The organism is Luteibacter sp. SG786, from assembly GCF_011759605.1.
GTDB lineage: Bacteria > Pseudomonadota > Gammaproteobacteria > Xanthomonadales > Rhodanobacteraceae > Luteibacter.
On sequence record NZ_JAAOYX010000001.1, the window covers coordinates 573525 to 1496270 of the forward strand.

Genomic DNA, 922746 nt, shown 5'->3' on the forward strand with positions numbered 1-922746 from the left:
GCCCGGAAGGAAGCCCAGCTTCTCGCCGGCCTCCACCGCGGGGCGAACCAGCAGTACGCGTTGCACGCGGTTGGCTTCCAGCGCTTCGACGGCGCTGGCCACGGCGAGGTAGGTTTTGCCGGTGCCGGCCGGGCCCACGCCGAAATTGATGTCGTGCGTGGTGATGGCGTGCAGGTAGCGGGCCTGGTTGGGGCCACGGCCCTTGATGACGCCGCGCTTCACCTTGATCACCACGTCCTGCGCGGACTCGGCGGCCTGTTCGTTCAGCGCGTCGATGCCCGATTCGGCCAGACGTACGTTGATCGTCTGGCCGTTGAGGGTTTCATTCTCGGTGGCGTCGTAGAGCGCGCGCAGCACCTGCTCGCCGGCCTTCGCCGAAGCCTCTTCGCCGATCACGCGGAACAAGCTGCCGCGGTGGTCGATCTCGATGCCCAGGCGGAGTTCGATCTGGCGGATGTGCTCGTCGAGCGGGCCGCAGAGATTGGCGAGGCGGGTGTTGTCTTCCGGGTCGAGGGCGAAGTCGCGCTGGGAGAGTTGGGTCATGGCGTTGATGGGAGTGCCCCTAGGCGAGCGCGACCGCTTGGTCGAGGTGGACGCGGCCGCGCAACGAGTTGGACATCGCCTCGGTGATGGTCACGTCGACGAACTGTCCGATCATCCGGGGATGGCCGGGAAAGTTCACGTAACGCATGTTTTCCGTGCGTCCGGTCATTTCGTTCGGATTCTTCCGGCTGGGCTTTTCGACCAGCACGCGCTGCGCGGTGCCCACCATGGCCTCGTTGATCTTGCGCGCGTTCTCGTTCAACACGGCCTGCAGGCGAGCCAGGCGGGCGTGCTTCACCTCGGCCGGCGTGTCGTCGGGAAGGTTCGCGGCAGGCGTGCCAGGGCGGGAAGAGAAGATGAAGGAGAAGCTCTGGTCGAAGCCGACGTCGTCGATCAGCTTCATGGTCTTTTCGAAATCGTCTTCGGTTTCGCCGGGGAAGCCGACGATGAAGTCGGAGGAAATGCAGATGTCCGGGCGCACGGCGCGCAGCTTGCGAATGCGCTGCTTGAATTCCAGCGCCGTGTAACCGCGCTTCATGGCCGCGAGGATGCGATCGGAGCCGGCCTGCACCGGCAGGTGCAGGAAGTTCGCCAGCTGCGGCACGTTGGCGTAAGCCTCGATCAGCGAGTCGGAGAACTCCAGCGGATGCGAGGTGGTGAAGCGGATGCGGCCGATGCCGTCGATCTGCGCGATGGCGTGGATCAGCACCGCCAGGTCCGCCGTGCCGCCATCGTGCATGGGGCCGCGGTAGGCGTTCACGTTCTGGCCAAGCAGGTTCACCTCGCGCACGCCTTGCTCGGCGAGCTGGGCCACCTCGACGATCACGTCGTCGAACGGGCGGCTGATCTCCTCGCCGCGGGTGTAAGGCACCACGCAGTAGGAGCAGTACTTGGAGCAGCCTTCCATGATGGAGACGAAGGCGGTGGGGCCTTCGGCGCGCGGCTCGGGAAGGCGGTCGAACTTCTCGATCTCCGGGAAGCTGATGTCCACCTGCGCCTTGCCGCTGGCACGCTGGGCCTCGATCATCTCCGGCAGGCGATGCAGGGTTTGCGGGCCGAACACCAGGTCGACGAACGGCGCGCGCTTGATGATGGCGTCGCCTTCCTGCGAAGCCACGCAGCCACCCACGCCGATGAGTACCGGCTTGCCGTTCTGCTTGTGCGCCTTCCAGCGGCCAAGCTGGCTGAAGACCTTTTCCTGGGCCTTTTCGCGGATGGAGCATGTGTTGACCAGGATAACGTCGGCTTCCGCCTCGTCCTGGGTCAATTCCAGCCCGTGCGACGCACGCAGTACGTCGGCCATCTTGGCCGAGTCGTACTCGTTCATCTGGCAGCCGTGGGTCTTGATGAAAAGCTTGCCGCTCATGGGCATGGGTACCGTGGTTTCGTGGGGTTCGACCGAACCGCGCAGTTTACGCCGCCCCCCGCGGGGTTGCCACAGGGTCGCTGTGGATCAATGACTTGCGTGAAGAAGGTCACGTAACCGGCCCTTGGCACGGGAAAGGGGCTGGGGCACACTCGCGCCATGGTGAACGACGCGACGCCAGGGGAAAGCGCCGGCCATCGCGCCTGCCGTTTCCTGCCCATACGCACGGCCCTCCGCAGGGCCGCGATCGGCTGCGTGTTGATCCTGGGGCTGGGCGCCGCACCCGCGTTCGCAGGCTCGCTTTACCGCTGCGTCGGCACCACGGGCGAAACCGTGTTTTCCGGCAGCACCGCAGGCTACAAGGACTGCAAGCGCATCGGCAGCACGCCGGGCGCAAGGCCGGCGCGGTCGGCGGTTGCGAAGGAATCGTCGCAGGGGAGGGGGCGGAGCGGGGCAGCCCGGGAGCCGCAATCGGGTGGTCCGGATGCGGCGGCTCCGGCTTCCCAGGCAGCGCAGCCGGGCTCCTTCCGTGGCGTGCTGGGGTCGGTGGTTTCCGCGCCATCGACCGCTGCCTTCGCCGGCGTAAGCGGCGATGTGGTCGGGGAAGGGGAGGGCCAGACACTGCCGCCGGTCACCGCGCCCAGGGGCAGCTGGGACTACCGGGAGTCGGCCACGCAGGACCTGACGGCCTCGCTCGCGCCTGCTGCACCGAAGGGCTCGCGCGTGCTGCGCGGTGCGGTCTATCGGATCACGCGGCCCGACGGCGGCGTCGAATACACGAATATCCCGCCCGGTGGCGCTGCCAAGGGTCAGAGCATCAAGATGCTCTTTACCTATATCGCCACCTGTGCGGCCTGCGACGTCCATTCCAGGATCGACTGGAACAACGTGGCGCTCAACCTCACCTCGTTTGGCGACGCCATCCGGTCGGCCAGCGGCGAGTTCGGGGTGGACGAAGCCCTGCTGCGCGCGGTCATCCACGCCGAGAGCGCCTTCAATCCGCGGGCGCTGTCGGTGGCGGGGGCGCAGGGCCTGATGCAGTTGATCCCGGGTACCGCGCGCGACATGGGCGTGCTCGACGCCTTCGACGTGAACCAGAACATCCGCGGTGGCGCACGATACCTGGCCCTGCTGCTGCGGAACTTCAACGGCAACGAGCGCCTGGCCGCGGCGGCGTACAACGCCGGCCCCGGCGCCGTGCAGAAATACAACGGCGTGCCGCCTTACGACGAAACGCAGGTGTATGTGGAACGCGTGGGGGTGCTGCGCAAGCGGTATGCGGAAACGTTGAAGCGGCACGCGGCTGCCGGTGTGCCGCTGGCCGATCGCGGCGCGTAATGCGCGTTCCTACTGCCGCAGTGCCTGCATCGGTGCGCTTGGCGGCCTTTGCGCCGGCGTGACGGTCGCGGTGAACGGCGCGCCGTAGCGCAGCCCTGAGATCTGCACGGGTACCCCGGGCTTCAGCGAGGCTTCGTGCCGGCGCAGGTCAGACGGGTCGAGGATGTCCTCGTCGCCCAGGCGCAGCAGCACGTCGCGCTGCTGGATGCCCGCCAGGGCCGCCGGGCCACCGGGCGACACGTCGTTGACAACTACGCCGCGTGCCGCCGAGGGCAGGCCGCTGTTGGCCGACACGGGCACCGCGCCGTAGTCGGCACCGATCCAGCCTCGCACCACGTGCCCCGTCTGCACGATCTGGTCGAGCACGTTTCGCGCGCTCTGCACGGGAATGGCGAAGCCGATGCCTTCGGCGCCCACGGCCTGTCCGATCAGGGAGGTGTTGATGCCCACCAGTTCGCCGTGCGCGTTGACCAGCGCGCCACCCGAATTGCCGAAGTTGATGGCCGCGTCCGTCTGGATGAAGTTCTCCAGGCTGGAGAGGTTGAGCTGGCGCCCGATGGCGCTCACGATGCCCATCGTCACTGTCTGTCCGATGCCGAAGGGGTTGCCGATGGCCAGCACCACGTCGCCCACCCGGGGGCGGCTGTCGGCGTCGGTCATCTGGATGGCGGGCAGGTTGCCCGCGTCCACCTTCAGCACGGCAAGGTCGGTTTCGTCATCGGAACCTACCACCCTGGCGCTCGCCACGCGCCCGTCGTAGAGGAGCAACTGGATGTCGTCGGCGTTGGCGATGACATGGTTGTTGGTCAATACGTAACCATCGTCGCTGACGATCACCCCGGAGCCGAGGTTCTGCTGGCGCCGCGTGCGCGCAGGCCCGGTGGGCACGCTGAAGATGCGTTGCAGCACCGGGTCCGAATAGAGTTCCCGCGGTTGCTCGGTCACGAGCTTGTTGGCGTAGATATTTACGACCGATGGCGCGGCCTTGGCGACGGCATCGGCATAGGAGACGGGCCCGGCGCCGGCGCCCGAGGCGGGTGCGGAGGTTTCCCGAGGCGCGGGCGTGCCGACGAAGCGCTGGCGAAGGAATGCGCCGCTACCCGGCCAGAACAGGCCGACGACGAAGGCCACGGCCAGGCCGAGCACGACGAAGCGGGCGACGAAGGCAAGCGTGCGAGCGGCGTCTTTCATGGAAAGGGCTAGGGATCCTGCGAACCAATACCGCATCCGGGCGGTTCCGTGGCAGCCCTGTCCCTCATCAGGCACAAGGTGGCGTCCAGTTGATTGTACGTGGCTGGTGCTGACGTTACACTGACGCGATTTGCGGAAGCCGATTTCCGAAAAGAGCCGGCGTTGGGGTCCGCATTCTCAATGGCATAAGTTCCGGAGAGCCTGATGGCGAACGAAGTCGTCGATCACGGGCGCCGTCGCTTCCTAACCGTTACGACAGCAGTTGTCGGCGGGGCGGGAGTGGTCGCGGCGGTCGTGCCCTTCATCAAGTCGTGGGAACCGAGCGCAAGGGCAAAGGCAGCGGGGGCGCCTGTCACGGTCGACATCAGTGCCATCGAGGCGGGCCAGAAGGTAACCTTCGCGTGGCGCAGCCTGCCGGTGTTCGTCGTCAATCGCACGAAGGACCAGCTGGCGCAGCTGAAGGGCCTGGAGCCCCGCTTGCTCGACCCGTCGTCCTCGGATTCGGCGCAGCAGCCCAAGTACGCCACCAACGAAACCCGCTCCATCAAGCCGGAATGGCTCGTCGTCATCGGCCTCTGCACCCACCTGGGCTGCGTGCCGGACTTCGTGCCCGACATCAAGCCCGAGCCGTTCGATGCGAACTGGAAGGGCGGCTTCTACTGCCCCTGCCATAAGTCGCGGTACGACCTGTCCGGCCGTGTCTTCAGCGGCGTGCCCGCCCCGAAGAACCTGCCCGTGCCGCCGTACCACTTCATCGACGACACGCACATCCAGATCGGCGTCGATCCGAAGGAGGCAGGCTGATGGCTAACGTCTTTTCCCGCATCGGCGACTGGGTGAACGAACGGGCACCGAACCTCGCGCCCACGTACCGCAAGCACATGACGGAGTACTTCGCGCCGAAGAACTTCAACCTCTGGTACTACTTCGGCTCGCTGGCGCTCCTGGTCCTGGTCAATCAGATCGTGACCGGCATCTTCCTCACCATGAACTACAAGACGAGTGCGCTGGAAGCGTTCAACTCCGTCGAGTACATCATGCGCGACGTCGAGTGGGGCTGGCTGATCCGCTACATGCACTCCACGGGCGCCTCGCTGTTCTTCGTGGTCGTGTTCCTGCACATGTTCCGCGGCATCATGTACGGCTCGTTCAAGCGTCCGCGCGAGCTGGTCTGGATCCTCGGCATGCTGATCTTCCTCGTGCTGATGGCCGAGGCGTTCATGGGCTACGTGCTGCCGTGGGGCAACATGTCGTTCTGGGGCGCGAAGGTCATCATCTCGCTGTTCGGCACCATTCCCTACATCGGCGGTTCGCTGGTGGAGTGGATCATGGGCGACTTCCTGCCGGCCGACGCCACGCTCAACCGCTTCTTCGCGCTGCACGTGATCGCTCTGCCCCTGGTGCTGCTGCTCCTGGTGGTGCTGCACCTTGCCGCGCTGCATGAGGTGGGCTCCAACAACCCCGACGGCGTGGACGTGAAGCACGGGCCGAAGGGCAACAAGTGGAACCCCGAGAAGCCCATCGATGCCATCCCGTTCCATCCGTACTACACGGTGAAGGACCTGGTGGGCGTCGGCTTCTTCCTCACCATCGCCGCGTTCATCATCTTCTTCGCGCCCACGTTCGGCGGCTGGTTCCTCGAGCACGACAACTTCACCCCGGCGAACAACCTCGTTACGCCGAGCCACATCAAGCCGTCGTGGTACTTCACGCCGTTCTACGCCATCCTGCGCATGATCCCGTCCTTCTTCGGCACGGCGATCTGGGGCGTCATCGGCATGTTCGGCGCCATCCTGCTGCTGGCGTTGCTGCCGTGGATCGACAAGGGCGAGGTCCGCTCGGTGCGCTACCGCGGGCTTGGCTTCCGCATCGCCCTGGGCGTGCTGGTCTTCAGCTTCCTGGCCCTGGGCCTGGTCGGCGCCGGCGTCACCGCCGAGGTCATTCCGGAGTGGTTCCCGGGTGCCGACGTCACCACCTGGGAGAACGCCTTCGGCCGCCTCATGGTGCTGGGCTATTTCGGTTTCTTCGTATTCGTGTGGGTTTACACACGCTTCGGCTTCGAGAAGACCAAGCCGGTTCCGGAACGGGTGACGATGCATGATTAAGCGCACTATCTCCTCCATCGCCCTGGCGCTGGGCCTTGCGGTCGCCACCATCCCGGCCCTTGCGTCCGAGGGCGAAGGCCTGGCCCCCGCGGGTACCAACATCCGCGACCAGGCCTCGCTGCAGCGCGGTGCCAAGTTGTTCTTCAACTACTGCGTCGGCTGCCACTCGCTGAAGTACGTGCGCTATTCGCGCCTCGCCTCCGACCTCGGCCTGTCCGAGGAAGAGGTGATGACGAACCTCAACTTCACGGGTGCGAAGTTCGGCGAGCCGGTCATCTCGCACATGCCGGCGGACGACGCGAAAACCTGGTTCGGCAAGGATCCGCCGGACCTGTCGCTGGAAGCCCGCGCCAAGGGTGTGGACTTCATCTTCAACTACCTGAACTCGTTCTACCTCGATCCCACCCGGCCGGTGGGCTGGAACAACACGGTCTTCCCGAACGCGTCGATGCCCAACCCGCTGTGGGAGCTCCAGGGCCTGCAGACGGCGGTCCACGGCGAAGCCGCGCCGGGGCAGGAAGCGGTGGTGGAGAAGCTGCAGATCTCCACGCCGGGCCGCATGAGCCCCGAGGAGTTCCGGGGCGCCACCCGCGACCTGACCGCCTTCCTCGAGTACGCGGCGGAGCCCGCCGCGCTGGAGCGCCAGTCGATCGGCGTCTGGGTCATCCTGTTTCTGGCCGGCCTGACCTTCCTCCTGTACCTTCTGAAGCATGAGTACTGGAAAGACGTCCACGAAAGTCACTGACTGACGTCCCCGCGGGGCGGCCGCTGGCCGCCCCGTCATCGATTGATGCAGCAGGGAGGGAGATCGAAAGCATGGTCCAGAACGCACGTTCGCGCTCGGCACTGACGCTTTACACCAGCGCCGACGACATCCACTGCCACCGCACGCGTCTCGTGTTGGCCGCCAAGGGCGTCGCCTACGACCGGATCATCCTCAAAGCCGATCAGCCCACGCCGGACCTGCTGGAACTGAACCCGTACGGCACGCTGCCCACCCTGGTCGACCGCGACCTCACGCTTTACGATCCCGCGGTAGTCGTTGAGTACCTCGACGAACGCTACCCCCATCCGCCCCTCATGCCCATCGATCCTCTGTCGCGCGCGCGCCTGCGCCTGGCCACGTGGCGGATCGAGAACGACTGGCTGCCCGAAATCGAGGCCATCGGGGAGGGCGGCAAGGCGGCCGACGCGGCCCGGAAACGGCTCCGCGAGCACCTGCTGATGACCGTGCCGCTGTTCCGTGCGTCGCGGTTCTTCCTGAACCCCGAAATGAGCCTCATCGACTGCCTGGTGGCCCCGGTGGTCTGGCGTCTGCCGCATCTGGGCGTGGATCTTGGCAAGGACGGCAAACCCATCGTGGATTACGGCGAGCGTCTGTTCCACAGCCAGGGCTTTGCCCGTAGCCTCACGCAGGAAGAGCGTGACATACGGCCGGACTTCAATTTCGGGCAGGGTTAACCCCCAGCCGGCCGTATCCCGTAAACTCTTCTCTGGCCTTGCCCTGCCGGGCATCTGGTGATTCCCGACCCATACCGGCGGGTACGACGAGGAAGGTTCCATGGATACGAACGAAAGCGCGGGCATGACTTCCAATCGCCCCTACCTGCTGCGGGCCATCTACGACTGGATCAGCGACAACGGCCTTACCCCGTATGTGCTCGTCGACGCAGGCCAGCCCGGCGTCCGCGTGCCGGCGCACGTGGTGAAGAACGGCCAGGTGGTCTTGAACCTGGCCATGCGCGCGGTGGCCAACCTAGACCTCGGCAACGACAGGATCTCCTTCCAGGCGCGGTTCTCCGGCGTCAGCCAGTCCATCGTGATTCCCGTGCAGGCCGTGCTGGCGCTGTACGCGCAGGAAAACGGGCAGGGCATGATGTTCCCGGCCGACGAGAACGATTCCCCGGCGGCGAACGCGGCCGAGCCGTTGGACGAAGCCGGTGAAGCCCCCGAGTCCACGGGCGGCGACGACGACCGCCCGAAACGCGGCGCGCCGCATCTTCGCGTGGTGAAGTAAGGCAGCGCCTGTCGAAGTCCTATCGCCATCCCTCGATGGCCTTGGCTTTATCTGAGAGCTCTATGTGGAAGCTCTATGTGGGAGCCGCTTCAGCGGCGATGGGTGCTCGTGGGACCGTTGCCCGCTGCCGCGGGATCGCCGCTGAAGCGGCTCCCACAAGGGCTTCAGGAAGGTCCAGTCACTGCAGCCGCCGCCGATCGGCGAGCGACACCACATTCCCCGTGTGCACGAAGGCGTCGGTGGCGACGACGGTTTCCAGTTCCGGCGCGCCGGACATCGGCAGTGAGAAGCTGGCGACATCGTTCCCGGCCATCCATAGCCGCGCCGCCTGCCTCGATTGGCCGTCTTCGCTTACCTCGAACGCATAACAGCGTTCCAGTCGACGCACACCGTCCACGCCCTGCCAGCGAACGGCGCGAAGGCCCACGCTCTGGTCCAGCAGTTGCAATCCGTGGCGCTTGCACAGGGCCATAGCGGCGCGCACCGCGATTTCCCGCGCCCGGGTAAGGCGATACCAGGCGGCGACGCCGGCGGCGAGCAGGAGCAACCAGAAAAGATCGGTGAAGGATGACATGGGAGCAGTGTGTGGCCGCGTGCGCCTCGCCACAAGTCCCTTGCCTGTCCTCCTGTAACGGCAGCTGTCTTGTGTGGGAGCCGGCTATGCCGGCGATCCCGCGGCAGCGGGCAAGCTTGCCGCAAGCGACCATGGCCGCTATAGCGGCTCCTACAGATCGAGGCGGAGCGAGAGGTCGATGGCCTTCACATTCTTGGTCAGCGCACCGCTGGAGATGAAGTCCACGCCGGTCTCGGCGATCGCGCGGATCGTGTCGATTTCGACATTGCCGGACACTTCCAGCGGAATTCGGCCGGCCGTGTAGGCCACGGCCTCGGTCAGCATGGCCGGTGTGAAGTTGTCGAGCAGGGCGCGATCGGCACCGGCGGATATGGCTTCCGCTAGTTCGTCCAGCGTTTCCACCTCCACGATGAGTGGCAGGTTCGGATGGATGCTGCGCGCGGCACGCACCGCCGCCGGAATGCCGCCCGCTGCGATGATGTGGTTTTCCTTGAGCATCATCGCGTCGAACAGGCCGATGCGGTGATTGGTGCCGCCACCGCAACGGACGGCGTACTTCTGCGCGCGGCGCAGGCCCGGAAGAGTCTTGCGCGTGTCCAGCACGCGAGTACCCGTGCCTGCGATGGCGTCGACATAGCGCGCCGTCACGGTGGCCGTGGCCGACAGCAGCTGCAGGAAATTCAATGCCGACCGCTCGGCCGTGACGAGCGCGCGGGCCTTGCCGGCGAGGCGACAGATCGCCGTGCCCGGCGCGACGCGGTCGCCATCGTGCACGAGCCATTCGATGCGCACATCGGGATCCAGCTTGCGGAAGCAGGCATCGAACCAGGCCGAACCGCAAAGCACGGCCTCCTCGCGACAGGTCAGCACCGCCGTGGCGGTGGCGTTAGGATCCAGCAGGTCGGCCGTCGCGTCGCCGGGACCGATATCCTCGGCAAAAGCGCGTTCCACATCGGCAAGAATGTCGCCGGCCGGCGGAAGCGCTTCGGCCAGGTGACGCGGATCGGAAAGACTCATCGTGCGAGTGCCCAGGGAAGAGGGCGCTACCTTACCTCAACCCTCGGGCTGACGAAGCTTCTCCACGATGGCGTCCATCGCGCGGTCGAACAGCAGGGTGGAATCGAGCACGCGCGCCGTGCCGCTGGCGAACGCCTGGGCAAGGCCGGCGAGGCTGTGGTCGGCCACCTTGAGGCCGCGGCGGTTCACGAAGAGGTAGCGACCGCTGATCGGGCTGATCCACGACAGCTTTGCGCGATCGGTGGTGCCGTCGGGCGCCGTGAATTCCAGCCACTGGCCGACCTTGAGCTCACGCGCCTGTGCCAGGTAGCGCTCGTCGAAGGCCTCGTCGGCCAGGGCCTCCACTTCCTCGTCCGGCTCCGGCGCGGCCAGCGGTTCCTCGATGGCCTGGATGGCTTCCGGCAACGGCATGACGCTGGACACGATGGTGCCCGAAGCAGTGTCGGGTGCGGCTTCGCCCAGCTGCTGGCGATAGAACGCATGCAGCTGCCCGAGCAGTTGCTCGGTGTCCGCCTCCTGGAAGGCCACCGCAGCGAGACCGCGGCGCAGGGTGCGCTCGATGCCGGGCAACGTGGCACGAAGGTCGCGGCGGCCGTTGAGGTCGTGCACCGGCCGGGCACTGGCGATGAAGTCGTCGATGAAGCGCAGCGATTCGCGGAACTCGGGCGATTCCTCACCCTGGCGCAGCAGGGTGAGCACGATGTAGTTGGCCCACGCGCGCGTCAGCACGCCATAGACGAGCGGCGGCAGCGAGGCGCCGCCGATGCGACCGACGATTTCCTGTGCGGCGCGGCGGCGGGCCTGCTCGAGCTTTTCGCGGCCGCGGGTGGATTCCGCCACGCGCTGCTCGGCCAGTTCCGCGCGCTTGCGGCTCACGTCCAGGAAGTCCTGCAACTCGGCGGCGAGCTTCGTGAAGATGCCTACGTCGTCGTCGAAGTCGTGCAGCAGGCGTTCGACGATGGACTTCACCTTGTCGAACAGGCGTCCGTCGCGATCCGCTTCGACCGACCAGCCCTTTGCGGCATCGGCCAGCGCATCCAGCAGTTGGCGCGCCGGATGCGTCTTGTGCGCAAACATGCGCCGGTCGAGGAGGGCGACCTTGAGATAGGGGATCTGCAGGCGCGCGAGCATCACCTGCATCTCGGTGGGGAGGTTGTGATCCTCGAGGATGAACTCGAAGAGCATGCCCACCAGATCGATGGTGTCTTCGTCCATGCCGGACACGTGCGCGGTCTGCTGGCCACGCAACTGACCGATCTGGGCGAGCAGTTGTTCTTTCAGTTGCGCCACGTCGCGCGTGACATCGGCCTGCGTGGCCAGCTGTGCCGCCTGATTGGGCAACACCGCGATCTGGCTTTGCAGGAGGGTGAGCGCGCCGAGCAACTCGGTGGGGCTGGGCAGCGGCCCCGTGGCGAGCGGCGCGCCAGGGGCGCCCGCCCCGCCATCGCTGCGACGCGCGGAGAAGAGGGCATGCAGCGATTGCATGAACTCCGCGGCCGCGGCGTCCGTGACCGGTGCAGCGGCGTGTACCGGCGCCGCGGCGGACACCGGGCCGATGGGCGCGGGCGCGTCGCTGCGGCGCGCGGGAATCTCGTGGCGCAGTTGCGGCAGCACGCCCGCGGCGGCCAGCTCATTGTTGATGTCGTCGTAGAGTTCGTCGATGCCGGCGAGCACGTAGCGGTCGAACAGCTTGTAGATGATCAGCTTGACGCGGACCTCCACCACCAGCTCGCGCATCGCCTGCCGAAACGCCGCGGCGAGCGAGGCCGGCCCGACGGGGTTGCTGGCGTCGTCCATCCGGGTGCCGCCGCAGATCACCGAAAGGCGCTGGTTCACCGCGAAGAGCGCGCGGGCAAGGCGCTGCTCGTTCTTGCCGATCATGCTGGTGATCGCAAGCGATTCTTCCAGCTCGTTCTCGCCGACGAGGCTGAGTTCGATATTGGCGAGCGGACGTGCGCCGACGTCGGTGTCGGGCGCGCGCGTGCGGCCCGAGGAGAAGTCGGCCAGATCGCGGGCGACCTGGCCGAGGAAGGTGCGCTCGACGATCGCGCGTTTCTTGCGCACCTCGCGCATGCCGTCGAAGAACTGCGTCTGCGCGGCGTTGTTCTCGGCTTTCTCGGCCAGGTCGAACAGCGCGTCGTCGATGTTCTCGAACATGTTCGAGGCAAGCGCGTGCAGCCGCTTGGTGGCGAGGCCGCGCACCGTGACCAGCAGCGCACCCACGCGCTCGCTGCGCGGGTCGAGGCGCTGACTCAGGTCGACGACGTTGGACGGCTCGCTCGCGTTATTCATCGCGCATCCTGGATGTGTTTCTGGCCCCCGCCCGAGGGGTCATTGTGCGGGAACGAATGCTTTATAGCGTGACCCGCGTCACGGATTTTGTGCGCGACCGCTTTCCTGAGTAAAGCCCGCCAGCTGGAGGGTGCCGATGCCGGCCTCGGGCAGCATGACGGGAATGCCGTCTTCCACCCGGTAGACGACCTGGCCGTCGGTGGTGATCAGGCCTTCGGAGACGGGGTCGGCCACCTTTTCGCCAGCCACGGTGTCGACCGAGCCGGCGCGGATGGCGTCGTTCAGCTGATCGCGCTCCTTCGCCGAGAGCGGACGGAGGGGGCGCTTGCTGACCGGGCAGCAAAGGATGTCGAGAAGACGCTTGTCCATGGAATTGGCCGCCGCAAGGGGCCACCTGATGAAAGGAATGCCTTTACAATAGCGACTTTTGGGTGCTCCGGCCATGACTTCCAACGGCGGTAACGAAGCGGACGCGCCACGCGTAGGCGTGGTGATGGGCTCGCGTTCGGACTGGGAAACGATGGAGCATGCCTCCTCCACGCTGGCCCGTCTCGGCATCGTGCATGAGGTTCGGGTGGTTTCGGCCCACCGCACGCCCGACCTCCTGTTCGACTACGCCGCTACGGCGCGCGACCGGGGCATCCAGGTCATCGTCGCCGGGGCCGGCGGTGCCGCCCATCTGCCGGGCATGCTCGCCGCAAAGACACCGTTGCCGGTGCTGGGGGTGCCCGTGCAGTCCAAGGCCTTGAATGGCATGGATTCCCTCCTTTCCATCGCGCAGATGCCCGCCGGCATCCCCGTGGGCACGCTCGCCATCGGGCGCGCGGGCGCCGTCAACGCGGCCTTGCTGGCCGCGTCGGTCCTGGCGCTGCACGACGCGGACGTGGCTGCTGCGCTGGACGAGTTCCGCGCGGCACAGACCCGCACCGTGCTCGACGACCCGGACCCACGCACGTGAGCCGCACGCTTCCCACCGTAGGCATCCTCGGGGGCGGCCAGCTGGCCCGCATGCTGGCGCTGGCGGCGTCCCCGCTCGGCTTGCGCACCCTCGTGGTCGACCCCTCGGCCGACGCCTGCGCCGGCCAGGTGGCCGACCTCGTCGCCGCCGACTGGAGCGATACCGCCGCCCTCGCGGATTTCGCCGGCCGGGTGGATGCGGTCACCTTCGATTTCGAGAACGTGCCCGCCGCCACGGCCGAACGGTTGGCGGCGCAGGTCGCCGTCCATCCCAACCCGCGGGCGCTGGCCGTGGCCCAGGATCGGCTTTCTGAGAAAACCCTGTTCCGGGAGTCGGGTCTGAACACCCCCGAATTCGCCGCCGTGGACAGCCGGGACGATCTGGCCGCCGCGGTCGGGCGCATCGGCCTGCCAGCCATACTGAAGACTCGCCGCCTCGGCTATGACGGCAAGGGCCAGTTTCGCCTGAAGACGCCCGACGACATCGATGCCGCCTGGGCGGCCCTCGGGGAGGCCGGGACAAAGCATGGCCTCATCCTGGAGGCCTTCGTGCCTTTCGACCGCGAGCTTTCGGTACTGGCCGTGCGCGGGCGCGACGGTGAATTCCGCACCTGGCCGCTTACCCGCAACTGGCACGTCGACGGCGTGCTGTCGCTCAGCCTTGCGCCAGCGCCGGGCACGTCGGACGAACTCGAACAGGCCGCCGTTGCGCAGGCGAGGGCGATCGCCGAACGGCTCGATTACGTCGGCGTGTTCGCCCTGGAACTCTTCGTTCGCAATGGCGAGCTGCTGGGCAACGAAATGGCGCCGCGCGTGCACAACTCCGGCCACTGGACCATCGAAGGGGCGCACACCAGCCAGTTCGAAAACCACGTGCGGGCGGTGCTCGGCCTGCCGTTGGGCGATACGGGCGTGCGTGGGGCGAGCGCCATGCTGAACTGGATCGGCGAGCTGCCCGATCCGGCGCCCGTCCTCGCCACGGCCGACGGCCACTGGCACGACTACGGGAAGGAAGCCCGCCCTGGCCGCAAGGTTGGCCACGCCACCATCTGCGCCAGCGACGCCGGCAGCCTGCGGGCGAAGCTGGTATCGGTCGGCGAGGCGCTGGGCCGCAAGGAGCAAGTGGCTCCGGCGATCGAGGTGCTCGGCTGAAAACTGTGGGAGCCGGCTTTGCCGGCGATCCCGCGGCAGCGGGCAAGCAGGCCGCAAGCACCCCATCGCCGCTGAAGCGGCTCCCACAGAAAGCAAAAGGCCGGGTCTCGCGACCCGGCCTTTTCTTCCTTCCGGAAAGGAAACTCAGGCGAGATTCTTCGCTGCGAATTCCCAGTTCACGATGCTCCAGAAGTTCTCGAGGTACTTCGGGCGGGCGTTGCGGTAATCGATGTAGTACGCGTGCTCCCACACGTCGGCCGTGAACAGCGGCTTGTCGCTGCCGGTGATCGGGGTGGCGGCGTTCGAGGTATTCACGATGGCAAGCGAACCGTCGGGGCGCTGCACCAGCCAGGTCCAGCCGGAGCCGAAATTGGCGGCGGCCTGCTTGTTGAACTCTTCCTTGAACTTGTCGACCGAGCCGAAGGCCTTGGTCAGCGCGTCGGCGAGCTTTGCCGGCGGCTCGGCCTGCTGGGATGCCGGGCGCATGGAATGCCAGTAGAACGTGTGGTTCCAGGTTTGCGCGGCGTTGTTGAAGATACCGCCGGAGGACGTCTTGACGATGTCTTCCAGGGACTTGCCCTCGAACTCCGTTCCCTTGATCAGGTTGTTGAGGTTCGTGACGTAGGTCTGATGGTGCTTGCCGTGGTGGAACTCCAGGGTCTCGGCGGAGATATGCGGCTCCAGGGCATTCTTTTCGTAGGGGAGCGGCGGCAGTTCGAACGCCATAGCGGGACTCCTTAGCGGTGGCTGGGGGAAAGAGGGTAGGCAGGGGAGGCAGGGTGCCGGCACTGCTACACTATGCAACTAGTCGCATTCTAATGATGAAAACCGAGCTATGGACGTCGTAGACGAGATCAAGGCCATCGTGGCGGCCCATCCGATCGTGCTTTTCATGAAGGGCACGCCGGAATATCCCACCTGCGGCTTCTCCGACCGCGCGGTAAAGGCCTTGCAGGCGGCGGGCGCGACGTTCCACGACGTGAACGTGCTGGCCGACCCGCGCATTCGCGCAGGCCTGCCGCACTACTCGAACTGGCCGACGTTCCCGCAACTGTTCCTCCTCGGCGAATTCATCGGGGGCTGCGACATTGTCGAAGACCTGCACGCCGCGGGCGAGCTCAAGCGCATGGCCGCCGACGTCGCGGGGACCGCGTCGTGAGTGCATTGCCGTCCGTGCGCCTGCCTGAGGGCTGGGCGCCGGCGCCCGGCGCGCTTGCCGGGCGTGTCGTCATCGTCACGGGGGCCACGGGTGGCCTGGGTGGCGAAACGGCGAAAGCCGCGACGCGGGCCGGTGCCACGGTGGTGATCACCGGGCGCAAGGTGCGCGCGCTGGAGAAGGTATACGACGAACTCGTGTCCCTGGGCGGCGGCGAGCCCGTCATCCACCCGCTCGATCTCGAAAGCGCCACGCCGGCCGACTACGCCGCGCTCGCCGAGGGCATCGAGAAAGAGTTCGGCCGCCTCGACGGCATCGTGCATGCGGCGGCGCATTTCAACGAACTCACGCCCATCGCCATGCACAAGCCGGACGACTGGCTGCGAGCGATGCAGGTGAACGTGTCTGCACCCTTCGCGCTCACCCAGGCCTGCATGCCCCTGCTCACCCGGGCGGACGACAGTGCGGTGGTTTTCGTGCTCGACGATCCCGACCTGGTGTCGCGCGCGCACTGGGGCGGCTACGGCGTTTCCAAGGCCGCCGTGGAACGCATGGCCGCCGTGCTGCACGCCGAGAACGGCCGCGGACCGATGCGCGTGCACGCGCTCCTTCCCCCACCCATGCGCACGGCCCTGCGCCGCGCGGCGTACTACGGCGAGAACACCCTTGAGAAGCCGCTGCCCACCGCTTCGGCCGATGCCATCGTCTATCTGCTTTCCGGCGCCGCGGCGGACGCGCGTGGCGCCGTGCTCGACACCCGCAATTAAGGAGCTCCACCCATGGAAACGCAGATGACGACCTTGTCAGCGGGCATCCTGCTGTTCCTGATCATGGATCCGCTGGGCAACATTCCGCTGTTCCTGGCCTTGTTGAAGGATGTGCCGCCGCAGCGCCGGCGCAAGGTCATGGTGCGCGAACTGCTCATCGCCCTGGCCGTGCTCGTGGCCTTCCTGCTCGGCGGTCAGTACATCCTCAAGGTGCTGCAGCTGCGCCAGGAATCGGTGAGCATCGCCGGCGGCATCGTGCTCTTCCTCATAGGCATACGCATGGTGTTCCCGCCGGTGGAAGGCGGGGTGTTCGGTAAGCCCGGCGAAGGCGAGCCGTTCATCGTGCCCATGGCCATCCCCGGTGTGGCCGGCCCCTCGGCCATGGCCGCATTGCTGCTGCTCACCAATTCCCAGCCCGGGCGCACGGCGGAGTGGGGTATCGCCCTGTTCCTCGCCTGGCTCGCGACGGCGATCATCCTCCTCAGCTCCACGTTCCTGTTCCGTTGGCTGGGGGAAAGCGTGCTCACCGCCATGGAGCGGCTGATGGGCATGCTGCTGATTGCGCTGTCGGTACAGATGTTTCTCAGTGGTCTTTCCGCATACCTGCATATCGCCGTCTGATCGACGTTCGGCACATTGCCGCAAGAACATACGCGGCGGTAGGGTTACTGTCATAATTGCCCGCGAGCATGTGGACGTCTAAGGGAGCCCAAGCCATGCTGAGCATCGATCAGACCTTGCTGGAACGCATGCCGTGGTTGGCGCAGCATCCGCGCCTGCGCAAGCCGCTGGTCGGCATGCTGGAAAGCCTCGCGCACGAAGACCGTTTCAATCGCACGCTGGCCCTGGCCGGTCCGGCCCAGGGCTTCGAGTTCTGTGAGAAAACACTTGAAAACCTAGGCGTCAGCTGCCGTGTGACGGAGCGCGAGCGGGAGAACATTCCGGTCGAGGGTCCGCTCATCGTTGTCGCCAACCATCCGCTGGGCATGGTCGACGCCATCGCCCTCATCCAGCTCATCGGATCGGTGCGCCGCGACGTGCGCATCCTGGGCAACGACGTGCTCGCCGCCGTGCCGCAACTCGGCTCGCTCCTGCTCCCCGTCGATGTGTTCGGCAAGGGGGCAACGTCCAAGATGCGCGCGGTGTTCCGTGCCATCGAGGCCGGCGAGGTGCTCATCATGTTCCCCGCGGGCGAGGTCTCTCGGATGCGCGCCGGCGGCGTGCGCGACGGCAAGTGGTCCGACGGCTTTGCGCGCATCGCCATGCGGGCCGGCGTGCCCGTGCTGCCCGTGCATATCGCTGCACGGAATTCCGTGGCGTTCTACGGCCTTTCGATGCTGGCCAAGCCGCTCAGCACCGCCATGCTTCCGCGCGAAGCCACCTCGGGCCGCCAGCGCGTGGGTTTCCGCATCGGCAAACTGGTGGACGCCGAAGAACTGAAGCAGGCCAGCGGCGGTTCGTCCGAACAGGCCGCCAAGCTCATGCGCCGCCACGTGTACCGCGTGGCGCGCCAGCGCGGGTTGGTGTTCGGTGGGCAGACGCCGCTCGCGCATCCGGAACCGGTGGAGCGCGTGGTGGCGGAGCTGGACCAGGCCGAGTGCCTGGCCGAGCTTGCGGACGGCAAGAAGATCCTGCTCATGCGCGGCTCGTCCGACAGCTACACGATGCGCGAGATCGGCCGCCTTCGCGAACTCACCTTCCGCCGGGTGGGCGAGGGCACCGGCAAGCGGCGCGACCTCGACGCCTACGATCCGCTTTACGAACACCTGGTGCTGTGGGACGCGAAGGCATTGCGCATCGTGGGCGCCTATCGCTTCGGCCACGGCGGCCGCCTCATCGCCGAGCACGGCATGAGCGCGCTGTACACCTCGAGCCTGTTCGACTATTCGCCGGCGCTGGAGTCCCGCCTCGCGCAGGGTCTCGAACTCGGCCGCAGCTTCATCGCGCCGGCGTACTGGCGGTCGCGTGCCCTCGATCAGCTCTGGCAGGGCATTGGCCTGTACCTGCAGCGTCACTGTGAGCTGCGCTACCTGTTCGGGCCCGTAAGCATGTCGGTCACGATGCCGCGCGAGGCCCGCGAGTGGATCGCCGCCGCGCACCAGCATTTCTTTGGCGCACCCGGACTGGCCGCCGCCCGTCTTCCGTTCGTGATCCCCGAGACCACCATCGAATCGGTGCGCCGCGAACTGGAAGGTCTCGACCCCGCAGCCGGCCTGGGCAAGCTCAAACACCGGCTCGACGCGCTGGGCGTCACCCTCCCGGTGCTCTACCGGCAGTACGTGGACCTCGTGGAGCCCGAAGGCGTGCAGTTCCTCGCCTTCGGCGAAGACCCGGAATTCTCCGGGTGCGTCGACGGCCTGGTCATGCTCGATCTGGCCTCGCTGAAGCCGGCCAAGCGCTCGCGCTACCTCGGCAAGAACTGACGCTCCGAGCCCTGGGGGTCTGTGGGAGTCGCCACCTCGGCACGGCCCGGGCTCGCACGGCTGACGCCCCGAAAATGTGTAAGGTGGTTCTTACACCGCCCAGCACTCACATCCGTGACGAACAAAAAATATATTTCAAAACAATGACTTGAATAGCATTGATGCCCATGTAGGAAAAAGTGGTATTTATCAAATGGGCGTGAAAACGTTACAAATCTGTCATACAATGCCGTTAAAGTTGGCTTAACAACTGTCGCCACCGCGTCCATGGATCGGGCCGGCCCATACGAGACGACACAGCCAGAGATTGGGGAAACCACACGGGTAGCGCATTGCCGGGCTCAACGCCAGGTCGCCGTCCGTTTGGCCGAAAAATTTTTCGTTGCAAGCCACAGGGTCGACCATTAATGAATAGCCGAGTCCGCGCCAAACTTCTGCCGTTTGCGATCGCATCGCTGCTCGCGGCACCTGCCTTCGCGCAGGAGACGTCCTCCACGATCAGCGGCCGCGTCCTGGACGCCAGCGGCCAGCCGGTCGCCAACGCCACCGTGGTGATCGTGCACGAGCCGTCGGGCACCTCGAAGACCACCACCACCGATGCCAGCGGTCGTTATTCGGCGCAGGGCCTGCGCGTGGGCGGTCCGTTCGACGTGACGGCCACCAAGGACGGCATGCCGTCCGTCCGCCAGGACAACGTCTACCTGCAGCTGGGCAGCGACACGGCCGTGAACCTCACGGCGTCGGCCGCCAGTGCCGCCGATGCCACCGCGCTGGGCGCGGTCACTGTGTCGGCTGTCTCGGGCCAGTTCACTTCGGAGAACAAGGGCCTCGGCACCAACATCTCGCAGCGCGAACTGAAGGCCGCGCCGTCGCCGAGCCGCAACATCGCCGATATCGCACGCCGCGACCCGCGCGTGAACGTCGACCACGGCACGGGCGCCATCTCGGCCAATGGCCAGAACACGCGCATGAACAGCATCAAGGTCGACGGCCTTGGTGTGGGCGACCCGTTCGGTCTCAATTCCACCGGCATGCCCACCGTCGGCTCGCCGGTGTCGCTCGACACGATCGACTCGTTCAACATTTCCACTGCCAACTACGACGTCGCTTCCGACACCGTGGGCGCGGAAATCAATGCGGTCACCAAGTCGGGCACGAACGAGTTCCACGGTTCGGTGTATTACGGCTTCAAGAACGCCAGCAGCATGGTCGGCAAGGCCGGCTGGCTCGACAACAATCGCGACTACACCGAGTTCGACCGCAACTGGACGGCCGGTGCGACCGTCGGCGGCCCGATCATCAAGGACAAGCTGTTCTTCTTCGCGGGCTACGAGAAGGAAGAAGTCACCGGCTTGAGCTCCGGCGCTGTCAACGGTCTGGATCCTTCGCTCAGCCGTTCGACCATCAACAAGGTGTCGCCTGGCGACCTGCAGAGCATCATCAATGCCGCGAACGGCCTCGGCCTCCAGCCGGGCTCGCTGGGCGCGAACGCCGGCACGCTCACCGACAAGCGTTACATCGCGAAGATCGACTGGAACATCACCGACGGCCACCGCATGAACCTTGCGTACTCGCGTACCAAGGAAGTGAAGCCCAACCCGCAGGGTAACGGTGCGTCCACCATCGGCCTTTCGAGCTACTGGTACACCGTCAACTCCGACATCAAGAACTACACGCTTCAGTCGTTCGACGACTGGACCGACAATTTCTCGTCGGAAACCAAGATCGGCTACAGCGACTACCAGCTGAACCGCTCGGTGCCTTACCAGCAGCCGCAGATCACCGTGCGCCTGAACAACACCGGTTTCGGTAGCAGCGCCACCGGCCCGACGATCAACCTCGGCGAAGACCAGTTCAGCCACTACAACTCCGCATCGGTGAAGAGCCTCAACGCGATGTGGGCGGGCACGCTGTATCTCGACGAGCACACCATCAAGGGTGGTTTCGAGTGGGAGCGTAACCGCATCTACAACCTGTTCGGCCGCACCGAGTTCGGCGCGTATACCTTCGGCAACAACGGCCTCACCAACTTCGGTCCCGGCCTGTACAGCAACTACTCGCTGTACCAGCCCGCGCCGGGTTTCTCGCTCAACGACATCGCCGCCCAGTGGGAGCTGCGTCGTCAGACCTTCTTCCTGCAGGACACCTGGCAGCCCACGGATAACCTCTCCGTGCAGTACGGCTTCCGCGTCAACAAGTACCTGACCGACGACAAGCCGCTGTACAACGCCGACTTCCAGCGCTCGTTCGGCTTCAGCAACGCCAACACGATCAACGGCAGCAAGCTGGTCGAGCCGCGCCTGTCGTTCAACTACACCTTCGACAGCGAGTACAAGACCCAGCTGCGCGGCGGCGTGGGCCTGTTCCAGTCCGATCCGCCGACCGTGTGGATGACGAACCCGTACCAGAACAACGGTATCAACATCGTCACCTATTCCTACGATCGTCAGGCGAACGGCCTGTGCAACCTGGGCTCGCAGAAGAACATTCCTTGCCCGGCGTTCAGCGCCAACCCGTTCGAGCAGCCCACCAGCGGTCCGGGCACCGTCCCGCAGCAGGCCGTCGACACCGTCGACAAGAACTTCAAACTGCCGAGCGTGTGGAAGTCGTCGCTGGCCTTCGATCGTGAGCTGCCGTGGCAGGGCATCATCGCCAGCATCGAGTGGCAGCACCTCGACGTGCAGGATGGCATCCTCTACCAGAACCTCAACCTCGGTGCGCCGACGGGCATCATGCCGGACGGCCGCTACACCTACGCCGGCTGCATCGGCGGCTCCACGCCGCTCGGTGGCCCGACGGGCGCGGCTTGCGGTGGTGCGAACGCCAACGGCTCGAACACCGGCGGTGCCAACGCTCGCTACCGCCAGAACGGTCGCTTCGCCCAGGGCGTGACGTACCTGACCAACACCCACAAGGGTGGTGCCGACACGGTCACCCTGTCGTTCACCAAGCCGATGGAGAACGGCTGGTCGTGGAGCGTCGCGGCGACGGGTGGTCACTCGACCGAAGTGAACCCGGGTACCTCGAGCCAGGCGACGTCGAACTACTCGAACAGCGCCTGGTACAACCCGAACGAAGACGTGGCCTCGACGGCCAACACGAACATCGCCAAGCGCCTCAACGCTTCGCTGACGTGGCAGCACAATTTCTTCGGCGACTACGCGACGACGATCAGCGCGTTCTACGACGGCCATACCGGTGTGCCGTACAGCTGGATCTTCGGCAACGACTCGAACGGCGACAGCTACTCGAAGGACCTGGCGTACATCCCGACCCGCGGCGATGGCACCCTCTTCCGCAATTCGGGCGGTACGGCCGCGGCCTCGCAGCAGCTGGTCGACCAGTTCTACAGCTACATCCAGAGCGACGACTACCTGCGCAAGCACCAGGGCAAGGTCGCCCGTCGCAACGGCGCCACCTCGGCGTGGGTCAATCAGATCGACCTGAGCCTGAGCCAGGAAGTGCCCGGCATCTTCAAGGGCAACAAGGGCGAGATCCGTCTCGACATCTACAACTTCCTGAACCTGGTGAACAAGGACTGGGGCCAGCAGTCGTACATCGGCTTCCCGTACACCCGTAACCTCGCCAACTTCGGTGGCGTGGATCCGACCACGGGCAAGTACATCTACAACCTGCCGACCGACGCCAACGGCAACTACCAGCCGGGCCAGAAGGCCGTCTACGACGCCCCGACGGACAACAGCGCGACCAAGGTGAACCCGGTCTCGCGTTGGTCGGCCATGCTGACCCTGCGTTACACGTTCTAAGCGAAGGATTCGCGGAGCGATCCAGGCCGGCACCCGCAAGGGTGCCGGCCTTTTTTCGGGCTTGACCCCCGCCGACCACTCGCGTGATCCTAGGCGGTCCGCTCCCACCCCGGGGCGGGGTTCGCCGCTAATTCGCGGTCAGAAGGACAGGTAACACCATGAATGCCATTCAGTTCGGGGAGCCCGTCAGCGGCAAAACCGTCAGCGCCCGCGTCTCGCCGGCCGGCGGCCTCGACATCCTTTCCCGTAACGAGGTGGCCCGCCTGCGCGACGCCAGTGGGTCGGGCCTGCACCAGTTGCTGCGCCGCTGCGCGCTGGCGGTGCTGACTTCCGGCAACCTCTCCGACGATCCGGGCAGCATCTTCGAGCAGTACCCGGATTTCGACATCCAGGTGCTGCAGGAAGACCGCGGCATCAAGATCGAGTTGAAAAATGCGCCGGAGCAGGCCTTCGTCGATGGCCGCATCATTCGCGGCATCAATGAACTGCTCGTGGCCGTCGTGCGCGACATCGTGTACGTGTCCACACAGCTCGAAGCCGGTGCCTTCGATCTCGACGACACCGTGGGCATCACCCATGCGGTGTTCGAGATCCTGCGCAACTCGCGCATCCTGCGTCCCCAGGTGGATCCGAACCTCGTGGTCTGCTGGGGCGGCCACTCGATCTCGCGCGACGAATACGAGTACACCAAGCGCGTCGGCTACCAGCTGGGTCTGCGCGGCATGGATATCTGCACCGGGTGCGGTCCCGGCGCGATGAAAGGCCCCATGAAGGGCGCCACCATCGCGCATGCAAAGCAGCGCCGGAAGGGCAATCGGTACATCGGTATCACCGAGCCGGGCATCATCGCGGCGGAATCGCCCAACCCGATCGTGAACAACCTCGTGATCATGCCGGACATCGAGAAACGCCTCGAGGCGTTCGTTCGTCTCGGCCACGGCATCATCGTGTTTCCGGGCGGCGTGGGCACGGCCGAAGAAATCCTCTACATGCTCGGCATCCTGCTGCTGCCGCAGAACAAGGATATTCCGTTCCCGCTGATCTTCACCGGCCCGCAGAAATCCGCCGCGTATTTCGAGCAGATCGACCGCTTCCTGCGCCTGTCGCTGGGTGACGAGGTCGCCCGTCATTACAAGATCGTCATCGACGATCCCGCCGCCGTGGCCCATGCGATGGTTTCCGGCATCGAAAAGGTGCGCAACCACCGCCTGGACAACAAGGACGCGTTCTTCTTCAACTGGGCGCTCGACATTCCGTTGTCGTTCCAGCAGCCGTTCCGCCCGACGCACCAGGCCATGGCCTCGCTGGCGCTGCACCGTGGCCGGCAGCGTCACGAGCTGGCGGCAGACTTGCGGCGTGCCTTCTCAGGCATCGTCGCGGGCAACGTGAAGGAAGAGGGCGTCAAGGCGATCGAGCAATACGGCCCGTTCGTGATCGACGGCGAGACGGAGATCATGCGAGCGCTCGACGACCTGCTGAAGGCGTTCGTGGAGCAGCACCGCATGAAGCTTCCGGGCGGCACCGCCTATGAGCCTTGCTACGTCGTTCGCACCTGAGTCAACGGCCGGGTTCGGCTCTTGCCGTTCCCGGCCATCCTGTCGCTGAACGGATACGCGAAAAGCGCCCTTGCGTCACGCGTTCTAGACGGTATGACGCGCGAGGATGCGGCCACCGGACCCAAGGCGGAGACTCGCAATGCTTTTTACCATCCTCATCATCGTCCTGATCATTGCCCTCATCGGCGGCCTGCCCACTTGGGGCTATTCGAGCGGCTGGGGCTACGGTCCGAGCGGCGGCATTGGCGTGATCCTCGCCATCGTGCTGATCTGCTGGCTGCTTGGCGTGTTTTGATGCGTGAACAGTGAACAGTGAACCGTAGGGCTGCCACTTACGGTTCACTGCTTCACGGTTTACTCTCCCAGCCATGCCACGACCCTTCCGTCCTGTACCCGATACAGAGAAACCCCATCCCGGCACCGCGCCGCCGCCGCTGGAGCATGAGCCCGTGGAGCGGCCCGGGCCTGACCCGGACACCGACGGCGAGCCTGTGGAGCCCTGATGTCCTCGCGTCGACCTCGCTGGCCCGGCGCCGTGCTTCCCCGCTCCTTCTTCCATCGCGACGCGCGCGTCGTCGCTCCCGAGCTTCTGAACAAAGTGCTGGCATGTGCCGATGGGCGGGCAGGGCGCATCGTGGAAGTGGAGGCGTATGTTGGAGCCATCGATCCGGCTGCGCATACGTTTCGCGGTAAGACCAAACGGAACGCGGTGATGTTCGGGCCGCCCGGCCATATGTATGTGTACTTCACCTATGGCATGCACTGGTGCTGCAACACCGTCTGTGGCGACGAGGGTGAAGGTTCGGGTGTGCTCATCCGGGCGCTCGAACCCCTCTCGGGCATCGAACGGATGCGCGAGGCGCGGCCCAAGGTCCGGCGCGATCGCGAACTGTGCAGCGGCCCGGCCCGCCTGACCCAGGCACTGGGCATCACGGGGGAGCAGAACGGCATCGACCTCGTGCGGGCGCGGGATGGTTATACCGTGCTCGACGACGGCACGCCGCCACCGGAAAACGTGCCCGGTTCGGCCCGCATCGGCATCCGCGAAGGGACCGACCTGCTCTGGCGATGGCTTGTCGCGGGCAATCCCCACGTGTCCCGGGCCTGACGAAGCACCGCGCCGGCCGCCAGCCGCTTGGATGGGCGTGGGAAGCGATATACCCTCCGCACATCCCCAGCCAGACAAGGAGCCGCCCATGAAGCGCGCCGTCGTCGCACTCGTCCTCGCCTCGTTCGCCGTCACCGCCGCCGCGGCCGACACGTATCGTTTCGGCTCCCAGGTCATCTCCACAGGCGACAGCGAAGGCCGCCTGCGCCAGGTGGCCGGTAAACCCGACCGCGAAACGCCCATCGAAACCCGCCGCGGCGGGCTCGAAGGCTATCGTCTGGAGTATTACCGCCGCGGCAAGTCGGTGCAGATCGAAGTGATCGACGGCAGGGTGGCTTCGATCACGCAGTTGGAGAACTGACGGACGCCTTGGCTGCCAGGCAAGAACGGAGCAGCTCGTCAGAATTCGTTCCACACCGCTTCTTCCAGGACCCGCTCTTGCCGGGGAGCGGCAGGCGGCGGCACCGGAGTGGGGCGCCGTACTTCGGAGGCGACGTCAGCCTCCATGCCCGTGATTCGGAAGAACGCGACTTGCCGCATCAGTTCTTCGGCCAGGTCCGACATCTGTTTGCTGGCCGCACTGGCTTCTTCGACGAGCGCGGCGTTCTGCTGGGTGACTTCGTCCAGGGCCGTTACGGCGTCGTTGACCTGCTCGATGCCGGCCGATTGCTGGAGCGATGCGGCGGCAATGTTGTTGACGATGCCACTCACCCGGGTGGCACTGCTGCCGATCTCGGCCAGGACCTGTCCGGTGCGCCCGACCAGGACGGAGCCGCCGTCCACGCGATCCGCCGCCTCGGCGATCAACCGCTTGATGTCGCGTGCCGCCGTGGCACTGCGCTGGGCCAGGGAGCGTACTTCCGAGGCAACGACAGCGAAGCCCCGTCCTTGTTCGCCCGCGCGGGCCGCTTCCACCGCCGCATTGAGTGCAAGCAGGTTCGTCTGGAACGCGATCTCGTCGATGAGGACCGCGATGTCGGCAACGTTACGGCTGGTACGGGTGATCTCGCTCATGGCAGCCACGGCCTCGTCCGCCACGCCCTTTCCGAGCAGTGCCTCGTCCTGGAGCGTCGACGTGAGAGCACGCGCGGTAGCGGCTCCCTCCGAGTTCTCGCGCACGGTCGCGGTCATTTCCTCCATCGACGCCGCCGTCTCTTCCAGAGAAGAGGCCTGTTCCTGCGTTCGACTGGATAGATCGTCCGTACCGGCCGACACGTCGCGAGCGGCGTAGGCGACCTGCTGGGCATTGCTGCGCACCTGGCTCACGATGCTGGTCAACTGTTCGTCCATGGCCGTCAGGGCACGCAGCGTGTGGCTCAGTTCGTCGCTGCCGGTCACCTCGAGCCTGTGATTCAGTTCGCCCTGACTGATACGGTGGGCCAGATCCCGCGCGCGCAGCAGCGGACGCATGACGGCTCGCGCGAGCGCCCAGCCCAAGGCGATCACGAAAAGTCCGGCGACCAGCAACACGGCAAGAGTGACCCAGACAGTGCGCCGCTCACGGACACCTGCCTCGTCGAATCCTGCCTTGGCCTGTCCCTTGTTCAGCGACACAAGCGCGGCGATTTGCCCGGCGGCCTGTTCCAGGACGGGAGCGACATGCTGAATGTGATAGGCGACGCCGTCCTTGTCGCCGTGACCGAGCTTCTCAAGCAGCAATCCGATCTGCTCTTCCGCCGCGCCACGCGAGGCAATGAACGCTTTTGCCTGAGCACGCTCGTCTTCGCTCGTGACAAGGGCGGGGTAATATGCTCCCCAGTCCTTGTCCAGCCTGTCATGCGCTGCCGCGACCCGCTGCTTGGCGCTCGCCACCGACTCCGGGGTGCCGACGATCATCGCCCGGTTCACGGCGTTACGTTGTTCCGCAAGGTCGTCGCGTACGTCCGTGACATGGACGATGGGCATCAGGTTTGTGTTGTACATCGCCTCCAAGCCGGCCTGGGTCCGATTGAGGGCAGCCAGCCCGGTGACACCTATGACGATGGCGGCAAGAAGGGCCGCAGCCATGGTGATCACGATTCGCCATTTGATGGTCATGCTTTTGCCTGCACTGAGTGTGTAAGTGCTAACGGCAGGCAGACCGTGGTCTTTAGGTGAAAATGCCTCGTAAGTGGCTGATGCGGCGCCCGAATCTTTACATTGCTTAGGTGCCGCTTACGTCCGGGTTGCGGCCACGTAAGCTCCCCCGAAGCCGACGCGTCTAAGTGTCCATCGGTCCGTTCCTGGACGCGGCCCCCTCGACGCTCCCATGGAAGTCACACGGCCTGGCGCGAGCAGGATGAATCCGAATGGCTGCCTGCAACGTATCAGGAAGGCGGGCTGATATACCAAACGGCGGCCCTCTCCTTTAGGCGTCACGAATGGAAACTTTGCGTATGATCGGCTTGGTCACAACTGTTTCCGGGGTGGTGCCTTTCGGGGCGAGGCGATCCGTGACTCATGCGATCAACAATACCCCGCTCGACGCACACTACTGGTCGGCGCAGATGTCGGCCGTCTCGGCGCAGCGCGACCGCGCCAGTTTCATGCGCATCTACGACCATTTCGCGCCACTCCTGAAGCGTTACCTGCGCAACCTTGGCGTGCCCGAGCCGGAGGCGGACGAGCTGGTTCAGGAAGCACTGCTGACATTGTGGCGAAAGGCGGGCATGTTCGATCCGACACGCGCCAGCCTGTCCACGTGGCTGTTCCGCGTGGCGCGCAATCTTTACATCGACCACGTGCGACGAGAGCCGCACTGGTTGCCGGTCCAGGAAGGCCTGGACCGCCTCGATCACGCCGAATCGGCACGAATCGACTCAGAGCCGGAGTCGTCCCTCGATCAGGACTTCCTTCTGCAGGCGATCGATCGTCTTCCGGCCATACAGGCGAAGCTGGTCCGCATGTGTTATCTCGAAAGCAAAAGCCACAGCGAGATCTCCTCTGAACTGGACATGCCGCTGGGTTCGGTGAAGTCATCGTTGCGGCGCGCTTTTGCGAAATTGCAGCGCAGCATGAGGGCTCCGTGATGAAGCCGACGCATCACCTGGACGACGCGACCGTGATCAGCTACTCCTCTGGAGCGTTGCCCGCGGCACTCGCCGTGGTCGCCTCCGCGCATCTGGAGCGCTGCGCCACATGTCGCGACAGGCTGCTCGACGCCGACCGGATCGGCGGCGTGCTGATGCAGCAGCAGCGCGTCGAACCCCCGACGGAAGAGGCACGGTCCGCCATGCTGGCCCGGCTCGACATCGAGCCAGCCATCGCGCCGGAGCCACCGGCTGGAGACATGGGGGAGGATCACGACCCCGACCGACTCCCACATGCGCTGCACCCCTGGTTCGGCCATTCCATGCGTGCGTTGCGCTGGCGCCGCGTGGCCCCGGGCGTGCAGCGCATCCGTGCCACCGGCATTGGCGGTGGCGACCTGATGCTGCTGCGCATCGCACCGGGAAGCAAGTTACCGCTGCACAGTCACGGTGGCAGCGAGCTGACCATGATTCTCGATGGCGCCTACGATGACATGCTCGGTCATTTCGGCCCGGGCGACGTGGCTGATCTAGACGGCGAGATCCTTCATCAGCCGGTGACGTCGCCGGGCGTGCCGTGCATCTGCGTGGCGGCCACGGACGCGCCGCTCAAGTTCTCCGGCTGGGTTGCCCGCACGCTGCAACCTCTGTTCGGATTCTGAGCCGCCAGCGGCACAGTTTTATTAGCCAGCTGCCGCGCGCCGAAGGGGAGGGCTGGTAGGCACACAAGGTCGGGTGCATCCAATCGCCGCCGCCACGCGTATCTGTCATGAGCGCACAGGAATCGCGATGGACACTGCTCCGAAAACCCCAAGCCCCATGCCGTCGCTACGGCGGTTGCGCCAGTGGTTCGACGCCGGCGCGGTCGCGCTGCCGGCGGACGATCCGCGTGCCGACCGCGTCGACTGGCTGCGAGCGGCTCCTTTTCTGGCGATGCACCTCGCCTGTGCCGGTGTCATCTGGGTGGGTGCGTCGCCCGTTGCCCTGATCGTCGCGGCGCTGCTTTACGCGGTTCGGATGTTCGCCATCACCGGGTTCTACCATCGTTATTTTTCGCATCGCACGTTCCAGACGTCGCGAGGCGTGCAGTTCGCGTTCGCCTTGATAGGCGCCTCCTGCGTGCAGCGCGGGCCGCTTTGGTGGGCGGCGCATCACCGCCACCACCATCGGCACGCCGATACCGCGCTCGATCCCCATTCGCCTGGCGTGCACGGCTTCGTGTGGAGCCATGTGGCTTGGTTCCTTACGCCGCGAAACTTCCGCACCGATCTGTCTCGCGTGCCCGACCTGGCGAAATATCCGGAGCTGCGTTGGCTGGACCGATTCGACATCGCCGTTCCCGTCGGGCTGGCCGTGGGTCTCTACGCGCTCGGCGTCCTGCTCCATCGCGTCGCTCCGCAGCTCGGGACCAGCGGGGGGCAGATGCTCGTCTGGGGGTTTTTCATTTCCACGGTTGTGCTTTTCCACGCCACCGTGACGATCAACTCCCTGGCGCATCGCTTCGGCAAGCGTCGCTTCGAAACGAGGGACGACAGCCGCAATAACCTTTGGCTGGCGCTGCTGACCTTTGGCGAGGGTTGGCACAACAACCATCACTTTTTTCCCGGATCCTGCCGCCAGGGCTTCCGCTGGTGGGAAGTGGATCTCACGTGGTACGGCCTGAAGTTGATGTCGGCCCTTGGGTTGGTGCGCGGACTCAAGCCGGTACCGGCCTGGGTTCTGGCCAGGGCGGGGAGCTGAATCATGCGTATCGCCGTGGTGGGATCGGGCATCGCCGGGCTGGCCTCGGCATGGTTGCTGTCGCGCAGGCACGACGTGACGCTGTTCGAGGCCGGCAGCTATCTCGGTGGTCATACGCATACGCATGACGTTGAGCAGAACGGCCGCCGTTACCGGGTCGACAGCGGCTTCATCGTGCATAACCCGGATCATTATCCGTTGTTGACACGCATGTTTGCCGAGCTGGGCGTGGCGTCGCAGCCGACCACGATGAGTTTCTCGGTGCATAGCGAGGCCAGTGGTCTGGAATACAACGCAAGCACGCTGGACTCGCTATTCTGCCAACGGCGGAATCTGCTCTCGCCGCGCTTCCTGGGAATGGTTCGTGACCTGATGCGGTTCTACCGCGAGGCACCGGCGCTTCTGTCGCAACAGGACGACACGGTCACGCTGGGTGCCTACCTGGAGCAGGATCGGTACGGCACGGCGTTTCGCGATGAGCATCTGATTCCGATGGCGTCCGCGCTGTGGTCATCGCCGGCGACGCAGATTCTCCAGTTCCCGGCACGCTACCTCGTGCAGTTCATGGCCAACCACCAGATGCTGCAGGTCAGCGGGCGCCCGCCATGGCGCGTTGTGCAGGGTGGATCTTCGACCTACGTGGCGGCGCTGCGGGCGCGCTGGTCTGTTCACGAACGACTGAACTGCCGGGTGTTCTCGGTCCGTCGCGACCACGGCCGCGTTTGCATTCAGAGCGCCGCCGGCGACGAGCATTTCGACCAGGTGGTGCTGGCCTGCCACAGCGACCAGGCGCTGCGCGTGCTGTCCGACGCGAGCGAGCTTGAGCAATCGATCCTGGGCGCGATGACCTATCAGGCGAACGACACGGTGCTGCATACCGACACCCGCGTTTTGCCTCGTCGGCGCAAGGCTTGGGCGGCGTGGAATGCCTGGGTGCCGCGCGATGCCGGAGCCGCCTGCAAGGTGAGCTATTGCATGAACCTTCTGCAGGGGATCGACTCGACGGAACCGTTCATCGTCACGCTGAACCGAAGCGAGGCCATAGCGCCTGACAAGGTACTGGCACGCATGCGCTACCACCACCCGGTATACACGCGTGCCTCGGTACATGCGCAGTCGCGCAAAGCTGAGATCCAGGGCAAAAGTGGTACCTGGTTTGCCGGCGCTTACTGGGGCTGGGGATTCCACGAGGACGGTATGCGCAGCGCGGTCGAGGTGGCGGCTGCGTTGGGCGTCCGCTGGCCGTCCGGCACGACGGCCGGCGCCGTGAGGGAAGCACACGGGCTGGAGGCGGCGGCGTGACAGCGAAGCCCGCCAGTATGAAGCTCCCATGGGCGAGCGCCCTTTATGAGGGCGTCGTGCGACATCGTCGCCATGCGCCGCATCCGCACGCTTTCACCTATCGCATGGCGCAGCTCTATCTGGATCTCGACGAGGTCGAGCACGTCTTCCGCGGACGCTGGTTGTGGTCGGCCACGCACGCCAACGTGGCACAGTTCCGTCGCAGCGATTACCTCGGCCCCGATGATCTGCCACTGGCCGAGGCCGTGCGCCGTCGCGTCGAACAGGCCACCGGTCGGCGACCGATGGGGCCGATTCGTCTGCTGACTCACCTGCGCTACTTCGGGTTGGTCTTCAATCCGGTCAGCTTTTACTACTGCTTCGCCGAGGATGGCCAGACCCTGGTCGCGGTGCTGGCCGAGATTACGAATACCCCCTGGAAGGAACGCCACGCGTATGTACTGCCGGTCGACGGCGCCATCGATCGGGATGGCGCACTGCACTGGCATTTTTCCAAGACGTTTCACGTCTCGCCTTTCATGGCAATGGACTGCGAGTACGACTGGCGGCTCAACATGCCGGACGAGCACTTGCGGGTGCACATGAATGTGCTGCGCGAAGGACGCCGAGAGTTCGATGCCACATTGAGCCTCGAACGGCGCGCACTCTCCCGCGGATCGCTGGCGCGCGTGCTCTGGCGCTACCCCTTGATGACCGCGCAGGTGGTCGGGGCGATCCACTGGCAGGCGCTTCGGCTCTGGGTGAAACGGAATCCGGTCCACGATCACCCCGCGCTGCATGCGCGTGGTCCCGAATGACATTGCTTTCCCGAGGTTTGCCATGAACGAGATTGCCACGCCCGTTGCGCAGGAAGCCGCCCCGTTCGGCGCCCTTGACCGCTTCCTGCGCCGGCAGTTGCTCGGCCGCATGCGCGGGCTGCGCCATGGCCGTCTCGTGCTTCACGACGCCTGCGGTTCGGTGGAGTTTGGCGACCCCGCGGGTGTCCAAACCGATCTGCAGATCCGTCTTCAAGTGAAGGACCCCGCCTTCTATCGCGCCGTTGCCCGTCGTGGCAGCGTCGGTGCTGGCGAGTCCTATATGGACGGGCAATGGAGTTGCGACAACCTGGTGGGCCTGATTCAGCTGCTTGTCCGCAATCGCGATCTCCTCGACGGCATGGAAGGCGGGCTGGCGCAACTGGGCGCCGTGGCCCTGCGCGCCTGGCATGCGCTTCGCCGCAACACGCGCAACGGCAGTCGGCGCAATATCTCTGCGCACTACGATCTGGGCAACGATTTCTTCGCCTTGTTCCTCTCGCAGGATCTGATGTACAGCTCGGCTATCTGGGACGATCCCGCCGATACGCTGGACACGGCCTCGGCACGCAAGCTCGAACAGATCTGCCGCAAGCTCGACCTGAAGCCCACCGATCGGGTGATCGAAATTGGCACCGGCTGGGGCGGCTTCGCGCTGTATGCCGCCAGGCACTATGGATGCCATGTCACCACGACGACGATCTCTCGCGAGCAGTTTGCGTTTGCCAGTAAGCGCGTCGCGGAGGCGGGCGTGGAGGCGCATGTCCAATTGTTGCTCCAGGACTATCGGGACCTCGAGGGCCAGTACGACAAGCTCGTCTCGATCGAGATGGTGGAGGCGATCGGTGCGCAGTATCTGGATACCTATTTCGAGAAGCTCGGTCACTTGCTCAAGCCCGATGGGCTGGCGCTGGTGCAGGCGATCACGATCGAGGACCACCGCTACGAGCAGGCCCTGACGTCGGTCGACTTCATCAAGCGCCACGTGTTCCCCGGCAGCTTCATTCCGTCGATCAGTGCGTTGATGGCGGCGAAGACCCGTGCCAGCGACCTGGCGCTGATCCGGATGGAGGACTTCGGCGGTTCTTACGCACTCACCCTGAAGGCATGGCGAGAGCGCTTCATGGCGAAGCTGACGCAGGTTCGGTCGCAAGGGTTCGACGAAAGGTTCATCCGCCTCTGGGAGTTCTATCTGTCCTATTGCGAAGGCGGGTTCCGGGAGCGCTCGATCGGCGTGGCCCATCTGCTGTTGGCCAAGCACGGCCACCGTCCGGCCGCGCGCGACCTCGGATAAGGGGCGTTCCCATGAGCATCGGGTGGCAATGTCTGATTCTGTGGCTGTCGGCGGCGACGGTCATGACCCTCGGTTGGCAGTGGCAGCGCAGTCGCTCCAATGCCGGTATCGTCGACGTGCTCTGGGCAGCAGGCGTAGGTGCCGGCGCCGTGTTCATGGCGCTCTCCGGCAGCGGTGCGCCGGTGACCCGGGCAGTGCTGGCGATCCTCGGCGGCGCGTGGGGTATGCGCCTGGCCCGCCATCTGTGGAAGCGCGTGCGTGGTGAACCGGAGGACGGTCGCTACAAGCACCTCCGTACGCACTGGAATGGCGTGCAATGGAAGTTCTTCGCCTTCTTCCAGTTCCAGGCGTTGCTGATCGTGCTCTTCGCGCTGCCTTTCGCCGCGGTGGCAGGGAACCCGCAGACGTCCCTCCCATGGCTGGCGGCAGGTGCTGCCGTCTGGGTGCTCAGTGTGGTCGGCGAGTCGGTAGCCGATGGGCAGCTGGCACGTTTTCGCGCGGACCCGGCGAACAAGGGGCGTACCTGCCGTCGGGGCCTGTGGCGGTACTCACGCCACCCGAACTATTTTTTCGAGTGGCTGCACTGGTTCGCCTACGTCTTCCTTGCGGTCGGCTCGCCTTTCTTCTGGCTGGCGTGGTCCGGCCCGTTGGTGATGTATGTCTTCCTGCGCTGGATCAGTGGGGTGCCGTACACCGAAGCGCAGGCGTTGCGCAGTCGTGGCGACGAGTACCGCGACTACCAGCGCAGCACACCGATGCTGATTCCCTGGTTTCCCAAGAGGTCGGAACAATGAACGTCGCCAACCCCGCTTCCCACGAACAGCCGAACGAGCGACCGGCCACCGGCCTGCTCGGCATGGCCGAACGCGGCCATCTTCCGGATGCCCTCCTGCGCCAGGGGATTCGACGTCTCTGCGCGCAACGGCTGCGCGACGAGCGGTCAGGCGGGGTGGACGGGCAGGCGGCTCGCTATGCCGAGCGGATCTCGATGTTGCGGAACAGTCCGCTGGCGATCCATACCGACGAGGCCAATGCGCAGCATTACGAGTTGCCGCCCGCATTCTTCGAGCTTTGTCTGGGCAAGCGCCTGAAATACTCGGGGTGCTATTACCCGCACGGCGACGAAACGCTGGATGAGGCGGAGGAGGCCATGCTTGATCTGTACGGCGAGCGCGCCGAGCTCGCGGATGGCCAGTCCATCCTGGAACTGGGTTGCGGCTGGGGTTCCCTGACGTTGTGGATGGCACAGCGCTATCCCCATGCCCGGATCACGGCGGTGTCCAACTCGAGTTCGCAACGTGAACACATCGAAGGGCAGTGTCGCGCGCGGGGTCTGGCGAATGTGCGGGTCGTCACCTGCGACGTGAATACCCTGGAGCTCGATCCCGCCCAGTTCGACCGCTGCGTGTCCGTCGAGATGTTCGAGCACATGCGCAACTACGACACGCTCATGAAACGCATCGCCTTATGGCTGCGGCCTGGCGGAAAACTGTTCGTGCACATCTTTGCGCACAGGACCCTGATGTACCCGTTCGAGACCCAGGGCGACGACAACTGGATGGGCCGCCACTTCTTCACCGGTGGCTTGATGCCGGCATCGGACACGCTGCTGTGGTTCCAGTCTGCCTTGCACATCGAGCAGCGTTGGCATGTCGACGGTACGCATTACCAACGCACCGCCAACCATTGGCTCGCGAATCAGGACGCCCGGCGCGAGCAGGTCATGCATGTGCTGAGCCAGGCCTACGGTGCGAAGTCGGCATCGCTGTGGTTTCAGCGCTGGCGCATGTTCTGGATGTCGTGCGCCGAGTTGTTCGGATACGCCGACGGCCAGGAGTGGCTGGTTGCGCATTACCGCTTCGTGCGGCCCTGAGTCCATTCCCACCCCATAGGAATCCGCCATGAAACTGCCCCAGGCCCTGCTGCTGGCGTGCGCCGTGATGATCAACACCAGTGCGTGCGCGACCAAATTGCCGCCGATCGACCCGGTGGCCCACGTCGACCTGCATCGTTACATGGGTAGCTGGTACGTGATCGCCGCCATTCCCACGCGTTTCGAGAAAGACGCATACGATGCCGTCGAAACCTACACGCTGAAGCCTAATGGCGAGGTCGCGACCTTGTTCCATTTCCGCAAGGGCAGCTTCGATGGCAAGTTGAAAGAGTTCCGCACCACCGGGATCGTGAAGCCGGGCACCGATAACGCGGTGTGGGGAGTGCGGGTGTTCTGGCCCCTGAAAGCACAATATGTCGTTGCCTACCTCAAGGACGACTACAGCCAGGTGATCGTGGCCCGGGACGCGCGCGATTACGTCTGGGTGATGGCGCGTACGCCAACGATTTCCGAGGCGGACTATGCCGCACTGCTGGGCAAGGTGAAGGCCCTGGGCTATCCGATGGACAAGATCCGCAAGGTGCCGCAGAGGCCGCGTGGGACCGATCTCGGAACGGGCGCCCGGTGAGAGGGGTGGCCGAAAACAAAAAAACCAGCAATCGCTTGCTGGTTTTTCCGAATTTGGCGCCCGAAGTTGGACTCGAACCAACGACCCCCTGATTAACAGTCAAGTGCTCTAACCGGCTGAGCTATTCGGGCGGGGAGCCACGTATTTTGTGGAACTGGCAGGGGGCTGTCAAGCGTCGTTAACGCCGCCGCAGGGAGGCCGCGGCGCACACGGCTGCTTCGTCCGGCCGAACGGGGTCCCTATGGACCAGGCCGGCATTGCCGACGACCACGGCACGGGCCGTGGCGGGACGCGACGCCACGCAGAGCACGATGCGCTGGTTCGTGCCGTACGCCGCGCCGTGGCGGGTGAAATGGAACTCATGCCGTCCGGGCGACCGGATGACACGCAGATTTCCCGGCAGGGGTTGCGCCGACACGAGGATGCTCCCCGTTTTACCCTCGTCGAACTCGCGAGCCGTCCAGCCCGCGGCCCAATCGGCCGCCGGAGCGCATTCGAGACCGCCGCGGCCGGGGCACACGCGGACGCCGGTATCCCGCCACAGTGCGGCCGACCGGGCGTGGCGCAGGGTGTCGAGCAGGTGGTCCGTGGCCGCTCCGAGGCGATAGCGGGCAATGGCCTCGTTCATGGCGGGCAGAGCGAGTGCCGCGGCGGTCGCGGCAATCGCCAGCACCGCCATGAGTTCCGTGAAGGTGAAGCCGGGCGAAGGGCGTGAACGCATGGGCCAAGAGGGCAGCGACAGGGCCACCAACCATGTCTGGGACGAATACGATCGGCCTGTCGGTGCCCTACATCACAGCACGTAGGCGCCAGCGCTTTAAACTCGACCTCCGAACCAGCATATCGTCAGCCATGACCGATCGCTTCCAGCTCGTTTCCCCGTACAAGCCCTCCGGCGACCAGCCCGAGGCCATCACCCGCCTCGCCGAGGGCTTCGAGGCCGGCCTGGCCGCGCAGACCCTGCTCGGCGTGACCGGCTCCGGCAAGACCTTCACGATCGCGAACGTGATCGAGAAGATCCAGAAGCCCACCATCGTCCTGGCGCCGAACAAGACCCTCGCGGCGCAGCTCTATGGCGAGTTCAAGGAATTCTTCCCGCACAACGCGGTGGAGTACTTCGTCAGCTACTACGACTATTACCAGCCGGAAGCCTACGTGGTTGCCTCGGATACCTTCATCGAAAAGGATTCGAGCATCAACGACCACATCGAGCAGATGCGGCTGGCCGCCACGAAGGCGCTGCTGTCCCGGCGCGACTCGCTGATCGTCGCCACGGTCTCGGCCATCTATGGCCTGGGCGATCCTGAGGACTACATGAGCCTTCGCCTCATCCTCTCGCGAGGCGAGCATATCGAGCAGCGCGCGCTGATCCGCCAGCTCACCGAATTGCAGTACGTGCGCAACGAGATGGAACTGCGGCGCGGTACCTATCGCGTGCGCGGTGAAGTGATCGATGTGTTCCCCGCCGAGTCGGAGTCCGAGGCGCTTCGCATCGAGCTGTTCGACGGCGACGTGGAGAACCTGTCGCTGTTCGATCCGCTCACCGGCGAGGTGCTGCGCAAGGTGCCGCGCTACACCGTGTATCCGAAGACGCATTACGCGAGCACGCGCCAGAGCGTGTTGAACGCGATGGAGACGATCAAGATCGAGCTGTCCGAACGCCTGGAGCAGCTGTACCGCGACAACAAGCTGGTGGAGGCGCAGCGTCTGGAGCAGCGCACCCGCTTCGATCTGGAAATGATGGCCGAAGTGGGCTTCTGCCAGGGTATCGAGAACTACTCGCGCCACATGACCCGCCGCGGCCCGGGCGAACCGCCGCCGACACTGTTCGACTACCTACCACCGGACGCCCTGATGGTGGTGGACGAATCGCACGTGACCGTTCCGCAGCTGGGTGCCATGTACAAGGGCGACCGCTCGCGCAAGGAAACGCTGGTGGAATTCGGTTTCCGTCTGCCCTCCGCGATGGACAATCGGCCCCTGCGCTTCGAGGAATGGGAGCGCCGCGCGCCGCGCGCCATCTACGTGTCCGCCACCCCGGCGAAGTACGAGCTGGAGCGCTCGGACGACAACGTGGTGGAACTCGTCGTGCGTCCCACGGGGCTCATCGATCCCGAGGTGGAAGTGCGCCCGGTGCGCACCCAGGTGGACGACCTGCTTGGCGAGATACACAAGCGTGTGGCCATGGGCGACCGCGTGCTGGTTACGACGCTGACGAAGCGCATGGCGGAAAACCTCACCGATTACCTCTCCGAGCACGACGTGAAGGTGCGCTACCTGCACGCCGACATCGACACGGTCGAGCGCACGGAGATCATTCGCGACCTGCGCCTGGGTGAGTTCGACGTGCTGGTGGGCATCAACCTCCTGCGCGAAGGCCTCGACATGCCCGAGGTGTCGCTCGTGGCGGTGCTCGACGCCGACAAGGAAGGCTTCCTGCGTTCCACCCGGTCGCTCATCCAGACGATCGGCCGTGCGGCCCGCAACGTGCGCGGCAAGGCCATTCTTTACGCCGACGAGATCACGGGCTCGATGAAAGAAGCCATGGACGAGACGGCCCGCCGCCGCGAGAAGCAGGTGGAGTACAACGCGGCGCACGGCATCACCCCGAAGACAGTGGTCCGCCGCATCGCCGACATCATGGAAGGCGCACGCGCCGACGTGGGTTCGCGGGGTGGCAAGGGCAGGAAGGGCAAGGAGACGAAGAAGGTTGCCGAGGAGGCCACGGACTACGGCGCGCTGAGTCCGGAGCAGGTTGGCTCGACGATCAAGAAACTCGAGGCCCGCATGTACAAGCATGCCCAGAACCTGGAGTTCGAGGAGGCCGGCAAGCTCCGCGACGAAATCCACCGCCTGCGCGAAAGGGCCCTGCGCTGAGGCAGTCGCCCCTGCGAAGGCAGGGGCCCAGCGACTCGGGCCCACCCGTCGCTCCTGCGGAGGCAGGGGCCCAGTGACTCAAGCTTCCGGCGGTCGCCAGCCATCTGCGCCCCCTTGCGCCCCCCGCCGACGCCCGCTAAACTGCGCAGCTCTTCGGGCGGTTAGCTCAGCGGTAGAGCACTACCTTGACATGGTAGGGGTCACAAGTTCGATCCTTGTACCGCCCACCACTTTCCTTTTAAGGGAGTGGCACGAAGACCGCAAAAAAGGAGCCCCGGGCTCCTTTTTTTGTGCCCGTCGCACCGTGGGCTAAACTCGGCGTTTCCCTGACGGAGCGCTGCCGGTGGCCTACCTTGTGACCAAGTCCCTGCACATCGTGTTCGTCATCGCCTGGATGGCCACGGTGTTCTACCTGCCCCGCATCCTGGTGAATATCGTCGAAGCGGGTGCCGAGCCGGCGGTGAAGGCGCGCCTTGAACTCATGGGGCGACGCCTCTACAAGTTCGGCCACAACATGTTCGGCCTCGCTTTCATCTTCGGCCTCGTGCTGTGGCTCTACTTCCACGTGACCGGTGGCTGGCTGCACGCCAAGATCGCGCTGGTGGTCCTCATGCTCGCTTATTTCATCTGGACCGGGCGCCTGCTGAAGCGGAGCATCGCCGGCGGCGCGCTGCCCCGGGCGAAGACCCTGCGCATCCTCAACGAGCTGCCGGTTCTGGTGCTGATTGCCATCGTGTTCCTGGTCATCGCAAAGCCGTTCTGAATTCTCACCGCGTCGTCGCGTGGCCGAAAATGGGTCAATGCAACTACAACCATTGAAATACTTGTAGTCCCTCGCACGCAGGAATAACTTCCTATCGTCCCAGCCATCGATGTTTCGACCAGGCATTCGCCATAGCCGGTTTAGGATCAACCGGCGCTCATTCGAATGGAGGCAATATGAGCAATTCAGGGCGTTGGTCTCGTAGATCTGCGGGAGATCTGGATCTCACTTTTGGCGATTCTGGGCTGGTTCGGGTCATGGACCCCGAAGGCACCGCCCTCGTTGTCTCAGGTATTGCCATCGACCTGGAGGGCAGGATCATTGGGTATGGAATGTCTCCGCCTACGGGCCACTCGTTTGTTTTCAGGCTGCTTTTCAATGGGGAGCCTGACGACACGTTTGGGGATGGGGGCCTATGTCAGCTCCCAACCATATCCGACGAGGGTTCGGATTTTCCGGCCGCCGGCGTTTTCATTTCCAGCAGTGGGATCATCGTAGTGGGAAATGCCCTCGTGGACGAAGGAGGTAGTGGGCTGCGCTACTACATGCCAGCGGCTACTCGCATCCTGGCCAACGGATCGCTAGATCTGGATTTTGGCGGGAGTGGCAACGGCGTGGCGATTTATCTCTTACCAATTGGAGCTATCCGACCTCCTTATGGAGGGTGGCCTCCTGCCACTGGCCGGAATCTGGCCTTCAATCACCCCTCCGGAGGTGCGTACTTTGCCACTGATATCTGGGATTCTCGAAAGATATCCCGACACTCAAGCTACTTGATCAAAATCGATGACAGCGGAAGTCTCGACGCGAACTTTGGAGACGGCGGATATGTTGAGATAGCAACGCAAGGGATAAACATATTAGGACTCGAAGTCGACAGGGAGAGCCAGATACTCGCCTCGGGTCATAGTGGAGCTCAGATAGGTGTTGTAGATCGATTCCTTCCTCGCGGTGGGAAGGACGGCGCATTTATCGGCTGGATCCTTGCCGGCAATTCAAAGGCTAATTGTAAGCAGATCAAACGCCTGTACGACGACAAGTACCTCGCGCTGGTTCAGTTGGCTTTCTTTATTGCGGATAGTAAGACCGAGTCGGCACTCATGAGGTTTGACTACTGGGGAAGGCCGGACCCAGAATTCAATGGAGGGCAACTCCTCAAATCAGAGCTTCTTCCCCAAGTGTGTACCACATTGGCGGTCGACGCTGGCAGCCGATCCGTGGTTGCCGGGTCCCGAATCCTTGAACAGGTACCCCCCGCCCTGGTAATCGCGAGGCTTCTACCCAACGGGATCTTCGACGAAGCGTTCGGAGAACAGGGACGGGTTGTAAACGAAGATTACTTCGGGTGCCCGGCTGCCGTGATTCAGGGTGATGTAAACATCGTTTTCGTCGCCGAGGATTTCTCAGGCAGCGTAATCGGCCGTCTCGTGGGATAAGGCGAAATCTAACCCAGGGAGGCACGGATCGGCGATGATTTGACCCCGCCCTTCCATCCTGGAGCCATCGGTTGAGCGACGTGGACACCATCGTGCCGGGCCTGATGGTCCTGCACGGCAACCGCCTCGAAGAACTGCGCGACGTGCTGGTCGGCTGGCTGGCGCGCACGCCTTTGCGTCCGCTGGAAGACGAGCGCGTGCTCGTGCAGTCCAACGGCATTGCGCAGTGGTTCCGCATGGCGCTCGCCCGGGGGCGCGACGAGGGCGGGTTGGGCATCGCCGCGGCAGTGGATGTGGAGTTGCCGGGCCGTTTTCTCTGGGAAGCCTATCGCGCGGTGCTGGGGCGCGACGCGGTGCCGCAGGAATCGCCCTTCGACAAGTCGCGGCTGGTGTGGCGCCTGATGCGGCTGCTGCCTGCCGTTTCGCATGAGCCCGGGTTCGAGCCCCTGGCGGCGTTCCTCGGCGACGGGTCCGATGCGCGCAAGCGCCACCAACTGGCCGAGCGCCTTGCCGATCTGTACGACCAGTACCAGGTCTATCGCGCCGACTGGCTCGACGACTGGGCGGCATCGCGCAACGTGATGCGCGACGCGCGCGGTGGCGCGCCGGCCCTCTCCGAGGCCGATCTCTGGCAGGCCGAGTTGTGGCGGCGCCTCCTGGCTGATGTGGGCGACGAGGATGCCCATGGCCACCGGGCGGCTGTGCACGAGCGCTTCCTCGCCGCCGTGGCCGGTGCCACCGAGCGTCCGAAGGCGCTTCCCAGGCGCATCGTGGTTTTCGGCATGTCCTCGTTGCCGCGGCAGACGCTGGAAGCCCTTTCCGCGCTCGGCCGCTGGGCGCAGGTGCTGCTGGTGGTGATGAATCCGTGCCGGCACTACTGGGCGGACATCGTCGACGATCGCGAACTGCTGCGTGCCGAGCGTCGGCGCCAGCAGGCCAAGCCCGGCATGCCCGCGCTGCCCTCGGAAGAGGACATGCACATGTACGCCCATCCGCTGCTGGCGGCGTGGGGCAAGCAGGGCCGCGACTACATCCGCCTGCTCGACGAATTCGACAACCCGGACACTTACCGCGAGCGCTTCACCGCGTGGGATCAGCGTATCGACCTGTTCGCGGAGCCGCGCACCGATACGCTGCTTGGGCAGGTGCAAGGGGCCATCCTCGATCTGGAGCCGCTCTCCGCGACGCCACACGAGTTGAAAGAGGGCGATACGTCCATCGCCTTCCATGTCACCCACGGCCCGCAGCGCGAAGTGGAAGTACTGCACGACCAGTTGCTGGCGCGCTTCGAAGAGTCCTCGCGCAAGGGTGATCCTATCCTTCCCCGCGACGTCATCGTGATGGTGCCTGACATCGAAACCTACGGGCCACACATCGATGCCGTGTTCGGCCGTGTGCCGCGCGACGACGCACGCTTCATTCCATACAGCATCGCCGACCGCACGGCGCGTGGCACGGCACCGATGGTCATGGCGCTGGACATGCTGCTGGCACTGCCCGAGTCGCGTTTCGGTGTGGGCGACATGGCCGACCTGCTCGACGTGCCGGCCGTGCGCGAACGCTTCGGCCTGGGCGAAGACGATCTTCCGCTCCTGCATCGCTGGATCGAAGGCGCCGGCGTGCGCTGGGGACTGGATGCGGCGCAGCGCGCTTCGCTCGGCCTGCCCGCCCTGGAACAGAACACCTGGATCTTCGGCCTGCGGCGCATGTTGCTCGGGTACGCCGCGGGGCAGGGCGAGGCCTGGGGCGATATCGAGCCTTATGGCGAAGTGGGCGGTCTGGATGCGCGTCTGGTCGGGCCATTGGCCGACCTGCTGGACGCGCTCGGCACGCACTGGCGTCGACTGGCGGAACCTGCGTCGCCTGGGCCGTGGGGCGAGCGCTTGCGCGCGCTCCTGCGCGACCTGTTCGCGCCGTCGAGCCCGGACGACCGCATGCTCCAGGAGCGTCTGCTGGATGCGCTGGAAACGTGGGATGGTGCCTGTGCCGAGGCCGCGTTCGCCGAGCCGCTGCCGGTGGAGGTTGTGCGCGAAGCCTGGCTGGCGCCGTTCGACGAGGGCGGCCTTTCGAAGCGATTCCTCGCCGGTGCGGTGAGCTTCGGCACGCTGATGCCGATGCGCGCGATCCCGTTCCGCCTCGTCTGCCTGCTCGGCATGAACGACGGCGACTACCCTCGTGCGCGGCCGCCGATGGACTTCGACTTGATGGCGCGATCGGGTGCGTGGCGTCCGGGCGATCGCTCGCGCCGCGAGGACGATCGCTACCTGTTCCTGGAGGCGCTTCTCTCGGCGCGCGACGCCTTGCATGTGGGTTGGGTAGGGCGGAGCGCGCGCGACAACGCGGAACTCGCGCCGTCGGTACTGGTGGGCCAGCTGCGCGACTATCTTGCCGCCGGGTGGCGGACCGAAGGCGGCGACGACGTGCTGCCAACCCTCACGGTGACCCACCCGCTGCAGCCGTTCAGCCGGGCGTATTTCCAGGAAGGCGATCCGCGCCTCTTCACCTATGCGGGCGAGTGGCGGGTGGCGCACGACGCGCGCGACGAGCACAGTGACGCGGTCCTCGATCCGCTGCTCGTCGAGGGGCCGGTACCCATCGCCACATTCCGCCGTTTCCTGCGTCATCCCGTGCGCGAGTTCTTCAATACCCGGCTTGGTGTGCGCTTCGATGCGGCGGAGGCGGCGAGCGAAGACAACGAGCCCTTCTCCCTGGGTGGTCTCGACCGCTACGGAATGACCGACACGCTGCTGCGGGCGGCGTTGCGTGAAGAGGGCGACGATCCCGTGCAGGCCATCGAAAGGGCAAGCGCAAGGCTGCAACGCAGCGGTGCGCTCCCCATGGGCGGCTTCGCAGGCATGGCGAGGCGCACACTGGAAGAGGGTGCAATAGCCGTGCATGCGCGGTACGCGGCCGAGCGCGCGCGCTGGCCGGTGGATGCGGGCAAACGCGAATTGGCCGTCTCTATCGATGGCCTGGTCATCGAGGACTGGCTGGCCGGCTTGCGCATGGATGGCGGCGGGCGCCTGGTGTCGTTGCGTGCGTCGCCCACCGCCGTCATCGACAAGGAAGGGCGCCCCGCGGCACATCGTCTGGTCGAGGCATGGGTCGAGCATCTCGTCGCGCAGGCTGCGGGGATCGCCGTGGAAACGCGCTATGTCGGCCCGGACAGCACCATCGTCATGTCCCCGCTGGACAGTGAAGCTGCACGCGGTTTCCTGCTCCGCGTGGTGCGGATGTGGCGCGAGGGCATGCGTCGTCCGTTACCCGTCGCCGTGCGCACGGCGCTTGCGTGGCTCGGAGCAGACGAGGACAAGGCCGAAACGGCCGCGCGTGTCGCCTATGGCCCCGCGGCGCCCGGTACGCGCGTTCCGGGCGAGGTCGACCAGGATGCATACCTGCGTCGTGCCTTCCCGCAGTTCGGAGCCCTGCTGGCAAGCAGCTTCGTGGATTGGCTGCCCGCCTACGCGGATTTCCTCGGCGCGCTGCGCGTGGAGGCGGCATGAGCGCCGCCGTCGTACCGCTGCAGCCGGTATCCATGCCGTTGCACGGCGTGCGCCTCATCGAAGCGAGCGCAGGCACCGGCAAGACCTGGACTATCGCCGCGCTCTACGTGCGCGCCGTGCTTGGCCACGGTTTGCCACAGCCGTTGCTGCCGCCACAGTTGCTCGTGGTCACGTTTACCGAAGCGGCAACGCAGGAGCTGCGCGAGCGCATCCGCGCGCGGCTTGTCGAGGCCTCCACGGCCTTCCGCAACTCGGCATCCGTGGAACCGTTCCTCGCGGAGCTGATCGCGGCCTACCCGGCGGACGCGCATGCGAACTGCGCGCGGCGGCTTGAACTGGCGGCACAGTGGATGGACGAAGCCGCCATCTTCACCATCCATGGCTGGAGCCAGCGCATGCTCACGCAGCATGCCTTCGGCAGCGGCCATGCCTTCGCGCTCACGCTGGAGCCCGACGAAAGCGAGCTGCTGGCCGATTGCGTGCGCGATTACTGGCGCCAGGCTTTCTATCCCTTGTCGCCGCGCCAGGCGGAAGCCGTCCTCCAGGAATGGCGTTCGCCCGACGATCTGCTGCGCTCGCTCAAGCCGCTCTTTCACGGCGGCGACGTGACCCTGCGCGTCGACGGGCAGATCCTCGACGCCGTCACCGATCCGCAGGCATTGCTTGCGGCACGCGAAGCATGGGAAGCGCAGAACGAGCGCCTGCTGGCGGAGGCCGCCTCGGCGTGGCGCGCCGATGTCGACCGCATCGAAGCGCTGCTGACGGATGCCTCCGCGTCCAAGGTACTCAACAACAACCGATATCGCCCCGACCGCATGTCGGGTTACCTCGCGCCCTTGCGCCGCTGGGCGTTCGGTGGCGAAGCGAGCGAAGAAGAACTCCAGCGCTTCACGGCCACACGCCTGGGCGATGCCACCGGCAAGGGCAAGGCGCGTCCCGAACATCCGGCCTTTGCCGCCCTGGATGCCTGGCAAGCGGGAACCGAAGGCAAGGTGGAAATCCGCCATGCGTTGCTGGTCGATGCGCTGGCCCGCGTGCGCGAGCGCTTCGCCATGCTGAAGCACAGGCGCGCGCAGATCGGTTTCGACGACCTGCTGCGACGCCTGGATGCCGCACTGGGCGGCCCCGCAGGCGACGTGCTGGCTGAAACCATCCGCAGGCAGTTCCCGCTGGCGCTGATCGACGAGTTCCAGGACACCGACCCTGTCCAGTACCGCATTTTCAGTCGCGTCTATGCCGGCGGGGCCGATGTGGGATTGCTGTTGATCGGCGATCCGAAGCAGGCGATCTACGCCTTCCGCGGTGCCGATATCCACACCTATCTTTCGGCGCGGGCGCAGGCAAGTGCCCCGCATTACAGCCTCGACACCAACTTCCGCTCCACGCAGGCCATGGTGGAGGCAGTGAATGCGGTATTCCTGCACGGGGAGCGGCACCCCCACGGCGCGTTCCATTTTCCGCAGCGTGGCCTGCCGTTCGTGCCCGTCGAGGCCAAGGGGCGGGCGGAGCGCTTCGTGGCCGGTGGCGCGGACCAGCCCGCCTTGCGCCTCTGGCTGCTCGACGACGAGGCGCCTGTCGGCGTGCGGCACTATCGCGAGCAGATGGCGGATGCCTGCGCCAGCGAGATCGTGCGATTGCTGGAGGGCGCCGCGCGCGGGGATACCGGGTTCGCGGAGGAACCGCACAGCGTCGTTCCTCTGAAGCCTGCCGATATCGCCGTGCTGGTGCGCAGCCGCGCCGAAGCGGCGCAGGTGCGTGCGTCACTGGCTGCACGGCACGTGCGCAGCGTTTTCCTTTCCGACCGCGATTCCGTGCTGGAGAGCGTCGAGGCCGGTGACGTGCTGGCATGGCTTCGTGCGGTGGCCTCGCCTGCATCCGATGTCGCGATGCGCGCCGCGCTTGCCACGCGCACGCTCGATCTCGGGTATGCGGAGCTGGAACGGTTGAATACCGACGAAACCCATTGGGAGCGGCGTGGCGAGCTGTTCGTCGCCCTGCGCCAGGTATGGCAACAGGCCGGCGTGCTCGCGATGCTGCATTCCCTGCTGCATCGCTTCGACCTGCCGGCGCGTCTGCTGGGCCGCACCGGGGGCGAGCGAGCGCTCACCAATGTGCTCCACCTCGCCGAACTGTTGCAGCACGCCGCGTCCACCCTCGACGGCGAGCAGGCGCTCATCCGCCATCTCGCCGAACGCATCGCGGACACCGCCGGCCACCACGGCGACGACCAGCTCGTGCGGCTGGAAAGCGATGACGACGTCGTCAAGGTCGTGACCATCCACAAGTCCAAGGGTCTCGAATATCCGCTGGTGTTCCTGCCCTTCGTGTGTGCCAGCGGCGGCACCCATCCCGGGCAGGCCACCTATCGTTACCACGACGGCACGGGTAGCCAGCTGGAGCTGGTGAGCAAGTCGAAAGGTGGCGAGGCGTCCGAGCGCGCCAAGGAAGCGGCCGACCTGGCCGAACTCCAGGAAGACCTGCGCCTGCTCTACGTGGCCATGACTCGCGCCCGGCATGCCTGCTATGTCGGCGTGGCGCCGGTGTGCCACAACAACTCGCGCACCCCGCAGGTGCACCGCAGCGCGTTCGGCCACCTGCTGGGCGGCGGCAAGGAGATCGGCAACGGTGCGATCGCGGGCCTGCTTCGCGAACTCGCGAACGATGTTCCGTCGATTCGCGTGGAGTACATGCCCACGCCGGACGAGCATCGTTACGTCCCGGCCGGGCGGGAAGAGGCGCCGCGGGCGGCACGCGAACCGTCCATTGGTCGCGCCGAGCCATGGCGCATCGCCAGCTACAGCGGTCTGCGCTATGCGGAAGACATCGCAGCGCCGGAGACGGCAACCGACGACGTCATCGTCGAGTATGCGACCGAGCCCGTCGACCCAGCGCCGGCTGTCACGGGCATCCACGCCTTCGAGCGTGGCGCCGAAGCCGGCACGTTCCTGCACGATCTACTCGAATGGATCGCCGGGGAAGGGTTCGCCGCCATCGCTTCCGATCGCGACCGCCTGCGCGACACGGTGGCGCGCCGATGCGAGCGGCGGGGCTGGTCCCGCTACATCGACCTGCTGACCGATTGGCTGATCATGCTGCTGCGCACGCCGATGCCCTTGCCGGAAGGAAGTGCCGTCGCGCTCGCGGACCTCGACGAACCCACACGTTATCGCGCGGAACTGGAATTTCTCTTCGAATCCCGCAAGGTGGACACGCTGGCGCTGGATCGCATCGTGCGCCAACACACGCTGGGTTCCGAGGCGAGGCCACACCTCGCGGCGGATACGATCAACGGCATGCTCAAGGGCTTCATCGACCTGATCGTCGAGTATGACGGACGCTGGTATGTCGTCGACTACAAGTCGAACTGGCTCGGCGCGGACGAACGCGCGTACACCGCGGCCGCCATGCGGCGATCGATCCTCGAGGCGCGTTACGAGCTTCAGTACGCGTTGTATCTCCTGGCGCTGCACCGGCAATTGCGCAGCCGGCTCGGCGATGCCTACGACTACGACACCCATGTAGGCGGCGCGGTTTACCTCTACCTGCGCGGTGTGGACGGCCGTGGCCACGGCGTGCACGTGGAGCGGCCGCCAAAAGCGATGATCGACGCCATGGACGCCCTGTTCGAAGGAGCGGCCGCATGATCGCCGACAGTGCCGTCTGGCTCGACCAGGCCCTCGCCGATGGCCGCATCGCGGCGGTCGATCGCGCTTTCGCCCGTTTCCTGCGCGAACTGGACCCGGTGGTCGATCCGCGCGTGCAGGTCGCTGCCGCATTGCTGAGCCATGAGCTGGGCGAAGGGCATATCTGCATGCCGCTGGAGACCTTGCGCGAGCGGGAGCCGGACCTCGGCGATCCGATCGCCTTCCTTTCCGCGTCGAAGGTGGTAGCGGACCCTTCGGGCGACCCCGCCGCGCCGCTTGTCATGGAGCACGGCATGCTCTACATGCGCCGCTTCTGGCGCGATGAGGCCCGCGTAGCGCAAGCCATCCAGGAGCGCATGGGCGTTCGCGAAGCCGACGCAGGCCTCGGCGCGGAACTCGCCCGCCTTTTCCCCGCGGACGCGTTGCGCCCGGATTGGCAGAAGATCGCGTGCGCCCTCGCGGCGCGCTCCGGCTTCGCCGTCATCACGGGCGGGCCCGGTACCGGCAAGACGACCACGGTCGTGCGCCTGCTCGGTCTCTTGCAAACACTGGCGTTGCGCGACGGCGGCAGTCGCCTGCGTATCCGCCTCGCTGCGCCAACGGGTAAGGCCGCTGCGCGCCTCAACGCGTCCATCGCGGGGCAGGTGGCCCAGTTGCAGGTGGATCCATCGGTGAAGCAGGCCATCCCCGCGGAGGTGACCACGCTCCATCGCTTGCTCGGCTCACGCCCGGACTCGCGCGCCTTCCGGCACAACGCGGAGAATCCGCTCCACCTCGACGTGCTCGTGATCGACGAAGCGTCGATGATCGATCTGGAATTGATGGCCGCGACGCTCGACGCGCTGCCACCCGATGCGCGCCTCGTGTTGCTGGGCGACAAGGACCAGCTGTCGTCGGTGGAAGCGGGCGCGGTGCTCGGCGATCTCTGCGCCCGCGCCGACGCCGGTCACTACGATCCGTCCACCCGCGATTGGGTGCATGCGGTTTGCGGCGAGGACGTCACGCCATGGACGAACGGCGACGATGCCGCAGCACTGGACCAGCACGTGGCGATGCTGCGCTTCAGTCGCCGTTTCGGCAGCGATAGCGGCATCGGCGCGCTTGCCGCTGCGATCAACGAGGGCGATGCCGCCCGAGCGCGTTCGGCGTTCGACACGTTCGACGACGTGGTGCTCGGCACGCCGACGCCGGCGGCGATCGCCACGCTCGCCATCGAGGGTCGTGACGACGCACCGGGATATCGGCGCTATCTCGACTGGATCGAACGCGAGCGTCCACCGGTCGGCGCCGACGACACAGCGATCGCGGCGTGGGGCCGTGGCGCCCTGCGCGCCTACGCGGGTTTTCAGCTCCTCTGCGCCACGCGCTTTGGCGACCACGGCGTGCTGGCGCAGAACACCCGCATCGCACAAGGACTGCTCGATCGGGGTCTTATCGAGGCGACGGGCGGCTGGTACGAAGGCCGTCCTGTCATGCTCACGCGTAACGACTACGCCCTGGGCCTCATGAACGGCGACGTGGGCGTGACCCTGTGGGTGCCGGACGGGCAGGGTGGCATGGCGCTGCGCGTCGCCTTCGCCGTGATGGACGAGCATGGCGGCGAACGCATCCGCTTCGTCGTGCCGAGCCGTCTTGCGGCCGTGGAAACGGTGTACGCGATGACCGTGCACAAGTCGCAAGGCTCCGAGTTCGAGCACACGGCGTTGGCGCTTCCGCCGGAGCCGTCGCCGGTGCTCACGCGCGAACTGGTCTACACGGGCGTGACGCGCGCGCGGCGGTGGTTCACGCTGTTGGCCGGCACCGACATCCTGGGTTACTCAGTGCAGCGGAAGACCCAACGCGCCTCCGGCCTGCTGCGCCGGTTGCTGTGACGGCTAGAAGGATTGTGGGAGCCGGCTTCGCCGGCGATCCCGCGGCAGCGGGCAAGCTTGCGGCAAGCAGCCATCGCCGCTGAAGCGGCTCCCACATCGAGCGCAAGCGGTCAGGCGTGGGAATAGAACGCCTTGAACCACGCCGCAAACTTCGCCAGCCCCTCGTCGATCGACGTCGAGGGCGCATAGCCGACGTCTCGCCGCAGCGCCGACACATCCGCCCATGTATCCGGCACATCGCCGGGCTGCATGGGAAGCAGGCGTTTCTCCACCGTGCGGCCGAGGTGCTTTTCCAGCGTCGCGATGAAATCGAGCAGCTGCACCGGCTCGTCGTTACCGATGTTGTAGACACGGTAGGGCGCGGCGGACGATCCCGGGTTCGGTGCGACCGGATCGTAGGAAGGGTCCGGTGTGGCGGGGTGGTCCAGCGCGCGGAGCACGCCTTCGACGATGTCGTCGATATAGGTGAAGTCTCGGCTGTGCTGGCCGTGGTTGTACACGTCGATCGGCTCGCCACGCATGATCCGGCTCGCGAACAGGATCGGCGACATGTCCGGACGTCCCCAGGGGCCGTAGACGGTGAAGAAGCGCAGACCGGTCGTCGGCAGCCCGAAGAGATGGCTGTAGGTATGGGCCATCAGCTCGTTCGATTTCTTGGTGGCCGCGTAGAGGCTGACGGGATGGTCCACGGCGTCTTCCACCGCGAAGGGCATCTTGCGATTGGCGCCGTACACGGAACTGGACGACGCGTACACGAGGTGCCCCACCTCATGCCGGCGACAGGCCTCGAGCACGTTCACGAAACCCACCAGGTTGCTCTGCACGTAGACGCGCGGGTGGGTGATCGAATAACGGACACCGGCCTGCGCGGCAAGGTTGACCACGCGCTCGGGCTCGAAGTCGGCGAACGCGCCATCCACCGCCGCCTGCTCGGCGAGGTCGGCGCGCACGTGCGTGTACGCCGGGTGTGTGGCGAAACGCGCCAGGCGGGCTTCCTTCAGGGCGGGATCGTAGTAATCGTTGTGGTTGTCGAAACCGAGCACGGTATCGCCGCGGGCGAGCAGGCGCTCGGTCAGGGCCGAACCGATGAAACCGGCGGTGCCGGTGACCAGGATGCGCATGGGAATGACCGGGGGATGTGAGCGGTGCTCCCTATTGTAATGGACGTGCCGATTGACACGGCAGCGCCCCTGATCTAGTTTTCGCGGAATATATACGTTACGGACGAGGTGGCCCGCGGCAACGCCGGCCGAGTGTGCGACATGCGGACTACGCGCTTCCCAACCTGATCCCCCGCCACGTCTTCGTCACCCGAAGGGCGCCTGGCGCCCTTTTTGTTTGTCCGGACTACCGCCCATGATCCAGATCACGCTCCCCGACGGCAGCCAGCGCCCGTTCGACCACCCCGTTACCGTGCAGGATGTCGCCGCCTCGATCGGCGCCGGCCTCGCCAAGGCCACCCTGGCCGGCAAGGTGGACGGCAAGCTGGTGGATGCCAGCTACACCATCGATCGTGACGCCGCGCTGGAGATCGTCACCGAGAAGAGCCCCGAGGCGCTGGACATCCTGCGCCACTCCACGGCCCACCTGCTGGGCCAGGCCGTGCAGCGCCTGTTCCCCGGCGCGCAGGTCACCATCGGCCCCGTCGTGGAAAACGGCTTCTATTACGACTTCGCGTACGAGCGCCCGTTTACGCCGGACGACCTCCAGGCCATTCAGGCCGAGATGGAGAAGATCGTAAAGGAGCAGATCCCCGTCACGCGCTCGGTGAAGACCCGCGACGAGGCCATCCGCTTCTTCCGCGACATGGGCGAGGAATACAAGGCGCAGATCATCGAGTCCATTCCGGCCAACGAGGAGCTGTCGCTCTACACGCAGGGCGAGTTCACCGACCTCTGCCGCGGCCCGCACGTGTCCAACACGGGCAAGCTGCGCGCGTTTAAGCTGATGAAGGTGGCCGGGGCCTATTGGCGCGGCGATTCCAACAACGAGATGCTCACGCGTATCTACGGCACCGCCTGGCTCAACGACAAGGACCTGAAGGCGTACCTGCTCCAGCTGGAAGAGGCCGAGAAGCGCGACCATCGCCGCATCGGCAAGCAGCTCGACCTGTTCCACCAGCAGGAAGAAGCCCCGGGCATGGTGTTCTGGCATCCGAAGGGCTGGGCCATCTGGCAGGCCGTGGAACAGTACGTGCGCGGTGTGTACCGCAGGAGCGGCTATCAGGAAGTGCGCGGCCCGCAGATCATGGACGTGAGCCTGTGGAAGAAGTCCGGCCATTGGGACAACTACCAGGAAAACATGTTCTTCACCGAATCGGAGAAGCGCACCTATGCGCTGAAGCCGATGAACTGCCCGGGCCACGTGCAGATCTTCAACACCAGCCTGCACAGTTACCGCGACCTGCCCATCCGCTACGGCGAGTTCGGTGGCTGCCACCGGAACGAGCCGTCGGGTGCCCTGCACGGCATCATGCGCGTGCGCGCCTTCACCCAGGACGACGGCCACATCTTCTGCACCCCCGCCCAGATCGAAGGGGAGGTCGCGGCGTTCCACGCTCAGGCCATGAAGGTGTACGAGGACTTCGGGTTCAACGACATCGCCATGAAGATCGCCCTGCGCCCGGAGAAGCGCATCGGTTCGGACGAGGTCTGGGACAAGGCCGAGCACGCCCTGCGGGCCGCCCTGTCGGCTGCCGGGGTGGCCTGGGAGGAACTGCCGGGCGAGGGCGCCTTCTACGGCCCGAAGATCGAATACCACATGAAGGATTCCATCGGCCGCGCCTGGCAGGTGGGCACCATGCAGGTGGACTTCATGATGCCCGAGCGCCTGGGCGCCGAGTACGTGGACGAACACAGCCAGCGCCAGCATCCGGTGATGCTGCACCGGGCCATCGTGGGTTCCATGGAGCGCTTCATCGGCATCCTGATCGAGCACCATGCGGGCTTGCTTCCCACCTGGCTTGCCCCCATTCAGGCCGTGGCGTTCAGCATCACCGACGCCCAGGCCGATTATGTGCGTGAAATCGTGCAAACCCTTGTCGGACAAGGCTTCAGGGTGGAAGCCGATTTGCGCAACGAAAAGGTCGGATATAAAATCCGCGAGCATACGTTGCAGAAGGTCCCCTATCTCATCGTGGTCGGCGACCGCGAGCGGGAGACCGGTACCATTTCCGTACGTACCCGCGGTGGCGAAGACCTCGGCAGCATGCCGGTGGCCGACTTCGTCCAACGTTTGGAAGCCGAGACCCGCCGCTAGGCCGCGGGCTCGGTATTGGGATCATTCTTCTGGAGGATAGCGGTATCGCTACGACCGATAACAAGGGCAATCGCAAGAACAACGAGATCCGCGTCCCGCGGGTCCGCGTGCTGGGCGCCGAAGGCGAGCAGATGGGCATCATGGACACTCGTGATGCCATCCGTGCCGCCGAGGACCTCGGCATGGACCTCGTCGAGATCCAGCCGAACGGCGATCCGCCGGTCTGCAAGATCATGGATTACGGCAAGTTCAAGTTCGAAGCCCAGAAGAAGGCCTCCGCTGCCAAGAAGAAGCAGAAGCAGGTCGAGATCAAGGAAGTGAAGTTCCGCCCCGTCACCGATGAGGGCGACTACCAGATCAAGCTGCGCAAGATGCGCGAGTTCCTCGAAGAGGGCGACAAGGTCAAGGTCACGATCCGCTTCCGCGGTCGCGAAATGTCCCACCAGGACCTCGGCCAGAACCTGGCCCGCCGCGTCCAGACGGACATCGGCGAAGACGGCGTGGTCGAGTCGTTCCCGCGCCTTGAAGGCCGCCAGATGGTCATGATGATCGGGCCCAAGAAGAAAGCCTGAGCGCGCCTTTGGCGTGAGCCGTGAGCGCGCCTCTGACGCTTGTAAGTCGGCCGCTGCGCGGCCTGTAAACCGTAAGCTGCCACACGAAGGCTCTTACTTACGGTTCGCAGGCCGCGCAGCGGCCGACTTACAAGCAGGCGCTCCGCGCCGCGGACTCACGCACCCCCGGCGCACCCTCTGGCGCGCCTCTCACGCTTCCGTTACAATCGCTGGCTCGGTCCGTATGGATGGGCCGAATCACCGTACCCGGCAGGATGGAAAGTGCAGGCCCTTCAAGGCCTTGCCGCCGGATCAGTCAGCAACCGAATACGGAGCATTCCGATGCCCAAGATCAAGACCAACCGGGCGGCGGCGAAGCGTTTTCGCAAGACCGCTTCCGGCAAGTTCAAGGCCGGTCACGCCTTCAAGTCGCACATCCTGACCAAGAAGTCGACCAAGCGTAAGCGCGGCCTGCGCGCTCCCAACCACGTCAAGGCGTGCGACACCAAGGGTGTGGCTCGCATGTTGCCGTATCTCTAAGGGAGGCTTGAACCATGGCTCGTGTTAAGCGTGGCGTTACCGCCCGTCGTCGTCACAAGAAGATCATCGGCCGTGCCAAGGGCTACTACAACGCCCGCCGCAAGGTATTCCGCGTAGCCAACCAGGCCGTCATCAAGGCCGGTCAGTACGCCTACATCGGCCGCAAGCAGCGCAAGCGCCAGTTCCGCGCGCTGTGGATCGTCCGTATCAACGCCGCCGCCCGTCAGTTCGGTCTGTCCTACAGCCGCCTGATCAACGGTCTGGCCAAGGCCAACATCTCGGTCGACCGCAAGGTCCTCGCCGACCTGGCCGTGCATGACATCAAGGCGTTTGGCGCGATCGCAGAGAAGGCCAAGGCCAGTCTGGCTGCGTAATCCGCTTTACCACGCGCGGTAGTTTTATCGCGCGATGATGGATGACGTGGGGAGAAGGCCTTGCCTTCTCCCCATTTTATTTTCCACGTCAGGAAAACCGATGGAATCGATCGAGCATATCGACGCGTCCCTGCGGGACATCGAAGCCGCCCCGTCGCTCGAGGCGCTGGATGCCGTGCGCGTGGCCCTGCTGGGCAAGAACGGCGCCGTCACCGCGGCGCTCAAGGCGTTGGGCCAGCTTTCCGGCGACGAGCGCAAGGCGCGCGGCGCCGAGGTGAACCGGGCCAAGGAGCGTCTCGCCGACGCCATCGCGCTGCGCAAGCAGGCGTTGGAGCAGGCCGAGCTGGACCGCCGCCTCGCCTCCGAGCGTATCGACGTCACCCTGCCGGGGCGCAACGGCGAATACGGCGGCATCCACCCGATCACACGCGCCCTCGAGCGCATCGCCTACATCTTCGGCCGCCTGGGTTACCAGCGCGCCGACGGTCCGGAGATCGAAGACGACTGGCACAACTTCGAGGCGCTGAACTTCCCGCCGCACCATCCCGCGCGCGCCATGCACGACACCTTCTACTTTGGTGATGGCCGGCTGCTGCGCACGCACACCTCACCGGTACAGATCCGCTCGATGCAGGGCCGGCAGCCACCGATCCGCATCATCGCGCCGGGCAAGGTCTATCGCAGCGATTCCGATCAGACCCACTCGCCGATGTTCCACCAGATCGAGGGCCTGCTGGTCGACGAGACCTCGAGCTTCGCCGACCTGAAGGGCACGCTGGCCGAGTTCGTGCGTGCGTTCTTCGAGCGCGATTTCGAAATGCGCTTCCGCCCCAGCTACTTCCCCTTTACCGAGCCCTCTGCCGAAGTGGACATCCGCTGGGACGCAGAGGACGGCAGCACGCGCTGGCTGGAAGTCCTGGGCTGCGGCATGGTGCATCCGACGGTGCTGGCGAACTGCGGCATCGATCCGGAGCGCTATACCGGTTTCGCCTTCGGCCTGGGTGTGGAGCGCTTCGCCATGCTTCGCTATGGCGTGGGCGACCTGCGCGCCTTCTTCGAGAACGACCTGCGCTTCCTGCGTCAGTTCGCCTGATCGATCCCAAGTTCAACGAGTCGCTCCCATGAAATTCTCCGAAAACTGGCTACGCGAACTGGTGGCCGTCGATGCAGATCGGGCCGCGCTGGTGCACGCGCTGACGATGTCGGGCCTGGAAGTCGAAGAGGTCACGCCGCTGGGCGAGGGGCTCGACGGCGTCGTCGTGGCCGAGATCGTCGAGGCGGCGAAGCATCCCGAGGCCGATCGCCTGCAGGTCTGCAAGGTGGACACGGGGCAGGGCGAACTGCTGCAGATCGTCTGCGGCGCGCCGAACGCGCGCGTGGGCATTCGCGTGCCGCTGGCGAAAGTCGGGGCCACGCTTCCCGGCGGCATCCAGATCAAGGCGGCGAAGCTGCGCGGTGTCGAGTCGTTCGGCATGCTCTGCTCGGCGAAGGAACTCGGCATCGACGCCGACGCTTCCGGGCTGCTCGAGCTGCCGGCGGATGCGCCGGTGGGCACGCCGCTCGCCGATTACCTGGGGCTGCCCGACGCCACCATCGAACTGAAGATCACGCCGAACCGCCCCGATGTGCTCGGCCTGAACGGTCTCGCCCATGACGTGGCCGCCCTGTTCGCCAGCCGGGTGAAAGCCGCCGGCGGTGCCGAGGCAGCGGTCGGTTCCAGCCTGTCGCGTCCGGTGCGGCTCGAAGCCGGCGCCGACGCCCCGCGTTACCTCGGCCGCGTGATTGAAGGTGTGGACGCCACGGCGCGTTCGCCGCTCTGGCTGGCGGAGCGCCTGCGCCGCTCGGGTATCCGCCCGATCAGCGCCATCGTCGACATCACTCAGTACGTGATGCTCGAACTCGGGCATCCGCTGCATGCCTTCGACAACGACACGCTTTCCGGTGCCATCCGCGTGCGGCATGCCGGCGAGGGCGAGACGCTGAAGCTTCTGGACGGCAACGACGCCAGGCTCGATCCGTCCTTCGTGGTGATCGCCGACGAAGCGCGGCCGCTTGCCGTCGCCGGCATCATGGGCGGCTTCGACTCGCGCGTGACCGACAGCACCCGCAACGTGTTCCTCGAAGCCGCGCATTTCGCACCGTCCGCGATCATGGGTCGTGCCCGCAAGCTGGGCCTGCACACCGACGCCTCGCACCGTTATGAGCGCGGCGTGGATCCCGCCCTGCCGAAGCGCGCCATGGAGCGCGCCACGGAACTGCTGCTGCAGATCGCCGGCGGCAAGGCGGGCCCGGTCACCGTGGCCGAACGGCCGGAAGATCTGCGCGAGCATGCGCCGGTATTCCTCCGCCATGCGCGCCTGCGTCGCGTGCTGGGCATCGAGGTGGCAGCCGGCGAAGTGACCCGTATCTTCACCGCCCTCGGCATGGCGGTGGAAGAAGTGGCGGACGGCTGGCGAATCACCCCGCCCAGCAGCCGCTTCGACATCGAGCGCGAGGAAGACCTCATCGAGGAAGTCGCGCGCATCCATGGCTACGAGCGCATTCCCACCCACGTGCCGGCGGGCGAGATCGCCCTGCGCGCCGAGCCCGAGGCCCGGCTGAGCGACATGGCGCTGCGCGACCAGCTCGCCGCACGCGGCTATTTCGAAGCGGTGACGCTCTCGTTCGTCAGTGCCGAACTGCTCGCTACCTGGCAGCTCGCCAGCGACGCCGTGCCGCTGGCGAATCCGCTGTCCGCCGATCTGGCGGTCATGCGTACCTCGCTGCTGCCCGGCCTGGTCGAGGCCTTGCGCCACAACCGCGCCCGTCAGCAGGACCGCGTGCGCCTGTTCGAAGTGGCACGCAGCTTCCACGCCACGGGTGGTGCGCCGGACGAGGTGGGCCGCGTTGCGGTCGTCGCTTCCGGCGGCGCGCGCCCGGAGCAGTGGGGCGAAGCCAGCCGCACCGTCGATTTCTACGATCTCAAGGGCGACCTCGACGCCCTGATCGCCCATACCGGCGAGCCGCAGCGCTGGTCGGTGGACGCCGAGGGCCTGCCGTCCTGGCTGCATCCGGGACGCGGTGCGCGCGTCCTGCGCGACGGGCAGCCGGTAGGCTTCCTGGGCGCATTGCATCCGGCGCTCGCGAAGGCGCTCGACCTGGGCGCGGACGTCCACGTGATGGAACTGGCGCTGGAACCCATCCTGGCCCGCAGGTTGCCGAGCGCGGCACGCGTGCCGCGCTTCCCGGCCGTGCGCCGCGACATCGCGGTGGAACTGCCCGAGGAGGTGTCCTGGGCCGCGGTGGAGGCGGCCGTGCGCGGCGCGCTGGGCGACGTCCTGAAGGAGGTTCGCCTGTTCGATCGCTATGCCGGCAAGGGGATCGATGAAGGGCGAAAGAGTCTCGCTATGGGCTTGATTTTACAGGACGCTTCACGCACCCTTACCGACGACGATGCCGACGCTCGCGTGGCAGATGCGGTGGGGGCATTGGAGAAATCATGCAAGGCGAGACTGCGAGGATAAGATGGCGCTGACCAAGGCGGAAATGGCCGAGCGGCTTTTCCTCGACGTGGGCCTCAACAAGCGTGAGGCCAAGGAGTTCGTGGACGCGTACTTCGAAGTCGTGCGCGAGGCACTGGAGCGAGGCGAACAGGTGAAGCTGTCGGGTTTCGGCAATTTCGACCTGAGGCAGAAGAATCAGCGGCCCGGTCGCAATCCGAAGACCGGCGAGGAAATTCCGATCTCTGCCCGGCGGGTGGTCACCTTCCGTCCCGGCCAGAAACTCAAGGTAAGAGTCGAGGGCTATGCTGGATCCAGGGAATAACACCGAACTTCCCGCCATTCCGGCGAAGCGCTACTTCACCATCGGTGAGGTCAGCGAGCTTTGCGGCGTCAAGCCGCATGTCCTTCGCTACTGGGAGCAGGAGTTTCCGGCACTGAAGCCCGTCAAGCGCCGCGGCAACCGCCGCTATTACCAGCGCCACGACGTGCTCATGATCCGCCAGATCCGCTCCCTGCTGTACGACGAGGGCTTCACCATCACGGGCGCCCGTGCCCGGCTGGAAGGCTCGCAGGCGCGCATGGAGGCCAGCATGTCGCACCAGATCGTTCGCCAGGTACGCCTGGAGCTCGAAGAAGTCCTGACCCTCCTTCGTCGCTGATCGGCCTTCCGCAGATCGCGGCGATGCTGTTACAATCGTTAGCTCGTCGGGGTGTAGCGCAGCCTGGTAGCGCACTACGCTGGGGGTGTAGTGGTCGCGAGTTCGAATCTCGCCACCCCGACCATTATTCTAAAAAGCGTCCTTCGGGGCGCTTTTTTTTGTGCTCGGGAGCAAGGCGAGCCCGGCAAGCGCCAGCAAGAACGTCACATCGATCCAGGCGAACCAGTTGCCCCAGCGCGCGTAGGGTGTTCGCGTCTCGCGCAGTGCAAGGTTTCCGACCAGTTCCGCGTCGTCATGTTCGCTGGACGCTTCCGCCATCACGCGGCCGCGGTCGTCGCTAAGGGTAAGGCGGCCGGAGCGGGCGGCACGAGCGACCGCGAAACCGCCTTCGACGCCGCGCATGACTGCCATGCGGCTGTGCAGCCAGCCGTCCTCCACGAAGTCCCAGGCAGGCACAAGTAGGAGTTGCGCGCTCCGTTGGCCGTACGCGGTCGAGAAATCCTGGAAGTCCATGTCCTTGCAGATCGCGAGGCCGATACGCGGGCTGCCCGGGAGCATCCGGAACGAGGTGCCCGGGGTGAACCTGTCCTCGAAGCCGGGAATCAGGTGGTGCTTGTGGTACGTGGCGGGCGAAACCGCGCCCGGTTGGAAGACCATCGCCATGTTGCGTTCCGCACTGTTCTCCTCTTGGAAATCAACGCCGACATCGACGACAACGCCGCGTTCCTGCGCGAAGCTGGCAAAGGCAGGGACAGGGGCGGTGGCGGCGAACGTGTCTTCCGGAATAACGATCACCTGGGCTCCCTTGCCGGCGGCGCGATCCATGGCCACGAGGTAACGATCTTGGCGCGACCGGCCTTCCGGCGAATCCGCAGGGACGAGTTTTCCAGTCTGGTCGAGCGAGAGGAGTGCCACGCGAACCTGGGACGTGGGCGGGGTGGCGAGGCGCCAGAAGCCATAGGTGAGGGCAGCTGCCAGGATCAGCAACGCGCTTCCCGCTATGGCGATCCGGACCCTGGTTGCGACATGTGCCGCGCCCAGCAGGGCCACCGCAGTCGCGACGAGGAAGAGCAGCGCACCGATGCCCCAGATACCCGTCAGCGTGGCCAACTGGATCACCGGCAGCGCATCCATCTGGGTATAGGCGATGTCGAAGAAGGTGCCGTGGGGAGAGAGCAGGTTGTTGATGAAAGCCAATGCCACCCAGGTGACCGGCACGGCGAGCGTCGCCGCTATGGGCCGGCCGCGCAGCAGCAGGCGCTTATGAATCAGGACGCAAAGCGCGAGCATGGCGCCGGGCAACGTCATGGCGTAGATGACGACAGGCAGCGGCAGGCGGATGTGGCTGTACATGTACGACCAGAGGTTGCCCGAGCCGATCGCCATCGCCAGGAAAGCGGCGGCGACGGCCCACGGTGTCCGTACCCTCGATGCCAGCCACAGCACGGGAAGAGGCGCCAGCCAGGTGGCCCACCACACCGGGTGGGTGCCGCTCCCGAACCACCAGCCGATGGCCGTCAGGGCGGTCGCCAACACCCAGGCCGGCATGGCGGAACGCTCAGATTGCGAAGGCATCGATCAGTCTTCCCACGGACGCGAGGTAGAAGGCCCGGAATCGCTTTTCGTCGTAGCTGAAGCGGCCCGCCCGGTACAACGCGATGAGCCCATGGGCATGCGCCCACAGATCCATCGCCAGATCCCATTCGTCGAGCTTTCGCAGCGTGCCTTGCGCCATGCCCTCGACGATGGCATCGGCGATGAGGTTCAGCGTGGGCGAACGACGCGCGCGGAAGTCCTCGGGGAAGCGCCTGGCATCGTCACGGGGCAGCCCGAAGGCGTGGTCGAACAGGTGCGGATGTGCCACGGCGTAGTCGAGGTAGGACGCCAGCATGGCCAGGAGTCGCCGGCGTGGATCGCGCTGCCGCGCGTGGCTTGCCCATGTCCGTGCTGCCTCCTCGAAGCTGTCGTTGGAAAGGCGCTCCAACAGCGCTTCCCGGTTGGGGAAATGGCGGTAGATCGCCATGGCCGACAAGCCAAGCTCGCCCGCCACGCGGCGCATGGTCACGGCCTCGGCGCCATGAGCGTCGAACAGGGCATGAGCGGCGGCGAGGATTCGGTCGGCGGTCTTGGCGGTCGGCATGTTTACACTGTAAACGAGGGCGTTCGGGTGACGCAACGCCCCCTCATGGTTCAAGCTTCGCGAAGCCCGACCGATAACGGGAGGGGCGAATATTCACGGCTGCGGCCGCCACGGGGAAAAACAGCCATGAGCGTTGACGACTCGCTTCTTCGCGAGGATCCAGGGGTCTACAAGACCTTGCTGGAGTCGACCCGCGCCATTCCCTGGAAAATCGACTGGGCTACCCTGCGCTTCGCCTACATTGGTCCGCAGATCGAGGAACTGCTCGGGTGGACGCCCGATTCCTGGGCGACGGTGCAGGACTGGGCCGACCGCATGCATCCCGAAGACCGCGAGCGGGTCTTCAATTTCTGTGTGGCGCAATCGCAGGCGGGCGTGGACCATGAGGCCGATTACCGTGCCTTGCGCAAGGACGGGGAATTCGTCTGGATTCGCGACGTCGTGCACGTGGTGCGCAATCCTGACGGCACGCCACATGCGCTGATCGGGTTCATGTTCGACATCAGCGAGCGCAAGCGCACCGAAGAGCGGCTGCTCGACATGCAGCGCGAACTGGAGGAGCTGTCGTACAAGGACGGCCTCACAGGCCTGGCCAACCGGCGCCGCTTCGACAAGATGATGGACGCGGAATGGCGCAACGCCCAGAGCCTGCGCCAGCCGGTGTCGGTCGTCGTGCTCGATATCGATTACTTCAAGCAGTACAACGACCACTACGGCCACCTCGAGGGCGACGAATGCTTGAAGCGCGTGGCGAGGGCGCTGGAAGGCATCCTGCGCGGGCCACGCGACATGCTCTGCCGCTTCGGTGGGGAAGAGTTCGTGCTGTTGCTGCCGGACACCGACGAGGGAACAGCCATGGCCCTGGCATGGCGCTGTCTCGACCTCGTGGACAAGGCCCTCATCGCTCACGCCGGGCACGGTTCCGGCAGGCGGCTCACGTTGAGCGCGGGTGTGAACACCGTGGTGCCCAAAGAGCGCGACGAGGTCACTCCGTTCCTTGCCACGGCCGACCGGCGGCTCTATCTGGCGAAGGAACGTGGCCGCGCGCGGGTGGTGTGCGACGACGGCGTGCTTTAGCGCCGCTCCGTGACCAGCGTGCACCCGCGAGCCCTGGCGCTAGTAGAGCGCGCGCGCCTTCAGCGTGCCTTCGATGGCCGCAAGCTCGTTGCGCAGCGCGGCCGCATGTTCCTCGGTGGTGGTCACGTCGATCACCACGTAACCCACTTGCGCCGAGGTTTGCAGGTACTGGCCGTCGATGTTCACGGCGGCACGGGAGAACACCTCGTTCACCCGTGACAGCACGCCGGGAATGTTCCGGTGGATGTGCAGCAGGCGGCGGCTGGTGGGGTGGCCCGGCAGGGAAACCTCGGGGAAATTCACCGCCGAGAGCGTGCTGCCGTTGTCGCTGTAGCGAACCAGTTTCGAGGCCACCTCGATGCCGATGTTCTCCTGCGCCTCGGCGGTGCTGCCGCCCACGTGCGGCGTGAGGATGACATTGTCCATGCCCACCAGCGGCGAGACGAAGGGATCATCGTTGCCCTTGGGTTCCACCGGGAAAACGTCGATGGCCGCGCCCGCGAGGTGCTTTGAGTGCAGCGCGGCGGCCAGGGCGTCGATGTCGACGACGGTACCGCGGGACGCGTTCACGAGCATGGCGCCGGGACGCATGCGGGCGATCTCGGCGGCACCGACCAGGTTCTTCGTCTGCGGCGTTTCGGGCACGTGCAGGGTGACCACGTCCGCGCGTTCGAGCAGGTCGTCGAGGCTGGCGGCGGCGCGGGCATTGCCGAGCGAAAGCTTCGGCTCGATGTCGTGGAAGATCACGCGCATGCCCAGCGCCTCGGCCAGCACGCCCACCTGCGTGCCGATGTGGCCGTAGCCCACGATGCCCAGCACCTTGTCGCGAACCTCGTAGCTTCCTGCGGCGGATTTCGACCACCCACCCCGGTGACACAGCGCGTTCTTCTCGGGGATGCGGCGCACGAGCAGGATGGTTTCGGCGATGACCAGTTCCGCCACGCTGCGGGTGTTCGAATAGGGCGCGTTGAACACAGGCACCCCGAGGCGCTCCGCCTCGCCCGTGTCGACCTGGTTCGTGCCGATGCAGAAGCAACCCACCGCGATCAGACGGCGGGCTTCCGCCAGGACCGGGGCGGTGAGCTGGGTGCGCGAACGGATGCCCACGATATGGGCATCGGCGATGCGCTCCAGCAGTTCGTCCTCGGGGAGGGACTTCTCATGGAACTCGATCTGCGAATAACCGGCCTGGCGGAAGGTGTCCAGCGCGCTTCGGCTCACGCCTTCCAGCAGCAGGATCTTGATGTCTTCCTTTGGATACGAGGTGCGCGTCATGGCCGGTACGTTCTGTTCCACGGGAGGAAGGGTCACTATGCCAGATCGCGGCACGCATGTTGCGGCGCATCCAAAGGGCTGGCACGCTCGGCAGAGCATCCCAGGTATCCCTACCGAGCTTTCCATGACCGACCCGCGCCTGGCCGAGCTGATCCGCCTGATTCCCACCCTCAAGCTGTCCGTGGAGGCCGGCGACCTGGAGCACCACGGCCGGGATTGGACCCGGCGCTGGACGCCCGCGCCGCTGGCGGTCGCGTGGCCAGCGTCCGTCGACGAGGTGCAAGGCGTCGTCCGCTGGGCGAACGCGCACGGCGTCGGCATCGTGCCCTCGGGAGGACGCACCGGCCTCTCCGGGGGCGCCGTGGCCGCGCAGGGCGAACTGGTGCTCAGTCTCGATCGTATGAACCGCGTGCTCGGCTTCGACCCCATCGACCGCACGCTCACGGTCGAACCCGGCATCGCCCTGGAGGCGGTGCAGAATGCCGCACGCGAGCATGCGCTGCTTTATCCGGTGAACTTCGCCGCGCGCGGCTCCTGCCAGATCGGCGGAAACATCGCGACCAACGCCGGGGGCATACGGGTCATTCGTTACGGCAACACGCGGCAGTGGGTGGCCGGCCTCAAGGTGGTCACCGGTACGGGCGAACTGCTCGACCTCAACCGCGGGCTGGTGAAGAACGCTTCCGGCTACGATTTGCGCCACTTGGTCATCGGCTCCGAAGGCACGCTGGGCATCGTGGTGGAAGCGACCCTTACGCTCACTTCGCCACCGCCACCATCCCAGGTCATGCTGCTGGCGGTTCCGGCGATGGATGCGTTGATGAAGGTGTTCGCGGAAGCGCGCCACCGTCTCGCGCTCGAAGCGTTCGAGTTCTTTACGGAAAGGGCGTTGCACCACGTGCTTGCGCACGGCGCCCAACGGCCCTTCGCCGAAGACCACCCCTTCTATGTCGTGACCGAGTTCGATGCGGGCGACGAGAAGGCGGAGGCCGAGGCGCTGGATTTCTTCGAATTCTGCCTCGGCGAAGGCTGGGTGACCGATGGCGTGATCGCATCCAGCGAAGCACAGGCGGCGTCGCTGTGGCGCCTGCGCGAAGGCATCACTGAGAGCCTCGCCCCGCACAAGCCGTACAAGAACGACGTCTCCGTGCGCATTTCCGCCGTGCCGGCCTTCATGGAAGAGATGCACGCTCTCCTTTCAGCCGAGTACCCGGCATTCGACGTGGTGTGGTTCGGACACATCGGCGACGGCAACCTGCACATCAACGTGCTGAAGCCCGCGGAGCTCGACAACGGCGTGTTCGTCGAGCAATGCGAGCACGTCACCTCGCTGCTCGTGGAGACGCTGGCACGCCACGGCGGCAGCATCTCGGCCGAGCACGGCATCGGGCTCGTCAAGAAACCCTGGCTAGGCAGTGTGCGCAGTGAGGCCGAGATCGCCCTGATGCGCGGCATCAAGGCGGTGTGGGATCCGAACGGCATCATGAATCCCGGGAAGCTCCTGTAGGAGCGCGCCCTGTGGGAGCCGCTTCAGCGGCGATCCCGCGGCAGCGGGCGACCTGCCGCGAGCACCCATCGCCGCTGAAGCGGCTCCCACACAAAGCCCGGTGGTCGCAAGACAAGCAGGTGCTGGTGTCGCAAGGCTCCGCTCGTTAGCCTTGAGGTTTCCACGCCTCACAGGACCCCCGCCATGGCCCAGGAACTCCCCGACCTCTACCCGCCGATCGAGCCCTATAACAGCGGCATGCTGAAGGTCTCGCCGCTGCATACCCTCTACTTCGAGGAGAGCGGCAACCCGAAGGGCAAGCCCGTGGTCTTCCTCCACGGCGGTCCCGGCGCCGGCACCAGCCCGCGCGGCCGCTGCTTTTTCGATCCAGCCAAATACCGCATCGTGCTTTTCGACCAGCGCGGTTGCGGCAAGTCCACGCCGCACGCGGAACTGACCGACAACACCACCTGGGACCTCGTCGCCGATATCGAGCGCCTGCGCGAGCACCTTGGCATCGAGCGCTGGCAGGTATTCGGCGGCTCATGGGGTTCCACGCTGGCCCTGTCCTACGCCGAAACCCATCCGGAACGCGTTACCGAACTGGTGCTGCGCGGCATCTTCATGCTTCGCCGCTCCGAGTTGGAATGGTTCTACCAGTCGGGCTGCGACGCGCTGTTTCCCGACGCATGGGAGCATTACCTCGCCGCCATTCCGTCCGCGGAGCATGGCGACCTCATCAGCGCGTATCACCGCCGGCTCACCAGCGACGACCCGGCCGTGCGCCTCGCCGCGGCGCGTGCCTGGTCCGTATGGGAGGCGGCCACCAGCCACCTCTACCAGGACGAGAGCCACATGGCGTCGAACGGCGAGGACGAGTTCGCGCTCGCCTTCGCGCGCATCGAGTGCCACTACTTCGTCAATGCGGGTTTCTTCGAGGTTGATGGCCAGCTGCTGCGCGACGTGCACAAGATCAGGCACATTCCCACAGTGATCGTGCAGGGCCGTTATGACGTCGTGTGTCCCGCGCGCAGCGCGTGGGATCTGCATCGCGCGTTTCCGGAAGCGGACCTGCGCATCGTGCCGGACGCCGGGCATTCGGCGTTCGAACCCGGTATCGCGAAGGAACTGGTGAAAGCCACCGACCGCTTCGCCATGTAGGAGCGCCCTGTGGGAGCCGCTTCAGCGGCGATCCCGCGGCAGCGGGCAAGCCTGAGGCGAGCACCCATCGCCGCTGAAGCGGCTCCCACACGCAAGAAGGGGTGCCCCGCGGGGCACCCCGGTTACATCAGAACAACCCCAGCGGCAGCGCCAGCATGTCGACCACGAAGCCGTCATGGTCCGACGAGCCGATGGCCTTCTGCACACCCGTGGCGGACGCCGAATCGTCGATCGTCTGCACGGGTGCGTCGAGGTTGCCGCGGCCGTACTGCATCTGCAGGAAGAGGCCACGTGCCACGGTGTTCAGCAACGCATGGTCCAGCACCTGGTGGGTGGGCACCTTGCGGGGGCCTTCGCCCTGGATGTTGCCGAAGTTCTCGGTGAACAGGAACGAGTAGCGGTCCTGCGCCAGTACCGAGTCCACGGCATTCCAGAGCGTCGGCTTCACGAGGTTCTTGCCGAGTTTCAGCAGGTTCTGGCTATCGTCGTACTTGCCCGAGATGAGGCCCACCACGTCGGTGAAGCCGTCGCTGAACTGGTAGGCGTTGAAGTCGCCTACCACCAGCAGCGGTGCGAGCAGGTTCTTCCTGTCCGTCTGGATCGCCTGCACCTGCGTAGCCAGCGATTTAGCCTGGAGGAAGCGCTTCTCGCGGTCGCGCTCAGCGGTCGGGCCGGTCTTGTCCACGTTCTGCCGTGCCTTCGGATGCACCGAGATCACGTTGATCCGCATGCGTCCCACGATCGACGGCACGTCGGCGGTAAGCAGCAGGGGCGGGTGGTCGTGCACGAACGCGGTCTGGTCGCCGTCCTGCCAGGTTTCGTCGGCACCGAGCTGGCGCACGGAGAGCACACGAACGCGATCGGTGCGAACGAGGAAGCCCACGTTGATGCCGCTGGGATCGTGGCCCGGCTGGAGGAACGCCTCGTACTGCGCCGGATAGTCGTCACCCAGCTGCTTCGCGAGGCCTTGCAGCACCTGCAGGCTCTTCACCTCTTCCACGGAGAGGATGTCCGGCAGCTTCAGCACGCTACCGATATAGGCCGACAGCCGCTGGGTCTTGAGCTTCACCTCGTCGGCGGTCGGCTCGGTGTCGCCACCGCTGCAGGTATAGGTGGTGTTGAACTCCGTATCGCAGAAGCGCTCGGTGTTGAACGCGCCGACGCGAACCGCGTAGAACGGCCGCGAATCCACCACGCGCGGTAGTGTCGCTGCCTTCTTGATCGCGATGGAGGTCGGGATGAAGGTGTATGCGCCGAACGCATACGACATCACGCCTTCCGCGCGGAAGGTGGTGCCGGCGTTGAACGGCGTATTCGGAGCCACGGCGCCGAAGTCCGCGGTGTTCATCTTGAATACCTGCGGGTTGCCCGACCAGTTGGGCAGGTTCACGCCCTCCGGTACCGGAACGGTATAGCGCACGCCCGGTTCGCGCAGCGACCGCTTGCCATTGGCGGTGATGTACACCTCGGCGAAGGGTTCGTTGCTGAAGCGCAGGTTGCCGGTGGTGATCATGCCGTTGTCGATCGAGACGCGCATGCCCACGTAGCACTGGAAGTTCGTCTCGCCGCAGGACAGCGCATTCGGGTCCGACGAAGGCACCTTGTCGCCAAAAACGACGGCCTTGGGCAGACGCACACCGCGCTGCGTGGTCGTGATCTGGGCGTTCTTCAGTTCCGGCAGGTTGAAATAGTTGTCGACGGTGGCTTCCACGTCGACCATGTCGCCAGCCTTCACCGTCGGCGCGCTGCTGGTGAACACGTAGATGCCGTTGGACGTAAGGCGATCGTCGTCGGCGCGGCTGTCCGGCGTCTGCATGGTGAAGCCCGCGGGTCCCACGGCGGTGACGATGTTTCCGTGTGTGGCCACGCGCTTGCCGAGCAGCGGCGATACCTGGCCGCGCCCCGTGACCTGCCAGATCTCGGCGGCAACGGGAATCTCGTTGAGGATGGCACCGACGGCCGAACCCTTGGCGATCGTGACATCGCCGCCGGTGGCGTCGCTCAGGTTGACGCGGAAGGCCTTGTCGGGACCGGCGGCTTTCGCACCGTGCACGTTGACGTTGAACGTCGTGCTCGTGCTGCCGGCCGGAATGGTGACGGTCGTGTTGACGGCGTCGTAATCTCCGGCGGCCACGGTCGCGGTGTCGTCGGCGGTCGCGGCATGCACGGAGATGTCGGTGGAGGCCGCTTCGCTCAGCGACACCGTGAACGGCATGGGCTGGTCGTCGCCATTGCGCACGCTGACCGTGGCGTCGGCGATCGAAAGGCTCAGGCCCTGGACCGTGCACGGCGACGTGCTGGCGCGCGGCGAGGTCGGTGCCACCTTTACCCAGTCGGCCGAGTTGTCGCCGCTGTTTTGCGGCAGGCCTGCACCGTTGACCTTGCGCCCGTAGCCCTGGTCCGCGTTCGCACTGCCCAGACTGACGAGCGGCGTGCCTTGCTTGTACGCCGAGCCGGCGCTCAAACCCACCTGATCGACGATCGTCCCGGCGGCGTTCAAAAGGGCAAGGCCGCCGTCGTCGGTGATGCCAGTGGAATACTTCAGGTCGGGAGTCACGGCGCCCGAGTAACCGGACGAGCCGCCGTTCGCCAACAGCAGGAAACATCCCGGAGCTACGGATGTGCCGGCGGGGAAGGTGAAGCGGGTGCCGGTGGTGCCGCTGGCGTTGGAAGCGTTTAACTTATAGCCGGAAACGTCCAGTGCGGCCGTACCGGTGTTCTGTACTTCCACGAATTCGTCGTTGCCGCCGCTGGGGCCGCGAACGCGGAATTGCGTGATGGAAAGGTCCGCCGCCTGCAGCGGCAGAACGGTCAGAAGGCCCGCCAGCGCCGCCCATGAGGCACGCCGTGAAGTCGTGGAACGCATTCGATGTCCCCTCGAGTCGTTGGTTGCGTGCGACCCGAAAGCGCCTCGCATCCCCTGCGCGGCGTTCCCCCTGACGAGCCCACCCGCCGAGTGTGCCCCGAATTTGTGACAGCGGGATGTGACGGAGCCGACGAAGTTCGGGCCGGTCAGCTCGCTTTCTGCTTCGTGCCGAAGATCTTGTCGCCCGCATCGCCCAGGCCGGGGAGGATGTAGCCCAGTTCATTGAGGCGGTCGTCGATGGAGGCCACGTAGATCTCAATGTCGGGGTGCGCGGCCTCGATACGCTTCAGGCCCTCCGGTGCGGCCACGAGGAACAGGCCCTTGATCTTCCTGGCCCCCGCCGCCTTGAGCATGTCCACCGTGGCGACGAGCGTACCGGCCGTGGCCAGCATCGGATCCACGATGAGTGCCGTGCGCTCGGCCATGCCGCCGCTCAGTTTTTCGTAATACGCCACCGGCTCCAGGGTTTCCTCGTCGCGTTGGATGCCCACGACGCTGACCTTGGCCGAGGGGATCAGCTCCAGCACGCCCGAGAGCATGCCCAGGCCGGCGCGGAGGATCGGTACGATGGTGACCTTCTTGCCCTTGATGTGGGTGACCTCGACGGGGCCCGCCCAACCCTCGATGGTCTTGCACTCCGTCTCCATGTCGGCCGTTGCTTCGTAGGTGAGCAAGGCGGCGACTTCGGACGCCAGTTCGCGAAATTCCTTCGTGCTTATCCCGGCCCGGCGCATCAGGCCGAGCTTGTGCTGGATAAGGGGATGACGAACTTCGACGATTTTCATGGGGGCGGGTTTCGCATGGCGATGACCCGCGTATTGTCGCACCTGCCTTGGGACGGGGACACCTGTGGGAGCCGCTTCAGCGGCGATTCCGCGGCAGCGGGCATGCTGGCCGCAAGCACCCATCGCCGCTGAAGCGGCTCCCACACAAAGCCGGCTGTGTACGGGCGAGGTATGCCTCCGGCCGCATTCGCGCCTTTGGCGCCCGGCGAATCAGTGCTTCAGACAACTGCTCATGAAGCTCTTCCGCTCGTCGCCCTTCAGGCCCTTCGCGGACGCGTCGGCATTGCACGACTTCATCCTTTCCTGCGGCGACGACTTTGCCGGCTGCTCGCCCTTGAGGCAGCTGCTCATGAAGGCTTTTCGTTCGTCGCCCACCTTCCCCGAGGCCTGCGAGTTGCAGGTGCTCATCCGCTGTTGCTGCGGGGTCAGGTCTTTCTTTGCGGGCATCTGCTGCGCGGCAACGGTGCCGGCGGCGAAAAGGAACAGGGAAGCGACGGCAAGGACACGGAGTTGCGTACGCATGGCAAACCCTCGACGTGAAGCCGGGCGAATCCGGCCGGTGGAGCTTACCGCGACTGCGTCATCGCCGCTTTTCCACTCCCGGCAGACGAGAGTGGCTTTGTGTGGGAGCCGCTTCAGCGGCGATGGGTGCTCGCGGCAGGGTTGCCCGCTGCCGCGGGATCGCCGGCAAAGCCGGCTCCCACAAAGGTTCCTGGCCCCAAGAGACTGGCGATCACGCCGCCTTGGTCGAAGCCCGGCGGGGGCCTTCCTTCAGCGCGTGGCGGATCTCTTCCACGATCAGGTCCACTTCCGCGCTGGTAACGCGGAAGTGCGGCGTGAAGCGCAGCGAGTTGGCACCCCCGTGAATCACGCCGATGCCACGCTCGCGCATGTATTCCTCGGTGGAACCTTCGCCGTAACACTTGAATTCGGGCGCCAGCTCGCAGGAGAACAGCAGGCCGGTGCCCTGCACCTTGGTGATGAGCCCGCCGAGTTCGCTCTTGAGGGCTTCGAGCTTCCTCAGGAATTCCTGGCCCTTCTCGCGAATGTTCGTGCGGACGTCGTCGGTCAGTTCATTCAGCGTGGCCACGGCGACGTCGAGCGCGCGCGGGTTAGCGGTCATCGTGTTGCCGTAGATACCCTTGCGGTACAGTCCCGCCACGCGCTCGGTCACGGCCAGCACCGACAGCGGATACTGCCCGGCGTTGAGCGCCTTCGAGAAGGTTTCCATGTCCGGTGCTTCCATCGATTCGAAGCCCGGGTAGTCCACGATGGACAGCACGCCGTGCGCGCGCAGGCCGGCCTGGATCGAATCGACAAGCAGCAGCGTGCCGTGCTCGCGGGTGAGCTCGCGCGCCGCCGCGTAGAACTCCGGCGTGACCGCGCGGCCCGGATCGCCTTCGCCCATCACCGGCTCGAGGAACATCGCCTCGATGAACCAGCCCTGGCGATCGGCCTCGGCAAACGCGGCCTTCAACTGGGCCACGTTGTACGGTTCCACCGTGATCAGCGTGTCCTCGTTGCGGAAGCTGGCGAGGTGCTGCTGGTAGTTGCGGCGGGAGGAATCCGAATAGAGCGCGGGACGCTCGGTGCGGCCGTGGAACGCGCCCTTGACGGCCAGACGCTTGATGGTTTGACCGGCATGCCGCGCGCCCGGGTCGGTCATGAGACGTGCGTTCACGTCGGCGATGCGTCCCGCCAGCGTGACCGATTCGGAGCCTGAATTCAGACAAAGGAAGTGCGAGTAGGGGCTGCCGCCGCGGTTGCGGCCGAGTTCCTTGCGCAGCGCTTCCGAAAGGCGCAACTGCGAGACGTTGGCCGTCATGACGTTGGCCATGACCTGCGGCCGGGACATCGCTTCGAGCACGTGCTTCGGGTTGTGCCCGAAGCCGAGCATGCCGTAGCCACCGTCGTCGTGCAGCACGGCGCCCTTCAGCGTGACGATCCACGGACCGCGCGCCGCAGCCGGCATGTAAGGATTCACGCCGTCGTCGGGATAGAAATTGACGAGGCCCGACTGCGCGCGATGGATCTGCTCCGCTTCGTCGAGGCGGAGGAAATCGGCCATGTCGTTGCGCAGGGCACGGTGGTAGGCCACGGCGTCCTCGATGGCCTCGACGAGCGAAGCGTCGGTGGCCGCGAAGCGTGTGATGGTGGCGTCCGGCAGGCCGCGCGTACGCGGCGCACCGCCGAAGTCGCGCAACTCACGCAAAAGACCGATGACGTCCATAAACCACTCCTCTCACTGGTGACGCGGCACTGATGGCAACGATCCCTTAAGAGGCCGCTAAGTATCTATATGTAAAGGGATTATCAACCCAGCATAGCACGCGCATTTTGGCGGCGTAACCCCCGGGTGACGCTTGTCACATGCGCACAATGACGCAAGCGACTGCCGCCAATGGCTTGCGTAGGAATATGTTGCGCTGCAAGGAGGGGACCATGAACGACACCCGCATTGCACGCCTCGTCAAAGCCCGCAAGAGCTACGGCGCCATTACCGCACTGGACGGCATCGACCTCGACGTCCACCGCGGGGAAATCCTGGCTTTGCTCGGCCCCAACGGCGCGGGCAAGAGCACCAGCATCGCTCTGCTTCTGGGGCTCCACCGCCCGGACGGCGGCACTGCCACCCTGTTCGACAAGGATCCCCAGGACATCGACGCCCGCCGCCGTATTGGCGTGATGCTGCAGGCGGCCAACCTGCCGGCCACGCTGAAGGTGGGCGAGCTGCTCCGCTTGACCGCGAGCTACTACCCCGAGCCGCGACCCGTGACGGAGTGCGCGGCGCTGGCGGGTATCACGGACCTGCTGTCGCGCCGGTACGGCGCGCTGTCGGGCGGTCAGCAGCGCCGGGTGCAGTTCGCCCTGGCGATGGCCGGCCGGCCCGACATCCTCTTTCTCGACGAACCGACCGTCGGCATGGACATCGATGCACGGCAGTCGCTTTGGGTGTCCATTCGCCAGCTGGTTTCCGAAGGTTGTGCGGTGGTGCTCACCACTCACTACCTCGAAGAGGCAGAGGCATTGGCGGATCGCGTCTGCGTGATCGCGAAGGGGCGCGTGGTGTCCGAGGGAAGCGTGGACGCCTTGCGCGCGCACGTTTCGTTGCGCCGGATTCGCTGCGTTACCTCCCTGGCAATCGAGGCGTTGCAGGCATGGCCGGACGTGGTTTCGGTGGACACGAAGCAGGGCCGGACGGTTATCGCCACCGCGCAGGCGGAAGCCGTGGTGCGGCGGCTCCTCGATGCCGATCCCGGTCTTTCCGAACTGGAGGTGCAGCGCGCCGGACTTGCCGAGGCCTTCCAGGAAATCACGCGCGACACCGAAGCCCTTCAGGAGGCCGCATGAGCACGATCGAGAGCACAGCCACACCCGCCATGACCGCGGCACGCGTGATTGCTGCCTACGTGGAGGAAGCGAGGGCAGAGTGTCTTCGCTACCTGCGCAATCCCGGCTTCCTGTTGCCGACGCTACTGTTCCCGTCGGTGTTCTATGTGATGTTCGGGATCTTCCTCGCCCATGCGAACAGCGCCGATGCGCCCCGGTACCTCCTGGCCTCGTACGGTACATTCGGGGTCATGGCGCCCGGCTTGTTCGGTTTTGGCGTCTCTTTGGCGCTGGAGCGCGATACGGGCCTGCTTACACTGAAACGCGCGCTCCCCATGCCGCCCGGCGCCTACCTGCTCGGCAAGATGTGCATGGCCTTGCTGGTCGCGGCGATCGTGTCGGTCATCTTGTTGTGCCTTGCGATCTTCGTCGCGGGCGTGCAGTTGCCGGCGTGGCGCATCGGCGGATTTTTCCTGCTCGAAGTGCTCGGCGTGCTTCCGTTCGCCGCCCTTGGGCTGCTGGTGGGAACGCTGGTGAAGGGACAGGGCGCCCCGGGTGTGATCAACCTCATCTATCTGCCGATGGCATTCCTCTCTGGTCTGTGGTTTCCGCTGCCCGTGATGCCGGCCTTCCTGCAAGCGATCGCACCGCTCTGGCCGGCTTACCATCTAAACCAGCTGGCGCTCTCCGCGGTGGGCCTCGGCCAGGGTGGCGAGGCGCTCCACGTGGCCGTGCTCGCCGGCTTCACGGTGGCCTTCGTGGCCATTGCCACGCGTCGCCTGCGCCGCCACGGTTGAAGTAGCATGACCGCACGCCTTTTCTCGGATACACCCATGTCGCCCTCGTGGTTCAAGCCGACCCCGGACTCGCTCTGGAACCGCTTCCGCGAGCGGCCGAGACTGCGCTTCGCCAGCCTGGTGAACCTCGTATGGGCGGTATACGTGTTCGGCGACGTCATCTTCGCCAACGAACTCGGCCCCTGGTGGGGTCTGGCCACGGGTCTTTCGTTTCCCATCTTCCTGCTGCTGTATGCCGCGGCGTATACGCGGCCCTTGCGGCACGTGTCCTGGTACGCCGGCGGCGTGGCGCTGCTTGCGTACGCCACCCTGAATTTCAACCACAGCGCTGGCGGCACCTATGTGATCTACGCCTGCGCCATGCTCGGATTCGAAGGTGCACCGAAGAAGTGCATCGCCGGCATGGTCGCGGTCATCGGCGGCTTCGTGGGCGTGGCGTATTTTCTGGTGGGCTGGCCCATTCCCGTCATCGCCACCCTCTCGTTCATCGCCCTGTCGGTGGGCACGATCAACGTGGTCTACCGGTTCAACGCGCAGCGCGACGTGGAATTGAAGCTTTCGCACGACGAAGTGAGGCGCCTGGCGGCCACCGCGGAACGCGAGCGTATCGGCCGGGACTTGCACGACCTCCTGGGGCACACACTCTCGCTGATCACGTTGAAGCTGGAACTTTCCCGGCGCCTGTTCGACCGCGATGCCGATGCGGCCCGCCGCGAGATCGAAGAAGCCGAGCAGGTCGCGCGGCATGCGCTGGCCGAGGTGCGCTCTGCCGTGACCGGCATCCGTGCTTCCGGTGTCGTGGCCGAACTCGCTTCCGCCCGTCTCCTCCTGAACACCTCGATGATCGACTTCGTCTATCGCGCGGACGTGCCCGAACTGCCGCCACGCATGGACAACGAACTCGCCCTGGTCTTGCGTGAGGCCGTGACGAACATCCACCGCCATGCGGGAGCGTCGTTCGCGGAGGTGACCGTGAGCATGGACGACCGTGCCTGCACGATGACCATCGTGGACAACGGGCGGGGACTCGCAGGCAGCGAGGGGAACGGCATCTGCGGCATGCGCGAGCGGGTGCGCGCCCTTGGCGGCACGCTTGCCTTCGCCTCGGGCGCGGCGAAGGGAACGGTGGTGAACATTCAGGTGCCCCTGCTGCCTGCCGACCGGCGCCCGGCGTTGGTGGACATTCGGGCAGACGAAGGCCTGCCGTTCGGCGGCGACAACAGACTCGCCTCATGATGCGCATCCCGCCGCCGCACAAGGACTCGCTTCTCGGCGTACTGCGCTCGCCCGTGTATCTGCGCTGGCAGGCCGGCCTGCAGGTGTTCTGGCTGATCGCGCTTATCCAGGCGCCGCTCGCCGTGAAGGGATTCGACTGGGAGTGGATGGCGCCGACGCTCGCGTCCATTCCGGTGTACCTCGTCTGCTATACGGCGGTTTACACGGCGCCCGTGGCACGCCTGCCGTTCCACGCCGGCGCCATCTCCGCCCTGGGTTTCGTGCTGTGGCCCGTGAATCCGCTGGCCCTGGGTTATGTGGTGATCGGCGAGGTGCTGCTGGCCTACTCGAATCGTCTGCGCGTCTGGCTGGGCGGCGTTGCCGTCGCGACACTCGTGACGCTTGCCTGGGTCCCCGCGTTTCACGTGCCGCCGGTGCATGTGCTGGTGGTGTTCGGGGTGGGCCTCGCCGCCGGATTCAGCAACTATCTGTATGTACGCAGTGGCCGCCGCGACGCGGAGCTTCGCCTTTCGCAGTCGGAAGTGCGGCGGCTGGCCACGCTGGCGGAACGCGAGCGCATCGGCCGTGACCTGCACGATCTACTCGGCCATACGCTGTCGCTCATCACGCTGAAGTCCGAGCTCGCCAAACGGCTTGCCCTGGCCGATCCGCCGCGAGCGCAGCAGGAGATGGAAGAAGTGGAGCGCGTCGCCCGGCATACGCTGGCGGAAGTACGCAGCGCCGTCACCGGCCTTCGTGCGGGCGATCTTTCCAGCGAGCTGATATCGGCCCGTTTGATGCTGGAATCGTCCGGCATCGCCTTTGTTCACGAACTTCCGGCGGACTTCAGCCTTCCGGAAAAGATCGAGGCGACGCTTTGCCTCGTGCTCCGCGAAGCCGTCACCAATATCCACCGTCATTCGCGCGCCTCCGAGGCGCGCGTGGTCATCGCCCGGAGCGGGCAGGAGTTTTCGATGCGAATCACGGACAACGGCTGCGGCGGACTCGCGGCGCACGGCAATGGCGTCTCGGGCATGCGCGAACGTGTGCGTCAGATCGGCGGGCGCCTTGCCATCGATTCCCCCCTCCGGCACGGCACGGCGCTGGAGATAGGCGTGCCTATCGGGGCACCTCGCATGGAGAGCCTCGCATGATCCGCGTGTTGCTGGCCGAAGACCAGGCGATGGTGCGCGGTGCACTGTCGGCGCTGCTGAATCTGGAGCCCGACATCGAGGTGCTGGGCTCGGCCGCCGATGGCGAAAGTGCCTGGCGCGAGCTTCAGCGCCTGAAGCCGGATGTGCTGGTGACCGATATCGAGATGCCGGGCCTCACCGGCCTGGAGATCGCCCAGCGGGTGCGCCGGCACGAGTTGCCGGTGAAGGTGGTCATCGTTACCACCTTCGCCCGTCCGGGGTTCCTGCGCCGCGCGCTCGATGCCGGCGTTGGCGGGTACCTTTTGAAAGATGCCCCCGCCGAAAATCTGGCCGACGCATTGCGCACGGTGCATCGCGGCGGCAGGGCCATCGATCCGCAGCTGGCGCTTGAGGCGTGGTCTGACGCGGACCCGCTCAACGACCGCGAACGGCAGGTGCTGCGGCTGGCCGGGGAGGGGCATTCGGCGAGCGACATCGGCACCCAGCTGAACCTCTCGCACGGCACCGTGCGCAATTACCTATCGGAGGCCATCGGCAAGCTCGGTGCAGCCAATCGCATCGAGGCGTATCGCCTGGCACGGCAGAAAGGCTGGCTCTGAGCGCGAACCGGAGGACGGTATCAGGCTCGACGGTCGAGGATGGGCGATAATCCCCCCATCGCTCCATCTCCGGCCGTACCCGTGAAGAAATCCGACTTCGACTTCGACCTTCCCAACGAGCTCATCGCGCAGGCGCCGCTGGCCCGCCGCTCGGGCAGCCGCCTGCTCGTCGTGGACGTCGCGGCGCACACCAAGAAGGACCGCAAGTTCCACGAGCTGCCGGAGATGCTCCTTCCGGGCGACCTGCTCGTGTTCAACGACACCCGCGTGCTGCCCGCGCGCCTGTACGGACGCAAGGAGTCCGGTGGGGCGGTGGAGATCCTGATCGAGCGCGTCACCGGCGCCCATGAGGCCAGAGCGCAGCTGGGTGTCAGCAAGAAGCCGAAGGAGGGTGGCCGCATCGAGTTGGCCGACGGCAGCATGATCACCGTGCTGGGGCGCGACGGCGAGTTCTTCATGCTCCGCTTCGACACGGACGAGCCGCTGGAGCGGCTGCTGTCCCGTCTGGGCGAGATGCCGCTGCCGCCGTACATCGAGCGCAGCGCCGACAGCACGGACACCGAGCGTTACCAGACAGTGTTCGCCCGCGAACCCGGCGCGGTCGCCGCCCCCACCGCGGGGCTGCACTTCGACGAGGAACTGCTCGACCGCCTGCGGGAACGGGGCGTGGAGATGGGCTACGTCACCCTGCACGTGGGGGCCGGCACCTTCCAGCCGATGCGTGCCGACGACGTGCGCGATCACGTGATGCACCGCGAATGGCTGAATGTCGGCGCCGGGCTCGTGGAAAAGATCCGCGCCACGCGCGCGGCCGGCGGTCGCGTCGTCGCCGTGGGCACCACCGTGGTCCGTGCCCTGGAAAGCGCCACTGTCGAGGGCGTCCTGCGCCCCTTCGCAGGCGAAACACAGATCTTCATCTTCCCCGGCTACAAGATCACCAGCATCGACGCCCTCATCACCAACTTCCACCTGCCGCAATCGACGCTGCTGATGCTGGTGTCGGCCCTGGCAGGCAAGGAAGCGATCCTGGATGCCTACCGCTATGCCGTGTTGCAGCGATATCGCTTCTTCTCGTATGGCGATGCGATGCTGATCATCCCCCCGAAGCAGAACACTCTTTTGGGCTAATAAAGTTCAGGGGCTGGGGCGAGTTGCCCCGAGCGACGCGAGGGAGTCTTCTGAATGCGTTTCCTCCTCTTCATCGCGCTGATGGCGGTGCTGTTCGTCGTGACGTCGCCGGCGCTGGCTTCCGGCGGCAGTTACCTCGTGGACGACGCTTCGGTGGTCGGTGCCGGTCAGTGCCAGGTCGAGTCGTGGCTGCGCGCGTGGTCGAAGGGTTCCGACGGTGTGTGGACCGTGCCGGCATGCGGCGTCGGGCCGGTCGAGCTGTCTCTCGGGTTGAGCCGGCAGCAAGGCTTGCCCGGTCTGAGTGCTTCGCCTGAGTTGAAGTGGCAACTGCGCAATGGGGACAGCAGCGGCGTCGGTGTGGCGGTGGCGGCTAGCACCACTTACCAGCGTGGTCGTCGGGTCGCATCGCAGGCCTATGCCTCGACATCGTTCGGCCTGGACGACGCGCGTCGCCTGATGGTGAATATCAACCTGGGCGTGGACCAGGATCGCGGCCGGGCCGCTCACGCTCTGGAAGGTGTGGGCATGGCGTATGCATTCGACGACCGCTGGTCGCTGCTGGCTGAGCGGCTATGGAGCCGCGGCGCGGTGAGCGATCAGGCAGGTGTCCGGTTGACGTTGGGAAACGCCAGCTTAGACCTGGTGGCGGGCCGCGAACGGATGGCGAGTCGTTCCCACTGGCTCAACCTCGGGTGGAACGTCGCATTCTGACGTTCCTGAAGGAGCGGCCCATGCCAGCGATTCCACGACAGCACCCCGGGACTACCCCATAACGAGATCACGGCTGACTCCCCGGATATCCGCGAAGAACCTAAAGTTTCCGCATCACCTGCCGATTATGGGCACTTGAAGAGCCGGGCCGCGGCGCTCGAGAGAGGCCCCGCGCGCCCTTGAACCAGGACGGTTTGGAGTAGCAGGACTGATGAGGGTTACAGGGGAAAGCCGTTGGCGCACAACGGCACACGGGCTGTTTTCCCTGCTTGCGATCGGGGCCGGAGGCACGGCCCTGGCGCAGCAGACCACGCTGGACAAGCAAGAGCAGTTGCGTCGCGCACAACAGCTCGAACAGAGGGAAACCGAGCGCAAAGAAGCGCCGTTCCAGCCAACGCCGCCGACGCAGGTCGAGCGGGCGGATGCGCCGTTGCCCAAGGAAGCCATCTGCTTCCCGCTGCAAAGCCTGAAACTCGAAGGCGATCGCCTGGCGGATTTCGCCTGGGCGCAGCGTTACCTCGACCATTTCGTGGGGCAATGCGTGGGCCGCGACGGTCTGGAGGCACTGCAGCGACGGCTTTCCAACCTGGTGATCGCGCGTGGCTTCGTCACCACCCGCGTGGGCGTGCCGGCGCAAGATATTTCGAAAGGGCATCTGCGCATGCTGCTCGTGCCGGGCACGCTGCGGCACATCCGTTTCGCGCCGGGCTCGCCTGAGTTGAACTGGCTCACGGCGTTCCCTATTCGCGAGGGCGATCTGCTCAACCTGCACGCGATCGAGCAAGGTCTGGAGCAACTCAAGCGCGTGCCTTCGCAGGACGTGACCATGGACATTGCCCCTGGCGAAAAGGTGGGCGAGTCGGATGTGGTGCTGACGGTGCATACCAGTCGCCGCTGGCATGTGGTGGTCGATGCCAGCGACTCGGGCCTCAAGGGTACGGGCAAGAATCAAGGCAACCTCAACGTCTCGTACGACAATCCGCTGGGCTTGAACGACCTGTTCTCGATTGGGGCGGGCCATGCCCTGTTCACCCACGCCGACGGCGGCAGCACCTTCAGCGAGAATGCCACTTACAGCATCCCCTGGGGCTGGTGGACTTTCAGCGGTTCGATCTCCACCTACCGTTACCGGCAGTGGATCGAGGGTTTCGAAACCCGCTTCCGTTCCACGGGCATCTCCACTTCGAGCGACATCACCGCGCAGCGCATGCTCACGCGCGGTACATCGAGCAAGACATCGCTGGAGATGCGCCTGGCCGCACGCAGCGCGCACAGTTATATCCAGGGAGTGGAGGTTGGCATCCAGCGGCAGCGTGTCGCGAGCGCGGAGCTTGCCCTGGTGCACCGCCATTACTTCGGCCAGGCCCAGCTCGATGCGCGCCTGGGTTACCAGCGTGGCACGCCCTGGTTCGGCAGCCAGTGGATCGGGTACGACCCCGAGGTGGGCTTTCCCACCAATCGCTACGGACTGACCACGCTCGATCTCTCGCTGAGCAAGCCGCTGAACCTCGGCAGCCGCCAGGCGATCTGGGATAGCAGCCTGCGGCTGCAACGGTCCACCGATCACTTGCCGGCGGCCGAACTCATCACCATCGGCGGCCGCTATTCGGTGCGCGGTTTTGACGGCGAACAGACGTTGGCGGGGGAGCGCGGCGCGTACTTGCGCAACACGTTCACCCTGCCGATGGGCGCGCTGGCGCCTTACCTGGGCGTGGACATCGGCCGCGTAGCGGGGCCATCCACGGTCGAAGGACACCGGCAACTCACAGGCGCGGTCATCGGGCTGCGCGGCAGCTACGCAGGCTTGAGCTGGGATCTCTTCGCGGGGCGGCGCATCCATGCGCCACGCGGCTTCGACACCGAACGGCCGACCACGGGCTTTCAGCTGATCTACCAGTACTGAACACGGGCAGGGATGCCGGAGCCGGCATCCGACAAGGGGCAAGGTCATGACGACGAACAAGGCAGTGATGGGGCGCCCGCAGGGCGATGTGGCGATCTCGGCGGTGCGCGCTCTCGCGCTCGCCATCGCGTTGGCGACGCTGGGCATTCCCATCGTGTCGTGGGCGCAGCAGGTGCCCGATGTCGCGGCGGGGGCGCATCGCCCGAAGATGGATTCGGCGGCGAACGGCGTGCCGGTCGTGGATATCGTCGCGCCTAACGCGCAGGGCGTTTCGCACAACAAATACCAGCGCTTCGACGTCGACCAGCGCGGCGTGATCCTCAATAACAGCCCCGGCATCGTCCAGACACAGCTCGGCGGCTATATCGCCGGCAACGACAACCTCAAGGGCGGCCCCGCCTCGCTGATCCTCAACGAGGTGACGTCAGGATTGCCGAGCAGCCTGCGGGGCTACGTCGAAGTGGGCGGCAAGGCCGCGCCCGTCGTCATCGCCAACCCTTACGGCATCACGTGCGACGGCTGCGGCGTGATCAACAGCCAGCGCTTCACGCTGACCACCGGCACGCCGGTGTTCGGTGGCAGCGGCAGCCTCGACGCCTTCCGCGTGACCGGCGGCGGCATTGCCGTCGGCAGCGGCGGTCTCGATGGTTCCACGGCCGACCGCACCGAGCTCATCGCCCGCGCCATACAGGTGAACGGCCAGCTCTGGGCGAAGGATCTCAGCGTTGTGGCCGGTACTAACGACGTGAACTACGCAGACGCAGGCGTACGCGCCATGGCGGCCGATGCGAATCGGCCCACCGTGGCAATCGACGTCGCGGCACTCGGCGGCATGTACGCGGAAAAGATCCGCCTCGTCGGTACCGAGGCGGGCGTGGGCGTAGTGAGCAGCGGCGCCATCGCGGCACAGGCAGGCGATCTCACCCTCAGCAGCGCGGGCGAAGTCCGCCTTGGCGGAACCACCGTGGCGCTGGGGAACGCGGCGCTCGATGCGAGCGGTCCGGTCACCGTCGACGGCACCTTCGGTACGCAGAACGGCAACGTGGCGCTTGCGACACGCGGCGCGCTCGGCGTCTCCGGCCGCGTGATCGCCGGCGGCTCGCTGGCGGTGGATGCCGCCGGCGACATCGCCATGGCCGGCCGCCTCAGCGCGGGCGGAAACCTCGCCGTGCATTCGGCCCAGGCCTTGTGCAACACCGGCCTGATCTACTCCGATCACGCGTTCGACATGCGGGCGGACAGCCTGCGCAACGAAGGCACGATCTACGGCCTCGGCGGCGGCAACGTCTTTGCAAGCGGGGCGCTGGTCGGCATCGCAGCGAGTACGCTGCATGCTGGCGGCGCGCTCGCGCTCGATGCGGCCTCGGTGAACAGCAGTGGCATCGTCGACGCCGGTGGCGCGCTCACCTTGTCCAGCCGCGGCGACGCCACCCTGGCGGGTGCCGTGCAGGGAGGTGGCGATGTCGCCGTGCGCGCGGTGGGCCAGCTCGACAACGCGGCAACCATCGTGTCGGGTGGCCGCATCGACGTGCAGTCGGCGCGTCTGACCAATGCCTCCTCGGCCATCGTGTCGTCGGGCGGCGACCTGGCCGTGAACACCGCGGGGGCAGTGATCAACCAGGGAACGCTCTACGCGGCCGGCGGTGTCGCCGTCAACGCGGCGTCGCTGGCGCAGGGTGTTGCCGGCCAGATCTACGGTGTGCGCAGCGCGAGCACGAACATCGGCGGTTCCCTGGACAACGACGGCAGCCTCGTGGGCGGCGGTGCGCTCGCGGTCCATGCCGATGACATCGTCAGCCACGGTGAACTCGGCACGCAGAGTGGCGATGCCTCCATCGTCGCAGGCGACGTCACGCTGGCAGGTACCACGGTGGTCGGTGGCACGCTGGATCTCCGCACGGCGGGGGCGTTTCGACAGCAAGGCCAGTTGACGGCAGGGAATCTCGCCGTCGACGTCGGCTCGATGGACAACGCCGGCGAGACGTATGCGCGCGGGAACGCGCAGGTCCACGCCGCGCAGGGTCTCACGAACGCTGGCAAGCTGTACGCGGACGGCCAACTCGCCGTGAGCACGGATGGCGACATGAACAATGCCGGCATCCTGCATGCCGGCACCGACCTTTCGCTGCACGGCGCTTCGGTGGACAGCACGGCCTCGATCGACGCCGGTCGCGATGTGTCGGTGGACGCGCAAGCGCTCCATCTCGCGGGGAATGTGCAGGGCGGCCGCGACGTTGCACTGACCGCTGTCGGCGCGTTCGACAACGCCGCGACCGTGGTCGCGGGGCGCGATGCGACAGTGCGTGCCGCAAGGCTCACGAATGCAGGTGCACTGTCCTCGAATCATGACCTGACGCTCACCGTCGACGGCAACGTCGATGGCGCGGGTCAGCTCTATGCCGGCCATGCCTTGAACGTGGACGCTGGCTCGCTGTCGATCGGCGCAGGCGGTTCGCTCAGTGCGGCGGACACGGCGACGCTGCGCCTGCGCGGTGCGCTGAACAACGCGGGGAGCGTCGTGGGTGCCCAGGCACTGAGCGTCGACGCGGGCAGTATCGACAGCACCGGCTCGCTGGGCAGCACGCTCGGCTCTGTCACGTTGACCTCGCTTGGCGACACGCACCTTGGCGGCGTAGTTTCCGCAGCAACGGGATTCACGGCACATGCCGGCGGCAACCTCCTGATCGACGGCACGCTCACGGGCGTGCGCCTCGGTCTGGCCGCAGACGGCTCCATGACGCTCGCCGGTTCCGTGCATGCGACGGGCGACGCCATCCTCGAGGCAGCGCAGGCCATCGCGCTCGGTGGCGACACGTTCGCCGACGGTGCACTTTCGGCGCAGGCGGTCAGCATCGACCAGTCGGGTACGACGCATGCGGGCGGGGACCTTGCCCTGAATGCTTCGAGCCTGACCACACACGGCACGCTCGATGCGGGCAACGACCTGATCGTTGCTGCGGGCACGGCGTCACTGGGCGGTCAGCTTCAGGCGGCGCGCGACGTCCGTGCGGACATTGCCGGCACGCTGTCGCAGTCCGCGACAGTTATCGCGGCGCGCGATGCCATTGTCGGTGCCGCGAACGTCGATGGCGCGAAAGGCTCCATCGTCAGCGCCGGTCGCGACCTGGCGTTGACGGTGTCCGGGGGCGTGACGAGCGCAGGCCTGCTCCACGCTGCCAACGTGCTGACGCTGGACGCCGGAAGCTTCGCGCAAACGGCCGACGGTCAGGTTGACGCGGGCAAGCATCTTGCTCTCAACGTATCCGGCGCTCTCGACAGTGCCGGCACCATCGTCGGCGGCGACGGACTCGCGATAAACGCCGGTAGCCTGCAGAGCACCGGCCAGATCGGTAGCACGGCAGGCGACGTTTCCCTGGTGACCACGCAGGGTGACCTTTCGCTGGCGGGTACGACGGTGTCGGCGGGCCGCCTGGATGCTACGTCGGCCGGTGCGCTCGCGCAGACCGGATCGCTGAGCGCGAACGGAGCGACGCTGACATCCACGGGCGATATGACGCTGGGCGGCGACACGTCGGTGAACGGCGCACTTGGCCTCGACGCTGGGCGCGATCTGAGCAATGCCGGCAGCGTGTACGCCACCGGCACCCTCGGCGTACGTGCAACGGGCAACCTGGACAATCGCGGCAGCATCGCTGCCGAGAACGATCTGTCGGTCGACGCCGCCGCCTTGACGCAGGACGCGAACGGCAAGCTGCAGACCAACGGCACCCTCGAGGTCATGGCGGGAAGCATCGACAGCAAGGGCACCGTGGCCGGCGCGAAGGACGTGTCGCTTTCGGCGCAAGGCGCTCTGAGCCTGAGCGGCCTCACGCAGGCCGGCGGCACGCTTGCCATCGACACGGCGGGAGCTTTCAACAACGCCGGTCAAATCGTCGCGTCCAGTGCGCTTTCGGTGACGGCGGGAAGCATCGGCAACACGGGTGCGATCTCGACGGAAGGCACGCTCGACCTCCATACGGCTGGGTTGCTCGACAATCGCGGCACGGCCTACGCGGGTGGAAAGGCGACAGTCGTTGCCGGCACCTACAATCAAGCGGCATCTGCCGAGCTGTCCGGTGCAGACGACCTGGACATTGATGTTGTCGGCGCGGTGGGCAATGCAGGAAAGATCGTTGCCGCGAAGTCGCTGACGCTGAAAGGCGGTAGCGTTTCCAGCAGCGGCACGCTCGGCACGCAGCAGGGCGATCTCCACCTCCAGGCCCGCACGGGCGACCTCGTGCTGGGAGGCACGGTGGCCTCGGCCGCCGGACTGGATGCGACCTCCGCGCAGGCGATCCGCCAGAGCGGCGAGCTTGTCGCTACCCACCTCAACCTTCACGCCGACGGCGATCTCGAAACCCAAGGCGACATCACGGCACAGGATGCCGCGATGACGAGTGCTGCCACCCTCACGCAGGGCGGCACGCTTTCGGCGCACGCGATCTCGCTCGATGGTGCCGTCGTTAAGAACGACGGCCGCACCTTGTCGTCGGGCGATCTTGTCGTGCATGGCGGCAGTGTGGATGTGTCCGGTGTGCTGGCGGCGGGTGTCAAGGACGACGGTTCCCTCGACACGACGGGCGACCTGCACGTATCGGCCGATACGACACTCGCCGCCCATGGCAGCCTCCTGGTCGGCCATGCGCTGGACGCGCAGGCGAACACCATCGACCTGTCGTACGGCACCCAACGTGCGGGTGGCGACGCCACCCTCGTCGCACGCGCTGGAAATATCGATCACACGGCCGGCGATCTTGCCGTCGGTGGCGCACTTTCTGTGCAGGCCGCTGGCACGTTGGTGAATCACGGCGTCGACGGCCACGACGCCCGCATGCAGGCGAACTCCCTGCTGCTTCGTGCCGCGTCCATCGACAACACGCGCGGCAACCTGCTGCAGACAGGCAACGCGGCGCTGGCGCTGACCACCGCGGGTACGCTCGATAACACCGGCGGCACCATCGCGACCAATGGCAACGACCTCACCGTGCACGGCGGTCGCGTGGTCAACCGGGGCGGCAACATCCAGTTGGCCGGCACCGGCTTGCTGGACGTGACGTCCGACCAGGACATCGACAACGGACAGGGCACGCTGGCAAGTAACGGCGCCACTCGCGTCACGGCCACCACGGCGCTCGCCAACGACGGCGGCCTGATCAATGCGCACGGCGGCAGCACGATCTCGGCGGCTTCGCTGAGCAACACCGCCAACGGCGCCATCTCGGGCGCGACCCTCGGCGTGACGGTTGCCAATGGCCTGAACAACGCCGGTGGCCTCATGCAGGCGACGGTGGGGGATCTTTCCCTCACGGCGGCCAACCTTTCCAACGCAGGGGGCACGATCCAGTCCGCACCGGGCGCTGTGACCTTGGGTGTGGCCGGTGCGCTCGACAACGGCAACGGAACGATCGCCGCCGGCACGCTCACCAGGCTGACCACGGCACGGCTGACCAACGCGGGCACGATCGCCGGCGGACAGCTCAATGTCCAGGCTACCGACACCGTGAACAACACGGGAGGCCACCTGCAGAGCCGTGGCGCGCTCGACCTGCGCGCCACGAACGGCCTGAACAACAATGGGGGAAGCATCGAGGCGAACGGCGCCACCACGCTGGCTTCCGCTTCGATCTCGAACATCGGCGGACGCATTGCCAACGCCAGTGGCGCGCTGACCCAGGTCACGTCCGGCGGTGGTATCGACAATCGCGGCGGCACGCTGGGCGGGCAGGGCGATGTCAGCCTGTCCGGTACGGCGATCTCGAACGCGCAGGGCGGCACCCTTGTGGCCGCGGGCAGCATGACGCTCGGCACCGGACAGCTGGATAACAGCAACGGCAGCGTCTACGCCGGCAATACCTTCAACTTCGTCAATGCCGGTGCCACGGCTAGCAATGCGGGCGGCAAAATCACGGCCGGCCGGCAGCTCAACCTTACGCTCGCCAGCCTCGACAACAGCGGCGGCACGGTGCAGGCGGGCATCGACGGCGTAGGCGGTGTCGGCAATGTGATGCTCGACATCCGCAACCTGGTCGGACAGGGCAGCATTGTCGCCAACAATACGCTGGGCATGCACCTGGTGGGCGACTACATCCAGGCCGCCGGTTCCAGCATCAAGGCCAACGGCGGCTTCAGCCTCGCCGTGGACGGCCAGTTCGTCAACAACGGCAGCATCCAGGCCGTGAACGGCCTGACGATCAGCGCCGCGAACATCACCAACAACGCTGGCGCGCTGCTCAACTCCGCCAACACGCAGCTCAACACTGGCGGCACGATCACCAACGCCGGCAGCATCCAGGGCAACACCGTAGGCATGAATGCCGGTGTGGTGAACAACACCGGCAGCATCATGGGCGGCAATGTCACCATCCAGGCCGGCACGGTGATCAACGGTGCCGACTTCGGTCAGGCAACGGGCAACGCGGCGTACCAGAGCGGCACCATCGCCGCGACGGGCAGTGTGGACATCTACACGAACTACCTGCTCAACCGCGACGCGCAGATTTTCAGCCTGGGCAACATCAACGTGGCGGGCGCGGGGCGCAACGGCCAGGGCCTGTTCGCCACCCGCGCCGGGCAGATCGATAACATCTCCGGATCGATCCAGGCGCAGGGCAGCATCCTGCTGGCGGCGAACCAGATCAACAACGTACGCCGCGTGTTGAACACGACCGATCGCGTGCTGTCGGCGGAAGAATCGGCTGCCTCGCAGCCGCTGCCGCGGTCGGATTACAAGTACACGATGAACAAGGTGCAGGAGTACGAGACCTACACCGAGTACCACACCATCCAGGAGACCGTGGTCAACGCCGCCAGCGCGCAGTCGCAGATCCTCGCGGGCGGCAACATCGCGCTTTATGGCTCGGTGAAGAACAATACGTCGACGATTGCGGCCAACGGTGCGTTCTGGGTAAACATCCAGGGCGCGGGCGGCGGCACGGGCATGGTCTTCGGCAATGAAAACGTTGCCAACGAGTCGCTCGCCGCCGGCCGCACCATCCAGCAGGTGGCGGTGACCCATCACATGGGCTGCGGTTGGCAGCAGAGCATGTGCGATATCGAAAACGAAAAGGAGTACTACACCTACCGCCCCAATACCGACCCCTCGACATACCTGCACGACAACTACACCGCTCTCGGCGCGGTGATGACCGGTGCGGGCGGTGTGAGCATCAGCGGGCAGAGCGTTTCGAACGGCGGTGTCACGCCGGATGGCCGTTCGGTCGGCAATACGCGCCTCGATCCAAATGCGCAGGCCATCGGCCTCGCCTCAGTGAACAAGGGCAACGCACAGGGTGCGGCTGGCCTTCCGGTGGGCGCGCAGGTCGATCCGGCGACGGGCCACGCGCCGCAGGTGCTTGGCGGCGCAGGGCAGCCCTTGGCGGGCGTGATCCTGCCCACGGGTGGTATCTACAGCGTTCGCGGCAGCGGCGGCGGCGAGAGCGTGTCCGTGGGTGGGCCTGGAGCCGGTGGCGAACTCACTGCCGCCTCGGGTGCCGAGCGCAGCGCGGTGGACGGCGCCGGCGCGGATTCGTTGTCGGCGCTGGCGAAGGGGGCTTCCGCGCGTGGCGTTGGCCTGATGGGTAATGCATACCTGACGGCCCTGCTCGGCCATCCGCCGAGCGGCAACTACCTGATCGAGACCAACTCCCGCTTCGTCGACTACAGCCAGTTCATCAGCAGCGATTACCTGCTCGACCAGCTCGGCCTCGACCCCGCGCGCACGATGATGCGTCTGGGCGACGGCTTCTACGAACAGCAGCTGGTGACCCAGCAGGTAACGCAGCTTACCGGCCGCACCTACCTCGCCGATTACTCCAGCGGTCTGGAGGAATACCAGGCGCTGATGAGCAACGCCACGCACGTGGCCCAGGCCATGAACCTGAGCGTGGGTGTGGCCCTCACGGCGGAGCAGGTCAGTGCACTCACCCAGGATATCGTCTGGATGGTGCAGCAGAACGTGGACGGCCACGAGGTGCTCGTGCCGGTGGTGTACCTGGCCAGCGGCAACCTCGGCCTCACGTCGCAGGGTGCGGTGATCGCAGGCTCGAGCGTGAGCATCGATGCCTCGGGCAAGCTGTTGAACGACGGCCTGATCCGCGGCGAGAACAGCACCCTGCTGACGGCGCAGGACCTGCTCAACAGCGGACGCATCTCCAGCGGCGGCCTCACCGCCATCAGCGCGACCGGCAATATCACCAACATCAACGGCCGCATCGACGGCGCGGGTGTCAGCCTGATCGCCGGCGGGGATATCCGCTCCGAGAACGTGGGCGGCCTCATCGGCCGTGGTATGGAGGGGGCAAGCATCACCGCCACCCAAGGCTTGCAGATCAGCGCCGGCAATAACCTGTCGCTCGACCACACCAAGGTCGCGGCGGGCGGCGATGCGCTGCTGACGGCAGGCCACGACCTGACCCTGAGCGGGCAGGGCGTGTCGGCAGGCGGCAGTCTGGCCCTCGCGGCCGGGAACAACCTGTCCATCACGTCCAGCGTCACCACGACGCACCCGTACGCCTGGAGCAAGACGCTGACGGGCACGCAGGTCGACGGTCTCACGCTCAGTGCGGGCAAGGATCTTTCCCTGGTCGCCGGCAACGACATGAGCCTGTCGGCCACCACACTGAAGGCCGGCGGAAACGCGGCGCTCCAGGCGGGCCACGACCTGACCCTGGGCGCGGTGCAGAGCGGCACGCGCTGGACGACGCAAACCACGGCCAGCGGGATCGACGCCGGCGGCTCGCTCTCGCTTCAGGCGGGGCACGACCTCGGCGTGCAGGCCGGCGCGCTCAAAGCGGGCGGCGACATGGCGCTGCTCGCGGGCCACGACCTGTCGCTGACCGCGACCACCAACGGGACGTCGAACAAGGTCACGCACGACGTGACCACCCTCGACGCCGGCGGCAACCTCGCCGTGGCGGCCGGAAACAATGCGCTGCTGGAAGGCACGCAGATCAAGGCTGGCGGTACGGCGGCACTGCAGGCGGGGAACGACCTCGACCTGACGACGGTGACGGATAGCGCTACCAGCACGAAGAGCTGGAAGGAAGGGAAGAAGCGCATTACGGAGACCACCACGGACGAGACCGTCCGAGGGGTGACGGTGGACGCCGGCACCGGTGTGCAGATCGCCGCCGGCCACGACGCGACGCTGGACGCGACCACGGTCGCGACCAAGACCGGCGACATCACCTTGGCGGCGGGGCACGACCTGACGCTGGCGGCCGAAGACGAGACGCATACGGTCGTCACGGATACGAAGAAAAAGAAGAGCGGCCTCTTCAGCAGTAAGACGACCACCACGCACGACACCAGCGAACAGACGCTGGCCGTGGGTACCTCGCTCAGTGGCGACAACATCCACATGGTGGCCGGAAACGACCTGACCGCCATGGGGGCGACCGTCCAGGCATCGGGCGGCATCGCTGTAGCGGCAGGCCACGACGTGAACCTGCTGGCCACGACAGATACCTATAACGAGACCCACGACAAGACCGTCAAGAAGTCCGGTTTCACGCTTAATCGGGGCGGCGGCATCGTCCAGGCGGGCAAGAAGACGGTAACGAATGACGACACCGCGCAGCACGTCGCCAATGGCACGCTGCTCAGTGGCGATTCGATCTCCGTCGCTGCGGGCCATGACGTGCTTGGCGAAGGCGCGAAGATCGCCGGCACGCACGATGTGGTGGTCGCAGCGGGTAACAACCTCAACCTGACCACGGCCGTCGACATCTATGACGACAGCCACAGCAAGACGGTCACGAAGACAGGTTATTCGAAGAGCGGCATGAACGAGCTTTACGGGCAGGCGAAGGACAGCCGCTCCGAGAGTTCGCACCAGGTGACCCACACGGGTAGCGTCGTCGGCTCCACCGACGGACAGGTGACGTTGACGGCGGGTGGCGACCTGCACCTGACGGGCACGGACGTCATCAGCAAGACGGGTACCACGATCGTCGGCAAGAACGTCACGATCGATGCCGGCCTGGATACGCTGGATACGACGCAGTCGCAGAAACACAGCGAAGGTGGCATTACCGGTGGTCTGGGCGGGGCCGCCTATGAGTTTGCCATGGGCGCTCGAGACTCGGTAAAGCAGGCCAGCAGCAGCGACGATGATCGGTTGAAGGCGCTCTATGCCGCGAAGGCCGCCTATCAGGTGCACGATGCCGTTGCTGCAACGGGCGACTTCAGCAGTGTGACCGACGCCCAGAGTGCAGCGGGAGCCGCGGGCATCAACATCCAGGTCGGGATTGGAGGAAGTAGCGCGAGCAGCAAGACCACGACGCATGACAGTACGTCGTACGGCGGCCACATCACCAGCGGTGGCAACGTCACCATCGGCGCAACGGGTGGCGACCTGACCATCATCGGCGGCGAGGTTACGGGCAAGAACGTTGCCCTGGCCGCGACGCATGACATCAACCTGCTCAGTCAGTCCGAGGAGCACAGTCTCAAGAACGACTCGAAGAATGCCGCAGGCAGCATCGGTGTTAGCTTCGGTTCCGATGGCTTCGGTATCTACGCGTCGGCCAGCGTCGGCAGCGGCAAGGCTCATGGCAACGGCAGCACCCACGCTGAAACCACCATCAACGCCGGCGACAAGCTGACCATCGTCAGCGGTAACGACACGACCATCGAAGGTGCCCAGCTGAAGGGCAATCAGGTTGTCGCCGATATCGGCAACAACCTGACCATTCGCAGCGAGCAGGACACCGACGACTACGCCAGCAAGACCATGCAGGCCGGTGGCAAGCTCATGGTCGGTATCACCCAAAGCGGCATGGTGAGCGGTAGTGCCTACTACGCGGCCAGCAAGGTCGACAGTCACTACAACAGCGTCAACGAGGTCAGCGGCATCAAGGCCGGCGATGGCGGCTTCCAGATCGACGTTGGGGGCACGACCCATCTGGTAGGTGGGCAGATTGCCAGCACGGCAGACGCGTCAAAGAACGTGCTCAGCACGGGCGACCTGGTCTGGGAGGACCTTCACAACGAGTCGAAGTACAACGCCAGCCAGGTGAGCTTCAGTGGCGGCAGCACCGTAGCGAGCAACGTGGCAGGTGCCATCGGTGCTGCGATCTCGATGGCTACCCCGCAGCATGGGAATAGTAGTAGCGACACCAAGTCTGGCATTGCGGCCGGGACGATCATCGTTCGGAACGATCCGGGGAAGGATCTGAGCGGGCTCGATCGAGACCCGACGCTTGACGATGCGGCGTTGAAGAACAGCTACGACGCGAAAAAGGTTTCGGAGAAGCAGGAGCTTGGGACGCAAGCCGGCTACGTCGGAATGCGCACGGTTGGCGCTATTGCCGAGTACATGCAATACAACGCAACCACGGACGAGGAGCGGGCCGCCTGGGCCGACGGAAGTCGAAACAAGGTGATCCTCCACGGTGTCGTTGGCGCGGCGATGGCCTCGCTCGGCGGAGGTAACGCCGTCCAGGGCGCACTAGGCGCGGGAGCTGCAGAAGCCGCGTCCAAGGCTATGGCCGATTACCTGGCCACTACTGACGCTACGCCCGAAGAGAAAAAGACCTACATGGAACTTGGCGCGGCCGTGATCGGTGGCGCCGTCGGCGGAGGACGTGGCGCCGCTGCTGCCCTGGACGGTGAAAGATATAACCGCCAGCTCCACCCAGACGAAACCGCCTGGATCAAGCAGCATGCGACCGACTTCGCGCGTCAACAGTGCAGCGGTTGCGACCCGTCGCAGGAGCAGATTGAGGCAGCGACGGCGCGACTTGGGCAGCAGGCGTCGAAGGATGTCGACTTCATCTGGAAGAGCGTTCTCGGCTCAGGTGACGATGCTGCCGCGCAGGCGTTCCTCTCATCGACGGATGCGACGTTCACGAACGATCTGGGCAAGCAGCAAACCATGTTTACTGCTGAGCGTGGTCAGTTCTTTGCTCCTGCGCAGAATGCACCGGACGCTGATCTCGACTTCATCGGCAAGTACGTTCGCCCAGCTGTAACTCGTGATCTAACCGTGGGAATGGCTGAGGAATCAGGGAGGTACGCCTCCGTCATTGGAGGGGCGATTAAGGAAGACCCCTTTGGGGTAGGAAAGAATGTAGTGATCGGCTTGGGTGCTGCAATCGGAGATGTCTTTGCACATCCCATGGACGCCTATCAAGGGTTTAAGGATGGCTTTGTTTCGGGCGCTCAAAATATGGGCGAAGGCGCAGCGGTCAGTTTCAATAAGTCGCTTCAAGACAGGATGCAACTGATTTATGGGCAAGACGTCAGTGGTGCGATTCAGACGGTAACAGCTATGCAGGTAACCGCAGCCATCGGCAATGCCGTTGGTGCCGGCAAGCTCGTTGGAGCGGGAGTAAAGGTCGCCGGTAAGGCGGCCGAAGCGACAGCGGAAAAGGTGGCTGCGTCGCTGGGGAAGGATGTCTCGAAGGAAACAATTGAAGATGCGTCGAAGCTCTTGGCATCAACAGGGGACGTCGTAACGGGTGCTGATGCTTCGGGAAGCCTTGGTGCAGGAAAGGGGACGCTAAAAGGAGAGCCCGAGCTTCCTCCGAAGAACGCGAGCCCTGACCAAGTGCGTGCAATCACGAGGCAAAACGAAGCGGCGCAGATGCTTGCTGATTCGGGATTTGACGTGGAGCAGATCCCGAACGCCCGCAAGAGCGTAAGTCCTGATCTGAAGATCAACGGCATCGAGGCAGATGTGGCGTCCCCCACCACTTCCAGCCCATTCTCGGTACGTCTGACCATCGAGGATAAAGTCGAAAGACAGGCAGACACCGTTGTAATTAATCTGGCAGATTCAGTCTTAGGTCCGGAGGACATTCAGAAGGTTGTAGAGGCCAACCCCGTTGAGGGGCTGAAGCGACTCTATGTTATAAAAGGTGGCAAGATCACAGTCATTGAGGGGTCATGATGTCTATTGATTTCTCGCTCGAGATAGAGGATGGAATCGACATTCCTTCATTGTTCCGGCTCGGCGAATCCTTGGGTGGTCAGATTTGCGACGCATGCGTATGGTTCGAGCAATCGGGACTGAGCCTGTTTATCGGTGACAATCGCGGCACCTCCTCTGTCGGAGCGGAGGGTCTTGCACTCACTTGGCAGGTGGGTGCGCGTTGTGTGGCTGCTATGCGTCCGAGTAGTTACGACGCCTGCTGGTACGAGCTGGAGCGATTCGTAAGATCACTTGCTGAACATTTCAGTCAAAGATTCGTTCTTTCATTCGAATATTCCTCAATATATGCAGTAAGGGATGAGAACGGTCTGCGTTTCCTAAAATCTGGAGTTGCGATCTAATTTTGTACCCTGGCCCTTTCCCGCTGCAGATAGCTCGGACGTCTATGTGTACGACGAGCGAGTCGGTCAGATGCGAGGTTACCCCAATTGGCCGCCGGTTTTTGAGAATCATAGCGTTATCTAGATGACCAAGCGTTGGCGAAGGGCTCAAAACAGTCGTTAAAAAAGATGGCGAAATCACGCCTGTTGAGGGATTTTGATCTCGCTTCACTTCACGCTTGAAATCGAAGAAGGGGTCGCCGTCAGTTCGCTATTTCGACTTGCGGAATGTTTAGGCGGGGTCACGTGCGATGACCGCGTATGGTTCGAGACATCGGGGTCTAATTTGTACATCGAAGATGCGAGGGGTAACCCTTTTGTCGGCGCGGAGGACCCTTCGCTTATGTGGACGGTAGGCGCGCGTTGTTACGCATTCATGAGGCCAAGCACTTACGATGACGGTTGGCGGGATGTCGAGCGCTTCGTGAATTTGCTCGCCGAGCATTTCAGTCAGCGATTCGTTCTGTCTTTCGAGTATTCGTCGATCTACGCGGTGCGAGACGAGCAGGGGTTGCGCTTCTTGAAGTCTGGCCTCGCCACCTGAATCCGGTTGAGGGAAGATTGCCCGAGTCCTTCGCATGGCGACGGTAGGGAAGTGACCTTCACCCAGAGGCCGTACCAGTGATCACTGTGAAAGTCCCGGGTTAAAGGGTTACCGGGTTGACGTCGTGTTGGACGCGGCGGTGGGCAGCGAATGGCCAAGCGCGTGAAACTGGGTGACATCGTTCAGATATTGACATCCGAAGGGGTTTCCTATGCCCAACTGTCACATATCAATCCGGACTACGGGTATCTCATTCGCGTATTCGAAGGGACATATGCGAAGCGGCCCAAGGACTGGGCAGAGGTTGTCGCTCGACCCGTGCAGTTCTCTGCGTTCTTTCCGTTACAGAGCGCTGTCAACCAAGCGCTCCTGGCTGTAGTCGGAAATTATCCTGTCCCTGAAGCGATAGCTAGATTTCCCACGTTCCGTTCGCGTAACGGAGTGCGCGGAGGCTCAATATGGTTGTGGGATGGCAATGCCTCGACCATGCTGGATAGGCCGCTCGAAGAGGAAGAGCAAAGCTTCCCGGTTCGAGGCATTATCAGTGCCCCGCTGCTCGTTGAACGTATAGAAAAGGGGTATCGCCCGGAAGCGCTTATCCCCATCGGTACCAGTGCGCTATATGCGCACCGGTATATACGTCGCACCCCGCACAGCCTGCCTCCAAACCCCAGGAAACGGCACCACCCGACTCCCCGCAAAATGCGCCGCAAGCGCACGACGCAAGAACAGGATCACGCGCTCGCCCTTCCCAGCGAACAGCAATTCGCACGCGGTCTGATCGCCTGAGCCAGGCAGCGGCGTGCTCATGAACCACTGCCATGTCGCCGACGGATCCGGTTCGATCAGGCTGGCGAGGGCGAAGATGCGGCGGGTGACGGTGCTCATGTTCAGAAGGTGTACGACAGGGCAATGAGATAGCTGTGGGTGCTGCTTCCTTCCACCATGGGGCTGTCTTTCACGGCATCCGGCAGGCGGCTCAGTCGCAGGGTCGCGAGCAGGTTCCATCGGGTGCCGAGCCTTGCGGTTGCCGTGACGCCGGCATAGGGCGCCGTTCCGGAGCCTGCACGGTAGCTTGGAAGGCCGCTCATGCGAGCCTCCTTTTCGCTGACGCCATAGTAGTAATCGTTGAGCGCGTCGCTGGTATACGTGGCGCCGACCATCGGCGTTAGGACGAGGCCGCGCGCGAATGGCAACGGATAACCGTAGTTCGCGTCGAACGCATGGCCCCCTCCATGCCCCGTCACTTCCTTCTGCGCGGCGACCTGCACCACGCCCCACTCGCCACTCGACCGCCACTGCACACCCAGTTGGCCCGAGATGTCGCGGTCGGACAGTCGGCGCAGCCTCGTGTCATCGGTGTCTTCGTGGCGGAACCGGTTGCCGATCGGCGAGACCATCAGCGACAGCTCATTGCCGTCGTTGCGCCACAAGCGCATGCCGACACCGATACCCCGCACGAAGAAGCGTTGGCCCTCGTAGCTGGCTACGGGAATGGGCCATGCCTTGTTGTCATACGAGCGGTAGGGGCTGGGGCTCCATGCGAACCCGACGCCGAGGCTGAGTCTCGGTGTGGATTGAGCAGCGAGGGCCGCAGACGGTGCCAACAAGGTGACCGCCATGGCAAGCCAGCGGAACGACATTTTCGCCATCGGGGAGTCCGTGTGAGATCGGGTCCCGCCATGGTGCGGCAGCGAAGTTGTCCGAACATTACGTTCGGCGCATCCATCGCTGCGTTGGTCGCACCAAGCTAGTCGATTTCCTTCAACAAATAGCCGACACCGCGGATCACGCTGATCTCCACGCCGGCGCTGGCTTCTTCCAGTGCACGGCGCAGCTTGGAGATATGCGCGTCCAGCGCATTGGACTGGATGGCGTCGTCGAAGCCATAGACCGCTTCGCGCAGGGCTTCGCGGCGCACGGTGCGGCCTTGCCGGTAGATCAGGGTTTCCAGAATGAGCAATTGGCGGCGCGGCAGGCGCAGCATGCGTCCGGCCACCGCGGCCTCGCGGGCGCCGAAGTCGAAGGTCAGCTCGCCCATGGCGGCCTGGGGCAGCGCGATGGTCGTGGGGCGGCGTGCCACGGCGCGTATCCGCGCAAGCAGTTCGTCCGTGGCTACGGGCTTCACCAGGTAATCGTCGGCGCCTTCGTCGAGGCCCTCGATACGCTCTGGCAGTTCGCCGCGGGCCGTCAGCACGATGATGGGCAGCCCCGTCCGCATCCTGCGTGCCAGGGCGATGAGGTCCACGCCGTCGCCGTCGGGCAGCGAGCGATCCAGCAGCAGCAGATCGTGCACGGCGGAGCGCAGCGCTTCGGTCGCTTCGGACAGTGAGCCGGCGATATCCACGACGAGGCCATGCCGCTGCAACGCGCTCCGCATCAGCTGCGCCAACGGTTCGTCGTCTTCGACCAGCAATATCCGCACGCGCGGCCTCCACCCAGGCAAGGCAGGCATGCTATCCGATCGATCGGGGCTTGCCGGCAACGTTGCGGCAATGTAGAGCCTGGGGGGGCTTCAGGACATCGATGGCGCCAGGGCAGTTTCAGCAGCGATTGGCAGCCGGGCTCGCGGCACCGGCTCGAAGGTGACGGCGAAGCACGCGCCACCCTCCGCCAGGTTGTCCACTGTGATGCGGCCGTTCTGCCTGCGCATGAGTTCCAGCGCGAGGTGGAGCCCGAGGCCGTGGCCCGGTTCTCCCGGCTGCGCGCGATAGAACGGCTCGAAAATGCGTTCGCGGTGTTGCTCGGCCACGCCCGGCCCCTGGTCGCACACTTGTAGCGTGTCGGGACGGACGACCCGGAGGCTGATGGTGCCCGTGCGCCCACCATGCACCATGGCGTTCTGCACGAGGTTGGTCACCACGCGACCAAGCGAAAGCGGTTCCGCCGATACCCACACGGGTTCGTCGGGCGCATCCACTTCCAGGCTGTAACCCTGCGCGGACGCCAGGGGCGCCACTTCCGATGCGACGTCCCTGGCCACCTCGCAGAGGTTTACCGGCATCCGCTGCACGCCTTGGGCCTGAATTCGCTGCAGGTCCAGCAGTTGCTCCGCCAGCGTGGCCAGCCGGCCGACATCGGCCCGGAGAAGCGCTTTGTCGGCACTCCTGGGCATGGTGTCGATCCGGGCCATCAGCACGGCAATGGGAAGGCGCAACTCATGTGCCGCGTCGCGCAGGAACTGATCGCGGGCAATGTATGTGGTGCGCAGGCGATCGATGGCCTCGTTGAAGGCGGCGACCAGCGGCCGGATCTCGCGCGGCACCGTATCCAGTTCCAGTTCCACGGCCTGGTGGGAAAGGTCGACGGCGGCGGCCGCCTGGGCGAGCTTGCGCACCCCGGCCATGCTGCGCCAAATCAGCAGTGGCGCGATCACGAGCGTCGACAGGATTAGCGGAATCGACACGATGGGGCTGATCACACCGCTGACCACGGCCGCCCATCGGCCGAGGTCGTCGCGAGAGGCGCCGCCTGTCATGATGTGGATGCGCCGGCCGTCCACCTTCTTCACGTCGATGCGTACGCCGTACGACGAGCGCTCTTCGTAGGAATGGATTTCCGAAGGGCCGATCCAGGCGAGCTGCTGCGCCAGTTCACGGTAGTACGAGGGCGGGGCGCCATAGCGCGCCGAGCGACCGCCGTCGTCCGATACCACGAGCCACAGCGAGGGGTATTGCCGCTGCAACGCTTCCAGCTCCGGGGTCTGCTCGATCGAGAGGCCGGACGGTCCGGTCCGTACCGCTTCTTTGGCGATCTTGATCACGCCGTCCGGGATGTAGGTGTTGCGGCCATCGATCAGGACGTAAAGCAGCCCGCCGAAGGCGAAGAACAGCACCACGGTCTGCACCACGGAGAGCGATACGAACAACTGCCAGAGCAGCGACTTGCTTTTCACCGGGAGGTCTCGCAGGGTTCGCAAGCGGGGTTGCCATGCGAACGGGGTCAGGGGGTGAGGGTCCGCGGCATGGTGGCATAGTTGCCCCCGAGGTCGCCGCGCCGCCCCTCGCTAAAGCTTTCCCCCACGACGCCGATAAGACCATCGAACGACCCCCGGGCGATGTGCGCCAAGGGTCCCAACGGTACGGACGATGGCGAAGAAATCCTCCAAAGACGCCCCCCGCGCCCCGCTGGCGCTGGAAGCGGACCTGCGTATCGGCGCGGCCCCCGCGCTCCGCGATACGCTGCTGGGTGTCCTGGCAGCCGGCAAGCCCGTCGAATTCGACGGCGCAGCGGTGGCCCAGGTCGACACGGCGGCCTTGCAGGTGCTCGCGGCATTTTCGCGCGACGCCCGCGCAGCGGGTCTCCCCGTCGCCTGGACCGGTGTCAGCGACCCCCTCCGGCGCGGCGTGTCCGTGCTGGGTCTTGAAGCTTTGATCGAACTGCCGGCCCACGCCGGCGTGAACTGAAGGTGCTCCGATGGCAAAGATTCTCGCGGTAGACGACTCGGCCTCCATGCGCAGCATGGTGGCCTTCACCCTGCGTGGCGCGGGCCACGACGTGGACGAGGCCGACAACGGTCAGGCCGCGCTGGATACGGCGCGCGGCACGAAGTTCGACCTGGTGCTGGCCGACGTGAACATGCCGGTGATGGACGGCATTTCCATGGTCCGCGAAATGCGCACGATGGCCGGTTACAGCGGCGTGCCCATCCTCATGCTCACCACCGAGTCCAACCCGGAAAAGAAGATGGAAGGCAAGGCCGCCGGCGCCACCGGCTGGCTGGTGAAGCCGTTCGATCCCGACCAGCTGCTGGCCACCGTGGCCCGCGTGCTCGGTTAATCCGTACCAAGACGTTCCGGCAATCCAGGGTCCACCCATGTCCAAAGTCGATCTGGCGCAATTCCACAAGGCGTTCCATGAAGAGAGCCTCGACGGCCTCGACGCCATGGAGCAGGCGCTCCTCGCCCTGGACGAGGGCGCCGACGATCCGGAACTCATCAATGTGGTGTTCCGTGCCGCCCACTCGATCAAGGGCGGCGCGGCCACGTTCGGTTTCACCGACGTGGCCGCCTTCACGCACGTGGCCGAGAACCTGATGGACGAGGTCCGCAGCGGCCGCCGTCCGATGGAAAAGGCCGTGGTGGAACTGCTGTTGCGCTCGGGCGATACCGTGCGCGACATGCTGGCCCTGTCGATGGCCGGCCAACCGGCGGCTACGGCGGAAAGCCAGGCGCTGCTGGCCGAGCTTTCCGCGATGGTGTCCGGCGGCGGCGCCGCCACGCCTGCTGCCGCGAAGGCGGCGGCCCCGGCCGAATCGATCGAAGGCTGGGACATCGCGTTCCGCCCCTTCGATTACCTGCTGAAGACCGGCAACGATCCGGCCCGCATGTTCCGCGAACTCGGCGCCCTGGGCCCGCTTCGCGTCGAGTGCGACGCCGGCAAGCTTCCAGCGCTCGCCGATATGGACGCATCGTCGTCCTATCTCGGCTGGACGCTTCATCTCGACGCGGGCGCCAAGCGCGCCGCGGTCGAAGGCGTTTTCGACTGGGTGGATGGCGATTGCGACCTCACCCTTACGCCGCGCATTGCCGCGCCGGTCGCGGCTGCGCCCGTCGCCGCACCCGCGGCGCCGGCCGCCCCGCGCGCGGTGCGCGACGTGGCCACGAACAGCGAAGCCAGTTCCGTCCGCGTCGGCATCGAGAAGATCGATACGCTGATCAACCTCGTCGGCGAATTGGTCATCACCCAGTCGATGCTCAGCCAGTTCCAGGACGGCGTGGATGCGTCGCAGCTGGAAATGCTCCGCCACGGCCTCGCCCAACTGGGCCGCCACACGCGCGAGCTGCAGGAAAGTGTCATGAGCATCCGCATGCTGCCCATCAGCACGGTGTTCAACCGCTTCCCGCGCCTGGTCCGCGACCTGGCGCAGAAGCTCGACAAGAAGGTGGTGCTCGACCTGCGGGGCGAGACCACCGAACTGGACAAGACCGTGCTCGAGAAGATCGGCGACCCGCTGGTCCATCTCGTGCGCAACGCCATCGATCACGGCCTGGAAGTTCCGGCCAAGCGGCTCGCCGCCGGCAAGGGCGATACGGGCACGCTGCGCATGGAGGCCTTCCATCGCGGTGGATCGATCGTGGTGGAAGTGGCCGATGACGGTGCGGGTCTCAACCGCGATGCCATCGTAGCCAAGGCCGTGCAGCGCGGCATCATCGCGTCGGGTGACGGCATGTCCGACGACGCGGTGGCCGACCTGATCTTCGAGGCCGGCTTCTCCACGGCGGCCGCCACCACCGACCTGTCGGGTCGTGGCGTCGGCATGGACGTGGTCCGCCGCAATGTCATGGATCTGGGCGGCACCGTCGGCATCCGCAGCACGCAGGGCAGCGGCACCACGTTCACCATCACACTGCCGCTCACGCTCGCCATCATCGACGGCCTCACGGCCGCGGTGGGCGAAGAAACCTACATCGTGCCGCTGGTTTCCATCGTGGAATCGGTGCAGGTGAAGCCAGACGCCGTGCGCAGTGTGGTCGGCGGCGGCGAGCTGTTCCGCTTCCGCGACCAGTGGCTGCCGATCGTGCGCCTGTTCGACGTATTCGGCTGCGATGGCCGCCGTCGCGCCATCGACGAGGGCATCGTCATCGTGGTGGAAGGCGAGGGCACCCGCATCGGCCTGTTCGTGGACGAACTGATCGGCCAGCAGCAGGCGGTGGTGAAGTCGCTGGAGGCTAACTACCGGCGTGTGGTGGGCATTTCCGGCGCCACCATCCTGGCCGACGGTTCGGTGGCGCTGATCGCCGACGTGACCGGCCTGGTGCGCATGCAGGGGCGTCGCAAGGCGGCCTGATAAGGCTCGCGGCAAGGTTGCCCGCTGCCGCGGGATCGCCGGCATAGCCGGCTCCCACAGGGGTCTTCCCACAGGAGTCCTCACCAAGCACTGAGGTTTCCTCACAAGCATGCGAGCTTTGTGTGGGAGCCGCTTCAGCGGCGATGGGTGCTTGCGGCAAGGTTGCCTGCTGCCTTGGGATCGCCGGCATAGCCGGCTCCCAGAAGGCCCCCGTAACCGCATCCTCCCAGGCTGCCGTGGCCAGCCTCTATTGGGCCGTTGCGGTGCCGGAAAGGCCCGTCCGGGGCGCATCGAATTCCCCCTCAAGTCCCCGCGGCCGCGGCCGATACCCCTTGAGAAGGGGTCCCGAACCGCCGATCCGATCCGCCGTGGGAACGACATGAACGAGCAAGCCAACACCGCCAGCACCGCGTCCGACGAGGCCGCGCAGTACCTCACCGTCAACCTCGGGAACGAGGAATACGGCGTCGATATCCTCGCCGTCCGTGAAATCCGCGGCTGGACGCCCGTCACACGCATCCCCCAGGCGCCGTCCTACGTCCTGGGCGTGCTGAACCTCCGCGGTGCCATCGTTCCCGTGCTGGACCTGCGTCTGCGCTTCGGGCTGGCCCGCGAGGAATACACCGCCACCACCGTATGCGTGATCGTCATGGTCGCCGGCCGCCAGTTCGGTGTGGTGGTGGATGCCGTGTCGGACGTGGTCGATGTCTCGCCGGGCGGCGTCCGTCCCGTGCCCGACATGGGTACCACCGTCGATACCGAATACCTGAAGGGCCTTACCTCCGTCGGCGAGCGCATGGTGCTGCTCCTCGACGTGGACCGCCTGCTCCAGCCGCAGGACGCCCAGATGCTGGAGGCCGCGCTGGCCTCCTCGGATGTGAAAGCCGTCGCGTGAGCCGCCAACGCCCAGGGGAGGGCATCGGCCCTTCCGGGCGCGACCGGTTCGCCCTTGCCGCACCTTTGCCGATTGGAATCGTGATGAAGAAGTTCAAGTTCAAGATGCCCGCCCTGACCGTCCGAGGCCGCCTCTACGGAGTGCTTGGCCTGCTCACGCTCATGCTCTTCGGCGGTGCCGCCGTCGGTCTCGGTGCCATGCATTTCCAGAACGAAGGTTTGCGCCAGGTGTACGAGGAAGAACTCGTACCGTCGGAAATGCTCACGCGCATCAACTCGCAATCGCTCATGTCGTTCGTCGTCCTTGGCGAGGCCGCGGCGAAGGTGGGAAGCCCCGACCAGGTGAAGCAGAAGGTCGCGGAGTTCCAGAAATACCAGGAAGACATGGGCGCGACGAAGGCGGCGTTCCTGAAGGTGCCGATGTCCGCCGACGTCAAGAAGCTCTACGACAAATGGCAGGCGACCAACGAGGATTACGACCAGGCGAAGACCGACATGGTCGATGCCCTGAACCAGGGCGACCAGGGCGCTTCCGACATTCTCGAGCTGCAAGTGCGGCCGCTGCTGATGGATCGCCAGAGCCAGCTCGGCAAGCTCATCGAAGCCAAGCGCGAGGAAGCCGAATCGATCTTCAACAGGGAAACCGCGCAGTACAAGACCATCCGCGCGCTGTGCATCGCCGCTCTTGCGATCGGCCTCATCATCAGCTTGTTCATCGCCGTGCTCGTGGTGCGCTCGATCCTGCGCACGCTGGCGCAGACGGTTTCCGTCGCCCACCTCATCGCCGAGGGCAAGCTCGGTCATGACGTGCAGGTGACCCGCAACGACGAACTCGGTCAGCTGCAGGCTGCCTTCCGCGCCATGGACGAGCGCCTGAGCAGCATTGTCTCGGAAGTGCGCCACGGCGCCGGCTCGGTCAGCACGGCCGCGCAGCAGATTTCGCGCGGCAACGACGACCTCTCGCAGCGCACGCAGGAACAGGCTTCCAGCCTCGAGGAAACCGCCTCGTCGATGGAGGAAATGACCTCCACGGTGAAGCAGAACGCCGAGAACGCCAGCCACGCGAACCAGCTGGCCCGCGGTGCACGCGAGCAGGCCGAGAAGGGCGGCGAAGTGGTCGCCCAGACGGTCGTGGCCATGCGCGAGATCAATTCGTCCAGCAAGAAGATTTCCGACATCGTCAGCCTCATCGACGAAATCGCCTTCCAGACCAACCTGCTGGCGCTCAACGCCGCGGTGGAAGCAGCGCGTGCCGGGGAGCAGGGCCGCGGCTTCGCGGTGGTGGCCACGGAGGTGCGTAACCTCGCCGGCCGGTCCGCCAATGCCGCGAAAGAGATCAAAGGCCTCATCAACGACAGCGCCGACAAGGTGCGCACGGGCTCCGAACTCGTCGACCAGTCCGGCAAGGCGCTGGCCGAGATCGTGGAGAGCGTGAAAAAGGTCACCGACATCGTCGCCGAGATCGCCGCCGCCAGCTCGGAGCAGTCGGCCGGCATCGACCAGGTGAACCACGCCGTGCTGCAGATGGACGAGATGACCCAGCAGAACGCCGCCCTGGTCGAGGAGTCGGCCGCTGCCGCGCGTGCGATGCACGAGCAGGCCACCGAACTGAGCCGTCAGGTCGCGTTCTTCCAGATCACGGGCAACGCGTCTGCCACGCCGGCCTCGAAGGCCAAGCGCAAGGACGCCGCGCAGGAAGAGATGGAAACCGTGTTCGCGGCCGTGCGCAGCGCGCCGGCCCCGCGTGCCCAGCGTCAGGCGGAGTCCGCCGACGCCGGTGTGTGGAAGGAGTTCTGATCCATGAATGCGCTCGTCGACAGCGGTGATGCCGTCGGCCCGACGGGCGCGGCGGGGCCGACCCTGGGGGAGGCCGAGTTCGCCTTCCTGCGTGATTTCGTGCTCCAGCATTGCGGCATCTCGCTGGGCGAGCACAAGCGGCAACTGGTGCAGGGAAGGCTCCTGCGCCGGTTGAGGGCGCTCGCGCTTCCTGGCTTCGCGGCCTATTGCGACCTGCTGAGGCGCGATCCCGAATCCGAACTGGGTGAGTTGGCCAGCTGCATCAGCACGAACGTCACTTCGTTCTTCCGCGAGATGCACCACTACGACATGCTCGTGGACGAGCTGCTGCCGCGCTGGCTGGAAGAGAAGCGCGGCGGTGGCCGGCTGCGCATCTGGTCGGCCGGCTGCTCCACCGGCGAAGAGCCCTACGCCATCGCCATGGTGCTGGCCGAGGCGCTGGAGCGTACGCGCGCCGACGTGGACGCGAAAATCCTCGCCACCGACCTTTCGCCGCAGGCCTTGGCCGCGGCGCGCAAGGGCGTGTATCCGGTCGATCGCCTGGGTGGGGTGAGCGACGAACGGCGCAAGCGCTGGTTCCTGCGCGGCGAGGGCAGCTACGACGGCTATGCCCAGATCCATCCGCGCCTGCGCGAACTGGTAACGATCCAGCCGCTCAACCTCTTGCACGAATGGCCCATGCAGGGTCGTTTCGATGCGATCTTCTGCCGCAACGTGGTCATTTATTTCGACAAGCCCACGAAGCAGCGCCTCTTTGCCCGTTACGCCGGCATGCTGGAAAGCCGCGGCTATCTGTTCCTCGGTCATTCGGAATCCATGTACGGGCTGTCCGAAGACTTCGACCTGATCGGCCGCACGGTCTACCGGAAGCGCACATGAGCGATGCGTACGTCCTGCAACCGCGAACCTTCGCCGGCTTCGATCCGAAGAGCGTGCTGCCCGGTTTCGAGCACGTGCGCCGCTTCTGGGATCCGGCTCAGGAAGTGGTTACGGTGAAGATCCTGCCCGGCGAGTTCTACGTGAGCGTGCAGGAAGAAATGATTTCGACGGTGCTGGGTTCGTGTGTGTCGGCGTGCGTGCGCGACGCCCGCCGCCGTATCGGCGGCATGAACCACTTCATGTTGCCCGAGCCCACTGGCGAGCGCGACGGGTGGAGTTCCACCGTGGGCCGCGCGGCGCGCTATGGCAACGACGCCATGGAACAGCTGATCAACGCCATCCTCAAGGCCGGCGGCAAGCGCGACGACCTCGAGGTGAAGATCTTCGGCGGCGGCCGCGTGCTGGCCACCATGACCGACATCGGCCAGCGCAACATCGCTTTCGTGCAGCGTTACATCGCCACGGAAAAGCTGAAGCTCTGCGCGGCCGACGTGGGCGATATCTACCCGCGCCAGGTGCAGTTCTTTCCGGTCAGCGGCAAGGTGCGCGTGCGCCAGATGCGCTCCATGCACGACCACAGCCTGGCCGATCGCGAGAAGCGATACCTCAAGCGATTGGCAGATGATCCGATAAAGGGAGAGGTGGAACTTTTCTGACGCCTCCGTCGGGAGTTCACCTCGTTACCGTATCCGGTCGGTCCGCCGACAGGGACGTCAAGTCACCCGAGTTGCCAGAACCCATGCAGAAAGTACGCGTTCTTATCGTCGACGATTCGGCCCTGGTGCGTAAGGTGCTGACCGCCATGCTCGAGTCCGATCCGGGCATCGAGGTGGTGGGCACCGCCGCGGACCCGCTGATCGCGCGCGACAAGATCAAGCAGCTCAATCCGGATGTCCTCACGCTCGACGTGGAGATGCCGCGGATGGATGGACTGACCTTCCTCGACAATCTCATGCGCCTGCGGCCGATGCCGGTGGTGATGGTGTCTACGCTGACCGAAAAGGGCGCCGACGTCACGCTTCGCGCGCTGGAACTGGGTGCGGTGGATTTCTTCACCAAACCGTCCGCGGATCTGGCCAACACCTTCATGGAGCACGCGCCGGAAATCTGCGCCAAGGTGCGCCTTGCCGCAGGTGCCAAGCCGCGGGAACGGGCCACGGTTACCCGGCTCGACGTGGCGCCGCGGCTTTCCGCCGACGCGGTGCTGCCGCGGGCACAGACCGCCGGCACACGCGGGGGCACGCGGATTATCGCCATCGGTGCGTCCACCGGCGGTACCGAGGCCATCCGTGTGGTGCTCGAATCCATGCCGCCCACGGCACCGCCCATCGTCATCACCCAACATATTCCCGCCGCCTTCAGCGGTCCGTTCGCCGCCCGCATGGATTCCTGCTCGGCCATGCGCGTGTGCGAAGCGCGCGACGGGCAGCCGATCCAGCCTGGCCACGCCTACATCGCGCCCGGCAGCCAGCATCTCCTGGTGATGTGGGACGGCGCGCGCCATGTCTGCCGACTCCACGACGGCCCGCCCGTGAACCGGCACAAGCCTTCCGTGGACGTGCTGTTCCGTTCCATGGCCGCCAGCGTCGGCGCCGCCACCATCGGCTGCCTGCTTACAGGCATGGGCGACGACGGCGCGCGCGGTCTCGGCGAACTGAAAGAAGCCGGTGCTCCCACGCTCGTCCAGGACGAGGCCAGCTCCGTCGTATGGGGCATGCCCGGCGCCGCCTGGAAGGCTGGGGCCGCCGGTGAAATGCTTCCGCTGGATGCCATCGCGGCGCGCCTGCTTGCGCTAGCCAACACCCCCGTGCCCGCCGCTGCCCGCGTCGGCACCTGATTATCGAGACGTCATCATGCTGATCCCCAAAAACGAACGCATCGTCGGCTTCGCTGCCAGCGCCATCGCGCTGGTGCTGGTGCTGGTGTTCCACTCGGCCTGGGTCGCCCCGGTCGTCGTGGCCCTGCTGACGGCGACCTGGATCGCGATCAGCCTGCGTCCTGCGCCGTTGCCCGAAGTGGAAGTGGTCGTCAACTCCACGACCAGCGACGAAGCGTCGGTGCGTGAGGCCATGGAAGACGTTCGCAGCGCGATCGTCGACGAGCTGGGACATGCCAGCCGCGAACTCAACCAGGCGCTCGACCTGCTTCGCGATGCCGTCGCCGAACTCGGCGGAGGCTTCAACGGCCTGTCGCACAAGACCGGCAAGCAGCAGAAGCTGCTGAGCGAGATCATCGAGGCCGGTGGCAAGGGCATTTCGGTTCAGGACTTCGCGGACCGCACCGCCAGCCTGCTGGAGCACTTCGTCGGCCTGATCGTGCAGCTCTCCCGCGAAAGCCTGCGCATCGTGTACCGCATCGACGGCATGGCGAAGGAAATGGATGCCGTGTTCGCACTCCTGAAGAACGTGAACACCATCGCCGAGGAAACCAACCTCCTGGCCCTCAACGCCGCGATCGAAGCGGCGCGAGCCGGCGAATCCGGCCGTGGCTTCGCGGTGGTGGCGGGCGAGATCCGCAACCTGGCCCAGCACAGCAACCAGTTCAACGAGAAGATCGGCACGCACGTGGAGCGCTCGCGCACCGCCATGGAGCAACTGCGCGAACTGGTCGGCCACATGGCTTCGCAGGACATGAACGTGGCGCTCTCCACCAAGGGCGGCATCGACGAGATGATGGCGACGATTACCGAATCGAACGCGCGTACCAGCGCGGCGGCGGATGAGGCGGCATCCATCAACCGCGGCCTGGGCAACGACGTGTCCACGACCATCCGGTCGCTGCAGTTCGAGGACATCCTGAGCCAGTTGCTGCACCAGACCCGTTCGCGTCTGGTCGAGCTTCAGGAAATCACCGCCGACTGCACGCGCGATATCGAAGAGCTGGCCTGCGTGCCCGCCGAGGCATCCGAACTGGGTGCCCGCGCCCAGCGCGTGCGCTCCCGTCTGGCCGAGCAGCGCGAGCGTGCCCGCCTGCGCTCGCGTGGTCCCGCCCTGCAGCAGTCGATGGCTGCCGGCGACATCGACCTGTTCTGAGGAAAACGTCCATGCCCATCAACGTCCACCACGATTCCGAGCAGGGTTGCCTCACGCTGCATCTGGGCGACCGCTTCGATTTCTCCATCCATCGCGCCTTCCACGATGCCTGCCTCGGTGACATTCCCCCGGCGCGCAGCTACGTGCTCGACCTCGAGCAGGTCGTGGGCATGGATAGTTCCGCGCTCGGCATGCTGATGCTGCTGCGCGAGCATGCCGGCGGCGACCGCGCGGAAATTCGCATCGTCAACGCCAGCGCCGACTTGCGCAACACCCTGCGCATCGCCGGCTTCGACAAGCTCTTCACCGTGCACTGATACGGCATTTCGACCGATACGGTTTCACGGAACGCCCCGGATTGTCGGGGCGTTTTTTTGTGCGGCGTCATCAGACTTCATGCGATGTCCCCGCACACGTGACACATCCTCGACATTCTGCCGAAACGGCATGTAGTCGGGGATTAATTGCCGGTTCCGCGTAACGCGAAACGCACTTGCCGCGTCTCATGAAGCCGTGGATGTGACTTGGGTCACATCCGAGGATTCGGCTCCCAGTGGCAGGGGGCTTTGCCCAGAGGGCATCGTCGGAGGAGTGTTCATCATGAGCGAACAGCAGTTCGGAAGAATCCTTACGCGCACGTTGCTTGCAACATGCATCGCTGCCGCGGCCGTGTCGGTTACGGCATGCAGTGGTCACGGATCCACCCGCTCGGGTGGCGGTTCGGGCGGCACGGTCCAGCCGGGTGGAGCCGGCGATACCGGCGGCGGGGGCGGAGCGGGCACCGGCACGGGCGGTACCGGCGGCACGGGCGGAGGTACCGGTGGCACCGGAGGTACGGGCGGTTCAGGTGGCACGGGTGGTAACGGAGGCGGTGGCACGGGTGGCGGCGACAACGGCGGGGGCGACAACGGCGGCGGAGGCACCGGCGGTGGTACGCCCGCGCCCAGCAACGCCGTGGGAGCCGTGACCACCGGTGCCGGCAACATCATCTCCGCCGTCGGCGGCGCGGTGTCCGGCGTGGGCGCGCAGCTGCCGGCCACGACGGTACTTGGCGGCACGAGCGGTCTCGCCGAAGGCGCAGGCAGTGCCGTCGACGGTCTGGGCAACGCCATCACGACGCTTGGCGACGGCATCAGTGACGGGCTCGGTCAAACGGGCAACATCGCCAACCCTGTGGGCACGACCACGGACAGCCTTGGCAACGTGGTGACGCAGGTTGGCGGGGCGGTGAACGATCTGGGTGGCGGAGTCAGCACGGTGGGTGCGGGAACGCCGATCACGCCCATCACGGCTGCCGTGGGAACGACCGTGTCGCTCGTAGGCAGCGGCGTGGAACAGATCGGCGCACGGCTCGACGGCGCCTTGGAATCCTCCGCCGCCGACAGCTTGACCCAGGCCGTAAGCGACGTCGTCTCGCCTCTGGCAGGCGCGCTCGGTGACAGCGCCTCGCCCATCGCGTCCGGCAACCTGGTGGCTGCTGCGGGCAACGCGGCAGGTAGCCTTGCGGGTGGCGGCAGCGCGGCGGTTGCCGGTCTCGGCGCCAACATTGCCGGTGCCTCGGTGCCGGGTGGGGCGGGCAATCTCACGGCGTCGCTGGGTACGACGGTGCAGAACGCGGGCAACGCGCTTGCCCCGTTGAGCACGGGCCTTCACAGCGGCCTTGGTAGCGCCGGGCCGGGTGCGGGAGATACCGTCGGTACCACCCTCGCCGGTGCGACGACGACCGTGGCAGCGCTCGGCAGCACCGTGACGGCGGTGGGATCCGGGCCTCTGGCACCGCTTTCACCGTTGACGTCCGCCGTGGGCAATACCGTGAGCGGCATCGGCAACGGCGCGACGGCGGCCGTCGGATCGGGTGGGGCACTGTCGGGCGTGACCGGCGCCGCCAGCACCGTGGTGAACGGCGTGGCCGGGGCTACCGGTACCGGCGGTACGGCCGGCAGCGGTGGCGCTGGTGGTGTGGCCGGTGTCGTTTCCGGCGTGACCAACACGGTGGGCGGCGTCGTCGGCGGGCTGGTCGGCGGCATCACGGGCGGCGCGACCGAAGCGGACAACCGGCCACTCAAGGGCCTGCTCGGTTCGCCCCGCTAAGGCGGCCAAGGCGAGGGCGGCGCATGCGCGCCGCCCTCACGATATCCGCGCCACCCCAAGGAGAGTTCATGAATCGATGGCTCGGTTGCCTTCTGGGCATGACCGTCGTGTGTTCCACCCCGGCGCAGGTTCGTGCGCCAGCCAACCCGCTACAGACCCTTCCCCGTACCGAGACTCCCCGGCAGGCACCGTCGGTGACGGTGCACGTCAAGGCGCCGAACCCCGCGCTGGAAGCGCTGCTGTCTACCCACCTGACACCTTCTCGCTTCGATGTGGTGGGAGTGAAGTCCATTCCCTTCGCCGATGTCGCGGCGATCTTCGCGCCCATGCGAGGCAAGGATTCCACGGTTCGCGACCTGGTTGCCGCGGCCGATCGCGTCACCGCCCTGTACAAGGCCCGCGGCTACGCGTTGTCGTTTGCGTTCGTGCCTAACCAGACGCTCGCCGGCGGCGTGGTGAAGATCCAGGTGGTGGAAGGCTACGTCGCCGACGTAGCGCTGCGCGGCGATGCGGGAAACCTCGAACCGCGCATCAAGGCGATGGCGGCACACATCGTCGGCGAACGTCCGTTGCGCCAGGACACGTTCGAGCGTTACACCCAACTGCTTGGGACGCTGCCCGGCCTCAAGGTGGCAGCGAACGTGCCCCCACCCACGACGACGGACGGCGCCACGCGGTTGGATCTCGACGTATCGCGGCAGCGCTACGACATGAGTTACGGCCTCGATTTCAATCATCCGGGAACGCAGGGCGTATTTTCCCTTATCGAGAACGGCGCCTCGCCGCTGGGCGAACAGTTGAGCGTGTCGACTCTGTATCCCAATGGCGCAGGGCAGCGCTTCTACTCCGCGGCCTATGTGCAGCCCATCGGTTCGCGTGGTTGGCAGGGCAAGGTGGATGCCAGCCGTTACTGGGGACAGCCGGACACCGACGAGCAGTTGCCGTCGTATCTCGAGCACAGGCTCGAGCAGGATCGCCTGGCATTGTCGGCGGTGTATCCGCTGGTACTCGCCAACACGCGCAGGGTGAACCTGGCGATGGGCGTCTATGCGTCCCGCCAGGACGACAGGTACAGGAACGTGGATACCGGGGCGACGATCGCGTTGCGCTCCAGTGTGCGCGTGCTCAACGCGGAACTGTCTTCGCTGAGCGTGGAGGCGGGGCGCACGCTCCAGTTCGCCTTCGCCGTGGCACATGGCTTCGCCGGACTGGGCGCGTACTCGCGCACCGTGAGCAACGTGGGCGCCGCCGGCATCGCGATGCCCGATGTGGCGTTCACGCGGTACACGGCAAACGCAAGCTGGTCGCGGCAGTGGGCGCACAAGCTCGGAACGGTGCTGCGGGCCACCGGCCAATACAGCCACGATGCCTTGCCGTCGACGGAACAGATCAACTTCGGCGGACAGAATTTCGCGCTGGCGTACGATCCCGGCGACGCGGCGGGGGACAGTGGCTGGGCGGCCTCGGCGGAACTGAATCGGGCCTTCGCTCCGGGCGCGGGATGGATCGACTCGGTGGCGCCTTACGTTGCCTATCAGGCGGCCAGGGTTTATCTGAACGGTGCGCGGCCGTTCATCGACCGGCTCGATTCGGCGGTGGTCGGCATACGTGCTTCGGACAAGAAGCATTATGCGATCGACTTCGCGCTGGCCTGGCCGACGGCCGACAAGCCGCCCGAGAACAAGGATCGCGACATTCGCTGGAACCTCACGTTCAGTTACAAGCTCATGTGACCCCTCCTTCACGGGCTCGGCGGCAACATCTTGCGACCGCAAGCGCCGAGCCCCGTCATGCCCCTGTCCCTGGTCCCCCCGCCGATCCGCTTCGACGAGTCCCTGGAGCATGTGGAGGCCGACGAGGCCGAAACGGCGGAGCAGCTGATCGAGACGCTCACGCGGATCAACCAGACCACCCTGGAACACGAGAAGCACGCCCATCGCTCGGTGCACGCGAAGAGTCATGCGTTGCTGACCGGCGAGTTGATCGTGCCGGGCGACTTGCCGCGGGAACTGGCGCAGGGGTTGTTCGCGCGCGAAGGGACTTATCAACTGGTGATGCGCTTGTCCACGGTCCCGGGCGACCTGCTCGACGACAGCGTGTCGACGCCGCGCGGCATGGCCCTGAAAATCATCGGCGTGGAGGGCGAGCGGCTGCCCGGCAGCGACGGCGACCTCACGCAGGACTTCGTGCTGGTGAACGGGCCGGTTTTCTCCGCGCCCAACGCGAAGCGCTTTTCGGCGTCACTGAAACTGGTGGCCGCGACGACGGATCGTGCGGAAGGCGCGAAGAAGGCTCTGTCGGCCGTGCTCCGCGGCACGGAGCGGGTCATCGAAGCGTTCGGCGGCAAGAGTGCGACGCTCCTCAGTCTTGGCGGACAACCCGAAACGCATCCGCTCGGCGACACCTATTACAGCCAGGCACCCATCCGCTTCGGCGAGTATGTGGTCAAGGTTTCGGTGGCACCGCGATCGCCGAACCTCACGGCGCTCACCGATGCCGAACTCAACGTCAACGGCAAACCGAACGGATTGCGCGAAGCGATGGTGAACCATTTCGCGGAGCAGAGCGGCGAGTGGGACCTGCGCGTGCAGTTCTGCACGGACCTGGACACGATGCCGATCGAGGACGCCTCGGTGCGCTGGCCGGAGGAGAAAAGCCCCTACATCGACGTTGCCCGCATCGTCGTACCGCCGCAGCCCGCGTGGAATGCCGCGCGCCGCGCCGCCATCGATGACGGCATGGCCTTCAGCCCCTGGCACGGCCTGGCGGCGCATCGACCGCTCGGATCGGTGATGCGCGCACGCCGTGTGGCCTACAAGGTGATGGCGAAGTTTCGCGCGCACCACAATGGCGTGACGATCCGCGAACCGCAATCGATAGACGAACTGGGCTTGGGGTAGGGGCGCACGCTCCTACCACCCCATGTAATGCCCGCCGTTGATGGCGAGGTTGGAGCCTGTGATCCAGCTGGAATCCTCGGAGGTGAGGAACGCAACGGCGTGCGCGATCTCCTCGGGCCTGCCGAGGCGGCCGACCGGGATCTGGGCGATGATCTTCGCGCGGATGTCCTCGGGGACGGCCATGACCAGATCGGTGCCGACGTAACCGGGCGACACGGTGTTCACCGTGATGCCGAAACGCGCGTTCTCCTGCGCCAGCGAGATGGTGAAGCCATGCACGCCGGCTTTCGCCGCGGCGTAGTTGGCCTGGCCGTACTGGCCCTTCTGGCCGTTGATCGAGCTGATCTGGACGATTCGGCCCCACTGCCGGGAGCGCATGCCCTCGATCACCGGACGGGTGACGTTGAAGCAGGCGTTGAGGTTGGTGTTCACCACCTCGGTCCACTGTTGGTAGTCCATCTTGTGGAAGGTGGTGTCGCGGGTGATGCCGGCGTTGTTCACCAGGATTTCGACGGGCCCGGCCAGGTCTTCCACCGCACGCACCATCGCCTCCGCCGAGACGGGGTCGGAGACGTCGCCCGGCACCATCACGACGTCGATGCCGTCGCGGATCATGTCTTCGCGCCATGCAGCCGCCCGGGGTTCGTCGCGGAAATTGGTGGCGACCCGGTGGCCCTGACGGGCAAGGTAGCGCACGATCGCCGTTCCGATGCCGCCCGTGCCGCCGGTCACCAGTGCCGTTCGCTGCGTCATGCCTTGCTTCATCCTCGCGCAATCCCGTGGTGGCCCGTCGCCGGGCAAACGATTCTTATAGCGTCGCCGTGGCGCCAAGACTACTGCGGCGAAGCGACGCAGGCGCGAACCCGAGCAGCGCGTCACGAAGGAGCCCATCGGGCGTGGTCGCGGCGGACCTCACCGCCACCCCCAACTGGCCGAGTGCCGCGCGCAGGGCAGGAAGGGGATCGCGGGCGTCGACAGGCAGGGCGGCCGTGGATTTCGAGAGCTTCCGCCCCTCGCCGTCGAGCACCAGCGGGAGGTGGAGGTATCCCGGGGTCGGCCATCCGAGCAGGTGCTGCAGGTGGATCTGCCTGGCGGTGGACTCGAGCAGGTCGGCCCCCCTCACGACGTGGGTGACGCCCTGGTCGGCGTCGTCGACCACGCAGGCCAGCTGGTAGGACCAGAGCCCTTCCACGCGCCGGATGACGAAGTCTCCCGCTGCCTCGCGCAGGTTCTCGGCCTGGGGGCCTTGCAGGTCGTCGATCCAGCGGATGGTGAGATCCGGTGTGAGGAGGCGCCATGCGGGCGGGCGGGCGGAATCGGGCGGCGCCACGCAGATGCCGTCGCGGTGGAAGCCGCCCGCGGCGGCCAGGTCGGTACGGCTGCACCAGCACGGGAAGAGCCGGCCCTCGTCCCGCAGGCGCTGGAACGCCGCGGCGTAAAGGGGTTGCCGCTGCGACTGGTAGACCGGCGGCGCGTCCGCCGACAAGCCGAAGGCGTCCAGGGTAGCCAGGATGGACGCCGCCGATCCGGGAACCTCCCGTGGCGGGTCGATGTCTTCGATGCGCACGAGCCATTCGCCTCCGGCGTGCCGCGCCACAAGCCAGCTTCCCACCGCGGCCACGAGGGATCCGAAGTGGAGGGCGCCGGTGGGCGAGGGCGCGAAACGTCCGCGGTAGCGTGGCTTGGTCGTCATGGGAGGAATTGAGACGTTTCTCATGCTTGCTGAAGCCGGAGGCGGACAAGTGTAGGCGAAGCCTTCGGCGCGGAGCCGCGCGGAACCTGCGCCCGCGCCCGGTAAGGGCTTCCGGCATTGAATCGTCAGCCCTTCGCCCCGAAAACTTGCACCAGGCGGCGCCATCGCCAGCCGCCATGAGAGAGACAGATCATGTTCAAACGCATTGCCCTGTTCGTCGCCACCAACCTTGCCGTCATCCTCCTGCTGACCTGCGTCTGCCACGTTCTCGGCATCGACCAGTGGGCCGCGCAGCGCGGCATGGGGATCGGGGGCCTCATCGTTTTCGCCTCGGTCTTCGGCATGGGCGGCGCCTTCATATCGCTGGTCATCTCGAAGTGGACCGCGAAGATGTCCACCGGCGCCAAGGTGATCACCGAGCCGCGCAACGAGTCCGAGCGCTGGCTGCTTGAGACCGTGCGACGCCATGCCGAGAAGGCGGGCATCGGCATGCCGGAGGTGGCCGTCTACGACGCGCCCGAGATGAACGCCTTCGCCACCGGCATGTCGCGCAACAACGCCCTGGTGGCGGTCAGCACGGGTCTGCTCCAGCAGATGGACAGGGAGCAGGTTTCCGCCGTGCTGGGCCATGAGATCGGCCACGTCGCCAACGGCGACATGGTCACCCTGACCCTGATCCAGGGCGTGCTCAACACGCTGGTGATCGTCCTGGCCCGTATCGTGGGCCGGGTGGTGGACAGCTGGCTGAGTGGCGGCCGCGAGCGCGACGGCGAGGGTGGCATCGGCTATTTCGTCGTGGTGATGGTGTTGCAGATCGTGTTCGGCCTGTTCGCCTCGATGATTGTCATGTGGTTCTCGCGCTGGCGCGAGTTCCGCGCCGATGCTGCGGGCGCCCAGCTGGCCGGCCGGGGCTCCATGATCTCGGCCCTGCAGCGCCTGTCCGGCAACCACGGCGACACGTCGCTGCCGCAGTCGATCCAGGCGTTCGGCATTTCCGGGCACCTGGCCTCCGGCGTGAAGCGCCTCTTCATGAGCCACCCGCCCATCGAAGAGCGCATCGCCGCCCTGCAGGCCGCGCGCTAACCCCGCGCGTCAAGCGAGAGGGGGCCTTTTTTCGGCCCCCTCCTATCCCCATACTCCCGTGCCTGTCCCACCCCTGAAGGAACGGCACCGTGAGCCAGGAAACCCGTAAGTTCGAAGCCGAGGTCGCCCAGGTACTCCACCTGGTGACCCATTCCCTCTACTCGCACAAGGAAATTTTCCTGCGCGAGCTGATCTCCAACGCCTCCGACGCCTGCGACAAGCTGCGTTTCGAAGCGCTGGCCGATCCCTCCCTGACCGACGGCGATGCGGATCTGCGCATCCAGGTCACGTGGGATCCGGAGGCGCGGACCATCAGCGTGCGCGACAACGGCATCGGCATGAGCCGGGAGGAAGTGGTCGCCAACATCGGCACCATCGCCAGCTCCGGGACGCGCCGCTACCTCGAGGCGCTTTCCGGCGAACAGAAGGCCGACGCCCGCCTTATCGGCCAGTTTGGCGTGGGCTTCTATTCGGCCTTCGTCGTCGCCGACAAGGTCACCGTGATCACCCGCCGGGCCGGTCAGCCCGCCGTGGCCGGCGTACGCTGGGAAAGCGACGGCAAGGGCGAATACACGCTGGAAGACACCAACGTCAGCGAGCGCGGCACCACGGTGGTGCTGCACCTGAAGGCCGACGAAGACGAGTTCCTCAAGCCGTGGACGCTGCGCGGCGCCATCACGAAGTACTCCGATCACGTGGCATTCCCGATCCGCATGCCCGCCGAAAAGGACGGCAAGCCGGATCCCACGGAGTGGACCACGGTCAATTCCGCATCGGCACTGTGGTCTCGCGCCAAGAGCGAGATCACCGACGAGGAATACCAGAACTTCTACAAGGCGCTGGGCCACGATTTCAACGACGCGCTGGCCTGGACGCACAACCGCGTCGAGGGCAACCAGAGCTTCACGACCTTGCTCTACGTGCCCGAGCAGCCTCCGTTCGACCTGATGATGGGCGGCCGTGACGAGCGCAAGGGCCTGAAGCTCTACATCAAGCGCGTCTTCATCATGGACGCCGCCGAAGAGCTGCTGCCGAACTACCTGCGCTTCGTGCGTGGCGTGGTGGATGCCGACGACCTGCCGCTGAACGTCAGCCGCGAAATCCTCCAGCACAACCGCCAACTGGAGCAGATCAAGGCGCGCTGCGTGAAGGGCGTGCTCGACCTGCTCGAGCGCATTGCACGCGACGAGCCGGAAAAGTTCGCGACCTTCCTCACCGGTTTCGGCAACACGCTGAAGGAAGGCATCGTCGAGGACACCGCCAATCGCGAGCGCATCGCCAAGCTTCTGCGCTTCGCCTCCACGAAGGGCGACGGCCCGGCGAAAACGGTCTCGCTCGACGACTATATCGGCCGCATGGCGGTGGGACAGGACACCATCTGGTACGTCACGGCCGACAGCTACGCCGCGGCCGCGGGCAGCCCGCAACTGGAAGCGCTGAAGGCCAAGGACATCGAAGTGCTGCTGATGTCCGACCGGGTGGACGAGTGGATGCTCGGTTACCTCACCGAATACGGCGGCAAGCGGTTGCGTAACGTCGCCAAGGGCGAATTCCCGCTGGACGAGGCCGACAAGGCGAAGCAGGAAGCGGCTGCCGAGGCGGCGAAGCCGCTGCTCGAGCGCACGAAGACGTTGCTCGGCGACCGCGTCAAGGAGGTTCGCGTTTCGGCGCGCCTCACCGACTCGCCGTCGTGCCTGGCGCTGGCCGACTTCGATCTGGCGCCGCATCTCGCCCGCCTGCTGCGTGAGGCAGGGCAGGACGTGCCGGATGCGAAGCCGGTGCTCGAACTCAACCCGGACCACGCACTGGTGAAACGTCTGGCGAACGAGACGGACGACGCGAAGGCGGCAGACCTGGCCGGCCTGCTGTTCGAACAGGCGGAAATCACCGCGGGCGCGCAACTGGCCGATCCGGCCGGGTTCGTGCAGCGGATGAACCGGGTGCTGCTGGGCTGAAGCACAAGGCGCTGGGTTCCCGCCTTCGCGGGAACGACGGTATGAGGCACCCGGTGCGTCCACCGTCGCCCCTGCGAAGGCAGGGCCCAGCGCCTTCTGCCCCCCAATGGGCGCGTGACGCTTCGTTACGCACGCTGCTATCGTCCTCGCAATGTCCGCGCTGCTCATCCTCTTCCTCTGCCTTGCCCTCGGCATTCTTTGCCGCCGTTACGCATCCCTTCCGGAAGGCATCGTTCCCGGAATCAACTGGTGGGTGCTGAACATCGCGCTGCCGGCGCTGGTGCTGGCGCTGGTACCACACGTGACGATCGATGCACGCCTGTGGTTTCCGGTAGCGGGCATGTATGTGACCTTCCTTGGCGCGTGGGCACTGTTCGCCGTCCTGGGCAAGGTGCTCGGATGGCCGCCACGGCGCATCGGCTGTCTCACGCTGGTCTGCGGCCTGGGCAACACGTCCTTCATGGGCTATCCGCTGGTAGAAGCGCTCCACGGAAAGCCCGGCCTTTCCGTGGCCGTGATCGCCGATCAACTGGGATGCTTTCCCATGCTCGCGGCCGGAGGCATCGTGGTGGCGTCCCTCTATTCGGGGCGGGGCGCGAGCGCCTCGACCATTGTGCGACGGCTCCTCACGTTTCCCGCTTTCATCGCCTTGTTGGTGGGTGTCGCCATCGGCCTGGCCGGCGGTCTGCCGGAGGCCCTCGAAAAGCCGCTGTTGCAGATCGGCCAGACACTCACGCCGCTGGCGCTCTTCTCGGTGGGGCTGCAGTTTCGCCTGCACTTGCGCCGCGAGCAGATGGGCGCGCTGGTGGCCGGGCTGGGCTGGAAGCTGCTCCTGGCGCCGCTGCTGGTGCTGGGGCTGGGCGTGGCGGCCGGCGTGTCGGGCCTGACGCTCACGGTGGGCGTGCTCCAAGCGGCCATGGCGCCCATGATCTCGGCGGCCATCCTCGCGGATCAATACGAACTCGAACCGCAGCTCGCCAATACCGTCCTCGGTGCGGGCATCCTGCTGTCGCTCGTGACGATTCCCGTAGGCAACCTGTTCCTGCCTGCCGGTTAGGGACGCTCAGGACACGTCATGACGTTCGCGATACCGTGTTCGGGGCTTCCCAGCCTTGGTATCCCCTGTGCCGACCTTATCCTTCATGCCATGACCGATGCATCGAACAACCCCGGCGTCCGTGCCGACGTATGGCTTTGGGCCGCCCGTTTCTTCAAGACCCGCAGCCTCGCGAAGCAGGCGATCGACGGCGGCAAGGTGGAGTTGAACGCCGCTGCCTGCAAACCGGCCAAGCCGGTGCACGTGGGCGATACGCTGCGGATCACGCGCGGCGAAGAGCGAATCGCCTGCATGGTGGTGGCGCTGTCGGAAAAACGCGGGCCGGCGCCGGAAGCGCAGAAGCTCTACAGTGAAACCGAAGAAAGCGCGGCCGAGCGCCAGCGTCGCCGCGAGGATCGCCGCCTTACGGGCGGGGCGCTGCTGCGTCCGGATACGCGGCCGGATAAACGCGACCGCCGGTTGATCCAGGACTTGAAGAAGACCTTGTAGGGTCCCTTTGTGTGGCCGCTTGCTGTGGGAGCCGGCTATGCCGGCGATACCGCGGCAGCGGGCACCTTGTCGCGAGCACCCATCGCCGCTGAAGCGGCTCCCACAGGATTGCGGTCAGCGAAGCATCTTCCGCAGCTTGTACAGCTGCTCCAGGGCCTCGCGCGGCGCCAGATCGTCGGGGTCGAGAGCACGCAACGCTTCTTCCACCGGCGACGGCAGCGGTGGTGCGAACAGGCCCATCTGTGGCGCGGCCGTTGGCGGTGCTGCCACTGCGGCCGTCACTTCGTGACCTTGTTCCAGCGCCGACAGGTAACGACGCGCATCGGCGATCACGCTCTTCGGCAAGCCGGCCAGGGCGGCGACCTGCAAACCGAAACTGCGGTTCGCGGGGCCATCCTTCACTGTGTGCATGAAGACCAGCTGGTCGCCGTACTCCACGGCGTCGAGATGCACGTTCGCGATGGTGCGGAACTCGCCCGCGAGCTCGGTCAGTTCGAAGTAGTGCGTGGCGAAAAGCGTGAACGCACAGCTCGTGGCGGCAAGGTGCACCGCGGCGGCGCGCGCCAGCGACAAGCCGTCGTAGGTGCTCGTGCCGCGACCCACCTCGTCCATGAGCACCAGGCTGCAATCCGTGGCGTTGTGCAGGATGTTGGCCGTTTCGCTCATCTCGACCATGAAGGTGGACTGGCCCCGCGAGAGGTCGTCCCCTGCACCGATGCGGGTGAAGATGCGATCGATCGGCCCGATGGTGGCGGAGGAGGCCGGCACGTAGCTGCCGATATGCGCCAGCAGGACGATCAGCGCGTTCTGCCGCATGTAGGTGGACTTACCGCCCATGTTCGGGCCGGTGATCACCAGCATCCGTCGGCCCTTGTCCAGCGCGAGGTCGTTCGGTTCGAAGGGTTCGTCGCGAACCTTCTCGACCACAGGATGGCGCCCGCGCTCGATGTGGATGCCCGGTACGTCGGTGAGCTGGGGCGCCGTCCAGTCCAGCGCTTCCGCACGGTCGGCCAGGTTCGCCAGCACGTCGAGTTCGGCCATGGCAGCCGCAGCGACCTTCAGTTCCGGCAGGCGCTCGATCAGTTTGTCCAGCAGCAGTTCGTACAGTGCGCGCTCGCGCATCAGCGAACGTTCCTTGGCGGAGAGCACCTTGTCTTCGAACTGCTTCAACTCTTCCGTGATGTAACGCTCGGCGTTCTTCGTTGTCTGCCGGCGCGTGTAGTGCTGCGGGGCCTTGTCGGCCTGGGCCTTGGTGATCTCGATGTAATAGCCGTGCACGCGGTTATAGCCGACCTTGAGCGTGGGAATGCCACTCGCGGCTTTCTCGCGTTCCTCCATGTCGACCAGGAACTGGTCCGCGTTCGTGGACAGGCGGCGCAGTTCATCCAATTCGTCGTCGTAGCCTTCGGCGAGCACGCCCCCGTCGCGGAGCAGCACGGGCGGCTGCGGAACGATGGCGGCGGCAAGCAGTGCCGCGGTTTCCGCGTGATCGCCGATGCGCTCCACGAGCGCATGGATCAGCGGGCTGTCGAGGCCGTCGATGTCCTGGCGCAGGCCCGGCGCGGCGGCCAGGCCGTCGCGCAGCGTGGAGAGGTCGCGCGGCCGTGCCGAGCGCAAGGCCACGCGTGCAAGGATGCGCTCCAGGTCGCCCACACCGCGCAGTCGCTCGCGCAGGCTCACATGGCGGCGCGCATCGATCAGGCTGCCGATCGCCTGGTGGCGCCCGCGCAACACCTGGCGATCGCGCAACGGCCGGTTCAGCCAGCGGCGCAGCAGGCGCGCGCCCATCGGCGTCACCGTTTCGTCGAGCACGCCAAGCAAGGTGTTCTCGACGTTGCCGCTCTGGTGCGTGTCGATCTCCAGGTTACGCCGCGTCGAAGCGTCCATCGCGATCGTCTCGCCCGCGTTCTCCACGGCGAGGCCGGTGAGATGGGGCAGGGCGCTTTTCTGGGTTTCTTCCACGTAGCCGAGCAGACAGCCGGCCGCGGCGATGGCCAGGGGCATGCCGTCCACGCCGAATCCCAAGAGGTCGCGCGTCTTGAAGAAGCGGCACAGCTCGCGAGTGGCGGCGTCGCCGTCGAAATGCCACGGCTGGCGCTTCCGCAGGCCGGGCAGCGACGAAACGAGTTTGGGCCAGGCCACGTCTTCCCCGACCAGGGTTTCCGCCGGCTGCAATCGCGCCAGTTCGGCGGCCAGCCCTTCGGCCGTGCTCACTTCGGTAAGGAGGAAGCGACCGGTGGAGAGATCGACCCAGGCCAGGCCATAGCCCTTCGGACCGGCCGCGATGGAAAGCAGCAGGTTGTCGCGGCGCTCTTCCATCAGTGCCGCGTCGGTCACCGTGCCGGGGGTGACGATGCGCACCACCTCACGCTTGACGGGACCTTTCGACGTGGCCGGATCGCCGATCTGCTCGCATAGCGCTACCGATTCGCCCAGCTTCACCAGGCGGGCCAGGTAGTTCTCCACCGCGTGGTACGGAACGCCCGCCATCGGGATCGGCGCCCCGGCGGACTGGCCGCGCTGGGTCAGCGTGATGTCGAGCAGGCGGGCGGCTTTGCGCGCGTCGTCATAGAACAACTCGTAGAAGTCGCCCATGCGGAAGAACAGAAGGATGTCCGGGTGCTCCGCCTTTGCCGCCAGGTACTGGCGCATGAAGGGCGTATGCCCCGCGGCGGCCGAGATGTCTTCTGCCAAAGCCATGATTTTCCGTGGGTTCCATGCCGAAGGCGTGCCACCCGCGGCACGCCGGTCGGACATGATAGCGGATGGGTCGGGCATCGCGCTGAAGGCCCCGCGGCCGGGACGCGATCAGTGCACGTTTTTTTCTCACGGAAGGCTGCTACCGTCCCGCAAGAGGGGATCCGGACCGATTCACAACCAGGAGTTCCAATGCTTGGCAGGCGAATGGATAGGGCGCGGGCGAGCGCCCGGGTGCGATGGCTGGCCGCGATGGCCGTGGGCTTGGCATTCACGGCAGGTGCCGCGGCGCAGGACGCCGGCTCGCACGACTACGACACGCAGGACGCGCGGCTGAACGCCGTCTACAAGAAGCTTTCGGGATCGCTCGACGACGCGGGCCGTAAGGCCCTGCGCGAGGAGGAGCGACAGTGGATCGCAGGTCGTGACAAGGTGTGTGGCGTCAAGCCCGGCACGATCGTCAAGAACGCTTGCACCACGACCCAGACCAGCTTTCGGGCCGACGAACTGGAGAAGCGTGTGCGAGGGGCGGGAGCCAGGCAAACGGGCGAGCCGGCAGTCGCGGGCGACTGGGGGTATCGGAGCGATTGCAATCTCGGACATGCGGTAGAGCTGCACATTCCGGAAGGTGCAGCGCCTGAAGGCACATGGGCGGACGGCACCCGGTCCATGGGGAGCTCGGGCCGCTTCAAGGGCGAATGGCGCGACGGCAAGCTCTACATGCGCTTTTGCGCCGAGGAAGCCGAGCGCGGCGGTTATCCCGTGTGCCCCGCTTTCGGGGACGTGAACGGATACGTCACGCCGGAAGGCAAACGGCTGGCCTGGTACCGGGCCGACGAGAAATACGTCTCGCTGGAACGCGTGGCGAAAGGCGGCAAGGCGCCGCTGGACACGACGTGCAAGGACGAGATGTAACAGCGCCCATCAACCAGGAGTTACAGCATGCCAGGATTGACTGATAACGAAGCACGTGCACTTTCCTATTTCGCCATCGGCGTGAGTTCGGAAGGCGGCGATGTGGCCTACCGGCTGAGTTTCGCGGGCAACATCCGCAACGACGCCCAGGGCCACCCCCGGATGGATCCCATCGGCAACAGTGGGTTCTCTATCGGCACGCTCCAGACCGACTTGGGGCAACATCCCGAAGTCGCGACAGAGCTGACCGACGCCTATCAGGCGTGGGCACGCACCGAGCACCCGGACTGGGCGCTTACCCCAGTGCAACGGACCCAGACGATCGCCGATCTAGGGCGCACCGGTCACCAGATCGAAGCCCAGCACGGCCGGCCGCTCGATGCCACGGTGAAGTCGCACCTAGACGCCTTCATGGCGAGTGAGGCGGGCGTGGATTTTGTGCACCGGCACGACACCGCGCAGGTGAACAAGCTGATGACGAACGCCATTGCGCCGTTGCAGCAGACCGATCTCTACCGACATGCGTCGGAAGCGGATCAGGCCCGCCTCATTACCATGACGGCCAAGCTCTATAACCAGAGCGAAACCTACGGAAATCGCCTTATCGGCGAACTCCAGCACGGACAGCACCACAGCGTGGACGATGTGCGGCACTCCATCGACCGCTATCCGAATTACGTGACCGACGGTCGCGATCACGCGTTGGCCGGCGCGGCCTTGTTCAACGACATGCGTGCCACCGGGCCCGATCATCCGCTGCGGCCAGCATGGGACAACGTGGTAAGCAATCCGCTGGTGAATCCGACCCAGCTTGGCAACGATCCCACGCATCCCAACCTGCCACACGAGTACGCCGCCATTCGCGATGCATTCACGGACCCGGCGCACTCGCGAGCGATGGTGCAGGCCTTGGGACAGGGCGGCTCCTATGCGCAGACGTCAAATCACCGAGGGTTCTATGCCGAAGGGCGCGACCTCGTCACCTGGGACCGTTCCGGGCACGGCGCGGCCCTCGTCAACGGACAGTGGCAGTCGGTGAACAGCCGCGACGTATCTACCCACGTCAACGCCGATCGCACGCTGGATGTAAACGTGCGCCGCAACGGTGTCGACGAGCGTCTTCTTCATGTGACGCATCCGGGGCACGTGCGGGCCCATGCGCCGAATCACGCCACCGGCGACCACGTGCAGCGGCCGGGCACGCTGCGGGAACACGATCACGCGCCCGCGGTGGGTGACTTGCAACGCCAGCTGGCGCAGCTTGGCTACAACGGAGCCGATGGCCGGCCGCTGCGTCCCGACAACGACTTCGGTGCAAATACAACCGCGGCATTGAAAGCCTTTCAGCGCGATCACGGCCTCGGCGACGACGGCATTGCGGGAGCCAAGACCATGGCGGCATTGAATCAGGCCTCGCAACGGCCGGCCACGGAACTCGACAGTCCCTCCCATCCTGGCAACGCCATGTATCGTCAGGCACTGGAAGGCGTACACGCCGTGGATGCGCAGCAGGGACGTACGCCGGACCAGCTGAGCAGCAACCTGGCCGCCTCGCTGGCGGTGGCCGCCCAAGCACAGGGGCTATCGCGTGTGGACCACGTGGTGCTCAGTGACGATGCACGCCGCGCCTATGCCGTACAGGGTGAACTGAACTCCCCGTTCAAGCAGATCGCGGAAGTGGACGTGGGCCAGTCGGTGGGTAAGACCATGGCGCAGAGCAGTGCAGAGTGGCAGCAGGCCCCGGCGCAAACGCAGCAGCCGGCGCCTTCGCATACGCAACAGCAGCAACAACAACCCGAGATGCATCGCTGATCCGTCGAGGGAGCGCATCGTCGTGCGCTCCCTCGACATTACAAGCGATCAGGGCGAAGGTATGCCATTTTTCTCGATGATGGGGTCGCTCTTCCATTTGAGCGTCGCGTCGATCAGCGCGTCTTCATCCGTATCGGTGACATTGCCCGCTTGGCAGGCGCTGTGCTTCACGGGCGTTGCCTGATCATCCTTCAAGACCACCAGTCCTCCCTCTTGCAAGTTGCTGGAGCCGGAGATGGAATAGACGATGTACTTGAAGCCGGCATTCGTGAAGCCATAAGCGTAGCCCCCGGTATTGCCGGCGAAGGTCAGGTGCGTGCGAGTGAACTCGCCCTCGTTGCCAGGCGCCGGGTACGTCAACTCGGGTTTCGCAGGGCGACCATAGGCGTAGTAAAAACGACCGGTCCCATGAGCAACGTCACCCGCGGCACACATGGAAACGGTCTTCGTGCTCCCGGCGAGTGGGCAGGAAAACACAACCTGGTCGCTTTTGCCGCACATGCTTTCCGGTGCGGTACCGGCCAAGGCGGTTGCCGGCATGACGGTAGTCGATGCAATGAGCAAGAGTGCTTTTGCAAAATGATTCATGGGCGACTCCATTCAAAGGAAGGAAGCAGGAGATGTGGCCAGCACCGTCGTCAGATGGAGAGCGGCTCGATCTTCACCTTCTCCATCAATCGTGACGTGAAGTATTTGTCCTGGTAGTAGCGGATCTTCTCGCACATCACCGGGTGGGGGATTCCCTCGTAGAGGAAAACTTCCTTTTCCGTACCCATGGCTTTCAGTTCTTGCGGAAGCATGAGCGCGCGCTTTTCTTCGGAGTGACTCTTCGACACGTCACCCTTCTTGCTCTTGGTAATGTTTTCGCGTCGCACCGTGGTGTAGCCCAGCATGTCGGAGTAGTCGTTCGCGTCCTGCTGTTCGCGCGGCGCGTAGACGATCTGCAGAGCATGGTTCGTGATGACCGTGCGCGAAATGTCCTTGCCGTACGTAGCGTCGAGCTGGGCCATGCTCTGGATGATGGGCAGAAGGCGGATGTTATAGCCGGCCATGTACGACACAGCCGAGGCGATGATTTCCACTTTGCCGATCGAGGTGAACTCGTCCATGAGCAGAAGGCACTGGTGCTTGAGGCTCGAATCGTTCTGCGGCAACACCTTGGTGTTGAGGTTGATGAGTTGGCTGAAGAACAGGTTCACGATCAGCTTGCTCTCGGCCAGCTTGTTCGGTTGGATGCCGATATAGATGGTCATCTTCTTCCTGCGCACGTCCGTGAGCAGGAAATCATCGTCGCTGGTGGCCGCATCCAGAACGGGATTGATCCAGGCGTTGAGGGGCTCCTTGAACGTGCCGAGGATCGACGCGAAGGTTTCGTTGGCCTGCGAGAGAAGATTGGCGAACGCGGACTGTGCGTTCGCGCTCAGGAAGGGTTCCTTCGAGAGCCGCGTGTACAGTTCGCGCAAGTCCGTGCCGTCGCCGGATGACAGGCGATAAATCATGCCGAGCGTGGGCTTGCTACGGATGATCTCCGGCCGGCCCTTCTTCTCGTCGTCCTCCCACTTCTCGCAGAGATACAGCGAGAATGCCATGAAGGCGTTACGCGCCTGGCTCACCCAGAACTTCTGGTCGTCGGATACGTCGGGGTAGAGCATCGAGGCGATGCTCATAAGGTCCGAAACACGGAATGCCGGGTCTTTGGACACGTAGCTCAGCGGGTTCCATCGATGCGTGCGGCGATCTTCGGCGAAGGGATTGAACAGGTAAATTTCCTGCCCCTGCGACTTGCGCCAGCCACTCGTCAGGTCGAAGTTCTCCTGCTTGATGTCCAGCACGACCACCGATTCCTGGTAGTCGAGCAGGTTGGGGATCACCACGCCGACACCCTTGCCTGACCGCGTCGGCGCGGCCAGGATCACGAACTGTTGGCCCGGAAGGCGCACCAGGTTGCCCTTGAACTTGCCCACCAGGATGCCGTTGGGCGCCGGCGAGAGCATGTTCTGCTTGCGCAAATCGGATGCGGTGGCGAAGCGGGCGTCGCCGTGCATGGATTTCTTTGTGCGCTTCAGCAGGAAATAGAGCGCGACAAGCCAAAGCAGCAACGGGAAGCCAAAGCCAATGCCGCCGGCTAGCTTGATCTTCCAGGCGTACGGCAAATACTCCTTTAGCCCGAGCGCAATGGCCCGCACATAATTGAAGTACGTGCCGACGCTTAACGGAACGTCCCTCAACCCGAGAAACAAAAGGGTGAGGTAACCCGCCAACACGTAGCCGGCGATCAAAGCCGCAATAAAAAGGCCACCTGCCCAATATCCCCTGGTTCTGGTCATGCCGCTCTGTCTTCCTCTGATCGTGAACTCGCACGCGTAGTGAAATCGGTGCCCTTATGGATGCCGGTCGCTTCGTTATAGGGACTGGTACGGCCGGTCGGTTTGGAGGACACGCTTCTTGCCGCACTCATGGGCCCGAACCGGGTGCCGAGCGACCGGGCTGCTGCTGCGTCTGTTGCTGTTGATGGTCAGCCAGCGCCTGAGCTCGCTGTGCTCCTTCTTGCCAGGCACGACTGCTGTCTTCGATAGACGTGCTCATGGCCCGCTGCGTATCCACTTCGACCACCTGCTTATGGGGGGAGTTGGTGCTGCCTTGCACAGCGTAAGCACGAGTGGCGTCCACGCTCACCTCAACGTGGTCGATGCGCTGTATGCCGCCTTGCCGGGCCGCGACAGTCAGGGAGGCGGCGAGGCGATCGCTGCGCTCGTCGGGTGTATGTTGGTGACGGGCGTCGAGGCGATGAACGCCGTCGCGGGCCTGCTCGAAGAGCGCGTGATCCGGATGAGACTTATCGTCCAGGCGCAGCGCCGGTTTGTCGTCGTCGAACCATGAACCGGGATGGCTCAGGGTGTTCCAGGCGCTGGATACCCGACTGCCGACAGCGCGAGCGATATCGCCCACGTCTTCGGCAACTTCGTGACTGGCCCGCTTTGCCGCGTCCGCTACCTCATGGGCAGCCTGCCCAATGGCCCGTCCCGCCGCTGCTATGTCTTGGGCCACCTCGCGACCAAGCGCCTCGGCATGTTCGCCGATCTCCTTAGGTATCTCCCAGGTGGCCGACAGCCCCTTGCGGATGTCCATGATGTCGTTGCGGTAACGATCGACCATGCCTTCGTGAGCGCGGTATCTAGCCAGGCTCTCGGGGTTGATGATTGATTGGCCGAGCAGCTTGCTGTCCGGCACGAAGTTGTCGATCGCATGGGCGTCGAAGTCCGTCGCCTTGATTGGATTGCGCGGCGAAAGGATGCCGCTGTCATCGCGGTAGCCGGCCTTCGAGAGAGTGTCTATGTCTTGCTGCGACGCGTAGATCCGGACCTCGCCAAAGTGATCGCTTGCGGCACTGACCAGATCGCCCGCCCGCACGTGGTCGATGACTTGATTGCCGCCGGCGGGAACGTTCTGCAGCAGACCTGCAGCGCCGTAAGCGTTGAAGGTTTCGCCATTCAAGCCGAATTTAGCCGCATTGATTTCGGCAAGTGTGCCGCCCAACGAATGCCCCGTGACGGTTACCTGCAATGGCTTATGGTGCAAGTCTGCGTCCAGCTTCGCTCGCTCCAGCACGCGTTCGGTAAATGCCACCGAATCCTGAGTCTGAGCATTCACGCCCGTCAACACCATGCCAGCGTCGACCCCGCCGTCGTGAACCGGCTCGCGATCAAACTCAGTGCCACGGTAGGCGATCACAATCTCGCCGGTGTCCATGCGGCGGTAGGCAGTCGCTTGAAAGCCCGTACGGGGGTTGTCCGCGACGTCGATGGCTTCATAGGTGGCATCGCCAAGTATCTTTGGCTTGTTCAGCACGGGATCCTGATAGGAATCCTGGGCTAGTAACGCATAGTCGGTGGAGGAAAGGGTCATTGACGCTTCTCCTCGGAACGGACAGTGATCGAAAAGGTGGCGTTCGCTTCGTCCTGATACTTGGCCCGATCGTCTTCGCCGACATCGACCCGATCGAGGTGCGTTGTGGCGTAAGAACGGTTCGAGTAATAGCGCGTGGTGGACTTGCCTTTCAGCAGGTCGTCATGAAAAAGGGGGGCGCTGAAGTCCACGCTCTTGACGAACAGGTTTGCGCTGGCGGCAACTACGGACCAATGACAGACGCCCTTACCGAAGTAATCTTCGTCCTGAAGAAGATCTGCGAAGATTTCGCCCTTATACGTGCCGTTGCCGATAGCAGTCAGCGAGATGGGCACGCGCTTCTCCGGCGGAACCGTTGCGCCGGTCACGGGCGTCAACGGCACGCAGGCTTCGTTGGCAACGCGATAGTCGACCACGCCCTCAACGCGGTCGAATGGACCAGGAGCCCCTTTCACTTCGACAGTGATCTCATAGCGCATGCGCGGATTGGGGTTGAGCTTGACGTCGGGTTGTTTCATGGCGGCACCGTATGCGTGAGTGGACAGGAGCATGAGAAGGGCAGAAGACGCGCTTTTGGCGATCCTCATGGGCCTGCTCCGGGTACGGGCCTGGCGGCCTGCTGTTGTTGAGCCTGCTGCTGTTGCTGCTCGGCCTGCGCATGACCTTGCTGCGCGACCTGATGCCATGCCTGACTGCTCTGCTCGATGGGTGTAGCCATCGCGCGCTGCGTGTCCACCTCAGCCACTTGCTTGAATGGCGACTGTGGTTCGCCCTGCATGGCATAGACACGGTCGGCATCCGCGCTCAGTTCCACACGATCGATGCGATGCAGTCCGCCTTGCCGCGCTGCGACTGTCAGCGAGGCAGCAAGACGCTCGCTTCCCTCGTCGGGGCTGCGTTGGTGTTGCGCGTCCAGGCGATGAACGCCTTCCCGCGCCTGCTTGTAGATTTCATGGCCGGGATGTGCGGGTGAATCGAGTCGCGGCACGTCCCGAGCCTGCTGGTGCTGGAGTGCCTCCGCGGTGTGACGGCCTACGATGCCGTCTGGCTTCAGACCGTGCGTTCGCTGGAAGTTCTCGACGGCTTCGCGAGTGTGTTCGCCGAAGTGGCCATCGGGCGAAAGCGGGCGACCTTTGGCGTCGTGGATTCCGAGCGCGTTGAGTCGTTCCTGTAGGGCCTGCACGTCGGTGCCCGTCGAACCATCGCGCAGGAGCGGCGCCTTCGCCTGGTGTGTGGACGAAGCAGGGGCGGAGTGAGCGCCCACCGACGGTGCCGGGCGGTTACGCCAGAAAGTCTCCGGATTCACCGGATGCCCGTGCGCGTCCTTCATCTGATAGTGCACGTGCTGCGCGTACTGGGTGGCTCCGTCCGGCCCACGGCCACCCATGCGGCCGATTTCGTCACCGACCTCGACGTGCTGACCGACCTTCACTGATTGCGACTGCGTATGAAGGATTTCGTGACTATTGCCTTCCGCGTCGCGGATCTTGATCGTGCCGTACTGCCCTCCAACGAAGGTGACCTCACCGGCGATGGGCGAGTGCACGGACGGGTGGGTGAGATTGACACCCGCTTGCCCGCCTTCGTAGTTGAAGTCGGAACCGCCGTGTGGGCCCTTGGCCCGGTGCTCGCCATAATGGCCTGTGATGTGTGCCGATTGATGGCCCTGCCGGGGCAGGATCACGTTCATGACGTCTTGGTATGGCATGTGTGTGACCTCCCTCAGAGCGAATCGTCTTTGACGCGATAGAGGTGCCAGCAGTCGTCCTTCCGGAAGAAGAACGTCATCTGGTAGTCGGTGTCCGGCTTGACGAGTTTCACGGAGATCTCAGTCGGACCGCCCGTGGTCTGGGTCGCGACCAAACCGTCTTTCGTCTGCTGCGCCTGGCTGGGCATCACGGGGAATGCCACTTCGGCCCTGGGTATGGACTTGGAGACGGGCTTCGGTTCGGGATCGGCGTTGGGGTCCACCGAGTCGCTTTGCAGCGGATCGGTGACGTATGCCTTTTGAACCGCCACGTCGTTTTCGAACAGCGGCAGGAAGCGGTCGAAGGCTTCGGCGGGGCAGCTGGGTGTACTCGTTGTCGCTGTCGCCGAGGAAGTAGCGGCGGCCGGTGTTGCCGTCGGCGTTGCTGACTTGTCGCAGCCTGTCAGGACGAGCATGGCGAGCAAGAGGGGCAGGGCCGTCATGCGTCCCAGGCGCCCCGATCGAACAAGGTTTGTGTTTGCGTCGTCGAATTTGCAGCGATTCATGGCGTTCTCCGCCGTAGCGTCCTGGAACACGCCACGCACCGGTTGTGAGTTCGCGCCCCCCCCCAAGGGAGGCGCATGGATCGAGGCCGTCTGGCGACGGCCCCGCGCGCGAACTACAGAGTCATGACGGGCGGGGGCGCCTCGGGTGACGAGGCCGTCTGGCGCTGAACATGCTGCGACGAAGGTTCCTGGGCTAGCGGCTTGGCCAGTGCCGACGCACTCTGCTCCACCGGAGTATTCACCGCCTGTGTGGTCGCCACATCTGCTACGCGCTTATGAGGCGAATTTGCGTCGCCTGCCACGGCGTAGGCGCGACTTGCATCATCGCTCAGCACCACGTGGTCGATCGACGTCAGCCCTTCGCGACGCGCTGCTACGGTCAAGGCGGCAGCAAGGTTGTCGCTTTGCTGGTCGGGCGTGCGCTGATGTTGTGCGTCGAGACGATGAACCGCCGCGCGCGCCTGTTCGTAAAGTGCGTGGTCGGGATGCGCCGGATCGTCGAGACGCAGCACGGCTGTGCGCGACTGATGGGCGGCCGCAATGGCTGCCATGGTGCTCGGTCCGGCGATTCCGTCCGGCTTCAGATGATGGTCGCGCTGGAACGCTTCGAGCGCCGAGCGAGTGCCGGGGCCAAAGTCGCCATCGGGGCGCAAGGGCCGGTGGTGCGAGTCGGTGTACCCGAGTTGTACGAGGGTCTTCTGAAGTTCACGCACATCTTCGCCGTGGGCGCCTTCCTTGAGATTGCGCTGATGGACATCCGTGTGGCGCGCAGCGGTTGGAGGCAAGGGCTGACCAACAGACCCGTCGCCAAGGCGTCGCATGACCTCGGGCGTGAGACGGCGCTGCCAGTCCTCGAAGCGATGCTCGCGATCTTCAAACCCGTTCAGCTTGCCGTTAACGGCGATGGTTGCAGCCCGAATGTCTTCGCGCGCGGCTTCCGGTACGCGGTTTTCCCAGTACCACACGGCGATGCGCGATGCGTTCTCGGGCTTGGCGGCCAGATCGGGATGGCCCACGAGGTCGAGGCCAAGTGCTTCGCCTGCTGCACGATAATTTTCTTTGCCAGTGAGCTGAATATATCCGCGTCCGCGATAGGTCCAGCCATCGCCGGGCTGGTCGTTACCGTTGCGTCCGCCGTACATCAGTTCTGCCAGCTTCTCGGGATGTCCCTGAAGTGCTTCGAGGCGAGCAGTTTCGAGTGCCTCAGCGCCTTCGCGCCACGCGGATTTGACGGGAATTTGGGAAATGTTCCGCGTATATCGGAAGCTTTCCTCCAGCCGGTTCAGCCCGTTGGATTCGTGGGTAACCTGGGCCATGAAGTTGGCCAGTTCCCTGGGGCTCCTGATGCCCGCTGCATAAGCGTCGGTCAGGACCTGTGTCTCGCGATCGGTCGCCATGTGTAGCTCCTGTTTGACTAGTCTGTCGTGGTGTCCTTACCAGTTACGCCTCGCCTCCGTGGCGAAGGATTGAAACTCATGGAAGGGTCACTTCCGGAATACTCGACGGATCGAAGTCTTGGAAGGACGTTTCGCCAAGGTCCTTGGCCGTGAGGTCTACCTGCTTTTCCTTGCCCGTCTCGCTATCGGTGGCCTGGCGAACCACGCGGCTTACCAGCCAGTCCTTTCGGGATGCGGACCATGTGAAGGTGTATTCGTCCGACCAGCGCTCGCGACTTCCACCGCCGGTCGCAATAAGGAACTGACCGGGGCCGATAATCCGCGTATAGCCAAAGGGGTCGCCAGACACACCCCCGCAGGTGGAGCAGGGCACGATGCGGTTATTGGACGCCACTTTCCGGAGCTGACCGGATCCGTCGCGCACCAGCAGGAGCACGTTGCGGTTTGGGCCTTCCCCCAGTTTTTCATGGCCGGTCTTGGGTGGATCGAGCACCAGGATGACGCCCTGGCTCCCCTCGCCAGCGAGAGCCCCCGATTTGGACTCGAGAACGCGTGCCCCATCCGTCGCAAACGATTTGAGGTCATCCATCTTCATTCCTTTACCCTGCATGGCGGACGTGTTGGACGGTGTTGGACGTGCATAGGGGTTTGCCGTCTGCGCGTGGACCCACCCGGATACAAGTAGGGCGGTGCCACATGCGAGGCCGAACTTAAGTCGCAGTTGCATCAGTTGGCTCCTGATCCGCTTATTTGGTCTTGGTTGCGACGGTGGCATCCAGCGGGTGGTCCGATGGCGCACACGTTTAGTTCCCGTATGCGATATCGGTACAGGTCGAATAATGCGGCTTGCATCCGGTAGAGCCGCTCGCCGCACATTTGGCGACTGCCTGTTTCTCTGCCGTCATCTGTGTGGGTCCCGCCGAGGTAGCGAATTGAGTCGTTCCAACGGCAACGGCTATACACTGATTTTTCACGACCCCAATAAACTTGCAGTCAGTTCCACCTTGACCGGCGCAGTCGGACATCGCTCCCGAAATCGCCTCCTCCTCGGAGGCTTTGTTAAGTCCTCCACCAAGAACTCCCTTTGCTGCGTCCGCTGCGAGCGCGGTCCAGCGCGCAACTCTGGATGGGCCGCGAAAGTTATCGGCCGGGCCTGGCGATTGCGACGAATTCCCCACAGGAACACACGCTCTCCAACCGTTTCCCTCTTGGGGTACCTGCCCAGGGGGACAGCCACCCTCGGCGAATGCGGGGCGGCAAAGTAAGATGAGCATTAGAACTGCGGCTATCTTGATGAGAGGCATGACTAAGTCCGATCCCGTGCAGGCTGTGGCTTAACGACATCTTGCTGCGGGAGGGTAGGCACAGCAGGCGCGGTCCACCGCCCTGGCGCGCCTATGGCACCCGAGGTTTCCCCCCGCGCCGCTACCTGACTATCTCCTCCGGAAAGCCTATGCGCCGACCAGGACCCAGGAGGCTGCCCACTCGGCCCGATGCTGCTGCCGGCGCCGCCAAACGCGGAATAAGTGAGGAAGTTGCCCAGCGTGCCCTGGAAGAACATGGCCGCCATGGGCGGTACGGAGACGATGAGAGCCGTGAGCAGCAGGCCGATGCCGCCTTGCTGCATGGCGATGCTGTTCAGGCCTTCCGTGCTGCTTCCGAGCAGCTTGTTCACGATCTTGGCGCCCCACATGGCTTCGTTGATCTTGATCGTAAGGCGAAGAACGATGCTGCATACCACGCTTAGCAGCGCCATGGAAAAGATGGTGCCGATGCCGTACATCAGCCAGCGGCGGAACAGATCCTTGGTCTGGTCGAAGATCAGGCAAAGGATGAACAGCGGGCCGAGACCAATGAACAGGGCCATGGCGAACTGGTAGAGGAGGAGCATGACGCCTGCCGCCATGGGAGGGCTGGCCGTTCCGAACGCCGCGATCCAGGACGCGCGCTGCTTATTGGCAAGCATCTCTGCATCGCTCGGGACGACCTGCACGGAATTGATCGTGCTCAGCGCGAGCTGTGTCCAGGCGAGGTTGCCGTCGATCGAGTCTGCCGTCGTCTCGTCGTCATTGCCGGTGAAGAGGCCATGCACCTCCTTGTCCAGATCGACCGTGAGGAAGTTATGCAGACCGGTACCTGCCACCGCCATGGTTGTGGCGGCGCCGACGATAACGGCAATGCGGCCCATGTTGAGTACCGTAGCCATCAGCGGCTCACGCGACTGGCCGGTAAGGATCCGGTAACCCTGAATGAGGATCCACAAAGTCACGAGCACGAGCGCCATGGCGCTCGCCCACGACATCATGCGGCCCATAAGCTCCATGCCGAACGTACTGATCTGCTTGTTGAGATAGTCGTAGACCAGTCGGAAGTATATGTAATCCGTAATATTTGGCATGTCGCCTTATTCCTGAATGTGTGTTGCCAATCCGCGCGGTCCTTGCGGTTCGGGTATCAGTTGAAAGCGGCTTTCAGCGCCGCCGTGTTGACGACCGTTCCCAAGACGCTGGGCGATCCGCTCATGGCCCGCCGGGAGAGGTTGGCCTGCATCGTGAGCAGCATGTCGATCTGCGCGTCGGCTTGTTTCTGGTTGGATTCCCACTGCGCGCGGGCCGTATCCAACGTCTGGCCAAACTCCGTCAGCTGGGCGGTGAAGTTCGCCGTGTTGCCGTTGGACTCGCCAATCTTGCTGATGAGCGTGCTCTGGGCCGTCGCCATCTCGGTCCCCTTCTGGGCTACGTAGTTGAGATAGCGAACGGTATCGTTGTACTTGAGGTTCTTGGCCTGAACGATCATGGCGCAGATATCTTGCTGCTGCTGTAGCACATCGCCATTCATGTCGGGAATCAACTTGTCGAGTGCCGTATCGAGAACACCGGCTAGTCCGCCCTTCGCAACCCGCCCAGGGCATTCGACATCCACACCGAAATCCTCAGCCACTTCCGTGAACTGATGCTTGAGGGTGAACAAGGTGAAGTTGAGATGCTGCAGTTTGTTCAGCTGTGTTTGCCAGAAGGTGGCTTGATCGGCGTAGTGCTGGATCACGCTCTGGTAATGCTGTGCTGTTTCTACCCATCGGCCATACTGGTCGTAGAAGTTCTTGAGCGAGTTGGCAATGGCCGTGTAGTCGATGACGGGCAGGCCTGCACGAGCGGGTTCGCTATGCATGCTGCAGGTCAGTGTCAAGGCCGTGGCAAGTGCAGCCCTGAGAAGATGGCTACGAACGGTCTTTGGCTGAGTGGTTGTGCTCATGATGGTCTCCTATCCTGAGTCGGCGATGGTTGTCAGTTACGCGACACGTTGTGACGAGGTGGGGGTGGGGCGGGGGGATGGCCGGCCTTTGCCGCTTCCCTTGCGATTCTCGTAGAACGTGTCCAGCCATTGCTCCGGACGAAGATCGTCCGGTGACACGCCTTCGGTCTCGGCGCGTGCATTAAGAATCTCGTGCATGATTTCTATGTTGTCCGTAGACGCGGAAATGACGGCAAGAGCGTCGTCCAGGCCGCGTAGATTCAACTGACAGACAGCGGATGCGTGGCCCTGCTTCACGAGGAAGCAGCGCGAGCGTTCGTCGAGGCTTACGACCACCTGGTACTCCGCGTCCGTCAGCTTCAGACCGTCCACATAATCTTCGCGGCTGGCGTTCGGGTTCGGGAGCAGGACCATCGTGGCCGTCTGCTCGATGAGTGCCGCCGAAATGTCGCTTGCCAGCGCATCCTCCGGACTCTGGGTCGCGAAGATGCCAAGGCCGTTCTGCTTTCGAATGGTCTTCTGCTTGTTCTTGGCGAACTCCTTGAGTCCACCCTTGCCGTCGAGGATCTTCCAGAACTCGTCCATGACATAGATCAGGCGGCGGCCATCGATGAGAGCCTCCAAGCGGTGCAGGAGGTAGTTGATGACGGGCGCGCGGACTTCAGGATTGTCGATGATGTCCGTGTAGTCGAAGCCGATGATGTTGGCCTTCGTCAGGTCCACGGTGTCGCGGGGATTGTCGAAAACCCACCCCAGCGAGTTGCCTGCCGTCCACTTGCGCATGCGAATGAAGAGACCGTCGTCACCGAGATTCGGCAAGCTCTTCTGGAAGTTGGTCATGTTGCGAAGATGCATGGGAGTGTCGAGCATGCTCTCCACGGCCCGGAAGATGTCTTCCTCTTCTCGCGAACTGTAGACGCTCTTGCCCGCCAGCACCTTGATCAGATCGGCGAGGAACTGGACGTTTGCCTCGTTTCGCTCGCACTGGAACGGGTTGAAGCCAGTCGGCTTGCCGTTCTCCAGGGCGAGATAGTTGCCGCCGCAGGCGCGCACGAAGATCTCCGCGCCACGATCCTTGTCGAAGAAGAAGATCGTGGGTGAGGGGGACAGCTTCTGAACCTGGCTCAAGAGGAAATTGATGAGCGCGGTCTTACCGGTACCGGACTTTCCGATCACCATGGTGTTGGCGATGGCTTTCTCGCCCAGCGAGTTTTCGGCCGGGTGCGTGGCGTGGAAATTGAAGTAGTAGGGCTGCCCATTCGTTGTCTGAAGGGTGGTAACGCAGTTGCCCCACGGATTGTTTTCCTTCTTGCCGGTAGCGAAATTGTGCAGCGGCGATAGACCGAGGAAATTGAGCGAGCTGACGTTGGCCAGGCGGGTTCTGTACTTCCAGTTGCCCGGGAATTGGGCGTAGAACGCGGCGGTGACGGCCAGGTCTTCCTTGACCGTGACAAAGCCCGCGTTGGACAGCTCGGCTCGCGTGGCAGCGATCTGCTGCGAGAGCAGATCCTGGCTAGGCGCGTATATCGCGATGGTGAAGTGATACTCACCAAGTACAAAGTTGCCGGATGCGAGCTGGTCCATCGCGTGATCCAGCTCCACGATCTGACTCACGGCCTTGTCGCCCGATGAGATCATCATGCCCTTAGTCCGCTCCAGCGCGGAAAGCGCGTTCTGCCGGCCCATGGGCGAGAAGGAATGAGTAATGACGTACTCGAAGTCGAGGTACTTGAGCCCGTTCAGAATGCCGGGGTAGGTGGCCTCGACATATTCCTTGAGGTTGAGTATCGCGCCGAAATGGTTCTGCCCATCCGGCGTCGTGAGCACGTAATCGCCGGTTTTGGCCGAGAAGCGTTGCCGGCTTACCGGGAGGTAATCATAGATGGGCGCCTGCAGCGACGGCACGGGTTCGTCGATACGGTTGAGGATGTATCCGTAGAGCTCGAGAACCTCCGAGAAGACCACGCCGTTAGGCGCCTCATAGAGGCCAAGTCGGTAAGGGGCATAGTCCTTGAGCACGGCCTCGACGTTGCCGGCGAGTTCGAGCACGGTGGCGATGGCCTGTGCCTGCTCTTGCTGGAGCCGTTCGACGTTGGCGCTCTTCTCCACCCAGCGCTTACCCTCGACCACCGGACGATAGATCATCGTCAGGTACAACTCATTCTGCATGAGCTTCTGCCCAGACAGTGAGCTGTAGTAGGCGTCGGAGAGTGCCTGGTTGAACGGCTGTTCGAACTTCGAGTTGTCCTTGATCGGCCTGCGACGGCGGATGTCGTGAACCCAGAAGGCCACGTTCGGGTAATCCGGCGCGCGCAGCGTCTGCAGCATGCGGTTGAACGTGTTGTGGCGGTGCTCGATCTCCCATTCCTCCCTGCCGACGAAGGGCAGGCCGTCCAGGCGCCACACCAATAGATAGTCCCCGCCCGTGGTCTTGACGACCGTCGGCGAGACATGGCTTGAGAGCGTGATATGTGTGGCTATGGGTGCGTCGGGCGTGAACATGGCGGTTTCACCGTATGGAGCACGAAAGGCCCTGGCAATGGATGCCAGGGCGGGATACCTACTTCTTGCGCTTGTTCTTTGGGTCGCGGTAGTTGTTGGGCGTGAACACCCACATGCCACCGTGTTCCTGCACGTTCCTTATCCGCGTCTTGAATTGCAGGCGCAGTCCAAGCAGACGGAAGATCATCTCGTCGCGTTTCGCCATCATGCGCATGATGAAGATCACGACAGGCATCAGGAGCAGGTACCAGTAATTGAAGTACATCGCCAGCAGCAGGCACGAGCCCGCACCCATGAAGAACGGGACGTAAGGCACGCCCATGAACATGGGGGGGCGCGTGCAACCCCTGAACAGTACGTTCTTATGCATGGAAATGCAGGAAGTGCATGGCCGTCTGGATCGCATCCATAAGCATGCCGACGTTACCCGCATCGGTGCACTGATTGTCAGCGCCGGCGTCGTTGCCCTGGACGACCGTCTTGGCAATCTGGGCGGCGGCGCCGATGAGCACGCCGCCAATGAGGGCCGGGGTCACATCCGAAATGCGCTTGTGGGCGAAAGCGATCTGATAGCCTGAGAAGATCACCGCGACAGTCACCACGACGATCGATGCCGCGTTGAGGATGCCCTTAATGTTCGTGAAGAACCCGCAAACCTTCTCTCGGGTGTCCTGCGCGAATGCAAGCTCGGGCATGACGAGCAAGGCGATCACGGCGAAGAGGGCAACCGTGTTGAGCAGGGGGTGCCTGGACTTGGCGATGGCGGTGCTGATGGTGGACAGGGACATCATTCGGTTCCTTCATTGCGGTTGGATCGGGAAGGGGTGGCACGCTTGGCCACCCGAGTTGGGAAGGCTGCTTTCCGCGCAGCCAGCGGTGCGGTGGCATCGCCCGGAATCCGTCCGGCACGCGCCTGCAAATCAGAAAACGAAGGCATCGTCCGTACCTCCGTTGCGCACATCCGCGTTGTCTACCGCCGGCCGGGCGGGTGCCGCCGCGGCAGGCGGCGTCGCACCCTGGACGGGATCGTTGGGCCCCCGCACCTGAGGCACGAAGACATCGTTGCCGGCCGGCGACGATGCTGATACGCCGATCTGGGACATCACCGCGGAAGTGGCGGGATCGGTGCGGATCATCCCCGGCTGCGTCGGGCCGCCAGGTGGAAGCTGCGCGCCAATTTGCCTCATGACCGCGGCAGTGGCCGGATCGGTGGGGATTGGCCCAGGAGGCGGGGCGGGCGTGTTGTTTAGCGCGGGGTTGGTGATGGGAACCGCTCCCGGCATGCCGTTATTCGCGCGCTGAAGTGCCTGCAAGGCTTGCAGCGTCTGCGGGTCCATGCCGGCAGGAAGCGCGGCATTGGAATCGGGGTAGCCGGCTGATTGGGGGGCTCCGCCGGTGCCGCTGGCTCCGGTGGCTCCAGCGATGGCAGGCCCCACGACGGCGGCGACCGCCGAGTCGACGACGCTTCGCATTGCTACCCTATAGGCGGGGCTATCCGGCTTGAGTCCTTCCGAATTTCCGGTGACGCGCGCAACCCTCACGGGCGTCTTCGTCATTAGCGGAATCGGTTGTGTGCCCGTGAAGGCGACATCGCGGGACATCGAGTCGAACACACGCTGGACATAGCCATGTTCGTAGCCAGTGGTGAAGTTGCCGGAGTAGTAACAGCTGAAGGCTTTGCCCCAGTCCTTGCCCGCGCTGGCGTAGCACTGCGCAAGAATGCGCGATCCAGCGACGAGGTTGGGGCAGTATTCGAAGGCCTTCTCGTAAGTGTCCAGGCCGTATTTGCCCAGGTTGGAGCGGTTGACCTGCGCGATACCGAGCGAATAGTTGTAGCCGCGCGACTCCAGCATGCGAACGGTCGCGACTGCCTCGGGAAGATTCTGCGGCTGGCGCACGAGCTGCCCGCCCACGACGCCGATGGCGAAAGGGTTCTTGCTCGATTCGACATTGACGACATGCTTCATCACCTCGGCCGGCACGGCAAGGTTCTGGCAGCTCATCATTTCCAATCCTGGTAGCACCTTTACAACTCCTGTCTAATGACCTGTTGTCGTGAAGCGTTACCCCCCGCCCGCGCCGCTCAGCGCGCGAGCCGGGTTGAAATCGATGCCGGTGATGTACCGCCGGCCAGCGTGTGCCTTGATGTGAACGACGATGTCGATCGTCAGCATCAAAAGGCGTTTGATCGTGGAGAACTCCAGGCCGGCTCCTTCCGTCGAGGCCTTCACCATCAGTCCCAACTGGTCCCAGGTCTGCTCCACGCTGCCGGCGTGGCAGCTCGTGATGGAGCCCGGATGGCCCGAGGCGCAGTTACGAATGAAGTAGAACGATTCGTCGCCGCGCAGCTCGGCAAGGATGATCCGGTCGGGCTTCATTCGAAGGCACGCTTCCATGCAGCTCTTGGCCGTGACGTTGCTCGTGCTCTGGCCACCCTTGGAGTAGAGCAGGTGCACGACGTTGGGCTGGTCGATGAAAAGTTCCCGGGCATCCTCGATCGTTACCAGCCGCTCGTCCGGCGGGATATGGTTAACCAGCGACTTCATGAAGGTGGTCTTGCCGCTGCCGGTGGCGCCGGCGACCACGATGTTCTTCTTGTTCAGAACCGCGTGACGGAAGAAGTCTGCGTAGCGCCGCTCCGAACGCAGTTCGAGCAGTTCCCGGTCAGCCTGGCTGATGGTGTGCTCGCCTTCCAGGATTTCCGAGAAGAATCCGTCCTGGTCGTACTGGGCGAGCGTCCGGGTCTGCTTGGAGGGCAGGCGGATGGTGATCGATACACGCCCGGCCTCGCAGGCCGGAGGAATCACGAACTGTGCACGCTGACCGGTTGGGAAGGTCAACGACACCACGGGGTCGGTATCCGTGATGCGCTGGCCTGTGTTGCTTTCATTGACCACGGCCGTGCAGAACTGACGGGCGCGCTCGAAGGTGAGCGACGGCACCTCCACGCGCTGCCAACCGTCCCGGCGTTCGAGATACAGCTCGCCGGGACGGTTGATGCAGATTTCCGTGACGTCCGGCTCGGCAAGGAAATCCTTCACCCCCAGTACCTCGTACTGGTAGTCAAGGAAGTCGTTGCTGACGCTGGCCAGTGCGCTCTCGCTCATGCCCGTCTCAATACCTCGCAACCACGCCGGCGAAGTCCACGTCCTTTGCGACATAGATGGCCAGAACGGTGCCTTGGTTGATTGTCACCGTGGCGGGCCGGTTGGCTGCGCGCTGCACGGCTTGGTTCGCCAACTGCTGAATGGTGGCTGCCGTATTGCTCTCGAACGGCGTTTGCGTGACCACGCCGTTACTGATGGTGGTCTGCCTTGGTCCATGTTCGGCGGCTTCATACTTGAACGCATCGCTGAGCATGCTGATCAGCAGGGCCGCGCCAATGCGGCTACCCCAGTGGGCGTTGTAATGGCCGGGGTGTCCGGCACCGCCCAGCGTATCGATGCCGGGGCTGGCCATGTTCACGTCTATACCCGTTGGCGTGACGATCCGGTCCCAGATGACCGCGACACGCGGACCGTCCGGTTCCATTTCGTACTTCCCGAGCACCTTCGAGCCCTTCGGCAGCAGCAGGCGCTTGCCGGTGAAGGAATAGACGGGTTCGGTGACCACGCACGACGTGAAGCCAGGTATGTCGGTGATGATGCGGGTCTCGAGGACGCAACGGATGAAGGTTCCGCGCAGCATCAACGTGTCCGGGTGCGTGAGCGGGGCCGCGCTGGAAACATCCGGGAGATTGGCAGCCGAGTAGGCCAGGTTGTTGTTGTTGCTCATTCGCGGAGCCTGACCCGGAACGCCCCCGTTGGGATCGGGGAGGATGTACCCCTGCATCGGATTGCCGCCGGCACCCATCCCCGATGCGCCGTTCGCGACACCGGTCGTGCCTTGGCTAGCCGCCGCAATGCGACGTTCCAGCAGGGACGGGCCGCGCGGGCGCTCCTGTCCTTCGGACGGGGGGGGCGTCTCGCGCGGCAACGGAGCCGCGGCAAGCCGGATAGGTTCTGCCGGTGGTGGCGTCGGCACCGGCGCAGGCGGCAGTGTTGGGGCAATGGGTGCGTCCGGTACGGTGACCGTTTCCTCGCGCTGCTTCGGTTTGGGTTTCTCCCCTCCCATGCCGCCGAATGCCCATACGGCGATGATGACCAGAAGCAACGCAATGCTGGCGAGCAGACCTAGCGCGCGGCGATTCATGCGGCGCATGTCGCTTGACGTCAAATGCGGCGCATTGCTGTCGAGGTCGGGCTGGGACTGCTGTCGCGCTTGTGACGCGTACGGGTTCCCCGCCAGCGGATCACGCTGGTTCTCGTAGTTGTCCCGCGGTGCCTCTTTGCCGGCACCGGCTTCATCTTCCGGGTGATGTGGCGTGTTGGGGCTCACTTCTTGGTGTTCCTTCGCAGACCCACGACGTTGTTGTCGTGACGAATAACCAGGTAGGGATACGTACCGTGGACGACGATGGTGTTGCCTTCCACGGTCGTGTTCACGACCGAGTCCTCGCCGTGCTCCTTTTCGCGCATGTAGACCGTCGGGAAGTTACCCGTCGGAAATTGCTTGAGGTCGGGCATCTTGATGTACGTGAACCGACCGTCGTCGTACACGTTGATGGGTACCAGCCATGGGGCAGTACGCCGCTTCTTCGCGTAGTCGTAGTCGAAGTTGTAGTCACGTCCCTTCACCAGCTCGGTGTCGAGCATGGGTGCTTCCTCGACCTTCTTCGTCTCGGCCATGAAGCTGGTGTCGGCGGGATAGCTGAAGACGATCTTGTACTGAACGCCAGCCCTGCGAGCCTGCTCCAAGGTCTTCCAATCCGTGGCGACCACTTTCAGTTCGAAGATGTAGGAATGCGTCGCCGTACGAATCATCATGTTCGTGTCGACGTCGACGTTTTTCGGCTTCACATAAAAGACGTTGTCGCGGCGGGTGAGGTCCCATCCGCTGCTGAAGCCGGTGCTGTAGTCGAGGATCTTCTCGCTGGGGCTCAACTCGATCTGGGTAGTAATGCCCAGACCGGTACGAACCTGATAGATGCGATCAGCCGAGTACTCGTACGTGGTCAGGGTGGAGACCGACGCCGAAGGCGGCATCGACGTCTGTGCTGTCTCTGCGAACGTGGCATGGGCGACGGTCAGGGCGGTCGCCCCGAGTAGCCATCGCAGCTTGGGCTTGCGGAATCGATTCATCAACGGCGCCCTCCATTGGCGGCGCTTCGGGCAGTTGAACGGACCGCTGGTGCGGCTGTGTTAGGTGCTGCAACTGGAATCCCCGTATCCGCGGCACCGGGATAAGCGGGCGGAATAGGAGAGGGCGGGATCGTGCCGTTTTGCAGCGACCCCTGTGCGCCTTGTGCCGGAGTTGCAGTGGGAGCCTGCCCCGCTGCTCCCGCCGACGGCATGTCGTCTGGGTCCATGCTCTGGCCGGGTGGTGCCGTTGCCGCGCCCGTCGTTGCGGGCTGCTGGGCGCTGGTGCTGGCCGCATCGCCGGTGGCAGGGGCCTGCGGCACCTCTACCGGCACGGCATCGCCATAGTCGTTGTCCACGCGATAGCTCGTTACCTGGAAACCGAGCGGGTTCTCGATGCGGCTCTGGTCGTCCATTTGCAGATTCGTCTTGTAGACGAACTCCATCGTTGCGATCTTGCTGTCGAGCGGGACGGTTCCACCATTGGCTTTATCGAACACGCTGCGTTGGAAGCGCACGGTCGCCCCCTTAGGGGTGCTGTTCACACCCCCGCCAACGAGGACGATGCTCAGGATCTTGACGCGGATGGCCTTGTTTGCCCCGTACATCTTGTACGGGCTGTACTGATTCGCGGGCGAATGCAACGCCCGGTATGGCCCGGAGACGTTCGGCGCGGCCATGGTCATGACCGTTGGCCAGTCGCGCATGTTGGTCAGGGCCAGATCGTATGATTCCCGAGCGAGTACGAAATGCGCGATGTTGCTCCGATTGACCGCCTCGCTCGACGTGATCCTGCGATTCACGAGGTCGTCGGTCAGGCGCGCGATGGAGCTGACGCCGGAATAGGGGTCGGCGAGCACAACGTAAGGCACTTTCTCTTTCAGAGGCAGCATGTAGAAATAGCCGCCGAGCAGGATCAGCGCACTGACGATCGCACAGCCCGCCACTATCCAGGCGCGCTTTTCGCTGCGTCTTGCCATGTCGGCGATCGTGACTTCGAAATCGACACCTCTTGAAACGGTTTCGTCGATCCGGGGTGAGTTCTTCTTCTTCAGCATGAGGGACGGCTGCCTGTTCGTCGGTGCGTATGCGGTCTGTTATTTGGCGACCGCGGTCGCGGCGACGGGCTCGTTAGCCGCCGCCCGATTCGTGGTGACAGGCGCTTGGGGAGCGGCCGGTGCGGCCGCGGGGGGCGTCGTGATGGCGCTTACTTCTTCAACGACCAGATCCGGTCCGGAGATCAGTACAGCCACGCCTTGAGGCCCGTAGATCGAACTCAGCTGCGATGCGGCGTCACGTAATTCGGAAGTGTGGATCGCCGAAGCGGCCTTCGTCAGGGTGAAATCCGAGCGCAGCTTGTACTTGAGCTTCATGCCGTTGTCCGCGGTCCACCGCGACAGCATTGTTTTCAATGTGCCGTCCATCGGCGCCGCGTAGTACGTGTAGGGGACTGCCAGCGGAATTTCGGTGGTTTTGTCCTCGAAGCGGTTTACAGGCTTCCACGAGCCGCCGAAGTCCTTGGGGGCAGGCGTGCCACAAGCGGAAAGCATCACGGCAAATGAGACCAGGACACAGATTGAGAGCTTCGAAGGCATGTGTGATTTCACGTAAGGCTGGGAAGTGGTCACGACGATCAAGCACGGACGACGGAGGGCGCAGGGATTCGCGCCCGGCGTCCTGTCGTCCAGCGTTTAAAACGCAGCGTTTGAAATTTGAGTCTTGGGGTCGAGGCTGGAACACCCCGATGGCAGAGCCGCTGCGGCATAACCGCCCGCGGGTGTCCTAATTGCGGCTGGAGCCCCGTACCGAAGACGGTGCGGGCCACATGCAAATCATCCATAAAACATCCTGTAAGAGCGCCATGGCGCCCCTGCATTTCATGCCAGCAAAAAATGGTCGTGCGTGGAGCGAGGCGACCAGAAATCGCCTACTCAGAGTTGCGTGAACTCAAGCCCTGGATTTCCCCACCCCTTAGCGGACCCCTGTCCGCGACGTAAAGATAACGCAACATCGGTTTTTTGACTACAGAGCGATATGATTGTTTTTGCGATTAATATCACACATTGTGGGCATGTAATATGCGTGAAACGCGTGAAAGCCTTGACGCCCGTCGCAGTAGGAGTGCGAACTGCGGCTGAGATTTGCCGCATATGTGTATGACTCGTGAAGGTTGCGATTGTAAGCATCGGTTTCTTTCCTTGTCCGGCGAACTTCTCACGCGACTGTGTCAGGCACGCGACGACAACCCTGCCGGCACTGCCAAGTACGGGCAGCCGACATTCCGTAAATGCTGACCGAACGGGAGTGGGGCTGGGCAGGGGCACGGGGCCACTGGTTACGTGCGCGCTTCCCGTTGGGCGGCACACGGAGCCGCCCAATGGCCGGTTACAGGCGCGGCGGCATTCCTGATCGGGTGCGCACCGATGGTGTGGCGGGCTGCCGCCGCCTTGCAGACTTGAATCATCCTTTTGTTCCCTTGGGGGTGCTACCCATGTCGTCGCGACAAGTGGCACCCATAACGAGTTCATGCGAGCAACCCAAGAGTGACATGGTATAGACGACCCGTCGCTTCTGCAATCATTCCGCCCATCGCTCGCTCCCCGGCTCATGGCAAAGCCATCGACATACCTGGATACCGGGAGTAGAACTCCTCCTTTTATCCAAGGAGCTTCCATGGCCGCTGTCCCCATGCCTACCGACACGGATCTGGACGAGCTTGCCCGGCAGGTTGCCGAGGTCGCGCAAGAGAAGCGGGTCATGGTGGCCACGGCTGAATCCTGCACTGGCGGCTGGATTGCCAAGACGCTCACGGATCTGCCCGGCAGCTCGGCCTGGTTCGAGGCGGGCGTGGTTTCCTATAGCTATAGCGCCAAGGAAGCGCTGCTCGGCGTCAACCCCCGCACGCTCGAGCGCACGGGCGCCGTCAGCGAGGAAACCGTGCTGGAAATGGTGTCGGGTGCACTGGCGAGGTACGGCGCGGGCGTCGCCGTCGCCGTCACCGGCATCGCGGGCCCCTCCGGCGGCACGCCCGAGAAACCCGTCGGTACCGTTTGGATCGGCTGGAAGCGGCGCGGGGGCTACGCCCACGCACAGCTCTATCATTTCGACGGCGATCGCGAGGCGGTGAGGCGGCAGACGGTCGCCGCGGCGCTTGCTGGAATGACCGCCGAACTGAAGGGCTGAACCCGGCAGGCTATGGCAAACTTGGGGATTGCGGATCGCAGTCCCTGAGACCACGGTCGGGCAAGATACTCACCTACACACGAGACCGGAATTCACGATGGACGACAACAAGCGCAAAGCGCTGGCGAGCGCGCTCGGCCAGATCGAAAAGCAGTTCGGCAAGGGTGCCGTCATGCGTCTGGGCGACCGTGTCGACGACCAGATCGACACCGTGTCCACCGGCTCGCTCGGCCTGGACATCGCTCTGGGCATCGGCGGCCTCCCGCGTGGTCGCATCGTGGAAATCTATGGTCCGGAATCGTCGGGCAAGACCACGCTCACCTTGCAGGCCATCGCCTCCTGCCAGCGCGACGGCGGCACGGCGGCATTCGTCGACGCCGAGCACGCCCTGGATCCCAGCTATGCCGAAAAGCTCGGCGTCAATGTCGCCGACCTCCTGGTCAGCCAGCCTGACACCGGCGAGCAGGCCTTGGAAATCGCCGACATGCTGGTGCGCTCGGGCGCGGTGGACATGGTGGTGGTCGACTCCGTGGCGGCGCTCACCCCGAAGGCCGAAATCGAAGGCGAGATGGGCGATTCCCACGTGGGTCTGCATGCCCGCCTCATGAGCCAGGCGCTGCGCAAGCTCACGGCCAACATCAAGAAGTCGAACTGCCTCGTCATCTTCATCAACCAGATCCGCATGAAGATCGGCGTGATGTTCGGCAGCCCGGAAACCACCACCGGCGGTAACGCACTGAAGTTCTACGCCTCGGTTCGCCTCGACATCCGCCGCATCGGTGCGGTGAAGAAGGGGGAGGAAGTCATCGGTTCGGAAACCCGCGTGAAGGTGGTGAAGAACAAGGTGGCGCCGCCGTTCCGCCAGACCGAATTCGAGATCCTCTACGGCGAAGGCACCTCGCGCGAGGGCGAGATCATCGAGCTCGGCGTGCGCGAGAACCTGATCGACAAGTCGGGTGCCTGGTACAGCTACAAGGGCGACCGCATCGGCCAGGGCAAGGAGAACGTCCGTCAGTTCCTCCGTGACAACCCGGCCATTGCCAACGAAATCGACGCGGAACTGCGTGCCCGCCTTCTTGTGAAACCGGGCAAGAGCGACACCGCGGGCAACGATACCGAGCAGGATGCGCTCGAGGAAGTCTGATCCAGGCACGGGGAAGGGCGACGGCAAGGCCGAGCGCCCTTCTCGCAGTGCTTACGACAAGGCGCTCGGGCTGCTGGCCCGGCGCGAACACTCCCGCCGCCAACTCGCGCAAAAGCTCGAGCGCGGCGGTTTCGCGCGTGACGAGTCCGCCGCCGCGGTCGAGCGGCTGGGTGATCAGGGCTACCAGGACGACACCCGTTTCGCCGAGGCTCTGTTTCGGAGTCGCGTGGGTCAGGGCTATGGGCCGGCTCGGATCAGGGCCGAGCTGCGCAGCCAGGGCGTGGGCGACGCCACCATCCGCCAATTGATCGAGGCTGCCGACGTCGATTGGGAGGATCTCGGCGCCCAACAGCTCCGCCGGCGGTACGGCGCACCGACCGCGGATCCCGCGGAAAGGGCGCGCAGGGCGCAATTCCTCTTGCGTCGTGGCTTCGCCGCCGCCACAGTACGTGTTCTTACCCACGCCGATGCGGAAGACGCCGACGACGACTGAAGGCAGCCAGCCTTGATTCTGGACGGAGCGTCCCCGCGACACGCCTCGCAGCTCCGAAGCCACGATCGCTCATGAAAACTGCCGACATCCGTTCGACCTTCCTCGATTTCTTCCGCTCCAAGGACCACACCATCGTGCCCTCGGCATCGCTGGTGCCGTCGAACGACCCCACGCTGCTGTTCACCAATTCGGGCATGGTGCCCTTCAAGAACGTGTTCCTGGGCAGCGAGAAGCCGGGGTACGTGCGGGCGGCCGACGTGCAGCGCTGCCTGCGCGCCGGCGGCAAGCATAACGATCTCGATGCCGTGGGCTATACGGCCCGCCACCATACGTTCTTCGAGATGCTGGGCAACTGGTCGTTCGGCGACTACTTCAAGCGCGACGCCATCCGCTATGCCTGGGAACTCCTCACGGCGGTCTACAAGCTGCCGGCCGAGCGCCTGTGGGTCACGGTATACCACACCGACGACGAGGCCTATGACATCTGGCGGAACGAGGTGGGCATACCCGCGGAGCGCATCGTGCGCATCGGCGACAACAAGGGCGCCCCCTTCGCGTCGGACAACTTCTGGCAGATGGCCGACACCGGCCCCTGCGGCCCGTGTACGGAGATTTTCTACGACCACGGCCCCGAGGTGGCGGGTGGTCCCCCCGGTTCGCCGGACGAGGACGGCGACCGCTACATCGAGATCTGGAACCTCGTGTTCATGCAGTTCGACCGTGCTCCGGACGGCACGCTTTCCCCGCTGCCGGCGCCGTGCGTCGATACCGGCATGGGCCTGGAGCGCCTCGCGGCCGTGCTGCAGCATGTGCACTCGAACTACGAGATCGACCTGTTCTCGCATCTGATCGCGGAGGCGTCGCGCCTCACGGGCACCGCCGATCTCGCGAACAAGTCGCTTCGCGTCATCGCGGACCATATCCGCGCCTGCTCCTTCCTTATCGTCGACGGCGTGCTGCCGTCCAACGAGGGACGTGGCTACGTGCTTCGCCGCATCATCCGCCGCGCGCTTCGCCACGGCTGGATGCTTGGCGTGCGCGGCGACTTCTTCTGGAAGATGGTGGCGCCACTGGTGGCCGAGATGGGCGACGCCTATCCGGAACTGGCCGCGAAGAAGGTGTTCGTGGAGCAGGCCCTGAAGGCGGAAGAGGAGCGTTTCGGCGAAACCCTGGAGACCGGCATGCGGTTGTTCGACGACATCGCCGCAAAATCGGGTCAGATCATTCCCGGCGCGGATGCCTTCCGCCTTTACGATACCTATGGCTTCCCGGTCGACCTCACCGCCGACATCGCTCGCGAGCGCGACATGACGGTGGATATGGAAGGCTTCGAGCGTGCCATGGGCGAGCAGCGGGCGCGCGCCCGCGCCGCCAGCAACTTCTCCAGCAAGGCGCAGCTTCCCGCCGAGGTCGCCAGCGCGCTGGCGCCTACCGTCTTCACCGGTTACGACGATCTGGAGCTGGCCGAGGCCAAGGTGCTGGCCATCGTCCGTGACGGCAAGGCGGTCGACCGTCTTGCGGATGGCGAGGACGCCTTCGTTCTGCTGGATCGCACGCCTTTCTACGCCGAGTCCGGCGGACAGGTCGGGGACACCGGCACGTTGGGCAATCCTTCGGGCACCTTCGCGGTGACCGATACGCAGAAGGTGGGTGGCGCCTTCTTTGCGCACTTCGGTACCTGGCAAGGCTCCGCGCCGCTGGAAAAGGGCGCTGCGGTGTCGGCTTCGGTCGATGCGGCACAGCGGCAGGCCACGGTCCTCAACCACTCCGCCACGCACCTGCTGCATGCTGCGCTTCGCCAGGTTCTGGGCGACCACGTGGCGCAGAAGGGCTCGCTGGTGGCGCCGGAGCGCCTGCGTTTCGATTTCTCGCACCTGAAGGCAGTGACTCCCGAGGAGCTTGCCCAGGTCGAGCGCATGGTCAATGAGGAGATCCGACGCAACGCGGAAGCGGAAGTGCACCACATGGGTTACGACGAGGCGATCGACTTCGGCGCCATTGCCCTGTTCGGCGAGAAGTACGGCGCCGAAGTGCGCGTGCTGAAGATGGGTGGCTTCTCCACGGAGCTCTGCGGCGGCACGCACGTGACCCGCACGGGCGACATCGGCCTGTTCAAGATCGTTTCGGAATCGGGCGTGGCCGCCGGCGTGCGTCGTATCGAAGCGGTTACAGGCGAGGGCGCCATGGCCCGTGTGGCCGACGAAGAACGCATCCTGGGTGAGGTATCCGGCCTTCTGGCCGCCACCGGCGATGACGTGGTCGAGAAACTGCGCCAGCTCTTCGACCGCCAGAAGAAGCTCGAACGCGAGATCGAATCGTTCAAGGCCAAGGCCGCCACGTCCGCCTCCGCCGACCTCGCGTCGAGCGCCGTCGACGTCGCCGGCATCAAGGTCGTCGCCGCCCGCCTCGAGGGCCTGGATGCGAAGTCGCTGCGCGACAGCATGGACGTTCTGAAACAGCGACTTGGCGACTGCGCCATCGTTCTGGCCGGTGCAGTGGATGGCCGCGTCTCGCTCGTCGCGGGCGTCGGTGGCGCTGCGCTGGGCAAGGTCAAGGCCGGCGATCTGGTGGCCGAAGTGGCGTCCCACATCGAAGGCAAGGGCGGCGGTCGCCCCGACATGGCCCAGGGCGGCGGCCTGGATACCCCGGCGCTACCGGGCATCCTTGCTGGCATTCCCGCCTGGGTGGAGGCGCGCCTGCGCTGAACGGCAGGTAGCCGAAGCGATCGCCAGGTGTCGCAACCGCGCCCTGGCGCACGTATTCACGGCTTCGTGCGTTGCGCACCCCTGTTTGGCTCGGCTAGTATCATCCGAATGTCGAAACGCATCCTTCGGCATCGGTCCCTTCGGATCGCGATGGCAGGACAGCTGGTCAGCGACACACACAACTAGAGCCGGGGAAGGCAATCGGCCTTCGATGGTCGAAACGTCGATCCATTGACGGCAAGCACTCGGGGTGAGGTTGTCGTTGGTGGGGAAGCCAATACCTGATTTTATGGAGTATCAATCATGCTGATTCTGACCCGCCGGGTCGGTGAAACCCTGATGATCGGCGACGAGGTGACCGTCACTGTTCTGGGTGTGAAGGGTAACCAGGTGCGCATCGGCATCAATGCGCCGAAGAACGTCGCGGTTCATCGCGAAGAAATTTACCAGCGCATCAAGAACGAGAACGATCCCACCGGCCACTCCGGGGACGACCAGTAAAGACTTTACGGCCGCTGCAAGGGCAAGTATCCTTGCTGGCTCGTTACACGGAGAGTTGCCCGAGAGGCCGAAGGGGCTCCCCTGCTAAGGGAGTATAGGGTCAAAAGCCTTATCGAGGGTTCGAATCCCTCACTCTCCGCCAGTTACGCAAAGCGCCCCGTCAGGGGCGTTTTGCGTTGTAAGACCCTCATCAGGAAGCGAGCTTCGGAAACGACGTGATCCGCAGCTTGGCTCCGGCATAGGGCACGAGCCTAAGCGTCGTGTAAGGCTCGTCCTCCGGCGCCGGCTTCGCGGGCACCGGATCGGCCGCGCCTTCTTCTGCCTTCCACGCAACGAGGCGCCCGCGCACGGAGAGCGTGACCGCCGGCGTCGCACCGGCGAAAGGCCGGGGCCCGATGGCGTGTTGCTCGACCTTGCCGGGCTCGGCCGCCGCATAGTTCCACTGCGACGTGGGATACACCTGCCAGTCGTTGGTGAGGCCGCGCTTGCGCCATTTCACCCAGGCCTCGCCGACGGGCAGGGAGAACACGAGTGCGCCGCGGTTGAAGCTGACGGAATCGTTGAAGCCGGTCTCGGTCACCACATCGGCGGGGAAGGAGAGTTCGATGCGGTCCCCGGCCGACCATTGCCGTTCCACGGTGACGAACCCGGCGCCGGCCAAGGCTTTCACGGATTCGCCGTTGACCTTCACCGACGGCGCACGGCACCAGCCGGGCAGGCGCAGGCGCAGCGGGAAGGCAACGGGCGATGCCGGCCGCAGAGTAATGGCGATGTTGTCGCGGAACGGATAGTCCGTTTCCTGCTCGATCTCGATCGGTACGCCGCGCGCCACCGTACTGACATGGCAGGGCGCATAGACGGCTGCGGCAAGACCGCCGTCCGCGCAGGCCATCCACAGGCTTGCCGTCAGCTTGGGCCAGCCCTGGTGGAAGTTGGCCGTGCAGCATCCGAAGTGCGGATCGAGGCCGAAGAGATTCGCTTCCGGCCCGTTCGTGGTCCATGGCCGGCGATGCAGACTGCACTCCACCTGGTTGGGCTGCTGGTCGTACTGATGGGCCCACATGTCGTCGGTAAAGGCGGCAGGCAGCGCGTTATAAGCGATGCGTTCGATGCGGTCGCCGAGTGCGGCATCGCCGGTGATCGCCAAGGCCATCTCCAGGGAATACATGGCTTCCACCACCGCGCACAGTTCGATGCCCTGCGAGGGGCTACGGCCCGCAAGGTGTTCGTCGCCGGAGAACATGCCGTTCGGAAGACCGTGATAACGATCCAGTTGCTCGAGCTGGTGGTGGATGGCGGCGCGGTCGTCCGCGCTGCGCGAGATCAGCGACCATACCGGCGACGCCTTCAGTGCCTGCGCGACGTTGACGCCATGTACCTGCAATCCATCATCTTCCATGAAGGCGTTCTTGTTCTTGGCCTCGACCAATTTGGCATCGGTCTTCTCCTTGAACGGATAGTTCACGTACATGGCCTGCCAGTCGTAGCCCTGCTTCTTCAGCAGCGCGGCGAGTTCGAGGAGTTTCGGATCCTGCGTGCGCGAATACAGCCAGAGGATCGAGGCCACTTCGTCCTGCCAGCGCATGCGGCCCCAGTCGCGCAAGGGACGGCCCGGCAGTGCACCGAGTTGATAGTGGAAATATCGCGTCATGAAGGGAACGACGCGCGCATCGCCCGTCAGCTCCTGGTACTGCGTCAGCACCTTGAGCATGACCATGCGTGGCCACCAGTCGTCGTTGCTCTTCGGGCCGAACATGCCGTTGGGCCACGGATTTTCGAGCGTCCATTCGATGAAGCGCTGCGCTTTTGCCTTCAATTCAGGCGAATCCAGCTGCCACGCCAGGGGCAGCAGGCCGTCCACGAAATAGGGCCCTCGCTCCCACGATTCGCCCTTGCCGCCGAGCCATCCGCTGTTCGGACCGAGGTCGGGCCATGTCTCGTCCACCCGGCCGCCGAGCCCTTCCGCTTGCACTTCCAACTGGCGCTTCAGCCAGCCGGTGGGGCGGATGGAGCCGGCTGGAAGCAACTGGAACGGTTGTGGTGCGAGAGCGGCGGGAGGGAATACGGCCGGAGAGACCGGCCTCGTCGTTGCACCGCCTTCCACGGGAATCCAGGATGCCAGCGCACCGAGAGCGGACGCCTGAAGAAAGCCCCGGCGCCCGGGACGGATCGGATCGTGCATTCGTCATTCCCCTCTCGCTGCCTACCTCAGCCTGAATATGTACTACTTTTCGCTCCGGGGAAAGTGAGAATCGGAGTGCCATGCGTTGCAGGCGTCGGCTTCTTCTCGATCGTTACGCACGAGGATGGCACGCAGCGAGCGCTGACACGCTGTCGAACACGGGCAAACGCACGCGTACGGTCAAGCCGCCTTCCGATCGGTTTTCCAGGACGATATCGCCGCCGTGGCCGCGCACCGCGGAACGGGCGGCGGCCAGGCCAAGACCGACTCCGCCGGTCTGCCGGTTGCGTGACGCCTCGATCCTGTAGAACGGACGAAAGACGGCTTCATGAAGCTTTTCGGGAATGCCCGGGCCATCGTCGTCGATGGTGACCTCGATACCGTCTTCGGTCTCTTGCATGGTCACGGCGGCACGCGTGCCGTACTTGACGGCATTCTCCACGAGGTTGGAAAAGGTGCGCCTGAGACTCAAGGGACGGCCGGTGTACGCGACGCTCCCGGCGTGGTGGAATGCCACGTCGCTCCCTGCGTCGCGGAAGTTGTCCACGACGGTATTCACCAGTTCGGAGAGGTTGAAGCGCGTGGCTTCCTCCTGCTCGCTGTCGTCGCGAAAGAAGGCGAGCGCCGAATCCACCATGGCCCGCATGTCGTCCACGTCGCGGAAGAGCCTGCGCTGTTGCTCCTCGTCTTCGATGAACTCGCCCCTGAGGCGCATGCGGGTCAACGGGGCCCTCAGGTCGTGCGAGATCGCCGCCAGCATGTATGTGCGATCGGCGACGTAACGTTTCACCCGCGCCTGCATGTCGTTGAAGGCGTGGGCGGCCATGCGGAATTCCAGCGGCCCGGCCGACTCCATGGGCGGCGCATGGACGTCGGCGCCGAAGCGTTGTGCCTGGCGCGCGAACTTCTCCATCGGGCGTGCGAGGCGGCGGCTGGCAAGCGCACCCACGGCCACGCTTCCGGCCAGCGCGAAGATGCCGGTGGGCACGTTGCGCACCCATGGATCGAGGCCCCAGCTGCGTTCGGGTGCAACGAACAGCAGCCACGAACCATCGGACAGGTCGATGGCCAATGCATATTTGGTGGTAGGTGTGCCGTCGATGCCCGGATCGCCCGGTTCGGAGCCGAGCACGCGGACGTTCGGCCGGCCGATCAGGTCGCGGAGCCTGGCCGTGACGCCGCGGTAGATATCGTCGTGGCGCATCGGCAAGGCATCGTCGCTCGGAAACCATTCCACGGAATAGACATCCCCTCGCGCGGCCTGCGCCAGCCGTGGGCGCATGTCGCGCGGGGCGCTGTCGATCAGGCGCACCACCGCCGCCGCCTGTTCCACGATGCCGATGTCCTTGATGCCGGGCTTTGCCCAGACGCCTGCGAACTGCACGAAGGCGGCGTTCATCGCCGCGGCGATGAGCAACGCCATCATGATGTTCATGGCGAACCAGCGGCTGAGGGTATCCGCTGCCCAGCGCCGGCGGATCATCACTGACGCTCCACGGCGGACGCGAAGATGTAGCCCACATTGCGCACGGTGCGGATGATCTCCGGATCGCCAGGATCCTCCTCGATCTTCCGTCGCAAGCGGCTCACCTGCACGTCGATACTGCGATCGAACGCATCGTGTGCGGGCCCGCGCGACAGGTCGATCAACTGCTCGCGCGTGAGGATGCGCTGCGGATGCTGCGCGAACGCGACCAGCAGGTCGAATTCGCCGCTGGACAAAGGCGTGAGCGTCATGTCCGACGACCGTAGTTCACGCCGGAGGATGTCCAGCCGCCACCCGCTGAAGCGCAGTACAGGGGTGGCATGCGCGTCGGACGTGGGGGAAGCTTCGCTGCGACGGAGCACGGCGCGCACGCGTGCCAGGAGTTCGCGTGCGTCGAAGGGTTTTGTTACGTAGTCGTCGGCGCCGAGTTCGAGGCCCACGATCCTGTCGGTGGGATCCGTGACGCCGGTAACCATGATGACCGGCAGCTTCCCGCTGCCACGCAGCCGCTTGCACACGCTGAAGCCGTCTTCGCCGGGAAGCATCACATCGAGGATCACCAGGTCGTAGGCCGTGCGGGCAAGCCGGGCGTCCATGGCGGTGCCGGAGCCGGCCGTGTCCGCCTCGAAGCCATGTTTCTCGAAAAAGCGCTGCAGGAGGGAACGAATTTCCTCGTCGTCGTCCACGATGAGAATTCGCTGCATGGAAGGGGCCATCCCGGTGCGGAAAGCACATATATAGGGCGGCCGGGGACGATTTGTCATTTATTTCTGCGCGGAAACAATATGTCCGCCCAGACGCAAACAGGAGAAACGACGTACGCAATCGAGGGGCAGGCTTGGACAAACCTTCGCCGGAGTCCTCCATGTCCCGCCTGCCCACCCCACCGTTTCCCTCGCTCACGAGCAGCCGCGCCCGGAGGGCCATACGCCGCCGCTCCGGCGCTCGTCGGATCGCCGTTATGGCGGCAGTGTCGGCGACGATCCTGAGCGGCTGCTCGCACCGTGTCAGGTCCGACGAACCGGTGCCGGGCCCGTCGGCGTCGACAAGGAACGACGAACCGGTCAACCGGGCCGTGTTCGCCTTCAACAAGGGCCTGGATCACGCGATCATCCGTCCGGTGGCCCGCGGGTATTCGCACTTGCCGGCGCCGGTGAAGGGTGGCGTGCACAATTTTTCGCAGAACCTGCGCGAGCCATTGGTGTTCGCCAACGATCTGTTGCAGGCGAATTTCCTTCGTTCCCTCAACACCGCCGGCCGGTTCCTGATCAACAGCACGATCGGTGTCGTGGGCATCTTCGACGTGGCCGGCCATTGGAACATGCCGCATCACAGTGCCGACCTGGGGCAGACCTTCGGAGTATGGGGTATGGGTCCGGGGCACACCGTGGAGTTGCCCGTGTTCGGATCGTCGAACGTTCGCGATGCGGTGGGGCGCATTCTCACCATGAGCCTGTACAACCTCGGCGACAACTCGGACACGGTCTCGACAGTGAATACCGTCGGTACCGTGGGAGGCATCGTGGACGGACGTGCGCGCGCGCTTCCCCTCACCGACAAGCTGGAGCGTTCCGAGGACTACTACGCCGCGCTGCGCGATGTTTCGGCGCAGCGTCGCGCACGTTTCGTGGAAGAGGGGCGCGACGGCGCCGTGCACCAGCCGGAGCAACGCGGCGATGGCCGCGCGGCGACCGGGCTACCTATGAATCCGTGAGGGCGTGCTTATGACATTGAAGGTTGCCCGTCCCCGGGCCGATGGGGTTCCTGGCTGCTGGACAGTGCCCTACGGACCCATGGTCCGGCAGGGACGCCGTTGGCAAATGGTTCTGCTCACCTGGTGGCGCCGGGCGCAACGCCGGTCTCCCAAGGTCGACATGCTCGCACGCGCACCCGTTCGCCTGCTGCGCGATACGTCGCTGGTGCTGGCTGCCGCACGCCGTGTGGAGCCGGACCGCGCACGCCGCTTGGCCTGGTACCGGGAGGACCCCATCGTTGCGCTGGGATCGCGCACGGCCGAGGAACTCGTCGCCGAAGGCGAGGCCGCGCGGCTTATCGCGTTGATACACGCGATCGATGCCGCGGAGCGTGGTGGGCATTGATCGCTTCCGGGGCGGCTGAGAAGCCGGCGCGCGACTACGTCCCGATGTGAAGCTAACGCCATCCAGGTCCTGCGGAACGAAAAAGGCCCGCTTTAGAGGCGGGCCTTTCATCGTCAAGCCAGATAGCGCTTGAAATATTGGTCGGGGAGACAGGATTCGAACCTGCGACTTCTACGTCCCGAACGTAGCGCTCTACCAGGCTGAGCTACACCCCGACGGGAGCCGCGTATATTAGCCGTGGGGCGGTGCCTTGGCAACAGGTCCTCGCACTTTTTTTACATGGCCGCCGGCGGCCGGACATGGCCCATCTGCTAATCTATGCGGCTGCCGCATGGCGGCGTCCGTACAGCCTGTCCGAAGAGGAATTGCATGGCACTCACCCCGGCCCGCACCATGCCCGGTGTCCTCGAGCTTCTGCCGCTCGACCAGATCGCGTTCCAGCGCATGCTGGACACGATTCGCCGCAATTACGAGCGCTTCGGTTTCCTGCCGATCGAAACGCCGGTCATCGAATACAGCGACGTGCTGCTGACGAAGACGGGTGGCGAAACCGAGCGTCAGGTCTACTTCGTTCAATCCACCGGGGCCCTTGGGGCGGCGGCGGAAAAGGGTGGGGTGCCGGAGCTGGCCCTGCGCTTCGACCTGACCGTGCCCCTGGCCCGGTACGTGGCCGAGCACGAGCACGATCTCAGCTTCCCGTTCCGCCGCTACCAGATGCAGCGCGTCTATCGCGGCGAACGCGCACAGCGCGGGCGCTTCCGCGAGTTCTACCAGTGCGACATCGACGTCATCGGCAAGGACTCCCTGTCGGTACGGTACGACGCCGAGATTCCGGCGGTGATCTACAGCGTCTTCCGCGACCTGAACATCGGCCCGTTCACCATCCAGCTCAACAACCGAAAGCTGATGCGCGGGTACTTCGAAAATCTGGGCATCGCCGACGCCGAGCAGCAGATGCTCGTGCTGCGCGAGGTGGACAAGCTCGACAAGCGCGGCCCCGATTACGTGCGCGACACCCTCACGGGTGAGGCGTTCGGGTTGTCGCCGGAAGTCGCGACCAAGATCCTCGACTTCGTCCAGGTGCGCTCCACCTCGGTGGTGGATGCATTCGCGAAGCTCGACGCCCTGGGCAACGGTTCGGACACGTTCGAGCAGGGCAGGGCCGAGCTCAAGGAAGTGCTCGCCATGATCCGTGACTTCGGCGTGCCGGAGACGCATTTCGCGCTCAACCTGTCGATCGCCCGCGGCCTGGACTACTACACGGGCACGGTCTACGAGACCACCCTCAACGACCATCCCGGCATCGGTTCCATCTGTTCGGGCGGGCGCTACGAGAACCTTGCCGGCCAGTACACCAAGTCGCACCTGCCGGGCGTAGGCATTTCCATCGGCCTCACGCGGCTGTACTGGCAGCTGCGCGACGCCGGACTCGTGGCCACCGCGCAGAGCACGGTCGACGTGCTCGTCACGCAGATGGACGCGGCTCAGTTGCCCACCTACCTCGCGGTGGCCGGTGAGCTGCGCAACGCGGGTATCGCCACCGAGGTGGTGCTCGAGGGCGGCAAGCTGGGCAAGCAGTTCAAGTATGCCGATCGTGCCGGCATCCGCTTCGTGCTCGTCATTGGCGAGGACGAGATCGCCAAGGGCTTGGTCACCGTGAAGGACCTGCGCCGCGAAGACCAGTTCGAAGTGTCGCGCGCCGATCTGGTGAAGACGCTGCGCGTCGAACTGGCCCAGGCCGAAATCGGCCGCTGACCATCCCTTTCATCGAAGTCCCACGGCCCAACCCATGACCAGCAGCATCCTTCTCGACGGCCGCAGCCTCACGCGCGCGCAGGTCGCCGCTATCGCGCGCCACGGCGCCACCATTCGCCTGGACGAGGCGCAGCTGACGAAGGTGAAGCGGGCCGCCGACTTCCTGGCCGAGAAGGTGGGCGGCGGCGAGCCGATCTATGGGGTCACCACCGGATTCGGCAGCAATGCCGACAAGCTGCTGGGCGCGCATCGCGTGCGCGACGAGCTGCCGGGCGGGAATCCGGAGCCGCGCGAAGGCACGTTGCTGGAAGAGTTGCAGCACAACCTGATCATTACCCACGCCGTCTGTGTGGGTAAGCCGTTCTCGGTGGACGTCGTGCGCGCCATGCTCGCCATCCGCGTGAACACCCTGATGAAGGGGCATTCCGGTATCCGCGTGGAAACGCTGCGCGCACTGGCCGAGCTGCTGAACCGGGACGTGATCCCCGTGGTGCCGGAGAAAGGTTCGGTCGGCGCCAGTGGCGACCTTGCGCCGCTCTCGCACCTGGCCATCGTGCTGCTCGGCGGGGGCGAAGCGTTCTACAAGGGCGAGCGGATGCCCGGCGCGAAGGCGCTGGCCGCGGCCGGCCTCGAGCCGGTGCGTCTTTCGTTCAAGGAAGGCCTGGCGCTGAACAACGGCACGACGCAGATGCTCGCCACGGGCGTGCTGGCGCTCGATACGATGGACATGCTCATCCGCACCGCCGATCTTGCCGCGGCCATGACCCTGGACGCCTTCGCGGGCCGTACCGGTGCCTATGCGGAAGAGGTGCACGCGCTGCGTCCACATCCCGGCCAGGTCGAGGCGGCGCGCAACATCCGGAGCCTGCTCGAAGGCTCCACGCTCGCCGACATTCCTTATCACCTCGTGCCGCGATTCCGCCCGTGGCTGTCCGATTCCTGGTCGGAACCGACCGAACAGGCCTACCGCTTCGACATCGGTTGGGACTGGGTGCCGGCGACGCAGCGCCACGGCAAGGAGGCGTTCTACTCGCGGTTCCTGCCGTTCAAGGGTGGCAAGAAACACCAGCCGCAGGACGCCTATTGCCTTCGATGCGCGCCGCAGGTGCACGGCGCGGTGCGCGACGCCTGGGAGCAGGCCTGCCGGGTATTCGATGTCGAACTCAATGCGGTCACCGACAACCCGCTTGTTTTCCCGGACGCGGAGAACGCGGAAGTCATCGAGGACCAGGTGATCTCCGCCGGTCATTTCCACGGCATGCCGCTCGCACTGGCCATGAGCTACGTGAAGGCGGCCATTCCCGTGCTCGCTTCGATTTCGGAGCGGCGCACGGCCAAGCTCGTGGACCCGGCCAACAATGACGGACTGCCCGCGTTCCTCATCGGCAACGAGGACGCCACGGACTCCGGCTTCATGATCGTGCAGTACACCGCGGCGGCGCTGGTCAACGATCTGGCCACGCGCGCGCATCCGGCCTCGGTGTACTCGGTGCCGACCAGTGCCAATGCGGAAGACCACGTTTCCATGGGGGCCAACGAAGCGCGCCACGTGCTGGAAATGACCGAAGACCTCGGCCACGTGCTGGCGATGGAGCTGTACACCGCGGCCCAGGCGCTCGAATACCGTCAGGACATGCTCAACGCGGCTCGCTCCCTCGCGCATCGCGGCGATCTGGCGGCGTTCGCCTCGAAGATCTCCGGCGCGCCGCGAGCGGATTCGCCGCATTACGCGCGTTTCGAGGCCGAGGTGCGTTCGCTGATGGAGGCGCTGGCGTCCGCCGACGACTTCCACGGAGGCAAGGCCGTGCGCGTGGCCTTGGCCGCGATGCGCGAGCACGTGGCGTTCATGCAGCGCGACCGGGCCATGGACGGCGACGTGCGCGCCGTGTGCGAACTGGTGGCGTCCGGACGCCTGGTAGCCTAGGGGCCCTTGCCTTCGGGCGGATGCCGCGTTCCCGCGCCCGATCTTCCGCCGGGCACCCAATCGTCGAGCATGCCGGCGCGCACGCCGGCAAGATACTGATAGAGCTGGGCGTCGTTCGCGAGGCCCAGCTTCGCCATGGCCGAGCGCTTTTGCCGGCTGATTGTCTTGAAGCTGCGGCCCATGAGCGCTGCGATGTCGGAAAGGCCGTGGCCTTCCGCGTAGGCGCGGAGCACCTCCACCTCGCGCGGCGACAGGCGCGTGGAGAGGTCTTCGTGCCCGGCCGCGCAGTCGGCCTCGTGGAACAAGCGCTGGATGGCCGGACTCAGATAGGAGCGGCCGACGTCGGCCGCGTGAACGGCCAACGGGATGTCGCGAAGGTTGGTGCGCTTGTCGAAAATGGCCGCCACGCCCATGTCCAGCAGCCCGCGTAGCAGGGCGGGGTTTGAAAGCATGGTGAGAACGACGATGCCGATGTCGGGGCGTGTGGCACGGATGCGCCGGACCATCGGCAGGCCATCCGGCTGGTTGCCCTCGGGCATGGAATAGTCGGTGATCACGACGTCGCAAGGGTGGTCGGCAAGGGCTTCGAACAGGGTATCGGTATCGTGGGCGCGGGCGATGACCTCGTATCGATGCGCCTTGAGAATGGTTTCGACCCCCGCAACGACGACCGGGTGATCGTCGGCGATGATCACGGTGCTCGGCATGGTCGGGCTCGCGGTATGGCAGGGCGCCATGGTGGCGAGCGACCGCCGCGAAATATATGGAAGAAAAGCGCAATTGCGTCCGGAGGCGCTTGCCACGGGCCGGTTGCACAGTTAGTATGAGTTATCGTATTAACGCGTTAGTACACTATGAAGCGTCGCTTCCTCGATCCGGAAACCCCCGCCGACTCCGCCGAAACCAGCCTGTGCGAGGCCCTGGCCGGGCTCACCACGGTGGAGGAGATGCGTGCCTTCCTGCACGACCTCTGCACGCCGGCGGAAATCGAAGTCATGGTCGACCGCTGGCGCGTGGTGCCGCACCTGCTCGAAGGCCGTTCCTATCGCGAGATCCATGAGCGGACCGCGGTCAGCATCACCACCATCGGCCGGGTCGCGCGTTACCTCAACCAGGGCAATGGCGGCTACATGGCCGCTGCTGCCCGGCGCAACATCGGGGGCGCCTCGTGAAGCCGCGCGACCGACTGCGCATCGCCATGCAGAAATCCGGCCGGCTCACCGAGCCGGCCCAGGAACTCCTCGCGCGCTGCGGCCTCAAGTTCCGGCAGAGCCGCGACAAGCTCTTCTGCTTCGGCGAAGGCGAACCGGTGGACCTGCTGCTGGTTCGCGACGACGACATCCCCAGCCTGATCGCGGAAGGTGTGTGCGACCTGGGCATCGTGGGCAGGAACGTGCTGCGCGAATTCCAGCTGTCGAACGAGGAAGCCGGCTCGGGCCTGGACGAACTGCGTTCGCTTGGCTTCGGCCATTGCCGGCTCTCCATCGCGGTTCCCCAGGAAGATGCCTACGAGGGGCCTGCGCAGCTGGCGGGACAGCGTATCGCCACGTCGTATCCCGGCCTTCTTGGCGAATGGCTGCGTGCGAACGGGGTGGACGCGAAGGTGGTGATGCTGGCCGGTTCGGTGGAGATCGCACCGCGCCTGGGCACCGCGGATGCCATCTGCGATCTGGTTTCCAGTGGCGCCACGCTTGTCGCGAACCAACTGCGCGAGGCTGCGGTCGTGGTCGAAAGCGAAGCGGTGCTCGCCGGGCGACGCGAGCTGCCCGCCGACGAGCGCGGCGAGATCGCCGAACTGCTTTTGCGCCGGCTCGACGGCGTGATCCAGGTGCGCGATTCGCGCCTCATCCTGATGCAGGCACCGCGCGACGCGCTGGCCGCCATCACGCGCCTGCTGCCGGGCGCACCCGTGCCCACGCTCACGCCGATCGACGGCGCTCCCGACCACGTGGTGCTCCAGGCACTTTGCGCCGGCTCCGTGAGCTGGCGCCAACTGGAAGACATGAAGCGCGCCGGTGCGCGCGACATGCTGGTGCTGCCCGTGGAGAAGATGCTGGCATGAAGCGGATCGATTGGAAGACCCTCGACGACGCTGCTCGCGACGCGGCGCTGGCGCGGCCCGCTCAGGCACGCGCCCCCGGCCTGCGCCAGGGTGTGGAAGGGATCATTGCCGAGGTGCGCGCCCGTGGCGACGCCGCGCTGTTCGAGCTCACCGCCCGCTACGACGGGGTGGCGATGGACGACCTCGCGGTATCGGAGCAAGAGTTCGCCGATGCCGAGTCGCGCCTGTCGGAGACACTGAAGGCGGCCATCCTCGAAGCGGCGGGCCGCATCGAAACATTCCATCGCGCCGCCGCTCCGGTGCCGGTCGCGGTCGACACGGCGCCCGGCGTGCGCGTGGAGCGCGTGCTGCGTCCCGTTCGCCGCGTGGGGTTGTACGTGCCCGCGGGCGGTGCGCCCCTTCCGTCGACCGCGATCATGCTCGGCGTGCCGGCGGCCATCGCCGGATGCCCGGAGGTGCTGCTGTGCACACCGGTGCAGGCGAACGGGCGCTGCGACGATGCCGTGCTGTTCGCGGCGCGTGCCGTCGGCGTGCACCGCGTGTTCAAGTTGGGCGGCGCGCAGGCCATGGCCGCCATGGCATACGGCACGGCCTCCGTGCCCCGCTGCGACAAGCTGTTCGGTCCCGGCAACGCATGGGTCACCGAGGCGAAGCTGCAAGTGGCCGGCGATCCGGCGGGTGCCGCCATCGACATGCCCGCCGGCCCATCCGAAGTGCTGGTGATCGCCGACGACACGGCCGATCCGCGCTTCGTCGCCGCCGACCTGCTGTCGCAGGCGGAGCATGGCCCCGATTCCCAGGTGCTGCTCGTCAGCCCGTCGCGCGAACTGCTGGACGCGGTAGAGGCCGAGGTGGAACGGCAGCGCGCGCAACTTCCGCGCGCCGAGGTCGCGGCGGCCGCGCTGAGCGAAAGCCGGCTGGTGCTGGTGGGCGATCTTGCCGAGGCGGTGGCGGTCAGCAATCTCTACGCACCGGAGCACCTGATCGTGCAGACGGCGGAACCGCGGGCATTGCTCGACGACATCGAATCGGCGGGGTCTGTCTTCCTCGGCGAATGGACGCCGGAATCCATCGGCGACTATTGCAGCGGCAGCAACCACGTGCTGCCGACGTATGGCTACGCGCGCAGCTTCAGCGGCGTGTCCGTCGGCAGCTTCCAGAAGCAGATCACGGTACAGCAGTTGTCTGCCGAAGGCCTGCGCGGCATCGGACCGTGCGCGGAAATACTTGCCGAGGCCGAACAGCTGGAAGCCCATCGCCGCGCGGTTTCGCTCCGCCTGGCCGCCCTGAGGGCCACCGCATGAGCGTGCTCGATCTGGCCCGCCCGGACATTCGCGCCCTGGCGCCTTACTCCAGCGCCCGCATGGAAGCGCAGGGAGGCACGGTGCTCCTCAACGCGAACGAATCGTCGCGGCCGCCGAACATCCCCGGCGGCGACGGATTGAACCGTTATCCGGACCCGCAGCCTCGCGCCCTCGTCGAAACGCTGGCGGAGCTGTACGGCTGCGACAGCGACCGCGTGCTCGTCACGCGCGGCAGCGACGAAGCCATCGATCTGTTGGTCAGGGCGTTCTGTCGCGCGGGACACGACGCCGTGATCGTCTCGCCACCCACGTTCGGCATGTACGCCGTATGCGCCAGGATCCAGGATGCCGCGGTGATCGAGTCGCCGCTCGACGCGTCGGGGGCGCTTCCGCCGGATGCGCTGCTCGCCGCGGTAACACCCGCGGTCAAGCTGGTTTTCGTGTGCACGCCGAACAATCCCACGGGTAATGTCGTGCCGCTGGACGTGTTGTCGCGGCTCGCCAGGGAACTTGCCGGCCGCGCCGTGCTGGTGGTGGACGAGGCATACGCGGAGTTCAGTGGCCTGCCGAGTGCCGCGACGCTGATCGACACCTACGACAATGTGGCCGTGCTACGCACGTTGTCCAAGGCCTGGTCGCTTGCGGGTGCGCGCGTCGGTGCGCTGATCGCGCGCCCGGAGGTCATCGGCCTCCTGCGTCGCATCATCCCGCCGTATCCTCTGCCGTCCCCCTGTGTGGATGCCGCGTTGGGCGCGCTTTCCTACGAGGGCCGGCGCGTGCAGCGACACCACGTGAACGAGATACTGACCGAGCGCGCTCGGATGCTGGCGGAGTTGCCTGGCGTACCCGGCGTACGCGAGGTGTTGCCTTCCCACGCCAATTTTCTCGCGGTGCGCTTCGACGATGCCGCCGGCACGTACCGCCGCCTCCTGGCTGCGGGCGTGGTGGTGCGAGACATCACGAGGTATCCCGGCTTGAGCGATGCGCTTCGCATCACCATCGGCACGGGTAACGAGAACGACCGCGTGCTGGCGGTGCTTCGCGCAGGTGAGGTCGCATGAACCGAAAGATCCTCTTCGTCGATCGCGACGGCTGCCTGATCGAGGAGCCGGCGGACGAGCAGATCGACAGCTACGAGAAGCTGGCGCTTATGCCCGGCGTGATCGGTGCATTGCAGCGCTGCATCGGCGCGGGCTACGAACTGGTGATGGTCACCAACCAGGATGGCCTGGGCACACCGTCGTTCCCGCAGCAGGCGTTCGACGGTCCGCACGCATTGCTGCTGCGCATCTTCGCGTCGCAGGGCATCGTGTTCCGCGAGCAGCTCATCGACCGCAGTTTCCCGCACGAGAACCTGGACACGCGCAAGCCCGGCACCGGTCTGGCCCGGCACTGGCTTGCCGACGACAGCTGGAGCCGTGCGCGGTCGGCCATGGTGGGCGATCGCGACACCGACCTGGCCTTCGCGGCCAACATGGGCGTGCGCGGTTTCCGGGTGGGCCAGGGCGGCATGGCCTGGAACGACTTCGCACACGTGCTGCTCGATGCGCCGCGCACGGCAGCGGTCCGCCGCGGTACCCGCGAAACGTCCATCCAGGTCTCCGTGGACCTCGACCGCGTGGCCGAGCCCGTGGTGCATACCGGCTTGGGGTTTTTCGACCACATGCTGGAGCAGATCGGCAAGCACGGCGGTTTCGCCCTCGAGTTGCGCTGCGACGGCGACACCCACGTCGACGAACACCACACCATCGAAGACGCTGCGCTGGCGCTGGGGCAAGCCTTGCGCCAGGCGCTTGGGGACAAGCGCGGTATCACCCGTTACGGCTTCGCGTTGCCCATGGACGAGAGCGCCGCGCGTGCGGAGCTCGACCTCTCGGGCCGTCCTTACTTCGTTTTCGAGGGTTCGTTCCCGCGCGAGCGCGTGGGCGACGTGCCGACGGAACTCGTGCCGCACTTTTTCCGGTCGCTGTGCGAGACGTTGGGCGCCAACCTGCACCTGACCGTACACGGCGACAATGCGCACCACATGGTGGAAGGTTGTTTCAAGGTCGTGGCACGCACCCTTCGCCAAGCCATGCGGCGGGAAGGAGCGGACCTTCCCAGCACCAAGGGTAGCCTCTGATGCGCGCGGTACTGGTCGATGCCGGCGGCACCAACATCGGCTCCGTTCGTTACGCGCTGCAGCGATTGGGGGCCGACGCCGAACTCACCTCGGATGCGGCGCGCATTCGTGCGGCGAGCCACGTGATCCTTCCCGGTGTCGGCGCGGCCGGTCCGGGCATGCGCATGCTGCGGGAGGCGGGCCTCGTCGACATCATCCGCGGGCTCACCCAGCCGGTGCTCGGCGTGTGTCTCGGCATGCAGCTCCTTTGCGAGTGGTCGGAAGAGGCCAACACCGAATGCCTCGGCGTCATTCCGGCGACGGTGCGGCGGTTCGCCGACATTCCGGGATTCCGTGTGCCGCACATGGGGTGGAACGGGTTGCGGCTGACCCGCTGCCATCCGTTGGTTGCGGGCGTGCGCGAAGGCGACGCTGCCTATTTCGTCCATAGCTATGCCGTGCCCGACGGCGACTATTCGCTCGCGGCCAGCGAGCATGGAACGCCTTTCGCTGCCGTGGTCGCCGCCGGCAATTTCATGGGCATGCAGTTCCACCCCGAGCGGTCGGGGGCACTGGGTGCCCAGCTTCTGCGGAATTTTCTTTCTTTATGACGCTTCCCATTCCCGCCATCGATCTGCGCGACGGCAAGGTCGTGCGCCTCTACAAGGGCGACTACGCCCGGCAGACCACCTTCGCCTTCGAGCCGGAAGCTCTGGCGGCCCGCTATGCGGACGAGGGTGCCGAGTGGCTGCATGTCGTCGATCTCGACGGTGCGCGCTCCGGGCGCTTCGAAAACCTGGCCACCGTTGCGGGCATCGCGTCGAGCGGACGGCTGCGCGTGCAGGCCGGCGGCGGCGTTCGCAACGAGGACGGCGTGCTCCGGTTGCTGGAAGCCGGCGTCCATCGCGTCGTGGTGGGCAGTGTGGCCATGCGCGATCCCAAGACCGTGGCCTCCTGGATCGCCCGCTACGGCGCGGAGCGGATCGTGCTGGCGCTGGACACGCGCTTCCTCGACGGCGAATGGCGCCTCCCCAGCGCGGGCTGGACGGCCTACGAGGTGCGCACTCTGGACGAGCTGCTTCCGCTGTACGAAGCGGCAGGGGCGCGGCACCTCCTGTGCACGGACATCGACCGCGACGGCACCATGAGCGGTCCGAACGTAGCGCTCTATCGGCACCTGGGCAGCCTCGCGCCGTCGATGGCGGTGCAGGCCTCCGGAGGCGTCCGCTCCCTCGACGATATCGCCGCCCTCGCGTTGCAGGGCACCGCAGGCGTGATCCTCGGTCGCGCACTGCTGGAAGGCGCCTTCTCCCTTTCCGATGCCTTCGCCGCGGCGGAGAAGGCGAACGCGTCATGCTGAGCCGGCGCATCGTTCCGTGCCTGGACGTGAGGGACGGGCAGGTCGTCAAGGGCGTCCGTTTCCGCGACCACGTGGTCGTGGGCGAGATCGTGGAGTTGGCTCTGCGTTACCGCGACGAAGGTGCCGACGAACTCGTGTTCTACGACATCACGGCAAGCCCGGAAGGGCGCCGTGTCGATCGCGACTGGGTGGAACGCGTGGCCCGCGAGATCGACATTCCCTTCTGCGTGGCGGGCGGCATCCGCAGCGTGGACGATGCGCGCGAAGTGCTGCACGCCGGCGCCGACAAGGTGTCGATCAACTCGCCCGCGCTGGAGCGGCCGGCGCTCGTGGGCGAACTGGCCGACGCCTTTGGGGTGCAGTGCGTCGTGGTGGGTGTGGACAGCCTGCGCGACGACGACGGCGAATGGCACGTGCGGCAATACACCGGCGATCCCTCGCGCACGCGCGCCTTGCGCAAACCCACGCTCGAATGGATCGACGAAGTGCAGCAGCTCGGAGCGGGCGAGATCGTGCTCAATTGCATGGGCACCGACGGCGTCCGCCGCGGCTACGATATCGAACAGTTGAAGGCCGCCCGCGCGCTGAGTCGCGTGCCGCTGGTGGCATCGGGAGGTGCGGGTACGCCGGCACATTTCGTCGAGGTGTTTCGCGAAGCGGACGTCGATGCGGCGCTCGCGGCCAGTGTGTTCCATTCCGGCGAGATAGGCATTCCCGCGCTGAAGAAAGAGCTGCGGGCGCAAGGTATCGAGGTGAGGCTATGAGCGGCGCGAACGCGGATTTCGCCAAGGGCGGCGGGTTGCTGCCGGCGATCGTGCAGCATGCGCGAACCGGCGAGGTACTGATGCTGGGATACATGGACGAGGCGGCCCTGCAGGCAACGCAGGAGCAGCGCTTCGTCACGTTCTTCAGCCGCAGCAAGCAACGGCTCTGGGCCAAGGGCGAAACGTCCGGCCATACGCTGGCGGTGGTGGACGTCCGGCTCGATTGCGACGCCGACACGATCCTCGTGCGCGCGCTTCCTGCCGGGCCTACCTGCCACAACGGCACGTCGAGTTGCTTCGGCGACGACGTGGCCCCTCCGCTGGCTTTCCTCGCCGAACTCGATGCGCTGGTGGCCTCGCGGCATGACGAGCGTCCGGCCGGCAGTTACACGACGAAGCTGTTCGAAGAAGGCCTTCGCCGCATGGCGCAGAAAGTGGGCGAGGAGGGCGTCGAAACGGCCCTGGCGGTCGTCGCCCAGGACGACGACGCGCTGGTCGGCGAGGCCGCCGACCTCGTGTTTCATCTCATGGTGGCATTGCGCGCACGCGGCATCGGTTTCGGCGCCGTGGCCGCGAAACTGGCCTCACGGCATCGCATGTAGGGTAGGGCGGCCGCCTTAGCGGTTGCCGCCGCGGTTGCCGCCGCCACCGCCCCGATTACCGCCACCGGGGCGCCCGCCACGATTGCCACCTGGACGCGGGCCGCCTGCGCGGTTGCCACCGGCACCCGGACCGCCACCGCCGGTGCGATTGCCGCCGCCCGGGCGACCACCGCGATTGCCGCCGCCTTCGAAGCGGCTACCGGGGGCACGGTTTCCTTCATTGCGTGCCGGGCCCTGGCCCGCCGCGCGGTTTCCGCCTGCATTACCCGGACGTCCGCCGGGACGCGGCCCACGGTTGCCGGCGGTGTTGCCGGCCGCATTGCCGCCACCGGTGCGGGTGTCGCCGGCGAACCAGGTCCGGATCGACGGCAGTTCCTGGCCGGGAGCGACGCGGCGCGACTTGCGCTGGCCACCGCCGCCGGCGCGTTCCGGACGTGCGACGTTGCCGTTCACCTCGCGGCGCTGACCGCCGCCGGCGCCCTGGCCACGGCCGCCGCGGCCGCCACGTGGGTTGTCGTCGCGAATGCGGTCGAAGGCGGTGAGTTCGCGCGCCTCGTCATGCCGTGCCGAACTCCACGCACCGGGGGTGCGGGTATCGGGACGATACTCGGTGACGTGGCGGGGGGCGCGGCGCTGGTGCACCACGGCGCTCAGGGTGAGCACGGGGGCAGGCGCGCCCAGGCCTGCGCGCTCGCGCAGTTCCTTGATCGCGGTTTCGTCGAGCGATTCGCAGTCGCCGCGGCGCAGCGCACGCGGCAATTCCACGGAGCCGTAACGGATGCGCTTCAGGCGGCTCACGAGAAAGCCCTGCGAATCCCACAGGCGGCGAACCTCGCGGTTGCGTCCCTCGCGAATGGTCACGCGGAACCAGCTATGGCTGCCGCCACGGCTGATCACGCCGATCTCGTCGAAGCGCGCCGGGCCGTCTTCCAGCTCCACGCCCGCCTTGAGACGTTCGATGACCTCGTCGGGCACTTCGCCGTGCACGCGGCAGAGGTACTCGCGTTCGAGCCCGCTCTTCGGATGCATCAGCGCGTTGGCGAGTTCGCCGTCGGTCGTCAGCAGCAGCAGGCCGGTGGTGTTGATGTCGAGACGGCCCACGGCGACCCAGCGCGCACCGCGAAGGCGCGGAAGCTGTTCGAACACGGTGGGGCGGCCTTCGGTGTCCTCGCGGGTGGTCACCACGCCTTCCGGCTTGTGGTAGACCAGCACTTCCGCGTCGGTGCGGTTGTCCGTGGCGACCACGAACTGCTTGCCGTCGAGAACCACGCGGTCGCCGGCGTGGACGCTGGCGCCGATGGTGGCGACGGTGCCGTTGACCTCGACCTCGCCAGCCTGGATGCGCTGTTCGAGCATCCGGCGCGAGCCGAGTCCGGCGTTGGCGAGAACCTTGTGCAGGCGCTCCTCGAGTTGCTGTGTGGTATCGGCGGCGTCATTGCCGCCGCGCTTCAAGGTGAGCAGGGAACGCTGTGGCGCATTCATGCGCGTGACTCCTCGGTATCTTTCTCGGCGTCGTCGTCTTCGACGTCGCTCGCTGGGTTCTCTGCCTCGTCGGCAGTGGGGGAAGCCGCGGCGACGTCGTCGCCGGCAGGCAGCTGGTTTGCGGCCTCGATCGCATCGCCTTCGTCGGGCGTGGTCTCGGCAGCACTTTCGACGGCCGGGGCGTCGGCCACGGCATCGTCGGTGTTCGGGGTGTTCTCGTTGTTCAGGGTGTCTTCGCCTTCAACGGCAGGTTCGCCAGCGGCGTCTTCCGGCAGCGCGGCACGCGCCGCCACGGGTTCCGCATCGCCTTCGAACCGCATCTGCGGATTGAGTTCCTCGAGGTCGCGGATTTCCGACAGCGGCGGCAGGGCGTCCAGCGACTTGAGGTTGAAGTAGTCGAGGAAGGCGCGGGTGGTGCCGAAAAGCGCCGGCTTGCCCGGTACGTCGCGGTGGCCCACCACGCGGATCCATTCGCGTTCTTCCAGGGTCTTGATGATGTTCGACGACACCACCACACCGCGGATCTGTTCGATCTCCGGCCGGGTGATCGGCTGGCGGTAGGCGATGAGGGCCAGGGTTTCCAGCAGGGCACGCGAGTACCGGCTGGGCTTTTCCGCCCACATGCGCGATACCCAGCCGTGAACTTCCCGTCTTACCTGGTAGCGCCAGCCGGAGGCCACTTCCACCAGTTCCACGCCTCGGCCCTCGCAGTCGGCGCCGAGCGCCGCCAGGACCTGCGTGAGTTCGTCGGTGCCGATCTCCTCGTCCTCGCCGAAGATCGCCTTGAGCTGTGCGATGGTCATCGGCTGGGTCGACGCCAGCAACGCCGCTTCCACGATGGGTTTGAGCTGTTCGGGATGCATAGGCCCTTGGGTGATGGTTGCTGGCCCCCGGGTGGGAGCCGTCAGGCGAGCGCTTCTTCCGGCTCGGCCTCGGTATGTGCCTTCGTCTTCAGGTAGATCGGCCCGAGGGCTTCTTCCTGCACGATCTCGATGAGCATTTCCTTGGCCAGTTCGAGCATGGCCAGGAAGGTGACCACCACGCCGAGGCGGCCTTCGCTCACGTCGAACAATGTTTCGAAGCGGTGGAAACCGCCGCCCTCGCTGAGCGTGCCGAGGAGGTCGCCCATGCGCTGGCGCACGCTGAGCGGTTCGCGCTGGATCGCATGGTGCGTGAACAGGTCGGCGCGGTTGAGCACGTCCTTGAGCGCGAGCAGGAGCTCCCTGAGGTCGAGCGGCGGTGGTACGCGCACCACGTTGTGCTCGCCCACGAAGGCGTGAACCACCGTGGTGTCTCGTTCCAGGCGCGGCAGTTCGTCGATATCCGCCGCAGCCCTCTTGAAGCGTTCGTACTCCTGGAGCCGCCGGACCAGCTCGGCGCGGGGATCTTCCTCCACGCCTTCCTCGGCCGGCGGCCGGGGAAGCAGCAACCTGGACTTGATCTCCGCCAGGATGGCGGCCATCAGCAGGTACTCCGCCGCCAGCTCCAGGCGCATCACCTCGCGCATCATCTCGATGTAGTCCATGTACTGCCGGGTGATTTCGGCCACAGGGATATCGAGAATGTCGAGGTTCTGCCGGCGGATCAGGTAAAGCAACAGGTCCAGCGGACCTTCGAACGATTCGAGGATGACTTCGAGCGCGTCCGGCGGGATGTACAGGTCCTGCGGCATCTGCAGCACCGGTTGCCCGCGCACCAGCGCGAGGGGCATTTCCTGCTGCTGCGGTATGCCCGCGAAGGCATCCTGGGCTTTTTCGACCACCTGGACTTCGGTTGTCTCGTTAGTCATCGGCACACGTCAGAAGGGTCGCTTGAGCGACCGGTAGCGCAACAATCGATGCCGTCCGGCGGCCGTACCGCCACCTCGCCCGGCATGCCACGCATCGTCGCCGACGAGCGATAGGCATGGCCGCTGGACACCCCAGGAGGGTCACCGTCTGTGAAGGAACGTCGGGAGCAGAGCGCGGCCGGTCTCAGCAACGGACCGGTGAAGGCGCGACGCCCGAATAAGTTCACCCGATTGCCGTACAGGGTATCGCCTGTGCCCATGCAAGTCCAGCGGTGGGCGCCAGCGTGGGCGGGGCTTGCGGCACAATAGGTCCATGCAGCCTGCCCAGCGCGCCATCATCCACGTCGACATGGACGCCTTCTACGCGTCCGTGGAGGAACTGGACGACCCCTCGCTGGTGGGAAAACCGGTGATCGTGGCCGGCCTGGGCCGCCGGGGCGTGGTTTCCACGGCGAATTACGAGGCGCGCAAGTACGGGGTGCGTTCCGCCATGGCTACCTCGGAGGCGCGCCGGCGCTGTCCCGAAGGCGTCTATATCTTCCCTCGCCATGCCCGCTACCAGGAGATCTCGAACGTGGTCTTTGGCGTCTTCGCCGAGGTCACGCCGATGATCGAGGGGCTTTCGCTGGACGAGGCCTTCCTGGACGTTACCGCCAGCCTGAGACTGTTCTCATCCATCGAGGCCATTGGGCACCGCGTGAAGGAGGAGATCCGGGCGAGGACCGGCCTCAACGCCTCCGTGGGCATGGCCCATAACAAGCTCTTGGCCAAGCTGGCCAGCGAACTGTCGAAGCCGAACGGTTTCCTGCGCATCGCGCCCGAGGAGATCCGGGGCTACCTCGATCCCCTGCCTGTGGGCCGCATGTGGACGGTGGGGAAAGTGGCCGAGGAGGCCCTGCATCGGGTCGGTATCCGCACTATCGGCGATATCGTTCGGGCGGATGCCTGGCGATTGAACAAGGCCGTGGGCGAACGCCATGCGACGCTCCTGCGCGAGCTCTGCCGGGGCGAGGATCGCCGGCCGGTGGTCACCGATGCGCCCGAGGTCTCGATCGGCGCCGAATGGACGTTCGAATATGACCTGGAGGAACTCTCCATCGCCGAGGCATGGCTGCTTCGGCAGTGCGAAAAGGTGGGTGCACGGGCCCGGTCCCGAGGCGTGAACGCCCGAACGGTATCGGTGAAGCTGCGCGAGCCGCCGTTCACCACCCACAGCCGGCAGGCACAGATGTCCGTTCCCGGCAATGCCACGCCCGAGATCTATGCCGTGGCACGGCGCTTGCTTCAGGTCTGGTGGAACCAGCATCCCCGGCCAAGGCTGCGTTTGCTGGGTGTGACGCTGTCGGGTTTCGATGCCAGGCATGGCGACGAGCAGCAGGACATGTTCGCCGCGCCGGTCTCGGACAAGCTGTCCGACGGTGTCCAGGACCTGATCAACAGCCGCTTCGGAGCAGGGGCGCTGGTTCGGGCCGGTGTGCTGAAAACGCGCGGAAACGAGTGACAGCAGTCATATGCATACGTCATCCAGGCTGCTCTAATGTGTCCGTTTGTGACACGGAAGGTAAGTAGCGAGGTGCGTCATGCCGATCACGACGGGCAAGGACGAGGTATCGGGATGGGTGGAGAAGCTGATGTCGAACGATAGGGACGATCCCAATACCCGCTATCGCCATGCGCGGATGCGGGTGCAGACCGCGGTTCTCATGAGCCGCGGCGGCGAGGCGCACCCGACCGACCTGGTAGACATCTCGGCCACTGGGGCACTGCTGCGTCGCCCCCTGGGCTGGCGGGGCGAACCAGGCCAGACCTGGATCCTCGACATGATCTTCGGGCACGACCTGCACATTCACCTCGAAGCTTCGGTGGCCCGGGTGTCCGCACGGCAGATCGGCATGGAATACACGCTCATCCCGGAAGACAAGCAGGCCTCGTTGTGGGAACTGCTTGGCGGGTACGCCGACACGCTGGAAACCTGGAAGGACGATTGACGTCTGCAGGAGTCGGCCGCGAGACGCGGCTGATATCTGTGGGAGCCGGCTTTGCCGGCGATCCCGCGGCAGCGGGCAACCTTGGCGCGAGCACCCATCGCCGCTGAAGCGGCTCCCACAGGAGGCCGCTCCAACAGGACAGGCCCCTCAGGCCGCCTGCTTCTTCTTCCGCTCTTCGTCGCGCAGTTCGCGACGCAGGATCTTGCCTACGTTCGTCTTCGGCAGGGCGTCGCGGAACTCGATCTGCTTCGGGCGCTTGTAGCCGGTGAGGTTTTCCCGGCAGTACTCCTTGAGCGCCTCGATCGTCAGCGACGGGTCCTTCCGCACCACGAAGAGCTTCACTACCTCGCCCGAGTGTTCGTCTTCTACGCCCACGGCCGCGACCTCGGCTACGCCGGGGTGGTGCATGACGACGTCTTCGATCTCGTTCGGGTACACGTTGAAACCGGAGACGAGGATCATGTCCTTCTTGCGGTCGACGATGTAGACATAGCCGTTGGCATCCATCTTTGCGATGTCGCCCGTGCGCAGCCACCCTTCGGCGTCGAGCACTTTCGCGGTTTCTTCCGGCTGGCCCCAGTAGCCCTTCATCACCTGCGGGCCCTTGATGCAGAGCTCGCCGGCTTCGCCAACCGGCAGCACGGTGCCGTCTTCAGCTCTGATCTGCACGTAGGTCGACGAAATAGGCAGGCCAATCGAACCGTTGTATTCCTTGAGGTCCAGCGGATTGATGCACGCGGCGGGCGAGGTCTCGGTGAGGCCATAGGCTTCGGCGAGCGTGACGCCGGTGGTCTTCTTCCAGCGCTCGGCGACACTGCGCTGCACCGCCATGCCGCCGCCCAGCGACAGATGCAGGCGCGAGAAGTCGAGGTCGGCGAAGCCGGGCGTGTTGAGCAGCCCGTTGAAGAGCGTGTTGACGCCCGTGATGGCCGTAAACTTCTCTTTCGAAAGCTCCTTCACGAAGCCCTTCATGTCGCGCGGATTGGTGATCAGCAGGTTCATCGCGCCCAAGCGCGTGAAGACGAGGCCGTTCGCCGTCAACGAGAAGATGTGGTACAGCGGCAGCGCCGTAACGATGATCTCTTCACCCGCCGTCGCGGAGCCGCTGATCCAGGCATCCGCCTGGAGCATGTTCGCGATCATGTTGCGGTGGGTGAGCATGGCGCCCTTGGCCACGCCCGTGGTGCCGCCGGTGTACTGCAGGAAGGCGATATCGTCGTGCCCGATGTTCACGGCCGGCATGGGATGCGCCTTGCCACGCTCCAGTGCGGTGCGGAAGCGCACGGCACCGGGCAGGTTGAAGGCCGGCACTTCCTTGCGGATGTTCTTCACCACGAAGTTGATGATGTTGCCCTTCGGGAAGCCAACCATGTCGCCGACGGCGGTGGTGATCACGTGCTGCACCTTGGTGCCGTCCAGTGCGTGCTGGGCGGTGGCCGCGAAATTGTCCAGCACCAGGAGTGCCTTCGCACCCGAATCTTCCAGTTGGTGATGCAGTTCGCGGGCGGTGTACAGCGGATTCGTGTTCACTACGGTCAGGCCGAGCCGCAGGGCGCCGAAAAGCGCGATGGGATACTGCAGCAGGTTCGGCAGCATGATCGCCAGGCGGTCGCCCTTCTTCAGGCCGAGTTCGCCGGACAGATAGCCTGCGAACGCTCGGGAAAGCTCATCGATCTGCCCGTAGGTGAGAACCTTGCCGAAGTTCGAGAACGCAGGGCGACCACGAAATTTCTGAAAGGATTCTTCGAGAACGGCCGCAATGGAGCGGAATGCGTTGACGTCGATGTCGGCGGGAACGCCGGCCGGGTAGTGGTCAAGCCACGGACGCTCGATGCTCATGAATCGGACGGACTCCAGAAAAGGGCGCTGGCACGGTCATTCGTGCGGTCGCGAGGCATTGGAGCATACGCGTGCGTATAGCGGCAAGCCGCGCCGCAGCGCGTCCAGCGAGGAGGAAACAACGCATGTGGAAGGTGGGAAGGGTGGTGCTGTGCCTGCTTTTCGCCGGCTTTGCCGGTTGCCGTCACACGCCCGACGAGGAGCAGGTGCGTCACGCGATCGCGGCGACGGCCGAGGCTGCCGAGCAAGGCAAGGCCGGCGACACGGTGGCGGCGTTGACGGAAGACTTCGACGGGAACGCCGGCGCGCTGGATCGCCGCGCGCTGAGCAACCTCGTGCGCGTATACGCGCTGCGCGGACAGAAGGTGCACGTTCTGATGGGCCCGACCGAGGTGGACAGGCGAGGAGACCGGATGGTGGCGACCTTTACCGTGACGCTCACCGCAGGGGCTGGCGTGCTCCCCGACGACGCGGGGGCCTACACGGTGGAAACCGGTTGGCGCAAGGACGATGGCGAGTGGCGCTGCTTCGCCGCCACATGGAAACGCGCGTTGTAGCGCAAAAAAAACGCCCCGGTTTCCCGGGGCGTTCTTCGGTGGCTTATCAGGCCGCCTTCGCCAGCTGGCGAAGCACGTACTGCAGGATGCCGCCGTGGCGGAAGAACTCGCGCTCCTTCGGCGTCAGCAGCAGCACCTTCACGGTGAAGCTCTTGACCGAGCCGTCGGGACGCTTGGCCGTAACCGTGGCGCGCTTCGACTCGCCGCCCTCGAGGCCGGTGATGTCGAATACTTCATCGCCCTTGAGGCCGAGCGTCTGTGCATTCTCGCCGTCCATGAACTGGCAGGGCAGCACGCCCATGCCGACCAGGTTGGAACGATGGATGCGTTCGAAGCTCTCGGCGATCACGGCCTTCACGCCCAGGAGCAGCGTGCCCTTGGCCGCCCAGTCGCGCGACGAGCCGGTGCCGTATTCCTTGCCGGCCAGAACCACCAGCGGCGTACCGTCGGCCTTGTACTTCATGGCGGCATCGTAGATGGCCATCTGCTCGCCGGTGGGGATGTACTTGGTGTAGCCGCCCTCGACACCGTCCAGCATCAGGTTCTTGATGCGGATGTTGGCGAAGGTGCCGCGCACCATCACGTCGTCGTTGCCGCGACGCGAACCGTAGGAGTTGAAGTCCTTCGGCTCGACGCCCTTGGAGATCAGGAAGCGGCCCGCCGGGCTGTCCTTCTTGATCGAGCCGGCCGGCGAGATGTGGTCGGTGGTGATCGAGTCGCCGAAGATGCCCATGGCGCGCGCACCGTGGATGTCCTCGATGGTGCCGGCCTCGGCGGTCATGCCGTCGAAGTAGGGCGGGTTCTTGATATAGGTGGAATCGTCCCACGCGTAGGTCTTGCCATCCGGCGAGGCGATGGCGTTCCAGCGGCTGTCGCCCTTGAAGACGTCGGCGTAGCTGTCCTTGAACATCTGCGGGCTGATGGCGCCGGCAATGGCGTCGGACACTTCCTGGTTGGTCGGCCAGATGTCCTTCAGGTACACCGGCTTGCCGTCACTGCCGTTGGCGATGGGATCCTTCGTCAGGTCGATGTTGAGCGTGCCGGCCAGCGCGTAGGCGACCACCAGCGGCGGCGAGGCCAGGTAGTTCATCTTCACTTCCGGATGCACGCGGCCTTCGAAGTTGCGGTTGCCGGAAAGCACCGAGGCAACGGCGAGATCGCCTTCGGCGATGCCCTTGCTGATCTCGGCCGGCAGCGGGCCGGAGTTGCCGATGCAGGTGGTGCAGCCGTAACCCACGACGTAGAAGTTCACCTTCTCGAGTTCCTCGAGCAGGCCCGTCTTCTTCAGGTATTCGGTGACCACGAGCGAGCCCGGGCCGAGCGAGGGCTTCACCCACGGCTTGGCGGTGAGGCCACGCGCCGCAGCCTTCTTCGCGACGAGGCCGGCGGCGAGCATCACGGCCGGGTTGGAGGTGTTGGTGCACGAGGTGATGGCAGCGATGACCACCGAGCCGTCGTTCAGGCGGAACGACTTGCCGTCCTTCTCCACCAGCACGCCTTCGTCGTCGACCTTGTTGGCCTCGTTGCCCACGGCCGTGGCGCCGCCTTCATTGTTGAAGCGCGACACATCGCCGTTACGCGGCTTGCGATTCGCGGTGAGCGGGCCCACGGCGTCGACGAAGCTCTGCCTCACGCCCTCGAGCAGCACGCGGTCCTGCGGACGCTTCGGGCCGGCCAGCGACGGCTTGACGTCGGCGAGGTCCAGTTCGAGCACGGTGGTGAATTCCGGCTCCGGCGTGTTGGCGTCGTGCCACAGGCCCTGTGCCTTGGCGTAGGTTTCCACCAGCGCGATCTGGCCTTCGTCGCGGCCGGAAAGGCGCATGTAGTTCAGCGCTTCCTGGTCGATGGGGAAGATGCCGCAGGTAGCGCCGTATTCCGGGGCCATGTTGGCGATGGTGGCGCGGTCGGCCAGCGGCAGGTTCTGCAGGCCGCTGCCGAAGAATTCGACGAACTTGCCCACGACACCGAGCTTGCGCAGCATCTGCGTGACGGTGAGCACGAGGTCGGTGGCGGTCACGCCTTCCGACAGCTTGCCGGTGAGACGGAAGCCGACCACCTGCGGAATCAGCATGGACGAGGGCTGGCCCAGCATGGCCGCCTCGGCCTCGATGCCGCCCACGCCCCAGCCCAGCACGCCGATGCCGTTGATCATCGTGGTGTGCGAGTCGGTGCCGAACACGGTGTCCGGATAGGCGAAGGATTCGCCGTTCACTTCGTTGGTGAACACCACGCGGGCGAGGTTTTCCAGGTTCACCTGGTGCACGATGCCCGTGCGCGGCGGCACGACCTTGAAGTTGTTGAAGGCCTTCTGGCCCCAGCGCAGGAACGAATAACGCTCCTGGTTGCGCTCGAACTCGATGGCGACGTTCTCTTCCAGCGCGTTTTCCGAACCGAAGGCGTCCACCTGCACCGAGTGGTCGATGACCAGTTCGGCCGGGGCCAGCGGGTTGATCTTGTTCGGGTCGCCGCCGAGGCGGGCCACGGCGTCGCGCATGGCGGCCAGGTCGACCACGCAGGGAACGCCGGTGAAGTCCTGCAGGACCACGCGGGCGGGCATGAAAGAGATTTCAGTGTCGGGCTCGGCCTTGGCGTCCCACTTGGCGACCGCCTCGATTTCCTTCGAGGTGACGTTCACGCCATCTTCCTGGCGGAGAAGGTTCTCCAGCAGGATCTTCATGGAGTAGGGCAGGCGCTTGATGTCGAACGTGTTGCCGAACTTGGCCAGGCTGGCGATGGTGTGGCGCTTGCCGTTGACTTCGATACTGTCTCGGACTGAGAACGAGTCTTTCATGCTGTACTCCTGGCGTGGTTCTTGAGCTGGGGAGGCCGGGGCCCTTGCGGGCCGCCAAAGGCGTCGATTATCGCGCAGTCTGCCGTTCGTGTGCGACCGCCATGAGACCGGCTGCGGCTAGAATGGCCGGTCCGCGGCGAATGTCGCGGGAATTCTGGGCGCGAAAAGGATGAGGGCGGCGGATCGTGGGCGCAAACGCATTTGATGGCACGCAGCGTTCGATGATTTCGATGGCCCTGTCGTCCGTTTCCCTTCGCGACCTCGCCCTGGTGCAGGCCGTGGCCCGGGAGGGCAGTTTCAACAGTGCGGCCCGGGCCATGTACATCAGCCCCTCCGGGCTGTCCCACCAGGTGCAGAAGGTAGAGCAAGCCCTGGGTGCGCCACTCTTCGAGCGGGGCGGCCGGCGTGTCGTCCCCACCGCCAGCGGGCAACGGCTGCTGGGCTACATCGAAGACGTGCTGGCATCCGCGGAGCACCTCGAGCATGCCGCAAGGGCCGGTGAGGTCGCCTTCGGCGGGGAGCTGAGGCTGGGCGTTCCCTCCACCTTGGGCCCCTACCTCCTTCCACACTTCATCGAGCCGTTCCCGCAGCGCTTTCCCGGGGCGCGGCTGACCATTTCCGAAGGCAAGCCCAGGGGGCTCCTGAGGCGGTTGCACGAGGGCGAGCTCGACGCCGTGCTGGCGCCACCGGCGGCGACGGTCACGGGCCTGGAGGCCACCGCGTTGTTCTTCGAGCCCTACGAGCTGATGCTCCACGCGGCTCATCCCCTGGCGGGTCGGGCGTCGGTCGCGCTCGGTGATCTGGATGCGGCGGAGGCCACGCTCATGGCCGAAAGCCACGGCAGCGGCGTGTCCGATCTGGGCATGACGGGCCCGGCGCGGCCGGAGCGCATCCAGGATCTCAGCATCGAAAGCCTCGCCACGCTGGTGGCCCTGCGCGGCGGCTACACGCTGGTGCCGATCCTGGCGCACGAGCGGCTTGGGTCCATTCCGAACGTGGTGCTCGCTGCGGTGGAGGGCGCCCGGCCCGGGCGGCACATCTCGCTGTATTGGCGCAGCGCCACGCCCTGGCGCGAAGATCTGGCCGGGTTCGGCGAGTTGCTGCGCGGGCTGGCGGAAACGATTCCCGGCCTCGAAGCAGCGCGCGCCTGACGGTTCCTCATGTGGGCGTCGCTTCATGTGGGAGCCGCTTCAGTGGCGATGGGGTGCTAGCGACAAGCTTGCCCGCTGTCGCGGGATCGCCGGCATAGCCGGCTCCCACACAAAAAGAACGCATCAACCCCCGTCGTCGAGGGTCGAACCGGTCAGCAGCCCGCGGGCCAGCATCGCGCACTGCTTGCGGTGAATGAGCAGCTGCCATTGACGGCCACCCAACTGGTGCCAAAGCACCGCCGAGCGCACCGACGCCAGTAACGCGGCGCGAACCCGATCCACGTTGCCCTTTTGCTGCAGGTAGGCAGGCGTACCGGTAACCATGACGCGCGGCTTCAGCGTCGAAAGAGTGGACGCGTACAGCTCGGCGAGCCGGGCCGTCACGTTCGGATGCGCGAGCCCGAAATGCTCCACCTGCCGCTGCGCGGACACGATACCTTCGCGCAGGCGGTCGAGCAGGGGCCGGTTGCGCGACAGCGATCGCTCGAGGCGCAGTACCGTGACCGCCATGCGCATCACGGCGACATCGCGCGTCTGGTCTTCGAATTGCGCCACCAGTGTTCGCAGCCCGCGACGCACGCCGGACACGCCGCCATACACGGAAGCCACCGAGTCCGCGTCGATGCGGAACACGCTGGCCAGGCTGCTTTCGAACGCCGCCTCGTCGCAGCGGCCATCGGTGGCCAGTTGCTGGGCCAGCGCGGCGCCCTGGAAAACGCCTGCCAGGGCGAGGACACGTTCTTCGTTCATGCGTAGGGCTCAGGGGGGAACAGGGGGAGGTGTGGAAGCAATGTCATGAGGCAAGGCCGCCGTAGGGCGCATCGGTGGCCGCGATGACCGCGCCGCCGAGGCAGGCCTCGCCGTCGTACAGCACCACCGACTGGCCGGGTGTCACGGCGCGCTGCGGTTCGTCGAACACGACGAGCAAGTGGTCGCCTCGGACCTCGACCGTGCACACCTGGTCGGACTGCCGGTAACGGGTCTTGGCGGTGCAACGAAAGGCCAGGGCGGGCGGTTCGCCTGCGACCCAGGTGACGTCCGTGGCTTCCAGGCGGGTGGATTGCAACCAGCGGTTCTCGCCACCCTGCGCCACGATCAGCGTATTCGTGGGGACGTCCTTACCCACCACGTACCACGGTTCGTTCGGCGCATCGGCGCGGCCGCCAATCCCGAGTCCGTTGCGCTGGCCCAGCGTGTAATACATCACGCCCTGGTGTTCGCCGATCGTGCGCCCTTCCGGATCGACCATGAGCCCCGCCTTCGCAGGCAGGTACTGCGCGAGGAACGCGCGGAAATCGCGCTCGCCGATGAAGCAGATGCCCGTGGAATCTTTCTTCGCGTGCGTGGGCAGGGCGGCTTCGCGTGCCATCTCCCGCACGCGGGGCTTTTCGATCTCCCCCACGGGAAACAAGGTGGCCGCGAGCTGTCGCTGGCCCAGTGCGTGAAGGAAGTAGCTCTGGTCCTTCGCGGCGTCGACGGCACGCAGCAGGCGGTAGCGGCCGTCGCAAAAATCCACGCGCGCGTAATGGCCGGTGGCGATCTTTTCCGCGCCGAGGGCCTGCGCGTGCTCAAGGAACGTCTTGAACTTGATTTCCCGGTTGCACAGCACGTCGGGGTTCGGCGTGCGCCCCGCCGCGTATTCGGCCAGGAAATAGGCGAACACGCCGTCCCAGTACTCCCCCGCAAAATTTCGCGCATGGAAGGGGATGCCCAGGCGGCCGCACACGGCGACGGCGTCCTTGCGATCCTGGTCGGTGGTGCAGGGGCCGGATCGGTCGTCTTCTTCCCAGTTCTGCATGAACATGCCTTCGACCTCGTGCCCGGCCTGCTGGAGCAGGAGGGCCGCGACCGAGGAATCGACGCCGCCGGAGACGCCGAGAACCACTTTCACGAGCGTGCCTCCGGAAGCAGGCTGGACACGGTATCCAGGGGCAGGCGGCGCCCGTCCAGCCAGGCATCGATGGCGTGCAGCACGAGCGGCGTGCGCAGGCGATCGCCCAGCGCCTCGATCTCGTCGCGGCGTAGCCACAGCGCGCGGTGAATGCCCTCGTCGAGGGGGAGGGACGGGTCGTGCGAAAGCACGTGTCCGGCAAAGGCAAAGCGAAGTACCTGTTCGCCATGCTCCGAACTGGTCCACTGCCAGACGCCGAGGAACGCGTCCAGGGCCACGTGGTGACCCGTTTCTTCCAGTGTTTCGCGCACGGCGGCGGCCTGAAGCGTCTCGCCCGGGTCGAGGTGCCCGGCGGGCTGGTTGTAGGCGAGGCGGCCCAGCGCTTCTTCCTCCACGATGAGGAACCGGTCGCCCTGGGCTATGACACAGGCCACCGTGACCCGGGGGCACCACACGGTTCCGTTGGGAATTGTCTGCGGCATCGGCTTAAGGGAATAGCGCTCTGGAAAAAGGCATATTGTGCCATCACTTGTGGTTGCGACCCGAAAGTGCGCCGGAATCCGGTGTATAAACGAATCGCGTATCGAAGGCTCCGAATTAATGTCCCAAGAACACGAACACGACCAGGAAAGCGACCGCGGCCATGGCCTTGCCATTGAAACCTCCCGTCCGGAGACGGCACGGCCGCCGCTGTTCCAGGTCGTCCTGCTGAACGACGACTTCACGCCGATGGATTTTGTGATCGAGGTGCTACGCAGTTTCTTCGGCATGGACCAGGAGCGGGCGGTGCAGGTGATGCTCCATGTCCATACGAGGGGAAAGGGCGTCTGCGGTGTGTTCACCCGGGAGGTGGCAGAAACGAAGGTGACCCAGGTCAACGAGTACTCACGGTCTCATCAGCACCCGCTGTTGTGCACTATGGAAAAGATGTAGCCGATCCCCCATCTGGAGTTCATGCGGCATTGACAAGGGGCTGGTCCCCGCCGCCCACAGCTATCGGAGACGGTCCGTATGTTCAGCAAGGATCTAGAAGTCACCATCGGGCACTGCTACAAGCAGGCCCGTGAGCAGCGCCACGAATTCATGACCGTGGAGCACCTGCTGCTCGCCCTCACGGAAAACACGTCCGCCCTGGCCGCCCTGCGTGCCTGCGGGGTGGATCTCCCGCGCCTGGCCGCGGACCTGCAGCGGATCATCGCCGAGACGGTGCCGGTGCTGCCGGCGGGCGACGAGCGCGACACCCAGCCCACGCTGGGCTTCCAGCGCGTGCTCCAGCGCGCCGTGTACCACGTACAGTCGTCGGGCCGTAAGGAAGTCACCGGCGCGAACGTGCTCGTGGCCATTTTCGGCGAGAAGGACTCCCACGCCGTGTATTTCCTGCACCAGCAGGAGATCACCCGCCTCGACGTCGTCAACTACATCTCGCACGGCATCGCCAAGATCGGCGACGAATCCGCCGCCGCGGCACCCAATGCCGAGCGCGACGGTGAAGACGGTGGCGAGGGCAAGGGCAATCCGCTCAGCGAATACGCCTCGAACCTGAACGAACTGGCCATCCAGGGCAAGATCGACCCGCTCATCGGGCGCCAGGACGAAGTGGAGCGCACCATTCAGGTGCTCTGCCGCCGCCGCAAGAACAACCCGCTTTACGTGGGCGAGGCTGGCGTGGGCAAGACGGCCCTGGCAGAGGGCCTGGCCAAGCGCATCGTGGAAGGCCAGGTGCCGGAAGTGCTGGAAGACTGCACGATCTGGTCGCTTGACCTTGGCGCGCTGGTCGCGGGCACCAAGTACCGCGGCGACTTCGAGAAGCGCCTGAAGGCCGTGATCGGCCAGCTCAAGAAGCAGCCGAACGCCATCCTCTTCATCGACGAGATTCACACCATCATCGGTGCGGGCTCGGCGTCGGGCGGCACCATGGACGCCTCTAACCTGATCAAGCCCATGCTGGCGTCGGGTGAGTTGCGCTGCATTGGTTCCACCACGTTCCAGGAATTCCGCGGCGTGTTCGAGAAGGACCGCGCGCTGGCCCGTCGTTTCCAGAAAATCGACGTCGTCGAGCCCACGGTGGCCGATTCCATCGAGATCCTGCGCGGCCTGAAGAGCCGGTTCGAAGAGCACCACTCGGTGGAATACACCGGTGAGGCCCTGCGTGCCGCCGTGGATCTCTCGGTGAAGCACATCCCCGACCGCCTGTTGCCGGACAAGGCCATCGACGTCATCGACGAGGCCGGTGCCCGCCAGCGCCTGCTTCCCGAGGACGAGCGCACCGGCAAGGTCGACGTCCCGGAGATCGAATACATCGTGGCCAAGATGGCGCGCATTCCGGCCAAGCAGGTTTCGGCGTCGGATCGCGACGTGCTGCGCAACCTGGAGCGCAACCTGAAAATGGTGGTGTTCGGTCAGGACGCGGCGATCGAGGCCCTGGCTTCGTCGATCAAGATGGCGCGCTCGGGCCTGGGCGATCCGTCCAAGCCGATCGGCAGCTTCCTGCTCGCCGGCCCCACGGGTGTCGGTAAGACGGAAGTGACCCGCCAGCTTGCCATGCAGCTGGGCATCGAGATGGTTCGCTTCGACATGTCCGAGTACATGGAGGCCCATTCGGTGTCGCGCCTGGTCGGTGCGCCTCCGGGGTATGTCGGGTTCGACCAGGGTGGGCTGCTCACCGAGCAGATCACCAAGCATCCGCATTGCGTGCTGCTGCTGGACGAGATCGAGAAGGCCCACCCGGACGTCTACAACATCCTGCTCCAGGTCATGGATCGGGGCGTGCTTACCGACACCAACGGACGCGAGGCGAACTTCAAGAACGTGATCATCGTGATGACCACGAATGCCGGCGCGCAGCTGGCGTCGCGTCGCGGCATCGGGTTCGTGAAGCAGAACCACTCGCTGGACGCGATGGAGACCATCCGCCGCATGTTCACGCCGGAGTTCCGCAACCGCCTCGACGCGATCATCCAGTTCAACGCCCTGGACTTCGACCACATCCTGCGCGTGGTGGACAAGTTCCTCATCGAGCTTGAGGCCCAGCTGGCCGAGAAGAAGGTGAGCGTGGACGTGACACCGGATGCCCGCCGCTGGTTGGCCGAGCACGGTTTCGACCCACAGATGGGTGCCCGTCCGATGGCCCGCGTGATCCAGGACAAGGTGAAGCGCGCGCTGGCCGACGAACTGCTGTTCGGCAAGCTGGCGGAGGGCGGCAAGGTCACCCTCTCGGTGGCCGACGACGAGCTGCACGTGGAAACGGAGTCGGCGGAGCCGGCGACGGCGGAGGCGTAGGAACTGTGGGAGCCGGCTATGCCTGCGATCCCGCGGCAGCGGGCAAGGGTGCCGCGAGCACCCATCGCCGCTGAAGCGGCTCCCACACAAAGCAAAAAGCCGCGGCGCGAGCCGCGGCTTTTTCATTGCCCACGAAGCGGCGCCAGGCGCCTTACTTCATGCGATACGTGATGCGTCCCTTGGTCAGGTCGTAAGGGGTCATTTCGACCTTCACCTTGTCGCCTGTGAGGATGCGGATGTAATGCTTGCGCATACGGCCGGAGATATGGGCGGTAATGACGTGCCCGTTCTCGAGCTGCACGCGGAACATGGTGTTGGGCAGGGTCTCCTGGACCGTGCCTTCCATTTCGATGACGTCGTCTTTTGCCATGTGTCCCGGGTCGGCATGAACGGCCGGAATGGCCGCATAAGTCCCTTAGTATGCCACAGAGGAGCGGAGCCGGCCACCAAGCCGCGTCCGTCCGTGCGGCGATCAGCCGAAGTGCTCGTCCAGTTTCTTCCGGATCTCGTCCTCGATGGTGCCCCGCAGCGGTGACAGGAGCATGCCAAGCTCGGCGGTGACGTGCACGTCGGTGGCCGACACGGCGATGGCACCCTTCACGCCTGAACGGGCGAACGTCAGGGTGTCGCCCTGCCAGGTGCCTTCGGTACCGAACTTCTCGCGCATGCGGGCGGCGACCTTCTCCACGACCGCGCGGGCATTCTCCACCGTCGTACCGTGGGGGCGGCGTATATCGATCTTCGCCATGGGCGGCTCCTGGTTCCAAAGCGGGGCAGTCTAGCAGCGCCCGGTTGCGGGCGGATGCGTCGACTCACGGTTTACGCTTCACTCTTCGCAGCCCCTTTCCGTTCAAATAGATACCGCACTCTGCTAAAGTCGCGTCGTCAACGTCCCGGTTCCTCCATGCGCATTGAATTCGTCAGCTCGGCTCGCGGTGATTTCCACTGGTCACGACCCGTGCTCACGATCGGTCGCGCGGAGGACAACGACCTCGTCGTGTCCGAAACCCAGGTGGCCGGCCGTCACGTCACGATCCATCGGGACCGCCGCGGCCTGGTGCTGGAGGTGGCGCCCGAGGCGGGCAGGGTGTATGTCAATGCGCGCCCGGTCCGGGAACGCGCCTTGCTGCGCGCCGGCGACAGCCTTTCGCTGGGCGATTGCCGCATGCTGCTGCGCGACGATGCCGACCTGGACGCGCGGGAACTCGTTCCGCCGACCGAATCGCGTTGCACGGTGGCCTTGCGTCCGGTGGCGGGGCCCTTGTCGGGCCGCGTGATCGCCATCGGCGAACGCCTGGAACTCGGCTCCACGCACGGTGCGTTGCCGCTGGAGTTGCCCGGCAACGATGCCGCCCTGCTCACGCTCACATGGACCGACGGCGAACTGCTGCTCGACGCGTCCCGCGTGCCTCCGCGCCACGCCGTTCGCGTCAACGGGGTGAAGACGGTTCGCGCCTCCCTGCAGCCGGGCGACCAGATCGGTATCGCGGCCCATCGCTTCGTCGTCGAAGGGCCGGGCTGGGTGGCCGAACCCGTGCTGGCGATGCCGGAACCGCCGGCCGAGCCGGAACAGCGCGAGGCCGAGGCGCCGCGGGGCGACGTCTGGTGGTTGATTCTCACGGCGGCACTGCTGGCACTCGGGATCGCGGCTGTCCTTTTCGTGCAGTTCTGACGCCACTGCCGCATAGGCATAATGCGATCTCCTCCCTCCAGAGCGAGAACGAAGTGAGCAGAGCGTGGAATTTCAGCGCCGGCCCGGCGGCGCTGCCGGAAGCCGTATTGAAGCGGGCGCAGGCGGAGATGCTCGACTGGAATGGAACCGGGGCGTCGGTGATGGAGCTTTCCCATCGCGGCAAGCATTTCATGCAGCTGGCCGCGGCGACGGAACAGCGCCTGCGCCAGCTGCTTGCCATCCCGTCGAACTACAAGGTGCTGTTCCTACAGGGCGGCGCGACGCAGCACTTCGCACAGATCCCGATGAACCTGGCGCCGGAAGGCGGCTCGGCCGATTACATCGTCACCGGCGTGTTCAGCAAGAAGGCCGTGAGCGAAGCGGCGTTCCATGTCGACGCGCGCGTGGCGGCCACGTCCGAATCCACTAACTTCCTCACGCTCCCGCCGCGCGCCGGGTGGCAACTGAATCCGGATGCGTCGTACGTGCACTACACGCCGAACGAGACGATCCGGGGCCTCGAGTTCCATGAGATACCGGACGTGGGCGAGGTGCCGCTCGTGGCGGACATGTCGTCGAACATCCTCGGCGCGCCGCTGGACGTGTCGCGCTTCGGCCTCATCTACGCGGGTGCGCAGAAGAACATCGGGCCGTCGGGCCTCGTGCTCATGATCGTTCGCGACGACCTGCTGGCGCGTCCGCCGCGGCCGATCGCGCGGATCCTGCGTTATGCCGAGCAGGCGGCGAACGACTCGATGCTCAATACGCCGAATACCTGGGGCTGGTACCTCGCCGGCCTGACCTTCGAATGGATCGAGCGGGAGGGCGGCCTCGCCGCGATGGGCGAGCGCAACGCGCGCAAGTCGGCCATGGTCTATGAGGCCATCGACGGATCGGATGGTTTCTATCGCAACGATGTGGAACGCGCCGCGCGCTCGCGGATGAATGTGTCGTTCGTCTTGCACGATGCCGCGCTCGACAGCGTCTTCCTGGCGGAATCCGAGGCTGCGGGCTTCATCGGTCTCAAGGGGCACAAGGCCGTGGGCGGCATGCGCGCGTCGCTTTACAACGCGGTGTCGCAGCCCGCGGTGGATGCGCTCGTGCAATTCATGCGGGACTTTGCGGCGCGGCACGGTTAAAGTCGGAGGTCGCCGCACTGCAGCATGCCCCGTGCGCGAAAGAAACGTTTCAACTGCAACCACTTAGCCGCCTGGAAGTCCATGAGCAAGACCCCCGCCGACAAACAAGCCACGCTCGCCGAGGCGCGTACGCGCATCGACAGTATCGACCAGCAACTGCAATCGCTCATCAGCGAACGCGCCCGGTGGGCGCAGCAGGTCGGGCGGGCCAAGGGCCCGCTGAAGGCGGCGGTGGAGTATTACCGGCCCGAGCGCGAGGCGCAGGTGCTGCGCGGTGTCATTGATCGCAACGACGGTCCGCTGCCCAATGCGGAACTGGTGCGGCTGTTCCGCGAGATCATGTCGTCGTGCCTGTCGCAGCAGCAGCCGCTGAAGATCGGCTTCCTCGGTCCCGAGGGCACCTTCAGCGAGCAGGCGGTGCGCAAGCATTTCGGCCATGCCGCGTATGGCCTGCCGCTGGGCAGCATCGAAGAGGTATTCCAGGAGGTGGCCGCCGGCAACGCCGACTTCGGCGTGGTGCCGGTGGAGAACTCCGGGCAGGGCATGATCCAGATGACGCTGGACATGTTCCTCGTGTCGAAGGCCACCATCTGCGGCGAAGTCGAACTGCGCGTGCACCAGAACCTGCTTTCGTTGAGCGGCGAGCTGAAAGACGTGAAGCGCGTGTACTCCCACCCGCAGTCGTTGCAGCAATGCCAGGGCTGGTTGCGCGTGAACCTTCCGCACGCGGAGCGCGTGCCGGTATCGAGCAACGCCGAGGCCGCGCGCACGGCACGCCTCTCGCCGGAATCCGCGGCCATCGCCGGTGAAACCGCCGGACGCGTCTATGGCCTGAAAACCGTGGCCGGCCCCATCGAAGACCGTTCCGACAACACCACCCGCTTCCTCGTCATCGGCCGTTCGATCTTCCCGCCCTCGGGCAACGATCGCACGTCGCTGCTGGTGTCGGTGCGCGACAAGCCGGGCGCGCTGTATGACGTGTTGAGCCCGCTGGCGAAACACGACATCAGCATGAACCGTATCGAGTCCCGCCCGGCACACACGGGGAAATGGCAGTACGCGTTCTTCATCGACGTGTCCGGCCACGTGGACGATCCGGCCTTGCAGGCCGCTCTCGAAGAAATGAAACCCGCCGCCGCCGAGGTGCGTGTGCTCGGCTCTTACCCCGTAGCCCTTCCATGACCTTCTCATTCGATGCAGCCGCGCTCGCCAACAGGGCGACGTCGGCGCTCCGTGCCTACGACCCCGGCCACGACCTTCCCGCGCTGCGCCGACGCTTCGGCGCCGCCATCGCCGAACTCGGTTCCAATGAAAACCCGTTGGGTCCGAGCCCGCGCGCCAGGGCCGCGGCAGCCAGCGCGTTGGACGAGGTGTGGCGTTATCCCGACCCGCTGGGCGCGTCGCTGAAGCGTGCGTTGTCGGCCGCGGAAGGCGTGCCCGTGGCAGGCATCACGCTCGGCAACGGTTCGCATGAACTCCTCATGCTGCTCGCGCAGTGTTTCGCGGATGCCGAGCATCCCGTGGTCCATTCGCAGTTCGGCTTCGCGGTATTCCCGATCGCTGCCGCGGCAGCGGGCGCGCCCTCCCTGGCCGTGCCCGCTCTTCCGGCGGATCATCCCGAAGCGCCGTACGGCCATGATCTCGACGCGCTTGCTTCGGCGGTCACCGCGAACACGCGGCTGGTGTACCTCGCCAACCCGAACAATCCCACGGGCACCTGGTTCGGCGACGCCGCACTGGAAACCTTCCTGGGCAAGATGCCAGCGAGCACGATCGTGGTCGTAGACGAGGCCTACCACGAGTACGTCGATGCGAGCGGTTTGACGACCGCCGCACGTTTCCTCGACCGGTTCCCCAACCTCGTGGTGACGCGTACGTTCTCGAAGGCCTATGCGCTCGCCGGCCTTCGCATCGGGTACATGCTGAGCCACCCCTCCGTGGCGGCCGTATGCGAGCGCCTGCGTGAATCGTTCAACGTGAACGGCGTGGCACTCGCCGCAGCGGAAGCGGCCCTCGGCGATCGCGACTATCTGGCGCGCGTGCGCGAGACGAACCGCGTCGACCGCGCATGGCTTGCCGACGCGCTGAATGGCCGGGGTTTTCGCGTGCTGCCTTCGCAGACCAACTTTCTGCTGCTGGACCTGGGCCGCGATGCGGCCGCATTCGAGGCCCACCTTTTCGAGCGCGGCGTGATCGTGCGGCCCATGGTCGGTTACCGCCTGCCGCACACGGTGCGCGTGAGCGTGGGCAGCCGCGCCGAGCTGGATCGCCTGCTGGAGCACCTGCCGTGAACCGTGTCGATTGGATGAGTCACAAGAGCGGCCCGTTGCACGGCGAAGTGGCCGTGCCGGGCGACAAGTCGGTGTCGCATCGCGCCCTGATGTTCGGTGCCATCGCCGAAGGCGTGACGCATATTCGCGGATTCCTGGAGGGCGAAGACACTCTTGCCACCGCCTCGATCCTCGGCAAGCTCGGCGTGCGCTTCGAAACGCCATCGCCGGGCGAGCGCATCGTTCATGGCGTCGGCTTGCACGGCCTGCGCGGCAGCCCGGATGCGCTCGATTGCGGAAACGCCGGCACGGGCATGCGTCTTCTGGCGGGCCTGCTGGCGGGCCAGACGTTCGACTCGACACTCGTCGGCGACGAATCGCTGTCGCGCCGGCCGATGCGGCGCGTGACCGATCCTCTGGCGCAGATGGGCGCTTCGATCGACACGAACGACGGAAAGCCGCCCTTGCGCATCCATGGCGGTGCGCAATTGCATGGCGTGACTTACCACCCGCCGGTGGCGAGCGCCCAGATCAAGTCGGCGCTGCTGCTCGCGGGCCTATACGCCGAGGGATTCACGGAGGTGGTGGAGCCGCACCCGACTCGCGACTACACCGAAAGCATGCTGAAGGCCTTCGGGTGGCCCATCGACTATTCCCCCGGCCGCGCGCGGCTGGAGGGTGGGCACGTGCTGCACGCCGCCAACGTGGATGTGCCGGCGGACTTTTCGTCCGCGGCCTTTTTCATCGTCGCAGCCTGTATCGTGCCGGGCTCGTTGTTGCGCCTCAACGGTGTGGGCCTCAATCCCCGCCGCACGGGCCTGCTGAGCGCGCTGCGGCTGATGGGTGCCGACATCGCCGTGGAAAACACACGCACGAGCGGCGGCGAAACCATCGCGGACCTGGTCGTGACACATGCGCCCCTGCACGGTGTGTCGCTGCCCGAGGAGATCGTGCCGGACATGATCGACGAGTTCCCGGCGCTGTTCGTGGCCGCCGCCGTCGCCGACGGCACCACCACCATCCGTGGCGCGGCCGAGCTGCGCGTCAAGGAATCGGACCGCATCGCGAGCATGGCGAACGGCCTCAAGGCGTGCGGCGCGTCGGTGGACGAATTGCCCGACGGCGCCATCATTCACGGCGGCGGCCTTCGTTCCGGCAGCATCGACAGCCATGGCGACCACCGCATCGCAATGAGTTTCGCCGTTGCGGGACTCGTGGCCGAAGGCCCCATCGCCATCGGCGACTGCGCCAACGTGGCCACGTCGTTCCCGGGGTTCATGGAACTGGCCAATGGCGTGGGCTTCCGGCTCGAAGCGGCGAACTGATTCCATCGGGCCTCAGGACAGGGCGGGTTCCGCCATGACGCACGTGCTGTGAAGGCGCTACGCTTCACGTTCCCTGAGCCAGACACAAGCCAATGGTCGTGAAGCTTCCCCCGTTCGTCGTCGTCGTGCCCGCGCGCTTCGGTTCCACACGGCTGCCGGGTAAGCCGCTGCTCAAGATCGGCGGGGAATCCATGATCCGTCGCGTGGCGGCGAGGGCGGGGGAGGCGGGTGCCGCCCAGGTGGTGGTCGCCACCGATGACGAGCGGGTGGTGCGCGAACTTCGCGGATGCGGCGACATCCTGGTCTGCATGACCCGGCCGGATCACGCCTCCGGCAGCGACCGCATCGCCGAGACCGCCGGTCACTTCGGCTGGCCGGACGACACGGTGGTGGTGAACCTCCAGGGCGACGAGCCCTTCGCTCCCGCGGCCGGCATACGGGCGGTGGTGGCAACGCTCGCGGGCGACGAGGCGCCCATGGCCACCCTGGCCGCCCCCATCCAGGACGCCGAGGAGCTTTTCGACCCGAACGTCGTCAAGGTGGTTCGCGGCGGGAACGGCCGCGCCCTCTACTTCACGCGTGCCCCCGCGCCCTGGGCTCGTGACGCGTTCGCACAGGACCGCGAGTCGCTTCCGGCGGGCGTGCCTTTCTTGCGTCACATCGGCATCTATGCGTACCGTGCGGGGTTCCTGCGCCGCCTGGCGGCCCTTCCGCGGACGCCCCTGGAACAAGCGGAGTCCCTGGAGCAGTTGCGGGCCCTGGAGCACGGTTATGCCATCTCGGTGAGCCCCACCCCGGAGCCCTTTCCCCCCGGTATCGACACCGCGGACGATCTGGCCCGGGCCGAGCGCTGGCTCGCTGGAAAGCCCGGGGAACGGTCGTAAGGGTTCCCTTGCAAGGGCCTGCGGGAAAGCCCCACAGGCCGCGCAGGCGACGGCCGGGCGCGCGGGCGCGGGCCGCGACGTAATCTAACCCCGTCGCCAAACTCACTCCTCTGCAGGACGGCGACACTCCCAAGGAAGGTCCCCGCCGGCATGGTCCATCCCATGCCGGCGTCTTCGCGTCTGCGATCCGCCGACGCGGTAAAATGTCGGGATGGAGCACACCGAGTCGCACCCGTTCGACGGCAAGGCCTTCGTCCGCCACCTCACCACTTCGCCCGGCGTCTATCGCTATTTCGATGCGGAAGACGAGCTTCTGTACGTCGGCAAGGCGGCCAACCTCAAGAAGCGGGTAGGCAACTATTTCCTGAAACCGCCCATGGATCCGCGCATCGCGTCCATGGTGTCGCAGATCGCCCGCGCGGAGGTGACGCTCACCCGCACGGCGGGCGAGGCCCTGCTGCTGGAATCCCAGCTGATCAAGTCGCTGAAGCCGCGATACAACATCGTGCTTCGCGACGACAAGAGCTATCCGTACATCTACCTGTCGGGCGGCGAGGACTATCCGCGGCTGGCGTTCCATCGTGGCGCCAAGACGGGGCCGGGCCGCTACTTCGGCCCGTATCCGAGCACCTTCGCGGTGCGCGAAAGCCTGGGCCTGATGCAGAAGCTGTTCAAGGTGCGTCAGTGCGAGGACAGCTACTTCCGGAACCGCTCGCGTCCTTGCCTGCAGCACCAGATCGGCCGTTGCAGCGCCCCGTGCGTTCGCCTCATCGATGTGGACGACTACAAGAGCGACGTGCGCCACGCCGAGATGTTCCTGGAAGGGCGCAGCAGTGCCGTTATCGACGAGCTGGCGTCGTCGATGGAGCAGGCATCGCGCGACCTGAACTTCGAGCGCGCGGCGAACCTGCGCGATCAGGTGGCCGCGTTGCGCAAGTTGCAGGCCCAGCACTTCGTCCAGGGCGCCAGTGCGGACATGGACGTGATCGCCTGCTGCATGGAAGGCGGCATGGCCTGCGTGAGCGTCCTCTTCTTCCGTAACGGCGTGAGCCTGGGGTCGCGCGATTTCTTCCCCCGGCTGCCGACGGACGCTTCCGTCTCCGACGTGCTGTCGCAGTTCATCGCCCAGTACTACCTGGAGCGACAGGTGCCGCGCGAACTGGTGCTCAGCGACCCGGTGGAGGACATGGACGTGCTTGCTTCCGTGCTGTCGGACCATGCGGGATACGTCGTGTCGCTCAAGCCGAGCGTTCGCGGCGAGCGCGCACGGTTCCTGGAGATGGCCCAGCGCAACGCCAGTGCGGCACTCACGTCGCGACTGGCCAGCCGGCACACCTTGCTGGCGCGCTTCGACGACCTGCAGAAGGTTCTGGAACTGGAAACCACGCCAAGGCGTATCGAGTGTTTCGATATCAGTCACACGCGTGGCGAGCTGACCGTGGCCTCGTGCGTGGTGTTCGGGCCGGAAGGGCCCGAGAAGTCGCACTACCGGCGCTTCAACATCACGGGCATCACCCCCGGCGACGACTATGCCGCCATGCACCAGGCGCTGACACGGCGCTTCAAGAAGGTGGTGGAGGGTGGCGTCAGGCCCGACATCCTGCTCATCGACGGAGGCATGGGGCAGGTGGCCCAGGCCGTGGACGTACTGCGCGAGCTGGGCGTGGAGGATGGCATCCGCGTGGTCGGCGTGGCCAAGGGGCCGGGCCGGCGTGCCGGCGAAGAAACACTCGTTCTCGCCGACAGCGGCAAGACGCTGCACCCTGGAACGTCGTCGCCGGCGCTGCACCTCGTGGCGGCGGTTCGTGACGAAGCGCACCGTTTCGCCATCAGCGGCCATCGCCGCCGTCGCGAAGCGGCACGCGAGCGGAGTACGCTCGAGGACGTGCCCGGCGTGGGCGCGCGCCGCCGCGCGGCCCTGCTCAAGGCCTTCGGCGGTCTGACCGGCGTGGAAGCCGCGGGCGTCGAGGAACTCATGAGCGTGAAGGGCATTGATCGCGGGCTGGCCGAACGCATCTATGCCATGCTGCATCCCTGATCGAGTGGAGACGAGGCCGACGCGCTTCGCATCCCGCACCGGCTGACTTATGCGAATCAATCTTCCTACATGGCTCACCCTGTTCCGAGTGCTCCTGCTCCCGGTCATGGTGATCGTCTACTACCTGCCGTTTCGTGGCGCCAACCTCGCGGCCGCGGTGGTTTTCGTCCTCGCCGCGGTCACCGATTGGCTCGACGGTTACCTGGCGCGCCGGTTGAACCTCACGTCGGCCTTCGGCGCCTTCCTGGACCCGGTGGCTGACAAGCTCATGATCGCCGTGACCCTGTTCCTGCTGGTGCAGTCGCACCGGGGTGGGTGGCCAGGCATCCTGATGGCTGTGACCGCGTCCATCATCGTGGGGCGCGAGATCAGCGTGTCCGCGCTGCGCGAGTGGATGGCCCAGATCGGCGCGCGCTCCAAGGTGAAGGTCGCCTTCCTCGGCAAGCTGAAGACAGCCATGCAGATGGTGGCCCTGGTGGTGCTGCTGCTCCAGCACGATGCCGAAACCCTGCGGCTCTACCACATCGGCGAAGCGCTCCTGGTGGTAGCCGGCATCCTCACCATCTGGTCCGGTCTCGACTACCTGCGGGCTGCATGGCCAAGCCTGCGGGGAGATTCAGACGAAGTGAAGAAAAGTGAAAAAAATTCGGTGCAAAGTGGTTGACACATTCCCCATCTGATCTAAAATAGCCGGACAACGACGCGGGAATAGCTCAGTTGGTAGAGCACGACCTTGCCAAGGTCGGGGTCGCGAGTTCGAGTCTCGTTTCCCGCTCCAAGTAATTCCACAAAGCCTCGGTCACCCGAGGTTTTGTTTTTTAAGCGCTTCGCGGATACTCTTCGCGCTGCGCAAGCGATGGCCGGGTGGCAGAGTGGTCATGCAGCGGACTGCAAATCCGCGTACGCCGGTTCGATTCCGACCTCGGCCTCCATCGCATTCCAAGGCGCACCCGCCAACGGCGGAGGCGCCTTTTTTCTTTCCGCCCGGATGGCGAAACCGGTAGACGCAAGGGACTTAAAATCCCTCATCCGAAAGGGTATGTGGGTTCGAGTCCCACTCCGGGCACCATCTGACAGGGGGCGGGGCGTTCCAGGCCGCTCCCAACTTGCGCTAAGCATCCCCGAAACTACTGAGAATAGGGCATCCGGCCACCCTGGGCGTCTCATCACATCTCCTCACGCCACTAGTGGTCCCGTACCAATGATGGGCGTGGCGTCGCTCGATAGCCGCTTCCTTGCGGCTCTTTGGTAATGGAGCTGAGTTACCTGTTTCGGTCAGTCGAGAAGGCTGATCGCAGCCGCGATCCCTGGGTAGACGGTCTGGATAGTGACATTGGGTGCGGCCGACGAGTGAGACTTCGTGTCTCCGGAGAAGGCTGCTCCAAATGTGTGCTGTTTCGCACCAGCTGGGAGGGTGATGGGATACCTAAATTCCGTGTGATCACCATAAACCCTGTCCGCCTTGCAGGTGCCGTCAAACAGCTGTGCTGCGCAGGGGTCCACCTTGGTCTGATTCGTATTGGTGATATCGACCTGCACGCGGGCAATGACATTGCCGTCCAATGACAGGTCTACGGTTCCGCCAAAGACTGTACCCGGGCCGGCGAACACAATATGGCTTCCGGTAACAACGACGTGGGCGTAGACGACTTTCCCCGGTGTCGGCTGGCCTTCCACGGATAGGCTTGTACCCGTGGTGCTGTCCGCCATCGCTGACATCGGGATTAGACATGCAGCCGCAACCGCAACCGCCATAAAGCGCCGTCCTAGACCTCGCACTGAGTGGCCCATTGAGGCGACCATTGTTCCGGTCCTCAATTCGAGCGAATGTTGGATGCGGTGCACGTATTGCCAGCATCGGCCGAATAGTTGATGACCGCAATGGTCGCGGAGCGCGCCTGGGCGGAGAGCAAAACGGCAAGCATTGACTTGCCCGGGCCGGTGTTCGGATCGGGGAGGTAGACGATGCCGAACTTGCAGGGGTAGCTCAGACCTTCTTTGAAGTCGACGTAGGCTTGCCCGGCAGTCGCGCCGACCGTGTTGATCGTACGGTTGTAGTCGTCGGTTGCCGAAGCCTGAAAGGAGACAGCGGCGATCAAGCCGCCGAGTAGCAGAGCAGAGATCTTCATGGATTTCCCCTCGGTTGGTTGCCACAGATGGCGACGGGATCATGCCGATACGACATTGGCCGGGTCTGTAGGCGGACATCCCTGCACATGTAGGCGAACTCCTACAAGATGTGGTCGGGAATGGAGGCGTCCGGCTTCCGTGAGCGTCCTCGGGGCATTTACACAATGTCCGGAGAATAGGCGTGGTCGTTGGCGGCCGAGGATACCCCGAGCGCCTTGTTGATCGCCTCGGGGGTCGTCCACGGGTCGTCGGCGTCCGACTTCACCGGAATGCCGTGGCGGTCCTGTCGCGTATCTGCATGCGACAGGGCGGTTCTACGTTCCTTACAACATGGAGATGTTGGTTGGCATCATCGTCGGCCTTCCAGCTGTTGCGCTACTCTCTCGCCTCCCGTATCTAAAGCTCGACGAGCTGTTCGGAAACGTCAGCTATGGTGTTTATTTGAACCACATGCTCTTGCTTTGGATATTCGCCCACTTCGGAGCCTATCCACTTTCACCGCGGCAGGTGGTCGCGCTTGTAGCCATTGCGTTCGCATGGTCATGGGTGACGTACCTCACGATTGAGCGCCCGGTCATCCGGATGAGGCATCGGCTCCGCCGTAAGGCGAAGGCTGAGAGTGCCATTGGAACCGCCGCTGGGGCGAGCTGAGCGCATGGCTGACGCCGCCGTCATGCCGTGGCGGTACGCTATCCCATAGGCGACGCTCCTCGCTTTAGCGAGGCCCATGGAGAGCCGAATCCCCGCGAACGGTAAAAAAGCGGGTCGGCCAGCATGGTCAATCCTTGATCAATGTGCACCGATTTTTAGACGTGAATTTGTACAACGGGCAAGTTGCACTCTAGTCAACGCCCCCTGATTAACAGTCAAGTGCTCTAACTGACAGGGCCGGGGCCGTTCTTCCAGAATATCGAACCCCATCACCCTGAACCTGGGCAATGAATGCCTCGAATCACGGAACTGGAAGTTCATCCTCTTTGTTACCCTTCATTCCAGAGTAAGGGTTTGCCTTATTGGCCTATACGCCGATTCGACGTGGCTGGGTTGAAACCGATAACATCACCATCAGGTTCACCTTTTGGTTGGTCGCATATTTCGTACACAGGTCAATCCATGCCATCGCCATGGGAGGGTTTGTCGTGCAGATCGCAGAAGTCCTTGAGCGCCAAAGGCATGTGGAAGGTATGCTCATGGAGGTAAGCGCCGCGGTGTGGTGCATCCTCCTTGAAGCCCAACACGCTAGTTGGCAGTGGTCCGGCGACCACGCCAGGGATTACCTGGAAATCGGCACATTCAAGGGCAAAGCTGCCAGCATCCTTGCGAGTTTTACGGCGGAGTACGGTAACCGGCTCGCCATAGTTGACCCCGAGGTACGTCCCGAGACCCGCTCCCTGCTAGACAGCATCACCTCTACCGTCAGCTATATGGAAATGCGGTCGGAGTTTCTTGCTCAAGGCGATTTCTTGCGGGCAAACCTGCGGAACCTGGCCTGGGCGCACATCGACGGGATGCACAGTTTCGCCGCCGTAGTTTCCGACGTATCCCTCTGCGAGCAGATGCTGGGCGACTACGGGATCATCTGCATCGATGACTTCCATACTGACCTGTATCCGCAGATCCCGGCCGCAGTCTACAAGTACCTATACACCACGCCGACCGACCTCTGCGTGTTCCTGGTCGGATTCAATAAGGCTTACCTTTGCCGAAATGTTGCATTCCGGTACTTCAGCGAATTTGTGGGGAAGAACATCCATTGGTCCCTGAAGGAACTGGGCCATCTCGTCAGCCTCGTGAAGACCGGCCGGCACAGCCAGTTCGATGCCCACGCAATCGCTCCATTCCAGGGCGAGCACACCTTTGGAGCCTACGTCGGGCAGTAGCTATCCACACTAGTTGCGGACAATCACCGTGACTAGAAATCACTGTAAGAGCAGATTGACCGACGGTGTAATACCGGACGTTCCACGGCAGAAGGCGGCGTCGCCAGGCGAGCTGGCGCAAGCAGCGAAGCTTTGTGAGGATTTTGGCGTATCGCGTTGATGCCGTTGTCGCCCACGGCTTAGCGAAAGTCTACGTACCGTCGGCTGCGGCAGTTGGCGCCGGGAGAACGGAAGGTGCACGCGATAGGTTGAACCCACCGCTATCAGCCGTCGTCGACGGAGCTACCTTGAGGCCTAACTCGATAGGCGGTGGCCAACGTCACCCACAGGACATACGGTAATTCAATCGTTAAAAGAACGAGGGCATCAGGAGATACCCTCGCCCTACGTGGCGCCATGTCATTGGGGTGACCTCGCGATCACATGGCGCTCGACGCCGTCGCCTGCGCTCTATTACGAACGATTCAGCGTGATACCGATCAGGCGAGGCCTTGCGCCTTCGCACACGGTATTGCTCACCACGAGAAGAACGGGCGTGTCGTTTGCCATGGCCGTGAGTGCCGCGGCGTAGAAGGTCTTGTAACCAGGATTATTGATGGTCGTCCCAGCAAGGTCCGTCGCCCCGCAACCTGCCGGATTGGGCATGGCGGTACCGGCGTTGACGGAGAACGCCTCGGAGTTCCAGCCCGTGACGACCTGTTGAAGGTGGACGGGACCGACGGTCGTCTGTGCGAACGATGCCGAGCTAGCGAGCACCAGTGCTGTGCCAATGATGATGTTCTTCATGTGTGTTCCTTTTCCATATGGATCCGACGCGTCTCACTCGGTAGTCGGTGAGAAGCGATCGAGGTGGCATTAGTCGAGGACGGCGTCGATGATTCCCGCCATCGCACCCGGGTGCACCGGGGTGAGCGTTTGCGGTGCGGCATCCGAGCTGTGCGAGTCGGAGTCACCGGTATATCGGGCACCGATCGTATACGTGGCGACACCTTTGGGAAGGGTGACCGGGAACGTGACGTCGGTCTGGGTAGCCGTGTACTTGTAGGTGATGCAATACGTGAAGCTGGGATCAGGAATGCACTGTGCCGGTCCGATTCCAGTGGAGTTGTGCGCGTCGGCTTCAACGCTCAGAACGATCTCTCCATTGAGGGTGATCTGTACGTTTCCCCCACGCACCGCGGTGGGCGGCACGAATACCAGGTGTTTGCCGGTTACCACTACGTGGACGTTTACCTGGCGCCCGGGAACAGGCTTGCCGGTGACTGAAAATGAAGTTCCGGTAGTGCTGTCGGCACTGGCGGTAGTGGCTACGACCAGGAGGAGGGCGCACAGCCCTGTGCGAAGTGAGGTGGCATGATTCATGCCGACCTCACCTTGTTTGCTGTTGCATTGGTTTTCCCCTTAGGCACGCCCTTCGTCAGGGCCGGGCTATGTTCGGTCGGGGCCGGAAAATCGTCTGTCAGATATCACCGACGTAGCGTGTAAGGAAAACCTCACAGATGCAGCGACTACCCGGCGGCTTTTTCACGACTCTTCGCTGTGGCCGAGGATGTCTCGATGGTGATCACTTCCTGCAAGCCGAAGCTCCTTCTGCGGGTGAATACTTTTCGCCAAAACCTGTCCGGAGGCCGTCGTGAACCGTCGCGAGTTCTCGTCCCACTTGCTCCTCGGCCTGTCCGCCGTCGCTTTTTCGGCAAGAATCGCCGCTCGATCCGGACCTGGCGGGGTGGAGCAGGGCACCCGTCTCCCTCTGACCAAGGCGCGAAATGTGGTGATGGTTCACGGCCTTTTTGCCGACGGATCGTCGTGGTCGGAAGTGATTCCGAGACTCCAAGCCAAGGGTCTGAATGTCACATCGGTGCAGAACCCGCTGACGACGTTGCCCGAGGCAGTGGACGCCTGTCGCCGCGTATTGGATCGGCAGGATGGTCCGACCGTCCTCGTAGGCCATTCCTTCTCCGGGATGATCGTTACCGAGGCCGGCGTGCATCCCAAGGTGTCTGCCCTGGTGTACGTTGCGGCGCGCGCGCCCGACGCCGGTGAGGACTACACCGCGCTTGCCAAGAAGTATCCGACGCCGCCCGCGTCCAAAGGCATCGTGTTCGACGGAGACGAAGGTCGGCTTACGGAAGAGGCCTTCCTTCGGGATTTCGCCGGAGACTTGCCGAGGGACCGCGCGCTGGCTCTCTACGCGGTCCAGGAGCCCTTCAAGAAAGCGCTGTTGACCGGTAAGACGACGAACGCTGCGTGGCGGCAAAAGCCCAGTTTTTATGCGGTATCGACCCAGGACCGCACGATCGATCCGGACCTCGAACGCTTCATGGCGAAGCGCATGAACGCGCAGACCATCGAGCTCGCGTCGAGCCACGTTTCATTGATTTCCCATCCGCAGGAAATTGCAGAACTCATCCTGCGTGCCGCCGGTTGACGTCACGGGAAGGAGCCGCTTGTTCAGCGGAATGGAAGAGCTCCAGGAACTCAGTCGTTACGAACGAGCCAGGCGTTCGGCAGGTGCAGGCTCTCGCACCCATGTTGGCAGACCAGTGCGCTGCGCGGACCGGAAAATTCGAGGTGGGTACCGTCGGCCAGCGCGAGGACAAGCTGCGCGGGCTTGCCGGTACCCGACGCGTTGCCCAGGGTGCTTTTGACCACGGTGACTTCGACCGTGAAGTTGTCCGGACCCCACGACCAGTTGGCCTCGCCCTCGTCCCCGTCGATGCGGATCTCGGCGGCGTCGCCCTTCTCGCCGCTGACCAGATGCCAGGATTCCTGCGAGCAGGCGGCGGTCAGGCAGGCGAGACAGGACAGGGCCGCGATGTACATTCGATTCATCTGTCCGCTCCAGCTCGAGTTGCCACGTTATCGGCCGGCTCCGGAGGGTCTTTAACGCATCGGGTGGGTATCGGCGGGCTTTCGGATTGACGCCCGGGGACGCCGCTGTGTAGCGTTGCCGCGCGAGATTGAACATCGCACTTACCTCTGGAGCGACACCATCGTGAAGCCTGTGGCCACACGTAACCTGCACAGCCAAGTGGTCCGGGAACTGGGGCAACTCATCGTCAGCGGCAAGCTGGCGCCGGGTGAAGGCCTGCCCCGCGAGGAAGCGCTGGCGGAGCAGATGCAGGTGAGCCGCACCGCATTGCGCGAAGCCATGAAGGTGCTCGTCGCCAAGGGGTTGATCGAGTCCCGGCAGCGCACCGGAGCCCGCGTGCGTGAGGTCGTGCATTGGAACCAGCTCGACGCCGACGTGCTCGCATGGCGCTGCGCCCTCATGCCCACCGAGAGCTTCGTCGAGAAGCTGGTGGAGATGCGCGAGGTGATCGAGCCCGCGGCCGCCGCAGCGGCGGCCAGGCGACGGACGCCGGAGCAGCTGGCCGACTTGAAGCGAGCCTATGAGGCCATGGCGGCCTCGGTGGACCTCGATGCCTGGGCCGAGGCCGACCTGGCATTCCACGAGACCCTCCTGCGCGCGACGAACAATGAGCTGATCGCTTCGCTCTTTTCCGTGATCGAAACCGCGCTCGGCACCTTTTTCCTGCTGTCCGCGCGGAATTCGGCGAACTTCAAGGCCGCGCTCCCACATCACGAGAAGGTGTACGAGGCGGTGCGCAGGCGACAGCCCGAGGTCGCGAGGCAGGCGATGCTGAGCATGGTTACGCTGTCGCGCAACAACATGCGCACCCGGGCGCGGCGCACCAAGGCTGCCTGAAGGGTTCGTCTCGCCGTGAGGCGGGAATGCTGCATCGCAGCTTGTGGTTCTATATTCATAAAATACTACAATTCAACTTCGGTGCCCCGGGGCGGGTCGGTTTTACAGCGCCGCGGTGGAATCGTTCGGGTTCGACAGGGTCTGCACGGCGCGGTGCGCTTGCGCGCAGCGGAGGAGTGCTCGCCCGTCGTCTGGCTCCGTTTGCGACGAGACGCTACCCAAAGGGGAGTCGAAATGCATTTGAATTGGCGCGGATCGTTTTGACCGCATGACCGAACATGCTCCGCTCGAGATCGGTAACGAACGCCTCAGGCTTCGCGTGTTGCCGCGCCTGGGTGGTGGCATCGCAGCCTTCGATTGGATCGGGCGCGGCGACAGTGTGCCGCTCATGAGGCCGTGGATAGAGGGCGGAGCGGCAGACCCGAATCGCCTGGCGTGTTACCCCCTGCTGCCGTGGAGCAACCGAGTTGCCCACGGCGGCTTTTTTTATGGGGAAAGGCGCATCGCACTCGAACGAAACCGTGCGGACGACCCCTGGCCGATCCATGGCCATGGTTGGCAGCGCGAATGGACCGTTGCGAACCACGAAGACCAGGTGCTGGTGCTGACGATGGAAGAGACATCGCCGGAGGGCTACAGCTATCGGGCCCTGCTCGGCTATCGACTCGACGGGGACGCGCTGCGCGTGCGCCTCCGTGTGACGAACACGGGCGCAGCGTCGCTGCCGTTCGGGCTCGGACTGCACCCGTTCTTTCCATTGCACGGCGGGGCCAGGCTGCATGCGCCGGCCGCCTCCGTATGGTTGAACGACGGGAACAGCCCACTGCCCGGGGAATGCGCGGCGCTGCCGGAAGCCTGGGACTTCAGCCAGCCGCGCGCGTTGCTCGACGGCGCTCTCAATCATGCATTTCGAGGCTGGACGGGCGACGCCACGATCGAGTGGCCGGCTGTGGGGCTACGCCTCGACATCCAGGCCGACGTCGACACATACGTGCTCTATGTTCCGTCTGGCGAAGCGTTCTTCTGCTTCGAGCCCGTCGATCATCCGATCAACGCCTTCCACCTTCCTGGTGGCCCGGTCGCGAACGGAATGACGGACCTCGCGCCAGGCACGAGTCTCGAGCGATCGTTTGCTTTCCGGGTGGAAACCCTCCAGGGCTGAATGTCATGGCGACGAAGAGGAAGAATCCGCAGTGAACCGTCCATCCCCCATTGTTCGTTTGCTCATCGCTTTCGCTTCGTGCTTGCTCGCTGCCACCGCTGTGGCGCGCACGGAGGATGCGACACCGCGCTACGATGCCGCGCATCGCGTCTTCCGCATCGATGCGGGCGACGTCACTTATGCCATGGGCGTCAACGCCGACGGCTTTCTGCAAACGCTGTACTGGGGCGCGCGGCTCGCGCCGGACGATCCGCTCGGGCCGGCGGTTCCCGCAGTGGAGCGCTCGTCGTTCGACCCCGCCGGCAGCCTTACGCCGCAGGAATACGCCGGATGGGGCGGCGCGATGACGGCCACGCCCGCCTTGAAGTTGCGCTTCGACGACGGCAATCGCGATGTCGTGCTGCGCTACGACAGCTATCGCATCGACAAGGGTGCGCTTTCGATTCGTCTGCGGGATGCGCAGGCCGGCGTCACGGTGGACCTGCGCTACACGGCGGATGCTGCCACCGGCATCGTGGGGCGTTCGGCCCGAATCGAGAACACGGGTACACAGGCCCTGACCATCGATGCTGCCGCGGCCGCCACCTGGAACCTGCCGCGCGGCGATTACTCCCTTCGCTATCTCACGGGAACGTGGGCCGGCGAGTGGCACCTGCAGACGCGTGCCGTCACGCCGGGCGCCACCGTGCTGGAAAGCCGCCGTGGCAGTACCGGCGACGAGAACAATCCGTGGTTCGCGATCGGCAGGGGCGACGCCTGGAACGAAGAACAGGGCGACGTGTGGTTCGGCGCCCTCGCCTGGAGCGGAAACTGGCGTATCCAGGTCGACGAGGACATCCTCGGCCAGGTTCGCGTGACGGGAGGGTACAACCCCTTCGATTTCGCCTATCGGCTGCCGCCCGGGAAGGTGCTGGAGACGCCGGTGTTCTATGCCGGCTATACGGGGCAGGGTATCGGTGCGGCGTCCCGCCTGCTGCATCGTTTCGAGCGGGACCGCGTGCTGCCCGGCGGCGCCGCCGCCAAGCTTCGTCCCGTGCTTTACAACTCGTGGGAGGCCACCGAATTCAAGGTGGACGAGGCAGGGCAGGAACGGTTGGCCGAGAAGGCGGCCGCGCTCGGTGTCGAACGCTTCGTCGTCGACGACGGCTGGTTTGGCGCCCGCGACAACGATCGCGCCGGCCTGGGCGACTGGGTGGTGAACCGGCGCAAGTTTCCCAACGGGCTGAAGCCACTGATCGACAAGGTGCACGGCCTTGGCATGAGTTTCGGTTTATGGGTCGAGCCCGAGATGGTGAATCCCGACAGCGATCTTTATCGCGCCCACCCGGATTGGGTTCTCCACTTCCCCGGACGCCAGCGTAGCGAGGGTCGCCACCAGCTTGTGCTGAATCTTGCGCGCGAGGACGTGAAAGCCCACGTGCTGGCCGTGCTCGACGGGCTGCTCAAGGACAACGATATCCAGTTCCTCAAATGGGACTACAACCGCAACTGGTCGGAGCCGGGCTGGCCGCAGATGTCGCCGGACGAGCAGCAGAAGGTGTACGTCGCTTATGTGCACAATCTCTACGACATCCTGCGGGAACTGCGTGCCCGGCATCCAGGTGTCGAGATCGAATCGTGCTCCGGCGGCGGCGCGCGCGTCGATCTCGGCATCATGGCGCTTACCGACGAGGTATGGCCGTCCGACAACACGGATCCCTCGGACCGGCTTTCCATCCAGGATGGGTTTTCCTATGCCTATGCGCCCGCGGTCATGATGGCCTGGGTGACGGGTTCGCCCAATTGGGTGAATGCGCGCAGCAGTTCATTGGACTTCCGTTTCCTTTCCGCCATGCAGGGTGGCCTGGGCATCGGTGCGAACCTGCTGGAATGGTCGCCCGCAGAAGAGGCCACGGCGCGCAACTACGTTGCCGCGTACAAGTCGATACGCGCCACGGTGCAGCGCGGTGCGCTCTACCGCCTTTTGTCGCCGCAGGACCGCGCACCCTGGTCCGCCACCGAATCGGTCGCCGGTGACGGCAGGCAGGCCGTACTGTTTGCTTTCCAGCGGCAAGGTGAGGAAGCGCGCCCGTTCCCGACCTTGCGCCTGCGCGGCCTCGATGAGAAAGCGCGCTATCGCTATCGCGTCATCCATGGCCAGGTAGCGGCCGGAACGCCCGACGTGGCCAGTGGCGCCTATTGGATGCAGCGAGGCCTCGACCTCGTGATGAAGGGCGATCTGCAAGCCGCTGGATTGATCTTCGAACGCACCGACGCTCGCTGACGAATCGTGCCCCCTTGGGGGCGCGCGCATGCCTTCGTTTCCATGGGTCCATCGATCGGCGTTCGCCATAGGACGCCCCAACTTTCGGAGTTGCGCCATGAACGTTCGCCATGATTTGCCCGCTGCTTCCACCCCCGCGCACGTACGGAGCGTGCTGTCTCTAGCGCGCTCGCGTCTGGCCCTGGCCTGCGGGTTGACGCTCATCGCCTCAACCGCCATGGCACAGGTGAATGGCGCCGGCCATGCGCCGTATCTGGGCTGGAGCAGTTTCAGTCAGCAGACGATCGATCCCGGCTTCCTCACCCAGGAGAACATGCGCAGGCAGTCCGATGCATTGGCGGCGTCCGGTCTGCAGGAGCATGGGTATACCTACATTAACCTCGATTCCGGTTGGCAGGGTGGCTTCGATGCCAATGGACGCCCGACGCCGGATCTCGCAACGTTTCCCGACATCAAGGCACTGATCGATCACATTCACGACAACGGACAAAAGGCGGGGATTTATTGGATACCCGGCGTGGAAGAGCCTGCGGTGCAAGCCAATTCGCCCATTCTCGGTACGGCGTTGCATATCCAGGACATTCTTGCGGTGCCGCATCGCGCAGGCAATGCGTTCGGCGGACCCGGCGAGTCGCCGTACCATTACAAGATCGACTTCAGTAAACCCGGTGCGCAGGAATACATCGACTCCGTCGTGGCCTTGTTCGCATCGTGGGGTGTGGATTTCATCAAGCTTGATGGCGTCACGCCGGGCTCCTATAGCGATGACTTGCGCATCGACAATCGGGACGACGTGGCGGCCTGGTCCAAAGCCATCGCGCGCACTGGCAAGCCCATCTGGTTGACGGTGTCGTGGGCCGTGGACAAGGACTACCTGGACGTTTGGCAGAATTATTCGAACGCGCGTCGCATCGATGACGACGTCGAATGCGAGAGCCGCTGCGCCACCCTCACCAACTGGCCCCGCATCGAAAAGCGCTTTCGCGACCTGCCGTCATGGCAAGACGCGGCAGGCCCGACGAAAGGATGGAACGACCTCGATTCGCTGGACATCGGCGACGGGGAGGGCGACGGCTTGAGCGTGGATGAAAAACGCTCGGCAGTCACGCTGTGGGCGATGGCGAATGCGCCGCTTTACCTCGGGGGCGACCTCACCCGCCTTGACGAAACCGGCAAACAACTTGCCGGGAATGACGAAGTGATCGCAGTCGATCAGTCCGGCAAGCCCGCGACGCAGGTCGTGGGAGGCGACTTGCCCGTATGGGTAAGCGACCTCGGCGGCGGTCGCTTCTACGTCGCGATGTTCAATATGAACGCGACGCGGGCCGTGGTCGAGTTGCCGTGGCGTGTGCTGGGCGTCAACGGTGCCCGCCGCCTCCGCGATCTGTGGAGTCATCGCGAACTGGGGCCCTCGTTCGGTGCGTATCGGACGGAACTCCCAGGCCATGGTACGCAGCTGCTCCTGGTTGAAGCACTGCCCGGTACGGCGCCGACGTCACCCAGTAGTGGGTACGAGGCGGAGCAGGCCTCCCTGTCCGGGAGTGCCGCGGTGGCGTCGTGCGTCGGTTGCTCGGGTGGCCTCAAGGTAGGTGGCCTCGGGCTGGGTGCCGAGAATGCGGTGTCTTTCGATCGCGTGTTTGCACCGCGGGACGGTGTCTATTACATGCAGGTCGATTCGCTCACGTTGGGCCTGCGCTCCTATCTGTATCAGATCAACGATGGGCCGCTGCGTACGTTCAACAGCGGAGGCGGTAGCTTCCAACTGCCATCCAGCAGCCATCTGCCGGTATGCCTGCACCGGGGGTTCAATCGCATCCGCTTTGGCAATGCGGTGAGCTATCCACCGGATCTCGATCGCATCGTGGTGCACGGCCGAGGTGACGCAGCGCTCCCGGCCGCGGTGACCTACGAAGCGGAGGCCGCGACGCTCGGTGGCAGCGTCACCTCCGGTTTCGCCAATTACTACTCCGGTCTCGCGAAGGCAGGAAACATCGGCGGCGGCGCCGCCAACAGCGTCACGTTCCCGTCAGTGCGCGTACCTGTGGCGGGGAGATATCAACTGGAGATCGACTACGCCACCAGCGGCCCGCGCTCGCTTTACCTTGCCATCAATGGAGGAACGCCGCGCAAGCTCGATCTGGACGGAAGCAGTTTCGACGACCCGGTGGCGAAGGTGCTCGAGGTGTCGCTCAAGGCGGGAACGAACACCATCGCACTGGGCAATCCGGATGCACCTGCCCCGGACCTGGACCGCATCGTCGTCGCGCCATCGGTGAAGTCTGCGTGGCTCGGTGCTTCGGTGGATGAATGCCCGCGCTAGCGGATACATCTGTGGAGACGATCTAGCTGAGGACTTCACGTCGCCCCGATGCGTGGGCGGCGACGCTGCCTCCATCGCTAGGCGATCATGCGGGGAGTACGGTCATGGCTACGATGGCATCCGGTTCGCATACCAGCACCATCGGTGCGCTCGCGGCGGGCAAGTTGCTTGCGAAGGCGACGGGCGGGCGGTGGGGGCCGGCCATTCTCATCCTCACCGGCATCATCCTGCTCCGGAAACGCGCCGCCGCACGGGCGGCGCGCCGGGTTCGCTCCGATATCGCGGACGTCGATGAACTCGACGCGCCGCGGTAGCGATTACTTCCTCTGGTTGTCCTCGCCAGTATCGTCCAGGGGGTCGCCGCTGGCGTCCGTCGGCGGCTGCTCCGTAGGGCCACGCCGGTCTTTGGGCGGTATATCCTGGCCTGGCTGCTGCGGTGGACGATTTTTCTCATTGGCCATGTCGGGCTCTCCGTCTCGTGGAAGGGCCACCATGACCTGCCGCGGCTCACGATGATGTGCGTGGCTCGTGATTGATTCGTCGCGTCAGTGCGCTGTCCCCTTACGTAAGGGAGCGACTACAGACCTCACCGGAAGGCCGACGCGGACCGGTGCTTCGGCATCGCTCGCCTGCTCGGTCAGGAGCGGCGTGACGACCGTCATCCACCCTTCGGCGAATGAGCGGACGTCGTTCGGCCACTCGTCCGGCGTATAGCTGGACATGGCTTGCGACAAGGCGGCGACGAGCGTGGCGGGCTCGGGATGGGTGGATATGGCGGCTTCGAGCGCCGATTCGAGTGCCGCCAGCTTCCCGAGAAGGTAGGTATGGTCGTCCATGGGGGGATGTCCTTGCATGATCCTGGGAGCGGCGGTGCCGTTGGCGACCGCGGTTCCATTGTGCGTCGTTGTCCGTGGGCTGCGCGCGCAGTCCGGCAGCAGGCCTTGGCGAATGCCTACATGCTACTGCGTCGAACGATGACACGATCATCAGGTCGTGTCACGTCGCGCGGCGTTGTGATACCGCTACATAAAGCGGCGCCAGGTCACGATCATACCGTCACGCTGGTTGTCTCGCCTGCACATCTGGCATTGTATGCATTCGCAGGCGGCGTCCGGACCGGGTCCGGCGCCTAGAACAGTCGGCCCAGGGAGGGCTCTAAATGATTAACGTTGTTTTGGTCGACGACCATGAACTGGTCAGGACCGGCTTTCGGATGATCCTGCAACAGCAGGCGGATCTTCGGATCAGGGGGGAGGCCAGTTCGGCGGAGGAGGGCCTGCGGCTCATCCGATCGCATTCGCCCGACATCGCGCTGGTTGATGTCCATATGCCCGGCATGAGTGGCGTGGAACTCACGGAACGCATCATCCGTGCCAAGTTGCGCACGAATGTCGTCATTCTCACCGTGGTGGACGATGCCCGCTTTCCGAAGCGGCTTCTCGACGCCGGCGCGCTCGGTTACCTCACCAAGGGCTGTTCGTCGGAAGAACTGCTCAGCGCGGTACGCCAGGTCGCTTCGGGGCGTCGCTACCTGGCGCCCACCGTGGCGCAACAGCTGGCGCTGGCCACGTTGGACGGCTCGGATTCCCCGTTCGACACGCTGTCCACCCGCGAAATGGAGGTGTCCATGATGCTTGTACGTGGCATGCCGCTCACGTCGATCGGCGAGCGTCTGAACCTGAGTCCGAAAACCGTTTCGACGTACAAGCAGCGCCTCATGGAGAAGCTGCACGTCGAGCATGTGGTGGGCCTGGCTCACCTGATGACGGTGCACGGGCTACTCGACACGCACAACCACCAGGTCGGAAGCTGATTCCTTCCGTTACGCATAAAAAAACGCCGGGCTTGACCCGGCGTTTTTCGTTTCGCATCACGGCTCGCCGTGTGGCTCTTGCCGCGGACGGGTAAGCAGGTCGCCCTGCGCCGGCGGTGTCCAGCCGGGCTTCGGTGCCGGTGCCGGGTGCGAGACCGCCGACACGTTCGATGCCTCGGGCGCCTTCGGGGTGGCCGGAGCGGCCGACGCCGCGCTGTCTTCCTCGTCGTCTGCCGGCGGCGTCGTGTCGCTCGCGGTCTCCGCCGCGGCAACGGGACTGGCCGGGGCCGGAGCTTCGGAGAGTGCGGGCGTAACCGGTGCAGGCGCCGGAGCCGGAGCCGGAGCCGGAGCCGGAGCTGAAACCGCTGCCGGAGCCGACACCGCGGGCGGCTCGTCGGCCGAGATCGCTGCAGTGGACACCTTGGTAGAGGCATCGTTCTCGCCGCCAACCGGTGCCTTCGTCTCGTCGTCCGGCAGCAGTCCGCGTGCGGGAGCGTCCAGGCCTACACCCGTCGCGGAAGGAGCGGTCGCCAGGATGTCTTCCACAGCCGGTGGCTCGTGCTTCATCGGCGCCGCGGCCGGCACAGGCGCGGAGCCCGTCACGGGAGCGGTTTTCAGGGGTGCGTCCGATTCGGTCTGGCGACGCTCGGTGGTGCGCGTCTGGGCCGAATCGGCGGGCGTGGCTGCGTCGGTCGCGCGCGCCGCAGACTCGCCCGCTGCAGTGCTGCCCGGAATGGGCGGCAGCTTCGGCAGGCTGGGCAGGGTCAGCGCGGACGGAACGGCGTCGTCGTCGACAGACTGGACCGAATGGGCAGCCGCGCTACCCGTGGTCTCCACAGCGAAAGCGTTCTTCGCGGCGGCGGCCGTATCGAGTACCGGCGGTACGCTCGAGCTGGAACGGGCCGTCTCGGTCTGCGCCTCGTCGTCGCCGTCCTCGTCTTCCAGGTCGTCGGCCGCGTTCGCACCTTCGATCGCGCCGGCCTGAGCGCCGTCTTCCTGGCGACGGCGGCGACGGCCACCGCGGCGGCCACGGCGGCGGCGCTGCCCGCCCTCGGTTTCCTTGCCGCCCTCAGCAGCCGCCTGCGCGGCGGTGTCGGCCGTGATCGTGGCCTCGGCCTCGCTGGTCGGCGCTTCGGCGAGCGCCTGCGTGGGCTTTTCGTCAACCTTGGCCGCCGGGGTGGCGGCCGTCTCGGCAGCCGGGGGGCGCTGTGCGGGAGCCTGTGCCGGTGCCGTGGCCTGAATCGCCGCGGCGGCGGTCACGGCCTTCTCGGCCTTCTCGCCCTGCGGCTGACGCTCGCCGCGCGGCTGACGACGGGCCTCGCCGGTCGCGGCCTGATCCTGGCGACCCTGCCGGCCCTGCTGCTGGCCTTCCTTCTGGCGGCCCTGCTTTTCTTCGCCTTGGCGTGCCTGCGCCTGGTCGCCGCGGCCGGGCTTGTTACCCTTGGCCTGTTGCTGACCGCGCCCCTGTTGCTGGGCGTTGTCCTTGCGCTGGCCTTGCTGACCGCGCTGTTCGCCACCCTTGCCGCGACCTTCGTTACCGCGGCGCTCGTCGCGACGGCCGCTGCGATCGTTGCGGCTGCCCTGGCGGGAATCGTCGCGCCGCGCCGGTGCGGCCGGCTGCGCCGCGGGTGCCGCCTGCGTGCCGCCGCCGAAGAGGCTGCCGAACAGGCGGGAGAAGAAGCCGCCGGCGGGGGCGGTGGGAGCGGCCGGCTTCGCGGTGGGAGCCGGAGCGCTGGAGGCCACGATGTCTTCGTCGCGAAGCGGGGCGGGCGTGGAGGGCACGACACCGGTGACCAGCGGCTGCTCGCCGCTGCCCAGCGCCTGGCCCATCTTCGGCAGTGCCGTGGCCACGGTGGGTGTGGTGCGCTCGTAGCTCGGCTTGCTGTGCTCGCCCATGTCCGTCTCGCGGATACGGGTGATCTCCAGGTGTGGCGTTTCCAGCTTCTCGTCGGCAACGATCACCACGTGCACGCTGTGGCGGAGCTCGATCTCGACGATGCTGGCGCGCTTCTCGTTGAGCATGAAGTTGGCGACCGACGGCGGCGCCTGCACCAGGACCTGCCCGGTGTTTTCCTTCATGGCGTGTTCTTCGATCAGGCGCAGGGTGGACAGCGCCAGGGACTCCACGCTGCGGATGTGGCCGTGGCCCTCGCAGCGCGGGCATACGATCTGCGTGGCCTCGCCCAGGCTGGGACGCAGGCGCTGGCGCGACATTTCCAGAAGGCCGAAGCGCGAGATGCGGCCGATCTGCACGCGGGCGCGGTCGGCCTTCAGGGCGTCCTTCAGGCGTTCTTCCACCTCGCGCTGGTGGCGCGGGCTGTCCATGTCGATGAAGTCGATGACGATGAGGCCGCCGGCGTCGCGGATGCGGAGCTGGCGGGCGATCTCGGTGGCGGCTTCGAGGTTGGTGTTGAACGCCGTTTCCTCGATGTCGCTGCCCTTCGTGGCCTTCGACGAGTTGATGTCGATGGCGGTGAGGGCTTCCGTCTGGTCGATGACGATCGAGCCGCCGGACGGCAGGCGCACGTTACGCTCGAAGATGCTCTCGATCTGCGTTTCGATCTGGTAGCGCGAGAAGAGCGGGGTGGGGTCCTGGTAGAGCTTCAGCTTGCGCAGGTTGTTCGGCATCACCTGCTGCACGAAATCGCGGGCGTCGTTGAACAGCGATTCCTCGTCGATCAGGATCTCGCCGATGTCGTTGCGCAGGTAGTCGCGCAGGGCGCGGATGAACAGCTTGGATTCCTGGTAGATCAGGAACGGGGCCTTCTGCGAGTTCGCGGCGGCCGAGATCGACTTCCACAGCTGCAGGAGGTAGTCGAGGTCCCACTGGAGTTCCTCGGCGTCGCGCCCCATGCCGGCCGTGCGCACGATGAGGCCCATCTCGTCGGGCACCGAGAGGTGCTCCATGGCTTCCTTCAGCGCCTGCCGGTCCTCGCCCTCGATGCGGCGCGAAACGCCGCCCGCGCGGGGATTGTTCGGCATCAGCACCATGTAGCGGCCGGCCAGGCTGATGAACGTGGTGAGTGCGGCGCCCTTGTTGCCGCGCTCCTCCTTTTCGACCTGGACGATGATTTCCTGGCCTTCCTTGAGGAGCTCGCGGATGTTCGACTTACCTTCCGCGTTCGGATTGAAGTATTCGCGGGCGACCTCCTTCAGCGGAAGGAAACCGTGGCGCTCGGCGCCGTAGTCGACGAAACAGGCTTCGAGGGAGGGTTCGACGCGAGTGATGCGGCCCTTGTAGATATTGGCCTTTTTCTGTTCCCGGGACGGGATTTCGATGTCGAGATCGTAAAGGTTCTGGCCATCGACGATGGCCACACGCAACTCTTCGCGCTGAGTCGCGTTGATCAACATACGCTTCATTGTAGGTTCCTCGGCCTTGCCGCGCGGCCGCGCGCCGCGGTGGCGCCCATGTGGCGGCCTGCCGGGGATCGCGCCGCAGCGGTGAGGCTTCAAGCGGCATGGGATCCGGGACCGATGCCTGGACCCGGCGTGATTCGTGAATAAGCGCCTTGCAACCGGTCCGCGTCCCTACGGATTAGCCGGACAACCGCAACCCGAACCGCTACGATGTGGGGTGTTCTCGCCTTCCGACCCCTCGGCCGGACTGGCGTCACACTCGCCTTACGCGGCGGCACCGGCACCCCGCGAGAGATGAGTCTTCAGCGGAGCCTGGCGCTCGCCGAGTATCCTATCAATTTCGAGTTTTATCAATGCAGACGGCAACTTCCCTCGACGGCGGCCAAGGTGTGCGCCAGGTCGAAATCGGTCCCGAACGGGACGGTCAGCGGGTGGACAATGCCCTGATGACCCTTCTCAAGGGGGTGCCGCGCAGCCTGGTCTACCGCCTGCTGAGAACGGGCCAGGTCCGGATCAACGGCAAGCGCGCGAAGCCGGAAACCCGGCTGGCGCTGGGCGATATGCTTCGCATCCCGCCCGTTCGGGTGGCCGAGCGCGAGGAAGGCGTCGCTCCGTCGGGCATGGTGAAGGCCGTGGCCGACGCGGTCATCTTCGAGGACAAGCACTTCCTCGTCATCGACAAGCCGGTGGGCATCGCCGCCCACGGGGGAAGCGGGGTAAGCCATGGCGCAATCGAGCTGCTGCGCGCCGCCCGGCCGAACGAGCACCTGGAGCTGGTGCACCGCCTCGACCGCGACACCAGCGGGGTGCTGGTCCTGGCGCGATCCCGCCCCGGGCTCACCGGCCTCCAGGCCCTGATCCGGGACAACGCCGTGACGAAGCAGTACCTCTGCCTCATGACGGGAACCCCGCGGAAGGCGAAGTTCGACGTCAATGCGCCGCTCCTGAAGTCCGTTCTCCACGGCGGCGAGCGCATGGTTCGGGTCGACGATGCCGGCAAGCCGTCGCTCACCTTCTTCCAGGAGCTGGAGCAGTACCCCGGTTCCCGCCTCATGCAGGCCACCCTGGGCACCGGCCGCACCCACCAGATCCGTGTGCATGCGCAGTACATCGGGCATCCCCTGGCCGGCGACCCGAAGTACGGCGACGAGGAGGCGAACAAGCGCTTCCGGGCCAAGGGGTTGAAGCGCATGTTCCTGCACGCGTCGAGGATGAGTTTCGACCTCGGTGGCAAGAACTACGATTTTTCCGCCCCGTTGCCCGACGATTTGAAGACGTTCCTGGACAATCTGCGCGGTTGAGCTCCCGCAGTCACTGCAGGAACCGCGCGCTGACCTCCAGTGAGCGCAACATGCCGCCCGCCAGCCCGGCTTGCAGCAGCACCGCGCTTGCCGCGTGCGCGATCGCCACCGGCAGCAGCGCGCGATGGCGGAAATACCACCACGCCCAGCCCAGCTCGGCCACGAAGCAGAGCTGCATCAGCAGCCCGTTGGGCGTGTGCAACAGGGCGAACGCCAGCGCCGTCAGCAGCACCGCCGCCGGGCGCGGCAGGGCTCGCGCCAGCAGGGCACCGGCCACGGCCAGCACCAGCCATTGCTGGAAGAGTGCCCAACCGAGATAGATCGCTATCCGCCCGGCCGGCGGCCACTGCGGCGCGTGGCCGAAGACGTGAACGAGGGCGAATGCCGCTGGAATGGCAAGGAGCGGCCAGCCGGCGTAACGCCAGGCGCCGAGCCCGTGCCAGGCGGGCAGGCTTCGCCGGACCGCGAGAAAAAGTGCGTAGACCACGCCCGCCGCGAACATGGCCACTCCGGACCAGGGCGGGCTCGTCGAAAGCCCCATGCCTGCGATGAACCAGAGAGGGCCGACCAGCACGAGTACCGCATCCAGCAGGTCGGAAATCGGAGCGGCCCGCCAGCCGCCGCGTCCCGGTTTCCTGGCAGCGGATGCGCCAAGCATGAGCATGTAGATGACGGGGGCGAGCCAGGCCGGCCAGGGTGTCGCTCCCTCGGAGCCGGGTGCGACGCCGAACGTCAGCAGGGGATCCTTGTCGCGTTGACGGTCGCGCCACACGAGCAGTTCCTCAGCCGAGAGGCCGGCCGGCAGATTGGCGGTGCGCGGCGTGAGGACACCATGACCCGGAAGGAGCGCGGCGCTGTCGAGCGCGAGGGTAGCCCCGGGAGGCAGGCTCGCTTGCAGGCGCAACATGGCCGCCCGCGCCGGCGGCGCGACGTGGCTTCCGCCCGCATCGGTCCAGGCCAGCGCTCGCAGGTCGATGGCGCGGGAAAGCCCGGCAGGTGGCAGTGTTCCCAGGCTGGCCTGAAGGAGCGGCCCGTCGAGGCTTTCGCGAACGGCAACGCCATATTGGCCCGGCGCCGACGCCGACGCGTGCCATTGCAGAGTGTCCAGCCGGGTCAGGTCGACGGGGCGGGGTAGCGGCAAGCCGAGCTCCGCCGTACCCGCCCGGCCTGCCCGCAAGGTCAGGCCGCCCGGGCTTGCCTGCAACGTGCCGCTGCCGAAGGCCCGCCCCGCCACCACATCGTCGGGCTGGCGGAAGCGCCATGACCACGGGGAGCCGCCAGTTGCATAGCTTGTCCGCTCGGCGGCGCTCTGCGACTCGATGGCCGCGCGGACCACGGCGGCCGCGAAATACGGCATGGCCCACAGGAGCGCCGCGGCGACGAGTCCCGCCGCCAGCCAGCGAAGGCCCGGATGGCGCACGTCAGCGATCCAGCAGGGCCTCGACGCGTGCGGCGCAAATGAAATCGTTCAACGAGAGACCACCGACGTCGTGCGTCGACCAGAGCACCTGGCAATGGCCATAGCCGGCTTCGAGGTCCGGATGGTGGTCTTCCTGGTTCGCCATGAACCCCACCGCATTGATGAAGCCCAGCGTGTGGTGGAAATCCGGAAAGCGGAAATCCTTCACGATCGCCTTTCCATCCGCGCTCAAGGTCCAGCCCGGCAGGCCGGCGAGGTAGCCGTCGATGGCTGCCCGATCCAGCGCGTGCGCCGCGCCCTTGCGCGGCTGGCAATGCTGGGTGGCAAGAGGGGAGAGGGTCATGAGGATGCGTCCGTTACGGGAAAGCGCGAAGGTTGGCGCGGGGCCGGTTGAATTGTCAAAAGGCGGCGTCCACCTCAAAAGCGTACTAAAATGGTGCTGTTTCCGGCGTCCTTGGCCGGGCCCTCCCTTCGGAGCCGTCATGATCGATATCTCGGAACGCGCGCAAGCGCATTTCCTGCGCCTTCTCGCGCAACAGGGCGAAGATGGCCTTGGCATCCGCCTGCGCGTGGTTGCGGCCGGCACGCCGTCGGCCCAGTGCGAACTGGAATTTTGCACCCCGTCGGAATTGCAGGGCGACGAATGGACCGTGGAATGCACGGGCTTCAATCTTTACGTCGACACGGAAAGCATGCGCTGGCTCGACCCGGCCCATATCGACTACGAGACCACGCCCACGGGTAGCCAGCTCAACATTCGCGCACCGCGCATCAAGGGCGACGCCCCGGGCGAAGGCGCCGGTCTCGTCGAGCGTGTGCAGTTCGTGCTCGAGACCGAGATCGCCCCGCAGATTGCCTCGCACGGCGGGCGTATTTCCCTGGTGGAGGTCACGGCCGAAGGCGTCGTGGTGCTGCGTTTCGGCGGCGGTTGCCACGGCTGCGGCATGGTCGACGTCACGTTGAAGAACGGCGTGGAGAAGACCTTGCGCGAGCGGATTCCCGAGGTCACCGAAGTCCGCGACGCCACCGATCACGATACGGGCGAGAAACCCTACTTCGCGAAGGCCGTTTGAGCGATCTGGCGGCTTGATGTGGGAGCCGCTTCAGCGGCGATGGGAACTCGCGGGACGCTGGCCCGCTGTCGCGGGATCGCCGGCGGAGCCGGCTCCCACAGTTAATCGCCCTGGATATGGTTCTCGAGGCCCTGGAGCTTCGACGGCAGAGTGGAGAAGTACGCCGAGACATCCTGGATGTCCTGGTCCGACAGCGTGGCGGCGAAGCCCTTCATGATCGCGTTGTTGCGCTGGCCGTCCTTGTACTCGTGCAGAGCCTGCGCGAGATAGTCGGCGTACTGGCCGGCCAGCCGCGGATACTGCGGATCGACCGAGTTGCCGTCCTGCCCGTGGCAGGCCACGCAGGTGGCGATCTTGGTCTTGCCGCGGGCCGGATCACCGGCGGCGAAAGTCTGGGTGGCGGTCAGCGCGAGGAGCGCGCCGATGGCAATCAGGGAAAACCCACGGGTCATCGTTTGTCCTCGGCGACTTACTTGGCGATGCTGGAAAGATAGGCGGCGATATCCGCGATTTCCTGGTCGGACAGGCTCTGCGCCTGGGCGCCCATCGTCGGATGCTTGCGTTCCCCGCTCTTGTACGCCTTCAGCGCGTTGACGATGTACTGCTCGTTCTGCCCCGCGATATGCGGCACGTGGTAGTCCGGATACGCGTTCGCGTAGCCCGGCACGCCATGGCAGCCGTTGCAGGTGTAGACGAGTTCCCGCCCCTTGGCTTTGTCCCCTTCGGCATGCGCGGCGGATGCGGCGCACAGAGCTACAGCAATCAGACCAACCAGTTGCAGACGCTTCATTAAGAGTTCCCTGGGTGCCGGGCGGGGCCGGGGTTGAATAGCCCCGGAAGTATAGAGGCCAGCCGCAACGGGGGACAACTCGGGCTCAGAAGAGGCTGCGGATGATGTGAATGCCGGCGATGTACTCGCCCGCGATCGTGCCGATGCTTACCAGGAAGAAATTGAGCAGGGTGCGTGCGACGCGATTCTTCCACCATCCGGTCCAGTGGGTGATGTCGTCGCGCAGGCGCTCGAAGTCGAGCACACGGGGTTTGCGCACCCAGGCCTCAGCCATGGCACTGACGGCGCCCGAAGGGATGCCCGGTCGGAACGGCTTCAATGGCGCCGCGACGAAGGCAGCCACGATCGACAGCGGATGCGCACCCGCGATCAGGGCACCCAGTGCAGACAACCCGCCCGTGAGCAGGATCCAGTTCTTCAGGGCATTGGCACCGAGGCTTGGATTGCGATAGAAGGCGAAGCCGATGGCGGCGAAGATCGCCAGCACCACGCCGGCCGCAAGATATTTCGGCCACTTCGCAGGCGGCGGAGTGACGGCCAGTTCGTCGGCCAGGGCGCGCGGGTCGCCATGCTGTTCCGTGAGCTGAGCGCTCATGCCTTTCAGGTGGCCCGCGCCGATCACGACGAGCACCTTGCGGCTCGGGGCAGAGGCGTCCATCGCCGCGGCGTTCTCCCGCAGTTTCGCGGCCATGAATTCGTCGCGTTCCGCGATCAGCGCTCGGTACAGCGGCGCGGACCCGGCGGCGAAGTCGCTGAAGGCGCTTTCCAGGAGATCGGACTGCTTCAGTTTCTCGATGTCTTCCTCGGCGATGTCCTCGCGTTCGAACACGCTGCCGAGCATGCCGGCCATCAGGCCGAAGCGCTGGAAGAAGCCCACGCTGCGCCACGCGCGCTTGAGCGTGGTGCCCACTTCGCGGTCGACCAGCCACACCGGGATGCCGCGGGCGTCGGCACCGTCCATGGCCGCCTTCATCTCGGCCCCGGGCTCGATGCCGTACTGCGCGGCCAGGCGCTTCTGGAACGAACCGAGCACCAGACTTGCCGCGACCATGCCGGCCTTGCCCTGACGGATCACCTGGAACAGATCCATCTGCTTGAACGCTTCCGGGTCACGGATGCCGTGGGCGCGGCTGGGGCAGAGCTCCACCGCCACGGCATCGAACGGCTCCGTTTCCAGCAAGGCCTCCACCGCCTGCACGCTCGCCCGCGACACGTGGGCCGTGCCGAGGATGACGTACTCGACGCCGTCGCGCGTCATGCGCTCGATGGGTTGCCCTTCCAGGGCGGCGGGTGGCGCGAGGTTCTCGGCGGGAATCATGCAGTGGGTAGTCCGGGCAGGTTCAGTCGCGGAAGCGCTTGGTGAGGTCGCCGTATGCGTCGATGCGGCGGTCGCGCAGGAAGGGCCATATCCGCCGCACGTGCTCGCTGCGCTCCATGTCCACGTCGCAGATCAGCAGTTCGCGGCCGTCGGTGCCCGCCTGGGCAAGGAACTCGCCTTGAGGCCCGGCAACGAAGCTGGAACCCCAGAACTGGATGCCGCTTCCCACGTTCGCCGGATCGGCCTCGAAGCCGGTGCGGTTGCACGCAAGCAGGGGCAGGCCGTTGGCGACCGCATGGCCGCGCTGCACGGTGATCCACGCCTCGCGCTGGCGTGCTTTCTCGTCGTCGGAATCGTTCGGGTCCCAGCCGATGGCGGTGGGATAGAACAGCAGGTCGGCCCCGGCCAGCGCCATCATGCGAGCGCCTTCCGGATACCACTGGTCCCAGCACACCAGCACGCCCAGCTTGCCGACCGAAGTGCTGATGGGCTCGAAGCCCAGGTCGCCCGGCGTGAAGTAGAACTTCTCGTAAAACCCCGGATCGTCCGGGATGTGCATCTTGCGGTACTTGCCCGCGATCTCGCGCGAACGGTCGAACACCACCGCCGTGTTGTGGTACAGGCCGGTGGCGCGCTTTTCGAAGATCGACGCGACCACCACGAGCTTCAGTTCCTCGGCCAGCTTGCCGATGCGGTCGGTGCCCGGACCGGGAATGGTCTCGGCCAGGTCGAACACCTCCACACTCTCGTGCTGGCAGAAGTACGGGCCGTTGTGCAGTTCCTGCAGCAACACGAGCTCGGCACCGGCTTTCGCGGCTTCGCGCAGGCCCGCCTCGATCGCATCGAGGTTGGCGTCGCGGCTTCCGCGGTCGGTTTCCTGGAGGAGGGCGACCTTGAGGGTCTTGCGGGTCATGGGCGGACAGTCCTCGCGCGGCACGCGCCGCGCTTGCAAAGGTGAATCAGGCGGCGATCGCCGCCGGCAGCTGCATGGTGATGCAATGCAGGCTGCCGTTCTGCCAGATCAGCGGACGGCACGGCACCTGGACCACTTCGCGGCCCGGGTGGGCCAGTCCGATGATCCGCGCCGCCGCGGCATCCACCCGGTCGCCGTAGGCCGGTACGAGCACCGCGCCGTTGACGATCAGGTAGTTCGCATACGACGCCGCGAGCCGCCGTCCCTCGTCGAGGATCGGCTGGGCCCAGGGCAGCGGATGGAGCACATAGGGTTTGTCTTCCGGCGAACGCAGCTCCGCAAGTTCCGATGCCATGCGGCCCAGTTCTTCGAAGTGCGGATCGCTGGCGTCGTCGCACGCCTGGTAGACGATGCCGCCATCTTCGGAGAAACGCGCCAGGGTATCGATATGGGCGTCGGTGTCGTCGCCTTCAAGGTAACCATGTTCCAGCCACAGCACGCGGTCGGCGTGCAGCGTTTCGACCAGCGTGTCGGTCATCGTCTCGCGGGAGAGGTCGGGGTGGCGCTGGTTGAGGCATTTCCACGTGGTGAGGATCGTCCCGCGGCCGTCGCTCTCGATGCCGCCGCCTTCCAGCGCCCAGTCGATGCGACGGTGGGGCAGACCGGAGAGCACGCCACGCTGGAGCAATCCTGCGATGAGGGCGTCGTCCCGGTCGGCGCCGAACTTGCCGCCCCAACCGGTGAAGCGGTAATCGTTGAGCAGCACGCCGTCCTGGCCGGTGAGCGTGATGGGGCCGGAGTCGCGCAACCAGGTGTCGTCGTAGGGAAGCTCAATGAAATGGACGCGGGACATCTCCGCGCCGGCAGCCGCGATGGCGGCGCGCGCGTGCTCGCGGAGGGCGGCATCGGCCACCACCACATGCAGGGGTTCGAAGCGCGTCACTGCCGCTGCGAGCGCCACGTAGGTGGTTTCCACCTCCGCCAGCCGCTCGGCCCAGTCGGTCCCGGCATGGGGCCATGCGATGAGTACGCCGGCCTGCGGCTCCCATTCGGCGGGCAGGCGGTAGGAGTTGCGGTCGGTCATGGCGGGCGAGGGGCGGCAAGGGGGAAGCCGCCTATTGTAAGGCTTCCTAGTTACCGGTGCTGATGCCGCAGGGAGCGCCCTTACTTGGGAACGGCGGGGTTGGTGTTGTTTCCCGCCGGGGTGTTGAGCACGGTGTGGATCACATGGCTGCGCTCGAAATAGACGATGTAGCCCGGGTACATCCATCGGTTGATCACGGGCTGTTTGCGGCTGCCGCCGCCGCGGGCGTCGAGCTTCGAGGTCGGTGCGCCGAACTGGCGTTCCACCTCGGCCATGCTCATGCCTTTCTTCGGCAGGTTCATGGCCTGCTCCTGCTTCACGCGCTGCATGAGCAGGGTATCGCCGGCGTGCGCGGGCGCAGCCACGGAGGCGGACGCCAGAACCAGCGCGATGGCGGTGGACACAGCTTTGAAGGTGTTCATGATGACTCCGTCGCGCTCCCCATGCGGCGCAGGACGCCGTTGTAACAGATCGCCCCGGGGCACGCCATGGGCGGCGCGCGGCGGTTCGCGCGCCTGTGTGCTGTGTCGCGTTTCGGGGACGTGGGCGCCCGGGGCCGCTATCATGCGCAGTCGCCCGTTTCCCCTCGTGTTCGCCATGATCTCGTTTCGCAATCTCGCCCTGCGCCGGGGCAGCCGCACCCTGCTGTCGCGGATGGATCTCACCATCCAGACCGGCTGGAGCCTGGGCGTCATCGGCCGCAACGGTTGCGGCAAGTCCACCCTGTTTGCCGCCCTGAAGGGCGAACTCGAACCGGAGGTGGGCGACCTGGACATGCCCTCGAAGGTGCGCCAGGCCTCCGTCGCCCAGGAAACGCCGGCCTTGCCCGACCCGGCGATCGACTATGTGCTGGGGGGCGATATCGAAGTGGCCGCCGCCCTCAAGGCCGAATCGGATGCGCTGGACGCCGGCGACCTCGAAGCCGTGGCCGCCGCGCACCTGCGCATCGAAGAGGTGAACGGCTACGACGCCCGCGCGAGGGCCGGCCGGCTGATGCACGGCCTGGGTTTCGCCCCGGAAACGCACGAACAACCGGTGGCGTCGTTCTCCGGCGGCTGGCGCGTTCGGCTCAACCTCGCCCGCGCGCTCATGGCGCCGTCGGACCTGCTGCTGCTCGACGAGCCCACCAACCATCTCGACCTCGACGCCGTGTTGTGGCTCGAAGAATGGCTGCGTCGTTACCAGGGCACGTTGCTCATCATTTCGCACGATCGCGAGTTTCTCGACGGCGTGATCTCGCACACGCTGCACCTGCACGACGGTACGGCGAAGCTTTACACCGGCAACTACACCGCGTTCGAGCGGCAACGCGCAGAGCACCTTCGCCAACAGCAGATCGCGCACGAGCGCGAGCAGGCCGAACGGGCCCACCTGCAATCGTTCATCGACCGCTTCAAGGCGAAGGCGAGCAAGGCCAAGCAAGCGCAGTCACGCATGAAGCGACTGGAAAAGATGGCCGGCACAGAGGCCGTGCGCGCCGAGCGTTCCTTCAGCTTCTCGTTTCCCGCGCCGGAGCGGCTGCCGACGTCGATGCTGCAACTGGACCACGTCGATGCGGGTTACGGCGAGCATGTCGTGCTGCGCGACATAGCGTTCGGCCTCGAGGCCGGCGATCGCATCGGCCTGCTGGGTCCGAACGGCGCGGGCAAGTCCACCATGGTGAAGTCGCTCGTCGGCGAACTTGCGCCGCTGCGCGGCGAGCGCGGTATCCACAAGGACACGCGCGTCGGTTACTTCGCGCAGCACACCGTGGAGAGCCTGCATGAGGGCTCGAGTCCGTTCGACCATTTGCAGGAAAAGGCACCGAACACGGGCGCACAGGTGTTGCGCGACTACCTCGGTACATGGAACTTCCCGGCCGACCGGGCCTTCGAGCCCGTCGACGCTTTCTCCGGCGGCGAACGCGCGCGTCTCGCGCTGGCACTGATCGCCTGGGACAAGCCCAACCTGTTGCTGCTCGACGAACCCACCAACCACCTCGACCTCGACATGCGCGAAGCGCTGGCCGATGCGCTCGCCGCATTCGACGGGGCGCTGGTGCTCGTCTCGCACGATCGTCACTTGCTGGGCATGGTATGCGACGAGTTCTGGCGTGTGGCCGACGGTAAAGTGGAACCTTTCGACGGCGATCTGGACGATTACGCGAAGTGGCTGCGCAGCCGGGCCACCACGCGCAAGACGGCGGCCGTGGCGTCCGCGCCAGCCGACGCGCCGGTGCAGGGCTCGGCGAAGGAACGGCGCAAACAGAGCGCCGAGGAGCGCGAGAAGGAAAAACCCCTGCGCGCGCGCGTGAAGAAAATCGAATCCCTCATCGAATCCATGGACAAGGAACTCGTGGCCATCGAAGTCAAGCTTGCCGATCCGGCGGTCTATGAAGGCTCGACCGCCGAACTGATGAAGCTGGGCCAGCGCCAGGCGCAACTGCGCGAAGAGAAGGAAACCCTCGAACTTGAATGGCTCGGGATCCTCGAGCAGATCGAGGCCTGAGCATGGGCAGCGTCCTCCATGTACTGTTGCCCGGGCGCGCGAAGCTCGCCGGCACGGCCGGGTTCGCAGACTGGCTGGCTCGCGGCAGCCGCTTGCCCGCGGGCGTGCCGGGTTACCTCGCGGCGCTCGCGGAGCACTTTCGCTGGCCGCGGGGACCACTGCCGGCCGCGGCGTTGATCCGCCAGTCGGTGGCCGGCGATGCAGGTACATCGCTTTGGCTTTCGGCCGACCCGGCCTGGGTACAACCCGAGCTCAACGGCGCACGTCTGCTGGCGTGCGGGAACCTCGGTTTGAGCATGGCGGATGCGGATAGCCTCGTAGCCGCACTGGCTGAAACCTTCGAAGCCGAAGGCATGCAACTCCGCGTCGGCGATGCGCAGCATTGGCAGCTCCGCCTCCCGGCGTATGTGGAAGTGCCCTCGTTTCCCGAGCCCGAGGATGCCCTGGGCGCCGATCTATTCGAGCACTTGCCGAAGGGCGAGGAAGGGCGGCGCTGGCGTGCGTTGATCAACGAAGCGCAGGTCGTGCTGCACAACCATCCGGTAAACCGGACACGCGTTGCACAAGGGCTGCCGCCGGTGAACAGCGTATGGTTGTGGGGGCCGGGTGCATTGCCGGAATGGGTCGAGACCGGCTTGACCCGGATCTACAGCGACGACCTGCTCGAGTGGGCCCTCGCGCATCGCGCCGGCGTCGACATCCAGCCTCGCGGCCCCCTTGTAGGAGCCGCCATGGCGGCGAGCCAAGCTCGCGATATCGCCTTCGAGTCAGCTGCCGCCGTTGGTTTACTGGATCTGCAAGACGTCCAGTCGTCCGATTTTGCCGGTGTTTGGTGGCCGCTCATCGAAGCCCGCCTGCTCGCAGGCACCGAAATTCGCCTCGCTTTCGCCGATGGCACGCGCACGGCGTTGCACAAGAGGCACCGCCTGCGTTTCTGGCGCAAGGCATGAGGTCCAAGGTCTGGCGCCAGCGTGTGGTTCAGGTCGCGCCGAGCGGCTGGCCTGCCCATGTTCACCCGGTGATCCAGCGCGTGTATGCGGCGCGGGGCGTCTGCACCCCCGACGGCGTCGAGCATCGGCTTGCACGCATGCTGCCGCCTTCCATGCTGGGTGGCATGGATCGCGCGGTCGACCTGCTGATGCGCGCGATCCTGGACGACCGCCGCATCGTCATTGCCGGCGATTACGATTGCGACGGGGCCACCGGTACGGCGGTGGCCGAGCGCGGCCTTCGCCTGCTCGGTGCACGCCGCGTGGGCCATGTAGTGCCCAATCGCTTCGTGCACGGCTACGGTTTGAGTGAGGCGCTGGTCGCATCGCTCGACCCTGCTCCCGATCTCATCGTCACGGTGGACAACGGCGTCGCCAGCGTTGCCGGCGTCGCCGCCGCGCGCGCCCGGGGTATCCAGGTGCTGATCACCGACCACCACCTTCCGGGCGACGTGCTTCCCGACGCCGATGCCATCGTGAATCCGAACCTCGCAGGCGACGGCTTTCCCAGCAAGTCGCTGGCCGGCGTGGGTGTGATGTTCTACCTGCTGCTCGGCCTGCGCGCCGCCATGCGCGAAGCCGGCCATTTTGCGGCCGGCGAACCCGACATGGCGTCGCTTCTGGATCTTGTCGCCCTGGGCACGGTCGCCGATCTCGTTCCGCTCGATTTCAACAATCGTGTCCTGGTGGAGGCCGGCCTGAAGCGCATGCGCGCCGGGAAGGCCTGCGCCGGCATTGCTGCACTGGTCGAAGCGAGCGGGCGCTCGCTCGCCACCGTGGGTGCCACCGATCTTGCCTTTGCGGTCGGCCCACGCCTCAACGCCGCCGGGCGCCTCGAAGACATGTCGCTGGGTGTGGCCTGTCTGCTGACCGACGACTACGGCATGGCGCGCCGCTATGCCGAGCAACTTTCCGCGATCAACCAGGAACGGCGCGACATGCAGGCGGGCATGGTGGAGGAGGCCGAGACGATGGCCGCGCAGGCAGCGCACATCGACGCGGTGGGTGTCGCCCTGTTCGACGCGGGGTGGCATCCCGGCGTTGTCGGGCTGGTCGCTTCCAAACTCAAGGAAAAACTTCATCGTCCGGTGGTTGCCTTCGCTCCTGCCGGCGACGACAGCGACGAACTTCGCGGGTCCGCGCGCTCGATTCCCGGGTTCCATATCCGCGACGCGCTGGCCGGGGTCGACGCGAAGCATCCGGGGATGATCCTGCGCTTCGGTGGTCACGCCATGGCGGCGGGACTCAGTCTGCGTGCGGGCGATTTCGAACGCTTCGCTACCGCGTTCGATACGATGGCCAGGATGCTCATCGACGATGAGCGGTTGCAGGCACTTGTCCAGACCGACGGTGAACTGGATTACGGCGACCACACACTCGACCTGGCGCGGCAGCTTCGTCACGCCGGACCGTGGGGGCAAGGGTTTCCGCCGCCGGTCTTCGAGGGGCGTTTCGAGTGCGTGTCGTGGAAACCGATGGGCAGCCGGCACCTGCGCCTGCAATTGCGCCACATGCAGGCCGGCGCGCCGCTCGACGCCGTGATGTTCAACGCCTTCGACGGGTCGCCGCCTCCCTCGCACCTGCGCGCCGCGTACGAGCTCTCGGTCAACGACTGGCAGGGCAGGGAGACCCTGCGGCTGCTGCTCGTGCACATGGAGCCTGACGAGCAGAAATACCCGGCGCCTTGACGCTTTCGCGACATATACGCGGTAGGCTGGATGGCAGTCCGTGGAGGAGTTGCCATGAAGACCGCCGCCCTTGCCTTGATCCTCGGCATTTCCACTGTCCCGCAGGTGCCACCGGTGGAGGGCGTCCATCGCGCAGACGCGCCCGTGCGAGAGCCCATGAAGCGGTTCGCCTGGCGTGACGAGGCGGCCGGATATACCTTCGTCGCCCCGCCGCGCTGGGCAGGCAAGGTGCATGCGGTCCCGCTGACGTCGGAAGAACTTTCCCGGTCCGGGGCCATCAGCGGCGTTCGCTTCGTCGAAGGATCGAAGACGCTGCTTGTCCTGCTCTCATCGGAGCAGACGCGTCTTCGCACCTTGACGAGCGCCGGAGCTACGGAGATCTCGCGCCACGGCGAGCACGTCGTGGCGGTGAAGGTCGGGACGGCAGGAGACGAACTTGCCTTGACCAGTGAAGAACTGGGCTCAGCCGTACAGTGGGACGGCGAGGCGAAGGGTGCAGCCTCACGCTGATTGCGGGCACAGATCGGACATGATCTGACGCTGCCGGTCGGCAGGAGCGCATAGGGACATGTGTCGCGCACTCGCCATCTTTCGTCGTGTGGCGACAGAGTGGCTGCGGGCGTGCGAACTATCGTGACGGCTTCATTGCCCACGAACTAAGGGAACACATCATGCAGCATCGCTCCTCCATGGCGCGTCGCGTTCTCGCGACGGGACTGCTGGCGGCCGCGCTCGCGCAGCCCGTCGACGGGACGACGACGCAGACCACGACAGGCGCGCAAAGCGACCAGAACACCCAGGGCAACAGCGTGAGCACCATCGCCACGCACACCGACAGACCAACTCAGAACGGTACGGTGTCCCCGTTCAGCCCAGGCTCGACGATGACAGCACCCGCCTTCGCGCCGCTGTTCGTCACGGCGCAGGACGCCCACGCATACTGGGAGATGCTCATCCGGAGCCGGGGGTGGCCCGCACCCGATGCGAGAGAGGTGGCCCGGTCGTTCATTAAGGAGCGGTTGGGGGTCGACGGGGACATGTACGTGGTCGCGCATTTTGCGACGACACAGAAACTCATGGAGGGAAGCGCCGACAACGTCATGGTGCTGACCGATGCGCTGATGAACGCGTTTCCGGATCATTCCCGGCACAGTTTCTTCGGGGCGTTTTCCGATGCGGTGGCTGGACTGACGGGTGGCGGGCAAAGTCCAACGGCGCTTGGCTTCCTGCGGGACGTGATCACCTGCAGTAACGGAGGGCAATGCTTCTCGAGGGTCGGAAGGTTCCTCTGGAGCCGCACGGGGCCCGGGTACATCTACAACACCTTCATTGGCGCGGGGAATGTCATCGATACAGTCGGCGAGGACGCTCGCGCCTTGGACCTCTCGTTCGGGATCTTTCCGCGCTCCTCCACGTTCCTGCCGGAAAACCGGAGTTCTCTCAAACTGTCGCAGATCATCGACACATTCAAGGAAGAGGGGCTCTTTTCCGAACTCCCTTACATCAAACGGCTCAAGGAAGAGTTCGACGAGTACTGGGAACACGGAAAGGACGAGTGGCCGCTCCTGGCCCGGTATCACTTCGTCCATGAAGCGCGTCGGGCGCTTGCCCGCCGCACTCTGACGAGACAGCAGTACGAACTGGTCATGAAGGGCGGCGCGCCACAAGTACCGTTGCATGGCCCGATCGCATTGTGGCAGTTGAGGAACACTCCGGCCGATGCTTCCGTCGCGGTCAGGCGTTTCGACATCAACGGCTACGCGGCCAGCGACATTCTGCGTTTCGTCGCAAGCGACGGCAGCGAGGTCATGTATATCCCGGGCGCGTCATCGCCCTTTGTCACCTTCAGCAACGAAGGCGAACTTCGCGAGTGGGTGGTTCGGAAGGCAGGAAATCGTGCATCGCTCGATGAAACCCTGTCGCACTTCTCGATCTACAACGGCCAGGACGGTGCGTTCCGGACGGGCGTGAGCCAGGGGCTGGCTCATCTTGCCTCCGGACGTTGGATCGCGGACGGCCGCGCGGTCGATGTCCAGAATGCGTCGATTACCGGCGATGTCTTCGAGGACATGCGTGTCCAGGTAGAAGGGCGGCTGCGTGACGATGCACGGATGAGAACCAGCACGGCATGGGACGCATGGCGTACCACGCTCAACCGGACAGTCGCCGTGCTGGGTCCGGTGGGCTATGTGCCCGCGCTGGCCCTCCCTGTTCAGGCGGGCACTGCGCTTATGGCGCTTGGCACGGGGATCGACGAAGGCATAAACGGAAGGACCACCGCCACCAGGAACAACGCCCTCGAAGGTGCGGTGATGACAGCCGTCACCAACTTGAGCACGAGCGCCGCCTTGCATGGGTTCGCGTCGACAGGGCGTCCTGCTGCGCCGTCCACTACCTCGATCGAGCTCGAGGCACTACCTCCTTTGCCTTCCGTGACCACGGGCGGCGCCGTGTCGGAACCGGGTGCGCAGCCCGCGGTGGGCGCAGACGCAGTGGAACCGAGGATCGCCTATTCCATGGGGGTGCTGTCGTCCGAACGCCCGTTGGACATGACTGCCCTCCAGAGTGAACCGGGTACGTTGGGCTACCTTGTCCAGCGCGTATCGAACGATGCCGAGGATTGGACTCGCAGGATCATCGACCTGAAGAAGGTCGGCATCGAAATACAACGACGTCGGCGGGACGACTCCAGAGCGCAACCGTTGGCCACTAATCGGGCCGGGTACCGGCAGTCCTTCGGTCGTTCGCTCGTCTTCCGGGTCGATTCGAGGAGCCCGGCGGAGCTCTTGCGTAACGGCGGGTTCGGGCCGTCTTCGGACTTTCACGATCTTGAGCCGATGCTCAGGCAGCCGACCACGATCGGGAGCGGCTCGCTCCGGGCGAACAATAGGGTGCTTGAGGACTGGCAGCTAGGTTTTTCGTGTATGGCCTGTCGGCCGAGCTTCCATCAATACGCCATCCGGACGGAGCGCCGTCCCGTCGCCGCCGCATCCGACAATCACGACCCGCGCACTTACGACCTTCCCCTCGACGAAGTCCATTTCCCGGCGGATGTGTCGCCGGAGAACATCTTCATCATCGATTCGACCGACCGGGAGGTCGCACGAAAGTTGGCTGATATCTACCGGTCGTCCTATGTGTCGACACCCTACGGTGTTCCTCTAAGCGCCTTTCAGGAATACGTCAGCGGTCAACTGGATATCAACGCGTCGAATAAATACACCGGGCGACGCTCGGCCGGTGGCCGGGAGCCAGCGTCCGTGGTCGACCGTCGACGGCTTGGCTTCCAATAACTTCAAAACGCTCCTTTTCTCAAACGTGCCCGAACGGAAACGGATATAACTCACACCCCTGGCACGGACGTCCGACCGCGCCTTGATCGAAAGGAGTTGGATGTGCGGCGATGGATCGTTTTGGGCACGTTGTGCCTGTGCATGCTCATGGTTGCCATGGATGCCAACATATTGCACACGGTCATGCCGACGCTGATCCGTGAACTGCGCCCGACGGCCATGGAGCAGCTCTGGATAGTGAACGCTTACGCGCTTCTGCTCGCCGGCCTGTTGATCACCATGGGCGCACTCAGCGACCGTTACGGTCGCCGTCGGATGCTCCTTTGCGGCCTGGCCGTCTTCGGCCTGGCCTCGCTCCTGGCGGAATGGGTGCGGCAACCCTGGCAGGCCATCGCTTGCAGGGCCCTCTTAGGTGTCGGTGGGGCGATGATCATGCCCACGCTCCTTTCGCTGATTCGCGAAACATTCGGCGATGCGAAGGAACGCACCATCGCCCTCTCGGCATGCGGTATGGCCGGGTGCGCAGGGGCCGCCGTGGGGCCGGTGCTCGGCGGCGCCCTGGTGCACGCTTTCGACTGGCAAGCCGCATTCCTTGTCAATGTGGCGATCGTGATGGTGGCCGTGCCGCTTGTGGCTATCACGGTGCGCGAGTCCGTCACGCCGCGTGTCGGCACGTGGGATTGGACGGGTGTCGCTCTGTCGTTCGTGGGTATGACGGCACTCGTGCAGGGGATCAAGCTGCTTGGCAAGCCTGACGCGGCAGCCGCCGATTCGGCGGCGATGGTCGCTGCCGGCATCGCGACGATGGCGTGGTTCGTGCGCCGTCAATGGAGGTCGCACGATCCCTTGCTCGACATCCGCCTTTTCGGCGTACGCGGTTTTACCGCAGGCGTCGCCGTGTATGCAGTGGTCATGTTCTCCCTGAGTTCTACGATCTTTCTGGCGTCGCAGTGGCTCCAGTTCGTGCATTGCCAGAATCCCCTTGGGGCAGGGCTTTGGCTTTTGCCGGCAACGCTTTCCGCGTTGCTCGCCGTCCTGGCGGTTCCTTACTCCCTGGCCCGTTGGCACGTGCGCGACGTGATGCTGGCCGGCATGGCATCGATCTCGGTGGCCTTGTTCATCCCGGCGCTCTACACCAGCGACTCGCTGGTACCGTTTGCCGTATCCCTGGCGTGCCTTGGTGCGGGGGTTAGCCTCGCCCTGTCGAGCGCCACCACCGTGGTGGTCATGGCTGCCCCGGCGGAACGGGCAGGCAGCGCGGCAGCGTTGCAATCCACAGCCTACGAAGTGGGCAATGTTCTCGGCATCGCCGTGGTGGGCAGCTTCGCGGCGGGCTTGTATACGCGCACCGTCCATGTGCCGGACGGGCTGGCTGCCTCCGTGGCACGGGCCGTGCGTCTATCCGTGGGCGAGGCAGAGGTGGCAGCGGCAGGTCTGCCCCAGTCGGTGGGTGTCCCGTTGCAACAGGCTGCGCGCGTCGCCTTCGACAAGGCGTTCTCGTTGTCCTGCCTTTTGGTCGGTTGCGCGATGCTGGTGTCCACCCTATCGATCTTCGCGCTCGTGCGAAAAAGCCGGTTTCACGAACGGACCGGTGTGGAGGCCTCGTGCTCATAAGGGGCTTGCCGACCGTGGCCCGCCTATCCGGGCTCACGGTTAACTGACGTCAATCCGGGCGCACGCGGATCAGGCCTTCCTGCGCTGTCGAAGCGATGAGAACGCCGTCGCGCGTGTAGATAGAGCCACGTGCCAGGCCGCGAGCGCCTTGTGAGGTCGGGCTGTCGAACGAGTACAGCAACCACTCGTCGATGCGAAACGGACGGTGGAACCACAGCGCATGGTCCAGGCTGGCCATTTGCATGTTCCGCGTGAGGTAGGAAATGCCGTGCGGCAGCGTGGCGGTACCGATCAGGTGGAAGTCGGATGCATACGCAAGCAGCGCCTGGTGCATCGATGGCGTGTCGTCGATGGGTGCCGTGAGACGGAACCATATGTGCTGGTAAGGGGGCCGCTTTGCCGGGCGAAGCTCGTCCCTGGGCCATACGTGACGGAACTCGAAGGGGCCGTCGACACCGAGCCAGCGCTGGGTCTTTTCAGGCAGCCGGCCGAGTTGCTCGACGGAAACCGCGGGCATCGGTTCCACGTCTTCCGGTGCCGGCACTTCAGGCATGGAAATCTGGTGCTCGTAGCCCGTTTCCGGTACCTGGAACGAAACGGAACTGTTGAGGATGGGCTGGCCGTGCTGGATGGCGACCACGCGTCGCGACGAGAACGAGCCGCCGTCGCGGGTGCGCTCCACGCTGTAGACGATGGGCGCATTGATGTCGCCGGCGCGCAGGAAATACGCGTGCAGCGAATGGGCCTCGCGATGCGGGTCCACGGTGCGCTGCGCGGCCGACAGCGCCTGGCCCAATACCTGGCCGCCGAAGACAAAGCGCGTGCCGATGTCGCGGCTCTGGCCCCGGAACAGGTTGTCCTCCAGTCGTTCGAGTTCGAGCAATTCGACGAGTTCGCCGACGTGGTTGTCCGACATGGGGTCCCTTGGATGTGACGGTGATACTGGGGGCGGAAGTATACCGGGGCTAGGCCGTGAGCCGGCCCAGCCGGGCGGCGTCGTAAGCGCGGGCCCAGGGGAACTGCGGACCGGGATCGCGCTTGCGGGGCACCTCGTTCTCCGGGTCGTCGCTCGCGGGCACCATGGCCGTGTCCAGGTCCTCGTGCCCCGCGATGTGGCGCAGCGAGGGGAAACGCTCCACGAGGTGGTCGAGCAGGGCGCGCAGGGCCGCGATCTGGCGTTCCGGGTAAGGCTCGGTCATGGTCTGCCGCGCCGAATGGAACCAGTCGGGATAACGGCCGGTGTTCACCAGTTCGATGCCGATCGAGCGCGGGTTGTAGCCACGGGTGTGGTGGGCGACGCGCAGCGGGTCGACGTAGCAGAGCACCGAGCCGTCGCGGTCGATGTAGTAGTGGCCGCTGTTGCCGGCGCCCGAATCGTAGAGCACGCGCTCGCCGTACTCGCGGGCCATGGCCAGATCGGGCAGTTCGGTGCAATGGATGACGACAAGGTCGATCTCGTCCGGAAGACGCTCGGGCAGGCGGGATTCGTAGGGCAGGGGGGCATGGAGAATGTCGATCATGCCGCTTTGATAACATAGCCGGTCATTCCGCGTACGGAGACCGCCATGCGCGGCCATATCATCCTTTCCCACGGTTCCGATTCCGGCCCCGACGCCACCAAGGTGAGTGCCCTCGCCGCCGTCGCCGAATCGCTCGGCTGGAGCACGGCGCGGCCGGATTACCGAGAGGACGATGCCCGGGGTCACGCGGGGTCCATCGATCCGCGCCTGGCGCGCCTGGCCGCCGCGATCTCGGCATCGCCGACGCCCCCGGTCCTGGTCGGGTCGAGCATGGGCGCCTTCGTTTCCGGCCTCGCCTCGCTGGATGCGCCGGTGGCGGGCCTTTTCCTGCTCGCCCTGCCCACGCGCATTCCGGGCTATCCACGCTCCTTCGCTGTGCGGCCTGGCGTGCCGTCCTTCCTTGTGCATGGGTACGCCGACGACGTGTGCCCGCTCGACGAGGCGCTGGCGTTCGCCAGCGGCCACGCCATGCCCGCCCTGCTGGTGCAGGACGACCATCGCCTCGGCGCGAGCCTTCCCGACATCGAGGCGGCCTTCCGCCGCTTCCTGGACACCCTGGCATGACTGCTTTTTTCGCCACCTGTCCCAAGGGGCTGGAATACCTTCTCAAGGACGAACTGGTCGCCCTGGGTGCCGGCGACGTGCGCGAGGCCCTGGCGGGGGTGTCCTTCACGGGCACCATGGAAACCGCGTATCGGGCCTGCCTCTGGTCGCGCATGGCCAGCCGCGTGCTTCTGCCCCTGGCCGAGTTCGACGCTGCCGATCCCGACGCGCTCTACGCGGGCGTGCAGGCCATCGATTGGGCGGAGCACCTCGCTGCGCACGGCACGCTGGCCGTGGATGCCAACACGGCCCAGAGCAAGCTCACCCATAGCCAGTTCATCGCGCTGAAGACCAAGGACGCCATCGTCGACCAGTTCCGCGCCGCCAGCGGCGCCCGGCCCGACGTCGACCCGGAAGAACCGGACCTGCGGATCAACGTGCGCCTCCGTCGCGACCGCGCCACGGTCTCGATCGATCTTTCCGGTTCGCCGCTGCATCGCCGCGGCTGGCGCGAGCAGCAGGGCGAGGCCCCGCTGAAGGAAAACCTCGCCGCCGCGATGCTCGTCCGCGCGCAATGGCCGCGCATCTATGCGGAGGGCGGCGCGCTTGTCGATCCGATGTGTGGCTCCGGCACCCTGCTGATCGAGGGGGCGCTCATGGCCGCTGGCGTGGCGCCGGGTCTGCGCAGGGACTACTACGGGTTCCTGGGTTGGCTGAAACACGATTACGCGCTCTGGCGCACGATCTACGACGAAGCGAAGGCGCTCGCCGACGAGGGGATGCGCAGCTTGCGGCCGGTGTTCTTCGGTAGCGACTCGGACCCGCACATGGTGCAGACCGCGAAGCGCAACGCGCAGAGCGCGGGCGTGGCCGGTTTCGTCCATCTGGACCGTCGCGACGCGGTTCACGTGGAGCCGCCGCCGGACGCCCCGCTGGGCCTGGTCATCACCAATCCGCCCTACGGCGAGCGGCTGGGCGATCGGGCCGAACTACCGGTGCTGTATCGCGAACTGGGACAGGCGTTGAAGGACCGCTTCGCCGGTTGGCGCGCGGCGGTGCTCGCGGGCGACGAAGAACTCGGACGTGCCCTGCGTCTCAGTCCGGACAAGCGCTACGCGCTGTACAACGGCGCGTTGGAAACCCCGCTCCTCACGTTCTCGCTCCGCGCCCGCGACGAGGCTCCGCGCGAAGCGAAGCCGCTCTCCGCCGGCGCGCAGATGCTGAAGAACCGGCTGGAGAAGAACGTCCGTCACCTGCGCAAGCGGCTGGCTCGCGAAGGCATCACCTGCTGGCGGGCCTACGACCAGGATCTGCCGGAATACGCCGCAGCCATCGACGTGTACGAGGACTGGCTGCACATCCAGGAGTACAAGGCGCCGCAGGACGTACCGGCGGACGTTGCCCGCATCCGTGTGCGCGAGATCGTGCGCGTGGCAGGCGAAGTGTTCGGCACGCCGCGCGAACGGATCGCTGTGAAGACGCGCGAACGCGGCAAGGGCGGTTCCAAGTACGGCCAGTTCGACCAGAAGGGCGAGTTCGTCGAGGTGCACGAGGGCGGGCTCACCTTCCTCATCAACCCCACCGATTACCTGGACACAGGACTGTTCCTGGACCACCGCCTCGTTCGGGCGCGCATCCGGGAACTGGCCGCGGGCAAGCATTTCCTGAACCTGTTCGCGTACACGGGCACGGCCAGCGTCTATGCGGCGGCGGGCGATGCGCGGGACACCACGACGGTCGACCTGTCGGGCACCTACCTCGACTGGGCGTCGCGCAACCTCGCGCTGAACGGCTTCACTGGGAACCGTCACCGCCTGGTGCAGGAAGACGCGTTCACGTTCCTGCGCAATCGCTCCATGCAGTACGGGCTGATCTATGTGGATCCGCCCACCTTCTCGAACTCCAAGAAGGCGGAGGATTTCGACGTCCAGCGCGACCACGTGGAGCTCCTGTTGCTGTGCGCGGAGCGCCTGCTGCCCGACGGCGTGATCGTATTCTCGAACAATTTCCGCCGTTTCCAGCTTGATCGCGCCGCGCTGGAGCCCCACCTTTCCATTGAGGACTGGAGCGCTGCGAGCATTCCGTTCGACTTCGCGAGGCGCCACGACATCCACGGTTGCTGGCTGCTTCGCAAGCCGTTCGTTAACCCATGGAAAACGTGAAGGGAAGGTCGAGAAAACTTCAGTCCGGATTCAGCGCCACAGCGCGAATCTGCGCTCGACACCCGGAGGTAACTGTCATGAAAGGTAAGTTCGTCAAGTCGAGTCTGGCCCTCGCCGCTGCGGGTCTGATGGCTTTCGCGCCTGGCGCGTTCGCACGTGGGCACGGCTATTACGGCGGCTACCATGGCGGCTACGGCTACCACGGTGGGTACTATCGCGGCGGCTACGGCTACCCCGGTTACTATCATGGCCATGGCCACTACGACAGCGCGGGTCGCTGGATCGCCGGTGCGATCGTTGCCGGTGCGGTGGTCGGTCTGGTCGCCAATGCGACCGCGCCTCGCACGGTCGTCTACGACCGGCCCGTCTACTACAGCCGTCCGGCCACCGTGGTCTACGAAGACGCGCCGGTGGTTACCCGTCGCGTAACGACCACGACGACCTACGTCGACGACGGCTACGGCACACGCTACGTCCGCGACGACGGCTATTGATTGTCCGTTCGGACGAACGAGAAGCCCGGCTGCAAGCCGGGCTTTTTTTTCGCGTATTTCCGGGGTGCGTGTGTGACGTCGTATCGTGGAGTCAGTGTGGGGTTCGCTTCGTAGGTTTGGCTCGCCTTGCGGCCTCGCTCGCGGCGCCTGTGCCGTGGCTTGAGAGCCAGTACCCGTTCCCCTCGCCGCGAAGACTTACGTCGTTCCTTGCGAACGGAGAGCCGCTGCGCGGCTAGTGTCTTATGGCTTCGCCGCGGCGGACCCGGGCGTCCGGGCGGGGGGGCTTCGACTCGGCGTCCTGCCTCGGCGAAGACGGCCGGCCATCCAGGCCGGCCCCCTTCGGGCCTCTTCCGCCCGGCCACCCTCGACTCCAGACATCGCGGCGAGGGGAACGGGTACTGGCAGCGGACGGTGCGGGGTGTTGGTGGGAGAGCCGGAGCAGGAGCCGATGGCTGCTCTCGCATCTTGTCGGGCGAGGCGCTGGGTGCCTGCTTTCGCAGGCACGACGGTAGGTGGGGACGCTGCGATACCGTCGCGTCGTGCTCTTGTGGGAGCCGCTTCGCTTTGTGTGGGAGCCGCTTCAGCGGCGATGGGTGCTCGCGGCAAGATGGCCCGCTGCCGCGGGATCGCCGGCGTAGCCGGCTCCCACAGAGAGCGTCGCGAATCGTCTCTCGTGCGGATGGGGGAATTGTAGGAGCGCGCCTTGCGCGCGACATGTTTTGAGGCCGAAACCTGGGAACTGACGCCAAGCCACGTACTACACACTACGCGCCGCCAGAACTTTTTATCCCGACGACAGGGACGTGGCGAGCCTGCGAATGCCTTCGCGGATGTCGGGAAGGGTCATCTGGGCGTAACCGAGCAGCAGGCCCGGGCGGGCGTGGCGAAGGAAATAGCCTGAAACGGGGTACACGCCTACGTCATGGCTTGCAGCGGTGTCGATGGCTCGACGCTCGTCGGAACTGGCCGGCAGCCACAGCACGACGTGCGCGCCTGCGCCCGCGCCGGTCGTGCGCAATGTGCTTCCCCAGGTCGTGTCCATGGCGTCGAGCAGTGCATCGCGGCGTGTCGCCAGGCTGCGGCGAACGCGGCGGAGATGGAGTTCGTAGCTTCCCGAGTCGATGAACTCGGCGAGGACACGTTGTTCAAGTCCCGCCGTATGACGATCGGCAAGCCATTTCGCGGCTTCGAACACACCGACGAGAGCCTTGGGCACGATCAAGTAACCGATGCGCAGCGCCGCAAACACCGTTCGCGAGAATGTGCCGACGTAGATGACCCTGGTGCCCCCATCCAGGCCTTGCAGCGATTCCAGCGGTTGCCCGTCATAGCGGAACTCGCCGTCGTAGTCGTCTTCCACCACCACGGCACCGCACCGGTTCGCCCAGTCGAGTATCGCTAGCCTGCGTGCCATCGTCAGCGCGCCGCCGGTGGGGAATTGGTGGGAGGGAGTCAGGAACAAGGCGCGAGCCGAAGGCGGCAGCTTGCCTGGATCAAGCCCTGCCTCGTCGACGTCCACCGGACAAAGCCGGGCGCCGGACGCCGCGAGGATCGCCCGGGTACCCTGGTAGTGGGGGTTCTCGATGGCGACCGCGTCCCCGGGGTCGACCAGCACGCGGACGACGAGGTCGATGGCCTGCTGCGAACCGTTCACCACGATGACCTGCGACGGCTCGCAGGACACGCCCCGCGAGCGTCTGACATGGGTGCAGATCGCTTCCCGCAGGCTCGGATGGCCGGCGGCCGGGCCATAGTCGAGTTCGCGCGTCGAGGCCTGCCTTGCGTGCTTCGTCAGGAGCCGCCGCCAGCGCGCGAACGGGAAGTCGGCGACGTCGCTGCGGCCATAAGCGAAGTCGTACCGCCGCCAGGCGCGGGTTGCGGGAAAGACGAAGCCTTCGGATGGCGCGGCCGACAGGTGCCGGCCGTACCGGGACAGGTCGATGGCGGCGGCAGGGCGTTCGGGCGCCTTTGCCGCGACCTCGGGCGAGACGAAACATCCCGAGCCGCGACGGGCGGCGATGTAGCCCTCGGCCTGGAGCTGTTCGAAAGCGGTGACCACGACGGAGCGCGAGACGCTCCACTGCTCGGCGAGGTCCCTCGTGGAGGGAAGCCGATCGCCTGCGCCCAGGCGACCCGAGCGGATCGCATGGCGAACGCCCTCGAAGATCTGCCGGCCAAGAGGGCTACCTGGATGAAGTGGTATGGACAATTCCATAAAAAGTGGCTCTTCAACAAGACCACTATAGCGGCCACCATCGCTGTGTCCATAATGAAATTGGGGGTGGGTCTTGGAGCACACGTCGCGCTCGGAGTTGAGGCAACTCGCTGCCCGCGGCACGCACGATTGGGCGGTCATCGCCGCGATCCTGGATGCGGGCTTCATGGCCAGCATCGCCTTCGCAAGCGAGGGACAGCCCTTCGTCCTGCCCATGCTGTACGGCCGCGACGGCCGCACATTGTTCCTTCACGGCGCGGCCAGCGCGCGCATCATGGGGGAGCTACGCGGCGCCATTCCCGTCTGTGTCTCGGTCACCTTGGTGGATGGTTTGGTGCTCGCGCGCTCCGCGTTCAATCACTCGCTGAACTACCGCTCCGTAGTGGCGTTCGGTGGCGCCCGACCCGTCGAAGAACCTCGCGCGAAGCTCCGCGCACTACGCATCCTTTCCGATCATCTGCTGGCGGGCCGTTGGGAAGACGTGCGCGGCCCGACACGGGCCGAACTCACGCAGACAGCCGTCCTGCAGCTCGATATCGAAGAGGCGTCCGCCAAGGTGCGCACGGGCCCGCCGGTCGATGACGACGCGGACCTCGGTCGCGCGGTCTGGGCTGGCGTGCTGCCGCTCTCCATGTCCGCGGCGGCTCCGGTCGCCGATCCGTTGCTGGACCCCGCCATTGGCGCACCGGCCTACCTTGGGTGTCCCGGCGAGTTCGCGGCCGTGCGTACATCGGCAGGAAAGGCTGCCTCGTGACGCCCCGGCATCTTGTCGCGGCGCTGTGCCTCGCGTTGGCAGGCCCTCGGGTCGTCGCCGTGGAACAGGGCTTGCCGACGCCTGCGCCGGACGGACAGCACGATTTCGATTGGGAATGGGGGCGGTGGTTGACGAAAGTGCGCGTGCTGCAAAACCCGCTTTCGGGCGAACCCGCCAGATGGGCCGAGTTTTCGGGTACGAGCGTCGTCACGCCGCTGCTCGACGGCAAGGCCAACTTCGTCGAGCTGAAGGTGAAGGGCGCCGGCGGAACCATCGAGGGCGGCTCGCTACGTCTCTACAGCCCGCGTTCCCATCAATGGAGCCTCAATTTCGCGAATGCTCGCGATGGCCTGCTGACAGCCCCGGTTTACGGCCGATTCGACAAGAAGGGCGTCGGCACCTTCGCCGGCACGGACACGGCGAACGGCAAGGCAATCCTGGTGCGTTTCGTCGTCACGCGCCCGTCCGCCGATTCGGCCCGGTTCGAGCAGGCCTATTCGGCGGACGGCGGAGCGACGTGGGAACTCAACTGGATCGCGACGGACACCCGCGTACGGTAGGAGCGATCAGCGCACCATGCCGTTCGGCTCCGCGCCCGACCCCTTGCGCTGGGCATTCTTTTCCAGGCGCTTGTATGTTTCCTTGTCGATCTTCTCGACGGTGCCGATCTGGCACGGCGGATCGTCGCGGCGCACGATCTGTTCGTTGATGCTGCCGCAGATGCGCATGGGGGCGACGGCCTTGATGTTCTCGGCGGCGCGGAAACGGATGCCGCCGCCGAGGTCCATGCGGGGGCAGTCGGCGGTGGTCGTGATCTTGAAGAAATTGGGGCCGTTCGCGACGACCACCGTGCGGTTATCCACCATGGCCCAGTTGCTGATGCGGTCCGTGCGCATGCAGTCGGCCACCGGGAGTTCCTTGCGTGCCTGGGGCCGAGCGTCCTGTGCCTGCACGGCGCAGGTGAAGAGCAGCGAAGCGGCGAGAAGGTAACGGACGTTCATGGCGCATCCTCCGGGGCGAGTGGCCCACGTTAAGCCCGAACGGGCCCGGAGGCGAGAGTGCAGGCGGTCCAGGTGCACCGGTCGTTAAGCTGGTGGCAGGCTGCGCTCACGTTCGTTGAACGTTTCCTAGGGCATCGTCTCCGAGCATCGCCGTCCCCACCGGCCGTATCGGAACCGCCGCATGTCCGTCCGCCCGCTAGGCATTTCCTCGACCTCGCCTGCCCGCGCGGACCTCGCCCGCCGCTTTCTCCGCATCCGCCATCGCTCCGAGGCACTGGCGGCGCCGTTGCGGCCTGAGGATACGGTCGTGCAGTCGATGCCGGATGCCAGTCCGACGAAGTGGCACCTGGCCCACACCACCTGGTTCTTCGAGCAGTTCGTGCTCGGCCGGGATCCGGACTACGTGCCGGCGAATCCCGAATGGCATTTTCTCTTCAACTCCTACTACCAGTCCGTGGGCCCGATGCACGCACGTCCCCGGCGCGGCATGCTCACGCGCCCCGCGCTGGACGAGGTGCTGTCGTATCGCAGGCGCGTCGACGATGCCGTTGCCGAACGCATCGAGCGCGGCGACGACGACGAATTGTCGGTGCTTGTCGAACTTGGGCTGCAGCATGAGCAGCAACACCAGGAGCTTCTGCTCACCGACATCAAACACGCGTTCGCGCAGAATCCGTTGCAGCCCGTCTATCGGTCAGATGCGATGCGTGCCGTTTCGGTCGCACCGCGCCCGCTCGAATACCTGCCTTTCGACGAAGGCGTGGTGACGATCGGGCACGACGGCAACGGTTTCGCCTTCGACAACGAGGGGCCGCGTCATCGCACCTACAGGCAGGCAGGCGCCATCGCCAATCGTCCGGTCACGAACGCGGAGTTCATGGCTTTCGTGAACGACGGCGGATATCGGGAGCCGACGCTGTGGCTCTCCGACGGATGGGCCACGGTGCAGAGCGAGGGATGGGAAAGGCCGCTGTACTGGGACGACGCGCTCGAGACGGAATTCACGCTGCAAGGCCGCTGCGCCATCGATCCGCACGCGCCCGTGTGCCACGTCAGCTATTTCGAGGCCGACGCGTTCGCTCGCTGGGCCGGTGCGCGCCTGCCCACCGAAGTGGAGTGGGAGACGATGGCGAATGGCATCCCCGTGCAAGGGAACCTTCAGGACAGCGATATGTTCCAACCCGTTGCTTCCCCATCCGACGGCGGTCTTGCGCAGATGTTCGGCGACGTTTGGGAATGGACGATGAGCCCCTATATCAGTTATCCGGGCTTCCGGCCCTTGGCCGGCGCGCTGGGTGAGTACAACGGCAAGTTCATGAACGGGCAGTGGGTCCTGCGCGGTGGCTCTTGCGCCACCCCTGCCGACCATATTCGTGCCACTTACCGAAATTTCTTTCCTCCCCATGCCCGCTGGCAGTTTTCGGGGATACGACTGGGAACCGATCGATGAGCGCTCAACCCAAGGACATCCGCGTAGACGACCGTCATCCGGATGTAGAGGACACCCTGGAGGTCGTGCGGCGCGGACTCTCCGCCAAACAGAAAAAACTCCCCTCGCGGCTCTTCTACGATGAGCGCGGTTCCGCGCTTTTCGAGCGGATCTGCGAGCAGCCGGAGTACTACCTCACGCGCACCGAGATCGCGATCATGCGCGACCATGCCGCGGACATCGCGCAGGTACTGGGCCCCGACGTGCGCCTGGTGGAATACGGCAGCGGCAGCGGCATCAAGACGCGCATGCTGCTCGAACACCTGCAGACGCCGGTCGCCTACGTGCCGGTGGAAATATCGCGTAGCGCGCTGATGGAAAGCGTGGCCGGGCTGGCCTCCCGCTTTCCCGACGTGCCCATGCAGCCGGTGTGCGCCGACTTCACCCAGCCGCTGCGTCTGCCTGTGGCGGCGCGGCCGCCACGTCGCACGATCATCTATTTCCCGGGCTCCACGATCGGCAACTTCGAAGCGAAGGACGCGATCCGCATCCTTCGGCAGATGCGAGCGGAGATGAGCGTGGGTGGGGGCGTGCTGATCGGTGTCGACCTCAAGAAGGACCCGGCACAGATCGAAGCTGCCTACAACGATGCGGCCGGCGTTACGCGCGAATTCACCTTGAACATGCTCGTGCGCCTGAACAACGAGGTGGGCACCGACTTCGACGTCTCCGCATTCCGTCACCGCGCACGTTACAACGCACTGGCAGGGCGTATCGAAACGGATCTCGTGAGCACGAGGCGCCAGGAAGTGCATGTCGGTGGCGACACCTTCGCGTTCCGCGAAGACGAACCCATGCACGTGGAATACAGCTGCAAGTATTCGCTCGACGACTTCGCCCAGATGGCGGGAAAGGCGGGCCTTTCGGTGGCACAGGTCTGGACGGACGACGAGCAGCGTTTCAGCGTGCAGTACCTGGTCAGAGCAGACCCCGCCGGCTAGAACCCTTTGCCTCGCCGACAGGGTCGGCTCCTACCGGGGAAGGAACCAAGCCGTGGGTTTCCTTCGTAACCTGGTGGGAGCCGACCCTGTCGGCGATCCATCGTCAGCCGGGGCGGGGCGCGCCGAGCGCAACCAGCAGATCCTGCGCCGCACGGATGCGCTCGGTCGAACCGGGCAATTCCATCAGCACGCGAAGCTTGTCCTGCCCGTCCATCTTGTAGATCCGCGGCTGCTGCTGGATCAGCTTGATCAAGGCCATCGGATCGATATCGGGCTTCTCGCGGAAGGTGACGCGCCCCCCATTCGGGCCGAAGTCGAGCTTGCGCACACCCAGCGGCGTGGCCATCAGTTTCAGTTGCGCGACGGCGAAAAGGCATTTCGTCTGATCGGGCAGCAGTCCGAAACGGTCGATCATCTCCACCTGCAGTTCGCGAAGGCCGTCCTCGTTGCGCGCGCTGGCGATGCGCTTGTACAGCGTGAGACGCGTATGCACGTCGGGCAGGTAGTCCTCCGGAATGAGGGCCGGCAAATGCAGCTCTACTTCCGTTTCGTGTTCGGAGGTAAGGTCGAAATCGGGCACCTTCCCAGACTTCAGCGCGCGAACCGCGCGGTCGAGCAATTCCGTGTACAGCCCGAAACCGATTTCCTGGATCTGGCCCGACTGTTCCTCGCCCAGCATCTCACCGGCGCCGCGAATTTCGAGATCGTGCGTGGCCAGGGTGAAGCCGGCGCCCAGTTCTTCCAGTGACGCGAGAGCCTCCAGCCGCTTTTCCGCGTCGGCGGTCATGGCTTTCCGGTCCGGCACGATCAGGTAGGCGTATGCGCGGTGATGAGAGCGGCCCACGCGCCCGCGCAGTTGGTGCAGCTGGGCGAGACCGAACCGGTCCGCGCGATTGACGACGATCGTGTTGGCGGTGGGAATGTCGATGCCGGATTCGATGATCGTGGTGGAAACGAGCACGTTGAAGCGTTGGCGATGGAAGTCGGCCATCACTTCCTCGAGTTCACGCTCGGGCATCTGCCCATGCGCCACGCGAATGCGCGCCTCAGGCACCAGTTCGCCCAGTTCGCGCGCGGTGCGGTCGATCGATTGCACTTCGTTGTGGAGGAAATAGACCTGGCCGCCGCGCGCCAGCTCGCGCTGGATCGCCTCGCGGATCAACGCGGGCTGGTAGGTCGAGATCAACGTGCGCACGGCCGTGCGGTGCGCGGGCGGAGTAGCGATGATGGACAGGTCGCGCAGTCCGCTCATGGCCATGTTCAGCGTGCGCGGGATAGGTGTGGCGGTAAGGGTCAGCAGATCCACCTCCGCCCGCAGCTTTTTCAGCTGCTCCTTCTGGCGCACGCCGAAACGCTGTTCTTCGTCGACGATGACGAGCCCGAGGTTCTTGAAGCGGATGTCCGCCTGCAGCAGCTTGTGCGTGCCCACCATCACGTCGATCTGGCCTTCGGCCAGGCGTTCCAGGGCTGCGTCCACTTCCTTCTTCGACTTGAAGCGCGACAGTACCTCGACCCGCACCGGCCAGTCGGCGAAGCGATCGGCGAAATTGCGATAGTGCTGCTGCGCGAGCAGGGTGGTGGGCACGAGGACGGCCACCTGTTTTCCAGCCGTTGCGGCGGCGAACGCCGCGCGCAGCGCCACTTCCGTCTTGCCGAAGCCAACGTCGCCGCAGACCACGCGATCCATGGCGCGCGGCGCGGCGAGATCGACGATCACCGCGTCGATCGCCGCCTGCTGATCGGGTGTTTCCTCGAAGGGGAACGTGGCCGCGAATTCCTCGATCATCTGGCGGTCGACCGGCAAGGCTTCGCCCTGGCGGGCTTCACGCTGCGCGTAGATCGCCAGCAGCTCCGCCGCGACGTCGCGCACTTTCTCCGCGGCCTTCTTGCGCGCGCGTTCCCAGGCGTCGCCGCCGAGCGAATGCAGGGGCGCCAGCTCGGGCGCGGTGCCCGTGTAACGGCTGACAAGGCCGAGCTGGGCCACGGGCACGTAGAGCTTGTCGCCCTTTGCGTATTCGATGGTAAGGAACTCGCCGGGCATGTCGCCGACGTCGAGCGAGACGAGGCCCTGGTAACGGCCCACGCCGTGATCGATATGCACGATGGGCGAGCCGATCGACAGCTCCGTGAGGTCCTTGATGATGCTTTCCGGATCGCGCGCGGCGCCGGCGCGGCGCTTGCGATCCGTGCGCACGCGTTCGCCGAACAGTTCGCGTTCGGTGAGCACGGTGAGCGCAGGCTCCTTCAGCGCGAAGCCTTGTTCCAGCGACGCGGCCGTTATCGCCAGCGGTTCGCCACGGGCGAGGAAGTCCTTCCAGCCATCCACGTTCGCCGGTTTGAGGCCGGCGCCGGCAAGCTGTTCGATCAATGCTTCGCGACGGCCAGCGGAATCGGCGGCGACCAGCACACGGCCCGGATAGTTCTTCAGGAAGTGCCGCAGTGCGGTGCCGGGTTCCTCGCCCTTGCGGTTAAGGGGTACCTCCGGCGCGGGCAGGGTCCCGAGGTCCACGGCGTGCTCGTGGTCTTTTCCAACGACATCGACCCGGACCTGACGGTTGAGGCGCTCGCGCAGTTGTTCCGGCGGCAGGTAGATCTCCGCCGGCGGGAGCACGGGGCGTTCGATGTCGTGCGCGCGCTGTTCGTAGCGCTCGCCAACCTGCGTCCAGAACTGCTCGGAGGACTCCAGCGCGCCCTCGCCGAGCACGAACAGCGCGTCGCCGGCGATGTAATCGAACAGGGTTTCCGTGGTCTTGAAGAACAGCGGCAGGTAGTACTCGATGCCGCCGGGCGTGACGCCTTCCTTCATGTCCTGGTACAGCGGGCAGCGCCGGATGTCGATGGGGAAGCGTTCGCGCAGGTTTGTCCGGAAATCCTTGGCGGCTTCCTCGGTTACCGGGAATTCGCGGGCGGGAAGGAGATCCACACCTTCGACCTGGTGCTGGGAACGCTGTGTCTCGGTGTCGAATGTGCGGATCGACTCGATTTCGTCATCGAACAGTTCCACCCGGTAGGGCTCGCTGGCGCCCATCGCGTAGATGTCGATCAGCGCGCCACGCACGGCGAAGTCGCCGGGCTCGCTTACCTGGGGCACGTTGCGGTAGCCGGCGGCCTCGAGGCGACGCTGTTCCGCGGCGAGGTCGAGCTTCTGGCCCTTGCGCAGCACCAGGCCGGAGCCCGTGACGTGGGTGCGCGGCGCGATCCGCTGCATGAGCGTGGCCACGGGCACGACCAGCACGCCGCGCCGGGTCGACGGAAGGCGGTACAGGGTGGCGATGCGTTGCGAGACAACCTCGGGGTGCGGACTGAAGACGTCGTACGGCAGGGTTTCCCAATCCGGGAAATGCAGCACGGCGAGATCGCCGGCGAACACGGCCAGTTCGCTTTCCAGGTTGTCCGCACTGCGGGTGTCGCGCACCACCACCACGAGCAGGCCCGCGTGGGCGCGCGCGGCCTCGGCTACCTCCAGCGCCCAGGACGAACCGTGCGGAGCGGTCCAGTAACGGCGGGTCTTGGCGTTGACGGGAAGCGGCGGGCTGGGAAGCGTGGCGGGCATGGAATCGGGCTTGGGCCTTGCGGACAAGCGTTCGATTGTACTACCGCCTTGGGGTTGTCACGGCGTGAATCAGTCGGCGTGGTCGGGCTCGAAGAAGCTCCAGCGCACGTCCTTGAACTCGGCCCTGAAGTCGGCCTCGACGATATTGATGGCTTCCACCATGGCCCGGGCGGTAGGTGTCTGCGCCATCCGCGCCTTGATGGCCACCATCACGTCCGTACCCATCTGCAGGGTGAGCAGGTTGTAGACATGGTCGATCTCCGGACGCGCTTCCAGGAAAGCGACCATCGCGGCACGTTGCTTGGGTTCCACGCCCTGGCCGATCAGCAGGGCCTTCACCTCGCGGGCGACGGCCACGGCAACCAGGATCAGCAGCACGCCAATGGCGATGGTGCCGAGGGCGTCGAAGATCAGGTTGCCGGTGAGCATGGTGAGCAGCACGGCGATCAACGCAAGGCAAAGGCCCACAAGGGCAGCCAGGTCTTCGCCGAAGATCACCAGCAGTTCGCTCGCGCGGGTTTCCCGGAACCACTGCCACAACGGCCGTCCCTCGCGGGCCTTGTTCACTTCCTGCATGCAGCCATGCATGGAAACGCCTTCGGTGACGATGGAAAACGCCAGGACGCCCACGGCGAGCCACGGCCAGCGCAGCGGTTCCGGATCGGTCAGCTTGTGGATGCCTTCGTACACGGAAAACATGCCGCCGACGCTGAAAAGGAGGATCGCCACGAGGAACGACCAGAAATACAGCGCGCGCCCCCAGCCCAGCGGATACTCCGGTGACGGAGGCCGCTTGGCCTGGCGCAGGCCGAGGAGCAGGAGGCCCTGGTTGCCGCAATCGGCGAGCGAATGCACGGCTTCCGCCAGCATCGCGCCCGAACCGGTGAAGATCGCCGCCACGAGCTTGGCGATGAAAATGGCGAAATTGGCTCCGAGCGCGAGGAAGATCGCGCGCTTCGAATCGGCATGTCCCGACATGTGGTCCCCGTTCCTTGCTTATCGCAAGATCTTACCAAAGCGGCGCCGCAAGGGCGCCGCGGGGGGAGGAATCAGCGGATGACGCCGACGCCCACTCCAAAGCTCACGTTCGGATGGCCGCCGGACAGTTCCTTGGCCGTCCACACATGGGACTGGTTCACCGATACGAGAGGGAAGGTGTATTGCGCCTGGCCGACATTGCCCGTGCGCGTGCCATTGAGGCGCCCGGAGATGGTCACCAGCCCCCCTGAGGGATAGTCGAGGCTTTCGACGTATCCGGGCATGGCGGCGATGAAGCGGCCGTTGCCCGTGTCGTTGGCCTGGGGCCGTTGCGAGCCGTCCAGGGGATAGGCCAGCACTTCGATCTCGCTGTGGTCGGCGAAGTTGCGAACGTTGACGATGCGCCCGCCCCAGATCACGTCGGCGCTGCCGTAGCGTTCGGGTTCGCGCGCCACCTGGCTCGGCGGCACGGCGACGTTGTTCGGGGTGGGCTTGTAGATCGGGGCCGGCGCGCAGGCCGAGAGGGCCAGCACGAGCAGGGAAACAGGCAGGGCGATTCGGACGGTGGGACGCATGGGTCGGCTCCTTCGCAGGTAGTCCAACTTTAGCGCCGCCGGGGTGAACGTTGGGCGGAAGGTATGGCCGGCGACGGCGCCTCGTTGGCCTCGTCGTTCACCAACCAGCTGAGACGGTATTCCGATTCGCCCGCGGTCCCCAGAAGGCGAGGCAACATGCGCAGCGAATCGCGCAGGGTTTCATCGAGCTTCCACGGTGCGTTGACGATCACCATGCCGCTGCCGTTGAGGCGCAGCGGGGAATCGTCCGGCCGCAGGAGCAGCTCGGCCACCAGCACGCGCTTCGCCCCGCATCGGGTCAGCCAGCGATGGAACGGCTGCACGTGGCTGCGCAGCTTGATCGGATACCACACGGCGTACATGCCGGTCGGCCACTTTTCCATGGTGGCCTTGAGGGCCTTCTCGATCAGCCGGAACTCCGCGTCCTGCGCCTCGAACGGCGGGTCGAGCAACACGAGGCCGCGTTTTTCCTTCGGCGGCAACAGGCCCTTCATGGCCTCGTACCCGTCGCGCTGGTGCACGTGCACGCGGCGATCGTGGTGGAACACCTGGCGCAGCGCGGCGGCTTCTTCCGGATGCAGTTCGCAGAGCTGGGCGCTGTCGCCCTCGCGCATGAGGTGGGCGGCGAACCAGGGCGAGCCCGGGTAGTAGCGCATGTCGTCCCCGTCATTGCAGGCGCGGACGGTTTCGAGCCACTTCCACAGCAGTGGCGGCAGGCCGGTGGCCGTGCGCAGCACGCCGAAGCCTTCGTCGGCTTCGCCGGTCTTGCGGGCTTCGACGCTGCGCAGGTCGTAGCGACCACGGCCGGCATGCGTTTCAACGTAGCAGAAGGGCGTGGCCTTCTGCTTGAGCGCGTCGAGCAAGGCCACGAGCACCATGTGTTTGAGGACGTCGGCGAAGTTGCCGGCGTGGTAGGCGTGGCGATAGTTCATCGAGGGATTATAGGCGGTCCTCTCGCGGACAGGGTCCGCGAGGGGCATCGAGCGGCGATTCCGCGGATCAGTAACCGAAAGTGACGCGCTTCTTCGGCGCGTCGCCCTTCTCGACCCGATCCAGCACGCCGATGGCGAAATCGGCCGTGGAGATGAAGCTTTCGCCGTTCGCGTCCTTCAGTACCTGGTCGCCGCCGACGCGGAACACGCCCTTGCGCTCGCCGGGGGCGATCAGCTTCGAAGGGCTGGCGTAGGTCCAGTCGACGTTCGCCTTGCTGGCGCGAAACGCCTCGTAGGCTGCGATCTGGCCTTGGGCGATGCCTTTCCATGCCTCGGGGAAGGTCGGGTCGTCGATGACCCGCACGCCTGGTGCGGTTTCCAGGCCACCCGCACCGCCGACCCAGACGAAGCGGCGCACGCCGGCCGAATCGAGGGCGGCCAGCAGGGCCTGCGCCTGCGAACGCGTATCGCCGCTGAGGCTGGCGATGGCGGCGTCGGCACCGGCCAGTGCGGAGGCCAGCGACGCCGGTTCGTTCACATCGCCCTTCGCGACGTGCAGGTGGTCACGGGCGGCGATGCGGGAGGGATCGCGGACCACCGCGGTCACGTCGTGACCGCGGGAAAGGGCCTCGTCGAGGATGACCTGGCCGATGTTGCCGGTGGCGCCGAAGAGCACGATCTTCATGTCGGATGTCCTTGGATGGGAAGCGATGGAGAACAGCATGGACTCCGCGCCGTTCCGGAAAAACGCCCTTTTGGGCGATTCATCGTAAAGTGAGGCTTTACAATCGAGTGGCGCCGATGGCCTTGCCGAGCATCAACCTCAATCGCCTCGCCGTGTTCGTCGCCCTGGTCAGGGCCGGTTCGTTCACCGCCGCGGCCGAGCAGCTGGGCATGACCAAGGCCATGGTCAGCCAGCACATCGCAAAGCTGGAGGAGGAATTGGGCGTCACCCTGCTCGTTCGCAGCACGCGACGAATGTCGCTGACCGAGGCAGGCGAGCGTTTCCATGAAGACTGCGTGCGGATCGTGGCCGATGCCGAGACAGCGGTCGGTCGGCTCGGCGAACGTCGCGATACCCCCATGGGCGTGTTGCGGGTGGCTGCCGCGGGCGACCATGGCCCGGCCATCGTGGCCCCCGCGCTCGCCGAGTTCGCATCGCTGCATCCGCAGGTGAGTGTGGAGTTGGTGGTGAGCGACGAAATCGTCGACCTCATTGCCGAGCGTTTCGACCTGTCCATCCGCATCGGCTGGCTGCGCGATTCGAGCCTGCGCGCGGCGCGGCTGTCCACGTTCCGCCAGTGTCTGGTCGCTTCGCCTGCGTATGTCGCGCGGCGAGGCGCGCCCTCGATTCCCGACGAACTCGCCGCCCACGACTGGATTTCGCTCAGCGTGCTGTCGTCGCCCACGCGCTGGACGTTTGTCGACGACTCTGGCGTGGAACACACGGTGCGCACTCGCCCGGTCGCCAGCGCCAACAGCACGCTGGCCGCACATGCGTTCGTCGTGGCGGGCCTGGGTATCTCCGTGTTGCCGGACTACGTCGTGGATGCGGATCTCGCGACGGGCCGGCTCGTGCCGTTGCTGGACGACTACCGTTTGCCCGACGGTGGGATACACGCCGTGTACCCCGGCAAGCAGACGTCGGTGAAGGTGCGCGCGTTCATCGATCTGTTGCGGGAGCGGATGGCGCGCGGGCGGCAAGCGATCACGACACCTGACTGCCCAGGCGCAGGTTGATGCCCAGTTCCGTCGCGACGACGCGCATCGCCTCGTCGTCGCGCGACTGCGTGATCCACCCGGCATAGATGCCGTCGTCCGCCTCGCGGGCCCACAGCGTGTATCCGTGCTGGTTCAACTGGTCGAATGCGCGGGAGAAGATTTCAGGGCCGTCGACCTCTTCGTGGAACTCATCGTCGTCCGGGTCGCCGTCCCAGTCGATGGAAAGGTTCCAGCGGCTCGCCAGTTCGTTGATCGCCTCGACCAGCGTGCGGGTGTCGTCGGCGTCCACCTCGAACCCGGAGCGCCAGTCGGTGACCTGGGCCACGATCCGTATCGGGTCGTCGTCGCCTTCTTCCTCCACGGTGTCGCGGTAGGCGGAGAACTGCTGCATCGCGCTGTCCTCGTCGCCTGGATTGATCAGCGCCAGAAGGCGCCAGACCTGCGATTCGGTCGACTCGTCATCGTCCTCGTCCTCATAGCCGTCGTCCTGGTCGAAATCGTCGTCGTAGGAAGCCATGCGTGGGTTCTCGATGGGGGGAGCGCAGTATCGCCGATCCCCGGGCGCCGGTCTAAGTGGTTGATCTTGAATCCGCCCGTGACGCATATGCCGAAATTTCTTATTGACCCGAAACGGCAAACGCGTTGTGCTGCGTTTAGCCGTCCAATCGGCTCGGCCGCGACGGCCGGCATCAAAGGGGGAATACCTATGAACGCCATTGTTTTCGTTCGGGCGGCGGGGGCCGCCGCCATGCTCTTGCTTGCCACCGGCTCCGCTGCCGCCCGATCGGACGAGCCGCCGCCGGACACGATCTGCACGGTGCTGGGAACCGCGGCGCGCTATGTGGGAACCACGGTCACGGTGCGCGGCATCGCCACCACCGAGGGCAAGGTCACCATGCTCACGGATGCGCAGTGCAAGGGCGCAGTGAACCTCAGCATGGACGATGCCGCAGGACGCAAGCGCGACGTCGTGTCGTTCCGCCGCACGGTTTCCGAGAAGGGCGTGCGCGCCGACGCCACGATCTTCGGCCGCTTCGAGGCGACCGGCGACGCGCGCGCGCCCTACGCGATCGACGTGTACAGCGTGCGCGACGTGAACGAACTGCCCGCCGCCGAGGGTGGCTGATCCCGAACGACGGCTGGCCGGCCGTGACTTTCGGCCTATATCGGGTCCGCTCCCGGAGACGCAATCTCGTGCGCTTCCAGGGGAGGGTGGATCGATGCGCCGCGAGGCAGCCAGAATCGTTCGTTGGACCGTTGCAGGCGCGCTTCTGTTCGCCGGTGGCGTATCGGCCCAGGTGTCGACGGCGCAGGTACCGGCCGCGGCTTCCACCACGGCGGCTCCGGTCAGCGTTGCGCCCCCGGCGGAGATTCCCTTCGCTTCGCCCCATGCGGCCTTCGTGCGCACCCCGAGCGCAGCGCAAGCGTGGGGCGGGCCCCGTTCGGGCAATGAAGCGACGCTTTCCGATCGCGTGGTGTCCTACCGCATCCAGGCCCGGCTGGACCCGGACAAGCACACCGTCGACGGCAGGCAGCAGCTGACCTGGCGCAACCGCAGCGACCGGCCGGTCTCGGCGGTATTCCTGCATCTGTACCTCAATGCCTTCGAGGGCGAAGGCAGCACCTTCTTCACCGAGCGCCGCCTCTTGGCCGCGCATGGCGGGTCGCGCGGCATCGCGCCGGTCAAGAAGGGCGAGTGGGGGTACATCGACCTCGGCCACGTCGAGCAGGACGGCGCCACGCTGGCATGGCGCTACGTGCATCCGGACGGTGGACCGGAAACGGACCATACCGTCGTGCGCGTGGACCTGGCGCAGCCGGTGCCGGCGGGCGGCAGCGTCACGCTGGACATGAGCTTCCACAGCCAGTTGCCGCGCGTGATCCTGCGCACGGGCTACGTCGGCAAGTTCCACCTGGTGGGCCAGTGGTTCCCGAAGATCGGGGTACTGGAACTGGCAGGCGAGCGCGGGGCCACCGAGCCGCGCTGGAACGTTCACGAATTCCACTTCAACAGCGAGTTCTACGCCGACTTCGGCGAGTACGACGTGCGGGTGAGCGCGCCCAAGGATTACGTCGTGGCCGCCGTCGGCGAGCAGCAGGGCGCTCCCGTGCAGGAAGGCCAGGATCTGACCTGGCATTTCATCCAGGGCGACGTGCACGACTTTGCCTGGATGGCCGCGCCCGGATACCAAACGCTGGACGGCGAATACGCCGGGCCGGGAAGCCCCAGGGTCAAGGTACGAGTGGTCTATCCGCCTGAATACGAAGCCAGCGCGAAGCCGGTGCTCAAGGCCTCGCTCGACTCGCTGGCGTACTTCTCCCAGACCCTCGGCCCGTATCCGTACAAGACACTCACGGCCGTCGTCCCCCCGTTCAATGCGGCGGAGGCGGGCGGCATGGAATACCCGACGTTCTTCACGGCCGACAGCTTTCGCGAGATAAAGCCCAGGACGCTGGACGAGTACCTGCTCGATTTCGTCACCATCCACGAGTTCGGGCACGGCTACTTCTACGGTCTGCTCGCGTCCAACGAATTCGAGGAGCCCATGCTCGACGAGGGCCTGAACGAGTACTGGGACGACCGCATGCTGCGCGAACGCGGGCAGAAGGTGTACCTCACCAGGCCGTTGTGGCAGTTTTTCGGCCTGGAGCCGCCACTGGATGCGTTCATGCTCGAGCGCATGGTCGCGCGATTGCGCCATCCGTCCGATCCGCTGGGCGAGAACGCCTGGGATCGCCTGTCCAGCGCCGACTACGGCACCGTCTACTCACGCACGGCCACGGCCATGCACGATCTGGAAGAGCGCCTCGGGAAAGGCGTGACCGAAAAGGCCTTCCGCCAGTACTACGCCACGTGGCATTTCCGTCATCCCGGCATGGGCGACCTGCAGGCCACGCTGGCCGACGTCTCCGGAAAGCCGGAGGTGGTGGCGCAGGTGTTCGATCGTTACGTTTATGGCACCGGACGCATCGACGACAGCGTCAGCGACATCGTGAGCACAGAGGTACTGCCGCTTGCCGGGACGCGTATCAAGGACGGCCGTCGCGAGGAGATCACCACCGATGCCAACGACGAGGCCATCCGGAAACAGCGCGATGCCTGGGAGAAGGCGCATCCGCAGGCCGGCCCCGGCACAGGACCTTTCCCTTGGAAGACGATCGTCACGGTGAGGCGGGATGCCTCGCCGGTCCCGCAGACCCTGAAGGTCACCTTTGCCGACGGCTCCTCGGAAACCGTGCGCTGGGACGACAACCGCCGCTGGGCGCGCTTCGCGTTCGTGAAGCCGGTGAAAGGCACGTCGGCGGAACTCGATCCGGAGCGGAAGATCTACCTCGACTCCGACAAGCTCAATGACAGCCGCACCGTGGACGCCAATCACGCGGCATCGCAACGCTGGGGCGCGGACATCGCCGCCCTGCTGCAGGGCATCTATTCGCTTCTGGGGACGCTATGAACGGCCGCCAAAAACGTTCCTCCTTCGCGGCCATCGGTAGCGCCAGCGTCGCGGGGTTGCAGTGGCGCCTTATGCTCCTGTGGATCTTCGTGACCCTCCTTCCGACGATGGTGGTGGCCCTGCCGGTGTGGCGTGTGCTCGACGACCTTCTGGGGCATTCCGTGCATGCCGACGCGTGGGCCCGGCATTTCGACGGCCTCATGTTCGGCGATGTGATAGCGGCCTTCCAGAACGATCATGGCTGGACCGGCATGGCGTTCGTCGCAGGCATGCTGCTGACATGGCTTACCGCGCCGTTCCTCGTCGGCATGATCGTGGCGGGAGGGCGCGCACATCGTGCCCTGGACTTTGGCGGTCTGCTGCAAGGCGGAGCGGCGCAATACGGGCGCATGCTGCGCCTGTCGGTTCTGGCCGTTGTTCCGTACGGACTTTCGGTCGCCGCGTCTTTGGGTGCCTCGTCATTCGCGGACGACAAGATCGACGCCGCCGTTCTGGCCTCCAGCGCCGACGGGTACCGGTACGGCGCAGCGGCGGTGGCGCTGCTGTTCTTCGTCATCGCACAAGCGATCGTGGAATCGGCGAGGGCACAGTTCATCGCCGATGTCGGGCTTCGCTCCGCGTTCATCGCGCTGGGACGCGGATTCATGCAATTCGTTCGGCGGCCATTCGCGACGTTGTTCGTCTATCTCATGATCACGCTGGTCGGCGGCGTGCTGCTGGTGGCGATCGCATCCTGGCGCGGCCATACCACCGCCGCCGGTAGCGGGTTGCCGTTGGGCATTCTCATCGTGCAACTGGGCGTGATCGTGGTCGCCTGGATGCGTACCGCACGGCTGCTGGCACTGGCCGGACTCGCAACGGCGCATCCGCGTCGCCGCCGCAGCGATTTCGCTCCGGCGTTGTAGGGCGCGGTCTGGTGTGCTAGCCGACGCGGCGCACGGCGCGGTGCGGCGGGTAGTACGCAAACAAGTGCGTGGCGCCGCCGAGGAAGTCGATGTTGTCGATGTGCTCGCCGCCCAGGCGCTCGGCGACATGGTCGGAGGCCTCGTTGCCGATGCGCACGAGGCTGATCACACGCTGCGCGTGCATCTGATTCCAGGCGAAGTCGAGGATGGCCTCGCCGGCTTCCGTGGCGTAGCCGTGGTGGCGGTGCTCGGGCTTCAGCATCCAGCCCAACTCGAGGTCGGGCCAGCCTTCGGGCTTCATCAGACCGGCGCGGCCGATGAATTCGCCCGTTTCCTTCAGTTCGATGGCCCACATGCCGCAGCCGCGCAGCGCCCAGTGGCCCAGCAACATGGCCATGGACCGCCATGCGTTCATGCGGTCGAGCGGTTGGCCGTCGCCGATCCAGCGCGTGCTGTCGGCGTCCGCGAGCATGGCCGCGTAATCGTCGAAGTGGCGTTCGGTAAGGGCGGTGAGCCGCAGGCGCGGCGTTTCCAGAACGGGGATGTCTGCCATTGCCATCGAAGTGACCAGGTGTCAGCCGAGCAGGAGGGCCAGCGCGCGGGTGCTTTGCGCGAGACTTTCCTGCCAGGACAAGCCGGTTATTTTCTCACCAGTAGCCGCGTCATGGAAGCTCTCATCCTGGCCGGGTGCGAGAAGATGACGGTAATCCACCGTGATTTCAGTGCCTTGCGGAAGATCCTTGGCAGCGAAGATGAAGCCGAGGTGCCAGAGCCCCGTCGGATCGAAGCTATGGTTCACGTAGCACTCGTCGGGCCATTCCGGCGACACGGTATAGCGGTCTTCGAACCAGCGCGCCGCGGCGTGCAGGTCGGCGGCGAGCTCGGGGGAGCCGGTGATCTCGGCCCAGCCGTAGGTGCGATCGATCTGGTCGGGCGCCGTGACGATGCGTCCGGCCGCCACGAATTCGTCGACGAAAAGGCCCTTGCCGGCGCCGCGGATGGCGGAGTCGGCGATACGGTAACGCGGCAGGATCATCGCTTCATCAAGCCCCTGTTCCATGCGGCGGCACACGTGGCGGCCCCGCACTCGGCGCGAGTGTAGCGCTTTCGCCGCGGGTGGGAAGGCCCGCCCGCGGCGGATACTCGTTCAGTCTTCCTCGTTGCCCTTGGCCTTGCGCTGGCTTTTCGCCTTCTTGGCCGGCTTGCCGCCGTCCAACTGGATGGCGTCGCGGTTACGGTCGACGAGGGCGGCGCCGATGCCCTTGACCTCGGCGAGCTGGTCGGCGGACTCGAAGGCGCCGTTGGCTTCGCGCCAGGCCACGATCGCCTGGGCCTTGGCCATGCCGACGCCGTCGAGCGACTGCGCCAAGGTGGCGGCGTCGGCGGTATTGATGTTCACGGGCGTCGATGCGAGGGCCAGCGGCGACAACAGAAGGCCCGCGAGGGCGATGACAAGACGTTTCAAGATGGTGCTCCTCATGGTGGCGCCGGATGGCGCTGGGGCACTCTGCGTTGCGCCGGAGGGCGCGCAAACCGGCGCGAACCCGACCGGCGCGTGCGTCGTTTCCACTGCGCCGTGGCCATGCGTTCCCACATGCTCCAGGGCACCGCCGTCGTCGCTGTTACAATCGGCCTTTGTCGAACGAGCCTGGCCCGTCATGGATACTTCTCGCGTTTCCTCCTTCGTCAGCGGTCTCTGGGATGCCGAGATCGTCCCGCAGCTGGTCGAGTACATCCGTATTCCGAACAAGTCGCCGATGTTCGACAGCCAGTGGCGCGAGCACGGATACATGGACCAGGCGGTGGCGCTGATGGAGTCCTGGGCACGTTCGAAGCTGCCTGCGCTTCCCGGCGCCTCCCTCGAAGTGGTGCGTCTGGAAGGGCGGACGCCGCTTATCTACATCGACGTGCCCGCGCAAGGCGTGCAGAGCGCTGGCACGGAGCAGGCCGTGCTGCTCTACGGCCACCTCGACAAACAGCCGGAGATGACGGGCTGGGCCGAGGGCCTGGGTCCGTGGACGCCCGTGATCAAGGGCGACAAGCTCTACGGCCGTGGCGGTGCCGACGACGGCTACGCCATCTTCGGTTCGCTGGCGGCATTGCTCGCGTTGCGCGACCAAGGCGTGCCGCATGCGCGCTGCGTCATCCTGATCGAGGCCTGCGAGGAATCGGGCAGCTACGATCTTCCGTTCTATGTGGACCACCTTGCCGACCGGATCGGCAACCCATCGCTCGTCGTCTGCCTCGACTCCGGCTGCGGCAACTACGACCAGCTGTGGCTTACCACCTCCCTGCGCGGCATGACCGGCGGCAATCTCACCGTGCAGGTCCTGGAAGAAGGGGTCCACTCGGGCGATGCGTCGGGCGTGGTGCCGTCGAGCTTCCGTATCCTGCGCGACATACTCAGCCGTCTGGAAGACCCGGCCACCGGTCGGATCGTGCCGAAGGAACTCTATGTCGACATTCCGCCGCAGCGCATCGAGCAGGCGCGCCGGTCGGCGGAAGTGCTGGGCACCGCCGTCTACGACAAGTTTCCCTTCGTTGAGGGCATGAAGCCCGTTACCGACGATCTGGCGGAGCTGGTGCTCAATCGCACGTGGCGTCCGCAACTGGCGGTTACGGGCGTCGGCGGCATGCCCGCCCTCGACAGCGCGGGCAACGTGCTGCGCCCCAAGACATCGGTAAAGTTGAGCCTGCGCGTGCCGCCGACGTTGTCGGGCGCCGAGGCAGGCAAGTTCCTGAAGCAACTGCTCGAGAAAGACCCGCCGTACGGCGCGAAGGTCACCTTTGATCTCGAGAAGGACGGCAGCGGCTGGAATGCGCCGGCTCTCTCGCCCTGGCTCGAAGAGGCAGTGGCCACGGCCTCCGCGCATTATTTCGGCGCGCCCGCGGCCTATATGGGCGAGGGCGGCAGCATCCCGTTCATGGGCATGCTCGGTGAAAAATTCCCGCAGGCGCAGTTCCTCATCACGGGTGTGCTCGGCCCGCATTCGAATGCGCACGGTCCCAATGAATTCCTGCATATCCCGACCGGCAAGCGGGTGAGCATGGTGGTGGCCGACGTCGTGGCCCGGCATTTCCAGGAAGCCTCGAAGGCATGAGCCTCGAAGCGGGGACGCTCGCGGAACGGCTCGCCGTCGTTCGGGCCTCCATCGCCGACGCCTGCCGGCGTGCCGGTCGCGATCCTGCCGACGTCGTGCTGCTTCCGGTCAGCAAGACCTTCGGCGCCGACGTCGTGCGCGAGGCACTTGGCCTGGGGCTGCATCGCTTCGGCGAGAACAAGGCCCAGGAAGTGCAGGCAAAAGCCGCGGCCCTCGCCGGCGAGCCCGTGGAATGGGTGCTGATCGGCCATCTGCAGACGAACAAGGCCAAGATGGTGGCCGCCCACGCCAGCGAGGTGCAGTCGCTCGACCGCCCGGAGTTGGCGGTCGCCCTGGACAAGGCGCTGCAGGCGCGCGGGCGCGCGATCGACGTGCTGGTGCAGGTGAAGACATCGCCGGAGGAAACAAAATCCGGCATCGCCCCGGACCGCCTGCTGCCTTTCCTCGATGAATTGAAGGCCTTTTCCTCGCTGCGCCTGCGCGGCCTGATGACGCTTGCCGAGGCAAGCGAAGACGAAGAGCGGGTAAGAGCCTGTTTTCGGATGCTGTATCGCCTGCGTGACAGGGCCCGCGACGCGGGCCACGCGGTGGATCGCCTGTCGATGGGAATGAGCGGGGACTACGCGCTGGCCATCGCCGAGGGAAGCACCGAAGTGCGTATCGGCTCCGCCATCTTCGGGGCAAGAACCTACAAGGCCTGAGCCGATTCTTTACGTTCGCGGTCGCGTACCTTCCGTTTTCCTCGTCACGTATGTGAAGGCAAGTGCCTAAACCTGTTCAGGTTTTCGCCGTTCAGGCCGTAATTTCATACGACTGGTCTGAATCTTTCCTAGGAATGGCTTTTTTTAACTTTATGCCAACAACAAGGCGTAGGGGGTTTGGTAACTTCACTGCTCGTTCACGGTCGTCTCACCTTCACGGCGGCTTAACTCCACGATGAATAGGCCTTTTCGCTCATGCATTTAAAGCGACTGACCGCTCTCGCGTTAGCCACCTGCTGTATCGCTTCCGTTACACCCGCCATCGCCGACACCGTCTCCGCTCCACAGGCCCTTGACCAGTCGGCAACGCTGCTCCTCACCGACCTGCCCGTGTTCGCACCCGCTACGGCGCTGGCTCAGTCCACCGTACCGGACTTTTCCTCCCTCTCTGCTCCCAAGGTCGACGAATCTGCCAAGGCAGGGGACGACGTCGCCCTCTCCGATGACGGCGACGACGACGGGGACAGCCTCGTTGCCGCGGCCACGGCCCGTCTGGCAGGTCACGTCGACGGCCACGCCCGCGAGGCGCTCCTCGCCTTCGCCATGAAGCTCCGCGACATCCGTTACCACCGCGGCGGCCGCAAGCCCTCCACCGGTTTCGACTGCAGCGGCTTCGTCCGCTACGTGTTCCAGCACAGCATCGGCCTCGACCTCCCGACCAATTCGGCTAGTCAGTTCCTCGCCGGCCTGAAGGTCAAGCGCAGCGAAATGAAGACGGGCGACCTCGTGTTCTTCCGCACCCGTGGCAAGGCCATTTCCCACGTGGGCATCTACATCGACAACGGCCAGTTCATCCATTCGCCGTCGGCCGGCAAGACCGTCCGCGTCGACAGCCTCAATGAGGCTTACTGGTCCAAGCACTTCGCCGGCGCCAAGCGCCCCGAAGGCATCGCCAAGATCTGACGGAACCCTTCAACGTATATTTCCGAAACGGCATGCTACGGCATGCCGTTTTTTTATGGGCCGCCCCGACAGGTCGGATATCGATCGGAAGCGTGAGGCCAGGTCGGCGTGGGGGAATCCGTTATGCTTTCCCGCATGCCCCGTCGTCCCCATTTTCCGCCGTCGCGGACGTCGCACCGCCCATCCGCCCCCGTGCACGGTCTGGCACGCGTGCTGTCGAAGCGCGGCCTCTGTTCCCGCAGCCAGGGCGAACGCCTGGTGCGCGAAGGACGCGTGCGAGTGAATGGGCGCCAGGTGCGCGATCCGGAATGGCCCATCGCCGGACACGAGCGCATCGACATCGATGGCGGCGCGGTGGAGGCTGCGGCTCCCGTCTATGTCGCCATGAACAAGCCGCGCGGTGTCGTTGTGTCCGCTGCGGACGAGCACGGTCGCGACACGGTGTATTCGTTGCTGCAGGATGCCGGGTTGCCGTGGCTCGGTCCCGTAGGAAGGCTCGACAAGGCGAGCGAGGGCCTCCTGCTGTTGAGCAACGACACGGTATGGGCGGCGGGCATCACCGATCCCGCCACCCATGTGCCGAAGACCTACCACGTGCAGGTGGCGGGCAAGCCTGACGAGGCCACGGTCGTCGCGATGCTTGGCGGGGTGTTGGACGCGGGCGAATCGTTGCGTGCCACGGCGGTTTCATTGCTGCGCCAGGGCGAAAGGAACGCGTGGCTGGAGGTCTCTCTCGACGAGGGCCGCAACCGGCATATCCGACGGCTGCTTGCGGCGCTCGGTTTCGATGTGCTGCGACTCGTGCGCGTCGCCATCGGCGATCTGGCCCTCGGCGAGTTGCCGAAGGGCCAGTGGCGGCATCTGGAAGCCTCCGAAGTCGCGGCCCTGCGTCGCCGCTGACGCTTCCCACAGCCAGCCGGAAGGCCGGGGGAGATCAGTCCTTCAGGATGCCGAGCTTCCTGCCCACCTTGGTAAACGCGGCGATGGCGCGATCCAGGTGCTCCCGCGTGTGCGCCGCGCTCATCTGCGTGCGGATGCGTGCCTTGCCCTGCGGCACCACCGGGAAGAAGAAGCCGGTGACGTAGATGCCTTCCTCGAGCAACTCCGATGCCATGGCCTGGGCCTGCTTGGCGTCGTAGATCATCACCGGCACGATCGGGTGCTGGCCGGGACGGATGTCGAAGCCGGCTTCGGTCATCTTCTCGCGGAAGTAACGGGTGTTTTCCTTCACCTTCTCGCGCAGGTCGCCTGCCGCCGCCAGCATGTCGAACACCTTGATGCCCGCGGCCACCACATGGGGCGGGAGCGAATTGGAGAACAGGTACGGGCGCGAGCGCTGGCGCAGCATCTCGATGACTTCGCGGCGGCCCGTGGTGAAGCCGCCGAGGGCGCCGCCGAGGGCCTTGCCCAGGGTGCCGGTGAAGATGTCGATCTTGTCCATCACGCCGTGCAATTCGGCGGAGCCGCGGCCGGTATCGCCGAGGAAGCCGGTGCAGTGGCATTCATCAATGTGCACCAGCGCGCCGTATTTGCGTGCCAGGGCGGTGATCTGGTCGAGCGGGGCGACGAAACCGTCCATCGAGAACGCGCCGTCGGTGGTGATGAGCTTGGTGCGCGCGCCCGCCGCATCGGCCGCCTGGAGTTGGGCCTCCAGGTCGGCCATGTCGCAGTTGGCATAACGGAAGCGCTTGGCCTTGCACAGGCGGATGCCGTCGATGATCGAAGCGTGGTTCAGCGCGTCGGAGATCACGGCGTCTTCCTCGCCCAGCAGCGGCTCGAAAAGACCACCGTTGGCGTCGAAGCAGGCGGCGTAGAGGATCGTGTCCTCGGTGCCGAAGAAGTCGGCGATCTGCCGCTCCAGCGCCTTGTGCAGGTCCTGCGTGCCGCAGATGAAGCGCACGCTGGCCATGCCGAAGCCGTGCGTGTCCAGGGCGTCCTTGGCTGCCTGGATCACGTCAGGGTGGTCGGCCAGACCGAGGTAGTTGTTGGCGCAGAAATTGAGGACCTTGCGGCCTCCTTCCAGTTCGATCTCCGCCGACTGCGGCGAGACGATGACCCGTTCGTTCTTGAACAGGCCCTGCTCGCGGATGGATTCGAGCTCGCTGGCGAAACGGGTCTGGCCGGGATAAGACATGGTCGGGAGTTCCGGAACGTAGGAGAACTCCGATTGTGAGGCCTTTGGCCCGATGAGAAAACCTCGGGCCCTCGTCTCAGTGCAGGCCGAAATCCACGCGCGTCGTCTTGCCGCCGTCGTCGATGCCCTTGGCGTCCGTCTTCGGGGCGACCACGAAGACGCGGTTCCCGTCCACTTTTCCCTTGAGCCATTGTTGCACCGCGCTCGCCCGCCGCTCGGCCAGGTGGCGCAGGGCATCGGCATCCACCGGCATGTTGCTTTCCATCAGCGAACGCATGTCGTCGGGCGGAAGCGATTTGTTCAGCCCGAGCAGGTTCTTCGGCTTGGGAAACGAGGCATGGCGGTAGGCACGCGCGAGATATTTCTCACGCTTCTCGTCGGTGAGCGGCGTGCCATCGTCGTCGCCCGCATTCGCCCGTTCCTCGCGGATGAGGTCGTCCACCATCACGGTGCGCAACCCGCTCTCGTCCTGAGCCGGGTCGACGCGGCCCACGATGTCCAGGCTGATGGACGGCTTGGCGGCCAGCACTTTCACGATGTCCGCCAGCTTGGTTTGTCCGGCGTCGTCGAGCACGGCGGAACCGGGCGCGAACTCGACATAGCCCAGGTCTTCGCGCCCGCCCTGGCCTCCGATGGAGGCCAGGAGGCGGAACGGCGAGGTGGCCGCTTTCACGATAAGGTTGCCGATGGCGCGCCACACGAGGCCGGCCACGCTGAATTGCGGATCGTCCAGCGAGCCAGAGACCGGCACGTGCACGTCGATACGTCCCTCGCTGTCCTTGAGCAAGGCCACGGCAAGCTTCACGGGAAGATGGCTGATGCCGGGTCCCTCCATGCGATCGCCGAAGGTGAGTTGATCGATGAAGATGTGGTTGTCGGCGGTCAGCTTGCGCTGGTCGAGCAGGTAATGCACATCGACGTTCAGGCGTCCCTTCGTGATCGGATAGCCGGCGTACTTGCCGGAGTAGGGCGAGAGGTTGGCGAGTTGGATGCCCTGCGCCTTGGCCGTCACATCGAGGAATGCGACAGGGGTCAGGGGGTTGATCGAGCCACGAATATCGACGGGCGCGTCGTTGTCCAACTGGCCTTCGAGCGTCAGTTCCGCTGGCGCGGTGCCGCCAAGGCTTCCGAAGGCGCCGATCTTGCCCGTGAGCTGGGTCACGTCCGCGGTGTAGTTGGGCTTGATGAAGTTGTCGGTGTAATTGAGACGGCCCCTGCTCAGCGTGATCTGTCCGATCCGGATATCCGCCGGGGGGCCTGCCGGTGGCGGCGCGCCGGTGGCGACCGGTGCGGGGGCGGTGCGCACCTCCGTCACCGACACCGCAGCCGGCGCCTCGGGGCCTGCGACCACGTCCTGCAGGTTCAGCCGTCCGTTCGCGTTGACGATGACGCGAGCATAGAAGTCGTCCATCGCCAGTCCGCGGATATCGACATGGGGCACTTCCTCGCCGAGGCGAATCGTCATGCCGGATGCGCTGAGCGAACTCCAGCGCAGGAAGTCGGCGTCGGTGACCTTGTCGAGAACCCGCACGCGGCCCAGCGTGGCGTCGCCGCGGTAGGCGATCTGTGCGGGAGCCGTGCCGCGGTCGGTGTAACGAACCTGGCCATTCATGCTCAGCAATCCGCTGGCGATGCGAACGTTCAATGGCACGGTGATCAGCGATTGCAGCGGTGCCACGTTCAATTGGCGGGTGGTTACGACCAGCTGCGCGTCGAGGGGCTGCGGCCTCAGCGTGCCCGTGACGGAAAACGCGCCCTTGCCCAGAGCGCCCTTCAGATCGAGCTTCACGGGCTTCTTCATGTCGTCGGACAGGCCGTCGACCGCGAACGCCGTGGCCTGCAGTTCGATACCGTCGCGCCTGGCACCGGCCTTGGCGTCGCGCAGGGTCACGCTGCCGTCGCCCAGTCCGACATGGCCGATGCTCCATCGCCATGAGGGTGACGTCGTCGCTGTTCTGGGTGCAGGCGACGACTGCACGATGCGCGACAGGTCGAGGTTGCCGTCCGCGAGACGGCGCAGGTCGAGCGAGAGCCCGTCGAGAACGAGGCTGTCGAGGCGCGCTTCGCTGCTCGCGAGATCGACCAAGGTCAGGGCAGCCTTCATCGACGTCCAGGTGACGGGCGCCGCCTTGTCGTGTCGCGGGACGAGGCGGAAGCCGTCGACATGTGCCTTGGCATTGGTGACGCGCACGGTCGCCGCTTCGTGCCAGTCGAGCGTCAACTCGCCGTTCGCTCCGAGATTGCCCGCCGCGATGTCGGCGTCGATCGGAGGCGGTGCCAGCGGTACGAGTGCCGGAAGCGAGACATCCGCCAGCGACAGCGTGCCCGTGTAGCGGCTGGCGGGAAGATCGAGCTTTCCCTTGGTGGCTACTTCGCCGCCGGCCATGCGTGCGCCGAGGACAAGGTTCGCCACCGGCGCTTTTACCGTGCTGAGGCCGTGCATCTCGCCATGCACGCCTTCGAGCAGCAGGTGCGCCGGTGAAGGGGCCGCTAGGTCCGCGTAGTCGATGCGCGAGTCGTTCAGAACCAGTGTGTCGATGCGAACGTCCGTGGGTTTTGTGTCGGCCGGTTCGGGTGCCGACGGCCCGCCCGTGAGCGCATCGACATTGCTGCGGCCGCCAGGAAGGCGCGCATAGCGGACGCCGAGGCGGTCGAGGGCGACCTTGCCCAGGCGATAGCGGGATGTCAGCGGTTCGAGCGCGGTGAGTTCGGCGTCGCCGTGTCCGAGTTCGAGCAACGGGCCACCGCTCTTGTCGGTCACCTTGAGGTCGTCCACGGTAAGGCGCCCGCTCAGGATCACCCGGGGCTGCGAGTCGGTCATGGCGAAGCGCAGGTCGAGCAGCCCCGACAGCTTGCCGCTTGGCATGGCCACCGGCATGGGAGCGGGTACGAATCCGAGATAGCGGGGAAGATCGAGGTGGTCGAGCCGGAAGGTCGCCAGCGATTCCCGGTTGTCGGCGAACGGCTTGCTCTGGCCTTCCACCCGCAGGGGGCTGCCGTCCACGTTCATGGCAAGCAGCGGGCGCACGTAGATATCCGTCGCGCTCGGCAGGTTGGCGATGAAGGGCAGGCCCAGTTCGATGTGGTCCACGCGATGCGTGGCATCCAGTACCCGATCGTCGAAGTCGACCTGTCCGCCGTGGATGGCGATGTTGGTGAGCGCGAAACGCGGCGGGCCTTTGCCGGGTTCGGCCGGCCCCGACCCGAGGCGTTCGACGATGTCGGAGACATTGAATCGCTGTGGCGCGGTCCGCCGCAGCCGGATCGTGGGTTTGTCGAGCTCGAGCGCATCCAGGATCGGCGCGGCCCGGAAGAGCGAAGCCCAGGACGCGTCGGCGACGAGCCTGTCGACATCGACGAACGGTGCCTTGCCGTCCGCCTCGCGGACGTGCAGGCCTTCGATGGTGAGCTTCAGCGTGAACGGGTTGAAGGAAAGCCCCTCGACCGTCACAGGCCGCCCGAGCGCCACGCTGGCGCGCGTTTCCATCTGGTTGCGAATGAGGGGCGGGGCGGCCAGGAAACCCAGCAGGCCAAAAACGACCAGGGCGATTGCGGCGGCCGCGACGATCCGCCGGGCCCGGCGCGATCGATAAAGGACGAGGGCGCGCTCACGCCCCTTGTCCAGGTAGACCTTCCCCTTGATCCTGCGTGTTTCCATACTTCCGACTCCTTAGTTCCCCGGCGCAGTGTACTCGCCGGGGAAACCTGTCGGAGGTCGGATCAGGCGACGTGGATCACGTCCAGGAGCAGACGACCTTTCCGCAATGGCCGGCGTCCATCAGGTCGAAACCCTTCTGGAAGTCGTCGATGGCGATCTGGTGCGTGAGCACCTTCTGCAACGGGAAGCCCGTGAGCACCATCTGGGTCATCTTGTACCAGGTTTCGTACATGCGCCGGCCGTAGATGCCCTGCAGGGTGAGGCCCTTGAAGATCACCTTGTCCCAGTCGATGCCGGCGCCGCGCGGCATGATGCCGAGCATGGCGATCTTGCCGCCGTGGTACATGCACTCCAGCATGTCGCCGAAGGCGCGCGGGTTGCCGCTCATTTCCAGGCCCACGTCGAAGCCCTCGATGTGCAGGTCTTTCACCACGTCCTTGAGCGACTGGTTGGCGACGTTGACGACACGCGTGGCGCCCATGTCGGCCGCCAGCTTGAGGCGGTAGTCGTTGACGTCGGTGACCACGACATTGCGCGCGCCCACGTGCTTGGCGATGCCGGCGGCAATGATGCCGATGGGGCCGGCACCGGTGATGAGCACGTCTTCGCCGATCAGGTCGAATTCCAGCGCGCAATGCGCGGCATTGCCGTAGGGATCGAAGAACGCGGCCAGCTCGGACGGAATCTGGTCCGGGATCGGCCACAGGTTCGAGGCCGGCATGGTCATGTATTCGGCGAAGGCGCCGTTGCGGTTCACGCCGATGCCAATCGTGTTCGGGCAAAGGTGCTGGCGTCCCGCACGACAGTTGCGGCAGTGGCCGCACACGATGTGGCCCTCGGCGGATACGCGGTCGCCGACCTTGTAGCCGGTGACGCCGGGGCCGATCTCGGCAATGCGGCCCACGAATTCGTGGCCGATGGTCAGGCCGGGCTTGATGGTGCGCTGGGACCATTCGTCCCACTTGTAGATGTGCAGATCGGTGCCGCAGATGGCGGTTTTCTCGATCTTGATCAGGACTTCGTTCGGGCCGACCTGCGGCACCGGCACTTCTTCCATCCAGATGCCTTGCTCGGGATTGCGCTTCACCAGCGCCTTCATCGTCTGCTGCATGGGGTTCTTGGGTTCCGTGCGGGGAAGGTCCGCGGCGCGGACCGAATTGCTCATTATAAGTGGGAAGCGGCCCTGGGCGCGAAAGGCCGGGCCCCTGGCTCCTCCGGGGCGGGCGCCCGTCGAAACGCCATTGCCAGCCGTGGCGGCGGGCCCTATGGTCGGGGGCGGTTTTCTTTCTGCCGGATGGCGACAGGGACAACGAACATGCGAATCCGCTCGATGATGCTGGGGGCCGCCATGGCGCTGGCGCTGGACGCGAATGCCGACGAAGGCATGTGGCTGCCGTCGCAGCTTCCTGGGATTGCGAAGAATCTCAAGGGTGCGGGTTTCCGCGGCGACCCCAAAGACCTCGCCGACCTCACCCGGGCGCCCCTGAATGCCGTGGTGCGCATCGGCGGCGGCACCGGCTCCTTCGTCTCGGAGGAAGGTCTCGTCGTCACCAACCACCACGTGGCGTTCGGCGTCATCCAGTACAACTCGAAGCCCGGCCGCGACCTGATCGCGGACGGCTACGTGGCGGCAGACCGCGCCGGCGAACTGCCGGCCAACCCGGACTACCGTCTTCGCGTCACCGTCGGCTTCGACAAGGTGACCGACCGGATCCTGTCCGCCGCCAGGGGCAAGACGGGTCGGGCCTATTTCGACGCCGTGGATGCCGCCAGCAAGGCGCTGGTCGCGGAATGCGAAGGCGAGAAGGGGTACAAGTGCAGCGTCGCCACGATGTTCTACGGGCGCGACTTCTATCTCGTGAAGCAGCTCGAACTGCGCGACATCCGCCTCGTGTACGCGCCGCCCCGGGCCATCGGAAACTACGGCGACGAGATCGACAATTTCATGTGGCCCCGCCACGCGGGGGATTTCACCATCCTGCGGGCCTACGTGGGGCCGAATGGCGAACCGGCCGACTACTCGCCGGACAACAAGCCATACCGTCCGCCGTCGCACCTCAAGCTCGCCACCGAGGGCGTGGCCGAGGGCGACTTCGTGATGCTGGCCGGTTATCCGGGCATCACCTACCGCCACCGTACGGCGGCCGAGTTCGCGGATCAGGTGGAGTGGCGCCTGCCCACGTCGGTCGCGGTCCTCAAGGCATTGCAGGACGTGATCGAGGCCAAGGGCAAGAGCGACAAGGAAGCGGGCATCCGGTACGCCGCCCAATTGCAGTCGTTGAAGAACGGCATCAAGCGCTTCAGTGGCGAACTGGAAGGCCTCCAGCGCAGCGATGCCGTCGCCGTACGGCGCGAAGACGAGGCGGCCATGCTCGCCTGGCTGGCGGGCCAACCCGAAAGCAAGGCGTTGCAGCCGGACATCGACGCCGTCATGGCGCTCATCGCCCGCGGCAAGGATGTGCGCGAGCGCGATCTTCTCGTGGGTCTCCTGTCGACGCAGACCCAGTTGCTGAAGGGCGCGCTTGCCGTGGATCGCCTTGCGATCGAACGACCCAAACCCGACGCGCAGCGCGAGACCGGGTACCAGAAGCGCGATGAGGAACTCATCCGCAGTCAGCTGAAGCAGATCCAGCGCCGCTACGATCCCACGGTCGAAAAGGCACTCGTCACGTCGATGATGCAGCGCTACCAGCAGTTGCCCGATGCGGCGCGGCTGCCCGAGGTCGACAAGGTATTCGGCCGCACGCCGGCCGAACTGGCCGCGGCGCTCGACCGCATCTACGCGGGCACCGGTTTCGGTGCCGAAGCCGAGCGTACGCGTCTCTTCGAGGCATCGCCGGCCGAGGTCGCCGCCAGCAAGGATCCGTTGCTGGTGGCGGCGCGTACGCTGCGTCCGGCGCTGCTGCGCATCGAGGACGAGCGCAAGTCGCGCGAGGGCGACCTGTTGCGCCTGCGCCCCGCCTACATGCAGGCGCTCATCGCCTATCGCGAGAAACAGGGCAAGGCGGTGTACCCCGATGCGAACTCCACCCTGCGCGTGAGCTACGGCAAGGTCACGCCGCTGGCGGCGCGCGACGCGGTCACCTATGCGCCGCTCACCACGGTGGCCGGTATCGTCGAGAAGAACACCGGCAAGGAGCCGTTCGACGCACCGAAGCCGTTGCTGGACGCCATCCGCAAGGGCGACTTCGTCGGCTACGCCGATCCGAAGACGGGCGCCATGCCGGTGGACTTCCTCAGCAACCTGGACACCACCGGCGGCAATTCCGGCTCGCCGGTGCTCAACGCGAAGGGTGAACTGGTGGGGCTGAATTTCGACAGCAACTGGGAAGCGGTGAGCGCCAGCTGGATGTACGACCCGCGTTACAAGCGCGCCATCCACGTGGACATGCGCTACATGCGTTGGCTCATCGACAAGGTGTACCCGTCGCCGGCATTGCTCCGCGAACTTGGCGTGCCACGTCATTGAGGCGTCGTGCGGATATCCACAGCCTGTGTGGATACCCGCTGCATAAGCATGTGGACAAGTCGGTTCCGGCGTTGCGCGACGCGCACTTGCGTTGCGCTGATCAAAACGGCGCCATCGCCCGCGCGATATCCACAGCCGATGTGGATACGCGCTGCATAAGCATGTGGACAACTCCGTTTCGGCCTTGCACGACGCGCACTTGCGTCGTGTTGCTTACGAAGTGACCAGGGCGGCCGCGCGCGCCGTGCGTGGACGATATCCACAGCCTGTGTGGATACGCGCTGCATAAGCATGTGGACAACTTCGTTCCGGCCTTGCGCGACATGCACTTGCGTTGCGCTGGTCAACGCGTGTCCACCGCCGTAACCTTGCGGCCGCATGAGCATCGACACCCGTCCCCTCGCCATCTTCCTGATGGGTCCTACCGCCTCGGGCAAGACGGCGCTTGCCTGTGCGCTGGCCGATCGCTTTCCGGTCGACCTGGTGAGTGTCGATTCGGCGCTCGTCTATCGCGGGCTCGACATCGGTTCGGCCAAGCCGGACCCGGCGATGCTGGCGCGCTATCCGCACGCGCTCGTCGATATCCGCGATCCTGCCCATGCGTATTCCGCCGCGGAGTTCAGGGACGACGCGATGGCCGCGATGGAGCGCATCACGGCGAAGGGCAGGGTGCCGCTGCTCGTTGGCGGCACCGGCCTGTACTTCCGCGCCCTGCAATACGGCCTGTCCGATCTGCCGGAAGCGGACGCCGCCATGCGCGCGAAACTCTCCGCGGAGGCTTCCGCCATCGGCTGGGAGGCCATGCACGCACGCATGGCGGCACTCGATCCGGCGGCCGGTGCGCGAATACGCCCCGGCGACGCGCAGCGGATCCAGCGCGCACTGGAGGTGATGGCACTGACCGGGCGCCCGCTCAGCGAACTTCAGCAAGGGGGAGCCACGGTGCGTTTCCCCTGGCGGGTGTTGAAGCTCGCCTTGCTGCCGGCGGACCGGGGCGCACTGCACGAGCGCATCGCCCGGCGCTTCGATGCCATGCTGGACGCGGGGTTTCTGGATGAGGTGCGCGCCCTCCGCGCCCGCGGCGACCTGCATCCCGACCTTCCGGCCATCCGTGCGGTGGGCTACCGGCAGGCATGGGAGCATCTGGCAGGCGATTACGATGCCACGGAGTTCCGCAACCGTGGTATCTATGCCACTCGTCAACTCGCCAAGCGCCAGATCACCTGGCTGCGGGGCGAACTGGACGCCCGCACATTCGACCCGGACCGGGGGGATCCGTTGCCCGAGGCCGGACGTGCGGTGGAGCAGTTCGTTGGAATGCCGAGGCCGTCACGGTAGCGGCTTCCAGCGGGCATTTAAAAGCAGTTAAGATTCCGGGCACTTGGGCCGGGGCGCCGTATGGCGTTTTTTTACCCGGACCCGCATGAGTAGCGTAGGGGAGAAGAAGAATGTCCAAAGGGCAATCGTTGCAGGATCCATTTCTGAACGCACTGCGCCGCGAGCGCGTTCCCGTCGCCATTTACCTGGTGAACGGCATCAAGCTGCAAGGCACCATCGAGTCGTTCGACCAGTTCGTGGTCCTGCTGCGCAACCAGGTGAGCCAGATGGTCTACAAGCACGCCATCTCGACCGTCGTGCCGAGCCGGAACGTGCGTGTGGGCGGCCACGAGAATCACGGGGATGCCGCTTCCGGCGACGGCGAGGGTTGAGGGGCCTTCGGCGGAATCCCATATCAAGTGAACCGCAAACCGTGAACAGTGAACCGTAGGGGTAGGCTCGATGCCTGGCTTTTACGGTTCACGGTTCACTCTTTACGGTTCACTCCCCCATCAGAGGTTTTCCGTCTAAGTGTTCGATAGACAAAAGAAAGGCGATCGCGCCGTGCTGGTATTGCCGCATTCTCGCGGCGAAGGCGACGCGGTGCGTCGTGGCGAAGAGTTCGCCGAACTGGTTTCCTCGGCCGGGGCCGAGATCCTGGCCAGCATCCCGGCGCGGGTGGAAGCGCCCAATCCCCGTTTCTACATCGGCAGCGGCAAGGCCGACGAAGTGGCGGAGGCAGTCCGTGCGCTCGAGGCCGACCTGGTGCTGGTGGACCACGTACTGAGTCCGGTGCAGGAGCGCAACCTCGAAAAGCACCTGAAGGCGCGCGTCGTCGACCGTGCCGGCCTGATCCTCGACATCTTCGCCCAGCGCGCCCGTTCCCACGAAGGCAAGCTCGAGGTGGAGCTGGCGCAGCTGAAGCACCTTGCCACGCGGCTCGTGCGGGGCTGGACCCACCTGGACGCCCAGCGCGGCGGTGCCATCGGCAACCGCGGCCCGGGCGAAACCCAGCTGGAAACCGACCGCCGCCTGCTGGCCGAACGGGTGAAGATGCTGACCAAGCGGCTGGAAAAGGTCGGCGTGCAGCGCGACCAGCAACGCCGGGCGCGTCTACGCAATACCGTGCCCCGCGTGGCCCTGGTCGGATACACCAACGCGGGCAAATCGACCCTGTTCAATGTGCTGACCACCGGCGGCGTCTATGCCGCGGACCAGTTGTTCGCCACGTTGGACCCGACGGTGCGCAAGATCGACGGGCTCGCCTGCGGGCCGGCGGTCGTGGCCGATACCGTCGGCTTCATCCGCGAACTCCCCCACGACCTCGTGGCCGCCTTCCGGGCGACGCTGGCCGAGGCGCGCGACGCCGACCTCCTGATCCACGTGAGCGATGCCGCGGACGAGGAGCGCGAGCTCCTGGGCCGCGTGGTGAACTCGGTGCTCGAGGAAATCGGCGCAGGCGACGTGCCCCAGTTGTCGGTCATGAACAAGATCGACCTCGTGGACACGCCACCCCGCGTCGATCGGGGCGACGACGGCAAGCCGCGCCAGGTGTGGCTCTCCGCCGCGACCGGCGCGGGGCTGGAGGGGCTTCGCGAGGCGCTCGGCGAACTCCTGGGCGGTGACCGCGTCCGCGCCGCCCTTGAGCTTCCTCTCACTGCTGGGCGTCTGCATGCGCGCCTCAAGGCCGTCGGCGCCATTGCCGGCGAAGCCGTGGACGAGCACGGCTGGCACCTCGATATCGACGCGCCGCGTTCGGTGCTGGCCCCCCTGCTGAGCGACGGCGACCATGCCAGACCGTTGCGCGACCTGATCGATCCCCCCGCGTAGGGGCGCGTAGAGCGCAACCATCTGGTAGAATTCGTAGCGTTTGCGTGCCCCATCGGCGCGGCGAAGGGTGTTCGCGCGCCTGACGTCTCTTCCGCCGTCGCGGGTCTGCCCCAGGCTCTGAAGCCACCCACACTCCGGTCCCCGAAGGAGACTGCCGCCCATGGCTTGGAACGAACCCGGCAACGGCCAGAAGGACCCCTGGAATCGCAACCGGTCGAACGGGCGAAAGCCCGACATCGACGGTGTGCTGAAGAGCCTGAAGGCTCGTTTCGGCCGTTTCGGCGCAGGTAGCGGCGGCATCCTGGCCGTGGCGCTGGTATTCGTGGTGGCCTGGCTACTGGTGTCCAGCTACACCGTGATCGACGCCCGGCAGGTAGGCGTGGTGCTCCGTTTCGGCCAGTTCTCGCGCATCCTTCCTCCTGGCTTCCACCTCAAGGCGCCGAGCCCGGTGGAAACCGTCACCAAGGTGGAGACCACCCAGGTCCGTTCCGTCTCGGACAGTGTGTCCATGCTCACGCGCGACGAGAACATCATCGAGATCAACTTCAACGTGCAGTATCAGGTGTCGGACGCGCGCAAGTTCCTTTATTCGAATGCCGACCGTGAAGAGGACACCGTGCACAACGCCGCCGAGGCCGCGGTGCGCTCCGTGGTCGGCGCGAACGTCATGGACAACATCCTGACCACGCCGGGCGACGACACGCCGGCCCCGACGCAGGCGCCTGTCGCCGGCGTGGCGCCAGCGGCCAAGGAAACCCTGCAGCAGCAGTCCCGCGACATCCTCCAGGACACGCTCGACAAGTACGACGCGGGCATCCTCGTCACCGGCGTCAGCTTCCAGAACGTCTCGCCGCCGAAGGAAGTGAAGGACGCCTTCGACGACGTGAACGCGGCGCGCGAAGACAAACAGAGCGAAGAAAACAAGGCCCGCGCCTACGAAAGCCAGGTGGTTCCGGTGGCTCGCGGCGACGCGGCGCGCATCTCGGCCGAGGCGGAGGCGGAGCGCGTGGAGCGCATCGCCCGCGCGAACGGCGACGCGGAACGCTTCAATCTTCTGCTCAAGGAATACCGTGCCGCTCCGGAAGTCACGCGCCGCCGCCTGTGGCTGGAAACGGTGGAAGAGGTGATGGCCGGCAATCCGAAGGTGGTCGACGGCAGCAACGGCAAGAACATCATCCAGTTGCCCGTGGAGTCCAACAACGGCGCCGTGCGCAACGTGCCGGGTGTCGGTACCGTGGTGCAATCCGCCACGACCGATGCCAACCCGAATACCTCGCAGGGGAGCGCCCAGTGAAACTCGTTACCGGCCTCATCGTCGCGCTCCTGGTCCTTCTCGGGTTCAACAGCGTCTTCGTCGTGAAGGAAGGCGAGAACGCGTTGTTGCTGCAGTTCGGTCGCATCGTGCGCGCCGACTACGCCCCGGGCCTGCATTTCAAGGTGCCCGTGGTCCAGCAGGTGATGCGCTTCGACAACCGCATCCTCGGTCTCGACGCCGAGCCCGAGCGCTACTTCACGCTGGAAAAGAAAAGCGTCAACGTCGACTTCTACGTGAAGTGGCGCATCGCCGACAACGCGGCCTATTACCGTGCCACGTCCGGCGACCAGGTGCAGGCCAAGCAACGCCTCAGTCCCATCGTGAAGGACGCGCTGCGCTATGAATTCAATGCGCGTCCTCTCGAAGAGCTCATCGCCGGTGGCCGGAAGGACATCACCGAGCGCGTGCGCCAGCAGACCGACGGCATTGCCCGCAAGAACCTCGGCATTTCGGTTGTCGACGTGCGCATCAAGCGCATCGACCTGCCCGACGAAGTCAGCGGCTCCGTCTACAAGCGCATGCGCGCCGAGCGCCTGCAGCTTGCGAACGAACTGCGCTACACGGGCCAGGAGCTCGCCGAGAAGATCCGCGCCGATGCCGATCGCCAGAAGCTGGTGCTGCTGGCCGACGCCAATCGCGAGGCCACGAAGGTCAAGGGCGACGGCGACGCCCAGGCGGCCGCCATCTACGCCCAGGCCTACAGCCAGGACCCCGAGTTCTTCGCGTTCTATCGCAGCCTCGCGGCTTACCGGAAGGCCTTCGCCGACGGCAAGGGCACGTTCGTGCTGAAGCCCGATTCCGAATTCCTGCGCTATCTCAACGACGGCCCCGGCCGCCAGCGCTAACACCACATCCTCATCGACAGAGATACAACAATGGGTAAGTCAGTCGTCATTCTCGGCGCGCAATGGGGCGACGAGGGCAAGGGCAAGATCGTCGACCTCCTCACCGAGCGCGTGGGGGCGGTCGCCCGCTTCCAGGGCGGCCACAATGCCGGCCACACGCTGGTGATCAAGGGCAAGAAGACGGTTCTCCACCTCATTCCCTCGGGCATCCTGCGCGACGACGCGCTGTGCCTCATCGGCAACGGCGTGGTGCTGTCCCCCGCGGCGCTGATGAGCGAGATCGCGGAACTGGAAGCGCAGGGTGTCGACGTGCGTCCGCGCCTGAAGATCTCGCCGGCCACGCCGCTGATCATGCCGTACCACATCGCCGTGGATAAGGCTCGCGAGGTCGCGTCCGGCGCGAAGGCCATCGGCACCACGGGGCGCGGTATCGGCCCGGCGTACGAGGACAAGGTGGCCCGCCGTTCCATTCGCGTGGCCGACCTCATGTACCCGCACGAGCTGCCCGAGAAGGTGAAGGCCGCCGTGGAGTACCACAACTTCGTGCTCACGCAGTGGCTGAAGGCCGAGCCGGTGGACTACAAGACCGTGCTCGACGAAGCCCTGACCTGGGGCGAATACCTGCGCCCGATGGTCGACGACGTCGCCACCATCCTGCACGACGTCCGCCGCGACGGCGGCAACATTCTTTATGAAGGCGCGCAGGGCGCGCTGCTCGACATCGATCACGGCACCTATCCGTACGTCACCTCGTCGAACACCACGGTGGGCGGTGCGCTGGCCGGCACGGGCGTGGGCGCGCGCGACATCGACTACGTGCTGGGCATCTGCAAGGCCTACGCCACGCGCGTCGGCGGCGGTCCGTTCCCCACCGAGCTCAACGACGAGATGGGCGAACTGTTGCGCAAGAAGGGCAACGAGTTCGGCGCCAGCACCGGCCGCCCGCGCCGCTGCGGTTGGATCGACCTCGTGGCGCTGAAGCGCGCAGTGCAGATCAACGGCATCGACGGTCTCGCCATCACCAAGCTCGACGTGCTCGACGGCCTGGAAAGCATCAAGGTCTGCATCGCTTACGAATACCGCGGCAAGCGCCGCGAACTGGCCCCGCTCGATGCGGACGGCTGGGCCGAGTGCAAGCCGGTCTACCTTGAGTTCCCGGGTTGGGAGGAGTCCACCGCGGGCATTCGCGATTGGAACAAGCTCCCGCCTGCCGCCCGTGCGTATCTGCGCGCGGTCGAGGAACTGTCGGGATGCAAGCTCGCGCTCGTGGCCACCGGTGCCGACCGCGATGACACGATCGTGCTCGACGACCCGTTCGGCGACGAAGGCAACTGCTGATCCGATGAGCCGCACGCTCGGCGAGTGGCTCGCGTATCAGGAGCGCACGCACCCGCGCGACATCGAGCTGGGGCTCGAGCGGGTGCGCGCCGTGTGGGAAGCCATGGGCGCCCCGCGCCCCGCGCCCATCGTCATCACGGTGGGCGGCACCAACGGCAAAGGGTCCACCGTGGCGCTCCTCGAAGGGATGCTGCGCGCCGCGGGTTACCGCACGGGCTGTTACACCTCCCCCCACCTGCTTCGCTATAACGAGCGGATCAGGATCGATGGCCTCGATGCCACCGACGAGGCGCTCGTGGCGTCGTTCGAGCGCATCGAGGCCGCCCGCGGCGACATTCCACAGACCTACTTCGAGTTCGGCACCCTGGCGGCGCTGGACCTCATGGCGCGCGCGTCGCTGGATGTGGCCATCCTCGAGGTGGGCCTGGGTGGACGCCTCGACGCGGTCAACATCGTCGACGCCGACGTCGCGGTCGTGACCACCGTCGACCTCGACCACCAGGATTGGCTGGGCAGCGACCGTGACAGCATCGGCCGCGAAAAGGCAGGCATCGCGAGGGCAGGGCGGCCGGTCATCGTCGGCGAACTCGCGCCACCGCAGGGGTTGCTGGACGCATTGCGCGGCATCGGTGCCACGATCATCCAGGCGGGCGAAACCTACACCGTAGGGCGCGCTCCTACGGTGGACACGTGGCGGTGGGAGCATCGCGATGGCACATCGTTCGAGCTTCCCGTGCCGGCTCTCGCGGCGCCAGTTCAGCTGGCAAACGCCGCGACGGCCATCGCCGCCATTCATTCGCTCGGCAATCGACTCCACGTGTCGCCGGACGCCATTCGTTCGGCCCTGTCGGCCGTTCACGTTCCCGGCCGCCTGCAGCGCATCGCCGAGCGCCCGCGCACGTTGGTCGATGTGGGCCACAATCCGCAGGCGGCCCGCGCCCTCGCGGCGTGGCTGGCTGCGCAGCCGGCCCACGGCCGTGTGTTCGCCGTCTACGGGGCGCTCGCGGACAAGGACGTGGCCGGTGTCATCCAGGCCATGGCCCCGGGCGTCGATCGCTGGTTCCTCGCCGGTCTAGATCGCGACACCCCACGCGGGCTTTCCGCGGAAGCGTTGTCATCCACGTTCGCCGAGGTTCTGCCCGACACGGCAGCCTCGGCCTATCCCGGCGTCGCCGAGGCCTGGGCTGTCGCGCGCGACATGGCGGCCGACGACGACACCGTGCTGCTGTTCGGTTCCTTTTTCGTTGCGAGCGCGGCCCTCACCCATTGCCGGGTATAATCGCCGCGATTCGCATTGCGCCGGTCGTATGGAGCCTTCCTTGAAAACACGCCTGCTGGGTGCCGCTGTCCTGATCGCTCTGTTGGTGCTGATCGTGCCGATGTTCTTCTCCAGCACGCCGCCGAAGACCGACACGGACCAGACCGTCAGCCTTGCCATCCCGCCGGCGCCCGACCGCGAACTGCAGAGCCGCACGCTCGACGTGGGCCCTGCCGGCACGCCCCCAACCGGCGCGGCTCCTGCCGCGGCTCCGGCTGTGCAGCAGCCCGCGGCGCCAGCGTCCGCGCCGGCCGCCACTGTAACGCCGGGTAGCGGCAGCCGACTGGCTTCGGTGGACATCGCCTCGCGCAAGCCCGCCGACGCCTTGCCCGAGGACTTCGCCGGCACGGCCCCCACCGCCGCGCACCCCGCCGCCACCAAGCCCGCTGCCACCCCGACGCCGGCCCCGGCAACGCCCGCTGCGGCCGCACCCGCGCCGGCCCCGGCCCTGCCGCCCGGCACGGCGGCCCGTGGCAGCTACAGCATCAACCTCAGCGCCTACGCCGACCGTGCCAAGGCAGATGCCCTCGTGCAGAAGGTGAAAGCCCTCGGCTACCCCGTGAGCACCGCCGCCACCAACCAGGCCGGCAAGGCGCTGACCCGGGTCAGCGCGGGTCCCTTCGAAACCCGTGCCGCCGCGGAAGCCGCCCGGCTGAAGATCGTGGCTGCCGCACCAGGGGCTCCCGCCACGCTGACCTCCAAGCCCGAGACCCAGACCGCCGACGCGCCGGCTCCGGCGCGTCCCGCCGCGACCAAGGCACCTGCCGCGACGGCCGCCCCGACGGCCCCAGCCCCGGCAGCGGCGCCGCGCGCGGGCGGCTTCGCGGTTCAGGTGGCGGCGGTGAGCAGCGAGGCGGACGCCACGCGCCTGCGCGACAGGCTGCGCGGCGCGGGCATTCCCGGTTACGTCGACAGCGTGGCCTCGGCCAGCGGCGCGAAGCTCTGGCGCGTGCGTGCCGGTCCGCAGACACAACGGGACGACGCGGTGCGCCTCAAGGACCAGATCAAGGCCAAGGTGGGTCTGGACGGCGTCGTCGTCACGGCGCCCTGACGCGCCGCCTGTCGCCGGAACACCGAGGAGCACCGAGTGAACTGGGCCGATTACGTGATCCTCGCCGTGCTGTTCATCTCCGTCTTGATCGGTCTGGCACGAGGCCTCATCTCGGAAGTGCTTTCGCTCGTGATCTGGCTGGCCGCTTTCTGGCTGGCCTGGCTGTTCGGCCCCGCGGTGGCGCGCTATTTCGAGGCCAGCGTGTCGTTGCCCACGGCGCGCTACGCGATCGGCTACGGGCTTTGTTTCATCACGGTACTCCTGGTGGGCGCCGTGCTGCGGTTCCTGATCTCGCGCCTGGTCTCCAGTACGGGGCTGGGCGGTGTAGATCGCCTGCTTGGCATGCTGTTCGGTCTGGCGCGTGGAGTACTCATCGTCAGTGGCGTGGTGTTCCTGCTCGGCTTCACGGGCCTCCCGAACGAGCCCCTGTGGCGTGAGTCCGCGATGCTGCCGCAGTTCGCCGCGCCGGCCGCATGGCTCGGCCAGCAGGTGCCGGCGAACCTGCGCGAGTACATGCATCCGCCGGCGGCGCTGAAGGACATGAAACTGCCGGACGTGAAGTTGCCCAGTCGGGAAGAATTGATGAAACTGCGCGGCCTCACGACGCCTGCGCAGCCCACGCAAGAACAGAACGTTCACCCTGCCGCCGCGACCACGGCGGCCTCTTCGTAGAAGGCAAGACCATGTGCGGAATCATCGGCATCGTCGGTACCACGGAAGTGGCATCGGCCCTGTATGACGGCCTGACCGTCCTGCAACATCGCGGGCAGGATGCCGCCGGCATCGCCACCGTGGAGGGCGCGCGCCTGCGCCTGCACAAGGGCAACGGGCTGGTCCGCGACGTCTTCAACTCGGCCGGCGTGAGCAAGCTGCGCGGGCGCATCGGCATCGGTCATTGCCGCTACCCCACGGCGGGTTCGGAAGGCACCGAGGAGGCCCAGCCGTTCTATGTGAACTCCCCCTACGGCATCGCCTTCGCGCATAACGGCAACCTCGTGAACACCGAGGTGCTGCGCAAGGAGATGTTCGAAGACGACCGTCGCCACATCGACACCGATTCCGATTCCGAGGTCCTGCTCAATGTGCTGGCGCACGAGCTGCAGGTGGAAGATCGCGGCAACCTGACGCACGAACATGTCTTCAAGGCCGTGTCGCGCGTGCATGCGCGCGCCCGCGGCGGTTATGCGTGCATCGCGCTGGTGCTGGGTTACGGACTCATTGCCTTCCGCGACCCGAACGGCATCCGCCCGCTGGTGCTGGGCGAGCGCGTGACCGCGGAGGGCCGCGAGTACGCGGTCGCCTCCGAATCCGTGGCGCTCGACGTGCTGGGCTTCAAGCGCCTGCGCGACGTTGCGCCGGGCGAGGCGGTCGTCATCACCGAGGGCGGCGAGCTGTTCGCGCAGCATTGCGCCGACGGCGCGGTGCATGCGCCGTGCATCTTCGAATACGTGTATCTCGCCCGGCCCGATTCGATGATCGAGGACGTCTCGGTGTACAAGGCGCGCCTGCGCATGGGCGAAAAACTGGCCGAGAAGATCCTGCGCGAGCGCGGCCCCGACCACGGCATCGATGCGGTCATTCCCATTCCGGACACGTCCCGCACGGCGGCCAGTTCGCTGGCGCAGGCGCTGGGTGTGCCGATGCGCGAAGGCCTGGTGAAGAACCGCTACATCGGCCGCACCTTCATCATGCCGGGGCAGGGCGAACGCGTGAAATCGGTGCGCCGCAAGCTCAACGCCATCGATCTCGAGTTCCGCAAGAAGAACGTGCTGCTCGTGGACGATTCGATCGTGCGTGGCACCACGTCCAAGCAGATCATCCAGATGGCCCGCGATGCCGGCGCCAAGAACGTCTACTTCGCCTCGGCCGCGCCGCCGGTGCGGTACCCGAACATCTACGGCATCGACATGCCCGCGGCCTCGGAACTGATCGCCGCCGGGCGCACGGTCGAAGAAGTGGAGAAGGCCCTCGGCGCTGACTGGCTCATCTACCAGGATCTCGACGATCTCATCTGGGCGGTGGCCGACGGCAACGAAGACCTTCGCCATTTCGATACGTCCTGCTTCTCGGGCGAATACGTGACGGGTGTCGATGCCCGTTTCCTCGAGCAGCAGGAAGCCTTGCGTTCGGACGCGGCCAAGAACGAACGCCGTAGCGCGTGATGCTTGTAGTAGGAGCGCGCCCTGTGGGAGCCGCTTCAGCGGCGATGGGTGCTCGCGGCAGGGTTGTCCGCTGCCGCGGAATCGCCGGCATAGCCGGCTCCCACAGCTCTCCTAAGCGGTGGCATGGCGCCTGACGCGATGAACGATCTGCACGCCGCCGCTCGCCGCTGCCTTGACGCGACCGATCCGGTCGAGAAGGTGCGGCTCACGTTCGAGACGTGGGCTGCGCTGGAATCCGGAAGCCTCGCGCCCGATTCGTCTTCGCCCCCACCGCTGCCCATCGGTCTGCCCGGCCGGCCGGATCGGCCGCGGCTCGTGCCTGCACGTGAACTCGCGCAACGCGGATTGGGCACCGAAGCGGGCAGGGCGGCGCTCGTACACGCCATCGCGCACATCGAATTCAATGCCATCGATCTTGCCTGGGATGCCGTCTATCGCTTCCGCGGCAAGCCCGACGCCTACTATCGCGACTGGGCCTCCTGCGCCAACGATGAAGCGCGTCATTTCACCATGCTGTCCGGGCGCCTTGCCGAACTGGGCCATGCCTATGGCGATTTCGACGCGCATAACGGCTTGTGGGAAATGGCGGAGAAGACGGCGCACAGCGATACGGCCCGCATGGCCCTCGTGCCACGCGTGCTGGAAGCGCGTGGCCTCGACGTCACGCCCGGCATGATGGAGCGCCTGCGCCGGCAGGGCGACGAGCGCACGGTGGCCGTCCTCGAGGTGATCCTTCGCGAGGAAGTGGCTCACGTGGCGGCGGGAACGCGCTGGTTCCACTGGTGCTGCGCACGTGACGGTATCGATCCGGAGAAAACCTTCGCGCAGCTGCTCGCCGACTACATGAACAACTCGCTGCGAGGGCCGTTCAATCTGGACGCGCGCCGGGAGGCGGGGTTTTCCGAGTCGGAATTGAACTGGCTGGGCACATTGGGCTGACCACGCTTCCGTAGATGCATCAGCTTTTCTGGGAGCCGACTATTTCTGTGGGAGCCGGCTATGCCGGCGATCCCGCGGCAGCGGGCAAGCTTGTCGCGAGCACCCATCGCCGCTGAAGCGGCTCCCACAAAAAGCCCCACACACAAAGCCCTTAGAGCGTCAGCCCGCGCAGTTCGACCGAAGGCCCTTCGATGCGCAGCACCGACCCATGGTCGTACCAGTCGCCCAGCACGATGCGCTGTGCGTTCGCGCCGTCCAGCGCAAAATCGTGGATCGCCGGGCGATGCGTGTGTCCATGCACCAGCCGGCGCACGCCAGCTTGCCGCATGGCGTTTTCGACGGCGCCCTGGTTCACGTCCATGATCGTCTCGTCGATGCGGCCGGTGCGCGACTTGCTGTCGTTGCGCGCTTTCGCAGCGAACGCGCGGCGTGCTTCCAACGGCATGGCGAGTATCTGCGTCTTCCAGGCCTCGGTGCGCACCTGCGCGCGCACGGCCTGGTACTCGGTGTCGTCGGTGCAGAGCACGTCGCCGTGCATCAACAACGTGGGCTCGCCTTCGATGTCGTGCACGGTACCGTCGTCGAGCAAGGTCATGCCCGCACGTGCCGCGAACGCCGGCCCGAGCAGGAAGTCCCGGTTGCCCACCATGAAATACACGGGCACGCCTGCGTCGTGCAGGCCGCGCGTGGCGGCCGCGATCCGCGTGGGGAGCTCCGCATCGTCATCGTCGCCGATCCAGGCTTCCACCAGGTCGCCGAGGATGTAGAACGCGCGGGCCGTGCGGGCTTCCTCCGACGCGAGGAACCGCTCGAATAGCGCGGTGATGTCCGGGCGCGCCTCGTCGAGGTGCAGATCCGCGATGAAGAGCGTGCTCATGCGGCCTTCGGCGGCGTGGAAGCTTTCTTCTGGCCCTTGCCGGGCGCGGCCGGCGCGGTCGGCTGCGCGGTCGGCGGTGCCGTGGACGAGCGGGCCGGCGCGGCTTTCTCTTCGCCGACCACGTTGGCCGATTCGATGACCACCAGCGGATTCGGCACATCGCCGACGAACGGGCCCTGGGCACGCGTCGGCAGGGCTGCAATCTTGTCGATGGTGTCCATGCCGGACACGACCTTGCCGAACACCGCGAAGCCCCAGGTCAGGCTGCTCTGGTTGCCGACGTAATCGAGCCGGCGGTTGTCGACGAGATTGACGAAGAACTGCGACGTGCCGGAGTTGGGGTCGGTGCCGCGGGCCACGGCCACCGTGCCGCGCAGGTTCGACAGGCCGTTGTCGGCCTCGCTGGGAATGGCGGCGCGGGTACGGCGCTGTGTGAGGTCGCGACTGTAAAGGCCGCCCTGAACCATGTAGCCGTTCACCACGCGATGAAACACGGTGCCGTCGTAGAAACCGTCACGCACGTACTGGAGGAAGTTGGCGACGCTCTTGGGCGCCTTTTCCGGGTACAGCTCGAGGGTGAATTCCCCCTGGCTCGTATGCATGACCACTTTCGGGTGCTCGACGGCGGCGGGGGGCGGAGTCGCCGGTTTGGCGCCCTGCTGGGCCAGGAGGGTGGCGGGCAGGGCGAGAAGGGCGCTGGCGAGTACGGCTCTTAACATGGGCAACCGGTCGTTACGTCGAAACATCCACGAGATGATACGCCCCTTTGCCGGACGTATCCCGCTCATTCGGTGACGATCTCGAGTTCCAGCCCCAGTTCCGCCAGCGGCTCGCGCTCTTGCTCCAGGTCGGCTTCCGTGAGCGGATGCTGGTCGAGCCAGTCGGCGGGCAGCGACAGCCGCAGGCGCTGCCGGGTGGCCACGACACGGATACGCGGCAGCGCTTCGGCCCGGCGCGCCCGCCGGAACAGCACGGCAAGACGGAGGATGGCGGTGATGTGCCGGGCCAGCGTGCGGTAGCGCGCCGGCAGCGCCGAGATGACCGACTTCTCCGGCTTGCGCCGGTGCAACTCGACGATGGCCGCGAGCAGTTGCTGTTCCTGGCGAGAGAAACCCGCGAGGTCGGCGTTGCGCAGGATATAAGCGCCATGACGGTGGTGCTGGCTGTGCGCGATGGCGAGGCCGAGTTCGTGCACCCGCGCGGCCCACGACAACCACTCGCGTGCGTCGTCGTCGAGTTTCCATACCTTGGCCAGCTGGTCGAAGAGGGCCAGGGCGGTGGTTTCCACACGGCGCGCCTGCGCGCGGTCCACGCCATAGCGGGCTGCAAGGGAGTCGATGCTGGCCATGCGCGGGTCGGTACCTGCCGAACGGCCGATGAGATCCCAGAGCAGGCCTTCCCGCATGGAGCTTTCCGACACACGCAGCCTGTCGATTCCCAACGCGTCGAAGGCGGCTTCGAAGATCGCCACGCCGCCGGCGAACACCGCGGCCCGATCCTCGGCAAGCCCGGGCAATTTCAGGACGTCGGACGAGCCTTGCTCGATCAGGGCCTCGCGCACCGCGGCCAGCGATTCCGGCGTGATGCCGTCGTCGGAAAGCTTCATGGCGCGCACGACCGCACCAATGGCCTTCGCTGTGCCGGAGGAGCCGTAGGCATCTGCCCAGCCCGCTTCGCGATAATCCTCGGAGAACTGCTGGAGCAGCACGCCGATCTCGCGGCGCGCGCGCAACCAGCGCTTGCGCGTGATCTTGCCGCCCGGAAAGAAACGCATCGTGCTGGCGATGCAGCCGACCTGCACGCTCTCGGTGAGGATGGGCGAGGTGCCTCGGCCGACGATGAATTCGGTGCTGCCGCCGCCGATGTCGATCACCAGCCGATGGTCGCGCGATGCGGGCAGGTCGTGCGCCGCGCCGAGGAAGATCAGGCGGCCTTCCTCGCGGCCGGACACGATCTCCACCGGATGACCCAGGGCGGCCTCGGCGGCGGAGAGGAAAGCGTGCGGCGCAGCCAGGCGGCGCACCGTGTTGGTGGCCACGGCGCGCACGTGCAGGGCGGGAATGCCCGCGATGCGCTGGCCGAAGCGCGCGAGACTGGCAAGCGCGGCGGCCCTGTGGCTGGCGTCCAGCGTGCCGTCCGGTCGCAGGCCGACGGCCATGCGCACGGAATCCCGTAGCCGGTCGATGACACGGGGTTCGCCGTGTTCGTAACGCGCCACCACCATGTGGAAGCTGTTGGAACCTAGATCCACCGCGGCGAGCAGCTCGCCTTCGTTGATCTGAGATTTACCTGTCGATGCCATCGGCGAATTCTGTCATGGCTGGCAAGGTGAGTGTAAAGGAGAGTGTAGAAGCCGCCTTTTGTGGGAGCCGCTTCAGCGGCGATCCCGCGGCAGCGGGCAAGGTGCCGGCAAGCCCCCATCGCCGCTGAAGCGGCTCCCACACAGGGGCGATCAGGACGGCCCTGTCACAGCACGAGGCTTCGGCATCGCCGAAAGCACGAACAACAGGATGCAGAGGAAGCCGAAGACCCAGTAATCCGTTGGCGCGGGCCCCCACCAGTGGCGGTGCCACGGCACGTCCACGGGATTGAAGCGCGCGAGGCCGAAGGCCGGGTTGAGCACGAACCAGAGCCCGTCTTCGGCCACCCAGAACAGCATCACGCATGCGATCGCCCGCACTTGCGCGCGCCAGCTCCAGAACCCGCGAAACACCATGGGGAAGTGGAAAAAGAGCGCGATGAACGGAAACACCCAGGCGTGATAGCCCGTCATTGCCCGTCCGCCCCAGAACAAATCCAGCAGCCAGTGGTTCTCCACGCGCCAGGTAGGCAGGCTCGTGGCCCAGCCGTGCGGACCTTCGATCTCGATCTCCACGTGCGCGAAGAAGAAGGCGAGGACAAGCGTGAAGAGAGCGGTCGTCAAAGCGGCGACGACGCGGCGACGCGGGGAATGGCTCATGCGTGGCCCATGTGACCCAGGACCGTGGCGATCACTTCGCGTGCCGCGTGGGGTCGGCCGATGGCGCGTGCGTTCGCCGCCATCGCGGCCAGGCGCGCCGGCTCCGCTTGCAGACGGTCGATGCGCCAGGCGAGCGACACGGCGTCGATGGCCTTCCACGCCGCGCCCTGTTCCATGAGGTAGTCGGCATTCCGTTCTTCCTGGCCGGGGATGGGCGCGTTGACGATCATGGGCAGGCCCATCGCGAGGCATTCCGACGTGGTGAGGCCCCCGGGCTTGGTGATGGCCAGGTCGCAGCAGGCCATCAGGCGGTCGACGTGCTGTGTATAACCCTGCGGGAAAAGGCGCCCCCTATAGCGGGATGCTGCCAGGGCGCGCAGGCGCTCGAGCATCGCCGCGTTGCGGCCGGCAAGGACCACCAGCTGGAAGGTGTCGCCGGCCGAGAGCAGCGACTCCGCGAGTCGATCCAGCGCACCGACGCCGGCGCCGCCGCCCATCATGAGATACGCGGGCCGGGCCGGATCGATGCCGAATTCCGCCGCCAGCGCGTGGCGGTCGTGCGGACCTGCGAAGGCGGGCATCACCGGTATCCCGGTGGTGTGCACGCGGGTCTCCGGAAGGCCCACGGCCCGCATGCGTTGGGCGATTTCCTCGCTGGCGGCGAAGTAGCCCGTCATGCCGGGAATGACCCACATGCGATGCAGGTCGAAATCGGTGACCTGCAACCAGACGGGCACGTCGATACGGCCCTTGCGAATCTGCCGGGCGAGCAGTTCGGCGGGGAGGAAATGCGTGCAGACGATCGCGTGCGGCGCGAAATGGGCGATGGCGGCGCGCAGGCGGCGCGTGTGCAGTCGTTCGATCGTGCGGCGCATGCGCTGGGTGAGCGCATCGGGATGCGTGTCGTCGGTGATGCGGTAGAGCATTCCCCACACCTGCGGATGCCGGGTGATGAGGCGCAGGTAGAAGTCCGCGTAGATGCGACGGAAGCTCGCCGGCACGTAATCCATGACGTCGAGGTGGCGGGCCTCGACCTCGTGTCCCTCCATTGCCAGCGACGACACGGCCGCTTCCAGCGCTTGCGCGGCGCGGACATGCCCCGCGCCCGCCGACACCGACAGGAGGAGGACGCGACGCTTCACGCGCTATAGGCCGCTAGCAGGGCCTGCTGCGCCGAATGCGGCGCCTCGCCCGTGGCCGGTTGGCTGCGCGTGTAGCGCCCATCGCTGCCCAGGAGCCACGCCTGCGTGTTGTCGCGCAGGTAGTTGTCCAGCGTTTCCTCATAGACGCGGCGCGCCAGTTCGGGCTGCAGAATGGGCACGCCGACCTCGATGCGCCGCATGAGGTTGCGTTCCATCCAGTCGGCGCTGGCGCAGTACAACTCCGGTGAGCCGTCGTTACCGAACCAGTACACGCGGCTGTGCTCCAGGAACCGGCCCACGATGGAGCGCACCCGGATGTTCTCCGAAACGCCCGGGATGCCGGGCCGCAACGTGCAGGCGCCGCGAATGATGAGGTCGATCTGCACGCCGGCCATCGACGCGCGGTACAGCGCCTCGACCACATGCGCCTCGTTGAGCGCATTCAACTTCGCGACGATGCGGCCCGGACGCCCGTTACGCGCGTGCTCGGTCTCCCGCTCGATCTTGCCCATGACGCTGGAGTAGAGCGTGAAGGGCGAATGCAGCAGGCGCTTCAACTGGATCATCGGTCCCAGGCCGGAAAGCTGCTGGAACACCTTGTGGATGTCCTCGCCGATTTCCGCGTTCGCCGTCATCAGGCCGATGTCGGTGTAGCCGCGGCTGTTGCCCTGGTGGTAGTTGCCGGTGGACAGGTGGACGTAACGGCGAAGGCCGCCGCCTTCGCGGCGCACGATCAGCAGCATCTTCGCGTGCGTCTTGTAACCCACCACGCCATACACGACCTGCACGCCCGCTTCCTGCAGGCGGTTCGCCAGACCGATGTTGGCTTCCTCGTCGAAACGGGCCCGCAGTTCGACCACCACGGTGACGTCTTTTCCGTTGCGGGCGGCTTCCACCAGCAGGTCGACCAGGGGCGAATCCTTTCCCGCGCGGTACAGTGTCTGCTTGATCGCGAGCACGCCCGGATCGTCCACCGCGCGCCGAAGCAGTTCGACCACGGAAGCGAAAGACTCGTAGGGATGATGCAGCAGCACGTCGCGCGTGCCGAGCACGTCGAATTCGTTCAGGCCTTTTTCGAACGCGGGCGAAAGCCGCGGCGTGAAACGCGGGAACTTCAGTTCGGGCCGGTCGACCTGATCGTAGATCACGCCGGCGCGAATGATGTTGACGGGACCCTCGCAGCGATAAACGTCGGTTTCCTCGAGGTCGAAGTTCGCTATGAGCATCTCGGTGATGGCGCGCGGGCAGTCGGCCCCGACCTCGAGGCGCACGGGACGCGCGTAGCCGCGTCCCGCCAGTTCTTCCTTGAGTGCGCGCGCGAGGTTCTCGACCTCGGCTTCCTCCACCACCAGTTCGCTGTTGCGGGTGACCCGGAACTGATAGGTGGCGCACACCTCGAACCCAGGAAAAATCTCATCGGCGAACGCCTGCAGTACTTCGGCAAGGAAGACGAAGTCGCCATCGCCGCCGGAAACTTCGGCGGGCAGGCGGATGATGCGTGGGAGGGAGCGCGGCGCCCGTACCAGCGCCATGTGGCCCTCCCGGCCGAACGCGTCGCGGCCCTTGAGCACCACCGCGAGGTTCAGTGTCTTGTTGAGGATGCGGGGAAACGGATGCGCCGGATCGAGGCCCAGGGGCGACAGCACCGGCATCACCTCGTTCTGGAAATAGCCTTGCAGCCAGCGCCGCTGCTTGTCGCTCCAGCCATCGGGAGTGAGAAAGCGGATGCCCTCGGCTTCCATGGCGGGAAGAAGCTGCTCGCGCCACGTGTCGAAGATCTCGGCGACCAGGGCCAGCGCCCGCTCGCGGATACGCGCCAGGATCTCGCTGGACGTGAGGCCGTCGGCCCCGGGCACGGCCGCCCCCAGCGTGTGCTTGTGCTTCAGCACCGCCACACGCACCTCGAAGTACTCGTCGAGGTTGTTGCTGACGATGGTGAGGTAGCGCAGCCGTTCCAGCACAGGCACGTCGGGATCGCGGGCCTGGGCGAGCACGCGGAAGTTGAATTCCAGTGCCGCCAGTTCGCGGTTGATGTATAGCTCGGGGGCGCCGAGGTCCACGGTCTTGCTCATGCGTTCCACTGATTCGCTCATGGGTGCCGATGGTGGCTCATCGGCGATCGTGCGGGAAAGCGGCGACGCAGCAAGCCATCAGGGGTGGAGGCCGGCAACTTCCTGCAGCCGCGTGCCGTCCAGCAGCCGCTCGCTACCGAAAACGCAGGCAAAGGTGGAGCCCTTGCCCGGCTCGCTCTCGATCGACAGGCGCGCCTGGTGCAGGTTGAGCACGTGCTTCACGATCGACAGGCCAAGGCCTGTGCCGCCCGAATCACGGGAGCGGCTGGAGGAGACCCGATAAAAGCGCTCGGTGAGCCGGGCGATGTGCGCGGCGGGAATGCCGAACCCGGAATCGTGCACGGAGAACCGTGCGCCGCCCTCGACCTCCGCCCAGCGAATGGCGATGCGTCCGCCGGTGGGGGTGTAGCGAATGGCATTGCTCACCAGGTTCGAGAACGCGCTGTGCAGGTCCTTCTGCGAGCCGAGCAGATCGTAAGAAGTGGCGATGTCCAGGGAGACCGTATGGCGCCCCTGGCTGAGCGCCTCGGCTTCCTTGCGCAGGCTGGCCAGGAGCGGCGGCATCTGCACGTGTTCCTCGGCCACGTGCTCTTGTGTCTCCAGGCGCGACAATGTGAGCAGGTCTTCCACGATCTGTCCCATGCGCTTGGATTGCGCACGCATCTCGTCGAGCACGGGGGCCAGTTCGGGTACGTCTTCCGGGTCGAGCAGTTCGAGGTAACCGTGTATCACGGTGAGCGGGGTGCGCAGCTCGTGCGACACGTTGGCGACAAAGTCGCGGCGGATCTGTTCCAGCCGGGTGAGGTGGCTGGTGTCGCGGGCCAGCAACAGGCGCTGCCGGCTTCCGAAGGGCAGCAGCGTGGCGGTGACGTTCCGGTTGGGGTGGCCCGGCGCGGTGACGTCGTTCAACGGCTCGTGCGCGCCGTCGGCCAGCCATTCGGACAGTTCGGAGTTGCGCAGCAGTTCCTCGATCGAGCGGCCGCGGTCGCGGGGCGCTTTCAGGCCGAGCAGGTCTTCCGCGGCGTGATTGAACCAGCGGACGTGCAGCCCGTGGTCGAGGAGCACCACGGCGTCGGGGAGGGTGCCGGCCGCGCTGCGCAGGTCGCGCAGGCGGGAGGCGATTCGGCGGGTGCGAGTCATCAGACGGTCATGCTCAGGATGGGGCGTGGCGGACGATTGCAACATTGGCCGCGCCTTGTGACGGAACAGCGACAACAACACGACGGTTTGCGCTACGGCGACCACGGCGATGCCGGAGGAAGCCGAACCCGCGAGCGCGCCGACGGCACCGCCCAGCACGAGCAGTGCGGCGCAGGCGGCCGGCAATCGCCAGGTGGTGGTGAAGCGCTCGGTCATGCGGTCGGCCGGTGACGGTCTGGTGTCACCCACCATAGCGCGGCTGGCCCGCGAAAGCCCAGGCGCACACCTAGGTGTTCGACGAGAACCGGTAGCCGGCGCCGCGAACGGTCTGCACCATGTCGTCCAGCTTCCAGGGTTCCAGCGTCTTGCGAAGGCGGCGAATGTGCACGTCCACCGTGCGTTCCTCCACGTACACGCTGCCGCCCCACACGTGATCCAGGAGCTGGGCGCGCGAGTACACGCGCTCCGGGTGGGTCATGAAGAAGAAGAGCAGGCGGTATTCCGTGGGCCCGATGGGTACGGCGTCCTCGCCCGCGAACACGCGGTGCGCCGGGCCGTCGATGCGCAGCCCGCCCAGTTCGACCACGCCGGAACCGTCGTCGCCCTGGCTGCGGCGCAGCACCGCCTTGATGCGGGCGATCAGCTCCCGGGTGGAGAACGGCTTGATCACGTAGTCGTCGACGCCGGCCTCCAGGCCGTTCACCCGGTCCATCTCCTCACCGCGGGCGGTGAGCATGATGATGGGGATTTCCCGGGAAAGCTCTTCCCGGCGGAGGCGTCGGGCCAGTTCCAGCCCGCTCGTGCCGGGCAGCATCCAGTCGAGCAGGATGAGGTCCGGAACCCGCTCGGAGATGGCCATCTGTGCGGCGCGGGCGTCGGCGGCGTGCGCCGCGTCCATGCCCGCCTTGCGAAGCGCGAAGGCGACCATGTCGCGAATCGATGCTTCGTCTTCCACGATGAGGATGCGCTTATGCACGCTGTGACCATTCGTTGGCTATGACGGTCATATTGCAGCGGTGCTGTGTTACACGGCAATGACAATCGTCACATTGGCGGGAATGGGGATGACACGCCATGTGGCGAGGTGCCGGTGGCTACTGGCTCCGGCCGTCCGGGTTGTCGTCGGTCGCCACCCGCTTCTTCCGGAGTTCCAGGAGGAGGGGGGTGAGGTCGCTGATGCGGGCCTGGATGCGCGATCGCTGGTAGTAGTCGAGGTCGTCTCGCTTGAGCAGGCGGCGTAGCTGCTCCATGGCGTCGAAGGGACGGCCGGAGAGGTAGGCACTGTCGGCGTAGGCTTCGGCGGCCCGCACGGTGTCGCCCGAGCGTTCGCTGGCCCGGGCGAACGTGCGGAATATCTCGGGATCGTCGCTGTCGTCGAGCAGCGGGCGGAGCAGGGTTGTGGCGGTGCGGGCGTCGTCGATCCGGCCGCTGTTCGCGAGCGCCCGCGCGTAGCCCAGGGCCACCGCCCGGTTCCGGGGCGAGTTGTCGTGCAGGGCCTTGTAGATGGCCATGGCGTCGCCGTGCCGGCCGGCATCCTCGTACGCGTCGGCCATGGCCAGACGGATCACCACGTTGCCGGGTTGGCTGGCCAGCAGCGGCTGGAGCTGCTCGACCGCCAGGGCCCCCTGGCTGCTGCGGATCAGGGCGAGCGCGTAGCCGTACCGGTTCGCCGCGGTGTCGAAATCTTTCCGCTTGAGGTTGGTGGCGTAGTAGCTGGCGAGCTTTCGTGCGTCGCCGGAAAGCACGCGCACGCGTTCGCGCATCAGCGCATAGGTGTCGCCCACGCTTTCCTTGGGGGCGGTCGAGGTGGGGGTCACGAGGGTGGTTGGATCTTTCACGAAGAGCACCGGGGCGGTGCTCTTTTCCCAGGTGGCCTTGTCGATCGTGGGCAGGCGGGGCTTGTTGGCCTGGCGCTCCTCCAGCACACGCGCCCGCGCCTTGGCGTCGCTGATGCGGGCCAGGGTGACGGGGTGAGTCTGGAGCAGGGCGGGCAGGGCTTCCTCGCCTTCGCCGACGCGGAGCGTGTCCTGCATGCGGCCGAAGAACCCTGCCATGGCGTTCGGGTCGAAACCGGCGTTGGCGAGGGTCTGGATGCCGACGCGATCGGCCTCCACCTCGTCCTTGCGGGTGAAGTTGATCTGCCGCTGCAGCAGCAGGCCCTGGCCGCCCATGAGCACGGCCGGGGCCGCATCCCCGGCCCCGCCGCCTGCGCCGGCGGCGATGGCGCCAAGCAGCACCAGCGCCATGAGCGGGGCGTTCTTCTTGGAGTCCTCGAACGCCCGGTAGAGGTGGTTCTGGGTGATGTGGCCGATTTCGTGCGCGATGACGCCGGCCAACTCGCTTTCGCTGCTGGTGATGTCGATCAGCCCGGAGTTCACGCCGATGTAGCCGCCAGGGGCGGCAAAGGCATTGATCTGGTCGTCGCGCACGATGAAGAACGAGAAGTGGTCTTTCGGCCGGTCGCTGGCGGCCACCAGGCGGTAACCCAGGTCGTTGATGTACTGGTCGAGCAGCGCGTCGTCGACGGTCATGTCCAGCGCGTGCATCTGGCGCAGCATCATCGCGCCGTACTGGTCGGCCTCGCGCGGGCTGATCAGGGCATTGGCGGAACTGCCCAGGTCGGGCAGGCGGACGGCGTCCTGGGCTCCCGCGACGAACGTTGCGAGGGCGATGGCGGCGGCTAGGGCAGGGCGGGGGAAAGAGAGGCGCATAGGTCGAACGACGATACCATCACCAAACGATGAGGTGCCTTCCACGGGCAGGACGGTGGGATGGCTTGGACCACGGCGCCGCCCGCGGGTTCGCCTGCCTTGCAAAATCCGCTCCCGGTCGCCATCTTGCGCCCATTCCGACTGGAGAAATCCTTCCCATGTCCGCCCCCGACATCACCATCTATTCCACCGCCGTTTGCCCGTATTGCGTGGCCGCCAAGAACCTGCTGAAGGCCAAGGGCCTGTCCTGGAACGAGGTGCGAATCGATTCCGACCCGTCCCAACGCGACGTCATGCTCGAAAAGAGCGGCGGCCGGCGCACGGTGCCCCAGATATTCATCAACGGCACGCACGTGGGCGGGTTCGACGACCTGGCCGCCGCCGACCGCAGCGGCCGCCTGGCCCAGATCCTCGAGGCGGCGCACTGATGGCCGGCGATCGCGTGGAGGAGTTCACCGCGTTTCGCAAGCGGATGAACGAGCGGATCCTCGCCGAGGACAATCAGGTGGTGCGGCGCTTCTTCGCGCTCGACACCCAGACTTACCGCGAGGGCGCCCTGGATGTGAAGACCAAGGAGATGCTGGGTCTGGTGGCCTCCATGGTGCTTCGCTGCGACGATTGCATCAGCTACCACGTGGCCCAGTGCAAGGAAGCCGGGGTGAATCGCGACGAGTTCTTCGAGGTATTCAGCGTCGGGCTGGTGGTGGGCGGCTCCATCGTGATTCCGCACCTGCGCCGCGCCGTGGATTTCCTCGACTCCCTGGAAGGCGAGGCCTCGCCGGACGCCGCCGCCTGTGCCGACCACACGGCCGCCTGAAGCGCTCGATCCTTGAAGGAAGCGGGGCGGATCGCCGATAATTGGGCGATTTTCCTCCCCGCCCGCGTCCCATTCGCGCGCTTCGCTTCCCTTCAGGAGTATCCCCCATGAGCAAGACCATTGCCGTGATTCCCGGCGACGGTATCGGCCCAGAGATCATGGACGCGACCATCCGCGTCCTCGACGCGCTCGACTGCGGCCTCACCTACGACTACGTGGACGCCGGCGTGGTGGCGCTCGAAAAGCATGGCGATCTCCTTCCCCAGGCCACGATCGATGCCATCGCGAAGCACAAGGTGGCCTTGAAGGGCCCGCTGACCACCCCGATCGGCGGTGGCTTCACCTCGATCAACGTCACCTTGCGCCGCAAGTTCGACCTCTACGCCAACGTGCGTCCGGCCATCAGCTTCCCCGGCACGAAGGCGCGCTACGAGAACATCGACATCATCACGGTGCGCGAGAACACCATGGGCGCGTACATGGCCGAAGGCCAGACGCGCGAGGGTGAAGGCGAGAACGAGGTGGCCGTGTCGGTCATCCGCAATACCCGCCCCGGCATGGAGCGCATCTGCCGCTACGGTTTCGAGATGGCGCGCAAGAAGGGCCGCAAGAAGGTCACGGCCGTGCACAAGGCGAACATCATGAAGACCTCGTCGGGCCTGTTCCTCGACGTGGCGCGTGAAGTGGCGAAGGATTACCCCGATCTCGAATTCAGCGAGATGATCGTGGACAACGCCTGCATGCAGCTGGTGATGAACCCGTACCAGTTCGACGTGATCGTCACCACCAACCTGTTCGGCGACATCCTCTCCGACCTTTGCGCCGGTCTCGTCGGCGGCCTCGGCCTCGCGCCGGGCGCGAACATCGGCAAGGACGCGGCCATCTTCGAAGCCGTGCACGGCTCGGCGCCGGACATCGCGGGCCAGAAGAAGGCCAATCCCTGCGCGCTGCTGCTCGCCGCGGCCGACATGCTGGACCACCTCGACATGGTCGCCAAGGCTACCCGCCTGCGCAGCGCCATCCGCGACGTGATGGACGCCCGTGACCGCACCACGCCGGACGTGGGCGGCACCGGCACCACCGACACCTTCGGCGACGCCATCGTGGAGCGGATTCGCGCCACGGCGTAAGCCCTCGGAACAGCACCAGCGAAAAGCCCCGCCGAAGAGCGGGGCTTTTTTTTAAGCGGCTTTGTGTAGGAGCCGCTTCAGCGGCGATGGGTGCTCGCGACGGGATTGCCCGCTGCCGCGGGATCGCCGGCACTGCCGGCTCCCACAAGACGCCGCTTATTGCATATCCGACGTCCGCCCCGACCGGCACACGTCCGCTTTCATGGGATAACGTTGCACGCACCACGCCACCCACTTGCGTGTGTTCTTCTCGCGCTGGGATTTCAGAAGATGGCCGTTCTGCGGACCCATGGTGAAGCCGGTGAGTTCGTTCAGTACCGCTTCGAGGCCGTCATGCACGTACCAGGGATGGTATTGGCGATCCTCGTGTCCATGGCGTCTGACCCAGATGGATTGTTCGGGGAGGCGCCGGCCGTCGCCCAGGCGGGCCACGATGTAAGGAACAGCGGCGCTGCCGAGATGCATAAGCCGGTCGAAGGCGCGCGCCTCGCTGGCGGAATCCTTCGCCGTGTCATCGACCAGTCGGTCGACCAGCGCTCTCATGTCGTCGGGCGGCGGCGAAGCGGAAGCAGTGAACGTCGCGGCGAGCATTCCCAGGCAGAACACCATGTGCTTCATGGATGACTCCTTGGCGGAAAGACTCTTTCCGGTTCGCTATGGCTCAGCGAAAGAACGGATAAGGCGCGAGGAAGATAAGCCAGATCAGCAGCACGATGCCGATGTATTTCAGCACGCGGAACAGCTTCGGATTCGCCTTCTTGAACCGCCGCGTACGCTCGCGGCCGCGCTGGTTGAGCGCGAACATGCGATTGACGAAGCCGACCTGCTCCTTGCCGTCGTCGCTGTTGGGCGATGCGGTGATCGAACCCATGAACGCGCCCACGCGCTTGTTGATCGCTGTCATCAGGCGGCTCTTGAGCGGGCGTTCCACGTCGGCGAACAGGATCACCCGCGTCTGATTGCTGCGGTTTTCCGCCCAGTGCACGTAGGTTTCGTCGAAGACCACGTCCTTGCCGTCGCGCCACGCGTGCATCTCGCCGTCGACGAAGATGCGGCAGTCGTCGGAGTTCGGCGTGATGAGGCCGAGGTGGTAGCGCAACGACCCGGCGAACGGATCGCGGTGGGGGTTGAGCTTGCTGCCCGGCGGAAGCAGCGCGAACATCGCCGCCTTCACGCTGGGAATGGCGTTGAGCAGCTTCACCGTTTCGGGGCACAGCGCCTCAGCGGACGCGAGCGGCTCCCCGTACCACTTGAGGTAGAAGCGCTTCCAGCCTTGTTTGAAGAAGGAATTGAACGAGGCGTCGTTGTGCTTCTCCGCGGACCGGATGAAACCCTCGTCGAACAGGTGCAGGGCTTCTTCGCGAATGGTCTGCCAATTCGCCTGAAGCAGGTCGAGCTGGGGGAAGCCGCTGCGATCGAGGATGGGGCGCGCAGGCACGGCCGAGAAGGCGTACATCAGCAGGTTGTACGGCGCGAAGATGGCCGAATGGTCGACCAGTTGGCGGTCGAAGCGCAGGCGCGAGCGCCCGCGCAGATGAACCAGCAACACGCACAGCGTGAAGAGGATCAGCACGTAAAGGACGATGAAGCGTGGCCCGAGGAAATTCATGCGATGGACTCGAGGGGAACGGGCGATACATACGGCCGCTTTCGGCCCGTATCAACGCGCATAGGATACTCCGGCCTCAGTGGCCGAGCACGTGGGCGGCGCCGGCACCCGGCCGCCAGGCGCGCTGGAAGGCCTTGTTCACCCAGGCCAGTGCTGCGCGGGCCGCGGCGCGTGGCGGCTTGCCTCGCGCCAGTTCGGCGGCGAGGGCGGAGGCGAGCGTGCAGCCACTGCCGTGGCCTTCGAACGGCAGGCGGGGATGGCGGATCTCCAGCACGCCGTCCGCGTCGTAATAGCGATCCACGATGTCCCGTCCCCGTGCATGGCCTCCCTTGAGAAGCACGGCCCGGGCGCCGAGGGCGAGCAGGTCCGCACCTGCGGCGTCGATGTCGCGGCCCACAGGGCGGCCCAGCAGGGCTTCGGCCTCAGGCAGGTTGGGCGTGACCACGTCCGCCAGTGGGATCAATCGGTTCACGAGCGCGTCCATCGCATCCTCGTCCAGCAGGCGTGCGCCGCTGGTGGCGATCATGACGGGGTCTACCACCAGCCACGGCGGCTTGCGCCGCTGCATCTCCCGCGCCACGAGGCGAGTGACGGCCGCGCTGCCGAGCATGCCGGTCTTCACGGCGGCAATGGGGAAGTCGTCAAAGACCGCCTCGATCTGGCTGCGGATGTGTACGAGGGGCAGGGTGTGCACCGCGGTGACGCCACGCGTGTTCTGCGAGGTGATCGCCGTGACGGCAGTGAGGCCGTGCGTGCCGCGCGCGTGGAAGGTCTTCAGATCGGCCTGGATGCCGGCACCGCCACCGGAGTCGGAGCCGGCGATGGTGAGGGTGTTGGGTTTGGTCATGCGTTGAGGATAGTCGGTCCTCGTGCGCAAGGCGCTGGGTTCCTGCCTTCGCAGGAACGACGGTGTTGGAGAATTCTGGGTCTTTCGGGGCCGTCGCCCCTGCGAAGGCAGGGGCCCAGTGACTCAGGCCTCACAAGAGGCCCTCGAACAGGTCGTTCCAGTATGGATTGCGCTCTTCGATCAGCCTGATCTTCCAAGCCCGCTTCCAACGTTTCAGCGCCTTCTCCCGAAGAATCGCCGACTCCATCGTCACATGCATCTCGAACCACACCAGTCGATCGACCGCGTGCTCTGCGCTGAACCCTAAAACGAACTTCCCCTTGTGCTGCCAGACCCGCTTGGCGAGATCGCTCGTCACGCCGATGTAGAGCGTGCCGTTCCGGCCGGATGCCAGCATGTAGACGCAAGGATTCCTTTCCACGCGAAGCTCTCCATGAAGCGGGCGCCGGCCTCGTGCCGGCGCCCGTGTTTCCCTTTACAACGCTTCCGAAGCGAAATCCGCCAGCCTGGACCGCTCGCCGCGCTTCAGCGTGATGTGCCCCGAATGGGCCCACATCTTGAAGCGGTCCACGGCGTAGGTGAGGCCGGAGGTGGTTTCGGTGAGGTACGGTGTATCGATCTGTTCCACGTTGCCCAGGCAGACGATCTTCGTGCCGGGACCGGCACGCGTGATCAAGGTCTTCATCTGCTTCGGCGTCAGGTTCTGCGCCTCGTCGATGATCAGGTAACGGCTCAGGAACGTGCGGCCGCGCATGAAGTTGAGCGAGCGGATCTTCACGCGGGAAGCCAGCAGGTCGTTCGTGGCCTGGCGGCCCCACGAGCCGCCTTCCTCCGGGTTGGCGAGCACTTCGAGGTTGTCGGTGAGGGCGCCCATCCACGGTGTCATCTTCTCTTCCTCCGTGCCGGGCAGGAAGCCGATATCCTCGCCCACTGAGACGGTGGCGCGGGTCATGATGATTTCGCGATAGCGCTGCTGGTCCATCACTTGCGCAAGGCCCGCGGCAAGGGCGAGCAGCGTCTTGCCGGTGCCTGCCGTGCCGAGGAGCGTGACGAAGTCCACGTCCGGATCCATCAGGAGGTTGAGCGCGAAGTTCTGTTCGCGATTGCGCGCCGCGATGCCCCAGACGCCATGCGCGGCATGGGTGTGGTCATCGAGCAGGACGAGCTTCGCCTTGCGTGCGTCTTCGTCGCCGGTGATCTCGAGCACGCGCAGTTCCACGTCGTTCTCGCCCGGCATGTACAGGCACTGATTGGGGTACCAGAGCTCGTCGTCACGAACGTTCACTTCGTAGAACGTGCGGCCGCGCTCGTTCCAGGAGCGCAACTCCGGATGGAGGCTCCAGAAGTCCTCGGGCAATGCGTCCGAACCCGTGAACAGCAGGGCGAAATCGTCCAGGGCACGGTCGTTCTCGTAGTCTTCCGCGGTGATGCCGTAGATGGACGCCTTGATCCGGAGATTGATGTCCTTGGTGACGAGGATGACGGGTCGGTCGGGGAACTGGTCGCGCAGGTCGATCACCGACGCCAGGATCTGGTTGTCGGCCTTGCCGTTGCCGTGCCCGGCGCGCTGCTGGAAGAACAGCCGCCCCACCGCGCCGCGTTTCAGATTCACGCCCTGCGGATTGGTGAGTTCAAGACCGTCGCGAATGCCGTGGCCGTTGCCGCGCTCGATCAGTTCGTTGAGGAACCGGCTTACCTGGCGTCCGTTCCGAGAAACTTCCGATCCGCCTTTCTTCTTCTCGTCCAGTTCCTCCAGCACGGTCATGGGGATGAAGACATCGTGTTCCTCGAAGCGGAACAGAGCGGTCGGGTCGTGCAGAAGCACGTTGGTGTCGAGGGCGTAGATGCGCTTGCTTCCGGTCATGCGGAAGTGACCTCATGCGGAGGTTGCGATTGCCGGCCGCGCGGCGACGGCCGGAGGGGGAACCCGCCTGACGCGGTATCCGTCACGCGGTTGGAACACTCAACAGTGTGTCTAGAACGGCCTGCGCATGGCCGGGAATCTTGATGCCGCGCCATTCCGCGGCCAGGCGGCCGCTGGGATCGATGAGGAAGGTGCTGCGGACCACGCCGAGATAGCGTTTGCCATAGAGAACCTTCTCGTGGATGACGTCGAACGCCTTGCACCAGGTTTCGTCGGCGTCGGAAACGAGCGGGAAGGGAAGTTCGTGCTTGGCGGCGAAGTTCGCGTGCGAGCGCACCGAATCGCGGGACACCCCGATCACCTCGGCATTGCGGGCCTGGAACGCCGCGTAAAGGTCGCGGAAATCCTTGGCCTCGTTCGTACAGCCGGGGGTGTTGTCCTTGGGGTAGAAGAAGACGACGACCCATCGGCCTTGGAGTGAAGACAGGGACAGCGTGCTGCCGTCGCCGAGGGGGCCTTCGAGTTTGGGAAGCTTCTTGCCCTTGCCGGTCATGCGTACGTCTGCCGCTCCTTGTGATTTCAGAATTTCACAGGATCCATGATGGCGTCGAGATTGAGGCCATCGCAAAGTTCGAGGAAATCGTCGCGTAGCGCGGCGATGTGCGTTTCCGCGGGAATGCCGATGGTGATCTGCGCCTGGAACATCTCGGCGCCGGTCTGCATGGCCTGGTACCGCATGGACGAAAGCTGCTCCACGCTGATGTCTCGGCGGGAGAAGAATTCGATGATCTTCACCAGGATGCCGGGCCGATCGGCGGCGATGACTTCCACCAGATAGGGAAGAAGGTGTGCGGTGGGTTCGCGCGGCGTGGTGCGGTAGTGCACGATCTGCAGTTCTTCGTCGCGCCCGAGCTTGCCCAGCGAGGTTTCGAGCTTGGCAACGGCGTCCCAGGCGCCGACCGCCAGCAGCATGACGGACGTGTCGTTGCCGATGGTGGACACACGGGCGTCGGCGAGGTTGCAACCGGAGTCCGCGATGCGCTTGGCAAGCGCCAGGATCGGCGCGCGATGCGCCGGCGACAGCGTCGAAATCAGGAGCTGGTTGTCGGTGGTGGCGTTGCGTGCTGCAGAACGATTCAAGGCGGGTTTACCCATGGCGCGTCCCGCGGGGCGCGGAACCAACGCTTTGGGGGCAGCTTACTTGCCCGCGTCGCGCACTAGCAAGACACGTTTGGCTTCCCGACGGCCGCAGCGCCGAATGGACGCGCCGGAACGGCCCCGGTAACATGCGAAGGGCTGATGACACAACGGGTTTGGCCTTGGATATCTCAGGAAGCATCACCGCGCTGGCGACACCTTTCGCCGCCGACGGGTCCCTCGATCTGAACGCCTTCGCGCGCCTGCTCGACCAGCAGCTGGCCGGCGGTACGCAGGCCGTGGTCGTGGCGGGTTCCACGGGCGAATCGCACTTCCTGGAGCACGACGAATACGAGCGCCTGCTCAGCTTTGCCGTGAAGCATGTGAACGGCCGCATCCCGGTCATCGCCGGCACCGGCGAGGCGGGCACGGCGAAAACCATCGCCACCACCCGGCGGGCCCGGGCCCTCGGGGCCGACGCGGCGCTTGTTGTCGCACCGTTCTACGTGCGCCCGACACAGGAGGGCCTGCGCCGCCACTTCCTCGCCGTGGCCGACGAGGGCGGGCTCCCCGTCATCATCTACAACGTGCCGCCGCGCACTGGCTGCGACATCGCGCCGGAAACGGTGGCCGTGTTGCGCGACCATCCGGGCATCGTCGGCATCAAGGAAGCCAGAGGCGACGCCGAGCGCATTCAGGCCATCGCGGAACTTATCCGTGCCGATTTCGTCTACCTCAGCGGCGACGACGGTTCGGCTCCCGAAGCCATGCTGGCCGGCGCCGCGGGGACCATCTCCGTCGTGTCCAATCTCGTGCCGGAAGCCTTCCGGGCTCTCTGCGACGCCGCTCGTGCCGGCGACGTGGGGCGTACCAAGGACGCCGCGGCGCGACTTGCCCCACTGGTAGATGCCCTCAACTGCGCGCCCAATCCCATTCCCGTCAAGGCCGGTCTGGCCGCGCTGGGGCTGGGCTCGGCGGCTCCGCGGCTGCCCCTGGTGGCGCTGGAGCCAGGTCCGGCGCTGACACGGCTACGCGAAACCCTTGCGGCTCTGGCACCATTGGCGTCTGCCGCCTGAAGCACAACAACGGAACTCACATGAAGAAAACCTCGTACGCGCTGGTCGTCCCGGCACTGCTCCTCTCCGTCCTGGTCGTTTCCGGTTGCGGCGCGTTCCGCTCCAAGAAGGATTGGGAAAGGGCCCAGCAGGAAGCTCCGCTGGAGATCCCGCCGGGTCTCGATACCCCTTCGACCAGCGCCGCCCTTGTCATTCCCGACGCCGGTTCCGGCGCTTCGGGCGGCTCGGCCAGCCAGGCGGCTCCCGTTTCGGACGGCTTCGTCCTCGCCGACGATGCCGACGCCGCCTATCGGCGCATCGGTGAGCTCCTGAGCGTGGGCGACCTCGGTACCGTCACGTCGCACGACGACGCCACTCACACTTACCAGATCGCGGTGAACCGCGGTAAGCCGGAAGGTCGTCCGGGCTTCTTCCGCCGCATGTTCGGCGCCGGCAAGAACGCCGACCAGGACGCCAAGGACGCTCCGGCGTCCGCTTCCGGCGCCACCCATGCCGTGCAGTTGGCTGTCACGCCCAGCGGTACCGGCAGCGAGGTTCGCGCCCAAGGCGACGCCGACGGCGTTCGGCGTGTCATCGACGCGCTGAAGTCCCGGATGGGTAGCAAGTAAATCCGCCGCGCCCGCTGAACCGAAACGCCGCCCCCGGGGCGGCGTTTCTTTTTGCGACCGTTGCGAGGGGCAAGCGGCGGACCTTGCCGAATCGTCTTGCTGGCGCCTGCGACTTAATGTCGATGGACACCTGCCGGTTCAATACGGCGGACCAGGGCATTCAGTAGTGACACGAGCGATGCGCTGTCGAAAGCGACGGCACGCGCGACGAGGCCTCAGCGCTCGAGAAGGTCCAGCTTGCCTGGCTTGCCTTCCCATTCCTTGGCGTCGGGAAGGCCGTCCTTCCGCTCCGTGATGACCGGCCACGCCTTCGAGAGCTCTGCATTGAGCGCCACGAATGTCTCCTGCCCGGCGGGAACGTCGTCCTCCGGATAGATGGCGTTGATCGGGCATTCCGGCTCGCACAGGGTGCAGTCGATGCACTCGTCCGGATTGATCACGAGAAAGTTCGGGCCTTCGTGGAAAGCGTCCACGGGGCAGACCTCGACGCAGTCCGTGTATTTGCACTTGATGCAGTTGTCGGTAACGACAAAGGTCATGCGAACGGTTCGGCGCCGGAAGGAAAAGTGGCGCTCCCTACGAGGTTCGAACTCGTGTTCCCGCCTTGAGAGGGCGGTGTCCTGGACCACTAGACGAAGGGAGCGGGTCGTACTCGAAGTACGAAGCGCGCTAGTATAGCCGAATTCGTACGGCCGGCAACGGGTTTGCCTGCCGCTCGTCGAACCGGGTCGAATTCGTTACATTGGGCCCATTCATCCCGACCGGCAGCCGGTGGGGGCAGCCACTTGAAGGGCGCCGGGGCGCCCGCCAGGACTTCGACCGCTTGAATTCCGATACCAGGAGTGACGTTTCGCCGGTACTGCGCATCATCCCGCGCGACCAGCACTCCATTTCCCGCAAGAACATCAGCAAGGCCGCGCTGCGCGTGCTTTACCGCCTGCACGACGCGGGCTTCGCGGCGTACCTCGTCGGCGGCGCCGTGCGCGACCTGCTGCTGGGCGGGCACCCGAAGGATTTCGACGTCGCCACCGACGCCACACCGGACGAAGTGAAAAGCCTCTTCCGCAACTGCCGACTCATCGGCCGCCGGTTCCGGCTGGCGCACGTGGTGTTCGGCCCGGAAATCATCGAGGTGGCCACCTTTCGCGGCACCGGTGAAGAGGGCGGCGAAGGCGACCGCCACATCGTCGACGGACGGATCGTTCGCGACAACATATGGGGCACCATCGAGGAAGACGCCGTGCGTCGCGACTTCCGGGTGAACGCCCTGTATTACGACATCTCCGACTTCAGCGTGCGCGACTACGTGGGCGGCATGCGCGACCTCGAAGACCGCACCATGCGTCTCATCGGCGATCCCGAGCAGCGTTACCGCGAAGATCCCGTGCGCATGCTCCGTGCCGCACGCCTTGCGGCGAAGCTGGGCTTCACCATCGATCCGGCCGCCGCCGCGCCGTTCGCGTCGCTCGGCCACCTTCTGGGCGAGGCCGCGCCGGCTCGCCTCTTCGACGAGTCGCTGAAGCTCTTCCTGGCCGGTCACGGCCTGAAAAGCTTCAAGATGCTCGAGGCCTGCGGCCTCCTGAAGTTCCTTTTCCCGGCGACCGCTCGCGCACTGGAGCGTGGCGACCTCGCGCTGCGCGCGCTCGTCGAGCAGGGGCTTGCCAACACCGACGCGCGCATCGCCGAAGGCAAGTCGGTGACGCCCGCCTTCCTGTACGCGGTGCTCCTCTGGGGCGAGGTGCGCGACCAGGCCCAGGGCTGGATCGCACAGGGCTACGACGACAACGAGGCATGGCAGCGCGCCGCCGTACACGTGGTGGGCGAACAGTGCCAGCGCGTGGCCATCCCCCGCCGGTTCACCTTCACGATGGAAGAAATCTGGGCGTTGCAGCCGCGCTTCGAGCAGATCCATCGCAAGCGCGTGTTCCGCCTGATGTCGCATCCGCGTTTCCGCGCGGCCTTCGACTTCCTGCTGCTTCGCGCCCACGAGTCGCCGCGCATGCGCGAGCTGGGCGAGTGGTGGGCGCATGCCCAACAGCTTCCGCCGGAAATGCTGGCCGCGGCGCTTGGCGGTGGCGGTGTTCCCCCGCACGAGCCGTCCGCGGCTTCGGGTGCGCCGGCGAGAAAGCGCCGCCGCCGGCGCAAGCCCGTCGGACGCGGCAAGGGCGATTCGGGCGGCACGTGATCGCCCGCGCCTTCATCGGCCTGGGCGGCAATCTCGGCGATGCGCAGCAGACCCTGGAAGCGGCCATCGCCCGGCTGGCGAACCATCCGGAACTGGCGCTGACGGGGCGCTCCGCCTTCTACCGGACAGCCCCCTGGGGCGTGCTTGACCAACCGGACTTCGTGAACGCAGTTGTTTCGGTCGACACGGCGTTGCCCCCGCACGCGTTGCTCGACGTGCTGCTGGAGACCGAGCGTGCATTTGGCAGGGTGCGAGACGGGGCGCGGTGGGGGCCGCGTACGCTGGACCTTGATCTTCTTCTCCATGGGGCGGCGGTTGTCCACGACGAGCGTCTCGACATCCCGCATCCACGCATGGCCCAGCGTGCCTTCGTGCTCCTGCCACTGGCCGACATCGACGCCACGCTCGACATTCCCGGGCAAGGCCGCGTCGCGGAATTGCTGGAAACGCTTGATACACAGGGCTGCGAACGCCTTTCCTAGGCGCGACGCGACGGCGTAGCATGGGTATGCGCCAGGACGGCGCCCAACGGAATCCCTCATGGACGAACAGGGGAATACGATCTTCGTGCAGATTCCCGCGTATCGGGATCCGGAACTGCTGCCCACGCTGGTGGATCTCGTCGACAAGGCGAGGCATCCGTCCCGGTTGCACGTTTCGGTTTGCTGGCAGCACGACGGCAGCGAGAGCCCCGGCGACTTCGAGGCCGGGGGATTCACCCTGAGCAGCCGCATCGTGGGCGGGCGCCTGCATCACCGCCTTTCGCGTCGCGGTGCCGTCGTACAGCTTTTCGACTACGCCATGCACGAGTCGCGTGGCTGCGGGTGGGCGAGGGCCGTCGCCCAGCAGGGGTTCGCGAGCGAGCGCTACACGCTGCAACTGGATTCGCACCATCGCTTCGCGCGCGACTGGGATGCCAGCCTGGTGCAGATGCTGGAGGATGTCCGTTCCCATGCATTCCCGCGCCCCGTGCTCGTTGCCCACCCGCCGGCCTATGCGCCGGGCGACCCGACGCCTCCGTATTGCGATCGCGGCTACCAGATCGATTTCGTGGAATTCGGCGGTCCCGGGTTGGTGCGCACCCGCTCCACGACCATCGATTCCCCCGCCGGGCGGAAAGCGCCCGTGCGTGCGCGCTTCTTCAGCGGGGGATTCGCCTTCACTGACGGGAGTTTCGTTTGCGACGTGCCTGCCGATCCCGATCACTACTTCAACACCGAGGAGATCACGCTGGCCGTGAGGGCGTATACGCATGGATACGACCTTTTCCATCCGCACCGGCACGTGCTCTGGCACTACTACGGACGGCAGGGCATGCCCAAGGTCTGGGACGACCAGGCGAAGGCGCTCGCGCGCGGCGACACGACGCTCGACGGCGCGCAGCTCGGCATGCGGGCCATGGCAGCGGCGGAAGCCGCCTTCGGCATGCATGGCGAGCCCGAGCCGGTGCCCTGGCTGGGCCGGCAGCGGAGCCTGGAGGACTACGAGCGTTACGCGGGCATCTGTTTCGCCCTGCGCTCGGCAACGCCCGAGGTGTTCGCACGCATCGCCCCGTCGGATGCGGACCTCGCCCTCCCGCGCGGCCAATGGGAAGCGAAACTGAAACCGGCGGTGGGCGTTCCTTGAGATACCGCGACTTTGGGCGGACAATTCCGGTTTCTACCCATGAGGCGACAGAGCGTGTACGTCGAAAATGCGAGTGCGCCGGCGCGTAAGCCGGTGACCGTGCCGGGCCTGAAGGCGATGAAAGCCGAAGGCCGGAAGATCGTGATGCTCACCGCCTACGACGCGAGTTTTGCCTCGCAACTGGAAACCGCAGGGGTCGACGTGGCCCTGGTGGGCGATTCCCTTGGCATGGTGGTGCAGGGCCGGTCCAGTACGTTGCCGGTCACGATCGATGACATGGTCTACCACACGGCAGCCGTGGCCAGGGGGCTCTCCTCCACGCTCCTGGTGGCCGACCTTCCGTTCATGAGCGACCGCGACGTGCCTGCGGCGATGGACGCCGCCACGCGCCTCGTCGCCGAGGGCGGTGCGGCCATGGTGAAGATCGAGGGGGCGGGGCGCGTCTGCGAGGTCATCGCCGCGCTCACCGAGCGGAATATCCCCGTGTGCGCGCACCTCGGTCTCACCCCACAGTCGGTGAACCGGCTGGGCGGCTACAAGGTGCAGGGAAAGACCGAAGAAGCCGCCATGCGGCTCCTGGAAGATGCCAGGGCCGTGGAAGCCGCCGGTGCCGACCTCCTGGTACTCGAGTGCGTTCCCTCCGCCCTCGCGGCGCGCATCACGTCGGAGTTGTCCATTCCCACGATCGGCATCGGTGCCGGGGTGGACTGCGACGGCCAGGTGCTGGTGGTGTACGACCTGCTAGGGCTGACCCCGGGAAAGCGGCCTCGATTCTCCAAGGATTTCCTCGCCGGCCGTGGTTCCATCCAGGCCGCCATCGCCGCTTTTGCCGGGGACGTGCGGGAGAAACACTTCCCCGGCCCCGAACACAGCTTCACCTGAGGACACCAGCATGCAGACCGTTACCGATGCCGCCGCACTTCGCGCAGCGATTCGGGGCTGGCGCACCGCGGGCCAGACGGTCGGCTTCGTGCCGACCATGGGCAACCTGCACGCGGGCCACCATTCGCTGCTGAAACTGGCGCGTGCCCGTGCCGATCGCGTCGTGGCCAGCGTTTTCGTGAATCCGACGCAGTTCGGCCCCGGCGAGGACTTCGAGCGGTATCCCCGTACCCTGGCCCAGGATCAGGCGGGATTGGCAGAGGCGGGTTGCGACATCCTGTTCGCTCCCGACGTGGCCACGATGTATCCGTTCGGCCCGGCTTCCAGCGTGAGCATCCATGTACCGGTCATCACCGATACGCTCGAAGGCGCGCATCGCCCGGGTCATTTCGACGGCGTGGCCACCGTGGTGGCGAAACTCTTCAGTCTCGTCCAGCCCGACCTGGCCGTGTTCGGGCAAAAGGACTTCCAGCAGCTCAAGGTGATCGAGCGCATGGTCCGCGACCTCTCGCTGCCGGTGAAGGTGATGTCGGCGCCGACCCTGCGGGAAGCCGACGGGCTCGCCATGAGTTCGCGCAATCAGTACCTGTCGGCGCAGGAGCGGTCCCGGGCACCCTTGATCCACGCCACCCTCCTGCAGATGCGCGAGCTCTTCCAGCAGGGGCATGCGCGCCAGCCGCTGGAAGCGGCGGCCAGGTCGCGCCTGGAGCGGGGTGGCTTCGTCCCCGACTACGTGGCCATTCGCCGGGTGGAAGACCTGGCCGAGCCCGGCGCGGATGAGCGGGAGGGCCTGGTGGCCCTGGTGGCGGCCCGCCTGGGCAGCACCCGCCTCATCGACAACCTGCCGTTCGACTGAACCCCTTCACAAACGGGGACTTGCGTTTCGGACGCCGGTCCCCCATAAAGCGCACCGACAGAGGAAGCCCACGCGACGGATCGGGCAACCCTCCGTTAGAATGGGCGTTTTTGCAGTAACCCCATCCCAGAGACCGCCATGCACCTCAACATGCTCAAGTGCAAGATCCACCGGGCCACGGTGACTCACGCCGAGCTGAACTACGAAGGTTCGATCGCCATCGACGGCACCCTTCTCGACGCCGCGGGCATCCGCGAGTACGAGCAGATCCATGCCTGGAACATCAGCAACGGCGAGCGTTTCGTGACGTACGCTCTGCGTGCGGAAGAGGGCTCGGGCATCATCTCGGTGAACGGCAGCGCGGCGCGCCGCGTGTCGACGGGCGACCTGGTGATCATCGCCGCGTTCGTGGGTCTTTCCGAAGCGGAACTGGCGAAGTACCAGCCGGACCTCGTGTACGTCGACGAGAACAACGTCATCACGCATACGAACCACTCCATCCCCAAGCAGGCGGCGTAAGTCGGGCTGAGTAAGTCGGCGGGCTTTGCCCTGCCTGTGAGTTGGCCGCTGCGCGGCCTGTGAACCGTAAGCAAGAGCGCCTGTGCGCGATTCGGTTCACTGTTCACTGCGCGAAGCGCGACTTACAGGCGGCCACCGGCCGCCGACTCACAGGAAGCCGCAACGCGGCTTCCATACAATCCACTTACGCTGCACTGCGGTAAGATTCGCGCTTCCCTCCGTTGCAGCCAAGTGGAAGCCATGGAATCAAAGCACGCCCCGTTGCCCTCGTTCGAGGAGCACGCCTCCCGCCTTGCCGGCACCCATCTTCGTGACCTCGTACAGGACGACGCCCGCGGCGAACGCCTGCGCAAGCGTATGGGTCCCATCCTTCTCGACATATCGCGGCAGAAGCTCGACATCGCCGCGCTCGACGCGGTGGGCGCCTACATCGAAAGCACGGGGTGGAAGGCCGCGCGCGATGCGATGTTCGAAGGCAAGCACATCAATACCTCCGAAGACCGCGCCGTTCTCCACACCGCCCTGCGCGGCGGTGCCTCGCGGCATCCCGCGGCACCGGCCGAGGTTCGCCGGGACGTTGCCGACGCGCTGGACAAGATGGAAACGCTCGTCAACGCCGTGCACAAGGGCGAAGGCGAGTCGGTCGGCCTGATCGGCGGCGTCACCGACGTGGTGAACATCGGCATCGGCGGATCGGACCTCGGCCCGCGCCTTGCCGTCCATGCGCTGGAACAGTTCCACGTGAAGGGCATCACCAGCCACTTCCTCACCAACGTCGACGGGCAGGCCGCGACGGATCTCATGAACAAGCTCGACCCGGCCCGCACGCTGGTCATCCTGGTGTCCAAGAGCTTCAACACGCAGGAAACCCTGCTCAACGGCGGGGTTTTCCGTAACTGGATACTGAAAGCCAACGACGGCGACGAAAAGAAAACCGCCCGGCACTTCATCGCCGTGAGTTCGAACGTCGAGGCGGTGCAGAAGTGGGGCGCGTCCCAGATACTCCCCATGTGGGATTACGTCGGCGGGCGCTTCTCGCTGTGGTCCGCCGTCGGTGCGTCCATTGCCTTTTCCATCGGCATGCAGGGCTTCCGTGACCTCCTCGCGGGTGCCGCCGAAGCGGACGATCATTTCCGCAGCGCCGAATGGCAGGACAACTTGCCGGTATTGCTGACGATCGCCGAGATCTGGAACCGCAATATCCTGGGTCGCAGCAGTCGCGCCGTGGTGCCTTACGTCGATTCCCTGGCCGATCTTCCCTCCTACCTGCAGCAGCTGGAAATGGAGAGCCTGGGCAAGCACGTGCACCCGGATGACGGCAGCGAAGTACACCAGCCCACGGTGCCCGTGGTCTGGGGAAGCATCGGCACCAATGCGCAGCATGCGTATTTCCAGGCGCTGCACCAGGGCACCGACACGGTGCCGCTCGAATTCATCGGCCTGGTGAAGCCGGCGCACCCGCTGCGCGAGAACCACGACGTGCTGCTGTCCAACCTTCTGGCGCAGGCCGCCGCGCTCTCGCTCGGCAAGACCTTCGACGAAGCACTGGCCGAGGCGAAATCCGGTAGCGACTCCGAGCGCCGCGCCCTCGCGGCGCAGCGCTCGTTCAAGGGCGATCGTCCCAGCACCGTCTTCATGCTGGATTCGCTCACGCCGCACTCGCTGGGTGCGCTGATCGCCCTGTACGAACACAAGGTGTTCATGCTCGGCCACCTGTGGGGCATCAATGCCTTCGATCAGTGGGGCGTGGAACTGGGCAAGGTGATCGCCAAGCAGATCTACCCCTCGCTTGCCAACGACAAGGACGCCGGCGACCTCGGGCAGTTCGACGGTGCCACGCGCGCGCTGATAGGGGCCATTCGCTCCCGACGCTGAACTTTCCCAGTCGTATCGTCATTAAAGATAAGCCCGGCTTCGAGCCGGGCTTTTTCTTTGCCATGCGCGACGAACGTTTTCTTTTGAGCGTGCCGAAAAGACACCGGCTTCGCCTACAGCGTTCGAAATATCGCGTCACGACATCGGGCGGCGCAGTGTAGTACTGCCGAAGCAGGCTTCTCTCCACGGACGGAGATGTGTCATGCATGCCCAGAAATGGCTGCTTGCGATTTCGCTGGCTGTCTTGGCGTTGTGCGACGCCAGGTCGATGCCGCTCCCGGATCCCCAGACCATGGACGACCCGGGTTGGAAGGTGCAGGAACACCTGCAGAAGCGCTTCGACGAAAAGCGCTACGACTGCGGAAGGAACGAGGAGGGATACCAGCACCCTGCGTTCCTGTGCTCCGGCATCTTGATGCGATCCACCAATTTCTCGACGAGCTACCACTCGTGGCTGCCCAATCCGGCCAACGCGGCGTGGGGCGTGTCTTTTTCGTGGCTTCGCCAGGACTCGAATTTTCCCGAGAATTACCCTTCGGCCAACGGGTTCATCATTTATCCCTGGTTCCATACGCCGAAGGGTTACGAGCACCTCATGCTGCGCTGTGCCTACCCGCAAGACGCATGGACCGGAGCGCCCGATCGTTGCAAGACGGCGGGCCAGCCCATCTGTCAGGATCAGGGCGTGTTTTCCGACGGGCGGTGGATCCTCAAGCGTTTCGACGAGGACGAGAACCAGTGCGCCTTTGGCGTCGAGGATTCACGGAAGACCAATACCGCAAGCGCATGGATGCAGATGGTCGAAGTTCGTCAGGAAAAGCAGTTCTTCGTTCGTAACGAGATCGTCGTTGCGGCGTGGCCGCAGGATGTCGGAGCACGCATGCCGGTCGAAGCATTCTTCTACCGGGACAATTGCTTCTATACGGATAACGACTGTGGGAAGGGGGCCGATCCCAAGACGAAGCTCTCCCGGGCGGATAGCATTGTCGCTCGACGCGACGCCGCCAGGAACGACCAGAAGGATTTCCTCAAAGTGACCGGCCGATGGGTGCCCGTCATTCGCTGGACGCCGGCCACGTCCATGGCCGGCCGGGCCATCTTCGATTATCGGAAGGAAGACCAGGCCGTGCCGGAGCCCGCAGTGAAGAATTGACTTCCCCGGTCAGCCTTCCGGCGTCGCCAGGGCGCCTTTTTACTCCAGCCACTGCTTGCGGTCGCCCGCGCGCTTCTTCGCCAGGAGCGTGCCCATCGGCTTCTGCGTGCCATCGTCGGTGTCGACCGTGGGCGGGATCAGACGACGCGCGATGTTATCTAGATATCATTTGACAGCATAATGATACGGTGATAACACTAGCGCCACGAACTAATCGTGCCGTCGCCTCGGGGGAGGAAAGCTCATGTTCCGTCGTCATCCGTTCAACGGTCGGAAGGCCATCTGTGCAGGTATCGCGCTGGCCTTGAGCATGCCTGTTCTGGTTCAGGCGCAGGACACACCCACCGCTGCGACCGGCGACTCGGCGACACAGGGAACGCACCCGGCGAAGTCTCACGAGCCCACCGATCTCACCGCGGTCACGGTTACCGCCAACAAGCGCAGCGAACGCGTGCAGGACGTGCCGATGGCAGTCTCCGCGTTGAACGGCGGCCAGCTCGATCGCGAGAGCGCGCAGAGCTTCGCCGACTACGCGACCCGCGTGCCTGGCCTCAACACCGTCACCCTCGGCCCCGGCCAGACCCAGCTGACCCTGCGTGGTATCACTTCCGGCTCGAATACGCCCAATGCGACCGTGGGCACTTACATCGACGACACGCCGTTCGGCTCGAGCACGGTGTATGCCGCCGGCGCCATGCTGACGCCCGACATCGATCCCGACGACGTGGATCGCATCGAGGTGCTGCGTGGGCCGCAGGGCACGCTCTACGGTTCGAACACGCTCGGCGGCCTGGTGAAGTTCGTTACCACGCCGCCCGACAGCACCCGCTTCGCCGGTCGCGTGCAGGTGGGCGGCAGCAGCGTATCCCACGGCGGTGACGGCTTCGACACCCATGCGATGGTCAACCTGCCGCTGGTCAAGGACGAGCTCGCGCTACGAGTGAACGCGTTCGCCCGTCGCGATCCCGGTTACATCGACAACGTCGCGAACGGGCGCAAGGACACCAACGACGCGAAGATTCGCGGCGGCCGCGCGCAGCTGCTGTGGACGCCGTCGAGCACCGTCTCGGTAAGGCTCGCGGCCCTGGCGCAGAACCTCGACGGTGACGCCCTGGCGAACGCCGGCGTGCAGATCGATCCGGTCTCGCTGCGACCGATCTACGGCGACCTGCGCCAGTCGTTCGCGGTCGGCACCGGCAAGTTTGGCGTGCGCTACCGGCTCTACAGCGCCGACGTCAGTGCCGATTTCGGCTGGGCCACGCTGGTCTCGTCGACGAGCTACGGCAAGCTCGACAAACGCTCCGACACCGATACGACCTTCGCCTACGGCCCGCTGGTCAATCCGTTGCTGGGCCTGGACAACGGCGCCTATTCGATCAGCAACCCGATGGAGCTGAACAAGGTGACGCAGGAACTGCGCCTGCAGTCGGCCACCGACCAGGCCGTGGAGTGGCGCGCCGGTGTGTTCTTCACCCGCGAGCACACTACCAACGTTCAGGACGTCAACGTTTTCGATGCCACCACCGGCGCCCCGATCGCGCTACCGGACACGGCGGGGCACGTCGCCGTGGGTCCGGCAAAGTTCAAGGAGTGGGCCGGTTACGCGGACATAACCTGGCACGCCACGTCGCGCTTCGCCGTCACGGTGGGCGGGCGCTACAGCCACGACAGCACCGAGTTCCATGAGACCAGCTATGGCCTGCTCGCGCCCACGGCAGAGTTCACGCAGAAGAGCACGGACAAACCGTCGACGTATCTGGTCAATCCCACGTTCAAGTTCAACGACAACCTGATGGTCTACGGACGCATCGCCTCCAGTTTCCGTCCGGGCGGTGCGAATACCTCGGTGCTGCCGGGTACGGACGCACCGAAGACCTTCGACCAGGACCGTCTGGTCAACTACGAGCTGGGTCTCAAGAGCAGTTCGGAGGACAAGCGCTCGACGGTCGAGCTCGCTGCATTCCTGATCGACTGGAAGGACATCCAGCTCGCCGCGATCGCGGGTGGTGTGTCTTTCCTCAGTAACGGCGGCAAGGCGCGCAGCCGTGGCCTGGAGGCGAGCTGGAACTACGTGGCGGCCAATGGCCTGGTGTTCTCCACCAACGCCACATGGACACGTGCCGAATTGACCTCCGACACGCCGCCGGGCCTGTTCGGCCGTAAGGGCGACCGGCTGCCGTACGTGCCGAAGTTGAACGCGAACGTCGGCATCGACTACGACTTCCCGATCGGCGAGGACTGGTCCGCCTTCGTCGGCGGCAGTTACCGCTACGTGGGCGATCGCGTTTCCGACTTCTCGACCGAGGAGGGGCCGCGTTTCGCCATCCCCAGCTACAGCGCCGTGGACCTGCGCGCGGGCGTCTACGTGGGCGACTTCACCTTCAAGGCTTACGTCAAGAACGTCTTCGACAAGCGCGGCGTATCGTCGATCGGCCCCGAGACGCTCGATCCACGCGCCTCGCCGTTCAGCGCGCGCTACATCGTGCCGCGCACGGTCGGCGTTTCCGCCAGCGTCGACTTCTGATCCATCGCCCGGCCACCGTTTCTCCTGGAGTCGCCATGTCCCGCTTCGCTAGACGCCTGATGGCGTTGGCCCTCGCGTGCGCCGCCCTCGGCGTGCACGCGCAGGTGCCGTCGCTGCCCGCATCCGCCAGCTCCACGGCCGCGCCGGCGGCGGTCGCGACGCCCGCTGCCGTGCCGTCCACGCCCGACGCCTCGACGCCTGAGCTGAACGCCGAGGACCTGTCGCGTTTCTTCGACGGGCTCATCCCGTTCGCGCTTGAACGCGGCGACCTCGCCGGCGCCGTGGTCAGCGTGGTGAAGGATGGCGACGTACTGCTCGCACGCGGCTATGGCCGCGCGAACCTCGCCACGGGACAGGTGCCGTCGCCGGAGTCGTCGCTCTACCGTCCCGGCTCGATCTCCAAGCTGTTCACCTGGACCGCCGTCATGCAGCAGGTGGAGCAGGGCAAGCTCGACCTCGACGCCGACGTCAACCGCTACCTCGACTTCGCCATTCCGCCGCGGGACGGCAAGCCCGTCACGCTGCGCCAGCTGATGACCCACACCGGCGGCTTCGAGGATACGGCCAGCGGCATGTTCCCGGCATCCGCGGCGGGTATCAATCTCGAGGCCTACCTGAAGTCGCACATGCCGCGACGCATCTACGACGCCGGTATGTATCCCGCGTATTCCAACTACGGCTGCGGCCTCGCGGCGTACATCGTGCAGCGCGTGTCCGGCGAACGCTTCGAGAGCTACGTCGACCGGCACATCTTCCGGCCGCTGGGGATGCATCGGTCCACCTTCCTGCAACCGGTGCCGGCGGACCTCGAGCCGCTCCAGGCGATCGGCTACAAGACGGCCTCGGACGGCGTGCCGAAACCCTTCGAGATGATCAATCCGGCGCCCGCCGGTGGGTTGAGCAGCACGGCCATGGACATGGCGCGCTTCATGATCGCTTATCTCGACGGCGGCGGTCGCGGCAGTGCGGCGATCCTGCGTCCGGAGACCGTGCGCCTGATGCACACGCGGCAGCACACCAATGCGCCCGGGCTCAACGGCATGGACCTCGGCTTCTACGACGAGGACCGCAATGGCCAGCGCATCGTCGGCCACGCGGGCGACCTCGACTATTTCCACTCCGATCTGCATCTGCTGCTCGATGCGCACGTGGGCATCTTCGTGTCCTTCAACAGCCTCGGCAACGAGGCGGGCGCGCACGTGGTGCGCAAGGAGATCCTGCGTCGCTTCCTCGATCGTTATTATCCGCAGCCGGCCAGGCACACGGCCGCGCTGCCGGACGCGGCCGGCGATGCGGCGAAGGTCGCCGGCTGGTATCGCTCGACGCGCCGCAACGACAGCGCCCTGCGCCTGTTCTACCTGCTCGGGCAGACGTCGGTGTCGCCGCAGCCCGATCACACGATTGTCGTCGATGCCTTCACCGACGCGGCCGGCGCCCCACTGCGCTGGCACGAAGTGGCACCGCTGGTCTATCGCGACGCGGGCGACACCACATCGCTTCGATTCGTCGCCGACACGGACGGGAGCATCCGTTACTTCGCCACCGACGAGGAGGTGCCCGTCGCGGTCTTCCAGCGCATCGGCGGTGCGGGGGCGCTCGGCTCGGTGCTGCTGTGGCTGTCGCTGTCCAGCCTGGTCGTGTTCGCCGCATGGTTCGCCTGGCCGATCGGCGCGTGGACGCGTCGGCACTACCGTCGGTCGCTGCCGTTCGCGCCGCGTGCCGCACGATTCCGCCTCTATTCGCGGCTGGCCATCACAGTGCTGGCGCTGGAAATCGTCGGCTGGGCTGCCCTGTTGACCTACGTCCTCGCCAACGACGCCATCCCGCTGCTGCAGGGCGGTATCACGCCGGCGCTCTATGTCCTCTACGCGTGGGGCCTGCTCGCGCTGCTCGCGGTGGCGGTGATCGTCGCGCATGCGGTCGGTACCTGGCGGTCGCCGCGTCGCGGTCGATGGGTCCGCCTGGGCGAGGGTCTGCTCGCGCTTGGCGCGCTCTACCTCGCCTGGTTCATCGTCGCCTTCGGGCTGGTCAGTTTCAGTACGGCCTATTGACCATGGCCGCCTACGCACCTGCGGGATTCCCCATGAACGAAAGCGCGCCGTCGCGTTTGTCCCTTTCCATCGAGACCAAGAGCTGGCCGCTGGAAGTGCCGTTTGCGATCACCGGGTACACCTTCCATTCCTTCGATGCCGTGATTGTGACCCTGACCGACGAGCACGGTCATCGCGGCATCGGCGAAGGCCTCGGTGTGTACTACCTGGGCGACGTACCGCCGACCATGATCGAGCAGATCGAGGGCGCTCGCGAGCGCATCGAGGCCGGCATCTCCCGCGAGCAACTGCTCGACGTGCTGCCGCGCGGCGGTGCCCGCAACGCAGTGGACTGTGCGCTATGGGACCTCGAGGCCAAGCGGGCCGGCAAGCCGGTCTGGGCGCTCATCGAGGGCCAGGCGAAGCCGCATGCGCTGACGACCACGTTCACCCTCAGTGCGGGCGAGCCGGCGACCATGGCCGAGGTCGCCCGGCGCTTCGTCTCAGCGGAACCGCCGTCCGCCGCGGCGCGAGCCGCGGCGAAGAGCAACGCCGATCTCATCCATGGCGCGCGTGCCCTGAAGCTCAAGCTTACCGACGACGCGCGCAACGCGGAGCGGGTGCGCGCCGTGCGCGCGGCGGCGCCCGAAGCGCGGATCATCGTAGACGCCAACCAGGGTTTCACCGTCGAGTCGTTCCGCGCGCTCCTACCTGCATTTCAGGAGACGGGCGTCGAGCTGGTGGAGCAACCGTTTCCCACCGATCGCGACGAATGGCTGTTCGGACTCGACAGTCCGATCCCCCTGGCCGCGGACGAAAGCGTGCAGGACCGCCACGACCTGGAGAAGATGGTCGGCCTGGTCCAGGTGATCAACATCAAGCTGGACAAGTGCGGTGGTCTCACCGAGGCGCTGGCGATCGTCGAGCGCGGTCGCGCGCTCGGCTTCGACCTGATGGTGGGCAACATGTCCGGCTCGTCGTGGTCGATGGCGCCCGCCTTCATCGTGGGCCAGCATTGCCGTGTGGTCGATCTCGACGGTCCGCTCTACCTGAGCGAAGACCGCGATCCCGCCGTGCGCTATGCCGACGGTATGATCGATTGCGCCGACGAGGTGTGGGGCAACGGGCGGGAGACGATCTGATGAACATCGCGTTCCCCGCGGGGAAGAGCTGGTTTGGCCACCCTCGCGGGTTGACCGTGCTCTTCCTGACCGAGATGTGGGAGATGTTCTCCTTCTACGGCATGCGGGCGATCCTGGTCTATTACATGACCAAGCACCTGGTCATGGACCAGGGCTACGCATCGCTGGTGTACGGCACCTACGCCGCGTTCGCGTATTTCACCCCGGTCGCCGGCGGCTGGGTGGCCGACCGCTGGCTGGGCAAGCGCAATGCCGTCATCATCGGCGGCTCGACGATGGCCCTGGGTCATTTCCTGATGACCTTCGAGCCTTCATTCTTCGCCGCGCTGGTCCTGATCGCGCTGGGCAACGGCCTGTTCCTGCCCAGCCTGGCGAGCCAGATCGAAGGTCTTTATCGCGACGGCGACGAGCGCAGCAAGACCGCATACAACGTCTACTACGTCGGCATCAATCTCGGCGGCTTCATGGCGCCGCTGGTCTGCGGGACGCTAGGCGAAGTCTACGGCTGGCACTACGGCTTCGCCGCAGCGGGGGTGGGCATGCTGCTGTCCCTGGTCATCTATCTGGCCGGCGCCCGCTACCTGCCGGCGGAACCGCGCCGCGCCGTGCTGCCTGCATCCGCGCGTCGCCCCGTCGACCGCGCGGTGCGCGAGCGCTTCGCGCTGCTGATCGCGATCGCCGCCATCGTTGTCGTGTTCCGTGGCGCGTACGAGCAGAACGGCAATACCTTGCCGCTGTGGATCGATACGGGCGTCGATCGCCGTCTCAGCGACGCCTGGTCCTTTCCTATGACCTGGTTCCAATCGATCAACTCGCTGGCCGTGTTCGCCTTCACCCCTTTCCTTGTCGCGTACTGGGTGCGCAAGGCGAAGCGGGGCAGGGAGACGCCGCTGTTGCGACGGATGGCCTTCGGCGCCGCCATCGTCGCGGCCTCGTTCATCGCCCTCGGTGTGCTGGCGGCATGGCACGAGAGCCAGGGCTTGCGGGTGAGCTGGGTCTGGGTATTCGCCTGGTTCGTGGTGTTCACCATCGGCGAACTGCACATCCTGCCGGTGGGCCTGGCGCTCTTCGGTCGCCTGGCACCGGAGGGATTCCGCGCCACCAGCATCGCCACGTGGTTCTTCGCCGGGTTCTTCGGCAACCTGCTGGCGGGTGGCCTGGGCACGCTGTGGAGCCGGATGGGTCACGGCGGCTTCTTCGTCCTGATGGGGTGCTTCGCCGGCGCGTCCGGCTTGCTGCTTCACCTGCTCGGGAGCAGGGTGGGCGACGTCGGACGCCATCGCGATCCTGCATATCCGGTGGTCGGTGCACGTTGAGAGAATCCAGATGATCGAAGAGCTGCAGAAGACCTTGAAGAGCCGGTGGGAGACGTTCACTCCCTCCGAGCAGAAGATTGCCACCTACCTGCTGCAGAACATCGGCGGGATCGCCTTCGAAACCGCGGCCTCGCTGGCACGGCACATCGGGGTCAGCCCGATGACCGTCGGTCGCTTCCTGCGCAACCTCGGCTACGAGGGTCTGAACGAGCTGAAGGACGACCTGCGTGGCGAGGCGCCGTGGCTGCCGCTGTACAAGACGCCGGATCACCTCGCGGACGCGTCGCTGTCGGAAGGCCTGCAAGCCGAGATCCGCGACCTGACCAGCGTCCACGCGCTCGCGCATACCCAGGAGTGGGCGGCCATCGTCGACCTGCTGGTGAAAGCCCAGCGGATCTCCGTCGCCAGCTTCCACCACGGCCGTTTCCTGGGCCTTGGCTTCGCAAACCTGCTTCAGCACGTCAGGCCGTGCACGCGTTTTGTCGAAGGCTCCGATGGCGCCTACATCGACGTACTGCTCGACGCGAAGCCGGGCGATTGCCTTGTGCTGATCGACTTCCGTCGCTACTACCGGCATTTCCGCCTCCTTGCCGAGGAGGCGGCGACGCGCGGCATTCCGCTGGTGATCATTACCGACTCGCAGTGCTACTGGGCCCGCAAGCTGACCGACCACGTGCTGATGATTCCCATCGACGAGGCGCGCGCGTGGCACAACTTCGGCCCGGCGATGAGCCTGCTCAGCCTGTTGATCGGCGCGATCGCGCGACGGCAGGAGCAGTCCGGCATGTTCGAGCGCATCGACCGGATCACGCGCCTGCGCCAGAGCTTCGCCGGCTACCTCGAAGCGCCGACGCTCGACGACCGGCCGGCCGGCAAGGCGGCGAGCGGACGCAAGAACACGGCGGGCAAGCTTCGAGCCAAACGATCCTGACCGTAGGGCGCGCGGTCCATCGAAAGAACGAGAAGGGGAGACTGATGTTCCGACAGCCCGCATCCGGCCCGATCCGGCCGCTCCACGCCCTGACCCTGGGCGGTGCCTTGTGTGCCGCCCTCGCCATGGCGCCCGCGCTCGCCGACGAACGCGCTCCGGCCGCGACGGCGCTGCAACGGGACGCCACGCCGCTGGACGATTACGTCGCCCGCGCAATGCGCACCTTCGACACGCCCGGCGTCGCCATCGCCGTGGTCGAGGGCGACCGCATCGCCACGCACACCTACGGCGTGCGCACGCTCGGCGCCGCCGGAGCGGTCGGCCCGCATACGCTGTTTCCGATCGGCTCGAACACCAAGGCGTTCACCGCCGCGGCACTGGCGATCCTCGTCGACGACGGCAAGCTGGCCTGGGACGATCGCGTGGCCGACCACGTCGCCGGCTTCCGCATGTACGACGGCTTCGCCTCGCAGATGACGATCACCGACCTGCTCGTGCACAACAGTGGGCTGGGCAAGGGGCAGGGCGACCTCATGCTGTTTCCCAGCACGGATCGCACGCGGGCGGAGCTGACCCGTTCGATGCGCTTCCTCAAGCCGGAGCATTCGTTCCGTGCCAGCTACGACTACGACAACGTGTTGTACGTCGTCGCCGGACAACTGGTCCAGGACGTCACCGGGCAGACCTGGGAAGCGACGCTGCGCCGGCGCATCCTCGAACCGCTGGGCATGCGCGACACGCAGACCGACGTAGACACGCCGGTGGCCGACCAGGTCGGCCTGCACGGCAAGAACAGCACGCCGATCCGCGGTGTCGGCCCGACCGCGGTGCTCAAGACAGTGCTCTCGGGCACCACGTTCTCGCCCGCGGGCGGACTGCGCAGCAGCGCGGCGGACATGGGGCTGTGGCTCAGGGCGCTGCTGCGCGACGGTGTCATCGACGACCAGCGGCGCCTGTTCAGCGCGGACGCGGCAAAGGCACTGGTGACGCCGCATACGGTGATCGACGAGCCGGCCCCGCCCGGGCCGCTCGCGCTCGCCCATCCGCTGTTCAACGCCTATGCGCTTGGGTTGGAAGTCGGCGACTACCGCGGGCACAAGGTGATCACTCACCTCGGCGGCGTACTCGGCGCCTACTCGGTGACGATGATCATTCCGGAAAGGAAGGTCGCCTTCGCCGTGATGGTGAACGCCGAGGACGCGGGCACGTTGTTCTCCCTCCGCGAGCATCTGCTCGACACGTACCTGGGCCTGGACTCGCCGGACTGGATCGGGACGTACAAGCAATTCTTCGATGCCAGTCATGCCGAGGCCGCGGCTGCCCTGAAGAAACGCGAGGCCGAGACGCATCCGGAGCGCGGCCCGTCGCTCGCCGTCGACCGCTACGTCGGTGTCTACCGCGATCCCTGGTACGGCACGGCTACGCTTTCGCGCGACCCTAAGAAGGCCGGCGAACTGCGCATCCGTTTCGACCGCACGCCGGGCCTCGAAGGGCGACTGGTCCATGTGCAGTACGACACCTTCCGCACGGTCTGGGACATGCCCGACGTGGAAAACGCGTTCGTCACCTTTGCCCTGACCCCGGAGGGCGGCATCGAGCGGATGAGCATGGCGCCCGTGTCGCCGACCGCCGATTTCAGCTGGGACTATCGCGATCTGCATTTCACCCCGGCGGCAAAAGCCCGCTGATCCCTTCGAGGAATCCGCTTCCCATGTCTTTCGTTCCTCCGACCGCACCCACGGAACTCGACAACCTGCCGCAGCCTTACCTGCTGTTCCTCGGCGACGTGACCGAAGCGGGCTACGCCAAGACCGCGTTCGGTCTGCGCGACTGGGCGTTCGATCGTTGCGTCGGGCAATGGGGCTGCGGCAGCACGATCGATACCGGGCTGCCCACGCTGACGCCGGTCGAAGCGCAGGCCGGGGGTGCGCGCGGACTCGTCATCGGCGTCGCGAGTCCGGGTGGCGCGATTCCCCCGCGCTGGGTCGAGGCGCTGATCGAAGCGCTCGAGGCCGGTCTGGACCTCGTCAGTGGCATGCATACGCGCCTGTCCAGCATCGCACCGTTGGCGGACGCCGCACGACGGCTGGGTCGCCGACTGATCGACGTACGCGTCCCGCCGGACGGATTACCCGTCGGCACGGGACGTCGCCGCGGCGGCAGGCGCCTGTTGACGGTGGGTACCGATTGCGCGGTGGGCAAGAAGTACACGGCGCTCGCGTTGGCCAAGGCCTTGATCGAGCGGGGCGATGCGGTCGATTTCCGCGCAAGCGGCCAGACCGGCATCCTGATCGCCGGTCGCGGCGTGCCGATGGACGCGGTCGTCGCGGACTTCGCCGCCGGCGCGGCCGAACGCCTCAGCCCCGCGGCAGAGCCCCCGCACTGGGACGTCGTCGAAGGGCAGGGGTCGCTCTTTCATCCTGCGTATGCCGGTGTCTCGCTGGCCCTGCTGCACGGCACCCAGCCCGACGCCTTCGTCGTCTGCCACCAGCCGGACCGGCCGCACATGCTCGGTTATCCGGACTTCGCGCTGCCGGAGGTCGTCGAGGTGATCGAGCTGACGACGCGTCTGGGCCAGCGCACGAATCCGCGCATCCGCTGCGTCGGCGTCGCCTTCGACACCTCGCGGCTAGATGCCGATGACGCCATCGCGCGCATGCGGGCCGAAAGCGCTCGCCTCGGCCTGCCGGTGGCCGATCCGCTGCGCGGCGGCGATGCCTTCGCCGCCCTGGTCGATGCCGTGCGCGCGGTGTCGCCGTGATGCCCATCCTTCGTTTCCGCCTACGGAGAACGCCCGTGTCCCTGTTCAAGACGATCGTCGCGGTAGCTTTGGCCACGGCCCTGTCCACCGCGATGGCGCAGGTGCCCACGCCACCGACCACGCAGCCCGGTCCCGCACCGGTTCCGCCGGCGGCCACGGCCGAGATGGACGGCACGGCGCATCCGCTCGATGCCCGCGACGCGAACACCTGGCTCGACGGCTTTATGCCCTATGCGCTGGAAGTGTCGGGTATCCCCGGCGCGGTCGTCGTGGTGGTCAAGGATGGCCAGGTGCTGACCAGCCGCGGCTTCGGCTACGCGGATCGCGACCGGCGCACGCCGGTCGATCCGGCCACCACGTTGTTCCGTATCGGCTCGGTGTCGAAGCTGTTCACCTGGACGGCGGTGATGCAGCAGGTCGAGGCGGGAAAGATCGACCTCGACGCCGACGTCAATCGTTATCTGGACTTCACCATCCCGCCGCGCGCGGGCAAGCCGGTCACCATGCGTCAGCTGATGCAGCACGTGGCCGGCTTCGAGGAACAGAGCAAGGGCATCATGACCGAGGACCCGAAGTCGCCCGGTTTCGAGACCCTGCTCAAGCGCTGGGTGCCGCAGCGTGTGTTCGACGCCGGCACGACGCCGGCGTATTCCAACTACGGTGCAACGCTGGCCGGCTACATCGTGCAGCGCGTCTCCGGACAGTCGTATGACGACTACCTCGACGACCACATCTTCAAGCCGCTCGGCATGACGCATGCCACCGCGAGGCAGCCGCTACCGGCGGCGCTGTCCTCGTTCATGGCGAAGGGCTACGTCTTCGGCGAGGACGCGCCCAGGGCGTTCGAAATCGTCGGACCCGCGCCCGCCGGCTCGATGTCGGTGAGCGGCGAAGACATGGCGCGTTTCATGATCGCGCACTTGCAGGGTGGCACCTACCAGGGCGCGCGGCTGCTCGGTGAGGCGACGACGCGGCAGATGCACGACAGCCCGCTCACCCTGCTGCCGCCGCTGAACCGCATGGAACTGGGTTTCTTCGAGACCAACATCAACCACCGCGAGGTCATCGGCCACCTCGGCGACACCGTGCTGTTCCACACCGCGCTGCACCTGTTCCTGCGCGAAAACGTCGGCCTCTACGTCTCGTTCAACAGCGGCGGCCGCGACGGCGCGGCCGGCAGCCTGCGCACGGCGATCCTGCAACGCTTCGCGGATCGTTATTTCCCCGCGCCCGAGGATCCGGCCCGCGTGGACCCGGAGACGGCGGCGAAACATGCGGCCATGCTCGTCGGGCATTGGGACAACTCGCGCGTTTCCAAGAGCACGTTCCTTGCTGCGCTGAACGTGTTCGTGCAGCCCAAGCTGGCGGTCGACGCGGAGCATCACCTGGTCACGCCGTTCAAAGGCGTGGATGGCACGCCGCTGAAATGGGTGGAAACCGAGCCCTTCGTCTGGCGTGCCGTCGGCGGGCACGAACGGCTCGCGGCGAAGGTGGTCGACGGCAAGGCGGTGCGCTTCAGCATCGACCTGGTCTCCCCCTTCATGGTCTTCGAGCGCCCCACTGTGGGACAGAACGGCGCCTGGCTCGTTCCCGCGCTGCTCGCCGCGGCGATCGCGCTGCTGCTGACCGTGCTGACCTGGCCGGTCACCGCATTGGTCCGCCGGCATTATCACGTGCCGGCGGCGCGGCTGGACCAGGTCAGACGGGCGTATCGGCTCAGCCGGTTCGGTGCGCTGGCGATTGTGGTCGCGCTCGTTGCCTGGGCGAGCCTCGTACTGACCCTGTTCTCCCACCTGTCCTACATGAGCGATGCCTCGGATGGCGTGGTTCGTGCCGTGCAGGTGTTCGGCATCGTCGCCTTCGTCGGTGGCTGGCTTGCCATGTTCCCGCACCTGGTCTCGGTGTGGCGTGGACCGTCGCGCTGGCCCGCACGCGTGTGGAGTGTGGTCCTCGTGCTCTCGGCCAGCGTCTTGCTGTGGTTCGCCTGGACCTTCGCGTTGCTGCGCGTGTCCGTGCTTTATTGAGGAGAAGCCCGTCATGTCCACGTCATCCGCCTGGCGGCTTCTCGCCTGCCTTGCCGCGAGCGTCACTGTCGCGCCTTGCGTCGCCGCCGACGCAGCGTCGGAGCGGGCGGCACGGGTCGAGCGCGTGCTCGCCACCACGCCCCTGATCGACGGGCACAACGATCTGCCCTGGGAAATCCGCCAGCGCGTCGGCAATGCCGATGCGATCGACCTGCGCGCGGACACCTCCCGACTCCCCGCAGGCAAGGCCGAACCGTCCGCGCCGCCGCTGATGACCGATATCCCGCGCCTGCGCAAGGGCCGTGTGGGCGCGCAGTTCTGGTCGGTCTGGGTGCCGCCGACGGTCGCGGGGACAGCCGCGTTGAAGATGACGCTGGAGCAGATCGACCTCGTCCATCGCATGGTCGAGCGCTACCCGGACGACTTCCGCATGGCGACCTCGGCAGAGGACATCGAGAAGGCTCATGCCGATGGACGCATCGCTTCCCTGATCGGCATCGAGGGCGGCCATTCGATCGACGACTCGATGGCGGCGCTGCGCCAGTTCCACGCGTTAGGCGTGCGCTACATGACGCTCACCCACACGCTGGACAACGACTGGGCCGATTCGGCCACCGACACCCCGCATCACCACGGACTTACCGCCTTCGGCAAGGACGTCGTGCGCGAGATGAACCGCCTGGGCATGCTGGTCGACTTGAGCCACGTCTCGGAAGCGACCATGCGCGACGCCCTGGCCGTCTCACAGGCGCCGGTGATCTTCTCCCACTCCGGCGCCCGCGCCATCGACGATCATCCACGCGATGTCTCCGACGAGGTGCTTGCGCTGGTCGCGAAGAACCGAGGCATCGTCATGGCGACCTTCGCCACGCCCTACGTCTCGGAGGCGTACAACCGCTGGTCCGCCGACCGCGCCGCGGAACAGACGCGCTACAACGCGCCGCCGTACGCCGGCCTGTACATCGGCCAGCCGGAACGCGCCGCGGCGGCGATGGCGGCGTGGGACAAGCGTCATCCGAAGCCGGTGGTCACCCTGGCCATGGTTGCCGATCACATCGAACACATCCGCCGCATTGCCGGCATCGACTGCGTCGGCATCGGCTCGGACTTCGACGGCATTCCGGACACGCCGGTGGGTCTGGAAGGCGTGGACGCCTATCCCGCGCTCTTTCGCGAACTCGCCCGGCGGCATTGGTCCGACGAGGACCTGGCCAAACTGGCCGGCGGCAACATGCTGCGCGTGATGCGCGAGGCCGCCAGCGTCGCCGCCCGCTTGCAGAAGGAAACGCCGCCGTCGCATGCGACGGCGGAGTGAGGCAGGTAGACCCAGTCAGGCCATCGCGAACGGACAGTCGGGTTTTTCGTGATGGCGGAGTATCCGTCCGGCGCTGCGATCAGACTTCCAACGTTGCCAGGTCGCCCTTTTCTTCCAGCCACTGCTTGCGGTCGCCCGCGCGCTTCTTCGCCAGGAGCATGTCCATCAGCTTCTGCGTGCCATCGTCGGTGTCGACCGTGAGCTGGACGAGGCGGCGCGTGTCCGGGTGGATGGTGGACTCGCGCAGCTGCGCCGGGTTCATCTCGCCGAGACCCTTGAAGCGCGTGACGCTCACCGCGCCCTTCATCTTTTCGCGCTCCACCTTCTCGAGCATCAGGCGCTTCTCTTCCTCGTCGAGGCAGTAGAACACCTGCTTGCCCACGTCCACGCGGAACAGCGGCGGCATGGCGACGAAGACATGGCCCTCGCGCACCAGGGAGGGGAAATGGCGAAGGAAGAGGGCGGAGAGCAGGGTGGCGATGTGCAGGCCGTCGGAGTCGGCGTCGGCCAGGATCACCACCTTGCCGTAGCGCAGGCCGGAGAGGTCGTCCTTGCCGGGATCGCAGCCGATGGCGACGGCCAGGTCGTGCACTTCCTGCGACGCCAGTACCGCACCGGATTCGACTTCCCAGGTGTTGAGGATCTTGCCGCGCAGCGGAAGGATGGCCTGGAAGTCCTTGTCGCGCGCCTGCTTCGCGGATCCGCCCGCCGAATCGCCTTCGACGAGGAAGAGTTCGGTACGGGTAAGGTCGGTAGCGGCGCAGTCGGCGAGCTTGCCGGGCAGGGCGGGGCCCTGGGTGATTTTCTTGCGCACCACCTGCTTCGCTGCCTTGAGGCGCGCGCTGGCGCGCTCGATGGCGAGCTGGGCGATCTTCTCGCCGAGATCCACGTGCTGGTTCAACCAGAGGCTGAAGGCATCGTGCACCACGCCTTCGACGACGCCGGCGGCATTGCGGGACGACAGGCGCTCCTTGGTCTGGCCGGCGAACTGCGCGTCCTGGAGCTTGACGCTCAGCACGAAGGCGAGGCGCTCCCAGACATCCTCGGGTGCCAGCTTCACCCCGCGCGGCAGCAGGTTACGCAGGTCGCAGAACTCGCGGATGGCGTTGGTGAGGCCGGAGCGCAGGCCGTTCACATGGGTGCCGCCCTGCGCCGTGGGAATGAGGTTGACGTAGCTTTCCTGCACCAGCTCGCCTTCGGGCAGCCAGGCCAGGGCGACGTCGAGCGCGTCGGTGTCGCGCGCGAAATGCTTCACGAACAGTTCCGCCGGCAAGGCTTCGGAGCCCTGGAGTTCGCCGCGGAGGTAATCGGACAGGCCGTCCTCGTAGTACCACTCGCTGGTTTCGCCGCCTTCTTCGACGAGGCGTACGGTGAGGCCCGCGCAAAGCACGGCTTTTGCCCGCAGCAGGTGCTTGAGCTTCGACACGAGGATCTTCGGCGTGTCGAAATACTTCGGGTCGGGCCAGAAGCGGAGCGTGGTGCCGGTTTTCTTCTTCGGTACGGTGCCGATCACTTCCAGGTCGCTGGCACGGTCGCCATGGGCGAAGGCCATGCGGAATTCCTGGCCTTCGCGGCGGATGGTGACGTCCACGCGCGTGGACAGCGCGTTGACCACCGACACGCCCACGCCGTGCAGACCGCCGGAAAACGCGTAGTTCTTGTTGGAGAACTTGCCGCCCGCGTGGAGGCGGGTGAGGATCAACTCCACGCCCGGCACTTTTTCCTCGGGGTGGATGTCGACCGGCATGCCGCGGCCGTCGTCGGTGACTTCCACCGAACCGTCGTTGAAGACCGTGACCTCGATGGTTTTCGCATGGCCCGCCAGGGCCTCGTCGACGGAGTTGTCGATGACCTCCTGGGCCAGGTGGTTCGGGCGGGATGTGTCGGTGTACATGCCCGGACGGCGCTTGACCGGGTCCAGGCCGCTGAGGACTTCGATGTCGGAAGCGTTGTAGCGAGTGTTCATCGGGTGCGTTGCTCGTTCGTAGCCGGGCAGGATGGGGCGAGGGGCAAGGGGCGGTCAAGCCTGGGGGACAGCCGTATCACCACCCGAGACTTGTGGGAGCCGCTTCAGCGGCGATCCCGCGGCAGCGGGCAAGCTCGCCGCGAGCACCCATCGCCGCTGAAGCGGCTCCCACACAAAGCGAAGATCACAGCGGCGCGCAGTGCCATTCGAGCCATTCGCGGTCCGCGCCGTCCAGCAATGGCGCCAGTGCCGCGCGCACGGTGGCGTGGTAGTCGTCCAGCCAGGCCCGCTCGGACGGCTCCAGGAGCCGCGGCTCCAGGCCGCGCCGGTCGAAGGGACACAGCGTCAGCGTCTCGAACGCGAAGAATTCGCCGAATTCGGTGCTGTCCGCCTGGGTGACCACGGCCAGGTTCTCGTGACGGATACCGTAGCGGCCGGGCTTGTAGAGGCCCGGCTCGATCGAGGTGATCATGCCGGTTTCGAGCGGCACCAGGGCGCCGCCGGCCACCGGCGGGCGAATGCCGTGGGGACCTTCGTGCACGTTGAGGAAGTATCCGACGCCGTGGCCGGTGCCATGGCCGAAATCCATGCCGGCAGCCCAGAGCGGCGCGCGCGCCAGGGCGTCCAGTTGCGGGCCGCTCGTCCCCTTGGGGAAGCGGGCGCGCGACAAGGCGATCATCCCCTTGAGAACCAGTGTGGAGTCGCGACGCTGCTCGTCCGTGACCGGCCCGAGCGCGAGCATCCTCGTGATGTCCGTCGTGCCGCCGAGGTATTGCCCCCCGGAATCGACCAGCAGCAGCCCCTTCGCGGCAAGCGGGCTGAAGCCCGATTCGGTGGCCCGGTAGTGCGGCAGGGCGCCGTTGGCCTCGTAGCCGGCGATGGTGGAAAAGCTCTCCCCGACGAAACCGGCCTGGACCGCACGCGCGTCGCGGACGATGGTGTCCACGTCCAGCTCGGTGAGCGGTTCGCCGGCGGCCAGGCCGGCCTCGATGCGCCGGAAGGCGCGCGCGAGCGCCGCGCCGTCGCGGCGCATCACGTCGCGAATGTGGTCCAATTCTTCCGGTGTCTTGCGGGCCTTCTGCGCGGTGGACGGATTCGGCGCGCGCACCTGCTTCACCGTGGCCGGCAGGCCTTCGAGCAGGGCCACGACCACGCGGCCGGCGTCGTACATCAGCACAGCGTCGTCGGGCAGGGCGGCGATGGCCGATCCGGCGGTGCCATAGTCGGCGAGCGCGATGCCGTCGGCGGCCAGCGCCGCCTTCACCTCGCCCGGCACCTTGGCGGCGTCGACAAAAAGCGTGGCGGTGGATTCGCCGACAAGCAGGTGCGCCAGGAACACCGGGTTGTACTCGACGTCCGCCCCACGCAGGTTCGTCAACCAGGCGATGTCGTCGAGGCTCGACACCAGGTGATGGGTGGCGCCGGCCTTGCGCATGGCCGTGCGGACATGGCGCAGCTTGTCAGCGCGCGGAACGGTCGCGAAGGGCGTCGCGTGGGCGAAAACGGGGTTGGCGGGCCGGGCAGGGCGATCGTTCCATGCGGCGCCGGGCAGGTCGAGGTCGGTACGCAGCCCGGCGCCTGCCTCTTGCAGGCGCCGGGCGAGGTTTTCCGCCGCCGCCACGGCAATGCTGTCCGCGGCGACGGCGACCACGTCGCCTTCCCCCAGTTGCCCGGCCAGCCATGCCACGTGCTCGGGGGTGTGCGCCACGTTCAGTTTCATCAGGGGCAGGCCGCTACCGGCCAGTTCACTCTCTGCCTGGGCGAAATAGCGCGAGTCGGTCCACAGGCCGCCCCCGGTGGCCGTGACCACCAGCGTGCCGGCCGAGCCGGTGAAGCCCGAGAACCATTCCCGGGCTTGCCAGCGCGCGGGGAGGTATTCGGAAAGGTGCGGGTCGGCCGAGGGCACGATCACGGCGGCGACGCCCTCGCGGGCCATGGCGGCGCGGAGGGTCTGAAGGCGGGTGGGGATAGGGTTGGCGTTCATTTCGCCGATGGTACTTGTCTCCCAAGACTTATGTGGGAGCCGCTTCAGCGGCGATGGGGGCTCGCGGCATGCTTGCCCGCTGCCGCGGGATCGCCGGCATAGCCGGCTCCCACAGGCGGCCCAAGCCTGTTGGTCCCTGCCTCTCGCGAGCCGCCACGCACTCGGGTAAAATACAAATTTCCAGCACTGGCTGCTCGCATGACTCCCCTGATTTTCGTCACCGGCGGTGTGGTGTCTTCCCTCGGGAAAGGCATCGCAGCGGCGTCGCTTGCCTCCATCCTTGAGGCGCGTGGTCTCTCCGTGACCATGATGAAGCTCGATCCGTACATCAATGTGGATCCGGGCACCATGAGCCCCTTCCAGCACGGCGAGGTGTACGTCACCGACGACGGCGCCGAGACCGACCTGGACCTGGGCCACTACGAGCGCTTCGTGCGCACGCGCCTTACCGGCAAGAATTCGATCACCGCCGGCAAGATCTACGAATCCGTGATCCGCAAGGAGCGCCGTGGCGACTACCTCGGCGCCACGGTGCAGGTGATTCCGCACATCACCGACGAGATCAAGCACTCCATCCACGAGGCCACCCGCGGCTTCGACGTGGCGCTGGTGGAAATCGGCGGCACCGTCGGCGACATCGAGTCGCTGCCCTTCCTCGAGGCCATCCGTCAGCTGCGCATCGAGCACGGCCCGGAGAAGTGCATGTTCGTGCACCTCACCCTGGTGCCGTTCATCAAGGCCGCGGGCGAGATCAAGACCAAGCCCACCCAGCACTCGGTGAAGGAACTGCGCTCCATCGGTATCCAGCCCGACGTGCTGCTGTGCCGCTGCGAAGAGCCCCTGCCGGACGGCGAGCGCCACAAGATCGCCCTGTTCACGAACGTTCCGAAGAACGCCGTCATCAGCACGATCGACGTCGACGTCATTTACAAGCTGCCCATGTGGCTGCACGAGCAGGGTCTGGACGACCTGGTCATCCGCCGCCTCGGTCTCGACGCCGGTCCGGCCGATCTCTCCAGCTGGGTGCGCACGGTCGAGGCCGTGGAACATCCGCGCGACGAGATCACCGTGGCCATCGTCGGCAAGTACGTGGAGCACAAGGACGCCTACAAGTCCCTGGGCGAGGCGCTGCGCCACGGCGGCATCAAGCAGTCCACGCGCGTGAACCTGCGCTGGGTGGATTCCGAAGACGTCGAGGCGCGTGGCCCCCGGGCAGTGCTGGGCGACGCGGACGCCATCCTGGTGCCGGGCGGCTTCGGCAAGCGCGGCTTCGAGGGCAAGATCCTCGCCGCCCAGTTCGCGCGCGAAACCGGCGTGCCTTACTTCGGCATCTGCTACGGCATGCACGCCGCGGTGGTGGAGTTCGCGCGCAACATCGCCGGCCTGCCGCAGGCCGACTCCAGCGAGAACGACCGCAATACGCCCGACCCGGTCATTGCCCTCATCACCGAATGGACCACGGCCACGGGCGAGACCGAAGTGCGCAGCGAGCGTTCCGACCTCGGCGGCACCATGCGCCTGGGTGCGCAGGAGTGCCGCCTGAAGGCCGGCACCCTGGCTCGCGAACTCTACGGCGAAGACGTCGTGCGCGAGCGCCATCGCCATCGCTACGAGTTCAACAACCGCTACCGTCAGTCGTTCGAAGATCTCGGCCTCGTCATCTCCGGCAAGTCGATGGACGACCTGCTCGTGGAAATCGTCGAACTGCCGCGGCAGGTGCACCCGTGGTTCCTGGGTTGCCAGGCGCATCCGGAATTCACCTCCACGCCCCGCGAAGGCCATCCGTTGTTCATCGGCTTCGTGCGCGCCGCGCGTGAGTACAAGGCCGTTCGCGAAGGCGAGCGGCTGGCCGTCCGTTCCGAGGAGTCTGCCGCATGAAGCTCTGTGGTTTCGAAGCCGGTCTCGACCAGCCCCTGTTCGTGATCGCCGGCCCGTGCGTCATCGAATCCATGCAGCTGCAGCTCGACGTTGCCGGCAAGCTCAAGGAAATCACCGGCCGCCTGGGCATCAACTTCATCTTCAAGTCCAGCTTCGACAAGGCCAACCGTTCGTCCGGCTCCAGCTTCCGTGGCCCCGGCTTGGAAGAGGGCCTGAAAGTGCTCGACGCGGTGAAGAAGCAGATCGGCGTGCCCGTCCTTACCGACGTGCATGAATACACGCCGATGAACGAGGTGGCCGCGGTGGTCGACGTCCTGCAGACGCCGGCCTTCCTGGCCCGGCAGACCGATTTCATCCAGAACGTGGCCCGCGCCGGCAAGCCGGTGAACATCAAGAAGGGCCAGTTCCTGGCTCCGTGGGACATGAAGAACGTGGTGCAGAAGGCGTTCGACGTGGGCAACCACGACATCATGGTCTGCGAGCGCGGCGCGAGCTTCGGCTACAACAACCTCGTGTCCGACATGCGTTCGCTGGCGGTGATGCGCGAAACCGGTTGCCCCGTGGTATTCGACGCCACGCATTCGGTGCAACTGCCGGGCGGCCAGGGCACCAGTTCCGGCGGCCAGCGCGAGTTCGTGCCCGTGCTGGCGCGCGCGGCGGTCGCCGTAGGTGTGGCGGGCCTCTTCGCAGAGACACACCCCGATCCCGCCAAGGCCTTGAGCGACGGCCCCAACGCATGGCCGCTCGACCAGATGGAAGAACTGCTGGAGACCCTGATGGAACTCGATCAGGCCGTGAAGCGCAGAGGTTTCGCGAAACACGCCTGAGCCGTCCCCCGGGACGGTATGATTGACGGGATCCGGCGCGCCGCGCCGGTACGCCGACAGCGGGCCGGCACGGCCCCGGGGAGACTGGCTTCGATGACTGAAGACAACGCGATCCACGACGCCGGCGCACCTCGCCAGCGTGCGGCCCGCATGCCGCAATCGGGTCACGGCATCGCTTCCTTCGTCATCGCCCTCGTGTCCGGTCTCGTCGTGCTGGCTTCCATCACGTTTTCCGCGCTGCTCGTCGCGTCCGGCAATGCCGAGCAGCACATGCCGGTCTTCGGCCTCATCGGCATCGTCATGTGCGCCTTCCTGGCGCTCTCGCTGGTGGGCCTCATTCTCGGTTTCATGGCCCTGCGCCGCCAGGATCGACGCCGCACGTTCGGTGCGATCGGCCTGGGCCTCAATGCCCTCATCCTCGTCGGTACCACGGGTCTCGTGCTCGTCGGCACCTTCTTCAGTCATTCCAACTCGTAACGGGAAGCGCATGACCACCTCCATCAGCACCATTCACGCCCGCGAAATCCTCGACTCCCGCGGCAATCCGACCCTCGAGGCCGAAGTCACCCTCGCCGACGGTTCGTTCGGACGCGCGGCGGTACCGAGCGGCGCGTCCACCGGTACGCGCGAGGCCGTGGAATTGCGCGACGGCGACAAGAGCCGCTACGGCGGCAAGGGCGTGAAGAACGCGGTGGCGAACGTGAACACCACGATCGCGAAGGCGCTCGGCGGCTTCGATGCGGCCGACCAGAAGGGCCTCGACGCGAAGCTCATCGCGCTCGACGGTACCGACAACAAGAGCAAGCTGGGCGCGAACGCGTTGCTCGGCGTGTCCATGGCCGCCGCGCATGCCGTGGCCGCGTCGCGCAAGCAGGCGCTGTGGCAGTACCTCATGGTGGACGGCGGCGGCTCGCTGCCCGTGCCGATGATGAACATCATCAACGGCGGCGCGCATGCCGACAACAATGTCGACGTGCAGGAATTCATGGTGCTGCCGGTCGGCGCGCCGAATTTTGCCGAAGCGCTGCGTTACGGCGCCGAGATCTTCCACGCCCTGAAGTCCGTGCTCAAGGGCCGGGGCCTCAATACGGCCGTGGGCGACGAGGGTGGCTTCGCCCCGAACCTGAAGTCCAACGTCGAGGCACTCGACACCATCCTGGAAGCCGTGAACAAGGCCGGCTACAAGGTGGGTAGCGACATCCTGCTCGGTCTCGACGTGGCCAGCTCCGAGTTCTTCAAGGACGGCAAGTACGACCTCGAAGGCGAGGGCAAGGTCTTCACCCCGGAACAGTGGGTGGACACGCTGGCGTCCTGGGCGAAGCAGTACCCGATCGTCACGATCGAAGACGGCATGGCCGAAGGCGACTGGGCCGGCTGGGCCCATCTCACGAAGGCCATCGGCGAAGGCATCCAGCTCGTGGGCGACGACCTCTTCGTGACCAACCCGAAGATCTTCGCCGAAGGCATCGACAAGAAGATCGCGAATGCCATCCTGATCAAGGTGAATCAGATCGGCACCCTCACCGAGACCCTGGAAGCCATCGCCATGGCCGATCGCGCGAAGTACGCGGCCATTGTGTCGCATCGCTCGGGCGAGACCGAAGACACCACGATCTCCGACATCGCCGTGGCCACCACGGCAACGCAGATCAAGACCGGTTCGCTCTGCCGCACCGATCGCGTGGCCAAGTACAACCAGCTCCTGCGCATCGAGGAAGCCCTGGGTTCGAAGGCGAAGTACGCCGGTCGCCAGGCGTTCCCGAGCCTGTCGAAGCTCCCTGGCTGAGTCCTGCCTTGAGCAACGCCGCCATCCTGCGCTGGGTCGGCCTGATCCTCGTCATTGTCCTCATCGCGCTGCAGCTGAAGCTGTGGGTCGGCGGTGGGGGCATGGCCGAGGTCGATTCCCTGCGCGAATCGGTCAGGAAACAGACCGAGGAAAACGCGGGGCTGCAGAAGCGCAACCAGGCCCTGGCGGCGGACGTGGAAGATCTCAAGCATGGCGAGCAGGCCACCGAGGCGCGTGCGCGGCAGGAACTGGGCCTGATCAAGCCGGGCGAAACCTTCTATCAGGTGGTCGAACCGGGCGCCGCCACCAGCGCGCCCCCGCCGCCCCCGCCCGTCGCCCCCGGCGGCCAGTGATGGACGCGCTGTGGTGTGTCCTGCCGGCCGCCGGAAAAGGCGTCCGCGCGGGTGGCGACCGGCCGAAGCAATACCAGCCCATCGGCGGAAGGCCGATGATCGAGCACACGCTCGAACGCCTTGCGGCCCATCCGCTGGTCGCTGGCCTCGTGGTGGCGATCGCGGCCGACGACCGGCATTTCGCGGCCACGGACACGATCGGCGGCAAGCCGCTGCTTGTGACCGTCGGTGGCGGCGAGCGCAGCGATTCCGTACTGGCAGGCCTGCTGGCGCTGCCGGCGTCCGTGGGCGAGCGCGACTTCGTGCTGGTGCACGATGCCGCCCGGCCCTGCGTGCGCGCGACCGACATCGCCCGTCTGGTCGAGCTGGCCGGGCAGGGGGAGGGCGGTCTTCTGGGAGCGCCGTTGCGCGACACCCTAAAGCGCGCGGACGCGGCCTGTCACAGCATCGCCACCGAACCGCGCGAGGGTCGCTGGCGGGCGTTCACGCCGCAGATGTTCCGCCGCGGGCCGCTGATTCGTGCACTCCGCCTTGCCGGTGAAGACGGTATCGTGGTGAGCGACGAAGCCATGGCGATGGAAAGGTTCGGCGTGGCGCCGCTGCTGGTGGAAGGATCGGAAGACAACATCAAGGTGACCACGCCGGCCGATTTCGCGCTGGCGGAGTTCCTTCTAGGGAGAATCAGGTAATGCGCATCGGCCAGGGATTCGACGTCCACGCGTTCGGCGAAGGCGACCACGTGATGCTGGGTGGCGTGCGCGTGCCGCATACGCAGGGCGTGCTTGCGCACTCCGATGGCGACGTGGTGCTGCACGCGCTTTGCGACGCGATGCTCGGCGCGCTCGCGCTGGGCGATATCGGCAAGCACTTTCCGCCATCCGACGCCGCGTGGCGCGGAGCGGACAGCCGCCGCTTCCTGCGCGCGGTGGCGGCCATGCTCGCCGAGCGCGGTTACGTGCTCGGCAACGCCGACATGACCGTGATCTGCGAAGCACCGAAGGTCGGCCCCCACGCGCAGGCCATGCGCGAGACCATCGCGACGGATCTGGGCGTGGACGTCGATCGCATCAGCATCAAGGCGACGACCACGGAAACCCTCGGTTTCACGGGGCGAAGGGAAGGCATCGCGGCGCTCGCTACGGTTCTGGTCCTGCGCACATGAGCGAGGTCGAGCCGCGCGCATCCACGCCTCGCCTGCACGACCGGCTGGAGGTGATCACCGCCCTCCTGCGCAGGCGGGAAGACCTGCTCGCGTTCGCCGGCGCTGCACCGGACGGCGACGAAGCCGCCCTGGAAGCGACCGACGCGGAACTGCAGTCCCGCCTCGACGAACTCCATCCGGCCGACCTTGCCGATGTCCTCGAATCGTTGCCGCTGGAAGACCGCCTCGCGGTCTGGCAGCGCGTGCGCTCGGACCGGGACGGCGACATCCTGCTCGAGGTTTCCGACTCCGTCCGCGAAACGCTGATCGCGGACATGGACGACCGGGAAATCCTCGCCGCCGTCGAGCCGCTGGACGCCGACGAGCTGGCCGACCTGGTCGACGACCTGCCGACCGAGGTGCTGCCCGAACTGATGGCCAGCCTCGACGCGCAGGAACGCGAGCGCGTGCAGGCCGCCATGTCCTACGAGGACGATCAGGTCGGCGCGCTGATGGACTTCGATATGGTCACCATCCGCGAGGACATCAGCCTCGAGGTGGTGCTGCGTTACCTGCGCCGGTTCGACGAACTGCCCGCGCAGACCGACAAGCTGTTTGTCGTCAACGCGGACAACGTGCTCACCGGCGTGCTGCCACTGCACTGGTTGCTGGTGAACCCGCCGGAAAAGATGGTCCACGAGATCATGGCGCCGGACGTCAACACCTTCCGTCCGGAAGACGATGCGTACGACGTGGCCCAGGCCTTCGAGCGCTACGACCTCGTGACGGCGCCCGTGGTCGACAGCCAGCAGCGTCTCATCGGTCGTATCGCGGTCGACGCCATGCTCGACTTCATTCGCGAGGAAAGCGAAACGGAAGCGTTGTCGCGCGGCGGCCTGCGCGAGGAAGAAGACATCTTCGCTTCCGTCTGGAAGTCGGTGCGCAACCGCTGGGCCTGGCTGGCGATCAACCTGGTCACGGCGTTCATCGCCTCCCGCGTCATCGGGCTGTTCGAGCACTCCATCGAGAAGCTCGTGGCCCTGGCGACGCTCATGCCGATCGTGGCCGGCATCGGCGGTAACTCGGGCAACCAGACCATCACCATGATCGTACGCGCCATGGCGCTCGAGCAGATCGGCGTGTCGCAGGCGCGGCGCCTGTGGCGGAAAGAACTGACCGTTGCGCTGGTGAACGGCATCGTATGGGGCGGCGCCATCGGCCTGGTGGCATGGGCACTTTACGGCAGCGTGTCGCTGGGCGCGGTGATGACCGCTGCGATGACGCTGAACCTTCTTCTCGCGGCCTTCATGGGCGTGGGCATTCCCATGCTGATGACCAGGCTCGGGCGAGATCCGGCCCTTGGTTCCAGCGTGCTCATCACGGCGATGACCGACAGCGGAGGATTCTTCATCTTCCTCGGGCTTGCCACGTTGTTCCTGCTGTAAGGCCCCCATGAGCGACACCGAACTTCCCTTCGCCTTTGGCACACCTCCGCTGCGTGCGCGTCTGCGCACCGCACCCGAAGACTTCGTGGTCGAGGAAATCCTCGGCTACGAGCCCGACGGCGCCGGCGAGCATGCTTTCCTCGTGGTGGAAAAACGCGGCGCGAACACCGACTGGGTGGCGCGCGAGCTGGCCAGGTTCGCGGGCACCTCGCCGATGAACGTCGGTTATGCGGGCCTGAAAGACCGCCATGCGGTGACCCGACAGGCGTTCACCGTGCAATTGCCTGGGAAGGCGGACCCGGACTGGTCGGCGTTTCCGCATGCCGAGGTATCGATCCGTTCGCTGGGAAGGCATTCGCGCAAGCTGAAGCGCGGCGCGCTGAAAGGGAACCGCTTCCTCCTGGTGCTGCGCGAGGTCGAAGGCGATCGCGCCGGGGCGGAGTCGCGTCTCGCGGCCATCGCGGCCCGTGGCGTGCCCAATTATTTCGGCGAACAGCGTTTCGGCCTGGGAGGCGGCAACGTCGCGCAGGCGCGGGCGATGTTCGGTGGGCGACGAGTCGATCGCGACAAGCGCTCGATCCTGCTCTCGGCGGCGCGCTCGCACATCTTCAACGGCGTGCTTGCGGAGCGGGTCGCGGCCGGCACATGGGACGCGCCGATGGGCGGCGAGATCTGGGCGCTGGAAGGTTCGCGCTCGTGGTTCGGTCCGGAAGGCTTCAACGACACGCTCGCGGAGCGGCTGGCGCGTTTCGACATCCATCCCTCGGGGCCACTGTGGGGGCGCGGCGACACGCCGGCCGCCGGTGCCGTGGCGGAACTGGAACGCGCGGTAGCCGCGCGCGACGAGGATCTGGCCACCGGCCTTGCGGATGCGCGCATGGACCAGGAGCGCCGCGCGCTGCGCCTGCAACCGCGCGATTTCGCATGGCGCTGGTTGGACGATGGCGCGCTGGAAGTGTCGTTCGGCCTTCCGGCGGGCGCGTATGCCACGACGGTGATCCGCGAACTGGCTACAACTTTGTAGGAGCGCGCCCTGCGCGCGACATGTTTTGAGGCCGTGACCCTGAGCTGGCGCGCCGGATCGGGACCTGGCGCGAAAAGCTGTCGCGCGCAGGGCGCGCTCCTACGGACCTTTCAGCAGCACCACCACCGCCCCGGTGCCGCCTTGCATCGGCCGCGCCGAAGCGAACGCCACCACGTCGTCGCGACGGCGCAGCAGGCGGTCGGTCAGCCCTTTCAAGACCGGGCCGCCGGCCTTCGAACGCAGGCCCTTGCCGTGAATGATCCGCACGCAGCGGATGCCGTCGTGGCGGCATTCGGCAAGGAATTCGGCGATGGTCAACTGCGCCGCCGCCGCGTTCATCTGGTGCAGGTCCACGTCGGCCTGGATGCTGAACTGGCCGCGCTTGAGCTGCTTCAGGACTTTGGGCGGATAACCGTCGCGCAGGTACGACAATTCCTCGCCCACCTCGAGATCGGCCGGATCGTAGTCGAACAACAGGGAGTCCGCGGGAACCGCGGCTTCGTCGGCGTCGCGCATGTGGGGGTGCGGCGCGGGCCTGGGCTTCGCGGGCAGGATTTCCGCCGGCCGCATGAGCCGAACGTCGCCGATGGCCTCGCGGAAGAGGCGGCTGTCGTCGTCGTGCACCTTGGGCGGGCGTCGCGTCATGCCTTCATCCTAAGCGAAGCATCAGGGGAAGTCGCGACGGCGCCGTGACGGCGGTCGCATTGGCTTCCGTGCCCGTTCCGTGAATCCGGCTGCCCGCTCCGGTAGACTTGGACGGTCGGGCGGCCTCTCCGAGATTGGGTCGCCCCGTCTGTTTTTCGATCTGGATCAGCATGCAAGTTCTGGTTAGCAACGACGACGGCGTGGAGGCCCCTGGCATCCAGGTGCTGGCCGAGCGTCTGGCCGAGTTCGGCACGGTGACGGTCGTGGCCCCCGATCGCGACCGCTCCGGCGCGAGCAATTCACTCACCCTCGATTCGCCCATTCGCGTGCAGCGCCTCGAAAGCGGCGCGTATCGCGTTGCCGGCACGCCCACCGATTGCGTGCACCTCGCACTGTCCGGGTTGCTCGATCACGAGACGGATATCGTCGTCTCGGGCATCAACAATGTCGCCAACCTCGGCGACGACGTCATCTATTCGGGCACCGTCTCCGCCGCGATGGAGGGGCGCTTCCTCGGCCTTCCCGCCATCGCCGTGTCGTTGGTCACGCGCGAGGGTTCTGGCCGCCATTTCGATACGGCGGCCAGCGCCGTGCTGATGCTGATGCGGCGGCTCATCGTCGATCCGCTGCCGGCCGACACCATCCTCAATGTGAACGTGCCGGACCTGGCCTGGGAGCAGGTGCGCGGCTTCGAGGTCACGCGTCTGGGCAAGCGCCATCGCTCCGCGCCGGCCATCCGCAGCACCGACCCTCGGGGCCGCGCCATGTGGTGGATCGGGCCCCCTGGCGAGATCGACGACGACGGCCCCGGTACCGATTTCGACGCCGTTCGCCGCGGCTACGTCTCCGTCACGCCCATCCACACCGACCTCACGCGTTTCCAGGCCCTGGAGAAGGTCAGCAGTTGGATGTTGTCGCTTTCGTCCGCCATGGACGACGAGGAGGCGGCCTGACATGGTGAACATGCACGCGCTCCCGCCATCCGCGCTCCGCGGCGAAGGCATGACCTCGCAACGTGCGCGCGACCGCCTGGTGGCCAAGCTTGCGGAAGAAGGCATTCGCGACGAGCGGGTGCTGGAGGTGATCCGCCAGTTGCCTCGCCACCATTTCATCGATCAGGCGCTGCATTCGCGCGCTTACGAAAACAACGCGCTGCCCATCGGGCACGGCCAGACCATCTCCCAGCCGTGGATCGTGGCGCGAATGACGGAAGCCCTGATCGAGCACGGCGTTCCGGAGCGCGTCCTGGAGATCGGCACGGGTTCGGGCTACCAGGCGGCGGTTCTGGCCGGCATCGTGCCGACCGTCTACACCGTCGAGCGGATCGAGGAACTCCTGCGCCAGGCACGGCGTCGCTTCCGGCAGCTCGGCCTCGACAACCTGCGGTCGCGACACGACGACGGCAAGCTCGGTTGGGCCTCGGAGGCGCCGTTCGACGCCATTATCCTTACCGCCGCCGGCGACCGCGTGCCCACGCCCTTGTTCGACCAGCTGAAGCCGGGCGGCGTGCTCGTCGCCCCGGTGGGCAGCCCCAGCCAGCAGGTTCTCGTGCGCATGCGCAAGGACGACGACGGAACCATCCATCGCGAAGACCTCGGCGCCGTGAGCTTCGTCCCGCTGCTTGGCGGCATCGGGTGACACTCAAACACCATAAGGAAACCCGCTGAATGCGGATGTTCTCTTCGCTGTACGAGCGCGCCATCGTCTGGGCACGCCATCGCCATGCGGTCCGCTATCTTGCGGGACTCTCCTTCGTCGAGGCATTCATCTTCCCGGTGATGCCCGAAGTCATGCTGGCACCGATGATGCTGGCGCAGCCGCGCAAGGCCTTCCGCTTCGCGAACTGGAGCCTGCTGTTCTCGCTGCTCGGTTCGTTGGTCGGCTATGGCCTCGGCCATTTCGCGTACGAGGCGCTCAAGCCGCTGCTGGAATCGATGCACCTGCTGGCGCCAATACAGAAGGGCGTGGAAAACCTTCAGCGGGACATGCAGGCGCACTCGCTGGGCCTGTACATCGTGCTTGCCATGGCAGCGCTGCAACCCGTGGTGCCCATGAAGTTCGTCACCTGGGCCTCGGGCATCGTAGGCGTGCCGGTCCTGCCGTTCCTGGTCTGCATGCTCGTCGGGCGCGGCAAGCGCGTGTGGCTGCTGGCCCTCCTCGTCCGCATCTTCGGCGAACGTGCCGAGCAGATGCTGCGCAAACACATCGAGTGGATAGGTTGGGCTGTTATCGTAGCCCTCATCCTGCTGGCCGCCTGGTGGTTCCTGTTGCGATGAGTGACCGTGAAGGGAGATCCGCGATGCTCGTGACCCGTCCGCCTGCCTTGCTGACCATGCTGGCGGCAAGTCTGCTGCTCGCCGGCTGCGATCTCGCGCCGCGCAGTTCGGTGGTGGTCACACGCAGCCCCGGAAGCTATACGACCGCGCGGCCCTCCGCGCCGACGCCGCCGCCGGGCGGCAGCTATCGGGTAGTGAAGGGCGACACGCTTTACAGCATCGCTTTCCGGAACAAGGTGGATTTCCGCGACCTCGCGGCCTGGAATGGTATCGGGTCGCCTTACACGATCTGGCCCGGCCAGGATCTTCGGCTCTCGCCGCCGGGCCACCAGGCAGCGCAAGCCCCGGCCTCGGTGACGCACACCGCTCCTGCCATTGCCGCCGTGCCGGTGCCCGCTCCGGCGCCCACGCGTCCGGTACAGCCCGCGACCGCGACCCAGCCGGGCCTTGCGCCCGTCACCGAGGCGGAAGCGAACCCGCCCGCCGTGCCCGCGCCAGCGACCACGACGAACACCCCTGTGGTCGTCGCGGGCAAGCCGGCCGAATCGGTCGTTCCGCCGCCGGCTCCCGCATCTTCCGCTGGCCAGGCCCCAGCGCCGGTGGAAAATCCGCCGGCGTCCACACCTATCGTGGTCAAGGGCGCCACGCGCAGTGTCGGCGGCATCGTGTGGCGTTGGCCCGCCGACGGCGCCCTCCTCAAGAAATTCTCATCCGGGGACGCGATCCCCGGTATCGAAGTGGCCGGCAAGGCCGGCGATCCGGTGCGCGCCGCCGCCGACGGCGTGGTGGTCTACAGCGGCAATGGCCTGGTGGGCTATGGCGAGCTTGTGATCATCAAGCACAGCGACAGTTTCCTCTCGGCGTATGGCCACAATCGCAAGCGCCTGGTGAAGGAAGGCGAGAAGGTGAAGGCGGGACAGGTCGTGGCCGAAATGGGTTCCACCGGCGCTGCGAGGGACGAGCTCCAGTTCCAGATCCGCCGCGACGGCAATCCGGTCGACCCGCTGCAGTACCTGCCGCCGAGGTAGGATTCCAGGCGCGAGAGCGAAAGTGGCTTCTTGTGGGAGCCGCTTCAGCGGCGATGGGTGCTCGCGGCCAACTGGCCCGCTGCTGCGGGATCGCCGGCAGAGCCGGCTCCCACATGCCGGCAGAGCCGGCTTCCACCATCAGCCTTCGCGTTTCTGGCGAATCTCGTACGCCTGCAGGTGCGCATAGGCCACTTCCAGCAACGGCGCCGCCACACCCGCGTCGCGCGCGCGACGCAGCATGTCGCCGACGATGTGATCGGCTTCGATGCGCTGTCCCGATTCCAGGTCGCGCAGCATCGATGCCGTGAGCGGCGAGCCTTCCTGGGTCAGCGTCTTCCAGGCAAAGGAGCGCGCGTTGTCAGGTACGGCGTGGCCGGACGCGCGCGCCACGGCCAGGCACTCCTCGTACATGCGCTCGACGAGGTGGCGTCCGTCGTTCGTGGCGACGATGTCGCCCACGCTGGCACGGAAGAGGCAGGTGCTGCCCGCCAGCGTGGCGAGGAAGGCGAACTTCGCCCAGAGGTCCCGAAGGATGTCGCCGGAATGCGTATGGTCGACCTTCGCGGCGGCGAAGGCGTTAGCGATCTCGGCGCAGCGCCCTGCGTGCTCCTGGCCGTCGCGTTCGCCGAAGGTAATCGAGGCGCCGTTCCCGAAATGGACGATCTCGCCATCGGGCCCCTTCGCTGCGCTGATCACGCATAGACCGCCCAGCACCCGGTCGGGACCGAAGCGGCTGTCGAGCACAGGGTAGTGGGCCAGACCGTTGAGGATCGGCAACACCGTCGACCGTTCGCCTACGACAGGGTCGATGGCCTCGATCGCCGAATGCAGGTCGTAGGCCTTGCTCGAAAGCAGCACCAGGTCGAACGGGCCCTGGCTGGCCGCGGTTTCGGCCAGCACATGTTTTACCCGCACCGTGGCGTTGCCGAACGGGCTGACGATCACCAGGCCCTTCGCATCCAGCACTCGCGCGCGCTCCGGACGTACCAGGAAGGTGACGTCCAGGCCGGCTTGTGCGAGCCGCCCGCCGAAGTATCCGCCGGTGCCGCCGGCGCCCAGGACGAGGATGCGCATGTGTGCTCCCTTCAGGGAAGGATGAACGCCGCCACGACCTTGCGACCCTCGCCGGCCAGGAGGCTATAGGTGCGCGCCGCCGAACCGTTGGTCATCGCCTCGATGCCGATGCCGCGGCGGAGGAAACCGGCCATGACCTCGGCCGGGGGGAAGACCTGCCGTTCGCCGGTGCCCAGGAGGACGACTTCCGGCTGGAGACCGGCGATCTTCTCGACATCGGCCAGGGTGAGGCGGGCGGCGTCGGTGGCCTCCCAGTCCTCGACCACCTGCTGAGGGGTCAGCAGGATGCTCTTGTGGAAATCCCGATCGACCACGGTGACCGTGCCGGCGCCCACGCGGCGCACGAAAAGGTAGTCGCCGGGATGTTCGAAGGACAGGTCCATGGGAGTTACCGGGGCAGGGCGAGCTTCGGATCCTGCTCGTTACGACGGAACAGGACGACCACATGGCCGATTTCCTGCACGGTTTCGGCACCGGTCTGGCCGGTGAGGAAGGCGATCTGTTCCTGGCGCTCGTCCTTGTCGCCCCCGGAAAGCTTCACCTTCACCAGCTCGTGGATATCGAGGGCCTGGCCGAGTTCCTTGGCGACGGCCTCGGTCGCCCCCTTGTTGCCCAGGAGGATCACGGGGCGGAGGTCGTGGGCGAGGCTGCGCAGGTAGCGGCGCTGTGTAGGGGAGAGCATGCGTTCAGGTTCGGTTCGCGGCGGGTAGGCGGCAAAGGGTATCATGCAAGGCTTGCCCACTTCTTCCGCGGGTCACCCGATGTCACGCAGCAAGAGCAGTTCCCGCTGGCTTCGGGAGCATTTCGACGACGTTTACGTAAAGCGCGCCCAGGCCGAAGGGCTGCGTTCGCGCGCCGTATTCAAACTCGAAGAACTGATCGACCGCGACCGCCTGATCAAGCCAGGCATGACCGTGGTCGATCTCGGCGCCGCCCCCGGCGGGTGGTCGCAGCTGGCCCGGCAGCGTCTGGGCGACAGTGGCAAGGTCATTGCCCTCGACATCCTGCCCATGGTGGGCCTGGCGGGCGTGGACTTCATGCAAGGCGATTTTCGTGAGGAATCTGTCTTGCACGAACTGGAAAGCAAGCTGGAAGGGAAGAAGGTCGATCTTGTCCTGTCGGACATGGCCCCCAATATGTCGGGTGTGGCACTCGCCGACCAGATCCGCGCCATGGACCTTTGCGACCTGGCCCGCCAATTCAGCCTCGACTGGCTGAAGCCCGGTGGTTCATTTCTCGTGAAGCTGTTCCAGGGGGCGGGGTTCGACGAATACCTTAAGAACTTGCGCGCGGACTTCAGTCGCGTGACGATGCGTAAACCGAAGGCTTCCCGCGCGCGTTCGCGGGAAGTCTATGCGCTGGCGACCGGGCTCAAGTCCGCGTCCCGGCAACCAGGCGAGAACCGCGCATGAACGAGATGGCAAAAAACCTGTTGCTCTGGCTGATCATCGCGGTGGTCCTGCTGACCGTCTTCCAGACGTTCAACCCGCACAGCGGCGCGTCGCAGGACATGTCCTATACGACCTTTGCCCAGCAGGTCGACAACGGCAACGTGGCCAGCGGCACGATCACCTCCACCGCGCCGCCAACCATCACCGGCAAACTGAAGGACGGCGGGTCCTATCGCACCGTGGTGCCGGTGGTTGGCCTGTCCACCAGCGACCTCGTGAAGACGATGCGAGACAAGGGCGTCGAACTCCGCCAGGAGCCCGCGGACAACGGCTTCTCGCTCATCGGCCTCCTGTTCAACTGGTTGCCCATCATCATCTTCGTGGCCGTGCTGATCTGGTTCATGCGCCAGATGCAGGCGGGCTCGGGTGGCCGTGGCGCCATGAGCTTCGGCCGCTCGCGCGCCAAGCTGCAGGGCGAAGACCAGGTCAAGGTCAACTTCAACGACGTGGCCGGCTGTGACGAGGCCAAGGAAGAGGTTGGCGAGCTCGTCGAATTCCTCCGCGACCCCGGCAAGTTCCAGAAGCTGGGCGGCAAGATCCCCCGCGGCGTGCTCATGGTCGGTCCTCCGGGTACCGGCAAGACCCTGCTCGCCAAGGCGATCGCCGGCGAGGCCAAGGTGCCGTTCTTCTCCATCTCCGGCTCCGACTTCGTCGAGATGTTCGTGGGCGTCGGCGCAAGCCGCGTGCGCGACATGTTCGAGCAGGCGAAGAAGCACGCCCCCTGCATCATCTTCATCGACGAGATCGACGCCGTCGGCCGCCATCGCGGTGCCGGCATGGGCGGCGGTCACGACGAGCGCGAGCAGACGCTCAACCAGCTGCTCGTGGAAATGGACGGCTTCGAGGGCACCGAGGGCATCATCGTCATCGCGGCCACCAACCGCCCCGACGTACTCGATCCCGCGCTGCTGCGTCCGGGCCGTTTCGACCGCCAGGTGGTGGTCGGCCTGCCGGACGTGAAAGGCCGCGAGCAGATCCTCAAGGTGCACATGCGCAAGGTACCGACCGCGTCCGACGTGGACGCGATGACCATCGCGCGCGGCACGCCCGGTTTCTCGGGTGCGGACCTCGCCAACCTCGTGAACGAAGCCGCGCTGTTCGCCGCTCGCGAGAATGCCCGCGAAGTGCGAATGAGCCACCTGGACCGCGCCCGCGACAAGATCCTCATGGGTTCCGAGCGCCGCTCGATGGCGATGAACGACGAAGAGAAGCGTCTCACCGCCTACCACGAGGCGGGCCACGCCATCATCGGTCGCCTCGTGCCCGAGCACGACCCGGTCTACAAGGTCACCATCATTCCGCGTGGGCGGGCGCTGGGCGTCACGATGTACCTGCCCGAAGGCGACCGCTACAGCATGAACAAGGTGGCGATCGAGTCGCAGCTGTGCTCGTTGTACGGCGGTCGCGTGGCGGAAGAACTCATCTTCGGTCACGACAAGGTCACCACGGGTGCCTCGAACGACATCGAGCGCGCGACGAAGATGGCGCGCAACATGGCCACCAAGTGGGGCCTGTCCGACGAACTGGGCCCGGTCACCTACGGCGAAGAGGAAGACGAGGTCTTCATCGGCCGCTCGGTCACGCAACACAAGAGCGTGTCCAACGAGACCGCGCGCAAGATCGACGAAGTGGTGCGCACCATCCTCGATCGCGCGTACGCGCGCAGCAAGGAACTGTTGACCACCAACATCGACAAGCTGCACGTGATGGCCGAGGCGCTGTTGCAGTACGAAACCATCGACGCGCGCCAGATCGACGACATCATGAACGGTCGCGAGCCGGGTCCGCCGGCCGACTGGCAGAAGCCGGGGTCCACGCCGCCGCCGCCGCCGAGAGGCGATGCGGGCTCGGCGCCCGACAAGGTCGGTAAGCCGGCCACGCAACTCTAAGAGAGAAGGGCGGCCATGGGCCGCCCTTCTTGCGATGGAAGAGGCCTGCGCGTTCGACCTTTCGCTTCGGCCTGCAGCAAGATTTGCACCGCTGTTACCGATTCGCGAAAAAAAAGATGCAAAAAGTGTTGACGCACACGTCGGATATCTGAATAATTCCGCTTCTCGGCACGGCGCTAACGCCTCACGGCGATAGTCTCCGGGTCAACGGTTTAAAGTGTGCGCCCGTAGCTCAGTTGGATAGAGTACCAGGCTACGAACTTGGTGGTCGGGAGTTCGAATCTCTCCGGGCGCACCATCTTTAAGCAAGACCTTCGCGTTCGCGCGGCGGTCGCGGTAGTTGAAAGTGTGGTGTGTTCATACGGATTGACGGGCTTGGCTTTGACCCGTAACATTTGAAGGCTTCACCCCAGTAGTATCGGGATGGTGCTTGAAGTTTCGGGGTATAGCTCAGTCTGGTAGAGCGCCAGCTTTGGGAGCTGGATGTCGGGGGTTCGAATCCCTCTGCCCCGACCAGTTGGCGTTCTACGTACAGTGCCTGCGCCTGTAGCTCAACCGGATAGAGCATCGGCCTTCTAAGCCGACGGTTGCAGGTTCGATTCCTGTCGGGCGCGCCAATTGAAGTTTTATGGTGGGCGTAGCTCAGCTGGTTAGAGTACCGGATTGTGATTCCGGATGTCGTGGGTTCGAGTCCCATCGTCCACCCCACTTACAACGCAAGTTTCAAACGGGCCGTTAGCTCAGTTGGTAGAGCAGTTGACTCTTAATCAATTGGTCGTAAGTTCGAATCTTACACGGCCCACCAATACCAAAGACCCGGAGAAATCCGGGTCTTTTTTTTGCTTTCGGCACGCCCTACATCCCAGGGCGGGTTTGTGCGGCCGACAGTTAGGCGAAAGCCGATTGTGACGAAGATGTTACCTCTGTAACCTCTCGCTCTCTCACGCGCTCGCGATCTCGCCGGGCCATCAGGGCTCGACATGATCATTCAAAACCACGCGGCCGACGGCCACGGCAAGCGCGCGTTGCCTGCGCTTGCGCTGGGCGCTGCCGTCGCCCTCTACATCCTTGCCGCGCTCAATCGCAGTCTCTGGTCCGAACTGCATGAGGCATTGTCCGCGTCGCGGAACATGGAAGGATTCTGGACGCTCAGTGTGACCGTCTGTTGCCGGTTGGTCGGCAACCTTGTCCTCATCCTCGCGCTCGTCACGTGGCCCCGTGTGGGCAAGCCATTGCTGGCGGCGCTCATCCTCGTATCCGCGGCGAGTGCGTACTACGCGCAGACCTTCGGCGTGCGTCTGAACGAAGAAATCGTCCAGAGCATCTTCGAGACGCAGCGCGCAGAGGCGGCAGCGATGATCACCGGCGACGCCGTGCGCTGGATCCTTCTGTTCGGCGTACTGCCGGCGTCGATTGTGCTGCTGGTGCCGCTGCGCTTCCTGCCGAAGTGGCGGCTTCTGGGATGGCACGTGGTCATCGTGCTCGTGGCGCTGGCTCTGATGATTCTTCCGCCGATGGTCGCCGGGCGCAGCTATGTCTACTTCGAACGCAACCATCGCGGCATGTACGACGTCTTCAATCCGTATGCGGCGTTGAGCGGCACCTTCCACTACCTGCAGCGCGAGGTCTTCCGCTCCAAGGCGACGATGACCCCCATCGGCATGGATGCCACGCTCGATCCCGTCCCCGCCGCCTCCGGTCGGAAGCGCGTGGTGGTTCTGGTCGTGGGCGAGACCGCGCGCGCGGAGAACCAGTCGTTGCAGGGCTATCCGCGCGACACCAATCCCGAGATGAAACGGGCCGGTGCCGTGTACTTCAGCGATACCTGGTCGTGCGGCACCGCCACGACGGTGTCGGTGCCTTGCATGTTCTCGAACATGACCCGCGAGAAGTTCGACAAGCCGGTGGCGAAAGCCCATTGGAACGCCCTCGACGTGCTTCAGCATGCCGGCGTCGACGTGTATTGGCGCGACAACGATGAAGGCTGCAAGGGCGTCTGCCTCCGCGTTCCGAACGACGATCTCACGGACGCGAAAGTGGCCGGCCTGTGCGATGCCGACGGCTGCTTCGACGACGTGCTGCTGACCGACCTTCCGGAACGCATCGCACGCATGCGCTCACCCGCGTTGCTGGTGTTGCATCTGAAGGGCAGCCATGGCCCTGCGTATTTCCAGCGCTACCCGAAAGCGTTTGCCATGTTCGGGCCGGGTTGCGACACGGCCGAGGTGCAAACGTGTACCTACGCGCAGACCGTTGCGAGTTACGACAACACGATCCTCTACACCGACCATATCCTCGGCAAGATCGTGGACGCCTTGAAGGCGGCGCCCGAGACCGACAGCGCGATGATGTATCTCTCCGACCACGGCGAGTCGCTGGGCGAGAACGACATCTACCTGCACGGCGCGGACTGGGGCACGGCACCCACCCAGCAGAAGCACATCCCGATGCTGATGTGGCTCTCGCCCGGCTGGGTCCGCGACAACGGCGTGAGCCTGGCATGCATGGACCGCCGCCGCGTCCAGCCGGCAAGCCAGGACAACCTGTTCCATACGCTACTGGGCTTCTTCGGCACGAAGACGACGGTCTACAAGCCGGAACTGGACCTGTTGGCGGGCTGCCGAAGCTGACGGCAGTCGTGACGGTCGGTGTCTTGCGAAGGTGGTGCGAGAGGCGGGACTCGAACCCGCACGCCTTGCGGCGTCAGAACCTAAATCTGGTGCGTCTACCAATTCCGCCACTCTCGCGTGCGCCGCCATTCTAGGGCGCGGACGTGCGCGGGTCCATGTCGGCGTCCGGCCTGGTTGGAGCCGTCCGCCGGTTGCCGTCAGCCGCGCCCGGGTCTGGCCTCCGTGCGGCGGGCAACCACGACACCGAGCGCGGCGAGCACCACGGTGATGGCGAAGTTCGCCGCGAACGCCGCTGTGTGCGACACGTCCAGCAGCGCGGCGAACAACGAGCCGCCGATGGCTAGCGTGGTGGCCACCATCAGCGCTTCGCAGAGTTGCAGCGCCGAACTGTTTGCGCCTTGTTCGTGCTCGGCGGACATCGACAGCGCCAACACGGCCAGCGTGCCGTAGAGCATGCCCATGCCGAGGCCCGTCAGCAGCCATCCCGCAACGGAAGCGGACACGGGCATCCATGCGAAGGTGCTCAAAGACGCCACCACGACGCCGACCACCATCATGGCCGTGCCGCGGCGGATCAGGGCCTGCCGCGACACTTTCGCGTAGTGGCCCTGATACCACGAGCCGGAAAACCAGCCGATGGCGCCGACGCTGATCCCGATGCCGGACCACATCGGCGAAAGCCCGTGTTCCCGTGCGAAGGCCAGAGGAAGGAAGGCTTCGGTGCCGAAGAACGCGGACGCGGCCACGCCGCGCAGCGCGATCACCGCGGGCAGGCCTCGGGCAGCGCGAAGCGTGCCGGCGGGAAGAAGGCGCCGGCCGCACGAGAACAGCAACATCACCGCGGGGACGAGCATGGCGGCGGCGAGCCAGCCGCGTTCCTGGCCGGCGACGAAGAGGAGGCACACACCCAGCGCCGCTCCCACGGCATGGGCCATCCTGCGGCGGGTGTCGGTGCCTTCCTTGCCGGTGGGGCTGCCGAGCGAGCGCAAGGCGCCCCGTAGCGCCGCCGCAGCCGGGATCGCCAGCACCGGCACGCCAAGGAACACCCAGCGCCAGCCGATGTGCTCGACGATCGCACCGCTCAATGCAGGGCCGATCAGGGCCGGCACGACCCAGCCCGCCGAGAAGGCGGCGAATACCTTGGGCCTCAGGGAGTCCGGATAGAGCCGTCCGACGATCACATAAAGAGCCGGCGACAGGCAGCCTGCGCCGAGGCCCTGGACGAGGCGGCCGACCAGCAGGGTGGGCATGTCGTGCGCGAAGCCGGCGATCAGCAGCCCGGCGACGAAGCCAGTCAGGCCCGTCCACATGGCCGGCGCCGGGCCTTTCCGATCGCTCCAGTGTCCGGAAAGGGTCATGCCGATCACGCTGGTGGCGAGCACGCCGCCGAACGCGAGTGCGTAGGCCTTCAGGCCGTTCAGATCCCGGGCCACCGTCGGCATGGCCGTGGTGACGGCCAGCGCCTCGAAGGCGATCAGCGAAATGAGCGCCACCATGCCCACGGTGGCGGCGCGGTAGGGTGGGGCGAGGATGCCCTGGGCCGCGGGGGCGAGGAGGGTTGCGTCGGACGTTCCCACGTTCATCGGGTTTCCTTGGGGGAGGGGGAGTCTCGCACGGTTGCGTGGAGGACCCGGGTGGCGCAGGATGCAACCTCAACCAATGTTGAGGTCAAGCGATGCGGGAACTGAGCGTCGGCGAGGCGGCAAGACGATCGGGCGTGTCGGTGTCTGCCCTCCATTTCTATGAGCGCAAGGGCCTTATCAGGAGCCTGCGGACGGCGGGGAACCAGCGCCGGTACGCCGCCGACGTGCTCCGGCGGATCGCCGTGATCCGGGTTGCCCAGCGTGTGGGCGTGCCGCTGGAGGCGGTTCGGCAGGCCTTCGGGACGCTTCCCGACGAGAGGACGCCCACCCGGGAGGAATGGGCCGGCATGTCGGCCCGCTGGCATGACGAGTTGGACCGTCGCATCGCCCAGCTGGTCAATCTGAGGGATCGCCTTACCGACTGCATCGGCTGCGGCTGCCTTTCGCTGACGGCCTGCGCCCTGGCCAATCCCGGTGATCGGCTCGCTGAGGAAGGGGAGGGCCCGAGGCGTTGGGAAACCCCGTGAGGCAGGTTGCGGCGGCGTCGGGGCAAAACGTAGAATGGGCAGTCATTTGCGGGGTTTTTCGCCGCCGGGGGAAGGTCGTGGCGGCCAACCCGGAGTTCGCGGTGAATCCCTTTGTTTCGGTTACGGCGGACGGATGTCCGCCATCGCGCCACGTCCGTGGTGGTTTCAGGAGAGGTCATGCAGGTTTCGGTTGAGAATGTCGGCAAGCTCGGGCGCAAGCTCACGGTGAAGTTCCCGGCAGAGCGTCTCGAGACGCAGGTCAGCGAGCGCATCGCGGAAATGGGCCGTACGGTTCGCCTGAAGGGCTTCCGTCCCGGCAAGGTACCGACCAACGTGATCAAGCAGCGCTTTGGCGCCCAGGTCCGTGGCGAAGCCCTCTCCGACCTCATCGGCAGCACGCTGCGCGAGGCGTTCCAGCAGGAGAAGCTCCAGCCCATCGCCAACCCGTCGGTCGACACCACGGGCAATGCCGAGAACGGCGAAATCGCCTACACCGCCACCTTCGAGGTGATGCCGGAATTCCCGGCCATCGACGTCTCGACCCTCGAGATCGCCCGTCCGAAGGCCGAGGTGAAGGACGCCGACATCGACAAGATGATCGAGACCCTGCGCACGCAGCGCCGCAGCTTCGACGAAGTCACCCGCGCCTCGAAGGAAGGCGACTTCGTGATGTTCGAATACGCCGCCGAAGCGGGCGACTACCGCTTCCCGGCCGAGGGCCTGGAGCGCGCCGGCAGCGTGCTGGGCTCGGGCACCCTGTTCAAGGCCCTCGACGAGGCCCTGACCGGCCGCAGCGCGGGCGAAGACCTGGTTCAGGACGTCGCCTTCCCGGAAGACTTCCGCAACCCCGACCTGGCCGGCAAGACCGCCAAGGTCACCTTCAAGATCGTGAAGGTGCAGGAGCCCAACCTGCCCGCCGTGGATGCCGACTTCGTGAAGATGTTCGGCGTGGCCGACGGCGATATCGATACCTTCCGCAAGGAAGTGCGCGCCAACCTCGAGCGTGAGCTGAAGGCCACCCTCATGGCCCGCTTGAAGTCGGAAGTGGCCGAGAAGCTGGCCGGCGCCCACCCGGACCTCGACGTGCCCGACCTGATGGCCAACGCCGAGGCCCGCAGCCTCGCTGCCGGCAACCTGCCGCGCGGCCAGGAGCCGAGCCCGGAAATGATCGCCGAGGCCCTGCCGTTCGCCCGCAAGCGCGTCATCGCCGCTCTCCTTATGGGCGAGATCGCCCGGAAGAACGAACTGCGCCTCGATCGCAAGCGCCTGAGCGACATGCTGGCCGCCATCGCCTCCACCTACGAGGAGCCGGAGAAGGTCATTGAACTGTACAACGGCGACCCCCAACTGATGTCGGGACTGCAGAACCGCGTCATGGAAGACCAGGTGGCCGAGTGGGTGGCGGACAACGCCAAGACCACCGACCAGGACCTGAGCTTTGACGAGGTGATGCGGCCGATCGGCGCCTGAGGGCGCTGATCGAAGCACTTACCGGGCCCCACACGAAGGAGAGACCGCATGTCCATGGCTCCGATCCAGAACCTCAACCTGGTGCCCATCGTCGTCGAGCAGACCTCGCGCGGCGAGCGTTCGTACGACATTTATTCGCGCCTCCTCAAGGAGCGCGTGATCTTCGCGGTCGGTCCCGTCGACGACTACATGGCCAACGTCATCGTGGCCCAGCTGCTGTTCCTTGAGTCGGAAAACCCGGACAAGGACATCAGCCTGTACATCAACAGCCCGGGCGGCTCCGTCACCGCGGGTATGGCGATCTACGACACGATGCAGTTCGTGAAGCCGGATGTCAGCACCATGTGCATCGGCCAGGCCGCCTCCATGGGCGCCCTGCTGCTTGCCGCCGGTGCGGCGGGCAAGCGTTACTCCCTGCCGCATTCGCGCATCATGATCCACCAGCCGTGGGCCGGCGGCATCTCCGGCCAGGCGACCGACATCGAGATCCACGCCCGTGAGATTCTCACGATGCGCGAGCGCCTGAACGCGATCCTCGCCCGCCACAGCGGCAAGACGGTGGAAGAGATCGCCCGCGATACCGAGCGCGACCGCTTCATGAGCGGGGCGGAAGCCCAGGCTTATGGGCTGATCGACTCGGTGCTCGACAAGCGTACGGTCGATACCGTCCGTTCAGCTTGATTGAACTTTTCGCTTGTGAAAACCGGCACTTCGCCCCTCCTTCCGGGGGCGGAGTGCTGTGCTATTCTCAAAGCGCACCTGGATTCTCAGTAGGGCCCAAAGCATGAGCGACGAGCGGCAGAGCCGTTCCAATGACGGCGGCAAGATTCTTTACTGCTCTTTCTGCGGCAAGAGCCAGCACGAGGTTCGCAAGCTGATCGCTGGCCCCAGCGTGTTCATCTGCGACGAATGCGTCGAGCTGTGCAACGACATCATCCGCGAGGAACTGGAAGAGAAGGCGGCCTCCGGCCGTACCCATCTCCCGAAGCCGCGCGAGATCATGGAAGCGCTCGACCAGTACGTGGTCGGCCAGACGCGCGCCAAGAAGGCGCTCTCGGTTGCCGTGTACAACCATTACAAGCGCATGGAATCGCGCCAGAAGAACGACGACGTCGAACTCGGCAAGTCGAACATCCTCCTGATCGGTCCGACCGGTTCGGGCAAGACGCTGCTGGCCGAAACGCTGGCGCGCCTGCTGAATGTGCCGTTCACGATCGCCGACGCCACCACGCTCACCGAAGCGGGCTACGTGGGCGAGGATGTCGAGAACATCATCCAGAAGCTCCTGCAGAAGTGCGACTATGACGTCGAAAAGGCGCAGAGCGGCATCGTCTACATCGATGAAATCGACAAGATCTCGCGCAAGAGCGAGAACCCGTCGATCACTCGTGACGTCTCCGGCGAAGGCGTGCAGCAGGCCCTGCTCAAGCTCATCGAGGGTACGCTCGCTTCGGTGCCGCCGCAGGGTGGCCGCAAGCATCCGCAGCAGGAATTCCTGCAGGTCGACACGCGGAACATCCTCTTCATCTGCGGCGGCGCGTTCGCCGGGCTGGAGAAGGTGATCCAGCAGCGTTCCGAGACCACCGGCATCGGCTTCGGCGCCGAGGTCCGTTCGAAGGAGCGCACCGAGAACGTCGGCAAGATGCTCTCCGAAGTGGAACCGGCGGATCTCGTCCGTTTCGGCCTCATTCCGGAGTTCGTCGGCCGCCTGCCGGTCGTGGCCACGCTCGACGAGCTCGACGAGGCTGCCCTGGTGCAGATCCTCACCGAGCCGAAGAACGCCGTCACGAAGCAGTTCCGCAAGCTGTTCGACATGGAAGGCGCCGAGCTGGAGTTCCGGCCCGAGGCCCTGTCCGCCATCGCCCGTCGCGCGCTCAAGCGCAAGACCGGCGCACGCGGGTTGCGTACCATCCTCGAGCAGGTTCTGCTGGACACCATGTTCGAGCTGCCGTCGCTGGAGCACGTCAGCAAGGTGGTGGTGGACGACGCCGTCATCGACGGCCAGGCCGAGCCCTACCTCATCTACCGCGGCAACCTGCAGCAGCAGCGGATCGCGGGCGAGGGCGGCGACGCGGCCTGATCGTAAGTCCGCGGCAATACCAGCGGCCCCGGCGTCCCACGACGCCGGGGCCGTTTTTCTTTGCGTGACGCGGTCTTGATGGATCGTTTCCGCACCACCACTTGACGTGTATGGCGGCTCCGGCGCAGTGTCGAGCTGCGCCCCACACATCTGAGGGAAACCCCAATCACATGGCGAAGATTCGCAGACAAACCACGAGTGGAGCCGAGCTCGACCTCCTGCCGGTCCTGCCCTTGCGCGACGTCGTCGTTTACCCGCACATGGTCATACCGCTCTTCGTCGGGCGTGACAAATCCATGCGCGCGCTGGAACGGGCGATGGAAGGCGAACGGCAGATCCTGCTCGTGGCGCAGAAGAGCCCGGACATCGACGACCCGGCCATCGGCGACCTGCATTCCGTAGGCACCCTGGCGGGCGTGCTGCAGCTGCTGAAGCTCCCCGACGGCACCGTGAAGGTGCTGGTCGAGGGCCAGTCGCGCGTGCAGATCGACGCGTTCGAAGACGACGCCGGCATGATGAGCGGGCGCGCCCGCATCATCGAGCCCGTATACAGCAACAACGAACGCGAGCTGGACGTCGTGTCGCGCTCGCTGGTGTCGCTGTTCGAGCAACTGGTGAAGCAAAGCCGCAAGCTGCCTCCGGAAATCCTTGCCACTCTCTCGGGCATCGACGACCCGTCGCGCCTGGCGGATTCCATCGCCGCGCACCTGTCCGTGCGCATGGCCGACAAGCAGCGCGTGCTCGAAACGGCCGACGTCGGCCAGCGCCTGGAACTGCTCATCGGCCTCGTCGACGGCGAGATGGACCTCCAGCAGGTCGAGAAGCGCATCCGCGGCCGCGTGAAGTCGCAGATGGAGAAGAGCCAGCGCGAGTACTACCTCAACGAGCAGATGAAGGCCATCCAGAAGGAACTGGGTGAGGGCGAGGAGGGCGCGAACGAAATCGAGGAACTGCAAAAGAAGATCGACGGCGCCGGCATGCCTCCCGCCGTGCTCGCGAAGGCGCGCCAGGAATTCAACAAGCTGAAGCAGATGTCGCCGATGTCCGCGGAAGCCACCGTCGTGCGCAACTACCTCGACTGGGTGGTGGGCGTGCCGTGGAAGAAGCGCAGCAAGGTGCGCAAGGACCTCGCGCTGGCGCAGGAAACCCTCGACGCCGACCACTTCGGCCTTGAGAAGGTGAAGGAGCGCATCCTCGAATACCTCGCCGTGCAGCAGCGCGTGAACACGATGAAGGGCCCCATTCTGTGCCTCGTCGGTCCGCCCGGCGTGGGCAAGACTTCACTCGGCCAGTCGATCGCGAAGGCGACGAACCGCAAGTTCGTGCGCATGAGCCTCGGCGGTGTGCGCGACGAAGCCGAGATTCGCGGCCATCGCCGCACGTACATCGGCTCGATGCCGGGCCGCATCGTGCAGAACCTCAACAAGGTCGGCACGAAGAACCCGCTGTTCGTCCTCGACGAGATCGACAAGATGTCGATGGACTTCCGTGGCGACCCGTCGTCGGCGCTGCTCGAAGTGCTCGATCCGGAACAGAACAACGCGTTCAACGACCACTACCTCGAGGTCGATCTCGATCTGTCGGAAGTGATGTGGATCGCCACTGCGAACTCGCTCAACATTCCGGGCCCGCTGCTTGATCGCATGGAAGTGATCCGCATCCCGGGTTACACCGAAGACGAGAAGCTCAACATCGCGCAGAAGTACCTCCTGCCCAAGCAGCTGAAGGCAAATGGCCTGAAGGCGGACGAACTGGAAGTGGGCGAGGACGCCTTGCGCGACATCGTGCGCTACTACACGCGCGAGTCCGGCGTGCGCAACCTCGAACGCGAGATCTCGAAGATCTGCCGCAAGGTGGTGAAGGAGCTGGCGCTCGGCACGGTGCCCGAAAAGGCCAAGGCCAAATCCGCCAAGGCCACGAAGGCCGCCAAGGGCAAGGTCGCGGCTCCGGGGCGCGTGCGCGTGGACGGCGAGAACCTCGACCATTACCTGGGCGTGCGCCGCTTCGACTTCGGTCGGGCGGAACAGCAGAACGAGGTGGGTCTGGTTACGGGCCTTGCCTGGACGCAGGTGGGCGGCGACCTCCTCAGCATCGAGGCCTCTGTGGTCCCCGGCAAGGGCCGCCTGGTCCACACGGGCCAGTTGGGCGACGTCATGAAGGAATCGATCCAGGCGGCGCTCAGCGTCGTCCGGGCGAGGGCGGCGGCGCTGGGTATCGAGCCGGACTTCCACGAGAAGCTCGACATCCACATCCACGTGCCCGAGGGTGCCACGCCGAAGGACGGTCCCAGCGCGGGTATCGCGATGTGCACGGCGCTCGTCTCGGCGCTTACCAAGGTGCCGGTGCGCTCCGAGGTCGCGATGACGGGCGAGATCACGCTGCGTGGCCGCGTGCTGCCGATCGGCGGACTCAAGGAGAAGCTGCTCGCGGCGCACCGCGGTGGCATTACCACGGTGATCATCCCCGATGAAAACAAGAAGGACCTGGTGGACATCCCGGATAACATCACTGACTCGCTCGATATCCATCCGGTGAAGTGGATCGACGAGGTGCTCGACCTCGCCCTCGAACGGCCGTTGGGCCTCAAGAAGACGGACGAGAACGGCAACGCGGTGGAAGTGCCGCGTGCGCAGGGCAAGCGGGGCAAGGGAAAATCGTCGCCGTCGCTCACGCATTGATCCCTTCCATCGTTCCATGACGCGAACAAGGGCGCACTCCGGTGCGCCCTTTTCGTTTTCGTCGTCCTGTCATCGACACTTCGCGATAATCGTTTTTTGCCTTGCGCGCAACCCTCCCTGGACGATGCACATGTGCTGAAAGCCTTGGTATTGCTTGTATTGCGATGGTGGGGGGGCGCTGGTATAAAGGCCACACCGCCATCGCCGCGCCGCAACGGCGCCCTGGATCGCGGGGTTGCCGTATTCGTTACCGAAAGGTAGCAATCGCAGCCTGACGTCTTCTCGTGAAGGATCGCCGTCCGGCGATTCGAATTACCTTTGAAGGGAGTTACGTAATGAATAAATCCGAGCTTATCGACGCCATCGCCGAAAAGGCCGAACTGTCGAAGGCCGATGCCGGCCGCGCGCTGCAGGGCCTCATCGAAGCCGTCAAGGACGCCCTGAAGAAGGGTGACGATGTCGCCGTCGTGGGCTTCGGCACCTTCAAGGTGCGCAGCCGCGCTGCCCGTACCGGCCGCAACCCGCGCACGAACGAAGAGATCAAGATCCCGGCCTCGAAGGTCCCGGCCTTCACGGCTGGCAAGGCGCTCAAGGATCACGTAAACTAAACGGTCTTACCGTCGAGGGTGCTTAGCTCAGCGGTAGAGCGTCGCCTTTACACGGCGCTGGTCGGGGGTTCGATCCCCTCAGCACCCACCAGACGGAAGTGGAGTGGTAGTTCAGTCGGTTAGAATGCTGGCCTGTCACGCCGGAGGTCGCGGGTTCGAGTCCCGTCCACTCCGCCATTGGTCCGCAAAGGCGCCCGCGTGGCGCCTTTGTTTTATCTACCGCCGGCAAGGGTTTGCCGGCGCAACCTTCGCGAGTCGCATCATGCTGCAAGCCCTGCGTAACAAGATCCATGGCTGGCCCGCCGCCATCGTCCTCGGCGTCTCGGTTTTCGCCGTCGCGTTCTTCGGCATCGAGTCGTACTTCGTCTCGCACGTGGACACGTACGTCGCGAAAGTCGGCGAGCACGAGATCTCGCAGCAGGATTGGCAGCAGCGCCTCAACGAACTGCGTCAGCAGGCCGCGCAGGATCCGAACTCGCCGTTCACGGCGGCCGACCTCGAAAAGCCCGAGCTCAAGCAGCGCGTGCTCGACGGCATGATCAGCCAGGCCCTGTTGCAGCAGGCCAATACCGACCTCGGCCTCACGGTGTCCGACGCCAGCGTTCGTGCGGCGATCGGCAGCGATCCGGGCTTCCAGGTCAACGGCCAGTTCAGCCCCGAAACGTATCGCGCCGTGCTCGCCATGCAGGGCATGAGCCCGGGCATGTACGAAGCGCGCGTCCGTAGCTCGCTGGCCACGCAGCTCATTCCCCAGGCCATTTCGAGCACCACCCTCGTCAGCGACGCCGACGTCGACGCCTTCTTCCGCCTGCGTCTGCAGCAGCGCGACCTGCGTTTCGTCGAACTGCCGCGCCCCTCGCTCACCGACGCCAACGTGCCGGATGCCGAGATCGAGGCGTTCTACAAGTCGCACATCGCCGACTACACCACGCCGGAGCAGGTGTCGGTGCAGTACCTCGAAGTGAAGCAGGCCGACCTCAAGGTGGGCGAACCCACCGACGAGCAGCTCCACGCGTACTACGACAAGTTCAAGCAGCGTTACGCTCAGCCGGAGCAGCGCGAGGCGTCGCACATCCTCGTGAACGTGCCCAAGAACGCCACGCCCGAGCAGCAGAAGGCCGCGCTCGAGAAAGCAAAGAAGATCGCCGCGGAAGCCACGCCGGAGAACTTCGCCAAGCTTGCTGCCGAGAACTCCGACGACCTGGGTTCCAAGCGTACGGGCGGCGACCTCGGCTGGCTGGAGAAGGGCGTCGCCAACGCCGCCTTCGACACCGCGCTCTTCAGCATGAAGAAGGGTGAGATCACCAAGGAGCCCGTGCTGTCGCCGGAAGAGGGCTACCACATCATCTGGCTGCGCGACGCGCGCGACGGCGATGCCAAGCCGTTCGCCGAGGTGCGCGGTCAGCTTGCCGAGGATTGGGCGAAGAACGAAGGCGAGCGCCTGTACAACGAGCGTGCGGGCCAGCTCGCCGATCTGTCGGAGCGCAACCCGGGTTCGCTCGAGCCCGCCGCCAAGGAACTCGGCCTGGACATCAAGACATCGCCGCTGTTCGGCCGCGACGGGGGGCAGGGTATCCCGGCCGATCCGAAGTTCGTGCAGGCGGCGTTCGCGGACGACGTGCTGAATCAGGGCAACAACTCGTCCCTGGTGCAGGTCGGCAAGGGCGACGCGGTGGTCATGCACCTCGCCAAGCACAACCCGGCGGCGCCGAAGGCACTTGCCGACGTCACCGACGCGATTCGCCAGCGCATCCTCGATGAGCGCGTCGACACGCTCGCTAAGCAGAACGCCGACAAGATCGCCGGCGAACTCGCCAAGGGCGGCGACGTGGCGGCCCTCGCGAAGGCGCCGGTGCGCACGCTCGCCGGCGTCGATCGCAGTAAGCTCGGCACCCTCACCGACGTGCCTCCGGCCATCCTGCGGCAGGCGTTCACGCTTCCGCACCCGGTCGACGGCAAGCCGAGCTGGACCACCGTGAAAACGGACAACGGCGCCTACGCCCTGGTGGCCGTGGACAAGGTGGTCGACGGCGATCCGTCGAAGGTGGAGAAGGCGCAGCGCGACGCCCTGCGCGGCCAGATGATGGACGCCATGGCCCAGGCGGCCACGATGGAATACATCGAGGCCCTGAAGGCCAAGGGTGAGATCAAGATCGCCCAGGACCGCATGTAAGCTCGTTCAACGGTTTTCAGGAAGACAAGAACCCCTCTCCGGAGGGGTTTTTTGCGTTTGTGGGAGCCGGCTCTGCCGGCGATCCCGCGACAGCGGGCAACCTGCCCCAAGCACCCATCGCCGCTGAAGCGGCTCCCACAAGGGCTCGTCGTCCGTGCGGAAGCGCATGGACGGCCGGGCCGATTACAATACGCGTCTCACTGCGTCAAAGGGACACCCCGTGATCATCCAGCCCAAGGTCCGTGGCTTCATCTGCACCACCGCTCATCCGGTGGGCTGCGCGAAGAACGTCGAAGAACAGATCGCCATCACGAAGGCCAGCGGTGCCTTCGCCGACGGCCCGAAGAACGTGCTGGTCATCGGCGCGTCCACCGGCTACGGCCTGGCCTCGCGCATCACGGCCGCCTTCGGCCATGGCGCGGCCACCCTCGGCGTGTTCTTCGAGAAGCCGTCGAGCGAGGCGAAGACAGGCACGGCCGGCTGGTACAACTCGGCCGCGTTCGACCGCCTGGCTCGGGAGGCGGGCTTGTTCAGCCGCTCCATCAACGGCGACGCCTTCGCCGACGAAACCCGCGCCCGCGCGATCGACATCATCCGTAACGAGATGGGCGGCAAGGTGGACCTGGTGGTCTATTCGCTGGCCTCGCCCGTGCGCAAGCTGCCTAAGACCGGCGAAGTCGTTCGGTCCGCGCTGAAGACCATCGGCGAAACGTTCACCGCGTCGTCCGTCGACACGAACAAGGACGCCGTGGTGCAGGCCTCGGTGGAACCGGCCACGGAACAGGAAATCAAGGACACCGTCACTGTCATGGGTGGCGAGGACTGGGCGCTGTGGATGGATGCGCTCAGCGAAGCGGGCGTGCTCGCTGACAGCGCCACCACCATCGCGTACAGCTACGTCGGCACCGAGATCACCTGGCCCATCTACTGGCACGGCACGCTGGGGCAGGCCAAGCAGCATCTCGACCGCACCGCAAAGGAACTTCGCGAGCGTTACGCCGCCAAGGGGCTGCGTTCCTACGTGGGTGTGATGAAGTCGGTGGTGACCCAGGCCAGTTCCGCCATTCCGGTGATTCCGCTTTATGTCTCCATGGTGTTCAAGATCATGAAGGCCAAGGGCATCCACGAAGGCACCATCGAGCAGATCAACCGGCTTTTCCACGACCGCCTGTACCGTGCGGACGGTAAGGCGCCGGACACCGACGCGGAAGGGCGCGTGCGCCTCGACGACTGGGAGCTGCGTGACGACGTGCAGGGCGAGTGCAAGGCCCTCTGGCCCACCGTCACCACGGAAAACCTCTGGCAGGTGACCGATTACGCCGGCTACAAGCACGACTTCATCAAGCTGTTCGGGTTCGAGGCGAAAGGTGTCGATTACGACGCCGACGTGAATCCGGACGTGCAGTGGGACGTGGTGCAGCTTTAAGCGACGGGCTCACAACGCCGTGCCGCACGCACGTGCGGCACGGCCGTGACAGGATCAGCGCGAGGCCGAGAGTTTCAACACCTGGCCCGGCTTCACCGCCTGGGTCTGCAGGTCGTTCCACTTCATCAGCTGTTCCACGCTCACCTGGTGACGGCGCGCGATCGACCAGAGCGATTCGCCGTTGTTGACCTTGTGGAACACGATCTGCGGCTCGTCGTGGCCCGCGGATTTCTTCGTGGGCTTCTTCGCCGTCTTGACGACGGTGTTCTTGCTCTTGGTCTTGCCGCGCGCCGAAGTGGCGGCTGGCAGCGAGGCGGCCGCTTCGTCCGCTACCTCGGCAACGGCGTCGGGAGTGTCCACCGATGCGACCGGGCCGAGCTTGTATTGGTCCGCCGCCGACTTCGGCAACAGCAGACTGGAACTGACCGTGCCCTTGTTCGTGCGATAGGCCGGATTGAAGTCGCGCAGGTTGTCCATGGACAGGCCGGACTGCTTCGCCGCCTGCGCGAGCGACTGCGGGCTCGATACCTGCACCACCTGCAAGGCATTCTCCGAGTCGCGCTTAGGCAACGACACGTTGAAGCGCGCAGGGTCGCGCACGATGCACGCGATGGCCATGAGCTTCACCAGGTGTTCCTTCGTGCCGGCCTTCATCGGCACGTCGGGGAGGCCGTCGTCGTTCGTGGGGCCGCCGTGTTTGTCGAGCTTCTTCTTCAGCCCGAACTCGCCCGCGTTGTACGCGACGTCGACCAGGCGCCAGTCGCCCAGGTCGTCGTAGTAGCGGCGCATCATGTTCATGACCGATTCGGTGGACTTGGTGATGTCCAGCCGTTCGTCGTAGTTTTTTTCCACGCGCAGCCCGAGCGTGCGGGCCGTCTGCGGCATGATCTGCCACATGCCCGCCGGCCGGTTCTTCTTCCCCGGCACGTGGCGATATTGGCTTTCCACCCAGGGCAGCAGCGCGAACTCGCCGGCCACGCCATGCTTCACCGCCGACTTGTGCGCGTACGCGATAAGCGGAAGCACTTCGTTCACGTTCTGCTCGAAGCGATTCGGCTGCTTCGTGTACGTGCGCGCCCAGGCGAGCACCTGCGGATCGGCTTCGCAGCCGGGAAGCGCGAACGTGTCGCGCATGTCCGACCAGAAGTCGGCCGGCTGTGCCGGACGCAGCAGTTGCGGCGCCACGGCCACGTCGTCCACCGGGGCCACCGGCGCAACCGTCGGGGCGGGCTGCTGTGGCACCGGCTTCGGTACGCCGCCCGCGCAGGCGGTCAGGAACAGGGGGATCAGGGTAGGCAGGAGGCGGCGGTGAAGTGCGTTCATGCGGTAAACGTGTCCTTGGCTTGCCGCAACGCGGCGAAGCGCTCCACTCGTGAGGCGTGGTTGTTGCCCTGGGCCCGAACCCAGCGGGCCACGGCATCGCTGTCCACGCGCAGGAAGGGGTTGCTTGCGTATTCGTCGGCAAGGCGCGTAGGCACGCTGGGCTGGCCCTCCGCGCGAAGGCGCGTGACCTCGTCCGAGCGGCGGCGCAGGTCCGGGTTGTCCGGATCGACGCTCAGCGCGAAACGGATGTTCGCCGCGGTGTATTCGTGCGCGCAGCAGACCAGGGTGTCGGCCGGCAGGTCGGCGAAGCGGTCGAGCGAGGCCAGCATCTGCTCGGGCGTGCCTTCGAAGAGGCGGCCGCAACCGGCGCTGAAAAGCGTGTCGCCGCAGAACAGGAAGCCTTCGCCGGCGTACGCGACGTGCGAACGGGTGTGGCCCGGCACGCCGATGACCTTGAAGGAGGCCTTTGGCGCATCCAGCGTGACCGTGTCGCCGTCGTCGACGATCTGGGTCTTGTACGGGATGCGCGGATCGAGCGGCGCGATCACTTCCACGTCGTGCTCGCGCACGAGGTCGAACACGCCGCCGATGTGGTCGTTGTGGTGGTGCGTAAGAAGGATGGCCGTGAGCGTCCAGCCGCGCTTGGCCAGCGCGGCTTCGACGGGGGCGGCTTCACCGGGATCCACGACGAAGGCATTGCCATCGTCGTCGGCGACCAGCCAGATGTAGTTGTCGCTCAAGGCCGCGACGGGGACCCAATGCATCGGGCTGACTCCGTGACGTCGGTAGGGCGCGAACACCCAAGAGTGGCCGCCGGGGAGGTGCAAACCGGGCGGGGCGGCCGGACTATATCAGCCGGGTATATCTCACTCGTTAGGATCTCATTAACCGCTTCCGGGCCCTCCGACCCGTTAGACTGCAAGCCCATGGCCCCGTTCTCCCCGGACATTTACGCCACGCCCCAGGTCGGCAAGCTGCTGGCCGACGAGGCGCGCGCCCTGGCGCCCCTGCTGACGCGGTGCACGGGCGAGCATGGCCTGCACCTCACCGCCGCGGCGCAGGGCGAGCCGCCCGCCATCCCGCTGCTGGGCCACTGGGCCACGCTCCGGGTGTCGGGGGCGGCCCTGGGTGGCGATGTCCTGGCGAGCGGCCTGGAGGCGCTCCCGTTCGCCGACGAGGCCTTCGGTGTGGTGCTGCTGCGCCATGCCCTCGAAACCACGGCGCGCCAGGACAACCTCCTGGACGAAGCCATCCGGGTGCTGGCGCCCGGCGGCATGCTGGCCATCACCGGTATCCATCCCCTCGGACTGTGGTCGCCCTGGGTGGCGAAACAGAGCCGGGGCGTGCGGCCGCGCCTCACCTGGCCGTGGTGGTGGAGCCAGCGCCTCGTGCGCGACGAATTCGAGCTGTCGATGCCGCGGCGGGTGGGCAGTGCCTGGCCACGCGCGGGCGGTGCCGCCGTCGGCGAATCGCTGGTAGGTGGCGGGTACATGCTCGTGGCGCGCAAAAAACGTCCCGCGGCGGTACCCTTGCGGCCCCGTGTCGCCGCCGTGCCCGCGCCCATTCCCGGGACGCTGGCTTCGGGAGCGCGCCGCAATGCCCGCGAATCGATCACCTGAAGTAGTCCATGACAGATACCGTTGAAGCGTTCACCGATGGCGCATGCCTCGGCAACCCCGGGCCGGGTGGCTGGGCCGCGCTGCTTCGCGCCAAGGGCATCGAGAAGATGCTCTCCGGCGGCGAAGCCGAAACCACGAACAACCGCATGGAAATGATGGCGGCCATCTCCGCGCTCGAAGCGCTGACCCGCCGTTGCAACGTGCACCTCATGACCGATTCGAAATACGTGATGCAGGGCGTGCAGGAATGGGTGCCCAAGTGGCGCCGCAACGGCTGGAAGACGGCCGACAAGAAGCCGGTGAAAAACCAGGATCTCTGGATCCGCCTCGACGAGGCCGCCGCCGCGCACACCGTCACCTGGGAATGGGTGAAGGGCCACAATGGCCACGTGGAGAACGAACGCGTCGACGTCGCCGCGCGCGACCAGGCACTCATCTACAAGGCGAAAGGGAAGGTGGCATGAGGCAGATCGTGCTCGATACGGAAACCACGGGCCTCGAAGCGCATCTCGGTCATCGCCTCATCGAAATCGGCGCGGTCGAGATGATCGGTCGCCGCCCCACCGGGCGCACGTTCCACACCTATCTCAACCCCGAGCGCGCCATCGACGAAGGCGCGCGGGAAGTCACCGGCATCCAGGACGAGTTTCTGCTCGACAAGCCGTTCTTCCGCGACAAGGTGGACGAGTTCCTCGACTTCATTCGCGGCGCTGAGTTGATCATCCACAACGCCGCGTTCGACGTGGGATTCATCAATGCCGAACTCAAACTGGCGGGCGCGCACTACGGTCAGGTGACCGACTACGCCACCGTGCTCGATACGCTGCTGATGGCACGCGCCATGTATCCGGGCCAGCGCAACAGCCTCGACGCGCTGTGCAAACGCCTGGGCGTGGACAACACGCACCGCGACCTGCACGGCGGCCTGCTCGACGCCCAGCTGCTGGCGGACGTCTATATCGCGATGACGTCGGGCCAGGTGGCGCTGGACTTCGCCTTCGACGCCTCAGCCGACGACCGCGGCGCGAACATCCTCGGCGACATCGTCATCTCCCGGCGGCCGATCGTGCTGCGCGCCACCGACCAGGAGCTTGCATTGCATGCGCAGCGCCTCGACGCTATCGACAAGGCGGCGGGTGGGCAGAGCATCTGGCGTCGGTTGGAATCGGAAACGGTTCACTGATCCTACGGCATGGCTCAGGACGAGGCCCCCTGACCGTCGTCCCTGCGAAGGCAGGGACCCAGCGACTTGCGGGCGCACGATGTTTACGGGCGCCCCGGTTCGGCTTGAGCCATCGCACCCGGAGAGTGCGACGAACCGTTTCCCCTCAACGGCGGCTCCTATTGGCCCAACGCCATCCGATCCAACATACGACGAGAGTGATTGCGTCAAAGGTCGCGAGGAGGGGTAGGGGGTCACTCCATTTGTCCATATTTGTCGTCCTGCCGAAGTAGGGCGGGCCGTCTCCAAAATATTCGCTGTAAACCTCGACATTCATGACGGCGGTGACGAGGACGGTACCGAGGCTCAACAAAGCGAAAGAGAGTCTTTTCATGAGCGGTGGCGCAAGTTGTAGTCCACAGTCAGGATGCAATAGATGTTCTCCCTGCCATTGACCTGTTCCTTCAGGTCTTTCGCGAATCGGTCCATGTGAACCCACAAATCTATGCATCCCGCGCTTCCGGGCGTGGTGCCGCCATGGATAAAGAATCCGCCACGTCCATAGGTCTCAGTTTCCGGGAAAGGGTGGATGGTGAGCCGGTGATTTCCCCAAGCGGATCGGGATGCCGGCCGGTACCAGGCGTTGGACCACAGCTCCGCAGGTGTCACCCAGTAAACCCCTTCGGGGATGGGGCCTTCATTGCCCAGGCGCTGACGTTCAATGGAATATCTGAAGCCGTCTGGTGTCAGGCGTCCCGACACGGCTGGGTAAGAGCGCCCAAAGCCCGGCATCCTGAGATATCCACCATTGAACTCCAGCCGAAGGTGGCTTCGTATGCCTGCCAGGATAGGGGCCACCCACGTTCGGCGGAATACCTGCTTGCATTCATCCTTGTTGCCCATCGTTAGCGACGGGCAACGATAGACGTCATGGGCTCTTGCTCATATAGAGGAATTCTGAATTTTTGCCGATGGCGTATCAGCCAGCCACGCGCAGCAAAATAGCAGTGATGTTGTCCCGCCCCTGTCCGCCGAGCGCTTCCAGCAGCAGGTGATCCACGCACTCCTGCGCGGCGATGTCGGTACGCGCGACGATCTCGCCGATGCGCCGGTCGTCCACTTCGTCGGTAAGCCCGTCGGTGCAGAGCAGCAGCCGCGCGCCGGCGGTCAGTTCCCCGCGCGCCAACCCGATATGCAACTGGTCCGGCGAGGTGATGCCAAGCGCCTGCGTCAGCACGCTGCGTTGCGGGTGGATGCGCGCCTGTTGCTCGGTGAGCTCGCCGGCCTCGACCAGCGCCTCGACGATCGAATGGTCATGGGACAGCCGCTGCAAGGCGCCGTCCCAGCGATAGATGCGGCTGTCGCCGACCCAGGCCGCCTCGTACTGCCGCCCGGAAACCCGCACGGCAGCGATGGTGGTGCCCATGGGCCGCGATTCCGAAAGGCCGCTGGAGCGCGCGATCAGCGCCTCGTTCACCCGCTGGATGGCGTCCACCAGCGACTGCCCGGCGGCCACCTGGGCAACCACGCCGTCGCGCGCGGTGGCCGACGCCACCTCGCCGTGCCGATGCCCGCCCATGCCGTCCACCACCAGGAACAGGCCCAGCCCGGCATCGGCGTAATAGGTGTCTTCGTTACGCGTGCGGCGAAGCCCTGTATGCGTGCCGTGTCCGAACTCGATCATGTGCGCCTTGGAAGTGCATGGGGAAGGGCGCCACCGGCGCCGGATGCCCCGGCAGGATGCCCCATCGAAACCCTGTTGTCACGGCAGGGAAGACCCACTATGATTGCGGGCCCGGCCGGGTTCAAACCCTGCCGTCGACCGTTCCCGGAGAGGTGGCAGAGTGGTCGAATGTACCTGACTCGAAATCAGGCGTACGTGTAAGCGTACCGTGGGTTCGAATCCCACCCTCTCCGCCAGTTCTGCAAAAGGCCCGCTAACGCGGGCTTTTTTGTGGGCGAGTAAAAGCTATCGGGTCACGAAGGAGGCTACGCGTGAGCCGCCGAATCCGCTGAGACTCGGTGGTTTAAGCAGCGATCCATTTTTTGCCGCTTGCAGAAATTACTTCCTCTCATCTGCCGTGTTTTCAGCCCTGTCGTGGCCATCGAGGGACAACACGATGTATTCCCCGTCGTCGCTCACACCTTGAGCCGTCTCGACAAAGCCTTGCGCGTGGTAGAACGCAAGTGCTGGCTGATTACGACTCAGACACTTCAGCCGATACTGCCGATCTGACCATTCGGGCAGGGCCTGCAAGAGAGCACGGCCAACACCCTGCCGCGTGTGGCCGGTGTCGACGAACAGATGATGGATGAAGTCATCCGGCTCCCATACCGAGATGAATCCGGCGATCCGATCGCCTGCCTCCGCCACGAAGACGCGTTCGCCTTCCGTCTGAGTGTCGAAGTCTTCGAGATGGAACGCGTCAGGAGGCTGCCAGACGAAGGTGTGCTGCCGAACCGAAAGAAAGAGTTCGCGAAGCGCGGGCAGATCGGCCGGGGTGGCGGCGCGGATGCGGCGGGTTCCAGTCATGTTTCTCCCATGATCATTCAGCGGCCAGCAGGAACGTGGAAACCGCGCCGAAAGGCTGGCGCGGTCAGATGGACTCCGTCCTCTGGAGAAGCCGATGTCCGCCTATTTTCGCTCCTCGTTAGTGTGCCTGACGCTCCTCGCCGCTGGCTGTGCGCCTGTCCCGCCGCGCCCCGAACGCGTGGTCGTGGTTGAGCGGCCTCCGCGCCCCTACGTGGTCCACGTCACGCAGGAACCGCCCAGAGAGGTCGTCGAGGTGGAGCCGCCGCCGCGGGAAGGTTGGGTATGGGCGCATGGGTACTGGCGATGGGACGGGCGAGGGTACGTACGTGTTCCGGGACATTGGGAGCGCGTGGTCGCCGGTCGTCACTACGTCCACGCCTATTGGGAGCATCGCGATGGGCAGTGGTGGTTGCATGAGGGTTATTGGGCGCCCAATTGATATCGAAAACAGGCCGGACGGATCACGGGCCCAGGGCCCTCGCTTCAGGGAAGCATGTTGACGCAAAGTGACTCTCTTCAGAGGCTATCTGCCACGCAGCGTCATCGTTTCCGTGGAGCAGGGGATTTGGATCGAAGCAATTGAGACGTTCGCATTGGCATAGCGGTTGCAGTTTCCCAGGGAAACAGGACGGCGAGCCCGTCCAAGGGGAATGCACATGCGTTATGAAAGATTTTCTGGCGTGAAGAAGGCATTCTGATGCGATTCGCGGACGTCGTGCCGTCGCCTGTTCCTGGTGCCTCGATCTTCTCATCGGTGATCGCCGAGGAGGCCCTGGCCCTTAGTGCGGCGTTCCTTGCTCAGGATGTGGAGGAAATGAGGTTCAGAACCACCTTGTTGCTCACCTATGCCCTCGATACGGGCCAGACTTCATTGACGGCGGCGGCCTCCACACTGTTGAAGCAGGTATCCGAGGGCACGACGGTCGGCCAGCACCTGGCCGACGCGTTCGAGCAGGTGATTGCCGCCGCCGCGGACGGCCTGGCGGCGTGAAGGTCACCGCCGGTTCTTCGTAATGGCATCCACCAGCCGCAGAATGCCTTGCGCCGATTGCAGGCAGGCCAGTTCGGGCGACGGGTCTTTGGCGTCCACTCTCTCCATGAGTTCGATAGCCTTGCGCGAAAGCTCGTCAAAGCCATAACGCTTCGCCCTTACGGCAATGGAGCATGCGCGGAAGCGCACCTCGTCGAGGTCGTGCTTTCGCGCGGCCTCATCGAGCGCGGACGCATCCAGAATCAGATCCGTCCAGGCGATGACCCATTCCGTCGACGCATCCATGGCAGGTCCCTTTCGCTCTTCTGAAGGGATCCATCATCGGGGCGGCCGGTGAAAATGCCGAAAATGTGCCTTCGTGGACGTCGAGACCGTTCAGCGAGATAGGGCACGGCTGTCAGCCGTGTGCAACCGGCGTGCATATGCCGTATGCGAAACGAATACGGCCTTCACGCTTCGAGCGGATCGTCGCCGTGCAGTTCGTCCATCCATCCGCGCCGGCGATGGAGGGCCCATTCCACCTGCGCGGCGAACGACGCCTCGATGGGGGCGCCCTGGTCCATGGCGGCCAACTGCTGCCCTGAAACGCTGCCTAGGTGCTGGGCTTGTTCTTCGTATCCGGCGAGGCCCTCACGCTGCAGTTGTGTGAGGACGGCGCGGAGATTGACGTGGCGAGCGTGTTGGATGGGCATGGCCGGGGTCCCTACCTTGGGTGCTCCTCAGAGTCGGCAGGGGCCAGCGAAACTTGAGCGTTTTCCATTGCCGTTTTTGTGAGCGCCGTCATGACGCGAGCGCGACGGTACGCCGAGTCCGTGGCATGGACGCTGGCAGGGCGTCGGCGGGTGCCGGTGCACGTTTCTTGCACATGGGAGCCACTAATGAACGAGAAGTCCCGCGAGCATCGCCCGCAGTCGGGCGACCGCAACAACAACTATGTCGCCAACGGCGACCAGCCCGTGCACAAGGACAGGGACAGGAAGATCAAGGAGGGCGAAGAGAAGATGGACAAGCTGCGCAAGCGCGACGAGGGCGTCCGCTGAGCGGCACACATAACTTGAAGAACGGCCGGACGGACAGGAACGATGGGAGTATTGGGTGGCATCAAGCGGACGATCGTGTCGGCCGTGGAAGGCTTCAGTGACGACGAGTTGATGACGCGCGCGGCGGCGTTGTCGTTTTACGCCGCGCTGTCGTTCGCTCCCTTGCTGCTGCTTCTGGTGTGGCTCGTGTCCATGCTGCATCCGGCATGGCAGGGCGAGCTTTCCGAGGCGCTGGCCGGTGTCGTGGGCGAACGCGCGGCTGAGGCGCTGAATGTCGTGATCGAAAGTGCCAAGTCCCACCCGAAGCTGGGTGACCTGGCGGGGATCATCGGCATCGTGGTGACCCTGTTCGGTGCATCGGCCGTGTTCGCGCAGTTGCAGGCCACGCTCGATCGCGTGTGGCGTGTGAAGGCGAAGCCGGGCGAAGCGGTCGGAGCGTGGCTGCGTGCGCGTGCAAGGGCATTCGCCCTTCTGGGTGGCATCGCCTTCATGATGATCGTTTCCTTCCTCGTCAGTGCGCTGATCCAGGCGCTGGTGCGGGGCGAGGGAATGGTGTGGAAGATGGCCGAGTACGCGATCTCGGTGCTGGTTTTCGTTACCGCGTTTGGCGCGATGTACAAGGTCTTGCCCGATGCGGTCATCTCCTGGAGCGAGGCACTCATCGGCGCGGTTCTCACGACGGTGCTGTTCCTTGCAGGCAAATATGCGATCGGCCTTTACATCCAGTACGCCAACGTCGGCGGCGCCTATGGGCCGGCGGGAGCCTTCATCGTGCTGCTCACCTGGACGTATTACTCGTCCATCATCGTGTTGCTGGGGGCGGAGTTGACCCGTGGCGTGGCCGACGCGCGGGGCAAGCCCATCCAGCCCAGCGAGCATGCCGTGCGCATCGAGGCCGCGCCTGCGGAGCTTCCCGACGACGCGCCGGGCCGTCCGGCGGGGCGGCTGTAGTATGTTGGTGACGGGCGGCGCGCCCCACGTCGCCGCGGGACGTTAAACATGCTCCAGAAGGTGTCACCGGAGCCACGTGAAGAACCGGCCATGCGCGAGGTGCTCGATGGGCGCCGGCAGGGCCTTGCCGGGCTGTTGCCGTTCGCCGGTCCGGCTGTCGTCGTTTCGGTGGCCTATATCGATCCGGGCAACTTCGCCACGAACATTCAGGCGGGTGCTCGCTACGGCTACGGGCTGCTCTGGGTGGTGGTCCTGGCCAACCTCGTCGCCATGCTTTTCCAGAGCCTTTCGGCGCGACTGGGCATCGTCACCGGTCGGAACCTCGCCGAACTGTGCCGCGAGAGGTTGCCCAGGCCTGTCGTGTACCTGATGTGGGTGGTGAGCGAACTGGCGGCCATGGCCACCGACCTCGCCGAATTCCTGGGCGGTGCCATTGGCCTGGCGCTGCTGTTCGATCTGCCACTGCTGGTGGGCATGGGCATCACGGCAGTGGTCACCTACGCGCTCCTGCTGCTGGAAGGCAAGGGTTACCGGCGACTGGAACTGGCCATCGGTGCCCTGGTGGGCGTGGTCGGGCTGTCCTATCTCGCGGAACTCTTCATCGCGCCCATCGGCTGGCAGTCGCTCGGACAGCAGATCTTCGTGCCCAACCTGCCGGACAGCGCGGCCCTCGCCATCGCGGTCGGCATCATCGGCGCCACGGTGATGCCGCATGCGCTGTTCCTCCACTCGGGGCTGACCGAGCGACGCGCGCGGCCGAAGACCACGGACGAGCGCCGCCGGATCATCCGGCTGTCCAACCTGGAAGTGGTGCTGGCGCTTTCCGTGGCGGGGCTGATCAACCTCGCGATGGTGGTGATGGCCGCCGGCGCGTTCCACGGCAGCCATCCGGACGTGGCGAAGATCGAAACCGCCTACCAGACGCTGGTGCCGCTGCTGGGTGGCGCGGCCGCCACGATCTTCCTGGTGTCGCTGATCGCCTCGGGCTTTTCCAGCTCCGTGGTGGGCACCATGGCCGGCCAGATGATCATGCAGGGCTTCGTGGCTTTCCGCATTCCCCTGTGGCTCCGCCGCGCCGTCACGATGCTGCCCAGCTTCGCGGTGGTCATCGCGGGCGTGGACGCCACGCATGCGCTGGTGATGAGCCAGGTGGCCTTGAGCATCGCGCTGCCGTTCCCCATGGTCGCGCTGGTGTGGTTCACCAGCCGGAGCGATCTCATGGGCCCCTTCCGGAACCGGGTGCCGATCACCGTCGCGGCCGTGGTGGCGGCCCTGGTGGTGCTGGCGCTCAATATCGTGCTGCTGCTCGACGCCTTCGGTATGGTCTCGCTCTAACATCCAAAGCTGCTAACCTCCCGCGCCTTACCGACCGGAGATTGCCATGAGCCTTATCCAGACCCCCGTTTCCTACGGCGAACTGATCGACAAGATCACGATCCTGCGGATCAAGCTGCAGGAGATCAAGGACGAGGCCAAGCTGGCCAACGTGCGCAACGAACTGGAGCTGCTCGAGGCAACGTGGAGCAACGACAAGGCGTCCGAGGTGGACATCGCCGACGAAACGCGCCGCCTGCTGGAAGTGAACCAGCGCCTGTGGAAGATCGAAGACGACATCCGCATGAAGGAGCGCGCGCAGGCGTTCGACCAGGAGTTCATCAAGCTGGCCCGCTCCGTTTACATCGAGAACGACGAGCGCGCGGCGATCAAGCGCGAGATCAACGTGAAGCTGGGCTCCACCCTGGTCGAAGAGAAGTCGTACCAGGATTACCGCGCTCCTGGCGTCTGATCTCTGAACAGATGGTGCTTTGTGTGGGAGCCGCTTCAGCGGCGATGGGTGCTCGCGGCGAGGTTGCCCGCTGCCGCGGGATCGCCGGCACAGCCGGCTCCCACAGGTGCCGTCGTCCATTTAGCCATGCAAGCGCAACTGCAAGTGCGCCGCGCATGCCTCGAAGCGATCGATCATCTCGTCCACCTGCACCAGGTCCATGACCCCGGGTTTCTCGATCTTCGTGCCCCAGGGAATCTCCGAGGCCGGCTTGCCCAGGAATGTGCGCGAGGCCTCGTCGTATTTGTCCACGCACCAGCGGCGATCGGAGTAGGGCCCGGAGCGGTTGGGGTTGCTGGCCGCGTGCAGACCCAGCACCTTCACGCCCGCCGCGTTGGCCATGTGCATCGGCCCCGAATCCGGCGTGAGGATCATCGCGCTGCGTGCCAGCAGGGCCATGAAGCGTTTCAGCGTGTCCTTGCCGGTGAGGTCGAGCGGCGCCTGCCGCACGGCCGCCAGGATGGCATCGGCCAGCCCGCGTTCCGCCGCGGAGGGTCCGCCCACGAGGGCCACGCGCATGCCGCGCGCCATCGCATGGTCGATCAGCGCGGCGTAGCGCTCCACACGCCAGTTGCGCACCGTGTGGCTGGACATCGGGCTGACCAGCAACGTGGGGGTGTCGCCGGGCAGCTGTTCCGCCGCCCAGGCGTGTGCCTCGTCCGGCACGGGAATGTCCCAACGCACCTCGGTCTGTTTCAGGCCCAGCGGTTCGATGAAGCTCGCCATGGCGTCCAGCACATGCTCTCCGCTGCGCGCCGGAATCCGTTCGTTCACGAACAACCCGTGCAAGTCCTTCGACCGGGCCCGGTCGTAGCCTATGCGTCGATCCGCCTTCACGGCGAGGCTGAGGAGATTCGAACGCAAGGCTACCTGCATGTGCAGGAGGGCGTCGAAGCGCCGGCCGGCCAGTGCGTCGCGCACGGCCTTCACCCCGGCGCGGCCCGCACCCTTGTCGAACGTGACGAACTCCACGCCCGGAAGGTCGCCGACGAGCCTTCGCTCGAGCTTGCCGACGATCCATGTGATCCGCGATTCCGGCACCTGCGACTGCAAGGTGCGCACCAGCGGAACAACGTGGGTCACGTCGCCGATGGCCGACGTGCGAAGGATGCAGAGGCTGGAGGCTCCCGGCGGGAGTGGGCGGCTTGGTAGACTGGGCACGAAAGGGTTACCGGATGGGTAGGGCCGCGGAAGGCGGCCGGCAAATGACAGAGCAACGAGTGGATCAGGGCGCGGGCGGTACGATTCTGTTCGACGCGGCCCGTGCACCTCAAGTCGACGCTGACTGGTTCTCGCCCCATCGCTGGCGCGAGCGCGGTGCGCTGCGGTCCCAGCCCGGCGGCCGGGGCGGGGTGGCCGTCATCGACACGCCCGCGGGCGAAGCGGTGCTCCGGCATTATCGCCGCGGCGGCATGGTCGCGCGCCTCTTTGGCGACCGCTACCTCTTCACGGGCGGCGACCGCACCCGAAGCGCGCGCGAGTTCCGCTTGCTGGCGGAGCTGTCGCGGCGCGGCCTTCCCGTGCCGGCGCCGATCGCGTCGCGCTACGTGCGCGAGGGCTTTCGTTATTCGGCCGATCTCATCACGGCCTTCATCCCCGGTGCCGCCACCTTGGCCGAGCGCCTTGCCGATGGCGCCATGAATGCGGCGCTGGCCGGCCGGGTCGGCACCACCATCGCGCGATTCCACCGTGCCGGCGCGTGGCATGCCGACCTCAACGCCCACAACATCCTGGTGAACGGCAGCGATACCTACCTCATCGATTTCGACCGCGGGCGCCTGCGCCGGCCTTCGGCGGCCTGGCGCCGGGCCAATCTCGCCCGGTTGAAGCGCTCGCTGGTGAAGCTCGGCGCACGGGAGGCCGCGGGAGACACCTTCGATGCGGAATGGTGGCCGGCGTTGATGGAACACTACGAACGGGCCCTGCGCGAATGAGCTGGCACCTGCACTTCCTAGGCGCCGGCGCTGCGCATGCCCTCGAACTCGGCTCGTCGGCGGCAGTGCTTGAGCGCGACGGCAAGCCGGAGCTCCTGATCGACTGCGGGCCGGACACGCTGCACCGCTACATGGCGGCTTACGGCAGCCTGCCGCCGGCCCTTTACGTGACCCACGCACACATGGATCACGTGGCCGGCATGGAAGGGCTGTTTTTCCGCTCATGGTTCGACGAGGCGCACCGCGGCCGCATGAAGGTGTTCATGCACGCGGCGCTGCTGCCCTGGTTGCAGGCCAGGGTCGCCGACTACCCGGGCGCGCTCGCCGAGGGTGGTGTGAACTACTGGGAGGCCTTCCATCTCATTCCGTGCACGCGCGGCTTCTGGCATGCGGACCAGTGGTTCGACCTGTTCCCGACGCGCCACCACGTGCATGGCACGTCGTATGGCCTGGCGCTGCGCGGCAGTTTCGTCTACACCGGCGACACGCGGCCGATTCCCGAGGTGCTGGCCATCCACGGCGTGAACGGGGAACTCATCGCGCACGATTGCGGCGTGATCGGCAATCCGTCGCACACGGGCGTGGACGATCTGGAGCGCGAGTACGACGAGGCATTCCGGCTGCGCATGGCGCTCTACCACTACGGCGGCATCGCCGATGGCGAGACGCTTGCCTCGCGCGGCTATCGCATCGCCCGCCCGGGCGAGCGGCTGGCGCTGCCCGAGCCGCACCCGCCGGGGCCCGCGGCGGGTTAAACCGCTTTGTGTGGGAGCCGCTTCAGCGGCGATGGGTGCTCGCGGCAAGGTTGCCCGCTGCCGCGGGATCGCCGGCGCAGCCGGCTCCCACAGAGTCATGGCGCTTGTCTCGCCCATCCCTCCCGGTTATCCTTCCGCTTCTTTGCCGGACAGGATGCCGGGGAAGAGGTTGTACCAGTGCGGAGAGGTGTCCGAGTGGTTTAAGGAGCACGCCTGGAAAGTGTGTATACGTTAATAGCGTATCGCGGGTTCGAATCCCGCCCTCTCCGCCAGTTATGTCTTTATGGTGGCCCTGTCGGTCCCCCCGCGACGATAGCCCGTAAACCCCGCCAGGTCCGGAAGGAAGCAACGGTAGCGGACGATTCGGGTGCCGGGGTGTGGCTGGCAGGGTCATCGCCTTTCGGGGGCGAGCTTTCCCACCCCTCCGGTCCTTGGCACAATCCACTGTCGTCCCAAGGTACTACGCATGTCCTATCAGGTCCTCGCACGCAAGTGGCGCCCCCGCAAGTTCGCCGAACTCGTGGGCCAGGAGCACGTGGTCCGCGCGCTCACCAACGCGCTCGACTCCGGGCGCATGCACCATGCCTACCTCTTCACCGGCACGCGCGGCGTCGGCAAGACCACCATCGCGCGCATCTTCGCCAAGTCGCTCAACTGTGAGCGCGGCGAATCGGCCGATCCCTGCGGCGAGTGCGCCGTCTGCACGGCGGTGGACGCCGGCCGCTTCGTCGACCTGCTGGAAATCGACGCGGCCAGCAACACCGGCGTGGACGATGTGCGCGAAGTGATCGAGAACGCGCAGTACGCACCGTCGCGGGGCCGTTTCAAGGTGTACCTCGTCGACGAGGTGCACATGCTGTCGAAGCCCGCCTTCAATGCACTGCTGAAGACGCTGGAAGAGCCGCCGCCGCACGTGAAGTTCCTGCTCGCCACCACCGACCCGCAGAAGCTGCCGGTCACGGTGCTGTCGCGCTGCCTGAAGTTCAACCTGAAACGCCTGCTGCCCGAACAGATCTCCGGACAGATGCGCCATATCCTCGGCGCCGAAGCCATCGAGTACGAGGACGAGGCGATCGCCGCGCTCGCGCATGGTGCCGACGGCTCGTTGCGCGACGGTCTGTCGCTTCTTGATCAGGCCATCGCCTACGGTGGTGGCGCGCTGCGCGCGGCCGACGTGCGCGCCATGCTCGGTAGCGTGGAGCGCGGTCAGGTGCTGGGCGTGCTGGAAGCCCTGGCCGCCGGCGACGGCGCGGCGCTCATGGCGGAGTCCGATCGCATCGCGTCGTACTCGCCCGACTTCGGCGGCGTGCTCGACGACCTGGCCACGGTGCTGCATCGTGTGCAATTGATCCAGCTGGTGCCGGGGTACCGCGGCGAAGAGGCCGACGCCGGTCTTGCCGATCTCGCCGCGCGCCTTGCCCCGGAAGACGTGCAGCTCTACTACCAGATCGCCACCAGCGGCCGCCGCGAACTGCCGCTGGCGCCGGACGCGCGCATCGGTTTCGAGATGGTGCTGTTGCGCATGCATGCGTTCCGTCCGGTGGAAGCCGGGCAGGGCGTGGCGGCGCCGCGTGCCGCCGCAGCCGCGCCGCAGCCGCGCCCGGCACCGCCCGCGGGTGTGCCGGGTCCAGATCGCTCCGCGTCCGGCGCAGCGGGCGGCCCGTCATCCTCGCGTACCGCGCCGGCTGCGCCACCCGCGTCGAGGCCGGCCGCGGGTCCCGCACCCGCGCCCGCACCCGCACCCGCCGCGCCGCCGCGTCCCATCGCCGTGGGTGCCAACGGCCTGCCGGACTGGCACGACATCGTGGAGCGCGCGAACCTGCGCGGTCCCATCGGGCAGTTGGCGCAGAACTGCTCGCTGCGCGAGATCGAAGGGGAGACCATGGTGCTGGCGCTCACGCCTTCGCACATGCACCTCGCCGTCGAACCGCTTACCAGCCAGATGGAAGAGAAGGTCTCGCAGGCCCTCGGTCACCGTGTTCGTTTCCGTTTCGTCGCCGACCGGGGCAACCTGGGCACACCGGCGGAGCGCAGGGCGCAGGCGGCCAGCGACGCGCAGGCCAATGCGGAGGCCTCGATGGAAGCCGACCCGCTCGTACAGACGCTGAAGCGCGAATTCGACGCGCGCGTCATTCCCCAATCGATCAAACCCGTGGAGCCAGGAACGTGAAAGGTCAAATCGGTCAGCTGATGCAGCAAGCCCAGCGCATGCAGGACGAGATGAAGCGTGCGCAGGACGAACTCGCCAAGACGGAAATCACCGGCAGCGCCGGCGGTGGCCTCGTCACCGTCACCATGACCGGCGGCCACGAAGTGCGTTCGGTGCACATCGACCGCCAGGCTTTCGCGGACGATCCGGAGATGGCCGAAGACCTCGTCGCGGCGGCCGTGAACGACGCCGTGAACAAGATCGCCGAGCTGAGCCGCTCGCGCCTTGGCGGGGTCACGGCCGGGCTCAACCTTCCCCCCGGTTTCAAGATGCCGTTCTGACGAACGGCTGCCGTCCACGATGAGCAATGGCTCCCGCCTCCTCGGCGAACTGATCGACGCGCTGCGCTGTCTGCCCGGCGTGGGTGCGAAGAGCGCGCAGCGCATGGCCTTCCACCTGCTGGAACGGGAAAGGCAGGGTGGCTTGCGCCTGGCTTCGGCGCTGGAATCGGCCATGCGTGACGTCGGCAATTGCACGCGCTGCCGCAATTTCAGCGAAACGGCAGTGTGCTCGCTTTGCGCCAGTGCCAGTCGCGATCGCCAGGTGCTGTGCGTGGTGGAGTCGCCGTCCGATCTCGCTGCGATCGAGCAGGCCACCGGCTACCGGGGGCACTATTTCGTGCTGCTGGGCCGGTTGTCGCCGCTCGACGGCCTGGGCCCTGACGAACTGGGTCTGCCCCTCCTGGCCGAGCGTCTTGGGGAGGGGGAGGTCGAGGAAATGATCATCGCGACCAATCCCACAGTCGAAGGCGAAGCCACCGCCCATTACATCGGCCAGCTCGCGAAAGCCGCGGGTATCCGTGCCACGCGCCTGGCCCATGGTGTGCCGTTGGGCGGCGAACTGGAGTTCGTCGACCGCGGCACGCTTGCCCATGCATTCGGAAGCCGGCAGTCGCTCGGCTGACCATCGAGGAATCAGGATGACAGACACGATTTTCGCCAAGATCGTCCGCCGCGAGATCCCCGCCGACATCGTCTATGAAGACGACGATGTGCTGGCTTTCCGCGACCTCAACCCGCAGGCTCCGGTGCACGTGCTGTTCATTCCGAAACGGCCCATCGCTACGTTGGACGATGCGGCGCCCGGCGATGCCGAACTGCTCGGCAAGCTCTTGCTCGCTGCCGCGGCATACGCGCGCGAGCAGGGATTCGCGAAAGACGGTTATCGCACGGTGGTCAACACCAACACCCACGGCGGGCAGACGGTGTTCCACATCCATGTGCACCTCCTTGCTGGACGCCAGATGCACTGGCCGCCGGGCTGAGAGCCGCAGCCGAGCGCAGATCCGGCGAATGGACCCGTCATCGCGTCTTGACTCGCCAAGGTTGGCGAACTCCATACATGAGCGTTCGCCATAACCATTCCATAGGTCCGAACCGATGCCGCTTCAGCCACCAGTGGCTGACAAGCACTTGGCCCAGGTAAACAGCCATTCCAAGCCACATGGCTTGCGATGAACTCAGGCGGCCAAACAGACCCAGCCCGTACCCGAAGAATATCCAACCGAAAATCAGCGACTGAGCCAGATAGTTGCTGAAGGCCATTCGACCCAGAGGGCCGAGCAGGCTCAGCAGGCGTTGGGTCCCGGTGAACGTGCAAAGGGCGATGCAGGTGGCGCCATAGCCGATGGCGAGCAAGACCGGGGCCAGGGTGATCAGAGCGGAGACGACTGGCGCCAAGCCTCGCCAGGGAGATCCTGCCTCGGGCAATTCCAGCAGGTTCATGCCTAAACCAAGGACGAGGCCGAGCACGGCGGCGCCGATGAGTACACGGCGATGCCTTTCGGGATGACGAAACATACCGCTCCGCCAAGCGAGCGCGCCAAGCAAGAACAACGCGAACGTCCGCGGCGCCACCAACACGTGGAGCGGGACAATGCGAGGTATCTCGGCGAGATTGAAGCGGACGACTTCGCTCCAGGTTCCACTCGAATAGACCGACGTGGCAACTTGGACGTATTGCCGGAGTGCCGCTTCATCCGGTCCAAGGAAACTGTCAGGAAGCCACCACGGCATGGCGGCATAACTCAGCAGGCCCATGACACAGGCGGCGATGAGGACGCGATTCGACGCATATAGGAATGGCAGGACCGTCAGCCCTATCAGCGCGTACTCCGTAAGAATGTCGCCATTCCAGATGAAGCACAGATGCAGGATGCCAAATCCAAGTAGAACAAGCAGTCGCCTGACCAGGAGTGTCAGGCGCTGTGCGTTGGCAGCGAGTCTCTCGAACTGGATGGCAAGGCCAATACCAAATAGCAGGGAGAACAGAGCAAATGCCTTCGATTCCATGCCGATGCTGACCACCGCATCGACCACATGATCCAAGTGGGATCCTTCCATCGTCGGCGGAAGAAACTGCCGAAACAACGAAACACGGAACTCGGTGATCAGGTTGACCGAGAGCACACCGAAGAGCGCCACTCCGCGCAGCACGTCGATCACGGCTATCCGATGGGCAGGGCGAATGGGTAGCGCAACTTCCTGGCGCACACGTTCGCCCGGTGCTGAAACTTGAGTATCCATGTTAGCCACCTGGGGTGCTCATTGGCCTGCGCACTATCGCGCGATTCCCCAAGTAGCGGATCATTGCACACACCGCCGCACGGGCAGCTTGTCGCGGCGCTTTCGATGACAGACTCGTCGTGGCGTTCACTAGCCCGGTATCGCCAAAGCGCTTTGCACCTGAGCGTCTTGCACGCCGAAGGCTCTGGCCTCACCGTCCGAGCCGACGGCGGCGCCAGCCGCTGGCCACATGCATTCGCCTTGGCGAATGAACCGCTGCATCAAGGCAGCGTGCCGGACTTCCGCGAAGAAACAAAAAAAGCCGGCATCGAAGCCGGCTTTTTTGCGTCACTTGCGAGGCGGAGGTGCAGGCACCGGCCTCGGCACGATGATCGTGCGCGGGCGGTACCAGAACGGGTCGCCCCACGGACCGTAACCGTACGGGCCCCAACCCGGACCCCAGCCCGGGCCCCAGAACGGGTCGTAAAAACCTGGCGGGTAGCGGTTCACCGGAACGCGCTTCGGCCACAGGTACACGACATCGGCTTCGACGCGAGGATAGGCGTAGTCGAAGTCGCCCACCTTCTGCGTGACGGCGCCACGCAGCGTGCCCGTGACGGTAATCTCGCGGCCGCGGACGAACACTTCCGGATCGTAGAAGCCGTCGCGGCAGGCGACGAAGCGGCCCTGGCTCTCGTTCTTGCTTGCGGTGGGCCGTGCCTGATCGTCGAGCGGCTCGGACAATACGAAGAAGCAGGTCTGCTGCGGGCCCGGCTCGGTCTTGATGATCTCGCCACCCCAGCGCACCTTGGCGCCCGGCGCGCCGCCCTGCTGGGCACCGGCCGTGGATACGTCGTTGAACTGGCCCTGCAGCGGCTGGGGCACGGTGGCGCAGGCGCCGAGTGCGAGAGTCGCCGCGGCGATGGCCAGCGGTTTGTACATGGACATGTCACGTCTCCTGAATACCGGGCACGGCCGATACCATGCCCTTATTTGACCACGCGGCGCGCCTTGAATTCCTTCACCTCCCGTCGAAACCGGATGACCGATTCAGGCGGCGGTTCGTCATGCCCGTAGCGCGATCTTAAGTAAAGCTCGCCCAACCTTTCCAATGCATTTCTCTGTCCCGGCAGTGCCCGTGCCGCGCGTGCAAGAAAATGCTTCGGTCCTTCACCTGTCCTTCGCACCACGCCGACCCGGGCAAGCTTGCGCTGGAGCCGGCGCATCGACGCGTCCAGTGCATCGCCCTCGTGACGCTGGAACAGGGCCCAACCCAACGCCACGGCGACCAGCAAGGCACAGCCGACGGCGAAGATCGCGACCAGCTCCGACGACTCCGCGCGTGCGATGCCGAACGGTTGCAGCAGTCCCTGCTGACGCAACGCGTCGAAACCGATAACGCCCCGGTTCCACCATTGGTTGACGACGTCCCAGCGGTCGCGCAGGTTGCGCAGCCAGGCCATGTCGAACAGGCCGTCGTTGCCACCGTGCCCCGCGTTCGCCGCGGCGGCGCCGAGTTGTACGCGCTCCGGGCGCACCGCTGCCGTCGGATCGAAGCGAACCCACCCGCGTCCCTCCAGCCACACCTCCGACCACGCATGCGCGTCGGAGCGCCGCACCAGCAGGTAGCGCGCGTTCGCGTTCCAGTAGCCGCCCTGGTAGCCGGTGACCACGCGGGCGGGCAGGCCGGCGGCGCGCATGAGGAAGGTGAACGTGGACGCGAAATGCTCGCAGTAGCCCTCGCGCGTTCCGAACAGGAAATCGTCGATGCGGTCCTGGCCCAGCGGCGGGGCGGCAAGCGTGTACGAGAAATTCGCGTGGAACATCGCGAGCGCGGCGCGCGCGATGGCCTGAGGATCGTTCCCATAACGCTGCGCCCAGGACGCGGCCAGCGCGCGTGCGCGGGGGCCGACTCCCATGGGCAACAACAGGTTCTCCCTGCGCACGTCGTCGTCGAGGGTTGCCTCCAGCCGATAGCGCGTGGCGGCAAGCCCCGGGAACGAGGTGACTTCGTCGATCCGCTTTTGCGCAAGCACCGTGTGGTCGGCGCGCATCGCGGTGTCGGGCGGGGCGGCCATTGGCAGGTCGAGCATGGGCACCACGCGGTCGTGCGTGGGCTCGACCGACACCTCGTAGACCGTCTGCGCGCCATATTCGGCGGGCGCAGGCGGACGGCGTGCATTGCGGAATCCGGGTGCCCAGGCCTTTCCGTCGAACCATTGCATGGTGAACGCACGGAAGTAGCGTTCGGCGTTCGCCGGCGGCGGGCCCGCGAAGGTCACGCGAAGCGCCGGCGTGTCGTCGGTCATCAACTCCATCATCTCGCCCGGAGCCAGACGGTTGGAAAGCCCCGTGGTGCTCGCGGCATTTTGCGGCGCTCCCCATAGCGGCGTACTGAGCCGCGGCACGAAGAGGAAGGCGAACAGCGAGAGCGGCACGGCGGCGAGCAGGGCGAGCAGCACGGGTTTGAACTCGCCCGCCAGGCTCGTGCCCTGCGGGTCGATTTCTTCCAGCGAGCGCAGGGTTGCCAGCGCCGGGACGATGCCAAGGCACACGAAAAAGCTTGCGACCAGTCCCTGGTCGAAAAGCAGCGCGCTCATCAGCGCGAAGCATGCGAACGCGATGCCGACGCGGGCGTCGCGGCGGTGCTCGCTTTCGAGCAGCTTGAGCACGAGGAGGCCTACCGCGAAGGCGCTGCCGGGCTCGCGTCCGAACAGCGTGCCGTTCTGCATCACGACGGCGCCGAGCAGCAGGCCGATGAGGGGCAGCTTGATCCAGGCGGGCGCGTTTCGTCCCCCGCGGCGCCGCTGCCGCCAGCGCGCGGCAAGCACGACGGCGAGGGCTCCGGTGAGCCACAGGGGCAGGTGTGCCGCATGCACGAGCAGCACGAACGCCATGGTGAGGCAGAGCAGGTCGAACGGACGCTTGCCCAGTACGGGGTCGGTCGTCGGCGCACGCCGGAGGGAAGGGCGAAAGCCGGTCACGGCCGCAGCGCCAGGGCGGTCATGCAACGGTGGTAGTGCTCGTCTCCCTGCGCCACGTCGAAATAGGCGTCAGGAAGGCGCAGGCTCCAGCGCCGGCCGGCGTCGCGCGCCTCGTCGATCCAGCGCGTGAGCCGCGCGATACGCGACTCATCGTCGAGGCCATGCATGCCGTCCCAGTCCAGGCGCCAGTCTTCCTGCGGCGCGGGCTGCTCGAGATCCTTCACCAGCAAGCCGTGGTGGCGGGCACTGAGTTTCCAGGCAATCTGCCTTCTGGGATCGCCCGCCCGGTATTCCCGCAAGGCCGCCGGTTCGTCACCGGGACGCGGGCGGCCACGGTCGGCGTCGCCGCGCGGCTCGAAGGGCTTCGGGCCGTGTGCCTCGGGGCGCGGATACACGAGCACGTTGCGGTCGGGGTGCAGCCAGCTCCAGGCCCTGAAAAGACCGAACGGCCAGCGACTGTGCAAACGCATGCGCGGAAGGGCGAGCCACCCGCGGAATTCCGCCGGCAGTTCGAACTCCACGGTGGCCGTGCCCCCGTCGGGAACGACGAAGGCGAATTCGCGGCCAGCGACGTCCAGCCGTACCGCCATGCGTTCGCGCTGGCTGGCCGCGACGTCGATCGAGACGCGTACGGCTTCGCCCGCGCGTGCGGTGCCTGCACGCACGCCCCCGATGGTGAGGCCATTGAGTACGCGGAAGGCGACCAGCATGCTGCCCGATGCCGCCGCGCCCAGCAGGCAGGTCAGCATCAACGCGGCATTGTTCGCGTAGTTCAGTGCGCCGACCAGCATCACGGCGAGCAGGAGGGAGAAGCCCATGCCGAAGCCGGTCGGCACGATGTAGATGCGCCGCCGGTGCAACAGGATGGGCAGCGGCTCCGCATGGCGGAGCCGGGTCAGCGACGGCAGGCGGCGTTCCGCCCAAGCCACCAGCCGCTGTACCTGCGGCGGCATCAGGGCACCGCGGTCTCGGCGAGGATGGCGCGCGCGATGGCCTCGCGATGGCTGCCCCGCGCCGGCACGAGGCGGTGGGCCGCAGCGGGGACGAACACCGTTTGCAGGTCTTCGGGAATGACGTAGTCGCGGCCGCTCATCAGCGCCCACGCGCGCGCCGCCGCCAGCAGCGCAAGGCCTGCACGCGGCGACAGGCCCACGCGCACGTCGTTGTGCTTGCGGCTGGCGCTCAGCAGTGCCTGCAGGTAGTCGAGGAGGGTGCCGCTCGCTTTCACCGCCTGGGCCGCCGCGTGCAGCTGGGCGATCGCGGCCACGTCCAGCCGGGGCGCGAGCGTGGCCATCATGTCGCGGCGGTCTTCGCCCGTGAGCAGGGCGCGTTCGGCGGCCGGGTCCGGATAATCCAGGCTCAGCCGGAGCATGAAACGATCCAGCTGCGAATCCGGCAGCGGGAACGTGCCCGCCAGGTCGAGCGGATTCTGTGTAGCGACCACGAAGAAGGGCTTGGGCAATTCGCGGGTGACGCCATCGACGGTGGTCTGCCCCTCGGCCATCGCTTCGAGCAGTGCGCTCTGCGATTTGGGCGTGGCGCGGTTGATCTCGTCGGCGAGCAGCAGGCTCGTGAAGATCGGGCCGGGATGGAACCGGAACTCGCCCGTCTCGCGCTCGTAGACGCTGACCCCGATAATGTCGGACGGCAGGAGGTCGCTGGTGAACTGGATACGCTGGAACTCGAGGTCGAAGGTGGCAGCCAACGCATGCGCCAGCGTGGTCTTGCCGACGCCCGGCACGTCTTCCAGCAGGAGGTGCCCGCCTGCGATGAGGCAGGTGAAAGCCAGCTTCACCTGGCGCGGCTTGCCCAGCAGCACGCCGTTGACCTGGGCCAGGGCGGCATCGAGCCGATGGCGCAGCATTTCATCGTGGAGTGGAGTCGTCGCGGACATGATCGATGCGTATGCCCCCTGGCCTGGCAATATCGATGGGTGATCGCTCGAGTGTAGCCGCGCCTGCACGATTGTGGCGAGGCATCTTCCTCGCCGTGTTCGTCGCATCGTGCGTGGCGAAAGTGGTGATAGCGTGCACGTTGTCGCCTTTCGGTGACGAGGCGTTCTATTGGCAGGAAAGCCTCTCCCCCGCGTGGGGATACAGCGATCTGCCGCCGCTTACGGCGTGGCTCATCGCGGTGTCGGTGGCCGTGTTCGGGCACGGCCTGTTGCCCATGCGCCTGCCGTTCCTGCTGCTGGGCGCCGCACTTCCCTGGCAGGTGGGGGCGATGGCAGCGCGTTACGGTGGTGAACCGGCGCGTTGGCAGGCCGCCACCTTCGCGTCGTTGTTGCCGCTCGCGGGTAGTCTCGGGGTGCTGGCACTGCCGGACGTGCCGCTCACGTTCGCTACGCTGCTCGCGCTTCAGGGGTTGTTGATGGCGCTCGACACTGGTCGATCGCGTGGCTGGCTCCTGCTGGGCCTCGGCCTCGCCATCGCCTGGATGACGCACTACCGCGCGGCGATGCCGATGCTGGCCGGCCTCGCCTTCCTCGCGCTGACACCGCGCGGGCGGCTGCAATGGCGGTGCCCAGGCCTGTGGTTCGCCATGGGCGTCGCCTCGCTTGGGCTCGTTCCGATCATTCTGTACAACCTGGGTGCCCATGGCGCCGGTCTCGCCTTCCAGTTGGTGGATCGCAATCCCTGGCGCTTCCACGCCGATGCCCTCGTGCAGCCACTGGAACAGGCCGTGGCATGCACGCCGATCGCCTGGGCGACGATGCTCTGGGCGATCGCAAGGGCGTGGCGGCGCCGCGCGGAGCCACCGCTCGATGCGCTCGCGGTGGTCGCCGGCACCTTCGTCGTCGCGTACTTCGTTCTCGGCCTGTTCGCCGACGACCTGCGCTTCCGCGCGCACTGGCCACTGCCCGGTTACCTCGTGGCGTGCGTGGCGCTGCCGCTCGTACTGCGCGAGGCGGGAACCGCCTGGAGGCGCACGGTCCATGCCGGATTCGTGCTGGCGGGCCTGGGTCTCGCCGCGGGGTTGGGATACCTGGGTCTTGCCGCGTCGGCGCATGGCGCCGCCGTTCTCGCAGGCATGAAGGCGTTCCCCACCAACTTCACGGGCTGGCGCGAGAGCGCGGCGGCCAGCCGCGACGCACTGGCTGCGCGGCCGGAAGCCATCCTTGTCGCCGACAATTTCATGCTCGCGGCGGAGCTGCGTTTCGCGCTGGGAGCGTCACGTACCGTGTATTCGCTGGACAGCCCCTTGAACGTGAAGCACGGACGGGCACCGCAACTCGCCGCCTGGGGGCTGGACGAAGACGGCCTCGCGAAGCATGCGGGCGCCACGATCCTGCTGGTGGTCGACGAGTCGAAACTGCACGACATCGAGGCGCGCGACTGGCTCGGGTCCATCTGCGCGCGGGTCGACGTCGTCGCTCCGGTGGGGCGGTTGCAGGCCTTCGACGGGCGACGCCGTTTCGCGTTGTACGAGGGAAGGGCACGGGCCACGCGCGGCGTGCCCGGCAACCCCGACGATTGCGTAGTGTGGATGGCGGCCTATCGGGCTTCGCTAGCGAACGGCCCCTAGGGAAGCACCACGCCCGCGGCGCGTAGCAGTCTCGACGTCGCGATCAGAGGCAAGCCGACGAGTGCCGTCGGGTCTTCGTTCTCGATCCGCTCGAACAGGGCGATGCCGAGCCCCTCGCACTTGAAGCTTCCGGCGCAATCCAGAGGCCGTTCGCGTTCGATGTAGCGCTGGATGTCTTCGTCAGACAGCTCGCGGAAGCGCACCCTGGTTTCGTCCACATGGGTGATTGCATCGCCACGCAGGTCGATCACGCACACCGCCGTGTGGAACACGACATCGTGGCCCGAACTGGCCGCCAGCTGTTCGTGGGCCGCCCGCACGGTGCCGGGCTTGTCCAGGATCCGCCCTTTCAGGTCCGCCACCTGGTCCGAGCCGATGACGACGGCGCCGGGGAACTGGGCCGCCACGTCACGGGCCTTCGCTTCGGCCAGCCGCGCGGCGCGCGCAGCAGGCTGCTCGCCCGGCCAGGCGGCTTCGTCGGTGCCGGGCGCGGCCTGTTCGAAATGGTCGAGCAGACGACGGAGCAGGGCGGCACGGTAGTGCGAGGTGGAGGCGAGAACGACGGTGGGGTGCGGTGACACGCTAGGGTCCTAGAAGTCTTTGTGGATGTGTTCGCGGACGGCGGTATCCAGTGCGGTCTGGGCGTCGTCGAGCGCCCGCAGCCGCGGTTCGAGCTGGTGCCGGGCGCGGACCAGGGCGTCCACCGCGTCGTCCAGCTCCCTCTGGCTGGCCTCCGGGGCGCGGTCGCGGATCCACAGGCGCTGCTGGAGCAGGGCGCGGAGCCCCGACTCGACGGCGTGCTGCGCCTCCAGTTCGCCCGAGGCAGGTACGTCCGGGCTGACCGACATGACGGCGTGCGCACGCTGGAGACGGTCGCGGCAGTCCTTGAGATCGGACTCAAGCCGGTCGGCATTGTCCATCAGGTCTTGCAGGGCCCCGTGCCTTCGGCGCGAACGTTGATGGCGCAACGTCCACGCGCACAGGCCCAGCGCTATCGCCAGCGTGCCCGCAAGTGCATAATAGGCAAAGGAAAACACGCGTGATCTTCCCCTTCTTGGGCACCGGGCCGCAAACCGGGCGCAGGAAGGGCAGTCTGCCCGAAAGTCATCGTGCCGCGCAAAAGCGTCGGACATGCCTGTCGGCGCCCTCTAACCGGTTGACTTCAGGCATGTTGATGCCTAACATCTCACGATTATGTCCGTGACATTGCCATCGTCCGTGGACGCTTGGCGCGAGGTTCGTGCGCGGCGTTCGTTCCAGGGTCAACTTCCCGTTTCGGCGTTTTCGCGCCTGGGTGAAGTGGTTGCGTCTCCCGAAGGGGTCGTAACCTACGAGCTGGATTTCGGCCGCGACGAATTCGGTGTGGCCTACGTGGCTGTACGCGCGAAGGCCGGGTTGACCCTCATCTGTCAGCGCTCGCTGGAACCATTCCAGTTGCCGGTGGAAGTCGATGCCCGTCTCGGACTGATCGTCGAGGAAAGCGAGGAGGCGTCGTTGCCTCCCGGTTACGAGGCACTGCTGGTCGAACAGGACGGCAAACTCGATCCGATCGCGACCATCGAGGACGAACTGCTGTTGGCGCTGCCGCTGGTTCCGGTGAATCCGGACCACGAACTGCCCGACGATGTCACTGGATCCGGCGGGGACGACACGCTCCCGCAGGAAAAATCTGAAAACCCGTTCGCGGCACTCCGCGGACTCATTAAGTAATTTCGCTGGAGATTTGTCATGGCCGTTGCCAAGAGCCGCAAGACCCCGTCCACCCGCGGCATGCGTCGTTCGCACGATGCGCTGAAGTCCGTGCAGCTGTCGACCGATCCGACCAGCGGTGAAGTTCACCTGCGTCACCACGTGACCAAGGACGGCTTCTATCGCGGCAAGAAGGTCATCGACACCCGCGGTGCGGTCGAAGTCGAGGACTGATCTTCCCCCTTGGGAACGATCACAACGCAGGCGGCGCGGCAACGCGCCGTTTTGCATTTGTGGCATACCGTTTTTCCGGCCCCGGGCCGCTCATGCTGCCTGGGTGAATCCTCCGTCTCATTGGGGATACGGTTCTGAAATACGCCCGCATCATCGGTACCGGCAGCGCGCTTCCCGAGAAAGTGCTGACCAACGCCGACCTCGAAAAAATCGTCGATACGAGCGACGAGTGGATCCGCACGCGCACCGGCATCACCGAGCGGCACATCGCGGCGGAAGGTGAAACCACGGGCGACCTCGCCTTCCTCGCTGCCCAGCGCGCGCTGGAAGCAGCCGGCGTGAAGGCCTCCGAGATCGATCTCATCATCATCGGCACCACCACGCCCGATCTCATCTTTCCCTCCACCGCCTGCCTCGTCCAGCATCGTCTGGGGGCGAATGGCTGCGCCGCCTTCGACGTGAATGCCGCCTGCTCCGGCTTCGTCTACGCGCTTGGCGTCGCCAATGCGTTCATGCGCAGCGGCCAATCGAAGAAGGCCCTGGTCATCGGTGCCGAGACGCTTACCCGCATGGTCGACTGGACGGAGCGCGAGTCCTGCGTGCTGTTCGGCGACGGCGCGGGTGCCGTGGTGCTCGAGGCCTCCGCCGAGCCCGGCATCTTCACCACCCGCATGCGCGCGGACGGCGGTTTCAAGCACCTGCTGTTCAATCCCGTGGGCGTGTCGGCCGGCTTCAAGGACGAGCCGAACCATGGCGTGCGCATCAGCATGCTCGGCCGCGAAGTCTTCAAGGTGGCAGTCAAGACGCTCGACGCCCTGGTGGGCGAGACCTTGGAAGACGCCGGCATGAAGGAGGACGAGATCGACTGGCTGATCCCGCACCAGGCGAACCTGCGCATCATCGAGGCGACGGCGAAGCGCCTGAACATGTCGATGGACCGCGTTATCGTCACTGTCGACAAGCACGCGAACACCTCGTCCGGTTCCGTGCCGCTGGCGCTCGACTATGCCGTGCGCTCGGGCAAGGTGCAGCGTGGGCAGAACCTGCTGCTGGAAGCGTTCGGCGGCGGCTTCACCTGGGCCTCGGCACTGCTGCGTTACTGATTCGCTTCATGTGGGAGCCGCTTCAGCGGCGATGGGTGCTCGCCCCACGCTGGCCCGCTGCCGCGGGATCGCCGCTGAAGCGGCTCCCACAGGTATTCGATGCGCGGCTACCAAACTCCCGCGAATGGTGCATTCGTCCCCGGCTTGCTGGCACCATTCGCGGTTTGAAGTCCCGGAACCGTCTCGCATGACCTCATCCAGTGCCTCGCTCGCCTTCGTTTTCCCTGGCCAGGGTTCGCAGTCCGTCGGCATGCTTGCCGAACTGGCGGCGGCTCATCCCGAAGTGCGTGCCACCTTCGACGAAGCCTCCGAAGGCGCAGGCGCCGACCTCTGGTCGATCAGCCAGGACGGCCCGAAGGATGTCCTCGACAGCACCGAAAACACGCAACCCGCGCTCCTGGCCGCAAGCATCGCCGTCTGGCGCGTCTGGGCGAAGCGGGGTGGCCGCATGCCGGCACTGCTTTCCGGTCATAGCCTCGGCGAATACAGCGCCCTGGTTGCCGCATCGGCCCTTTCCCTGAAGGACGCCGCCGGCCTGGTGGCCGAGCGCGGCCGTCTCATGCAGGCCGCCGTGCCGCCGGGTGTCGGCACCATGGCCGCCATCCTCGGAGGCGACGACGCCCAGATCGCGCAGGTATGCGAGGAAGTGGCGCAGGGCCAGGTGGTGTCGCCCGCGAATTACAACTCCCCGGGGCAACTCGTAATCGCCGGCCACGTCGAAGCCGTGGATCGCGCCCTGGCGCGCCTCGCGGAACTCGGGGTCAAGAAGGCCGTGAAGCTCGCGGTGTCGGTGCCGTCGCACTGCATGCTGATGCGCGACGCCGCCGACCGCCTCGGCGAGCGCATGGCCGCCCTCGACTGGTCGCTTCCGTCGATTCCCGTCGTGCAGAACGCCGATGCGAAGGTGCACACGTCCATCGAGGACATTCGCGGCGCGCTGATGCGTCAGCTCTACCTTCCGGTGCGGTGGACGGAGTGCGTGCAGGCGCTTGCCGCAGCAGGAATCGTCCAGACTCTGGAATGCGGCCCGGGCAAGGTGCTGAGCGGGCTCGTCAAGCGCATCGACAAGTCGATCGACGGCAAGGCCATCGGCACGCCGGAAGAACTCGACGCCGCCCTGGCCGCCGTCTGACCCTTACCGAAGGATATCCCCATGACCTCATCCCTGAAGGGCGAAATCGCCCTCGTCACCGGCGCCAGTCGCGGCATCGGCGCCGCCATTGCCGACCTGCTGGCCGAGCGCGGCGCCACCGTCTACGGCACCGCCACCAGCGAAAGCGGTGCCAAGGCCATCGGCGAGCGCCTTGCTCCCCATGGCGGCCACGGCCGCGTGCTCGACGTTACCGATGCCTCGGCCATCGACGGGCTCGTCGATGCCATCGCCAAGGAAGCCGGTGCGGTTTCCATCCTCGTGAACAATGCGGGCATCACGCGCGACCAGCTCCTCATGCGTATGAAGGAGGAAGACTGGAGTGCCATCATGGAAACGAACCTCACGTCGGTATTCCGCACGTCGAAGGCCGTGATGCGCGGCATGATGAAGGCCCGCAAGGGCCGCATCGTCAGCATCGCATCCGTGGTCGGCGTCACCGGCAATCCGGGGCAGGCCAATTATGCGGCCGCGAAGGCGGGCATCATCGCGTTCTCGAAATCGCTGGCCCGTGAGATTGGTTCGCGCGGCATCACCGTGAACGTGGTCGCCCCGGGTTTCATCGATACCGACATGACCCGTGCGCTGCCGGAAGAGCAGCGCACCGCCCTGCTGACGGGCATCGCCCTGGGCCACCTGGGCGAGGCCAGTGACATCGCCGAGGCCGTGGCCTTCCTGGCCTCGCCGGCCGCCCGGTACATCACGGGCGAGACCCTGCACGTTAACGGCGGCATGTACATGCCCTGACCGGGGCACCCTCCGGAACCGCGGCAGTCGCCAGCGGCCCGGATTTGAGAGACAATCGCTATTTCGCGCCTCGCCGACACCGGTGGGGCGTCATCAACGTGATGGCGGCATGCTGGCGGGTACGGTCCTTAGCCACTACAATGCCGCCGGATTTTCCCTCGGGAGGTAAAGGCAACATGAGCAGCATCGAAGAACGCGTCAAGAAGATCGTCGTTGAGCAGCTGGGCGTCAAGGAAGATGAAGTGACCGCGAACGCGTCGTTCGTTGACGATCTGGGCGCCGATTCGCTGGACACGGTCGAGCTCGTGATGGCCCTCGAAGAAGAGTTCGAGTGCGAGATTCCTGACGAGGAAGCCGAAAAGATCACGACGGTCCAGCAGGCGGTCGATTACGTCAAGGCCCACGTCAAGGCCTGATCGAGCGCGCTGGTTGTCGATCGGAGGCGCCGCCTCCCGTCGATCTCCGAGCGACACGGAAGCTGCGCCGTCATGGCGCAGTTTTCGTTTGCGTGTAACGCAACCTGCGCCCGCGTATGGTTCGCGCGAACAGTGAAGGATGAGAACGCATGAGTAAGCGACGTGTGGTAGTAACCGGCATGGGCATCATCTCGCCGGTTGGCAACGATCTCGCCACCGCGTGGAAGAATGTCGTCGAGGGCAACAGTGGCATTGGCCCCGTCAGCGAATTCGACGCCAGCGCCTACGCGACGAAAATCGCAGGCGAAGTGCGCGACTTCGATCCGGTGGAAGCTTATTTCGCCGGTTCCGACGCGGACGACGACGAGAAGCGCAGCATCGGCAAGGACTTCAAGCGGATGGATCCGTTCATCCACTACGGCATCGTCGCAGGTACGCATGCGTTTCGTCAGTCGCGTCTGAAGATCACCGACGAGAACGCTGGCCGCGTCGGCATCGCCGCGGGCGCCGGCATCGGCGGTCTTCACACCATCGAGGCCACGGCGATCGAACTGCGCGACAAGGGTCCGCGCAAGGTGTCGCCGTTCTACGTGCCCAGCTCCATCATCAACATGGTGGCGGGCAACCTGTCGATCTACCACGGCATGAAGGGTCCGAACATCGCCCTGGTGTCGGCTTGCACCACGGCCGCGCACAACATCGGCATGGCCATGCGCCTCATCCAGTACGGCGACGCCGATGCGATGCTGGCCGGTGGTGCCGAGTTCGCCACCACGCCGACGGCGATGGCGGGTTTCTGCTCGGCCAAGGCCATGTCCACGCGCAACGACGATCCCACGCACGCCAGCCGTCCGTGGGACACCGGTCGCGATGGCTTCCTGCTGTCGAACGGCGCCGGCATGCTCATGCTCGAGGAATACGAGTTCGCGAAGGCCCGCGGCGCGACCATCCTGGCCGAGCTGATCGGCTTCGGCATGAGCGGCGACGCTTACCACATCACCGCTCCCAGCGGCGACGGTGCCGAACTGGCCATGCGCAATGCGCTGCACGACGCCGGCCTGAAGCCGGAAGACGTGCAGTACGTGAACGCGCACGGCACGTCCACGCCGGTCGGCGACCTCGGCGAAGCCAAGGCCATCCGCAATGTGTTCGGCGACCACGCCACGCAGAAGGGCAAGTTCGCGGTGAGCTCCACGAAGTCCGTCACCGGCCACCTGCTCGGTGCCGCGGGCGGCGTCGAGGCGATCTTCTCGATCCTCGCCATACGCGACGGCATCATTCCGCCGACGATGAACCTCGAGAACGTCGATCCGGAAGTCGAGGCCCTCGGCATGGACCTCGTGCCGAACAAGGCGGAGAAGGCCGATATCCAGGTCGTCATGTCGAACTCGTTCGGCTTCGGCGGCACGAACGGCACGCTCGTCTTCCGTCGCGCCTGATAGCGCGAACGGGCTCTTAGGCGTTGGCTTTCGTCACGCGAACCCTGGCCGGCCGGCGCGATCTTCTCGCGCCGGCCGCGTCGTATCCGGAGCGTTATGCCGCGCTGCTGGCCAGTGCCGTCTCGGGAACGCCGCAGGCGCGTTTCGACATCCTCCTTGTGGCGGGTGACGCGTCGCTGACTCTATCGGCGGACGGCGTTACCCGGAACGAACACGACGAGGCGTTGCAGGGCACTTTCCTCGACGTGCTCGACGATGCATGGGCTGCGCACCGGCGTCCGCGTGTCGACGATGGCCTTCCGTTCCATGGCGGATGGGTGGTCTACCTAGCCTACGAACTGGTCGGCCAGATCGAGCCGAGTCTCGTGCTGCCGCCGTCCGGCGGCGCCATGCCCGTGGCGTTCGCGCTGCGTACGCCGGCCGCAGCGATCGTCGACCATCTCGAACAACGCACGATCCTTGTCGCGGAAGAGGGCGCGGAGGTGTGGCTGGACACACTGGCCGCGGATCTCGGGGCCGTCATGCCTGAAGAATCTCTCGCGCTGCCGCTCGCGGTCGACGAAGACGATCCGTCTCGCTTCCTCGACGGCGTGCGTCGCGTGCAAGAGCACCTGCATGCGGGCGACGTCTTCCAGGTGAATCTGTCGCGCCGCTGGACGGCGCACTTCGCCGAGCCGCCCGCGCCCGCCGTCCTCATGCGCGAATTGCGCGCCGCGAATCCGGCACCTTTCGCCGGCTTGCTGCAACGCCCCGGCTGGGCGGTGGTGAGCTCGTCGCCCGAGCGGCTGGTGGCATCCCGCGACGGCGTTCTGCAGACGCGGCCGATCGCCGGCACGAGGCCGCGCATCGCGGGCGACGACGATGCCGCGCGCGTCCGCGAGCTCGTCGGTCATCCGAAGGAGCGCGCGGAACATGTGATGCTGATCGACCTCGAGCGCAACGACCTCGGCCGCGTCTGTGTCCCCGGTAGCGTGGCCGTCGACGAATTCATGGTGGTCGAGAGCTATGCGCACGTGCATCACATCGTGTCCAACGTGCGCGGCCGTGCGCGCGAAGGCACGACGCCGGGACAGGTGATCGCCGCCACGTTCCCCGGTGGAACCATTACCGGGTGTCCGAAGGTGCGGTGCATGGAGATCATCGGCGCGCTGGAGCGCGAGCCACGTGGTGCGTATACGGGGGCGCTTGGCTATCTCGACGACAACGGCGACATGGATCTCAACATCCTCATCCGCACCTTGTCCGTCGAAGGCACCCGGGTTTCGTTGCGCGCGGGCGCAGGCATCGTCACCGATTCGGTCCCCGAGCGCGAGCTGGAGGAAACGCGGGCCAAGGCGCGCGGGCTCCTTCGCGTGTTCGGGCGGGCATGACGCCGCGCACCTCCATCGATTTCCTCGACGCGGATCGCGTGTCCGTATCCGATCGCGGCTTCACCTATGGCGACGGCCTGTTTGAAACCGTCCGCGTCGTTCATGGGCGGGCGCCACTATGGCCGCGTCATGCCGGGCGGCTGGCCAGCGGTTGCGAGCGCCTGCGCATTCCGGCGCCGGACATGACGGCCGTGCTCGGCGAAGTGCTGCGCCTGTGTGCCGGCCTCGACGATGCCGTGGCTCGCATTACGCTCACCCGCGGCGCCGGCGCGCGAGGCTATGCCCCGCCGCCCGCACCGCGACCGACGCTTGCCGTGACGGTGTCGCCGTTGGCGCTCGATCCGTCGGCGGGCAGGGATGGTGTCGCCGTGCGTCTTTGCGCCACCCGGCTGGCCGTCCAGCCGTTGTTCGCCGGCATGAAGCACCTCAACCGTCTCGAACAGGTGATGGCGCGCGGCGAATGGGACGACCCGGCGATAGCCGAGGGTCTGATGCTCGACACCGACGGTCATCTCGTCAGCGCCACCGCTGCCAACCTCTTCGCCGTGTTCGACGGCCGGTTGGCGACGCCGCCGGTCGATCGCTGCGGCGTGGCCGGTGTGGCGAGGGCGGAAGTGATGGACGTACGCGACGTGGAACAGGTCCGACTGAACCCGGATCGACTCATGGCGGCCGACGAGGTCTTCCTCACGTCGGCCGTTCGCGGCATCCTCCCGGTTCGGGTTTTCGCGACCCGTTCGTGGCAGCCCGGCCCCGTCACCCGTGCCCTGCAGGCGCATTGGCGTGACATCGGCCTGCCTTCGCCCACAGGTTCCAAGGACTCCGATCGATGAAAATACGCGGCATCGCCCTGTGGCGGGCCATTCTGCTGACGGTGCTGGTGGCGGCGATCGCCGTGGGCGCCTGGCTGTGGTTCGACTGGGCGCGGTTCGCGGGCACGCCGCTCGCCATCCCCGCGGCGGGGCAGAGCATCGACGTGGCGCGCGGCGCCTCGTTCAAGGACATCGTGCACGATCTGCGCGCGCGGAAGGTCACGCATGCATCGCCGCTCTACTGGCGCGTTCTTGCGATGGAGATGCGCGCTTCGGGCCGGCTGCACGCGGGCGAATACGCCCTGCGTCCGGGCATGACGCCCCGCAATCTCATCGCCGACATGGCGGCGGGCAAGGTCATGCAGCGCAATTTCACCATCGTCGACGGCTGGACCTTCGCCGACCTGCGCAAGGCGCTGGCCGCCGTGGACACGCTGACACACGACACCGCGGGCGAGGACGATGCCGAACTGATGAAAGGTCTCGGCGCGGAAGGCGACCATCCGGAAGGCCGCTTCCTGCCGGAAACCTATGCGTACGTGAAGGGCGACAAGGATTCGAGCATCCTGAAGCGTGCATACGCCGCCATGAAAAAAACCCTCGATGCGGCCTGGAACTCCCGCGCGCCCGACCTGCCGCTCGCCACGCCCTACGAGGCGCTCATCCTCGCTTCCATCGTGGAGAAGGAAACGGGCAGGGCCGACGAGCGTCCGCGCATCGCGGGCGTGTTCATTCGCCGCCTTCGCCTGCGCATGCTGCTGCAGACGGATCCCACCGTGATCTACGGCATGGGCGCGGCGTATGTCGGCAATATCCGGCGCAGCGACCTCACCGCCGACAATCCTTACAATACGTACACTCGGGTTGGCCTCCCTCCGACGCCCATCGCCCTGCCGGGGCGCGCGGCTATCGAGGCGGCGCTGCATCCGGCGGATGGCAAGGAGCTGTATTTCGTCGCCCGGGGCGACGGCAGCCACGTCTTCTCGTCGACCCTGGAAGAACACAACCGGGCCGTGGCCTGTTACCAGTTGAAGCGATGTCAGTGACGAGTATCCAGCGCGGCCGGTTCATCACCCTCGAAGGCGGCGAAGGCGCCGGCAAGACCACCTTGCTGCGTGGCCTCGAAGCGCACCTGCGCAAGCACGGGATCGATCTCGTGGTCACGCGGGAACCCGGCGGCACCGAGGTCGGCGAGGCCGTTCGCGCCCTCGTGCTCGACGCCGCGAACAACGCGCTCTGCGCGGAGGCCGAACTCCTGCTCATGTTCGCGTCGCGGGCGCAGCATGTTCGCCAGGTGATCGAGCCCGCGCTGGCCGCGGGCCGCTGGGTGCTCTGCGACCGCTTCACCGACGCCAGTTACGCCTACCAGGGCGGCGGCCGCGGCCAGCCGCTCGAGCGCATCGCCGAACTGGAACGATGGGCGGCGGAAGGGTTGCGGCCCGACGTGACGCTGTTGCTCGACCTTCCGGTCAGCGATGGCCGTGCGCGTGCGGCCGGGCGGGGCGAGGCCGACCGTATCGAGGCGGAGGCCGATGCCTTCTTCGAACGCGTGCGCGACACCTATAGAGCGCGTGCAGCGGGCGATCCGTCGCGGTTCCGTCTGCTCGACGCCACGGCCCCGAAGGACGACGTGCTGGCGCAGGCCGTCGCCGGTGTTTCCGGTCTCGTTGCCGGGAGCGCACGGTGAGCCGCTGGCCCTGGCACGAGGACGCCTGGGCGCGCCTTCAGGCGCGGCGCGAGCGGGACGCGCTTCCGCATGCGCTGTTGCTCGCCGGGCCCGCGGGCCTCGGCAAGCGCGATTTCCTGGCGGCTTTCGTCAAGGGACTGCTCTGTCAGCGGCCCGTCGGCGGCGAGGCCTGTGGCACCTGCCGCGCCTGCCAACTGGTGGATGCCGGCACGCATCCCGACCTCATCACCCTTTCGTTCGGATTGCGCAAGGATGGCGTCACCCGCAGCGAGATCGTGGTCGATCACGTTCGCGACCTCTCGCAGAGGCTGTCGATGGCCAGCCAGTTCGGCGGCTGGCAGGTTGTGACGATCGATCCCGCCGACGCGATGAACGCCGCCGCGGCCAATGCGCTGCTGAAAACGCTCGAAGAACCGACCCCCTCGACGCTGCTCGTGCTCGTTGCCGACCAGCCGGCGCGGTTACCCGCGACGATTCGCAGCCGCTGCCAGCGCATCGACTTCCTGGTGCCGCCGCGCGACGTGGCGCTCGAATGGCTGCGCGCGGAAGGCGTGGCCGATGCGCCGGCCGCGCTGGACGCCGCCGGGGGCAACCCCGGCATGGCAAGGGCATGGGCGGCGGACGGCGCACTGAAACAGCGCGGGGAGGTTCGCCACGACCTGAAGGCACTGGCCGCGGGTCGGGGCGACGCCATGGAGGTCGTCAAGCGCTGGCAGGCCGCCGATCCGGCACGTTACCTGTGGTTCGCCGCCCAGGCGGCTACCGACGAGCTGCGCGCGCGCGCCGCCGGTACGCCGCCACCGCTGGAAAGCCAACTCGACGACGAAGCCCTGGACAACTGGTACGGCAAGGCCAACCGGGCGCGGGACGCACTCCGCGGCCCGCTGCGTGTCGACCTCGTCCTGCTCGAGGTGCTTGCCGCCTGGCGTTAGCGGGAAGGGTTCTTCCCGTACGGCCGTTGTCCTTGACGCGCTCTTATCGTGGCTTCGGTCTTAATCGAGCCGACGTTTCGATCCTCCCTGGAGCAGTCCTTGTCACGCCACCCGGTTATCGACGGCAGCACCCGTCTCCTCGTCGTCGCCCCCCATCCCGACGACGAATCGCTTGCCGCGGGAATGCTCATCCAGCGTACGCTGGCCGCCGGGGGCAGGGCGGACGTCCTCCTGCTGACCGACGGCGACGACAATCCCTGGCCGCAACGCTGGCTCGAGCGGCGCCTGGTCATCGGTGCCGAGGCGCGCGCCCGCTGGGGCCGCCGGCGCCGCGGCGAAGTGGCCGCCGCCCTGGCTCGTCTCGGCGTGGGGGCCGATCACCTCCACGCCCTGGGCTGGCACGACATGGAGGTCACCACGCAATTGCGCCAGCGCCATGCGGAGGCCGTGGCCTCGGTGCGCCGGGTGCTGGACCGGGTACGGCCGAACCTCGTGGTCATTCCCGACCTGGGGGATGCCCATCCCGATCATGGCTCGGCCCACGTGCTGGCCCGGCTGGCCCTGGCGGCGGCAGGATCGATGGCCGACGTGCTCACTTACATGGTGCACGGCACGGAGCGCTCGGCGCCGGAAGACCTGCTGGTGCCGGACCTCGACCCGGAACGCCAGGCGACGAAGGTGTGCGCCGTGCTGGAGCACGCGACCCAGATGGCCCTCAGCCGGAAACGGATGCTCCGCGTGGCTTCGCGGCCGGAGCGCTTCGATCGCCCGCCGCCTGCACCGGTCACCGGCGCCCTGCGCCTGCCGTGGCGACCGGGCCCGCTAGCCCGCGCCCGCCTGCGAGTGGTTCTGGCCGACGGCGCGGGCGTGCTGGTCTGGCCGTGGCGCAAGGCGCCGCTGGAGCGGATGGGCGGCGACTGGGTCCTGCCGCTTCGCGACGTTCCCGGTCCGGCCTTCGCGAAGCTGACCGCCGACCTGTCCACGCCCTGGATCTACGACCACTACGGGTGGGCCGGGCAGGACCCCGAGCCGGTCGGGCTTGTGGCGCGGCCCGTGGGGTAGCTAGCATGGCTCTCAATACAGGGAATCCTTAAGTCCATGACCGCCACCGCCTCCTCGCCGCGCCAGGGCATTCTTTCGCTGAAGATCAAGGACGTGAATTCCCTGTACATCTCGTACATGCCCTACCTGAAGACGGGCGGGCTGTTCGCTCCCACGGCGCAGCGCTACAGCCTGGGCGACGAAGTGGCTCTCCTGGTCACCCTGATCGACGAGAACGAGCGGCTCTCCGTCGCCGGCAAGGTCGTTTGGATCACGCCCGTGGGGGCGCAGGGCAACCGCACCGCCGGCGTGGGCGTCCAGTTCAACGAATCGCCCGAAAGCGAGGCCGCGCGCCAACGCATCGAGGGCCTGCTGGCGGGCACCCTCTCGTCCGAACGTCCGACCCAGACCATGTAGCCTGAGGGCGCGGCATCGCGCCACCTGTGGCGAATGCGCCATCGCAAGGCAGTTTCCGCTCATTAAGACTTGTCGGCATACCTGCACGCACTGGTACAATAGATCGGTTCCCCAACGTGAGATTGTGGATATCCGGAGTCGTTGGCGCGTCCGTCGCGCCGGCTCGGAGCGGTCCATTTGGATCGATTCGAAAAAACTCCGGCCGACACTAGCCGGACCGCTCGTCCCCGTCGACGGTCACTGATGCGCCCAGCGAGGCGCGGAGGTACGCAGCATCGTGCTTGCCCAATACTGGCCCGTCCTGTTGTTCATCGCCGTCGCAGTCGGCCTTGGCATCGCCCTCCTGGTGATCGGCATGCTCGCCGGTCCGAAGCGCCCCGATGCCGAGAAACTCGCGCCGTACGAGTGCGGCTTCGAAGCGTTCGAGGACGCGCGCATGAAGTTCGACGTGCGCTATTACCTCATCGCCATCCTCTTCATCATCTTCGACCTCGAAATCGCCTTCCTTTTCCCGTGGGCGGTGGTGTTCGACAAGATCGGCGTGATCGCCCTCGTCGAAATGGCGCTGTTCCTCGCGCTTCTGGTGGTCGGTTTCGCTTACGTCTGGAAGAAGGGAGCGCTCGAATGGGAGTGATGACCAGCCTCGACCGGGTGATGCACAACCCGGAGCCGCTCAACCTCGTCGACGACATCATTCGTCCGAACGGCAATCCGCCGGCGGTGAGCCGCGGTTTCGGCGTCACCAGCATCGACGCGCTCATGAACTGGGCGCGTACCGGTTCCATGTGGCCGATGACCTTCGGTCTCGCCTGCTGCGCCGTGGAGATGATGCACGCGGGTGCCGCGCGCCTCGACCTCGACCGTTACGGCGTCATCTTCCGTCCCAGCCCGCGCCAGTCCGACGTGATGATCGTGGCCGGCACGCTGGTGAACAAGATGGCTCCGGCGCTGCGCAAGGTGTACGACCAGATGCCGGACCCGAAATGGGTCATCTCCATGGGTTCCTGCGCCAATGGCGGCGGGTACTACCACTATTCCTATTCGGTCGTGCGTGGTTGCGATCGCATCGTTCCGGTCGACATCTACGTGCCGGGTTGCCCGCCGACGGCCGAAGCGCTGATCCACGGCATCCTGCAGTTGCAGAAGAAGATCCGCCGCACCCACACGATCGCGCGTTAACAGGGCCAGGGCATCATGAGCGTTATCAACGAGACCTCGCTGGTCGAACGGCTCGCCGCGCGCTTCGGCGACATGCTGAGCGTGAACGTCCAGCGCAACGAAGTCACCGCCGAGGTGGCTCCGCGCGACCTCGTCGCCGTCGCCACCGCGCTGCGCGATGAGGCCGGTTTCCGCTTCGGCACCATCATCGACGTCTGCGGCATCGACTACCTCGGTTACGGCAAGGCCGAATGGGACACCGACACCGCGCAGGGCGAAAGCTTCTCGCGCGGCGTCGAAGGCCAGGCCATGGGCCGTTTCACCTGGGAAGAGCGTCCGCGCCAGGTCGAACAGCAGCGCCGCTTCGCCGCCGTGATCCACCTGCTGTCGATCGAACTCAACCAGCGCATCCGCCTGCGTGTGCCCTGCGAGGACGACGCGTTCCCGATCGTGCCGTCCATCACGCCGATCTGGCCGGGTGCCGACTGGTTCGAGCGTGAGGCATTCGACCTCTTCGGCATCATTTTCGAGGGCCACCCCGACCTTCGCCGCATCCTCACCGATTACGGCTTCGTGGGTCATCCGTTCCGCAAGGATTTCCCGCTCATCGGCAACGTCGAGGTCCGTTACGACCCCGAGCAGAAGCGCGTGGTGTACGAACCGGTATCGATCGAGCCGCGCGTGCTGGTGCCGCGTACGATCCGCAACGACGCCGACCTCGATCAGGCCAGGGCGGAGTCCGCCGACCACTGGCGGGAGAACTAAGCCGTGGAAGAAATTCGCAATTACACGATGAACTTCGGCCCGCAGCATCCCGCTGCGCACGGCGTGCTGCGCCTCGTGCTGGAAATGGACGGCGAGACCATCGTCCGTGCCGACCCGCACGTGGGCCTGCTGCACCGTGGCACCGAGAAGCTGGCCGAGTCGAAGCCGTTCAACCAGTCCATCGGTTACATGGACCGCCTCGACTACGTGTCGATGATGTGCAACGAGCACGCCTACGTGCGCGCCATCGAGAACCTCATGGGGATCGAGGCGCCCATTCGCGCGCAGTACATCCGCACGATGTTCGACGAGATCACGCGTATCCTGAACCACCTCATGTGGATCGGCTCCAACGCGCTCGACCTCGGCGCCATGGCCGTCTTCCTTTACGCGTTCCGTGAGCGCGAGGAACTGATGGACGTGTACGAGGCGGTGTCGGGCGCGCGCATGCACGCCACGTACTACCGTCCGGGCGGCGTCTACCGCGACCTGCCCGAGCAGATGTCGAAGTACCGCGAGTCGCCGTGGCACAAGGGTGGCGACCTGAAGCGCCTGAACGCCTGGCGCGAAGGTTCGATGCTGGACTACCTCACGGAGTTCACCAACGACTTCCCGGCGCGCGTGGACGAATACGAGGCGCTGCTCACCAATAACCGCATCTGGAAGCAGCGCACCGTCGGCATCGGCATCGTCTCGCCGGAGCAGGCGCAGGCGTGGGGCATGACCGGCGCGATGCTGCGCGGCTCGGGTATCGCCTGGGATCTGCGCAAGAAGCAGCCGTACGCGGCCTATGCCGACATGGATTTCGACATCCCCGTGGGCGTGAACGGCGACTGCTACGACCGTTACCTCGTGCGCGTGGAAGAAATGCGCCAGTCGAACCGCATCATCCAGCAGTGCGTGGCGTGGCTGAAGGCCAACCCGGGCCCCGTGATGCTGCGCAACTACAAGGTCGCGCCGCCCAGTCGTGAAGAGATGAAGAACGACATGGAAGCCCTGATCCACCACTTCAAGCTGTTCACCGAAGGCTACGGCGTGCCCGCGGGCGAAACCTATGCCGCGGTGGAAGCGCCCAAGGGTGAATTCGGCTGCTACCTCGTTTCCGACGGTGCCAACAAGCCGTTCCGCGTGCACCTGCGCGCGCCGGGCTTCGCGCACCTGTCCTCGATCGACGCCATCGTGAAGGGCCACATGCTCGCCGACGTCGTCGCGATGATCGGCACCTACGATCTCGTCTTCGGCGAAGTCGACCGCTAAGTCGACGGAGTGAACTGAACCATGAAAGCCACCGGTCATTTCGAGCAGGTCAAGGACGTCGATCCCCTCGTCGTGCTCAACGATCACACCCGCGCCCACATCGACCACTGGGTGTCCAAGTTCCCGCCGGATCGCAAGCGTTCCGCGCTGATCCAGTCGCTCATGGGCGCGCAGGAGCAGAACCAGGGTTACCTCACCGACGAGCTGATCACGGCGGTGGCCAAGTACCTGGAACTGCCGGCGATCTGGGCCTATGAGGTCGCCAGCTTCTACTCGATGTTCGAGACCACGCCCGTCGGTCGCAACAACGTCGCCATCTGCACGAACATTTCCTGCTGGCTCAACGGTGCCGAGGGCATCGTGCGCCATTGCGAGAAGAAGCTCGGCATCAAGACCGGCGAGAGCACGGCCGACGGCCGCGTTTACCTCAAGCAGGAAGAGGAATGCCTGGCCGCGTGCGCCGGCGCGCCGATGATGGTCGTCAACGGTCACTACCACGAGAAGCTGACGACCGATGCGGTCGACGCGATCCTCGACGGTCTGAAGTGAGGTAAGGGCAATGGCTAGCACCACCGGTCCGGTCGGACCCGCACCGCAGGAACATCAGGTCGTCTACACGACCCTGCACTTCGAAAAGCCCTGGGCCCTCGAAAGCTACGAGAAGGTCGACGGCTACAAGGCCTGGCGCAAGATCCTCGCCGAGAAGCCCGATCCGGCCGCGCTGATCGAAGAGATCAAGAAGAGCGCGCTGCGCGGTCGCGGCGGCGCCGGCTTCCCCACGGGCCTCAAGTGGTCCTTCATGCCGCGCACCGCGCCTGGGCAGAAGTACATCCTGTGCAACTCGGACGAGTCCGAGCCGGGCACCTGCAAGGACCGCGACATCCTGCGCTTCAACCCGCATGCCGTCATCGAAGGCCTGGCGATCGCGTGCTACTGCACCGGTTCCACGGTGGCCTACAACTACCTGCGCGGCGAGTTCCACCACGAACCGTTCGAGCACATCGAGGAAGCCCTGAAGGAAGCCTATGCGGCCGGCCTGCTGGGCAAGGACATCGGCGGCTCGGGCATCGACGTCGACATCTACAACGCCCTGGGCGCTGGCGCGTACATCTGCGGCGAAGAAACCGCGCTGATGGAGTCACTGGAAGGCAAGAAGGGCCAGCCGCGCTTCAAGCCGCCGTTCCCGGCGGGCTTCGGTCTGTACGGCCGTCCCACCACGATCAACAACACCGAAACCTATGCGTCGGTGCCGGCGATCCTGCGCAACGGCGCGGAGTGGTTCCTCAACATCGGCAAGCCGAACAACGGCGGCCCGAAGATCTTCTCCGTGTCCGGCCATGTGAACAACCCGGGCAACTTCGAGATCAAGCTGGGCACCTCGTTCGCCGACCTGCTGCAGATGGCCGGCGGCGTGCGCAACGGCAACAAGCTGAAGGCGGTGATCCCCGGCGGTTCCTCGATGAAGGTGCTGCCGGCCGAAAAGATCATGGAATGCACCATGGACTACGACTCGCTGCAGAAGGCGGGTTCGGGTCTCGGTTCCGGTGCCGTGATCGTGATGGACGAGACCACCTGCATGGTCCGCGCCTGCCATCGCATCTCGCGCTTCTACATGGCCGAGTCGTGCGGCCAGTGCACCCCGTGCCGCGAAGGCACCGGTTGGATGTACCGCGTGCTGTCGCGCATCGTCGAAGGGCAGGGCACGGAAGACGACCTGCATCGCCTGAAGGCCGTCGCCGGCCAGATCGAAGGCCACACCATCTGCGCCTTCGGCGAAGCCGCCGCGTGGCCGGTGCAGGGCTTCCTGTTCCACTTCTGGCACGAATTCGAATACTACGTGAAGCACGGCCGCTCGATCGTTGACGGCCCGGCTGACACGGTCACCACTGGAGTCGCTGCATGAGTGCGCAGCCCGTAGCCAATGCCGCGCCGGACCTCGTCAACATCGAGATCGACGGCGTACCGGTGCAGGTAGCCAAGGGGTCGATGATCATCCAGGCGGCCGATGCCGTCGGTATTCCCATCCCGCGCTTCTGCTACCACCGCAAGCTCCCGATCGCCGCCAACTGCCGCATGTGCCTGGTGGAAATCGAGAAGATGCCGAAGCCTGCGCCGGCCTGCGCCACGCCGGTGGGCGAGGGCATGAAGGTCTTCACGCGTTCCGACAAGGCGCTCAAGTCGCAGCGCAACGTGATGGAGTTCCTGCTCATCAACCATCCGCTCGACTGCCCCATCTGCGACCAGGGCGGCGAGTGCGAGCTGCAGGACGTTTCGCTCGGCTACGGCCGTTCGGTGTCGCGGTTCACCGAGCGCAAGCGCACGGTGGCCGACGAGAACCTCGGCCCGCTGATCGCCACGGAGATGACCCGCTGCATCCAGTGCACGCGCTGCGTCCGCTTCACCAGCGAGATCGCCGGCACGTATGAACTGGGCGGCATGAGCCGCGGCGAAAACCTCGAGATCGGCACCTACATCGGCAAGACGATCGAAAGCGAGTTGTCGGGCAACATCATCGACGTGTGCCCGGTCGGTGCGCTCACGAACAAGCCGTTCCAGTTCCAGGCCCGTGCCTGGGAGCTGATCGCGCGCCCGTCCATCGGCTACCACGATGCGCTGGGTTCCAACCTGTGGATGCACACCCGTCGCGGCGAAGTGCTGCGCAATGTGCCGCGTGACAACGAAACCATCAACGAGTGCTGGCTTTCCGACCGCGACCGCTACAGCCACCAGGGCCTGTACGCCGCCGATCGCGTGAAGGCGCCGATGGTGAAGCGCAACGGCCAGTGGTCCGCCACCACGTGGGACGACGCGCTTTCCGTTGCCCGCGAGGCGCTGAAGAGTGTGGCCGGCTCCGACCTGGGCGTGCTCGTCCATGGCGCCACGTCGAACGAGGAGGGCGAGCTGCTCGTCCGTCTCGCGCGCGGCCTGGGCAGTGCGCACATCGACCATCGCCTGCGCCAGCTCGATTTCGCCGACAACGCGTTCGCGAAGCCGTTCGCCTCGACCATTGCGTCGTTCCAGACGGTGAAGGCCGCGCTGCTGGTCGGTTCCGACCTGCGCCACGAGGTGCCGCTGCTCAACCATCGCCTGCGTCAGGCGGTGAAGAAGGGCGCGAAGGTGTATGCCGTCAATCCGGCGCACTTCAACTTCAACTACCCGCTGGCCGGCGAGTCCGTCGCTGCTCCGCACGCGCTGGTTAACGAGCTCCTCGTGCTGGCCAAGGCCGCCGGCGAGAACGGTGCCGCGGTGCCGGAGGCCCTGGCCTCGGCGCTGCAGGGTGTCGAAACCACCGACGCGCATCGCGAAGCCTTCAAGGCGCTGTCCGGCGAAGGTGCGGTGGTCGTGTTCGGTCACGCCGCCGCCACGCACCCGGAAGCGTCCTGGCTGCGCGCGCTGGCCCGCTTCATTGCTCAGGCCGCCGGTGCCGCATTCAACGAGATCCCCGTGGGCGCGAACGCACTGGGCCTGTCGTCTGTGGGCGTGCTGCCCAGTGCCGGCGGTCTCGATGCGCGCGCCATGCTGGCGCAGCCGCGCAAGGGTTACGTGCTCTACAACGTGGAGCCGCCGCACGACTTCGCCGACGGCGCCCTCGCGCTCCATGCGATGCACTCGGCGCAGACCGTGGTGGCCTTTGCGGCCTTCGCGAGCGATGCACTGAAGGACTCGGCGGACGTGATCCTGCCGATCGCCCTCACGCCGGAGATCGACGCCACGCTGGTGAACGTCGAAGGCAACGCCCAGACGGTGCTCGCCGGTGCCAAGGCGCCGGGCGAAGCGCGTCAGGGCTGGAAGGTGCTGCGCGCCCTCGGCGGCGAGCTGAACCTGCCGGGCTTCGAGTTCGACGATCTTGCCGGCTTGCGTGACGGCCTCACCGAGCGCGCCTCGGAGACCCGCCAGCAGCTGGCGCAGCGCGGGGCGGCGGTGGCCTTCTCGCGCCTCGCCACCACGCCGATCTACCGTGGCGACGCGGTGCTTCGCCGCGCAGGGGCGCTGAACGCGCATCCGCTGAACCGTCCTGCCGCCGTGCGCATCCATGCGGACGACGCCGGCACGCTCGGCCTCGCCAGCGGCGGCAACGCCCGCATCGGCGACATCGTGTTGCCGGTGGCGATCGACTCCGCGGTGCCGAAGGGCGCCGTGTGGATCGAGGCCGCGCATTCCGAAACCGCCATGCTGCCCCCGTACGGCGCGGCCATCACCCTGAGCAAGGCATGACCATGGCCGATCAACTCATCCATCACCTGTTGATCCCCGTACTGTTCATCGTGGCGATCCTGCTGCCGCTGATCATCTCGGTAGCGATGTTCGTCTACTGGGAGCGCAAGGTCATCGGCTGGATGCACGTGCGCATGGGGCCGAACAAGATCGGTCCCCTCGGCATGCTGCAGGCCTTCGCCGACGTGGTGAAGCTGCTGCTGAAGGAAGTGATCCTTCCGACCAACGCGAACAAGTTCCTGTACTACCTCGCGCCGATGCTGGCCCTGGTGCCCGCCATGGCCGCCTGGGCGGTGGTGCCGTTCGGCCCGGACACCGTGCTCGCCAACGTGAACGCGGGCGTGCTCTACCTGCTCGCGATGACCTCGATGGGCGTGTACGGCATCATCCTCGCCGGTTGGTCGTCGAACTCGCGCTACGCGATGCTTGGCGCCATGCGTGCGGCGGCCCAGGTCATCTCGTACGAACTGGCGATGGGCATGTCCATCGTGTGCGTGCTGGTGCTCACGGGAAGCCTGAACCTCACCGCGATCGTCAACGCGCAGAGCGGCAACTTCTTCGATTGGTTCTGGCTGCCGCTGTTGCCGGTGTTCGTCATCTACTTCGTTTCGGGCGTGGCGGAGACCAACCGCGCCCCGTTCGACGTGGCCGAAGGCGAATCCGAAATCGTGGCCGGCTTCCACGTGGAGTACTCCGGTTCCGCGTTCGCCATCTTCTTCCTGGCCGAATACGCCAACATGATCCTGGTGAGCTTCCTTGCCTCGATCCTGTTCATGGGCGGCTGGTTGTCGCCGTTCCCCGAGTCCTGGGGCTTCATCGGCCACGGCGGCTTCCACTGGCTGTTCATCAAGGCCTTCTTCTTCGCCTTCCTGTTCCTGTGGTTCCGCGCCAGCTTCCCGCGCTATCGCTATGACCAGATCATGCGCCTCGGCTGGAAGGTCTTCATCCCCATCACCATCGTCTGGGTCCTTGTCGCCGGCTGCATGAAGTACTTCGGCTGGGTCCACCTCGGCACGGGAGCCTGAAAGCCATGACCCGCGTTACCCAATACTTCAAGAGCCTGCTGCTCATCGAGCTGTTCCAGGGCATGGCGCTGACCATGCGCTACATGTTCAAGCCGAAATACACGATGCGCTACCCGATGGAGCACATCCCCAAGTCCAACCGCTTCCGCGGCCTGCACGCCCTGCGCCGTTATGCCAACGGCGAAGAGCGCTGCATCGCGTGCAAGCTGTGCGAGGCGGTGTGCCCGGCGCTGGCGATCACGATCGACTCGGCCCCCCGCGCCGAGGACGGCCAGCGCCGCACCACGCGCTACGACATCGACCTGTTCAAGTGCATCTTCTGCGGCTTCTGCGAAGAGAGCTGCCCGGTCGACTCCATCGTGGAGACGCACGTGCACGAGTACCACATGGAACATCGGGGCGAGAACGTGGTGACGAAGGCCCAGCTGCTGGCCATCGGCGACCGCTTCGAGCAGGACATCGCCGCCGCCCGCGCTCAGGACGCGGCGTACCGCTGAGCGCCTAAGAGACCCATGCGATGAATACCGACCTGCTTCAACTCATCTGTTTCTACTTCTTCGGTGCCGTGGCCGTCCTCGGCGGCCTGATGGTCATCACCGTGAAGAACTCGGTGCACGCCGTGCTTTCGCTGGTGCTGACTTTCTTCAGCATGGCCTGCGTTTGGCTGCTGGCCGAAGCGGAATTCCTCGCCATCGCCCTCGTGGTCGTCTACGTGGGCGCGGTGATGGTGCTGTTCCTCTTCGTGGTCATGATGCTCGACATCAAGCAGGAGGCGGTCCGCGAGGGCTTCATCCGCTACCTGCCGGTGGGCATCGTCGTGGCCGTGGTCATGCTGGCGGAAATGCTGGCGATGATCGGCGTGAAGGCCATGCACGCGCACACGCTCGGGCCGAACCCGGCCGGCGATTCCAACGTGGCGTGGCTGGGACAGGCGCTCTATACGGAATTCCTGCTGCCGTTCGAGATCGCCGCATTGATCCTCACCGTGGGCATCGTGGCCGCCGTGGCGCTCACCCTGCGCCAGCGTACCGGTGTCCGCCACCAGTCCGCATCGCAGCAGGTGGCCGTGAACGCCGCCGATCGCGTCCGCGTCGTGAAGGTCGCCGTGGAACGTCCGGCATCGGTGAACCCGGCTCCGGTCGTCGTGCCCCCGCAGGAGAACGCCCCGTGATCACGCTTTCCCATTACATCGTGCTCGGCGCGATCCTGTTCTGCATCGCCGTCGCCGGCCTGTTCATCAACCGCAAGAACGTGATCGTGCTGCTCATGGCGATCGAGCTGATGCTCCTCGCGGTGAACACCAACTTCGTGGCCTTCTCGCGCTTCTTCGGCGACGTGGGCGGCCAGGTGTTCGTGTTCTTCATCCTCACCGTGGCCGCGGCGGAATCCGCCATCGGCCTGGCGATCCTGGTCCTGCTGTTCCGTAACCGCAGCACGATCAACGTCGCCGAAATCGACAGCATGAAGGGTTGATCCGATGAGTCTCTCGCTTTCAATCCTGCTGACGATCGCCCTGGCGCCGCTGGTGGGCTCGATCCTGGCCGGCCTTTTCGGAAAGGTGATCGGCCGGGCAGGGGCGCATACCGCGACCATCCTCGGCGTGGCGATCGCCTGCGGCCTGTCGTTCTACGTGCTCTACCAGCTCGTCTGGGGCGGCGCGCAGAACTTCAACCAGGACGTCTACACCTGGTTCGAGATCGGCCGCTTCCACGCCTCGGTGGGCTTCATGGTCGACCGCCTCACCGCCATGATGATGGTGGTGGTCACCTTCGTGTCGCTGCTGGTGCATCTGTACACCATCGGCTACATGGCGGACGACCCGGGTTACCAGCGCTTCTTCAGCTACATCTCGCTGTTCACCTTCTCGATGTTGATGCTCGTCATGAGCAACAACTTCATGCAGCTGTTCTTCGGCTGGGAAGCGGTGGGCCTGGTGTCGTACCTGCTGATCGGCTTCTGGTACAAGCGCCCCACGGCGATCTTCGCCAACCTGAAGGCCTTCCTGGTCAACCGCGTGGGCGACTTCGGCTTCCTGCTCGGCATTTCGGCGATCCTGTACTTCCTGGGCACGCTGGACTACCAGACCGCGTTCAACCATGCGCCGGAACTGGTCGGCAAGACCTTGCAGATCACGCAGAACCACGCGTGGGATGCGGCCACGGTGATCGGCGTGCTGCTGTTCATCGGCGCCATGGGCAAGTCGGCGCAGGTGCCGTTGCACGTGTGGCTGCCGGATTCGATGGAAGGCCCGACGCCCATCTCGGCGCTGATCCACGCGGCCACCATGGTGACCGCGGGCATCTTCATGGTCGCCCGCATGTCGCCGCTGTTCGAGCTGACCGACGCCGCGCTCTCGTTCATCCTCGTGATCGGTTCCACCACGGCGCTGTTCACGGGCCTGATCGGCATCGTGCAGAACGACATCAAGCGAGTGATCGCGTATTCCACGCTGTCGCAGCTCGGCTACATGACCGTGGCGCTGGGCGTCTCCGCCTATAGCGGCGCCGTGTTCCACCTGATGACCCACGCCTTCTTCAAGGCGCTGCTCTTCCTCGGTGCGGGCTCGGTCATCATCGGCATGCACCACGAGCAGGACATGCGTTACATGGGTGGCCTGCGCAAGTACATGCCGGTGACCTGGATCACGATGTGGATCGGTTCGCTGGCACTCGCCGGCACGCCGTTCTTCGCAGGCTTCTATTCGAAGGACGCCATCATCGAGGCCGTGGGCGAGTCGCATCGCTGGGGCGCCGGTTATGCGTACTTCTGCGTGCTCGCCGGTGTGTTCGTCACCTCGCTTTACAGCTTCCGCCTGCTCTACATGACCTTCCACGGCAAGGAACGCTTCACCGTGGCGCACGGTCACGCGCACGCGGCCCATGCCAAGCACGACCAGCCGCACGGGCACGACCCGCACGGCGAGTCGCACGACGAAGATCACGCCGACACGCACAAGGAAGACACACACCACACCCCGGGTGTGCTCGAACACGCGCCGCACGAGTCGCCGTGGGTGGTGACGGTGCCGCTGGTGCTGCTCGCCATCCCGTCGATCGTCATCGGTTTCCTCACCGTCGGCCCGATGCTCTTCGGCGACTGGTTCGGCAAGGCGATTCACGTGAACGAGGCCAACAACGTCCTCGGCGAGCTGGCGCACGAGTTCCACGGTGCGCTGGCCATGGGCCTGCACGGCTTCACCGCCGCGCCGTTCTGGCTGGCCTTCGCGGGCTTCGCCGTGGCGACCTATGTGTATCTGTTTAATCCGTCCGTGGCCGACAAGGCGAAGCACGCGCTGAAGCCCGTCTACGAAGTGCTCAACCACAAGTACTGGATCGACGAACTCTACTTTGCGGTGTTCGCCAAGGGTGGCGTGAAGCTGGGTGAGGGCCTGTCGAAGGTGGGCGACGCCGCCATCATCGACGGCGCCATCGTCAACGGCTCGGCCAGCCTCGTGCAGCGCATCGCCGGCGGCGCCCGCCGCCTGCAATCCGGATTCCTCTTCCACTACGCGTTCGCCATGATCCTCGGTCTGATCCTGCTCCTCGGCGGGTACTGGCTGATCGGGCAATAAGGGAAACGAGCTCTATGTCGAATCACTTGCTCAGCCTGCTGATCTGGCTCCCGGTCGTCGGTGCCGTCCCGGTGCTGCTCGCCGGCGCCGGCCGGCCCGGCCTCGCCCGATGGATCTCGCTGCTGGTGGCGGTTGCCACCTTTGCGGCCAGCCTTGCCCTCCTGCCTGCGTACGATGCCGCCACGGGCACGCTCCAGCTCGGCGAGTCGCTCAGCTGGATCCCGTCGCTCGGCATCAACTACTCGCTGGCCGTCGACGGTATCTCGGTGGCCCTGATCATCCTCACGACCTTCGTCCAGATCCTCGTGATCGTGGGCGCGTGGGAAATCATCCAGAACAAGCCGCACCAGTACATGGCCGCGATGCTCGTGCTGGAGGGCCTGATGATCGGCGTGTTCTGCGCCACGGACGCGTTGCTGTTCTACGTGTTCTTCGAGGCCATGCTGATCCCGATGTTCATCCTCATCGGTATCTGGGGTGGTCCGCGCCGTGTGTACGCCACGCTGAAGTTCTTCATCTACACGTTCTTCGGCTCGATCTTCATGCTGATCGGCCTGATTTACCTGTACCACAAGACCGGCGGCAGCTTCGCCATCGCCGACATGGCCAACGTGCACCTGACGCTGACCGAGCAGGCATGGCTGTTCTTCGCCTTCCTGCTGGGTTTCGCCATCAAGGTGCCGATGGTGCCGGTGCACACCTGGCTGCCCGACGCCCACGTGGAAGCGCCCACCGGTGGTTCGGTGGTGCTGGCGGCGGTGATGCTGAAGATCGGTGGCTACGGCTTCCTGCGTTTCAGCCTGCCGATCACGCCGGACGCCTCGCATGAGTTCGCCTGGCTGGTCATCGTGCTCAGCCTCATCGCGGTCTGCTACATCGGCTATATCGCGCTGGTGCAGCAGGACATGAAGAAGCTGGTGGCCTATTCGTCGATCGCCCACATGGGCTTCGTGACGCTGGGCATCTTCATCGCCTTCCTGCTCGTTCGCGACAGCAACAACCCGGACGCCGCCCGCTTGGGCATGCAGGGCGCCATGGTGCAGATGATCTCGCACGGCTTCATCTCCGGTGCGATGTTTACCTGCATCGGCGTGCTTTACGACCGCATGCACACGCGCCAGATCAAGGACTACGGCGGCGTCATCAACGTCATGCCCGTCTTCGCGCCGTTCTATGTGCTGTTCGCCATGGCCAACAGCGGTCTGCCGGGTACCAGCGGTTTCGTGGGCGAGTTCATGGTCATCCTGGCCTCGTTCAGCGCCAACCCCTGGATCGCCCTGTTCGGCGCCTTCACGCTGATCATCGGTGCCGCCTACACGCTGTGGATGGTGAAGCGCGTGCTCTGGGGCGACATCAAGAACAAGCACGTGGCGGAATTGAAGGACGTCAACGGTCGCGAGATCTTCGTGCTTAGCGCCTTCGCGGCCGGCGTGCTGGTTCTCGGCATCTGGCCCGAGCCGCTGGTCCACCTGATGGATGCGTCGGTTGCTCGTCTCGTCGAGCAGTTGGCCATCACCAAAGTCTGAGCGGGAACTATCCATGCCGAGTATCAACGACATCCTGATCCTGCTCCCCGAGGCGTACCTCGTGGTGGCGGCTTGCGTGCTGCTCCTTCTGGATGCGTACCTGAAGCCGGCCCAGAAGGGCATCGTCCATTGGCTTTCCATCGTGGTGCTGCTGGTCGGTGCCTACCTCGTCGTCGACGGGCAGCCCGCCACATCGGTTACGGCCTTCAGCGGCATGTTCGTACGCGACGGCGTGTCCGAAGTGCTGAAGCTGTTCTCGCTGCTGATCATGGCGGTGATCTTCGTCTACGCGCGTCCTTACCTGAAGGAGAGGGCGATTCCGTTCGGCGAGTTCTATACGCTGTCGATCTTCGCCACCGTGGGCATCATGTTCCTGGTGGCTGCCGGCAACCTGGTCACGGTCTACCTTGGCCTCGAACTGCTCACGCTGTCGTCGTATGCGCTGGTCGCGCTGAACCGCGATTCGCAGCTGTCGTCCGAAGCCGCGATCAAGTACTTCGTGTTGGGCGCGCTGGCCTCGGGCATGCTGCTGTATGGCATGTCGATGGTTTACGGCGCCACGCACAGCCTCGACCTGCACACGATCCATGCCGCCATCGTCGGCACGGAGTGGAAGACGCTGCTGCTGTTCGGCCTCGTCTTCATGATTGTGGGCATCGGCTTCAAGCTGGGTGCCGCGCCGTTCCACATGTGGATTCCGGACGTCTACCAGGGCTCGCCGACCGCCGTCACTGTGTTCATCGGTTCGGCGCAGAAGCTGGCGGCCTTCGGCATGGCCTATCGCCTTCTGTCTACCGGCATGGGCGACATCGCCGGCGGTGCGGCGGGCCTTGCCCCGCAGTGGCAGATGATGCTGGCCGTGCTGGCGGTGCTCTCGCTCGCCATCGGTAACCTCGTCGCCATCGTGCAGTCGAACCTCAAGCGCCTGCTGGCCTATTCGACCATCTCGCACATGGGCTACCTGCTGGTGGGCCTCGTGAACGCCGGACCGGAAGGCTATTCGGCCTCGATGTTCTACGCGGTGAGCTACGCGCTCACCAGCGCCGCTGCCTTCGGCATGATCCTGGTGCTGTCGCGCTCGGGCTTCGAGTGCGAGGAGATCGACGATCTGCGCGGCCTGAACCAGCGTTCGCCGTGGTTCGCCTTCCTGATGCTGCTGGTGATGTTTTCGCTGGCCGGTGTGCCGCCGCTGTTCGGCTTTTTCGGCAAGCTGCTGGTGCTGAAGGCGGCCATCGACGCGGGCATGCTGTGGCTGGCCATCGTCGGCGCCGTGTTCGCCATCATCGGCCTCTACTACTACCTGCGCGTGGTGAAGGTGATGTACTTCGACACGCCGGTGGAGGGCAAGGACGTCCACGCGCGTGCGGATGCGCCGGCTCGCTGGGTGCTGTCGATCAACGCCCTTGCGCTGCTGGTCCTCGGCTTCACCTGGGCCCCGCTGCTGGCTTGGTGCCAGAGGGCGTTCGCGGGCTGATCTGCCGCAAGCACGATGCGAAGAGGGCGCCGGGTTCATCCCGGCGCCTTTTTTTATGGCCGTTGCCCCGGCGCATTTATGTTCGTCGCCCCGGCGTACGCCGGGGCCCAGCGCCTTAGTCGTCCTGCGCTTCGCAGCGCTGCCTACGGCATCGGGTAACTCGCTAACGCGAGTTCATGCCTTATGCGGCTTCGCCGCCGCATTCGTGCTGCATTTGCGCTTCGTAGGGTTTGCTCGCCTTTGGCCTTGCATCGGCGCCTGCACCGTGGTCTGGAAGCCGACAGCCGTCACCCACGCCGCGAAGACTTACGTCGTTCCTTGCGAAAGGAGAGCCGCTTCGCGGCTAGTGTCCTATGGCTTCGCCGCGGCGGACCCGGGCGTCCGGGCGGGGGTCTTCGACTCGGCCTCCTGCCTCGGCGAAGACGGCGGGCCGTCCTGGCCCGCCCCCTGCGGGCCTTCTCCGCCCGCACGCCCTCGACTCCAGACATCGCGGCGTGGGTGACGGCTGCCGGCATCGGACGCCTGGGCGGCGGCGTGGTGTTTCTGTGGGAGCCGGCTATGCCGGCGATCCGCGCCAGCGGGCACGCTCGCGACCATCGCCACTGAAGGCTCCCACAGACGGCCGTTGTCATGGGCCACGGCAGGTCGGCATTATCGCGAGGTTTCACTTGCCGCTATGGCGGCGAGTGAAACGCTTTTTTTCACACGCCCGTAAGAAAACTACTTGCAAGAATCCGGCCACCTCCATATACTTGCTGACTCTGATGCGGGGTGGAGCAGTCTGGCAGCTCGTCGGGCTCATAACCCGAAGGTCGTAGGTTCGAATCCTACCCCCGCTACCAGCGTTATCTGACTCGGCGCGATCTCACCATAGATCGCGCCGTTTCTTTTTGTGACGTGGACGGACTCGCCGATTAGCTCGCGCAGCGCCTCTCGTGCCCTGGCCGTGTCGGCGACGGTCGACAGCTCGGCCACCAGCTTCCGCCACGTCTCCTTCGCTCGGGGGAGTATCTGCGAGGGCTGGAACGACTTCACGGCGGCCAGCGCGGCGCGCGCAGCCTCCAGTTCACCCTCCGTCCGTACGAGTTCGTCGCGGGTGCTCGCGGTCACGATGCCGGCACGGATGGCGGCCATCACGTTGCCATGCACCTTTTCCGCCTCAGCAAGCCGCCGTTTCGCGGCCTCAGCGTCCGGGGCTGCCCGTTTGAGTTCCGCGGTGACGGCCGCCGTGAAACGCTGGAAGGCCTCGTCGGTGAGCAATTCTGCCTGGACGCCAGCGACGAGCGCTTTCTCGGCCGGGATGCGAGGCACCTTCAGGGTGCTCGCGCACATGGTCGCGCCACGGTCCTTGGCGGTGGAGCAGCCGTAGCGATACCGGTCAACGATGACCATCGGCCCGCCGCACTCGCCGCAACGAAGTATCCCGCTCAGCAGATAACGCATTGGGCGGCCGGGTCCGCGAGGGCCATCGGCTGTGCTGCTTGCCCTGTTCCCTAGGCGCCCTGCGCGAGCCTGGGCCGCGTCCCACGTCGACCCATCGACGATGGCCAAATCTGGGTGTTCGGTGATGATCCACTCGGATTCGGGGCGGTCCTGTCGCAGCCGGCGGCCCGTGTCCGGGTGCTTCACGAAGTGGCTGCGGTTCCACACCTGGCGGCCGACATAGATGGGGTTCGCTAGGATGCCGATGCCTCGCTTTCGGTCCGGGTACACCGCGCTGACGTACCAATCGCCGCCGCGTGACGACGGGATGCGGTCCCGATTCAATCTGGCGACAATTTCGCGAGGGCTGGAGCCCTGGACGTATTCAGCGAAGATGCGGCGCACGATCGCGGCCTGGGTGTCGTCGATCGCCCGTTGACCGATGGAAGTGATCCGGTAGCCGTAAGGGAGGCCGCCAGCGCTGGCGCCGGCCAGGGCGCGACCGGTGAGTCCACGGTGCACCTTGTCGGCGAGGTCGTCGAGGTACATCTCGGACATGAGGCCGCGCAGACCCACGTCGGCCTTGTGCGATTTCCGCTCCGTGTCGACGCCATCACTTACCCCGATGAGGCGGACGCCGGCGAACTTCAGCCGGCGGATGGTCATCGTGAGCTCGGCACTATCACGGCCGAAGCGCGAAAGATCGTCCACGAGCAGCACCTGGAAGCGGTGCGCGTCGGCGAGGAGGCGCTGATATCCCTCGCGGTCAAGGCGTGAACCGCTGACGGCGGCGTCGGTATAGACCATAGGCTCGGGCCAGCCCATCCGCGCGCAGTACGCGCGGCAGTTGCGCAGCTGATCCTCGAGGCTGGCGTCGCGCTGGTTATCGCTGCTGTAGCGGGCGTAGGCGGCGGTTCTCATCGGGCGGACTTTAGGCAGCCTCGTTCAAATCGGGCAAGCCATCCCGATTCGATCGCGAGCGGCTGGAATGGCGGTCTGTAGCCGGTTTTGCCGTCAGATAATCCCGCACGGCACGTTTCGCCAGTTCCTCGATCAGGACCGCCATGGCTGGAGCCATGGGGGCTTTCGGGTCAGCTGCCATGCAGCACCTCCTTCATGAGCTTGCAGGTTGCATAGGCCTCCTGGGACTTCGCCCACCCGAGGCCGGCTTCCTCTCGGAAGCACTTCTCCACGTCGTCCCAGCGCGCTGCCAGCCGCGCCCAGTAGGGCGATATTTCGGCCATGCGAGGAAGATGTGGGCGCATCTCTGGCACGGTTTCGAGAAGGATCAGGCACCGGTTGAAGTCGGCCGGATCGTGCGGGTGCCCGCAGTCATCAGGTCGCACGTCGAACCCAAGGTAGAACGCCATGGTCTTGCTGCTGACACCGGTCTTTCCGTTCGCCAGCCATTCGATGACCCGCTGTTGCGCTGCCGTCGTCATGATGCACGTCCTCGTTCTTCCTGTTCTTCGCGAAGCGCCTCGATCACGTCGTCGGGAAACCTGTAGCCGAGGCCTTTCAGGTATTCCAGGCGGTCAGCGCATGCCCCGGGTGTCGGGTCCTCGAACGACTCGCCGGCGTGCGGCAGATCAATGTCGATGCGATCGGCCTCGTCGATCATCTGGAACACGCGCTCATCGCGTTCGAGCCATTCCCGAAATCTTTCGGCGGTGTAGGGCACCGGCGCCGGCAAGGGCTCCTTGTAGACGATGCGGTTCCCAGCCACGTTCGTGCTCCAGAATCCGCCCACCGACTCGTAGACATAGAGGTCGCACTGAAAATCGTCGGTGCTCCAGCGGCAGTAGCTCACGGCGTGCCCTCCACGCGGCGGAACTCCACCACCCACACCCACGGGTTATCGGCCCAGCTCCAGGAGCCGTTGATCGACTCCCACAGCGACCGAAAGCTCGGGATCGGCTGCGAGAACCATTCGGCAGTGTCGTCGAGCCTTCCCATCGAATAGTCGCAATAGGCTGGCCCGTTCCCGAAGTTGTCCGAGACGCGTTCGATGCCTTCGGCGATGGCCTGCACCTCGCTGATGTCCTGCAACCGCTCCACGCGCACGGCGGTCACTTCGAGCGTGATCCGGCTGGCCCAGCGGGGCATGAAGCGGGCATGGCGGTAGCGTCCCGGCACGGCCTCGCCAGGCGTCGAGCCGAAATCCCGCCAGTCCTTCGCGCTGCTCAGCGCACCGTCGGCCTCGAAGCTGATCGGCGCCCACGGCTTCCGGTAGCCCGCCTCAAGACATTTCTCCGCGATCCGTTTGCCGGACAAGTCGTCCAGGCTTGCAGGCACGCGCCATGCCTCGCGCACCCACAGGCGGTCGCCGGGCATGCCATAGGGACAATCGGCCCAACCGTCCCACTCGCCACCCGTCACGTAATCCGGGTGCCACGGCCACTTCGATCCGTCGGCGGCTTCCTCAAGCTCCCAGGAATGACGAAGCTTCACGACCCGCCGCGTCACGGTCTTGCGGCCTTCGAGGATGGCGCGCACCATCGGCGCCGAAAAGAGGATTGGGCGCTCGCGCACGACCTTGCTCATGCTTCCTCCAGTCGCTTCATTTGGGCAGCAAGATCGGCTTTCTGTTCCTCGACCCATGCGTGCCGGCACGCCCATTCGACGTACTCACCTACGTCCTCACCGCCTTCCGTCGTTATTTCCAATGCCTCGCCGATGCGGCGACAGGCCGTGGTGTTGTAACCGTTCGACAGCGCCTCAAGGATGGACGAGCCTCGGCGCTCGGCGGCCTGCTTTTCCTCTCGACCGATGATGTATCCGAAAGCGAAGCCCGTTCCTGCGATACAGCCAGCCATGAAAAGCTCAAAGATCACGACTGCACCTCGCTACCCGCATCACGGGTGTCTGCTTTCTTCAGCGGCTCACTGGTGTAGGTGATTATCGCGTTGCGGGAGAGGTGGTAATCCTCGCCGCAGTGTGCGCAGGTCTGTACAACCTCGCCGTCGATGCTGTCAAAAGGGATTTCCCAAGCATCGCGTTCGATGTGGCCGCAGTAAGGGCAGGTCGGCTGATCGGTCCACGAGGTATCAGGCACGGCCCACCTCCGGCGCGGCGGCGAGCAGCGCGTTTGCAATCTCGAATAAGAGGCGATGCTCAAGCGAGCCGTGCGACGAGACAGTTATGCCCATCGATCCATCTGCTACGCCGATGTAACGCTCATCACCTCGGCCCATGTCTACACGATCTACGACAATGCCTTCCGGCACTACCGCCCTGGCGCTGGGCGAGGCTAGGGCGGAATGAATGGCAGCGTTGAGGGCGTGATACTCCGCTCGTGCGGCCGCGCATTCGTGTCCGCGCAACCGTGTATCGCACAGGATTTGCAGGCGACTGGAGCACGCCCTCGCTGCAACTAGCAACCGGTCCGTAACCCCGCCATCCTTGCGGACCTGACATTGGGCGGTGAGGGCGTCACGAAGCGCCTTGATTTCATCGGCACCACGCATGCACGCGGCGGCGTCCAGCTTGTCCCACGAGTGACCTTCGCTGTAGTTCTCGGCCATCGCACGCAGCACGTACTCGCGCGTGTCGTCCGTCACCTCGGCAGGCGTGGACGCACCATCGTCCAGCGACCCACAATATTTGCAGTGGCGCACGTCTGCCGGCCCTAGTTCGAACTCGCAATAGCGTCCCGTTGCGGGGCATTCGTCAGGCTCGCGCCCATCGGCAGGCGTGGCGACAGCCGGGCGCGAAGTAAGGTGCCAGCCTCGCTCGATGTCGAGCAAGAGGAGGATCATGTCCGCCAGCAGGTTGTCATCTGCGCGTCCGTCGGTGCGGTACGGGCTCATGGCACGAAGCCTCTCGCGATACTGCTCGTAATTGGCGACAGAAGGATCGAAGCGCCACGGCTTCGCCACCCCATCGCCCACCGCCTGCTCGGGCTTCGGCTGGGCGAGAGCTGCGCGCAACTGCTGCTTGGCGCGCACAGCGAACGTATCGCCACCCACCACGAACGACAGCGCAGCGGAGACACGCCGGTCTAGATCTTCACGAGACGGCGATCCTTTCTCGAAGCCCACACGGGCGTTGTACAACTCACCAATCAGGCACTCAGCTTCCACGCAGAAATCCATCGCCGGGTCCGGGTGGTGGCCGAACCTCCCCAGCTTCTGGTTGCTGGCCTCGCCCCTCGGCTGCTCGGAAGGCTGGGAGACGAACAGTTTCCAGTTATCCGCGTTCGGCACGCGCTTCTGATGGATGGTGTAGAGCTGGTGGCCGCTGTCGGATACACCATCGGCGGCAACCGCGTATACAGCCCGGCAATTGCTGGATTCGTCGTTCACAGGTTGTGCTCCTTGGTGGCGCGTATTAGGTCGGAGAGTCGGAACCGCACGTAGACGCGCTCCTCGCCGTAGTGCATGCCGATCTCGACGAAGCCGTGGCCGAAGTCGGTCAGCTCGCCTATGCCATCGTCGTCACAGACCAGATCCCCTTCGCCCCCATCTGCGAACGACATGATCTGGATTGGCAGCTTGCCCTTCACGCGGCGCGCGTGATCATTGAATTCGGCCGTCATGCCTTCGGTTCCTTCGTCAAGGCTTCACACCCCGCGCCGATGGCGCCCGGGTCTTTGGGATCGGTGAACTTCTGCCAGGGCACCCAGCCGCGCATGCAGTGGAAGCCCCACTCGCGGAAACGCGGGCCGGTGATGAAGAGCGTCAGGCACGGGCCGTCGGTAAGTTCGATGCGATGGGCCGTGCTGGCGCCGCGGGCAACGACGTCACCCTCGCGCCGCTCGGTACGCGTGTGGATGCCGCCGGCGTTGATTCTGTGCTCTACGTACCGGCCGGCCAGCAGCACGCTGACGTTCCACCACGGGTGGTCGTGGAGCGCGCGATCGTCGTCCGAGCGCATGAAGACGTGCAGGTAGACGTTGAACAGGCGATTGCGCGGGATCACCCACCAGCGGAGCAGGTAGGGACGCTCCTGGCCGCCGATGACGACATCGGGCGCGCGCTTCAGCGTGCGGGAGGCGAGGCGGTCGAGGAAGCGCATCATGCCTTGACGGCCTCGCGCACGTAGAACGCCACCGGGCCCCATTCCTCGGCTTCCCACATGCCCGCGAGAAGCCAGCCGCCTTCGGGGGTTTCCGGCGTCCAGGCCGAGAAGTCAGGGTCGCCCTCTTCGAAATAGCGGTCGTTCGCAGCTTGGTCATCGCTCCCATCCAGATGGACGAAGCAGTACTCAAAGCCGGCGTTCTTCAGGGCCTCCGCATCGACGAAGGCCTCATCGTCCCTATCCGTCATAAAACGATCTAGGTCGGGATGCTCGACGTGGCCCATTTCATCGCGGGGCGGCAGGGCGGACGGGTCGAACAGCTTGCGAATGGGCTGATCCATGGTCACTCCTTCGGCCGCTGGGCCGTGACGTAGTTGGCGAACTTCACAGCAAGGTCTGCCCGGTCTTCGAGGCCCGTGAGCTTCTTTTCGCCTCTAACCCACGCCTCGCAACCCATGAAATAAGGCGCGACGGCCAGGACGGCCTTTTCCCAGAAGGCGACTTGGCCAGCCCTCACCGAAGCCTTCACCTCATCGGATTGCTGGCGCTTGCGGCCTGCGGCGTAGCCGCGTGCATAGGCCTGATTCTCGGATTCCTTGCTCATTCGAACTCCGAAATACCGTCTTCAACGAGACGGGCGTTGTAGGCATCGCGGATGCGCTGGCGCTGCTGATCCGCGTCGAGGTCGAGGTCGTCCACCGCGGCAAGGGCGGACTTGAATGCTTCGCGCGCTTCGCTGGTGGAGCAGTCGCGGGCCACGCCCAGGACGTCGCTCCAGTGCTGGCGCGCGGGAACAGGCGCGGTCGGGGGCGTCACACCTTGACGGGGCGCCGTTGCTGGCGAGGGCGTGGCGTGCACGGCCGGCACGAATGGCGGCAGGCTGATCGGTGCTGCCGGCGCAGCTGCAGGGCTGGGAGCCAGACCCACGAGCCACCAGCGCGTGCACCCACCCGTCGTGTCGTGCCTCAGAACCTTCGCATCCTTCAGAAGCTTCTCGATGCGCCGCCGTGCCTGTGGCACCGATAGTCCAGCCTCGCCGGCGATCTCGCGAAGATTCGCGCCCGTGAGAACGGCGGTCCGGTCGCCGCACCGGAACGGCTCCAAGATCATCGAGCGGTTCGCAGCCTTCATGCACGCACGTGCAAGGGCCTTCTCGAACTCCTCGGGGGTGATGGTGGTGGTCATACGTTTTCCGGCAACTCGGCGTGGTCGTCCGTCCAGTCCGCAACCTCTCGCGAGATCAGGCCCCGGATGGTTTCGAGCGTGTTGCAGCTTCCGGCGGTGTCGGTGATTCGCCATCCAGGAAGTTCCAACCCACGGAAGAACTCCCCGTAGGTTCGATAGGCCCCGATGCAGGCGGCTGTGAAGCCCTTGTGCGTCACGACGAGGCCAAGCCGCTGGCGCGTGCCATCATCGCGCTCGAGGAAAAGCTCGTACGTCTTGGCCTTGCGGACCCGGCGGAGCGCGGCGCGCACGGCGCCGGAGGTAATGCCGAACTGCGCGGCTACCTGCTCGGTCGTGCAAGACGCACGCGCCGCGGCGATGGCCTGGTCGCGCTCCGGATCGCGGACATTGGCGTAAATGGGAGCGGCAGCCATCATTCGGGCCTCGGCAGCTTGAAGATGTCGGCGAGCCGATCGAGCAAACGCCGGTGCTCAAGAGCCATCAGGGCGAAGGTGGCATCCCGCTCCGCCTCGCCTGACTCGTGCTCGGGCTGCTCGTCGAGCACCACGTCGGTGAACCGGACCTTGCGAATCACGAGGTCTTCGCCGAGCACGAAGCTGATCCGGTCGTCGAACGTGAGACCGATGCGGAAGACCTGCTTGCCGGTGCGCAGGTGCTCGCGCACTTCGTCGGTGTCCAGATCCTGCCGGCGGCAGCGGGCGACGGCGCCGGAGGCGGTAGCCGGGTCGCGCAGCTCGATCTCGTCGCCCAGGGCGAAGCCAGCCGGCAGTTCGCCGGTGGCGACCCAGTGGGTCATGAGGATGCGGGGCGAATCCTCGGGCGCGAGAGGCACGGCGGGGAAACTGCCGAGCGCTTCGCGGATCTGCGATAGTACGCCTTCTGCGGTTTTGCGGCTGGCGGTGTTCACCACGACCCAGCCGCCAGTGAGATTGGCGTAGGCAGACGTCAAGGTCTGACGGACGAAGGCTCGCGGCAGCAACTCGTTGAGCACGTCGTCCTTGATTTTCTTCCGCTCGCGCCCGCTGACCTTGCGGCCCTCGTTCTCGGCGATCTTCTGCACGCGGCTGGCCAGTTCGTCGTTCACGACCGACGGCGGGAGCATGCGGGACTCGCTGCCCACCACGACCATCGTGTCGTGGCCCACCGTGTGCGTGAGGCGGTCATCGCCGCGGCCGAAGGGCGAGACGAAGCCGCGCGTCGACATCTCCATCGGGCCGACGGCGCGCAGCTGATGCTCGGGTAGCACATCGTCAAGGCGTGACAGGTCGGCGGCCACGGCCGGCGAGAAGCGGAACAGGGTGAGGTTGCGGAAGAGCATGGACGGTCCTTTAGGCGGCGCGCGCCACGGCAAACGGTGGGAGATCAAAGCCAGCCACGCGGGCGGCTTCGGTGATGAGTTCTTCAGCCTTGCGGAAGTCCGCCCGGCGAATGGCATCGGCGATGGACTGCCAGTCCACGGGTTCGTCGGCGTCGTCCAGTTCTGCCGCATCGACGAGGCCGAGCTTGCGAAGGTCGTCCTCGTCGAGTCTGTCGAGCACGTCGGCGACATCGATTTCGACATCCAGCGTTACGACTGGCATGGGATTCCTTTGCCGGCCGGAGCCGGCGTGGCGTTGAAGATCAGGACAAGGAAGCCGCCTCTCGGGCGAGGCCTGACGGGGGGAGAGGGGAGGTCCCCGCGCCGAAAGGCGGCTTGCTTGTGCCCCGTTGCCCACGGGGCGAGGGCCTTAGGGGTGGGAAGAAGCGGGATCGATTACCCAGCAGGCCGCGCCTAGCGCCCAGATGCAGACGATCAGCAGGACAGCCGAGCGCTCGTCGAAGGGCGCAGACATCCACCAGGCAATCAGGCGGCGCATCACGGGCGCACCTCGCATCTCTCGGCGGTGACCAGCACCACGGGTGTGTCGTAGGGCCCCATGGTCCCGACCGGCTCGGTCTTGTGGCCGTGCACGCATGACACGGACGACTGCGTGAGCGTCGAAACCTTGAGGTCGGGCCGCGGCCGGAACTCGCCGCATGCCGAGAGCGCGAAGATCGCGAGGCCGACCAGCAAGAACAGGAACCAGCCGGCACGCTCGAACCAGCGCTGCAGCAAGGACTCCGACGATGCTGGCGTCTGCTGCCGAACAGGGAGGCGCACCACGGTGGCGCGGAACTCGCTTTCGGCTGCGCGCATGTCATGCCGCGCGGTGTTCTGGATGTCGGCGTAGCGCAGAGCCTGCCTCTGGCGGACGGTGAGGGCGCTCATGGTGTGTCGCCCTCGTCGGTGTAGCCCTTGGCCCGAAGGCAGGCGGGAACCGTCTCGTTCTGGAGGTACGCCTCACGCTCGCGCTGCGGGATGTTGTCCGGTACGACGGCGCCATAGGTGCACTGCTCGATGTCACGGTCGCGCTGCGTCTTCTGGACAGCGCAGCCGAAGGCGGCAAGGCAGGCGAGGGTGACGAGGTAGATGCGGAGGGAGGCGTTCATGCCACACCCCGGATCGCTTCCTGCGAGGATTCGACCGCCATCAGGCTGTAGTGCCTCACCGCCAGCTCACGCGCAGCCGCTTCGAGGGAGAGCATGGCGTTGCCAAGCGCGACGTACGCTTCCATGGCGTGGAAGGCCGCCCCCGGTGGGGCATTGACGTCGGACTCGATGTCCGCGATCAGTTGATTCGTGGCCTGGGACAGTTCCCCCGCACGTTCGGCGAGCGTCTGGCAGGTCGGCTGGTTCAGGTTGGTGCCCATGGTTCTCTCCCTCGCCGGTGGTTGGCGGCGTGGAAGTGAGGCTATGGCATTCCATAGCTAACTGTCAATGGGATTCCATAACTTTTTTTGGCAGGCGAGAAAAAGGCCGCCGAAGCGGCCTGAGCTGGAGCGCGGTCGTCAGACCTTTACAGCGTGGTGGGCGTGATCTCGACCCCAGAATTCGGGTTGATAGTGATCCGGAAGCGCTTTTCGTCGCCCGGCTTCAGGATGGTGGAAACCTCGCGGCGGTCCTTGCCCTCGCGGTATCCGCACAGCCCGGAGCCGGTGTTCCAGGTGCCGACGATGTGCTCGCCGGCGGGGACGTGGAACGTGGCGCGCTCGCCGGTGGCGACCTTCGCCGCGACCTTGCCGTCGATGAAGATGGCGCCGTAGCAGCCGCTGCCGGACATCCCGACGTCACGGGTGACCACGATAGTGGCGTCGCCGTCGGTTGGGGATTGGAAGGCCAGCAGCCGGTCAGCGGGCGGCTGGCGCAGCTGGTCGGGGCGGGGCGGCTTCGTGACGCAGCCGGCAATGGCGATCGAGCAGGCAGCAAGAATCCAGGCGTGGCGCATTCCCTTTCCCCTGTGGATGGTCGGTCCCGATGATACGAAAAAGCCCGCCGAGGCGGGCTTTCTACCTAGTGAGTCAGGTCACGCATCAGTCACTTAGCGATTGATTTTACGATCTCAGAAGCTAGCTGCGCATTATTCGCGGCAAGCAGCGTGCCGATGATTCCCCACAACGCGGCGACGATCAATACCGCACCGGTGAGCCCCCACCCCAACAATTGGGCCTTGGTTGGGACGTGCTTTAAGCGCTCGCTGACTCCGGCTAGAGTCACTTTTATGTCAGTAAGATCGGTCTCACACCGCTCAACCACGCGCTCTAAGCGATCAACTCTCGGGTCCATACCACCTCCATTTGGGGGCTCGCCGCCGGATAAAAAGTCTCCTTGGCGGACATCGCTCCACGGCCCCTTGGTCACCGTCATTGTTACCCTTCCTTGTTTTTCTGCTGGTCTAGCCAGTAGCCCACGACGAACGCATCGTGAATACGCTGGAAGCCGCAGTTGTAGCACATCATAGCCAATACCGGCCGCGCGCGCCCATGAGTCGTCAAAAGTGTCGAATCTTGCTGCCTGAGCTTCCCGTAGGGCAGTCCGAAGAAAAGCCCATCGTCATTATGTCCCATGAACAACCACGAGGTGCTGCCGCACGACATGCACGAGTCGGTGGCCCCTTTAGCGCGTAGGTACTCCTGAACACCTTCCAACGTGATCGCGTCGAGCTTTTCACGGTCGGTCTTTTCCATCAATCCTCCCAGCTACCGATCCACCGCACGCGGCCGTGGATCTCGAACTGCCTTGTTTCGTCGACCGCGACGGGCTTCCGCCACTTCGGGTCGTCCTTGTTGTCGCTCGATATGAACCACCGCCCACCCAGCTCGACCAGCCGCTTAGCCATGAGGTCGCCCTCGTAGCTGATCACATAGATCTTGTCGTCCCGAGGCTCGATATCTGAAGTGTCGAAGAGGATCGCGTCCCCGTTCTTGATGGTCGGGGCCATGGAGTCGCCGCGGCCGTAGAGCACGGCCAGCCGTTCGGCGTGGAGCTTCTTCCGCCGCAGGCTCTCGGCTCGGAATTTCAGCTTATGGGTCTCGGCGTACTCGTCCACCACGGCACCATCGCCCAGGGCGGCAGCTTGGCGCACCCCGATGATATCGGCCCAGCCTTCCTCGGCTGGCGGCTCATCGCTCGCTTCCATGGGGCCTTTGCCGGTTTCCAGCCATTCCACGCGCACGCGGAGGGCCTTCGCCAGCACGTGGAGCTTCGTGCTCGACGACTGGTCACTGTTCTCGATGCCGGCCAGCGTCGGATATGGCAGATCCGCGGCCTTCGCCAGAGCAGGCCGAGACATCTTCAGGCGCAGGCGCGCCTCCTTGATTCGTTCACCCACGGTCATGGGCGAATGGTTATGGAAACCCGTTATGGGATGCCGTTGACAGCGAGTTATGGGATGCCATAGGCTTCGCCCCATGAAGCCATGGTCCGAACGAATCGCAGATTTGCAGAACGACGGCTGGTCGCTCACCGCGCTTGCCTCAGCCATTGGCTGCTCGCCTCAAGCCCTGTCGGACATCAAGCAGGGAAGGTCGCAGGAGCCCAGGGGAATGGCAGCCGTGCGCCTGCACCACCTGCACCTTTCCGGCGCGAAGCCTCCGGTCGATCCAGTCCCCGCCGGGAAGGTGGCCTGACGTGCTCACCGATTTCCTCTGCCTACTGACGTTTGCCGCTCCGTCCATGTGGATGGTGTTCAAGGCGACGACCCCGAATCGAACTGAGAGGCGCCCATGAGCCTGATCTTCTCCATCGCCGTGCTGGCGTTCGTGGCGTACGACTTCGTCCTGCTGTCGCGCATGCGCAAGGCGGTCAACGCCGCGCTGGAGGCGACCTCCGAACTGGAAGATCTATTGCGCGTGCGACCCACAAAAGCAGGCGAGATCGTCGTAGACCTCAAGATCGATGCGGCCCAGGCCTCCGAAATCCTCCGAGACCTGACGGAGCGGATCAGGTTGGACCAGGAGGCGTCTTCCCAAGAAAAACCCGATTCGCCTCGTCCCGGACAGCCTCCATCTGCGCATTGACCACCTCGAGCGCGCTTACGCGCGGCCCCTCGGGAAGTTCGCGTGCCTTGTCCAGATAGAGCGAATGCTCGTTGTCGATCAGTTGGTTCAACCGCTCCATGAATGCCATCCGGTCCGGCAGCTCGCGGATCAGCGCAGTAAGGATCAGTTCCACCGCGCGGAAACGCGCGTCCTTGGTGAATTCGGGCGTGTAGGTGACGTCGCCAGGGCTCTTTTCCATGGGTTCCCCTTCGTGTGTGGTTGGTGGTGTCGCAGCTCGATTCTGCCACGAAGGGAAACCCGCCTTTTCCGTACGCCGTGATGTCCATGGCGTAAGTGTCGCAACCAGTGAGATTCACCACCATGACGAAGCGTTTTCACGAAACCCGAATCGAACTGGTTCGCCGGATTGCCCGCGAGGCACAGGCCGAACGGCAGCTGGTCGTCACAGCCTTCGCTGACACCTTCGTGACACTGGCGCACACGATGGCCGCCGCGGCGTTCGACGAGTCGAATCTGCGCCTGCCGCACCCGACCGATGGCAGCCAGTACGAGAAGGACAGGGCGCACAACCGCCAGATCGTGGACCGTTGGCTGCGCGGCAAGGTGGAGGAGTTCCCGGCAGAGTTCGAGGAACCCTGGGTGATGGCGTTGCCTGAGCCTGCTCGCGAGCGCGCGCTGCTGGCGCTGTTCGATCGCTACGACCGTCTGCCGGCGAAGAAGCTGGCGCCCGATCAGGGCCTTTCATCCTTCAGCGACATGCTGGCGCACGCCGCGCGCGTCACCGACGCCATGGCGCCGATCGTGGCCGACGGCAGGATTGACGAAGGCGACAGGCCGCACCTGAAGCCCGCGCTCGAGGCCGTGTCGCATCTCATGGCCAGTCTCGCTGGCATGCAGGCCCAGCTCGCCGCGGCGTTGCCGGACGAGGCGAGGAACGTCGTGCTGATGCGGAGCGCAGGCTGATGCGTCACACCCTGACGATTCGCGAACGCCTCGTGTGGCTGCGCACGCTACGCGCTCTGAAGGCCTTCGCCCCATGAACCGCCTGTCGTCCCCTGCGTACCGCCAGGCCCTGCGCGACTTCGCGCACCTGGAAGCGCATGGGCCGACACCCGAGCAGCTCACCGCTGCCGAAATGCACCTCGCCTCGCTGGCGCCATCGCCGCCGCAGGGCTCGTTGTTCAACCCGCAGCACGCTAACTCGGGAGTAGCTGCCCGAGGACAGCCGGATCCGGCCGGTTGCGTGTCTGCACTTTCCCGGAACCCGGAGTGACCATGCACGACAAGTCTATCGACGACATTCTCGGTATCTCGCGCAAGTTCCACGACCTCATCGACCACGCGTCGATCTCTGAGGCGCAGGTGGCCCAGATTATCGGCGTGGGCGCCGCCGCACTCGTTGCCCTACGGCAAATCCTCGATCCGACCCCGGAGCAGGTAGCAAAGCTCCAGAGCGGCCTGGATGCCATCGTCCTCGAGAAGACGGGCAAGGCGCCGACACGAAGCGCGGTGCACTGACATGGCGACCGAACACTGGTTCCGCTGGCACCACGGCACGGTCACGGACCCGAAGTGGAAGACCGTGGCGTCACGCGCCGCACGAGCGCTGTCACGCAATGTCACGGTAGGTCACGTTGTGTCCATATGGGCCGCGATGATGGAGAACGCGTCACAGGCGCCGGTGCGCGGCGAACTGCTGAACTGGTCCGATGAGGACATCGGTGCGGCCCTCGACATCCCCGAAGACGAGGTCAAGGCGATCCGCATTGCCATGCAGGGGAAGACCCTGGAATGCGATCGCCTGACAGCCTGGAAACGTAGGCAGCCCAAGGCCGAGGACGCTACGGCGGCTGAACGGAAGCGTGCCCAGCGCGAGCGTGACCGACAGGCCGATGTCACGGCGCAACAGGTGGAGTCACGGCATGTCACGGAAGGTCACGACAGAGGAGAGGAGAGGAGAAAAGAAGAGAAAGAGCAGATGCCGCCAACTTCGTCGGCGGCTGCTCCCGTTCCTCCCGTCTCCGGCGACAGCAACCGCCCCGACAAGACACCCAAGCGCAACGGCACCCGTCTCCCCGAGGACTGGCGACCGACGCCCGAACTGATCGCCGCCGCACGCGCCGAGCGCCCCGACATCGACCTCCGGCTGGAGACGGCGAAGTTCCGCGACCACTGGCATGCGAAGACGGGCAGGGACGCGACGAAGCTCGACTGGGACGCGACCTACCGGAACTGGATCCGCAACGCCCGTAGCCCGAACGGCTTCGCCCAGCGCGTTGACCCGCCTCGTCACCGCGAGGAACTGCGCCGATGAACCTGCGCGTGCCACCGCACTCGATCGAGGCCGAGCAGAGCGTGCTAGGTGGGCTCATGCTCCGGCCGGACGGCATCGACGTCGTGTCCTCGCACCTCGAGGTCGAGGACTTCTACCGGGGCGATCACCGCCTCATCTTCCGGGCCATGGTGGCGCTTTCTGCCCGCGGCACCCCGTGCGATGCGATCACCCTGGGCGACTGGTTCGCGAAGCACGACTTTGACCAGGTGCCGCCGGCTTACCTGATGCAGCTGGCCAACGACACGCCGAGCGCGGCGAACATCGTCGCCTACGCCCGTATCGTCCGTGAGAAGGCTATCCGCCGCCGCGTCATTGACGCCGCCGTGGGCCTCGTCGAGGACGCCTACGGCGCCGAACGCGAGACTATGGACCTGCTCGACGGCGGTATCGGACAGCTGATGAGCATGCAGCACGTCAGCCAGAACACCGAATACACCCTTCGTCAAACCCTGACGATTGCGTACGAGGCAGCGATGGCCGCCAAGGCGCGGGGCGGCCGGATTCCCGGTATTCCCACTGGCCTTACCGAACTGGACGACGTCCTCGGCGGCCTGCACAACTCCGACCTCATCGTGATCGGCGCCCGGCCCTCGGTGGGCAAGACGGCGCTGCTGCTGAACATCGCGCTGGGCGACGATGGCAGCGCTGGCCTGTTCTCCACGGAGCAGCCGGTCGTGCAGATCGGATCGCGCCTCCTGGCCATCAAGGGCGGCATCAATGCCTCTCGCCTGCGCAATGGCTCCCACGACGACGAAGACCTGGGCCGCATGGCCAACGCCGTGGCGGACTTGATGGAACGCGAGCTGATGATCAGCGACGCGGCCGGTCTGACCATCGGTGAGCTGCAGCGTGTCGCCCGCCGCTGGAAGCACAAGTACGGCATCAGGCGCCTGCTGGTGGACTACCTGCAGCGCGTGAAGGGCAACGACCCGCGCGCCTCGCGCATCGATCAGGTGGGAGAGGTTGCCGTGGGCCTGAAGGACATCGCCCGGGAACTCGACATCCCTGTCATAGCGCTGGCGCAGGTGAACCGCGAGGTCGAGAAGCGCACCGACAAGCGCCCGAACATGGGCGACCTGGCGAACTCGAGCGAGATCGAGAAGGAAGCCGACCAGATCCTGATGCTCTACCGGGACGAGGTCTACAACAAGGATTCGGCCGACAAAGGCCTGGCCGAGATCAGCGTGGAGAAGAACCGTCACGGCCCCACGGGATTCATCCGCGCCGTCTGGCACGCCGAAACGATGCGCTTCCGCGACTTCTCGCACCACGGGGCTTATGACTATTGACCTACTCTCGCGGATCGAAGCTGATCGCGCAGCGGGGCGTGCAGCGCTGGAGAAGGAGCGCGCAGTCCTTCGGGCGAAGTTTCCATTCGTGGCCGAGATTGTCGCCGCGTTCCGCGAGGCCTCCGCGGCTGATCCGACGCCCCCGCGCCTCCTTCCGCGCCCGGTATATGCCGTCAACGACCAGGGCGAGAAGTGGGGCGGTGCGCCGCGTGTGGACGGTCTGCCGGTGGACGGCGACAAGCTGGCGCACCTCCCCGAATTCGAAGCGAGCTGGCGCCGGTTCTACGCGAAGCAGTCCGACGACCGGAAGACCTACAACGAGCGCATGCAGCGCGCGATCCGGCCCCACATGAGAGGCAACGAGGAATGAGACATACCAATCGCCTGAGCCGCAGCAAGGTGAGCGACCTGCGCGTGCACATCGGCAACTTCAACCACGTGGGCGGCGAATACCTGGTGAAGCGGGTGAAGGCCGCTATCAGCGACCACGGCCGCATAGCCCTGTTCGCCGGCGAGAACGGGGAGGTGGCCGCGTACTCCTGGCGCCACGTCGACTACGACCGGCACTGCCGCGTTCACGCGAAGGAACTTGTGGGCATCTACCAAGCCAAGCGCGAGGGCGAGCGGCTGACTGTCGCCGATCTGCAGGAGATCGAGCAGGACCTCGTCTGCCATATCGAGTCCCTGAGCGGGAGGAGAGCGGCATGAAGCGAATCACGTTCGGACCATTCGTCGTTCGCTGGACTTGCACGCGTTGCGGCGAACACGCACTTTCCGCATTCGTCGGCCATCATTGTTCGAACTGCGGCGTCGGTTTCTATACCGCTCGAACGGTACGGCGTCGCGTGTTTCTCAAGCGGGCCTGGTGGCGGCGACAGGAGATGTTCTGGCAGGTGGCCAGCCGATGAAGCGCACCCCTCTCATCCGGAAGACGCCGCTCCAGGCCCGCCGCGGCTTCGCTGCAACTGCGGTCATCCGCGAGGCGAAGAAGCGCGTAACGGTGGCCTTCGACGAGGCTGGAAAGGCCCAGACGGCATACCCCCGTAAGACCCTAACGGCCAAGCCGAAGCCCAGGCCCACGCAGGCGGAGCGGGAGCGCTGGGTGGCGGCGCGCGTTCGCGGGTGCGTGGCGTGCTACCTCAACGAGACGGAACGGTTCTGCTGCCGGGCAAGCTATGGCCAGGAATTGGAGATCCACCACCTGCTCAGTGGCGGTCGCCGGCGGGGCCACCGTTTCACGGTGTGCTTGTGTCACTACCACCATCAGGGCAAGCGGCTCGTCTTCGCGAACCTCGGGTACGAGGATCACGCCGTCGCCTATGGCCCGAGCTTCGGGTGTCAGCCCCGTCTCTTCCGCGAGGTGTACCGCGACGACGACGCCTTGCTGGGCCTCCAGGACTGGATGATCGCGAACCTGCCCGTGCGCTTTCCGGAGGCTGCATGAAGCCTCTGGTAGTGGATATTGAAGACCTCAAACTGCTTGCGGGCCCGAACTCGCGAGGCCACTGGCGCAAGAAGGCCAGTCGCGTGAAGCGAGAACGAGAGGCGGCACACTGGACCCTGCTCGATGCCAAGCGTCCGCCGCTCCCGGTCGTGGTGAGGTTGGTGCGCATCGCGCCTCGTTCGCTCGATGACGACAACCTGCAGGGCGTCTTCAAAGCCATCCGGGACGGCGTGGCGGACGCCTACGGCATCGACGACAAGGACCGGAGCAGGATTCGGTTCGAGTACGACCAGGAGCGCGGCGCTCCCCACCAGTACGGCGTCCGGATCGAGGTGCGGCCGGCATGACCATCCATTTGCCGACCCGGGCATCGTCAAGGCTTAACGCTGTGCGCGAGTCAATCAATGCGATAGGCGAAGTAGCCCAGGCGCACATCGAGATGGCTAAGGCATGCGAGCGCGCGGCGCGCGAACTGAATAGGGCCGCCGGCGACTTTCGCCGTGCAGCACGCCAAGAACGAAAGAACGGTGCCGCTGGCGCCGTGCACGACACGCGGAAGTAACCAGGGGAACCCCATGCACACCGGAAAGCGACTCGCCATGCTCAATCCAAAGAACTGCCGGTTCGACATCGGCTCGGGAGGCATCCCCGACATCGTGGCCACGGACGTAGCTGCCGCCCTCGGCATGGTCGATGCTGGCATTGGCCGCGAGATTCTCTGCCGCGTGTGGTGGCCAGATGGCGCGCGCCTGACGGCTACCCAGTTGCGCGACCTGGTTGATGTGAAGATCCGCGACGAATGGGCAAGGCGCGAGGCAGCGATGCTCGATGGGCTTCTGGCGATCGCGGCCCGCGGCAGCAGGGGGCAGCGGACCTACGCCGATGCTCACGCGGCACGCTGGCCGCGGATGGTTGTCCGTGAGCACGAGGTGCCCCAGCTTGCGCCGGGTTACGCGAAGGTGCGCGACGCGGTGATAGAGGAACTGGCGAGCGCGGGCTTGTGCCAGGCATGCCATGGGCGCGGTCAGGTCGCTAACGACATGCGGGTGTACCGGACCTGCAAGGATTGCAGCGGGGAAGGGCACATGCGACTGAGCGAGCGAGGCCGTGCCGATCTATGTGGGCTCTCGTGGAAGACCTACCGCGAGGGCTGGGCAACCGTCTACGATTGGACCTTCCAGGCGTGCACCGATGACCTCCACAGGGCGGAGCGCCAGTTCCAAGGGGCTTTAGTATGAAGGCAAACGAGATCGTGGCGCCTGGGTACTACTGGTGCACGCATGACTTAGAGCGTATTGCTGTAGATGACAGCCGTTTTCCAAGGGAGTGGCAGGTGGTTATGTTCGAAGACGGCATCCTCTGGCGCACGGGGACTGAGATATCCACGCACGTGAGTGAAGCTCCAGAATACGTGGAATTCTTCGGGCCCTTAGAACCGCCTAACTTGGGTGGGTGATGCCCACCCAAAAAATCAATACACTCGCGCCTAGTGATACAACCCACTGAAGCCCGGCCAAGCGCCGGGCTTCGTCGTTTTCGTCCCGCCGCGGGGACGACCGGCCGTCTCGTCGCCTCCCCTGGCGAGGCGGCCAACCTATTCGGAGAACCCATGGAAGCCCAGACGCTGAGCAAGGTGGCGAATATCTCGCTGCCGCGCGCCAAGCTGTGGGCGGAACCTCTCTCCACTGCCATGCACCTGTACGACATCGAGTTCGACTGGCGCATGGCGATGTTCATTGCGCAGGTTGGGCATGAGTCGGCCGGCTTCTCACTCACCAGGGAAATCTGGGGCCCGACGAAGCAGCAGAAGGGCTACGAGGGGCGAGAAGACCTGGGTAACACCCAGCCTGGCGATGGCGAGCGGTTCAAAGGCCGCGGTCTGATCATGATCACCGGCCGGGCCAACTACGCCGCCGCGTCGAAGGAATTCGGCGTGGACTTCGTCCACAGCCCGACGCTCTTGGAACGCGAGGACTACGCCGCCCTGACCGCCGGCTGGTGGTGGAAGAAGCACCGCTGCAACGAGATCGCCGACGAACGCGACTTCGTGGCCCTCACGCGCCGTATCAACGGCGGCCTGACTGGCCTGGAAGACCGCACCCTGCGCTGGGAGCGCGCCAAGTTCGAGCTGGGTGTCAGAACGTGAGCGAGATGCCGCCGTCGCCACCGCTGGACTGGGTCCGGCTGTTGGCCGTGTCGGCCTTTGCCGCAGTGGGCGGTGCGATCGGCGCGGTCCTTCGAGCGATGGATGCCTCGCAGCCGCTTTCGGTCACCCGTGCCCTGATCGAGTTCTTCGCCGCCGGCTTCGTAGGAGCCTTGAGCGGCCTTCTCTGCTCGGCGTGGGGACTGAGCATCGTGTGGACCGCCTTCATCGCCGGCACCTTCGGCATGTTGGGCGCCCGTGCAACCGTCCAGGTGATGCAGCGCTTTGTCTGGGCGAAGCTCGGGCTCAACCGGAGTTCGCAAGATGGCAAGCCTGATCAGTAAGGCCCTCGGCTGGCTCACCGGAAACGTGCGCCTCATCATCGAATACGTCCTGATCCTCGCGATCATCGTGCTCGGCGTATATGGAACGGTGGCCTACTTCCGCACGAGGTCGCTGACGGACACGACGATCACGCTCAGCGAGAAGCTGGGAAAGGTGAGCGGCACGCTCGACCAGCAGGTGAGCGCCAATGCCGACCAAGACAAGGCGATCGCCGAATTGAAGCGCCTGCGAGAGATCGACAGCCAGGCTTTGAATGGCCTGCATGATGAGCTCGACAAGGCCGATACCAAGGGCCAAGCCCTGCGGGACAAGGTCCGCCAGCTGGAGAAGACGAATGCGGATGCCAAAGCCCTGCTGGACACTGCCGTGCCTCCTACTCTTGGCTGCGTGCTCGACGGCAGGCCATGCCCCGGATCAGGTGGTGACGACCCGGACGGTGGTGCAGCAGGCAAAGCCCGCTGAGGGCCTGCTTCAGCTGTGCCAAAAGCCCGTGCTCGTTGAGACGAAGACGGTGCGAGACATCACGGACAACAGCAACGCGCGGCAAGTGGCGTTCGACAAGTGCGCTGCTCGTCTGCGATGCCTGGTCTGGTGGATCAACGCTGCGGACCGCAAGGCACCGCCAGCCGAGTGCATGACCGATGGCAAGGCTGAGAACGCTCGGTAGCCGGGTCGCTATGGCGCCGTCCAGGCAACCAGCGACGCAGCGAAGCGCGGATCGACGGATGACGGGCAGGGCTTTGCAGGAGCGCCGCCTGCGCATCTGGTCGCGTAACCCTCACTGTGCCGGCTGCGGTCGGCTGGTCGCCATGCACGAGTTCGAGCTTGACCACATCGTCGCCCTAACCAACGGCGGCGCCGACGTGGACGACAACTGCCAGGTCCTGTGCATCGGACCCGATGGGTGTCACCACCGCAAGACGCAGACCGACCTCGGTCGGTCGACGTGAACGAGAACGAGTCGCATCGGGGTTCGCGTGCTTTGCCCCGCGCCCGATGATGCGAACGAGTCGCATCGACGAGGGTGGGGGCGGGTCAAAAGTCTGGCCCGATCCGGACCGGAAACCGACCGTCCCCGCACGCAGAGAAAATTTCCCCTGTTTGATTAATCGCAGCAGGGGCAGGAAATCAAACAACCCGCGCCGCGCAAGGCTTTGAGGCCTATCGGGCGCATCGAGGTGAGGCATGCCGCGAGGTGGCCCCCGCCCGGGTGCTGGCCGACCGAAGGGCAGCACCTCGAAGGGCAAAAAGACGTCCGCACCGAAGGCGGGCGCGAAGACGACGAAGAAGAAGGTGGCCGGTCGCGTCGCGGCGCTCCCGCCTGGCCCGCCTCTGACCGATGAGGTGTTCGAGGGTGAGGTACTGCCAGCGGAGCTGACACCGCTGGAGTACATGCTCAAGGTGATGAACAACCCGAAGGCGGAAGCGGATCGACGGGACCGCATGGCGGTCGCCGCCGCGCCATTCGTGCACGGGAAGATGGGCGAGAAGGGCAAGAAGGACGCCAAGCGCGAGGCAGCGGCAAGCGCGGGAGGCGGGCGATTCGCCTCGGCGCCTCCGCCGCCGCGCACCGGGCGGGTGAACTGACCGCATGGAGTGGAGTACCGCCTGCCCGGACTGGGCGGATCGGCTGCGCGCCGGTGAATCGATCATTCCGCCGCCGATCTTCCCAGATCGCGCCGCCGAAGCGCTCCGGGTATTCAAGGAACTGCGTATCGTCGATGCGCCGGGAAGCCCTACCTTTGGCGAAGCGTGCGACCAGTGGGTGTTCGACTTGGTGGCCTCGATCTTCGGGGCATACGACGCGAACACCGGCCGCCGGCTGATAACCGAGTGGTTCGTGCTGATCCCGAAGAAGAACAGCAAGTCCACCATCGCGGCCGGCATCATGATGACGGCCCAGATCCTGAACTGGAGGCAGTCTGCCGAGTTCTCGATTCTGGCGCCGACCATCGAGATCGCTAATAACAGCTTCCTTCCGGCTCGCGATATGGTCCAGCGCGACGAGGATCTGGAAGACCTGATGCACGTGCAGGTGCACGTGAAGACCATCACGCATCGCGAGAGTGGTGCGACGTTGAAGGTCGTGGCCGCCGACAACAACACGGTAGGCGGCAAGAAGTCGGTGGGAACACTGGTCGACGAGCTCTGGCTCTTCGGCAAGCAGCACAACGCCGAGAACATGCTTCGTGAGGCGACTGGCGGCCTGGCTTCGCGCCCCGAGGGCTTCATCATCTACCTGACCACGCAGTCGGACGACCCTCCGGCGGGTGTGTTCCGGCAGAAGCTTCAGTACGCGCGAGACGTGCGCGACGGCAAGATCGAGGACAAGCGGTTCGTCCCGATCATCTACGAGTTTCCCGCGGCGATGATCGCCGAGGGCGAGCATCGGAAGCCGGAAAACTTCCACATGGTGAACCCCAACATGGGGTACTCGGTGGACAAGGAATACCTGGAACGTGAGTTCCAGAAGGCAGAGACGGCTGGCGAAGAGTCAATGCGCGGCTTTCTGGCCAAGCACCTCAATGTAGAGATCGGTCTGGCGCTGCGTTCCGACCGGTGGGCCGGGGCGGATTTCTGGGAGCGGCGTGCCGGAAAGGTAGGGCTGCCCGATCTGCTCCGGGACTGCGAGGTTATCGACGTAGGGATCGACGGCGGCGGCCTGGACGACCTGCTGGGCTTTGCCGCGATCGGTCGGCACAAAGAAACGAAGCAGTGGATGGTGTGGACCCGAGCCTGGGCGCACCCGTCGGTACTGGAGCGGAGAAAAGAGGTCGCGCCGGCACTGCTGGATTTCGAGAAGCAGGGCCACCTCGCGCTCGTTCGCCAGATCGGAGACGACGTGGACGAGGTGGCTAGCTTCGTGGCCCAGATCGAAGAGGCGGGCCTTCTTGACATGGTCGGTGTCGATCCGGCCGGCCTGGGCGGCATCCTGGATGCGCTTGAGGATGCCGGCGTGCCGAAGGACAAGGTCGTGGGCATCAGCCAGGGCTGGAAGCTAGGCGGAGCGATCAAGACGGTCGAGCGGAAGCTGGCCGAGGGAACCATCGTCCATGGCGGACAGCCACTGATGAACTGGTGCGTCGGTAATGCCCGCATCGTGCTCACGAGCAACGCCATCAACATCACAAAGCAGGCCAGCGGCACGGCGAAGATCGATCCGCTGATGGCGCTGTTTAACGCCGCCTCGCTCATGTCCCTTAACCCGGAGAGCCGCGCCGGAATGGATGACTACCTCAACAACGGCTTCTTCGGGCTGGTGGGCTGACTATGGCTTTTCGTTGGTACAACCCGCTCTCGTGGCGCATGTTCGGCTACACCGACCCAAAGACGGGCGACTACGTCGAGGTCGATATGGAGGTCGGTGGCGGCCGGCGCACACGCGCTGGCGTCACCATCACGCCGAAGCGCGGCATGTCCATCCCGATCGTATGGGCATGCGTGAAGATCCTCAGCGAGTCGGCGTCCGGCCTACCGCTCAAGCTGTATGACGACGACGCCGGCACGCGCGTGCTGGTCAAGGGTGACGGTGTCGTCAACAAGCGGCTCCTGCGGCTTCTTCGGAAACCGAACCCATGGATGACGCTGCTCAACTTCCTCAAGGCCATCGTCGTCAACATGGCGCTGCGTGGGAACGCCTACGCGATCATCGAAAGGAATGCCGAGGGGGACTGGATCGGCCTGATCCCGGTGCCGACGGACAACGTTGAGGTCGACACGACCGAGGCCTTGATCTACTGGGTCACCCTAAACGGGGAACGGTTCGCGGTGTCGCCGGAGAACATGCTGCACTTCAAGCTGTTCAGCCAGGACGGCATCACCGGGCTGTCGCCGGTCGAGTATCAGGCCGAGACCATGGGCATCGCCAAAGCGGGCCAGGACTGGTCGGCGCGCTTCATGCGTAAAGGCGGCTTCACTGGCGGCTATGTCATCTACAAGCAGTTCCTGACGAAGACCCAGCAGGAACAGGTCATGGCGAAGTTTCCCGACATTCGGGAGGGCGACGTCGACGACATCGGCAAGATGGCGATCTTGCAGGGCGACCCCACGGTGTTGCCTGCGGGCCTGAGCCAGAAGGACAGCCAGTTCATCGAGTCGCAGCAGTTCCAGGAAGAGGCCCTCGCTGGCATCTGGGGCGTGCCGCTCTACCTGGCCCAGCGTGCGAGCAAGACCTCGATCATGGGCTCCAACCTGGAGCAGCAGACGAGCGGCTTCGTCACCTTCGGTCTGAAGCCGTACACGGACGCGATCGAGGACGAGATCAACGACAAGCTCTTCGGCGACTCCACCATGTTCGTGGAGTTCGTCATGGAGGGCCTCCTGCGCGCCGACAGCGCCGCGCGTGCGAACTACTACAAGGCCGCCCTAGGCGGTTCGGGTGGGTCCGGATGGATGTCGATTAACGACGTCCGGGTGAAAGAAAACCTGCCGCGGCTCGAAGGCGCCGAATACGACCGAATCACTCGCTGGGAGACCACCGATGCTCCACAAGCTTGAAGTCCCCTTCGAGGTGAAGGCCGCGGACGACGCCGGCAACTTCGAAGGCTACGCCGCCGTTTTCAACAACATCGACTTCGGCGACGACGTCATCCTGCCCGGTGCCTTCGTCCGGGTGAAGACCACGCGGGGTGGCCGCTTGAAGCTGGCGCTGTTCCACGACCTCACGCGCCTGATCGGCTCGGCCGAGTATCGGCAGGACGACCACGGCCTCGCCGTCAAGGGCAAGGTGAACCTGGGCGTCAGCTACGCGCGCGATGCGTACGCGCTGATGCAGGACGGCACGCTCGACTCCATGTCGATCGGCTTCAACACCATCGAAGACGCGATGGAGACCCGCAACGGGCGCTCCGTGCGCGTCATCAAGCAGGCCGAACTGTGGGAGGCGTCCATCGTCCCGTTCGGCATGAATCCCAAAGCGCAGGTCACCAGCGTGAAGGGCGATATCCGGCTTTTCGAAGGCGCCCTCCGCGAGCGGCTGGGCCTTTCGCAGAAGGAGGCGGCGGCAGTCGCCTCGCTCGGCTTTCCGGCGATCCACCGTGATGGTGAGGACGCGGCCACGGCGACCGTGGAGGAGCTGAAAAAAATGCACCTCAACTTCCAATCCATCATCGGAGCACACGCATGACGACCGAAATCAAAGACCTGCGCGAATCCCTCGAAAACGAGCTGAAGACCGGCTTCGCGGGCTTGCAGAAGAAGTACGACGCGGCCATGAGCGAGATCGAGAAGGGCAACTCGGTCACCACGGAACTGAAGTCCCTGATCGAGAAGCAGAAGGGCGAGATCGAAAAGACCATCGAGAAGGTCCAGAAGCTCGAAGAGAAGGGGCTCAAGCTGCGTGGCGCCAATCCCGAGCAGAAGAGCTTCATCGACCTGATCAAGGGCAACGAGGACTACAAGGCCCTCAGCGAGAAGAAGCAGCAGAAGGCCGAGATCGAGTTCACGAAGGGCGACATGGTCGCGATGATGGAGACCAAGCTGGTCACCAGCGCAGGCATCGTGGCACCGGTCTACGATCCGGTGATCCAGGACAAGCCCCGCCAGGAACTGGCGATTCGCGATCTGATTCCGAGCACTCCGGTGACGGGGAACGCGTACACCTACTTCCGCGAGCTGCTCCACACGCGCGGCGCAGCGCCGGTCGCGGAAGGTGGCACCAAGCCGTCCAGCAACGTGACGTTCGAGCCGCACACCGACACGATCAAGAAGATCGCAGTGTGGATGCCGGTAACCGACGAAGCGCTCGATGACGTGCCGCAGCTGCAGAGCTATCTCTGGGAGCTGCTGCGCTACGACCTGAAGCTGGAAGAGGAAGCCCAGCTGCTGAAGGGTGACGGCACCGGCAACAACCTGAACGGCCTGATGACCCAGGCCACGGCGTTCGACACCACGCTGAGCCGCGCGAGCGACACCGCGATCGACACCGTGCGCCGCGCGCTTTATCAGGCGCAGAAGCAGTCGAAGCGCCGTTCGGATGCCATCGTGATGACCGACCTGGACTGGATGAACATCGAGCTCCAGAAGGACGCCCAGAACCGCTACCTGTTCGCGAACCTGCAGGGTCTCGCCACCCCGATCCTCTGGGGTCGACCGGTGGTGACGTCCGACAGCATGGATGAGGGCGACGGCACCACCACGGGAGGCGAGTACCTCGTCGGCTCGTTCGCCCAGGGCGCACGGATCTACGACCGCATGGCGTACACGGTGAAGGTCGGCTGGATCAACGATGACTTCATCAAGAATCAGCGTGCCCTGCTGGTCGAAGAGCGCCTGGGCCTGGCCGTGCGCCGCGCCTATGCCTTCGTCAAGGGCACCTTCGCCGTTCCGTCCGGCGGCTGACCAACCGGGGCGGGCCTGTGGGCCCGCCCTCTATGGAGATTGATATGCAGATCAAAGCAATCTGGGGGTTCAAGGGTGACCCCGGTGTGACCAAGACGACCGAAGGCCGAGTCCGCGCTGGCGACGTAATCGACGTCGCAGAAGAGTACGGCCACACCCTGATCGGCAAGGGTCTGGCTGAGGCGGTCGGCGACAGCGGTCGAAAGGCACCGAAGGGCAAGCCGGCGACGCCGGAAGAGAAAAAGCCGGCAACGTCCGAAGACAAGAAGCCTGACGTCAGCGGGGAAAGGAAGCCCGCGGCGCCGGAGGAGAAGAAGTAAGTGGCGATCGTGCTCGACCTAGACGTCCTGCGCGATCAGCTTCGCGCCAGTGCCGACGAGGCACCTGACGCCCTGCTGCAGGGTTACGTCGATGCGGCCATCGCGCACGTCGAACAGCATTGCGACCGCAAGATCGTCGATGGCACGCCTGCCGACGATGGAGAAATGGCGCTGACACCCGATGTCGAGCAGGCTGTCAGGCTTCTCGTCGGGCACTGGTATTCCAATCGTGAGGCCGTTGTCGTGGGCGAGGTAAGCAGCCAGCTCGAGCTCGGCGTAGAGCGCCTGCTTCAGTATCGGAAGCGCTACTGATGCCACTCGCGGCCGGTCCTCTCAACCGAAAGATCACCATCCAGAAGCCCGGCACGGTCAAGGACCCCGCCGGCCAGCCCATCAAGGGATGGGTCGACCACGTCATCACCTGGGCGAAAGTGAAGAGCCAGACCGGCATGGGCGTGGTGACCGGAGATCAGGCCGGCGTGTCCACCTCGGTCACGCGCTACAGCTTCCGGATCCGGTACCGGCAGGGCCTCGACGCGAGTATGCGAGTACTGATGGGCGGCGTTATTTACGACATCACGTCCGTGCAGATGGATGAGGACCGCAGGGAGTGGACGGATCTCGTCTGCAACCGTGGAGCAAACAGTGGCTGATGGCTTCCAGGCGAAGGCCGACACGAGCAGTGCACTCGCCGGCCTGAACCAGCTCACGGGTCCACTCGCGACCCGGCTCGCCCGGTCGATGGCCGTCGCCAGCGGAACTGAATACCGCGACGAGGCGAAGCGCCTCGTTCCGGTTGCGGAGGGCTTGCTGCAGAGCGCGATCTATCTGGCGTACAAGGATGATCGCTCCAACAAGGACAACGTCACTTACTCGATCACGTGGAACGCCAGGAAGGCGCCGCATGGTCACCTGATAGAGTTCGGGCACTGGCAGAACTACGCCACGTTCAAGGACGCGAACGGCAAGTGGCACACGAACAAGAACGTCGTGCTCGCGGTGCCATTGTGGGTCCCTGCGAAGCCATTCCTCCGCCCTGCCTTCGACATCGCGCGCGATCGTGCGCAGCGGGCGGCGTTGGAGCGCGGCCGCGAACGACTTCCAGAACTGCTTCGAGAGGCTTACCAGCCGCCGGATGAGGACTTCGTGTGAGCCTTGAAGAACGCCTCTTCGCCGCGCTTAGTCCGCTCGTGGAAGGGCGCTGCACGCCCGATGTCACCGCCGACAACCCCATTTATCCGCTCATCGTCTACCAGACGGTGGGCGGCCTCGCTATCGACTATTCCGAGCAGGCTCCGGCTGACCACGACAACGCTCGCGTCCAGGTATGGGTATGGAGCACGACTCGCCTCGAGGCCAGCGACCTTTCGCGGCAGGTTCGCAATGTGCTGCTGGCCACCAACCTGAAGGTGAAAACTCTCGGCGCTCCGGTGTCCGACATGAACGCCGTCCTGAAGCTTTACGGTGCTCGCACCGATTTCAGCATCTGGTACCCGCGGGCATAGACCAGCGGGCGATGCGCTCCACCGGCCGCCTTCGGGCGGCTTTTTCATGCCCGCCGTTTGGCGGCTACTACTCCACCGTCAAGCACAGAGGACTCAAGCATGAGCCTGAAATTTCCCAATGGCGCCGTGTTCGGCATCTCGACCGCGCTGAGCGCGGCGATCATCGCAACCACCGTCTCCAATGCCAATCCCGCCGTGGCCACCGTGCCGACTGGCTCGGTTGACGAGGGCGACGTCCTCGTCATGCTGTCGGCCTGGCCGGACGCCAATAACACAGCGGTGGAGGCAGGTGCGGTTACCGAGGGGGCATCCGATACCGTAGAGCTTCTGGGCTTCGACGCATCTGACCTCGAAGTCTTCCCCGCAGGCTTGGCCGCGGCGCAGTTCATGGTTGCCTCCGATTTCGTCGACTTCAGCCAGCAGGGCGACGTATCGACGAGCGGCGGCGACCAGCAGTTCTGGACCGGCCAGTTCCTCGAAGGCTCGCGGCAGATCAGCGTGCCCACGGTGAAGAACGCGAAGACCTTCACACTCCCGCTGTATTTCGACCCGAAATTGCCCTGGTATGCCGCCGCGAAGGCTGCCGACAGGAAGCGGAAGCCAATTGTCCTGCGCTGCAAGCTGCCGGACGGCGACACCATCTACCGCTACGGCTACTTCTCGTTCGACGCCGACCCGACCACTGCCGCGAACAATCCGATGGGTAACACGGCGACCTTCACGGCGCTGGGTGATGCCATTCTCGTGGAGGCTGCATGAGCCTGAAGAAAGGCAACGGCCCCAAGGTGCTGCTGGCGACCCTGACCATCACCGGCCAGGGTTCCACGGACAAGCTGGAAGTCACCTATCACAACAGGAAGCAGTCGGAAGTTCGCGAGCGCCTGGAATCTGGCGCGACGATGGCCGGCCTGATTGCGTTCCTGGTGGACTCGTGGGACACGGACTTCGACCTCACCGAAGAGGGCGTGAAGGCCTTCGAGGACGAGTACCCGGGGATCGTCGAGATACTGTTCGCCGGCTTCCACCAGGCGCGCCGGAAGGAACTGGAAAAAAACTGACGGCCGCCACTCGGGCGCTGTACTGGCGGCGCCCGAGTGAAGCGGAACTCGCCGGGACGGGCCTCAAGCTTAAGCACTTCCCCGAGCCGCACGTCGATGTGTGGCCGGAGGCCTGGGATGCCATCCAGTTTTTCAGCCGCATCTGGAGGCAGTGGAATGTGGGCCCAGGCGGGGCCTACGGCTTGAATTACACCGTCGTGTTCCACGAGCTCGACCGCATGAACCTCACCCCCGACCGCTACGACGAGATGCTCGCGCACCTGCGCGTCATTGAGGACGCGGCCCTCGACGAGATCCACAAAGGCTGACGATGACCGAAGCAGAGAGCATCGGCACTGCCCGAATCGACGTCACGGTGAATACCGCGACGATGGAGACGGGCGTCGAGGCCGCCAAGCGGAAGGTATCGGGCCTTGGTGCCGAGGCAGCCGCGCAGTTCGACAAGGCCAACGCGAGCACAAAGCGGTACGCGGAGAGCCTGAACCGTCAGGCTGAGCTGCTCGGAAAGTCCCGCGCCGAACAGATCGCCTACAACGCCCAGGTGCGCATCGGTGGCGAGCTCGGCGACCAGATCGCGAAAAAGGCGCTGGCTAACGAGAAGGCGCTGACTCAAGCGAGCGAAAGCTACGTCATGAGCGAGCGCGCTCGCGCCGCCGCCATGCGCGGCGTGCCGGCACAGATCACCGATATCGTCTCGGGCCTCGCTACGGGTCAGCGACCCCTGTCAGTTCTGCTCCAACAGGGCGGCCAGCTCAAGGACATGTTCGGCGGCGTGGGCGCCGCGGCGAAGGCGCTCGGAGCCTCGCTGCTCGGCCTTGTGAACCCCGCCACGCTTCTCGCCGGCGCGGCCGTGGCGCTCTTTGCCGCCTGGAAGTCGGGAAGCGATGAGCAGGTAGCGTTCCAGAAGGCGCTGATCAACAGCGGCAACTATGCCGGCGTCACCACGCAGCAGCTCCAGGGACTTGCCGAAGAGCTGTCGCGCACGAGCGGCACGCAGCACGACGCTGCCGCCGTGCTCGCCGAGGTAGCTGGATCGGGCAAGTTCACATCCGACCAGCTGCGGCTCGTCGCGTCTGCGGCCATCGCCGCCGGCGATGGCGCCGAGGACATGGTGGCGCGATTCGCGAAGCTGGCGGATGACCCCGTCAAGGCGTCAGCTGAACTCAATTCGTCCTATCACTACCTCACCGCGGCGGTCTACGACCAGATCCAGGCGCTGGAGGACCAGGGTCGAACGCAGGAGGCAGCTCGGCTGGCCATGGAGAGCTACAGCGCGGCTGTGGTTTCGCGGTCGAAGGATGTAAAGGAGAACCTGGGATTCATCGAGCAGGCGTGGAACGGCATCACCGGCGCGACGCGCCGTGCCATCGATGCGGCACGGGATCTCGGACGCGCGCAGACTGACCAGCAAAGATTCGACGTTCTCTTCGAGAACCGCGACGCGGCGAAGAAGCTGGTCGACCGCGGGCTGGGTAGCACGGCGTTCCTCGGGAAAACCGCCCAGCAGTTCTACGACGACGCCACGAAGGAACTGGGCGCGATGCAGGACGCCCAGGTGGCTGCCCAGAAAAAAGCATCTCGAGACGCCGCGACCCAGCAGGCCAACGACGCGGCTATCCGCCTCGCGCAGGAGGCCCAGCAGTACGAGTCCGACGAGACGAAGCGTGCGCGACAGATCGCCGCCATTCACCAGCAGGCGAACGACGCGATCGCCAAGGCGACCCAGGTCGGGGACAAGGCGCTGGCCGACAAGATCCGGGCGAGCGAGGCGGCGGCTGTCGCCGGCATCATGTCAAAGGGGCCGAAAGAAAAAGACCTACGCATCGACGTGTCGGATGGCTGGAAGGAGATGGTCGCCCAGATCGAAAAGGGCATCTCGGCCGATAAGAAGGAGATCGAGCAGCGGGCCCGCGCGACCGTCGAACTGAACAGCTACCGCGAGGCCATGCAGCAGCGTCTGCAGACCGACCGTATGGCTCTCGACATCCAGGTGCAGAGCCTTGGCATGGGCCAGCACCAGATCGACATCCAGCGGCAGCTGGTGGACATCCAGCGCGACGCGGACCGCGAACTGGCCCGGCTCAACGATCCAGCAAACCGGCGAACGCTTACCGACGACGAGTACCAGGCACGGCTGGCGGCGATCAAGGAGTACGAGGACCAGCGCGTGCAGCTGGTCTACGACGCGGATGCGCGCCTCAACGCCGCGCGTGCCGACTGGACGAACGGTGCTCGACGTGCGCTGGCCGACATCACCTACGATGCCAGCGACACCGCGACCAGCTTCGCCAACCTGGTCCAGAGCACGTACGGAAGCCTGTCCGACTTCATCGTCGATGCCGCGACCACCGGCAAGGCCAGCATCAAGGACCTGGTTTCCTCCATCCTGAAGGAAGTGGCGCGACTCCAGGCGAACAAGGCAGCTGCGAGCCTCCTGAATTACGGCCTCAGCTACTTCACCGGCGGATATGGTGGGACGAACGGGCAGGGCGGAGTCGATTATAACTCGCAGGGCTTCGTGTCGAAGGTCTACGCCAAAGGCGGCGTGGTGGACGGCGCCTCCCTGTCGAACTGGTCGAACACGATCGTGGATCGCCCAACCATGTTCGCCTTCGCGCGTGGCGCGGGTCTCATGGGAGAGGCAGGCCCGGAAGCGATCATGCCGCTCACCCGCACGGCCGACGGGAAGCTGGGTGTGAAGCAGGTAGGCGGTACCGATGCCGCGTCGGTGAATGTGAGCGTGGTTGTCAATGCAGACGGTAGCGGCGACACCACTTCCGAAGGCGACTATCAGGCATGGGGCAAGCAGTTGGGTGAGAACATGCGCGCGATCGCGCAGCAGGAGCTCCAGAGGGCCATGGCGCCAGGTGGCGCACTCTGGCGCGCGAGGGGCTGACGATGGCCGAGACGTTTAGCTGGATGCCGGTCGGCGCACCCACTGGCAACGCCAACTATCGCGTACTCAAGTCGCAATTCGGCGATGGGTACTCGCAGGAAGCCGCCGACGGCATCAACAACAAGGTGCAGTCGTGGCCGCTCCAGTTCTTCGGCAGCGGCATCCAGATCGATGAGATCACGGCGTTTCTTGATCGGCACGCCGGCGCGACCGGCTTCCTGTGGACGCCACCGCGAGGCGTTCAGGGCCTTTACAAGGCGTCGGCCTACGGGCTCAACCCGCTCGGCGGTGGCTTCTACACCCTGTCCGTAACCTTCGATCAGAAGTTCGCGCCGTGACGATCTTCGCCGATATCCAGACCCTCGAGCCGGGGGCGTGGGTTGAGCTGTTCGAGATCGATGCGCGGCCCATCACCAACGGCGGCGCGGGCGACATCTTGCGGTTCCATGGCTACACGCAGATCGGGCCGATCATCTGGCAGGGCGTGTCGTATGAGCCCTGGCCGATTGCCACCCAGGGCTTCAAGATCGACCCGGACCAGCCGCCGGTTCCCACGCTCGCTGTCGGCAACGTCAACGGTCGGATCACGGCGCTCTGTCTGGCGTTCCAGGATCTCGTCGGTGCGCGTTTCACTCGCCGGCGCACGCTGGGCAAGTACCTGGATGCGGCCAACTTTCCCGGCGGCAACCCGACAGCTGACCCCGAACAGGAGATTCCGCCGGAATTGTGGTTTATCGAGCGCCGGTCGGCCGAGGATTCGACGCAGGTCACGTTCGAGCTGTCGAGCCCGATGGATTTCGGCGGCCGCCAGTTGCCGCGCCGGCAGATCATCGCGAACGTATGCAGCTGGCTGGCCATCGGTGGCTACCGTGGCCCGTATTGCGGCTACACCGGCCCCGCCGTGGCGAAGCCGGACGACACGCCCACGGACGACCCCGTGCTGGACATGTGCGGCGGCCGGCTGACCTCCTGCCGCCTCCGCTTCGGCCAGGACGCTGAGCTTCCCTACGGCTCTTTCCCTGCGGCCACGCTGATCAAGTGATGAAACATCGCACCCAGGCCGCCATCCACGCGCATGCGCTGGAGGCTTACCCGCGTGAGGCCTGCGGGGTCATCGTCGTGCGGCGCGGGCGTGAGCGGTACATCCCATGCGAGAACCTTGCGGGGACGCCGGACGAGCACTTCGTGCTGTCGCCGCGAGACTTGGCGGCCGCGGAAGACCAGGGCGAGGTAACAGCCATCGTCCATTCGCACCCGGACGTCCCGGCGCGGCCATCCGAGGCCGATAGGGTAGGTTGCGAGCGTTCCGAACTGCCGTGGGTGATCGTCTCGGTCATGCCGGGCGAGCCGGTACCGGTCGTCGCAGATACGCAGATCATCGAGCCGAATGGGTATGAGGCTCCGCTGGTCGGGCGTACCTGGTCGCATGGCGTGCTTGACTGCTGGGCTCTCTGCCGCGACTGGTATGCCCGCGAGCGCGGCATCCTGCTGCCCGACCCGCCCCGCGCCGATGGCTGGTGGGATGATGGCTCGAGCGACCTCTACGGCGACAGCGCCATGGAGGCAGCAGGCTTCCGCAAAATAGACCTGAAGGACATCGCCGCCGGGGACCTTATCCTCATGCAGATTCGGTCGAAGAACCTCGTGCCGAATCACGCTGCGCTCTACATCGGCGACGGGAATATCCTGCACCACCTGCACGGCCGGCTCAGCTCACGCGACGTCTATGGCGGCTACTGGCAGGAGGTCACACGCTCCGTATGGCGCCTTGGCGATCTGGCCGCACCCACCACCATGACAGGCTGACCATGGCCGCCACGACGATCATCCTCTCCGGGCCCATGCGCAAACGCTTCGGCCGTGAGTTTCGATTGCACCTCGATACGAAGACGCCAGCCGAGGCAATCCAGGCGCTCTGCGCGATGTTGGATGGCTTCCGCGCTTACCTCCTCGGAGCGGCGGATAGGGGCATAGAATTCGCCGTTTGGCGCGGCCGTGGTGAGCATGCGGAGAACCTGACCGTCGATCAGCTGCGTGAACCGGCAGGGTCCGTGATAAGGATTGCGCCCGTGCACGCTGGCGCCAAGAACGGTGGGGTACTGACGACCATCGTCGGCGCCGTGCTGATCGTGGTAGGCGTGATCGGCAACATCTACGGCGGCTGGGGCACCCCCTTCATCCAGGCAGGTATCGCCATGGTCGCCGGCGGCGTCGTGCAGATGCTCAGCCCACAGCCGAAGGTGGGTAAAGGCAGTGCGGACTCGGCGAACAACCAGGCCAGCTACATCTTCAATGGGCCCGTGAACGTGACCGCGCAGGGTGCACCGGTGCCGATCCTCTACGGCGGCCCGATGGAGATCGGTAGCGTTGTCGCGTCGGCTGGCATAGAGGCCGTGGACTACAGCTCGCGGCCCTCGAACGTCGGCTTCGGCACGCCCGGTGGCAACGGCAAGAAGACCCCCTACGACCCCGACTGATCCATCTCTTTCTCCGCTCTCCATCCAGGCCCGCCCCGCGCGGGCCTTTTTTATGGGACATCCATGGGCTTCGACCTGATCCACGGCGCCAAAGGCGGCGGTAGCACGCACACGCCCGTCGAAGCGCCGGACACGCTGCGTTCGATATCGTTTTTCCAGATCGAGGACCTGCTCTCGGAGGGCGAGATCGGCGGCCTGGTCAACGGCCTCCAGTCGGTCAAGCTGGACGGCACGCCGGTTGCCAATGCCGACGGCACACTGAACTTCGCCGGCGTCTCCGTCCAGGTGCGCACCGGCACACAGGACCAGAGCTACATCCCGGGCTATGGCTCGGTGAAGAACGAGATCGCCGTCTCGACCGAGCTGAAGTCGAACACGCCCTGGGTTCGCGCGCTGACCAACACGGCCCTTTCGGCCTTCGCCGTGACCCTGCAGGTGGATGCCCTGCAGAAGAGCAACACCAAGAACGGCGACATCAACGGTTACATGATCCAGTACGCGATCGACGTCTCGACAGACGGCGGCGCGTACCAGACCGTGCTCACGACAGCCTTCAACGGAAAGGCCAGCGTTCCCTTCCAGCGCACCCACCGCGTCGATCTGCCCAAGGCTGACCTGGGCTGGAATGTGCGCGTGCGGAGGCTCACCCCGAACGCCAACAGCGCGACGACGGCAGATACGACCCGCGTCGTCTCGATTACCGAGATCATCGACGCAAAGCTGCGTTACCCGAACACCGCCTATGTGGCGATCAGCGGCGACGCCTCCCAGTTCAGCAACATCCCGGTGCGCTCCTACGTATGCTGGGGCCGCACGATCCGCGTTCCGACGAACTACGACCCAGCGACGCGAGCCTATGCGGGCGTCTGGGACGGTTCCTTCAAGATTGCCTGGACCGACAACCCGGCGTGGATCCTCTACGACCTGGTCGTGAACGACAGGTACGGCATCGGCGACCTAGTCGACGCTTCCCTGATCAACAAGTGGGAGCTGTACCGGATCGCCCAGTATTGCGACCAGCTTGTGGCGGACGGCAAGGGCGGGCAGGAACCGCGGTACCGCTGCACGGCCTATCTCCAGTCGCGCGAGGACGCCTTCCGTCTTCTGGGCGACATCGCGTCCGTATTCAGCGGCGTCAGCTACTGGATGGGAAGCGCGATCACCACGGTCGCCGACATGCCGCAGGACCCGGTCTACACCTACACCGCGTCGAACGTCATCGATGGCCGGTTCACCTACCAGTCGAGCGCCCGGAAGACTCGTTTCTCGACGGCACTGGTCACCTACAACGACCCGGCTAACAGTTACAAGCAGGCAGTCGAGTATGTCGCCGACAACGACGCGATCGCGCGGTATGGCGTTCAGCCGGACGAGTTCGTGGCCTTCGGCTGCACAAGCCAGGGCCAGGCGCACCGGCGCGGTCTGTGGGCGCTGACCACCAGCCAGTACGAAACGGACTCTGTGACCTTCGCAGTGGGCCTGGAAGGCCTGCGGGCCGCGCCCGGGCAGATCATCCGCGTGCAGGACCCGAAGCGGGCAGGGATGCGTCAGGCGGGCCGCCTGAGCGATGCCACGGCGGCGTCCGTGACGGTCGACCGTGAGCCTGGTCAGGTGGCGGTCGGGGACACCCTTACGATCCACCTCCCCGACGGCACCGCGGAAACCCGAACGATCAACACCGTCAACGGGCGCACGCTCGGCGTCGGCCAGCCTTTCACTGCGGCCCCGGTGCCGCAATCGGTGTGGTCGGTCGAGAGCGCCGAGCTGGTGAACCAGACGTTCCGCATCCTCAGCGTCTCCGAAGACTCTGGGCAGGGCGAGATCCGCTTCACCATTACCGCTGTGCAGCACAACGCGAGCAAGTTCGCGCACATCGACAATGGCGCGACGATCCAGATCCCGCCCATCAGCCAGCTGCCCACTGGCGTCCAAAAGCCGGCGACGAATGTCCGCATATCCGGCCACGTGGTGGTCGAGCAGGGTATCGCCAACAACGTGATGACCATCGAGTGGGATGCGGCCGAGAGCGCCGTTTCCTACAAGGTGGAATGGCAGAAGGACAACGGTCAGTGGATCCAGGCCGGTACGGTATCCACGACTTCCCTAGACGTTGTCGGCATCTACACGGGCACCTACATCGCGCGCGTGACAGCCTTCAACAGCGGCCGCACTCCGTCCCTCGCCGCCCTGAGCGTCGCGACCGACATCGTCGGCAAGACCGGAGAGCCGCCACGTCTCACGACGCTGACGACAAAGACCCTGATCTTCGGCATAGGCATTGATTGGACGTTCCCGCCGGGCGCGGAGGACAGCCAGCGCACGGAGATATGGGCGAGCACCACCGCGGTGCGTCCGGACGACGAGGACACGATCGCGTACCACCTGGGGGACTATGCGTACCCAGGTAACCATACCGAGCTCCACGGGCTTTCCGCCGGCGCCTCGCTCTTTTTTTGGGGCCGCATCGTCGATAAGGCGGGCAACGTCGGCGGCTGGTATCCCGAGACAGGCGCCGTCAATGGCCAGAGCAGCAGCGACGCCGGCCCGATCCTCGAATACCTCACTGGGCAGATCACCAAGACGCAGTTGGCTCAGGAGTTGGCCGCGGCGATCGACTCGATCGATGACCTGCAATCTTTCATTGAGCCGCCCACTGCATGGGACGCGGCCGTCGCTTATTCCGCGGGCGCGTTTGTAAGCCACAACGACCGGCTTTGGCTGGCGCTGGAGAGTGCGGCCGCCGGCGTCGAGCCCGGCACCGACCCAGAGGTGTGGCGGGACGTCGGCGCGGTGTCACAGACCGCGGCGGGGCTGGCGCTCGCCATGTCCAACATCAACGTGACCGTGGAGGAGTTGGACGGCCAGGTGCAGGCCACAGCCGAGAAGACAGAGTCCGTCTATGCCCAGCTGAACCCGAAGAAGATCGGCGCGGACACAGGGGGCACGATCGGCGGCGCGAATGACCTTCCGCCCACGGCGGGGTACTTCGCCCAGACGCTGGCCCAGGTGAGCGATAACAAGGCGCTCGGCAAGAGACTAACCACGGTGCAGGCGCAGTTCGGCACGCAGCTGGCGGGCGTCACGACGCAGATAGACACGTTGGCCGATGGCCAGCAGGCGCTCGCGTCGCAGATCACGACCGTGCAGGCCACAGCGGGTGCGGCTCAAGCGTCGGCCCAGCTCGCGTTCCAGACGGCGGCAAACATCGATGGACGCGTATCTGCGGCGCTGATCGGCAAGGTCGGAGTGACCACGGATGGGAAGTACTACCAGGCTGGTTTCGCTGTTGGTATCGACAACAGCGGCGGGACGGTGCAGTCCCAGTTCCTGGTGACAGCGGACCTCTTCGGAATACTTCCATCAGCCGCTGGCGGTAACGCCCTGTCGCCTTTCGTCGTCGTGGGTGGACAGGTATTCATCAACCAGGCGTTCATCGGCAGCGGCTGGATCACCAACGCCATGATCGGGGATTTCATCCAGTCCACGGACTACATCCCCGGGCAGCGCGGCTGGCGCATCAGCAAGAGCGGAAACAGTTTCGAGCTGAACGGTTCGAACGGAAGCGGGCGCCTATCGCTCACGAACAACCTTCTGCAGATATTCGACTCCAACGCGACGCTTAGATTCCGCGCAGGGCTCTGGTAATGCCGGCTGGGATGCAGGTTTGGGATGAGAGCGGACGCCTCCTCGTCGACATCACGACTCGTATCACCAGGGTGAGTGGGCTCACTGTGATCCCTGCGGGAAGCACCGGGTCTCTTGTAGTTGCGAACGCTGAACAGGGCACCATCTGGTACGCGCTCTACCTCAACTACAACGGCAGATACCGGCCTTCGATGAGCGTCTCAGGCGGGACCATCTCGTGGTCACCGTCATCGATCGGCGGCGCGCCGGTCGACGTCCCAATGTTGTACGGAGTGTATTGATGCCAGCCGGCTTCACCATCTGGAACCCTGACGGCCACACCGTGCAGGTCGACGACACCTACAGGAATTTGGCGGTCCGCGAGCAAGGGGTCATAAACACTGTGGGCTCGCTTTTCGGCGGCGGGTCGATGGTGTCGTTCAACCGATCAGGCTTGCAGTACCCGCTTCTCGCCCTGGGCGGGACGGGCTGGACGATGGGCGCAAGCTGGAACGACCAAGCCGGCGGATTCATCTTCAACGTGGTATCAGCCGGTCCGGTAGGGACCGGCGTGCCCTATTACATCTTCGACGTCCCAGACAACACCGACTTTCACTACGGCGCGCAGGTCTTCGACGCGAACGGGAACAAGACGTTCGACGCCCTTAGGAAGTACCTGCGCGTCGTCGATATGTTCGACAGCAATGGTGACGTTTCGAGAACGTACGACGCCTCACGAACCTATGCCTTCATCCATATGGTCTTCGGGTTCCGGCAGTGGAACCAGATCGGCAGCAGCCAAGTCGTTGCCACCCGACCAACTGGCGGCCTGGTCGAGACCTCCTACATGACCACCGACCAATTCCCCGGCAGCCCGCCGGCGCTCAACGTCCGTACCGCGACGATTCTTGTCGTGGACGTAACGAATTTCTGAGGCACCCATGGCACTGACGATCCAGCGCATCAACTTCGACCCGGTGACGGGCGACAACCCCAGCGAAGGGTTCATGAAAACGGAACTCAACATCGTCGAGATCGCAACGGCAATCGATGGCGATGGGACACCAGGCAACCCAGGCATTGAAGGCCGCCTTGCGGATGTGGAAGCCGTGGCCGATGGGCTCGGTAGCGCGTCTACAAGAAATGTCGGCACGACGGCGGGGACGGTGGCGGCTGGCGACGACGCTCGACTTCTTCGCGTCGGCAGAAATTTATTCATCAATGGCGGCGGTCGCATTAAGCAGCGCGTCTTTGCGGGCGGCGCTATGGCGGCCAACGTCTATGGCTATGATCGGTGGCGAACGTTCGGTGCCGCGGCAAGCTTCACGCGCGCCGCAGATATGACCACGCTCACGCTGAACGGGACGATCGGGCAGATCGTCGAGGCGCCCCTGGCGGGCGCGACGGTGACCGTGTCGGTAAGCAACCCGACGGGACCGATCACGGTAAATATTCGGCCCGATGCGACTACGGCCGGTGTGAACGGCGTTATCCCTGCCGGCGCTGGCTTGCAGTCTGTCACGCTCGTGGTGCCCGGATCTATTACGGGCAATGTGTTCGTCCAGCTGACCACATCGGCCCCTGTGTCGTTTGACGGATGGGCTAAGAGGGGTGGTATCCAGCTTGAGCTGGGCTCATTCGCATCCGCTTTCGATGTCCGACCCATTGGATATGAGTTGGCCTTGTGCCAGCGCTATTGCTGCAAGAGCTTCGATCCGGACGTCGATCCCCAGACTAACCTGGCCGGTGGCACGGGGAATCAGGCCACGCATATTGCGGCTGGCCTCAGCACGGCGGCCGCGCGTACGGAAGGTATCCCATTCCCTGTAAACATGAGGGCGCAACCGACCATTACGCCTTACACGAATTCGAGTGCGCCATCACAGGGTAACAACTGGGCGATCTTCACCAGCCAGTGGTTCACGGTGCCTGTCGCATTCACGGCTGGGGCTTCAGGTTTCAGTGCGACGCTCACGCCAGGCAGTGGCCTGGTGCAGGCCTCGGCGTATACGGTTGCAGGCAACTGGCTTGCGGATGCGGAGCTTTGATTATGGGACGCTACAAATACAACACACAGGATCGCACCACGGTCATGGATACCGAGACGGGGGCGATTATCCCAGTCGAAGAGGGGCAGGGAGGCTGGCAGGGTGATGTGTTTCGCACCTGGCTGGCCGAAGGCAATGAGCCCGATCCCTTTCCTGCGCCTACCTTCGCCGATTATGTCGCCGCCTTCACGCCGGGCCTTCAGCAGTGGATGGAGGACACGGCGAAGACCAACGCCTATGACTCCGTGCTGTCCTGCGTGTCGTACAAGGATTCGGGGGTGCCGCAGTTCGCCGGCGACGCCGCGGCAATGATCGCGTGGCGCGATGCGCTGTGGCGGTGGGCGTCACAGTGGCAGGCGGGTTTCAACGGTCAGCTGCCTGACCCGATTCCCACTCTCGAACAGGTCATCGCTCTGGCGCCGCAGCCCGAGGATTTTAACTGGGTGGTGCATCCGGCGGGGACGATCATCGAATCGCAGCTGCCGCCAGTCGCGACGGCCTGACGCCGCCGTCACACCTTGACGGTATGCTGCGGCCATGTGCGGCCGCTACGCCACCTTCGGACCCGTCTCCCTCTCCCGCCAGGCGCGCGAAGCCCTGGAGCAGATGGAGCTCGATATCATCAGCGAGATCAACCAGCGGGAACCCCAGTACAACATCGCGCCGACCCAGAAGGCACCGGTGGTCGTATACCGGGAGGGCGGCTACCACGTCCGGGCCTACCACTGGGGGCTGGTGCCGCACTGGGCGCCGGACATGAAGTTCGGGGCGAAGACCATCAACGCCCGTGCCGACACGGTGGCCACCAAGCCCTCTTTCCGCGAGGCGTTCAAGAAACGCCGCTGCCTGGTGCCGGCCAGCGGGTATTACGAGTGGAAGGGCGAGCGCCCGCATAAGCAGCCGTACTTCATCCACGACCCCGCCGGCGACCTGCTCATGTTCGCTGGGCTCTGGGAAGGGTGGCGCGAGTCCCCGGACGCCGAGTGGGTGCACACCTACACCGTGATCACCGGCGAGCCCGGGAAGGTTTCCGGGGACATCCACGACCGGCAGCCGGTCATCCTGCCGCCCGACCTCTGGTCCGTCTGGTGCGAGGCGCCGCCGGCGGACGCTCAGGGCGTGCTCACCGATGTTCCTGAAGCGGACCTCGTCTACCACCCCGTGACCAAGGCGGTCGGTTCCCCTAAGAACAAGGGGCCAGAGCTGGTCGAGCCCATCGATCTGTAGGCCGGGTGGCGGGTTACCAGGGAAACCTCCCATCACACCCTAACGCCGTCCACATTCCTGAGACTGCGCCCGCGTATCGTCCGCGGCCATGCGCACCGTCCCAGCCATCGAATGGAAGAAGCCCTCGGTCAACGGCGCGGCCTGGTTCGCCCAAGTCGACGGCGTCTATGTCGGCTACGTGTCCCAGACGGCCTTCCCTGATGGGCGATGGGCGTCCACGGTGACGCCGTGGGTCGATCGCGAGCTTTACTGCTACGCCGGCAGCGAGGCGCAGGCCAGGCGCTTCGTGGAGCGATACCTGCGCCACCACATGCCGGACGTGAAGGCCTTGGCCGCCGCGCGCAAGGCGTGGCGGGATTCCGGACCGCTCCCGCGGAAACCGAAGGGGCTCGATGATCGGTCGTAGCTACCGGCGCCGGGATGCCTCGTAACGCTCGGCTGCGCACTTCGGGCACTCGCCCATGCGCCATCCGCCCAGCGTGCGCTGATACGGGTTATAGCCGCCGTGCTTCGGGCAGTTCACCCATGCATTCTCCATCTCGAGGCGTCGCAGCCTTCCGCGTGACGAGCGGTGGGGAGAGTCCTTGATCATCGGCACCCCGGATGGCAACCAGGGCAGCCGTTCGCCACCACTTCCCCGCGGCGTAGCACATTCAGGCGGTACTCGCCGTGCACGCGGCACTTGCCACGAAGAGAGAGGGCGCGCCGGCGAGATGCCGCGGCGTCGAAGGGGAGGGATGGCCGCTTCGTTTTGCGCTGGCCAGACGCGGTGAGGTAGTAGCTCATGTGGCGATTTTCTCGCCACCGGTTCTCACCGTTCGCGACCCAGATCAAGAGGCGGCGGAACGCCAATACTCCCGAACCTGGAGGCGCCATGTCGGCCAAGCCATGTCCTCTCGGGTGACTAATGGAGTCCGGTAGGGCATCACGTGCGATCGGCAGGTTCCGTTGATGGCCTGCTGCAGCGCCTCCTGGTCGTACAGGTCATCGCACCGCGTCTTTTCGACGTTCCAGGGAGGGTTCCATGCATGGATGTAGGCGTACTCGACCGCGCTCCTGGCCCACTCGGGAATCCCTGCAATGGCGGCCACTCCGTCGAACGGACGTCCTTCGCGCTCGTATTGCACCATCCTTGCCCCGATGCAGCGGGACTGTCCCACGTAGCAGACCATCCCCTCCCACACGAGGAAGTAGACGCCGGCAGCCTGCCAGCGCGTCTCGGGCCGGGCGGCCGCGACCACCATTTCGCTGTCGAAGCGAAGGTTTGGGAGATGCCGGTCGAACCAGGCCCGTCGCACGTGCGTATGGCAGAAGGGCGTGTCTTGGGCGCGTAGGTCGGTGAGGATTCCATCATTCATGGGTATGGGTCCATGGTGGACAAGTGCGCAAGATGATGGGGTGCCCCAGTCTCGTGGACCGCGACCACGAGCGGTTCTAGCCTATGCGCAGGCTCAATGTCTCTGTGAGATAAAGACCGGATCGGGCCCCCGCTACCAGTTTAAAATTGAACGGCGCGATCTCACGTAGATCGCGCCGTTTTCTTTTGTGGCGGGCGTTTCATGGATTCGCGCAATGCGTCGCGCAATGACTCGGTACCCCCCATCTTGCAGCCTTCGCGAACGGCGCGCACCATCGGCCCTCGGAAAATCACGGGGCACTCAGGCATGGCGGAAGTCATCAGGGTTGGGGAAAACTGGGCCGCGATTCAGACCGAGCAAGCCACGGGTCAACTCGATCGGTGGACGGCGGCATGGGCGGTCTATGCGACCCAGAAGGAGGCCGAGTCGGCGGCTCCGGGCGAACCGGTTCGTTGCCTTGTGTCGGGTGGTACGGCCACTTTCGACACGGAGGCCGGCGCTCGGGCGCGGGCCGAACTGGACGCCACTCGCACCGCCGCTGTCCTCAGCGGAACCTATCGGGACTGACCGGGCCGCCATGACGCCTCGTCCCTTGGCTCGCCGGAAGGGAGGCCGACCGGCACATGTGGCGTGGACGCCGCAGCGTTAGGTTTCGCTCAAGCCCAAAAGGAACAAGGTATGCGCGCGATAGGAAACATCATCTGGTTCGTCTTCGGCGGCCTGGTCATGGGCCTTGGCTGGTGGCTGGCGGGGTTGCTCGCCATGATCACCATCGTCGGCATCCCCTGGGCGCGCTCCTGTTTCGTGATCGGCACGTTCGCCTTTTTCCCGTTCGGCAAGGAGGCCGTGGACCGCGAGGAGCTCTCCGGCCGCGGCGACATCGGCACCGGCATCTTCGGCACGGTCGGCAATATCATCTGGTTCGTCTTCGCCGGGATCTGGCTTGCCATCGGCCATGTCTGTTCCGCCGTTGCCTGCTGCCTGACGATCATCGGCATTCCCTTCGGCATTCAGCATCTGAAGCTGGCGGGCATCGCCCTCGCGCCCATCGGCAAGACCGTCGTCAGCTCCGACGTGGCGGAGGCTTCGCGCCGGTTTCACGCCGACGCGACGGTGCGGAGGATGCGCGGCGTCGCCTGAAGCGCTTTCCACTACCATTGCCGGCGACCGACCGCATGGCGCGGGGCAAGGGAGTGTGGAATGAAGGCAGGGTGGATCGTCCTCGTGCTGGTGTTGACGCTGGGTCTGGTGGGCTGCAATCAGGATGCGATGATTGCGAAGTTCACGCCGCATCCCGAAGCGGAGCTGGCGAAACAGGCGGTCGACGACTGGCGTGGTGGGCGTCTCGCCGCACTTCGTGGGTTGTTTGATCCTGTGTTGCAGGACAAGGCCACGGATGCACAGCTTTCCGAATGGGCTGCCGGGTTCCCGAAAGGTGAACCGCGCTCGGTGAAGGTCGTGGGTGCGAACACGCACATCTGGAGCGGCGAGCGGCGCTACGACTTGACCTACGAATACGAGTTCGAGGGAAAGTGGCTGGTGGCGAACGTCGTGCTGCGGAAGCACGGTGACAATCAGGCCAGGATCGTCGGCCTCCACGCTCAGTTGTTCGACCGGTCGCTGGAACAGATGAATGCCTTTACCTTTCGCGGCAAGGGCGGCCTTCACTTCCTGATGCTGTTTCTCGCCGTCATGTCGCCATTGGTCAGTATTGCGGCATGTGTCACCTGCATCCGTACTCCGATTCGCCGGCGCAAGGTGCTCTGGGCCTTGTTCACGCTGGTCGGCGTGACGACCGTGCACCTCAACTGGACAACCGGACAGCTGAATTTTGTGCCGGTGTCGTTCCAGATATTCGGGGCCTCGGCCTTCGCGCCGGCCTATGGACCATGGACGCTCGGAGTGTCCTTGCCCCTCGGCGCGATCATCTTCTTTTTCCGTCGCAAAGCGCTGATGGCTCGCGAATGAGCCCCGTCCTCGCTTGGCGAGGACGGGGCGAGACACCTCACTGCACGATGTTCGCCGTGACGTGATACACGCGGCCGCCCCAACCGTCGTTGGGGAAGCTGTCGGAGACCTTCAGGTATACCGGCTTGGAGCCGTCGGCACCGCTTCCCAGGTAGGGTGTCAGATCGATGGTGCGATCGGCCTTGTTCGATCCGTCGGTGATCGGGCGGTCTTCCTTCAGCACGGTCGTCCAGTTCGTGTTGTCGGAGCTGACCTGCACCACGAACTCGGCGTCGATGGTCAGGGTGACCTGTGCCGAGGTGGTATCGGCCGGGAAGGGAAAGCGATAGGTGAAGTGCGCGTTGCCGTCGGCGAAGCGATTCTGCACGCCGTTGCTCTGCGAGTGGTCGGGGTCGAACAGCCATGGCAATTCGCCGGCCGTGCCCGTGTCGAAGTCGACCGAGTGCGCCACCAGCACGTCTGCCTGCGCAGTGAAGCGCAAGCCTGCCGCAAAGGCGTTCGCGGTCACCGTGTGGTGTCCATCGGTGGCGGCACTGGGTACGGTGATCCGCATCGGCACGCTGCGATAGACCGGCGCGGCGTTGCCGTGCGGCCGAAGGGTAACGAGGGTAGCGCGCGGCGAGGCGCTCCATCCCGCCGGTGCATCGGTGGAGACGAGCGTCACGAGCGGCAGGTATCCGGAGGCCGACAGGCCGAGTTCGCCGGGAATGGTCGCGTTGCCGGAGGCGGACGGCATGATCACCGGCTGCGCCGGGGACAGCGTGGCGGCCAGCGATGCGAACGGCGTGGGTAGCGGCACGTCGCCGATGAGCGCGCTCAACGCGCTGGCCTGCGTGCGCCAGTCGAAGACGTTGGGATGGTCGTCGTTCGTGGCGCCGGCCCAGCGGGTGCCGAGGCGGTTCGCGGCATCCCTGTCCTGGTTCCATACGGTTTCGGCTTGTCGCTCGAGGAAATCCGCGTAGCGCCGATCGTGCGTGGTATCGACGAGGTCGGTCCAGTAGCGCGTGAAGATGCCCTTGAACTGCTTGGCGTTGTCATCGCAGGTCTGGTCGGTGGCGTCACAGGCTTCGGTCAGCGTGCCGTCGGTTACCAGGCCGCCGGGGCCGATCGAAGCGTCCGCGAGGCGTTTGACCGTGGCGAGAATCGCGGGATCCTTCGTGGCGCGCCACAGCTCGAGGCCGCCGCCGATGGCAAGCCCCTGGTTGTAGGTCCACACGTTCTGGCCGTTGTTGGTGCAGGCGTTGGTCAGGCCGTCGTTGACGAGGCCGTCGGCATTGATCATGCCGCTGCCCTGGAACCACTGCCACGCCGTGCGGGAGCGGCTCAGCCAGAGCGTGTCGCCGGGGATCCGGTTATGCAGCTCCGCGGTGAGGCGGATCCACAAACCGTTGGTGATGGCGTTCTTGTAGGTGCGCTCGGCATCCCACCACACGCCACCGCCACAGGTGCTGGTATCCCAGTAGCCGTACACGTAGTTGGCGATGGTCACCGCCATGTCGAGGTACTTCGGGTCGTGGGTCAGGTCGTACGCCTGCAGCCAGGTCAGGCCCCACCATTCGGAATCGTCGATGGCCCGGCTGGTGAAATTGCCGAGCAGCGGATCGCCCGAAAGCACGCCCGCGGGGAAGACGCCCTTGTCTTTCTCGAAGGTGTTGTCCAACTGGCCGAGGTAGCGACGATCCCCCGTGCGCTGCATGTAGTCGCCGATGGTCTGTAGTGCCACGGCCGAGTTCCACCAACTGGATGGGAACCAGGCCTTGTCCGGATCATAGGAGCCCATGAGGACGTCGGCGGCCACGCGGGCTCGGGCAACGGCCGTGGGGCCGTCGTTGTGCGGGTTGGCGACGGAGGGCGCCTCCGCAGCTCCCGTCAGCGGTGCCGCCAGGAGGACGAAGCCGGTCACTGCAAGCAGTGTCTTGAGTCGTACGCGTAGTCCGGAAAACTCGATCTTCGGTTTCACGATGCGAGGTGCTCCTCAGGGCCCACGAAGAGAGAGCCTCGGCTCTCTGGCAGTGCGGCCGGACCGTGGGCGGTGATCCGGCACGAAAACTGCTTGCGTGGGAAATTTAGACGTCTAAATACCTGAGCTTCCCCTGCAACCCGTGGAGTGTTGCAGAGGAACGGCACAAATAGTGAGAACCCGGTCAACCCCGGGCCCCCGGAGGCGCCGAGGTCCGCAAGATCGGTCATGCGCGGCACGCCGACCGCCCGGTACGCTGTACCCATGAACGATCCAGCCAACGAACGATTCCGCCGTGTACTCGATCACGTGGACAGCCATCTGGACGGCGACCTGTCGCTGGATGTGCTTGCGCGGATAGCAGCCTACTCACCACACCATTTCCACCGGCGTTTCTCGGCGCTTACCGGAATGCCTGTACATCGCTACGTGCAGCTGTCGCGCTTCAAGCGTGCGGCGTGGCAGGCCGCCTTTCGTCCGGAGGTGTCGCTGACCGATGCCGCTCTGGACGCAGGTTACGAGAGCCCGGAAGCGTTCTCGCGCGCATTCCGGCTGCGGCTTGGCCAATCGCCCGCGGCGTTCCGCGAGGCGCCGGACTGGCGCGTCTGGGCTACCGCATGGCGTGAACTCGATGAAGTAAGGAGATTCCATATGCTCACGCGCTTTCGCCTCGACGATGTGCGCATCGTCGATTTTCCCGACACGCCGGTTGCCTGCCTTTCGCACGTGGGCCCGCCGGAGCGCGTCGGGGAGAGCATTCGCCGTTTCATCGCCTGGCGTCGGGCCAACCACCTTCCTCCCGTCAGGCACGCCACCTGGAACGTTCTCCACGACGACCCGGAAACGACGCCGCCCGAGCGCTATCGCCTCGATCTGTGCGTGTCCTGCGAGTCGGTGGCTCCTAACGACGCGGGCGTCACGGCCGCGTGCCTCCCCGGCGGTCGCTGCGCCATGTTGCGCCATGAAGGATCGGACGCCCTGCTGGGCGACGCCATCCGCTTCCTTTACGGCGAGTGGCTGACGGAAAGCGGCGAGGAGCCGGGCGATGCGCCACTGTTCCTCCGCCGTGTGGCGTTCTTTCCGGATGTGCCGGAACACGAGGCGGTGGTCGATATCTACCTGCCGCTAAAGTCCCACTGACGTGGGGTCGCAACCTGCGTCGCAGTAACTTGCGAATGGTTCAGCGCTGACGGAAAGCCCACTGCGCCGCGGGCGATCGGGTGCCGATTCTGCGCTGTCATAATTTGCGTGTCGTGTCACGGACTTGGATTTCTTCCTCGCGTTCTCCGCTTTTCCGAAAGCCTTGCGAAAGCTCGCCTTGCCATTGCTCGAAGCACAGGGGGAGCAAGTGGCGGAAAGGGTGGGGTGACGCAATTTCCTGCGATACGCGGAGCGGCCGGCAGCCATGCCGGTCGGGGAAGGGTGCCGCTCGATCCAGAACGCCTGCAGTGTCAGGGCTTCCGCCTTGGCGGAAGCAATCTACGGGCTAATGGAAGGATCACTCATGAAGATCGATGCTTTTGCTTCTGGGATCTCGCGCAAGACGGTACTGACGGTGGCCATCGCGCTGGCGATGTCCACCCTTTCCGCGCATGCGGAAGACAGTTGGGTGTCAACGCGCACCCAGGCCGCGATGCTACCCGTCGCGGGTACGCAGACGCTGGCCGCGTCGTCCACCACCGGTACGCCGGTGGCTTCGGGTTACGCGTTGAACATGACGGGCTCGCCGCGAATCGACGGAGTCGCCGTCACTGCGATGCCGGCGGACAAGCCGCTGCACGTGGCCGTCAGCCTCAAGCTGCGCCATCCCGATGAACTGGCGTCCTTCCTCTCGGCGGTCACCACCCCAGGCAACAAGCTCTACGGCAAGTTCCTCACGCCGGAGGAGTTCAAGGCACGCTTCGCGCCGACCCAGGCGCAGGTGGATGCGGTGGTGACACACCTGAAGCAGGCCGGCTTCGGCAACATCGACGTGGCGCCGAACAACCTGCTGATCTCGGCGGACGGCAACGTCGGCGCCGCCGCGAACGGCTTCCATACGTCGATCAAGCGGTTCACCGCGAACGGCCGCGAATTCTTCGCGAACGATACGCCGGCCCTCGTGCCCGCCGCGCTGGGCGACTCCGTGCAGTCCATCCTCGGCCTGCAGAACGTGTCGGTGAAGCGTCCGCTCAATCACGTGTACAAGCCTGCGGACGTGACCGTTCCCGGGCCGAGCATGAGCACGCAGGCGGCCGCAGCCGTCGCCGCCCATCATCCCCAGGACTTCGCCGCCATCTACGGCGGCAGCAACGTGCCGACCGCGAGCGGAACCACGGTCGGCATCATCACCTGGGGCTCGATCACGCAGACGGTGACGGACCTCAACAGCTTTACCGCGAGCGCCGGCCTGCCGACGGTCAGTTCGACGATCACGAAAGTGGGCAGCGGCACCTTCGCCAACGATCCCGATTCGAACGGCGAGTGGTCGCTCGACAGCCAGGACATCGTGGGTATCGCCGGTGCGGTGCAGCGCCTGATCTTCTACACCTCGGCCAACGGAGACTCCAGTTCCAGCGGCATCACGAACGCCGGCATCACCGCCACCTTCAACCGCGCGGTCACCGACAATCAGGCGAAGCTGATCAACGTCTCGCTCGGCGAAGACGAGACGGCTGCGGAGCAGTCGGGCACACAGGCGGCGGACGATGCGATCTTCCAGCAGGCGGTCGCGCAGGGACAGACCTTCTCGGTGGCGGCCGGTGACGCGGGCGTGTACCAGTGGTCCTCCGACCCGGTGTCGGGTTCGCCGGGCTATGTGGCCAATTCCGCCGGTACGGTGAAGATCGACCTCACGCATTACTCGGTCAGCGAGCCGGCGAGTTCGCCCTACGTGGTTCAGGTGGGCGGCACCACGCTGTCCACCAGCGGCACCTCGTGGACGGGCGAAACCGTGTGGAACGAAGGCCTCTCGGCCATTGCGCCGAGCCAGGGCGACAACAACCAGCGTCTGTGGGCCACCGGCGGCGGCACCAGCCTGTACGAAACCGCGCCTTCGTGGCAGTCGTCGGTGACCAGTTCGACGAAGCGTGTGGGTCCGGACGTGTCGTTCGATGCCGCGTCGTCGTCGGGTGCGCTCATCGTCGTCAACGGGCAGACGGAGCAGGTGGGCGGAACCAGCCTGGCGTCGCCGTTGTTCGTCGGCGCCTTCGCGCGCATCGAGTCGGCGGCCAACAATGCCATCGGCTTCCCCGCGTCGAAGTTCTACCAGGCGTTCCCCAGCCAGACGTCGCTGCTGCACGACGTGACCTCCGGCAACAACGGTTATCAGGGGCATGGCTACACCGCGTCCACCGGTTTCGATGAAGCCACTGGCTTCGGCAGCTTCAACATCGGCGCCCTCAATACCTACGCGCAGGCGAACTGGGTAAGCGGGGGCGGCGGCGGGAATACGCCGCCCGTGGCCAATTTCAGCTTCACCACCAGTGGCCTCACCGCCACCTTCACCGACAGTTCCTCGGACAGCGATGGCAGCATCGCGTCGCGTTCCTGGAACTTCGGCGACGGCTCCACGTCCACCGCCACGAACCCGAGCCACACCTACGCGTCCGCCGGCACCTATTCGGTGAGCGAGACGGTGACGGACAACGGCGGCTCCAGCAATACGAAGACCTCGTCCGTAACGGTGGGTTCGTCCGGCGGCGGCAACGTGTTGCAGAACGGCGTGGCGGTCACCGGTCTCTCGGCGGCCAAGAACGGGAAACTGAACTACACCGTGGTGGTGCCGTCCGGTGCGACGAACCTGAAGATCGCCATCTCGGGCGGCACCGGCGATGCCGACCTGTATGTCAAGTTCGGTTCCGCTCCAACGACCTCGTCGTACGACTGCCGCCCGTATGTCACGGGTAACACGGAAAGCTGCACGTCCGCGTCGCCCACCCCGGGCACCTACTACGTGATGCTCAACGCGTACGCGGCGTTCTCGGGCGTGACGTTGAAGGCAACCTGGACGAACTGAGCCTGAAGGGAAGCGACGGGCGCCGGTCCTGAAGGGCCGGCGTCCGTGTCCGCAGGAGCCACTTTTTTTCAGCCAGATGCGGCGGCGAGGTATAAGCTGTCGGGCATGAGCCGCACGTTGCTGGCACTCATGGTTCCGGAGGCCGAGCCCCTCATCGGCGACCTTCGCGCGCGCCTCGATCCCGCCGCGAAGCTGGGCCTCGCTGCCCACATCACCCTGGTCTATCCGTTCCTCGACAGCGAGCGCATCACGCCGGCGGTCGAGGAAAGGCTGCGCACGGTGGCCGCGGCCCGCCAGCCATTGGCATTCCGTCTGGACGCGGTGCGCATGTTTCCCTCCACGGTTTGGCTGGCGCCGTCGCCGTCTGCCGCCATCGGGGCACTGGCCGCCGCGTTGCAGCTGGCGTTCCCGGAACGCCCCCGCCGGGATCGCGAGTTTCCGGAATACATTCCCCATGTTTCCGTGGCCCGGGAGGTACGCCGCGATCGCGAGGCCATCGCGGCGGCCCTCGAAGAACGCCTGCATGCGAATGGCCCCGTCGCCTGCGTCGCGGAGCAGGTGCATGTGATGGAGCGCGCGCCGGACGGTTGGAAAACACGACGGGTCGTGCCGCTGGGCGGTACCCCTACCGATCCTGGGGAAACAAGCGGCGGTGCTCGCCGTGGTCGAACCATTCGCTGACCGACGAAGGCACGAAGGCCCGCACGTCGATGCCGGCGGCCTCGAACATGGCCCAGGTGTCGAGCAGGGCGCGGCGGAGCGTGGTTGCGCCCGGGTCGTCCGGGGCGTTGGCGCGGGCCCAGTCGAGGGTGTCGACGATCCTCAGCGCCCAGTCGTGCAGGAGGTCGGCACGGGCCAGGAGGTGCTCTCGCAGCCACGGCCTCAGCCCGTCGTGGAGATATAGTCCCTCATCCGCCGCGATGCGTCTCAGCGTGTCGGAGACAGCCAGGTGCGCGCCGCGATACCATTCCGTGTGGCCTCCCGCCGTGGCACGCACCGCCAGCGGCGCCATGGCGCGGTGTTCCCGAAAGCCCTCGATCAGCGTCCGCTCTATCCTGCGCGCCGCGGCCACCCGCTCGGCGTCCACCAGCAGGCCCCGGTCCAGGTCGAAGAACCCGAAGAACCGGCGGTGCAGGGTGGAAAACCGGGTAAAAGGATCGCGGGAGAAGCCCAGTTTCAGCAGGTCTTCGTCCCGGCAGGGCATGACATAGACAAAAGCCCGGCCGCGGGTGGCGAATCGGGGGTAGGGCGCGTCTTCTGTCATGGGGCCAGTATCGCTACCCCGCGTCTCAGGTTCGTGGACGCCGCGGCGGTCTTCTCATCCGCGTCCTGCGAAACCTTGCGTGAACCTGTAAAAATCGATAGAATCCGTGAATCTTAAGCGGTGTTCGCGACGGCCGAGGCCTCCCGCCCATATCGCTTCAGGAACTTTCTTTTTACAAGAAAGCCTCCTCGTGAGGCTTTTTTGTTGGGCGCATGGAGGCGCCTTGCGACACTCTGTGAGCGCCGTCAAGGCATCGCGTATGGGCGCTGGAGGAAAGTGTCGGGATACATCGGCGACGTAAAGGAATGGGCCGTTCGCGCCCTTTTTTTGTTTCTGGCGACCGGAAAAACCGCAGGCAACGTGGATACCAACGCACTTTCACAGCGATTCTCCGACATCGTGGCCGACCTCGGCCTCGAAGTGCTGGGGATCGAGTTCCTCCCGTCCGGCGGGCAGAGCACCCTTCGCGTCTACCTCGACGTGTCCGGTGGCGAGCGCGAGGTCACGGTCGACGACTGCGAGGCCGCAAGCCGCGAGTTTTCGGCCTACCTCGACGTTGAAGATCCGATCCCCGGCAACTATGTACTGGAAGTCTCCTCTCCCGGTATCGACCGCCCCCTGTTCACGGCGGCGCAATTCGCGCGCGTGAGCGGTCAGGAGGTCAAGGTGCTGCTGAAGGCCCCCATCGAGGGTCGCCGGCGCCTCAAGGGCAACGTCGTTGAAGTAAACGGCGAGCACATTGTGGTCGAGGGCGAGGCCGGCAGATTCGAATTCGAGCATGCGGACGTCGAAAGCGCCCGCGTGGTTCCCGACTGGGTGGCCCTCGGCTATGCGCCGCAGCCGAAGCCCACGCCGGGCGGCAAGAAATCCAAATAACGCAACGACGGGATGCGGGGCATCCTTACGGGAGTAGCGGCAATGAGCAAAGAACTTTTGCTGGTAGTCGACGCGGTCGCCAACGAAAAGGGCGTGCCGCGCGAAGTCATTTTTGAAGCCATGGAAGCGGCGTTGGCCTCGGCCGCCAAGAAGCGCTACCCCGACGAGGATCCGGACATCCGGGTCGAGATCGACCGCAATTCCGGCGATTACGAAACGTTCCGTCGCTGGGAAATCATCGCGGACGACGGCGAAATGGAGGACCCGTCCTTCCAGATCCGCCTGATGGACGCGCAGGACGAAGCGGGCGAGGGCGAAGTGGCGGAGGTCGGTGGCTGGATCGAGCACCAGATCGAAAACGCCGAATTCGGCCGCATCGCCGCCCAGGCCGCGAAGCAGGTCATCGTCCAGCGCGTGCGCGAGGCCGAGCGCCAGCAGGTGGTCGACGCCTTCCGCGACCGCGTGGGCGAGCTGGTCACCGGTATCGTGAAGCGCGTGGAGCGCGGCAACGTGTACCTCGACCTGGGCAGCAACGCCGAGGCGTTCATTCCGCGCGACAAGACCATTCCCCGCGAATCGGCTCGCGTGGGCGACCGCGTACGTGGCTACCTTTACGAGGTCAAGTCGGAAATTCGCGGTCCGCAGCTGTTCGTTTCGCGCAGCGCGCCGGAATTCATGATCGAACTGTTCAAGCTCGAAGTGCCGGAAGTCGGCCAGGGCCTGGTGGAAATCAAGGGCTGCGCCCGCGATCCGGGCGACCGCGCCAAGATCGCCGTGGTGGCCCACGACAGCCGCACCGATCCCATCGGCGCGTGCATCGGCATGCGCGGTTCGCGCGTGCAGGCGGTGTCGAACGAGCTCAACGGCGAGCGCGTCGACATCATCCTGTGGCACGAGAACCAGGCCCAGTACGTCATCAATGCGATGGCGCCCGCCGAGGTGCAGTCGATCATCATGGATGAGGAAAAGCACTCGATGGACATCGCGGTGGCCGAGGACAAGCTGTCCCAGGCCATCGGCCGCGGCGGCCAGAACGTGCGCCTCGCCAGCAAGCTCACCGGCTGGCAGCTCAACGTGATGACGCAGGACCAGGTCACCGCGAAGTCGGAAGCGGAGCAGCAGGCCGCGCTTACCCTGTTCATGGAACGGCTGGAAGTCGACCAGGAAATCGCCAGCATTCTGGTCCAGGAAGGTTTCTCCTCCGTCGAGGAAATCGCATACGTGCCCAGCGCCGAGCTGCTGGCTATCGAAGGCTTCGACGAGGACATCGTCGAGGAACTTCGCGCCCGCGCCCGCGACGCACTGCTTACCGAGGCCTTGGCGGTCGAGGAAGGCATCGACGAAAACGGCCCTTCCGCCGAGTTGCTCGAGCTGGAAGGCATGGACGAACCCACCGCCTTCGCGCTCGCCGAGCGTAACGTGAAGACGCTCGACGACCTGGGCGACCTGGCCGTCGACGAACTGATCGATATTGAAGGCATGACCGAGGAACGCGCATCGCAGCTGATCATGGCTGCGCGCGCTCCGATGATCGCCCGATTGGAGAAGGGCGGCTAAGCGCGAGTCCGGAAGCGCCCTGGAGGGGCGCCCCGAGGGAGGCCGCGAGGCTTCCCCCCATGGATGGAGGCAGCCGTACGGGTCATCGACGGCACGTAAGGTTACGCGCGGGAACGGCGGAGAATAAAGAACGATGTCGGACGTCACTATCAAACAACTGGCCCAGGTCCTGGAGATGCCAGTCGAGAAGCTCCTCGGGCAGCTCGACCAGGCCGGGATGAAATTCAACAATGCGGATCAGGTCATCAGCAGCACCGAAAAGGTGAAGCTGCTCGGTTTCCTGCGTCGCACGCACGGCAAGAACGAGCCCGCGCCCGAAGCGGACGACTCGGCCCCGCGCCAGATCACCCTGAAGCGCCGCACCGTCGGCGAGCTGAAGGTGAATACGGGCAGCGGCCGTGGCGCCGGTCCGGCCAAGACGGTGAACGTCGAGGTTCGGGCGAAGCGCACGTACGTGAAGCGCAGCGCGATCGCCGAAGAGGCATCGCACGACACCGAGCGTGAGGAAGCCGCGCGCAAGCTCGCCGAATCGCAGGCGCAGCGCGAGCACGAGGAAGCCCAGCGCCGCGAGGAGGCCGAGCGCCGTCGCGAGGCAGAGGAAGCCCGTCAGCTCGCCGAAGCCGAAGCCCGTCGCCAGGAAGAGGCCGCCGCCGAGGCGCGCCGCCAGGCGGAAGAGGCCGCGGCCGAGCGCGCTCGCGCCGAGCAAACCCGTGCCGAAGCCCCGGCCGCCGAAGCCCAGCCGGAAGCCCCGGCCGCGGCGGGCGACGACGGTGTCGGCCATCAGACGGCGAAGCTCGATAACCGCTCGCTCGGCATGATCCTTCCGCGCATCCACGAGCCGCGGAAGCGCGAACGCGTCGTGTCCAAGCCTGCTCCGGCGCCCGCGCCTGCCCCGGCTCCGGCCCCGGCACCCGTGGCGTCCACGCCGGCGGCGCGTCCGGCCGCTGCATCGGGTGGTGCCCGTCCGGCCCCGGCATCCGCTCCGTCCACGAACGACGCCCGCGGTGCGGCGCGTCCGAAGCATGGCGGTGGTGCTGGCGGCGGCCGTAATGGCGATCGCGAGCCGGGCGGCAAGCGTTTTGCCGCCGGCGAACTGCACCTGTCGGATGCCGACCGCGCGCGCCGCTCCAGCGGCAACCGTCGCGGAGGCGGCAAGGTCAAGGGCCGTTCCGAGGCCCCGCGCGGCGCCACGTCGTCGGGTCCGCACGGCTTCACGCGTCCCACCGCCGCGGTGGTGCGCGACGTGGTGATCGGCGACAACAACCTCGTTACCGAGCTGGCCCAGAAGATGGCCGTGAAGGGCGCCGAGGTGGTGAAGGCCCTGTTCAAGATGGGCGTCATGGCCACGATCAACCAGACGATCGACCACGACACCGCCGCGCTGGTGGTCGAGGAACTGGGCCACAACCCGGTTCGCGCCACCGACAACGACGCGGAGGCCGCGCTGGCCACGCACACCCAGAACGTGGAACTGGAGGGCGAGAAGATCCAGCGTCCGCCGGTCGTCACGATCATGGGCCACGTCGACCACGGCAAGACCTCGCTGCTCGACTACATCCGCCGTACCAAGGTCGCCTCGGGCGAAGCGGGCGGCATCACGCAGCACATCGGCGCCTACCACGTCGAAACCAGCCGCGGTGTCATCACCTTCCTCGACACCCCGGGCCATGCCGCGTTCACGTCGATGCGTGCCCGCGGCGCCCAGTCCACCGATATCGTGGTGCTGGTGGTCGCGGCCGACGACGGCGTCATGCCCCAGACCATCGAGGCGGTGAAGCATGCGCGCGCCGCGAAGGTGCCGCTGATCGTCGCCGTCAACAAGATGGACAAGTCCGACGCCAATCCGGACAACGTGAAGCAGGGCCTCGCCAACCTCGAGGTCATTCCCGAAGACTGGGGTGGCGACACGCAGTTCGTGCCCGTGTCCGCGAAGACGGGCGACGGCGTGGACGCGCTGCTCGACGCCATCTCGATCCAGGCGGAAGTGATGGAACTCAAGGCGGTGGCCGACGGCCGCGCCTCGGGTGTCGTCATCGAATCCAGCCTCGATCGCGGTCGCGGTCCGGTGGCCACGGTGCTGGTGCAGCAGGGCACGCTGAAGAAGGGCGACTTCGTCGTCTGCGGCGTGGAATACGGCCGCATGCGCGCGCTCGTGGACGAAACCGGCAAGCAGGTGAACGAGGCGGGTCCGTCCATTCCGGTGCAGGTGCTGGGTCTGTCCGGCGTGCCGGAATCGGGTGACGACTTCGTGGCCGTCGAGGACGAGCGCCTTGCTCGCCAGGTGGCGGCGGAGCGTCAGCAGAAGCGTCGCGAGAACCGTCTCGTCAGCAAGTCCAACCGTCTGGAAGACATCATGGCCCAGATGGGCCAGGGCGAAGGTCAGCAGACCCTTAACATCCTGGTGAAGGCCGATGTGCAGGGTTCGGTGGAGGCGCTGCGCGACTCGCTCACCCAGATCGGCAACGACCTGGTGAAGGTGAACGTGATCTCGTCCGGCGTGGGCGGCATCACCGAATCGGAAGCAACGCTGGCGGCGGCCTCGAAGGCGCTGATCATCGGCTTCAACGTCCGTGCCGATGCCTCGGCGCGCAAGGTCATCGACACGAACGGTCTCGACGTCCGTTACTTCTCGATCATCTACGACGTCATCGATCAGGTGAAGCAGGCGGCATCCGGCCTCCTCGGCATGGAGATCCGCGAGGAGATCATCGGTATCGCGCAGGTGCGCGATGTCTTCCGCTCGTCGAAGTTCGGCGCGGTGGCGGGCTGTATGGTCACCGAGGGCGTGGTCAAGCGCTCCAAGCCGATCCGCGTGCTCCGCGACAACGTGGTGGTGTTCCAGGGCGAACTGGAATCGCTGCGCCGCTTCAAGGAACTCGTGGATGAAGTGCGCAACGGCATGGAATGCGGTATCGCCGTGAAGCAGTACAACGACGTGAAGGTCGGCGACCAGATCGAGTGCTTCGAGCGCATCGAAGTGGCAAGAACTCTGTAAACCGTGAACCGTGAACAGTGAGCAGTGAGCAGTGAACAGTGAACAGTGAACAGTGAACCGTAAGTAAGATCCTCGGTCGTCAAAGCGACGACGGCAGCTCACGGTTCACTGTTTCACTGTTTCACGCATTGGAGCCCCCATGCCTTCCCGCGACTTCAAACGCACCGACCGTGTCTCCGCCGAGCTTCGCCGTGAAATCGGTCTGCTCGTGCACGCGGCTGTGCGCGACCATGCCTTGCCGTCGGTCAGTGTGTCCGACGTGGAAACCACCAAAGACCTCGACTGGGCCACGGTGTGGGTCACCGCGCTCATGCCCGAGCAGTCCACGGTCGCGATGAAGGCGCTGAAGGAACTGGCTCCCGAATTCCGCCGCAGCCTGTCGCGCTCCATGCGCCTGCGCCGTGTGCCGGAACTGCGCTTCAAGTACGACGAATCGGTGGACCAGGGCGAGCGCATCGAGCGACTGTTGCGCGACAACCCGGTGCCGCCGGCCGATGACTCGGGCGAAAGCAAGGGCGACTGACGGCTTTGTGTGGGAGCCGCTTCAGCGGCGAATGGATGCTCGCGACAAGCGTGCCCGCTGCCGCGGGATCGCCGGCGTAGCCGGCTCCCACAATGTTTCGCACCCGCCACGTTCCGGTATTCATGAATCGCCGAACCTTCCGCGACATCCACGGCATCCTCCTCCTCGACAAGCCGCTGGGCCTGAGTTCCAACCAGGCCTTGCAGACGGCGCGACGGCTGGTGGGCGCGGCGAAGGGCGGGCATACGGGCAGTCTCGACCCCCTGGCCACGGGCCTTCTGCCGCTCTGCTTCGGCGAGGCGACCAAGATCGCCGGCTGGTTGCTGGGGTCGCGCAAGGCCTACGAGGCCGAGGTGAAGCTGGGTGAGACCACCACCACGGCCGACCTCGAAGGTGAGGTGGTTGAGACCCGCGCCGTGCCGCCGTTGGACGACGCCACGCTCGAAGCCGCCCTCGCTCCCCTGCGCGGGCGCATCGTCCAGATTCCTCCGGCGTACTCGGCCATCAAGCAGGACGGCGTGCCGCTCTATGTGAAGGCCCGCCGGGGCGAAGCGGTGGACGTGCCCGCCCGCGAGGTGGACGTCTATCGTCTCGACGTGATCGAACGCAGCGGCGACACGCTCCGCCTTCACGTCGAATGCGGGTCTGGTACGTACGTACGCAGCCTGGCCGTCGACCTCGGCCAGAACCTGGGCTGCGGCGCACACCTCACCGGATTGCGCCGCCTGTGGGTGGAGCCCTTCATGGCTCCGGCCATGGTCACCCTCGACCAGTTGCGGGAGGCGGCAGAGGCAGGGCCCGACCCCCTCGATGCCTGCCTGCTCCCCGTGGAAGCGGGTCTGGCGCATATTCCCCGGGTAGATCTGAACCCCGACCAGACCCGCGTACTCGGCTTCGGCCAGCCGGTGCCCTTGCGGCCCGGCGCGGCTCCAGGCCAGGAGGGAGCCTCAGAGGCAGCAGCCCCGGTAGCAGCATCCTCAGAGGCAGCAGCCCTGGAGGCAGCAGCCCTGGAGGCAGCAGCCCCTGTGGGAGCCGGCTACGCCGGCGATCCCGCGGCAGCGGGCAGGCTTGCCGCCACGGCCGGGTTCCAGGGCCGCTGCGCCGCCTATGGCTCCGATGGCCGCCTCATGGCCCTGGCCGAGGTGGACGAGGGGGGAGTCCTACGTGTCCTGCGGGGGTTCAATCTGCCCTAGGGACTCTCTGATCCGACGGGCTTGTTGCCACTACGTGCAGGACGTTACAATTACGTGCTCGTTTAACGGCTTTCATCAAAAGCGAGGCTTGCGCAACTTCATCGGGGGCCGTTGAGGTTGCGCAAGTCTCGCATCCGCTTTTTAAGGAATCGATACACATGTCGCTCACCGTCGAACAGACCAGCCAGATCATCAAAGACTACGGCCGCGCGCCCAACGACACGGGCTCGACCGAAGTCCAGGTCGCCCTGCTGTCCGCCAACATCACCGCGCTGCAGGACCACTTCCAGGCGCACAAGCAGGATCACCACTCGCGTCGCGGCCTGCTGAAGATGGTCAACAAGCGCAAGACGCTGCTGGCCTACCTCAAGAAGAGCGACCTCGCTCGTTATCAGACCCTGATCGAACGCCTCGGCCTGCGCCGCTAAACCACCGGAACAGGACGAGGAGAGATCGAAGTGGCGAAAGTAACCAAGTCATTCCAGTACGGTAGTCACGAAGTCACACTGGAGACGGGCGAAATCGCCCGGCAGGCCTCCGGTGCGGTCATGGTCAGCATGGGCGGCACCGTCGTCCTGGTCACGGTCGTCGCAGCCCCCAAGGCGCGCGAAGGCCAGGACTTCTTCCCGCTCACGGTCGACTACATGGAGAAGTTCTACTCCGCGGGTCGCATCCCCGGTGGCTTCTTCAAGCGCGAAGGCCGCCCGACCGAGAAGGAGACGCTCACCTCGCGCCTCATCGATCGTCCGCTCCGTCCGCTGTTCCCGGAAGAGTTCCGTAACGAGATCCAGGTCATCGCGCAGGTCGTGTCGCTGAACCCGGAAGTCGACGGCGACATCCCGGCGCTCATCGGTGCCTCCGCTGCCATGACCCTGGCCGGCGTGCCCTTCAAGGGCCCGATCGGCGCGGCACGCGTCGGTTACGCCAACGGCCAGTACATCCTGAACCCGACGGCCACCCAGCTGAAGACCTCCGACCTCGACCTCGTGGTCGCCGGTACGGCCAAGGCCGTGCTGATGGTCGAATCGGAAGCGAAGCTGCTCAGCGAAGACGTCATGCTCGGCGCGGTGGTCTTTGGCCACCAGCAGATGCAGGCCGCCATCGACACCATCAACGCCTTCGTCGCCGAAGCCGGCGCCAAGTCGTTCAAGTGGGAAGCCCCGGCCGCCAAGACGGCGCTGTACGACGCGGTGAAGGCCGCCGTCGGCACGCGTTTCGCCGAAGCCTTCCAGATCCGCGACAAGCTCGCCCGTCGCGACGTCATCGCCAACCTGAAGGCCGAGGTCAAGACGGCTCTCGCCGCCCAGGCCGAGGCCAACGGCTGGACCGACGGCGACATCGGTGCCGCTTTCGGCGAAGTGGAATACCGCACCCTGCGTGACGGCGTGCTGTCCACCAAGGTTCGTATCGACGGCCGTCAGCTCGACGACATCCGTCCGATCTCGGTGCGCGTCGGCGTCCTGCCGCGCACGCACGGCTCGGCGCTGTTCACCCGCGGCGAAACGCAGGCGCTGGTCGTCGCCACGCTCGGCACCACCCGCGATTCGCAGGTCATCGATGCGCCGGAAGGCGAGTGGAAGGACACGTTCCTGTTCCACTACAACTTCCCTCCGTTCTCGGTGGGCGAAACCGGCCGCGTCGGCAGCCCGAAGCGTCGCGAGATCGGCCACGGCCGCCTCGCCAAGCGCGGCGTGCAGGCCGTCAAGCCCACGATCGAGGAATTCCCGTACGTGGTGCGCGTCGTCTCGGAAATCACCGAGTCGAACGGATCGTCCTCCATGGCGTCGGTCTGCGGTTCCTCGCTGGCCATGATGGACGCCGGTGTGCCGCTCAAGGCGCCGGTGGCGGGTATCGCCATGGGCCTGGTGAAGGAAGGCGACGACTTCGTCGTGCTCTCCGACATCCTGGGTGACGAAGACCACCTCGGCGACATGGACTTCAAGGTGGCCGGTACCGCCGATGGCGTGTCCGCGCTGCAGATGGACATCAAGATCGAGGGCATCACCGAAGAGATCATGCGCACGGCGCTGGCCCAGGCCAAGCGTGGCCGCGTGCACATCCTCGGCGAGATGGGCAAGGTCATGAGCACGGCCCGCTCGGAAATGAGCGAGTTCGCGCCGCGCCTGCTCACGATCAAGATCCACCCGGACAAGATTCGCGAAGTGATCGGCAAGGGTGGCGCCACCATCCGTTCCATCACCGAAGAAACCGGCACCACCATCGACATCACCGACGACGGCAACGTGGTCATCGCCTCGGTGAACCGCGAAGCCGCCGAAGCCGCGCGCAAGCGCATCGAGCAGATCGTCTCGGACGTCGAGCCGGGCCGCATCTACGAAGGCAAGGTGGCCAAGCTGATGGACTTTGGCGCGTTCGTCACCATCATGCCGGGCAAGGACGGCCTCGTGCACGTCTCGCAGATCTCCAGCGAGCGCGTCGAGAAGGTGTCCGACAAGCTGAAGGAAGGCGATATCGTCAAGGTCAAGGTGTTGGAAGTCGACAAGCAGGGCCGTATCCGCCTGTCGATGAAGGCCGTGACCGAGGAAGAAAGCGCGGCGAACTGATCTCAAGCTCATCGCGTTTCTAAAGAGCCCGGCATCGCGAGATGCCGGGTTTTTTTATGTCGCGCACTGTGGCGGCTTTGTTGGCTTGCTTGTGCTTTTCGGTTCGTAGGGTGGGCTCGCCTGTTCGGCCTCGCATCGGCGCCTGTGCCGTGGTCGGGAAGCCGGCAGCCGTCGCCCTCGCCGCGAAGGCTTACGTCGTTCCTTGCGAAAGGAGAGCCGCTTCGCGGCTAGTGTCTTATGGCTTCGCCGCGGCGGACCCGGGCGTCCGGGCGGGGGTTTTCGACTCGGCATCCCTGCCTCGGCGAAAACGGCCGGCCGTCCAGGCCGGCCCCCTGACGGGCCTTTTCCGCCCGGCCGCCCTGGACTCCAGACATCGCGGCGAGGGCGACGGCTACCGGCATCGGACGGTGCGGTGGGGTGTGGTGTTTGGTGCGTGGCTTGCGTTGTTATGTTGGTCTGTGGCGACCTTCCACGCTTGAGTCGCTGGGTGCCTGCCTTCGCAGGCACGACGGTGTGGGGCTGGGGATGCCGGGGCGCGCGCTCTTCTGTAGGAGCCGCCATGGCGGCGAGACAACCTGGCCTCGGTCCCCAAGAAATACAATTGCCCAATGCTCTCTGTGGGAGCCGGCTACGCCGGCGATCCCCGCGGCAGCGGGCCAGCTTGCCGCGAGCACCCATCGCCGCTGAAGCGGCTCCCACACAAAGCGAAGCGGCTCCCACACAAAGCGAAGCGGTCCCCACACAAAGCGAAGCGGCCCCCACAAGAGCGCGATGCGACGGTCTCGCAGCGACCCACCTACCGTCGTGCCTGCGAAGGCAGGCACCCAGCGCCTCCGTCGGCAAGGTGTGGGAGCAACCATCGGCTCCTGCTTCGGCTCTCCGAACACCAACCCGCACCGTCCGTGCCAGTACCCGTTCCCCTCGCCGCGATGTCTGGAGTCGAGGGCGTGCGGGCGGAAGAGGCCCGAAGGGGGCCGGCCTGGACGGCCCGCCGTCTTCGCCGAGGCAGGGATGCCGAGTCGAAAACCCCCGCCCGGACGCCCGGGTCCGCCGCGGCGAAGCCATAAGACACGAGCCGCGCAGCGGCTCTCTTTTCGCAAGGAACGACGCAAGCCTTCGCGGCGAGGGGAACGGGTACTGGCTCCCAGGTACCGGTACAGGCGCCGAGCGCGAGGCCGAAGGCGAGCCCACCCTACGAAGCGAACCGGCAAACAAGCAGTGCCGCGACGCAGGTTTACTCGAAGTGCCGTAAACGTTTACATTCGGCGTTTGTTCACGTTCCGGATTCCCATGCGCGCCTCGTCCCGTTCCCTTTCGCGTCCCAGGGCGCTCTTTCTCGCCGTTTCCCTGGTCACGACCCTCGGCAGTGCGATGGCCGCCGAGGTGCCCGTCGTTCCGGCCAACGCGCAGTTGGCGTCGCCGGAGATCGAGAAGAAGGTGGACGCTCTGCTGGCCCGGATGACGCTTTCCGAGAAGATGGGGCAGCTCGTGCAATACGGAGCCGATGGCGGGGCGGCACTTGCCGGGGCGGATGCCATTGCCGCCAATCCGGAAGCGCGTGCGCACGTCGACGTCATGGCGCTGGCGCGGAAGGGGGAACTGGGCTCGATGCTCAACGTGGTGGGCGCGGAGACGACGCGCAAGTACCAGGAGGCAGCGCTGCATAGCCGCTTAGGTATCCCGCTCCTGTTCGGTGCCGACATCATTCACGGTTACCGCACTATCTACCCGGTGCCGCTCGGCTTGTCCGCGAGCTGGGATCCATCACTGGTGGAGGACGTCTCGCGCATGTCCGCGGCGGAGGCGGTGACCGGTGGCGTGAAATGGTTCTACTCGCCCATGGTTGACATCTCGCGCGATGCGCGCTGGGGCCGCTCGACGGAAGGCGCGGGCGAGGACGCCTACCTTGGCGCCGCCATGGCGCGTGCGTATATCCGTGGCTACCAGGGCAAGGACCTCGCCGATACGGAGAGTGTCGCGGCATCGGTGAAGCATTTTGCGGCTTACGGCGCGGCCGAGGCGGGGCGCGAATACAACACCACCGACATGTCGGACGTTCGTCTGCGACAGGTGTACCTGCCGCCGTACCGCGCAGCGGTGGAAGCCGGCGCGGCGACGATGATGAGCGCTTTCAACAGCCTCAATGGCGTGCCCGCCACCGCCGACCGTTATCTCATGACGGATATCCTGCGGAAGGAGTGGGGCTTCAACGGTTTCGTGGTCAGCGACTACACCGCCGTGATGGAACTCAACAATCACGGTATCGCGCTGGATGCCGCCACGGCGACGCTGAAAGCTCTGACCGCGGGTGTCGAGGTGGACATGATGAGCCACTACTACGACACCGAAATTCCCGGCCTGCTGAAGGACGGCAAGCTGTCGATGGCCACCGTGGACGAGGCCGTGCGACGCGTGCTGCGGGTGAAGTTCGCGCTCGGTCTGTTCGAGCGTCCTTACGTACAGGGCGCCGAGGTGACGAGGGCGGTGGATGCGAATCGGCCGCTCGCGCGCCGGGCCGCCGAAGCGTCCTTCGTGCTGTTGAAGAATGGCGGCGACGGCACCGCGGCGGTCCTGCCGCTCGACGGCCGCGTGAAGAAGCTGGCCCTGATCGGGCCGCTCGCCGACGCCGCCGGAGAAATGCAGGGCGCCTGGGGCGGCGCGAAGCATTTCCCGGACGTGGTCACGCTGCGCGCGGGTCTGTCGCAGCGCATGAAGGCGCAGGGTGGCGAACTGATCTATGCGGAGGGAACCGAGGTCGAGACGGACTCGGAAGCCGGTTTCGCCGAGGCGAAGAAGGCGGCCGGGCAGGCCGACGTGGTGGTCATGGCGCTCGGCGAATCCTCGCGCATGAGCGGTGAAGCGGGTTCGCGCGCGCACCTGGACCTGCCGGGCAATCAGCAGAAGCTGCTCGAGCAGATCGTCGCCACCGGTAAGCCTGTGGTGCTGCTGGTGTTCTCCGGACGGCCGCTGGTGCTCGACTGGGCCGACCGGCACGTGCCCGCCATCATGGCTGTGTGGTTTCCGGGAACCGAAGCGGGCAACGCGGTGGCGAACGTGTTGTTTGGCGACGTCGCTCCCAGCGGCAAGCTGACCATGAGTTTCCCGTACGCCGAGGGCCAGGAGCCGCTTTACTACAACCAGTTCCCGACCGGCCGCCCGCCGGGCGATGCGGACCTCCGCAAGCCGCCGGGTCGCGATAGCACCTTCGTGTCGCGCTACATCGACGTGCCGAACACCGCGCTGTATCCCTTCGGCTACGGCCTGTCGTACACCACGTTCTCCTATTCGGACGTGCAGGTGTCGCGCCGCCGCGTGCCCTTGCGGGAGGCGAACGACGCGGGCGCGAAGCAGCTCGTCACCGTCACCGGCACGGTGAAGAACACGGGGAAACGCGCCGGCACGGAGGTGGTGCAGCTGTACGTGCGCAACCTGGGCGCCAGCCTCGAACAGCCGGTTCGCAGCCTGCAGGGCTTCCAGCGCGTGACATTGCAGCCGGGCGAGTCGAAACGCGTGAGCTTCCAGCTCGGTTTCCACGAACTCTCGTTCTGGAATGCGAAGAGCGAGGAGGTGGTCGAACCGACCCGCTACACCGTATGGGTGGGCGGCAGCTCCACGGCGGACCAGGCGGCGGGGTTCGAGATCGCGCCCTGACGTGCCGTAACATAGCGGCATGGCAGACAAACCCACCGATTTCATCGACCAGTACCAGGCCTGGGTTCGCCAGGGCCTGGAAGCCTGGTCGCGCCAGTTCGATCCGAAGGCCGAACCCGCCCAGGGCGCTCCGTCTCCGGACATCGCGGCACGGCTGTTTGCGGGATTGGGCGGCTACGGCGACTGGATGCGGTCCATGCTGGGCGGCGAGGGCCCGGCCGCGCCGTTTGCGGCAGGCATGCCCCCCTTCGGCCACGGCCAGGGAGCGCCGCCGAACATCGACGACCTCTTGTCCCTGCCGGCCTTCGGCCTCACCCGCGAGCAGCAGGAAGAACAGCAGGCGCTCATTCGGGCGTGGATCGATTACCTGGGCCATTACCAGCGCTACCAGTCGCTGCTGCAAGGTGTGCACGAGCGGGCGAACGCAGCCCTGCGCGAGCAGGGTGCGCCGACCGATGCCGAGTCCTTGCGTTCGGTCTACGACCGCTGGGTGAACCTCGCCGAGGAAAGCTACGGCGAAGCGGCGCTCTCGGACGAGTTTCGCGAGGTGTACGCCGCGCTGGTCAACGCGCAGATGCGCCTGAAGGTGCTCCAGCAGCGACAGGTGGAGCGCATGGCCGTGCAGGCGGGCATGCCCACGCGCAAGGAGGTGGACACTCTGGGCGAACGGCTGCAGGCCGCGCGCCGCGAACTTCGCCAGATGCGTGGTCTCGCGTCCGAAGTGGCGGCCTTGAAGGCCGAAGTGGCTGCCTTGCGCGGCGCGGGGAAACCTGCCACCAAGCGCGCCGCGACGAGCAAGAAGGCGCGGAAGTCATGAACGGCGATCCGTTCCATATCGATCCGGTGCGCGCCCGCGCCGAGATCGAGGCCTTCCAGCGCAAGCTGGAGGCCGGCCTCGCCACCTTGAAGAACGTGGGCCCCATCGAAGTCGGCACCACGCCGCGCGAGGCCGTCTATCGCGAAGACAAGCTCACGCTCTGGCACTTCAAGGGAGAGAAGCCGCCGACGTCGCGCACGCCACTGCTGATCTGCTACGCGCTGGTCAACACGCCGTGGATGATCGACCTGCAGGAAGACCGCTCCATGGTGCGGAACCTGCTGGAGCAGGGCGAAGACGTCTACCTCGTGGACTGGGGTTATCCCGACGGCTCCGACCGCTGGCTCACCCTCGAAGACTATATCGACGGCTATCTCGACCGTTGCGTCGACGTGCTGCGCGAGCGCCATGGTGTCGAGGCCGTGAACCTGCTCGGCATCTGCCAGGGGGGCGTGTTCTCCCTCTGCTACACGGCGTTGCATCCGGAGAAGGTGCGCAATCTCGTCACGATGGTGACGCCCGTGGACTTCCACACACCCGACAACATGCTGTCGCATTGGGCGCGCAACGTGGACATCGACCTGTTCGTGGACACGATGGGCAATGTGCCGGCCGACGTGATGAACTTCGCGTATCTCACGCTCAAGCCCCTGCGACTGAACCAGCAGAAGTACATCGGTCTGGTCGACATCCTCGACAATCCGAAAGAGCTGGAAAACTTCCTGCGCATGGAGAAATGGATCTTCGATTCGCCCGATCAGGCGGGCGAGACATTCCGTGAGTTCGCCCGGGATTTCTTCCAGAAGAATCTGCTGATGAAAGGCGAGGCGCGCGTCGGCGGACGTCGCGTCGACCTGCGCAAGATCACCCAGCCGGTGCTGAACATCTACGCCGAGCAGGACCACCTCGTTCCGCCGGCCGCTTCCTCGCCGCTGGGCGGGCTGGTGGGCAGCAAGGATTACACCGCACTGGCATTCAAGGGCGGCCACATCGGCATCTACGTGTCCGGCCGTGCACAGAAGCAGGTACCGCCGGCCATCCACGCATGGCTGGCCGACCGATGACCTTCCTGAACCCGCAGGGCGCGCTCCTACAGGGGGAGACCCGGCGTGCGATAATCCGTGGATGAACACCCACGCTTCCCACGACTCCATCCGCGCCGTGCAATGGCATGGCGACCGCCTGCGCCTGCTCGACCAGCGGCGCCTGCCGGCGGAGGAAACCTGGATCGACTGCACCTCGTCCGACGACGTCACCCGCGCCATCCGCGACCTGGCAGTGCGTGGCGCCCCGGCCATCGGCATTGCGGCGGCCTGGGGTGTGGTGCTGGCCGCCATGCATGGCGAGAATCTCACGTCGGCCATGGCCACCCTGCGCGCGGCCCGTCCCACGGCCGTGAACCTGATGTGGGCCCTCGACCGCATGAATGGCCGGGTGAACGAGGGGGCCGGCGCCGCGGAACTGGAGCGCGAAGCACAGGCCATCCAGGACGAGGATCTGGCCGCCAACCGGCACATGGGGGAGCTTGGCGCGGCCCTGATCGAAGCCGGTTCGCACGTGCTGACCCACTGCAACACCGGGTCGCTCGCCACCGCCGGTTACGGCACCGCGCTCGGCGTGATCCGCGCGGGCGTGGCCAACGGGCAGATCGAGCAGGTGTACGCCGGGGAGACGCGGCCCTGGCAGCAGGGTGCCCGGCTCACCATGTGGGAGCTGGTGCGCGACGGCATCCCGGCCCGCCTGATCGCGGACTCCGCCGCATCGCACCTGATGAAAGACGGCAAGATCAAATGGGTGATCGTCGGCGCCGATCGCATCGCGGCCAACGGCGACACCGCCAACAAGATCGGCACCTACCAGCTCGCCATCGCCGCGCGCCACCACGGCGTGAAGTTCATGGTGGTCGCGCCATCCACCACGGTGGACATGGCCACGGCGACGGGCGCGGACATCGAGATCGAACTGCGCGACGCCACCGAACTGCTTTCGGTGTCCGGCACCCGTACGGTCATCGAGGGTGCCGACGCGTGGAACCCGGTGTTCGACGTCACGCCGGCTGAACTCATCGATGCGATCGTCACCGAGCGCGGCGTCATCCTGAAGCCCGACGAAGAGCAGATGCGGATCCTGTTTCCGTGACACGGCTGCGCCGCGAGGTCGCGCTTTTCGCAGTGGGCGGGCTCATCGGTCTCGCCGTCGATGCCGGCATCGTGCAGGGCCTGGTGACCCTGGCCGGCTGGAACGTCTACACGGCTCGCGTCGTCTCGTTCCTCAGCGCGGCCACGGTGACGTGGTGGTGGAATCGCACGCATACCTTCGCGCATCGCGATTCGGGCCGCGCGAGGCACGCGGAATGGTTGCACTGGATGGGTCTGATGGCGCTGGGCGCGGTCGTCAACAACGGCGTTTACGTGCTTGCGTTCAAGCTGTTTCCGGCGCTGCACGCATGGCCCGCGGTGGCCGTCGCCGCCGGTTCCGCGGCGGGTTCCGTCGCCAATTTCCTGCTGGCTCGGACGATGCTTTTTCGCCATCCCGAAAGCGCCGTGTAAGTCCTTGAATTTGCGCCTTTTTTAGCTGTCTTTTCCACGCCCCCTGTGCTATGATCGACAGGTTGGGTCGGCGGCGTGTCGCGAGCGCGAAACGCATAGCCGGCGGGGGTATTTCACGGACATCCAGGAAGCCGATTGATGGCAGAACTCGCCAAAGAAGTCATCCGCGTCAACATCGAAGACGAGATGCGCCAGAGCTATCTCGATTACGCCATGAGCGTGATCGTGGGGCGCGCACTGCCCGATGTGCGCGACGGCCTTAAGCCGGTGCATCGACGCGTCCTGTTCGCCATGAACGAACTGGGCAACGCCTGGAACAAGCCTTATAAGAAGTCGGCCCGCGTGGTCGGTGACGTCATCGGTAAATACCATCCGCACGGCGACGCTTCGGTGTACGACACCATCGTTCGCATGGCGCAGCCGTTCTCGCTGCGTTACATGCTTGTCGACGGTCAGGGCAACTTCGGTTCGGTCGACGGCGACAACGCGGCGGCCATGCGATACACCGAGGTGCGCATGGCGCGCCTCACGCACGAGCTGCTGGCCGACATCGACAAGGAAACCGTCGATTTCGGGCCCAACTACGACGAAAGCGAGCACGAACCGCTGGTGCTGCCCACGCGGGTGCCGAACCTGCTCGTGAACGGCTCGGCCGGTATCGCGGTGGGCATGGCGACCAACATTCCGCCGCACAACATGACGGAAGTGATCAACGCCACGCTGGCCCTGATCGAAGAGCCGTCGCTCGGCGTCGACGACCTCATGACCCACATACCGGGTCCCGATTTCCCCACGGCCGGCATCATCAACGGCTCGTCGGGCATCGTCGAGGCTTACCGCACCGGCCGCGGCCGCATCCTCGTGCGTGCCCGCACCGAGATCGAAACGGAAGCCAACGGCCGCGAGACGATCCTCGTCCACGAGCTGCCTTACCAGGTGAACAAGGCGCGTCTCATCGAGAAGATCGCCGAGCTGGTCAAGGAAAAGAAGATCGAGGGCATCAGCGAACTGCGCGACGAGTCCGACAAGGACGGCATGCGCGTGGTCATCGAGATCCGTCGCGACGCCATGGCCGACGTGGTGCTGAACAACCTGTTCCAGCAGACCCAGCTGCAGGTCACCTTCGGCATCAACATGGTGGCGCTGCTCGACGGCCAGCCGAAGCTGCTGAACCTCAAGGACATCCTCGAGGCCTTCATCCGCCACCGTCGCGAAGTGGTCACCCGCCGCACCATCTTCGAACTGCGCAAGGCGCGCCAGCGCGCCCACATCCTCGAAGGCCTCACGGTTGCGCTCGCGAACATCGACGAGATGATCGAGCTGATCCGCACCTCCTCGTCCGCCGCCGAGGCGCGCGAACGCATGGTGGCGCGCCGTTGGGAGCCTGGCCTGGTGAAGGCGCTGCTCGCCGCCAGCGGCGCGGCGGCCTCCCGTCCGGAAGACATGGATCCGCGCGACGGCCTGCGCGACGACGGCTACCAGTTGTCCGAAGCCCAGGCCACTGAAATCCTGCAGATGCGCCTGCATCGCCTCACCGGCCTCGAGCAGGAAAAACTCTCCGACGAATATCGCGAGATCCTCGAAACCATCCGCGGTCTTATCGAGATCCTGGAAAACCCGGCGCGTCTGCTCGAAGTCATCCGCGAGGAACTGGAACAGATCCGCACGGATTACGGCGACGCCCGCCGTACCGAGATCCAGCATTCGCAGGAAGACCTGAACGTTCTCGACCTGATCGCGCCGGAAGACGTCGTGGTCACGCTGTCGCACACCGGTTACATCAAGCGCCAGCCCGCCAGCCTCTATCGCGCGCAGCGTCGTGGCGGCAAGGGTCGCTCGGCATCCGCCTTGAAGGACGAGGACGTCGTGCAGCAGCTGTGGGTGGTGAACACCCACGACACCCTGCTCACGTTCACCAGCACCGGTCGTGTGTACTGGCTCAAGGTGTACCAGATGCCGGAAGCCGGCCCGGGTGCGCGTGGCAAGCCCATCGTGAACCTGTTGCCGCTGGCCGAGGGCGAGAAGGTGCAGGCACTGCTTCCGGTGCGCGATTACGATCCGAGCTGCTTCGTGTTCTTCGCCACCCGCCAGGGCACGGTGAAGAAGACCCCGCTTACGGAGTTCGCGTTCCAGTTGCAGAAGGGCAAGGCCGCCATCAACCTGGAAGACGGCGATGCGCTGGTCGACGTGGCCATGACGGACGGTGAGAGCGACGTGCTGCTCTTCGCCTCGAACGGCAAGTCGGTGCGCTTCGACGAAGGCAGCGTCCGCTCGATGGGCCGTACCGCCACGGGTGTGCGCGGTATGCGTCTCACCGACGGGGCGGAAGTGGTGTCGCTGATCGTCGCCGCCGGCGAAGGCGACATCCTTACCGCCACGGCGCGCGGTTACGGCAAGCGCACGGCCCTCGAGGAATTCCCGAAGAAGGGCCGAGGCACGCAGGGCGTCATTGCCATCCAGTGCTCGGAGCGCAACGGCAACCTGGTCGCCGCCACGCAGGTGACAGAGGCGCAGCAGCTCATGCTGATTTCCGACCAGGGCACGCTGGTGCGCACACGCGTTTCGGAAGTCTCGCAGCTCAGCCGCAACACGCAGGGCGTCACGCTCATCAAGCTGCCGAAGGAAGAGACGCTCATCGGCGTCGTTCGCCTCGACGCGGAGGAAGAGTTGGAAGGCGAGGGCGAAACGCCCGACGGCGAAGCCGCGGCGGACATGCCGCCGATCGAAAGCGGCCCGACGGGCGACGGTGCGGAGCCGAGCGAAGCGTAAAGGAAAAAGCCGCGGAAACGCGGCTTTTTCTTTGCCTTGCCGTTGTAGGAGCCGCTATAGCGGCGAGAAGCCCACGAAGCGGTGTGGCCGTGACGCGGGTTCCCTCGCCGCTGTAGCGGCTCCTACAGGATCGCGTCAGGCGTCGATCGCTTCCAGCATCGCCTCGGCCGTCGAGACGCGGAACTCGCCGGGCTCCTCCACGTGCAGGATCTTCACCACGCCGTCTTCCGCATACAAGGCGAAACGCTTCGCACGAATACCCATGCCGTTCTTCGTGCCGTCCAGTTCGAGGCCGAGCGCACGGGTAAATGACGCATTGCCGTCAGCGAGCATCAGCAGGTCGCCCGGCACGCCCTGCGACTCGCCCCAGGCGTGCATGACGAAGGCGTCGTTCACCGACATGCAGGCAACGGTGATCCCACGCTCGCGGAAGTCTTCCATGTGCTGGGTGAAGCCGGGCAGGTGCTTGTTCGAGCAGGTGGGTGTGAAGGCCCCCGGCACGGCGAACAGCACCACCTTGCCCCGGCCGAGCACGTCGGTGCTCGTCACGGTCTTGATGCCGTTGTCGAACACGGCGAGAGTCGCTTCCGGAAGGGTGTCGCCAACGGCGATGGTCATGGCAAAGCCTTGTGGGAATGAAAGGACCCAGTCTACGTCAAGCACGTGGCCCCGCACTCCCGCCAGTGGGCGCACCTGAAGGCGAGACAACCGCAAGTGGCATCCACTTGAATAGCGGCGGCGCGCTCATATGTTGATCACCAGACGGCCACGGGGCCGGAAAACTTCTTGGGAGTCAAACAGATGAACCAGCTTCGTCAGGTTTCGTTCCGCCGTGCGCCGCTGTTCGGCGGTGACGTCAACCGTGTTTTCGATCACTTCTTCGGCAGCGATATCGCCGCCCCCACCAGCGCCGAGAGCGCATGGGCGCCGCGCGTCGACATCCGCGAGGAAGCCGGCCGCTTCCTGATCCTGGCCGACGTGCCGGGGGTGGACCTGGCCGATATCGAGATCCAGATGGACAAGAACGTGCTCAGCATCAAGGGCGAGCGCAAGGCGTTCACCAGCGAGGCCGAAGGCAAGTTCAGCCGCGTGGAGCGCGTCGCCGGCCAGTTCAAGCGCAGTTTCACGCTGCCGGAAAGTGCCGATGCCGACGGTATCACCGCTTCGGGACGCAACGGCGTGCTGGAAATCGCCATCCCGAAGAAGGCGGAAAGCGCACCGCGTCGCATCACGATTAACGCTGCGGGCTAAAACGGCCTAAGCTAGCTGTCTGGCCCGTGGTGGACGTGTCCACCGCGGGCGTTCCATTTGGATTTTCGACACAAGCCCGGGAGAGCCTGTGGAGTTCAAGGATTACTACGAGACATTGGGAGTCAAGCCGGACGCGACCGACGCCGAGATCAAGGCGGCGTATCGCAAGCTTGCCCGTAAATACCACCCCGACAAGAACAAGGACGCTGGCGCGGAAGAGAAGTTCAAGGCGATCAACGAGGCCAACGAAGCCTTGAAGGATCCCGAAAAGCGCCGCGCCTACGACCAGTTCCGCGCCGGCGGCTACCGCCAGGGCGAACAGTTCCGTCCGCCGCCGGGCTGGGGGCAGGGAGGCGGCTTCGATTTCGGCGACATGGGTGGCCGCGGCGGCGGCGACTTCAGCGACTTCTTCGAAAGCCTGTTCGGTGGCGGGCGTGCCCGCGGCCAACAGCACGCCCGGCGGGGCCGCGACATCCAGGCGAAGATCGAGACCGACCTGCAGACGGCGTACTACGGCGGCAAGACGCGCGTCGTGCTGAACGACGCCTCGGGTGGCGAGCGCGTGCTGGAAGTGAAGATTCCGGCCGGCATCACCTCCGGCCAGACGATCAGGCTGGGCGGGCAGGGGCATCCGGGGTCGGGTGGCGGCCCCTCGGGCGATCTGCTTCTCGAGATAGGCATCCGCGACGATGCGCGCTTCCGCCTCGACGGCCGCACGGTGACTCACGTACTGCCCATCGCGCCATGGGAAGCCGCGCTCGGGGCGACGGTGCCGGTGCCCACGCTGGGCGGGCATGTGGATCTGCGCATTCCCCCGGGTTCGCAGTCCGGACGCAAGCTGCGCCTGAAAGGGCGGGGCCTGCCGGGTTCGGAACCGGGCGACCAGATCGTGGTGCTGGAGATTCGCGTGCCGGTGCCCGAAACGCACGAAGAGCAGGCAGCCTACGCCGAGTTCAAGGACGCGTTCGCGGGTTTCGATCCGCGACGGGGTTGACGTATGGTGGGCCGCGCTACGCGCGGCATCGCCGCCATGGCGGCTCCTACGACGGCAGTGGATGCCAGGTAGCTGAAGACAGCGGCGTAGGAGCCGCTATAGCGGCGAGGTCAGGTCCCCTCAGCCCGGCAGGTGTTCCTTCAACGCCGCGACCAGTTCCTCTTCCTTGATGGGCTTCACGACGTAAGCCTTCGCACCCTGCCGCAGGCCCCACACCTTGTCGGTGTCCTGGTCCTTCGTGGTGACCAGGATGATGGGGATGTGCTTGGTCGTTTCTTCCTTGCTGATGGTGCGCGTGGCCTGGAAACCGTTGAGGTTCGGCATCACCACGTCCATCAGGATCAGGTCGGGGATCTCGCGCTTGGCCACCTCCACGCCCTGGGCGCCGTCCTCGGCGGTGATGGCCTCGTGGCCCAGCTTCTCGACGATGCGCTTGATTCCAAGCAACTGCGACGGCGAATCGTCGACGATCAGGATGCGAGCCATTCACTTTCCCCCGGGTCGTGCCCGATGTGTTTTTTCATTGCGAACCGCGGTGACGAAAAAACGTCGCGCGTGGCGCCACTGGCGAAGGGCCATTCTACCGGGCATGGCGCGTGGTTCAATGGTGGCACGATAACTACCTGCCTGAGCAAGGATCTACGAACGGCTAGCCGTTTATGCGGACGAGCGTCCGGCCGAACGAGCCGCCTTCGAGCATGGTTCCGAATACGCTTGCCACGTCGTCCAGTGCCACTTCGCGTGTGCAGATCGTGTCGAGATGGCGTGGTTTCCAGTCGCCAGAGAGCCTGCGCCAGACCTCGTCGCGCACGTCGCGGGCCGTGCCCGCCGACGCGATGCCCAGCACGCTGACCCCGCGGATGATGAAGGGCATGACCGTGGTGGCGAGTTCCGGACTGCCGGCCAGGCCGCAGATGGCCGCGTTGCCATAGGGCGCGATCAGCGGAAGGAAACCGGCGAGCGTATTGCCGCCCACATTGTCCAGCAGCCCGCCATATCGGGCCGAATCCAAGGGGCGGCCGCTGAAGGCCAGTTCGTGACGGTCCACACATTGGCTGGCGCCGATGTCGCGAAGAACATCGAAGCGATCGGGCTTGCCGCTGATGGCATGCACCTCGTAACCGGCACGACTGAAGATGTCGATGCCGAGCATGCCTACGCCGCCCGTGGCGCCCGTGATGGCGATGGGGCCGAGCGAGGGCGCCTGGCGGTTCTCGCTCATGCGCAAGAGGGCGAGGGCCGCCGTGAAGCCGGCCGTGCCGATGATCATCGCCTCGCGCGTGGTGAGCGTGGCGGGCAGGGCGATGGTCCACGCCGCCGGAAGGCGAACGTACTCGCCGTAACCACCGTCGCGTGTCTCGGAGAGGCCGCTGCCAGTGGCAAGCACCTTGTCGCCCTCGCGGAAGGACGGGTCGGTGGACGCGACCACGGTGCCGGCCACGTCGATGCCGCCGTTCAGGGGGAACGTTCGCAGGATCTTGCCCTTGCCGGTGCCGGCGAGCGCGTCCTTGTAATTGACCGACGACCACTCGGCCCGAACCAGCACCTCGCCCGGCGAAAGGGCGTCGGTGTCCATGGTTTCGATGCCCGTGCGGTAACCGGCGTCGTCCTGGCGGATGCGAAAGGCGCGGAATGCAGTCATGCGAGAGGTCCCCTCAGGGCGATCAAACGTTGCTGTCCACAGAGGCTGCGGTGATCCACTTCGGCGTGAACATGGATTCGTAGTGGCGCATCCAGTCGAAAAGCGCATCGATGTCTTCGCCGAACCATACCTGATCGCGCTGCACCGGTTTCACGAATGCCTCCGCCACCATGTGATCCATGGCTGCCGAGAGGTTGCGATAGAAGCCGCGAACGTCGAGGAAGGCGCAGGGGTAGCTGTGCAGGCCGAGCTGCGCCCAGGTGAGCATCTCGAACATCTCGTCCATGGTGCCGAAGCCGCCGGGCAATGCCACGAAGGCATCCGACAGTTCGTACATGCGTGTCTTGCGCTCGTGCATGGTCTCGACGACCTGCAATTCACTGAGCCCCGTGTGGCCCACTTCCTTTTCCATGAGCTGGCGCGGGATCACCCCGATCGCCTTGCCGCCGGCAGCCAGCACGGCATCGGCCACGATGCCCATGAGGCCCACCTTGCCCCCGCCGTAGACGAGGGCGATGCCTTCCTCGGCCATGCGCGTGCCGAAGGCGCGTGCCGCGTCGGCGTAGGCGGGATGCGAACCGGTGCTGGAACCGCAGTAGACGCAGAGGGCTTTAATGTCACGCATCTCGGAATTCCCTCTTTAAAGAGATCGGCTGGCAGACTTTAACCCTGCCGTGACTTGTGGGAGCCGGCTTTGCCGGCGATCCCGCGGCAGCGGGCAACCCTGCCGCGAGCACCCATCGCCGCTGAAGCGGCTCCCACACAAGCGACGAAGCCCACCCATGCTTTCGGCAAGGATGGGCTTCCAGGCACAGAGGCGATCAGTTGCCCTTGTGAATCGCGCGCTTGTCGACCGAGAGCGCTGCCTCGTGCACCACTTCCGACAGGGCCGGGTGGGCGTGGACGATGCGGGCGAGGTCTTCCGAGGAGCCCTTGAACTCCATGGCCACGACGCACTCGTGGATCAGTTCGGAGACCACGGGGCCAACCATGTGCACACCGAGGATGCGGTCGGTTTCGGCGTGGGCGATCATCTTCACCTGGCCGATGCCTTCGTTCATGGCGACGGCACGACCGTTCGCGGCGAAGGGGAAGGCGCCCGTCTTATAGGGAATGCCTTCTTCCTTGAGCTGCTCTTCGGTCTTGCCCACCCAGGCGATTTCCGGTTCGGTGTAGATGACCCACGGCACGGTGTCGAGGTTGACGTGACCCGGCTTGCCGGCGATCAGCTCGGCCACCATCACGCCTTCCTCGGAGCCCTTGTGGGCGAGCATCGGGCCGCGCACGGCATCGCCCACGGCCCATACGCCGTCGACACCGGTGTGGTTGTGTTCGTCGACCACGATGCGGCCGCGCTCGTCCAGCTTCACGCCGGTGTCGTCGGCCAGCAGGCCGGTGGTGTAAGCGCGGCGGCCTACGGCCACCAGCAGCTTGTCGACGACGAGGGACTGCGAGGCGCCGTCCTTGTCGGTATAGCCGACGTGGACTTCGTCACCCTTCACCTCGGCCGAGGTGACCTTGGCGTTCACCTTGATGTCGAGGCCCTGCTTGGCGAATTCGCGGGCGGCCATCTTCGCGATGTCCTGGTCGGCCACCTGGAGGAACTTCGGCAGGGCTTCCAGCACCGTGACCTCGGCGCCGAGGCGCTTCCACACGCTGCCCAGCTCCAGGCCGATGACGCCCGCGCCGATCACGCCCAGACGCTTCGGCACCTCGGTGAGGTCCAGCGCGCCGGTATTATCGATGATGTGCTTGCCGTCGAACTTCGCGAACGGCAGTTCGATGGGCACCGAGCCCGACGCCAGGATGACGTTCGTGGCCGAGATGGTCTGCACGTTGCCGTCGTTGCCCGTGACTTCGACCTGGTTGCCCTTGAGCAGCTTGCCCTTGCCGAAGTAGGAGGTGATCTTGTTCGCCTTGAACAGCATCGTCACGCCGCCCGTGAACTGCTTGACGATCTTGTCCTTGCGGCCGATGAAGGTGCCGATGTCGATCTTCGGATTCTCGGCCGTGATGCCGTGATCCTTGAAGTTGTGCGTGAGGTTGTGGAACTGCTTGGAGGAGTCCAACAGCGCCTTGGACGGAATGCACCCCACGTTGAGGCAGGTGCCGCCGAGGGCGGCCTTGCCGTCCTTGCCGACGAAGGCGTCGACCACGGCGGTCTTCAGGCCCAGCTGCGCGGCGCGGATCGCGGCCACATAGCCCGCGGGGCCGGCACCGATGACGATGACGTCGAACTTGTCGCTCATTTGCTTAGCTCCGATGGAACGGCGGTATGCGCTACCGCGTATATGGGGGCGGAACGTGAAAACGGGAGTCTTTCGACTCCCGCCTTCACATGTCCGGTCAAGCGCCCATTACAGGCCGAGCAGCATCCGCTGCGGGTTTTCCAGCTGGTTCTTGATGTCGACCAGGAACAGCACGGCGTCGCGGCCGTCGATGATGCGGTGGTCGTACGACAGGGCGATGTACATCATCGGGGCCGCCACCACCTGGCCGTTCTCGACCACCGGGCGCTCCTTGATGGTGTGCATGCCCAGGATGGCGCTCTGCGGCGGGTTCACGATCGGGGTGGACAGCAGCGAGCCGAAGGTGCCGCCGTTGGTGATGGTGAAGGTGCCGCCCTGGAGGTCGTCCAGGCCCAGCTTGCCGTCACGCGCCTTCTTGGCGTAGCCGATGATGCCCTTCTCGACGTCGGCGAACGACATGTCCTGCACGTCGCGAAGCACCGGCGTGACCAGGCCCTTGTCGGTCGACACGGCGATCGAGATGTCCTGGTACCCGTGGTAGATGATGTCGTTGCCGTCGACCGAGGCGTTGATCACCGGGTAGCGCTTCAGCGCCTCGGTGGCGGCCTTCACGAAGAAGCTCATGAAGCCGAGCTTCACGCCGTTGGCCTTTTCGAACTGTTCGCCCAGCGCCTTGCGCAGCTTCACCACCTCGGCGAGGTTCACTTCGTTGAACGAGGTGAGCATGGCGATGGAGTTCTTCGACTGCATCAGGCGCTCGGCGATGCGGGTGCGGATGCGGGTCATCGGCACGCGCTCTTCCGGACGGCTGCCCGGGGTGGGCTTCGCAGCCGGCGCCGACGCGGCGGCAGGGGCGGAGCCGCCCTTGCTGGCGTTGACCAGGTCTTCCTTCGTGACGCGGCCGTCGCGGCCGGTGCCTGCGACCTTGGACGGGTCGATGTTTTCTTCCACGGCCACGCGGCGGCCGGCCGGGGACAGTTCGTCGACGCCCTTCGGGGCTTCCTTGGTTTCGGCCTTTTCGGCCTTCGGCGCTTCGGCGGCAGCCGGGGCGGCGGCCGGGGCAGGCGCGGCAGCGGCGGCACCTTCCTCGATCACGGCGATCACCTGGTTGCTGGTGACGGTGGCGCCTTCCTCGAACTTGATTTCCTTCAGCACGCCGTCGACGGGTGCCGGCACTTCGAGGACGACCTTGTCGGTCTCGAGGTCGAGGAGGTTTTCGTCGCGCTTGACCGCGTCACCGGCCTTCTTGTGCCAGGTGGCAATGAGCGCGTCGGAGACCGACTCGGGCAGGACCGGGACTTTGACTTCGATGGACATGCTTGTCTTACTCCGCTGCGTGATCGGTGCCGACCGGCGCGACCAGCGCCTGTTCGACGAGCGCCGTCTGTTCGGCGATATGGGTGTTGAGGTGACCGGCGGCCGGTGCCGGCGAGCGGGCACGGCCTGCATACGACAGGCTGTGCTTCGGACCCAGGCAGGCCTGCAGGTGGTGACGGATCTGGAACCAGGCGCCCTGGTTCATCGGTTCTTCCTGGCACCACACCACTTCCTTGGCGGAAGGGTATTTTTCCAGTTCGGCCGAGACTTCCGGGCGCGGGAACGGGTAAAGCTGCTCGATGCGGACGACGGCCACGTCGGTGAGGCCGCGCTTTTCGGATTCCTCGAGCAGGTCGTAATAGACCTTGCCCGAGCACAGCACCACGCGCTTCACCTTCTTCGCCGGCAGGTCGCGATGTTCGCCGATTACGAGCTGGAAGCGGCCGGTGGCCAGTTCGTCGAGCGACGACACGGCCAGCTTGTGGCGGAGCAGCGACTTCGGCGTCATGACGATCAGCGGCTTGCGCACCGGGCGCACCTGCTGGCGGCGGATCATGTGGAAGGCCTGGGCAGGCGTGGTGGGCACGCACACCTGCATGTTGTCCAGCGCGCACAGCTGCAGGAAGCGCTCGAGGCGGGCGGAGGAGTGCTCCGGGCCCTGGCCTTCGTAGCCGTGCGGCAGGAACAGCGCGAGGCCGCAGAGGCGGTCCCACTTGGCTTCGCCGGAGCTGATGAACTGGTCGATCACCACCTGGGCGCCGTTGGCGAAGTCGCCGAACTGGCCTTCCCAGATAGTGAGCTGGTCGGGCGAGGTGGTGGCTTCGCCGTACTCGAAGGCCATGACGGCTTCTTCGGAGAGCAGCGAGTCGATGACCTCGACGCGGGCGTCCTCACGCACCTTCGACAGCGGGAGCAGGGTGTTGCCGGTCTTCTGGTCGTGCAGCACCGCGTGGCGGTGGAAGAACGTGCCGCGGCCCGCGTCCTGGCCCACGACGCGGAGGTCGTTGCCCTCGGCGATCAGCGTGCCGTACGCGAGATTCTCGGCGAAGCCCCAGTCGCCCGGGAGTTCGCCCGCGGCCATCTTGCGGCGGTCTTCGTAGATCTTGGCCACGCGCGAGTGCAGCGTGATGTCGGCGGGCACGTCGAGGATGGCATCGAGCACCTTGGCCATCTGCTCGCGCGACACGCCGGTGTCGACGTCCATCGACAGGCTGTTCCCCTGGAAGCGGGTCCAGTCGACCGGGATGTCGCGCACCGGGTTCGGGTCGATGGCGATCAGCGGCTCGCCCTTTTCGAGGCGGGCGCGATAGTCGTCGAGCATCTTCTGGCCGTCGTCGGCGCCGATGGCCGATTCCTTCACCAGCTGCTGCGCGTAGAGGTCGCGCGTGGTGGGGCGCTTGCGGATCACCTGGTACATCAGCGGCTGCGTGGCCGCCGGCTCATCGGCCTCGTTATGGCCGTGGCGGCGGTAGCAGACGAGGTCGATCACCACGTCCTTCTTGAAGCGCTTGCGGAACTCGTAGGCCAGGCGGGTGACCTGGATCACGGCTTCCGGGTCGTCGCCGTTCACGTGGAACACCGGCGCATTGACCATCTTGGCGAGGTCGGTGCAGTAGAGGGTGGAACGCGCGTCTTCGCGCTTGGAGGTGGTGAAGCCCACCTGGTTGTTCACCACGAGGTGAAGCGTGCCGCCGATGGCGAAGCCGCGGGCCTGCGACATCTGCATCAGTTCCATGTTGACGCCCTGGCCCGCGAAGGCGGCATCGCCGTGGATGAGCACCGCCAGCGACTTGTCGCGCGCGGTGTCGCGGCGGCGCGCCTGGCGCGCATGCACCGAGCCGGCGACCACCGGGTTCACGATCTCGAGGTGCGACGGATTGAAGGCCAGCGCCACGTGCACGCCGCCGTTCGGCGTCTTGACGTCGGCCGAGAAGCCCATGTGGTACTTCACGTCGCCGGAGTGGATGGGGCTGTCGTCGTGCTCGAACTTGCCTTCGAACTCGTTGAAGAGCTGCGAGGGCGCCTTTCCGAGGATGTTCACCAGCACGTTGAGGCGGCCGCGGTGGGCCATGCCGATGACCACTTCCTTCACGCCGTTGTCGCCCGCCGCGCGGACGACGTCGTCGACCATGGGGATGAGGCTGTCACCGCCTTCCAGCGAGAAGCGCTTCTGGCCGACGTATTTCGTGTGCAGGTAACGCTCCAGGCCTTCGGCGGCCGTGAGGGCCTCGAGCACGCGCAGCTTCTCCGCCTTTTGCAGGCCGGGCGAGCCGCCGGCCTGTTCCAGGCGCGAGTGGATCCAGGCGCGCTGGTCGTGGTCGGAGATGTACATGAACTCGGCGCCGACCGTGCCGGTGTAGATCTGCTTGAGCTTCGCGAGAAGCTCGCGCAGCTTCATCCGATGGCCGCCACCGGCGAAGCTGCCGGCGTCGAACTCGGTGTCGAGGTCGGCGTCGGAGAGCCCGTGGAAGGGCAGGCCGAGGTCGGGCGTTTCGATATCCGGAACGGTGAGGCCCAGCGGGTCGAGCTTGGCGGCGATGTGCCCGCGCGAGCGATAGGCCGTGAGCAGGCGCAATACGCCGGCCTGCTTCTGCGCGTACGCATTGTCGACCGGACCGGCGGGGCCGGCGGCGGCGACGCGCCGCTGTTTCTGCGCGGCCTCGATGCGGGCAATGGCACCGGAGTGGGCGACGTCGCCTGCCTCCCGGCCCTTGAAACCCTTGAAATAGGCGTCCCATTCGGCCGGGACGGAGCCGGGATCGGCCAGCCAGGCTTCGTAGACTTGTTCTACGTAATCGGCGTTGCCGCCGGCGAGTTGGGAGGATTCGGAAAACTCGCGGATCAGGTTTGCGCTCACGTCACCACCGGCACACACGAAAAGGACGGGCCGCCGCAAGGCACGTGGGGACAGCCTGCGGCATAAGAATCCGTTAATTATAGCCCCGTGCTGCTGCGCCGCGCCAACCTGAAACGCAGTTTCCGATTTGCGTCAGATACCGAGTGGTCTTATCTGCCACGCCGGCTCCGCCCGCTCCCAGACTTCTTCGAAATAAGCGGTCAGACGAGAGGTCTCTCCGGGGGCGTCGAGGGACCCACGGGCCTCGTAGCGGGTGGCGACGGGCCTGAACAGAAAGCCACCGGCGCAGTCGGTGGCGAAGGCCGATCCGTAGCGGAGCTGGGCTTCCTCGGTCGGCACGCGGATGGCGATCGCGGTGGGCAGGCGCTGGGCGAGGGCCAGCAGGCGGTGGCCCTCGCGATGAGCGCGTTCGGCGTCGTGGGTGAGGACGCGGATCTGGGCCTGCCGGCCGCTCGTGGCGATGCGGCGCAGTTCGGCTTGCGCCGCTTCGCCGTCCAGCAGCCCGGTTTCCAGGAGAGGCAGATAGATGCAGACGCGGTGCCGGGCGGCGGCGAGCAGGCGGACATGGGCGGCTTCCAGACCGGTTCGGTCGTCGGCAGCCAGCAGCATGTCCGCCGGCGGATTCACCGCCGGCGACCCTTGCGCACGCCCAGGTGGCCGTCGTTCACGAGATTCAGCAGCACCGCCTTTTCCGTTCCCTCCGGAGCGCGCTCGAAGGCGAGCTCGCGCTCGCCCGCGAGCCGCTCGGCAAGCGCGGCGGGGCAGTCATAGGCCTGGCCGCTGACATAAAGGGTGGCGTCCTTCTTGCCCTTGATCCACGCAAGGCGCGCGTAGGGATGACGGACGAGCGTGGCGCCCGCTGCCAGCGCCTTGTCGAGCGCCGCTTCGGTCGTGGCCTTCGGTGGCGCGGCGGCCATCTGGGCGTTCCGGTAGCGCGTGATGAAGCGGCCGAACCAGTCGGCCAGCAGGTCGCGGTCGAGCGCCGCGGCGAAGGGCAGCGCCTGGCGCAGCCGGTTCAGGGCCGCGTTGTCGATCTCGCCGGCACGCTTCGCGGGTGCCAGGTCGGGATCGGTATAGCGCAGCTCCTCGGGCATCCGCTCGGCGAGGAAGTCGGACAGATCGACCGTGAGCTCGGCCTGCGAGGGCGCGCGCATGCCGATGGAGATCGTCATGCAGTCGCCGATGGCGACGCCGTCGTGCGGTACGCCCGGCGGGAGGTAGAGCATGTCGCCCGGTTCGAGCAGCCACTCGTGGGTGGGTTCGAACACCTTCAGCTGCTTCAGTTCCACGTCGTCGCGGAAGTCGAGCGGAGCGTCGGGGTCGTCGCTGATTGCCCAGTGACGCTCGCCGACCCCTTGCAGCAGGAACACGTCGTACTGGTCCACATGGGCACCCACGCCGCCGCCGTCCTCCGCATAGGAGATCATGATGTCGTCGACGCGCCAGCTCGGCAGGAAAGCGAAGTGGTCGAGCAGGGCGGCCACGTCGGCGTCCCACTTGTCCACGTCCTGCACCAGCAGGGTCCAGTCGCGCTTGGGCGTCTTGCCGAATTCCGCTTCCTCGAACGGCCCGTTCTTCACCGTCCAGCGGTCGCGCTTCTCGTCGTGCACGATGAGGCGAGCGAGCACGCCTTCCTCGCAGGCCAGCCCGGCCAGGTCGTTCGGCTCGATCGGCGGCTGGAAGTCGGGGAAGGCGTTGCGGATGAGCAGCGGCCGTTTCTGCCAGTAGTCGCGCAGGAACTGGCTGGCGCTCATGCCGAGCGGCTGGCTGGCGCTGCCGCGCACTTCGATGGGGAGCTTTTTACGGGTAGGGGTCTGGATGGCCATGCTTGAATTCTAATCGCGCTAGGAGCGCGTGTTGGCGACCTGGCGCCGGATACGCTCGAGAGTGGGCTGGCACTGAGCTTTCACGAAGCGGACGAACCAGGGTGTGTCCGCGGTGCGCAGCGGCTCGAGATCCTTGTCGCTCAGGAACCCGACGCAGATCTGGTCGTCGATGCGGTGTGCATCGGCCAGCGCCTGAAGATCGCTCTTCGCGGCGGGCATGTCATCGAGCAAGACATGATCGACGGCAATGTTGTACGCGGCGAGCGGGTCGGTGGCGCTGACCGTGGAGAACGCCGCGATGCTTTCCTCGATAGCCTTGCGCCACTCCGGGCTGCCCTTGGTGGCGCGCTTGGCCATTTCCCCGAGCGCGATGCCGTAAGGCTCCACCAGCTCGGACTTGTCGGTGGCATGGGCCATGCCGTCCCGGGCCGTCTGGAGCGCCTTCGCGAGCATGGCGTCGACGTCCTCCGGCCGCTCGGCTGCCTTGGCGGCGTCGAGGTAGCCATGCGCCACGAAGTAGTAGGCCATGCCGCGGGCCACATCCTTCGGGTCCTTCGCGTGCGCTTCCCCGGCGATGTAGGTGGCAATCAAGGCTTCGGCCTGGGCCAGTCGTGCGTCCCGCTCGGCTGCGGGGCCCGACACCGCTTGGCGCAGCAGCGCGAGGGATTCCTGCCCCCGGGCCATATTTATCCAGTTCGACGAAGGATCTTCGTTTGCAATCACGAAGGCCATGCCTTCCCTGGTGTTCTCCACCATGGCCGCCTTGCATGCGGGCTCATGCGCGAGGTCCGCCCAGGAGAGCTGGTCGAATGCCAGGTAGGCACGCCAGTCTTCCGGCTTCTCCCGCGCTTTCAACTCTGCGAGTTGGTCGAGGACGTTGTCGGCGCGTGTACACACCGCCTTCAGCCGATCGATCTGCCTTCCGGCGAGATCCTGGATGGCGGTGGCCTGTGCCAGCGCCGGTACAAGCAGCAAACCGAATGCGCACGAGCGAACGAACATGAACCATCCCCTGTAATGGTTGCGCGTAATGGCTGCGCGCCGATGCCGGCGCGCGATGATGTCAGACCGACTTCGCGAGCTTTTCCGCAAGGCCGATATAGGTAGCGGGCGTCAGTTCGGCGAGCGCCTGCTTCGCCTCGGCGGGCAGGTCGAGGCCGGCGATGAAGGCACGCATGGAGTCTTTCGTGATGCCCTGGCCGCGGGTCAGGGCCTTCAGCTGCTCGTACGGCTCCGGCAGCCCGTAGCGACGCATCACCGTCTGCACGGCTTCGGCGAGCACTTCCCAGCTGGCGTCGAGGTCGGCGGCGATGCGCTCGGCGTTGACGTTGAGCTTGCCCAGCCCCTTCATCAGGGATTCCAGCGCCACCAGCGAATGGCCGAAGGCCGTGCCCAGGGCGCGCAGGACGGTGGAGTCGGTGAGATCGCGCTGCCAGCGGCTGATCGGAAGCTTCTCGGCGAAGTGGCCAAGCAGGGCGTTGGCGAGGCCAAAGTTACCTTCGGCGTTCTCGAAGTCGATGGGATTGACCTTGTGCGGCATCGTGGAAGAGCCGACTTCGCCGGCCTTCAGCGCCTGGCGGAAGTAACCCAGCGAAATGTAACCCCAGATATCGCGGGCGAGGTCGATCAGGATGACGTTGATGCGGCGGAGCACGTCGGCGAACTCGGCGATGCCGTCGTGCGGCTCGATCTGCGTGGTGTACGGATTGAAGGTGAGCCCCAGGCCGTCGACGAAACCGGCGGCGAGCGCCGGCCAGTCCACGCCCGGATAAGAAACGACGTGCGCGTTGTAGTTGCCCACGGCGCCATTGATCTTGCCGGGGATCTCGATGGCGACGAGTTGGCGGCGCTGGCGTTCCAGGCGCGCGACCACGTTGGCGATTTCCTTGCCCAGGGTGCTCGGCGAAGCGGTCTGGCCGTGCGTGCGCGAAAGCAGCGAGAGGCCGGCGTACTCGTGGGCGAGGCCGCGCAGCTTCGCGATCACCTGGTCGAGTGCCGGCAGCAGGACGTCCTGGCGGGCGTCGCGCAGCATCAGCGAATAGGCGAGGTTGTTGATGTCCTCGCTGGTGCAGGCGAAGTGCACGAACTCCTTGGCCTGGGCCAGGGACGGATCGCTGCCGATCTTCTCCTTGATGAAGTATTCCACCGCCTTGACGTCGTGGTTGGTGGTGGCTTCGATGGCCTTGATGCGCTCGCCGTCTTCCACCGAGAAGTTGTTCGCGATGGCCAGCAGGCGCGTTACCGCCTCGGCGGAGAATGCGGGCAGTTCCACGATGCCCGGCTGGGCGCCCAGCGCCAGCAACCAGTGGATCTCCACGTGCACGCGCCGGTGCATGAGGCCGAACTCGCTGAAGATCGGGCGCAGCGGCTCCGCCTTGGGGGCGTAGCGGCCGTCCAGCGGCGAAAGGGCGGTCAGCGTGGCGTGGGACATGAGGGGCATTCCTGGAGATGGGGCGGGTGCAGCCATCCATTATAGGGCAGCGTCCGGCCCCATCCCTCGAGTCGGCGAAAACTGGCATGGCAGTGAGCAGTGGACCGGCAGCCCGGCCCGCCGCAGCCCCTATAAAGTGCCGCGGGCCCGGCCTTGCGTCGGCGCTTCCATCGCACCCCTTGCGTCCCCGGCCGCGATATCCCTTCGGGGCCGGAAGCAGACGCGCGACCGAACCACACCAGGGAAAGGAGCATCGAACGAATGGACCCGTCCTCGTCCTACACCGCCCGCTTGGGACTTCTGGCCGCACTGATGGCAACCACGGCATGGCCGGCCCTTCCCGCGTCCGCGCAGGTCGCCGCCTCTTACCGCGGGAATGAAGACGCCCCGAGCGCCCCACCCGGCGTGGCAGCAGCGGAGCAACACCCTTGGCAGCCGGGCACCGCGCTGGCGGTGTCGCCATTCACACTGACCTTCACCACGCCGGACGACGCGCATGCCTATGGGGAAATGGCGGCCCGGGCGTACGCGCTGCCGGTCCCTGATGCCCGCTCGGTGGCGAAAGCCTTCCTGCGCGAGCGGCTGGGTGTGGACGGCGATGCCTACGTCGTCGCGCACTTCGCTTCACCGCGAGCTCGCTTGCTGGGCCAGCCCGATCATTGGATGACGCTTACCGATGCCTTGATGGAGGCCTTCCCGGAACATTCCCGGCACACTTTTTTTGCGGGGGCATCCGACGCCGTCGGTGGTGTGACGTCGGGAGGCAGGGCGAGTCCGGGCGTGATCGCGCTCGTAGGCAATCTGGTCCACGGCAAGGATGTACGGGAGTGCTTCACGAACATCGGCCGGTTCCTGTGGAGCCGGACGGGGCCCGGTTACGTTTACAACACATTCTTCGCCAACGGAAACGTCATCGACACAGTGAGCGAGGACGCGCGAACGCTGGACGAGGCCTTCGGCGTGTTCGCTGCCGGAGGAAACTTCAAAGGGGACACGGGACTGCAGCTTTCGCACATCGTCGGCGCATTCAAGGAGAAGGGCGCCTTCTCCGAGCTTCCCTATGTCAAGCGGCTGTACCGCGAGCTCGACACATACTGGGATGCCGTGCGCACCGATTGGCCCGTGCTCGCCCGTTACCGGTTCGTCCAGCAGGCTCGCCGGGCGCGCATGAGGGGAGAGTTGACGCAGGCTGCCTATGAACTCGTCATGCGTGGCGGTGCCCCGCATGTGCCCCTGAATGGTCCCATCACCCTTGCGCAACTCCGCGACGCGCGCCCGTCGGCAGAGCCTGTGGTCATGCGGCGCTTCGACATCAATGGGTACTTCGCCAGCAATCTCGTTCGCTTCCTCGACAAGGGTGGCAGCGAGGTGCTGTATCTCCCAGGCGCCGACTCGCCATTCGTGGCCTTCGCCTCCGAGGGCGATCTTCGCCGCTGGGCGCTGGCGCAAGCGAAAGACCCGGGCAAGCTGGAGGCGCTGCTTGCGCGTTTCTCGGTTTACGACGGCCAGGATGGCACGTTCTGGACCGGGGTGAGGCACGCGCTGGACAACCTCGCCTCGGGCAAATGGGAAGCGGACGCGGGCACGATCGATCACGCGGGCGCCATCATTGCCAGCGACGTGTTCGCAGATATGCGTGCGCAGACGGAAAGGCGGTGGCGCGACGATGCCGGGATGAAAGTCGGCACCGCGTGGGAAGCCTGGCGCACCGCGATCAATCGCACCGTGGTGTTGCTGGGCCCGCTGGGCTACGCACCGGCGCTGGCCATTCCCATGCAGGTCGGCACGGGCCTCGTCAGTCTCGGTACCGGCATCGATCAGGGCGTGCGCGGGCGAACGGAACAAGCAAGGCGCAGCGGCGTGGAGCAGACCGTGATGACCGTGGTCGGCAACGTGCCTCTTGGCGTCGGTCTTGGCGGGCTGCGCAAGCCCAAGGCCATCGGTGATGGCACGACGTCCGTATTCGTGGCGCCACGCAGGGTGAACGGCAGGATCGGCTACCTGATGGGGCAGACCAGGCCCCTCCGCATCTTGCCGACGTTGCACGAGGACGCCACCTATCCTCGCCTCGACCCGGTCGCCGAAGCGGGGCCGCCCACCACGGCGAGGGCCAAGGAAAAGGCGCTGACCGACGCCGGTTACATCGTACTGGCCGTACCGGAAAACCACGCGAGCAGGGTACTGGCCGTCATCGAACTGAAGAAGGAGGAGATCGCCGCGCGGCAGGCCGAACTGGCCGAAGTGGGCGACAGCGAGCCGAAGCGGAACGCGCTCGGTTACCTCACCTCCACGGACCGCCCCTTCCTCTACCGGGTGGATTCCCGATCGCCGCAGCAGCTTCTGGCGCGGGGAGGGTTCGGCCCGTCCAGGGATTTCATCGACGTGGAACCGCTATTGCCGGGCGAGGCGACGATCGCCAGCGACTCCATGGGTGCAAGCACGGACATCCTGCATTCGTGGGCGAGCGATCCCGCAAACAGCCACCTCGGCGCGTTCTTCCAGTACGTGGTCCGCACCGGAGGGCGAGAAGTCGCGTCGGTATCGGACAACGCCATTCCGGGGGCGGATCCGGCCATGAGCGAGGTCCACTTTCCTTCGGACATCGGTCCTGACGACATCTATGTCGTGGATTCCACCGACGCGAATTATGCGAAGGCGATCAGCGAGATCATCGAGTCGGAGCATGTATCGACGCCGTACGGCGTTCCGTTGGAGGCGCTGGTGGAGTACATGGACGGCCGTCTCGACATCCACGCGCCGAACCGGTTCTCGGAGCATCATCTCGACGCCGACCTGGTTTCCGTGCCTGGACGGCAGCCCGGCGCGGCATCGGACGAAGGTACGGCTTCGACCGCCAAGCTCCCATCGGCCGCTCGATGAGCCGTTCCGGATGCGGTCGCCAGCGCGCGATCGCACCCGGTTTTCCGATGCATGCACCTGTAAATGCACGTCCCATGGCCTTACCTTAGGAAGTCACCCAAACCAGCCTTTATCCGGAGTCCGCACATGAGCAAGTTCCGCACCGAACGCGACAGCATGGGCGAGTTGAAGGTGCCCGCCAAGGCGCTTTATGGGGCCCAGACCCAGCGGGCCGTGGAGAACTTCCCGGTATCCGGACTGACCATGCCACGCGAGTTCATCCGCGCGTTGGGCCTGATCAAGTCGGCCGCGGCCGAGGCCAACGTGAAGCTGGGCCACCTCGACAAGGCTTCCGCGAAGGCCATCCGTGATGCCGCCGCCAGGGTGGCCGCTGGCGAGGTGGACGAGCATTTCCCCATCGACGTCTTCCAGACCGGGTCGGGCACCAGTTCCAACATGAATGCGAACGAGGTGATCGCGCACCTCGCCGCGGCAAGCGGCCGCCAGGTGCATCCCAACGATCACGTGAACGCCGGACAGAGTTCCAATGACGTGATCCCGACCGCGATCCTGGTGAGCGCCACGCTGGCGACGAGCGAAAAGCTGCTTCCGGCGTTGAAGCATCTGCGCAAGACCATCGACGGGCGCGGGAAGGAACTGAAGAAGGTGGTGAAGACGGGGCGCACCCATTTGATGGACGCGATGCCGATCACGTTCGGCCAGGAATTGTCGGGCTGGTCGGCGCAGATCGCCGACGCCGCCGAGCGCATCGGCGACACCCTGAAGCGCACCCGTCGTCTGCCCCAGGGCGGCAGCGCCGTGGGCACCGGCATCAACGCCGACCCGAACTTCGGGCCGGCCGTAGCCGTCGAACTGACGAAGCTGACGGGCGTGAAATTCGAATCGGCGGAGAACTACTTCGCCGGGATGGCCGCGCAAGATACGCCGGTGGAGCTTTCGGGCCAGCTTCGCACGCTGGCCGTGGCGGTGATGAAGATCGCGAACGACCTTCGCTGGATGAACTCCGGGCCGCTTGCCGGCCTGGGCGAGATCGAACTGCCCGCCCTGCAACCCGGTTCGTCGATCATGCCGGGCAAGGTCAATCCGGTGATACCGGAAGCGGCGGCGATGGTGGCCGCGCAGGTCATCGGTAACGACGCCACGATCGCCATTGCCGGCCAGTCGGGCAACTTCCAGCTCAATGTCATGCTGCCGGTCATCGCGTACAACCTGCTGCAGTCCATCGAGATACTCGCCAACGTCGTCACGCTGCTCGCCGACAAGGCGATCGCAGGGTTCAAGGTGAACGAGGAACGCATCCGCGAGGCGCTGGACAAGAATCCGATCCTGGTCACCGCGCTCAATCCCGTCATCGGCTACGAGAAGGGCGCGGCCACGGCAAAGCAGGCTTACAAGGAGAAGCGGCCCATCATGGACGTGGCGCTGGAAACCACGGGTCTTTCGAAAGCCGAGCTGGCGAAACTGCTCGATCCCGCCGCGCTGACCAAGGGCGGCATCCATGGCGGTGGCGGCGGCGGTGGCTGATCGCCATCCCTACGCAAACAGGGATCCAGGGCCGCGGCGCGCATTCGGGCGGTAAGGCTCTGGATTCCTGCGTTCGCAGGAATGACGGGTAGGCGGTTGGTTGGCTCCCTCAATGCCGTCGTCCCTGCGAAGGCAGGGACCCAGCGACTCACTCCCTTACAACACGCAGGCCGGATGCCGATTCGGCAGCACCGGCTCCGATCGCAGGGCCGGCCGGTCGTAAGGGACGTAGCTGCTCCAGTACCACGGGAAGCAGGTCTTCCCCAGAATGTCGTCGAGCAGGTACGCGAAGATCGACTCGCCGTTCGAGCTGTTGCTCATCATCAGCACGCAGGTCGTCGAACGTTCCAGGCACACGAAGAGGTTGTTGGTGCCGTCGTCGTGTCCTTCCTTGAAGAACGCCGGGCCGCGCGGCGATTCGAACGTTCCCACGCCCATGGCGTAACCGAGCGAGATGGAATCGTTGTCCTTGGAGTCGGCGAGTCCAATGGTGGGGAACTGGCGCACCGAATGGATCTTCACCACCGGCTTGAGCCAGATGCGATACGTGGCGGGCTTCAGCCCGTCGCCGCGGGACATTGCCGCGAGCAGGTTGGCGTAATCGGCGATGGTCGTATCCATCGAGCCGGCCGCACGCACCGATTCGCGTCGCTTGTGGCCGAGCGGCTTGCCCGCCTCGTCGTAGCCGATGGCCACGTTGTCCGCGAAGTCGTCGCGCCAGACCATGCCGCTGCGCTTCATGCCGTAACGCTCGAAAAGCCGTGACTTCATCAGCTGCCCCACATCGATGCCCTTGCCGTTCTCGAGCACGAACTGCAGCAGGTTGATGCCTTCGCCGGAGTAGCCATAGCGCGTGCCGGGATCGAAGTAGAACATGAGCTTGCCATCCGGATCGTAGTCCTTCCCGGGATGCCAGAAGCGGAAGTTGGGAAACCCGGTGCGATGGCTGAGCAGGATCGACGGCGTGAGCTTCCGCCAGCGTTCGTCGCCCGCGAGGTCGGCGTACTTCGGGTAGTCGGGAAGCGGCTTCGGCAGGTCCTTCGCGATGCTCGCGTCCAGGTCCAGCTTTCCCTCGTCGACCAGGGACATCGTGGCATAGGCGAACGCGGCCTTGGTGAGCGACGCCGCATACATCACCGTATCGGTGGTGAGCGGCAAGCCCCTTTCCACGTCGCGCTGTCCGTATGCCTTCACGGACACGACCTTGCCGTTCTCGACGATGGCGACCGCGAATCCCGGCACCTTCGCTTCCTTCATGAGGAAAGCGATGCGCGCGTCCAGCGCGTCGCCACGGAGCGGCGCCGTTTCGGCAGCCAGAGCAGGTACGGTGGGAACGGAAACAGCCAGGAGCGAACCGAACAGCAGCGAACGAAACATCGTGCGTCCTCCCTAAAGGAGACGGCTCCCGAAGGAGCCGTCCGTTGTCGTCGAAGTTCAGCTGTCGTCGCGCCAGCGGCGGAACCAGATGGCGCCGGCGATCATCGCCACGCCTGCCACCGCGCCGATCCAGAGCGAGGGGCTGGCCAGGGCGCTGTAGTGATAAGCCAGGCCCATGCTGTTCACCAGCGAGGCCGGATCGTCGTGGCCTATACCGCTCAGCGAGGAGGCGTTGCTAACCCAGCCGCCCGGCACCAGGCTACCCAGCAAGCGACCCACCACGTTCGACCAGAACCACTCGCTCGAGAGCCTGGTGTCATTCAGCAGGCCGAACCAGGCCACGATCACGCCGGCACCGATAGGAAGGGCGATGGCCCAGAGGAATGGCTTGCTACGGGCCCAGGACGAGCAGAGCAACAGCCAGCCGATGGTCGGCAGCGCCCAGATCGCATACAGCGGGATCAGCAGGATCATGTTCAGCACGACGCGGATGGGGTGAGCGGCCATCAGCAGGCCCCAGAGGCCCACGCCATGCATGGAGGCGACCACGGCGAACAGGAAGCTCATCGCCAGGCCTACGATCACTCCGACCACCACCGCGATCGCCGGAGCCAGCAGAGCGGCGCTTGCGACCTTCGAAAGCACCGTCGACGTGTCCGACAGCGGCAGCGACTTCCAGAACAGCACGCTGCGGTCGCGGCGATCGTCGTAGAGCGCGCCGAGGCAGTAGAAGAACACCACGATGGCCGTAACGCACAAGACGATGCCGGCGATGGCGTAGAGCGAGATGTCCATCACCGCGCCCGCATTGTTCATGTCCTGCACGCTCATCGTGGCATGCATGTCCATGCCGCCGTATTTGAACATGCCCCAGTTGTTGCGCCGTCCGAAGACCTCGCCGAGGATGATCCCCATGACGTTCAGCGCGAGGAAAACGATGCCGGTGACCACGGGTGCCCAGAAGAAGCCGCCCTTGTGTTCCCAGAATTCGCGCTTGACCAGCCAGTAGAAGGTTTTCATGCGTAGGTGCCCTTCATGGTGGCGACGAAGAGGTCGCTGATCGACGGCCGCCTGACTTCGCCGAGGCGTTCGAGCTGCGGCCGGCTCACGTTGTCGAAAAGGAAGATGCTCTTGCCGAATACCTGCCGCTCGTCGAGGGGTTTCAGTTCGCGTGCCGCGGCCGCCATGTCCGAACCGACCAGGACTTCGGCGAAGCGCTCGCCCAGGCTGTCCATGTCCGTGTCGAGCACGATCTTTCCGTCGCGGATGAACATCAGGTCGGTGAGGATGTGTTCGATCTCTTCAACCTGATGGGTGGTGACCAGGATCGTTTTCTCCTCGTCGAAGTAGTCCTCCAGCAGGCTCTGGTAGAACTGCTTGCGGTAGAGGATGTCCAGGCCCAGGGTGGGTTCGTCGAGGATCAGCAGCTTCGCGTCGATCGACATCACCAGCGCCAGGTGCAACTGCACGATCATGCCCTTGGACAGCTGCTTCACCTTCTGGCCCCTCTGCAGCTTGGTGCGGGCGAGGAAGGCGTCGCACTTGGCGCGGTCGAAGCGGGGATGGGTGTTGGCCACGAAATCGACGGCGTCGCCCACCTTCAGCCAGCGGGGCAGAACGGCCACGTCGGCGATGAAGCACACCTGTTCCATCAGCTTGTCGCGTTCCTTGCGCGGATCCAGTCCGAGGACGTTGAGCTGGCCGTCGAACGTCGTGAGGCCCAGGATGGCCTTCAGTGCCGTGGTCTTGCCGGCACCATTGGGGCCGATAAGACCGACGATGCGGCCGGATTCGATCTGGAACGAGGCCGAATCCAGCGCAAGCGACGTCTTGTAACGCTTGCTCAGGCCGGTGGCGGTGACGACCGCTGTCATGACGGGTCCTCCGTGGAGCCGCTGGCTTCACGCATCAGGGTTTTGAGATCGAGGCCCATGCGCTGCAGGCGGGCATACAGGGCCGGCCATTCCTCGCGCAGGAAGCGCTCCCTTTCACTCTTCAGCAGCGCTTCGCGCGCCCCATCGATTACGAACATGCCAAGACCCCTCCGTTTCTCAACCAGTTGTTCGTCGACCAGCTCTTGGTACGCCTTCGAAACGGTCAGGGGATTGATCTGGAAATCCCCCGCGACCTGGCGCACCGACGGCAGCGGGTCGCCTTCGTTCAAGGCGCCGTCCAGGATCATGGCCACCACGCGTTCGCGGAGCTGGCGATAAATCGGGACGCTGTCGTTCCAGGTGATGGACATGTATGTCATTCCTTCGCCGTCTGGCGCAGTGCGTTACCGAACGAATAGTAGGGCATGGCCAGCTGCGCACGGATCAGCGCGGCGGCCCGTTCCTCCGCGTTGCGCTTGAGCGCATCCGCGGCGGAATCGAAAGTGGCCTCGCTCAGCAGTGCCGCCTCGCGCACATCGGCGGCGGTGGGGCGGACTTCGAGCGAAGGCAGGTCGACGACGGCGGTGCCGTTGACGAAGTGGGGAGCGGCGAGCATCGCCGCCGCGCGGTCATCGAAGGAGCGCAGGGCGAACACGGCGGTGCCGGCGATCAGGACAGATGCGGTCAGGGCGATCAGATTCGGCGCTTTCATGGGACGACTCCGATGACGTGCTGTGTGATGCCAGGGTTAGAGGGAGGCGACGTTCGCGCCGGTGTCGGCGTAGACGACGATGGGGGCCAGGTCGGTGACCTTGGTGCCGTTGATCTCGGTGAGCGGGGCAGCGGTGGTGGACGTGCTGCTGAACACGCCGAGCGTGAAGGCGGCGATGGCGACGGAGGCGGCCAGGGCGATGTAGTTCGGGCTTTTCATGGTGTCTGCTCCTGTGGTGCTGTGGGTGACCGGTGTTGTAGTGAACTATAACACCAGATTTTTAGTCGTCAACCAGAATTTTGCGAAATTCCATATGACTTATGGCCTATGCCGTGCCGGGGTGTGCTGGTGCGGTGAGCCGGCGGGGCACCCGTTCTGATGCGGGATTGCCCGTAAAGGTTTAGCTCGGCGGGGCCTTGTTGCTTGGAGTTCTTGTGCTTTTCGCTTCGTAGGTTGGGCTCGCCTTGCGGCATCGCATCGGCGCGTGTGCCGGCACTGGGAAGCCGGCAGCCGTCGCCCTCGCCGCGAAGACTTACGTCGTTCCTTGCGAAAGGAGAGCCGCTGCGCGGCTGGTGTCTGATGGCTTCGCCGCGGCGGACCCGGGCGTCCGGGCGGGGGTTTCCGACTCGGCCTCCTGCCTCGGCGGAAACGGCGGGCCGTCCTGGCCCGCCCCTGCGGGCCTTTTCCACCCGCACGCCCTCGACTCCAGACATCGCGGCGAGGGCGACGGCTGCCGGCATCGGACGGTGCGGTGGTGTGTTGTGTAGTGCGTGGCGCGGCGTCGTTTGTTCGGTCTGTGGCGACCGTCCGCGCTTGAGTCGCTGGGTGCCTGCCTTCGCAGGCACGACGATATGCGGCAAGAAAACCCGGCACCGATGCCCACGACATACGAGTACCCGGTGCTTTGTGTGGGAGCCGGCTACGCCGGCGATCCCGCGGCAGCGGGCAAGCTTGTCCCGAGCACCCATCGCCGCTGAAGCGGCTCCCACACAAAGCGATGCGGCTCCCACAAGAGCGCGATGCGACGGTATCGCAGCGTCCCCACCTACCGTCGTGCCTGCGAAGGAAGGCACCCAACGCCTCCGTCGACAAGATGCGAGAGCAGCCATCAGCTCCTGCTCCGGCTCTCCCACCACCAACCCGCACCGCCCGCTGCCAGTACCCGTTCCCCTCGCCGCGATGTCTGGAGTCGAGGGCGTGCGGGCGGAAGAGGCCCGAAGGGGGCCGGCCTGGACGGCCCGCCGTCTTCGCCGAGGCACGGAGGCCGAGTCGAAGACCCCCGCCCGGACGCCCGGGTCCGCCGCGGCGAAGCCATTAGACACTAGCCGCGTAGCGGCTCTCCTTTCGCAAGGAACGACGTAAGTCTTCGCGGCGAGGGGAGCGAGTACTGGCTTCCCGACCACGTACGAGCGCCGAGCGCGAGGCCGAACAGGCGAGCCCACCCTACGAAGCGAACCCCACCAAGTACCAAGCAACAAAGCGACATCGCCGCACCGTACCCTCCCAGCCTCCGCGAAGAACAAAAAAAGGCCGGCCCCGAGGGGCCGGCCTTCCGTCGATCGCGATGGTCGCTGCGCTTACAGCTCTGCGCGGAACTCCACGCCGATGATCCGCGGATCGTTCACGAACGCGGTGCGGTTGTTGAAGTCGATACCGCCCGTGATGACCTTCTTGTTCGTGATGTTCCGGCCATACAGAGCCACTTCGCGCTTGCCGAAGTCCCAGTTGTAGCCGATGCGGATGCCGCCTTCGAGGAAGGGCTTGCTGCGGAACTCTTCCGAGTCGTACAGGAAGAAGTTCACCTCGCTACGGTAGTTCCAGTCGGTGTACACGAAGAACTCACCGCTTTCGCCATACGGGATGCCATAGCGGGCCGTCCAGGTGCCGATCCACTTCGGTGCGTTAGGCAGCACGTTGCCGTCGATGAGAGCGTTGCCGCTCGCGTTCAGCGGATCGATCACCGTGCAGCCGCCGCCGCACGGCGCGACGGCCAGGTTGCGGTCCTTCAGCTCGGTGTGGTTGTAGCTGCCGCCGGCGGTCATGTAGAAGTTCGGCGTCAGATAGGCTTCGAGGTCGAACTCGGCGCCGTAGCCTTCCGTCTTCTTCGCGTTGATCAGCTGGGTGACGTTGGTCGCACCGCCCACGGCCGTGAGCTGCTGGTTGTGCATGTTGTACTTGTACACGTCGGCGTTGAAGCGCAGCTTGTTGTCGTCCGACGTGGACTTGTAGCCGATCTCGTAGGACGTGATCGTTTCCGGCTTCGCCGTGGAGATGCTGTTCGCGAAGTTGATGCGGCCCTGCACGCTGGGCGCGCGGAAGCCGTTGGCGATGCGTGCGTATACGTTCGAGTTTTTCGACAGCTGCCACGTACCGGTCAGGTCGCCGCTCCAGCGTGCGTCGGTGGGCTGCGAGGTGAGCGGGCCGACGGGGCCGGTGAAACCGAGGAAGCGCTCGGCCTTGAAGTCGCGCTTGTCGTGCGACCAGCGCGCGCCGGCGCGCACGTCGAAGTCGTCGGTGAAGTTGTAGTCGGCCGAGCCGAACACCGCCCAGGCTTTCGTGCGCTGGCTCTGGTCGACCCAGCCGTTGAGTGCGTGGTTGTTGAGCGTGTCGTACGAGAAGTTGGTGATCGCGATGTCTTCGTCGAAGTAGTACGTGCCGACCTGCCACTTCAGGCGTTCGGCGCTGTCGTTCGACAGGCGGAATTCCTGGGTGATCTGGCGATCCTTCGGCAGCGCGTCCGCGGTCTCGGAATAGAACGGGGTCACGCGGTTGGTGGCGCTGGGCTTCGCGGGCGTGCCGGATGCGTCGTAACCGCCGTCGACGTCGCCGAGACTGTACGTGGTGGCGCGCTCGAGGCCCGTGATCGAGGCGAAGTTGAGGTCGCCAAAGTGCCAGTTCAGGTGCAGGTTGCTGCCCCAGGTGAACAGGTGCTGTTTGTTGCGGCCGTCCTGCGAAACCGAGTCGCGATCGAAGCCCGGCACGAACTGGTCGCCGCCGAGGGTGATGGCATTCGCGCGGTTGACCATGGCGCTGCCGTCGAGCCAGCGGCCGTGCACGTTGATCAGGGCGTCGAAGTCGTCCGACGCCTTATACAGCGCCTGGAGACGCACGGCGCGGTCGTTGTAGCCGCCGAGATCGTCCTTCTTTCCGGTGTAGTCGTTGTCGATCCAGCCGTCGCGGTGCTGGGCGAGGGCGGAAACGCGACCCGACCAGCTCGAGCTGAGCTTGCCGCCGATGGCGGCCTCGGCGTTGGAGGTGCCGTACGAACCGTAGGACACGCGGGCGTAACCCTCGGTTTCCTGCGTGGGCTTGCGCGATTCGAACTTGATCACGCCGGCCGGGGAATTGCGGCCGAACAAGGTGCCCTGCGGGCCGCGCAGCACTTCCACCTGCTCCAGGTCGAAGAGCGGGAAGCCCTTGAGGATCGGGTTCTCCTGAACGATGTCGTCGTAAACCATCGACACCGGCTGCGATGCGTTGAGGTCGAAGTCGCTGTTGCCGAGGCCGCGGATGTAGAAGCGCGGAAACTCGCGGCCGTACGACGTCTCGGCGTAGACGCTGGGGGCGCGCGACGCGAGCTGCAGCACGCCGTCGCCGGCCTGGCCGAAAGCCTCCAGCTTTTCAGCCGTGACCACGGTCATCGAGATGGGCACCTTCTGCAGATCTTCCGTGCGCTTTTCGGCGGTCACGTTGATGGTCTGCAGCGTGGCGGTGCGGGAAGGCGCGTCGGAGGGCTGCGTTTCCTGCTGGGAGGCGTCCTGGGCGATAGCCGTACCCGCGGCGAGCGCGGAGGCGATGGACAAGGCAATGACGAGACGTCGCGGCGTGCGGCGCGGGCTTGCGAAGGACATGGGTTGTTTCCGCCTGGGATGCGTGGGTGGGAGAAGCGTCTCGCCCACTGCGGTGGAGCCGGTCCCCGGGCGAGGCGCGTCTGCCGGCAATTATCCACTGTGACGCCGTGATGACGAAAGGGTTGCGGACGCCGAATGCCACAGCGCCTGGATGCCGCGGGCGACTGTCACGGAAGTGCAACGCGGTCGGGCTAGCTTCCTCTCGCTCGGAACGAATCGGTGACTTGACGGCAAAATGACGTCGTTATCGCCGACGTTTGAGTATTTTCTCAAAATATCCAGGGAAGCACCCATGAAGAAAATCCCGTTGGCCGCGGCCTTCTGGACCATGTGCGGTACCGCAGCCGCCGAAGGCGCACCGCAGGCCGCCGTGGAACTGTTTGTCGACACGGCGACTCGGCAGATCTTCGCCGAGCCCGGTCCCGGCCGGCAGCGCCTCGGCAAGTTCGTGCCTGCGGTCGAGGGCGCGGCGGTATCCGCCCCGGTCGCCGCGCGCGACACAGCCGTGACCGCGTCCGCCGCTGGAGCGGCCGTTCCCGCGGCACCGGTGCGGTCGTCGTCCGCGAAGGCCTGGTACGAGAAGATCGGCATCCGCGGCTATGTGCAGATGCGCTACAACCAGGAGTTGAGCGGCGATGCGAAGAGCCTGAAGTCTCCCGGCGACCGCTTCATCGGCCGCGAGCAGGGCTTCGGTATCCGTCGCGCCCGCGTGGTGATCAGCGGCGACGTGAGCGACAGGATGTCGATCTACATCCAGCCGGACCTTGCCAGCACGCCCTCCGGCTCCAGCACCACCCATTTCGCACAGCTACGCGACGCCTATGCCGACCTGTGGCTCGACAAGGAGAAGACCTGGCGCATCCGTGCGGGGCAGTCGAAGATCCCCTATGGATGGGAGGATTTGCAGTCGAGCCAGAATCGCCTTGCCCTCGATCGCGCCGATGCGCTCAATTCGGGCGTTCGCGACGAACGCGACCTTGGCGTCATCGCCTATTGGTCGCCGGCGGCGGCGAAGGAGCGTTTCGCCTATCTGCAGAAATCCGGCCTGAAGGGCTCGGGCGACTATGGCGTGGTGGGTTTCGGTGTCTACAACGGACAGGGTGCGAACCGGCCCGACCGCAACGACCAGCTGCACTCGGTCATCCATTTCTCGTATCCGTTCAAGTTTGCGAACGGCCAGTTCCTGGAAGTGGGTGCCGACGCCTATGCCGGCCGCTACAAGGTGTCCACCGCCGCCGCGACGATCGACGGTGCCACCTTCACGCCGCGAGTCGATGCGCCCGAGGCAGGTTCCACCGACCGCCGTGTCGCGGCGCACGTTGTCTATTATCCCCAGCCTTTCGGATTCCAGGCGGAGTGGACCGTGGGCAAAGGCCCGGAACTCGACATCGGGCGTCGCACGATACGCACGAAGTCGCTACGCGGCGGCTATGCACAGGTGATGTACAAGTTCGACGGCGGGTACGGCTCGCTCATGCCCTACGCGAAATGGCAAACCTACCGCGGCGCATCCAAGTTCGACACCAATGCCCCGCGCATGGACGTCGACGAGGTGGAAGCCGGCGTGGAATGGCAACCGTCCAACGCCGTGGAGCTTGCCGTGGCGTGGGCGAACATGCGCCGCACGGACGTGAGCGCGGCGCCGTATCGCCGTGTCGACGGGCAACTGCTGCGGGTGCAGTTGCAGGTGAATTACTAGCGAATGCTTCTGCACAAGCATGCAGGCTTTGTGTGGGAGCCGCTTCAGCGGCGATGGGTGCTCGCGGCAAGCTTGCCCGCTGCCGCGGGATCGCCGGCAAAGCCGGCTCCCACACAAAGCAGTCGCTATTTCTTTTTCTTCGCCCCGTCGGCCAGCGACTTCTCGCGCACCGCCTTGAACTCGCTGCCGTCTTTCCATGCCGGCCACACGTCGCTGTCGGCGAGCTTCTCACCCAGGCCATAGAACGCCTTCACGTTCTGCATCACGCCGTCGAAGTTCCAGCGCATGTCGTAGACATCGGTCGGCTGGTGGTAGCGGTTCTTGCCGTATTCCTCTTCCGCGGCCATGCCGGCCGCCTTGCCACCGTCGACCATGTCGATGCCCCCACCCGCGGCAAGTGCGGGTACGCCCGCCTTGGCGAAGTTGAAGTGGTCGGACCGGAAGTAGTAACCCTTCTCCGGCGCCGAATCGCCGCTGACCACACGGCCATCGGCCTTGAGCACATCCGCAAGCATGTCTTCCAGATCGTTTTGCCCGTGGCCTTCCACCGTCATGTCGTGCGTTGCGCCGCCGATCGCCAGGGCATCCATATTGATGTCGGCGACGGTCTTTGCGAGCGGGAAGGGCGGGTGCGCCACATAATATTTCGAGCCGAGCAGCCCCGATTCCTCCATCGTCACGGCGGCGAACACCACGGAGCGCTTCGGTTTCTCCTGGGCGAACTTCGCGGCGATCTCCAGCATGGCCGCGATGCCCGTGCCGTTGTCGATGGCGCCGTTGTAGATCTGGTGTCCCTTGAGCGCCGGATCGTGGCCCAGGTGGTCCCAGTGCGCGGTGTACACCACGGCTTCGTCGGGCTTCTCGCTGCCCTTGACCATGCCGATCACGTTGTTGCTCAGCGAGTGCGTGATCGTGCTCTTCAGGTGGAGCGTTGCCTTGGCATCGAGGGGGACGGGCTTGAAGCCGCGCACGTCGGCCTGCTTTGCCAGTTCGTCGAAATTCTTCCCGGCCTTGGCGAACAGGCGTACGGCCGCGTCGTGGGTGAGCCATCCGGCCACCGGCAGGCGCGGCGCGGGATCTTCGCTTTCCGGCAGGTCGAGGCGGGGCGTGGTCCAGCCGCTGCGAACCACATTCCAGGCGTAGCCGGCCGGCTCGGTCTGGTGCACGATGAAGGCAGCCGCGGCGCCTTTGCGCGCGGCTTCTTCGAACTTGTATGTCCAGCGGCCGTAGTAGGTCATTTCGCGGCCCTTGAACAGGTTGGCGTCACTGCCGTTCCAGCCGGGGTCGTTGACGAGCATCACCAGCGTCTTTCCCTTGACGTCGAGGCCTTCGAAGTCGTTCCACTGGGATTCGGGCGCGTCGACGCCATAGCCCACGAACACCACGTCGGAATCCTGCAGGTCCACCTCCGCCTTGGCCTGGAGCGTGCCGGCGACCATGTCGGTGCCGAACGCGAAACGCTCCGTGCCGGCACCTTCCGCGATGTCGAGGGTGAGGGAGTCCTGGCCGGTCAGGGCGGTGGACACGGCGGGAACCGTCTGGATCCATTCGCCCTTGTTGCCGGGCTCCAGTCCCGCGCGCTTGAACTGCTCAATGATGTAATTCGTGGTCAGCCGCTCGCCAAGGGTGCCTGGTTTCCGGCCATCGTATTCGTCCGATGAGAGAGTCCTCAGATGCGCGGCGAAATCCGCAGCGGTGATGTCTGGGGTGAACTCGTGGTGCTCGTTGGCGACGGCGGGCAGGGGCGGAGGCGGGGCGGTAGAGGGACGGGCCGGCGCCGGGGCTGGCGCGGTCGCGGTCTTGTCTTCGTCGTGGGACTGACACGCGGCCAGGATAAGGACGGTCAGGCAGGCGAGAGCGAGGTGGCGCATTGGCGTGGGTTTCCCTTCGCGGCAGGTAACGCGAGGAGTGTATCGCCTGCCGCCCGGCCTTGGCGGCTGGAATCTGAAGCACGAAGTCGGCCAATGGCCGTGCCGGGAGCGCATTGCGAATGCGCTAAATCGGCAAATTCACAAAGTACTGGCATTTGATCCCATACACCGTTAGTTATAAGTGTCGCCGGAACGAGCGTATAGGCCGGCGAGGGGGTAGGCATCGAGCGCCATGCCGGGGGCCGTCCAATACGGACGGCGGCAGACGTTCGGGGGAAGTGAGCACTGGGAGGTAATCGCATGAGCCGCCTTGCCGATACACAGGGAATGGAAGACTACGATCTCGTGAAGCTGGGCGCGGTGCTCGGCGTGTGCGAGGTCGACCTGCTGACGTTGAGCCCTGCGCGACCGCGCGCGGCGATCGCCACCCGGATGCACGACGGAATAACCTATCTGTCCGCACACATCGATTTCGACGTTCGGGGCGCTCTTACGGTTCCCGAGGACGCGTGCATGCTCGTTTACCTGCACGAGACCGGCGAACGCAGCTGGTGCCAGGGCATCGGGGTGGAGTCGGACATGGCCGTAACGCTGTTGCGCGGCACGCCCAGCGACTTCATGTTCGAGCGCGGCACCCGTTTCACTCTCGTGGTGGCGCCGTATGCGCGTTTCCGCTCGCGCTTCCTGGCATCCGACCATGCCGACGTGGACATGGCCGCGCAGCGCCTGCGCCTATTTGCCGTGCGCTCCGAGCATCTGAAGCGCGCCTATCGCCAGATCGCCGCGAGCACGCACGATGCCGACGATCACAGCATGGGCCCGATCGAGGACCTGCTGGATGAGCACATCCGCGTTGCACTCGCGTCGTCTCCCGAGGAGCGCCCGGTGGCTTCGCGCGGCCGGCGCGCCCATTACCAGGTGGTGCGGCGAGCCGAGCGTTTCATGCGCGCCAACCTTCGCCGCGATATCTACTCGCAGGAACTCTGCCAGGCCGCGGGTGCCAGCGAGCGTGGCCTTCGCTATGCGTTCGACGACCTCCTCGGCATTCCGCCCAACCGTTACCTCGCCATGCTGCGCCTTTGCACGGCGCATCGCAGTCTGGTCACGGCCGAGGCGGGCAGGCGCTCCGTCAAATCCGTCGCGCTCAGCTGCGGCATGTGGGACCTGTCGCGTTTCGCCGAGAAATATCGCAGCGTATTCGGCGAGCAGCCTCGGGAAACGTTGACCAGGCACGCGCCGTCGGAGGACCTGACGCCGGCCGACGAGTACTACGACTGGTGACGGTGCCCATTCACAGTTGCCTTGGCTCGCCGGGAGAGGTATTGGTAGGGATCGCCACGCCTTGCCCGACATGCCGAAACGACTCGATATAAGACTCATCGCACCTTCCGGTTACGCCGCGGACCGCGCCGCATGCCATCGGGGCATCGAGCGGCTCCAGGCTGCCGGGCATCGCGTGCAGGGTGAGGCCGTCGTCGAGCGCACCTTCCTGCGCTTCGCGGGCAGTGATGCCGAACGAGCGGCCGACATCAACCAGCTGGCCGACGTCACCGTGCCGTTGCCGGACATGGTCATGGCCACCTGCGGGGGTTATGGCGCCATCGCCTTGCTCGACCTGCTCGATTACGACGGGCTTGCCACGCGTTTCCGCGACCAGCCCTGCGTGTTCGTGGGGCACGGCGATTTCACGGCCATCCAGTGCGCGCTCTACGCGCGCAGCGGCATCGGTTCGCTGCACGGCCCCATGCTCCTGCAGGATTTCGGTGCCACCTACCTGCGCGAAAGCACATGGCGCCACTTCTGGCAGACCGCCACGTCGCCGCGTACCGAAGTGAGCTGGCTGTGTGCCGAAGACCAGCCCGACATGTACATCCAGGGCACGATCTGGGGCGGCAATCTTTCCACGGTGTGCAGTCTCATCGGCACGCCCTACCTGCCGGAGTTCGACGGCGGCATCCTCTACGTGGAGGAAACCGGCGAGCAGGCGTGGCGCGTCGAGCGCATGCTCTACGAGCTGAAGCTTGCCGGTGTGCTCGATCGCCAGCGCGCGATCCTGATCGGCGGGCTCTCGGGCCAGCGCGTCAGCGAATACGACAACGGCTACGACACCGACCACGCGTTGCAGCGCTTCGGCGACGCATGCGGTCTTCCGATACTGCGTGGTCTGGCCTTCGGGCACGGGCCCGACAAATGGACGTTGCCTTTCGGCGCACAGGCTACCGTGGATGTGCTCGACGGAACGGCACACCTTGCTGCCTCGGGATACCGGCACGCCGGCGACGTGTCCTCCGTGAACTGACGGCCTGTTCATCTGCCAGCCAGCTACCAGACGTAGATCCCGGTAGCCTTTCGCCGCATTCTTCTTCCTGCGGCCCCTCCATGATCGATCCTCTGCACGCACCGCACGACCGTGCGGCGATTCCGCTTGCGCCTTCGCTCGATCAGGCGCTTGCCGACGCACATATGGAGCCGCGCTTGCCGTTGCTCAGCAAGCGCGTGCTGCGCATCGGCCTGCTGGCCATCGGGCTGGGCGTTGTCGTCGGATGCGTGGCGCGCCTGCTCACGATGCTGATCGGGCTGGTGACCAACCTGACCTTCCACCAGGCGTGGAGCACGGCGCTGACCTCGCCAGCGGGCCATCGGCTTGGTGCCTGGGTCATCGTCGTGCCGGCCATCGGCGGCATCGCGGTGGGCATGATGGCGCGCTGGGGGTCGCGTGCCATACGCGGCCACGGCATTCCGGAGGCCATGGAGCAGGTGCTCACTAACGAGAGTCGCATCCCCGTGCGTATGACCTGGCTGAAACCGCTCTCTTCGGCGATCGCGATCGGCACCGGCGGCCCCTTTGGTGCCGAAGGCCCGATCATCGCGACCGGCGGCGCCCTCGGTTCTTTCCTGGGCCAGCGGCTGCCGGTGAGCGAGCATGAGCGCAAGACGCTGCTGGCCGCGGGCGCTGCGGCGGGCATGGCCGCCATTTTCAGCGCTCCGGTCTCGGCCGTATTGCTCAGCATCGAGTTGCTGCTTTTCGAACGGCGTGCCCGCTCGCTCCTCCCCGTGGCGCTGGCTGCGGCCACCGGGACCGGGGTGCGTTTCGTCCTCGAAGGCCCCGGGCCGGTGTTTCCCATGCCTGCGTTGTCCGCGGTGGCGCCGCAGGCCCTTGTCGTCTATGCCGTGCTCGGCCTTCTGATGGGCGTGGCGGGTGTACTCATCACGCGGCTCACTTACGGCATCGAAGACGCTTTCGAAAAGCTGCCCATCCACTGGATGTGGTGGCCGGCTCTCGGTGGCCTCGTGGTGGGCGCGGTGGGATATGTCATGCCGGCCACGCTCGGCGTGGGCTACGACAACATCACGAATGTCATTTCCGGTCGGTTGGGGCTGACCGCGATGGTCCTGCTCGCGTTGGCGAAGCTCGTCTCATGGTCCGTTGCCTTGGGTAGCGGTACCTCCGGCGGTACGCTCGCACCGTTGTTCACCGTCGGCGGTGCGCTGGGCGGCGCTTGCGGCATCGTGCTCGCCATGTGGCCGCCGCTGCATGTCGATCCGCACATGGCCGCGTTGATCGGTATGGCGGCGTTATTCGCCGGCGCTTCGCGCGCGCTCATGACGTCCGCGGTATTCGTGTTCGAAACGACGATGCAACCGCATGCGCTGCTGCCCCTGCTGGCAGCCTGCACCACGGCCTATATCGTGTCCGGCCTGATGATGCGGCACACGATCATGACCGAGAAGATTGCTCGCCGCGGCGTGCATGTGCCCACGGATTTCGTGGCCGACCGCGATCTGCATCGCCCCGGTGCGCCCGGGGCGTAATCCGGATCGCGTCAGGTGAGGGCGGTGACCTGGGTGGCGCCGATCACCCCGATGAAGACGATCGAAAGCATCCAGAAGCGGGCCGGGTCGCGCCATACGCAGATGCCCAGGCACACGATACCGAGCACGCACGACACGATGCCGGCGGCGGTGAGGCCGAGAGCGACGAGCGATGGATCGTTGCCGCCCGAGGCGATCAGCATGGGGCGGAAGATCGCGTACCAGGCAAGCACGAGGCAGGCACCGCCCACGATACCGAGCAGCCAGTTGGCGGGATGGTGCTTCGGCAGCATGTTGATGCCGAGGAAGATGGAAAGTACGACGACAGCGAAAACGACGAGCAACAACGCCATGCATTGACCCCTTTGTCGTGGCCTGCGGTCCCCACCGCGAAAGCCGTTTCCCGAGAATGACCCATCGGGCACCCCAGGTCATGCTGCGGCGCGCAAGCGGCGCGGTCCCCGCCGCAAGTTGGCATGTTTCGTCGCCGCATAAGGCGTTTCGTCGGAATCGCCACCTGCCGCGCGGACACGCGTCGTATGCTCCACGGCGTTTCCAGGGTGGAGTAGGCAAGATGGCAAGCCTGAAGTTCCTCGCACGCATCGTGGTCGCATGGGTAGCTGCGCTCTGCGTGCTGATGGTGGTGTGGTCGGCGCTCGGTTGGAACCGCGGCGACCTGCCATGGATATTCACCCTGGCGTGGTTCGTGGGCGTACTCGTCGCACTCGCGCGGGGCGTTACGCACCTCTACCGGGTGCGGGTCATCGCCGGCCGCATCGACGCGGAAACCGTCTCCAATCGTCAGCGGCGCCGTGTCGAGGTGGCGTACCCCGCCGACGAGGCCTTTGCCATTGCCGAAGAGGTCATCCGCGAGCTGCCCAATGTGCAGCAGGTGAGCGGTGCGCGCGGCGGGTTGCAGCTGCGTGCCGTGATCCGTGCCCCGGCCGCCGAGCAGAATCGCCGGCGTGCCCGGGCCCAATGGCAGGCTGCGATCGACCGGGCGACGAACGTCTCCGCGACGATCACGCCCGGCGATGGATCGAGCAGTGTCATGTTCGTATGCGAACCCGACAGCGGCGCATGGACCGACTGGTTCAACCCCGACGGCGGCACCTCGCTGGAACTTGCGGAAACGCTGGTGCGGGCCATGACCCAGCGCCTTTCCGAACGGCGCAACCGCGAGCGCGCCGACGCGCGCCAGACGAAGATGGAAAAGGAACTCACAGCGGCGCAACTGGGCCTGCTGCAAGCGCAGGTGGAACCCCATTTCCTCTACAACACGCTGGCCAGCGCGCAGGAGCTGGTGCGCACGGATCCGGCCCGCGCGGATCGCATGCTCGGGCACCTCATCGATTACCTGCGGCGTTCGCTGCCGCGAACCGATGGCTCTCTCTCCACGCTGGGCGAGGAACTGGAGCGCTCCACCGCGTGGCTCGAGATCATGAAGCTGCGCATGGGCGAGAGGCTTGCCGTGCACACCGACGTGCCCGAGAACACGCTGAAGGTGCCGATGCCGTCGATGATGCTGCAGACGCTGGTCGAAAATGCGATCAAGCACGGCCTCGAACCGAAGCCGGGTGGCGGCGGCATCTGGATCCGCGCCGGCGTGGATGGCTCCGGCCTTTCCCTCACGGTGGCCGACGACGGCCTGGGTTTCCGCAGCGACGGTGCGGGCACCGGTATCGGTCTGAAGAACCTGCGCGAGCGGCTGCGCCTCATGTACGGCAGCACGGCCACGTTCTCCATCGGCAACAACTTCCCCCATGGCGTCGCAGCGACGATCACGTTGCCGGCGACGGGAGCGGCCGATCATGCGTAACACGCCTTGCTGCATCGTGGCCGAAGACGAGAAGCTTCTCGCCGCGGCCTTGCAACGCGAGCTTTCCAGCGCCTGGCCGGAACTGGAGGTCGTGGAAGTCGCCGAAGACGGCGGCGCGGCGCTCGACGCCATCGCCACGCACCGCCCGGACGTGGCTTTCCTCGACATTCGCATGCCGGGCTTGACCGGCCTGGAAGTGGCTGCCGCGGCGGCCGACGCGAGCCCGCACACGCTGGTGGTTTTCATCACCGCGTACGACCAGTACGCGATCGACGCATTTGAGCGTGGTGCCGTCGACTACCTGCTCAAGCCGGTGACGCCGGACCGGCTGGCCCAAACGGTGGTGCGGCTGCGCGGCCGTCTTGCCGACGCGGCACGCCACGTGCATCGCACCGCGCAGGTCGCGCGGGACCTTGGCGAGCGGCTGGAAGGCTCGGCGGATGAACCGCTGACGTGGATCACGGCAAGCACGGGAAGAGCGACACGGCTGATCCTCGTAGAAGACGTGATCTATTTCCGCGCGGACAACAAATACACCCTGGTGGCGACGGCGGAGGGCGATGCGCTGCTCACACGACCCATCCGGGAACTGCTGCGTCAACTCGATCCGAAGTCGTTTCGCCAGATCCACCGCTCGACCATCGTGAACCTGCGGCAGGTGGCCTCGGTGGAGCGTGACGACACTGGCAAGGGCTGCCTGCGCCTGCGCGGCCGCCCAGAGACCCTGGCCGTGAGCCAGCCATTCATGACCCTCTTCCGGGCCATGTGAGGGAGGACACGACATGCGCATCTTCCTGGCCATCATCTATTGCTTCATGAACCTCGCCGGCTGCACCGACAGCCAGAACCGGACACTCGCCACCACGACGAAAGAGAACGGCGTGACGACACTCGACAGCGTTGTCGAAGTGCGCATGGGGCGTGCCCGCTTCGCATGTGAGGCGAGCGCGGGAGGGCAGTGCCACTACACGGTGTTCGACGGCGGGCAACCGATACGCTCTTTCGCCCTCGCGGTGTCGGAAGAGCGCCTGGTGGATGGCTTGCCGCCCGGGTTCGCGCTGTGCGTGCTTCCCACCGAAACCAAGGCACTCTCCAGCGACTGCCGTTCTGCTTAGACCTTGTGGGAGCCAGCTCCCACAAATGCGCTCAGCGCGGCACCACCGTGAAGGTGATCTTCGATGGATGTCCGGCATCGTGATGCACCGCGTTGTGCGCGATCACTCCCTTCGCTTCGTCGTAGTTGTTGCCGCCCGTGTTGAGGTTGCGGTCGAAGCGCGGAAAGTTGCTGCTTGATATGGCCACGCGCAGCTTGTGCCCCGGAAAGAAGAAGTTGCTGGTGTCGATCGGCTGGAAGGTGACCTTGTACACCTCGCCGTCCTTCATCCACACCGGCGGCTTGTCGTAGCCCTCGCGATAGCGCATGCGCTGGATATTCTCGGTGAGGTTCCAGGCGGTGCCGTCCGGGTGCACGTCCATCACCTTGAACGTGAAGTCGGTGTCCTTCGCATCGGACGACACGTAGAGCGTGACCGTGATCGGACCGCTTACCTCCGTGCCTTCCTTGAAGGGCTCCGAGTCGTACACCAGGATGTCGTTGCGAGCGAGCTGCGTGTTCTGGTCGAACGAGCCGAACTTCACCGCCGTGCCCTGGCAGCAGCCGCCACCGCCCAGGGTAGTGACCGGGTTGGCCGGATCGTAGACGAAGCGGTCCGGTTGATCGGTGCCGCCAGCGGCATCGACGAGCTTGCCGTCGCCATAGAGGGTGTTGGCCTTGCCGCCGCTGGTGAAGTAGAGGTCCCGCGTGACGGCGCCGGCGGGCGGCCACGTGGGCGAGTCGTGCCACTTGTTCTCGCCCATCACGTAGTACATCACCTTGGGCTGCTTATCCACGATGGGGCTGTCCACGCCCTTCAGGAACTTGTCGAACCAGCCGTACACCAGCGCGTCGTAATCGAACCGGGCGTCGCCCACGTCGAGGTCGCCGATCATGGTGTGTTCCGTGGCGCGGGTGTACGCGCAATGGAGCACCGGTGCGATCACCGCGTACTGCTGGTCGGCGATCTTCTTGGGAGCGGTGGCCCGCACGTGGTTATAGGCTGCGAGGTTGGGCGACACCGATACGTCGAACCAGCTCATGAACCACAGGCCCGGGCGGTTGATCTTCATGTTGTCGTGCCACAGGCCGCCCTTGTACCAGGCGGCGCTGTTCGGCGTGCGTGCGATCATGTTGCCGCCCGTGGGCACGTCCATGGCGTCGGCGAAGATGCCCTTGGGGCCGCCGACGGCCTTCATGATGTCTTTCTCTGGAAGGGTCCAGAACGCCTTGTCCCAGTCGGGCTGCGGTGGCTGGGAGTCCAGGTCGAACATCTTCGACGCCTGGATGAGTTCGGCCTGCGAGAGGTTGGACGGAAACATCGGTCGCAGCTGGTTCTGCTCCTTGTAGAGCCAGTCGATGAAAAGCATCTGCACCGCGCCGCCGCGATACCAGTTGCCTTGCTCGTAGTAGGGGCCCACGCGGCCCACGCCGGCACCGAATCCCTGCACGTTGAATGTGGCCAGGCCGGGTTCGTCCTGAGCCACGACCGCCATCTGCCATTCGGCGGTCGATGAGCAACCGGTGGTACCGACCTTTCCGCTGGACCACGGCTGCGACGTGATCCAGCGCACGGCGTCCACGCCGTCGGAGAGCGGGGCGCCGAGGATCTCGTAATTTCCTTCGGAGAAATAGTGGCCGCGCTCGTTCATCTCGACGAACGCGTAGCCCCGCTTCACCGCATCGAGTTCGTGCGTCATGTCGCGCGGCGCGCCGAGCTTCACGTCCCAGAAATTGAAGTTGTAAGGCGTGCGCACGAAAATGGCGGGCACCTTGCCGCCGGCGTTCTTCGGCCGGTAGATGTCGGCCGCCATGCGCTTGCCGTCACGCATCTTCACCATCACCTTGCGGTCGATCACGGCGAGGTTTTCGAGTTGCTTTTCGATGTCCTGCCGCTTGGCGATCGTCGCCAGCTGCTCACGGGTGAGAGCGGTCTGCTGTGCCGCGACGGGCGTGGCGACCACGGCCAGGCAGAAAGAGGCGGCGCCGACCGACAGCGCGGTCCTGACGTGGTGGAGGGCAGGGCGCTTGAACATCGATAGTGCCTGTTTTCAGGGACGGTTCATCGAGTCTGGCAAAATGTCCACGTCCGGTAAATGCATGACTTCCGGCACGGTAGCCGTGCTTCCGTGCAATAGATGTCGGTATCAACGCGGCTAAGATGCGGCATACCGCTCTGGGGGATGCATGGCTTCGACCGAGACTTTCAAGTTCATCCTCGTATTGCTCGTGGCGATCCTTGCACTCGAGCTGATCGCCCGACGCCTCCGTTTGCCTTCCGCGGCAGCGCTGCTCGCCGGCGGCATCGCCATCGCCTTCCTGCCCGGCGTGCCCGAGGTCAGCTTCGATCCCGAACTGGTGCTCACCGTCTTCCTGCCGCCGCTCCTGATGGACGGCGCCTTCTATACGGTGTGGGCGGAGTTCCGCCGATATCTCGGCGGCATTCTCTGGCTCGCGGTGGGGGCCGTAGTGTTCACCACCTTCGCGGTAGGTGTCGCCGTGCATTGGGTGCTGCCCTCGCTGCCCTGGGCCGCCTGCTTCGCGCTCGGCGCGGTGGTGTCGCCGCCCGACGCGGTCGCGGCCAAGGCCGTGCTCGACAAGGTGCGGCTCCCGCGCCGACTGACGGTGCTGCTGGAGGGCGAAAGCCTGCTCAACGACGCGACCGGCCTCGTGCTCTTCCGGTTCGCCGTGGCCGCCGCGCTGACCGGTGCCTTCAGCATGCAGGATGCCTTGCTCAGCTTTGTGGGTCTCAGCCTCGGCGGCATCGCCGTGGGGCTCGTTGTCGGTGGCCTGGTGGTGCTGACGCTGCGTCGCATCGACCACGTGTTCCTTGCCATCACCGCTTCCTGCCTCTCCCCTTGGGCCGCCTACATCGGCGGCGAATCGGTGCACGTGTCGGGCGTCATCGCGGTGGTGACGTGCGGCATCATCTTCGGGTGGTACCAGCACGACGTGTTCACCGCCAACGTGCGCATGCGCAGCACGGCATTCTGGCAGGTGCTTATCTTCCTGCTGGAAGCACTGGTGTTCATCCTCATCGGCTTCTCGCTACGTGGCGTGATCGAGAGGCTGGGCGGTGTGGGGCAGGCGCTGCACACGCTGGGTGTGCCCATTCTCGTGGTACTGGGCACCGTGATCCTCTCCCGCTTCGTCTGGGTCTACGCCACGGACTATCTCCGCGTGCCGCTGGCTCGCATGGTGGGGCGCAAGCCATTGCCGCCGTCGCCGAAGGCTTCGTTTCTGCTGAGCTGGGCTGGCATGCGTGGCGTGGTGACGCTGGCGATCGCGCTGTCGCTTCCCGAGGCGATGCCGGGACGCGACCTGACCCTGGCCGCCGCGTTCGCGGTGATCCTGGTGACCGTCGTCATCCAGGGCAGCACCGTGGGCGCGATCATCCGCTGGCTGGGCTTGGAGGCGGAGCGGCATGCCGACTCGGCCTATCTCAACGAAGGGCAGGCGTCGCTGCTCATCGACAGCGCCCAGCTGGAAGCGGTGAAGGCGTGCGCATACGACGATCAGGGCACGCTGATCCATCCGCGGCTGCTCGAGCAGTACACGTACCGGGTATCCGTCGCGGAGCGTTACAGCAAGACGCCGGAAGCATTCACGGGCGGGCGCGAGGCGCATTACGACGTGGTGCTCGCGGCCATCGCCGCCGGCCGTGCGGAACTGCTGCGCCTGCACCGCGCGGGACGCATCCACGATGAACTGCTGCACTACATCGAACGCGACCTCGACCTCCAGCAGATCGAAGCGGAAAACGACCGGGAAAGCCCCGGCATTTGACTGCCCCCCAAGAGATCGCACTCGCGGGAGAGATAGGCGGAACCTTGCCGGGAATTCCACGCGGCGTTCACCCATGCGCAGGGCACGCTCAGAGGCCCCGCCGGAGGTTCAGACATGGCTGACGACAAGAGCAATCGAGGACAGGCCGACCGCAGCCGCATCAACGTCAACGAGGACTACGAGGTGCGCTACTGGACGAAGGAGTTCGGCATTTCGGAGGACGCCCTGCGTGACGCGGTGAAGCGCGTGGGGCCCATGGTGGACGACGTCCGCGCGGAACTTCGTCGCAAGCGGTGACGCTCGCCGGTTCGCTGGACTAGCGGCTCCCCTCGTAGCTGGCTCCGAGCAGCGCGGTGGCGAGATTGCCGATCTTCATATGGTCGTAGCTTGTATGGTTCATCACGACGACGGTATGGCCGTCGTCGATGACGCGCCAGGCCAGCACACGGTACGCGCCGTCCGACCCGTACTCCCACGCGACGGTGCGCGGCTTTCCCGCCACCTCGAGGACCTTGGTGCGGCCGCCGAGGGCATAGCTCTGCTGCGGCCGCACCACCGTCATGAGCGTGCGCACGCTTTCCGGTTTCAGTATTCGGCCGGAAAACAGGGCGTCGAGCAGCGACAGCATGTCGTCGGCGCTGGTGTAGTAGCCGCCTGCGAGGGTCATGAACGGCGGGAGCTTCTTATCGAACCGTGACGTCGTGGACGGTGTGCCCTTGAAGCCTGTGGCCATCGCCGGGATATCGCCCGGCATGCCTGAAAAGACACCGCTGTGGCGCAACGCCAGCGGCTCGATGAGGAAGCTCCGTACGAGGTCGTCGTAGGAGCGGCCGGTGGCACGTTTGATCACACCTTCCAGGACGATCCAGTTCGAGTGTGAATAGTCCCACTGGGTGCCCGGTTCGAAAGCGAGGGGGCTGGACGCGAAGCGGCGGATCGCGGTGGTCGTGTCCAGCGTGAGGTTGCGTGTGGCCGGATCGCCCTTGATGGCCTTGTCGATGTCGTTGGGGATACCGCTCGAATGCGTGAGGAGGTGCAGCAGGGTGACTTTGTCTCCCGATGCCTTCGGGTAGTCGGGCAGGTAGTGCGACACGGGCTGGTCGAGCGAAAGGAGACCCTGTTCCACCAGCCGCATGACGACGATGGCGGTCACCCACTTGGAGAGGGAGCCGGTAGGGAAGGCGGTGGCCGTGTCCAGGGGGACGTCGGGATCGACCCGGGCCTTGCCGTACGCAGCCCGGAAGACGGGGCCGTGGCCGTCTGAGACCAACACCACCCCTTCGAACCCATTGGCGGCGGCCTTGTCGGCGATGGCCTGGCAGGCGCCACATGTGGCGGCGGCGTTGCCGGAAACGAGCAGGAGAAGCGAGGCGATGAAGGTGCGCATGAGTTCCCCCGAAAACCGGTTCGATGCCGCAAACGGCTCCGGGGTTTAAGGGCACGGGCCGCTGTCGCGACCGGAATACGGGCACTGGCGCACGCGTTGGGGTCGCCTCCGTGGCGATCGTTTGGACGTCTAAACGATCCATGAATCCGGGGTCTTGAAATCCTCCCGCCGCTGCATAAATTACTGCTCGCCGGCCGCCTCGGGGCCGGCCCACCGCTCGCTATCGGGGCGGCAAGGAGAACCCATTCCGTATTGCTTCTAAGGAGGATATGGCCATGCGAACTCTTCTCGATTATTCCCCGCTGCATCGTTCCAGCATCGGCTTCGACCGCGTGTTCGACCTGCTCGAGAGCGCCGCGCGTAACCAGGCGTCCGACAACTACCCGCCGTTCGACTCCATCAAGCTGGACGAGGATCGTTATCGGGTCACCATGGCGGTCGCCGGTTTCCGCGAAAGCGACCTCACCATCACCACGCAAGGCAACCTGCTGTTGGTGAGCGGCGAGCGCAAGGGTGAGCCGGAAGGCGAGTACCTGCACCGCGGTATCGCCACGCGGCCGTTCCAGCGCCGCTTCGAACTGGCCGAGCACGTGCGCGTCACCGGTGCCCGGCTGGCCGATGGCCTCCTGTCCATCGACATGAAGCGCGAGGTGCCTGAAGCCATGAAACCGCGCCAGATCCGCATCGACGCGGGTGAGGGCGGCGAAACCTCGGTGCGCCAGCTCACCGACCACCAGGCCGCCGCGTAAGAAGGAATGGCCCGGACGCCTTTCCGGCGTCCGGGCCATGGGATGGCATCCGTCGCACGGATGCGCTTCAGCGAGATCCTTGAGGAATCATCCCGATCGTCGCCAGCCACTTCTCGGCAAGGTCGGGCCAGTGCGTGATGGGTTCGGCCGTGGGCCTCAGCCCGAACGCATGGCCGCCATGCGCATAGAGGTGTAACTCCGCCGGTGCCTGCACCTTCGTCATGGCCGTGAAATACACCAGCGCCTGGTTCGCGCCGTCGACGTGGTCGTCTTGGGCTTGCAGCACGAAGGTCGGCGGCGTGTCTTTCGTCACGGGGATATTCGGATTCAGCGTGCGGTAGTCGGTGGTGAGGTGGCCGGGATAGATCGCCAGCGCGAAGTCGGGGCGTGCGCTTTCCTTGTCCGTTGCATCCACCGGGGTATAGATGCGCTTCCGATAGTTCGTGCTCGCCTCGGCGACGATGAACCCGCCAGCAGAGAAACCGAGGACACCGACCTTGTGCGGATCGATATGCCATTCGGCGGCGCGAGCGCGTACCAGCCGTAACGCGCGCTGGGTGTCGGCGAGCGATGGCAGGGACAGCGCGAGGTTGTGCGGCCTGCAGTCACATCGCCAGTCGTAGGGAGCGCTGGGCACCCGGTACTTCAAGAGCACGCAGGTCACCCCTCGCGGCGTGAGCCAATCGCAGACTTCCGTGCCTTCCAGATCCATCGCCAGGCCTTCGAAGCCGCCTCCGGGAATGACGACGACGGCCGCGCCCGTGTTGCCCGAGGTCGGCGAATAGATGGTGATCGTCGGCTGCGAAACGTTGGTGACCCACGTCACCGGTTTGCCGCCGATGAGGTCGGTGCCCGTCTTGACCGACTCGGGGCCGGGTACCGTATTCGCGTTGGGCGGCTTGCCCGGCCAGAGCGGTACCTGGGCGCGACCTTCCGCAGGTTGCCATGTGGCGGTTTCGGCCGATGCGGCGCTGGATGCCAGCGCCACGGCCAAGGCGATGAGGAACGGCCTCATATGATTTCCCCCTGCGTGACTGGAGGAAGCATTCTTCACCGCATGCGGGGCGTGGCGCGGCAGGATTGCTGTCCTTGTTCGGGCAAACCGTGCAGAGGGAGGGGCGAGGCCCTCCGCTCCGTTTCCGCGAGCCGGCTCAGGCCGCGAACCCTCCGTCGATCATGAGGCTCGCGCCGGTGATGTAGCCCGCTTCCGGCCCCGCGAGGTAAGCGACGAAACTGGCGATTTCGTCGGGGCGTCCATACCGCCCTGCGGCGAGCATCGGGATGAGGCCTTGCGCCATCGGGCCGCTCGCCGGGTTCATGTCGGTGTCGACAGGGCCGGGTTGCACCACGTTCACGGTAATGCCTTTCGGGCCCAGGTCCCGGGCCAGGCCCTGGGTCAGCCCCTGTAATGCCGACTTGCTCATGGCGTAGACCGCACCGCCGGCGAAGGGCATGCGCTCGGCGTTGGTGCTGCCGATGTGGATGATGCGGCCGCCCTGGCCCATGACCCTCGCCGCCGCGCGACTGGCGATCACGGCAGCGCGCACATTGACGGCGAGCGTGCGGTCGAGGTCCTCCGTCGTGAATTCCTCGATCGGCGCGATGGCGAGCACGCCTGCGTTGTTCACGAGGATGTCCAGCGCCCCGAATGCCTCCCGTGTCCGCGTCACCGCCGCCTCGATGGCCTTCTCGTCGGCGCTGTCCGCCTGGATGGCGATGGCGCGCCCGCCGGCCTTCTCGATGTCGTCGACGACGGCTTGGGCCGCCGCGGCGCCCTGGACATAGGTAAGCGCGACGGATGCACCGCCGGCCGCCAGGCGGCGCGCCACCGCCGCCCCGATACCGCGCGATCCGCCGAGGACGAGGGCGCTCTTGCCCTGGATGCTGTTGAGGTTGTTCATGGTCGATCTCCGGTAAGTGGGATGTCTCGTGCGCCATCAATCTAGGCGTGCGGAGGCACAACCGGTAGTCACGGAACGGTAGTTTCATTCCATCCAGAAGGTTTAGAATCCCGCCGTGGACACCTTGAACGGCATCGCCTGTTTCGTTCGCAGCGCGGAGGCGGGCAGCTTCGCCGCGGCAGCTCGCGTGCTCGGGCTGACACCCGCCGCCGTCGGCAAGAACATCGCACGGCTGGAGACGGAACTGGGTGTCCGGCTGTTCCAGCGTACGACGCGGCGTCTGTCGCTCACCGAGGCCGGCGAGGCATTCCGCCAGGACGTGCAGGGCAGCCTCGACCAGCTCAACCACGCGATGGCGAACGCACGCGCCCGCACGACGGGCCCGGCCGGCGAGTTGCGCGCGGCGCTGCCCAATGCCTTCGGTCGCGAATACATCGTTCCGATGCTGGAAACGTTTCTCACGTCGTTCCCGTCCATCCGGGCGGACTGGCGTTTCGACAATCGGCCGGTCGACCTCATCGCCGATGGCTTCGATGTCGCGATCGGCGGAGGCTTCGATCTTCGGCCCGGCGTGGTGGCCCGCGCATTGGCGCCCGCACACCGTATTCTCGTCGCGTCGCAGGGGTTCCTCGACGGCGGTCCGGCCATCGCCACACCAGCCGATCTTGCGGGCCGAAGCGGCATCCTCATCCGCTCGCCGCAGACGGGGCGCGTCAGGGACTGGGTGTTGTCCAATCGCTACGGCGCGGAAGCGGCCATCGAGCTGGACAGGAGGGTCCTCTTCGACGACCCCGACGCCGCGTGTCACGCGGCGGCCCTGGGCATGGGCATCGCGCTCGTGGCGGTGCAATCGGCCTTGCCGTGGATCGAACGCGGCCGGGTGAAACGTGTACTGCCCGACTGGTGGGTCGAAGGCGGCAACCTGTCGCTGTATTACCCCGCGCAAACCTTGCTGCCGCAGAAAACCCGCGTATTCATCGACCACATCGTGGAGAGCTTCCGCGCGCAGGATCTGGCGGGCCGCTTCAACGCCCTGCACCCCGCCGTGCTCTGAGGGCGGGCGGCAACCACCGCCGCTGGTTGCGCCTACGTACGTTTCGTATCGCCGGCTTCCCATGGCGAAGCAACAGCGCGCGAACGAGGCTGCACGGATGCGATACGACCGTGGCTCTTCCCTCATCGAATCACTCGCCGCGCTCGCGGTGTTCGCCATCGGCTCGGCTTGCCACGCCGTGTGGATCGGGCAGTCCGTGGCCACGCATGCGCGCGCATCGCGGCTGGTCGCCGCCACCACGATCGCCTTGAGTGTGGAGGCGCGAATGCGTGCGAACCGGGAAGGCGTGCTCGCCGGGTACTACGAAGGCGACGCGCGCGACCTGTCCTGCGCCGTCGGCTGTGACCGGCGCGAGATCGCTGCCGCCGACCTCTGGCTGTTCCACAAGGCCATCGACCGACATCTCGGCGCAGGTGCGTCCTCACGCGTAGCCTGCGGGCCCGCGAGCGAGTGCTCGATCTCCATCGCATGGTTGGGTCGTCCCGTTCTCGACTGGTCGTTCCGGCCGTGAACGCGAGGGGCTTCACCCTGACCGAATTACTGATCGGAACTGCCGTCGCAGGCATCGTGGGCGCGATCGCCCTGGCGGTACTTTGGCGAGCTGGGCTCGTGGCGGCGCGTGCGCATGCCGACGTACGCATCGACGCCGACGCCTGGCTGGCGCTGGCCGCCATCTCGCGCGATCTGCGTGCGGCTTCGCAGTGGCGCGGCTGTCTCGACTCCGACGCCTGCGCGATCGGTGCACCACGTCGCGTCGGTTCCTCGATCGTCGCGGGCAATGTGCAATGGTTTGCCGACGACGGCCTGTGGCGCTGCGAGCGGAAAGAGAAGCGCCTCAGGAACCCTTGGGTTTGCGACCGGTTCCTCGATAGCGTTGCTTCCGTGCAATTCGTGGCGGACCTGCGCAGACGCAACGGCTGGGCGATTCGACGCGACTACGGGGAAGGCGACGGCGACAGAGCCAAAGCGATCGAGGTCATTGTATGGACTCGTAAGAGCAGGCCTTACTCCCGCACAACCGGCCTTCATGAACGTGCGCACTGAGCGTGGCGCCATCCTCATCGTGGTGCTCGCGATCCTGACCATGATGACAGTCGTGGGCGCGGCGTTGTCGCACTCCGCCTCGGCACGCATGCTGGCGGCGCGTGAATTTCTGCGCGTCGAAACCGCGGCCCGCAAGCAGCGCGACGTGTGGGTGGCGACGCAGGCAGCCGCCATGCGACCATCGGAGGCGGCGCGACACGCGCGTCGTCGAATAGAAGGGGAGGCCATGGATCGCAGACGATTCCTACAGGGCGCGACGATCGCCTCGGGTGTGGCGATGACCGCGACCGGTCTTGCGAAGAGTCCCGCCAAGGCGCCTTCCGGCGCATCGGGTGCCGTCCCCCGCGTGTGCTCCACCTGGGATTTCGGCGTGGCCGCCAACCAGGCGGCGTGGAAGGTGCTTTCGGGTGGCGGCCGTGCGTTGGATGCCGTGGAACAGGGCGTGCGCGTGCCGGAAGCGGACCTGAAGAACCACAGCGTGGGCCGCGCGGGTTACCCGGATCGCGACGGCAAGGTGACGCTGGACGCCAGCATCATGGACGAGAACGGAAATTGTGGCGCCGTGGCCGCGATCGAGCATATCGCCCACCCCATTTCCGTGGCGCGGCGGGTCATGGAGCGCACGCCACACGTACTGCTCGTTGGCGACGGTGCGCTCCAGTTCGCGATGGAACAGGGTTTCCCCCGCGAGGAACTACTCACCCCGGAGTCGGAACAGGCGTGGCACGAATGGCTGAAGACGGCGAAGTACAAGCCGGTGGCCAACAGCGAAGTGAAGAGCTACAACGCAGGCCCGGGCGGTACGCCGGGCGATGCCAGCAACCACGACACCATCGGCATGCTTGCCATCGATGCGAAGGGCAATCTCTCCGGCGCCTGCACCACCAGCGGCATGGCGTGGAAGCTGCACGGTCGCGTGGGCGACAGCCCCATCATCGGCGCGGGACTCTACGTGGACAACGACGTCGGCGGTGCCACGTCGACGGGCGTCGGCGAGGAAGTCATTCGCAACGTCGGCAGTTTCCTGGTGGTAGAGCTGATGCGCCAGGGGCGCTCGCCCGAGGCGGCCTGCCGCGAGGCCGTCGAACGTATCCTGAGGCGCAAGCCGAACGCGAAGTATCTCCAGGTGGGCTTCCTCGCGATGGACAAGAAGGGCAACGTCGGCGCCTGGGCAATCCAGAAAGGCTTCTCGTACGCGGTTTGCGATGCGCAGAAGCAGGACGCGCTGATCCCCGGCAAGAGCACCTACTGATCGTGGCGCTGCTCGAAATCGCGGCCAATTCGGTGGCCTCCGCCTTCGCGGCACAGGAAGGCGGTGCGGGCCGCGTCGAACTGTGCGCCTGCCTGGAAGAGGGCGGGGTCACACCTTCGCACGGCACCATCGCGCTGGCCCGCGAAGGCCTTTCGATTCCGTTGTATGTCTTGATCCGGCCTCGCGCGGGCGATTTCCTCTACGAGAACGCCGAGATCGAGGCGATGCTTGACGACATCGCCCATTGCCGCGACCTGGGTTGCGAAGGCGTTGTCGTCGGCGCGCTCACCGCGGAAGGCGAGGTGGACCGCGAGGCCTGCGGGCTGTTCCTGCGTGCGGCGGAAGGCATGGGCGTCACCTTCCACCGTGCGTTCGATCTCGTGCCGGACCGGCACGAGGCGCTGGAGACATTGATCGAACTCGGCTTCGAGAGGGTGCTCACTTCCGGCGGCATGCCCAGCGCGGTGGCAGGCGCCTCGACCATCGCGCGACTCGTGTCGCAGGCTGGCGGTCGCATCGTGGTGATGCCGGGCGCGGGCATCGAGCCCGGCAACGTCGTCGCGTTGCGCGAAGCGACGCGCGCCAGGGAGTTCCATGCCTCCGCGAAGCGACGCCTACCGTCGGCCATGCGTCGCGTTCCTGGCGATGCCCTCGGTATGGGTGCTGGTGAAACACGCACGGATGTCGAGACTGTACGCGCTCTGGTCACGGCCTTGGCCTGAGCGGTTGGTGTGACTTCGTCTCGCGGAATGCCTGTTGAGTTCGCTTCGTAGGGTGGGCTCGCCTGTTCGGCTTCGCGCTCGGCGCTCGTACGTGGTCGGGAAGCCAGTACCCGCTCCCCTCGCCGCGAAGACTTACGTCGTTCCTTGCGAAAGGAGAGCCGCTTCGCGGCTCGTGTCTTATGGCTTCGCCGCGGCGGACCCGGGCGTCCGGGCGGGGGTTTCCGACTCGGCCTCCTGCCTCGGCGGAAACGGCGGGCCATCCTGGCCCGCCCCCTGACGGGCCTCTTCCACCCGGACGCCCTCGACTCCAGACATCGCGGCGAGGGGAACGGGTACTGGCAGCGGACGGTGCGGGGTGTTGGTGGGAGAGCCGGAGCAGGAGCCGATGGCTGCTCTCGCATCTTGTCGGCCTAGGCGCTGGGTGCCTGCTTTCGCAGGCACGACGGTAGGTGGGGCGCTGCGAGACCGTCGCATCGCGCTCTTGTGGGAACCGCTTCGCTTTGGGAGCCGCTTCAGCGGCGATGGGTGCTCGCGACAAGCTTGCCCGCTGCCGCGGGATCGCCGGCATAGCCGGCTCCCACACAAAGCACCGGGTACTCGTATGTCGTGGGCATCGGTGCCGGGTTTTCTTGCCGCCACATCGTCGTGCCTGCGAAGGCAGGCACCCAGCGACTCAAGCGTGGAAGGTCGCCACAAACCGACCAAACGACGCCGCGCTACGCACTACACAACACACCACGGCACCGTCCGATGCCGGCAGCCGTCGCCCTCGCCGCGATGTCTGGAGTCGAGGGCGTGCGGGTGGAAAAGGCCCGCAGGGGGCGGGCCAGGACGGCCCGCCGTTTCCGCCGAGGCAGGGATGCCGAGTCGAAGACCCCCGCCCGGACGCCTGGGTCCGCCGCGGCGAAGCCATCAGACACCAGCCGCGCAGCGGCTCTCCTTTCGCAAGGAACGACGTAAGTCTTCGCGGCGAGGGCGGCGGCTGCCGGCTTCCCGACCACGTACGAGCGCCAAGCGCGAGGCCGAACAGGCGAGCCCACCCTAAGAAGCGAACCCCACAAGTACCAAACACGAAGAACAAGAGGCCCTGAAGCCGCTAAACCCGGCCACGCTGTCTCAGCGGCACCAGCCCCGCGGGTGTGGCCGCCACGATGCGTCGGCCGGGTTCGAGCATGAACTCGTGCAATCCGGTCAGCGTGCCGAATGCCGGCAACATCGCCACCTCGCGATCGAAGACGAACGCCGGCAGGCGATGCCGTCGCCAGCCATCGCGCACCGTCACGCCCGGATGCACATGTCCTGCGAGGGTGTAACCGTCCGCGTGTGGCGACGGATGGTGCGCGAACACGAACGGAGGCGCGAGCACGCGATCGGGGCGCACGTCGACACCCAGCGCGGCGGCGTCGAAGTGCCTGTCGTGGTTGCCCGCGATAAGGTCCATCGCCACATCCGTGTGCGATTCGCGCCATGCGCGAACCTTTTCCACCCAACCGCTGCGTTCCGTGGCCGCGCCGTGCACCAGGTCGCCGAGGACGACCAGCCGTTCCGGTGCGAACTCGGCGATGAGCGCGTCGAGACGGGCCAGATCGTCTTCGGTGTCGCCGCTGGGCACGGCGATGCCTGCGCGCCGGAACACCGCGCCCTTGCCGAAGTGCACGTCGGATACGAGGAGCGTTCGTCGCGCCGCCCAGTGAATGGCGCGTTGCGCATGCAAGGTGAGCCGTTCGCCCGCGACCTCGATGTCGTGCGTCATCATGCGTCGGCTCCCGCTTCCAGTGTGGCGAGCATGCGCTCGACGCGGGTCTTCCAGTCGTCGCCCGCGATGCCACCCCGCAGCCGCTCCACCCAGAGCGGGAAGGCGAGAGGACTTAGCCGTTTCGTCTCGCGCCACAGCAGCCGCGACCGCGACACGCGCAGAAGGCACGCGCGCAGCCGCGAATAGTCCAGTTGCTGGTCGAGTACTTCGCGCTCGGCCTGCCACAGCAGCGGGTGCGCGGGATCGTGGCGGCGAAGCACGTCGAACAGCAATCCGCTGGATGCCTGCAATTGCCGAAGCGTCTTGCCGTGCGAGGGGTATCCGTTGAAGACGAGCCCGGCCACGCGGGCGATCTCGCGGAACTGCCGCCGCGCCAGTTCCGACAGGTTGATGCTCGCACGGATATCGGCGCGAAGGCCCCAGGGATGAAGCAGGCCGCGCATCGTTTCCTCGTCCAGTGGCGGCATGCGCGCGGCCGTCAGCGTCAGGCCATAGTCGTTCACTGCGTAACCGTAGTCGCCGGGCTGGATTCGCGCCATGCGATAGGCGAGCACGGCGGCCAGTCCTTCGTGCGCCAGACGCCCTGCGAAGGGGAACACGAAGAGGTAATCGCCTTCGCGGGTACGGGTGCGCTCGCAGAGCGTCTCGTCGACGCGCGGAATGGACGACTGCCGGCTCTGTACGTCGAGCAGTGCTCCGAGCGCGCGCATCTCCGCGGACGCCGGGATGCCGCCCGCCAGCGCCTCGCGCAGTTCGTCCGACAGTTCGCCGGAAAGAGGCAGCCGTCCGCCCATCCAACGAGGCACCCCGCCTCGCCGGTTGGGGGCGGCACGCACGTAGGCGGTCATGTCGCGTACGCGTACCAGTTCGAGATTTCGGCCGGCGAAGAGGAAGCGATCGCCGGGGCGGAGTCGCGAGAGGAAGCTCTCCTCGACGGTGCCCAGCCGTGCGCCCTTCATGTAACGCACGTGCAGGCTGCCGTCGGACGTGATCGTACCGATCGACAGGCGGTGCATGCGCGCGATACGCCCGCTTTCCACGTGGAAGCGTCCGTGGGTTTCCACCAGCTTCTGGTATTCCGGATAACTCGCCAGCGCCGAGCCGCCGGTGCGCAGGTAGGCAAGCACGGCGTCGAAGCGTTCGCGCGGGAGGTTGGCATAGGCAAGCGACGACGTGATTTCGGCATAGGCGTCGTCGGCGGTGAAGCCACCGCCGAGCGCCATGGTGAGAAGGTGCTGCGCGAGCACGTCGAGGCATCCGCGCATGGGCCGGCGTGGTTCGAGGTGTCCTGTCTCCAGCGCGTGGCGTGCCGCGGCGATCTCCGCGAGTTCGAGCAGGTGCGTCGGTACGCAGAGGATGCGGGAAGGAGCACCTGGCCGGTGCCCACTGCGGCCGGCGCGTTGGAGCAGGCGCGCGATGCTCTTGGGGCTGCCGACCTGGATCACGCGCTCCACGCTGGCGAAGTCGACGCCGAGATCGAGGCTGGAAGTGGCCACCACGCAGCGCAGGGCGCCCACGCGCAAACCCTCTTCGGCGGCGAAGCGCAGCTTCGGATCGATGGAACCGTGGTGCAGTGCCAGCGTATCCGGCGACTCCGGCCACACCGACGACAAGGCTTCGTGCCACAGCTCCGCCTGCGAGCGGGTGTTGGCGAACACCAGGCTACTACGCGCCTTCAGCACGGCATCCAGCACGCGCGGCAGCTGCGAAAGGCCGAGGTGGCCGGCCCAGGGGAAACGTTCGCCGCTTTCAGGCAGCGCGCTTTCGACGATCGTTTTCTTTTTCGAGCGGGCGCCGATCAGCACGCCGTCATGGGCGAGCGCGCGCAAGGCTTCGTCGAGGTTGCCGAGCGTGGCTGACAACCCCCAGGTGCGCAGGCCAGGCAGCCAGTGGCGAAGGCGTGTCAGTCCAAGCTGCAGCAGCGTGCCTCGCTTGTTGCCTACAAGCTCATGCCACTCGTCCACGACAATGCCGCGCAGGTTTGCGAAGCGCTCTTTCGCATCCGGATAGCTGAGGAGCAGGGCCAGGCTCTCCGGCGTGGTGACCAGCAGTTCGCATGCGCCGCGGCGGAGGCGGGCCCGTTCGGCACTGCCGCTGTCGCCCGTGCGGCGCAATACACGCCAGGGAAGTTCCATGGCTTCCACCGCCGACGCGAGGTGTTGCGCGGTGTCCGTAGCCAGCGAACGCAACGGCGTGATCCATAGGAGTTGCAGGCCCGTCCGTGGCCGCAGCACGGCGTCGATCAGCGGCCCGCCCGCGGCGGCCAGCGTCTTTCCCGTGCCGGTCGGCGCGTGGATCAGCCCGTTATGGCCTTCGTGCCACGCGCGCCACGCCGCCCGCTGGAACGGTGCGGCACGGCGTTCCTGCGCGGCGAACCACGCGAGGAGGCGCGCCTCAGCCCGACGCCAGGCGGCGGAGGTCGTCGAGCTTGTCGGCATCGCGAATGCCCAGGTCCGTGCGCCAGCGCAGAATGCGCGGGAAGCGCACCGCCACGCCGGCCTTGTGGCGGCCCGAGGCCTGGATGGCCTCGAAGGCGAGTTCGAAGACGTGCGTGGGTTCGACCGAGCGTACGGGCCCGAAGCGGTCGATGGTGTGCGCGCGGATCCAGCGGTCGAGACGGCCGATCTCGGCGTCGTCGAGGCCGGAATACGCCTTGGCGACCGGCACGAGCGTGTCGCCTTCCCAAACGCCGAACGTGTAGTCGGTGAAGAGTCCGGAACGGCGCCCATGGCCCGGCTGCGCATACAGCAGCACGGCGTCGACCGTGTATGGATCCACCTTCCACTTCCACCAGTCGCCGCGCTTGCGACCGACGCGGTAGGGCGATTCCAGGCGCTTCAGCATCAGCCCTTCGGTACGCCGCTCGCGCGACTCGCGGCGCACGGCGGTCAATGCTTCCCACGTCGACGCGTCCACAGCGGGCGACAGCGCAAGCGTGGGGCCATGCCCTTCCACCAGCGCGGCCAGCATGGCGCGCCGCTCGCGAAGTGGACGTTCGCGCAGGTCTTGTCCGTCCAGTTCGAGCAGGTCGTACGTCATGAGCCGCACCGGCGTGTCGGCAAGCAGCTTCGGCCCGGGCTTGAGTTTGCCGATGCGCTTCTGCAACGCGGCGAAGGGCAGCGGATGCGCCTCGTCGAGCGTCCACGCGAGGATCTCGCCGTCCAGCACGCAGCCGTCCGGCAGGTTCAGTGCGGCCAGCTCGATCTCCGGAAAGCGGCCGTCCAGCCGTTCTTCGCCGCGCGACCAGAGCAGCGCGCCGTCGGCACGGCGCATCAATTGCGCGCGTATGCCGTCCCATTTCCATTCGGCCAGCCAATCGCCGACGCTTCCCAGCACATCGATATCCTGCTCCAGCGGCGAGGCAAGGAAGAACGGGTAGGGCCGTTCGCCGGCGTGCTCGTCCGCGCGTTCCGGTCCCGCGAGCGCGAGGAAGGCGTCGGCAGTGGGCTTCCATGTGCCGCTGAGGCGGTGCGCGATGAGATCCGTGGGAAGGTCGGCCCACTGGGCCAGAGCCTGCACGACAAGTCGTTGCGAGACGCCGACACGCAGGGACCCGGTGAGGAGCTTGTTCACCAGGAACACCTGCTCCCGCGGCAAGGGCCTCCACCATTCGCGCAGCAGCTCGATGCGTTCCGACGGCTCCAGCCGGGCGAGGGAAGGCAGCCTCGCTTCCATCCAGACGTGCAGGGGCACGTCGTCGCCGCCGTCTTCCGTGCCCGGAAGCATGAGCGCGATCGTCTCCGCCAGGTCGCCGACGTGCTGGTAGCTGTCGTCGATCAGCCAGTCCGCGTAACCCGTTTCTGCCGCGAGGGCCAGGCGAAGCTCCGTGGACGTGGCGGTGCGCTTGAGCTTGCCGCCCCCCAGCACGTAGACCGCCCACGCTGCATCGACCGCCGGTGCGTCCGCGAAATACGCCGCCATCGCGTCGCGCTTGGCGGACGTGGACGACGTGCGGTCCAGGGCTTCGAAGAGCGCGGCGAAGCGGCGCATCAGTCGCCTTCCTCGCTGCTGCGGGACTCCGGCATGGCGCCGCCGAGGGATCGCAAGGGGAACGCCTCGTGGCCGGTGTCGCGCAGGTGCCTGACCAGCGCTTCACCGTCGCCGTGGGTCACGTAGATACGCTTCGCGCGGCAATCGTCCACGCTGCGCAGCAGACCCGGCCAGTCGGCGTGATCGGAAACGACAAAGCCCCGGTCGTAGCCGCGGCGCCGGCGCGCACCGCGCACCTGCATCCATCCCGATGCGAAGCCGGTCGAGGCCTTTCCGAAGCGGCGCATCCAAGGCGAACCGGCGGCGGAGGGCGGCGCCATGATCAGTTCACCGGCGAAATCCTTGCCGCGTGCGGACTCGCTGACCGCCACCGTCGGCAGCATGTGCACGCCCGCGTTCCGGTAGACCTCCACCAGCCGCAGCATGGCGCCATGCAGGTGCACCGTGCGATCGGTGCGCGTAGCCAGTTCCGCCAGCAGACGCTGGGCCTTGCCCAGCGCATAGCAGAACAGCACCGCCGGCACGCCGCGATCGCGGCATTCGTCGACCCAGTCAAGGATGTCTGCCACCACTGTGCGCATCGAAGGCCAGCGATAGATGGGCAGGCCGAAGGTGGATTCGGTGACGAACACATCGCAGGGCACGGGTTCGAACGGCGCGCAGGTCGGGTCGGGGTCGCGCTTGTAGTCGCCGGACACGACCACGACCTTGCCTCGGCCCTCGATGCGGACCTGTGCCGCGCCGAGGATATGGCCCGAAGGATGGAACGACAGGCTCGTGTCGCCGAGGGTGAAGCGTTCGCTCCAGTCGTGCGCATGGATGACGGAATCCGCGCCCAGGCGTTCGCGCATCAGCAGGGTACCGGCCGCAGCGACGTGATAGAGGCCGCTGCCCGACCGCGCGTGGTCGCCGTGCGCGTGCGTGACGACGGCGCGCGCCACGGGCTGCATCGGATCGATGAAGAAGTCGCCCGCGGGACAATACAAACCTTCGGGGCGCGGCAGCAGCAGGTCGCTATCCATGCCGCGACGTTAGGTGGCGCTAAGTCAACGCCGCGAAAAGGTGACGCGGGATCAGGTGACGAACTGCAACCGCGCCAGTTCCGCGTACAGGCCACCCTCGGCAAGAAGGCTGTCGTGGGTGCCCTGGGCCACGATGCGGCCGCCGTCCATCACCACGATGCGATCGGCCCGCTGCACCGTGGCCAGGCGATGGGCGATCACAAGGGTGGTGCGTCCTTTCTCCAGGCGCTCGAGCGCGTGCTGGATGGCGGCTTCCGATTGCGCGTCCAGCGCCGAGGTGGCCTCGTCGAGCAGCAGCAGCGGTGCGTCGCGCAGGATGGCCCTGGCGATGGCCACGCGCTGCTTCTGTCCGCCGGACAGGCGCACGCCGCGTTCGCCCAGCGCCGCCTCGTAGCCGTCGGGCAGGGCGGAAATGAAGCTGTCCGCTTCGGCCAGGCGCGCGGCCTCGCGCACTTCGTCGTCGCTGGCGTCGGCGCGGCCGAAACGGATGTTGTCCGCCGCCGTGCCGCCGAAGATCACCGTCTCCTGCGGCACCAGTGCGATGGCTCCGCGCAGTTCCGGAAGGGCGAGCGCACGCAGGTCGACGCCGTCGAGGCGGATGGCCCCAGCAACGGGGTCGTGGAAACGCAGCAGCAGGCTGAACACCGTGCTCTTGCCCGCGCCGGAGGGGCCGACCAGGGCCACCGTTTCGCCCGGCGCGATCTCCAGGTGGAAGTCGGAGAGGGCGGGAACGTCGGGTCGCGACGGGTAACGGAATTCCACATGTTCAAAGCGCAGCGCACCGGTTACCGGTCGCGGGAGCGGTTCCGGCGCATCGGGCGTGCGGATCGTGGCCCGTTCGGCGAACAGTTCCCCGATGCGCTCCATGGCGCCCGCGGCCCGCAGCACGTCGCCCCACACTTCGGAAAGCCCCGCCACGGAACCCGCGGCGAAAATGGCATAGAGCACGAACTGGCTGAGCACGCCGGGGGCGAGGTCGCCGGCGATGACGTCGCGCGCACCGGCCCACAGCACCAGGGTGATCGCGCCGAAGATCAGCACGATGACGGCGGCGGTGAGCAGCGAGCGCATGCCGATGCGCCGGCGCGCCGTGGCCAGCGCCAGTGCGATGGCATGCGCGTAACGGCGGCTTTCGATCGGCTCGCGCGCATACGCCTTTACCGCCTGCGCGGCGTTCAGCGTTTCGTTCGCCACCGCGGCGGCGTCGGCGATGCGGTCCTGGCTGTTTCGGGACAGCTTCTGCACGCGCCGTCCGAACACGAGGATCGGCAACATCACGGCGGGAATCACCAGCGCGGTGAGGCCGGCGAGGCGCGGGCTGGTCCAGGCCATGGCCGCGGCGGCGCCGATGAGCATCACCACACTGCGCAGGGCCACGGAGATGCCCGAGCCGACCAGGGTCTGTACCACTTCGGTGTCGGTGCCCAGCCGTGAGGTGAGTTCCCCCACGCGCGTGCTTTCGTAGAAACCGACGTCCAACTGGATGACGTGCTCGTAGAGCGCGGTGCGCAGGGAGGCGAGCGAGCGCTCGCCGAGCAGGGCAATGCAGTAATAACGGGCGGCCGTGGCGAACGCGAGCACCAGGGCCACGCCGAACAAGGCGAGGAAGGTGCCGTTGATGGCCGCCAGGCTCGATGCGAGGAAGCCGTGGTCGATGATGTGCCTCACGGCGACAGGCAGCACCAGCGACGCACTGGACGAGATGCCGAGGAACACGAGCCAGCCGATGGCGAGCCGCTTGTGCGGCTTCAGGAACGGCCAGAGGTTGCGCAGCGCGCCGATCTTGCGCGACTTCTCCCTGCGTTGCTCGCTCATGCTCACTTCGGTGGTTTCCAGGCAATTCGGGAACGGATGGGGCCGCGCGGTACGGTATTCAACCGCGAATTCCTGCGAAGCGGCTCTAATCCAGGCGGCGGGGGCGCACCCGGCCGCGGGTGAGGTCCACCACCCGCGAGACGATCGAATCCAGCGCATCCAGCGGTGCCGCCACGGTCAGCGTTGCGCCGTCCGCCTCGAACGTCTCCCGTTCCACCGTCGCCCCCATCTCGCGAAGGCGCGCGTCGAGCAGGGCCAGCTCGCCGAACTCGCAGCGCAGCACCAGGCGCCCGACGGGCACGATGGGTGTCCTCGGCGCGAGGCGCAGGCATTCGGCGGCACTGCCTCCGTAGGCCCGGGCGAGGCCGCCCGCGCCGAGCTTGATCCCGCCGTACCAGCGCGTGACCAGCACGGCCACGCGGTCGCAGCCTTGCCCGTCGATGGCGGCGAGAATGGGCCGCCCCGCGGTGCCGCCGGGTTCGCCGTCGTCGTTGAAGCGATAGGCGTCGCCGATGCGGTAGGCCCAGCAGTTGTGCGTGGCTGCCGGATCGCCGTTCGCGTCCAGCCACGCCAAGGCCGCAGCGGGCGTATCCACAGGGGCGGCCTGGGCGAGGAACCGGCTTTTCCTGATCTCTTCCTCGTGCCGCCACGGCGCGGCCAGCGTGTCCAATGGCGTGCTCAAGGTTCCAGATCGTGCAGTTCTCGGGGCAACGAGGTTAAGGCATCCGCGGCGTCGCCGTCTGCAAGGTGTCGCCAGTGATCAACCGACGTGACGCGAGCCATCCAGGCGCACCGTGTTCATGCGCCCGCCGTCCTGGCTGCCGACGCGGTTGCGCCCGGCCTGCTTCGCACGGTAGAGCGCGCGGTCGGCCGCGTTGAGAAGATCGAGCGGGCCACTTTCCGAACTCGCGTTGGCGGCAGCCACGCCGATGCTGATGGTCACGACGCCGAAAGGGCTGGCCGGGTGCACGATCGACAGCGACTGGATTTCCTTGCGCAGGCCTTCGGCGAGCGCGACGGCATCCGGCAGGTTCGTGCCGGGCGCCACCACCGCGAATTCCTCGCCGCCGAAGCGGGCGATGAAGTCGCCCGCGCGCAGACCCCGGCGCAACAGGGCGGAAGCGAGGGTGCGCAGGCATTCGTCGCCCGCGAGGTGCCCGAAGCGGTCGTTGAATTCCTTGAACTGGTCGACGTCGATCATGAGCAGGGCGATGGGATCCTGTTGGCCCGGACGGTGCCATTCGCGCAGCAGGCGTTCGTCGAGCGCGCGGCGATTGGCCAGGCCGGTGAGGCTGTCGACGAAGACCAACCCCTGCAACTCGTCGCGGCTGCGAGCGAGGCGAAATTCCTCTTCGACCAGATCCACCTGGGCCAGCGTGCCGCGCAGGCCGATGCCGATCACGGCCGCGATGGCGCCGCCGATGCCGAGGACCGGATAACCGGGAATCACCATCAAGCCGAAGCCGAGCACGCTCATGGCGAGGAACGTGGGACTGGCGCTCTGCACGAAGCGCACCAGGTACACCGGGGCGTGCCAGTAGCGCTGCGGCATGCGCGTGGCGGCGGCCAGGAAGAGGGCGAGGAATGGCACGTCGAGCAGGACATCCCACGGCGAGGTGCCGAACTCGGGGTGCCCGCCCAGTGCGATGTAATGATTGTAGAAATAGCCGCAAAACGCGTAAGTGACGAAGAAGGCGCTGACGCCGCGAAAGTAGAAGTGGTCGTCCGCCCGATCGGTGGCGACGTAACGGAGCAGTGCGGCCACGGCGAGGCAGCTGTTCTCGAAATCGAGCATGTAGGCCACGTCTACCGCGGCCTGCGTGCCGACGGCGCCCTCGAGGGACACGATGGAGAACGTGCGGATGTAGAAGAGCACGCCGAGCAGCGACGCCAGCACCAGGTCGATGGCCATCGCCCATTTCTTTCGCGCCGCCACGGGCGCCGACGAGACGGACACGAGCACCGGCAGCACATACAGGATGTAGAAGAACATGCTGTCGCCGGGCGCGGGATTGGAGTTTTCCAGCACGTAGTTCTGCCGCGCCGAGAGCGACATGCCCACCGTCCACAGGGCAAGGCTGGCCAGCAGCAGCCACCACCGGCGGTCCCTCGGGGTACCCGATCGCCGCCATGCGACCACCACGCTGGCCATGGCGAGGCCGGACACGGCGAAGAAGAACGTGTACGAGATGGCCATGCCCAGGTCGGGCACGAGGACAAGCGCCGCCACGTGGGCCACGATGATGGTCGCCGCGACGACTGGGTATTTCATGGCGAGCCTCCCGCCACCTGCAACACAATAGTCATATCGGCCGTGCGGGCGGGAAATTTAGAGCCATGGAAAGATGTTAGGGGCCGTTCCGCCCCCAAAGGTGTTAAGCGGTTCCCAGGAAATCATGGTGCGGCGTGTCAAAAGCGATGGGGCAGTGCAAGAAAGTATCTTTGCGGATCGGTAACGTCACCTGTTCCCGTTTGTCGGCTTGGATTCATCCTGCCCGGGTCGCAGGATGTCCGATCCAGCCGCATGCGCCTGAGCGCATCCGGGACTGACCGTTCCACCAGGGAGCCCCCAATGCAAGCCCTTGTCGATACATCCATGGCGCCCGGCGCCTCCGTTCACGGCCGCGACAACCTGCTCTCGCTCGCGGAGCGTTACGACGCGGTCCGTGCCCGCACCGAGGCACTCGTGGCGTCGCTCGGACCGGAAGACATGGTCGTGCAGTCGATGCCCGACGCCAGCCCGGCCAAGTGGCACCTTGCCCACACCACGTGGTTCTTCGAAACCTTCCTGCTCGGGCCGAACGTGCCCGGTTACCAGGTTTTCGACGCCGACTTCGCCTATCTGTTCAACTCGTACTACGAAGCCATCGGCCCTCGCCACCCGAGGCCGCTGCGCGGGTTGCTCACCCGTCCGGCCATGCCGCGCGTGCTTGCCTACCGCCACCACGTGGACAGGCACATGCGCAGCTTCCTCGCCGACGACCTCTCCGTGGAACTGCAGGCGCTGGTGCGCCTGGGCTTCGCGCACGAAGAACAGCACCAGGAACTGCTCGTGATGGACGTGCAGCACCTGTTCGCGCAGTCGCCGCTCAAGCCGCCTTTCGATCCTTCCTGGAAGGCCCCGGAGCCTGGCCCCACGGGCCGCTTCCGTTCGGTGGGCGGCGGGCCTGTCCGCATCGGCGCGCGCGACGAGGCCTTCGCCTTCGACAACGAAGGGCCTGTGCACACGGTCTGGCTGGAACCGTTCGAGATCGCCGACCGACTGGTGACCAACGGCCAGTGGCTGGCCTTCATGGCGCTGGGCGGATACCGTCGGGCCGACCTCTGGTTGTCCGATGGCTGGGCCCAACGCCAGGCCGAAGGCTGGGAAGCGCCGCTCTATTGGCAGCACGACGGCGAGGCCTGGTCGCATATGACGCCGGGTGGTTGGCAGCCCGTCGATCCGGATGCGCCGGTGACGCACATCAGCTACTACGAGGCCGAGGCATTCGCGCGCTGGGCCGGGGCGCGTTTGCCCACCGAGGCCGAATGGGAACACGCCATGCGCACGCGCGACGATCTCGAGCAGGTCGACGACGTGGCCTGGCAATGGACATCGAGCGCCTATGCGCCGTATCCCGGCTTCCGCGCGGCAGACGATGCCGTGGGCGAATACAACGGCAAGTTCATGAGCGGCCAGATGGTCTTGCGCGGTGGCGCCAGCGTGACGCCGCCGGGCCATTCGCGCGTGTCGTACCGCAACTTCTATCGTCACGGGCAACGCTGGATGTTCGCCGGGGTACGCCTCGCGCGCGATCCGGGAACCTCGCCCGACCGCGAGCGGCTGACCTTCCTGCGCGATACCCTCGCGGGACTCTCGTCGTCGCCCAAGGCGTTCTCGCCGAAGTATTTCTACGACGGCGCCGGCTCGGAACTCTTCGAAGCCATTTGCGTTACGCCCGAATACTATCCGACACGCACGGAGACGGCGCTGCTGCGCGAGATCGCGCCGGCGCTCGCCGAGGCGATACCGCAGGGCGCCGTGCTGCTGGAGTTGGGCAGCGGCGCCAGCGACAAGACGCGCATGCTCCTGGACGCGGCGCCATGGATATCCGCTTATGTGCCGGTGGATATCAGTGCCGACGCGCTCGAAGGCGCGACGGCACGATTGCGTGAGGCCTATCCCTCCTTGGCGGTGCAGCCGGTGGTGGGCGATTTCACCCAGGCCATCGAGCTGCCGCCGTCGCTCGCCGGCAGGCCCGTGGTCGCCTTCTTCCCGGGTTCCACCATCGGCAACTTCACGCCGGACGAAGCGGCGGCGCTCTTGCGAGCGGTGCGCGAACGGCTGGGCGACGACGCACGCTTCATCGTCGGAGCGGACCAGGTGAAGGAACTCGACGTGCTGCTGGCCGCCTATGACGATGCAGCCGGGGTAACGGCGGCGTTCAACCGCAATGTGCTCGTGCGCATCAACCGTGAACTGGGCGGCGATTTCGACCCGCAGGCGTTCGAGCATCGTGCCGTCTGGAATCCGGCATGCGAGCGCATCGAAATGCACCTCGTGAGCCGCGGGGCGCAACGCGTCACGGTGGCCGGACAGACATTCGCGTTCGCCGCCGGCGAGTCGATCCACACCGAGAACTCGCACAAGTTCACGCCGGAGTCGTTCGCTCGCCTCGCGGCGAACGGTGGATGGGAGGTGGAACGCTCCTGGATCTCGCCGGCCCCGGCCTTCGGCGTGTTCGTCCTGAAAGCCGTCTGAGCGCTTCGCTCAGACGGCTTCGTTCACGGTCATGAAGCCATCGGCGGAAACGCTCACCACGGCGCGGCGGTGGGCTTGGATCTTCAGCGCATCATCCGTGGACGCCCCTATGGCCGCCGCCGTCTGTGCCACGCCAACCGGCTTGTTTCCACGGCGCTTCTGCTTGCCGGCGAAGCGCGCGTGATTGTATTTGGACCAGGAGAAGAAGATCGCGGCGCACGCCACGGCCACGATCAGAATGACATTGATGTCGCCGCCGTTTTCGACAAGATCGAACACACGCAGCTGCACCCATGCGGTGCGCACTCCGAAGGCCCAGGCGGCGAGCGTCAGCAGGGGTAGCCAGAGAAATGCCCAGAAGAGCCAGGCGAACACCGTAAGGGTGGCAAATACCGCACGCTGCGCGTGCGACTGGCGCTCAGGCCGCTGGATGATGATGGCTTCGGCTTTCATCGCAGTCCCCGGTCCGGGCTGACCCATATGGCGCGCGTGCCGCGACGTTTCAACAGCGCCTTGGGGAACGCGACCACCGACGTCGCGGTGTTGAGCAGCCAGTACACGAGCGGGTACCAGATCATCCAGTAGTAGTTCCGGCCTATGCGTGTTTCATAGCGGCGGTCGATCAGCAGGCTGATGAGGAACTGCGACAGGCAGATGATGCCGAGTACTACGCCGTGCCACTGCGGAAGGAGCGTCTGGACATGCAGTGCGGGCGGCAGCGGGACGAACTGCCCAAGCACCCAGAGCACGATGATCGCCGCCATCGTGTACGACCAGGCCAGGCTGGTGATGTACTCGAACGCTACCGGCCACATGCGCCGCTGACGCCACCTGAACAGGCGGCTCGTGTAGCGGAGCAACACTTCGGAGCCACCCTGGGCCCAGCGCAGGCGCTGCTTCCACAAGCCGCGGAAGGTTTCGGGCATGAGGATCCAGCACAGCGCATTGGGTTCGTAACGAATTTCCCAATGCCGCATCTGCAGGCGCCAGCTCACGTCGATGTCCTCGGTGACCATGTCGGTGTTCCAGTAGCCGACGTCGTGCAGGGCACTCTTGCGGAAGCAGGCAATCACGCCCGACACGGTGAAGATGCGCCCGTAGATACGCTGCGCGCGCTTGATGAGGCCGATGATCGACGAGAATTCGCCGACCTGCACCTTCCCCAGAAGGGTGGAGCGGTTGCGGATGCGCGGGTTGCCCGTGACAGCCGCGACGCGCGGGCTGTCGAGCATGTGCATCATCATCCAGTGTGTGGCGTAGTCGTCCAGCAACGCATCGCCGTCCACGCACACGAGGAAATCGGCACGCGAAGCGAGCGCGGCCGCGCGAAGGCCCATGGCCTTGCCCTGGTTGCTCGACATGTGGATGACCCGCAGCGAGGGGTACTGGGCCATCAGCTGATCGAGCTGCGCGCCGGTATCGTCGGTGGAACCGTCGTTGATGGCGATGATCTCGAAGTTCGGGTATTGCTGCGAGGCCAGATGGGCGATGGTCTCGCGAACCTGCTCGCCCTCGTTGTGGCAGGGCACCACGAGGCTCACGAGCGGATATTCCGGCAGCGGGGTGGGGTGCACGCGCGGCGGTTCCCGTCGCTCCCAGCGCATGAAGTAGATGACGCCGCCGCTCATCCAGAAAAGCGACATCACCAACGGGTAATAGAACGCGAACTCCAGCAGGGCATGAAGGATGCCTCCGTTCATCGGGCAGGCTCCGCGTAGGGATAGTCGGAGGAGGAGATGGCGGGGCGAATGACTTCCAGGGCCGGCCGGTCGTTGAGGAAATCGTCGGGGTAATAGCCGATATGGCGCACGCCCAGGGCCTGCACGGCGCGCATGCGGGCGGCGATGTCGCGCGCAAGGATGGGCCGGTGCGTGCGCCAGTCCTGCGTCGCGAATTCGAACAGCGTGTTGTCCATGGCTCCGGGCGTCGCCTTCACGGCGGCCACGAGCTTGCGGTACCTGCCGAGGCTATCGGATTGGCCGTCGAGCTGCGGCATGGCCATGACCGCGGTCATGTCATAGGCGCGATTGAAAGCGGCGAGGCTCTGCGCGAACCAGGCCTCCGCGGCGGGTTCCATGATCGGCCGGGTGTAGATGTTGCGCGCGGTGCGGAGCTGCGGACGCCACAGCTTCATGCGGGCCGTCAGTTCCCGCGTGAAGTCGATGAGCGCCTGGGTGTTCTGGGCCGGGGTGTTGTGTGCCCACGGACCGAGGTTGTCCGTGTCTCGCAGGTACGCGTCGTCGGAATACAGCACGCCGGCCTCGGCGGCGTGCATCGCCAGGTCCTCGTACACGTCGCCAATGAGGGCCCGCACCTGCGGATCGTACGGTGCGAGGCGATAGTGGTCCCCGCCGGGTTTGGGTTCGCCGGCAAGCGTAGGCAGCGATTTACCGGGGAAGCGGAAAGCAAGCACGGGCATCCATGCGTAGACCCGCACACCGGCGCGGGTGCGAAGCTGCCATGAAACGCGCGAGAACAGATCGGCGCGCACGGGCAGGTGGCGATTGGGGAAATACACCGCATCGGCGACGCCGTCGCCGTCAGGGTCCGCGTACGCCTGCAGCCAGACGTCGGTCGGATTCATGCGCTTGATGCGGTCCAGCAGCTTCGAGAGGTTGCGGTCCTGCTGCGCCGGATCGGGGTCGTATACGTAGTCGAGGTCCACCTGCACCACGCGTGCCGGATCGATCCTGGCCTGGTGGCGGATGAGCCAACCGAGCCGGTTCGCGGTCACGTTGTCGCTCACCAGCAGGCGCGGCACCGTCCGCCCCGGCTCCAGGCCGGGATTGTCGTCGCTCAGGCTGAAGGTGACGGTCATTCCCACTTCCGCGGCCACGTCGCGGCCGATCCGGGTGTACTCGCCGTACGGCCAGGCCAGGGCGCGCGGCCGTACGCCGATGTGCTGCGCGATCTCGCTGGCACTGCGTTCGAGATCGTTACGGATGCGTGCGCGGTATTCGTCGACCGTTTCGTACCGGTGCTTCGCGTCGTCATAGCTAAGCGACGCCGCGGTCGGCAGAAGATTGCCCTGCGGATTCGCGTTGTGGCCCTGGTGCATGGCCCACGAATGCGAGGCGAACTCCACGAGTCCGGAGGTGTGCATTTCCGCCACCTGGTCCCAGGTGAGGAAACAGGAACGGTCGCAATCGCTGCCGTTGTAGGGCATGCGCTTGCCGTCGGGCATGTCCATCCAGGAGCCCACCAGTGCCTGCACGGCGGGATAGCCGTACGCGCGCAGCAAGGGATACACGCGCGTATAGAAGCTCTTGAGGCCATCGTCGAACGTGAGCAGCACGGCGTCCTTCGGCAACGGAGCGCCGCCATGGCTCGCCTGCACCACCTGTTCGAGGCTGACGACGTGGTAACCGTTCGCCTTGAGCCAGTCGAAGTGGGAAATGAGGTGGTCGGTACTGATGGCGTCCGGATCGCGGTCGCCATGGGAGCCGACGTCGTCGCGGACATCGTGGTACGCGAGCACGATCAGGGCCGGTCGCACGGCGGCGACCGGTTGCGCGAACGCGGGAAGCGCAAACCCGAACAGGGCCAGCAGGATCAACAGCGGGCGCATGGTTCTCATTCTCCCCAGTGCAGCGTCAGGTCGAGGACAACGCGGTGCTCGCGCCGTCCGTCGTACGGTTGGTTGTGCCAGCCGAGGCCCCAACCGACGTTGAAGCCGGGCCCCGTCTGGATCACTTGCCCGTAGCGAACGCTGGCCATCCAGTCGGTGGCGTAGCCGCGTTCGGCGTATTGGCCGACGGCGACGTCGATGCGTTGGGTGACGCTGCGGTCGTAGAACTGCCCCAACAGGTTCTGTAGACGCCCGGTCAGGGCGTAGCTGCGATCGCGGCGGGGATTGAAATAGGGTCGGTCGGATCGCGAGTTCGTCGAGCCGCCGATTTCCACACCGCCGTCCAGGGAGAGGTTCGGGGCGGTGTGCAGGCGTTGCACGACGGCCGCCAGCCACCCATTGCGCCGGTTCCCGTCGCTGAAGCGGTCATGTGAAAGCCCGATGCGTGCCTGGGTCAACTCGCTGGCGCGCCAGGTGACCGCCGTATCCAGCGTCTTGGCGGAGATGCCGTAGTACTGCGCACGAAGCGGAGTGTCGTCGCCTGCCGTGCTGTAGTCGGCCGCCCAGGACCAATGGTCCGACAGCGACCAGTTGAAACCAGCCTCGATCGCCGTCTTGCCGACGTAGCGGTCGGCGGAGGGCAGGGCCTGCACATAGCCTTCGAAGCCGTAGGCATAGCCGCGGATGCCGACGCCCGCACGTGTCCGGCGTACATCGCCTTCGGGAAGGTTGGCGGTGGAATAACGTCCGAGCGCGACGACACGCCAATGGTTGTCGATGAGCGGACTGGCGATGGTGGCCTGGGTGGTGGCGTCGCGGTCGCCGAAGTCCGGGCTGGATCCCTTGCCATGTTCGCTGTCGATGTCGAACTGCCAGCCACGCTCGCGCTGCCACGATTCCCGCGCGCGATCGACGCGCTGGTTGCGGGAAGCGAGCGCGTGCGCCGTGTCGAGGTCGGCATCGACGGCCGCGTAGTCGTTGAGCACGCGTGCGGTGTTGGCCTTGCCGATATAGGCGCCGGCCTCGCGCGGGTCCAGCGTGAGGGCGATGTCGAAGTCGTCGCGGGCACGTCGCGGCCATCCGCGGGCCAACTCCACCATGCCCAGTTCACTGCGAAGCTGTGCGTTCGCGGGCGCTTCGCGATTCAGGGGTTCCAGCCGCGCATAGGCATCGGCATGCATCTCCACGTAGTCGCGCACGGCGGCGGCATTCAGGTCGGCGTCGACCTTGCGCTGGTTCTGTGCCGGTGCGGCGATGCCGCGCACGCGCAGCCACTGCGGCTCTTTCGCGGCAAGGTCGTCGATGGTGCGGAATGCCTTTTGTGTCTGCCCGGATTCCAGGTAGGCGTACATGAGCCCGATCCGCGGCTCGCTCTCCGTGCGGTCGTACGGGCCGGGGTCCTTTGCGATGCTGTCTTCGTAGAGTGTTACCGCTTCGGCGGGGCGGCGCTTCGCCAGCAACGCATCGGCGGCTGCGCGCTCCGCATACGGGGGCAACGTCACTCCTTGTGCGCGAAAGGCGTCGTAGCGGGCAACGGTTTCGTCCACATGGCCGGCTCGCGCCAGGGCCACGAGCAGGTCGAAGCCGGCGCGCCGGCGCAGGTCGGCCGGCAAGGACGGATCGTCGGCGACGTGCCGGGCGTCTTCCACGGACTTGTCGGCTTCCACATAGGGATGGAACGGGTCGGCGGGCTCGCCGTCGGCCCAGCGAATTTCCTTCGCCACGCGATCCGCCCGAAGACGATACGTCTCGGCCGTCGATAGGGAGGGATGGAGCGCCGCCGCCAATTCCCCGGCGCGCGTACTGGCGCCCAATTCCGTCAACAAAGTGACGTTCAGGGCCTGCGCCTCGTGATCGTCCGGCCATCGCGAGAGGACGGCCTGGCAATGCGCAAGCGCGTCGACACGGTGTCCCTCGTCGCGTTCGTGACGTGCCATGGCGAGCAAGGCATCGCGCTCCGCCGGGGCGGTGACCGCGGTGGCGATGGGCCCGTGCAGCGCCAGCGCGAGCGCGAGGCACAAACGTACCCCTGGCACCCGCGCGGCGCGCGGGCGTGTCGTCGAATTCAGTTTCATCCTGCCAACCAGCTCCATTCCGGCGGTCCGGAGCGAAGTTCCGGTGCCGATGGTGAAGAAGAGGTCGCCATGTGCTCTTGCGTTGGCGACCGAGCCCTCCATTCTCGCCGCAAACACCGTGCCAGGGACACCCGATAAGCGTTCCCGCCAGGCCTGCCATACGGCGTAGGCCGAAAGTTATATGCCGACCCGCTGCGGAATTGCTCAGTGCTTTACCGACGCCTGTAATGCTGCCGCCAGTCCAGCGTCGCCGCTGAGCACATCTTTCCACGCCAGTGAAACGCCGTTGCGCTTGCCTTTGCCAACGAGCTTCAGGCCGTCCGGATCGATGGTCAGCGTGTACGCCTGGCCGTCGACCTCCAGTTCGCGCTTCAGGGGTTTGTCCAAGGGAGTCATGAGCTTTCCAGGGCAGTGAGGGTGAGCCGAGGATGGCGCCGTCCACGTCGGGAGACGGTGTAGCGTCATGGCCCAAAAAGGGAATTTGGGGTATATTGGCCTTCGAGTCCCACAGGATCCACCCATGGCCCTGACCCTCAAGCTCGATCCCCTCGAAAACCTGCCCCGTACGCCTGCCTCCGACGTGAAGAAACTGGGCTGGCGCGGCGTCATGCGCGCGATCGGGCGCAAGGGCAAGGTGGTCGTCACGAATCACAGCGAGCCTGAGGCGGTCATCCTCTCCGCCGAGGAGTATGGCCTCATCCTCAGGGCGCTCGACGATGCCGGCGCGCGTCAGGCGTCGGCCCTCGACACGCTTCGCCGCCGTTTCGACGAACGCCTGGCCTCCTTGCAGGCCGACGACGCCAGCGAGCGGCTGCGCGCGCTGATGCAGGGGCCGACCACGCTGGCCGGCAAGGTCAAGGCCGGGGAGTCTCATTGAGGGGCCGTCCTGTCCTTTACGTCCTCGCTGGCGTCAACGGGGCAGGGAAGAGTTCTATCGGCGGATATCGTCTGCGGCAGGCCGGGCTCGACTGGTTCAATCCCGATACGTTTGCGCGGGAACTGGTTGCGTCGACCGGATGCGGCCAGACCGAGGCCAATGCCATGGCATGGCAGGAGGGTATGTGGCGTTTCGACGATGCGATCGCCGGGCGCGCGGCCTACGCCTTCGAAACCACGCTCGGCGGGAACACGGTGCCCGCGAAGATCGCCGAGGCGGCGCGCACGCACGACGTGCTGATGTGGTTCTGCGGATTGTCCTCCCCGGAGAAGCACATCGCCCGGGTGAAGGTGCGCGTGGCGGCGGGCGGCCACGACATTCCGGAAGCGAAGATTCGCGAGCGCTATGTCTCCGCGCTGGAAAACCTCGTGGCGCTCATGCCGTCCATCGCCTTTCTGCAGGTGTACGACAACAGTGTCGATGTCGCGCATGGCGAGGCGATCCCCGATCCGACCCTGCTGGCCGACATCGCCGGAGGCACGCTCGTCCGGCCGACGGATTTGGCAACACTGAGCCGCACGCCGGAGTGGGCGAAGCCGGTGTTGGCGGCTGCCATGCCAGGGAAGTAAAGATCGTATTGCGAGGCAAGACCGGTGCATTAACGCGCGCGTCGGGCAGTTCATGGCGCACTTCCGGCAGATGCACTGTGGCTCATCTGTAGTAGCCGCCATGGCGGCGATAGAAACCTCATGACAACCCTGACGACAAGGGTCAATCGCGCGCATGGAAACCAAAACGCCGAGGATTCGCATCCTCGGCCATTCTATGACTACTTGAATTTGGTGGAGCAGAGGAGGATCGGCATTGACGCGCGACTGTATGTTTAAGTCTTGAAAGCCGACGTATTCTTAAAAGGCCTCACATCCAGCCAACGCGGCTGTGCCTTGAGCATTGCTGGCAGTGTGCTATGGACCAGCTCTTGAGCTTCCTGTGCACTGTACTTAGGCGCGTCCTCACCAAGGATTCCGCATTTATGCATCAGCTCCTGGGTCGCTGAGACGCGCGCCTCCAGCCATTGTGCACTCTGCTTTCTTTCTGTGCCGCACTCGTCCATAAGCGCACCCATGAAAATGAAAGCGCGTATTGCGCCGCTATGGTAGCAGTCCTTTAACGCTGGAAATCCCGAAAAGGTCAGCGTTACGCTCACAAGCAGGTCGAACATTGTCTGTCGGCCTTCCGTGCTAGAGAGTGGATCACTGCCGAGGTAGGGCTTGAGTGCCAATTTCGCTAGCATTCGCCCAGCCGTCGCATCGGCATCCGTTTCGACGTAAAGACGAAGTCGCTTCTGATTGGGATCGTCGGGGACGTGCTGCTCGTCGAACGAAAAATGTGGGTCGTTCTTAACAATGCAGTTGATATGGCCGCGAAAAATGTGGGCCAACTCATGGAGAAAAACCGCATACAAGCCATAGGAAGCATACTGGACACCCATAGCGCGTCGCTGCTCCGATCGAGGAATCGGAAATTCCGGAATGTCGAGCCACTCGGAGGACGCTTTAACAGTGCCTCCCACCGCAACGCGTGGCTCGAAAGCCGGCAAACAAAGTAAGCGGTAAGCAGATGTGACCGTTCTGATCAGGGTGCCTACAGTGACGGCAATTCCATATGTCTCCTCTCCAGGCTGGATGCGCCAAGCGAGCCCGTTCGTGTCAGCCGAATCCGTAAGAAAGCCGCACAGGCGTCCCGGACTTAGCAGCCTCCACGCACCGTTAAAGCCTGCACGGATGTTCGCGAACGCTGCAGTTGCAATTGGGATCGCGTCGACGTTCTTCTGATCGGCCTGCATGACCAGAAGCGGCCCGGTTGCTTCCGAAAGTAGATTGCCGTGGCACTTTGCAAGCACGGGCCGAGCAGCAATCCGATCGCGCTGTTGTATTTCGCCGAATTCGAAAGGGCTCGGCGAAATTCGTTGGTTGTGGAGATGTTCTTGGAGTCGATTGAGTACCGCTCTTACTGGATTCAATAATTGTCTCCCCCGTTGTTCAGTTTGCATGCGCTTGTCTACACTCGCAAAATGAGCTGGCGATAGCATTCTTGAGGCAGGGGCCACAAAGCGATGTGAGGTTGGTAGCCAGAAGGTCGCTTGTACAAATTGCAGCACCACCTGAGATGTTCAGCGCATACCGGAACCGATGTCCAGACGTCCGGATTCCGTGGCCGCCATTGGGGCGGAGTGGACCGCGGGATATTCGGGGCAATCCCGTTGCAGCGCCCTGTAACGTCTAGTCACGCCCTGCGACAGATCGGTAGGGCATGGAAAGCAAAAGGCCGAGAATTCGCATCCTCAGCCTTTCTGCAAGTACTTGATTTTGGTGGAGCGGAGGAGGATCGAACTCCCGACCTTCGCATTGCGAACGCGACGCTCTCCCAGCTGAGCTACCGCCCCACGAAGCGCGAACTATATCAGCGATCCCGGCGACTGCCAACATCCTCCGGGGCGCTGCCGCGCGGTCCGCGGGTCATGGCTCCGGGATCAGGTGGAAGGCCTTCAGCAACTCGCCGACCTCCGTGGCTTCCAGCTTCTTCAACAGGTGTCTGCGCAGGAACTCGGGGCCGGGGAAGTCGATGGGTTTGCCGTCCCTCAGCGGGCCGATCGCGGCGAGCAGGGTGCGGATGTCGTAGGTCGAGTTGAAGACCTCGGGTACCCCGCGTTCGACGTCGAGCAGCGTGTAGACGGCTTCCATGGGCGTGCGCACCGAATACTCCGTGGTGAAGATGCAGTCACGCTGCGCGGATTCCGCGAACTGCCCGATGAAGGCGAAATTCACCGCCCCTTTCGGCACCACGTCCGGCCGGTCGCCCGCCTGGCGCGGCATGAAGAAGGCGGTGATGTACGGCATCATCACCGGTACCGTTCGTGCCCCGGTGGCGGCGAGTTCCGGAATGTCCTCGACGGGCACGCCGAGGTGATAGAGCCATTCCCGCGTGATTTCCTCGCCCGTGCACTCCTGCATCGGCTTTTTCACATAATCGCCCGGGCGATCCACGAACAGCGCATAGAGCCAGCCGACGATCTGGTCTTTCGGCTGCTTCCTGAAATGGGGCTGGCGGCTCACCGTCCAGCTCAACAGCCAGCTCGAGTCCTTGACGGTGACGATGCCGGCCGTCACGACCTTGCCGCTGAAGGGATCGCGCTTCGCGATGCGTTCGATGTAACGGGGGATGCGCGCGTCCAGCGTCGTGATGGTCGCCGACGCCCATTTGGTTTTCGGGATATCGCCGCCGAACACATCCGGGCGGCCAAAGGCAGGGTCCTTGGCCGCGATACGGCGCCACAGATCCCAGGCGGGGGCCGGTCCGTCCTTCAGCCTTGCCGGCGTGTGGTGGTCGCCATCATCCGAATTCTCGGTCAGCGAGCCGATGGTGATGAAGGCAAGATCGTCGGGTCCCAGATCCACGCCGCCTTCGACGCCGTTCTCGATCCAATGAATGCGCGTGGCCTGTTTGGTTCCGGCCTGGATGGCGAAATCCACATCGGTCACCGTTACCTCATAACGAAACCGTACGCCCCGGTCCTCCAACCATTTGACCAGCGGCAGGACCATCGATTCGTACTGGTTGTAGCGGTTGAACTTCATCGACGAGAAGTCGGCAAGGGAGCCGATGTGGTGAATGAAGCGATGCAGGTACAGCTTCATTTCAAGCGCCGAATGCCATTCCTCGAACGCGAACATGGTGCGCCAGTAGAGCCAGAAGTTGCTCTTCAAGAACTCTTCGCCGAAAACCTCGTCGATACGCTTGTTTTCCATCTCCTCGCGGGTGGCGAGGAAGACTTCGACCAGTTCCCTCAGCGCCTTGTCGCTCAAGGTCAGCAGTGCCTTGTCCGGCACGTCCTGCCCCCGATTCTGCGTGACACGCTGGAGCGAAACGTTTGGATCGTCCTTGTTGACGCGATAGAACTCGTCCAGAACGCTCGCATCCTGGATCTCCAGTGACGGAATCGAACGATAAAGGTCCCAGAGGCATTCGAAGTGTTCTTCCATCTCGCGGCCACCGCGGATGACGAAGCCCTTGTCGGGCACATCGAGGCCATCGAGCGCACCGCCCGGCAAAGCGAGCTCTTCGAGAATGGTGATGCGCTCTCCGGCGACACCGCCATCGCGGATCAGGAAGGCGGCTCCGGCCAGCCCGGCAAGGCCGGAACCCACAAACCAGGCCGTTTTCTTCTCGGCACCTTGGGGCTTGCGGGGGCGAACGAAGGCCTCGTAGTTCCCACTGCTGTAATGCATGGCTCGCAATTCCTCGCGGTTTGGCAGGCTGGAGCGCACGATAACAACCGATATTCGGTTGCACATGATCTGTGTCAATTCGGCGAGAGCCGAAGACGCCTACGTTCTCTTACGCAGGCCACACCGGCAGGGTGGGCCAACCATGTGGAGTAGTTAATGGCGATCGAGATAGCGGTGCTCAGGGAAACCGGGCCCGGAGAAAGGCGTGTTGCCACGGTCCCGGCGGTTGCTGCGCGTCTTGCCCGGCTGGGTGCATCGGTGACATTGGAGCGCGGAGCGGGCGTGAGTGCGACGTACCTCGATCAGGCCTTTCAAGGCACGGCCTTCGCGGACACGCCAGCGGCGCTGGTGGCAAAGGCCGATATCGTCCTGGCCGTGCAGCCGCCATCCGTCGAGGCGGTCAAGGCCATGAAACCGGGGGCGGTGCTCATTTCGTTCGTCTATGGCGCGCAGAACCCGGCCCTTGTCGCAGCATTGCGCGACGGCAAAATAACGGCCTTCGCCATGGAGCGCATTCCGCGCATCAGCCGGGCGCAAGCGATGGATGCCTTGTCGAGTCAGGCCGCGCTGGCGGGTTACTACGCGCCGCTGCTGGGTGCCGTGCATATGCCGCGCATCCTGCCGATGATGACGACCGCCGTGGGTTCGCTCCGTGCCGCCACCGTCCTGGTGATGGGGCTCGGGGTAGCCGGCCTTTCGGCACTGGCCACCGCACACCGGCTCGGCGCCATCACCGAAGGCTACGACGTGCGGCCCGAAACGGCCGAACAGGCTCAGTCGCTCGGCGCGAAGTTCGTGGATACCGGTGTCGATGCCCGCGGCGAAGGCGGCTATGCACGCGAACTGACGGCGGAAGAACAGGCGAAAGTGCGTGAGGCGCTTTCGCGGCATATTGCCCAGGCGGACATGATCGTGACCACGGCAGCGGTGCCGGGCCGGCGTGCACCCATTCTCATCTCGGCGGAGCAGATCGCAGCGATGAAGCCGGGTGCGGTCATCGTCGACCTCGGTGCCGAAAGCGGCGGCAACTGCGAAGGTACGCGGCCGGGCGAAACGGTGACGGTGGGCCCCGTGACGATTCTGGGGCCACTCAATGTGCCCTCGGCGCTGGCACAGCATGCGAGCGAACTCTATGCGAAGAACGTCCTCAACCTGGTCACGTTGTTCGTGAAGGATGGCGCGATCGCCCTCGACTTCGACGACGAAGTGATCGCGGGAACCGTCCTCACGCACAGCGGAGAGATACGCGACGAAGGAGTCAGGAAGGCCGTGGAAAAAATCGATACATCCTGCGTGGAGGCGGCGAAATGACCATGGACACCACGATGACCTGGCTTATCGCGCTCTACATTTTCATGCTGGCGGCCTTCACGGGCTATGAAGTGATCAGCCGCGTGCCTTCGATCCTCCACACGCCCCTCATGTCCGGCTCGAACTTCATCCACGGCATTGTCGTGGTCGGTGCGCTCCATGCGCTCCTCAACGCGACGACGCCTTTCGCCCAGACCGTGGGCTTCATCGGCGTCGCGCTCGGTGCCGCCAATGCAGGCGGCGGTTACGTGGTGACCGACCGCATGCTTGCCATGTTCAAGTCCAGCGGCAAAAGGAAGAACTGAACATGCTGATCCAGCACATCCTTGGGCTGAGCGGCCTGGTCGCCGCGTGCCTTTTCATCTTCGGTCTCAAGCGCATGTCGTCACCGGTGACCGCGCTATCGGGCATTGTGGTGGCGGGCATCGGCATGGTGGTCGCCGTGGCGGCCAGCTTCCTGGTGGTGTTCGACCTGCCTGCCGACGTTGCGCCGAACCGGGTCGTGAATGTCATGCTCGCTGTCCTCGCATTGTGCGTGGGTGGGGGCTGGGCGTTCCTGCGCGGGCGCAAAGTCGGCATGACCGCCATGCCGCAGATGGTGGCGCTCTATAACGGTATGGGCGGTGGCGCCGCCGCCGCCGTGGCAGCGGTTGAATTGTCGGCGCGCGCCGAACCTACGGCACTGGGCCTGGCAACAACCGCGGCCGGTGCACTGATCGGCGCCATCTCGCTGACCGGTTCGGTGATCGCCTGGGCCAAGCTGGACGGCAAGATACAGAATCCCTGGCGCTTCGCAGGGCAGCGCATCGTCAACGGCGCGCTGTTCCTCGCCACCGTGCTTCTCGGCATCGCGCTCGTCGTGTCCTTCGACAGCCCGCATTTCTCGCTGCTGGCCATCCTGTTCTTCGCTGGGGCCCTGGCGTTCGGCGTCATGATGACGTTGCCCATCGGTGGCGCGGACATGCCGGTGGTGATCTCGCTGTACAACGCGTTTACCGGTCTGGCCGTGGGGCTCGAAGGCTTTGCGCTGCAGAACCCGGCGCTGATGATTGCGGGCATGGTGGTGGGTTCTGCCGGCACGCTGCTGACCCTGCTGATGGCAAAGGCGATGAACCGCTCGCTTGCCAACGTGCTCTTCTCGAACTTCGGCGATGGTGCTGCACACGGCGGTAGCGAAGCGCACGGAGAAATGAAGAGCGCCGATGCCAGCGATGCCGCCGTGGCCATGCGTTATGCGTCGTCCGTCATCATCATTCCGGGCTATGGCCTTGCCGTCGCACAGGCGCAACAGAAGCTGTATGAGTTCGTGAAGTTGCTGCAGGCCGCGGGTGTGAGCGTGAAGTTCGCGATCCACCCGGTCGCGGGCCGCATGCCCGGCCACATGAACGTGCTTCTTGCCGAAGCCGGCGTGCCTTACGACATCATTTTCGACATGGAAGACATCAACGCCGAATTTCCCGCGACCGATGTCGCGCTGGTCATCGGTGCCAACGATGTCGTGAATCCGGCCGCACGTACCGACACATCGTCGCCGATCTACGGCATGCCGATCCTCGATGCCGACAAGGCCCACCAGGTCTATGTCGTTAAGCGTGGCCAGGGCAAGGGCTACTCGGGCGTCGAGAACCTCCTTTTCTTCGAAGACAACTGCAGCATGGTTTACGGCGATGCCCAGGCCGTGCTGACGCAAATGGTTCAGGCAGTGAAGGATCTGGCGGCCTGACCGCTCCAAAGATCGCAGCCCTCAACTCACGAAGGACAAAGTCAAATGGCCTATGCAACCACCAATCCGTATACCGGCGAAACCGTCGCAACGTTTCCCGACGCGACCGATGCCGAAGTTCGCGCTGCCCTGGACAAGGCGGATGCGGCGTTCCGAAAGTGGCGCGACACGTCGTTCGCCGAGCGCGGGCGCATTCTGCAGAACGCCGCGAATATCCTGCGCCGCGACAGCGAGGCCTTCGCCAAGCTGCTGACGTTGGAAATGGGCAAGCTCATTGCCGAGGCGAAGGCCGAGGTGGAGCTGTCGGCGAAGATCTTCGAGTACTACGTGCTCCACGCGGAGGAACTGCTGAAGCCGGAGAAGCTGCCGGTGCTCGACCCCGCGGAAGGCGACGCGATGCTCGTACACGAGCCGCTGGGCGTCCTGCTGGCGATCGAACCCTGGAACTTCCCGTATTACCAGATCGCACGCATCCTGGCGCCGCAGCTTTCGGCAGGCAACACGCTGATCCTCAAGCATGCTTCGAACGTTCCGCAGAGCGCGGCGGCGTTCGAGAAGCTGATGGCTGAGGCGGGTCTTCCGGACGGTGCGTTCAAGAACCTCTACGCCACACGCGAGCAGATCAATCTGATCATCAACGACCCCCGCGTCCACGGCGTGGCACTGACGGGCTCGGAAGCCGCTGGCGCCGTGGTCGCTTCCGAGGCCGGCAAGGCGCTGAAGAAGTCGACGATGGAGCTGGGCGGTGCCGATGCCTTCGTCGTTCTAGCCGACGCGGACATGCCCAAGACCGTCGACTGGGCGGTGTTCGGTCGCCATTGGAATGGCGGCCAGGTATGCGTTTCTTCCAAGCGCATGATCGTCGTGGACAAGGTCTACGATGCCTTCCTCGACGCCTATCGCAAGGGCGTGGCCAAGCTGGTGGCCGGCGACCCGTCCGATCCGAAGACCACGCTCGCGCCGCTGTCGTCGCAGAAGGCGGCCGACGACATCAAGGAACAGATCCGCAAGGCGGTCGAACTGGGCGCGAAAGCCGAGGAAGTCGGTCCGCCCGTGCCCAGCCAGGGTGCCTTCGTGCAGCCCACCATCCTGACCGACGTCGGCGAAGACAATCCGGCACGTTATTGGGAGTTCTTCGGGCCGGTGTCCATGCTGTTCCGCGCGAAGGACGAAGAGGACGCGGTGCGCATCGCCAACGATTCGCCGTTCGGCCTCGGCGGCTCCGTCTTCACGTCCGACACGAAGCATGGCGTGGAAGTGGCGAAGCGCATTTCCACCGGCATGGTGTTCGTCAACCATCCGACGAAAGTGGAAGCGGATCTGCCGTTCGGCGGCGTTCGCCGCTCCGGTTATGGCCGGGAACTCCTGGGCCTGGGGCTGAAAGAGTTCGTCAATCACAAGCTGATCGACGTCGTCGATATCAACGCGCACTTCTAAAGCGAGGAACAACCCATGGACAGAACGATGAAAGCCGCGGTGGTCCGCGAATTCGGCAAGCCACTGGTGATGGAAGAGGTGGTCGTACCGAGGCCCGGCACGGGGCAGATCCTGGTGAAGATCGCCGCCACGGGCGTTTGCCATACGGACCTGCACGCCGCGGAAGGCGACTGGCCGGTCAAACCCAACCCGCCCTTCATCCCAGGCCATGAAGGCGTGGGCCACGTGGTCGCCGTCGGTGCCGGCGTCACGCACGTCAAGGAAGGCGACCGCGTGGGTGTGCCCTGGCTCTACGACGCTTGCGGCCACTGCGTCCACTGCCTGGGCGGCTGGGAAACCTTGTGCGAGCAGCAACACAACACCGGTTACTCGGTCAACGGCAGCTTCGCCGAATACGTCGTTGCGGACCCGAACTACGTGGGGCACCTTCCCGACAATGTTTCCTTCATCGACATCGCGCCGATCCTGTGCGCGGGCGTCACGGTCTACAAGGGCCTCAAGGTGACGGACACCAAACCCGGCGACTGGGTGGTCATCTCCGGCATCGGCGGGTTGGGGCACCTTGCCGTTCAGTACGCCAAGGCCATGGGCCGAAACGTCATCGCGGTGGATGTCGACGACAGGAAGCTCGAGCTCGCCAAGTCACTCGGCGCGTCGCTCGCGGTGAACGCTCGCAACGAAGACCCGATGGCATTCGTGAAGAAGCACGTGGGCGGTGCCAAGGGCGTGCTGGTCACCGCGGTATCGCCCAAGGCTTTCGAGCAGGCGATGGGCATGGTGGGTCGCGGAGGCACGGTGTCGCTGAACGGCTTGCCGCCCGGCGATTTCCCGCTGCCGATCTTCGATACCGTGCTCAACGGCGTGACGGTGCGCGGATCGATCGTCGGCACGCGGCTCGACCTGCAGGAAGCACTGAACTTTGCGGGTGAGGGCAAGGTGAAGGCCACGATCTCGACCGACAGGCTCGAAAACATCAACGACATCTTTGCGCGCATGCACAAGGGCGACATCCAGGGTCGCGTCGTGATCGATTTCGAGCACTAGCCGGCAGGGCGGCCGTCGGGGCGTCTTCGTTGACGTCCGGCGGCCCCTTAAAGCGAGTTCCCGCCCGAGGGCGGGAATTTTCAGCCCGGCAACAGCGGCGACAGCCGCTCGTGAAGCACGCCGCGGCGCCAGCCCTCGAGGGCTTCCGGCCACGCGCCGGTCATCACGTACTCCTCCATCGAACGGCGTGCGCAGAGCAGGCCGGGCGGGATGTCGAGTTGCACGGCGAGGGTGTCCACCGCACTGCGCATCTCGTTGATGGCGCGCTTGGCTTCGCCCACGGGGTGCCCGATGACCGGTGCCGTTGCCTCTATTTCTTCGGCGTCCAGCGGGCGGCGGAGCAGTTCGAACAGTTCCTGGCGCTGAGGCGAGCGCAGGGCGCGCGTGCCGCGGGTGCGCTCGTCGAGCTTGGCCGGCGCATCGGGCACGTTGCCCACGAGGTCCAGCGCCTGCACGTCGTCGAGCAGCCACGACCGCGGTTTGTCGAGTTCACGGGCCGTGACCTCGCGCCAGCGCAGCACGCGGTGGAGCAGGGCCTGCTTCTCGCGTGGCCATTCGCTGGCCGCCTTGAAGCCGCGTTGCGGCTGCGGGTCGCCCTCGCGATGGCTGGCGCGGCGCTTCATGCGGGCGCAGTCTTCGGCGTGCCATGCCGTGCGGCCGCGCTCCGCCAGCCGTTCGGCCAGGATCGCGTGCACGGGATGAAGGTGAACCACGTCCAGCGTGGCGTAGAGCTTCTGCGAGTCCGTGAGCGGGCGCTGCAGCCAGTCGCTGCGTGTTTCGCCCTTGTCGAGTTCCGCGCCGACCAGCTCCGCGACCAGCGCCCGATAACTGATGCCCAGGCCCATGCCCACGAAGGCGGCGGCGATCTGCGTGTCGAACAAGGTGTGCGGGCCGTCGGGCAGGTTGGGCGCCAGGGCTTCCAGGTCTTCACCGGCGCTGTGCATCACGGTGATCACGGGTTGAGCGGCGAACACGGGCTCCAGCGCTTCGCGCAGGGGGAGGGCAAGCGGGTCGATGAGCGCATAGCGTTCGTCGTGGGCGAGCTGGAGCAGGGCCAGCTGCGGGTAGAAGGTGTTCCGCCGCATGAATTCCGTGTCGAGGCCGACGACCGCGTGCGGTCCTATGGGGGCCAGCCAGGTGTCCAGCGCCTCGCGGCGTTCGATCCAGGGGGCGTCGGGGGCGACGTCGCTCGATGTCATGCGGATTCCTCGAAATTCCGGGCCGCGTCGACGCCTCGTGTTGCCCTGCCGCGCGCGATTCCCTAAGGTGGCAGCGCACGATAGCAGGCCAGCACGGAACCGCCCACCATGCCGAATACCGAGACCGTCCGCCGACAGCGCGCCATAGGCGGGGCGCTCGGTGTCGCCGTGCTCGCGTTCGCGCTGTTCTATCACTTTTTTCCGCAGGCGTTGCACGTGCAGCGCACACAGAACACGCCACGCTCCGCCCTGCGCGGCCAGCCTGCGGTCATGGGCTTCGACCAGCGTCCGCAGGCGGCGCCCCCGTCCGTTGCATCCGAGATCGATGCGGGCCCGCCCATCATGCTGGCGCCCGCCGCCGTGATTGCCGCCCGGCATCGCGAGAAGAGCACCGATATCCAACTGCCCGCGCAAAAGACCCCCGACTCGCCCGAACTGGCCGCCTTGCTCGACCGGGGCGACAAGGCGCTGGCGGCCGACCGGCTCGTGGGGGGCAAGGACAGTGCCGCGGCGCTCTTCGCCAGCGCGCTCAAGCAGCAGGCGGACAGCCACCGGGCCCTTGCCGGCATGGACGAGGTGCGTGCGCGGCTGGCCGCCGGTATCGAGCAGGACATCGCGCTCGGCGACGCCGACGCGGCCAGGGAATCCCTGGCCGCGCTGAAGGCCCTGCCGTCGTCGGCACCCGTCGCCGCGCCGTTGCAGCAGAAGCTCGAGGTGCTCGACAAGGTGCGGCCGTTGCTGGGCCAGGCCGCGGCGCAGCTGCAGGCGGGCAAGACCACGCAACCGCGCGGCGACAGCGCCCTCGACACCTACCGCGCGGTGCTCCAGCTGGATCCGGAAAACGCGGTGGCGGAGCAGGGTATCAACACCGTGCAGCGCTCCGTGCTCGACAAGGCCCTGGCCGCCGTCGCGCAGAACGATTTCGCCGCGGCGGATGCCGCACTGGCGGAAGCGGCGACGATCCTGCCCGAATCGCAGGCGCTGCAGGACACGCGGGGACGTATCGAGGGCATGCGGCGGCAGAACGCCACCACCATGCTTGCCCAGGCGCGCTCGGCGCTGGATGCCGGCAACATCGATCTTGCCGCGCAACTTGCCGCCAAGGCGCAGCAGATCAGCCCCGACCTCGCCGGTATCGACGACTTCAACGAGCGGATGACCAACGCACGCCTGTATGCGAGCTACAAGCCGGGGCAGGTGTTCGCCGACCGCTTCCTGGACACCGCGGGTCAGGCCCCCGCAATGGTCGTCGTGCCGACGGGAACGTTCACGATGGGCTCGCCGGAAAGCGAGAACGGCCACGACGCCAACGAAGCGCCGGCGCACGAAGTGCAGGTAAGCAAGGGCTTCGCCATGGCGCGCAGCGCCGTCACCATCGGGCAGTTCCGCGACTTCGTCAGGTCGTCGGGCTACGTGCCGCAGTCGCAGAGCCTTGGCGGTGGCAGCGTCTACGACGAGCAGAGCGGCGGCCTGCGCGACGATGCCTCCGCCACCTGGCAGGACGACTACGCGGGCAAGCCGGGGCAGGATCGCCTGCCGGTCATCAACGTCTCCTGGAACGACGCCAAGGCCTACGCCGACTGGTTGTCCAAACGCAGCGGCAAGACCTACCGCCTGCCCAGCGAGGCGGAATTCGAATACGCCCTGCGCGCCGGCAGCACCACGCGCTACTGGTGGGGCGACGGCAATCCCTCGTCCCGCGTGGAGAACCTCACGGGCGGCAACGACCGTTCCGGATCGGGCCGCCGCTGGAGCAACGCATTCACCGGTTACAAGGACGGCTATTGGGGTCCGGCACCGGTCATGAGCTTCGCACCCAATCCGTTCGGTCTCTATGACATGGGCGGCAACGTGTCCGAATGGGTGGCCGACTGCTGGCACGACAACTACGTGCGCGCGCCGCGTACCGCTGAGGCCTGGGTGAATCCGGGCTGCGCGCGCCGCGTGATCCGCGGCGGTTCCTGGGGCAGCGCACCGAACATGGTGCGCTCGGCGTACCGGCAAGGCGCGTCGGCCGACCTGCGCAATGCTCGCGTGGGATTTCGCGTGGTGCGGGAGCTCTGACGGGTCGCAACCCTTACTTTTGGCGAAACGTTCGACGCGCGCGACGCAACGCGCGCCGAATGCCGAAAAAGAGCTGGCCACCTACACGGTACGGCCACATGGACACTGGCAATTTTCCCCCGCGCCTTGTCGATGTGCGGCGGGCGGCATCGGTCTCGCCGATCCATGGAGGGAAGGCAATGAACAGCGAACTTGAAAATCGCTTCAAGGGAATCGTGGCGATCACGTTGAACATTCCCGTATCGGAAGTCACGCATGATGCGAAGTTGTTTGACCTGGCCTCACGTGACAAGAATAAATTGGCCGCTGTTGCGGCAGCGGTACTGAAGGGCTTTCAGATCGCAGAAAGTGAGATCAATACCGTTTTTTCCGAGAGCATGACCGTTCGGGATTCCCTGGATTCCATCGATGCTGCACTGGTTAGAGAAGGCGATAAGTGGTCCAACCCGGTTTACTTTACTCAGTATCGAAGGATCAAAGGTCCGGAGCAGATCGTTGCCCTGAACTATCTGGTCAAAAATACCAGGACGGTGGAGAACGTCGCGTACGTGGAGCACGATGTAAGGTTCAATGGAATGGCGTGGGCGGAGAAACTCAATGTAGGAACGGATGCGCCATCCATATTTTGTATTGAAGGCACATTGGACGCTTACCATAGTCCCGAAAAACTCTTGCCCGCATATGCAACGGTCGGCTACAAGACCGCCAGCGGAAAGAACTGGAATTACCGGACCTATGCCTACGAGGACACGCCGCAAAAGATCCTTATTTCGGATGTCCGGCAGCCGCGTGAAAAGATACTCATGAAGGTCGGCGGCACAAGCCAGATATTCAATACATACGATTATTGCCGAGAGCAAGAATTCGACTTGGTCGACCCCGTGATCCCCGGGATGCTCTGATGTCGATAGTGGCGTAGGATTTCGCGTCGTGTGCGAACTCCGATCACGCGATTTCGCAAGTTATTGCGTATGTTAAAGATTACTACCGATATCTATTGACTTGTCATCATATGGACGCCTAGTCTCGCCCTCAGCCCGCAAACGATTTGGACATCCAAATCGTTTGCTCGGTTAACCGGTACCTCTGTTCGGCGCGATGTGACATCGTTGCTTGGGGAAGCAGTCGCGTCGCATTGACGGTATCGCCTGGCATGGAAACACGGGTGTAATCCGACTTTTTTTCATTTCGAATCACTTTCCTTGGGGGAAAGCATGGAATTCTTTAGAAGCGAGCGGCGCACGAAAGTGCGGCCGTCGGTGCTGGCTGTCGCGCTGGCACTCGGCATGGGGGCTACCTGCACGGTTTTCGCGCAGGCGACGACTGGCTCCATCTTTGGCCAAGCGCCGGCCGCGGCGGGCGAATCCGTCACCGTGACGAGCGACAGCGGTTTCACGCGCGATGTGCCGGTCGATGCCGATGGCCGTTACCGTGTCGGTAACCTGCCGCTGGGCAATTACACCGTCAGCCTGAAACGCGATGGTGCGGTCGTGGATTCGCGCAAGAACATCCAGATCAAGGTGGGCGGCGCCTCGGACGTCTCGTTTGCGAGCGCTGCGACCGCAGCGAATGCGCAGTCGCTGGAATCCGTCACCGTTTCCGCCAACGCCTTGCCTCCCATCGATACCTCGACGGTCGATTCGCGCACCGTCGTGAATGCCCAGACCCTGGCTCGTTTGCCGTTGGGTCGTAACGCGGAAGCCATCGCACTGCTCGCCCCAGGTGCCGTCGCCGGCCAGAGCACGCTCGGCAATGGCCGTTTCCGCACGGTGTCGTTCGGTGGTTCCGGTGCTTCGGAGAATGCCTACTACATCAACGGCTACAACACGACCGATCCTTACAAGGCCCTCGGCGGCGTCGGCCTGCCGTACGGCGCGATCGACCAGCAGGAAGTCTATACCGGCGGCTATTCGGCCAAGTACGGCCGTTCCGACGGTGGCGTCATTTCGCAGGTCGGCAAGCGCGGTACCAACGAGTGGCATTTTGGCGCGCAGATTCTCTGGGAGCCGAAGTTCGCCGCGTCCGATCCGGGCAGCGTCTACTACGGCAGCCGTCCGTTGCCGGCCGGCTACGGCTACCAGGACACCAGCAAGGTAGGCGCCATCTACCGCAACGGTGAGGACAACACCAAGTGGACGCAGACCTATAGCGCCTACGTCGGCGGTCCGCTCATCAAGGACAAGCTGTTCTTCTTCGTCGCGGCCGAGGCCGAGAAGTCGGAAGGCACCAGCACCTCGAATGTCGAGTCCAACCCGGTCGCGAACAACCACTACACGTACAACCTGCCGAAGATCTACGCGAAGCTCGACTGGAACATCAACGACAGCAACATCCTGGAGTTGACGGGCATCCATTCGACCGACGAGCAGCGCGGCTACTACACCGGCTACGACTACGATTCGCGCACCAGCACGGGTCGTACCGGCGCGGATGCGGACACGTCGAAGATCACGTCGAAGTACGCGATCGCCAAGTACACGTCCTACATCACCGATGACGTCACGCTCACGGCGACCTATGCCAAGGGGTGGACGGACGATTACCTGCACAATCCGACGCCGAACATCGACCAGCAGCCCTACATCTTCAATCCGGCGCTGCAGAATCCCGCGCTCAACGGGGGCACCCCCATCACGAACCTGAACTCGTCGCAGACCAGCCAGGATCCGCGCGCGGGTAGCCGTACCCACGGTCTACGCCTCGACCTCGAATGGCAGCTGGGCGATCACCACCTGGCCGGTGGTATCGACAACATGCATTACAAGGGTATCGACGAAGGTACGTCGACGAGCGGCCCTGGGTATTACTGGCGTTACTTCCACTCCGCCAATCCGGGTAATCCCATCAGCGTCGGGCAGGGGGTCGGTGCGCCGGGCGGCGACGGCTATTACGTGCGCCGCGTGATCTTCTCGAGCGTGACGAACATGTCGCTCGACCAGCGCGCGCAGTACATCGAGGATCGCTGGCAGGTCAACGACAAGGTCCTGTTGAGCATCGGCTTGCGTAACGACGGCTTCAAGAACTTCAACGACAAGAACAAGCCGTACGTCAACAACCAGGCACAGTGGGCCCCGCGCCTCGGTGCGTCGTGGGATGTGTTCGGCGACTCGTCGCTGAAGATCTACGGCAACCTCGGCCGCTATTACCTGGCGCTGCCGAACAACGTCGCGGTGCGCGGTGCTTCGTCGTCGACCTACACGTACGAATATTTCAACTACACCGGTATCGACCAGAATGGCCGCCCGACCGGTCTTACCCCTCTGGGGAACGGCATCGTGTCGCCGGATGGCGAGTTCGGCCAGCCGATCGACGCCCAGTCGGTCGCGGCGCGCGACCTGAAGTCCCAGTACCAGGACGAAGCGATCCTGGGCTTCGACAAGACCCTTGGTTCCGAGTGGGTCACCGGCGCCAAGGTCACGGTACGCAAGCTGCGCACGGCGATCGACGACGTATGCGATACGGGCAAGATCGCCGACAAGATGACTCGCGAAGGCCTCGACCCGGATTCCGTGGTCATCCCAGGCTGCATCATCTTCAATCCGGGCGACACCAATACCTTCAGCCTGGCCAACGTCGACGGCTCCGGTCGCACCGAAGTGAAGATGAACCAGGAAGACTGGGGTTTCACGCAGAAGGCCAAGCGTTCCTATTACGCGCTGGATCTCTACCTGGAACATCCGTTCGACGGCAAGTGGCAGGGTCGCCTTGACTACACGTTCTCGCGTTCTTACGGCAACACGGAAGGCCAGACGAAGTCGGACATCGGCCAGACGGACATCTCGAAGACGCAGGATTGGGATTCCGCCGAACTGATGCGTTATGCCAATGGCCTCCTGGCCAATGATCGTACGCACCAGATCAAGGCTTACGGTGCCTACCAGTTCACGGACGAATGGATGGTCTCGGGTAACCTGCGTCTCGCCTCCGGCGCGCCGAAATCGTGCCTGGGCTTCGAGGACGGCGAGGCGGATCCGGATCCGATCGGTTACGGTTCGTCGTACCACAACTGCAACGGCCTGCCGTCGCACCCGGGTGACAAGCGCAATCCCTGGTACCGCCAGCTCGACCTCGCGGTGACTTACCGACCGTCGTACTTCGAAGGCAAGCTCGCCTTCGGCCTGTCGGTCTTCAATGTCACCAACGAGCGTAAGCCGCTCAACAGCTACGCGACGTATGAAGCGCTGCCGCAGACCGTGCTCAACAACTACGGTCTCGGTCAGTACTTCCAGAACCCGCGCTACGCCCGCCTGACGGCTACGTACGACTTCTAAGCGACGCTTCGCCCATAACTAGAAATGTCCCGCAAGGGTCATCGCGTGTTTCCCCAGTGCCGCCTGCTTGCGCAGGCGGCCTTTTTATTGGGAAGCCGGCATCGGACGGTGAGCTGGTGTGTTGTGTAGTGCGTGGCGTGGCATGGTTTTGTCGCTCTGCGGTGACCATCCGCGCTTGAGTCGCTGGGTGCCTGCCTCCGCAGGCACGACGGTAATTGGAGTTTCCCGCGGGTGGTGGACGTCACGCACGCACCCGTCAGGCGTCGACCTTGGCGCGGGGTTTCAGACGGAAGCTGACGCCCATTCGGTTGATGGCGTTCATGGCCGCGATCGTCAGCGTGAGGTCGACGAGGTCCTTCTCCGTGAAAGCCGCGGCGGCCGCTGCGTACGCCTCGTCGGAAGCATGCGTTTCAGCGACGCGAGTCACCTCCTCGGCCCAGGCCAGGGCAGCGCGCTCCTGGTCCGAAAAGAGATAAGCCGCCTCATGCCATACCGGGACCAGCACCACGGTATCGATCGACATGCCGGCCTTGATCAGATCGCGGGTGTGGATATCGATGCAGTGAGCGCATCCGTTGATCTGCGACACGCGCAGGAATACCAGGTGAATCAGCTTGGGCGGCAGCGCCGTTCCCGTCGTCACGAAGTGATGCAGCGCCCCGATGGCCTTGGCGCCTTCGGGGGAAGCGGTAAACCAGTTAGCGCGATTCATGATGAGACTCCTCGTTCGGGACGTTGGCGCCCGGCACCGTGCCGGGCGTACATCACCTAGACGATTGAGCGAGGGAGTCTGTGACGTGCTGCGGTAAATTCACCACCGGGTGGTCCTTTCAACCTCGGGTCAGTACCCGGATCGTGCGAGCGTGACAGCCTGCAGGATATTGTCGACGACGAAGTCGGGCGCTTCGTGGGGTAGCCCGTGCCCGGCCGTGGCGGCGATGTTCTGATGGCTGTTGGACGATAGCGACAGGAACTCTTTCTGCATGCGCTGCGTGGCGTCTTCCAGCTTCACGGCGATCGGTTCGGACAATCCGGGCACCATGCGGAAGCGCGGGCTGTGCGTCGCTACAACGACAGGTTTGGCGCCTAGCGAATGCAGCTCCTTCGCCTGCTTCGCGCTGGTGCTGAAGTCCAGCATCTCTTCATTCTTCGTCGGATCACTGGCCAAGCCGGTCAGGAACGCCCGAGCTTCGCTCACCGCTTTCTCTTCGCCAGGCGCGGGGGAGGGAAGCAGCGACAGCCACGTACGTGTCTGGTCGGGGTGAGTCGAAGATACGAGCACCAATCCCGCCGTGTCGGCTGGATATCGGCTTGCGAACACCTGCGCGTGCAGCCCGCCGATCGAATGGCCGACAAGCAGATAGGGTCCGGGCACGTGGGCGGCAAGGAGCGCGGCGTGCAGGTCGTTGGCCGAGTCCGCACTGGTACGCGGTCCGGCGGGCGGCTTCGCACTGGCGCCTAGCCCCGCTCGGTCATAAAGGCACACCGTCGTGACGGTCGCCACCTTGTGCGCGATTCGCTGCCACCCCGGGTCTTCCGCCGGGGCGGTGCCCATGCCGGCATCGACCACCACCACCGGATTCCCGGTGCCTTCACACGACAGGTGAATGGTGCGTCCGCCGACGTCGAAGTCTCCCTTCAAGGTCCCCGTGTTCCGCGATTCCGCGGCGGCCGCGCCGGCCGCGAGGGCGGCCAGGATGAAACAGATCGGAAATGCGCGCATGCCGCTGCTCCAGTGAATGGAGCTTGGATATAGCAGGCTCACTTTCTACGACACAGTGTCATTCGTAAGGGAGCGACCGTGCCATCCGTTGGGTCGAAGACCTCGCCATGATTAGGCTACGTTCGGCTCTTGCAAAGGGGGAGCAGAGCGGAATGAAACACGTATGGCTTACGACGCTGATGGTTTGCCTGGGGACCGTCGCCACAGACATTGCACGGGGAGAGGACGCATGCTCCATTGTCCGCGCACCCGATTCTCGCGCAGTCGTTATTCCCTTTTCGGTGGTGGACGGCCGTATCTACGTGCAGGCGAGGGTCAACGGTAAAGGCCCTTTCCGCTTCGCGGTGGACACGGGCGCAAGCGGCGTCGGCCGGCTTGATTCAAGTTTGCTTCCCACGCTGGGACTCCAATCCTCCGGCAGTGCCGCAACGTCCGACGGCGTGACCACCGCGGAGGCAGAAACAACAGCCGTCGAATCCTTGTCCGTAGGGTCGATCGAGCGCAGGGGCCTGAGCCTTATCACCCGCGATTACCGCAAGCATGTGAGTGGCGAGGCAGCCTTCGATGGCATTCTCGGGAGGGAGTTCTTCGCCGATGGGTTGCTCGTCATCGACTACGGCGCCAGGAAAATTTCTTTCAGCACGTCCAGAGGCCTTTCCCGCGACGACGCGGGTGCCTTGCCGTACGAGCGTGCGTTCCGGGTGCCGATAACCATTGGCGCCAAGTCCTTCGAGGCCAACCTCGACTCCGGCGCCAACGTCGCCATGGTGGTTCCGGCGCGCCTGTGGCCTGAGGTGTCGGGTTCAGCGTTGGAAAAGGCGGCGTCGGGCCAGCTTACCAACGGCAAGATCGAGACATCCAAAGGTGTCGTGCCGGGGCCAGTGAAAGCAGGTGCTATGCGTTGGTCCGACGTGGACGCCAAGGTCTCGGAACGCTTTCCCGAAATTCTCATTGGCGCGCACGCGCTATCTTCCACCGTTCTTGCGATCGACCAGCGTTCCCGCTCGATCGCGCTGTGTCCGAATTGATCGGCATTCGAGGCACTTTTTACTTTCGGACGTTGGGACTTGCCTCCGTCGTCGCTGGCATCTTATCCGTCACGCGCACCAGCTTCATCGGCGGCGCACCTTCGATCATGGTGAAGAAAGAGAAGTCCGGCGCGAATTCCACGGTCGTGCTCAGTGACATGGAGCGGAAGCGCCTGGGCGAGAGCGGGATCAGGCGTTCGGCATAGGAAGGTGGGGCCCCGACCAGTAGTGCGTACAACCCGTCCGGTTTCACTTCGAGGTTGAGGTCCAGGCCGCCGCCCTTGAAATGCCCGGCGGCCTTGGAAAGCTCGGTCATCGACAGCGTTTTCTCTTCCATGGCCGCGGGTGCCATGTCGGCCCAGCCGTAGTCGGTGGCGATGGCGCGAGTAACGTCGTCCATCAGCGCGCGCGAACCATCGCCGTTGGCCATGACAACGATGCCGTTGCCCTTTTCGTCGGCGATCATGAAAGACAAGTAACCGGCGTTGAGGCCGTCATGGCCGAAGCGCTTCGGGCCGTCCGGATAGACGGCGACGCCAAGACCCCAGTTGTCCTTGACGGGGGTGAGCATGTCGCGTGTCATGGCGGGCGACAGCAGGTGGCCCTTCTTGCCCGCGGCCGACGCCTGGATGTCGATCAGCAAGCGGGCGAGGTCGGCGGGCGTGGTCCACAGGCCCCCCGCTGCCAGCTGTGGTACCACTTCGTAGTTCCCGGGGATGGGCGCGCCGTGGCTGTGGCCGAACGCCACGTTGTCGAGGACGGCCGGCGAGGGCGGTTGCGCGAAGCTGCTGCGCTTCATACCAAGAGGGCTTAGCACCTCGCGCTGGGCGAGATCAGCGAATGGGATGCCGCTGACGTCGGCGAGGGCGAGTTCCGTCACCAGGTAGCCGCCACCGGAGTACTCGAACTGCGCACCTGCTGGAAGGATGCTGCGGACCGGGCCGACCTTGCTCGGCGGCTGCCCGTCCAGCATCTGGACTTCTGTCGGCAGCGCATCGCCCGGTGCGAAGCCATTGAAACCGTGGATGCCAAGACCAGCCGTGTGGCTCAGCAGTTGGCGAAGCGTCACACCATGCGGTGCCAGGTGCAAATCGACCGGCAGCTTCCAGGACTTGAGCGCATCGTTGATGTTGCGATCCAGCCCGATCTTCCCCTGTTCGACCATGCGCAAGGCCAGCACGGCCGTCACCGCCTTGCTTATGGAAGCGGCTTGGAAATCCGTATCCGGCGTGATGGGCTCGCAGCTCTTGGTATCGCGAACACCCCATCCACGCGCCCATGCGAGCTTGCCACCTTGTATGACGGCGACGCTGATGCCGGGGACGGCCGAGTCGCGCATGCGGTCGGCCAAGGTGGACGGTTTTTCGCCTGGCTTGATGACTGAAGGGAGCAGATGAGTTTCGACGTAGCGGCTATGGGCGTTTGTGGGGCCGCCTGCGGATTCCGCTGGGGCCGGGCAGGCGGCTTGGGTTGCGAAGGCGGGGATGACGACCACGCTGGCGAGGGCTGCCGCGCTGCGCAAAGTGAGCTTTCGAGTCCGCTGCATGGTTTGCCTCCTGCTTATCTACTATAGGTATAGTAGATATAGGCCCACGGGTGCGGCGCTGTCAACTATAAGGATAGTTTCAGAGTCGCCGTTCGGCACGACGCAGTTCGTCGGAGCGCTCGCTTGCCGGGTATCGCCAAAGCGCTTTCGATGGTTGATGTGTGAGACGGTGTCCCGACCGGGGGCGTTCGTCTGACCGGCGCTGGCGGTGCAATGCTGTCCCGCCCGCAGCGGCTGTCGTCTTCGGCCGTGCCGGCTCTCCGGACACGTCGCCTCAGGTACGGGGAGAGTCTTCGGTGTCCATCCTCGAGGCGAGTTCCGCACAAGAGAGCGGCCGAAGGCCATATAGGTACACGGGCCGCGCAAGCGGCCCCACCTTTCCGAACGCGGAGGACCTGTCTGAGCAGCGAGGGTGGGCACCGAAGGCTCTGGCCTCACCGTCCGAGCCGACGGCGGCGCCAGCCGCTGGTCACATGCATTCGCCTTGGCGAATGAACCGGTTGCATGCCGGCAGCGCACCCGGACTTCCATGAAGAACCATTAAAAAACCCGCCTTGTGGGCGGGTTCCTGACGTCTTTGGTGCCGAAAGTGGGACTCGAACCCACACTGTATTTCTACAAACAGATTTTGAGTCTGCCGCGTCTACCGGTTCCGCCATTTCGGCATGGGGAGGCGAATTATGCTGGATTCAGTGCACCCGGTCGAGGCCCAGCTGGCGTTCGGTGCGCTGGTACCAGTCGTCGCCCTCGGGCTTGAACACGGCGCATTGGGTCATGCGGCCTGAATAGATGTGCAGGCTGACGGCCACGGAGTCGTCGCTGGGGTTGCGGATGGTGTGGTACTCGTGCGGCGGAATGAGGCTGCCGGCCGAGCCGGGGCCGGCCTGGATCGAGCCCACGGGACGGAAGTGGTAGCGCTCGGCCTCGCGGTCGAGCAACTCGTACTGGACGATCTCCAGGGCGCCGTTCCAGACCCCTTCCACGCACCACATGCCGCAATGGTCGTGGATCAGCGTGCCCTGGCCGGGCCCCCAGGTCATGGCGACCACGCTGTAGCCGTGCTCTTCGCTGCGATAGAGCTCGCGTCGGGCGTAATGGTCGCCGGCGGGTTCGAACACGCAGCTGGGCAACTCCACTTCCCGCGAACGGATCAGCCGGCACAGCGCATTGCGCAGGTTGTCGGTGATGGCCGGCGTGCTCGGCTGGATCACCGACGCGTCGATGGCTTCGATGAGCTTGCGGCTGCCGGGGAAGTCGACCGTGATCATGGGGGGAACCTCTGCATGCGTGGCGCGAGCGGGCGCCGGTCGCCCCCAATGATAGCAAATGGGCCACCCCCGCCTTGCAAATACCGGAGGTGGAGGCGCCCGACCGTCAGATCTTTCGAAGGAACCCGCCGATCGCCCGGCTGTAGTTCTCGATGTCCACCAGGAAGGCATCGTGCCCCTGCGGGGAGTCCAGGGCCACGAAATCGACGCTGGCGCCGGCGGCCTCCAGGCCCTTCGCGATCGTTTCCTGCTGTTCCAGGGGGAACAGGATGTCGGTGCTCACGCCGATGACCAGCGCCCGGTCCACATGGATGCGTGCCAGGCCGCGCATCACGTCGCCCTCGCCGTATTCGGCCACGTCGAACCAGTCGCTGGCGCGGGACAGGTAGAGGTAGCTGTTCGGATCGAACTGCCGGTTGAAACGGCGTGCATGGCCTTCCAGGTACGACTCCACCTGGAATTCGAAGCCGAAAGGCGCGTTCTCGTCGCGTTCGTCCGGATCGAGGCGGATGCGCGCGAAACGGCCGTTCCATTCCATAGCCGAGCGATAGGTGATGACGCCCAGCTTGCGCGCGATGCTCATGCCGTGTTCCGGCCACTCGTTGCCTTTGTACTGGCCATGACGCCAGTTCGGATCGAGACGGATGGCCTCGCGTTGCAGGGAGCGGATGGCGATGGCGAACGGCTGCGCCTGGGGCGCCGTGTCCACGCTGATGTGCGTCCGCACGCTGCCCGGATGCAGCAGCATGTACGCGAGCGCGCTCATGCCCCCCATGGAACACCCGACGAGGCAGGCCAGCCGGTCGATACCCAACCCGGAAACAGCCTCGTGAGCGGCGTTGGCGACGTCCTCGAGCGAAAGCTCGGGGAAGGTGAGCCGGTAGGGCTCGCCCGTGGCCGGATCGATGGAGGCGGGGCAGGTGGAGCCCTTGTCGCTGCCCAGCGAGTTCACGCAGATGACGAAGAAGCGATCGGTGTCAAATGCGCGGCCGGGGCCTATCATGTCGTCCCACCAGCCGCGTGTGGGGTCTTCGGCATTCGCCGCGGCATGGGCGCTGGGCGAGAGACCCGTGAGGATCAGGATCGCGTTGTCCCGCGCCGGCGCGAGCGTGCCCCAGGTTTCGAAAGCCACGCGGGCGCCGTGCAGTTCGCCGCCGCGCTTCATGCGGAACGGTGAGGAAAGCGAGTGGTAGCGGCGCGCGTCGCCCATGTGTGGTTCCTTCACGGTTTGCCGTCGATGGTGCCACGCCCCGCGTCGGGCTGTCCCGCGGCGGCGCGTTTCTCCGCCACGGCGATCTGCTGGGCGACGGCATGGGCCACGTTGGAGTCCGGATCGAGCAGGGGCTGCAACTTGCGCCAGGTGCCGGCCGCGTCCGCATAGCGCTCTTGCTGGAACTGCGCGATGCCCAGCAGCCACAGTGCGCGCTGACTGTCGGGTTCAATGGCGATCGCCCCCTGCAGCAGATCCAGGGCGCGCCCCTCGATGCGATGGTCCGCACGCACCAGCGAATCCGCTTCCGCCCAGCCGACCATGGCGGCGACGTTCTTCGCGTCGGCCTTCAGCGCATGGTCGTACGCGCTGCGCGCGTCGGCGGGCTGTTTGAGCATGGCGTACGTCTTGCCCAGCAGCACCCAGGCTTCGGCGTCGTCCGGGTGATCCTTCACGCGCGCCAGCAACTGGTCGATGGCTTCGCCGACCGTCATTTCCCTGGCCGGCTCCACGCCGCCCAGCGTCGAAGGCGTGCCCACCAGCAGATACATGCCGACGCTGGCGAGCGGCACGACGATCGCGATGGCCACGGCCAGGCCGAAGACAGCGCGCGAGCGCCCATGGCGCCGGCCCTGGCGAACGAGGGGAACGAGCAGCAGGGCGAGCGCGAGGGCGAGCATGGCCCCCGCGACGAGATAGAACGCGAGAGTCACCAGTCGTCCTCGGTATCGTTGGCGGGTGTGGACGCGGGCACCTGCCGGGCGCGACGGCGCACCTGGATGGCGACGACGACGGCACCGGCGGCCAACAGCACGGCCGGCCCGAACCACAGCAGCCACGTGGAGGGCTCCACCGGCGGCTTGTACAGCACGAATTGGGAATAGCGGTCGACGAGGTAGGTCTTGATCTCGTCGTCGCTCTTGCCTGCCTGGATCATCTCGAACACCTGCCGGCGCAGGTCGTGCGCGATCGGGGCATTCGAATCGGCCAGGGTTTCGTTCTGGCACATCGGGCAGCGCAGCTCGGCGCTCAGGCGCTGGAACCGCACCTCTTCCGCACGGTCGCGGAACGGCAGCGGCTGGATCGCCTGCGCGAACGCCAGTACCGGCAGAAGGCAGAGGATGAGCCAGGCGAGAGCGCGGCGCATCACGGCGTTTCCTTCGCGAGGGCTGCCAGAGCCGGACGAATTTCCTTGTCCAGCACCTCGGGGGTGATGGGGCCGATGCGCTTGTAGCGGATCACGCCTCGTCCGTCGATCAGGAAGGTTTCCGGAGCGGCATACACGCCGAAGTCGATGCCGGTACGGCCGTCACGGTCGGCGACGATCACGTCGAACGGATTGCCGTGCTCCGCCAGCCATGCCCTGGCGGCCTGCGGATCGTCCTTATAGTTGAAGCCGACGATGGGAAGGCCGAGCTGCTTCACGTCGGTCATCAGCATGGGATGCTCGTGCACGCACTCGATGCACCAGCTGGCGAACACGTTGAGGAAATAAGGCTTGCCCAGCAGCGAGGCCTTGTCGACCATGCGCGCCGGTTCGCCCAGCACCGGCAGCGAGAACGCGGGCGCCGGCTTGTCGATCAGCGGCGACACGATCTCGTGCTGGTCGTGCTGCGTGTTCCACCAGATACCGAAGCCGAACAGGCCGACGAGCAGCAGGAAGGCGAACAGGGGCAGGAGGCGACTCATGCCGGCGACTCTCCCGTCTTCAATGCCGGGCTGGCGGGCTGCGTGGCGGCCGCTTCCGCGGCGATCTTCTTCGCCCGGAAACGCCGCTCGCACGCGGCGAGGAATCCGCCGGCCATCATGAAGAGGCCACCGAGCCAGATCCAGCGCACGAAGGGTTTGTGATACAGGCGAACGGCCCAGGCGCCGGCTGCGTCGTTGGCGTCCATGGGTTCGCCCAGCGCCACGTAGATGTCGCGGAAGAGGCCGGCGTCGATCGCGGATTCCGTCTGCACCTGTCCACGTGAATACGTGCGCTTCTGCGGATGCATGGTGCCCACCGTGTCGCCGTTGCGCAGGATGGTGACGATGCCTTCGTCGGCGCGCCAGTTCGGACCCTCGGTTTCTTCCACGCCATCGAACCGGAAGTCGTAACCACCGACGGATGCCACCTCACCGGGGGCGAGGCGCACGTCGCGCTCGACGCTGAGCGACTCGGACAGCATGACGCCGATGAGGAAAATGGCGACGCCGGCATGGGCGATCAGCATGCCGCCCATTTCAGCGGGGAAACGGCGGCCGCGCGGCATCTCGCGCCAGCGCTTCACGACATAGGCGAGCGTGCCCGCGCCCACCCACACCGCGCCCGCGACGCCAGCGATGGCGCGCAGGTGCCCTTGCGCGAAGAACGCGGCGGCGATGGCACAGACCACGGCCGCCACGCCGGCACGCAGCGCCATGGCCGTCAGCTGGCGGCCTTCCGCGTGGCCCCAGCGCAGGTACGGGCCGAACGGCAGCAGCAACACGGCGGGTGCCATCAGCAGCACGAAGAGGAAACCGAAGTACGGCGGCCCGACCGATACGCGGCCGAGGTTCAGCGCGTCGCCGATCAGCGGGAACAGCGTGCCGAGCAGCACCATGGCGGCGGCCGTGGTGAACAGCAGGTTCGCGATCATGATGCCGGTCTCGCGCGACAGCGGAGCAAACGGCTTGCCGGTGGCGACCTTGGGCGCGCGGATGGCGTAGAGCAGCAGGGAGCCGCCGATCACGATGACCAGAAAGCCGAGGATGTACAGGCCGCGGCGCGGATCGGAGGCGAACGCATGCACCGAGGTGAGCACGCCGGAACGCACGAGGAAGGTGCCCAGCAGCGACAGGGAAAAGGCGAAGAGCGACAGCAACACTGTCCATGCAGGCAAGGAACCGCGCTTTTCCGTCACCGCTTGCGCGTGGATCAGCGCCACGCCCACCAGCCACGGCATGAACGAGGCGTTCTCCACCGGGTCCCAGAACCACCAGCCGCCCCAGCCCAGTTCCGCATAGGCCCACCAGCTGCCGGCCACGATGCCGAGGGTGAGGAATGCCCAGGCCACGTTCGTCCAGGGGCGCGCCCAGCGTACCCAGGCCTGTTCCATGCCACCGCCCAGCAGCGCGGCGATGGAAAAGGCGAAGGCCACGGAGAAACCCACGTAACCCATGTAGAGCACGGGCGGGTGGAAGGTCATGCCCGGGTCCTGCAACACGGGGTTCAGGTCGCCGCCGTCTGCCGGCATGGGCAGTTCGCGCAGGAACGGATTCGAGGTGAACAGGATGAAGGCGAGGAAGCCCACGCCGATGAGCCCGAGTACGCCGAGCACGCGTGCCACGAACGCATCCGGCAGATGGCGACTGAAGGCGGCCAGTGCCAGCGACCACACGTTGAGGATGAACACCCACAGCAGCATCGAACCCTCGTGCGCGCCCCATACCGCGGTGACGCGGTAATACCAGGGCAGGGCAAGGTTCGAGTTGTCGGCCACGTACGCCACCGAGAAGTCGTAGCTCAGGAACGCGTAGATCAGGATCGCCATGGCGGCGAACACGAACACGGCCTGACCGGCCGCGGTGGGGCGCGCCGTGGCGATGAGCGCGGCATTGCCGCGCCAGGCGCCCACTATGGGCAGCACACCCTGGGCCAGCGCGAGGATCAGCGCCAGGACGAGGGCGAACTGGCCAAGCTCGGGGATCATGGTTGCGGATCCTTCATGGCCTTGTCGTCGATCTTGCGGTTCTCGTGCGCCTTGGCCATGGCGTCCTTGAGTTCCTTCGGCATGTAGTTCTCGTCGTGCTTCGCGAGCACTTCGCTGGCGATGAAGCGGCCGCTGTCCATGCGCCCGGTGGCGATCACGGACTGGTTGTCGCGGAACAGGTCGGGAAGGATGCCCGTGTACTCCACCGGCATGGCGCCTGCGTCGTCCACCACGATGAAACTCACCTTCAACGAATCCGCGGCGCGCTGGATGGAGCCGGCCTTCACCATGCCGCCCAGGCGGAAGGTGGGGTACTGCGTGGCCTGGCCTTCCTGCACCTGGCTGGGGGTGAAGAGGTAGTTCATGTTCCGCTGCAGCGCGAACACGATGAGCCCGACCGCCACGACGGCGGCGACCACGACGGAGACCACGATGGCGAGACGGCGTTTACGCGTTGGATTCATTGCTTGGAGGGGTTCCCGGCCGGCGGCGGTTTTCCTGGCGCGCGATCCGCGCGCGCAATTCGCGCAGGTTGCGGCGGCGCCTGGCCAACGGGGCCAGCGTGTCGATGAGGAGGACGATGAAGAAGACGGCGACGGACGACCACACATAGAAGCCGTAAGCGCCCATGGCGAGGGACGGGTTCATGCGCCGCTCCCGTCGCGATGCGCGAGCAGCTCGCGCACCCAGCCCTTGCCGCTCTCGGAAGCGATGAGGTCGGCACGCACGCGGGCGAAGAGGCTGGCGATGTAGTAGAGCTTGGTGGCGGCCATCATGGTGAGCAGCGGCCAGAGCATGCTCGCTTCGATGTGCGAAGGTCCGAGCAGGCGCACCGTGGAGCCCTGGTGCAGCGTGTTCCACCAGTTCACGGAGAAATGCACGATGGGCACGTTCACCGCGCCCACGAGCACGAGGAACGAGGCGGCGCGGGCGCCCTGGCGACGGTCCTCGAAGGAGTGGTAGAGCCCGATCACCCCGAGGTAGATGAAAAGCAGCACCAGTTCGGACGTGAGCCGCGCGTCCCAGGTCCACCACGTGCCCCACATCGGCTTGCCCCAGAGCGAACCGGTGACGAGGGTGATGAAGGTGAACGCGGCGCCCACCGGCGCGGATTCCATGGCCACCACCTCGGCGATCTTGATCCGCCACACCAGGCCGACGAAGGCGGCGACGGCCATGGCGCCGTAGATGAAAAGACTCATCCAGGCACTGGGCACGTGCACGAAGATGATGCGGTATGCGTCGCCCTGCTGGTAATCCGCGGGCGCGACGAACAGGCCACCGTAAAGGGCGACGCCCGCCAGTACGAGCGCAAGGCCGAGCGCCCAGGGCCTCACGGCTCCGGCGAAACGGTAGAACACCGGCGGCGAGCCGAGGCGGTGAAGCCAGAGCGGAACCCAGTTAGCCATCGATCCTCGTCGCAAGTTCGTTCAAACACCATGTGTCCCCCTTTCGGGCCACAGGGTTGCTTCGCGTTCATGTGTCCATGGCGATGCGGAGCGCGGCGGCACAGGCGAGGGGTGCCAGCACCACCGCCATGGCGAGCCCGGCGCCCAGCCAGGCGATCGGCGCGATCCACGGGAGCCCTTCCTGCGCGGCGGCCACGGCCCCGGCGGCGAAAATCACGACCGGCACGCACAACGGCAGCAACATGAGCGCCAGAAGCATACCAGAGCGCCTCGACCCCGCCGTCAGCGCGACCAGCACGGCGCCGAGGAGGCTGAGCAGCGGCGTTGCGAGCACGAGCGCGAAAACCAGCACTGGCGTGGCTGGCGCGGGGAGCTTCAGCATGCCGGCGAGAAGCGGCGCCACGACGATCAACGGCAGCGAGGAGGTGATCCAGTGCGCGAGGATCTTCATGCCCACCAGCAAGGCCAGGGGCTGCGGCGCGAGCATCAGTTGCTCCATCGAGCCGTCTTCGATGTCCGCGCGGAAGAGGTTGTCCAGGGACAGCAGCACGGCCAGCAGCACCGTGACGAACACCACGCCACCGGCGATGCGGGCGAGGAGGGTGGGCTCGGGCCCGAGCGCGAACGGGAACAGCGTGGCGACGATCAGCGCGTAGAGCACCGGCATGGCGATGTCGCCGCGGCGGCGCCAGGCCAGGGTGAGGTCGCGCCGCAGCAGTGCGGCGCACGCGGCGGACGTGCTGCCGGGCGTCATGCGTGCAACCGGATGCGTCGAGGTTCGCCCCCGGCGAAACTGACGGCGCCGTGGCTCGTGACGAGGGCGGCGCCGCCACGCCCGGCGTGGCCTTCCAGCAGCCGGTTCACGAGCGCGATGCCCTCGCGGTCCAGGTTGGCGTAGGGCTCGTCGAGCAACCACACGCGCGCCGGCAGCAACAGCAACCGTGCCAGCGCGGCACGCTTCTTCTGGCCTGCCGAGAGACGGCGCACCGGTTCGTCCTCGAAACCGGCCAGGCCCACCTCGGCCAGCGCGGCGTTGGCGCTCGTGCCCTGGCGTTGGCCGTACAGGCCGACGCTCACGCGCAGGTTCTCGCGCGCGGAGAGATCCAGCTTGAGGCCGAGGTGGTGGCCCAGGAACACCACCGCACCGGCCATCGTGTCGAGCGAGAAGGCAGCGCCGTCCAGCCGGACCTCGCCTTCGCCCGGTCGCAGCATGCCCGTCAGCACGCGCATCAAGGTGGTCTTGCCGCTGCCGTTGTCGCCTTCCACCAGCGCGACCTCGCCGGCACGCAGCGCGAAATCCAACGGCCCGAACACCGGCTCGTCCTGCCGCAGGAAGCGCAGCGCGCGGGCTTCGAGCAAGGGAGCGGGGTGGGGGGCGGAAGTCATCACGCGATTGTTGCGGTCATGGCGGGAGTTGTCCACGCTTCGTGTGGGAGCAACTGTCCATTTCGAAGCCCTTCCCAAGCATGGAGGTTGCTTCACAAGCATGCGAGCTTTGTGTGGGAGCCGCTTCAGCGGCGATGGGCGCTTGCGGCAAGGTTGCCCGCTGCCGCGGGATCGCCGGCAAAGCCGGCTCCCACACAGAGCAGGTCGGCTCCCAAGAAAGCGGAGGCCCGACCCGTTACAGCAGCGAGGGCAGCGGAGGGAGAGTGGCCTCAAGCGTGCGCACGGCGGTATCCAGATCCACCGACGCCACGGTGTCGTGTCCCTTCAGCAGTTGCTCCACCAGCACATCCTGCGCGCGGCCGCGCTCAAGCGCATACGCATAGGGCAGGTGGGTGAAGGTGACCATGCGATAGCGCGGCAGGTAGTGCGTGGGCGAACGTTCTGCCAGCAGGGCACCGAGTTCGCGCTTGCGCAGGTAGTGCGGGTCCGCCACGGAGTCGCGCATTTCCACGTAGTTTTCCAGCGCCATCTTTGCGATGGCATCCGCATTCGGCTTGCGTTTCGCTTCGAAGGCCGCGAACACGGCCGCGGCGTCGTTCGGTTGCGCGGCGAAGAGATCCGCCAGCTCGGCGGCATCCTCGAAGCCGCAGTTCATGCCTTGCCCATGGAACGGCACGATGGCGTGCGCCGCGTCGCCGATCAGCAGCGCGCGTCCGCCGATATGCCAGCGGTCGAGGTAGAGCGTGCCCAGGGTGCCCACCGGATGTGCCGCCCAGTCGGCCGCGAAGTCGGGCATCAGTGCGAGCGCATCGGGGAATTCGGACCGGAAGAACGCTTCGGCGGCGCCCGCTCCGGCAATGCTGCGAAAGCTCGGATGCGGCCCGTCGTTCGGCAGGAACAGCGTCACGGTGAAGCTGCCTTCGCGATTCGGCAGCGCAATGCACATGTAATGGCCGCGCGGCCAGATATGCAGCGCGTTGCGCTCGATCGCGAACGGCGCGGACGGATCGCGGCGGGGCGGGATTTCCAGCTCCTTGTAACCGTGGCCCAGTTCCTCCACGCGTTCGCCCAGCGGCGCATGCGCGTGCATGGCGGCACGCAGGGCCGACCCGGCACCATCGGCTCCGATCACCACCGGCGCATCGACGGTGCTCTCGTTGCCGGCGCTGTCGCGCAGGCGCAGCGTTCCCGCTTCCAGATCGGCACCGGCCAGGCCCTGGTCGAAGTGCACCGTGGCGCCCGCTGCCTCGGCGGCGTCCAGCATCAGGGTATTGAGTCCGCCGCGCGATACCGACCAGATCACTTCGGTGTCGTCCACGCCATAGCGTTGGAGCCCGCTATGGCCGGCAGGATCGTGCACCATTCGGCCGCGCATCATCACGGCCTGTTCGAGCACGCGGTCTGCCAGTCCGGTGGCGCGCAGAGCGTGCAGGCCGCGCTCCGCGAGCGCGAGGTTGATCGAGCGCCCCCCGAGGAAGCCGGCCTTGCGCGGGTCCGGGCGCTTTTCGTAGACGGTGACGCGAAAGCCGCGTTGGGTCAGCAGGGTGGCCACCATGGCGCCGACCAATCCGGCGCCGACCACGGCGATGTCGTTACGGGGCATGGCGACCTTCGTCCGGACGCGATATTGCGGGGCAGCGCATCGTGCGCCGCAGCGCCGCCGGGGGCAAGAGGGCCGGGGGCGCCGGTCAGCTAGCCTTCTTGCCGGTGCGCGTGGCGGGCCGCACGGGTTCCGCCGGCTTGGCGGTGGCGGCATCGAGGAACCCGCGCTGCATCGACTTCCAGACGTCGAGATTGCGCTCGGTCATCTCGTTGAGCATGGACCATGGCGTCTGGCCCATCAGGCTGTTCAGCTGGTTGCGGAACTGCTGCTGCTGGTCGAGGAAGACCTGCAGGCTGCGCTCCAGGTACGGACCCATGAAGCCCTGCAGCGAATCGCCGTAGAAGCGGATGATGTGCGACAGCAGCTGCGGCGAGAGCATCGGCTGGCCGTGCTCTTCGTGCTCCGCGATGATCTGCAGCAACACCGATCGGGTCAGGTCCTCGCCGGACTTGGCGTCGCGAACCTCGAAAGTTTCCCCGTCGAGCACCAGCTGGCGTACCTCTTCCAGCGTGATGTAACTCGAGATTTCCGTATCGTAGAGACGACGGTTCGGATACTTCTTAATGATGCGTAGGGTTTGTGCCATGCGGCGAAAGCTACCACGAGGTATTGCGCCGCACCAGTTGTCCTAAGTCACGGTAATCGTTTTCAGATTTCACAAGTGGTATTTGGATCGATTTAGGTAACGTCGATTTAATGTGCGGCTGCACCACCGGCATTCCCGAACGGCGGCTTCGCAAACCAGAGGATGGGGATGAGCGACAGGAACAGGATGGCGCAGCCCCAGAACACGTCGTTTACCGCCAGCGTGGCGGCCTCGCGGGTGACCAGCTGGTCCACCACGGCCAGGCCCGGCTTGCCCGGAATGCCCAGCGTGGTGAGCTTCTGGGTGAACGCCGTGGTGGCGGGCGAGGCGTGCGTCACATATTCGGTGAGTGCCGCATGGTGGGAATCCGTGCGGTGCTGCCACAGCGTCACCGTGATGGCGGTGGACACGCTGGAGGCCAGCGTGCGGCAGAAATTCGCCAGGCCCGACGCGCCTGCGATCTGGTCCGGATTGAGGCCGGAGAGGAATATCTGGTTGAGCGGAATGAAGAAGCAGGCGATGGCGATGCCCATGATGAAGCGCGGCAGCACCAGCGCGGCGTACGACGCACCGCTGTTGAACCCGGCGAACCAGAACGAAGTGAACGCGAACACCAGGAAGGCGAAGGTGACCACCGCGCGCAATTCCAGCCGCTGGATGTTCTTGCCGATGAAGGGCGAGACGAGGAAGGCCAGGATGCCCACGGGCGCAGTGGCGAGGCCCGCCCATGTCGCGGTGTAGCCCAGGGTGGTCTGCAACCACAGCGGGAACACCACATTGATGCCGAAGAAGGCGAGCATGCCGAGCGACAGCGCGGTCACGCCGATGGCGAAGTTGCGGCGGGCGAACAGCGAGAGGTCGACCACCGGATGCTTGGCCGTGAGTTCCCAGATGACCAGGAACACCAGCGCCACCAGGGCGATGAGACCCAGCGTGAGGATCATCGGCGACGCGAACCAGTCGTGGTCGTTGCCGTTGTCCAGCATGAACTGCAGCGAGCCCACGCCAAGGATGAGCAGCGCAAGGCCCACGGTATCGATCGGCGCCTTCACGATCTTCGTTTCGCGGTGGCGCAGGATGGCCCAGGTGACGAAACCCGCGGCGGCACCGACCGGCACGTTGATGTAGAAGATCCACGGCCAGGAGAAATTGTCGGTGAGGTAACCGCCGAGGATCGGACCGAAGATGGGCGCCACGACCACCGTCATGGCCCACATCGCCAGGGCGATGCCTTGTTTCGTCTTCGGGTAGCTGGCCAGGAGCAGCGATAGCGACAAGGCCACCATCGGCCCGGAACCCGCGCCCTGCATCAGCCGGAAGATCACCAGCATCGGCATGTTCGTGGCAAGGCCGCACAGCATGGAAAACGCCACGAACAGGCCCACGGAGACGCAGAACGTGCGCACTTCGCCGAAGCGCTTCGCCAGCCAGCCGGTGAGCGGCTGCATGATGGCGCTGGCAAGGGCATAGGAACTGATGGCCCAGGTGCCCTCGCTCGAACTCACGCCCAGGCTGCCCGCGATGTGCGGAACGGCCACGTTGACGATCGTCATGTCGAGGATCTCCATGAACGTGGAGAACGCGACGGCGATCGTCAGCAGGACCAGCGGCCCGCCGTGCAGCGGCTTGGGGCCGTTGGCGGCGGCGTCGGGAAGGGCGGTGTCGTCGCTCAAGGCACGCCGGCTCCGAGGTTGGCGCGCACGATGGCGTCGGCGGCGGCGTCGGCCTTGGAAGCCACGTCGTCATAAACGCGCGTCTGCGCCACGGGAACGTTGGAGGGTTGGGCGGGCAACACGTCGCCCTTGTCGTCCGTGATGTCCACCGTCACAGCGGTGGAAAGGCCGATGCGCAGCGGATGCTTGTCGAGGTCCTTGGGATCGAGCGCGATGCGAACGGGGACACGCTGCACCACCTTGATCCAGTTACCGGTGGCGTTCTGCGCGGGCAGCAACGAGAAGGCGCTGCCGGTGCCGGCCCCGAGGCCTATCACCTTGCCGTGGTATTCCACGCCGCCGCCGTAGATGTCGGCTTCCACCTTTGCGGGCTGCCCGATGCGCACGTGGCGCAGCTGGCCTTCCTTGAAGTTGGCGTCCACCCAAAGGTCGTGCAGCGGCACCACGGTCATCAGTTGCTGGCCGGGCTGTACGCTGTTGCCCACCTGCACGCCACGCAGAGCGACATAGCCGTCGATGGGCGCGACGATGGCGTTTCGCTGCGCAGCCACCCACGCCTGGCGGAAGTTGGCACGTGCCTGGGCCACGGTGGGGTTGTCCTCGACATTGCTGCCGTCCACGAGCGCACGGGCCGCGTCCGCCTGCCGCTGGGCCGAGTCCAGCGCGGACTGCGCGCTGGTCACCGCGTCGCGGGCGTGCTGCACTTCCTCGGGCGCCACGGCCTTCTCGGCAAGCAGCGGGAGACGGCGCTTCAGGTCGTCCTGCGCGCGCTTCAGGTCCTGCTGGCGGGCCACGAGCGCCGCGTCGGCGCTTGCGGCCGACTGCGTCTGCTGGCGCACCTGGCGCACTGCCTGCGCGAGCGCGCTGCCGGCCTTGCGCAGCGCTACGTCGGCATCCGTCGGATCGAGCCGCACGAGTACCTGGCCGGCGTTCACGCGCTGGGTGTCGTCCGCGTAGACGCCGACGACGATGCCCGGCACCTGTGCCGAGATGGCCACCTGGTTGCCGCCCACGTAGGCGTCGTCGGTGGTCTCGCGGGTGGAGAACACGAAAAGCCAGAGAAGGAACCAGATCACGCCCGCGAGGACGAAGACCAGCAGCGCGATGAGCAGCGCGCGGCCGCGCTTGCGCTTGTCCTTGGGCGCGTTGCCGCTTTCGTCCTGCGCGGGCTGCGTATCGTTGGGGGAAGCGCTCATGGGCTCGTGGTTCCGTGGGTGCTGGTAGTGGAGGAGGATGCGATGGGCTCGGCGCGGTAACCGCCGCCGAGCGCCTTGATGAGTGCGACGTCGGTGGACAGCGCCTGCGCGTGCAGATCGGTGTCCGCGTCCTGCTGCTGGATCAGCGCCGCTTCCGTTGCCAGGGACTCGCGGTCGTCGCGTACGCCGCGCGCCGCGCGTGCCTTCGCGCTAGCAAGCAGCGCGTCGGCCGCGTCGATCTGGGCGGCCTGCTGTGTCCGTCGGTTAGCGAGCTGCTGCGCGCCCAGTGCCTGCGTGGCGACGTCGCGTGCGGCGGATGCCACCGTGGCGTTGTATTGGGCCACGGCCGCGTCGAGCTGTGCCCGGGTCACGCCGTGGTTCGCCTCGAGCGCACCGCCTTCGAAGATCGGCAGGTGAATCGCGGGACTCAAGGAGAACACGCGGCTGTCGGCAGAGAACACCTTGTCCATGTCGATGCTCGACAAGCCGGCCATCGCACTGAGGCTGACATCCGGGAAGAACTGCGCGCGCGCGGCATCCGTCTGGCGCAATGCCGCTTCGATCTGCCACCGGCTGGCGGCGATGTCGGGGCGGCGCGCCATGAGGTCGGTGCCGGCATCGGACGGGAGGCCCGGCGTCACCTGGGGGAGCGGGCGCGGCGTCAATGCGGGAAGCTCGGCCGGCGACACGCCGACCAGCGTGGCGATCGAGACGCGGCGGATATCCGCCGAGCCCTGCAATGCCACGCGCTGCTGGCGCGCGCCGGCCAGTTCCGCGCGGGCCTGCTGGGCGGTGTCGGGTACGTCGACGCCTTGCTTCACGCGCAGCTCGGCGATGCGCAACGCGCGTTCGCGCGCGGCGACGAGCCTGTCGGCGAGGGCCACGCGGGCCTCGTCGGCAAGCCAGCCGAAATACGTATCGGCCACCATCGCCTGGATGCCCAGCGACGCCGCCGAACGTTCGGCTTCCGCCGCCCGGGCGCTGTCGATGGCGGATTCGATGGCGAATCGCTTCTTGCCCCACCAGTCGAAGTCGTAGCTCACCTGGATGCCGAGGTCGGCCTGGTTGTACCAGGTGAACCCGAGAAACTGCGAGGGAATGAGGCCGTGTTCGCTCATCCGCTGGCGGGTGACCTGCGCGCTGCCGTCCACGCGGAGGCCAGCCTGCGCCGCGGCGACACGGATGTTCTGCTCGGCCGACGACACCCGGGCGCGCGCTTGCGCCAGATCGGGCGCGCCGCGCAGGGCCATGTCCATCAGCGTGTCGAGTTGCGGATCGCCGTACACCTTCCACCACTGAGCGTCGGGCCACCCCGCGCGCTGGGTGGTGTTCAGGCCGGCCAGGGGCGCTTCGTCGCGAAGCGCAGGCCGTTCGATTTTCGCCGGCACGTGGCAGGCGGCCAGCAGCGTGGCAACCGCGCAGGCGAGCAGGGCGGGGCGGAGCGGGGCAAGGGTCATGGTGTGGCGTCCGGGTCCACCAGGGGATCGATATGCAGGGCGAGCTTCTTCAGCAGGCGCTCGAAGGTCTTGCGTTCGGCCGCGCTGAAACAGGCGAACGATTCGACCAGCGAAGGAAACAGGGGGGGCAGCATCTTCGCCACGAAACGGCGGCCTGCCGGTGTGATGCGAAGCACGACCTGACGCCGGTCGTGCGTGGCGTGCGATCGCGAGATGAGATCGCGCTTGGCGAGTGCATTGGCGATGCGCGTCATGTTCGTGGGTTTCTGCTCGGCGAGCAGGCAGAGTCGGCCCGGTGTCGCGGTGCCGTCCTCGCTGCTGTACAGCATCATGAGCGTGCGGAAGTCGCTGTCGTTGAGGCCGTAGGGCTTGAGCTTGACCTCGAATTCGCGCAGCAGCGCACCGGCGGTCAGCATCAGCAACCGCACGAGAAGCACTTCCGACACGGGCATGGCCGGCATGCGGCTGGCCACGCTGTCGACGCCCTCGTAGATGGCCTCGACACACGTCTTGATCCTGGACATTTCGCTGGCTAATAGTTCGCTAGTGAACTATCAGGCTAGCAAGAATCGTCTGACGCTAGCAATAGGCCGTTGCTTACAAGCGGAACAGCGCCGTGGCGTTGGCCGTGGTCCGCGCGGCCACATCCGCCTCCGATTCCCCGCGCAGGTTCGCCACCGTGCGCAGCACGTCGCGCAGATAGGCGGGCTCGTTGCGTTCCCCCTGGTGTCCCGAGCCGGGCTGGTCGGGTGCATCGGTTTCGAGGAGCAGCCGGTCGAGGGGCATGGCCGCCACGACGCGGTGGATGCGGTGGGCGCGCTCGTAAGTCACCGGGCCGCCGATGCCGATGTGGAAGCCGAGGTCGAACAGTTGCCGCGCCTGCTCCTCGCTGCCCGAGAAACTGTGCACCACGCCGCGCAATCCGCCCATGCGGCGCAAGGTGTGGATCACTTCCTCGAAGGCCCGCCGGGCATGCACGATCACCGGCAGGTCGTGTTCCCGGGCTATTGCCAGTTGCCGATGGAACAGGTCGCGCTGGCGTTCCGGGTCGAGCCCGTCGACGTAGAAGTCCAGGCCTATCTCGCCCACCGCCACGGCGCCGTGGTGTTCGAGCCAGGCCGGAAGTTCGTCCAGGTGCTCGTCGCGATGGTTCGCCAGGAAGAGGGGGTGCAGGCCATAGGCGACTGAAACGCCTTCGCGCGATGCGGCCAGGTGCTCGATCCTTTCCCAGTTTCCGCGGTCGATCGCGGGAACGACCCAACGCCGCACGCCTGCCTCGCGCGATCGCCCGAACATGGTGTCGCCGTCACCGTCGAACGAGGCGTCGTCCAGGTGCGCGTGGGTGTCTACGAGGTCGAGCATGTCGGTGCGTTACCTGAATGGACGTAAGTGTGAGTCTAAGGCGTCGTTCAGTTTAACGACTGTCAAATGGCGACGAGGCGGCTTTGGGTGATGGGGCTCAAGCGCTATCGGGTCGCCGATCCACAGTGGAGATTAGGGTATGAACAGGTTGAAGATTTCCGTCCTGAACGCCGGTTTGGGCGCGGCCCTGGTATTTGGCCTGTCCGCCTGCAACCGCGATGCGAACGCCGACGTGGCGAATGCGCCGGCCGGGGCAGCGGCCTCCCAGCCGATCGCACCGCCGCCGGCCGAGCCGGCCGGCCCGAAGTATGCCCGCGTGGTCAGCGTGGACCCGGTTCGCGAAACCACCGAAGGCCGTCGCGAGTGCCATGACGAGGTGGTGACCCGCCGGGCTCCGGTGAAGGATCAGCACCAGATCGCCGGTACCGCCATCGGTGCGGTCGCGGGCGGCCTGCTCGGCAACCAGATCGGCGGCGGCAAGGGGCGCACGCTCGCGACGGTGGCAGGAGCGGTGGGCGGCGGTTACGCCGGGCACGAGATCCAGGAGCGTCGACAGGAAACCAATACCGTCACCAGCACGGTGCGCAAATGCAGCTCGGTGCCGGGCAGCGACAAGATCGTGGCTTACGACGTTCGCTACGAATACAACGGCGTGACCCGTTCGGTGCGCATGGACCACGATCCGGGTGACCGCGTCGAGGTGCAGGAAGGCGTCACGGCGGTATCGGACGCGCGTTGATCCACGAATTCCTCTCCTAAGGAGTACAGCCCATGCACAGCATCGTTCGGAAGGCCGGCCTCGTTGCCGCCGCTTTGGCAACATTGTCGTTGACGGCGTGCTATGAGCAGCCGCGTCGGGTTTACCGGGACGATCGCGTCGTGTATTCCGGTGCACCGCGCGGTTGCGAGCAGTGCGGCGTGGTGGAGGATGTCGAGCAGGTGTACGTGGAGAAGGACTCGTCGCCGCTTGGTGCGGTCATCGGTGCCGTGGCGGGCGGTCTGCTCGGCAACACCATCGGCAAGGGCGACGGCCGTTCGGCGGCTACCGTCGGCGGCGCGGTGGTCGGCGGTGTCGTCGGCAATCAGGTGGGCAAGCGCAATGGCGCGAACGATGTGGCGTTCCGTGTGCGTATCCGCCTGGACGACGGCCGTTGGGCCACCGTGACGCAGCGGGAAGATCCGCAGCTGCGTCGCGGCGATTACGTCGAGGTGCGTGGCGATCACGTGTATCGTCGTTAAGACGTCTATACGTCCAAACGCGATGTCTCGTTGAAGTCGCTGGGCTCCTGTCTTCGCAGGAGCGACGGATTTCCAGCTTGTTGCGAAGAGTGGCGAGACCTCGTCCCTGCGAAGGCAGGGGCCCAGCGACTCAAGAGCCCGCGTCAGCGGGCTTTTTTATGCAAAAAAAAAGACCCTCGTCCGAGGGCCCCTTTTTCCCGGAGATCCCAAGCTGCCCGCCTGGATCTCTTTTCCCCGCAAGTTGTTCGCGCGTCAGTTGACGGCGTAGAACGCGTGGTCGCCGATCTTGCGAACGACGCGGCTGGCGGACCAGCTTGGTGAAACAGCAACGGTGGCGAAATGATCAGCCTGCGGAACGTAAACCAGGCGTTCGCTCTTCGGCAGGCTCCAGTTGTTGAGGGAGTCGCCGGCGATTTTCCATGCCTTGTTCCATGCTACGAGATCGTTGACCTCGAAATCCTTCGGTGTGGTGGTGATGGCGAACTGGCGTGGCGCCTTGACGACGTCGCAGACATTGCTGCCGCCCATGCGGCGATCGCGTCGCCTCAGGGCCACTTCCGCCACGGCGTACTGGCCGATGGTGGGTTCGCTGCGTGCCTCCAGGTAAACCGTCGTCGCCAGGCACGTCTGGTCGGCGAGGTGGCTCGGGAGGACGGACGCCATCCAGAGCAAAGCGGAGAGTTTCATGTGTATCTGCCTCCAACGAGCTTTTCCGTCACTTGCGGCTGGAGGGCCATGGGAGACGTATGAGCGGTAGACGGGCGGGCAGGCCGTTACTACCTGGACCAACCGATGGCATCCGTTGAATCTGATGAACACGGATGACTCGGGCGTCACACACTGTGACTGTACTGGGCGGCTGTCCGGAGCCGTCCGGTATAGGGTTTTCGGCTCGCGCGGAAACGGTGCGCGTCGCTCGTTCTCCGGTGGGGACCGGGTCGCGCCAGAACCGTCATCTTCGACGGATCGTCGCGGGTGTAACCGTGTCGTAACACCACGGCCACGTAAATGGGATCGGCGGAGCCTAGTGGCGGTTCGCCGTTTGCGCAAGTGCGGAGGGCGCTTGGTTCAGCTTCGACTCACACACATGCGCGAACATTTTTTTCGAAACAGTGCGCTTTATTCTGCGAATGTCGAGATGAGATGAAGGCGTGCATCGGCGATGTCAAGAGTCTCCTCCTGTATCGCCGTATCGTCGAGTACGACAAGAGTTGTAGGCAAATTGCTGATGTGCGCGTGCATCAACACCAAGCCTGCATCCTTGCCGTGAATGCGCAGCGCTTGCCCGTTCGCGAGACTCATGTGGCCTTCCACGCGCGCCGCATGCAGATGACGCTTGTGGCCACCGAGGAAATGCAGGCGCGCTGCAATCTCCTGACCGGGAAAACATCCTTTGTCGAATGCAACGGCACCCAGCCGTTCCATCGACAGTGCCGGTGGAAGCAACGTGCCGAGAGCGGCGTCGGGCAACCATGCAAAACCTTTCGCGATGTGACGTGCGATCCACGCGTCGTCGCTTTCGTTCGCGCCGATGCGCAACGATGCATCGCCTTCACCGAGCGTCAACACACCATCGTCGGTTTCCATCGCTTCGCTGTCGGCGAGTGCGTCGCCATCGGCGACGTGCCGTTCCTGCGATACCTCGATCTTCACCTTCGCGCGGAACACGAAACGCGCCAGATCCTGTGCGAGCGCTTGCGCGTCGCCGCCCCGCGGCACCGCCACGAACCGTTCGTCCGACACCCGCGCCACCTGGAGCAGGGCACGTACGCGCCCCTTGGGGTCCAGCCAGCCGCTCCACTGCCATTGGCCGGGGGCGAGCGACAGGATGTCGCTGCTGAACTGGGCATTGGCGAAGCCCGCGGCGTCAGGGCCGGTGAGGGTTATCGTACGAGTGGTAGTGCTCGGCATGGGGGAGGCGCACGAGGGAGGGGAGGGGTAAGATATACGGTCCGGCCGGGGCCTTCCCAAGGTCCGACGCATTCGTCAAGGTTGTGCTGCCGTGGCACAGGTATTACGCTTTCAGGGCTTTATAACCATGTCCGACAATCCCTCCGAACCCAAGGGCACGAACGATTCCGCTCCGGCGAAGCCGCTCGTTCCGCCGGTCGTCCCCACGAACGGCGAAGCAGGGGTCGAGAAAGCGCCATTGGACCCAACGCGTTACGGCGACTGGGAAAAGAACGGACGCTGCATCGACTTCTGAGAACCGGAAGGCGAAGAGAGAGACCGTCGGGCACCAGCGATTCCAATCAGGATAGCCGCCATGGCACAAACGGGACGCCCGCTCTCACCGCATATCCAGGTCTACAAGTGGCAAGTGCAGATGGTGACCTCCATCCTGCATCGCGCCACCGGCATCGTTCTCGCCGTCGGTAGCCTGCTCCTCGTCTGGGGTCTCGCGGCCATCGCCGCCGGCCCGGAGGCCTTCGCCACCTTCACCGACTGCGCCGGCAGCCCTCTGGGCATGATCGTGCTGGTCGGCTGGACCCTGGCCTTCTTCTATCACCTGGCCAACGGCATTCGCCACCTGGTGCAGGACACCGGCGTCGGTTACTCCATTCCCGCCTTCGTGCGCAGCAGCTGGCTGTCGATCATCGTCTCCATCGTGCTCACCGTCGCCGTCTGGGCCTATGTCCTCGCCGGGGGGCACGCATGAGCCGGGACCTGCGCAATCCGCTGGCCCGCGCTCGCGGCCTGGGCTCGGCGAAGGAAGGTGTCAGCCACTGGATGCTTCAGCGGGTCACCGGTCTCGGCCTGGTGTTCCTCACCGTCTGGTTCGTCGTGACCGTTCTCGGCCTCATGCACTCCGACTACGCCACCGCGCGCGCCACGTTGGCGAAGCCGTGGAACGCGGTGCTGCTCGCCGCCCTGCTGATCACCACGTTCCGCCATGCGGTACTCGGCCTGCAGGTCGTGATCGAAGACTACGTCCACACGCGCTGGCTCGAAGTGGCCTCGCTGGTGCTCATCAAGTTCATCGCCGTACTCGCCGCGCTCGCGGGCGTACTGGCCGTGCTGCGCGTCGCGCTCGGAAGCTGATCGATGGAAGCCTACAAGGTTCAACAACACAAGTACGACGTGATCGTGGTCGGTGCCGGCGGCGCCGGCCTGCGCGCCACCTTCGGCCTCGCCGAGAAGGGCCTCAAGGCCGCCTGCATCACCAAGGTGTTCCCGACGCGTTCGCACACCGTCGCCGCGCAGGGCGGTATCTCCGCCGCGCTCGGCAACATGGGCGAGGACGACTGGCGTTTTCACTTCTACGACACGATCAAGGGTTCCGACTGGCTCGGCGACCAGGACGCCATCGAGTACATGTGCCGTGAGGCCATCCCGGCCATCATCGAGCTGGAACACTACGGCGTGCCGTTCTCGCGTACCGAGGAAGGCAAGATCTACCAGCGCCCGTTCGGCGGCATGACCACGCATTACGGCCAGGGCACCGCGCAGCGCACCTGCGCCGCGGCCGACCGTACCGGCCACGCCATCCTGCACACGCTGTACCAGCAGGCCCTGGCGCACGACGCCACGTTCTTCATCGAGTACTTCGCCATCGACCTCATCTTCGAGGAAGGCAAGTGCGTGGGCGTGCTTGCGCTCGACATGAACGAGGGCACGCTGCACCTGTTCCGCGGCCATGCCGTGGTGATGGCTACCGGCGGTTACGGCCGCGCCTACTTCAGCGCCACCTCCGCGCACACCTGCACGGGCGACGGCGGCGGCATGGTGCTGCGCGCCGGCCTGCCGCTGCAGGACATGGAATTCGTGCAGTTCCACCCCACGGGTATCTACGGCGCCGGCTGTCTCATCACCGAGGGCGTGCGCGGCGAAGGCGGCTACCTCACGAACTCCGAGGGCGAGCGCTTCATGGAGCGCTATGCCCCGAATGCGAAGGACCTCGCCTCGCGCGACGTGGTCAGCCGTGCGATGACCATCGAGATCCGCGAAGGCCGTGGCGTGGGCCCGAACAAGGACCACATCCACCTCAACCTGATGCACCTTGGCCCCGAGGTCATCCACGAGCGCCTGCCGGGCATCGCCGAATCCGCGCGCATCTTCGCGGGCGTCGACGTCACGAAGGAGCCGATTCCCGTGCTGCCGACCGTCCACTACAACATGGGCGGCATCCCCACCAACTACCACGGCGAAGTCGTCACCAAGCTGGGCGACGATCCGGATGCCGTGGTGCCGGGCCTGTTCGCCATCGGCGAGGCCGCGTGCGTGTCCGTGCACGGCGCGAACCGCCTCGGTTCGAACTCGCTGCTCGACCTGGTGGTGTTCGGCCGTGCGGTGGCGAACCGCTGCGCCGAGATCGTCAAGCCGGGCGCCCCGCACCGCGACCTGCCGGCGAACGCGCTGGACAAGGTGCTCGGACGCTTCGACGCGCTGCGTTATGCCAATGGCGGCACGCCCACCGCGCAGATCCGCGCCGAAATGCAGAAGACCATGCAGTCCGACGCCGCCGTGTTCCGCACGGGGGAGACGCTGAAGGAAGGGTCGCAGAAGATTTCCGAGGTTTACACGAAGTTCCAGGACGTGAAGGTCACCGATCGTTCGCTGGTGTGGAACTCCGACCTCATCGAAACGTTGGAACTGTCGAACCTGCTCGCGCAGGCCGTGGCCACCATGCATTCGGCCGAGCAGCGTCCGGAAAGCCGTGGCGCCCATGCCCGCGAGGATTTCCCGGACCGCGACGACCACGAGTGGCAGAAGCACACGCTGGTATGGATCGACGAGGCCGGCAAGTCCCGCTTCGACTTCCGTCCGGTGCATATGTACACCTTGACGGACGACGTCGAAGTCGTGCCGCCGAAGAAGCGCGTTTACTGATACCGGACCGGAGAGGCAATCGTGGCAGAGTTCACGCTACCCAAGAATTCCAAGATCCAGGCCGGCAAGCATTTCCCGGCGAAGGGCGCGAAGAACGTGCGCACCTTCAAGGTGTACCGCTGGACGCCGGACGACGGCCAGAACCCGCGCACCGACACGTACGAGGTCGACCTCGACACGTGCGGTCCGATGGTTCTCGACGCCCTGCTGAAGATCAAGAACGAGATCGATTCCACGCTCTCCCTGCGCCGTTCGTGCCGTGAGGGCATCTGCGGCTCGTGCGCCATGAACATCGCCGGCACGAACACGCTGGCATGCACCAAGGCCATCGAGGACTGCGGCAGCGGCACGGTCAACATCTATCCCTTGCCGCACATGCCGGTGGTGAAGGATCTGGTGCCCGACCTCACGCACTTCTATGCGCAGTTCGCCTCCATCAAGCCGTGGATGCGCACGCAGAGCCCAGCGCCGGCCGACAAGGAGCGCCTGCAGTCGCCGGAAGACCGCAAGAAGCTCGACGGTCTCTACGAGTGCATCCTCTGCGCGTGCTGCTCCACGTCGTGCCCCAGCTACTGGTGGAACGGCGACCGTTACCTCGGTCCGGCCATCCTGCTCCAGGCCTACCGCTGGATCGTGGACAGCCGCGACGAGGACACCGGCAATCGCCTGGACGACCTCGAAGACCCGTTCAAGCTCTATCGCTGCCACACGATCATGAACTGCGCGCGCACCTGCCCGAAGGGTCTGAACCCGGCGAAGGCGATCGCGGAGATCAAGAAGCTGATCGTGGAGCGCCGTTCGGCCTGACTTCGGCAGTTTCCGGTCATGCCATACCTTGTGGGAGCCGGCTATGCCGGCGATCCCGCGGCAGCGGGCAAGCTTGCTGCGAGCACCCATCGCCGCTGAAGCGGCTCCCACACAAGGCGGCGTCGTTGCAGGAGTCGAGTTAGGATGGACGAAGCCCGCCTCAAACGCCTTCGTTGGCGCACCCGTCGCGGCACGCGCGAACTGGACCGTCTTTTCGGCGGCTGGCTCGACGAGCGCTTCGCCGACGCCGACGAAGCCACGCGACTGGCATTCGATGAACTGCTCGACGTGCAGGATCCCGATCTCTGGGATTGGGTGATGGGCCATGCCCGCGCCCCGCGCGACGACTGGCAGGCGATCATCGATGACATCCGCACGAGGCATCGGCTTTGATTGCCGGCCTTCGGCCACGCTGACGGCTCTCGTGGCGACGGTGCTGCTCCTGGCAACCGCCGCTCCGTTTTTCACCTCGCTGCCGTGGTATCTCCGCACGGCGCTCGCGACAATCGTCGCGGCGTACGGCCTGCGACGCCTTCGCGTGTTCCGCGAGCCACCCGTCGCCGCGGTATCGCTATCGCAGGCAGGCTTGTGGTCCGTGACGCTCCGCACCGGTCGCAACGCACCGGCCGAACTGCTCCACGCCCGCCTTTTCGCAGGCGGGGTGTTTCTGCACCTCGGCTGGCGCGGCGGCACGGCGCACCTGGTCCTTCTGCCCGACAACGTGCCCGCGGAGGACCTGCGCCTGCTGCGCGCCCGCATTCGATCGCGCAGGGTCTGACCGCATCCGGGTCTCCCACAAGGTTTCAGCAAACGGGTGGGAGACGGGCCCCAAGCGAGTCGGCAGCCGGCTCCCGCCAAGGGTCGGCTTGCCCCCGCGGGCCGCATCGGGCACTCTGCGGCGCGGTGCGTGTCTTAACTCGGCACCCCCTCATCCCAGGCAGTTGTCGACAGGTATGTTCAGACCCCTAGAGCTCTTCATCGGACTGCGGTACACGCGGGCGAAGCGTCGCAACCAGTTCATTTCCTTCATTTCCACCGTGTCGATCGTATGCATCGCGATCAGCGTCACCGCGCTCATCACGGTCATGTCGGTCATGAACGGCTTCGACAGCGAGCTGCGCAACCGTATCCTGGGTGCCGTCTCGCACGTCACCGTGTCCGGCATCGACGAAACGGTGCAGAACTGGCAGACCGCGGTGAAGACCGCGGAAAGCACGAACCACGTGCGTGGCGCGGCACCCTACGTGGAGATCCAGGCCTTCCTGCAGGCCCGGCGCCCGAGCGGCGCGCTCATCCGCGGCGTCTTGCCGTCGATGGAACCCAACGTGTCCGACATCGACCGGCACATGGTCGAAGGCAAGATGTCCGACCTTACCGACCGCAGCTGGAAGATCGTGCTCGGCCGGGAACTGGCCCTCACGCTCGGCGTGCAGGTCGGCGACAAGGTTACCGTGGTGGTGCCCCAATTCACGGCCACGCCCATGGGGGCCGTGCCAAAACTGCGAAGCTTCACCGTCAGCGGCATCTTCGAACTGGGCATGCAGGAATACGACGCCAACCTGGCGCTCATCTCCATGCAGGACGCCGAACGCCTGAACGGCTTCGACGGCCCCACCGGCATCCGCCTGAAGCTGGACGACATGCGCGAGGCATGGCCCGTGGCGCAGGAGCTGGTAAACAAGCTCGGCCAGGCCTATCGCGTGGAAACGTGGATGGATACGCATGCCAACTTCTTCCGTGCCATCGACATGGAAAAGAAGGTGATGTTCATCATCCTCTCGCTGATCATCCTCGTGGCCGTCATCAACCTCATTTCGATGCTGATGATGCTGGTCACCGACAAGCAGGCAGACATCGCCATCTTGCGCACGCTGGGCTCGACGCCACGCAGCATCATGGGCATGTTCATGGTGCAGGGCGTGCTGGTGGGCGTGGTGGGCATCGCCTTCGGCGTGCTGCTCGGTGCGGTGCTGTCGCTGAACCTGCCGGCGCTCGTGAAGTGGATCGAGCACGTTACCGGCCAGACGTTCCTTTCGCCGGACGTTTACTACATCAGCGAGCTGCCGAGTCAGCTGCTCTGGTCCGACGTGGGCTGGGTGGTACTGGTGACGTTCGCCTTCTCGCTGCTGGCCACCCTGTACCCGGCGTGGCGCGCCTCGCGCACGCAGCCCGCCCAGGCGCTTCGCTATGAATAAGCCAAACGACGACATCGTTCTGCGCGCCACCGGCGTCGCCAAGGTCTATGAGGAGGGCGACCTGCGTACGGGCGTCCTTTCCAACGTGAACTTCACGCTGCGCCGTGGCGAGACCATGGCCATCGTCGGCGCATCCGGTTCCGGCAAGTCCACGCTGCTGCACATCATCGGCGGCCTCGACACGCTCACCGCGGGCAAGGTGGAGGTCAACGGCAGGGTGCTTTCCGAGCTGTCGGATGCCGAGCGCGGCCGGGAGCGCAACCGCTCGCTCGGCTTCATCTACCAGTTTCACCACCTGCTGCCGGAATTCACGGCGCTCGAGAACGTGTGCATGCCGCTGCTCATCCGCGGCGTGTCGATCGCACAGGCCGAGAAGGAAGCGACGGCGTTGCTGGAGCGCGTGGGCCTTGCCGCGCGCCTGCGCCATCGTCCGGCGGAGATGTCCGGCGGCGAACGCCAGCGTTGCGCCGTGGCCCGCGCGCTGGTCACGCGTCCCGCATGCGTGCTGGGCGACGAGCCCACCGGCAACCTCGACGAGGCCAATGCCGCGCACGTGTACGAGTTGATGCTGGAGCTCAATCGCGAGATCGGCACGAGCTTCGTGCTCGTCACGCATGACTCGCGGCTGGCAGGTCGCATGGACCGCACGCTGGAGCTGCACTCCGGCGAACTGCACGAGCGTTGAAACCACAGTGTGGGGCCTGCAGTTCCCTCGCGGGGAGCCGCTTCTGTGGGAGCCGCTTCAGCGGCGATGGGAGCTCGCGGGACCGTTGCCCGCTGCCGCGGGATCGCCGCTGAAGCGGCTCCCACAGGAGTTGCTCCCACATCGGTTCTTCCCACAGAAGCGGCTCCCACAGGAGTTGCTCCCACATCGGTTCTTCCCACAGAAGCGGGTTCTGCAAGTGACCTTGCAGATTGCGGGGCCGTCAAATCGCCTTGCCGGTCACCCGGTCGGCCGCCTGCCTGCCGGCTGCATCGGCAACCGCCACCACGGCGTAGTTGTGGCCGCCTTCCGACCAGTAGTTCGCCAGCAGACCGTCGTCCTCGCGGGCGCCGCGCGGCAGGAAGCGCCGCGCCGGCCCCGGCGGCCGGACATAGAAGCTCACCGTATGCCCGCTGCCGTCGTCGTAGAGCACCATGGCCGCCGGCCCCTCATTCGTCGCGAACAGGCGGCCACCGATGGGCCGGAAGCCGGCATCGGCGAGGTCCGGCAGGCGCACGTCCTGTCCCACGCGACCGGAGAGCCAGGCGCGCAGGTCGTTCTCGTTGCCGGTGGTGATGTCCATGCCGACGCCGTGATCCAGTGCGAGCAGGCGGTAAGCCTGCATCGCATCGGCCATCGGCGCGTCGCCGGAACCGATACCGCGGGCGGCCCAGCCCGCGATACCGCCGACGAAGAGGCACAGGACGATGCCGGCGGCCATGCCCAGGCGCACGAAGCGGCGGCGCCGTGCGCGCTCACGCACGCGTGACGGGTCCAGCGCCGGTGCCGGTGCCAGGTCGCCCGCCAGCAGGGCCCGCAACTGCTGTGCATCCTGGCGCCAGCCGTGCACCTCGTCGGCCTGTTCCGCATGGCGCGACAGGTAGCGCTCCACCTCGCCCCGGCGCGGGTCGTCCAGGTGGCCGTCCACGTAGGCGTGGATATCGTGTTCGCTCGGAGGCGTGAGGTTCATTTCAGCAGTCGCAGGGAAGGGGATTGGGGGTCGCCTTCGCCAAGCTGGCGCAAGGCACGGCGCGCGCGGGAGAGACGGGACATGACGGTGCCGATCGGCACGTCGAGGATGTCGGCCACCTCCTGGTAACTCAGGCCCTCGACCGAGATCCAGATCAGCAGGCTGCGCTGTTCCGGCGGCAGCGCGGCGAAGGCGGCCAGCGTGGAGTGAGCCATGGCCACGCGTTCCGCCGAAGGCCATGTGGGCTCGTCCTCCGCCAGCGATCCAATCAGCAGCGCATAGCGACTGGCGCGGCGTTTTCCATCAAGGAACAGTCGGTAGAGGATCGAAAAGAGCCAGGCTCGCAGGCTATCTTCCTCCCGTCGCGTCTTCCAGCGCGACAACGCGCGTTCGATCGTGGACTGCACGAGATCGTCCGCGGCATGGCTATCCCGGGCGAGCCACAGCGCGAAGCGCCGCAGGCGCGGCAGCATCGTGCGCAGGTCGTCGTCGATGTTCGGGGTGGGCATGCCGGGCCTCCGCCGGGCGTTCGTCGGACATATGACGTCCGGTGCCGTGGATTATTCCCAGGGGAGGGAATAAAAGTCCCTGACGTACGTCCCACCCTGGAACGACCACTTGGACAGGATGCAGATATGACAGACGAAACCGGGGCACGTTCCCGCCCCCCGACCCATACGGCCTGGCGCTGGGCCCTGATCGGCCTGGCCGTCGCCGGTTTCGCGGCCGCGTTCGGCTACGTGGCAGGCTGGCTGGCGCCGGGCCGGCTCACACCGCATCGCCTGGTGAACGCCGTGGCGGCGAACGGCGGCGAGCACGCGGGGTTCCGGCGCAACCATGCCAAGGGCGTCTGCGTCGCCGGCCGCTTCGAAGCAAGCGGTGCCCTGGCCGGCTTTTCCACCGCCCCGCTCTTCGCCGCGGGTACCTCCACCCCCGTGGTGGGTCGCTTCGCGGTTCCCGGCAGCAATCCGTACGCGGCCGACAGCAGCGTGCCCATCCGCAGTCTTGCGCTGCGTTTCGACCTGCCCGACGGTGAGCAGTGGCGCACGGGCATGAACGCCATGGCGATGTTCCCCGTGGCCACGCCCCAGGCGTTCTACGCGCTGCAACTGGCCACGCATGCCGACCCTGCGACAGGCAAACCCGATCCCGCCAAGACAAAGGCGTTCTTCGAGAGCCATCCGGAAACCGCGCCGTTCCTCGCCTGGGTGAAGACCGCGAAACCGTCGGCCAGCTACGCCAGTGAAACCTATCGCAGCATCAATGCTTTCTATCTGCGCGATGCAGCGGGCGACCGCCACGCCGTGCGCTGGGCCATGGTGCCGGAACAGCCGGCGGAAGGAGACGGCGGCCCGGCCGCCGGCGACACCGACTATCTCGCCGCGGATCTCGGGAAGCGCCTTGCCGCGGGCCCGCTGCGTTGGCACCTGCAAATGGTGTTCGCTGTACCTGGCGACGCCGTGGACGACGCGACGCGCGCCTGGCCCGACGACCGGCGAATGGTCGATGCCGGCACGCTCGTGCTCACCTCGTCGCAGCCGCAGGCCGACGGCCCGTGCCGCGACGTGAACTACGATCCGACGATCCTGCCGCGCGGCATCGAAACGTCCGACGATCCGCTGCTCGCCGCGCGCTCGGCGACCTATGCGGACTCGTACCTCCGCCGTACGAGCGAGGAAGCCCATGTGCCTGGCACGAAGCATCCGGGGGAGGACAAGCGATGAGCCGTTCCGACACGTTCCATCCGTTCGCGCGGGTGCTGCATTGGCTGATGGCGCTGATGATCCTGACCATGCTCTTCGTCGGCGCCGGCATGGTGAGCACCGTGGAAACGAAGCACGACTGGCTTCTGGCGATCCACAAGCCGCTGGGCATCACCATCTTCGTGCTGGCGCTCATTCGCCTGGGCTTCCGCCTGACACATCCGGCGCCGCCGCTGCCGGTGGACATGCCGTTGTGGCAGAAGCTGGCGGCCCATGCGTCACACTGGCTGCTCTACGCCTTGATGATTGCGCTGCCGCTGATCGGGTGGGGCATGCTTTCGGCCGGCAATTACCCGGTGACGCTGGGAGGTGGTCTGCTGTTGCCGCCCATCCTGCCCAGCGATCCCCTGGTGTTCGCCTGGCTGCGCGAAGCGCATCGCTATCTTGCGTGGCTGTTCTTCCTCACCTTCCTGGCGCATATGGGCGCGGCGCTGATGCACGGGCTCATTCGCAGGGACGGCGTACTGCAGTCGATGACCGGGGGGCGCACGCCGGATTGAAGGTGCGGCACAATGGCGCGATGCGCATTGCCATCGCCGCCATCCTCGTGCTCCTCGTCTCGGGGTGCCGCTCCATCGGTTACTACGCCCACGTGGCGCACGGGCAGGCGGCGCTTCTCCATGAACGCCGCCCGATCGCAAAAGTGCTTGCGGACCCGAAAGTTCCGCAAGCCACCCGACGTCGGCTCGAGCTCGCCACCGAGGCCCGGCGCTTCGCGTCCATGCGGCTGGATCTGCCGGACAATCGCAGCTACACGTACTACGTGCAGCTGGATCGTCCATGGGTTGCCTGGAACGTGTTTGCCACGCCGGCGCTCTCGGTGACGCCGGTGACACACTGTTTTCCGATCGCCGGTTGCGTCGCCTACCGCGGTTATTTCGATCAGGGTCTCGCCCGGCGCGAGGCCGAGCGCGAGAAGGCCCTGGGCCACGACGTCGCTATCGGCGAAGTGCCGGCGTATTCCACGCTGGGATGGTTTGCCGATCCGATCTTGAGCAGCATGTTGCGCTGGGACGACGACGAGCTCGCCGGCACGATCTTTCACGAGCTTGCGCACCAGAAGATCTACGTGAAGGACGACTCGTCGTTCAACGAGTCGTTCGCCACCTTCGTGGAGCGCGAAGGCCTGCGCGAGTGGCGTTCGGCGCGGAACCTGCCGCAGCCCGACGAAAAGGACGACGCGCTGGAACGTGCCTTCACGCAGCAGGTGCTGGCCTTGCGGGAGCGCCTGAAAGACCTCTATGCCAAGCCCTGGACCGACGACGCGAAGCGAGTGGCCAAGGCAGAGGAGTTCGAGGATTTCCGCGGACGCTACCTCGCGTGGCGCGACGGCGAGGCGGGCGGCGATCGCCGCTACGACCGCTGGATGTCGCGCTCCCTCAACAACGCGTCGCTGTTGCCGTTCGGCCTTTACGACACCTGGGTGCCGTCGTTCGCGGCACTGTTCGACGAAGCCGGCCGCTCGTGGCCGGCATTCTTCGCGCGGGTGAAGGCGCTGGCGAAGTTGCCTCCGCCGGCGCGCACCGAGGAACTGCAACGCTTGTCGCGAATTACTGTGGGAGCCGGCTATGCCGGCGATCCCGCGGCAGCGGGCAACCTTGCCGCAAGCACCCATCGCCGCTGAAGCGGCTCCCACACAAAGCCAGTTTGCCTTGTGCGGTGTGGCGGGCCTTCTGTGGGAGCCGGCTATGCCGGCGATCCCGCGGCAGCGGGCAACCTTGCCGCGAGCACCCATCGCCGCTGAAGCGGCTCCCACACAAAGCCAGTTTGCCTTGTGCGGTGTGGCGGGCCTTCTGTGGGAGCCGGCTATGCCGGCGATCCCGCGGCAGCGGGCAACCTTGCCGCGAGCACCCATCGCCGCTGAAGCGGCTCCCACAGGATCTCCGGCGTTACGGCGAGACTTTCTGCTTGCGCGTCGCCATGTGCTTCAGATAAGCCACCAGGTCGTCCAGATCTGCATCCGAAAGCACCTTCCTGTCGAAGCCCGGCATCTTCGCCTGCGGCCAGTGCCGGAGATCCTGCGGGTTGCGCACGAGCGTGCGGAACATGTCGTCGCGGAGATACTCGGTAGGACTGTGCGGCACATTGAGGTCCGGCCCGAGCTTGGCGTCGCCCTGGCCGTTGAGGGTATGGCAGCTGAGGCAGTTGCGCTGGAACACGGCGAAGCCGCGCCGGGCCGGTGCATCCGGCGGCAGCGAGGCTGCCGGCTGCATGGCCGGGAAGCGCGCCGCGGGCGGGGCCAGCACCCGGATCGAGGCTACCTGGTAAGGCCATTGTTCGGGCCCTACGTGCGCCGCTTCCGGATGCAGCCACACGAGGTAGAACGGCCCGGCGCTGGGCTTGCCCTCGCCGAGCGGAGGCCACCCGGCGGCCGGCTCGATGGCGAGCCAGGCTTCCGCGCCCTGGCCCTCCAGCACCAGGGACGCGGGCACCTCGGCCGCGAAACCGTCGAGCGCCACGAACTGCAGGTGCGCGTCCGCCGACACGCCCGGCAGGAGGGCGCGCAAGGGAACTGCACGGTAATGGGCCGTGCGGTGGTACGAGACGTCTCCGGGTACATCGATGTCCCGGGCGTCGGGCCGCGCAAGGAGCTGTTCCGTGGTGAACGTGCGGGCCCCCGCGCCCGTGTCGACGACAAGGTTGGCTGCCGTTGCCGGAGCGGCGCAGAGCAGGAGCAGGCATGCGAGAAAGATGCGCACGGGAAATCCCTGGTGGAGGTACCCTCGGATTATCGCCGCACCGACCCCATGTGGGCTGTTCGACCCGATCACGGATTTTCCCATGTCCGATACCAGCGTTCCCGAGTTCTTCCAGCGCTTTCCGATGGAACGCATCGTCGACCGCGAACTCGACGCCAATCTGGCCGCCGATGACAACCGCATCGCCATCCTCTTCCTTTGGGGGCGCGACTGTCCCAACTGCGATATCGCCAAGCGCCAGATCCTGCTCACGCCGGAACGCTTCGCGTGGCCGGAGGTGCGCTGGCTGCACGACAACGTGTACGACGATCCCACCATGGCCACGCGTTTCGGACTGCACGGCATTCCGGCATTCTTCCTGTTCCACCGGGGCAAGAAGCTCGGCCGCATCACCTCCTGGCCCGGCACGCAGCCGTTCGTGGATGCGGTGAACCGGCAGATCGCCGCCACGGGCGCCAGCGCATGATCGTGCAGTCGCTACTCGACACCGACCTCTACAAATTCACGATGATGCAGGTGGTGCTGCACCAGTACCCGGCCGCGCAGGTGGAGTACCAGTTCCGCTGCCGCACCCCGGGCGTGAACCTCGTGCCGCTGATCGACCGCATCCGCGAGGAACTGAAGGCGCTGTGCAGCCTGCGCTTCACCGAGGAGGAACTGGCCTACCTGGGCAGCCTCCGCTTCATCGACAGCGATTTCGTCGACTTCCTCGGCCTGTTCCAGCTCAATGCGAAGTACGTGACGATCCAACCGTCGACGAAAGCGGAAGGCGAAATCGAGATCGTGATCGCCGGCCCGTGGCTGCACACCATCATGTTCGAGGTGCCGCTGCTCGCCATCGTGAACGAGCTGTATTTCCGGGCGACCTGTCCGGACATCGATCTGGACGAGGGCAGGGCGCGCCTGCGTGCGAAGATCGCGCTGCTGCGCGACACGCCCGGTTACGAAAGCGTGCGCATCGCCGACTACGGCACACGCCGCCGCTTCTCGCGCGAGTGGCACGAAGAGATGCTCGGCATCCTGCGCAATGAATTGGGGCCGCAGCTGGCAGGCACCAGCAACGTCTGGCTGGCCATGCGGCAGGGGCTGGTACCGATCGGCAGCATGGCGCACGAATACCTGCAGGCCTTCCAGTCGCTGGGCCCCCGCCTGCGCGACTCGCAGACCGCCGCGCTCGAAGCCTGGGCGCGCGAATACCGGGGCGACCTGGGCATCGCGTTGTCCGATGTCTACGGCCTGGATGCGTTCCTGCGCGATTTCGACATGTATTTCTGCAAGCTGTTCGACGGCGCGCGGCACGATTCCGGTGACCCCATCGTGTGGGGCGACCGGGTGATCGCGCACTACGAGAAGAATCGGGTGGACCCGCGCACGAAGACGCTGGTTTTCAGCGACAGTCTGGACATACCGCGTGTCATGGAGCTCTACCGGCATTTCGCCGGGAGGTGTCTGCTTTCGTTCGGCGTGGGCACCAACCTCACCAACGACGTGGGGCCGAAGCCCATCAACATCGTCATCAAGATGACCCGCTGCAACGGTCAGCCGGTGGCGAAACTGTCGGATTCGCCGGGAAAGAGCATGGGCGTGGAAGACCCCGATTACGTGGCGTATCTGCGCAGGGTGTTCGAGTTGCCGGCCGCGTAATTTTTATCTGTGTGGGAGCCGCTTCAGCGGCGATCGATACTTGCCCGCTGCCGCGGGAACGCCGCTGAAGCGGCTCCCACATTTCTTCCGTCGGGTTACTGCACGCGGGACACGTTGCCCTGGTCGTCGACCACCACGATGTCGCCTTCGCGGATGGCCGAAGCGTCCTTCACCTGGACATTGGTGTAGCCACCCGTGCCCATCTTCAGGCGCAGCGTGTAGCTGTCGCTGCCGCCGCCCTTGCCGATGGCGTTGCCGGCGAAGCCGCCGCCCACTGCGCCGCCGACCGTGGCGAGGGTGCGGCCCTTGCCCTTGCCGACCTGGTTGCCGAGCACGCCGCCGGCGATGGCGCCGATCACCGCGCCGGCGGTGCCATGCTCGCGTCCGGCGGTAACGTTGTGTTCGATGCTCTGCACCACGCCGCACTGGTCGCAGCGCACGTAGATGCCGTCGCTGCGCGTCAGCACGGCCGCCGATGCGGGGGCGGCGATGGCCGTGGCGAGCAGGGCGGCCAGGGGGAGGCCGAGGACGGTCTTGATATTCATGGAGGCTCCTTGGGGACGACCTTGGAGGTGGTCGTCTGCCGACACAGTCTAAGCCTGCTCACTGAACGGAGATGGAGCGCGATTCTCATTTCACGCGCTCGGTGGATACTGTGCCGATGAGTACCGCCATCGTCTGGTTCCGTCGCGACCTTCGTCTTGCCGACCATCCCGCCCTCCACGCCGCGGTGGCCGCCCACGATCGTGTGGTGGCCCTTTATGTGCACGCGCCCGACGAAGAGGGCGAGGGTGCCCCGGGAGCCGCCGGCCGCTGGTGGCTCCACCACTCACTGGCCGCGCTGGACGCCTCGCTTCGCGCCCGGGGTGGGCAACTGGTGGTGGCCGCCGGGTCCAGCCTCGACGCGCTGCGCCATGCGGTCGCCGCGAGCGGTGCCGAAGCCCTGTATTTCAACCGGATCTTCGAGCCTCGGCTGGTCCGGCGCGATGCGGCGGTCCGCAGCGCCCTCGAAGCCGACGGCATCGCCGTTCGCCCGTTCAACGGATCGCTGTGGTGCGAGCCCGGGGAGGTCGCCACGAAGCAGGGCGATCCGTACAAGGTGTTCACGCCGTTCTGGCGTGTCTTGCGTACGCATGTGGAAAAGCGAGAGCCCTGGCCGGTGCCGTCACGCATGGCCTTGCACGCTTTCGGCAGCGATTTCCCCGGCCGGTCGTCGATCGCGTCCCTGGGCTTGCTGCCCACCCGCGACTGGGCGAAAGGGTTCACCGAGTGGAGGCCCGGCGAGCAAGGCGCGCACGAGATGCTGGAGTTGTTCGCCGACGATGCATTGGCGCACTACGCGGAGAGTCGCGACCTGCCGGCCCGCCATGGCACCTCGCGGCTTTCGCCGCACTTGCACTGGGGCGAGATATCGCCGGTGCAAATCGTGGCCTTCCTGCGCGAACGCACGGCGAGGCGGCGCGACGGAGCTGACCCCGAGCCGTTCCTTCGCCAGTTGGGCTGGAGGGAATTCTCGCAGCACCTGCTGTACCACTTCCCGAAAACCACCAGGGAGAGCTTCAACCCGGTATTCGGCGCCTTTCGCTGGGCCGGACCCGATGCGCATGCGCTGCGGCGCTGGCGCCAGGGCCGCACCGGCATCCCCATCGTGGATGCCGGCCTGCGCGAACTGTGGGCCACAGGGTGGATGCACAACCGTGTACGCATGCTGGTGGCCAGTTTCCTCACCAAGAACCTCCGGCAGCACTGGAAACTGGGCGAGCGCTGGTTCCGCAACACGCTGGTGGATGCCGATCTGGCGAACAACGTGATGGGTTGGCAGTGGGTGGCCGGAAGCGGCGCGGACGCCGCGCCGTATTTCCGGATATTCAACCCCGTATCGCAGTCGGAGAAGTTCGACCCTGATGGCGCGTACATCCGCCGCTGGGTGCCCGAGCTGGCCAACGCGCCGGGCCGCCTGGTGCACGCGCCCTGGGAAGACCCCGCCTTCCTGAAAGCGTCGGGCTACCCGTTGCCCCTCGTGGACCTTAAGACCTCGCGCGAGGCGGCCCTTACGGCGTACCGGAACCTGCGCCGCGGTCCCGCAGAAGCAGCGCGAGAATCGGCGGAGTGACCATGGCGGTGAGCAGCGACATGGCCACGATCACCGCGTAGATCCGCTCGTCGAACACACCCGCCGCGAGGCCCAGTGCGGCGATCACCACGCCCACCTCGCCGCGCGGCACCATGCCGAAGCCCACGATGGTCGCACCGCGACGGCCCAGGCTGAGGGCACCGAGGAAACCGCCGGCCAGCTTCGAGACGATGGCGATGGCCGTGACGACGGCGAGCATCCACAGCGCGCTGGCGTTGCCCAGCTCCGCCAGGTTCACTTTCGCGCCCGTCACCACGAAGAAGAACGGCGTGAGGAACGCGAGCAACGGCGCCGTCTGTTCCTCCAACAGGTGGCGCTGCCGGGTTTCGGACGCGATCATGCCGGCGAGGAACGCGCCGATGATGGCGGCCAGGTGGAATTTCATGGAAAGGTAGGCGAGGCCGAGGCACAGGGCCAGCACGATGGTCAGCGACGACATGGGATTGCTGGGCTTCTCCAGCCAGCCCGAGCCGCGGCGCATCACCCGCGTGCCGCCCCAGCCGATCACCGCGACGAAGCCCACGGCACCGAGCAGCGTCATCAGCAGGCTGCCCACATCCACGGCGCCGCCGCCCTGCAGGGAGGAGACGATGCCCAGGAGCAGCATGGCAAGAATGTCGTCGATCACCGCTGCGCCGAGGATGATGCGTGCCTCGCGCCGCTGGAGCACGCCCAGTTCCTGCAGCACGCGGGCGGTGATGCCGGCCGACGTTGCCACGAAGGCGGCAGCCACGAACATGGAACGTATCCAGTCGAAGCCGGAGCCGTGCGCCCAGATCGAGCCGAGCGCGAAGGGCACGATCACGCCGAGTACGCCGACCAGGAAGGCGCTGATGCCCACCTTCTTCAGATCGTCCAGGCGCGTTTCCAGGCCCACCGAGAAGAGCAGGAGGATGACGCCGATTTCAGCCAGCACGTCGAGCGGCGTGCCCGTGGCGATGTCGGGCAGGGCCACCCAGCCGAGCGCGGAGGGGCCGACGGCGCAACCCGCGGCGATTTCGCCGACGACGGCAGGGAGGCGCAAGCGTTGCGCTATTTCGCCGCCGATCTGGGCGGCGACGAAGATGATGAACAGGGTCAGCAGGATGCCGGCGGAATCGTGCATGGGATCGTTCCAGATCGAGCCGCGAAGGAAGGCGCGGTGTCCTTTCGGTTATACCGGATTGAGTGTATCCGTTGTGGCGCGTGGATCGCGAAGGCGGCTGAATATCCAGCTGGCCGCCAGCGTGACCATGCCCAGCACGATCACCGACCAGCGGAAGGCCCAGACATAGCTGTGGGCATCGTGCGAGCCGAGGAATCCTGCCATGAGCAGCGAGGCGAGCGCGATGCCGAAGCTCATTGCCAGGTATTGCGCCGTGGAGGCCATCGACGACGCCATGGAAGCATGCTTCACGTCGAGGTCGACGTACGCCAGCGTGTTCATCGACGTGTACTGGAGCGACATGACCGCGCCGTAGACGAAGACGAAGCCGGCAATGATCCAGGGGGGCGTGTCCGGCGAAAGCAGCGCGAACGCGCAGAGCACCGCCGACACGGCCACGGTGTTGCCGAGCAACAGCTTGCGGTAGCCGAAGTGCGTGAGCATCCGGTCGATGAACGGCTTCACCGTAATGGAGCCGATGGCTTGCGGCACCATCATCAGGCCGGCGGCCAGGGGCGACCAGCCACAGCCGATCTGCAGGAACAACACCAGCAACAGGTACATGCCCGACACGCCGAGGCGGGTGAACAGGTTTCCCGCCAGCGCCACCCAGAGACTGCGCACCTTCAACAACGACAGGTCGGTGACCGGATGATCGGTGCGTCGGCTATGCCGGACGTAGAGCGCCGCCAGCGCCAAGGCGCCGAGCGCATAGCTTGCGATGGTGACCGCGTGGCCCTTCGTGCCCACCGTTTCCGCGGCCAGCAGGCAGAGCGCGGAAGCGCCGGCGAAGAGAAGGAAGCCGAAAGTGTCGAAACGATGCGCGTGGTCGAGTCGATAGTCGGGCATCTCGCGCCGGTTGAGGAGCAGCCCGACGATGCCCACCGGCACGTTGATGAGGAAGATGAGGCGCCAGTTGGTGAACTCCACCAGCAGGCCGCCGAGCAGCGGTCCGAACACGGATCCGAGCAGCCCGAAGGTGGCCACCGTGGTCATCGAACTGACGAACTCCCGGCGGTCGATACTGCGCACCAGGACGTAACGGCCCACCGGCATGAGCGCGGCGCCGCCGAGGCCCTGGACGATGCGCGACACCACGAGCTGCGGCAGCGTTTGCGCCATGCCGCACAGCAACGAGCCGAGCGCGAACACGAGAATGGCGCCGGCGAACACGCGGCGCGTGCCGAAGCGGTCGCAAAGCCATGGGCTCATGGGAATGAACACCGCCAGGGTCAGCACGTAGCTCGTGAGCGCCGTGCGCATGCTGAGCGGCGTGACGTCGAGCGCGCCCGCGATGGCGGGCACGGCCGTGTTCACGATCGTCGAATCCAGCGCCTGCATGAAGAACGCGGCCGAAACCAGCCAGATGAGGCCGCGATAGCGCGCCTTGCTGGAGGGCTCCGCGGGTGCGAGGGCCGGTCGGTCGGATGGAAGGGCTGGGACGTCGATGGGGTCGGTACGGCTGCTGACGTCTTGGAAAGGCATAGCTTGGCGATTATAGCGGATACGGTCCTTGCTTTTGCGCCGCCTTCGGCCGACAGTTCAGGGTCGCGTCGGTCGAGCCACACCATCACGGACCCTGCACATGCCCCAAGCCATCGCCCCCGTCGAAGCCGTCGAGCGCGCGCAGGCCCTGCGTCGACTGATCGAAGACGCGAATTACCGCTACCACGTGCTGGACGATCCGGATATCGCCGACGCCGAGTACGACCGGCTGATGCGCGAGCTGGAAGCACTGGAGAACCAATACACCGATCTGGCGACCGATGACTCGCCCACCCGCCGGGTCGGCGCCCGTGCACAGGGTGGCTTCGCGGAAGTGGTGCATGCGGTGCCGATGCTCTCGCTGGGCAACGCCTTCGAACAGGAGGGCGACACGGATCGTGAGAAATACCGTGAAGTGGCCGACTTCGAGCGCCGCATCGAGCAGACCCTCGGGCGGAAGCAGCCGGTGTTCTCGGTGGAACCGAAGCTCGACGGGCTGGCCATCAGCCTGCGCTACGAAAACGGCGTGTTCGTGCAGGGCGCCACCCGCGGCGACGGTGCCGTGGGCGAGGATGTCACGGCCAACTTGCGCACGGTGAAGGCCATTCCATTGCGCCTGCGCGGAAACGACTGGCCGCGCCTGCTGGAAGTGCGCGGCGAGGTGATCATGCCGCGCGCGGCGTTCGAGGCCTTCAACGAGCGCGCCCGCGCCTCCGGCGAGAAGCCGTTGGCGAACCCGCGCAACGGCGCGGCCGGTTCGCTGCGTCAGCTGGATCCCGCGATCACCGCGAAACGGCCCCTGGCGTTCTTCGCCTATGCCGTGGGCCGCGTGCAGGACGGCGACCTGCCCGATACGCATTCGGCCACGTTGGCGAAGCTGCGCGAATGGGGTTTCCCCGTGTCGCCGGAAGTGTCGACGGCGAGAGGCTTCGAGGGCCTTATCGCGTACTACCGCCGCATCGGCGAAAAGCGCGACACCCTTCCTTACGACATCGACGGCGTCGTCTACAAGCTCGACGACTACGAAGGCCAGGAAGAAATGGGCTTCGTGTCGCGTGCGCCGCGCTGGGCCATTGCGCACAAGTACCCCGCGCAGGAACAGATGACCACCGTCGAGGACATCGAGATCCAGATCGGGCGCACGGGTGCCGCCACGCCCGTGGCGCGGCTCAACCCCGTGCAGGTGGGTGGCGTCACCGTCACCAATGCCACGCTGCACAACGCGGACCAGATCGCTCGCCTCGACGTGCGCATCGGCGACACCGTCATCGTCCGGCGTGCCGGCGACGTCATTCCCGAAGTGGCCCGCGTGGTGCCAGACAGACGCCCCGCCAACACGGTGCCGTGGCACATGCCCGCGACGTGCCCCGTGTGCGGCTCCGAGCTGCTGCGCGAGGAAGGCGCCGCGGCGTACCGCTGCTCGGGCGGACTCATCTGTGCCGCGCAGCGCAAGGAAGCCCTGATTCACTTCGCGTCGCGCCGCGCCATGGACATCGACGGTCTGGGCGACCGCTTCGTGGACGCGCTCGTCGAGTTCGACATGGTGCATACGCCTGCCGATCTCTACGGGCTCACCGTGGAGAGCTTCGTGCGCATGAAGGCACTGGCCGACGAGCGCGACGGCTCCACCCCCGAAACGGTGAAGCAGGGCAAGGTGGCCACGAAGTGGGCCGAAAACCTCGTGGCGTCCATCGAGGCCAGCAAGAAGAGCACGCTGCCGCGTTTCCTCTTCGCGCTCGGCATCATGCACATCGGCGAAAGCACGGCGAAGACGCTGGCCACCTGGCTGGGTTCCCTTGCCGTGGTCCGGCGCACACCCGCGCCGGTATTGCGCGTGCTGCCCGACATCGGCGACGAGGTGGCCACGTCCATCGCCGCTTTCTTCGAACAGGAGGGCAACGAGAAAGTGGTGGATGCGCTGCTCGCGGCAGGTATCACCTTCGCCGACGAAGGAGCGCCGTCGCCGAAGCTGCGCGACCGCCTCGGGCTCGACGTGCTGCTTGACGCGGCGAAAGTGCCGAAGCTCGGCCCGAAGAGCACGGCTCTGCTCGCAAAAACGTACGCAAACGTGCAGGAACTGGTGTCCGCCGGCGAGCACAACTGGATCATCGCCGGCGTGCCATCCACTGCTGCGGCCAACCTGTGGGCATACATCAGCGATCCCACGAACTACCGCAAGCTCATCAACGATTACGCGGACATGGCCTGGCTGCTCGACCAGCTGCCGGCGGCATCGGCCGCCGCGCTTCCGCTGGAAGGCCATACCTACGTGATCACCGGAACCATGGAGACGCTCAAGCGCGACGATGCCACCGAGCGGCTGGAATCGCTCGGGGCGAAGGTCGCAGGTTCCGTGTCGAAGAAGACGACGGCCGTTTTCGCAGGCGAGGCCGCGGGCTCCAAGCTCGACAAGGCGAAGGAACTCGGCGTGCCGGTCCACACGGAGGCCGACCTCATTGCCCTGCTGGCGGAACATGGGGCGGCGCCGTGAAGAACATCGGCCAATTGCGCCTTCGCGCGGCTACGTATGGGCGGATCCGCAGCTTCTTCGCCGCGCGCGGGGTGCTGGAGGTGGAAACGCCCATCCTTTCCGCCGCCGGCAACACCGACCCGAACATCCAGAGTTTTCATACGCGCTTCGGCGGCCACGTGGACGCCGGCTCACCCGACCGCTGGCTGCGCACCTCCCCGGAATTTCCGCTGAAACGTCTCCTGGCGGCCGGCGTCGGCGACTGCTACGAGTTGGGGCGCGTTTTCCGCGACGGCGAGGCCGGCGGCAGGCACAACCCCGAGTTCACGATGCTCGAGTGGTACCGCGTGGGCTGGGACGAGGCGAAGCTCGCGCGCGAGGTGGTCGATCTGCTGGAACACCTGCTGGTGGAGGCGGGGCGAACCTTCGACGTGGTGGAGACCACGTACCGCGGCCTGTTCCACGACGCGCTGGGCATCGATCCGCTCACCGATCCCGTGGAACGCCTCCGGGCGCCGCTGGCCGAATTCGGCATCGACCCGCAGGGGCTGGAGCGCGACGACTGGCTCGACCTGCTCATGACCCACCGCATCCAGCCGGCGTTCCCGCCCGACCGCATCACCGTGGTGTCCGACTACCCGGCAAGCCAGTGTGCGCTCGCGCGCATCCGGCCCGGCGAGCCGCCGGTGGCGAAGCGCTTCGAGGCGTATGTCGGTCCATACGAACTGGCCAACGGCTATCACGAACTCAACGACGCGGTGGAACAGCGCGAACGGTTCGAGCGGGACAATGCGAAGCGTCGCGCGCGCGGCATGTCGGCGATGCCCATCGACGAAAACCTGCTTGCCGTGCTGGATCGCATGCCCGATTGCGCGGGCGTCGCGCTTGGCGTGGAGCGCTTGCTCATGGTGCTGGCGCGCACGGACGCCATTGCCGACGTGCTCGCCTTTCCGTTCGCGGAGGCCTGACCCGATGCTCGAAGCCATCCATCATGTGGCGCTGATCTGCTCCGACTACGAGCGGTCGAAAGCCTTCTATACGGAAGTGCTGGGGTTGAAGGTGATCCACGAGGCATACCGCGAGGCACGCGACTCGTGGAAGCTCGACCTCGAAGTGAGCCCTGGCGTGCAGCTGGAACTGTTCTCCTTCCCGTCGCCGCCGAAGCGGCCGTCGCGTCCGGAGGCGCAAGGCCTTCGCCACCTGGCGTTTTCCGTGCGCGATATCGATGCGGCGGTGGCGACGCTGGCGAAACGTGGCGTCACCTGCGAACCCATTCGTGTGGACGAGTACACGGGGCGGCGGTTCACCTTCTTCGCCGACCCGGACGACCTGCCGATCGAGCTTTACGAACGCCTCAAAACTCCAGTTCCTGCGCCGCACACAGATAATCCACCATCGGCGCCAAACGCTTGAAATTGTCCACCACGAACGGAAGCAGTTCCGACGAGCACGCCATCGCCTCGTCGAAATCCTGACCGGCGGCGAAGTTCTTCCGTTTCAGATCCTCGATCAGCTCGTGATTCGCGTCGAAGCCGCGCGGCGGTCGCGACAGGCTCTCGCCCCAGAACGTGAAGCGTTCCACGAACGCCTTGGAATGCGTGGCGCGCTTCCACGCACCCGGATTGTCGGCCAGGAACTCCCGCAATTTCTTCAAGACGGGCGGCTCCGGATGCCACATGCCGCCACCCACGAAACATCCGCCCGGCTGGATGTGCAGGTAGAAGCCGGGCGCCTGGATCTCGTGGCGGCGCTCGTGGAAGAAACGCGAGCCCTGCCAGCCCTTGTACGGCTGCTTGTCGTTCGCGAAACGCGTGTCGCGGTGGATGCGGTAGAGCGACCCGCCCACCTTGCGCGTATCGGCACGGAAATGCGGGCTGATCTTCTGCAAGGGCGCGGCCAGGTCGCCGATCAGGGCCAGGAACGGCTCGCGCACGTGGCGTTCGTAATCGTCCTTGTGCGCCTGGAACCATTCGCGGTTGTTGTTGCGAACCAGCGACTTGAAGAAGCGGAACGTGGAAGGCGTGAAATAGGTCTTGGGCATGGTCGGTCAGCGCAGTTCGCGGCCCCAGGCTTCCAGCTCGTCGAGCAGGGCCAGTGGGGCGCCCGGAAGGGCGCGCAGGGCGGCGAGTTCGTTGTCGTAGTCGTCGAGGGTGAGGGTGGTAAGGGGGCCGTGCCGCGTCAGGCGGTCCGTGCGGAAGGCTTCCCAGCGCTGCTGCTCTTCGAGGCTGAGCGTCTGCGGCCAGTTGCGTGCCCGGTAGCGAAACAGCAGTTCCGGATAGCGCAGATCGCGGAAAGGGAAGGCGCGGCTGCCCAGTTGTTCGGGCGGCGTGGCACGCACGTCGGCCAGCAGGCGGCGGTCGGCGTCGGGCAGGAAGCCGCCGTAGAGTGCGAGTTCGGGATCTTCGGCCGACGGCATGTCGCCGGCGCGCGCGTAGATCCGCCGCAGCTTCTCCGCAAGCCCGCTGGCATGCCGCAGCGCGCCCAGGTGCCGCTCCACGGCGTCCATGTCGAGGCCCAGGCGGGCGTGGTCCACGTTCTTCAGCACCGACAGCGGCGCAAGGGCGGGCGCGTGGTTCGCGCGGACGGTACGCAAGGCGATGCGCTCCACGCCCTCCGGCAGATCGGCGCGCGAGGTGAAGACGCGGTCGGCCACGCCCTCATCGTCCAGCGCCAGCAGATCGGCCGGATCGGCGGAGAGGTCGTAGACGATCACTTCCGCCGGGCGCGAGGGATGCGCGGCGAGCGGCACGATCACCGCGAGGCACTGCCGGCTGGTCGGGTAGCGCGAGGACACGTGAACCACGGGCGTCATGGCCGCCACGTCGAGCAACTCGAACACCCGTTGCTTGCGGCGCAGGGCGAAATACCAGTCCCACAGCTTCGGCTGCCTGCCGCGGATCAGGCGGGCCAGGGCGATCAGGGCTTCGACGTCGGACAGCGCATCGTGCGCGCGCTCCTGCTTCAGGCCGTTGGCCGTGGCCAGGTGCTCCAGCTTGAAGCTGGGCGTGCCGTCTTCGCGGGTGGGCCAGACGATGCCTTCGGGCCGCAGCGCCTGGCACATGCGCACGAGGTCGATGAGGTCCCAGCGCGAATTGCCGTTCTCCCACTCGCGCCCGTACGGATCGTAGAAATTGCGGTACAGCAGGTGACGGGTGAACTCGTCGTCGAAGCGAAGCGAGTTGTAGCCCACGGTGCAGGTGCCGGGGAGGGCGATCTGTTCGTGGATCGCGGCCGCGAAATCCGCTTCCCGCAGGCCCTCGCGCTCGGCCAGCTGCGGCGCGATGCCGGTGACCAGGCAGGCCGCCGGCTGCGGGGGCATGTCCCGCGGCGGCTTGCAGTAGATCATCAGCGGCTCGCCCACCACCTCCAGGTTGGCATCGGTACGGATGCCGGCGAACTGGCTGGGACGGTCACGGCGCGGGTCGGCACCGAAGGTTTCGTAGTCGTGCCAGAAGAATGTCGGTTCGGCCATGCCGCCATGTTCTCACGATACCCGGGCAGGTTAGACTCCCTTGACAGAAGGGAGCGCCCATGACGCCTGCGAACGACGACAACCTCATCTGGATCGATCTGGAAATGACCGGTCTGGACACCGACAACGATTCCATCCTCGAAATCGCCACCATCGTGACGGACAAGGATCTGAACGTGCTCGCCGAGGGGCCGGTCTTCGCCATATCGCACTCGGACGCCCGCCTGCAGCAGATGGATGCCTGGAACCGCAACCAGCACATGCGCTCGGGCCTGTGGGGCCGGGCCGTGGAATCGGACACCTCGCCCGAGCAGGCCGAGGAAGCCACCATCGCTTTCCTGCGCGAGTGGGTGCCCGCCGGCAAGTCGCCCATGTGCGGCAACTCCATCTGCCAGGACCGCCGCTTCATGCATCGCGAGATGCCGAAGCTGGAGCGCTATTTCCACTACCGCAACCTGGACGTGTCCACGTTGAAGGAACTCTCGCGGCGCTGGTCGCCGGAGATCGCCCGCGGGTTTGCGAAAGACTCGGCGCATACGGCGCTTTCCGACATCCGCGATTCCATCGACGAATTGCGCTATTACCGGCGCTTCATGGGCGCGATCGGCGGGCAGCAGCCGGGTTCGGCATGAATTTCGATCCGTTCGCCACGGTACTGGACTGCAACGGCCGCTCGCTCGTCCTCGACCGTCCGCGCGTCGTCGGCATCGTCAACGCCACGCCTGACTCGTTCTCCGACGGCGGGCAGCACGCCTCGCTCGAAGCCGCCTATGCGCATGCGATGAGGCTGGCGGAAGAGGGGGCCGACATGCTCGATGTCGGCGGCGAATCCACGCGCCCGGGTGCCGAAGAGGTCCCGGTCGAGGAGGAGATCCGGCGGGTCGTTCCGCTGATCGAACGCCTGGCAGCAGCTACCACCCTGCCGATATCCGTCGACACGTCGAAGCCCGAGGTGATGCGGGCCGCGGTCGGTGCGGGCGCGGGCATGATCAACGACGTATACGCGCTGCGCCGCGAAGGCGCGCTGGATACCGCGGCCGAACTTCGCGTGCCGGTGTGCCTGGTGCACATGCTGGGCGAACCGCGCACGATGCAGCAGGCGCCGGAATACGACGACGTGGTCGGCGAGGTCCATCGCTTCCTCACCGACCGCCTTTTCGCCTGCGAACTCGCCGGCATCGAGCGGCGACGGGTGCTGGTGGATCCGGGGCTGGGCTTCGGCAAGACGCTGGAACACAACCTCGCGCTGCTGCGCGCCACGGCGCGCTTCGCCGAGCTTGGCGCGGGGGCCTATGTGGGCGCCTCCCGCAAGGGCATGATCGGCACCCTTACGGGGCGGATCGAGCCAGCCGCCCGTGTCCACGGCTCCGTGGCGGCGGCCATGATCGCGGTGCAGCGTGGCGCGCTGATGGTTCGCGTCCACGACGTGGCCCCGACCGTCGACGCCCTGGCCGTCTGGGCCGCCGTGAAGGCGGGCGACACCGCCCCCCGCAACGACAAACCCGCCATGCCTCGCTGGCCCGACGACGATTGAAAGCATTTAGGCAGGCTGGCTAAGGCATCCGACATATCCGGTCCGTTCACCGCACCGGAGTATCCTCGGCGCACTCCGGAAGAAACGATAAGACCATGAGCGAACGCAAGTATTTCGGCACCGACGGCATCCGCGGGCATGTGGGCACCTATCCGATCAGTGCCGACTTCATCCTCCGCCTGGGCCGTGCCGCGGGTGCCGTGCTGGCGCGCAGGCGCGCTGCCGACCTCCGCGGCGCCGGCGCCGGCGTGGATCGCCGCGATCACAGCCGCAAGGTCACGGTGGTGATCGGCAAGGACACCCGCGTGTCCGGCTACATGTTCGAATCCGCGCTGGAAGCCGGACTCGTCGCCTCCGGGGCGAACGTGCGCCTGCTCGGGCCGATGCCCACCCCTGGGGTGGCGTATCTCACCCGTTCCCTCCGTGCCGACGCGGGCATCGTCATCAGCGCCTCGCACAACCCGCACCAGGACAACGGCATCAAGTTCTTCTCCGGGCAGGGCGAGAAGCTGGACGATGCGCTGGAAGCCGAGATCGAAGCCGAACTCGACGCCGAATTCGCCACGGTGGCCTCCGAGGCGCTGGGCAAGGCCAGCCGCGTCGAGGACGCCGTGACGCGGTACGCCGAGTTCTGCAAGTCCACGGTGTCGGACGATTTCTCCCTCGCGGGCATGCGCCTCGTGCTGGACTGCGCTCATGGCGCCACCTATCAGGTCGCGCCCAAGGTCTTCCGCGACCTCGGCGCCGATGTTTCCACCATCGGCACCGAGCCGGACGGTCTCAACATCAACCGCGGCGTCGGTTCCACCGCTCCTGAGGCGCTGGCCCGCGCGGTGGTCGAGCGTGGCGCGGACCTCGGCATCGCCTTCGACGGCGATGGCGACCGCGTGCGGCTGGTGGACCGCGACGGCACGGTTACCGACGGCGACGACATGCTCTACGTGATCGCGCGCCACTGGAAGAAGCGGGCGTCGCTTCCCGGGCCGGTGGTCGGCACGCTGATGAGCAACTACGGCCTCCAGCGCGCCCTGAAACAACTGGACATCCCATTCGTGCGCGCCAACGTCGGCGACCGCTACGTGCTGCAGCAGCTCAAGGAATACGGCGGCGTGCTCGGCGGGGAAACCTCCGGCCACGTGCTTTGCCTGGACCGCTTCACCACCGGCGACGGCATCGTCGCGGCGCTGGCCCTGCTCGAGGTGCTGGCCGAATCCGGCGAGACCTTCGCCGAGGCGCGCGCAGGTCTGGTCAAACTGCCGCAGACGATGGTGAACGTCCGGGTCGAGGGCGCGAAGGCCGCGCTCGGCACGGAGACCGTCCGCCAGGCGCTGGCGGAGGTGGAAGCCGCCCTCGACGGGCGGGGCCGCGTGGTGCTGCGCGCCTCGGGCACGGAGCCGCTGGTGCGCGTGACCATCGAGGCCGCCGACGCGGCCGAAGTGGATCGGCTGGCGGGGCAGCTGGCCGACGCCGTAAAATCGGCGGCCCAGGCCGCGGCCTGAACCACCAGCGACGGGTTCCGGCGCGCCCCGCGCGCCCGCTCCGTCACGCCTCCCTGCAGGAAACGCCATGAAGAAGGTTCCCACCCTCGATATCCGCCGCTACGACACCGACCGCGAGGCCTTTGTGGCCGAGCTGGGCGCGGCCTATCGCGAATTCGGCTTCTGTTGCATCAGCGGCCATGGCATTCCGAAGGAAGCCATCGACGGCGCGTACGACGCTTTCCAGCGCTTTTTCGCGCTGCCGGACGAGGTGAAGCGCAAGTACCACGTTCCCGGTGGCGGCGGTGCGCGCGGGTATACGCCGTTCAAGGTGGAAACTGCGAAGGACAGCAAGTTCGCCGATCTGAAGGAGTTCTGGCACATCGGCCGCGAGATTCCGCGCGACTCGAAATTCGCCGACGTGATGCCGCCGAACGTGTGGCCGAGCGAAGTACCGGATTTCAAGGAAAAGGGCTACGGCATCTACGAGGCGCTGGACCAGCTCGGCGCGCGCGTGTTGCGGGCGCTGGCCCTGCACATCGACCTGCCGGAGCACTTCTTCGACGACAAGATCGATTCGGGCAACTCCATCCTGCGTCCGATCCATTACCCGCCGATCGAACAAGCCGACGTGCCCAACGTGCGTGCCGGCGCGCACGAGGACATCAACTTCATCACGCTGCTGGTCGGCGCCAGCGCCGCGGGCCTCGAGGTGCTGACGCGCGAAGGCGAGTGGCTGCCGATCACCACCGAAGGCGACGCCATCGTGGTGAACATCGGCGACATGCTGCAGCGGCTCACGAACCACGTGTATCCGTCGACCACGCACCGCGTCACGAATCCGCAGGACGATAACGCCCGCAAGCCGCGCTACTCGGTGCCGTTCTTCCTGCACCCGAACCCCGACGTGGTGCTGGACGTGCTTCCGTCGTGCGTCACGCCGGACAACCCGAAGCGGTACCCCGAGCCCATCACGGCGCACGAGTACCTCCAGGAACGCCTGCGCGAAATCAAACTCATCTGACGCGCTTTTAGCGGGTTCTTCACCGGGAGGGTCGGAGCATCGACCCTCCCGGTTCCGTTTCCGGAGTTTCCCAGTGAATCCTTCCCGCCCGCCTTCGCGAGCCAGGCGCCCGTCGCCCGGCAAAAAGCCCGCCACCCGCTCCGCTGCCCAACGCGTCCGCCGCCAGCGCACGATGCGCGCCCGCGGCCGGGCGTGATCCTCCTCCGATGTAAGAGGCGGAAGCCGCTCCCACACGGAGCAGCCTGGCTTTGTGTGGGAGCCGCTTCAGCGGCGATGGGTGCTCGCGGCAAGGCTGCCCGCTGCCGCGGGATCGCCGGCATAGCCGGCTCCCACACAGAAGTTGGTCAGGGTGCGACCAGATCCGCCGGCTCCGCCTTCTCCCCGCGATGCAGCCAGGGATGTGCGAATACGGCGAGCAGGATGATCGCCACGCCCACGTAGAACGTCCAGCCGAGTTCCCGCTGTTCCCCGAGTAGCGGAATGGCGAGCACGATCGCGTAGACGGGTTCGAGGTTCGTCACCATCTGTGTCGCGAAAGCAGAGAGGTGGCGCAGCGCCGCGAGGGCCAGCGCGAACGGCAGTAGCGTGCAGCCATAGGCCAGCACCAGCAACAGCGCGCCGTCGTGGAGATCGGGCAGCGGAAACGCCGGGGAAGCGAACAACGGCGCCAGCAGGGTGAGAAAAAGCGTACCGCTGCCGAGTTCCACGCAGGTGACCGTGAGCGAATCGGCCCGGTCGACGAGCCGCTTGTTCAGCGCGCTGAAGAATGCCACGAACACCGCGGAAAGCACGCCCACGGCAAGGCCCAGGCGCATGTCGCCCGGAAGCCCGCCGGCCACGAGCGCCACGCCGGGAACCACGGCAACGCCGATCAGGAGTTCGCGCGCATCGAAACGCCGTCCGGCCACCCACGGTTCCACCAGGGCGAGGAAGGCGGGACACAATGCGATGCAGGTGGCGGCGACGGATGCGTTCGCCAGCTTGATCGCGCCATAGAACGTGAGCCAGTGCAGCGACACGATGACGCCGATGCCCGCGTAAGAGAGCAGCAGTCGCGGCGGCATGGCCCGCAGCCCGCGCCACACGCGTGGCAGGCAGAGCAGGGTGGCCGACACCAGCAACATGCGCCACCACACTAGCGGCAACGCCGGCAGGGCGATGAGCTTGCCGAGGATGGCGGTGAAGCCCCAGAGCAGGACGCAGAAGTGGATATGCAGGTGGGCTTTGCGGGAAGGCGACATGCGGCGAAGCTTGCCCGAAGCGGCGCGGCTTGTGTACCGCCTGCGCGATCGGTCCGCGCTACTGTGGGAGCCGCTTCAGCGGCGATGGGTGCTCGCGGCGAGCGTGCCCGCTACGCGGGATCGCCGGCACAGCCGGCTCCCACACAGAGCGGCTCTCCCACTAAGTGACTATCTCAAACGAGGCAAGCGTCAGCCCCGGCTCTTGCCTGCCGGCGGCGCCTTCGGCGGGTTCTTGCGCAGATCGTCGAGCAGCGGCTTGCATTGCGTGGCATCGGCCTTGCCGCTCTCCGGCACCGCCAGCGGAGCGAGCGCCGCGATGGGCGCCGCGAACACGGCCAGGGCCACGGCGCCACCGCCGCGCAGGATCAGCGGCCCGGCATGCACGCCCACGGAGGGATTCTTCAGCGTCCCGTGGACGTACAGCGGCGAGCGCAATGAGAACAGTCGGAAACCCTTGGTATGGGGAACGATGTCCAGGTTGAGCTTCTCGTTGCGGAAGTCGATGTCGCCATTCACGTTGATCAGCGCCTTTTCCGTATCGAACGCGAACAGCTTCGACTCCATCACGCCGTTGGTGGTCACGAGGTCCGCTGCCATGCAATTGATCTTCACCACTTCGTCGCCGAAGAGCTTGTTCACCGCGTAGCTGCCCACGTTGAGGCCGGCCAGTTCCAGCAGCGAACTGCTGATGGCGCCGTCGTTGATCAGCAGCTTCACCTCGCCGTTGGCACTGCCGAGCAACGCCGCCGGCGAGTTGCCCACGGCGGTGAGCGACGCATCGCCGTTCAGTTCGCCGAAGCTCGTCTGCATCGGCGCGAAGGTAGGGAACAGCTCCTTCAGTTTCAGGTGGCGCGCGCCGAGATTGAAACCGCCCTTCATCGGCGTCTTCGAGCCGTCCAGGCGGATGTTGCTTCCGACCGTGCCGCCGGCCACCCCGAACTTCAGGGGGTCGAGGGTGAGCACAGCGTCCTTCATGGTGAGGTGCGTCGACAGGTTGTCGATCGGCAACCGTTCCCCGTGGACGATCTTCACGCCGGTGAAGCGCACATCCGCGTCCATGGCGTTCCAGCGGTCTGTCCTGAACGGTTCCACGGGCAGCACCTTGTCCGCCGGCTGCCGGGTGACGTCGCCGCGCTCGGCCTTCTCTTCGTTGGAGCCGCCGCCGACGAGCGGCGCGAGGTCGCTGAAAAGCAACTGGTTCGACTTCAGCGTGCCGGTGAGGCTCGGGCGCTGTCCATGCGTGTCGAAGACGAGGCTGCCGCCGAGATCACTGCCGCCCACGCGTCCGGTGAAGTTCTCGTAGGTGTAGACGCTGGCGCCCTTTTTCAGGTTCGCCTTCAGGTGGCCCTCGGTGGCGAAGGGCGGTGTGTCGGGGAGGGTGACACCGGTGAGGTCGTAGAGGTGCGACATGCTGGTGCCGGAGAACCAGAGGCGAACGTCGAGCGCACCCATGTTCAGCGGGTCGGTGAGCGTGCCGACGAAAGCGATATGCGTGTCGCCGAAGCGGGCGTCGGCCTGCACGGGGAACGGGCGGTCCGCATCGCGCAGCGCCAGCACGCCACCGGTGCGGGCCTTGGCCGATACGGTGGATTTCTTGTAGGTACCCTTGGCGTCCCAGGCGAAGTAGTACACCTGTTTCTTCTTGGTCTCGTCCTTGCGGTCGTTCTCGTCCGCGTCGCTCTTCGCGAGGACCTTCGCACTGGCGCCGGTGATCTTCTTCGCCTGAGCGCGTGCGTCCTTCTCCTGCTCGGCCATGATCTGATCGAACGGAATGCCCTTGCCGAGCGGCGTCACGTCGATGCCCATGGCGATCTGGGTCATAGCATCGGTGAGGTCGATGTGTCCCTTATCGAAGGCGATGGCGTTGAGTTCGAGCTGCCATTCGGAGGGGCCGGTGCTGTCCGGAAGCTTGAACGTCCAGGTGTTGTCGCCGTTCTTCTGCCGTTGCAGCGCGACATGCGGCTGGCCCAGGCGAATCTCGGGTACCACGATGCGGTGGGCGATGAGGGGGAAGGGCGAAAGCCGGAACTGGATCGAATCCAGCGTGGCGAAATGCTTGTCCTTGGCCCAGTCCGGATTGGCCACCGTGATGTCGCGCGCTGTGAAGTGCGGCCACGGGATCAGTCCGACCAGGCCACCTTCGCCCGGCTCGCGCGACCACTGCGCCGAAAGGTCGCCATTGATCGCGAAAGGCCGGCCGATGGCTTCCGACACCTTCTCGTTGATGGTGGGCTTCAGCCGGTTCCAATCGAAGAATGCGATGAACAACACGATCGCCACGATCAGCAGGACAAGGATGCCAAGTACCCAAGCCAGTATTTTCCTGCCACGCCGCATCATGTCGCCTCCGCCTTAGGATCGGCCCTAGGGGTATCGTGAAAGGCGGCAAGGTTATGTGTTTATGGAACGGGCCGCATTAAGCGACGTGCAGGAACCGTGATCCAGACCTCCTAATCGTCCTCAGCCTGCCAGTAGCCCGTGGCCTTCACCCAGTCCTTGTCGATGCCGCGTTGCTCCACGAGCAGCGAGCGCAGCATACGGGCGCGCTTCGACTCGGTCGCCACCCACCAGAAGGTGTCGCCCTCGGGGATCGGAAGCGAGGCGATCGATAAGTCGAGGCCCGGCGAGCTGCCCTCGACAAACCACTGCACGTCACGGGCAAGCGCCTGGCGGTCGTCGAGCGAGGGGATCTCGACAAGTACGGTGGCCTTGGCTTCCGGCCGCATCTGCTCCAGCCAGCGGCCGATGGCGGGCAGGGCGGTGGCGTCCCCACGAGAACGTAATGGTCGTAGTCGTCGGGAACCACCATCGAGCCGCGCGGACCACCCACACCGAGCATGTCGCCGGGCTTTGCATGCTCGGCCCAGGTCGACGCCGGACCTTCCCCATGCAGCACGAAGTCGATATCCAGTTCCCCCGCTGCCGCGTCGTACCGGCGCGGCGTGTAGTCGCGCGAGGGGGAGGGCTCGACGCCCTCCGGGTAAACGGGGCCTTCGGGGCCCAGGGTCGGCAGGTTGAGCACGCCGCCCGCCACGGGAAAGAACACTTTCACGTGGTCGTCCGGGGCGGCCGACACGAAACCGTCGAGGTCTGGGCCCACCAGGGTCACGCGAACCATGTGCGGCGTGAGCTGCTGCACGCGCGACACCTGGAGCCGGCGCATCTTCAACGGATGGCGCACGCGCACGATCGCATGACGTTCGGTCATGCCTCGCGCTCTGCGACGGCACGCGCCGTGGCCTCGATAAGCTTTGCGACGCGCCGCACCTCGTCATCGTCCCAGCCCTTGTGGTGATTCATGAGCTGGTGCTTCAGCACGTGCATGGCCTCGCGGATGGGGTTGGGCACGCTCATCCGGCGCATGTGGCGCGACATCACCTGCAGGCGCTCCGTCAGCGCGTCCAGGCTGTCGCGGTTTTCTTCGAGAAACGCGTGTCCGGCCTCGGTGATGGCGTAGAGCTTCTTGCCGCCCGTCTCGGCCTCGACGTGGGCATAGCCCAGTTCCTCGAGCATGGTGAGGGTGGGGTAGATGGCGCCGGGGCTGGGGCTGTACTGCCCCTCGAACATCTCTTCGATGGTGCGGATCAATTCGTAACCGTGCCGGGGCTGTTCCTCGATCAGCGCGAGGAGCAGGAGGCGCAGGTCACCGCTGCCGAACATGCGGCCGCCGAACCGGCCGCCGCCACGGCCACCGCGCATGCCTTCACGGTCGTCGAAGCCGAACGGCCCGCCGCCGAAGCGGCCACCGCCCCGGCCGATGGCGTGCATCTGTTCGTCCTGGAAGCGGCGATGGGCGTGGTGATGGTGGAAAAAGTGCATGGGTGTTCTCCGATATATCGTACGTAGTGGTCGTACGATATATCGCAAGATACACTCTTGCAAGACCTGCGGGCACCCTGACGTTTCGGGAGCCGCCTTGTGTGGGAGCCGGCTATGCCGGCGATCCCGCGGCAGCGGGCAAGCCTGTCGCGAGCATCGCCGCTGAAGCGGCTCCCACACAAAGCCTTGGGCTCCTTACCCGAACGTGAAGGTAAACGCGTGGAAATTCGCCTTCGGGACGCGGATCGTCAGCACGTGGTCTTTGTAGTCCTCGCCGCTGTAGAGCGTGTAGAGCATCGATTTCTGCACCGTCACCGGCGCCTGGGGCTTGCCGTCGACCAGCACTTCGAGGGTGACCGGGTCGTTGGCGCTGGCCACGATGTGCACCTTCTTCGCCTTGAAGTGCAGCCGGATCTCGCCGCTGGGGCCGACGAGGCTCGCGTTCTGGCGGCCGATTTCCCAGCGGCCCACCAGGGCGAAGCGATTGAGGTCGAGGCGGGAGGGCGCGGTGAAGTCGCCCGTTCCGGTGCGGTCGCCGCCTGCGCTGGCGTTGTTCTGGCTGCGGTCGGCGCCGAAATACATCTCCGGCGAGCCCAACTGGGTGAAGTCCGGGGCGTCCTTGTCCGCGGCCGCGGCGTCTGTCAGCCGCGGCAGGCCCAACAGGGTGCGGATGGCGTTTTCCATTTCCAGGTAATTGCCCTCGCCGAAGTGGTGGGCGATGACGTTGCCGCGCTGGTCCACGAGGTATTCCGCCGGCCAGTACTGGTTGCTCCAGGCGTCCCAGGTGGCCAGATCGTTGTCCTGCGCCACCGGGTAATGGATGCCGTAGCGCGCGATGGCGTCGCGGACGTTCCCTTCCTGCTTCTCGAACGGGAATTCCGGCGAATGCACGCCCACGACCACCAGGCCCTTGTCCTTGTACTGGTCGTACCAGCGGGTGACGTGCGGCAGGGTGCGCAGGCAGTTGATACAGGAATACGCCCAGAAATCGATCAGGACCACCTTGCCGCGCAGCTGGCGCATGGTCAGCGGCTTGGAGTTGTGCCAGGCGGCGATGTCGGCGAACTCCGGGGCGGTCTGGGCGGCGGTGGCCGGTCGCACCACGCCCAGCGCCGTGAGGGCGAGGACGCAGGCGAGAAGGGCATGACGGAACGGGTGGCGCATGGAAACTCCGTGTTCTCGGGGGTACGGGAATAAGACCGGCCGTGGTAGCGGCACCTTACATCGGCCCGGTGCGCTAAAATTGGCGTTTGCCAGCCTCGCGAGCCAGCCGTAGCGCCATGACCTCGATCAAGCAGGACGACCTCATCACCAGCGTCGCCGACGCCCTCCAGTACATCTCGTACTACCACCCGGTGGACTACATCCGGAATCTCTCCGCCGCCTACGAGCGCGAGGAATCCCCGGCCGCGAAGGACGCCATCGCGCAGATCCTCATCAACTCGCGCATGTGCGCGGAAGGCCATCGCCCGATCTGCCAGGACACCGGCATCGTTACCGTCTTCCTGAAGATTGGCATGAACGTACGCTGGGACGATGCCACCATGGGCGTCGAAGACATGGTGAACGAAGGCGTGCGCCGGGCCTACAACCACCCGGACAACAAGCTGCGCGCCTCGGTGCTGGCCGATCCGGCGGGCAAGCGCATGAACACGCGAGACAACACGCCCGCGGTGGTCAATGTGTCCATCGTGCCGGGCGACAAGGTCGACGTGATCGTCGCCGCCAAGGGCGGCGGTTCGGAAGCGAAGTCGAAATTCGCCATGCTCAATCCGTCCGATTCCATCGTGGACTGGGTGCTGAAAACCGTGCCGACCATGGGCGCCGGCTGGTGCCCGCCGGGCATGCTGGGCATCGGCATCGGCGGCACGGCCGAGAAGGCCATGCTGCTGGCGAAGGAAGCGCTGATGGAGCCCATCGACATCGTCGACCTCATCGCACGCGGCCCGTCGAACCGTGCCGAGGAACTGCGTCTGGAACTGTACGAGAAGGTGAACGCGCTCGGCATCGGTGCACAGGGCCTGGGCGGTCTCACCACCGTGCTCGACATCAAGGTGAAGGATTACCCGACCCACGCCGCCAACCTTCCCGTGGCGATGATCCCCAACTGCGCCGCCACGCGTCACGCGCACTTCGTGCTCGACGGCTCGGGCCCGGTGGCGCTCGATCCGCCTTCGCTGGAAGACTGGCCGAAGCTCACCTACGACGCCTCCAAGGGCCGTCGCGTGGACCTCGACACGATCACGCGCGAGGAAGTGCAAGCCTGGAAGCCGGGCGAGACGATCCTGCTCAACGGCAAGCTGCTCACCGGCCGCGACGCCGCGCACAAGCGCATGATCGACATGTTGAACCGCGGTGAGACGCTGCCGGTGGATTTCACCAATCGCTTCATCTACTACGTCGGCCCGGTGGATCCGGTGCGCGACGAAGTGGTGGGCCCGGCGGGCCCGACCACGGCCACGCGCATGGACAAGTTCACCCGGCAGATGCTGGAGTCCACCGGCCTGCTGGGCATGGTGGGCAAGTCCGAGCGCGGTCCGGCGGCCATCGATGCCATCCGTGACAACAAGGCCGTGTACCTCATGGCGGTGGGCGGTTCGGCGTACCTCGTGTCGAAGGCGATCAAGGCCTCGCGCGTGCTGGCATTCGAAGACCTCGGCATGGAAGCGATCTACGAATTCGAGGTGAAGGACATGCCCGTGACCGTGGCGGTGGACAGCGCCGGCACCTCGGTGCACGAAACCGGGCCGAAGGAATGGCGCTCGAAGATCGGGAAGATTCCGGTCGTCGTTGTCTGATCGCCCAGGGCTAGTGGCTTTGTGTGGGAGCCGCTTCAGCGGCGATGGGTGCTCGCGGCAAGATTGCCCGCTGAAGCGGCTCCCACAGAAGTGGCTCCCACAGAAGTGGCTCCCACAGAAGCGGCTGCCATGAAGGGGCGCCCGACGAGCGGTCAGGGGGCGTGAGCGAGGCGCCACGTGTGCCTCGCGATCTGCTCGTCTTCTTCCGTGCGCATCACGCGCACGTCGAATGGCCCCATCCAGCGCAATCCGTCGACGATCGCGTCACGCGTCACGGCATCGTTCTCCCCGATGCCGCCCGTGAATATCAGCAGATCCATCCCACCCAGTGAGGCCGCCATCGCCGCCACGTGCTTCTTTGCCACGTGCACGAACACCTCCTGCGCGAGATGCGAGGCCTCGTTATCCATCGCATGCAGCTTGCGCATGTCGCTGGTGCCGCCCGAAAGGCCTTTCAGTCCGGACTCGCGATCCACCAGCACTTCCAGCCGCTTCACGTCGTAACCGCGCTCGCGCATCAGGTACAGCAACACGCCCGGATCGAGGTCGCCGGGGCGCGTGCCCATGACGATGCCACCGGTTGGCGTGAGGCCCATCGTCGTATCCACCGATTTGCCCGCGCGCACTGCGCAAAGGCTTGCGCCATTGCCCAGGTGCGCGATGACTACGCGCTCCGGTATCGCCTTGCCCAACTGCCGGACGATGGACTCGTACGAGAGTCCATGGAATCCGTAACGCTCGATGCCGCCGCGACGGAGGTCTTCGGGAAGGGGCAGCGTTTTCGCAACCGGGGGCAGGGTGGCGTGGAACGCCGTGTCGAAGCACGCCACCTGTGGCACCTGCGGGAAGGCGCGTTGCGCGTGCCTCACGATATCCACGGCAATGGGCACATGCAGCGGCGCGAACGCCTTTGCCTCGTCCAGGTGCTTCATGAGGCCCTGATCGATGAGCGCATGTGCGCGCACGTTCGGGCCGCCGTGCACGAGGCGATGGCCGACGGCGTCCGGCATCGGAAGCGAGCGCTCGCGCAGCGCTGTCACAATGGCGTCGACCGGGTCCTTTCCCGCGTGGCCGGCTTCCGTCTGCGCGGCCAGCAGTTCCTCGCAGTCGTCGCCTGCGACTCGGTAGAGCCCGTACTTCAACGACGACGAGCCGGCATTGAGGGCCAGCACGTGACCCGACGACGTCATGCGGCGTCCTCGGCCTTCCACTGCCAGTCGCGCACGTCGGGCAGATCCTGGCCGTGTTCGCTCACGTAAAGCTTGTGCCGCTCAATGTCGGCCCAGTAGCGCTGCTCGGCCTTCGCGCGTTCGCCCGCGAAGCGGGGGATGCGGTTGATGGCGTCGAGCGCAAGCTGGAAGCGGTCCATGTTGTTCAGCACCATCATGTCCAGCGCGGTGGTGGTGGTGCCTTCTTCCTTGTAGCCGCGCACGTGGATGTTGTCGTGGTTGTGGCGGCGGTAGGTCAGCTTGTGCACGATGCCGGGGTAACCGTGGAAGGCGAAGATCACCGGGCGGTCTTTGGTGAACAGGTCGTCGAAGCGATCGTCGTCCATGCCGTGCGGGTGTTCTTCCGGTGGCTCCAGCGTCATCAGGTCCACCACGTTCACCACGCGGATGCGGATGTCCGGCACGTACTCGCGCAGGAGCATCACGGCGGCCAGCGTTTCCACGGTGGGCGCGTCGCCGGCGCAGGCCATCACCACGTCCGGATCGTCGCCGCCCCGGCCCGCCCACTCCCAGATGCCCGCGCCCACGGTGCAGTGGCGCACGGCGCTTTCCATGTCCAGCCACTGCCAGTCCGGCTGCTTGCCCGCGACGATCACGTTCACATAGTGGCGGCTGCGCAGGCAGTGGTCGGCCACCGAGAGCAGGCAATTGGCGTCGGGCGGCAGATAGATGCGCACGATCTCGGACTTCTTGTTGGCCACGTGGTCGATGAAGCCCGGATCCTGGTGCGAGAAGCCATTGTGGTCCTGGTGCCACACGTGCGAGCTGAGCAGGTAGTTCAGCGACGCGATGGGCGGACGCCACGACATCTTCCGCGTTACCTTCAGCCACTTGGCATGCTGGTTGAACATCGAATCGATGATGTGGATGAAGGCTTCGTAGCAGGAGAAGAAGCCGTGGCGGCCGGTGAGCAGGTAACCCTCCAGCCAGCCCTGGCACTGGTGCTCGCTCAGCACTTCCATCACACGCCCGGCCGGCGAGAGGTCTTCGTCCACGGCTTCCGTGCGCGCCAGCCAGGTTTTGCCGCTTGCCTCGTACACGGCCTGGAGGCGGTTCGACGCCGTTTCGTCCGGGCCGAAGAGACGGAAGGTTTCCATGTTCTGCCGCATTACTTCGCGCAGGAAACGGCCCAGCACCCGGGTGGCTTCCGCCTTGTGGTCGCCGGGCGATGTCACCTCCTCGGCGAAATCGCGGTAATGCGGCATGTGCAGCTGCTTCAGCAGCAGCCCACCGTTCGCGTGCGGGTTCATGCCCATGCGCCGGCGTCCCTTCGGCGCCAGCGAGGCGAATTCCTCGCGGAAGCGTCCGTTCTCGTCGAACAGTTCTTCCGGATCGTAGCTCTTCATCCAGCGCTCGAGGATGGCCACGTGCTCGTCGCTGTCGAAGTTGGAGATGGGCACCTGGTGCGCACGCCAGGTGCCTTCCACCGGCTTGCCGTCCACTTCCTTCGGGCCCGTCCAGCCCTTGGGGCTACGCAACACGATCATCGGCCAGCGCGGCCGTGCGGCTTGTTCGGCCGTGCCCTCGCGCGCCGCCTTCTGGATACGCGCGATGTCGTCGAGGCAACGATCGAGCGCGGCGGCGAATGCCTGGTGCATGGGTTCGAACTCGTGCCCCTCGACGAAGTGCGGCTCGTAACCGTAGCCGCGCATGAGGTCGCGCAGTTCTTCCGGCTCGATGCGGGCGAGCACGGTGGGATTGGCGATCTTGAAGCCGTTGAGGTGCAGGATGGGCAGCACGGCGCCGTCGCGTTCCGGGTTAAGGAACTTGTTCGAATGCCAGCTCGTGGCCAGTGCGCCGGTTTCGGCCTCGCCGTCGCCCACGATGCAGGCCACCACAAGGTCGGGATTGTCGAACGCCGCTCCGAAGGCATGCGACAACGAATAACCCAGTTCGCCGCCTTCGTGGATGGAGCCGGGTGTTTCCGGAGCCACATGGCTCGGGATGCCGTAGGGCCACGAGAACTGGCGGAACAGTTCGCGCATGCCGGCGACGCTGCGATCGATGTGCGGGTACACCTCGGTATACGAACCCTCGAGGTAGGTGTGCGCCACCGCGCCGGGGCCGCCGTGGCCCGGGCCCATCACGTAGATCATGTTGAGGTCGCGCTCGACGATCGCGCGGTTGAGATGGGTGTAGATGAAGTTCAGGCCGGTGGTGGTGCCCCAATGCCCGAGCAGGCGATGCTTGATGTGCTCGCGGCGTAGCGGTTCTTCGAGCAGCGGGTTGTCGCGAAGGTAGATCTGCCCGACGGTGAGGTAATTGGCGGCGCGCCAATAGGCGTGCATGCGGCGAAGCAGGTCGGGCGCGAGCGTCTCTGACATGGGGAGCTTCCAGTCGACAGGGTCGCCCTTCAGGGTAGAACGTCGGGGACTTGGCGTGCGTGAAAAATTCGGTCGCGATTTGGGCGGGTTATTCCGCCGAGCCGACTTCGCGCGTGTTGCGCTCCATCACCTTGATGGCATCTTCGGCCTTCCGGCGCGATTCCTGGGAAGGCGCGGACTCGGACGTGCCGCGCAGGCGGGCGCGTTCCTCGAGTTCACGCGTGGCCGAGGGCACGCCGTGCGGAACGGCTGCCGGCGGCGTTGTCGCGGTCGGTGGTGGTGGCGGGGGCGGCTGCGTGGGCACGGCCGCAGCCGGCGGTGAAGCCGACGGCGCGCTGCTGCTCGTATCGGCTGGCATGGGCACGGGCTCGGCACGACGCGACATGGCGCGCCAGATGAAGATGCCGAGCAGCACGGCGATGACGACCATCAGCAACAGTGGCAGAAGGCGCGAACCCGCACCGTCCGATGCGCGGCGCACCTTGCCGGATTTGCGCGCCGCCACCGTGGGAAGCGCCACGCCCGGAATCGAGGTGTCGCGCTGGTCCTGCAGCTTCAGCATGACGCGGAGAATGTCGCCGTCGATGAGCTGGAGGCGTGGCTGGCGCCGCGGCACGGCGCGGGCCTCGGCGCTGTAACCGCCGCGCGTGACCAGGATGCCGCGTGTGGCGGCCTCGTGGAGCATGGTGCCGAGGAGTTCGTTGACTTCCTGAAGTTCCACCTGCACGGCGTCCCAGTGCTTGCACTGGACGATGACGGTCTCGCTGCCGCGATGCAGGCGCAGGTCGAAGGCGCCATCGAGTTGCTTCAGCGAGGCAGGGGGCGCGTGGTATTCCACACGCCAGCCCTGGTCACGGTAGTACTCGGCCAGCAGGTGTTCGAAGTCGTGCCAGCTCAGCCGCGCGAGTGCGTCCGTACCAGCGGGCGAGGGCGGTCGCGCCGAGAACATCGATCAGTGGTACCTGCCAGGGCGAAAACACCATGATAACCGCTCGAGCGTCCGATTCGTGCGCCGGTTCATATACGTGACGATTGCCGGTGCACGCGGCCTGCGGCTACATTGGGCGTTTGTGTTCGGGGAATCCGGGGGAACGACGTGGGCAAGAAAGTGTGGGCCGTGGCTGTGGCCCTGGTGTTGTCGGGTTGCGGTGGCAAGGCGGTGATCGAGAGCGACATGAGCCGCGTGGTGGCGAGCAGCCCGTCCTCGCCGTGGCTTACCGTGGAAGGCAACGGCGGCGCCGTGCTCACGGTGACGGGCCTGGAGCAGAAGGCCCGTGTGCAGGTGAACCCCGATGTCGCATCGGCGGTACAGGCGCGCGTGCGGACGCTGCTGCAGCCGCGTTACTTCACCGACCTGCTGATCAACTGCGCCGAGCTGGAGGTGCAGGTGTCCGCGAAAGCGGACGACGAGGCCGCGCCGCCGACCGCTAACCTCGACCTTGCCGTGAACTGCCGCATCGTCGCGCGCGGTCCGGCGGTGGCGAAGTCGTACCGCCTTCGCCAGTCGGCGACGATCGATCCGGCGGCGCCGCATCTCGATACCCTGGTGCCGAAGCTGCTGGTTGCCGCGTCGAACGAGCTGGCGGAAAAGCTCTGGGCGGACGTGCCGGTGCCCGCTGCGCGCCGTTGACCGCCAACCCTCCGCTGTAGGAGCCGCCATGGCGGCGAGGAACGCTGCCTCGCGGCATCGCGCTTGCGTAGGCCCTCGCCGCCATGGCGGCTCCTACAGAGGTAGCGTGTCGGGCTTTGTCGGTTCGGCCGCGGAACGCAGGTCGTCCCGGCACGCCAGCAGCCGCTCCTGGCTGAAACCCTGCGCCGGCGTGGCCAGCAGCACCGCCTCCGGGTCGGCCCTGCCGCGTGCCACCAGCACGTCGAGCATCGCCACGCGGCTCGCCGCGAGCAGCGCGCGCCCCAGCGGAGTGCGTGCGCCGGCGTCTGCCGGGTCTGCGCGCTCGGCCAGGGCCTGCACCACGCGCGACGGAAAATTCCAATGCCGCGCCGCATGCAAAGAGAGGCGCTCGATCTGCTGCCCCAGCGCCGCCACGAAGGGGCGGCTGAAGGGGAGTGCCGCGGGCTCGGGCACGCGTTCGACCTCCCGCAGGATCGCCTGCGCACCTGTCTGGCTTGCTATCCCCGCCAGGAACGCCTCGAACGGGTCGCACACACCCTTGCTCAGGAAGGCACAGGCGCGGGCGCAACGTTCGGCATGTTCCCAGAGGCGTTCGCCCGCCTGCTTGCCGGCCTCGCTGTGATCGGTATGCAGGATCGGCCGCATCACCATCTGCATCACCACGCGGCGCAGGCCGTCGTGGCCCAGCAGCGTGATGGCCTGTGGCAGGCCCGCCACGGGACGCGCGGTGCGGAAGTACGCGCTGTTGGCGACACGGATCACTTCGCCCACCAGCACGGTGTCCCGCGAGATCTGCTCGGCCAGCGCGCGGGTGTCGGTGTCGTCGTTGCGCAGCGAGCGCATGAGTTGCGGCACCACCGCCGGCAGGCGGGGCAGGGAACCGACGTCGAAGCGCTCGTTGCCGAAGGCGTCGCGCACACGGCGGAGCGTGGTCTGCTCGGCAGGCGTCAGGCCCTGGTCGTGCGGCGGTCCGATGCCGAAGACGAGGCGATAGAAGGCGTCCTCGATGTCGTCGCCCGGCACGACGCCAGGGAACGCCCGGTCGATGGCGACGGGCGGCAAGGACACCGGTGGCTGGATGCGCTCCTGCGCGACGGCGGCCTTGCGGCCGGCGCCGAACCACTTCCTGAAGAACCGGCCGATCACGCGGAAGCTCCCGGCAGAGGGTTGGGGACGATGGGAGGAGTATATCCCTCGGACTGCGGCCAACCGCACAATGCGGCATGGTCACTCACTTGCCCACCAGCCGCATCGTGCTGCCACCCGGTAACTGGCCGTCGGTGCTCGATTTCCTCTGCGAGCGCTTCCCGGCTGTCGGCAGGGAGGCATGGCTCGGGCGGATGGCGCGGGGGGCGGTGACGGTGGACGGGATCGTGGTCCACCGGCTGGCGCCGTATCGGCCGGGGGCGGTGCTGGCGTATCGCCGCGAAGTCGAGAACGAGGAACGCATCCCGTTCGAGGAATCGATCGTCTATGCCGACGACGACCTCGTGGTGGCCGACAAGCCGCATTTCCTTCCCGTGATGCCCGCGGGCCAGTACGTGGAGGAGACGTTGTCGGTGCGCCTCGTGCGGCGGCTGGGGAATCCGGACCTGGTGGCGCTGCACCGGCTCGATCGGGCCACGGCGGGGCTTGTGGTCTTCTCCGCCCGGCCCTCCAGTCGCGATGCCTATACGCGGCTGTTCCGCGAGCGCGCCATCGCAAAGATCTACGAGGCGCTGGCGCCCCCGCTACCCGAGCGCACGTTTCCCTTCGTGTACGAGAGCCGGCTCGAACGCGGCGAGCCGTTCTTCCGCATGCGCGAGGTGCCGGGGCCTCCAAACGCCTGCACGCGTATCGACGTGATCGAGCGCGGCGATCGTCTGTGGCGCTATCGGCTGGAGCCGGTCACGGGGCGGAAGCATCAGCTCCGCGTGCACATGGCGGCGCTGGGTGCGCCGATCGACGGCGACACCGTGTATCCGGACGTGCGCGAAGAACTTCCGGGCTTCGCTCATCCCCTGCGCCTGCTGGCCCGCGAGCTTCGCTTCGAGGATCCGTTCACCGGCGAACCGCGAACGTTCCGCAGCGAACGCCAGGTGTAGGAGCGCGCCCTGCGCGCGACAGGGATCGACCTTTCACACCGACGGGCGCAAACTATGCGCCTCTTCGTTGCCCGTCCCCGGATGAACGCCGCCCCAGGCTTCCGCACCGTTGCCCTGATCATCGCAAGCGCGATGTTCATGGAACAGTTGGACGGCACCATTCTTGCCACCGCCTTGCCTGCCATGGCGGAATCGTTCGACGTGTCGCCGCTGCACATGAGCGTGGCGCTCACGTCGTACATGCTCAGCCTTGCCGTCTTCATTCCCGCCAGCGGCGCCATCGCCGATCGCTACGGCTCGCGCAACGTCTTTCGCGCCGCCATAGCGCTTTTCACGCTGGGTTCCGTGCTGTGCGGCGTTTCCGGAAACCTGCCCCTGCTGGTGCTTTCGCGCCTGCTGCAAGGCATCGGCGGCGCGATGATGGTGCCGGTGGGACGGCTGGTGCTGCTGCGTTCGGTGCCGAAGTCCGAGCTGGTGTCGGCCATGTCGTGGCTGCTGGTGCCGGCGCTGATCGGGCCGGTGGTCGGGCCGCCGCTGGGCGGCTTCATCGTCACCTGGGCGTCTTGGCGGTGGATCTTCTACATCAACGTGCCCATCGGCATCGCCGGCATGTGGCTCGCGTCACGCTACGTGCCCGACATCCGCCTGTCCGAGAAAGTGCGCTTCGACAAGCTGGGATTCGTGCTGTCGGGAGCGTCGCTTTCCTGCCTGGTGTTCGGCCTGGAAATGGCGAGCCATGGCGCCACGTCGCTCTACGGTTCCACCGGCCTCGTCGTGACGGGCCTCGTCACCGGTGCGCTGTATGTCTGGCACGCGCGGCGCGTGGAAAATCCCATTCTCGATCTGTCGCTGATGCGTTTCACCACGTTCCGCCTCTCGGTGGTGGCCGGCTCGCTCACCCGTATCACCGCCGGCGGCATGCCGTTCCTCCTGCCGTTGATGATGCAGCTGGGATTCGGTTTGTCCGCCGCACACAGCGGCGTGGTCACCTTTGTTTCGGCGCTCGGGGCGATGCTGATGAAGGCCACCGCTTCGCCAGTGCTGCGGAAGTGGGGTTTTCGCAACACGATGGTGTGGAACGGCGTGTTGTCGATGATCTGCGTGGCGTTGTGCGCGGCGTTCCGGCCGGACTGGCCGTTGTGGACGATCTACACGGTGCTGTTGCTCAGCGGCTTCTTCCAGTCGCTGCAATTCAGCGCGTACAACACGGTGGCGTATGCCGATGTGCCGAGCGAACGCTTCTCCGCCGCCACCAGTTTCTATTCGACGTTCCAGCAGCTGATGCTCTCGCTCGGCATCTGCGTGGCCGCCGCGTCGTTGCACGCGTCGGTGGCGTGGCACGGACACGAAAGCTCGCAGCTGACCGACTTCAGCGTGGCCTTCCTCGTGATCACGCTCGTCTCGCTGATCGCAGCGCCGGTGTGCGCGCTGTTCCCCCGCAATGCAGGCGCGGAGATGAGCGGGCATCGCTCGCGCTGAGCCGCGGGAGCCTGCTTTAGCCTGGCTTTGTGTGGGAGCCGGCTATGCCGGCGATCCCGCGGCAGCGGGCCGTCTTGCCGCGAGCACCCAATCGCCGCTGAAGCGGCTCCCACACAAAGCTGAGCCCAAGCGAAGCCGGCTACAAAATTGAGGGCAGGGCCACGGGATACCGGACCCACGGCCCCACAACCCCCGGCATGGCCGCCAGACGCCGGGCCTGCGACACGAACTCGCGACGCGGGATTTCAATGGCGCCCATGCTCAGCAGGTGATCGTTCGTCACCTGTGCGTCGAGCAGGGGGAAGCCCCAGCCATGCAGCAGGCCGCATAGCGCGGCCAGGGCCGCCTTAGAACCGCCGGTGCGCGCGCTGAACATCGATTCGCCGCAGAACAATCGGCCCACCGCCACGCCGTAGATGCCGCCGACCAGCGAACCCCGGTCCCACACTTCCACGCTGTGTGCGTGCCCGCGCCGATGCAGTTCCTCGTAGGCGGCGATCATGTCGTTGCCGATCCACGTGCCCGGCTGGCCGGCGCGCGGGGCGGCGCATGCGCGCATCACACGACCGAACGAGGTATCGGCCGTGACGCGCCAGCCCGAGCGGCGCAGCTGCTTGCGCAGGCTGCGGCTGATGTGCACGCCGTCGGTGCGGAACACGCAGCGCGGATCCGGCGACCACCAGAGGATCGGCTCGTCCGCGTTGAACCAGGGGAAGATGCCCTGGCTGTACGCCGCAAGCAGCCGCTCGGGCGAGAGATCGCCGCCCCATGCCAGCAAGCCGTTCGGCTCGGCCAGCGCCGATTCCGGGTCCGGAAAGAGCCCCACGCGCGTGCGATGCAGTTGCGGCAGCGTGATCATCGGTCGGCGTAGGGCGAGTGGGCCATGAGTTCCTGCCGATAGGCCTCGCGATGGGCGGCTTCCTGCTGGAGCGCGTCTGCGACCGCACGGCGGAAACCTTCGTGGGCGATGTAGTGGCGCGAATGCGTCAGCGTGGGCAGGAAGCCGCGGGCCAGCTTGTGCTCGCCCTGGGCGCCCGGTTCGAATCGATGGAGCCCCTCGCGAATGGCGTAATCGATGCCGCGGTAATAGCACAGCTCGAAATGCAGCCCTGAAACCTCGATGCTCGCGCCCCAGTAGCGACCGTACAACGCCTCACCGCTGCGCAGGAACAGCGCCATGGCGACGATGTCGCCGCCGTCGCGCGCGAGCGCCACCTGCACGCCGGGTCCCATCGTCCGGCCCAGGTACTGGAAGAAGCGCGCGGTCAGCGCCGCGTGGTTGCCCTTCATGTCGAAGGTGAGTTCGTAAAGGGCGTGGATCTGCCGCCACTCGGCATCGGACAACGTATCGCCGCCGCGCATCTCCAGCGTGAGGCCGGCCGCATGCGCATGCGCGCGTTCGTGCCGGATGTTCTTCCGCTTTTTCGCGGTGAGTGCGGCGAGGAAGGCGTCGAAGTCGGCGTAACCGCGGTTATGCCAGTGGAACTGGACATCCGAGCGTGCCAGCCAGCGGTCGTCGAAGGCATCGAGATCGGCGTCGGGCAGGAAATTCGCATGCACCGACGAGAGGCCGAGTCGATCGGCCTCGTCGACCAGCGCGGCGGTGAGGCGGTTGCGCGTGACTTCCGCCCCGACGCCGTCGCGCACCAGCAGGCGCGGGCCCGGCACGGGCGAGTAGGGCGAGGCGACCAGGAGCTTCGGGTAGTAGTCCCCGCCGGCGCGCTCCCAGGCGGCTGCCCAACTCCAGTCGAACACGAACTCGCCGTGCGAATTGCCCTTGAGGTAGGTCGGTGCGGCGCCGATCAGCCGGCCGCCCTCGAACAGCCCCAGATGGTAGGGCTGCCAGCCGTAGTCCTCGCGCAGGCATCCCTTCGCCTCCATGCCGTGCAGGAAGGCATGCGACACGAAGGGATTGCCGTCGGGCACGAGCGCATCCCAGTCGGCAGCCGGAATGCCGCCGAGGCCGTCGAGGAAGCGCACCTCGGTCATGCCGCTTCCCACGACACCGTGGCGGCCGTCAGGCGAGCAGGTGCTGCTGGTCCAGCCAGCGCTCGGCGTCCAGGGCGGCCATGCATCCGAAGCCGGCCGAGGTGATGGCCTGGCGGTAGACGTGGTCGGCCACGTCGCCTGCCGCGAACACGCCGGGCACCGAGGTGGCGGTGGCCATGCCGTTCAGGCCCGACTGGATCTGGATGTAACCGTCCTTCATCTCGAGCTGGCCTTCGAAGATGCCCGTGGCCGGGGTGTGGCCAATGGCCACGAAGAAACCCTGGACGTCCAGGTCGCGCTTGGCGCCGGTGTTCACGTCCTTCACCCGCACGCCGTTCACGCCGGAGTCGTCGCCCAGCACCTCGTCCACCTGGTGGTTCCAGAGCAGTTCGATCTTGCCGGCGGCGGCCTTCTCGAACACCTTGTCCTGCATGATCTTCTCGGCGCGCAGCTTGTCGCGGCGGTGAACCAGGTAGACCTTGCGGCAGATGTTGGACAGGTACAGCGCCTCTTCCACGGCCGTGTTGCCGCCGCCGACCACCACCACGTCCTGGTCGCGGAAGAAGAAGCCGTCGCAGGTGGCGCAGGCGGACACGCCGCGACCTTTGAACTTCTCTTCCGAAGCGATGCCCAGGTACTTGGCGGTGGCGCCGGTGGTGACGATGAGCGCGTCGGCCGTGTATTCGCCGCTGTCGCCCTTGAGGCGGAAGGGGCGGTTGGAAAGATCCACGCTGTGGATGTGGTCGAAGACCATCTCCGTCTCGAAGCGCTCGGCGTGTTCGGCCATGCGGCGCATCAGTTCCGGACCCTGCACGCCCTTCTCGTCGCCGGGCCAGTTGTCCACCTCGGTGGTGGTCATCAACTGTCCGCCCTGCTGCAGGCCCGTGATCATCGTGGGCTTCAGGTTGGCACGGGCGGCGTACACCGCAGCGGTGTAGCCGGCGGGGCCCGAGCCGAGGATCAGCAGGCGGCTGTGCTTGGGGGTGCTCATGTATAATCCTTGGGTTTACTGCGGCGCGTTAAGTCGTATCGGTCCGAGAGGGACGTTGTCGACCCGGGAGAATGGGGAAGACGCGGGTGCGATTCAAGACGTGCGCCTCAACGACGGCCGCCGGTCCGTCCCCACGGGCCGGCTTTATTCTGTACTTTCAGGATCCTCCATAAGATGCGCATCGGTATTCCCTCCGAAACCAAGACCCTCGAGGGCCGCGTCGCCCTCGTTCCGGCCGCCGCCGCCGATCTCGTTCGCCGCGGGCACGAAGTGTTCATCCAGGCCGGTGCCGGCACCAAGAGCGGCTACGCGGATGCCGACTACGCCGCGCTGGGTGTCACCGTGGTGCCCGACGCCGCCGCCGTCTACGAGAAGGGCGAGCTGATCGTCAAGGTCAAGGAGCCGATCGCGGGCGACCTCGCGCTGCTGAAGAAGCACCACCTCCTGTTCTGCTACCTGCACCTGGCCGCCGAGCCCGCGCTCACCAAGAGCCTGCTCGACATCGGCCTCACCGGCGTGGCCTTCGAGTCCGTCGACGAGAACGGCGCGCTGCCGTTGCTGCTGCCCATGTCCGTCATCGCCGGCCGCATCGCCACCCAGATCGGCACCACGCTGCTGCACCAGCCCAACGGTGGCAAGGGCAAGCTGCTGGGCGGCATGGCTTCCACGCCGCGCGGCAAGGTGGTGGTGCTGGGCGCCGGCGCCGCCGGCGGCAATGCCGCCGCGCTGGCCGCATCGGCCGGTGCCAACGTGGTGGTGTTCGACAAGCGCCCGGACCGCATGGCCGAAATGATGGCCCTGGGCCCGAACGTCACCGCCCTGTATGCCTACGAGTCGTCGGTGGCCGAGGAAGTCCGCAACGCCGACATCGTGGTCGGTGCCGTGCTGATTCCCAGCGCCAAGGCGCCGCGCGTGGTCACCGAAGACATGGTGAAGACGATGGAGAAGGGCTCCGTGCTCGTCGACATCTCGATCGACCAGGGCGGCTGCTTCGAGACCTCGCGTCCCACCACCTGGAAGGAACCCACCTACGACGTGCACGGCGTGACGCATTTCTGCGTCACCAACATGCCGGGCGCCGTGCCGCAGACCTCCTCCACCGCCATTTCCGCCGCCATCCTGCCGTACGTGCAGCGCCTGGCTGGCGGCAACGAGTGGCGCGACTACGCCCCGCTGGCCGCGGGCATCAACATCGAGAACGGCAAGATCGTGCACCCGGCCCTCCAGGGCATGGCATGATGCCGAAAACCGGGACCGAGGTCGTTCGTTAGTGGCGCGAAGCGCGAAAGTCGTAAAGAAGCAGGCGAGGGCGCAGGTCAAGGCCCAGCGGGAGGGCTTGAGCGACGAGCTCAAGCGCCGCCTGCGTGAAGCAGGGGCCTTGCTCCTGCTCCCGCTCGCCCTTTACCTCCTCGTCTGCCTGCTCAGCTACAACGACCAGGACCCGAGCTGGGGCCACATGGGCGTCGCCGACCATGCCACCAACTTCGGTGGCGCGGTCGGCGCGAACATCGCCAACCTGCTCAGGTACATCTTCGGCCTGGTGTCGTACGGCTTCCCGTTGCTGCTCCTGGCGCTGGGCATCCAGGTGATCCGCCATCGCGGCGAGCGCAACGTGCAACCGTGGGAGCCGTCGCTGCGGCTCATCGGGTTCGTCTTCTTCTTCATCACCGCACCGGCGCTGGTCTACCTGAACGTCGATTCGGTGGTGCTTCCGGAAGGTCCCGGCGGCATCGTGGGCAAGTGGGTGGGCCACGGCCTGCACAATGCCTTCGGCGACAAGGGCGCGCCGCTGCTGCTGCTCGCCGTGTGCCTCATCGCCATCACCCTCGCCACCGGGCTTTCGTGGTTCCGCCTGATGGACGCCACGGGCGAACTGGTCATGCGCTTCGGGGGCTGGCTTGGCGGCAAGCTGCGCCGCGCTCCCGATGTCATGGCCGCACGTTCCGCCCGCGCCGAGCGCGAGGTGGTGAAGAAGGCCGAGGCGGTGAAGCAGGCCAAACGCGAGCCCGTGCGCATCGAAACCCCCACGCCGATGGTGGTGAAGAGCGAACGCGCCACGCGCGAGAACCAGATTCCGCTGTTCACGGGCGCCTCGATGGACGGCGAAATCCCGCCGTTGTCGCTGCTCGACGAAGCGCCGCCGCAGGGGCCGGGTTATTCCGAGGAAACCCTCGAAGTCCTTTCCCGGCAGGTGGAGCTGAAGCTCAAGGATTTCCGCGTCGAGGCGCGTGTGGTCGGTGTCTATCCGGGCCCCGTCATCACCCGTTTCGAACTCGAACCCGCCGCGGGCGTGCGCGGCAGCCAGGTGTCCAGCCTGGACAAGGACATTGCACGCGGCCTTTCCGTGGTCAGCGTGCGCGTGGTCGACGTCATTCCGGGCAAGAACGTCATCGGCCTGGAAATCCCGAACACCAAGAAGCAGATCGTCTACCTTTCCGAGATCCTGCGTTCCGAGCGCTACGACCAGGTGAAGTCGCCGCTTGCGCTCGCCCTGGGCAAGGACATCGGTGGCAAGGCCGTGGTCACCGACCTCGCGAAGATGCCCCACCTGCTGGTGGCGGGCACCACCGGTTCCGGCAAGTCCGTGGCGGTGAACGCCATGGTGCTGAGCCTGCTGTACAAGTCCAGCCCCAAAGACGTCCGGATGATCATGATCGATCCGAAGATGCTGGAGCTCTCGGTTTACGAGGGCATCCCGCATCTGCTGGCGCCGGTGGTCACCGACATGAAGGAAGCCGCCAACGCGCTGCGCTGGTGCGTGGCCGAGATGGAACGCCGCTACAAGCTCATGGCGGCGGTGGGCGTGCGCAACCTCGGCGGCTTCAACAAGAAGGTGAAGGACGCCGAGAACAACGGCCAGCCGCTGCTCGATCCGCTGTTCCGCGCCAACCCCGACATGCCGGGCATGGTCGCCGAGCCGCTGGAAGCACTGCCGCACATCGTCATCATCATCGACGAGTTCGCCGACATGATGATGATCGTCGGCAAGAAGGTGGAAGAACTGATCGCGCGCCTCGCGCAGAAGGCGCGCGCCGCGGGCGTGCACCTCATTCTTGCCACGCAGCGCCCCTCGGTGGACGTCATCACCGGCCTCATCAAGGCGAACATTCCCACGCGCATCGCCTTCCAGGTGTCCTCGAAGATCGATTCGCGCACCATCCTCGACCAGTCCGGCGCCGAAGCGCTGCTGGGCCACGGCGACATGCTCTACCTGCCGCCGGGCACCGCCACGCCCGAACGCGTGCACGGCGCCTTCGTGGACGACCACGAAGTGCACAACGTCGTGGAGTGGCTGCGCGCGCAGGGCTCCCCGAATTACATCGAAGGCGTGCTGGAAGAAGTGCAGTCCACCGCCGACGGCAAGATCATCAACGACGCCGGCCTGCCGCAGGACGCCGACGGCGATGGCGACAGCGACAACGCGCTCTACGATCGCGCCGTGCGCGTGGTCACCGAAACGCGCCGCGCGTCCATCTCCGGCGTGCAGCGCCACCTGCGCATCGGTTACAACCGCGCCGCCCGCCTCGTCGAGCAGATGGAGCAGGACGGCATCGTCAGCGCGCCGCAGCACAACGGCAACCGCGAAGTGCTTGCGCCGCCGCCCCCGAAGGACTGATTCCGCATGAACGCCATGAAGCCGGGCGCGCTCCGCCAGCGCCCCTGGGGCCTGCTCGTCACCGGCGACCTCACGCCCAACCCCGAGGTGCTGGACGAAGTCGAAAGCATCTTCGAGCTCAATCCTTCCATCCCCGGGCTGGAGCTGCGCGCCGACGACGGCCGCGCGTGCTTCGTCACCCGCGATTACCCCAGCGGCCATACGGCCGGCGTGGACGACGCCCTGGAGGTGATCTTCGCCGAGCAGCCGGAGATCGCGGAGATCGCCGTGCTGGGGCAGGACGCCCGGCCCGTGCATACCGCCACCCGCGACGCGCCGTTCTGGCACAAGGACGGCAAGGCCATTGCCGACATCAGCGAAAAGATGGAATCCGGCGAGATCACACCCTCGGAAGCCATCGACATGCTTAAGTCGCTGTTCGAAACCGATCGCTGACAATCGCGCCGAACCCAACGGAACCCGCCCATGAAACGTTTCCTGCTTGCCGCGACGCTTTCCCTGCTCAGCCTGCCTGCCTTCGCCGCGGGCCCGGCGCGCGAGCGACTCGACGCGTTCGCCAAGGGCATGCATTCGCTGACGGGCCGTTTCAGCCAGACCATGTCCAACGCCAACGGCGACCAGGGCAAGACCAGCTCGGGCACCATGGCCTTGCAGGCGCCCCGGCAATTCCGCTGGGAAACCACCGCACCGTACAAGCAGACCATCGTGGCCGACGGCAGCCGCGTGTGGCTCTACGATCCCGATCTTGAGCAGGTCACCGTCCGCAAGCAGAGCAGCGAGGAAGCGCAAAGCCCGCTCACCGTGCTCACCGACCTCTCGCTGCTCGACAAGGACTTCAAGGTGTCCGAGCAGGGCGAGCGCGACGGCCTGCAATGGCTGCGCCTCACGTCCACCGGCAAGGACCCGCAGTTCGAATACGCCGATCTCGGCTTCGACGTCGGCGGCCTCGCCCGCATGGTGTTCCGCGATCAGCTCGGCAACACCACGCGGATCGACTTCGCGGGCTGGAAGCGTAACGTCGACCTGCCGCCGGACACGTTCACCTTTGTGCCGCCGCAAGGCACGGACGTGATCGGCGATGCACCCGTGATCCAGACGCAGCCTGCGAAGTAATCGTCGGTTGGTCAAACGGCGAGAAGCGAACTTGCCGTAACGACGCTGCGACGGCCCTTGAGGGCCTTTGCCACGCGATCTAAGGTCGGGATAACGACTTCAATGACGAGGTTCGCCGTGGCAACGCAGGCCGCCCAGGTTCCGGACTCCAACCAGGTCCTCGCCGCGACGTTCGCGCGAAACTGCGCCGACTTGCTCTACGTGGAGCAGGTGATCCCCACCCGGGGCGACGTCACGCACATCTTCCGGTTGGGACGGAAGGTCATCGGTGGCGTCGTTTTCCGCCACGACAAGATCTGTGCCATCTGGAACCTTGCGGACACCGATCCCTCGCTTCCGCCCGAGGTCGAACTCGAATACGGCGCTCCGGACCTGCGCTGGTCGCACTTCGGCGGCGAGGGCACCGGCGCGTGCGCGTCGCATCCGATGCCTTGGACTCCCGGCCAATGGTATGGGCTGGCCGTCAGGCGATGCTACGTGCCGTGGGAGGATGTGACCCACGCAGCGATATTCATTTATTCCCATGCGCAATCCACGTGGATGCACTGCCTGACGGCCACCGTGCCCGGTGCGAACCTCAAGCTTTGCGGAACCACCTGCACCCATGTTCTGGAGCGGTTCCAGCGGGCGTCGGACGTCTGTTACCGACATTTCCGCATGCTCTCAGGGCAAGGCTGGGAAAAGCCGCTGGATCAATCGGAAGCGAAGCCCGAGCCGGCCGACGCGAATGCGATGGTTACCCATGTGACGGCGATGCCCAACCAGGGCGAACTCACGGTGCGCTGGACGGTCCTCGCTTCCGCGCCGCCGCAACTCGGCGCCCGCATCTGGATCGAAGACGAGGACAGCCGGGTCTGGGCGACGGAGCGGGTGAGGGTGCCCCACATCCACGAAGTTACGATGGATATCTCCGGTCTGCGCGGCAATTACCACGTACACGTCGTCGTCGAGGACATCTTCGACCATGATTCGAACGACGGCTATGCCGGCTTCGTCTGCTGACGCCGTGCGAAGGCGACGCGGCCGGGAATCCTGAGTCGCACCGCCACGCCTTTGTGCGGCATCGAGACGACCCGAAGATGGCCCCCGATGCGCGCAGCGCGCTCGCGCATGCCCACGAGGCCGAAGTGATTGCCACCTGCGACCGTCGCGGTATCGAATCCGTCACCGTCGTCTCGCACCCAGATCTGCAGGTAGCGGAACGCGTACTCGACGGTGACGCGAACCGAACTGGCGCGGCCGTGCTTCGCGGCATTGAGCACGGCCTCGCGCACGATGGCATGCACCTCATCCACGACAACGGGATTCAGCGGGCGTCGTCGGCCCGAAGGCGGCGAAAGATGCAGCGGCAGATCCATGTCTTCGCCGAGGGTCGCGAGCCGTTGTTCGAGCGAGCCTTCGTCCACGGCACGGTCGCGCAACCCCTTCACCCGGTCGCGCCCCTCGACCAGGAGCGCTTCCGCGCGTTCGATGGTTCGTTCCAGCGCCGCGCGGTGACGGTCCTCTTTCGCCAGGGCATCGGCAAAGGCCTGGAACCGCAGGATCAGCCCCTGCACGCCTTGCAGCAGGGTGTCGTGCAATTCGCGGGCAATGCGCTCCCGCTCGCGGTGGCGTTCGTCCAGACGCCAGCGCAGACGTCGCGTGAGCAGCCGAACCCGCCAACGGTGCGCCAGCCAGATAAGCGCGGCGAGAAAGACCGCGCAGAGCACCTTGAAGCCCGTGCGCTCGAAAAGGCGTGGGGCCACCGTTACCGCGAGCGAATCCGAATGGCTCCAGTGCGTGCCGTCGTAGGAGGCCTCGGCATGGAAGGTGTATTGGCCCGGCGGCAGGTCGGTGTAGATGGCTTCGCGCCGCGGGCCGGCGTCCTGGTAGGCAAGGTCGCTGCCTTCGAGGCGATAGCGGAAAACAAGCCCGCGAGGCTGGCTCGGCGCGAGCGCCGTGTAGGCCACGCGCAGGTCGCGGTTCTCACGCAGTTTCACAGGTGCGCCCGGCTGGAACACGGTGCCTCCTGCTGCCGCCCAGCGGATGACCACGGGCGGTGGCGACGGCGATGGCGGTTGCCGACGCGGGTCCAGCCACGCGAGGCCTTGCGATCCCGCGAACCACAGGCGGCCATCGCTGGCGGCGAGGACGGTCGGCAACGGGCGCACCAGTTGCACGGGGCCGGGTGCGCCGTCCTCCATCGTGAGCAGGCGCGTGGCTACCGGTGCGGACGGGTCGCGCAGCACGGCGGCCCAGGCCTCCTGGCTGAAGCGGACGACACCGGCGATGCCGTACGCCCAGACGCAACCGTCCTGGCTTTGCACGATGCCTGCAATGGAATCGAGGCGCCCGGCTGGCTGCGCCGCCACCTGCCGGAAGCGTTCGCCGTCGAAGATCGTCAAACCGCGCTCGGAGCCCACGACGATGCTTCCGCGGATCGTGGCGATGGAGACGATCGGCCCCTGGCGCAGGCCCTCGGCGGCACCGAAGCGGCGTAACGTCGTGCCGTCGAGCATCGCGATCGTGCCGTCGAGGTAGCCGAACCACGCCCTGCCGGCAGGATCGATATGAATCGTCGCGGGGGCGAGGGGAGGGAACGCCGCCACGGTGGAAGCCGGCATCCAGCGCTGGTCGACCTGCATGTAGAGGCCGCGAAGGCGCAGCGATATCCACAGGCGGCCCGCGCCGTCGCGCGCGATCGCCTGGACGATGGTGCCGCGCGCCTCGACGTCGGCCGGGAGCGCGACGCGGGCGGGAACGCCGTCGCGCATATGCCAGAGCTTGCCGCTGCCGCCGAGCCACACGTTGCCGTCCACGTCGCGGAAGGCCGAATTCACCGTGCCCACGAACCCCGGCAGCGGAACCGGGGCGGGCGTGAGTTGCCAGAGCCTGTCGGGGTTGGCGGCGCGTGCGGCCGTGCCGGTCCAGGTGCGCCCCTGGCCGTCCTCCACGAGGGCGAAGTACACCTCGAGCCTGGGGAAGCGCACACGCGACATCCAGCTGTCGCGGAATGTGTCGAGGCCGACCTTCGTGCTGACCCATATGTGGCCGTCGCGATCTTCCATCAGGCTCATGGTCGCAGGCGAGGTCATGCCCAGGTTTTCGCTGTATTCCTGCACCCCCGGGTCGCCCACCTCGCCGCTCGTGCCGGCGTTCACGTCCTTGCCCGCCATGCGGCAGAGGTTCGCCTGGCAGGCCACCGTCCACAGGTTGCCGTCCCGGTCGAAGACGGTGGTGCTGCTGTTGGCACGGCGCGGCGCAGCATGCGGGAAAGGGCGGCCCCACTCGTTCGGCAGGGGACGGACGCCCGTATCCGTACGCAGCCACACGCTGCCGTCGGGATGGTTGAACAGGTGTTCTGGGGAGACGTTCTTTATCCCGATGTCCTCGAAGCGCGCGGCTCCCTTGCGCAGGACGTAGATCGCTTTCGTCGTCGCCACCCACAGGTTCCCCCGTGCGTCTTCCAAGAATTCGCCCACTTCGTCCGGTATGCCCGACGCTGCGGAGACGTCGTTCCAGCGCGTGCCGTCGAACCGGTAGAGCCCGGTCTCCGTCGAGGCCCACAGGCGACCCTCGCCGTCGCTGGCGAACCCGTCGATGGCCATGTGGTCGGGCAGCCCCTCGGCAGCGCCGTACAGCATGACGTCGCCGTGCCTAACCCGCGCCGCACCGCCATCGGCCCGGCTTACCCAGAGATCGCCGCCCGGTGCGGCGTAGACGGCCCAGGTGGCTTCGGTGCCGTTGTCGCCCGGAGGCAGCAGGTCGATCTTTTCGAACATGAAGCCGTCGTAGCGGTAGAGGCCCATCCGCGTGCTCAGCCAGAGCCAGCCGTCTTCCGTCTGCGCCATGTGGGTCGCGCCGCCGGGCGCGCCGTCTTCCCCGCGCAAGGCGGTGTGATGCAATTGTGCAAGCGTGCGTTGCGGGTCGGTCGCGCGTACCGTCGCGCTCCAGCAGACCAGCGCAACGATGAAGAACGCGAAGCGACAGACGAAGGGCATGGCGCATGATCGCCTGTTCGTTCGCCGTTGGCGAGGAACCTGACGCGGCTGCTACGTCGCGGCGGTTCATGCCAGACTCTGTCCGGACAACGGATGTATCGGGGAGCAAGGACATGTATCTGGTGTGGGCTATCGTCGGAGCGGTGATCGGCGCCTTCGTGGGGGAGGGCATCGCGGGCGGCATCGCCGGCTTTGCCATCGGTTTCCTTTGGGGGCGTACATCGCAATTGCGGCGCGACCTCGACGACACGCGGCGCCTTCTCGATGCGCTACGCCCCGCGGCCGCCGCCGCGGCGCCGTCGCCGCAGCGCATCCCGGTGCCCGAAGCGGCCGCGCATGAAGCGCCGCCTCCGCCACCCCCGCCGCCTCGACCTGCGCCCATTCCACCCGTACCGGAACGAGCGCCGGTCAGCGCGCCGATCGCTCCGCCACCCCGTCCGATACCGGTCGGCCCGACGTTCGCGGAGCGCCTGGCGGCCAGCATCAAGCGCTGGTTCACCGAGGGCAACGTGCCGGTGAAGGTGGGCATGCTGGTGCTGTTCGCCGGCATCGCCGCGTTCCTCAAGTACGCGGCGGATACCGGGCTGCTGCGTGTGCCGATATCCGTGCGTCTGGCCCTCGTGGCCCTGGCTGCCATCATCGGCGTCGCCTTCGGCTGGTGGCAACGCGACAAGCGGCGCGCCTTCGCGCTGTCGTTGCAGGGTGGTGCCATCGGCATCCTCGTGATGACGGTGTTCGCCGCCTACCGCATGTACGGCCTGCTGCCGGCCGGGTGGACCTTCGCCCTGCTGATCGTCTTCGTCGGTGCGCTCGGCGTGCTTGCCGTACTGCAGGATGCGATGGCGCTTGCCGTTCTTGGCCTGGTGGCCGGATTCGCCGCGCCGATCATCGCCTCCACCGGCGAGGGCAACCATGTGGCGTTGTTCTCGTACTACGCCGTGCTCAACCTCGGTATTCTCGGCATCGCGTGGAAGCGCGCATGGCGCGTGCTCAACGTGCTCGGTTTCGTGGCGACGTTCGGTGTGGGCACTGCATGGGGTGTGCTCAGCTATCGGCCGGAACTGTTCGCCAGCACCGAGCCCTTCCTCGTCCTGCATTTCCTCCTGTACCTCGCCGTGCCCTGGTTGCACGTGCTGCGCTCGCCGAAACGGGGCGCCGCGATCCTCGACGGCTGCCTGATGTTCGGCAACCCCATCGCCTGCCTGTTGCTGCAAGGTGCGCTGCTCGACTGGCGGCCGCTTCCGCTCGCGTTCTCCGCGCTGGTGGCCGCCGTGATCTACGTGGCCGTGGCGTTCGCCATACGTCGGCGCGACGACATGTCGCTGCTGCGCGAAACATGGGCGGTGCTGGCCGTGGCATTCGCCACCATCGCCGTGCCGCTTGCCTTGAGCGCAAGCGTCACCGCCAGCGTATTCGCGCTGGAAGGCGCCGGCCTCATCTGGCTCGGATTCCGCCAGGGCCGTCGCCTGCCGCGTTGGGCCGGCGTGTTCCTGCAACTGGCCGCCGGCGTGGCTTGGGTGATCGCCGCCGTATTCGATGTGCATCGCTCGGATACGCCGTTGCTCAATGCATCTTTCATCGGTGCATTGCTGCTTGTGGCTGGTGCCAGCGCGGGCGTGTGGCAGTTCGACAAACATGGCACCTCGCGCGGCGTGTCCAGCGTGGCGCGTGTCGGCCTGCTGGCGTGGGCCGTGCTCTGGTGGCTGGTGGCGTTCGCGAACGAGATCGATGCCTTCGTATTCCAGCCGGCGCCGGAAGCGGCATGCTGGCTCGCCTTGTTGTCGGTGACCGCGGTGCCCCTCGCTCTGGCATGCCCGGCGGCGCGCAAGCTGGACCTCGGCGTGGTGCTGGCCTTCGGCGTGCCGACCTTTCTGTTCGGCGGATTGATCGTGATCCTGCAAGCCGCGAACGCGGGCGTCCAATGGATGACCGGCTGGCCGCTCGTGAGCGTGGCGGTCATGGCGGCCACCGGTTGGCTGGCCTTGCGCGGGGTGGCCGCGCACCGCGTCGCGGCGGTGGCGTCCAGCACGCTGTGGTGGGGACGCTGGCTGGCCGTGTTCACGGTTTCCATTGCCCTTGCACTGGACGCGTCGGCGCGGCTCGGCGACGGCTGGCACCAGTTGGCGCAGTCGTTGCCGACCCTCGTGCTGGCAGCGTTGGTGCTATGGGGTGTGCGCGTGCTGGTTTCGCCGCTGGCAATGCATGCGCGCGACATTCGTTACGCCGTCGGTGCACTGGCCGCATTGGCCATGCTGGTGGTGGGTGTCGTTGCACTCGGCGCGGCGGGAAGTGCCTCGCCCCTGACCTTCATTCCCGTGCTCAATCCCGTGGATCTTCTGCTGGTGGCGGTGCTGCTCTTCGTGGCACGCGCGCTGTCGGACGATGCCATGCCGCGTGGCCTTCGTTCGGCGCGCCCGGCGGCACTTGCTGCGATCTTCTTCGTCCTGGCGACCAGCACGACCTTGCGCGCCGTGCACCACCTCGGTGGCGTGCCGTGGAACGGCGCGATGGCGGGATCCAGCCTCGCCGAACTGTCGCTTACCGTGGTGTGGAGCGCGATCGGCGTGGTGGCGTGGGTACTGGGCTCGAAGCGTGGCCAGCGACTGCTCTGGTTGGCCGGCGCCGCCACCATGGCGCTGGTGCTGCTGAAGCTTCTGCTGGTGGACCGCGAGCATCTGGGCAATCTGTTCGGCATCGGTTCGTTCATGGCCTATGGCCTGCTTTGCACCGTTATCGGTTATCTCGCACCCGCGCCGCCCCGGGCGGCGACGGCGGAATCTACGGAGTCTTCGCATGCGTCGTGAATGGCGTGCCTGCCTGCTGATCGTCGGCCTTGGTGTCTTCACCGCGCGAGCGGACACGCCGCCGTCGTTCGCCGTGGCGTACTCGCTCGAGGCGAAGCCGGGCGCCAAGGCTTACGTCGTGGAGCTGCCACAGGACGCCTACGCCTGGGCAAGCACCGATGCGGGCCTGGGCGACGTCGTGGTGGTGGATGCCCATGACCGCCAGGTGGCTGCGGGTTTGTACGCTCCCGCAACGCCCACGGCGCATCCCGCGACACTCGATGCACCCCTGCTGGCCGTGCCGCCGAGTGCCGGTGGTGTGGCCGGGGCGCGCATCCAGCGAAGCACCAACGGCGACATTCTGATCGAACCGGGCGCCGCGGCCGTCGCCGGGGCACCGAGCGACTGGTTGTTCGATGCCCGCCAGCCGGTTGCTGCCGAACGGCTGGAGTTCGCGCCGTTCGACCGCGACGCGGACCTGCGCATCGATATCGACGCCAGCGCCAACCTCCAGGATTGGATGCCATTGGTTCGCGGCGCCACCGTCGTCACGCTAGGCAGGGGCGACGGCGCGGTGGATGCGCGGGTGGTGAAACTGCAAGGTGCACCGGCACGCTATTACCGCGTGCACGTGGCCCGGGGCGAAGCGCCTTGGGTGGCTGGAACGACGGCGAAGGTGACCCTCTCCGGCACGGTGGAAGATGCTGCCGCCATAGACCAATCGCCGCGCCGTTGGCTCGAACTGTCCGCAGCGAACACGACGCAGAGCGGGCAGGGGGTCGATTACGACTACCGGTTGCCGGCGGCACTGCCGGTGACGGCGCTGCGCGCGAAGCTGGGCAACGGCGATGCCGTGGCACGCTTCGATGCCATCGCCATCGAGGGCGCGATGACCGGGCGGCAGTTGGGCACCCTCGTGGTCACCTCGCAGGGTGGCGGCGACGGCCGTCCGCTGGAGGTGGCGCGTGGCCGGCGCGAGGTTCTGCGCCTGCATTCCGCCACGCCCCTGCGCGAGCCGCCCCACCTGCTGGTGGAATGGCAGGCGGACCGCATCGTCTTCCTTCCGGAAGGCGACGCGCCTTACCGCCTGTTGGTGGGCAGCCACCTGGGCCGGCGCGCGGCATGGCCGATCGCGGACGCCATCGTGGCGCTGCGCAAGGATGGCGGCCCGGCATGGCGTCCCGAACCGGCGGCCACCGCCAGCGTGCGCATCCTCGACGGCAGCAAGGCGCTGGATGCGGCCGCGGCGCCGTTCGACTGGACCCGCCCCCTGCTATGGGTGGTGTTGCTGCTGGGCGCGGCCGCGGTGGCGGCCATGGCCGTGAGTCTGCTGCGGAAACCGAAGGCCTGAGGGCCGTTGAGGCACCCTGCACGCCGGAAGGGCGATAATGGCCGCTTGTCGACTGATCCTGGCGCCATGTCCTTCCAGCCCCCTGGCCTCTTTGCCGAACCCGAAGCCCTGAAACCCCTGGCCGAGCGCATGCGTCCGCGCGCGCTCGACGAGATCGTGGGCCAGCAGCGCGTGGTGGGCGAAGGCAAGCCGTTACGCCGCGCGCTCGAAGCCGGGCGGGTGCATTCGATGATCCTGTGGGGGCCGCCGGGTTGCGGCAAGACCACGCTTGCCCTGCTTGTCGCGCGCTATGCCGATGCCGACTTCCGGGCCATTTCCGCGGTGATGAGCGGCCTGCCGGACGTGCGCAAGGCGCTGGCGGAAGCGGAAGGCAACTTCGCGCAAGGGCGGCGGACGGTGCTGTTCGTGGACGAGGTGCACCGCTTCAACAAGGCGCAGCAGGACGCGTTCCTGCCCTATATCGAACGTGGCGTCATCATCTTCGTCGGCGCCACCACCGAAAACCCGTCGTTCGAACTCAACTCCGCGCTGTTGTCGCGCTGTCGCGTGCACGTGCTCGACGCGGTGGGTGCCGACGACATCGTGGCCGCGCTGCATCGGGCGCTTGCCGACAGCGAGCGTGGCCTGGGCGAACTCGGCCTTTCCGTGGACGAGGCGTCGCTGAAGCTGATCGCGAGCGCCGCCGACGGCGACGTGCGCCGCGCGCTCACGTTGCTGGAAATCGCCGCCGAGCTGGCGGAAGACGGACGCATCGACGACGCCACCCTCGAACAGGTATTGGCGGACCGCACGCGCCGGTTCGACAAGAGCGGTGAACAGTTCTACGACCAGATATCCGCGCTGCACAAGTCGGTGCGTTCGTCCGACCCCGATGCCGCCGTGTACTGGCTCACGCGCATGTTGGACGGCGGTTGCGATCCGCTCTACCTCGCCCGCCGCATGACCCGCATGGCTGTGGAAGACGTAGGCCTTGCCGAGCCTCGCGCATGGCGCATGGCTCTCGACGCCTGGGATACCTACGAGCGCCTCGGCAGTCCGGAAGGCGAACTCGGCCTTGCGCAGCTGGCGATCTGGTTGGCTATCTCGCCGAAGAGCAACGCCGCCTACATGGCCTATAACAAGGCGCGCGCCACCGTGAAGCAGATGGGAAGCCTGGACGTTCCCATGCACCTGCGCAATGCGCCCACCAAGCTCATGAAGGGGCTGGGTTACGGCAGCGGATACCAATACGACCACGACGTGGAAGGCGGCGTGGCACTCGGCCAGCAGTGCCTGCCCGACGAGTTGGTGGGAACGACCTTCTACGAGCCCGTCGATCGCGGCCTGGAGCTGAAGCTTCGCGAAAAGCTCGATGCGCTACGTGCCGCCCGCGCCGCAGCCCGCGACAGGAAAGAGTGACGACGCGCGGCGAGTGAAGGACACGAGCACGCGAAGGCCACGCGTCTGCGTTGCCGGGGCGACACCTGCCGCATTACGCGCGGCAGGTGCGAAGAATCAGGATTTAGCCGATACGGCGCGCACGCGTCGCGACATACCGTGGCCCTTCCATCCACCGGGAGCAGCACCGAGATGTCGACGATCCTGATCGCGTGGCACCACCATTCCATCACCCGGAGCGCTGGCCGTACGCACGGAAAGGGCAGATGCGGCGGTGCCGGCGCGATCGCCGGCGGCATGGGGAATCTCTGACGGCAGGACGCCTTGAGGCGGCCGCCGGGAGAGCCCGGCGGCCGGGGAGCCGGCGCGGTCTGCCGGCTTGGGAGCAGACAAGGGTAGGGGGTCCAGGATGCATGCCCAAGACCGCGCCACCGCCCTTCGTGGCGGTGGCTTCCGCTGTGTACCCGCGGCGTCGTCCATGGGGGGTGCCGCATGACGCGAGTGACCGTCCTTCTGGCCGACGAACAGGCCTTGTTGAGGGAAGGCGTAGCCTCGTTGCTGGCAGGCTCGGCACGCTACGAAGTGATCGGCAGCATGGCCGACGGGCGCGACTGCGTGCGCAGTGCGTTGCGCTGCCAGCCGGGGCTTATCGTGTTCGACTGCGCCTTGCGCGGTCTGAGCGGACTCGAGGCCATTCGCCGCATCGCACCGCGGTGTCCGCATACGCGGTTGCTATGCCTCTCCGCTTACGAAGACGCGCGCTGGGTGAAGGCGGCATTCGATGCCGGCGCACACGCCTACGTGCTGAAGCGTGACGGCTTCGGCGTGCTGAACGAGGCTATCGAGAGCGTGATGCGTTCGCGCTACTTCATAAGCCCCGATATCGCCCATCTCCTGGTAGGCGGATTGCGCCGCAACGACGGGCCGGCCTTCGCGCAAGGCGAAGCCTTGAGCGCGCGCGAGCGGGAGGTGACGCAGCTGTTCGCCGAAGGCTTCAGCGCACGCGATATCGCAGAACGCCTGCACGTGAGCGTGAAGACGGTGGGCACGCACCGGGAGCACATCATGGCGAAGCTGGGCATCAGCGGCATCGCCCAGCTCACGCGATATGCCCTGCGCGAAGGGCTGACGACGCTGGAACCCTGACGCATTCGTCATCCCACGCGCCCGGCATCCCCAAACGCCCGTCATCCCATACATCCGTCATCCCTGCGAAAGCAGGGATCCAGTGCCTCGTTCCACATCGACGCGATGAGTCACTGGATTCCCGCCTTCGCGGGAATGACGGAGGCCATCGCTCGTCATCCCTGCGAAAGCAGGGATCCAGCGCCTCGTTCCACATCGACGCGATGAGTCACTGGATTCCCGCCTTCGAGGGAATGACGGAGGCCATCGCTCGTCATCCCTGCGAAAGCAGGGATCCAGCGCCTCGTTCCACATCGACGCGGTGAGTCACTGGATTCCCGCCTTCGCGGGAATGACGAGGCACTTCAGCAAGCCAATGCAACCTAATCAGGATTTCACCGATCCTCGACCGGAGAGCCCAAGCGGAAAGTACATCGGCCGGCGCCACCGCGCCGAACCAGGAGTGCACCGCAATGGCCGACTTCAACAGCTTCTTTCCCACACTGCTCAAACACGAAGGTGGTTTCGTCAACGACCCCGTCGATCCCGGTGGTGCGACCAACAAGGGGGTGACGCTCGCCACGTTCAAGCAGTGCGCGCAAAGCCTGCTGGGCATCGCGCCCACCCTCGACAACCTGCGTAACCTCACCGACGCGCAGGCCGGCACCATCTACAAGGCGCTCTACTGGGACAAGGTGTGCGGCGACAAGCTTCAGCCGCAGGAACTTGCGAACATCGTGTTCGACTTCCAGGTGAACGCGGGTGCCAATGCCTCGCGCCTGCTGCAACGTGTGCTCAACAACCTGGGCGCGAAGCCACAGCTTGCCGTCGACGGCGCCATCGGCCCCGGCACGCTGGCCGCCATCGCCGCTGCCGATCCGCAGAAGTTGTACAGCGCCTATAAGCAGGGCCGGAAGGACTACTACAACAACCTCGTGGCGCAGCGGCCGCCGCTGGGCAAGTTCCTGAAGGGCTGGCTCGCGCGGGTGGACTCCTTTCCGGACACCGTGTCCGCACCGAAGGGAGGCGCGTGACCCATGGCCGCGCAGACCTCACTCAACACCCTGATCGAAGCCATCGCCGGCGCGGTGGTGGACGCGCAGGACCGCATCGAGCAGCACCAGATGTCTCGCCTCAGCGACTTCTTCGACGAGGACAACCGGCCGAAGAGCGTGGTGATCCGCATGCCTTCGCTGCACCCCAAGGCGGGGGAGGCCGACGAAGACCTCTACCGCGCACCGTTGCTGCCGCTGGTATCGACCAACGTGCTGCGCATCAAGGACGTGGAGATCACCTTCGACGCAGACATCGGTCCGCTGGTGGAAGGCGAGGTGCCTGCCGAGCAGCACATCGATCCCAACTGGAAGGGCAAGCCACCCGCCGCGCGTCCGCACCTGAGCGTGGACCCCAGCGCGGGCGGGAAGGACCGCCGCACGGGCAACGTGCACGTGGTGCTGCGCGTGGAAGGCAGCGAGCCCACCGATGGCGCCACCCGTCTCATGAACCACCTGGCGCAGACGCAAGGGGTCTTCAAGACGTTCACACCGGGCGACTGAGGGGTCGACCGCATTGAACCGCGGCGTGCATGTCGCGCGTCGCGTCAAACATCGGAAGGAGTCACATCATGGCTGACGAACTCGTCAATCTATCCAGCCAGTTCAAGGGTCTGCCCATGGGCGACCTGATCGGCTCGCCGCTCACCGCCGCGTGCGAAGCGCAGGTGAAGCTGGCCCAGGCCACCGCGGATTTCATCAAGGTCATCGGTTTCATGCCGCCGGCCGCGAACGATCCCAATGGCGTGGGTGCCACCCGTACCGCGCAGTTCCGCTTCAAGCGCCCCGTCGATGATCCCACCAATGCCGGTGGCATCGCGGAAGAAGACGTGGAACTGGAGGTGCCGCTGCTCGCTATCGTGAAAGTGCCCAATCTCAGCGTCACGAAGGTGGATATCACCTTCGACATGGAAGTGAAGTCGTCCTTCAGCCAGGTGGAAAGCGAAGACAAGAAGGGCGAATTCGGTGCCGAGATGTCCATCGGCTGGGGCATCTTCAAGGCCACCGCGCACGTGTCCGGTTCGGTCGCGACCCACAAGGAAAACACGCGCACGTCCGACAACTCGGCCAAGTACCACGTGGAAGTTCACGCCGAGGACAACGGCATGCCGGAAGGCCTTGCCCGCGTCATGGACATTCTGCAGACCGCTTGCGCGCCCCGCCGGGTCAGCCCTCCGACCCCGGTGCCGGCCATCGACACCACGCCCCCAGTCAACAACAACACGCCGCCGCCCAACGGTAACGGTTAATTCGCGCTTCGCTCCACGCACCTGTCGCGGCGTCCATCCGGCCGTCGCGATTCTTTCCGGGAGAAGAGGATGTTCGACCTGACGGATGTGAAGTTCGTGAAACGCGTGGTTGTTGGCAGCGACAACCCGAACCAGATGAGCAGCGAGGCTCAGATCGAGGATGCACGCAAGTTGCTCAACCGCTGCCTTACCGACACGCCGAAGGGTTGCATCATCGGCATCGAGAAGTGCTTCAACGTGCTGCAGCTGGGCGAGCACCAGGTGGTGATGCAGTGGCTCTGCTACCACGTGGGGTTTCCGCGCAAGCCCGTGTGGCTGGCGGAAGGTTAGGCGGCCATGGCGACCTGCACCTTCGACCAGTTGTTGTACGCGCTGCGGGTATCCGTCGAGGCGGCCAACGAGGCGCTACGACGGCGCCGCCTCATGCACTACGCGATGGGCGACGCTGGCGACCGGGCCTTGCACGTGGATGTGCCGCGCGATTCCGCCTTCGATGCACCGCTGGAATCGGTGGTGATTCCGCTGAACTGGTTCCGCGACCCGCACGTGCCGCTGGTCACCGAGCTGTCCGTGGAATTCGATTGCCGCCTGCGCTACGAGCGCGGCAGCACCAGCACCGGCGGCCTCGTGATCGACCTGTCGCCGCCGCGCCGCACGTGGTTCCGGAGGAGGGCGCTGCATCGCATGCGCGTGGCCTTCCGCGCCAGCGACGCGTGGCAACCGGACGTATCGATCGACGGGCGCGTCGTGGCGTTGCCCTTGGCAGGGAACGGCTGATGGAACGCCTGTCGCGCCTGCGCGTATCGCCCGAGTGGGAGCGCGCGCTCATCGCCTGTCTGGACGAACCGCCGAAACGGCCGAGCCGCCTCCGTCCGTGGATTCTCGGTTTCGTGCTGTTTCTGCTCGTTTTCGCCGGCCTTGCCGGCATCGCGGTATGGCTGCGCCTTCCGGCGTAGCCGTGCCATCCACAACGTAAGGGAGACCACCATGTATACGCGTAACGTAAAGGCCCTGGGCGCCGCCGCCTTGATCTGCCTCCTGCTGCCTGCCGCGGCCTTCGCCAAGGACCCGGAGGGCGTCTGGTCAGGCACGCTCAAGCGCGAGAACCTCAACACCGTGGACGCGGAAGTCCGTTTCAGCGACTCGAGCGTGCACTTCGGGTCGCCGTACCGCTGCAGTGTGCCCATCGTCCGCGGCGCTGATGCGTCGAGCCTGACGTACACCTTCGGTACCTCGACCGGCGGCGGCATGTTCTGCCAGGGCCTGGAGGATGTGACCTTCGTGCTCACGCCGGACGCGGACGGCAAGGTTATCGCCATTGCGTTTGCCACCAACGGCACGATCGGCAAGGGCAAGTGGGCCGGCAAGCTGCGTCCCGCGTCGAAGCCGAGCCCCTGAGGCAACCGCCATGGACACCGTGCTGCTCTTCACCCGCTTCTGGCTCCTGCTGGCGGCGATCGGCGGCGCCATCCTTCCGGTGGCGCTCGGCAACGAGCCTTCGCGCAAGCGCGCCGTGGTGCAAGTGGTATGCGGCGCCATGCTGGCGATCTTCCTCGCGCCCGCGCTGGAAGAACGCTTCCTTCCGGATTCGCCGGCGGAAATACACGCCGGCGTTTCCTTCCTCATCGGCTGCTTCGGCCTTCGGGTAACGATGATCGTGCAGCGGCTCATCGATACCCAGGGCGAATCCCTGGCCAACCGTGTGATCGACCGTTTTACCGGAGGAAATCGCCCATGAACGACGGCGCGTTTTATCTATACAGCAACCTGGCATGCAACGTGGTGGTGACCATCAGCGCCGTGTGGTTGCTGACCGACCGCCGCTTTCACCGGCTGCTGCGCGCCTGCCATGCACTGCTGGCCGCCGGCGCGCTGGTGAACGTGGCGGGCATGCTCGGCGCCATCTTCGGATTCCAGAACATCGACTACGGCCATGTATGGCCCGGTGAGCTGGTGGCGAATTTCGGAACGGGCGGGCTGCTGGTGTTCCGGATCTGGCAAACCTCGCGCAGCCGCCGCGGGGCGACCCCGTCGGAAGGGCACGAAGAAGCGTCCGCGTCCTGAGCACCCCCTGCCAAAAGGCCGATACCGATGGCAGCGGCCCGGACGTACGCTCGGGCCACCATCCTGGGAGGAGAGGAGCCATGCGTATCGCCATTGCGACACTCATCGGTGGTCTGGTGATGTTCTTCTGGGGCGCGTTCGCGCACATGGTGCTGCCGCTGGGCGAGCTGTCCATGCGCGCACCCACGAACGAGGACAGCGTGCTGGCCGCCCTGCGCGAAGGGCTGCCGCCCGAGCACGGAATCTATGTGCTGCCGCACTTCGACCCGTCCATGCACGGCAACGACCAGGCGATGAAAACCTATTCGGAGAAGGCGAAAACCAATCCATACGCCTTCATCGTCTACACCCCGAACGGCAAGGACCCGCTGGCGATGGGCGGCAACCTGTTCCACCAATGGCTCTCCGACACCCTGGCCGCCTTGCTCGTCGCCCTGGTGCTGGTTCGCACCGCGGGCCTCGGGCTGGTGCGCGGCCTGTGCATCGGCCTGGCCTTCGGCGTGTTCTCGTGGCTGGCCTTGAGCGTGCCTTTCTGGAACTGGTACCGCTTCCCCGGCGCCTTCACGGCGGGATATCTGGTGGAGCAGGCGTTCGGCTGGCTGCTGGCCGGTGCGGCCATGGGGTGGTGGCTGGGGCGAAAGGCGGAGCCCTCCCTGAAACCCATGCCCTGACGGCAACCTGCCGTCGTCCCTGCGAAGGCAGGGACCTAGTGACTGTCACCTCACCGTCGTCCCCGCGAAGGCGGGGACCCAGCGCCTTTCGCCTCACCGCTGCTGCCCACCCCCACCGCCCACCAGCGACTTCCGCCCCATTTTGCGATAATCCCGCATTCGACACCCACGGAAGCCTAGAACATGCTGGATCCCGCCCTCCTGCGCGGCCGCCTCGCCGAAACGGCAGAACGCCTCCGCGCCGCCCGGAACTTCGACCTCGACGTGGCCACGATCGAGCGCCTCGAATCCGAGCGCAAGGCGCTTTCCACCGAGACGCAGGAGTTGCAGAACCTGCGCAATACCCGTTCCAAGGCCATCGGCCAGGCCAAGGCCAAGGGCGAAGACGTGGCGCCGCTGATGGCCGAGGTGGCCGGCATCGGCGACAAGCTCAAGGCCAACGAACACGCCCTGGCCGAAGTACAGGCCAAGCTCGCCGACATCGCCCTCGGCATCCCGAATCTCCCCGACGAGTCCGTGCCCTTCGGCAAGGACGAGAGCGACAACGTGGAACTGCTCCGCTGGGGCCACCCGCGTCCGTTCGACTTCGAGGTGAAGGACCATGTGGACCTCGGCGCCCGTCACGGCTGGCTCGACGCCGAAGCGGGTTCCAAGCTTTCCGGCGCTCGCTTCACGGTGCTGCGCGGCCAGCTTGCGCACCTGCACCGGGCGCTGGCGCAGTTCATGCTCGACCTGCACACCACGCAGCACGGTTACCTGGAACACAACGTGCCGCTGATCGTGAACGCGGATGCGATGCAAGGCACCAGCCAGCTGCCCAAGTTCGAGGAAGACCTCTTCGGCACGCAGGTGGGTGATACCAAGCGTTACCTCATCCCCACCGCGGAAGTGGCGCTGACCAACCTCGTGCGCGAGAGCATCGTCGAAGCCGACGAACTGCCCATGCGCATGACTGCCCATTCCATGTGCTTCCGCGCCGAGGCCGGCAGCTACGGCCGCGACACGCGCGGCATGATCCGCCAGCACCAGTTCGAAAAGGTGGAAATGGTGCAGATCGCCACCGCCGACACCAGCATGGCGCAGCTGGAGGAAATGGTGGGCCACGCCGAAGCCGTGCTCCAGGCCCTGAAGCTGCCCTACCGCAAGGTGCTGCTGTGCTCGGGCGACATGGGCTTCGCCGCCGCCAAGACCTACGACCTCGAGGTATGGCTGCCCAGCCAGAACACCTACCGCGAGATCAGCAGCTGCTCCAACTGCACAGATTTCCAGGCGCGGCGGATGCAGGCGCGCTGGCGCAACCCGGCCACTGGGAAGCCTGAGCTGGTGCACACGCTCAACGGTTCTGGGCTTGCCGTGGGTCGCACCCTGGTCGCAGTGATGGAGAATTTCCAGCAGGCGGATGGGAGCATCGAGGTGCCGGAGGTGTTGCGGCCGTATATGGCGGGGATTGAGGCTATCGCCTGAGGTACAATTGGGCGCGCTGGGGCAGGGGCCCTGGCGCGTTCGAAGCGGGAAGCCGGGTGGGTGCAACGCCCAGACGGTGTGGTAAATACGGAGAGATGGCCGAGTGGTTTAAGGCAGCAGTCTTGAAAACTGCCGTAGGTGTAAGCCTACCGTGGGTTCGAATCCCACTCTCTCCGCCAGACCAAGCTAAATGATGACTGTTAGCGCGATGGCTGTGGCGAGAACTATGTATTTCATGTAACTCCCTGGCTAGAACAACGAAGCGGATTAACCGCTGACTCTCCGTTGTAAATCGAAGATCATTTGACCTTCCACCCACCGTTCATACCCCTGCACGTCGATCAGATTTCTTCCATCCGGTGCCTTGATCCACACACGTCCCATCACCGGTTACTCTTCGGTTGAGACACGCATCACATTTCCTCGTGTTACAGCACAGACATTCTGCGTTGCCTCACGCGCGCGGGCTCCGTATGACCCCACCGCAAGTGTTGGACACGAAAGCCATTCCAGTGGCAGAGCCGCTTTCGTCCCTGGCCCGTTCGTGCCGCATGTAGGAAAAATCCTACACGCATATCAGCCCACGCTCACAACAGTGGCCTCGTATCCTCCTGCGAATTTTCTCAAGCAGGGGCGGTCATGGACTTTTCCGCAAATCGTGACGGCATTTGGTCACTGTGGCGTCGGCTTGCCGCGTTGTTGGTGCTCGTCTTGGCGAGTGGTGTAGCGCAGGCCGACTGGGTCTACGGCCCTCCCTACAGCTACAACACGGCCTGGGGCTCGGAAGGCGGGTTTCTCTCTGTCGATGCAGCGGTCAATTCGCTCATTGGCGGCTATGAAGCCGACTGCAACAACGGGTCGTTGGAATGCGGGCCCCATTCGTTTTCGGTTGCCTACGGCGGTCCCCACAGCGGCACCGCTGCGACGATCACCATTACCTATATCCATTCCGATGGCACCAGCAGCAGCGACCTCTTTGGGTACATCTGGGCCGAAGATGTTACGGGCTCTGGCTTTCAGCCGAAGAACGCCGGTGGATGCCGCACGATGTGCACGGCCGGCAACGGCTCCGGGCAAGACTCGATGGGTCCGCGCGGCAGCAGCGGCAACGGCACCACCAAGCGTCAGGATGCGGATCGTGGAACCTCGCTCGAAGGCGATCCCATCAACGCGGCCAACGGCAACGAATACCGGCAAGACACCGATGTCAGTGCCTCTCCTTGGCTGACGTTTAGGCGCTTCTACAACTCATCGTCCTATGTGGTATCGAGCAATCTAGGTCCGAAGTGGCGTCACTCGTTCGATCGTCGATTGGACCTCATGCCCAACAGCGGACCCGATGGCGGCTTGCTGTATGCCCGCCGGCCTGACGGGTCCATGGTCCGGTTTACCACCGCCGGAGGGGTTTGGAAGGCCGATACCGATTCGGCGGAGACCCTGACGGCAATAACGGACGCGGCCACGGGAGCGCTCACAGGCTACAAGCTGCGCCTGGCGGCTACTAAGGAGACCGAGGGTTATGACGCCTCCGGGCGCTTACTGAGCATCACCGACGACAACGGCTGGGTGACGACGCTGACCTACAGCGACGCCACGACCGCGCCGGCCATCGCGCCGGCAGCGGGTCTGCTGATTGCGGTCACCGATCCGCAAGGTCGCGTGCTCAGTCTGCGGTATGACACCAATAGCCGCCTGAGCCAGGTCATCGATCCGGCGGGGCAAACCGTAGCCTATGCCTATGCCGGCAACGGCAATCTCGCCAAGGTCACCTTCGCCGACGGCACCAGCCGGCAGTACCTCTACGCCGAGCCTGCGTATGCCGCGTCGCCGAGCAGCTATCCGAGCGAGCTGACGGGGATCATCGACGAGAAGGGGGTGCGGTATGAGACCACCACCTTCAACTCGAACAATCGAGCCACCAGCAACCAGTTTGCCGGCGGCGCCGACAAGATCAGCATCAGCTACGCCAATTACTACAGCAACGGCGGCATTCCCGCCGACCTCACCACGCCGTTGGGTCTCGTGGTCACCTTGGGCTTTGCCGACGACGGCGCCCAGATGCTCAAGCCCAGCGGCACAAGCACCTATTGCGGCAACCAGTGCAACCAGGGCAACAAGTCAGTCACCTACGACACGAACGGCTATCCCGCGACTCGAACCGACTACAAGGGGACCGTTACCAAGACGACTTACGACGCTAACGGGCTGCTGACCCAGCAGGTCGATGCATCGGGCACGGCGGTGCAGCGCACGACCAACACGACTTGGGATGCAACGCATCGTGTGCCATTGACGCAGACGGTTGTCGACGCCAACGGCGCGGTGGTGGCCAAAAGCGGCTGGACCTACAACGCTCGCGGACAAGCCACGGCCGAATGCGTCATCGATCCGTCGGTGACGACGGCCTACACCTGCGGCAGCCAGACCAATGCACCCCAAGGCATCCGGCAGACGCGTTACACGTACTGCGATGCGGTTGACAGCACGCAGTGTCCGCAAGTGGGGTTGTTGCTCAGCGTTGATGGGCCACGGACCGATGTCAGCGATGTCACGTCCTACACGTATTACCTGACCACCGATGAGAGCGGATGCGCCGCGGTGGGCGGAGCGTGTCATCGTGCCGGCGACCTTGCTCAGGTCACCGATGCAGCCGGGCATGTCACGGCCACGCTGGCCTATGACCGGAATAGCCGACCGGTGCGCCAGAAGGACGCCAATGGCGTCATCACGGACGTGACCTACACGCCGCGCGGTTGGCTCGCTACGCGCACCGTGCGTGCGAATGCCGATGGTTCGGCATCGTCGGCGGACGCCACCACCACGCTGACGTATGACCCGGTGGGCGCGCTCAAATCCGTGACCGATCCGGATGGTGTGACGGTCACCTACAGCTACGACGATGCGCACCGCCTGATCGATGTGGCGAATGGCCTCGGCGAGCACATGCACTACACGCTGGACGCTTCGGGTAACCGCATCAAGGAGGAGACCTTTGACGCCTTGGGCGTGTCGCGTCGAAGTGTGTCGCGGAAATACAACAAGTTGGGGCAGTTGGTCAGCGTGACGGATGGGTTGGGTCATGTCGTGTTCGATGCCACGGCCACCGGGAGCTACGACGCCAACGGTAACCTCGTGTCGGCCAAGGACGCGCTGGGCACGGTGCAAAAGAACAGCTTCGACGTCCTCGATCGCTTGGTCAGCAGCGTGGCGGACGCCAACGGTACCAATACGGCGACCAAGGCCACGACCAGCGTATTTGCGCTCGATGCGCTGAACCAGTTGACGGCAGTCACCGACCCGGATGGTCTCAAGACCACGTATGCCCTCGATGGTCTCAGCAATCCCATCGGCCAGACCAGCCCCGATACGGGCACGCAGGCGTCGACCTTTGACGCCGCTGGCAACGCACTGACCTACACCGACGCCAAGGCGACGGTCGCAACCCAGGCATTCGATGCGATAGGCCGGCGTATCTCGGTCAGCTATGCAGACAGTTCGCTCAACGTGGCCTTCCACTACGACGAGGGCAACAGCATCACCGGCTGCGCCAGTTCGTTCCCCATCGGCCGTCTGACCCGGGTCGTGGAACATGCGGTCACGACGGTTTACTGCTACGACAACCAAGGTCGGGTGATCGAACAGCGCCAGACCCAAGGCACCGTCACCGACACGACGGACTACGTCTACACCAAGGCGGGGCGCCTTGCGGCAACCGCGTCGCCCAGTGGCCTCGTGACGCAATACAGCCGCGATGCCGCCGGCCAGATCACGACGGTGACCGTCACGCCGGCCAATGGATTGGCGAGCGCGGTGGTCAGCTCGGCAACGTATCTGCCGTTCGGTCCGATCCTTAGCTACACACTGGGTAATGGCCAGACCATCACCCGTAGCTATGACGCCAACTATCGGTTCACCGATATAGTCAGCCCCGCGCTGAACCTGCATGTGGCGCGCGACGCCGTCGGCAACATCGTCGCCCTGGGCAATGCGTCGGGCGCGTCGCCAGCCATTGAGACGTACACCTACGACGCGCTATACCGGCTCACGGGTGTGAAGGACGCGAGTGGTGCAGCCGTCGAGACCTATAGCTACTCCAAGGCGGGGGACCGCCTGAGCAAGACGGCTCCGGGATTGGCGACGGGCACCTACGGCTATGAAACCAGCTCGCACCATCTGACCACCATAGGTGCTGCTTCTCGCACCTACGACGCAAATGGCTCGACCACAGCTAACGCCAGTGCGGGTACGGCCTGGGGCTATGGCTATAACGGACGCGGCCAGTTGACGGTGCTTCAGCAGGGCGGCGCGACGGTCGCGACGTACGTCTACGACGCTGCCTCTCACCGAGTCGCCAAGACCGTTGGCTCAGCGACGACGCGCTACGTATACGGCCCCAGCGGATTGGTGGGCGAATACGGCGCCACTCCGCGCGACTACGTTTGGATGGACGACACGCCCGTCGCAGTGGTGGATGGCACCACGGTTGCCTTCGTGCATGCCGATGGACTGGATACGCCACGTGCCGTTACCGACGCCGCTGGCGCGGTGGTGTGGAGATGGGCCTATCAGAGCAACCCGTTTGGTGAGCAGGCGCCGACGTCGGCGAGCGGCTATGTACTGAACCTTCGGTTCGCAGGGCAGTATTACGACGCGGAAGCGGGCACCGTATACAACACCTATCGGAACTTCGACCCGTCCACCGGTCGCTACCTACAGAGCGACCCCATTGGCCTGGCAGGTGGTATTAGCACCTATAGCTACACCGAATCGAACCCACTGGGTGCGGTGGATCCGCTAGGACTTTTGGGCGAGAAATACGAGTATCAGCCAGCGGTTCCAACGCCTCAGATGCTAGAAGCAGAGGAACTCTTGACGAAGTTGGCGACCCAAGCTGCCAACAAGGTCGACGCAGAATGCGGCCTCCGTTGCCAGCTGCCTTGGATACGCGGCACGCTCATCCATAGCGAGTTTAAGCGACTTGTCGATGCACAATGTCCGCAATCCTTGTATCACACGGAAGTTAGTTATTACGATCACGTTGAGGTTAGGTATGGTTACCCTGGGTCGTCTCGGGCCGACGTCGTATTGGGTCCGAAGGCCGCGCCGATTGCCGTCTACGACCTCAAAACCGGCTGGGGTTACATCAGTAGATTTCAGGCAAATGCCTATGGTGCTAACCTCCCGGTAGGGACTGTCATTGCACCCATTTACCCCGTAGGTCGTTAGATACATGAATAAGCGTTCGATTGCTCGTCTCCTGCGTCAGCAAGTCGATGGCTTGGCGCAGTCGGGCGGCTACTTTTTTCGCAAGGACTGTGACCTTGTCTTGCATGGTGTTCTGCTAGAGGACCGGCCTCAAGGCATATATTTGTGGCAATTTCGCTTTCCACTTTTCGATGCATTTGGCGAGAATCTGCTCTATAGCAGCCGCCTGGAGGATGGTGGATTTATAGCCAAGGGTGAACTTTCTGACGAGCAAGTCGTTGAGCGAGTGTTGGCTCGGCCAGAATTAGCTGAGGCACTGCGGCCCGGGCCGCCGATGACTTTGCATAGCTTCTTGCACTACTTAGAGGGCTCAGAGGCCATGCTAAATCCACATGCCCACCTCGTGCTCGCTTCGGGATTGGTCCTGGCCCAAGAATTTACTCGGGCTCAAGAAACGCTCAAAGCGATGTTCAGAGAGATGTTGGCTCGCCTGGGCAAGCGCGACGAAGAGCTCGGCCGAAGCCTTCTTGGGCGCTTGAGGGAAGATCCAGATGCGGCGGTTGCTTTGCTGAAGGAGGTGGTCGAAAGGAACCGTCAGGCATTTGGTATTGCATGACCTATTTTCATGCCCGAAGTTGTATTTTTCCGAGTCGAGCCTTTCCAGCTAAGTAGCTGATGCCGTTAGGACCCAGATAAGCTGCTATTTCAAGTGGGCAGCCCAAGGGCGTGATCCCCGGCCAACCTGCGTGAGCGTGTACAAATGTCGCCTTTCGGATGGTCTCGCGGGGCGCCTGCAGACGGAGCGGGCAGCAAGCTCAGGTGCGGTGCCGGCGTGCTTCGAGTCGCCAACGCTCGACAAGGCTCGGTTCGAACTGCTCGAATCGCGCGAGTCTGGAACTCCAGCACTAAGGCCATCTCATGAAGGAGTCTAAAACGCTACTCATGTCAGTGCTCTGGTTCGCGGTCCAGACGGCCTTCGCACAAACTGCGCCAGAGCAGCCGGTGAACCTCAATCGAGACTTGGTCCTCACGCAGCAGCAATTGCAAACCCTTGCGGTTGAGGCGATGCGTGGGTCGTCGGAGGCGGCGTCCAAGATCTCCGTCTTCTACGGTTTCGTGCTTGTTAACCCGATGGAGGAAAGGCGCTGGGCACTCATTGCCGCGGAGAATGGCGATCCGGTCGCGCAATACAATGTCTACGAGGACTTCATGAACAACGACACGGCGCTTGATCGCGAGCGTGCACTGTTCTGGCTGAGAAAGTCAGCCAACGCCGGCTACAATGAAGCGCAGGAAAAACTAAAGCGCGTCGGGGAAGAAGGGAAGCGTGCATCGGACCCGCATGCTTTGAAGTCAGATCCGCAGGGACATTAAGCGAACGCTTCCGAGTGACCAGACTCGATAGGACGCGACGAGCCTTATTCGGCGTTGACCCAAAAACAGGAGATGTGATCTATCCGACGGGAGAGGTCGTAGGCAACTTGGATGACGTTAAGTCCAAGTGATATGCCAAATTGGATGCTGAGCCGGATGGCCAGTGTGACTCTGACGACGAACAGGTGAAATATGCCGTCTTTTGCGCGTTCTCGCGCCACATTGCGTATCGCTGGTGAGTTACTCGTACCAGACGAAGTCAGCCGAATGCTGGGGAGTGAGCCCACTGATTCTCAGCAAAAAGGGGGCGAAATTCTTGGGCAGTCTACCGGTCAAGTGAGGATTGCCAGAACGGGTATGTGGAAGTTAGTTGCACAGACTCGCGAACCAGAAGATCTGTGCGGGCAGATCGATGAGATTTTGGGTAAATTGACAAATGACCAGGATGTTTGGGCGGACATTCGTCGGAGTTTCAGCATAGATCTCTTCTGTGGACTCTTTATGGGATCAGGTAATGATGGAATATCTCTGCCGCCGGAGCGCCTACAGGATCTAGCCGAGCGCGGCATCGAACTGGCACTAGATATTTACGATTCAACGGACTGATAAATTGGCACCGCGAGTTCAACGCCGCAAGCACGTGACACAGGTAGCGGGACCTTCGAATGAGGCTGATATGCAGGGCGCGGAACGCGTCATGTAGAAAAAAATTGGCCCGGTAATCTCTAGTCATCGACGACGCAGGGTCATCATTCATAACCGTTGCCGGATACCGTTGGCCGCCGTCGATGGCGCCTCCACTGCATTCGATCCAAATCCGTACAAACTCATGGCTCGTAGGACGATGCAGCAGCTACCAGTATCTGCCCATGGCATCAACATGGTTGGCAAACGCGGCACGATGAACCTGGGATGGTGCGCGTGATACTCCGAGTGTGCGTGTTTACTTTGATCGTGGCATTTGTAACGTGGTCTACAACCTGTGGTTCCTCTGTACGGACAGGCCATGTGGCGGTGGTGGGCGGTGAATCCTATGTGAGTTGGGCCGCCGACGCTATCTGGGGGCGGCGCAGCCGGGACCCGAGAGCACGAACGGCCATACAGATGACCCAATGGGTGAGACGAAATCCCGCCCAGGTTAGCGATGCAGACATCTCCATCCTGGCTGGGCTTATGCGACATGAGGATGATATTGTCCGCCGCGAAGCCGCCGCATCGTTGGGCTTTGTTGGCCATCGTGCGGTATCGGCTGCTCCGGCCCTCATTCACGCCCTTCTTGAACGGCCATGCTCGCCTCAGCCTGCCATGCCCGCAGACACCATACGCGTTGCGCTTGAGCGGATTGGTGCGGAGCCTGTCAACATACCGTGCGCGGATCCGTTCGGTTCCCGGCAATGAGTGCCCAATGCCCGATTTTCTGTTCCTGATTTTCGTCTTGCTAGCATCGGTCAGCTTCTTCTGGGCTGGAACGAATGCGGTGGCGCTTATGCGCTCAAACGTTCGGGACAGGCGCGAGCAAGGACAGACGCCTTTGAGCCAGCCGTTCAATGCGATGTTGATGCCAGGCTTGAGTGCGGAAGGCATTGCATTGCGGCGACGTGTTTGGCTAGGTCTTTTTTTCTGCATGGCGTTTGGCATTTGCGCAGCAGCGGCCAGTTATTGGATGTAAGCGCCAAGGCGGCGGTGCAGTCACGCCAAGACTTGTATGTAAGTAACAAGAAATTGTAGCCATCTAGACATGAATGACCTTGTCGAAAGTTTTAAGAAAATGCCTGGACCTTTGAGGGTCTTAACACTGTTCTCGTTGATGTCGGTGCTGCTTCTAGTGGCAACGATCGTTATTCCAGGTGGCGCCGTCGTAGGTCAGAAGAGGATTGGATCAGCCAACTGGTGGATCAACGGCAGCGGACTAATATTTGCCATAGCTGTTTGCCTTTTCTTCAGTGCGGGGATCTTGCTGCTCAAAGCGAGGAGCCTCGGTCGCCTGGTCTATATATTAGGTGTCGTGGGGCTCTACGTTGCAGGTTATTTAATCGAGCTAATCAACGGGGTGAGTTACTCTCGCGGCGCCTACTTTTATGATCTTCTCTTTGCGGTCTTGCAGGTTGTAGCTTTGAGTGCCTATCTTTTCCTGAATCGTCGCGTGAAGAATTTTTTGGTCGCTTAGTGTCCGCTGCGTCCGCGCGCATTCGGGTCTGTCGCGAATGACAAGGTTATCTGTTGCTAAGGACTTATAACGATGAGCAGGCAGACCCTGGCGGGAGCTGCACACATTCTCCTCTTATGGCTCGCCGCGGGCGTGACGCACGCTGATACACCGCTTGAACCTGCCAACGAAACCGCCTTCTGCTCAAAAGAGGGCCGCTACTGCGCCCATTCGACAGTAAACCCACCGCATCTAGAGGTGTTTGCGAGGCGCAATCCAGAGGACGTCCTCTGGTCGAGGAATGAGTCCGTGACCAAAGGTTTTCTTTCGGACGACGGTAAGACCGTGGTGTCCTGCTACGGCGGACTCAACTTGATTCCTTTGGACGCTACACTTGAATTTCCTGTCGTACGAATGCTTCATGCTTCCGGGAACGTCGAGGAAATTCGATTGAAGTTGCTCTACTCGGATATCCGCCAACTTCCTCGTACGGGTTCGCATCTCGAGTGGGGAAGATGCGTGGGTATTGAGGGCGGCAACGCTCTTCTGGAGCGCGCGGATGGAACTCAGTGGCAGAGCTCCAAGCTGTAGTTGGACAATGTCGGGCGTATTCCCGAAGGTTCCGGGCATTGAAGGTCAATGAAATGGAATGGCGATTGTTGCGCTTTTTGGGTGTGGTGTTGGTCACTTGCCTGGTTTCCTCGCATGCCGCCGCGCTTGCCCGGACGAAGTGCGGGTATTGAGCCCTGGATGGTCGGTTACTGGAAGGTCTCGAAGAACGAAGACCCATTACCACCTGACACCTTCGGCATCGAAGCGGACGGGACGTACATCATGCAGGGCATCAATTGCCGGATGGAAGTTCGGGGAAGGGCGCACGTTTTTGACGAGGAGATATTCACCCGGCTTATCCTGCCCGGAAAAGGACCTATCGGGTTCATCCTCAAGCCCGACGGTCAGGGCAATCTGACCTTCACATCCACACGCACCCAACGCAATGCTATCTACAGCAAGCTGCCTGAAAACCCTTGCCCGAATGGAGCCATTGCGTAACCGGCCGGGGCTGGGGACCAGGAAGGGCACTGACCTAGCGCTGGTTCGCTGCTCTGACCTGCCGGGTGGCTCTCGTCCGGGGACCAGGAGGGGGACAAATGCCTTGCTCGCTTTCCTTTTTCTGCTCAACGGGTGTGAGAGCGACCAAGCCGTGGTGTGGCGGACAGACTCGGTGTCCCCTGGCGGTGAGTACACGGTGCACGCCGAGACCGTCCAGCAAAGCGGGCCGGGAAATGCCTGGATATCGACGACGGTCACCCTGCGTCAGCTGGGCCAGAAGGCCGGCGTCCATATCCTCGACCTCTCCCACGACCTATTACCTCGGCCGCCGGGGAGCGCCGTTGATATAACCTGGGCGGGCCCACGGCACCTTGTGCTGGTGTGGGCGCCAGGAAGCGAGGTCGGCTTTCAAGCCGGGAAGGCGATCGAAGTGGACATCGATGCCATGCCGCGCCGTCAGGAATGACCGCTGTGTGCGTTGCAGTTCACCTGTGCACTCCGCTCCCGACGAAGTCACGGTGCCACGGTTTTCCGTAGCCGACGGGGCACGCAGAGAGCTCTCTTGGCAAAGGGAAGAGGCCGCAACAGTCGCGAAAGAGGTAGGCCAAGGAGCCGAGGATATCGCCAAAGGCCTCGGCCGAAGCAAGAACAACTTGAAGCCAGTGAGTGAGGCGGAAGGTGCTCACTCTGTTTACAAGAGCGGACCCGATGGAAAGATAACGAATACGGCGACTTATGAGCCCAACGCGAAGAACCCGTCGGGATTTCAAGAAACGAAGCGTTTTGACGTAACGGGCAAAGCGCACACAAATCCTGACGGCACCGTTGTCCCAATCCCTCACGTTAAGGAGGCGGGAACGCGCGGTGTAACCTGCACGACCTGACGAGCTACCGAAACAATGAATAATGACGTTAACCGGACAGGCCAAGCGGTTCTTCGCCTCCAACAATGGTACGAGAACCAATGCGATGGAGATTGGGAGCACTCATTTGGCATAACCATCGACACACTGGACAATCCTGGATGGATTTTATCGATTGATCTGGCAGAGACAGAGTGGGAGGAAGTCGCTCTCCCACTGGTGCGAATCGTGCGCAGTGATTCGGACTGGTTCCAGTACGAGATCGTGGAGAAAAAGTTCAGGGCTTGCGGCGGAATCGGGAACTTTGTGGAATTGCTTGAGGCCTTCTTTCGCGAGCTGGGCGGTTCCGAGGAGCGTCAACACGCCGGCTAGGGAATCTAACAACCAACCCACCAATAAGGCGGGTGACGACCGAATTAGTCGGGCTGACCAGAATAGTGCCGAAAAGTCGTATGAATTCCCTGACGGACACCGCGTCACCACGGCTGGTCTGTCGCGCGGCACAACAGGGGAAATCTATGACGAGGTCTCCCCGCGCAGGTGCTTGCATGGGGGCTGTATGGGTCCCGATTTGCTACTGGGTGATGCTGCGGGAATACTCGTCGAAGAGCCTGGCTGCGGTCAGGTCGTTTCGAAGCTCTACCGGCACCAACTCGTCGATGAGAACCTCACGGATGCGTTCGGTGATGACATCGCAGTCACTTCGGGAGAAGCCGAGCGCCGTGGCATAGACACGCTCGGCGGCGTGAAGGCCCTGGAGTTCGAGGAGTTGCATGTTTTGCTCGAGAAAACCGAACCCGAGGAAGACAACAGTGCGCGCCTCGCTGAGACGTTCGATCATCGCCGAGTGGTGGGCATTGTCGATTTGCTCGGAAAATGTTTGGATACGCTTCGAGAGTTCGAGGAGCGTCGTGGCACTGACTTTCTCACCGTAGGGCGCCTCGGGTCCGCCGCCGGATTGCCAGGGCAACCGACCGACGGAGCCGTAGGCGTGATACACCACTTGCATGCCAACAATCTCTGCCGCGCGCTGCTCGGTCATGCCGTAATAGGTCTGCAGAGCCCGCCAGAGAAACTCTTCAAGTGATCGGTCGTAGTTGAAAGTGATGAAGCCGACATTTTGGAAGAGGTCGTCCGTGTCTTCTCGCTTGACGCCTTCCGTAAGGTTCCTAATAAGCCGGGTCAGCCACGAACCTTGAAGCGTAGTATCCGAAAAATCGATCGATGAGCGTCCTCGGCCCGTGGTGAGTCTGGTGTTGCCCTCCGCCTCAAGGATGGCGCGGACTATGGCGAGCTTGCCGACGATCTGTGCATGCTCGTCAGTCGAGTGCGCCTCAAGGTAATTATCGATTGAAATCGCCAAGGGCAAGGCGCTTTTCATCGCCCGGCCCGCGCGATAGGCAAGATTGCCGTCGCGTCCAGCGGCCTTGTAGCTCATGTGGAGCGCCTGTTGGACGAGCTCGTCTCCCCGAATCAGCTTGGCATAATCGAAATAGAAATCGCTGAGGTCGCCGATGCGGTCTTTCAGGCCCGAGCCTAGCGGAAACCCCAACTCAAAGCTGGCCCCTGCGCCAATAACAAACACGGTTTTTGACTTAAACATTGAAGTCCCTATCAGCCTTACGGCTATCGTACCGACAGCGCTTGGCTCATTAACACTGAGAACTTTGACAACGACAAAACCTCGTAGCAATGTGTCTTGCCGAATTTGCGTAAACGGGGTTGAAGGCCAAGGCTCTTAACGTAAGCAACTGCAGGTGCAGATAGACCGTCATGAGTTAAACGGGATTGAATCAGCTACTCGGCGGGCGCAAGATGGTCCCGCCAAAGGAGAGCTCCATGACGAAGAAAGACATCCATGTGGTTCCGCGCAAGGATGGTTGGGCGGTAATCAAAGAGGGTAACCAGAGGGCTGGTTCTATTCATCGTACGCAAGCCGAGGCCCTTATTCAGGGACGTGACCAGGCGAAACGCGACAAGGTCGAACTCGTAACACATGGCCGTGACGGCCGCATTCGCGATTCCGACAGCTACGGTAACGATCCGAATCCGCCGAAGGACAAGGTTCCCTGAGCTGTTTGGATTTTGGTATATCTTGGAAACTGCACACGGCAGGTAGGCCAGCAGGCCCCGCGGACGAGCGGGCACGGTGAAGGTGAATATGTCACTGGCATTCGCTTCGGACTGACAGCACCGCACCTTCGTAGTCTCCCTGAGCATTTTTCACCCGTCGGAACTCGCTACTGCAGTCTTCGCTCAGATCCCCATTTTCAAGGCACTGCATGTAGCGCTTGGCGTATCCAAGGCTCTCATTTGCTGCCGCGCCCGCCTCCTCTCTGGCGCTCTGGCATTCGGTCGAACCGGTGTCGTCTTGGACGTCCTTCGTCGCGCGATAAACTAGAATAACTTCGCGCTGCTCGTCGGGAGAGAGACTGTCCAGCCTTTTTTGCCCGTTTACGATGGCTTGGTAATTACGAAGGCCACGTTGGAAGTCTTGCGCAATCGTCGATATGGGAACAAGGCAAAGGAGCATCATGATCGTGCGTAATATGACGTGCCACGGTTGGGAATGTGCTTTGACTATTGGGTTCATGTAAAGGTATCGGCAGTTTGACCAATGACCTTAGGCCAGGGCGGCAGTGCCAAGTATTATTCGTGACGAAGCAGGTCGGATTCGGGACACATTCGGTATGCAGTCTGTAGCCGGGGGCAGTAAGCGTGTCTTGCACGATTTCTTCAGAACTAAATTCGTCATTCGTGCCATCAGGGCCGAGTGTACTCGCCGGCGTCCATATACCTTGTTTAGATAGCGACATAGTCCGGGCCGCGATTCTCGTCGGCCATCCTGCATCACCCGACCCTAACCAATGTGTCGCCACGCACCACTCGACACCGAACGCAGCCTTCACACCAGCCCCGCAATCCTCCACCAAACAGTGGAGGCATCGATGGCGAAAACCCCACAACCCCACGGCAAACTCTACGTCGTCCGACACGGCCAAAGCGCCGGCAACGTGCTACGCGACCACGCCGAAGCCCACGGCGAGGAGCTCATCGCCCTCAACAACCGGGATGCCGACACACCGCTATCGCCACTGGGCAAAGCGCAGGCCGACGCCTTGGGCGAATGGCTCGCAGCCCTGCCCGATAGAGTCCGTCCCGACACCATCCTGTCCTCGCCGTTTGTCCGCGCCCACGAAACCGCGGCCATCCTTGCAAAGAAGCTCGGCATCACCGAGACGGCCATCGAGATCGACGAGCGCCTGCGGGAAAAGGAATTCGGCATCCTCGACCGCTATACCCGTAAGGGTATCGAGAACAAATACCCGGAACTCGCCGCGCAGCGTTCAATGGTCGGCAAGTTCTACTTCCGTCCCCCAGGCGGGGAGAGTTGGTGTGATGTCATTCTCAGACTTCGCAGTGTCATCGACGGCATACGGCTGACCAAGCCGGATTGCCGGGTTGTGGTCGTCGGCCATCAGGTCATCGTCAACTGCTTCCGATACCTTCTGGAGAACATGCGCGAAGACGACATCCTCGCGATCGACGCCGAAGGCGACTTCCCCAATTGCGGCTACGCAGAGTACGACGTCCAGAAGGGCCCACCCGTGACGTTCACCCTCCGTCATGGCCGTTTCGTGCCCCCGACACTGGAAGCGGTGGACGTCACCACGGAGAGCGACGTGCCGGCGGGGCCACGCTGATGAATGGCATTCGTGTCACGCGCTCATTGCTCCGTAGATGGCCACTTCCCGCACCCGGAACCAGCAAGGAAGACCGGGGCCGGATCATCGTGGTGGGCGGCTCTCGCCAGGTGCCCGGTGCACCCCTCCTGTCGGGCGAGGCTGCACTCCGGGCGGGTGCCGGAAAACTGATGCTTATGACCGGGGAGCCGTGGGCGCTCCAGACTGGCTTGGCGATGCCCGAGGCGGGCGTTGCAGCGATAGGGGTTGGAGAAGACGGAGAACTCGGCACGCTTGACGCCGGCATGGTCGAGCTCGTCCGACAGGCCGGCGCGGTGCTTGTTGGACCGGGCATGGCGACCGGCGCGTCCCCGGCCTCTTTGCAGATCGCCCGTGCCGCGCCGCTGTTGGTTGCGGACGCAGGCAGCCTCCATGAGGACGCGTTACGGCCGGCTGCGGGCCGGCTGGTTATTACCCCTCATATTCCGGAAATGGCCGACCTCCTCGGCCTGCGCCCCGAGGAGGTGAGTCGGCGTCCGGCCGACATAGCCGTCGACGCGGCAGCCCGCTTCGACACCGTAGTCGTGCTCAAGGGGCCGACGACGTGGATCGCTGCACCCGATGGACGCCTGTGGGTTCATGAGGTCGATGCGCCGGGTCTTGGCACCTCGGGTTCGGGCGATGTACTCGCCGGCATCCTCACCGGTCTGCTCGCGCGCGGCGCCGACCCGGTCCAGGCGTCCGTATGGGCGGTCGCCGCCCACGGCAGGGCCGGCAGGATGGCGGCAAGGAACGTGGGGCACCTTGGTTTTCTGGCGCGCGAGACGCTCGGGTATATCCCGCGCATCCTGGATGCGCTCTCGTAATCCGATCCGCGAAACCAACCTACTCCTAAGGAGCGATGACCTCGCCATCTTCCTTCACGAACGGTGATCGAAGCGGCGAGGTGATCTCCAGAACAACCTCCGACGGCCGGCACAGCCGGGTTCCACGCTCGGTCACCACAAAGGGTCGGTTGATCAGGATGGGGTGGGCGAGCATCGCGTCCAGAATCTGATCGTCGGTCACCCCGGGATCGCCCAAGCCCAGTTCGGCAAACGGCGTGCCCTTTTCGCGGGCTGCCTGGCGCGGGGTCAAGCCGGCGTCGGCGATCAGCTGGATCAACGTCCTCCGGTCGGGTGGGGTGACCAGGTATTCGATCACCTGGGGCTCGATGCCGACGTGGCGCAGCAACGCCAAGGTATTGCGCGAGGTGCCGCACGCCGGGTTGTGGTAGATCGTCGCGTTCATGGTCAGGCCTGTGTCGAAGAGGCGGAGGCGGCGCCGGAGGCCGCAGCCAGAGCAAGGGCTTCTGCCGCACCCTTGCGCTCGCTGTAGCGGTCCACAAGGTAATCGGCCCGCCCGCGCACCAGGTAGGTGAACTTCACCAGTTCCTCCATGACGTCCACCACCCGATCGTAGAACGGGGAGGGCTTCATCCGGCCGGCCGCGTCGAACTCCTGCCAGGCCTTCGCGACGCTCGATTGGTTGGGGATGGTCACCATGCGCATCCAGCGGCCGAGCACCCGGAGGGTGTTGACCACGTTGAAGGACTGGGAGCCCCCGGATACCTGGAGCACCGCCAGGGTGCGGCCCTGGGTCGGGCGGACGCCACCCTCTTCGAGAGGTAGCCAGTCGATCTGGTTCTTGAACACCCCGGTGATCGTCCCATGCCGTTCAGGGCTGACCCAGACCTGGCCCTCCGACCATAGCGACAGCGCCCGGAGTTCCTGCACTTTCGGATGGTCCGCCGGGACGCTGTCGAGCATGGGCAGCGTGGCCGGGTCGAACACTCGGGTCTCGGCGCCCAGGTGCTGGAGGATGCGCTCGGCTTCCAGGGCCAGTTTGCGACTGAAGGACTGGGGCCGCAGCGAGCCATAAAGAAGGAGGATCCGCGGCGGGTGCCCGGCATCGCCTGCGCCTACCAGATCGGTCTGGACCGGGGCAGGGAGGTCGTGGGTGAGGTGAGGCAGGGAGGGCGCGGCCATGGGGCCTCCGGTTGTGTCATTTCGATAACTCTAGCACTATGGAGATCAACTTTCGAAGCCGCCAACGCCGCATTCATGCTCTTAGCGTTCCTGATCTTCCTGGTCACCTTGGTTCTCGTCGTCTGGCAGCCCCGAGGGTTGGGCATCGGCTGGAGCGCAATGGCCGGCGCCGCCGTGGCGTTGTGCGTGGGCGTTATCCATTGGGCTGATATCCCTGTGGTCTGGCACATCGTCTGGAACGCCACGGCCACCTTCATCGCGGTCATCGTCATCAGCCTGCTGTTGGACGAAGCGGGGTTCTTCGAGTGGGCCGCGCTCCACGTCGCCCGGTGGGGCGGAGGGCGGGGGCGGGTGCTGTTCGCCCTCCTGGTGCTGCTGGGTGCCGCGGTCTCGGCGGTGTTCGCCAACGACGGAGCGGCCCTGATCCTCACCCCGATCGTCATGGCCATGCTGGTAGCCCTGGGCTTCTCGCCTGGCGCCACCCTGGCCTTTGTGATGGCGGCGGGATTCATTGCCGACACCGCCAGCCTGCCCCTGGTGGTGTCCAACCTGGTCAACATCGTGTCGGCGGACTTCTTCCGCATCGGGTTTGGCCGCTATGCGGCAGTGATGGTCCCGGTGGCCCTGGTGTCGGTCGCGTCTTCCCTCGCGGTGCTGCTGGCTTATTTCCGCCGGGCCGTGCCGGTTACGTACCCATGGGATCGCTTGAAGGCGCCGGCGGAAGCGATCCGCGACCGGCCAACCTTCCTCGCCGGATGGTGGGTGCTGGCCGCACTGCTGGTCGGCTTCTTCGGGCTGGAACCGTTGGGGGTGCCGGTCAGCGCGGTTGCCGCCGCCGCAGCAGTGGCGCTGCTGATCGTGGCCGCGCGGGGCCACCAGATTCCGACGATGAAGGTGCTGCGCGGTGCGCCGTGGCAGATCGTGCTCTTTTCCCTGGGCATGTATCTGGTGGTTTACGGGCTGCGCAATGCCGGTCTGACAGGCTACCTGGCAGGCCTGTTCGACCGCTTCGCCGCCCACGGCGTCTGGGGCGCGGCCCTGGGCACGGGACTCACCACGGCCGTGTTGTCCTCCGTCATGAACAACATGCCCACGGTTCTGGTGGGGGCCCTTTCGATCGACGCCAGCCAGGCCACGGGCGCGGTCAAGGAGGCCATGATCTACGCCAACATCATCGGCTGCGACCTGGGGCCGAAGCTCACCCCCATCGGCTCGCTGGCGACCTTGCTCTGGCTCCACGTGCTGGCCCAGAAGGGCGTGCGAATCTCGTGGGGCTACTACTTCAAAGTCGGGGTTACCCTCACGCTCCCCGTTCTGCTGATCACCCTGGTCGCCCTGGCCGTGCGGGTGGCGTGGTGAGCCGGCGTGTGGGAGCAGGTTTGGTAACCTGCGCCGGTATGACGCCCCCCATGACCACCCCCGATGCGATCAAGGCCCTGTCTGCCCTGGCCCAGGAGAGCCGCCTGGCCATCTTCCGTTTGCTGGTGGAGCACGCCCCGGACGGCCTGGCGGTCGGAGCCATTGGCGAAGCCCTGGGCCTGCCCAGCGCCACCCTGTCGTTCCACCTGAAGGAACTGACCCACGCCGGACTGGTCACGAGCCGGCAGGCGGGCCGCTTCATCTATTACACCCCGGTGCTGGATACGGTGACCCACCTGGTGGGCTTCCTCACCGAGAACTGCTGCGCGGCCTCGGGCGGACCGTGTGCCCAGGCGCTCCCCCACGAATCATGAGTGCAACGCCAGACAGCGCCACTCCAGCCGCGAACAGCTTCGCGAACGACAGGTGCTCCCCCAGCAGTGCGGCGGAAAGCAGCAACGCAACCACGGGCGCGGCATAGTTGAAGGTGTTGGCGATCGTCGGGGAGACGTCCGAGTTCACGGCGAGAAACACGGCATAGCCGACCAGCGTGCTGCCGACGACGAGAAAGCCCAGTGACCCCCACGCTGCGGCCGGCAGGTGTATCACGTCCGTTCGACCTGGCTCCCCTGTCGATGCGGCGACGATCACGAGAACCACGGCGGCAGCGGTCAACTGCGCTGTCAGCGCCACGACCGGATCGGCGGGCAGGCGTAGCTGCCGCGCCCACAGCGATCCGCCGGCCCAGCAGGCGGAGGCGAAGAGTGTCAGTGCGGCACCCAATGGTTTGAATCCATCCGCTCCCGAGGTGAACCAGGCCATGAGCACGAGGCCGACGAAGCCCAGCCCGATGCCGCAGGTTTGTCGCCATCCGATGGGTTCGCGCAAGGCGATCCAGGCGAACAGCGCGAGGAACAGGGGTGCCGCCGATCCGAAGACCGACGCGACGCCCGCCGGCAGCATGTGCGTACCGAGGATGGCCGTTGTCTGGCTGCCGACCAGCATCACCACGCCTAGTCCTGCGGCATTGACGCATTCCCGAGTGCGGGTTGGGTGTGCACGCAGGCGCAAAAGTCCCAAGGGCAGGATCGCCACGGCAGCGATGGCGAAACGCATCGTGGCGAGAAGAAGGGGATGGATCGCATCGCCTCCGATCTTGAAGGCGACGAAGTTGGCACCGTTGTAGAACCATTGGTATCCGACCGCGAGAACGACCAGGGTGCGGCTTCGAGCCCAACCGTCGCGGGAGTTCGAATCGCCGCGCCGACTTTCAGAACTATGCTGCATGCAAGCTCTTGTTCCGAAGCCATGTGCGGATCGCCTCGACCAATTCCTGTTTGCACTCCAGTGGCAGCCAATGCGCGCCAGGCAGGTTCGTGATGGTGAGATCCCTGCATGCCGCGCGCATCGGCTCGCCGTAGCGATTGCCATGGATGGTGTTGATCTGGTCGTACTCGCCGTTGACGAAGAGCACGGGCATGCGAAGGCTTCCCCCGTCCGGCGCTCGGCGTGCGTAGGCAATGTTGGCGTCATCGTTCAGATACCATGCGCATGGCGCGCGAAAGCCCCTGGCGCCAAACTGCTGCACCAGTACAGCGAAGTCTTCCGCAGGCCAGAGCGCCGGATCGGGCGTGGTCGGCGGTGCGCGATGCGCGCTGCCGAAGCGTCCGCCCTTACGGGTAACCATGGCATTCGCCGCGGGCTTGCCGACGCTGGCAGGATCGCCACGTCGATAGATCGATGCGAGCGACGACGCTATATCCGCATCGAGGTCTGCAACCGCCGCGTCGAAGTGCGTGTTGTAGTAGCGGTAATAGTCCCACTGCCCATCCGGGTATTGGTCAGCCGGGTAGATCGTCCGGTCGACCAGAGGCACAAGTGTCGGCAGTGCGTTGGCGTCGGGAAAATAGGGGACCGAGATCAGCACGGCGCCGCGAACGCGAGTTGACTCGTGGGCAGCCAGCGAGCCGACTATGACACTCCCCCAGTCATGACCGATCCAGACGGCAGCCTTCCCACCTAGATGGTCATGCAGCTCCACCATGTCTGCGACCACCTGCTCGTTGGTGTAAGCGTCCGTGGCCTCCGGCGCAGACGAGCCGCCGTAGCCGCGCATGTCGGGAGCGACGCAGTGCCAGCCATCCTCGGCGAACGCCCGCATCTGCGCCCGCCAGATCAAGCTCAGTTCCGGCCACCCGTGCAGAAGCATCATGAGCGGCCCGTTGGCCGGGCCGCATTCGACATAGTGCGTGGTGTGGCGTGGGGTGCGGTAGGTCTTCGCTTGAAGCTGTGGTTTGTGCATGGATGCCGGCCATTCTTCGAACGCGATCACCGCATCCTAGGGGCACCGATTGACCTTGGTTAGACCCCTAATCGTGTATAAGGCTTGAAGTTGAACTTACAGGTTAAGGCAGTGGGGCAAAGAGACTCGTTGGACGGCCTGGCTGTATTTGTCGCCGCTGCGGAAGCGGGAAGTTTTTCGGAAGCAGGAAGAAAACTGGGCATTTCGGCGTCGGCAGTCAGCCAAGCGGTGAAGAGTCTGGAAGAACGCCTTGGCGCCACGCTCTTTCGCCGCTCCACACGCAGTCTGAGCCTCACCGATGTGGGTTCGGATTATCTCCGCGCAGTGGCCCCTGCCTTGTCCCAGCTACGCCGCGCCTCGGAAGAAGCCTCGGGTCGAAGCGGCCGACCCGCCGGAACCTTGCGGCTGACGATGCCTCGTGCTCCCTTCGAATTGGTCGTGGCGCCCAAACTGACGGCCTTCCGGCAGGCCTATCCCGCGGTAGAGCTCGAAATCGCGGTCGAGGCGCGGATGGTCGACATCGTAAAAGAGGGCTACGACGCCGGACTGCGCTACGGCAACCACCTCGATCAGGACATGGTGGCTGTGCCGGTATCGCCGGCATCGGAAACGATTCTCGTGGTGTCCCCCACCTACCTCGAGCACCACGCGATGCCGAAGGTTCCAGGCGACCTGTTGAAGCATCACGCGATGGTCTGCCGCAGCCAGGAAACCGGCGTCATCATTCCATGGACCTTGCATCGCGGTAGCAAGGCCGTGAAGGTCACGCCGTCATCCGCCACGATCGTGCACGATCTTGCGTCGCAGATTGCTCTGGCGGTGAAGGGAATGGGCATTGCCTTTGCGCCGGTCGCGCTGGTGTCGGAGCCGTTGGACACAGCGAAGCTGGTACGAATCCTTCCCGTCTGGTCGGGAAGACTGGATACGACGTATTTGTACTTTCCGAGCCGCCGACACCAATCGGCAGCACTGCGCGCGTTCGTCGCATTCATGAGGCAGTGAGCACCGGCTCATGAAAAACGGGCTGCGATATCGCAGCCCGCGTGAATCCCAGCCTGCGAAGGGCGGGTGGTCCTACGACGCCCTGCCGGCCCTTTCCCTGGCCCCACCCGCCCCACACATCTCCCCCAACATATCCGGCCTCAGGATGTGGATGACTTTCCGCGACACCCGCAACACCCCAAGGTCCTCCATCCGCGTGAACAATCTGCTTACGGTTTCGACCACCACACCCAGGTAGTTGGCGATGTCGTAGCGCGACATCGGCAGAATGAGGTGGGTGGTGTCGCGGGCCAGGCGTCCGTAGCGCTCGCTCAGGCTCCGCAGGAAAATGGCCAGCCGCTCCTGCGCCTGCTGGCGGCCCATCGTCACCACGTGTGATTGTTCGGCCACCATTTCGCGGCTGACGATGCGCAGCAACTGCCGTTGCAGGCCCGGAATCTGCGATGTGAGTTCTTCCAGACGGGAGTAGGGCAGTTCGCAGATGCTGCTGCGTTCGAGTGCTTCGGCACTGCTCTGGTGCGTATCGTGGGCCAGGGCATCCACGCCGACGATCTCGCCGGGCAGGTGAAAGCCGAGTACCTGCTGGGCGCCGTCGGCGTCCTGCACCACCGTTTTAAGCGTGCCTGAGCGCACCACATACAGCGCGTGGAACGGATCCCCCTGGCGGAACAGCATGCCGCCGCTTTCCAGCGTGCGCTTGTCGCGCACGCTGGAATCCAGGCGCTCCAACTCGGCCTGGTCGATGCCCGCCGGCAGGCACAGTTCGAGCAGGCCGCAGGCGCGGCAGCTGCGGCGGAGCTGACTCAGGTCGATCGGAGCGGAGGCCTGGGTCATGGCTTAGAACCGGTAGCCGGCGCTGAAGCCGTAGACCATCGGGTCGATATGCGCGTTGCCCACCTTCGTGCCACCCACTTTCACGTCGGTGCGGATGCGGATCCAGCGCACGTCGGCGGTGAGCAGCCAGCGGTCGTTGAGCTTGAAGTCCACGCCGGCGCGTGCGGCCACGCCCCAGCTGTCGTCCAGCTTCACGTGGGCGCCGTCGAGGATGCCCTTGCCCTTGCTGTCGTAGAAATGGGTGTAGTTGATGCCCAGGCCGAGGAACGGCGACACCTGCGAGGTGGGCACGAAGTGGTAGTTCACGCCGACCGTGGGCGGCAACTGCTTGGTGGTCGCGGCCTTCGAGCCGTTCAGGCGCACTTCGTGGCGGAAGGGCAGCGCGCCCAGCACGTCGATACCCCAGTTCGGGGTGAGCAGGTATTCGAGGTCGATGCTCGGGCGGGTGCTGCTGTCGACCTTGGCCTTCATGCCGGCAAGATGACCCGGATTGCTGTCCGGATGCACGGTGGCGCCGCCGAAGCGCAGCACCCATTGGTCGTTGCCGTTGAGGTTTTCGGCGGCAAGGGCGGGAAGGGTGGTGAGAACGGCGGCGCCGAGTGCGAGCCAGGGGAGCAGGGGTTTCATTGTTATGTCCTTGGTGTGGAATGCAGGCGCATTCTGGAAGGCACGGACGGCGGCCAATTGATCTGGATCAGTTCCGCGGCTCTGTTGCGCCGCCTGCGACCTCCTGCCGCAGCGCCCTGCGCCGGGGTGTGCGGCGATCTTGATCAAGGTCAAGTGGCCCGGGCGTCCCCCAGTCGACACTTGCACCCACGTTGCACCGCCCCAGGGCGAGGGCACCGAAGCGCGCCGCATGCCGGCGCGTGCCATTCCACCTAGGGACGTCACGCCATGCATGACATCACCGTCGTCGATCTGTCGCGGCTTCAATTTGCGGCCACGGCGCTTTATCACTTCCTCTTTGTACCGCTCACGCTCGGCATGACCTTCATGCTGGCGGCGATGGAAACCGTCTATGTGGTCACCGGCAAGGTGATCTACCGGCAGATCACCCAGTTCTGGGGGAAGCTGTTCCTCATCAACTTTGCTCTCGGTGTGGCCACCGGCCTCACCATGGAATTCCAGTTCGGTACGAACTGGTCGTTCTACTCAAGTTTCGTCGGAGATATTTTCGGCGCGCCATTGGCCATCGAAGGCCTCATGGCGTTCTTTCTCGAATCGACCTTTGTCGGCCTGATGGTGTTCGGCTGGCATCGGCTCAAGCCCGGCCAGCATCTGGCGGTCACCTACCTGGTGGCGCTGGGCTCTAACCTCTCGGCCCTGTGGATCCTGGTGGCCAACGCCTTCATGCAGGACCCGGTGGGTGCCCACTTCAACCCCACCACCATGCGCATGGAACTGAACGACTTCGCCGCGCTGATCTTCAGCTCCGATGCGCAGGCCAAGTTCGTGCACACCTCCATCGCCGGCTATGTCACCGCGGCGATCTTCGTGGCCGGCGTCAGCGCCTGGTACATGCTGAAGAACCGGCACATGGAGCTGGCGCGCCGCTCGTTCCGCATGTCGGTGCTGTTCGGTGTGCTGTCCACCGCCGGCGTGATCACGCTGGGCGACGCACTGGGCTTTGTCGGTGCCGAAGCGCAGCCGACCAAGCTGGCCGCGATGGAAGGCCTGTGGAAAACCGAAAGCGCGCCCATGCCGTTCAATCTGATGGCGTTCCCGTCGCAGGAAAATCAGACCAACTACGGCGAGGTCAAGGTTCCCTATGTGCTGTCGATCCTGGTCACCCATTCGCTGACGGGCACGGTGCCGGGTGTGGACGTGCTGGAACAGCGCGCGGCGGAGCGTATCCGTGGCGGCATCCCGGCGGTGTCGTCGCTGAAGATGTTGTCGGCCGATCCTAACGACCCGGTGGCCATGAACCAGTTCAATACCCACCAGAAGGACCTCGGTTACGGGTTCCTGGTGAAGCGCTACGCGGACGATGTGACCACGGCCACCGACGAGCAGATCGCCCAGGCGGCCAAGGACTCGATCCCGCACGTGGCCACCATGTTCTGGTCGTTCCGCGTGATGGTGTTGCTGGGTCTGGGCATGCTGGCCTTCTTCGTCCTCGGCCTGATCTACACCCTGCGCAACACGGTGCAGTACAAGCGCACCTTCCTGAAGTTCGCGGTGTGGATGATCCCGGCGCCGTTCCTCGCCTGCGAGGCCGGCTGGCTGGTTGCCGAGATCGGTCGCCAGCCGTGGACGGTGTACGGGCTGTTGCCGACCTGGATGTCCGCTTCCACGCATAGCGTGGGCTACATGGTGTTCTCGCTGATCGGTTTCGTGGCGGTCTACACGGTGTTCATCGTCATCGAGATGTACCTGATGGTGCGCGCGATCCGCAAAGGCCCCGACGACGGCAACGGCGATGCCGAGCTGGACCGCGGCGACCTTTCGTTGCCCGCTTCCCGCAAGACTTTGGCAGAGGCTTAATCATGGATATCTACGCAAGCCTGCAAGTGGTCTGGTGGCTGCTGCTCGGCGTACTGCTGATCGGCCTGGCCGTGATGGTCGGCATGGACATGGGCGTGGGGGCCATCCTGCGCTACATCGGCCGTACCGATCTGGAGCGCCGCGTGGCGCTGAACGTGATCGGCCCGCACTGGGACGGTAACCAGGTGTGGTTCATCCTCGGAGGCGGCGCGATCTTTGCCGCCTTCCCGCTGATCTACGCCACCGCGTTCTCCGGCTTCTACGTGGTGATGCTGTTGCTGCTGTGGACGATGATCATTCGCCCGGTCGGCTTCGAATACCGCAGCAAGATGCCGTCGGCCGGGTGGCGCAATGCCTGGGACTGGGCGCTGTTCGTCAGCGGCTTCGTGCCGATGGTGGTGTTCGGCGCGGCCATCGGTAATCTGTTCCAGGGCGTGCCTTTCCACTTCGACTGGACGCTTACGTCCTTCTACACCGGCAGTTTCCTTGCCTTGCTCAATCCGTTCGCCATCCTGTGCGGCGTGTTGTCGGCCTGCATGTCGGCCGCGATGGGCGGTGTCACGGTCATGGGCGGTGCGCAAGGCGCCATCGCGGAGCGCAGCCGCAAGGTGGCCCGCTTGGGGTGGTCGCTGGCGATCGTGCTGTTCGCCGTCGGGGGCTTCTGGGTGGCGCACATGCAGGGCTATGTGCTGAACCAGTTCCCGGGTGCCGGCGTGGCGCAGACGCCGCTGCAACAGGTGGTGACGCGTGCCGACGGTGCATGGCTCAGCAATTTCCATGCGCACAACGTGCTGTGGCTGCTGCCGGCGGCGGGCTTCCTCGGCATGCTGGGCAGCCTGTTCAGCGCCAGCAGCGAGCGTCCGCTGCTTGCCTGGTGGATGGGTGCGGTGGCCTGGATCGGCGTGATCGGTACGGTGGGATGTGCGCTGTTCCCGTTCCTGCTTCCCTCGGTGAGCAACCCGTCGCAGAGCCTCACCTTGTGGAATTCCGGTTCCAGCCAACTGACACTGGCCTGGATGCTCGGTTTCACCCTGGTCTTCGTGCCGCTGGTGGTCTGGTACACCAGCTGGGCCTTCTACGTGATGCGCGGCAAGGTCGATCCCGACCAGATCGCCAATGACGAACACGCCTACTAAGCGGGGAATTGACGATGAAAACCTTCATACAGTTCTCGATCTTCATGTTGATCGCCGGTCTGGCGATCGTGCTGGCGATCATTCTTGGCGACTGTGGCGCGTGGTACTTCGCCTGGCTGGTCGGCACCGTGATGATCGTGCTGATCGCCGCGGTGGGCGGTGCTTTGCTCGACGCACAGGACGAACGCGCCGCCGCACTGGCCCTCGAGCGGAAAGATGGCAAGCACTGAACAAGGTGCCGCCGCGGACTGGCTGCGCCAACAGGCGCAGCCAGTCCGCAGGCTGCTGCGCAACGCCATCTCGTATGGCGCGGCGCAGTCGGTCCTTGTGTGCGCCATAGCGTGGCTGGTGGCGCAGGTTCTGGCGCAGGCGATCTTCGCGCATGCGGGGCTGGCTGACCTGCGCTGGTCGATCTTGGGCGTCGTCTTGCTGGTCTTGCTGCGTGCCGCGCTGCTCTATCGGCAACGCGCCTGCAGCGATGCCGCCGGTCGGGTGGTAACGCAAAACGTGCAGAGGGGTTTGCGGGAGCGCCTGCGTCAGCTGGGGCCGAGGTGGTCCGCGGGGCAGTTCGCGGGCGATCTGGTCACCCGGCTGGTCGATGGCGTGGATACGCTGGCCCCGTATTACGCTGGTTACCTTCCGCAGGCGGCACTGGCCGGTCTGATCCCGGCCGTGGTGCTGCTGGCGGTAGGCTTGCGCGAGCCGTGGTCGGCGCTGGTGCTGCTCCTGTGCGCGCCGTTGCTGCCGGTGTTCCTGATCCTGGCCGGACGCGCCGCCGCCGAGGCCAGCACACGCCGCTGGCTGCGCCTGCGCCGGCTGGGTGCACGCTTCATGGATGCGGTGTCGGGCTTGAGTACCCTGCGGCTTTATCGTGCCGCCGAGCGCGAACACGAGCGCGTGCTGGCGGCTGGCGAAGCGTATCGGAAGGACACCATGGCGGTGTTGCGGGTGGCCTTCCTTTCTGCGCTGGTCATGGAATTCTTTGCCACGTGCAGCATTGCCATCGTGGCGGTGATGGTGGGCTTCCGACTGATGTCCGGCCACCTGGGTTTTGCGCAAGGCATGTTCGCGTTGTTGCTTGCGCCGGAGTTTTTCCTGCCGTTGCGCGCCATGGGCACCCAGCGGCATGCGCGGATGGAGGCCGTGGCGGCCGCCGAGGGCCTGGTCGAGATCCTGGCGGTGCCGGTTGCGGCGCCCTTGGTTGCAACGCCTGCCGTCACGCTGAAAACGGCGGCTCCCGGCCTCGTGCTGCGCGGCGTGCATGCCAGCCAGGGTGAGAGCGGGGAGGTGTTGCGCGGTATCGACCTGGCCGTGCCGGCGGGGAGTCGTCTGACCCTGGTCGGCCCGAGCGGCGGCGGCAAATCCAGTCTGCTCGCCGCGGTGATGGGGCTGCTGCCCTTGGAAAGCGGGGATATAGAGATCGACGGCCATGCCTTGCAGGCCGCCGGCTTGTCGACGTGGCGCGCGCAGATCACTTGGCTTCCGCAGCGCCCGCATGTGTTCAACGGCAGCCTGCGCGACAACCTGCTGCTGGCCCGTCCGGACGCGGACGAGGTGAGCATCGCGCGCGTATTGCGCATGGCATCGCTGGATCAGGTGGTGGCGAAACTTCCGCTAGGCCTGGATACGCCGCTGGGGGAGCGCGGCCTCGGCTTGTCCGGCGGCGAGCTGCAACGGCTGGCGATCGCCCGTATGTGCCTGCGCGATGCACCGGTGTTGCTGTGGGACGAACCTACCCAGCATCTGGACACCGCCACGGCCACGCAGATCGAGCATCAACTGGATCAGTTCGCCCGTGGCCGCACCGTGCTGCGGGTGGCCCATCGCGTGCGGGATCTGGGCCCACAGGAAGCGGTGGCCGTGCTGGTCGGAGGAAAGATCGTGGAGCAGGGCACGGTGGCGCAGCTGCGTCAGCCGGGCACCGCCTTCGCCGCACTGCTGCAAGAGGATCTGCGCGCATGAACTGGCAGCGTCGTCTGTACGAACTGATGCAACCGCAGCGTGGGCGCATGCTAGCCGCGCTCGGTTTGAGTCTGCTGGCGAGCACGGCGGGTATCGGCCTGATGGCGGTGTCCGGCCATTTCATCGCCAGCATGGCCCTGGTGGGCGCGGGTGCCGCGGCCATCAATTACTACACCCCGGCGGCCTTGGTGCGCCTGTTCGCGATCCTGCGCACAGGTGGCCGTTACGCGGAACGCCTCTGTGGCCACGATGCCACACTGTCGATCCTTGCGCGTCTGCGCGGCTGGTTGTTCGGCCGGTTGATCCCGTTGGCTCCGGCGGCGCTCGCGCAGCAGCGCGGCGCGCAACTGCTGTCGCGCCTGCGGGCCGATATCGACACGCTGGAACAGTCGTACCTGGGCCTGTGGCTGCCCAGCGCCGTGGCGGCTTGCAGCGCCCTGGTCGTGCTCATCGTTGCCGCCTGCTGGTCGGGCTGGTTTGCATTGCTTTTGCTGCCGTTGCTGCTGTTTGCCGGCGCCTGGCTGCCGTGGCGCTTGCAGGCCGTCCACGCGGACGACGCGGCGCAGATCGACCGCGATGCCGAGGCCTTGCGCGCGGCCTGGGCCGACGCTTTGGCGGGCCGTGCGGAACTGACGATGTGGGGCGCGGAAGACGCGTTCGATGCACGGATGGAGGAACTCACCGCGCAGCGGGAAGCGGCGCGCGCGCGTACGCAACGTGGGCTCGCTCGCGCGGATGCCATGCTGGCGGCATGCAGCGGCATCGCCTTGAGCCTCGCCTTGCTGATCGGCGTGCTCGCCATGCAACAGCGCCATCTCGACGGTCCGGGGCTTGCGTTGCTGGCGATGCTCGCCATGGCGGCCTTCGAACCGCTGCTGCCATTGCCGCTGGCATGGTCGCGGCTGGCGGCGATCAAGGCGGCTGCGCAGCGGGTGTTCGAGCTGGCCGACCGCACGCCGGCGGTGCTCGATCCGGCGGCTCCGGCGCCCATGCCGCAAGCCAGCGACCTGCATCTGCGCGAGGTGTGGATGCGCCATGCGCAGCATGGCGAATGGGCGCTGCGCGGGCTCAACCTGGATCTGGCGGCCGGCACGCACCTGGCCCTCGTCGGTGCATCGGGCGCGGGCAAGAGCAGCCTCGCGCAGCTGTTGGGGCGCCTGTATCCCTATCAGGGCAGCGTGACGCTGGGCGGCATGGCCCTGGATCAACTGTGTGCCGACGACGTTCGGGAACGACTCGCCATCGTCGAGCAGACGCCTTACCTGTTCGATGCAAGCCTGCGCGACAACCTGCGCATCGCGGCGCCGAATGCGGAAGACACCACGTTGCGGCGGGTCCTCGCCGTCGCGCAACTGGACGAATTCCTGCGCGAGCTGCCGAACGGCCTGGATACCTGGGTCGGTGCGAACGGCGTGAACCTGTCCGGCGGCGAAGCGCGCCGGCTGGCGATCGCCCGGGCGTTGCTGGTCGATGCGCCGGTGTTGGTGCTGGACGAACCCAGCGAAGGCCTCGATGCGCTTACCACCGTCGCACTGTACAAGGCGCTGGCTGTGGAAACACAGGACCGCAGCGTGCTGCTGATCACCCATCGTCTCGGCGGTATCGCGGCGCTGGTGGACGAAGTGGCGGTGATCGAGCAGGGGCGTATCGTGACACGGCGGGCCGTGGAGGGATTTGCGGCGCAAACGACGGACAACCTGCGCGACGCCGGATGATGCGCGCGAATTGACCGGCATCAAGAACCGTACGCACCGTGCAGGCGATAGTCTCGCCATGCCCAGACCACACACCATGCCCGAGTTCGACGCCGACCTGATCGCCCGCTACGACGGCCGGGGGCCGCGTTACACGAGCTACCCCAGCGCCCTCCAGTTCCACGAAGGCTTCGGCGAAACCCAGCTGCGTGAAGCGATTGCCGCGTCCAACCATGACCCGGTGCCCACGCCGCTGTCGTTGTACATCCACGTGCCGTTCTGCGAGAGCCCCTGCTTCTACTGCGGCTGCAATCGTGTCATCACGCGCGACGCCAGCAGAGGCGAGGCATACGTGCGTTTGCTCGATCATGAAATAGCCATGCTGGGTGCATTGGTCGATTCCGATCGTGTCGTGCGCCAGCTGCACCTGGGTGGGGGCACACCGAACTTCCTCAGCCTCGGTGCGATGAGCCAGTTGAATGCGTCGATCCATCGGCACTTCACGCCGGCACCGCTAGAGCAGCGCGAATGGGGTATCGAGATCGACCCGCGGCACGCCAGCGAAGACTACGTGCGCGGTCTCGGGCGGCTGGGCTTCAACCGCATGTCCGTCGGCATCCAGGATTTCGACCCAGCGGTGCAGGAGGCGGTCAACCGGCAACAGTCCGTCGAGCAGACACGGGTGGCGATCGACACCGCCCGGCGTGTCGGTTACCGCTCGATCAGCGTGGACCTGATCTATGGGCTGCCCCGCCAGAGCATGGACGGCTTCAGCCGCACGCTGGACAAGGTGATCGAACTGAAGCCGGATCGCGTGGCCGTCTACGGCTATGCGCACCTGCCCAAGATGTTCAAGGCGCAGCGTCGGATCGACGCCGAAGCGCTGCCGTCGCCGTCACAGCGTCTGGCCCTGTTCGGCATGGCCTTGCAGCGGCTCACCGACGCTGGTTACGTCTATATCGGCATGGATCACTTCGCGCTGCCGGACGACGACCTGGTGCGCGCGCAGCGGGCGGGAAGCCTGCAGCGCAACTTCCAGGGGTATTCCACCTGTGGCGATTGCGACATCATCGGCTTCGGCCCCAGCGCGATCAGCCGCATCGGCGATACCTACAGCCAGAATCACCGGGATCTTCCGACTTATACGTCGGCGGTTACACAGGGCCTCTTGCCCGTGGCACGCGGGCTGCGCCTGAACGAGGACGATCAGCTGCGCCGCGAAGCCATCGGCGAGCTGATGTGCCATGGCACGTTGGACATGGACACCTTCGCGCAGCGCCATCGCATCCACTTCGCCAGCTATTTCCACGATGCGCTGGAGCAACTGCGGACGCTGGCGGACGACGGCCTGGTGTCGATGACGGACGAACGCATCGACGTGAGCGCCAAGGGGCGCCTGCTGCTGCGGAATATCGCCATGAGCTTCGATGCGTATGCGCCAGCCGTGAGCAGCAGTTCGCGGTTGATCTGACGGGGCGTGTCATTCAAAGCACGGTCGCGACGTCGCCCGGTCGAAGGGAGATTTCCTTCTCCCACGTGCCGGCCTTCACCCGCGTCCGCTCGCCGCCCACGCTCCGCACCGTCACCGAGGTGACCTTGCCGCGCTTCCAGGCCATGTCCACCCGGAAGCCGCCGCGCGCGCCGACGCCCGTCACGCTGCCCGATGCCGCCCAGGCTTCGGGCAGCGCCGGCAGCAGCACGATCAGCCCGGGCCGCGACATGATCAGCATTTCCAGCATGGCGGTCGGCGTGCCGAAGTTCGCGTCGATCTGGAAGGCGTCGTTGCCGTCGTCCAGCTGGTACATATCGAAAAGGTTCTGCGCCGTGCCGTTGCTTCGGTTCTTCGACGGCGACAGATTGGTGAGGATGAGCCGGTAGGCCTTCGCGGCATCCCCCAGCCGCGCCCAGCACATCGCGCGCCAGGCGCAGGCCCAGCCGTACCCGCCGGTGCCTCGTGCTTCCAGCAGCCGGGTGACGCCTTCGATCAGCGCGGACGGACTGTCGCCGACCCTGATCCGGTCGCCCGGGAAGAATCCCACCAGCGGGGACAGGTGCCGATGTTCCTTCTCACCCAGGTTCTCCGGCGTCATCCATTCTTCCAGCCAGCCCGAGGTGCTGCTGACCTGGGGCAGGTAGAGCCGCGCCTGCAGTTCCCCGATCTTCGCGGCGTAACCGGTATCCCTGCCAAGTAGCGAGCTGGCCTGTCGGTAGTTCTCGAACAGGTCCCACACCAGTTCCTGCGCATAGGTGATGCCTTTGACGTCGAGCGGGCCTTGCTCGGGGGACCAGTCGGCGTCGTCAACAAGCACGTCGCGCATCTGGCCGGTGGATGGGTCTTTCACGCTCATCGTCAGCAGGCGGCTTTCCCAGAACTCAGCTGCGCCCTTCAAGAGCGGATAGATGCGGGCCAGGTACGCCTTGCTCGGGTTGTACTGGTAGTGCTGCCACAGGTTGTTGCACAGCCACGCGTTACCGGCGGGGTGCCAGCGCCAGCCGCCGGCGCCGTAGATATTGGTGGAGATGCCCATGGTCCAGCCGGCGATCTTGCCCGAACTGTTACGGAACACATTGCGCGGATCGTTGAAGTGCTTAAGGGTGACGTCGGTCCAATCGCCCAACTGGCTGAGGCAGTAGTCGGTGAACGGCTCGAAGCACGAGGGCAACCCGGCGCGGTCGGGCAGCCAGTAGTTCATCTGGATATTGATGTCGCTGTGATAGTCGGCCATCCACGGCAACACGTTGCTGTCGAGCCACAGGCCTTGCAACCCGGTGGGCAGGCTGTCGCGGGAACCGGCGATCGTCAGGTAGCGGCCGCATTGCAGATAGGTCGCCTCGAACTCCGGGTCGGCAGGCGAATCGGGCGCGGCGCGGGCTTGGAGGCGTGCCCACGTGTCCATGGCCCGCTGCGCCTTGGACGAGGTGCCGAAGTCCACGCGCATCGCGTCGAACAGCGCGCGGTAGTCCGCCACGTGGGTGTTCAGCAGTACTTCCGGGGATACCCGGGCGGCAGCCTCGGATTTCCGGATCCCCAGGGCCAGGGGAGCGACCGATGGATCCATGTAGCCTTTGGTTGCATCCGGCGTGTAATTGGTGCCGCCGCAGACGATCACTGTGAGCGAGTCGCAGTGTGCGAACCGGAGGCCTCGTCCATCCGCCGTGATGCTGCCGGAACCGGCGACGGCCATGACGTTCGTCGCGTACTTCAGGCCGTTCTCCAGCGCTCCTTCGAATCGGGTAGCCGCTGCGGGGGTGGCCCAGTGCATCGTTTCGGCCCGTGCCGTGTCGCCGTGCATACCTTGCAGTTTTACCGAACCGCTGAAGCCGCCGCCGCCCGCCTGCGACAGCTGGATGGCGATCGCGTCGTCTGGGTGGCTGGCGAAAATGTTCCATGTGTAAGCAACGCCGTCCTTTCGATAGGAGACGCGCATGTAGCCCTGATCGAGATTCAACTCGCGGCGGTAGTCGGAGACGTGCGCCGCTTCGTGTCCTTCCACCGAAAGGTACACCTTGGCCAGCATCACCAGGCTTCCGAAATGCTCCGTGGAATAGTCGAACTGGCCGTCGGTACCGAGCACCACGTCACGCTTTCCGAGCCACATCGACGCGTCGGTGATGTACAGGCAGGTGGCGGCCGGATCGCCGCCGACCAGCGCGCCCATGCGGCCATTGCCCACCGGCAGGCCTTCGCGCAGCAGGTTCGACTCCCGGGCAGCACTGCCATACCAGAGGGTGTGCCTCGCGGGCCCCGCGGGCATGAGGCTCGCAGGACGCCGAACGGGTTTGCCTTCGAGAAAACGGGGGAGGGCAAGCCATGGCAGCGCTGTCACGAGGGCCCCCGTGAGCTGCAGGAACCTGCGCCGATCTGTCGGCCCCATGAGCGATTCGTTCAAGACGTTCTGCCGATCTTCGTCGTTCGCCATTGGCGTTTCGAAGTCCCGTTGCGCCCATTTGTTGGACAAATGAATCTAAAGGGGGCGGAGTTCCCTTGTCATGCTGCGCCGCAGCTTGTGGCGGCGATAAACCTAGGCAACGATGAATAAGTAGGACAAATTGCGGTCGCTGCAAACCGCTCTGTCAAGGTGTCGAGGTGACGGGGAACAACGAGGCTTTGTGGTGCCGTCTTGGGGATCGGCACTCGTGAGCTTCGTGCGGCAAGCCGTGTGTGTGCTCAATGGGGTGTTCCACAAAAACGTTGGGGAGAAAGCCGTGCAGCTGAAGAAATTGGTTGTGGCAATGGGTGTTGCGTGGATGGTGGGGTACGGGGCACCGGGCGTTGCGCAGACGGCGCCGGATGCACCGGCTTCGGGAACACAGTCCAGCACGCCGCCTAAAGGGGCCACGCCGGCCAAGCCGGGCGCCACCGATAAAGACGAAAAGAAGGTAACGGAGCTCGGCGCGGTGGCAGTCACGGGCCAGCTGGCGGCGCTCCAGCGCGCGCAGGCGATCAAGCAGGATTCCGTCAACGTCGTCGATTCCATCTCTGCCGAGGAGACCGGCAAGTTCCCCGATCCGAACGTAGCCGACGCGCTCCAGCGCGTGCCGGGCGTGTCGGTGAACCGCAGTGGCGGCGAGTCCAGCCAGATCGCCGTGCGCGGCTTTGGCCCCGAATTCGTGGCGGTCACGATCAACGGCCGGCCCATGGCGACCGCCTCCGGCTCGCGTGCCTTCAACTTCGACGTGCTCCCATCGGAAATCATCAGCGTCGCGCAGGTCAACAAGACATCGTCGGCCGATATTACCGAGGTGGACATCGGCGGCGTAGTGGACATTCAGACGGCGCGCCCGCTGGACTTCAGCGGCTACCACGGCGCGTGGAGCGCGGCGGGCGTCAACAGCAACCTGACCGGCGACTGGAAAGGCAAGACCACGCCGAAGGCCTCGGGCCTGTTCGGCTGGACGAATTCGGATCACACCTTCGGCTTCATGGGCTCCGCCTGGTATTACAAGCGCAAGGACACCCAGCTCAATACCCAGGCCAACTCCTGGTATGCCGACCAGAACATCTCGCAGCTTTCCAACCTCAGCAATCCGAACTACACGAACGTCGCGGTGCCGGAAACCCTGGCGAGCAACGTGCTGGACGAGACGCGCGTCCGCAAGGGTGTCAGCGGCGCCATCGACTGGAAGCCGATCGACCGCCTGACGGTACAGTTCGACACGTTGTATTCGAGCTACAAGGTCGACCCGTTCATCCATTATTTCGGCGAGTACGGCAACACCGGCGACATCCAGTCGCTGACGACCGACCCGAACGGCACGGTGCTCAACTTTGTGCGCAATGGCTCGGGTCCGAACGTCATGGCGAACGACTATGTGATGTCGTATACGCCCAGCTACGAGAAGAGCTACCAGAACGGCCTGAACCTCGGCTTCGACATCGACCAGTCGACCAAGCTGAGTCTCGACGTGTCCAGCTCGAAGGCCTGGAACAAGGAGAGCCCCAACGGCTACTTCCTGGTGGTGGGTGCGAAGAACTTCGGTACCAATCCCACCTGGACCAATGGTGGCGACAGCCAGCCGCCCAGCTACTCGAATATCCTGTCGCCCACCGATACCAATACGCTCAGGGCTCACTGTTGCAATGCCGGTTCCGGCAACAACGTGACCAACAAGATCGACAACTACCAGATCAAGCTGGACAAGGCCTTCAACGACGGGGTGCTCTCGCGGTTGGTGGCCGGCGTGCAGTACACGAAAGAGTGGGTGAAGTCGGTAAGCTGGGGCACGCCGAACAGCATCCTCTGCAATGCCTACTGCGGCTACTCGGTCGACGTGCCGGCGGACGCCATCGGCGCGTACATCTATAAGGCGCCGCCGAAGATCCACGGCGTTTCCTCGCCGGGTATGCCCTCGGAATTTATCCAGTACGATCCGCGCGCATACCTGAGCTGGCTGGCGTCGCCCGCGGCATACAACCAACTGACGCCCGAGAAGCGCGATGCGCTCCTGGCGGGCCTCGCGGCCAACGGGGGTACCTTTGACGCGATACCGAACCCGGGTAGCTACAACAACGTCGCGGAGAAGGAAAAATCGGTCTTCGCGAAGGCGGTGTTCGAAGGCACGATGTGGGACAAGCCCTGGGCCCTCGACGTGGGTGCGCGGTACCTGCACGTGGCCTCGACGTCCACGGCAGTCAACCAGCCGCCGATCGCTTATCGCATCGACCCGAACGACACCAGCAATGGCCAGGTGACCTACGGCCCGCTGGAGCCGCAGTCCGCCGATGGCGGTTACCACAAGTGGCTGCCGTCGCTGAACTTCAAGTGGAACCTGCTGGATAACCTGGTCTACCGGTTCTCGTGGTCCAAGACCCTGACGCCGCCGGCGCTGAGCAACCTGTACTACAACACGAGCTTCGGCACCCGCCCGAATTCGCTCACCATTTCCCGGGGTAATCCGCAGCTTCAGCCGTACAGCTCACGCAATTACGACATGGGCCTGGAGTGGTACATCGATGACGCCAGCTATGTCGCGCTGGAAGGGTTCTACAAGAAGGTCAGCAACTTCAGCACCCTGGTGAGCACCCCGGTGCCGTTCCTCACCAACGAGAACACGGGCCAGCCGTTCATCTGGTCGCTGACCCAGCCCATCAACCTGAACTCGTCGAACATCTATGGCGCGGAAGCCACGGTGAACTACCAGTTCAAGAACCTGCTGCCGGACCCGTTCGACGGCCTGGGCGTGGCGTTGAACTACACCCGGGTGAAGAGCAGCACGAACCTGAGTCCGGGTCTCATTGCGGCGTCGGGCAAGTTCGCGGTGCCGGGCATCGGCGATTCCGCCAACGCCAGCGTCTACTACGAGAAGGGTCCGGTGCAGGTGCGTGTTGCGTACAACTGGCGCGGCAAGTATCTGGAAAGCCTCTCGTACGGTGCGGGTGCCCAGCCGGCCACGCGTAGCGACTACGGCCAGGTGGACCTGAGCGCCAGCTACGCGCTGGACAAGCACTTGTCGATCTTCGTGTCGGGTACCAACCTGACCCACGAACACCTGTACGACTACTCCGTGTACCGCAACCGCTTCCTCTACGCCGAAGCGGACGGCACGGTCTATACCGTGGGCCTGCGGGGGACGTTCTGATGACGGCAGCTGCCAAGAAACGTCTTTCTGTCCCGACGATGCGAGGTCGAACGATGAGCGATACGCTGGCGAGCATCCTGCGAGGTGCGGCACTGTGCGGTGCGATGTGTGTGGCAGGCGTCCTCGCCGCGCCGGCACAGGCGGCCGAAACCCCAGCGGCGGCGCTGCCGCAGATGGGCTTCAACAACTGGAATTCCACGCATTGCCGTGCCGAGTTCGACGAAGCGATGATCCGTGGCATCGCCGACAAGTTCATCAGCCTCGGCCTGCGTGACGCCGGCTACCAGTACGTGAACATCGACGATTGCTGGGCCAACTGGCAGCGCGACAAGGACGGGCGCCTTCAGCCGAACCCGAAGCGCTTCCCCAGCGGCATCGCGGCGCTCGCCGACTATATCCACGAGCGCGGCCTGAAATTCGGCCTGTATTCCAGCGCCGGTACCTCCACGTGCGAGCCGCTGCAGGAGAATCGCGGCTTCCCGGGTGGCCTTGGCCACGAGAAAGAGGATGCGAAAACCTTCGCGTCGTGGAAGGTGGATTACCTCAAGTACGACAACTGCAACAACCAGAAGATCGACGCCAAGAAGCGTTACACGGCCATGGCCGAGGCGTTGCGCAACAGCGGGCGGCAGATCTTCTTCAGCATGTGCGAGTGGGGCGAGAACAAGCCGTGGCTCTGGGCCGGCAAGGACCCGGTCGATGCGGGCTCCTGGCGTACCACCGGCGACATCAGCGACAACTACGCGTCGATGCTGAAGATCTTCAAGGAGAACGTGGTTCTCGACAAATACGCGAGCCTTGGCCACTGGAACGACCCTGACATGCTCGAGGTCGGCAACGGCGGCATGACCGATGTCGAGTACCGCAGCCACTTCAGCCTCTGGTCCATCATGGCCGCGCCGTTGCTTATCGGTACCGACTTGCGCACGATCAAGCCGGACGCGCTGAAGATCCTGCTCAACAAGGACGTAATCGCCATCGATCAGGATCCGCTGGGCGTGCAGGGCAAGCAGGTGAGGGATGCCGATGGCATCCACGTCATCGTGAAGCCGCTGAAGGACGGCGGTCGCGCGGTGGCCGTGTTCAACGAAGGCGACAAGGCGAAAGCCGTGACGGTAACCCCTGCGGAAATCGGCCTGAAGGCAGGCGGCAGCTACACCATGCGCGACCTGTGGGCCCACACCGATGCGAAGGGCGACGGCTCGATCAAGACCACGCTGGAACCGCACGCCACGGTGATGTACCGCATAAGTCAGTGATTGCGCCGCTGTAGGAGCGCGCCTTGCGCGTTTATGCCCGCGTCGGGTACGACATGTTTTCTCGCACCGTTCCCCGGTCTGGCGCGCCAGCTCCCGGGTGCGGCCACAAAACATGTCGCGCGCAGGGCGCGCTCCTACGTGTCGGGGCGGGCCGTGCGACGCCAGACCACCCATGCGGCGCCGGCCACCAGCAGGTTCAGCACCATCATGCCGAGCCATATCGCGGGTTGCGACGCTGTGGCGACATCGGCGTGGAAAACGGGCTTCCAGAGCGACCCGGAACTCGTGCGCAGCAGTGCGTCCTGTCCCAGGTTGTTCGCGATGTGAAATGCGGCCACAAAAGGCAGGCTGCGGGTCGCCAGCATGAGGCAGCCGTACATCACGCTGGACGATCCCACCACGAGAAGGCCGGCCAGCCATGGCACGCCCCCGGCCACGTGCACACCGACGAAGACGGCGGTGGGTACGAACAGCGCCGCAAGCGGCCCGGACACGTTGAGCAGGCGGTCCATCCCGTAGGTGCGATATCCCACCTCCTCGGCAATGCCCATGCCGAAACTCGCCCCGGTACCCAGGGCGAACGCGGTCCAGCCGAACGCCTCGTTGGCGGCCCAGTGGAATGGGACGACGAGGAAAACCGGTATCGACCAGGCCGCGGCCAGAGCCAGGCCGGCCACAAGGCCCGCCCATCCGTATCGCCACGCGTGCCGGCCCACGCCGTAGCGTCGCCACCCCAGCCCGGCCCGCCGGAGGTAGACCCAGGTCAAGGCCACCACCAGGCACATCACGATCAGACACTTCGCGAACCAGGCCACCGAGGGCCCGAGCCTTGCAGGCACGACCAGCGCCGCGATGAAGGTGCCGCCAAAGGCCATGACGGCGACAAGCACGAAATACCCGGCGATATGGGTCAGTGGTCGTGCCATGCGTCGCTCCCTCCGGCTGCGTAGGCTGTCGCTCGAGTCTACCGAACTGGGCCTTCGTAAACCCCCTGTGGGAGCCGGCTATGCCGGCGATCCCGCGGCAGCGGGCAACCTTGCGGCACGCCCCCATCGCCGCTGAAGCGGCTCCCACACAACGCTCGCATGCATGTGGCGAAACGTCTGTGCTTGAGGAGGGCTTACGAAGAGGCAGTTGCTCCCACATAAACACCAGCAAAAAACAGTTTTTTCGCGGGATAATCCGCGCATGAACGCGTCATTCCCCGTTGGCCATATCCTCGTCGGTGCGGTGCGCCCGTTGGGCGACTCCGGCAAGCCCAGCGCCATCCATAAGGCACCCGTGGATCGTCCCGTGCGGGCCACGCGCATCGGCTTCGACGCCGACAGCCAGGCCGACCTCAAGCACCATGGCGGACTGGAGCAGGCTATCCATCACTACCCGTTCGACCACTACGATGGGTGGCGCGACGAGATCGGGCCGGTGCCGGTGCTGGAGAAGCCGGGTGCCTTCGGCGAAAACCTCTCGACGCTCGGATTGACGGAAGGGCAGGTGGCGGTCGGCGACGTGTTCCGGCTTGGCGGGGCCACGCTGCAGGTAAGCCAGGGCCGCCAGCCGTGCTGGAAGCTCAATGTCCGCTTCGGCGTCGACGACATGGCGTCGCGCGTGCAGGTGTCCGGCCGCTCGGGCTGGTATTACCGCGTGCTGGAGGAGGGCGACGTGCCGCCGGACGCCGTTTTGGAGCGCGTCGACCGCGTGACGCCGGAGTGGACTGTCGAGCGGGTATGGCGTGCGCTTTATGTGGATCGCCACGACATCGATTCGCTTGCCGTGCTCGCTGGCCTGCCCACGCTATCGGACGGCTGGCGACGGCTCGCTCGGCGACGAACAGAAACCATGGCTTCGAAAGAGCCTTGACGCGCATACAAAACATGGGCGTGCACGGCCCATAGTCTGAACCTGCGCCCAATCCTTTCTGAGCAGGCATTCACGGAGGTCAATTCGGCCTTCAACTTGCTTGCCGGGGCGATTCACACCCATCGCGCCAACGTGTCGTCGAAAGGAGACGACATGAACCCCGATAAAGAAAAGAAGTTGCTGCGCGAGTTTGACGAACACATGGCCAGTCCCTGGTTTCCCTGTTTCGCTGGGCAAACGGCCCAGCAGCGAGGCCATGTGACCCACCTGTTCGCCGGTGCCATGGGCTGCCCCGCCGACGACGCGAAGGTTGCGGCGGGTATCGCAGCCTTCGCCAACCGCGAAAAGCCGGAGCATGTCTTCGACAGCCTGGTGGTGCATTACGCGGATTCCACGACCATGTCGGAGCAACTGTTCGAGCGACTGCTCTTCGCTCGCCTGCAGGGCATTCACGAAGCGGATGCGCGGCATTATTCGTGGGACCCGGCCGTAAGCACCGATCCGGACGATCCGGCCTTCAGCATGAGCGTGGGTGGAAAGGCCTTCTACGTGGTAGGTCTGCACCCGGGTGCGTCCCGCCGTGCACGTCGGCTTGCCCACCCTGCGCTGGTGTTTAACCTGCACGAGCAATTCGAATTCCTGCGCCGCGAGGAGCGCTATGCTCGTCTGAAGAATGCCATCGTCGAACGGGATATCGCCTTGAACGGTTCGGCCAATCCCATGCTCGCCGTGCACGGTTCCGTTTCCGAGGCGCGCCAGTACAGCGGCCGGCACATCCTGGGCGAATGGCATTGCCCGTTCCAGGCAGCGAACGCACATAAGGACAAGGCCGCATGACCACCCGCACCATTCCTCCGCAAAGCGGCACGGCGTTTATGCTCAAGGCGGGCCAGCGCCTCACCGTCATCGATCCGGAAGGGCAGCAGGTCAGCGACCTTGTCGCGTTCAACGCCGAAGACACCGACGAATGGCTGTCGAGCGGGCGAACGCTCGACTACGCCAGCAAATTTCTCCTCTCTACCGGCGACATCCTGTATTCCAACCGCAGTTCGCCAATGTTGACGATCGAGCGGGACGACGTCGGGCGACACGACTTCCTGCTCGCCCCCTGCTCGAAGGAAATGTTCGCCAAGCTGTATGGGCATACGGAACCCCATCGCGGCTGCTTCGGCAATCTGGCCGCCGCGCTCGAGCCTTTCGGCATCGCGCCGGACCGCATCCCCACGGCCTTCAATGTCTTCATGAACGTGCAGGTGAACGGCACGAACGGCCAGCTCTCGGTGGAGCCGCCACTCAGCAAGGCGGGCGACAGCACCGTCTTCCTGGCGCAGATGGATCTCGTGGTGGCCCTGACCGCGTGTTCTGCCGGTCAATCCAACAATTTCCGCTTCAAGCCCATCCAGTACCGCGTGGAGTAGGGCATCATGGAATGAACGCTGCGACGATGCAGCATCGTTCTGTATCGCACACACCAGGGCTGGTCATGACGACAACGCTTTGCAGGGGCTGTGGGGATGCCAACGAAGTGGCCAGCCGCATCACGATGGCGTTCCAGCCGATCGTGGACGTTGAACATGGCACGATCTTCGCCCACGAGGCCCTGGTGCGAGGAACCGACGGGGCTTCCGCCAGCGACGTGCTGGCCTCGGTGGCGCACGAGAACCGCTACGCCTTCGACCAGGCATGCCGCATCGTGGCCATTCGGAAGGCCGCCATTCTGGAACCGCCTGGACTGCTCTCGATCAATTTCCTGCCCAATGCCGTGTACGTGCCGGAGCACTGCCTGCAGGCTACGCTCGCCACCGCGAAGGAGGTGAATTGGCCTCTGAACCGAGTGATCTTCGAGGTCACCGAGCACGAGGAGGTGGTCGACCACCATCACCTGGTGAGCATCCTTACCGCGTACAAGGCGCACGGGTTTCTCACCGCCATCGACGATTTCGGCGCGGGTTTCGCAGGCATGAACCTGCTGGCGGACTTCCAGCCGGATCTCGTGAAGCTCGACATCGGGCTCGTCAGGGGCATCGACGGAAATCGGGCGCGGCAGGTCATCGTCCGCCACATGGTGGATCTTTGCGCGCAGCTCGGCGTTCGCCCTCTCGCGGAAGGGGTGGAAACCATGGATGAGTACCGGGCCTTGCGAGACCTCGGCATCGGGCTCCAGCAGGGATTCCTTTTCGCCAGGCCGGCACTCGAGTCGGTGCCTGCCATCACGTGGCCCGCTTCGTAAGGCATCGCCGGTCACGTTTCGCGGGGCCTTGACCCGGTCCCGGCAATCATCCGGGCATGACCCCTCTCTGGTGGCTTGCCCTCGCCGGCACTCTCCTGCTGGCGACATCGTTTCTCTCCGGCTGGATCCATCGGGGACCCGTCACCACGTTCGCGATCTACCTGGTGGTGGGCATCCTCATTGGCCCCGGCGTGTTCGGCCTGACCAAGCTGCCGCTGTCGCGCGAGCATATCCACTGGCTGCACGTGGCCACGGAAGCGGCGTTGGTGGTTTCCCTCTTCGTCACGGGCCTGAAGCTTCGTCTGCCGTTCCGCGACAGGGGCTGGGTCATGGCCGTTCGGCTGGCCTTGCCGGCGATGGTGCTGACGGCCGCCGGAGTCACGGCGGTCGCCTGCCTGGGCCTCGGCTGGCCGTTCGCCGCCGCGCTGGCGGTGGCTGCCGTGGTGAGTCCCACCGACCCCGTGCTTGCATCGCTGGTGTCGGTCGACGACGCACGCGACGACGATCCCCTTCGCGTGGCGCTTTCGGGGGAGGCGGGGCTCAACGACGGCACGGCGCTGCCGTTGCTCATTCTTGCCCTGGCCCTGATGGACCCCGGCGCCGAGGTGCCCAGTGTCCTCGCGCACTGGTTCACGCTGGACGTGCTCTGGGAACTGGCCGGTGGGCTCGCTATCGGTCTGCTCGGTGGTTGGGGGCTCGGTTATGTGGGCACGCACCTGCGATACACCGCCCGCGACGTGGCGCCGAGCGACTTCCTCGCCTTGGGCATCATGGTGGTGGTCTACGCGGCCAGCCAGATGCTGGAGGTGTCGGGCTTTCTCGCGGCCTTCGCTGCCGGCGCGGGACTGCGCCGGGTGGAGCTGAGTGTGAGCGAAGGCAGGGATGGCAGGAAGCGGAACGAGGGGGCGGAGCTCGACACGCCTGCGGAGATGCGGATCAATCCCAACGAGCGGTCGCAGGCCAGCGTGGACCACCCGAGTCAAACCGTAGGGTGGATGGTTTCCGATGCCTTGTCCTTCGGAGAAACCGTCGAACGGCTCATCGCCGTGGCCCTCGTGCTGGCCGTGGGGATCGCGGTCATTCCGGCGGTGAGTTGGGATGGCGTGCTTGTGGCGGGCGTGTTGCTACTGGTGGTCCGGCCGCTGTCGACGTGGATCGCCACCGCCGGGTGCAGGTTGCCCTGGCAGCGCCGGTTGCTGATCGGCTGGTTCGGCATCCGCGGGCTCGGCAGCCTCAATTACATGGCCTTCGCCGTGGTGCACGGGTTGGCGGGTGTGTCGGTGCCCGCCTTCGAAAGCGTCGTGCTCACCGTGGTGGCGATGAGCATCGTCATCCATGGCATCAGCGTCACGCCGCTGATGCAGTGGCGGGAGCGTGCCATCGAAGCGGCGAAGCAACGCGGCGCGAACGGGCGCGGCATGTAATGACGCCGAGTGTCGAAGACCGCTCGTGAGTGTTTGCTGCGGCCTGGGGAAAAGAACAGCGCAAATCGGGAATTTGCCGATGTGAGCCGGATCGGGCTGTCGCGATAGTGCATGCCCGGGCACGGCATGCCTTGCCCGGCAACCCGGTGAGCCACCGCCTGGCATGGGCAGGCGTGCAGTGCCTCACCGCATTCCGCTGATCGAACACATCGAAAGGACCCCTGCCATGACCGTCAAGGTTAAACGACTCATCATCTTCGGCGACAGCCTCTCGGATATCGGCGTCAAGCGCGATACGCCCACTGGCATGTTCGCCTCGCTCTTCGGTCTGATGCGCACCAACCAGGTGAAGCGCTTCAGCGACAACCGGAACTGGACCGACTTCATCTGGGAGTGGGCCGGCGGCAGTCCGCTGATCACCGTGAACCAATCCACATCGCTCGCCGCCGCGGCCCCGCACCTGCGCTGGAGCGCAAACAGCAAGAACGGATCGTCCACCACGGATCCCCTCTATTACGCGAACTATGCCGAGGGCGGCGCGATGGGCGGTTCCGACCGCAGCAGCACGGGGCTGGGTTATTTCAAGGAACAGGTCGCAAAGTACGCCCAGGACCTCAAGGCATATCCGCTGACGTCCGAGCACGGCGTAGGCCTGTACCTCATCTGGTTCGGCCTGAACGACCTGGTGACGAACGAGCGCGACAAGTCGGACATGGCCAAGGTGGGCCGGGAGATGGCCAGCCTCTGCCAGGACATCATCAAGCTGGATCCGAACGCGGCCTTCCTGTTCGGAAACCTTCCCGATCCCCAGGACGCGGTTCGTTATTACGGCCAGGAGGCCACCCAGAAGGTCATCGACTTCTCGACGGGGTCGCTGAATTTCGGGCATGAACTGGCGAAGCACATCAACGAGGATTTCCCGAAGAACAATCCGGCGGGCATCGTCGACATCTACACACCGATGTACCACGTCTGCAGGAACCTCGACGCCTACGGCTTCATCAAGGAGGCACAGCCCAAGGGTATCGAAGTGCGTTACGGTGCCCCGCCGAAGAATCAGCGGGCCGCGTTCTGCACCACCACGAGCGACGAGGCCCATCCCACCGAAGAGGTCTACAAGGTCATCGCCCAGATATGGGCGACCGAGATCGGGAAGCACTTCGAGTTGGGCTCGCTCAGGCAGGCGGCGGATGCCACGTTCGTCGTCAAGGGGAACAACTGACCGCATGACGATCCGTCGCCGCGGCCTTCATGGCGACGACGGATCATGAACTTGCAGGTGGCTGTCCGGATTCGCGCATGAGGTATGCAGGCGCGTGCACGAATCCATGCGTTTTGCCGGGGTAAACTGCCCGTCTTTACGCCTGGAGCCCCGGATGCTGAACGTCAAAGGCCTGGTCAAGACGGTGCCCGGCGGCCGGACACTGTTCGCAGGGATCGACCTGGCGTTGGCCCCGGGCGAGTTCGTCGCGATCATGGGGGAGTCGGGCGCGGGCAAGTCCACCTTGCTTAACCTGATCGCCGGGCTCGATTCGCCCGATGCAGGCAGCGTCCGCATTGCGGACATCGATATCGCAGGCCTCGACGACGATGGCCGCACGCGGCTTCGCCGCGACCGCATCGGGTTCGTCTTCCAGGCCTTCCATGTGCTGCCGCATCTGGATCTTGCCCACAACGTCGCCTTGCCGCTGGCGTTGCAGGGACGCGAGCCCGACGAATCCCTGTGTGCCGCCAACGCGATGCTCGATGCGGTCGGCCTGGGCGGTCGGGGCGAAGCGTATCCTCGCGAGCTTTCCGGCGGCGAATTGCAGCGTGTGGCCGTGGCGCGCGCGCTCGTGCACCGTCCGGGGCTGATCCTCGCCGACGAGCCGACCGGCAATCTGGACCCCGACACCGCCGCGCACACGCTGGGCCTGTTCGTGAAACAGGTTCGCGACGCCGGTGCCGCCGTGCTGCTCGTCACTCATTCCGCCGTGGCTGCTGCGGCGGCGGACCGCACGCTTGTGCTGTCGCCCGCCGGACTCGTTGCCCGTGGCTGACCAGCGCCTGTTTCCCGTGGCGCGACGCTGGCTCCTGTGGAGCGAATGGCGCGCCCATCCGGGCCGCGTCGTGGCCGCGTTGCTCGCCATCGCCCTCGGTGTCGCGCTGGGATTCGCCGTGCATCTCATCAATGCGTCGGCATTGGGGGAGTTCGACAAGGCGGTGCGATCGGTCAGCGGCGCGGCGGACCTGCAGGTGCAATCCAAGAATGCCTTCGGATTCGACGAGATGCTGTATCCGCGTGTCGCACGCGTGCACGGCGCATCGGTGTCGCCGGTGGTGACGGTTGCTGCGACCCTCGACGGGACCACTCGGGTGACGCTCGAAGGTATCGATGTGTTTCGCGTGACAGGCATGGGGCAGGGCGATGTCGTCGGCGGATTGCCCGCGTTCGGCGGATTCATCGAGGGAAGGGCCGTTTATCTGTCCGCTTCCGTGCTTGCGGCGTCTGGGCACAAGGTCGGGGAGTCGACGACCATCGTTGCCAACGGTCGCACGTTCCGTGCCGTCATCGCGGGCACGCTGCCGGCGGCTGCAGGCAGTCGCGTGGCCGCGATGGACATCGCGGCGGTCCAATGGCGATTCGGCATGCTCGGCCGGTTGCAACGCATGGATATCCGTGTCGATCGTGGCGTCGATGTCGCGACGACGAGGCGAGCGATCGCCGCGATGCTGCCGCCCGATGCCATCGTGGTCGACGCCACGGGCGAGGCTGCCCAGAACGACAGCCTCTCGGCTGCCTATCGCGTCAACCTCGACATGCTCGCGCTCGTGGCATTGCTGACGGGCGGGTTCCTCGTGTACTCGGCGCAATCGCTGTCGGTGGCACGGAGAAGTGCCCAGTTCGCGCTGCTGCGCGTGCTCGGCATGGAGGCGCGTACGCTGCGCGGCCAGGTGCTCAGCGAGGCGATCCTGCTAGGTGTCGTGGGTGCCTGCGCTGGCATCGGGCTGGGGTTGGGGCTGGCGTCGCTTGCCTTGAAGCTGCTTGGCGGCGACCTTGGGGGCGGATACTTCAACGGCGGAACCCCACAGCTGGTGTTCGCGCCGTGGGCCGCGGGCATCTTCGGTCTGCTCGGCGTCGCTGCCGCAGTGTTGGGCAGCATGGTGCCGGCGCTGGCGGCGGCACGCGCTGCGCCCGGCATCGCCATCAAGAATCCTGGCGACGTGATCGACCCGCGTGTCCGCGTCCGGCCCTGGATGGCCGTCGGTCTGCTTGCGGGCGCGGCATGCGCCGCGGCCTTGCCTGCCGTTCGCGGCCTGGCCCTGTTCGGCTATGTGTCGATGGCTTTGCTGCTGGCGAGCGGCGTGGCGTTGATGCCCTGGCTCGCACGTGTCCTCGTCACGCCGCTTCGCCGCATATCGCCGAAAGCGGTGCCGTTCCGCCTCGCCATCGCGCGGCTGTGGGGCGCGCCGTCGCAGGCATCCGTGGCGCTTGCGGGCATCCTGGCCGCTACGGCCCTGACCGTTGCCATGGCGGTGATGGTGAGCAGCTTTCGCGAATCGGTGGACCGCTGGCTCGGCGATGTGCTGCGGGCCGACATCTACCTCCAGGCGAACGATACGACCTCGGGCGGATTCGACGCGGCGACGCAGGCGCGCCTGCGCGCCGTGCCGGGTGTCGCGTGGATGGGCGTGCTGAAGGAGACCCCGTTACGCTTCGACGAGCGGCGGCCTCCGGTGGCGCTGCTCGCGCGCTCGCTGGACGGACCGGGGGCGCAGCATTCGTTGCTTGGCCCGGCGGTGCCCGTTCCTTCCAATGAAGTGCCGATATGGGTGTCCGAACCGGCGTCCCGTGTCTATGGCTGGAAACCGGGTGACCGCCTCGCCTTGCCCTTGCCCGGTGCGCCCACCGTCGTCGTTGCCGGCGTGTGGCGCGACTATGCCCGGCAGCATGGAGCCATTGTCGTGGACGAGCGGAGCTATGTGCGCTGGACCGGCGACAGTCGGCGTACGGGCGTGTCGATCCTCGTTGCGCCGGGCGTGGACACCGGTCCGGTCGTGGCGGGCTTGCGCGCCGCCGTCGGAAACGGCGCCCCTGCGTTCACCATCAGCCGCCCGCAGGAGATCCGAAGGAAGGCACTGGAAGCCTTCGATCGCAGCTTCCTCATTACCTATCTTCTCGAAGGTATCGCCGTGTGCGTCGGCCTGGCCGGCGTCGCGGCGACCGTGGGCGCGCAGGTGCTGGCGCGCATTCGCGAGTTCGGCATGCTTCGCCATGTGGGCGCTACGCGCGGCGAACTCGCATGGATGCTCGTGACGGAAGGTGCGCTGTTGGGTGGCGTGGGCGGCATCGCCGGCGTGACGCTCGGACTTGCCATGAGCCAGGTGCTCATCCACGTGGTGAACCCGCAGTCGTTCCATTGGACGATGGATACCGTGCTTCCCTGGCCTTTCCTCTGCGGTGTCGTCGCGACGCTGATCGTCGCCACCGCCGGTGTTGCGCTGGTGGTGGGTCGCAACGTGCTGACCGTGGATGCGGTACGCGCAGTAAGGGAGGACTGGTAATGCGCATGCGATGGCTATGGCCGATGCTGTTGCTCGTGACTACCGTCGGCCTCGCTGGTGAGCGGGTCGTGTTTCCGCCGGTACCGCGCGACGCGCCGGTGAGTCTGCCGCGCGACCACGGCGCGCACCCCGCGTACGGCCTGGAATGGTGGTATGTCACGGGCTGGCTGGAAACGAAGGGCGGGCCCGTGGGTTTCCAGATCACGTTCTTCCGCAGGCGCATGTCGTTCGACGACGGCAATCCGAGCCGCTTCGCGCCCCGACAGCTCATCCTTGCCCATGCGGCACTGGCCGATCCCGCGAAAGGGCGTCTCGATCACGCGCAGCGGCTGGCGCGCGAAGGATTCGGGCTGGCGGAGGCGGCGACGGGCGACACGAATGTGTCGATAGACGACTGGCAGCTCGTTCGGCAGGGCGACGGGCGGTTCGCCACCCACTTCGGCGGCGCGGACTTTACCCTGGATCTCATGTTGACACCCACGCAGCCTCCGCTCCTGCAAGGCGACCGCGGTTATAGCCGCAAAGGCCCGGGCGAAGGCGAGGCGAGCGCGTATTTCAGCATGCCCCATCTTTCGGCAGAGGGCCGGCTGAAACGAGGCAATGACGTGGAAACGGTGAAGGGCACCGCATGGCTCGATCGCGAATGGTCGTCCAGCCTGCTCAACCCGCGTTCGCAGGGATGGGATTGGGCGGGGCTCAACATGGACGACGGCAGTGCCGTTACCGTGTTCCGGGTGCGCGACGCCGACGGGCACCCGATGTGGGCGGGCGGGAGCGTTCGTGCCGCGGATGGCTCCCTGGTCATCCTGCGACCGGAGGACGTGAATTTCGAAACCCGGCGCCTGTGGCGCTCTCCGCGCAGCGGGGCCAGGTATCCGGTAGAGACAACCATCGAGATTGCCACCCCGTCCGGAAAGAAGCGCTACCTCGTGCAGCCGCTCATGGATGACCAGGAACTGGACATCGTACGCGAGGGCGGCCCCGTGTACTGGGAGGGAGCGGTACGGGTGCCCGGCGGCCGTGGGTACCTCGAACTCGTGGGCTATGGGGATAGAGTGAGACTCTGATGTAACCTTTGTGCTCATCGCGGCGAATGGCACGGAAGACGCTCGTTCGCCGAACGTACAGCCCAGGGACCCGATGACCATCCATTTTTCCTGCACCATGTGTGGCCGCTGCTGCCACGGACTGCGACTTCCGATCAGTGTGGACGAGGCCATGGCCTGGCTGCGCGACGGTGGTCAGGTGCAGCTGTTCTGCGAAGCCATCCCCTGGCCGGAAGAGCCGCCGGCGGACAACCATCTTGCCTGGTACAAACGCCGCCGTTCGTTCGCCGCAACCAGTGGACGCCTGCCGGTGCGGGTCATCGTGTCGCTGATGGCGGTGTTCGAAGGGGCGTGCCCGAACTTGCAGCCGGACATGCGCTGCGGCATCTACGAGCGGCGTCCGCGCGCCTGCAGGGTGTATCCCGCCGAGGTGAACCCGTTCTATGCATTGGACCGCGAGACGAAGCTGTGCCCGCCGGACGCATGGCAGAGCGTGGAAGTGCTCCAGTCCGAAGACGGCAACTGGAACGATCCGGAAGTGGCGGGCGCCATCGTGGGCATGCGCGACGCCGACGCACGCGACGCCGAGGTCAAGAAGCAGCTCTGCGCGATCCTGGGCATTCTGTCGAGCGGACTTTCGAACGAGGGTGTGGTGATCCACGCACCGGAGCGCGGCCGGTTTCTCGCGGCCCTGGAAGCGGCGGCCGCGGGCGGCGAAGACCGAAACGCCGGGGAATGGCAGATCGTGTCGCACCGGCGCGCCACGCTCGATCTCCTGCAATCGGCGGGCACGGCATCGTTGCCGTCCACGGCCCTGGCGGGCACCGCAAGTTTCCTGGGCTTCGTTGCCGGCGACGCCTGATCACGCGTGCGTCAGCGAAATGACGATTTCGATAAGAATGAGCACGACGATGGCGATTTCCAGCCATTCGTTGCGACGGCTGGACGCCTCTTCGTAGAGCGCAGCGTACGTGTCGCGAATGATCGACAGCTTGCGGTCGACCGAGGCGCTGAGCGCTTGCACGCGGAACAGCGACAACGCGCTGGAGTACACGCGCGCGAGGTAGACGTCTTCGGTGACCTGTAGCGCGTTTTCAACACGCTCGGTGAGTTCGGTAACCTCTGCCACGAGGGTGTACAGCCCTCGCGCCAGGTGTGCGAACCGCCGCGACGCCAGCAGCGACGCCGTGGAGCGCGCCTTTTCCACCTGGTCGTACATGCGTGGCAGCTCGTCGTCGAGCAGCAGATCGTAGTAGCGCATCTCCACGAGCTGCGCGTTCGCCACTTCGATCACGTCCGCGACGTCGGAATCGCCACGCGGCTCATAGATGAAGGCGCGGTCCCAGGTGAGCACCACGAGGTCGTCGACGTAGTACGAAAAGTTGCGGGAGAGAAGATCCTTCTTCGCGGCGCGCGACAGGGGGCGTGTGTCACCGGTGAGAACTTCGGTGAGGTCCACGGTTTCCATCAGTCGCTCGGCATCCATGGGCTCGTTGAAAGAGTGCACGGTGGCGATCAGGTGGTCTTCGTCCAGCCGGCCGCCCTCGGTCGGGCGTACCAGCGATGGCCGTATCACCTCCTGCACGCGTTCGAGCAGGTCGTTCCAGAACGCCGCGCCGGAGGCCGGCCCCAGGCGTGTATCGAGGTCCGTTACATCGCGCACATAGGCGGCCCAGGGCTGCCCGGTGCACGGGACGCGCAGGGAGAACGCGGCCAGCCCGAAGTCGTAGAGCCGTACGGAGATGGTCGCTCGCCGGGTCCCGCCGGAAAGTTCCACGGGCACCTCACCCAGCGACACCCACAGCGGGGGGACGCCGAAGCTCACGGCCTCGGGAGGCGTGCTCTTCAACGACGAACGGGTGAACGCGGTGCTGCCGCGCTCGGTCCAGAGCTTCTCGGCGTGGACGAGGTCGATGCTGTAGGCAAGGTCGATCAGGCGCAACGCGGTCACTTCGCCTGAGGAAACCACGAGGTTCGCGGATGTCACGGTCGTGTCCGAAGCACCGGCGGAAGCGGTGGCCTGCACCGTGCATCCTATCAGCGCGGCACCAGGAGCCGGAAGAGCAGGGCGATCAGGCCCACCGCGATAACGCCGCCCAGGTAGAGGGCGGCGAACCACGCAGCCTGTCGCCAGCGGCTGCGTTCGCTCATCAGTGGTACCCCGGATCGTCCGCGCGCACCTTGCCGCGGAACACCCAGTAGGCCATGGCCGTATACGCCAGGATGATGGGAACGACGATGGCGGCGCCCACCAGTGTGAACAACTGGCTGGAGTGCGGCGCCGAGGCCGTCCAGATATCCAGCGACGGGGGCACGATGTTCGGAAAGATGCTGATGATCAGGCCCGTGTAACCGAGGAAGAGGATGCCCAGGGTCAGCAGGAAAGGCCTGCGGTCTGCGCCGCTGCGCAGCGCCTTCAGGATGCCGGCGAGACAGGCGAGGACGAGCACCGGCACCGGCAGGAAATAGAACAGGTTCGGCGTCGAGAACCAGCGCGCGGCGACGGCTTGCTGGCCGAGTACCGTCCACAGGCTGACCACGCCGATCGTCGCTCCGAGCGCGAATGTCAGCGGGCGCATCAGCACGCCCATTCGCCTGCGCAGTTCGCCGTCCGTTTTCATCAGCAGCCAGCCGCAGCCGAGCGTCGCGTAGGTCACGGTCAGCCCGATACCGGTGAAGAGATTGAACGGTGTGAACCAGTCGAACGCACCGCCCGCGAACTTGCCGTCGCGTATCTCCACACCTTGCAGCAGGGTGCCCAGGATCACGCCCTGCGCGAAGGCGGCGACGGCGGAGCCGGCAATGAAGGCCAGGTCCCAGAGGTGCTGGGTTCGCCGTGCCTTGGCGCGGATCTCGAACGCCACGCCGCGGAAGATCAATCCGCACAGCATGGCCACGATGGGCAGGTAGGTCGCCGGCAGGAGGACGGAGTAGGCGACCGGGAACACGGCGTAGAGCGAGGCGCCGCCGAGTACCATCCATGTCTCGTTCCCGTCCCACACCGGCGCGACCGTATTGAGCATGACCTGGCGCTCGCCCTCGCGGTCGAAGAAGGGAAAGATCAGGCCGATGCCGAGGTCGAAGCCGTCCAGCGCCACGTAGAGGAAGACGCCGAAGCCGATGATGGCCGCCCAGACGACTGGCAGATCGATGGTCATGGCGGTTACTCGTCGATGGGTTCGGTGGGCCGCGAAAGCGGGCGATGGTCGAAGCGCTCCTTGCCGCGGCCGGTGTCGGCCGCTTCCTCGCTTGCCTCGTCGTGCGGCAGGTCCGGTCCCTTCGCCATGAGCTTCAGCATGTAATAGATGCCGGTACCGAAGACGAGGAAATACACCATCACGAAGATCATGAGCGAGGTGCCCACCTGCTGCACGGTGAGCGGGGAGACGGCGTCCCGTGTACGCAGCACGCCGTACACCACCCAGGGCTGGCGCCCCGCCTCGGTGGTCACCCATCCGGCGAGCAACGCGATGAGCCCCGTGGGGCCCATCCACAAGGCGAAGCGCTGGAACCAACGTGCCTCGTACAGGCGCTCGCGGCGCCGAAGGGCGAGACCAAGGAGGGCAAGCAGCAGCATGAGCAGGCCCATGCCCACCATGATGCGGAAACTCCAGAACACGATGGTCGAGTTGGGCCGGTCTTCGGGCGCAAAGGATTTCAGCCCCTGGATCTCGCCATTCCAACTGTGCGTGAGGATGACGCTGCCCAGGTGTGGCACTTTCAAGGCGTAGCGCGTGGTCTCGGCTTCCATGTCCGGCCAGCCCACAAGGTTGAGCGAGGTGCCGCCTTTCTCCGTTTCCCACAGGCCTTCGATGGCCGCGATCTTTGCGGGCTGGTGTTCGCGCGTGTTGAGGCCATGCGCATCGCCCACCGCTATCTGGACCGGTACCACCAGCAACAGCATCCATAGCGCCATCGAGAACGACTTCTGGATGGCCGGGTCCTTCCGGCCGCGCAACAGGTGCCATGCCGCCGTCGCGCCGACGAGCAGCGCCGCCACGATGAAGGCGGCCAGCGCCATGTGCACCAGGCGATAGGGGAACGACGGATTGAAGACGATCTTGAACCAGTCCACGGGAACGATCTTGCCGTTTACCAGCGCGTGTCCCTGGGGCGTCTGCATCCAGCTGTTGGACGAGAGGATCCAGAACGTGGAGATGAGCGTGCCGACCGCCACCATCAGCGTGGCGACGAAGTGCGCGCGCGGGCCAACTTTGGTCCAGCCGAAAAGCATGATGCCCAGGAAGCCGGCCTCCAGGAAGAAAGCCGTGAGCACTTCGTAGGTCAGCAACGGGCCGGTGACCGAGCCCGCCACCGTGGAGAAGCCGGACCAGTTCGTGCCGAACTGGTAGCTCATCACCACGCCGGAGACGACACCCATGGCGAACCCGACGGCGAACACCTTCGACCAGAAGAAGAACAGCTCCTTGTAGACGATCTTCCCCGTCTTCAGCCACAGGCCCTCGAGCACGGCCAGGTAGCTGGCCAGCCCGATGCTGATGGCGGGAAAGATGATGTGGAATGACACCGTGAAGGCGAATTGCCAGCGTGCCAGCAGTAGCGCCGTGTCGGGAACGTTCATCGCTTTCTCCGTTTCGCGCACAGTCTATGCCGCTGCGCGCGCAGAACTCGCTGGCGCGACACTTTGGCGCGTGGAGGATTGTCGCAGCGAATCGGGGTATGCCGGCTAGTAGCGGCTTACCCTCGTCAGGGGCGTTTTCCGCCACGAGCCGCCACGAAACGGATGTGCTCGGCGTCGTGGATCACCGCCACGCCGGGGAGGCTGCCCAGGTAATTCACGAACGCTGCCGCGTCGCGTGCATGGAACTCGCCGCTGATGCGTCTGGCGGCCAGCCTGGGGTCCTCGATCACCAGGGGGCGGGGGGTGTAGGCGTTGAAACGCCGGGCCACTTCAGCCACGGTTTCGTCGTGGAAGCGGATGTCCTCGGGAAGCCAGGTTGCCGCGGTGACCTCGACATGCCCCCGCGACAAGAGCCTGCCGTCGGTCGCTATCGAGGCGCTGTCACCGCCGGCGAGTTCCACGATGCGCTTGCGTCGCCCACTCTCGCCGGCAAGGCGGCGACGCACGCGATCGAACCAGGGCGGCGCCGCTTCCGAAACCGCGAGGCGGCCGCTCACGACGGAAATCTCCGTGCTGCCCGCCGTCCGGCTCACGTTGAATACGGTGCCGATATCCTCGATGCGGTGATTGCCTGCCTCCACGATCATGGGGCGCCGCTCGTCCTTCCCGATGTCGAACGTGGCGTCGCCCGTCAGCAGCACGATCCGGCGCGATGTCTCGTCGAAAGTTACCTCCACCACGCTGCCGGGCGACAGTTGCAGGCGCGTATGGTCGGCGAATGTCACCGTCCTGGTGTAGCCCTCATCCGCGGCGAAGCGCAGGGCCGATGGTCCTGCCTTCGATCGCGTGAAGAGCAGTGCAACCAAAATCAGGAGCACGGCCATCGTGGCCAGGCCACCGACGATGCTTTTGGAAAGCGTGCGGTGTTTGTCGGCTGGAAAGCGCGTCCAGCGCTGGGAGGTCTCGATCGACACATGGACTCCAGGTGCGTGCGGCGGAGCCTATGCATGGAACATGGCAGTTTTGTGACCGGCGCCATGCCGGCCGGCGGGAGCCGCCTGGGCGGCCCCCGCCGTTTGACGCTACCTACCGAGATTGCTCAGGAATCGCTTCGTGTACTGAAGCACGGTGGTGCTGGGCACGGAATTGCAGGTGGGCGAGGCGAAGCCGCCGCCACAGGGGTTGTCGCGGTCCAGCGACCAGAAGTGCACGCCCGCGAGCTTGTTCGTGGCCGCATAGGTCGTGACCGTGTCAATGTCGGCGATAGTGAAGGTCTCGCTGCTCACATCGTTGACGCCGATCATGGGCGTGATTTCGATCTTGCTCAAGGGAATACCGTAGGTATGCTGCAGGTTCTTCACCGCCTGGATGGCGGATTGACCCATGTCGCATGCGCCGTTCTTCACCACGCAGATGCCCGGTCCCGCAGCGCCGTAGTCCATCGTCATCAGGTTGATGGTGTAGTTCTTCAGGCCCGATGCCTTGACCGCACGCACCACGGCATCGCCGGTGCCATTGACGCCACCATAGCTGCCGTCGGAAGCGGCCAGCGTGGCCAGCGTGAACGAGAAACGCAGGTTGGGGTACAGGCTCTCGGCATACACGGCATTGCTCACCAGCGCGTTGAGCTGCGCCGACGACTGCCCGCCCTCGATGTCGAAGTCCACGCCCACCATGTGCGGGCCCATGTATCGCGACAGGAACGCCGCCATGCCCGTGGCGCTGCCGCACGTGAAGACACCGGCCTGGCCGCCGGTGGAAACGACATAGTTCACCCCGGCATTGTTGAGGCGGGCGATGTTGGCGCTGGCGAACGCCGCGGCCGGGACGCCGCCCCAGTTCTCGCTGCCGCATTCGCCGGTGGCGAAGGCGAGGGTGATGGCGCCGAGGTTCGGCACCTGGGTGGACACCAGGCTGCCGCTGCCCACGACGGGCAGACGGGTACCCGTCACCATGGTGGACATGATGTTGGTGTTCCAGTCGAGGTTGATGGTGATGTCCTTGTAGGGACTGAACAGGAGGTCGCCGGAGGTGGGCGGCGGGTTGTCCGGTGGTGGGTTGTCCGGTGGGTTGTCGGGTGGCGTGCCGCCGCCCGTACACGACCCCTGCGAGGTCCAGGGCTGCCCGGAACCGCTGCCGCCATTGTTCGTGGCCGGGTCGTTGCCCTGCGTCCACCAGTTCGCAACGTAGTTCACGCCGTTCTCGCTGGCCGTGTTGCCGGCCGTGTAGACCTTGCTTGCCTCCCACGCTGCCGCACAGGCATCCGCGGCATGCGCCTCGCGAACGGGTACCACGGCGGAAAAGGCAAGGGCGACAGCCAGCCCGAGGGATGTCTTGATGAGCATGAGCGCCTCCAGTTCGAGTGTGATGGTGAAGCGTCCCTGCCTCGTCGATCGACTGCGAAAGCGACTCCGGTTTAGGCTCCCATGACAACGTTGTCTATTGGCCTTTCAGCGAAATGTGACGCACTGCGCGTGTAAATCGATGCGCATAATCGGCGGCAATGACAACGAGGGACAATTTTGGACTCGGTGCTCCCACGGGGAATCCGTGGCGACCTACAGTTCCTTGATGCGGATATTGCGGAAGGCGATGCGGATCGGCTCCACGCCCTTGTCCTCGCCACCCTGCAAGGCGATGCGCCCCTTATGGAATCGGGCGAAGTCCGGCATCTTCGCAAACTTGGTCTTCGCTACCAGCGCATCCCATTCGGGTGTCCAGAGCGTGGTGTCGACTGTCTTGTGGCCGTTCTGGAAAAACTGGACGTGGCCGTGGTTCACCACGATTTCCACCTGGTTCCAGTTGCCGTGCTCTTTCACGTTCTCGATGTCCGAGGAGATGAGATCGAAGAGATCGCCCGAACGCTCATACAGCGTGTAGCTGTCGGGCTTGGTGCACACCAGGTCGGCGATTTGCATTTCCGGGCCCGTTTCCCAGGTTTCCCGATACTTCGGTGTTTCCTGCACGTTGAACATGATGCCGGCGTCGGCGCAAGGGGTCATTTTCCATTCGAGCTTGAGGTCGAAGTTCTCGTATTCCTTGTCGGTGACGAGGTCGGCGAAGTCTTCGCGCGGTGCCTTCAGGTCGCGATGGAGTTCGATGTTTCCGTCCACCACGCTCCAGTCCTTGCCCACGCCCTTCTGACCGAAGGAATGCCAGCCGGCAAGGGTCTTGCCGTCGAACAGCGGCGTGAAGCCATCTGCAGTGGCCGCTACTGCGCAGACGGGCAGGGCGGCAATGCAGCACGCGACGACAACCTTCAGGCGCTTCGTGGACATGGGGAACCTCCAGGTAAGGGATGCCGAGCGTAGCGCAGTTGCCGCATCGTGCCATGCGTTCGCGTATGGACGTCTGGACTTCCAACGCGCGGGATGACTACTGCAGTGGTTGCAGGTTCTTGCGGTGCTTCTTCAGTTCGTCGCCGATCTGCGCCAGCAACGGCGCCATGGCGTCAGGCTCGCGCAAGGAGCGAAGGGTGGCGCGCAAGGCGCGCAGATCCTGTTTGGTGCCGAGCGCGTCGGACAGCAGCGACAGTTCGTGGGCTCGTTCTTTCCTGCCTTGGGCATGGTGGTGTCCGGTCTTGCCGCGTGCCTTCTGGACGCGACGCCAGAGTTCGAGTTGCATGCGCAGACGCCGTGCCTTCCTGCGCCAGTCGTGGGCATTGGCCGGGGTGGCGATCTTCTTCGCTCTTTTTCGCGCCTTTGCAAGCCGGCTCTCCGAGCGTTCCAGCGCTTCTTCGATGGTTCGCTGGCGAAACGTGCGCCAGGGCAGGCCCTCGAGGGTGGCGGCAAGCTCGCGGATGGTTCTCCGCCGCTTGAGGAAACCGGGATCGTCATGCAGCGCTGCCGCCAGCCGGCCATCGCAGCGGTGTTCCAGCCTTTCGAGCGCGTGGCGCCACGCCTGCGAAGGTCGGGGCCCGGCGAGCGTGCGCGCCGTATCGAGTGCCACGTAGGCGTCGCGCAACGGAGAAAGGCTTTCGGCAAGGTTGGCGAGGCTGGCCTTGATCGACGGCATCGCCTCGGCGAAGGGTTCCTCCCCGAGCACCAGCAGGCTTTTCAGGCGGCGGATGGCCTTGCGTGCTTCGTGGATGCCGCGATGCCGGTCTTTCGAATCGGAAAGGGAACGGATCGCCTTGCGGCATTCGCTGGCCGCGGACGAAGCGAGGACGGCCGCGATGCTCGGCGCTTTGGCGGGGCTCATGGGCCCCTAGATAGCAGACCTGAGGCGGGACGTCACCCGGCCGGCCGATGCCTACTAGCCCGCGTCGCTTCCGTCCGCGGGCGGATCGGCCTTGCGGCGGCGGCGCGGCTTCGGTTCGCTGGCGGCGATCAGGCCCTGGAGGTACGCGATGCCTTCCTCGGCGGGAAACCACGACACGACGTCGGCGACGGTAAACCCATGCCGCAGCCGAAGCGCTTCGAATTCCGCACGGGCGGCGGCCAGGGGATCGACCTTCGGGGGCCGGCCACGGCGCTTCGGCGCGGCGGGAATCGGCGCGGGGGCAGGGGCCGGAGCGGCAGGCCTGGTGTCTGCGGCCTTGCGATCGAGGGCGGCAAGTTCCTCCTGGAACTGCTTGAAGTCATATTTGCCGGACGAGTTCATCGCGCTACTTGGAACCGGTGGAACGGCCATTGTGACACGGTGCCCCGTTCAGCATTTGAGAAAAGGTGCGCCCTTTGAGCAGCGTGTAACCAATGCAACGCAAGTGCCTGCCGCGTAAGGCGGCAGGGCACTTATCCACATGGTTGTCCAAGTGCTTTCCACAGTGCCTGTGGATATCAGGGGGCGCTGGCTTCCGAGCCCGTGGAGATGTCGTCCGCGTTGTTGCGCTTGAAGATGTCCTTGGCCACGTCGCGCTGATTCCCGTTTTCCGTATGCACCGAGATAAGGATGCTGCCTTCGCGAACCTTGGCGTCGTAGCGCTTCGCCTCGAACTCGGGAATGCCCATGCCGACCAGGGCGCCGATGATGCCGCCGGTGGCTGTGCCGACCGCCGCGCCGCCGAGCGCCGCCATGATGGGACCGGCCGCGATGAACGGGCCTACTCCCGGAATGGCCAATGCGCCGATGCCCGCGAGCCAGCCGAGGCCGGCACCGAGGCCGAGGCCGACCACGCCGCCCGTGGTCGCGCCTTCCGGGGCCTTGGTGTGGTGCTCGTGCGCGAAGTCGCGCGTACCGCGGCGATCGGGGAGCAGGGCGGAAATATCGTCGCTGGTGAAGCCGGCCTGCTTGAGTTCGAGCACGATGATCTCGGCCTGTTCCACGGTGCGGGTGGTGCAATAGACGGACGCTTTCATGGGAATCCCTTGTGATCAGTGTTTGATGTCGAGCTGGTTCTGGACGGAGGTCACGCCGGCGACGCCTTTCACGATCGCCTCCACGCGGGCTTTTTCCTCTTCCGTCTTCACGGGGCCACGCAAGGTGACGGTGCCCTTGGCCGCCACGAGCTTCACGTTCTGGGCGGAGGTGGACAGCGATGCATCGGCGACCAGGGCCTTGCGCACGGCCGCCGCCACGCGGATGTCGTCCGCGTTGTTCGGCTGATCCATCGGGGTGAGGCTTTCCGCGTGGCGGTCGCGCTTGTTGATGGCGGTGTCGTCGACTTTCGACGCGTCCTGCGCCCAGGCAGGCGCCGTGGCGGCGAGAGCGAGAAGGAGGATGATAGGTGCACGTACGTTCACGGCCGTTACTCGGTGTCTGCGGTGCGCGCAGTACGCCGTGGGGAGCGTGAACCGGTGGTGCAATCCGTGCGACGGGCGCGTGGCCCGTTTTGCCGTCAGCCAGCCTCGGCGCGGAAGGTGACCACCAGCACGTCGCGATGCGAGGCCTTCGAGGGGTCCAGCGGTGTCACGGGCGTAACCCCGTGGAAAACGCGCGGGTCGTGGATGAGCGCCGCGTCGAAAGGTTTTGCGAGTGTGAACTCGCCCAGCTCGCGCCCGTCGGGCGCGTGGATGGTCGTGGTGCCTCTGGCGATGTTTTCGCGATCGACCAGGAGCACGAAGACATAATCGACACCGTCGCGGTGGCTGCCTTCGGGAGTGGGCTCGCCGGCGGTGCCGGCCGTGGCTTCGATGCGGAATTGGTGCACTTCCACGTGCCAGTGGGGAACCTCGGGAGAGAGGCCGCCGAAAAAGTCCCGGCAGAAGTCGAGGATCGCGCTCATGGTGGCCCCGGTGGCGATCTCCGGGAGCACGGGCTCGAACCAGCGCTCGATGTCGCCCTGCAGCGTGTTGTACGCAAGGGTCTGGAAGTGCGCTTGATGCGGGCGCAGTTCCACGTGGCCGAAGCGGGACGCGGCGAACGTCGCATGGCGCCTGCGCCGAAAGCGCCCAGTGGCGGCCAGGTAGGTGTCGGGCTCCAGGGCATTCCAGCTGGCGGCGAAGGCCTCCCAGTCGGAGAGGGGAGCCAGGTGCTCCACCAGCATGCGCATGTCCGGACCGTGCACGAAGGCAAAGCCCTCGTCGCGCACCTGGTCGTGGAGGGAGGTTCCGGTCGCTTCCTGAGGGGCGTTCATGCGTGAAGTATACGACTACCCCGACGCTGGCCCTATCCGCCGCGGTGCGACATTTTCGCCTCCTGCTCCGGCGAATTCCCGCAGCCCGACTCCCGTCTGGCTTGCGCCGCGCGCTCGACATAGGCCGCGCGGATCTTGTCGAGCGTTTTCTCGTCCAGTTCCTCGAGGTCGAGCAGCGCCGCGTTGGGCCCTTTCAGGGCGTAGATGAGCTCGTCGAGCTTGATCTGAATGGCCTCGGTATCCCGGTTCCGCGTGTTCTGGATCAGGAACACCATGAGGAAGGTAACGATCGTGGTGCCGGTATTGATCACCAGCTGCCAGGTGTCGCCGAAGCCGAACAGAGGACCGCTGGCCGCCCACACCACCACGATCAGTACGGCCGTGGCGAAGGTGGCCGGCTTGCCGGATGCCTTGGCCACCGACATCGCCATGCGGGTGAAAAAGCTCTGGTCCCTGCCTTTGCTGGCCATCGTCGTTCTCCTGGTTGCGGGGGGGAGCGTTCACTTCGCGCATGCGCGGAAGCGACCACAACATGCAGCGTCTTTCGTGCTGCGTGAAGCGTCGGCGAAGCCCTTACGGTTTGCTTAGGAGTATGGCGATGAACGAATGGTTTGAACTGTCGGAGCCCTGGTGGCATTTCGCCGTGCGCGGCGTTCTCACCTATCTCGGCCTGCTCATACTCATGCGGATGTCCGGAAAGCGAAGTTTCGGCGAAATGTCCGCCTTCGACCTGCTGGTGCTCGTGCTTGCCGGTGGCACCTTGCGCACCGCCATCATCGGTGACGACCACACCTACCTGGGCGCCTTCATCGGCGTAGCCAGCATCCTGCTTACGAACAAGGTGCTGGCATGGATCTGCGTGCGGTCGCCGCGATTCAACCGGATCGTGGAAGGCCTGCCTGCCATCCTCGTGCGCAACGGCAGGCGCGACATGGACGAACTACGCCGCCAGGCCGTGCCGGAAGCCGCCTTCAACCGGGCACTGCACGCGGCAGGCATGGAACACGAAGGTTCGGTGGTGATTGCGCGACTGGAGCCGAACGGGAAGATCACCTTTATCCGCAACGACGAAGAGCGGTCTTCGGCCGTAGGCTGACCGCACACATTCACGGCGCCCGCAGCGGCTGCGGCTTGTCCAGCGCGGCGATGAGCGCGCCATCGCGTTGGTAGACGTCCGGCTTGTAGGCCAGCTTGCCGTTCTCGCCGATGTCCACCGTCCAATAGGCGATGAGCACGGGGATGGCGGTGGGCAGGGTGACGTTCTGCGTCTTCTTGGTGGCAATGCGTTCGTCGATGGCCTGCCGGTTCCACTTCTGTGGGTCGTTGAAGAGCAGTTCCACCAGTTGCAACGGGTGCTCCACGCGGATGCAGCCGGAACTGGTATCGCGCCTGGCCTTCTCGAACAGTTCCTGGTGGGGCGTGTCGTGCAGGTACACCGAGTATGAGTTCGGAAAACGAATGACCACCTGGCCGAGCGAATTGCCGGGGCCTGCGTCCTGTCGCAGGGTGATGCCGCCCGGACGCGACCAATCCACACTCGACGGGCTGATGGCGTTGCCGCTGCGATCGAGCACGCGGATGCGATTGTTCGCCAGGTAGGAAGGATTCTTCCGGATCTTCGGCAGCACGTCGTTCTTCAGGATCGTGGGCGGGACCGTCCAGGTCGGGTTGAACGTGACGTAGGTGATCTGCGAACGGAAGATGGGTGTGCTGCGATAAGGCTTGCCCACCTGTACCCGGGACTTCCACACCGGCTGGCCGTCTCGGTAGAAGGTGATCTTGTAGCCGGCGACGTCGACGACCACGAAGGTGCCTTGCAACGAATGCAGCAGCCAGCGTGCTCGTTCGAGGTTGGCGCGCACTTGCCCGATGCGCGCCTCGATAGGTACGTTGAGAGCAGCCAACGTGTCGGCGCCCACGCTGCCGTCGGGCTCGAGGTATTGGTCGGCCTGGAAACGGCTCACGGCGTCCTTCAGCGGGTTGTCGTAGCGGTCGCCCTGGGCGAGGGTGGGATCGAGGTAGCCGCCGGCAACGAGCCGGGCACGCAGTGCCACCACTCGCGGATCGCTCATGCCGGGCTTCAGGGTGGGGCCTGCGGGCACGCCGGGCCAGCCGCCGTTCGCGGCGGTGGTGCGAAGCTGCGCCAGGGCCGAGCGAAGTTGCGCGTACAACGGATTCTGCGGCCGTGCCATGGCGAAGGCCTGGTCCACGCTGCGTTCCTCGACGGAGGTCTGCAACATGGACATGCCTTGCTGCGGATCGATGGCGGCGGGGTCGAAGTTCCAGGTGGGATCGAGTCTGTTCGGGTCGACCTTGCCACGCGCGAGCTGCACGAGCGCGGTGATGTAGGCGCTGGTGGCTGCGACCTCGAATTCGGCGCGCGCGGCGGCCGTCACGGCCGGCTCTTTCATGGCCTCGGCCATCGTACGCAATTCGGACAGACGGTAGTCCTCGGGCAGCAGACCGTCGCCTTCCGTCGACGCAAGCCCCGCCAGCAATTGGCGCACATTGTTGTCGTCCGCCCACGCCGCTGCGTAATGACGCTGCGCATAGAAGTCGGCAATGGCTTTCCCAAGCGCGGCGTCGGCGCGCGACAGCGGACCGCCGTTCAGCGGGGTCATCCGCTGCACGCGGGCGAAGATCGCCTGGGCCAGGGGATCGTCGTCGGCGGGTGGCTCGATCGCGACACTTGCCGCAGGCGCCGGTTCCTGCGCCACGATGGGAGGCGGAGAGGCCGCGGAGGCGGCCGGCGGGAGTTCCTGGCCGGCCGACAGGAGGGGCAGTGCGGCCATCCCCATAAAGACGATGACGCTCCACGACCTGATTTCCATAGCCATTGCCTATCGATTCCTTCTTTCCTGGGGCCTGATTATTCTCGTTTCACACATCTGAAGGGCGCCGATGTGACGGTCCTGTGGTCAATAAATGATCAGCACGTTAGGATGTGGGCTGATGCTTACACGGCTTGCCGCATGATTCGACCGCTCCGGACGCTCCTCGCATCGGCGCCTGTACTCGGCGCCCTGTTTTTCCTCCCGTTTTCCGCCCATGCCGCCGATTCGCTCGGCGACGCGCTGGCGCGCCTGGCACCGTCGGCCGATCCGCAGGTGATCGGGTTGGCGGTCAAGGCATCTGAATGTGCCCAGACACAAGGCGGGCAGCCAGCCGACCGGCTGGCCGTGATCGACTATTCGAAGCCGTCGTCGGAACCAAGGCTTTGGGTGTTCGATACCGTCAACCGAAAGCTCCTTTTCCAGGAACTGGTGGCGCACGGAAAGAACAGCGGGGACGCCAACTCGACGCAATTTTCGAATGCGCCCAACAGTCTGGCCTCCAGCCTCGGGCTCTTTCGCACGTCGGATACCTACACCGGGAAGAACGGGTACTCGCTGCGCATGCAAGGCCTGGAGCCCGGGGTGAACGACAAGGCAATGGCCCGCGCCATCGTGATCCATGGCGCGGCCTATGTGAACGAAGCGATGGCGAAGGTGGCGGGCCGCATCGGCCGCAGCTGGGGCTGCCCCGCAGTGCGCACGGCCATTGCGCACAAGCTGATCGATGCCCTGAAGGGTGGCCAGATGGTGTTTTCGTACTACCCGGACAAGCGCTGGCTGGCTTCGTCCCATTACCTGAAATGCCAGAACGGCCAGCTGGCCAAGGCGGAGGCAAACGTCGCCTCGCGCGCGGGCGGCTGATCGCACCGGTGCGCCGTCGCGCTAGAATTCCCGGAACCTCACCGTGGAATCCAGCATGAAACACGTTCTTGCGTTCGCCGCCTGCACCCTCCTTGCCGGTTGCGCCAGCAGTGGCCTCAAAGACAGTCTGCCCAAGCTCAGCAGCAAAACGGGCAAGAGCGTGACGGCCTATGTGCAGTGCGTGGAGCCCAAGTGGCAGGCCCTGGCGAAGAACGCCAAGGGCGACGCGAAGGACGACGAAGGCCGCGTGACGGCGAGCGACGACGGCAAGCACGAGCGCCTGGACGTGACCGCGAACGGTGCCGGGGCCCTGGTCGTCATGCACGAGATCCAGAAGACCAAGGGCGGCGAGTACGACAGCCGCTTCCGTGACGAGGCCATTTCCTGCCTCTGATCCCGGGGCGCTGGAGGTCCGCACACTTTTTTTCCCGCGCTTTCGCATTGCGTTGATCGCCCGGTTGCTTGCATCGGCTTCCCGATGGGCAACCGGAGCGTGTCATGAGCCACGACATCGACGAGGACTCCCGCATCGACGTGGAGTGCATGCGCGACAGCAGTGCGAACGGCGTGCCGAGGTACACCTGGGACTACCGGGTGTTTGCCCGGGACGGGACCACCATCATCGACGCCAGCGACAGCGGCGGCGTCTCCTACGATTCCGAAAAGATGGCCCGGTCCGAAGGCTGGCGGATGGCGCGGGAGTCCCTGGCCCGCCTGGAACGTTAATCCGCCTTGCGGGTTGCCGGCCGCGAGGAACGGGCCCGGTCGATCGCTTCGAGCAGTTGCGCCCGGTCGAAGGGTTTCTCGAGAAATACAGCCGACTTCGGGAAGGGCTCCAGGTCCTCCGGCATGCGGCTGGACACCACGACCATGGCCGTGGTGGGACGCTCGCGTAGCGCTGCTTGCAGCAGCATGCTGCCTCGGCGTTCTCCCGGCGTGTCGGCGTGGATCACCATAAGGGACAAATCCGGCAAAGCCTGAAACGCTCGCTTGGCGTCGCGATAGGTAACGGCGGCGTGCGCGGCATAGCCTTCGCCATCGAGAACCATGGCAATGGTGTCCGCGACCATATGTGCTCGGTCGAAGACCAGGGCGGGCGGACGGGAAGGCTTGGCGGTCATGGGCGGGTCTGCGCTGTCGGCGGGGCGGTTGGGGTAACGTATCGGCGGATAGCGTACGCTTTTCACTCGCTTTCGACATCCCGGAACGAATGCTTTTCCCGACCTCAAGGAGCTCCCCATGCGCCATCTACTCATCGCCGGTCTCGTGCTGCTGACCGGGTGCGCCACCCAGAACGAGCGCCACGTCGGTATCCACGATGTCCCTTCCAGCACGGTGTTCGGCCTGCAGGATCCCAGTGGCGGTGACGCCACGCTCAACATCGTGCGCGAACAGGGGCTGTGGGGCGCCGGCTGCTCGAGCGCCATCTATGTGGATGACAAGGTGGTGGCGGACATGGAGATCGGCCAGCAGCTGGTGCTGCACGTGCCCGCCGGTGCGCGGAAGCTCGGCATGATGCCGCACGGAGCATGCAGTGCCGACCGGGTGGATGTGGACGCCAGCGTGCAGCAGGGCGAAACGAAGAACTTTTCCATCCCCGCCAGCGGTTCGGGCCTGACGGCCGCCGCCGCCCCGAAAGCCTGATCCTTGTCATTTCATCGGCGACGGCGCAAGAATTCGCCGTCGCCACGAAGCCATTGCAGGGGGCCGTATCGTGCATCGGCGTACCGTTGGACAGTATTCGGTGGAAGTGCGCACCCTGAAAGCCCCGACCGGGCTCTGGAAGGCCGCCTATATCGTCGAGCCCGCTAGCCACGCCGGACCGCGGGACTTCGTGATGATCACCCTCCTGGAAAACTTCGACGACGAGCGAGCCGCGGTGGATGCCGCGATGGAGAAGGGCGTGCGCCACGCCGATTGGCTGCAGGATGCACGCCCCATCTGTCGCGATTGACGTGACCGGTCCGGCGACTTCGCCGTGACACGCCCGCGACAACCACGCACCTAGCTTCGTCACGACGAAGACCGAAGGGGTCTTCCCGACGGAGCGGACCTCTTGCAGCGCACGATCCTCTACGTACCTTTCAATGCATCGTCGCGGGGACAGTGGACCCTGCGGCGCAATGCCGACCTCGTCGGACAGTTTTCGACCCGCGACGAGGCGATGCGTCACGCGCTGACCCTTATCGCGGCCATCCGCCATCAGCCGGGGCACTCGGTGGAAATCAAGGTGGAAGACGAATCCGGCATCTGGCGTGTCGCCAATACCGACATGGCCGACGCGGACGCGGGGGCCACGTGATCCGGGGAGCCCGTAGGCACTCCGGCCGCCGTCGCAGCATCTGAGACGAGGCACGGGCATAACGGGCGTCCTTCCGCCGCCCGGGACGTCCATGGCCGCTTACCTCAAGGCCCTTCGCACCGACGAAGCCGATCCCGTGGTCGCGGCCCGGCACGACGGCCAGACCCTGGCGCATCGCCTTACCGACAAATACGGCGACCGCGTCTGTTCGGCTTTCACCGTGTTCGGGCGCGAGGGCGTTTACGCGCCGATGCCCGAGGACATGCCGGCCGGACTTTCCCGGGCGCTGGCCGCCCGTGGCATCGAGCGCCTCTACAGCCACCAGCAGGAGGCCTGGGAAGCCGCCCGTGCCGGGAAGCACGTGCTTGTGGCCACGCCCACCGCCTCCGGCAAAACGCTGTGCTACACCATGCCGGTGATCTCCTCGGTGCTGGAGGCCGGCGCCAAGGCACTCTATCTTTTCCCGACCAAGGCGCTGGCCCAGGACCAGGTGGCCGAGCTGCTCGACATCAACCGTGCGGGCGACCTCGGCGTAAAGGCTTTCACGTTCGACGGCGACACGCCCGGCGACGCGCGCCAGGCCATCCGGCTGCACGGCGACGTGGTGGTGAGCAATCCGGACATGCTGCATCAGGCCATCCTGCCGCACCACACGAAGTGGGCGCAGTTCTTCGAGAACCTGCGCTACGTGGTCATCGATGAGATCCATACCTACCGCGGCGTGTTCGGATCGCACCTGGCCAACGTGCTGCGCCGGCTGAAGCGCATCTGCGCCTTCTACGGCGTTCGTCCCCAGTTCGTGCTCTGCTCGGCCACCATCGGCAACGCCACGGAGCATGCCGAAGCGCTGATCGAGGACGACGTGGTGACCATCGGCAGCAGCGGCGCCCCTAGCGGCGACAAGCATGTGCTGCTCTGGAATCCGCCCGTCATCAATCCGGACCTCGGATTGCGTGCGTCCGCGCGATCACAGACCAGCCTTATCGCTCGCGTGGCGATCAAGGCGAAGATGAAAACCCTGGTGTTCGCGCAGTCGCGTCTGATGGTCGAGGTGTTGACGAAATACCTCAAGGACGTGTTCGACCACGACACGAGGAAACCGGCCCGCATCCGCGCATATCGTGGTGGCTACCTTCCCACCGAACGCCGCGAGGTGGAACGCGCCATGCGCGCGGGCGACGTGGATGGCATCGTGTCCACCTCCGCGCTTGAACTGGGCGTCGACATCGGCAGCCTCGACGCCGTGGTGCTCAACGGATACCCCGGCTCCATTGCAGCCACCTGGCAGCGATTCGGCCGGGCAGGGCGCCGGCAGCAGCCGTCGCTGGGCGTGCTGGTGGCGAGCAGCGCGCCGCTGGACCAATACCTGATGCGGCATCCGGCTTTCCTTACCGAGGCCAGCCCGGAACACGCGCGCATTCAGCCCGACCAGCCGCTGATTCTCCTCGACCACATCCGCTGTGCCGCGTTCGAGCTGCCATTCCTCGCGGGCGACCGGTTCGGGCCCGACGACGCGGGGGATTTTCTCCAGGTGCTTGCCGAAGCGGAAGTGCTGCATCGCGAGGGCGACCGCTGGGAATGGATCGCCGACAGCTATCCGGCAAATGCGGTCAGCCTGCGCTCGGTGGCCGACGGCAACTTCGTGGTGGTGGACCGTACCGAGGGCAGGCAGACGATCATTGCCGAAGTCGACTACTCGGCCGCCGCGCTCACCTTGTACGAGGGCGCCATCCACATGATCCAGTCGGTGCCGTACCAGGTCGAGAAACTCGACTGGGAGGGACGCAAGGCGTACTGCACGCGCACGCGTGTGGACTATTACACCGATGCCATCGATTACACGAAGCTCAAGGAACTGGAGTGCTTCGACGGCAGCAACTCGGGCAAGGGCAGCGCGCGGCACGGCGAGGTGCATGTCGTGCGGCGGGTATCCGGCTATAAGAAAATCCGCTACTACACGCACGAAAACATCGGCTATGGGCCGGTGAACCTGCCAGACCAGGAACTGCACACCACGGCCGTATGGTGGCAGTTGCCGCAAACGGTGCTGGACGAGGCGTTCCGCTCGCGCCAGCACGCCCTGGATGGTTTCCTCGGTGCCGCGTACGCCTTGCACACCGCGGCGGTGGTGGCGGTCATGGCCGAGCCGCGCGATCTGCAGAAGGCGGTAGGGTCTGGCGACGGAGGGTGGTCTGCCCAGGTGGATGCCACCGGCCGCGGCCAGTTGCGCGCACCCGACGGCGGCCTGGCCTTGCCCGATGCGCTGGAGCGTTTCCTGCCCACGGTCTATCTCTACGACAATTTCCCTGGCGGCGTAGGCCTGAGCGAACCGTTGTTCCAGCGTGCGCGGGAGTTGCTCGGTCATGCGCTGGCCACGGTGGAGGGCTGTGCGTGCAAGGCCGGCTGTCCCGGTTGCGTGGGCCCCGTGCTCGCGGCCGACGAGGGCCGGGAGGACACACCGCGCGCACTCGCGACGCGCGTGCTTCGCCTGCTGGGCGCTGTTGCCGCATGAGCAGCCTCGCATCCCGCCTGGCCATGCTCCGCAAGCAGGCCGGGTCCACGGCTCCGCAGGAATCGCCGCTGAAGCGGCTCCCACAGGTCGAGCAAGCCGGAGCAACCGTCACGCAGGCGTCGCTGCCGGGCCGCCTTGCACGGATGGGGAACGCGCTGGCTCGACCGCCGGGTGAAGGAACCGCGCTCTGTGTGGGAGCCGCTTCAGCGGCGATGGGTGCTCGCGATCTGGCCGCACTTCGCCGCATGGCTGGCGTGCGCGAGCGCCTGATCAAACCGCCCGCGCCGACTCGCCCGCATACCCGGGAGGTTCCCGGCGAAGAAATCTCGCCCGGTCTCCGCTACATCGAGCAACGCTTCGCCTGGAACGAGCCGCCGGCCGAGCTCGATCTCACGTTCGCGAGGCTGACGACCGCACGACGGGAACATGTCCTGCACTTCGATACCGAAACCACGGGCCTCGCCGGCGGCACCGGCACGCGCGCCTTCATGATTGGAGCGGCGGACTGGCACGAGGGGGCGCTACGCGTCCGCCAGCTCTACATCACCGCCATGGCCGCAGAGTCCGCGATGCTCCGCGCGTTCGCCGGGTGGATCCACGGCGACACCGTGCTGGTCAGTTACAACGGCAAGTCGTACGACGCGCCGCTGCTGGCCACGCGGTATCGGCTGGCTCGCATGGCAAATCCCCTTTTGGGGCTGACGCACGTCGATCTGCTGCATCCCATGCGGCGTCGCTATCGGCAGGTTTGGGAGAACTGCAAGATGCAGACGGCGGAGCGTCGCTTGCTGCGCATCGTGCGCGAGGACGACTTGCCCGGTTCGGAGGCGCCGCGCGCGTGGCTCACTTATTTGCGCGGCGGATCGTCTGCCGATCTGGTGCGGGTGGCGGAGCACAACCTGCAGGACGTTCGCAGTCTCAGCGGTCTGCTGGTCGCGGCGCACGGATGGGGCGTTCAGGGCGTTTCGCCGGACTGTGACGAAAATTAGACGCACCTCCGCGCACGCTGCCAAGCCTGACCGTACGGAGCGAGAGCATGAACGAAGCGACGAAACCGTGCGACCACGCGGGCTGCAATTGCCAGGTTCCCGTGTCTCGCGACTTCTGCAGCGAAAGCTGCCGCATGGCGACGGAAAGCCAGAACGTGGGCGGTGCCTGCGAATGCGGCCACGCGGCCTGCCAGCAACGCTCGTAAGCGACCGGAGATAATCTCGTGACGAACGACGACAAACAGCAGACTCCGGGCTACCGGGAAGACAATCCGAAGCCCTCTCACGGCAAGCCGAAGGTTCCCGGCGAGGGCCACCCGCAGGAGTCCCAGAACATGCCGAACGAAAAACCCGGGAAGCAGAACTCGCCGTAATCCGCCCCGTACGGGCGGCCGAAGCCGCCCGCGAGGTCCGTCGTCAGGCCGCCTTGCGCAGCAGGCCGCCGATACCGGCCATGGCGCCGCCGATGGCGTTGGTCTTGTGGTCGTCGCCCATCGCCAAGCCCTCGGCCCGAACGAACTCGATGTCCGTTACGCCCAGGAAGCCGAACAAGGCGCGGAGGTACGGTTCCTGGAAGTCCATGGCCGCGGCAGGCGTGCCCGGCGCATAGATGCCGCCGCGCGAAGAGGCAACGATCACCCGCTTGCCGCCGGCCAGACCCTCGGGGCCCGCGGAGGTGTAGCGGAACGTCTTGCCGGCCACGGCAATGCGGTCGATCCAGGCCTTCAGCGTGCTGGAAATACCGAAGTTGTACATCGGGGCGCCAATCACGACGACGTCCGCGTCCAGGAACTCCTCAAGCGCCTTGGCGCCTTCGGCGGCATTCGGGTCGTCGTCGCCCGCCGGCAGAGCCCACGGCGCCAGCGGCGCGGCGTGCAGGTCGCGGTACGTGACCTCAATGCCCGGGTGGTTGCGCACGAACTCGGCAACTACCGCGGCGGTCAGGCCGCGCGACACGGAGTGGGCACCCAGGGCGCTGGCGTCGATATGCAGGAGTTTCATGGCGTGGTTCCCTCGAAGATGACCGCCGAAGCGGGATGGGAAAACGATACGCCGCAGACAATGCCTTGATTAGCCCGCTTGGAGTAGACTGATTGTTTCGCAGACGAAACGACGGGAACCCCTGATGGACGGCGCCCTGCAGGACCTGAACGATCTGTACTTCTTCGCCTCGGTGGTCGAACACGGCGGGTTTTCCGCGGCCGGCCGTGCGCTGGGCATCCCGAAATCCCGCCTCAGCAAGCGCATCGCCCAGCTGGAGGACCGGCTGGGGGTGCGCCTGCTGCAAAGGACGACCCGGCGCTTCGTGGTCACCGAAATCGGCGAGCGGTTCTACCAGCATTGCCGCGCGGTGCTGGAGGAAGCCCAGGCGGCGCAGGACGCGGTGGACGAGTTGAGGACGGAGCCACGCGGCGTCATCCGTGTGAGCTGTCCCATATCGCTGGCGCAGAACGTGCTCGGTCCGATGCTGCCCGCCTTCATGCTGGAGCACCCGAAGGTGCAGGTGCGCCTTACCGCCACGAATCGCAGGGTGGACCTCATTGGCGAGGGCTACGACATCGCCATCCGGGTGCGCGAGAAGCTCGATACCGATGCCACCCTGGTGCTTCGCAGTATCGGCTTCGCGCGCAGCCTGCTCGTGGCGAGCCCGAAGTTCCTCGACTCCAACGGACGCCCGAAGACGCTCGAGGAACTTGCGAAGCTCCCGGCGCTGTCGATGTACGAGCACGAAGGTGCCCAGGTATGGGAACTGGTCGATGCGAGTGGAAAGAAGGCCGCCGTGGAAGTCACGCCGCGCCTGGTCAGCGGCGACTTCTCCGTGCTGATTGCCGCCGCCGTGCAATGTTGCGGCGTGGCCTTGCTGCCCGAAGATTTTTGCGGCCCCCTCATCGCGAACGGCGGCCTCGAATGGGTGCTGCCCGAATACACCACCGCCCAGGGTACGCTGCACTTCGTTTATCCGAGCCGGCGCGGCCTGCTGCCCGCCGTGCGCAGTTTCGTCGACTTCCTTGCCGAGAGGTTGCCCAAGGCCCAGGCGGAGTTCCACAAGGACTGCGAAAAGGTCGCGGCGAACCCCGAGCAGGCCGGGGCGATCCACCTGGCGCGCATGGTAGGATCGGAACATTCGACGGCGTTTGGCCGTCCAAACGAATAAGGGCGTTCGATGCAGCTCGAAACCAAGCTTCCCAAGGTCGGCACCACGATCTTCAGCGTCATGAGCCAGCTTGCGCTGGAGCACAAGGCAGTGAACCTGGGCCAGGGCTTCCCCGATTTCGAACCGCCGGAGGCCCTGCGCGACGCGATCACGCGCGCCATGGCCGAGGGCAAGAACCAGTACGCTCCCGGCGTCGGCATCCCCAGGCTGCGCGAGCAGATCGCCCTGAAGACGGAGCGCCTGTACGGCCACCGCGTCAGTCCGGACACCGAGGTGACGGTAACCTCCGGAGCTACCGAGGCCCTGTTCTCCGCCATTGCCGCCGTCGTGCGTGCGGGCGACGAGGTGATCGTCTTCGATCCGTGCTACGACAGCTACGAGCCGGCCATCGAATTGCAGGGCGCCACGGCGGTGCACCTGCCGCTGACGCTTCCGGCATTCGCCATCGACTGGCAGCGCGTACGCGAGGCCATTACCCCGCGCACGCGGATGATCCTCATCAATTCTCCGCATAATCCGTCCGGTGCCGTGCTCTCTCGCGCCGACCTCGACGAACTGGCGGCGATCGTGCGCAACACACCCATCGTGGTGCTGTCCGACGAGGTCTACGAACACATCGTGTTCGACGGACAGGAACACCAGAGCGTGCTCCGGCACGAGGAACTGGCCGCGCGCAGCATCGTGGTGTCCTCGTTCGGCAAGACCTACCACTGTACTGGCTGGAAGGTGGGTTACGCCGTGGCGCCCAAAGCGCTGACCGCGGAATTCCGCAAGGTGCACCAATACCTTACCTTCTGCACGTTCAATCCTGCGCAGTGGGCGTTCGCGGAATTCCTCGAATCCTCGCCGCAGCATTACCTCGACCTGCCGGCGTTCTACCAGGCCAAGCGAGACCGTTTCCGCGCCCTCATCGCGCCGTCGCGCCTGAAGCTGCTGGACGTGCCGGGCGGGTACTTCCAGCTTGTGGATTACAGCGCCGTTCGCGACGTCGACGATATCAATTTCAGCGAGTGGCTCGTCCGGGAGGGCGGCGTGGCCGTCATTCCGCTCAGCCCGTTCTACGAAAGCGCGCCGGACACGCGGCTGGTTCGCCTGTGCTTCGCCAAGAACGACGCCACCATGGAAGCCGCTGCGGAGCTCCTGTGCAAACTCTGACCGTTTCCCTGATCCAGGGTGCCACGCGCTGGCACGACGCGCCCGGCAATCGCGACTATTACGGCCGGCTGGTTCGCGGCGCGGCCCCCAGCGACCTCATCGTGCTGCCGGAAACCTTCCTGTCCGGGTTCACCAACGACACGCTGGCGAATGCCGAGTCGATGGACGGCCCGAGCGTGGCATGGATGCGTGCACTCGCGGACGAAGTGAATGCGACGATCACCGGCAGCCTGGTGATCCGCGACGGCGACACCGTGTACAACCGCCTGATCTGGGCCGCGCCGAACGGCGAAATGGCCTGGTACGACAAGCGCCACCTGTTTCGCATGGCAGGGGAGCACACCCGCTACGGCGGCGGCAACGAACGGCTGGTCGTGGAACTGAAAGGTTGGCGCATCCTGCCGCAGGTCTGCTACGACCTCCGCTTCCCGGTCTGGCTGCGGAACGGACGAAACGAAGACTCGGCCGGCGGCATGGATTACGACCTCGCGCTGTTCGTGGCGAACTGGCCGGCGCCGCGGCGTCAGCCCTGGCGCACGTTGCTGCGCGCACGTGCGATCGAGAACCTGGCTTACGTCATCGGCGTGAACCGCGTGGGCGTGGACGGCAACGATCTGCCCTATGCGGGCGACAGCGCGGTGATCGATCCGGTGGGCGAGCCCCTGGTCGAACTCGGCACGCAGGAGCAGGTGGTCACCATCGTGCTCGACCCCGCACCGCTGAAGGCGCACCGCGAACGTTTCCCGGCCTGGATGGATGCCGACCGGTTTTCGCTCGATATCAGCGTTTGACGAAATCCGAAGTCGGTATGGGGTTCGCTTCGTAGGGTGGGCTCGCCTTGCGGCCTCGCATCGGCGCCAGTGCCGTTTCTTGGGAGCCAGTACCCGTTCCCCTCGCCGCGAAGACTTACGTCGTTCCTTGCGAAAGGAGAGCCGCTGCGCGGCTCAATGTCTGATGGCTTCGCCGCGGCGGACCCGGGCGCCCGGGCGGGGGTCTTCGACTCGGCTTCCTGCCTCGGCGAAGACGGCCGGCCGTCCAGGCCGGCCCCCTTCGGGCCTCTTCCGCCCGGCCACCCTCGACTCCAGACATCGCGGCGAGGGGAACGGGTACTGGCAGCGGACGGCGCGGGTTGGTGTTCGGAGAGCCGAAGCAGGAGCCGATGGTTGCTCCCGCATCTTGCCGACGGAGGCGCTGGGTGCCTGCCTTCGCAGGCACGACGGTAGGTGGGGCGCTGCGAGACTGTCGCATCGCGCTCTGGTGGGGGCCGCTTCGCTTTGTGTGGGAGCCGCTTCAGCGGCGATGGTTGCTCGCGGCAAGCTTGCCCGCTGCCGCGGGATCGCCGGCATAGCCGGCTCCCACAGAGAGCATTGGGCAATTGTATTTTCTTGGGAACCGAGGCCAGGGCTCCTCGCCGCCATGGCGGCTCCTACAGCAACCCCGCGAATCCCAGTACCTCACCCTTCCCAACCGTCGTACCTGCCCAACCGTCGTGCCTGCGAAGGCAGGCACCCAGCGACTCAACCGTGGAAGGTCGCCACAAACCGAACAAACGACGCCGCGCCACGCACTACACAACACCCCACCGCACCGTCCGATGCCGGCAGCCGTCGCCCTCGCCGCGATGTCTGGAGCCGAGGGCGGCTGGGTGGAAAAGGCCCGAAGGGGGCGGGCCAGGACGGCCCGCCGTTTCCGCCGAGGCAGGAGGCCGAGTCGGAAACCCCCGCCCGGACGCCCGGGTCCGCCGCGGCGTCAGCCATAAGACACTAGCCGCGTAGCGGCTCTCCTTTCGCAAGGAACGACGCAAGTCTTCGCGGCGAGGGCGACGACGGCTGCCGGTTTCCAGGCAACGGCACAGGCGCCGATGCGAGGCCGAAGGCGAGCCCACCCTACGAAGCGAAAACCAACAGCACCAAGTAGCGAAGCCGCAGTCCCCCGGAAATGCGCGAAGACCTTTTTTTGGGGCCGATTCAGCGACGAGCGGTAAGTTTGGCTGCCTGAAACGGTACCGCCGGTCCGATGCCGGCACCTTTTCGCCAGGCTTCCAGCTTCTCCTGGATCCCTGAGCCGATGTCGATCTGCGGCTCCGAGGGCTCGACGGCGTCGCGTTTCTCCCAGGTCGCAATCTCTGTCCGTGCCTTGCCGAAAGCCTCGATGAAATCGGGCGTGTCATTCAGGCCGTCGGCGAGCCAGGCGCGACCGAAATAGGTGATGTCCGATTCCGCGCCGCAGCCGAAGGAAGTGCGATCCTTCCGCGCCGATGTCAGCACGAGCGTGCCCGCACCGCGGATCTTCGGAACGAATCCGCCGGAATAGCAGGCGTTGATCACCACCACTTTCCAACGAAACGGCCGCTTGGAGAGGATATCCGCCAGACCGTCGGGATCGAGTTGGTCGAGCGGGATGGGATCCATGTCGACGAGCAATGAGTGGTCGCTGCCGCCGTGCGTGGCCACGTAGAGCAGGAGCATGTCCTGGTTAGGGTCCATCACCTTGGCGAGGCCGTCGAGGGCGGCTTCGAGGTTCGTCCAGCTTGCCAGCGGACGGGTGGCCAGCGTGGCCGGATTGTTTTCCAGCACGATCGTGTGCCCGGGGCTGCCGAACCGCTTCGTCATCAGCGTATCGACGTACTCGGCCTCGTTGCGGAATACATCTTCGGAACCGTCGCCGCCGAAGGCGATGGCATACAGGTTCGTTTTTCCCGGCGTACGCGGCGCAAGCGCGCCAAGCGCTCGACGGAGCGCATCCGGTTGCGCGGTGAATATCTGCTCCGGCGTGGGCGCATCGTCGGGCCAGCTGTCGGCAAGGGCCGTGTCGTCGGCTTCTTCCTCAGCGGCTGCGGGGCTGGCCATCGACGTGGCCGGCGCCGGTGCATTGGATGGCATGGCGGTGGCCGTTCCCGTCACCGTGCTTGCCGGAGCCGGGCCAATGTCGAGATGCAGAACGCCTGCCGTCAGCGCGACGCCCGCAGCGAAGGCGACGACGGCGGTCAGCGCGATCCGGCGCCTGGATTCAGAGGGCGATGGCATCGAAATCGGCGACTGAGGGATGGCCGTTGTCGCTCAGGACCTGGGGAGGACGGATGAGCTGGGTGGTACGCATGCCGGCTTCGCGGGCGGCGTCGAGTTCCTCGCGGATGTCCGACAGGAAGAGGATCTGCCCAGGCGGCAGGCCTATGGCCTCGGCGATCCGCCGATAGGATTCCACCTCTCGCTTGTGACCGGTTTGCGTGTCGAAATAGCCGGAGAAGAGCGGCGTGAGATCGCCACTCTCGCTATAGCCGAACAGCAGCTTCTGCGCCGGAACGGAGCCGGACGAATAAACGTAAAGCTTCAGGCCGCGGTCGTGCCAGGTCTCGAGGCGTCCGGCGACCTCCGGGTACATGTGCGACACATAGGCGCCCGACTCGTATCCCTCGCGCCAGATCATGCCTTGCAAGGCCTTGAGCGCGGTGGATTTGCGGTCCTCGTCGATCCAGCGGATCAGCATGTCGATGATCTCGCCGCGACTGGCCTCGACGATGCCGGCTTCCTTCGCCGCCTCGTGCAACCAGTGATGCACCTCCGGATCGTCGGTGTGTGTCTCCACGAACGCGGGCAGGTGCTGGCGCGCATAAGGGAAGAGCACGTCCTTCACGAAGTCGATCGAGCTGGTGGTGCCCTCGATGTCGGTGAGGATGGCGCGAATATCGGACATGCGTCAAAGCCTGCGGAACGGGTAGCCCCGCAGGATAAACGACGGGGCCGGCTTACGAAACCGTGGACGCCGAAGCGTGCGGGCTCATGCGCGGGAAGCGCTCGGCAATGTCTTCGCCCGTGAAATTGGCCACCCAGCCTTCCACGTTGGTGAACAGGCGGATGGCGACGAAGTAGGGCGATTCGCTCATGTCGAACCAGTGCGGCGTGCCGTCAGGCACGCCGATGAGGTCGCCGCGTTCGCACAGCACCTCGTAGACCTTGCCACCGATGTGCAGCGTGAACTGGCCGGCACCGGCAACGAAGAAACGGACCTCGTCCTCGCTGTGCGTGTGCTCGTTCAGGAACTTCTGGCGGAACGCGGCGCGATCGGGGTGATCGGGCTTGAGGCTGATGACGTCCACGGCCTGGTAGCCGTTCTCGCGCATCAGCCGGTCGATATCGGAGCGATAGGCGGCGATGACTTCTTCCTGGCTGGCACCGGGGGCGATCGGCTGGTTCGCCTGCCACTGCTCGAAACGGACGCCCACCGCCTGCAGTTCGGCGGCGATGGCGGCGTGGTCCTCATAGACCGCGAGGGGGGCGTCGTGGCGGTTGTCTTCGTAGATGCGCAGACGGCTCATGGGGCCAGCCTCCTAAGGTCGAGTTCGCAGCCCAGCAGGAATTCCAGCGCCTCGAGGTGACGGCGCGTTTCGGCCATGTCGCGGCCCCAGGTGTAGATACCGTGGCCGTCGATCAGGTAAGCGTAAAGCGGCTTGCCCGAGTCGATCCAGGCATCTACCCGGGCTTCCAGCTCGGGCATCTGCTGGGTGTTGGGGAAAACGGGGATGTCGAGCACGCTCTCGTGCGTGGTGTAGCCGGCGATGGCCTTTTGCAACTCCCAGCCCTCCAGCCGTACGCGTCCTTCGGACGCGAACAACCGGGAGGCCACGCTCTGCGTGCGCGAATGGGTGTGCAGCACCACGTTGGCTTCAGGAAAGCGGCGGTACACCTGGGTGTGCAAACCGGTTTCAGCCGAGGGGCGATGGTCGGAGCCGACGGCCTTGCCCGCCATGTCGACCACCATGATGTCGTCGCGCCCAAGCCGGCCCTTGTCGCGGCCGGAAATGGTGATCGCGGCAAGATCGTCGTCGATCCGCATCGAAAAATTACTGCTGGTGGCGGGCGTCCAACCGAAGGCGGCCAGCTCGCGCGCGGCTTCGGCGATGGCGTCGGCGCGCTCGGCGAGCAGGGCGGACGCGACGGGCGGGGGAGTCTTCGACATGGTGATTTGGACGTCCAAACAGGCTCCAACTATAGCATGCGGGCCACAGGCGGCTTTCCGGGAATGCGAACCACTCGCCTTTCGGCGATAGGGGTACGATCAAGGCATTGCCACCGATGGAAGCCAACGCATGTCGATACACGATCAAAACGATGAGGGGCGCCGCCGTTTTCTCAAGCTCGCCGCGGGTGGTGTGGCCGCCGCCGGCGTGTTGGGCACGCTTCCCAGGGCCGCACGGGCCCAGGACCTGCCTCATGTCTCGTTGTCCGACCCCACCGCCCAGGCGCTGAAGTACACCGAAGACGCCAGCAAGGCCCAGGGAAAGAAGGCCCCCGGCGACGCGTGCTTCAACTGCAATTTCTACCAGGGCAAGGCCGGCGCGGCCTGGGGGCCATGCCAACTGTTCCCCGGCAAGGCTGTGGCCGCGAAGGGCTGGTGCGTTTCCCACGCCGCCATGATCTGAGGCAGCCCGGACCGCACAGACAAAAGGCCAGCCGTGAGGCTGGCCTTTGCGTGTCCGAACTCAAAATGCAGCCCTAGCGCGCCAGGCCGAGGAGCTGACCCGCCTGACGCGCAGGGCGGCAATCCGGGGCCCACTGCCAAGTGATTTACCCTCGGACTGGGGATCATACTCCCCTCCACGGGCGACCGGCCAATGGCAGTTAAATGGCGATGCCGTTAACCAGGTAAAGCAATGTTATTCAATAGCTTGCAATATTGATCTGCGACCGTGTCGAGCTTTTCGCCGGAAATCCGCAGCGGATCAGGCCTGTCGCTTCAGCCGGCTGTGGCGGTAGCCGTAGGCGATGTAGACGATGACGCCCAGGGCGGTCCAGACACCCATCAACACCCAGTTGCGCACACCCATCGACCACAGAAGCCCGATGCAGCTGAGGATGCCCAGCACGCACGTGACCGGAGCCCAGGGCACGCGGAACGTGCGCGGGAGGTCCGGCGCCGTCTTGCGCAGGATCATGACGCCGGCGCACACGGCGCAGAACGCGACCAGCGTGCCCATGGACGTGAGATCGCCGAGCACGTTCAGCGGGAACACGGCGGCGAGCAAGGCGATGCCCAGGCCGGTGATGACGGTGTTGATGTGCGGGGTGCGGTACTTCGGGTGGATGGTGGTGAACACTTTCGGCATCAGGCCATCGCGCCCCATGATCATGAAGATGCGCGGCTGGGCGATGATCATCACCAGCACCACGGACGAAAGCCCGATGAGCGCACCCACCTCCACCACGCCGCGCAGCCAGCCCAGTTCCGGATGCTGGCGGATCGCCGTGACCACCGGTTCGGACGTGCCGAGTTCGGTGAAGGGAACCAGGCCGGTGAGTACCGCCGCCATGGCGATGTAGAGCACGGTGCAGATGGCGAGCGAGGCGAGCGTGCCGATGGGCATGTCGCGCTGCGGGTTCTTCGACTCCTGGGCCGCGGTGGACGTGGCCTCGAAACCGATATAGGCGAAGAACACCATCGACGCGCCGCGCAGGATGCCGCTCCAGCCGTATTTGTCGCCGCCCTCGTTGGCGGGAATGAAGGGGTGCCAGTTGGCGGTGTCGATGTGGCTGGCGCCGACGACGATCACCAGGATGATGAGCGCGGTCTTCAGCAGCACCATGGCCATGTTGATGCCGGTGGACTCCTTGATGCCCACGTAGCAGACCCAGGTGAGCGCCAGGGTGATGCCCACCGCCGGAAGATTGAACAGCGCGCCCGTGAGCACCATGTGGCCGTCCACCCAGTCCACGGGCGCGTTGGTGAGCGCCGGAGGAATGTGGATGCCGACATGGTCGAGCAGGCTGACGAAGTAGCCCGTCCAGCTCACCGCCACCGCGGAGGCCGAGACACCGTATTCGAGGATGAGGTTCCAGCCGATGAACCACGCCGCGCCTTCGCCGAGGGTGGCGTAAGCGTAGGAATAGGCGCTGCCGGACACGGGGATCATCGACGCGAACTCGGCGTAGCACAGCGCCGTGAACGTGCTGCAGATGGCCGCGAGGATGAAGGAAAGGATGATGGCCGGCCCGGCGTGCTCGGCCGCGGCCACGCCGGTGATGACGAAGATGCCGCCGCCGATGACCGCGCCGATACCCAGCGCCGTGAGTCCCCATGGTCCGAGAGTGCGTCGCAGGGCCGGGCCGTGTGCGTCGTCGGGTTCCGCCTGGGGTGCTTTCTTGGCAAGTAACTGCTGGAGCATGGACAGCCTGGATGTCGTGTTCGATGGAGGATAGTGCAAATGCAAAGGCCGGCGGACGCCCGCCGGCCTTTTCGTCTGTGGGCTGAGGCTCAGCCCAGGGACTTGCGCAGCTTGCTGTGCGCGTAGCCGTAGCCGAAGTAGATGGCCTGGCCGATGACGATCCAGCCGACCATCAGGCGCCAGTGCTCTTCGAACGCCTGCCAGAACAGATACACGCAGGCGAGGGCGCCGGTGACGCAGATCGGCCAGACGAACGGCACGCGGAAGCTGCGCTTCAGGTCCGGACGGGTGTAGCGGAGGATGAGCACGCCCACGCAGACGGTGGCGAAGGCGAGCAGGGTGCCCATCGACACCAGTTCGCCGAGCACGCTGACCGGGAACAGGCCGGCCATGGCGGCGGCGGCCACGCCCACGATGATGGTGCCGATGTACGGAGTGCGGAACTTCGGGTGCACCTTGGCCATGGTCTGCGGCAGCAGGCCGTCTTTCGCCATCGAGAAGAAGATGCGCGGAAGGCCCATGAGCATCACCAGGATGACCGAGGACAGGCCGGTGATGGCGCCGAGCACCACGATGGCCTTCAGCCAGGACAGGTGCGGATACAGGCCTAGCGCGGTGGCCACCGGCTCCGGCGTGTTGAGCATGCGGAACGGCGCGATGCCGGTAAGCACGAGGGCCACGGCGATGTACAGCACGGTGCAGATGGCGAGCGAGCCGAGGATGCCGATGGGCATGTCGCGCTGCGGATTCTTCGCTTCGCCCGCCGCGGTCGACACCGCGTCGAAGCCGACGTAGGAGAAGAAGACGATGGTGGCCGCGCGGAAGATGCCGCCCCAGCCGAACGTGCCCGGACCTTCCGCTTCCGGAATGAACGGATGCCAGTTGGACGGGTTGATGACCTGGATGGCGAAGGCGAGGAACAGCAGGATCACGGTGACCTTGATGGCCACGATGATCGAGTTGACGAACGCCGATTGCGTGATGCCGACGTAGCAGAGCCCGGAAAGGGCGGCGATGATGGCCACCGCCGGCAGGTTGATCAACGTGCCGGTGGCCTGGATGTGGCCGTCGACGAACTGGAAGGGTGCGGACGACAGAGACACCGGCAGGGCGAGGTTCGTGCCGGCCATCTGGCCGACCATGCCGAGCAGTTCGTTGAAATAGCCGGACCAGCCGGCGGCGACGGTGGCCGCGGCGAAGAGGTATTCGAGGACGAGGTTCCAGCCGACGAACCAGGCGACGTACTCGCCGAGGGTGGCATAGGAATAAGAGTAGGCGCTGCCGGAAACCGGAAGCATGGCGGCGAACTCGGCGTAGCAGAGGCCGGCCAGGGCGCAGGCGAAGCCCGCGATGAGGAAACTGATGACCAGCGCGGGGCCCGCATGCAGCGCGGCGGCCTGCCCGGTGATGACGAAGATACCTGCACCGATGACGGCGCCGACGCCGAGGAGAATCAGGTGCTTGGCCGTGAGGACTCGCTTGAGCTCGCCGCTTGCGTGCGCACCGGTTTCGATGTGTTCGCCAGCGTCGACGTGCGGCGCGGCCTCAATGGGATGCGTCGCGAACAGGTGTTTCAGCATGTGTCTCCCCTACTGCCGGAATGTAGCCTTTTATTATTGGAACCGCCGCGTGCCGCGGTGGACGCGCCTCTGCCCGGAAGCGCTGGCACGGCACCATAGCCCAGGGGGGCTCGGCCGTACAAGCTGCAATGCGAGGCCTGCCAAGGCATTGCATGCGGCGAGCGAGGTGTCGACCATGACTTGCGGCGGTTGTGCATATCGTGTCGCGGTGTTTTAGAAAACCATGTTGAGCGCCACCTGGGGCGCCACATAATCGGCCGTGTTGCGGCCGCCGACGGTGAACTGCACGCCCGCGATGAGTCCCGTGTTCGGCGTGAAGTTGTATTCGACGGCGGGCGCGAGACTGAATTCCTGGCTGGGAGCCAGCCTGTACGCCATGCGCGAGCCGCCTGCAGCCGTGCCGGCGACGCTCACGGCGCTGGCACGGTTCCAGATGGCTTCGCCCACGAGCACCCAGCGGGCGTCCAGCGCGTATTCGGCTGCCACGGAGGCGTTCCATGCCTGACCCAGCCGTGCGTGGCCGCGAAAACCTGCATCGGTACCGTACACGCTGCTGTCGCGCACCCGGATGCGACCGGGAGACGGGCTCCACGCCAGCTGGCCGCGCCAACGGATGGCCTGGCCGCCGTCGAGCCAGAAGAGTTCCTGGGCGCCGAACGCGAACGTGGTGCGCATGGCGCCATTGCCCGTACCGTTCAGCGGGTTGGTGTCGAGGCGGTGGTAGCGCCCGGTGGGCAGACGTTGGGCCAGGGCCAGCCCCAGCACCAGGCCTGTGCCGTCGGCGGCCGGCCCACGGAGGCGCTGTTGGAAGCGAACCGTGGTGTCGCCCACGCGCATACCGTCGGTGTGTTGCCCGTTGCCCGAGGTACGAGCCGCATTGAGGATGACCTGCGCGGACGCCGTGTCGGTGAGGGCATAGGTGATTGGCAGCGCAATCTGCCACTGCCGGACGGTGGGTTTGCTTTCGTGGCGGCCGCCACGGTTGTCGTAGCTGCCGCGCGTATTGGTATGAATGAGGTAGGGCTGGATGTTCACCATGCCGGCCGGCAACGCATTGACGGCGGGGGTGACGAGGGGGCCGGTGAAATTGGCTTCGCCGGGAAGGGCTGCACCCCAGACGGCAGCGGGGCCGGAGCACGCCAGCGCGAACGCGGCGGCGGACTTCAATTTCTGCGACATACGCGACTCCTTGCATTGCACAGCGGACGCTGCGGACGGAGCGCGTCGTGCGCCCGTTGACATCGTAGGCAAGCCTCTACCGGCGGCGACATCGGACTAATCCGAAAAAGACGTGCGAAAATGCCGGCTCTTTCGAAGCCTTCCCCTCATGGACGCCGCACGACAGCATTTGCTCGACGCACTGGACGACTACGCGGCCCGCTGGCCGGACGAAGCCGCGGTACACCACTTCATCGCCTGGGGGCGCAACGAGGCGCGGCCCTTCCACCGCGAAACACTGCGTGGCCATTTCACCGCTTCGGCGTGGCTGGTAAGCGCGGACGGCGAACGTGCGTTACTGATGCACCACCGGAAACTGGGCCGTTGGCTGCAGCCCGGTGGGCATGCGGACGGGGACGCGGATCTTCCGGGCGTCGCGTTGCGCGAGGCCGGGGAAGAAACGGGCTTGATGGGGCTGGCGGTCCTTCCGGGCATCTTCGACGTGGACCGCCACGTCATTCCGGCCCGCGGAGCCGAGCTGGAGCATTGGCATTACGACGTGCGCTATGCCGTGGTCGCTTGCGGTGGCGAAGGTTTCATGGCGAATGAAGAATCGCTGGAACTGGCGTGGCGCCCGGTGCCGGAGATCGCGCGCGATCCGTCCCTGGATCCGTCGCTCCGCCGCATGGCGTCGAAATGGCTGTCCGGCCGCCGCTGACGGGCTGGTTCAGTCCGCGTACCTGGCCGGCGCCGGGTGGATCGCGCCGCAGTTGCCACAGGTGCGAGCCTCCACCGACCGATAGAACCTGTCGAAAACCGGCGGAAAGTCGGTTTCGATGCTGCCCAGCGTGAAGTACTGCTCGTACAGCTTGTGGTTGCACGCTTCGCAGAACCACATCAGGCCGTCTTTCTCGCCCGCCATGCGGCGCCTTTCGATCACCAGCCCGATCGAATCGGGCATGCGTTGCGGCGAGTGCGGCACCCGGGGAGGCAGGTAGAACATCTGCCCGGCCTTGATCGGGATGTCGCGGGCCTGGCCATCGTCCTGCACTTTCAGCACCATCTCGCCTTCGAGCTGGTAGAAGAACTCCGGCCCCTCGTCGTAATGGTAGTCGGTGCGAGAATTCGGGCCGCCGACGATCATGACGATGAGGTCGCCGTCGACAATGCATTTATTGCCGACGGGTGGCTTGAGCAGGGCGCGGTTCTCGTCGATCCAGCGTTCAAGGTCGATGGGTGGCAGCAGGCTCATGGCATGGATTGCTTGGGACGTTCGCGAATCATACGCCTGAACGTGTGCAGGGACGGACCTTTCGCCCCGGCGCGCGGTCTTGTACAACGGCGCACCTGACCTTGAGAATCCGCCCGATGCCGTCGTGGTACCACGACCGAACGACCGTCCCCGCGCTTCGGCCGCCGCCGCAAGGGCGGCGCGAGGCCGCGGTCGTCGTCGTGGGCGGCGGGTTCGCCGGGCTGAATACGGCCCTGGGATTGGCCGCCCGCGGCGTGCGCGACGTGGTCGTCCTGGAATCCCAATGGATCGGCTTCGGGGCGTCGGGCCGGAACGGCGGCTTCGTCTTCGCCGGCTATTCGCTGGGCGAAACGGCGTTGCTGGAGCAGGCAGGGCCGGAACGGGCTCGCGCGCTTTACGCGCGCACGGTGGACGCGGTGAATCTGATTCGCGAGCGGATCGCGGTGCTGGGTATCGATTGCGACGCCGTCGATGCGGGGGTGGTCTGGGCGAACTGGTTCCGCGACGCCGCGGTGCTGCGCTCGCGGCAGCGTCTGCTTGCCGAACATTACGGTGCGGACTGGCAGTGGATACCCGAGGACGCCATGCACGAATTCGTGCGCAGCCCCCGGTACCACGATGGACTCTACGAGCGGAACGCCCTGCACATCGATCCTCTGGCCTACGCGCGTGGTCTGGCGCAAGCGGCCGAACGGGCGGGAGTGCGCATCCACGAATCGTCGCGCGTGCGCATGCTCGAACGTCGGGGCCCGCGCTGGGTGCTGCGTGTGGGCGATGCCGAACTGGAAACCCCGAACGTGGTGCTCGCCTGCGGCGGTTACCTTGCCGGACTGGACCGCCGCATCGATCGCGCGGTGCTGCCCATTGCCACTTATGTGATGGTGACCGAACCGTTGGGCGAGCGACTCGGCGAATGCCTGCGCACGCGCGCCGCGGTGTACGACACGCGCTTCGCCTTCGATTACTATCGACCGCTTGCCGACACGCGCCTGCTCTGGGGCGGCCGCATTTCGGTGCGCGACCGGTCGCCACGTGCCGTGCAACGACTCCTGAAGCGCGACCTCGCACGCGTGTTTCCGTCGCTGGCGGATGTGCGGGTCGAGCAGGCATGGTCGGGCCTGATGAGCTATGCACGTCACGAAATGCCCCAGGTGGGCACGCATGGAAACGGCCTATGGTATGCACAAGCGTTCGGCGGCCACGGGCTGGCACCGACATGCGCGGCCGGCGAAGCGTTGGCGGAAGCCATCGCATCGGGGGAGCCGGTGCTCGATGCGTACGCGGGCTTCGGCCTGGATCCGGTACACCGGCCGTTCGGTTATCTGGCCGCGCAAGGCACCTATTGGAAATACGAATTGCGCGACTGGTTCAAGTCGCGACTGGAAGGATGAGATGAGCGAAGAAATCAGCTGGGCAGACTTCGAGAAGGTGCAACTGGTGGCGGGCACGATCGTGCGCGCCGAAGCATTCCCCGAAGCGCGTCGACCGGCTTACAAGATCTGGGCGGACTTCGGCCCGCACGGCGAGAAGAAGACGAGCGCGCAGGTGGCGGCCATCTACAGCGCAGAAGAACTGGTCGGCAAGCAGATCGTCGGTGTGATCAACTTCCCGGAAAAACAGATCGGGCCCTTCCGCTCGCAATTCCTGCTGACGGGTTTCCATACCGACGAGGGTGTGGTCATCACCACGACCGAGCGAGCGGTGCCAAACGGTAGCCGGCTGGCGTGAGGCTCCCACAGGAGGGGCTTAACGGGAGTGGCGGTCGAGCCATACGAGCACGCCCTGGGCGTTGAGGCGGATGTCCACCTCCAGCACTTTCACGATCTCCGCCGTGGTCAGTGTGACGCCTTGTGCGCGGGCACGCTCGACATAAAGATCGATGAAGTCGAAGGCGATGCGTTGTTCGCGGTCGGGAGCGGAGGCGTGTCGGCGAGCAATGGCAACCATGGCGTCGATCGACCGGTGCAGATCGCCGGCAAGCCGCTTCACGTCGGTCACCCTGCCGTAATGCGTGAGGTACATGGCCTCAGGCTCGTAACGCATGAGGCGTTCGATGGACGCGTGAGCCGCGTCGGGGTCGAATTGGACCGGTGACGTGGTGGGGATGATGAAGGGCCCACCCGGCGAATCGAGTTCGCGATAGGAAAGGCCGAACACGTCGCCGGTGAAGAACGCATTGGAGCGTTCATCGTGTATGGCGATGTGGTGACGGGCATGGCCGGGCGTGTCGAGGCAGAGCAGGGCGCGGCCGGCCAGGTCGACGACGAAGCCGTCGTCTGCTTCGATGACGCGGTCTTTCGGCACGGGAACGATGTCGCCGTAGTCCCTGCGCACGATGTCCTCCCCGCCATATACGGCGGCGGCACCGGCGATAAGGGCGGAGGGGTCGATCATGTGCGGGGCGCCGCGAGGATGCACCGCGAGCATGGCGTTGGGCAGGTGCCGCATCAGCTGACCGGCACCCGCGGAGTGATCGAGGTGGACATGGGTGAGGATCACCCAGTCGATGTCTTTCGGCTGAAGATCGGCGTCGGCGATCGCGTCAAGGAAGCGGGGCAGCGAATGCGCGGTACCGCTGTCGATGAAGGCGCCCCGGCCTCGTTCGGCGACCAGGTAGGCCGCATCGAAGGAGGGGCGGGCAAAGCCCGTGTCGATGGTGTGGATGCCGTGCATGGGCTGAGGTTAGCTCCAAACCTTCGCTCTGTGTGGGAGCCGCTTCAGCGGCGATGGGTGCTCGCGGTAGCGTGCCCGCTGCCGCGGGATCGCCGCTGAAGCGGCTCCCACACGAGTGATCCTCTGGCCTTGTTACAGAGCCTCGAAGACGCCGGCGGCGCCCATGCCTGTGCCGATGCACATCGTGACCATGCCGTACTTCTGCTTGCGACGGCGCAGGCCGTGGATCAACGTGGCCGCGCGGACGGCGCCGGTGGCACCCAGGGGGTGGCCGAGGGCGATGGCGCCGCCCAGCGGATTCACCTTGGCCGGGTCGAGGCCGAGTTCGCGGATCACCGCAAGGGCCTGGGCTGCGAAGGCTTCATTAAGCTCGATCCAGTCGAGTTGGTCCTGCGTGATGCCCGTCTGCTTCAGCGCCTTCGGGATCGCTTCCTTCGGGCCGATACCCATCACCTCCGGCGCTACGCCGGCCACCGAGAAGCCCACGAAACGGGCGAGCGGGGTGAGGCCGTATTCCTTGATGGCCTTCTCGCTGGCGATCAGCAGGGCGCCGGCTCCGTCGGACATCTGCGAGGAATTGCCCGCGGTCACCGAACCGCCGAACTGGCCGTTACGGAATACCGGACGCAGCTTTCCCAGCACTTCCAGCGACGTGTCCTGGCGCGGACCTTCGTCGGTGTCGATGATGCGGCGGTCTTCACGCACGCTGTGGTTCTTCAGGTCCGGATAGCGGTCGTCGAGCTGGAAGGGCGTGATCTCGTCCTTGAACTCGCCCGCGGCGATGGCCGCGATGGCCCGCTGGTGCGACTGCAGTGCGAAGGCGTCCTGGTCTTCGCGGCTCACTTTCCAACGCTCTGCCACTTTCTCGGCGGTGATACCCATGCCGAATGCAATGGCGCGGTTCTCGTCGTTCTCGAAGATGGCCGGGTTCATGGCGACCTTGTGGCCCATCATCGGCACCATGCTCATCGACTCGGTGCCGCCGGCCAGCATGAGGTCGGCCTCGCCAAGGCGAATGCGGTCGGCGGCCATCGCAATAGCCTGCACGCCCGACGAACAGAAGCGGTTGATGGTGACGCCCGGCACCTGCTCGGGCAGGCCTGCCAGCAACACGCCGATGCGCGCCACGTTCATGCCTTGCTCGGCTTCCGGCATCGCGCAACCGATGACGGCGTCGGCGATCATGGCCGGGTCGATGCCCGGCGCCTGTTCCAGCACCGCACGGATGACGTGGGCCAGCATGTCGTCGGGGCGGGTGTTGCGGAATACGCCGCGCGGCGCCTTGCCTACCGGGGTGCGGGTGGCGGCGACGATGTAGGCGTCTTGCACTTGCTTGCTCATGGAAGTGTTTCCTTTAAGTGGGGAGGTGGGCTGCGTCAGAGCGCTGTGCGCGTCAGTTACGCAGCGGCTTCCCCGTCGTCATCGTGTGCGCGATGCGGGCCTGGGTTTTCTCGGTTTGCGCCAGTTCCACGAAGTGGCGGCGTTCCAGCGCCAGCAGCCATGCCTCGTCGACCAGCGAGCCGCGTTCGATCTTGCCGCCCGACAGCGTGTCGGCGATGCGGCTGGCGATCTCGATATCGTGGGCGGACGCGAAATAGCCTTCCGCCATGTTCGCGAGCGAGGCCTTGAAGGTGGCCGTGGCCGTGTCGCCGGCTGCGGGAATGGCGCGCGCCGGCAACGGCGGGCGGTAGCCCGACTCGGCCATCGCCCGTGCCTGCGCCTTCGCCACGTGCAGGAGTTCATAGCTGTTGAAAACCACGATGTCGTCGTGGCGCAGCAGGCCGAGCGACTTGGCCTCGAGCGCGCTGGTGGACACCTTGGCCATTGCCACGGTCTCGAACACCTTCTTCAGGGATTCGAACGGATCTTCCGGGTTGGCCTGGGCCGCACGCACGGCCAGTTCCTTGAGGCCGCCGCCGGCGGGCAGCAGGCCAACGCCGGCCTCGACGAGGCCGATGTAGCTTTCCAGCGCCGCGACGGTTCGCGCCGAGTGCATCTGGAATTCGCAGCCGCCACCGAGGGCAAGGCCACGCACCGCGGCCACCACGGGCACCAGCGAGTACTTGATGCGCATGCTGGTGGCCTGGAAGTTCGCGACCATGGCCTCGAACTGCGCAAGCTTGCCTTCCTTAAGCAGACCCAGCGCACCCTTGAGGTCGGCGCCCGCCGAGAAGGGCTCGGACGGCTGCCACAGCACCACGCCGCGGAACTGCTGCTCGGCCAGACCGATGGCATGCTGGATGCCGTCGAGCACCTGGTCGTTCACCGTGTGCATCTTCGTCTTGAACGAGATCACGCCGATATCGTCGCCGGCATGCCACAGGCGCACGCCGTCGTTCTCCCAGACCGTGCTGCCCTTGTCGAACGTCTCGCCCAGGATCGGGTCGGGGAACGCCTGACGCTGGTACACCGGGTGGCTGGAGCGCGGCTTCTCGACGCCGTCGGCCGCCGAAAACGAACCCGCCTTGCCGTGCACGCCGTTACGGCCGTCGGTGACCCAGGCCGGCAGCGGCGCGCTGCTCATGGTCTTGCCGGCGGCGATGTCCTCGGCGATCCAGCCGGCAACCTGCTGCCAGCCGGCCGCTTGCCAGAGCTCGAACGGGCCGAGCTTCCACCCGTAACCCCAGCGAATGGCGAAGTCGACGTCGCGCGCGGTATCGGCGATGTCGGCCAGGTGATACGCGGTGTAGTGGAAGAGGTCGCGGAATACGGCCCACAGGAACTGCGCCTGCGGATCGGCCGAGGCGCGCAGCTTGGCGAACTTCTCGGCCGGGTCCTTGATGGCCAGGATGGCCGAGACCTCGTCGGACGCCTTCTGCTCGGATACACGGTAGTCCTGCTTCTGCAGGTCGAGCACCACGATGTCCTTGCCGGCCTTGCGGTACACGCCGGCCCCGGCCTTCTGACCGAGGGCGCCCTTGTCGATCAGGCCCTTCAGCCATGCCGGCGCCTGGAAGTAGGCGTGCCAGGGATCGTTGGGCAGGGTGTCCGCCATCGTCTTGACGACATGGGCCAGGGTGTCGAGGCCGACGACGTCTGCCGTGCGGAAGGTGGCGCTCTTCGGGCGGCCGATGGCCGGGCCCGTGAGGGCATCGACGGTGTCGAAGCCGAGACCGAACTTCTCGGTGTGGTGCATCGTGGACAGCATCGAGAACACGCCGATGCGGTTGCCGATGAAGTTGGGGGTGTCCTTGGCGTAGACCACGCCCTTGCCGAGAGTGGTGGTGAGGAAGGCTTCGAGGCCTTCCAGCACCGCACGGTCGGTGAGCTTCGTGGGGATCAGCTCCACGAGGTGCATGTAGCGCGGCGGATTGAAGAAATGCACGCCGGTGAAGCGGTGGCGCATCTCTTCCGGCAGCGCTTCGGCCAAGCCGTTGATCGACAGGCCGGAGGTGTTGCTGGCCAGCACGGCGGTCTTGGACACGTGCGGGGCGATCTTCGTATACAGATCGAGCTTCCAGTCCATCCGCTCGGCGATGGCCTCGATCACCAGGTCGACATCGGCCAACAGGGCCAGGTCTTCTTCATAGTTGGCCGGCACGATCGCGGCAGCCAGGTTTTTTTCGGCCAGCGGTGCGGGGGACAGCTTGGCGAGGTTGGCGATCGCCTTCATGGCGATGCCGCTCTTCGGGCCTTCCTTTGCCGGGAGGTCGAACAGCACGGTTTCCACGTTGGCGTTCGTCAGGTGAGCGGCAATCTGCGCGCCCATGACGCCGGCGCCGAGTACCGCGGCCTTGCGAATGCGTAACGGTGTTGCGGTCATGGTGTTCTCCGATAGCTCAATGATCGTTCCCCGGTCAGCGGGTGACCGGGGAATTGGAAACGGAAGGGTTGCGCAGGCCGGCGGCGGCGAAGCGGATGAGATGGTCCGCGGCTGCTTCGCGGTGGTCGCGCTCGGCGACGTCGCTCTTGCGCTGGATAATGCCGAAGTCGGCCATGGCGTATGTCAGGGCGCCGGTGACGATATCCAGGCGCCAGTAGATCTCTTCCCTGGCCAGGCCGGGCAGCAGGCGTCCGAATTCCGCGGCGAACTGGCGCAACACGTGGCCGTAGTTGTCCGAGAGGAAGCGGCGCAGGGTGTCGTTGTGCTCGGCATAGGCACGCGCCAACACACGGACGAAGGCGGCGCCGCCGCCGTCCGTTCGCGAGAGGTCGAGCGCCGGGCGGATGTATGCGTCGAGCACATCCTCGAGCTGGGTCTCGTCCTGGTTCGCGATTTTCCCCAGGGCCGCCAGGCGCCGGCTGTTCAGTTCGTCGAGGCGGCGGCGAAACACTTCCTCGATGAGTTTGTCCTTGGAGCCGAAGTGGTAATTCACGGCGGCCAGGTTCACCCGCGCGGCTGCCGTCACCTGACGGAGCGATGCGCCCGCGAACCCGTGGGTGGCGAAAAGGGCCTCGGCAGCGCCCAGGATCCGCTCTTTCGTGCTGCGTTCGCGGGAGGCGTAGGGTGCGCTCGTCATGTCGGCGGACTCCGCAGGCGGTGGGTTTGAATCAAACGATCGTTTGAGAGTACGCCCGGCCGCCCGGGCCGGTCAATCCGCGACCGCACATGCGCCTGCAACGGGGTTGCGGATCAGCTAGAATCTGTCAAGATTTCGTGTGCTAAGTCAGTCATTCCGGACGGCTTTAGCCGTAAACTGGCATCCGGCGCCCCCTAAGGCGCCCATGATCTTCCTTGTCTTATTCCTATTCCCGGAGCACCCGTATGGCGCTGGAGCGCACCCTTTCGATCATCAAGCCCGATGCCGTCAAGAAGAACGTCGTCGGCGAAATCCTTGCCCGCTTCGAGAAGGCCGGCCTCAAGGTCGTGGCCGCGCGCATGGCGCAGCTGAGCCGCGCCGAAGCCGAAGGCTTCTACGCCGTCCACAAGGAGCGTCCGTTCTTCAAGGCGCTGGTCGATTTCATGATCTCCGGCCCCGTCATGATCCAGGTGCTGGAGGGTGAGGGCGCCATCCTGAAGAACCGCGACCTCATGGGTGCCACCAACCCCAAGGAAGCCGCCCCGGGCACGATCCGCGCCGACTTCGCCGAGTCGATCGACGCCAACGCCGTCCACGGTTCCGATGCGCCGGAAACCGCGGCGGTGGAAATCGCCTATTTCTTCCGCACGACGGAAGTCGTCTCCCACTGAGTCATGCCGTGAATACGCCCGCCGAAAAGGTCAATCTGCTCGACTTCGATCGCCAGGGGCTGCGCGATTTCTTCGCCCAGCTCGGCGAGAAGCCGTATCGCGCCGAGCAGGTCATGAAGTGGATCTACCACCGTCTCGAAAGCAATTTCGAGAAGATGACCGATGTCGGCAAGGCGTTGCGCGAAAAACTCAGCGCCAGCTGCTACGTGGGCCCGCCGAAAACCGTGTTCGAGAAAGGCGCGGTCGACGGCACCCACAAGTGGCTGCTGGGCATGGATGGCGGCAACGCCATCGAGACGGTGTACATCCCGGAGCCGACCCGCGGCACGCTGTGCGTGTCGTCGCAGGTCGGCTGCGCCCTGAACTGCCAGTTCTGCTCCACGGCCACCCAGGGCTTCTCCCGCAACCTGTCCACGGCTGAGATCATCGGCCAGGTATGGGTCGCGGCCAAACATCTCGGCAACGTGCCGCACCAGCAGCGCCGCATCACCAACGTGGTGATGATGGGCATGGGCGAGCCGCTGCTGAACTTCGACAACGTGGTGAAGGCCATGAGCCTGATGCGCGACGACCTGGGCTTCGGCCTGGCGAGCAAGCGCGTCACGCTGTCCACGGCCGGCCTCGTGCCGATGATCGACCGCCTCTCCGCCGAAAGCGACGTCTCCCTGGCCGTATCGCTGCACGCGGCCAACGACGAACTGCGCACGGAGCTGGTGCCGCTGAACAAGCGTTACCCGCTGGCGGAGCTGATGGGCGCCTGCGAGCGTTACATCCAGCGTGCGCCGCGCACCTCGATCACCTTCGAATACACGCTCATGAAGGGCGTGAACGACCAGCCCGAGCACGCGCGCCAGCTCATCAAGTTCATGCGCCGTCTTCCGGGGGCGAACAAGGTCAACCTCATTCCGTTCAATCCGTTCCCGGGGACGCGTTTCGAGCGTTCCGGCCAGGACGAGATCCGCGCGTTCCAGACCCAACTGCTCAACGCGGGCGTGTTGACCATGCTGCGCCGTACCCGTGGCGACGACATCGACGCCGCCTGCGGTCAGTTGAAGGGGCAGGTCGTGGACCGTACCCGCCGGCAGGCGGAGTTCCGCAAGAAACTCGGAGAGGGAGTGGTGAATGCGGCTTGAGCGTTGGGGACTCCTGGCCGCGCTCGCGTTCGCGTGCGCCGGCTGCGTGGGCGACGGCTCGGGCCTCCGGCCTTCGACGGCCGCGGAGGATCGCGCCAAGGGCGCCGAGGTCTATACGGAGCTTGGCCAGCGCTACATGCAGAACGGCGACCTCAAGGGCGCCATGGAAAAACTCCAGAAAGCGCTTCAGTTCGACCCGAAATACGTTCCGGCCCATACGGTTATCGCCGTGCTCTACGAGCGCATCAACGACCCGGTGAATGCCGAACTGCACTATCGCAAGGCCGTGGAATACGACCCGAAGAAGGGCTCGGTGAACAACAACCTCGCCGTGTTCCTGTGCACCCAGCATCGGCCGGCGGAGGCAAAGCCGTACTTCGATCGCGCCCTGGCCGACCCGTTCTACGAAACGCCGGACCTCGCGCTCAGCAATGCGGGCACCTGCCAGCTGCAATCTCAGGATTACGACGCCGCCGAGGGTTATTTCCGCAAGGCGATCGAGCGCAATCCGAATAACGCGGACGCCCTGTATCAGATGGCGCACGTGTTGTACCTTAAGAACGATGCATTCCGGGCGCGTGCCTTCCTGCAACGCTACGAGGCGCTGGGGGCGCCGAGTCCGGATTCGTTGAAGCTCGGTCACGATATCGAGCTCCGTCTGGGCAACGGGGAGGGTGCCCAGGACTACGCCAAACGCCTGCGCGAAAGGTTCCCGGATTCGGATCCCGCGCACGCACTCGAAGCCACCGCACGTCAATGACCCCAGTATCTTCGAATTCTTCCGGTCGGGACGGACGCGAACAGGACCTGTTCGCCGGGCTCGAGCCGAATGCACACAGGGAGCATGTCATGGATCCGCAAATCGAGGCCCCTGCCGACGAGGGCCGCGTGCTGATCGATCACGCAGCGCCCGCCGCCGGCTTCGGTAGCCGGTTGCGCGCCGCGCGCGAAGCTCGCGGCTTCAGCATCGAGGCCTGCGGACAGGCGTTGCGCCTGCCGACGCGCCTCCTGCGCCAGCTCGAGGCCGGCGAATACGGCGGCATCGATTACCAGGTGTACCTCGCCGGGTATCTCACGAAATACGGGCGCCACGTGGGCGTGGACGAAGAGGCCATCCAGGCCGAACTCGCCCGCCTCACGCCGCGTCAGCCGGAGCTCGTCGTCACCGGCGGCGTCTCCCATTCCCGTTATCTGTTCGAGCGTTACCTCACCGCGGCCACCTACGTGGTGCTGACGGCGGTGATCATCGTGCCGATGGTGTGGCTGGGTGTGCGCGGCACGCTCGACCGCGACATGGCGCGTCTTTCCCCGCTCGACGCCACGCCGGTGGCGCAGCAGGACGCTCCTGCCGCGCCGTCGTCCAGTGCGGGCGGCAGCGTTGCCGTCACCGAGGCGAAGCCGGTCGCCGCCGGCGAACCCCGTGTGGAAGACCAGCAGCCCCTGATGGCCTCCATGGCCATGTTCCCGCCGCTCGACCACGCCACGGCCAACAAGGCACCGCTGGCCTCCGCGGCGCCCACGCCCGACAACGCGTCTGGCCAGGGCGCGCACAGCCTCACGCTGAACCTGCCTTCCGCCAGCTGGGTGGAAGTCACGGCGGCCGACGGTTCGCGTCTGGAGTACGGGATCCTGCCGGCCGGCACGCAGAAGTCGTACCGCAGCGACTCCCAGCTCGACGTCCGCATCGGTAACGCCACCGGTGCCCAGGTGACGGTCGACGGGCAGCCGGTGCAGCTGGACGCGTTCCGCCGTGCCAATGTGGCCCGGTTCCGCGTCGACGTCCGCGACGGCAAGGCTTCGCCCACCGCCCTCTGATCCCTGCGGCACGCCGTGCGCACACTGCGCGGCGCCGCCTGCCCGTGCTTTTCGGGTATCCTTGCCTATTGATCCGTGCCGTCATCGCCGATGGCCGGCCCGGGCTCGTTCCCTCCCTCGGATTTGCTGCGCGGAGCGCAGTGGGTGATTGCATGGCATTCGACGTATACGACGACTACGAACAGGGCGAACGCGTCCAGCAGTGGCTGCGCAAGAACGGCGTCTCGATCGCCGTGGGCATCGGCCTGGGCCTGGCGCTGATCTTCGGCTGGCAGCAGTGGAAGTCGCATCGGGCGAACCACGAGCAGGCCGCCGCCGGCGAATACTCGGCGTTGCAGCTTGCCGTGGCCCAGAGCCGCGCCAACGAGATCGACATGCGTACGGAAACCCTGCTCAAGGATTACTCGGACACCGCCTGGTCGGTGTTCGCCGCCAGCGAACGTGCCCAGCGCAACCTCCTTGCCGGCCAGTTCGACAAGGCAGCGGGCGACCTTGACTGGGCGAAGGCCCACGCGAAGGATTCCACGCTCAAGGCCCTCGTGTCGTTTCGCGGGGCCCAGCTGAAGTACGCGCAAGGCAAGCCGCAGGATGCCATTGCCGCCCTGGACGGCATGGACGGCAAGACGTTCGTGGCGCTCTCGCAGGAACTCCGTGGCGACGCGCTGGTCAAGCTGGGTCGTCCCGACGATGCGCGCAAGGCCTACCAAGCCGCCATCGCCGCCATGGGCGACAGTGCACCGCAGCGCGGTGTGGTCCAAACCAAACTCGATGATCTGGCCGTGGCCGGGAAGCAGGGTGCATGAAACGTTTCTGGGCAATCGCGTTGACTTCGTCGCTGGTCGTTCTGGCCGGCTGCCATTCGTTCAAGAAGGAAAACGTCGAACCGCCGACCCCGCTCGACAAGAAATTCGAGCCGACGCTAAAGGTCGAGCGCGTGTGGAAGTCCAGCATCGGTGACGGTGCCGCCGAATCCGGCGTGCGCATGCGGCCGACTGTGTCCGACGGCGTGCTCTACGCCGCCAGCACGGACGGGAAGATCGCCGCGTTCGAAGCGTCCACCGGCAAGAAGCTCTGGTCGAAGAGCACCCGCCAGCACGGCTGGTTCGGCTGGGGCGACGCCAAGCGCGAAGACGCCCGCTTCTCCGGCGGCCCCGGTGCGGCCGGCGATCTGGTGGCCATCGGCACGCTGGACGGCCACCTGTACGGCATCAACGCGAAGGACGGCGAACGCCGCTGGGCCACCGAGGTGTCCTCGGAAGTCATCACCGCGCCGGTGATCGTCGGCGATCTCGTGGTGGTCCGCACGAACGACGGCCGCGTCTACGGCATCGACGCCAAGTCCGGCGAGCGCCGCTGGGTTTACGACCAGTCGCAGGTGCCGCTGCTCAGCCTGCGCGGCAACAGCCGCCTCCTGGTGGCCAACGGCGTGGTGTTCTTCGGCAGCGATGCCGGCAAGCTCGTGGCACTGCGCCTCGACAACGGTGAGAAGCTCTGGGAGCAGACGCTCGCCACCGGCGAAGGCCGTACCGAAATCGACCGTCTCTCCGACGCCGACGGCGCGCTGGTCCTCGATGGCAGCACCCTCTACGGCGCGGCTTACCACGGCCAGCTCACGGCCATTGACGGTCCCAGCGGCCGCCCGCTGTGGAACCACGCGCTGTCCACCTTCACTTCGCTCGATGTGCACGGCAATGCCGTGTTCGGTGTGGACGACGTTTCCGAGGTGCTTGCCTACGACAAGTCCGGCGGCGCCAACATCTGGAAGCAAAGCGCCCTGAAGTATCGCTGGCTCACCGGCCCGGCGGTGCAGGGCAACTATGTGGTCGTGGGCGATCTCGACGGCCACATCCATTGGCTCGACAGCAGCGACGGCAAGATCGTGGCCCGCGAGCGCCTGTCCAAGAAAGCCATTCGTGCCCAGCCCCTTGTGGTGGGCGATACCGTCTACGTCGAGGATGTCGAGGGCCATATCGGCGCCTACCGCATCCCGGCGAACTGATCCAAGGAATGATGTACCCCCATGTTGCCCGTCGTCGCCCTGGTCGGCCGCCCCAACGTCGGTAAGTCGACCCTCTTCAACGCGTTGACGCGCAGCAGGGACGCCCTCGTCGCCGACATGCCCGGCGTCACCCGCGACAGGCACTACGGTGTCTGCCGCCTCGGTCCCCGACCCTTCGTGGTCGTGGATACCGGCGGCCTGTCGGGAAGCGACGAAGGTATCGAAGGTCTCACCGCCCAGCAGGTTCGCGCCGCCATCTCGGAAGCGAACCTGCTTGTCTTCGTGGTCGACGCGCGCGAGGGCATCCTGCCGCTCGACGCATCGATCCTCACCGAGCTTCGCCGCAGCGGCAAGCCGATCATCGTCGTGGTCAACAAGACCGACGGCGTGGACGAGCTGGTCGCGATGGGCGAGTTCGCCTCGTTCGGCATCGCCGAGACGCTGCCGATGTCGGCGGCGCACAGCCGCGGCGTCGACACGCTGGTGGCCAAGGCGCTGCCGCACCTCCCGGACGACCGCGACGACGATCCGGCTCTGGAAGACCAGGGCATTCGCGTGGCGATCGTGGGCCGACCGAACGCGGGCAAGTCCACGCTCATCAATCGCCTGTTGGGCGAAGACCGCCTCATCGTGTCCGACCTCGCCGGCACCACCCGCGATCCGATCCGGGTGTCGCTTGAGCGCGACGGACGCCGCTACACGCTGGTGGATACCGCCGGCGTGCGTCGCCGCTCGCGCGTGGAAGAGGCAGTAGAGAAGTTCAGCGTTATCAAGACGTTGCAATCCATTGCTGCTTCGCAGGTAACGATCGTGATGATCGATGCGCGGGAGAACCTGGCCGACCAGGACCTCACGCTCATCGGTCACGCTATCGAGGAAGGCCGGGCACTCGTCATTGCCGTGAACAAGTGGGACGGCATGGACAGCTACCAGCGCGAGCAGACCCAGAAGGCCCTCGAGCGACGCCTGCAGTTCGCCGACTGGGCAAAGACGGTCTTCATCTCTGCGCTGCACGGTTCGGGTCTCCGCGAATTGATGAAGGCGGTGATCCGCGCTCATGCGGCGGCGACGAAGGAGCTGTCGTCCAGCGAACTCACGCGCACGCTGGAGAAGGCCTACGAGGCCTACCAGCCGCCGCTGGTGCGCGGTCATGCGCCGAAGCTGCGCTACGCGCATCCGGGCGGCTCGAACCCGCCTACCATCGTCATCCATGGCAGCCGTACCAAGCACATCGCGCCGGCGTATCGTCGCTACCTGGAGGGGTTCTTCCGGAAGCGCTTCCGCCTGGAAGGCACGCCGGTGCGTATCGATTTCCGCGATGGCGAGAATCCTTTCGCCGGCCGCAAGAATGTGCTGACGGAAGGCCAGCAGCGCCGTCGCCAGCGCATGATCCGCAACGCAAAGCGACGCGAGAAATAAGCGACTGCAAAGTAACTGCTGGGAGTCCGGTATGACCGAGGGTCTCGATCGCGACCGTTGGCTTGCTTCGATTCGTGCGAACGTGGGCGAGTTGTCGCCTGTCGAGGCATTGGTCCGGCAAGGACGAGGGGCACTCCTTGTCGATGTGCGCGAGGAGACCGAGCGGGCCAGCGGCACGCCGGCCGGCGCCCTAGGGCTGTCGCGCGGGTTCCTCGAACTTCGCATCGAGCAATCCGAGCCCGACCGTGACCGCGAGATCCTCGTGCTTTGCGGGAGCGGGCAGCGCTCGCTGCTCGCCGCCGAGGCGTTGCAGCGAATGGGCTATCGCCACGTGTCCTCGGTCGCGGGTGGCATGGGCGCGTGGAAGGCTGCCGGCCTTCCGGTGAGCGCCGGCATGCTCGATACGGACGCCGCAGAGCGCTACGCGCGCCAGATACTTCTGCCCCAGGTGGGCGAAGCGGGGCAGGCGAAGCTGGCGGCAGCGCGCGTTGCCGTGATCGGCGCCGGTGGCCTCGGTGCGCCGGCGTTGCTGTATCTGGCCGCGGCCGGTGTCGGCCACATCACCCTGATCGACGACGATCGGGTCGAGCGGTCGAACCTGCATCGCCAGGTGATCCACGCCGACGCCCGCGTCGGCCTGGGCAAGGCGGAGTCGGCGCGGATGACCCTGGCGGCACTCAATCCGCGCGTGCGCGTTACATCTGTGCCGGAGCGCTTGTGCGCAGAGAACGTGGAGACGCTGCTCCGCGAGCACGACATCGTGATCGACGGCGCCGACAATTTCGCCACGCGTTACCTCCTGGCGGCAGCCACTCGGCGCCTCGGCGTGCCCATGGTGTACGCGGCCATCGAACGGTTCACGGGGCAGGCGAGCGTCTTCGACCCAAGGCGAGACGATTCCCCTTGTTATCGCTGCCTGTTTCCGGAGCCGCCTTCCGCGGCCGATGCACCCAACTGCAGCGAGGCGGGGGTGCTCGGCGTGTTGCCCGGCCTCATCGGCCTCGTCCAGGCGACAGAGACGCTGAAGCTGCTACTGGGTATCGGCGAGCCCCTGGTCGGCCGCCTGCTGACGTACGACGCCCTCGGCATGCGCTTCCGCGAATTGACCCTGCGCCGCGATCCGCATTGCCCAGGTTGTCGAGCGGACGCCATGTTCGAGGGATATCGGGACCTCGAACGCATGTGCGCTGCGGCGGGCTGAGGGGCTCTTCGCGCGCCGCGCACTTCCCCAACGGGGCTCTAAGGAGCGGAAGCCGCGGGGTCGCCGGCGACCACCGAGTACATCGCACAGTCAAGCGATTCACCCTTTAAAACCAATCGCTTGCGAAGTATTCCTTCGAAAGTACCTCCAAGTCGTTCAGCCGTTCTGCGGCTGGGCAGGTTGTGCTCGGCCACCACGATTTCCAGCCGGGCGACCCGTACCGAGGCAAATGCGAAGCCGATGGCCAGCCGCCCTGCGCGGGTGGCGATGCCGCGTCCTTGTTCCGACTGACGGACCCAATACCCGAGATTGGCGAACCGCTGCTCCTTGTTCCGCTGATTGACGCCCATGCCGCCAAGGATGCGGTCGGTGTTCGCATCGACGACGAGCATCTCGAACCCGTCGGCCAGCAGCCAGGATTTCCTCGCGAGCGCCATCCATTGTTCGGCATCCGCGGTGTCGTACCCGGCATGGCACCAGTCCTGCCACCGTCCGACGGTGTCGACCGATTCGCGAACGGCCTCGGCAAGGGGTTCGGCGTCACCGCTGCGATGCGCGCGCAAGGTCACTACGCCGTCGGTCAGATCGGTGGGATAGGGAAGGGTATCGATGGCCATCGCGCATTCTATGCAGACCACCCGCGTGATGTCCCTGCACGGCGGCACCTGTGTGTTCGGCGACGATTCGGCGATAATGCAGCGTTTCCGCAGGGCGAATCATCCATGACCGCACGTATTCTCGACGGCAAGCGCATCGCCCACGAACTGCTCGAGCACATCGCCCGCCGTGTGGCGAGGCGCGTGGCCGACGGTCGCCGCGCGCCCGGCCTCGCCGTCGTGCTGGTGGGCGACGACCCGGCTTCCGCCGTGTACGTCAAGAACAAGCGCCGCGCCTGCCAGCAGGTTGGCTTCAATTCGTTCGGCTACGACCTGCCGGCCTCGACCACGCAGGACGAACTCTTCGCGCTGATCGACAACCTTAACGCGGATCCCGCCGTGCACGGCATCCTCGTGCAGTCGCCGCTGCCCGAGCACATCGACGAGGACGCCCTGGTCGATCGCATCGACCCGGGCAAGGACGTAGACGGCTTCCAGGCGGTGAACGTCGGCCGCCTTGCGTTGCGCCGTTTCGGGCTGCGTCCGTGCACCCCGAAGGGTGTGATGACCCTGCTCGGGCACACCGACCGGCCGGTGCGAGGGCGCCACGCCGTGATCGTCGGCGTGTCGAATCACGTGGGACGGCCGCTCGCTCTCGAGCTGCTTATCGCAGGAAGTACAGTGACTTGCTGCCACAAGTTCACCCAGGATCTAGCCAGCTTCGTGCGTCAGGCCGACATCCTCGTCGTGGCAGCCGGCAAGCCCGGACTGGTGAAGGGCGAATGGGTCAAGCCGGGGGCGGTGGTCGTGGACGTGGGCATCAATCGCCTTGAAGACGGCCGGCTCGTCGGCGACGTGGAATTCGCCCCGGCCGCGGAGCGCGCCTCGTGGATCACGCCGGTTCCCGGCGGCGTCGGCCCGATGACCGTTGCTACCCTGATGGAAAACACGCTTGAGGCTGCCGAGGCGATCGACGGCTGAAACGTGGCCTGCTCGGCTCTCTGTGGGAGCCGCTTCAGCGGCGATGGGTGCTTGCGTCGGGCTCGCCCGCTGCCGCGGGTTCGCCGGCATAGCCGGCTCCCACAAATAGCCGGCTCCCACAAGAATCTGCTCTGTCGCTTTGCTGCATTGCACGCTATAATGCCGCGATTTACTCGCGGGACTAATGCTATGCGCATCCTTGCCGAGGCACTCACTTACGACGACGTGTTTCTGGTTCCCGGCCACTCCACGGTCATGCCGCGCGATGTGGACACCTCGACGCGCTTCACGCGCGGTCTCCGCCTGAACATCCCCATTGTGTCCGCCGCCATGGACACCGTCACCGAGGCCCGCCTTGCCATCACCATGGCGCAGAACGGCGGCATCGGCATCATCCATAAGAACATGACGTTCGAGCAGCAGGCCGCCGAAGTGCGCCTGGTGAAGAAGTTCGAAGCCGGCGTCATCCGCAATCCCATCACCGTGCGTCCCGACACGTCCATCGGCGAAGTGCTCCAGCTGACCCGCGCGCACAACATCTCCGGCGTGCCGGTGGTCGACGGCGAAAAGCTCGTCGGCATCGTCACCAGCCGCGACCTGCGCTTCGAGCGCAAGCACGACGACCCGGTGCGCAACATCATGACCCGCGAAGACCGCCTGGTCACGGTGGGCGAGGGTGCCACGCACGACGAAGTGCTGCAGCTGCTGCACAAGAACCGCATCGAGAAGGTCCTGGTCGTCAACGACGGCTTCCAGCTCCGTGGCCTCATCACGGTGAAGGACATCCAGAAGGCCCGTGACAACCCGAACGCCGCCAAAGACTCGCACGAGCGTCTCGTGGTCGGTGCCGCCGTCGGCGTGGCCGGCGACACCGAACAGCGCGTGGAAGCGCTGGTTGCTGCCGGCGTCGACGTCATCGTGGTGGACACCGCGCACGGCCATTCGCAGTCCGTGATCGACCGCGCTGCCTGGGTGAAGAAGCGCTTCCCGCAGGTGCAGGTCATCGCCGGCAACATCGTCACGGGCGAGGCGGCGCGTGCGCTGCTCGACGCAGGCGTCGACGCCGTGAAGGTCGGCGTGGGCCCTGGCTCCATCTGCACCACCCGCATCGTCACCGGCATCGGCGTGCCGCAGATCACCTCCATCGATCTCGTGGCCACGGCGCTGAAGGGCGAGATCCCGCTCATCGCCGACGGTGGCATCCGCTACTCGGGCGACATTCCCAAGGCGCTGGCCGCCGGTGCGTCGTCGGTGATGCTCGGCTCCATGTTCGCCGGTACCGAGGAAGCCCCGGGCGAAGTCGAACTGTTCCAGGGCCGCTCGTACAAGAGCTACCGTGGCATGGGCTCCATCGGCGCCATGCAGCTGGGCTCGAAGGACCGCTACTTCCAGGACGAAGCGGACGCCGACAAGCTCGTGCCGGAAGGCATCGAAGGCCGCGTGCCGTACCGCGGGCCGCTGCGCAACATCATCCATCAGCTCATCGGCGGCCTGCGTGCCTCCATGGGTTACATGGGCGCGGCCACGGTGGAGGAAATCCACGCCAAGGCCCAGTTCGTGAAGGTGACCGGCGCGGGCGTGCGCGAAGCGCATCCGCACGACATCCAGATCACGAAGGAAGCACCGAACTACCGCCTGGACTGACGCGCGTAGCGCTCGCTCCAGGTGACCCAGGACGCCCGCCGCAAGTGGGCGTTCTGCTTTTTCAGCTATTCAATCCGCAGGCTGCCACGATGACCGACATCCATAGCGACAAGATCCTGATCCTCGACTTCGGTTCGCAGTACACGCAGCTGATCGCCCGCCGCATCCGCGAGATCGGCGTCTATTGCGAAGTGTGGGCCTGGGATCACGCGCCGGAGGAGATCCGCGGCTTCGCGCCGCGCGGCGTCATCCTCTCGGGCGGCCCCGAGTCGGTCACCGAAGACGCATCCCCGCGTGCGCCCCAGGTGGTGTTCGAGCTGGGCGTGCCGGTGCTCGGCATCTGCTACGGCATGCAGACCATGGCCGAACAGCTCGGCGGCAAGGTCGAAGCAGGGCACCATCGCGAGTTCGGCCCGGCCACCATCACCTTCGGCAACTGCGCACTCTTCGAGACCGTGGTGCAGGACGGCGAGTCGCTGGGCGTGTGGATGTCGCACGGCGATCGCGTCACCGCGATCCCGGAAGGCTTCAGCGTTACCGCCTCCACGTCCAGCCTGCCGCTGGCGGCCATGGCGGACGACAAGCGCCGCTTCTACGGCCTCCAGTTCCATCCCGAGGTCACCCACACCAAGCGCGGCATGGAACTGCTGCGCCGCTTCGTCGTCGACCTCTGTGGCTCCGCCACCCTCTGGGATGCCGCTCACATCATCGACGACGCGGTGGAGCGCGTGCGCGCCCAGGTCGGCAGCGATCGCGTGCTGCTGGGCCTGAGCGGCGGCGTCGATTCCTCGGTGGTGGCGGCCCTGCTCGAAAAGGCCATAGGCGACCAGCTCACCTGCGTCTTCGTCGACACTGGCCTGCTTCGGTACCAGGAAGGCGACCAGGTCATGTCCACGATGGCCGAGCACATGGGCGTGCACGTCATTCGCGTGGACGCGAAGCAGCGCTTCTTCGACGCGCTGGCCGGCGTGGAAGATCCGGAGGCCAAGCGCAAGGTCATCGGCCGACTGTTCGTCGAGGTGTTCGATGAGGAGTCCGCGAAGCTCGAAGGCGTGAAGTGGCTGGCCCAGGGCACGATTTACCCCGACGTGATCGAGTCCGCCGGCAGCAAGACCGGCAAGGCGCACGTCATCAAGAGCCACCACAACGTGGGCGGTCTGCCGGAGCACATGAAGCTCAAGCTGGTGGAGCCGCTGCGCGAACTGTTCAAGGACGAGGTGCGCCGCATCGGTGTCGAGCTGGGCCTGCCGCGCGAGATGGTCTACCGCCATCCGTTCCCGGGTCCTGGCCTCGGCGTGCGCGTGCTCGGCGAGGTGAAGCCGGAATACGTAGACCTGCTCCAGCGCGCGGACAACATCTTCATCGAGGAACTGCGGGCCCATGGCCTGTACGACCGGGTGAGCCAGGCGTTCGCGGTGTTCCTGCCGGTCCGCTCCGTGGGTGTGGTGGGCGACGGTCGGGCCTACGAGTGGGTGATCGCGCTGCGCGCGGTGGAGACGATCGACTTCATGACGGCACACTGGGCACACCTGCCGTACGACTTCCTCGATAAGTGTTCAACTCGTATTATCAATGAGTTGCGTGGTATTTCTCGGGTGGTTTATGACATCTCGGGGAAGCCGCCGGCGACGATCGAGTGGGAATGATCTAAGGTCGTTTCAGACCGTCTCGCGCGGTGCCCTCGGCCGCCATGAGCGGACGAACAAACTGGCGACAAGCGCAGCGCAGCCAGCGGCTGCGCCTCCCCAGGGCGTCGTCAAAATCCCGGGGCCGCTCACGAGCAGGCCGCCGATCGCCGAGAATATGGCGATGCCCAAGTTGAACGCGGCGATGTTGAAGCCCGACGCCGTCGCGACCGCGTCGGGCGCGACCTCTTCCGCGGCTGCGATCACACCCGACTGAACGATGGGGCCGAGACAGAAGCAGCAGGCAGACCAGAGGAGCAGGTTGGCGAACATGGTCAGGACGTGCGGGGCCGAAAAGGGCAGCGTCGCAAGCGCCAGGACGAGACCGACCAGCGCTGCTATCAGGGCGCGCCGCGTGCCGAGCGCATCGCTAAGCCTGCCGCCACCAACATTCCCGACTACCGCAGCTACGCCGAATGTCATGAGCGCCAAACTGACTGCGGCCGGAGACACGTGGGTGACCTCCATCAGCAGCGGCGCGAGAAAGGTGAAAACGACGAATGATCCGCCGAACCCGGTCATGGCGATGAAGTAGAGCGCCAAGAGGCGGGGTTTCATCAGTACGGCGAACTGCGACTGCCATCCGGCGGGCCGAGAATGGGGGATTTCCCTCGGCAACAGAAGTCGCAATAGCACTGTCGCGAGGCACCCGAGCACAGCCACAGCCAGCAGCGGTGCACGCCACCCGAGGTTCTGTCCGACGATGGTGCCGAACGGGACACCGATGACCATGGCAAGGGTGAGGCCTGCGAACATCGTCGCCACCGCTCGCGCGCCGCGCTCACGATCCGCCAGGCTCATCGCAATCGGCGCTCCGACGGCGAAGAACACGCCGTGCGCCACTCCGGTCACGATCCGCCCGGCCAGCAGAACTTCATAAGTCGGCGCAGCGCCGCCAAGCAGATTGCCGAGCGTGAACAGAGCCATCAGTCCAACCACAAGACCGCGGCGGGGAAGCCTTCCGGTAAGGGCCGTGACCGTCGGCGCCGCAACGGTCACGGCTAGGGCATAGCCAGTCACAAGCAGGCCCGCTCGGGGTATCGTCACCGCAAGATCGCGCGCGAATTCCGGGACAAGCCCGATCATGACGAACTCCGTCGTGCCGATGGCGAAGGCCGCCACGGCAAGCGCGAACAATGCAGGCGACATCGGTGTTGCCCTTTATGCGTCGACCAGATCGGCAAAGTGCGCGGCGAGGCCGCTCTGGTCCGGAGCAACGTGGTCGGCCATGGTATGGCGATCGGGGAAGTCGCCGCCGTTTTGCAAACGGAAGGGAATCGGCTTGTCGGTGAATAGCCCGGCAAGACGCACTCGCCAAGCTGCCTTGATCGCGTCCACTTCCTCCGCCGTGGAAACGTGGCCCGCGCCATAGACCGCGTGCGTCGGGAGCACGTCCATGCCGGGGTAGAACAGCGCGCCGTGGGTTAGCGGGAACAACAGTTGCTCGATCGGCCCGTTGATACCCCGCGGGCCATAATCGGCCACTGGGCCGCCTGCCTGCACGTTGACCAGCGCCCGCTTGCCCTTGAGGATGCCCTCGCCAAAGCGGAACTGGTTGGAGCCATTCCGATAGCCGTAGGCAAAACCGAAGGCATACACCCGCTCTATCCAGCCCTTCAGGATCGCGGGCACGCCGTACCACCACAGCGGAAATTGCAGGACGACAGCATCGGCCTCGAGCAGCTTCTGCTGCTCGGCGATCACGTCGGGCGTCTGATGTCCGTTCGCGTAAGCATGGCCGGACTCCATGATGAACGACAGTCGTTCAGGGTTGTTGCGTACTGGAAAGTCGTCGGCGTCGTACACCGCCTTCCATTTCATGCCGTAGAGGTCCGAATGGACCACGGTGTGCCCCGCCGCCGACAACGTCTCAGCGGTCACGTCGACCAGTTGCCGTGTCAACGAAGTGGGCTCAGGGTGCGCGTAAACGATGAGAATATTTCTTTTCACGAGACGGCCTCTGTTTGTTGAGAGTGGTGTCCCCCTAAACATGGGCATCTGAACAAGATTTGTGAAATCGATTATGCTAGCCCGTGATATCCATATGGCGGATACCTGACTGCTGGTCGCCACGTTGGCGCCATTGATTGCACAGCGACCAGGAACAGACGGAATGAATGACAGTCGCATCGATCTCAATCTCTTGGTGACGCTCGACGTGCTGCTTGCCGAACAAAACGTCACAAAAGCGGCAGATCGACTGCACCTCAGTCAGCCGGCTGTAAGCGCGCAACTGGCACGGCTTAGGGATTTGTTTGACGACCCGCTTCTGCTCCCGACACGTCGAGGCATGATCCCGACTGCCAAGGCGATCGAACTTGCACCGCAACTGAGAGACGCGCTGGATCACGTGCGCAGTGCGCTACGTTCTCATCAGGACTTTGATCCCAGCAAGGCAGAACTGACCGTATCGATCGGTTGTACCGACTACATCCAGGCAGCCGTGGTGATGCCGTTCGTCTTGGCTCTCCGGCAGACGGCGCCGGGAGTACGGGTGGCCGTGAGGCATCTGGTGCCCGAGCTGATGGAGCAGCAACTGGGGAATAACGAAATCGATCTTGTTATCGCTACGCCCGAGCGGCCGGCCCCGCACCTGCGGACCTGCCACTTATTCGACGAAAGTTATGTCCTTATAGGAAGGCACGGTCATCCTCGGCTGAAAGCGGGTATGACCATCGACGAATATGTCGAACTGGAGCACGTCGTGGTGTCACGGCGGGGTGGCGACTTCGAAACACCGGTGGACAGTGCTCTGGCGACACTTGGTTACCGGCGCAACGTCGTCTTGTCAGCGGCCTCCTTCTTGTTACTGCCGGAGATCGTCTTGGATAGCGATTTGGTTGCACTTGTGCCGAGGCGCCTGTTTCTCAGGCAATCCGAAAAACTCACGATGGTTGACCTGCCCTGGCTAGGTGAACAATTCAATGTCAGCCTGATCTGGCACGAGAGATGTCACAGGCATGCGGGCCACCGCTGGGTCCGAGATCTGATCGGAAGTCTGGTAGGGGACTTAGAGACACAACATGATAACCACCATAAGCAAGCATGATTTATCCGAATCCGAGGGTTTGCTCACTGCCCTGGTAAAGCTGAATAACGACCATGCGGTCGAGCTTTCATGGGTGGACGAAGATCGCCTGATGACACTGATCGACAGGGCCTTCATGGCTGAGCGGGTTGGTCGTGCCGATGCGATGTTGATCGCTTTCGATCAAGCTGCGGACTATGACAGCCCCAATTTCCTGTGGTTTCGTGCCCGCTACTCTCGTTTTATCTACGTGGATCGGGTGGTGACTTCACAAGCTGCGCGTGGGAAAGGCTTGGCCAAGGCTCTTTATCGGAAGCTCATCGATCGAGCTCAAGCGGTGGGGCACGATCGAATCGTATGCGAAGTCAACTCGGACCCGCCGAACCCTGCCTCTGATGCGTTCCATCAAGCGCTGGGCTTCAGGCCTGTGGGCACGGCATCTCTCGGCAATGGCAAGGTCGTCACTTATTTGGAATTACCCCTTGAGCACGTGTAACAACGACGCGAGCTTTCAGCGTTACTCCCAATCTGCCGGAGAGTTCTGACCGCAAACCTGATTCAGATCAAAATCCGCCTAGCCCCTCCGTGATACCTGACTATCATGTCTGAGGTCCATCAAAGCCGGCGTGTCTTCTTGTCCGCGCTTGCCACCGGAGGCGGGCTTATCGCAATGGGTGGCGCAACGGCGTTTGTGCTGAATGCGCGCGACCATTCCGGCTATGAGGAAGCTGTCAACGCCACGTGGCGACACAGCGACACCACCGATCTGCCGTCGGCGTCGGCCCAACGAGAGCTTGTCCGTTATGCCACCTTGGCGGCAAACAGCCATAACACGCAGCCTTGGCAATTTTGCCTCTCGGATCGCTCCATCCTGGTGTTGCCCGATTTCCGGCGCCGCTTGCCCGCTGTCGATCCCGACGATCATCATGTGTTCGCCAGCCTCGGCTGCGCCGTCGAGAACATGGTTCAAGCCGCCCGCGCTTTCGGACTTCAGGCAGTTCAGCGCTACGATCCCGATCGGCGCGGAATTCGGGTCGACTTGGAGGCTGCGCCGCCCGAGCGGACAGAGTTGTTCGACGCTATTCCGCATCGTCAATCGACGCGCACGGTCTATGATGGGCGCTCGGTCCCACCCGAACATCTCCGGCTCCTGGAAGCCGCAGGAAACGGTCAAGGCGTACGGATGCTGCTTTTCACGGAGCGGGAGCAGCGCGAGGAGATCCTCTCCTATCTGATCGCGGGGAACAGTGCGCAGATGGACGATGTCGCATTCACGGAAGAATTGAAATCGTGGATACGATTCAACTATGGCGAAGCCCTTTCGACGCGAGACGGCTTGTTTTCGAAATCCTCCGGCAATCCAGTGCTGCCGGGTTGGATGGGTCGTCTGATCCTCAATCTAGTGTTCACGAAGAATGCTGAAAACCGGAAATATGAGAGCCAGCTCAGAAGCTCGGCCGGCGTTGCCGTGTTCGTCTCGGACAAGAACGAACCCGCCTACTGGGCCGAAGCCGGACGCTGCAGTCAGCGTTTCGCCCTTCAGGCGACGGCTCTCCAACTCCGGCATGCCTTCATCAATCAGCCGGTCGAGGTTCCCGCCGTGCGGGGGCAATTTGCCACCTATCTTGGCATCGGCGGTCGTCGGCCGGATCTCGTGATGAGATTCGGGTACGGTCCTGAGATGCCGAGATCGCTTCGCCGTCCGGTCGAGCACGTCATTCTCCGGACGCACCCGGGGCGATCGTGTTGGCGGTGATGCCGCGGCTGCCGAATTCCTTCACCATGTAGAGTCGGGCGATGCTGAGCGCGGTGTTGCGGCCGAGGCCGCGGTTGGCGCCGGTAACGATCGAAATGGTGTTCATCGAAGGCTCCTTGGTGGGCTGGTGATTGGGTGTGATCACTATCGGCTTCCGAAGCCTGTTGTTCGCGGAGATCGCCGGCCTTCCGGTGTCACCGGACCTGACGACCCTGGCTACATGGCGCGCCAAGGTCGACGAATTGCCGTACGTGAAGAACCGTAAGGCGCAAGAAATTCTACCCAGCGACCTCGCGCGCCTCGGTCAATGACACGAGCCGGCCTCACGAGAAAATCGATGCCGAGATTTGCCTGGCGTGAGCCCAGAAATCTCGGGTTCTTGGCTAATGTTCTCTGCTGCTTTGGCGGCAGTCGATGAAGGCGTCCAAACGCCCTATGCCGAGTTCCCGGCGCGCATGAGAGTGATCTCCCGTGAGGCACACTTGACGTTTCGTTCGCTACCTTGCAATATTCGTACGGTAGCAAACGATATGGAAGGGCCGAAATGCGGCATGGACAAGACGGCGAACATGTATCGGTGGGGGCATGGACGAAGCGCTGCTACCTGGCGGGGCGCGCTGTGATGGACGCGGCCCTGCGGCCTTTCGATCTGGGTTCGACGCAGTGGTATGTCCTCTGGCATCTGAAGAGCGGCGGCCCGATCGTGCAGCGCGATCTTGGACGTGCGCTGGAACTTGAACGGGCGACCTTAAGCGGGATCGTTGCCACGCTTGTTCGCAAAGGGTTGATAGAGCAGACATCGGGTGGCGAAGACCAGCGCCAGCGTCTTTTGACCATGACGAGTTCGGGTGAGGCCCTGTGGCGGCAGCTCCCGGATCTCTCCTTCATAAGCCAAGCCGCTTTCGACGGCATCGACGAGGCCGATCTGGCCACGACCACCCGCGTTCTCCGGCTGGCAACGGAGCGGCTGCAAGCACTTGCACGAACGGTATGAGCCAATGACGATCCTGATTACGGGTGCCACCGGTCTTGTTGGCGAACGCCTTGTCCCTCGGCTGGTGGACACGGGTGTTGCCTGTCGGCTTCTGCTGCGGGCAGGGAAAACCTGCCCACCGGGAGCAACGGCCGTGACGGGCGACATACTTGACCCATCGACGCTGCCGGACGCCGTCCGGGGTGTTTCGGCGATCGTTCATCTCGCGGCCGTTTTTCGTACCTCGGATACCGATCTGATCTGGAGAAGTAATCTCGAGGGCACCCGCAACCTGATTGCCGCCGCGGAGGCACATGCGCCGGACGCCCGCTTCATCCTCGCGAGCACCACGAATGTGTATGACAAAAATTCGACCCGGCCTGCTCGGGAGGCCGACAGTGTTGCGCCGGAACAAGCGTATCCCGCCAGCAAGGTCGGGGCAGAAAAGCTCCTGCGTGAGAGTGGCCTGAACTGGTCCATCTTGCGGCTTCCTTTTGTTTACGGCGATGGCGACGGTCATTTGGAGATGCTGCCGAAGCACTTGCACACCTTCGGCTTCCATCCTGCCCATCGGGTGAGCACGATCCACCATAGGGACATTGCCACGGCGATGAGACCGGCGCTCGCAGGCGCCTTCGACGGCCGGATCCTCAACCTATCCGACGAAGCCCCGACGACGGTCTACGAATTGGCGGGGCTTGTCGGCGAGACGATGGAACCCTCGGCCGAGGCGATGCAGAACCCTTGGTACCTTCATGTCGATGCATCGCTGGCGCGAAGTCTCGGTTTTCAGCCGACCGTCAGGACGGTGTATCAGGCCGCGCAGGAAGGCATCCTCTAGGGCTGCTGGCGGTCGACAGGACGACCGCGGAGCCGATAGCGCGGCAGGATGAGAACAACGGGGTAGCATCTGGATGCCGGCCCGGTCGCGTCGAGGCAGCCCGGGCCGGCTCGTCATGGCTCAGATGTTCTGACCGCCCGACACTTCGATGCGCTGCGCGGTGACCCAGCGATTATCCGGGCCGAGCAGGCTGGCGACGGCCGGGCCGATGTCTTCCGGCAGGCCGACGCGGCCTAGCGCGATCATCGCGGCGAACGCCTCGTTGTAGGCCGGCGTGTCGCGGACGGCGCCGCCGAGGAAGTCGGTTTCGATGGCGCCCGGGGCGATCGTGTTGGCGGTGATGCCGCGGCTGCCGAATTCCTTCGCCATGTAGAGCGTGAGGATCTCCACCGCGCCCTTGGCCGCCGAATAAGCCGAGAAGCCCGGATAGGACACGCGGGTCAGGCCCGACGAGAAGTTCACGATGCGGCCGCCGTCGGCCATCAGCGGGACCAGCGTCTGGGTCAGGAAGAACACGCCCTTTACGTGCACGTTGAACAGCTGGTCGAACTGCGCCTCGGTGGTCTCGGCGATACCGGCCATCTCGCCGTGGCCCGCATTGTTGACCAGGTGGTCGAACGTGTCGCGGCCCCACGACTTCAGGGTTTCGCGGACCTTTTCTGCGAATCCTGCAAAGGCCGAGATGTCGGAGACGTCGAGCTGGATGGCAACCGCCTTGCGGCCGAGCGACTCGATGTCGGCAACGACTTCCCGCGCCTGGTCCGCACCGTTGCGATAGGTAAAGATCACGTCGCCGCCGTGCCGGGCGATGCTGAGAGCGGTGTTGCGGCCGAGGCCGCGGTTGGCGCCCGTAACGATCGAAATAGTGTTCATCGATGGCTCCATAGTGGGTTGGTGATTGGGTGTACTCACTATGGGCGGCCGACGTGGCTCGATGTTGCCGGTTCCTCGGTCATGGTTGCCTATTCCTACGAAAATGCGCCGTCGCGCCATTGCTTTACGTAGTGCAGATAGGGCCCATTTGCCCATATCTGCGCCATCCCTGCCTATTCCTCTGAAAGCGTTGCCAGCCGGAACGGTGCGGATTACGCTCCGCCCATGACCCGCACCTTGCTCGACACAGCCAGGCGTTACGCGGAGGCGCATGCCGATGCCGCCGGTATTGCCGTGACGCCGGTGCCGGGCGTGGCGATCGTGCGGCAGGTCTCTCCCACCGCCTTGCAGTACGCCGTATCGAAGCCGCTCGTTGCCCTGGTGCTGCAAGGTCATAAGCGGGTGGCGATGGGCAGCGACACGTTCGACTTCGGCGCGGGAGAGTCGCTGCTGATCACCGCGGATGTGCCGACGGTGAGCCAGATCACCGAGGCGACGATTGCGGCGCCTTACGTGTCGCTGGTGCTCGATCTCGATATTGCGGTGATCGAGAGCCTGGTGATGGAGATGGGGCCAGCCCCTTTCGTCGCCGGCGCACCGGTTCGTGTGGACCCCACTGAGGGTGAAGTGGCCGACGCAGCCTTGCGTCTCCTTCGTCTTCTCGACCGCCCGGCATCCGTGCCGATCCTGCAGAAGCAACTCATCCGCGAACTGCATTTCTGGCTATTGTCCGGGCGCCACGGCGGGGCCATCCGGAACCTGGGCGTTCCAGAAAGCCATGCCCAGCGCGTTGGCCGGGCCGTCGCGCTCATACGCGACAACCTGGCGAAACCGCTTAGGGTGGAACAGTTGGCAGCCGTTGCCGGAATGAGCCCGTCGTCGTTCCACGAGCATTTCCGCGCGGTGACCTCGTTGTCGCCTCTGCAGTTCCAGAAGCAACTCCGCCTGATCGAGGCTCGGCGGCTCATGCTTTCGGAAGGCCAGATGATCAGCCATGTGGCCTACGCGGTGGGTTATGAGAGCGTGCCGCAATTCACTCGCGAATATGGGCGGATGTTCGGCTTGCCGCCGGCACGCGACATGAAAGCCGCGAAAACCCGACTTCAGACGGCAGCGTGAAGCGCTGGGCGCTTGTCCGGATCGATTCGCTTCGCTCGCCCGGCATCAAGCCGTAGGCAAAGCATCGCGCTCGGCGAAGATGCGTGCCATTTCCGCGGCGTGCTCGGTTCCCCACGTGCACAGCGGGACGATCGCGTCGGCCAGGCTGCGACCAAGTGGAGTCAGAGCGTAGTCCACCCGCGGCGGTACCTCCTTGTAGTCGGTCCGCGACAGTACGCGATCTGCCTCTAGATCCTTCAATTGCTGGATGAGCACTTTGTCGGCGACGCCCTCAATCAAGCGCTTGAGTTCGCCATAGCGCTTCGGTCCGTTGCGTAGGAAAAACAGGATCAGCGGCTTCCACTTGCCCGAGATGATGCGGAGCGTGGCATTGAGTCCGCAGCCGGTATCGCAGATTTCAGCGGATGCCGTCATTTGGTACTTACCTAAAAGTGCATACTTGTCCTTAGGTTATCACGGGTCATACTTACTTCAAGTAAGCAGTTCTCTGCTTCCCTACAACTCAACAAGGACCCACGAGATGACCAGACTGAATGCAAAGACCGCAGTAATCACCGGCGGCGCCACCGGCATCGGCCGCGCCGCGGCAAAGCGCTTTATCGAGGAGGGCGCCTTCGTCTTCATCTTCGGCCGCCGGCAGGAGGCACTCGACGCTGCCGTGGCCGACCTTGGCCCCAATGCTCGCGCTGTAAAGGGCTCGGTTTCCGACGAGGCCGATCTCGACCGGCTCTACGCCGCAGTGAAAGCCGAGCGCGGCACCCTCGACATCGTTTTCGCCAATGCCGGGACGGGAAGTCCGCTTCCGCTCGGCCAGATCACCGCCGGGCACATCGACGACACCTTCGATACCAACGTGAAGGGCACGATCTTCACGGTCCAGAAGGCGCTGCCGCTGATGGGGCCGGGCGGTTCGATCATCCTGACCGGATCGAGCGCCGGCACCACAGGCGCACCGGCGTTCAGCGCCTACAGCGCGAGCAAGGCGGCTGTGCGCAACCTCGCCAAAACCTGGGCAGAAGATTTGAAGGGCACTGGCATCCGGGTCAACGTGTTGTCGCCCGGAGCAACGGCCACCGAACTGGCGAAGGAAGCTCTGGGCGAGGAGGGCCAGAAGGTCTTCGCTGCGATGACGCCGCTCCAGCGCATGGCCGATCCGGCGGAAATCGGGGCGGTGGCGGCGTTTCTCGCATCATCGGACAGCAGCTTCATGACCGCCAGCGAAGTCGCCGTAGACGGAGGGCTTGCGCAACTCTGACGTCGGATGCTCTTGCAGCACTACTCGCAGTCCGGCACAAAATCCGGCCAGGCCGATTCGGCCTTGACGCGTAGGATGTTCCGCATTCGGCGGGCTTCTTCTATCGGTGGCCGCCCGAAGAGGCGCTTGAACTCCCGGCTGAAATGCGACGGGCTTTCATAGCCAACGCGTGCGGATGCATCGATGGCCGATAGACCGCTGCGGATCATCAGCAGGCGTGCCTGATGCAGGCGCGTGGATTTCAGGTACTGGGCCGGCGAGCTGTGCGTGACCGCCTTGAAGTGGTTGTGAAACGACGGCAGGCTCATATTGGCCTCGCGGGCCAGATCCGACACTTCGATGTGCTCATGGAAAGCGGTTTGAATCTTGCGGATGGCCCGCGCGATCTGGCCGAATCGATCCCGTTGCGTCAACGCCGCCCGTAGAGCCGGTCCTTGTTCGCCGACCAGCACGCGATAGTAGATTTCGCGCAACAGGCCGGGCCCGAGCGCATGCGTCTCGAGCGGGCGTTCGAGGGCGCGCAAGAGCCGAAGCACGGTATCGGCCAATTCGGCATCCATCACCGTTGAAGCCATGCCGAGTGGCGTCGCGTCGGGCGCCGGCAGTTCGCGCTCCAGCGCCAGCAGCAGGTCGGCCAGCATCGCCAGATCGAGGCGGATCGACAGCGCCAGCATGGGCTGCTCTTTCGTCGCCTCGGTCTGGCTGATGAACGGCAACGGCACGGACAGCACCAGATAGTGTTGCGGGTCATACAGGTACGTGTGTTCGCCGAGGAAACCCCGTTTTCTTCCCTGGCAAACGATCACGATGCACGGCTCGTAGAGGACTGGCGTATGCGGTAGCGATGCGTCGGCCCGCAGCAGTCGAACGTCGGCCAGTCCCGTCCGGTTATAGCCTTCCTCGGGCGCCAGCCGGAGCAGGCGCGCCACCATCCTTTGTTGAAGTCGTTCGCCCGGCACAGCCATTGCCCTCCCTTTTTAGCAATATACACCGTGCTTTCCACCATCGTTTAAACCTATTTTTATAGAAATAGGCAATCTTCGTTTTCTTATGGATATTAGCGAACGGGGCGGGGCCGCCTAGCATGCGTGTTGCTGATCGAATCGCCCATCGGCGATTTCAACACCGGGAATACGCATGAACATAGACACCATATCGGGCCTCGATGGAAAGGTCGCGCTCGTGACGGGTGCCGCCGGCGACATAGGGCGCGCGACTGTAGCCCTGTTGCGAGCGCATGGGATGCGCATTGTGGCCGAGGACATCCATCCCGCCGTGGCGGAGCTTGCCGAACCGGGTTGCGTGGTGACGCTGACAGGTGACGTGGGCGACGAGCAGACGGCGCGCGCGGCTGTCGATCGCGCGCTGGGAGAATTCGGGCAACTCGACGTGCTGGTGAACAATGCCGGGCGTACCTTGAACAAGCGTGCGCTCGATACTTCCGTCGATGAATGGGATGCCATCCTCGCGACGAACGCGAGAGGCAACTTCCTACATTCGCGCGAAGCGCTACGTGTGATGGTAAAACAGCGCAGTGGCACGATCGTCAGCGTCGCGTCCGTTGTCAGCAGCGTCGGCATGCCGGACCTTGCGGCCTACGCCGCATCCAAGGGCGCGATCGCCCAATTGACGAAGGTGCTCGCTGTCGAATACGGCGAGCACGGGATACGTGTCAACGCGGTTGCGCCGGGTGTCGTCGAAACGAACATCCTGGCCGGTATCGTCGAGGACAGCCGCGCGACGCTCGCAAGCTACGGCCACCTTCATCCGTTGGGTCGCGTCGCCAAACCCGCCGAGATCGCGGACGTCATCGCATGGCTGGCATCGCCACGCGCGAGCTTTGTGACGGGCGCCCTGATCATGGCCGACGGTGGATATACGGCCCTCTGACCGCACCCGCCGAATTTTTCGTCATAGGAAGAGGCTTCATGTCACAACCCTGCATTCTGATCGTCGCCGCCGAACGAGGTCTTGGGCTCGGGCTGACCGAGCAGTTCCTGCAACGCGGCTGGCAGGTGTTCGCCACGGCATTTCCCGATTCGGACGTGTCGGCGCTGCACGTGACCGGGAGGGCCGCTCCCGGTCAACTGGAGATCGGGCACATCGACGTGACCGATTCGTCGCAGATCGCGCCCTTGCTTGCGTCGCTTGGCGAACGCCGCTTCGACGTGGTTTACCTCAACGCAGGGATTTTCGGCCCGTTGCACCAGTCGGTGGTGCAAGCGACGCCGGAAGATTTGCAGCAGATCATGATGGTGAATGCGTTCGGCCCGATCCGGCTCGCCCGGCACCTGCTTCCGTATTTGAAGGTGCCCGGGACGCTGGCATTCATGTCGTCGCATCGCGGCAGTGTCGCGTCCAATCTGGAAGGGGGGCTCGAACTCTACCGGGCCAGTAAAGCGGCGCTGAACATCATGGCGCGCGGCATCCACGCGGAAATCCGCGATCTTGGCCAGACGGTGCTCTGCATTCATCCCGGTTGGGCCGCGACGGCAATGGGAACGCTGGACGGTACCGTCCAGGCTGAAATCGACGTCGAAACGAGCATGCGTGGCGTGGCGGACGTCGTCGAGCGCCACCGTAACAGTGGCCAAAACCTCTATCTGGACTATGCCGGTGAACGCTGGCCCTGGTAACCGCAGCCACCTGCCACGACGGGTATGCACCCCTAAAAGATCTCCTGCAGTAGCGCGAGGAAGGCACGCACGGCCGGATTAGTGCGACGGCTTTCAGGCCAGAGTACGGTGATGTTGTTACGTTCGACGGCGAATTCGGTCAGGATCGGGACCAGTTCGCCCCGCGAGACATATGGCGCGGCCACAAAGCTCGCGCTGATCCCGATGCCCCCGCCTGCCACGAGCATGGCCATGACTGCGTCGCTCACGTCGGCGACCAACCCGGACGGCGGCGTCATTTCGACTTCGCGACCCCCGATCCGAAATGGCCATCGGAAAAACTGACCCGTGCTCTGGTAGCGCAGGGTAACCGTGTCATGCCCTTGCAGATCATCCGGGTGAGAAGGCACGCCCCGCTTGGCCAAATAGCCGGGCGACGCATAGGCGCCCAGCCGAAGGGGCGCCAACTTGCGTGACAGCAATCCCGAGTCGGGCAGGTCGCCGATGCGAATGGCGATGTCGATGCGTTGCTCCACGATATCGACGATCTGATCGCTCAACCGCAGGTCGACGGTGACCGCAGGATGCTTCTCGCGAAATGCCGGCAACGCCGGTGCGATCAGATGCACGCCGATCGGCAAGGACGCCGCAACACGCAAGGTCCCCGCGGGCTCGGCACGCGCCGTTTTTGCCGCCTGCTCGATGTCCTCGGCATCGCGCAACAGCCTGAGCGCGCGTTCGTGCAGGTCCCGGCCTTCCGGCGTGAGCGTCAATGCGCGTGTCGTTCGCGTAAAGAGCGACACGCCCAGGTGTTGCTCGAGCCGCTGAACGCTCCTGCTCACCGCCGAAGGGGAGATCGAGAGAGAGCGCGCGGCCGCGGTGTAGCTTCCCAGCGAGCCGGCGCGCGCAAAAGCGATGAGTCCGGTCAGCCGCTCGAGTGCGATTTGTTCTTTCATGACATTAGTGAATCAACTTTGACCACCATTATCAACTCAGGTGCAAGGCTATAAATTTCCGATCAACGACGACTCGAACGGAATTTTGGAGATCGGAATGAGCGACACCATGAAAGCTACCCGCCTGCATGCCTTCGGCGGCCCCGACGTGTTGGTCTACGAGGACGCGCCCAAGCCGCAACCGAAGGAGGGAGAAGTGCTCGTTCGCGTCCACGCGGTCGGCATCAATCCTCCCGACTGGTATCTGCGCGACGGCTACAACGCGCTGCCGCCGGAATGGCGACCGCAGGTATCGTTTCCGCTGATCCCCGGCACCGATATCTCCGGAGTCGTCGAGGCGATCGCGGAGGATGTCGAGCGCTTCAGCGTCGGCGACGAGGTCTACTCCATGGTCCGCTTTCCTGGCGACCTCACGGGCGGCAAAGCCTACGCCGAATATGTTTGCGTCTCGGCATCGGAACTCGCGCTGAAGCCCGCCGGTATCGATCACGTACATGCGGCGGGCGCGCCGATGTCGCTGCTCACGGCCTGGCAGTTTCTGGTCGAGTTGGGCCACGACGAGCCTAATCCGCTTCAGCCGGACCGGCATCGCCCGGTGCCGCTCGAAGGAAGGACGGTTCTGGTCAACGGGGCGGCGGGCGGCGTTGGCCATTTCGCGGTTCAGGTCGCGAAGTTGAAGGGCGCGCGCGTCATCGCGGTGGCGTCCGGAAAGCATGAAGCACTTCTCCGCGATCTCGGCGCCGATGAATTCATCGATTACACGAAGACTGCCCCGGAAGACCTGGTGCGGGACCTCGATCTGGTTGTCGATAATGTCGGCGGCGCTGCCGCGGCACGCTTCCTGCGGACCCTGAAGCGCGGGGGAGCGCTGTTTCCGGTCTACCCCCTGGGCTTTGCGGGTGCCGAGGAAGCGGCGTCGCGGGGCGTTACCGTTTCGGCAACGCAGGTACGTTCCAGCGGTGCCCAGCTTCTGGAACTCGCCCCTTTGTTGAATGACGGGAGCATACGGGTGGTGATCGACAGCACTTACCCGCTGGCAGATGCCAGTAAGGCGCATGCGCGCGCGGGCCAGGGGCATATCCAAGGCAAGATCGTCCTCACCGTCGAGTGAGTCGGTGTAGCCGGTCACCCAGTTGGAGCCATACGATGACAGCGAGCGAGAAGCTCCGCCATGGAACCGAAGCGTGGTTCGAGATGGTGGGGAACCTGATGTGCGAGGCCGCCCTGCGAGGCGGCCTCGCCCCTGACACAAACGTCTCCCTGGTCGAGCGCTACACTGACGGCGCGACGCTTTCAGAAGGCTTGGTTCAGGGACTCCGTTTCGACATTGTCGATGGCGTTCCCTCTTTCCGAGCAGGTGCTCGGCCCGACGAGCGGGGCGACATCACCATCGAGATCACGACAGCGGCCGCGAAATCATTGAACTTGTTGCTCAGCGCCGATCCCGCATACGGCGCCGCCGCCGACCGCTTCATGCAATCCGGCGCCATGCGCGTGCATGGCGATCTCTCCAGGTTGGGAGCATGGTTGCAGTACGTGCACGATCCGATCGTGGCACGCACGATCTAGTGCGGCTGCAACTTCGGCCCGGAAGAGGGCTCTCAAGGTTCCTGCGTACCGGGAGCACGGCCATCCCTCTCCAGCTCCGCAAGCAATTCCTGTGCGGCTATTTCCGCCCGACTGCGAATACTTTGCTCCGATGGAGCCGACAGGCCGAGCAGAACTCGATAGTCGTCGAGACCGATCAATCGTTCGAAGAAGTCATGGCCGATCTTGCGTCGTCGTTCCGCCGGCATATCGGATGTCTCCTCCCTGGTCGAGAGAAAAGCGTCCAGCCTTTCGACGTGCGCGTTGATCAGGCCGTTGTACGCCAGCTCACCAAGATGTGGGAATCGACGCATCTCGGTCATGACCACCCGCAGGAGATGGGTGGTCTTCGGGCCACGGATGCGTTCCTGGAACATCACGCCGATGAAGAGAAGGATGTCCGCGAGCGGCTTCTTCATGGCGTCTTCGATCTTGGCCGACTCTTCCATGTCAACCGGATGGCAGGCGCTTTCGATCACCGCGGCGAAGAGGTCGTCCTTGGTTCGAACATGACGGTATAGCGTCATGATTGAAACGCCGGCCTCGCGGGCAATGCTCTCCATGCCGCTACCGGCATAGCCGTCGCGCACGAACGCCTGCTCCGCCGCTGCCACGATGGCCGCGCGCTTGCGCGCCATCACTTTCGCTCTCGGATGATCGGGGGACCAATCCCTCATGCCTTATTGACTCCTAACGATAGTAGCCATTATCGTTACAACGATAATCAACATTATTGTTACACGAAAGGCAGATAATGGCCCTTGCTATCGGAAGCGGAAACTCGTTCTTGCTGCGGATGCGTCGCCGCCCGGTCAGGAGCGCGCTGATCGGACTCGCGATATGGTTCCTGGCGGCGTTGCTCTGGTTCGCCTGGACGTTCGCTCCGATCCGGCTCGATGTGCCGAAAATCGATGTCGGGGCGCTGCCACCGGCCACGCCTCCCGCCGCCATGTCGATCAGCGCGCTGCCGACAGGTACCTATCAAACCCCTGCGGCGTTGGCCTTTCGGGGCGGTTCGTGGACTGAGAAGAGGGCATTTGCCGCGACCGGCATCCTCGTACGGCATCCCAAGGGCGACCTGCTGATCGACACGGGGTTCGGGCGACATGTCGAGCGGCAGTTGAAACTGCTCCCCTCGCTTCAACAGTCGCCCCATCACCTTGGCACGCCCATCGTCGATCAGTTGGCCAGGATGCCCTCCGATACGGTGACCGCCATTTTGCCGACCCATGCACACTGGGACCACATCAGCGGAGTGGACGATTTTCGTGGCATACCCGTACTGGTAAACGACGCCGGCCAGCGCTTCATCGGCTCACATGGCGAGGGCACCGAGGTGCTCAACAGCTTCCATGGCGTCATCTATCGGCCGTATCACTTCGATGGCGGCTCTTACCTCGGGTTCCCAAGCAGCCATGACGTGTATGGCGATGGCTCGGTCGTGATCGTGCCGGCGCCGGGCCATACACCCGACTCGGTCATCGTCTTCGTCAATCTGCCCTCGGGGAAGCGCTACGCTTTTATCGGCGATCTCGTTTGGCAAATGGAAGGGCTGACGCGGCCAGCGGAGAAGCCTTGGATGATGAGGTTCCTGATTGGTGAAGACCGCTCCGAAATACGGACAGCCATCGCGCGCATCCGCGCCGCGACCGCGCTCTACCCCCAGATCACGGCGATTCCCGCGCATGACACCCGTGCGTTCGCCTCGATCGCGATCTATCCGGCATCAACTCGCTGATCCTGGCTCGGGAAACCTAGCTGGATCAATAATCTAGTTGGGTTCGGAACAGTGGGGTGGAAGTGATTACACATCCGGCGAGGTGGAACGGCAGCACGTGGAAATGAACTAGAATCGAGAAGGTTGCCCATGACGGCCATTTATGACCGAACCAGACCCGCTCGTTCCCGAGTCCGCGTCCACGCCGCCGACACCCGTTACCGCCCCCGCTGCCTTAGAGGACGACGCGATGCACGTGCATGCGCCCGACCACGCCGTGACCACGTGGCGACAGTTCTTTATCCATCTGGCTATCGTGAGCATCGGCCTGCTCATTGCACTGAGCCTGGAATCGCTGGTCGAGGCTTACCACCACCGGTCCCTGGTGACCGAGGCCCGGAGAAACATCGAGCGCGAGATCAGTGAGAATCGCGGGCTGGTGAAACAGAACATCGCCAGCGTGCAGGCTGATCAGGCCCGCATGAAGACGAACCTGGATGTGCTGCTGGCGCTTCGCCAGACTGGCCAGGTTCCAAGCGACGGCCACCTGCAATACCGTTTGGAGTGGTCGGCCTTGTCCGATAGCGCATGGACGACGGCTCGGGACACGGGGGCGCTCGGGCACATGGATTATGCGGAAGTGCAATGTTATGCGGGCATCTACACCCAGCAGCGATTGATCAGCGAGCAGGGCCAGCGTCTTCTGGAAAGCCAGACACGTGCCATTTCTCCCGCCCTGATCGCCGGCAATCCCCTCGCCATGACGGATGCCGAGCGCGACCTGGTGACGTCGCGTTCGGCCGACCTGCTGGCTGACCTCAAGGGCGTCGAGCAATTGATGAGCCAGTGGGACACTCGGTGCACTACGTCCGAGCCCTGAGCGAGCGCCAGCGTTTGCTGTTCGACAGCGAGGGAGCCCAGGCCATTGCACCCTGACAAATCAAACCGCTCCGGCGCACAAAACGCCTCGACCCTATTGGCGGCGGTCAACGCCTATGCCGATGCGAATGGCGGCGGGGAGGGGTATTTCCCTGTACCGAACGCGGGGCTGCATGTCATCCGTGCGTTCCGCCCGATGGACAATCATTACGTCTATCGACCCTCCCTCTGTATCACCTTGCAGGGTGGCAAGGAGATCCTGATCGGCGACGAGACGCTCAGCTACGGCCCGATGCAGTGTCTCGTCATAGGGCTGGATCTTCCGGCCTGTGGCCGGATCGTGGCTGCGAGTCCCGACGAGCCGTTTGTCGGAATCACCGTCGAATTCGATGTCGGCCTCATGCGCGACATCCTCGAAAAGCTCGACATGCCTGTTGTCGCACCGGCAAATCCTGTCCGTAGCATGTTCGTGACTGACGTCGACGGTGCGTTGGCGGATTGCGTCCTGCGCATGGTCCGATTGACGGAGACCCCGAAGGCCATGCCGATCCTCTTCCCAGGCCTGATGCGCGAATTCTATTACTGGCTGCTGAGCGGGCCTGACGCGTCGAACCTGTGGCGGCAAGCCGTACCGGACACGTATCTGGAACGTATCGGCAGGGCGATTCACCTGCTTCGTCAGAATTTTTCGAAGACCCTGCGCGTCGAGCGTCTGGCCGAAGCGTCGAACATGAGCCTGTCCTCGTTCCACCAGCACTTCAAGGCGCTCACCGCCATGTCGCCGCTTCAGTTCCAGAAGCAGCTGCGGCTGCTGGAAGCGCGGAGGCTGCTGACAGCGGAAGGAGTCCATGTTGCCGAGGCCGCGCACCAGGTCGGTTACGAGAGCGCCTCCCAGTTCAGTCGGGAGTATTCGCGCATGTTCGGCAACCCTCCGAAGCACGATGCCATGAGCTCGAAGGTGGCTCTGGCCTAGCAGACGGGCATCGTCGGCTGTAGGAATGGGCATGCCTTTTGGAGATTCCGGCATGGGTTTCGGGGCGTGGATGCCCGACTTTTGTACGTATCGTCACCCCATACAAAAGGCGCACTCATGGCCCGCTGGACAGCAACCGACATTCCACCGCAGCATGGCCGGACGGCCGTCGTCACAGGCACCGGCGGGCTGGGTTTCGAAGACGCACTGGCGCTTGCACGCAGCGGCGCGGATGTCATTCTTGCCGGCCGCAATGCCCGGAAAGGTGCCGATGCCGTCGCGAGGATTCTCGAGGGTGCGCCACAGGCAACCATCCGCTTCGAGTTGCTGGATCTCGCCAGCCTGAAGTCGATCGCCGGGTTTGCCGAGCGCCTAGGCCGCGTGCGGCGGAGCATCGACATCCTCATCAACAATGCGGGTGTCATGGTGCCGCCCCGACGCGAAGAGACCGAAGATGGCTTCGAACTGCAGTTCGGCACTAACTTCCTTGGGCATTTCGCTCTGACGGGACGTCTGCTGCCGCTATTACGCAACGGAAGCGCTCCCCGGGTCGTCACGCTTTCGAGCATCGCCGCGCGTGGAGGGTCGATCAACTTCGACGATCCGAATGCGAAACGGGGTTACAAGGCCATGCCCGCGTACAGCCAGTCGAAGCTTGCCTGTCTCATGTTCGCTCTCGAACTGGAACGTCGCAGCAGGAGGAACGGCTGGGGCATAAGCAGTATCGCCGCGCATCCCGGCATAGCGCGCACCGATCTGCTGCTCAACGCACCCGGCAGATTCAGTCTGGAGCGGATCATGCGCACGCTCCTGCCATTCGTGTTCCAGCCGGTGGCTCAAGGCGCGCTTCCCACGCTCTTTGCCGCAACTGCCCCGGAAGCGGAGGGTGGCGCTTACTACGGCCCCGACAGGATGGCAGAGGTTCGTGGCCACCCGGCGGTAGCCTCGATGCCCGATGCGGCCCTGGACGAGGCTGCGGCAAGCCGCCTTTGGCGGCTTGCCGAGGAGCTTACCGGCGTTTCCTTTTCCGCGGCGCCGGCCGAGCCGGTAAACCTGGTCTGAAGCGTTCGCTCAGCGAACCTGTCGATCGGCCGAATGCGCCACATTCCGCTGCGCCTCGAGCGCTTCCAGGCGCGCCCGGAGCGCCTGCGATATCGAGGAATAGGCGGTGCTGCCGAGCGTCAAACGTAAGGGCGGCGCGTCGCTCCGGGCGGCCGAGATCATGGCGGCCACGGTCCTCGCCGCGTCACCCTTGATTTCGAAACTCCCGTCGGCGATTCCGCGTCGAATGGCGCCGGCAGGGGTTTCCTCATACGCCGCCAACGGTTCGGCACGATCGAGGTTGGCCCCGAAATTCGTACCCGTCGGGCCCGGCTCGGCGATGATGAAGTCGATGCCGAAAGGCGCCACTTCCTGGGCAACGGATTCGACGAAGCCTTCGATACCCCACTTGGTCGCGTGATAGAGACTGAAACCCGGATAAGCGATCTGCCCGCCTTCGGAAGAAACCTGCATGATCCGTCCGCCGCCTTGCCTGCGAAGAAAGGGCAGTGCGGCACGGATCAGGTGGATCGATCCGGCCAGGTTGGTGGCGATCTGCCGGTCGATCTGCGCACGTGTGAGTTCTTCGGCGGCTCCGAAAAGGCCGTAGCCGGCATTGCTGACGATCACGTCCACCCGCTGGTGGCGCGCGAAAGCCCCCTCGATGGCCGGCGCGATGCTGTCCGGTTCCGTGAGGTCGAGTGGGAGGATGTCCAACTGGGCCGAATGGTCACGCCTGAGTTGCTCCAGGGCTTCGGGACGGCGGGCTGTCGCGATCACCTTTTGACCGTCGGCAAGCAGCTGTTGCGTCATCTCGAGACCGAGTCCCGAAGTGGCGCCGGTAATGAACCATGTCTTTTGCATCGTGAGTTCCTTAGTTCGTGTACCTCCAGAATGTAGGTCGCGGACATTGGTGATATAAGATCGTCAAATCGGGATGAGGTGGTGAAGGTAAATCACGAATGGTCCGTCCGAGCCTGAGCGATCTGGCCGCCTTCGCGGCAGTGGCCAATTACCGCAGTTTTCGCCGGGCGGCCGACGCCATGGGCGTTTCGCGCTCCGCGCTGAGCCACGCGATCATCGGTCTGGAAGGGAAACTGGGTGTGCGGCTGTTCAACCGAACGACGCGCAGCGTGTCGCCCACCCAGGCCGGTGCGCGCCTGCTCGCACGCCTCGATCCGGTCCTCCGAGATCTCGATCTGGCGCTCGACACACTCTCGGAAGAACGCGGGACCCCAAGTGGCACGCTGCGGATCAATGCAAACAAGCCCGGCGCCCGCATCCTGCTCACGCACGTCGTACCGCGATTTCTCGATAGCTATCCCGATGTGGAACTCGATCTGGTATCGGACGATCGGCTCGTCGATATCGTGGAACAGGGATTCGATGCCGGGGTGCGTTTGTTGGAGGCTGTGCCTCGAGACATGGTGGCGGTGACGTTCGGCGGCGAAGTGCGTTTCATCGCCGTGGCAGCGCCATCCTATCTGGAGGGCAGGGCACCGCCGAAAACACCGGACGACCTGCATGCACATCGTTGCATCCGCCAGCGTCTTCCCAGCGGAAAGCGCTATCGCTGGGAGTTTGCACGGCGCGGTGCCGAGGTCGCGGTCGACGTGCCGGGCAACCTCACCCTCGACGACAGCGAACTTCTGGTGCAGGCCGCGGCAGCAGGGCGCGGCATTGCCTATATTCCCGGGTATTTCGCCCGGCCATTTCTTGAGTCGGGTGAACTGGTAACCGTTCTCGACGACTGGTGCCCGCCGTCACCTGGCCTGGCGCTCTACTACCCGCGCAGCCGGCACGTGCCGTCACCGCTCCGGGCCTTTATCGACATGGTGAAAGCGTTGGGCGGGAAGCGATGACATCACGAGAACGAGCGGCACCGTCTTCCTGGCAGCAGGTGAGGGGAGGCGTGCCGGCCATCTTTGCAGCGCTCCCGATACGCAGCACGGCATTTGGCACCGGCCCGTTCCGCAGGCTGTTCGCGGGAGCTGCGATATGTGCGCTTTCCTGCGCTCCGGTGGCGGCGCAGTCGGTGGGCGGGCCCGTCTATACCGAGCCCACACGTGGTGTGGCCCTTCCGGTCGATCATGCATTCGCAGGCACGATCGAACTCCATGTCGACGCGACGGATGTCCGGCGGCGCATTTTTTCGGTGCATCAACGGATCCCTGTCGGGAACGGAGGCGCCATGACGCTTCTTTATCCCCGATGGGAACCCGCCAGCCACGGTCCGAGCCTCACCGTCACCGATCTCGCAGGCCTCACGATCGAGGCCGGGGGGCGGCGGATTCCGTGGCGGCGCGATCCGTACGAGCCACACGCTTTCCAACTGGACGTACCGCCTGGCACGAACGTGATCGACGTGCGCTTCCAGATGGTCGCGGGGGGAGAACTGCTTACTCCGGACATCGTATCGGTGCCATGGCAGCGTCTCATTCTCTATCCCTCGGGCTGGTATGCGCGGAACATTCCCGTGGCGGCGACGGTGACCTTGCCGGAGGGCTTGCGTGCCTTCACCGCACTCGCGGTGGAGGGCAAGGAGGGAGCAACCACGCGATTCCACGTGGCGACACTCGAAACGCTCCTCGACTCGCCGGTGCTCGCCGGCCGTTACGCGAAGCAAGTGGCCCTTACCGCGCCTGGGGCAGGGGCCGTATCGCTCGACCTCGTTGCACAGCGATCCAGCGATCTGGTAATTCCGGATGCGCGACTAGTCGAGTTGCGCAGGCTGATCGGGCAGATGCGGGCTGTTTTCGGAACCACGCCTTTTGCTCGCTACGATATTCTTGCTCGGCTGGGCGACGATGCCTCTTCCGGCGGAACGGAACATCGGGCATCCAGCGAAAACGAATTGGCGTCCTCGCTATTTCGGGACTGGCCAAACCAGATCCTCTCGCGCGACCTGATCGCCCATGAGATCGTCCATGCCTGGAACGGCTTCTATCGGACGCCAGCCGATCTCTGGGCGCCAACGCCGAACGTGCCCGTCGCGGGCAGCCTCTTGTGGATGTACGAAGGGCAGACCGAATTCTGGGGGCGGGTGCTGGCCACACGGGCTGGACAGTTCACGCCGGACGAGTTGCGCGACCGGTTGGCGATGGAAGCGGCAGAGGTGGCCTCGCGGCCCGGCCGGGCATGGCGCCCCTTGTCGGACGACGTCAATTACCCGTCCTTCATGCTTCGCCAAGCTGTGCCATGGCGGGACTGGCAGCGACGTCGGGACTACTACTCGGAAGGCGTGATGCTGTGGCTGGCGGTCGACGCCGAGCTGCGTGAGCGCAGCAACGGCCTTCGCGGCATCGACGATTTCGCACACGGCTTCTTCGCCGGCGCAACTCCGGGTACGCCGACCCGCACCTATACCTTTGCCGATCTATGCCATGCGCTGAACGACGTCGCGCCCTTCGACTGGGACCGATTCCTGCGCACCTGGATCGATGGACATGAAGAGTTGGACACCACCAGCGGGCTGACCCGGCATGGCTGGCGGTTGGTCTTCACCGACGTTCCCACGGCGGCCTTTCGGGCGAGCGAGGACGAGGCCGGCGTGGTCGATCTTACCTATTCGATCGGATTGACGGCGCGCGCCGACGGTACGATTCGAGCGGTGGCATGGGGTGGCCCTTCTTATCGGGCCGGATTGCGTCCGGGCATTCGGATCGCAGCCGTTAATGCCGCGTCCTATGACCGCGACGCGCTCCTGAAGGCGGTTCGCGAGTCCGCGAACCACCCCGTTGTCCTGACCATCGAGGAAGACGGGCAGCGGTCGAACGTGCCGATCCATTACGCCGGCACACTTCGTTACCCACGGCTGGAACGGATCGCGGAGCAGCCGGACACGCTCTCGACATTGCTGACACCTCGTTGATCGCACGATCGAGGCCAGTCATGAGCGAGAGAACCCGGTGAAACGTGCAAAACCGTCAGTTCGCATCGGTTGTGCCGGCTGGTCGATCCCCTCCAGGGCGGCCGACCTGTTCGCCACGGAAGGCAGCCACCTGCAGCGTTACGCGCAGGTATTTCCGTGCGTCGAAATCAATACGTCGTTCTATCGGCCGCACCAGCCGAAAACCTACCTTCGCTGGTCCCAGAGCGTGCCCGCGTCCTTTCGCTTCAGTGTGAAAATGCCGCGTACCATCACGCACGAGCTGCGCCTGCGCGAGTGCGAGGCTCCCTTGGATACCTTCCTTGGGGAGATCGCCTCGCTGGGAAAGACCCTGGGCTGCATCCTTGTTCAGCTGCCACCGAGCCTTGCGCTCGATGAAAAGGAAGCCACCGCGTTTTTCGCGCTTCTGCGCAAACGCACATCCTTGCCGGTCGCTTGCGAGCCACGCCATGCGACATGGTTCACGCCGTTGGGCGACGCCGTCCTGAAGGGCGCGGGCGTGGCTTGCGTGCAAGCCGATCCATCGCCCGTCGCCGATGCGGTTTGCGAAGGCGATCCGGGGCTACTCTATATTCGCCTGCACGGCAGCCCCGACATGTATTACTCGGCTTACGACGACGCATTCCTGGATCGCATCGCGGCGCGCATACGTGGTGCGCAGGCGAAAAAGCGAGCCGTATGGTGCATCTTCGACAACACGGCGCGTGGCGAGGCCATACCGAATGCCCTGGCGTTGATCGAACGGTTGGCCTGACCCCTCGATCCGCCAGCGCCGTTGTAGCTACTTGTCGGCTTTCAGCTGCGCCTCGATGGCGGCTTTGTCGACGACCGACCACACCTCTTGAATGAGCCCTTCGCGGAACTCGTAGAAGACGTTCTCTGCAAAGCAGACTCTCCGGCCGTTCACAGGAAGGCCCAGGAATTCCCCTTTGGGTGCGACATCGAACCATAGCCTGGCCGCGAGTCGGGGAGGTGTCGCAATGAGTATGCGGATGTCGAAGACGAGATCCGGTATCTGCTCGACATCGCTCTCGAGCATGTGCCGATATCCACTCAGGCCGAGCGAAATCCCGTTGTGACGGACGTCGCGGTGAACGAAGCGTCCCAGGCTATCCCAATCCCTGAGGTTCAGGCAGGCGATGTAGTCGCGATAGACGGTTGCAAGGTCGTCATGTGCCATTGTGCATTCCCGGTCATGGATAGCCCTGCCATTGTGCCTCGTCTGCACGCATTGATCGCATGATCGAAGGCGTGCGGGAAATGATCAGCCGCCTTCAATCCACCGATTAGGTATGGGTTCCCGGGACAGCCGCGTCATGGTGTAGAGGGCCACGGTGGCCGCCGCGATGCCCGACGCCGCACCGATGCCGAGTGCCCAGCGCGGACCCAGATGATCCGCTGTCCAACCCACGATCGGTGCGCCGATCGGCGTACCCCCTAGTGCGATGGCCACGCGCAGTGCCATCACCCGTCCCCGCATGGCAGGTTCGGTCGTGAGCTGCATCAGGCTGTTGGTAGCATTGGTGAAGGTCAAGGCGGCCACGCCGATGACGACCAGCGCACCGGCGAATAGCCAGTAATTCGGGGCGATAGCGGCCAGCGTGCAACCGAATCCGAACACGGCGGCCCCGACCGCCAGGGAGGTGAATCGTGGGCGATCGCCACCAGCGGCAAGCAGCGCTCCCGCGACGGTACCGATGGCCATGATCGACGACAAAAGCCCGTAGCCGCGCGCATCTGCGTGAAAGACATTGACGGCCATGGTCGAGATGAAGATCGGGAAATTCAGCCCGAACGTACCGATCAGGAACAGCATGGCCAGCATCGCCTTCAGGTCCGGCCGTGACCACACATAGCGAAACCCCTCGGTCAGACTGCCCTTGGTTCGGTGCGCCCGCGCGTTCGCATGCAGGCCGGAGGTACGCAGCAGAACGAGGGAGGCCAGCACCGCGACGAAGCTGGCTCCGTTAAGAACGAACGCCCAGCCGGTGCCGACCGAAGCGATGACCACGCCGGCCACCGCGGGCCCGATCATTCGCGCCGCGTTGAACGAGGTCGAGTTGAGCGCGACTGCGTTTGGTAGGTCCGTATCGCCGACCAGTTCAGTGACGAAGGTCTGGCGCACGGGAGCATCGAAGGCCGAGGCGCAGCCGAAGAGAAGGGCGAATACATAGACCTGCCAGAGCTGGACGATGCCCGTCACGGTAAGTACGCCCAGGACCAAGGCAAGGACGCCCATCGTCGCCTGGGTTGCCATCAGGAGCTTGCGCTGGTTGTAGTGATCGGCGGCGAAGCCGGTCCAGGGCAGCAGAAGGAGTTGTGGCCCGAACTGGAGCGCCATGACCACGCCCACGGCCGACGCATCATGGCGGGTGAGTTGAGTGAGCACCAGCCAGTCCTGGGCCGTACGCTGCATCCACGTTCCGATATTCGATACGAGCGCTCCGGCCGCCCAGGTACGGTAGTTGCCGTTCCTGAGTGAACGAAAGACGCCGGTTGCTGTTGCGCTCACGAAAGCTCTGGCGTATTGCCGCCGTGAAAGCGGCCAAATAGCCGCGCGGAAAATAGGCCGATGGTCAGGATGCCGACCCCGAATGCGATGGCATCGCTCGTGCGTCTCAGGTCGAAATCACCGATGCGGCAGATCAGGGCGTAACCGATGACCAGATTGGAAAACCCCCAGAGCACGTTCACCGTCGATGAGGACAATCCTTGCCCCGGCGGTTTTGCGAATGGACTCTGGAACCGTTCTCCCATGACCCCGGCGACGAAGTGCGGCACAGCGTTCGTAAGAAAGGCGCCGCCGAAGAAGTAGGAGACAAGGTGAAGCCGTTCCATTTCAGGCGCTCCCTGTTGACAGCAAGTCGATAATGTCTTGAGCCGTGCCCGTTTCCCCCAGCTTAGGAAAAACGTTCTTGACGCTGTACTCGTGTGCCTCGGGGCGCGCGTCGGTCATCGCATCGAGGGCCAGGGTGACATGGAAGCCATGCTCGTACGCCTGGCGCGCGGTCGACTCGACGCCCGTTCCAGTGGCGACGCCGGTGACGACGACCTGGGTCACGCCCAGCGCCTTCAGCTGTTTTTCGAGATCGGTGCTGGCGAACGCGCCCCAGGTTCGTTTCGTCACGACGATGTCGCCGGGCTGTTGGTCGAGTTCGGGAATGAAGTCGGCCCATCCGTCCGGCAACGAACCGCTGTGGCGCGGCCGTTCGGTGCGGCCCGGCGCCGCGCCGGCGACGTTGACGAGAACGACCGGCAGGCCGCGTTCGCGAAACGCGCCGAGCAGTGCACGTGTGCGATCCACGATCCGCTCAATGGGGTGACTGAGTGGGAGGCCGACAATGCCCTTTTGCAGGTCAACGACGATAAGGGCTGTATTCGGGTCGAGCGTGGTGAGGGCCATGTTGGTTCCTGAAGCAGGGAACAAGTTGGATCAGAAGTCGGCGAGGCGCTCCAGCAGCTTCACCGCCGCCGCGAGTTCGTCTTGCTCCTGCGGAGACAATTGCGCCTGAAGGGCACGGACCAGCCAGTCTTCCTTGGCGGCCCGGCTTTCCCTGAGGGTTTTCCGAAAAGCAGGCGTCAGGTCGACCAGGGTTTGGCGGCCATCGTTGGGATCGGGTTTGCCGCTGACGGCCTTCATCGCCTCCAGCCCGGCCACCGTGATGCGCATGGACTGCGGACGGACGCTCTCCGCTCGAGCCAGGGCGGACACGGTGGCGGGCCCGTCGCGGTCGAGGCGTAGAAGCACCGACTTCTGCGAGGACGTGAAGTCGCCCGGATGGGCCTGCTCCCGCACCCGGCGAACCAGCTTGCTCAGGGAAATCCGCAATTCGCCGGCCAGGGCGGCCGCCGAGGGCGAGTTGGACGCGGGTGATGACTTGGCCATGTCCCACACTAACACAAATACAGGCAAACTGTACAGCTAGCCTGTATAAACGGCGTCGATCGACTTTATCCCTCCTGGCGGCTGGGCATCAGGCTACGATCATGTGATACAGGTCAATCGCCAAGGCGAAACCACCCGGGCGAGAGGGACGCCAATGACACCTGATGCAGGATCGCGGCCATCCCGCGTACATTTGCCGCGAGGCGTCATTGCGCTCGGGCTTGTCAGCCTGTGCATGGATACCTCCTCGGAACTGGTGCACAGCCTGCTGCCGGTGTTCCTGGTGGGCGTACTCGGGGTGAGCGCCATGTCCCTGGGCATCATCGAGGGCATCGCCGAGGCCACCGCCGCGATCGTGAAGGTATTCTCGGGCACCCTCAGCGACTGGATCGGCAAGCGCAAACCGCTGGTGTTGCTGGGCTACGGTCTGGCCGCGCTCACCAAGCCGCTGTTTCCGTTGGCGCAGGGGCTGGGGCTGGTGTTGACGGCCCGCTTCGTCGACCGCATCGGCAAGGGAATACGCGGCGCGCCACGCGATGCCCTGGTGGCCGACATCACCCCGGCCGAGTCCCGCGGTGCCGCCTATGGACTGCGCCAGTCGATGGACACAGTCGGCGCGGTCGCGGGACCGGGGTTGGCCTTGCTCCTGATGGCCGCCACGCACGACAACTTCCGCCTGGTGTTCTGGGCCGCCGTCCTGCCTGCCGTCGTTGCCGTGCTGCTGATCGTGTTCGGCGTACAGGAACCGGAGGTGCACGCGAATGCGCAACCGCGCCGCCGTTCGCCCATTCATCGGGATGAGTTGCGTCGGCTGCCTGCGGCGTACTGGCAAGTCGTCGCCTTCGCCACGGTGTTGACCCTCGCGCGTTTCAGTGAGGCCTTTCTGCTGCTGCGCGCCAGTTCGGTGGGCTTGTCAGCGACGTATGTGCCCGTGGTGATGATCGTAATGAACGTGGTCTACGCCGCCAGTGCGTGGCCATTTGGACACTGGTCTGATCGGGCCGATCGAAGGCGCCTGCTGGCACTGGGTATCGCCTTCCTGATCGTCGCTGATGTGCTGCTGGCTGTGGCTTCATCCACGGGGTGGGTATTGGCGGGAACCGTGTTCTGGGGCCTGCACATGGGCGCGACGCAGGGATTGCTGACCACGCTGGTGGCCGACGCTGCGCCTGCCGATCTACGCGGCACCGCGTTCGGACTGTTCAACCTGCTCACGGGTCTGGCGCTGCTGACCGCCAGCGTGTTGGCGGGAGCGCTTTGGACAGCGGTCGGACCGGCGATGACCTTCGTCGCCGGCGCCGGCTTCTCGCTCCTGGCGCTGATCGGGTTGCTGCTCGTGACCCGGATCATTGATGAGGATCAAGATGGATTGTCCCGCGGGGGGCTACGGTGACCGGAGTCGACATCTCGCATTGACCAGGAGAAACGTCATGAAAGCTCTTGTCTATGAAGGACCGGGAAGGAAAAGCCTGCAGGACAGGCCCGTTCCGAAAATCGCGGCATCAACCGATGCGATCGTCAGGGTGACCCGAACCACCATCTGCGGGACCGATCTTCATATTTTGAAGGGCGATGTGCCGACCTGCACGCCCGGTCGCATTCTCGGACACGAGGGTGTGGGAATTGTGGAGGACACCGGCCCTGGCGTGACACAGTTCAAGAAAGGCGATCATGTATTGATCTCCTGCATTTCGTCCTGCGGGAAATGCGAATATTGCCGGCGTGGCATGTATTCGCACTGCACCACGGGTGGCTGGATCCTCGGCAATACGATCGACGGTACGCAGGCGGAATACGTGCGCATTCCCCATGCGGATACCAGCCTCTATCCCATCCCGGCCGGAGCGGATGAAGAAGCGCTGGTCATGCTGAGTGACATCTTGCCGACAGGCTTCGAGTGCGGCGTGCTGAACGGCAAGGTTCAACCTGGCAGCACCGTCGCGATCGTCGGCTCCGGGCCCATCGGACTGGCCGCGCTGCTGACCGCGCAGTTCTATTCGCCCTCGCAGATCATCATGGTCGATCTCGACGATAACCGCCTGGCGGTGGCGAAACGCTTCGGTGCGACACATACGTTCAAGGTCAACGGTGACGAGGCGAAGCAGCGCATTCTCAACCTGACCGACGGTAAAGGTGTCGACACGGCGATCGAGGCCGTCGGCGTTCCTGCAACCTTTGAATTCTGCCAAGGGATCATCGCGCCCGGCGGCGTCATCGCCAATGTCGGCGTGCATGGCGTCAAGGCCGACCTGCATCTGGAAACACTGTGGTCGCAGAACATCTCCATCACCACCCGGCTGGTCGACACGGTTTCGACGCCGATGCTGCTGAAGACGGTGCAGTCGGGCAAAATCGATCCGAAGAAGCTGATCACCCACCACTTCACGCTCGACGGGATTCTCGACGCCTATGACACCTTTTCGCGGGCTGCCAGCACACAGGCGCTGAAGGTCATTATCGAAGCGCGCTGATCCTGCAAGATGTGGGAAGCGCGCCAGCGCGCTTCCCACATGTCCAGGCTGTAGCAAGGGCGAAGCGACGGATCAAGCCGCGCGTGCCCACTCCACGGCGTCCGCGCCCGCAGGGATACGCAGCGGGCTCGACGGATCGGTCACCGCACGCCACACCGCTTCGGCCACATCCGTCGCATGGGTCACCGGGCCCGGAGCGGTCAGGCTTCCCATGAAGCTCTGCACCAGCTCCGCATAGGCTTCGTTGTCGAGGCCCTGCATGCGCGTGCGTCCGTTTTGTGCGAACGGCGTTTCCGGTGAGCGCCCGGGCAGCACGAGATGCGCGCGCACACCGAACTGCGCCAGTTCGAGCGCCATCGAGGCGGTGAACGCGTTCACCGCTGCCTTGCTCGCGGTATACGCCGAAACCAGCGGAAGGCTCTTCAGCGTCACGCTCGATGTGACATTCACCACGACCCCGGCCTTCCGCTCGCGGAACTGCGGCAGCACGGCGTGCGTCACGGCCATCGTGCCGAAGGTGTTGGTCTCGAACACCTGGCGTATGGTTTCCATGGGAGTTACTTCGAAAGGTGCCGCTGCGCCGATGCCTGCGTTGTTGACCACGGCATCGAGCGGCCCGGCCGCTTCAATCGCACGACGGACGCTTTCCGGATCGGTCACGTCGAGGGCGAGGGTGCGAAGCCGGTCGGAGTGGGGGAGCACGCCGTCCTGGGGCGTGCGCATGGTGGCAACGACATTCCACTCGCGCTCCAGGAAATATTTGGCAATTTCAAGGCCGAAGCCGGACGAGCAGCCGGTGATCAGAATGGTTTGCATGGGTCTCTCGCTTGAGCGTGTTTGGGATGAAGCACACGATAGATCGTCAAGGCCGGACCATCTATAATTCATAGTCCAACAATCGTTCGCGAGAGTCCTGAGATGATCGATCCCCTGGCGGAGGTCGTCACATTGCTGCAGCCGAGCGCCGGTTATTCGAAGCTCGTCGCCGGGGCAGGGCCCTGGCGCGTCAGCCGATCGGAGGCGGGACATCCCTTCTACTGCGTCGTTCTCGAGGGAGCCAGCCTGCTCCAGATGGAGGGACGTGAAACCATCGAGTTGCGTGCGGGGGACTTTGTGCTGGTTCCCGATGCGTACGGCGTCGCGATGTCCAGTGTCGTGCCCGTGGCACCCGACGCACCGGAGAGCATGCCGGTGGCGCTGGCTCCGGGCGAGTTCCGCATCGGCAACCTGGAAGGCCCGGTAGACCTGCGCATGCTTGCCGGCCATTGCAGCTTCGGCTCCCCGGACGCGGCCCTGCTCGTGTCATTGCTTCCCCAGTTGGTGCATGTGCGGGGCGAACCGCGATTCGCCATCCTGGTTCAACTGGTGAGGGACGAGTTCCAGAACCAGCGGCCGGGGCGCGAGGTCATCCTCGCGCACCTGCTCGAAGTACTGCTGATCGAAGCGCTGCGATCCAAGGCCGCACTTCCCGACGCACCGGGCCTCGTGCGCGGTCTGGCCGACGAGCGCCTGGCCGCGACCATTCGCCTGATGCACGAAAGCCCGACGAAGGCCTGGACCGTCGCGCAGCTCGCGAAGGAAGCCGCGCTGTCACGCTCCGCGTTCTTCGAGCGCTTCAGCCGCGCGATCGGCCTGGCCCCGATGGAATATCTGACTCGCTGGCGCATGGCCCTGGCCAAGAACATGCTGCGCAAGGGCGGCGTGGGCATTGCCGAGATCGCGGAGCGTGTCGGTTATGGCTCGGCCAGCGCCTTCAGCGTCGCCTTCGCGCGTCATGTCGGCTTGCCGCCCGCGCGCTACGCGCGGGAACCGTCGGTGTGATCGTCAGCCGCATGTGGCAATTGCTGCTCGTACTTGAGCATCCAGTCGCGCATCTCTCTCAGCATGGGCATCAGGTCGATGCCTGCTTGTGACAGCTCGTATTCCACACGGGGAGGGATTTCCGCAAAGGCCTTGCGGATCACAATGCCGTTGTGGGCGAGATGGCGCAGTTGCTCGGTGAGCATATGCTGCGTCACACCGGGAAGGCGACGGCGCAGCTCCCCGAATCGAAGCGGGCCTTCGACCAGGATGCAGACGATCTCTATTTTCCATTTGCCGGTGATGGCCCGAATGGCTCGCTGAAAGCGGAGGATGTCGATCGGCTCCGGGCCCGTGCATCCTGCGCAATCGTCTTCATCGTAGGCACGTGCTTCGATAGTCTGGTTTTTCATACCGGGTCTGGACATTCATCCTACTTGTGGAAGATTTATAACAGTTCGATATTGCGGCGAGAGTGAACAGCCAGAGCAATGTCATGAACAAGGTGTTGGTTACGGGTGGTTCGGGCTTCGTCGCCAGCCACGTTATTGCAAAACTTCTGAAGGAAGGTCACCGTGTCCGAACGACGCTGCGCAGCGCCCGGCGTGAGGACGAAGTCCGGTCGATGGTGCGTGATGGTGGAGCCGACGACCGGCACCTTTCCTTCGCCCAGGCCGACCTCACCGAGGACCATGGCTGGTCCGATGCCGTTGCCGGTTGTGATTACGTGCTGCACGTCGCTTCGCCTTTTCCGCAGGCCGCACCGGAAAATGAGGACGAGCTGATCGTACCGGCGCGCGATGGCACCTTGCGGGTTCTGCGTGCGGCGAGGGACGCCGGCGTGAAGCGTGTCGTGCTTACTTCGTCCTTCGCGGCCGTCGGCTACGGGCACGCCAGCTACGACAAGGTCTTCGAAGAGACCGACTGGACCGATCCCGCCGGGCCGGACATGCAGCCCTATATCAAGTCCAAGGTCGTCGCCGAGCGCGCGGCCTGGGACCTCATCGACAGCGAAGGCGGCTCCCTTGAGTTATCGGTGGTGAACCCCGTGGGCATCTTCGGTCCCGTGCTTGGGCCCGATATCTCGGCCTCGGTTGCGTTCGTCAAACAACTTCTGGAGGGCGCACCTCCGCTGCCCGGGCTGTATTTCGGCATGGTCGATGTCCGCGACCTGGCGGATCTGCATGTTCTCGCCATGACGGCGGACGTAGCGAAAGGCCAGCGCTTTCTCGCAGTGAGCGGCGACGTCGTCGGCCTCGGCGATATCGCGAGGATCTTGAAGCACGCGTTGGGCGAGCACGCGTCCAGGGTTCAAGTGACGACAATGGAAGGAACGGCGGGTCAGCCTGTCATTCGCAGGAGTACGAGCGAAAAGGCGATGCGGATGCTCGGATGGCGCCCTCGGCCCCAGGAGGAAACGATTGTCGATACAGCGCGGAGTCTGTTTCGCTACGGCATCGTTAGCCCATAGGGATAGGTTGCCCTGTCTCAGTCGAGAGGCTTCGCGGCCGTTCGCGCCTCGATCGCCCGGATCACGGCCACCATGTCGTCATTGCCCAGTCCCAGCGCCTCCGTTTCGCTGAAGAGGGCAAAACAGGAATCCATCTGCGGCGACGCGACGCCGGCCTCCCTGGCGGCTTCGACAATCAGGCGGCTGTTCTTCAGAACGTCGGAGATGCCGGCTTGCCGGGCGAAGTCGCGATGCGCGAGTTTCGCCGCCTTAGTCCGCGAGACGCTGCTGGCCATCGGACCGGCATCGAGGATGGCGACGAGGCGTTCGATGTCGAGACCCAGGCGCTCCGCGAAATGAGCCGCTTCGGCCAGGCCCGTGACCATCGTGATCAGGAAGGTATTGACCGCAAGCTTCATGCGCAGGGCGCCGGGCGCGGCGCCGCAATCGAAGAATTGTTTGCACACGGGCGCAAGTATCTGTCGAACGGCCGCGAGGTCGTCTGGTTCCCCGGCCAACATGCCGACGAGTTCACCGGCTTCCGCTGGCTTGCGCGAGCCCGACACCGGTGCCTCCACATATCGCCCGCCAGCGGCCACGATGTCGCTTGCCAGATGCATGGAATAGGTCGGGGCAACCGTGCTCATCGCGACGATGCGTCGCCCATGCACGCGCGCGGCGAAGTGTGGAGTGCCGCGGTCGAGCACATTGTCGGTCGCGGCCTCGTCGGCAAGCATGAGTAACGTGGTTTCACATGCGGCGAGCACGTCCGCAGCCGAGCCGGCGACGGTTGCGCCTGCCGCGGCCAGCGGCTCGCAGCGTTCGGAAGAGCGGTTCCATACAACAAGCGATGCACCCGCGCGCGCAAGATTGAGCGCCATCGGCGAACCCATCGTGCCGAGGCCGATGAAGCCGATCGATGTGGCCGTGGTCATTCACGTCTCCTGTGTCATGCCGCGAGCTAGCCCATGGCCTCTCGAATGCGCCTGATGAGGTCTGTATCCAACGGCGTATAGACGATCATCCCGAGATCAGGTCGACCGTCCACGCCGAACAGCGAGTATTCCATGTCGATGGGACCAAACACGGGATGCAGCAGGCGTTTCACGTTCTCACCGTCGCTGTGGCCGAGCACGTGGTTCTCATGCCACATCCGTGCGAAGTCCGGGCTGCTGCGACACAGTTCGTCGACGAGGTCGCCTACTTCGGAAGCGATGCCGGTGCGTGCCACATCGGCGCGGAACGTTCCCACCACGAATCGCGCCACGCCTTCCCAGTTCTGCTGCTTCGCGCGCACCGCGGGGTTGCCGAACAGGAAGCGGAGGACGTTGCGCTCGCCCGGTGGCAGCGTGCCGTAGTCGGTGAGCACGACGGCAGCCGCGCGATTCCATGCCACCACGTTCCACGTGGCTGTCTTCACGATCGCGGGGCTGGTCCCCAATCCGTCGAGCACGCGCTGCAACCTCGGGCTCACCCCTTCGACGGCGCGGTAGCGCACTTCCGGCGGCCTCCCCAGGCCGAGGATGAAGAGGTGTTCCCGTTCGGTGTCGGTCAGCATGAGTGCCGAGGAAAGACGTTCCAGCACTTCCGGCGAGGGCGCGCCGCCGCGTCCCTGTTCCAGCCACGTGTACCAGGTGGCGCTGATGCTGGCACGCTGGGCTACTTCTTCCCGGCGAAGGCCGGGCGTGCGCCTGCGGCCGGTAAATCCGAAGCTGGCCGGATCGAGTCGCGTCCGGCGGCTACGCAGGAAATCCCCGAGTGTCTGGATCGCTTGGGAAGACATAGGAAGCCTGTTAATCCGTTTAATAGGATAAGGTCACTACTTCAACAGGATAATGAAAGGCCGCATGGTACTCCGGTCACGAACCAGGAGACTTCCCGATGCGAATCTTTTTGACAGGTGCCACCGGCTTCATCGGTTCCGCGCTGGTACCCGAACTCTTGCAGGCCGGTCACGAGGTGATCGGAATGACCCGTTCCGACGATGGCGCCAATGCGCTGGCTGCCGCCGGTGCCGAAGTGCACAGGGGAACGCTGGAGGACACGGAAAGTCTGCGCCGCGGTGCGGCCAACGCCGACGCCGTGATCCATGTCGCGTTCGATCACGACTTCTCGCGCTTTGCGGAGAACTGCGAAAAGGACAAGCGTGCCATCGCTGCGCTGGGCTCCGTGCTGAAGGGCTCCGGCCGGCCGCTGCTCATCACATCGGGAACGGGCATGGGTAGCCGTGACGACGGCAAACCCGCCAGCGAGGATGTCTTCAACCTCAAGCATCCAAACCCGCGCATCGCTTCCGAGCTTGCCGGCAACACACTTCTCGACGAAGGAGTGAACGTGTCGGTAGTGCGGCTGCCACAGGTGCACAACCCATACAGACAGGGACTCATTACGCCACTGATCCAGGTGTCGCGCGAGAAAGGCGTGTGCGCTTATGTGGGGGACGGCAAGAACCGATGGGCTGCGGGCCACTTGTCGGATGTGGTGCGGCTTTACCGGCTGGCGATAGAGAAAGCGGAGGCCGGCGCGAGATATCACGCGGTCGGCGAGGAGGGTGTGAGCGCTCGCGATATCGTGACCTCGGTGGCGCGCGGCCTCAACCTGCCGGTGGTGTCGATCCCGCGCGAGGAAGCGCAGGCACACTTCGGCTGGATGGCGATGTTCGTGACGATCGACATGCCGGCATCCAGTGCGCTGACCCAGGCGCGGCTCGGCTGGCGACCGGAAGGCCCGACGCTCATTTCCGATCTCGACCAGGCGCGTTACCTGGAGGTGCCGGCCTGAGATGGCCGGCACACATTCAAGGCCTCCCGCCGCGCGCTCAAGCGCGTGCGGCGTCCCCCATCGCGAAGTGCGCCATCTGGTCCGCATGCGCCTTCTTGAACGCGGCGCGCTCCGTGATGCGGGCGACGTAGGATTCGGTGGCGGGACGGTTGCCGAAGGAACGAACCTTCGGCACACGGAGCACGTCTGCCATGAGCAGGTCCGCCACGGTGAAGCGATCGGCGGCCAGCCATTTCCGCTCCCCCAGCACGCGCTCGATGTGATCGAGCCGGCTTTGCAGCCATCCCGTCACCTGGCTGTTCTCCGTGCCGGTCATGTCGAGGAACCACCAGGGGACGGCCACCATTTCGATGGAATTGAGTGCAGCGATGGTCCACTGCAGGGTTTCGGCCTCGCCGGTGGGATCGCGCGGCATGAGCGCCTCGCTCTTTCGGGCGAGGTGCAGCAGGCATGCGCCGCTCTCGAAAACGTGGAGCTCGCCATCGGTGAGGAAGGGCACCTGTCCGAACGGTTGGCGCGCGAGGTGGTCGGGGCTTTTCGGATCCAACGGAACGGTCCGCACCGTATAGTCGAAGCCGGCTTCCTCGCAGGCCCATCGAAGCCGCAGGTCACGCACGAAGCCGCGCGGGCCTTCAGGCACCCAGTCATAAGTCCAGACGACGATCGGGCTCATGCGGCCCCTCCAAGAAAATGGGAAAGCTTGTCGAAGAAGCCCAGCCAACCGGCTTCGTGACCCTTGCGTGCGTCTTCGTCGGGAAGGCGCTCGTGGATCAGGGTCAGCTCCGTACCGCCGTCGATGGGTTTGAGCAGGAAGGTCACCAGCGATTCCCAGCCCGTCGAGCCAGCCCACTCCCAGGTAAAGACCAGCTTCGTGTCGGGCACGACTTCGCGGTAGACGCCCGTGGGGTTGTGCTCGCTGCCGTCCAGAAGGCGGAACACGATATTGAAGCGGCCGCCGGGCCTGACGTCTGCTTCGGCGCGTAATGTCGGGCCGGCATCGGGGCCCCACCACTGAATCATCTGTTCCGGTTTCGTCAGCGCGGCGTACACCCTCGAAGGCGGAGCCTTGATCCGGCGAACGATGGTCACACTGGGCAGGTTGCTGCTCATGGTTCGTCTTCCTTTTCCACGAATGCGACGAGTCGATCGAGGCTCGCGTTCCAGAAACGCTCGTACCGTTTCAGCCACTCCATGGCTTCGCGCATCGGTTCGACGGCGAGGTGGACCGACACGGTGCGGCCGGTCTTGGTGCGGGTGATGAGGCCCGCGTCGGACAGCACGTCCAGGTGCTTCATCATCCCCGGAAGCTTCTGTGCCAAGGGGCGGGCCAGTTCGCTCACCGACAGCCCCGGCTCCTGCTCGAGCCGCAGTAGGATGGCCCGGCGGGTCGGGTCGGCGAGGGCCGCGAACGTGCGATCCATGGCTGAGGATTGATACTTCACCATGTAGCGAAGTATTCGCGCCAAGCGGACCGCGTGTCAAGCTGACGGCCTCAGTTAATCCCGGGCTACCGGACGGATGTCGATTTCCGCCTCGCTCGTTCGTCGTATACGTATCGAGCCGATCAAGGCTGGCGAACGAGGGAGAAAGAACATGTATGCGATGACGGTCCAGGCGTTCGCGACGGGGGAGCCGCAATGAGCATCGTCATTACCGCCTTCGAGAAATCGCCTGACGGCGGCATGGGCCTGGCGCGTGACACGCGTGTCCGCTGGGCGCTGGAAGAGGCCGGTCGGCCGTATGACGTCCGCCTCGTTTCCTTCCAGGCCATGAAAGAGCCGGCGCACCTGGCTGCGCATCCGTTCGGGCAGATTCCCACTTATGAAGAAGATGGGCTTTGCCTGTTCGAGAGTGGCGCCATCGTTTTCCATATCGCGCAGCGCAACGAAGGCCTGCTTCCCGGCGACGCGCATGCTCGCGCGCGCGCCGTCACCTGGATGTTCGCCGCGCTGAGCACGGTGGAGCCGCCGATCCTCGACCTTTCGATCGCCAGATTCCAGGAAGGCGACAAGCCATGGGCCGCCGAGCGGATGCCGCTGGTCGCTGACCGTATTCGCCAGCGGCTGGACATGCTTTCCCGGCACCTGGGCGATGCCGAATGGCTGGACGGCGCGTTCAGCGCCGGCGACCTGATGATGGTATCGGTGCTGCTCCGCACGCGGCCGTCGGGGATTCTCGACGAATTTCCGAACCTCGCGGCATACGTCGCCCGGGGTGAAGCGCGGCCGGCGTACCAGCGTGCGTTCGCCGCTCAATGGGCCGTGAATGCCGCCTAGGGCCGCTCGCCGGCGGCCAGGGAAACCACGAAATCCAGGAATGCGCGCGTCTTCGCCGGCACATGTTGCCGCGAAGGGAGGTAAGCATGGAGCGGGAATCGCTCGTCCATCCATTCCGGGAACAGGTTCACCAGGCGGCCCTCGCGGATGAGGGGGGCCGCCGCGAGCCAGAGCATCTGCGCGATGCCCGTACCCGCGACGCAGGCATGAACGAGGGCACCGGGATCGTTGACCGTGAGTCGCCCGTTTGTCTCGACCGACAGCGTGCGACGCTTGCCGTGGAATTCCCAGGGAAACGGCCTGCCGGTTTCTGGATCGCGAAATTCCAGACACGTATGCTGCCCGTTCTCCAATACCTTCGGCTCGCGTGGATGGCCATGGCGTGCCAGATACGCCGGTGACGCCACGGTGACAACGGCGGTGTCCAGCAACTTCCGCGCGACCAGTCCCGACGACCGGGGCTCGCCGAAACGAACGGCCACGTCGAAACCTTCGCTCACCATGTCGCCCAGGTGGTCGCGGGAGAAGAATTCCAGCGACAGTTCCGGATACGTCTCCATGAATCCGGCGATCGGCGCGCCGAGCAGGAAGCCGGAGGCAACCGGGTCCAGATTGACTCGCAGCGTGCCGCGCACCGTTGCGGCGCCGCGGGCGGCGGCGGTCGCGGCTTCTTCCATGCCCCAGACGTGCGGCATCACCTGATCGTAGAAACGGCGGCCTTCCTCGGTGAGCGTGACGGAGCGCGTGGTCCGGTTGAAGAGCCGGATGTTCAGTCGCCGCTCCAGTCGAGCTATGGCACGGCTGACCCCTGGCGGCGACATGCCGATCGACTCCGAGGCAGCCGTGAAGCTTCCCGTGTCCACGACGGCTGCGAAAACGCCGATGCCGCTGGAAAGGTTGTGGCCCTGGGGTCGCATGGAATAGATAACCGTTCGGCATGAATGTAGTGACATTTATATCATTTTGTTTCCATGGCGAATTGCCGATCCTTGGCTCCCCAAGTCATCGAGAGGCGCAATGAGATGTTCGCCATTACAGGCATCACGGGAAAAGTAGGCGGGGGCACGGCGCGAGCACTGTTGGCGGCCGGCCGTACCGTACGCGCCGTCGCGCGCGATCCGGCACGGGCAAGCGCGTGGCGGGAGCGAGGCTGCGACGTCGCGCTGGCAGACATGAGCGATGCCGGTGCACTCGCGCGTGCGTTCTCCGGCACGGAAGGCGTCTTCGTGTTGCTCCCGCCCGTGTTCGATCCCAGCCCGGGTTTTCCCGAATCGGGCGCCGTCGTCTCCGCCGTGCGCGAAGCACTCCTGGCGGCGCGTCCTGGCAAGGTGGTCTGCCTGTCGACCATCGGCGCACAAGCCACACAGGAAAACCTGCTCACCCAGCTGACACGTCTGGAGCAGGCGCTGGGCGATCTGCCGATTCCGGTGACCTTCCTCCGTCCCGGCTGGTTCATGGAAAACGCCGAGTGGGACATTCCGTCCGCGCGTGAAGGCAGGCTGCCGAGCTTCCTTCAGCCGCTCGATCGCGGCATCCCGATGGTGGCCACCGCGGATGTCGGCCGCGTCGCCGCCGAGTTGTTGCAGGAGACCTGGAGCGGCACACGTGTCGTGGAACTGGAGGGCCCCTCGCGCGTTGCGCCAAACGACATCGCGGCGGCGTTCGCGAACGTGGTGGGTCGCCCCGTTCGTGCGGAAGCGGTCCCGCGCGATACCTGGGAGACGTTGTTCCGCTCACAGGGAATGCGTCACCCGGAACCGCGGATGAGGATGATCGACGGCTTCAACGAAGGGTGGATCGATTTCGAGGGTCGTCCCGACAGCGTCCGCAAAGGCGAGGTCACGCTGGAGACTGTATTGAAGGAACTGGTTGCCAGGGCTGAATGAGCAGCCGTCACATCGCGGCGATCCAACCGAACAATCCGGCGAAACCCACCACCAGTATGGGCGGCATGCGACCTAGGGTGAGGAGACCGAACGCCAGGATCGCCAGCACCAGATCGCTCTTGCCATGGATGGCACCGATCCACACCGGGTCATAAAAGGCGGACGTCAGGATGCCTACGACACCGGCATTCACCCCGGCCATGGCGCTTCGAATGTTCCGGCTTTCCCGCAATGACTCCCAGAACGGCAGCGCACCGACCAGCACGAGGAACGCCGGAAGGAAAATGGTCGCAAGGAGCGCGAGGCCACCGGTCCATCCGTGCAACGGCCCTTGCGCCACCGCACCGAGGTAGGCGGCGAAGGTAAACAGAGGACCCGGCACAGCTTGTGCGGCGCCGTAGCCCGCAATGAAGTCGGCATTGCTCACGGCGCCGTTGGGCACCACGGCCGCCTGCAGGAGGGGCAGCACCACGTGGCCGCCCCCGAAAACCAGTCCACCGGCACGGTAGACCCCTGCCACGAGCGAGAGCATGGACGACCCGGTCGCGGCCGCACACAGCGGAAGTGCAACGAAGGGCAGCGCGAAAAGGACAAGCGCCACGGCGCCGGTCCTGCGCGTCACGCTGTACCGGTGGGCGTGCACACCCACCGGCTGCCGGATGTCGAGGAGCCAGTAACCGAACAGGCCGGTGACAGCGATGGCGAGGATCTGCCCCATGGAGGAAGGAAGCAGGGTGGCCAACAGCGCGGCGAGAATTGCGAGAGCGGCGCGCGGACGGTCCGGGCACAACGTGCGAGCCATGCCCCATATCGCCTGCGCGACGATCGCGACCGCCACCACCTTGAAGCCGTGCACCCAGCCGGATTGGGCGATGGACTGGTACTGCGCCACGCCATAGGCGAAGAGGATCATTGCGATGGCGGAGGGAAGGGTGAATCCCAACCAGGCGGCCAACAGGCCCGGCCAGCCGGCGCGTCCGAGGCCCAACGCCATGCCGACCTGGCTGCTCGCAGGTCCGGGAAGGAACTGGCAAAGGGCGACGAGATCGGAAAAGGCGACGTCGTCCAGCCAGCGCCGACGCCCGACGAACTCGTTACGGAAATACCCGATGTGGGCGATCGGGCCGCCGAACGAAGTCAGCCCCAGGCGCAGGAAGACGAGGAAGACTTCCAGGGCGCTCTTAGGTGGCATGGGGGGCGGGCACTCGCATCACCGTGGCTACGGAACCGGAACGTGTGTAGCACGACGGGCATGTCGGGCGCTTGCTTAAACGGTCAACGGCACCAGGTGTTCCCAGCGCTCGCTCATGGCCGTCACGCTCTTCTGCACGAAGCGCACGAAGTTGAGCGTCACATCGCTCACGACGCGGCCCGACATGGTGAGGGCGTGCAGCGGCAGGGGCGACGGTTCGAAGGATTCCAGAATCGTGCGAAGACGTCCGTTGCCCAGGTCGTCCGCCACCATGTAGAGCGGAAACTGCGCGAAGCCCACGCCGGCACGTGCCGCGCTGAGCAGGGCGCCGAGGTCGGCGGAGGCCATGCGGCCGTTGCGCCGGCGAGGCGTCAGGCCGCGGAACATCCAGTACCCCGATGTTTCGCTGGCGTAGCTGAGGCAGTGCGCTTCGTCCAGCTGCGCCGGATGCTCCGGCGCGCCCAGACGGCGGATCAGGTCCGGACTGCCCACGGTGACGACACGCACGTCGCCGAGCGATCGCGCCACGATGTCGCCGCTGTCGGGCAGGGTTTCCCGCAGGCTGAAGATCACGTCGGCCTGCTGGAGCAGCAGGGCCTCGAAGTCGCTGCCACCGGTGCTCACCGACAGGCGGATCTTCGGATGGATCGCGGCGAAGCCGGGCACGAGTTCGGCCACGAGCGGCGAGAGAAGTCCCTGTGCCTCGATGCGCACCAGGCTGTTCGGCGTGCCGGGCTGGGCAGCGGCCTGTTCGGCGGCAGTGGCTGCCTCGCACATGGCCACGGCGTGGCGATATACGCGCTCGCCAGTCGCCGTGACCGCGAATTGCCGTGCGTTGCGGTGGAGCAGGCGCGCGCCGAGGCGCTCTTCGAGGGCAATGATGCGGCGGCTGAGCAATGACCGCGTCGTGCCCAGCCGGGCGGCCGCGGAGGAAAACCCGCCGGCCTCGATCACCTGTACCAACAGGAACAGGTCGCTGAGATTATTGATTCGTTCCATTACGTGCGTTCCCCCCGGCACCCAGCCGGAAAGTGCGCGCTCCCACCGTGACGGCACCCCTGCGTGCCGTCGGGGATACTAACGAAGTGTGACGTGCGTCACATTTGCGCGGGCGGCACTTTTCTTTGCCGGAGCGGAAAAAAGTCCTCGGGAAGGCCTATACTCGCTCCGAAAATGCGTAGTCTTCACGCCGGCTGCGCATCCGCAGGGGGACCGAACATGCCCAGTCAGGACCGCCACATCCTGGTCATCGACGACGCGCCAGAGAACATCCGCGAGCTGTTGCAGGCCCTCCGGGGCCAGTCCTGGCGGGTGACCCTGGCGACCACCGCCCAGCAGGGTTACCAGCGCGCGCAATCGCTGCTTCCGGACCTGATCCTCCTCGACGTGCGTATGCCGGGCATGGACGGTTTCGCCCTGTGCCGGCTTCTGCAGGAACTGCCGAGGGCGAGGGAGACGCCGATCCTCTTCCTGACCTCCGCCGCCAGCCCGGAGGAGCGGTTGGAGGGCCTCAACCACGGTGCCGTCGACTACATCCTCAAGACCTGCGAGCCCGCCGAGTTGCTGGCCCGGGTGCAGATCCATCTCCGTCTCGCCCGCCGGACGGAAGCCCCCGACGATGTGCCCGAAGGCACGCCGTCGCGCGACGAGGTGGTGCTGCGCGCCGCCATGCGCCTGATAAGCAAGCGCCTCTCGTCTCCGTTCACGCTGGAGGAGATCGCATCGGCGGTCGGTACTTACGACAAGCGGTTGTCCGCCATCTTCCGCCAACAGCTGGGCATGACCGTCTTCGCGTGGATCCGCGAGGAGCGCCTGCGCAAGAGCCGTGAGCTGCTCGCCGACACGACACTGGGCATGCAGGAGATCGCCGAGAACATCGGGTTCCGCAGCGCCTGCAATTTCACCACGGCCTTCCGGGAGCGGCTGGGCGTGACCCCTAGCCAGTACCGGCGATCGGCGCGGCAGGAAGCGCTTCCTGAAATGGCTCACCGTGGCGGCTGAGCAAGGTTCGCGACGCCGCTCCGGGGCATGGCGTTGGCTGTTCGCGGCACTCGTTGCCGTGTGTTCGTGCGGGTGGGGCGAGGCGTTCGCCTCCGCCGTGCAGTTGCCCCTGACGGTCTACGCACAGGACAGCGGACTCACCAGTTTGTCCGTGGTCCGCATGTACGAGGATCGCGACGGATTCCTGTGGGTGGGCACGGAAAAGGGCCTCTACCGTTTCGACGGCCTCGGTTTCAACGCGCTCGGCCAAGCGCAGGGATTCCAGACGTCGGAAGTGATCAGCCTCGACGAGGATTCCGACGGCCATCTCTGGGTCGCGTCGCGTGCCGGCCTGCAGAGGCGTGGTCGCAACGGAAAGTTCGATTGGGTCAGGCCCGACGGCAAGCCGCTGTTCGCGGATCGCGGGCAGACGCTGGCCGCCGACGGGCGCGGCGGCATGCTGGTAGTGAGCGGCCATCGCCTGCTGCAGTTGGCACAGGATGCCGCCGGCCTCTGGACCGCCGGCCCCCTGGAACCCGCTGCGGAGACCGGCGCCGGTGACACCACGGCCGTGCTCCATCGCAACGGCACCACGTGGTTCGGTTGCGGCAGCACCCTGTGCAGGCTGCGCAACGGCGTGCTCACGCGCTACGGAACGGGTCAGGGCGTGCCCGCCGACAAGTGGCTGGGGCTCCTTGCTTCCCGGGACGGCAGTCTTTGGGCGCGCGGCATCCGCCATGTGATTCGTCTGGCCCCTGGCGCGTCGGAGTTCACGGTGCACGACATGCCGGGCGGCCACACCGAAGTGGCGGCGTCCAGTATCGATATCGTCGAGGACAGGGCGGGGCGCATCGTCACGCGAACCGACGTCGGCATTGCACGCTGGGATGGCGCCAAATGGGAGCTCTACGACCCGGGCAACGGCTTGCCGGATGTCGGTGTCTCGTCGATGGTGGCCGACCAGGACGGCATGATCTGGATGGGCACGTATGGCCGCGGCGTCTATTACTGGAGCAGCGCGGACGCCGTGGAGAACTGGACCTCCGCGCAAGGCCTGAGCGGCAGCCTCGTCTGGTCGATCGCGCGCGGCGACGCCCATTCGGTCTGGCTTGCCGGCGAGGCGGGCGGCGAAGTGATCGTGCCGGAAGAGGGTCGCGCGCACCGCTGGCCGCTCGCGGTGCCGCCGCCCACCCAGGCACACGCCGTGATCGCCGACCGCGACGGCGCGATCTGGTACTTCCTCTTCGACGGCCGCGTGCTGAAGTACGAGCCGGCGACAAAACGCACGACCGAGGTCGGCGTCCTGCCGTACCTCGTCCGCGGAGCGCTCCTCGATCGCGCCGGCCGCTTCTGGGCGTACACACTCGGGGGGCTTTATGAAGTGGATGCCGCGGCACACGAGGTGAAACCCGCGGCCCCTTCGCTCATCCCGTCCACCATGTGCTCCGACATGGCCGAGGATGCCGACGGCCGCCTGTGGGCCGCATGCAGCTCCGGTCTCTATCGCCGCAACGCGCAAGGGTGGGCTCGCGTGCGCGTGCAGCCGGACGAATTGCCGGGCGGCTACGAGAACGTGGCGGTCACGCCCGACGGGAAGCTGTGGCTGAGTTCGCTGCAACCCGGCTTGTTCGTGGGCCACGTGGGCGACGGCAGCGATGTGACCGTCGCCCCGGTCGACGATCCGCTGCTGGCGGATACGCGCTTCTATTTCCTGCGATCCGACCGCCGCGGCCGCCTCTGGGCCGGCGGCGGGAATGGTGTGGACGTGCTCGACCAGGGCGCGTGGGTGCGCTTGTCCATGCGCGATGGCCTCCTGTGGGACGAAACCAACCACGGCGCATTCTTCGCCGACGATGACGGCACCGTGTGGATCGGCGCGCCCATCGGTCTGACGCACGTGCTGGATACGGAGCAATTGCTCGCGCCCCGGCAGATTCGCCCGCTGCTGCTCGCATCGAGTTACGGCGGCCATGATGTGGCGCCGTCCGCCACGGTGGCCTTCCGCAATGCAGCTGCGCTCGTGCTGCGCTTTGGCGCGGCAGGCAACAGCGCCGGCCATCCGGTCCGTTTCCGCTATCGCCTATCGGGTGTGGACGAGGGCTGGGTGGATACGGCGCAGCGCGAGGTCCGCTATGCCTCGTTGCCGCCGGGCGACTACCGTTTCGAATTGACGGCGGTGGACGTGAACCGGCGCAGCAGGTCGGAGCCTGTCGCCTTCACATTGACCGTGTCTCCGCCGTGGTGGCTCACCCCATGGGCCTATGCGGGCGAAGCGGCTGCAGTTCTCCTGCTCATCGTGTTGGCCTGGCGCTGGCGCACCCGTTTGCTGATCGCGCATGCGCAGCGCCTGGAAGGCATCGTGCAGAAGCGCACGGCGGAACTGAGGCAATCGCTCCAGGCCCGCCGCATGCTGCTCGCGCACGTGGGCCACGACCTCCGCGCGCCGCTGGGTGCGATCATGAACGCGGTCAGGCGCTGGCGGGTCGGCGATGCCGGGCGCGATTATCCACGGATCATCGAGCGCCACGTGCGCCAGCAGATGGAGTTGATCGACGACCTGCTGGAATTCTCGCGCGGCGAACTGACCGGCCTCCAGCTCGAACCGCAAGCCGGTTATCTGCATGGGTTCATCCATGACGTGGCCGAGCAGGCCTCGTTGCTCGTGGAGCGCCACGGCAATCGTTTCGAATGCCGCTTCGACGAGCGCATGCCCGCCGTGGTGGTGGCGGACTTCCGGCGTTTGCGCCAGGTGCTGTTGAACCTGCTGGGCAACGCCGCAAAGTTCACCCACGACGGCACCGTCGTCTTCCGCGTGGACGCCGTGCCGGAGCGTGTGGGGCGGGTGCGGCTCGTCTTCACGGTGGAAGACACGGGCATCGGCATGGATGCGGGAGCGCTCGAATCGCTGCAGCAACCGTTCACCCGGGGCGGCAACGCCACGCAGCACGAAGGCAGCGGGCTCGGGCTCGCCATCGTGGTGCAGCTCTTGCAGCACATGGGCGCGCAGCTCGATGCCGAGTCGGCGCCCGGTAGCGGCAGCCGTTTCAGTTTTGGTGCCGACTTCGACGTGGCGAACGAAGACGAACTCGAGGCCGAATTCGAAGCGGGCGGCGACATCGGCGACGTGGACGGCGAGGGAAGGGCGATCCTCGTGGTGGAACCGCATCCCATGCGCCGCGCCGTGCTTTGCGACCTGCTGGATGGCTACGGCTTCGAAAGCATCCCGGCGGCGGATGCCGCCTCCGCACTGGACATCGTCCGCCGCGAGCCGCCCGTCCTTGTGGTTACCGAGCAAAGGTTGCCCGGAAGCGACGGATGGCGTTTGCTGCATGCGATACGCCAGCTCGATCCCTCCGTGCCGGTACTTCTCTACGCAGCGCTCTCGCCACGCCGTCCGCCTGGCGGTTCGCTCGAGTTCGACGACGTGTTGCTCAAACCGGCGACGGCGGCGGAGTTCATGGCATGCGTGATGCGCCTCGTCGAACCCGTCACCGATAACGAAACCGGTGCGGCCGGCTGATTTCACATTTGTCGCGACGAGTCGCTCGTCCGTCGCGGCAAAGGTCGTGGCGAGTTCGTAGCCTCGCCAGTCCAGCAATGGCGCTGCCTTCGGAGTAATCGATTACCCCGGCGTGTTCCGCGGCCTTTGCCGGAGCGGAACTTCGTCACGCAGGGCGTGACGCAAATTCCCACTGTAACGGCTTTCCCGTTTCATCCATGGAACATAGGATCGCCGCAGCCACTGTGATCGAGGTCACAGCCTCACGTCGACATCCTCCTCCCGAAGTCTTGCGGCGTTCGGGACGACGGCTGTTGGCCCGAGTCATGCCCGTCAAAACTGCAAGGCGACCCATGTCAGGGAACAAGTCATCGAATCCGTTCCGCCCCCGTGCCCACCGCTATGCGCTGGAGCCGCGCCAGATGTACGACGGCGCCGCACTCGTGGAGGCGGCGCACCATGTCGATCCTGCGCAAGCGGCGCATGACGCGGGCAAATTCCAGAGCCCGGCAGCCGAACAGCCAGGCCACGCGGTCGCCCCGGCCCCGGCGCCGCCGCCGGCACACAGCGAGGCGGCACCCGCGCAGGTGTATGTCGTGGACCAGAGCGTGGCCAACTGGCAGTCGCTGGTTTCGCAACTCCCGAAGGGCAGCCAGGTAGTGGTGCTGGATGACAAGTCGTCGGGCCTCTCTCAGATCGCCAACGCGTTACGCGGCGAACACGACATCGGCGCCATCCACATCATCAGCCATGGTGCCAACGATTCCATTTCGCTCGGCACCGATACGGTTACCGCGGCGAACGTCGCCGCGTTCAAGAGCCAGCTCGGCGAGATCGGCGCGTCGCTCTCTTCGAATGGCGACATCCTCCTCTACGGCTGCGACGTATCGCAGCACGACACCGCGCTGGTCACCCAGCTTGGCCGCCTGACGCAGGCGGACGTGGCGTCTTCCACCGATGCCACGGGCTCGGCCGCGCTCGGCGGAAACTGGGCGCTGGAAAGCACCATCGGCCACATCGAGACTCGCACCCTGTCGCTGGACTACGACGGCCTCCTCGTTGCGCCGACGGTGACCACTTCGGCCAAGAGCATCACCGTGGCCGAGCCCAGCTCGCTCAACGCCGCAGGTGCCGATCGCGCCACGCTCGGCGGCTGGTCCATCGTGGACGACGGCGTGGGCGGCGACAGCGTCACCGTCACGGCGAAGGTGGCAGATACGAGCAAGGGCACGCTGGTTTCCGCGGCCGGCGGCACGGCAGTGGCGGGCGGCTTCACCTTTACCGGCACGGCGGCCGCCGCGCAGGCCTGGCTCAACCAGCTCACCTTTGTCGCCGCGGATGTGGAACTGGGCAACACGGCGGCACACACGACCATCGATGTGACGGTGCGGGACGCCCAGTCGCTGTCGGCCTCCCATTCGCTGGACGTCAACATCACGCCTTCCAACGATCCGGTATCGGTACCCGACGCCACGAAGACCGTGCAGGAGGTGGATACCTCCGGCAACCGGAGCGTCACCGTTATCGGCACCGACACCCTGGCAGCGCTCGACACCGAGGTAACTCTCGGCACGCAGACGCCGACGCAGATCGTCTACAGTCTCACCGGCCTGCCGCAATACGGTTATCTCACTCTCAACGGCCAGCGCCTCGGCGCAGGCTCGGTCTTCACCCAGCAGGACGTGATCGACGGGCGCCTTGCCTACGTGCACACGGCCACGGGCGCCGACCAGGACACCGCGGACGGATTCGACGCCCGCGTCAACGACGGTGCGACACCGCTCGACCGTTCCGCCAGCGTGCATGTCACCCTGAACATCAATCCGGTAAACCAGGCGCCTACCATCGGCGGCACCGGTACGGTGTACGAGGGCCAGCCGGCCAACGCGGTGGATACCGGCAACGTCGGTCAGTACATCGTGGCCGGTACCGGCGGCGATCCGCAGGACACGCACCTGCAGATCACCATTACTTCGCTGCCGACCCACGGCACGCTCTATTACAACGGCGTGCCGGTCACGGCCGGGCTCACGTTCGATTACGCGAACCGCAACCTGCTCACGTACAGCAACGACGGCGTGGATGGCGTCACGCAGGACAGCTTCGGCGTGCGCGTCACCGACGAGGGCGGCGGCACGGGTACCAACGCCAGCACCGACGGCACGATCACCCTCGACGTGCATGCGGTGGACGACGATCCGGCCCTGGACACGGACAGCACGCTCACCGCCACGGTGCCGGCCGCCGGCAACGGCAGTGCGGGCGGGTATTCCGTGGTCCTCACGCCGGGAATGATCGGGGCGACCGACGTCGATTCGCCTGACCGGAACATCAGCTTCGTCACCAGCCAGAGCGGACTCACGCATGGCTACCTCCTGCTCAACGGCGAGCAGCTGAAGGACGGCGCCACGTTCACGATGGACGACGTGCGGGCGGGCCGCGTGCAGTACGTGCAGACGTCCGGTGCCGCGGCGGGCCAGCAGGACACGTTCCACTTCCAGGTGGTGGACAACACCATGGCGCTGCGCTGGAGCGCGGACGGCACCACATTCACCCGCATCGGCGGTGACTACAACGGCGCTGCCTCTACCGATACGCTGCGCGACTACACCTTCACGATCAACCTCGCGCCGACGCCGGCCGGCAACGATGGCGGCTTCCCCGTGCACGACCCGGTCACCGCCGACCAGGGTTCCACGCACGCTGGCGTGGACCCGAGCGGCGATGCCATCGGCACGGTGCAGGAAGGCGGCAGCATCGTCCTGCACGGCACGACCACGAACGGCCAGCCGACCGACTTCACCACCATGCCCGGCCTGAGCTACACGGCACAGGGCGTCGATCCGTCACAGGTGGTGTACACGTTCCTGGGCTTCACCAACGACGCCGGCATCACCGCCAGCGCCGGCACCTTGCAGAAGCAGGTGGGCGGCAACTGGGTAAACGTCTCCGCCTTCGGCACCTTCACCCAGGCCGACCTCGATGCCGGCCGCGTACGCTTCCAGCACGACGGCGACAGCGAGAACTTCCACGTCAAGGCCAACTTCTCGGTGTCCGCGGGCCTCGTCACCGTGGTGAACGGTCAGGCCGTTGTGGACAGCTGGACGCCCACGTTCGACATCTACGTGAACCCGACCAACGATCTGCCGACGGTCACGGGTTCCTCCAACACGGTGATCAACGAAGGCGAGATCGCCTACATCACCACGGGCCAGCTTGGCCTGCGCGATCCGGACGATGCGACCAGCCAGGGTTACCTCGAAGGCTCGCCCACGCTCCCGGGCGGCGGCGACAACTACGCCTACAACAATGACGCCACGGGCGCCGGCGCGCTGAAGTTCACCATCACGAGCCTGCCGCAGGGCGGCAAGCTGCAGTACTCCCTGGACGGCGGCGCGCACTGGCTCGACGTAACGGCGGGCATGACGCTCGATGCCGCCATCATCACGGGCAGCGCGGGTACCACAGGGCTTCGCTTCGTGAGCAACGGCTCCGAAGTTCGCAGCGCCACCTTCACGGTGGAGGCGCAAGACCGTTGGGGCGCCACGTCGGCCACGGACGCCGACGTCACCATCCAGATCACCAACGTCAACGATGCGCCGCAGATCGCCAAGGATCCCACCCAGGCCGATCCGACGGTGCCGTCGGATTCGCCTAACCAGATCGGCGGTGCGCCGGTCAACGAGCCGCTCACGCTCCCTGAAGGTGGCTACGCGCAGATCACGCCGGCCATGCTCCAGGCCTACGACCCGGACAGCAGCAGTGTCCAGGTGCAGTATGTGATCACGACCGCGCCCGCGCACGGGAACATCGCGTTCTCCACCGACGGCGTGAACTTCCACGTGCTCGGCAAGGGTTCGTCGTTCACCCAGGCCGATGTGGCCGCCGGCCACATCTACTACCTCAACGACGGTACCGAGACGAGCAGCGCCGGCTATCCGGCCGCGCCCGATGACAAGTTCGGCTTCACCATCTCCGACGGCGACAAGGAACAGGCGGGCAACGAGTTCTGGATCTACACCGATCCCACGAACGACGCGCCCAAGGTCACGGCGCCCACCGGTCCCATCGACCTCGATAGCGCAAACCCGCAGCACAACGAAGTGCCGGGTTTCTCCGTGAGCGATCCCGACCTGACGACGGTCGGCGCCGGCGAAACCGACTACATGCAGGTCACCGTGCGGTTGCTCAACGCCAACGGTACCGCGTTCCAGGCGGGCGACTACACGGCGGACGGCGTCTCCATCGGCTTCGCCAGCGGCAGCGGCGTGGTGGTGGATGCCGACAAGGACGGTTCTGGCGACTATCTCGTCCTGACCGGCACGCGTGCGCAGATCAATGCGGCGCTGGCCGGACTGACCGTCACCTTTGCCGGCGACCAGGATGCGAAATACCAGGTGCAGGTGATCGCGGACGACCGTCTGCGCGACGCCGGCGGCAACCTCGTCGGGGGTGCCAACGGCGGTGCCGTGAATCAGTCGCCCGACGCGGGTACAGGCGGCGGCTCGGTCACGAGCCCCGTCGAAACCAACGAATACGACTGGTACAACGACGCCGCGCCGACCGACAGCGGTAACCTCGCCGCGGCCTCGGTCGTGGTGCGCGCGTCCAGCGTCAACGACCCTGGTGTCATCAGCGGTCCGGGTACCATTCCGGCCACGTACGAAGACCAGCCCACCCATATCGGTGGCGGTTTCGTCGTCAGCGACGCGGAATCGGCGGCCTTCGACACACCGGTGACGGTGACCCTTACCGTGCCCAGCGGCTCCCTCGGCATCGGCGGCAGCGGCAGCCAGACCAGTTTCGGCGGCGTGACCATCTCCGGGGACAACACGTCCACCCTGGTGCTTACCGGCCGGGCCAGCGACATCCAGGCCCTGCTGAACGATGCCACGAACGGGCTCACTTATCAGAGCGCGGCGAACGTCAACCACGACCTCAACGGCGGCCAGCCCGGCGACGTGACGCTCACCATGAGCTTCGACGACGCGGGTTCCCGCATCGGCGACGATACCGGCAACGGCAGTGTCGCCAACAATCCGGCGCCGGTGGAGATCGGCATCGACGTCATCGCCGTGAACGATGCACCGACCGTCACGAAGGGCACCGGAACCGTCTACCTCAACGGCAGCACGGCCGTGGACGGGTTCTCGGTCAATGACGTCGATTACACCGATGGCGGCGGCATCACCACAGGCGAAAGCGACTTCATGCAGGTGACGGTGCGCGTCACGGATGCCAACGGCGTGGCGCTCGCTCACTCCGCATACGCCGACATCGTCCTCGGGTCGAGCAATGCAGGGTCGGGCGTGACGATCGACGGCACGTACGACGGTACTGGCGACGCGCTGGTCATCCGCGGCACACGCGATCAGATCAACCAGTACCTCGCGGGCCTGCAAGTCTCGATCGGCGGCTCGCTGGCCAATGCCGACAAGTCGTATCGGGTGGAGGTGATCGCCGACGACCGTCTGCGTGACGTGACGACGGGCGCACTTTCGGGCACGGCCGCCAACGGCGGCCAGAACGCGAACGCCAGCGGCGGCGTGGAGGACGTGCCCACCACCGTGGTGGACCCGTACGCCGCCGTCCCCGGCGGTCTCGGCAAGAACGTGTCGTCGGCCTACCGCGTGGTGTTCCCCTCGTCGGTGAACAACCCCACGGCCATCGGTGTCACCGCGCCCAACACGGCGACGGAAAGCGCCGCCGGGCATTACACCTTGGGCCACATCACGCTTGCCGATCCCGACGCGGGCACCGACAGTGTGACGGCGACAGTGGCCATCCCGGACGGTTTCCAGGTGAATGACGTGAATGGCGTCACCGCCATGTCGGGCACCTTCGGAGGCGCCTCGTACACCATCGCCGGCGATCATCGCTCGATCACGATCACCGGTTCGATCAGCCAGGTGGAAGCGGCGATCAACGCCGTGGGCGTGAAGCTGCCACCGTCGGCTGCCGGCGACAACAATGCGTTCTGGAACGGCACGTTCCAGGTGCAGGTGACGGTCAACGACAACGGCAACCACGGCAGCCGTCCGGACCAGGGCACGCTCGACGGCGACCAGGCGGCAAACGAAGGCACCGACCCGACCACCATCGGCGACCAGTACGGTTATGCCGACGGCTCGTCCAGTGCGCTCGTGACCACCCGCGTGTTCGACGTGACCATCAACAGCGGCACGTCGGTGAACGAAGCGGGGCTGGCCAACGGCAGCGGCAGCCAGGGCGTGAACGGCACGGAGAGCATCGACCTCTTCAATAACCTGGACAGCATCACCATCGGCAATCCGGCGGATGGCGCCGGGCATTCCGTCACGCTGACGCTCGCGCAGCTGAAGGATATCGCCAACGTCGACCCGGCGGACCGTACCATCCAGACCGCACACGGTACGCTCGTCATCACCGGCTATGTGCCGGGCGCGGACGATGCGCACGGTACGCTCATCTATCACTACGAACTCACCGGCCCGGTGAACCAGCCGGGGGCCACCGCAAGCAGCGAGGCCATCGCCGTTTCCACGCGGGACAGCGCCGGTTTCACCGATAACGGCAGCATCGCCGTCAACATCGTGGACGATGTGCCCACCGCTTCGGCGGACACGGGTAACGTGAACGAGGACGGTGCCGCCGCCACCGGCAGCGTGCTGGGCAACGACCATGTCGGTGCCGATGCCACCGCCACGCCGGTCACCGGCGTGAAGGCCGGCGCGGCGGGCGGCATGGCAAGCGGGCAGGTGGGTACGGGGGTCACGGGCCAGCACGGCACGCTGACGCTCAACGCCGACGGCAGCTACAGCTATGTGGTGAACAACGACGATCCGGCCGTGAACGCGTTGAAGACCGGCGACAGCCTGACCGATGTCTACACGTACACCATCACGGATGCCGACGGCGACACCAGCACCGCCACGCTGACCATCACCATCCACGGTCATACGGACGGTACGCCGGCCGTGGTGCCGGTGGACGGAAACGGTGCCGCTGCGGGGCATGCGACCGTGCACGAGTCGGGGCTCGTGGACGGCGACGGCTCGCAGGCGACATCCGGCAGCATCGATCTCACGGCGGCCGACGGCATCCAGAGCGTCACCGTGCACGGCGTGAGCATCTCTCTCGCCGAACTTCAGGCCTTGGGTGGTACGCCGAAGACCATCGACACGGGCGTGGGCACCCTGGTGCTCACCGGCTTCACGGCCGGCACCTCGGTCGGCGGCGTACCCACGGCGGGTTCGCTCAGCTACACGTACACATTGAATGGTGCCCAGTCGCAGCCCGGCTCGACGGAGAGCCAGCAGAACATCGCGCTGACCATTACCGATGCCGGTGGAGACACGCAGGCAGGCACGCTCGTCGTCGACATCGTCGACGACGCCCCGACCGCCCATGCGGATGCGGCCGATGTGAACGAAAACGGTGCGGCCGCCACGGGTAACGTGATCACGGGTGGCGGGGCGAAGGACGTGGCCGACCGTACCGGTGCCGACACGCCGACGACGGTCACCGGTGTCGCGGCGGGCAATACCGGCAGCGACGTTGCCGGCGGTACGGGCACGGGCGTTGCCGGGCAGCACGGCACGCTCACGCTCAACGCCGACGGCAGCTACAGCTATGCCGTGAACGACAACGACCCCGCCGTCAACAGGCTGAAGGACGGCGAGACGATCCAGGACACCTTCACCTACACCATCACCGACGCGGATGGCGACAGGAGCACCACGACGCTCACGGTCACCATCCATGGCAAGACCGACGGCGTGCCTTCGATCGCGCCCGTGGACGGTAATGGCGCCGCCGCGGGCCATGCGACGGTGCACGAGTCCGGGCTTGTCGATCAGGACGGATCGCAGACGACGGGCGGCTCCATCGCCATCGTGGCGGGCGACGGCATCGACAACATCGACGTGGGCGGTGTGTCGCTCTCGCTTGGCGACCTGCAGAACCTCGGCACGTCGCCGAAGACGATTCACACGCCCGACGGCACGCTCGTGCTTACCGGTTTCGTTCCCACCGCGACGGTGGGCGGCGTACCGACGGCCGGCACGCTCACCTATACCTACACGCTGGACGCCGCGCTGACACAGCAGGCTGGACAGGATCACAGCACCGACACGATCGGCCTTCTGGTCAACGATGCCGGCGGCGGGAGCAGCGTGGGAAGCCTGGTGGTCGAGATCGTGAACGACGCGCCTGTAGCCCATGCGGATCATGCGGATGCCGACGAGGACGGTTCGTCCGTGGGCGGCAACGTGATCACGGGCGGCGGCACCGGCGATGTCGCCGACCGCACCGGTGCCGACGCGCCGACAGTGGTCTCCGGCGTTGCGGCGGGCACGGCCGGCGGCGCGGTGAGCGGTCAGGTCGGCACGGCGGTCACCGGGCAGCACGGCACGCTGACGCTCCATGCCGATGGAAGCTATAGCTACGACGTCGATAACGACGACCCGTCGGTCAACAAACTGAAAGACGGCGAGACGATCCAGGACACCTACACCTACACCATCACCGACGCGGACGGCGACACGAGCACCACGACGCTCACGATCACCATCCACGGACATACCGATGGCGGTCCCACCATCGCGCCGCACGACGGCAACGGCACGGGCAACGGCGTCGAGAGCAATGGCGAGGCCACGGTGTGGGAATCCGGCCTCACGCCGGACGGCCCGCTGGGCCACGACAGCGTCGCTTCCGACACGGTGGCTATCTCGGCGCCGGACGGACTGGTCGAGATCCAGGTCGGCGGCACCACGGTCAGCGCGGCGCAGCTCGCCGCGCTCGCAGGGTCGCCGATCACGATTCATACCGCCGACGGCACGCTCATCCTCACCGGCTTCACCCCGAGCGGTTTCGTCGGCGGCGTGCCGACCGGCGGCACGCTGTCGTACACGTACAGCCTGGACGCTTCCTTGCTCCAGACCGGCCCGGACCGTAGCCACAGCGTCGACACGATCGCCTTGTCGGTGACGGACGCCGGTGGCACAACGGCAGCGGGCACGCTGGCCGTCACGATCGTCAACGACGCGCCGACCGCGCACGCCGACGCCGCCGATGTCGCCGAAGATGGACTCCCGGTGGGTGGCAACGTCCTCACGGGCGGTGGCGCGCACGATGTGGCCGATCGTCCCGGTGCCGACAGCGCCACGACGGTGACAGGTGTCGCGGCGGGCAACACCGGCGGCACGGTGGCCGGCAACCTCGGTGCGGGTGTCGCGGGCCAGTACGGCTCGCTCACGCTCAACGCCGACGGCAGCTACAGCTACACGGTCGACGACAACAACGCTGCCGTGAATGCGCTTCGCGACGGCCAGACCGTCACGGACGTCTATACGTACACCATCACGGACGCGGACGGCGACACCAGCACCACCACGCTGACGATCACCATCCACGGCCACACGGATGGCGCGCCGACGGTCACGCCGGTGGACGGCAATGGCGGCATCGCGGGCCACGCGACGGTGGACGAAGCGGGTCTGGTCGACCATGACGGATCGCACGTCACGGGCGGCACGATCGACCTCACGGCGGACGATGGCCTCGCCAGCGTCACGGTGGGCGGTACCACGATCGGCCTCGCCGACCTCGCGGCGCTTTCCAACGGCTCGCCGGTCGCCATCCATACGCCCGACGGCACGCTGGTTCTGACCGGCTTCCAGCCGACGGCGTCGGTGGGCGGCGTACCCACGGCCGGTACGCTCAGCTACACGTATACGCTCGACCGTCCGGTCGCACAGCCGGGCGCGGGCGACAGCATCGGCAACATCGCGCTGACCGTCACGGATGCCGGCGGCGGTACGGTCGCGGGCACGCTCCAGGTCGACATCGTCGATGACGCGCCCACGGCGCATGCCGATCACGCCGATGCGAACGAGGACGGCTCCCCGGTGACGGGCAATGTCGTTGGCGGCGGCGGTGCGGGTGACGTTCCCGATCGCGTCGGCGCGGATGCCACGACGACGCCGGTGTCCGGTGTCGTCGCCGGCAGCGCCAACGGTCCGGTGAACGGTCACGTGGGTTCGGGTGTGGCCGGTCACTATGGCTCGCTCACGCTCCATGCCGACGGCAGCTACAGCTACGCGGTGGACAACGACAATCCGACGGTGAACGCACTGAAGGACGGCGAGACGCTGACCGATGTGTATACGTACACCATCACCGACGCCGACGGCGACACCAGTACCGCGACGCTGACCATCACGATCCATGGCCATACCGACGATGGCCCCACGGTCGTGCCGGTCGACGGCAATGGCAGTGCGGACGGCCATGCCACGGTGCATGAGGCTGGCCTCGCCGACCACGACGGCTCGCACGTCGTGAGCGGCAGCATCGGCGTGGTCGCCGACGACGGGCTGACCAGCATCACCGTGGGTGGCAAGACACTTACCACCACAGACCTGGCGGCCCTCTCGAACGGTTCGCCGGTGACCGTCCGCACGCCGGACGGCACGCTGGTGCTCACGGGCTTTAAGCCGACCTCGACCGTCGGCGGGGTGCCGACCGCGGGAACGCTCAGTTACACGTACACGCTGGATCACGCCGTCTCGCAGCCGGCCGGCAAGGACACGCTAGACAACATCGGCCTCACGGTGCTCGACGCCGGCGGCGATACCTCCAGCGGAACCTTGACGATCCACATCGCCAACGACGTTCCGACCGCCCGCGACGACAGCGCCACCATCGTGCAGGACGGCGGCCAGACGGGCGCGTCCGGCAATGTGTTCACCGGCAAGGACGGTTCGCACGACGGTTCGGATCGCATCGGTGCCGACGGCGCCGCGACCGGCGGTCCGGTGACGTCCGTGGGCTCGGTCAATACCGGGGCGGACGGAGCGATCGGCGGGGCCAGCAAGGGCGAGTTCGGCACGCTTGTGCTCAATGCCGACGGTACCTACAGCTACAAGCTGGACACGGGCAACCCGAAGGTGAGCGCACTCGACGCAAGCCGCACGTTGACGGAGGTATTCGTCTACACCATCACCGATGCGGACGGCGACACCAGCGAGGCGCGGCTGACCATCACCATCCACGGAATCACGCCGCCCATGCAGGCTCGTGCCGGCGACCAGATCTTCCCGTTGGCCCACGACTGGACGGTACGCGATATTCGCCAGGACTACGTGCCGGGGCTGTTCGTGCTGCCGGAGGTGAACCGGTCGCAGGACGACACGCTGCGCTGGCAGAACCAGTGGGTGACCGGGCGCCTCGATCCGAGCGACATCGGCGAACTGCCGCAGGGGCCGGAGAACAGCCAGTTCGTGCTGAACGACGGCGTCGGCTTCTCGCACAGGATCGTCGCCGAGGCGCACGCACGCTCTCGCGTCGCGCTCAACGACTTCGGCCTGGCATCCAGTCCGCTCTGGGACGACTTCTCGCCCTTCGCGTTGAAGCACGTCGCCGACCGCGAGCAGGCAGGGCACGAGCGGGCCGGGGAGCGCCACGAGCGGGCACATGCGTCCCATCGTGACGAGCACATGCCGCACGAGCGCCGCGAGGCGCCGGCGGTACGCGAGCCCGTCTCGGTGATCCTGGTTCCGTCGTCGACGTCCACCCCGGGCGGTGCGCCGTCGCTCACGGCGCAGATCGCAGCCATGGCCAAGGCCGCGGCCGTGCCTGTCGCGGTGGTGCCCGCCGCCGTTCCGTCACGTCATTAATCGCGAGCCGGCGACCGCGGGCGGTCGCCGGACACGTATTCGAGGAAACGAACCTCCATGCTCCATTCCACAGCCATGAAGACCGCCATGCCGAAGTCAGCGCTGCGTCCCGTAACCCTTTCCGCCACCATCGCCCTGGCGGTCTTCCTGACCGGCTGCGGCGCCGTGAAGCCCAAGCCGCTCACGCACGACGAGATCGCCACGCGCGTGCGTAACGACCAGCAGGCCATGTACAAGGGGCAGGAGCCCGTCAGCGGTGCGCTGACGCTTTCCGACGTCATGGCCCGGTCGCTCAAGTACAACCTCGACTACCGCCTGAAGCTCATGGAAACCGCGCTGTCGCGCGGCCTGCTCGACGTGTCCGAGCTCGACATGCTGCCCAAGCTCATGACCGATGCCGGCTACCGCTGGCGCAGCAATGACTCGGGCGGCACCAGCATCGGCATCCAGGACCGCATCATCAGCCTGCGCCCCTCGACGTCGGAAGAGCGCGTGCACTTCCTCGCGGACGCCACGCTGTCGTGGGACGTGCTGGACTTCGGCCTGAGCTACTACCGCGCGAAACAGCAGGCCGACGACGTGAACGTGACCGACGAACGTCGCCGCAAGGTGCTGCAGAACATCGTGCAGGACGTGCGCGACGCCTACTGGCGCGCGCTGGGCGCCCAACGCCTGCTGGGTGAAACGCAGACCCTGGCCGACAACATCCAGGCCGCACTGGAAAAGACCCGCCAGGCCGAACGTGCCGGTGTGCTGCCGCCTGTGGAAGGGCTGGAATATCAGCGTGCGCTGCTTGACGCGATGACGCTGGTGACCGAGAAGCGCCAGGAAATGGAGTTCGCCAAGCGCGAACTCGCCGCGCTCATGAACCTGGCGCCCGGCACGGAATTCACCCTCGCCGATGCGAAGGAAACGACGCTGTCGCAGGTGCCGTCCAACCTCGACCAGCTGGAACAGATGGCACTCGAGCAGAGGCCGGAACTGCGCGAGGAAGACTACAAGACGCGCATCGACGCCATCGAGACCAAGAAGCAGATCGCCTCGCTGTTCCCGAACCTCAACCTGTTCGGTGGCGGGGGCTACGATTCCAACAAGTACCTGTACAACGAGAGCTGGGCCCAGGGCGGCGTCAGCATGTCGATGAACCTGTTCCGCCTCGCAGGCATCCCCGCCATCAAGCGCACGAACGAAGCGCGCATGAAGGTGGACGACGCACGCCGCATGGCGCTGAGCATGGCGGTACTGACTCAGGTGCGCGTGTCGGTGGAGCGTTACAAGCTCGCCGTGTACGACCACCAGTTGGCGGAAGAATCGGCAAGGGTGGATCAGCGTCTTGCCAGCGTGGCACGGGCCGGTTCCAGCAACCAGCTCACCAGCGACCTCGAGACCCTGCGGACGCAGGCGCGCTCGATGGTCTCTCGCTTCCAGGAAGCCTCGTCCTATGCGGCGGCGCAGTCCGCTTACGGTCGTGTGTTGAACTCGGTGGGTATCGATCTGATGCCCGAGCAGGTGGTGGGCAACGACCTGCCCACGCTTTCGAAGGCCATCCAGACCAGCCTTTCCGGTGGCGAGCAGCAGGTGTTCACGCAGGCGGCGGACGCCGTGGAAGTGGACCGTCCGGTGGAACTCTCCGTGACCGGTCTGCCGGCGCGTGTGGACGGTGGCGCCGTGCGCGCCGCGGTGGGCAACGTGATGACGGGCAACCGCATTTCGCTCGGCAGCGGCGACGACGCGCTGGCCATGGAGCTTCACTTCAGCAGCACGCCGGGCAAGAACGCCACCCGTGCGCAGTGGGACGTGATCGTGCAGGACAAGGCGGGCAAGCGCCTGATGACCCAGAGCTATCGCAGCTTCCTGCCGGACGAAGTGAGCACACGCGCCGTCGCGGCCCTGGCCGAAGCCGCCACGCTTTCCGTCCTGGGCGAGGTGCACCAGCTCGTCGCCGCGCCGGAAACCGCGGCCATCAACCAGCCGTGAGCCGTATGTCTTCGATAGAAAAGGTAGTCAGGAAAGCGATGGGCGTTGCCGGTCTGCTTGCCATGGGACTGGCGGGGCCCGCGCAGGCACAGTCGTCTCCCGCCACCGGGGTGCAGGCGCCCGTCCGTTTCCTCGTAGTTGCCGATCGCGAGGCCCCGCTGTCCGCGGTGTCCGGCGGTCGCGTCGCCCGCGTCTATGCGCAGCTCGGCGATACGGTGACGAAGGGCAAGGTGCTTGTGTCGCTCGATTGCAGCGACCTCGAAGCCAAGCGTGCGGCGGCGGAGGCCGAGTTCAACGCGGCGCAGCTTCGTTACGAAGCGAAAGCGAAACTGCAGGGCCTGCAGTCCGCGGCCGCGCTGGAAGTGGAGCTGACGGCCGCCGATGTGAATCGGACGCGTAGCCAGATGCGTATCTTCTCGGCCGAGCTTGCACAGTGTCGCTTCGTCGCCCCGTTCGACGGACGGGTGGCGCGCGTGCATGTGAAGGAGGGGCAGGGCGTCGCACCGGGTGCGCCCATCATCGACCTCGTCGGTACCGGCACGCCGAAGGCGCGGCTCAACGTGCCGTCGAACTGGATCGCGTGGCTGCGCCCGGGCGCGCACCTCGATGCGAGCGTGGACGAGACCGGGGAGCGCTATGTCCTCAACGTCACCCGGCTCAGCGGTCGCGTGGACGCGGTCAGCCAGACGATCGAGATCGAGGCCGACTTCCTCGGTGACACCAGCCGTGTCCTGCCTGGAATGAGCGGCCGCGCCACGCCGGCGAAGAGCGGCGGCAAGGGCTGAACCGATGAACGCACCGGACACCCGCGGCGCGACCGCGCCGTCGCGCTTCTACGCGCTCGCCGCCCGTGCCGAAGGCGCCACCACTGCCGCGGAACTCGGCTTCGTGGTCTGCAACGAGACGCGGCTGCTGGTGGAATACCGGCAGGCGGCGCTCGTATCGCTGTCGGCGGCACGCGGCCCGCGGCTGGTGTCGCACTCCGGTCTTGCCGATCCGGACCCCAACACGCCTTATGCCCTGTGGCTGGTCGCGGTGACACGAAAGATCGCCGCGCGCTGTGCCGAACTGCCTTCGACGGCCCGCGTGCTCCCCCTCTCGCCGGAGATGCTCGGGGAGGAACTTGCCGGGGAGTGGAGCGAATGGCTGCCGGCCCACGTGTGGGTTCTGCCGCTCGTGGGGCCCGATAAGAACATGGGCGCGCTGCTTTTCCTCGCCCGCGACGACGCATGGCCGACGACGCTCGTGTCCGATGGCGCGGAGTTCGCGCTCCTGCAGTTGGCGAGCCTTTACGGTTATGCGTGGTGGTCGCTCGTGGCACGGCCGACGCGCTGGCAGCGCTGGTGGCGCAAGGCGAGCAGCGGCCGTCGCCTGCAGTATGCGCTGGCGGCATTGCTGCTTGTGCTGCTCATTCCCATGCGCGAATACACCCTCGTGCCTGCCGAGATCATTTCCACGCGCAGCCAGGTGATCGCCTCGCCGCGCGAGGGCGTGATCCATCGCATGAAGGTGCTGCCGAACACGCCGGTAAAAGCCGGCCAGATATTGGCCGAGCTCGACGACACCACCCTGCGCAACAAGCTGGCCGTGGCCCGGGCGGAACTCGCCACGGCCAGCGTGGAAATGCACCAGGCCGCACAGCAGGCGATCGAGAGCCAGAACGCGAAGGCCGACCTCGGCCTGGCCGAAGGCAAGTGGCGCGAGCGCCAGGTGGATGTGGACTCGCTCCAGCGCGAGGTGGACAAGCTCGCGATCCGCGCGCCGGCCGACGGTGTGTTCGTCTATTCCGATCCCGACGACTGGGCCGGCCGGCCTGTGCAAACCGGCGAACGCATCGGCCTGCTTGCCGATCCGCATGCGCTGGGCGTGCGTGCCTGGGCACCGGTGGGCGAGGCGACCAACCTCGCCCCTCAGGCACCGATGACGGTATTCCTGAAAGTGGCTCCGCTGTCGCCGCTCGACGCGCATCTGGATTACGCAGGGTACCAGCCGGTGGAGGCGCCCAACGGTGTGGCCAGCTACGTGCTGCGCGGCACGATCGACGGCACGCCGCCCGGCGCCCGCATCGGCTTGCAGGGCACGGCCCGTGTGTCCGGCCGCTGGAGCGTTCTGGGTTACCTCATGTTGCGCCGGCCGCTGGCGACCGTGCGGGCCTGGAGCGGGCTCTGAACATGGCTGCCGCGTCCATGATGGGGGCGATGCCGGCGGCACCGCCGCCGTGGCCGGCGCTGCGCGACGAGCTTGCCATTCATCCCGCGGGCCGCAATCGCGACGGGTCGCCGGCCTGGCATCTGTCCGATCCGGTGCGCAACCAGTTCTTTCGCATCGGCTGGCTGGAGTTCGAGATCCTGCGGCACTGGTCGCTCTGCGATCCGGTGCGCATCGCGGAAGCCGTGGCCGCCGATACCACGCTTGCGCCCGAACCCGACGACGTGGTGGATTTCGTCCGCTTCCTGCAACAGCAGCAGCTCCTCCGCGCCGCCATGCCGAAGCGTCAGGCCTCGGCCATGCATTGGCTGTTGCAGAACTACCTCTTCATCCGCATCCCGCTCATTCGGCCGGAGCGCTTCCTGCGCAAGGCGCTGCCTTATGTGAGTTGGATGTTCGGCACCCGCTTCCTCGTCGCGACCCTGGTCGCCGCGGTGCTGGGCCTTCTGCTGGCGGCCCGGCAGTGGGACACCGTGCAGGCCAACCTGCGCGGCGCGATGAGCTGGGACGGCGTGGTGGCTTTTGCGGGCGCGCTCGTGTTCTCGAAGTGCTGGCACGAGTTCGGCCATGCGTTCATGGCGACGCGCTTCGGCGTGCGCGTGGGCCACATGGGCGTGGCGCTACTGGTGATGTGGCCCATGGCGTACACGGACACCGGCGAGAGTTGGAAACTGGAAGGTTCCCGGCGCCGTCTGGCGATCGCCTCGGCCGGCGTCATGGCGGAAGGGGTGCTCGCCGCGTGGTGCACGCTGCTATGGTCGTTCGCGCCCGAAGGCAATTTCAAGAACGCCTTGTTCTTCCTCGGCACCACGGCATGGGTGTTGACCATAGCCGTGAACGCTAGCCCCTTCATGCGCTTCGATGGCTATTTCATCCTGGCCGATGCACTCGATTACCCGGGCCTGCACGAGCGGGCAGGGCGCTGGGCCAAGCGCTGGGTACGGCGCACATTCCTCGGCATCGAAGACCCGCGCCCCGACGCGGTATCGCCGCGCTTCGCGGCGTTCCTCACCGGCTTCGCGTTCCTTACGTGGCTCTACCGGCTCACTCTGTTCGTCGGTATCGCCGTGGTCGTCTACCACGCCTTCTTCAAGGCGCTTGGCCTCATTCTCTTCCTGGTGGAAATCGTGACGTTCGTGGTGAAGCCTATGTTCTATGAAGTCCGGACATGGTGGGCACGCCGCGCGGAGATCCGGCGTTCCACGGTCGGCCGCTGGCTTGCGGTACTTGCTGCCGTTGCCGTCGTTCTCCTGGTGCCTTGGTCGTCCGGCATCACCGCGGACGCTCTGGTGGAGGCGGGCATCGAACAACCGGTGTTCACGCCGTTCCCGGCGCGTCTGGAGCAAGTGAGCGTTCGCGAGGGCGATCACGTGAAGCCGGGCCAGGTGTTGTTCGAACTCTCGGCGCCTTCGCCGAGAGACGAGACCGCCAAGGCCGATGCGTTGCGGGAGGCCTACGAGTCAGCCGCCCGAGGAGCGGTGGCACTGGACCGCGACGGTGTCGCCAAGCAGGTGGTTGCCGAGCGCATGGCCGATCAGTACGACGTGCAGCGACAGGCCAGCACCGCCGAACTCCATCGCCTGCGCCTCGTGGCGAGCGATGGCGGCATCGTGCGCGACCTGGATACCACGTTGCAGCCAGGCAACTGGGTATCGCCCGGTTCGCGCATCGCTACCATCGTGGGTGGCACGCGGTGGCGTGCGGACGTGCTGGTATCGGAAGCGGATCGTGCACGTCTGGTTGCCGGATCGGAGGTGACCGTGTATCCGCGCGGCCGCTGGAATCCGCTGCATGGCCGCGTGGTCGCGGTGGACAACGGTGCCATGGAGCACCTGCCGAGCCTGATGCTGGCAAAGAATCACGGCGGTCCGATCCCGCTGAACCCCACCGCCCCCGTGAAGGACCTGAAGCCCGCCTCCGTGTGGTACCGCGTCCGCGTCGAAGGCGACGGTCTCGAAGCCCCGCTGCCCGCCGAGGAACTGGCCACCGTGCACATGGAAGGCCGACGCGAAAGCATCGGACGCCGCTGGATCGACAGCGCGCTGCTGATCCTTCTGCAGCAGACGGGCCTGGGCAAGGAAGGCTGACGGGTCGGCATGGCCGCGACCGGGAGCGATACCTGTGGTCGAAGCCCGGCACGCTTGCGCCACCTGCGGGAATGTGCGACACGGTGCGCTCTTACGAGGAACGAGAGGGTGTGGCCGTGGCGAAAGTTCGTGTGAATGCGTTCACCATCTCGGTGGACGGTCTCGCCGCCGGCCGCGACCAGAGCCTCGAACAGCCGATGGGTGTCGGTGCGGAGGGCTTGCACCGCTGGCTGATAGAAACGAGGACCTTTCACGCCATGATGGGCAAGGAGGGTGGCTCCACTGGAGTGGACGAACGCTTCGCCGCGCAGTCGATGGAAGAGCTCGGCGCATGGGTCATGGGCCGCAACATGTTCGGTCCGATCCGAGGCGACTGGCCCAACGATGAGTGGAAAGGGTGGTGGGGCGATACGCCGCCCTACCACTGCCCTGTGTTCGTCCTCACGCGTTATCCGCGGGAGTCCCTCGCGATGGACGACGGCACAGTGTTCCACTTCGTGACCGGTGGCATCGACGAAGCCCTGGCCCGCGCGAAAGAGGCGGCCGGCGAGCGTGACGTACGCATCGGCGGCGGAGCCTCGACCGTTCGCCAATACCTTCAGGCCGGCGCTATCGACGCGCTACACATAGCGATATCGCCCGTGCTGCTCGGCCGGGGCGAAGCGCCGTTCGCCGGCCTGGACCTCCCCGCGCTGGGATACAGGATCACGGAACACACCCAGGGCGAGCACGCGATGCACCTGGTGCTCGCCCGGGGATGACCTTTCGGGAGGTCATCCCTCGCGCCGGGGTTGGCAAATCCTTTTCGGTCTCCATGTGACACTCAGGCAAATCTCATCACGGTGGAACATCCCATGGCGCACCCGGCGCTCTTCCAGCCCATTCATATCCGCAACCGCGAACTTCCGAACCGGATCGTCATCGCTCCCATGTGCCAGTATTCCGCCGAAGACGGCCGGATGAACGACTGGCACACGATCCACCTGGGCCAACTCGCCTTGTCGGGTGCGGCCCTGCTCACCATCGAGGCCACGGCAGTGCTGCCCGAAGGCCGCATCACCTGGGCCGACGTGGGTCTGTACGACGACGCCACGGAAGCGGCCATGCGAACCACGGTAGACGCCGTGCGGCGTTGGTCGGACATGGCCCTCGGCGTTCAGCTCGGCCACGCGGGGCGGAAGGCGTCCACGGAGGTGCCTTGGGCCGGCGGCGCGCAACTGGCGCCGGACCATGCGCATGGCTGGCAGACCGTCGCACCCTCCGCCATCCCGTTCCATCCCGACAATCGGCCGCCGACGGCCCTGGACCGGAAGGGCCTTGACCGTATCCGCGACGCGTTCGCCGCCGCGGCGCAGCGAGCCGCGCGGCTGGGCCTTGATTTCATCCAGTTGCATGGCGCGCATGGCTACCTGCTGCACCAGTTCCTGTCGCCGCTGTCGAACCAGCGCACGGACGAGTACGGCGGCTCCCTCGAGAATCGCATGCGCTTCCCGCTGGAAGTCTTCGACGCGGTACGCGCGGCGTTCCCGGCCGACCGGCCGGTGAGCATGCGCGTTTCGGCCACCGACTGGGTGGAAGGCGGCTGGGACCTCGAGCAGACGATCGCTTTCGCCAAGGCCCTGGAGGCCCGCGGCTGCGATGCGATCCATGTGTCCACCGGCGGGCTCCATCACGCGCAGCACATCGCCGTGGGCCCGGGTTACCAGGTGCCTTTCGCCCGCGGGGTGAAACAGGCGGTGTCGATGCCGGTGATCGCGGTGGGACTCATCACGAGCCCGGAACAGGCGGAGGCGATCGTGGCCACCGGCGACGCCGACATGGTGGCGCTGGCGCGCACGATCCTCTACGACCCGCGGTGGCCGTGGCACGCCGCGGCGGAACTCGGCGCGACGGTGCGGGCACCCAAACAGTACCTGCGTTCGCAACCCTCGCGGCTGCGGCACCTGTTCGCGACGGACGGCCCCGCCGATCCGTCGCCGCACTGGTCGCGTGGCGAGGACGGCAAGTATCGTTAATGGCAGGGCGGGAACGCTTGCGCTGGGCCAGGATGTGCAAGCCCCGCAGGCGTCGCCCGCCCTAAAGTGTCGTCTCCCCACAAGGAAGCCTTGTCATGGCCGCGCCCGTACCTCCGTTCACCCTCGAATCCGCCATCCGCAAGGTGCGCCTGGCAGAGGACGGTTGGAACAGCCGAACGCCCGAGAAGGTGGCGCTGGCCTATTCGCCGGACAGCCAATGGCGTAACCGGGCGGAGTTCGTGCGCGGGCGGGCACAGATCGTCGAGTTCCTCACGCGCAAATGGGCTCGGGAACTCGACTATCGGCTGATCAAGGAACTCTGGGCGTTCACCGGCGACCGCATCGCCGTACGCTTCGCCTACGAGTGGCACGACGACAGCGGCAACTGGTTCCGTTCCTACGGCAACGAAAACTGGGAATTCGACGAGGCGGGCGAAATGCACCACCGCTACGCGTGCATCAACGACCTGCCCATCGCCGAAAGCGAGCGCAAGTTCCACTGGCCATTGGGGCGCCGTCCGGACGATCATCCCGGACTCTCCGAACTTGGCCTCTAGCTCCATGACGAAAGCACCGAAACGCTGCCCGTGGGCGGGCACGGACCCGCTCTACCTGGAATACCACGACACCGAATGGGGCGTGCCGCTACACGACTCCCGCATGCTCTGGGAGCAGCTGATGCTGGAGGGCTTCCAGGCGGGGCTGTCGTGGATCACCATCCTTCGCAAGCGCGAGAGCTTCCGCAATGCGTTCCGGGGGTTCGACCCGGCGAAGGTCGCGCGCTTCGCGGAAAAAGACATGGCACGCCTGCTCGAAGACCCCGGCATCGTTCGCTCCCGCGCGAAGATCGAGGCCACGATCGAAGGCGCTCGTATCTACGAAGCCATGCGCGAGCGCGGCGAGGACTTCGCCGCCTACTGTTGGTCGTTCACCGATGGAAAAGTGATCCGCGGCGACGGGCGCACCGTGCACGCGCAGACGCCGCTGTCGGTCACTATTTCCAAGGACCTGAAAAAACGCGGCTTCAAGTTCGTGGGGCCGACCATCACTTATGCCTGGATGCAGGCGGTGGGCATCGTCGACGATCACGTGACGGGTTGCTTCCGGCGTTGATGGCGGCAGGACAAGCTCCGCCCGAGCGGTTGTCTACGACGCGGTGCCGATGGCAAGGGTGAAGGTCTGGAGGAAGTGGAAGTCGGGGCGGCGGAGCGCGAAGTCCGGATGCGCCGGATCGCACAGCCGCTGCAGTTCGTCGTAGTCCTCGCGCGACAGGTACGGCCGCAACCGTTCGCCCCACGAGTTCCTGAAGATGGCTTCGACGAGGTAATCCTCGTCTTCCCGGGCCACGGGCGCGATGCGTTCGATGGGGATGGTTCGTACGGCGACGTCGCGAAGACCGGCGGCGCGCATCATGCCCACGAGTGCGCGAACGGAGGCCAGATCGCGCTCGTCCAGCGCATACCGGTCGCGGTAGTACTGCCGCACGGCCTCGTTCGCCAGCCGCTCCAGCCGCGAATCCCAGGCGAAGTACATGTCGGGCAGCAGCGAGCTCTGTCCGAGCGCGATGCGCCCGCTGGGGCGGAGCAGGGAAGCGGCCAGCCGCAGGCCCGCCACAGGGTCGCGCAAGTGATTGAACGTGTTTACCGACCACACGAGGTCCAGCGTGGCGGGGGCGATCGGCGGCGCTGCGAGGTCGGCCTGCATGACGGCCGTGACGCCGGGTGCCGCGGCGCGTGCCGCAGCGACGTGCGCCGCTGCGAGATCGAAACCGACGACACTGCCACGCGGTCCCACCTGGTCGGACAGCCAGCGCAATGCCTCCCCGGTACCGCATCCGGCATCGAGCACGCGTGCGCCGGGGCGGAGCCCCAGTTGCGCGATGGCCTGCCTGATTTCAGGTGCCGCGAAAGCGTTGAAAAGGCGCAGCTTTCGCGAGTAGTCGCGCGCGGCGGTGTCTCCGAGCAATCCGCTTGGCGTGGCTGGCTGGTTCATGCGACGTGTGTACCGAAAGGGTGGGCGAAAGTTGCAGTACCCAACCATCGCTTCGTGGCCGTGCCGTCGTGGCGCTCGGGAGAGCTTGGCCGCTTGGATGTACCATTCGCGCCATGACCGGTCCGTTGCCTTCCGAATCCATGCCTTCCCCCGCCGAAGCGTCGTTCACCGACGCCGATCGCGGCTGGATGGCCCGTGCGCTGGAACTGGCGGTGCATGCGCGCGATGAGGAGGGCGAGGTGCCGGTGGGCGCCGTGCTTGTGCTGGACGGTGTCGCGGTCGGCGAAGGCTGGAACCGCAACATCACGCTGAGCGATCCGACGGCTCACGCCGAGATACAGGCCCTGCGCGCAGCGGGACAGGCGCTGTCGAACTATCGCTTTCCCGGCGCCACCCTCTACGTCACCCTGGAGCCCTGTGCCATGTGCGCCATGGCCATGGTTCATGCCCGCGTGGGCAGGGTGGTGTTCGGCGCCACCGACCCGAAAACCGGCGCGGCAGGCAGCGTCTTCGACACCCTGGTTTCGCCACGCCACAACCATCGCGTGGAGGTCGTGGGCGGACTCGAAGCCGAGGCGTCCGGCGATCTGCTTCGCCGGTTCTTTCGCGCAAGGCGCTAGCGGGCGTAGCGGGCCAGAGCCTCGCCACAGGGTAGTTCCACCTTGAGGGTGAGCAAGGCGTCGGCGCGCGTGACGCCCAGGTTCACCGAGGCGATGGGAAGACCCCGGCGCGAGGCTTCCAGGACGAACCGGTAGCCGGAATAGACCATCAGCGACGAGCCCACCACGAGCATGGCGTCGGCGCGCGCGAGGTGTGCCCAGGCCGTGTCCACGCGGGCACGGGGCACGTTTTCCCCGAAGAAGACCACGTCGGGCTTCAGGATGCCCCCGCAGACGGTGCACGGCGGAATCTCGAACGACGAGAAATCCACGCCGTCGAGGTCGGCGTCGCCGTCGGGTGCGATCGTGGCCTGCAAGGCCATCCAGGTGGGGTTCGCTTCCTGCAGGCGGCGCTGCATGGCGTCGCGGGTGGAGATGTCGCCGCACTGCATGCAGCGTACGCGGTCGAGGCGGCCGTGCAGGTCGACCACATTGTGACTGCCGGCAGCCTCGTGCAGCCCGTCCACGTTCTGGGTGAGCAATAACTCAATGCGGCCCGCGTGCTCGAGGGCCGCCAGGGCCCGGTGTGCCACGTTCGGCTGCACGGATGCGAAGTGCCGCCAGCCGATCATGCCTCGCGCCCAGTACCTGGCGCGGGCCTGCGGACCGCTCATGAACATTTGCAGGGTCATGGGCGGACTGCGCTTCCACTCGCCCTGTCCGTCGCGGTAGTCGGGAATGCCGGAATCGGTGCTGATGCCGGCACCGGTGACGACGAACAGGCGCGCATGCGCATCGACGAAGTCGTGCAATCGATCGGCGGAGCGGGCGTCGATGGCGGGCAGGGTGGTCACGGTGCGGGACTATAGCCGATCGGCGGGCACCTGTTCGCGAAGCGTGCGGAACACCCCGACGGCATCTTCCGCGAAGCGACGAATGGCGCGGTCGAGGCGCGGCCGGCGTCCGTTTTCCAGCTCGCGTTCCAGCGCCAGGCCGACGCGCGAAAGCTCCCTGGCCTCCGCCATGCCGAGCGCACCCGATACACGGTGCAACCAGGCCTGGAGGTGCGCGATGCCTTCCCGCTGCAGCAGCAGGTCGAGATCCGCGACGTCGATCGAAAGCGCCCGGTCCAGCGCGATCACCACTTCACGCAGGGCCGCTTCGCCACCGAGCGCGCTGCGCAGGGCATCGACGTCGACGCAAGGCGGCGTGTGGGGAAGATCGAAGGCGAGTTCCACAATCACGCGGTCGCCGATGTCGGAACATTGCTCGGTGTGCACCGTGCCGCCCACGGCGGCGACGATCGTCGCGGCTTCGCGCACGTTCGCGTCGTTGGGCTCGCAGGTTGCGCGCTCTTCCGCCACGGTGAAATGCACGACTTGTCCCGCGATGTCGTCACTCACCACGTCCACATGCAAGGCGACGCGGCCGGCGTCGGCCCCGAACGCGCGGTCGAGCAGCAGCGACAGCGCGTTGGCCAGGGCGTGCGAAGGTCCGACGAGCTCTGGTACGAGCGCGGGATCCACTTCCATGTCGAACACCGTGCCATGCGCGTGCGCCGTTGCTCCGTAGTGCGCGGCGAGTTGCGCGAGCACGTGGGGAAGTGCCCGTTCGGGTTGCGAATGAGTACGAAGTCCACGGCAACCGCAAGCGGTGCACCACGCGGCAAGACGCCGGCGTAGTGGCATCAGAAAGCGCGATATGCTCAACTCTGTGCTCCACCGGCGATATTCGAGACCAGCTCGCCAGTGACTGGACAAGCAAGAAAGGATGGATCACTCATGGTCTACCGCGTCATTCTGGCGGACGATCACCCCGTGGTGCTGAAGGGCCTCAGCCTGGCCCTCGCCAAAGACGGACTCGCCACCGTGGTGGCGGAAGCGCAGTCGCCCGACGAACTGCTCGAGTTGCTCGCCACCACGCCGTGCGATGCATTGATTACCGACTTCAGCATGCCGGCGCCCGGTCGCGACGGACTGGCGCTGTTGCGCGAGGTGCGCCGCGCGTATCCGGCGTTGCCCGTGATGGTGATCACCACGCTCGCCAACCCCGCGCTCTATCGTGAAATCATAGGTACCGGTGTGCTCGGCCTGATCGGAAAGTCGGCCGACACCCGGGAGATTCCCGAGGCCTTGGTGGAAATCCTGTCGAACCATGTTTACCTGGGAGCCTCGGTACGCGAGTTGATCGGTGCGCCACCCGGCGAACCGCTGGGGAAATCCGGGACGCTGGCCGACCTTTCTCCGAGGGAGCTGAAGATCCTGCGCCTGTTCGCCGCCGGCAACAGCGTCACCGATATTGCCCGGGCCACCGGTCGTGGGCTCTCCACTATCAGCCAGCAGAAGTCGAACGCCATGCGGAAGCTTCGGCTGGAAACGGATGCCGAGATCTTCGAGTACATCGAGCGACTGCAATTGTGAAACGCCGCGTGATGCGGGCGTGATGCAGTCACGATAACCATGCCGCGCTTCCGCGGACATGGAAGAAATCTCAAAACACATCGTATGCTTGCGGATATCGCAGTCCGAGGAGAGCCATCGGTGAGTGCCAAGATCAGCCCGCTTGCGGGCAAACCCGCCACGGAAACCCAGCCCGTCGACGTGGCGGCCCTGCTGGCCGCCTACCATGACCTGAAGCCTGACCCGTCGATACCGGAGCAAAAGGTGGCATTCGGCACCTCCGGCCACCGCGGTTCGTCGTTCGACCGGTCGTTCAACGAGTGGCATGTCCTGGCGGTGGTGCAGGCCATCTGCGACTACCGCGCCCAGGTGGGGGTGGGCGGTCCCGTGTTCGTCGGCATCGACACCCACGCGCTGTCCGGGCCGGCTTTCGAAAGCACGCTCGAGGTCCTGGCGGCGAACGGCGTGACGACGCAGGTATCGGCCGGGGGCGAGTTCACGCCCACGCCCGCCGTCTCGCACGCCATTCTTATGTACAACCGCGGGCGCGAGAGCGGTCTCGCCGACGGCATCGTCATCACGCCTTCACACAATCCGCCCGAGAGCGGCGGCATCAAGTACAACCCGCCGCATGGCGGTCCGGCCGACACCGATGCCACGGGCTGGATCGCGGCGCGGGCGAACGCGCTCATCGAAGGCGGCCTGCGTGAGGTCAAGCGCATGCCTTTCGCCCAGGCGCGCAAGGCGGCAACCACCCACGAATACGACTTCCTCCAGCGCTATGTGGGCGACCTCGGCAACGTGCTGGATCTGGAGATCGTCCGTGCCAGCGGCGTTCGCATGGGCGTCGACCCGCTCGGCGGCGCCGGCGTGCACTACTGGAGCGCCATCGGCGAGCGTTATGGGATCGACCTGACCGTGGTGAGCGAGACGGTCGACCCCACGTTCTCCTTCATGTCGCTGGACTGGGACGGCCGCGTGCGCATGGACCCCTCGTCGTCGTACGCCATGCAGCGCCTTATCGGCCTGAAGGACCGTTTCGACGTGGCGTTCGCATGCGATACCGACCACGATCGCCACGGTGTGGTGGCGCCGAGCAGCGGACTCATGCAGGCGAACCACTACCTGGCGACGGCCGCCTGGTATCTCTTCCAGAACCGTCCCGGCTGGCGCGCCGACGCCGCCGTCGGCAAGACCGCCGTCAGCACGGCGTTGCTCGACCGCGTGGCCGCACACCTCGGCCGGCCGTTGCGCGAGGTGCCGGTGGGCTTCAAGTATTTCGTGTCGGGCCTCTACGACGGCAGCCTGGGTTTCGGATGCGAGGAGAGCGCCGGTGCCTCGTTCCTCTCCGAGGACGGCAGCCCCTGGTCCACCGACAAGGACGGCATCGTGGCCGCGTTGCTGGCGGGCGAAATGACGGCACGCATGGGCAAGGACCCTGGCCGGATCTACGCCGACATCACGGCTTTGCTCGGTAACCCGGCCAATGCGCGCATCGACGCGCCGGCGAACCACGCGCAGAAGGCGAAGCTATCCAGGCTCGCGCCGGAGCAGGTCACCTCGACCACGCTCGCCGGCGATGATGTGGTCGAGGTCACCAACAAGGCCGGCGGCCAGTCCATCGGCGGCATCAAGGTGATCTCGGCCAATGGCTGGTTCGCCGCGCGGCCTTCGGGCACGGAAGACATCTACAAGGTGTACGGCGAGAGCTTCCGGGGCGAGGAACACCTCCAGGCGATCCTCGCGGAAGCCCAGGCGATGGTCGATCGCGCACTGGCGGGCTGAAATCCGTGAACCACGATACGTCGCCCGTTCGCGTCCTGGTGGGGTCGCGCAATCCCGTGAAGGTCGGCGCGGTGCGCAATGCGCTCGCGCCGCTGTTCCCGGGGCGCCTGGTGGAATGCGAGGGCATGCATGCGCCGTCCGGCGTGCCCGACCAACCCATGAGCGCAGCCGAGACGCGCGAGGGCGCGATCAACCGCATGAACTTCTGCCGCCAGCACGGCGACGCGGATTTCTACGTCGCGCTGGAAGGCGGAGTGGACGTGACCGAAGACGGCCCCGGCACCTTCGGCTACGTGGCCATCGCCAGCGGCAACGACGTGTCGGTGGGTTGCAGCGCATGGCTGCCGTTACCGCCGGCGGTTTACGAAGCCTTGCTCGAAGGGGAGGAACTGGGCGATGTGATGGATCGCCTGTTCGGTACCGTGAACATCAAGCAGCAAGGGGGCGCCATCGGCCTTGTCACCAACGGGCACGCCACGCGCGAAAGCGCGTACACGCAAGCCATGGTGCTGGCGATGGCGCCCTTCCTCCACCCGGAGCTCTACGGTCTCACTTAACGCATGCCGCCGGAGGCGAGCAGGAGTTCGCCGGTGACCCAGCGTGCGTCGTCCGTTGCCAGGAAGGTGACGATCGGCGCGATGTCGTCCACCTGTCCGACCCTGCCCAGCGGCGTCTGGCTCGTGGCCCAGGTCTCGAAGTCCGAGTTGGCAATGCCGGCCGACTGCACGCCCTCGGTAATCACCATGCCGGGATTCACCGCATTGACGCGGATGCCGCGCGGGCCCAGTTCGCGGGCCAGTACGCCGGTGATCGCGTCCACGGCCCCCTTGGTGCCGGAATAGACGGCGCTTTCGGCAGGCGTGAGGCGCGTGACGGCGGAACCGATGTTGATGATGCTGCCGCCCTTGCCGAGGTGCTTCACGGCGGCCTGTGTCACCAGGATCGTGCCCAGTACGTTGATGTCGAAGATGCGACGATAATGCGCTTCCGTGATGGTCTCGATCGACGAGAACTCATAGACGCCCGAGTTGTTCACCACGACATCGAGGCGGCCGAAGTGCTCGATGGCCTTCGCCACCAGGTTCTCGGCATCCGCCTGCTTCGACACGTCGCCGCCGACAGCCACGGCCTTGCCGCCAGCGGCTTCGATATCGGCCACGACCTTGTCCGCACCGGCCTTGCTGGAAGCGTAGTTGACGATCACGGCTGCGCCTTCCGCGGCCAGCGCCTTGGCAATGCCTGCACCGATGCCCTTGGAAGCGCCGGTGACGATGGCGACCTTGTCTTTCAATTTGCTGCTCATGGGATATTTCCTTCGTTTCCGGCCCACCGTGGGCCCGTCTCCGGAAAGCATGGGGACGAACGAAGGACGGGTGTCATACCTTCCGGCGCACAAGAGCTATGCCTGGTGGTCAAGGGTGAAAACGGGTCTGCACCCTTGAAACGCACCCCGGGCACCTCATCCATGCTTCCCATGAACAAGCCCACACTCCCCCTCGATCCGGTCGACCCGTTCGACTACGTCATCTTCGGCGCCACCGGCGACCTCACCATGCGCAAGCTCTTGCCTGCGCTGTACCGACGCTTCGCGGAAGGACAGGTGCCCGGCGATTCGCGCATCGTCGGCACCGCGCGGTCGCCACTGGACGACGAGACCTACCGCGAGCGCGTGCGCGTCGCCCTGCGCGAATACATCGGCGTCGACGAGATCGTCGATACGACACTGAACCGGTTCCTTGGCATGGTTCACTATGTGAGCCTGAACGGCGCGGAGTCGTCCGGAAACTGGCCGGCGCTGGCATCGTTGCTGGATTCCGGCGCGGGACGGACGAAGGTTCGTGTGTTCTACCTGGCCACGGCGCCGGACCTGTATGGCGACATCGCGCGCAACGTGGCGGAGAAAGGCCTCCGTAGCGAAACGTCGCGTATCGTGCTGGAAAAGCCGATCGGCACGGACCTCGAGACCGCGCGCAAGGTCAACGACGGCGTGGGGCGGTACTTCCCGGAAGGCAGCATCTACCGCATCGACCATTACCTCGGGAAGGAAGCGGTTCAGAACATCATCGCGCTGCGCTTCGCCAATCCCATGCTCGAACGCATGTGGGACAGCGAGTCGATCGAGTATGTGCAGATCACCGCCGCCGAAACCGTCGGCCTCGAAGGTCGCGGCGGCTATTACGACGGATCGGGCGCGCTGCGCGACATGATCCAGAACCACCTGCTGCAAGTACTTACGGTGGTCGCGATGGAACGGCCGTCGTCCCTCGACGCGGATGCGCTTCGCGACGAAAAGGTGCGTGTGCTTAAGGCGTTGAGGCCATTGGATCCCCGGAACCTGCATGCGAACGTCGCGCGGGGCCAATATGTGCAAGGCAGGGCGGGCGGCAAGCCCGTTCCCGCCTATCGGGAGGAACTTCCCGGCGAAACGCCGAGCAGGACCGAAACGTTCGTGGCGCTGAAGGCGGAAATCGACAACCCGCGCTGGCGCGGCGTGCCGTTCTATCTGCGGTCCGGCAAGCGCATGCCGGAGAAGGTCACCGAAGTGATCGTGCAATTCCGCCCCGGCGAACCGGGCCTCTTCGGTGAAGCACGGCCCGGCAGCCGCCTGGTGATTCGCGTGCAGCCCGACGAGAGCGTGACGCTGCCCTTGTTCGTGAAGCACCCCGGCCAGGGCTTCGGCCTGGAAGAGGTGGACGCGCTTTCGCGACCGGCACGGCCGGCGCAGGCTCGTTATCGCGACTCGTACGAAGGGCTGTTGTTGGACGCGGTGAAGGGCAGTCCGGCGTTGTTCGTGCGCAAGGACGAGACGGAGGCCGCGTGGCAGTGGGTCACGCCCATCCTGGAAAACTGGCGCGAAAGCGACGAGGCGCCGGACGCGTACGAAGCCGGCACCTGGGGCCCGGATTCGGCACGTGAACTCCTGCGCCGTTCCGGGCACCGCTGGGTGGAAGACGCCGCGGCCTGAGCGCGTTCGTTGTCATGGACGGACGGTACGCGAGCCGGTAACGGCAGGGCCGTTGCAAGCGGGCGCTTTGCCCGCATTATGGGGGGAGCGCCGGCGAGGGCAGGGGCCCGACGCCGGCGATTCCCCCTATCAGGAGCCCTCCATGTCCGACTACCGCAAGACGCCCGAAGCCCTCGCCAGGCTCACCCCGGAGCAGTACCGGGTCACGCAGGAGAGCGCCACCGAGCGTCCCTTCCACAACGCATTCCATGACAGCCACGAGCCCGGCATCTATGTCGACATCGTCTCCGGCGAGCCGCTGTTCTCGTCGCTGGACAAGTTCGACAGCGGTTGCGGCTGGCCGAGCTTCACGCAGCCGCTGGAGAAGGAGCACGTCGAGGAGAACGTGGACAAGAGCCACGGCATGATCCGTACCGAGGTGCGGTCCAGGCACGCCGACAGCCACCTGGGCCACGTCTTCCCGGACGGCCCGCGCGATCGCGGCGGCCTGCGCTACTGCATCAACTCGGCGTCGTTGCGCTTCATTCCCGTGGCGGACCTCGAGAAGGAAGGCTACGGGCAGTACGCCAGCCTGTTCGCGAACGGGCAGGGAGGTGCGGCATGACGACCTCGCGCGCCATCCTTGCCGGCGGGTGTTTCTGGGGCATGCAGGACCTGATCCGCAAGCAGCCCGGCGTGGTCGCCACGCGGGTGGGCTACACGGGCGGCGACGTGCCCAACGCCACGTATCGCAACCACGGCACGCATGCCGAGGCCATCGAGATCGAGTTCGACCCGGCGAAGCTCAGCTACCGCAAGGTGCTGGAGTTCTTCTTCCAGATCCACGACCCGACCACGCTGAACCGGCAAGGCAACGACGTGGGCACGAGCTACCGGTCGGCCATCTTCTACCTCGACGACGAGCAGAAAGCCGTGGCCGAAGACACGGTGGCCGACGTGAACGCGTCGGGCCTGTGGCCCGGGAAGGTGGTGACCGAGATCGCCCCGGCGGGCCCGTTCTGGGAAGCGGAGCCGGAGCACCAGGACTACCTGGAGAAGTACCCGAACGGCTACACCTGCCATTTCATTCGACCCGACTGGGTACTGCCGCGCCGCACCGCGTGATCCGATGTCCCCGCCGGCTCTGGTATAAGAGCCGGCGGGGACAGCATCGTCCGGGGGGACGACATGGATAGCGCGAACGGGGACAGCCTGAGGCGATCCGACTGGCGACGGCGTGCCTATGGGTTCGGGGCGCTTCTCATCGTGGCGATCGGTCTGCTCCGTGCCACCAACCGCTACCTTATCGACGTGGCCAATCGCGAGCCCACGGTGTTCCTTCCGAAGCTTGTGGAGGAACTGACCGGCGCCGTGAGTTTCGGCGCCTTGCTCCCCCTCCTCTTTTTCGCGCTGCGCCGGGTTCGCTGGACCTGGTACACCCACGCCATGCTGTTCGCCGTGCTCTCGGCGGTGCAGACCACGCTGATGATCGGCCTGCGCCAACTCGTGTTCGGCGCCATGGGCATGCCGGGCTTCGCCTATGGCGTCATGGTGTGGCGTTACCTGATGGAGGTGCCTACCCAGCTCTTCTTCTACGCCGTGATCGTGATGGGCCTCTGGCTGTTCGACCGCTATCGCGAGGGCCAGGTGCGCGAGCTGCGCGCGGCCCAGTTGGAGTCGGCTCTGTCCGAGGCCCGGCTGGAGGCGCTGCGCCTGCAGCTGAATCCGCATTTCCTGTTCAACACGCTGAATGCGGTGTCCGAATTGATGTACGAGCGGCCGCGGTTGGCAGACGAGATGCTGTCGCGCATCGGCGAGCTGCTGCGCGCGACGCTGTCCGCCACGGCGCAGGAGCACCGCCTGGCCGACGAGTGGCGGTTGGTGGCGCTGTATATGGACATACAGCGCGTGCGCTTCGGCGACGGTCTCGATGTTCGGGTGGAGAACGACCCCGCGCTGGACGAGTTGCGCATTCCCTTCCTGCTTCTCCAGCCGCTCGTGGAGAACGCCATCGAGCACGGGGGCGCGGGCGTCGAACGCCATGTCCTCATCGACGCGTCGCGGCAGGCCGGACAGCTGACGGTCCGCATCCGTGACTACGGCGGCGGCCAGTCCACCCATGGCGGCCACGGCATCGGCCTCGGGAACGTGCATGCGCGGCTGCACCATCTGTACGGCAACGAGGCCGGGGTGAGACTCGATCCGGTGGCCGAAGGCGGCAGTGTCGTCACCGTGTGGTTACCGGCGCGGCGGTGGGCTGCATGACCTTGCGTGCGGTGGTCATCGATGACGAGGCGCCGGCGCGGGCCAAGCTACGCCGATACCTGGCGGCCAGCGAAGGGCTGCTGTGGGTCGGCGAAGCGGCCGACGGTCCCTCGGCCGTCGCGCTCGTTCGCCGCGAGCGTCCCGACGTGATGTTCCTCGACATCACCATGCCCGGCATGGACGGCTTCGCCGTCCTGCAGGCGCTGGGCGATCCCTTGCCCGCGGAGATCGTTTTCGTCACCGCGCACGACGAGCACGCCGTGCGCGCCTTCGAGGTCCATGCCTTCGATTACCTGCTGAAGCCGGTAGGGCCCGAGCGTTTCGCCCGGGCCGTGACCCGATTGCTGGGAAACGTGAAACCCTCGCTCGACATCGCAGGGCGCGTGGAAGGACTCCTCGATGGCGCGCCGGTTCCCGTGCGGTACCTGGATCGCCTGCTCCTCCCGAGCGGCGATGCGGCCGAACTGGTCCGCGTCGAGCGGATCGATCGCATCGTCGCCAGCCGCAATTATCTCGACGTGTTCGTCGACGGCGTGGCGCACCGGCTGCGCGGCACGCTGGACAGCATGCAGGGGCGCCTGAATCCCTCCGCGTTCGTCCGCGTGAACCGTTCCACGATCGTGCGCCTGGATGCGATCCGTCAGGTGCAGCCCTGGCCCGACGGCGAGCAACGCCTGCTGCTGGCCGATGGCGGACGGGTCACGTGGACGCGGCGTTATCTGGAAAACCTGCCTCCGGGCCTTTCGCTCTGAAGCGATGGGAGGCGTGTCCTCCCTTGCGACATGGAACTCGTCCCTGCCGCGGGCGGCTTCGTCCCTGACCTGCCACAGCCGGCGCGACCCGCCGCGCAGACTCCTCCCACCCAAAGGAGGAACACCCATGGCAAAGAAAACCTATGTCGTGGCCGGCGCGGCCATCGCGCTCGGCGTCGCGGCCTGGCTTGTGTGGCGGCCGGACCAGGCGATCCGCGTCGCCGCTGGGGTCGCGGCGCACCACGTCTGCTCCATGACCTACCTCAGCGGGCAGGACCCGAAAGAAACGTACGATCAGCTCGTCGTGCCGGTGCTGGGTGAAACCGTCGGCAGGCTGCTCAGCCCCCACGTTTCGCGCGATACCCGGAGCGTGGAGGTGTCCGGTCCCTTGGGAAGCACGCTCGCCCGGGCGGATTTCACCCCGGGCTACGGATGCAGGCTCGCACTGCCGGGCAATGTCCCTTTGACGGCGGACACGACGAGGCATGTCGCCGCGGAGGATGGATTCGCCCCCGCCAGTCCCGTGGCCGCGTCGAAGCCCTCGATCGCGGCCGCCCTCGATCGCGTGTTCGCCGAGTCGCCCACGCAGCCCGTGAAGCATGTGAAGGCGGTGGTCATCGTCAAGGATGGCCACGTCATTGCCGAGCGATATGCGCCCGGCTTCGACCTGCACACGCCTCTGCTGAGCTTCTCGGTAGCCAAGTCATTCACCAATGCCTTCCTCGGTATTCTTGCGAAGCAGGGAAAGATCCGCCCGGACCAGCCCCTGGGTGCGCCGGAATGGCAGGCGCCCGGCGATCCAAGGCGCACGATCACGGTCGAGGACCTCCTGCGCATGCACAGCGGCCTGGCGGCGGAAGAAGCCGAATCGGCCTACAGCCCAGTGGCGCGCATGGAATTCCTGCATGGAGACATGGCCGGCTATGCAGCGGCACAGCCTGCGAAAGAACCGCCGAACCGCAGCTTCGACTACACGTCGGCGGACACCGTGCTGCTCTCCCGGCTGGTGGGAGAGAAAGTGGGCGGGGGTGCGGCGGGCATGCGTGCATTCGCGCGGCGCGAACTCTTCGACCGGCTCGGGATGGGTGATGTCACCATGGAGTTCGACGGTCGCGGCACGTTCGTCGGCTCCACCTACGTGTACACCACGGCCCGCGATTTCGCCCGCTTCGGCTTGCTGTACCTTCGCGACGGCATTGCGCCCGACGGCACGCGGCTCCTTCCCGAGGGATGGGTGGCGTGGTCGCGCGCATCGACGCTCGGTGCGCCTTACGGTGCGGGTTTCTGGACCAACGACGGTCCCAGTCTGCCGGCGAAGTGGCGCGTGGAGGCCGGGTTTCCCAAGGACGGGTTCTATGCGAGCGGCACGATGGGACAGCGCATCTACGTAGTACCTTCGCAGAACCTGGTGATTGTGCGCTTCGGCTATTCGGCGCCGCCCGATTACGGCATCGAGGACGACCTGGCGCTCATCAAGGCATCCATCACGGCTACGAAGACGAACTGACGCCCCTTACCCGACCCCCTTGCTCCAGCAGCAGGAGGTCGGGCATGCGGTCGATGACGGCGACGGCGCCCGCGGTGCGAAGATCGAGCGATTTGCGATAGCCGTAGCTGACCAGCACGAAGTCCATGCCGGCATCGCGCGCGGCGAGCACGTCGCTCTCCGAATCGCCCACCACCAGGGTCTGGTCGATGTCGACCTTGGCCTGGGTGGAAAGGTAGCGCAGAGGGACCCCACTCGGTTTGCGTTCCGGCAAGGTGTTCGCGCCGACGATACCGTCGAAGTAGCGGAGCATGCCGCGCACCTCGAGCAGCGGGCGTACGAACTCCTCATTCTTGTTCGTGCAGACGGCAAGCTTCACGCCTTGCGCGTACAGACTGGCGAGTGTCTCGACGACGCCGTCATACGCAGGGCCGTCGAGCGCGGTCTCGGCATAGTGTTCGAGAAAGCCCGGCATCACGTCGTCGATATTCGCGTCGCTGCCGGCATGCCGGAATGCGGAGGTGATGAGCTTGCGCGACCCCTCGCCGATCCATCCGGTGATTTCCGCCGTGTCGTAAGTCGGCAGCTTCCAGTCGCGCAGGGTGCGGTTGACCGCATCGGCAATGGCCGCTGCGCTATCGACGAGAGTGCCGTCGAGGTCGAAAATGACGAGGGAGTAGGGGAAGGCCAAGGCGCTCGTTCCGGGGAAAAAAACGAATTCTACGCCGTTGTAGATACTATACCGTAAGGTGTCCGCGGTTCTCCAATGGCAAAAGGCAGGGCAGGAATCGGGTGCCGGCGTCGGTATAGTCGCCCGTCCCATCGCCCCGGGGGTACCGCCTTGACGACCGAAACGACGCAAGAACCTGCGACCGCGGCTGCGCCGAAACAACCGCTGCGCCTGTTGTTCACCGCACTGATGCTGGTGATGCTCCTGGCCGCGCTCGACGGCACCATTGTCTCCACGGCCTTGCCGACCATCGTCGGCGAGCTCGGCGGCCTGAACCAGTTGTCCTGGGTGGTCACGGCCTACCTGCTGAGTTCCACCGTGGTGGTGCCGTTGTATGGCAAGTTCGGAGACCTCTACGGCCGCAAGCGGATGATGCAGGTGGCCATCGCCATTTTCCTCGTCGGTTCCGTGCTGTGCGGCATGGCGCAGAACATGGTGCAACTGATTCTCACCCGGGCGTTGCAGGGGCTCGGTGGCGGCGGGCTCGTGGTGATCACCATCGCATCCATCGGCGACGTGATCCCACCCGCGGAACGCGGCAGGTACCAGGGTCTGTTCGGCGGCGTGTACGGGCTGGCCACGGTGCTCGGTCCGCTGCTCGGTGGATTCATGGTGGATCACCTCTCGTGGCGATGGATCTTCTACGTCAACCTGCCCCTCGGCCTGCTCTGCGTCGCCATCATCGCGGCGGTGTTCCGCCCGCACGTGCGCCATGTGCGCCACGCCATCGACTACAAGGGCGCGGCCTCGCTCACGTTGGCGCTCAGCTGCCTGATCGTCTTCACCACCGAAGGCGGTACGGTGCTGCCCTGGGACTCGGCGAAGCTCTGGCTCATCCTTGGGATAGCCGTGGCTGCCATTCTTGCCTTCGTGCGCGCCGAACGTGTCGCCGCGGAACCCATCATGCCGCTGCACCTGTTCCGACATCGCATCTTCCTCCTGAGCAGCCTCATCGGCTTCTTCGTCGGTGCCGCGCTGTTCGGATCGACCACGTTCATTCCGCTGTACATGCAGGTGGTGAAGAATGCATCGCCCACCGAAGCAGGCATGCAACTGCTGCCGCTCATGGGCGGCGTGATCGTCAGCTCCGTGGTGGTAGGGCGGCTGATCAGCCGGTGGGGGCGCTATCGCGTCTTTCCCATCCTCGGCACGGCGCTTTCGGCGACCGCGCTCGTTCTGCTGGGTACGGTGGGCGAGGGCGATCCGGTGTTCTTCCTCTATATCTATACCGGCGTGCTCGGCGCCGGCCTGGGCATGGTGATGCAGGTGCTCGTGCTCGCGACGCAGAACAGCGTGGACATGCAGCACCTCGGCGTCGCCACGTCCGGCGTCACGCTGTTCCGTTCGATCGGCGGTTCGATCGGCGTTTCCCTGTTCGGCGCCATTTTCAGCATCAGCCTGCAAGCACGCCTGCACGGCGTGTTGCCGGGAGGCGCGCAAACCGTGCATTCGTTCGGTCCTGCCGCGGTCAGGGCGCTGCCGGCCGCACTCCACCAACGTTACGTGCACGCGTTTGCTGCATCGATGCATACCGTGTACTTCGTGGCGTCGGCGCTGGTGGTCGTGGCTTTCCTCATGGCGCTGCGCTTGCGCGACGTACCCCTGCGCACGACGCATCGTTGAGGCGGATCGTACGCGTTTCCGGCAGGAGGGCGGCGGAAGCCGGCCGGACGGGCCGGCAGGCACGTAGTATCGGAAAGTCCCTTCGCTCAGGCGTTGCGGGCAAGGCGTTTTCCTGCGATCCATCCCGTGCGATCAACCAAGGAGTTCTTTCGATGAAGAACAGCGCTTCGCAGTCTCATGATGCTTCCATGAAAGTTCGCGCTTTCGCGCGGCTCAGTGCCTTCGAGGTCACACCCGTCGCCGAAGACGATCACGGTGGACTCTTCCTGACCATCTACACCGATCCGGACAGGCCGGAGCCGGAAGTGGGCATCATCGGCGGCTGACGCGTCGATGGAGGACGCGCCCCGCATCGCGGGGCGCACTTCGTCAAGGGATAGCGACATGCAAAGCCGCCCACTGATCCTCGCGCCTCCGGACGACCCCCATGCCTGCGCGCTCGCCTGGGCCATTCGGCGACAAGGCATCGAGCCTGTCTGGACGCCGTCGCTGAGCGCCGGCCATGGCGTGCACTACAGCTTTCGTATCGGCCAGGATCACGAAGCATTCCACGATTCGCTGCTGGCGGGCGATCGTGTCAGCGCCGTCTGGAACCGTCGCGTGCACGACCCCGTGCCCGACTGTGCCGAGGAAGACCGCGCATTCGCGACGTGGGAATGGAAGCTCTTTCAACGCAATCTGTTTGGCGTGCAGGGCGTCTATGGCGATGCGCTGTGGGTCAATCCGTTCGCGGCCGCGCAACGCGCGGAGCACAAGCTCGTGCAACTGGCCACGTGCCGCAAGCTGGGTATTCCATTCCCCGAAACGGTCGTGACGACGGACGCGGCGGAAGTCGCGGCGCTCATACAGCGCTGGGGGCAGGTGGTCTTCAAGAGCTTCCTGGTGCACCAGTGGGAAGAGCGCGACAGCGGCCGGATGCACGCCGTGGGCGTGGTGCTGCTGAACGCCGATAGCGAGTTGCCGCCCGAGGCCATTGCCGTGTGCCCCGGCATCTACCAACGCTACATCGAGAAGCGATACGACGTCCGGGTCACGGTGATCGGCGATCGCCTGTTTGCCGTACGGCTCGGCAAAGGCACCGACGGTGCGTTCGTCGACTGGCGTGGGCACAGCAAAGACCCTTCGTTCCGAGCCGAGCGCATGGTGCTTCCTCCCGCGGTCGAAACGAAGCTCCGCGACCTGATGGGCGCGCTCGGCCTCGTATTCGGCTGCATCGACCTGGTGGTCGACGCGCACGGGGAATTCCATTTCCTCGAAGTGAACCAGGCCGGTCAGTTCCTCTTCGTCGAGGACATGCTGCCGGAGGTTCCGATACTGCAGACGATGACGGCGATGCTGCTCGGCGGCCGCGTCGATGCGCCTGTCGAAAGCCTCCGGCCCGTTTCGATGAAGGACTTCTGGGCGTCCGAGGCCTATGTGGCGCTGCGCGAGAGCGTGGCACACAAGCCGCCGGATCGCCCCTTGTATACGCTGGAATAGGGCTCTTTCAGGAGCCCGTCTTGCTGTTCGGGGCGTCCACCGGTTTCGATTGCGGGGAATCCTTCTGACGCAGGAAGATGGACAGGACGACAAGCGAGAAGACGGCAAGGAATTCGCTCTGCCAGTTCTGGAACGATTCGAACCAGAACGACGGATCGAGCACGTATTGCCCCAGGGTTTCCACGGGCTGGTGGTGCTCGATGGCCTCGCCGATCGACTTGCGCCAGCTACCAAGCAGGTGCCCGGTGAAGCTGCCGGCGAACAGCAGCAGGAACGCAATCGACAGCGAGTTGGCGTAAAGCCAGCGCACCGCACCGCCGCGGCGCCACGCCTTCGGCTGAAGGTGCTCCGGCGTGGGCGTGTCCTCTTCCTCGGCGTCGTCCAGCGGCCGCGATTCGGCCGAACCCTTCTGCCGCAGCCAGACAGTCAGGAGGACGTAGACGCCCATCTGCAGGAACTCGCTCTCCCAGTTTTCGAACGTCGCCGACCAGAAGTCGCCGCTGGCGAGGTACTCGGTCCATCCGATGGCGGCTTCGCCATGCTCGGACAGTTCCTGGTTATGTGCCGCGTGGCCGCTGATGGCCTGGGCCGTCCATGCCGCAAGCATCATCGCCAGGACGACGATGCTCAGGCCATTGCGCCTGAAGAACGTATCCTTCAAGCGCGGATCTCCGTAACGGGTGGAGTGCGGCACCGCAGTGGCATCGTCATGGGTACCTCGCACCCTGTTCCGCCGAGAATCGAAGAAAACCCTAGCGGACGTGAAATCGGCGCGCAGGCGGCGAAGCTACCGGGGCCACGACCCCAAGCGCAGGCGGTGGAAGCGGCACACGTCGATGCCTGGATAGGTGCGGGAGGTCCCGTCGGCGAAGGTCACCCGGAAGTCGCGCAGGCATCCGCCTTCCGGCAGCCGCACAGTGACGGCGGCCCGCCCGCCCGGCAACGGCTCACCGAGCGCGAGGTCGCTGTTCCCCGCGGCGACGGCGGTCACACTGTGGTCGGAGGTATTGAGCAGGGTGAACATCCTTGCGGGCTGCCGGTTCGCTTCGGCCGCTCGGGCGAGCGAGAGGGAGGCGACGGCGGCCAGGGCGAGGAAGGCGATGCGTGCTGCGTACATGGTATGTGCTCCGTGGCGTTTGCGATGCCATGGAAGCGGGATGGACGCGGCCGGGGAAAGCGTCCCGGGACGAATCGTCGATGCCGCGGGACGGTTCGTAGCGCGGCGGCGATTCGCTTTGCCACCGTCACGCATGCGCCTACCATGCGCGCAAGGGTCAACGGGATACACGCCATGAAGGTTCGTCTGGGTACGACGGAAATCGGTTTCGGTCGCTATCTCGCGCTATGGACAGGCATCGCCGTGGTGTTCGCCGTCCAGAACCACCTCAACGCGCAACTCGTCGGCCACGAGTGGGATGCGTGGGACTACCTGCGCTGGTCGATGATCCAGTGGTACACGTGGGCCGCCCTGGCTCCGTTGGTGTTCCGGCTGGCGGCGCTCTATTCGCACCAGGGCGAGTTCCGCATTCGTGGGCTGGGGGTGCAACTGGTGGCGAGCGTGGCCGTCACCATGCTCGCCCTCATGGTGGGCGCCGCGGTATCCACGGTGTTCGAGCCCAGTTCCCTCCTGGAGCAGATCAGGCAATTCGTGGGCCAGCATTTCGCCACGGGGTTCCTCACCTACTGGGCGCTTTTCGCGATCCAGCAGGCCATGGCGTTCCACGAGGAGAAGACGCGGCGCGAGCGCGAGGCCGACCAGTTGGCGGCCGAACTCGCGCGCTCCCGCCTGCAGGCATTGAAGTCGCAGTTGCAGCCGCACTTCCTGTTCAACACGCTGCACGCCATCGCCACCTTGCTGAAGGAAGATGCCCTCACGGCCGAGGACATGCTGCTTCGCCTCAGCGAGTTGTTGCGCGCTTTCCTGGAAGACTACGACGGCCAGGAGATCAGCCTGCGGCGCGAACTCGTATTGCTCGACCTCTACCTCGGCATTCAGGGCGTGCGCTTCAAGGACCGCCTGACCACGCGTGTCTACATCGACCCTGCCACGCTGGACTGCGCGGTGCCGAGCCTGATCCTGCAGCCCATCGTGGAAAACGCCATCCGGCACGGCATCGGCGAGCGCGTCGGGGCGGACCAGATAGAGATAGAAAGCCGCCGCGAAGGCGACAAGCTCTGCATCGAGGTGCGCAATCGCAACAGCGTGCTGGACGAGAACGCACGTGGCTCGACGCGAGGGCACGGCATCGGCCTTTCGAATACCGCGCTCCGGCTGCACGAACTCTACGGGGACGCCGCCCACGTTCGCCTGGACATGCTCTGGCCGCAAGGCGTGGCCTGCCGCATCCAGTTGCCGTTCCGTGAAACCGAGGACGCGGACGAGGGCCCGGAGATCGCAAGCGTATGAGCATCGTCACCCTGGTGATCGACGACGAGCCCATCGCACGGCACGCCGTGCTTCGTCTCCTGCGGGAAGACCCGGACATCGAGCCGGCCGGTGAATACGGCGACGGAGCATCGGCTGTCAGGGCGATTCGCGAGCGGTCACCCGACCTGGTATTCCTCGACATCCAGATGCCGGCGATGACCGGGCTCGATGTCGTGGCCGCCATCGGGGCAGGGCGCATGCCGGCCACTGTGTTCGTCACCGCGTACGAGCAGTACGCCGTGCGCGCGTTCGAAGCCAACGCGGTCGACTACCTCGTGAAGCCGTTCGGTCGCGACCGCTTCATGGAGACCTTGCGCCGCGCGAAGGCCAGGCTGGGCGCCGGCGGCAGCCGGAACGAGGGCGGTCCCGCCATCCAGCAGGTGCTGGACGCATTGCGCCGGCGCGAGGACTACCTCGAGCGCCTGCCGGTACGCGTCGACGAGCGCGTGACCTTCGTCGACGTCGACGACATCGTCTGGATCAAGGCGAACCGAAACATCGTGGAGATCCACCTCGCCGATCGCGTGCACGAGGTGCGGGAAACCATGACCGCGCTGGCCGAACGGCTCGATCCACGGCGCTTCGCCCGCGTCCACCGTTCCGCGATCATCAACGTGCGCCGCGTCCAGTCGATCCACCCCTGGTTCAACGGCCACCACGTGGTGACGATGGACACCGGACAGAAACTCCGCATGAGCCGCTACCAGCAGGAGGCGTTCATGCAACTGGTGTCTACCCGGACGAAGAAGGAACCGGGCTGAGACTGCGGCGGCGGTCTCAGCGGCGTGTGGCGAGCACGCCGTCCAGGGCAAGCTCGGCCTTGAAACCGGCCGCGTCCAGACGGCGGGCCACTTCGCGCGGTACGTCCCTGCCGCTGGTGAGCTTGTTGGGGCTGCCGGTGTAGTGGAACAGGCGGCCTCCCCGCCGCAGCACGCGGGCCAACCCGCCGTAGAAGGCGCCCGAGTAGAGTTCGCCCGCGATGCCGAAGCGCGGCGGGTCGTGCAGCACCGCATCCACCGATGCATCGGCCAGGCCGGCGATGGCCGCCGACACGTCGCCATGCGTGAGTTCGAGCCGTCCGCCCGATGACGCTGCGGCAGGATCGGGCGACCAGGGATTGAGCGTGCGCAGCCAGAGCACGTCCTCGTTCTTCTCGAACGAGTGGATGCGGCCGACACCGGCATCGAGGCAACATGCCGCGAAATAACCGAGCCCTCCGCAGGTGTCGAGCACCGTCTTGCCACGCGGTTCGATGAGCGCGACCTTGCGGCGCGCATCGTCCAGGGGCGACTCTTTCGCGGTCGGGAGCATCTTGATGCCGTCGATCTCGAAGGTGGGCGTGCCCCACGGCGTCGGCACGAGCTTGATGAGGGAGCCGGAAAAACGGGAGACCGGCATGAAGTCTTCGCCATCCCAGTAGTAGATGGTTCGGTCCTTCAGGCGCGTGGGGTACGGGTAATCGCGCTCGAGCCAGCGCCAGCGGTCCGCGGTGAGCGTTGCCGTGCCGGTGCTGCGGCCGAGATCGAGCGAGCCGCTCCACGTGACGGCTCCGGTGTCACGGGCCGAGCAGAGCGCGTCGGCGAGGTCGCGTGTCAGCAGGGGGCCTGGATAATGCGCCACGATCGGTTCCCGGGCGCTGCGCGAGGGCAGCGCAAAGGAGTCGATGGTAGCAAGGACGGCGCAGGCTCAGAACCTGTCGACGTTCACGATGGCCTTGGCGAAGGCTTCCGGCGCCTCCTGCGGGAGGTTGTGGCCGATGCCGCCGGGTACGAGGCGATGTTCGTATTTCCCCTTGAACCGCTTCGCGTAGCTTGCGGGATCGGGATGCGGTGCCCCGTTGGCGTCGCCTTCCATCGTGATGGTGGGTATCGTGATGTCCGGCTGTTTCGCCAGCTTCGCCTCCAGTGCGTCGTACTTGCGCTCGCCATGTGCCAGGCCTAGGCGCCAGCGGTAGTTGTCGATCGAGATGGCGACGTGGTCCGGATTGTCGAAGGCCTGCGCCGAGCGCTGGAACGTGGCGTCGTCGAAACGCCACTTCGGCGAGGCCTGCTCCCAGATGAGGCGGGCGAAGTCGTGGGTGTACTTCGCGTAGCCCGCCTTGCCGCGGTCGGTGGCGAAATAGAACTGGTACCACCAGGACAGTTCGGCCTTCGGCGGCAGGGGAGCCTCGTTTAAGGCCTGGCTGCCGATCAGGTAACCGCTGACCGATACCATCGCCTTGCAGCGCCCCGGCCACAGTGCCGCGACGATGTTCGCGGTGCGCGCGCCCCAGTCGAAGCCGGCAACGATCGCCTTGTCGATCTTCAAGGCGTCCATGAACGCCACGACGTCCGAAGCGAGCGCGGCCTGCTGACCGTTGCGTGGCGTGTCCGGCGAAAGGAAGCGCGTGCTGCCGTAGCCACGCAGATAAGGCACGATCGCGCGGTATCCCTTGGCCGCAAGGATGGGGGCCACATCCACATAGCTGTGGATGTCGTAAGGCCAGCCGTGCAGGAGGATCACCGGCGTGCCGTTCGCCGGGCCGTCTTCCGCGTAGCCGACCTCGAGCACACCCGCCTTCACGGATGCGGTGCGCGCAAACGAGGTGGCACCCTGAGGACGGCCGGCGCGAGGGGCGGCCTCCGCCGGGGATGCCGCCGCGGTGCCGGCAGTGCCGAGATGCGCGATGGCGACGCCAAGGGCGGTGGCACCCACGAAACGGCGCCGTTCCTTGTCGAAGTGGTCCACGGTGGTTCTCCCGAGACGATTGAGTCGCCCACTCTAGTACCCGCGCGCCGGTTCGACTTGCATGCGGCTGCTCTTTTTATCCGGCGGCCCTAAACTGCATGCAACGCCGCTTCGAGCACGATCATGCGCAGACCCAGCCCGCCCGTCGTCGTTGCCGCCGTCATGCTCATCCTCATCGCGGGCGTGGGGGTGTGGTGGCTGCTGCGTCCGCGCGGGGACTCGCCCATCGTTCTCCACGGAAACGTGGATATCCGCCAGATATCCCTCGCGTTCAAGGTCAGCGAGCGCATCGGCGAGATGCGTGTGGAGGAAGGCGACCACGTGGCGCGCGGACAAGTCCTGGCCACGCTGGAATCCACGAGCCTGAACCTGCGCCTCGCCCAGGCCCAGGCGCAGGTGGCCGTCCAGAACGAGGTATTGCGGCGCCTTCAGGCGGGCAACCGACCCCAGGAAATCGCACAGGCCGACGCCAACATGCGTGCCGCCCAGGCGGACGCGCGCGTGGCTCGCCAGACCCTCGAAAGGCTCCGTGCGATCAGCCAGGGGACGGGCGGCCGGGCGGTGAGCCGCGAGGAACTCGACCAGGCCGCCGCCAACGCAAAGGCGGCCGACGCGAGGGTGGACGCCGTCCGGAAGGCGCACGAATTGTCGGTCGCCGGTGCGAGGGAGGAAGACATCGCGCAGGCACGAGCGCAGCGCGATGCCGCCCAGGCGGAAAGTGCGCTGGCGAAACAGGCGCTCGAGGACGCGCAGTTGAAAGCCCCCATCGATGCCGTCGTGCGCAGCCGCATGCTCGAGCCTGGCGACATGGCGTCGCCCCAGAGGCCCGTCTATGCTCTTGCGGTGATCCACCCGAAGTGGGTGCGCGCCTATGTGTCGGAAGCGAACCTCAGCCGGATCAAGCCCGGGCAAGCCGCGCGCATCACGACCGACAGTGCGCCGGATCGCCCCATCGACGGTCGCGTCGGGTATATCGCGTCGGTCGCGGAATTCACCCCGAAGAACGTCGAGACGGAAGACCTGCGCACGAGCCTGGTTTACGAGGTGCGCGTGAACGTGGACGATCCCGACGATCGCCTGCGACTCGGCATGCCCGCGACCGTGGTCTTGCCGGGAACCGTGGCCGCGAAACCATGAGCGACGCCTACGCCCTCGTTGCCAGCGGCATAGGCAAATCCTTCGCGGCTGCGAAGGGAAGCCCCGAAGTGCGCGCGCTGGACGAGGTGTCGATCGAGGTGGGCACGGGGGCGATCAGCGCGCTCGTCGGGCCGGACGGCGCAGGCAAGACGACACTCCTGCGACTTGCCGCGGGCCTCATGGTCGCCGACGAGGGAACCATGATCGTGCTGGGCATCGACGCCGCACGCGATCCACAGGCCGTGCAGGACCGGATCAGCTACATGCCGCAGCGCTTCGGCCTCTACGACGACCTGAGCGTGCAGGAGAACCTCGACCTCTACGCCGACCTGCACGGCGTGGATCGCGAAGCGCGCCGGACGAGGTATGCGCGGCTGATGGAGATGACCGACCTCGGCCGCTTTACCGGGCGGCCCGCGGGGAAGCTTTCGGGAGGCATGAAGCAGAAGCTCGGCCTGGCCTGCACGCTGGTCCGTTCGCCGGAACTGCTGCTGCTCGACGAGCCCACCGTGGGCGTCGATCCGTTGTCGCGCCGCGAACTGTGGGACATCGTCGAGCAGCTCGTGCGCGAGGAGAACCTGAGCGTGCTCGTGAGCACGTCGTACATGGACGAGGCCGCACGCTGCGCCCGCGTGACGATTCTGCACGAAGGCCGCGTCCTCGCGGGCGGGACGCCGGAATCCATCCGCGAGACCGCGGCAGGGCTGTGCTTCGCCGCCACTCCGCCGGCCGGACAGGCACCACGTCATCTGCAGGCCGCGTTGCTCGACGACCGCGCCGTCGTGGATGCCGTCCCGCGTGGGGGCAGGGTACGCGTGCTATGCACGGCGGAAGCCGTGGCAGACCGCGATTCGCTTCCCGCGCCGCTGGCAGGAAAGGATGCGGTGGCCGTCGAGCCGAGTCTCGAAGACGGTGTGATGCTCGCGTTGCGTGCGAAGGTGCATCGCGACTTCGCCACCGCAGCTGCCGCGGGGGCATCCGTGGCTCGCACGCAGAAGGGCGACGGCAAGGTCATCGAGGTGAACGACCTCGTGCGCCGGTTCGGCGACTTCACCGCCGTGGACCGTACCAGCTTCAGTGTGGAACGCGGCGAGATCTTCGGCCTGCTGGGCCCGAACGGCGCAGGCAAGACCACGACGTTCCGCATGCTGTGCGGATTGCTCCCCGCCAGTTCCGGTTCCCTGCGTGTGGCGGGCTACGACCTGCGCAGGGCACGTGCGCGGGCGCGGCAGGAAATCGGTTACGTGTCGCAGAAGTTCGCGCTGTACGGCAACCTCTCGGTGGACGAGAACCTCAGCTTTTTCGGCGGTGCGTACGGTTTGTACGGCGCGCGCCTGCGCGATCGCATGGCTTCGGTGAAGGCGCAGTTCGACCTGAATGAAGCGTCGCGGACGCCTGCCGGCCAGCTGCCGGGCGGATTTCGGCAACGGCTGGCCATGGCGGCGGCCCTGTTGCACGAGCCCGAGATCCTTTTCCTGGACGAGCCTACGAGCGGCGCGGACCCGCTCGCGCGCAGGGAATTCTGGCGGCGGATCACCGCACTGGCCGAAGGTGGAACCACCGCCGTGGTCACCACGCATTTCATGGAAGAAGCCGAGTACTGCGACCGCGTCGTGATCCAGGACGAAGGCAAGGTACTCGCGCTCGGCACGCCCGACGACATCCGCCGGCAGGCCGGAGAGGGCACCCGGGGCCAGCTGGACATGGAACAGGCCTTCATCGCCATCGTGCAGCAACACCGCAAGGGTGAGCGCGGCGGCGGACAGGAGGCCGCATGAACGGGGCGCGGCCCGACAGGCGCGGAGCGTTCCTGCGCCGGCTGGCGGCGCTGGTGCGCAAGGAGGTCAAGCAACTGCTGCGGGATCGCAGCAATCTCATGATGGGCATCGCACTCCCGGTGGTGCTGATCCTGATCTTCGGCTATGGGCTTTCCTTCGACGTGAAGAACGCGCCGCTGGCCGTGGTGATGGAAGACACCTCGCCCGCGGCCAACGACCTGGTGGCCGGCATGCGGCTGTCACCCTATCTCGACCCCAGGCCGGTGCACGACATGCCCCGGGCCGAGCGGCTGATGCTGGACCGCGAGGTCAACGGCATCCTGCGCATCCCATCCGATTTCTCGCGGCGCCTCGCCCTGGGCGACGCGCATCTTCAGCTCATCCTGCACGGCGCCGACGCCAACACGGCGCGTACCGTACAGGGATACGTGCAGTCGGCGTTGCAGCGTGCCGGCATGCGCGACGATGCCATCGGTTCGGTTCGCCTCGAACAGCGCCTGTGGTTCAACGAGGCGAACACGAGCACCTGGTTCCTCGTGCCGGGTCTCGTCGTGCTCATCACCACGCTGGTGGGCGCGTTCCTCACGGCCCTCGTCATGGCCCGCGAATGGGAGCGCGGCACGCTGGAAGCCTTGTTCGTGACGCCGGTGCGCCCGGTCGAGATCCTTCTGGCCAAGATCATTCCTTACTTCGGCGTGGGCCTGATCGGCCTCGCCATGTGCCTGCTGGCTGCCCGCTTCCTGTTCCATGTGCCGATCGAGGGGTCGCTGCTCCTGATTCTGCTGGTATCGGTGTTCTATCTTTTCGTGGCGCTGGGCATCGGGCTGCTGATCTCGGCTGTGACAAAGAACCAGTTCACCGCCAGCCAGGTGGCGCTCATCGCGAGCTTCATGCCGGCGCTGATGCTTTCGGGGTTCATCTACGACCTGCGCAACATGCCGCTGGTGGTGCAAGGCGTTGGGCGCGCGCTGCCGGCCACCTATTTCCTGCAGACGCTGAAGAGCCTGTTCCTCGCTGGCAATCTCTGGCCGATGGTCCTCAAGAACTGCGCCATCCTGCTCGGATACGCGGTGGTGCTGCTGGCGGCCGCACGCGCGAAGACGCGGAAGCGCGTCGGATGAACGCGCTGCTGGCCTTCCTGCTCCGTGTGGCGAACCTTTGCCGCAAGGAACTCAAGGTGATCTTCAAGGATCCCGCCGGTCGGATCGTGCTGTTCGCGCCGGTGCTGGTGCAGTCCCTCATGTTCGGTTATGCCGCCACGCTGGACCTGCGCCAGGCGCCGTATGCGTTGCTCGACGCCGACCACGGGCAGGCCGCCGTGCGGCTGGTGGCGAGGATCGAAAGTTCGGGGGTGTTCCGCCGCGTGGCCACCTTGCGCAACGAGCACGACATCGCGCCGCTCGTGAACGCGGGCGACGTCCTGTTCGTGGTGGCCATCCCGCCGCGGTTCGAGCAGCGGCTGGCCGCCGGTGAGGCGACCCCGGTGCAACTCATCCTGGACGCGCGCAACTCGGTCACGGCCGGTACCGCGGCGGGGTACCTGGGTGAGATCGCCGCGAGGTTCAACGCCGACTGGCGCCTGGAGCATGGGGGCGGGGGAATGCCCATGACGCTGGATGTGCGCAGCTGGTACAACCCGAACCTCGAGACGCGCTGGTTCATGATGACGTCGATGATCGCGGTGCTGAGCATGTTGCAGACCCTCATGCTCACGGCACTGTCCGTGGCGCGCGAGCGCGAACAGGGAACGTTCGACCAGCTGCTGGTCACGCCCTGCACGCCGGCGGAGATCATGATCGGCAAGTCCATTCCCTCCATCCTCGTCGGGCTGACGCAGGCGAGCCTCGTGTTGCTGATCGCCACGTTCTGGTTCGGCATTCCCCTGGCGGGTTCCCTCTTCGAACTCTATGTCGCCCTGTGTGTTTTCATGGTGGCCTGTGTCGGCATCGGACTGGCGATCTCGGCCATGGCGGCCAGCATGCAGCAGGCCATGCTGTACACGTTCGTGCTGATGATGCCGTTGGTGCTTCTGTCCGGCATGACCACGCCCATTGCCAACATGCCTGTTCCGATGCAATGGCTGACGGTGATAAACCCGGCTCGCTACGCCATCGACATGGTGCATCGCGTGTACCTGGAGGGTGCCGGTCTCGGTGCCGTGCTGGGCGACGTCCTTCCCTTGCTCACGATCGCTATCGTCACCTTGCCGCTCGCGGCATGGCTCTTCCGAAACCGACTCGTCTGAACCGGTGCGCCCATGCGAACCCCCGTCGTCATCCCGCTTTCCGTCCTGGCCGCCGTCGCGCTTGCCGGGTGCGTGGTCGGCCCGGACTTCAAGGCGCCGCGTACCGACGCCCCCGCGAACTGGACGGCCGCACGGGCGGGCGATGCATCGCTGCACGAACCCGTGCCTTCCGCCGGCGACGCAAAACCCTCGAACGAATGGTGGAAGGCTCTCGGCGATCCCACGCTGGACGAACTGGAAACCCGTGCCGCATCGGCAAGCCCGGACCTCCGGACCGCGGCGCTGCGCTTTGCCCAGAGCCGGGAACGCAGGCGCGCGGCGTCCGCCTCGTGGGGTCCGCGCGTCGATCTGAACGCCAGCGGGCAGCGGCAGCGCCCCAGCGAGAACGGCGCGACGAGCCGCACGATCAACGTGCTTGCACCCGCCGAAAGCCGCAAGTCGCTGGTTGAACTCCTCAGTCAGCCATTCGACACTTATGAAGCCGGCTTCGATACCTCGTGGGAACCGGACTTCTGGGGAAGGGTGCGCCGCTCGGTCGAGGCGGCGGACGCGGGCGTCGACGAAGCCGGTGCGCTCTTCGACGGGGCGCGCCTCGACATCGCGGCCGAGGTCGCCGCGCGCTATGTCGAATTACGGGGCGTACAACGACGGATCACGCTGGCACGACAGGACATCGGCGCCGCCACCGAACGCTTCAATCTCATGAAGGCGCGGGCGGATGGCGGCATGGCCAGCGACCTCGATACGACGCGACAGCGGGCGCTGCTCGCCGATCTCCAGGCGAGGCTGCCTCCATTGCTGGAACGCGAGGCGGATACGCTGGACGCGCTGTCGCTGCTGTTGGGGCAGCCGCCCGGCAGCCTGCAGGCGATGCTTGCCGCCCGGGGAGACGGCGATACGACGTGGGCGCTTCCCGATCTTGCCCTTGGCCTTCCTTCCGAAGTGGCCCGCCGGCGGCCCGATATCCGACAGGCCGAAGCGCGCCTGCACGCCACCACGGCGAACGTCGGCGTCGCCGTCGCGGACTTCTACCCTCGTATCACGCTCGGCGCCGGCTTCGCCTTCGAATCCCTGCATACCGGCGACTTCGGCGACTGGGGAAGCCGCCAGTGGTCGATCGGTCCGCGTCTCGACCTTCCGGTGTTCGACATGGGACGCCGGCGAAGCGTGCTGAGCCTGCGCAAGCTGGAACAGCAGGAGGCGGCCGTCGCGTACCAGCAGACCGTGCTCCGGGCCTGGACCGACATCGACAGCGCCCTGAACGCCTATGCCGCGGAGCGGCAGCGCAATGAACGGCTCGCCGAACGCGAACGCCTCGCCGCAGATGCCGATACGCTCGCCGATGCGCGCTACAAACACGGCGAATCGAACTACATCGAGGCGCTCGATGCGCGGCGCAGCCTGCTGGGGGCCCGCAGTGACAAGGCCGATAGCGACGCACAACTTGCCACGCGCTACGTTGCCGTGTGCAAGGCCATCGGAGGCGGCGACCCGCACTGACGTGCGCAGCCGGCCGCCTCGTGCCACCTCGCCGTCAGAGGTCGAACGTTGCCGACACGTAGAACGTGCGGGGTGTGCCCTGCGTGAGGTACCCGCCGTTTGCCGATGCCCAGTAACCCTTGTTCGCCACGTTCTGCACCGTGAGGCGGAACGTGACCGGCACGCCTTCGAGGTGCGCGGTGGTGCGTGCGCCGATGTCGTAGGTGGTCCACGCGGGCACTTTCAGATCGTTGGCGGCGTCGAGGTACTGGTGGCCCGTGCGTACCGCGCGCGCACTGAGGGTGATATCGGGCGAATGGGGGATGTCCCATTCGACGCCGGCGTTCGCCTGGAACCGCGGCACGCCGATGGCGTCGTTCCCGTCGTTGCTGCCACCCTGCGTCTTCACCAGTTCCGGGCGGATGTAGTTCGCACCGCCCAGAATGCGCAGCCCCTGCACGGGCTGGCCGAAGAAGCTCCATTCGACACCGCGATTGCGCTGCTCGCCGTCCACCACATAGGTGTTGGACGCATCGACATAGGCGCTGGGCTGCTTGATCTGGTATAGCGCAAGCGCGCTGCCGACCGTGCCGGCGTCCCACTTCACGCCGATTTCGTTCTGCTTGGACTTGTACGGTGCGAATACCTGGCCGGCATTGGTCACCGGAAGGTTGTTGAACGTGGCCGGCGCCTGATCGCCCTGCGTCAATGCTTCGATATGGTTGGCATAGACCGACCACTGATCGGCGAAACGGTAATTCACTCCGACGACCGGGCTGGTGGCGTAACGCTCGTATTCGGAGTTCTTCGCGCCGTCGACGCCATTCACCGCATAGTTGTAACCCACCGTGTGCAGCTTCTGCCGGCGTGCGCCCAGGGTCACCTCCAGGGCGCCGTCCAGCAGGCCGAGCGTGTCGGACACCGCGACGCTTCGCAGCTGGTTGCGGCCGGTGACGCCGGGATCGGAGATGGGGCCCACGTTATAGGCGAAGTCCGGAACGGGCACATACGACGGCGCATAGAGATTGGTGTGGATCGGGTCCAGCGACCCCGCGTAGGCGGCCTTCTTGCGGAAGGTGAGGGCGGAGAAACCGACGTTGACGCGATGGCTCACCGCGCCTGTGTCGAAGAACGCGTTGAAGCCCGCTTCCCCGGTGGCGGTGTCGGCGATGTACGGCACCGTGAACCGCGTTTCCGTGGCATTGCCGGCGCCGTCGACCAGGGAAGGGCTCACGTAATCGCCGTATTCATTGCCGTGGTGCGCGCCTGCGGCCACGTAGCCAGTGAGCCAGGGCGCAATATCGTATTCCGCGCGCACCACGCCGAAGGTGTCTTCCAGAGAGGAATTGGACCAGGGCTGGGCGTAGTTGGTTTTTGCCGAGGGAGCACGCGGCACGGAGGTGATGCCGGTGGTGTACACCACGGCACGGCCGCCGGTGATCACCTGTTTCTGGTACCCGACGTCCGTGGTGACCCGGAGCCTGTCGCCACGGTAATCGAACGCGACCGACGCCGCCGTGACGCGACGCTGTTCGCCGTCGATGGCGGTGTTGCCGTCGCGGTGCACGGCGTTAACCCGGATGCCGAAGGCATCGTTTGCGCCGAAGCGGCGGCCGATGTCGACGCTGCCACCCACCTGGCTGTCGCCACCCCAATCGAGGCCGACCCGGGTGATGGGCGTGGTTTCGGCACGCTTGGGGGCGATATTGATGTTTCCGCCGATGCCCGAACCGCCGGGACTGATCCCGTTGAGGAAGGCGCTGGCACCCTTGAAGACTTCCACGCGACTGATCAGCTCCGGCGCCAGGAGCTGGCGGGGCAGGAGCCCGTACAGTCCATCGAACGCGATGTCGTCGCTGTATACCTGGAAGCCGCGGATGGTGAAGGTCTGCGAGAAATTGCCGAATCCGAAGCCGGTGCGCACCGCCGGATCGTTGGAGACCACGTCGCCGAGCGTGCGGGCCTGCTGGTTGCGGATCAGGGTTTCGGTGTAGCTGGTGATGGCGAACGGGACGTTCATCGCATCCTGGTTGCCCAGCACGCCGAAGCGCCCGCCGCGGGCCACCTGGCCGCCGGCGTACTCGGCCGTCGGCGGCGCGAGGTTGGCTTCTACCTGCACGCCGGACAGGGTCGTGGTGTTGTCACGCGCCTTCGACTGCTCGGCATCAGGCGCCGTGGCGGCATCGCTCGCATGCGCGGCCGCGACAAGGAACAGGCTGCCGGCGAGCGCGGCGCGAATGGCATGGGAGAGGGAGAAGGCGGTACGGGGCGGCTTGGGGGCCATCGGATGTCCAGTGGGCAATGCCCGAATGCGAATGCAAATGCGAACTGATCGCATTATGAGGCATCGCCCACGTGGTTGGCTAGGGACCCTCCGACCCGTTCAGGCCCCGAGCCCAGCCCAGATATCCCGCAGTGCCTGGCGGATCATTCCCGGCGCATCGGGATCGCGTTTAGCCAATGCCGACATGAAGGCCTTCGCCTGGGCGAACGTGATGTGCGGCGGCAGGGGCGGCACGTCCGGATCGGTCACGAATTCGATAACCACCGGGCAGGGGGCGCTGAACGCCTCCCGCCAGGCATCCAGGATGTCCTCGGGACGCTCCACGCGAATGCCCTTGAAGCCCAGCATTTCGCCGTAGCGTGCATAGGGGAAGGGTTCCACGTCCTGCGCGGCGGCGAACTTCGGATCGCCTGCCAGCGCACGCTGCTCCCACGTCACCTGGTTCAGATCGTTGTTCACCAGCACCATGACGACGAAGTTGGGATTGGACCAGCGCTTCCAGTACTGCTTGATGGTGACCAGCTCGGCGTTCCCGTTCATCTGCATGGCGCCGTCGCCAACCACCGCGAGCACATGGCGGTCCGGGTGGGCCATCTTGGCGGCGATGGCATACGGCACGCCGCTGCCCATCGTCGCGAGCTTGCCTGACACGGAAGCCATCATGCCTTCGCGCAGCTTCATGTCGCGCGCGAACCAGTTGGTGTGCGAGCCGCTGTCGCCGGTGACGATCGTGCGGTCGGGCAGGGCGGACGACAATTCCCAGAAGACGCGCTGCGGGTTGATGGGCGAGGCAGGCTGCATGGCCTTGAGTTCGAGTGCGCGCCACCATTTGCGCACGTTCACTTCGATGCGCTCGCGCCACTCCGTGTCGGTCCGTTGCTTCAGAAGGGGCAACAGCTTGCGCAATACCGCGGCACTGTCGCCGATGAGGTTCACCTCCGTCGGATAACGCATCGACACATTGCGCGGCGAGATGTCGATCTGCACGGCCCGCGCCTTGCCGTCCTCCGGCAGGAATTCCGAATACGGGAACGTCGTGCCGATCATCAAAAGCGTGTCGCAGTGGTCCATCATCTCCCAGCTCGGCTTCGTGCCCAGCAGGCCGATCGAGCCCGTGACAAAGGGCAGGTCGTCGGCGAGAGCCGCCTTGCCGAGAAGCGCCTTCGCCACGCCCGCCTGCAATCTATCGGCGACAGAAGTCACTTCCTTGCCGGCTCCCAGCGCGCCCGCGCCGATGAGGATGGCCAGGCGCGAACCGGCGTTGAGCACGTCGGCGGCGCGCCGTAGTTCGTCGTCGGAGGGGAATGGATGCGGGGATGCGTCGCCCACTCCGGAATAGACATTGCCGTGCGCGCGCGGCGGGCTGGGCACCGCGGGCATTTCCTGCAGGTCGTTCGGCACGATGATGCAGGTGACCGCACGCTCGGCCTTGGCGATGCGGAACGCGCGGTCTACCACGTGCCGCAACTGGGCCGGGCTGACCACTGTTTCGACGTAGCTGCATACGTCCTTGAAGAGGACATGCAGGTCCACTTCCTGCTGGTAATCGCTGCCCAGGGAGGAGCGTGCCTGCTGACCGACGATGGCGACCACGGGTACGTGATCCATCCGCGCGTCGTAGAGACCGTTGAGCAGGTGGATGGCGCCGGGCCCCGACGTTGCCAGGCAGACGCCGACTTCGCCGGTGAACTTCGCGTGCCCGCCGGCCATGAAGGCGGCCATTTCCTCATGGCGCACGCGGATGTAATCGAAGCGGTCGGCCGCGCGGCCCATCGCACCCATGATGCCGTTGATGCCGTCGCCGGGGTAACCGTAGATACGCCGGACATTCCATTCGCTCAGGCGTTCGAGGAGGAAATCTCCCACTGTCTTGCTCATCGCGGACTCCGTCGAGGTGTCGGACCGTCGATGATGTTCAAACACACATGGTGCACGCGTGAACGTGCCGGTCTCGCAATTTCATGCGCGCCCGCGCGTCATCCGGCGAAACCGCCCTCGTCGAGGTAACGCTGTTCTTCCGCGGTGATGTCGCGACCAAGCTGGCGGTGCCGATGCGGAAAGCGTCCGAAGCGTCGGACGATGTCGCGGTGGGTCTCGGCATAGGCGGGGAACGGGCCACCCAAGGCTGCGAAGAGCTCGACCGAGAGATCCTGATCGGCGGGGTCTTCGGAGTGCTCGAAAGGCATGTAACAGAAGGCGCGCATGTTCGTATCGAACACCTTGTCGAAGCCGCGTTCGCGCATGTGCCTCGCCACGGATCGCGCGAGGGGATCGGTGGCATACATGTGCGCCGTATTGCGGAAGGCGTTGCGGGGAAACTGGTCGAGCAGGATCAGCAGCGCCAGGCAGCCGTCCGCGCTGTCGAGCCACGCATCCAATTCGCCGCGTGCCGCTGCCATGTGCGCGGCGAGAAAATGCTCGCGGAACACGGCGTCGAAAGCGGCATCATGGCCGAACCAACGGTCGTAGCCGGCGTCCCGCCAGAAGCGAAGGACGCGCTCGGGTGTTTCGGGCAAGGGAACGGAAGCGGATGGATTCGGCATGTCGTGCGGCTCTCGCGGTGACGGCGGGGCACGACCATACCATCGCGCGTCACGCCCCGCCCTGTGCGACGGGCGTGGCGTGCCGCCGCGCCAGCGCGAGCGTGAGGATGCCCACGCCGGCCGACACCGCCGCGCTGACGATCAGCGCGGTGGCATTCCAGCGCAGATAGAGCAGGGTTCCACCGGTGGCGCCGCATATGAAACTCGCCACGACGGTGAAGCACACCGCAACGCGACGGCGATCCACAGGACCGTGCCACAGGCGCTGCCCGAGGGCGATGCCGAGATCGGTGAACATGCCCGTGAGGTGCGAGGTGCGCAGCACCGCGCCCGTCACCAGGGACGTCGTGCCGTTTTGCAGGCCCATGGCGGCGGCGCAGATCATCACGCCGAGCCATGGCGTGCTTGCCATCACCGAACTGGCCACGGCCAGCAGTGCGGCCACGGCGAGCAGGAGGGTTCCTGCGGACACGGACGGTATCCAGCGAGGGCCGCGCGCCAGCCACGCACTGAATGCGCAGCTGACGGTGAACAGCGCGATCACGCCGACGGCATGGAGCAGGAGCGCCACATCGCCGGAGCCCAGACCTATCGCTCCCTCGGTGGAGATGCCCGTGAGGTGGGTGACCCCGCCGTGATGCAACGACAGCAACGCGGCGGCATTGACGCTGCCGGCGACCAGGGGCAGGAACACGGCCCACGACCAGATCCAACGCGGGAAGAAGGGGATCATTGCTATGACGGTGGCTGAAAGGACCACAGAAGCATAATTCCGGGCGCACTTTCCGCGCGAGGGCCTGCCGTGTGCGAAAGGCTCGTGCTAATCTCCGCGCGTCGGAAAAGGCAGACTTGGTTTGGTAAGCCCAAGTCCTTTCGGTGACGAAAGCTCTGGTCTTTGGCCCCGTGCCGCAGACCCCCACGACGAATATCGGGCGCCCTGGCGCCCTTTCATTCGTCCGTGAGGGTCTCGCATGCGAGGAACGCTCCGGTCGAATCTCGACTCTGGAGCCATGCATGCCTTTCCATACTTCCCATCCCATCGATGTCGTCATCGCCGGCGCCGGGCCCGTCGGCCTGTTCCTTGCCTGTGAACTGGGCCTGGCCGGTCTGTCCGTCACCGTTCTCGAGGAGGCCGGCGATCCACACTCGCCACTGAAGCGGCTTCCGCTCGGCATGCGGGGACTCTCGGTATCCACCATCGAAGCGTTCTACCGACGCGGCATGCTCGATGCCGTGGAGCGGGCGCAACGCGAAAACGAGCAGTCGGGGGCCACTCGTGCGTCCGCGCACTGGGCGCGTGAGGAACGCCGTTCCGGCGGGCACTTCGCGGGTATTCCCATATTCCTCGATCAAGTGGATACGGAGCGCTGGCGACATCATCTGCCCGGTCGCACGGGTTACCACCTGATGGCGGATATCGCATCGCTTGAGTCCGTGCTCGCAGAACGGGCGGCCTCATTGGGCGTGGACATCCGTCGGGGTGTCCAGGTGACGGGTGTGGAGCAGTCGGAGTGCGGCGTGACCGTACAAGGCGGAGGCGCGGCGATCGCCGCTCGCTGGCTGGTCGGGTGCGACGGCGGCCGCAGCGCGGTTCGCAAACTTGCCGGCATCGAGTTCGTGGGCACGGAGCCGGAGTTCACCGGGTATTCCCTCGACGTGGAACTCGACGATCCCGGCATGCTGCGTCCCGGGCGCACTTACACGCCGCAAGGTATGTATACCTTCGCACCGCCGGGAACCGTTGCGATGGTGGATTTCGACGGCGGAGCCTTCCATCGCGGACAGCCGGTGACGCGCGAACATGTGCAGGAGGTGCTTCGTCGGGTATCGGAAACCGACGTGGCGGTTACCGCCGTGCGCCAGGCGACCACGTGGACAGACCGCGCCCTTCAGGCCAACGGGTACAGGAAGGGCCGGGTGTTGCTGGCCGGCGACGCGGCGCACATCCATTCGCCCCTGGGTGGGCAGGGACTGAACCTGGGCATCGGCGATGCCATGAACCTGGGATGGAAGCTGGCCGCCACCCTCCGCGGAACCGCGCCTGTGGGGCTGCTCGACAGCTACGAACACGAAAGGCACCCCGTCGGCGCGAAGGTGCTCGACTGGTCGCGGGCCCAGGTCGCCCTGATTCGGCCCACCCCCGCTTCACGGGCGCTCGAAGCGATCATGCGCGACCTCATCGGCACATGTGACGGTGCGACGTACGTTGCGGAGAGGGTCTGGGGGCTGTCGCTGCGCTACGACCTCGGCGGCAGCCACCCGCTGGTGGGACGCAGCGTGCCCGATTTCGTGTTCGCCGATGGCACCACGACCGGAGCGCTGCTCGAAGGTGGGCAGGGACTATGGCTGGACTTCGACATGCGCGCCCCGGCGAGGGAACGGGCCAGTCGCTGGGGTTGTTGCATCCGGTACGCAGCCGGTGAAGTCGAAGACAGGCTGGGACTGGCCGGTGTTCTGGTACGCCCGGACGGCATCGTGGCGTGGGCCGGCGAACACGGTGCCCCGGTCGCCGAAGCCGAAGCAGCCGCGCGTCGTTGGTTCGGCGACCCTTGATTCATGCGGAGGGCGCGGCTGCGATGAAATGGAGAACGCGCGACATGCCCGCAGCGGGTGGGCGGGTGGTGGTAGACGTGGTCGAGTGACGCAACCCTCCGGGCTCACCAGATCCTGACGCGTTCGTTCGACGGGAGGTACAGGGACTGGTCCGGCCTCACGTCGAATGCCTCGTACCAGGCGTCCAGGTTGCGCGAGGTCCACACCCTCTGCGCCGCGGGAGCGTGCGGGTTCGTCAGCAGACGCTGACGCAGATCGGCGTCCCGGTACTTGAGCCGCCAGATCTGCGCCCAGCCGAGAAAGAAGCGCTGATCGCCGGTGAAACCCTCGAGTGTCGGCGCCTCGCGGCCGGCGAGCGAGAGCCGCCAGGCGTCGTACGCGATGGCGAGACCACCGAGATCGGCGATGTTTTCGCCGAGGGTCAGCGCGCCGTTGACGTGCTGTCCCGGTAGCGGCTCGTAGGCGTCGTACTGTCGCGCCAAGGCTTTCGTGCGCGTCTCGAAGCCGCCGAGGTCCGCGGATGTCCACCAGGTCGTCAGGCGGCCTTGCTCGTCGTATTTCGAGCCCTGGTCGTCGAACTGGTGGGTGATCTCATGCGCGATGGAAGCGCCGATTGCGCCATAGTTGATCGCGGAATCCGCCTCCGGGTCGAAGAACGGCGGTTGCAGGATGGCGGCGGGAATGACGATCTCGACGGCGGAAAAGTTCGCGAAGGCGTCGACGGTCATGGGCGTGACGCGCCATTCGTCGCGGTCGAACGGCTTGCCGGGCTTGCGCATGTCGCGATCGAAGACGAAGGCACGCGCGCGCATCCGGTTGCCGAACGCGTCGTCGGCGCGCATGTCGAGTCCCGAATAGTCTTGCCAGTGCTCGGGGTAGCCCACCTTCGGATGGAAGGCGGCCAGTTTGGCCCTTGCCCGGCGTTTCGTCTGCGGCGTCATCCAGTCCAGGGCCGCGATGCGCTTGTCCATCGCGGCCAGGAGATTGCGCACCAGCGCCTCGGCCGCCGCCTTGTGATCCGCGGGGAAGTACCGGGCCACATAGGCCTTGCCTACCTCGTCGGGCACGGCGTCGACGGCAAAGGCCACCGCGCGCTTCCAGCGTGGCTCGGGCTGCTCGGCACCGCTGAGCAGGCGCTCGTGGAAGTCGAAGCGCTCTCGGGCGAAGGCCTTCGGCAAGACGTCGCCGTACGCATCCAGCACGGCTACCCGCAAGGCGTCCTTGAGCACCGGCAGCGGCGTGGATCCGACCACCCCGGCAATGCCGGCGACGGCGCTGGGCTGGCTCACGACGACATCGCCCGCATGTGCGCCGGCGGCGCGGAGAAACGTGTCGATGTCGAAACCCTTTGCCAGGGCCGTCGCCTGAGCACGCGTCAGGCGGTTATATGTCTTGCCGGCATCGCGAGTGTCCACGCGATTCCAGCTTGCCTTCGCGATGCGCGTTTCCATCGCGAGAATGGCGTCGCTTCGGTTCGACGCGTCACGCGGATCGACGCCGGCCAACACCAGCACATGGGAGAGATGATCCCTGTAGGCGACGCGCATTCGCGCCATGGCCTCGTTCGTTTCCAGATAGTAGTCCCGGTCGGGCAGGCCTAGGCCGGCCTGGCCCAGCTTCAGCACATAGGCATCCGGATGACGGTCGTCCTGCGTGACATTCACCTCGAACGGCACGGCTACGCCTTCCCTCAACGCCTGCGCCGCGACCTGGGCGTAGTCCGCGGGTGTCGCGATCGCTTCGATACGATCGAGCCACGGTCGTGCCGGGGCGAGCCCTCGACGTTCTATCGCCGCCTCGTCGAGGAATGCCGCGTATGCCACGCCGGCCTTGCTGTGTGCGTCGTGGCGTGCGCCTTCGAGGATGCCCTTCACACGTTCGCGGTTGAGGTCGTCGAGACGGGTAAACATGCCGAAGTTCGGCTTGTCCGCGGGAATGGGTGTAGTGCGCGCCCACGTGCCGTTCGCATACCGATAGAAATCGGCACCCGGTGGAACGGACCGGTCCATGCCGGCAAGGTCGAAGCCAAAGGGCCCGATCTGAGGATGTGTCGCGGATTCGGCCGCCACGGGACGCGCCAGACCGAAAGCCAATGCCGTCGAAAGGATGGCCGCGCCGATTGCCTTCATGCCCTGATCCGTTCACCGCTGCGGACGCACGAGCCTATACGGGGTGCCCGGCGGTGCCAACTGTTTGCGCGGAACGCAGGTGCCGCGCCCCGTATAAGATGAACAGGCCCACGCCCCGGATTCGCGATGAACGCAGCCCCGCTCCAGGACGACGACCTGACCCACTTCGCCGCACACGGCATTCCGTCCCTGCCGGCGTCCCTGTCGGGCGGTTTCGTCGTCAACGAAAACGCACGCATCTGGTATGCCAGCATCGGCGTCGGTGTTCCCGTTGTCTTGCTGCACGGCGGGCTGGGAAACGCGGACAATTGGGGACATCAGGTTCCTGCCCTTGTCGATGCCGGCTATCGCGCCATCCTGATCGACAGTCGTGGGCAGGGCCGCTCGACGCGGGACGCCAGGCCTTACAGCTACGAAATCATGGCCATGGACACGCGCGCCGTCATGGACGCGTTGGGGATCGCGAAGGCCGCGTTCGTCGGCTGGAGCGACGGCGCGGATATCGCCCTGGTGCTGTCCCGCGAAACACCGGCACGTTCGGCGGGTGTGTTCTTTTTCGCCTGCAACGTTGACGGCACCGGCGTGAAGCCGTTCCAGGCGTCCGCTCTCATCGATCTCGTGTACGACCACCATGTGCGGGACTATGCAAGGCTGTCGCCCCTGCCAGGCGCCTTCGATGCCATGCGCGACGACCTCGGCGCGATGCAGGCGAGCCAGCCCGGCTATGGCGTCAGCGAGCTGGGTGAGGTCACGGTGCCGCTCTGGAGCGTGCTGGGCGAGCACGACGAGTTCATTGATCGTGACCACGCCGAAGCCATTGCGCGGAGCGTTCCCGGCGCCCGCTTCCTCCTTCTTCCTGGAGTTGGCCATTTCGCGCCCTTGCAGCGCCCGCAGGCGTTCAACGACGCCATGCTGGCCTTTCTCGACGAGATTCATCCCCGTCGCATCCGCGACGAGGGTTGACACGATTTTCACAAATGATTGGCCAGCCTCTTCTTGCGTCGATAAGTGGCCACGCGACCGTGAGTGGAACAAAACGTTGAAGGGAAACGATACAAACGGCGACCCGGCGCCGGGCGATGAACGCCTGCGCACCAGCGAAACCCAGTTTCGCATCCTCGTGCAGGGTGTCGCGGACTACGCCATCTACATGCTCGATCCGACCGGCCATGTTTCGAGCTGGAATCCCGGCGCCCAACGCATCAAGGGATACCAGCCGGACGAGATCGTCGGCGCGCACTTCTCGCAGTTCTACACCGAAGAAGACCGGGCCGTCGGCGTGCCCGAGCGCAACCTCAGCATCGCGAGCGAAACGGGCCGCGTCGAGGACGAAGGCTGGCGTGTGCGCAAGGACGGCAGCCGCTTCTGGGCCCATGTGGTCATCGACCGCATCCTCGACGAGCGGGGCGATCTGGTCGGCTTCGCGAAGATCACGCGGGACGTGACGGAACAGCGCGCGGCCACGCAGCAACTGGAGCAGGCACGCGAGGCGCTTTTCCAGGCTCAGAAGATGGAAGCCATCGGCCAGCTGACCGGCGGGATGGCCCACGATTTCAACAACCTGTTGATGGCAGTGCAGGGAGCCCTGGAGCTGCTTCGCCGGCGCTTGCCGGACGACGCGCGTACCCAGTCCATCTTCGAAACCGCGATGGCCGGATTGAGCCGGGGCGCATCGCTCACCCAGCGCATGCTGGCCTTCGCCCGCCGTCAGGAACTGCGCCCCACGGCGGTAGACATTCCCGCCCTGGTGCACGGGATGAGCGAGATGACCAAGACCACGCTCGGCTCGCGCATCATGGTGACCACACGCTTCCCTCTGTCGCTCGAACCTGCGATGGTGGATCCCCACCAGCTCGAACTGGCGCTGCTCAACCTTCTGGTCAATGCCCGCGACGCGATGCCTTCGGGCGGGAACATCGAGATCTCGGCCTTCGTGGAGACGATCCTTTCGGGGCATCCCTCGGGATTGGCGGAAGGCCGCTATGTAAGCCTTTCCGTGACCGACGACGGGCAAGGGATGCCACCGGAGACCCTGGCCAGAGCCGCCGATCCGTTCTTCACGACCAAGGGTGTCGGCAAGGGCACGGGACTGGGGCTGTCCATGGTGCATGGCCTGGCAGAGCAGTCGAACGGACGCCTTTCGATCGAGAGCGAAGAGGGCAAGGGCACCACCATAACGCTGCGGTTCCCCGTGGCTTCCCGACAGGGTGGACCCACCGGTCGCGGCGGAACGCGCACTACCTCCGCGCCGCAGGGCTTCGCATCGGGGCCCCCGCTGAAGATCCTCGCCGTGGACGACGATTCCCTCGTGCGCGAGACCCTCTGCGCCATGCTGGAAGACATGGGCCACGTGGTGGTCGCCGCGGAATCGGCCAAACACGCCATCGTGGCCTTCGAGACGCCGGGGCAATTCGATCTGCTCGTCACCGACTTTTCCATGCCCGGCATGACGGGCGCCGAACTCGCGGAAGCCTTGCGAAGGCTGCAGCCGGATCTGCCCATCGTGGTGGCCACCGGCTACGCGGAAGCGCTTTCCGAAGCGAGCCCCGATATCACGCGGCTTTCCAAACCCTTCGATCGCGCGGCGCTGGCATCGGCCATCGCGGCGGCGGCGGCGCGCCTCGCTTCCTCGAACGGACCCGGCATCTCTGCCTGAAGGCGCGCAGTTGACACGGTGAAATGCCCCGGGGAAGCTTGCCGCCTCGCCCGGGGAGTCTGACGTATGCAGTTCAGGTGTCCGCTCGGTTCGATCGCCGCCGCACTCGTATGTTGCCTGGCCGGTGCGTTTTTCTCCTTGGCCGCCCATGCCGCGACGCCGAAAGCCGGCGATATCGCGATCGAGAAGGGTGTGCTGCGCAGGGCCGATGGCTCGTCCGTTCCGTATGAGATCGGCACCCTCTATGTGCCGGAGAATCGCCAGTCGCCCACGAGCCGGCTGATAGGTGTCGGCTTCGCGCGCCTGAAGGCAAAGGCACCGACAGGCGCGCCGCCTGTGTTCTGGTTGCCGGGCGGCCCAGGCCTCAGCGTGCTCGACGCATTCGACGGACAGAATCCCGCGGCGCGTTCGCGCCTGGATTCATGGTTGAGCTACGCCGGTGTCGGCGATCTGGTGGTGATCGAACAGCGTGGATACACCGTGCGCGGCGAGCGGCTGGAAATCACCGCCCCGGCCGCGCCGCTGGATCGCCCGAGCAGCATCGAGGCGCAAACGGCCGCCACCGTGGCGCTCGCGAAAGCAGCCGTGAAGGCGAATCCGACCAAGGATCTTGCCGGCTACACCATTGCCGCCTGCGCGGAAGACGTGAACGATCTGCGGCGTGCGCTCGGATACGACCGCATCAGTCTTTTCGGCGGCAGTTTCGGCTCGCAGTGGAGCTTTGCCGTGATGCGGCTGCACCCGGAGATTGTCGCCCGCGCCGTGCTCTCGGCCGTCGAACCCCTCGATTACGGCTACGACATGCCGTCGCAGCTGTTCGCCACGATGGAACGGATCGCCTTCGATGCGGACAAGGACGCGGGCCTGGCGCCTTATCTTCCGAAAGGGGGATTGATGGCCGCCATCCGCACGCTCGAGGAACGGTTCGCCAGGGCGCCCGTGCAAGTGAAGGTGAAAGGGGACGACGGGCAGGACCGGACCATCGTGCTGGGGCAGGTGGACTTCCAGTCGGCACTCCTGGAGGAAGCGAGCGATCCGGAATCGTGGCCTGCATTCGTGCTGTCGCTGTACTACGGCCACAACGATGCATGGGCGAAATCGGCCTTGGAGGAACGGCAGGCCCAGCCTTACACGCTCATCGGACCTCTGATCGATACGAGCCTCGGCTCGTCGCCGGCGCGCGAGTTCCAGCTACGCAACGACCCGGCCGTGCCCATGCTCGGCACCGGCGGTTTCGTTCCCTATATCGACTCCGCGAAGGACTGGCCGACGCCGGACATGGGCGATACCTTCCGGGCGTTCACACGCAGCGATATCCCCGTGCTGCTGGTGCACGGCGACTGGGACACCTCGACCCCATTGGAAAACATGCTCACGCAGCTGGCGTACTTCCCCAAGGGGCACGGCATCGTCGTACACCGCGGCGGTCACGACGGCACGTTCTACCAGCTGCGCAACGACCCCGCGGCGAAGAACGCCGTCTATGCCTTCCTGCGCACCGGCGAGCTGAAAGACCTGCCGTCGGAGATCACTCTCGAGGTGCCGAAGTTCAAGGTGCCCGCATTCGCACCGCCTGCGCCGCAGACGAGCGGGGCCTCGAGAGCCTCATAGGATCAGGCAAGCCGCGCATATCCTGGGCCATGGGATGCCACCGACGCGGTTCTTACGATTGCCTCATTCCCGATAAGGAGGCAATCCATGAAGGCGAAGACGATTTTCATCACGGGCGTGAGCAGCGGCTTCGGCGCCGCGCTGGCTGCCGAGGCCCTTGGCGCCGGCCATCGAGTGATCGGTACGGTGCGCAACGAGGCAGCGCGGCAAGCCTTCATGGCCGCGAACCCTGGCGAAGCGTTTGCCGTGATACTCGACGTGACGGACATCGATGCGATTCCGGGCGTGGTCACCGAAGCGGAATCGCGCTTCGGGCCGGTCGACGTGCTGGTGAACAATGCGGGTTACGGCCATGAAGGCATTCTCGAAGAATCGCCGCTCGACGAGATGCGCCGGCAATTCGACGTGAACGTGTTCGGCGCCGTGGCCGTGACCAAGGCATTCGTACCGCTCTTTCGCGAACGCCGGCGCGGCCATATCGTCAACATCACGTCCATGGGCGGCTACATCACGATGCCCGGCATAGCCTATTACTGCGGCAGCAAGTTCGCGCTGGAAGGTGTAAGCGAAGTACTGGGCAAGGAGCTGCGCTCGTTCGGCGTATACGTTACCGCTGTGGCGCCCGGCAGTTTCCGCACGGATTGGGCCGGTCGCTCCATGCGGCGTACGCCGCGCGCCATTGCCGACTACGACGCGCTCTTCGATCCCATTCGCCGCGCCCGCGAGGAAGTGAGCGGCAAGCAATTGGGAGACCCCCGCAAGGCCGCCAAGGCTATCCTGGCCATTACCGAGGTGCCCGAGCCGCCGGCACACCTGCTGCTCGGCAGCGACGCATTGTCCCTCGTGCGGGCCAAGCTCGCCGCCCTTGCCGCGGATATCGACGCATGGGAAACGCTCAGCCGAAGCACCGATGGTTGAGGCACTGCCTTCCGCTCAATGCGAGGACACATAGCCCGACGGCACCAGGTGTTCCGGCATGGCGAAATGGCGCTTCATCCGCTCCACTTCCTCACCGGGCGGGCGTCCGAACAAGCGCTTGAACTCGCGGCTGAATTGCGAGGGGCTTTCGTAGCCGACGGCGGCGGCAGCCGATGCCGCCGTCGCATGTTGCCGAAGCATGAGCAGGCGGGCCTGGTGAAGGCGGGTGGATTGCACGTAGCGCATGGGCGACGTGCCGGTCATGGCGCGGAAATGCGCGTGGAAGGTGGGTACGCTCATGTTCGCCTCGCGCGCGAGGTCACCCACGGAGAGGCCATCGGCGTATCGCTCGTGGATGGCATTAAGCGCGCGCGCCACCATGCCGAACGTGCCTTGCTGCGACAACGCGGCGCGCAGCGAACCGCCCTGATCGCCGGAAAGCACGCGGTAATAGATTTCCCGGACCAGGGCGGGCCCGAGCACGTGGCCGTCCGTCGGATGGACGAAGGCCTCGAGCAGGCGCAGCACGGAGGTGGCGAGCGCGTCTTCCATGGGCGATGCGTAGAGCCCGCGCGGAACGGCGGAAGACGGGCCTTGCAGCGCATCGATTTCCAGGCAGAGCGCCGCGGCCACGGCGTGGTCGAGGCGGAAATAGATGGCCAGCAGCGGTTCGTCGGCCGAGGCATCCGTCTCCATCGTGAAAGGCACGGGCACGGAAACGACGAGGTACTGCTGGTCGTCGTACACGAACGCTTCGTCATGGAGGAAGCCCCGCTTGCGCCCTTGCGCGACGACGACGATGCCCGGCTCGTACAGCACCGGTGTGCGACTCAACGGCCGGTCGGACCGGAGCAGGCGGACATCGGGCAGCGGTGTGAGCGTGTAGCCCTCCTCCTTCGCGAGCGCGAGGAGGAGGGCAATGGTGCGGTGGCGGACGTCGTCATGCATCGCTTACGTTATGCCACAGTTTCCGAGACGAACTCGCGATAGGAATGCAGCGGTCGCCCGAGCATCGCGGTAAGCCGTTCGACATCGCCTTTCTTGGGAATCATGCCCTCGTTGACATAACGCTCGACCATCAGGCGCATCTCGTAGGCCATCCATGCCGGCATGAACGTGCCGAGGTTCTGTTCGAACCCACTGGGATCGTCGCTGCCGTAAGCGACGGGGCGGCCCAGGGCATCCGACCAGATCGCGGCGATGCCCTCGCCGGTGAGCGTGTCGGGGCCGACGACATCGATGATGTCGAGCGGAAGCGCGGTGGGCGCCTCGTGCCTGCGGATGAGTTCCAGCGCGACAACTTCCGCGATGTCCCGCGTGTCGACCATGGCGACGCCCTTGTTGCCGATGGGCATCGGGTACACGCCATGCTGCAGCACCACGTCCTTGATCGTGAGATCGTTGTCGATGAAATAGTTGGGGCGCAGGATCGTCGCGCCAAAGCCCATCTGCTCCAGCATCCGCTCCGCACCGTACTTCACGGCGAAGTGCGGCACGTTGACGAAGCGGTCGGCGTGGAGCACCGAGAGGTACACGACCCGTTCAATGCCGGCCTCGCGCGCCAGGTTGAGGGTGACGATCGCCTGGGTGAACTCATCGCCGGTGACGGCATTCAGCAGGAACAGGGTGCGAACGCCTTTCAGTGCGGATCGCATCGCGTCCAGATCGAGGAGGTCGCCCTTGGCGACATCCACTTCTGGGGGAAAGGCGACCTTGGACGGGTCGCGGGTCAGGACGCGCACGGGCGCGCCGCGCTGGACGAGCTGGTCGACGACGTGGCGGCCGACGCGGCCGGTGGCACCGGTGACAAGGATGGTCATGGCAATTCTCCGGGTGGGATTGGGAACGTGCCGGTGATGTTATCGATCCAAAATTTCGCGCATAGCCGCTATTATTGGACGCATCGTCCCGCCAGTGAGACAGTCATGGACCTCCTCGCGCTCGCCGATTTCACTCTGGTCGCCCGCCACGGGGGCTTCGGCCGGGCCGCCCGCGAAGCCGGCCGACCGAAGGCCACCCTGTCCCGACGCGTGGCCGAACTGGAAGCCGATCTGGACCTGCGCCTGTTCGAACGCGGCGCGCGTTCGCTCAAGCTCACGGAGGAGGGCCGTGCCCTCTACGAGCGTGCCGGCCTGCTGCTCACCGAACTGGAGGAGACGGCGGCAGCGATCGCCTCGGGTAGTCAGACGGCTCGCGGCAGGTTACGCATCAGCGCGCCTCTGCTTTTCTCGCAGACCGCCATGGGAAAACTCGCCGCGGGATTCGCGCTCAGACATCCGGACGTGCGATTGGAAGTCACCGTGGAAGATCGGCCGGTCGACATGATCGAAGAAGGGTACGACTTGGTGATTCGCGTCAATCCCGATCCGGACGCGACGCTGGTTGGACGGATCTTCCTGCGCGACAGGCTGGTGGTCGTGGCGAGCCCGGCCTTGCCGTGGCCGGGCGACGGCACCGTCCTGCCCGCCGTGGTGCGCGGGCCTTTGCAAAACGACGAAACATGGAAGGTAAGCACGGCGGCGGGCCCGGCCACCCTGACGGCAAAGCCGGTGCTCGGCCTGTCGTCGCTGCTGATGGTGCGCGATGCCGTGCGCGCCGGCGTGGGTGCCGCACGGCTGCCGCTATCGCTGGTCTCCGCCGACCTTGCATCGGGCGCGCTGGTGCACTGGGCAGACGTGGAAGCGCCGATCGCGTTATGGGCGCTCTATCCCACGCGCCGGCTGCTCAGTGCGCGGGTGTCGGCCTTCCTGGACTATCTCAGGGAAGCGTTTCCGAAAGGCACGCCCGACGAACTCGCCGCGTATATGGGCCATTAGCACGCATTCGGCAAGTTCTTGCGTTGCAGGGCGATCTGCCGAGCACATCACAGCAATTCGCAGACACCGTGGCGAGCATGGGCGACCACCCACTCCCCGGAGAGATGCACCATGCTGAATTCGGTTTGGAAGTCCCATAACAAGATCATGCTCGGCTGCGCGCTTGCCGTGGCCGGCGTCGTTGCCTCACCGGTGACGCTGGCGGATTCCACGGGATACACGGGCATCTTCGGCGGAGGGCCGATCTACAAGAATCCCTCCAGGACGATCAGCGAACTCGGCCCGTCGGGGTTCAATGAAGTGATCGTGTGGAGCGTCGAGGTTCTGGCCAATGGCGATCTCAACTTCAACGGCGAGTTTCCTCTCGTCTCCAACGGCCAGTACATAGGTGCGCAGACGTATCCCGCTTTCGCCAGCACGCTGGCCAGCCTGAAATCGGCCGGCGTGAAGCGCATCACCTTCAGCATCGGCTCCTCGAACATCGGCGATTTCCAGCACATCAAGGCGCTGGTGAACAGCACCGGCGCAGGCGGCGGCACGGGGTCGCAAAGCACGCTCTACAGGAACTTCCAGGCGTTGAAGGCCGCCATCCCGTCCATCGATGCGATCGACCTGGATGACGAGAACAGCTACGACACGGCATCCACGGTGAGTTTCTCCGTGATGCTCGGCAAGCTCGGCTACCACGTCATGCCCGATCCGTTCACGAACGCCTCGTATTGGAAGAACGTGGTAGCCCAGGTGAACCAGCAGCGCCCCGGCACGATCGACGGCGTGCATCTGCAGACGTATGCCGGCGGCTCGGGCAACAATCCATGTTCGGGCTGGGATTTCGGCGGCATTCCGGTCTATCCCGGACTGGCCGATACGAGCGTGTCGGGCGGCGTTTCGGTGCCTGGGGCGCAGAGCACGGTGGCGAACTGGGAGAGTCAGTGCGGCATCACCGGCGCCTTCCTCTGGCTCTACGACGACGTCGCCGGCAAGACCTATAACGGCCAGACGCTGCCTGCGGCCTATGCCGGCGCCATCAACACCGGTCTGACGCCGCTGGACTGATCTTTCTTTCCCTATACTGCGGGAATGATTGATATAAGAAAATCCGTTCCTGACGATGGCGCGCGCGTCGTCGAGATATGGCGGCGCGCTGTGGATGCCACGCACGATTTCCTGTCACCGCAGGATCGGAAAGCCATCGACGAGATGGTGTGCGGTTTTCTTCCCCAGGCGCCACTCTGGCTTGCCGTCGACGAGCATGATTACCCGCTGGCATTCATGCTCATCGACGACGGGCACATGCAAGCGCTGTTCGTTGACCCGGCACGTCGCGGGACGGGCGTGGGCGCCGCGCTCGTGCGGTATGGCCTTGGATTGCATCCCCGGATGACGACCGACGTCAACGAGCAGAACGGGCAGGCGGTCGGCTTTTACGAAAGGATGGGCTTCCACCGAACGGGCCGCTCACCGGTGGATGACCAGGGGCGCCCCTATCCTCTGATCCACCTTGCCTATTCGCCAGCTTCGTCCTCGGGTTGAACGCAGGTTCGGGTGCTTCTCAGGACGCCCGTTCCACTCCCGCCCGGCGTGGCAGGTCGTCGAGTATCCATTCGACGAAGGCGCGCACGCGTGCGTTGTTCCGCCGGCTGGGCGGATAGACCAGGTACACCGGTAGCGGGGGCGGCTGCAGTGCCGGAAGGATTTCCACAAGCCGGCCGTCTGCCAACTCGTCGGCCACCTGGAACCGCAGCGTCTGCACGATGCCGAGGCCGTGGCGTGCCGCCGCGGCGTGGGCGTTGCTTTCATTGACCTCGAGCGCGTACGTCCAGTCGAACCTCTCGACGTGGCCTGCCGTGGTGCGCAGCGAGAGCGGAGCAGGGCGGCCGCTGCGTGCCGAGAAGTACCCGACGAGATCGTGCCGCGAAAGATCCTCCACACTGGCGGGATGCCCTCGCTCGGCCAGATACGACGGTGCGGCGCAAAGCGTCCAGGGCAATTCAGCCACCTTGCGCGTGATCAGTAGCGGGTCGTCGGCGGTGCTGCGGATGGCGCAGTCCACGCCTTCGCTGGGCAGATCCACGGTGCGGTCCGTCACGCCGATCTGCAGGTGGATCAGCGGGTAGCGTGCACGGAAGGCGACAAGGCCGGGAATGAGCAGCTGCGCCGCGACGGACCCGCCGGTATCGACCCTGAGCAGGCCCTTCGGGCTCTGTGTGCGGTGCCCGAGTTGCGCTTCCACGTCGTCGAGTTCTTCGAGCATGCGTCGCACGTGCTCGTAATACGCTGCGCCCTCCGCCGTAACCGACACACGGCGCGTGGTGCGCTCGAGCAATTGCACGCCCAGGGTGCCCTCCAGCGCCTGGACGAGCTTGGTCGCACTCGATGTCGGTATGCGAAGGCTCGCGGCCGCCCGGGCAAAGGTGCCCGTTTCCACGACGCGTACGAAGAGCTGCATGGCGAGAAGACGTTCCACGATTGTTTCTCTCTAGAAATTGAGAACTCACAAGGTGCCGAATGATCCGGCCAGATCCGGCCCCAGATTGGAAGTCGGAACACTTCCCTCATCCACCATCCGGAGCATTGAACCATGCATACGCTAGACACGAGCAACGTCCATACCACACGCCACGCAGGCAAGATCATCCTCGTCACCGGCGGCAGCTCCGGCCTGGGCGAGGCGGCTGCCGAGCGTTTCATTCGGGAGGGCGGAACGGTCTACATTACGGGCCGCCGCGAAGAGGAGCTGAACAAGGTGGCCGAGCGTATCGGCGCGACCCCGCTGCAAGGCGACATCTCGAAGCCTGCCGACCTCGACCGCATCTTCGAACGCATCCGCGAGCTGAGCGGCCGCCTCGACATCCTCTTCGCCAACGCGGGCGGCGGCGAATTCACGCCGCTCGACCAGGTGACCGAGGCGCAGTTCGACAAGTACTTCGACATCAACGTGAAGGGCACGCTGTTCACCGTGCAGCATGCGCTCCGCCTGATGGGGCCGGGCTCGGCCATCGTGCTCAACGGTTCGATGGTTTCCGTGCAGGGCCCGGCGGCCTTCGGCGTGTATGCCGCGACCAAGGCGGCGGTGCGCTCGCTGGCCCGCACGCTGGCCACGGACCTGAAGGGGCGGGACATCCGCGTGAACGTCGTCGCGCCGGGCGTCATCGTCACCCCGGGCTACAAGAACGAGCTGGGATTCACCGACGAGCAGATCGCCGCCTATGTGGAACAGGTGAGTTCGATATCGCCGCTGGGTCGTACCGGCACGCCGGACGAAGTGGCGAAGGCGGTGTCGTTCCTCGCCTCGGACGAAGCCAGCTTCATCACGGGCGTGCAGCTGTTCGTGGACGGCGGCCAGGCGCAGGTCTGATGTCGGTGCGTTGACAGCCTGGAGGCAGACCGGCAGTTCATCGCCGATCCGCCTTCAGGCGTAACGTGAGTTCACTCCAGACCGGTCCAGCGATGCGTTTCGGCCATCGCAAGGGCCAGCTTGGGGCTGCGCCGGGCCATGCGCTCGCGCTGCTCGCGCTCTTCGCGGATAGCCGGCCAGGCGTCCAGATAGGCCGCCAGGACATCCGGATCGCACTCGTAGCGCGCGAATGCGTCGGGCGTGGCCGATCGCAGCGCGACAGCGCCGTTGTAACCGCCGAACCCCTGCGTGGCGCATAGGGCCCCGCCATCGGCGTTGCCCGGCGACGGCTCGGCCTGCAAATGGAAATGGGCCGCCACTTCGGCCAGATCGGGATCGAGACGGCGCAGCGTTGGGACGCCCGGTGCGGGCCGGCCCAACACGAACTGCAGCGCTTGCGACAGCGCCTTCAAGCCGGTTTCGCCCATGGTGTGACCGTCGCCGACGGCTTTCGGCGTACCGACGAAGAGCTTGGGCAGCGCGCCGGCGACTCTCTGACGCTCGGCTGCACCGCTCAGACCGGCCCACGCCGTGCCGAGGTCGGTTTTCGAGTTGGTGCGCGTGCCGGTGGCGTGCGCCGCAAGGTACTGGAAGTCGTTCACGCCGTAGCCGTGACCCTGGAAGGCCATGTCCAACGCCTGCACCAGCGCGTTCTCGCCACCGAAGCCCACGCCGGCGAAATGCGCCTTGCCGCCGGCCTCGGCGCTCTGGCCCCAGCCGACGATGATGGACGTGATGTCCAGCCGGTTGCGCAACGCGAAGTCCAGCGTCGTCACGAGCAGCCCGGAACCGCCATGGCCGACGACGGTGCCATCGGCGTCGATGTCGAACGGGGCAAGCGAATCGTGCACGCTGCGCTGGCTGCCATCGGCATGGGCGGCATTCTTTGCGGCCAGCTTCTCGCTGGTCATCAACGCCCCGCCGCCGAAGGCTTCGAGGATGCCGTAGCTCGGCTGCAAGGCGGCGTCGGCGGCAGTGAGCAGCGCCATCTGCGGCTTCTGAAAGCCCGGATAGTCGAACAGCAGCTGCGGCGCGATATCCGCGAGCGCGATGAGGCTCGAGGCGCAGGCGCCCACCGTGGTCATCGGCGTCTGCGGCACGCGCATGAAGCCGACATTGTCGGAACGCAACGACTCGCGCAGCTCCGGATTCTTCAGGACGCGGCTGATGCTGTAGCTCGGAGCCAGCATGGTGGACACCAGTGCCGGACCGTGCGAGCCCAGGGAATGCGCCAGGCGCACGGCAAAGGTGTCCTTCGGAATACCACCGGGGGGCAACGGTGCATCGGGCCTCAACCATTGGGCCAGTGCGTCCATGCCACCGAAAGCGGTGGCCGACGCGATGCGGAATCCAAACGGATCGGGCACCAGCTCGGACAACGGGCGCGGAAGACCCGCAAGGGCACCCAGGGCGCCATAGGCGAAAAGCTGCGCCTGCAACGAGGGACTGAGCAGCGGATCGTCCTGGAAGAGCCCGTGCATGTCCTTCAGCTTCGAGGCACGGATGTCCTCGTAGCGCAGGCCCGCCAGTCTGCGCAGACCGCCGGATTCGAGATCGTGCGGCAGCGGCGCGGCAATGTCGGTCGCCACGCGGGGGGCGAGCTCGACCACGCGGGGAAGGCGGCGGATACCGGTGTTCGCGCGCAGGGCGTCGCCATGCTGGCGTTCGAGCTCGTCCAGGCTCACCGGTTCGCCGGCCTGTTCGCCGGAGGCCCAGCGCATGCCCTGGGTGGCGCTTTCGGCATCGGCGGGGATCGAGACGAGTCCGGCGTCGAAGGCGGCAAGGGGGAGGAATTCCTCCGATCCGGCGACAAGCGCCTGATAGGTTTCGGTGGAGCCTACGGCCGAGACGGAGCACGCTGTGCCGACGGTGACAAGGACTTGGTTGCTTTTCAACTTGGGCATAAGGGCGAAGCGTACCTATCCGCCCTCTGTATCTCAATGGACGGGTCATGCGGCGGCCCGCGTATGATCTGTCACCTCACTATCCAGCGAGAAATCACGATGTCCGCGAAGAACGAATCGCCCTCGATCCTCATCATCGGCGCCTCCCGTGGCCTGGGTCACGCCATGGCGGGGGGATTCCTGGCGCAGGGTTGGCGCGTGACAGGCACCGTTCGCGGAGACGGGCATACGCCGCTGCATGATCTGGCCGGTGCGAGCAACGGAACGCTGACTGTCGAGCGGATCGACATCACTCGGGCCGCCGACATTGCCACCTTGCGTGACCGACTCGAGGGGAATCGTTTCGATGTCCTTTTCGTCAATGCCGGCACAACGAACGAGAATCCGGGCGAGACGATCGCGGAAGTTTCCACGGACGAGTTCGTCCAGGTCATGGTGACGAATGCGCTGAGTCCCATGAGAGTGGTCGAAGGCCTCGAGGACCTAGTGGTGGACGATGGCCTGATCGGCGTGATGTCGTCGGGGCAGGGCAGCATCGCCAATAACGAGCGGGGCGGCCGCGAGGTCTATCGTGGCTCGAAGGCGGCATTGAACCAGTTCATGCGCAGCTACGCTGCCCGGCAGGCGCATACGAAGCGTGCGCTGCTCCTGCTGGCACCGGGATGGATCCGCACCGACCTAGGGGGCGACGAGGCGCCGTACACCGTCGAGGAAAGCATTCCGCTCATTCTCGACGTCATCCAGCGCAAGCGAAGCCGCCCGGGGCTGGAGTATCTGGATCGGGACGGCAAGACGGTTCCTTGGTAACAGGGTCCCCAGGCGACTGGGGCACAGCCGTGTTGCCGGCATGACTAAAGGCACCGTTGACGGACGCTCGACGGGTCCTCTATCTAGTCGTACCTGGGCAAACGTAAGGAAATGCGATGCACGTCGGGAAATGGCTGGCCGGCGCGGTCTGTTGGGTGTCGCTTTTTCCTTGGGCCGCAGGCGCGCAGGTGCTTCCTTCGTCCTTGCCGGACATGTCCGCCCTGGACGCCAAGGTGGCGAAGCGGATGGAAGACGCCGGCATGGTCGGCGTGGCGGCGGCACTCGTCGTGGACAACAAGGTCGTGTGGATGAAGGGCTACGGCTACGCCGACCGCGAGCGAGGTATTCCCTTTACGCCCAAGACCGTGATGAACATCGGGTCCATCGGCAAGACGGTGACCGGCACGGCGATGATGCTCGCGGCGGAAGAGGGCAAGCTGTCCCTCGATGCGGACATCAACGCCTACCTCCCGTTCAAGGTCGTGAATCCGTATTTTCCGAATGTACCCATCACACTTCGGCAGCTCGCGACGCACACCTCGTCTATCAGCGATCGTTGGCCGGTATACAAGGCAACGTATCACTACGGCGGCGATTCTCCGGTCAAGCTTGGCGACTTCCTCAAGGGCTATTTCGACACGCACGGCAAGAACTACTCGGAAGACAACTTCGTCAAGCACAAACCCGGAACCTACAGGGAATACTCCAATATCGGCGCCGGGCTCGCCGGATACATCGTCGAGCGAGCCGTGGGCGAGCCGCTGAATGTCTACACGCGTCGCCGTATATTCGCCCCGCTGAAGATGGACGATACCGCGTGGTTCCTTTCGGAGGTGAAGCCGTCGAAGCATGCCCGGCTTTACGTTTCCCAGATGGACCTTGCCATTCCCATCGAACTCTACGGCGGCACCACTTATCCCGATGGGGGTGTGCGCACATCGGTTGCCGACCTGTCGAAATTTTTCATCATGATTCTCGGCAACGGGAAGGCGGGCGACGTTCGCGTGCTCCAGGAAAGCTCGACGAAGGCCATGCGAACCTTGCAGTTCAATGCAACCAACAAGCCCGAAAACGTCGAGCTCGATCAGAAGAACGCAGGCCTGTTCTGGGAATCGAAGTACAACGTGACCCGCGTCGGGCACGGCGGGTCCGATCCGGGACTGAAGACCGAGATGCTTGCCAGTCTTTCCGGCGACATCGGCGTGGTGCTCTTTACCAATACGTCGTTGGAAGGCGAAGGCATGAAGAGCTACAACGGGTTGTTCCAGGACCTCTGGGCGGCGGCGGAAGCGGTGAAGGGCGCCAGGGATCGCTAAGGCGCGAGCAGTAAGGGATAGGCCATGCGGCCGACTGCCGCCTCACACCCCCTTGGGATGTAATGCCACCGTCACTTCAAGAACGGCGGCAGGCCGAGGGAAGTCATGAACGTCGTCGACGCCGGCCGCGTGCCGGTCATCGTCCTGGGCCAGGGACCCACGGCGCTCGGCATCCTTCGCGCCGTGACCCTGGCCGGCATCCCCGCGTATGTGGCGTGTCCTCCCGGCGACCTCACCACGCGCTCGCGCTGGTACCGCCCCGTGCCCGGCATGACGTGGGATGGTCGCCCGGGCCCTGCGGCGGAAGATGCGCTGCGTGCGCTGCCCATCGAGCGCGCGGTACTCATCGCCGGCGCCGACGACATCGCTCTGTGGCTCGCCAGCCTGCCGACGGACCTCCGGAAACGCTTCCCGGTATCCACCGCGAGCCATGACGTTCAGGCTCTCCTGCAGGACAAGGCCAGCTTCGCCCGGCATCTGGAGGGCATTCGCATTCCACATCCGCGGACCTTCCACCTCGGATCGCTCGCCGATGTCGATGCCGTTCCCATGGAGTCCCTCGGGCGGGTGTTCATCAAGCCGGTGAATTCGCAACGCTTCAGCGATGTGGTGGGTGCCAAAGGTGTGTGGGTGCACTCCCGGGAAGAACTGCAGACCACATGGGCTCACCTGCATGCCCAGGGTTTCTCGCTCATGGCCCAGGAATACATCCCCGGCCCTCCGACGGAGCATTTCTTCGTGGATGGGTTCCGCGACGCCAGTGGAACCTATACCGGCTTGTTCGTTCGCCAGCGCATGCGCATGTCTCCGCCCGATTTCGGAAACAGCTCCTGCTCGTGCTCCGTTCCCCTGCACCAGGCGGAGGAGGCCGTGGCGCACGTGCGCCGTCTGCTGGACAGCGTCGGTTACCGTGGCATTTTCAGCGCCGAATTCAAACGCGATCCACGGGACGGGCGGTTCAGGATCATCGAGGTCAACACACGCGCGTGGACGTATGTCGAGTTCGCTGCCCGGCACGGGGTGAACGTGTGCGAGATGGCTTGGCGAGACGCCTTGGGCGAGCCGGTGCGGGCAGCATCGTATGGCTACCCGGCAGGCAAGCTATGCGTCGATCTCTATCACGATCTGTCCAGCATCGGGCGGACGCCCGTGCGGGGTATGGGCAATGTCTTGCGGTTGGTGGCGCAGTGGGCGAGGGCGGACCTGCACGTATTCCGCTGGGACGACCCACGACCGGCTCTGCATGTGCTCAAGTCCCTGCTGCGCAAACGTGCGTCGCGCAGACGCGAGGCTGCACTCGCAGCGCGGCCAAAGTTGTCGGCGTGATGAGCGACGGCCGACTCGACTACGAATAGGGACGGTCGGTGAGCGCGTCCGGTGCCAGGGCCTTCGCCAGCTGCGCGAGGAGTTCCGTCACCGCCGCAGTGACATCGGTCGCCGAAACGATGCCCACGAGGCGGCCTTCGTCGTCGACCAGCGGAAGGTGTGCCACGCCCCCGCTCGCCATGGCCTGAACGATGTCCGATAACGTGGCATCCGCATGGCAGACAATGGCCGGTGTGGACATGATTCCGGCGGCGGTCATGTGAACGAAATCCGCGCCGGGGGCCAATGCCCGAAGCACCAGGTCGCGCTCGGAGATCACGCCGAGAGGTTTCATGCTCGTCTCGGCGACCACGAGGCAGGTCACCTGATGTTTCTGCATCAGGCGAGCGACCTCCGACACCGGCGTGGCGCCGTTGACCGTTGAGACGTGTTGCCGACCAATATCGATCGCTTTCATGGCGCACCTCGTGGTCTATGGATCGGTGGTGCGAACGCGGCGGTGTGCACCGCTCCCCGGCCGCCATCGGCGGCGAATCGCCATCGCTGCCGCAGGCCAGCGGAGCCAGGCGATGGTCAGGAGCACACAGAGCGGTGGAACGAAGGCGGTGCTCCAACCCGGCGCGGCGAAGCCCATGAGATCGTGCACGCCCGGCAGGAAGGCGACATCCATGACGACCGCGGCCGCGAATAGCAGCAGGGCGTAAGTCCACGATGTGCCCACGTTCCGATCGGCCACGCGGCGTTGCCCGGTGACGACGAGCGTCACGACGCACGCGAACAGGCCAAGGAACACCGTCAACGACGCTTCCGGGGCGGGAACGGCCGACAGCACGAGCGCGATGTAGGCCAGCGCGAGAACCACGCCCGCGCCCGCGCCATCGATGAGACCGCGGGCAAGGATCGCTGCCCGGAAGGGTGAATCGTCGACAGGACGGGGCGGCCTGCGCATGACATTCTCCGACGCTGGCGTCGCCTCGAAGACGATGGAGCACGCCGGATCGATGATCATCTCCAGGAGCACGATCTGCGCGGGCAGCAACAACGGCAAGTGATGCATCAGGAGAGGCACCAGGGCCAGGATCACGATGGGTACATGGGCGGCGGAAATGAACCGTACGGCACCGTTCACGTTGTCGAAGATCCTCCGCCCGAGGCGGATCGACGTGACCAGCGATGCGAAGCTGTCGTTGAGGAGGACCAGATCGGCCGCTTCGCGCGCGACGTCGCTTCCCCGCTTGCCCATCGCCACACCGACGTCCGCCGCGCGCAGGGCAGGGGCATCGTTCACGCCGTCGCCGGTCATGCCCACGACGTGCCCTTGTCTCTGGAGAGAGCGGACCAGCCTCAGCTTTTGCGCAGGCAGGACGCGTGCGCATGCATCCACCTCGCGGAGGCGTATGTCCAGCGCGTTGTCGTCCAGGCTGGCGATCTCCGTGCCCGTGAGCAGGTTCTCGCCGCGCAGTCCGGCCTTCCGTGCAATGGCCCTCGCGGTGGCCGGATGGTCGCCCGTGATCATCAGCACCCGTATGCCTGCCGCGCGGCATTCGGCCATCGCTGCCGGCACGTCGGTGCGCAGAGGATCCGCAAGCGCGAGCAAGCCCACCACTGTATGCGGCTGAACCGACGGGTCCGCCGGCGGAGCACCGGCATGCGTGGCGGAACGCGCGACGGCCAGCATCCGGAATCCCTCAGCGGCGAGTTCCATCGCCAGCGCCGTAAACCCGGCAGTTGTTGCTTCGTCCAGCCGGCACAGGGGCAACACGTCTTCGATGGCGCCCTTGGTGGCGATATGCCACGTGGACTCGGGGCCGGCGATGACGCGAGAGACGAACATGCGGCCGTCGCCCACCGGGAACTCGCGCAGTGCGCGCGCGGATGCGGCACCTGTGGCGGCCAGGCGCGGGACCGTTTCGGCGAGGGTGCGCACGGCCGCGTCGGTGGGGTCCATCGACGTGGGCGGCGTCGCTTCGCAGGCCGCGTGTAAGACATTCACGGCGCTGTCGCCGAGTGCGCTCGCCGCCTCGTGGACGATACCCCTCGCGTCCACCAGCCGCGTCAACGCCATCCTGTTCTGGGTCAGCGTTCCCGTCTTGTCCACCGCGAGCACGGACACGGCACCCATCGTTTCGACCGCTGCGAGTCGCCGTGTGAGCACGCCCCGCCGGGCGATACGGCGGGCTCCCAGGGCATAGAACACGGTCAGCACGACCGGCACCTCTTCCGGAAGGATGGCCATGGCCAGAGCGATGCCCGCGAGTGCGGCATCGAGCGGCGCCAGTCCGTCCCACCACCAGGCAAGGCACGTCACGAGCGCGGCGAACGCCATGGCGATCACCGCCAGCACGCGAACGGCGCGAGCCGCCTTGCGCTGGAGCGGCGAGGGTGCCCCTTCCGATGCCAGCGACGCTCCGATCATGCCCAACGCGGTCGCGCTTCCTGTGGCCATGACTTCCATGTGCCCGTTCCCCGCGACGACGAGGGTGCCGGCCTTGATGTCGCGGCCTTCGGTGGGTGTATGCCTCACGGCGACCGATTCTCCCGTGAGCAACGAATCGTCGAGCATGACACCGTCGGCCAGAAGAACCCCGTCGGCGGGAACGCGGTCGCCCTCTCGCAGCACAACGACATCTCCCCGGACGATCTCGGCGACGGGCAGCGGGCGCTCGGCACCGCCGCGCACCACGTGGGCCAATGGCGCGGCCAGTTCGCGCAAGGCGCGCAAAGCACCCTGTGTACGAAACTCCTGCACGAGGGTGATGAGCATGACGATGGCCACCGACGCGAGAAGGAGGGCGGCTTCGCCGGCATCCCCTATGGCGGCATAGATGGCGGTCGCGATCAGCAGCATCACAAACATCGGTTCCGTCACGATGTTCCAGAGCAGGCGCAGCCATCCCATCCAGCGTCGGTCGGGAAGCGCGTTCGGGCCGTCCTGGCGAAGCCTGCGGGCGGCCTCCGCTTCGCTCAGGCCTTCGAGCCGGTTCGACTGGCCGGGATCGGGTGCCGTCATGGGCATTCCCTCACCCGTCAGGCCGAAAGGAAGATCGGCACGCGGCCATGCGCGAGCATGTGGCGCGTGGTTCCCCCGAGGGCCATCTCGCGCAGGCGGGAACGCCCCCAGGCGCCCATCACGATGGCGTCGGCGCGGCAGGCTTCGGCGCATTCGGCGATGGCGGCCGCCGGCGACGCCTTGGGGTCCATGTCGATCCAGTCGCAGACCAGCGCATGACGCAGGAGCCATGCGCGGAGGAGGGCGTCGGCGTCGTCCCTGCGTGCACGGCCTTCCCGCTCACCCGCGAGGATCGTGATGTTCCGTGCGCGCGCAAGGAACGGCAGCGCCGCACGGATGGCCCGGGCCGATACGGCCGAGCCGTTCCAGGCGATGAGGATGCGCCGCATGACAGAAGGCGCGGCATCGTCGGGAACCAGAACCATCGGACACACGCGCGACATGAGCACGCGAGCCAGCAGTCCGGTACCCGCGGAGATGCCTGAACCCACCACGGGCAAGCGGCCTATCAGCAGATCGCAAAGGCTGGCCCGCCGTATCAGCACACGCCTGTACACCCCCCTCCGCACCTCCCAGGTGCCGTCGATACCGCGGCTCCGGCAGGCGCTGGCCCACCAGCCGTGGCGCTCGTGCGCAAAGGTTTCTTCGTCTTCGAGCACCAGAAGGGGCTCGGGCAGGGCGATGACGCTCGCGTCCAGCGCGATGACCTGCATGCCGGTAAGGTGCGCGCCGAAGCGCTTGGCGAGGTCGAAGGCGAAGCGCAAATGCGCGGTATCGCGGTCGTCCGAACGGATGTCGACCAGGAAATCGAGCATCGTCATGTCTCCGCTGCGGGGGCGTCATCCATTCTCGACGCCGCCGCGGCAGCGATGTTGACCCTCGTCAATGCAGCTTGTCGGCGGGGGCGGTCTGATGCACCCGGATAGCAAAACATCGACGGGAGATGCACATGCTCGCCATGGTCCTGGAACGCGTCGGGCAACCCTTGGTGGCCCGGGAATCGGCCACGCCCGCTCCCGGGCCGGGTGAGGTGCTCCTGCGCGTGGAGGCCTGCGGCGTCTGCCGCACCGACCTGCATGTGGTGGACGGCGAGCTGCCCAAGGTGCGTCCACCCGTGACGCCGGGCCACGAGGTGGTCGGCATCGTGGAAGCGCTCGGATCGGCCGACACGGGGCTGGCGGTAGGGCAGCGCGCCGGCGTCTGCTGGCTCGGAGGTACCTGCGGAAAGTGTCGTTACTGCCTGATGGGCATGGAAAACCTTTGCGATGCGCCTGAATTCACGGGGTACACCCGTCCGGGCGGGTTCGCCACTCATATCCTTGCCCGCGCCGCATTCTGCGTGCCCCTTGCCGCGCACGACGATCCCGTCGCCACTGCGCCGCTGATGTGCGCAGGCCTCATCGGCTGGCGTGCGTTGAAGAAGGCCGGCGACGGGACCGCGTTGGGCTTGTACGGTTTCGGTGCCGCCGCGCACCTGCTGACCCAGGTGGCGGTCGGCCAGGGACGGAAGGTGTTTGCATTCACGCGCGCCGGCGACAGCGAGCACCAGGCGTTCGCGCTGGCCCAGGGCGCGTGCTGGGCCGGTGACGCGGAGGCACTGCCGCCGGAGCCACTGGATGCGGCCATCATCTTCGCCCCGGCCGGCGACCTCGTGCCGCTCGCCTTGCGAGCCGTGCGCAAGGGCGGCCGGGTCGTGTGCGGAGGCATCCACATGTCGGACATTCCCTCGTTTCCGTATGCACTCCTGTGGGAAGAGCGGGAGCTGGTGTCGGTGGCCAACCTCACACGCGGCGATGCCACGAGCTACTTCGCGGCGCCGGAACATTGTGGAGTTCACGCGAATACCACCGTGTATCCTCTTGAAAAGGCTAACGAAGCGCTTGCGGATCTGCGCGAGGGCCGGCTTTTCGGGGCGGCGGTTCTGCGCCCCTGACGCCACGCCGGCAGAGTCGGCTTACCTGGCCTGCAATTCGGGCTCGAACGCGAGCAAGCCGCCCGGCGGAACATCGACGAGGTTGCCGCAGGGAACGACGTTGCCCCGCGCCGTCCCGGCGTCGTCGCCGTTGTCGAGCACGACGCGCCAGGCGTCCATTCCCCGAGGCGCCGGTAAAAGGAATGGAACCGTCCCCTGGCCGGGGTTGAGCGCCAGGAAGAGCCGTTCGCGACGATCTTCGGGAAGCGAAGGCCCCGAAACGAGAACCGCAAGTGCTCGCTGCATGTTGTCCATCCAGGCCGCGTCATTCATTTCGCGTCCGTCCGGCTCGAACCAGCGTATGTCGCTGTCTTCCGCAACGCCGCCGGGCGATGTGCCGGTATAGAAGGCATCCAGGCGGAGGAATGGCAACCTGCGGCGAAGACTCAAGGCTTCGGCGATCCACGCGCGCAGATCGCGGCCGGGATCGCCAAGCGCGCTCCAGTTGAGCCAACTCATGGCGTTGTCCTGGCAGAACGCATTGTTGTTGCCGAGTTGCGTACGCGAGAGTTCGTCGCCTGCCAGGAGCATGGGCACGCCGCGTGACAACGCCAGTGTGCCGAGCATGGCCCGGCATCGCCGGCGTCGTGCCGCGAGCACGCCGGCATCGCGGGTCGGGCCTTCGACGCCGCCGTTTGCGCTCAGGTTCTCCGTGCTTCCGTCCTGGCCTTCGTATGGATTCGCTTCGTTGTGCTTGAGGGCATAAGCGGTGAGGTCCGCCAGGGTGAAGCCGTCGTGGCAGGTGACGAAGTTGACCCCCATGCCGGGTGTCCGTCCGCCATGAGCGAAGACGTCGCTGGATCCGGCGAGGCGGGTGGCAAGCGCTCCACGCGTGCAGGCGTCGCCACGCCAGAACCGGCGTATGTCGTCGCGGTAGCGGCCGTTCCATTCGCGAATGGGCGAGGGGAATGCCCCAAGCGCGCTGCCGCGGGACGAGGCATCCCATGGTTCGGCGATCAGCTTCACGTCGCGAAGATCGGGGTCGGCCGCGATGGTTCGCCAGAGCGCCGCGTTCGCGTCGAACCGACCCGTTTCCCAGCGGCCGAGCAGCGTCGCGAGGTCGAAGCGGAAGCCGTCCACGCCAATGTCGCAGGCCCAGTACCTCAGTGCGGCATGAAACAGTGCGATGACGGCAGGCTCTTCCGGATCCAGCGTATTGCCGCATCCGGAATCGTCGACGTATGTCGAGGCGTCGTCCTTGCGGAGTTGGTAGTAGGTGGCGTTGTCCAGCCCGCGCAGGCTCAGTGTCGGGCCTCGTTCGCCGCCTTCCGCCGTGTGGTTCAGGACGACGTCGAGGATCACCTCCAGCCCGGCCGCGTGGAGCCGGTCGATCGTGTCCACCATCTCCTGGACGCGGCCCGATGCGAGGTAAGGCGAGTGGACGGCCAACGGCGCGATGGGGTTGTAGCCCCAGTAGTCGGTGAGTCCGTGCCTCACCAGGTCTTCTTCATCGAGGAAGCTCGCGACCGGCATCCATTCGAGCGCGGTAATACCTAGATCCCGCCAGTAACTTATGAGGTTGGGGTCCGCCAGGGCCGCCATCGTGCCGCGGATGCCCGCCGGGATGCGCGGATGGCGCATGGTTTGTCCCTTCACGTGCATCTCGTAGATCACCGTGTCCGTCCAGGGAATGCGCGGCCGCGCAGGGCGCTGTCGCACACTGGGGAAGGGGGCGGTCACGACGCTCTTCGGAACGAAGGGTGCGCTGTCGCGGCCATCGGGTGCCGCCGTTTCATCGGGCGCGCCGCGCGTATAACCGAAGACGGCGTCGTTCCAGTGGAAGCTTCCTTGCAGGGCCTTCGCGTAGGGATCGACAAGCAGCTTTTGCGGGTTGAAACGGTGCCCTTGGGCCGGCTCGTAAGGCCCGTGCACACGCAAACCGTAGACGAGGCCCGGCGCCGCGCCCTCCAGGTACCCATGCCAGATGTCGCCTTCACGTGCAGGCAGGGGCAGTCGCGCCACCTCATGCTGGCCGCTGGCATCGAAAAGGCACCATTCCACACGCCGGGCATGGCGCGTGAACACCGAGAGGTTCACGCCACGGCCGTCCCAGTACGCACCCAGGGGCTGCGGTGTCCCGGCGGTGAGAACGAGAGGCGCCACGCGTATGCCATCGCTTGAGGTGGTGCAGCGATGGAAACATCGCTGTCCACGCGGCCGCTTGATCCCCATCAATACCGGCCACGACGGACGCAGCGACCATCGATGGCGCCGCATCATCGTCGAGTGAGGCCGCATGCACCGGATACCGCCACGCGCAACGCCTGTCGGACTCGAGGCGCTTACCGATCTGGCGCTCGATCTGCGCTGGACCTGGAACCACGCGGTAGACAGCGTGTGGCGGCAGGTGGACGCCGAACTGTGGGATGCCACGCATAACCCGTGGGTGGTGCTCGAGAACGCGTCGCAGGCGCGCCTCGAGCAACTGAGTGAGGACGCCGGTTTTCGCGAGGGTCTGGCCACAGCGGCAGAGGATCGCCAGGAATACCTCGACAAGCCCGGCCTTTGCGCGTCGCTCTGGCCCGCCGACATGCCCGACGGGGTGGCGTTCTTCAGCATGGAGTTCGGGTTGAGCGAAGCGCTGCCCGTGTACGCCGGCGGCCTTGGCGTGCTGGCGGGCGACTACCTGAAAACCGCCAGCGATCTCGGTGTACCGATGACGGGCATCGGTCTGCTCTACCAGGAAGGCTATTTCCGCCAGACGATCGACGCGACGGGCAGCCAGCACGAGCTGTTCCCCAACAATGACCCGGCCAGCCTGCCCATCCAGCCTTCGCTGGACGCGGACGGCGGCTGGCTCGAAGTGACGGTGCCCTTGCCCGGTCGGCCCCTGCGCCTGCGCGTGTGGCAGGCGCAGGTAGGGCGAGCCAGCCTCTACCTGCTCGACGGCAACCACGTGCTCAACACCGCCGCCGACCGGGGCATCACGGCAAAGCTTTACGGCAGCGGCACCGAGCTGCGCCTGCTGCAGGAGGTAGTACTCGGCATAGGCGGCTGGAGCCTCCTGGCCGCGCTCGGCAAGCAGAACGTCGTGGCGCACCTCAACGAAGGACATGCGGCGCTGGCGGTGGTTGAACGCGCCAGGCGATACATGCACGAACGGTCGGTATCGTTCCATGAGGCGTGGTGGGCAACGCGGGCAGGCAATGTCTTCACCACACACACGGCCGTGGCCGCGGGCTTCGATGCCTTCGCCCCCGCGCTGGTGGCGAAGTATGCCCGTGACCTTCTCGCGGACTGCGATCTGTCGCTGCACGACCTCCTTGCATTGGGTCGGGTCAATCCTTCGGACGATAACGAGCCGTTCAACATGACCTACCTCGCGATGCGCGGCTGCGCACAGGTGTCAGCCGTCAGCCGGCTGCATGGCGAGGTCAGTCGCGGACTCTTCGCCCATCTGTATCCGCGCTGGCCGCTCGCCGAGGTGCCCGTGCGCCACGTCACCAATGGGGTGCACGTACCGTCGTGGGACTCGGTACCGGCGGACGCGCTGTGGACGGTCACCTGTGGCAAGCGCCGGTGGCTCGGAAACCTGGCCTGCCTGGAAGCGGCCATCGCGGCATGCGACGACACAACGCTGTGGAACCTTGCGGCGCGGCAGCGGGCGGACCTGGTTCGCTACGTGCGCGAGCGTCTGGGATGGCAGCTTGGCCGGGGCGCCGAAGGAGGGGGTGGTGCGGCGGCCGCGCAAAGCGTGCTCGATCCCAACGTGCTCACTCTCGGCATGGCCCGGCGCTTCGCCGAGTACAAGCGCATGACCCTCCTGTTGCATGACCCTCGACGCCTCGCGGCCCTGCTCACAGGTCCTGCTCACCCCATGCAATTGATCGTCTCCGGCAAGGCCCATCCGGACGACATCGAGGGCAAGCGCCAGGTGCAGGCCTGGGTGGCGTTCGCGCAACGGCCGGAGGTGGCGGGGCGTGTCGTCTTCCTCGAAGACTACGATCTCGCCCTCGCGCAACGTCTGGTACAGGGCGTGGACGCCTGGCTCAATACACCGCGACGCCCGTGGGAGGCCTGCGGTACAAGCGGCATGAAGACGCTCGTCAATGGCGGCCTGAATATTTCCACCCTCGACGGCTGGTGGGCGGAGGCATACGACGACGCGTGTGGCTGGGCCATCGACGGCAAGGGCACCGATGCAGGGGATGCCGAGAGTCTGTACCGCCTGCTCGAGAACGAGATCGTTCCCTGTTTCTATGAACGCGATGCGCACGGGGTGCCGACGCGCTGGGTACGGCGCATGCGCGCAAGCATGTCGCGTCTCGCACCACGCTTCAGCAGCAACAGGATGTTGCTCGATTACCTGCAGGACTTTTACCTCCCGGCGGCGCGCGCCCTGCGCCGGCGGGAACAGAAAAACGAATTGCCGTCGTGGGCTTCCGAGGTGGTCTCGCACTGGCATGAGGCGAGGCTGGGCGACGTGGAGGTGGTGCTCGAAGGCCATACCTGGCGATTCCGTGCGCAGGCATACCTCGGTGGCCTGCAACTCGACTGGGTGAGGGCGGAACTGTACGCCGACGAGCGGGACGGCATGCCACGCCAGTGCGTACCGATGGAGGCCGGCGCAGCGATCAGTGGCGCCATCCACGGTTATGAGTTTGAAGCGGCGCTCCCGGCGACGCGTCCTGCGGCCGATTACACGGTGCGCCTGCATCCGTGGCACGAGGATGCCTTCCTTCCCGCCGAACTGCCGCTCGTGCTCTGGCAGCGTTGATGGGCAGCGATGAAATCGCCTACAGCCAACAGCGTGGCTTCGTGGTGGGCGCTGAGCGAGCCCGACCTCTTGAAGGTGCTGGACGCGACGTCGGTTGGACTGTCCACCGCGGAAGCGGCGAGACGTTTGACGGAGGCCGGGCCCAACACGCTGTCCGACCGCGCGACACCGGTCTGGCTCCGGCTCCTGGTCAGTCGCTTCACGAGTCCACTCGTTCTCATCCTGATCGTCGCGGCCGGGGTATCACTGGCGGTGCGGGAGTGGCTCGATGCGTGGATCGTGCTCGGCATCGTGGTGCTGACGGCCGTGCTCAGTTTCGCCCAGGAGTATCGCGCCGCGGCGGCGGTGCAGGCCCTCCGACAGCGCGTTGCCGTCTCCGCACAGGTCTTGCGCGACGGAGGGATGCAGAAACTGCCGGTCGAATCGATCGTGCCGGGCGACATCGTAGAGCTATCGGCGGGATCGCTCGTGCCCGCAGACGCTCGGGTGCTTGAAGCACGGGACTGTTACGTCAGCCAGGCGATGCTGACAGGAGAGGCGCTTCCTGTAGCGAAACAGCCCGGCGAGTGCGCCGGAGGCGCGAGCCTGGCACAACGCGACAACAGCGTGTTCCTGGGCACGTCGGTTCGCAGTGGGTGGGCGCGCGTGATCGTCGTGGAGACGGGCATGCGAACCGTCTTCGGTGGCATCGCCGAGAGACTGCGGCGTCGGCCCCTGGAGACCGAATTCGAGCTCGGCCTTCGCCGGCTCGGTAACTTCCTGGTCCGGCTGATGCTGACAGTGGTAATCGTGGTGCTCGCGGCCAATATCGTGCTGCATCGTCCGATGATCGACACGCTGCTGTTCGCCGCTGCGCTCGCCGTGGGTCTATCGCCGGAGCTGCTTCCGGCGATCCTGACCGTGACCTTGTCCCACGGCGCGCGCGCTTTGGCGCGCGAAGGCGTGATCGTGAAGCGCCTCAACGCGATCGAGAACCTCGGCAGCATGGACGTTCTATGCACGGACAAGACCGGCACGCTGACACACGGCGTGATCGCACTGGACTCCGCGGTCGATCCGGTCGGGGGGGCGTCGAAGGAAGTGCTGCACTTCGCCACCATGAATGCAGTGATGCAGGCCGGTATCCACAACGCGCTGGACGATGCCATCAAGGAACGGGCGGCGGCCGATGGGATAAAGGTCGAGGCAAGCGGGAAGATCGGCGAGATTCCTTTCGATTTTCAGCGCCGCCGGCTTGGCATCGTCGCACGCGTGGCCGGCGGCGAGGCAGTGCTGGTCACAAAGGGCGCGGTGCCGAACATGCTTGAAGCCTGTAGCCGCGTAAGCACGGCGGCGGGCGACGCCGCCATGGACGATGCACGGAAGGAAGACGCGCTAGCCCGCTTCGTCGCGTGGAGCGAGCAAGGTTATCGGGTGCTCGCGCTCGCTCGACGCACGGTGGACGTACGCGACCGTTACGAGGCGCACGACGAAATCGACATGACCCTCATCGGGTTTCTTCTGTTTTTCGATGCGCCCGAGCCCCAGGTTGCTGCAACCCTCGCGGGTCTCCAGGCGCTTGGCGTGCAGGTGAAGATCGTCACAGGCGACAATCGATATGTGGCCAGGCATGTCGCACGATCCATCGGCATGCCTGTACAGGAAGAGATGACCGGCGAGACGTTGAGGCAGCTCAACAACGACGCATTGTGGCATCGGGCCTCGAGAACCACTCTGTTCGCGGAGATCGAGCCGAATCAGAAGGAGAGGATCATCACAGCGCTTCGCCATGCGGGGCACGTCGTGGGATTCCTTGGTGACGGCATCAACGATGCGCCCGCCCTGCACGCCGCGGATGTCGGCATCTCCGTCGACACCGCAGTGGATGTAGCGAAGGATGCTGCCGACTTTGTGCTGCTTCGGCACGATCTCGACGTCATACGGAAAGGCATCGACGAGGGACGGCGAACGTTCGCCAACACGATCAAGTACATCTTCATCGCCACCAGCGGCAATTTCGGCAACATGTTAAGCATGGCTGCGGCGTCGCTCTTCTTGCCGTTTTTGCCGCTACTCGCCAAACAGATACTCCTGAATAATTTTCTCGGTGACGTTCCGTCCCTGGGTATCGCGACAGACCGTGTGGACGACGAGTGGCGGAACACACCTCATCGATGGGACATCGGTCTTATCAGGAGAGCCATGCTGACATTTGGTCTCACCAGCAGCCTGTTCGACCTGATCACGTTCGTGACCTTGTTATCGCTCGCAGGCACCAGTGAAGAAACATTCCGCACGGGATGGTTCGTGGAGTCCCTGCTCACGGAGTTGTGGGTTCTTCTCGTGCTCCGCACATGCCGAACGTTTTACAGGAGCCGACCTGGGCGCATTCTCCTGGCCACGTCCCTGGTCATGACTTTCGTCGCGCTGGCACTGCCATACTCGGTGGCTGCATCCTGGTTCGGGTTCGTCGCATTGTCCTGGACGACGATCGCCACGGTCACGCTGATCGCGTTGTTGTTCGTCGCAACGTGCGAGGCGATAAAGCGGCCCGTGTACCGTCACCTGGCAGACATCGGCGGCGGGAGGAGGCCACCCGGGCGGCACCCATGAAGCTGATAAGCCGGGCCAGTAGACAGTTGCGCGACCGACCGTGGTGTGTCGCGTTCGTGTGGCTGTTGCCAGCGGCCGTGTTGCCTGCGGTGCCGATCGACGAGACGCGCTATCTCTCCATTGCATGGGAAATGCGCCAGTCGGGAGACGTGATTGGCCTGACCTTGAACGGTCTTCCTTATATGGACAAGTCGCCGCTGCTGTTCTGGCTCATCAACGTGGCATGGGCCGTGTTCGGCGTTTCCACCCTGGCTGCACGCGTCGTCTGTATCTGCTCCGCGGCCGGCGCGGTGGCCTGCGTCGTTGGCGTGGCAAGGCGATTGCGACACCCCGATCCTGCGGTCACCGGCTGGATCCTTCTGCCGTTTGTCATGTTCGGTGCGCTTACGCCGATAGCCATGTTCGACGTGCCGCTCGTCTTCTTTGTCGCGCTCGGCTTTCTGGGTCTCGTCCGATGGCTGCAAGGGGAGGTGAGGAGCGGCATCGCCCTTGTCCTGGTGGCGTTCTCTCTCGGCCTGCTCATGAAAGGGCCGGTGTACCTGGTGCATCTCCTGGGTCCGGTCGCTACGGTACGCTGGTGGCGTTCGCAACCCTTGGAACGGCCGTTCCGGATTGCCTCCGGAATTGGTGCATGCGTCCTGTTGTCATCCACGCCGCTGGCAGCATGGGCCGTGGTGAGTGCCATGCATGTCGGGAGCGTATCGGTCATCGATACCCTGGCCCACCATTCCATCGGCCGGGTGGCGAACAGCTTCGCCCACTCCCGAAGCGTTCTGTGGTACTTGCCATGGGTGCTCCCATTCCTGCTGCCGTGGGCGCTCCTGGTTCGTTGGAAACGACTTCGCCACAACCTTCGGGTGGCCCTCGCGACGAGTGCCGGGCGATTTGGAGTCGCCGCCACACTGCCCGCGTTCGTATTGTTTTCGCTGATCAGCGGCAAGCAGCTCCACTATCTGCTGCCGCTCCTTCCGGGGATGGCACTGTTGCTCGCCAGCCTGCCCAATGGCGAAGGGGGCGCGTTTTCTTTCCCGCGCGTACGGATACTTCTCCTGTTCGCATCGCTGGCCTGGGTATGGTTCCTGGCGACGACGATCATTGGCGAGCGGGGCGACCCGATGTCGTATGTCGCCATCGGCGCGTCCTTTGCATTGCTCTTGCTGGGTGCCTCCGTCGCGCGAACATGGGGCGACACGAGTGAAGGTGGGCGGCTGCGGAAGGCTTCGTTCGCCAGCCTTATGGCACTCGCGGCTGGCGTCTTGCTATTGGGCGTGCACGTGGATGCGCACATGGACCCTAGCGGCCTGGCCACGGTGGTGAAGGATCTGCAGCGTCGCGGCGTGACAGTGGCCGCGGTAGACGACGAGCCGGGCATGATCACTTACCTGGCCCGCCTTGCGGAACCGTTGCCCGTAGTCACCGACCACGTGGCCTGGGCTCGTGACAACCCGTCGGGCCTGGCTCTCGTTCACGCTGGCCACGGTTCGCCGCCGGCGTTCGTGCAAAACGCGGTCATCCTGCAAGACGGTTGGGAAGGTCTTGTACCGGCGCAGCACCTTGCACAGGTTCGTCCTTGACGCGCGACGCGGGAGCTTACCCGGTACCTCGGCGATGCCGTTGAGAAAGCAGACGGAAAGATCGTCGAACTACTGTCGTATCCGACTCGGTTCGGCGAGTCGGCTACCTCACAAGCCAACCGGCGCGCGCCATGAATACAAGCATCCCGACGAGGCGCAGCGTCATGCGATGGGGCGGCGTTCTCGTCCTTCTCGGCCTCCGCCTGTTGTGGTTGTCCGCTTATTCGCTGAACTCAGACGAGCCCCAGCATGCCCATGTGGCGTGGAGCTTGGCGCAGGGCGCCATGCCGTATCGAGATGTCTTCGACAATCACGGGCCGTTGTTCAGCACGATGCATGCGGCGCTGCTGAAGGATCTCGGCGAACGCTCGGACATCCTCTGGTGGTTGCGCCTGGCGGTGGTGCCCTGGTATGTGCTGGCCTTGGTGGCGACCTGGTTCATTGCACGCCGGCTGCATTCGCGCGGCGTCGCCGATGCGACCGTGCTCCTTGTCGGCCTGTTTCCCATCGTGTTTCTCAAGTCAGGCGAGTTCCGCACGGACGATGCATGGGCTGCGCTGTGGCTTTCCGGCATGGCAGTGGCCGTCCTTGCTCGTGGCAGAGCCCTGGGTTGGTTTTTCAGTGGCTTGCTGTTCGGCGCGGCATTGTCCGTATCGCAGAAAACGCTGCCGTTGGCGGTTATCGCGCTTGTGTTCGCGGCGGCCATCTGGGCGCCATGGTGGTGGGAGCATCGCCGCCTTGCTTCGGTGAATGCCTTCGCCCTCCTCGTGGGCGCGTTCGTGGTTCCCGGTGCGTTCGTCCTGTGGCTTGTATTGCAGCACGATGCCGCCCCGGCCTGGTACGACATCGTGGCGTACAACATGGCACCCACCGGCCACTCGGAGCCTCACGGCCGCCTCGTCGGATACCTCGTGCTTGCCATCGCGATCGTCGGTGGCACCGCCATATACGCACGCCGGCTGGACGCGATGGCGCGATGGAGAGCGTTCGTCGCCGTGCACGCACTGACCTTCATGCTGCTGATCTGGTGCGTGTGGCCTCTGCCGACCGAGCAGGATTTCCTGCCGGTGGTCCCGATGGCGATGCTTTGCCTGGTAGGTTTCGTCGCTCGCTCGAGCGTGCTGCCGCCCAGGGGAAATGCCGTCTTCGTCGCCGTCGTTGCCGTGGCGGAGTTGTCGTTGGTCGTCGCACGCGCGCCACCCTGGCGCAATGCCCTGGCAGCCGAGGAAGCGCAGTTGCGCGTCGTGATCGACTGCACCAACCCGGCCGATACGCTGATGGACGCGAAGAGCGGCGGCATCTTCCGGCGGCGGCCGTACTACCCGGTGATCGAAAGCCTGGCCCGCGAGCGCTTCGAGAACGGCCGTATGCCCGACGACATTGCCGCATGGCTGATCGCAAACCATACGATGGCCGCCATCGATGGACGGTACCCGCCGGCGGCCCAGGCGTTTATCGTGCGCAACTATCGCCCCGGCACGGCGGGCGTGCGCATGGCGGGACTGGGGCTTCCCGCGGCGGATGGCCAGCAGCGTTTCACACTGACGCTGGCCGGCGACTACGTCGTCACGGACGGTCAGCGCGAAGTGTCGGTATCGATAGACGAAAGGCCCGGCGCTTCGCGGTGGGTACTCGGCGCCGGACCGCACACGCTCGATGCACACCCCGAGCCACTGCTCATCGTATGGCGCCAGGCGTGGGATTGCGGGTGGCGGCCGCGCGCCCAGCCGTGACGTTCCTTCGGTTTCGCTTAGTGGCCTGATTCCCAAAACCGGACAAAAGTCACAAACCGCCGAAAAAGGTCGGAAGCTGACGTGCGCAAAAACGGCACATTTATTCGCGGTATATCTCGAATTGAGATTCGAAATTACTTGTATCGAGCTAAACGCGAATTGCGGGCTGGCATGGAGGATGCACTAGGCCGGAAAAGCGATTTCGGGAAGTAAGGGGGCGTTGTGAAGCATGTTACGTCTATTAATTCCGACAGATGCAATATCAGGGATATGGCATTGCAGGAAGAGGATTGGGCATCCTCGCTTGCCGATCTCTCACCGTCGGGAAGTAACTACGCGGTATCGCATCAGGCGATCGAACTGTTTACCGCATTGAGATCCGGAAACCTCCGCAATGCCGTGGTTGGCGCATCGCAGTTGGCGGAAATGACAGCCGAACGCGGCCTTCGCAGTACATACGAGGCGGCCAAGGCGCTCGAAGTGGCGCTTCTGTGCAGCGACCGTTGCAGCGCTTCCACGGTAAAGAGTACGTGCGCGGAACTGGTGGCGGAGATGTTGCGACTCCGGCTTGTAAACAACATTCCGATGCGACGACAAGAAGGCAATTAAGGCGTTCGCCGTCGGGAAGATTCATTTCATAGCCGCCACATTTGGCGTGCGGGCAAGAAAGTCAGGGGGAAACGCATGCGATTTCCGGTTCGTGCAAAGATATTTTCGGCAATGGGCATCGCATTGGCGCTCATATGTTTCCTTGGCGGAAGCGGTGTCGTCGGAGTGAAAAACACCTATGCCCTCGTGCAGGGCATGTATCAATCGAACGTCATGTCGATGATGGCGGTGACCGAAGCGCAGAAGTCCATCGTGGACGTTCGTGTCGCGATGCTGAGAGCCATCGTCGATCCGACCATCAAGGAGACTGGCAACCGCGTCCGGGCGGGTCTTGACAGGGAAGCCGCGGCGTGGGGCCGTTACTATCCATCGAAAGTCACTTCCGATGAAGAACGCAAGGCCGCGGAAGCCTACGTCGCGGAACGTGAGAAGACACTACCGCTGGTCAATACAGAGCTGGCGATGATCGAGGCGGGCAAGACAGACGAAGTGAAGAAGATGCAGATCGATGTGGTCGGCCCGGCCATCGGCCGACTGGCCGATCGTATCGACGAATTGGCGGGTATCAACAGCAAGCAGGCCAATGCCGCATCTGTGGCAGCCGGCGATAGCTATGTCCGAACCCGGTACATATCGCTCGGAGCCCTTGCTGTCAGCGTCGTTTCACTCTTGTCCGTGGCAGTGTTGCTCGCGAGAAGCGTCCTGATACCTCTGAGCAAGGCGCGTGCGTTGGCGCAGGCCATCGAAGGTGGGCGACTCAACAATGCTACCGTCGTTTCGGGCAACGACGAGTTCACCGACACGCTTCGCGCCCTGGATACGATGGACAGGCATTTAGCAAGCATCGTCAACGATGTGCGACACATCTCGCAGCAAGTTTCGTCGTCGGCGGGGGACATCGCCCAGGGTAACGACGATCTGTCTCAGCGTACCCAGGAACAAGCCAGTTCGCTGGAAGAAACGGCAGCCGCCATGGAGCAGCTGGCAGCAGCCGTAAAGCAAAACGCGGACGGTGCAGAACAGGCGCGCCAGTTGGCACTGCGTGTCCGCGGCGATGCCGAGGTAGGCAGCCAGGTATCGGCGGAAGCTGGCGAGGCCATGGGGCAGATCACCGACGCCAGCAAGCAGATCGGATCCATCGTGTCGCTCATTGATGAAATCGCCTTCCAGACCAACCTCCTTGCCCTGAATGCCGCCGTGGAAGCCGCGCGCGCCGGGGATCAGGGAAGGGGTTTCGCTGTCGTCGCGGTCGAAGTCCGGAACCTGGCACAACGCAGTGCGGCAGCGGCCAAGGACATCAAGGCGTTGGTGAACTCCACCGTCGAGCGGGTGGACGCTGGTGCATCGCTGGTGGCACGTACGGGTACGGCGTTGGAGGAGATCGCGAAGGGCGTTCGCTCTGTGAGCTCGATCATCGAGGAGATTACCGCGGCATCCCAGGAGCAGGCCGCCGGTATCGAGCAGATCAACAACGCGGTCGTCACGTTGGACGATGTTACCCAGCAGAACGCCGCGCTCGTGGAAGAGGCCAGTGCAGCCAGCAAGAATGCCTCGGACCTTTCGCAGGACCTGCTTCGCAAGGTGTCATTCTTCTCTATCGTCGGCAGCGACGCCGAAATTGGGCAGGCGAAACCTGCATACTCGGCCCGTACCGTGATCCACCAGGAGCCGGCCCGTTCCACTCCGTTGCCTCCAGGCCGTGCCGTCGCCGTTGCGGCGATGGCGGACGACGGTAGCGCATGGCGCGAGTTCTGAGGGGGTGTGCCATGTCATCGCTCTCTTCTGCCGGACCGCCCGCATCGGTGTCTGGTTCGGTGATTGCGGAGGAAGCACTCGCGCTGTTGAACGCGTTCACCGACGAGGACGTGGAGGAGATTGGCTTTCGTGCGACGGTTCTTCTGTCCTATGCGCGCGATACAGGCAATCGTCCCTTGGCGGTTTCGTGTATCGCACTACTCGATGAAGTGGCCCGTTTCACTAAACCATGGAATGCAAAACGTGCGGTGAGTTGCTCACTGGAGCAGGTCATCGCCGCAGCAGCGAACATGGTGGCGATCACTATCGCCGAATGAAACGACAGGCGGCATTCATAACGATTGCGCGCGCTCCTGGAACTAAAGATTGCCGATTTTTTGCCGATAAAACCGACGTAACAACTTGACACGGGGAACATCATGGTTAGTGCCGCAAGCGCAGTGCAAGAACTGCAAAGTTTGAAAGCCGAGCGCGATGCGCTTCACCGCGTTCAAGCCATCATCGAGTTCGACTTGAATGGAACCGTTCTGGCCGCCAACCAGAACTTCCTGAAGGTTCTCGGTTACAGCCTCGAAGACGTGGTGGGTCGCCACCATCGGATGTTCTGCGAACCCGCGTTCGCAGAAAGCGAGGACTACACGAAGTTCTGGAAGCGTCTCGCCTCTGGGCAGCCCGAAGTGGGTGAGTTCAAGCGCATTGCGGCAGATGGGCGCGAAGTGTGGCTCAGCGCTTCCTACAACCCCGTGTTCAATGCCGAGGGCGAACTCTATAAGGTCATCAAGTTCGCCACCGACATCACCACTATCGTGGACAAATCGGCAGAGCTCGACGGCAAGATGACGGCGCTCGACAAGTCCCAGGCCGTCATCGAATTCGATCTCGACGGCTATGTGACATCGGCGAATGCCAATTTCCTTTCTGTCGTCGGTTACTCGCTGCACGAACTGGTCGGCCAACACCATCGCAAGCTGTGTGACGACGCCTATACGGCAAGTCCGGAGTACAAGGCGTTCTGGGAAAGACTGCGCAGTGGCGAATTCGATTCGGGCCGCTACCGCCGCGTGGCCAAGAACGGCCGCACGATCTGGCTCCAGGCCAGCTACAACCCCATTTACGATGGCAACGGCAAGCTGCACAAGATTGTGAAGTTCGCCGCGGACATCACCTTCCAGGGCGAACTTGAGGACCTGGTGAAGCGTCGTGCCGAGGGGTTCTCCTCTGCGTCGACCGAGATCGCCCAACAGTCCAACGAGATGGCGGCCGGGGCCCAGCTTCTAGGGGCGACAGTGGAGCAGATGAACGCCACCATCGAGGAACTGACCGCCTCCATCAGCTCGATTGCCAGCAATGCGCAAAACGCCGACCGTCTGGCCAAGGACACCCAGCAGGAGGCGGAGCGGGGCGCAAAGGCCTTGGAAAAGTCGATCGAATCGATGGACCTCATTCACAAGTCGTCGGAGGATATCGCCGAGATCAGCAAGGTTATCGGCGAGATCGCCAGCCAAACCAATCTGCTTGCCTTCAATGCCGCCATCGAGGCGGCACGCGCAGGCGAACACGGCCTGGGCTTCTCGGTGGTTGCCGACGAGGTAAGGAAACTTGCCGAGAGGTCGTCCCAGGCCGCAAAGGAGATCTCGAAGCTGATCGGCGAGTCCACCAAGCGTGTTTCCCAGGGCAGCCAGATTTCCAAGGAGGCCTCGGCAGCGTTCGACAAGATCCTGTTCGGGGTGGTCAATACCACGCAAGCCATGTCGGAGATTTCGTGTGGGGCGGACGAACAGGCCGTGGCCGCTCGCGAGGTCGCCGCAGCGGTGCAGCACATTGCCGAGGAAACGGAGAAGACCGCTGCAACGTGCGACAACATCGCCCGCGCATGTGGCGGTTTGATGGAAGGCGCCAGCGAACTCAACGCAACCGTCAACAACTTCGCCACCTGACGCACGATGTTGACTACCGAAGCCATCGTTGGTCCGGATACCCGCCAAGCCATGCTCGCACGCGTGCATCGGTACACGGGTATCGTCATGGCCGAACGCAAATGGACGCTTCTGCACGGGCGACTGCGCCGGCGCGTCCAGGAACTCCAGCTACGGAGTTACGACGAATATCTCGCCGTACTGGATGGTTCGAAAGACGAGGTCGCACGTTTCATCGATCTTGTGACGACCAATGAGACCTCGTTCTTTCGTACAGCGCGGGTCTGGCAGTACTTGACGGATGACTTCTTCCCGGGCTGGTACAGGTCGAACCCCGGCAAGACCATGACGATCTGGTCGGCAGCGGCATCCACCGGAGAAGAGGCGTACTCGTTGGCGATGACGGCGGAGGAATTCCGCCTCAAGCATCGCGACTTCACGTATCGCATCATGGCCACCGACATCGCACAGGGCGTGCTCGATGTCGGTGCAGCCGGCATCTATCGCGGCCGGAACGCGGAAGGATTGAAGCACAGCCGGCAAGACATGCTCGAGAAATACTTCGAGTGCCGGGATAACGCCTATCGAGCTTCTTCGTTGCTCAGAGGCAACATAACGTTCCGCCAGCACAACCTGTACCAGACCCTTGTGGCCGCAAACCGGTTCGACCTGGTCCTGTTGCGCAACGTACTCATCTATTTCGACGAAACGGGTCAGGAGGCCGTCGTGGATGCGGTGCGGCGGTCGATGGCTCCGAACTCCGTGCTGATCATCGGCGAATCGGAGTCCCTGCACAGAATACGAAGCGGCTTTGCCTTCCAGCAGCCGTTGATATACCGAAATGCGGTGCCATCGACATGACAGCGATCGATGTCCATGTCGGCATGTGCGAAGTGCGGCTTGGAAGCAGCGCACAAGTCCTCAGGAGTACCTTGGGGTCGTGCGTCGGCATCGGCATCCTCTGGCAGAAGAAGGGATTGTCGGCGCTTGCGCATTGTTTGTTACCGGAATCCTCCGCCACACCGAAGGAGGGTTCGGCCAAGTATGTCACCGACGCCATCCCTTCATTGTTGGCGTTGCTAGGTGCGACGCCCAAGGATCATGAGGAACTGACCGCCGTGATCGCCGGGGGAGCCCTCATGATGAAACAGACGTGGTCGGCTACGCACGGAAGCATAGGCGAGCTCAATACGCGGACGGCGCAGCGTCTTCTGGATGACGCCGGCATTCGCGTCGTTCACGCCGATATCGGAGGCCATGCCGGCCGCCAGTTGAGCATCCACTGCGACACCCAGCAGTACGTCGTCCGCACGTTCGAGCGCATCATATAAAGGATTCACCGTGGGTCATCCTTCGCCAAATGTCACTGCTCACTCCCGTCACGAGAGTCGACTTTTCGGGTCGTTCCACGTCGGCGACCTGGAGTTGGCCCTGCCTGTGGATGCGTTGCAGGAAGTGGTGGGCTTTCCCGAATCCATCACCAGGGTTCCCCTTGCCCCCGACTACGTGGCCGGCTTGTTCATGCTGCGAGGTACCATGGTGCCCGTGCTGCGCCTCGACAGGCTTTTCGGTCTTGCGGACGATCATGGCCTTCGGGACAGCCGGGTGGCGGTGGTGAAGTCCGAGCACACGCTGCTTGGTGTGTGCTTCGATCGAACCGGGGAAATGCTGCGGATGGACGGTTCGCAGGTGGTTTCCTTCGCGGCGGAGGGCGACACGATCGGCCTGATCGAGGGTGCTTTCGATCTGGAGAGTCGTATCGTCCAGGTGCTTTCCGCCAGTGCGCTGGCCCGTGTTCCGGGGGTACCTCAGGTACCGCGACCACGCTCGTCGGGTCTGGACCACCGGCAACGCACGCCGGTCAGGATCCGCAAGGTTGTCTCCTTCCATGTCGACGGGCGCCTTCTTGCCATCCCGATGGAGCACATCCACGAGATTGTCCGGCTGCCGAGCCTCGAACATTCGGTGCTCTCCGATGCGGTGTGTCACGGGTGGCTGGAGCTCCGCGGAGCCGCCGTGCCTGTGGTCGATCTTGCTCGCTTCCTTGGGCTGGAAAGTTCCGGCGCCGTCGAGCACCAGGATCCCGACGTGGAGGACGTGCGGCGCGTCGTCGTGCTGCGCAAGGGCGATGGCCATTTGGGGCTGTTGGTCGACGATATTGAAAGCGTCGTTAGCTATACGGACGAGCAGCTCCTGCCGCTGCCCATCGTCACCGGGCAAACGGGAATCCTGGCCCACTGCATCAACCGACGCGCCTCCGGTATGCAGGATGTAACCGTCATCAGTACGGAGGAGCTTTTTGCAGACCCTTACATGGCGCATCTCGCCAAGGGTCACCACGATCTCTACCTCGTGGAGGAGGAGAATATCCAGCGTGCCGAATTGCGCAGCAAACCGTCACGAGAAACGTGGCTGATATTCAAGCTCGATCGACTCATGGCGGTGCGCATTGAACAGGTTGTCGAGATCGTCGAATCCCATGGCGCGCTGGTAAGGCCGCCTGGCGCACCTGCGCATGTGTGCGGCGTGGTCAACGACGGCAAGTCGCTGACCACCGTGATCGACCTGCGTACCCTCTACGGGATGGAGGCGGCGGAAAGCCTCGACCATCCCAAGATACTCGTCATCCAGCATAACGGACACAGGTACGGACTGACTGTGGCTTCGGTGGAGAACATCGTCGGCATCGAACCGGGTGCGAAGATCCGCATTCCTTCGCTGGTTGCGAATCACCTGGATCCGGAACTGAAGAAAGACCTCCACGAAGTGATCGACTCGCCGGAACACGGCAGCGTCCTGCTTCTGGATGTGCTGTCGCTCATGCAGCGACTGACGGAGTAATGCCCCTGCAAGGGCAGGGGCGTACCGCGGTGATCAAGCCTTCTTCAGAAAGCAGACCTTGAGCACCAGACCCTTGATCTTGTCGGAGCTCCCTTCGATGTGATCGGCATCCCCTTCGACCAGGCGGATGTTGCGGATGACGGTCCCTTGCTTCAGTGGAATCGACGAACCCTTGACCTTCAGGTCCTTGATCACCACGACGGTGTCGCCGTTATTCAGCGGGTTCCCATGAACGTCGCGCGTCACCGCGCCCTGTTCATCGACGTCTGCCGGCCGCTGCGGCCACTCGTGCGCGCAATCGGCGCAGATGTACATGTCCCCGTCGGGATAGGTGTTTTCCATGCCGCACTGCGGGCACGCGGGGATGGCTGATGTGGTCACGGCAATCTCTGTGGTTGAGGCACCCCTTCATTATACGATCTCCCGCGTTCGGGCCGGTGCGGCAACAGCAAGCACGATCAAATGACGCCACCGCGGATGGCCTAGCATGGGCCATCGCTGAAGGGGATCGCGTATGGCGGCGGTGCAACGTGCGCTTTGGTACATCGAAAGTCATTCGGGACAGGCGCTTGCCTTGACGGACGTGGCTCGCGCCGCCGGGGTGTCCACGTTTCACTTGTCACGCCTGTTCCAGACGGCCACGGGGTGGTCGGTGGTCAGATACCTGCGCATGCGGCGGCTCAGCCAGGCCGCGGCGGCCCTGGCGGCCGGCGCGACAGACATTCTCGATGTTGCCCTGTCGGCGGGCTACGGATCGCACGAGGCGTTCACGCGCGCGTTCCGGGATGCCTTCGGACAGACGCCGGAAGAGGTCCGCAAACAGGCCTCTCTCGAGGGCCTGGACACCGTTGCGCCCCTGCGTGTGATCGAGGAGCCGGCGCCTGCGCTGGCGGCGCTGCGTGTCGAGACCATCGGTCCGCTGTTGCTCTCGGGCATCAGCCGTCCATATCGGGCAAGCGACACGGCAGGCATTCCCGCGCAGTGGCAATGTCTGTTCGACCAGCGGGCCAGTCGGATGCCTGCTGTGCCGGCCTACGGCGTCTTTGCGGCCGGGGACGACGATGGCTGCGTGGAGTATCTCGCCGGCCATCCCATATCGCGCCTTGCGGAGGCCCTGCCTGGCCACCACACGCTGCGGCTGGCACAACGACGCTATGCGGTCGTGAGGCACGCCGCGCACATCGGATCCATTCCTCTCACATGGCGAGCCATGATGGACGACTGGTTGCCCGCGTCAGGCTTGCGTGCCATCGATGCCCCCGATTTCGAGCGTTACGACGCATCGTTCGACACCGCGACCGGCGAAGGCGGGGTGGATATCTGCGTACCCATTGAATGACGTGCCGAAGGACTTCCGATGAATCGACTGACCCGCGTTCTCACTCTCATCGCCGCGTGCCTGGTCACGGGTACGGCAGCCGCCGCCGTTGGCGAAATGCATCGTTCAACCAGCACACCCACGGCCGCGCTCCGTGACGCATCGGGGTCACCGCGCATCGCCATCACCGTCTGGTATCCGGCCACCGACGGCGCCATCGAAAAGCCGTTGCTGATCGGGCCACCCGACCGGCCGCTCTTCGATAGCGGCAGGGCCGCGCCGGACGCACCCGTGGCGAACGGCCGCTACCCGGTGGTGCTGCTCTCGCACGGCTTTGGCGGCACAGCCAGGGTCATGGGCTGGTTCGGCACGAAATTGGCCGCTGCCGGTTTCATCGTCATCGCCGTCGATCACCCCGGCAGCAATGGCCGGAGCCCCATCACCCACGCGGGCGCCGCGTGGTGGTGGGAACGCGCGGAAGACTTGAAGGCCGCGTGGAACGCGGTACGCAAGGACGAGGTGATCGGGCCGCACCTGGACGCGTCGCGACTGGGAGTTGCCGGTTTCTCCGCCGGAGGTTTCGCTGCACTGGTCGCGGCCGGCGCGCGTGTCGATGTCGATCACTTCGTGGCGTTCTGCAAGGCGCACCCTGACGACGGGGTGTGCGCGCCACAACTCGAAGCCCCCGCAATGGCAGCCCGCGATGCCGACACGGCCCTGGCCGATCCGAAGATGCAGGCCCGCCTTGCCGACGCGCCCGCGGATCATTCCATACCAGGGGTGCGCGCGGCCTTTGCCATGGCGCCGGCGCTGGTCCAGGCGCTGGGTCCCGCGTCGCTGCCACGTATGACGGTGCCCGTGTCTATCGTGGTGGGTGACGCGGACACGGTGGCCCCCGCCGCGACCAATGCCAGCGTCGCTGCCCGGGCGATTCCGGGCGCCCGCGAAGACGTGTTACCCCTGGTGACGCATTACGATTTCCTGGCCACGTGCCAGCCCGCCGCGCGACAGGTGGTGCCGCAGTGCGCACAGGCCAACCACCAGGCCGCGGCGCACGATGCCGCCATCCGGCACGCGTTGCAGCTGTTCAAGGGCATGACGCCGCGGGCATCGGGGCAGGGTACGCCAGCGGCACCGGCACGTTAGGATCGCGGCCTCGACGCGCCGACAAGATACGCCTTGCACATCAGCGGCAGTTCGCTGCGCAGCGTGGCGACGGATGCCGGCGATGCGTCGCCCTCAAGGACCGCGCGTACCGTCCCGACCATCAGGACACGCAACGCGTAGGTGACCTTGTGGAGGTCGTCGAACGTTGCGTCGCTGACCGTCGCCAACGCGCGGAAGATGATGTGTTCGGCACGCCGAACGATGTCATCGACCAGCGGCGCCGTTTCCAGCTCGGTGGCCACCACGTAGAGCGCCCGCGTGCCCGGCATGCCCCGCAGCTTCGCGTCGAGGTAAGCACGGCTGAGGCCTTCCGCCATTTGCGCCACGGGCTTGCCGGAGAAGGCATCCGATGCGTCCTGAAGCGCCTTGATGACCTCCTCCAGGTAATCCTCCAGCACGGCGTACAGCAGCGCGTGCCGGTGCGGAAAGTACTGGTACATGGTGCCGACGGAGACGCCCGCCCGTGCGGCCACCCGGGTGGTGGTGAGGCCGTGGTAGCCGTCCGTCAGCAAAACCTGAATCGCAGCCTCGAAAATGGCCGCCACCGTGGCCGCCGAACGGGCCTGACGGGGCGTTTTTCGCGGCTTCAAGGCATCGTTTGGGGCGACTGGCATATGCGAATGTAAAAGCCCGGCGGAGGTTCCCACCTAACTGGGGCGGGTCGTCCGCTTGTTCAACAGGAACCCTTCATGACACAGCAACGTCGCATCACCCTCGTCACCGGCGCCAACAAGGGCATCGGTCTGGAAGTGGCTCGGCAGCTCGGCAAGGTGGGCCATACCATCCTGCTCGGCGCGCGCGATGCCGGCCGCGGCCAGGCCGCGGTGGACAGCCTGCGCGCCGACGGCATCGAGGCCCGGCTGGTAACCATCGACCTGGGCTCGTCCGAGTCGATCAAGGCCGCTGCGGCGGACATCGAACGCCAGGAGGGCCGCCTCGACGTTCTGGTCAACAACGCCGCCATCGTCGATCCCGCCGACGGCCCTGCAGGGGTGGCCGATCTGACGGCCGTGCGCCGCATATTCGACACGAACTTCTTCGGCACCGTGGAGGCCACGCAGGCATTGCTGCCCCTGCTTCGGAAGTCCGAAGCCGCCCGCATCATCAATGTGTCCAGCAGCCTTGGATCCATCGCCCTCAACGCAGACCCGGGCTGGGAATACGCGGCTGTGAAGTTCCTGGGATACAACGGCTCCAAAGCTGCCCTGAACCTCTTCACCGTCATCCTGGCCGCGGAATTGAAGGACACCGGCATCCGGGTGCACACCGTGAACCCGGGCTACACCGCCACCGACCTCAACGGGCACAGCGGCCATCAGACCCTCGCCGAAGGTGCGCAGGAGATCGTGCGGCTCGCCCAAGCCGAAGGCGGCGAGACCGGCACGTTCACGAGTAAGGATGGAACCGAACCGTGGTAACGAGGATGGTCGACCGGGTTACCGATCCGTTCTGAAGCAAGCTTCGTAAAGGATATACTTGCTAACAAGACCCGCTTCCGGGTCGTTGTGTCGGGGATCCGCGTGGAAACGCTCGCGAGGCTGGCGCACGCCGGCACCTTGCTCATCGTCAATGCACTGCTCGCGTCGCTTTCATGCGCGATCTTCCTGGCGCTGCGCTGGTCTCTGCGGCATTCCGGACGAACCAGGGGGCTTGCCCTGTGGGCTTTAAGCCAGGCGTTCGTTGCCGGCGGCTTTTGCGTCCTCATCCTCCCGGCCTTTCAGGTCGCCTTCGTCGGTCTTGGTCTGTTGGGCAACTTGCTCATCGACCTCGGCACGGCTGCGTCGTTCGCTGCCGTCTGGATCTATTTTTCGAAGCCACGGCGCTTCGGGTTCGTCATCATCATTGCCGCGGCCGTCGCCGTGGTGGAATCCGTTCTCGTGCTGCGCGGCGGCGAGGATCTGCGCGTGATGGTCACGGTCGGTGGGAGCTTGAAAGCGATCCTGACTTTTGCCACCGGCCTTATGCTCTGGCAATGCCCGGATCCCAGCCAGCGGGTGCCTGCCAGGGTGGCAGCAGCTTTTCACGCATTCTGGGGATTGGCGCTTCTGATTCGGGTGGCCTGGTGGATGGTTCACCCGGCTGCCGAAGGGCAGCACGACGTGACTTCGAGCTTCGGCTTGCTTGCGCGGATGGTTTTAACCTGGGCGATCACACCTTGCTTGCTGTGGATGATGAGCCGGCAGTTCGATGCCGACCTTCGGCGGCTGGCCCATGAGGATGCGCTGACCGGCGTCGCAAACCGACGCGCGATGTGGGCGGCGGCTGAGCGGTCGCTGTCGCGCGCCGCTTCGACACGCTCACGCTGCGGCGTCTTGATTCTGGATGTGGATCATTTCAAGGCCATCAACGATCGGTTTGGCCATCCAGGTGGCGATCAGGTGCTCATCGCCCTCGCCAAGGTGCTGCAAGCGGTAGTGAAGCCCCCCGATCTGGTCGCTCGCATCGGCGGCGAGGAGTTTATGGTGTTGATGACAGACACCGATGTCTCTGCCGTCGGACGGATGGCCGAAGACCTGCGCCGGGCTGTGGAAACCACCCCATTCGTGGTGGACGGCATAACACTCCATTGCACCGTGAGCATCGGGCACCATGTCGCCGAGACCGATGAATCATGGAACGATGCTGTAACTCGTGCAGACCGCGCGCTCTATGCAGCCAAGCTGCGCGGACGCAATCGAGCCGAAGTTGCCGATGGATTCGACCGAGTCGACGGGGACCGCGCGGCGGCGCAGCCAGGTACGCCGACGTAGCGGAGCTTGGCCTGGCGCCACCGGCACGTTCACGAGCTAAGGACGGAACCGAACCGTGGTAACGATGATGGTCGACCGGGTTACCGGTCGGTAATGTCGTTCTTAACCAGCGGCACAAACGCGGTCCGCGGATAGACACGGCCGCGTTTGACGGTCATCAGCACGGATTTCAGATTTTTCAGGTCCGTGAGCGGGTTACGGGCAAGCACCACCATGTTCGCAAGCTTGCCCGGTTCGATGCTACCCATGTCGCGCTGCTGGCCTGCCGCGCGTGCGCCGACGAGCGTGGCCGATTGCAGAATCGCCTCGTTCGGCATGCCGGCTTTTACCGCAAGCGTGTCGAGTTCGTGGAACAGATCCGGCCATGGATCCTTCCAATCGCCGATGAAGTCGGTTCCGGCATCGATCGGCACGTGGGCGAGATAGGCCTGTCTGGTGATCTCGCCGCCCACTGTGTCGTCGCAACTGCCGGGTGCGAGCGGAGGCATGGTGGTCGAGCCGGCGGTATCGCTGCTGTAAGTCCAAAGCGTCGCATCGAGGATGGTGCCACGGCGCGCCATTTCCTTGAAAAGGCGGGCGAGCGCCGGGTTGTCGCCCTGGCGGAACTTCGCCAGATCGACGTTTGGATGTGGCTCGCTCCAGCTGGGAACATGCGCGTCGGGCTCGCGGATGAGCAGACAGGCATGCGAGATCGCATCGACACCCGCCGCCACCATGTCCGAGGGCTTGGAGGGGTAGGGCGTTGCGTGGGCCCATACCAGCAGCCCCTGTCGATGCGCTTCGGCCGTGATCCGGGAAGCGAGATCGGCGGGAAGATCGGCGTAGAGTTTGATCGCCGTTGCCCAGGTTCCTTTCGCTCGTGCAACCGCCAGCGGCAGGTCCGTGGCCTTGGTCACGGCTTGCATCCACGGCACATGTCCCGGCACGCCGCCAACGGAAACCTGGCCGGTACGCTCGTCCGTGAAGAAATCGGGGCCCGCCATCAAGGCGGCGTAGTAGATGTCCGGAGCAGGAATCTCGCCGGCCAGGCTGGCACGGGTAAGCTCCCCTACCGCACGAAGGTCGTCGGCCATGTCGCGGACGGCTGTCACGCCGCCGTAAAGGTCGCGCCGCAGGATGGCTTCCGCCTGCCGCCTGTTAGGCGGCGTGGCCAGATGGACGTGAGCATCGATCATCCCAGGCATGAGGAAGCGCTCACGCAGGTCGATCGCTTTGGCCTTGGCGCGCACCGCGGGATCCAGTTGCGAGTCTGGCAGAACGCGAAGGATTCGCTCGCCTTCTACGAGAACATCCATGTCGGGCCGCGGGGGAGCACCCGATCCGTCGATAAGCGTCGCGCCCTGAAACAGCGTGATGCCAGACTTCGGTGCTTTATCGGTGGCGGGCACTGCGGCGTGCGCGAGGGCGCAGCACAGGAGCACGGCCACGGCTATGGAGCATGTCAAAGGGCGTTGCTTGCGAGCGGCCAGCCAAGATGTGATCCGCGCGCCTGATTCGATACCGGCCTTCCCGTCGTTCATCCCGTTCCCCTCCAACCCCGATGCAGGCTGACGAAATGGTGCGACCGCTCGCCGGCGACTCAGGGCGATCTAAGTATGTGCACCTAGAGTAAACCGACAGCTACTCCAGCGGTGACCCCCGATGCAGCGAGAATCCGTCCCCAGCAAGGTGCCTGACGTCGTACTCAGCTTCTGGGTCATCAAGATCCTGGCCACCACCTTGGGCGAGACCGCCGGGGACGCGGTGTCGATGTCGCTCGGCCTGGGCTACTTGCTCAGCACAGCGATCTTCGCCGTGGTTTTCGCCGTGGCGGTGGCTGCGCAGATACGCGCCGTCCGTTTCCATCCAGCACTGTACTGGGTGACGATCATCGCGACCACGATCGTCGGCACGACACTTGCGGATTTCGCCGACCGCTCGCTGGGTATCGGTTACGCAGGAGGCGCGGGAATCTTGCTCGCCCTGTTGCTCGCCTCGCTGATCACATGGTACCGGGTCGCCGGTTCGGTCAGCATGCAGACCGTGGTCTCAACGCGCAGCGAGGTGTTCTATTGGATCACCATCATGTTCTCGCAGACACTCGGCACCGCCCTGGGCGACTGGACGGCCGACAGTATGGGCTTGGGTTACCTGGGCGGCATGGCCATCTTCGGCGGCCTGCTGCTGGTCGTGGCGCTGGCTTATTACATGACCCGCGTGTCCCGCACGTTGCTGTTCTGGATTGCCTTCGTCCTGACCCGTCCGCTGGGCGCCGTGGTCGGCGACCTGTTGGATAAGCCGACCGATCATGGCGGACTCGCGCTAAGCCGCTACACGGCCTCGCTCGTCCTGATGGGGCTCATCGCATTGTGCATCATGCTCTTCGAGCAGCGCCCGGCTCGCGGGGAAGTCTTCAAGCAACCGACAGACGGCTGAGCGTGCATGCCTCCGCGGCGATCGCCCATCCCGCTTCTTCATTCCTGGCGGCGTTTGCCGATCAAATCGTGCAGCCGCTCGCATGCGAGCGATAGTCTGGCCTCGTCCGCGGTGGCGATGCCCAGAAGCAGACCGGATTTCGGCACACTGCCAGGCGCGAACCAGGCCGACAACGGCTCGGGTGCGAG

Annotated in this window: 845 protein-coding genes, 23 tRNA genes, 1 other RNA gene and 3 pseudogenes (2 of these 872 running past the window's edge); 542 read left to right on the plus strand and 330 right to left on the minus strand. The window is 65.6% G+C overall.

Annotation, left to right across the window (positions count from 1 at the left end; genetic code table 11):
• Positions 1-543, minus strand: the 5' portion of a protein-coding gene (locus FHS47_RS02465) for a PhoH family protein (protein ID WP_167022490.1). 438 nt of this gene lie to the left of the window's left edge; 543 of the gene's 981 nt are visible here — the first part of the coding sequence; its start codon is at positions 541-543; its stop codon lies off the left edge, out of view.
• Between the two features lie 19 nt (positions 544-562).
• Entirely contained in the window at positions 563-1909 is a 1347-nt protein-coding gene (miaB, locus tag FHS47_RS02470; protein WP_167022493.1) for a tRNA (N6-isopentenyl adenosine(37)-C2)-methylthiotransferase MiaB, read from the minus strand.
• Positions 1910-2068: 159 nt separating this feature from the next.
• Here miaB and FHS47_RS19870 point away from each other — a divergent pair, with 159 nt between their 5' ends.
• The gene (locus tag FHS47_RS19870; RefSeq protein WP_167022496.1) at positions 2069-3247 is read left to right on the plus strand and encodes a lytic transglycosylase domain-containing protein; all 1179 of its coding nucleotides are present in this window, start codon (positions 2069-2071) and stop codon (positions 3245-3247) included.
• Positions 3248-3256: 9 nt separating this feature from the next.
• On the opposite strand, the gene FHS47_RS02480 is transcribed toward FHS47_RS19870, so the two are convergent.
• Positions 3257-4438 (minus strand): trypsin-like peptidase domain-containing protein, encoded by a 1182-nt coding sequence (locus tag FHS47_RS02480; RefSeq protein WP_167022499.1) that lies wholly within the window; start codon positions 4436-4438, stop codon positions 3257-3259.
• Positions 4439-4642: 204 nt separating this feature from the next.
• On the opposite strand from FHS47_RS02480, the gene petA reads away from it, so the two are divergent.
• The 5 genes from petA (at position 4643) to FHS47_RS02505 (ending at position 8560) form a co-directional block, all read left to right on the plus strand.
• On the plus strand, positions 4643-5242 hold the full coding sequence (gene petA, locus FHS47_RS02485) for a ubiquinol-cytochrome c reductase iron-sulfur subunit (RefSeq protein ID WP_167022502.1): 600 nt from the start codon (positions 4643-4645) through the stop codon (positions 5240-5242).
• Complete coding sequence (locus tag FHS47_RS02490) at positions 5242-6543, plus strand: cytochrome bc complex cytochrome b subunit (protein WP_167022505.1); 1302 nt, start codon at positions 5242-5244, stop codon at positions 6541-6543. Before petA ends, FHS47_RS02490 begins: the two co-directional genes overlap by 1 nt.
• Positions 6536-7288, plus strand: a complete 753-nt coding sequence (locus FHS47_RS02495; RefSeq protein WP_208381751.1) for a cytochrome c1 — start codon at positions 6536-6538, stop codon at positions 7286-7288. The genes FHS47_RS02490 and FHS47_RS02495 overlap by 8 nt, the downstream gene beginning before the upstream one ends.
• Positions 7289-7359: 71 nt before the next feature.
• Complete coding sequence (locus FHS47_RS02500) at positions 7360-8004, plus strand: glutathione S-transferase N-terminal domain-containing protein (protein ID WP_167022508.1); 645 nt, start codon at positions 7360-7362, stop codon at positions 8002-8004.
• Positions 8005-8104: 100 nt separating this feature from the next.
• Entirely contained in the window at positions 8105-8560 is a 456-nt protein-coding gene (locus tag FHS47_RS02505) for a ClpXP protease specificity-enhancing factor (RefSeq protein ID WP_208381752.1), read from the plus strand.
• Positions 8561-8738: 178 nt separating this feature from the next.
• Here the strand turns inward: FHS47_RS02505 and FHS47_RS02510 are convergent, their stop codons facing one another.
• The 4 genes from FHS47_RS02510 to FHS47_RS02525 all read right to left on the minus strand — a co-directional run bounded on the left by FHS47_RS02510 (position 8739) and on the right by FHS47_RS02525 (position 12812).
• Positions 8739-9134, minus strand: a complete 396-nt coding sequence (locus tag FHS47_RS02510; RefSeq protein WP_167022511.1) for a DUF3301 domain-containing protein — start codon at positions 9132-9134, stop codon at positions 8739-8741.
• Positions 9135-9284: 150 nt separating this feature from the next.
• On the minus strand, positions 9285-10151 hold the full coding sequence (nadC, locus tag FHS47_RS02515) for a carboxylating nicotinate-nucleotide diphosphorylase (RefSeq protein WP_167022513.1): 867 nt from the start codon (positions 10149-10151) through the stop codon (positions 9285-9287).
• Positions 10152-10187: 36 nt separating this feature from the next.
• Positions 10188-12443 (minus strand): DUF1631 domain-containing protein, encoded by a 2256-nt coding sequence (locus tag FHS47_RS02520; protein WP_167022516.1) that lies wholly within the window; start codon positions 12441-12443, stop codon positions 10188-10190.
• Positions 12444-12521: 78 nt separating this feature from the next.
• Positions 12522-12812, minus strand: a complete 291-nt coding sequence (locus FHS47_RS02525) for a Trm112 family protein (RefSeq protein ID WP_167022519.1) — start codon at positions 12810-12812, stop codon at positions 12522-12524.
• Between the two features lie 73 nt (positions 12813-12885).
• On the opposite strand from FHS47_RS02525, the gene purE reads away from it, so the two are divergent.
• Together purE and FHS47_RS02535 are read left to right on the plus strand one after the other, a co-directional pair.
• Positions 12886-13401, plus strand: a complete 516-nt coding sequence (purE, locus tag FHS47_RS02530; protein WP_167022522.1) for a 5-(carboxyamino)imidazole ribonucleotide mutase — start codon at positions 12886-12888, stop codon at positions 13399-13401.
• Positions 13398-14552, plus strand: coding sequence for a 5-(carboxyamino)imidazole ribonucleotide synthase (locus FHS47_RS02535; RefSeq protein ID WP_208381753.1), 1155 nt, complete (start codon positions 13398-13400; stop codon positions 14550-14552). The genes purE and FHS47_RS02535 overlap by 4 nt, the downstream gene beginning before the upstream one ends.
• 144 nt (positions 14553-14696) lie before the next feature.
• On the opposite strand, the gene FHS47_RS02540 is transcribed toward FHS47_RS02535, so the two are convergent.
• On the minus strand, positions 14697-15278 hold the full coding sequence (locus FHS47_RS02540) for a Fe-Mn family superoxide dismutase (protein ID WP_167022525.1): 582 nt from the start codon (positions 15276-15278) through the stop codon (positions 14697-14699).
• 109 nt (positions 15279-15387) lie between these two features.
• On the opposite strand from FHS47_RS02540, the gene grxD reads away from it, so the two are divergent.
• From grxD to FHS47_RS02585, 9 genes are all read left to right on the plus strand, one after another.
• Positions 15388-15711, plus strand: a complete 324-nt coding sequence (gene grxD / locus FHS47_RS02545; protein WP_167022528.1) for a Grx4 family monothiol glutaredoxin — start codon at positions 15388-15390, stop codon at positions 15709-15711.
• Positions 15708-16475 carry an SDR family NAD(P)-dependent oxidoreductase gene (locus tag FHS47_RS02550; RefSeq protein WP_167022531.1) on the plus strand — a complete coding sequence of 256 codons (768 nt, stop codon included), beginning with the start codon at positions 15708-15710 and terminating at the stop codon, positions 16473-16475. Before grxD ends, FHS47_RS02550 begins: the two co-directional genes overlap by 4 nt.
• A gap of 24 nt (positions 16476-16499) precedes the next feature.
• On the plus strand, positions 16500-17096 hold the full coding sequence (locus FHS47_RS02555) for a YhgN family NAAT transporter (protein WP_167027569.1): 597 nt from the start codon (positions 16500-16502) through the stop codon (positions 17094-17096).
• Between the two features lie 95 nt (positions 17097-17191).
• Entirely contained in the window at positions 17192-18898 is a 1707-nt protein-coding gene (locus tag FHS47_RS02560) for a lysophospholipid acyltransferase family protein (RefSeq protein ID WP_167022534.1), read from the plus strand.
• 407 nt (positions 18899-19305) lie between these two features.
• Positions 19306-22665 (plus strand): TonB-dependent receptor, encoded by a 3360-nt coding sequence (locus FHS47_RS02565; protein ID WP_167022537.1) that lies wholly within the window; start codon positions 19306-19308, stop codon positions 22663-22665.
• A 158-nt stretch (positions 22666-22823) separates the two neighbouring features.
• Positions 22824-24221 carry a nucleotide 5'-monophosphate nucleosidase PpnN gene (gene ppnN, locus FHS47_RS02570; RefSeq protein WP_167022540.1) on the plus strand — a complete coding sequence of 466 codons (1398 nt, stop codon included), beginning with the start codon at positions 22824-22826 and terminating at the stop codon, positions 24219-24221.
• Between the two features lie 139 nt (positions 24222-24360).
• Positions 24361-24516, plus strand: a complete 156-nt coding sequence (locus FHS47_RS02575) for a DUF3309 family protein (protein ID WP_167022543.1) — start codon at positions 24361-24363, stop codon at positions 24514-24516.
• 207 nt (positions 24517-24723) lie between these two features.
• A complete protein-coding gene (locus tag FHS47_RS02580; protein ID WP_167022546.1) occupies positions 24724-25329 on the plus strand; it encodes a DNA-3-methyladenine glycosylase in 606 nt (201 codons plus the stop codon).
• A gap of 88 nt (positions 25330-25417) precedes the next feature.
• Positions 25418-25690: a DUF2845 domain-containing protein gene (locus FHS47_RS02585; RefSeq protein ID WP_167022552.1), complete on the plus strand. Its 273-nt coding sequence runs from the start codon at positions 25418-25420 to the stop codon at positions 25688-25690.
• Positions 25691-25728: 38 nt separating this feature from the next.
• On the opposite strand, the gene FHS47_RS02590 is transcribed toward FHS47_RS02585, so the two are convergent.
• Positions 25729-27366, minus strand: coding sequence for a methyl-accepting chemotaxis protein (locus FHS47_RS02590; RefSeq protein ID WP_167022555.1), 1638 nt, complete (start codon positions 27364-27366; stop codon positions 25729-25731).
• A gap of 395 nt (positions 27367-27761) precedes the next feature.
• On the opposite strand from FHS47_RS02590, the gene FHS47_RS02595 reads away from it, so the two are divergent.
• The 9 genes from FHS47_RS02595 to FHS47_RS02635 all read left to right on the plus strand — a co-directional run bounded on the left by FHS47_RS02595 (position 27762) and on the right by FHS47_RS02635 (position 35929).
• The gene (locus FHS47_RS02595) at positions 27762-28337 is read left to right on the plus strand and encodes a sigma-70 family RNA polymerase sigma factor (RefSeq protein WP_208381754.1); all 576 of its coding nucleotides are present in this window, start codon (positions 27762-27764) and stop codon (positions 28335-28337) included.
• A complete protein-coding gene (locus FHS47_RS02600; RefSeq protein ID WP_167022561.1) occupies positions 28337-28999 on the plus strand; it encodes a ChrR family anti-sigma-E factor in 663 nt (220 codons plus the stop codon). The genes FHS47_RS02595 and FHS47_RS02600 overlap by 1 nt, the downstream gene beginning before the upstream one ends.
• 127 nt (positions 29000-29126) lie before the next feature.
• Positions 29127-30077 (plus strand): fatty acid desaturase, encoded by a 951-nt coding sequence (locus tag FHS47_RS02605; protein ID WP_167022564.1) that lies wholly within the window; start codon positions 29127-29129, stop codon positions 30075-30077.
• 3 nt (positions 30078-30080) lie between these two features.
• Positions 30081-31379: an FAD-dependent oxidoreductase gene (locus tag FHS47_RS02610; protein WP_167022567.1), complete on the plus strand. Its 1299-nt coding sequence runs from the start codon at positions 30081-30083 to the stop codon at positions 31377-31379.
• Between the two features lie 17 nt (positions 31380-31396).
• Positions 31397-32176 (plus strand): DUF1365 domain-containing protein, encoded by a 780-nt coding sequence (locus FHS47_RS02615; protein WP_167022570.1) that lies wholly within the window; start codon positions 31397-31399, stop codon positions 32174-32176.
• A 22-nt stretch (positions 32177-32198) separates the two neighbouring features.
• Positions 32199-33467: a cyclopropane-fatty-acyl-phospholipid synthase family protein gene (locus FHS47_RS02620; RefSeq protein ID WP_167022573.1), complete on the plus strand. Its 1269-nt coding sequence runs from the start codon at positions 32199-32201 to the stop codon at positions 33465-33467.
• Positions 33468-33478: 11 nt separating this feature from the next.
• Positions 33479-34261, plus strand: coding sequence for a DUF1295 domain-containing protein (locus FHS47_RS02625; protein WP_167022576.1), 783 nt, complete (start codon positions 33479-33481; stop codon positions 34259-34261).
• A gap of 62 nt (positions 34262-34323) precedes the next feature.
• The gene (locus FHS47_RS02630) at positions 34324-35340 is read left to right on the plus strand and encodes a cyclopropane-fatty-acyl-phospholipid synthase family protein (RefSeq protein ID WP_247741321.1); all 1017 of its coding nucleotides are present in this window, start codon (positions 34324-34326) and stop codon (positions 35338-35340) included.
• Positions 35341-35368: 28 nt separating this feature from the next.
• On the plus strand, positions 35369-35929 hold the full coding sequence (locus FHS47_RS02635) for a lipocalin family protein (protein ID WP_167022582.1): 561 nt from the start codon (positions 35369-35371) through the stop codon (positions 35927-35929).
• A 54-nt stretch (positions 35930-35983) separates the two neighbouring features.
• Here FHS47_RS02635 and FHS47_RS02640 read toward each other — a convergent pair.
• Both FHS47_RS02640 and FHS47_RS02645 read right to left on the minus strand, forming a co-directional pair.
• A tRNA-Asn gene (locus FHS47_RS02640) sits at positions 35984-36060 on the minus strand.
• 47 nt (positions 36061-36107) lie between these two features.
• The gene (locus FHS47_RS02645) at positions 36108-36650 is read right to left on the minus strand and encodes a GspH/FimT family pseudopilin (protein ID WP_167027572.1); all 543 of its coding nucleotides are present in this window, start codon (positions 36648-36650) and stop codon (positions 36108-36110) included.
• A 131-nt stretch (positions 36651-36781) separates the two neighbouring features.
• On the opposite strand from FHS47_RS02645, the gene uvrB reads away from it, so the two are divergent.
• The 7 genes from uvrB to recD all read left to right on the plus strand — a co-directional run bounded on the left by uvrB (position 36782) and on the right by recD (position 50023).
• Entirely contained in the window at positions 36782-38806 is a 2025-nt protein-coding gene (gene uvrB, locus FHS47_RS02650; RefSeq protein ID WP_167022585.1) for an excinuclease ABC subunit UvrB, read from the plus strand.
• A gap of 155 nt (positions 38807-38961) precedes the next feature.
• Positions 38962-39036 (plus strand) — tRNA-Val (locus tag FHS47_RS02655).
• Positions 39037-39149: 113 nt separating this feature from the next.
• Positions 39150-39569 carry a CopD family protein gene (locus FHS47_RS02660; protein ID WP_167022588.1) on the plus strand — a complete coding sequence of 140 codons (420 nt, stop codon included), beginning with the start codon at positions 39150-39152 and terminating at the stop codon, positions 39567-39569.
• 257 nt (positions 39570-39826) lie between these two features.
• Positions 39827-41005, plus strand: a complete 1179-nt coding sequence (locus FHS47_RS02665; RefSeq protein ID WP_167022591.1) for a hypothetical protein — start codon at positions 39827-39829, stop codon at positions 41003-41005.
• 80 nt (positions 41006-41085) lie between these two features.
• On the plus strand, positions 41086-44508 hold the full coding sequence (recC, locus tag FHS47_RS02670) for an exodeoxyribonuclease V subunit gamma (RefSeq protein ID WP_343203519.1): 3423 nt from the start codon (positions 41086-41088) through the stop codon (positions 44506-44508).
• The gene (gene recB, locus FHS47_RS02675) at positions 44505-48152 is read left to right on the plus strand and encodes an exodeoxyribonuclease V subunit beta (protein ID WP_167022597.1); all 3648 of its coding nucleotides are present in this window, start codon (positions 44505-44507) and stop codon (positions 48150-48152) included. Before recC ends, recB begins: the two co-directional genes overlap by 4 nt.
• On the plus strand, positions 48149-50023 hold the full coding sequence (gene recD / locus FHS47_RS02680) for an exodeoxyribonuclease V subunit alpha (protein WP_167022600.1): 1875 nt from the start codon (positions 48149-48151) through the stop codon (positions 50021-50023). The genes recB and recD overlap by 4 nt, the downstream gene beginning before the upstream one ends.
• A 110-nt stretch (positions 50024-50133) precedes the next feature.
• On the opposite strand, the gene FHS47_RS02685 is transcribed toward recD, so the two are convergent.
• Positions 50134-51144: an NAD-dependent epimerase gene (locus FHS47_RS02685; RefSeq protein ID WP_167022603.1), complete on the minus strand. Its 1011-nt coding sequence runs from the start codon at positions 51142-51144 to the stop codon at positions 50134-50136.
• A 235-nt stretch (positions 51145-51379) separates the two neighbouring features.
• On the opposite strand from FHS47_RS02685, the gene thrS reads away from it, so the two are divergent.
• From thrS to FHS47_RS02730, 9 genes are all read left to right on the plus strand, one after another.
• Entirely contained in the window at positions 51380-53281 is a 1902-nt protein-coding gene (gene thrS / locus FHS47_RS02690) for a threonine--tRNA ligase (protein ID WP_167022606.1), read from the plus strand.
• Positions 53282-53325: 44 nt separating this feature from the next.
• Positions 53326-53853 (plus strand): translation initiation factor IF-3, encoded by a 528-nt coding sequence (infC, locus tag FHS47_RS02695; RefSeq protein ID WP_256374586.1) that lies wholly within the window; start codon positions 53326-53328, stop codon positions 53851-53853.
• 321 nt (positions 53854-54174) lie between these two features.
• Positions 54175-54372 carry a 50S ribosomal protein L35 gene (rpmI, locus tag FHS47_RS02700; RefSeq protein ID WP_036114929.1) on the plus strand — a complete coding sequence of 66 codons (198 nt, stop codon included), beginning with the start codon at positions 54175-54177 and terminating at the stop codon, positions 54370-54372.
• A 14-nt stretch (positions 54373-54386) separates the two neighbouring features.
• Complete coding sequence (gene rplT, locus FHS47_RS02705; protein WP_072322974.1) at positions 54387-54746, plus strand: 50S ribosomal protein L20; 360 nt, start codon at positions 54387-54389, stop codon at positions 54744-54746.
• Between the two features lie 100 nt (positions 54747-54846).
• Positions 54847-55839, plus strand: a complete 993-nt coding sequence (pheS, locus tag FHS47_RS02710) for a phenylalanine--tRNA ligase subunit alpha (protein WP_167022609.1) — start codon at positions 54847-54849, stop codon at positions 55837-55839.
• Between the two features lie 28 nt (positions 55840-55867).
• On the plus strand, positions 55868-58249 hold the full coding sequence (gene pheT / locus FHS47_RS02715) for a phenylalanine--tRNA ligase subunit beta (RefSeq protein ID WP_167022613.1): 2382 nt from the start codon (positions 55868-55870) through the stop codon (positions 58247-58249).
• A 1-nt stretch (position 58250) separates the two neighbouring features.
• On the plus strand, positions 58251-58550 hold the full coding sequence (ihfA, locus tag FHS47_RS02720; protein ID WP_036114917.1) for an integration host factor subunit alpha: 300 nt from the start codon (positions 58251-58253) through the stop codon (positions 58548-58550).
• On the plus strand, positions 58531-58887 hold the full coding sequence (locus tag FHS47_RS02725; RefSeq protein WP_167022616.1) for a MerR family transcriptional regulator: 357 nt from the start codon (positions 58531-58533) through the stop codon (positions 58885-58887). Before ihfA ends, FHS47_RS02725 begins: the two co-directional genes overlap by 20 nt.
• Before the next feature lie 47 nt (positions 58888-58934).
• A tRNA-Pro gene (locus tag FHS47_RS02730) sits at positions 58935-59011 on the plus strand.
• Positions 59012-59016: 5 nt separating this feature from the next.
• Here FHS47_RS02730 and FHS47_RS02735 read toward each other — a convergent pair.
• Both FHS47_RS02735 and FHS47_RS02740 read right to left on the minus strand, forming a co-directional pair.
• Positions 59017-60462, minus strand: a complete 1446-nt coding sequence (locus FHS47_RS02735) for a nitrilase-related carbon-nitrogen hydrolase (RefSeq protein ID WP_167022619.1) — start codon at positions 60460-60462, stop codon at positions 59017-59019.
• Complete coding sequence (locus FHS47_RS02740) at positions 60446-61027, minus strand: TetR/AcrR family transcriptional regulator (protein ID WP_167022622.1); 582 nt, start codon at positions 61025-61027, stop codon at positions 60446-60448. Before FHS47_RS02740 ends, FHS47_RS02735 begins: the two co-directional genes overlap by 17 nt.
• Positions 61028-61153: 126 nt before the next feature.
• On the opposite strand from FHS47_RS02740, the gene FHS47_RS02745 reads away from it, so the two are divergent.
• Positions 61154-62104 (plus strand): sensor domain-containing diguanylate cyclase, encoded by a 951-nt coding sequence (locus FHS47_RS02745; protein WP_167022625.1) that lies wholly within the window; start codon positions 61154-61156, stop codon positions 62102-62104.
• A gap of 39 nt (positions 62105-62143) precedes the next feature.
• On the opposite strand, the gene serA is transcribed toward FHS47_RS02745, so the two are convergent.
• Complete coding sequence (gene serA, locus FHS47_RS02750) at positions 62144-63379, minus strand: phosphoglycerate dehydrogenase (protein WP_167027575.1); 1236 nt, start codon at positions 63377-63379, stop codon at positions 62144-62146.
• A gap of 124 nt (positions 63380-63503) precedes the next feature.
• Between serA and FHS47_RS02755 the strand changes: the two genes are divergently transcribed.
• Together FHS47_RS02755 and pip are read left to right on the plus strand one after the other, a co-directional pair.
• On the plus strand, positions 63504-64886 hold the full coding sequence (locus FHS47_RS02755) for an FAD-binding oxidoreductase (RefSeq protein ID WP_167022628.1): 1383 nt from the start codon (positions 63504-63506) through the stop codon (positions 64884-64886).
• Positions 64887-65069: 183 nt separating this feature from the next.
• On the plus strand, positions 65070-66026 hold the full coding sequence (pip, locus tag FHS47_RS02760; protein ID WP_167022631.1) for a prolyl aminopeptidase: 957 nt from the start codon (positions 65070-65072) through the stop codon (positions 66024-66026).
• A 127-nt stretch (positions 66027-66153) separates the two neighbouring features.
• Here pip and FHS47_RS02765 read toward each other — a convergent pair whose 3' ends face one another.
• The 4 genes from FHS47_RS02765 to FHS47_RS02780 form a co-directional block, all read right to left on the minus strand.
• Positions 66154-68892: a lamin tail domain-containing protein gene (locus FHS47_RS02765; RefSeq protein ID WP_167022634.1), complete on the minus strand. Its 2739-nt coding sequence runs from the start codon at positions 68890-68892 to the stop codon at positions 66154-66156.
• 146 nt (positions 68893-69038) lie between these two features.
• Entirely contained in the window at positions 69039-69677 is a 639-nt protein-coding gene (gene upp / locus FHS47_RS02770; RefSeq protein WP_167022637.1) for a uracil phosphoribosyltransferase, read from the minus strand.
• A gap of 210 nt (positions 69678-69887) precedes the next feature.
• Entirely contained in the window at positions 69888-70199 is a 312-nt protein-coding gene (locus FHS47_RS02775; protein ID WP_167022640.1) for a PsiF family protein, read from the minus strand.
• A 211-nt stretch (positions 70200-70410) separates the two neighbouring features.
• The gene (locus FHS47_RS02780; RefSeq protein ID WP_167022643.1) at positions 70411-71907 is read right to left on the minus strand and encodes an aminotransferase class III-fold pyridoxal phosphate-dependent enzyme; all 1497 of its coding nucleotides are present in this window, start codon (positions 71905-71907) and stop codon (positions 70411-70413) included.
• A gap of 212 nt (positions 71908-72119) precedes the next feature.
• Here FHS47_RS02780 and FHS47_RS02785 point away from each other — a divergent pair, with 212 nt between their 5' ends.
• From FHS47_RS02785 to FHS47_RS02835, 11 genes are all read left to right on the plus strand, one after another.
• The gene (locus FHS47_RS02785; RefSeq protein ID WP_167022646.1) at positions 72120-73028 is read left to right on the plus strand and encodes an ABC transporter ATP-binding protein; all 909 of its coding nucleotides are present in this window, start codon (positions 72120-72122) and stop codon (positions 73026-73028) included.
• On the plus strand, positions 73025-73804 hold the full coding sequence (locus FHS47_RS02790) for an ABC transporter permease (protein ID WP_167022649.1): 780 nt from the start codon (positions 73025-73027) through the stop codon (positions 73802-73804). The genes FHS47_RS02785 and FHS47_RS02790 overlap by 4 nt, the downstream gene beginning before the upstream one ends.
• A gap of 6 nt (positions 73805-73810) precedes the next feature.
• A complete protein-coding gene (locus FHS47_RS02795; protein ID WP_167022652.1) occupies positions 73811-75040 on the plus strand; it encodes a sensor histidine kinase in 1230 nt (409 codons plus the stop codon).
• The gene (locus FHS47_RS02800; RefSeq protein ID WP_167022656.1) at positions 75037-76173 is read left to right on the plus strand and encodes a sensor histidine kinase; all 1137 of its coding nucleotides are present in this window, start codon (positions 75037-75039) and stop codon (positions 76171-76173) included. The genes FHS47_RS02795 and FHS47_RS02800 overlap by 4 nt, the downstream gene beginning before the upstream one ends.
• A complete protein-coding gene (locus FHS47_RS02805; RefSeq protein ID WP_167022659.1) occupies positions 76170-76772 on the plus strand; it encodes a response regulator transcription factor in 603 nt (200 codons plus the stop codon). Before FHS47_RS02800 ends, FHS47_RS02805 begins: the two co-directional genes overlap by 4 nt.
• A gap of 39 nt (positions 76773-76811) precedes the next feature.
• The gene (gene queA / locus FHS47_RS02810) at positions 76812-77900 is read left to right on the plus strand and encodes a tRNA preQ1(34) S-adenosylmethionine ribosyltransferase-isomerase QueA (protein WP_247741267.1); all 1089 of its coding nucleotides are present in this window, start codon (positions 76812-76814) and stop codon (positions 77898-77900) included.
• Between the two features lie 54 nt (positions 77901-77954).
• Entirely contained in the window at positions 77955-78611 is a 657-nt protein-coding gene (locus FHS47_RS02815) for a hypothetical protein (protein WP_167022665.1), read from the plus strand.
• Between the two features lie 211 nt (positions 78612-78822).
• Entirely contained in the window at positions 78823-80514 is a 1692-nt protein-coding gene (locus tag FHS47_RS02820) for a ShlB/FhaC/HecB family hemolysin secretion/activation protein (protein ID WP_167022668.1), read from the plus strand.
• Between the two features lie 46 nt (positions 80515-80560).
• Positions 80561-93406, plus strand: coding sequence for a hemagglutinin repeat-containing protein (locus FHS47_RS02825; RefSeq protein ID WP_167022671.1), 12846 nt, complete (start codon positions 80561-80563; stop codon positions 93404-93406).
• Positions 93403-93789, plus strand: coding sequence for a hypothetical protein (locus FHS47_RS02830; RefSeq protein ID WP_167022674.1), 387 nt, complete (start codon positions 93403-93405; stop codon positions 93787-93789). The genes FHS47_RS02825 and FHS47_RS02830 overlap by 4 nt, the downstream gene beginning before the upstream one ends.
• Before the next feature lie 733 nt (positions 93790-94522).
• Positions 94523-95161 (plus strand): hypothetical protein, encoded by a 639-nt coding sequence (locus FHS47_RS02835; protein WP_208381756.1) that lies wholly within the window; start codon positions 94523-94525, stop codon positions 95159-95161.
• A 101-nt stretch (positions 95162-95262) separates the two neighbouring features.
• Here the strand turns inward: FHS47_RS02835 and FHS47_RS02840 are convergent, their stop codons facing one another.
• The 3 genes from FHS47_RS02840 to FHS47_RS02850 all read right to left on the minus strand — a co-directional run bounded on the left by FHS47_RS02840 (position 95263) and on the right by FHS47_RS02850 (position 98291).
• Positions 95263-96024, minus strand: a complete 762-nt coding sequence (locus FHS47_RS02840; RefSeq protein ID WP_167022677.1) for a MipA/OmpV family protein — start codon at positions 96022-96024, stop codon at positions 95263-95265.
• Positions 96025-96122: 98 nt separating this feature from the next.
• A complete protein-coding gene (locus FHS47_RS02845; RefSeq protein WP_167022680.1) occupies positions 96123-96797 on the minus strand; it encodes a response regulator transcription factor in 675 nt (224 codons plus the stop codon).
• Between the two features lie 90 nt (positions 96798-96887).
• Positions 96888-98291, minus strand: coding sequence for a HAMP domain-containing sensor histidine kinase (locus tag FHS47_RS02850; protein WP_167022683.1), 1404 nt, complete (start codon positions 98289-98291; stop codon positions 96888-96890).
• A 169-nt stretch (positions 98292-98460) separates the two neighbouring features.
• Between FHS47_RS02850 and FHS47_RS02855 the strand changes: the two genes are divergently transcribed.
• From FHS47_RS02855 to FHS47_RS02915, 13 genes are all read left to right on the plus strand, one after another.
• The gene (locus FHS47_RS02855) at positions 98461-98778 is read left to right on the plus strand and encodes an STAS domain-containing protein (protein WP_167022686.1); all 318 of its coding nucleotides are present in this window, start codon (positions 98461-98463) and stop codon (positions 98776-98778) included.
• Positions 98779-98788: 10 nt separating this feature from the next.
• A complete protein-coding gene (locus tag FHS47_RS02860; RefSeq protein WP_166697679.1) occupies positions 98789-99151 on the plus strand; it encodes a response regulator in 363 nt (120 codons plus the stop codon).
• A 37-nt stretch (positions 99152-99188) separates the two neighbouring features.
• Positions 99189-101162, plus strand: a complete 1974-nt coding sequence (locus tag FHS47_RS02865; protein ID WP_167022689.1) for a chemotaxis protein CheA — start codon at positions 99189-99191, stop codon at positions 101160-101162.
• Between the two features lie 379 nt (positions 101163-101541).
• The gene (locus tag FHS47_RS02870) at positions 101542-102057 is read left to right on the plus strand and encodes a chemotaxis protein CheW (protein WP_167022692.1); all 516 of its coding nucleotides are present in this window, start codon (positions 101542-101544) and stop codon (positions 102055-102057) included.
• An 83-nt stretch (positions 102058-102140) separates the two neighbouring features.
• Entirely contained in the window at positions 102141-103853 is a 1713-nt protein-coding gene (locus FHS47_RS02875) for a methyl-accepting chemotaxis protein (RefSeq protein WP_167022695.1), read from the plus strand.
• Between the two features lie 3 nt (positions 103854-103856).
• Positions 103857-104732, plus strand: coding sequence for a protein-glutamate O-methyltransferase CheR (locus FHS47_RS02880; RefSeq protein ID WP_167022698.1), 876 nt, complete (start codon positions 103857-103859; stop codon positions 104730-104732).
• Complete coding sequence (gene cheD, locus FHS47_RS02885; protein WP_167022701.1) at positions 104729-105388, plus strand: chemoreceptor glutamine deamidase CheD; 660 nt, start codon at positions 104729-104731, stop codon at positions 105386-105388. The genes FHS47_RS02880 and cheD overlap by 4 nt, the downstream gene beginning before the upstream one ends.
• 83 nt (positions 105389-105471) lie before the next feature.
• A complete protein-coding gene (locus FHS47_RS02890) occupies positions 105472-106569 on the plus strand; it encodes a chemotaxis response regulator protein-glutamate methylesterase (protein ID WP_167022706.1) in 1098 nt (365 codons plus the stop codon).
• A gap of 16 nt (positions 106570-106585) precedes the next feature.
• Positions 106586-107764: a methyl-accepting chemotaxis protein gene (locus tag FHS47_RS02895; protein WP_167022709.1), complete on the plus strand. Its 1179-nt coding sequence runs from the start codon at positions 106586-106588 to the stop codon at positions 107762-107764.
• An 11-nt stretch (positions 107765-107775) separates the two neighbouring features.
• Entirely contained in the window at positions 107776-108081 is a 306-nt protein-coding gene (locus tag FHS47_RS02900) for an STAS domain-containing protein (protein WP_193569959.1), read from the plus strand.
• A 283-nt stretch (positions 108082-108364) separates the two neighbouring features.
• Positions 108365-109855 carry a collagen-like triple helix repeat-containing protein gene (locus FHS47_RS19875; protein ID WP_167022712.1) on the plus strand — a complete coding sequence of 497 codons (1491 nt, stop codon included), beginning with the start codon at positions 108365-108367 and terminating at the stop codon, positions 109853-109855.
• A gap of 68 nt (positions 109856-109923) precedes the next feature.
• The gene (locus FHS47_RS02910) at positions 109924-111588 is read left to right on the plus strand and encodes a ShlB/FhaC/HecB family hemolysin secretion/activation protein (protein ID WP_167022715.1); all 1665 of its coding nucleotides are present in this window, start codon (positions 109924-109926) and stop codon (positions 111586-111588) included.
• Between the two features lie 57 nt (positions 111589-111645).
• Positions 111646-112755, plus strand: coding sequence for a catalase family protein (locus FHS47_RS02915; protein ID WP_167022718.1), 1110 nt, complete (start codon positions 111646-111648; stop codon positions 112753-112755).
• Between the two features lie 12 nt (positions 112756-112767).
• On the opposite strand, the gene phbB is transcribed toward FHS47_RS02915, so the two are convergent.
• Positions 112768-113508 (minus strand): acetoacetyl-CoA reductase, encoded by a 741-nt coding sequence (gene phbB, locus FHS47_RS02920; protein WP_167022720.1) that lies wholly within the window; start codon positions 113506-113508, stop codon positions 112768-112770.
• 55 nt (positions 113509-113563) lie between these two features.
• Positions 113564-114448, minus strand: coding sequence for a tRNA glutamyl-Q(34) synthetase GluQRS (gene gluQRS, locus FHS47_RS02925; RefSeq protein ID WP_167022722.1), 885 nt, complete (start codon positions 114446-114448; stop codon positions 113564-113566).
• Between the two features lie 192 nt (positions 114449-114640).
• On the opposite strand from gluQRS, the gene htpX reads away from it, so the two are divergent.
• From htpX to FHS47_RS02945, 4 genes are all read left to right on the plus strand, one after another.
• Entirely contained in the window at positions 114641-115531 is an 891-nt protein-coding gene (htpX, locus tag FHS47_RS02930; RefSeq protein ID WP_167022725.1) for a protease HtpX, read from the plus strand.
• Between the two features lie 89 nt (positions 115532-115620).
• Positions 115621-117486: a molecular chaperone HtpG gene (gene htpG / locus FHS47_RS02935; protein WP_167022728.1), complete on the plus strand. Its 1866-nt coding sequence runs from the start codon at positions 115621-115623 to the stop codon at positions 117484-117486.
• A gap of 151 nt (positions 117487-117637) precedes the next feature.
• Positions 117638-118543, plus strand: a complete 906-nt coding sequence (locus FHS47_RS02940; RefSeq protein ID WP_208381757.1) for an AEC family transporter — start codon at positions 117638-117640, stop codon at positions 118541-118543.
• An 18-nt stretch (positions 118544-118561) separates the two neighbouring features.
• Positions 118562-119032: a S4 domain-containing protein gene (locus FHS47_RS02945; protein WP_208381758.1), complete on the plus strand. Its 471-nt coding sequence runs from the start codon at positions 118562-118564 to the stop codon at positions 119030-119032.
• A gap of 114 nt (positions 119033-119146) precedes the next feature.
• Here FHS47_RS02945 and mutS read toward each other — a convergent pair whose 3' ends face one another.
• Positions 119147-121732 (minus strand): DNA mismatch repair protein MutS, encoded by a 2586-nt coding sequence (gene mutS, locus FHS47_RS02950; RefSeq protein WP_208381759.1) that lies wholly within the window; start codon positions 121730-121732, stop codon positions 119147-119149.
• A gap of 249 nt (positions 121733-121981) precedes the next feature.
• Between mutS and FHS47_RS02955 the strand changes: the two genes are divergently transcribed.
• Entirely contained in the window at positions 121982-122644 is a 663-nt protein-coding gene (locus FHS47_RS02955) for a lysozyme inhibitor LprI family protein (RefSeq protein WP_167022731.1), read from the plus strand.
• A 27-nt stretch (positions 122645-122671) separates the two neighbouring features.
• Positions 122672-124456 (plus strand): peptidoglycan-binding domain-containing protein, encoded by a 1785-nt coding sequence (locus FHS47_RS02960; RefSeq protein ID WP_167022734.1) that lies wholly within the window; start codon positions 122672-122674, stop codon positions 124454-124456.
• A gap of 48 nt (positions 124457-124504) precedes the next feature.
• On the opposite strand, the gene FHS47_RS02965 is transcribed toward FHS47_RS02960, so the two are convergent.
• The 19 genes and pseudogenes from FHS47_RS02965 to FHS47_RS03060 all read right to left on the minus strand — a co-directional run bounded on the left by FHS47_RS02965 (position 124505) and on the right by FHS47_RS03060 (position 144538).
• Positions 124505-125044 carry a hypothetical protein gene (locus tag FHS47_RS02965; protein WP_167022737.1) on the minus strand — a complete coding sequence of 180 codons (540 nt, stop codon included), beginning with the start codon at positions 125042-125044 and terminating at the stop codon, positions 124505-124507.
• Between the two features lie 50 nt (positions 125045-125094).
• The gene (locus tag FHS47_RS02970) at positions 125095-126783 is read right to left on the minus strand and encodes a type IV secretory system conjugative DNA transfer family protein (RefSeq protein WP_167022741.1); all 1689 of its coding nucleotides are present in this window, start codon (positions 126781-126783) and stop codon (positions 125095-125097) included.
• 127 nt (positions 126784-126910) lie between these two features.
• Positions 126911-128362, minus strand: coding sequence for an XVIPCD domain-containing protein (locus tag FHS47_RS02975; RefSeq protein WP_167022744.1), 1452 nt, complete (start codon positions 128360-128362; stop codon positions 126911-126913).
• Positions 128359-128949, minus strand: coding sequence for a hypothetical protein (locus FHS47_RS02980; protein ID WP_167022747.1), 591 nt, complete (start codon positions 128947-128949; stop codon positions 128359-128361). The genes FHS47_RS02975 and FHS47_RS02980 overlap by 4 nt, the downstream gene beginning before the upstream one ends.
• Entirely contained in the window at positions 128946-130070 is a 1125-nt protein-coding gene (locus tag FHS47_RS02985; RefSeq protein ID WP_167022750.1) for an XVIPCD domain-containing protein, read from the minus strand. Before FHS47_RS02985 ends, FHS47_RS02980 begins: the two co-directional genes overlap by 4 nt.
• A gap of 14 nt (positions 130071-130084) precedes the next feature.
• Entirely contained in the window at positions 130085-130615 is a 531-nt protein-coding gene (locus FHS47_RS02990) for a hypothetical protein (RefSeq protein WP_167022754.1), read from the minus strand.
• Between the two features lie 113 nt (positions 130616-130728).
• Entirely contained in the window at positions 130729-132012 is a 1284-nt protein-coding gene (locus tag FHS47_RS02995; protein ID WP_167022758.1) for an XVIPCD domain-containing protein, read from the minus strand.
• Between the two features lie 76 nt (positions 132013-132088).
• Positions 132089-132739 (minus strand): hypothetical protein, encoded by a 651-nt coding sequence (locus FHS47_RS03000; protein ID WP_167022760.1) that lies wholly within the window; start codon positions 132737-132739, stop codon positions 132089-132091.
• 579 nt (positions 132740-133318) lie between these two features.
• On the minus strand, positions 133319-134410 hold the full coding sequence (locus tag FHS47_RS03010; protein ID WP_167022766.1) for a type IV secretion system protein: 1092 nt from the start codon (positions 134408-134410) through the stop codon (positions 133319-133321).
• A gap of 56 nt (positions 134411-134466) precedes the next feature.
• The gene (locus tag FHS47_RS03015) at positions 134467-135264 is read right to left on the minus strand and encodes a hypothetical protein (protein WP_167022769.1); all 798 of its coding nucleotides are present in this window, start codon (positions 135262-135264) and stop codon (positions 134467-134469) included.
• A gap of 36 nt (positions 135265-135300) precedes the next feature.
• Positions 135301-137766, minus strand: a complete 2466-nt coding sequence (locus FHS47_RS03020) for a VirB4 family type IV secretion/conjugal transfer ATPase (protein ID WP_167022772.1) — start codon at positions 137764-137766, stop codon at positions 135301-135303.
• Positions 137767-137824: 58 nt separating this feature from the next.
• On the minus strand, positions 137825-138136 hold the full coding sequence (locus FHS47_RS03025; protein ID WP_167022775.1) for a VirB3 family type IV secretion system protein: 312 nt from the start codon (positions 138134-138136) through the stop codon (positions 137825-137827).
• Positions 138129-138554, minus strand: coding sequence for a TrbC/VirB2 family protein (locus FHS47_RS03030; protein WP_167022778.1), 426 nt, complete (start codon positions 138552-138554; stop codon positions 138129-138131). The genes FHS47_RS03025 and FHS47_RS03030 overlap by 8 nt, the downstream gene beginning before the upstream one ends.
• Before the next feature lie 765 nt (positions 138555-139319).
• Positions 139320-139778, minus strand: a pseudogene (locus FHS47_RS19685) (lytic transglycosylase domain-containing protein); the annotation flags it as partial.
• A gap of 51 nt (positions 139779-139829) precedes the next feature.
• The gene (gene virB11, locus FHS47_RS03040) at positions 139830-140873 is read right to left on the minus strand and encodes a P-type DNA transfer ATPase VirB11 (protein WP_167022784.1); all 1044 of its coding nucleotides are present in this window, start codon (positions 140871-140873) and stop codon (positions 139830-139832) included.
• Positions 140874-140880: 7 nt separating this feature from the next.
• A complete protein-coding gene (locus FHS47_RS03045; protein ID WP_167022787.1) occupies positions 140881-142143 on the minus strand; it encodes a TrbI/VirB10 family protein in 1263 nt (420 codons plus the stop codon).
• Positions 142140-142850 (minus strand): TrbG/VirB9 family P-type conjugative transfer protein, encoded by a 711-nt coding sequence (locus tag FHS47_RS03050; protein WP_167027590.1) that lies wholly within the window; start codon positions 142848-142850, stop codon positions 142140-142142. Before FHS47_RS03050 ends, FHS47_RS03045 begins: the two co-directional genes overlap by 4 nt.
• A gap of 95 nt (positions 142851-142945) precedes the next feature.
• Positions 142946-144001: a type IV secretion system protein gene (locus FHS47_RS03055; protein WP_167022790.1), complete on the minus strand. Its 1056-nt coding sequence runs from the start codon at positions 143999-144001 to the stop codon at positions 142946-142948.
• 39 nt (positions 144002-144040) lie between these two features.
• Positions 144041-144538, minus strand: coding sequence for a hypothetical protein (locus FHS47_RS03060; protein ID WP_208381762.1), 498 nt, complete (start codon positions 144536-144538; stop codon positions 144041-144043).
• Positions 144539-145616: 1078 nt separating this feature from the next.
• Here FHS47_RS03060 and FHS47_RS03065 point away from each other — a divergent pair.
• The 6 genes from FHS47_RS03065 to FHS47_RS03090 all read left to right on the plus strand — a co-directional run bounded on the left by FHS47_RS03065 (position 145617) and on the right by FHS47_RS03090 (position 151111).
• Positions 145617-146126, plus strand: a complete 510-nt coding sequence (locus tag FHS47_RS03065) for a CinA family protein (protein ID WP_167022793.1) — start codon at positions 145617-145619, stop codon at positions 146124-146126.
• Positions 146127-146223: 97 nt separating this feature from the next.
• A complete protein-coding gene (recA, locus tag FHS47_RS03070; protein WP_167022796.1) occupies positions 146224-147270 on the plus strand; it encodes a recombinase RecA in 1047 nt (348 codons plus the stop codon).
• Positions 147251-147763 carry a regulatory protein RecX gene (locus tag FHS47_RS03075; RefSeq protein ID WP_167022799.1) on the plus strand — a complete coding sequence of 171 codons (513 nt, stop codon included), beginning with the start codon at positions 147251-147253 and terminating at the stop codon, positions 147761-147763. Before recA ends, FHS47_RS03075 begins: the two co-directional genes overlap by 20 nt.
• 71 nt (positions 147764-147834) lie before the next feature.
• Positions 147835-150468, plus strand: a complete 2634-nt coding sequence (gene alaS, locus FHS47_RS03080; RefSeq protein ID WP_167022802.1) for an alanine--tRNA ligase — start codon at positions 147835-147837, stop codon at positions 150466-150468.
• A gap of 303 nt (positions 150469-150771) precedes the next feature.
• A complete protein-coding gene (gene csrA / locus FHS47_RS03085) occupies positions 150772-150969 on the plus strand; it encodes a carbon storage regulator CsrA (RefSeq protein WP_167022805.1) in 198 nt (65 codons plus the stop codon).
• 49 nt (positions 150970-151018) lie between these two features.
• Positions 151019-151111 (plus strand) — tRNA-Ser (locus FHS47_RS03090).
• A 48-nt stretch (positions 151112-151159) separates the two neighbouring features.
• On the opposite strand, the gene FHS47_RS03095 is transcribed toward FHS47_RS03090, so the two are convergent.
• From FHS47_RS03095 to FHS47_RS03105, 3 genes are all read right to left on the minus strand, one after another.
• Positions 151160-153151 carry a beta-L-arabinofuranosidase domain-containing protein gene (locus FHS47_RS03095; RefSeq protein ID WP_167022808.1) on the minus strand — a complete coding sequence of 664 codons (1992 nt, stop codon included), beginning with the start codon at positions 153149-153151 and terminating at the stop codon, positions 151160-151162.
• A gap of 112 nt (positions 153152-153263) precedes the next feature.
• The gene (locus FHS47_RS03100; RefSeq protein ID WP_167022811.1) at positions 153264-154634 is read right to left on the minus strand and encodes an ATP-binding protein; all 1371 of its coding nucleotides are present in this window, start codon (positions 154632-154634) and stop codon (positions 153264-153266) included.
• On the minus strand, positions 154634-155341 hold the full coding sequence (locus tag FHS47_RS03105; RefSeq protein WP_167022814.1) for a response regulator: 708 nt from the start codon (positions 155339-155341) through the stop codon (positions 154634-154636). Before FHS47_RS03105 ends, FHS47_RS03100 begins: the two co-directional genes overlap by 1 nt.
• A gap of 161 nt (positions 155342-155502) precedes the next feature.
• Between FHS47_RS03105 and FHS47_RS03110 the strand changes: the two genes are divergently transcribed.
• Complete coding sequence (locus tag FHS47_RS03110) at positions 155503-156351, plus strand: VacJ family lipoprotein (protein WP_167022816.1); 849 nt, start codon at positions 155503-155505, stop codon at positions 156349-156351.
• Between the two features lie 106 nt (positions 156352-156457).
• A complete protein-coding gene (locus FHS47_RS03115) occupies positions 156458-156736 on the plus strand; it encodes a hypothetical protein (RefSeq protein WP_167022819.1) in 279 nt (92 codons plus the stop codon).
• A 138-nt stretch (positions 156737-156874) separates the two neighbouring features.
• Here FHS47_RS03115 and FHS47_RS03120 read toward each other — a convergent pair.
• A tRNA-Pro gene (locus FHS47_RS03120) sits at positions 156875-156951 on the minus strand.
• 154 nt (positions 156952-157105) lie between these two features.
• Here FHS47_RS03120 and hisS point away from each other — a divergent pair.
• Positions 157106-158491, plus strand: coding sequence for a histidine--tRNA ligase (hisS, locus tag FHS47_RS03125; RefSeq protein ID WP_167022822.1), 1386 nt, complete (start codon positions 157106-157108; stop codon positions 158489-158491).
• A gap of 34 nt (positions 158492-158525) precedes the next feature.
• Positions 158526-160415, plus strand: a complete 1890-nt coding sequence (locus FHS47_RS03130; protein WP_167022825.1) for an aromatic amino acid lyase — start codon at positions 158526-158528, stop codon at positions 160413-160415.
• Here FHS47_RS03130 and FHS47_RS03135 read toward each other — a convergent pair.
• The gene (locus FHS47_RS03135) at positions 160412-161122 is read right to left on the minus strand and encodes a response regulator (protein WP_167022828.1); all 711 of its coding nucleotides are present in this window, start codon (positions 161120-161122) and stop codon (positions 160412-160414) included. The genes FHS47_RS03130 and FHS47_RS03135 overlap by 4 nt on opposite strands.
• A 147-nt stretch (positions 161123-161269) precedes the next feature.
• On the opposite strand from FHS47_RS03135, the gene FHS47_RS03140 reads away from it, so the two are divergent.
• From FHS47_RS03140 to hisIE, 9 genes are read left to right on the plus strand one after another with little or no spacing between them, the layout of a single operon-like run.
• Entirely contained in the window at positions 161270-161587 is a 318-nt protein-coding gene (locus FHS47_RS03140) for a YerC/YecD family TrpR-related protein (protein ID WP_167022831.1), read from the plus strand.
• 26 nt (positions 161588-161613) lie between these two features.
• Positions 161614-162477, plus strand: a complete 864-nt coding sequence (gene hisG, locus FHS47_RS03145) for an ATP phosphoribosyltransferase (protein WP_247741327.1) — start codon at positions 161614-161616, stop codon at positions 162475-162477.
• The gene (gene hisD, locus FHS47_RS03150) at positions 162474-163781 is read left to right on the plus strand and encodes a histidinol dehydrogenase (protein ID WP_167022837.1); all 1308 of its coding nucleotides are present in this window, start codon (positions 162474-162476) and stop codon (positions 163779-163781) included. The genes hisG and hisD overlap by 4 nt, the downstream gene beginning before the upstream one ends.
• Positions 163778-164842, plus strand: a complete 1065-nt coding sequence (hisC, locus tag FHS47_RS03155; RefSeq protein ID WP_167022840.1) for a histidinol-phosphate transaminase — start codon at positions 163778-163780, stop codon at positions 164840-164842. The genes hisD and hisC (FHS47_RS03155) overlap by 4 nt, the downstream gene beginning before the upstream one ends.
• Positions 164839-165903, plus strand: coding sequence for a bifunctional histidinol-phosphatase/imidazoleglycerol-phosphate dehydratase HisB (hisB, locus tag FHS47_RS03160; protein ID WP_167022843.1), 1065 nt, complete (start codon positions 164839-164841; stop codon positions 165901-165903). Before hisC (FHS47_RS03155) ends, hisB begins: the two co-directional genes overlap by 4 nt.
• Positions 165903-166493 carry an imidazole glycerol phosphate synthase subunit HisH gene (gene hisH / locus FHS47_RS03165; RefSeq protein ID WP_167022846.1) on the plus strand — a complete coding sequence of 197 codons (591 nt, stop codon included), beginning with the start codon at positions 165903-165905 and terminating at the stop codon, positions 166491-166493. Before hisB ends, hisH begins: the two co-directional genes overlap by 1 nt.
• The gene (locus FHS47_RS03170; protein WP_167022849.1) at positions 166490-167242 is read left to right on the plus strand and encodes a 1-(5-phosphoribosyl)-5-[(5-phosphoribosylamino)methylideneamino] imidazole-4-carboxamide isomerase; all 753 of its coding nucleotides are present in this window, start codon (positions 166490-166492) and stop codon (positions 167240-167242) included. The genes hisH and FHS47_RS03170 overlap by 4 nt, the downstream gene beginning before the upstream one ends.
• Positions 167236-168006 carry an imidazole glycerol phosphate synthase subunit HisF gene (hisF, locus tag FHS47_RS03175; RefSeq protein WP_167022851.1) on the plus strand — a complete coding sequence of 257 codons (771 nt, stop codon included), beginning with the start codon at positions 167236-167238 and terminating at the stop codon, positions 168004-168006. Before FHS47_RS03170 ends, hisF begins: the two co-directional genes overlap by 7 nt.
• Positions 168003-168608: a bifunctional phosphoribosyl-AMP cyclohydrolase/phosphoribosyl-ATP diphosphatase HisIE gene (gene hisIE / locus FHS47_RS03180; RefSeq protein ID WP_167022854.1), complete on the plus strand. Its 606-nt coding sequence runs from the start codon at positions 168003-168005 to the stop codon at positions 168606-168608. The genes hisF and hisIE overlap by 4 nt, the downstream gene beginning before the upstream one ends.
• Before the next feature lie 15 nt (positions 168609-168623).
• Here hisIE and FHS47_RS03185 read toward each other — a convergent pair whose 3' ends face one another.
• The 3 genes from FHS47_RS03185 to FHS47_RS03195 are packed head-to-tail and all read right to left on the minus strand — an operon-like array spanning position 168624 to position 171801.
• A complete protein-coding gene (locus FHS47_RS03185) occupies positions 168624-170090 on the minus strand; it encodes a pseudouridine synthase (protein WP_167022857.1) in 1467 nt (488 codons plus the stop codon).
• Positions 170087-170953 carry an SMC-Scp complex subunit ScpB gene (scpB, locus tag FHS47_RS03190; protein ID WP_167022860.1) on the minus strand — a complete coding sequence of 289 codons (867 nt, stop codon included), beginning with the start codon at positions 170951-170953 and terminating at the stop codon, positions 170087-170089. The genes FHS47_RS03185 and scpB overlap by 4 nt, the downstream gene beginning before the upstream one ends.
• A gap of 41 nt (positions 170954-170994) precedes the next feature.
• A complete protein-coding gene (locus FHS47_RS03195) occupies positions 170995-171801 on the minus strand; it encodes a ScpA family protein (protein ID WP_247741328.1) in 807 nt (268 codons plus the stop codon).
• Positions 171802-172192: 391 nt separating this feature from the next.
• Here FHS47_RS03195 and dinB point away from each other — a divergent pair, with 391 nt between their 5' ends.
• Both dinB and FHS47_RS03205 read left to right on the plus strand, forming a co-directional pair.
• On the plus strand, positions 172193-173380 hold the full coding sequence (gene dinB / locus FHS47_RS03200; RefSeq protein ID WP_167022866.1) for a DNA polymerase IV: 1188 nt from the start codon (positions 172193-172195) through the stop codon (positions 173378-173380).
• A 130-nt stretch (positions 173381-173510) separates the two neighbouring features.
• On the plus strand, positions 173511-173867 hold the full coding sequence (locus tag FHS47_RS03205; protein ID WP_167027593.1) for a PilZ domain-containing protein: 357 nt from the start codon (positions 173511-173513) through the stop codon (positions 173865-173867).
• Between the two features lie 147 nt (positions 173868-174014).
• Here FHS47_RS03205 and FHS47_RS03210 read toward each other — a convergent pair whose 3' ends face one another.
• Positions 174015-175706, minus strand: coding sequence for an AMP-binding protein (locus tag FHS47_RS03210; RefSeq protein WP_167022869.1), 1692 nt, complete (start codon positions 175704-175706; stop codon positions 174015-174017).
• Positions 175707-175831: 125 nt separating this feature from the next.
• Between FHS47_RS03210 and FHS47_RS03215 the strand changes: the two genes are divergently transcribed.
• Positions 175832-176263 (plus strand): hypothetical protein, encoded by a 432-nt coding sequence (locus tag FHS47_RS03215; RefSeq protein ID WP_167022872.1) that lies wholly within the window; start codon positions 175832-175834, stop codon positions 176261-176263.
• 46 nt (positions 176264-176309) lie between these two features.
• On the opposite strand, the gene acnA is transcribed toward FHS47_RS03215, so the two are convergent.
• Positions 176310-179054 carry an aconitate hydratase AcnA gene (gene acnA, locus FHS47_RS03220; protein ID WP_167022875.1) on the minus strand — a complete coding sequence of 915 codons (2745 nt, stop codon included), beginning with the start codon at positions 179052-179054 and terminating at the stop codon, positions 176310-176312.
• Positions 179055-179275: 221 nt separating this feature from the next.
• Between acnA and FHS47_RS03225 the strand changes: the two genes are divergently transcribed.
• Complete coding sequence (locus FHS47_RS03225) at positions 179276-180205, plus strand: LysR family transcriptional regulator (RefSeq protein ID WP_167022878.1); 930 nt, start codon at positions 179276-179278, stop codon at positions 180203-180205.
• A gap of 123 nt (positions 180206-180328) precedes the next feature.
• Here FHS47_RS03225 and hflD read toward each other — a convergent pair whose 3' ends face one another.
• Genes hflD through FHS47_RS03240 form a run of 3 tightly spaced genes read right to left on the minus strand, consistent with a single transcriptional unit; the run spans position 180329 to position 182578 of the window.
• Positions 180329-180955 carry a high frequency lysogenization protein HflD gene (gene hflD, locus FHS47_RS03230; protein ID WP_167022881.1) on the minus strand — a complete coding sequence of 209 codons (627 nt, stop codon included), beginning with the start codon at positions 180953-180955 and terminating at the stop codon, positions 180329-180331.
• A gap of 43 nt (positions 180956-180998) precedes the next feature.
• Positions 180999-182096, minus strand: coding sequence for a tRNA 2-thiouridine(34) synthase MnmA (gene mnmA, locus FHS47_RS03235; RefSeq protein ID WP_167022885.1), 1098 nt, complete (start codon positions 182094-182096; stop codon positions 180999-181001).
• Positions 182093-182578 (minus strand): NUDIX hydrolase, encoded by a 486-nt coding sequence (locus FHS47_RS03240; protein ID WP_167022888.1) that lies wholly within the window; start codon positions 182576-182578, stop codon positions 182093-182095. Before FHS47_RS03240 ends, mnmA begins: the two co-directional genes overlap by 4 nt.
• A 118-nt stretch (positions 182579-182696) precedes the next feature.
• On the opposite strand from FHS47_RS03240, the gene clpS reads away from it, so the two are divergent.
• A complete protein-coding gene (gene clpS, locus FHS47_RS03245) occupies positions 182697-183029 on the plus strand; it encodes an ATP-dependent Clp protease adapter ClpS (protein ID WP_167022891.1) in 333 nt (110 codons plus the stop codon).
• A 78-nt stretch (positions 183030-183107) separates the two neighbouring features.
• Positions 183108-185375: an ATP-dependent Clp protease ATP-binding subunit ClpA gene (gene clpA / locus FHS47_RS03250; protein ID WP_167022894.1), complete on the plus strand. Its 2268-nt coding sequence runs from the start codon at positions 183108-183110 to the stop codon at positions 185373-185375.
• A 151-nt stretch (positions 185376-185526) separates the two neighbouring features.
• On the opposite strand, the gene infA is transcribed toward clpA, so the two are convergent.
• Together infA and FHS47_RS03260 are read right to left on the minus strand one after the other, a co-directional pair.
• Positions 185527-185745: a translation initiation factor IF-1 gene (gene infA, locus FHS47_RS03255; RefSeq protein ID WP_019466733.1), complete on the minus strand. Its 219-nt coding sequence runs from the start codon at positions 185743-185745 to the stop codon at positions 185527-185529.
• A gap of 102 nt (positions 185746-185847) precedes the next feature.
• Positions 185848-186123: a polyhydroxyalkanoic acid system family protein gene (locus FHS47_RS03260; RefSeq protein WP_167022897.1), complete on the minus strand. Its 276-nt coding sequence runs from the start codon at positions 186121-186123 to the stop codon at positions 185848-185850.
• 156 nt (positions 186124-186279) lie between these two features.
• Here FHS47_RS03260 and FHS47_RS19690 point away from each other — a divergent pair, with 156 nt between their 5' ends.
• The 11 genes from FHS47_RS19690 (at position 186280) to FHS47_RS03315 (ending at position 195772) form a co-directional block, all read left to right on the plus strand.
• Positions 186280-187047, plus strand: coding sequence for an FHA domain-containing protein (locus FHS47_RS19690; RefSeq protein WP_167022900.1), 768 nt, complete (start codon positions 186280-186282; stop codon positions 187045-187047).
• Positions 187048-187100: 53 nt separating this feature from the next.
• Entirely contained in the window at positions 187101-188186 is a 1086-nt protein-coding gene (gene serC, locus FHS47_RS03270) for a 3-phosphoserine/phosphohydroxythreonine transaminase (RefSeq protein WP_167022903.1), read from the plus strand.
• An 81-nt stretch (positions 188187-188267) separates the two neighbouring features.
• Complete coding sequence (pheA, locus tag FHS47_RS03275; RefSeq protein WP_167022906.1) at positions 188268-189368, plus strand: prephenate dehydratase; 1101 nt, start codon at positions 188268-188270, stop codon at positions 189366-189368.
• Positions 189365-190477, plus strand: a complete 1113-nt coding sequence (gene hisC, locus FHS47_RS03280) for a histidinol-phosphate transaminase (RefSeq protein ID WP_167022909.1) — start codon at positions 189365-189367, stop codon at positions 190475-190477. The genes pheA and hisC (FHS47_RS03280) overlap by 4 nt, the downstream gene beginning before the upstream one ends.
• Before the next feature lie 14 nt (positions 190478-190491).
• A complete protein-coding gene (gene aroA / locus FHS47_RS03285; protein WP_167027596.1) occupies positions 190492-191781 on the plus strand; it encodes a 3-phosphoshikimate 1-carboxyvinyltransferase in 1290 nt (429 codons plus the stop codon).
• A gap of 92 nt (positions 191782-191873) precedes the next feature.
• Positions 191874-192665, plus strand: coding sequence for a 3-deoxy-manno-octulosonate cytidylyltransferase (gene kdsB, locus FHS47_RS03290; RefSeq protein WP_167022912.1), 792 nt, complete (start codon positions 191874-191876; stop codon positions 192663-192665).
• Positions 192666-192876: 211 nt separating this feature from the next.
• Positions 192877-194703, plus strand: coding sequence for an excinuclease ABC subunit UvrC (gene uvrC / locus FHS47_RS03295; protein WP_167022915.1), 1827 nt, complete (start codon positions 192877-192879; stop codon positions 194701-194703).
• A 49-nt stretch (positions 194704-194752) separates the two neighbouring features.
• Positions 194753-195367 carry a CDP-diacylglycerol--glycerol-3-phosphate 3-phosphatidyltransferase gene (gene pgsA / locus FHS47_RS03300; RefSeq protein WP_167022918.1) on the plus strand — a complete coding sequence of 205 codons (615 nt, stop codon included), beginning with the start codon at positions 194753-194755 and terminating at the stop codon, positions 195365-195367.
• Between the two features lie 38 nt (positions 195368-195405).
• A tRNA-Gly gene (locus tag FHS47_RS03305) sits at positions 195406-195481 on the plus strand.
• Positions 195482-195561: 80 nt separating this feature from the next.
• A tRNA-Cys gene (locus FHS47_RS03310) sits at positions 195562-195635 on the plus strand.
• 50 nt (positions 195636-195685) lie between these two features.
• A tRNA-Leu gene (locus FHS47_RS03315) sits at positions 195686-195772 on the plus strand.
• Between the two features lie 206 nt (positions 195773-195978).
• Here FHS47_RS03315 and FHS47_RS03320 read toward each other — a convergent pair.
• Together FHS47_RS03320 and FHS47_RS03325 are read right to left on the minus strand one after the other, a co-directional pair.
• On the minus strand, positions 195979-196413 hold the full coding sequence (locus tag FHS47_RS03320; RefSeq protein ID WP_167022921.1) for a hypothetical protein: 435 nt from the start codon (positions 196411-196413) through the stop codon (positions 195979-195981).
• 104 nt (positions 196414-196517) lie between these two features.
• Positions 196518-196832, minus strand: a complete 315-nt coding sequence (locus FHS47_RS03325) for a hypothetical protein (protein WP_167022924.1) — start codon at positions 196830-196832, stop codon at positions 196518-196520.
• Positions 196833-197846: 1014 nt separating this feature from the next.
• Here FHS47_RS03325 and FHS47_RS03330 point away from each other — a divergent pair.
• A complete protein-coding gene (locus FHS47_RS03330) occupies positions 197847-198713 on the plus strand; it encodes a class I SAM-dependent methyltransferase (RefSeq protein WP_167022927.1) in 867 nt (288 codons plus the stop codon).
• Between the two features lie 453 nt (positions 198714-199166).
• Here FHS47_RS03330 and FHS47_RS03335 read toward each other — a convergent pair whose 3' ends face one another.
• Both FHS47_RS03335 and FHS47_RS03340 read right to left on the minus strand, forming a co-directional pair.
• Positions 199167-199499: a hypothetical protein gene (locus FHS47_RS03335; RefSeq protein WP_167022930.1), complete on the minus strand. Its 333-nt coding sequence runs from the start codon at positions 199497-199499 to the stop codon at positions 199167-199169.
• 69 nt (positions 199500-199568) lie between these two features.
• Entirely contained in the window at positions 199569-200075 is a 507-nt protein-coding gene (locus tag FHS47_RS03340; protein ID WP_167022932.1) for a hypothetical protein, read from the minus strand.
• 271 nt (positions 200076-200346) lie between these two features.
• On the opposite strand from FHS47_RS03340, the gene FHS47_RS03345 reads away from it, so the two are divergent.
• Entirely contained in the window at positions 200347-201141 is a 795-nt protein-coding gene (locus FHS47_RS03345) for an alpha/beta hydrolase (protein ID WP_167022934.1), read from the plus strand.
• Positions 201142-201191: 50 nt separating this feature from the next.
• Here the strand turns inward: FHS47_RS03345 and FHS47_RS03350 are convergent, their stop codons facing one another.
• Positions 201192-201545, minus strand: coding sequence for a hypothetical protein (locus FHS47_RS03350; RefSeq protein WP_167022937.1), 354 nt, complete (start codon positions 201543-201545; stop codon positions 201192-201194).
• A 163-nt stretch (positions 201546-201708) separates the two neighbouring features.
• Between FHS47_RS03350 and FHS47_RS03355 the strand changes: the two genes are divergently transcribed.
• From FHS47_RS03355 to FHS47_RS03375, 5 genes are all read left to right on the plus strand, one after another.
• Positions 201709-202422, plus strand: a complete 714-nt coding sequence (locus FHS47_RS03355) for a FadR/GntR family transcriptional regulator (RefSeq protein WP_208381768.1) — start codon at positions 201709-201711, stop codon at positions 202420-202422.
• A 268-nt stretch (positions 202423-202690) separates the two neighbouring features.
• Positions 202691-203584, plus strand: a complete 894-nt coding sequence (locus FHS47_RS03360) for an aldose 1-epimerase (RefSeq protein WP_167022940.1) — start codon at positions 202691-202693, stop codon at positions 203582-203584.
• Between the two features lie 31 nt (positions 203585-203615).
• Positions 203616-205847 carry an alpha-galactosidase gene (locus FHS47_RS03365; RefSeq protein WP_208381769.1) on the plus strand — a complete coding sequence of 744 codons (2232 nt, stop codon included), beginning with the start codon at positions 203616-203618 and terminating at the stop codon, positions 205845-205847.
• A gap of 97 nt (positions 205848-205944) precedes the next feature.
• Positions 205945-208167, plus strand: coding sequence for a CBM35 domain-containing protein (locus tag FHS47_RS03370; protein WP_167022943.1), 2223 nt, complete (start codon positions 205945-205947; stop codon positions 208165-208167).
• Between the two features lie 104 nt (positions 208168-208271).
• Positions 208272-208481: a hypothetical protein gene (locus FHS47_RS03375; protein WP_167022946.1), complete on the plus strand. Its 210-nt coding sequence runs from the start codon at positions 208272-208274 to the stop codon at positions 208479-208481.
• 231 nt (positions 208482-208712) lie between these two features.
• On the opposite strand, the gene FHS47_RS03380 is transcribed toward FHS47_RS03375, so the two are convergent.
• On the minus strand, positions 208713-209003 hold the full coding sequence (locus FHS47_RS03380) for a hypothetical protein (RefSeq protein ID WP_167022949.1): 291 nt from the start codon (positions 209001-209003) through the stop codon (positions 208713-208715).
• 323 nt (positions 209004-209326) lie between these two features.
• Between FHS47_RS03380 and FHS47_RS03385 the strand changes: the two genes are divergently transcribed.
• Positions 209327-209980, plus strand: a complete 654-nt coding sequence (locus FHS47_RS03385) for a response regulator (RefSeq protein ID WP_167022952.1) — start codon at positions 209327-209329, stop codon at positions 209978-209980.
• Between the two features lie 57 nt (positions 209981-210037).
• Here FHS47_RS03385 and rne read toward each other — a convergent pair whose 3' ends face one another.
• Entirely contained in the window at positions 210038-213343 is a 3306-nt protein-coding gene (rne, locus tag FHS47_RS03390) for a ribonuclease E (RefSeq protein WP_167022955.1), read from the minus strand.
• A gap of 443 nt (positions 213344-213786) precedes the next feature.
• Between rne and FHS47_RS03395 the strand changes: the two genes are divergently transcribed.
• The gene (locus FHS47_RS03395) at positions 213787-214641 is read left to right on the plus strand and encodes an RluA family pseudouridine synthase (protein WP_247741333.1); all 855 of its coding nucleotides are present in this window, start codon (positions 213787-213789) and stop codon (positions 214639-214641) included.
• Positions 214642-214651: 10 nt separating this feature from the next.
• On the opposite strand, the gene FHS47_RS19985 is transcribed toward FHS47_RS03395, so the two are convergent.
• Positions 214652-216061: a CPBP family glutamic-type intramembrane protease gene (locus FHS47_RS19985; RefSeq protein ID WP_167022961.1), complete on the minus strand. Its 1410-nt coding sequence runs from the start codon at positions 216059-216061 to the stop codon at positions 214652-214654.
• 1 nt (position 216062) lies between these two features.
• The gene (locus FHS47_RS03405; protein WP_167022964.1) at positions 216063-216404 is read right to left on the minus strand and encodes a 4a-hydroxytetrahydrobiopterin dehydratase; all 342 of its coding nucleotides are present in this window, start codon (positions 216402-216404) and stop codon (positions 216063-216065) included.
• Between the two features lie 139 nt (positions 216405-216543).
• Here FHS47_RS03405 and FHS47_RS03410 point away from each other — a divergent pair, with 139 nt between their 5' ends.
• Entirely contained in the window at positions 216544-217134 is a 591-nt protein-coding gene (locus FHS47_RS03410; protein ID WP_167022967.1) for an NfuA family Fe-S biogenesis protein, read from the plus strand.
• Positions 217135-217235: 101 nt separating this feature from the next.
• Here the strand turns inward: FHS47_RS03410 and FHS47_RS03415 are convergent, their stop codons facing one another.
• From FHS47_RS03415 to FHS47_RS03440, 6 genes are all read right to left on the minus strand, one after another.
• Positions 217236-217586: a cytochrome c gene (locus tag FHS47_RS03415; protein ID WP_167022970.1), complete on the minus strand. Its 351-nt coding sequence runs from the start codon at positions 217584-217586 to the stop codon at positions 217236-217238.
• Positions 217587-217603: 17 nt separating this feature from the next.
• A complete protein-coding gene (locus FHS47_RS03420) occupies positions 217604-217924 on the minus strand; it encodes a cytochrome c (RefSeq protein ID WP_167022973.1) in 321 nt (106 codons plus the stop codon).
• An 85-nt stretch (positions 217925-218009) separates the two neighbouring features.
• Complete coding sequence (locus tag FHS47_RS03425) at positions 218010-219242, minus strand: TraB/GumN family protein (protein ID WP_167022976.1); 1233 nt, start codon at positions 219240-219242, stop codon at positions 218010-218012.
• Positions 219243-219264: 22 nt separating this feature from the next.
• A complete protein-coding gene (locus tag FHS47_RS03430) occupies positions 219265-220155 on the minus strand; it encodes a carbon-nitrogen hydrolase (protein ID WP_167022979.1) in 891 nt (296 codons plus the stop codon).
• A gap of 46 nt (positions 220156-220201) precedes the next feature.
• A complete protein-coding gene (locus FHS47_RS03435; RefSeq protein ID WP_167022983.1) occupies positions 220202-221239 on the minus strand; it encodes an agmatine deiminase family protein in 1038 nt (345 codons plus the stop codon).
• A gap of 80 nt (positions 221240-221319) precedes the next feature.
• Positions 221320-221661 (minus strand): hypothetical protein, encoded by a 342-nt coding sequence (locus FHS47_RS03440; RefSeq protein WP_167022986.1) that lies wholly within the window; start codon positions 221659-221661, stop codon positions 221320-221322.
• 175 nt (positions 221662-221836) lie between these two features.
• Here FHS47_RS03440 and FHS47_RS03445 point away from each other — a divergent pair, with 175 nt between their 5' ends.
• From FHS47_RS03445 to FHS47_RS03470, 6 genes are all read left to right on the plus strand, one after another.
• On the plus strand, positions 221837-223726 hold the full coding sequence (locus FHS47_RS03445) for an ATP-binding cassette domain-containing protein (protein ID WP_167027605.1): 1890 nt from the start codon (positions 221837-221839) through the stop codon (positions 223724-223726).
• 2 nt (positions 223727-223728) lie between these two features.
• The gene (locus tag FHS47_RS03450; protein WP_167022989.1) at positions 223729-224676 is read left to right on the plus strand and encodes a phosphoglycerate mutase; all 948 of its coding nucleotides are present in this window, start codon (positions 223729-223731) and stop codon (positions 224674-224676) included.
• Positions 224673-226403: a single-stranded-DNA-specific exonuclease RecJ gene (gene recJ, locus FHS47_RS03455; protein WP_167022992.1), complete on the plus strand. Its 1731-nt coding sequence runs from the start codon at positions 224673-224675 to the stop codon at positions 226401-226403. The genes FHS47_RS03450 and recJ overlap by 4 nt, the downstream gene beginning before the upstream one ends.
• A 54-nt stretch (positions 226404-226457) precedes the next feature.
• Entirely contained in the window at positions 226458-226913 is a 456-nt protein-coding gene (locus tag FHS47_RS03460; protein ID WP_167022995.1) for a hypothetical protein, read from the plus strand.
• A gap of 161 nt (positions 226914-227074) precedes the next feature.
• Positions 227075-229696 (plus strand): DUF6543 domain-containing protein, encoded by a 2622-nt coding sequence (locus tag FHS47_RS03465; protein ID WP_167022998.1) that lies wholly within the window; start codon positions 227075-227077, stop codon positions 229694-229696.
• A gap of 45 nt (positions 229697-229741) precedes the next feature.
• Positions 229742-231310 (plus strand): MFS transporter, encoded by a 1569-nt coding sequence (locus tag FHS47_RS03470; RefSeq protein WP_343203520.1) that lies wholly within the window; start codon positions 229742-229744, stop codon positions 231308-231310.
• Positions 231311-231359: 49 nt separating this feature from the next.
• Here FHS47_RS03470 and tesB read toward each other — a convergent pair whose 3' ends face one another.
• Together tesB and FHS47_RS03480 are read right to left on the minus strand one after the other, a co-directional pair.
• Positions 231360-232226 (minus strand): acyl-CoA thioesterase II, encoded by an 867-nt coding sequence (gene tesB, locus FHS47_RS03475; RefSeq protein ID WP_167023002.1) that lies wholly within the window; start codon positions 232224-232226, stop codon positions 231360-231362.
• Between the two features lie 49 nt (positions 232227-232275).
• On the minus strand, positions 232276-232830 hold the full coding sequence (locus FHS47_RS03480; protein WP_167023004.1) for an N-acetylmuramoyl-L-alanine amidase: 555 nt from the start codon (positions 232828-232830) through the stop codon (positions 232276-232278).
• A 45-nt stretch (positions 232831-232875) separates the two neighbouring features.
• On the opposite strand from FHS47_RS03480, the gene FHS47_RS03485 reads away from it, so the two are divergent.
• The 3 genes from FHS47_RS03485 (at position 232876) to FHS47_RS03495 (ending at position 236029) form a co-directional block, all read left to right on the plus strand.
• Positions 232876-233394: an alpha/beta hydrolase gene (locus tag FHS47_RS03485; protein WP_167023006.1), complete on the plus strand. Its 519-nt coding sequence runs from the start codon at positions 232876-232878 to the stop codon at positions 233392-233394.
• Positions 233391-235535, plus strand: a complete 2145-nt coding sequence (gene rlmKL, locus FHS47_RS03490; protein ID WP_167023008.1) for a bifunctional 23S rRNA (guanine(2069)-N(7))-methyltransferase RlmK/23S rRNA (guanine(2445)-N(2))-methyltransferase RlmL — start codon at positions 233391-233393, stop codon at positions 235533-235535. Before FHS47_RS03485 ends, rlmKL begins: the two co-directional genes overlap by 4 nt.
• Before the next feature lie 77 nt (positions 235536-235612).
• On the plus strand, positions 235613-236029 hold the full coding sequence (locus FHS47_RS03495) for a hypothetical protein (protein WP_167023010.1): 417 nt from the start codon (positions 235613-235615) through the stop codon (positions 236027-236029).
• 784 nt (positions 236030-236813) lie between these two features.
• On the opposite strand, the gene FHS47_RS03500 is transcribed toward FHS47_RS03495, so the two are convergent.
• The gene (locus tag FHS47_RS03500) at positions 236814-238244 is read right to left on the minus strand and encodes a PLP-dependent aminotransferase family protein (protein ID WP_167023012.1); all 1431 of its coding nucleotides are present in this window, start codon (positions 238242-238244) and stop codon (positions 236814-236816) included.
• Between the two features lie 73 nt (positions 238245-238317).
• Here FHS47_RS03500 and FHS47_RS03505 point away from each other — a divergent pair, with 73 nt between their 5' ends.
• Together FHS47_RS03505 and FHS47_RS03510 are read left to right on the plus strand one after the other, a co-directional pair.
• The gene (locus tag FHS47_RS03505) at positions 238318-238998 is read left to right on the plus strand and encodes a pyridoxamine 5'-phosphate oxidase family protein (RefSeq protein ID WP_208381771.1); all 681 of its coding nucleotides are present in this window, start codon (positions 238318-238320) and stop codon (positions 238996-238998) included.
• Complete coding sequence (locus FHS47_RS03510) at positions 238995-239558, plus strand: hypothetical protein (RefSeq protein WP_167023014.1); 564 nt, start codon at positions 238995-238997, stop codon at positions 239556-239558. The genes FHS47_RS03505 and FHS47_RS03510 overlap by 4 nt, the downstream gene beginning before the upstream one ends.
• 6 nt (positions 239559-239564) lie before the next feature.
• On the opposite strand, the gene FHS47_RS03515 is transcribed toward FHS47_RS03510, so the two are convergent.
• Positions 239565-239999, minus strand: coding sequence for a DUF6491 family protein (locus FHS47_RS03515; protein WP_167023016.1), 435 nt, complete (start codon positions 239997-239999; stop codon positions 239565-239567).
• A gap of 181 nt (positions 240000-240180) precedes the next feature.
• On the opposite strand from FHS47_RS03515, the gene egtB (FHS47_RS03520) reads away from it, so the two are divergent.
• Both egtB (FHS47_RS03520) and egtD read left to right on the plus strand, forming a co-directional pair.
• A complete protein-coding gene (gene egtB, locus FHS47_RS03520; RefSeq protein ID WP_167023019.1) occupies positions 240181-241449 on the plus strand; it encodes an ergothioneine biosynthesis protein EgtB in 1269 nt (422 codons plus the stop codon).
• A complete protein-coding gene (egtD, locus tag FHS47_RS03525; protein WP_167023022.1) occupies positions 241446-242429 on the plus strand; it encodes an L-histidine N(alpha)-methyltransferase in 984 nt (327 codons plus the stop codon). Before egtB (FHS47_RS03520) ends, egtD begins: the two co-directional genes overlap by 4 nt.
• 103 nt (positions 242430-242532) lie before the next feature.
• Here egtD and mfd read toward each other — a convergent pair whose 3' ends face one another.
• The 5 genes from mfd to FHS47_RS03550 form a co-directional block, all read right to left on the minus strand.
• The gene (gene mfd, locus FHS47_RS03530; RefSeq protein WP_167023025.1) at positions 242533-245982 is read right to left on the minus strand and encodes a transcription-repair coupling factor; all 3450 of its coding nucleotides are present in this window, start codon (positions 245980-245982) and stop codon (positions 242533-242535) included.
• Between the two features lie 69 nt (positions 245983-246051).
• Positions 246052-246960 (minus strand): cation diffusion facilitator family transporter, encoded by a 909-nt coding sequence (locus tag FHS47_RS03535; RefSeq protein WP_167023029.1) that lies wholly within the window; start codon positions 246958-246960, stop codon positions 246052-246054.
• Between the two features lie 71 nt (positions 246961-247031).
• A complete protein-coding gene (locus FHS47_RS03540; RefSeq protein WP_167023032.1) occupies positions 247032-247535 on the minus strand; it encodes a Slp family lipoprotein in 504 nt (167 codons plus the stop codon).
• A 29-nt stretch (positions 247536-247564) separates the two neighbouring features.
• A complete protein-coding gene (gene rlmJ / locus FHS47_RS03545) occupies positions 247565-248467 on the minus strand; it encodes a 23S rRNA (adenine(2030)-N(6))-methyltransferase RlmJ (protein WP_167023035.1) in 903 nt (300 codons plus the stop codon).
• Positions 248468-248534: 67 nt separating this feature from the next.
• Positions 248535-249152: an NAD(P)H-binding protein gene (locus FHS47_RS03550; RefSeq protein WP_167023037.1), complete on the minus strand. Its 618-nt coding sequence runs from the start codon at positions 249150-249152 to the stop codon at positions 248535-248537.
• A 116-nt stretch (positions 249153-249268) separates the two neighbouring features.
• Between FHS47_RS03550 and FHS47_RS03555 the strand changes: the two genes are divergently transcribed.
• On the plus strand, positions 249269-250207 hold the full coding sequence (locus tag FHS47_RS03555; protein ID WP_167023040.1) for a LysR family transcriptional regulator: 939 nt from the start codon (positions 249269-249271) through the stop codon (positions 250205-250207).
• Here FHS47_RS03555 and FHS47_RS03560 read toward each other — a convergent pair.
• Positions 250176-250706, minus strand: coding sequence for a hypothetical protein (locus FHS47_RS03560; protein ID WP_167023043.1), 531 nt, complete (start codon positions 250704-250706; stop codon positions 250176-250178). The two genes, FHS47_RS03555 and FHS47_RS03560, sit on opposite strands and share 32 nt — an antisense overlap.
• A 189-nt stretch (positions 250707-250895) precedes the next feature.
• On the opposite strand from FHS47_RS03560, the gene FHS47_RS03565 reads away from it, so the two are divergent.
• The 3 genes from FHS47_RS03565 to FHS47_RS03575 all read left to right on the plus strand — a co-directional run bounded on the left by FHS47_RS03565 (position 250896) and on the right by FHS47_RS03575 (position 254549).
• Positions 250896-251315: a hypothetical protein gene (locus FHS47_RS03565; RefSeq protein WP_167023046.1), complete on the plus strand. Its 420-nt coding sequence runs from the start codon at positions 250896-250898 to the stop codon at positions 251313-251315.
• A 94-nt stretch (positions 251316-251409) separates the two neighbouring features.
• Positions 251410-253644: a M1 family metallopeptidase gene (locus FHS47_RS03570; protein ID WP_208381772.1), complete on the plus strand. Its 2235-nt coding sequence runs from the start codon at positions 251410-251412 to the stop codon at positions 253642-253644.
• Positions 253641-254549 carry a hypothetical protein gene (locus FHS47_RS03575; protein ID WP_167023049.1) on the plus strand — a complete coding sequence of 303 codons (909 nt, stop codon included), beginning with the start codon at positions 253641-253643 and terminating at the stop codon, positions 254547-254549. The genes FHS47_RS03570 and FHS47_RS03575 overlap by 4 nt, the downstream gene beginning before the upstream one ends.
• Positions 254550-254565: 16 nt before the next feature.
• On the opposite strand, the gene FHS47_RS03580 is transcribed toward FHS47_RS03575, so the two are convergent.
• The 3 genes from FHS47_RS03580 to FHS47_RS03590 form a co-directional block, all read right to left on the minus strand.
• A complete protein-coding gene (locus FHS47_RS03580) occupies positions 254566-255102 on the minus strand; it encodes a GNAT family N-acetyltransferase (RefSeq protein ID WP_167023051.1) in 537 nt (178 codons plus the stop codon).
• 21 nt (positions 255103-255123) lie between these two features.
• On the minus strand, positions 255124-255585 hold the full coding sequence (locus tag FHS47_RS03585) for an SET domain-containing protein (RefSeq protein ID WP_167027615.1): 462 nt from the start codon (positions 255583-255585) through the stop codon (positions 255124-255126).
• Between the two features lie 111 nt (positions 255586-255696).
• Positions 255697-256029 carry a ComEA family DNA-binding protein gene (locus FHS47_RS03590; RefSeq protein ID WP_167023054.1) on the minus strand — a complete coding sequence of 111 codons (333 nt, stop codon included), beginning with the start codon at positions 256027-256029 and terminating at the stop codon, positions 255697-255699.
• A 178-nt stretch (positions 256030-256207) separates the two neighbouring features.
• Here FHS47_RS03590 and FHS47_RS03595 point away from each other — a divergent pair, with 178 nt between their 5' ends.
• The 4 genes from FHS47_RS03595 (at position 256208) to FHS47_RS03610 (ending at position 260214) form a co-directional block, all read left to right on the plus strand.
• The gene (locus FHS47_RS03595) at positions 256208-257650 is read left to right on the plus strand and encodes a M20 family metallopeptidase (protein WP_167023057.1); all 1443 of its coding nucleotides are present in this window, start codon (positions 256208-256210) and stop codon (positions 257648-257650) included.
• Positions 257647-258351, plus strand: coding sequence for a YggS family pyridoxal phosphate-dependent enzyme (locus FHS47_RS03600; RefSeq protein ID WP_167023060.1), 705 nt, complete (start codon positions 257647-257649; stop codon positions 258349-258351). The genes FHS47_RS03595 and FHS47_RS03600 overlap by 4 nt, the downstream gene beginning before the upstream one ends.
• A gap of 255 nt (positions 258352-258606) precedes the next feature.
• Entirely contained in the window at positions 258607-259314 is a 708-nt protein-coding gene (locus tag FHS47_RS03605) for a C40 family peptidase (RefSeq protein WP_167023063.1), read from the plus strand.
• A gap of 135 nt (positions 259315-259449) precedes the next feature.
• A complete protein-coding gene (locus FHS47_RS03610; RefSeq protein ID WP_167023066.1) occupies positions 259450-260214 on the plus strand; it encodes a pseudouridine synthase in 765 nt (254 codons plus the stop codon).
• A 34-nt stretch (positions 260215-260248) separates the two neighbouring features.
• Here the strand turns inward: FHS47_RS03610 and kbl are convergent, their stop codons facing one another.
• The 3 genes from kbl to tdh all read right to left on the minus strand — a co-directional run bounded on the left by kbl (position 260249) and on the right by tdh (position 266217).
• Positions 260249-261448 carry a glycine C-acetyltransferase gene (gene kbl, locus FHS47_RS03615; protein ID WP_167023068.1) on the minus strand — a complete coding sequence of 400 codons (1200 nt, stop codon included), beginning with the start codon at positions 261446-261448 and terminating at the stop codon, positions 260249-260251.
• A 76-nt stretch (positions 261449-261524) separates the two neighbouring features.
• The gene (locus tag FHS47_RS03620; RefSeq protein WP_167023071.1) at positions 261525-265106 is read right to left on the minus strand and encodes a DUF748 domain-containing protein; all 3582 of its coding nucleotides are present in this window, start codon (positions 265104-265106) and stop codon (positions 261525-261527) included.
• A gap of 76 nt (positions 265107-265182) precedes the next feature.
• A complete protein-coding gene (tdh, locus tag FHS47_RS03625; RefSeq protein ID WP_208381775.1) occupies positions 265183-266217 on the minus strand; it encodes an L-threonine 3-dehydrogenase in 1035 nt (344 codons plus the stop codon).
• A 204-nt stretch (positions 266218-266421) separates the two neighbouring features.
• Between tdh and FHS47_RS03630 the strand changes: the two genes are divergently transcribed.
• From FHS47_RS03630 to FHS47_RS03685, 12 genes are all read left to right on the plus strand, one after another.
• On the plus strand, positions 266422-268575 hold the full coding sequence (locus tag FHS47_RS03630) for a S46 family peptidase (protein WP_167023074.1): 2154 nt from the start codon (positions 266422-266424) through the stop codon (positions 268573-268575).
• A gap of 378 nt (positions 268576-268953) precedes the next feature.
• On the plus strand, positions 268954-269913 hold the full coding sequence (gene miaA / locus FHS47_RS03635) for a tRNA (adenosine(37)-N6)-dimethylallyltransferase MiaA (protein ID WP_167023077.1): 960 nt from the start codon (positions 268954-268956) through the stop codon (positions 269911-269913).
• Positions 269914-270023: 110 nt separating this feature from the next.
• On the plus strand, positions 270024-270284 hold the full coding sequence (hfq, locus tag FHS47_RS03640) for an RNA chaperone Hfq (RefSeq protein ID WP_167023080.1): 261 nt from the start codon (positions 270024-270026) through the stop codon (positions 270282-270284).
• A 139-nt stretch (positions 270285-270423) separates the two neighbouring features.
• The gene (hflX, locus tag FHS47_RS03645) at positions 270424-271722 is read left to right on the plus strand and encodes a ribosome rescue GTPase HflX (protein WP_167023083.1); all 1299 of its coding nucleotides are present in this window, start codon (positions 270424-270426) and stop codon (positions 271720-271722) included.
• A 160-nt stretch (positions 271723-271882) separates the two neighbouring features.
• On the plus strand, positions 271883-273016 hold the full coding sequence (locus tag FHS47_RS03650; protein ID WP_167023086.1) for a protease modulator HflK: 1134 nt from the start codon (positions 271883-271885) through the stop codon (positions 273014-273016).
• Positions 273013-273882 (plus strand): protease modulator HflC, encoded by an 870-nt coding sequence (gene hflC / locus FHS47_RS03655; RefSeq protein ID WP_167023088.1) that lies wholly within the window; start codon positions 273013-273015, stop codon positions 273880-273882. The genes FHS47_RS03650 and hflC overlap by 4 nt, the downstream gene beginning before the upstream one ends.
• Positions 273883-273912: 30 nt before the next feature.
• Positions 273913-275220, plus strand: coding sequence for an adenylosuccinate synthase (locus FHS47_RS03660; protein WP_167023091.1), 1308 nt, complete (start codon positions 273913-273915; stop codon positions 275218-275220).
• Between the two features lie 4 nt (positions 275221-275224).
• Positions 275225-276499 (plus strand): bifunctional tetrahydrofolate synthase/dihydrofolate synthase, encoded by a 1275-nt coding sequence (gene folC, locus FHS47_RS03665; protein ID WP_167023094.1) that lies wholly within the window; start codon positions 275225-275227, stop codon positions 276497-276499.
• A gap of 40 nt (positions 276500-276539) precedes the next feature.
• Positions 276540-277589 (plus strand): SPOR domain-containing protein, encoded by a 1050-nt coding sequence (locus FHS47_RS03670; protein WP_167023097.1) that lies wholly within the window; start codon positions 276540-276542, stop codon positions 277587-277589.
• Positions 277590-277625: 36 nt separating this feature from the next.
• Positions 277626-278261 carry a CvpA family protein gene (locus tag FHS47_RS03675; protein WP_167023100.1) on the plus strand — a complete coding sequence of 212 codons (636 nt, stop codon included), beginning with the start codon at positions 277626-277628 and terminating at the stop codon, positions 278259-278261.
• Positions 278262-278272: 11 nt separating this feature from the next.
• Positions 278273-279751 carry an amidophosphoribosyltransferase gene (purF, locus tag FHS47_RS03680; protein ID WP_167023103.1) on the plus strand — a complete coding sequence of 493 codons (1479 nt, stop codon included), beginning with the start codon at positions 278273-278275 and terminating at the stop codon, positions 279749-279751.
• Between the two features lie 138 nt (positions 279752-279889).
• Entirely contained in the window at positions 279890-280690 is an 801-nt protein-coding gene (locus FHS47_RS03685) for a ferritin-like domain-containing protein (protein ID WP_167023106.1), read from the plus strand.
• Positions 280691-280841: 151 nt separating this feature from the next.
• Here the strand turns inward: FHS47_RS03685 and FHS47_RS03690 are convergent, their stop codons facing one another.
• From FHS47_RS03690 to FHS47_RS03730, 9 genes are all read right to left on the minus strand, one after another.
• Positions 280842-281567 carry a UDP-2,3-diacylglucosamine diphosphatase gene (locus FHS47_RS03690; protein WP_167023109.1) on the minus strand — a complete coding sequence of 242 codons (726 nt, stop codon included), beginning with the start codon at positions 281565-281567 and terminating at the stop codon, positions 280842-280844.
• Positions 281564-282286 carry a peptidylprolyl isomerase gene (locus tag FHS47_RS03695; protein ID WP_167023112.1) on the minus strand — a complete coding sequence of 241 codons (723 nt, stop codon included), beginning with the start codon at positions 282284-282286 and terminating at the stop codon, positions 281564-281566. Before FHS47_RS03695 ends, FHS47_RS03690 begins: the two co-directional genes overlap by 4 nt.
• A gap of 65 nt (positions 282287-282351) precedes the next feature.
• Positions 282352-283869, minus strand: coding sequence for a Ppx/GppA phosphatase family protein (locus FHS47_RS03700; RefSeq protein ID WP_167023115.1), 1518 nt, complete (start codon positions 283867-283869; stop codon positions 282352-282354).
• Positions 283870-284019: 150 nt separating this feature from the next.
• A complete protein-coding gene (locus FHS47_RS03705) occupies positions 284020-284526 on the minus strand; it encodes a hypothetical protein (protein ID WP_167023118.1) in 507 nt (168 codons plus the stop codon).
• Entirely contained in the window at positions 284523-285668 is a 1146-nt protein-coding gene (locus FHS47_RS03710; protein ID WP_208381776.1) for a glycosyltransferase, read from the minus strand. Before FHS47_RS03710 ends, FHS47_RS03705 begins: the two co-directional genes overlap by 4 nt.
• Entirely contained in the window at positions 285665-287740 is a 2076-nt protein-coding gene (gene ppk1 / locus FHS47_RS03715) for a polyphosphate kinase 1 (protein ID WP_208381777.1), read from the minus strand. The genes FHS47_RS03710 and ppk1 overlap by 4 nt, the downstream gene beginning before the upstream one ends.
• 78 nt (positions 287741-287818) lie before the next feature.
• Positions 287819-288925 (minus strand): phosphate regulon sensor histidine kinase PhoR, encoded by a 1107-nt coding sequence (gene phoR, locus FHS47_RS03720; protein ID WP_247741340.1) that lies wholly within the window; start codon positions 288923-288925, stop codon positions 287819-287821.
• 241 nt (positions 288926-289166) lie between these two features.
• Entirely contained in the window at positions 289167-289856 is a 690-nt protein-coding gene (phoB, locus tag FHS47_RS03725) for a phosphate regulon transcriptional regulator PhoB (protein ID WP_166698972.1), read from the minus strand.
• Positions 289857-289974: 118 nt separating this feature from the next.
• Positions 289975-291591, minus strand: a complete 1617-nt coding sequence (locus tag FHS47_RS03730; protein WP_167023127.1) for a M48 family metalloprotease — start codon at positions 291589-291591, stop codon at positions 289975-289977.
• 158 nt (positions 291592-291749) lie between these two features.
• On the opposite strand from FHS47_RS03730, the gene grxC reads away from it, so the two are divergent.
• The 3 genes from grxC (at position 291750) to FHS47_RS03745 (ending at position 293538) form a co-directional block, all read left to right on the plus strand.
• Positions 291750-292019, plus strand: coding sequence for a glutaredoxin 3 (gene grxC, locus FHS47_RS03735; RefSeq protein WP_167023129.1), 270 nt, complete (start codon positions 291750-291752; stop codon positions 292017-292019).
• The gene (locus tag FHS47_RS03740; protein ID WP_167023132.1) at positions 292019-292408 is read left to right on the plus strand and encodes a carboxymuconolactone decarboxylase family protein; all 390 of its coding nucleotides are present in this window, start codon (positions 292019-292021) and stop codon (positions 292406-292408) included. The genes grxC and FHS47_RS03740 overlap by 1 nt, the downstream gene beginning before the upstream one ends.
• Before the next feature lie 107 nt (positions 292409-292515).
• Positions 292516-293538 (plus strand): isocitrate dehydrogenase, encoded by a 1023-nt coding sequence (locus tag FHS47_RS03745; protein WP_167023135.1) that lies wholly within the window; start codon positions 292516-292518, stop codon positions 293536-293538.
• Positions 293539-293694: 156 nt separating this feature from the next.
• Here FHS47_RS03745 and FHS47_RS03750 read toward each other — a convergent pair whose 3' ends face one another.
• The 7 genes from FHS47_RS03750 to FHS47_RS03780 all read right to left on the minus strand — a co-directional run bounded on the left by FHS47_RS03750 (position 293695) and on the right by FHS47_RS03780 (position 299013).
• Complete coding sequence (locus tag FHS47_RS03750; protein WP_167023136.1) at positions 293695-294156, minus strand: hypothetical protein; 462 nt, start codon at positions 294154-294156, stop codon at positions 293695-293697.
• Between the two features lie 43 nt (positions 294157-294199).
• On the minus strand, positions 294200-295147 hold the full coding sequence (locus tag FHS47_RS03755) for an aspartyl/asparaginyl beta-hydroxylase domain-containing protein (RefSeq protein ID WP_167023139.1): 948 nt from the start codon (positions 295145-295147) through the stop codon (positions 294200-294202).
• A gap of 76 nt (positions 295148-295223) precedes the next feature.
• Positions 295224-295994, minus strand: coding sequence for a bifunctional hydroxymethylpyrimidine kinase/phosphomethylpyrimidine kinase (gene thiD, locus FHS47_RS03760; protein ID WP_167023142.1), 771 nt, complete (start codon positions 295992-295994; stop codon positions 295224-295226).
• Between the two features lie 130 nt (positions 295995-296124).
• Positions 296125-296391, minus strand: a complete 267-nt coding sequence (locus FHS47_RS03765; protein WP_167023145.1) for a GIY-YIG nuclease family protein — start codon at positions 296389-296391, stop codon at positions 296125-296127.
• A gap of 78 nt (positions 296392-296469) precedes the next feature.
• The gene (locus tag FHS47_RS03770) at positions 296470-297858 is read right to left on the minus strand and encodes a PhoH family protein (RefSeq protein WP_167023148.1); all 1389 of its coding nucleotides are present in this window, start codon (positions 297856-297858) and stop codon (positions 296470-296472) included.
• Between the two features lie 82 nt (positions 297859-297940).
• A complete protein-coding gene (locus FHS47_RS03775; protein WP_167023151.1) occupies positions 297941-298411 on the minus strand; it encodes a peroxiredoxin in 471 nt (156 codons plus the stop codon).
• Positions 298412-298437: 26 nt separating this feature from the next.
• Positions 298438-299013, minus strand: a complete 576-nt coding sequence (locus tag FHS47_RS03780) for an ACT domain-containing protein (RefSeq protein ID WP_167023153.1) — start codon at positions 299011-299013, stop codon at positions 298438-298440.
• A 131-nt stretch (positions 299014-299144) separates the two neighbouring features.
• Here FHS47_RS03780 and dapA point away from each other — a divergent pair, with 131 nt between their 5' ends.
• Both dapA and FHS47_RS03790 read left to right on the plus strand, forming a co-directional pair.
• Entirely contained in the window at positions 299145-300071 is a 927-nt protein-coding gene (dapA, locus tag FHS47_RS03785) for a 4-hydroxy-tetrahydrodipicolinate synthase (RefSeq protein ID WP_247741269.1), read from the plus strand.
• A gap of 20 nt (positions 300072-300091) precedes the next feature.
• Positions 300092-300679, plus strand: a complete 588-nt coding sequence (locus FHS47_RS03790) for a hypothetical protein (protein ID WP_167023159.1) — start codon at positions 300092-300094, stop codon at positions 300677-300679.
• Between the two features lie 215 nt (positions 300680-300894).
• Here the strand turns inward: FHS47_RS03790 and fdxA are convergent, their stop codons facing one another.
• A complete protein-coding gene (gene fdxA / locus FHS47_RS03795) occupies positions 300895-301218 on the minus strand; it encodes a ferredoxin FdxA (protein ID WP_167023162.1) in 324 nt (107 codons plus the stop codon).
• A 28-nt stretch (positions 301219-301246) separates the two neighbouring features.
• Positions 301247-301322, minus strand: a tRNA-Glu gene (locus tag FHS47_RS03800).
• Between the two features lie 180 nt (positions 301323-301502).
• Here FHS47_RS03800 and pcnB point away from each other — a divergent pair.
• From pcnB to FHS47_RS03885, 17 genes are all read left to right on the plus strand, one after another.
• Positions 301503-302864 (plus strand): polynucleotide adenylyltransferase PcnB, encoded by a 1362-nt coding sequence (gene pcnB, locus FHS47_RS03805; protein WP_167023164.1) that lies wholly within the window; start codon positions 301503-301505, stop codon positions 302862-302864.
• Entirely contained in the window at positions 302864-303346 is a 483-nt protein-coding gene (folK, locus tag FHS47_RS03810) for a 2-amino-4-hydroxy-6-hydroxymethyldihydropteridine diphosphokinase (RefSeq protein ID WP_167027621.1), read from the plus strand. Before pcnB ends, folK begins: the two co-directional genes overlap by 1 nt.
• 58 nt (positions 303347-303404) lie before the next feature.
• Positions 303405-304490 (plus strand): GlcNAc-transferase family protein, encoded by a 1086-nt coding sequence (locus FHS47_RS03815; protein ID WP_167023167.1) that lies wholly within the window; start codon positions 303405-303407, stop codon positions 304488-304490.
• Between the two features lie 39 nt (positions 304491-304529).
• The gene (gene panB / locus FHS47_RS03820; RefSeq protein WP_208381780.1) at positions 304530-305372 is read left to right on the plus strand and encodes a 3-methyl-2-oxobutanoate hydroxymethyltransferase; all 843 of its coding nucleotides are present in this window, start codon (positions 304530-304532) and stop codon (positions 305370-305372) included.
• A gap of 10 nt (positions 305373-305382) precedes the next feature.
• On the plus strand, positions 305383-306228 hold the full coding sequence (gene panC, locus FHS47_RS03825; RefSeq protein WP_167023170.1) for a pantoate--beta-alanine ligase: 846 nt from the start codon (positions 305383-305385) through the stop codon (positions 306226-306228).
• Between the two features lie 138 nt (positions 306229-306366).
• Positions 306367-306747: an aspartate 1-decarboxylase gene (panD, locus tag FHS47_RS03830; RefSeq protein WP_167023173.1), complete on the plus strand. Its 381-nt coding sequence runs from the start codon at positions 306367-306369 to the stop codon at positions 306745-306747.
• A 240-nt stretch (positions 306748-306987) separates the two neighbouring features.
• Positions 306988-308622 (plus strand): glucose-6-phosphate isomerase, encoded by a 1635-nt coding sequence (gene pgi, locus FHS47_RS03835; RefSeq protein ID WP_167023176.1) that lies wholly within the window; start codon positions 306988-306990, stop codon positions 308620-308622.
• 202 nt (positions 308623-308824) lie between these two features.
• Complete coding sequence (locus tag FHS47_RS03840) at positions 308825-309775, plus strand: hypothetical protein (RefSeq protein WP_167023179.1); 951 nt, start codon at positions 308825-308827, stop codon at positions 309773-309775.
• Positions 309776-310019: 244 nt separating this feature from the next.
• The gene (locus FHS47_RS03845) at positions 310020-312299 is read left to right on the plus strand and encodes a TonB-dependent receptor (protein WP_167023182.1); all 2280 of its coding nucleotides are present in this window, start codon (positions 310020-310022) and stop codon (positions 312297-312299) included.
• A gap of 35 nt (positions 312300-312334) precedes the next feature.
• Positions 312335-314350, plus strand: a complete 2016-nt coding sequence (locus FHS47_RS03850; RefSeq protein WP_167023187.1) for a serine hydrolase domain-containing protein — start codon at positions 312335-312337, stop codon at positions 314348-314350.
• 32 nt (positions 314351-314382) lie between these two features.
• Entirely contained in the window at positions 314383-315471 is a 1089-nt protein-coding gene (locus FHS47_RS03855) for a dipeptide epimerase (protein ID WP_167023191.1), read from the plus strand.
• Positions 315471-316787, plus strand: coding sequence for a peptide MFS transporter (locus tag FHS47_RS03860; protein WP_167023196.1), 1317 nt, complete (start codon positions 315471-315473; stop codon positions 316785-316787). Before FHS47_RS03855 ends, FHS47_RS03860 begins: the two co-directional genes overlap by 1 nt.
• A gap of 10 nt (positions 316788-316797) precedes the next feature.
• Positions 316798-317718 (plus strand): MurR/RpiR family transcriptional regulator, encoded by a 921-nt coding sequence (locus FHS47_RS03865; RefSeq protein ID WP_167023199.1) that lies wholly within the window; start codon positions 316798-316800, stop codon positions 317716-317718.
• 44 nt (positions 317719-317762) lie between these two features.
• On the plus strand, positions 317763-319406 hold the full coding sequence (locus FHS47_RS03870; RefSeq protein WP_167023202.1) for a serine hydrolase: 1644 nt from the start codon (positions 317763-317765) through the stop codon (positions 319404-319406).
• A gap of 23 nt (positions 319407-319429) precedes the next feature.
• Positions 319430-320479 carry a DUF1611 domain-containing protein gene (locus FHS47_RS03875; RefSeq protein WP_167023205.1) on the plus strand — a complete coding sequence of 350 codons (1050 nt, stop codon included), beginning with the start codon at positions 319430-319432 and terminating at the stop codon, positions 320477-320479.
• 35 nt (positions 320480-320514) lie between these two features.
• A complete protein-coding gene (locus tag FHS47_RS03880) occupies positions 320515-322503 on the plus strand; it encodes a serine hydrolase domain-containing protein (RefSeq protein WP_208381781.1) in 1989 nt (662 codons plus the stop codon).
• A 13-nt stretch (positions 322504-322516) separates the two neighbouring features.
• Entirely contained in the window at positions 322517-323818 is a 1302-nt protein-coding gene (locus FHS47_RS03885) for a dipeptidase (protein ID WP_167023211.1), read from the plus strand.
• Between the two features lie 79 nt (positions 323819-323897).
• On the opposite strand, the gene parE is transcribed toward FHS47_RS03885, so the two are convergent.
• Positions 323898-325784: a DNA topoisomerase IV subunit B gene (gene parE, locus FHS47_RS03890; RefSeq protein WP_167023214.1), complete on the minus strand. Its 1887-nt coding sequence runs from the start codon at positions 325782-325784 to the stop codon at positions 323898-323900.
• Between the two features lie 184 nt (positions 325785-325968).
• Positions 325969-327768 carry an aminopeptidase P family protein gene (locus tag FHS47_RS03895; protein ID WP_167023217.1) on the minus strand — a complete coding sequence of 600 codons (1800 nt, stop codon included), beginning with the start codon at positions 327766-327768 and terminating at the stop codon, positions 325969-325971.
• Between the two features lie 198 nt (positions 327769-327966).
• Between FHS47_RS03895 and FHS47_RS03900 the strand changes: the two genes are divergently transcribed.
• From FHS47_RS03900 to truD, 9 genes are all read left to right on the plus strand, one after another.
• Complete coding sequence (locus tag FHS47_RS03900; protein WP_167023220.1) at positions 327967-329646, plus strand: CTP synthase; 1680 nt, start codon at positions 327967-327969, stop codon at positions 329644-329646.
• Entirely contained in the window at positions 329643-330473 is an 831-nt protein-coding gene (gene kdsA / locus FHS47_RS03905) for a 3-deoxy-8-phosphooctulonate synthase (protein WP_167023223.1), read from the plus strand. The genes FHS47_RS03900 and kdsA overlap by 4 nt, the downstream gene beginning before the upstream one ends.
• Before the next feature lie 93 nt (positions 330474-330566).
• Entirely contained in the window at positions 330567-330950 is a 384-nt protein-coding gene (locus tag FHS47_RS03910; protein ID WP_167023226.1) for a hypothetical protein, read from the plus strand.
• 10 nt (positions 330951-330960) lie between these two features.
• Positions 330961-332259, plus strand: a complete 1299-nt coding sequence (gene eno, locus FHS47_RS03915; RefSeq protein WP_167023229.1) for a phosphopyruvate hydratase — start codon at positions 330961-330963, stop codon at positions 332257-332259.
• 23 nt (positions 332260-332282) lie between these two features.
• Complete coding sequence (gene ftsB, locus FHS47_RS03920) at positions 332283-332612, plus strand: cell division protein FtsB (protein ID WP_167027627.1); 330 nt, start codon at positions 332283-332285, stop codon at positions 332610-332612.
• Complete coding sequence (ispD, locus tag FHS47_RS03925; RefSeq protein ID WP_167023232.1) at positions 332612-333301, plus strand: 2-C-methyl-D-erythritol 4-phosphate cytidylyltransferase; 690 nt, start codon at positions 332612-332614, stop codon at positions 333299-333301. Before ftsB ends, ispD begins: the two co-directional genes overlap by 1 nt.
• Entirely contained in the window at positions 333301-333774 is a 474-nt protein-coding gene (gene ispF / locus FHS47_RS03930) for a 2-C-methyl-D-erythritol 2,4-cyclodiphosphate synthase (protein ID WP_167023235.1), read from the plus strand. Before ispD ends, ispF begins: the two co-directional genes overlap by 1 nt.
• Positions 333771-335198: a magnesium transporter gene (gene mgtE, locus FHS47_RS03935; RefSeq protein ID WP_167023238.1), complete on the plus strand. Its 1428-nt coding sequence runs from the start codon at positions 333771-333773 to the stop codon at positions 335196-335198. Before ispF ends, mgtE begins: the two co-directional genes overlap by 4 nt.
• Before the next feature lie 7 nt (positions 335199-335205).
• Complete coding sequence (gene truD / locus FHS47_RS03940; RefSeq protein ID WP_167023241.1) at positions 335206-336222, plus strand: tRNA pseudouridine(13) synthase TruD; 1017 nt, start codon at positions 335206-335208, stop codon at positions 336220-336222.
• Positions 336223-336321: 99 nt separating this feature from the next.
• On the opposite strand, the gene FHS47_RS03945 is transcribed toward truD, so the two are convergent.
• Positions 336322-336867, minus strand: coding sequence for a Smr/MutS family protein (locus FHS47_RS03945; protein ID WP_167023244.1), 546 nt, complete (start codon positions 336865-336867; stop codon positions 336322-336324).
• Positions 336868-337037: 170 nt separating this feature from the next.
• Here FHS47_RS03945 and surE point away from each other — a divergent pair, with 170 nt between their 5' ends.
• From surE to FHS47_RS03965, 4 genes are read left to right on the plus strand one after another with little or no spacing between them, the layout of a single operon-like run.
• Positions 337038-337820, plus strand: a complete 783-nt coding sequence (surE, locus tag FHS47_RS03950; protein WP_167023247.1) for a 5'/3'-nucleotidase SurE — start codon at positions 337038-337040, stop codon at positions 337818-337820.
• A gap of 1 nt (position 337821) precedes the next feature.
• On the plus strand, positions 337822-338505 hold the full coding sequence (locus tag FHS47_RS03955; protein WP_247741270.1) for a protein-L-isoaspartate(D-aspartate) O-methyltransferase: 684 nt from the start codon (positions 337822-337824) through the stop codon (positions 338503-338505).
• A gap of 29 nt (positions 338506-338534) precedes the next feature.
• The gene (locus FHS47_RS03960; protein ID WP_167023251.1) at positions 338535-339143 is read left to right on the plus strand and encodes a DedA family protein; all 609 of its coding nucleotides are present in this window, start codon (positions 338535-338537) and stop codon (positions 339141-339143) included.
• A gap of 23 nt (positions 339144-339166) precedes the next feature.
• Positions 339167-340171, plus strand: a complete 1005-nt coding sequence (locus tag FHS47_RS03965) for a peptidoglycan DD-metalloendopeptidase family protein (RefSeq protein WP_208381783.1) — start codon at positions 339167-339169, stop codon at positions 340169-340171.
• 138 nt (positions 340172-340309) lie between these two features.
• Here FHS47_RS03965 and panE read toward each other — a convergent pair whose 3' ends face one another.
• Genes panE through FHS47_RS03980 form a run of 3 tightly spaced genes read right to left on the minus strand, consistent with a single transcriptional unit; the run spans position 340310 to position 341927 of the window.
• Positions 340310-341245 carry a 2-dehydropantoate 2-reductase gene (gene panE / locus FHS47_RS03970; RefSeq protein WP_167023254.1) on the minus strand — a complete coding sequence of 312 codons (936 nt, stop codon included), beginning with the start codon at positions 341243-341245 and terminating at the stop codon, positions 340310-340312.
• Between the two features lie 11 nt (positions 341246-341256).
• Positions 341257-341628, minus strand: coding sequence for an Mth938-like domain-containing protein (locus tag FHS47_RS03975; RefSeq protein WP_167023257.1), 372 nt, complete (start codon positions 341626-341628; stop codon positions 341257-341259).
• Positions 341629-341633: 5 nt separating this feature from the next.
• Positions 341634-341927, minus strand: coding sequence for a YhbY family RNA-binding protein (locus FHS47_RS03980; RefSeq protein WP_167023259.1), 294 nt, complete (start codon positions 341925-341927; stop codon positions 341634-341636).
• Between the two features lie 79 nt (positions 341928-342006).
• Here FHS47_RS03980 and rlmE point away from each other — a divergent pair, with 79 nt between their 5' ends.
• The 8 genes from rlmE to FHS47_RS04020 all read left to right on the plus strand — a co-directional run bounded on the left by rlmE (position 342007) and on the right by FHS47_RS04020 (position 347215).
• Positions 342007-342657 carry a 23S rRNA (uridine(2552)-2'-O)-methyltransferase RlmE gene (gene rlmE, locus FHS47_RS03985; RefSeq protein WP_167023263.1) on the plus strand — a complete coding sequence of 217 codons (651 nt, stop codon included), beginning with the start codon at positions 342007-342009 and terminating at the stop codon, positions 342655-342657.
• Positions 342654-344585, plus strand: a complete 1932-nt coding sequence (gene ftsH / locus FHS47_RS03990; RefSeq protein ID WP_193569986.1) for an ATP-dependent zinc metalloprotease FtsH — start codon at positions 342654-342656, stop codon at positions 344583-344585. The genes rlmE and ftsH overlap by 4 nt, the downstream gene beginning before the upstream one ends.
• A gap of 221 nt (positions 344586-344806) precedes the next feature.
• A tRNA-Arg gene (locus FHS47_RS03995) sits at positions 344807-344883 on the plus strand.
• A gap of 141 nt (positions 344884-345024) precedes the next feature.
• Positions 345025-345101: transfer RNA gene (locus FHS47_RS04000), tRNA-Pro, on the plus strand.
• Positions 345102-345125: 24 nt separating this feature from the next.
• Positions 345126-345202, plus strand: a tRNA-Arg gene (locus FHS47_RS04005).
• Between the two features lie 14 nt (positions 345203-345216).
• Positions 345217-345293 (plus strand) — tRNA-His (locus tag FHS47_RS04010).
• Positions 345294-345314: 21 nt separating this feature from the next.
• A tRNA-Lys gene (locus FHS47_RS04015) sits at positions 345315-345390 on the plus strand.
• A gap of 175 nt (positions 345391-345565) precedes the next feature.
• Positions 345566-347215, plus strand: coding sequence for a phosphoethanolamine--lipid A transferase (locus tag FHS47_RS04020; protein WP_167023266.1), 1650 nt, complete (start codon positions 345566-345568; stop codon positions 347213-347215).
• A 32-nt stretch (positions 347216-347247) separates the two neighbouring features.
• On the opposite strand, the gene FHS47_RS04025 is transcribed toward FHS47_RS04020, so the two are convergent.
• Positions 347248-347332: transfer RNA gene (locus FHS47_RS04025), tRNA-Leu, on the minus strand.
• Positions 347333-347412: 80 nt separating this feature from the next.
• Positions 347413-348798: an MFS transporter gene (locus tag FHS47_RS04030; protein ID WP_167023269.1), complete on the minus strand. Its 1386-nt coding sequence runs from the start codon at positions 348796-348798 to the stop codon at positions 347413-347415.
• Positions 348799-348890: 92 nt separating this feature from the next.
• Between FHS47_RS04030 and soxR the strand changes: the two genes are divergently transcribed.
• The 10 genes from soxR (at position 348891) to fabV (ending at position 359760) form a co-directional block, all read left to right on the plus strand.
• Positions 348891-349325 carry a redox-sensitive transcriptional activator SoxR gene (gene soxR / locus FHS47_RS04035; protein ID WP_167023272.1) on the plus strand — a complete coding sequence of 145 codons (435 nt, stop codon included), beginning with the start codon at positions 348891-348893 and terminating at the stop codon, positions 349323-349325.
• A gap of 177 nt (positions 349326-349502) precedes the next feature.
• Positions 349503-350795, plus strand: a complete 1293-nt coding sequence (gene tig / locus FHS47_RS04040; protein ID WP_167023275.1) for a trigger factor — start codon at positions 349503-349505, stop codon at positions 350793-350795.
• A gap of 48 nt (positions 350796-350843) precedes the next feature.
• Entirely contained in the window at positions 350844-351476 is a 633-nt protein-coding gene (gene clpP / locus FHS47_RS04045) for an ATP-dependent Clp endopeptidase proteolytic subunit ClpP (protein ID WP_167023278.1), read from the plus strand.
• 103 nt (positions 351477-351579) lie between these two features.
• On the plus strand, positions 351580-352875 hold the full coding sequence (gene clpX, locus FHS47_RS04050; protein ID WP_167023281.1) for an ATP-dependent Clp protease ATP-binding subunit ClpX: 1296 nt from the start codon (positions 351580-351582) through the stop codon (positions 352873-352875).
• A gap of 170 nt (positions 352876-353045) precedes the next feature.
• Positions 353046-355553, plus strand: a complete 2508-nt coding sequence (gene lon, locus FHS47_RS04055; protein WP_167023284.1) for an endopeptidase La — start codon at positions 353046-353048, stop codon at positions 355551-355553.
• Between the two features lie 335 nt (positions 355554-355888).
• Positions 355889-356161 (plus strand): HU family DNA-binding protein, encoded by a 273-nt coding sequence (locus FHS47_RS04060; protein WP_072321387.1) that lies wholly within the window; start codon positions 355889-355891, stop codon positions 356159-356161.
• Positions 356162-356177: 16 nt separating this feature from the next.
• Positions 356178-356252: transfer RNA gene (locus FHS47_RS04065), tRNA-Val, on the plus strand.
• Between the two features lie 9 nt (positions 356253-356261).
• A tRNA-Asp gene (locus FHS47_RS04070) sits at positions 356262-356338 on the plus strand.
• 85 nt (positions 356339-356423) lie between these two features.
• Complete coding sequence (locus tag FHS47_RS04075; protein ID WP_167023286.1) at positions 356424-358334, plus strand: SurA N-terminal domain-containing protein; 1911 nt, start codon at positions 356424-356426, stop codon at positions 358332-358334.
• 220 nt (positions 358335-358554) lie between these two features.
• On the plus strand, positions 358555-359760 hold the full coding sequence (gene fabV / locus FHS47_RS04080) for an enoyl-ACP reductase FabV (RefSeq protein ID WP_167023289.1): 1206 nt from the start codon (positions 358555-358557) through the stop codon (positions 359758-359760).
• A 54-nt stretch (positions 359761-359814) separates the two neighbouring features.
• On the opposite strand, the gene FHS47_RS04085 is transcribed toward fabV, so the two are convergent.
• On the minus strand, positions 359815-361083 hold the full coding sequence (locus tag FHS47_RS04085; protein ID WP_167023292.1) for a transglycosylase SLT domain-containing protein: 1269 nt from the start codon (positions 361081-361083) through the stop codon (positions 359815-359817).
• The gene (gloB, locus tag FHS47_RS04090; protein ID WP_167023295.1) at positions 361080-361847 is read right to left on the minus strand and encodes a hydroxyacylglutathione hydrolase; all 768 of its coding nucleotides are present in this window, start codon (positions 361845-361847) and stop codon (positions 361080-361082) included. Before gloB ends, FHS47_RS04085 begins: the two co-directional genes overlap by 4 nt.
• Before the next feature lie 162 nt (positions 361848-362009).
• Between gloB and FHS47_RS04095 the strand changes: the two genes are divergently transcribed.
• Genes FHS47_RS04095 through dnaQ form a run of 3 tightly spaced genes read left to right on the plus strand, consistent with a single transcriptional unit; the run spans position 362010 to position 363885 of the window.
• Positions 362010-362702, plus strand: a complete 693-nt coding sequence (locus FHS47_RS04095; RefSeq protein WP_167023298.1) for a methyltransferase domain-containing protein — start codon at positions 362010-362012, stop codon at positions 362700-362702.
• A gap of 8 nt (positions 362703-362710) precedes the next feature.
• Positions 362711-363166: a ribonuclease HI gene (gene rnhA, locus FHS47_RS04100; protein ID WP_167023301.1), complete on the plus strand. Its 456-nt coding sequence runs from the start codon at positions 362711-362713 to the stop codon at positions 363164-363166.
• Positions 363163-363885, plus strand: a complete 723-nt coding sequence (gene dnaQ / locus FHS47_RS04105; RefSeq protein ID WP_167023304.1) for a DNA polymerase III subunit epsilon — start codon at positions 363163-363165, stop codon at positions 363883-363885. The genes rnhA and dnaQ overlap by 4 nt, the downstream gene beginning before the upstream one ends.
• A gap of 958 nt (positions 363886-364843) precedes the next feature.
• On the opposite strand, the gene FHS47_RS04115 is transcribed toward dnaQ, so the two are convergent.
• Positions 364844-365548 (minus strand): protein phosphatase 2C domain-containing protein, encoded by a 705-nt coding sequence (locus tag FHS47_RS04115; protein WP_167023310.1) that lies wholly within the window; start codon positions 365546-365548, stop codon positions 364844-364846.
• 146 nt (positions 365549-365694) lie between these two features.
• On the opposite strand from FHS47_RS04115, the gene FHS47_RS04120 reads away from it, so the two are divergent.
• Positions 365695-365784 (plus strand) — tRNA-Ser (locus FHS47_RS04120).
• A 142-nt stretch (positions 365785-365926) separates the two neighbouring features.
• On the opposite strand, the gene FHS47_RS04125 is transcribed toward FHS47_RS04120, so the two are convergent.
• Complete coding sequence (locus tag FHS47_RS04125) at positions 365927-366397, minus strand: GNAT family N-acetyltransferase (protein ID WP_167023313.1); 471 nt, start codon at positions 366395-366397, stop codon at positions 365927-365929.
• A gap of 697 nt (positions 366398-367094) precedes the next feature.
• On the opposite strand from FHS47_RS04125, the gene FHS47_RS04130 reads away from it, so the two are divergent.
• Positions 367095-367388 carry a hypothetical protein gene (locus FHS47_RS04130; protein WP_167023316.1) on the plus strand — a complete coding sequence of 98 codons (294 nt, stop codon included), beginning with the start codon at positions 367095-367097 and terminating at the stop codon, positions 367386-367388.
• A gap of 3 nt (positions 367389-367391) precedes the next feature.
• Here the strand turns inward: FHS47_RS04130 and FHS47_RS04135 are convergent, their stop codons facing one another.
• Both FHS47_RS04135 and FHS47_RS04140 read right to left on the minus strand, forming a co-directional pair.
• Positions 367392-367673 (minus strand): hypothetical protein, encoded by a 282-nt coding sequence (locus FHS47_RS04135; RefSeq protein WP_167023319.1) that lies wholly within the window; start codon positions 367671-367673, stop codon positions 367392-367394.
• 164 nt (positions 367674-367837) lie between these two features.
• Positions 367838-368080, minus strand: a complete 243-nt coding sequence (locus tag FHS47_RS04140; protein WP_167023322.1) for a hypothetical protein — start codon at positions 368078-368080, stop codon at positions 367838-367840.
• A gap of 186 nt (positions 368081-368266) precedes the next feature.
• On the opposite strand from FHS47_RS04140, the gene FHS47_RS04145 reads away from it, so the two are divergent.
• The 4 genes from FHS47_RS04145 to FHS47_RS04160 are packed head-to-tail and all read left to right on the plus strand — an operon-like array spanning position 368267 to position 371165.
• Positions 368267-368428: a hypothetical protein gene (locus FHS47_RS04145; protein WP_167023325.1), complete on the plus strand. Its 162-nt coding sequence runs from the start codon at positions 368267-368269 to the stop codon at positions 368426-368428.
• Positions 368429-368470: 42 nt separating this feature from the next.
• The gene (locus tag FHS47_RS04150; protein ID WP_167023328.1) at positions 368471-369379 is read left to right on the plus strand and encodes a YihY/virulence factor BrkB family protein; all 909 of its coding nucleotides are present in this window, start codon (positions 368471-368473) and stop codon (positions 369377-369379) included.
• 48 nt (positions 369380-369427) lie between these two features.
• Entirely contained in the window at positions 369428-370714 is a 1287-nt protein-coding gene (locus FHS47_RS04155) for an Nramp family divalent metal transporter (protein ID WP_208381785.1), read from the plus strand.
• 46 nt (positions 370715-370760) lie between these two features.
• Positions 370761-371165: a DUF6165 family protein gene (locus FHS47_RS04160; protein WP_167023331.1), complete on the plus strand. Its 405-nt coding sequence runs from the start codon at positions 370761-370763 to the stop codon at positions 371163-371165.
• A 120-nt stretch (positions 371166-371285) separates the two neighbouring features.
• Here FHS47_RS04160 and FHS47_RS04165 read toward each other — a convergent pair whose 3' ends face one another.
• Entirely contained in the window at positions 371286-372287 is a 1002-nt protein-coding gene (locus FHS47_RS04165) for a glycosyltransferase family 9 protein (protein WP_208381786.1), read from the minus strand.
• A gap of 122 nt (positions 372288-372409) precedes the next feature.
• On the opposite strand from FHS47_RS04165, the gene FHS47_RS04170 reads away from it, so the two are divergent.
• The 8 genes from FHS47_RS04170 to FHS47_RS04205 all read left to right on the plus strand — a co-directional run bounded on the left by FHS47_RS04170 (position 372410) and on the right by FHS47_RS04205 (position 377366).
• Positions 372410-373138, plus strand: a complete 729-nt coding sequence (locus FHS47_RS04170; RefSeq protein WP_167023336.1) for a 3-deoxy-D-manno-octulosonic acid kinase — start codon at positions 372410-372412, stop codon at positions 373136-373138.
• Positions 373135-373893: an MBL fold metallo-hydrolase gene (locus FHS47_RS04175; protein WP_167023339.1), complete on the plus strand. Its 759-nt coding sequence runs from the start codon at positions 373135-373137 to the stop codon at positions 373891-373893. Before FHS47_RS04170 ends, FHS47_RS04175 begins: the two co-directional genes overlap by 4 nt.
• A 181-nt stretch (positions 373894-374074) precedes the next feature.
• Positions 374075-374165: transfer RNA gene (locus tag FHS47_RS04180), tRNA-Ser, on the plus strand.
• 21 nt (positions 374166-374186) lie between these two features.
• An RNA gene (gene ffs, locus FHS47_RS04185) (signal recognition particle sRNA small type) lies at positions 374187-374283 on the plus strand.
• A gap of 76 nt (positions 374284-374359) precedes the next feature.
• The gene (gene dnaX / locus FHS47_RS04190; RefSeq protein WP_167023343.1) at positions 374360-376063 is read left to right on the plus strand and encodes a DNA polymerase III subunit gamma/tau; all 1704 of its coding nucleotides are present in this window, start codon (positions 374360-374362) and stop codon (positions 376061-376063) included.
• Entirely contained in the window at positions 376060-376383 is a 324-nt protein-coding gene (locus FHS47_RS04195) for a YbaB/EbfC family nucleoid-associated protein (RefSeq protein ID WP_167023347.1), read from the plus strand. Before dnaX ends, FHS47_RS04195 begins: the two co-directional genes overlap by 4 nt.
• Before the next feature lie 19 nt (positions 376384-376402).
• Entirely contained in the window at positions 376403-377005 is a 603-nt protein-coding gene (gene recR / locus FHS47_RS04200) for a recombination mediator RecR (RefSeq protein WP_167023349.1), read from the plus strand.
• 16 nt (positions 377006-377021) lie between these two features.
• Positions 377022-377366, plus strand: a complete 345-nt coding sequence (locus FHS47_RS04205; protein WP_167023352.1) for a histidine triad nucleotide-binding protein — start codon at positions 377022-377024, stop codon at positions 377364-377366.
• A 37-nt stretch (positions 377367-377403) separates the two neighbouring features.
• Here FHS47_RS04205 and FHS47_RS04210 read toward each other — a convergent pair whose 3' ends face one another.
• The 5 genes from FHS47_RS04210 to FHS47_RS04230 all read right to left on the minus strand — a co-directional run bounded on the left by FHS47_RS04210 (position 377404) and on the right by FHS47_RS04230 (position 383484).
• Positions 377404-378627, minus strand: a complete 1224-nt coding sequence (locus FHS47_RS04210; protein ID WP_167023355.1) for a DUF418 domain-containing protein — start codon at positions 378625-378627, stop codon at positions 377404-377406.
• A 327-nt stretch (positions 378628-378954) separates the two neighbouring features.
• Entirely contained in the window at positions 378955-379554 is a 600-nt protein-coding gene (locus tag FHS47_RS04215; RefSeq protein ID WP_167023357.1) for a Slp/YeaY family lipoprotein, read from the minus strand.
• Between the two features lie 41 nt (positions 379555-379595).
• Positions 379596-381590 (minus strand): DUF3488 and transglutaminase-like domain-containing protein, encoded by a 1995-nt coding sequence (locus tag FHS47_RS04220; RefSeq protein WP_208381787.1) that lies wholly within the window; start codon positions 381588-381590, stop codon positions 379596-379598.
• On the minus strand, positions 381587-382543 hold the full coding sequence (locus FHS47_RS04225) for a DUF58 domain-containing protein (protein WP_167023360.1): 957 nt from the start codon (positions 382541-382543) through the stop codon (positions 381587-381589). Before FHS47_RS04225 ends, FHS47_RS04220 begins: the two co-directional genes overlap by 4 nt.
• Positions 382543-383484, minus strand: coding sequence for an AAA family ATPase (locus FHS47_RS04230; RefSeq protein WP_167023364.1), 942 nt, complete (start codon positions 383482-383484; stop codon positions 382543-382545). Before FHS47_RS04230 ends, FHS47_RS04225 begins: the two co-directional genes overlap by 1 nt.
• Before the next feature lie 35 nt (positions 383485-383519).
• Between FHS47_RS04230 and FHS47_RS04235 the strand changes: the two genes are divergently transcribed.
• Positions 383520-385115 carry a glycosyltransferase family 39 protein gene (locus tag FHS47_RS04235; RefSeq protein WP_167023366.1) on the plus strand — a complete coding sequence of 532 codons (1596 nt, stop codon included), beginning with the start codon at positions 383520-383522 and terminating at the stop codon, positions 385113-385115.
• Here FHS47_RS04235 and FHS47_RS04240 read toward each other — a convergent pair.
• Together FHS47_RS04240 and FHS47_RS04245 are read right to left on the minus strand one after the other, a co-directional pair.
• Positions 385112-385696, minus strand: coding sequence for a nucleoside triphosphate pyrophosphatase (locus FHS47_RS04240; protein WP_167023369.1), 585 nt, complete (start codon positions 385694-385696; stop codon positions 385112-385114). The genes FHS47_RS04235 and FHS47_RS04240 overlap by 4 nt on opposite strands.
• A gap of 9 nt (positions 385697-385705) precedes the next feature.
• Positions 385706-386152 carry a hypothetical protein gene (locus FHS47_RS04245; protein ID WP_167023371.1) on the minus strand — a complete coding sequence of 149 codons (447 nt, stop codon included), beginning with the start codon at positions 386150-386152 and terminating at the stop codon, positions 385706-385708.
• Between the two features lie 157 nt (positions 386153-386309).
• Between FHS47_RS04245 and FHS47_RS04250 the strand changes: the two genes are divergently transcribed.
• The 30 genes from FHS47_RS04250 (at position 386310) to FHS47_RS19700 (ending at position 415342) form a co-directional block, all read left to right on the plus strand.
• Entirely contained in the window at positions 386310-386825 is a 516-nt protein-coding gene (locus FHS47_RS04250) for a YceD family protein (protein WP_167023373.1), read from the plus strand.
• An 18-nt stretch (positions 386826-386843) separates the two neighbouring features.
• Entirely contained in the window at positions 386844-387038 is a 195-nt protein-coding gene (gene rpmF, locus FHS47_RS04255) for a 50S ribosomal protein L32 (protein ID WP_090054210.1), read from the plus strand.
• 134 nt (positions 387039-387172) lie between these two features.
• Complete coding sequence (locus tag FHS47_RS04260; protein WP_167027645.1) at positions 387173-388141, plus strand: beta-ketoacyl-ACP synthase III; 969 nt, start codon at positions 387173-387175, stop codon at positions 388139-388141.
• A 187-nt stretch (positions 388142-388328) separates the two neighbouring features.
• Positions 388329-389273 carry an ACP S-malonyltransferase gene (gene fabD, locus FHS47_RS04265; protein ID WP_167023376.1) on the plus strand — a complete coding sequence of 315 codons (945 nt, stop codon included), beginning with the start codon at positions 388329-388331 and terminating at the stop codon, positions 389271-389273.
• Between the two features lie 21 nt (positions 389274-389294).
• Entirely contained in the window at positions 389295-390038 is a 744-nt protein-coding gene (fabG, locus tag FHS47_RS04270) for a 3-oxoacyl-ACP reductase FabG (protein WP_167023379.1), read from the plus strand.
• A gap of 176 nt (positions 390039-390214) precedes the next feature.
• Entirely contained in the window at positions 390215-390454 is a 240-nt protein-coding gene (gene acpP, locus FHS47_RS04275; RefSeq protein ID WP_167023382.1) for an acyl carrier protein, read from the plus strand.
• A gap of 149 nt (positions 390455-390603) precedes the next feature.
• Positions 390604-391893 (plus strand): beta-ketoacyl-ACP synthase II, encoded by a 1290-nt coding sequence (gene fabF / locus FHS47_RS04280; protein ID WP_167023385.1) that lies wholly within the window; start codon positions 390604-390606, stop codon positions 391891-391893.
• A gap of 44 nt (positions 391894-391937) precedes the next feature.
• Complete coding sequence (locus tag FHS47_RS04285) at positions 391938-393263, plus strand: aminodeoxychorismate synthase component I (protein WP_167027648.1); 1326 nt, start codon at positions 391938-391940, stop codon at positions 393261-393263.
• Complete coding sequence (pabC, locus tag FHS47_RS04290; protein WP_167023388.1) at positions 393260-394096, plus strand: aminodeoxychorismate lyase; 837 nt, start codon at positions 393260-393262, stop codon at positions 394094-394096. The genes FHS47_RS04285 and pabC overlap by 4 nt, the downstream gene beginning before the upstream one ends.
• Positions 394093-395121 (plus strand): endolytic transglycosylase MltG, encoded by a 1029-nt coding sequence (mltG, locus tag FHS47_RS04295; RefSeq protein WP_167023391.1) that lies wholly within the window; start codon positions 394093-394095, stop codon positions 395119-395121. Before pabC ends, mltG begins: the two co-directional genes overlap by 4 nt.
• Positions 395112-395762: a dTMP kinase gene (tmk, locus tag FHS47_RS04300; RefSeq protein WP_167023394.1), complete on the plus strand. Its 651-nt coding sequence runs from the start codon at positions 395112-395114 to the stop codon at positions 395760-395762. The genes mltG and tmk overlap by 10 nt, the downstream gene beginning before the upstream one ends.
• On the plus strand, positions 395759-396694 hold the full coding sequence (gene holB, locus FHS47_RS04305) for a DNA polymerase III subunit delta' (protein WP_167023397.1): 936 nt from the start codon (positions 395759-395761) through the stop codon (positions 396692-396694). Before tmk ends, holB begins: the two co-directional genes overlap by 4 nt.
• Before the next feature lie 99 nt (positions 396695-396793).
• A complete protein-coding gene (locus FHS47_RS04310) occupies positions 396794-397756 on the plus strand; it encodes a PIG-L family deacetylase (RefSeq protein ID WP_208381790.1) in 963 nt (320 codons plus the stop codon).
• Between the two features lie 36 nt (positions 397757-397792).
• Positions 397793-398152, plus strand: coding sequence for a PilZ domain-containing protein (locus tag FHS47_RS04315; RefSeq protein ID WP_167023400.1), 360 nt, complete (start codon positions 397793-397795; stop codon positions 398150-398152).
• Positions 398153-398429: 277 nt separating this feature from the next.
• Entirely contained in the window at positions 398430-398786 is a 357-nt protein-coding gene (locus FHS47_RS04320) for an NADH-quinone oxidoreductase subunit A (RefSeq protein ID WP_167023403.1), read from the plus strand.
• Complete coding sequence (locus FHS47_RS04325) at positions 398777-399331, plus strand: NADH-quinone oxidoreductase subunit B (RefSeq protein WP_167023406.1); 555 nt, start codon at positions 398777-398779, stop codon at positions 399329-399331. The genes FHS47_RS04320 and FHS47_RS04325 overlap by 10 nt, the downstream gene beginning before the upstream one ends.
• Positions 399332-399346: 15 nt before the next feature.
• Positions 399347-400075: an NADH-quinone oxidoreductase subunit C gene (locus FHS47_RS04330; protein WP_167023409.1), complete on the plus strand. Its 729-nt coding sequence runs from the start codon at positions 399347-399349 to the stop codon at positions 400073-400075.
• A 27-nt stretch (positions 400076-400102) separates the two neighbouring features.
• A complete protein-coding gene (locus FHS47_RS04335; RefSeq protein WP_193569916.1) occupies positions 400103-401332 on the plus strand; it encodes an NADH-quinone oxidoreductase subunit D in 1230 nt (409 codons plus the stop codon).
• Between the two features lie 21 nt (positions 401333-401353).
• Positions 401354-401881, plus strand: coding sequence for an NADH-quinone oxidoreductase subunit NuoE (gene nuoE, locus FHS47_RS04340; protein ID WP_167023415.1), 528 nt, complete (start codon positions 401354-401356; stop codon positions 401879-401881).
• Positions 401882-401891: 10 nt separating this feature from the next.
• The gene (gene nuoF / locus FHS47_RS04345) at positions 401892-403235 is read left to right on the plus strand and encodes an NADH-quinone oxidoreductase subunit NuoF (protein ID WP_167023417.1); all 1344 of its coding nucleotides are present in this window, start codon (positions 401892-401894) and stop codon (positions 403233-403235) included.
• A complete protein-coding gene (gene nuoG, locus FHS47_RS04350) occupies positions 403232-405547 on the plus strand; it encodes an NADH-quinone oxidoreductase subunit NuoG (protein WP_167023420.1) in 2316 nt (771 codons plus the stop codon). The genes nuoF and nuoG overlap by 4 nt, the downstream gene beginning before the upstream one ends.
• Positions 405548-405549: 2 nt before the next feature.
• Entirely contained in the window at positions 405550-406572 is a 1023-nt protein-coding gene (gene nuoH, locus FHS47_RS04355) for an NADH-quinone oxidoreductase subunit NuoH (protein WP_167023423.1), read from the plus strand.
• A gap of 5 nt (positions 406573-406577) precedes the next feature.
• On the plus strand, positions 406578-407069 hold the full coding sequence (nuoI, locus tag FHS47_RS04360; protein ID WP_167023426.1) for an NADH-quinone oxidoreductase subunit NuoI: 492 nt from the start codon (positions 406578-406580) through the stop codon (positions 407067-407069).
• A 20-nt stretch (positions 407070-407089) separates the two neighbouring features.
• Positions 407090-407743, plus strand: coding sequence for an NADH-quinone oxidoreductase subunit J (locus FHS47_RS04365; protein ID WP_167023428.1), 654 nt, complete (start codon positions 407090-407092; stop codon positions 407741-407743).
• Positions 407740-408045, plus strand: a complete 306-nt coding sequence (nuoK, locus tag FHS47_RS04370; protein ID WP_036112219.1) for an NADH-quinone oxidoreductase subunit NuoK — start codon at positions 407740-407742, stop codon at positions 408043-408045. The genes FHS47_RS04365 and nuoK overlap by 4 nt, the downstream gene beginning before the upstream one ends.
• Before the next feature lie 4 nt (positions 408046-408049).
• Entirely contained in the window at positions 408050-410143 is a 2094-nt protein-coding gene (gene nuoL / locus FHS47_RS04375) for an NADH-quinone oxidoreductase subunit L (protein WP_167023430.1), read from the plus strand.
• Positions 410144-410157: 14 nt separating this feature from the next.
• Positions 410158-411669: an NADH-quinone oxidoreductase subunit M gene (locus FHS47_RS04380; RefSeq protein ID WP_167023433.1), complete on the plus strand. Its 1512-nt coding sequence runs from the start codon at positions 410158-410160 to the stop codon at positions 411667-411669.
• Positions 411670-411682: 13 nt separating this feature from the next.
• On the plus strand, positions 411683-413143 hold the full coding sequence (gene nuoN / locus FHS47_RS04385) for an NADH-quinone oxidoreductase subunit NuoN (RefSeq protein ID WP_167023436.1): 1461 nt from the start codon (positions 411683-411685) through the stop codon (positions 413141-413143).
• A gap of 765 nt (positions 413144-413908) precedes the next feature.
• Positions 413909-413985, plus strand: a tRNA-Met gene (locus FHS47_RS04390).
• 1015 nt (positions 413986-415000) lie between these two features.
• The gene (locus tag FHS47_RS19700) at positions 415001-415342 is read left to right on the plus strand and encodes a hypothetical protein (protein WP_247741271.1); all 342 of its coding nucleotides are present in this window, start codon (positions 415001-415003) and stop codon (positions 415340-415342) included.
• A gap of 154 nt (positions 415343-415496) precedes the next feature.
• On the opposite strand, the gene FHS47_RS04400 is transcribed toward FHS47_RS19700, so the two are convergent.
• From FHS47_RS04400 to FHS47_RS04505, 22 genes are all read right to left on the minus strand, one after another.
• Positions 415497-415667 carry a hypothetical protein gene (locus FHS47_RS04400; protein ID WP_167023438.1) on the minus strand — a complete coding sequence of 57 codons (171 nt, stop codon included), beginning with the start codon at positions 415665-415667 and terminating at the stop codon, positions 415497-415499.
• Positions 415657-416007: a hypothetical protein gene (locus tag FHS47_RS04405; protein WP_167023441.1), complete on the minus strand. Its 351-nt coding sequence runs from the start codon at positions 416005-416007 to the stop codon at positions 415657-415659. Before FHS47_RS04405 ends, FHS47_RS04400 begins: the two co-directional genes overlap by 11 nt.
• Entirely contained in the window at positions 416004-416375 is a 372-nt protein-coding gene (locus tag FHS47_RS04410) for a hypothetical protein (RefSeq protein ID WP_167023444.1), read from the minus strand. Before FHS47_RS04410 ends, FHS47_RS04405 begins: the two co-directional genes overlap by 4 nt.
• Positions 416372-417109: a hypothetical protein gene (locus FHS47_RS04415; RefSeq protein WP_167023447.1), complete on the minus strand. Its 738-nt coding sequence runs from the start codon at positions 417107-417109 to the stop codon at positions 416372-416374. The genes FHS47_RS04410 and FHS47_RS04415 overlap by 4 nt, the downstream gene beginning before the upstream one ends.
• Positions 417106-417399, minus strand: a complete 294-nt coding sequence (locus FHS47_RS04420) for a hypothetical protein (protein WP_167023450.1) — start codon at positions 417397-417399, stop codon at positions 417106-417108. The genes FHS47_RS04415 and FHS47_RS04420 overlap by 4 nt, the downstream gene beginning before the upstream one ends.
• Positions 417396-417620, minus strand: a complete 225-nt coding sequence (locus FHS47_RS04425; protein WP_167023453.1) for a hypothetical protein — start codon at positions 417618-417620, stop codon at positions 417396-417398. The genes FHS47_RS04420 and FHS47_RS04425 overlap by 4 nt, the downstream gene beginning before the upstream one ends.
• Positions 417613-418869, minus strand: coding sequence for a hypothetical protein (locus FHS47_RS04430; RefSeq protein ID WP_167023456.1), 1257 nt, complete (start codon positions 418867-418869; stop codon positions 417613-417615). The genes FHS47_RS04425 and FHS47_RS04430 overlap by 8 nt, the downstream gene beginning before the upstream one ends.
• A complete protein-coding gene (locus FHS47_RS04435) occupies positions 418866-419102 on the minus strand; it encodes a hypothetical protein (RefSeq protein WP_167023459.1) in 237 nt (78 codons plus the stop codon). The genes FHS47_RS04430 and FHS47_RS04435 overlap by 4 nt, the downstream gene beginning before the upstream one ends.
• Positions 419099-419584: a hypothetical protein gene (locus FHS47_RS04440; protein WP_167023462.1), complete on the minus strand. Its 486-nt coding sequence runs from the start codon at positions 419582-419584 to the stop codon at positions 419099-419101. Before FHS47_RS04440 ends, FHS47_RS04435 begins: the two co-directional genes overlap by 4 nt.
• Positions 419581-419925, minus strand: coding sequence for a hypothetical protein (locus FHS47_RS04445; protein WP_167023465.1), 345 nt, complete (start codon positions 419923-419925; stop codon positions 419581-419583). Before FHS47_RS04445 ends, FHS47_RS04440 begins: the two co-directional genes overlap by 4 nt.
• A gap of 2 nt (positions 419926-419927) precedes the next feature.
• A complete protein-coding gene (locus FHS47_RS04450) occupies positions 419928-420188 on the minus strand; it encodes a hypothetical protein (protein ID WP_167023468.1) in 261 nt (86 codons plus the stop codon).
• Entirely contained in the window at positions 420185-420769 is a 585-nt protein-coding gene (locus tag FHS47_RS04455; RefSeq protein WP_167023471.1) for a hypothetical protein, read from the minus strand. Before FHS47_RS04455 ends, FHS47_RS04450 begins: the two co-directional genes overlap by 4 nt.
• Positions 420766-421185, minus strand: a complete 420-nt coding sequence (locus FHS47_RS04460; RefSeq protein ID WP_167023474.1) for a hypothetical protein — start codon at positions 421183-421185, stop codon at positions 420766-420768. Before FHS47_RS04460 ends, FHS47_RS04455 begins: the two co-directional genes overlap by 4 nt.
• Positions 421182-422087 (minus strand): recombination-associated protein RdgC, encoded by a 906-nt coding sequence (locus tag FHS47_RS04465; RefSeq protein ID WP_167023477.1) that lies wholly within the window; start codon positions 422085-422087, stop codon positions 421182-421184. Before FHS47_RS04465 ends, FHS47_RS04460 begins: the two co-directional genes overlap by 4 nt.
• 10 nt (positions 422088-422097) lie before the next feature.
• Positions 422098-422349 (minus strand): hypothetical protein, encoded by a 252-nt coding sequence (locus tag FHS47_RS04470; protein ID WP_167023480.1) that lies wholly within the window; start codon positions 422347-422349, stop codon positions 422098-422100.
• A gap of 275 nt (positions 422350-422624) precedes the next feature.
• On the minus strand, positions 422625-423017 hold the full coding sequence (locus tag FHS47_RS04475) for a hypothetical protein (protein WP_167023482.1): 393 nt from the start codon (positions 423015-423017) through the stop codon (positions 422625-422627).
• Positions 423014-423238 carry a hypothetical protein gene (locus FHS47_RS04480; protein WP_167023485.1) on the minus strand — a complete coding sequence of 75 codons (225 nt, stop codon included), beginning with the start codon at positions 423236-423238 and terminating at the stop codon, positions 423014-423016. The genes FHS47_RS04475 and FHS47_RS04480 overlap by 4 nt, the downstream gene beginning before the upstream one ends.
• Positions 423235-423498, minus strand: coding sequence for a hypothetical protein (locus tag FHS47_RS04485; RefSeq protein WP_167023488.1), 264 nt, complete (start codon positions 423496-423498; stop codon positions 423235-423237). The genes FHS47_RS04480 and FHS47_RS04485 overlap by 4 nt, the downstream gene beginning before the upstream one ends.
• Positions 423499-423644: 146 nt before the next feature.
• On the minus strand, positions 423645-424073 hold the full coding sequence (locus FHS47_RS04490; protein WP_167023491.1) for a hypothetical protein: 429 nt from the start codon (positions 424071-424073) through the stop codon (positions 423645-423647).
• Positions 424074-424162: 89 nt separating this feature from the next.
• Complete coding sequence (locus FHS47_RS04495; protein WP_167023494.1) at positions 424163-424492, minus strand: hypothetical protein; 330 nt, start codon at positions 424490-424492, stop codon at positions 424163-424165.
• Between the two features lie 2 nt (positions 424493-424494).
• Complete coding sequence (locus tag FHS47_RS04500) at positions 424495-424812, minus strand: hypothetical protein (RefSeq protein WP_167023497.1); 318 nt, start codon at positions 424810-424812, stop codon at positions 424495-424497.
• Positions 424812-425462 carry a helix-turn-helix transcriptional regulator gene (locus FHS47_RS04505; protein WP_167023500.1) on the minus strand — a complete coding sequence of 217 codons (651 nt, stop codon included), beginning with the start codon at positions 425460-425462 and terminating at the stop codon, positions 424812-424814. The genes FHS47_RS04500 and FHS47_RS04505 overlap by 1 nt, the downstream gene beginning before the upstream one ends.
• 73 nt (positions 425463-425535) lie before the next feature.
• Between FHS47_RS04505 and FHS47_RS04510 the strand changes: the two genes are divergently transcribed.
• Positions 425536-425754: a helix-turn-helix transcriptional regulator gene (locus FHS47_RS04510; RefSeq protein ID WP_167023503.1), complete on the plus strand. Its 219-nt coding sequence runs from the start codon at positions 425536-425538 to the stop codon at positions 425752-425754.
• Positions 425755-425850: 96 nt separating this feature from the next.
• Entirely contained in the window at positions 425851-426144 is a 294-nt protein-coding gene (locus FHS47_RS04515) for a hypothetical protein (protein WP_167023506.1), read from the plus strand.
• Here FHS47_RS04515 and FHS47_RS04520 read toward each other — a convergent pair.
• A complete protein-coding gene (locus FHS47_RS04520) occupies positions 426068-426364 on the minus strand; it encodes a hypothetical protein (protein WP_167023509.1) in 297 nt (98 codons plus the stop codon). The genes FHS47_RS04515 and FHS47_RS04520 overlap by 77 nt on opposite strands.
• A 122-nt stretch (positions 426365-426486) precedes the next feature.
• On the opposite strand from FHS47_RS04520, the gene FHS47_RS04525 reads away from it, so the two are divergent.
• The 38 genes from FHS47_RS04525 (at position 426487) to FHS47_RS04710 (ending at position 455582) form a co-directional block, all read left to right on the plus strand.
• On the plus strand, positions 426487-427089 hold the full coding sequence (locus tag FHS47_RS04525; protein WP_167023512.1) for a hypothetical protein: 603 nt from the start codon (positions 426487-426489) through the stop codon (positions 427087-427089).
• Positions 427090-427162: 73 nt separating this feature from the next.
• Entirely contained in the window at positions 427163-427399 is a 237-nt protein-coding gene (locus FHS47_RS04530; RefSeq protein WP_167023515.1) for a hypothetical protein, read from the plus strand.
• A 2-nt stretch (positions 427400-427401) separates the two neighbouring features.
• Positions 427402-427644: a hypothetical protein gene (locus FHS47_RS04535; protein ID WP_167023517.1), complete on the plus strand. Its 243-nt coding sequence runs from the start codon at positions 427402-427404 to the stop codon at positions 427642-427644.
• Position 427645: 1 nt separating this feature from the next.
• Positions 427646-428440 carry a hypothetical protein gene (locus FHS47_RS04540; protein WP_167023520.1) on the plus strand — a complete coding sequence of 265 codons (795 nt, stop codon included), beginning with the start codon at positions 427646-427648 and terminating at the stop codon, positions 428438-428440.
• Positions 428437-429750, plus strand: coding sequence for a replicative DNA helicase (gene dnaB / locus FHS47_RS04545; RefSeq protein ID WP_167023523.1), 1314 nt, complete (start codon positions 428437-428439; stop codon positions 429748-429750). Before FHS47_RS04540 ends, dnaB begins: the two co-directional genes overlap by 4 nt.
• 88 nt (positions 429751-429838) lie before the next feature.
• On the plus strand, positions 429839-430120 hold the full coding sequence (locus FHS47_RS04550; RefSeq protein WP_167023525.1) for a hypothetical protein: 282 nt from the start codon (positions 429839-429841) through the stop codon (positions 430118-430120).
• Positions 430117-430458: a hypothetical protein gene (locus FHS47_RS04555; RefSeq protein ID WP_167023528.1), complete on the plus strand. Its 342-nt coding sequence runs from the start codon at positions 430117-430119 to the stop codon at positions 430456-430458. The genes FHS47_RS04550 and FHS47_RS04555 overlap by 4 nt, the downstream gene beginning before the upstream one ends.
• A gap of 196 nt (positions 430459-430654) precedes the next feature.
• Positions 430655-431194: a Ref family recombination enhancement nuclease gene (locus FHS47_RS04560; protein WP_167023531.1), complete on the plus strand. Its 540-nt coding sequence runs from the start codon at positions 430655-430657 to the stop codon at positions 431192-431194.
• A complete protein-coding gene (locus FHS47_RS04565; RefSeq protein ID WP_167023534.1) occupies positions 431191-431541 on the plus strand; it encodes an endodeoxyribonuclease RusA in 351 nt (116 codons plus the stop codon). The genes FHS47_RS04560 and FHS47_RS04565 overlap by 4 nt, the downstream gene beginning before the upstream one ends.
• A 228-nt stretch (positions 431542-431769) precedes the next feature.
• Positions 431770-432432, plus strand: a complete 663-nt coding sequence (locus FHS47_RS04570; RefSeq protein ID WP_167023537.1) for a hypothetical protein — start codon at positions 431770-431772, stop codon at positions 432430-432432.
• A 371-nt stretch (positions 432433-432803) separates the two neighbouring features.
• On the plus strand, positions 432804-433340 hold the full coding sequence (locus FHS47_RS04575) for a glycoside hydrolase family 19 protein (RefSeq protein WP_167023540.1): 537 nt from the start codon (positions 432804-432806) through the stop codon (positions 433338-433340).
• A 5-nt stretch (positions 433341-433345) separates the two neighbouring features.
• Positions 433346-433681 carry a phage holin family protein gene (locus FHS47_RS04580; protein WP_247741348.1) on the plus strand — a complete coding sequence of 112 codons (336 nt, stop codon included), beginning with the start codon at positions 433346-433348 and terminating at the stop codon, positions 433679-433681.
• Positions 433662-434144, plus strand: coding sequence for a hypothetical protein (locus FHS47_RS04585; protein ID WP_167023546.1), 483 nt, complete (start codon positions 433662-433664; stop codon positions 434142-434144). Before FHS47_RS04580 ends, FHS47_RS04585 begins: the two co-directional genes overlap by 20 nt.
• A gap of 263 nt (positions 434145-434407) precedes the next feature.
• The gene (locus FHS47_RS04590) at positions 434408-434632 is read left to right on the plus strand and encodes an HNH endonuclease signature motif containing protein (protein ID WP_208381791.1); all 225 of its coding nucleotides are present in this window, start codon (positions 434408-434410) and stop codon (positions 434630-434632) included.
• A 235-nt stretch (positions 434633-434867) separates the two neighbouring features.
• On the plus strand, positions 434868-435269 hold the full coding sequence (locus FHS47_RS04595) for a hypothetical protein (RefSeq protein WP_167023552.1): 402 nt from the start codon (positions 434868-434870) through the stop codon (positions 435267-435269).
• A 190-nt stretch (positions 435270-435459) separates the two neighbouring features.
• Positions 435460-436950 (plus strand): terminase large subunit, encoded by a 1491-nt coding sequence (locus FHS47_RS04600; RefSeq protein ID WP_208381792.1) that lies wholly within the window; start codon positions 435460-435462, stop codon positions 436948-436950.
• A 38-nt stretch (positions 436951-436988) separates the two neighbouring features.
• Entirely contained in the window at positions 436989-438179 is a 1191-nt protein-coding gene (locus tag FHS47_RS04605; protein ID WP_208381793.1) for a phage portal protein, read from the plus strand.
• The gene (locus tag FHS47_RS04610; RefSeq protein ID WP_167023561.1) at positions 438163-438807 is read left to right on the plus strand and encodes an HK97 family phage prohead protease; all 645 of its coding nucleotides are present in this window, start codon (positions 438163-438165) and stop codon (positions 438805-438807) included. The genes FHS47_RS04605 and FHS47_RS04610 overlap by 17 nt, the downstream gene beginning before the upstream one ends.
• Positions 438804-440021: a phage major capsid protein gene (locus FHS47_RS04615; protein ID WP_167023564.1), complete on the plus strand. Its 1218-nt coding sequence runs from the start codon at positions 438804-438806 to the stop codon at positions 440019-440021. Before FHS47_RS04610 ends, FHS47_RS04615 begins: the two co-directional genes overlap by 4 nt.
• 44 nt (positions 440022-440065) lie before the next feature.
• A complete protein-coding gene (locus tag FHS47_RS04620; RefSeq protein ID WP_167023567.1) occupies positions 440066-440341 on the plus strand; it encodes a hypothetical protein in 276 nt (91 codons plus the stop codon).
• Positions 440342-440653: a head-tail connector protein gene (locus FHS47_RS04625; protein WP_167023568.1), complete on the plus strand. Its 312-nt coding sequence runs from the start codon at positions 440342-440344 to the stop codon at positions 440651-440653.
• Positions 440653-440994, plus strand: a complete 342-nt coding sequence (locus FHS47_RS04630) for a phage head closure protein (protein ID WP_167023571.1) — start codon at positions 440653-440655, stop codon at positions 440992-440994. Before FHS47_RS04625 ends, FHS47_RS04630 begins: the two co-directional genes overlap by 1 nt.
• Positions 440987-441493, plus strand: coding sequence for an HK97 gp10 family phage protein (locus FHS47_RS04635; protein ID WP_208381794.1), 507 nt, complete (start codon positions 440987-440989; stop codon positions 441491-441493). Before FHS47_RS04630 ends, FHS47_RS04635 begins: the two co-directional genes overlap by 8 nt.
• Positions 441490-441846: a DUF3168 domain-containing protein gene (locus tag FHS47_RS04640; RefSeq protein WP_167023577.1), complete on the plus strand. Its 357-nt coding sequence runs from the start codon at positions 441490-441492 to the stop codon at positions 441844-441846. Before FHS47_RS04635 ends, FHS47_RS04640 begins: the two co-directional genes overlap by 4 nt.
• 99 nt (positions 441847-441945) lie before the next feature.
• Positions 441946-442605: a phage tail tube protein gene (locus FHS47_RS04645; protein WP_167023580.1), complete on the plus strand. Its 660-nt coding sequence runs from the start codon at positions 441946-441948 to the stop codon at positions 442603-442605.
• Entirely contained in the window at positions 442602-442904 is a 303-nt protein-coding gene (locus FHS47_RS04650) for a phage tail assembly chaperone (RefSeq protein ID WP_167023583.1), read from the plus strand. The genes FHS47_RS04645 and FHS47_RS04650 overlap by 4 nt, the downstream gene beginning before the upstream one ends.
• A 17-nt stretch (positions 442905-442921) precedes the next feature.
• Positions 442922-443212, plus strand: a complete 291-nt coding sequence (locus FHS47_RS04655; protein ID WP_247741351.1) for a DUF1799 domain-containing protein — start codon at positions 442922-442924, stop codon at positions 443210-443212.
• Between the two features lie 2 nt (positions 443213-443214).
• Positions 443215-445800: a phage tail tape measure protein gene (locus FHS47_RS04660; RefSeq protein ID WP_167023586.1), complete on the plus strand. Its 2586-nt coding sequence runs from the start codon at positions 443215-443217 to the stop codon at positions 445798-445800.
• Between the two features lie 2 nt (positions 445801-445802).
• Positions 445803-446138 carry a phage tail protein gene (locus FHS47_RS04665; RefSeq protein ID WP_167023589.1) on the plus strand — a complete coding sequence of 112 codons (336 nt, stop codon included), beginning with the start codon at positions 445803-445805 and terminating at the stop codon, positions 446136-446138.
• Positions 446135-446842 carry a phage minor tail protein L gene (locus FHS47_RS04670; RefSeq protein WP_167023594.1) on the plus strand — a complete coding sequence of 236 codons (708 nt, stop codon included), beginning with the start codon at positions 446135-446137 and terminating at the stop codon, positions 446840-446842. Before FHS47_RS04665 ends, FHS47_RS04670 begins: the two co-directional genes overlap by 4 nt.
• Positions 446842-447606 (plus strand): C40 family peptidase, encoded by a 765-nt coding sequence (locus FHS47_RS04675; protein ID WP_167023597.1) that lies wholly within the window; start codon positions 446842-446844, stop codon positions 447604-447606. The genes FHS47_RS04670 and FHS47_RS04675 overlap by 1 nt, the downstream gene beginning before the upstream one ends.
• Before the next feature lie 2 nt (positions 447607-447608).
• Complete coding sequence (locus FHS47_RS04680; protein WP_167023599.1) at positions 447609-448277, plus strand: tail assembly protein; 669 nt, start codon at positions 447609-447611, stop codon at positions 448275-448277.
• 63 nt (positions 448278-448340) lie between these two features.
• Positions 448341-451922, plus strand: a complete 3582-nt coding sequence (locus FHS47_RS04685; RefSeq protein ID WP_167023602.1) for a phage tail protein — start codon at positions 448341-448343, stop codon at positions 451920-451922.
• A 280-nt stretch (positions 451923-452202) separates the two neighbouring features.
• Complete coding sequence (locus FHS47_RS04690; protein WP_167023605.1) at positions 452203-452835, plus strand: hypothetical protein; 633 nt, start codon at positions 452203-452205, stop codon at positions 452833-452835.
• 7 nt (positions 452836-452842) lie between these two features.
• Positions 452843-453949, plus strand: coding sequence for a hypothetical protein (locus FHS47_RS04695; protein WP_167021749.1), 1107 nt, complete (start codon positions 452843-452845; stop codon positions 453947-453949).
• A gap of 2 nt (positions 453950-453951) precedes the next feature.
• Positions 453952-454452 (plus strand): hypothetical protein, encoded by a 501-nt coding sequence (locus FHS47_RS04700; RefSeq protein WP_167023608.1) that lies wholly within the window; start codon positions 453952-453954, stop codon positions 454450-454452.
• 34 nt (positions 454453-454486) lie between these two features.
• Positions 454487-455176 carry an SOS response-associated peptidase gene (locus FHS47_RS04705; protein ID WP_167023611.1) on the plus strand — a complete coding sequence of 230 codons (690 nt, stop codon included), beginning with the start codon at positions 454487-454489 and terminating at the stop codon, positions 455174-455176.
• 88 nt (positions 455177-455264) lie between these two features.
• Entirely contained in the window at positions 455265-455582 is a 318-nt protein-coding gene (locus tag FHS47_RS04710) for a hypothetical protein (RefSeq protein ID WP_167023614.1), read from the plus strand.
• Between the two features lie 424 nt (positions 455583-456006).
• On the opposite strand, the gene FHS47_RS04715 is transcribed toward FHS47_RS04710, so the two are convergent.
• Positions 456007-456534 carry a GIY-YIG nuclease family protein gene (locus FHS47_RS04715; protein WP_167023617.1) on the minus strand — a complete coding sequence of 176 codons (528 nt, stop codon included), beginning with the start codon at positions 456532-456534 and terminating at the stop codon, positions 456007-456009.
• Positions 456535-457164: 630 nt separating this feature from the next.
• On the opposite strand from FHS47_RS04715, the gene FHS47_RS04720 reads away from it, so the two are divergent.
• Together FHS47_RS04720 and FHS47_RS04725 are read left to right on the plus strand one after the other, a co-directional pair.
• Entirely contained in the window at positions 457165-457674 is a 510-nt protein-coding gene (locus FHS47_RS04720) for a YccF domain-containing protein (RefSeq protein ID WP_343203511.1), read from the plus strand.
• 60 nt (positions 457675-457734) lie between these two features.
• Positions 457735-458502 (plus strand): hypothetical protein, encoded by a 768-nt coding sequence (locus FHS47_RS04725; protein WP_167023620.1) that lies wholly within the window; start codon positions 457735-457737, stop codon positions 458500-458502.
• Between the two features lie 37 nt (positions 458503-458539).
• Here FHS47_RS04725 and FHS47_RS04730 read toward each other — a convergent pair whose 3' ends face one another.
• Positions 458540-460462, minus strand: a complete 1923-nt coding sequence (locus FHS47_RS04730) for a glycoside hydrolase family 76 protein (RefSeq protein ID WP_208381796.1) — start codon at positions 460460-460462, stop codon at positions 458540-458542.
• A gap of 264 nt (positions 460463-460726) precedes the next feature.
• On the opposite strand from FHS47_RS04730, the gene FHS47_RS04735 reads away from it, so the two are divergent.
• The 3 genes from FHS47_RS04735 (at position 460727) to FHS47_RS04745 (ending at position 465140) form a co-directional block, all read left to right on the plus strand.
• Positions 460727-461602, plus strand: a complete 876-nt coding sequence (locus tag FHS47_RS04735) for an AraC family transcriptional regulator (RefSeq protein WP_167023623.1) — start codon at positions 460727-460729, stop codon at positions 461600-461602.
• 364 nt (positions 461603-461966) lie between these two features.
• The gene (locus FHS47_RS04740) at positions 461967-464459 is read left to right on the plus strand and encodes a protease pro-enzyme activation domain-containing protein (protein ID WP_167023627.1); all 2493 of its coding nucleotides are present in this window, start codon (positions 461967-461969) and stop codon (positions 464457-464459) included.
• Between the two features lie 105 nt (positions 464460-464564).
• On the plus strand, positions 464565-465140 hold the full coding sequence (locus tag FHS47_RS04745; RefSeq protein ID WP_167023630.1) for a 2'-5' RNA ligase family protein: 576 nt from the start codon (positions 464565-464567) through the stop codon (positions 465138-465140).
• On the opposite strand, the gene FHS47_RS04750 is transcribed toward FHS47_RS04745, so the two are convergent.
• Entirely contained in the window at positions 465085-465723 is a 639-nt protein-coding gene (locus FHS47_RS04750; RefSeq protein ID WP_167023633.1) for a GIY-YIG nuclease family protein, read from the minus strand. The two genes, FHS47_RS04745 and FHS47_RS04750, sit on opposite strands and share 56 nt — an antisense overlap.
• Positions 465724-466083: 360 nt before the next feature.
• Here FHS47_RS04750 and rimP point away from each other — a divergent pair, with 360 nt between their 5' ends.
• From rimP to gyrA, 13 genes are all read left to right on the plus strand, one after another.
• Positions 466084-466599 carry a ribosome maturation factor RimP gene (gene rimP / locus FHS47_RS04755; protein ID WP_167023636.1) on the plus strand — a complete coding sequence of 172 codons (516 nt, stop codon included), beginning with the start codon at positions 466084-466086 and terminating at the stop codon, positions 466597-466599.
• Positions 466600-466641: 42 nt separating this feature from the next.
• Positions 466642-468156, plus strand: a complete 1515-nt coding sequence (gene nusA, locus FHS47_RS04760) for a transcription termination factor NusA (protein ID WP_167023639.1) — start codon at positions 466642-466644, stop codon at positions 468154-468156.
• Positions 468157-468289: 133 nt separating this feature from the next.
• A complete protein-coding gene (gene infB, locus FHS47_RS04765; RefSeq protein ID WP_167023642.1) occupies positions 468290-471151 on the plus strand; it encodes a translation initiation factor IF-2 in 2862 nt (953 codons plus the stop codon).
• Positions 471152-471290: 139 nt separating this feature from the next.
• Positions 471291-471674 (plus strand): 30S ribosome-binding factor RbfA, encoded by a 384-nt coding sequence (gene rbfA / locus FHS47_RS04770; RefSeq protein WP_167023645.1) that lies wholly within the window; start codon positions 471291-471293, stop codon positions 471672-471674.
• A 122-nt stretch (positions 471675-471796) separates the two neighbouring features.
• Positions 471797-472867, plus strand: a complete 1071-nt coding sequence (gene truB / locus FHS47_RS04775) for a tRNA pseudouridine(55) synthase TruB (RefSeq protein WP_167023648.1) — start codon at positions 471797-471799, stop codon at positions 472865-472867.
• 158 nt (positions 472868-473025) lie between these two features.
• Positions 473026-473295, plus strand: coding sequence for a 30S ribosomal protein S15 (gene rpsO, locus FHS47_RS04780; RefSeq protein ID WP_166698855.1), 270 nt, complete (start codon positions 473026-473028; stop codon positions 473293-473295).
• 30 nt (positions 473296-473325) lie between these two features.
• Positions 473326-475431: a polyribonucleotide nucleotidyltransferase gene (gene pnp / locus FHS47_RS04785; RefSeq protein ID WP_167023651.1), complete on the plus strand. Its 2106-nt coding sequence runs from the start codon at positions 473326-473328 to the stop codon at positions 475429-475431.
• Positions 475432-476721: 1290 nt separating this feature from the next.
• A complete protein-coding gene (locus FHS47_RS04790; protein ID WP_167023654.1) occupies positions 476722-479082 on the plus strand; it encodes a glycoside hydrolase family 3 N-terminal domain-containing protein in 2361 nt (786 codons plus the stop codon).
• A gap of 19 nt (positions 479083-479101) precedes the next feature.
• Positions 479102-479899 (plus strand): poly(R)-hydroxyalkanoic acid synthase subunit PhaE, encoded by a 798-nt coding sequence (locus FHS47_RS04795; protein ID WP_167023657.1) that lies wholly within the window; start codon positions 479102-479104, stop codon positions 479897-479899.
• On the plus strand, positions 479896-480963 hold the full coding sequence (locus FHS47_RS04800) for a class III poly(R)-hydroxyalkanoic acid synthase subunit PhaC (RefSeq protein WP_167023660.1): 1068 nt from the start codon (positions 479896-479898) through the stop codon (positions 480961-480963). Before FHS47_RS04795 ends, FHS47_RS04800 begins: the two co-directional genes overlap by 4 nt.
• Positions 480964-481024: 61 nt before the next feature.
• Complete coding sequence (gene mtnA / locus FHS47_RS04805) at positions 481025-482038, plus strand: S-methyl-5-thioribose-1-phosphate isomerase (protein WP_167023663.1); 1014 nt, start codon at positions 481025-481027, stop codon at positions 482036-482038.
• Positions 482035-482448, plus strand: coding sequence for a GtrA family protein (locus FHS47_RS04810; RefSeq protein ID WP_208381797.1), 414 nt, complete (start codon positions 482035-482037; stop codon positions 482446-482448). Before mtnA ends, FHS47_RS04810 begins: the two co-directional genes overlap by 4 nt.
• Positions 482449-482586: 138 nt before the next feature.
• Positions 482587-485217, plus strand: coding sequence for a DNA gyrase subunit A (gyrA, locus tag FHS47_RS04815; RefSeq protein ID WP_167023666.1), 2631 nt, complete (start codon positions 482587-482589; stop codon positions 485215-485217).
• A gap of 135 nt (positions 485218-485352) precedes the next feature.
• On the opposite strand, the gene FHS47_RS04820 is transcribed toward gyrA, so the two are convergent.
• Entirely contained in the window at positions 485353-485835 is a 483-nt protein-coding gene (locus FHS47_RS04820) for a peroxiredoxin (RefSeq protein ID WP_167023669.1), read from the minus strand.
• 183 nt (positions 485836-486018) lie between these two features.
• On the opposite strand from FHS47_RS04820, the gene FHS47_RS04825 reads away from it, so the two are divergent.
• Complete coding sequence (locus FHS47_RS04825; protein WP_167023672.1) at positions 486019-486468, plus strand: Hsp20/alpha crystallin family protein; 450 nt, start codon at positions 486019-486021, stop codon at positions 486466-486468.
• An 88-nt stretch (positions 486469-486556) separates the two neighbouring features.
• The gene (locus FHS47_RS04830; protein ID WP_167023675.1) at positions 486557-487462 is read left to right on the plus strand and encodes a DnaJ C-terminal domain-containing protein; all 906 of its coding nucleotides are present in this window, start codon (positions 486557-486559) and stop codon (positions 487460-487462) included.
• A gap of 120 nt (positions 487463-487582) precedes the next feature.
• Here the strand turns inward: FHS47_RS04830 and pilH are convergent, their stop codons facing one another.
• From pilH to purB, 10 genes are all read right to left on the minus strand, one after another.
• On the minus strand, positions 487583-487948 hold the full coding sequence (pilH, locus tag FHS47_RS04835; protein WP_167023678.1) for a twitching motility response regulator PilH: 366 nt from the start codon (positions 487946-487948) through the stop codon (positions 487583-487585).
• A 163-nt stretch (positions 487949-488111) separates the two neighbouring features.
• Positions 488112-489104, minus strand: coding sequence for an acryloyl-CoA reductase (locus FHS47_RS04840; protein ID WP_167023681.1), 993 nt, complete (start codon positions 489102-489104; stop codon positions 488112-488114).
• A 22-nt stretch (positions 489105-489126) separates the two neighbouring features.
• Positions 489127-489729 (minus strand): TIGR00730 family Rossman fold protein, encoded by a 603-nt coding sequence (locus FHS47_RS04845; RefSeq protein ID WP_167023684.1) that lies wholly within the window; start codon positions 489727-489729, stop codon positions 489127-489129.
• A 196-nt stretch (positions 489730-489925) separates the two neighbouring features.
• Positions 489926-491353 carry a dihydrolipoyl dehydrogenase gene (gene lpdA, locus FHS47_RS04850; protein ID WP_167023687.1) on the minus strand — a complete coding sequence of 476 codons (1428 nt, stop codon included), beginning with the start codon at positions 491351-491353 and terminating at the stop codon, positions 489926-489928.
• Between the two features lie 108 nt (positions 491354-491461).
• Positions 491462-492670 carry a 2-oxoglutarate dehydrogenase complex dihydrolipoyllysine-residue succinyltransferase gene (gene odhB, locus FHS47_RS04855; RefSeq protein WP_167023690.1) on the minus strand — a complete coding sequence of 403 codons (1209 nt, stop codon included), beginning with the start codon at positions 492668-492670 and terminating at the stop codon, positions 491462-491464.
• Between the two features lie 7 nt (positions 492671-492677).
• On the minus strand, positions 492678-495527 hold the full coding sequence (locus FHS47_RS04860; RefSeq protein WP_167023693.1) for a 2-oxoglutarate dehydrogenase E1 component: 2850 nt from the start codon (positions 495525-495527) through the stop codon (positions 492678-492680).
• A 132-nt stretch (positions 495528-495659) separates the two neighbouring features.
• Positions 495660-496154 carry a hypothetical protein gene (locus tag FHS47_RS04865; protein WP_167023696.1) on the minus strand — a complete coding sequence of 165 codons (495 nt, stop codon included), beginning with the start codon at positions 496152-496154 and terminating at the stop codon, positions 495660-495662.
• Positions 496151-497353 carry a cupin domain-containing protein gene (locus tag FHS47_RS04870; protein ID WP_167023699.1) on the minus strand — a complete coding sequence of 401 codons (1203 nt, stop codon included), beginning with the start codon at positions 497351-497353 and terminating at the stop codon, positions 496151-496153. Before FHS47_RS04870 ends, FHS47_RS04865 begins: the two co-directional genes overlap by 4 nt.
• Positions 497354-497371: 18 nt before the next feature.
• Positions 497372-498355: a hypothetical protein gene (locus FHS47_RS04875; RefSeq protein WP_167023702.1), complete on the minus strand. Its 984-nt coding sequence runs from the start codon at positions 498353-498355 to the stop codon at positions 497372-497374.
• 61 nt (positions 498356-498416) lie between these two features.
• Positions 498417-499784: an adenylosuccinate lyase gene (purB, locus tag FHS47_RS04880; RefSeq protein ID WP_167023705.1), complete on the minus strand. Its 1368-nt coding sequence runs from the start codon at positions 499782-499784 to the stop codon at positions 498417-498419.
• A gap of 261 nt (positions 499785-500045) precedes the next feature.
• On the opposite strand from purB, the gene FHS47_RS04885 reads away from it, so the two are divergent.
• Together FHS47_RS04885 and FHS47_RS04890 are read left to right on the plus strand one after the other, a co-directional pair.
• Positions 500046-502664 carry a DUF6543 domain-containing protein gene (locus FHS47_RS04885; protein ID WP_167023708.1) on the plus strand — a complete coding sequence of 873 codons (2619 nt, stop codon included), beginning with the start codon at positions 500046-500048 and terminating at the stop codon, positions 502662-502664.
• 126 nt (positions 502665-502790) lie between these two features.
• Positions 502791-504188 (plus strand): class II fumarate hydratase, encoded by a 1398-nt coding sequence (locus FHS47_RS04890; protein WP_167023711.1) that lies wholly within the window; start codon positions 502791-502793, stop codon positions 504186-504188.
• Positions 504189-504344: 156 nt separating this feature from the next.
• On the opposite strand, the gene FHS47_RS04895 is transcribed toward FHS47_RS04890, so the two are convergent.
• From FHS47_RS04895 to FHS47_RS04925, 7 genes are all read right to left on the minus strand, one after another.
• On the minus strand, positions 504345-505565 hold the full coding sequence (locus tag FHS47_RS04895; protein ID WP_167023714.1) for a serine hydrolase domain-containing protein: 1221 nt from the start codon (positions 505563-505565) through the stop codon (positions 504345-504347).
• 57 nt (positions 505566-505622) lie between these two features.
• Positions 505623-506585 (minus strand): hypothetical protein, encoded by a 963-nt coding sequence (locus tag FHS47_RS04900; protein ID WP_167023717.1) that lies wholly within the window; start codon positions 506583-506585, stop codon positions 505623-505625.
• Positions 506582-507439: an ABC transporter ATP-binding protein gene (locus FHS47_RS04905; protein WP_167023720.1), complete on the minus strand. Its 858-nt coding sequence runs from the start codon at positions 507437-507439 to the stop codon at positions 506582-506584. Before FHS47_RS04905 ends, FHS47_RS04900 begins: the two co-directional genes overlap by 4 nt.
• Positions 507436-507810: a GntR family transcriptional regulator gene (locus tag FHS47_RS04910; protein ID WP_167023723.1), complete on the minus strand. Its 375-nt coding sequence runs from the start codon at positions 507808-507810 to the stop codon at positions 507436-507438. The genes FHS47_RS04905 and FHS47_RS04910 overlap by 4 nt, the downstream gene beginning before the upstream one ends.
• 5 nt (positions 507811-507815) lie before the next feature.
• On the minus strand, positions 507816-508151 hold the full coding sequence (locus FHS47_RS04915; protein ID WP_167023726.1) for a hypothetical protein: 336 nt from the start codon (positions 508149-508151) through the stop codon (positions 507816-507818).
• A 36-nt stretch (positions 508152-508187) separates the two neighbouring features.
• A complete protein-coding gene (locus FHS47_RS04920) occupies positions 508188-508370 on the minus strand; it encodes a hypothetical protein (protein WP_167023729.1) in 183 nt (60 codons plus the stop codon).
• Between the two features lie 1358 nt (positions 508371-509728).
• Positions 509729-512002 carry a TonB-dependent receptor gene (locus FHS47_RS04925; RefSeq protein ID WP_167023732.1) on the minus strand — a complete coding sequence of 758 codons (2274 nt, stop codon included), beginning with the start codon at positions 512000-512002 and terminating at the stop codon, positions 509729-509731.
• A gap of 292 nt (positions 512003-512294) precedes the next feature.
• Here FHS47_RS04925 and FHS47_RS04930 point away from each other — a divergent pair, with 292 nt between their 5' ends.
• Positions 512295-513701: a porin gene (locus FHS47_RS04930; protein ID WP_167023735.1), complete on the plus strand. Its 1407-nt coding sequence runs from the start codon at positions 512295-512297 to the stop codon at positions 513699-513701.
• A gap of 125 nt (positions 513702-513826) precedes the next feature.
• Here FHS47_RS04930 and FHS47_RS04935 read toward each other — a convergent pair whose 3' ends face one another.
• A complete protein-coding gene (locus FHS47_RS04935) occupies positions 513827-515572 on the minus strand; it encodes a M28 family metallopeptidase (RefSeq protein WP_167023738.1) in 1746 nt (581 codons plus the stop codon).
• A 300-nt stretch (positions 515573-515872) separates the two neighbouring features.
• Here FHS47_RS04935 and FHS47_RS04940 point away from each other — a divergent pair, with 300 nt between their 5' ends.
• The 3 genes from FHS47_RS04940 to FHS47_RS04950 all read left to right on the plus strand — a co-directional run bounded on the left by FHS47_RS04940 (position 515873) and on the right by FHS47_RS04950 (position 519385).
• Positions 515873-516853 (plus strand): helix-turn-helix domain-containing protein, encoded by a 981-nt coding sequence (locus FHS47_RS04940; protein ID WP_167023741.1) that lies wholly within the window; start codon positions 515873-515875, stop codon positions 516851-516853.
• 70 nt (positions 516854-516923) lie between these two features.
• Positions 516924-517871 (plus strand): LD-carboxypeptidase, encoded by a 948-nt coding sequence (locus FHS47_RS04945; RefSeq protein WP_167023744.1) that lies wholly within the window; start codon positions 516924-516926, stop codon positions 517869-517871.
• 80 nt (positions 517872-517951) lie between these two features.
• A complete protein-coding gene (locus FHS47_RS04950) occupies positions 517952-519385 on the plus strand; it encodes a chloride channel protein (RefSeq protein ID WP_167023747.1) in 1434 nt (477 codons plus the stop codon).
• 11 nt (positions 519386-519396) lie between these two features.
• Here FHS47_RS04950 and FHS47_RS04955 read toward each other — a convergent pair whose 3' ends face one another.
• Positions 519397-519738: a hypothetical protein gene (locus FHS47_RS04955; RefSeq protein ID WP_167023750.1), complete on the minus strand. Its 342-nt coding sequence runs from the start codon at positions 519736-519738 to the stop codon at positions 519397-519399.
• Between the two features lie 221 nt (positions 519739-519959).
• On the opposite strand from FHS47_RS04955, the gene FHS47_RS04960 reads away from it, so the two are divergent.
• The 3 genes from FHS47_RS04960 to FHS47_RS04970 are packed head-to-tail and all read left to right on the plus strand — an operon-like array spanning position 519960 to position 522319.
• Positions 519960-521204 carry a histidine kinase gene (locus FHS47_RS04960; protein WP_167023753.1) on the plus strand — a complete coding sequence of 415 codons (1245 nt, stop codon included), beginning with the start codon at positions 519960-519962 and terminating at the stop codon, positions 521202-521204.
• On the plus strand, positions 521197-521973 hold the full coding sequence (locus FHS47_RS04965) for a LytTR family DNA-binding domain-containing protein (protein ID WP_167023756.1): 777 nt from the start codon (positions 521197-521199) through the stop codon (positions 521971-521973). Before FHS47_RS04960 ends, FHS47_RS04965 begins: the two co-directional genes overlap by 8 nt.
• Before the next feature lie 13 nt (positions 521974-521986).
• Complete coding sequence (locus FHS47_RS04970; RefSeq protein ID WP_167023759.1) at positions 521987-522319, plus strand: hypothetical protein; 333 nt, start codon at positions 521987-521989, stop codon at positions 522317-522319.
• A gap of 31 nt (positions 522320-522350) precedes the next feature.
• Here the strand turns inward: FHS47_RS04970 and FHS47_RS04975 are convergent, their stop codons facing one another.
• The gene (locus FHS47_RS04975; RefSeq protein ID WP_167023761.1) at positions 522351-524333 is read right to left on the minus strand and encodes a CocE/NonD family hydrolase; all 1983 of its coding nucleotides are present in this window, start codon (positions 524331-524333) and stop codon (positions 522351-522353) included.
• Between the two features lie 151 nt (positions 524334-524484).
• On the opposite strand from FHS47_RS04975, the gene FHS47_RS04980 reads away from it, so the two are divergent.
• On the plus strand, positions 524485-526083 hold the full coding sequence (locus FHS47_RS04980; RefSeq protein WP_167023764.1) for a Na+/H+ antiporter: 1599 nt from the start codon (positions 524485-524487) through the stop codon (positions 526081-526083).
• Positions 526084-526197: 114 nt separating this feature from the next.
• A complete protein-coding gene (locus FHS47_RS04985; protein WP_167023767.1) occupies positions 526198-526380 on the plus strand; it encodes a DUF3606 domain-containing protein in 183 nt (60 codons plus the stop codon).
• 19 nt (positions 526381-526399) lie between these two features.
• Here FHS47_RS04985 and FHS47_RS04990 read toward each other — a convergent pair whose 3' ends face one another.
• Positions 526400-527470 carry a serine hydrolase domain-containing protein gene (locus FHS47_RS04990; RefSeq protein WP_167023770.1) on the minus strand — a complete coding sequence of 357 codons (1071 nt, stop codon included), beginning with the start codon at positions 527468-527470 and terminating at the stop codon, positions 526400-526402.
• A gap of 275 nt (positions 527471-527745) precedes the next feature.
• Here FHS47_RS04990 and FHS47_RS04995 point away from each other — a divergent pair, with 275 nt between their 5' ends.
• Positions 527746-528219 (plus strand): Hsp20 family protein, encoded by a 474-nt coding sequence (locus FHS47_RS04995; RefSeq protein WP_167023773.1) that lies wholly within the window; start codon positions 527746-527748, stop codon positions 528217-528219.
• Between the two features lie 67 nt (positions 528220-528286).
• Here FHS47_RS04995 and FHS47_RS05000 read toward each other — a convergent pair whose 3' ends face one another.
• Both FHS47_RS05000 and FHS47_RS05005 read right to left on the minus strand, forming a co-directional pair.
• Positions 528287-529234 carry an alpha/beta hydrolase gene (locus FHS47_RS05000; RefSeq protein WP_167023776.1) on the minus strand — a complete coding sequence of 316 codons (948 nt, stop codon included), beginning with the start codon at positions 529232-529234 and terminating at the stop codon, positions 528287-528289.
• A gap of 136 nt (positions 529235-529370) precedes the next feature.
• Positions 529371-530120, minus strand: coding sequence for a 3-oxoacyl-ACP reductase family protein (locus tag FHS47_RS05005; RefSeq protein ID WP_167023779.1), 750 nt, complete (start codon positions 530118-530120; stop codon positions 529371-529373).
• Between the two features lie 115 nt (positions 530121-530235).
• Between FHS47_RS05005 and FHS47_RS05010 the strand changes: the two genes are divergently transcribed.
• From FHS47_RS05010 to FHS47_RS05030, 5 genes are all read left to right on the plus strand, one after another.
• Positions 530236-531174, plus strand: a complete 939-nt coding sequence (locus tag FHS47_RS05010; RefSeq protein WP_167023782.1) for a LysR family transcriptional regulator — start codon at positions 530236-530238, stop codon at positions 531172-531174.
• A gap of 97 nt (positions 531175-531271) precedes the next feature.
• Entirely contained in the window at positions 531272-531685 is a 414-nt protein-coding gene (locus FHS47_RS05015; RefSeq protein ID WP_167023784.1) for a hypothetical protein, read from the plus strand.
• Entirely contained in the window at positions 531682-532218 is a 537-nt protein-coding gene (locus tag FHS47_RS05020; protein WP_167023787.1) for a prepilin-type N-terminal cleavage/methylation domain-containing protein, read from the plus strand. The genes FHS47_RS05015 and FHS47_RS05020 overlap by 4 nt, the downstream gene beginning before the upstream one ends.
• Before the next feature lie 226 nt (positions 532219-532444).
• A complete protein-coding gene (locus tag FHS47_RS05025) occupies positions 532445-533470 on the plus strand; it encodes a N(4)-(beta-N-acetylglucosaminyl)-L-asparaginase (RefSeq protein ID WP_167027669.1) in 1026 nt (341 codons plus the stop codon).
• Positions 533467-534192: a copper homeostasis protein CutC gene (locus FHS47_RS05030; RefSeq protein ID WP_167027672.1), complete on the plus strand. Its 726-nt coding sequence runs from the start codon at positions 533467-533469 to the stop codon at positions 534190-534192. The genes FHS47_RS05025 and FHS47_RS05030 overlap by 4 nt, the downstream gene beginning before the upstream one ends.
• 1096 nt (positions 534193-535288) lie before the next feature.
• Here the strand turns inward: FHS47_RS05030 and pdeM are convergent.
• The 7 genes from pdeM to FHS47_RS05065 form a co-directional block, all read right to left on the minus strand.
• Positions 535289-535948, minus strand: coding sequence for a ligase-associated DNA damage response endonuclease PdeM (gene pdeM, locus FHS47_RS05035; protein ID WP_167023790.1), 660 nt, complete (start codon positions 535946-535948; stop codon positions 535289-535291).
• Positions 535945-538386, minus strand: coding sequence for a ligase-associated DNA damage response DEXH box helicase (locus FHS47_RS05040; RefSeq protein WP_167023793.1), 2442 nt, complete (start codon positions 538384-538386; stop codon positions 535945-535947). The genes pdeM and FHS47_RS05040 overlap by 4 nt, the downstream gene beginning before the upstream one ends.
• A complete protein-coding gene (locus FHS47_RS05045; protein ID WP_167023796.1) occupies positions 538343-539938 on the minus strand; it encodes an ATP-dependent DNA ligase in 1596 nt (531 codons plus the stop codon). Before FHS47_RS05045 ends, FHS47_RS05040 begins: the two co-directional genes overlap by 44 nt.
• Complete coding sequence (locus FHS47_RS05050) at positions 539938-540960, minus strand: ligase-associated DNA damage response exonuclease (protein WP_167023799.1); 1023 nt, start codon at positions 540958-540960, stop codon at positions 539938-539940. The genes FHS47_RS05045 and FHS47_RS05050 overlap by 1 nt, the downstream gene beginning before the upstream one ends.
• A 51-nt stretch (positions 540961-541011) precedes the next feature.
• Positions 541012-542775, minus strand: coding sequence for an ABC transporter transmembrane domain-containing protein (locus FHS47_RS05055; RefSeq protein WP_167023802.1), 1764 nt, complete (start codon positions 542773-542775; stop codon positions 541012-541014).
• An 85-nt stretch (positions 542776-542860) separates the two neighbouring features.
• Positions 542861-543457, minus strand: coding sequence for a YigZ family protein (locus FHS47_RS05060; protein WP_167023805.1), 597 nt, complete (start codon positions 543455-543457; stop codon positions 542861-542863).
• A 78-nt stretch (positions 543458-543535) separates the two neighbouring features.
• On the minus strand, positions 543536-545047 hold the full coding sequence (locus tag FHS47_RS05065) for a GGDEF domain-containing protein (protein WP_167023808.1): 1512 nt from the start codon (positions 545045-545047) through the stop codon (positions 543536-543538).
• A 300-nt stretch (positions 545048-545347) separates the two neighbouring features.
• On the opposite strand from FHS47_RS05065, the gene egtB (FHS47_RS19990) reads away from it, so the two are divergent.
• Positions 545348-547516, plus strand: coding sequence for an ergothioneine biosynthesis protein EgtB (gene egtB, locus FHS47_RS19990; protein ID WP_208381801.1), 2169 nt, complete (start codon positions 545348-545350; stop codon positions 547514-547516).
• A gap of 9 nt (positions 547517-547525) precedes the next feature.
• Here egtB (FHS47_RS19990) and pgaD read toward each other — a convergent pair whose 3' ends face one another.
• The 5 genes from pgaD to FHS47_RS05095 form a co-directional block, all read right to left on the minus strand.
• Positions 547526-547969, minus strand: a complete 444-nt coding sequence (gene pgaD / locus FHS47_RS05075; protein WP_167023811.1) for a poly-beta-1,6-N-acetyl-D-glucosamine biosynthesis protein PgaD — start codon at positions 547967-547969, stop codon at positions 547526-547528.
• On the minus strand, positions 547966-549216 hold the full coding sequence (pgaC, locus tag FHS47_RS05080; RefSeq protein ID WP_167023814.1) for a poly-beta-1,6-N-acetyl-D-glucosamine synthase: 1251 nt from the start codon (positions 549214-549216) through the stop codon (positions 547966-547968). Before pgaC ends, pgaD begins: the two co-directional genes overlap by 4 nt.
• Entirely contained in the window at positions 549213-551084 is a 1872-nt protein-coding gene (pgaB, locus tag FHS47_RS05085) for a poly-beta-1,6-N-acetyl-D-glucosamine N-deacetylase PgaB (RefSeq protein ID WP_167023817.1), read from the minus strand. Before pgaB ends, pgaC begins: the two co-directional genes overlap by 4 nt.
• A 5-nt stretch (positions 551085-551089) precedes the next feature.
• Positions 551090-553159: a poly-beta-1,6 N-acetyl-D-glucosamine export porin PgaA gene (gene pgaA, locus FHS47_RS05090; RefSeq protein ID WP_167023820.1), complete on the minus strand. Its 2070-nt coding sequence runs from the start codon at positions 553157-553159 to the stop codon at positions 551090-551092.
• Positions 553160-553363: 204 nt separating this feature from the next.
• On the minus strand, positions 553364-553555 hold the full coding sequence (locus FHS47_RS05095) for a hypothetical protein (protein ID WP_167023824.1): 192 nt from the start codon (positions 553553-553555) through the stop codon (positions 553364-553366).
• Positions 553556-553679: 124 nt separating this feature from the next.
• On the opposite strand from FHS47_RS05095, the gene FHS47_RS05100 reads away from it, so the two are divergent.
• Together FHS47_RS05100 and FHS47_RS05105 are read left to right on the plus strand one after the other, a co-directional pair.
• On the plus strand, positions 553680-554036 hold the full coding sequence (locus FHS47_RS05100; protein ID WP_167023827.1) for a type II toxin-antitoxin system prevent-host-death family antitoxin: 357 nt from the start codon (positions 553680-553682) through the stop codon (positions 554034-554036).
• A complete protein-coding gene (locus FHS47_RS05105) occupies positions 554033-554665 on the plus strand; it encodes a hypothetical protein (protein ID WP_167023830.1) in 633 nt (210 codons plus the stop codon). The genes FHS47_RS05100 and FHS47_RS05105 overlap by 4 nt, the downstream gene beginning before the upstream one ends.
• A gap of 254 nt (positions 554666-554919) precedes the next feature.
• On the opposite strand, the gene FHS47_RS05110 is transcribed toward FHS47_RS05105, so the two are convergent.
• The 3 genes from FHS47_RS05110 to FHS47_RS05120 all read right to left on the minus strand — a co-directional run bounded on the left by FHS47_RS05110 (position 554920) and on the right by FHS47_RS05120 (position 558325).
• Positions 554920-556089, minus strand: a complete 1170-nt coding sequence (locus FHS47_RS05110; RefSeq protein WP_167023833.1) for a hypothetical protein — start codon at positions 556087-556089, stop codon at positions 554920-554922.
• Positions 556090-556406: 317 nt separating this feature from the next.
• Positions 556407-556482: transfer RNA gene (locus FHS47_RS05115), tRNA-Ala, on the minus strand.
• 73 nt (positions 556483-556555) lie between these two features.
• Positions 556556-558325, minus strand: a complete 1770-nt coding sequence (locus FHS47_RS05120) for an oleate hydratase (protein WP_167023835.1) — start codon at positions 558323-558325, stop codon at positions 556556-556558.
• A gap of 156 nt (positions 558326-558481) precedes the next feature.
• Between FHS47_RS05120 and FHS47_RS05125 the strand changes: the two genes are divergently transcribed.
• From FHS47_RS05125 to adhP, 5 genes are read left to right on the plus strand one after another with little or no spacing between them, the layout of a single operon-like run.
• Entirely contained in the window at positions 558482-559636 is a 1155-nt protein-coding gene (locus FHS47_RS05125; RefSeq protein WP_167023838.1) for an NAD(P) transhydrogenase subunit alpha, read from the plus strand.
• Complete coding sequence (locus FHS47_RS05130) at positions 559633-559941, plus strand: NAD(P) transhydrogenase subunit alpha (RefSeq protein ID WP_167023841.1); 309 nt, start codon at positions 559633-559635, stop codon at positions 559939-559941. The genes FHS47_RS05125 and FHS47_RS05130 overlap by 4 nt, the downstream gene beginning before the upstream one ends.
• 2 nt (positions 559942-559943) lie before the next feature.
• A complete protein-coding gene (locus tag FHS47_RS05135) occupies positions 559944-561359 on the plus strand; it encodes an NAD(P)(+) transhydrogenase (Re/Si-specific) subunit beta (RefSeq protein WP_167023844.1) in 1416 nt (471 codons plus the stop codon).
• Between the two features lie 45 nt (positions 561360-561404).
• Complete coding sequence (locus tag FHS47_RS05140; RefSeq protein ID WP_167023847.1) at positions 561405-562796, plus strand: NAD-dependent succinate-semialdehyde dehydrogenase; 1392 nt, start codon at positions 561405-561407, stop codon at positions 562794-562796.
• Positions 562797-562811: 15 nt separating this feature from the next.
• Positions 562812-563840 (plus strand): alcohol dehydrogenase AdhP, encoded by a 1029-nt coding sequence (gene adhP, locus FHS47_RS05145; RefSeq protein WP_167023850.1) that lies wholly within the window; start codon positions 562812-562814, stop codon positions 563838-563840.
• 80 nt (positions 563841-563920) lie between these two features.
• Here adhP and FHS47_RS05150 read toward each other — a convergent pair whose 3' ends face one another.
• On the minus strand, positions 563921-565039 hold the full coding sequence (locus tag FHS47_RS05150; protein ID WP_167023853.1) for a ribonuclease D: 1119 nt from the start codon (positions 565037-565039) through the stop codon (positions 563921-563923).
• A 108-nt stretch (positions 565040-565147) separates the two neighbouring features.
• Here FHS47_RS05150 and FHS47_RS05155 point away from each other — a divergent pair, with 108 nt between their 5' ends.
• The 3 genes from FHS47_RS05155 to FHS47_RS05165 all read left to right on the plus strand — a co-directional run bounded on the left by FHS47_RS05155 (position 565148) and on the right by FHS47_RS05165 (position 571374).
• Positions 565148-567103 carry a formylglycine-generating enzyme family protein gene (locus FHS47_RS05155; RefSeq protein WP_167023856.1) on the plus strand — a complete coding sequence of 652 codons (1956 nt, stop codon included), beginning with the start codon at positions 565148-565150 and terminating at the stop codon, positions 567101-567103.
• 98 nt (positions 567104-567201) lie between these two features.
• Positions 567202-568005, plus strand: coding sequence for a hypothetical protein (locus tag FHS47_RS05160; protein ID WP_167023859.1), 804 nt, complete (start codon positions 567202-567204; stop codon positions 568003-568005).
• 312 nt (positions 568006-568317) lie between these two features.
• Positions 568318-571374 (plus strand): TonB-dependent receptor, encoded by a 3057-nt coding sequence (locus FHS47_RS05165; protein WP_208381802.1) that lies wholly within the window; start codon positions 568318-568320, stop codon positions 571372-571374.
• 256 nt (positions 571375-571630) lie between these two features.
• Here the strand turns inward: FHS47_RS05165 and FHS47_RS05170 are convergent, their stop codons facing one another.
• Together FHS47_RS05170 and FHS47_RS05175 are read right to left on the minus strand one after the other, a co-directional pair.
• On the minus strand, positions 571631-572086 hold the full coding sequence (locus FHS47_RS05170) for a carboxymuconolactone decarboxylase family protein (RefSeq protein ID WP_167023862.1): 456 nt from the start codon (positions 572084-572086) through the stop codon (positions 571631-571633).
• Positions 572087-572215: 129 nt separating this feature from the next.
• On the minus strand, positions 572216-573097 hold the full coding sequence (locus FHS47_RS05175) for an alpha/beta hydrolase (RefSeq protein WP_167023865.1): 882 nt from the start codon (positions 573095-573097) through the stop codon (positions 572216-572218).
• A 152-nt stretch (positions 573098-573249) separates the two neighbouring features.
• Here FHS47_RS05175 and FHS47_RS05180 point away from each other — a divergent pair, with 152 nt between their 5' ends.
• Positions 573250-574125, plus strand: coding sequence for a retropepsin-like aspartic protease (locus FHS47_RS05180; RefSeq protein ID WP_208381803.1), 876 nt, complete (start codon positions 573250-573252; stop codon positions 574123-574125).
• Positions 574126-574144: 19 nt separating this feature from the next.
• On the opposite strand, the gene FHS47_RS05185 is transcribed toward FHS47_RS05180, so the two are convergent.
• The 20 genes from FHS47_RS05185 to FHS47_RS05280 form a co-directional block, all read right to left on the minus strand.
• Entirely contained in the window at positions 574145-575671 is a 1527-nt protein-coding gene (locus FHS47_RS05185; RefSeq protein WP_167023868.1) for a serine hydrolase domain-containing protein, read from the minus strand.
• A 578-nt stretch (positions 575672-576249) separates the two neighbouring features.
• A tRNA-Leu gene (locus tag FHS47_RS05190) sits at positions 576250-576336 on the minus strand.
• A 24-nt stretch (positions 576337-576360) separates the two neighbouring features.
• Positions 576361-576939 (minus strand): cysteine dioxygenase family protein, encoded by a 579-nt coding sequence (locus FHS47_RS05195; RefSeq protein WP_167023870.1) that lies wholly within the window; start codon positions 576937-576939, stop codon positions 576361-576363.
• Positions 576940-577045: 106 nt separating this feature from the next.
• The gene (locus FHS47_RS05200) at positions 577046-578149 is read right to left on the minus strand and encodes a homoserine O-acetyltransferase (protein WP_167023873.1); all 1104 of its coding nucleotides are present in this window, start codon (positions 578147-578149) and stop codon (positions 577046-577048) included.
• Positions 578150-578160: 11 nt separating this feature from the next.
• Positions 578161-578862 (minus strand): tetratricopeptide repeat protein, encoded by a 702-nt coding sequence (locus FHS47_RS05205; protein ID WP_167023876.1) that lies wholly within the window; start codon positions 578860-578862, stop codon positions 578161-578163.
• Positions 578859-579296 (minus strand): cytochrome c-type biogenesis protein, encoded by a 438-nt coding sequence (locus FHS47_RS05210; protein WP_167023879.1) that lies wholly within the window; start codon positions 579294-579296, stop codon positions 578859-578861. The genes FHS47_RS05205 and FHS47_RS05210 overlap by 4 nt, the downstream gene beginning before the upstream one ends.
• On the minus strand, positions 579296-579838 hold the full coding sequence (locus FHS47_RS05215; RefSeq protein WP_167023882.1) for a DsbE family thiol:disulfide interchange protein: 543 nt from the start codon (positions 579836-579838) through the stop codon (positions 579296-579298). Before FHS47_RS05215 ends, FHS47_RS05210 begins: the two co-directional genes overlap by 1 nt.
• Complete coding sequence (locus FHS47_RS05220; protein ID WP_167023885.1) at positions 579835-581823, minus strand: heme lyase CcmF/NrfE family subunit; 1989 nt, start codon at positions 581821-581823, stop codon at positions 579835-579837. The genes FHS47_RS05215 and FHS47_RS05220 overlap by 4 nt, the downstream gene beginning before the upstream one ends.
• Complete coding sequence (ccmE, locus tag FHS47_RS05225) at positions 581820-582287, minus strand: cytochrome c maturation protein CcmE (protein ID WP_167023888.1); 468 nt, start codon at positions 582285-582287, stop codon at positions 581820-581822. Before ccmE ends, FHS47_RS05220 begins: the two co-directional genes overlap by 4 nt.
• Entirely contained in the window at positions 582271-582471 is a 201-nt protein-coding gene (gene ccmD / locus FHS47_RS05230) for a heme exporter protein CcmD (protein ID WP_167023890.1), read from the minus strand. The genes ccmE and ccmD overlap by 17 nt, the downstream gene beginning before the upstream one ends.
• Complete coding sequence (locus FHS47_RS05235; protein WP_167023893.1) at positions 582468-583232, minus strand: heme ABC transporter permease; 765 nt, start codon at positions 583230-583232, stop codon at positions 582468-582470. Before FHS47_RS05235 ends, ccmD begins: the two co-directional genes overlap by 4 nt.
• Positions 583233-583299: 67 nt before the next feature.
• Positions 583300-583986 carry a heme exporter protein CcmB gene (gene ccmB, locus FHS47_RS05240; RefSeq protein ID WP_167023896.1) on the minus strand — a complete coding sequence of 229 codons (687 nt, stop codon included), beginning with the start codon at positions 583984-583986 and terminating at the stop codon, positions 583300-583302.
• The gene (gene ccmA, locus FHS47_RS05245; protein WP_167023899.1) at positions 583983-584618 is read right to left on the minus strand and encodes a cytochrome c biogenesis heme-transporting ATPase CcmA; all 636 of its coding nucleotides are present in this window, start codon (positions 584616-584618) and stop codon (positions 583983-583985) included. Before ccmA ends, ccmB begins: the two co-directional genes overlap by 4 nt.
• A 235-nt stretch (positions 584619-584853) precedes the next feature.
• Complete coding sequence (locus FHS47_RS05250) at positions 584854-586221, minus strand: NAD(P)/FAD-dependent oxidoreductase (protein WP_167023902.1); 1368 nt, start codon at positions 586219-586221, stop codon at positions 584854-584856.
• An 85-nt stretch (positions 586222-586306) separates the two neighbouring features.
• The gene (gene phaR, locus FHS47_RS05255) at positions 586307-586807 is read right to left on the minus strand and encodes a polyhydroxyalkanoate synthesis repressor PhaR (RefSeq protein WP_167023904.1); all 501 of its coding nucleotides are present in this window, start codon (positions 586805-586807) and stop codon (positions 586307-586309) included.
• Between the two features lie 107 nt (positions 586808-586914).
• The gene (locus tag FHS47_RS05260) at positions 586915-588480 is read right to left on the minus strand and encodes a DHA2 family efflux MFS transporter permease subunit (RefSeq protein WP_167023907.1); all 1566 of its coding nucleotides are present in this window, start codon (positions 588478-588480) and stop codon (positions 586915-586917) included.
• Positions 588477-589676 carry an HlyD family efflux transporter periplasmic adaptor subunit gene (locus FHS47_RS05265; protein WP_167023910.1) on the minus strand — a complete coding sequence of 400 codons (1200 nt, stop codon included), beginning with the start codon at positions 589674-589676 and terminating at the stop codon, positions 588477-588479. Before FHS47_RS05265 ends, FHS47_RS05260 begins: the two co-directional genes overlap by 4 nt.
• The gene (locus FHS47_RS05270; protein WP_167023913.1) at positions 589673-591133 is read right to left on the minus strand and encodes an efflux transporter outer membrane subunit; all 1461 of its coding nucleotides are present in this window, start codon (positions 591131-591133) and stop codon (positions 589673-589675) included. Before FHS47_RS05270 ends, FHS47_RS05265 begins: the two co-directional genes overlap by 4 nt.
• Positions 591130-591657, minus strand: a complete 528-nt coding sequence (locus tag FHS47_RS05275; protein WP_167023916.1) for a MarR family transcriptional regulator — start codon at positions 591655-591657, stop codon at positions 591130-591132. Before FHS47_RS05275 ends, FHS47_RS05270 begins: the two co-directional genes overlap by 4 nt.
• A gap of 73 nt (positions 591658-591730) precedes the next feature.
• Positions 591731-592495 carry a TatD family hydrolase gene (locus tag FHS47_RS05280; protein WP_167023919.1) on the minus strand — a complete coding sequence of 255 codons (765 nt, stop codon included), beginning with the start codon at positions 592493-592495 and terminating at the stop codon, positions 591731-591733.
• 139 nt (positions 592496-592634) lie between these two features.
• On the opposite strand from FHS47_RS05280, the gene FHS47_RS05285 reads away from it, so the two are divergent.
• Positions 592635-593234 carry a glycine zipper 2TM domain-containing protein gene (locus FHS47_RS05285; protein ID WP_167023922.1) on the plus strand — a complete coding sequence of 200 codons (600 nt, stop codon included), beginning with the start codon at positions 592635-592637 and terminating at the stop codon, positions 593232-593234.
• Between the two features lie 32 nt (positions 593235-593266).
• Positions 593267-593734, plus strand: coding sequence for a glycine zipper 2TM domain-containing protein (locus tag FHS47_RS19880; RefSeq protein WP_167023925.1), 468 nt, complete (start codon positions 593267-593269; stop codon positions 593732-593734).
• Positions 593735-593986: 252 nt separating this feature from the next.
• Here FHS47_RS19880 and FHS47_RS05295 read toward each other — a convergent pair whose 3' ends face one another.
• Positions 593987-594421 (minus strand): cell wall hydrolase, encoded by a 435-nt coding sequence (locus FHS47_RS05295; RefSeq protein ID WP_167023928.1) that lies wholly within the window; start codon positions 594419-594421, stop codon positions 593987-593989.
• A gap of 432 nt (positions 594422-594853) precedes the next feature.
• A complete protein-coding gene (locus tag FHS47_RS05300) occupies positions 594854-595645 on the minus strand; it encodes a folate-binding protein (RefSeq protein ID WP_167023931.1) in 792 nt (263 codons plus the stop codon).
• A 127-nt stretch (positions 595646-595772) separates the two neighbouring features.
• Here FHS47_RS05300 and FHS47_RS05305 point away from each other — a divergent pair, with 127 nt between their 5' ends.
• The 9 genes from FHS47_RS05305 (at position 595773) to lolD (ending at position 602251) form a co-directional block, all read left to right on the plus strand.
• Positions 595773-595940 carry a DUF1674 domain-containing protein gene (locus tag FHS47_RS05305; protein ID WP_167023934.1) on the plus strand — a complete coding sequence of 56 codons (168 nt, stop codon included), beginning with the start codon at positions 595773-595775 and terminating at the stop codon, positions 595938-595940.
• 60 nt (positions 595941-596000) lie between these two features.
• Positions 596001-596393, plus strand: coding sequence for a succinate dehydrogenase, cytochrome b556 subunit (sdhC, locus tag FHS47_RS05310; RefSeq protein ID WP_167023937.1), 393 nt, complete (start codon positions 596001-596003; stop codon positions 596391-596393).
• Complete coding sequence (gene sdhD, locus FHS47_RS05315; protein WP_167023940.1) at positions 596390-596776, plus strand: succinate dehydrogenase, hydrophobic membrane anchor protein; 387 nt, start codon at positions 596390-596392, stop codon at positions 596774-596776. The genes sdhC and sdhD overlap by 4 nt, the downstream gene beginning before the upstream one ends.
• Before the next feature lie 3 nt (positions 596777-596779).
• Positions 596780-598564, plus strand: a complete 1785-nt coding sequence (gene sdhA / locus FHS47_RS05320; RefSeq protein WP_167023943.1) for a succinate dehydrogenase flavoprotein subunit — start codon at positions 596780-596782, stop codon at positions 598562-598564.
• A gap of 21 nt (positions 598565-598585) precedes the next feature.
• Positions 598586-599371: a succinate dehydrogenase iron-sulfur subunit gene (locus FHS47_RS05325; RefSeq protein WP_167023946.1), complete on the plus strand. Its 786-nt coding sequence runs from the start codon at positions 598586-598588 to the stop codon at positions 599369-599371.
• A gap of 144 nt (positions 599372-599515) precedes the next feature.
• Positions 599516-599764, plus strand: a complete 249-nt coding sequence (locus FHS47_RS05330) for a succinate dehydrogenase assembly factor 2 (protein WP_167023948.1) — start codon at positions 599516-599518, stop codon at positions 599762-599764.
• Positions 599736-600149 carry a hypothetical protein gene (locus tag FHS47_RS05335; protein ID WP_167023951.1) on the plus strand — a complete coding sequence of 138 codons (414 nt, stop codon included), beginning with the start codon at positions 599736-599738 and terminating at the stop codon, positions 600147-600149. Before FHS47_RS05330 ends, FHS47_RS05335 begins: the two co-directional genes overlap by 29 nt.
• A 175-nt stretch (positions 600150-600324) precedes the next feature.
• Entirely contained in the window at positions 600325-601566 is a 1242-nt protein-coding gene (locus FHS47_RS05340) for a lipoprotein-releasing ABC transporter permease subunit (RefSeq protein WP_167023955.1), read from the plus strand.
• Positions 601559-602251 (plus strand): lipoprotein-releasing ABC transporter ATP-binding protein LolD, encoded by a 693-nt coding sequence (gene lolD, locus FHS47_RS05345; protein WP_167023958.1) that lies wholly within the window; start codon positions 601559-601561, stop codon positions 602249-602251. Before FHS47_RS05340 ends, lolD begins: the two co-directional genes overlap by 8 nt.
• Positions 602252-602492: 241 nt before the next feature.
• Here the strand turns inward: lolD and FHS47_RS05350 are convergent, their stop codons facing one another.
• Positions 602493-603239 (minus strand): anti-sigma factor, encoded by a 747-nt coding sequence (locus FHS47_RS05350; protein ID WP_167023961.1) that lies wholly within the window; start codon positions 603237-603239, stop codon positions 602493-602495.
• Positions 603236-603748 carry a sigma-70 family RNA polymerase sigma factor gene (locus FHS47_RS05355; protein ID WP_167023964.1) on the minus strand — a complete coding sequence of 171 codons (513 nt, stop codon included), beginning with the start codon at positions 603746-603748 and terminating at the stop codon, positions 603236-603238. The genes FHS47_RS05350 and FHS47_RS05355 overlap by 4 nt, the downstream gene beginning before the upstream one ends.
• Positions 603749-603874: 126 nt before the next feature.
• On the opposite strand from FHS47_RS05355, the gene FHS47_RS05360 reads away from it, so the two are divergent.
• The 3 genes from FHS47_RS05360 to FHS47_RS05370 are packed head-to-tail and all read left to right on the plus strand — an operon-like array spanning position 603875 to position 606626.
• Complete coding sequence (locus FHS47_RS05360) at positions 603875-604963, plus strand: catalase family peroxidase (protein ID WP_167023967.1); 1089 nt, start codon at positions 603875-603877, stop codon at positions 604961-604963.
• On the plus strand, positions 604960-605502 hold the full coding sequence (locus FHS47_RS05365) for a cytochrome b (RefSeq protein WP_167023970.1): 543 nt from the start codon (positions 604960-604962) through the stop codon (positions 605500-605502). The genes FHS47_RS05360 and FHS47_RS05365 overlap by 4 nt, the downstream gene beginning before the upstream one ends.
• A gap of 20 nt (positions 605503-605522) precedes the next feature.
• Entirely contained in the window at positions 605523-606626 is a 1104-nt protein-coding gene (locus FHS47_RS05370) for an aminopeptidase (protein WP_167023972.1), read from the plus strand.
• 265 nt (positions 606627-606891) lie between these two features.
• Here FHS47_RS05370 and FHS47_RS05375 read toward each other — a convergent pair whose 3' ends face one another.
• A complete protein-coding gene (locus FHS47_RS05375; protein ID WP_167023975.1) occupies positions 606892-607701 on the minus strand; it encodes a cytochrome c in 810 nt (269 codons plus the stop codon).
• Positions 607702-607783: 82 nt separating this feature from the next.
• Between FHS47_RS05375 and FHS47_RS05380 the strand changes: the two genes are divergently transcribed.
• Both FHS47_RS05380 and pncB read left to right on the plus strand, forming a co-directional pair.
• Positions 607784-608167: a thioredoxin family protein gene (locus FHS47_RS05380; RefSeq protein ID WP_167023978.1), complete on the plus strand. Its 384-nt coding sequence runs from the start codon at positions 607784-607786 to the stop codon at positions 608165-608167.
• On the plus strand, positions 608164-609345 hold the full coding sequence (pncB, locus tag FHS47_RS05385) for a nicotinate phosphoribosyltransferase (protein ID WP_167023979.1): 1182 nt from the start codon (positions 608164-608166) through the stop codon (positions 609343-609345). The genes FHS47_RS05380 and pncB overlap by 4 nt, the downstream gene beginning before the upstream one ends.
• Before the next feature lie 95 nt (positions 609346-609440).
• Here the strand turns inward: pncB and FHS47_RS05390 are convergent, their stop codons facing one another.
• On the minus strand, positions 609441-609890 hold the full coding sequence (locus tag FHS47_RS05390) for a glycine zipper 2TM domain-containing protein (protein WP_167023982.1): 450 nt from the start codon (positions 609888-609890) through the stop codon (positions 609441-609443).
• Between the two features lie 116 nt (positions 609891-610006).
• Between FHS47_RS05390 and FHS47_RS05395 the strand changes: the two genes are divergently transcribed.
• Positions 610007-611458, plus strand: coding sequence for a deoxyribodipyrimidine photo-lyase (locus tag FHS47_RS05395; RefSeq protein WP_167023985.1), 1452 nt, complete (start codon positions 610007-610009; stop codon positions 611456-611458).
• Here the strand turns inward: FHS47_RS05395 and FHS47_RS05400 are convergent.
• Together FHS47_RS05400 and FHS47_RS05405 are read right to left on the minus strand one after the other, a co-directional pair.
• On the minus strand, positions 611397-612584 hold the full coding sequence (locus FHS47_RS05400; protein ID WP_167023987.1) for a cation:proton antiporter: 1188 nt from the start codon (positions 612582-612584) through the stop codon (positions 611397-611399). The genes FHS47_RS05395 and FHS47_RS05400 overlap by 62 nt on opposite strands.
• 48 nt (positions 612585-612632) lie before the next feature.
• Positions 612633-614108: an MFS transporter gene (locus tag FHS47_RS05405; RefSeq protein ID WP_167023990.1), complete on the minus strand. Its 1476-nt coding sequence runs from the start codon at positions 614106-614108 to the stop codon at positions 612633-612635.
• Positions 614109-614208: 100 nt separating this feature from the next.
• On the opposite strand from FHS47_RS05405, the gene ligA reads away from it, so the two are divergent.
• The 3 genes from ligA to FHS47_RS05420 are packed head-to-tail and all read left to right on the plus strand — an operon-like array spanning position 614209 to position 617991.
• Positions 614209-616599, plus strand: a complete 2391-nt coding sequence (ligA, locus tag FHS47_RS05410; protein ID WP_167023992.1) for an NAD-dependent DNA ligase LigA — start codon at positions 614209-614211, stop codon at positions 616597-616599.
• Positions 616596-617546 (plus strand): EF-P lysine aminoacylase EpmA, encoded by a 951-nt coding sequence (gene epmA / locus FHS47_RS05415; protein WP_167023995.1) that lies wholly within the window; start codon positions 616596-616598, stop codon positions 617544-617546. Before ligA ends, epmA begins: the two co-directional genes overlap by 4 nt.
• 4 nt (positions 617547-617550) lie before the next feature.
• Positions 617551-617991, plus strand: a complete 441-nt coding sequence (locus FHS47_RS05420) for a VOC family protein (RefSeq protein ID WP_167023998.1) — start codon at positions 617551-617553, stop codon at positions 617989-617991.
• On the opposite strand, the gene FHS47_RS05425 is transcribed toward FHS47_RS05420, so the two are convergent.
• Positions 617933-618619, minus strand: a complete 687-nt coding sequence (locus tag FHS47_RS05425; protein WP_167024000.1) for a DUF2461 domain-containing protein — start codon at positions 618617-618619, stop codon at positions 617933-617935. The two genes, FHS47_RS05420 and FHS47_RS05425, sit on opposite strands and share 59 nt — an antisense overlap.
• Before the next feature lie 6 nt (positions 618620-618625).
• Complete coding sequence (gene sbcB, locus FHS47_RS05430; RefSeq protein ID WP_167024002.1) at positions 618626-620050, minus strand: exodeoxyribonuclease I; 1425 nt, start codon at positions 620048-620050, stop codon at positions 618626-618628.
• Positions 620051-620109: 59 nt separating this feature from the next.
• On the opposite strand from sbcB, the gene orn reads away from it, so the two are divergent.
• The 4 genes from orn (at position 620110) to FHS47_RS05450 (ending at position 624086) form a co-directional block, all read left to right on the plus strand.
• Positions 620110-620682 (plus strand): oligoribonuclease, encoded by a 573-nt coding sequence (orn, locus tag FHS47_RS05435; protein WP_167024004.1) that lies wholly within the window; start codon positions 620110-620112, stop codon positions 620680-620682.
• Positions 620679-621584 carry a dihydropteroate synthase gene (gene folP, locus FHS47_RS05440; protein WP_167024007.1) on the plus strand — a complete coding sequence of 302 codons (906 nt, stop codon included), beginning with the start codon at positions 620679-620681 and terminating at the stop codon, positions 621582-621584. Before orn ends, folP begins: the two co-directional genes overlap by 4 nt.
• A gap of 95 nt (positions 621585-621679) precedes the next feature.
• A complete protein-coding gene (glmM, locus tag FHS47_RS05445) occupies positions 621680-623083 on the plus strand; it encodes a phosphoglucosamine mutase (RefSeq protein ID WP_167024010.1) in 1404 nt (467 codons plus the stop codon).
• A 67-nt stretch (positions 623084-623150) separates the two neighbouring features.
• Positions 623151-624086 carry an isopenicillin N synthase family oxygenase gene (locus tag FHS47_RS05450; protein WP_167024013.1) on the plus strand — a complete coding sequence of 312 codons (936 nt, stop codon included), beginning with the start codon at positions 623151-623153 and terminating at the stop codon, positions 624084-624086.
• A 344-nt stretch (positions 624087-624430) separates the two neighbouring features.
• Here the strand turns inward: FHS47_RS05450 and FHS47_RS05455 are convergent, their stop codons facing one another.
• The 5 genes and pseudogenes from FHS47_RS05455 to FHS47_RS05475 all read right to left on the minus strand — a co-directional run bounded on the left by FHS47_RS05455 (position 624431) and on the right by FHS47_RS05475 (position 630310).
• Positions 624431-625327 (minus strand): DMT family transporter, encoded by an 897-nt coding sequence (locus FHS47_RS05455; RefSeq protein WP_167024015.1) that lies wholly within the window; start codon positions 625325-625327, stop codon positions 624431-624433.
• A gap of 189 nt (positions 625328-625516) precedes the next feature.
• The gene (locus FHS47_RS05460) at positions 625517-627667 is read right to left on the minus strand and encodes an AsmA family protein (protein WP_208381804.1); all 2151 of its coding nucleotides are present in this window, start codon (positions 627665-627667) and stop codon (positions 625517-625519) included.
• Positions 627668-627777: 110 nt separating this feature from the next.
• Positions 627778-628535, minus strand: a pseudogene (locus FHS47_RS05465) (siderophore-interacting protein).
• A complete protein-coding gene (locus tag FHS47_RS05470) occupies positions 628532-629146 on the minus strand; it encodes a PadR family transcriptional regulator (RefSeq protein WP_208381806.1) in 615 nt (204 codons plus the stop codon). Before FHS47_RS05470 ends, FHS47_RS05465 begins: the two are co-directional and overlap by 4 nt.
• Positions 629147-629341: 195 nt before the next feature.
• The gene (locus FHS47_RS05475; RefSeq protein WP_167024018.1) at positions 629342-630310 is read right to left on the minus strand and encodes a thioredoxin family protein; all 969 of its coding nucleotides are present in this window, start codon (positions 630308-630310) and stop codon (positions 629342-629344) included.
• Positions 630311-630426: 116 nt separating this feature from the next.
• On the opposite strand from FHS47_RS05475, the gene FHS47_RS05480 reads away from it, so the two are divergent.
• Entirely contained in the window at positions 630427-631944 is a 1518-nt protein-coding gene (locus tag FHS47_RS05480; protein ID WP_167024021.1) for a fumarate hydratase, read from the plus strand.
• A 152-nt stretch (positions 631945-632096) separates the two neighbouring features.
• On the opposite strand, the gene FHS47_RS05485 is transcribed toward FHS47_RS05480, so the two are convergent.
• From FHS47_RS05485 to FHS47_RS05495, 3 genes are all read right to left on the minus strand, one after another.
• Positions 632097-633134, minus strand: a complete 1038-nt coding sequence (locus FHS47_RS05485) for an acetate kinase (protein ID WP_167024023.1) — start codon at positions 633132-633134, stop codon at positions 632097-632099.
• Positions 633131-635497, minus strand: a complete 2367-nt coding sequence (locus FHS47_RS05490) for a phosphoketolase family protein (RefSeq protein WP_167024026.1) — start codon at positions 635495-635497, stop codon at positions 633131-633133. Before FHS47_RS05490 ends, FHS47_RS05485 begins: the two co-directional genes overlap by 4 nt.
• A gap of 88 nt (positions 635498-635585) precedes the next feature.
• On the minus strand, positions 635586-636446 hold the full coding sequence (locus FHS47_RS05495) for a restriction endonuclease (protein WP_167024029.1): 861 nt from the start codon (positions 636444-636446) through the stop codon (positions 635586-635588).
• Between the two features lie 147 nt (positions 636447-636593).
• Here FHS47_RS05495 and FHS47_RS05500 point away from each other — a divergent pair, with 147 nt between their 5' ends.
• Complete coding sequence (locus tag FHS47_RS05500; protein ID WP_167024032.1) at positions 636594-637127, plus strand: hypothetical protein; 534 nt, start codon at positions 636594-636596, stop codon at positions 637125-637127.
• A gap of 93 nt (positions 637128-637220) precedes the next feature.
• On the opposite strand, the gene FHS47_RS05505 is transcribed toward FHS47_RS05500, so the two are convergent.
• Entirely contained in the window at positions 637221-638273 is a 1053-nt protein-coding gene (locus tag FHS47_RS05505) for an HDOD domain-containing protein (RefSeq protein WP_167024035.1), read from the minus strand.
• 77 nt (positions 638274-638350) lie between these two features.
• On the opposite strand from FHS47_RS05505, the gene FHS47_RS05510 reads away from it, so the two are divergent.
• Both FHS47_RS05510 and FHS47_RS05515 read left to right on the plus strand, forming a co-directional pair.
• On the plus strand, positions 638351-639211 hold the full coding sequence (locus FHS47_RS05510; RefSeq protein WP_167024038.1) for a pseudouridine synthase: 861 nt from the start codon (positions 638351-638353) through the stop codon (positions 639209-639211).
• A gap of 54 nt (positions 639212-639265) precedes the next feature.
• The gene (locus FHS47_RS05515) at positions 639266-640690 is read left to right on the plus strand and encodes a DHA2 family efflux MFS transporter permease subunit (RefSeq protein ID WP_167024041.1); all 1425 of its coding nucleotides are present in this window, start codon (positions 639266-639268) and stop codon (positions 640688-640690) included.
• A 139-nt stretch (positions 640691-640829) separates the two neighbouring features.
• On the opposite strand, the gene aat is transcribed toward FHS47_RS05515, so the two are convergent.
• From aat to trxB, 3 genes are read right to left on the minus strand one after another with little or no spacing between them, the layout of a single operon-like run.
• Positions 640830-641549, minus strand: coding sequence for a leucyl/phenylalanyl-tRNA--protein transferase (gene aat / locus FHS47_RS05520; RefSeq protein WP_167024044.1), 720 nt, complete (start codon positions 641547-641549; stop codon positions 640830-640832).
• The gene (locus FHS47_RS05525) at positions 641546-642679 is read right to left on the minus strand and encodes a GNAT family N-acetyltransferase (RefSeq protein WP_167024047.1); all 1134 of its coding nucleotides are present in this window, start codon (positions 642677-642679) and stop codon (positions 641546-641548) included. The genes aat and FHS47_RS05525 overlap by 4 nt, the downstream gene beginning before the upstream one ends.
• Before the next feature lie 28 nt (positions 642680-642707).
• Positions 642708-643670, minus strand: a complete 963-nt coding sequence (trxB, locus tag FHS47_RS05530; protein ID WP_167024051.1) for a thioredoxin-disulfide reductase — start codon at positions 643668-643670, stop codon at positions 642708-642710.
• Positions 643671-643844: 174 nt separating this feature from the next.
• On the opposite strand from trxB, the gene FHS47_RS05535 reads away from it, so the two are divergent.
• The 5 genes from FHS47_RS05535 to FHS47_RS05555 all read left to right on the plus strand — a co-directional run bounded on the left by FHS47_RS05535 (position 643845) and on the right by FHS47_RS05555 (position 649401).
• Positions 643845-644909, plus strand: coding sequence for an alanine dehydrogenase (locus FHS47_RS05535; RefSeq protein WP_167024054.1), 1065 nt, complete (start codon positions 643845-643847; stop codon positions 644907-644909).
• Positions 644910-645006: 97 nt separating this feature from the next.
• Positions 645007-647286 carry a DNA translocase FtsK gene (locus FHS47_RS05540; protein WP_208381807.1) on the plus strand — a complete coding sequence of 760 codons (2280 nt, stop codon included), beginning with the start codon at positions 645007-645009 and terminating at the stop codon, positions 647284-647286.
• Between the two features lie 6 nt (positions 647287-647292).
• Positions 647293-647721 (plus strand): hypothetical protein, encoded by a 429-nt coding sequence (locus FHS47_RS05545; protein WP_167024059.1) that lies wholly within the window; start codon positions 647293-647295, stop codon positions 647719-647721.
• A gap of 30 nt (positions 647722-647751) precedes the next feature.
• A complete protein-coding gene (gene lolA / locus FHS47_RS05550) occupies positions 647752-648399 on the plus strand; it encodes an outer membrane lipoprotein chaperone LolA (RefSeq protein ID WP_167024062.1) in 648 nt (215 codons plus the stop codon).
• Between the two features lie 102 nt (positions 648400-648501).
• A complete protein-coding gene (locus tag FHS47_RS05555; RefSeq protein ID WP_167024065.1) occupies positions 648502-649401 on the plus strand; it encodes a DUF3472 domain-containing protein in 900 nt (299 codons plus the stop codon).
• Here the strand turns inward: FHS47_RS05555 and FHS47_RS05560 are convergent.
• Complete coding sequence (locus FHS47_RS05560) at positions 649380-652379, minus strand: sensor histidine kinase (protein WP_167024068.1); 3000 nt, start codon at positions 652377-652379, stop codon at positions 649380-649382. The genes FHS47_RS05555 and FHS47_RS05560 overlap by 22 nt on opposite strands.
• Positions 652380-652492: 113 nt before the next feature.
• On the opposite strand from FHS47_RS05560, the gene FHS47_RS05565 reads away from it, so the two are divergent.
• The 26 genes from FHS47_RS05565 (at position 652493) to FHS47_RS05695 (ending at position 676529) form a co-directional block, all read left to right on the plus strand.
• A complete protein-coding gene (locus FHS47_RS05565; protein WP_167024071.1) occupies positions 652493-655183 on the plus strand; it encodes a DUF2339 domain-containing protein in 2691 nt (896 codons plus the stop codon).
• Positions 655173-656513, plus strand: coding sequence for a DUF3999 family protein (locus FHS47_RS05570; protein WP_167024074.1), 1341 nt, complete (start codon positions 655173-655175; stop codon positions 656511-656513). Before FHS47_RS05565 ends, FHS47_RS05570 begins: the two co-directional genes overlap by 11 nt.
• A 66-nt stretch (positions 656514-656579) precedes the next feature.
• Positions 656580-657911, plus strand: coding sequence for a replication-associated recombination protein A (locus tag FHS47_RS05575; RefSeq protein ID WP_167024077.1), 1332 nt, complete (start codon positions 656580-656582; stop codon positions 657909-657911).
• Positions 657912-658382: 471 nt separating this feature from the next.
• Positions 658383-659036 (plus strand): response regulator transcription factor, encoded by a 654-nt coding sequence (locus tag FHS47_RS05580; protein ID WP_167024080.1) that lies wholly within the window; start codon positions 658383-658385, stop codon positions 659034-659036.
• 452 nt (positions 659037-659488) lie between these two features.
• A complete protein-coding gene (locus FHS47_RS05585; RefSeq protein ID WP_167024083.1) occupies positions 659489-660049 on the plus strand; it encodes a glycosyl hydrolase 108 family protein in 561 nt (186 codons plus the stop codon).
• A gap of 3 nt (positions 660050-660052) precedes the next feature.
• Positions 660053-660571, plus strand: coding sequence for a DUF2589 domain-containing protein (locus FHS47_RS05590; protein ID WP_167024084.1), 519 nt, complete (start codon positions 660053-660055; stop codon positions 660569-660571).
• A 68-nt stretch (positions 660572-660639) separates the two neighbouring features.
• The gene (locus tag FHS47_RS05595; RefSeq protein ID WP_167024087.1) at positions 660640-661317 is read left to right on the plus strand and encodes a DUF2589 domain-containing protein; all 678 of its coding nucleotides are present in this window, start codon (positions 660640-660642) and stop codon (positions 661315-661317) included.
• Between the two features lie 69 nt (positions 661318-661386).
• Positions 661387-661647, plus strand: a complete 261-nt coding sequence (locus FHS47_RS05600) for a hypothetical protein (RefSeq protein WP_167024090.1) — start codon at positions 661387-661389, stop codon at positions 661645-661647.
• 6 nt (positions 661648-661653) lie between these two features.
• Positions 661654-662094, plus strand: coding sequence for a hypothetical protein (locus FHS47_RS05605; RefSeq protein WP_167024092.1), 441 nt, complete (start codon positions 661654-661656; stop codon positions 662092-662094).
• Positions 662094-662273 (plus strand): hypothetical protein, encoded by a 180-nt coding sequence (locus tag FHS47_RS05610; RefSeq protein ID WP_167024095.1) that lies wholly within the window; start codon positions 662094-662096, stop codon positions 662271-662273. The genes FHS47_RS05605 and FHS47_RS05610 overlap by 1 nt, the downstream gene beginning before the upstream one ends.
• A 31-nt stretch (positions 662274-662304) precedes the next feature.
• Positions 662305-662715: a hypothetical protein gene (locus FHS47_RS05615; protein WP_167024098.1), complete on the plus strand. Its 411-nt coding sequence runs from the start codon at positions 662305-662307 to the stop codon at positions 662713-662715.
• Between the two features lie 10 nt (positions 662716-662725).
• A complete protein-coding gene (locus tag FHS47_RS05620; protein WP_167024101.1) occupies positions 662726-663055 on the plus strand; it encodes a hypothetical protein in 330 nt (109 codons plus the stop codon).
• Positions 663052-663381, plus strand: coding sequence for a hypothetical protein (locus FHS47_RS05625; RefSeq protein ID WP_167024104.1), 330 nt, complete (start codon positions 663052-663054; stop codon positions 663379-663381). The genes FHS47_RS05620 and FHS47_RS05625 overlap by 4 nt, the downstream gene beginning before the upstream one ends.
• Before the next feature lie 80 nt (positions 663382-663461).
• Positions 663462-664052, plus strand: a complete 591-nt coding sequence (locus FHS47_RS05630; RefSeq protein ID WP_167024107.1) for a hypothetical protein — start codon at positions 663462-663464, stop codon at positions 664050-664052.
• Positions 664053-664235: 183 nt separating this feature from the next.
• Entirely contained in the window at positions 664236-665516 is a 1281-nt protein-coding gene (gene serS, locus FHS47_RS05635; RefSeq protein ID WP_167024110.1) for a serine--tRNA ligase, read from the plus strand.
• Positions 665517-665605: 89 nt separating this feature from the next.
• Positions 665606-665695: transfer RNA gene (locus FHS47_RS05640), tRNA-Ser, on the plus strand.
• Between the two features lie 460 nt (positions 665696-666155).
• Positions 666156-670742: an RHS repeat-associated core domain-containing protein gene (locus tag FHS47_RS05645; RefSeq protein ID WP_167024112.1), complete on the plus strand. Its 4587-nt coding sequence runs from the start codon at positions 666156-666158 to the stop codon at positions 670740-670742.
• 4 nt (positions 670743-670746) lie between these two features.
• Complete coding sequence (locus FHS47_RS05650; RefSeq protein ID WP_167024115.1) at positions 670747-671337, plus strand: hypothetical protein; 591 nt, start codon at positions 670747-670749, stop codon at positions 671335-671337.
• Between the two features lie 302 nt (positions 671338-671639).
• Complete coding sequence (locus FHS47_RS05655; RefSeq protein ID WP_167024118.1) at positions 671640-672095, plus strand: sel1 repeat family protein; 456 nt, start codon at positions 671640-671642, stop codon at positions 672093-672095.
• 192 nt (positions 672096-672287) lie between these two features.
• The gene (locus FHS47_RS05660) at positions 672288-672701 is read left to right on the plus strand and encodes a DUF4279 domain-containing protein (RefSeq protein ID WP_167024120.1); all 414 of its coding nucleotides are present in this window, start codon (positions 672288-672290) and stop codon (positions 672699-672701) included.
• Positions 672702-673500: 799 nt separating this feature from the next.
• Complete coding sequence (locus FHS47_RS05665) at positions 673501-673764, plus strand: hypothetical protein (protein WP_167024123.1); 264 nt, start codon at positions 673501-673503, stop codon at positions 673762-673764.
• A 69-nt stretch (positions 673765-673833) separates the two neighbouring features.
• Entirely contained in the window at positions 673834-674262 is a 429-nt protein-coding gene (locus FHS47_RS05670) for a hypothetical protein (protein ID WP_167024125.1), read from the plus strand.
• Positions 674263-674334: 72 nt separating this feature from the next.
• On the plus strand, positions 674335-674832 hold the full coding sequence (locus tag FHS47_RS05675) for a hypothetical protein (protein ID WP_167024128.1): 498 nt from the start codon (positions 674335-674337) through the stop codon (positions 674830-674832).
• A 114-nt stretch (positions 674833-674946) separates the two neighbouring features.
• Complete coding sequence (locus FHS47_RS05680) at positions 674947-675294, plus strand: hypothetical protein (RefSeq protein ID WP_167024131.1); 348 nt, start codon at positions 674947-674949, stop codon at positions 675292-675294.
• 103 nt (positions 675295-675397) lie between these two features.
• Complete coding sequence (locus FHS47_RS05685) at positions 675398-675760, plus strand: hypothetical protein (protein ID WP_167024134.1); 363 nt, start codon at positions 675398-675400, stop codon at positions 675758-675760.
• A gap of 433 nt (positions 675761-676193) precedes the next feature.
• The gene (locus FHS47_RS05695) at positions 676194-676529 is read left to right on the plus strand and encodes an immunity 53 family protein (RefSeq protein WP_167024140.1); all 336 of its coding nucleotides are present in this window, start codon (positions 676194-676196) and stop codon (positions 676527-676529) included.
• Positions 676530-676731: 202 nt separating this feature from the next.
• On the opposite strand, the gene FHS47_RS05700 is transcribed toward FHS47_RS05695, so the two are convergent.
• Positions 676732-677760 (minus strand): SIR2 family protein, encoded by a 1029-nt coding sequence (locus FHS47_RS05700; protein ID WP_167024143.1) that lies wholly within the window; start codon positions 677758-677760, stop codon positions 676732-676734.
• 236 nt (positions 677761-677996) lie between these two features.
• Between FHS47_RS05700 and FHS47_RS05705 the strand changes: the two genes are divergently transcribed.
• Positions 677997-678230 carry a DUF2188 domain-containing protein gene (locus tag FHS47_RS05705; protein ID WP_167024146.1) on the plus strand — a complete coding sequence of 78 codons (234 nt, stop codon included), beginning with the start codon at positions 677997-677999 and terminating at the stop codon, positions 678228-678230.
• Positions 678231-678321: 91 nt separating this feature from the next.
• Here the strand turns inward: FHS47_RS05705 and FHS47_RS05710 are convergent, their stop codons facing one another.
• The gene (locus FHS47_RS05710) at positions 678322-678750 is read right to left on the minus strand and encodes a hypothetical protein (protein WP_167024148.1); all 429 of its coding nucleotides are present in this window, start codon (positions 678748-678750) and stop codon (positions 678322-678324) included.
• 355 nt (positions 678751-679105) lie between these two features.
• Here FHS47_RS05710 and FHS47_RS05715 point away from each other — a divergent pair, with 355 nt between their 5' ends.
• Both FHS47_RS05715 and FHS47_RS05720 read left to right on the plus strand, forming a co-directional pair.
• Positions 679106-679861 (plus strand): histidine phosphatase family protein, encoded by a 756-nt coding sequence (locus FHS47_RS05715; protein WP_167024150.1) that lies wholly within the window; start codon positions 679106-679108, stop codon positions 679859-679861.
• Positions 679861-680706 (plus strand): NAD(P)H-hydrate dehydratase, encoded by an 846-nt coding sequence (locus tag FHS47_RS05720; RefSeq protein ID WP_167024153.1) that lies wholly within the window; start codon positions 679861-679863, stop codon positions 680704-680706. Before FHS47_RS05715 ends, FHS47_RS05720 begins: the two co-directional genes overlap by 1 nt.
• A 25-nt stretch (positions 680707-680731) precedes the next feature.
• On the opposite strand, the gene arsC is transcribed toward FHS47_RS05720, so the two are convergent.
• Positions 680732-681130: an arsenate reductase (glutaredoxin) gene (arsC, locus tag FHS47_RS05725; protein ID WP_167024156.1), complete on the minus strand. Its 399-nt coding sequence runs from the start codon at positions 681128-681130 to the stop codon at positions 680732-680734.
• Between the two features lie 2 nt (positions 681131-681132).
• Positions 681133-681867, minus strand: coding sequence for an arsenical resistance protein ArsH (gene arsH / locus FHS47_RS05730; protein ID WP_167024159.1), 735 nt, complete (start codon positions 681865-681867; stop codon positions 681133-681135).
• A 75-nt stretch (positions 681868-681942) separates the two neighbouring features.
• Between arsH and FHS47_RS05735 the strand changes: the two genes are divergently transcribed.
• Together FHS47_RS05735 and FHS47_RS05740 are read left to right on the plus strand one after the other, a co-directional pair.
• Entirely contained in the window at positions 681943-683226 is a 1284-nt protein-coding gene (locus FHS47_RS05735) for an arsenic transporter (RefSeq protein WP_167024162.1), read from the plus strand.
• A 50-nt stretch (positions 683227-683276) separates the two neighbouring features.
• Positions 683277-683600, plus strand: coding sequence for a metalloregulator ArsR/SmtB family transcription factor (locus FHS47_RS05740; protein WP_167027690.1), 324 nt, complete (start codon positions 683277-683279; stop codon positions 683598-683600).
• Here the strand turns inward: FHS47_RS05740 and FHS47_RS05745 are convergent.
• Positions 683536-684513 (minus strand): EamA family transporter, encoded by a 978-nt coding sequence (locus tag FHS47_RS05745; RefSeq protein WP_167024165.1) that lies wholly within the window; start codon positions 684511-684513, stop codon positions 683536-683538. The genes FHS47_RS05740 and FHS47_RS05745 overlap by 65 nt on opposite strands.
• A complete protein-coding gene (locus FHS47_RS05750; RefSeq protein WP_167024168.1) occupies positions 684503-685528 on the minus strand; it encodes an alpha/beta hydrolase in 1026 nt (341 codons plus the stop codon). Before FHS47_RS05750 ends, FHS47_RS05745 begins: the two co-directional genes overlap by 11 nt.
• Before the next feature lie 324 nt (positions 685529-685852).
• Here FHS47_RS05750 and FHS47_RS05755 point away from each other — a divergent pair, with 324 nt between their 5' ends.
• Entirely contained in the window at positions 685853-686530 is a 678-nt protein-coding gene (locus tag FHS47_RS05755; protein WP_343203521.1) for a LysR substrate-binding domain-containing protein, read from the plus strand.
• A 72-nt stretch (positions 686531-686602) separates the two neighbouring features.
• Here the strand turns inward: FHS47_RS05755 and FHS47_RS05760 are convergent, their stop codons facing one another.
• Positions 686603-687364 carry a cyclic nucleotide-binding domain-containing protein gene (locus FHS47_RS05760; protein WP_167024174.1) on the minus strand — a complete coding sequence of 254 codons (762 nt, stop codon included), beginning with the start codon at positions 687362-687364 and terminating at the stop codon, positions 686603-686605.
• Between the two features lie 3 nt (positions 687365-687367).
• A complete protein-coding gene (locus FHS47_RS05765) occupies positions 687368-687991 on the minus strand; it encodes an OmpW family outer membrane protein (RefSeq protein ID WP_167024177.1) in 624 nt (207 codons plus the stop codon).
• A 267-nt stretch (positions 687992-688258) separates the two neighbouring features.
• Here FHS47_RS05765 and FHS47_RS05770 point away from each other — a divergent pair, with 267 nt between their 5' ends.
• From FHS47_RS05770 to hemN, 6 genes are read left to right on the plus strand one after another with little or no spacing between them, the layout of a single operon-like run.
• On the plus strand, positions 688259-689848 hold the full coding sequence (locus FHS47_RS05770; protein WP_167024180.1) for a cytochrome ubiquinol oxidase subunit I: 1590 nt from the start codon (positions 688259-688261) through the stop codon (positions 689846-689848).
• Between the two features lie 2 nt (positions 689849-689850).
• The gene (gene cydB, locus FHS47_RS05775) at positions 689851-690984 is read left to right on the plus strand and encodes a cytochrome d ubiquinol oxidase subunit II (protein ID WP_167024183.1); all 1134 of its coding nucleotides are present in this window, start codon (positions 689851-689853) and stop codon (positions 690982-690984) included.
• A 14-nt stretch (positions 690985-690998) separates the two neighbouring features.
• Complete coding sequence (locus FHS47_RS05780; RefSeq protein ID WP_167024186.1) at positions 690999-691214, plus strand: hypothetical protein; 216 nt, start codon at positions 690999-691001, stop codon at positions 691212-691214.
• The gene (gene cydD, locus FHS47_RS05785) at positions 691201-692946 is read left to right on the plus strand and encodes a thiol reductant ABC exporter subunit CydD (RefSeq protein WP_167024189.1); all 1746 of its coding nucleotides are present in this window, start codon (positions 691201-691203) and stop codon (positions 692944-692946) included. The genes FHS47_RS05780 and cydD overlap by 14 nt, the downstream gene beginning before the upstream one ends.
• Positions 692943-694661, plus strand: a complete 1719-nt coding sequence (cydC, locus tag FHS47_RS05790; protein ID WP_167024192.1) for a thiol reductant ABC exporter subunit CydC — start codon at positions 692943-692945, stop codon at positions 694659-694661. The genes cydD and cydC overlap by 4 nt, the downstream gene beginning before the upstream one ends.
• A 58-nt stretch (positions 694662-694719) precedes the next feature.
• Positions 694720-696111, plus strand: a complete 1392-nt coding sequence (hemN, locus tag FHS47_RS05795; RefSeq protein WP_167024195.1) for an oxygen-independent coproporphyrinogen III oxidase — start codon at positions 694720-694722, stop codon at positions 696109-696111.
• 13 nt (positions 696112-696124) lie between these two features.
• Here the strand turns inward: hemN and FHS47_RS05800 are convergent, their stop codons facing one another.
• Complete coding sequence (locus FHS47_RS05800) at positions 696125-698560, minus strand: glycoside hydrolase N-terminal domain-containing protein (RefSeq protein WP_208381808.1); 2436 nt, start codon at positions 698558-698560, stop codon at positions 696125-696127.
• Positions 698561-698846: 286 nt separating this feature from the next.
• Between FHS47_RS05800 and FHS47_RS05805 the strand changes: the two genes are divergently transcribed.
• Together FHS47_RS05805 and FHS47_RS05810 are read left to right on the plus strand one after the other, a co-directional pair.
• Positions 698847-701720, plus strand: coding sequence for a TonB-dependent receptor (locus FHS47_RS05805; protein WP_167024197.1), 2874 nt, complete (start codon positions 698847-698849; stop codon positions 701718-701720).
• A 53-nt stretch (positions 701721-701773) separates the two neighbouring features.
• Positions 701774-702979, plus strand: a complete 1206-nt coding sequence (locus FHS47_RS05810; protein WP_208381809.1) for a glycoside hydrolase family 27 protein — start codon at positions 701774-701776, stop codon at positions 702977-702979.
• A gap of 134 nt (positions 702980-703113) precedes the next feature.
• On the opposite strand, the gene FHS47_RS05815 is transcribed toward FHS47_RS05810, so the two are convergent.
• Positions 703114-703905, minus strand: coding sequence for a CPBP family intramembrane glutamic endopeptidase (locus FHS47_RS05815; protein ID WP_167024200.1), 792 nt, complete (start codon positions 703903-703905; stop codon positions 703114-703116).
• A 262-nt stretch (positions 703906-704167) separates the two neighbouring features.
• Here FHS47_RS05815 and FHS47_RS05820 point away from each other — a divergent pair, with 262 nt between their 5' ends.
• From FHS47_RS05820 to FHS47_RS05865, 10 genes are all read left to right on the plus strand, one after another.
• Positions 704168-704836 (plus strand): MOSC domain-containing protein, encoded by a 669-nt coding sequence (locus tag FHS47_RS05820; protein WP_167024203.1) that lies wholly within the window; start codon positions 704168-704170, stop codon positions 704834-704836.
• A 153-nt stretch (positions 704837-704989) separates the two neighbouring features.
• Positions 704990-705673, plus strand: coding sequence for a guanitoxin biosynthesis heme-dependent pre-guanitoxin N-hydroxylase GntA (gene gntA, locus FHS47_RS05825; RefSeq protein ID WP_167024206.1), 684 nt, complete (start codon positions 704990-704992; stop codon positions 705671-705673).
• Positions 705670-706254, plus strand: a complete 585-nt coding sequence (locus FHS47_RS05830; protein ID WP_167024209.1) for an urea carboxylase-associated family protein — start codon at positions 705670-705672, stop codon at positions 706252-706254. The genes gntA and FHS47_RS05830 overlap by 4 nt, the downstream gene beginning before the upstream one ends.
• Before the next feature lie 65 nt (positions 706255-706319).
• Positions 706320-707066, plus strand: coding sequence for an EAL domain-containing protein (locus tag FHS47_RS05835; protein WP_167024212.1), 747 nt, complete (start codon positions 706320-706322; stop codon positions 707064-707066).
• A gap of 56 nt (positions 707067-707122) precedes the next feature.
• On the plus strand, positions 707123-708490 hold the full coding sequence (locus tag FHS47_RS05840; protein WP_167024215.1) for a cation:proton antiporter: 1368 nt from the start codon (positions 707123-707125) through the stop codon (positions 708488-708490).
• Positions 708491-708716: 226 nt separating this feature from the next.
• Positions 708717-709712, plus strand: a complete 996-nt coding sequence (locus FHS47_RS05845) for an SGNH/GDSL hydrolase family protein (protein WP_167024218.1) — start codon at positions 708717-708719, stop codon at positions 709710-709712.
• Between the two features lie 154 nt (positions 709713-709866).
• Entirely contained in the window at positions 709867-710529 is a 663-nt protein-coding gene (locus FHS47_RS05850) for an ABC transporter ATP-binding protein (RefSeq protein ID WP_167024221.1), read from the plus strand.
• The gene (locus FHS47_RS05855; RefSeq protein ID WP_208381810.1) at positions 710522-713035 is read left to right on the plus strand and encodes an FtsX-like permease family protein; all 2514 of its coding nucleotides are present in this window, start codon (positions 710522-710524) and stop codon (positions 713033-713035) included. The genes FHS47_RS05850 and FHS47_RS05855 overlap by 8 nt, the downstream gene beginning before the upstream one ends.
• Positions 713035-714102, plus strand: coding sequence for a carotenoid 1,2-hydratase (locus FHS47_RS05860; protein WP_208381811.1), 1068 nt, complete (start codon positions 713035-713037; stop codon positions 714100-714102). The genes FHS47_RS05855 and FHS47_RS05860 overlap by 1 nt, the downstream gene beginning before the upstream one ends.
• Before the next feature lie 73 nt (positions 714103-714175).
• Entirely contained in the window at positions 714176-714943 is a 768-nt protein-coding gene (locus FHS47_RS05865; RefSeq protein WP_167024224.1) for a YkgJ family cysteine cluster protein, read from the plus strand.
• Here FHS47_RS05865 and FHS47_RS05870 read toward each other — a convergent pair whose 3' ends face one another.
• The 13 genes from FHS47_RS05870 to FHS47_RS05930 all read right to left on the minus strand — a co-directional run bounded on the left by FHS47_RS05870 (position 714944) and on the right by FHS47_RS05930 (position 725647).
• Positions 714944-716068 (minus strand): hypothetical protein, encoded by a 1125-nt coding sequence (locus FHS47_RS05870; RefSeq protein ID WP_167024227.1) that lies wholly within the window; start codon positions 716066-716068, stop codon positions 714944-714946.
• Between the two features lie 50 nt (positions 716069-716118).
• A complete protein-coding gene (locus tag FHS47_RS05875; RefSeq protein ID WP_167024230.1) occupies positions 716119-716232 on the minus strand; it encodes a DUF2474 family protein in 114 nt (37 codons plus the stop codon).
• Positions 716232-717239 (minus strand): cytochrome d ubiquinol oxidase subunit II, encoded by a 1008-nt coding sequence (gene cydB, locus FHS47_RS05880; protein WP_167024233.1) that lies wholly within the window; start codon positions 717237-717239, stop codon positions 716232-716234. Before cydB (FHS47_RS05880) ends, FHS47_RS05875 begins: the two co-directional genes overlap by 1 nt.
• 5 nt (positions 717240-717244) lie before the next feature.
• Positions 717245-718663 carry a cytochrome ubiquinol oxidase subunit I gene (locus tag FHS47_RS05885; RefSeq protein WP_167024236.1) on the minus strand — a complete coding sequence of 473 codons (1419 nt, stop codon included), beginning with the start codon at positions 718661-718663 and terminating at the stop codon, positions 717245-717247.
• 125 nt (positions 718664-718788) lie between these two features.
• Positions 718789-719637, minus strand: coding sequence for a FecR domain-containing protein (locus FHS47_RS05890; protein WP_167024240.1), 849 nt, complete (start codon positions 719635-719637; stop codon positions 718789-718791).
• A gap of 108 nt (positions 719638-719745) precedes the next feature.
• Positions 719746-721008, minus strand: a complete 1263-nt coding sequence (locus tag FHS47_RS05895; protein WP_167024243.1) for a carbohydrate-binding protein — start codon at positions 721006-721008, stop codon at positions 719746-719748.
• Positions 721009-721221: 213 nt separating this feature from the next.
• Positions 721222-721941 (minus strand): DUF1080 domain-containing protein, encoded by a 720-nt coding sequence (locus FHS47_RS05900; RefSeq protein ID WP_167024246.1) that lies wholly within the window; start codon positions 721939-721941, stop codon positions 721222-721224.
• 97 nt (positions 721942-722038) lie between these two features.
• Positions 722039-722863, minus strand: a complete 825-nt coding sequence (locus tag FHS47_RS05905) for a CHAD domain-containing protein (RefSeq protein ID WP_167024249.1) — start codon at positions 722861-722863, stop codon at positions 722039-722041.
• Positions 722864-722917: 54 nt separating this feature from the next.
• Positions 722918-723265, minus strand: coding sequence for a 2-hydroxyacyl-CoA dehydratase (locus tag FHS47_RS05910; protein WP_167024252.1), 348 nt, complete (start codon positions 723263-723265; stop codon positions 722918-722920).
• A 176-nt stretch (positions 723266-723441) separates the two neighbouring features.
• The gene (locus FHS47_RS05915) at positions 723442-723960 is read right to left on the minus strand and encodes a hypothetical protein (protein WP_167024254.1); all 519 of its coding nucleotides are present in this window, start codon (positions 723958-723960) and stop codon (positions 723442-723444) included.
• 15 nt (positions 723961-723975) lie between these two features.
• Entirely contained in the window at positions 723976-724344 is a 369-nt protein-coding gene (locus FHS47_RS19995) for a BON domain-containing protein (RefSeq protein ID WP_208381812.1), read from the minus strand.
• 95 nt (positions 724345-724439) lie between these two features.
• Positions 724440-725177: a 2OG-Fe dioxygenase family protein gene (locus FHS47_RS05925; protein WP_167024257.1), complete on the minus strand. Its 738-nt coding sequence runs from the start codon at positions 725175-725177 to the stop codon at positions 724440-724442.
• A gap of 32 nt (positions 725178-725209) precedes the next feature.
• Positions 725210-725647 carry a low affinity iron permease family protein gene (locus tag FHS47_RS05930; RefSeq protein WP_167024260.1) on the minus strand — a complete coding sequence of 146 codons (438 nt, stop codon included), beginning with the start codon at positions 725645-725647 and terminating at the stop codon, positions 725210-725212.
• 128 nt (positions 725648-725775) lie between these two features.
• On the opposite strand from FHS47_RS05930, the gene FHS47_RS05935 reads away from it, so the two are divergent.
• A complete protein-coding gene (locus FHS47_RS05935; RefSeq protein WP_167024263.1) occupies positions 725776-726273 on the plus strand; it encodes a YetF domain-containing protein in 498 nt (165 codons plus the stop codon).
• A 10-nt stretch (positions 726274-726283) separates the two neighbouring features.
• Here the strand turns inward: FHS47_RS05935 and FHS47_RS05940 are convergent, their stop codons facing one another.
• On the minus strand, positions 726284-728014 hold the full coding sequence (locus FHS47_RS05940) for a L,D-transpeptidase family protein (protein WP_167024266.1): 1731 nt from the start codon (positions 728012-728014) through the stop codon (positions 726284-726286).
• 135 nt (positions 728015-728149) lie between these two features.
• Between FHS47_RS05940 and FHS47_RS05945 the strand changes: the two genes are divergently transcribed.
• From FHS47_RS05945 to FHS47_RS05955, 3 genes are all read left to right on the plus strand, one after another.
• Positions 728150-728872, plus strand: coding sequence for a murein L,D-transpeptidase catalytic domain family protein (locus FHS47_RS05945; RefSeq protein ID WP_167024268.1), 723 nt, complete (start codon positions 728150-728152; stop codon positions 728870-728872).
• 55 nt (positions 728873-728927) lie between these two features.
• Entirely contained in the window at positions 728928-729266 is a 339-nt protein-coding gene (locus tag FHS47_RS05950; RefSeq protein ID WP_167024270.1) for a hypothetical protein, read from the plus strand.
• Between the two features lie 104 nt (positions 729267-729370).
• On the plus strand, positions 729371-729598 hold the full coding sequence (locus FHS47_RS05955; protein ID WP_167024273.1) for a hypothetical protein: 228 nt from the start codon (positions 729371-729373) through the stop codon (positions 729596-729598).
• On the opposite strand, the gene FHS47_RS05960 is transcribed toward FHS47_RS05955, so the two are convergent.
• On the minus strand, positions 729595-729993 hold the full coding sequence (locus tag FHS47_RS05960) for a hypothetical protein (RefSeq protein WP_167024276.1): 399 nt from the start codon (positions 729991-729993) through the stop codon (positions 729595-729597). The two genes, FHS47_RS05955 and FHS47_RS05960, sit on opposite strands and share 4 nt — an antisense overlap.
• 118 nt (positions 729994-730111) lie before the next feature.
• On the opposite strand from FHS47_RS05960, the gene FHS47_RS05965 reads away from it, so the two are divergent.
• The 7 genes from FHS47_RS05965 to FHS47_RS05995 all read left to right on the plus strand — a co-directional run bounded on the left by FHS47_RS05965 (position 730112) and on the right by FHS47_RS05995 (position 735049).
• Complete coding sequence (locus FHS47_RS05965) at positions 730112-730516, plus strand: hypothetical protein (protein WP_167024279.1); 405 nt, start codon at positions 730112-730114, stop codon at positions 730514-730516.
• Between the two features lie 70 nt (positions 730517-730586).
• Positions 730587-730826 carry a hypothetical protein gene (locus FHS47_RS05970; RefSeq protein ID WP_167024282.1) on the plus strand — a complete coding sequence of 80 codons (240 nt, stop codon included), beginning with the start codon at positions 730587-730589 and terminating at the stop codon, positions 730824-730826.
• 102 nt (positions 730827-730928) lie between these two features.
• Positions 730929-731174: a hypothetical protein gene (locus tag FHS47_RS05975; protein WP_167024285.1), complete on the plus strand. Its 246-nt coding sequence runs from the start codon at positions 730929-730931 to the stop codon at positions 731172-731174.
• A 91-nt stretch (positions 731175-731265) separates the two neighbouring features.
• Positions 731266-733686 (plus strand): DEAD/DEAH box helicase, encoded by a 2421-nt coding sequence (locus FHS47_RS05980; RefSeq protein WP_167024287.1) that lies wholly within the window; start codon positions 731266-731268, stop codon positions 733684-733686.
• Positions 733683-734675, plus strand: coding sequence for a ribonuclease H-like domain-containing protein (locus tag FHS47_RS05985; RefSeq protein ID WP_167024290.1), 993 nt, complete (start codon positions 733683-733685; stop codon positions 734673-734675). Before FHS47_RS05980 ends, FHS47_RS05985 begins: the two co-directional genes overlap by 4 nt.
• Positions 734676-734722: 47 nt before the next feature.
• Positions 734723-734881, plus strand: a complete 159-nt coding sequence (locus tag FHS47_RS05990) for a hypothetical protein (protein WP_167024293.1) — start codon at positions 734723-734725, stop codon at positions 734879-734881.
• A gap of 18 nt (positions 734882-734899) precedes the next feature.
• Positions 734900-735049, plus strand: a complete 150-nt coding sequence (locus FHS47_RS05995; protein ID WP_167024296.1) for a hypothetical protein — start codon at positions 734900-734902, stop codon at positions 735047-735049.
• A 43-nt stretch (positions 735050-735092) separates the two neighbouring features.
• Here FHS47_RS05995 and FHS47_RS06000 read toward each other — a convergent pair whose 3' ends face one another.
• Positions 735093-735677, minus strand: coding sequence for an NAD(P)H-dependent oxidoreductase (locus FHS47_RS06000; protein WP_167024299.1), 585 nt, complete (start codon positions 735675-735677; stop codon positions 735093-735095).
• Between the two features lie 124 nt (positions 735678-735801).
• Between FHS47_RS06000 and FHS47_RS06005 the strand changes: the two genes are divergently transcribed.
• The 3 genes from FHS47_RS06005 to FHS47_RS06015 are packed head-to-tail and all read left to right on the plus strand — an operon-like array spanning position 735802 to position 738776.
• A complete protein-coding gene (locus tag FHS47_RS06005; RefSeq protein WP_167024302.1) occupies positions 735802-736830 on the plus strand; it encodes a LysR substrate-binding domain-containing protein in 1029 nt (342 codons plus the stop codon).
• Between the two features lie 9 nt (positions 736831-736839).
• Positions 736840-737985, plus strand: a complete 1146-nt coding sequence (locus tag FHS47_RS06010; RefSeq protein ID WP_167024305.1) for a pyridoxal phosphate-dependent aminotransferase — start codon at positions 736840-736842, stop codon at positions 737983-737985.
• Complete coding sequence (locus tag FHS47_RS06015) at positions 737973-738776, plus strand: amidohydrolase (protein ID WP_167024307.1); 804 nt, start codon at positions 737973-737975, stop codon at positions 738774-738776. Before FHS47_RS06010 ends, FHS47_RS06015 begins: the two co-directional genes overlap by 13 nt.
• A 1176-nt stretch (positions 738777-739952) precedes the next feature.
• Here the strand turns inward: FHS47_RS06015 and FHS47_RS06020 are convergent.
• The 4 genes from FHS47_RS06020 to FHS47_RS06035 are packed head-to-tail and all read right to left on the minus strand — an operon-like array spanning position 739953 to position 742941.
• Positions 739953-741011, minus strand: coding sequence for a C13 family peptidase (locus FHS47_RS06020; protein ID WP_167024310.1), 1059 nt, complete (start codon positions 741009-741011; stop codon positions 739953-739955).
• Positions 740995-741678: an acireductone synthase gene (gene mtnC / locus FHS47_RS06025; RefSeq protein WP_167024313.1), complete on the minus strand. Its 684-nt coding sequence runs from the start codon at positions 741676-741678 to the stop codon at positions 740995-740997. Before mtnC ends, FHS47_RS06020 begins: the two co-directional genes overlap by 17 nt.
• Positions 741679-741730: 52 nt before the next feature.
• Positions 741731-742300 carry an acireductone dioxygenase gene (locus FHS47_RS06030; protein ID WP_167024316.1) on the minus strand — a complete coding sequence of 190 codons (570 nt, stop codon included), beginning with the start codon at positions 742298-742300 and terminating at the stop codon, positions 741731-741733.
• Entirely contained in the window at positions 742297-742941 is a 645-nt protein-coding gene (locus FHS47_RS06035) for a methylthioribulose 1-phosphate dehydratase (RefSeq protein WP_167024319.1), read from the minus strand. The genes FHS47_RS06030 and FHS47_RS06035 overlap by 4 nt, the downstream gene beginning before the upstream one ends.
• Positions 742942-743071: 130 nt before the next feature.
• On the opposite strand from FHS47_RS06035, the gene FHS47_RS06040 reads away from it, so the two are divergent.
• Entirely contained in the window at positions 743072-743404 is a 333-nt protein-coding gene (locus FHS47_RS06040; RefSeq protein WP_167024355.1) for a high-potential iron-sulfur protein, read from the plus strand.
• 300 nt (positions 743405-743704) lie between these two features.
• Here FHS47_RS06040 and FHS47_RS06045 read toward each other — a convergent pair whose 3' ends face one another.
• The 3 genes from FHS47_RS06045 to FHS47_RS06055 form a co-directional block, all read right to left on the minus strand.
• Positions 743705-745144, minus strand: coding sequence for an amino acid permease (locus FHS47_RS06045; RefSeq protein WP_167024358.1), 1440 nt, complete (start codon positions 745142-745144; stop codon positions 743705-743707).
• Between the two features lie 89 nt (positions 745145-745233).
• Positions 745234-746724, minus strand: a complete 1491-nt coding sequence (locus FHS47_RS06050; protein ID WP_167024361.1) for an amino acid permease — start codon at positions 746722-746724, stop codon at positions 745234-745236.
• A 213-nt stretch (positions 746725-746937) separates the two neighbouring features.
• Positions 746938-747903, minus strand: coding sequence for a transporter (locus FHS47_RS06055; RefSeq protein ID WP_167024364.1), 966 nt, complete (start codon positions 747901-747903; stop codon positions 746938-746940).
• 148 nt (positions 747904-748051) lie between these two features.
• Between FHS47_RS06055 and FHS47_RS06060 the strand changes: the two genes are divergently transcribed.
• Positions 748052-748600: an NUDIX hydrolase gene (locus FHS47_RS06060; protein ID WP_167024367.1), complete on the plus strand. Its 549-nt coding sequence runs from the start codon at positions 748052-748054 to the stop codon at positions 748598-748600.
• A 9-nt stretch (positions 748601-748609) separates the two neighbouring features.
• On the opposite strand, the gene FHS47_RS06065 is transcribed toward FHS47_RS06060, so the two are convergent.
• Positions 748610-749134, minus strand: coding sequence for a 3-hydroxyanthranilate 3,4-dioxygenase (locus tag FHS47_RS06065; protein ID WP_167024370.1), 525 nt, complete (start codon positions 749132-749134; stop codon positions 748610-748612).
• Between the two features lie 116 nt (positions 749135-749250).
• Here FHS47_RS06065 and FHS47_RS06070 point away from each other — a divergent pair, with 116 nt between their 5' ends.
• Positions 749251-750525, plus strand: coding sequence for an FAD-binding oxidoreductase (locus FHS47_RS06070; protein ID WP_167024372.1), 1275 nt, complete (start codon positions 749251-749253; stop codon positions 750523-750525).
• A gap of 1 nt (position 750526) precedes the next feature.
• Entirely contained in the window at positions 750527-750862 is a 336-nt protein-coding gene (locus tag FHS47_RS06075; protein ID WP_167024375.1) for a tRNA-binding protein, read from the plus strand.
• A gap of 18 nt (positions 750863-750880) precedes the next feature.
• On the opposite strand, the gene FHS47_RS06080 is transcribed toward FHS47_RS06075, so the two are convergent.
• The 4 genes from FHS47_RS06080 to FHS47_RS06095 all read right to left on the minus strand — a co-directional run bounded on the left by FHS47_RS06080 (position 750881) and on the right by FHS47_RS06095 (position 756267).
• Positions 750881-751807 (minus strand): MBL fold metallo-hydrolase, encoded by a 927-nt coding sequence (locus FHS47_RS06080; RefSeq protein ID WP_167024378.1) that lies wholly within the window; start codon positions 751805-751807, stop codon positions 750881-750883.
• Positions 751808-751939: 132 nt separating this feature from the next.
• The gene (locus tag FHS47_RS06085) at positions 751940-753148 is read right to left on the minus strand and encodes an acetyl-CoA C-acyltransferase (protein ID WP_167024381.1); all 1209 of its coding nucleotides are present in this window, start codon (positions 753146-753148) and stop codon (positions 751940-751942) included.
• A 52-nt stretch (positions 753149-753200) separates the two neighbouring features.
• Positions 753201-755570, minus strand: coding sequence for a 3-hydroxyacyl-CoA dehydrogenase/enoyl-CoA hydratase family protein (locus FHS47_RS06090; protein ID WP_167024384.1), 2370 nt, complete (start codon positions 755568-755570; stop codon positions 753201-753203).
• 34 nt (positions 755571-755604) lie between these two features.
• A complete protein-coding gene (locus FHS47_RS06095) occupies positions 755605-756267 on the minus strand; it encodes a TetR/AcrR family transcriptional regulator (protein WP_167024387.1) in 663 nt (220 codons plus the stop codon).
• 245 nt (positions 756268-756512) lie between these two features.
• Between FHS47_RS06095 and ndk the strand changes: the two genes are divergently transcribed.
• The 8 genes from ndk (at position 756513) to moeB (ending at position 764505) form a co-directional block, all read left to right on the plus strand.
• Positions 756513-756938 carry a nucleoside-diphosphate kinase gene (gene ndk, locus FHS47_RS06100; RefSeq protein WP_167024392.1) on the plus strand — a complete coding sequence of 142 codons (426 nt, stop codon included), beginning with the start codon at positions 756513-756515 and terminating at the stop codon, positions 756936-756938.
• Positions 756939-756946: 8 nt separating this feature from the next.
• On the plus strand, positions 756947-758071 hold the full coding sequence (rlmN, locus tag FHS47_RS06105; protein WP_208381813.1) for a 23S rRNA (adenine(2503)-C(2))-methyltransferase RlmN: 1125 nt from the start codon (positions 756947-756949) through the stop codon (positions 758069-758071).
• Positions 758061-758831, plus strand: a complete 771-nt coding sequence (gene pilW, locus FHS47_RS06110; RefSeq protein WP_167024395.1) for a type IV pilus biogenesis/stability protein PilW — start codon at positions 758061-758063, stop codon at positions 758829-758831. The genes rlmN and pilW overlap by 11 nt, the downstream gene beginning before the upstream one ends.
• Before the next feature lie 89 nt (positions 758832-758920).
• Positions 758921-759886 carry a helix-turn-helix domain-containing protein gene (locus tag FHS47_RS06115; protein ID WP_167024398.1) on the plus strand — a complete coding sequence of 322 codons (966 nt, stop codon included), beginning with the start codon at positions 758921-758923 and terminating at the stop codon, positions 759884-759886.
• A 152-nt stretch (positions 759887-760038) separates the two neighbouring features.
• Complete coding sequence (locus FHS47_RS06120; RefSeq protein ID WP_167024400.1) at positions 760039-760689, plus strand: tetratricopeptide repeat protein; 651 nt, start codon at positions 760039-760041, stop codon at positions 760687-760689.
• Positions 760686-761885 (plus strand): outer membrane protein assembly factor BamB, encoded by a 1200-nt coding sequence (gene bamB / locus FHS47_RS06125; RefSeq protein WP_167024403.1) that lies wholly within the window; start codon positions 760686-760688, stop codon positions 761883-761885. Before FHS47_RS06120 ends, bamB begins: the two co-directional genes overlap by 4 nt.
• Before the next feature lie 21 nt (positions 761886-761906).
• The gene (gene der / locus FHS47_RS06130; RefSeq protein ID WP_167024406.1) at positions 761907-763304 is read left to right on the plus strand and encodes a ribosome biogenesis GTPase Der; all 1398 of its coding nucleotides are present in this window, start codon (positions 761907-761909) and stop codon (positions 763302-763304) included.
• A gap of 31 nt (positions 763305-763335) precedes the next feature.
• On the plus strand, positions 763336-764505 hold the full coding sequence (gene moeB / locus FHS47_RS06135) for a molybdopterin-synthase adenylyltransferase MoeB (protein ID WP_167024409.1): 1170 nt from the start codon (positions 763336-763338) through the stop codon (positions 764503-764505).
• A 38-nt stretch (positions 764506-764543) separates the two neighbouring features.
• Here moeB and FHS47_RS06140 read toward each other — a convergent pair whose 3' ends face one another.
• Positions 764544-765122 (minus strand): GNAT family N-acetyltransferase, encoded by a 579-nt coding sequence (locus FHS47_RS06140; protein WP_167024412.1) that lies wholly within the window; start codon positions 765120-765122, stop codon positions 764544-764546.
• 105 nt (positions 765123-765227) lie between these two features.
• Between FHS47_RS06140 and folD the strand changes: the two genes are divergently transcribed.
• The 3 genes from folD to guaA all read left to right on the plus strand — a co-directional run bounded on the left by folD (position 765228) and on the right by guaA (position 769372).
• The gene (gene folD / locus FHS47_RS06145) at positions 765228-766082 is read left to right on the plus strand and encodes a bifunctional methylenetetrahydrofolate dehydrogenase/methenyltetrahydrofolate cyclohydrolase FolD (RefSeq protein ID WP_167024415.1); all 855 of its coding nucleotides are present in this window, start codon (positions 765228-765230) and stop codon (positions 766080-766082) included.
• A gap of 189 nt (positions 766083-766271) precedes the next feature.
• Positions 766272-767726, plus strand: coding sequence for an IMP dehydrogenase (gene guaB, locus FHS47_RS06150; RefSeq protein ID WP_167024418.1), 1455 nt, complete (start codon positions 766272-766274; stop codon positions 767724-767726).
• Between the two features lie 89 nt (positions 767727-767815).
• A complete protein-coding gene (gene guaA / locus FHS47_RS06155; RefSeq protein ID WP_167024421.1) occupies positions 767816-769372 on the plus strand; it encodes a glutamine-hydrolyzing GMP synthase in 1557 nt (518 codons plus the stop codon).
• A 12-nt stretch (positions 769373-769384) separates the two neighbouring features.
• Here guaA and FHS47_RS06160 read toward each other — a convergent pair whose 3' ends face one another.
• Both FHS47_RS06160 and FHS47_RS06165 read right to left on the minus strand, forming a co-directional pair.
• A complete protein-coding gene (locus tag FHS47_RS06160; RefSeq protein WP_167024424.1) occupies positions 769385-770560 on the minus strand; it encodes an MFS transporter in 1176 nt (391 codons plus the stop codon).
• Positions 770561-770572: 12 nt separating this feature from the next.
• Positions 770573-771361, minus strand: a complete 789-nt coding sequence (locus FHS47_RS06165; protein ID WP_343203512.1) for an NAD(P)H-dependent oxidoreductase — start codon at positions 771359-771361, stop codon at positions 770573-770575.
• 163 nt (positions 771362-771524) lie between these two features.
• Here FHS47_RS06165 and FHS47_RS06170 point away from each other — a divergent pair, with 163 nt between their 5' ends.
• From FHS47_RS06170 to FHS47_RS06180, 3 genes are all read left to right on the plus strand, one after another.
• Positions 771525-772460 carry a LysR family transcriptional regulator gene (locus tag FHS47_RS06170; protein WP_167024427.1) on the plus strand — a complete coding sequence of 312 codons (936 nt, stop codon included), beginning with the start codon at positions 771525-771527 and terminating at the stop codon, positions 772458-772460.
• Positions 772435-772935 carry a GNAT family N-acetyltransferase gene (locus FHS47_RS06175; RefSeq protein ID WP_167024430.1) on the plus strand — a complete coding sequence of 167 codons (501 nt, stop codon included), beginning with the start codon at positions 772435-772437 and terminating at the stop codon, positions 772933-772935. Before FHS47_RS06170 ends, FHS47_RS06175 begins: the two co-directional genes overlap by 26 nt.
• A gap of 138 nt (positions 772936-773073) precedes the next feature.
• Entirely contained in the window at positions 773074-774195 is a 1122-nt protein-coding gene (locus FHS47_RS06180) for a nitroreductase family protein (RefSeq protein WP_208381814.1), read from the plus strand.
• On the opposite strand, the gene FHS47_RS19550 is transcribed toward FHS47_RS06180, so the two are convergent.
• Positions 774155-774301 carry a hypothetical protein gene (locus FHS47_RS19550; RefSeq protein ID WP_208381815.1) on the minus strand — a complete coding sequence of 49 codons (147 nt, stop codon included), beginning with the start codon at positions 774299-774301 and terminating at the stop codon, positions 774155-774157. The two genes, FHS47_RS06180 and FHS47_RS19550, sit on opposite strands and share 41 nt — an antisense overlap.
• A 31-nt stretch (positions 774302-774332) precedes the next feature.
• Here FHS47_RS19550 and FHS47_RS06190 point away from each other — a divergent pair, with 31 nt between their 5' ends.
• The 3 genes from FHS47_RS06190 (at position 774333) to FHS47_RS06200 (ending at position 776009) form a co-directional block, all read left to right on the plus strand.
• A complete protein-coding gene (locus tag FHS47_RS06190; protein WP_167024436.1) occupies positions 774333-774506 on the plus strand; it encodes a hypothetical protein in 174 nt (57 codons plus the stop codon).
• A gap of 311 nt (positions 774507-774817) precedes the next feature.
• Positions 774818-775189 (plus strand): MarR family transcriptional regulator, encoded by a 372-nt coding sequence (locus tag FHS47_RS06195; RefSeq protein WP_208381816.1) that lies wholly within the window; start codon positions 774818-774820, stop codon positions 775187-775189.
• Between the two features lie 4 nt (positions 775190-775193).
• The gene (locus FHS47_RS06200; protein ID WP_167024439.1) at positions 775194-776009 is read left to right on the plus strand and encodes an NAD(P)-dependent oxidoreductase; all 816 of its coding nucleotides are present in this window, start codon (positions 775194-775196) and stop codon (positions 776007-776009) included.
• Positions 776010-776129: 120 nt separating this feature from the next.
• Here the strand turns inward: FHS47_RS06200 and FHS47_RS06205 are convergent, their stop codons facing one another.
• On the minus strand, positions 776130-776894 hold the full coding sequence (locus FHS47_RS06205; RefSeq protein ID WP_247741371.1) for an SDR family oxidoreductase: 765 nt from the start codon (positions 776892-776894) through the stop codon (positions 776130-776132).
• A gap of 213 nt (positions 776895-777107) precedes the next feature.
• On the opposite strand from FHS47_RS06205, the gene FHS47_RS06210 reads away from it, so the two are divergent.
• The gene (locus tag FHS47_RS06210) at positions 777108-778001 is read left to right on the plus strand and encodes an AraC family transcriptional regulator (RefSeq protein ID WP_167024445.1); all 894 of its coding nucleotides are present in this window, start codon (positions 777108-777110) and stop codon (positions 777999-778001) included.
• 45 nt (positions 778002-778046) lie between these two features.
• Here the strand turns inward: FHS47_RS06210 and FHS47_RS06215 are convergent, their stop codons facing one another.
• Entirely contained in the window at positions 778047-778415 is a 369-nt protein-coding gene (locus FHS47_RS06215; RefSeq protein WP_167024448.1) for a helix-turn-helix domain-containing protein, read from the minus strand.
• A 106-nt stretch (positions 778416-778521) separates the two neighbouring features.
• Between FHS47_RS06215 and FHS47_RS06220 the strand changes: the two genes are divergently transcribed.
• Positions 778522-779256 (plus strand): SDR family oxidoreductase, encoded by a 735-nt coding sequence (locus tag FHS47_RS06220; protein WP_167024451.1) that lies wholly within the window; start codon positions 778522-778524, stop codon positions 779254-779256.
• A gap of 20 nt (positions 779257-779276) precedes the next feature.
• On the opposite strand, the gene FHS47_RS06225 is transcribed toward FHS47_RS06220, so the two are convergent.
• On the minus strand, positions 779277-780221 hold the full coding sequence (locus tag FHS47_RS06225; RefSeq protein WP_167024454.1) for an AraC family transcriptional regulator: 945 nt from the start codon (positions 780219-780221) through the stop codon (positions 779277-779279).
• Between the two features lie 172 nt (positions 780222-780393).
• On the opposite strand from FHS47_RS06225, the gene FHS47_RS06230 reads away from it, so the two are divergent.
• On the plus strand, positions 780394-781146 hold the full coding sequence (locus FHS47_RS06230; protein ID WP_167024457.1) for an SDR family oxidoreductase: 753 nt from the start codon (positions 780394-780396) through the stop codon (positions 781144-781146).
• A 38-nt stretch (positions 781147-781184) separates the two neighbouring features.
• Positions 781185-781892, plus strand: coding sequence for an SDR family oxidoreductase (locus FHS47_RS06235; RefSeq protein WP_167024461.1), 708 nt, complete (start codon positions 781185-781187; stop codon positions 781890-781892).
• A gap of 32 nt (positions 781893-781924) precedes the next feature.
• On the opposite strand, the gene FHS47_RS06240 is transcribed toward FHS47_RS06235, so the two are convergent.
• Complete coding sequence (locus FHS47_RS06240) at positions 781925-782827, minus strand: LysR family transcriptional regulator (protein ID WP_167024463.1); 903 nt, start codon at positions 782825-782827, stop codon at positions 781925-781927.
• A 97-nt stretch (positions 782828-782924) separates the two neighbouring features.
• Here FHS47_RS06240 and FHS47_RS06245 point away from each other — a divergent pair, with 97 nt between their 5' ends.
• Together FHS47_RS06245 and FHS47_RS06250 are read left to right on the plus strand one after the other, a co-directional pair.
• Complete coding sequence (locus FHS47_RS06245; protein ID WP_167024466.1) at positions 782925-783938, plus strand: NADP-dependent oxidoreductase; 1014 nt, start codon at positions 782925-782927, stop codon at positions 783936-783938.
• Between the two features lie 35 nt (positions 783939-783973).
• Positions 783974-784396 carry a hypothetical protein gene (locus FHS47_RS06250; protein ID WP_167024468.1) on the plus strand — a complete coding sequence of 141 codons (423 nt, stop codon included), beginning with the start codon at positions 783974-783976 and terminating at the stop codon, positions 784394-784396.
• A gap of 32 nt (positions 784397-784428) precedes the next feature.
• Here the strand turns inward: FHS47_RS06250 and FHS47_RS06255 are convergent, their stop codons facing one another.
• Positions 784429-785091 (minus strand): TetR/AcrR family transcriptional regulator, encoded by a 663-nt coding sequence (locus tag FHS47_RS06255; RefSeq protein ID WP_167024471.1) that lies wholly within the window; start codon positions 785089-785091, stop codon positions 784429-784431.
• A 77-nt stretch (positions 785092-785168) separates the two neighbouring features.
• Here FHS47_RS06255 and FHS47_RS06260 point away from each other — a divergent pair, with 77 nt between their 5' ends.
• From FHS47_RS06260 to FHS47_RS06275, 4 genes are all read left to right on the plus strand, one after another.
• A complete protein-coding gene (locus FHS47_RS06260) occupies positions 785169-786152 on the plus strand; it encodes an MBL fold metallo-hydrolase (RefSeq protein ID WP_167024474.1) in 984 nt (327 codons plus the stop codon).
• Between the two features lie 142 nt (positions 786153-786294).
• A complete protein-coding gene (locus FHS47_RS06265; RefSeq protein ID WP_167024477.1) occupies positions 786295-787011 on the plus strand; it encodes a hypothetical protein in 717 nt (238 codons plus the stop codon).
• A 45-nt stretch (positions 787012-787056) separates the two neighbouring features.
• Complete coding sequence (locus FHS47_RS06270) at positions 787057-787983, plus strand: AraC family transcriptional regulator (RefSeq protein ID WP_167024480.1); 927 nt, start codon at positions 787057-787059, stop codon at positions 787981-787983.
• A 117-nt stretch (positions 787984-788100) separates the two neighbouring features.
• The gene (locus tag FHS47_RS06275) at positions 788101-789045 is read left to right on the plus strand and encodes an SDR family oxidoreductase (RefSeq protein ID WP_167024483.1); all 945 of its coding nucleotides are present in this window, start codon (positions 788101-788103) and stop codon (positions 789043-789045) included.
• Between the two features lie 9 nt (positions 789046-789054).
• On the opposite strand, the gene FHS47_RS06280 is transcribed toward FHS47_RS06275, so the two are convergent.
• Positions 789055-789888: an SDR family oxidoreductase gene (locus tag FHS47_RS06280; protein WP_167024486.1), complete on the minus strand. Its 834-nt coding sequence runs from the start codon at positions 789886-789888 to the stop codon at positions 789055-789057.
• A 98-nt stretch (positions 789889-789986) separates the two neighbouring features.
• Here FHS47_RS06280 and FHS47_RS06285 point away from each other — a divergent pair, with 98 nt between their 5' ends.
• The 3 genes from FHS47_RS06285 to FHS47_RS06295 all read left to right on the plus strand — a co-directional run bounded on the left by FHS47_RS06285 (position 789987) and on the right by FHS47_RS06295 (position 793667).
• Positions 789987-790886: a LysR family transcriptional regulator gene (locus FHS47_RS06285; protein WP_167024489.1), complete on the plus strand. Its 900-nt coding sequence runs from the start codon at positions 789987-789989 to the stop codon at positions 790884-790886.
• A gap of 116 nt (positions 790887-791002) precedes the next feature.
• Positions 791003-792895: a M61 family peptidase gene (locus FHS47_RS06290; protein ID WP_247741372.1), complete on the plus strand. Its 1893-nt coding sequence runs from the start codon at positions 791003-791005 to the stop codon at positions 792893-792895.
• A 37-nt stretch (positions 792896-792932) separates the two neighbouring features.
• Positions 792933-793667, plus strand: a complete 735-nt coding sequence (locus FHS47_RS06295) for a DUF72 domain-containing protein (RefSeq protein WP_167024495.1) — start codon at positions 792933-792935, stop codon at positions 793665-793667.
• A gap of 27 nt (positions 793668-793694) precedes the next feature.
• On the opposite strand, the gene FHS47_RS06300 is transcribed toward FHS47_RS06295, so the two are convergent.
• From FHS47_RS06300 to FHS47_RS06320, 5 genes are all read right to left on the minus strand, one after another.
• Positions 793695-794093: an ester cyclase gene (locus tag FHS47_RS06300; protein ID WP_167024498.1), complete on the minus strand. Its 399-nt coding sequence runs from the start codon at positions 794091-794093 to the stop codon at positions 793695-793697.
• Positions 794094-794177: 84 nt separating this feature from the next.
• Complete coding sequence (locus FHS47_RS06305; RefSeq protein WP_167024500.1) at positions 794178-795425, minus strand: MFS transporter; 1248 nt, start codon at positions 795423-795425, stop codon at positions 794178-794180.
• On the minus strand, positions 795422-795751 hold the full coding sequence (locus FHS47_RS06310) for a hypothetical protein (protein WP_167024503.1): 330 nt from the start codon (positions 795749-795751) through the stop codon (positions 795422-795424). The genes FHS47_RS06305 and FHS47_RS06310 overlap by 4 nt, the downstream gene beginning before the upstream one ends.
• Position 795752: 1 nt before the next feature.
• Complete coding sequence (locus FHS47_RS06315) at positions 795753-796316, minus strand: isochorismatase family protein (RefSeq protein ID WP_167024506.1); 564 nt, start codon at positions 796314-796316, stop codon at positions 795753-795755.
• A gap of 30 nt (positions 796317-796346) precedes the next feature.
• The gene (locus tag FHS47_RS06320; RefSeq protein ID WP_167024509.1) at positions 796347-796799 is read right to left on the minus strand and encodes a MarR family transcriptional regulator; all 453 of its coding nucleotides are present in this window, start codon (positions 796797-796799) and stop codon (positions 796347-796349) included.
• A 154-nt stretch (positions 796800-796953) separates the two neighbouring features.
• Here FHS47_RS06320 and FHS47_RS06325 point away from each other — a divergent pair, with 154 nt between their 5' ends.
• The gene (locus tag FHS47_RS06325; protein ID WP_167027717.1) at positions 796954-798192 is read left to right on the plus strand and encodes an MFS transporter; all 1239 of its coding nucleotides are present in this window, start codon (positions 796954-796956) and stop codon (positions 798190-798192) included.
• A gap of 37 nt (positions 798193-798229) precedes the next feature.
• Positions 798230-799270 carry a zinc-dependent alcohol dehydrogenase family protein gene (locus FHS47_RS06330; RefSeq protein ID WP_167024512.1) on the plus strand — a complete coding sequence of 347 codons (1041 nt, stop codon included), beginning with the start codon at positions 798230-798232 and terminating at the stop codon, positions 799268-799270.
• A gap of 72 nt (positions 799271-799342) precedes the next feature.
• Here FHS47_RS06330 and FHS47_RS06335 read toward each other — a convergent pair whose 3' ends face one another.
• Positions 799343-800086 carry an SDR family oxidoreductase gene (locus tag FHS47_RS06335; protein WP_167024514.1) on the minus strand — a complete coding sequence of 248 codons (744 nt, stop codon included), beginning with the start codon at positions 800084-800086 and terminating at the stop codon, positions 799343-799345.
• 102 nt (positions 800087-800188) lie between these two features.
• Between FHS47_RS06335 and FHS47_RS06340 the strand changes: the two genes are divergently transcribed.
• Positions 800189-801091, plus strand: coding sequence for an AraC family transcriptional regulator (locus tag FHS47_RS06340; protein WP_167024517.1), 903 nt, complete (start codon positions 800189-800191; stop codon positions 801089-801091).
• On the opposite strand, the gene FHS47_RS06345 is transcribed toward FHS47_RS06340, so the two are convergent.
• Positions 801067-801498 (minus strand): helix-turn-helix domain-containing protein, encoded by a 432-nt coding sequence (locus tag FHS47_RS06345; RefSeq protein ID WP_208381819.1) that lies wholly within the window; start codon positions 801496-801498, stop codon positions 801067-801069. The two genes, FHS47_RS06340 and FHS47_RS06345, sit on opposite strands and share 25 nt — an antisense overlap.
• A gap of 68 nt (positions 801499-801566) precedes the next feature.
• Here FHS47_RS06345 and FHS47_RS06350 point away from each other — a divergent pair, with 68 nt between their 5' ends.
• A complete protein-coding gene (locus tag FHS47_RS06350; protein ID WP_167024520.1) occupies positions 801567-802541 on the plus strand; it encodes an aldehyde reductase in 975 nt (324 codons plus the stop codon).
• A 17-nt stretch (positions 802542-802558) separates the two neighbouring features.
• Here the strand turns inward: FHS47_RS06350 and FHS47_RS06355 are convergent, their stop codons facing one another.
• Positions 802559-803455 carry an NAD(P)-dependent oxidoreductase gene (locus tag FHS47_RS06355; RefSeq protein WP_167024523.1) on the minus strand — a complete coding sequence of 299 codons (897 nt, stop codon included), beginning with the start codon at positions 803453-803455 and terminating at the stop codon, positions 802559-802561.
• 26 nt (positions 803456-803481) lie between these two features.
• Complete coding sequence (locus FHS47_RS06360; protein ID WP_167024526.1) at positions 803482-804303, minus strand: helix-turn-helix transcriptional regulator; 822 nt, start codon at positions 804301-804303, stop codon at positions 803482-803484.
• Positions 804304-804401: 98 nt separating this feature from the next.
• On the opposite strand from FHS47_RS06360, the gene FHS47_RS06365 reads away from it, so the two are divergent.
• Entirely contained in the window at positions 804402-805301 is a 900-nt protein-coding gene (locus FHS47_RS06365; protein ID WP_167024530.1) for an SDR family oxidoreductase, read from the plus strand.
• Positions 805302-805338: 37 nt separating this feature from the next.
• On the opposite strand, the gene FHS47_RS06370 is transcribed toward FHS47_RS06365, so the two are convergent.
• From FHS47_RS06370 to FHS47_RS06380, 3 genes are read right to left on the minus strand one after another with little or no spacing between them, the layout of a single operon-like run.
• Positions 805339-805974: a glutathione S-transferase family protein gene (locus tag FHS47_RS06370; RefSeq protein ID WP_167024533.1), complete on the minus strand. Its 636-nt coding sequence runs from the start codon at positions 805972-805974 to the stop codon at positions 805339-805341.
• On the minus strand, positions 805971-806411 hold the full coding sequence (locus tag FHS47_RS06375) for an SRPBCC domain-containing protein (RefSeq protein ID WP_167024536.1): 441 nt from the start codon (positions 806409-806411) through the stop codon (positions 805971-805973). The genes FHS47_RS06370 and FHS47_RS06375 overlap by 4 nt, the downstream gene beginning before the upstream one ends.
• Entirely contained in the window at positions 806408-806722 is a 315-nt protein-coding gene (locus FHS47_RS06380) for a metalloregulator ArsR/SmtB family transcription factor (protein WP_208381820.1), read from the minus strand. Before FHS47_RS06380 ends, FHS47_RS06375 begins: the two co-directional genes overlap by 4 nt.
• A gap of 216 nt (positions 806723-806938) precedes the next feature.
• Between FHS47_RS06380 and FHS47_RS06385 the strand changes: the two genes are divergently transcribed.
• Positions 806939-807577, plus strand: a complete 639-nt coding sequence (locus FHS47_RS06385; protein WP_167024539.1) for a glutathione S-transferase family protein — start codon at positions 806939-806941, stop codon at positions 807575-807577.
• Here the strand turns inward: FHS47_RS06385 and FHS47_RS06390 are convergent.
• A complete protein-coding gene (locus FHS47_RS06390; protein ID WP_167024541.1) occupies positions 807574-808494 on the minus strand; it encodes a LysR family transcriptional regulator in 921 nt (306 codons plus the stop codon). The genes FHS47_RS06385 and FHS47_RS06390 overlap by 4 nt on opposite strands.
• A 105-nt stretch (positions 808495-808599) precedes the next feature.
• Here FHS47_RS06390 and FHS47_RS06395 point away from each other — a divergent pair, with 105 nt between their 5' ends.
• The gene (locus tag FHS47_RS06395; RefSeq protein WP_167024544.1) at positions 808600-809463 is read left to right on the plus strand and encodes an NmrA family NAD(P)-binding protein; all 864 of its coding nucleotides are present in this window, start codon (positions 808600-808602) and stop codon (positions 809461-809463) included.
• A gap of 7 nt (positions 809464-809470) precedes the next feature.
• Here the strand turns inward: FHS47_RS06395 and chrA are convergent, their stop codons facing one another.
• Together chrA and FHS47_RS06405 are read right to left on the minus strand one after the other, a co-directional pair.
• Positions 809471-810655, minus strand: a complete 1185-nt coding sequence (chrA, locus tag FHS47_RS06400; RefSeq protein ID WP_167024546.1) for a chromate efflux transporter — start codon at positions 810653-810655, stop codon at positions 809471-809473.
• 75 nt (positions 810656-810730) lie between these two features.
• On the minus strand, positions 810731-811654 hold the full coding sequence (locus FHS47_RS06405; protein WP_167024549.1) for a LysR substrate-binding domain-containing protein: 924 nt from the start codon (positions 811652-811654) through the stop codon (positions 810731-810733).
• Between the two features lie 219 nt (positions 811655-811873).
• Here FHS47_RS06405 and FHS47_RS06410 point away from each other — a divergent pair, with 219 nt between their 5' ends.
• From FHS47_RS06410 to FHS47_RS06460, 11 genes and pseudogenes are all read left to right on the plus strand, one after another.
• A complete protein-coding gene (locus FHS47_RS06410; protein WP_167024552.1) occupies positions 811874-812656 on the plus strand; it encodes a response regulator in 783 nt (260 codons plus the stop codon).
• Positions 812646-816155 carry a two-component regulator propeller domain-containing protein gene (locus FHS47_RS06415; RefSeq protein WP_167024555.1) on the plus strand — a complete coding sequence of 1170 codons (3510 nt, stop codon included), beginning with the start codon at positions 812646-812648 and terminating at the stop codon, positions 816153-816155. The genes FHS47_RS06410 and FHS47_RS06415 overlap by 11 nt, the downstream gene beginning before the upstream one ends.
• A 332-nt stretch (positions 816156-816487) precedes the next feature.
• Positions 816488-827794 (plus strand): VCBS domain-containing protein, encoded by an 11307-nt coding sequence (locus FHS47_RS06420; RefSeq protein WP_167024558.1) that lies wholly within the window; start codon positions 816488-816490, stop codon positions 827792-827794.
• A 57-nt stretch (positions 827795-827851) separates the two neighbouring features.
• Positions 827852-829771 (plus strand): TolC family protein, encoded by a 1920-nt coding sequence (locus FHS47_RS06425; RefSeq protein WP_208381821.1) that lies wholly within the window; start codon positions 827852-827854, stop codon positions 829769-829771.
• Positions 829772-829809: 38 nt separating this feature from the next.
• Entirely contained in the window at positions 829810-830556 is a 747-nt protein-coding gene (locus FHS47_RS06430; RefSeq protein WP_247741274.1) for an efflux RND transporter periplasmic adaptor subunit, read from the plus strand.
• A gap of 4 nt (positions 830557-830560) precedes the next feature.
• On the plus strand, positions 830561-831940 hold the full coding sequence (locus FHS47_RS06435) for an HlyD family efflux transporter periplasmic adaptor subunit (RefSeq protein WP_167024565.1): 1380 nt from the start codon (positions 830561-830563) through the stop codon (positions 831938-831940).
• Positions 831941-831942: 2 nt separating this feature from the next.
• Positions 831943-834066 carry an HlyD family efflux transporter periplasmic adaptor subunit gene (locus FHS47_RS06440; protein WP_167024568.1) on the plus strand — a complete coding sequence of 708 codons (2124 nt, stop codon included), beginning with the start codon at positions 831943-831945 and terminating at the stop codon, positions 834064-834066.
• A gap of 116 nt (positions 834067-834182) precedes the next feature.
• Complete coding sequence (locus FHS47_RS06445) at positions 834183-834827, plus strand: dihydrofolate reductase family protein (RefSeq protein WP_167024571.1); 645 nt, start codon at positions 834183-834185, stop codon at positions 834825-834827.
• A gap of 93 nt (positions 834828-834920) precedes the next feature.
• Positions 834921-836021 (plus strand): annotated as a pseudogene (locus FHS47_RS06450) (NADH:flavin oxidoreductase/NADH oxidase); the annotation flags it as partial.
• Positions 836022-836176: 155 nt separating this feature from the next.
• On the plus strand, positions 836177-836638 hold the full coding sequence (locus tag FHS47_RS06455; RefSeq protein ID WP_167024577.1) for a nuclear transport factor 2 family protein: 462 nt from the start codon (positions 836177-836179) through the stop codon (positions 836636-836638).
• A gap of 4 nt (positions 836639-836642) precedes the next feature.
• Entirely contained in the window at positions 836643-837194 is a 552-nt protein-coding gene (locus FHS47_RS06460; protein ID WP_167024580.1) for a DNA-3-methyladenine glycosylase I, read from the plus strand.
• A 33-nt stretch (positions 837195-837227) separates the two neighbouring features.
• Here FHS47_RS06460 and FHS47_RS06465 read toward each other — a convergent pair whose 3' ends face one another.
• Positions 837228-838073: a methyltransferase domain-containing protein gene (locus FHS47_RS06465; RefSeq protein ID WP_167024583.1), complete on the minus strand. Its 846-nt coding sequence runs from the start codon at positions 838071-838073 to the stop codon at positions 837228-837230.
• 188 nt (positions 838074-838261) lie between these two features.
• On the opposite strand from FHS47_RS06465, the gene tadA reads away from it, so the two are divergent.
• Positions 838262-838693, plus strand: a complete 432-nt coding sequence (gene tadA, locus FHS47_RS06470) for a tRNA adenosine(34) deaminase TadA (protein WP_167027729.1) — start codon at positions 838262-838264, stop codon at positions 838691-838693.
• Here tadA and FHS47_RS06475 read toward each other — a convergent pair.
• On the minus strand, positions 838690-839517 hold the full coding sequence (locus FHS47_RS06475) for an NAD-dependent protein deacetylase (protein WP_208381946.1): 828 nt from the start codon (positions 839515-839517) through the stop codon (positions 838690-838692). The two genes, tadA and FHS47_RS06475, sit on opposite strands and share 4 nt — an antisense overlap.
• An 18-nt stretch (positions 839518-839535) precedes the next feature.
• Positions 839536-840267, minus strand: coding sequence for a hypothetical protein (locus FHS47_RS06480; protein ID WP_167024586.1), 732 nt, complete (start codon positions 840265-840267; stop codon positions 839536-839538).
• Positions 840268-840453: 186 nt separating this feature from the next.
• Between FHS47_RS06480 and FHS47_RS06485 the strand changes: the two genes are divergently transcribed.
• From FHS47_RS06485 to yjjX, 3 genes are all read left to right on the plus strand, one after another.
• The gene (locus FHS47_RS06485; protein WP_167024589.1) at positions 840454-841092 is read left to right on the plus strand and encodes a response regulator transcription factor; all 639 of its coding nucleotides are present in this window, start codon (positions 840454-840456) and stop codon (positions 841090-841092) included.
• Between the two features lie 120 nt (positions 841093-841212).
• Positions 841213-842856 carry a phosphoglucomutase (alpha-D-glucose-1,6-bisphosphate-dependent) gene (pgm, locus tag FHS47_RS06490; protein ID WP_167024591.1) on the plus strand — a complete coding sequence of 548 codons (1644 nt, stop codon included), beginning with the start codon at positions 841213-841215 and terminating at the stop codon, positions 842854-842856.
• Between the two features lie 5 nt (positions 842857-842861).
• On the plus strand, positions 842862-843413 hold the full coding sequence (gene yjjX / locus FHS47_RS06495; RefSeq protein ID WP_167024594.1) for an inosine/xanthosine triphosphatase: 552 nt from the start codon (positions 842862-842864) through the stop codon (positions 843411-843413).
• On the opposite strand, the gene FHS47_RS06500 is transcribed toward yjjX, so the two are convergent.
• Positions 843410-844159 carry a glucose 1-dehydrogenase gene (locus FHS47_RS06500; protein ID WP_167024597.1) on the minus strand — a complete coding sequence of 250 codons (750 nt, stop codon included), beginning with the start codon at positions 844157-844159 and terminating at the stop codon, positions 843410-843412. The two genes, yjjX and FHS47_RS06500, sit on opposite strands and share 4 nt — an antisense overlap.
• A 171-nt stretch (positions 844160-844330) precedes the next feature.
• Here FHS47_RS06500 and zwf point away from each other — a divergent pair, with 171 nt between their 5' ends.
• From zwf to FHS47_RS06530, 6 genes are all read left to right on the plus strand, one after another.
• Positions 844331-845821 carry a glucose-6-phosphate dehydrogenase gene (gene zwf / locus FHS47_RS06505; RefSeq protein ID WP_167024600.1) on the plus strand — a complete coding sequence of 497 codons (1491 nt, stop codon included), beginning with the start codon at positions 844331-844333 and terminating at the stop codon, positions 845819-845821.
• A 142-nt stretch (positions 845822-845963) separates the two neighbouring features.
• Positions 845964-846425 (plus strand): peptide-methionine (R)-S-oxide reductase MsrB, encoded by a 462-nt coding sequence (gene msrB, locus FHS47_RS06510; protein ID WP_167024603.1) that lies wholly within the window; start codon positions 845964-845966, stop codon positions 846423-846425.
• Positions 846422-846925, plus strand: coding sequence for a peptide-methionine (S)-S-oxide reductase MsrA (gene msrA, locus FHS47_RS06515; protein ID WP_167024606.1), 504 nt, complete (start codon positions 846422-846424; stop codon positions 846923-846925). The genes msrB and msrA overlap by 4 nt, the downstream gene beginning before the upstream one ends.
• Positions 846926-846988: 63 nt before the next feature.
• Positions 846989-848065: a histidine kinase gene (locus FHS47_RS06520; protein WP_167024609.1), complete on the plus strand. Its 1077-nt coding sequence runs from the start codon at positions 846989-846991 to the stop codon at positions 848063-848065.
• Positions 848062-848817, plus strand: coding sequence for a LytTR family DNA-binding domain-containing protein (locus tag FHS47_RS06525; protein ID WP_167024612.1), 756 nt, complete (start codon positions 848062-848064; stop codon positions 848815-848817). Before FHS47_RS06520 ends, FHS47_RS06525 begins: the two co-directional genes overlap by 4 nt.
• A 127-nt stretch (positions 848818-848944) precedes the next feature.
• The gene (locus FHS47_RS06530; RefSeq protein WP_167024615.1) at positions 848945-850324 is read left to right on the plus strand and encodes a serine hydrolase; all 1380 of its coding nucleotides are present in this window, start codon (positions 848945-848947) and stop codon (positions 850322-850324) included.
• Here the strand turns inward: FHS47_RS06530 and FHS47_RS06535 are convergent.
• Entirely contained in the window at positions 850308-850994 is a 687-nt protein-coding gene (locus tag FHS47_RS06535; RefSeq protein WP_167024618.1) for an HAD-IA family hydrolase, read from the minus strand. The genes FHS47_RS06530 and FHS47_RS06535 overlap by 17 nt on opposite strands.
• 150 nt (positions 850995-851144) lie before the next feature.
• Here FHS47_RS06535 and FHS47_RS06540 point away from each other — a divergent pair, with 150 nt between their 5' ends.
• From FHS47_RS06540 to FHS47_RS06550, 3 genes are all read left to right on the plus strand, one after another.
• Positions 851145-852656 (plus strand): MDR family MFS transporter, encoded by a 1512-nt coding sequence (locus FHS47_RS06540; RefSeq protein ID WP_208381822.1) that lies wholly within the window; start codon positions 851145-851147, stop codon positions 852654-852656.
• 188 nt (positions 852657-852844) lie between these two features.
• The gene (locus FHS47_RS06545; RefSeq protein ID WP_167024622.1) at positions 852845-852982 is read left to right on the plus strand and encodes a hypothetical protein; all 138 of its coding nucleotides are present in this window, start codon (positions 852845-852847) and stop codon (positions 852980-852982) included.
• Positions 852983-853040: 58 nt separating this feature from the next.
• Positions 853041-854135 carry a hypothetical protein gene (locus tag FHS47_RS06550; protein ID WP_167024625.1) on the plus strand — a complete coding sequence of 365 codons (1095 nt, stop codon included), beginning with the start codon at positions 853041-853043 and terminating at the stop codon, positions 854133-854135.
• 7 nt (positions 854136-854142) lie between these two features.
• Here the strand turns inward: FHS47_RS06550 and FHS47_RS06555 are convergent, their stop codons facing one another.
• Positions 854143-854796 carry a DUF6766 family protein gene (locus FHS47_RS06555; RefSeq protein WP_343203513.1) on the minus strand — a complete coding sequence of 218 codons (654 nt, stop codon included), beginning with the start codon at positions 854794-854796 and terminating at the stop codon, positions 854143-854145.
• A gap of 126 nt (positions 854797-854922) precedes the next feature.
• Complete coding sequence (locus tag FHS47_RS06560; protein ID WP_167024628.1) at positions 854923-855252, minus strand: hypothetical protein; 330 nt, start codon at positions 855250-855252, stop codon at positions 854923-854925.
• Positions 855253-855426: 174 nt separating this feature from the next.
• On the opposite strand from FHS47_RS06560, the gene FHS47_RS06565 reads away from it, so the two are divergent.
• Entirely contained in the window at positions 855427-856542 is a 1116-nt protein-coding gene (locus FHS47_RS06565; protein WP_167024631.1) for a histidine kinase, read from the plus strand.
• Complete coding sequence (locus FHS47_RS06570; RefSeq protein WP_167024634.1) at positions 856539-857324, plus strand: LytTR family DNA-binding domain-containing protein; 786 nt, start codon at positions 856539-856541, stop codon at positions 857322-857324. Before FHS47_RS06565 ends, FHS47_RS06570 begins: the two co-directional genes overlap by 4 nt.
• Before the next feature lie 16 nt (positions 857325-857340).
• Here FHS47_RS06570 and FHS47_RS06575 read toward each other — a convergent pair whose 3' ends face one another.
• Both FHS47_RS06575 and FHS47_RS06580 read right to left on the minus strand, forming a co-directional pair.
• Complete coding sequence (locus FHS47_RS06575) at positions 857341-858183, minus strand: SAM-dependent methyltransferase (protein ID WP_167024637.1); 843 nt, start codon at positions 858181-858183, stop codon at positions 857341-857343.
• Positions 858184-858249: 66 nt separating this feature from the next.
• On the minus strand, positions 858250-859290 hold the full coding sequence (locus tag FHS47_RS06580) for an alpha/beta hydrolase (RefSeq protein WP_167024640.1): 1041 nt from the start codon (positions 859288-859290) through the stop codon (positions 858250-858252).
• A gap of 123 nt (positions 859291-859413) precedes the next feature.
• On the opposite strand from FHS47_RS06580, the gene FHS47_RS06585 reads away from it, so the two are divergent.
• Genes FHS47_RS06585 through FHS47_RS06605 form a run of 5 tightly spaced genes read left to right on the plus strand, consistent with a single transcriptional unit; the run spans position 859414 to position 865950 of the window.
• Entirely contained in the window at positions 859414-860427 is a 1014-nt protein-coding gene (locus FHS47_RS06585) for an HlyD family efflux transporter periplasmic adaptor subunit (RefSeq protein WP_167024643.1), read from the plus strand.
• Entirely contained in the window at positions 860424-862205 is a 1782-nt protein-coding gene (locus FHS47_RS06590; RefSeq protein ID WP_167024646.1) for an ATP-binding cassette domain-containing protein, read from the plus strand. Before FHS47_RS06585 ends, FHS47_RS06590 begins: the two co-directional genes overlap by 4 nt.
• Positions 862202-863326: an ABC transporter permease gene (locus FHS47_RS06595; protein ID WP_167024649.1), complete on the plus strand. Its 1125-nt coding sequence runs from the start codon at positions 862202-862204 to the stop codon at positions 863324-863326. The genes FHS47_RS06590 and FHS47_RS06595 overlap by 4 nt, the downstream gene beginning before the upstream one ends.
• Complete coding sequence (locus FHS47_RS06600) at positions 863323-864450, plus strand: ABC transporter permease (protein ID WP_208381823.1); 1128 nt, start codon at positions 863323-863325, stop codon at positions 864448-864450. Before FHS47_RS06595 ends, FHS47_RS06600 begins: the two co-directional genes overlap by 4 nt.
• A 12-nt stretch (positions 864451-864462) precedes the next feature.
• Entirely contained in the window at positions 864463-865950 is a 1488-nt protein-coding gene (locus FHS47_RS06605) for an efflux transporter outer membrane subunit (RefSeq protein ID WP_167024652.1), read from the plus strand.
• A gap of 34 nt (positions 865951-865984) precedes the next feature.
• Here the strand turns inward: FHS47_RS06605 and FHS47_RS06610 are convergent, their stop codons facing one another.
• From FHS47_RS06610 to FHS47_RS06625, 4 genes are all read right to left on the minus strand, one after another.
• Positions 865985-868213: a TonB-dependent siderophore receptor gene (locus tag FHS47_RS06610; protein ID WP_167024655.1), complete on the minus strand. Its 2229-nt coding sequence runs from the start codon at positions 868211-868213 to the stop codon at positions 865985-865987.
• Positions 868214-868312: 99 nt separating this feature from the next.
• A complete protein-coding gene (locus FHS47_RS06615; RefSeq protein ID WP_167024659.1) occupies positions 868313-870091 on the minus strand; it encodes a thiamine pyrophosphate-requiring protein in 1779 nt (592 codons plus the stop codon).
• A 98-nt stretch (positions 870092-870189) separates the two neighbouring features.
• The gene (locus FHS47_RS06620) at positions 870190-870756 is read right to left on the minus strand and encodes a DUF924 family protein (RefSeq protein WP_167024662.1); all 567 of its coding nucleotides are present in this window, start codon (positions 870754-870756) and stop codon (positions 870190-870192) included.
• A 49-nt stretch (positions 870757-870805) separates the two neighbouring features.
• Complete coding sequence (locus tag FHS47_RS06625; protein WP_167024665.1) at positions 870806-871489, minus strand: YoaK family protein; 684 nt, start codon at positions 871487-871489, stop codon at positions 870806-870808.
• Positions 871490-871770: 281 nt separating this feature from the next.
• On the opposite strand from FHS47_RS06625, the gene FHS47_RS06630 reads away from it, so the two are divergent.
• On the plus strand, positions 871771-873309 hold the full coding sequence (locus tag FHS47_RS06630) for an FAD-dependent oxidoreductase (protein ID WP_167024668.1): 1539 nt from the start codon (positions 871771-871773) through the stop codon (positions 873307-873309).
• 104 nt (positions 873310-873413) lie between these two features.
• On the opposite strand, the gene FHS47_RS06635 is transcribed toward FHS47_RS06630, so the two are convergent.
• On the minus strand, positions 873414-875438 hold the full coding sequence (locus FHS47_RS06635) for a M13 family metallopeptidase (RefSeq protein ID WP_167024671.1): 2025 nt from the start codon (positions 875436-875438) through the stop codon (positions 873414-873416).
• Between the two features lie 126 nt (positions 875439-875564).
• On the opposite strand from FHS47_RS06635, the gene FHS47_RS06640 reads away from it, so the two are divergent.
• The 4 genes from FHS47_RS06640 (at position 875565) to FHS47_RS06655 (ending at position 880623) form a co-directional block, all read left to right on the plus strand.
• Complete coding sequence (locus FHS47_RS06640; protein WP_167024674.1) at positions 875565-876401, plus strand: alpha/beta hydrolase; 837 nt, start codon at positions 875565-875567, stop codon at positions 876399-876401.
• Between the two features lie 76 nt (positions 876402-876477).
• A complete protein-coding gene (locus tag FHS47_RS06645) occupies positions 876478-878094 on the plus strand; it encodes a PAS domain-containing sensor histidine kinase (protein ID WP_208381824.1) in 1617 nt (538 codons plus the stop codon).
• Between the two features lie 66 nt (positions 878095-878160).
• On the plus strand, positions 878161-879705 hold the full coding sequence (locus FHS47_RS06650; protein ID WP_167024677.1) for an alpha/beta fold hydrolase: 1545 nt from the start codon (positions 878161-878163) through the stop codon (positions 879703-879705).
• Between the two features lie 87 nt (positions 879706-879792).
• On the plus strand, positions 879793-880623 hold the full coding sequence (locus tag FHS47_RS06655) for an oxidoreductase (RefSeq protein WP_167024680.1): 831 nt from the start codon (positions 879793-879795) through the stop codon (positions 880621-880623).
• Positions 880624-880638: 15 nt separating this feature from the next.
• Here FHS47_RS06655 and FHS47_RS06660 read toward each other — a convergent pair whose 3' ends face one another.
• Positions 880639-881571 carry an AraC family transcriptional regulator gene (locus tag FHS47_RS06660; RefSeq protein WP_167024683.1) on the minus strand — a complete coding sequence of 311 codons (933 nt, stop codon included), beginning with the start codon at positions 881569-881571 and terminating at the stop codon, positions 880639-880641.
• Positions 881572-881579: 8 nt separating this feature from the next.
• The gene (locus FHS47_RS06665; RefSeq protein ID WP_167024686.1) at positions 881580-882443 is read right to left on the minus strand and encodes an NmrA family NAD(P)-binding protein; all 864 of its coding nucleotides are present in this window, start codon (positions 882441-882443) and stop codon (positions 881580-881582) included.
• 105 nt (positions 882444-882548) lie between these two features.
• Here FHS47_RS06665 and FHS47_RS06670 point away from each other — a divergent pair, with 105 nt between their 5' ends.
• The 3 genes from FHS47_RS06670 to FHS47_RS06680 all read left to right on the plus strand — a co-directional run bounded on the left by FHS47_RS06670 (position 882549) and on the right by FHS47_RS06680 (position 884972).
• Entirely contained in the window at positions 882549-883439 is an 891-nt protein-coding gene (locus FHS47_RS06670; protein WP_167024689.1) for a LysR family transcriptional regulator, read from the plus strand.
• Between the two features lie 111 nt (positions 883440-883550).
• Positions 883551-884495 carry a hypothetical protein gene (locus FHS47_RS06675; protein ID WP_167024692.1) on the plus strand — a complete coding sequence of 315 codons (945 nt, stop codon included), beginning with the start codon at positions 883551-883553 and terminating at the stop codon, positions 884493-884495.
• A 24-nt stretch (positions 884496-884519) separates the two neighbouring features.
• Positions 884520-884972: an acetyltransferase gene (locus tag FHS47_RS06680; protein WP_167024695.1), complete on the plus strand. Its 453-nt coding sequence runs from the start codon at positions 884520-884522 to the stop codon at positions 884970-884972.
• A 19-nt stretch (positions 884973-884991) separates the two neighbouring features.
• On the opposite strand, the gene FHS47_RS06685 is transcribed toward FHS47_RS06680, so the two are convergent.
• Positions 884992-885906 (minus strand): LysR family transcriptional regulator, encoded by a 915-nt coding sequence (locus FHS47_RS06685; RefSeq protein ID WP_167024697.1) that lies wholly within the window; start codon positions 885904-885906, stop codon positions 884992-884994.
• Positions 885907-886020: 114 nt separating this feature from the next.
• Here FHS47_RS06685 and FHS47_RS06690 point away from each other — a divergent pair, with 114 nt between their 5' ends.
• Positions 886021-886797: an SDR family oxidoreductase gene (locus tag FHS47_RS06690; protein WP_167024701.1), complete on the plus strand. Its 777-nt coding sequence runs from the start codon at positions 886021-886023 to the stop codon at positions 886795-886797.
• A 71-nt stretch (positions 886798-886868) separates the two neighbouring features.
• Here the strand turns inward: FHS47_RS06690 and FHS47_RS06695 are convergent, their stop codons facing one another.
• On the minus strand, positions 886869-888740 hold the full coding sequence (locus FHS47_RS06695; protein ID WP_167024705.1) for a hypothetical protein: 1872 nt from the start codon (positions 888738-888740) through the stop codon (positions 886869-886871).
• A 99-nt stretch (positions 888741-888839) separates the two neighbouring features.
• On the opposite strand from FHS47_RS06695, the gene FHS47_RS06700 reads away from it, so the two are divergent.
• The 3 genes from FHS47_RS06700 (at position 888840) to FHS47_RS06710 (ending at position 892189) form a co-directional block, all read left to right on the plus strand.
• On the plus strand, positions 888840-889547 hold the full coding sequence (locus FHS47_RS06700; protein ID WP_167024708.1) for an SDR family NAD(P)-dependent oxidoreductase: 708 nt from the start codon (positions 888840-888842) through the stop codon (positions 889545-889547).
• Between the two features lie 116 nt (positions 889548-889663).
• Positions 889664-890863 carry a serine hydrolase domain-containing protein gene (locus tag FHS47_RS06705; protein WP_167024712.1) on the plus strand — a complete coding sequence of 400 codons (1200 nt, stop codon included), beginning with the start codon at positions 889664-889666 and terminating at the stop codon, positions 890861-890863.
• Positions 890864-890968: 105 nt separating this feature from the next.
• The gene (locus FHS47_RS06710; protein ID WP_167024716.1) at positions 890969-892189 is read left to right on the plus strand and encodes a hypothetical protein; all 1221 of its coding nucleotides are present in this window, start codon (positions 890969-890971) and stop codon (positions 892187-892189) included.
• A gap of 19 nt (positions 892190-892208) precedes the next feature.
• On the opposite strand, the gene FHS47_RS06715 is transcribed toward FHS47_RS06710, so the two are convergent.
• Genes FHS47_RS06715 through FHS47_RS06725 form a run of 3 tightly spaced genes read right to left on the minus strand, consistent with a single transcriptional unit; the run spans position 892209 to position 896020 of the window.
• Positions 892209-892646: a CBS domain-containing protein gene (locus FHS47_RS06715; RefSeq protein ID WP_167024718.1), complete on the minus strand. Its 438-nt coding sequence runs from the start codon at positions 892644-892646 to the stop codon at positions 892209-892211.
• Between the two features lie 15 nt (positions 892647-892661).
• Positions 892662-895199, minus strand: coding sequence for a cation-translocating P-type ATPase (locus FHS47_RS06720; RefSeq protein WP_167024721.1), 2538 nt, complete (start codon positions 895197-895199; stop codon positions 892662-892664).
• Positions 895200-895216: 17 nt separating this feature from the next.
• Positions 895217-896020, minus strand: a complete 804-nt coding sequence (locus tag FHS47_RS06725) for a universal stress protein (RefSeq protein WP_167024724.1) — start codon at positions 896018-896020, stop codon at positions 895217-895219.
• A 128-nt stretch (positions 896021-896148) separates the two neighbouring features.
• Between FHS47_RS06725 and FHS47_RS06730 the strand changes: the two genes are divergently transcribed.
• Positions 896149-897132: a zinc-dependent alcohol dehydrogenase family protein gene (locus FHS47_RS06730; protein WP_167024728.1), complete on the plus strand. Its 984-nt coding sequence runs from the start codon at positions 896149-896151 to the stop codon at positions 897130-897132.
• 21 nt (positions 897133-897153) lie between these two features.
• On the opposite strand, the gene glgX is transcribed toward FHS47_RS06730, so the two are convergent.
• Entirely contained in the window at positions 897154-899274 is a 2121-nt protein-coding gene (gene glgX, locus FHS47_RS06735; protein ID WP_167024731.1) for a glycogen debranching protein GlgX, read from the minus strand.
• A gap of 133 nt (positions 899275-899407) precedes the next feature.
• Between glgX and glgP the strand changes: the two genes are divergently transcribed.
• From glgP to FHS47_RS20000, 11 genes are all read left to right on the plus strand, one after another.
• On the plus strand, positions 899408-901888 hold the full coding sequence (glgP, locus tag FHS47_RS06740) for an alpha-glucan family phosphorylase (protein WP_167024734.1): 2481 nt from the start codon (positions 899408-899410) through the stop codon (positions 901886-901888).
• Between the two features lie 9 nt (positions 901889-901897).
• Positions 901898-904480 carry a magnesium-translocating P-type ATPase gene (gene mgtA, locus FHS47_RS06745; protein ID WP_167024737.1) on the plus strand — a complete coding sequence of 861 codons (2583 nt, stop codon included), beginning with the start codon at positions 901898-901900 and terminating at the stop codon, positions 904478-904480.
• Positions 904477-906054, plus strand: a complete 1578-nt coding sequence (locus tag FHS47_RS06750; RefSeq protein ID WP_167024740.1) for a glycosyltransferase family 39 protein — start codon at positions 904477-904479, stop codon at positions 906052-906054. The genes mgtA and FHS47_RS06750 overlap by 4 nt, the downstream gene beginning before the upstream one ends.
• 131 nt (positions 906055-906185) lie before the next feature.
• Positions 906186-907787: a glycosyltransferase family 39 protein gene (locus FHS47_RS06755; RefSeq protein ID WP_167024743.1), complete on the plus strand. Its 1602-nt coding sequence runs from the start codon at positions 906186-906188 to the stop codon at positions 907785-907787.
• Positions 907788-908009: 222 nt separating this feature from the next.
• Complete coding sequence (locus FHS47_RS06760) at positions 908010-908396, plus strand: hypothetical protein (RefSeq protein WP_167024745.1); 387 nt, start codon at positions 908010-908012, stop codon at positions 908394-908396.
• A 75-nt stretch (positions 908397-908471) separates the two neighbouring features.
• Complete coding sequence (locus tag FHS47_RS06765) at positions 908472-910151, plus strand: methyl-accepting chemotaxis protein (RefSeq protein ID WP_167024748.1); 1680 nt, start codon at positions 908472-908474, stop codon at positions 910149-910151.
• Between the two features lie 11 nt (positions 910152-910162).
• Positions 910163-910468, plus strand: coding sequence for a hypothetical protein (locus FHS47_RS06770; protein WP_167024751.1), 306 nt, complete (start codon positions 910163-910165; stop codon positions 910466-910468).
• Between the two features lie 102 nt (positions 910469-910570).
• Positions 910571-912088, plus strand: a complete 1518-nt coding sequence (locus FHS47_RS06775; RefSeq protein WP_167024754.1) for a PAS domain-containing methyl-accepting chemotaxis protein — start codon at positions 910571-910573, stop codon at positions 912086-912088.
• A gap of 51 nt (positions 912089-912139) precedes the next feature.
• Positions 912140-912928 carry a protein-glutamate O-methyltransferase CheR gene (locus tag FHS47_RS06780; protein WP_282097558.1) on the plus strand — a complete coding sequence of 263 codons (789 nt, stop codon included), beginning with the start codon at positions 912140-912142 and terminating at the stop codon, positions 912926-912928.
• Complete coding sequence (locus FHS47_RS06785) at positions 912925-913398, plus strand: chemotaxis protein CheD (RefSeq protein ID WP_167024760.1); 474 nt, start codon at positions 912925-912927, stop codon at positions 913396-913398. The genes FHS47_RS06780 and FHS47_RS06785 overlap by 4 nt, the downstream gene beginning before the upstream one ends.
• A 10-nt stretch (positions 913399-913408) precedes the next feature.
• Complete coding sequence (locus tag FHS47_RS20000; RefSeq protein WP_167024763.1) at positions 913409-914908, plus strand: chemotaxis protein CheW; 1500 nt, start codon at positions 913409-913411, stop codon at positions 914906-914908.
• Between the two features lie 33 nt (positions 914909-914941).
• Here the strand turns inward: FHS47_RS20000 and FHS47_RS06795 are convergent, their stop codons facing one another.
• The gene (locus FHS47_RS06795; protein WP_167024766.1) at positions 914942-915289 is read right to left on the minus strand and encodes a zinc ribbon domain-containing protein YjdM; all 348 of its coding nucleotides are present in this window, start codon (positions 915287-915289) and stop codon (positions 914942-914944) included.
• Between the two features lie 133 nt (positions 915290-915422).
• Between FHS47_RS06795 and FHS47_RS06800 the strand changes: the two genes are divergently transcribed.
• Both FHS47_RS06800 and FHS47_RS06805 read left to right on the plus strand, forming a co-directional pair.
• Entirely contained in the window at positions 915423-916247 is an 825-nt protein-coding gene (locus FHS47_RS06800) for a helix-turn-helix domain-containing protein (RefSeq protein WP_167024769.1), read from the plus strand.
• Between the two features lie 18 nt (positions 916248-916265).
• The gene (locus FHS47_RS06805) at positions 916266-917372 is read left to right on the plus strand and encodes an alpha/beta hydrolase (protein ID WP_167024772.1); all 1107 of its coding nucleotides are present in this window, start codon (positions 916266-916268) and stop codon (positions 917370-917372) included.
• Here FHS47_RS06805 and FHS47_RS06810 read toward each other — a convergent pair.
• The gene (locus FHS47_RS06810) at positions 917369-917983 is read right to left on the minus strand and encodes a TetR/AcrR family transcriptional regulator (RefSeq protein WP_167024775.1); all 615 of its coding nucleotides are present in this window, start codon (positions 917981-917983) and stop codon (positions 917369-917371) included. The two genes, FHS47_RS06805 and FHS47_RS06810, sit on opposite strands and share 4 nt — an antisense overlap.
• A gap of 99 nt (positions 917984-918082) precedes the next feature.
• On the opposite strand from FHS47_RS06810, the gene FHS47_RS06815 reads away from it, so the two are divergent.
• The gene (locus FHS47_RS06815; protein ID WP_167024778.1) at positions 918083-918811 is read left to right on the plus strand and encodes an SDR family oxidoreductase; all 729 of its coding nucleotides are present in this window, start codon (positions 918083-918085) and stop codon (positions 918809-918811) included.
• Between the two features lie 102 nt (positions 918812-918913).
• Positions 918914-920143, plus strand: coding sequence for a GGDEF domain-containing protein (locus FHS47_RS06820; RefSeq protein WP_208381825.1), 1230 nt, complete (start codon positions 918914-918916; stop codon positions 920141-920143).
• Positions 920144-920223: 80 nt separating this feature from the next.
• On the opposite strand, the gene FHS47_RS06825 is transcribed toward FHS47_RS06820, so the two are convergent.
• On the minus strand, positions 920224-921663 hold the full coding sequence (locus tag FHS47_RS06825; RefSeq protein WP_167024784.1) for an amidohydrolase family protein: 1440 nt from the start codon (positions 921661-921663) through the stop codon (positions 920224-920226).
• 121 nt (positions 921664-921784) lie between these two features.
• Here FHS47_RS06825 and FHS47_RS06830 point away from each other — a divergent pair, with 121 nt between their 5' ends.
• Complete coding sequence (locus FHS47_RS06830; RefSeq protein WP_167024787.1) at positions 921785-922558, plus strand: hypothetical protein; 774 nt, start codon at positions 921785-921787, stop codon at positions 922556-922558.
• A gap of 38 nt (positions 922559-922596) precedes the next feature.
• Here the strand turns inward: FHS47_RS06830 and FHS47_RS06835 are convergent, their stop codons facing one another.
• On the minus strand, positions 922597-922746 hold the end of the coding sequence (locus FHS47_RS06835) for a PLP-dependent aminotransferase family protein (RefSeq protein ID WP_167024791.1). It continues 1257 nt past the right edge of the window; 150 of the gene's 1407 nt are visible here — the last part of the coding sequence; the start codon falls outside the window, past its right edge; it ends in the stop codon at positions 922597-922599.

Bases quoted from the DNA above. Each gene is read 5' to 3' on its own strand.
- miaB (WP_167022493.1), bottom strand. From the start codon at position 1,909: ATGAGCGGCAAGCTTTTCATCAAGACCCACGGCTGCCAGATGAACGAG.
- FHS47_RS19870 (WP_167022496.1), top strand. From the start codon at position 2,069: ATGGTGAACGACGCGACGCCAGGGGAAAGCGCCGGCCATCGCGCCTGC.
- FHS47_RS02480 (WP_167022499.1), bottom strand. From the start codon at position 4,438: ATGAAAGACGCCGCTCGCACGCTTGCCTTCGTCGCCCGCTTCGTCGTG.
- petA (WP_167022502.1), top strand. From the start codon at position 4,643: ATGGCGAACGAAGTCGTCGATCACGGGCGCCGTCGCTTCCTAACCGTT.
- FHS47_RS02490 (WP_167022505.1), top strand. From the start codon at position 5,242: ATGGCTAACGTCTTTTCCCGCATCGGCGACTGGGTGAACGAACGGGCA.
- FHS47_RS02495 (WP_208381751.1), top strand. From the start codon at position 6,536: ATGATTAAGCGCACTATCTCCTCCATCGCCCTGGCGCTGGGCCTTGCG.
- FHS47_RS02500 (WP_167022508.1), top strand. From the start codon at position 7,360: ATGGTCCAGAACGCACGTTCGCGCTCGGCACTGACGCTTTACACCAGC.
- FHS47_RS02505 (WP_208381752.1), top strand. From the start codon at position 8,105: ATGGATACGAACGAAAGCGCGGGCATGACTTCCAATCGCCCCTACCTG.
- FHS47_RS02510 (WP_167022511.1), bottom strand. From the start codon at position 9,134: ATGTCATCCTTCACCGATCTTTTCTGGTTGCTCCTGCTCGCCGCCGGC.
- nadC (WP_167022513.1), bottom strand. From the start codon at position 10,151: ATGAGTCTTTCCGATCCGCGTCACCTGGCCGAAGCGCTTCCGCCGGCC.
- FHS47_RS02520 (WP_167022516.1), bottom strand. From the start codon at position 12,443: ATGAATAACGCGAGCGAGCCGTCCAACGTCGTCGACCTGAGTCAGCGC.
- FHS47_RS02525 (WP_167022519.1), bottom strand. From the start codon at position 12,812: ATGGACAAGCGTCTTCTCGACATCCTTTGCTGCCCGGTCAGCAAGCGC.
- purE (WP_167022522.1), top strand. From the start codon at position 12,886: ATGACTTCCAACGGCGGTAACGAAGCGGACGCGCCACGCGTAGGCGTG.
- FHS47_RS02540 (WP_167022525.1), bottom strand. From the start codon at position 15,278: ATGGCGTTCGAACTGCCGCCGCTCCCCTACGAAAAGAATGCCCTGGAG.
- grxD (WP_167022528.1), top strand. From the start codon at position 15,388: ATGGACGTCGTAGACGAGATCAAGGCCATCGTGGCGGCCCATCCGATC.
- FHS47_RS02555 (WP_167027569.1), top strand. From the start codon at position 16,500: ATGACGACCTTGTCAGCGGGCATCCTGCTGTTCCTGATCATGGATCCG.
- FHS47_RS02560 (WP_167022534.1), top strand. From the start codon at position 17,192: ATGCTGAGCATCGATCAGACCTTGCTGGAACGCATGCCGTGGTTGGCG.
- FHS47_RS02565 (WP_167022537.1), top strand. From the start codon at position 19,306: ATGAATAGCCGAGTCCGCGCCAAACTTCTGCCGTTTGCGATCGCATCG.
- ppnN (WP_167022540.1), top strand. From the start codon at position 22,824: ATGAATGCCATTCAGTTCGGGGAGCCCGTCAGCGGCAAAACCGTCAGC.
- FHS47_RS02575 (WP_167022543.1), top strand. From the start codon at position 24,361: ATGCTTTTTACCATCCTCATCATCGTCCTGATCATTGCCCTCATCGGC.
- FHS47_RS02580 (WP_167022546.1), top strand. From the start codon at position 24,724: ATGTCCTCGCGTCGACCTCGCTGGCCCGGCGCCGTGCTTCCCCGCTCC.
- FHS47_RS02585 (WP_167022552.1), top strand. From the start codon at position 25,418: ATGAAGCGCGCCGTCGTCGCACTCGTCCTCGCCTCGTTCGCCGTCACC.
- FHS47_RS02590 (WP_167022555.1), bottom strand. From the start codon at position 27,366: ATGACCATCAAATGGCGAATCGTGATCACCATGGCTGCGGCCCTTCTT.
- FHS47_RS02600 (WP_167022561.1), top strand. From the start codon at position 28,337: ATGAAGCCGACGCATCACCTGGACGACGCGACCGTGATCAGCTACTCC.
- FHS47_RS02605 (WP_167022564.1), top strand. From the start codon at position 29,127: ATGGACACTGCTCCGAAAACCCCAAGCCCCATGCCGTCGCTACGGCGG.
- FHS47_RS02610 (WP_167022567.1), top strand. From the start codon at position 30,081: ATGCGTATCGCCGTGGTGGGATCGGGCATCGCCGGGCTGGCCTCGGCA.
- FHS47_RS02615 (WP_167022570.1), top strand. From the start codon at position 31,397: ATGAAGCTCCCATGGGCGAGCGCCCTTTATGAGGGCGTCGTGCGACAT.
- FHS47_RS02620 (WP_167022573.1), top strand. From the start codon at position 32,199: ATGAACGAGATTGCCACGCCCGTTGCGCAGGAAGCCGCCCCGTTCGGC.
- FHS47_RS02625 (WP_167022576.1), top strand. From the start codon at position 33,479: ATGAGCATCGGGTGGCAATGTCTGATTCTGTGGCTGTCGGCGGCGACG.
- FHS47_RS02630 (WP_247741321.1), top strand. From the start codon at position 34,324: ATGGCCGAACGCGGCCATCTTCCGGATGCCCTCCTGCGCCAGGGGATT.
- FHS47_RS02635 (WP_167022582.1), top strand. From the start codon at position 35,369: ATGAAACTGCCCCAGGCCCTGCTGCTGGCGTGCGCCGTGATGATCAAC.
- FHS47_RS02645 (WP_167027572.1), bottom strand. From the start codon at position 36,650: ATGCGTTCACGCCCTTCGCCCGGCTTCACCTTCACGGAACTCATGGCG.
- uvrB (WP_167022585.1), top strand. From the start codon at position 36,782: ATGACCGATCGCTTCCAGCTCGTTTCCCCGTACAAGCCCTCCGGCGAC.
- FHS47_RS02665 (WP_167022591.1), top strand. From the start codon at position 39,827: ATGGACCCCGAAGGCACCGCCCTCGTTGTCTCAGGTATTGCCATCGAC.
- recB (WP_167022597.1), top strand. From the start codon at position 44,505: ATGAGCGCCGCCGTCGTACCGCTGCAGCCGGTATCCATGCCGTTGCAC.
- recD (WP_167022600.1), top strand. From the start codon at position 48,149: ATGATCGCCGACAGTGCCGTCTGGCTCGACCAGGCCCTCGCCGATGGC.
- FHS47_RS02685 (WP_167022603.1), bottom strand. From the start codon at position 51,144: ATGCGCATCCTGGTCACCGGCACCGCCGGTTTCATCGGTTCGGCCCTG.
- thrS (WP_167022606.1), top strand. From the start codon at position 51,380: ATGATCCAGATCACGCTCCCCGACGGCAGCCAGCGCCCGTTCGACCAC.
- rpmI (WP_036114929.1), top strand. From the start codon at position 54,175: ATGCCCAAGATCAAGACCAACCGGGCGGCGGCGAAGCGTTTTCGCAAG.
- rplT (WP_072322974.1), top strand. From the start codon at position 54,387: ATGGCTCGTGTTAAGCGTGGCGTTACCGCCCGTCGTCGTCACAAGAAG.
- pheS (WP_167022609.1), top strand. From the start codon at position 54,847: ATGGAATCGATCGAGCATATCGACGCGTCCCTGCGGGACATCGAAGCC.
- pheT (WP_167022613.1), top strand. From the start codon at position 55,868: ATGAAATTCTCCGAAAACTGGCTACGCGAACTGGTGGCCGTCGATGCA.
- ihfA (WP_036114917.1), top strand. From the start codon at position 58,251: ATGGCGCTGACCAAGGCGGAAATGGCCGAGCGGCTTTTCCTCGACGTG.
- FHS47_RS02725 (WP_167022616.1), top strand. From the start codon at position 58,531: ATGCTGGATCCAGGGAATAACACCGAACTTCCCGCCATTCCGGCGAAG.
- FHS47_RS02735 (WP_167022619.1), bottom strand. From the start codon at position 60,462: ATGCCTTCGCAATCTGAGCGTTCCGCCATGCCGGCCTGGGTGTTGGCG.
- FHS47_RS02740 (WP_167022622.1), bottom strand. From the start codon at position 61,027: ATGCCGACCGCCAAGACCGCCGACCGAATCCTCGCCGCCGCTCATGCC.
- FHS47_RS02745 (WP_167022625.1), top strand. From the start codon at position 61,154: ATGAGCGTTGACGACTCGCTTCTTCGCGAGGATCCAGGGGTCTACAAG.
- serA (WP_167027575.1), bottom strand. From the start codon at position 63,379: ATGACGCGCACCTCGTATCCAAAGGAAGACATCAAGATCCTGCTGCTG.
- FHS47_RS02755 (WP_167022628.1), top strand. From the start codon at position 63,504: ATGACCGACCCGCGCCTGGCCGAGCTGATCCGCCTGATTCCCACCCTC.
- pip (WP_167022631.1), top strand. From the start codon at position 65,070: ATGGCCCAGGAACTCCCCGACCTCTACCCGCCGATCGAGCCCTATAAC.
- FHS47_RS02765 (WP_167022634.1), bottom strand. From the start codon at position 68,892: ATGCGTTCCACGACTTCACGGCGTGCCTCATGGGCGGCGCTGGCGGGC.
- upp (WP_167022637.1), bottom strand. From the start codon at position 69,677: ATGAAAATCGTCGAAGTTCGTCATCCCCTTATCCAGCACAAGCTCGGC.
- FHS47_RS02775 (WP_167022640.1), bottom strand. From the start codon at position 70,199: ATGCGTACGCAACTCCGTGTCCTTGCCGTCGCTTCCCTGTTCCTTTTC.
- FHS47_RS02780 (WP_167022643.1), bottom strand. From the start codon at position 71,907: ATGGACGTCATCGGTCTTTTGCGTGAGTTGCGCGACTTCGGCGGTGCG.
- FHS47_RS02785 (WP_167022646.1), top strand. From the start codon at position 72,120: ATGAACGACACCCGCATTGCACGCCTCGTCAAAGCCCGCAAGAGCTAC.
- FHS47_RS02790 (WP_167022649.1), top strand. From the start codon at position 73,025: ATGAGCACGATCGAGAGCACAGCCACACCCGCCATGACCGCGGCACGC.
- FHS47_RS02795 (WP_167022652.1), top strand. From the start codon at position 73,811: ATGACCGCACGCCTTTTCTCGGATACACCCATGTCGCCCTCGTGGTTC.
- FHS47_RS02800 (WP_167022656.1), top strand. From the start codon at position 75,037: ATGATGCGCATCCCGCCGCCGCACAAGGACTCGCTTCTCGGCGTACTG.
- FHS47_RS02805 (WP_167022659.1), top strand. From the start codon at position 76,170: ATGATCCGCGTGTTGCTGGCCGAAGACCAGGCGATGGTGCGCGGTGCA.
- queA (WP_247741267.1), top strand. From the start codon at position 76,812: ATGGGCGATAATCCCCCCATCGCTCCATCTCCGGCCGTACCCGTGAAG.
- FHS47_RS02815 (WP_167022665.1), top strand. From the start codon at position 77,955: ATGCGTTTCCTCCTCTTCATCGCGCTGATGGCGGTGCTGTTCGTCGTG.
- FHS47_RS02820 (WP_167022668.1), top strand. From the start codon at position 78,823: ATGAGGGTTACAGGGGAAAGCCGTTGGCGCACAACGGCACACGGGCTG.
- FHS47_RS02825 (WP_167022671.1), top strand. From the start codon at position 80,561: ATGACGACGAACAAGGCAGTGATGGGGCGCCCGCAGGGCGATGTGGCG.
- FHS47_RS02830 (WP_167022674.1), top strand. From the start codon at position 93,403: ATGATGTCTATTGATTTCTCGCTCGAGATAGAGGATGGAATCGACATT.
- FHS47_RS02835 (WP_208381756.1), top strand. From the start codon at position 94,523: ATGGCCAAGCGCGTGAAACTGGGTGACATCGTTCAGATATTGACATCC.
- FHS47_RS02840 (WP_167022677.1), bottom strand. From the start codon at position 96,024: ATGGCGAAAATGTCGTTCCGCTGGCTTGCCATGGCGGTCACCTTGTTG.
- FHS47_RS02855 (WP_167022686.1), top strand. From the start codon at position 98,461: ATGGCGAAGAAATCCTCCAAAGACGCCCCCCGCGCCCCGCTGGCGCTG.
- FHS47_RS02860 (WP_166697679.1), top strand. From the start codon at position 98,789: ATGGCAAAGATTCTCGCGGTAGACGACTCGGCCTCCATGCGCAGCATG.
- FHS47_RS02865 (WP_167022689.1), top strand. From the start codon at position 99,189: ATGTCCAAAGTCGATCTGGCGCAATTCCACAAGGCGTTCCATGAAGAG.
- FHS47_RS02870 (WP_167022692.1), top strand. From the start codon at position 101,542: ATGAACGAGCAAGCCAACACCGCCAGCACCGCGTCCGACGAGGCCGCG.
- FHS47_RS02875 (WP_167022695.1), top strand. From the start codon at position 102,141: ATGAAGAAGTTCAAGTTCAAGATGCCCGCCCTGACCGTCCGAGGCCGC.
- FHS47_RS02880 (WP_167022698.1), top strand. From the start codon at position 103,857: ATGAATGCGCTCGTCGACAGCGGTGATGCCGTCGGCCCGACGGGCGCG.
- cheD (WP_167022701.1), top strand. From the start codon at position 104,729: ATGAGCGATGCGTACGTCCTGCAACCGCGAACCTTCGCCGGCTTCGAT.
- FHS47_RS02890 (WP_167022706.1), top strand. From the start codon at position 105,472: ATGCAGAAAGTACGCGTTCTTATCGTCGACGATTCGGCCCTGGTGCGT.
- FHS47_RS02895 (WP_167022709.1), top strand. From the start codon at position 106,586: ATGCTGATCCCCAAAAACGAACGCATCGTCGGCTTCGCTGCCAGCGCC.
- FHS47_RS02900 (WP_193569959.1), top strand. From the start codon at position 107,776: ATGCCCATCAACGTCCACCACGATTCCGAGCAGGGTTGCCTCACGCTG.
- FHS47_RS19875 (WP_167022712.1), top strand. From the start codon at position 108,365: ATGAGCGAACAGCAGTTCGGAAGAATCCTTACGCGCACGTTGCTTGCA.
- FHS47_RS02910 (WP_167022715.1), top strand. From the start codon at position 109,924: ATGAATCGATGGCTCGGTTGCCTTCTGGGCATGACCGTCGTGTGTTCC.
- FHS47_RS02915 (WP_167022718.1), top strand. From the start codon at position 111,646: ATGCCCCTGTCCCTGGTCCCCCCGCCGATCCGCTTCGACGAGTCCCTG.
- phbB (WP_167022720.1), bottom strand. From the start codon at position 113,508: ATGACGCAGCGAACGGCACTGGTGACCGGCGGCACGGGCGGCATCGGA.
- gluQRS (WP_167022722.1), bottom strand. From the start codon at position 114,448: ATGACGACCAAGCCACGCTACCGCGGACGTTTCGCGCCCTCGCCCACC.
- htpX (WP_167022725.1), top strand. From the start codon at position 114,641: ATGTTCAAACGCATTGCCCTGTTCGTCGCCACCAACCTTGCCGTCATC.
- FHS47_RS02940 (WP_208381757.1), top strand. From the start codon at position 117,638: ATGTCCGCGCTGCTCATCCTCTTCCTCTGCCTTGCCCTCGGCATTCTT.
- FHS47_RS02945 (WP_208381758.1), top strand. From the start codon at position 118,562: ATGACGTTCGCGATACCGTGTTCGGGGCTTCCCAGCCTTGGTATCCCC.
- mutS (WP_208381759.1), bottom strand. From the start codon at position 121,732: ATGGCTTTGGCAGAAGACATCTCGGCCGCCGCGGGGCATACGCCCTTC.
- FHS47_RS02955 (WP_167022731.1), top strand. From the start codon at position 121,982: ATGGCCGTGGGCTTGGCATTCACGGCAGGTGCCGCGGCGCAGGACGCC.
- FHS47_RS02960 (WP_167022734.1), top strand. From the start codon at position 122,672: ATGCCAGGATTGACTGATAACGAAGCACGTGCACTTTCCTATTTCGCC.
- FHS47_RS02965 (WP_167022737.1), bottom strand. From the start codon at position 125,044: ATGAATCATTTTGCAAAAGCACTCTTGCTCATTGCATCGACTACCGTC.
- FHS47_RS02970 (WP_167022741.1), bottom strand. From the start codon at position 126,783: ATGACCAGAACCAGGGGATATTGGGCAGGTGGCCTTTTTATTGCGGCT.
- FHS47_RS02975 (WP_167022744.1), bottom strand. From the start codon at position 128,362: ATGACCCTTTCCTCCACCGACTATGCGTTACTAGCCCAGGATTCCTAT.
- FHS47_RS02980 (WP_167022747.1), bottom strand. From the start codon at position 128,949: ATGAGGATCGCCAAAAGCGCGTCTTCTGCCCTTCTCATGCTCCTGTCC.
- FHS47_RS02985 (WP_167022750.1), bottom strand. From the start codon at position 130,070: ATGCCATACCAAGACGTCATGAACGTGATCCTGCCCCGGCAGGGCCAT.
- FHS47_RS02990 (WP_167022754.1), bottom strand. From the start codon at position 130,615: ATGAATCGCTGCAAATTCGACGACGCAAACACAAACCTTGTTCGATCG.
- FHS47_RS02995 (WP_167022758.1), bottom strand. From the start codon at position 132,012: ATGGCGACCGATCGCGAGACACAGGTCCTGACCGACGCTTATGCAGCG.
- FHS47_RS03000 (WP_167022760.1), bottom strand. From the start codon at position 132,739: ATGCAACTGCGACTTAAGTTCGGCCTCGCATGTGGCACCGCCCTACTT.
- FHS47_RS03010 (WP_167022766.1), bottom strand. From the start codon at position 134,410: ATGCCAAATATTACGGATTACATATACTTCCGACTGGTCTACGACTAT.
- FHS47_RS03015 (WP_167022769.1), bottom strand. From the start codon at position 135,264: ATGAGCACAACCACTCAGCCAAAGACCGTTCGTAGCCATCTTCTCAGG.
- FHS47_RS03020 (WP_167022772.1), bottom strand. From the start codon at position 137,766: ATGTTCACGCCCGACGCACCCATAGCCACACATATCACGCTCTCAAGC.
- FHS47_RS03025 (WP_167022775.1), bottom strand. From the start codon at position 138,136: ATGCATAAGAACGTACTGTTCAGGGGTTGCACGCGCCCCCCCATGTTC.
- FHS47_RS03030 (WP_167022778.1), bottom strand. From the start codon at position 138,554: ATGTCCCTGTCCACCATCAGCACCGCCATCGCCAAGTCCAGGCACCCC.
- virB11 (WP_167022784.1), bottom strand. From the start codon at position 140,873: ATGAGCGAGAGCGCACTGGCCAGCGTCAGCAACGACTTCCTTGACTAC.
- FHS47_RS03050 (WP_167027590.1), bottom strand. From the start codon at position 142,850: ATGCCGCCTTCGGCGTCGGTCTCCACCCTGACCACGTACGAGTACTCG.
- FHS47_RS03055 (WP_167022790.1), bottom strand. From the start codon at position 144,001: ATGCTGAAGAAGAAGAACTCACCCCGGATCGACGAAACCGTTTCAAGA.
- FHS47_RS03060 (WP_208381762.1), bottom strand. From the start codon at position 144,538: ATGCCTTCGAAGCTCTCAATCTGTGTCCTGGTCTCATTTGCCGTGATG.
- FHS47_RS03065 (WP_167022793.1), top strand. From the start codon at position 145,617: ATGGCCGCTGTCCCCATGCCTACCGACACGGATCTGGACGAGCTTGCC.
- recA (WP_167022796.1), top strand. From the start codon at position 146,224: ATGGACGACAACAAGCGCAAAGCGCTGGCGAGCGCGCTCGGCCAGATC.
- FHS47_RS03075 (WP_167022799.1), top strand. From the start codon at position 147,251: ATGCGCTCGAGGAAGTCTGATCCAGGCACGGGGAAGGGCGACGGCAAG.
- alaS (WP_167022802.1), top strand. From the start codon at position 147,835: ATGAAAACTGCCGACATCCGTTCGACCTTCCTCGATTTCTTCCGCTCC.
- csrA (WP_167022805.1), top strand. From the start codon at position 150,772: ATGCTGATTCTGACCCGCCGGGTCGGTGAAACCCTGATGATCGGCGAC.
- FHS47_RS03095 (WP_167022808.1), bottom strand. From the start codon at position 153,151: ATGCACGATCCGATCCGTCCCGGGCGCCGGGGCTTTCTTCAGGCGTCC.
- FHS47_RS03100 (WP_167022811.1), bottom strand. From the start codon at position 154,634: ATGATCCGCCGGCGCTGGGCAGCGGATACCCTCAGCCGCTGGTTCGCC.
- FHS47_RS03105 (WP_167022814.1), bottom strand. From the start codon at position 155,341: ATGCAGCGAATTCTCATCGTGGACGACGACGAGGAAATTCGTTCCCTC.
- FHS47_RS03110 (WP_167022816.1), top strand. From the start codon at position 155,503: ATGTCCCGCCTGCCCACCCCACCGTTTCCCTCGCTCACGAGCAGCCGC.
- FHS47_RS03115 (WP_167022819.1), top strand. From the start codon at position 156,458: ATGGTTCTGCTCACCTGGTGGCGCCGGGCGCAACGCCGGTCTCCCAAG.
- hisS (WP_167022822.1), top strand. From the start codon at position 157,106: ATGGCACTCACCCCGGCCCGCACCATGCCCGGTGTCCTCGAGCTTCTG.
- FHS47_RS03130 (WP_167022825.1), top strand. From the start codon at position 158,526: ATGACCAGCAGCATCCTTCTCGACGGCCGCAGCCTCACGCGCGCGCAG.
- FHS47_RS03135 (WP_167022828.1), bottom strand. From the start codon at position 161,122: ATGCCGAGCACCGTGATCATCGCCGACGATCACCCGGTCGTCGTTGCG.
- FHS47_RS03140 (WP_167022831.1), top strand. From the start codon at position 161,270: ATGAAGCGTCGCTTCCTCGATCCGGAAACCCCCGCCGACTCCGCCGAA.
- hisG (WP_247741327.1), top strand. From the start codon at position 161,614: ATGCAGAAATCCGGCCGGCTCACCGAGCCGGCCCAGGAACTCCTCGCG.
- hisD (WP_167022837.1), top strand. From the start codon at position 162,474: ATGAAGCGGATCGATTGGAAGACCCTCGACGACGCTGCTCGCGACGCG.
- hisC (WP_167022840.1), top strand. From the start codon at position 163,778: ATGAGCGTGCTCGATCTGGCCCGCCCGGACATTCGCGCCCTGGCGCCT.
- hisB (WP_167022843.1), top strand. From the start codon at position 164,839: ATGAACCGAAAGATCCTCTTCGTCGATCGCGACGGCTGCCTGATCGAG.
- hisH (WP_167022846.1), top strand. From the start codon at position 165,903: ATGCGCGCGGTACTGGTCGATGCCGGCGGCACCAACATCGGCTCCGTT.
- FHS47_RS03170 (WP_167022849.1), top strand. From the start codon at position 166,490: ATGACGCTTCCCATTCCCGCCATCGATCTGCGCGACGGCAAGGTCGTG.
- hisF (WP_167022851.1), top strand. From the start codon at position 167,236: ATGCTGAGCCGGCGCATCGTTCCGTGCCTGGACGTGAGGGACGGGCAG.
- hisIE (WP_167022854.1), top strand. From the start codon at position 168,003: ATGAGCGGCGCGAACGCGGATTTCGCCAAGGGCGGCGGGTTGCTGCCG.
- FHS47_RS03185 (WP_167022857.1), bottom strand. From the start codon at position 170,090: ATGAATGCGCCACAGCGTTCCCTGCTCACCTTGAAGCGCGGCGGCAAT.
- scpB (WP_167022860.1), bottom strand. From the start codon at position 170,953: ATGCATCCCGAACAGCTCAAACCCATCGTGGAAGCGGCGTTGCTGGCG.
- FHS47_RS03195 (WP_247741328.1), bottom strand. From the start codon at position 171,801: ATGCCCCTCGCGCTGGTGCGCGGGCAACCGGTGCTGCAGATGCCGCAG.
- dinB (WP_167022866.1), top strand. From the start codon at position 172,193: ATGCAGCCTGCCCAGCGCGCCATCATCCACGTCGACATGGACGCCTTC.
- FHS47_RS03205 (WP_167027593.1), top strand. From the start codon at position 173,511: ATGTCGAACGATAGGGACGATCCCAATACCCGCTATCGCCATGCGCGG.
- FHS47_RS03210 (WP_167022869.1), bottom strand. From the start codon at position 175,706: ATGAGCATCGAGCGTCCGTGGCTTGACCACTACCCGGCCGGCGTTCCC.
- FHS47_RS03215 (WP_167022872.1), top strand. From the start codon at position 175,832: ATGTGGAAGGTGGGAAGGGTGGTGCTGTGCCTGCTTTTCGCCGGCTTT.
- acnA (WP_167022875.1), bottom strand. From the start codon at position 179,054: ATGAAAGACTCGTTCTCAGTCCGAGACAGTATCGAAGTCAACGGCAAG.
- FHS47_RS03225 (WP_167022878.1), top strand. From the start codon at position 179,276: ATGATTTCGATGGCCCTGTCGTCCGTTTCCCTTCGCGACCTCGCCCTG.
- hflD (WP_167022881.1), bottom strand. From the start codon at position 180,955: ATGAACGAAGAACGTGTCCTCGCCCTGGCAGGCGTTTTCCAGGGCGCC.
- FHS47_RS03240 (WP_167022888.1), bottom strand. From the start codon at position 182,578: ATGCCGCAGACAATTCCCAACGGAACCGTGTGGTGCCCCCGGGTCACG.
- clpS (WP_167022891.1), top strand. From the start codon at position 182,697: ATGTCCCAAGAACACGAACACGACCAGGAAAGCGACCGCGGCCATGGC.
- clpA (WP_167022894.1), top strand. From the start codon at position 183,108: ATGTTCAGCAAGGATCTAGAAGTCACCATCGGGCACTGCTACAAGCAG.
- infA (WP_019466733.1), bottom strand. From the start codon at position 185,745: ATGGCAAAAGACGACGTCATCGAAATGGAAGGCACGGTCCAGGAGACC.
- FHS47_RS03260 (WP_167022897.1), bottom strand. From the start codon at position 186,123: ATGGCGAAGATCGATATACGCCGCCCCCACGGTACGACGGTGGAGAAT.
- FHS47_RS19690 (WP_167022900.1), top strand. From the start codon at position 186,280: ATGCGCATTGAATTCGTCAGCTCGGCTCGCGGTGATTTCCACTGGTCA.
- pheA (WP_167022906.1), top strand. From the start codon at position 188,268: ATGAGCAAGACCCCCGCCGACAAACAAGCCACGCTCGCCGAGGCGCGT.
- hisC (WP_167022909.1), top strand. From the start codon at position 189,365: ATGACCTTCTCATTCGATGCAGCCGCGCTCGCCAACAGGGCGACGTCG.
- aroA (WP_167027596.1), top strand. From the start codon at position 190,492: ATGAGTCACAAGAGCGGCCCGTTGCACGGCGAAGTGGCCGTGCCGGGC.
- kdsB (WP_167022912.1), top strand. From the start codon at position 191,874: ATGGTCGTGAAGCTTCCCCCGTTCGTCGTCGTCGTGCCCGCGCGCTTC.
- uvrC (WP_167022915.1), top strand. From the start codon at position 192,877: ATGGAGCACACCGAGTCGCACCCGTTCGACGGCAAGGCCTTCGTCCGC.
- pgsA (WP_167022918.1), top strand. From the start codon at position 194,753: ATGCGAATCAATCTTCCTACATGGCTCACCCTGTTCCGAGTGCTCCTG.
- FHS47_RS03320 (WP_167022921.1), bottom strand. From the start codon at position 196,413: ATGGCGGACAGCACCACGGGTACAAGCCTATCCGTGGAAGGCCAGCCG.
- FHS47_RS03325 (WP_167022924.1), bottom strand. From the start codon at position 196,832: ATGAAGATCTCTGCTCTGCTACTCGGCGGCTTGATCGCCGCTGTCTCC.
- FHS47_RS03335 (WP_167022930.1), bottom strand. From the start codon at position 199,499: ATGAAGAACATCATCATTGGCACAGCACTGGTGCTCGCTAGCTCGGCA.
- FHS47_RS03340 (WP_167022932.1), bottom strand. From the start codon at position 200,075: ATGAATCATGCCACCTCACTTCGCACAGGGCTGTGCGCCCTCCTCCTG.
- FHS47_RS03350 (WP_167022937.1), bottom strand. From the start codon at position 201,545: ATGAATCGAATGTACATCGCGGCCCTGTCCTGTCTCGCCTGCCTGACC.
- FHS47_RS03360 (WP_167022940.1), top strand. From the start codon at position 202,691: ATGACCGAACATGCTCCGCTCGAGATCGGTAACGAACGCCTCAGGCTT.
- FHS47_RS03370 (WP_167022943.1), top strand. From the start codon at position 205,945: ATGAACGTTCGCCATGATTTGCCCGCTGCTTCCACCCCCGCGCACGTA.
- FHS47_RS03375 (WP_167022946.1), top strand. From the start codon at position 208,272: ATGGCTACGATGGCATCCGGTTCGCATACCAGCACCATCGGTGCGCTC.
- FHS47_RS03380 (WP_167022949.1), bottom strand. From the start codon at position 209,003: ATGGACGACCATACCTACCTTCTCGGGAAGCTGGCGGCACTCGAATCG.
- FHS47_RS03385 (WP_167022952.1), top strand. From the start codon at position 209,327: ATGATTAACGTTGTTTTGGTCGACGACCATGAACTGGTCAGGACCGGC.
- rne (WP_167022955.1), bottom strand. From the start codon at position 213,343: ATGAAGCGTATGTTGATCAACGCGACTCAGCGCGAAGAGTTGCGTGTG.
- FHS47_RS03395 (WP_247741333.1), top strand. From the start codon at position 213,787: ATGACCCTTCTCAAGGGGGTGCCGCGCAGCCTGGTCTACCGCCTGCTG.
- FHS47_RS03405 (WP_167022964.1), bottom strand. From the start codon at position 216,404: ATGACCCTCTCCCCTCTTGCCACCCAGCATTGCCAGCCGCGCAAGGGC.
- FHS47_RS03410 (WP_167022967.1), top strand. From the start codon at position 216,544: ATGATCGATATCTCGGAACGCGCGCAAGCGCATTTCCTGCGCCTTCTC.
- FHS47_RS03415 (WP_167022970.1), bottom strand. From the start codon at position 217,586: ATGACCCGTGGGTTTTCCCTGATTGCCATCGGCGCGCTCCTCGCGCTG.
- FHS47_RS03420 (WP_167022973.1), bottom strand. From the start codon at position 217,924: ATGAAGCGTCTGCAACTGGTTGGTCTGATTGCTGTAGCTCTGTGCGCC.
- FHS47_RS03425 (WP_167022976.1), bottom strand. From the start codon at position 219,242: ATGATTCCCGCCGAGAACCTCGCGCCACCCGCCGCCCTGGAAGGGCAA.
- FHS47_RS03430 (WP_167022979.1), bottom strand. From the start codon at position 220,155: ATGACCCGCAAGACCCTCAAGGTCGCCCTCCTCCAGGAAACCGACCGC.
- FHS47_RS03435 (WP_167022983.1), bottom strand. From the start codon at position 221,239: ATGACCGACCGCAACTCCTACCGCCTGCCCGCCGAATGGGAGCCGCAG.
- FHS47_RS03440 (WP_167022986.1), bottom strand. From the start codon at position 221,661: ATGAACACCTTCAAAGCTGTGTCCACCGCCATCGCGCTGGTTCTGGCG.
- FHS47_RS03445 (WP_167027605.1), top strand. From the start codon at position 221,837: ATGATCTCGTTTCGCAATCTCGCCCTGCGCCGGGGCAGCCGCACCCTG.
- FHS47_RS03450 (WP_167022989.1), top strand. From the start codon at position 223,729: ATGGGCAGCGTCCTCCATGTACTGTTGCCCGGGCGCGCGAAGCTCGCC.
- recJ (WP_167022992.1), top strand. From the start codon at position 224,673: ATGAGGTCCAAGGTCTGGCGCCAGCGTGTGGTTCAGGTCGCGCCGAGC.
- FHS47_RS03460 (WP_167022995.1), top strand. From the start codon at position 226,458: ATGAAGACCGCCGCCCTTGCCTTGATCCTCGGCATTTCCACTGTCCCG.
- FHS47_RS03465 (WP_167022998.1), top strand. From the start codon at position 227,075: ATGCAGCATCGCTCCTCCATGGCGCGTCGCGTTCTCGCGACGGGACTG.
- tesB (WP_167023002.1), bottom strand. From the start codon at position 232,226: ATGTCGGACAACCACGTCGGCGAACTCGTCGAATTGCTCGAACTCGAA.
- FHS47_RS03480 (WP_167023004.1), bottom strand. From the start codon at position 232,830: ATGATCGACATTCTCCATGCCCCCCTGCCCTACGAATCCCGCCTGCCC.
- FHS47_RS03485 (WP_167023006.1), top strand. From the start codon at position 232,876: ATGCGCGGCCATATCATCCTTTCCCACGGTTCCGATTCCGGCCCCGAC.
- rlmKL (WP_167023008.1), top strand. From the start codon at position 233,391: ATGACTGCTTTTTTCGCCACCTGTCCCAAGGGGCTGGAATACCTTCTC.
- FHS47_RS03495 (WP_167023010.1), top strand. From the start codon at position 235,613: ATGAAAGGTAAGTTCGTCAAGTCGAGTCTGGCCCTCGCCGCTGCGGGT.
- FHS47_RS03500 (WP_167023012.1), bottom strand. From the start codon at position 238,244: ATGGAATTGTCCATACCACTTCATCCAGGTAGCCCTCTTGGCCGGCAG.
- FHS47_RS03515 (WP_167023016.1), bottom strand. From the start codon at position 239,999: ATGAACGTCCGTTACCTTCTCGCCGCTTCGCTGCTCTTCACCTGCGCC.
- egtB (WP_167023019.1), top strand. From the start codon at position 240,181: ATGTCCGTCCGCCCGCTAGGCATTTCCTCGACCTCGCCTGCCCGCGCG.
- egtD (WP_167023022.1), top strand. From the start codon at position 241,446: ATGAGCGCTCAACCCAAGGACATCCGCGTAGACGACCGTCATCCGGAT.
- mfd (WP_167023025.1), bottom strand. From the start codon at position 245,982: ATGCCCGCCACGCTTCCCAGCCCGCCGCTTCCCGTCAACGCCAAGACC.
- FHS47_RS03535 (WP_167023029.1), bottom strand. From the start codon at position 246,960: ATGTCGGGACATGCCGATTCGAAGCGCGCGATCTTCCTCGCGCTCGGA.
- FHS47_RS03540 (WP_167023032.1), bottom strand. From the start codon at position 247,535: ATGCGTCCCACCGTCCGAATCGCCCTGCCTGTTTCCCTGCTCGTGCTG.
- rlmJ (WP_167023035.1), bottom strand. From the start codon at position 248,467: ATGAACTATCGCCACGCCTACCACGCCGGCAACTTCGCCGACGTCCTC.
- FHS47_RS03550 (WP_167023037.1), bottom strand. From the start codon at position 249,152: ATGAAGATCGTGCTCTTCGGCGCCACCGGCAACATCGGCCAGGTCATC.
- FHS47_RS03555 (WP_167023040.1), top strand. From the start codon at position 249,269: ATGGCCTTGCCGAGCATCAACCTCAATCGCCTCGCCGTGTTCGTCGCC.
- FHS47_RS03560 (WP_167023043.1), bottom strand. From the start codon at position 250,706: ATGGCTTCCTACGACGACGATTTCGACCAGGACGACGGCTATGAGGAC.
- FHS47_RS03565 (WP_167023046.1), top strand. From the start codon at position 250,896: ATGAACGCCATTGTTTTCGTTCGGGCGGCGGGGGCCGCCGCCATGCTC.
- FHS47_RS03570 (WP_208381772.1), top strand. From the start codon at position 251,410: ATGCGCCGCGAGGCAGCCAGAATCGTTCGTTGGACCGTTGCAGGCGCG.
- FHS47_RS03575 (WP_167023049.1), top strand. From the start codon at position 253,641: ATGAACGGCCGCCAAAAACGTTCCTCCTTCGCGGCCATCGGTAGCGCC.
- FHS47_RS03580 (WP_167023051.1), bottom strand. From the start codon at position 255,102: ATGGCAGACATCCCCGTTCTGGAAACGCCGCGCCTGCGGCTCACCGCC.
- FHS47_RS03585 (WP_167027615.1), bottom strand. From the start codon at position 255,585: ATGATCCTGCCGCGTTACCGTATCGCCGACTCCGCCATCCGCGGCGCC.
- FHS47_RS03590 (WP_167023054.1), bottom strand. From the start codon at position 256,029: ATGAGGAGCACCATCTTGAAACGTCTTGTCATCGCCCTCGCGGGCCTT.
- FHS47_RS03595 (WP_167023057.1), top strand. From the start codon at position 256,208: ATGGATACTTCTCGCGTTTCCTCCTTCGTCAGCGGTCTCTGGGATGCC.
- FHS47_RS03600 (WP_167023060.1), top strand. From the start codon at position 257,647: ATGAGCCTCGAAGCGGGGACGCTCGCGGAACGGCTCGCCGTCGTTCGG.
- FHS47_RS03605 (WP_167023063.1), top strand. From the start codon at position 258,607: ATGCATTTAAAGCGACTGACCGCTCTCGCGTTAGCCACCTGCTGTATC.
- FHS47_RS03610 (WP_167023066.1), top strand. From the start codon at position 259,450: ATGCCCCGTCGTCCCCATTTTCCGCCGTCGCGGACGTCGCACCGCCCA.
- kbl (WP_167023068.1), bottom strand. From the start codon at position 261,448: ATGTCTTATCCCGGCCAGACCCGTTTCGCCAGCGAGCTCGAATCCATC.
- FHS47_RS03620 (WP_167023071.1), bottom strand. From the start codon at position 265,106: ATGGAAACACGCAGGATCAAGGGGAAGGTCTACCTGGACAAGGGGCGT.
- tdh (WP_208381775.1), bottom strand. From the start codon at position 266,217: ATGCAGCAGACGATGAAGGCGCTGGTGAAGCGCAATCCCGAGCAAGGC.
- FHS47_RS03630 (WP_167023074.1), top strand. From the start codon at position 266,422: ATGCGAATCCGCTCGATGATGCTGGGGGCCGCCATGGCGCTGGCGCTG.
- miaA (WP_167023077.1), top strand. From the start codon at position 268,954: ATGAGCATCGACACCCGTCCCCTCGCCATCTTCCTGATGGGTCCTACC.
- hfq (WP_167023080.1), top strand. From the start codon at position 270,024: ATGTCCAAAGGGCAATCGTTGCAGGATCCATTTCTGAACGCACTGCGC.
- FHS47_RS03650 (WP_167023086.1), top strand. From the start codon at position 271,883: ATGGCTTGGAACGAACCCGGCAACGGCCAGAAGGACCCCTGGAATCGC.
- FHS47_RS03660 (WP_167023091.1), top strand. From the start codon at position 273,913: ATGGGTAAGTCAGTCGTCATTCTCGGCGCGCAATGGGGCGACGAGGGC.
- folC (WP_167023094.1), top strand. From the start codon at position 275,225: ATGAGCCGCACGCTCGGCGAGTGGCTCGCGTATCAGGAGCGCACGCAC.
- purF (WP_167023103.1), top strand. From the start codon at position 278,273: ATGTGCGGAATCATCGGCATCGTCGGTACCACGGAAGTGGCATCGGCC.
- FHS47_RS03685 (WP_167023106.1), top strand. From the start codon at position 279,890: ATGAACGATCTGCACGCCGCCGCTCGCCGCTGCCTTGACGCGACCGAT.
- FHS47_RS03690 (WP_167023109.1), bottom strand. From the start codon at position 281,567: ATGAGCACGCTCTTCATCGCGGATCTGCACCTCGACGAGGCGCGCCCG.
- FHS47_RS03695 (WP_167023112.1), bottom strand. From the start codon at position 282,286: ATGTTAAGAGCCGTACTCGCCAGCGCCCTTCTCGCCCTGCCCGCCACC.
- FHS47_RS03700 (WP_167023115.1), bottom strand. From the start codon at position 283,869: ATGGCATCGACAGGTAAATCTCAGATCAACGAAGGCGAGCTGCTCGCC.
- FHS47_RS03705 (WP_167023118.1), bottom strand. From the start codon at position 284,526: ATGAGCCATTCCCCGCGTCGCCGCGTCGTCGCCGCTTTGACGACCGCT.
- ppk1 (WP_208381777.1), bottom strand. From the start codon at position 287,740: ATGAGCAAGACCGTGGACCTCGGCGCCCCCGAGCTATACATCAACCGC.
- phoR (WP_247741340.1), bottom strand. From the start codon at position 288,925: ATGTTGCAATCGTCCGCCACGCCCCATCCTGAGCATGACCGTCTGATG.
- FHS47_RS03730 (WP_167023127.1), bottom strand. From the start codon at position 291,591: ATGCGCCTCTCTTTCCCCCGCCCTGCCCTAGCCGCCGCCATCGCCCTC.
- grxC (WP_167023129.1), top strand. From the start codon at position 291,750: ATGTCCGCCCCCGACATCACCATCTATTCCACCGCCGTTTGCCCGTAT.
- FHS47_RS03740 (WP_167023132.1), top strand. From the start codon at position 292,019: ATGGCCGGCGATCGCGTGGAGGAGTTCACCGCGTTTCGCAAGCGGATG.
- FHS47_RS03745 (WP_167023135.1), top strand. From the start codon at position 292,516: ATGAGCAAGACCATTGCCGTGATTCCCGGCGACGGTATCGGCCCAGAG.
- FHS47_RS03750 (WP_167023136.1), bottom strand. From the start codon at position 294,156: ATGAAGCACATGGTGTTCTGCCTGGGAATGCTCGCCGCGACGTTCACT.
- FHS47_RS03755 (WP_167023139.1), bottom strand. From the start codon at position 295,147: ATGAATTTCCTCGGGCCACGCTTCATCGTCCTTTACGTGCTGATCCTC.
- thiD (WP_167023142.1), bottom strand. From the start codon at position 295,994: ATGACCAAACCCAACACCCTCACCATCGCCGGCTCCGACTCCGGTGGC.
- FHS47_RS03765 (WP_167023145.1), bottom strand. From the start codon at position 296,391: ATGCTGGCATCCGGCCGGAACGGCACGCTCTACATCGGCGTGACGAGC.
- FHS47_RS03770 (WP_167023148.1), bottom strand. From the start codon at position 297,858: ATGACCGGAAGCAAGCGCATCTACGCCCTCGACACCAACGTGCTTCTG.
- FHS47_RS03775 (WP_167023151.1), bottom strand. From the start codon at position 298,411: ATGACCGGCAAGGGCAAGAAGCTTCCCAAACTCGAAGGCCCCCTCGGC.
- FHS47_RS03780 (WP_167023153.1), bottom strand. From the start codon at position 299,013: ATGGGTAAACCCGCCTTGAATCGTTCTGCAGCACGCAACGCCACCACC.
- dapA (WP_247741269.1), top strand. From the start codon at position 299,145: ATGCGAAGGGCTGATGACACAACGGGTTTGGCCTTGGATATCTCAGGA.
- FHS47_RS03790 (WP_167023159.1), top strand. From the start codon at position 300,092: ATGAAGAAAACCTCGTACGCGCTGGTCGTCCCGGCACTGCTCCTCTCC.
- fdxA (WP_167023162.1), bottom strand. From the start codon at position 301,218: ATGACCTTTGTCGTTACCGACAACTGCATCAAGTGCAAATACACGGAC.
- FHS47_RS03815 (WP_167023167.1), top strand. From the start codon at position 303,405: ATGGACGAACAGGGGAATACGATCTTCGTGCAGATTCCCGCGTATCGG.
- panB (WP_208381780.1), top strand. From the start codon at position 304,530: ATGAGGCGACAGAGCGTGTACGTCGAAAATGCGAGTGCGCCGGCGCGT.
- panC (WP_167023170.1), top strand. From the start codon at position 305,383: ATGCAGACCGTTACCGATGCCGCCGCACTTCGCGCAGCGATTCGGGGC.
- panD (WP_167023173.1), top strand. From the start codon at position 306,367: ATGCACCTCAACATGCTCAAGTGCAAGATCCACCGGGCCACGGTGACT.
- pgi (WP_167023176.1), top strand. From the start codon at position 306,988: ATGGAATCAAAGCACGCCCCGTTGCCCTCGTTCGAGGAGCACGCCTCC.
- FHS47_RS03840 (WP_167023179.1), top strand. From the start codon at position 308,825: ATGCATGCCCAGAAATGGCTGCTTGCGATTTCGCTGGCTGTCTTGGCG.
- FHS47_RS03845 (WP_167023182.1), top strand. From the start codon at position 310,020: ATGTTCCGTCGTCATCCGTTCAACGGTCGGAAGGCCATCTGTGCAGGT.
- FHS47_RS03850 (WP_167023187.1), top strand. From the start codon at position 312,335: ATGTCCCGCTTCGCTAGACGCCTGATGGCGTTGGCCCTCGCGTGCGCC.
- FHS47_RS03855 (WP_167023191.1), top strand. From the start codon at position 314,383: ATGAACGAAAGCGCGCCGTCGCGTTTGTCCCTTTCCATCGAGACCAAG.
- FHS47_RS03860 (WP_167023196.1), top strand. From the start codon at position 315,471: ATGAACATCGCGTTCCCCGCGGGGAAGAGCTGGTTTGGCCACCCTCGC.
- FHS47_RS03865 (WP_167023199.1), top strand. From the start codon at position 316,798: ATGATCGAAGAGCTGCAGAAGACCTTGAAGAGCCGGTGGGAGACGTTC.
- FHS47_RS03870 (WP_167023202.1), top strand. From the start codon at position 317,763: ATGTTCCGACAGCCCGCATCCGGCCCGATCCGGCCGCTCCACGCCCTG.
- FHS47_RS03875 (WP_167023205.1), top strand. From the start codon at position 319,430: ATGTCTTTCGTTCCTCCGACCGCACCCACGGAACTCGACAACCTGCCG.
- FHS47_RS03885 (WP_167023211.1), top strand. From the start codon at position 322,517: ATGTCCACGTCATCCGCCTGGCGGCTTCTCGCCTGCCTTGCCGCGAGC.
- parE (WP_167023214.1), bottom strand. From the start codon at position 325,784: ATGAACACTCGCTACAACGCTTCCGACATCGAAGTCCTCAGCGGCCTG.
- FHS47_RS03895 (WP_167023217.1), bottom strand. From the start codon at position 327,768: ATGAACGCCAACCCTATCCCCACCCGCCTTCAGACCCTCCGCGCCGCC.
- FHS47_RS03900 (WP_167023220.1), top strand. From the start codon at position 327,967: ATGACTCCCCTGATTTTCGTCACCGGCGGTGTGGTGTCTTCCCTCGGG.
- kdsA (WP_167023223.1), top strand. From the start codon at position 329,643: ATGAAGCTCTGTGGTTTCGAAGCCGGTCTCGACCAGCCCCTGTTCGTG.
- FHS47_RS03910 (WP_167023226.1), top strand. From the start codon at position 330,567: ATGACTGAAGACAACGCGATCCACGACGCCGGCGCACCTCGCCAGCGT.
- eno (WP_167023229.1), top strand. From the start codon at position 330,961: ATGACCACCTCCATCAGCACCATTCACGCCCGCGAAATCCTCGACTCC.
- ispD (WP_167023232.1), top strand. From the start codon at position 332,612: ATGGACGCGCTGTGGTGTGTCCTGCCGGCCGCCGGAAAAGGCGTCCGC.
- ispF (WP_167023235.1), top strand. From the start codon at position 333,301: ATGCGCATCGGCCAGGGATTCGACGTCCACGCGTTCGGCGAAGGCGAC.
- mgtE (WP_167023238.1), top strand. From the start codon at position 333,771: ATGAGCGAGGTCGAGCCGCGCGCATCCACGCCTCGCCTGCACGACCGG.
- truD (WP_167023241.1), top strand. From the start codon at position 335,206: ATGAGCGACACCGAACTTCCCTTCGCCTTTGGCACACCTCCGCTGCGT.
- FHS47_RS03945 (WP_167023244.1), bottom strand. From the start codon at position 336,867: ATGACGCGACGCCCGCCCAAGGTGCACGACGACGACAGCCGCCTCTTC.
- surE (WP_167023247.1), top strand. From the start codon at position 337,038: ATGCAAGTTCTGGTTAGCAACGACGACGGCGTGGAGGCCCCTGGCATC.
- FHS47_RS03955 (WP_247741270.1), top strand. From the start codon at position 337,822: ATGGTGAACATGCACGCGCTCCCGCCATCCGCGCTCCGCGGCGAAGGC.
- FHS47_RS03960 (WP_167023251.1), top strand. From the start codon at position 338,535: ATGCGGATGTTCTCTTCGCTGTACGAGCGCGCCATCGTCTGGGCACGC.
- FHS47_RS03965 (WP_208381783.1), top strand. From the start codon at position 339,167: ATGCTCGTGACCCGTCCGCCTGCCTTGCTGACCATGCTGGCGGCAAGT.
- panE (WP_167023254.1), bottom strand. From the start codon at position 341,245: ATGCGCATCCTCGTCCTGGGCGCCGGCGGCACCGGCGGATACTTCGGC.
- FHS47_RS03975 (WP_167023257.1), bottom strand. From the start codon at position 341,628: ATGGACCTGTCCTTCGAACATCCCGGCGACTACCTTTTCGTGCGCCGC.
- FHS47_RS03980 (WP_167023259.1), bottom strand. From the start codon at position 341,927: ATGCTCTCCCCTACACAGCGCCGCTACCTGCGCAGCCTCGCCCACGAC.
- rlmE (WP_167023263.1), top strand. From the start codon at position 342,007: ATGTCACGCAGCAAGAGCAGTTCCCGCTGGCTTCGGGAGCATTTCGAC.
- ftsH (WP_193569986.1), top strand. From the start codon at position 342,654: ATGAACGAGATGGCAAAAAACCTGTTGCTCTGGCTGATCATCGCGGTG.
- FHS47_RS04020 (WP_167023266.1), top strand. From the start codon at position 345,566: ATGATCATTCAAAACCACGCGGCCGACGGCCACGGCAAGCGCGCGTTG.
- FHS47_RS04030 (WP_167023269.1), bottom strand. From the start codon at position 348,798: ATGAACGTGGGAACGTCCGACGCAACCCTCCTCGCCCCCGCGGCCCAG.
- soxR (WP_167023272.1), top strand. From the start codon at position 348,891: ATGCGGGAACTGAGCGTCGGCGAGGCGGCAAGACGATCGGGCGTGTCG.
- tig (WP_167023275.1), top strand. From the start codon at position 349,503: ATGCAGGTTTCGGTTGAGAATGTCGGCAAGCTCGGGCGCAAGCTCACG.
- clpP (WP_167023278.1), top strand. From the start codon at position 350,844: ATGTCCATGGCTCCGATCCAGAACCTCAACCTGGTGCCCATCGTCGTC.
- clpX (WP_167023281.1), top strand. From the start codon at position 351,580: ATGAGCGACGAGCGGCAGAGCCGTTCCAATGACGGCGGCAAGATTCTT.
- lon (WP_167023284.1), top strand. From the start codon at position 353,046: ATGGCGAAGATTCGCAGACAAACCACGAGTGGAGCCGAGCTCGACCTC.
- FHS47_RS04060 (WP_072321387.1), top strand. From the start codon at position 355,889: ATGAATAAATCCGAGCTTATCGACGCCATCGCCGAAAAGGCCGAACTG.
- FHS47_RS04075 (WP_167023286.1), top strand. From the start codon at position 356,424: ATGCTGCAAGCCCTGCGTAACAAGATCCATGGCTGGCCCGCCGCCATC.
- FHS47_RS04085 (WP_167023292.1), bottom strand. From the start codon at position 361,083: ATGAACGCACTTCACCGCCGCCTCCTGCCTACCCTGATCCCCCTGTTC.
- gloB (WP_167023295.1), bottom strand. From the start codon at position 361,847: ATGCATTGGGTCCCCGTCGCGGCCTTGAGCGACAACTACATCTGGCTG.
- FHS47_RS04095 (WP_167023298.1), top strand. From the start codon at position 362,010: ATGGCCCCGTTCTCCCCGGACATTTACGCCACGCCCCAGGTCGGCAAG.
- rnhA (WP_167023301.1), top strand. From the start codon at position 362,711: ATGACAGATACCGTTGAAGCGTTCACCGATGGCGCATGCCTCGGCAAC.
- dnaQ (WP_167023304.1), top strand. From the start codon at position 363,163: ATGAGGCAGATCGTGCTCGATACGGAAACCACGGGCCTCGAAGCGCAT.
- FHS47_RS04115 (WP_167023310.1), bottom strand. From the start codon at position 365,548: ATGATCGAGTTCGGACACGGCACGCATACAGGGCTTCGCCGCACGCGT.
- FHS47_RS04125 (WP_167023313.1), bottom strand. From the start codon at position 366,397: ATGACTGGAACCCGCCGCATCCGCGCCGCCACCCCGGCCGATCTGCCC.
- FHS47_RS04130 (WP_167023316.1), top strand. From the start codon at position 367,095: ATGCGATTCGCGGACGTCGTGCCGTCGCCTGTTCCTGGTGCCTCGATC.
- FHS47_RS04135 (WP_167023319.1), bottom strand. From the start codon at position 367,673: ATGGATGCGTCGACGGAATGGGTCATCGCCTGGACGGATCTGATTCTG.
- FHS47_RS04140 (WP_167023322.1), bottom strand. From the start codon at position 368,080: ATGCCCATCCAACACGCTCGCCACGTCAATCTCCGCGCCGTCCTCACA.
- FHS47_RS04145 (WP_167023325.1), top strand. From the start codon at position 368,267: ATGAACGAGAAGTCCCGCGAGCATCGCCCGCAGTCGGGCGACCGCAAC.
- FHS47_RS04150 (WP_167023328.1), top strand. From the start codon at position 368,471: ATGGGAGTATTGGGTGGCATCAAGCGGACGATCGTGTCGGCCGTGGAA.
- FHS47_RS04155 (WP_208381785.1), top strand. From the start codon at position 369,428: ATGCTCCAGAAGGTGTCACCGGAGCCACGTGAAGAACCGGCCATGCGC.
- FHS47_RS04160 (WP_167023331.1), top strand. From the start codon at position 370,761: ATGAGCCTTATCCAGACCCCCGTTTCCTACGGCGAACTGATCGACAAG.
- FHS47_RS04170 (WP_167023336.1), top strand. From the start codon at position 372,410: ATGACAGAGCAACGAGTGGATCAGGGCGCGGGCGGTACGATTCTGTTC.
- FHS47_RS04175 (WP_167023339.1), top strand. From the start codon at position 373,135: ATGAGCTGGCACCTGCACTTCCTAGGCGCCGGCGCTGCGCATGCCCTC.
- dnaX (WP_167023343.1), top strand. From the start codon at position 374,360: ATGTCCTATCAGGTCCTCGCACGCAAGTGGCGCCCCCGCAAGTTCGCC.
- recR (WP_167023349.1), top strand. From the start codon at position 376,403: ATGAGCAATGGCTCCCGCCTCCTCGGCGAACTGATCGACGCGCTGCGC.
- FHS47_RS04205 (WP_167023352.1), top strand. From the start codon at position 377,022: ATGACAGACACGATTTTCGCCAAGATCGTCCGCCGCGAGATCCCCGCC.
- FHS47_RS04210 (WP_167023355.1), bottom strand. From the start codon at position 378,627: ATGGATACTCAAGTTTCAGCACCGGGCGAACGTGTGCGCCAGGAAGTT.
- FHS47_RS04215 (WP_167023357.1), bottom strand. From the start codon at position 379,554: ATGTCCATGTACAAACCGCTGGCCATCGCCGCGGCGACTCTCGCACTC.
- FHS47_RS04225 (WP_167023360.1), bottom strand. From the start codon at position 382,543: ATGCCGCCGCAGGTACAGCGGCTGGTGGCTTGGGCGGAACGCCGCCTG.
- FHS47_RS04230 (WP_167023364.1), bottom strand. From the start codon at position 383,484: ATGTCCGCGACGACTCCACTCCACGATGAAATGCTGCGCCATCGGCTC.
- FHS47_RS04235 (WP_167023366.1), top strand. From the start codon at position 383,520: ATGGGTGATCGCTCGAGTGTAGCCGCGCCTGCACGATTGTGGCGAGGC.
- FHS47_RS04250 (WP_167023373.1), top strand. From the start codon at position 386,310: ATGTCCGTGACATTGCCATCGTCCGTGGACGCTTGGCGCGAGGTTCGT.
- rpmF (WP_090054210.1), top strand. From the start codon at position 386,844: ATGGCCGTTGCCAAGAGCCGCAAGACCCCGTCCACCCGCGGCATGCGT.
- fabD (WP_167023376.1), top strand. From the start codon at position 388,329: ATGACCTCATCCAGTGCCTCGCTCGCCTTCGTTTTCCCTGGCCAGGGT.
- fabG (WP_167023379.1), top strand. From the start codon at position 389,295: ATGACCTCATCCCTGAAGGGCGAAATCGCCCTCGTCACCGGCGCCAGT.
- acpP (WP_167023382.1), top strand. From the start codon at position 390,215: ATGAGCAGCATCGAAGAACGCGTCAAGAAGATCGTCGTTGAGCAGCTG.
- fabF (WP_167023385.1), top strand. From the start codon at position 390,604: ATGAGTAAGCGACGTGTGGTAGTAACCGGCATGGGCATCATCTCGCCG.
- pabC (WP_167023388.1), top strand. From the start codon at position 393,260: ATGACGCCGCGCACCTCCATCGATTTCCTCGACGCGGATCGCGTGTCC.
- mltG (WP_167023391.1), top strand. From the start codon at position 394,093: ATGAAAATACGCGGCATCGCCCTGTGGCGGGCCATTCTGCTGACGGTG.
- tmk (WP_167023394.1), top strand. From the start codon at position 395,112: ATGTCAGTGACGAGTATCCAGCGCGGCCGGTTCATCACCCTCGAAGGC.
- FHS47_RS04315 (WP_167023400.1), top strand. From the start codon at position 397,793: ATGACCGCCACCGCCTCCTCGCCGCGCCAGGGCATTCTTTCGCTGAAG.
- FHS47_RS04325 (WP_167023406.1), top strand. From the start codon at position 398,777: ATGGGAGTGATGACCAGCCTCGACCGGGTGATGCACAACCCGGAGCCG.
- FHS47_RS04330 (WP_167023409.1), top strand. From the start codon at position 399,347: ATGAGCGTTATCAACGAGACCTCGCTGGTCGAACGGCTCGCCGCGCGC.
- FHS47_RS04335 (WP_193569916.1), top strand. From the start codon at position 400,103: ATGAACTTCGGCCCGCAGCATCCCGCTGCGCACGGCGTGCTGCGCCTC.
- nuoE (WP_167023415.1), top strand. From the start codon at position 401,354: ATGAAAGCCACCGGTCATTTCGAGCAGGTCAAGGACGTCGATCCCCTC.
- nuoF (WP_167023417.1), top strand. From the start codon at position 401,892: ATGGCTAGCACCACCGGTCCGGTCGGACCCGCACCGCAGGAACATCAG.
- nuoG (WP_167023420.1), top strand. From the start codon at position 403,232: ATGAGTGCGCAGCCCGTAGCCAATGCCGCGCCGGACCTCGTCAACATC.
- nuoH (WP_167023423.1), top strand. From the start codon at position 405,550: ATGGCCGATCAACTCATCCATCACCTGTTGATCCCCGTACTGTTCATC.
- nuoI (WP_167023426.1), top strand. From the start codon at position 406,578: ATGACCCGCGTTACCCAATACTTCAAGAGCCTGCTGCTCATCGAGCTG.
- FHS47_RS04365 (WP_167023428.1), top strand. From the start codon at position 407,090: ATGAATACCGACCTGCTTCAACTCATCTGTTTCTACTTCTTCGGTGCC.
- nuoL (WP_167023430.1), top strand. From the start codon at position 408,050: ATGAGTCTCTCGCTTTCAATCCTGCTGACGATCGCCCTGGCGCCGCTG.
- FHS47_RS04380 (WP_167023433.1), top strand. From the start codon at position 410,158: ATGTCGAATCACTTGCTCAGCCTGCTGATCTGGCTCCCGGTCGTCGGT.
- nuoN (WP_167023436.1), top strand. From the start codon at position 411,683: ATGCCGAGTATCAACGACATCCTGATCCTGCTCCCCGAGGCGTACCTC.
- FHS47_RS04400 (WP_167023438.1), bottom strand. From the start codon at position 415,667: ATGGCAGCTGACCCGAAAGCCCCCATGGCTCCAGCCATGGCGGTCCTG.
- FHS47_RS04405 (WP_167023441.1), bottom strand. From the start codon at position 416,007: ATGACGACGGCAGCGCAACAGCGGGTCATCGAATGGCTGGCGAACGGA.
- FHS47_RS04415 (WP_167023447.1), bottom strand. From the start codon at position 417,109: ATGAGCAAGGTCGTGCGCGAGCGCCCAATCCTCTTTTCGGCGCCGATG.
- FHS47_RS04435 (WP_167023459.1), bottom strand. From the start codon at position 419,102: ATGACGGCCGAATTCAATGATCACGCGCGCCGCGTGAAGGGCAAGCTG.
- FHS47_RS04440 (WP_167023462.1), bottom strand. From the start codon at position 419,584: ATGATGCGCTTCCTCGACCGCCTCGCCTCCCGCACGCTGAAGCGCGCG.
- FHS47_RS04445 (WP_167023465.1), bottom strand. From the start codon at position 419,925: ATGGATCAGCCCATTCGCAAGCTGTTCGACCCGTCCGCCCTGCCGCCC.
- FHS47_RS04450 (WP_167023468.1), bottom strand. From the start codon at position 420,188: ATGAGCAAGGAATCCGAGAATCAGGCCTATGCACGCGGCTACGCCGCA.
- FHS47_RS04455 (WP_167023471.1), bottom strand. From the start codon at position 420,769: ATGACCACCACCATCACCCCCGAGGAGTTCGAGAAGGCCCTTGCACGT.
- FHS47_RS04460 (WP_167023474.1), bottom strand. From the start codon at position 421,185: ATGATGGCTGCCGCTCCCATTTACGCCAATGTCCGCGATCCGGAGCGC.
- FHS47_RS04465 (WP_167023477.1), bottom strand. From the start codon at position 422,087: ATGCTCTTCCGCAACCTCACCCTGTTCCGCTTCTCGCCGGCCGTGGCC.
- FHS47_RS04470 (WP_167023480.1), bottom strand. From the start codon at position 422,349: ATGCCAGTCGTAACGCTGGATGTCGAAATCGATGTCGCCGACGTGCTC.
- FHS47_RS04475 (WP_167023482.1), bottom strand. From the start codon at position 423,017: ATGAGCGCCCTCACCGTCCGCCAGAGGCAGGCTCTGCGCTACGCCGAC.
- FHS47_RS04480 (WP_167023485.1), bottom strand. From the start codon at position 423,238: ATGAACGCCTCCCTCCGCATCTACCTCGTCACCCTCGCCTGCCTTGCC.
- FHS47_RS04485 (WP_167023488.1), bottom strand. From the start codon at position 423,498: ATGGGCACCAACCTGAACCAGCCGACCTGCCAGACGCTCGCCGAACGT.
- FHS47_RS04490 (WP_167023491.1), bottom strand. From the start codon at position 424,073: ATGCGCCACGCCTGGATTCTTGCTGCCTGCTCGATCGCCATTGCCGGC.
- FHS47_RS04495 (WP_167023494.1), bottom strand. From the start codon at position 424,492: ATGACGGTGACCAAGGGGCCGTGGAGCGATGTCCGCCAAGGAGACTTT.
- FHS47_RS04500 (WP_167023497.1), bottom strand. From the start codon at position 424,812: ATGGAAAAGACCGACCGTGAAAAGCTCGACGCGATCACGTTGGAAGGT.
- FHS47_RS04505 (WP_167023500.1), bottom strand. From the start codon at position 425,462: ATGACCGTGGGTGAACGAATCAAGGAGGCGCGCCTGCGCCTGAAGATG.
- FHS47_RS04510 (WP_167023503.1), top strand. From the start codon at position 425,536: ATGAAGCCATGGTCCGAACGAATCGCAGATTTGCAGAACGACGGCTGG.
- FHS47_RS04515 (WP_167023506.1), top strand. From the start codon at position 425,851: ATGAGCCTGATCTTCTCCATCGCCGTGCTGGCGTTCGTGGCGTACGAC.
- FHS47_RS04520 (WP_167023509.1), bottom strand. From the start codon at position 426,364: ATGGAAAAGAGCCCTGGCGACGTCACCTACACGCCCGAATTCACCAAG.
- FHS47_RS04525 (WP_167023512.1), top strand. From the start codon at position 426,487: ATGACGAAGCGTTTTCACGAAACCCGAATCGAACTGGTTCGCCGGATT.
- FHS47_RS04530 (WP_167023515.1), top strand. From the start codon at position 427,163: ATGAACCGCCTGTCGTCCCCTGCGTACCGCCAGGCCCTGCGCGACTTC.
- FHS47_RS04535 (WP_167023517.1), top strand. From the start codon at position 427,402: ATGCACGACAAGTCTATCGACGACATTCTCGGTATCTCGCGCAAGTTC.
- FHS47_RS04540 (WP_167023520.1), top strand. From the start codon at position 427,646: ATGGCGACCGAACACTGGTTCCGCTGGCACCACGGCACGGTCACGGAC.
- dnaB (WP_167023523.1), top strand. From the start codon at position 428,437: ATGAACCTGCGCGTGCCACCGCACTCGATCGAGGCCGAGCAGAGCGTG.
- FHS47_RS04555 (WP_167023528.1), top strand. From the start codon at position 430,117: ATGAGACATACCAATCGCCTGAGCCGCAGCAAGGTGAGCGACCTGCGC.
- FHS47_RS04560 (WP_167023531.1), top strand. From the start codon at position 430,655: ATGAAGCGCACCCCTCTCATCCGGAAGACGCCGCTCCAGGCCCGCCGC.
- FHS47_RS04565 (WP_167023534.1), top strand. From the start codon at position 431,191: ATGAAGCCTCTGGTAGTGGATATTGAAGACCTCAAACTGCTTGCGGGC.
- FHS47_RS04570 (WP_167023537.1), top strand. From the start codon at position 431,770: ATGCACACCGGAAAGCGACTCGCCATGCTCAATCCAAAGAACTGCCGG.
- FHS47_RS04575 (WP_167023540.1), top strand. From the start codon at position 432,804: ATGGAAGCCCAGACGCTGAGCAAGGTGGCGAATATCTCGCTGCCGCGC.
- FHS47_RS04580 (WP_247741348.1), top strand. From the start codon at position 433,346: ATGCCGCCGTCGCCACCGCTGGACTGGGTCCGGCTGTTGGCCGTGTCG.
- FHS47_RS04585 (WP_167023546.1), top strand. From the start codon at position 433,662: ATGGCAAGCCTGATCAGTAAGGCCCTCGGCTGGCTCACCGGAAACGTG.
- FHS47_RS04590 (WP_208381791.1), top strand. From the start codon at position 434,408: ATGACGGGCAGGGCTTTGCAGGAGCGCCGCCTGCGCATCTGGTCGCGT.
- FHS47_RS04595 (WP_167023552.1), top strand. From the start codon at position 434,868: ATGCCGCGAGGTGGCCCCCGCCCGGGTGCTGGCCGACCGAAGGGCAGC.
- FHS47_RS04605 (WP_208381793.1), top strand. From the start codon at position 436,989: ATGTTCGGCTACACCGACCCAAAGACGGGCGACTACGTCGAGGTCGAT.
- FHS47_RS04610 (WP_167023561.1), top strand. From the start codon at position 438,163: ATGCTCCACAAGCTTGAAGTCCCCTTCGAGGTGAAGGCCGCGGACGAC.
- FHS47_RS04615 (WP_167023564.1), top strand. From the start codon at position 438,804: ATGACGACCGAAATCAAAGACCTGCGCGAATCCCTCGAAAACGAGCTG.
- FHS47_RS04620 (WP_167023567.1), top strand. From the start codon at position 440,066: ATGCAGATCAAAGCAATCTGGGGGTTCAAGGGTGACCCCGGTGTGACC.
- FHS47_RS04630 (WP_167023571.1), top strand. From the start codon at position 440,653: ATGCCACTCGCGGCCGGTCCTCTCAACCGAAAGATCACCATCCAGAAG.
- FHS47_RS04645 (WP_167023580.1), top strand. From the start codon at position 441,946: ATGAGCCTGAAATTTCCCAATGGCGCCGTGTTCGGCATCTCGACCGCG.
- FHS47_RS04650 (WP_167023583.1), top strand. From the start codon at position 442,602: ATGAGCCTGAAGAAAGGCAACGGCCCCAAGGTGCTGCTGGCGACCCTG.
- FHS47_RS04660 (WP_167023586.1), top strand. From the start codon at position 443,215: ATGACCGAAGCAGAGAGCATCGGCACTGCCCGAATCGACGTCACGGTG.
- FHS47_RS04665 (WP_167023589.1), top strand. From the start codon at position 445,803: ATGGCCGAGACGTTTAGCTGGATGCCGGTCGGCGCACCCACTGGCAAC.
- FHS47_RS04675 (WP_167023597.1), top strand. From the start codon at position 446,842: ATGAAACATCGCACCCAGGCCGCCATCCACGCGCATGCGCTGGAGGCT.
- FHS47_RS04680 (WP_167023599.1), top strand. From the start codon at position 447,609: ATGGCCGCCACGACGATCATCCTCTCCGGGCCCATGCGCAAACGCTTC.
- FHS47_RS04685 (WP_167023602.1), top strand. From the start codon at position 448,341: ATGGGCTTCGACCTGATCCACGGCGCCAAAGGCGGCGGTAGCACGCAC.
- FHS47_RS04690 (WP_167023605.1), top strand. From the start codon at position 452,203: ATGCCAGCCGGCTTCACCATCTGGAACCCTGACGGCCACACCGTGCAG.
- FHS47_RS04695 (WP_167021749.1), top strand. From the start codon at position 452,843: ATGGCACTGACGATCCAGCGCATCAACTTCGACCCGGTGACGGGCGAC.
- FHS47_RS04700 (WP_167023608.1), top strand. From the start codon at position 453,952: ATGGGACGCTACAAATACAACACACAGGATCGCACCACGGTCATGGAT.
- FHS47_RS04705 (WP_167023611.1), top strand. From the start codon at position 454,487: ATGTGCGGCCGCTACGCCACCTTCGGACCCGTCTCCCTCTCCCGCCAG.
- FHS47_RS04710 (WP_167023614.1), top strand. From the start codon at position 455,265: ATGCGCACCGTCCCAGCCATCGAATGGAAGAAGCCCTCGGTCAACGGC.
- FHS47_RS04715 (WP_167023617.1), bottom strand. From the start codon at position 456,534: ATGAATGATGGAATCCTCACCGACCTACGCGCCCAAGACACGCCCTTC.
- FHS47_RS04725 (WP_167023620.1), top strand. From the start codon at position 457,735: ATGAAGGCAGGGTGGATCGTCCTCGTGCTGGTGTTGACGCTGGGTCTG.
- FHS47_RS04735 (WP_167023623.1), top strand. From the start codon at position 460,727: ATGAACGATCCAGCCAACGAACGATTCCGCCGTGTACTCGATCACGTG.
- FHS47_RS04740 (WP_167023627.1), top strand. From the start codon at position 461,967: ATGAAGATCGATGCTTTTGCTTCTGGGATCTCGCGCAAGACGGTACTG.
- FHS47_RS04745 (WP_167023630.1), top strand. From the start codon at position 464,565: ATGAGCCGCACGTTGCTGGCACTCATGGTTCCGGAGGCCGAGCCCCTC.
- FHS47_RS04750 (WP_167023633.1), bottom strand. From the start codon at position 465,723: ATGACAGAAGACGCGCCCTACCCCCGATTCGCCACCCGCGGCCGGGCT.
- nusA (WP_167023639.1), top strand. From the start codon at position 466,642: ATGAGCAAAGAACTTTTGCTGGTAGTCGACGCGGTCGCCAACGAAAAG.
- infB (WP_167023642.1), top strand. From the start codon at position 468,290: ATGTCGGACGTCACTATCAAACAACTGGCCCAGGTCCTGGAGATGCCA.
- rbfA (WP_167023645.1), top strand. From the start codon at position 471,291: ATGCCTTCCCGCGACTTCAAACGCACCGACCGTGTCTCCGCCGAGCTT.
- truB (WP_167023648.1), top strand. From the start codon at position 471,797: ATGAATCGCCGAACCTTCCGCGACATCCACGGCATCCTCCTCCTCGAC.
- rpsO (WP_166698855.1), top strand. From the start codon at position 473,026: ATGTCGCTCACCGTCGAACAGACCAGCCAGATCATCAAAGACTACGGC.
- FHS47_RS04790 (WP_167023654.1), top strand. From the start codon at position 476,722: ATGCGCGCCTCGTCCCGTTCCCTTTCGCGTCCCAGGGCGCTCTTTCTC.
- FHS47_RS04795 (WP_167023657.1), top strand. From the start codon at position 479,102: ATGGCAGACAAACCCACCGATTTCATCGACCAGTACCAGGCCTGGGTT.
- FHS47_RS04800 (WP_167023660.1), top strand. From the start codon at position 479,896: ATGAACGGCGATCCGTTCCATATCGATCCGGTGCGCGCCCGCGCCGAG.
- mtnA (WP_167023663.1), top strand. From the start codon at position 481,025: ATGAACACCCACGCTTCCCACGACTCCATCCGCGCCGTGCAATGGCAT.
- gyrA (WP_167023666.1), top strand. From the start codon at position 482,587: ATGGCAGAACTCGCCAAAGAAGTCATCCGCGTCAACATCGAAGACGAG.
- FHS47_RS04820 (WP_167023669.1), bottom strand. From the start codon at position 485,835: ATGACCATCGCCGTTGGCGACACCCTTCCGGAAGCGACTCTCGCCGTG.
- FHS47_RS04825 (WP_167023672.1), top strand. From the start codon at position 486,019: ATGAACCAGCTTCGTCAGGTTTCGTTCCGCCGTGCGCCGCTGTTCGGC.
- pilH (WP_167023678.1), bottom strand. From the start codon at position 487,948: ATGGCTCGCATCCTGATCGTCGACGATTCGCCGTCGCAGTTGCTTGGA.
- FHS47_RS04840 (WP_167023681.1), bottom strand. From the start codon at position 489,104: ATGACTGCATTCCGCGCCTTTCGCATCCGCCAGGACGACGCCGGTTAC.
- FHS47_RS04845 (WP_167023684.1), bottom strand. From the start codon at position 489,729: ATGCGTGACATTAAAGCCCTCTGCGTCTACTGCGGTTCCAGCACCGGT.
- lpdA (WP_167023687.1), bottom strand. From the start codon at position 491,353: ATGAGCGACAAGTTCGACGTCATCGTCATCGGTGCCGGCCCCGCGGGC.
- odhB (WP_167023690.1), bottom strand. From the start codon at position 492,670: ATGTCCATCGAAGTCAAAGTCCCGGTCCTGCCCGAGTCGGTCTCCGAC.
- FHS47_RS04870 (WP_167023699.1), bottom strand. From the start codon at position 497,353: ATGGCCATCCAGACCCCTACCCGTAAAAAGCTCCCCATCGAAGTGCGC.
- FHS47_RS04875 (WP_167023702.1), bottom strand. From the start codon at position 498,355: ATGTTCGTTCGCTCGTGCGCATTCGGTTTGCTGCTTGTACCGGCGCTG.
- purB (WP_167023705.1), bottom strand. From the start codon at position 499,784: ATGTCCCACGCCACGCTGACCGCCCTTTCGCCGCTGGACGGCCGCTAC.
- FHS47_RS04885 (WP_167023708.1), top strand. From the start codon at position 500,046: ATGGACCCGTCCTCGTCCTACACCGCCCGCTTGGGACTTCTGGCCGCA.
- FHS47_RS04890 (WP_167023711.1), top strand. From the start codon at position 502,791: ATGAGCAAGTTCCGCACCGAACGCGACAGCATGGGCGAGTTGAAGGTG.
- FHS47_RS04895 (WP_167023714.1), bottom strand. From the start codon at position 505,565: ATGTTTCGTTCGCTGCTGTTCGGTTCGCTCCTGGCTGTTTCCGTTCCC.
- FHS47_RS04900 (WP_167023717.1), bottom strand. From the start codon at position 506,585: ATGAAAACCTTCTACTGGCTGGTCAAGCGCGAATTCTGGGAACACAAG.
- FHS47_RS04905 (WP_167023720.1), bottom strand. From the start codon at position 507,439: ATGACAGCGGTCGTCACCGCCACCGGCCTGAGCAAGCGTTACAAGACG.
- FHS47_RS04910 (WP_167023723.1), bottom strand. From the start codon at position 507,810: ATGTCCATCACCTGGAACGACAGCGTCCCGATTTATCGCCAGCTCCGC.
- FHS47_RS04915 (WP_167023726.1), bottom strand. From the start codon at position 508,151: ATGAAAGCGCCGAATCTGATCGCCCTGACCGCATCTGTCCTGATCGCC.
- FHS47_RS04920 (WP_167023729.1), bottom strand. From the start codon at position 508,370: ATGAAAAGCCCGAACTACATCGCCCTGGCCGCCTCCGTCGCCATCGCC.
- FHS47_RS04925 (WP_167023732.1), bottom strand. From the start codon at position 512,002: ATGTCCTTCGCAAGCCCGCGCCGCACGCCGCGACGTCTCGTCATTGCC.
- FHS47_RS04930 (WP_167023735.1), top strand. From the start codon at position 512,295: ATGAAGAAAATCCCGTTGGCCGCGGCCTTCTGGACCATGTGCGGTACC.
- FHS47_RS04935 (WP_167023738.1), bottom strand. From the start codon at position 515,572: ATGCGCCACCTCGCTCTCGCCTGCCTGACCGTCCTTATCCTGGCCGCG.
- FHS47_RS04940 (WP_167023741.1), top strand. From the start codon at position 515,873: ATGAGCCGCCTTGCCGATACACAGGGAATGGAAGACTACGATCTCGTG.
- FHS47_RS04945 (WP_167023744.1), top strand. From the start codon at position 516,924: ATGCCGAAACGACTCGATATAAGACTCATCGCACCTTCCGGTTACGCC.
- FHS47_RS04950 (WP_167023747.1), top strand. From the start codon at position 517,952: ATGATCGATCCTCTGCACGCACCGCACGACCGTGCGGCGATTCCGCTT.
- FHS47_RS04955 (WP_167023750.1), bottom strand. From the start codon at position 519,738: ATGGCGTTGTTGCTCGTCGTTTTCGCTGTCGTCGTACTTTCCATCTTC.
- FHS47_RS04960 (WP_167023753.1), top strand. From the start codon at position 519,960: ATGGCAAGCCTGAAGTTCCTCGCACGCATCGTGGTCGCATGGGTAGCT.
- FHS47_RS04965 (WP_167023756.1), top strand. From the start codon at position 521,197: ATGCGTAACACGCCTTGCTGCATCGTGGCCGAAGACGAGAAGCTTCTC.
- FHS47_RS04970 (WP_167023759.1), top strand. From the start codon at position 521,987: ATGCGCATCTTCCTGGCCATCATCTATTGCTTCATGAACCTCGCCGGC.
- FHS47_RS04975 (WP_167023761.1), bottom strand. From the start codon at position 524,333: ATGTTCAAGCGCCCTGCCCTCCACCACGTCAGGACCGCGCTGTCGGTC.
- FHS47_RS04980 (WP_167023764.1), top strand. From the start codon at position 524,485: ATGGCTTCGACCGAGACTTTCAAGTTCATCCTCGTATTGCTCGTGGCG.
- FHS47_RS04985 (WP_167023767.1), top strand. From the start codon at position 526,198: ATGGCTGACGACAAGAGCAATCGAGGACAGGCCGACCGCAGCCGCATC.
- FHS47_RS04990 (WP_167023770.1), bottom strand. From the start codon at position 527,470: ATGCGCACCTTCATCGCCTCGCTTCTCCTGCTCGTTTCCGGCAACGCC.
- FHS47_RS04995 (WP_167023773.1), top strand. From the start codon at position 527,746: ATGCGAACTCTTCTCGATTATTCCCCGCTGCATCGTTCCAGCATCGGC.
- FHS47_RS05000 (WP_167023776.1), bottom strand. From the start codon at position 529,234: ATGAGGCCGTTCCTCATCGCCTTGGCCGTGGCGCTGGCATCCAGCGCC.
- FHS47_RS05005 (WP_167023779.1), bottom strand. From the start codon at position 530,120: ATGAACAACCTCAACAGCATCCAGGGCAAGAGCGCCCTCGTCCTCGGC.
- FHS47_RS05015 (WP_167023784.1), top strand. From the start codon at position 531,272: ATGCGATACGACCGTGGCTCTTCCCTCATCGAATCACTCGCCGCGCTC.
- FHS47_RS05025 (WP_167027669.1), top strand. From the start codon at position 532,445: ATGGATCGCAGACGATTCCTACAGGGCGCGACGATCGCCTCGGGTGTG.
- pdeM (WP_167023790.1), bottom strand. From the start codon at position 535,948: ATGATGACGCACGACATCGAGGTCGCGGGCGAACGGCTCACCTTGCAT.
- FHS47_RS05040 (WP_167023793.1), bottom strand. From the start codon at position 538,386: ATGCCGACAAGCTCGACGACCTCCGCCGCCTGGCGTCGGGCTGAGGCG.
- FHS47_RS05045 (WP_167023796.1), bottom strand. From the start codon at position 539,938: ATGCGCCGCTTCGCCGCGCTCTTCGAAGCCCTGGACCGCACGTCGTCC.
- FHS47_RS05050 (WP_167023799.1), bottom strand. From the start codon at position 540,960: ATGGATAGCGACCTGCTGCTGCCGCGCCCCGAAGGTTTGTATTGTCCC.
- FHS47_RS05055 (WP_167023802.1), bottom strand. From the start codon at position 542,775: ATGAGCGAGCAACGCAGGGAGAAGTCGCGCAAGATCGGCGCGCTGCGC.
- FHS47_RS05065 (WP_167023808.1), bottom strand. From the start codon at position 545,047: ATGAAATACCCAGTCGTCGCGGCGACCATCATCGTGGCCCACGTGGCG.
- egtB (WP_208381801.1), top strand. From the start codon at position 545,348: ATGCAAGCCCTTGTCGATACATCCATGGCGCCCGGCGCCTCCGTTCAC.
- pgaD (WP_167023811.1), bottom strand. From the start codon at position 547,969: ATGAAAGCCGAAGCCATCATCATCCAGCGGCCTGAGCGCCAGTCGCAC.
- pgaC (WP_167023814.1), bottom strand. From the start codon at position 549,216: ATGAACGGAGGCATCCTTCATGCCCTGCTGGAGTTCGCGTTCTATTAC.
- pgaB (WP_167023817.1), bottom strand. From the start codon at position 551,084: ATGCGCCCGCTGTTGATCCTGCTGGCCCTGTTCGGGTTTGCGCTTCCC.
- pgaA (WP_167023820.1), bottom strand. From the start codon at position 553,159: ATGAAACTGAATTCGACGACACGCCCGCGCGCCGCGCGGGTGCCAGGG.
- FHS47_RS05095 (WP_167023824.1), bottom strand. From the start codon at position 553,555: ATGACTCCCTTGGACAAACCCCTGAAGCGCGAACTGGAGGTCGACGGC.
- FHS47_RS05100 (WP_167023827.1), top strand. From the start codon at position 553,680: ATGGCCCTGACCCTCAAGCTCGATCCCCTCGAAAACCTGCCCCGTACG.
- FHS47_RS05110 (WP_167023833.1), bottom strand. From the start codon at position 556,089: ATGCAAACTGAACAACGGGGGAGACAATTATTGAATCCAGTAAGAGCG.
- FHS47_RS05120 (WP_167023835.1), bottom strand. From the start codon at position 558,325: ATGCATTACAGCAGTGGGAACTACGAGGCCTTCGTTCGCCCCCGCAAG.
- FHS47_RS05125 (WP_167023838.1), top strand. From the start codon at position 558,482: ATGGCGATCGAGATAGCGGTGCTCAGGGAAACCGGGCCCGGAGAAAGG.
- FHS47_RS05130 (WP_167023841.1), top strand. From the start codon at position 559,633: ATGACCATGGACACCACGATGACCTGGCTTATCGCGCTCTACATTTTC.
- FHS47_RS05135 (WP_167023844.1), top strand. From the start codon at position 559,944: ATGCTGATCCAGCACATCCTTGGGCTGAGCGGCCTGGTCGCCGCGTGC.
- FHS47_RS05140 (WP_167023847.1), top strand. From the start codon at position 561,405: ATGGCCTATGCAACCACCAATCCGTATACCGGCGAAACCGTCGCAACG.
- adhP (WP_167023850.1), top strand. From the start codon at position 562,812: ATGGACAGAACGATGAAAGCCGCGGTGGTCCGCGAATTCGGCAAGCCA.
- FHS47_RS05150 (WP_167023853.1), bottom strand. From the start codon at position 565,039: ATGACATCGAGCGACGTCGCCCCCGACGCCCCCTGGATCGAACGCCGC.
- FHS47_RS05155 (WP_167023856.1), top strand. From the start codon at position 565,148: ATGCCGAATACCGAGACCGTCCGCCGACAGCGCGCCATAGGCGGGGCG.
- FHS47_RS05160 (WP_167023859.1), top strand. From the start codon at position 567,202: ATGGACACTGGCAATTTTCCCCCGCGCCTTGTCGATGTGCGGCGGGCG.
- FHS47_RS05165 (WP_208381802.1), top strand. From the start codon at position 568,318: ATGGAATTCTTTAGAAGCGAGCGGCGCACGAAAGTGCGGCCGTCGGTG.
- FHS47_RS05170 (WP_167023862.1), bottom strand. From the start codon at position 572,086: ATGAATCGCGCTAACTGGTTTACCGCTTCCCCCGAAGGCGCCAAGGCC.
- FHS47_RS05175 (WP_167023865.1), bottom strand. From the start codon at position 573,097: ATGCGCGCATTTCCGATCTGTTTCATCCTGGCCGCCCTCGCGGCCGGC.
- FHS47_RS05180 (WP_208381803.1), top strand. From the start codon at position 573,250: ATGAAACACGTATGGCTTACGACGCTGATGGTTTGCCTGGGGACCGTC.
- FHS47_RS05185 (WP_167023868.1), bottom strand. From the start codon at position 575,671: ATGCAGCGGACTCGAAAGCTCACTTTGCGCAGCGCGGCAGCCCTCGCC.
- FHS47_RS05195 (WP_167023870.1), bottom strand. From the start codon at position 576,939: ATGATCACGGTCGACTTCCCCGGCAGCCGCAAGCTCATCGAAGCCATC.
- FHS47_RS05200 (WP_167023873.1), bottom strand. From the start codon at position 578,149: ATGGGCGACGCGCGCCGCTACCACTCGCTTTCCTCACCGTTCCGCATG.
- FHS47_RS05210 (WP_167023879.1), bottom strand. From the start codon at position 579,296: ATGCGCCGCGCTCTCGCCTGGCTCATCCTCTGCCTTCTGCCGGTACTG.
- FHS47_RS05215 (WP_167023882.1), bottom strand. From the start codon at position 579,838: ATGAGTCGCCTCCTGCCCCTGTTCGCCTTCCTGCTGCTCGTCGGCCTG.
- FHS47_RS05220 (WP_167023885.1), bottom strand. From the start codon at position 581,823: ATGATCCCCGAGCTTGGCCAGTTCGCCCTCGTCCTGGCGCTGATCCTC.
- ccmE (WP_167023888.1), bottom strand. From the start codon at position 582,287: ATGAATCCAACGCGTAAACGCCGTCTCGCCATCGTGGTCTCCGTCGTG.
- ccmD (WP_167023890.1), bottom strand. From the start codon at position 582,471: ATGAACCCGTCCCTCGCCATGGGCGCTTACGGCTTCTATGTGTGGTCG.
- FHS47_RS05235 (WP_167023893.1), bottom strand. From the start codon at position 583,232: ATGGCTAACTGGGTTCCGCTCTGGCTTCACCGCCTCGGCTCGCCGCCG.
- ccmB (WP_167023896.1), bottom strand. From the start codon at position 583,986: ATGACGCCCGGCAGCACGTCCGCCGCGTGCGCCGCACTGCTGCGGCGC.
- ccmA (WP_167023899.1), bottom strand. From the start codon at position 584,618: ATGACTTCCGCCCCCCACCCCGCTCCCTTGCTCGAAGCCCGCGCGCTG.
- FHS47_RS05250 (WP_167023902.1), bottom strand. From the start codon at position 586,221: ATGCCCCGTAACGACATCGCCGTGGTCGGCGCCGGATTGGTCGGCGCC.
- phaR (WP_167023904.1), bottom strand. From the start codon at position 586,807: ATGGCACAAACCCTACGCATCATTAAGAAGTATCCGAACCGTCGTCTC.
- FHS47_RS05265 (WP_167023910.1), bottom strand. From the start codon at position 589,676: ATGAGCGCTTCCCCCAACGATACGCAGCCCGCGCAGGACGAAAGCGGC.
- FHS47_RS05270 (WP_167023913.1), bottom strand. From the start codon at position 591,133: ATGACCCTTGCCCCGCTCCGCCCCGCCCTGCTCGCCTGCGCGGTTGCC.
- FHS47_RS05275 (WP_167023916.1), bottom strand. From the start codon at position 591,657: ATGTCCAGGATCAAGACGTGTGTCGAGGCCATCTACGAGGGCGTCGAC.
- FHS47_RS05280 (WP_167023919.1), bottom strand. From the start codon at position 592,495: ATGCTCGACCTCGTAGACACCCACGCGCACCTGGACGACGCCTCGTTC.
- FHS47_RS05285 (WP_167023922.1), top strand. From the start codon at position 592,635: ATGAACAGGTTGAAGATTTCCGTCCTGAACGCCGGTTTGGGCGCGGCC.
- FHS47_RS19880 (WP_167023925.1), top strand. From the start codon at position 593,267: ATGCACAGCATCGTTCGGAAGGCCGGCCTCGTTGCCGCCGCTTTGGCA.
- FHS47_RS05295 (WP_167023928.1), bottom strand. From the start codon at position 594,421: ATGAAACTCTCCGCTTTGCTCTGGATGGCGTCCGTCCTCCCGAGCCAC.
- FHS47_RS05300 (WP_167023931.1), bottom strand. From the start codon at position 595,645: ATGCCGAGCACTACCACTCGTACGATAACCCTCACCGGCCCTGACGCC.
- FHS47_RS05305 (WP_167023934.1), top strand. From the start codon at position 595,773: ATGTCCGACAATCCCTCCGAACCCAAGGGCACGAACGATTCCGCTCCG.
- sdhC (WP_167023937.1), top strand. From the start codon at position 596,001: ATGGCACAAACGGGACGCCCGCTCTCACCGCATATCCAGGTCTACAAG.
- sdhD (WP_167023940.1), top strand. From the start codon at position 596,390: ATGAGCCGGGACCTGCGCAATCCGCTGGCCCGCGCTCGCGGCCTGGGC.
- sdhA (WP_167023943.1), top strand. From the start codon at position 596,780: ATGGAAGCCTACAAGGTTCAACAACACAAGTACGACGTGATCGTGGTC.
- FHS47_RS05330 (WP_167023948.1), top strand. From the start codon at position 599,516: ATGGACGAAGCCCGCCTCAAACGCCTTCGTTGGCGCACCCGTCGCGGC.
- FHS47_RS05335 (WP_167023951.1), top strand. From the start codon at position 599,736: ATGACATCCGCACGAGGCATCGGCTTTGATTGCCGGCCTTCGGCCACG.
- FHS47_RS05340 (WP_167023955.1), top strand. From the start codon at position 600,325: ATGTTCAGACCCCTAGAGCTCTTCATCGGACTGCGGTACACGCGGGCG.
- lolD (WP_167023958.1), top strand. From the start codon at position 601,559: ATGAATAAGCCAAACGACGACATCGTTCTGCGCGCCACCGGCGTCGCC.
- FHS47_RS05350 (WP_167023961.1), bottom strand. From the start codon at position 603,239: ATGAACCTCACGCCTCCGAGCGAACACGATATCCACGCCTACGTGGAC.
- FHS47_RS05355 (WP_167023964.1), bottom strand. From the start codon at position 603,748: ATGCCCACCCCGAACATCGACGACGACCTGCGCACGATGCTGCCGCGC.
- FHS47_RS05360 (WP_167023967.1), top strand. From the start codon at position 603,875: ATGACAGACGAAACCGGGGCACGTTCCCGCCCCCCGACCCATACGGCC.
- FHS47_RS05365 (WP_167023970.1), top strand. From the start codon at position 604,960: ATGAGCCGTTCCGACACGTTCCATCCGTTCGCGCGGGTGCTGCATTGG.
- FHS47_RS05370 (WP_167023972.1), top strand. From the start codon at position 605,523: ATGCGCATTGCCATCGCCGCCATCCTCGTGCTCCTCGTCTCGGGGTGC.
- FHS47_RS05380 (WP_167023978.1), top strand. From the start codon at position 607,784: ATGTCCGATACCAGCGTTCCCGAGTTCTTCCAGCGCTTTCCGATGGAA.
- pncB (WP_167023979.1), top strand. From the start codon at position 608,164: ATGATCGTGCAGTCGCTACTCGACACCGACCTCTACAAATTCACGATG.
- FHS47_RS05390 (WP_167023982.1), bottom strand. From the start codon at position 609,890: ATGAATATCAAGACCGTCCTCGGCCTCCCCCTGGCCGCCCTGCTCGCC.
- FHS47_RS05395 (WP_167023985.1), top strand. From the start codon at position 610,007: ATGAGTACCGCCATCGTCTGGTTCCGTCGCGACCTTCGTCTTGCCGAC.
- FHS47_RS05400 (WP_167023987.1), bottom strand. From the start codon at position 612,584: ATGCACGATTCCGCCGGCATCCTGCTGACCCTGTTCATCATCTTCGTC.
- FHS47_RS05405 (WP_167023990.1), bottom strand. From the start codon at position 614,108: ATGCCTTTCCAAGACGTCAGCAGCCGTACCGACCCCATCGACGTCCCA.
- ligA (WP_167023992.1), top strand. From the start codon at position 614,209: ATGCCCCAAGCCATCGCCCCCGTCGAAGCCGTCGAGCGCGCGCAGGCC.
- FHS47_RS05420 (WP_167023998.1), top strand. From the start codon at position 617,551: ATGCTCGAAGCCATCCATCATGTGGCGCTGATCTGCTCCGACTACGAG.
- FHS47_RS05425 (WP_167024000.1), bottom strand. From the start codon at position 618,619: ATGCCCAAGACCTATTTCACGCCTTCCACGTTCCGCTTCTTCAAGTCG.
- sbcB (WP_167024002.1), bottom strand. From the start codon at position 620,050: ATGGCCGAACCGACATTCTTCTGGCACGACTACGAAACCTTCGGTGCC.
- orn (WP_167024004.1), top strand. From the start codon at position 620,110: ATGACGCCTGCGAACGACGACAACCTCATCTGGATCGATCTGGAAATG.
- folP (WP_167024007.1), top strand. From the start codon at position 620,679: ATGAATTTCGATCCGTTCGCCACGGTACTGGACTGCAACGGCCGCTCG.
- glmM (WP_167024010.1), top strand. From the start codon at position 621,680: ATGAGCGAACGCAAGTATTTCGGCACCGACGGCATCCGCGGGCATGTG.
- FHS47_RS05450 (WP_167024013.1), top strand. From the start codon at position 623,151: ATGAAGAAGGTTCCCACCCTCGATATCCGCCGCTACGACACCGACCGC.
- FHS47_RS05455 (WP_167024015.1), bottom strand. From the start codon at position 625,327: ATGTCGCCTTCCCGCAAAGCCCACCTGCATATCCACTTCTGCGTCCTG.
- FHS47_RS05460 (WP_208381804.1), bottom strand. From the start codon at position 627,667: ATGATGCGGCGTGGCAGGAAAATACTGGCTTGGGTACTTGGCATCCTT.
- FHS47_RS05470 (WP_208381806.1), bottom strand. From the start codon at position 629,146: ATGCACTTTTTCCACCATCACCACGCCCATCGCCGCTTCCAGGACGAA.
- FHS47_RS05475 (WP_167024018.1), bottom strand. From the start codon at position 630,310: ATGCGCCACCCGTTCCGTCATGCCCTTCTCGCCTGCGTCCTCGCCCTC.
- FHS47_RS05480 (WP_167024021.1), top strand. From the start codon at position 630,427: ATGACCTCGATCAAGCAGGACGACCTCATCACCAGCGTCGCCGACGCC.
- FHS47_RS05485 (WP_167024023.1), bottom strand. From the start codon at position 633,134: ATGACGTCGTCGGGTCACGTGCTGGCCCTCAATGCCGGCTCGTCGTCG.
- FHS47_RS05490 (WP_167024026.1), bottom strand. From the start codon at position 635,497: ATGTCAGAGACGCTCGCGCCCGACCTGCTTCGCCGCATGCACGCCTAT.
- FHS47_RS05495 (WP_167024029.1), bottom strand. From the start codon at position 636,446: ATGTTCTCGGCGCGACCGCCCTCGCCCGCTGGTACGGACGCACTCGCG.
- FHS47_RS05510 (WP_167024038.1), top strand. From the start codon at position 638,351: ATGGTCACTCACTTGCCCACCAGCCGCATCGTGCTGCCACCCGGTAAC.
- FHS47_RS05515 (WP_167024041.1), top strand. From the start codon at position 639,266: ATGCGCCTCTTCGTTGCCCGTCCCCGGATGAACGCCGCCCCAGGCTTC.
- aat (WP_167024044.1), bottom strand. From the start codon at position 641,549: ATGATCACGCTGCCGCAACTGCATCGCACGCGCGTGGGGCTCTTTCCG.
- FHS47_RS05525 (WP_167024047.1), bottom strand. From the start codon at position 642,679: ATGACCGAGGTGCGCTTCCTCGACGGCCTCGGCGGCATTCCGGCTGCC.
- trxB (WP_167024051.1), bottom strand. From the start codon at position 643,670: ATGAGCACCCCCAAGCACAGCCGCCTGCTGATCCTCGGCTCGGGCCCC.
- FHS47_RS05535 (WP_167024054.1), top strand. From the start codon at position 643,845: ATGCGCATCGGTATTCCCTCCGAAACCAAGACCCTCGAGGGCCGCGTC.
- FHS47_RS05545 (WP_167024059.1), top strand. From the start codon at position 647,293: ATGAACGCCATGAAGCCGGGCGCGCTCCGCCAGCGCCCCTGGGGCCTG.
- lolA (WP_167024062.1), top strand. From the start codon at position 647,752: ATGAAACGTTTCCTGCTTGCCGCGACGCTTTCCCTGCTCAGCCTGCCT.
- FHS47_RS05555 (WP_167024065.1), top strand. From the start codon at position 648,502: ATGACGAGGTTCGCCGTGGCAACGCAGGCCGCCCAGGTTCCGGACTCC.
- FHS47_RS05560 (WP_167024068.1), bottom strand. From the start codon at position 652,379: ATGCCCTTCGTCTGTCGCTTCGCGTTCTTCATCGTTGCGCTGGTCTGC.
- FHS47_RS05565 (WP_167024071.1), top strand. From the start codon at position 652,493: ATGTATCTGGTGTGGGCTATCGTCGGAGCGGTGATCGGCGCCTTCGTG.
- FHS47_RS05570 (WP_167024074.1), top strand. From the start codon at position 655,173: ATGCGTCGTGAATGGCGTGCCTGCCTGCTGATCGTCGGCCTTGGTGTC.
- FHS47_RS05575 (WP_167024077.1), top strand. From the start codon at position 656,580: ATGTCCTTCCAGCCCCCTGGCCTCTTTGCCGAACCCGAAGCCCTGAAA.
- FHS47_RS05580 (WP_167024080.1), top strand. From the start codon at position 658,383: ATGACGCGAGTGACCGTCCTTCTGGCCGACGAACAGGCCTTGTTGAGG.
- FHS47_RS05585 (WP_167024083.1), top strand. From the start codon at position 659,489: ATGGCCGACTTCAACAGCTTCTTTCCCACACTGCTCAAACACGAAGGT.
- FHS47_RS05590 (WP_167024084.1), top strand. From the start codon at position 660,053: ATGGCCGCGCAGACCTCACTCAACACCCTGATCGAAGCCATCGCCGGC.
- FHS47_RS05595 (WP_167024087.1), top strand. From the start codon at position 660,640: ATGGCTGACGAACTCGTCAATCTATCCAGCCAGTTCAAGGGTCTGCCC.
- FHS47_RS05600 (WP_167024090.1), top strand. From the start codon at position 661,387: ATGTTCGACCTGACGGATGTGAAGTTCGTGAAACGCGTGGTTGTTGGC.
- FHS47_RS05605 (WP_167024092.1), top strand. From the start codon at position 661,654: ATGGCGACCTGCACCTTCGACCAGTTGTTGTACGCGCTGCGGGTATCC.
- FHS47_RS05610 (WP_167024095.1), top strand. From the start codon at position 662,094: ATGGAACGCCTGTCGCGCCTGCGCGTATCGCCCGAGTGGGAGCGCGCG.
- FHS47_RS05615 (WP_167024098.1), top strand. From the start codon at position 662,305: ATGTATACGCGTAACGTAAAGGCCCTGGGCGCCGCCGCCTTGATCTGC.
- FHS47_RS05620 (WP_167024101.1), top strand. From the start codon at position 662,726: ATGGACACCGTGCTGCTCTTCACCCGCTTCTGGCTCCTGCTGGCGGCG.
- FHS47_RS05625 (WP_167024104.1), top strand. From the start codon at position 663,052: ATGAACGACGGCGCGTTTTATCTATACAGCAACCTGGCATGCAACGTG.
- FHS47_RS05630 (WP_167024107.1), top strand. From the start codon at position 663,462: ATGCGTATCGCCATTGCGACACTCATCGGTGGTCTGGTGATGTTCTTC.
- serS (WP_167024110.1), top strand. From the start codon at position 664,236: ATGCTGGATCCCGCCCTCCTGCGCGGCCGCCTCGCCGAAACGGCAGAA.
- FHS47_RS05645 (WP_167024112.1), top strand. From the start codon at position 666,156: ATGGACTTTTCCGCAAATCGTGACGGCATTTGGTCACTGTGGCGTCGG.
- FHS47_RS05650 (WP_167024115.1), top strand. From the start codon at position 670,747: ATGAATAAGCGTTCGATTGCTCGTCTCCTGCGTCAGCAAGTCGATGGC.
- FHS47_RS05655 (WP_167024118.1), top strand. From the start codon at position 671,640: ATGAAGGAGTCTAAAACGCTACTCATGTCAGTGCTCTGGTTCGCGGTC.
- FHS47_RS05660 (WP_167024120.1), top strand. From the start codon at position 672,288: ATGCCGTCTTTTGCGCGTTCTCGCGCCACATTGCGTATCGCTGGTGAG.
- FHS47_RS05665 (WP_167024123.1), top strand. From the start codon at position 673,501: ATGCCCGATTTTCTGTTCCTGATTTTCGTCTTGCTAGCATCGGTCAGC.
- FHS47_RS05670 (WP_167024125.1), top strand. From the start codon at position 673,834: ATGAATGACCTTGTCGAAAGTTTTAAGAAAATGCCTGGACCTTTGAGG.
- FHS47_RS05675 (WP_167024128.1), top strand. From the start codon at position 674,335: ATGAGCAGGCAGACCCTGGCGGGAGCTGCACACATTCTCCTCTTATGG.
- FHS47_RS05680 (WP_167024131.1), top strand. From the start codon at position 674,947: ATGCCGCCGCGCTTGCCCGGACGAAGTGCGGGTATTGAGCCCTGGATG.
- FHS47_RS05695 (WP_167024140.1), top strand. From the start codon at position 676,194: ATGAATAATGACGTTAACCGGACAGGCCAAGCGGTTCTTCGCCTCCAA.
- FHS47_RS05700 (WP_167024143.1), bottom strand. From the start codon at position 677,760: ATGTTTAAGTCAAAAACCGTGTTTGTTATTGGCGCAGGGGCCAGCTTT.
- FHS47_RS05705 (WP_167024146.1), top strand. From the start codon at position 677,997: ATGACGAAGAAAGACATCCATGTGGTTCCGCGCAAGGATGGTTGGGCG.
- FHS47_RS05710 (WP_167024148.1), bottom strand. From the start codon at position 678,750: ATGAACCCAATAGTCAAAGCACATTCCCAACCGTGGCACGTCATATTA.
- FHS47_RS05715 (WP_167024150.1), top strand. From the start codon at position 679,106: ATGGCGAAAACCCCACAACCCCACGGCAAACTCTACGTCGTCCGACAC.
- FHS47_RS05720 (WP_167024153.1), top strand. From the start codon at position 679,861: ATGAATGGCATTCGTGTCACGCGCTCATTGCTCCGTAGATGGCCACTT.
- arsC (WP_167024156.1), bottom strand. From the start codon at position 681,130: ATGAACGCGACGATCTACCACAACCCGGCGTGCGGCACCTCGCGCAAT.
- arsH (WP_167024159.1), bottom strand. From the start codon at position 681,867: ATGGCCGCGCCCTCCCTGCCTCACCTCACCCACGACCTCCCTGCCCCG.
- FHS47_RS05735 (WP_167024162.1), top strand. From the start codon at position 681,943: ATGCTCTTAGCGTTCCTGATCTTCCTGGTCACCTTGGTTCTCGTCGTC.
- FHS47_RS05740 (WP_167027690.1), top strand. From the start codon at position 683,277: ATGACCACCCCCGATGCGATCAAGGCCCTGTCTGCCCTGGCCCAGGAG.
- FHS47_RS05745 (WP_167024165.1), bottom strand. From the start codon at position 684,513: ATGCAGCATAGTTCTGAAAGTCGGCGCGGCGATTCGAACTCCCGCGAC.
- FHS47_RS05750 (WP_167024168.1), bottom strand. From the start codon at position 685,528: ATGCACAAACCACAGCTTCAAGCGAAGACCTACCGCACCCCACGCCAC.
- FHS47_RS05760 (WP_167024174.1), bottom strand. From the start codon at position 687,364: ATGACCCAGGCCTCCGCTCCGATCGACCTGAGTCAGCTCCGCCGCAGC.
- FHS47_RS05765 (WP_167024177.1), bottom strand. From the start codon at position 687,991: ATGAAACCCCTGCTCCCCTGGCTCGCACTCGGCGCCGCCGTTCTCACC.
- FHS47_RS05770 (WP_167024180.1), top strand. From the start codon at position 688,259: ATGCATGACATCACCGTCGTCGATCTGTCGCGGCTTCAATTTGCGGCC.
- cydB (WP_167024183.1), top strand. From the start codon at position 689,851: ATGGATATCTACGCAAGCCTGCAAGTGGTCTGGTGGCTGCTGCTCGGC.
- FHS47_RS05780 (WP_167024186.1), top strand. From the start codon at position 690,999: ATGAAAACCTTCATACAGTTCTCGATCTTCATGTTGATCGCCGGTCTG.
- cydD (WP_167024189.1), top strand. From the start codon at position 691,201: ATGGCAAGCACTGAACAAGGTGCCGCCGCGGACTGGCTGCGCCAACAG.
- cydC (WP_167024192.1), top strand. From the start codon at position 692,943: ATGAACTGGCAGCGTCGTCTGTACGAACTGATGCAACCGCAGCGTGGG.
- hemN (WP_167024195.1), top strand. From the start codon at position 694,720: ATGCCCAGACCACACACCATGCCCGAGTTCGACGCCGACCTGATCGCC.
- FHS47_RS05800 (WP_208381808.1), bottom strand. From the start codon at position 698,560: ATGGCGAACGACGAAGATCGGCAGAACGTCTTGAACGAATCGCTCATG.
- FHS47_RS05810 (WP_208381809.1), top strand. From the start codon at position 701,774: ATGAGCGATACGCTGGCGAGCATCCTGCGAGGTGCGGCACTGTGCGGT.
- FHS47_RS05815 (WP_167024200.1), bottom strand. From the start codon at position 703,905: ATGGCACGACCACTGACCCATATCGCCGGGTATTTCGTGCTTGTCGCC.
- FHS47_RS05820 (WP_167024203.1), top strand. From the start codon at position 704,168: ATGAACGCGTCATTCCCCGTTGGCCATATCCTCGTCGGTGCGGTGCGC.
- gntA (WP_167024206.1), top strand. From the start codon at position 704,990: ATGAACCCCGATAAAGAAAAGAAGTTGCTGCGCGAGTTTGACGAACAC.
- FHS47_RS05830 (WP_167024209.1), top strand. From the start codon at position 705,670: ATGACCACCCGCACCATTCCTCCGCAAAGCGGCACGGCGTTTATGCTC.
- FHS47_RS05835 (WP_167024212.1), top strand. From the start codon at position 706,320: ATGACGACAACGCTTTGCAGGGGCTGTGGGGATGCCAACGAAGTGGCC.
- FHS47_RS05840 (WP_167024215.1), top strand. From the start codon at position 707,123: ATGACCCCTCTCTGGTGGCTTGCCCTCGCCGGCACTCTCCTGCTGGCG.
- FHS47_RS05845 (WP_167024218.1), top strand. From the start codon at position 708,717: ATGACCGTCAAGGTTAAACGACTCATCATCTTCGGCGACAGCCTCTCG.
- FHS47_RS05850 (WP_167024221.1), top strand. From the start codon at position 709,867: ATGCTGAACGTCAAAGGCCTGGTCAAGACGGTGCCCGGCGGCCGGACA.
- FHS47_RS05860 (WP_208381811.1), top strand. From the start codon at position 713,035: ATGCGCATGCGATGGCTATGGCCGATGCTGTTGCTCGTGACTACCGTC.
- FHS47_RS05865 (WP_167024224.1), top strand. From the start codon at position 714,176: ATGACCATCCATTTTTCCTGCACCATGTGTGGCCGCTGCTGCCACGGA.
- FHS47_RS05875 (WP_167024230.1), bottom strand. From the start codon at position 716,232: ATGAGCGAACGCAGCCGCTGGCGACAGGCTGCGTGGTTCGCCGCCCTC.
- cydB (WP_167024233.1), bottom strand. From the start codon at position 717,239: ATGACCATCGATCTGCCAGTCGTCTGGGCGGCCATCATCGGCTTCGGC.
- FHS47_RS05885 (WP_167024236.1), bottom strand. From the start codon at position 718,663: ATGAACGTTCCCGACACGGCGCTACTGCTGGCACGCTGGCAATTCGCC.
- FHS47_RS05895 (WP_167024243.1), bottom strand. From the start codon at position 721,008: ATGCTCATCAAGACATCCCTCGGGCTGGCTGTCGCCCTTGCCTTTTCC.
- FHS47_RS05900 (WP_167024246.1), bottom strand. From the start codon at position 721,941: ATGTCCACGAAGCGCCTGAAGGTTGTCGTCGCGTGCTGCATTGCCGCC.
- FHS47_RS05905 (WP_167024249.1), bottom strand. From the start codon at position 722,863: ATGAGCCCCGCCAAAGCGCCGAGCATCGCGGCCGTCCTCGCTTCGTCC.
- FHS47_RS05910 (WP_167024252.1), bottom strand. From the start codon at position 723,265: ATGAACTCGTCCGGCAAATATGACTTCAAGCAGTTCCAGGAGGAACTT.
- FHS47_RS05915 (WP_167024254.1), bottom strand. From the start codon at position 723,960: ATGAAAGCGTCCGTCTATTGCACCACCCGCACCGTGGAACAGGCCGAG.
- FHS47_RS05925 (WP_167024257.1), bottom strand. From the start codon at position 725,177: ATGAACGCCCCTCAGGAAGCGACCGGAACCTCCCTCCACGACCAGGTG.
- FHS47_RS05930 (WP_167024260.1), bottom strand. From the start codon at position 725,647: ATGGCCAGCAAAGGCAGGGACCAGAGCTTTTTCACCCGCATGGCGATG.
- FHS47_RS05935 (WP_167024263.1), top strand. From the start codon at position 725,776: ATGAACGAATGGTTTGAACTGTCGGAGCCCTGGTGGCATTTCGCCGTG.
- FHS47_RS05940 (WP_167024266.1), bottom strand. From the start codon at position 728,014: ATGGCTATGGAAATCAGGTCGTGGAGCGTCATCGTCTTTATGGGGATG.
- FHS47_RS05945 (WP_167024268.1), top strand. From the start codon at position 728,150: ATGATTCGACCGCTCCGGACGCTCCTCGCATCGGCGCCTGTACTCGGC.
- FHS47_RS05950 (WP_167024270.1), top strand. From the start codon at position 728,928: ATGAAACACGTTCTTGCGTTCGCCGCCTGCACCCTCCTTGCCGGTTGC.
- FHS47_RS05955 (WP_167024273.1), top strand. From the start codon at position 729,371: ATGAGCCACGACATCGACGAGGACTCCCGCATCGACGTGGAGTGCATG.
- FHS47_RS05960 (WP_167024276.1), bottom strand. From the start codon at position 729,993: ATGACCGCCAAGCCTTCCCGTCCGCCCGCCCTGGTCTTCGACCGAGCA.
- FHS47_RS05965 (WP_167024279.1), top strand. From the start codon at position 730,112: ATGCGCCATCTACTCATCGCCGGTCTCGTGCTGCTGACCGGGTGCGCC.
- FHS47_RS05980 (WP_167024287.1), top strand. From the start codon at position 731,266: ATGGCCGCTTACCTCAAGGCCCTTCGCACCGACGAAGCCGATCCCGTG.
- FHS47_RS05985 (WP_167024290.1), top strand. From the start codon at position 733,683: ATGAGCAGCCTCGCATCCCGCCTGGCCATGCTCCGCAAGCAGGCCGGG.
- FHS47_RS05990 (WP_167024293.1), top strand. From the start codon at position 734,723: ATGAACGAAGCGACGAAACCGTGCGACCACGCGGGCTGCAATTGCCAG.
- FHS47_RS06000 (WP_167024299.1), bottom strand. From the start codon at position 735,677: ATGAAACTCCTGCATATCGACGCCAGCGCCCTGGGTGCCCACTCCGTG.
- FHS47_RS06005 (WP_167024302.1), top strand. From the start codon at position 735,802: ATGGACGGCGCCCTGCAGGACCTGAACGATCTGTACTTCTTCGCCTCG.
- FHS47_RS06010 (WP_167024305.1), top strand. From the start codon at position 736,840: ATGCAGCTCGAAACCAAGCTTCCCAAGGTCGGCACCACGATCTTCAGC.
- FHS47_RS06020 (WP_167024310.1), bottom strand. From the start codon at position 741,011: ATGCCATCGCCCTCTGAATCCAGGCGCCGGATCGCGCTGACCGCCGTC.
- mtnC (WP_167024313.1), bottom strand. From the start codon at position 741,678: ATGTCCGATATTCGCGCCATCCTCACCGACATCGAGGGCACCACCAGC.
- FHS47_RS06030 (WP_167024316.1), bottom strand. From the start codon at position 742,300: ATGAGCCGTCTGCGCATCTACGAAGACAACCGCCACGACGCCCCCCTC.
- FHS47_RS06035 (WP_167024319.1), bottom strand. From the start codon at position 742,941: ATGTCGAAGACTCCCCCGCCCGTCGCGTCCGCCCTGCTCGCCGAGCGC.
- FHS47_RS06040 (WP_167024355.1), top strand. From the start codon at position 743,072: ATGTCGATACACGATCAAAACGATGAGGGGCGCCGCCGTTTTCTCAAG.
- FHS47_RS06045 (WP_167024358.1), bottom strand. From the start codon at position 745,144: ATGCTCCAGCAGTTACTTGCCAAGAAAGCACCCCAGGCGGAACCCGAC.
- FHS47_RS06050 (WP_167024361.1), bottom strand. From the start codon at position 746,724: ATGCTGAAACACCTGTTCGCGACGCATCCCATTGAGGCCGCGCCGCAC.
- FHS47_RS06055 (WP_167024364.1), bottom strand. From the start codon at position 747,903: ATGTCGCAGAAATTGAAGTCCGCCGCCGCGTTCGCGCTGGCGTGCTCC.
- FHS47_RS06060 (WP_167024367.1), top strand. From the start codon at position 748,052: ATGGACGCCGCACGACAGCATTTGCTCGACGCACTGGACGACTACGCG.
- FHS47_RS06065 (WP_167024370.1), bottom strand. From the start codon at position 749,134: ATGAGCCTGCTGCCACCCATCGACCTTGAACGCTGGATCGACGAGAAC.
- FHS47_RS06070 (WP_167024372.1), top strand. From the start codon at position 749,251: ATGCCGTCGTGGTACCACGACCGAACGACCGTCCCCGCGCTTCGGCCG.
- FHS47_RS06075 (WP_167024375.1), top strand. From the start codon at position 750,527: ATGAGCGAAGAAATCAGCTGGGCAGACTTCGAGAAGGTGCAACTGGTG.
- FHS47_RS06080 (WP_167024378.1), bottom strand. From the start codon at position 751,807: ATGCACGGCATCCACACCATCGACACGGGCTTTGCCCGCCCCTCCTTC.
- FHS47_RS06085 (WP_167024381.1), bottom strand. From the start codon at position 753,148: ATGAGCAAGCAAGTGCAAGACGCCTACATCGTCGCCGCCACCCGCACC.
- FHS47_RS06090 (WP_167024384.1), bottom strand. From the start codon at position 755,570: ATGACCGCAACACCGTTACGCATTCGCAAGGCCGCGGTACTCGGCGCC.
- FHS47_RS06095 (WP_167024387.1), bottom strand. From the start codon at position 756,267: ATGACGAGCGCACCCTACGCCTCCCGCGAACGCAGCACGAAAGAGCGG.
- ndk (WP_167024392.1), top strand. From the start codon at position 756,513: ATGGCGCTGGAGCGCACCCTTTCGATCATCAAGCCCGATGCCGTCAAG.
- pilW (WP_167024395.1), top strand. From the start codon at position 758,061: ATGCGGCTTGAGCGTTGGGGACTCCTGGCCGCGCTCGCGTTCGCGTGC.
- FHS47_RS06115 (WP_167024398.1), top strand. From the start codon at position 758,921: ATGGATCCGCAAATCGAGGCCCCTGCCGACGAGGGCCGCGTGCTGATC.
- FHS47_RS06120 (WP_167024400.1), top strand. From the start codon at position 760,039: ATGGCATTCGACGTATACGACGACTACGAACAGGGCGAACGCGTCCAG.
- bamB (WP_167024403.1), top strand. From the start codon at position 760,686: ATGAAACGTTTCTGGGCAATCGCGTTGACTTCGTCGCTGGTCGTTCTG.
- der (WP_167024406.1), top strand. From the start codon at position 761,907: ATGTTGCCCGTCGTCGCCCTGGTCGGCCGCCCCAACGTCGGTAAGTCG.
- moeB (WP_167024409.1), top strand. From the start codon at position 763,336: ATGACCGAGGGTCTCGATCGCGACCGTTGGCTTGCTTCGATTCGTGCG.
- FHS47_RS06140 (WP_167024412.1), bottom strand. From the start codon at position 765,122: ATGGCCATCGATACCCTTCCCTATCCCACCGATCTGACCGACGGCGTA.
- folD (WP_167024415.1), top strand. From the start codon at position 765,228: ATGACCGCACGTATTCTCGACGGCAAGCGCATCGCCCACGAACTGCTC.
- guaB (WP_167024418.1), top strand. From the start codon at position 766,272: ATGCGCATCCTTGCCGAGGCACTCACTTACGACGACGTGTTTCTGGTT.
- guaA (WP_167024421.1), top strand. From the start codon at position 767,816: ATGACCGACATCCATAGCGACAAGATCCTGATCCTCGACTTCGGTTCG.
- FHS47_RS06160 (WP_167024424.1), bottom strand. From the start codon at position 770,560: ATGTCGCCTGCATTGTTCGCGCTTGCCGTGGCGGCCTTCGCCATCGGC.
- FHS47_RS06170 (WP_167024427.1), top strand. From the start codon at position 771,525: ATGAATGACAGTCGCATCGATCTCAATCTCTTGGTGACGCTCGACGTG.
- FHS47_RS06175 (WP_167024430.1), top strand. From the start codon at position 772,435: ATGATAACCACCATAAGCAAGCATGATTTATCCGAATCCGAGGGTTTG.
- FHS47_RS19550 (WP_208381815.1), bottom strand. From the start codon at position 774,301: ATGAACACCATTTCGATCGTTACCGGCGCCAACCGCGGCCTCGGCCGC.
- FHS47_RS06195 (WP_208381816.1), top strand. From the start codon at position 774,818: ATGGACGCGGCCCTGCGGCCTTTCGATCTGGGTTCGACGCAGTGGTAT.
- FHS47_RS06200 (WP_167024439.1), top strand. From the start codon at position 775,194: ATGACGATCCTGATTACGGGTGCCACCGGTCTTGTTGGCGAACGCCTT.
- FHS47_RS06205 (WP_247741371.1), bottom strand. From the start codon at position 776,894: ATGGAGCCATCGATGAACACTATTTCGATCGTTACGGGCGCCAACCGC.
- FHS47_RS06210 (WP_167024445.1), top strand. From the start codon at position 777,108: ATGACCCGCACCTTGCTCGACACAGCCAGGCGTTACGCGGAGGCGCAT.
- FHS47_RS06215 (WP_167024448.1), bottom strand. From the start codon at position 778,415: ATGACGGCATCCGCTGAAATCTGCGATACCGGCTGCGGACTCAATGCC.
- FHS47_RS06220 (WP_167024451.1), top strand. From the start codon at position 778,522: ATGACCAGACTGAATGCAAAGACCGCAGTAATCACCGGCGGCGCCACC.
- FHS47_RS06225 (WP_167024454.1), bottom strand. From the start codon at position 780,221: ATGGCTGTGCCGGGCGAACGACTTCAACAAAGGATGGTGGCGCGCCTG.
- FHS47_RS06230 (WP_167024457.1), top strand. From the start codon at position 780,394: ATGAACATAGACACCATATCGGGCCTCGATGGAAAGGTCGCGCTCGTG.
- FHS47_RS06235 (WP_167024461.1), top strand. From the start codon at position 781,185: ATGTCACAACCCTGCATTCTGATCGTCGCCGCCGAACGAGGTCTTGGG.
- FHS47_RS06240 (WP_167024463.1), bottom strand. From the start codon at position 782,827: ATGAAAGAACAAATCGCACTCGAGCGGCTGACCGGACTCATCGCTTTT.
- FHS47_RS06245 (WP_167024466.1), top strand. From the start codon at position 782,925: ATGAGCGACACCATGAAAGCTACCCGCCTGCATGCCTTCGGCGGCCCC.
- FHS47_RS06250 (WP_167024468.1), top strand. From the start codon at position 783,974: ATGACAGCGAGCGAGAAGCTCCGCCATGGAACCGAAGCGTGGTTCGAG.
- FHS47_RS06255 (WP_167024471.1), bottom strand. From the start codon at position 785,091: ATGAGGGATTGGTCCCCCGATCATCCGAGAGCGAAAGTGATGGCGCGC.
- FHS47_RS06260 (WP_167024474.1), top strand. From the start codon at position 785,169: ATGGCCCTTGCTATCGGAAGCGGAAACTCGTTCTTGCTGCGGATGCGT.
- FHS47_RS06265 (WP_167024477.1), top strand. From the start codon at position 786,295: ATGACCGAACCAGACCCGCTCGTTCCCGAGTCCGCGTCCACGCCGCCG.
- FHS47_RS06275 (WP_167024483.1), top strand. From the start codon at position 788,101: ATGGCCCGCTGGACAGCAACCGACATTCCACCGCAGCATGGCCGGACG.
- FHS47_RS06280 (WP_167024486.1), bottom strand. From the start codon at position 789,888: ATGCAAAAGACATGGTTCATTACCGGCGCCACTTCGGGACTCGGTCTC.
- FHS47_RS06285 (WP_167024489.1), top strand. From the start codon at position 789,987: ATGGTCCGTCCGAGCCTGAGCGATCTGGCCGCCTTCGCGGCAGTGGCC.
- FHS47_RS06300 (WP_167024498.1), bottom strand. From the start codon at position 794,093: ATGGCACATGACGACCTTGCAACCGTCTATCGCGACTACATCGCCTGC.
- FHS47_RS06310 (WP_167024503.1), bottom strand. From the start codon at position 795,751: ATGGAACGGCTTCACCTTGTCTCCTACTTCTTCGGCGGCGCCTTTCTT.
- FHS47_RS06315 (WP_167024506.1), bottom strand. From the start codon at position 796,316: ATGGCCCTCACCACGCTCGACCCGAATACAGCCCTTATCGTCGTTGAC.
- FHS47_RS06320 (WP_167024509.1), bottom strand. From the start codon at position 796,799: ATGGCCAAGTCATCACCCGCGTCCAACTCGCCCTCGGCGGCCGCCCTG.
- FHS47_RS06325 (WP_167027717.1), top strand. From the start codon at position 796,954: ATGACACCTGATGCAGGATCGCGGCCATCCCGCGTACATTTGCCGCGA.
- FHS47_RS06330 (WP_167024512.1), top strand. From the start codon at position 798,230: ATGAAAGCTCTTGTCTATGAAGGACCGGGAAGGAAAAGCCTGCAGGAC.
- FHS47_RS06335 (WP_167024514.1), bottom strand. From the start codon at position 800,086: ATGCAAACCATTCTGATCACCGGCTGCTCGTCCGGCTTCGGCCTTGAA.
- FHS47_RS06340 (WP_167024517.1), top strand. From the start codon at position 800,189: ATGATCGATCCCCTGGCGGAGGTCGTCACATTGCTGCAGCCGAGCGCC.
- FHS47_RS06345 (WP_208381819.1), bottom strand. From the start codon at position 801,498: ATGTCCAGACCCGGTATGAAAAACCAGACTATCGAAGCACGTGCCTAC.
- FHS47_RS06350 (WP_167024520.1), top strand. From the start codon at position 801,567: ATGAACAAGGTGTTGGTTACGGGTGGTTCGGGCTTCGTCGCCAGCCAC.
- FHS47_RS06355 (WP_167024523.1), bottom strand. From the start codon at position 803,455: ATGACCACGGCCACATCGATCGGCTTCATCGGCCTCGGCACGATGGGT.
- FHS47_RS06360 (WP_167024526.1), bottom strand. From the start codon at position 804,303: ATGTCTTCCCAAGCGATCCAGACACTCGGGGATTTCCTGCGTAGCCGC.
- FHS47_RS06365 (WP_167024530.1), top strand. From the start codon at position 804,402: ATGCGAATCTTTTTGACAGGTGCCACCGGCTTCATCGGTTCCGCGCTG.
- FHS47_RS06370 (WP_167024533.1), bottom strand. From the start codon at position 805,974: ATGAGCCCGATCGTCGTCTGGACTTATGACTGGGTGCCTGAAGGCCCG.
- FHS47_RS06375 (WP_167024536.1), bottom strand. From the start codon at position 806,411: ATGAGCAGCAACCTGCCCAGTGTGACCATCGTTCGCCGGATCAAGGCT.
- FHS47_RS06380 (WP_208381820.1), bottom strand. From the start codon at position 806,722: ATGGATCGCACGTTCGCGGCCCTCGCCGACCCGACCCGCCGGGCCATC.
- FHS47_RS06385 (WP_167024539.1), top strand. From the start codon at position 806,939: ATGAGCATCGTCATTACCGCCTTCGAGAAATCGCCTGACGGCGGCATG.
- FHS47_RS06390 (WP_167024541.1), bottom strand. From the start codon at position 808,494: ATGCGACCCCAGGGCCACAACCTTTCCAGCGGCATCGGCGTTTTCGCA.
- FHS47_RS06395 (WP_167024544.1), top strand. From the start codon at position 808,600: ATGTTCGCCATTACAGGCATCACGGGAAAAGTAGGCGGGGGCACGGCG.
- chrA (WP_167024546.1), bottom strand. From the start codon at position 810,655: ATGCCACCTAAGAGCGCCCTGGAAGTCTTCCTCGTCTTCCTGCGCCTG.
- FHS47_RS06405 (WP_167024549.1), bottom strand. From the start codon at position 811,654: ATGGAACGAATCAATAATCTCAGCGACCTGTTCCTGTTGGTACAGGTG.
- FHS47_RS06410 (WP_167024552.1), top strand. From the start codon at position 811,874: ATGCCCAGTCAGGACCGCCACATCCTGGTCATCGACGACGCGCCAGAG.
- FHS47_RS06420 (WP_167024558.1), top strand. From the start codon at position 816,488: ATGTCAGGGAACAAGTCATCGAATCCGTTCCGCCCCCGTGCCCACCGC.
- FHS47_RS06425 (WP_208381821.1), top strand. From the start codon at position 827,852: ATGCTCCATTCCACAGCCATGAAGACCGCCATGCCGAAGTCAGCGCTG.
- FHS47_RS06430 (WP_247741274.1), top strand. From the start codon at position 829,810: ATGGGCGTTGCCGGTCTGCTTGCCATGGGACTGGCGGGGCCCGCGCAG.
- FHS47_RS06435 (WP_167024565.1), top strand. From the start codon at position 830,561: ATGAACGCACCGGACACCCGCGGCGCGACCGCGCCGTCGCGCTTCTAC.
- FHS47_RS06440 (WP_167024568.1), top strand. From the start codon at position 831,943: ATGGCTGCCGCGTCCATGATGGGGGCGATGCCGGCGGCACCGCCGCCG.
- FHS47_RS06455 (WP_167024577.1), top strand. From the start codon at position 836,177: ATGGCCGCGCCCGTACCTCCGTTCACCCTCGAATCCGCCATCCGCAAG.
- FHS47_RS06460 (WP_167024580.1), top strand. From the start codon at position 836,643: ATGACGAAAGCACCGAAACGCTGCCCGTGGGCGGGCACGGACCCGCTC.
- FHS47_RS06465 (WP_167024583.1), bottom strand. From the start codon at position 838,073: ATGAACCAGCCAGCCACGCCAAGCGGATTGCTCGGAGACACCGCCGCG.
- tadA (WP_167027729.1), top strand. From the start codon at position 838,262: ATGGCCCGTGCGCTGGAACTGGCGGTGCATGCGCGCGATGAGGAGGGC.
- FHS47_RS06485 (WP_167024589.1), top strand. From the start codon at position 840,454: ATGGTCTACCGCGTCATTCTGGCGGACGATCACCCCGTGGTGCTGAAG.
- FHS47_RS06500 (WP_167024597.1), bottom strand. From the start codon at position 844,159: ATGAGCAGCAAATTGAAAGACAAGGTCGCCATCGTCACCGGCGCTTCC.
- zwf (WP_167024600.1), top strand. From the start codon at position 844,331: ATGAACAAGCCCACACTCCCCCTCGATCCGGTCGACCCGTTCGACTAC.
- msrB (WP_167024603.1), top strand. From the start codon at position 845,964: ATGTCCGACTACCGCAAGACGCCCGAAGCCCTCGCCAGGCTCACCCCG.
- msrA (WP_167024606.1), top strand. From the start codon at position 846,422: ATGACGACCTCGCGCGCCATCCTTGCCGGCGGGTGTTTCTGGGGCATG.
- FHS47_RS06520 (WP_167024609.1), top strand. From the start codon at position 846,989: ATGGATAGCGCGAACGGGGACAGCCTGAGGCGATCCGACTGGCGACGG.
- FHS47_RS06525 (WP_167024612.1), top strand. From the start codon at position 848,062: ATGACCTTGCGTGCGGTGGTCATCGATGACGAGGCGCCGGCGCGGGCC.
- FHS47_RS06530 (WP_167024615.1), top strand. From the start codon at position 848,945: ATGGCAAAGAAAACCTATGTCGTGGCCGGCGCGGCCATCGCGCTCGGC.
- FHS47_RS06545 (WP_167024622.1), top strand. From the start codon at position 852,845: ATGAAAGTTCGCGCTTTCGCGCGGCTCAGTGCCTTCGAGGTCACACCC.
- FHS47_RS06550 (WP_167024625.1), top strand. From the start codon at position 853,041: ATGCAAAGCCGCCCACTGATCCTCGCGCCTCCGGACGACCCCCATGCC.
- FHS47_RS06560 (WP_167024628.1), bottom strand. From the start codon at position 855,252: ATGTACGCAGCACGCATCGCCTTCCTCGCCCTGGCCGCCGTCGCCTCC.
- FHS47_RS06565 (WP_167024631.1), top strand. From the start codon at position 855,427: ATGAAGGTTCGTCTGGGTACGACGGAAATCGGTTTCGGTCGCTATCTC.
- FHS47_RS06570 (WP_167024634.1), top strand. From the start codon at position 856,539: ATGAGCATCGTCACCCTGGTGATCGACGACGAGCCCATCGCACGGCAC.
- FHS47_RS06585 (WP_167024643.1), top strand. From the start codon at position 859,414: ATGCGCAGACCCAGCCCGCCCGTCGTCGTTGCCGCCGTCATGCTCATC.
- FHS47_RS06590 (WP_167024646.1), top strand. From the start codon at position 860,424: ATGAGCGACGCCTACGCCCTCGTTGCCAGCGGCATAGGCAAATCCTTC.
- FHS47_RS06595 (WP_167024649.1), top strand. From the start codon at position 862,202: ATGAACGGGGCGCGGCCCGACAGGCGCGGAGCGTTCCTGCGCCGGCTG.
- FHS47_RS06600 (WP_208381823.1), top strand. From the start codon at position 863,323: ATGAACGCGCTGCTGGCCTTCCTGCTCCGTGTGGCGAACCTTTGCCGC.
- FHS47_RS06605 (WP_167024652.1), top strand. From the start codon at position 864,463: ATGCGAACCCCCGTCGTCATCCCGCTTTCCGTCCTGGCCGCCGTCGCG.
- FHS47_RS06610 (WP_167024655.1), bottom strand. From the start codon at position 868,213: ATGGCCCCCAAGCCGCCCCGTACCGCCTTCTCCCTCTCCCATGCCATT.
- FHS47_RS06615 (WP_167024659.1), bottom strand. From the start codon at position 870,091: ATGAGCAAGACAGTGGGAGATTTCCTCCTCGAACGCCTGAGCGAATGG.
- FHS47_RS06620 (WP_167024662.1), bottom strand. From the start codon at position 870,756: ATGCCGAATCCATCCGCTTCCGTTCCCTTGCCCGAAACACCCGAGCGC.
- FHS47_RS06625 (WP_167024665.1), bottom strand. From the start codon at position 871,489: ATGATCCCCTTCTTCCCGCGTTGGATCTGGTCGTGGGCCGTGTTCCTG.
- FHS47_RS06630 (WP_167024668.1), top strand. From the start codon at position 871,771: ATGCCTTTCCATACTTCCCATCCCATCGATGTCGTCATCGCCGGCGCC.
- FHS47_RS06635 (WP_167024671.1), bottom strand. From the start codon at position 875,438: ATGAAGGCAATCGGCGCGGCCATCCTTTCGACGGCATTGGCTTTCGGT.
- FHS47_RS06640 (WP_167024674.1), top strand. From the start codon at position 875,565: ATGAACGCAGCCCCGCTCCAGGACGACGACCTGACCCACTTCGCCGCA.
- FHS47_RS06650 (WP_167024677.1), top strand. From the start codon at position 878,161: ATGCAGTTCAGGTGTCCGCTCGGTTCGATCGCCGCCGCACTCGTATGT.
- FHS47_RS06655 (WP_167024680.1), top strand. From the start codon at position 879,793: ATGAAGGCGAAGACGATTTTCATCACGGGCGTGAGCAGCGGCTTCGGC.
- FHS47_RS06660 (WP_167024683.1), bottom strand. From the start codon at position 881,571: ATGCATGACGACGTCCGCCACCGCACCATTGCCCTCCTCCTCGCGCTC.
- FHS47_RS06665 (WP_167024686.1), bottom strand. From the start codon at position 882,443: ATGACCATCCTTGTCACCGGTGCCACCGGCCGCGTCGGCCGCCACGTC.
- FHS47_RS06670 (WP_167024689.1), top strand. From the start codon at position 882,549: ATGGACCTCCTCGCGCTCGCCGATTTCACTCTGGTCGCCCGCCACGGG.
- FHS47_RS06675 (WP_167024692.1), top strand. From the start codon at position 883,551: ATGCTGAATTCGGTTTGGAAGTCCCATAACAAGATCATGCTCGGCTGC.
- FHS47_RS06680 (WP_167024695.1), top strand. From the start codon at position 884,520: ATGATTGATATAAGAAAATCCGTTCCTGACGATGGCGCGCGCGTCGTC.
- FHS47_RS06690 (WP_167024701.1), top strand. From the start codon at position 886,021: ATGCATACGCTAGACACGAGCAACGTCCATACCACACGCCACGCAGGC.
- FHS47_RS06695 (WP_167024705.1), bottom strand. From the start codon at position 888,740: ATGCCCAAGTTGAAAAGCAACCAAGTCCTTGTCACCGTCGGCACAGCG.
- FHS47_RS06700 (WP_167024708.1), top strand. From the start codon at position 888,840: ATGTCCGCGAAGAACGAATCGCCCTCGATCCTCATCATCGGCGCCTCC.
- FHS47_RS06705 (WP_167024712.1), top strand. From the start codon at position 889,664: ATGCACGTCGGGAAATGGCTGGCCGGCGCGGTCTGTTGGGTGTCGCTT.
- FHS47_RS06710 (WP_167024716.1), top strand. From the start codon at position 890,969: ATGAACGTCGTCGACGCCGGCCGCGTGCCGGTCATCGTCCTGGGCCAG.
- FHS47_RS06715 (WP_167024718.1), bottom strand. From the start codon at position 892,646: ATGAAAGCGATCGATATTGGTCGGCAACACGTCTCAACGGTCAACGGC.
- FHS47_RS06720 (WP_167024721.1), bottom strand. From the start codon at position 895,199: ATGACGGCACCCGATCCCGGCCAGTCGAACCGGCTCGAAGGCCTGAGC.
- FHS47_RS06725 (WP_167024724.1), bottom strand. From the start codon at position 896,020: ATGACGATGCTCGATTTCCTGGTCGACATCCGTTCGGACGACCGCGAT.
- FHS47_RS06730 (WP_167024728.1), top strand. From the start codon at position 896,149: ATGCTCGCCATGGTCCTGGAACGCGTCGGGCAACCCTTGGTGGCCCGG.
- glgP (WP_167024734.1), top strand. From the start codon at position 899,408: ATGCACCGGATACCGCCACGCGCAACGCCTGTCGGACTCGAGGCGCTT.
- mgtA (WP_167024737.1), top strand. From the start codon at position 901,898: ATGAAATCGCCTACAGCCAACAGCGTGGCTTCGTGGTGGGCGCTGAGC.
- FHS47_RS06750 (WP_167024740.1), top strand. From the start codon at position 904,477: ATGAAGCTGATAAGCCGGGCCAGTAGACAGTTGCGCGACCGACCGTGG.
- FHS47_RS06755 (WP_167024743.1), top strand. From the start codon at position 906,186: ATGAATACAAGCATCCCGACGAGGCGCAGCGTCATGCGATGGGGCGGC.
- FHS47_RS06765 (WP_167024748.1), top strand. From the start codon at position 908,472: ATGCGATTTCCGGTTCGTGCAAAGATATTTTCGGCAATGGGCATCGCA.
- FHS47_RS06770 (WP_167024751.1), top strand. From the start codon at position 910,163: ATGTCATCGCTCTCTTCTGCCGGACCGCCCGCATCGGTGTCTGGTTCG.
- FHS47_RS06775 (WP_167024754.1), top strand. From the start codon at position 910,571: ATGGTTAGTGCCGCAAGCGCAGTGCAAGAACTGCAAAGTTTGAAAGCC.
- FHS47_RS06780 (WP_282097558.1), top strand. From the start codon at position 912,140: ATGCTCGCACGCGTGCATCGGTACACGGGTATCGTCATGGCCGAACGC.
- FHS47_RS06785 (WP_167024760.1), top strand. From the start codon at position 912,925: ATGACAGCGATCGATGTCCATGTCGGCATGTGCGAAGTGCGGCTTGGA.
- FHS47_RS06800 (WP_167024769.1), top strand. From the start codon at position 915,423: ATGGCGGCGGTGCAACGTGCGCTTTGGTACATCGAAAGTCATTCGGGA.
- FHS47_RS06805 (WP_167024772.1), top strand. From the start codon at position 916,266: ATGAATCGACTGACCCGCGTTCTCACTCTCATCGCCGCGTGCCTGGTC.
- FHS47_RS06815 (WP_167024778.1), top strand. From the start codon at position 918,083: ATGACACAGCAACGTCGCATCACCCTCGTCACCGGCGCCAACAAGGGC.
- FHS47_RS06825 (WP_167024784.1), bottom strand. From the start codon at position 921,663: ATGAACGACGGGAAGGCCGGTATCGAATCAGGCGCGCGGATCACATCT.
- FHS47_RS06830 (WP_167024787.1), top strand. From the start codon at position 921,785: ATGCAGCGAGAATCCGTCCCCAGCAAGGTGCCTGACGTCGTACTCAGC.